Consider the following 922,746-nt stretch of genomic DNA (forward strand, 5'->3'; position numbering starts at 1 on the left):
ATAGATTTCAAGACCGTTGTCTTCCTTCGTATGCGAATCGGTGACGAACACGAACGACACAGGCGTATTCTGGCCGGACGGAGCCGTACTGTAGCCGTACCAATCGCTCCAATGTCCTTCATAGCCGACGCGATAGTAATACTTCGTATTCGGCTGCAGACCGGAGACGAGCGCTTGGTGGAAACGAATCTCTCCTTTAGGCCCATTTTCCGTTTGGCTGAGCAATTGGAGCACGGAATTCGCTGCGGCCGCAGTAGCATGGCCCTCAGCCAATTCCGGATTGCCTTGCGGAAGCTCGCTTTCCTTCACGTACTGAATATAATTTTGCGGAACGGAAGGAGCCGTCTGCCAGGCAACGCTAAGCTTCGTCGCCATGTCCTCGCTCACATAGGTCTGGACGTATAGCGGTCGTTCCGGCCCGAATTGAGGGACGACGGCAAATGTTAGGCGCTCGCTTAATCCGTTGTCTTTGACCGCCTGAAGGAACCATACGCCCTTAGCCAGCGTCGCCAGTTTCGTACGAACTTGGCCTAGCGCGTCTGTCAACCCGATTCCTTGTGCAAGATCTTCTTGCTGAACGTCGCCAGACGGAATCCAGCCCATTCCGCTGCCGTCGGGCAGGAACGCTTGGACGAACCCGGATGTTGCGCCTACAGTAGCGAGCAGTTGACGGCCTTGTCCCAGCTCCAGCTTAACCGCCGAAGACGAGTCTGCGTTTGTGTACACCTTCGATTGAGGAGCGGTTACGGCGACGTAGGTTTGCGGACCGTTCGGGTCCGTGAACTCAATCCGCGCACCTTGAACTGGCGCGCCGTTGCCGTCCTTCACCGTAAAGACGCTTTCCGTCCCGAGCGACGTTCCGTTTGCTTCCAATTGGTAAGCGAAGCCGAGGCCGTAGCGGATCGGAGCGGCGAAGGAAGGAATAGAAACGTCGCCCGCATAGCCTAAGCCGCCTTCGATCATTCGCACGCTCTTATACGTTTCTCCGCGTTCCATCTTGGCGTTCCGGTTCACTTCGAATTCGATGTTGGCCAGCGGTGCGGCGGAAACTCCGTTCAGCCCTGCGGCGCTGAATTTTACGCTGCCTCCCACATTATCGATGTCGGTGTGCACGCCGATCAGATCTGCGAGTTCTGCGACATTGCGCGCTTGCAACGTCGCGGGATCGAACTGGATCGTCGCATAAACGCTTTCCGCTACGCTGATGTCCTGAGCCTGCAACAGGACATGAAACGGCACTCCGCTCTTCGCTTCCGCGGGAGCCGTCATGGCCAGGCGCTCGCCGTGCTCGACTCGGAACGTATATTCGATTCGCGCAGGGTTGCCCGCCAAGTCGCGCGCCTCGGCAACGGCTTCATGGTAACCCCCGCTCATCGCCGCGCCTGGCGAGAACACGGCAACGCCGTTCTCGAAAGCGGACGGCGCAAAAGGTCGGCCGTCAATCGTCAGACGCAAAGACGCCGGATCGATACCGGTTCCGAAGTCGGACGCGGCCAGCGAAATTTCCGATATCGGCGCGTTCACCGTCTGATCGGGAGTTGGATAAACGGCGGCAAGAGTCGGCACCGTCGTATCCTCGTCCACAGGATCGTAGATCAGCCGAATATCGTCGACCCAGATCGAGCCTTTATTTTTCTTGTTAATGTCTCTCTGCTTCATCTGTAGAAACAGCTCCAGCACGATCGGGGCCGGCTTTCCCTGCTCGATGTCGACTTCGAGATAACGCCACCCCGTCCAGTCGATGCCAACGCTCTCGTCGGCGTAATGTTCCATTTCGAATGAACTGCTGTTTCCGTCGCGGAACTTGGTCGTAAGCAGATGGCCGTCCTTGTTGGCGTATACCCACATGCCGATTTTTTGCGGATAGCCTTGAATCGGCATCGTGTAAGGGACGGCGCCAATCGAGATTTGCGACGGGTTGTCCTCGATCCCGATCATGTCATAATCAATTCGCGCGGAATAAGCGCCGTTGCGCACGTATTTCGGGTTCGATTCGAGCGACAGACTGCCGTCGAACACCCGTTTTTTCTCCAACCGGACATTACCCAAACCGTTCTCGAAATCCTCCAGCATAACGACACCCGACGGGGCCGCATAAGCCGTATCCGCTCCGATAACGGCTTGCGGCACATACGGCGCAAGCACCGTCAGCGACAGCATAACGGCGAATAATTTGTTTATTAGGCGACGACCTTGAGACTTCACGTACCTTCACGCTCCTCTGATTATCCAAAGCTGATGATTACAGTGGACAAACCACCATTTACCATAGTAGCGCCGCTTTGTCACCGCCGAATCACCCCCATGTAAAGCGCACGTTTATTTCGTTACCGCCCATAGGGCGTGTATGCATACACCGAGGATAGTAGATTTGGCCGAATTTTCGTTCCATGCAAGGAACTTTTGTGAAGGCGTAACGGGGTGGACGTCAAGCAAAAGTGACGAAGCAGGGGGTGAAAGGCCCTAGCTTTCAGAGCACAAAAAAACCTCCAGCGGCTGGAGGCAGTACGACAAAATCCGATCTCAACAAAAAAATATAAGAGCCTCGCGGCTCTCTTCAATTAGAGGTTATTCAATCTCTACTAATTTCCACTTTTTAGTTTTAACGTCCGAATCATTTTTTAGCTTGTTCATTTCATTGAACAGTCGTTCAAAGTTCGTATTGATTGCCTCGAATTTCGCATCCATCGCCTGAAATCCTGATCTCATTTCCTGCCGCAATTCCTTAACTTCTACCCTTACTTCCTCGATTGCAGAAATTGCTTTACCGTTCTTTTGAAGAAGTTGCGTTGTCATTTCTCCTGCTTGCTCTGTTGTCCGCTTCAATTCATCAATTTGCGCTTGAATCGAACCCATTTTCTCCCCCCTTTAATTGTCCATTAAATTATTAGGCTGATTTCAGTATTCAGCAAAATCATCCTAATTGCAAGGTCTCTTTTACTCCAATCCGATTGACTTCGCCGTTCACGAACCATCTTCGCGATCCGTCGGAATCCGTCTTGGAATCGATGTGCAGATACACCGCGCTGCCGTCAAATTTCTCCCAAAACAAAATTACACGATCTTCGTTCGGACTGATCAAAGCGCCGGGATAGAGATCGCCTTTCTGCAACTCGGACTTCCTTTGATCGCTGAAAAGCGCTTCGTTAAAGGTCGACACTTCTTGATCCGGCAATCCGTTCGTCAGCTCCAGGTCAAGATCTCCGCTGCTGACCAACTTCCAATCCTTTACGGATATAATACTGTTCAGCTTATCGGCAACCCCGTTCCAACTGGTGAGCAGCTTCTCAGCCACCTCAGGCTGCATCTTCTGCTCATCCGCAAAGGAAGGATGAACATTGTAATAGAGCTTGCCTTCTTTCACCCGTTCCGGATAAGAATCGCGATCCGTTCCTGCGTAACCGATTTGGGTCAACACGATCAAGATAATTAGACTCCCCTATGCGAGCACGAACCATTTCACCCATTGGTCTTTAGAAAATATCATTTTGTAAAAAACCTCCGGAAATCAATCTGATATTATTCAGACGATTTACAGAGGAGAAATGTTCTCTATTTTGGAAGAATTTCCACAGAAGACCGTCCGCTTATAAGCGATCAGCTGCTAAACTTATGGAGTGTAATATAATTATCATGGCTATTGATAATTTGCTTAATGACCGGAAACTCTTCTTTCATCTTCCTTGTATCTGATTTTACATCTTCAACATCGCTTTTAACGTTCGCTACTTTGGCAATTAATTGCGTACCGATTTCATTGCCTTGCCTGGTCAAGCCTTCGAGACGATCAAAACGATCATCCATTTTTCCGAACTCTTTGTGGAATCCGTCAAGACGTTCGCTCATCTTTCCAAATTTCCCCGGCAGCCCCTCGAGATGATCAAGACGCTTGTCCATCTTTTCAACTTTCTCGTCCAGCCCATCAAGACGCTTGTCCATCTTTTCAACTTTCCCGTCCAACCCGTCAAGACGCTTGTCCATCTTTTTAAATTTCCCGTCCAGCCCATCAAGGCGTTTATTCACCTTATCAAATTCTGTAGGCAGTCCCTCAAGGCGATCAAGGCGTTCGTTCATCTTTCCAAACTCCGCGCTCAGCTCTCCAAATTTCCCGTCCAACACCTCAAGCCGCTCACTCACCTTGCTAAACTCTGCATGCATCCCTTGAAGCAACGCTTTTAACTCTTCCATTATTCTTCCCCTCCAATCCGTTTTTTTTCAATTCCTTTGATGTATGTCCGAATCTCTTGATATAACCTCATCATATCGTATAGCAGTAGCCCGGAGCAACAATTCGGCCTTGTTTTTAATATTAAAAAACTCCCTCCCATTTGCTGAACTACGCAAACAGAAGAGAGTTATTTTTTTAACGCCTATAGCTGCACATCCAGCTTATTCCCACTCAATCGTAGCCGGAGGCTTGGACGTAATGTCGTACACGACGCGGTTGACGTTCTGTACTTCGTTGACGATGCGCACGGAGATTTTCTCCAGTACGTCCCACGGAATGCGCGCCCAGTCGGCGGTCATGCCGTCGATGGACGTCACCGCGCGAATGCCCACAGTATAGGAATACGTGCGTCCGTCGCCCATTACGCCAACGCTCTTCATGCCCGGCAACGCCGTAAAATACTGCCAAATCTCGCGGTCAAGCCCCGCTTTGGCAATCTCGTCGCGCAGAATCGCGTCGGATTCGCGCACGATTTCCAGCTTGTCCTCGGTCACTTCGCCCAGCACGCGGATCGCCAGTCCCGGTCCCGGGAACGGCTGACGCATCACGATCGCTTCCGGCAAACCGCATTCCGCGCCGACCTTGCGCACCTCGTCCTTGAACAGCGTCTTAAGCGGCTCGATCAGCTTGAACTTCATGTCCTCCGGCAAGCCGCCTACATTATGGTGGGACTTGATCGTCTGGGCCGTCGCCGTGCCGCTCTCGACGATGTCGGTGTACAGCGTGCCTTGAGCGAGGAAGGTAAAGTCGTCAAACTTCGCCGACTCCTCCTCGAACACGCGGATGAAGTCGTTGCCGATCAGCTTGCGTTTTTTCTCCGGATCGTCTACGCCCTTCAAGTTGCCGAGGAACCGCTCGCTTGCATCGATCTTCACGACATTCATGCCGAATTTGCCAACGAACGTCTCCATGACGCTCTCGGCTTCGCCTTTGCGCAGCAGGCCGTGATCGATGAACATACAGGTCAGTTGATCTCCGATCGCCTTGTGAATCAGAATGGCGACGACGGAAGAATCCACACCGCCGGACAAGGCGCACAGCACCTTCTTGTCTCCGACTTCCTGACGAATCTCCGCAATCATATCGTCGATAAACGAGCCCATCGTCCAGTCGCCTTTACAGCCGCACACTTTGAACAGGAAGTTGCCGATCATTTCATTGCCGTGCACGGAGTGTCGTACTTCCGGGTGGAACTGTACCGCGAAAATTCGGCGGTCCGGGTTGCTCATTGCCGCAACCGGAGCATGTTCCGTGCTCGCATCGACGCGGAAGCCGGTCGGCAGCTCCGTAACATGATCGCCGTGGCTCATCCATACCGTCTGACGGCTATCCAGTCCTTGCGCAAGCGCCGAGCCTTCCGCGAAATCGATGTCCGATTTTCCGTACTCGCGTTTGTGCGCCGGTTCGACTTTGCCGCCCTGCTGATGCGTGATCAATTGCATGCCGTAGCAAATGCCGAAGATCGGCACGCCAAGCTCGTAAATCGCCGGATCGACCGTAGGCGCTCCTTCCGCATAGACGCTAGCCGGTCCGCCCGAGAAAACAATCCCCTTAGGAGCCATCTCGCGAAGCTTGTCCGCCGACGTATTAAATGGAAGCAACTCGCTATATACGCCCAAATCGCGAATGCGTCTGGCGATCAGCTGGTTGTACTGTCCGCCGAAATCGAGTACGACGATCATTTCATACTGGTTGTTAGTCACTGTTTAAACCGAGCCCCTCTCAATCAATTGAAGCTATTATAGCTTTGCGGCTTAGACAGCGTCAAGGAGAAGGGCGTACGCATCCGCAGCCGCCGATTGATCGGATGACCGTTCATTAATCAAGCTCTTGATATTGCTCATGCCCCGTCCATGTCAGAATCGCCCGGTCGTTATGCCAATGCACGGAAATGCCGGTTTCGAAAAACTCGGTCAAAGTCGATTCCGTCAGCACTTCCTTCGTTTTGCCCGTTTGGAATACTTCCCCTCTGCGCATGAGCAGACAGTGGCCGAAAATCGGCACAATCTCCTCCGTATGATGCGTAACGTAAATAAGAGTAGGCGCGTCGGGCCGCTGCGCTAGCCGCTCGATACTGGAAAGCAGCTGCTCCCGGGATATGAAATCGAGCCCGTTGCAGGGTTCGTCGAGAATAAGCAGTTTCGGAGACGCCATAAGCGCTCTGGCAATGAGCAGCTTCTGCTTCTCCCCTTGCGAGCAGGTCTGGTACCTCCGATCGATCAGATGAGAGCAGCGCAGCTGTCCCATAAGCTCGATCGCGTATTCCTCGTCTTCCTTCGTCGGCTCGTCGTACAAGCCGATTGAAGCGAACTTGCCGCTCATCACGACAGACTGCGCCTTGTCTCCGGCAGACAGCCTTTCCTGTAAAGAGGAGCTGACCCAGCCGATCGATTTGCGCAGCTCGCGCAGGTCGATCGTACCGAATTGCTCTTCGAAGACGCTGACCGTTCCCGTCGTTGGCCATAGATAACCGTTGATCATGTTGAGCAGCGTCGTTTTACCGGAGCCGTTCAGCCCCAAAATCGCCCAATGCTCCCCCTTGTTCACCGTCCAGTTGACATTGTGCAGAAGCGTCTTCTGCTCCCTGCGCCAAGATAGGTTATCGACTTCGATGATAGCCTTCTTCAATGTTCGTTCACCCCTTCTATAGCTCCGCTCTCGGCAACGGCTGGCACAAGCCTGATGCTTTATGCTTTGGCAATTACCGGCGACGACCCGGCTCCGGCAGACAGCGCATGCAGCTTGCGATCCGTCGGCAGGAAGGCGGCCAGTAAACCGAGCAGCGGCAAATAAGCGCACACTTGAATGACCAGATCGATGCCGGACACGTCCGCCACTTTCCCGAGTACGGCCGAGCCGACTCCGCCAAGTCCGAACGACACTCCGAACACAAGTCCGGAGACCGTGCCGACTTTATTCGGCAGCAGCTCCTGCGCATAGACGACGATAACCGAGAAGCCCGACATTAAAATAAATCCGATAAAGATACACAATACGACCGCCCAGAACACGCTATGAACAAAGGGAAGCAACAGAGAAAACGGAGCCGTGCCCAATATCGAGAACCAGATCATGTTGCGCCGTCCTAACCGATCCGCCAGCGGTCCGCCAAAAAACGTTCCCGCCATGCCGGCAAACAGCAGAGCGAACAATATCAACTGCGCCTGGTCGACCGAAATGCCGAAACGATCGATCGCGTAGAACGAGTAGAAGCCCGTCATGCTGGAGAGATATACGAATTTGGAGAACAGCAGCATCAGCAGAATAACCAACGAGACGCCGACGATCGCCCCCCTTGCTCCGACAGGACCGGAAACCGCCTCCTTCTTGGCTGGCTTCGGACTAGCAATGAGATTGGCTTTATACCAATGAGCGACCTTCGTCTGAATGATCAAAGCGACGATGGCGGCGATCGCGAACCAAGCGACTCCTTTTTGCCCCAGCGGAACGAAAATCAATGCGGTCATGACCGGCGCAAGCGCCTGGCCCATATTGCCGCCGACCTGAAAAATCGACTGCGCCAGCCCGCGCCGAGGGCCCGCAGCCAAGTAAGCAACCCGCGACGACTCCGGATGGAGCACCGACGAGCCGATCCCGATCAGAATAACGGCAAGCATAATATAGAGGAAGGACGGCGCGAACGCAAGCCCGACCACCCCCGCGAGTGTGAACAAAATGCCGATAGGCAGCAAATACGGCTTCGGTTTCGTATCGGTATACAGGCCGATCAGCGGCTGCAAAATCGAAGCGGTCACGTTCAGCGCAAAACCGATCAAGCCGATCTGCGAGAACGACAGGTTAAGCGACTCGTGTAAAATCGGAAACATGGCAGGGACGACGGACTGAATCGCATCATTCAATAAGTGCACGGAGCTGATCATGAACAAAACGGAAAAGACGGTCATATGCCGGGCCTGCTGCCCGATACTTGCTGTTGTGGAGCTCATGTATGCATCATCCTTACGTGGTAAAATAGATTAAACATCTTATCATCTGATGTTTAATGGCAAACCTCGAGACGGGTTAATTCGTCTCGCCAAACAATTCATGCAGCGTTCCCTTCAAGTAGCGGGACGCGCTTGCTACGGCCGCCTCCGCATTGCCGTCGCGAATGCTTTCATACAGCTGGATGTGCGCCTCCGTCTGCGGATTGTGCCCTTCGGGGTTGGCGAAGATGGTGGCCAGCGTCTCGCGTATGAATACAGAAAACGTTTTGTACAGATCGATGACTACCGCATTTTTGCTGGCGATGGCTACCGCGATATGAAACTGGATATCAGCCTCGATGTACGTCTTGATGTCGTCGTTGGCCAAAGCCAGATTTCGCGTGTCCAGGTACTCCTTGATCGCGGCGAGATCGTCCTCGTCCCGGCGCTCCGCGGCAAGCCTGGCAATCTCCAGCTCCATCATCTTCCGAACCTCGTACACTTCCATGATCTCCGCTCTGCGCAGCCTGCTATCCAGCGGCTCTTGAATAACGGCGGTACGCTTCAGATAAGTGCCGAAGCCTTGCTTCTTCTCCAGCAGCCCAGCGTGCACGAGCACGCGCACTGCTTCGCGAATCGTGGATCGGCCCACTCCGAATTGCTCCATCAGCTCCGGCTCGGTCGGGATTTTATCCCCTTCCTTCAGCTCTCCCCCGGAAATTTTCTTCTGAAGCTGCGCGACGACGTCATCCACGAGCTTCGTGCGGTTTAAGGTTCGGAAAGAAACCTTCGGCCTCGAATTCATCTGATCATCTCCTGTTTAAAGGATTCTATCACATTCCAACTTCTGCGGCTACCGTTAATTTTCGAAAGCTTCATTCTCCCGCAAGAGCCTGCTTCACATTGTCTACATGTCCTTTGACCCGGATATTGCGCCATTCCTGCGCCAGTCTCCCCTGTTCATCGATCAGAAACGTAGACCTCACGATACCCATGTAAGTTCGGCCATATAGCTGTTTATCCTGCCATACGCCGTACAGCTCGCAGACGCGATGCTCCGGGTCCGACAGCAGCAGGAAGGGCAGCTCGTACTTCTCCGTAAACTTGTAGTGCCTTTTGAGCTCATCCGTGCTGATGCCGAGAACGACGGCGCCCAGACCTTCATATTCGGAGCTGGCGTCCCGGAAATCGCAGGCTTGCTGCGTACAGGCCTGAGTCATATCCTTCGGATAAAAATAGAGCACCACTTTGCGGCCGCGATAATCGCTCAGCTTAACCGTTCCGCCGTTCGTGGCGGGAAGCTCGAAGTCCGGGGCGGGTTGCCCCAGATGCAGCTGCGCGTATTTCGGTTCTTGCTGAGGCTGCTGCCGTTCTTGCTGCTGCAGTGACTGCTGCTTTTGTTTCGCCATGCTTCAGGCTCCCTTATCGACAATGTTATCCTTCCTATTATAGTATAGCCCGCCTGCTCATCCAACGCCGAAGAGCCCGAAGCGATTGCGCCAAGTCCCAACGGGGACCGGGCTTGCTTCGGGCCATGGCAGCGGCTCCGCAGCTTACTCCGCGAATAACGGAGCGACGGCGGGATACATCCGCTTGTATTTCTCGTATTGGCGGTCGTAATGCGCCCGCAATTTCTCGTCGGGCTCGTAGACCGTCGCGTTCTTCAGTTCCTTGAACGCCCGGCCTGCCGACGAATAGTCCTCGCTCCAGCCCGCATGGCGGAATCCGAGCGCGGCTGCGCCGAGGGACGGCAAGTATTGCGAATCCTTCGGAACGACAAGCTCGCAGCCTAGTACGTCCGCCATAATCTGGCACCAGATCTTGCTTTTCGCTCCGCCGCCGATTAGGGTAACCCGCAGGCTTCCGTCCTCCTGCCGCTTGGCGACCAGTTCAAGCACTTGGCGCATCGAATAGGCTACGCCTTCCAGCACGGCCGTCCCCATCCGCTCCCGGGTCGTAGTCGGCTTAAGGCCGATAAAGCAGCCGCTCGCTTCCGCGTCCTGAACCGGACAGCGTTCACCGTTCAGATAGGGCAGGAACAGCACTTCGTCAACGCCCCGTTCGGTCTGTTCCACTGCCCGGTCGAACAGCTTGTACGACATCGTGTCGCCTACTTTGCTGCCGGACCCGAATGCGCCGACCGCCCACTGATGGGCGCTTCCCGCATTGGACAGCGGAGCGATGGAGATCTGCCGTCCGTCTTCCACGTAGGAAAGGTTAAAAGCGCCGCTCTGTACGTCGAGGAAGCCCGAAGAAGCGCCCGCGACCCAGCCCGTCGTCCCGATATAGGAGTAAACCTCGCCTTCCTCGTATACGCCCGCTCCGAGCGTCGCCGCCCCGGCGTCGCCTATTCCGCACAGCACTGGGGTTCCTGCGGCGAAGCCCGTTGCGACGGCCGCTTCCGCAGTCACCTTCCCGACGATGCTGTCCGCAGCGGCGATTTTCGGCATTTTGGCCGCATCCACGCCGTAGCGCTCCAGCCAGGAACCGATCCATTCGCGGGTACGGACGTCCATGCAGCCGGTCGTGGCCGCGGAAGTCGGATCGGTCACGCATTCCCCCGTTAACCGGGCGATCACGTAATCCTTGGAGCTGACAAGGAAGCTGCGCGTTTGGCGATACGTTTGTTCCTCCCGCTCCTTCAGCCACATGATTTTCGGAAAAGTAAGCGATCCGTCGAACGGATTCATCGTCCGATCCTGAATGCCGCTCTCGCCAAGCTCCTCCAGCATTCGCCGCGCCTGCTCGGACGCGCGTCCGTCGGAATACAGAATGGCCGGACGCAAAGGTTGGAGGTCTTCGCCTACCGGAATGCAATCCTGCATCTGTCCGCTGAACGTCAGCAAACCAATGTCCGCCGCCTTGATGCCGACCTTGAACCACGAAGCCGCAATCTTCTTCACCGCGTCGTACCATTCGATCGGCTCTTGCTCCACCGCGTCTTCATGACGGATAACGCGAAGCTCCACGTTGTTTTCCAGGAAAATGCCCGCATCGCTCGTGACTAATATTCCCTTGACATTCGTGGTGCCGATGTCAAACGAAGCCATATATCTCATCTGCTCATCCCCTTGTCGAGGAGCCCAACGTCTCCAGTTTCATCTCCGCCACCAGCCGGTACAAATAATCCTTCTCCCGGTTCTCGCAGCGGCTTACGAGCACGGAGCCTACGACGGCGCCGTCGAAGCCTCCGCGGATCGCTTGACCGACCAGCGCCGGAGAACGCAGACCGAAGCCGGCGACGACCAGACCGTCCGGCAGATGCGGACGAATTCGCTCGCATAGCGCCGACAGACCGTTCACGCTGGCCATCGGATCGCCCGTCGTGCCGGAATACGATTGGGCATAGATCACCGTCGCCCCGTCGCACACTTGCCGGATCGTCTCTTCATCCATGCCGCTGTTAATAAAGCGGATCACATCGACGCCCGCCGGGCCGACTTCCTCCTGAATCCGAATTTGCTCTTCGAGAGAGCAATCGGGAAGCACCAGTGCGTCGATCAGCTTCTCCTGCGTCAGCGTCCGGTACAGCCCCGCTTCCACAAGCTCGTTCCGGTAGCCCATCGCCCAGATCGGACGGGGCACTTCACGCCGGACTTTGCGCCACAGCGCCATCAAGCCCTCCGATATTCCGGCACCGGCGTCCAGCGCGCGCTTGTGCGCGCGTTTGATAACGTCGCCGTCAATGAACGGGTCCGGACCGGGCACGCCCAGTTCAATAATATCAATGCCCGCCAATGCGCTGGCTTGGATCATTTCGAAGGACTCGTCGATTGCCGGATCGCCCGCTACCAAGTAGCCGAGGAGCAGCGCCTCCTCTCTCTCCTTGGCTGCGCGATAAGCTTCTATGTTGTATTGGCTGTGCATTTTCAGAGTCCGCATCATGAATTGCCACGTCCCAGCTTCTGCATCAGAACGGCCGCGATGACGATACATCCGGTAATGACGTCCTGCATAAACGTAGGAACGTTAAGAATCGTCAGACCGTTGGCCAGAATGCCGATAATGGCCGCGCCGACAAAGGTCCCCCATATATTCGGCACGCCTTCCTTAAACGAGGTCATCCCCAGAAAAGCTGCGGCATAAGCCGACAGGAACAGTCCGTCTCCTCCGGTCGGATGGGCCGACCCGAGACGAGACGCCATCAGAATTCCGGTCAGGGCGGCCAGCATGCCGCACAGCGCGAACGCCATGTTTTTGTTTAGCGCGACTTTGACGCCCGCGACGCGGGAAGCCGATTCGTTGCCGCCGATCGCGTACAGCTTCCGTCCGAAGGACATGTGCGTCATCACATACCAGAACAGCACCGTCATCAGCAGCATAATGAAGGATAAGACCGGAATACCCGCCCACTCCGTCTGGCCGAGATAACGGAAGCTTTCCGGAATGTTCTCGAATACGGTCGCTCCGCCGGTCAGCTTGAAGTTCAAGCCGCCAAGAATCGTCCCCATTGCCAGCGTCGTAATAAAGGAGAGCACGCGGAATCTCGTTACGATCCAGCCGTTGATAAAACCGATGATGAACGCTGCGGCGAGCGGCGCCAGGAAGGCAACCCAGATGGGATAGCCGGCAACGGCCATCTTGGCCGCGAATACGCCGCCGAAGCTGGCCAGCGCCCCCACCGACAAGTCGAACTCGCTGACGGCCATAACCAGAGTCGCTCCAAGAGCGATAATGACGAGGAAAGAAATTTGCCGGCTTATATTAATGGCGTTATCGATCGTCATGAACGAATTCGGACTTAACGCGGAGAATGCAAGAATGATCAAAATTCCGGCGGCAACCGTTCCATAACTGCGCAGCAGCCGGACGTAAGAAATGCCCGAACGCGTCTCAACCATGTTGTTCACTTCCTTTTCCGTGACTATAGCAATATCCGAGCACTTGCTCCGGCGTAACGCCGTCGTTGTCCAGCTCGGCGACGATGCGGCTGTCGTGGAGAACGTACAGCCGATCCGCGATGTCCAGCACCTCCTGCAGATCCGAGGAGACGAACAGGACGCCGCAGCCTTTGTCGGCCTGCGCTTTAAGCAGCCGGTGAATTTCTTCGCGCGTCATGACGTCTACCGCCTGAGTCGGCTCGTCGCAGAGGAACAGGACGGGATCCGACAGCAGCGCTTTGGCGAATACAACCTTCTGCTGGTTGCCTCCGCTGAGCTGGCCAATCGCTTGCTCGGAGCCGGCCGCCTTGACGTTCATTTCCTTCATCCACGCATTTACCTCGTCGCGTTCGAGGCGAGCGCGAAGCTTGAGCATGCCGGAAAATCGTTTCAGTACGGGCAGCGTCATATTTTCCCTGATCGTCATACCGAGCACCAGCGCGTCGCGCTTGCGCTCTTCCGGAATCAGGACGACGCCGTTCTCGATCGAGCTTCTCGGCGCTGGCGCCTTCACGGCACGACCCGACACGGCAATGCTTCCGCCCGACGGGCTTCGAAGTCCGTAGATCGTCTCCAGCAGCTCCGTCCGTCCGGCTCCGGCAAGTCCGAAAATGCCGACGATTTCGCCTTTGCGCACGTTCAGACTCGCATCCCGGACTTTGCCGTCCTTCGTGGACAGCCTGTCGATTTCGAGCACCTTGTCCGCCGCAGATTTAACCGTCGCCCGCTTCTGGCTTTTCTTCACTTCCGCATTGCTCATCAGCCGGATCAGCTGCTCCTTGTCCGTCTCCGCGGTGTTGACCGTATCGACTCGCTGTCCGTTGCGGAATACGGTAATCCGGTCGGACAACCGGAAAATCTCGTCCATCCGGTGAGAGACATACAGAATCGCCGTTCCCTGCGCCGTTAATCGACCGATCAACGCGAACAGCTTCTCCGCCTCCTGATCGGTCAGCGAAGCGGTCGGCTCGTCGAGAATCAACAGCTGGCATTCGAGCATCATGGCGCGCAAAATCTCCAGCATCGTCTTCTCGGGCGGCGACATCCGGTCGGCCGTCTTGTTCAAATCGATCTCGACGCCGAAGTCGCTGCTAAGCTGCTCCGCCCGCCGCTTCATCGCTTTCCAGTTAACGCCGACTCCGCGGGTCGGGTAGTCCAATCCGACGAACAGGTTCTCATAGCCGGTAAAAGACGGAACGAGGTGACGATCCTGATGCACCACGTTGATGCCGATTTTGCGGGACGCTCCCGGATTCGGGATATCCACCTTTTGTCCCTTCCATTCGATCGTCCCTGCATCAAGGGAATAGACTCCGGTCATAATTTTAATGAATGTCGACTTGCCCGCTCCGTTCTCGCCGACGAGCGCATGCACTTCGCCCGCCGCGATCTCGAAGCTCACGTCGGATAGCGCATAATGCTGCCCGAACACTTTGTTCAGTCCTGCGACCTTCAGTAGGGTCAATGGAAACCCTCCTTGCTTCCGAATTGGGCAAAGCGACCTTGGGCCGCTTTGCCGCTATGCGTTCGTAGTTGCTCTAGCGGGATTACCCGTTGTCTTTTGTAATCAGGCTGGCCGGAGCGTACAGCTCCGTGCCTTCCGCAGGCTGGCCCGCGAATACGAGCTCGATTTGTTTAACGACGATTTCCGTCATGCCTGTGAAGTTCTGCTTCACTGTGGCAACCAGCGGAGAACCTTTCTTGATCATTTCCACCGCCTGGCTGTTGCCGTCGATGCCGGTTACGACGATGTCCTTGCGTCCCGCCGCTTCGATCGCCTGAGCGGCGCCAATCGCCGCCTCGTCCCAGCCGGCCCATACTGCCGTAATGGAGCCTGCCTCCTTGTTGGACAGCAGCAAGCTTTCCATCTGCTTGCGCGCGTTCTCGATCGGTCCCGGGACTTCGACTTGCTGCTCGGTTACGACGGAGATATTCGGTTTATTTTTCAACAGTTCATCCAGCTGCACCGTACGAGCCAGTACGCCTGGATGCGGACGGTGAGTCAGGATCACGATTTTGCCTTGATCGCCAACCGCCTGGAACAGATGCTCGGAAATCATCTTGGACATTTCCTTGTTGTCGCTCGTTGCGTTCATGACCATGCCTTCGATGTAACCGGAGTCGGCGCCGAATACCGGAATGCTTTTATCCTTGGCGCGTTGGATCTGGCTTTTCAGCTGATTAGGATCGGTGCTGACGAGCACGATCGCATCGGTCTTGGAGGAAATAACGTCCTCCATCCGGCTAGCCAGCTGCCCCATATCGCCTTTCGTATCGACGACGTTCGCCTTCCAGCCTTTGTCCGCCGCTTGATTCTTCAGAGATTCGACCATTTCGTTGGTCGTGACGGAAGACAGATAAGGCGTCAAAATCGAGATCGTCTTGGAACCGTCCTTGCCGCCGGAATTTCCTCCGCAAGCCGTCAAACCAATTGTCAATAGAAGCGCTGCCATAACTAGAATTGCTTTTTTCATCTGTTATTGCCCCCTTGATAGTAGGTGAAAAGAACGTTTAGTCGCGCAGACCCCGCCCGATTAACGGGCAGGATGGTTGCGCTGCCACTCCAGAAGTCCTTTGGCCGTCTCCATGTCCGTAACGAGCACGTCCATGAACTTGCCTCTAAGCGCTGCGACGATCGCCTCTACTTTATCATTCCCCGTCGCAACGGCAATGACATTCGGGATGGCTCGAATTTCGTCGATGGACAAGCCGATCATTCGCGATTCTCCATCATAGTGAACCCGCGCTCCCTCGGCGCTCAGGAAAGAGGTCGAGATGTTGCAGACCGCTCCTTGATTGCGTACGCCGTTCATCTCTTCCTCGCTGAAGTATCCGGACTTGACGATTGTCGCTTCCTCCGAAACTTGGCCGATTCCGATCAGAGCCAGCGAAACCTTCTTGGCGGCTTCCAGCACTTTGGAGATTTCCGCCTCGTTCTGGAACATCTCCCGCGCTTGCGCAGAAGCGACGACTGCCGGGGCGTTCAACAGAAAATGCCGGCCCCTGAAATTCTCGGCGAACACTCTGGCATTCGTATTCGCATGCCACGCGCCGCCGTCTGCACCGAACCCGCCGATCATGGGCACGAATTTGACTTCCTTGCGACCGACGTGCTGAATTTCCCGACCGACGGAAGCGATCGTCCGTCCGGCCATTATCCCGACAACGTCGCGGTCCTTGATCGCGCTTTCCAACAGAGCCGACGCCGCGCGAGCGACGTGCAGCTCCATCGTCTGGCGATCCGCTTCCGGGACGTGAACGACAATCACATCGTGGATTCCGAAGGTTTCCGCAACCGCCCGCTCATACATCTGCTCTTCCGAGTACGGATTGCGTATGCTGATCTGAACAATGCCTTCGGATTTGGCGGCGGCAAGCATTCTGCTGACCTGCGGACGCGAGATGCCGAGCCGCTCGGAGATTTCCTGCTGGTTCAGTCCGTCCATATAGTACAACGTGCTTACTTTGACTAGCAGCCTTCTCTTTTCTTGACTTACCTCATTCACAATACTCCGTGCCCCCTCCCTCTATGAACAAATGTTCATTTCAGAATTTTTGTTCTGAAGCTATCATACTCCGATTTGAAAGGGTTTGCAAGAACAAATTTTCGGTAGTGATCATATGTTCGACAAAAAGGGCATGTATCTCCCTCCGCCTTCGCGGTTCGCCTTTCGGGAGATACATGCCCTATATAGATTAGCCCTGACTATCGTTACTAGTTGATCAAATACGACTTCTGCAGCAGTCTCTGCATCATCGTCGCCGCTTCGGCCCGCGTGATGTACGCTTTCGGCGCAAGCAGGTTATCCGCTCTGCCCGAGACCAAACCCGCGCTTACGCTGTCAGCGGCGCCGCTGACGGCCCATTCGGAAATCCGGTCGGCGTCCTTGAACGCTTGCAGCAATTGCTCTGTGCCATGAACGGAAGTCCCCGTTGGCAGACCGGTCAGTTCGATTGCCTTAGACAGCATCCGCATCGCTTGCTCCCGCGTGATCGCTTCGTTCGGACGGAATGTGCCGTCCTCGTACCCGTTCAGCAAGCCGTATGCATAAGCCGTACCGATCGCGCCGCTGTACCAGTCCGAAGCCCTCACGTCGCTGAACTTTCCTGCGGCGCTGCTCGGCTTCAAACCCAGCCCTCGAATCAGAATCGTCGCGAACTCCGCACGGGTAATGTTGCGGTCCGGACTGAACACATCGTCGCCGGTCCCGTTCACGACCATTCGCGAGCCCATATCATTGATCGCATCCTTGGCCCAATGCTTGGCTGCATCCTTGAACTCCAGCGGATGCCAGACGATGGAGTAAGCACTGTTCGTTAAGCTGTTGATGACCGCATAATAAGCGCCGTCGATTTGGGTCACCTTCGTCGGAACGTGTCTTACCGTACCGTCCGGATCGATCACCACTCCGGTCGTAATCCGGTTCGGGTCAACGCCATCCGGAATCGCAATGGTTCGCTGAACGTAGGCGTTAAACGTCGCGACCTCCTCCTTCTTGCCGCCGTAAACCGCTTTGACGCTGAAATCCAGCGGTGGTGCGACAATCGTCAGCCCTTGCGCGAAAGCCGCGTTGTCGATCACCTTGGCCATCGCCGCCGAAGGAGCGGCTATCTCAATACGAATTTTGATCTCTTGAAGTGCCGGATTCGCGCCAAAACGCTTCGCCAATTCGTCCATATTGATCTGCAAAGCCGGAAGCGTATAGGAGGCTTGCTCCGTGCGAATCTCGATGATAGCTTGCCGAGCTTCCATATTTTTGACCATGCGCCCGTTTAACTCGCCCACGACCGTCTCGCTGCCTGATTGGATCGGGACGGTGATAACGGCTTTGTCGCCCGCTGCCTCCAGATGCTGCTTCAGCTTATCTTCATCGACGGAGACCGTCGTCACACGGCGCCCTCCGCGCTCTTCGGTGACGGCTGTTCCTGCATTTTCCGGCTTGCCGTTCACGAGCACCTCTACGCCTTCAGCCTTTGCGGGCGAGGTTGGCGAAGGAGTGCTTGGCTGAGACGGCGAGCCGCTTCCGTTGTCGCTGCCGCCGTTATTGCCGCTCGGCGGTGCGGTCGGCGTCACCGCGTTGGATACGGCCGAAGATTCGCTCTTATCCACTGCATTGATCGCCTTCACCGTAAATGTGTAGCTTGTTCCGTTCGTCAAACCCGTCACCGTAATCGGGCTGCTTAAGCCGGTCGCCTTCACGTTGCCCGGCATCGCCGTCACTTCGTAGCCGGTAATCGGGCTGCCGCCGTTATCCGTCGGCGCTGTAAAAGTCACCGTTGCGCTGCCGTTGCCAGCCGTTGCCGTAACTCCTGTCGGCGCGCCGGACGCGGCTGCAGGCGTTACTTGAATCTCTCCGGATTCCTCCAGAAGGCCGCTTGCGTCTCTCGCTTTAACTTTGAAGTAGTAAGGGATACCGTTGGTCAGCCCGCTAACCGTATAGGTGCTCGACGTTACGGTCGCCTCGGGATGCGCCTCATATTGTCCGGAGACGGATGCCATATACACGTCGTATTCGGTTGCACCCGGTACGCTTGGCCAATTAAGCTCTACCTTTCCGTTGCCGGGAGCGGCCTGCGGCTTCCAGATGCCCAGCTGTGCGGTCACCGTCAAAGTCGCCACGTTAGATGTCACCGAACCGCCGTCGCCTGTCACAACTACCTGATATCGCTGACCGTTCTGCTGCTCCGTAAGGTTGATAAGCGTCAGAGAAGAGCTTGTGGACATCGGCAAATTGAAGAACGAGCCGTTGCCAAGCGCATCGAACTGCCACTGATAGGACAAATTAACCCCTGTCGCCTGGACCGAGAAGGTTGCGCTTCCTCCCGCTGCAGCCGTTGCGTCGGAAGGATGACTCGTAATCGCCAGCGTCAGCGAGTTCAGCTGACCTGTCATCTGCGACGGCAGCAGCGACACAGTCGCAGCTATGCGTACGCGCAAGTCCGCGCCCATCGAGCTGGCGTCGAGCGTATCCGTACCTGCGGCAAGCCCGCTCGTCACAGTCGTCCAGTTCGCTCCGCCGTCCAGACTATACTCCATCGCCGTCGTTGCTCCCGACAGCTTCACCGCCGTCAGACCTCCGCTCAGATCCGCGCTAACGCTTGGAGCAGAAGCAGGGGCGGGAATGCTGCCGACCTTGCGTACGTTGGACGGATTCGTCCCCTCCCTCACGTACACATCCTGATTTGGTCCGAAGGCGACAGACGTGCTGTCCGCCGATGCCGATTGCCATGTCCCGTCCGTCCCGTCCGTGGAGTCCAGACTGTATTCCATCTGCGCACTCGTTCCCGTCAACAAGCCGGACGCCGCATCGATGCCGACCGTGCTTAGATCGACTGGCAAAGCAGCGCGCGAAGATTGAATAATCGCTCCGTACCTGCCCACGGCTACAAACCCGCTGTCGCCATGGACAACTCTTAACAGCTCCTTGTCGATGCCTGCAGAGCGAATCGTCCAGTGGACGCCGTCGGGAGAGGTTGCAACCTGCCCCCTGTACCCGACGACCTGATTTCCTACAACATCATACTCCGATCCAACGGCAAGGAACGTGTTGTCCGCATAGACGACGCCGCCCCTGAAATAGACCGAACCGGACTGAGGATGCAATTCCCAGGATAAACCGTCCGTCGAAGTGGCGATCTTCCCTTGACCGCCGACAGCGACAAAGACGCCGTTCGCATAAGCGACATCGTAATAATCCTTCATCGAATCGAGCTTCGTCCAGGTGCTTCCTCCATCTTTGGAAACGCCCATGGCAAGAGTGCCGACGACAATAAACGTATCGTTCCCGAAGGCCGCGCCGCGATTGTAGTTTGCCGTTCCCAACGAATGCTGCGTCCAATTCGCCCCTTTGTCATCGGAGACCAGGATCATGTCGGTGCCGTTGAGTACGCCTCCAGCTGCGACAAAAGTTCCGTCTCCGTAGGTTACATCCAGGACGCTCGCGTTGTTGATATTGGCAATACCCGGCAACTGCATCGTTTGGACATCGAAGTTCTCCCCGTCCGAGGATATGACCTGAGTCCCCCTGTAGCCGACCGCCATAAAAATGCCGTCTCCGAAAACAACCCCGTTAAGGGTCTGCCCTAAATCCGAAGAGCGAAAGGTCCACTCCTTCCCATCCGAGGAAATGAGAATAACGCCGTTCTCCCCTACAGTCACGTAGGTTCCGTCGTGATAAGCCACATCATTAAGACCATAGCCCGTTCCCTTGTTTCTTTGTATCCAGTTCACAGCGTCCGCAGAGGTCATGATCGTGCCCCAGTCCCCCACCGATACGTAAATGCCGTTGCCGAATGCGGCGGCTTGCAGGCTGATTTGACTTTTATACGGAATGTCCAGAATCTGACCGATCCAGTCTTCTCCGTCGTCCGACGCAACAAGAGAGACATTCCCTCCCGTTATCAAACGCTTGCCGTTGACGTCGTTCACGCTGTAAAAATGACGAACAAGAGAAGGCGTCTTGCTTGTCCAGCTTGCCCCGTCATCAGAGGCCAGTATCGTGCCGCTTAAACCGACCGCTGTAAAGCCGGAATCTCCATAGACGACATCCGTAATGCTGAGACTGGAAGCCACTCCGGAATTCTGAATCGTCCAATCGATTCCGTTGCTCGAGGCGATTACCGTTCCCTGATATCCGACCGCGACAAATCCGCCGTTCGGATGATAAGTCACTCCCATAAGATGGCTTGTTGTAGGCAAGCTCTGAACCTTCGTCCAGACTTTTCCGTCCGGGGATGTGACAATGACGCCGCTCTCGCCAACTGCAACAAATAGGCTGCCCCCATACGCAACATCGCGCAAATGGCTGGCTACGCCAGAGACCCGGCTTGTCCAAACGCTGCTGTCTTCCGAGGTAAGAATCGCGCCCCCCTCTCCTACGGCCACCAGAATATTGTCCGAATTTGCGATAGCTGCAAGAAATTTCGAGATGCCCGAGCTTCGGGTTTGCCACTCGATCCCGTCACTCGATGCGAGGATTGTACCGCCAGTTCCTACCGCTATGAAATTTCCATTCGTAAAAACGACATCCATCAAACTGCTGGAGCCAGGCAATGGACTCCTGACGCTCCACGTATACGGCGAGTCTGATGAATCCGCCGATACGGATATTGGCGCAATCAGTCCCACAAATAGCAATAACAAGGCCAGTATTCCGGATGACAAACGTTTAATCGAGCGCATCATGCGACATTCTCCTTCCGAAATCAAAAAAATATGGAATCCATTCGACAAACTTCACCTTAATTATACAAATCCGCAATAAACAAATAATAAACAAATCAAACAAAGGACACGGAGCAGGCTCAATCGACACAGAAAATAGAGGCAATCTCATGGTCATCTACAAGACGACTTAAGAGACAGCCTCTTCGAATTTTATGCTTAACTTTAGCTCCCCGCCCCGCGATACCGCTTCACGCCGTAGTTCCAGAACGAAATGCCAATCGTCAGGAAGACGAGGCCGACGATCGGCGTCAGCCACGGCATCCACCATTCCTCCAATCGCCCGAGGAAAAATGAAGCCGGGTACACGCCCACGAATGCGAACGGGAGCAGCCACGTCAGCAGAAACTTGATCGCTTTATTGTAGATTTCAACCGGATAACGCCCGTAGTTCTGGATGTTGTAGATGAGCGGCCCAATGCCGGTCGGCGCGTCCGAGTAGAACGAGATCGCCGCCATCGCCGTATAGATGCCCATATAGATGAAGCAAGAGCCGAGCACCATGACGATCAGCACGAGCGGATCGTACCAATGCAGCGGCAAGCCTAGCGTCGTCCACGACGAAATCAGAATCGCGAGGCCGACGAGCCCGCCGAACAGTGCGGGCGGGTCCATATTTTCCAGCATGACCTGCACCAGAGAATGCGCCGGACGGGTGAGCACCCGATCCATCTCCCCTTTGACGATGTACCGCTCGCTAAAATTCCAAGCGCTGAAGAACGTCGAGAAGAGGCCCGAAGCGAGCATGAAGTAGCCGTAGACGAACACGACCTCCGCCTCGCTCCAGCCGCCAAGGGACGGCGTATGCATGAACACGATGAAGATGAAGACGAGATTCAACCCGTTAAACAGCAGGTCCGACAGCACCTCGATCCAGAAATCGGCGCGATAGCTCAGCTTCGTCTTCAAATAATTGGCCAGATAATCCCGATACAAGCCCAATGTAAACGCGAATCGGTTCATTTTCTCAACCCCCTTGCACGAACAGACGACGCCGCGCCGCGCGCCATACGAGCATAATCGGTACGATCAGCACGACCGTCCAAGCGACCTGCACAAGCAGCGCATTCCACACGTCCGCCCCCTGAATACGCCCGGTAAACACCGAGCCCGGCAAATACGTAATCGCCTGAAACGGCAACCAGTTCATAATCGAAATCGCCCAGCCCGGGAAAAAAGCGATCGGAACGACGACGCCGGACAGCAGATCGACCATAATTCTTTTCATCGACATAATCCCTTGATTGTTCTCGAAGAAGAACGCGCCCAGCCCCGTCAGCAGGTTCAACTGCGTATTGATCAGAAAGCTGAACCAGATCATGACGAAGAAAACGATCCACTGCACCGGATCGGTCGGCAGCTCCAGCGGAAAAATAAACGAAACGACGATCATCCCCGGGATCATGAACAGCAGCAAGCGGAACAGCCCTTCGCCGAAGCCCTGCATCATTTTCACGAGCAAATAAGAATATGGCCGAATAATCTGGATCGCCACGCTGCCGTCGACGATCTCATTCGAAATTTCCCGGTCCAGGTTGTTAAAATAAAACGCCCGCGCCATCCACGACACAGCCACATAAGTGGACATCTGGATAACCGTGAACCCCTGCAGCGTCTCCGCCTCGCCAAAAATCGCCTTCCACAAAAAATAATACGCCCCGATGTTGATCGCGTAGATCACGATGCCGCTGTAATAGTTGACCCGGTAAGCGAGCATCATCAGAAACCGGATGCGGACGAAGTCCAAGTACATACTCATCATCGCGCCGCTCCCGCCTCCGTCTTCTCGTTCTCGCGGTCCCCGGCTCCCGTCTCCCCTTCGCTCAGGGCGGACAAATCGCGCGGCGCTTCGGCGCTGCCCGACTGATAAATCTCGCGCACAATCTCATCCGTATTCGTCTCGAAAATTTTGATGTCGCTAATATCGAGCCGACCCACGACGCGCGACAGCACCTCGGACACGTTCATCTCGCGCGGAATCCACACCTTGGCCGTCAGGTCGTTGTCCAGCGACCAGCGCACGTCCAGCTCTCCCGTCAAGGCCGACACTCTCGCCAGCGTTACCGGATCGGTGAACTGGAACTGCACCTCGCGCCCTTTGCCCCAGCGCGTTTTCAGCTCCTCCAGCCCGCCGTCGTAGATGATGCGCCCGTCGTCCAGCATAATGACGCGCGAGCACAGCGCCTCGATGTCCTGCAGATCATGCGTCGTCAGCAGAATCGTCGTCCCCTGCTCGCGGTTCAGCCGCTTCAGAAACTCGCGAATTTCCGTCTTCACCACAATATCCAAGCCGATCGTCGGCTCGTCCAAAAACAAAATCGAAGGATTGTGCAGCAGCGCCGCCACCAGCTCGCAGCGCATCCGCTGCCCCAGGCTCAGCTTGCGCACCGGGCGGTTTAGCAGCTCCTGCAATTGCAGGGTTTCCACCAGCTCGTCCAGCCTTTTGCGAAAATCCGTCTCGTCCACCCGGTATACTTTTCTCAGGAGCCGAAAAGATTCGATGACTCCGATGTCCCACCACAGCTGGCTGCGCTGCCCGAACACGACGCCGATGCCCTGCACGAACTTCTCGCGCTCCTTATGAGGAACGAATCCGTTGACGAGCAGCTTGCCGGAGGTCGGCACGAGAATGCCGGTCAGCATTTTGATCGTGGTCGACTTGCCTGCGCCGTTCTCCCCTATGTAGCCGCATATTTCGCCTTGAGGAATTTGAAAGCTGATATCCTTGACCGCGGCTACCTCAGTATGCTCCCGTTTGAACAAATCCTGGAGCGCTCCCTTGAGACCTTCGCGGTTTTTCTGAACCTTGAACTGCTTGCGCAGCTGATGCACGTCTATGGCTAACATGATGAACCTCCTAGGGTCAAGTCGAGTTCATTAAAGGTTTTTTACATGAACTTGCGTATTCTGGGGCCGAAACTTTATAATTTTAACATACTGTCAACTGAGAGGACTATCGGAATGAAGAAAAAGTGGAAGATCACCTTGTTCTCGATATTGGGATTGGCTTTTATTTTTTTGTGTGCGGTAGGCTGGTGGGCATGGGCAAGCGTTAAAGAAATCGATAAGGCACAGAAGCCGAAAGAGGAATCGCGGTTTCGCCAGTTTGAGGAGAAGCCGGAGTACAAGCCGCCGGAGTGGGAAGGCTCGGAACGGGTCAACGTGCTGCTCATGGGCGGCGACGACAGAGGGCTGAGAGAAGGGGAAGTGCCCCGGTCGGACACGATGCTGGTCGCCTCCTTCGATCCCGTATCGAAGAAAATACACCTATTCTCGGTGCTGCGCGACACCCGCGTGGAAATTCCCGGTTATAAAGACAACCGCGCCAACACGGCCCTTTCCCTCGGTGGCCCGGAGCTGGCGATGAAGACAATCGGCAACCTGATGGGACTGGATGTTCAGTATTATGTTTATGCCGATTTTCAAGGATTCATCAAGCTGGTGGATGCGCTTGGCGGCGTCGACTTCTATGTGGAAAAGGATATGAAATGGACCGACAATGCGGACGGCAACCGGTACGACATCAACCTGAAGAAGGGGCAGCAGCATCTCGACGGCGATAAGGCGCTGCAATATGTGCGTTTCCGGCACGACAAGTTATCCGACTTCAGCCGCACCGAGCGCCAGCGTCAGTTCCTGAAAGCCGTAGCGCTCAAGCTGATGGACGGCTGGAACTTGATCAAGCTCCCGGATATTTTGAGCGAGGTCGTTCCGTACATCGAGACGAACATGACCTCGAACGATATGCTGAAGCTGGGCACGCTGGGCTACAATTCGCATCAGGCCGGCTCCGCGCAAATTCCTCCGATGGACCTTGTCTTCGACGAAAACGTGAACGGTTCGGCGATGCTGGGCGTACGGAATCGCGACAAACTGAAGGAATACGTACAGGAAGTGCTGAGCACGGACGATACGGCAGTCGAGGAAACTCCGGGAGCCAGCCCTTCCGCGAGTTCGGCAGCCGCACAAAATTAAGTACTATACCGCCGTCCCTCGGGATGGCGGTATGATGTTTATCTTCGTCTTGCAGGCCAGAAAGCAACAACACGGATAAGCGGAGGTTAGGAGAAAATGAATCAGAGAGTACGTTCGGAGCAGCTGTACGAGGAAGCTCAGCGCCACATTGTCGGAGGAGTGAACAGCCCCTCCCGTTCCTTCAAGGCGGTCGGCGGCGGTGCGCCGGTGTTTATGGAACGCGCGGAGGGCGCTTATTTCTGGGATGTCGACGGTAACCGGTACATCGACTATTTGGCTGCATTCGGGCCGATCATTACGGGACATGCGCATCCGAGGGTTACCGAGGCGATCGTCCGGGCGGCGCAGAACGGCACGCTGTACGGCACGGCGACGGAGCATGAAATTCGGCTCGCGGCGGCGCTGAAGGAAGCGATCCCTTCGATGGACAAGGTGCGCTTCGTCAACTCCGGCACGGAGGCGGTCATGACGACGATTCGCGTCGCCCGGGCGTTCACCGGCCGCAACAAAATCATCAAGTTCGCCGGCTGCTACCATGGCCATGCCGACCTGGTGCTCGTCGCCGCGGGCTCCGGCCCGTCGACGCTCGGCATTCCCGACAGCGCGGGCATCCCGCCCAGCATCGCCAGCGAGGTCATTACCGTGCCGTTTAACGAGCTGGACGGACTGCGCACGGCGCTGGAGCATTGGGGCGACCAGGTTGCTGCGGTCATGGTCGAGCCGATCGTCGGCAATTTCGGCATGGTGATGCCGAAGCCCGGCTTCCTGGAAGGGCTGTGCAAGCTGGCGCGGGACGCGGGCGCCCTCGTCATCTACGACGAGGTGATCAGCGCGTTCCGCTTCCACTACGGCTCGGCCCAGACATTCTCGGCGTTCGCGGATCAGGAAGCGATCCGGCCGGATCTAACCGCCCTCGGCAAAATCATCGGCGGCGGCCTTCCTATCGGAGCTTACGGCGGCCGAGCCGACTTGATGGCGATGATCGCGCCGCTCGGCCCCGCTTATCAGGCGGGCACAATGGCCGGCAACCCGGCGTCGGTGCTCGCCGGACTGGCTTGCCTGGAGGTGCTGCGCGAGCCGGGCGTTTACGCTCGCATGGAAGCGCAGGCCGCACGGTTGTGCGACGGGCTGCAAGCCTCTGCGGACCGGCATGGCGTGCCGCTGACGATCAACCGGATCGCCGGCGCGTTCTCCACTCACTTCTGCGCCGGACCGGTCGCCAACTACGAAGACGCGCAGCTCTCCGACGGCGAGCTGTTCGGCCGCTTCTTCCGCCTCATGCTGGAGCGCGGCGTCTACCTCGCCCCGTCCAAATACGAGGCCTGGTTCCTTACGACGGCCCACACCGATGCCGACATTGACGCGACCTTGTCTGCGGCGGAGGAGTCTTTCGCTGAGATGGGGCGCGATTCGATCTGAGTCCAAGCTTACAGAAGCCTTCCTTCAAATCGGGAACGGCTTCTTTTTTCTGTACGGTCACAAAATCCCCCCCTCCGTCAATACCGCAACATTTACCGCTCGCGTGCGTCACTTATACATACCTTCCCATTTCGATGGAATAGGCTATCGGAATATTCCTATACGGCGGGCAGGCGATATTCTAGAATCGGACAAGCTAAGGAGAACTTATTACAATGAAAATGCAAATCAAAAAGCAATTGACGAAGATCACTCTCGGTTCCATGCTGCTGTCGATCCCTTTTTCCGCCGCATCCGTGTATGGGCAAGATGTCGTTGCGGAACGGAACACCGTCCTGTTGAAGTCCGGTAGCGCAAGCATCCAATTCAACGGTCAGCTCGCGACGGCCGTTCGGCCGGTTACCTACAAACAAGGCTCGAACTTTATCCCACTGAGAACCTTTGCCAAACTGTATGACTACACGATCTCTTACGACGCAGCAACCCGGCAGACGGTCATCTCGAAGGCGGGCAAGGAGATCCGTTTTACAGTGGGCACCGACCGTTATACCTGGAATGGAGAAGAGCGGTTTGCGGCCGGCAAGCTGTTCGAGCTGAAAGGCAACATCATGGTGCCGATTCGTACCTGGTCGGAAATTACCGGAAGCCGTTTTGAAGCGAATGGAGACTCGTACTCTCTTTCCTGGGAAGGAGAAGTAAAAGATGTGCCTCCGGTCGCGAAATTTTCCACGAACAAAACCGTCTACAAAATGGGAGAGCCGATCGAATATTCCGATGAAAGCTACGATGAGCACGGCAAAATCGTCAAGACGGAATGGGAGGGAATGAACCGCGCCTTTTTCCGTCCCGGCGTTGTGGAGGTGACTTTGAAGGTAACCAACAGTTACGGCTTGAGCAACTCCTTTACGCAGGAGATCCGGATTACGGAGGAATCCATGTATACCGAGGAGGAATTCAATCGTCTGTTCACATCCCCGGGCGACAAAATTTCAATTGCCGGCCCTTCCGTTCTCCATATGGCGAAAGTGCCGTATACGATCGAATCCAAGCCGATGCAGTTAATTCGCAGCAATAGCCCGGAATATTTCCTTGAGGAAGGAATCGCTTACCAGGACAGCATCTCGGGCAAGTTCCGAATCAATATCCATAACGGCAACCGCTCGGGCAAAACGTTGACGATCTACCTGATCGCCACCAATCGCCAGAGCTATCCGGTTACCTATAACATCGAAGCATTCGGCAAGGCCGGGCCGGCCGACTACGTCTCCACAAGCGGCAAAAACGCCGTCGCCCGCTTCCTTGAAGATACGGCTCACGGCAAACCGCGCGCTAAAGTCGTATTGCAGCCCGGCGAATCCGTCATCGTATTGCCCGATGTCAGCGATACGCCGCTAAAGCCGAACCTGATTATGACCTCCTACACGGAAATCCAGACCAGCGACGAGCTTCAATTCACCGTTGCCGCGGTGGATGCGGAGGCGCATCCGGGGCAAAACATCTTCGAGATTCTCCCTGAGCTGAAGCAGCTTGACCGCGACGGTCGCCATGTCCGGGGAACGTTTCAGGACGCCGATCGTTCGCTGATTATTAACGAGGCGCTCGGCTACAAGGAGCAGCGGATTTCGATCGGCGACCTCGACGACAGCTTCCTTCAGGGTGAGGATAAGGTGCTGGGCATCCCCGAAACGAATAAAGGCAATACCGGCGTGCGCTACAATGTACGGGTAAAGGTGGCGCCTCATACGCTGATCGGGCTCAATGCGCGGGGCGGTCACTATGCGGGGGCGCTGCTCGTCAATGACCGGGTGGTGCAAGCGGTTGAGAAGAGCATTTTGAAGAACCCGGACGAACTGGGCATCCTGTATCGTACCGGCGATAAGGAAGAGACGGTCGAGCTGACGCTGGTCGTGGCATCCGGCAGCAATCTTCCGATTAACCTGGTGTTTATTCCAATGCCTAAAACCGCTCAATAAGTTGTTGCGTTGCTCAAGGGCCTCCGACGATTCGGGGGCCCTTAAGCGTCTTTCCCTTCCCCCCCCTCCCTCTGTTCCCGACTTCAAGGATTTCCTCAATTAAGATTTATTTAAGAACCTGTAAGATTCCTTTAATAACCTGTCCACCATTTTTTAAGCAGTCGTACGCCAATCCATTAAGATGTCATCTATATAATCCTCCTCATATAGTAAGGAGGAGATTCGTAATATGTTTTTACGCAAAAGATCTTGGGCATCCGTAGTTTCATTGGTAATACTGGTTTCTATCATCCTCGTTGCCTGCAACAAGGAAGTACCCACACAGGCAGTAGGAACGTCGGCTAAGCCAAAAACTGAAGCGGTAACGGAAAAAAAGACGGAGACGGTAGCGGAAAAAGGGAAGGTTTACTATAAGGATCGGGTCGCCGTATTGATGTATCACGATCTCACCGAAGGCAAGACGACGAAAAAGGCGTTATCGGCGGACGTTTTTAAGAAACAGATGGAGCTATTGAAGACGAACGGCTTCCGGGTCATCGGCATGAAGGAGTATTCGGACTTCATTCTTAATGGGGGAAAAGTGCCTGACAATGCGGTACTGATTACCTTTGACGACGGATATGAAAGCTTCTACAAGCTGGCGTATCCGGTACTGAAGGAATACGGTTATCCGGCGACCGCCTTCCCTATCATCAGGTTTATCGACGAGAGGATCGGAGCGCCCAAGATGACCTGGGATCAAATGCGCGAGATGCAGAAGAACGGCATGACCTTCTACTCTCATACTTATGATTCGCATGTGTATATCGACATAGACGAAAGAGGCAAATCGAAGCCCGCACTAACGGCACGAAAGTATCTGATCGATAAAAAACGTCAGGAGACGAAGGAGGAGGCCAGGCGACGGATTATCGACGATCTGAAAAAAGCGGAGGAACGCTTGAAGGAAGAACTCGGCAACACCGACAGCATCCTCTGTTTCCCTTATGGCGCTCATAACGACTTGGTAATGGATGCATTGAAGTCGCTTGACATCCAAATTTCCTTCACGGTCAAGAAGGGAGTCAATTCCCGCTCCGATGCCAAAGGCTTCAGAATCAATGCTGCCAAAGTAGGAATGGATCCGGAGACGACGATCGGACAACTGAAGAAGATTAAAGCTTATACGGGATGAGTTACCCCAGGGAGAGAAGCCTACATAACGGAAGAGGATGCCCCTGGATAAGGACATCCTCTTCCGTTTGGCATTCCCTTACGCCTGGAACTGCTCCTCCATCTGTTCCGCCGACCCATTCGGAAAACCGTCCCGGAAAGTCGACCAATTCATCGCCAGCTCCTCATCCGTCAGCAGGCATTCGTCCAACTCGGCCGTAAGCTGTACCCGGTTCATCTCAATGCCGATAAACACGAGCTTATTGATCCGATCCCCGTACAACGGATGCCAGTGCTCGGTCACCTTAGGCTCGTCTCGTAGAATCGCGTCCCGCTCAGCGTCCGGTAATGCCGCCACCCAGTAGCCCGCTGGACCGAATTGAATCGAAGGCCCGGCTTGGCTGAAGCTTTGCGCCATTTGACTGCGCGTAGCCAACCAGACGATTCCCTTGGCGCGGACGACCTCGGACGGCCAATCGCTCATCCAGGCCATGAGACGCTCCGGATGGAAGGGACGCGCTCTCTCGTACACGAATGAAGCGATGCCGTACTCCTCCGTTTCCGGGACATGGTGATCCTTCTCCATTTCCTGAATCCATCCCGCCGACCGGCTGGCCGTCTCAAAATCGAACAGCCCTGTATTCAAAATAGCCGACGGCTCAATCCGCCCATACTCGGACCGAATCAGCTTGGCTCGCGGCTGCAAAGCTTTGAGCACCTTTTCCAGCTCGTCAAGCTCCTGCGCCTCCACTCTGTCGCATTTGTTCAAGATCAGCACGTCGCAGAACTCGATCTGGTCGATGAGCAGGTCGACAACCTCGCGCGTATCGTTTTCCCCGACCTCCTGCTTGCGATCCATCAACGAATCCCCTGAGCCAAAATCCTTCCAGAACCGATAAGCGTCCACCACCGTTACCATGCAATCGAGCCGGCAAAACTTCGTCAAGTCGATGCCAAGCTCCTCGTCGATATACGAGAAGGTCTGAGCGACAGGGACCGGCTCGCCGATTCCCGTCGATTCGATCAGAATGTAGTCGAAACGATCTTCTTTCGCCAGCCGCTCCACCTCTTGCAGCAAATCCTCGCGCAGCGTACAGCAGATGCAGCCGTTGGACATTTCCACCAGCTTCTCCTCCGTACTCGACAATCCGCCTCCATCCTTGATCAGGTCGGCGTCGATGTTCACTTCCCCCAGATCGTTCACGATGACGGCAACCCTTAAGCCATCCCGATTGTTCAGCACATGATTCAGAATCGTCGTTTTCCCCGCACCTAAATACCCACTCAGCACTGTTACCGGCAATTTGTCTTTGCTCATTGTCGCATCTCCTTGTCCGTTCAATTGGATTCCGTACAATATTTTAATTCTTCAACGACTTGGCCAGCGCAGTAAGGTTGTTGGACATAATCCCGAGATAGTCCAGTCCGGCTGCAATATCCTCCTCGGTCAAGCCTTCGAGCGGATTCAGCACATCCGTCGCTGCGCCGATCTCGTCCGCAATCGCTTGAGCGACCTTCGGATCGACTAACGTCTCGAAGAAAATCGTCTTCACCCCATGCTCTTTCGCCAGCTCCACCACCTTCGCCATCTGCTCGGGAGAAGGCTCCTGCTCCGGCGACAGTCCCGAGATCGGAATCTGCGTCAGCCCGTACGCCTTCGCCAAATACCCGAATGCCGCGTGCTGCGTTACAAACTCCTTCCTTGTCGCGCCGCTCAGCTCATCCTTGAATTTCCGGTCGAGCTCTTGAAGCTTGGCTATGTAAGCCTCCGCGTTCTCCCGGTATTTGTCCTTATGCTCAGGGTCGGCCTGCTCCAGCGCCGCCTGGATGTTGCGCACCTGCTGCTGGGCAAGAGTCGGATCCAGCCATACGTGAGGGTCCAATTCATGGCTGTGCTCATGTTCCTCGTGCTCGGCAGTTTCCGACTCGCCTTCGTGTGCGTGCTCATCTTCGTGCTCGTGTTCCTCGGCCTGGACAGCCTCGCCTTCGTGTGTGTGTTCATCCTCATGAGCATGCTCGTCCTCGTGAGCGACTTCATCCCCGTGCTCATGGTCGTGTTCATCCTCTTCGTGACCATGCTCGTGCCCATGATCGTGCGATCCTTCGATCAAATCGATTCCTTCGATCGCCTTCACGTCGATTCGCTTGTCGTTCTTGACGCTCTCGAGCGTCTTCTCCGCCCAGCCCTCCACGATACCGTTGTAGACGAAGACGTCCGCCTCTTGAATCGACGCCGCATCCTTAGGAGTCGGCTCCCAATCGTGCGGCTCGGTTCCGGACGGGATCAAGCTAACGACATCCGCATACTCCCCGGCCACTTGTCTGGCAAACTCGGCCATCGGATAGAAAGAAGCGACGATTTGCAATTTATTTGGGTTCGACGAACCGCTGTTTGCCGTCGCTTCACTGGCCGTCGTTCCGCCCGCTTGGCTCCCGCTCGCCGAGTTATTTTCCTTCGATTGTCCACATCCCGCGACCAACAGTGCAGCGATCGCGATTCCAGCCATACCTTTATACCAACTTTTCATTCCGTGAAATCCTCCTTGATTTTCCTCGTAAAACTGATATTTTAATCGCAGCCTTCTTTAGCGCAATTCCGGCGCCCAGAATAACAAGCAGCGTCAACGCTATCGTTCCTCCCGGGGGCGTGCTCAGCTCGTAAGAAGCGGATAACCCCGTGAATACTCCGCCTACGCCGACCAGCATCGCCAGCCCAACTGCCGCGTTAAAGCTCGGCGCAACTCGAATCGCCAGAGCGGCGGGAAGCACAATCAGCGACGATACGAGCAGCACGCCAACGATCGGCATCGCCGCGGCGACGATCATTCCGGTCATCGTACTGAACAGGAGCGATACGAGACGGACCGGAATGCCTCTCACCTGCGCCGTCTCTTCATCGAAGGCCATTAAGTAGAGCGCCTTCCGGCAAAGGTAGAAAAATGCGCTCGTGGCCGTCCGACAGACGGAGATCGGCTTAATTGCGGCGGTTGCGGTCGTGGGCGGGTACGGTTCGAAGTTCCTTCCGGATAGTGCCATAAATATAACCTACGCGGTCATGGCTTTGGTCGCTGCAGTGATGATGTTTTTGCCGAAGAAAGGTGTCGAGAACGGAGATTACGCTAGGCTTTCGTTCAATCGAGGGCTGGCCTCCGTCTCTGCCGCGGCGGTCGGTATCTTGTCCGGGATCGTGGGTGCGGCAGGCGCCTTCATCACCGTCCCGATTATGCTTGTTTTGCTCCAAATCCCGACTCGGGTTGCGATTGCGTCTTCATTGGCGATTACGTTTATCTCCTCCATCGGGACGACGGCCGGCAAAGTCATGGGAGGGCATATGCTTTGGCTCCCTGCGGCCGTCATGGTCATCGCCAGCATTATCGCTTCTCCGATTGGCGCGAAAGCCGGAAAGAAGATGAACGTAAAGGTGCTCCAATGGATCCTCGCCGCCCTGATAACGGCAACCGTGATAAAAATTTGGTTCGATATTTTAACCTAACTAAGGGAGTGTATGCGAAATGGCGGGAAAATACACGAAAAACATGCTGCCGCAGGAAGTGAAAGATCGGTTTGCAAAGGGAGAAAAGCTAAACATAATCGATGTGCGCGAGCCGGAAGAATGGGAATCGGGTCACATCCCGAACGCGAAGCATCTCCCACTCGGTTCGATCGGGGAGCGACAGGGCGAGCTGGATCGTTCGCAGCCTTACGTCGTTGTATGTCGCAGCGGAAATCGCAGCGGATTGGCTTGCGAACTGCTGGAAGAACTGGGTTACGATGTTACGAATATGCCCGGGGGCATGTCCCAATGGGGGGGCGAAGTCGCCTATGGGGTCTAAAACGCAGGAGAGGGGGGACGAGAGATGACGTCGATGATTCAGACGAATCGAACGTTAGACTGCGAAGGCTTGGCTTGTCCGATGCCGGTTGTGAGGACGAAGAAGGCCATCGATGAAATGAATGCCGGCGAAGTGCTAGAAGTACGAGCGACGGATAAAGGGTCGGTGGCCGATTTGCAAAGCTGGGCGAACCGGATAGGTCACCAATATATCGGGTTGAAGGAAGAGGGCGGCATCTTCCACCACTTCCTGCGGAAGTCCGCGGAAAATGAGATAAAACTCGAAACGAGACATCCGAACATCATCAGCAACGAAGAACTGAACCGGAAACTGGCGGTCGGCGGGAATTTTAAAGTACTGGACGTCCGGGAACCGGCAGAGTATAGCTTTAACCGTATTCCAGGAGCAATGTCGATTCCTATGGGCGAACTGGAGGGAAAGCTCGATTTGCTTTCGAAAGATGAGGAGTATTTGGTGGTTTGCAGAACGGGCACCCGGAGCGATGTTGCCTGCCAACTGCTTTCCGCACGGGGGTACTCTAAAGTAACGAATGTAGTACCGGGCATGTCCGTGTGGGAGGGACCCGTGGAGCGCGACGAACAACCAACAGGAAGATGACGGTCGAACATGACCTATAAGGGAGGATAAATAAGATGGCAGATATCGTGATCGACGCAAAAGGGTTGGCGTGCCCGATGCCGATCGTCAAAGCAAAGAAGGGGATCGATTCGATCCTAAGTGGGCAAACGATGGAGCTTTATACGACGGATAAAGGGGCCATGAACGACTTCAAAGTCTGGGTGAACCAGTCGAACCATGAATTATTGGAAGCCAATGAAGAAAACGGAGTTTTCAAGTTCGTCGTGAAGAAGAGGTAAGGAGGATATGGGAGTGGCTGAGAAGGAAAAATCGACAATCGTTTTATTCAGCGGAGAATTGGACAAAGCCATAGCGGCATTCATCATCGCGAATGGTGCGGCGGCTTACGACCACGAGGTGACGATCTTCTTTACGTTCTGGGGATTGAACACGCTCCGGAAGGACCAGCAGGTACCCGTGAAGAAAGGCTTCCTTGAGAAGATGTTCGGTAGGATAATGCCCCGAGGCGCAGATAAGCTGGGGCTGTCTAAGATGAATTTTGCCGGGATGGGTCCGAAGATGATCAAGCAAGTAATGAAAAAACATAACGCGTTAACTCTACCGCAGTTGATCGAGCTCGCGCAGGAGCAAGGCGTTAAGTTGGTAGCATGCACGATGACGATGGACTTGTTAGGACTTCAGAAGGAAGAGTTGCTCGACGAGATTGAGTATGCCGGCGTTGCGGCTTATTTAGGGGATGCGGCAGAAGCGAAAGTGAACTTATTCATTTGATAACTGTCTCCCCGATGTGGTAATAATATACCTATACAGGTACCGGGGGGATGTAACGTGAAGTACGATGACGATATGAAGCGACGCTTACGTCGTGCAGAGGGACAAGTTCGAGGCGTTCTGAAGATGATGGAGGAGCAGAAGAACTGCAAAGACGTCGTAAGCCAGCTTTCCGCAATACGCAGTGCCGTTGACAAAACGATTGCGCTTGTGGTCGCAGTGAATTTGGAACAATGTATACTTGACGAGCAGGAGCAGGGCGGAGACACCAACAAGGTTGTCCAGGAAGCCGTACAATTGTTAATGAAAAGCAGGTAGGTGAAAGAACGTGGATTCCGCACTATATATTCTACTATCGTTAATTGTTCTATGGCTGTTTTACAGAAAGTTCACTCCGGTAAAAGGGTTGCGTACCTTAACTCCGGAGCAGTTTCAAAGCGAGTCCAAGGGGAACAGAGTGATTGATGTTCGGGAGATCCATGAATATAAGCGCGGCCACATCAAGGGAGCTGAGAATGTCCCTTTGAGCCAGTTGCAGCAGCGCTTGGGGGACATCCCTAAGGAGAGTACGGTATTTCTATACTGTCAAAGCGGGATGCGGAGCAAGCAAGCCGCAAAGCTGCTGGGACGTAACGGTTATACCGGTACGGTACATCTTCGAGGCGGTATGATGTCTTGGAGCGGTCCGACCGAAAAATAAGCAGGGGCATCTATTATGAGCGGCATACTACCCGTGAGTCAAATTACGGGGAGGGCCGCTCATGTTTCATTTTATGGTTCAGATGCTGGAGCACGGCCATAACGTAGCAGCCAGCGGAGCGCATGCCGCCGCGCTCGCGTTAAATGCGGGCCCGGCGCGGTCTCGCAAGGGCTTCCCGGTGCGTTCGATATAGAAGCAAAAATAGGCTTGTCAAAAGCGAAGACATCCACTATGATATGGATAAACCGATTTAGTAAATCGGTTTATGAAACTGGTTTTACAGAATTAAAGCGTTTCTTCATAAGCGAAAAACAAGGGGGACAGACTAGGAATTGATTGTAAACGCTTGCTGCTTTATCTACTTAAGGGAGGCATAATCAACATGAAATCATGGAAATTGCTAATTGTGGCTTTGGTCGTTGCCGTGGTTACGGCTTGCGGGAACGGCAATAACAAGGAAAGCGGTCAACCGGCCAGCAATGGCAACAATACAGAAAACGCCGGCAAAGCCGTCGAAATCGTTATGCTCAATTCCAAAGGCCAGATTCACGAAGCTCTTGAGAATGCCGCACAGGCCTTCATGAATGAAAACTCTAATATCAAGGTGAATATTCTGACCGTGCCAAGCGGACAGTCTCCGTTCGAGAGAGCTTCCGTCCTGTATTCGTCCGGAACGCCAGCTACTCTGAATATGCTGGATGCCGGAGACATCGCAAAATTCAAGGACAAGGCGTTGGATCTATCGGGCGAAAAATGGGTGAAGGATTTGGCCGCGCCTAACGAGCTTGACGGCGCTACCCTTGCATTCCCGTTCGCGGTGGAAGGATACGGTCTCGTTTACAATAAAGCCGTCGTAGAGAAAGCGTTCGGAGGAGCTTTCGATCCGGCATCGGTCAAAACCTTAGCCGATCTGGAGTCGCTGTTCCAAACGATCGAAAAGTCGGGAATCTCGCCTATTCTGGTCGGCGGCATGCCATGGTCGTTAGGGAACCACTTCCTTCCGTTATCCTATGCCGCGCAAGAGGGCGGAGACGTAGCCGCATTCCTCGCCTCTCTGAAGGCAGGGGAAGCGAATCTCGCAGACAACGCAAGCTTCAACGGTTTGATGGATACCTTCGATCTGATGAAGGCTTATAACTCCGGCAAAAAGGATCCGCTCTCGGTCACGGCTGAAAATATCGCTGCCGCTGTAGCGAACGGCACCTCGGCGTTCACATTCAACGGAAACTGGATGATCAGCCAGCTTCTCGAAGTCAATCCCGATGGGGAATATGCGTTCCTGCCTGTTCCCATCGATAATGCAATCAATGCTAAATCCGCAGGAGCTATCGCCGTAGGCGCAACCAAGCAAATCTTCATCGACAAGAGCGAGAGCACGCCGGAGCAGCAAGCGGCTGCCAAGCAATTCCTGGAGTGGTTTGTCTACAATGAGACCGGACAGGATTTCCTGGTGAACAAGATGGGGATTATCCCTGCCACTTCGAATAACCCGCTTGAGCCGTCCGACTCGCTTGGGAAGTCGATCAAGTCTTATATGGACAGCGGCTTGACAGTATCGTTCGGAGCCAACTATGTGCCGGGCGATCACTCGAAGGTTATTGGGGCTTCGATGCAAAAGTATCTGGCGAACAGCACGGATCGCGCAGGCCTGGCTAAAGAAATCGAGGCGTTCTGGAAGGGCAAGGAGTAACGCCGGACCAAAGAATGTGGCGGAGGCGGAGTCACCTCCGCCACATTCTTTATTAACTATCAGAAAGTATAAGATGCAGACCTCCTTTATACTCATCTGATAGCGCGATACAAAACGTCTGTCGCCTTACTAAAGGCCGGCGAAGCCGTTTTTACTTGATGAGGAAGAACTGGAGTGATCGTGTTGAATGCGAAGAAGAATTTGATCAGAAATACGGGGAGGCAACTCTTTTATACCGGCCCGGCGATTAGTATATTTGCGGCTGTCATGATTGTTCCTTTTGTATACGGGATTTATCTCACGTTCTTCAAGTGGGACGGCATTGCGTCGGAGATGCCCTTCGTCGGTATGGCTAATTACCTGGATGTATTTCGCGACGAGGCCTTCTGGAAGTCCATGGCGCTAACCCTTAGATATGTAGTGGTATCGGTTCTCCTTATTAATGGAATCGGATTTATGCTCTCCTATTTGTTGGTCACATGGATGAAGCGGCAAAATTTCCTTCGGGCCTCCTTTTTTGCTCCGAGCTTGATCGGCGGGCTGGTGCTCGGTTTCTTATGGCAGTTTATTTTTCACAATTTCTTCGTGAAGATTGGGGATCAATTCGGCTGGGAGCTGTTCAGCAAATCCTGGCTAGGCAATGAAAAAATGGCTTTCTGGGCTCTTGTTGTGGTTACGGTATGGCACTATGCGGGTTACATGATGGTCATCTTCATTGCCGGATTAATGAATGTGCCTAAAGATATTATGGAAGCGGCGACCATCGATGGGGCTGGAAAGTGGAAGCAATTGCTGCGCATGATTCTGCCGCTGATGGTACCTTCCTTTATCGTGACGATCTTCTTGTCGCTGCAGCGCAGCTTTATGGTCTACGATCTCAACTTTGCGTTAACCGAAGGCGGACCTTACGGAAGCACGGTCATGACCTCGATGCATGTGTTTGACAAGGCGTTCCGCAGCTATAACTACGGGCTGGGCCAGGCAGAGGCGTTCGTCCTGTTCCTGATCGTCGCGATCATTACGATTACGCAGGTGTATTTCAGCAAGAAAATGGAGGTCGAACACTAGTGCCTATCACGTTATGGATTCGGAAGCTCCCGGTATATGTGATCGTACTGCTGGCCTTTCTTCTGTTTGTGTTTCCTTTTGCGCTGCTGCTGTTGAATGCGTTCAAGTCCAATGCGGAGATTATCGAATCGCCCATGAGCTTCCCGACGACATTCCATTTCGAAAATTTCAAACTGGCCATTGATCAGATGAATTACTTCGGCAGTTTATTAAATACAGTGTTCATTACGTTGACCAGCGTGCTCATCATTTTACTGTTCTCGTCTATGACGGCCCATTATTTTGTGCGCAACCGCACCAGGTTCAACAACGGCATGTTTTTGTTGATGGTGTCGTCCATGATCATTCCCTTTCAGGCGATCATGATCCCGCTCGTCAGCGTGTACGGGAAGATGCTGGGCTGGATTAGCGGAGCGCCGCATCCAACGCTGATCTTTATGTATATCGGGTTCGGCACGCCGCTGGCCGTGTTTATTTATCATGGCTTTATCAAAAGCGTTCCGCTGGAGCTGGAGCAAGCTTCGCTTATCGATGGCTGCAACGGCAGGCAGACCTTCTTCAAAATCGTCCTTCCGATCGTGCTGCCAACGTCGGTGACCATTGGCATTCTGCATGTCCTATGGATCTGGAACGACTTCCTGCTGCCGTTGATCGTGCTGCAGAATGCGGGCAAGGCCTATCTGACCCTGCCGCTTGCCATTCAGGTGTTCAAAGATATCTACTCCACGGATTATTCCAAGTTCCTGCCCGGCATCCTGCTGACCATAATGCCGGTGCTTATCATTTATCTATTCGTACAGCGGTTCATTATCCAGGGAGTAACGCAAGGAGCGGTTAAATAGCAACGGTGACTATACCTACAGAAAAGAGAGATTGCCTTGAAGAAGGATTTGGATGTCATTACGATAGGTGACGGAATGGTAACCATGAATCCCCGCAGCAAGGGACCGTTGCGTCATGTCAACGAATTCGAGCGCAAGGTGGGAGGGGCGGAGCTGAATCTGGCGATCGGCTGCGCCAGATTGGGGCTCAGAACCGGCTGGATCAGCCGTCTTGGCAATGATGAGTTTGGCAAATACGTCTACCATTATGCCCGGGGAGAAGGCATTGATGTCACCCAGGTTGAATTGCTGGAGTCCTACGCCACATCCGTCAATTTCAAGGAAATTCGTGAAGACGGAAGCGGTCGGACCTTCTATTATAGAGCCGATTCGCCGACGTTAACGATGTCGGAGTCGGACATTCACGCCGAATATATTAAACGCTCTCGGGTATTGCATATTACGGGGGTGTTCTCCGCGATTCGCAAGGACGATATGTCCGTCATCAGGAGAGCTATTCACTTAGCCAAAGAGCATGATGTTCTGGTGTCCTTCGATCCGAACATTCGCTTGAGGCTATGGTCGAAGGAGGAGGCCAGGGCGGCGCTCACTGCTCTGCTGCCCGATGTCGACATCCTGCTGACCGGAGAAGAAGAAGCGGCCCTGCTGCTGGGAACCGGCGATCTCGACGAAATGCTGGTTGAATTCAGGAAGTACGGCATTTCCCGCATCGCGATCAAGCAGGGAGAAAGAGGATGCACGGTAGCTTCACGGCAGGAGGTCATCCGCATGCCGGCTGTGCAAGTTCCTCAAGTTGTGGATACGGTCGGGGCCGGGGATGGCTTTAATGCCGGATTTCTGCTGGGCCACTTGAGGGATTGGCCGTTAGAGCGAATAGCCGCATTCGCCAATAAAGTCGGGTCCATGGTTGTGAGCGTGTCCGGAGACAACGAAGGCCTTCCTTATTATGAGGAAGTGGAAGCAAGCGAAATATTGGAACGATAGGCGGTGATGCTCCGTGAAGCTGCAGGTGGCGTTGGATCGATTGACGGAGGAAGAATGTCTGCTGGTATTGAACGAGATTGGCGATCTGGCAGAGTGGATTGAAGTTGGAACGGGCGTCATCAAGCAATACGGCATGGCTATTGTAACGAGGATAAAGAAGGATTGGCCCGATGCGGTTCTTGTGGCCGATATGAAAACCTGCGACGCCGGGAAAAGCGAATCCAGCCAGGCTTTTTTGGCAGGAGCGGATGTGACGACGGTCATGGCCTTCGCGGACGACAGGACCATCACAGAGGCGTTGCGCATAGCCGGGCAGCAAGGCAAGCAAGTTATGATTGATTTATTGGGAGTGGTCGACGTCCAACGAATCGACCGTCTCTATGAGCTTGGGGCAAGGCTGTTCTCGGTGCACCGCGGCAAGGACATGCAGGAGCAATCCGGGCAGGCTGCTGCGGATGTTCCTTTTATGGAGCATCTTCGTGCGCTGCCCGATGCCCGCTTCTCCTATGCGGGAGGCGTCAACGAGCACACGATAGCGCGGCTTCTTCCCTATCGGCCCGATGTGCTGATTGTGGGCGGCGCCATCACGGGCGCAACGGATCGAAGAGCGGCCGCGCAACGGATACGGGGGGAAATGACAGGATGAAAGCATTGTTTACGGGCATTCTGGAGGAAATTACGGGCGTATTGCGTAACGTCGACGAAGAGAAGTGTCTGGCCTTCGCGGAGAGAATTCGCCATGCCAAGCGGATCTTCATAGCGGGAGAAGGCCGATCGGGCTTAATGGGCAAGGCGTTCGCCATGCGGCTAATGCATGCCGATTATCCGGCTTTTGTCGTTGGCGAGACGATTACCCCCAATGTCGAACAGGGAGATATGCTGCTTGCGATCTCGGGCTCGGGCACGACGGGCAGCATACAGCTGTATGTCGGCCAGGCCAAGCGGGCAGGGGCTGACGTTGTGCTGATCACCACGAATGAGGCCTCGCAGCTGGCCGAAAGCAGCGACTTTGTGCTGCGCCTGCCCGCGGCGACGAAACGGCGTCTGGCAGACGAACCGGAGACCATTCAGCCGCTCGGCAATCAGTTCGACCAAAGCCTGCATCTGCTGCTTGATGCGGTAATGATTCATATCGTGCGGGCGTCGGCCTTGGACCCGCAGGAGCTGATGGCCAGACGGCATACGAACTTGCAATAGAAGGAGCGTGACGCAGAATGAAGCTATACAATCATGTGGAGCTGCCTCCGCAATGGCCGCCGCGCATCGCCGAGACGACACTGGATCAGCCCCCTTCCAAGGAGCACCGAAAGCAATGGCCGGATGTCGTGAATATCGCCCTGGGCAGGCAGCTGTTCGTAGACGATTTTCTTATTGAGACGACTGATTTGAACCGGGTCTTCCATCAGCCGACGCTTGCGGAGCAGCCGGTCTTCGTTCCGCAAACCCCGTTGGAAATGGATGGCGGGAATATTCCCTGCGCCTGTCCGTTCAATGACGGCATCTTCTATGATGACGAGGACGGCAAGTTCAAGATGTGGTATCAGGCAGGCTGGTTTGACGGCGTGGCGTATGCGGAAAGCGATGACGGGATTCATTGGACAAGACTGACGGAGATCGATGCGACTCGCGCGAACGATCGGGTCATTCCGAAGGAGCCAGGCGCGCTGCGCGACGGAGCGGCGGTGTGGATTGATTATCACGCTGCCGAGCCGGACGAGAGGTACAAAATGATGGTCTTCTTCCGCAAGTTCGGCGAGGACCCAGTAACGTATCTGACCATGCCCAAGCACTTCCATGATGTCCCCGGCTCCATCCCCCCGAAGGAGATGATCAAGCTGTACAAGTCGGCTAATGGCATCGATTGGGCGGAGGCCGGCGAGACGGGAATGGCCGGGGATAATTCGACCTTCTTCTACAATCCGTTTACGCGGAAGTGGGTGTTCAGCTTAAGAACGTTCTCGGCCTTGGACAGCCGCGTTCGAACCCGAGGATATTACGAGACGGACGATTTCTTCCACGGGACGCAGTGGAAGGCCGAGGATATTCGTTACTGGGCCCGGACGGATATCTACGACAGACCCGATCCCGAGCTTGGCTATTATACGCAGCTGTACAATTTGGACGCTACGCCGTATGAGAGCCTTATGCTTGGCGTGTACACCGTCTTCCTCGGCCCGCCGAACACGGTCTGCGAACGAACCGGAAGCCCGAAGATCACGGATCTCAAGCTTGCTTTCAGCCGCGACGGGTTTCACTGGGAGCGTCCGACCTATGAGCCTTTTATCGCCTCCTCCAAGGCGGCGGGACGCTGGGACAATGGCTATGCGCATTCCCCCAACGGGGTATGTCTGGTCGTGGGGGACGAGCTGTATATGTATGTTTCCATGTTCTCCGGAGTTTCCCCCAAGCTGGGCGTCCATGAATATGCGGGAGGCTCTCTGGGCCTTGCGAAGCTGCGGAGAGACGGCTTCTCCTCCTTGACGGATGACGGTCAAGGCGGAAGCGTGACGACGAAGAAGCTGATTTTCTCGGGCGATCGTCTGTTCGTCAATGCGGATGCCGCGCAAGGAACGCTTTACGCCGAGGTGCTGGACGAAGCGGGAGAGGTTATTCCCGGCTTCTCCAAGGATCAATGCGAGCCGATCGGAGTGGACAGCACCTGCGTACAGATCCGCTGGATTGAAGGAAATCTGGAAGCGGTGGCGAATCGTACAATAAAGCTGCGTTTCTATCTGGAGCGGGCATCCTTATATGCGTTCTGGATAACGGCTGACGAGGAAGGGCGCAGCGGCGGCTATATGGCGGCGGGCGGCCCGGGCTTTCATAAAGGCCAGGATGTCCGAAGGAACGGTTAGTTCGACATTTTTGATGCAAGCATGAAATATCGGTTTAGGTGGGGAAGTCATGGCAAAAGGGAAAAGAGCGACTTTGTCTGATGTGGCCAAGTCTTCGAACGTCTCCAAAAGCACCGTGTCGCAGTACTTGAATCATCGCTACGAGTATATGTCTGCCGAGACCAAGGCCAGAATTGAAGCTGCGATTGACGAGCTGGGCTATCAGCCCAATATTCTGGCCAGAAGTCTCAAGCAAAAAACAACGGCAACGATCGGCGTGATCGTGGCCAATCTTCTCCATCGTTTCTCGACGGAAGTGACCCGCGCTATCGAGGATTACTGCCACAACCATGACTATCACGTAATTATTTGCAATACGGACGAGGATCCGTCCAAGGAAAAGAAGTACGTGGAGATGCTCATCGCCAAGCAGGTCGACGGCCTGATCATCGTTCCGACATGCAATAACATGGAGCTGTATCAGCGGTTCGTAGACGATCATTATCCGGTTGTTTTTCTCGATCGCAAAATGAAAGGACTTCCTCTCCCTACCGTCGTCATGGATAACATCGGTTCCTCCTATATCTGTACGTCGCATCTGATTGCCCACGGTCATGAAAGGATTGCCATCATGACGCCGCCTCGCCATATCAGCTCGCGCGCAGAGCGTATCGAGGGCTACGAGGCCGCGCTGCGCGATCACGGCATTCCGATTCGCCCGGAGTACATCAAGAGCACGCGTATCGACGAAGCGATACCGGAGCTGGCGCGGATGCTGACCCTGGAGAATCGTCCGACTGCATTGCTCGCGGGCAACGACTTGATTCTGATGGAAGTCCTGAGCTATATGATGGAGAATGGGATTCGGTTTCCCGAGGATATTGCGCTGGTGCTGATCGATGATGTCAATTTCACCGATTTTCTTCCTTCGCCGTTAACCACGTTCGAGCATCCTGTCGGGCGCATGGGCCGGAAAGCGGCGGAAATGCTGCTTGACCAAATCAAATCGGGGCAGACGACGGCTTCGCCCGATTCTCAGCTTGTTGTTTTCAAGGGAAGTCTGCATGTGCGGAAGTCGTGCGGCGGGCCGTTGCCGGAGCCTCTGGCATTGGACATGCGGGGGGGGAGAAGAGAATGGAACGGACCCGAATGAACGGCAGGCGGACGAGATCCAATTGTAAGGCAAGGTGAAAATTTCACGCTTCGAGTGGAAGGGTATTAAAAAAGAGCTACAGCTTCCAACTATCGGGAGACGATAGTATAAAGACACCAGGCTACCGACAACTGATCGGTAGCTTGTAGTTTTTAAACTAACAACCAATCCCTCTTCGAGAAATGATTCGGATAGTAACCATTTTGAAGGGGGGAAACAGATGAGGAATTTCGTTCGGGGTAAGTGGTCGATGGTGGCGGTTCTAACCGGGCAATCTTCCAGGGCGCACGCCGAAACCTATTCGGGTCAAACTTGGAAAATGGTCGAGATTCCGCTGACCAGCTCCAAAAGCTATACGAACTCCTATACGAACTTTGATGTAAACGCTACCTTTAGCGGTCTTGAAGGCGTTACAATGACGATGCCCGGCTTTTGGGACGGCGGTAGCACTTGGCTAAGCCTGATAGTAAGATCTCGTTTTATTTTCATGTGTCGGAAAAGCTTACTCAAAATGAGGCCGCTGTCGCCCGTGCTGCTCATGCGCTTGATCATTTGGACGAGTTGGTGAACAAAGCTTGGGTACATCTATAAGATATTATTCAAGGAGGAGTGGAGCCAATGACCGATTTTACAGCCATCCGCAGCCTATTTCATATCACGGAACCTTGCGGTCTCGAAGAGAAGGAACTGCAACCGTGGATCAACCGATATGGAAGTATACCTGAAGTGCTGAAGGATTATTATCTGGAATTGGGCGCTCATCCGCAACTGAATGGTTCCCAGGATTTTTTGATTCAGCCCAAGGATTTTCATAAATATGTGCATAACGATTATTTGATTTTTTATACCGAGAATCAGGGTGCTTGCCTTTGGGGCATACGCCGGGAGGATGCGGCCTCGCCCAATCCCCCTGTGTACGAGAACTATGGAGAAGAAGAGTGGTACCCGACGAGCAAGTCCTTGATGGAATTTTTGCTTGCGATGGCCCATTTGCAAGCCGTGTTTTCGATGGAGCTCAGCAATGAGGAATACTGGCCAATCGATGAACAGGTTGTTGAAGAAATTAAGAGGATGTATCCATCCAAGCAAGCGGATTCGGACTTGTATACGGGCGTTCAGTTTTTTGGCCAAGCGGGCGAAGTGATTGTGGTCATGAACAATAGTGAAGGATATCTACTGATGTTCTCGGCGGAAGATGAACAGCGATTTGATGCGTTGCATGAGACCTTGCTGCGGTTGGCGGATGATCTTTGAATGGTTCAGGACTCAAGCTTGCCTAAAGGCGCACCTCTTAGAATGGACATCGGAACCCCTCCCAGGGCAATCCGATGAATTCTAAAGGGTGCGCCTCTATTGCGTTGACAGACCGATTCTGGAGCGGGAGACAACAAATCTGACGATTATGAACTAAATCCTTGGTACAAAGAAACAGGTATGACGCGTTGTTCGACGGAACTGAAGAAGATGAGGTATTTCTAAATTATGCCTTGCCGGCAGCGACAGTAAACGTTAAAGGGGAGCATTTTCATGCATTGAGCCTTTCCCATAACCGTGATAATGTTGTAGGCACAATTGTAAAAGAAGGAGCCGTGGGCTTATGGAATGGATGTTGGCGCGAATTAATACTTACTCCAAGCTCGTGTTGGCGTTTCTGTTCGTCGTTGTGCCGTTTTTCGTGCTGAGCCTGAAAATCAACGAATTTGGCTCCAACAATGTGAACAGGGAAATTACGCTGTCGATGCAATCCAAAATTCGCTTCTACAACGAGCTAATGGCGGACGACTTCGGTAGAATCATCAACTGGATGAAAGCGTTCTCCAGCCATAACGAGCTAGACTTGCTGAGCAACCAAAGCGAAATTCTCAGCGCGAACGAAAAACGCGAGACGATTCTGAAAGTGCAGAAAGAGCTTGAGATCCTACAAAGCACAAGCCAATTCGTTAAAAATGTAAGCGTGCACATCCCCTCTCTCGAACGTACGATCTCCTCTATTAACTTATTCGGCGACATTCCCGAGGACGAATTTCATGTACTGAACACGCCGACCAACTTGTTCGAAGCGCCTTTCGTCTACTGGAACGGCCGACTGTTCATCAGCCTGTCCTTTCCGATTATGGTCAATAATACATCGCCGGAATTCGTGCTTGGCGTCGAAATTTCGATCGACAAATTGACGAGCATGTTCGACCAATTTGCGATCAACCCTCACGGAGGTACTCTGCTGGTCGATAACAAGCGGCAGTGGACGATCGCCAACAAGCCGAACATCGACGTGCTGGAGCCGATGATCCGGGACATCGTGGAGAAAGAAGGCGAGACGAACGGCATTCGGCAGATGAACTGGAACGGCCAATCGTATATGGTCTCTTTTGCGGTATCTCAAGCTCTCGGCACGACATTGGTCACGTACGAACCGGAAGAAGAAGTGTTCGGCTCCGTTCACCGGTTTCGCGAATGGCTGTGGGTGCTCATCGGCCTGGCGGTTATCGTCATAGCGCTCGTATCGTTTTTTCTTTACCGGGTCATCCACAAGCCGATGAATCAGCTCGTCCGGGCATTTCGCCGCGTGGAGCGCGGCGATATGAATATCTCGGCGGTTTACAACCGTCATGATGAATTTCACTATCTGTTCGCCCAATTCAACAATATGGTCAGACGGCTGCGGGAAATGATCGTCGAAGTGTACGAGCAGAAATACCGGGCACAGCATGCCGAGATCAAACAGCTTCAGTCGCAAATCAACCCGCACTTCTTTTACAACAGCCTGTTCATTCTGTACCGGCTCTCGAAAAAGACGGGCGACGAGGTGCTTATCCGCTTCTCGAAATATTTGGGCGATTATTTCGAATTCGTCACCCGCAACACGCGGACTGAAGTCAGTCTGCGGGAAGAAGTGCAGCATGCGCTCAACTATGTAGAAATCCAGTCTATCCGCTTCGCGCACCAAATCAAAGCCGTTTTTGACGAACTTCCGGTCGACTATCAGGCGATTCAAGTACCGCGGATCGTTCTGCAGCCGATTATCGAGAATGCGTATAAGTACGCGCTCGAAGAAAAAGAAGACGAAGGCCGGCTGGCCGTTCGGTTCGACGAGGAGCCCGACGGGCTGATGATTTCGGTCGAAGACAACGGCGAAGCTATGGACGAGGCGCGAGCGCAGGAACTGAATAGACTGCTAGATTCGCCGGATCCTATGGAGGAAACTACCGGTATGATCAACGTTCATCGCCGGCTGAAGTACCGATACGGGGAAAAGTACGGCTTGTCGCTGTCCGTCGGCGAGCTTGGAGGGTTAAAGGTATCGATTCAAATTCCGAGGGGGGACGACCATGTATCGGATTCTTATCGTGGACAATGAGCCGATCATTGTGAATGGTCTATATCACTTGTTTCTGGAAGTCGGGCATCTGGAGCTAGATGTACACCGCGCATACTCTTCGGCGCAAGCATTGAAATTGCTGGAGAAGCACAAGATCGATATCGCTTTCCTCGATATCCATATGCCCGGGATGAACGGATTGGATTTGCAAAAAAAGATGCAGGAACGCTGGCGCAAATGCAAAGTGGTCTTCCTGACCGGATTCAACGACTTCTCTTATGTGCAATCCGCGCTCAGACATGGCGTCGTCGACTTCGTACTGAAAACGGAAGGCGACGAGAAAATATTGGAATCGCTGGACAAAGCCGTCGAACAGCTCATTCACGAGTCGACCGATCGACGGCATATCGAGCAGGCGAAGCGAATGACGGAACAAGCGAGGCCGATGCTGCAAAAAGAATTTGTGCTCGATTTGCTATATGGGGAAAGGGCATTCAGCGAAACGCTCCAATCGCGCTTTCTGGAGTTGGACTTTCCGCTGTCGATTCGCCATCCCGTCAATTTGACGCTCGGGAGAGTAGACGAATGGCCGGAAGACATGAGCGGCTCCGACAAAACGCTGCTGCTGTATTCGATTCAGAACATCGCGCAGGAGCACCTGCACGAGATGCACTTATTTTATCTGGCATACAGCCACACGCATTTCATTTGGCTGATGCAGCCTAAGGCGGTTCGGGATGGGGCAGAACCGAATGCGGAGGCCTGGCGTTCCGCGATCGCGATGGCAAGCGGCATGCTGGATTCGATTCAAGCGACGTGCAAGCAGTTGTTGAAGCTTCCGATTTCGTTGGCAACGCTTGGCACGACGACCCTATGGAATTCGGTCGCGTATGACTTTGGCGTCTTGCGCCAGGAGATGGGAAGCGGACTCGGTCTCGGACAGGAAGTCATTTTGTCGGAGGCGGCGTTCCATCCGGGAGCGGAAGCGGAGCCGAGTCAGCCGGATACTAGAATTTACGGAAAAAACATGCGTCTGCTGGAGTCTTATTTGGAGTCGGGCAACGCCGCGGAATTTGCCGTTCTAAGCGCGGAGATGCTGGAGAACGCGTCCGGATCGGTTGTCCGTTACCCTCACTACTTGGAGACCTATCTTAGTATCGCCGCGTTGCTGCTGCAGCAATGGAACAAGCGCGGTATTACTGGCGCGCTGCCGGACAAGCGAATGCTGGACAAGCTGGCTCATATTAGCGAGCATGCGACCTGGAGGGCCGCCGCAGAGCACTTTGCCGCGTTGGCGGGGCTGATGTCCCAAAGCATGCGCGAGGATCAAAGGGGCCGTTCGGATGCGGTGGTCGACAAACTGCATCGCTATATATCGGAGCATCTTCATTCGGATCTGTCCCTGAACAAGCTGTCTGAGGTCGTCTATTTGAATCCGGCCTATCTGTCCAGGCTGTATAAGCAGACGCAGGGACTCGGTTTGGCTGATTACATCTCGGATCGTCGAATCGAGAAAGCGCTGGAGCTGCTGCGAGGTACTTCGCTGCTGGTTCAGCAGATCGCCGAACAAGTGGGGCTGGAGCCCGGTTATTTTATCAAGATGTTCAAAAAAACAATGAAAATGACCCCGCAAGAGTTTCGCGAATCGCTCCTAAGATGACGTTTCGTATCTTCGGCGCCAAAATAGTAGATAGAAGACGGTCGAAGTAGAAAGCGTACCATTTATCCTCCTAAAATGCGATTTTATAATGAAATAGCAAGGCAGGCCTGCTGATGAATGAGGGGGAGGACTTCAGAATGGACGGAAAGATTAGGAAAAGGGCGATCATGCTGCTGCTCATCGCGATGACAGTGTTGGCGGCGGCATGCTCCAAAAAAGAGGCGGCGGACCCGTCGCCTTCGGCTTCGGAAAGCGTGGCTCCGTCGGCATCGTCAGTCGCGGAAAGCCCAACGGCGGGAGAAGAGGCCGACCCGTTCGGCAAATACGATCCGCCGATTACGCTGTCTACGGTCAAAATTTTGTGCGATTGCAGCAAGTTCGCTCCCGGCGAAACAGCGGACAAAAACATCTGGATCGACGGGTACTTGAAAGATCTAGGGATCGACATGAAAGTCAAATGGAGCGTCGTGGGCAACCAGCCGGGAGGAGCGGGCGAGCAGAAGCTGAACGTCTCTATCGCGTCCGGCGATCTTCCGGATATTATTCCCGTCGGCGCCAAGCAGTTGAAGCAGCTTGTAGACGCGGGACTGGCTGAAGATTTAAGCGGTCTGCTCGAGAAGTACGGGTCTCCGCAGCTGAAAAAGTTCATGAACGACAACGGCGGACTGGCGCTCAAGACGGCCACGTTCGACGGCAAGCTGCTGGCGCTGCCCGATCCGGCGGCGAGTATCGACGTCGCCGCGTTAATCTGGGTGCGCAAAGATTGGCTGGATAAGCTCGGCTTGCCCGAGCCGAAGACGATGGCCGACGTGCTGTCGATTGCCGACGCATTCACGAACAAGGACCCTGACGGCAACGGAAAAAAGGATACGTTCGGACTCGGCCTTACGAAGGATTTGTACGGAACGGGACTCTACGATTTGACCGGCTTCTTCGAGGGATATCACGCGTACAACACCTGGATTAAAGACGAATCCGGCAAGCTGGTGTACGGCGCCACGCAGCCTAACATGAAGACGGCTCTAGGCAAGCTGCAGGAGATGTTCAAAGCCGGACAGATCGACCCGGAGTTCGGCGTCAAAGACAACACGAAAGTGAATGAGTCGGTCGTCTCCGGCAAAATCGGCATGGAGTTTGGCGCGCATTGGAACGCTTTCTATCCATTCCCGGACGCTTACAAACAAGATCCGACAGCCGATTGGCGGCCTTATCCGATCGTATCGGCGGACGCGAATCCGGCGGTGCCTTCGGTTGGACTCGGCATCAACAAGGAACAAATCGACCAAGCCTACTTCGTGTTTAAGAAAGGTTCTCCGCATCCTGAAGCGCTGATTAAGCTGGCGAATTATTATGTCGACAAGGAATACGGATTCGAGACGGGCGGGTACGACACGCAATTCCATCAGCCCATCGACAAGGACGGCAACAATCCCGACGGCTATTCCAGATGGCCGCTTGCAGCCGTCATTGTGGCCGATCCGAACCAGAACATCAATATTTACCGCGGCGTAAAAGCGATCATGGAGAACAATGACCAGAGCGCGATGAAGAACGACAGCGCGGCGGGGAACTACAAGCTGGTGGCCGACTTTATGGCCACCAAGAATCCGGCCTCTTACGCGAATGCGCTGTGGGCTGCTCCGGATAATTCCGGGCTGAGCATCCTCCAATACTATTTGGACAACAACCTGACGACAAGCAACCAGTTCTACGGGTCGGATACGCCGACGATGGTTCAGAAAAAAGCGACGCTCGAGAAGCTGCAACTGGAACGATTTACAAAAATCATTATGGGCGGCTCGCTCGATATGTTCGACCAGTTCGTCAGCGATTGGAAGAAGCTCGGCGGAGACGCGATTACGCAGGAAGTAAACGACTGGCTTGCGGCGCAACACTGAACTGAAATCGCATAACGGCGAACGGGGAGGCGCGACTTCCCCGTTCGTCCGACAGGAAGAAGGTTAACCCATGTTTCGCAGAATAAATAGGACGCTGCCGCTGCACCTGATGCTGCTTCCCGGCCTCGCGCTTATTCTCGTTTACAGCTACGGTCCGATGACAGGGTTGTGGATTGCTTTCGAAAATTATGTGCCGAGCAAGGGCATTTTTCATTCCCCGTTCGTCGGATTGGACAATTTCAAGTACGTCTGGGATATGCCCGATACCGCGCAGGTATTGATCAATACGGTCGTGATCGCCTTGTTCAAAATCGTGCTCAGCCTCGTGTTTCCGATTTTGCTGGCGCTGCTGCTGAACGAAGTGCGAATTAAGTTCGTTAAGCGCGGCGTACAGACATTGATTTATGTACCTTACTTTTTCTCCTGGGTGCTGCTTAGCGGCATTCTGATCGACATTCTTTCTCCGTCGGAAGGCATCGTCAACAAGCTGATCCAGTCGGTTGGGATGAAACCAGTCTTTTTCCTCGGCGACCCGGCCTGGTTCCGCTTTACGATCGTCGTATCGGATTTGTGGAAAGAGAGCGGTTTTCATACGATCGTGTTTTTGGCCGCGATTACTAGCGTGGACCCGACATTGTACGAGGCGTCCATCATCGACGGGGCAAACCGGTGGAAGCAGACGCGCCACGTCACGCTTCCGGCGATGATGCCGATCATCGTGCTGGTGGCGACGCTTAGCTTGGGCAATGTGCTGAACGCGGGTTTTGACCAAATTTTTAATCTGTACAGCCCTCAGGTCTATTCAACGGGCGACATTATCGATACGATGGTTTACCGAATTGGGATGATCGACACGCAATACGGGGTGGCGACGGCGGTCGGGCTTTTCAAGTCGCTCGTGTCCTGCCTGTTTATCGGCATTTCCTATTTCCTGGCCTACCGGCTTGTCAACTATCGAATTTTCTAGAACAGAGGGGGCAAGAGGATGCCCGGAGATAAATCGCTTGGCCGCTATACGTTTAACGCCTTCAATTATGCATTTCTGCTCGGGTTCGCGTTACTGTGCATTTTTCCCGTCATTAACACATGGGCGATGTCGCTCAGCAACAAGTCGGCGGCGGCTGCCGGGGTGGTAGGCTTCTGGCCGGTCGACTTCACGTTCGACTCCTACCGGTTCGTGTTCATTCGGCGACAGTTTTTCGAAGCGTTCTTCATTTCGGTGGAACGGGTGGCGCTGGGGGCTGCGGTGAACTTGCTGCTGACCGTTCTTATCGCATATCCACTGTCCAAGGGAACGTCCGAGTTTAAAAGCCGTACGCTTTACGCCTGGATTTTCGTAACGACGATTTTGCTGAACGGCGGTCTTATCCCGTGGTACATGACGATCAAGGAGACGGGCTTGCTCGATTCCATTTGGGCGCTCATTCTCCCGGGGGCCGTACCGGTATTTAACTGCATTCTGCTGCTGAACTTTTTTCGCGGCTTGCCCAAAGCTCTGGAAGAGGCGGCTTTTATCGACGGAGCGAACCATTGGACGACGATGTGGCGCATTTTCGTGCCGCTGTCCAAGCCCGCATTGGCCACGATTGCCCTGTTCACGATTGTCGGCCATTGGAACTCGTGGTTCGACGGCCTCATTCTGATGAACTCGCCCAATCATTATCCGCTGCAGAGCTATTTGCAGACCGTCGTCGTAAACCCGACTTCCGCGTTTTCCACGATCGATCCGGCGCAGGTGAAATTTTTGTCGGAAATTTCCGACCGGACGGTCAAAGCGGCGCAAATTTTTATGGCTTCGGTGCCGATGCTGCTGCTATATCCGTTTCTGCAAAAATATTTTATGGCCGGCATTGTGCTCGGCAGCGTCAAGGAATAAGCGGCTGCGATCCGCGGGAATGAGAGGAATGTTGCTTGCCGAGAAGAAATGCCGCGAAGGGTTGAACATTGTGACGATCAACGCATGGAACGAATGGACGGAGGGCAGTTATTTGGAGCCGGATACCCATTACGGCTTCGGTTATTTGGAGGCCATCCGGAACGTATTCGGCAAGTCGTGAATGTCGCCGTGCCTCCCGCATTATTTACGATTACGAGAGTAAATTCAGTGGGGGGCGCGGTTCAAAGACAAGCAAATTTGGAAGCGTTTGCAGAAATTTATTCAACTAACGGAGGTGTATTTTATGTTAAAAATCGGAAAGGAAGACCGGATCGTTTCGTTTGTAATCGGGGTTTGTGTTGTGTTGGGAAGTTTATTTGTTATTCCCGGGGGGCTATTTCATCCTGTTAAAGCGTATGCTGCGGGTCAGGGATGGGAATTTACCGATCATACTCAGGGGTGGGGGAGCGCGGGAAATATATCCGATTTCGGGTGGCAGACAGGCGGGTATATCGGGGGGACGATCTCAGGATCCGACGCTCAGTTTTACTCGGCTGATCATCTCGGCTTGGATGCATCGACAAACAGTCTGATCCGAATCAGAATGAAAAACAGCACGTCCGCAACATCGGCCAGAATATTCTTCACTACAAGCGACAATACCAGTTGGGGATCGAACAACAAGGCATTTACTCTGGTTGCCAATGATACCGGCTACAGAGAATATACCATTGACTTATCGGACGTATCAGGCTGGAAGGGGTGGATCAAGCAGCTCAGGATTGACCCCGTAGACGATGAAACAACAAGCACAGGCTCTTTTAGTATAGATTATATAAGAACGGGCGATGGATGGGATTTCGCCAATGATGCGGAAAGCTGGGGAGACGCAGGTAATATTACCGACTTTGGCTGGCAACCGGGCGGTTACTTAGACGGCACGATCTCGGGACCCGACCCGCAATTTTATTCTCCCGACAATCTGGGCTTAAGCGCAAGTTCGAAGCCTGTCTTAAAAATCAGAATGAAAAACAGCTCAAGCAGCAATATCGCAAGAGTATTCTTCACGACAGTAGCCGATCCCGATTGGGGATCCAATAATCTGTCTTTTACTACGCTTCCGAATGATACCGGCTATACAGAGTATACAATAGATTTTTCAAGCCTTGCCGGATGGACCGGCACAATCAAGCAATTGAGGATTGACCCTGTAGACGACGGTACGACAAGCACAGGTTCGTTCAGCATAGACTATATAAAAATAGCGGCAAAAGACAGGGTATCATGGGGTTCGTTGGCAGGAACCGACGATCTTGGGCGTAAGCTTCCGCAAATAGGCGATGCAGGGATCGTACAACCAAGAGAAAACAGGGTTGTAGGTATGTTTTATACGTTATGGCATGGTGAAGAACAGATTGACGAATACAATAATGTTTTTAATATGCAAAGGATACTGAATAATAATCCGAACATTTTTCAGCCGAATGCTTCGGGAGAATATAATAACCCTTTAATGCCGAGACCAAACGGCGATTTTATTTATTGGAATAAACCTTTGTTCGGATATTATTCATCCAGCGACATATGGGTTTTACGAAAGCATCTACAAATGTTGGCTCTGGCAGGGGTTGATTTTTTAGCCATAGATTTGACGAATAATCAAGTGTTTCAGCCGCAAGTCAATTTACTCATGAGTACTATAGAAGATTTGCAGAGAACAGGTGCCAAAGTACCCAAGATTGCACTAATTACGCATACGAATTCAGTAAGTTTAATGGATGAGATCTACGAATCCTTCTATGCTCCCGATGCCCCGTACTATCATCCGACTACATGGTTTTACTGGAAAGGGAAGCCGCTGATTGTTGGAGACCAACATGCAAGTACTACCGTAAAAGACTTTTTTACGCTTAGGATAGTTCAATGGCCGGGTGAATATTATACCAATGGATTTGAGATCGGAGCGGATTATGCGCTTCCGCAACATATCAGCTACAATGACTTGGGCGAAAAGGAGAATATGTCGGTAAATACGGCACAGAGTTTTGGGAAAAATAATATTTTCTCGTTATCCATACCCTATATTTATAATCAAATGCCATTAAGTAAGAGTAGAGCTTATCATAATGGAGCAGATGATCTTTCAACGGGTTCTCAAGATTACGGATATTTTAATCAAGAACAGTTTGACTATGCAATAGCGCAGGACCCTTTATTAGTCACGGTAATGACTTGGAATGAATGGATAGCGGGAAATTGGCAGAAGACGACGCAAACGGATAAATACATTATTTATGATCAATTTGATGACAGATACAGCAAAGATTTGGAGCCGATGGATGGCGGATTTAACGATAACTATTATATGCAACTGGCTCAGAATATAAGAAGATACAAGGGTGCGGAAGCGCCTGCCGAACCGAGTGAGGCCAAGACCATCGCCATAAACGCGGATTTTAGCCAATGGACGGACGTTAACCCTGCTTTCAAGGATTTCACAGGCGACACGATGGCGAGGGATTACCCAGGCGTGGACAATCAAGTATACAGGGATACTACCGGAAGAAACGACTTCGATATAACCAAGATCGCAAGGGATGCAGACAACGTATATTTCTATGTAAAAACAGTTAATGATATAACGCCGTATACGGATGCTCATTGGATGACCCTGTATCTGAATGTAGACGGAGACGGTACAAACGGTTGGAAGGGCTATGATTATGCGATTAACCGTACCACTCCAGGTTCAAGCACAGAATGTACCCTTGAAAGAAGTACGGACGGCTGGAACTGGACAACCGTTGCAACCGATATCAGCTATAGCATTTCAGGCAATCAAATCATGCTTAAAATACCCAGAAGTTCACTCGGCAATCTTGCGGATCCTCTTAACATAGAGTTTAAATGGGTTGACAACTGGCAGAACGATGACAATTTAATGGATTTCTACAAATACGGCGATGCTGCGCCGGATGCAAGATTTAACTACTTATACAGTACGGAGACATATGCCGGACGTATCGATCAGACGACGCAATTGGCAACATTACCTGCTCCCGCTCCAGTCCCAAGCGGGTTTTATAAAATGGAAGATCATTTGCCGGTATGGGATAAATTTAACACGTTTCCAAATGAAAACTGGTGGACCGAATCTGATGCCGGCTTTTCGGGGGGATCGCAAACGACGACAACCAATTATTTTACCGATCAATCGGAATTCAAATTCGGCACCAGCACGCGTTCGGTAGGCTTCTTCGGCAACGGTGTGAGGTGGATCACAACGAAAACGCCGGATGCCACCCGTGCGGAAATATTCATTGACGGTTTGTCTCAGGGCATCGTAGATTTAAGCAGCGCAGAGGTTCAAAAACAGGCTGTCGTCTTTGAGAAATACGGTCTGTCGGATGGATATCATACGATGCGAATACAATGGAAATTCGAAAGCGGATCTCTGTACAATGATGCAATGGAATATCGGGTTGGAGACGCTGCAATCCCGACTCCCGCACCTGGAGAGAATCTGGCTTTAAAGGCAAGTGCTTATGCGGACAATTTTGATGCTGTCAAATTTTATCCCGTAAATCCAGGACAGGTAAACGATAACGATAACAGCTCCTACTGGCAAGGAACGGGTACGGGAAGCATATGGCTGGACTTTGGCAGGCCGATAACGATAGACAAAATCGAAACGTTACAGAACACCGCCAACTCCAGAATAGGCAGCTACACTCTATCCTATTGGAATGAATCTACACAGTCCTGGAGCAACGCAAAGACGGGGTCATCCATGGCAGATATTCAGGCGGATACTTTTACGGCTGTGAATACCCATCTGATCAAGCTTACCGTAAATTCTATGCAAACAGGCACAAAGCCTGCAATCTATGAAATCAAGGCGTATAACACCGCCAATCCGGGTTTGCCTTCCACCTTAGCGAAGAGTGGCTGGGACTTTACGAACGATGCCGAAGGTTGGGGGAATGCGGTGAATACAACCGGCTTTGGATGGCAGAGCGGAGGTTTTGTAGGCGCGACAGTGAATACCGATGATTCGCAGTTCTACTCTGCCGAGGATCTGAATCTGACGGCATCAAGCTATAAGACGCTCAGAATCAGGATGAAAAACGGTACAGCAGGGACAAAAGCTAAGTTCTTGTTTACTACAACTGCCGACTCTGAGTGGAATGACGCAAAGAGCAAGTCCTTCACTATAATACCAAATGATGAAGCCTATACAGAATACACCGTAGATTTGTCGTCGCTTTCGAGTTGGTCAGGCACAATCGAACAGCTCAGGCTGGACCCTGTTGACGATGCAACGAACAGCGGTACCTTCAGTGTGGATTATATCCGATTACAGACCGTGCCTTTGGTTTTGAAAAAATGGGCTTTTTCGACGGATACGGAGGGTTGGACGGCTTCTTCAGCTACGGGGATTTCCAATTTTGGATGGCGGATAGGGGGAACGATGGGCGGGGACATCGCCATTAATAACGGCAGTTATATTCTATCGCCAAGTCAGTTGAACATCGATATTTCCAGATCGCCGACTTTCAAAGTCAGATTGAAAAATAGCACGTCTTCCAGTCGCGCACTTGTCATATTCAGGCAAGCTGACGATGCGGAATGGTATTACGGTCAATCTATGTATTTTACAATTACACCGAATGATACGGGGTATACGGATTATTACTTTAAAGCACCGGCGTATGCCGGATTACTGTCTCAGTTGATGATATTTCCGGCATGGGATGCAGGAAGCGGTTCGTTCTCCATTGAGGGTATAAGCATGGGCTATTCTCAAAATATCAGTGAAATTGCGACAGCTTCCGCAAGCTCGTCTATAGATGCGAGTCATGGCCCCGAAAAAGCGCTTGACCATCGCAACACAAGCTACTGGAGCGCATCTACGGGCAGTTTTCCGCAGACACTGACCTATGATATGGGAAGCTCTTACCAAGTATCATCGGTTAAAAGCGGCTTCTATTTAAAAGATGCGTGGAAGAGCAAAATTGAAGCTTCGAACGACGGTGCAAACTGGACCGCTTTATTGGATACGAACAACTTAAAACATCATTTTGTCAGCAACGCTGAAGGCTGGACTGGCTCTGGCTCCAATATGAGCGGCTTTGGTTGGCAGAGCGGAGGATATATAGGAGGCACAATAACAGGAGCCGATCCGCAAGTCTACTCGCCGGACAATCTGAATGTGCTGCTCAGCGGTGTGGGGGATAAGCACATTGTCATTCGGATGAAAAATGGCACTTCGGAAACGATGGGGACTTTATATTACACAACAAATGCCGATCCCACTTTTAATGAAACGAAGAGCATACCGATTTATCTGGTTGCAAACGATGCAGGCTATACCGACTATGAACTCGACCTAAACTATGCGCCCTATGCTTCCGGTACGCTCAAACGGATTCGTATAGACCCTGTCAATAGTGCGACAAGCGGTACATTCAGTATCGACAGTGTAAAGCTGGTAAGCTCGGAGCTGTCAGTCGATGTTTCCGGTAGTTACCGCTACTTTAGGGAAACCGTACTTGATTCGGATGTTAATAAAGCCATGATATACAATATGGAGGTGAACGGAACAAGCTGGAGTTCGGAAGGAGAAGCTTCCAGCACAGTCGTAAACGACACCGATTCGGGTATCGTGTATTCCGGCAGTTGGTCCAACAGTACTTATGCCGGGTATTATAATAGTGATTACCATGTGTCCAATACGGCAAATGATTATGCAGAGTTTACTTTCACAGGGACAAGTATAAGCTGGATGGGTCCTAAAGGAATCAACGAAGGGAAAGCGGATGTGTATATGGATGGGGTTCTGGCTGCATCGGCAATTGATTTATATGCCTCGAGCGAACAATTGCAGCAGGTATTGTATTCCAAAACAGGATTATCCCCTGGCTCGCACACCATTAAATTGGTCGTACGGTCGGATAAGAATCCATCATCTATTGGCTATTACGTCCTCGTGGATGCATTTCAGTATCAGTAGATCCAAGTATCCACGAACAGCGTGAACTGGACGACGGTCATTACGAGAACTAAGCGGCAATTAACCAAGGTCGAAGAATGGCGACGCAGGGATAACCTTCCGATGAGGCAGAACGTTTATCCTTTAATGCCGGTTCCATACCCTTCAGCGGGAAATCCATAGGTGTTAGAATAGAAAGGATAACTCCCCAAGATCCATCGGAATCAGGTTTTGCCCGGAAATACTTATACTAAATAATATTCTAAGTCGACCGATTTTCAGGTATCACTCCTGATTTTCGCTCGGCTTTTTCTTTAGAACAGAGGGACAGCGATTCATCCTTGTGGAAAACCTTGAATGCCGGAGAGACGAGGGAGAAGTCCATATACAACTCAGATTGCTTGAATCAGGAAAGGGAAGTCTGATTATAAATATTTTCTCGCTAAATGTACTGCTAAATCTGTGATATTGTGAAACTATGCTTTATATAGGCTATGCGCTGTGGCGAATTTTGAGCACGACATACCCAACACCCTGCAGTCCTTACCGCTTGTTCTGGCATGAACATCCGTATCCATATACCTGATCTCAAGGAGGGCCAAAATGAAAGAATATGAGCATAAGGATTGGAAGCGGCTGTCAAGGAGTATGATTCCGTCACGGATAGGCCATCCTGTGGATTTCTACCCGCAGAATCCGACTTTAGTTTCAACTCTATTATCCAGAACCTTTTCGATCAAGGCGACAGCGAAAGTGCGGCCAAAGTATTGAGACTTGGAATAAGGCTTGATCCCAATTCGGAGTCACTAAGAGCGATGCTAGAGAAAATGGCGTAATACAAAGAAAAAGCGCACAGAAGATACTATTCGGGGCCGCCTGCGGGCGGCTCTATTTGCGTTGCCAGATCAAAAAAATGAATTGACAAGTACATCGATGTCCATTAAATTTTAATTAGTTGCTTTCCGAAAGAAACTAAGATAAACAGGATGGAGCCGTATCGATTATGAATGTTGGGCGTGAGCTTGCCATTGGCGTAGATATTGGCGGAACGAACTTGAAGCTTGGAGCGGTCCGGCCTAACGGAGAGGTTCTTGCGCACGAATCCGTTCCTCTGCAGAAGAACCCGGACGGGCGAGCCGACATCCGCGCTTTGTCCGTTCACGTTGATCGCTTTATCCAACGGTTGCCGCATGGCGGCCGCATCGCCGGAATTGGCGTGTCGTGCCCAGGCCTATTGGATACTGGCAATCGCAAGATTTTGCAAGCGGTGAATTTGAAATGGGAGAATGTCGCGCTCGACAGCTTCGTGAAACCGCCCGAAGGTATTCCCGTTTACCTGGAATACGATGCGCTCGCGGGAGCGCTTGGCGAGAAGCACTACGGTGCGGCCCAAGGTTTGTCGAATTTTCTATATGTGTGCATAGGAACGGGGATTGGAGCCAGCTTGTTCGTGAATGGCGAGCCGTATCGCGCCGGCATTGTATCCTCCTTGAATTTGGGCCATATGAGCATCGCATTCGACGGCCTCTCCTGCACGTGCGGTAACAAAGGCTGTCTGGAAAAGTACGTTTCGGCTCCCGCCATGCGCATGCGACTGAACGGAGATACCCAAAGCCCAAGCGATGGTCCGGACTCGGACCTCCTTCAATTGGCCGCACAGGCAGCCGCATCGGGAGACCTCCAAGCCGCCGAATTATTTCGCGACGCAGGGCAGAAGCTGGCAATCGGTCTCGTAAACTGCTTGCAACTGTTCGGTGGGACGACGGTCGTAATTGGAGGTGGCGTCAGCCAGGCGGGAAGCCTGCTGCTCGATCCCGCTCGCGACGAGCTCGCGGCGCGTTATCGATATGCGGCCAGCCCCGTCGAGCTTGTCCAGGCGAAGTTCCCGACGCTGGCCGGCGTCATGGGCGCGGCTGCGACCGTCTTCGCGGAAGAGAAACTCATTTAAATCTATTGCGGGAGGATACCCATGACTTTAATGGAACGTTATTTTGACCGAATGGTCGAGCTTATTGCAAGCATTCGAACGACACAGCGCGATCGGATTGAAGAGGCTGCCGAACGCGTTGCCGATTCGATCGCTGGCGGCGGCGTGCTTCATGTCTTCGGCAGCGGCCATTCCCACATGATTGCTGAAGACGCGTTCAATCGCGCAGGCGGTCTGGCTTGCGTCAACGCCATGCTCGAAGATTCGTTGATGGAGCTGAACGTCGGCCGAGCGACATTGCTCGAGCGGCTGCCGGGGTACGCGGAAGTTCTGCTGACCGGCTACGATCTGAAGCCGGGCGAAACGATCGTTGTCGTGTCTAATTCCGGTATCAACGCGGTGCCGGTCGAGGTCGCCGAGGCCTGCAAGAAGAAAGGTCTCCATGTCGTCGCCATCACTTCGATGCGCCATTCGACGACGACCGCTTCACGCTCGCCGAGCGCGAAGAAGCTTTACGAAATCGCCGATATCGTACTTGATAACGGCGGAGAGCCGGGAGACGCGTTGCTCGAATACGACGGCTCCGGGCGAAAAACCGGTCCTTCGTCAACAATCGGTGGCATATTGCTCATTCAGGCTCTTATCGTATCGGTGATCGACAAGCTCGTAGCTCGGGGCATTGAGCCGCCGGTGCTTGTCAGCGCGAATCGGGATGGCGGCGACCGGCATAACGAAGCGTTGCTCGCTCGCTACCGATCGCGCATTCGCTACTCCTGAATACTGGCCGACAGCGTCGTCAAAAGTTAACTTCATTAAAGATGAGGGAGCAGATTACGATGGAACTGCGGAAGTTGGCGGACGAAGTGATTCCGGATTTGCACACGCGTCTACCGCGCTTCGCGCGACGCATCGCGACTTGTGGATGGGCACGTGCAAGCCGTTCGGCTGGGAAGTGCTCGACATCCGTTACGGCGGCGCGCTGGCGAGATTGGATACGGCGATCGAACGGCTGGCCGGCTATTTGAGCGGGAGGGTCGAACGCCTGGAAGAGCTGGAGGAATGCCGGCTTTATTTCGACGGTCCGAGGACGAACGAGTGGCATTCGATCGGCAGCATTAACGCCTACAGCCGGTCGCGACGGCAGGAAACCTGTAATCCTGCAGTTGAGGAAAAAGATGATCTGCGGCGTTCCATCGCGCTCAATTACGCTCCGTTTGGCTTGAACAGCCGGGACAGCATCAGGGAAGCCGAGCCTATGGCAATACTTTGGTCTCCGAACCGTGCCGGCTGGATACTTGGAATATCGTCGGCATAATTCGGCTGCATGGACTGGTACGCGGAACATACAAGGTCCAGAAACTCGCTGCTGGAAGCCAGGACGTTTCCACCGATTACGATCGCTTGGGGATCGTATACTCGAACCAGATCGCAAAGAGTCCTTCCGATATAATTCGCGGCTTCCTTGATCATTGCGGTGATATCGGGATGCCCTTGGCGAAACGTCTCATAAATGAAGCGAATATTCAGCTCTTCCATCGTCATCTTAATGTTGCCGGCCGATGACAGCGAATGCTGTTGGACGTAGCGGCGAACGTTGTTATGGATGGCTTTTTCGCTTGCGACGGCTTCCAGGCAACCTTGTCTGCCGCAGCTGCAAAGGGGACCGTCAGGGTCGACAACCACATGGCCAACATCTCCCGCAAGCTGATGGGCCCCCCGATACAGCTCCCCGTTAAGAACAAGTCCGAGACCGATGCCGCTTCGAAAGCCAAGGCACAGCATATGATCGTATTCGTTGCCAAACCACATTTCTCCGAACGCCATGGCACGCATATCATGCTCGACATATACCGGCAATTGAAAAGCTTGCTCCAACTGCTCGCCGATCGGCACATTAAACCAATCCCGAAAATTAATCGCTATGACGGACGTACCTGTAACGCTGTCTACTTTTCCCGGAACGGACACTCCGATACCTATAATTCTATCGGCGGACACGACAAGTTGGGCAAGGAGCGCTTGGATCGATTGTTTAACCGTATCCATGACAGGATTTGGTCCAGACTCCGAGGGACAGTCTGTCCGAACCTCGGCAACAATAACGCCGCTCAGGTCGAGAAGCACGGCAATGACTTCGTCGGCATTCAGATCGACGCCGATGGCGTATGCGCCGTCCTTGTTCAGTTCCAATAAAGTTGCCTTTCGGCCTCCTTTGGAAGTTGTCTGGCCCTGACCGACAGATACGATCAGTCGTTCTTCCAATAACTCGGTCATGATCCGCATAATCGTCGAGGGTTGGAGCGCCAATATTTTTGCAATATCCGCTTGCGAGATTGGCCCCGTCCTCCGCATGACATCGAGCACGCTGGTACGGTTAATATCGCGAATCAGCGACGGGTTGGCGGAGCTGGCTTTCTTCATCCGGAACGTTCGCCTCCCAATAAATTGTGTATGTATGTGACATGCGCAGAGAACAGCTCTGCGTTCAAATGAGTACGTTTGTATCGGAAAGCAACTAACCGATAGAAGAATTATAGGTTCTGCTCGAATCGTTGTCAAGGAAGCCGCGACAGGAAGCCGCAACAGGCTTGTCGTTGTGCGACAGCTGTTGCGGCATGGTGCGATACGATGGCAGCCGTGCAGCCTCGATCCGGGACATAGCCGGGGATCGAGGCTGCTTGGTTTTATGGCGCGATGGTTGAGCTGGCCGCTTGAATATCGCCGAACGCCCAATGCGTCCGAGGCACATCCGACCATCGCGGCGTCTGATCGCTCTGCGCGGAACGTTCGAGCAGACGATTGATCAGAACGACCGCCTCTGCCCGGCTCAGCTCCCGATCGGGAGCAAAGCTGCCGTCCTTATAGCCGCTCACTAGCTTTGCCTGAGCGGAAGCGGCAATGGATGCGGAACCCCAGTGTCCGCGCGTATCCGTAAAGCCGGCTGCTTCGCCGGAGAGGTCCAGCTTGGCCAATCTGGCGATCATCGTAGCAGCTTCGGCGCGCGTGACGGCATGGTTGGCTCGGAACGTGCCGTCGTTATAGCCTTGCATCAAGCCAAGCGCCGATACCCGGCGGATGTCGGCGACCGCCCAAGACGGAAATTGCGCTTCGTCTTTGTACAAAGCAGTTGGATTAGACGAACTTGCGGTCGTGCTGCCGTATATTCTGGACAGAATGGCGGCGAATTGACCGCGCGTCACCTGTTGTTCGGGACGGAAGCTGCCGTCTTTATATCCGAAGATGTACGATTGCGGAAGCTCCGTGGATTCGACAGAGCCCGTGTCCAAGACCACGAACGTACTGAACTTCGTTACCTTGAAACGAATGGCGCTGCCGCCCGAGAGCCCCTCGGCCAACTCCCCCTTAAGCCATTCGGTCGTTCCGTCGCCGTGTTCGATGTAAATCCGCAGGCGGTCGATCTGACCGGTAGGGAAGTTGTTTATCGGCAGCGCAAGCTCAACCGGATGCGATTGCAGGTTGGTCTCGATCGACATCGGACGCCCCACGATGACCGCATTCGGCGAGGCTGCCGAGGAACCGTTCAATTTGGCGCGTTCCGCTGCTTTCTGCTGCTCGGCCGTATCTTTGACCGGAACGACGCGGAAATAGAGGTCGCCCTTGGACGCTTTCAGCGATGCAGCCGGGATTTGGATAGATACCCCACGCGTCTCTATTCTTAAACCGATTCCGGAGGCGGTCAAATGATTCAGCGCCTCCCGCGGAAGAGATATCTGAAGCTCGGCTACCTCGTCTTTGGCATCGGGAATCACGATGACCGCCTGCGACGCGCCTGCGGACTTCAGCGCTTCCACCGCTTTAGCGGCCAGATCGGACGTGAAACCGACTTTGTCGCTTTTGCGGCCTTGATTATCCGTCGTACGTACGATTTCGACCTGAGATACGACGGTTCCTTCACGCGAGCCCCCGAACACGTCGGCCTTCCAAATCTCTTGACCTTGGCCTCCCGAGCTGGACGACGAGGAAGAGCCCGAGGGCCGATTATTCGGAAGCGTGACGATTTGCGTGACGGAAGCGTCGGGATAGCCGGCCGCTTGGATCACAATCTCCGCATTGCCGACTGGGAGCGTACCGGCCGGGAAAGCCAGCTTGCCTTCGGACAGCGCGTACGTCCCCGGATCGGCCGTGCTGCCGTTAATGGCAACGCCGGTTACGGCGCTGCGCCATGCCGCATTGTCCGCAAACGTAACGGTAATCTCGTTGGCCGTATCGTTGTTCGTCGTGTCCGCAACGAGTACCGGAGCGGTAATCCGTACCTGCTGCTGTACGATTGCTTTCTTGTATCCGTCGGCCTCAATCTCGATCAGATACGTCCCCGCGGACAAGGCTTGCGGGAACCTCAGCACGCCGGGGGCAAATTCATAAGTTGCAGAAATCGTCGCGTTGTCCTTCTTGATCGTGACGTTCGTGATCTTCGAGCGCCAATCGGAGTTATCAGCAAACGTTAATTCAAGCGGATGAACGTCGTCGTTATCCGTTAAATCCGGGGACAGGACCGGAGGCGTCTGCCCCGTTGAGAAATTCGGATGGGTCGTGCGAATCGTCTTCCCGTCGGCATCCAAAATATAGTAATAGCCGTTGCCATAAGCAATGCCGTAACGCGCCTGTGCCAAGCCGTCCAACGTCGCCTCTGCGGTGAAGCCTTGATTGTCAACGCGGTAGACATACGCGTTCGGCGTCTCGCCGTTCATCACTTGCCCCGTAGCGGCGTGCATACCGCTATCGGAATCGGTATAAAGCTGCATGAACGCGCTGGGACTATCGGCGATTTCCACCCATTGCGAGGTGCTTTCGTTATATTTGTACAGCTTGGCCGAGTGGTTTAGCGGCTGCAGCGGACTATATTTACGAATATTGGCGTACAGCTCGTTCGAAGCATTCACGGCCACACCTGTATAGGCAAAGCTGAACCCGCCCGCATCGGGAAGCACCGGAATCGGGGACCAGGCGCGGTTCTCGTCCAGCTTATAAATCGACTTCCCGTCGTTCAGGTACACGGCCCCTGTGGAGCTGACGACTATCGGATTAAGTGCGCCGGATACCGTATAGCCCGAGGGCAAGGAATACGTGTCCCATGTCGCGCCCTGATCGGAGCTAATGCGCACATTGATCGTCATCGGAGACATCATGCCGGTTGATGTGGCATCCGCCGCGTACCACTTGCCGCTTCTGGCGATGAAGGAGAACATCGTTCCGAAATTCCCGGAGGACAGGGCGGCGGATTGCCATTCCGTATCGGCAGGGTTCCGGAAGTACACGGCGGGCGTTCCGATCTGCGCTGCATACACGGCCTGATCCACCGACAACATCGGCGCGATCAGGGCGAGATTTCCCGTAATATCGTACCAAACGGAAGGCGGCAGGGCGACATCCATAATGGCCGAACGCCACTCCTCATCGTCTTCGAAGGTCAATTCTATCGTGTGGTCCGTATCGTTATCGCTCGAATCGACGGTAAGCGTCGTCGACGTTTCCTCGGGCAGGCCGAAGGCCGGATTCGTCGTTCTAATCTTATCGACGCCTGCTATGTAATAATCGTCTTCCAGGGCGATACTCGTTGCGCCGCTTGGGGCATTGTCGGTGATGTCCCGCCATTGCGTCCCCGCAGCTTCGGCTTGAACCTGACCCGCGATAAGCACGGGGAGCGCGATTATTAAGGCTAGCAGCAAGTGCATCGCTTTCCTTGTGACTGAATGTGTTTTCATGAGGGCGATTTTCCTCCTGTCGATTCTTGTCGGAAAGTTTCTCTTCCATTATAGCAAGCGGCTCTAAACGTATTCTCAACAAAATGGAGAGAAAGTTGTTCTAGTAGACAACGGCCAACGATTGGACTTATGAGCAATTTCACGAGAGCCGTGCACAATCGCAACAAGTCCACAACATCGTGCTGTTACGATGGAGCATAAGCTGCTGATCGTGGTTCTAGCCGTTATTAAAACTTTAGGATGTGAAATATCAAGTTGTACAGAGGAATGTCGAGTTATCAACAAGGTTATGCACATCTTAACGGTATCAAGATGAGGTTATACCGACCTCCAATAGCAATCGTCCACATATCCACAGCTTTTGTTATCCACACGTTAACAAATAAGCGATAAAGCAGGTCCAGGGATAGTTATCCTCAGGCCTGCTTTATTATTTTAACTTATCGTTTTCTCGCCCCCATCATCGATTTCCCCAAACCTCACCAGAACGTGCCACATGAATTTCAATTCCTGAAGCACCTCTTCGTAACTTCCTCTGTCGCGCCAACGTTCCGGATTGCGTCTCAAATCATTGACCGCGATTCCGATCGCACTCGCGTCAATCCAATTATTGATGGCTATTCGTCTGGCGAGAGTGGGCATGGATGGCCCCCGAAAATCAGAGGGTACATTATCGGCCCTGATCGAATATCCCTTATGCCAATGCAATTCTATTGCATAGGTTGTACACAGCTTTTCCAGAGTTCTCCCTATGTCTTTTCCTTGAAAAGAAGGGTCGGCCACCAAAATATCCACATCGTCTTGAAGAGAAAGATCACCGTGGACCTGAGCCTCAATAAAGTGGTTAAGATTTCGACTTGGACTCTGTTTCAAACGTTCAGTCATAGGCAGATCTAAGCGAAACAACAGCCGATCGATGACTTGTCGGGGCGACAGATCCTTTTCTCCAAGGGCATACTCTCGGAAGAAGGCATCGCTAAGAATGGCGGCTAAAATATCATCGAATTCCTCGTAGGTGCCTTTTTCCGCAGGATCATCCTGAGAACCGCCGTAAGTATAGGTACTGCGATAGGAGGACTGCGGAGCGAGCAGGAAATAGCACGAGCCGAACCTTGGAGACGGACCGTCGGAATGCAGCATCAAATCCAACGCCCCGTATTTGGGCCTGTCGCTATTGGAGCTTCCCTCCGATTGATAGGCGCCTCCAAACAGCTTCATCTCCCACAGATCCCGAGCACCGCCGGGGTACGCGGATACGCTGCCATTAGAGATTTGCGTCTCAAACTGGCTCTTATAAGTCCCTTGCTCCAGCAAGGCTTGAGCCACGCTTCTCTTGTCCGCTAGCGGGCGATCGGGATGAAAATGCAACGCTACTCGGGCATGCGTTCGGAGCTTTGAGACCGCCTCTTCCCAACGGCTACAAGGGATATTCGACATCTGAAGAATTTCTCGGATGGTAGCCTGCGCAGCTTCCCTTCTCGAAGCGGCGATCTGTCTGATATGCTGAATGGCTGCGCTCTGAGAGCTTGTAAGGCGAAAGTTATGGGACATCGACCTGACACCTGCCTTAAACTCATTTCTTAATAGACTCCCGATACTCGGAAGGACTCATCCCGGTCATATTCTTAAATACGCGGGAAAAGTATTGCTGCTCGGAATAGCCGATAATTTCGGCAATGTCTTTGAAGTCCAGCTCGGCCTGTCTCTCGATCAATCGCTTAGCCTCGTTGATTCTTAACGAGGTTAGGTATTTCATCGGCGGCTCTCCGCAGCATTTCTTAAATACCCGGATGATATAAGAAGGGTTGAAATTGAATTTCTCGGCCAGCGAGGAAACCGTGATTTGCTCGGACATATTCATCCGAATGTATTCCTCCAGCTTATTGTACAGCTCTTCCGACGTATCGCTGCCCTTCTTGCGCGAATGACTATACGGGCCCATATAGCTGTTCAAGATTTGCAAAGCATCGTTAAACAGACTTTTGCTGTCGGTGGAGATCGCAACGAGGTCGTACAGCTCTTTTTCGATGAATCCCATCATATCGTCGTCTTCATGCCCGATCAGCGTCATAAGCTCATCAGCAAGTTGGGTGAGCAGCTTTTCCAACTGCCGCTGGGTCATGTCGCTTTTCTCCCATTGAGAGAATAGATGCAGCAGCTCGTTTTGCAACGAATCGAACTGCTGCTGCTTAACGAATAATTTTATCGAATTCATGTGATTCGAATCCTGATGAGACGGTCTATCCGGCACTTTGCGATCCTTCGTCGTAATAAGCGAGGACCGACAGCACAGCAAATTTCGTTCAAGATAAGTTCTCATCCTGCGCGCGGTATCTCGAATCTGCTCTAAGCTTACCGACTCTTCTTCAGTACAGACTGTAACAGGAACGGAGTGGAGAAGCGAGGACGAGATCGCATTCATCAGTTTTTCCGCATGACAAGCTTGCTCGCTGCCGTTCAGGATAAGGAATTTTTGATTAAAAAACTTATCGTCAATTAAATGCCATGACACGGCTTCATTCGTGCAGTTAGCTGTTATTTTGGACCAATCGATCATCGACCAAAGACGGTCAAAATAATCGGTATCCAGCACATCGGCGCTGTAAGTATACTGATTTCCCAGACAGATTAAATACATATGGCGTTGTGTTGCTTTGATCGATTCGGTTAATGCGGGCGGGGACTTGACCCCGTGCACCATTTTATCAATCAGATCGCTTTCGAGCTTGCGGGTCTGGAGATCAAGTCGAGCTTTAATTACCGCAATCGTCTGCCTAAGCAAATCTTTCTTAACGGGCTTAAGAATGTAATCGGTCACGCCTAAGCGGATCGCTTGCTGCGCGTAAGAGAAGTCATTATAGCCGCTAATAATCACGATTTCCAGGTCGGGTCTTATCGCTTTGGCGCGCTTGATCAGCTCCAGACCGTCCATAGCGGGCATATGAATGTCCGTAAATAAGACATCGGGCTTCATCTGCTCGACCAGCAATAGAGCATCCTCTCCGTCTGCCGCCGAAGCGATCACCTTGAAATTCAGATCGGCTTGATCGATTTTTTGAATGATGTTGTCCAAAATAATTTGCTCGTCCTCGGCCACGATAACGGTGTAGCTTTGTCTGGATGTCATTTCATCATTCCTTCGTCTAATCGTTTTCCGCCAATGATAATCATCGCGCCGTTGCCTGGAGCGTTGGAAACTTCAAATACGACATGATGATCGTAGAGCAGCTTAAGCCTGTAATAAATGTTGCTTAATCCGATATTGTTCAATAGCTCCGAATCATCGCCGTATTTGACGGATTGGCCGTTCACGTTACTCATGATCCGGTTAATCGTATGCGGATCGAACCCGACGCCGTTATCGCGAATGGTTACTTTCCAAGACTGCTCGGAATATTCGCCCTTTACGGAGATGGACCAAGGCGGTTTCTGGGTGAAGCCGTGCTTAAAGCAATTTTCGACGATCGGCTGAATAAGCAGCCGAGGGACCGGAATCTCGTTCATTTCCGCAGGGATATCAATGTCGTAATCAAAATGGTTCATATAGCGTATTTTCATCAATTCCAAATATTTTAACGTATAATCGATTTCTCGTTCTATCGTTACGGGTTTAGAGCCTTCTACGGCAATGTAACGCAGCATTTCGGATAGATTGTGGCACATCTCGACGATATCGTCCTGATTTTGGTTCTCCGCTTTAATGCTGATAATGGCCAATGTGTTATACAAAAAGTGCGGATTCATCTGCGCTTGCAGCGCGAACAGCCTGGCCTGGATTTCGTGCGATTTGGCGGATACGACTTCTTCGAGTGAAATTTTTAAGCGGTTACACATGTCCAGGAAGGATTGATTAAGCTCTTCCAATTCATTTAAAGAGACATTCTGGCTTAGCTTAGGTTCCAACGTTTCCAGGCTGAGCGCTTTAATCGATTTTCGGATCCGTTTAATCGGCAGGGTGAGGCCCTTGGAGACGAAGAACGTAACGATCATCGTAATCAATAAAATCATGACTCCAAGAAAAAGCATTTTACTGCGGAAATTAACAACGGGCTGAAGCAGGCTGGCTTCAGATTGCACCAACGTAACGGTCCATCCCGAAAATTCGGATTTCGTGAAGGACACGCTATCGGTTTCGTGATTATAGCGGTTTTTGACGGAAAAGGTTTGCTCAGCATCGGATCGCAATTGAATGCTATCCCAGTAAAAAGCGGATAACTCTACCAATTTCTCATCCTCAGGTTGATAAGGATATACGAGAAAGCCATCGGAATTGTATATATATACGTTCGTGTTCAGCGATGACTGGGAACGGTCTTGATTCACGGCTCGTTCGATAAGATTCGCAAATTCCTTATATTCTTGCTGGATTTCCACGATACTGTCAACCTTGGCACCAAATACCTCGGAGAATGCTCGGGAAAGCGATATAATGAGCGTGCCGGAGGCATCCCAATCGTTAGGGCGAGGGATAGAGATACTCCGTCTGCCGTCCAGCTGCAATACGGGATCGATCCATGTTTTACTTTGTATGATAGCAGGGTCGAGATCCTGAACGTCGTATTCTTTTCCGAACTTAACGAAGTGGCCGTCCTGGGCAAACAGATTCATTTGAAAGAATTGTAAAGGGATGCCCGTTATTGAAAATAGCATGCTCGTAATATCCCATTTATTGTGAAGAACGGTAATATCCCGGTCGGCGCTTTTGGAGAAAAACAATTGTTTGACCGGCTCTGCGCTAATCACTCTTTCCGCAATCGAGTCCATATACTTGAATTGAGAGTCAAGCGTATCGGACAGATTTAACGAAAGCTGCTGATGGGATTCAGCAGCTTGTTTTTTTAATGTATTTGCCGTGAAAACGTAGAAGGAGATCCCGAGTCCGATCAAAATAATCACGATCAGACTGGAATAACTGATAAATAATTTGGCTTGTATGCTCTTGAATTTAAACACTTTAACCTCCGGCAGCCCGTAATCACGTTGATTATAACACAATCTTTTTATTTGTCTTTTTGAAAGTGAAAATGCAAGAGGTCAATAATGTCCACGGTTTTAGGTCAGTAATCGATATTCAACCTCAAATTGAAAGGGGTTACAATTTAGATGCAGCAACGAGATCAGCTATTAAAGGGAGGATCAGAAGTGAAAGGAATGGGATCGAAAGGATGGATGTCCAGTCTGCTTATGCTCTGCGCCATGGTTATTCTGACGGCATGCGGATCGACGGCAGGCAATTCGGCTTCATCGGGTCATACAGAAACGTCCGCGACGAGTAGCGGCGAAGAGAAGAAAGATGTCACGCTGACCTTTGTCGCCTCGCAAAACTGGGTGAATAAAGGCTCTAAAGTAGACGCGGAATTAATAGAAGCCTTTACCGAGGAAACCGGCATTCAAATAGATTTGCAAGTCGTACCGGACGACCAGTACGCCAACGTTCTGAAAACAAAATTGTCTTCAGGCGAAGTGCCGGACATCTTCATGGTCGGTGCGGGCTCGGGAGCGTACAAGTTTTTGCCGGAAAAATACTTTGCGGATTTGTCCAATGAAGAATGGGTGTCGCGCTATGCGCCTTACGCCAAAGCAGGCACGACCATAAACGATAAAATCAGCGGCTTTATGACGTGGAACGTAGACGGCTGGGGCATTTTGTACAACAAAGAGCTGTTCGCGCAGCATAACCTTCAAGTTCCGAAAACGATGGAAGGGCTGATGGAGGTTATCGATACGCTGAAAGCGGTCGGTTTGGATACGCCGCTCTACATGGTCGGCAAGGAAGCCTGGTATTGGGCCATCTGGTTCTCGCAATTCGGTTCCAAGGCGGCGCAAGCGAATCCGGGCTTGTATGACAAGCTGAACAATCAAGAAATGAAATTTGCCGACGTTAAGGAATTCGAGACGTTCCTGGCAGAGTTCAAAACCTTGTACGACAAAGGCTACTTCGGTAAAAACTCGTTGTCCAACGCTTGGGATTCCAGCTATGAGGCGATGGGGACAGGGAAATCGGCGATGATTATGATGTATCAATCCTACCAAGGCGAGGTTGCCGAGAAGTATGCGGATTCGAAAGCAAGCGAATGGGAGATGTTCCCGATTCCGCTCGCCGGCAATGATATGTTCTCGCACTCGGCAGGCGGCATTATGCGGGTGGCGTACAAGGATTCCAAAAACCTGGAAAGCGTGAAACAGTTTTTCGAATTCCTGGCCAAGCCGGAAAACTTGAATGCCTTCTACGACGGTCGTTCCGATCTGCAAGCGAATCCGTCGTTCGCGGATGTGGCGGGCAAGCCGTCGCAGGCCGGCAAAACGATCCTGGCCAACGCGCCGGGCGGCCAAGGGCTGGATATGGAATACGGCCTGCTTCACTGGGATAACACCATCATCGGCAAGTACATTCAAGAGCTGATGCTCGGCAGCAAAACGCCGATCCAAGTACTTGAGGCGATCGACAAGGACCGCCAAAAGCTGTTTGACGCACAAATCCGGTAAGTATTCTAAATTGTGGAGGCTCGACATGTCTATGAAAAGAAGTTTGGCTGTAATAACAATGCTTTGCCTTGTATTTACCCTTGTGCTGAGTCCGCTTGCGACTGAGAAGGCTCTGGCGGCGGAAGCGGGTTCTACTAATCTGGTTTTGAATCCGAGCTTTGAGGATGGTGAGGCTCACTGGAGCTTCGTACCCGATAAAACGGGCATTGCCGAGAATAAACCGCGTACCGGAAGCAAGCATACTTGGTTCGATCCGGGGACAGATCATACGATTTCGCAAAAGGTGGCGATCCCCGAGTCCGGCTTGTATAGGCTGTCGGCCTATGCGGCGAACTGGGCTGCGGGCGGTTCAATGACCATCAAGGACAAATCGTTTGCCTTTAAAGCATACAGCAATACGTATAATTTAGCTGAGCTGACCGACGTGGCTTTGGTCAAAGGGGAAGAGGCCGAGATTGTGATTCAGAGCGGGCCAGACGGTTGGCTGAATGTCGACGATGTCGAACTGGCGAGCACATCGTTGAATCAGTTGTCCGAAGTGCAGCTGGACGGCCAGGCTGCGGCTGCCTACAATCCGTTCCAAACTTCCAATCAGATCATTCTGGCTAGCGGAACCGCGACAGCGCCGGCAGTATCGGCTACTTTGGCGGATTGGGCTGTGGATAAGGGAGCCGCAATTACTTACGAACAGGCTGCAACGCTTCCGGGAGAAGCGAAAATTCATGTTACGCTTGACGGCGTGACGACAACTCATAAGATTTCTTTTATCGCGAAGAGCGACAATCCGCTAGCTTCTATCGCCTTGTCGGCAACGGAGCAAGTGCTGCCTCTCGACGGCGAGACTCAGCTTGTCGTCACAGGCACGCTGGAAGACGGCGGTACGATCGATTTGTTGTCCGATGCTTTGTCTACCGTGAAATTCGAAGCGCCAAGCAAGCTTTTCGTTATCGGAGAGAACGGTCGGGCGAGAGCCGGAACCTACGATATCGGGGACGTCGAGGTTAAAGTTACTGTATCGCGTGACGGCGAAACCTTCACGGACAAGATGAATTTTACGATTAAGCCCGAGCCGGCAAGGCCGTATATGAGAGACTATACGCAAACCTTAACGATGAAGCTGTTTTTGGGCAAAAACGGACAGGTTGATCTCAATTTGGAAGAGGCGCTAGAGGCCATTAAAAAGATGGACGGCATGACGCGCAACATTCCGAAAATCGTCTATTTGGTCGGATGGCAGCATGACGGACACGATTCCAAATATCCGGATTGGAATGTCGTTAACCCGAAGCTCAAACGGGCAAAGGACACAACGGCGCTGGACAGTCTGAAATGGTTAATGGACGAAGCTCTGAAGTACAACACAACGGTGAGCCTCCACATTAATATGACGGATGCCTATGAGAACAGCCCGCAATGGAACGAGTTCGTCGAGAAGGATCTTATTCGCAGGGAAGCGAACGGCGATCTGATCAAAGGCGGGCTATGGGTAAGCGGTCAAAGCTACCGCATTAATCTTACGCGCGCATGGGAAGCGGGCGTCTTGCAAAGAAACATTGACAATTTGCTGGAGAAGCTGCCGCAGCTCCAACGCGGGGGCACGATTCATATCGACGCATTCGTAACTAATTATGTGCCTAGCGAACCGAATCCGGAAGACTATTCTTCTCCGTATCATCAAACAACCTTCCGTCAAGACACGGAAACGCAGAAAAAGATCATTCGATATTGGCGCGATCAAGGAGTAGATTTCACTAGCGAATACTTCCAGCTGTATCGTGAGGATCCGCTGTACGGCATACAGCCGATGGCCTGGTGGGCCGACTGGCGTTCGCTGCAAAGCCAGATTGAACTGCCTGCGCAGGTTGCGGTCGGAGGCAGGGGCGGCAATGATCTGTTAGGGATTAGTATGCATGGCGAAGATATCGTGATGAAAGACAAAGTCCATTTGCCCGGCTTCCTGCAGGAATTCAGCCTTACGACGTTGCCATGGCAATATTTGAATCAATTGGACCGCCTTTCTTATGACAACACAACGAACACCGTTACGTTTTCAGGCGGTGTGACCAGTTCTAAAACGGGCAGTAAAGCTGTCATTAAACAGGGCGAAGCGTTCCTGGTCGATGGCACGGACGTATTCGTTCCGGCCATGTGGAAGAAGGATACTCGCGAAATTATCGCATTTAGTCAAGCGGGCTATACGGCGAGAAGCTGGAAGCTGCCGACGGAATGGGCGGACGTCGAGAAGGTGCATATCTTTGAGATCGGCATGGGTCTGCCCCGACTGCTTCAGCAGGATGCAGCTATTGTTAACGGCGAGATTAGCCTATCGTTGCTGCCAGGTCAGGCGATCTATTTGACGCCGGCCGATGCGCCGGTAGCTCTCGATCCGCTGCAAGAGCTTGCGGCCAGTATCACTTCTGTCCCAACGATTGAGAGAGATATGCAGAAGCTGAAATGGCCGAAGGTTCCGGAAGGGTATAAAGCTGAGGTGGCCAAGTCCGATTTGCCGAAAGTCATTGATTTGAATGGAAGAATTAATCCTCCAGCGGCGGATACAGCGGTCACGATTGTGCTTCAGATAAAACGCCTCTCGGACGGAACAGTAGCTTACACGGCGCCAATTACCGTGATCGTACCCGAAGGAAGCATAAAAAATATCGAGCAGGTGTATAGTCCGCAAGATGCCGTTCTGTCCGGGCAAGCCAATCTTAAAGCCGATAACTACTATATGACCGGATATGCTCTCGGATATGTAGGCGGCAATCCAGGAAATAACAACACTGCCGCTTTCACGAACGTTACGCTGCCGGGCGACAGCTTGTATGAGCTTACGTTGGAATACGCGACTGCCGTACCAAGAACCGTATTCGTTCGAGCCAATGAGGAAGAAGGCATAGCGGTTCCGTTAACGGGCGCCAGCTGGCAGGATGTCCAGAAGAAGACGATTAGAGTGCCGCTCAAGGAGGGCGTGAATCGAGTCGAGCTCTATAATCCGGATGGCTACGCTCCGGATATGGGAGCGATTATCGTGAAATCCATCACCCCTTATACGATTGCGGACGAAGTGGAGACGATTCAGGCGCCTGCCAAAGACGACAAAGCGCTGACGCTTCCCGACATGCCGTTTGGGTTTACAGTTGGCGTGAAATCCTCCGATCATGAAGAGATTATTCGGCAGGATGGATCGATTGTAACTCCTAAATGGGATACGCTTGTGAAAGTCGTGCTGGAGGTCACTCGTGTCTATGATAACAGCAAAGCGGAAACCGTTGAATTCGAAGTGCTGGTGCCGGGCGTGGCCCAGATTGAAAATATCGCGGCCGTAAACGTCGAAACGACGAAAGGAACCGCACCGGTTCTGCCGTCCAGCGTCGTTGTCACTTATTCGGATGAAAGTACGGCGAATGCGGCCGTCGTATGGGAAGCGATCTTGCCTAGCGCCTATGCCAAAGAAGGGATTTTCACCGTAAACGGAACCGTTGAAGGAACGGCCATTAAAGCTGTAGCCAAGGTCACCGTAAAATCGAATGGCGGAGGCGGCAATAAGGGATCCGGTCCGTCAACGCCGTCGGTGAACCCGGAACCTAAACCGGAACCGAAGCCCGAGCCGAAGCCCGAGCCTAAGCCGGACACGAAAGCGGGAACTGTGGAGCTTACCTTCAAGCCGACGGCTGAACAGCTTAAAGTCCCAGGTTTCGTATCGGTTGTAAAAGTGGGCAAGGATGGAACGAGAACGCCTGTTGTGTTCAGCCAATACGATCCTAAGACGGGAACGGTAACAGTACAAGGTTCTGCCGAAGATAAATATGAAGTCGTATATTCGACGAAGAAATTTAAGGATCTATCGAAACATGGATGGGCGGAGGAAGCGATAGAGGCTCTTGCTGCCCGAGGCGTGCTGAACGGAGTAGGGGCTGAACAATTCGCGCCTGAGAAGGGTCTGAAGCGTGCCGATCTTGTCCTTATGCTCGTGCGGATGTTCCAATTGACGGCAGAGACGGATTCCAACTTCTCCGATGTCAGCAGCTCGGCTTACTACTATAATGAAGTTGCGATCGCCAAACAATTGGGGCTTGTCCAAGGAGCATCGGCAACAGAGTTCAAGCCAGATGCGCAAGTGACGCGCGAAGAGTTGTTCGTGATCTTGGATCGCGTGCTGCGCCATACGAAGTTGATTGAGGAGACTGCGAACCAGACTTCGTTAGATCCATTCAAGGATGGAGAGCGGGTTGCCGGTTATGCGAAATCGAGTATAGCGGCGTTGGTTAAATTGAACCTCGTTACAGGCAGCGACAAGCAATTGTTGCCGAAGCAAACGGCATCGCGCGCCGAGACGGCCGTTATCCTCTATCGCGTCATTGCCTTGGCATTCACCAAATAAGCGAAATAAAAATAGGGCTGTCCCATGGGCAGCCCTTGATTTATTTACTCGATTAAGTTATTAGCGGGGATGTATCCCCTTCCGGTCTAATCATGACCCACAACGTTTCCAATTTATTGGATATTAAATTTTTACCACGGATCTATTTGCACACATGAGCTTACGCAGGGAAGTTAGTCGAAAATTCGTACAACGCAGCTCGAACGAGGCTTAAATGGCGGACATTTGTAGGAAAAACCGCACAAAGTAACTCGGCTCAGACTCAAACGACGAACGTTTGTAGGAAAAATCGTATAAAAAACCAAGATAAGGGGTTATATGTCGCTAAAGCGTCATCGATAATTATACGAATAATTCCTGGCAATTATCTGGAAGTGTTGTGGGTCATGATTAGCCTTCCGGTTGCTGCTCCACCCCGCAAAGTGAAGAGACGCTATCGACGCCGATTCCAAAGGCAAACGCTCCGCTCCTCCAGGAGATACATCCCCTCTTTTTCCATCGAGTTTTACCAATGGACTTACAAGAAGACATCCCTCAAAACCACCTACAGAAGTATCAACATCACCAAGAAATCCTTAGCTAAACCGCCACTTTTCAACTATAGATCATTTTTTCTGTTTTATGAAAGAAGAAATGCAAGAGGTCAATAATATCCACGGTTTTAGGTCAGTAATCGATATTCATCCCCCATTTGAAAGGGATTACAATTTAAGAGAAAGAGCTCAGATCAGCGATTAATGGGAGGATCAGAAATGAAGAAAACGGGATCGAAAAGATGGGCGACCAGCCTGCTTATGCTCTGCTCCCTGCTTGTTACGGCAGCGTGCGGATCAACGACAGATAACAAGCCAAGCCCATCCGGCAATGCGGAATCTCCAGCGGCGACGAGTAGCGGCGAAGTGAAAAAAGAAGAGAAGAAAGATGTCGCGTTGACCTTTGTTGCCTCGCAAAACTGGGTAAACAAAGGCTCCAAAGTGGACTCGGATTTGATTGAGGCATTTACCAAAGAAACCGGCATTAAAGTCGATTTGCAAGTCGTACCGGACGATCAGTATGCCAACGTGCTGAAGACGAAAATGACCTCGGGCGAAGTGCCGGACATCTTCATGGTCGGCGCGGGTTCGGGAGCGTACAAATATTTGCCGGAAAAATATTTTGCCGATCTATCGAATGAAGAGTGGGTGTCGCGCTATGCGCCATACGCTAAAACAGGCACGACCATTAACGATAAGATCAGCGGCTTCATGACGTGGAACGTAGACGGCTGGGGCATCTTGTACAACAAAGAGCTGTTCGCGCAGCATAATGTCCAGGTTCCGAAAACGATGGAAGAGCTGATGCAGGTTGCCGACACGTTGAAAACAGCAGGTATCGAAACGCCGCTCTATATGGTCGGGAAAGAAGCTTGGTATTGGGCGATCTGGTTCTCGCAGTTCGGTCCGAAAGCGGCGCAAGCGAATCCGGGCTTGTACGACAAGCTGAACAATCAAGAAATGAAATTTGCCGATGTCAAAGAGTTCGAGACTTTCCTGGCAGAATTCAAAACGCTGTACGACAAAGGCTACTTCGGTAAAAATTCGTTGTCCAACGCTTGGGATTCCAGCTACGAGGCAATGGGCACAGGCAAATCGGCGATGATTCTGATGTACCAGTCGTACCAAGGCGAGGTTGCCGAGAAGTATGCGGATTCGAAAGCAAGCGAATGGGAGATGTTCCCGATCCCGCTGGCCGGCAACGATATGTATTCGCACTCCGCGGGCGGCAATATGCGGGTCGCGTACAAGGATTCCAAAAACCTGGATAGCGTAAAGCAGTTCTTCGACTTCATGGCCAAGCCGGAAAACTTGAATACCTTCTATGAAGGCCGTCCCGACCTGCAATCGAATCCGTCGTTCACGGATGTGGCAGGCAAGCCGTCGCAAGCAGGCAAGACGATCCTCGAGAACGCGCCGGGCGGTCAAGGCTTGGATATGGAATACGGCTTGCTCTACTGGGATAACACCATTGTCGGCAAGTACATTCAAGAGCTGATGCTCGGCAGCAAGACGCCGATCCAAGTGCTTGAGGCGATCGACAAGGACCGCGAAAAGCTGTTTGCTGCTCAGAATCAGTAGCGGCATGAAGGACCGGCGAGACGATTAATTCAGGGTTATTCGTCTGCCGGTCTTTTCTCCAATTGCCGCAAGATCCGTACGAGAAATCCACAAATGAGGTAACGGCTATGTACGTAAATAAAATCTACTCAAAGAAATTTATTTTGCCCGCGCTTATTCTATTTTTCTTGTTGTTTTTGCTTCCGAGCTTTATGGGCTTCTATTATTCCTTAACCAACTGGAATTCCATGAGCGAAAAGATCAAGTTTATCGGTTTGGACAACTTTAAAGAGATTTTTAACGATAGCGGCAGCTTTATGTTTATTAAGAACACGCTTATGTACGCCTTTTTTACAACGGTACTGAAGGTTGCTATCGGTTTGGGATTAGCTTTGATGCTCAACGAGGGGATTAAAACCAAAGGGCTTCTGCGCACGATTTATTTTCTGCCGATTATTATCTCGAATTTGATTGTGGGTCTAATGTTTCAGCAAGTGCTCCATCCCTCTAACGGGATTTTGAATCATGCTCTTGAATTCATCGGATTAAGCTTCTTGACGCAGGCTTGGTTGGAGGATCCGCAATGGGTCATGTGGTCGACGATCGGCGTTGAAGTATGGAAGGCGGCCGGTTTTGTGATGATTATTTTCTTGGCCGGGCTGCAAACGGTGTCGAAGGAAACAATCGAAGCGAGCGATATGGACGGGGCCAATTATTGGAACAAGCTTACCAAAATCATTATTCCTTCCATCGCTCCTTCTATTTTAATTAATACATTGTTAAGCGTCATTTCGGGGTTGAAGGTGTTTGACGTTATTTTCGCATTGACCAACGGGGGGCCGGGAAGATCCTCCGAAGTCATTAATATTACGATATTTAATCAATTTTCGATGGGGAATTACGGCTACAGCACGGCGCTAGGGGTTCTTATGTTTATTTTCCTGGCCGTCATTTCAATCGGGATTATCATGATCTTCACAAGAAAGGAAACGAACGGATAATGGTTAAGCACAGACGATTGGTCAACCTCTCTAAGGAAGTATTCGCATGGCTGCTGAGCCTGGTCATCCTCGTTCCTTTTTTAATGGTGCTGCTTAATTCGGTTAAGTCCGTTACGGAAGCGGCAACGATGAGCCTGTCGCTTCCGTCCGAATTTTTGTTCAGCAATTACCTGGAAGTGTTAAAGGACAAACGGATTTACTCGTCCTTCTTTAACAGCTTGTTTTTATCGACGGCCGCTTCCCTGATTACGCTGGTCGTCTCGGCCATGGCTGCGTTCGTCATTTCCCGGAACCGAACGCGTCTTAACATGGTGGTGTATTCGATCTTCCTGCTCGGACTTGTCGCTCCGATGAACTACGTGACGACCATGAAGGTCATGCAAATGCTGAATATTATTAACACGTATACGGGCGCTTACTTGCTCTATTCCGCCATCTTTATCCCGTTTACCGTATTTTTGTACTTCGGTTTTATCGGCAGTATCCCGAAGGAACTGGACGAGTCCGCGGTGATTGATGGCTGCGGAGGCGGAAGACTGTTTTTTCAAGTCATTTTTCCGCTGCTTAAACCCGTAACGGTCACGGCGATTATTATTAACTTCTTAAACTGCTGGAACGATTTCATCATCCCACTTTATTTCCTGAATTCCTCGGACAAATGGGGAATGATTATGGTGATGTACAACTATTTCAGCACCTATATCAGCTCCTGGAATTTGGTGTCCGCGGCTATGATTCTAAATCTGCTCCCGATCATTGTCGTGTATGCGATTGGGCAGAAGTATATTATTTCGGGCATGACGGCGGGGGCTGTTAAGGGCTAGCGCGATGAGCAACGGATAATCAGATGTGAATTCGCTTGGCTTCTTTTTTCCTTACTGAGTAAGGATTGATTTCCACTTTGATTTATGCTACTATTTCCTTACTGAGTAAGGAGATATCGAGAGAACTTCAATAATCCCCCCTGTAGATGAGTAGAATACCTGTAGATTACTTGTAGATTACCTGTAGATTACCTGTAGATTACCTGTAGGAAGTTAACTTTAAGCCCGCGGCTGATAATAATGAGTGAGTAATTGGAACATAATGATTTCTATAACGGGTACGATTAGAAAAGGTGAATAATTAATTATGATGAATAAGCTAACGGGGGTTATCGAATTCCGGGATATCAAGATTACCAGTAAACGACAGCTCACAATTCCGAAAAGCTATTTTGATGCCTTAAACATGGAAGACGAGGTCCAAGCATACTTGATGGATGATGGGATTTTCCTGAAGCCGGTGCGAATCAAGCAGACTTTGCAAGAGAACGATATTCAGCTAATTGTTCGCAAGACTCTCGCAGAGGGTCTGTCTGAGGAAGAACTGGCAAGGGAATTGTCGCATCGCATAACTGCATATCACCGCTTACTGGCCGAACGAGTTCATGAGTTTATGGAGGATATGGCTGATTCGGGATCGGACGACGAAAAAGGGGATCTCGATTTTAATGGTCTGGACGTATTCTTCAACGAAGAAGATGGAGAAACTTCTGCAAGCAATCGCTAAGAAAGCTCCCGCTCTTCATGCCGAGTTACTGAATCATCAAGCAATTATTGTGGAAAATCCACAAAAAGGGTATCAATTAAGCGGAGATTTACGAGAGTATATGTCGTACGATTTTACGTTTAAAGGGGTTTCGGTACGTATTTGTTATGCGATTCACGAAGCGGATAATCACATTGTGTTTATTTATTGCGGAACCCGTGAAAATTTCTACAAGGAACTCAAAATTTATTTGTTTGGATGAGCGACAAGCGCGATCCCGCTGGCCATGTTTGCGGCCAGATGGGATCGCGCTTTTTTACTGTTGCTGGGCAGCATCAGGCTTTGCGAGTCGGTACCGTTCGAAGTATGGAAATTTTCTCGACACCTGCGGCGCCGTATCGTTAGAATAGGGAGGAAGTTAACCAGGGGATAAGCAGCGATCGACGGCTGCTGCGGCGGGAGAAGTATAATGACGAAATACTACTGGCTTAAGCTTCTAGGGAGCATTGTTTTGCTCACTCTGCTGCCTTTGTGCTGGATTGGGGCCGAGCTCCGCAGTGAAGGAGACCGATCGGTGCCGGCTGAGAACGGGATTGTTAATCTTCATGATCGGGATATGACGACAAGCGGCGCGGTGCGATTGAATGGAGAATGGCTGCTGTATCCGGGGCTGCCGCTGACGGAAGCCGATTTCTCGAAAGCCGACAATTCTCCACCGAGGCAAGGAGTTTATGCTTCCGGGGGAATCGTTTATCCGATCTGGTTCGGGACGCAGGAGGCGATCGTGAGCAGTCGCGAGCTGGGGCTATTTGAATATTGGCTGACGGTCGGCGGGTTCCGTCCGAACGCGACTCTTACGCGGGAACAGGCCATGAAGATGCTTGCCGGCGCGATGGAGCTTACGGGCCTGCAAAGCAAGCTTTCGGGTACTGCGGCAGAGCAACGGCTATCGGTCTTCGAAGATGCGGATCGGCTGTCGCCATGGGCGAGAAACAGCGCAGCGTTTGCTCTGGAGGCGGGGATCGTCAACGGACGCGGCAACCGGCTTGCCGCGAAGGAGAATATGACCCGCGCCGAAGTGATGGTCATGATCAGACGGCTGCTGAAAGCGTCGGACCTGATCTGATACAGCAAGGATAAGCAATAAAATAGGAATGCAAACAAAACTGGCTGCAGCGGATGCAGCCAGTTTTGCTTGCAGATTACTGGAGAGCTGCCGGAAGCTTCACGCCTAGCAGTCGGCCTTCCGCCTGAATGATGATCATATTGCCTGTTTTTAGCGTTGTGCCGTGCAGATCCGCTCCGGTTTCTACTTTAAATAATACATTGGTCGTCAGCATATTGATGCCAAGAAACGTGCCATTGCGCTGCGACCGATACATGCCTTTGCCATAGACGTCAATCTGCGAGACAGGCGCATCTCCTCTCCATCCGACATCCTGTCCGTTTGCCAGCTTGATGCCCGCCAGCTCCCCGGTCGTCGTATCCCGATAGAACAGCCGGTCCTGAGTGATTTGGAGCATCGTCCAGTCGTCTCCGTAAGGCCGCTGAAAGGTTCGTAAAGGCGCCGCCCCAGCCTTGTAGGCGTCGAAATCGTATTCCGCTATTTTGTCGGCTTGTTCAACGTACAGCTTGTCGTCGCTCATAAGCGCGCCATAGCTGCCCGATTCGTAGGGCGGCTCGCCAGTCAGCGTCCAGCTGTATTCGCGGCTGCCCTTTTTCTCGCCGGTTCTGAGATTATAAGCATTTATCGTCAATTTGCGTGCAGGTTCGGACTGATAGTCGCCAAGCCGCGGAGAATAGTAGTCAATGGAATACACGAGTCCGTCTTTAACGCGAACCGCCTCCCCTTGACCGAATACTCCCCACAGCTTTTTGCCCGTCTTTTTGTCGTAGGCATTCAACTGAATGGACGAAAGCGCCCCCTGGACGGAAAAGGTTCGGAGAATAACGCCGCTTGCTTCTTCAAAATAATCGCTGCCTTGTCCTTCAGCCGCCGGCTCGTCTGCCTTCCAGCGCAGCTTGCCTGTTGCTTTGTCTAAGGCAAAGGTAATGCTTCCCTTGATCACATAAAGCGTATCGGCCGTCGGCACAAGTACCTCTGTCCTCAACCGGGTATCGATCCATGTGGACGTGTTCGACTGCCATTTTACTTTTCCTGTTTTCGCGTCCACAGCGAAGGGTTTTTGGTCGCCCATCCCCGTCATTCCGTAAATGATCCCATCACGATAAACAACATAAGGCGTCAAGTCCTTGCCATAAGTCCACAGCTTCTTACCCGTCTTCGCATCGAGCGCGACCAGCTTTGAATCGGCGAAGGTGAACACCTTCCCATCTTCTGCGACCGCCTGAGTCCAGACATAAGGATCATTCATTTCAAGATAGTTATCTACCTGCGCGGTCCAAGCCGGCTTCAGCTCAGGCACTTGGATACTGGAGCCGGGGTACCAATTGGGCACAGATATATCGGCCTTTTCGGCATACGAGGGCTGCGGCAGGGCGACGACAGCACCCTGAATCACCAGCAATGCAGAAGCTATGCTTGCAACGAGCCGGCGGCGGAACAAGCGGCCTTTGTGTGATTTGTTCAACGATTTATCCTCTATCAATTCCATAGAGAGACCTCCATAAGCAAATATTTCCTTACAGAACTTAGACGCGCTGAGAAGGGCATTTGTTTCGAGGTACGCAAATCTTCTCGACACCTGCGGAGCCGCATGAATCCGGGAAAGCTTGATCGAGCTTGGAAGCGTTGGGGCGGCTGCTGTGCGGTCTGGCGCCGTGGCTGGAGAGCGGAAGCGACGAGGGGGAAGAGGGGCGATATCGCAGGGAGTACGCAGAGCTTGCTCGCCATGCGATCGATGCCGGCACCGATCCGAGTTCTCCGCTTCGGGGCGTTCCAGCATCTTGCGCAGATGGCGCTGCAGCGCCGATTGGAAGCGGCCATAGAGCCCGCCCAAGTGCGCTGACCGTTCTGGCAGGGAGAAGCCGCATGGACGCAGGTGAAGGCTTGGAGCGGACGCGACTTCCCGATGGATAAAGTGTTGGAGCTGCCATTTTCTAGGTAGAGTCGTAAAGGTTAACAACCCTTGATCTTGGTCGACTTGTATGGTTTTTCCTACAAACCTCCGTCGTTTGAGCCTGAATCGAGTTGCTTTGTACGATTTTTCGAACAGCGTACGTCGTTTCCTTCTTATTTGAGTTGCTTTATATGATTTTTCGACTAACTTTCCAATCAATTGGAGTATGAGACAGTCCCTTCAGTACGAATATACTTGCTAATCGTATCGATGAGCTTGTCCCGTTCGGACGGCTTGGTCAGAAACTCGGAGACGCCCAAGGCGTAGCCGCGCTGTCTGTCGCTGAGCATCGTCCAGACGATGACCGGAATGTCGGCGGTGTCCGGGTCGTCCTTCAGAGCGGCGAGCACTTCCCAGCCGTCGGTATCGGGCATCAGAATGTCGAGGCAGATGACGTCCGGACGTCGTTTCTTCGCCAATCGGATACCCTGCGGCCCGGTGCCAGCGTAGGCCATGCTCCAGCCGGTTTTGGCGATATACCGCTGCATCAGTTCGCGGTTGGAGGCTTCGTCGTCAATAAGCAGAATATTGATGGACGACGACGCTTCTTCCGCATTGCCCGGATCGGCTTCCACACTTGACTGCTGAGCCTCCCTTGGCTTTTCCTCCATAATCGGGAGCCAGCAGATGAAGCTGGTGCCGACGTCCGGCTCGCTTTCCACGCGGATATCGCCGCCTAGCATCTGGCTGATTCGCTGGCTGATTGCCAGCCCGAGACCGGTGCCGCCGTATTTGCGCGTCGTCGATGCGTCGGCCTGCGTAAACGGAAAGAACAGCTTTTCCATCTGCTCCGGCGTCATGCCGATTCCCGTATCCTGTACGTGAAAGCTGTATCCGTCCGAGCCATCGCGCGCTTCTCGGAAGATGCGCAAGGTGATCGTTCCCGCATCGGTGAATTTATTCGCATTGCTCAGCAGGTTGATCAGAATTTGCCGCACCTTGAGCACATCGGTCGTAATGATGTCCTGCGCTATACATTCATAGTTAAGACGGTTTCCTTTTTCCTCCGCCAAAGGCCGGATCGTAGTGGTCACGTCCTGAATCAGATCGGGCAAGCTGCACGTTTCCAGATGAAGCTCCATTTTGCCTGCCTCGATTTTGGAAATATCGAGAATATCGTTGATCAGAGCGAGCAGATGGTTGCCCGCCTTGCTGATTTTTCCCAAGTCTTCGACGAATACCGTCTCTCCGAGCTCTTCGGCCTCTTCCCGCAGCATTTCGCTATAGCCGATAATCGCATTAAGCGGCGTGCGCAGCTCATGGCTCATATTGGCGAGAAACTGGCTTTTGATCATATTGGCCTTGACCGCTTCGTCCCGCGTTCTGGCTAACTGCTCGGTGCGCTCGGCCAACGCTTCCTCGGCCTTCACCCGATCGGTAATATCGGACCGGATCGAGATAAACTGACGAGGCTGGCGATTGTCGTCGAGGAAGGGAACGATCGTCGTATTCATCCAGTATTCCGTGCCGTCCTTCGCCCGGTTTTTGACCTCGCCCCTCCACACTTGTCCGCTCTTGATCGTGCCCCACATCTCTTTGAAAAAAGTTTTCGGATGATAGTTGGAGTTGATGACCCGGTGCGTTTTGCCCAATAGCTCGTGCTTCTCGTATTTGGAAATCTCGCAAAACTTCTCGTTAACGTAGGTAATAACCCCTGCACGATCGGTAATGGCGACGATCGACGATTCGTCCAGTGCTTTCTCGATGTCGCGCAAATTTTCCATCGTCTGCATAAGCTTAAGCTTATTTTCTTTGCGCTCCGAGATGTCCGTGCCGATCGAGACCGATTGCTGCACCTCTCCGTGCTCATTGACAAGGGGAATGATGGTCTGCGCAAGCCAGGCGCCGCCGCCGTCCTTGGACGCAATTCGGATTTCGCCCTTCCATACCTTCCCTTGCTCTATCGTCCGCTTCATTTCTCCCAAAGTTTTATCGGAATTAAAGTCGGCGGCAGTCAGCGATTCGTAGGTCCGTCCGATCAACTCTTCGGGAGCGTACTTCGATATGCCGCAAAATTGCGGATTGACATATGAAAAAGCACTATTGCGATCCAAGATTGCTACGATAGAGGATTCCTCAAGAGCAGATACCGGGAACATGACATCCTTGATTTCCGAAAACATGGTTGTCCACTTCGCTTTCAGGCGTTATGTCAATAATAGATTCCATTCTTTGGAGAGACTTAACGCTTCCATTGTAGCATACGACAAATTTCTGCAAAAGACGGCAGAAAGGCTTGGCCACGCGTATTGCACCTGTACAAAACGAGGCAGCTTCATGCAGGACGGCCGGACAGGGTTACCTCAGCAGCTTGAGTTCCTTGGCCTGCTCTATTGCCTTAATGCGTCGATTGACCTTAAGCTTGGCGAAAATATTTTTGACGTGCACCTTTACCGTGCCGACGGCGATGATCAGACGATCGGCGATCTCCTTGTTGGAGAGTCCGGCCGCAAGCAAGGCGAGTACCTCCAGCTCCCGTTCGGTAAGCGGCTCGTCCATTAGACCGGGGGCGGGGACGTCATCCTCCGCTTCCGACTCCGCATAGACCGGACTCGGCGAGCTTTGCAGCACGCACAGCATCAAGCCCTGCGAAGCCATAGCGAGCAGGACGGCGAGACGATCCGCGGCGAATAAGCCGCCGGCCAATCTGTTTTCCAAATACAGCACGCCCAGCATAATGCCGTGTACGACAACAGGGGCGCATAGCACCGATTGAGGCCGGCGATTGTCGATATACGGATTATGAATCAACCAGCTCTCTTCGTCGGCAGAGTATCGGACGCTCTCTCGCGTCCGCGCGACATAGCGTATGAGACCCTCCGGCACCAGGGAACTGTCCAGCACCTCTAGCGGCAGAGAAGAAACTCTGCCCGTGTCCTCGGCGTCGGACTCGGAATCCGAGTATGCCTGAATATACAGAGCCTCCTGACCGCCCGTGATCAGAGCGCCTTTGCTGGCGCCTGCATGCTTCAAAATCGTACTCAATATTTCGGCGAGCACAGCATCCATGTCCATGCGATTGGCCATCGTTTGGCTGGCTTTCACAATTGCGGTAAGATCGGCGCCGTCGAGCGTATAAGATTCGCCTGGCTCGCTTGTCGCCGCGACGATGTTGGCGACATCGACAGGAAGACCTGTCGGATCCGCCTCGTATTCCGCCGCGGGAGCCGCCGCTTGCTCTTGCCGCCGCAACGCTTGCAGCCGCTCCTCCGCAAGCCGCAGCTTCAAGGGAAGCTCCCACTGTTCGTACCCGTCGACGGCCACTTGCCAATAATAGAGAGCCGTCGTTCTTTTGCCGCAGCTGTCGTAATGAACGGCGGCCAGCTCACCCGCCAGTCCGATGATTCGGAAGTCGTCTTGCTCTCTGGCCTCCCGGATTGCTTTATCGTAGATTTCCTCGGCCAGCGAGAATTTCCCTTCAGCCCGCGCATACTCGGCATCCAGAAGCAGCTGTTTAGAACGAAAGTTGTCGGAGCTCCACCCCGTCCATCTTCTGAACCGCCGAAGAGCCCGAACGAGCCGTTTTCTCGTTAACGAGCTTCGTCGGGATCGGGCATGGATTTCCGCCAAGGCAAGCGCCTCGTAGAACTGACATTCCGGCAGATGGGGCAGGTGAGTGGCATAATCCTCGTAGGCTTCCGCATGGCGGGCCCAGCGGGCGGCCTCCTCGCTATTGCCCAGCAAATAGTAGAGCTGCGTCTTATACGTACCATATTGGAATAAGGTAGTGGCCGATGTCTCCTCCTGGCGAATCCGCTCCAGGAACGCCTCCTCGTCAAAGTCGGGACTGCTGAACGAATCCGGCGCAGCCGTTTTTCCTTGAAGGGCGAGAATGACCTGCTGATACAGATAAAAATTTTGCCTGACGAATTCGTCCTTTGTCGTATCCAGCACGGCCATGTAGTCGGCGATCGTTCTCGCCAGTTCGTTTAAGGACGCTCGCGTGTACAAGGAATTGACGTGAGCGCCCATGGCATAGCTTGCGAAGACGTAATCGCCCGAATCCAAGCTGTAGCGCAGCGCCTTGACCAAATAAGCGTCGCCTTCGCGGGCGTTCCCGGCAAACTGGCATAGCACTCCGCCGAATACAGTGTAGGTTTTGCTCGTCACCGAGGGGACGTTGTATCGTTCGGACAGCTCGACGCCGACTTTGCCGATGGTGTAGCCTTTGCCGAATTTGCCCATTCCGCTCCCGAGAAGCATGCCGTAGGCGGAATAGACGGCGGCGGATACGGGCGTGTTGCCGTAGCGAAGCGACAGTTGAATGGCGCGGCACATAAGCAGAAAAAAGATATCCTTATTCGTAAAAAACGTGGATGGAATGATGGCGAAGATCAGATTCATCGCGGCGATCCGGACTTTATCCGACATTTCCTCCATCTGGGCAAGCCGGTCGAAACGGCCGCGAAGAAGCGCCTCGATCCGAATTCCTTCCATTAGAAGCGTTAATTTTCCCGGATTGTAAGAGACTTTAATTTGCAGCTCGTTTAGACTTTGCAGGCCAAGAGCGGTTCCTTCCACATATTTGCCTTGATTAATCAGCTGCATAATTCTAATCATCTGCGCCCGGCTTCGTTCGACCGGGTTGCGCGCCCGATCCAGCACGAGCTGAATATCCCGTTCATATTGCCGATGATTGCCGCACAGAAACTCGCACTCCGCTTTCCGAGCGTGCAGCTCGAAGCAGAGCTCGAACTCCTCGTTCCAATCTTCCGCGGATAGCAGCTCGACGCCCTTGCTGAAATACTCCAATGCGACGTCATAGGCGGAAGTCTCCAGCGCACGGTTGCCCGCATCGCAATTTTTTACGGCAAGCAGTCTTAACTCCCTCTTGTCGGTCATTTGCGCCGAGCCCAGATTCAGATGGTTAATCCCGTCAAATAGGCTTCCTTCGGCTCCGGAACCCTCGGAATTCGCCGCGATCAGACTGCGGCCGATTAACAGATGGATATTCTGTTTAGTTCGCTCGTCGAGCTTCCGGTAGATCAGCTTCTGAATGCTGTCGTGCGCAAAGCGGAGCTTGCCGTTCTCTCCTTGAACAAGCATGCCCTCGGCCTCCATCGCCGACCATTCCGATATAGCCTCTTCCGACGTCAAGTTCGCAACGGGCGCGACTAAACAGGGATCGAAGACGCTTCCCGCGCAAGCGGCGGCCTGGAGCAGCTTCAGTGCGGCGGTAGACAAGCGGCTCAGCCTATGCTCTATCAAATCGTGAATGGCGTACCCGGGCAGGCGCTCGATAATTTCTCCCAGACTCCATTGCCAGCTATGCTTTTCGCGGTTGTAGAGCAAACAGCGGTCGTCCTGCAGGCGAAGCAGAATCTGCTTGAAATGAAACGGATTTCCGCCGGATTGCGAATACAGCAATTCCGTCAGAGGCATCGCCACGTCTGCAGGGCTGCCCAGCGTCTCCATCACTATCCGATTGATTTGCTCCGGGCCAAGAGGAGATAGAGGGATGTGGCGGATGGCCGCCTGAACGGCAATACTCCCGTCCGACTCGTAACCGGGAAGCTTGCTGCGATCCGTCTCCGAAGGACGGTAAGCGCAGACGAACAGGAAATACTGGCTTTCCGGATCGGAGAGCAGAGCGCGAATCAATTCGAGAGATGAAGCATCGGCCCATTGCAAGTCGTCGATAAACAGGACGATGGGATGATCCTTGGATGCCAGCGCCTGCGCGAATTTACGAAAAGCATAAACGAATCTTGTCCCCGATTCATGATTGGATAGCTCCGACTCGCTCTCGGAGGAGGTAACGTCCAGAAGCAGATCGGCTTCCGGAATCATCGCCGTAATGAGGCCGGCGTTAGCCCCCAGCGCGGTTCGCAGCTTGTGCTTCCAGACCTCGGACCGCTGCTTCCTTTCGCCCAGCAGATGGCGGACAAGTCCGCGAAAGGCTTGTATGATCGGAGGATAAGGGCTTTGCTTGGGGATTTGCTCGAACTTTCCGGTAATGTAGTAGAAGTCCCGGGTCTGCGGCTGCTTTCGAAACATTTCGTCCAGTAAGCTCGATTTTCCGATTCCGGCTTCTCCCGACACGTAGACGACCTCTGCCGATCCGAGACAGGCGGAATAGAAGGCTTCGGTCATGACCGCCATTTCGGCCTCTCTGCCGTAAAAGCCGGGCATGGTGAAGAAGGTATCGTCGGAGCGTCCGATCTTGTCCAGGTCGGCAATGAGAAGTCCGGCGTTCTGGTAGCGGCGATCCGGGTTTTTGTCCAAAAGCTTCATCACGATCGCTTCCAGGCCGTCCGGAAGCTGCAAATCAGCGCTGGTTATCGGGGCGGGGCTTTGCGCAAGATGCATATAAATCCATTCCAGCGGATGATCGGTATCCGCCAGAAAGGGCAAACGTCCGGTCAGCATTTCATAGAAAATAACGCCCAAGGAGTACAAATCGCTGCGTTCATCTATTTTTCTTTGCATTCTGCCGGTGTTCTCCGGGGAGCAATAGGGCAAGCTTGCATGAAAGCTGCCATTATAGGCCGGGCGCGCATAACCATCGGGCGAGCCGCTCGCCTCGTAACCTGTGTCGATGAGCGCCGCCTCTGTACCGTTCTGCAGGATTTCGATCCTCTCGGGCCGCAAATCCAGATGAAGCTTATGCATGCGATGAAGATTTTCAACTCCGGCCGCAACTCCCCTAGCCAGAGGGAGAAACCGTTCCGCGGTCATCGCGCCTTGCTCTTGTATCGCGTCTCTTAATGTCAGCCTTTTTCCCTGCATTTCCGCACACCTCTAAACTCGATTAATGCCACTAAATGTATTGTACTAGAAACAGCGGCGCGCGATATAGAGAAATCGTCTGCGGCCTCCGATTACAGTAAAAATATCACTTCGGAGGTATAGAGAAATCCGAGCGGCTGATTTATGCTGATTTTGCGAAATGTAAGCTCATTAAATAATCATTTTCGGGAAGCGCAGGTGGGGTTAGTGTTTAATGCTTTTATTGCTTTTATTTCCGTTATGCTGCTGGGGGCAGTCATCTACGGTACAGTTTGGTGGCAAGGCTCGAATATGAGCTGGAAATTCACGAAGTGGTTTTTCATTGTTTTTTTCATCGCGGCGTTGATTACGGGGGTGCTTGCTTTAGCGGGGGTTATCCAATTTTAGCGTCATATTCGCAGGCCGCCAGCGGGTTGTCAAGCGATTTGAATTCGTCTCCCATCGAGTTTAAAATAGAGTAGAAACCATTTGGGGAGGCTTAATCATGTATCGTAAAGCGGAGGATTTTCTGGCGGATTGGGCGGCATCGTCGGCGGGAACGCTGGCTGTGATGAAGGCGATCACCGACGACAAGATGAATGTGGCGATCGTTGAGGGACATAGCTCGCTGGGTTGGTTGGCGTGGCATCTGGTCGGCTCGGGCGGAGGGTTCGGCCACTTCGCAGGCCTGAATATTCCTATGATCCCACGCGACTTAGAAGTGCCGTCGACGATGGCGGAGATCGTCGCTAAGTATGAAGAGGTTATCGCCGCTTATAACAACGAAGCAAAGAATCTGTCGGACGAGCAGTTGGCCGAGGAAATCAAAGGCTTCATGGGTCCGACGAAACGCGGCCAGTTTCTGCGCCATTTCATCGATCATCAGACGCATCACCGCGGCCAAATGACGGTGCTGCTCCGTCAAGCGGGGCTGCCCGTTCCTCCTGTAGCGGGACCGACGAAGGAAATGAAATAAAGGCAAGGCAGAACAGGCGAGCTTTCCCATAACGGGGGCTCGCCTGTTTGGTGTTTTCTGGCGGCATAGCCTTACGAAGCCCCATGCCCCCCTTAATATTCGTCGTTTTGTACGGTTTTTCGTACAAATGTCTGTGGTTGAGCCTGATTTGAGTTCCTTTGTACGGTTTTTCGTACAAACACCCGCCGTTTGGACCTAATCCGTGTAGCTTTGTATGGTTTTTCGACTAATTTCCCTCACGAAGGTTCTTGTTTTGCAGATCTAAAAGCGACCATTGGCCCTATGAAAACATATGAAAGCCCGAGGCGGATTTATCATCCTGGCCATTCAGGAATCGACGAGAGCCGAAGCGGCTGTGTTGATCTACAATCGGATCATCGGATAAAAAAACAAGGCGATCGGGCATGTTACCGGTGAACGAAAAGAGGTAGGGTGGAGGAAACGGTTACGATGGAGGTCGGTGACATGTCAGATCAAGCCAAATTTCAAGCGGCTCAGAAGACGATTGTACGCAACGAACAGTTCATTCGGATGGCCGATGAGCTCAAGCCTGAATTATTTAACGAGGAGGTCGAGCCGACGCAGCTCGTGAGGGTCGAAGCCGACGAAACGGCCATGCACGGGTGGAGGGCGGTACGCGATGCGGAGATCGACGCGCTCGAAAACCGGGAGCTCGGGAAGGGACAGTCGGCGATCGCGGATTTCGGCGATCATCGCGTCGGATACGTATCGTTCGAGGTCCGGCCGGTTGGCAGTCCCCCCGATGCGCCGCTGAAGCTAAGGCTGACCTTCGGAGAAATGCCGGTGGAAATGGCGGTGCCGTTCGCAAGCTACAAAGGATGGATCAGCAGCTCATGGCTGCAGGAGGAGACGCTTTACGTGGACGTGCTTCCGGGAAAGGTGATCCTGCCGCGGCGCTACAGCTTCCGGTATATGAAAATCGAAGTGCTGGACACATCCCCCAAGTATCGCGTAAGCTTCTTCAATCTGAAGTGCGCGACTGTCACCTCGGCCTACAGAGCGAACGTTATCCCGCTCGATCATGCCGATCCGCTGCTGTCAGACATCGACAGGGTCAGCGTCAAAACGCTGGAGGACTGCATGCAGGACGTATTCGAAGACGGACCAAAGCGGGACCGCCGGCTGTGGCTGGGCGACTTGCGCCTGCAGGCGCTCGCGAATTACGCGACGTTCCGCAACGACGTGCTCGTCAAGCGCTGCCTGTACCTGTTCGCCGGAGTGCCCGACGAACGCGGGCGAGTGTCCGCCAATCTGTTCATTGCGCCGGAGCTGATCGCGGACGATACGTACCTGTTCGATTACTCGTTATTCTTTACCGTAACCTTGTACGATTATTATGAAGCGACCGGGGACGCGGTCACGTTAAAAGACTTATGGCCGATCGCACGCCGTCAAGTCGAGCTGGCATTGGAGCGGCTGGACGATCGAGGCGTCGTGCGGGATGAAGAAACATGGTGGTCTTTCATCGACTGGCATGAATCGTTAAACAAGCAGGCCCCTTCGCATGCCGTTCTTATTTACGCGTTAAGGCGCGCCAGTCGTTTGGCCGAAGCGGTCGGATGCGCAAGCGAGGGCGAATTCGAACGCAGGCTCACTGATGCCGAGCGAGCGGCGATGGAAGCCCTCTGGGATGCGGATCAAGGATTTTTCGTCAGCGGAGAGGAACGTCAGGTGTCGTGGGCCGCGCAAATCTGGATGGCGCTGGCGGAGGTGCTGCCTCGCGAGGAGAACAAGGCACTGATGAAGCGTCTACTTACCCAGAGACCGGAGATCTCTCCTACGACGCCGTACATGTACCATCATCTTGCGGAGGCGCTCCTTGCCGTCGGACTGAAGGATGAGGCGGTGGAGTTCATCAAATCATACTGGGGAGGCATGCTGAAGAACGGCGCCGATACGTTCTGGGAGCTGTACGATCCGGGCAACCCGGACTTTTCCCCGTACGGCAGCCCCCTGATAAACAGCTACTGTCATGCTTGGAGCTGTACGCCGACTTATTTGATCCGCCATTACAGATTATAAAGGAGGCGATAGCGGAGCGCTGCGGAAGTCATGGGGCGTGCGGCCGAAACGAGCCTTGAACTTCCGGTAGAAAAATCCGAGGCTTTCGTACCCGCACTGCCTGGCGACCTCTTCGACGTTTGCGTCGGTTTCCATGAGCAGCCGCGCCGCCCGGTTCAGCCGATGCCGCTGCACCCATTCGGTGTAGGTAAGGCCCGTTCGGCTCTTCAGTAAGCTTCCCAAGTATTTAGGACTGAAGTGGAAGAGTTCGGCCAATTCGGCCAGCGTGCAGTTTCCCGGGTTCTCTTCCATATAGAGCAGAACGTCGCCGATTATTCCTGGCGGCAACGGCGGTTCCGGCTCGTAGTTGAGATCAAGGTCGTAAACGCGCATCAGCTCGATCAGCAAAATAGGCACATAATGACGAAGCTGGTCCGATGAATGGTCGTCTGGATCGAAAAATTCGCACATCATGTCCCGCATCAGCTCGTGCAGCTTCGCATGTTCCCCGGGCCGAAATACGATGTATCTCCCGTGTCGAAGCCGCTCGGACAAGGCATGGGAGATAAAGCTCGCAACCGCTCCGCCTTTGGGCGCACGATCCGGAAAAGCGGACGCGAGCGCCTCCTTGCGCAGCAGCAGATTCACGAGAATATCGTTCTCTTCGAGCGGCGCGATGCCGTGAGGCACGTTGCGATCCATTAAACAGGCGTCGCCTTGACGCAGAACCACCCGCTGGCCGTCGATCCATTGCTCGCAAGAGCCGGAATACATATAGTTCAATTCGATAAAATCGTGCTTATGGACGGGCATGGCGGCGAACCTGTGATGCTTCCGTACGGATACCGAGTCGTTGCCAAAAAAATATTTGCCCTGCATGCGGGGAATCCCGTCCGGTTCGTCCGTAAGCTCTCCTCCGTCGAAGTCGTTGACGTTTTCTCTCGTGCGGATCTGTATGCGTTCGACGGCATCCAGGCCTCGAAGCAGCTCGTCCAATTGAAGGCGGTTCATTCGCACCCCTACTTTTTCCTGATTCTGATCAAAATATAACATACAAGAGAAGGGATTGCTTCCCGTCTTTTATCTAAAGATTGTGCACTTTAAGTACTAAAGTAAATACACCGACAGAGAAGGTAACATGAACGTAGCTCGAAAAACAGATTATGATCAGGGGGACTGATAACCGTGTTTCAAGGAAAGAAAAAGATGAAGACGATTCTGGCCGGCGTAACCGCGCTGACGGCAACCGTAGCTCTGCTTAGCGGCTGCGGCAGCTCCGACAAAGGCGACGAGAGCAGCGGGGGAAGCAAGACCGTTACGCTGACGATGATCGTATCCGGCAACAAAGCGGCGGACGGCCAGGACTTCGAGCTAGACGTATTGCCAAAAATGGTGAACGAGAAGTATCCCAACATCAAGCTCGAAGTTCAGAAGCTTCCGGACGACCAGTACAACACTTCGATCAAGACGAAGCTGGCAGCCGGCGAAGCGCCGGACATCTTCCGCGTATGGCCGAGAATGGGCTCCGCAGCGAGCATCATCGACCTGTCGAAAGCCGGCTATCTGGCCGACTTGACGGACCTGCCGTTTATGGGCAACATCAGCGAAGGCGCCCGCAGCGACATGTCGAACGACGGCAAAGTATACGGCATTACGAAAGGCATCGACATGCTCGGCACTTACTATAACAAGGATTTGTTCGCGCAAGTCGGCATTACGGAAGTGCCGCAGGATTGGCAAGCGTTCTTGGAAGCGTGCCAGAAGCTGCTGGATTCCGGCGTTACGCCGATCGTCATGGGCGACAAAGACCCGTGGTGGATTCAATTCGGCGCGTACCAACTCGCGGCGAACACGGTGTACTCGGCCGACAAGGATTTCGACCTTAAATTGCAATCCGGCGAGAAGAAATTCACCGACGCAACTTGGGTGAAGGCTCTCTCGATGTATAAGGAGCTGTACGAAAAAGGCTACATCGCCAAAAACACACTCGGACTGGGCGGTCCGCAAGCGACGCAAATGTTCATCGACGGTAAAGCGGCGATGGTGTTCGACGGCACATGGGACTTCCCGACGCTCACGGCGCAAGGCGCGGCCACGTTCGAACGCGGATTTTTCCCGCTGCCGGGCAACGAGCCGGGACAGCCGGTATGGCAAGCCGTCTCGACGGCGGCCGGATGGGCGGTCAACGCGAAATCCAAGCATCTGGAAGAAGTCAAGCAGGTGCTTAACTACTGGTTCGACAGCAGCTCCGATCTGTTCGCGGAATGGGTGAAGCTGAATCCTTCGATCAGCGCGTTTAACGGCGTTCCGCTGAATAACGACCTTTACAAGTACTCTTACGACCTGTATCAATCGGGCGGCAATTCGATCTACTTCGCCAACCAAATGTGGCCGAACGGCGTAGCCGACACGCTGCAAGTGAAATTCGGCGAAATCATCGGCGGCCGCAACACGACGCCGGAAGACGTGGCCAGCGCCATGCAAGCGAAGTTCGACGAGCTCTGGAAGAAATAATCCGGTCCGTCGCCAAGAATCGAATGAAGGGGACCTCTTGGGTCCCCTTCCCATTCCATTCGGAAAGGAACTCCCAGCATGAATTCAGCAGTATTGAAAAAAACGATGTACTGGTTCGTCGTGCCCGCATTGACGATGTATCTTGTATTCTGGATCTATCCGATCCTGCGGCTGTTCCAATACAGCTTTTCCGACTATAACGGCTTCATTCAAAACTTCAATTACATCGGCTTCGATAACTTCTCGCAGATTTTCAAGGACGGCGTAGCCGGCACTTCCTTGTCCAACACGCTGATCTATACTCTCGTATTCGTCGTGTTCAGCAACTTGATCGCATTGGGTTTGGCTTTTCTTCTGAATATGAAAATAAGAGCCACGGGCCTTTATCGTACAGCCGCCTACGTGCCGACCTTGTTCAGCGCGATCGTCGTCGGATTCATTTGGAGCTACGTCTATATGCCCGACAGCGGCCTTATCGCTACCGTATTAAGCTGGTTCGGCTTCGACGGCGCGAGCCTCAACCTTCTCGGAAACTACAGCTCCGCGTTGTACGCGATCACCGCGGTCGACGTCTGGAAGCATATCGGGACGAGCACGGTTATTTTCCTGGCGGGTTTGCAGACGGTTCCGGTCGATCTGGAGGAAGCGGGCCGCATAGACGGAGCCAGCTCCTGGCAAGTGACGCGGTTTATTCGTCTGCCGCTGCTGGCTACCTCCATGACAATTAACGTGACGCTCAGCTTGATCAACGGCCTGAAGGCGTTCGACTACTCCTTCATCATGACCAACGGCGGACCGGGAAGGGCAACGAGCACCTTGCTGTTCGAAATTTTTCGCATGGCGTTCCGCGAGATGCAGTACGGTAAAGCTTCCGCGCTCGCCGTCGTATCGTTCATCGTCATTATCGCCATTACGATTTTCTTCGTGCTTAGGCTGAACAAAAGGGAGGTGTCGGCATGAACGGCGGCATCGCCAAAAAGACGCTTACGCATATCGGGATTTCCTTTGTCCTGCTATTGAACATTCTGCCTCTGCTGATCGCGCTATCGAGTTCGTTCCGTTCGGTATCGAACATGACCAATCCGCTGCAGCTGTTCAGCGAATTCTCGCTGGAGAGCTACCGGGTCGCCTTCGACAAAATGCATTTCATGCAGGCGCTCGGCAACAGCTTGCTGCTGACGGTCATCTCTGTCGTCGTCGTCGTGCTGTTCACGTCGATGGCCGCTTATCCGATCGCGCGGATCAATAACCGGCTGAGCAAGGCGCTTTATCTGTTTTTCCTGTGCGGCCTCGTCGTGCCGAGCCAGATGGTCATTATCCCGATCGTTCAGACGATCCAGGGGCTTCATATTCCGAGCTCGCAATTTACGCCGATCTTGATGTTCATTACGTGCAGCATCCCGTTCTCCTCTTTCCTTTATACCGGGTTTATCAAGAGCAGCATTCCGATTGAGGTAGAGGAGTCGGCGCTGATCGACGGAGCGGGCCTGATGCGTCGCTTTTGGCAGATCGTGTTCCCGCTGCTGCTGCCGGTCACGGTATCGGTCGTCATTACGCAGGGCGTCTGGATCTGGAACGACTACTTCTTTAACATGATCTTTATTTCCCGCGCCGCCGAGTCTCCGCTGCCGCTGGCCATGCTCGGCTTCATGGGCGACCAGACGAACCCGACCGCGTGGAACGTTCTGTTCGCGGCGTGTTTCCTCTGCGCGCTGCCGCTGCTTGTCATGTTCGCGTTCCTGCAGAAGTATTTCATCGGCGGTCTGACCGTCGGTTCGGTTAAAGGATAATCGAACCTGATCTTATTCCGACAAGGGACCCTTCCAAGTCAGCTTGCTGACATGGAAGGGTCCCTTGTTCGTGAGCAGTGAGCAGCCGCCAAGCCCAAAAAGCGCCTTGGGGCACGGAGCCGAACAGAAATTCAGTCGGCTGAAGGAGCGCCGGCCCGGTATTCCTCCGGCGTTAGCCCGGTCAGCTTCTTAAATACGCGGAAAAAATATTTCGTATTGTCGTAACCGAGCGACTTCGCGATTTTGTACACCTTGTCATTGGTGCTCTCGAGCAAATCCTTGGCTTTGCCGATGCGAACCTGGTTGACATAATCGATAAAGTTAATGCCGGTTTTCTCCTTGAACAGGAAGCTGCAGTAGCTGGGGTTCAGGAAAAACATCGACGAGATTTTGTCTAGCGTAAGCACTTTGTTAAAGTTGTTGTGGATATAGGTTTTAATATTGTCGACGATCTGCTCGGACGAGTACAGATTCTGTCCGCTCATCATGTCCGCGACGCTCGGAAGCACGTTCAGCAAATAGTCGCGGATGGCCTCCGCATCGAAGAAGCCGGTTAAAGCTGCCTCGAAGCTGGACGATGGCGAATGGCCTCCGTCGATCTGAAAATTGCGGTGCAGCACGTCGCGAACCTCCTGCACGAGTAGCCGGCATTCGCTCTTGACCTCGCCCAGCGTCAATTCCGGCATCGAAGAATAATGCTCGAACAGCTTGGCGATCCATTCGGTCGTCTTGGCCTTGTTGCCCGACTCGATGAAAAACAGCAGCTCGTCCGACCGTTCCCAAGGCTCCGGGCCGGGAGCCGGCTTCCCGGAACTCCCGCGAAAGACCGATACGACCGCCCCCACAGTACCGATGAGAATACCGTTCAGCGTATCGATCGCCTCCTCGTACGCGTCGAACAGTTCGCTAATCGAGCCCTTCTCCCCGCTGATTCCGAACCTCGGACTCCCGGAGGCCTGCTCGCCGATGCTCCGGGCGACTGCCTCCGCGGCACTAGCAAGATTCCTCTTATCATCCTCCGACGTCTTATAGAACAAGTAAAAAGCCATATGGTCCTGTTGAACATGGGGGACATAGATGTAAGGCGCCTCGGACTCCCTCGCAAAAACCTCAAGCTCTCCCGAGGAATAGGCCGCCAACAGGACGTAACGTTTCGCCGAGGCGACCTCCTGCAGCCGAGCGGAACGGAACGCCGGAGCTTTCTCCTTTCGGTGCAATCCCACAATGAGATGGCCGAGTGACTGCAGGTCCGCGTCGTAGCTGATCTCTTGCTTCTCGTTCTCCTGATGCTCCAGTTGCTTCAACGCCGAGCGCTCCTCCTCCAGCAAGGAGATCGCTTTGGTCAACGTTTCCTTAATCTCTTCCCTGCTGAAAGGCTTGAGCAAGTAGCCGACTACTTTGGCGGAGATGGCCTCCTTCATGTACTCGTAATCCGAGTAGCCGCTGACGACAATGATTTTCTTGTTCGGATATTTTTGCTGAAGCGTCTGAAGCAGCAGCTTGCCGTCCATCTCCGGCATCCTCATGTCGGTGATAATAATGTCAGGGTCGGCGCTTTCGAGCAAAGCCAGCGCGTCTTCGCCGTTATTCGCCTCGCCGACGAACTGAAGCAGATCGCCGAAATCGGCGGCGCGAATCTTCTTCAGCATTCCGCGCCGGATCAGGACTTCGTCATCCACAACGATATATCTATACATAGCGCGACACCTCTAATCCAGAATAGGAACATTGAGAACGACCCTCGTTCCTTTGTCCTGCTCGCTCTCCAGCGATAAGCCGTACTCGGTACCGTAGTAGAGGGAGATTCTCGAATGCACGTTTTTTAACCCGATGCTTCGTTTATCGCGGTGGCCGAGCTCGCTAAAAGCGGGAGGCTCGCTCAACAGAGCCCTCAGCTCCTGAAGCTGTTGGGCAGACATGCCGACGCCGTCGTCGGCGATTTCGAAGACGACGAGCTCCTCCCGGCGGAATACCTTCACGACGACAGTCCCTTTTTTTCGGGTACTCTCCAAGCCGTGGTACAGCGCGTTTTCGATGATTGGCTGTACGATGAGCTTCAGCACTTTACAGGACGACAAGCCCTCCTCAATCTCGAGTCGGAAGTCGATTTTGTCCTCGTAACGGATTTTCTGTATCGTCATGTAATTGCTAACGTGCGCGAGCTCGTCCTCGATCGGGACCAGCTCGCTTTCCGTCTTGATGCTGTAGCGGAACATGTCTCCGAGCGCCTTCGTCATGACGGCGATGCTCTCGACTTCCTCGATCTCGGCGATGCTGTTGATCGACTCCAGCGTGTTGTACAGAAAATGCGAATTGATCTGCGCCTCTAGTGCCTTCATCTGCGAATCGAGCGTAATGAGCCGGTTCTGATAGCTTTCCTTGATAAATCTGTCGATGTCCTGAATCATTTTGTTGTATTCCGTGTACAGCACGCCGATTTCGTCCGTCCGCTCCAGATTCTTTTTCACCGTAACGAGGCTGAGCAATTTATTTTTTCGCATCGTTTTGCTGAGATCGATGATCGGCTTCGTAATCAGGCTAGAGAGCAGAATGGAAAGGAGCACGAAGATCACCGCGCACGTTGCCGCGATATAGATCAGAAGCCGCTCGGATACGCCGTACTGCTTGTACAGTTCCGACAGCCGAATCGAGGCGACGATCTTCCAATCGTTGTCGGGGAACGGCTTCACAACGGCCAGCGTCCCGTCCGTTTCTTCCGCGGCTTCTCCGGGTTGAACGGTCACCCAGCCGTTTAGCGGTTCGGGCAGGCGCTCGCCGATTCGCGGCGCTGCGGAGTTCTCGTACAGAATCTTGCCGTTGCCGTTAACGAGAAACATGCTCGTAATATCGGGGACGATATCTTTGTCGATGCCTTTGAAAATATCGAGTCCGCAGTCGAGCATCAGCACGCCGAGCAACTGCCGGGTATCGGGATCGTACAGCGCGCGGGAGAACGTAACGGATGGCTTGGCGTTAATGATGAAGTTCTTCGTATTCGCGTCGCTGATATACAGGCCGCCATTTTTCACCAGCGTTCGCTCGTACCAGTCGTCGCCGAGCGGGCTGTAATCGACTTGGAGGTCGGTGCTGATACCGTAGCTGATCGACCGTCCATCCGGGAGGAAGATGTAGATGCCGTTTAAATACGGGTTGCCGAGCATGAGATTGTTGAAAAAAAACAGCATATTGGTACGCGCCAAGAAAAAGTCGTACTGATCGGCGTTCGGATTGCTGATCAGCTTGTTCAATTCCTGCGAGACCGTCACGGCCCCGGGGCGGGTGGAGAATTGCTGGAACGACAGCGTAATGTGGTCGATGTTCTGAAAAATATGGTCGATCCGCTCGACGGCGTTGTCGATCGTGCCGGTCGAAACGAGCGATACCTGCTTGGCGACAAGACTTGTGTAAGCGTTATAGGAGATGAGCGTCACGATAAAAATGGGAACGATCGAAATGCCCAAAAACACGAAAAATAGCTTGTTGCGAATGTTGCGATTGATCATGACGAGTCCTCCGAAGGGTGGGCATATCTAAAAATAGCATACCATGTTTACAGGAGGCCATACAAAAGGCAGGCTGGATTCTCCTAAAAATAGTGCACCCCATTCGCTAAAGTTAATGTACCTCCAGGAGAGGTATGATAGCATCGAACAATCGTCCGCGACGGGGCGATCGATGTCTATGCGATGGAGGAATACGTTATGGCGATGCCCAAGGCGCTCGTGCTGAAGTCGCTGCCTGAAGAAGCGAAGCGAATGATACGGGAACGCTGCGAGCTGATCGAGCCGCACGGCCTTCCCTTAAGCCGAGAGCGGCTGTTGGAAGAAATTGCGGATGTAGAAGGTTTGCTTACGAACGACGTGCTAATCGACTCCGAGCTGCTGAACGCGGCGAAAAATCTGAGAGTCGTGAGCAACCAGTCGGTTGGCTATGAAAATTACGATCTTAAGGCGATGACGGCACGCGGAGTGATCGGTACGCATACGCCTTACGTTCTTGACGATACGGTCGCCGATCTCGTATTCGCTCTGATGCTGGCGGCAGCGAGGCGCGTTCCAGAGTTGGACGCCCAAGTCAAGCAAGGCAGATGGGGGGAGCCCGGCTGCGGAGGAGAAGCCCATTACGGGATCGACGTGCACCATGCCACGCTAGGAATCGTCGGCATGGGCAGAATCGGAGAAGCGGTGGCGCGCAGGGCGTCCCTCGGCTTCGGCATGAACGTGCTGTACAGCGGCCGCTCGCGCAAGCCGGCCGTCGAGCGAGCTTACGGAGCGCAGTACCGTACGCTGAACGAACTGCTGGAGCAGGCCGATTTCGTCGTCGTGCTCGCGCCGTTCACGCCGGAGACGGCCCGGATGATCCGCGCCGAGCATTTCGCGCGGATGAAGCCGACGGCGGTGTTCGTCAACGCGTCCAGAGGACAACTGGTGGACGAGGCGGCGTTGGCCGAGGCTTTGCGCAGCCGGCGCATTTTCGCGGCGGGGCTGGACGTCTACGAGACGGAGCCGGTGAAGGCGGGCCATCCGCTGCTGGCGCTTCCGAACGTCGTCACGCTGCCCCATATCGGTTCGGCAACGGCGAAAACTCGCTACGACATGGCGATGACGGCGGCGAACAATCTAGTCGGCGGTCTGCTCAACGATCGCCCGATTCACATCGTGTCCGAATTGCAGCATCTGAGAAAAGGGTGATTTATATGACTATTCCCGCAACGATGAAGGCGGCCGTCATGACGGAGCCGCGCCGGATCGTGACTGAAGAGAGGCCGATTCCCGAGCTTGCACGGGACGAAGCGCTCGTCAAGGTGATGGCGGTCGGCGTATGCGGCTCCGACGTCCATTATTTCGAGCATGGCCGAATCGGCGGAGCGATCGTACGCTATCCGATGGTTCTCGGCCATGAATGCGCCGGCGAGGTCGTTGCCGTAGGCGAAGGGGTTACCCGGCTTAAATCGGGAGACCGGGTCGCCATCGAGCCGCAGACGACGTGCGGACGATGTCCGGCCTGCAAATCGGGCAGATATAACCTGTGTCCGGAGGTGGAGTTTTATGCCACACCGCCGATCGACGGCTCGTTCGCCCAATACGTGAAGATGCGGGAGGACTTCCTGTTCCCGATTCCGGACAGTCTGAGCTACGAGGAAGCGGCGCTGATCGAGCCGTTCTCGGTCGGCATTCATGCGGCGAACCGGACGGGGCTTAAGCCGGGAGATTCCGTGGCGATTATGGGGATGGGGCCCGTCGGTCTGCTCGCCGTCGTCGCGGCAAAGGCTTACGGAGCCAGCCGGATTTACGTCACCGATCTGGAGCCGGTCCGGCTGGAGGCGGCCAAGAAGCTGGGCGCCACGCACGCGATTAACGTTCGCGAGCAGGAGGCCGTCGAGACGATCAAGGCGCTAAGCGGCGGCTCGGGCGTCGACGTCGCTTGGGAGACGGCCGGCAATCCGAAGGCGCTGCAATCGGCGCTGCTGTCGCTGAAGCGGGGAGGCAAGCTGGCGATCGTCGGACTTCCGGTGCAGGCGGATGTCCCGTTGGATATTCATTTTATCAGCGACCATGAGGTCGATCTTTACGGCGTGTTCCGCTATGCCGGTACGTATGCCGCGGGAATTGAAATTCTGGCGTCCGGCATCGCGGACGTTTCCGTGCTCATAACCGACCGTTATCCGCTCGACCGGACGCAGGAAGCGATGGAACGAGCCATGAACAATAAGAGCGAGAGCCTGAAGGTGATCGTCTATCCGAACGAATAAGGGAAGGGAGAGGAGAAAGCATGACGGAATTCAGCGTTCGCTCGTTGACTTGCGAATATCGGGAAGCTTTGCTCGGAACCGACGTGCGGGTGCCGCGCTTCGGCTGGAAGCTCGAATCGGACCGAAGGGGGACGATCCAGACCGCTTATCGGGTTCAGGTCGCGGAGTCCGAGGACAGTTTTGACGCGCCGACGTGGGACTCCGGACGGATCGACGGAGATCAATCCGTATTTCTGGAATACGGCGGCCCGGCCGTTCGTTCGCGGACCCGGTACTATTATCGGGTGAAGGCTTGGGACAATCACGGCCGGGAGACGGAGTGGAGCCGTCCCTGCTGGTGGGAGACCGGGCTGCTGTCGCCCGAAGAGTGGAAGGCGGAGTGGATTACTCCCGATCCGGAGGCGATCGATCCGCACGCGATTGAAGCGTTTCTGCTGCGGACGGAGTTTTGCGCAAAGCCGGGGATTCGGAGCGCCAGAATCTACGCGACGGCGGCCGGCGTGTACGAGCTGTACGCGAACGGCGCGCGCGTGGGCGAAGACGTGCTGGCTCCGGGCTGGACAAGCTATCGCGAGCGCCATCAGTATCAGACGTACGACGTCACAGACCTGCTGCGCGGAGGAGAGAACGTCATCGGAATCACGCTTGGCGACGGCTGGTATAAGGGCGAGCTAACGTGGCTGAGCAAGCGGAATATCTACGGAGACAGAAGAGCGGCCCTGCTCCAGCTCTGCATCGGCTATGAGGACGGGAGCGAAGAGTGGGTCGTCACCGACCGCGCTTGGGAAGCGGCAACCGGAGCGATTCGGATGTCCGAGCTGTACGCCGGGGAGCTGTACGATGCCCGCATGGCTCGCAAGGACTGGAGCGAGGCGGGAGAGCCGGACGGAGAGTGGCACGGCACGGTCGAGGTTCCGCTCGGCTACGGGCAGCTCGTAGCGCAGGAGAACGATCCGACTCGCGTCACGGAGAAGTTGGCCCCGCAGGCCGTGCTTCGCACGCCTCAAGGAGATAGAGTGCTGGACATGGGGCAGAACCTGGTCGGACGGATGCGCTTCTCGCTCGATTTGTCGGAGGGCGCGCACGTTCGGCTGCGTCACGCGGAGGTGCTCGACAAGGACGGCAACTTCTATACCGGTAACCTTCGCAAGGCGAAGCAAACCGTCGAATATATCGCCGGAGAAACCGGAAGGGTCTCATACGCGCCTCATTTTACGTTTCAAGGCTTCCGGTACGTGCTCGTGGAAGGGCTGGAGCTTCTGTCCGACGAAAGCTTAAAGGACGGATTTGTCGCCGAGGTGCTGCACACGGACATGGAGCCGACGGGCCTCTTCGAAAGCTCCAATGCGAGAGTCAACCGGCTGCAGCAGAACATCGTCTGGGGGCAAAGGGGCAACTTCCTCGAAGTGCCGACCGACTGCCCGCAGCGCGACGAACGGCTCGGCTGGACCGGGGACGCGCAGGTGTTCATTCGGACGGCGGCGTTTAATTACCATGTCGGCCCGTTCTTCACGAAATGGCTGCGCGATCTGAAGGCGGATCAGCGCGATACCGGCAGCGTGCCTTACGTTGTGCCTAACGCCTTGGAGGACTACACATCCACGATGTGGGGGGATAAGACGTACACTTCGTCGGCATGGGGTGACGCCGCCACCGTCTGCCCTTGGACGGTGTATCAAGTCTACGGCGATCGTCGCCTGCTGGAGGAGCAATACGGCAGCATGAAGGCGTGGGTAGAATTCATTCGCGCGCAGGGAGACGAAGAAAGCCTGTGGAACACGGGCTTCCACTTCGGCGATTGGCTGGCGCTGGATGCCCACGAGGGTAGTTATTTCGGCGCGACGCCGGTGGAATTGGTTGCTACGGCGTACTATGCGCTGTCGACGCGCATTTTGCGCGATGCGGCGGCCGTGCTCGGCAAGGACGAGGAGGCCGGGGAGTACGGCAGGCTGCTGGAAGACATCGTCGCCAAATTCCGCGAGACGTTCCATACGTCCGAGGGCAGGATGGCCGCATTGACGCAGACGGCCAACATTTTGCCGCTCGTATTCGGTCTGGTGGACGGCGAGGATCGTAAGCGAATTGCCGCCGATCTGAACGAGCTTGTGCGGAAGAACGGCTATCATCTGGATACCGGCTTCGTCGGCACGCCGTATCTGTGTCTGGCGCTGTCTGAGAACGGCTACCACGACACGGCCGTTAAGCTGCTGCTTCAGGACACCTATCCGTCGTGGCTGTACTCGATTACGAAAGGTGCGACGACGATCTGGGAGCACTGGGACGGCATCAAGCCGGACGGCACGTTCTGGAGCGACGACATGAACTCCTACAACCACTACGCGTACGGCGCAATCGGCGACTGGATGTACCGGTACGTGGCCGGGCTTGATCTGGACGACAGCGCTCCGGCCTATAAGCTGGCGAGGATTCGCCCCGGCTGTTCGAACGAAGAGCTGACGTTCGCCCGCGCAAGCTTCGAATCCGCCTACGGACGAGTCGCGTCCGGATGGCGCGTGGAAGGCGGCGAGGTCTTCGTCGACGTCGACGTTCCGGCCAACGCCGGCGCGGACATATTGCTGCCGGGCGCGCAGCTGGCGAGCGCGACAGAGAGCGGATCCCCGCTGCAGAACGCCGAAGGCGTCCGATCGCTCGCTCAAACGGAAGAGGGAGTACGGCTCACGGTGGGCTCAGGCTCGTATCGCTTCCGCTTCCCGACGGTAGACGCGAATTAAACGAAGAAGTAGCTACCTCCTCGCCATTGCAAAGGAAAAGAACGGTGCGCCAACACCGTTCTCCTGTACAATGCTTGAGTGGGAATCCTCCAAGAAAAGATTAGAGCATTTATTAAAAATAACCTGATCCCCTGGCGCTAACCTTGGGGCAGGTTATTTTTGTTTTAGGTCATCGCAACTGCGTGTAAAGAAGACTTGCCGCCAGTCGCATCGCTAGCCGACGAGAGAATCATGCGAGCAGTATGCTTCTCCTTAACACGCAGAAACAACAAAGACGGGGCTGTCCCATAAAGAGGGGGATGTACCTTCGGCCATTTTGTACGGTTTTCCCGACAAACGTCAGTCGTTTGAGCCTGATTTGAGTTCCTTTGTACGGTTTTTCGTACAAACACCCGCCGTTTGGACCTAATCCGTGTAGCTTTGTATGGTTTTTCGACTAACTTCCCTTACGGAAGTCTTGGGACAGCCTCTGCCCGATTGTAGATTATTGAAACTTTTTGTAGCTGAGCAGCCTGCCCAGAGTGTCGCGCAGAAGGCTACAATATTGATTATTGAGTTTCATTGTCGAATGATGCAGAATAATGTAAGCGCAAACATAATAGATCGACTACAAGTATGGGGCTGTTGATATGAAGCGTATAAGGGATGCCTTTTTGGAGCTGAGTTTGGGCAAGAAGCTCGTCGTCTATCTGCTCGTATTTATTATGATCCCTCTAGGTATCGTGGCTTTTATTATTCAGCTGAAAGCTTCCAACGTCGTCTATGACAAGACCCGGGACAACCTGCTTCAGGTGCTCAAGCAAACCCGGTTCGGCATCGAGAATATCGTTCGAGAGGCGGATTATCTGTCGCTTACGATTTTGTCGGACGATTATCTGCAAGAGCTTATTCATTTCCATACGGAGAAAAACTATCTGGACGCAGAGCGAAACAAGGCTAAGCTGTTCGTGTCTTTCGATTCCCTGCTTCACAGCAAGCCTTATATAAATTCGATTGCCGTTAGCCGGGGGCGAGAAATCATCTTCCAGTACGGCGATTCCGTTCAGGTGGAGGATACCCGTTTTCACGGGACTGCGGAGCAGCTAGGCGGCAAGGTGTTCTGGACCCCGCCGTATCTATTGAACCAACGGTACAAGCAGACTTCTCCCAAACCGGTTATTTCGCTTGTGCGAGCCGTCAACGACTTGAATGCGCCGCGGCAGATCGCTGTGGAGCGAGTAAGCGTGGATGAGAGTTATTTATCGAATATGTATGCCGGCATCCACTCGTGGAACGGCGGGGGCATCTCTATCGTCGACCGGGCCGGCAAAGTCGTTTCTTCCCCGAATAAGGATCTGCTGGATGCCGATCTGAGCGATCAAGAGTATGTTCGATACCTTCTTCAATTCGAAGAGGGTTATTTCGACGCGCGAATTAACGGCGCCGACAGCGCGGTCTTTCATTACCGGATCGAGGATACGGGCTGGCATGTCGTCGAGATCGTTCCGAAGAGGGAACTGCTGTCGCAGCTTGAGGTCGTCAAGTTGTTCATCCTGATCGGCATGTCCTTGTGCGCGTTGTTCGGTATTCTGTTCTTCATCGTCCAGAGCAAGAGCGTAGTCAAGCCGCTTAAGCGGCTGACCAAGGAGATGGCCAAAGTGAAGAGCGGCAATCTTAATGTACATTTAGAAATTCGATCTAAGGATGAGATCGGAAGAGTGTCTTATATTTTCATCGATATGGTAGGGCAGATTCAGAACTTGATCGAGAAAGTATATAAAGGGCAAATTCGCGAGAAAGAAGCGGAGCTGAAGGCGCTGCAAGCGCAGATAAACCCTCATTTCCTGTACAATACGCTGGACTCGATTCGCTGGATGGCCGTTAAACGCAAGGCTTACGATATCGGAGAGCAGATCGAGGCGCTGTCGGATCTTTTTCGCCATACGCTGAATCAAGGCAGGGAAACGACGACGATCGGCCGTGAGATCGACCATCTCAAAAACTACCTGCTCATTCAACAGAATCGCTTCGCCGACAAGCTGAGCTGGGATATTGAGGTCGATCCGACGCTCATGGAGGAACCCGTGCCGACTCTGCTTCTACAGCCGCTCGTCGAGAATGCCATTATTCATGGAATTGAGCCCAAAATCGGCAGCGGGACGCTTCGCGTATCGGTATTCGAGCGCTTTGCGGGCGAAATCGTTCTGAGGGTTGAGGATGACGGCGTCGGGATAGGCGCAGGGCTGATCGACGAGATTCTCAAGGTGGAACCGGAGGGGCACAAAGGGTTTGCGCTGCGTAATATCGCGGATCGGCTGCGGCTGCGATACGGATCGTCCTCCAAGCTTGAGGTGAGGAGCGAACCTGGACAAGGAGCCTGCGTAGAGCTAACGATACCGAGACATCGGGAAACGGGGGAATCGGAATGAAACTGTTGATTGCCGACGATGAGGTGCAAATCCGTACCGGCCTGGCGGAAGGGATCGACTGGTCGATGTTCGATATCGATCAGGTGTATTCCGCGGCCAACGGAACGGAAGCCTGGGAGCTGTATAACCGGCATCTGCCGGATATTGTCATCACGGACATCCGGATGCCGGGGATGGACGGCCTGGAGCTGAGCAGGGCGATCAAGCGGAAGACGCCTTCAGCGGCGGTCATTCTCCTGAGCGGTTACGCGGATTTTCAATACGCCAAGGAAGCGATCCAGATCGGGGTTGCCGATTACGAGTTAAAGCCGGTCAAGCTGCGCAGTCTGATCGAGATGGTCAAAGCCGCGCAGCATAAGCTGTTGGCGCATCGGCAGGAGGAGCGGGAGCGCAGGACGCTCCAGGCGGCCCGCTGTCTGGAGAAGCTTGCCCTCGGGGAGCAGAGCAATTTGTCCATGGGCGCATGCGAGATTGTCCGTTATTTGACGAACACGGACGGAAATTTTGTCTGCATGGCGCTGGAATGGGACGGCTACGCTGTCCGACTGTCCGCTTTAAGTCCGGAACGGAGGGAGCAGATGTATGCCGAGGTCGGAAAGCAGCTGCTCTCTCGGTTTGCGAGCGAAGAGTATGTCGCGACAGATATGAGGGAGCGAAGATTCTATGTCTTGTGCAGATTGGCGCAAGTCTATTCGGCGGATAGTTGGGAGGCGTCGGTCCGTCAGTGGCACTGGGATCTCAACGGCACCCTGACGGACAAGTTCGGCATTACCGTAAGCTTGGGTTTGAGCGCTCCGGGGCCTGTAGAGGCGCTGCTTCGATTAATGGGCGAAGCATGTGGCGCGCTTAACGGCAAATTGGTGCATGGGGGCGGAGTTGTATTCAGAGCTGTGCCTGGCTTCGTTCCCGTGCGCCATTATCCGCTGCCGTTAATCGTGGAACAGAAGCTTGCGGAGGCTGTGCTCCATCTGGACGTCGCTGCCGTTAATGCGCTGATCGACCGACAATTTGAAGAAGCCGGGCAGATTGCCGGTTTGTCCAGGGAAGGGGTGGAGGAGCTATGCGTGGAGCTGCTGCGAATACTGTACGGCGTTTGGCCCGAAGAGCGGAAGGAAGAGCGCCGATCGGATCGGCCGGAATGGAGCAGGGCGACCTTCCTTCATTATGAGATCATGCAAACGCATAAAGAGGAGGTGCTGCGCCGTTACATGATGACGCTGGAAAGGCAGCGGAACGGGAGCGGCGGCAAGCATACGTACCTGATCGCGCAAGCGACCGACTATATACGGAGCCATTATAAATCCGAATTGACAGTGGAAACTTTGGCGGAGGTGACGGGGATTACGCCGAATTATTTCAGCCATCTGTTTAACAAAGAGGTCGGCGTCCCATTCCGCGAATATTTGAATCGACATCGCATCGATGAAGCCAAACAATTGCTGAGAAGCACGAATCTGCTGGCCTATGAAGTTATGGATCGCGTCGGTTTTCAGAATTACAAGTATTTCTGCCAGGTGTTCAAGAAGAGCGAAGGATGCTCCCCGTCCGATTATCGTAAACATGCCGTCCCGGGCAAATTGTAGATTTGCGGGAACAGTTTGTAGATTCGTTGCCTGTGGGAGCGGGATGTTGCTCTCTATAATGAAAGCGTAGCCAAAATAAGCGAACGAGCGAAGGCTGCAAAACAACCCGGGAGGATGGAAAGAACAATGAGGAGCGTTAAGAAAACAGGGGTGCTCGGCAGTATGTTGTTGGCTGCAATTTTGCTTGTAACCGCTTGCGGCGGAAAGGGCGGCAATGCAGGAAGCGCCATTCCGAGCGCGGAGTCGTCCGCTGAGGCGTCTTCCTCGACGCCGGCCGCGAATACTCCGGCTGCGAAGAAGAATATCAAGTTCTACGGAAAAATCGTGGAATATACGTCCGGCGAGAAAATGGTAAGCGAACTTCAGGAGCAGTTGAAGGACAAGTACAATATCGAGGGCATTCAGGTCGATTGGGCGAACCTGGAGAAAATCATCAAGACGGGCATCGCCTCTAATACGCCTGCGGACATCTATCAATTCTGGCCGCAAAACATGAAGACGTTCGCGGACGCCAATCAGGCGCTCGATTTGACGCCATATCTGGAGGCGGACAACGGCGCATGGAAACAATCCTTCAACCCGACGTTGCTGGAGTTGGGCAAATTCGACGGGAAATATATTGCGGTTCCGCTGGGCTCCAATTTCTCCGTCATCTACGTAAACAATGCCATTTTCGAGAAAGCCGGCATTCCCGTACCGACGAAATGGACCTGGGAGGAATTTATCGCCGCGAGCAAGACGATCAAGGAGAAGACGGACGCGTACCCGTTCGCGATCGGCAAGGAGAAGGACATTCAGCCTTGGCTCGCGCGCAACGGCATATTGAGCCTTGGGAAGAGCGAGGGGAAACTCGAAGACCTGGCGGCCGGCAAAGTGCCCGGTACGGATCCGATTTTCTCGAAGGTGTTAAGCAATATTAAAGCGCTGTATGACAACCAATACTGGTATCCGGGCAAGGGAGCTTTAACCGTGAGCCGCGACGAAGCGAAATCCGCATTCTATCAAGGCAAGGTAGCAATGCTTGCCGAGGTATCGGCCAATGCGGGAGGAATTATCGCGGATGCCAAGGATTTTGAGGTGTCTGTCGCAAGCTGGCCTTCCATGGGGGCAGAGAATGCCGTCCTTGGCGGTGCGGACGGATTATTCATTCCTGCGAATGTCGCGGATAAAGATGCGGCGGTCGAGGTGCTGAAGACGTATTTGAACGAATCGATCCAGAAGATCCATGCAGACGAAGGCTACGCGGCCGCGAACGTGAACGTAAAGGTCAGCGATCCGGTCATCCAGCGCATAATGGAGCTTAGCGCGGACGTGCAGGCCAAGGAATTTTACAATTTCGGGCCGAAGATCGCCGCATTCTTCGAGCAGGAGTTTATCCCCAACCATGTATTGGTAGGGCAGAGCGAAGCAAGCGTATTGGACAAGCTGGAGAAGGTTCGTCTGGATACGCTAAATAAATAAAGCGCAGCGAACCGGAACGAACGGATGGTTTGTTCCGGTTCGATTGTCGAAGAGGCAATGTTTTTCAGGGGAAGGAGAGAGACATACAGACATGGCGGCTCTGAGCAGTCAACGCAAAAAAATGACAGGAACGGGCATTTTGTTTATGCTTCCGGCCCTTGCTTTTATCGCTTTTGCCATCTTCATTCCGACGATCTGGAACGTGGTGCTTTCCTTTCAGGAATGGGACGGATTTCTGCATCGAGAATGGGTGGGTTTTCACAATTACAAGGAAGCTCTTCTTGAAGAGAATGTGCGCAAGAGCTTGTTTAATTCCATCTATCTGGCAGTCGCAATGACGTTTGCCGCTCTTGTGATCGGAACCGGGCTGGCAGGATTTATTTACCGGCTTGGCCGACGCGAAGGCGCCATATACCGCTTGATTCTGTTTATGCCGGTGATGCTGCCAGTGGCCATTATCGGGCTGCTGTTCACCTTCATGTACAATCCGGAGATGGGCTTGATCAACCAGCTGCTCCGTACGATCGGACTCGGGTCCTGGGCGCAAGCTTGGCTGGAAAATCCGGATACGGTGCTTCTAAGCATTATTATTGTAGGCATCTGGCGCTTAACGGGACTAACGATGATGCTGGTCTTCGCCGCGATGCAGAATATCCCGGTATCCTTGTTCGAATCCAGCAAGCTGGAGGGGGCGAGCTACGCCCGTCAATTTTTCTCCATCGTGCTTCCGTTGATTAAACCGATCGTGCAGTTGTCGGCCATCTTTACGTTGGTGCTGGCGTTCAAGTCCTACGACCTCGTATTCGTCATGACCGAAGGCGGACCCGGCATTCTGTCCCGTACGATTCCGCTGCAGATGATCGATACGGCGTTCACCTACAGCGAGTTCGGATATTCCGCCGCAATGGGTTTCCTGCTGACGATTGCCGTTATGCTCATTATTCTGATTACGAGTCGGATTTTACGGGGGACGTCTTATGAATATTAGACCCGGTCTGACCGCTAATCTCGCCGCGCATCCGATCAGCAGAACGGTCGTGGTTCTGTTTATCGTGCTTACTATCTATCCGGTGCTGTTCGTATTGAATACTTCCTTCAAGTCGACGGCGGAGTTTTTCGTTAACGTATGGGGCCTGCCGAAAAATGTACACGCCATTAATTATCCGAAAGCCTGGCTGGATGCTCATATCGGGGAGTATTTCTTGAATTCCAGCATCGTCGTAGGGATTTCCGTGTTGTTCATCGTCATCTTCGGAGCGATGGCCGGCTATGCGCTTGCGCGGCTGCACGTGCCCTTCGCAAGCGGAATCATGTTCCTGATTCTATCCACGACAATGCTGCCTTCGGAGTCGGCGATTATGCCGCTGTATATCATGATGAGCAGGCTTCATATGATCGGCGAGCTTCACTCGCTTATCATTCCCTATATCGGTTGGGGCTTGCCGATGACCGTCTTCATCTTCCGCAGCTTCTTCCGCACGCTGCCCGAAGAGTTGCTGGAAGCGGCCCGAGTGGACGGGTGCAACGAAACGAAGACATTTTACCGCATTACCGTACCTCTGATGCTGCCGGCGATTGCCACTTGCGCCATTTTCAACTTTGTCAGCTTCTGGGGCGAATTGCTCTGGGGTTCGATTGCGCTCTCTACCTCGCCTCTAAAGACGATTCCGATGGGCGTTATCGCGTTCAAGTCGCAATTCGCGACGGACTGGGGGCCTTTGTCGGCGGCGATCTGTCTGGTGCTGATTCCGCTGGTAGCGATGTTTCTGTTCGTGCAGAAGTATTTCGTGCAGGGCCTTACCGGCGGAGCGGTCAAGGGTTGACGGAGCGCGGCGCGGCAAAGCGTCAGAGCGGCAAGAAGCAGTCGCAGGACATGCATACTGACACTTGGGGAGGTTGTTCGCATGATTAGCCGATTAAAAAGAATGGTGCTCGCATTTGCGATTCTGGCGCTTATCGCGCCGCCTGTCATGACCGGGGGACCGTCGATCGCGCAGGCGGCGGAAGGGCAAGTCGAGGGGGGGAATCTGGATTTCTTCTCGAACGCGAAAATGGGTCTCTTCGTTCACTACACGTATTCGTATCCCGGCTATGAGTATGGTCACACTTACGACAGCCCGGGGGGAAATCCCGTCGCCGACGTGAACGCGCTGGCGGATGGCTTCGACGAGGAGCGGTTCGCGGACGTGGCGCAGAGCATGGGCGCCGAATACGTTACGTTTACTGTATTTCATGCGGGGATGAGCGCGTTGTACCCTAGTGAAACAATGAATGCCATCATGCCCGGCAAAGCTTCGAACAGAGATGTGATCGGGGATTTGCTCGCCGCGCTGACGGCTCGGAATATCAAGCTGGTTCTGTACTTCCACCCCGTTGACGGCCACGATCTGACGACGGAGCAGCAGGCGTTGACCGGCTGGGGAAACTATGAGTTATGGAATAAGTTCATTAACGATTTAATCGTTGAAATTGGGGAGCGCTACGACGGGCAAATCGCGGGCTTCTGGTTCGACGGCGCCCCCGGCTCCGACCGCATTGACGGCGCGAGGCTTAAAGCTTCCGTCCGTCAATATAACCCGGAAGCAGCCGTATGGGTGAATTACGGCATCCGCTATAACGACAGCCTCGTATTTCCGCATCTTTCCGATTTTGTCGCTTCCGAAACGATGGGCGGCATCGACGCGAATACGGACAATTGGCTTACCTCGTCCGGCCAAGAGAATAATAGAGTGACCCAGGAATGGTGGGCCCGGTACAACACTCCTATTCTTTACAACGCGGAATCCATGCTGAGATATACGGTTCGCTTGGCCGCGACGCTTGGTCAACGCAACGGCGGCATACAGTGGGCGACGGGACCGTACGCCAACAATGAGTGGGAGCCCGGCGTCGAAGCCGAGTTTGCAAGATTGGGCGAGAAGATCGCCGAGATCGGTCCGTCCTTGTACGGTACGCGGCCCAGCACCTCCTATATCACTTATCCGCACACGACGCAGAACGATACGTGGGGAGTGGCGACGGATTCCGCGGACGGGCAGTACGTATACCTTCATGTACTGAACTCTCCCGTTGGACAGACGCTGCAGATCGATCGCGCTTTCGACGGCAGAGAGTTTCATGAAGCCCGTTTGCTGACGGGCGATGTCCCTCTGTCTCTGGTTCCGAATGCCGGGGGTTATGCCCTCACCCTTCCGGAGGGAGAAACCTGGAACGAGACGGATACCGTCATTCGCCTCGGCGTAAGCAAATCTTCCGATTCCGAGCAATGGAAGCAGATTGAGCATGTTCGTTCCATCGGTATTGCCGAGATGGCGCCGACGTCTGCGCCTAAGCAGTTCAAACCCGTTTATCGCGGATATATGGCGGACGGACAGAGCATCGTGCTGGACAATCGGTTCGTTAAATTATCCGTAGAACCTTCCAGCGCCATTACGGTCGCGCCGGACGGAACGTTAACCGGGGTGAAGCCGGGGGTGACGAGCATGACGTTATCTCTGGATCAGGCAGTCGTATCCGCGCTCGTTCCGGGCATCTCGGTTCCGCAGCTTGCCGAGGAATATCATCTGATTTTTAACGGAAGAGCGTTCGAATGGATCCCCGTCGATTTCAGGGATTCGGGCGCTTTCTTTACCAAGGCGGACGTAACGACAGGTCCCAACAATGAATTGTTTAACCACGTAACGGTTCCGCAGGGGTTGGGCTTCGCCTTCAGAACCGGGGCAAGCCCGATCACGGTCAGCCAATTGGGGAGGTATTACACGGCGGGGAGCAATCGCATTCATACGTTGTTTATTTACGATCATGCAATGAACAAAGTGGCCGAGACGGATATCGACATGGCGAAAGGCCGGCCGGACGAAGCGGGCTTCAAGTATAGTCCTCTTTCCGAAGCCGTTGTATTGCAGCCCAACCAGGACTACTATATGACTTCATCGGAAGAGGCGGGCGGCGATTATTTCCATAACAGCGGCGTAGCGCTGACGTACGATTCCTCGCAAGGCACGGTTCTCGGACCGTATCATGCCGGGGACCGGATGTTGACGGGCTCCGGAGCGCGAAGCTACGGTCCGGTTAACTTCAAGATGGCGGAGATCAACCTAGGGGACAGAGTTGCACTAAGCGTTGAAAATATGCAGCTGTCGTCCGCCGAAGTCGGATATGTCGAGGTGCACGGTTTAAGGGCGGACGAGCAGCGGGAAATCGTAAGCAATCGGATGCTGACGTTCATCGTGGAGGATCCGTCTGTTGCTGTCGTTAGGAATAACGGGACGGTTCGGCCCTTGAAACCAGGCACGACTATGGTAACAGTGCATGTTGCCGAGAGGCCGGAGCTGACGGCACAATTCCGGATTACGGTGACCGATGGGGAAGCGGGCGTGGAGCTTGGCGCGCTTGACGGCAATCTGGCTCTGTCCGCCTCCGTTACGACTTCCAGCACGGTTGAGGCCGAGGTATGGGGCAAGTCGTTCGCCGTGGACGGCCTTCGGGGATTGGACGGACAGCCTCCGTACGGCTGGACAAGTGCCGACCAGCTTGGCGTAGACCACACGGAGTGGATCAAGCTGGATCTGGGACGCATCGTGCCGATGAACCGAATCGATCTATATCCGCGCAACGATGCGGATCGTGAAGGCTACGGTTTTCCGATCGACTTTACGGTTCAAGTGTCCAATGACGATGCGCATTGGGAGACCGTAGTCAGCGAAACGGATTATGCGCTGCCTGCGCCAGGGGAGGTGCAGTCGTTTGCGCTTGACGGTATCGCAGCGGCGAGATTCGTCAAGATTGTCGGCACGAAGCTGCGTTCGGCTCCGTTCGATGCCGATCAATACCGCATGCAGTTGGCCGAAGTCGAGATATTCGCGCCTTCCGCGACGGAGGTTGCCGCCGGTATTCGGAGCTTGACAACGCCAACGGCGCAAGATACGCTGCTTAAACTGCCGGGCGTGCCGAAGGGGTATGGAATTGAGATCGCGAGCTCAAGCCGGGAGGAAGTCATCGCGTTCGACGGTCGAATTGCGATTCCCGAAGCCGATGCCGCGGTCGAACTGGTGCTGAAGGTGACCCGGAATTCCGATCAGCAGACCGGGCTGACCCTTCCGATTATCGTTACAGTAGCAGGTAGCGCAACGAACGGACCGCCTGCCGCACCTGCGATCGTAACGGCGGCCGCGGCAGGAACATCCGCTATCAACCTGAATTGGGCGGAGTCAGTTGGGGCAACCGGGTATCGGATCTATCGGGCGGTCGCGGCGGACTGGGAATATGGCTTCGTCGGCACCAGCGCGACGGACAAATATGCCGATATGGGACTTGCATCCGGCAAATCTTACTTTTATAAGGTCAGCGCCGTTAACGATCATGGGGAATCCGGGTTGTCGCATGCGGTATCTGCAACCACTTCCAGTTCAGGCGGAACGGGAGGGACCGGGAATACAGGGGGCTCTTATGGCGGCCCAGTTGCGTCGCCTGGGCAGACTTCGACAGAAGTTAAGGGCAGCACAATAAAGCCGGATTCCGTTCTCGCTGCGTCATCCGGCAACTCCATCTCGACGGTCGATCAAGAAAGTATCGAGCAAGCATGGGCGAATGCGATGGCCAGCGGTGCGGGGGCGATTTCCATCGAGGTTCCTCATAAGGCGGGGGCGGCAAGCTATGTCGTTTCGCTTCCGAAGACTGCCCTTGATCGGAAGGAGGGGGCGCAGCGGATTCATGTTCTCAGCTCTGCCGGCGATTTGAATGTTCCCGTCACCCTGCTGGGTACGATGAATACCTCAGGCAAGCAAACGGTAAGCCTACAGATCGGATCAGCGGATAAATCCGCATGGAGCGAGGCGGTTAGAAAAGCTGTCGGAGATAGGCCGGCCATCGATTTAAGCGTGCGGTTGGATGATTCAGCGGTCGCTTGGCGGAACTCTAACACTCCAATCCGCGTATCGATGCCCTATGTTCCCACAGCGGAAGAACGGCTGAATCCCGAGCATATTATCGTATGGTTTGTCGACGAGGCGGGCAATGTCTCGCCGGTACCAAGCGGTAAATACGATGCGGCAACGGGCCGAGTGACGTTTAATGCCGTGCAAGCGGGCAAGTATGTCGTTACTTATGTAGAGAAGTCTTTCGCGGATTTAGACCGATATCCATGGGCCAGGAAGCAGATTGAAGCGATGAGCGCCAGAGGGATTATTAACGGAAGAACGGAGGCAACCTTCGATCCAGGCGCTTCCATTAGCAGAGCGGAGTTTATGAAGCTGCTCGTTACGGCGCTGGAACTTCACGCGGTGGCAAACCAGTCGTTCGACGATGTCTCCCCCGCCAAATATTATTACAATGAGGTTGGCATTGCGAGAACATTGGGCATTGCCGGCGGGATTGGAGGCAACCGCTTTGAACCTGACGCCGACATTACCCGGCAGGATATGATAGTACTGGCCGAGAAGGCAATGCGAATCGTCAACAAGCAATTGGCCGTGGGACGGGCGTCGGATTTGCGGCAGTACGCGGACAGCGCGCAAATCGCCGCTTACGCGGCGGACAGTATCGCAGCGTTGACGGCTGCTGGAATCGTAACGGGAAGCGACGGTTCCGTTAAACCGCAAGCTTCTTCGACGAGAGCCGAAGCGGCCGTGTTGATCTACAAAATGATGAACAGCTTGTACGGCTCGAAAGCGATGTGATGAATGGGAAATAGATCGATTCCTTTGCCTTTGGCGAGGGCGGTCTATTTTCTTTTTATATCGGATGAAAAAACAAGATGATTGGGTTTGGTTAGGTGTGGCAGTTATGTTGCAAAAATGCGACCGGTGATTTACACTTATAACATAAAGAGAAGAACGGTGCGCCAACACCGTTCTCCCGTACAACGCTTGAGTGGGAAGCCTCCAAGTAAAAAATAGAGTATTATAGAAAATAGCCTGTCCCCCTGGCGCTAACCTTAGGGCAGGTTATTTTCGTTTTAGATAAGTTAGAAGGGCTAAGAGGAACATTCCTAGTCCGATAACTTCTAAAAGCGAAAACGACATATACATCACCTCCTACTGGAGGTGTGTATTCCCCACCCAAGGCGGGTGTACATGGAAAATTATATCATAAAAACATCCTCGCAAAGAAATGTCTATCTACTTCTTCATGCTCCATGCCAAACAAAGTTACTCCTCAAACTTAATTTATCTACCTGCGTAGAATGGGTGCGAATCTCTGGTGCGAATGTGAGGCTCACATGATTTTCCCGGGGGATTCGCACCAAAACAACAGTTAATTTATTGGAATTTAATTGAATTTTCTGAGTGATTATCTGTGAATTAAGTTGATTTACGTGATTTGAAGCAAGAAAATAGGCTGTTTTCGCCTTTTTGTGCTCAAAATCGCTGTCGCATCCCACGCGGATGCGTGGATTGAAATCTCGTCCTCCGCCCAGGCGGCCCGTATGAGTTCGGTCGCATCCCTCGCGGATGCGTGGAAAAGGAAGGCGATACGGATGGCAATGGATGATCGGCTTTTTAAACAGCGTTCTGAAATAATTAATGGCGAAATCATTATGATGTCACCTCGTCAAGTCGTTAACCATAATAAGATCATCGTAAACTTGTCTATATTATTTGGCGTTTATTTGAAAGGGAAAAGGTGCATCAATCTTTCTGACGGTGTGGATGTTCATTTGGATGAACAAAATAGGGTCGTACCTGATAGCATGATTATCTGTAACCGAGATATCATCAAACGAGATGGCGTATATGGCGCACCTGATTTAATCGTTGAAGTACTTTCACCGTCTACAGCACGCAGGGATAGAGGGGACAAAAAGACGCTGTATGAACAGCATGGCGTACAAGAATACTGGATTATCAGTCCGGATGAAAAGTCTATTGAAGTTTATCTATTGAAAGACGGCAAATATGAATTAGATGATGTTTATACCGTTATTCCCGATGGAGATTGGGAGGCGATGACTGAAGAAGAACAATCAGAAGTTGCCCTCAATCTCAAAGTGTCGCTTTATGATGATTTCATTATCAACGTTAAAGACGTATTCGAGAACGTTATTACTTACTAAAACAAGCCTCATAATGACGGCAAAATGGCTTAGTCGGAGAGGAGGAAAATGGGGTGGAGAATATACGCGAGAATGCGTTAACTTGTGAGTGGTTTCACTCGACAAGAAAAGGGGGGCATTAAGCTGCGTAAGTTCGGCTACATCGACACATCTGGCACGTTGCAAATTCCTCTCAATTTCCATGAAGCATATTCTTTCAATAACGGAGAAGCTTCTTGCAGAGATGATGATGGAGTATGCCTTATCAATAAAACAGGAAAAACTATCCAAAGATATCCTTTTACATTCCTGAGTCCGTTTTATGAAGGAGTAGCCTATTTTTCAAATAGCACGGACATCTGCTCCAGAAAGTTTGGTTACGTTAAAAGGGACGGAACTGTTATTCTTGAACCTATATATGATGAAGTTTTTGATTTCCATGAAGGGGTTGGCCGTGTAAAAAGAGAAAATCGTATGATTTACGTCGACATAGCAGGCAATCCTCTAATGAATCAAGTATTTGAAGACGCTGGTCCGTTTAATGAGGGATTGGCATATGTTAGTCAGAATGATAAATATGGAGCGATCAATCGTTCAGGCGACTTCATTGTTCCATGTGATTATGATGCTCCGCTTTTCTTTCAAAACGGGAGAGCGGTAATCCAAATGAATAAAAAGTACGGGATGATTAATGAACTGGGGGAGTTTGTCATTAAGCCCCAACTAAATTACCTTGGACCACTATGCGCAAACCGCATATTATTTAAGAAAAGCGGGAAGTTTGGCTTCATGGATGAAGCCGGAAACGTGGCCATCGAACCTATATTTACAGATGCAGATGATTTCTGTGACAACATTGCTTGCGTAAAGGTTGGGAGTAAGTGGGGAGTGATTAATACGGATGGAGAGTTCATTTACGAGCCTGTATTTAATTACGCAGGGCCTTACCATGAGGGCATATTGCATGTAACCTTTAACAACCGGCACGGGATCCAAAGTATAGGCGGTGAATTTATATCCCTTCAGGAGTATGATTTTGTAACGACTTTTATTGAAGGTCTAGCGGTTGTCAGCAAGAATGTATAAGAGTAAATAGTAGAATCATGATGAAACCCTGGCGTTCTTGGTCGCCAGGGTTCTTGTTTTGCGCGCGAGACCCATGCAATTTCGCGAGCTTATTTGTTTGCTCACACTAGAACAACTTCTTAATAGAGCCGAGCATGTCGCCGGCCTTATCGGCGGTCAGTTTCGCTTTAACGCCGTCGATGAGCGCATTGATCTGGGCGTCCGGAAGGTCGATTCCGATCACGGATTCAACGGCTTTTACGGGATCGCTCATGAACTTGGAAGAGAAATCCTTGTCGGCTTTGATGCGCTCTACGATCTCTTCGATTTTCCCCTTGATATCCATCGGGTATCCTCCTAATATCTTATTCTCTAACGCCTCTATTATAAGCCTATAGAATGCAAGCCGGAATGGAGCAACATTCCAAATACGAGATGAAAATACTCCTTACGAGGTATAGAGAAAATCAAGAAGTTGCTTTATGTTGTTTATGCAGCAACTCAGCAACTAATCGCGGTACGTCGCGTAGTGTATTTATTCGAGAGAGGCTTAGGTGGGCATCATGTTCAATGCTTTTATCGTGTTTCTCAGTGTCATGATTCTTGGGGCGATTATTTTCGGAACGGCCTTCACAGCTACGTCGGGGTTCAGTACGAGGTTTATCAAATGGTTTTTCGGTATCTTTTTTATATTGGGCATCGTCGCTGCGATTCTTACTTTAGTCGGAGTTATTCAACTCTAAGGTATCGATCGGCAGATAAAACTTCCAAAATAAACTCTAGAAAGAGCCGATCCGCAGCCATTGCAACGGATCGGCTCATCTTCTTATCGTATTAAGCCAGCACGACTTCCGTCCTTTACAGATCAGCCAGCTTAACCGCCATTCCGTCGTTCAGTCGCGAATGCTCGGAGGCGAAAGCCATCAGGTGGCTTTGCAGGGAGGCGGTCGCCGATGTCAGGCCCTGCGTCGGATTGCTGTCGAAGCCGCGCACGCCGCGCAGGAACGAGGCGACCATGCGTTCGTCGCCGCCACCGTGTCCGTCGCCTTCCACATTGCACCGAATCTCGACCTGCTCGCCGGTCACATATCGGTACAACGTAAAAGCACCCTTGTCCATGTCGCCGATAATCTCGCCCTGCGTGCCCATAATCTGAACCCGGCGCGTACCGCTCTGCGTCAAGCCGGACATAATGAACGAGGCGTTCGCTCCGTTCTCAAAGGCCAGGTTAACGACCTGATGGTCGACGACGTTGTTATCGCAGCGATACACGCACCGGCCGAACGGTCCTTCCCGCAGCGCGGCCAGGATGCCTTCCTGCGACAGATCGTTCGTCATATAGCGCGCCCACGGATGATGCGGCGGCTGGATGTACATTTTCAACGCGGAGAAGGCGCACTCTCGCTCCACCTCGCAGCCGTCGATGCAGCGCGCGGTCGAGCCTGCCGGAGCATTCTCCTCGCGGAAATGCAGCAGCGAGCCGAACGAGCTGACGCTGGTGCAGGGCTGATCCATTAGCCAGGAGATGATGTCCAGATCGTGGCAGGACTTGGCCAGAATCATCGGGCTCGTCTCCTCGGAGTTGCGCCAATTGCCGCGCACGTAGCTATGCGTCATGTGCGGATAGCCGACGTTCTCGGTCAACTGAATGGTGCCGATCGTGCCCAGCTCTCCGTCCGTAATGCATTTCTTGATGCCTGACCAGAACGGAGAATAACGCAGCACATGCGTCACGGCGAGCAGCCGCCTATACTTATGAGATGCGCGCTCCAGCCGAATGCATTCCTCCAGCGAAGGCGACATCGGCTTCTCCAGCAGAACGTGATAGCCCAGTTCCATCGCCGTCATCGCGGGCACATAGTGCATTCTGTCCAAGGTGCAAATGATCATTATCTCGGCCATGCGGCCTTGCTCGAACGCCTTCTCCCAAGAGTCGTACACCCGGTCCGGGGCGATGCCGTGAATACCTGCAAACTTCGTTCTGCGTTCCTCGTCCGGCTCGGCTACGGCCACGAATTTTAACTCGTTCGGAAATTTTTCCGCATACGGTCCGTAAATATACCTTCCTCTACTCCCTGCGCCGAGCAGTACCGCCGTCAATTGTCTCATACCCATCCTCCTCGTACGCTTTACGTACTCCAATTGTAAGGGGGACGCACGGGAGGCAAAAGAGATCGTTGCTTACATTCCATATACATTTATTGACCTTGCTCGGTCGGTTGGGAACGCATGGAACGAAAATCCTGCGGCGTCATATCGTTCTGCTTCTTGAAGAAGCGGATAAATGCCAGCGCCGAATTGTAGCCGAGCGCCGCAGCCACCTCGTTTACCTTCATCGCCGTGTTCAGCAGCATTTCCTTCGCCTTCAGATTCCGGTAATCGTTCACGTATTTCGACAGCCCGATTCCCGTAATTTGCTTATAAAGTCTGGACAGATAGGAGGGATTCAGGCTTACGTAATCCGCCAGCGCCGTTAAGGAAATGTCGGTGGCGATATTCTCTTCGATAAAGCTGTGTACCTTGTTCACGACTTCGGCCGGCAGCTCCGTGCAGCGTTGGGCGTTCCATTCGAAGAAGCAATCGGCCATCTGCCGATAGTACTGAACGAGCTCCGACCAGGAGATCGACTCGTCGTATCGGAACAGCTTGTCGAGATCAAGCAGCGTATTGACGTATTCGCCGACATCCCGATTCTGGTGAATGAAGAACAGGAAAACCGCCGAGAGGGAGTGGTACAGTTCGATTTTCCGCTCTTGCGGCGCCGTCTGATCGTTCCACACTTCCGTAAGCTCGATGAAGAGCTGATCGAATGGCTCGCGATGGTTGTTCTCCAGACAGCTCATCAGCAGTTGAACCCGGGCGTGGTAGAAGCTGTCGCGCGGCACTCCGGCGGACTCGGCGGACGGGCTCCGCGGCACATCCTTATCGGTAAGAATAACTTCGTTAAACAAGCCGTGACCGAGACTCAAAGCGTATTTATTCGTGTGAAAATGATCCGACAGTGACGACCAGTCCGTCGTCTCGCTCGCCAGCAGGAAGGAGACCGACAGTCCGAGCAGCTTCCGGCAGTTGGCCTGCACCGATTCCAGAATGCCGCTCACATAACGGTGGGCTTTAAGCCATTCCGCGCTGCCCGGATCGCAAGAGAGCTCAACGGGCCTGCTTGAGGCTTTCGGCTGGATCAGCCAGACGACCTTGGACAGCTCGAAGACGACGGAGAAGCATCTGACCTGCGCCGACAGCATCTCATCTCCGATGTTCTGCATGGCGTAGCAGAGCAGCGCTTTGTCCGGGGCCGTAAACGTTTCTTTCCACGCATCCAGCCTTCCGATAAGAAGGTAGGCGGGCAAGGAAGCGTCAAGCGGGATGTCCAGCTCCCGAAACATTCGATCGAGCTGGCTTTCCGTGGCATGCTTGCCCAGAAACAATCCCCACATGTACTCCTTCTGAAGAGAAGGCAGCGCCTGCCTCATCTTGGACTGCGCCCGGACGATCATGTTTGCCTGATCCTGTTCCTCTTCGATTTTGGCGACAGCCCGCTGTACCGCCTGCACGATTTTGTCGTCGCTCTCGACCTTCAGAATATAATCGAAGCCGCCGTACGTCAGCGCGCTCTTGGCATATTCGAAGTCGTTATAGCCGGTTAGAAAAATCACTTTGCAGGCCGGCCACTGGGACTTGATCTCCCGCAGCAGCTCAATGCCTTCTATGCCCGGCATCTTGATATCGGACAGCACGATATCGATGCGCTGGCTGGAGAGCACCTCCAGCGCTTCTTCTCCCGAGTAAGCGGTCACCGTCTCGAGCGCCAGATGCTCGTTCTGCTCGAACAGCTCCACAAGGCCGTCTACGATAAGCGGTAGATCGTCAACGATCAGCAGTCTGTACATGCTCGTTCCCCCTCTGGCTCGCGCATAGTTGAATTCCGACCCGCAGCCCGCCAAGCTCCGAGCGCGCTACGGACAGGCCGTACTTTTCTCCGTATCTCAATTGAATCCGGCGATGGACGTTCAGCAGGCCGGTCGTCTCCTCGATCCGGCTCGTGGAATGCCGCAGCTTCTTGCGCAGCCGCTCGATTTCTTCGTCCGTGATATTTTGTCCGTTGTCCTCTACATAGATCGTAAATTCGTCGCCTCTAAGCTCGGTATGCACCCACAGCTCTCCCGGATGGAGCATATTGCCGAGCGCATGCTTGTAAGCATTCTCGATAATCGGCTGCAAAATCAGTCTCGGGACGGAAATAGGAGGGACGTCGCCGTCAAAACCGACCTCGATGCGGTCGCCGTAGCAGATCGTCTGCATTTTGACGTAAGTCCGGGAATGCTCCATCTCCTGCTCCAGCGGGATCTCGTCTTCGTCGTTGCGCGTGATGAATTGGAAGTATTGTCCGATATACAGGCAAAACTGATACGCCTTCTCCTTATGCTTGTCGGACTTGATCAGCCGGCACAGCACGAAGAAGCAGTTGTACAGAAAATGAGGATTGATCTGCGACTGCAGCCGCTTCAGCTCGGAGCGCTGGTTGCGGATTTGCTGCTCGTAGTTTTCCTCGATTAGCTTTTTCAGCGAACTGATCGTGTCGTTGAAGGCTTGGTACAAATAGCCGAATTCGTCGGCTCCGCGATTGATCTGGATCGGCTCCAGTCGATTCTGCTGCACGCGACGGAACGAGTGGACCAGCTTCATCAACGGCCGATAAATCAGTCGCAGCAGGAAATAGGTAAAGAACAGCACGATGGCGGCCGCAAGCGCGCAGGCCCACCAGAACAATGTCCGGTACATCTGCAAGGAACCGAGAATCATCTCCTCCGGAATGCAGGTGACCGAATAGGCGTTCCATAGGGCGGAATATTTGTAGACGGCGAGCAGCCGCTCGCCCTGATGGACGATCGTGTCATAGCCTTCTTTGGAAAGCGTTTCCTGCTGAGCCGACACGAAGGCTGCGACCTGATCCAGCAGCTCGTCGTCCATGCCGGTGTCGATATGCCATCCGCGATTCAGGTTCAGCAGGACGCTATGTCCTCCGCGGTTGCCGCCGATTTGCGCCAGCGTGTCTCTGATTTTGGTAGCGGACAGCTCGACTCCGACGACATACAGCGGGCTTCGCGACGTGTTGACGGGATACTGCATCGTGATAAAAAAGCGATTGTTCCAGTAGATAAACGCTTCGTCATAAGATTTGGCGCTAGTCTGCATCGAGGCGTACTCCTGTTCATCCAGATGGGTTTCGAAGTTATTGCTTAGCACGGTGCGGTTAATGAGCGGGATGTAGGCCTTGGCCTCCCGAATGTACGGGCTGGAGTTCTTCATCAGCTCAAGCCTGCTCTGGATGTCCAGAATTTTGCTTGAACGCTCGTAAGAGCTCATCTCTTTCCCTGTCGTCGCAACCTCCATCAAATCCTGATCCATTACGTAGTTGGGCAGATAGCGGCTGATCCGATCGGCTTCCTGGTCCAGGGAATCCATATAGAAGCGGGTCGTATTCAGCACCGACCCGGAAATTTCGCTGCGGATGTTGGCCGATCCCCGTTCGTTGATCATCCAGGTAATCGCCAGCATAGGCAATAAGGCTGCCAGGAAGGCAGCCATAATTTTCTTGAATATGGAGGATTCATGCATAGAGAATAAGGTTTTCATCGCTCGAGCTCCCGGTTTTGCTGTCGCCAAGTTGTGAGTCACTCCGATCTTATTCTTTTACGCTTCCCATGACAATGCCTTTAATGAAAAAGCGCTGAAGGAAAGGATAAACGATCAGAATGGGGAACGCCGCCACGAAGATTTGCGCCGCTCGGCTTGTACGGTCGGACAGCTTGACCATCAACTCGGCTTGCTCCGCCTTGATAAAGCGAAAATCCATCTTGATGATGACCGTCTGAAGGAACGTCTGCAGCGGGTAATTCTCGGTATGGTTCATGTATAGCATACCGTCAAACCAACTGTTCCAATGTCCGACGACCGTGAACAATCCCGTTGTGGCCAGAGCCGGCAAGGAGAGGGGGACGTAAATTTTCCACAGCGTCTTAAAATGTCCCGCGCCGTCGATTCGCGACGATTCCTCCAGCTCCTTGGGCAGATTGCGATAGAAGTTCAGCAGCAGGATGACGTTAAACACCGGGATCGCCGTCGGCAGCACGAGCGCCCAGAGCGTGTCGATCATTCCGAGGTTTTTGACGGTCAAATAGGTCGGAATCAGTCCGCCGCTGAACAAAATGGTAAACACGAACACCCATGCGTAAAACGTTCTGAGCCGGAACTGGCGGGGGTCCTTGGACAGCGGATAAGCGGTGACGATCATAAGCGCCATGCTTAGGGCAGTTCCGAGCAGCACGCGCTGGATCGATACCCAGAAGGCGCGGAGGTATTCGGGCTTGCCGAACACGTTGTCGTAAGCGGCGGTCGTGAAGTCGACCGGCCACAGGGACACTTTGCCGGCCGCCGCCGCGGCTCCGGAGCTGAACGAAATGGCCAGAATATGCATAATAGGCATCAGGCAGAGGAAGGAGATCAGCAGCAGGAACGTGAAGTTTCCCGCAATAAAAACTCTTCTGCCGAGCGAACGGTCAGTAATCATGGTAAGTCTCCCTTCTGAACGGCGGGCGGATCATTAGAAAATACGGTAATTCGCCAGTCGGTAGGCTAGGACGTAGGACAGCGACACGAACAGAAACGAGACGATCGATTTCAGCAGGCCTACGGCTGTAGCAAAGCCGAACTGCGCTTGCTGCACGCCCATACGGTAGACGAAGGTGTCGATGATGTCCGCGCTTTCGTAGACGGGAGGGCTGTACAGGTTAAAAATTTGTTCAAAGCCGGCGTTAAGCACGTTGCCGATGTTGAGCGTCAGCATCAGTACGATAATCGGCATCATGCCGGGGAGCGTGACATAGAATGTCTGCTTGATCCGCCCGGCGCCGTCCATGGCCGCCGCTTCGTATAGAGAAGGGTTAATGCTGGTTAACGCGGCTAAGTAAACGATCGTGCCGAAGCCGAATTCCTTCCATACATCCGATGCAACCATGACGTACGGGAACCAGTCGTTGCTTCCCAGGAAGAAGATCGGTTTGACTCCGAACCATCCGAGCACTTGATTGAAAATGCCGGAGGAGGGGGACAGGATGTCGACGAGTATTCCGCTCAGCAAAACCCAAGACATAAAATGAGGCAAGTAGACGAGCGTCTGGAACGTCCGTTTGATCCATTCCCGGCGCAGTTCGTTGAGTAGAATCGCTATCGTAATCGGCACGAACAGTCCGGCCGCTATTTTCATGACTGCAATAAACATCGTATTGAAGAAAATGCGCCCGATATCCGGGTAATCGATCAGCAGTTGGAAGTTTTTCATGCCGATGAAAGGGGAACCGAACAAGCCTTTGTTAGGCACGTATTTCTGAAAAGCCATGATGATGCCCGCCATCGGGACGTAGCTGAACAGCAGCACCAGGAAAAGGCCCGGAATCAGCATAAAATGCAGCGGCCATTCCCTCTTCCATATCCTTGTTAGTCCATTCATGCCATTCACCTCGATGTTAAGCTGGAGCCGGGCAGTCAACGGGAAGGTCTGTTCCGAAAGCGGTTGAAAGATCTCGATATCTGAATAGTAAACACGCATGTATCCCCATCTGAGTCTATACGCTCCTGAAATCCGGAATGGTAAACCCGTTGCAAGGTTATTTCAGGACCGTATGAGGCCTTCTCCAGGAGACACATGCGCACTTTTTCCTAACGATAATCTAGATCGGCTTTACTTTCGGGACGCTCTTCCGCGCGCGTCCGGGGTTATTTATTAGCGGCGTACCATTCATTAACTTCTTTCGTAATCTCGTCTCCGCCAAGCTTTTTCCACTCTTCCACGAACTTGTCGAATTCGTCGACGGACACTTGGTTCATCATAATCTTGAAGTACACTTCGTCGCGCTTCTTGGTCAGAATTTCCTGTCTGTCGACCATCGTAGGCGTCGGAGCGCCGTAGAATTTGTTCTGCATGTATTGCTTGTTGTTCTGAATTTCCGGGTTGAGGGACAGGGCGCCCTTCGGACCGGAAATCAAGTATTCCCACCACATGCTCGTATCGCCGTCGACAAATTTCATTGCGCGCTCGTAACGAGTTTTTTGGTCTTGCGTTTGCAGGATGCTCTCGTCTTTGGTTTCGATGGCTTTAGGCAGAATCTCTCCGTTGTTGTCGAGCTGCTTGCCGACGCGAAGCGGATTGAGCAGCCAGTAGTTGCTGCCTTTCTCGACCAAGTCCTTGCCTAACGTATACACTTTTTGCTCCGGAGTCGGATGGTTGTCGATAACGATCCATTGATTCATCAGCTTGATAACGCCTTCCGGATGCTTCGCTTTTTTGGAAATGACGAAGTATTCGTCTACGCCGATGCCGATTTGCGGACGAGCCGGGCTGCCATCCACCGACGGAATCGGGAAGACGCCCCACTCTTGCACGACTTTGTTGTCTTTGACCGCGCCCTTAACGAGCTGCGCAGGAGTCCAGGATGCGCCGAACACCATGCCGATGCCATCGTCGTAGAGTAGCTCAGCCGCTTTTTCCGTGTCCTTGACGGCGAATTCCGGATCGATCAAGCCTTTCTTGAACATATCCTGAAGCCCCGCGAGCGCTTGCTTCACTTCCGGTTGAATATCGCTGTTGACCAATCCACCGTTGCCGTCGTCGATCCAGATATTCTCATACGCATGATAGCCGTTGAGGAAGGCGCGCAATCCGGTTACGCCGGTTTCGATGTTGAACGGATTTTTGCTGACTGCAAGTCCGTAGGTCGTGCTTTTGCCGCCCGGGTTTTTCGCTTTGAACGCTTCGGAGATGGTCACCAAGTCGGCCATCGTTTTCGGCTCGGGAAGGTTTAGTTCCTTTAGCCAGTCCGTGCGGACGTAAAGGTATTGGTACTGGTACGGGTTATAGGAGCTTGGAATGCCCATAAGTTTGCCGTCGAACGTGGCCGTCTTCAGCTGCAGGCCGCCGTCCATCGTCAGAAACTTTTTCGTTTCTTCCGTCGCGTATTGATCGTACACATCCGTCAAATCCATAATCATGTCGGCTTCAGTCAGCTCTTTGAGCTGAGTCGCGTTAACGAGCAGGAAATCCGGCAGATCGTCCGAGGCAATCGTAATTTTTACTTTTTCTTTGAATTGAGTGACGTCGGCAATCCATTTGTTCGTGATTTTGACGCCGATATCTTTCTCATAAGCATCGTATACGGAGTTCTTTTCCCAGCTCTCGCCCTCGTCGAACTTAAGGTAAGGATCGCTTTGGGAAACCGTCGATACTTCAATCACTTCGCCGCCTTCAGCGCCGCTTGAGCTTGTCGCGCTCGCTGAAGCCGATGGAGATGCGCTTGGAGACGCCTTCTCGGATTCCTTCGCCGTGTTGCCGTTGCCGCACGCGGTCATCGCCACGCTGACAATCAAGGTTGTGATCAAGAGGAACTTTCTTCCCAGCTTCATACTACCCCTCCGCCATGTCTAGTTATGGTCAGCCCTGCTGCTCGGGGCAGCTTCGCTTCCTAAGTTCAAGTATAGGAGGGGGGAGGGGCTGACACCATATACTAGTCTTTACCTTTCGTATACACCTTTTGACCCGTCGGAAAGAGTTAGCTTCCCCAAACGATTGAAGAATACAGCGAAAAATGATAAATAAATAGGTAGAGAAAAATCGAGAGGGACTGGAGCGGCGATCGTGGAAATCAAAGAGGACGATTTGTCTGGAGCGGAGGTTCGGGAGCTTATCCGGCAGCATCTATCGGCGATGGCCGAGGATTCTCCTCCGGAGAGCGTACATGCTCTGGATATTAACGGGCTGAGAAGTCCGGACGTGACGTTCTGGAGCGTATGGGAACAGGGAGAGCTGCTGGGATGCGGCGCGTTGAAAGAGCTGGACGAGCGGCACGGAGAGATCAAATCGATGCGTACGGCGACGAAGCATTTGAGGAAAGGAGTGGCCAGGCGGATGCTGCAGTGCATAGTGGACGAGGCTGTAAGTCGGGGCTATCGGCGGCTAAGCCTGGAGACGGGATCGCCGGAGTCGTTCGCCCCGGCCAGAGCGCTGTACGAGAGCTTCGGCTTCCGCTACTGCGAGCCCTTCGCGGATTATTCGGAGGATCCGTACAGTGCTTATATGACCAAAGAGCTGGAAGTAAAGAGATGAGGTCGCATGGCGTCTAAGGCCAAAACGAATGCGGATCGGAGCTGCTTGTCGGACTGCACCCCCGATGCCGGAACGACACTTGCGGCGGCGATTCTGAAGCATACTCGGCCGCCACGCCGTTAGTCCGTAATATTTCGCGTGTAGTATTCAATAATGTCCTTGCGCCTGACGATCCCCAGAAACACGCGATCGTCGTCGACGACCGGAACGAAGTTCTGATCGGCGGCCAGAGTCAGCATGTCTTCCATATGGGCGTTAATAGCGACGCATTCGTTGTAAATTCTTTTCTTGATGCCGGAGACGGGGATTTCGCCCATATTGTCAAAATTCAAACCGGAAGTGCATTTCAGCTTCCAGAGCAGATCGCCTTCGGATAAAGTACCGATATATTTTCCATCCGTATCGATGACGGGCACGGCGGAATACTGAGAGGCCTCCAGCAGCTCCAGCGCCTCTGTCATGGATTGCGCGGTCGTCAAGTAAGCGACTTTGTCCTTCGGCAGCAAGAATGATCTGATTTCCATCTTGTTATTCCTCCTTGTCGGGTCGGTTGGATTTGCATGAGTTGAACTGCACACTTCTTAATTAAAACATATTTAGGCGCGCAGGTCTCCCCTGCGTGAAAATCTGGCAGCCTAATCGGCCCGATAAGGCGATACAAAGCATTGACAGTCACAAATGACAATGATAATCTTTATCAATAGAAGAATCAGGTTGTTACATAGGCTCGTGCAATCATGCAAATCTATTAGACTGGAGACCTCATCGTGGCACTTAGAAGGAAAGAATCCAATGAGTCTAGTTTGCCTTCCGGCGCTTCTACGGCACCGGAGGCTGTCGGCGAAGCCGGGGCGGCCGATGTATTCAAGCGAATTCATTCCCGTCCCCATGTAGCTCTGCTGATCATTCTAGGCGGAATCATAGCGTTGGTCTTGGGAATAGGCGTGTCGGTAACGTTCGGCGCGAGAGATATTCGTTTCGAGGATGTGTGGTTGGCGGTATTCCAGTACAATTCGAATTTGACCGATCATCAGGTCATTCAGGAGCTGCGCTTGCCGAGGGTGCTCGGATGCGTGCTCGTCGGAAGCAGCTTCGCAGTAGCGGGAGCGATCCTGCAAGGAATGATGCGCAACCCGTTGGCCGATTCGGGGCTGCTGGGACTGAACTCGGGAGCGGGCTTCGCTCTCGCGATTTGCTTTGCCTTTTTCCCGGGGATGTCTTATTCGTCCCTCGTTCTGGTCTGCTTTATCGGCGCGGCGCTAAGCGCCCTGTTCGTATTTGCGCTGGGCTCGATCGCGAAGGGCGGACTGACGCCGGTTCGTCTCGTGCTCGCGGGCGCGGCGTTATCCGCTTTGCTGACCGCGTTAAGCGAAGGCGTAGCTCTTTATTTCCGCATCGGTCAGGATTTGGCTTTCTGGTACGCCGGAGGCGTGGCCGGGACGAGATGGATTCACTTGAAGGTCATGTCGCCGTGGATTATTGTGGCGATCGCCGGCGCAATCGTCATCTCCAGATCGATTACGCTGCTCAGCCTCGGAGATGACGTGGCCAAAGGGCTGGGTCTCCGCTCGGGCTTTACCAAGTTTATGGGGACGGTAATCGTTATCGTACTTGCGGGTTCGGCCGTATCGGCCGTTGGAGCGGTCTCGTTCGTCGGTCTGCTCGTGCCTCACTTTGCGCGCAAACTGGTCGGCGTCGATTACCGTTGGATCATTCCGACATCCGCAGTGCTCGGCGCGGTGCTAGTCGTGCTTGCGGACTTGGCCGCGAGAACGGTTCGTCCGGGCTTCGAGACGCCGATCGGCGCGCTGATCGCGCTCATCGGGGTGCCCTTCTTCCTCTATCTGGCTAACAAGGAAAGGAGGGAACTGTAGAGATGGGCGAATACGTCAGATTAAAATCTCCCGAAGAGCTTGCCAAGCGCAAGCGTAATATCATCGTACTTATCGTTCTGTTCGTGGCCATCATTCTAGCGTTCATGGCCAGCATGAATACCGGATTTATCCGTTTGTCGCCCTCCGATCTGGTGAATACGCTGTTCGGAAACGGGACGGCGCAGCAAAACTTGATTCTGTACGAGTTCCGGCTGCCTCGGATCGTGATCTCGGTTTTGATCGGAGCGGGGCTGGCGTTGTCCGGTTGTGTTCTGCAGTCGGTCTCTCGCAACGCTCTGGCGGATGCGGGCATTATCGGCATCAACTCGGGAGCCGGCTTCATGATTCTTATGTATGTCGCCTTTTTCCCGACGATTACCGCAGTCTCCGCATTCGTGCTGCCGTTGCTGGCGTGGGTTGGGGGCGGAATAGCGGCGCTGCTCGTCTTTGTCATGTCGTATCGCAAGCATAGAGGGCTGTCGTCGAACCGGCTTATCTTGAACGGGATCGCGCTCAATTCGGGCATTTCCGCCGCTACGATCGTAATCACACTGAGAATCAGCCCGGAGCAGTATCAATTCGTGGCGACCTGGATGGCGGGAAGCATCTGGGGCAAGGACTGGAAGTTCGTTATGGCGCTGCTGCCTTTCATTTGCGTTCTGCTGCCCTATGTGTATTTCAAGTCCCAGACCGTGAACGTACTGGCTCTGGGTAATCAACTAGCGACCAATCTCGGCGCCGCGGTGAGCCGGGAGCAGCTTATGCTGTTGGGCGCAGCCGTCGGCTTGGCCGGCTCGTGCGTGGCGGTCAGCGGAAGCATTGGCTTCGTCGGGCTAATCGCGCCTCATCTCGCGAAGCGGCTAGTCGGGCAGAGGTATCAGATTTTGCTGCCGACGACCGTGCTGGCCGGCTCGCTGCTCGTTCTTGTGGCGGATACGCTCGGCAGGTGGGTATTTCAGCCGTCGGAAATTCCGACCGGCATCGTCGTCGCCGTCATCGGCGCTCCGTATTTCCTTTACTTGCTCGTTCGTTCCAAAGGGTAAGAGAGCTTCAATCGTAGAAAAAAACGGCCTATTACGGCCGTTTTTTCGCGAAAAAGCCCTTTTGTGTGAAAAAGTTAATCTTTTGCGCTCCCGGTATTGTGATATATTTTTCAGTAGCAAGAAAACGCTATCGATACATTTTGTACCTTCGGGAGGTTCTCATGCTCCATAGAAGTAAGCAAATTCGCGCGATTTTGCTTCTGTCGCTCGCCGTCCTGCTCTTGCTCGGCGTCGGGCTGACTTCGGCTGCGGCCGAGAGCGAGGAAAACATTACTCTTAAAGTGAGCGGGAAAACAGTAAAGCTGGCAGAGCCGGCACAAATTCTCGGAGGCAGACTGTTCCTGCCGATCGCCAGCCTAACCGGCCATCTGAACGCTAAAGCCGATTGGGACTCCGAGAACGAAGCGGTAACGATCCATACTGCGCATAAAGATACAATCATCCTGACGAACGGAGTGCCCGTCGTCTACTTTAACGACTCGCGCTATGTGATGGAGAGCGCGCCCTTCTTCGCGGACGGCAGAATCTACATTCCGGTTCGCTACGTTGCCGAGCTGCTTCATGCGAAGATCAAGTGGAGCCCGGAGGAGCGGCTCGTCGAGATCGAGCCGGTCGCCCAGGCGGTCGTGGCGGAGGAGTACGGCTTGAAGGAGATTGCCGAGGAGAACGACGTCAGCAGAGGCGCGCTGTTGAAGCGCAACGGACTAAAGGCCGATGACGTTGGGATCGGTACAAAGTTGCGGGTTGTCATTCCCTCGGTTTTCGAGAACGAAGCTAAACCGTACTCCGAGGAGGATTATCGACTGTTGGCTAAGCTCGTGCAGGTCGAAGTCGGGTACGAGTCGTACGAGGCGCATCTCGCCGTGGCGAACGTCGTGCTCAATCGCGTGGCAGACTCGCGGTTTCCGGACACGATTCGCGACGTCATCTATTCGGGCAAGCAATTTCCGCCGGCTCACAACGGACTGCTCGACAAGAGCAAGCCGAACGCCACCGTCCTGCGCGCCACCAAGGACGCGCTGAACGGGAAGAACAACGTGAAGGACGCGGTTTACTTCTATGACCCGCGAGTCACCAAAGGCTCTTTCTGGTCCGATCTCTCCACGATCGCCACGATCGGCAGCCACCGGTACGCGAAATAGCTATTCGATACCGAGCTCGCGGGCTCGCGCATTCACTTCCTCGATCATTCGATCGAGGCCTTTTTCTTTATAGCCGTCGATAATTTCCTGCCAGGCGGCTTCGACCGGCAAATCGCTGATCATGACGCGAATCATATCGTCGTTGTCGAAGATGGTGAAGCCGTCCTTGGTCGGGGTGGACAATTGCGTCAGCCGCGGCTCGTAATCTTGCTTGCGGGTCTCGCGCATCGAATAGTCGACCAGCTCTCGCTGCGCCGTCCGCGCTTTCGGCGAAATTCCCACGTAGTCCATGTTCAGCTTAAACATGCCGTCCCAATCGAGCAGGTTGGCGAACGTAGAGAACGCTTTGTATTTGGTCATGACGCTGACGTCCGGATCAAGCGGTTTAACGCGTCCGTCCTCAATAACGAAGTCCGTGTTTTCCAGGCCGAAACGTCGCATCTCCTTGAACTCGTCCGTATTCATATAATCGAACAGCTCCAAAATGCGAGCCAGCTTCCGGTCGTCTACCTTGGCGGAAATATAGCTTTCGGACCAGAACGTTTTGAATACGGAATGATATCTATTGCCGTCCATAGCCGGCAGCGGCTTAAGCAGCTTGACTCGATCGTAGAAGCTGTCGTCCCCGGGATGAAGCTTCAGCCATCTCTCCTTATAGATGTGAACGTCCAAGTTTTGCACTCCGCCCGCGATGATCAGCGCCGCTATTTTGCCTTCGGCGAACTTGTCTCTGGCCATATCCCCCCGGGTGACGGGGAGATCGGAATCGATCAGGCCGGCTGTGTAGAAGTCTCGGAGCAGCGTCAACGATTCGATGGACTGCTTCGAGAATACGGCGGGAATGTAGCGTCCGTCCTCCTTGATCCACTTGAAATCGCTGCCGCTGCCGTCGCTGGTGGCAGCGGGAGAGCTGTACAGCCAGAACAACCCGCCAAGCAGCAGATTGCCGACAGTGGTCAGTCCCCGCACGCTCTTCTTCTCCGGATCATGATCGACGATCGTCTTCAGCATATCGCGGAACTCCTCCCAGGTCTGGGGTTCCCGAGTAATGCCGGCTTGCTGGGCAAGGTCCCACCTATAGGCGACGATCCGGTCCAGAACGTTGTAGTCGGTGCTGTCGTACGTCTGGCGCGGGATGAAATACAGCTTGCCGTCGTCCTTCAGGTCGTCGGTCCCAGGCAAGCTCAAATAGGCCTGCAAATTCGGATAGGCAGATAGATCGCCGGGAATCGGCTTGATAACGCCGCGGTCCCGCCAGCTCCTGTAAGATTGGGTATTCATCGCGTCGACGGAGAAGATATCCGGCAACTGGCCTGCCGACGCCCACATTTGAATTTGCTGCATGTAATTTTCAAGCTTGATCGGAATCGGCTTAATCGTAATATTCAGTCTTTGCTCCAGCAGCCGGAGTGCCGGATCGTCCTGCGTCATGTTCTCCGCCAGATCCCAGAAGGCAACGGAAATCTCCATCGGTTCCGAAGGCGCGGGGAGAGCTTTGCCTTTCGAGGACGGGCCGGAGCATCCGGAAAGCAATGCGACCAGCAAAAGGGAGACGAGCGGCCAGACGGCCAAGCGACGGCTCATGCGTTCCCCTCCCGCGGCGACCCGGCTTGCAGACGATACTGCCGAGGCGTTATTTTCTCGTATTTCTTGAACAGCCGAATGAAATAGAAGTAGTCTCGGAACCCGACGCCATCCGCGATTTCGCCGATCGTGAGACCGGTCGTCTCAAGCAGCAGGCGGGCCTGCCGCAGGCGCACCTGAGTCAAATATTCGGTAAACGTAATATTCAACTCGCGCTTGAACAACTGGCTCAAATAATTGGGATTCATATAGAAGCTTCTCGCGATACTCTGAATGGAAATGTCGCTGCGATAGTTTTCGTTAATATGCTTAACGATTTCCTTCAGGTTGGCATGCGCCGTCTTGCGCTCCCCCGAAGTTGATCCCGGCTCACGGAGCTCCTCTCGCAGGTTGTCGATCATCGCGTCGAAGCTGCGATACAAGTGATAAAGCTGGTCTCGGCTGAAAATGTACTCCTCCTCGGGCGGAGCGGACGGATCGGAGGAAGAGTGGAAGTAGACGATATTGTAGACGATAAGCGCGAGTACGATGGTCATGCCTCGTTTGTTGGCAGGCAGCGCCATCTCCTTGAGCAGCTGTCGCATGGCGGCGATATCCTTCTTGGCGGCGCTGCGTTCGAGCTGTCGCACCAGGAGGCCGGCCTCCGTATCGCCGGCAGCCTCTTCGCGAAAATGAACCGCATCCCGTCCATGGACGAAGAAATCCCAAGCGTGCTCGGTCGCCGCATCCAGCGCTTTAATGGCTCCCGACAGCTCCCGTCCCGCGCGTGCGGCTCCAATGCCGAGAATGTCCGCCGGGATCGACTCGCGGATTAAACCGCGCAGCTGCTCCGCTTCCGCGGATTGCACGAAATAGCCGATTCGTGAGGCGCCCAGATGGACAGCGACCGAGTGCACGCCTTCTCTGAAGCTCAATCGGCCCTTGCCAAGCGAGACGAGCGCGTACAGACAGTCCGCATCGAGGCCGTTCGCCCGCAGGCTGCGATCGAACGCCGCATCGGCGCGTTCCGAGGACGGCTCCTCGATCAGCTCCAGCAGCTCGTTCTCGCGCTTCTGTCGGATGTCCTCGATTGCCTTGGCCGCCGTCTTGAGCAGGCCGTCGATCTCATGGTCGTCGAACGGCTTCAGGCAGTAGCCCAGCACGCCATAGCTTAGCGACTTTTGCACGTAAGCGAACTCGGCGTAGCCGCTGATCACGACGATCTGGACGTCGGAGTCCATTTCCTTAATTTGCTTAATCAACTCAAGCCCCGACAGCCCCGGCATCCGAATGTCCGTAAATACGATATGGGGCTTCAGCTCCCGAACCATCTGAAGCGCTTTGGTTCCGTTATTGGCTTTGCCCGCAACGGCAAACCCCGACTTGCGCCAGTCGATTCCGGCCTCGAGACTTTTGAGCACCAGATTTTCGTCGTCGACGAGAACCGCTTTATACATCCGTATCCCCTCCCGGCTGCATAGTATTCAAAGGAATGTGCAGGACGATTCGTGTTCCTTGCCCGGCTTCGCTGTCGAAGGTTAAGCCGCCTTGCTCTCCGTAGGCCAACCTGAGACGGTTATGCACGTTCAGGACGCCGAGGCCTTCCGCCGCAGCGGCCGGCTCCCGACCGTTGCGGCCGAGCGATGACGGCGACGCTAAGCGCCGCCGAATCTCCGCCAGCTCCTGCTCTTCCACGCCGACGCCGTCGTCGACAACGGAGAGAAGCAGTACTCCGTCATCCACTCGGCCAGTGATTAGCAGCCGGCCCGGCGTCGTCTTCGGTTCGAGTCCGTGGAAGACGGCGTTTTCGACAAGCGGCTGCAAAATCATTTTCATCACCGGAGCTCTTAGAGCTTCCTCGGTAAAATCGTAGCCGACTTCAAAACGGTCCTCAAAGCGAATCAGTTGCAGGAAGACGTACGATTGTACGGCGTTCAGCTCGCGGTCGAGCGTCACCCAGCCCGGTCCCTTGATGCTGTAGTGGAACAGCTTGCCGAGCGCCTTGGTCATCTCCACGACGCGGTCCGCACCGAGCTCCAGCGCCACGCCCTTGATCGATTCCAACGTATTGTACAGGAAATGGGGATTGATCTGGCTGCGCAAATAAGCGGAAGCGGCTTTCTCCTTCTCAATCTCGGCTTCCAATAGATGCGTCGTCGTCTCGACGAGCTTGTGTGTCAGGCTGTTCAGCTCGTTCAGCATACCGTTCAGCTTCTCGGCTACGACCTTCATTTCCAGATTGCCTTCCAGCTTCAGATCGTTCCTCGCTTCGCGAATCGCGCCTCCGGATTTAATGCTGTTAATGAACTTCACCAGCACTTGAATCGGATGGACGATGTTGTTGATGATCATCGCGAAGGGCAGAGCCATCAGAAGAAGCGCGAACAGGACGATAAAGACGCTTTGCGTACGCACCTTGTTGAGCTCGGCCAGCAGCGCTTCCTCCGGAATGAAGCTAAGCAGGGAGGCTTGAACGTCCGGGAGCGAGTGAAGCTGCACCGAGCCTTTGATTCCCCCGATGGAATCCTTGCTCGCAGGCTGGTCTTCAGATGCGCCGGCAAGCGCCTTGACGTTGCGGGCGATGTCGGGGACGTTCGTCTCCGGGAACGCGCGGCCGTACCGATCGATCAAATAAAAGCCGGCCCCGGGCTCCGACTGCGGCGTATCGGTATCGAAAAACATCGTCTCCACGTTGGCGATGACCGCAATATAGCCGATTCTTTTATCCGCTGAGCCGTTTGAGCCGTCGGCATAGATGCTTTGGGCGAACACGAGAGCATTCTGCAGCGTGCCGCTGTAGCTGAATTTCTGCAAGCCGCTGACATAGACGCCGTCGGCGGCCAAGATTTCCGGCTCCAGTCCCCGCACGTATTCAATGCCTCCGTTAAGACTGTACTTTGTTCCGCGCGCGCCGATGAGCACGATATCCTCGATGCCCTGCCGTCCCGCCTTCAGGGAGATAATTTTCCGATCCAGCTCTTTGCTCATCTCGTACAGCAGACTAGGGTTAACCTGCGTCAAATATTGCTGAAGGAACGGGTCGAAGCCGAGATTCAGCATCATCTGTCCGACCTCTTCCACCTTCTGGGACATGCCGAGTTTAAACTTGCGGACGAGATCCTCGGTGATCTGGCTGTTGTTGCGGATTACGATTCGCGAGGTTTGCTCGTACAGCGAGTAGATGATCAGCAGCATAACTCCCAGTACGCATGCAACCGCTATCATAAATTGCGTTTTGATTTTCATTTTCTTCAATACGCCCACGAGGTCACCGCTTTCCGCTGCAGGTACACCGATTATATCACTTTCCCTTAGTTTTTAGAGTCGCTGTAAAGGGCACATCTAATTGGAGTCCATGTTTATCTAACGAGAAGACATACTTTGGGTGCGAGAGGAGGCTAATCGTCGTCCATTTTTATCTAAGGCGGCGCTATACTTCGGGATTTGCTGCCGATCTATAATCTTTATTGTAAGCGTTAACAACAAATTTATAGGGGGAATCGAATTTGAATAACAGAAGAAAGCTCGGCACGCTCGCATTGCTTTCGCTTATTTTGACGGTCGTATTGCTGGCAGGCTGCAGTAAATCGGCTGCGCCATCGGCATCGCCAAGCGAGTCTCCGTCCGCTACTGCGACTCCGTCGGCCTCGGAATCGGCGACGGCGTCTGCTTCGGAGAGTCCGTCCGCCTCGGGGCTGGAGGGCAAAGTCGTATTCTGGTCGATGTGGAGCAATACCGAGCCGCAAGCGAAGGTCATTGAGGCAGCGATTGCGGAATTCAAGGCGAACAATCCCGCCGTCGAGGTCGAGCTGAAGTTTAACGGCCGGGACATTAACAAGCTGATCAAGCCGGCGCTGGAGAGCGGACAGCAGATCGACATCTTCGAACAGGACCCGGGCGCGGCGCTGGCCAATCTGAAGGATCACGTGCTGAAGCTGGACGATCTGCTGCAGCAGCCTTCGGTCGGCAGCGACGGCAAGTCGGTGAAGGATTCGCTCATTCCGTCGCTGATCGAGTGGGTCAAGACGCTGTCGACGGAAGCGGGCCTGGAAGAGGGCTACTATGCCATTCCGCAGCAGCCGTACGCGGTGTTGTTCTTTTATAACAAAGCACTGTTCGAGAAGGCCGGAATTACAGCGGTTCCAACGAGCTGGGAGGAGTTCCTGGCGGCGTGCGAAGCGCTCAAGCAGATCGGCGCAGATCCGATTACGTTCGACGACGCTTACCGCGATCTGTTCATCGGCGGCTACTTCGGCAGCGCGATGGGCAGCGATTGGACGGACAGCCTGGTGAAGGACAAAACCGGCGAGATGTGGAAGGACCCGATCGTCAAGCAATTCGCTTCCGATATGCAGCAGCTTCAGGAGAAGGGCTATCTCTCCAAGAAGATCGCAGGCAACAAATATCCTGCCGGACAGCAGGATCTGGCTCTTGGCAAAGCAGGCATGTACTTGAATGGAACATGGCTGCCGAACGAGGTCGCTGCCACGGCCGGACCGGATTTCCGTTGGGGTTCGTTCCAATTCCCGACTGTGTCGAACGGCAACGGCGAGGGCGGACTGCAAGGGCTTACCTTCGGCGCTCAAGGCTTGTTGATGAACAAAAACAGCAAAAACGTCCCTGCCGCGTTCGAGCTCGTCAAATATTTGGTCGGCAAGAAGGCGCAGCAGGAAATGGCCGATCAAGCGCTGGCTATTCCGGCCACGCTCGATACCGAGTGGCCGGCTCCGCTGGCGGAAGCCGCGACCGCATTCGGCAACGCCAAGGTGAATATGCCGTGGGGCAACGGCATCGATAACGGCGGCGACTTCTCTACAGGCACGGTTATCCCCGTGTTCATGGAGCTGGCGACGGGCAAGCTGAGCCCGGATGCTTACGTCGACAAGATGAGCGCGGCGGCGAAGAAGTTCTACGGCGGCTAACTCTCGGTAGAGGGATGGGGCCGGGCGCGGCGGGCGGGTTAGCCGCTTCGCCCGGCTTTGCTGGCATTATAGACTTTATAGATTTGAAGAATTTGTAGGATAAATCGTATAAACACCGCGATTTTGTTGGTAGATGCATGCATTCTGTGTGATTTATCGTACAAAATACAGCGTTAGAAAGATCGGTTTTATAGAATTGTACGACAAATCGTACAATTTGATCTCCGCTATAATGGATGAGTTTGAGGGCTTGCATCCGATTCTCCAACAGCCAATCGCTGCGTGATCTGTAAGCCGACTTGCAAGAGTTTCAAACGGGAGGTGTCTCATGAAGCTGAAGAAATCGGTCATCGCCTTGTTTTTGGGGCCGGCCGTCGCGATCTACCTCGTCATTTTCCTGTATCCGACGCTGCGGACGTTCGCGATGAGCTTTTACGATATTCCTTCGCTGTCCAGCAAGGTGGCGGAGTGGACATTCATTGGCGGGGACAATTATGCGACGCTGTGGCGCAGCCCTTATTTTCTCGATTCGGTGAAAAACGTGTTGGGCATATGGGCGATCGGGGGCGCGCTAATCTTCGCGTTCGCTTTTCTATTCGCGGTGATTCTGACCTCGGATGTGCGCGGGAAGGGCTTCTGGCGTTCGCTGATCTTCCTGCCGAACACGGTTTCGGCCGTCGTTCTGTCCGTCGTCTGGCTGCATTACGTCTTCAATTCCAGCTACGGGTTTCTGACGACGCTGTTCGAGAAGTTGGGGCTGACGAAGCTGGCGGAAATCCAATGGACCGATAACGAGCATATCTACTACTCGATGATCATTGCGTTCAGCTTCGGATCGATCGGCTATTTCATGCTGATATTGAACGCGGGCATCGGAAGAATTCCGACCGATTATTATGAGGCGGCGACTTTGGACGGAGCAAGCGTCTGGACGAAGTTTATCCGAATTACGATGCCGCTGCTGCGCGACGTGTTCCGGACGACGCTTGTCCTGTGGACGATTACGGCGTTCAACTTCTTCGTCTGGTCGGCGACGTTCGGGCTGGACGATCCGCATACGGTGACCCCGGGCTATTACATGTACCAGAAGGTGTTCGGCAAGGGCGGCAGCGTGTATTTGGAGGAGTCGTTCAACGTCGGAGCGGGCGCGGGCGTCGGCATTCTCATTACGGTTGCGACGATCCTCGCCGCTGTACTGATCGGCCGCCTGTTCCCTAAGGAGCGGCTGGAATATTAAGCGAGGAGGCGAATCCATTGCGCAAAAAAGGGCTGCAGCTGCTTCCTGCCTATGTACCGTTGGCGGCTTGGCTGGCGTTTTCCGTCGTGTTGTTCGGCTGGGTGATTCTGGCGTCGCTCAGCACGACGAGGGATATTTTCACCAATACGCTGCTAGGCAGCGGCATTCAATTTTCCAACTACACCGATCTGTTCGAGCAGCAGGAGATGGGTCGCTATTTCTTGAATAGTATCATCTATACCGTCGCCTCATGCGCCGGCATCGTGCTGGTCGCCGCGCCCGCCGCTTATATTTTGGGACGGGTCAAGTTCAAGGGCTCCGGGATGATCCATCTGATGTTCGTGTCCGCAATGTCGATTCCGGGCATTCTGATCTCGATTCCGCTGTTTTCCCTGTTTGTCGGGATGAAGCTGACCGGCTCGATTGCGACGCTGGTATTGATCTATATTTGCACGAACGTGCCTTTCGGCGTGTTTTTCCTCACCGGATTTTTCTCGTCGATTCCGAAGGAGTTCGAGGAGTCGGCGGCGATCGACGGGTGCGGCCCGATCAAGGCGTTCGTGAAGGTCATTTTGCCGGTCGCGCAGCCGGGCATCATTACGTTGACGATCTTCAACTTCCTGGGCGTCTGGAACGAATACTTCTACGCGCTGATCTTCGCCAACGACGAAGGCACGCGGACGCTCGCTCTAGCGCTTCAGTCGATCGTCTACGGCTATTCCAACACGGGGAATTACGGCGGCATTTTCGCGGCGTGTATGGTCGTGTTCCTGCCCAGCTTTATCGTCTACTTGTTCGTGTCCAAAAGAATTATCGCCGGCATTACGATCGGTTCTGTTAAGGGGTAGAACTACAGTCAAAATCGGGTTTGTGAATTACCTATAAGGAGGAGAGATCGCCAGAATGAAGGTTTACACATCCATTGTCGAGCTGGAAGGAGCGCCGCTCGAGGGGGAGAACCCGCTGCCGATGTTCGCGAGTCGCAATCCGCATCGGGAGGTTATCGAGGACGGCAGCTTTACGCCCGAGCTGAAGACCGGCTTCGGCGACGACACCGGCGAGCGCTACTTGCCTTACCGGATGCAGGACCGTTATACGCGTCGGAGAAGACCCATGGCGCTAAAGACGATCGTGCTGGAAAACGAGCTGCTTCGGGCCGTATTTCTGCCGGAATACGGGGGACGGCTGTATGCGCTAAAGGATCGGCGGACAGGCCGGGACGTGCTGTACCGAAACCCGGCGTTCCAGCCGGCCAATCTGGCGATTCTCAACGCCTGGTTTTCGGGCGGCATCGAATGGAATATCGGCCAGGTCGGTCATACGTTCGGGACGTGCTCGCCCATCCATACGGCCAGAATGCGCGATCGCGACGGCCATGAATTCGTGCGGATGTACGACTACGAGCGCTGCCGCAACGTGTTCTGGCAGATCGATTTTCATCTGCCTCCAGGAGCGAAGGAGCTGCAGATCTATGTTCGCATTATCAATGACAACGAGCGTTCCGTGCCGATGTATTGGTGGACGAACATCGCCGTGGAGGAGACGGAGCGTTGCCGGGTGTTCGCGGCGACGGGCAAGGCGATCTACATTTCTCCGGAGCTGAGCGGCCACGGCGTCGGCGAGCTGCCGAGCCTGCCTTCGCTGCCCGGCGGGGACGCATCCTATCCGCTGGAATTTCCGTTTTCCAGCGAATATTTCTTCCTGACGCCGGAGGAATGCCGCTCTCCGTGGGAGGCGGTCGCTTATGAGGACGGGCGGCTGTTCTACGAGCGCTCTACAGCCCGGCTGCGCTATCGCAAAATGTTCTGCTGGGGCCACCATGCGGGAGGCCAGCGTTGGCGCGACTTTTTGGCGAAGCCGGGAGAGGGCGGCTACGTGGAAGTTCAGGGAGGCTTCGCTCCGACGCAGCTGCACGGTCTGAAAATGCCGGGGAACTCGGTGTGGGATTTCACGCAGTTAATCGGCATGGATCAGGTGGATCCGGAGAAAGCGCAGGCAGCGGATTGGCACGAGGCGCAGGCGACTGTGGAGAGAACGGTGGACGCGCTTCTGAACGAAGAGCAAGTCTATGCGATTCACGAGCGGTTGCGGGGGCATGCGGATCAGGAGGCGGGCGAGCCGCTGCATGCCGGATCGGGCTGGGGCGCGCTGGAGCGGCTTCGCCGTTCCGAGAGAGAAGGTCGCTCCGTACCCGAAGGACTCTCGTTCCCGGACGGCGCGCTTGGCGAGCCGCAGCATGCATGGCTGGCTCTGCTGAGGGAAGGCCGAATGCCGGAGACGGCTGCATGGGACGTTCCTGCGTCCTGGATGGTGCAGGACGAATGGCGCGAGCTGCTGGAGACGAGTCTGCGCACGGAGGACAGCCGGGGACGGAATTGGACGGCCTATCTTCATTATGGCGTGATGCTGCTGGAGGTCGGCAAGGAGGAGGAGGCGAAGGCGGCTTGGGAGACATCTCTTCGTCTTCGTCCTTCCGCATGGGCTTACCGGAACTTGGCCCGGCTTGCCGTGCGTCAGGAGGACGAGGAGCGGGCGGCAGCCTGCTATGAACAAGCCTATCTCGTATCCAACGGCTTTCCGGATCGCGCTTTCGCCGAGGAGTATTTGCAGCTGCTCGTACGGCGCGGGGAGTACGAACGGGCGTGGCGGCTCTACGAATCGCTGCCGGACGAGTTGGCCGGGGGCGATCGGATTCGGATCGTCGTCGGAGCGGCGGCGTTGGAACTGGGCCAGGACGAGTATATGCAGAGGCTGTTCGAAACCGAATTCGCGATCATTCGCGAAGGCGAGGTGTTGATCATCGATCTGTGGTACAAGTATCATGCGACGAAGCTGGCGCAGGAGCGGGGAACGGAGCTGTCGGACGCGCTTCTGACCGAAGCGAAGGTGAAGTTTCCGCCACCGGGTCCGATCGACTTCCGCATGATCGGGGGATAAGAAGCAGGCCGCGAACGAACAGAGGGAACACCTCTGCCGCTCGCGGCCTTTTTTTGTATCGCCACACCATTGGCTAGCGCGATCAGGTTTTTACTAGAGCCTGTTCAACGATTGCATCGGCTGATCAAATCTGAACGTACGGATTCGTCGAGACAATCGCCGCCGTCCGCTCTGCCAGCTCCGAGATCTTCACGAGTCCGAAGCCGTCCACTCCGGATACGATCTTATCGTTTAACGGAGCGATCCATTTTTCCGGTAGCGCCTGCGCTCCGAGAATCATGCCGACGATCGAGCCGACGGTGGCTCCGTTGCAATCCGTATCGAATGCGGCCGTTACCGCGAGTCCGATCGACTTTTGCAAATCCGTATCTCCGTACAGCAGCCCCATAGCGACGATCATTGCATTCGGATTCGTATGGCACCAATGGTGCGACTTATGCTCGTCATATTGAAGATGGATCCGCTCTATTGTTTCTTCCCAGCCAATGCCTTCCCGCCTCCAACTGAGCACTGTGCGGATATCTTCCGCCAATCGGGACTGCTTCGGAATTTCCGCAAGCCCCGCTTGAACGATCCGCTCGATGTCGTCCGTCACGGCTGCAGCCGCCAGCATGGCCGCTACCCACATTTCACCGTAAATCCCATTTTTCACGTGCGAGATTGAGGCGTCCCGCCAAGCCATCTCCGCCGCTTTCTCCGGATGGCCCGGGTTTGCATACCCGAAGAAGTCCGCCCGGATCTGCGCGCCGATCCATTCCCGGTAGACGTTGCGGCAGGAAGCGGACCGAGGAGGCTCGATGCCGTTCACCAAGTTTTTGTACGCGACTCGTTCCGCCGTGCAAGTACGTAAAATCGGCAAGTTCATCAGCCACGAATCCGCCACGTCGTCCGGCGTAAAATCGAATCCGTACTTTTCCAAAATGGACAGTCCGATAATCGTATAGTTCATATCGTCGTCCTCGACCATGTGCCGGACGTTGTTAATCCAATTAATAGAGCTGCTGCCGTACACTTGCCCTTCATTTATAATCTCGTATTTGCCGATCAGCGCTTCTGGAACATCCGAAGACATATAGGATTGCAGCGGATAGTTGCCCGTTTCTTTAAGGAACCCGTGCAGCCGTTCGCGCTTCCAGCCTTCCACCGGCTGGCCGAGCAAACAACCTGCCGAGCGTCCGAGCCAAGCCCCGTAAAGTTTGTCATATAGCTGCCGTCCGGTCGGAGCTTTCATTACGGGAAAGCGGAGATCGGGTCTTTCCAGTTGGATGCCCTCGAGATCGGAAGGCTCGCGATAGGCATATCCGCTTCTTCTTGGCAGCTGAGCCGTACGATCCAGCAATCGGCCTGCTCGTTCCTCGCGCTCCGGTTCCGAAGCTTCAAGTGCCTGAATGGCTGCAATTTCCGCTTCCAACCCTTGGGTATCATATCCTTCCTCGTAAGCTTGCAACTGCTCGACATGCAAATCGTCCGCATACTTCAACCATGGATATCGGCGCAATGTCATTTTTTCTCCCCCAAAGCTCATTTCCTTCATCTTATCTCGACCGGCCCTGTTTTTCTTCTTATTTTCATCTCATTAGTTTCTTAAAAACGGCTATTTCAATCGAAAAAATGTGGATGGCGCTGACGGTAGTGTATTGAGGTGAGGCTGATGAACGGATTCGACAAGCGTTGACAGTATTCTGATAGCAATGGCATAATTGGAAATATAGGAAACGGGGAAGCACCTCGCCAAAGTCGGACACGGGAATGTGTGGCTTTGTCGGGGTGTTTTTTAATTTGAGCGGGGAGATGAAGTAGATGGCGAGGAAAAAAACAAATAAGGATCGGATCATGGAGCATCCGGTGACCTACGAGGCTTATGCGGAAATGCCGGATGACGGACTGCGTTACGAGGTGCTTGACGGGGAACTGGAGCTGATGTCTCCGGGGCCGTCCACCGTTCATCAGGTCATCGGCTCGGCTCTGCATCTTCTTGTGCAGGGCTGCAACTCCGAGTACTTTATTTTGCAGGCTCCATTGGACGTCATTTTGAGCCGAACGAACGTCGTTCAGCCGGACTTAATTATGATTCATCGCAGCCGCGCCGACATCGTGACGATACGCGGAGTGGAGGGGGTGCCCGATCTCGTCGTCGAGGTGCTCTCTCCAGGTTCTCGTAAGAGGGATCGCCAGCGCAAATTCCAGATTTATGCCAGGCACGGCGTACCAGAATACTGGATCATTGATCCTGTGGCGCAGACGTTGGAACGGTTTGAACTGAACAGTGAGCTGCAATATGAGCTGCGCGACTTGTTCGAGAACGACGACCGCGTGTCGTCGGACAAGCTGCCTTGCGTCTCGTTCCCGGTTAGCGACCTATTCAAGGATGAGCTGGTTCGGAGGCTGTTGGCTTTGAACTGAAAGGCATCGGAGGATTGTAAGTCAAAGGAGGCCGAGGGGATGACGGATAAACGGAACGATGGAAGCCAAGCCAGAGATCCTGAAAATTACCTGATTGACGAAAGGTATGAAATGATTGAAGGGGTGCGGTATGATTTCCTTTCGTCTCCGGTATATGCGCATCAGCAGGCGCTAGGGGAGCTGTACGCCGCTTTTCGCACCAACTGCTTGAGGGAGGGGAAAGTGCTGTTCGCACCGCTAGATGTTCATTTTGACAAGGACAACATTTTTCAGCCGGATTTGATCTATATTGCCAACGCGAATCGCGGCATTATCCGGGATGGGTACATCTATGGCGCGCCCGATTTGGTTGTAGAGATTTTATCTGCAAGTACGGGAAGCCGGGATAAAACGATTAAGAAGAACGGCTATGAGAAATTCGGCGTGCGCGAGTATTGGATAGTAGATCTCGTGTATCGGCTCGTGGAACAGTTCGTGCTTGTGGAGGGAAAATACGCGGCGGTGGCGACACTGACGGAGGAGCAGACACTGACCTCGCCGACCGTACCCTGTCTCAACTTGAAGTTGGGCGACATTTTACGGGAGGACGAGGGGAACGACGAGAGCGAAGCCAAGGACAAACAGGGGAAAGTGAAGGAGACTCCGGAAAACTACCTGATCGACGAGAGATACGAGATTATCGAAGGAGTGCGGTATGATTTCCTGACGTCTCCAATATATGCGCATCAACGGATACTAGCGAAACTCTATCTTGCTTTTCATAAAGACTGTGCGGCAGACGGAGAGGTACTGTTCGCTCCTCTCGATGTTCATTTCGACGAGAACAATATTTTTCAGCCGGACTTGATTTATATTGCCAATTGGAATCGCGGAATTATCCGGGACGGATACATCTACGGCGCGCCTGATCTGGTTGTAGAAATTCTATCCTCGAGCACGGGACATCGGGACAAAACGCTTAAGAAGAACGGGTACGAGAAATTCGGCGTGCGCGAATATTGGCTGGTCGATCCCGTTCACCGGTTCGTAGAGCAGTTTGCTCGTCTGGATGGGAAATATGCGGCGGTAGCGACGCTGACGGAGGAGCAAACACTGACCTCGCCAACCGTGGCCTGCCTCAGTTTAACGCTGAACGAAATCTTCCCGCCGGAGAATTAGTAGAGCGATCCCGAAATAACGTAATGTGGCTGCAAGTGTGTTGGCCAAGCTTAGAGCGTCCAAACCGCGATTGTAAAAATGGTGGTTCTCAATCGCCTACAAATTATACGGCCGCTTCGCTACGTTATTTCTAGAGCACGCTGCTAGGTTACCAAATAGAGTTCCATCGCCCCGCCGTTGTCCACTCCAGCCAACACACCGAGTCCCGGATCAGGCCGATACGCCGAATCCCGGATCAGCCAACACGCCGAGCACAGGATCAGCCGTTCGCGAAAGAAATCTTAATTTGCACGATCTCCGAGCGGCTGCCCAAGCGTATCGGCGGTCCCCAGAAGCCGTAGCCGGACGTGACGATGGAATGGAATTCGCCTTTCTGCACATGGCCCCAATCGTTCTCGTATATCGCTCTAGTAATCAGGTGCGCAGGGGCGATCTGACCGCGATGCGTATGTCCGGAGACCATCAGGTCGACTCCGTTCTCGGCGGCAATATCGAGCCCGTAGGGCTGATGATCCAACAGCAAGATCGGATTGTCGCGCGGAAGGTCAGTCATCAGCGAATCAAGCGAGGCCCGGTCGCTTTCCGTCTTGTCCTTGCGACCGACTAACGTCAGCTTGCCGTCCAACGAGATCGATTCGTCGTAAAGCACGTCCATCCCGCTCTGCTCAAGAGCGGAGATCAGCTCCTCCATCCGGCCTTTATATTTGTCGTGATTGCCGAGCGATGCGTAAACACCGTAAGTCGCCTGCACGCCGGAGATAATTTCGCCGATGCCCTTGTCGAGATACACGTCGAGATTGTCGTCGATAATATCTCCCGGATACAGCACGAGATCGGGCTTCAGCGCGTTGATCTCCTCGACCATGCGCTTGGCGTGGGCTTGTCCGGAGAGCAGACCGAAATGCATGTCCGCCGCCATGACGACCTTCAGCTCCCGAAGATCGCCGGCCTGCTTATCGATGCGTATTTCATAAGTGCGGACGACGGGGCTGTATGCGTTAAACTTTCCGTAAGAGAGCAGCGATACGAGAATGAGCAGGGTAAGAGAGCCGGCCCATTTCTGTACGCGATGTCTCGGCAGGCTCGTTAGACGAAACAGCCAAATTCCGAGATGGACGATCGGCAGCAGCATAAGCAGCAGACAGAAAGCGGCCAGCCAGTAAGAGCCGATGATGCCCAGCGCGGGAAAATTGCCGACGAAGCGGCCGAGGATAAACGACGAGGCCAGAAAGACGAGCGCGACGACGTACAGCCATTTAAATCTGGCGGAGACCATCGGCTTCATCCACGTCCAGCCGCTCCAACCGATATAGAAGACGAGAACGCCGTATAATGCTAGAAATAACAGTCCAATTAGGATAAACATAAGCTGCTCCTTCTTGTTGGATTAACCAGAATTTTAACACATTAACGCGCCGATTAAGCAATCGGTTAAAATTTTCCTCCTATTTCCGACTGAATCTATGGTATGATACATCCTAAGAATTGACATTGGGAGCGTATACATGGAGCATCTAATCGGACAAAAAGTGCTAGCGGATGTGATCAACAAATACGGAGTTACGATTATTCCGGCGAAGACTGTGCTGAATGAAGACTCCGTCAAGCTCTTGTATAATCATAGAATCGATGAATCTACGCTCGCGCTAGAGCCGCTCCCCGCACAGCGGGAAGCTAGCTCGCATAACCGTAAGCTGTTGAAGCAAACCGTGACGAGGTCGAAGGAATTGTTCGAGTCTATCTCCGATTCCGGACGCATTCCGCTGACGAACATTCGTCAGGAGATTTTGCCTGCGGTCCGCGATCTGTCCGGCAATCCGGATCTGTTCGAGCTGTTCGAGATCGTTAAGGCCAAGGACGATTATACGTTCGAGCATAACATCGGCGTCGGCATTATCGCGACGCTGATCGGCAGCTGGATGAATTTGAGCGAGGAGGAGTTGTCCACGCTTTCCCTTGCGGCCACGCTGCACGACATCGGCAAGGTGAAAGTGCCCTCGGCGATTCTGAACAAGCCCGGCAAGCTTACCGACGAAGAGTTCGAGATCGTGAAGAAGCATACTGTGTACGGATACGAGCTGCTGAAGGATGCTGCGGGAATCAACCCCCGCGTGGCGCTAGTCGCTCTACAGCACCATGAGCGGGAAGACGGACGGGGATACCCGTACGGTCTGGAGAAGAGCCGGATCGATCTGTTCAGCGCTATCGTGGCGATCGCCGACATTTTCCACGCGATGTCCTCCAAACGGCCCTACCGAGAGGCGACGCCGTTTCACGAAATCGTCGCACAGATGAGGCAGGGCAAGTTCGGCGACCTGAATCCGCAAATCGTATCTCTGTTTCTGGACAATTTGATGAAGAAGCTGCTTGGCAGGCAGGTCGTGCTAACGGACGGCAGAGCCGCCGAAGTCGTCTATCTGAATCCCCACAACATGGAGGCCCCGCTCGTGAAGGCGGGTGAGCAGTTCATCGATTTGTCCAAAATCAGAAACGTGCAAATTCGCGAAATCGCCTTGGTCTAGAAGAAAGTAAAATCAAATCGCATAAGAGATCAAAATACCGTCAAAAGCCGACGGTATTTTTTATTGGAGCGGGCTGCTGCTGACTCCTTCGCGAATCCTCGACGAATTGAATTGTCGACCCGACACTCGCGTTTGTTCCATAAAGATGATTACGGTTTGAAACTCGATCGGTTTCAATCGGATGATCCACAAGCTGGCATGCAGTCAACCTTGTGAAGCCGACAAACGATTTTCATCGGAAAGCAAGAAAACGAAGAAAGAGCCAATTATGCCGAAGATTTGACTAAAACGCAGAAATGGAAGCGATTACAATCAAGGGGGGAATCTAATCCGAAAGGGGAATTCATAATGAGGACACAACTGACGGTACGAGGTAGAGCTTTATGGGGGCTGCTGTTGGCGATGGTCGTCGCATTGAGCGCTACGATGCCGGGAGCAGCCGTTCAGGCGGCCGCGGTCGCGATCGTGAATGCAAATCAGTGGAAGGATATGTCGGGCAACGTCATTCAAGCCCATGCCGGAGGCGCGATCAAGGTTGGCAGCGTGTACTACTGGTATGGAGTCGAACGAAACGAAGACGCAGGGTGGACGTTTAAGCAGATTAATCTTTACAGCTCGACGGATTTGAAAAGCTGGACGTTCGTCCATGCCGTTCTCACGCAGGGCTCTCACCCGGAACTAAACTGGAGCAAGATCGAACGGCCGAAAATCGTCTACAACGCGGCAACGGGCAAATTCGTCATGTGGATGCACTACGAGAACGGAGCCAACTATTCGCTGGCCCACGCCGCCGTTGCGATTAGCGACACAGTGGACGGTGATTACGAATTTCTCGGCCATTTTCGGCCCGAGGCGGGCGGGGTGGAGCACCAATCCCGCGATGCAACGCTGTTCGTCGACGACGATGGGACGGCGTACTTTATCTCCTCGGCCAGAGGCAACGCCGACCTGAACGTCTATCGGCTGAACGCCGACTACACGCAGATTGACGCATTGACCGCGACGCTGTTTCCCGGCAACTACCGTGAAGCTCCCGCGATGGTCAAGCGCAACGGCTACTATTATTTGCTTACCTCCGGCGCAACCGGCTGGTCGTATAACCAGGCGAAGTACGCTTACTCTACGAATATCGCTTCAGTCTGGTCGAGCCTCTACGACATCGGCAGTCCTTCCACGTTCGAAGGCCAAGGCAACTTCATCCTTCCCGTTTCCGGAACGGAAGGCACCGACTACATTTACATGACAGATCGTCATGCGGGAGCGTTCGGGGAGCACTTTAACTACGGAAAATATGTATGGCATAAACTGAATTTCGTCAGCGATACGAATTTGAAGCTCGATTGGTTTCCAAAGCTGTCTATCGACACGGCGGCGGGCAAGGTCGAGAAGGCCGCGCAGAACAACGGAACGGGATTGGGGCTCAAAAAGGACTTCGCGCCGATCGACACTTTCCTGAGCGTGGGCTACGAGGATGAATACTTCTATATGAGCGACAAATTAAGTGCGGAATCCGCCTGGGAGAAAATCGACGTCGACGGCGTGTATTTTATTCTCAAGCATAAGCGGACGGGAAAATATTTGCACAGCGATCCGGCCTTGGGCAATAAGCTGAATTTGGTCGATCCGGTTTGGACGGGGCACAACGTGCAGTGGAGTCAGACCGATGCGGGCGGCGGCTACGTCCGGCTGATTCACAGAAGCTCCGGCAAGGTGCTGACCTCGTACCCATACGGGGCGAATCTGAGTCTGCAGCCGACGACGAACACCTCAAACCAGACGAAATGGCGGTTGGTCGAGTAGCTCTCGCGGCAGCGGGAGGCGATCCGCCGGATTTCGCCCGGGCAAACGGTCTCCCAGACCGTAAAAGGCAGCTAGCCGCTCGATTATGCTTGCGCAACAGTCTCCCAGACCGTTAGAAGCAGCTAGCCGCTCGGTTATGCTTGCGCAACGGTCTCCCAGACCGTTAGAGGCAGTGAGCCGCTCGGTTTTGCTCGTTTAACGGCCTCCCAGACCGTTAGAGGCAGTGAGCCGCTCGGTTTTGCTCGTTTAACGGTCTCTCAGACCGTTAGAGGCAGCTAGCCGCTCGATTTTGCTTGTGCAACGGTCTCTCAGACCGTTAAGAGACAGGTCAGTCGTAGGAAAATAGAGCGTAAGTATCTCTTTCTAGCCAGCGGCTGGAGATACTTACGCTTCGATATTTGTCTCAAGGTTGTCGTCTAAGCGTGCCAGATACGAGGCATCGGCATCGGCTCCTTGCCGAGCTCGGCCCAGATGTATTTGAGGAGCAGCTCCATTTTCAGCGCCAGGTGCGCGGGATCGTCCCACAGGTTGCGAAGCTCGTCGGGGTCCTCCAACAGATCGAACAATTCGCCGTAGGTTTGATTGTAGTAGACCGTAATTTTGTAGCGTTGTTCTACGTACGTTTTCTGATGGATCGTTGTCGCCTCGTGGCGGAACTCGCAGATCGCATGATCTCTACCCGATCCGGAGACGCCCTTCCATACGCCGCTCTGATCGACGCCGGTCATGGCGTGCGGAATGGGCAGCCCGCATAGCGACAGCAGAGTAGGGGCGAGGTCGACCAGCGACTGAATGGCATCGGACGTCGCGCCCGCGGGAACCTGCCCCGGATAGCGAACGATAAACGGCAGCCGGATCAAATCCTCGTAGTGGAAGCCGCCTTTGGCTTGCAGGCCATGCTGACCGAAAAAATGCCCATGGTCGGTCGTGAACACGACAATCGTATTTTCTGCCAGCCCGAGCGCGTCCAGCTTGTCCAAGATTTTACCGATATCGCGATCCATCATGCTGATCATGCCGTAATAGGTGGATACGATTTTTTTACGATCATCGTCCGTCAGCTTGAACTTGTCCCCGTACTCGTAGTACAGATGGGAGCGGTAGCCGTGAATGCCGTACCCGCTTTCGAGCAGGTCGGAGAAGTCCGGATTATCCTCCTGCGTCTTGCCGAAATGCGGCGGGTTGGCGTCATGCTCCCCTGGCGTAAGTCCGGGAATCGTCAACGACTCGGGATCGTACATCGTATCCCAAGGCTCGGGAACGAGATATTCGGGATGCGGATCGAAAAAGCTGGCCCACAGGAAAAACGGGGAGTCTTCGTTCCGATACTGCTCCAGGAGGTTGTTCGTGCGCTCCGCGATCCACGTATTATAATGATACTGTTCGGGTATCGGCCATTTGTAGGTGACGGAGCGGTCCATCGTTCCTGTTGGGGGAAGGAAATAATCGCGCCAGTTGGCGCAGCCCTTCTCCTCCATCCATAGCGCGTAATGCTGTCCGACATGGGCTTCGTTCGTATGGTTGCGCGCAAGCTCGACATGGTCGAAGCCGTAGAAGGGACCCTCGAAGCCTTCCCAGAATTCCAAGTCCTGCAGCACCGGATAGGCTTCAAGCGACGGATATTCCTCGGTCGAGCGCAGCGGCTGGAGGTGGGCTTTGCCGATCAGCGCCGTCCGGTAGCCGGCTTCGCTGAAATCTTCTCCGACGCAGCGGCGGTCCTCCAGCAGCTTCGTGCCCAGCGTCCATGCGCCGTGCTGGCTCGGATATTGTCCCGTTATAATAGATGCGCGGCTTGGCGTGCATGTCGGATTCGGACAATACGCTCGATTGAAAACGGTTCCTTCCCGAACGAGGCGATCCAGATTCGGAGTGCGGATCTCATCGTTAAAGGCGCCGATCGTATTCCAATGCTGCTGGTCGCTCGTGATCAACAAAATGTTTGGCTTTTTACTCATTGCGGCAACGCCTCCTCATCCCTATATTGTATGGAATAGCGGGCATTCGGAGAATGGCGGTATGTCCGATTCGTTTATCATTTTGTAAGGGGGAGCCTCCATGAAGGATTACGGCAACGAAATCGCGGAATTTCTCTACTACGCTCCCGGCAGCGCAGACAAGCGCTGCGCCCTGTGGCCCGTTCGCGCGGGAACAACGGCCACCAAGCCAGGCTATAGCGCCGGTCCGAAAAAAATCGAAAGCTACAGCCTGCATTTCGTCAGCAGAGGACAGGTTCATCTGGAGTACGAGGGAGGAAGCGTCGTGCTGAATGCCGGGAACGCGTTCTGCCTTTATCCGATGCGAACCTATACGTACCGCTCTGTCCCAAGCCCGGAAAATCTGGAAATGTCCTGGCTTGTGCTGGACGGCCCGGGCGCAGAGGGAATGCTGGATATGATCGGCTTTAAGCCGGAGACGCCGTTCGTTACGGGCGGCGCAGGGGCGAGGGCGCAAGGGACGCTGAAGCGAATATTGAGCCTGCTGCGCAATCCGTCCCCAGGGGATCTGTCCGCGGTTCTCCGCTTGCAGAGCCTGTTGTATCGGCTATTCGCGAAGCTGGCGGAAGGACGGTCGGAGCCAGCCGACTCTGAACAAGCCCAGCAAGGCTGGCTCAAGCGCAGTCTGGAATACATCGAGCTTCATGCGGCCGAAGGAATTTCCGTCACTCAGGCGGCGGAAGCGGCCGGAGTGAGCCGGACGCATTTCTCATCGGCGTTCTCGGAGCAGACCGGCATGTCGCCCGCGCTGTACATCGCTCAGGTGCGCTTGGGCAAAGCGAAGCGCATGCTAGCGGACACGGCGGATTCGGTGACTGAAATCGCATATTCGCTCGGATATTCGTCCGTGTATGCTTTTACGCGTGCATTTAAGCACCGTTACGCCTTGACGCCTACCGACTACCGCGCGGCTGCACGGGGACTCGTCGTCGAGCCGTCGCCGCGAACCGAGCCTTAAGGGGAAATGCGCAGATGTGGAAACGATTGTTCAACAAGAAAAGCAGCGTACAGCGCAAAATACTGACTTCCTTTTTATTGCTGATCGTACTTCCTCTTGGACTGTTCAGCTACGTCTCCCTAACGATCTCTAAGAATACGTTAAAGGAGAAGGAGATTACCTCCAACCTGGAGATGCTGAACCAGATTGCCGACAAGCTGAACATTATGGCTTCCGACTTGACCGCAATCTCCAACCTTTATTTCGCCAACAGCGGGCTTTACGAGCTGCTGAAGCCGCCTCAAGGCTTGGGGATATACGAGGAAATCGCCAAACGCGATTTTCTGGCCAAGACGATGATCAATTACAAATATGCTTATACATGGATGGATTACAATACGACGCTGTTCGGAGAGAACGGCTTTGAGCTGCACACCTTGTACGAGGGTCGGAAAATCGGCATCGGCTCGATCAAAAGGGAGCCGTGGTACGAGGATGTGCTGCGGGCGGACGGAAGCATTGTCTGGATCTCCGCTCCGTCGGAGAAGCTGATTCCGACCGTCGACGATAACCATTTTGTCTCGGCGGTTCGCCTGCTGAAAGATTTCGAGACCGGGGCAAGGCTCGGGGTTTTCCTGATCAGCGTCAGCGAAGGCTTCCTCTATCAGCAGTACCGCAGCGCCTTGAGGATTACGAGAATGCGCTGCTGATCGACGACCGGGGCATCGTCATCTCCGCCTTCGACAAGCAATTGATCGGCAGCTCGCTCGGAAGCTTCGGCGAAGGGATGGACGAGCTGGAGGGGGAGAGCGGTCATTTCGTCGCGAAGCTGAACGGCCGCAACCTGCTGATCACCTACGATACGGTGGCGAAGACGGGCTGGCGGATCGTCGCGTATACGCCGCTTACGGAGCTGTACGCCGACATCGGCAAGCTGGAGCGTCTGACCGTGCTGTTGTTTTTGGCCGTGCTGGCCGTCTCTTTCCTGGTCTCCTACTACATCGCACGCCGCCTGTCCATACCGATCCAGCGTTTGTTCATCAGTATGAAGAAGGTCGAGATGGGCAACCTGCAGGAGCGCTCGGCGGTATCCGGCAGCGACGAGATCGGCGAGCTGGCCCGTAAATTCAACAGTATGGTAGGGAGAATCGAGGATTTGCACGACCGCGTGCTGGCCGAGCAGGAGATGAAACGGCGTACGGAAATCCGCGCGCTTCAGTCGCAGATCAATACGCATTTTCTCTACAACACGCTTGCCTCGATCCGCTCGATGCTGCCGACCGAACCTCCGGAAAAGGTGGATTCAATCATTGTGGCGCTCGTTCGGCTGCTTAAGCGAACGCTAACGGAGGAAGGCGAGTTTATCCCGATCTCCGAAGAGCTGGAGAACCTGCGCAATTACGTGCGAATCCAAGAGGCGAGGCAGGGCGAGCATCTGCGGGTGGAATTCGCAGCGGACGAGGGAATGATGCACCTCAAGACGTTAAAGCTGCTGCTGCAGCCGATCGTGGAGAATGCGATCTTCCACGGCATCGAGCCGAAGGCTTCGCCGGGAACGGTGCTTGTGCAGGGCGGTCTAAGCGACGGCAAGGTTTGGTTTCGAATCCGCGACGACGGAGTCGGTTATTCCGAGCTTCCTCGGCCCGAAGTCGATACGGACATTACGGCGCTGGCGATTGAGCAAGGCTCGGGAATGGGCTTACGGAACATCCGCGACCGCCTGAGACTGCACTACGGCGCAAGCGCGGATCTGATCGTCATTGCCCGAGCGGAGGGCGGAACGGACGTGCTGCTATCTTTGCCCGCGATACGGGGACCGGAGGAATTAACGGCATGAATATTTTAATCGTGGATGACGAGGCGCAAATTCGGCGCTGGTTCGAGACGCTGCTGCAGCGGACCGGCCTGGACATCAACGTGGCGGGCGCTTGCGGCAACGGCAAGGAGGCGTTGGAGTTCTGTCGGGAGCATCCCGTGGACTTGGTCATTACCGACATTAAAATGCCGGTGATGGACGGTCTGCAGCTGATTCGTCAACTGGTCGAACGCCAGCCGGGAGTCCGTTCGCTCATTCTTAGCTCTTACGACGAATTCAAATACGCTTCCGAAGCGTTGAAGCTGGGAGCGTCCGAATACATTCTGAAGGCTGAGGTGACGGTGGACGGTCTGCGCGAGGACGAGGTTCATTCGCTGAAGAGCAGGCTGAACGAGAATCGCTATGCGCTGCGGGCGATCTATTTCAAGGAGTTGCTGAAGGGTCAGCCCGCTGCGGTACGCGAGTTTCGCGACAAGATGATTTGGCTGGACGTTCCCTTGTCCGACAAGCATCCGATGCTGATGACCCTTAGTTTGGACGATTACCCGAGCTGCCTGAGCGAGGCAAAAATTCGCACGCCCGAGCTGCTTGAGTCGGCGATACTGAATATTCTGGACGAGACGGTCCGCGGGGAGACGGGGGGGCGGCTGCAGCTTCCTGTACGAGGAAAATCTGTTTGTCGTCGCGTGCAACGCGGACGGCTTCGGCGGCAAATCGATCCGCGACAAGTCGCTGCGCTGCGCGCACCGGCTGTCCAACAATCTGCGGGAATTTCTGCGCGTACCGGCGTCGGTCGGCATTAGCGAGCCGTATCCCGATTTGTCCGCGCTGGGTCGGCAGCTTGGCGAGGGCATGGAAGCGCTGCGACGCCAGCGCTTCTACGGCAAACGGAACATCGTCTGGTTTCCCGATACGAAGCTGACCGGCTTCGGCGAGCCTTCCCAGACGGCCTATGCGATCGTCAGCGACATCGCCTATTATGTCGAGACGGGAAGCTATGACGAGGCGCTTCGAGCGCTCCATGCATGCATGGACAACGATCTGCGCGCAGGGGAGCTATCGGAGAGCGGCTTCAAAGCCTTCGGGTTGGAGCTGCTCTATACGGTGCTGCAGAAGGTGCGGAAGCTCGATCCGCAATCCGAGACGCTCGCGCGTTACCAGTCCTTCTCTCCGGCGGAGGAATTGAACCGGCTTCGCACTTTCGAGGAGGTCAAAGCTTGGCTGACCGGTCAAGTCGCTGAGCTGCTCCGGGAGGCGAAGCGGCTGCGCCCGCCTTACAGCGAGCCGATTCGGCAGGCGTTCCGCTATCTGGCCTCCTGCTATGCCGAGGACATCTCCCTGCAGCAGGTGGCGGATCACGTTCATTTGAACAAGACGTATTTAAGCGAGCTGTTCAAGAAAGAGACCGGCATCAGCTTTAACGATTATTTGACCGACGTTCGCATCGGTAAAGCGAAGGAACTGATCCGCGCTGGGGAAGCGAGGATGGGGGCTCTCGCGGAGCTGGTCGGCTATCCTAATGCGAGCTATTTTACGAAGGTGTTCAAGAAGGCAACCGGGATGACTCCGCTGGAGTATAAAATGAGCGCGAACAGATAGGAGGCGCCGACGGTTTCGCGAGTTTGCGAGCCGGTGGGGCCTTTTCCCATTGACGAAAATAGGACCAAATCACCCGAACATATGGCAAAACGCCAAAAGCGGATGCTTATATACTCATATCAAGGCAGTCGCAGCTGTCAATGATCATTATCACTGAAAAGGGTGGTCGCTGTATGAAACCGTGGAAAAAGCTCGCGCAAGGGATGTTGACGGTCGGACTGGTGTCGATGCTGGCTGCGTGCGGATCGAACGAGAAGCCGGAAGCCGGCTCAAGCTCGTCTTCCTCCGCTTCGGAAGCGCCGAAAGGCGAAGTGACGGAAATTACGTTCGCGAACTGGATTTCGGTCGAGGATGGAACGAAGGAAGCTTATAAACAATTGATTGCCGATTTTGAGTCCAAGCATCCGAACATCAAGGTCAAATCGCTTGGCATTCCGTTCCAGCAGTTCAAGGACCAGGTGCTGGTCAACTCGGCGGGAGGCAATGCCCCCGACGTGTCGATGGCCAATCAGAATTTCACCGCCGCTTTCGTCGGAGCGAAGGTGGCGTCGCCGATCGAGGAGCTGGTGGGCGCGGACCTCGTGAACGACATCGTGGAAGGCAGCCGCTCCGGGGTGACATACGACGGACAGGTGATGGCGATGCCCTGGGCGCCGCATCCGAGCGCTCTGTTCTGGAACAAAACCCTGTTCGCCAAAGCGGGCCTCAACCCCGAGAAGCCGCCGGCGACTTGGGACGAAATGATCGCAGCCGCCAAAGCCGTCGCTGCTCTTGGCAAGGACGAGAACGGCAATCCGATCTACGGCATCGGGGAGACGGCTGCCACGGACTCCTATACGGGCAACATGCTATTGCGGACATCGTTGTCGTATCGCGGCAAGTTCATCGACGAGCAGGGCAAGATCGTCTGGGACGAAGGGACTGCATTGACGGATACGCTCGGCTATATGAAGGAAATTATTGGCGGCGGAATTTCGCCCAAAGGCTCGGATATGAAGTCGCTGCGCGGCATGTTCGCCAACGGCACAATGGGCCTGCTGATCGACGGGGATTTCGGTCGGACGAACTTCCGCAATATGAGCGGCAAAGGCGAGGCCTTCGACAAGGAATGGGGAGTCGTCATCGTTCCTCCGGGCAAGACGGGCAGAAGCGAGACGGTATTCACCGAGCATCAGCTCATTATTCCGGCAGGCGGCAAGCATAAGGAAGCGGCCGCGGAATTCGTAAAGTATCTTGTATCCAAGGACGCGATGCTGATCTACCATCAACTGAACGGCATCATGTCCTCGCTGACGTCGGTCGCTTCGCTGCCGGAGATGAACGAGGACGACTATGCCAGCGTGTTCAACGAGCAGATGAAGACGGCTTCGCCGCTTCCGGCCTCCAATCCGAAGTTCGATAACGCGATGAAGCAGTCGTCCGACATGATCGTGCTTGTGACCGATTCGAACAAGAGTACGGAAGAAGCGATCACGCTCGTCATGCCGAAGATCAAAGCCTTGTACGACCAATAGGCGGAAGTGTCTCATAAGCAGGTCAAGTTGCTTGGAAAGATAATCGATAATATCAGGTGTATATACCTCCCTCCGCTGCTATACGCTCCTGAAATCTGAATAGATAAACCCGTGACAAGGTGATTTCAGGAGCGTATGAGGCAGTCTCCGGGAGGTATATACACCCTCTTTTTTATCGATCATCTGAAGCAGCTTTGCTTATGAGACAGCCTCTCCATTCGACGACAACATGAAAAATGAGGTGAAGCCGATGTTCTTCCGACTAAGCCGGACGCAGAGAAATATCGCGTTCGCAACCGTGCTGCTGCTGCCCGTATTCGTCATTATGATGCTGACGATTATCGCACCGCTGGTGAGCGCCATTGCGTTAAGCTTTTCCGACTATTCCCTGATGGACCCGGATCGTTCCTGGAACCAATTTCGCAACTATACCGAATTGCTCGGCTCGTCCGAGTTCTACCATTCGTTCGGAATTACGCTGACTTACGTCGCGGCCGCGGTCACGATCGATCTGCTGCTCGGTCTGCTTACGGCGGTGCTGCTCAACCGCAACATCCGGATGCGGAGCTTCCTGCGCAGCCTGTTCATGATCCCTTGGGCCATTCCTACGATCGTAACCGCGCTGATCTTCCTGTGGATCTACCAGCCGGATTACGGCGTGTTGAACTATATGATGACTCGCTCCGGGCTGATGAGCGAGAACGTAAGCTGGCTTCAGAGCATGGACTGGGCGCTGGCGGCCATCACGGTCGTGGCCGTGTTCCGGCAGACGCCGCAGGTCAGCGTTATGCTGCTCGCCGGACTGCAGAACATCCCGGCCAGCCTGTACGAGGCGGCCAGAATCGACGGGGCCAGCGGCTGGAAAATGTTCCTGCACGTTACGCTACCGCTGCTAAAGCCCGTCATTACAAGCGTTACGCTGATTATGATCGTCAACAATTTTCAGATGTTCACCTTGTTCTTTACCTTAACGAACGGAGGACCGGCCGGATCGACGACCTCGCTCGCCATTCTCACCTACGAGACGGCATTCTCCAGATATGAGCTCGGCAAAGGCTCGGCCATCGGCGTGATCTGGCTCATTCTGCTGTTCGTCTTCTCGGTGTTGTTCACCCGTTACATGAATCGAAATTCGGAGCATTAGGAGAAGAGCCTATGGATAGAGTCAAATATTTGCTGTTCCGCAAGGAAGGCCTGACGTATGCCGCGCTGCTCGTCATTATGGTCGGATTTCTGTTCCCCGTCTATTGGATGTTCGTCACGTCGCTGCAAAGCAACAGCGAGCTGATGAAGTTGCCGCCGAAGTGGATTCCGTTTAATATCGATTTAAGCAGCTATGTCGATATATTGAAATCTTCCGTATTTCTGACCTTCTATAAAAATACGTTCCTGGTAGCGGCGGGAGCGACGGTTATTGCATTGTAGTATCGATCTTCGCCGGGTACGCGCTGTCCAGATTCCGCTTTAAGGGGAGCAATCTCATTGCGCTGCTATTGCTGTCGGCGCAGATGTTTCCGACCGTTACGCTCGTTATCGGCCTGTATTCCCAGTATCAGAAAATGAACCTGCTGAACACGCTGTTCGTGCTCGTGCTGGCGGCGGCTTCGACGGCGCTGCCGTTCAGCGTCATGCTGATGCGGACGTTCTTCAACAGCATCTCGCGCGAGCTGGAGGAGGCGGCGGAGATCGACGGAGCCTCCCGGTTCCGCGTGCTGTTCACCGTCATCGTGCCGCTCTCCAAGCCGGGCATTATGGCGATCGCCATCTATACTTTTCTGATCGCGTGGGACGACTTCCTGTTCGGCTTGACGCTGGTGAGCGATCTCGACAAGAGAACGCTAAGCCCGGGTCTGTCGCTTACGTTTCTTGGGGAGTACTCGTACAATTGGTCCGGCGCGACGGCCGCGGCCGTGACGGCGACGCTGCCGCTGCTGATCGCGTTTCTGTTTTTGCAGCGCTACATGGTCGAAGGGCTTACCGCCGGCGGAGTCAAAGAGTAGAGAGGATGATAGAGGATGTCCAAGCAACCGAATGTCATTGTGTTTTTCACGGATCAGCAGCGGTGGGATACGTCGGGACTGCACGGCAATCCGATGGGGCTGATGCCGAATTTCGATCGGGAGGCGCTGCTCGGCACGCATCTGACGCATTCCTTCACGTGCCAGCCCGTATGCGGTCCGGCCAGGTCCTGCCTTCAGACCGGGCTCTATGCGACGGAGACCGGGTGTTACGCCAACGGTATTCATCTTCCCGAGGACATGCCGACGCTCGCGCATTCGTTCGGAGCGGCCGGGTACGACACGGGTTATATCGGCAAATGGCATCTAGCGCCGGAGGAGCCGGTAAGCGAGAAGTATCGGGGAGGCTACGACTACTGGCTCGCCTCCAACGTGCTGGAGTTTTCCTCCGACGCCTACAATACGGTCATGTACAATAACGACAACGAGCCGATGAAGCTTCCGGGCTATCGGGTGGACGCGATTACCGACGCGGCGATTCGCTATATCGACGATCATAAGGACAATCCGTTTTATCTGTTTCTCTCTTATTTGGAGCCTCATCATCAGAACCATCTTGACGACTATCCGGCTCCGGACGGGTATCGGGAGCGGTATACGGGAGGCTGGCTGCCGCCCGACCTGGCGGCGCTCGGCGGCACCGCGCACCAGCATCTGCCGGGCTATTACGGCATGGTCAAACGGCTGGACGAGGCGTTCGGTCGCCTGATGGACGCGCTAAAATCGCTGGACCTGCGCGACAATACGATCGTGCTGTTCACTTCGGATCACGGCTGCCACTTCAAGACGCGCAACGGCGAATACAAGCGTTCCCTGCACGACGCCTCGATTCGGGTTCCGACGCTGATTACCGGTCCGGGCTTTACCGGAGGACGTCAAGTTCGCGAACTGGTCAGCCTGGTCGACTTGCCTCCGACGCTGCTCGACGGGGCGGGCATCCCCGTTCCGGAGCGTTTGCAGGGCCGGTCGATCAAGCCGCTTGTTGCGGGCGATGCCGCGTCATGGCCGGAGGAAGTGTTCGTCCAGATCAGCGAAACCGAGGTCGGCCGGGCCGTGCGGACGCGGCGCTGGAAATACGGCGTTACGGCGCCGGACAAGGACGGCTTCGCCGACGGAGGGTCGGATCGCTACGAAGAAACGTCGCTGTACGATCTTCAGGCCGATCCGTACGAGCTGACCAATCTGATCGGCCTGGGCTCCCACGCCGAGGTGGCCGAAGTAATGCGGGGCCGGTTGCTCCGCAGAATGACCGAAGCGGGGGAGAACGCTCCCGTTATCGTCCCGGCGGAGGCTCGCCCAGGAGGCCAGCGCAGGGCGACTCGCGCAGAGACGCTGCAATAGGTTATCTTCCGCCGATACTAATACCCGACCGCCTTGGCGACGTCGTGCGAACGCATCGGTCTCGTTTTCAGAACACAAGGGAAACGACCTACAACGTGCTGTTCTCGGACACGCTCGAGCCGGAACCAAACTTGCCTAAGGTCAACCAGAAGCTGTAGGAGAACAGCCTTGATAAGGCCATCGCCGAAGTCCAGAAGCAGATCGACGATTGGACAGCTATGCAGCGATAAAAACGATAAGGGTCATTTTCCTGCGGTAAAAAGAACACTAAGTTTCAAATAAATTGAATAATATCCGTTAAATGAAAGATGAATATCGTTTCGATATTTCAAAGGATTTTCAAATGGACTTATGTGGTTAATCTAAAAGGTTCTCAGTATGAACCGAGAATGTACTATAAAAAGAAGAAGTGGAGACTTTTGAGTTTCTTTGGGTGGGAACATTAAGTCCTAAGGAGTTTTTTCAGTTTTGTTCAGGGAACCAGTAATGAACTACTTGTTTGAAAATTACCTTGGGGAGTTATGGCGATTATACATGTGGTTTTGCAACATTAAATTCACTATGGTAAAATATGATTGAATTTTCCTAATATCACCTAATGAGGGCGGTGTGGGTAATGGTGAGTGAGAAAAATGTAAAATTAGTAAGTTTTGTCCTTGTTGTTTTAGTTGCTTTGACTATTTCTTCTTGTAGCGAAAAGAGGGTTATTGATGACCACATTAATACAGTAAATTCAAAAAAATATGAACTACAAGCTCCTGAATTAAATTCTGATTTGATTTATGCGGAAGGCATTGATGGAACTCTTGGTTATGTTCGTTCAGAAGATCTTAACCCTGATTATCAAAGTCCAAAAGAGGCAGTTGAACAGGAACTAAGGAAAAAGCCAAGCAATTATAAAAAAATCCCGCTTTACGATAGTGATGGAGTTACAGTGATAGGTGAATTTTTAATTGAATAAATATTAACAAATGATAAATTATTTATTTTTGGATATGGTTACAGGGTTGATTTTGACTTTGGGGAGAGGTTGGCTACTCAAAGATCAATACAGCCGGATAAACATTTTTCACAAATTCCGAGGCATTTATTGAACTAATTCCACACATAAATAGAAACGCTCAGAATTTCCTTCGGGAAATTCTGAGCGTTTTCTCACCTTAGTTTTATAATTTTAGCTCATTTGATTGCGGCGGAATAAGTAACTTCACCTGGTTCCAACTCAAAGCTTCCGATAACTAATTTTCCATTATAGTCGTACAATGGGATGTTTTTTGAAATGGATGACGATTGGTGTCTTAGTGCTTCCTGAGGCGTTGTTGGTTTCCAATTAAGATCTGATGAACGTACATAGCCTAGAGTTCCGTCCTCACCATAAGCAAGAATTAAATCGGGATCAGTGCCTAATACAGCAGATATACCTGCAGCACCGTAAGTTTCCCCATTTTCATTAGTGGCATAACTAGTGATTTCCGGGAATATGATAAAGGGGGTTTTTCCTGCTGCAGAATTGACAAACTGTGAAAGATCTGAATACCACATTTGAATGGCCGCTTGACTGTAGTATCCACCAGTGGGGTTATTATAGTTGGATGTACTTACATGAACAGAACCATTCGTTGCAGTGGGGTTAAAACTAAAACTGCTTGATTTGATTAATGCATTATTACTTTGCTTGAAAATTCTAGCTTGTACTCCCATGTAACCTGCTGGAATGGTGACATCGTAGTACTTACTAGAAATAACACCAGTAGCAGAAAAGTAGCTTTTATTATCTCCTAGTACTTCCCCTCCTATGTGACTTTGAGAAGCATACTGATAATTTCCAACTGTCCAATAATCTACTCCTGATGACTTGTTAAATGGAGTTGCCGAAGCAATAGTCAAGTTAAACGAAGATAAGATTAATGCAATAATTGTTACAGTTAAATACTTTGAGTAGATAGACTTCTTTTTTTCATAATTTATCTCCTTTTATATATAATTTTACGAAATACATCTTTAGTGTATTTCGTGTATAAATATACCATTTAAGGGGGTATTGGGGAATGATACCTTGCTACTAAAATTACAAGTTTATTCGAGCGATTTCGACATTATATTCTAGAAGTTTTATAATATAGCCAAGAACATAATCCTAAAACCTACAAAACTCTATATACTTCTCTCATCGGATGGCCTATCTAAGAAGATGCACGAATACTATCAGGCCGAATTTATGTGGAAACGTGGAGACGTCGCTGTACGATCTTCAGGCCGATCCGTACGAGCTAACCAATCTGATCGGCCTCGATTCCCACGCCGAGGTGGCCGAGGCGATGCGGGGCCGATTGCTCCGCAGAATGACCGAAGCGGGAGAGAACGCCCCCGTTATTGTACCGGCCGAGGCTCGCCCCGGAGGCCAGCGCAGGGCGACTCGCGAAGAGACGCTGCAATAAAGAGCAAGAGGGCCGTCCCGGAGTTTAGAGGGACGGTCCTCTGTCTGTTCCCGGAAGGCTCAACCGCCGGTACGGCTTCCTGAACGTCGGAAAGTTCCGCAATGAGGACCGGAGTTCCGGTATCAATACTTGTAACTTTAATGGGGACAATCTATACTTTTTCGGAGATAACCGAGCTTGGCATCCGATATCCGAGGAGTGGCAGCAATGAAGCGGTTAATTCCGAAGCAGAAATACGTGCGGATTTTCCTGGTGCTTTGCATTCTCTTTTCCGTTGTTTCTATTCCTTTTGTTTATTTGATTTCCCGGCAATTTTCCGCGTATGCGATGAAGCAAATCGATAAAGCCAGTCAGACCGAGGTCGTTCACTCGCAAGAGAACGCCAAGTTTCTGTTCAAGAAAATGATCGCATACGGCCTGAATATGTACCAGAATAAAAGCATTAATCTGTGGCTGACGGACATGACCGAGAATTCCGCGCACCAGGTCGATGCGATCGAATCGGCAACGAACTATATGTCCACGGAACCGTTCATCGCCAATGTTTATTTATTTAATATGCGCACCGAAAATGCGATCAATTTAAAATACGGGATATCCTCGTTCGAGCGGTTCTCCGATCAAGAGATGTTGGCGATCATTCAGCAGCCGAGAAAATCCTATCTGAATTTTATTGTGCACGAAACGATGGGCCGGAAGATGCTAGCGCTGATCATTCCGACCGTGCCGTCCGGACAGCGATCGTTCGGGTACTTGGTTATGCTGATGGATAACAAGCTGCTGGAGCAATATTTGCTCAAGGACGACCAGCAGTTGGGAACGAAATCGTTCGTTCTGGACGGCGACGGGCAAACCGTACTCGGAGCGAACGGTTCCGAGGATTTGTACGCCGAGTTGGCCCAAAAATCCCAACAATTCGCGGCCGGCAGCTTTAAGCACACCTACAAGGGCGAGCTGCTGTCCGTTCAATACGCCCATATCGAGCCGCAAGGCTGGACGCTGTACAATACGGCGAAGTATAAGCAAATCCTTGCCGATTTCAATTCATTTCGGAACAGGATGCTTCTGATCGCGGCTTTATTCGCCGTCCTCTTGCTGGGGATTCTGTTCTGGAACTCGAGACGTACTTATCGTCCATACGCCCAACTAGCCGATCAACTGGAGATGAAATTCGGCTTAAAGCTCAAGAGCGAGACCAATGACGGTCTGCGGGAAGAATACAAGGTCATTCGATATGGCATCGAGCTGCTGACGAATCAAGTGGACCAGTTGGACATCTCTATGCGGGAGCACAAGAGCTTGATCAAGACGGAGTATCTTAGACAATGGATCGTCCAAGGCAAGCTGATCGCGCCGGTCGAGCGCTATCTTCACGAAGAGACGGCGTTGTTCAGAGGAGAGAAGCTGCATCTCAGCGTTCTGCGAATTAATGAATACAGCATATTTCAGGAGCGCTACAATTTCGCCTCCCGCAAGCTGATGAAATACGCAATCGGCAACATTGCCGAGGAAATCCTTAATCGGCACTGGCAGGCGGAATCGGTAGATATGGGCGGCGATCATCTTGCGCTGCTGATATCCGGGTCCGACATTTCGATGAAGGAGCTTGTCGAGGTCATGCAGGAGGTCGGGAAACAGATCGACAAGTGGACAAGGGTTCGCGTAACGGTTGCTTTAAGCGGGGCCAATTCGTTCGGCGACGATCTGCGCGGCATCTACGACTATGTTCACGAGCTGACGATGCTTAAATTCATATCCGGAGAAGATAAGGTCTATCTCGAGCAGGATTTTGAAGCTTATATGCAGCGCGTTCAGCCGCTGCCGGACGATAACATGTTGGAGGAGCTGATCAAGCGAATCCGGATGGGCAAAGCGGACGAGGTGACCAAAAGCCTGGATCAAATCTTCGGACATCTGCAAACGATGCATTATGCCGAAAGCAAGTTTCAGTTGTCATTGATTTTGTATACGCTGTTCAAAACGTTTAATAAGCTGCCATCGGTCGAATCGGTAGAAGGGATCGAGAATATTCTGGAGAGATTCGATACGTTAAGCGGAATCAGGGGCTGGCTTGGACAGGGCTTAAAGGAAATGATGGACGACTTGAGCAATAAGAAGGGTTCAAGCCGCCGCGATGAGATTGTGACGGAAATTGTAGACTATGTGAAGACGCATCTGCATGAGCCGATGCTGACGATCGAAGAGATATCGGAGCACGTATCGCTGTCGACGCGCTATATTAGGCAGCTGTTCAAGGAAGTATTCGAGACCACCCTGTCGGATTATATTATGGAACAACGGATTAGCCGAGTGAAAGGATTGCTGGAGACGACCGATTGGACGGTAACCGATATCGGCGAGCGATCGGGTTTCCAGACGAAGAGCAACTTCTTTACCGCCTTTAAGAAAGCAACCGGGATGACCCCAAGTCAGTATCGCGAAAGACAGTAGTCCAAATCAACGCACCACCCTCAAAAGCGTGTCCGGCCTAGAGCCAGAGCGCTTTTTTGGTTTGCCGTTCAAGGCCGATTTCCGTTCTGACAACCTCGCTTCCGAAATCAGAACCCGTATTTTCGCCGATTTCAGCACCGAATTCCAGGATGAGGACTGTACGCTGCTTTGCATGACGGCCTATGATTAAGCCTGACGAGGGACACACACAACATACTGAAGCAGGTGTGACACGATGAGCTTTTTTAGAGAGATTAGACAAAATAAGTATTTGTATGCATTGGCGCTGCCGGGCTTGATCTTCCTGATCGTATTCGCGTATTTGCCTCTGACGGGGCACTTAATCGCTTTTAAGAAATACAGGCTGGCGGACGGGTTGTGGGGAAGTCAATTTGTCGGGTTGGACAACTTCAAGTTTTTCTTTATGAGCAGCGATTGGTACAAAGTAACGTTAAACACGATCTTCTTGAACGGATTGTTCCTCGTATTCGGTCTGGGGATTGCGCTTGTGCTGGCTTTGTTTCTGAACGAAATTCGCCATCTCCTCTATAAGAAGCTTGCCCAATCGTTTATCTTCATTCCTTATTTTATTTCCTGGCTCGTCGTCAGCATGATGACGTTCGCCTTCCTGAACACGACCGATGGCGTGGTTAACAGAACCCTGGAGACGTACGGCTTAAGCCCTGTGAACTGGTACCTGAAGCCTGTAGTATGGCCGGGAATCTTGACGCTAATCTACGTGTGGAAGTTCGCAGGCTACTATTCGATTATTTTTCTGGCCGCGATAACGGGCATTTCCGGGGAATATTACGAAAGCGCCCGAATAGACGGCGCGACGCGGCTTCAGCAAATTTATCACATTACGCTCCCGTTAATCCGCAATGTTGTCGTTGTGCTCGGGTTGCTTGGCGTGGGCCGCATTTTCTACGGAGATTTCGGGATGATCTACGGCATCATCGGCGACAATAGCGCCTTGTACTCAACGACCGATGTCATTGATACGTACACCTATCGGGCGCTGCGCGTATTGAGCGATTTCAGCAAATCCTCCGCCGTCGTGCTGTATCAGTCGGTGATGGGCCTGATTACAATCGTTATTTTTAATCAAATCGCCAAGAAGATCGACAAGGATTCGAGCTTGTTCTAAGGGGGAGCACCATGAATTTGAATCGCGTGAAAGAAGATCGATCGCTGTGGGAAAGAAGCTTTGTGTACGGCATTTACGTATTCGTGGGCGTATTCGCTCTTCTTTGCTTCATTCCCTTCTGGCTGGTCGTAGTGAACTCGTTTGCAACGGAAAGCAGCATTAAACTGCACGGGATGCAGCTCATCCCCAAAGACTTCTCGTTGTATGCATACCAATACACGATGGCCGGCAAACAGATCGCGAGCAGCTATGCGGTTACAGTCTCGGTGACGTTAATAGGAACTTGCTTGGCCATCCTGATCACATCGATGTACGCCTACGTACTGGCCCACCAGAAAGTGAAATACCGCAATTACTTATCCTTCATGACTTATTTTACGATGGTATTCGGCGCCGGGCTCGTCGGCTTCTATATTCTGGTCGCGAATACGCTCGGATTGAAGGACTCGCTATGGGCGCTCATTCTTCCTTATCTATTGAACCCGTTTTTCGCCTTTATCATGGTGTCGTTCTTCCGCACCCTGCCCTACGAGATCAACGAAGCGGCGACAATCGACGGGGCCAACGACCTGACCATTTTTTTTAGAATCATTATTCCGATATCCAAGCCCGTTATCGCGACAGTGAGCTTATTTTATGCGCTGCAATATTGGAACGATTTCTATCTGGCGTTATTGTTTATCGACAACCATAATCTCCATCCGCTGCAGATTATGATTCGGCAAATCATCTCGAATGTAAATATCAATTCGTACGTCGGAGGAAGTCAGACGACTTACTCCCAGGCCATACCGACATACGGCGTGCAGTTGGCGACCGTGTGCTTGACGATTGGGCCGATTATTTTCCTGTACCCGTTTATTCAACGTTTTTTTGTGAAAGGCATTACGATTGGCGCGCTAAAAGGGTAGGCTTGTACCGAGATCGTTCGGTTGAGCATAGATACAAACTATTATGGGAGGTTGAATACGCAAGATGAAGAAGTCCATTGCGGCAGTACTCATGATGTTGCTGCTTGTCCAGATCGCGCTCGGCTGCAGCTCCAGCTCGAACAACGAAAGCGATGCCGAACAGACGGGAAGCCCGGCTGCCGTCGAAGGCGCGAAGCTCGATCCGGTCACGCTGAAGATCATCATTCCGGGGGATCGCCCGGCGGATATGGATTTGGTCATTGCCGAAGCCGAGAAAAGAATGGCGGACACGATCAACGTGAAGCTGGATATTGTATTCATACCTTGGTCCGATCTTGCTTCGAAAACGCAGGTCATGCTGGCATCCGGCGAGAATGTGGATTTGATCTTCGATGCGCCGTGGCTGCACATGGAACAAATGATTGCCGCGGGCTATTACGAGCCGCTGGAGGAGCTGCTTGAGAAGTACGGACAAGACGCCGTAGCCGTCAGATCGCAGCAAATGTTCGATGCGAACAAATTCCAGGGCAAAGTCTACGCGCTTCCGCTCGGCAACTCGCATCTGAACGGAAGAACCTATCTGGTTCGCAAAGACTTGAGAGAAAAATACGGCGTACCGGAAATTAAAACCTATGAAGAGCTGATCGATTTTGCGTACAAGATCAAACAGAACGAAAAGAATATCATCCCGATTTTGGCCAAAGGTCTTCCCGGACAGAAGGATCAGGCCTGGGGCGCGTACAGATCGTTCATGACCTTCAGTCCCGAGATTTTGCGATCGGACGCTCTGGGACAGAGTATTATTCTGCATTACAAAAACAATGACGGCAAGGTGTACAACCTGTTCGACGAGATGGACCCTATGGTGTGGTCATGGATTGAAGAGGCCCGCAAGCTGTATACGGAAGGGCTGATTCATCCGGACGTGCTGGCGATTAAGGATGCCGATACGATCTTCGAGGCAGGCAATATCGCGATCTATGCCACGAACGACTTCGGCGTGCCTACCAAAATATCGACGGCAATCTCGCAGAATACGCCTGGCGCCGAAGTGGAGGCTGTAACGTTCATGCCGCTGGAAAAGGGCAAAGTAACGACAAACTTTAAGCAGGCGAACTTCCAGGCGATTCCTAAGGTGAGCAAGAACAAGGAACGCGCCATGATGTTCTTGAACTGGACGGCCAAGAAGGAAAATTACGATCTGCTTGCTTATGGGATCGAGGGAAGGAACTACGAAGCGATTGGCGACGACCAATACAAGTCTCTCCCGGATAGCAAATACGGCTTCTTCCCTTATGCATGGGTATGGAACCCGACGTTGGATCGCTTGAATGCGGGCTTCGACCCCGTATCGATTGAGCATTACAAGTTCAACGCCAATGCAGACAACTTGATCGCAAGCGTATTGACCGGCTTTTCCTTCGATCCGGAGCCTGTCGCGAACGAGGTTTCTCTGTACAACGCAATCGAGGACAAGTATTATTCGGCTTTATTTAACGGAGTGATGGACCCGACGGAAACCTGGAACGAGCTGAAATCCGAAGGGGAAGGCTACTTGAAGAAGATCCAGACCGAGCTTCAGAAGCAAATCGACGAGTTTCTGAAGAAATAGAGACGGATCGAGATGGCAGGTTGAGTATTCGGCTTGATCAAGCGAATACTCAACTTCCTATCGGAGGTGTAGAGCAGCCAGCCTTAAGCAATTTGTAAAGCGCTTTCTTATCATTCGTTTTACCCTAATTCTCTTAAACAATGGAGGTAACTCGAGGATGGTTATGAAAAGCAGGAAAATCGTAAGCGCGCTTCTGGCGTTTGTGCTTGCATTCGCCAATATGCCTGCGCTGCAAGCCGCGAAGGGCGAGTCCGAAATATGGGTGAATTTGCTCACTCAAGATATGGATACGCAATTTGCCGGCGGCACGAGTCCTTTTACCTTGGAAAACAGCGCAAACGGCGGTTCTCAGAAAATCGTGCAGATCGATGGCAAAAATGCCGTTGAATTTCGCGATTCGTCGGTGAACAACGAAAACCAGGGCGGCTATTTTTATTACCAATTGGCTAGCGGGGCGCTTGTCTCCCGGATCAACCAAGTTTATGCGCTGCCGGTCGGGTCCGCGCCGGTTGAGTTTGTATTGGAATATAAGCTCAAGCGCACCGCTGCCAGCGATAAACCGATCAACAACGATATTTACGCGCGGGTGCAATTCGGCAATTACGACAATGTGCTGATTCCCCGTTTCCCTGTACCGGACAAGTCGACCATAACAAATACGGCGGCCTACAAGAACGCGGCGCCGAATGAAATGCTGACCGTGAATGATAGCGATATCGCCAGCTACCGGATGACAATCGTGCCGAACGGCGGTCAGAGGTTGATCTCGACCTTCAAGCTGGAATTTTCCGTCCGCGTCAATTCGGGCGGCACGGATGAAGCGATTGCGGTCACCGACCTGGCTGTATATGAAGTCATGCAGGATGCGGCGGAGGTCGATACCGAGCCGCCAACGGCGCCCGCCAACTTGACGGAGTCCGGCAAGACGGATACGAGCGTTAATCTGACCTGGACGGAAGCGACGGACAACGTCGGCGTTACCCGGTACGATATATACCAGAACGGCCAATTGATCGGCTTTGTGGGCGGATTGCTGACCAGCTACACCGCAAGCGGGTTAACTCCGAATACGACCTATCAATATACGGTTAAGGCAAGAGACGCGGTCGCCAACATCTCGGGTGCCAGCAATGAAATCTCGGTGACGACGAATCCTTCCGCTGGCGGATTGCCGGAGCCGTTCGGTAATTTGGACATCGGCAGCGTCAGATTGGCGGGAAGCGCGACTTACGATGAGTCTACAGCAACGTTCACGCTTAAAGCTTCCGGAGCCGACATATGGGGCACTGACGATTCCTTCCATTATATGTACCGACCATGGGTAGGCGACGGACAAATCGTTGCGCGCGTCGCCAATATGGAGAACACGGTTGCATGGACCAAGGCCGGCGTCATGATTCGCGAAAGCATATCGCCTCAATCCCGTCATGCTATGATGGCGGTCTCGCCTTCCAACGGCGTTGTATTCGAGGATCGCTTAACGCCAGGAGGGGCTTCGACTTTAACGACGGGCGCCGCGGCGCCGGCTCCTTATTGGGTGAAGCTGGTTCGTATAGGCAATGTGATCAGCGCGTACGATTCCGCGGACGGAGAGAACTGGACATTGGTTAAGAAAGAAGTCGTCAGTTTGCCTGAAACCGTTTACTTCGGATTGGCTTTGACGAGTCACGACGTTAATCGGCTGAGCGTGACGGAATTCAGCGATGTCAGCATCGAAGACGTACCGCCGCAGGAGAGCAATTATTCCCCTTTTCCGGGAACGATCGAAACCCGCAAGCAATGGCTATGGAACAAAACCAAGGCGATGTCGGAAGTCGGCGGACCCATGAACATTGTTCAGTACGTGGCGCAAATTCTCGATGGCCAGAATGTAGCCGGAAACTTGAAGAAGCTGGACGACATGTACAAAACCCACGATTGGGAGGAGTACAAGACGGTTTCCAAAATGTATGCCTATCTGCTGGTCGGAGACCAGTTCGACAGCACGATGATGCAGCATGTCAAAGATTATTTCGCAGGATATAAGTACGCCAAGCTGAACCAGACTGAGAATCTCAGGATGAGCAACTATGTATCGGGCTATCTCGTAGGCCAGTACCTGCCGGACGTTGTGGATCTCGTAGGCGCCTACCCTCGGACCGTTCCTTATAACGAAGGGGGAGGCAACTCGGGGGCAACGCTGAAAGCGATGAACAGAGCCAATATAGAAGAGATGATAGACGCGGGCGTACATGATGGCTGGGCGGAATACGAGAGTCCGGAATACACGTTTATGACCTATCTTTGCCTGAACGCAATCTACCAATATACGGATGAGCCGGATTTTAAGCAAAAGGTAAAAATGGCCATGGACGTGATGTGGTTTGAGTGGGCGAACGACTGGATCGACGGCCAGTTTATTTCCACGTCAAATCGGGCCAAAGGCGACAGCGTATCCGTAAGCGATCCGTCATGGAGAGGCGTTGACCATACGGCTCTGTCCTGGATGTACTTCGGCGCACACCGCGCGCAGGAAACGATCGGAGAGTCGGATGCGATGGTGCCCTCCGCTTACCGGCCGTATCTCGAGTATCTGGGCATGGTTTATGCGCCAAGCATGACCTATACGCCGCCGGATATGGCGATTCGAATCGGACAGCTGACGGACAAAGATTACACTTACCGCAAGACGAACCTGCAAAACTCGAGCGGTCGCAATCTGAAAACTTACCGCCAAGCGTATGTTAAGCCGACCTGGGGCTTGGCGACGGAAGTGACGTACAACCGGGTGGATAACTGGATCGAAGATATTCCGGTCGCCTTGCGCTGGCATTCCTCATCGCCGGATTCCTTATTCAGAGTTAACGCCGATCAGGGCACCAGCCCGATCGGGAACTACGACCAGCCGGAGAACCACCGAATCATGCAGGATGAAAAAGCGGCTGTGGGCGTGTTCAAATCGTTAAGCGCACCGGGCGCGACGGACAATTTCCTTAACGCCATGTATCCGGATACGGGGTCGATCAAGAAGAAGGAAGAGCAATCCGAATGGGTGTTTAGCGATACGGGGTCGATGTACTTTGCCTTTAAGATGATCAAGCCGTATTCCTGGTATTATCAGACGCCTACCGATCCGTCGAACAAAGTCAAGACGACGGCTCAATTGCATCCGACCGCGCAGCTGTCTTACAGTTACAACATTCTTCGCAGTCAGGCGGACAAGAACGGCTGGGTGCTGGAGACGGCCGATGCCTCGGAATATTCGGACTTGGACAGCTTCAAGAATGCGATTCTTACGAGGACGACGTTGGACAGCTCGCACATCGACGATGCCAACCCGCGGCTCATGTATACGAACTTAAGCGGACATGTCATGGACATTACGTTCGACTTAGCCTCGGGATCTTACAACAATACGCACAAGATCGACGGAACGGCGATCGACTATGCTTCGTTTAAGCTCTTTGACACGCCGTGGCTGCAGCAGGATATCGATTCGGAGATATTTACCGCAAGTCAGGGCGGCGAAGCCTTAACTTATGATTTTGCGAGCTGGACGATCTCCAATAAAGATCCGAATGTCATTGTCGATGCTACCGGCGTTACGCTGAGCCCCTCGACACTTACGTTAGCCGCAGGGAAATCGGCGAGCCTAAAAGCCATTTTCGAGCCGATGGATGCCACGAATAGAAACGTAACCTGGAATTCGAGCAATACGTCTATTGCAACAGTTAGCGCAAGCGGCAAGGTGACGGGGATCGCGCCGGGAATGGCGGTCATTACGGTAACGACGGAAGACGGCTCCTTCACTGCGGATTGTACGGTCACTGTAGTCCTTGAACCGTTTCTGGACGACAGCTTTCAAGAGGGAATCGCCAATTGGGAGTCGTACAGCAGCACAGTATGGCAGATCAAGGGCAGCGGCGCAGCATCTCAGCTAGCGGGTTCGACAACGCTCACGGGGCCTCAGCGCATCATGGTGAAAGCCTCCCTGCTGCCCTACACGACGCAGGATTACAGCATGGCGTTCACTGCAACCGCGGATCGCTTCCGGACGATGTTCCGATATACTTCCGGAACGAACTATTATTTCTTGGAATTCAAGAGAAACGTGAACGTCGATGTTGTAGAAATGTGGAAGTACGCGGATTCCTCCAGCCCGTCTCAGGTGGGGACGACTGTAGATATCCAAGCGCTGATCCCGGATTTTAATCTGACGGAGAGTCATCGATACGAGTTCGAAGTGTACGGGAACGAGTTCAAGCTATTTACTGACGATACTTTGATCGCGACTTTTAACGATGCATCGCTGCAAGCCGGAGGGGTTGGATACGCTCTGAAAAGCGTCGGCCCGGAAGTTAACCTGCTCGTAGACGAGGTTCGCATTATGCCGATTGTCGCAGCTCCGGTGACGGTTGAGGTGACCGGTGTATCGCTGAATCAAAATACATTAGCGCTTAATGTGGGCGATACGGCGACGCTGCTTGCCACAGTCAATCCGGCCGATGCAACGAACAAAGCGGTTACTTGGAAGACAAGCGACCCGTTGATTGCAACCGTGGACAGCAACGGCAAAGTAACTGCCGTTAGTGCGGGTACTGCCGAGATTACGGTAACGACGGTCGACGGCGAATTCGGCGAAACCTGCGTTGTCGCCGTAACGGCTAAAAACGATAGCTCGCCAGGCGGAAACGAAGGCCCGGATGACGGTTCGGGGCAAACTCCTGGAACGGGAGGCGGTCAGACGTCAACGCCTCAGGGGCCTGCGACTGGAACGACTACCGTTCCGTCGGCACCTCCGGCTGCATCCGAAGGAATCGTAACCGTTCCGGCGGATTCGCTCAAGAACGGCTCCAATGGCAGAAGCGTCGTTGAACTGCCGGCGAATACGACGGAGGTTAAGCTTCCCTCGAATGCGGCAGCGCTTCTGGGAGAGAACAAGCTTGAAGTGAAGACGGATGAGCTGGTTCTTGAAATTCCCTCAGGATTGTTCAAGCAGTTGGCAGGGCAAATTTCTGCTGCAGAGCTGCAAGGCAGCGTCATCTCGCTGAAGCTTGAGTCATTGAAGCCTTCCGATGCGCAACAGCTTCTTGCCAAGGGGCAGCCATTCTCTAACGCAGCCATCCAACAAGGCAGCGCTATATACGAGCTGAGCTTGACCCTTACAACGGAAGGCGGCACAACCAAGAAGCTGACGACATTCGATCAGCCGATCGTGATTCGCTTGAAGGTCGAAGCTTCAATGAATCCGAAGCTGACAGGCATTTATTACATCGCCGACGATGGACAGCTTGAATGGATCGGCGGACAATACGCCGATGGCGAGATGACCGCGCTCATTCACCACTTCAGTAAATACGCCGTTCTTGAAGTGAAGAAGAACTTCGCGGATCTGGCGCCCGCGCATTGGGCGTACAAGGTAATTCAGGAACTGGCGGCAAAGCAGCTTATCCTGGGGACGAGCGCGACGAAATTCGAGCCTAATCGGACCGTTACGAGAGCGGAATTCGCGGCGATGCTGGTGAAAGCGCTGAAGCTGACGAAGACAGGCGTTATGCCGTTCGGAGATGTGCCCGCAGATAAGTGGTATGCGCAAGCGGTGTCTATCGCCTATGAAGCGGGAATCGTCAACGGCACGGGCGCAGCGACATTCGATCCCAACGGTAATATTACGCGGGAGCAGATGGTTGTAATGACGATGAAGGCGTATCGAATGATCGACGGCCCAGCGGCGGAAGTCGCGGGCGCGGCATTCACAGATGCGGCGCAAATCTCGCGATGGGCGGTTAAGGACGTGAAGGAGGCGGCAGTGCTGGATCTGGTTCGAGGCCGGGCGTCAGGCCGGTTCATGCCGAAGGGCAACTCGACGCGCGCGGAAGCCGCACAAGTGATTTATGGGCTGATCAGCCTGCAATAGGATTAAGACGGATGCCATCCTCGCTAGGGGAGGCATCCGCTCTACAACCATTCAAACGATGCCGGATGAAGCCATGCTGCAATCGGGCTAACTTTCTTATTGTCTAAAACAGGCTGGAGGAACCGCAAGTATGCCAATTTTAAACCATTTAAGACCTGATGCTTATCAACTGACCGGAGGCGGGGGCAATTTTCAGGCAACGGTTAACGTAGAGTCGCCCGAGGATGGCGTCGTTCTTGTTCGTATCCGGGTAACGGCGAGCGAGCCGGAGACGCCGCCCGTTTTCCAATTGATTTGGAAGCATCCGATTGCGGATATTCACGGCGTGTGGCATCCGAACGGTTATCGCAACCGTGGGTTGGCCCCGGATTGGACGGGCGGTTATAAAAGCAATTCAACAAATTCGGCGCCTGTCGTCAGTTTGTTCAGCGGCAATGGACTCAGTCGAATGACCTTTGCTTTCTCGGACACGCTTAACCCGATTGTCTGCAAAGCCGGCATCCATGAGGAATCGGCCGAGTTTCACTGCGCGATCCGTCTGTTCGAAGAGCCGATGCCGCCAATTGATGGCTATGAAGCGACATTGCGAGTCGATTACCGGGATCTGCCCTACTACGATTGCTTGAACGAGGTTCAGCAATGGTGGAGCGGGCTTCCGGGATTGCGGCCGTCGCCCGTACCGCAGATTGCCTATGAACCGATGTATTCAACCTGGTACAGCTTCCATCAAGACGTGGAGCCGGAGTCCATCGAAGAGCAGTGCCGGCTGGCAAAAGATTTGGGCTGCGAAACGGTCATCGTAGACGACGGCTGGCAAACCGCCAACAATGCGCGCGGATATGCCTATTGCGGAGATTGGGAAGTTAACGCGGACAAAATACCCGATATGAAAGCCCATGTCGATCGGGTTCATCGTCTCGGCATGAAATACATGCTGTGGTATTCCGTGCCCTATGTGGGCATGCACAGCAAAGCCTGGGAACGATTCCGCGACAAAATGCTGTACACGGTCGAATCGCGCGGCTGGGGAGTCGTCGATCCGCGTTTCCCGGAGATCAGGTGCTATTTGATAGGAATCTATGAGCAGGCGATGCGGGAATGGGGGCTGGACGGCTTTAAGCTGGACTTTGTCGATAGCTTTAACCTGCCAGAGGGCAAGCAGTGCGAAGTCGGAGGCGGACGGGATTTTGTTTCCGTGCCGGAGGCGGTCGATCGGCTGATGTCCGACGTGATGGAGCGGCTTCGCGCCATTAACCCGGAGGTCATGATCGAGTTTCGTCAGAGCTATATCGGGCCCTATATGCGCAAATACGGCAATATGTTCAGGGCGGCGGACTGTCCGAACGACTCCTTGGAAAATAGAGTGCGCACCCTGGACATCCGTCTGTTGAGCGGAAATACCGCGGTTCACGCCGATATGCTGATGTGGCATCCGGAAGACCCTGTGGAAAGCGCAGCGCTTCAGCTGATCAACGTGTTGTTTGCGGTGCCGCAAATTTCCGTCAAGCTGGATCGCCTGCCGGCGGACCATGTCAAGATGGTCGCCTATTGGATGGGCTTCTGGCGCGAGCATCGATCCGTTCTGCTGAATGGTCGTCTGGAGCCCTATCACCCCGAGCTGCTGTATCCGCTCGTCGTCGCAAGCGACGCGGACAAGTGGATTGCGGCTATCTATCATCGTACGGTTCTTACGATTGACATTGAAGAGTCGCAGACGATGATCATCGTTAACGGAACGAGGAGTAGGGGGGTGTATATCGAGCTTATGGCGGGAATCGAGAGTCGACCGATGGAAATCAAAGATTGTATGGGGAACGTCGTTGAGCGTTCCGAATTGCGGTTGTCCGCAGGCATTCATGCCCTTGAGATTCCTCCCGCAGGGGTCATGATTCTAGCGGCCGGCCGATCCGATAAATAGGATTTTTCACGGGTATTATCGTTCTCCATTCCGGTTTTCCGGCCCTATCTTTTCAGATAAGCTAGCACTGTAAACACTTTCATGACGTCGGAGACGGCTTAAGAGAGAGGATAGGAGGAAAGCAAGATGGAGCGAGTTGCCGCCGGGATATCCAAGAAACAAACGCCGCTGCCGAGGCGGAGGCTCAAGCAGATTTGGAAGTACAAGCTGCTGTATCTATTGCTGCTTCCCGCATTTGCATGGGTGTTCATTTTCGATTACCTCCCGCTTAACGGGATCAGAATCGCGTTTATGGACTACAACATCGTGCAGGGATTTCCGGCGAGCCGTTGGGTCGGATTCCAGCATTTCAATGCGCTCTTCGAGTCCGAAATGTTTCGCAACGCTTTTAAGAATACGTTGATTATCAGCCTGTACAAAATGATCAGCGGGTTTGTGGCCCCGATCGTATTGGCGCTCTCGCTAAACGAAATTCGCAAGCGCTGGTTTAAGAAAACGCTGCAAACGGCCGTTTACTTGCCGAGATTCGTGTCCTGGGTCGTATACGGAGGGATTGTTACCATTCTGCTCTCCCCGGAAACAGGCTTGATTAACAAGGCGGTTGAGTTTTTCGGCGGTACGCCGGCCTACTTGCTCGTTGAGCCTAATTACTTTCGAACGATTCTGGTCGTTACGGATGCGCTTAAGGAGATGGGCTGGGCGGCGATTATCTATATCGCAGCGATCGCGGGACTTAACCCGGAGGTGTACGAGGCGGCGACAGTGGACGGAGCAACGAGGTTTAAGAAGATGCTTCACGTTACTTTGCCGGGAATTACCGGGACGATCATTGTCATCTTCATATTAAGGGTCGGATACGTGATGAGCGCCGGATTGGATCAGATCATCAATTTGTACAATCCGATGGTGTTCGAGGTGGGGGATATTCTCGATACTTACATCTACCGGGTAGGGATCGAGCAGTTCAACCTTAGCCTTGCCGCCGCGGCCGACGTTATCAAAGGCGTCATCGGATTCGTACTGGTGCTCGTCGCCAATCAGATTGCCAAAAAAGTCAATGATTCCGGTATTTTCTGACAAGGAGGGGGAACCCGTGAAGCTAACAAGAGGGGAATCCGCATTCGTCGCCTCCAACTACGTTGTGCTTACACTGTTGACTTTAATTATTGTGATTCCTTTCTGGTATGTCCTAACTGTGTCGATTACGCCGTACTCCCAATTCAGCGAGAAGAACGGCATGATCCTTTTTCCCTCAAGCTTCAGCTTGGAGTATTACAAGTACTTGTTGAAGGAAGGCTCGATGATCTATCAGTCCTACGGGAATACGATCCGGAACACGGTCGGGGGAGTTGCGCTGGCGCTGTTTCTTACCGTGACTTCGGCTTATGCGCTGGCAGAGAAGAAGCTGCCGGGACGAAGGATCATCATGGTGTATTTTGTGCTCACGATGCTCTTCCGGGGCGGAATGATTCCTACCTACATCACGATCAAGCAATTGGGATTGTTGAATACGAATATCGTGCTCATCCTGGTCATGGCCTACAGCGCGTTCAACATGATTATTATGAAAACCTTCTTCGAAGGCATTCCCGAAAGCTTGCGAGAATCGGCTGCCATTGACGGCGCTTCCGAGTTCACCATTTTAAGGCGGATCGTGCTCCCCTTGTCCATGCCGGCTATTGCAACCGTCGGACTTCTCTACCTGGTCGTGTACTGGAACGATTTCTTCAATGCTCTGCTCTACGTATCGGATTGGCACAAAGCGCCCGTTCAGCTTGTCCTGCGAACCATCATCGCCAGCTCCAGCCTTCCGCCGGAACTGCTAGAGGCGGCCGGATCGGCTCCCCCGCCCACAATCGGCATTCAGATGGCCGCAATCGTAATCGTGGCGCTGCCGATGATGGTGATTTATCCGTTCGTCCAGCGTTTTTTCGAACAAGGGATGCTGATCGGGTCTGTAAAAGGTTAATTGTTCGTCCGTACTGCCGTACTTCCGGTTTATCCCCACAAGGGTAAATATAAATCAAGCGGATTTTATATGAGGAGGTCAATTGTTCATGTCTCAGCAAAAGAAAAAATGGTCTTATGGCGTCGTTGCTGCCGCACTGACCGGCGTACTGATGGTGACGGGATGCAGCAACAATAACAGCGGCAACGCTTCGCCGTCCGCGACTCCGTCGCCGTCGGCATCGTCGGTGTCTTCCCCGTCTGCCTCGGCGTCGGAAACGCCCCAAGCGGAGGAGCCTTATGAGCTGAAGTGGCTGAAGGCGCAAGATATTTCCAAGCCTTACGATCCTGCGCAAGATGTCGTTAAGCAAGCGATTGAGGAAAAGCTCAACATTAAAATTATTCCCGAGATGGTAGATGTCCAGCAATATAAAACGAAGCTTAATCTGAAGATGGCAGGCGGCGATATTCCGGATGTCGTCAGAATCGATTTCGCCGACGATTTCCAGAAATATGCGCAGCAGGGCGCTTTCGTCGATCTGACGGATCTGATCAATGAGACGGATACGCCTAACATTATGCGTGAAGTATCGGCGGAAGCGTTCGAGCAGGCGAAGGTAAACGGCAAAATTTACGGTATCCCTTACCAAGGCGGGCCGGGAGCGGGTTACCGTTGGGACCTGGTCATGCGAATGGATTATTTGAAGGAAATCGGCGCCGAGACTCCGAAAACGCTGGATGAATATTACAACGTTCTAAAGCAAATCAAAGCGAAGTATCCGGACGTCATTCCGCTTGGCGGATATACGGCACAGATCGGCGACGTGAAATACGCCAACAACTCTTTTGACAACATCTTCGGCGCGTTCAGCGTCACTCCGGGCTTCTTCACGGAGAAGGACGGCAAGTTCAGCAACTATGACATTGAGCCGCAAATGAGAGAAGCGCTTCTATTCCTGCAGCAAATGTATAAGGAAGGGCTGATCGACAAGGAGTTTGCGACGATCAAGGAGGAGCAGCTGCGGACCAAGCTGTACAGCGGCAAGCTGTTCTCCTGGATGGGCTGGTGGTCTACGCCGGGCGGATACGATACGCAGATTGAGACGAATATGCTGATCAAGAGCGGCGATCTCAAGGCGGACGGCACGCTCCCGGATCAATCCAACGAACCGTACAAATATTTAACGCTGACGGATTCGCTTGTCGGTCCGGACGGGAATGCGGTAGCGCCGGCCGGAGCGCCGTTCTCCCAGATGAACGCGATCAGCGTAAAGACGAAAGATCCCAAGAAAGTGCTGGCGATTATCGAGGAGTCGCTATCCCCTGAAAACCAAATGCTGACCGTATGGGGCATCGAAGGGGAAGATTACAAGGTCGAGAACGGCACGATGAAGGCGGTAACCGATCTGGTCGATCCGACCACGATGAAGGATCCGGACGGACACTTCCGCGGCATCCAGAGCTATCTGTTCGCTCCCGGCCTGAACGGCTGGCCGCGTTATCTGGAGTCGTTGCCGCTGCGATTTGCAGAATCGCTGGGCACGGCGATCAATAACAAGTATCAGATCAGAGACGCCTCCAACTACTTGGAATCTCCGACGAAAATCGCCAAGCTGGTCGAGTTGAACACGATGCGCGATTCCGTATTTACGCAAATCATTATGGGCGGCGATATCAAGAAGTTCGACGACTTCGTGGAAAAGTGGAAATCGCAAGGCGGTTCGCAAATTTTGAGCGAGCTCGAAGCCTCCTTCAAAGTGAAGTCGGGAAAATAACAGCTTGAACGAAGGGGCTGTTCCATAAGCCAACCAAGTTGCTCAGAAAGATAATCGATGAACAAGGTGACAGGGGTATGTACCTCCCTCCGATGCTATACGCTCCTGAAATTTGAATTGGGAAACCCGTGGCAAGGTGATTTCAGGAGCGTATGAGGCAGTCTCCGGGAGGTACATATCCCTTCTTTATCCATCGATCATCTCAAGCAACTCTGCTTATGGGACAGTCCCATTCAAACTATTATTCAAGGGGGTTAACGGATGAGAAGGCTTATACGGAGCCTGTCTATATTGGTCATCGTTGCTATGATTCTGCCGATGCTCCCGGCTGCGACGAAAGCGGCGGATCCGGCCTCGCTGTACGAGGACGATTTTTCCGGAGGGCTGGGCAATTGGGATTTGTTCGGCAGCGCGGCATGGCAGGTTCAAGGAACCGGAACGGAAGCCCAGTTGCAAGGATCGACGTCATTGACGGGACCTCAGCGTGCCGTAGTGAAGCAGACGCAGCTGCCTTACACGATCGCGGATTACAACCTCGAATTTACGGCGCAAGGCGATCGCTTCAGGACGATGTTCCGCTATTCGTCCAGCACAAGCTATTATTTTCTGGAATTCAAAAATGCCAGCTATGTTGAGTTGTGGAAATATCCGAACTCCTCGGCAACAGAAATGGTCGGAGCTCCTGTGAACATTGGCGCTGTCCTGCACGGCTTTAATCTGACGGATTGGCACCAGTACAGAATTGAAGTGAAGGGAGCTGAATTTAAGCTCTATATCGACAATTCTCTTGTAACCGTTTTCTCCGATGCTTCTCTTCTTTCCGGGGGAATCGGCTTTTCATTAAAAAGTCTGACAGCGAGCACAGCTGTCTATCTCAATGTGGAGCAGGTATCGGTTAAGCCGGTTGCCGCAGCGACAGACCCATACTCAATCTCGCACACGCCGTTGATAGAGGTTCCCTACAATGCCGACATGCCTGTAGCTTTTACCGTCGCGAATGCTACAGCCTCTGCGACAGCGTTAATCCACTATGGCTACGGTGACGATTCGCTCGATCTTGTTTTACAGCCTCCTAAGATTGGGGAAGGCGTCTATTCCGGAGTGATCCCGGGTTCGAACCGAACCGATAAAATCCGGTATTTTATTGCCGTTCAGGATGAGGAGGGCAATGCCGCACGCTATCCGGAGTCTGGAGAAGCGGTGGTCGCTGTCGGACAGATTGAGCCGTACTTGAACAATTTCGACGCTGTGCCGCCGAATACGGTTCCTGCGGATTGGACCGTGGGGGGCAATACTAGAGTCGTCGAGATGCCGGATGGCAATAAGGTGCTTAATCTGAACGGATCGGGCAGCGCCAAGCTGAACCTTCCCGTGTACCAGAACGTGGACAATTTTATCGCCAAATTCAAAGTGAAGTATGCCAGAACAAGCGATGCGGTGCAAAATACTTGGCGGTTCCGTTACCGGGCAACGGATGACGCGAACAACAATGCGATGGAATGGGCGACGCATAATTCCAAGTATTTTATCATGCGCAAGACGACGCTGGGCGGCAATTACTACGTGGCGAACTACGTCAAGTCGCTGCTGGACGAGTGGCACGAATACGAGCTTCGAGTAAGCGGAATTACGCACAAGCTGTTCATTGACGGCGTCGAAATCGCCAGCGGTGAGGATTCCGATGCGCTCGCGCCTATCAAGGGCTATTTTCAGTGGAACGTAGTCGGCGGGATTAACCTGATGATCGACGACTTCTCGATCGAGCCGATGCAGTCGCCTTTCGTGGTGGACCTTCAGCCGTCGGGCAATTATGCGGGAATTTACACGCAGGACGAAGTGCCCGGTCTAGCGCTCGCTTTGGATTCCGGATCGCAAGCGCACGATGTGCAGCTGGATTATACGGTGCGCCGTGCGGATGGAGCGCGGGAGATTGTCGCATCCGGTACGAAAGACTATCAGTTGGCTGCATATGCATCCAGCTTTGACGTATTGCCGTTTGACCCGCAGCTGCAAGCCATTGGAACCTATGAGGTCTCGACCGATTTCATGGTGGATGGCGCGATTCGCCCGGACTTGTCAAAACGGATGCGACTTGCAGTTATCAAGAACGCGGCTCCGGTCGGAGAGCTGGATCTGGACAATGAAAGCAAGTTCGGATTAAACACTCATTATGCGCTGAACTGGAAGGACGATATTATCGATGGAGCCCGCAAGATGGGAGCCCGGCACCATCGCTCCGGCATTTCGTGGGAGGATGTGGACAGAAACGTAAAGGATTTATCGGGAGCGCCCATCTACGATTACAGCCGAGTGGAGCCGCAGCTGGACAAGCTGTTCTCCTACGGATTCAATCAGATCACCGTGCTGTCGATCGACAAGAACGCCAACTATCAGTCCGGCACGATCAATAGGACGGACTCCTTGAAAGCGATGGGAGATTTCGTGACGAATGTCGTTGCCAAATACAAGGACAGGATCAGGCAATGGGAAATGCCGAACGAGCCGGAGATTTTCTCCAAGCCGTACATTCCCGCGGAATTCGTCCAACTGCAGAAGATTGCCTATCTCAACATGAAGAAAGCCGATCCGAATGCGATGCTGCTCGCCGGCGATCATACTTCCAGCGTACTGAGCGTCCTGCCCAAAGAGCTTGAACTGGGTTCATACGATTATGCGGATGCTTATTCTTATCATCCCTATGTATACAACTCCATGCCAGACGGCAACTTGCAAAATCTCGTTAACGGCGTGAAAAGCCTGGTAGACGCTTACGGCGGCTGGAAGGATTACTATTTGACCGAGGGCGGCTGGCCGACTGCGAAGAGCGGTTATCCATCCGTATCGGAAGAGGTTCAACGAGACTATATCGTTCGCGCCTTTCTGAATTATATGATCACGGACCAGGTGAAGGCATACGAGTATTACGATTACAAAAACGACGGAACCGACGACCGTTATTACGATATTTTCTGGGGAATTACCGACAATAACGGGCGGCCGAAGCTCGCTTATGCCGCAGTTAACCAATTGATGACCCAATTGGATAAAGCGCGTTACATCGGAAACTGGGATACCGGTAATCCGGATGCTGCCGTTCATCTATTTCTGAATGACGGACAGCCCGTCCTTACAGCCTGGAAGAAGGTGGACCATAAGGACAACCCGGCGGTTAAGCCGCCAACCGCGACACTAACGCTTCCCTTCGGCGCGGCGGGCGTGCAGGTGACGGATATTAACGGCGTTGACGTTCCCGTGTCGGAGGCTGCCGGCCGCGTACAACTGAATGTATCGGGTTCGCCGATCTATGTGACGGGAGCGCCGGCCGAGTTTGTATTCCAGGCTGCGGCTAAGCTGCTGCAAGACAAGAAACAAGAAGCCGTAACCAAGCTGAACCGGGTACAGACTGTGGAAAACGCTGCGCTTATTGCCGACGATGTGGCCGAAATCGAGCGCATTGCTGCTCAAATCGAGGCGGTAGCCGGCAATGGAGATCAGGCTGCGGAATTGGAGCAGGGCATCCGGTCCGTGTATTCGCTTATGTCGCAAATCGCCGGACAGATCGAGAATGGCTCCATCGAAGGCGCTCCCGGTTATGTTGCGCTGGAGGCCCTATATAATTGGGCGGAGAGCGCTTCGGTCGCGTTAGTGTACGCGCTCTCCGGCATAGGCGCGAATAGCTTGGATTACAGTCATGCAGCGGAAGCTGCGGCTGCTGTATTCCATGCCAAGAAAGGCGAATACAACGTCATGCCCGTTTCCGAATCGGCGGTTCTTCGTCTGAACCGATATGGCAGACTGGCGGAAGCGGCTTTCGCGCGAGGCAGCTATGCGGAAAGCTATGCCTATAATTTGCTGGCGCGGGAATTTGCGGGAACGGTTGAGACGATGGTCGCATCCGAACCGGCTAAATTTATTGGAGTGCTGGCCAACGTTACGCCGACCCAGGTGAACGGGGAAGCCGGTTACACGATGGCGTTTAATCTCTCCTTCGTGAACAGTACGAACGCTCCGCAGCCGGTAACGGTTCATATAAAGCTGCCGGATGGATGGGAAACTGCGCAAACCGAGCTTGATAGCCTGGATCTGACGATTCCTGCGCAAAGCGAGCTTGAACGGGTACTGCAAGTGCTTGTGCCGGAAGGAACCGTTAAAGGGCGCTATGAGCTTGAGTTTACGATCGTGCATAACGGATCGGCGTTCGACACGAAGAAAGTGGAGCTAACCGTTGAGGAAGGACTGGCCGCGAAGCTTCTTCCGGTTAAACAGACGATTGAAAATCTGGATGTCGTATCCGTAGTGTTGACCGGCACATCCTCTGCGGAGAAGGCGGGGGAAGTTACCCTGAAAGGGCCGGACGGCACTTTATTAGAACCGGTCGCCTCCTCTACGTTCAGCGGTCTGAAGAAGGGCGATCGCATACAATTGGATTTCCGTTGGACGTATCGTCAGCCTGCGGCTTTTAATGCCTATTTCGTCGATCTGCAGGTGAACGAGTCGGCGAGCGGCAAAGTCATTTTCCACGACGAGGCCATGCCTCTGGACTTTAATTTGATTCAGTCGTCGGGCGATATCACGGTGGATGGAAACTTGCAGGACTGGAGCGATGCCTATCCTGTACACCTGCGCAGGAATGATCAGAATGCGGCAGGGTTCCACGATCCGAACGGCCTTGAGGCGACGGCGTATGCGAAGTGGACAGATGCCGGGATGTATTTCGCTATAGCTGTGCGGGACAATGTACACAAGCAATCCGAGAATGCGGCGAACCTGTGGAAGAACGATTCCATCCAGATCAGTCTGGATCCGTTGAATAGACGGGAATCCCCTTACGGCGCCGCCGATACCGAATGGGGGTTTGCGCTCGGTGATGACGGCAGACATCTGGTGAATATTTTCTATTCGGCCCCGCCCAATCCGAATGGCGACGTAAGCGGACAAGTCCCTTTTGAAGCGATTCGAGACGAAGCGGCTGGCATGACCTATTATGAATTAATGATTCCGAGCGCCTACGTGAAGGATTTGAAACCGTCGCTCGGCCAGACGATCGGATTTAATGTGGCGGTCAACGATGCGGACTACCAGAACGGACGGGACAACTTTATCCAGTGGACGCAGGGAACGGCCGACTCGAAAAGCCCTGCGCTCTACGATCGATTCGAATTCATCGATCACCATCCGTCGACTCCAGGCGGCGGAGAGGGCGAAGGGAATGGCGGCAATGGGGGCGGCAATCCATCCACAACGCCTCCAACATCGGGGGGAAATCAGCCTCCGGCGTCTTCCGGGTCTGCAACGACAACTGAACCGGGGACACCGCTTAAGCCTGACGGTAACGGCACGAATACCACTGAAACGCCAGCTAATCCCGCGAAGGAGTTTGCCGATCTGAAGCCAAGTCACTGGGCTTATGCCATCATACGGGAATTGGCGGAAAAGCAGATCGTTCAAGGAACAAGCGCCGGGAAGTTTGAGCCTAACCGGACGATTACGCGGGCGGAATTCGCGGCGATGATGGTGAAAGCGCTGAAGCTGACGAAGACAGGCGTCATGCCGTTCGGGGATGTGCCCGCGGATAAGTGGTATGCGGAGGCGGTATCCATCGCATACGAAGCGGGAATCGTCAACGGCACGGGCGCAGCTACATTCAATCCCAACGGTAATATTACGCGGGAGCAGATGGTCGTGATGACGATGAAGGCTTATCGAATGATCGGCGGTCGAGCGACGGAGGATACGGGTGCGGCATTTACGGATGTGGCGCAAATCTCGGGCTGGGCGGTTGAAGATGTACAGGAAGCGGCGGCGTTGGGGCTGGTTCGAGGCCGTGCGTCAGGTAGATTCATACCGAAGGGCAATTCAACTCGCGCGGAGGCTGCGCAAGTAATCTACAATTTAATTAACGGATAATGAAGTAGGGAGCCCCTCATCCGGCCGGAGTCGGCTGTGGGGGCTCCTACAATCGCATCTGGCGAAGGAGGCTGGTCAGGATGATCGCACGTCATGCAAAGCTGCTATCGCGGCTCAGTCTTCCTATATTTGCGTTGATCGTTATCATTATCGCTTTTTTCGCTACGGCAGCCAGTTACATTCTTATTCGGGTACAGAATGACCATACGTTAAATATGGCGAATCAGTCGATGAAATTCGTCTACAGAAACATCTGGTATCAGTTCGAAACGATGAATAATGTGGCAGGCTTTATTCTGAGCAATCCTTCTATTGAAGGGTTGCTAGATCGCAGATACGAGGAAGCTTACGATGCGGTCGGGGATTATTTCGCGTTGCGGACGAATCTGGAAAATTTGTCCTTGCTATCTCTTCTGAATGATACCGGTTCGCGCAGTACGGCCCAGAAGTCTTATGCCATCTCGATTGCCTTGGAGCCGGGAAGCGGGTTATACGGCATCGCAACCGATCATTTCGATCCGATACCCGGGATCTATAAATATGAAGATTTGCAAGACCAAATCTGGTATCACAGCTTGAAGAGCGGGACACGGCAGACGGAATGGTGGGGGCAGCGGACGGGACAATCCAATTCTGCGATGATCTATTCCGCGAGAATAAAGACGAGCATTAAAGACGGCCGCAGCGTCGGAGTCGTCATCGTAGGCGCGGATACGGGCAGTATTCGCAGCGTATTCGAGAATGCGCAATTGGAGAAGGGCTATCATCTCCTGCTGGACGAAAACAATCGGGTCATCTACAGCGAGCGGTACGGCTTCCTGGAATCGGTGGGAGAATTGCCGTTTATTCGCGAATTGGAAGGCGCTAAAGGATCGCAGGTGGCGAAGGTGGACGGCGAGCAGCATCGCGTCATGTTCGATACGTTCACGAATGGCTGGAAGCTGCTGACGGTTGTGCCGGAAAGTCATTTTACTCAATACACGTTCGCCATATCGGCGATTGGCGCGGCTACGGCGATTGCCGCTCTGCTCGTCGCAGGCGTTATTCTTCGCAGAATCGTCGTCAAAGTCACCGTTCCGATTACGCGGCTTGTCTCGGCGATGCATCGTCCGGAGGTGCTGGAATTTAAGGAGCCGCTGCCGGAACAAAATTCGGGGATCTACGAAGTGGACGAGCTGGGTCAGAAATTTTCGTCTATGCTCGTTACGCTGCACGCGCTGATCGAGAAGTCCTTCGTCGAGGAAATGGAACGCCGCCAGCTTCAACTGGAGCTGCTGCACGCTCAGATCAACCCTCATTTTCTATACAATACGCTGGATCTGATCAATTGCCGCGCGATTATGGCCGGGGATCGGGAGTCGAGCCAAATTGTGCGTTCGCTGGCCAATGTTTTCCGCCATAGTCTGAACCGGGGAGAGGCTTGGATCTCCTTGAGGGACGAGGTGAACCAGGTAGAGGCTTATCTTCATATTCAGCAGATGATGATGGATAACCTGCAAGTGGATATTCAGGTGCCGGACGAGCTAATGGCGGCCAGTGTCGTTCATTTATCCCTTCAGCCGCTCGTGGAGAACGCGATCAAGCACGGGTTTGCGGGCCAAGTCTCGAATTGCCGCATCGGAATAACGGCCGGCAGGACAAATAAGGGGCTTGTGCTGCGCGTTGAAGATAACGGACAAGGCTGCGACCCCGTCAGGATGAATCGGCTGCTGCGCGATCACCCGGGAATTGCTTCCGGCGGGAAAGCAGGCGGAGTCCGATCCGGCTACGGCACGCTGAATGTGCATCGGAGAATCCAATTGCATTGCGGAGAGGCTTACGGCTTGCGATACATCGCTACAGATACGGGAACCTGCGTCGAGATTGAGATGCCCTTCCGTATAGCAGAGAGAATACCGGGTCAGGAGGAGTTGGCGAATGTATAAGCTGTTTATTGCCGAGGATGTAAAAACCGTACGCGAAACGCTGGTACACGCTATAGACTGGCATAGCTTGGGGATTGTCATGAGCGGTGCGTTCAGCAACGGAGAGGAGGTGCTTGCCCGTCTGGATGCGGAGGAGCCGGACCTAATCTTAACCGATATCGGAATGCCGAAGATGGACGGTCTGGAGCTGATTCAGGCGCTGCAAGCCCGCAAGCCCGATATTCGCTGTATCATCCTATCCGGGCTGAACGAATTCGAGCATGCAAGAACGGCCTTGAAGCTTCAAGTGCTCGACTACGTCTTGAAACCGATCGACCCGGCCGAGATCGAGCAAGTTCTGGCGCGCGCGGTGCGAGCGCTGAAGAAAGAACGGGAGGAACGCCGAGAGTTGGATTTGGCGGAGCGGGTATCCAGGAATAAGCTGCCGAATCTGTCCGAGCTTCTTCATGGCGGGGAATTGTCCGGAAATTTGAAGAAGAAAAAGCTGGTCGAGCAAGCTGTACAGTATGTGAAGGCGCAGTATATGCGCAAGGAGTTGGCCTTATCCGATGTTGCTGCTGCCGTCGGACTAAGCGAGAAATATATGAACCTGCTCGTTAAAGAAGTGACGGGTATGACGATCAACCATCTGATCATTCGACTTCGGATGGAGGAAGCTGCCCGGTTATTAAAAGATCCTGCGAATCGGATTAATGAGATTTGCGGCCGGATCGGCTATACAGATTTGGATCATTTTCGAGAAAGCTTCAAAAAGCATTACGGATTGACGCCCACGGAGTATCGCAACCAACTATTGTAACGGGGATGGGGAGAGAGGAGCTTGGCATGAATAGAGAAACCTTGGAGAAGAAGGCGCGTCAAGTCTATCAATATATGATGTACAGCGAACGGACGCAGTGGGGCAATCATGAATGGATCGACTGGGCGATGAATATCGATCGGTGGGATTGGAATGCCGGGGTCGGCCTTATTGCGGCAGCCGAATACAGGAGAGCGGCGGGAGAGGAGCGTGTCATTGGCGAGGTCGAGGCTTGGGTAACGCGAAATCGAGATCAGTCCGAAGCTGTCAGGGTGATCAATGCAATGGCGCCTTTCGCCGTCTTTCCGCAATTGTACGATAGGCAGAACAATCCGTACTATAGGGAGAAAACAAAAGAGATCGCGGAGTGGATGGCGGCGCAGTCCCCTCGTACGAGAAACGGCGCCTTCGAGCATACCGTGACGGAGAAGGCCTCGTTCCGCGAACAGATATGGGCCGATACTATCTTCATGGCTGTTCTGTTTCTTGCCCGCGCCGCGCGGCTTCTGTCGGATCACCGGATGGCAGACGAGGCGTTGAGACAAGTGCTGCTGCATCTTCGCGCCTTGCAGGATGAGGAGACGGGCTTGCTCTTCCACGGATGGAACTGCGAGGCGGGCGACTGGATGTCGGCTGCGCGCTGGAACAGAGCGAATGCCTGGAACGCTTGCGGGATTCCGATGATTCTGGAGGAGCTGGCAAGCTGCGGCTTCGACGTCGGCGAGAACGAGATGCTGACCGAGATTAAGATAAGGTACCGCCGACTCATCGACGCGCTTGCACTGCGCCAAAATGCAAGCGGATTGTGGCCTACCGTACTGGATCGCCCCGACTTTTATGAGGAAACGTCGGGCTCGGCGGGGATTGCCTGCGGCATTTACAAGGCTGCTCGAATGGGACTTGCCCCGGCCTCCTTGAAAGAGAGCGCAGACCGGACGGTCTTGGCGATGGTTGCGTACATAAGCGACAATGGCGCCGTTCGCGGAGCTTCCGGGGGAACGCCGGTGCTGGAAAGTGTAGCGGCGTACAACAAGGTTCCGATATTTCCTACTGTATACGGTCAAGGATTGACGCTGCTGCTGTTTGCGGAAGCTCTGCGCCGGACGGAAGGGTAGAGTAAACGACACTCGAACGGCGATTCGTTCTCGGCAGACCGAGAGAGCTGTAACATAAGGCGAGCACTGAAAAAGCCATTTTTTTGTTGGCATAAACAACAAAACAATGGCTTTTTTTGGGTGCGCCCGGCATGGGCGATAACTAGGCGGTGAAAGTCCGCTACAGGCTTGGCAGTAGGAACTGTTAGCCGAAGGCAAGGGTGTCCATCGCGAGGTGGAATCTGAAGGAAGCCGGAGGCAAACCGTCGGTCTGACGAACAGGAATCACATAGAAGGCATGGTGAGACGGACGAGCTTGCCTAACAAAGCAAAGTCCAATACTGCCCGAATCTCACCATGTAGATGTGGCAGATAGATGAGGGGAAAGTTATCGCTCTTACCCGGGGAGGTCTCACAGACGTGAAATAGGAAAAAAAAAATCCGAAACACGGAGTAAAGCTTGCTGTGAGAAGTCAGCAGAGGCCATAGTACGCAAGCCGTGTCAGCGGCGAGCGGAAGGGCTGAACAATCGTAAGTCTTGAGTATAAACCGAAAGGAGAATCGATGTGATGAAAGCAGAATACCGAAAGGGCTACCGGCAAAGAGATAGCGTGGAACGCGAAGGGTATGCAGGAGCGCGGAGCATCGAAGCTCGGAAGGTAGGGAAAGAGACGGTGCAGAGGGCCTGATGGAACGTATTCTGAACAGAGACAATCTGAATCGGGCGTACAAACAGGTCAAACGCAACCATGGCGCGCCGGGAATAGACGGAATGACCGTCGAGGCGGCATTACCCTGGTTGCGGGAAAACAGAGACGAACTCTTGCAAAGTATACGAGAAGGAAGCTACAAGCCAAGCCCGGTGCGGCGCAAGGAGATCCCCAAACCAGATGGAAGCGGTATGAGAAAGCTGGGTATCCCAACCGTCATCGATCGGGTGATCCAGCAAGCGATCGCGCAGCAACTGCAACCGCTATTCGAGCCGCTCTTCGCGGACGGGAGCTACGGCTACCGCCCGGGACGAAGTGCACAACAAGCGATTCGAAAAGTGAAAGCATATGCGGAGCAGGGCTACAGACATGCGGTCGAAATCGACCTGTCGAAATACTTCGACACGCTGAACCACGAGCTTCTTTTAAACATGCTTCGCAAGCAAATTCAGGACAAACGCATCATTGATCTGATCAAGAAGTACCTGAGAAGCGGAGTCATGGAGGATGGGGTACGTCGGGCAACGGAGGAAGGATCGCCTCAAGGCGGACCGTTGTCCCCGCTTTTAGCGAACATCTATCTGAACGAATACGATCAGGAGATGGAGAAGCGAGGCGTGACGGTCATTCGCTACGCGGATGACATCGTGGTGCTAGCGAAGAGCAAGCGAGCAGCCATGCGACTGCTAGCATCTAGCCGGAGGTATCTGGAGAAGAAGCTAAAGCTCCAATTGAACACGCAAAAGAGCAAGGTGGTCAGCGTTGTGGCGCAGAAACACTTCAAATTCCTGGGATTCGCGTTGGGGAAGAACGGAAAGGGCGTCTATGTACGCGTACACCGTCAATCCCTGACGAAGGCGAAGAAGAAGTTGAAGGAGCTAACGAGTCGAAGTCAAGGCAGAAATGCCCGGCAAGTCATGGAGAACGTCAAGGTCTACATTCGGGGATGGATCGACTATTTCTATGTAGCGGACATGAAGCGAATCCTGCAAGGCTGGAACGAATGGCTGCGAAGACGAATGCGGATGTACATCTGGAAACAATGGAAGAGGCCTCGAACGAAGGTTCAGAACCTGCGAAAGCTGGGGATACCGGAATGGCAGGCTTACCAATGGGGAAACACGAGGCTAGGCTACTGGCGAATCGCCGGAAGCGCCGTGCTGAATCGCTCTGTAACAAACGAAAGGCTCGCACAGGCAGGGTATTATGACTTCCCTGCGCAATACGAGCGCTTACGTCAAGTGCACTCAAACGGTTGAACCGCCGTATACCGAACGGTACGTACGGTGGTGTGAGAGGTCGTCTACTCAACTAATGAGTAGCCTCCTACTCGATTGATTCAGAGTATATACCTCAATGCCCTTGTAATTGATCAAGGTCTCTTTTCGTACGGACGGGGGGTTACTCGAGCGGAAAGTTAAAGCGGAAAACCCGTCTTAAATCTTCGGAATGAGCAAAAACGGCCGATTTAAGAAGGAAAACCCAGCTTATTTTTTCCGAATAAGCGATTTTGCGGAATTTAAGCGGAAAATCCGCCATATTCGCCCCAAAACTAGTGCGTAAGCACTTTTAACACGGCTTTTCCGCCTTAGACTAACAAGTCGTCCACGCCCTGAGCGGATCGAGCCGAGCAACCCCACCTACAGATTTGAGCAAAGTACTCTTTGCTTCAGCGCCCGCGGTACGCCGAAGGCGTTTTTGCTTGCATGGAGTCAGAGTTCTCTTCCGCTGCCGAGGCTTATTTACCGTCTCGAGCAACCAGCTTCTTCAGCGAAGCCGCCGTAATCTCCAGCTTCTCGCCCGGTGCGAGCACGCGTCCGCGCTGCCCCTGCGATTCCAGACGCCGTACGAAATCATCGGAGTCTTGGCGGATAGCAGGGAACGAGTTGTAGTGTACCGGGATGACAAGCTTCGCGCCGAACCATTCGGCTGCTTGGAGCGCATCGTCCGGGCCCATCGTATAGTGATCGCCGATCGGCAGGAAAGCGATATCGATTGGATGCCTGTCGCCGATCATTTTCATATCCGAAAACAGAGCCGTGTCGCCGGCATGCAGCAGAGTCAAACCTTCTACCTGCACGATAAAGCCGGCCGGCATTCCGCCATAGATGATCTGGCCCTCCTCCAGGAAAATGCCGGAGCTGTGGAACGCCTGAATCATTTTCGCCTTGGCGAATCCTAAATCGACCGTGCCGCCGATATTCATGTCGATCGTTTTCAGCTGCTTACGGGACATGTACATAGCGAGCTCAAAGGTAGCGACGATGGTGGCGTCGTTCGCCTTGGCAATCGGCTCCGCGTCGAGAATATGATCGGTGTGCGCATGGGTGAGCAGAATGTAATCGGTCTTGATGTCTTCCGGTTGTGTTACCGCCAGGGGATTGCCTTTCAGGAACGGGTCGAACAGCAGCGACTTGCCTTCTGTGACGATCTGAATGCAAGAGTGTCCGTGGTAGATGATTTCCAAAGCTCATTCCTCCCGGATTAGTAAGTAACGGCTAGAGCCCGGACGAATAGCGGCTCAGAGCCACAAGATTCAACTTAAGATCCTCCATATACGTCTTGACGCTCGTCTGTAGCTGATTGAGGATGAGGCGCTGCAGATCTTCGATGCGGTCCTCCGTGCAGAAGGCAGAGCAGCACAGCATACCGTTCGCGTATTGTTTCGTTTCGACAACCGTCGTATTGAGCTTTTCTTTGTAAATCCTTTTTACTGCGCCGTTCTCGGGTCTGATCTCGTAGTAGCGTTGAGTTTCCAGAAGCAGTTTCCATGGATCGATCGTGAATTCGCATTTATCCTTGCGCAGTTCTCCCGTAACCTTGAAGAATCGTAACGTATTGTTGATACGGCTCATAATGCAATCCTTTCAATTCGTCATAATCCGTTCCGGCAGATAGTCCATCCAGAAAGTGCCAACCAATATTCTAGCATAATTCGACATTTGTTCAACCGCATCCGTCGGACATTCCGCCCTCGAATGGCGAACGCTACCGAATTGTCACAACTTGTCAGACTCCACGCTTGTATTTTTTCGTTTTACTCGCCACGAATAGTCCCATCAACCCGAATCCACCCAGCGCGCCCCCAAGATGAGCCCAAATGTTGATTTTCGGGAGGATGATCGAATAGATCACGCCGAATGCGATCGAAATAAAGATCGTTTTGCGGGTGGCTTCGTCCAAAGCGAATTTGCGAAAAATCGCAAGAAACAGATAAGCGCCGAACAGGCCGTAGATCGCGCCCGACGCTCCGAGAGAGCCGTATACGGAACCGGCGTTGACGATAGCCGTTAGCGCATTGCCCGCGATTCCGGCCAAGAGATAATAGACGATGTAACGGAAATGGCCCAGCAATCGTTCCAACGGAGGAGCAAAGATCAGAATGGAGAAGCTGTTGAACAGCAGATGCTCCCAATTGGCATGGAGCGCGATGGAGGTGACGTATCTCCAGGGCTCGCCCAGGCCATAGCGACCGTATTGATCGACATCAGGATCTTGATAGAAGATGCCCCACTCCGACAGCATTCTGTCGAGCATCCAATGGTCCAGCAGAAAAACGACCAAATTCATGGCCAAAATGAAGGAAGTTACCGGATAAGCCTTCAAGTAGCCCCTAAACGTTTCGTTTCGTTGAAATATCATGGCGATCCCGTTCCTTTTGAGCTTGATATGTATAATATACCATTTGGAGTCCCGTTTCTCCAAAAAAGCGGCATTGTGAACAGGCGAAGTGCGGACGATTGATGGGATAGGCGGATAACATGTTAAGTATAGTTTCTGTGCATAAACCGAGTGTTAACTGTGTGTAAACTGTGGAAATGTCTGTGGATATGTGGGCTATTTTGTTGATAACTATGTGGACAAACGAAAATTCTAGATATTCCCCCAGTGTAACTGTTAATATCGATTAAGACCGCATTTGCGGCAGGTTGGGACGCGGAGGTTATCCACATGAATGTGCTTTCATGGTTATTAACTGCAATTTTGGTATTGAATATGACTCTTGCGACGGTGATCATCTTTCGCGAGAGAAGAGATATCGGCTCGACGTGGGCTTGGCTGCTCGTGCTTTATTTTATCCCGCTGCTGGGGTTTGTGCTATATTTGTTTTTTGCGCAAAATTATCGAAAAACCCGGCTGTTCGAGTGGAAGGAGATCGACCGAACCGGCCTGAGGGAGGCGGCCATAGAGCAGCTTAACAGCGTCGGCGCGGGGGAATATGAAATACGCAATTCCGCGGCTAACGATTACCGGGACTTAATCGTGATGCATCTTAAAGCAAGGCAAGCGCTATATACCGAAAATAACGAAGTGGAGCTGCTGCTGGACGGTAGGGAGAAATTCGACCGACTGTTTCAGGATATTGCGGAGGCGAGGGACCATATCCACATTCAATATTACATCATTCAGAAGGATGATTTGGGAGGCCGGCTGATCCGAGCGCTAGCGGAGAAGGCGCGGGCCGGGGTAACCGTTCGGCTGCTGTATGACGAGCTAGGCTCAAGAAGGCTAAACCGTCGCAGTCTGCAGGAGTTTCGCGATGCGGGAGGAATTGCTGTGGCGTTTTTCCCGTCCAAGTTCAGGTTGATTAATTTCCGGCTTAATTATCGAAATCATCGCAAGCTGGTGGTGATCGACGGAAAAATCGGATACGTAGGCGGCTTTAATGTAGGAGACGAATATTTGGGCCTGGATCCGAAATTCGGCTATTGGCGGGATACGCATTTGAGAATGCGGGGCGAAGCTGTGCATGCGATGCAGGCGAGGTTCATTCTGGACTGGAATCAAGCCTCGCACGATAAGGTCCATTACCGCACGGAGCTGTTCCCGGAGTCGGAGGCGGAGAGCGGGACGGCGGGAGTGCAGATTGTGGCCAGCGGCCCGGAGTCGAAGCTGGAGTACATCAAGAACGGATATGTGAAAATGATCTCCTCCGCCAAGCATTCCATTCTCATTCAGACGCCCTACTTCGTGCCGGATGCAGGCTTTTTGGACGCGCTTCGCATTGCCGCATTGTCAGGCGTACAGGTCAGTATCATGATTCCGGACAAGCCGGACCATCCGTTTATTTACTGGGCCACTATGTCTTATATCGGGGTGATGCTCAAGGCGGGCGTCTCCGTTTACTTGTACCGCAACGGTTTTATTCATGCTAAGACGATCGTCGTGGACGAGGAGATCGCTTCCGTCGGTACGGCGAACATGGACGTAAGAAGCTTTAAGCTGAATTTCGAAGTGAACGCCTTCCTCTACGACAAGGAGGTTTCCGGCAAGCTGGCGGATGCGTTCAGAGAGGACATCAACGTGTCCGAAGCGCTGACGCTGGAACAGTACGGACAGCGCTCCAGAAGGATTCGGATCAAAGAGTCGGTGTCGCGTCTGCTTTCTCCGATTTTGTAATTGAGCTATCGCTACTGCAGCACATCGCCGAAAAGCCGGCTGACCTCGAAGGAGACGCAAGGAAGCCTATTTGAGACGACCTGCTCGTCATTTTCGTACAGTTGGGTTAGCTCATACTTCCCGCGTTCGTCCAAGTGAAACTGCTCCAACGTCCGGGCTTCGGGATCGATGATCCAATATTCCGGGACGCCGTGTTTCTCGTATACGGCCCTCTTCTTCAGTCTATCCCGCTTTTGCGAGCTTGGAGAGAGAACCTCTACGGCCAGATCCGGCGGACCCTCTATCCCTCGGGAAGTGACAATGTGTTTTCGGCTGCGGTGGATCATGATCGCGTCGGGCTGCACGACGTTCGTGTTGCTCAAGATAACATCTAGCGGCGCAACGTAGATCAGGTAATCCGATTTGCAGCTTTGTTTTAACTCAAAGCAAAGATCCGACGCAATAGACTGATGGGAGGCCGTCGGACTGGGAGACATCAGCTCCAGCACTCCGTCGATGACCTCGTAACGGTTCCCGTCGTCGGGCAATGCCGCATAAGTCTCGTAAGTTGCCGGCTGCTCCTTCACTTTGTCTGTCGCTTTTTTGTTTTTTTCCATTTGAATCCTTCCTTTCTTACTTGGGAAACTCGGAGTCGGCGTTGCCAGTCGGCTATGTCAACTGATCCGGCGGAACGGGCAGATTGCGACGAGGCCGGGAGCGCCTTTAATGCCTCTTTTGCTAATAATGTGCGTACGGCTCAGATGGACCATGACGAGATCGGGCTGCCGAACCTCGGTGTCCGAGAGAATCACATCGAGCGGGGCGGCCAGAATGATAAACTCGTTTTGGCAGCTACCGTCAAGCATGACTTGCATCTTATGGCAGATGAATTGATGAATAAATAGAGGAGAAGGACTCATCAGCTCCAGCACGCCGTCCGAAATCTCGTAACGATTGCCGTCGTCCTCCATATTCGCGTACATCTCGTAGGTAACGGGCGACTCCTTCACCAATTCCTCGTACGTTTTCTTCTTCATTTTCCCGCCTCCGTCTCCTAATCAAAAAGCACCCCGCAAAGAAACACGTGAACGTGTCCGGCTTTGGGAGGTGCTTCCTCGACTTTATTTCCTTTATTATGCCGAATTCATCAAGGGCTGTCAATCTTTGAAGAAGTCCTTCCGGATCGAGGAAGGCTGAAAATCGGTGTATTCTATAGGGTAATCGGTTGAAATGCTAGGTTGATAGGCAGATCGAAGGGTGTTACATTTCTTCAGAAGCAGGGGAAGAGATTCATCGGTTCGGAAAACACGGGCCGCTCAAGGAGGAGAAGCGACGAATGTATACGGAAATCAAAAGACTCGGCGGCGTTCCGACGTTGTTTGTGAACGGAGAGCCGTTGTACGCCAATGCTTACGTTTCTTACCTGGACGATCGGGCACGTTATGAGGATTTTGCTTCGGCGGGTATCCGCATCTATTCCGTTCCAGTGTATCTCGCAGGCAGAGGAATCAATACGGATTCCGGTATCGGCCCGTTTCGCACGGGGCTATGGGACTGCGAGGAGGAATTGAATTTCTGGCCATTGGAGGACGATCTTAGGCAGGTACTGGCAGCGAATCCGGAGGCGCTTATCTTTCCGCGAATCGATCTGGACATGCCCGAATGGTGGGACGAAAAGTACCCCGATGAACTAAACCGGTTAGCGAACGGCGTTAAGCGAAGGCAATCGTTCGTTTCCGAACGGTGGAGGGAGGACACAGGCGCCGCCTTGACGAAAATCATCCGTTATCTCGAGCAGAGCGAGTATCATCGGCACATTATCGGGTACCAGATCGCGGCGGGAGGAACCGAGGAATGGGCGTATCACGGCTGGCCGAACGCGGATTTCAGTTCACATGCGCTTGAGGCTTTCCGAGCGTGGAGACGCGAGCGGCATGGGGAAAGGACTGTGCATACCGATGAAGAACTTATCGCGGCATTGACCCTTCCGGACGCTGACGAACAAAGCGCCCTGCTAAGTCCGGCTGAGGAGGTTCTGCTCATCGATCACCGGCTGTTTCTCGGCGAAGTGGTCGCGGACGCGATCGCTTATTTCGCCCGGCTGGTCAAGCGTCAACTGAACGATCGGCTGATCGTAGGCGTCTTCTACGGCTATTCGCTGGAGATCACCGATCCGCGCGCGGGCCATCACGATCTGCGGAGCTTGCTGCGCGAGCCGTCCATCGATTTCTTCAGCAGCCCGAACAGCTATCTCGGAGTCAGGCGGCCCGGTATCGATTGGCCGTTTATGTCCGTCGCCGAATCTATCGCTTTGCATGGTAAAATGTTATGGGTGGAATGCGATACGCGCACGTTCCTCACGCGTCCGCTGCGCGAGGCCCGGCCCTCGATCTGCCCGCCGGGGAAATACGAGGGAGGCGTATGGGAAGGGCCTGCGACGCTCCAAGCCTCTCTCGATCTGCTGCTTAAGAATTTCGGAAAATGCTTAACGGCCGGAGTAGGACAGTGGTGGTTCGACATGTGGGGCGGTTGGTTCGCCGATCCGGCGATCATGGCGATGATGGCGCGGTTTCAGCGCATCGGGGAAAGCTCTTTGATCCTTCCGGATCGAAAGTTTCGCGCGGAAATCGCCGTAATTTTGGACGAGAAAGCCTATGCCTATCTTCGGCCGGGTACGGGCCTGGCGAACGCTTGGACTTACCTGCAGCGCCAGGGTCTTGGGTTGATGGGGGCACCCTATCATATTTACGATATTTCGGACTTAGCCGCGGCTAGTGAACAGAACTATAAAATCTATCTATTTCTGAATACGATGCTCGTTTCCCCGGAATTCGAGCAAGCGGCTGAGAGCATTGCCCAACAAGGAAAGTGTATCATTTGGACGTATGCAACCGCATTCGTTGCGAAAGACATCCAAGCTTGCGAGGAAGACAAGATAAACCGTTGGACCGGATTTCGACTGAAGCGGCTTGCCTCCACGAACCATCCGCATGCCGTCGTTGAGAGCCATCCCGAGGCAGATCGCTTTTTCCCAAATCTGCCGTCGGAATTCAACGATTACGGGCTGCGTACGCCGATTGATCCGATCTGGGCCGTCGACGATCCGGAAGCGGTAGCTCTAGGCCGAATTCGGGGAACGGACGACTGCGGCCTTGCCGCCAAAACGACCGGCGGAGCCACCCGTTATTTCTCGTCCGCCCCGGATCTGCCCTCATCGTTGTTGCGTGCGATCGCCTTTCGAGAGGGCGTTCACCTTTATTCGCATACGGACGACGTCATATATGCAAGCGCTTCCTATCTCTGTATCCACGCCTCGACGCCGGGCTTCAAAACCTTGTACCTGACCGAGCCGCACGAAGTGCGCGACGCGATGAACGGAGAGCTAATTAGAAGCGATACAGCGGAATTTACTATCCGCATGAAGCTGCACGAAACCCGGCTATTTGAAATCATCCCGAAATAGAATCGATTGGAGCGACAAATATGGCACCCTATAAGCTTCTTTTGGTCGACGATTTTTTCGTGGAACGGGAGAATGTGAAGGAAATGGTGGGGGAATCCGATCTCGACCTCGTCATCGTCGGCGAAGCCGGCGACGGGCTGGAGGCGCTTGAAGCTATTGAGGCCCAGCGCCCGGACTTCGTACTTACGGATATCGAGATGCCGCTTATGGACGGGCTGGAGCTGGCAGAGCGCATCCGGCTGCAGTATCCCGATATTCACGTCATCTTTTTCACCTTTTACGAGAAATTCGAATATGCAAGACGCGCCGTGCAGCTCGGCGCCGCTTCTTTTATCCTGAAGCCCGTCTTTAAGGAAGAACTGCTCGCGGAGCTTAATTCGATCATCGCTAAGAAACGGAAAGAAAGCGAAGCCGCCGAACAGGAAATGCGGCTTAAGGAGCGGCTGCGCGAAAGCCTGCCGCTGCTGACGGACAAGTTCAAGAGGGAGCTGTTCTCGGGAGCTTGCCGGGATTGGGACGAAGCGCGGATTCGGGACAGCTTAAGCTTCTACTCCTTGCCGTTTCCGGAAGGATCTTATTTGATTATGGCGGTTGAAATCGATCGCCCGCATTCGGAAACGGCCGAAGCGCCGGACGCCCGCGAATTGCGAACGCTGCGCCTTGGGGAGCTCGTTGCCTCAAGCGTTGCGGATTGCCCAAGCTTATGGTCGGGTTATGGAGACGATCGCTGGATCGTTCTGCTGGCATTCTCTCGCGAGACGACTCCGGAAATGGCCTTGGAAGAGGGATACGGCCGGGCCGAGAAGTTGATCGCCCGTATGGAAGCCGAGAATGCTCCCGTGTCCGTCGCCATCGGCGAACCGTTCGAACGGCTGGCGCAGACTGGAGATGCGGCAGGCCAGGCGATCCGGGCTCTGTCGCACAAATTTTATCGCGGATACGGGCAAATGATTCGAGTATGCGATATCGAAGAGAGGTCGGTCGGACCGGAAGCCGGCTGGCCGGTCAATTTGCGGGAGCAAATGCTTCGCGTCTTGAACGAAGGCGATGCGGAGGAGGTCGAGCGGTTTGTCGGCCGGCTCTTCGCGCAAGCGGATCGCCATTCGCCAGCGGAAATCCGCGGCGTTTGTTTTGCTGCGATCGCGTATTGCGGTCAATGGCTCGGGGAGCGCAGGGTCGACCCGTTCGCGGGAAGGGACGACGCATCGCTTTCCTGGGAAAGCCTTGTTCGCGCGGGAACGCTTCAGGAGACAAGGGAATGGCTGACGGAATTTCTGACTTCCGTGCTTCGTTCGATCGGCAGCGACAGCGGTGGGCCGAGCGGGATCGCGGAAGGTGCCAAAGCGTATATCGAACAGCATTATCAAGAAGCGATCACAATCAAAAAAATTTCCGATCACCTCCACTATAGCCCCAATTACTTGAACCAAGTGTTTAAGCAGGAGACGGGAGAGACGCTTCTGGAATATATGACGAAGGTTCGGGTCGAGAAGGCGAAAGCGCTGCTGACGGACACGGACAGGAAGGTGCTCGACATTACGACGGCGGTCGGATACAACCATGAGACGTATTTCCGCAACGTTTTCAAGCATTATACGGGATTGACTCCCAAGGAATATCGCGAGAAGTCCAAGCGTTAGCATCTAGAACGAACAGGAGTGGCTGATATGAGCGATAGATTGCTGCGGCAGTTTCGAAATTGGGGGTTAAAGCACAAGTTAATCCTCGCCTTCGCTTTGCTCATCGGATTCGTCGTGGTCGCATCCGGTCTGATCATCTACACGATTTCCAAGAACCGATTGGAGCAAACCAATAGGCAGCTTCTGCTGCAAAACTTGAAGCAAACGGGAGCGCTGATCGACTCCAAGCTCGACTCCTACTTCCTCAAATCGGAAATCATCTTTTCCAACACCCATCTGCAAAATTTCCTGAGAACCCAATACGGCGATCTGTACAGCGTGTACGACGCCTATCAGAACCAGCTGTCCAAGGTGCTCGAGCCGGTGCTAATGGATATGACCTACGCTTCTACGAAAGGCAGCGAGCTGATCAACGTCACGATCTATACCCCGAACGAGACGCTGCCGAAGGACAGCGGAATTCTTAAAGATATTAAGGAAATCGAAGGAAAAACGTGGGTACAGGAACTCAGGCAGTCCAAGGAAAAGCACCAGTGGCAATGGGTTCACGAAGAGAGCGGCCGCAAATACATTTCCATCCATCGTCTGCTGACCTCCTTCATCGATCTTAAAGAGCTGGGCGTACTATCGATTCATATTCCGGAAGAAGTGTTCGTCAAGCTGCTTCAGCAAAATAACGAGGGTTCCCGCTCGGTGCTGTTTCTGCTGGGCGACTCGGGCGACGAGATTCGCAGCCGATCCGGCGCTATGCTGCCGGAGAAGGATGTCGCGCTGCTTCGCGCCAGCGAAAGTCGCGAGCAAGTCGAGAAAAGAACGATCGAAGGGCAGGAGTTCTTGTTCGCGTCGATCGAATCGACGGCAACCGGCTGGCATCTGGCGGCGCTGATGCCTTATTCGGACGTGACCCAGCCGCTGAAGCCGATCGGTTACGCCGTCGCCTTTATTCTTGTCGTCAGTCTCTTGCTGGGGCTCGTGCTGATCGTATTTATCGCCCACCTGACGACAAGGAGGCTGCAGCTGGTCATCCGCAAGATGAACCGTGTGAAATCGAACTGGAACGAACCGCTGCAGCTCATTGCCGGGCGCGATGAGATCGGGCAGTTGGACGCTACGTTTAACGAATTGATTCAGGCTTTGAAAATCACGACGGAAGAACGGGTGCGCTTGCAGGTGCAGAAGTCGTCGCTGCAAGTAGAGCTGCTGCAAGCACAGATCAATCCGCATTTGCTCTACAACACCTTGGCGACGATCCAGTGGAAAGCCAAGAAAGCGGACGCCTTGGAAATCAGCGACGTAAGCGAGGCGCTCGTTCGCTTTTTCAGGCATTTTCTGAATCATGGAGACAGTCGTTCAACATTCGGGCAGGAGCTGCGTTTGATTGGCGAATATACGAAGATTCTCCGGTTTACGTACAATATGGCATTCGAAGAGACAATCGAGTTCGAGGAGGACATCATGGCGATGGGAATTCCTCATCTGCTGCTGCAGCCCATCGTGGAGAATGCGGTTGTTCACGGCCTACGGCCGAAAAAGGCACAGGGAAGTCTCTTGATCCGCGGAACGAAGGAAGGCGGGAGAATCATCGTCGAGATTATAGACGACGGCGTCGGCATGGCTCCGGAGCAGACGGACCGTATCAATCGTTCGGAACAGGCCAGGCCAAGCTATCGGGGCTACGGTTTCCTGAACGTGCGCAAGCGGATTCTCCTCGGCCTCGGCGAAGAGTACGGAATTCAGGTGGAGAGCCGTCCGGGAGCGGGAACGAGGGTAACGCTGCGGCTGCCTGCCGAGTACGAGTCGTCACTTGAATAATGCGCTTTCATAGCGTTGAAATGTGACTGCCGATCGGTGAATCGTGATCTGTTTCCGCCCTCCCTCCGCCTCTATACTTACGGTATGACAACAAGTCGTACTGGAGGAGGAGAAGCTTGGAGCTTTGGAGGATGTTGTGGAAGCAGCGGGTTCTATATTTGTTTCTGCTTCCCGGAGCGGTTGCCGTTCTGTTGTTCTCCTATGCGCCGATGGTCGGATTGATCATCGCGTTTCAGGATTACAAGGTGACGGGAGGTTTTCTGGGCGGAGAGTTCGTGGGGTTGGAGCACTTTCGGAATTTTCTGTCCGACCCCGAGTTTTACAACGCGCTTCGCAACACTCTTGCGATTGGAGGCCTGATGATCTTATTCGGGTTCCCCGCGCCGATTATTCTTGCTTTGATGATCGATGCGGTGCGAAGCACGAGGGTTAAGAAGCTGGTGCAGTCGATTACGTATTTGCCGCACTTCATAACATGGGTTTTTATTTCCAGCTTGGTTTATCGCTTGCTGGAGTCGGAAAGCGGCATCGTCAATTTGCTGCTCGTTAAGCTGGGGCTGGCGCCGATCAACTTTATGCAGGACCCAGATTACTTTTGGGGGATTTTGATCGTCACTTCGATCTGGCAGAGCGTCGGATGGAATACAATCATTTACCTGGCGGCGATTACGGGCATCGATCCCGAAATTCACAGCGCGGCCATGGTCGACGGAGCCGGAAGGTTCCAAAGGATGATCTCGATAACGCTACCCTGCATCCTGCCGACGATAGCGATTTTGTTCGTCCTTTCGCTCGGCTCGTTGTTCACCGTGAACTTCGAGGCGGTATTTAACCTCATGAACGGCTTCGTACAGTCGAAGGCGGACGTGATCGATACGTATATTTATCGGACAGGCGTGCAGATGGCTCATTTCTCGTACGCTACGGCAATCGGTTTTGCCCGTTCGCTGATCGCGGCGGCTTTGGTCGTCATCGGATATCTCTTTTCCAACAAAATGAATGAGACCAAACTGCTGTAGAACGAGGTGAAACAGATGGAAACGTATTCTCGCGGAGATAGATGGTTCGCTATCTTCAACTATGCGGCGCTTGCCGTCTTATGCCTGTTGATGCTGTATCCGTTCCTTTACGTGTTCTTGTATTCGATCAGCGACAGCGTGGCCGCTTCGGCCCGAACGCTGACTTTCTACCCGGTCAAGCCGACGTTGTACAATTATCAGGTCGTGTTGACGAACAGCGGCATCCTGAACGCCTTCGGCATCTCCGTGGCCCGGACAGTCATCGGTACGCTGGCTCATATCATCGTTACCACGATGGTCGCCTACGCACTGTCGAAGCGGTATTTGAAAGGAAGGAAGGGCTGGCTCGTCTACTTCATGATTCCGATGTTCTTTAGCGGCGGTTTGCTGCCTTACTATGTGGTTATCGTGAAGTTGGGCTTGTCCAATTCGTTCTGGGTGTATATTTTGCCGGCGCTGTTCAGCACGTTTAATATGCTTCTGGCCAAGGTGTTCTTCGACCAGATTCCGAAGTCGCTGGAGGAGTCGGCCGCCATGGATGGCGCAGGAGAAGCGAGGATCTTCTTCAGGATCGTACTTCCGTCCAGCTTGCCGATTCTGGCCACGCTGGCGATCTTCGCCGGAGTGGCGCAGTGGAACTCGTGGTTCGACGCGCTGCTGTTCGTGACGAAGCAGAACCTGCTGCCCGTTCAGACGCTGTTGTACAAAATCATCCTCGAGTCGCAGGCGACGACGGTCGAGCAAATTATGAGAATGTCGCAAAACAAAACGACGATTTCGTCGGAGGCGATCAAGATGACGACGCTGATGGTCTCCACGCTTCCGATTCTGTTTATATATCCGTTCATGCAGCGTTATTTCATTAAAGGGATGATGCTGGGCGCAGTGAAGGGATAAAGGACTTTACGGGTTTTAACTTCCGCCGGCGGAAGAGGAATAGATAGACATACACAGGAGGTCATCTACAATGTCAAACACGAAGCATCGTTTTACCAGATTTGCTCTAGCATCCGCTTTGTCTCTTTCTCTTCTATCGGCATGTTCGAACGGAGGAAGCAACGGAGCCGCGTCTTTGGAAGCAAGTCCAAGTCCGATCGCTTCTACCGACTCGTCGCCTTCCGCAGCTGCGGAGACGCCGGTGAAGGAAGAGCTTCTCGAATACACCTTCCTGGACACGGTCCATCCGACGGCGCCGTTCGGATACAACAATCCGAACGACGTGGTCACTCCTTACGTGGAAGATAAGTTCAACATCAAGGTCAAAGATATTATTTTTTCCGCGGGAACGAGTCCAGTCGAACGAATCAACATGCTGATCGCGGCAGGGAATCTGCCTGACGTCGTCCTGGCCGACAATCCGAACCTTTCGGTGCTGTACGCAACGGGAGCATTCGAGGATCTGACGCCGTACAAGGACTTGCTGGTCAATACGGACAAGTTTGTGTCCGATACCGGCTGGAATATGCTGATGCAGGACGGCAAGCTGATCGCGCTGCCGACAAACGCGACGCCGGATCAGTCCAACCCGGATGTGAAAGCCCTTACCGATGCCGACATCCACTATCGCCCTCATTACGCGCAGAACTTGTTCGTACGCGAGGATATTTTGGAGAAGCTGGGCTATAAGTTCAAGAAGGTGAAGGAGCTGCAGGCCGAGCTGGATGCGAACCCTCGGCGATTGACGGAGGCGGATTTGGCCGTAGAGCCGGCGATCGATACGCCCGAGAAGTTCGAAAAGCTGCTCTACGACATTAAAGCGCTCGATCTGAAAGAAAACGGGAAGTCGGTTATTCCGCTAGAGCTGCCCGATTGGGGGGCTTACCATCTGAGCCAGATTTATGCGCCGTCGGGCGGTTATTATGCGAATCCGACGACCCAAGAGGTGACAGGGTGGATCAACAATCCGTTCATGAAGGAGTATTATTCGCATCTGTACAAATGGTTCAGCGACGGAATTCTGGATAAGGACTATCTGATCCAGAAGCCGGAGCAATTACAGGAGAAAACGGCGTCCGGCAGGGTGGCCGTCACGTTCTTCGCTCCTGACTTCAATGCCGTCCGCCAAAACCTGGCGCAGCTGAATCCGGATTACGACATGCGTCCGATCGCTTGGCCGAAGTCGCAATACGAGCTGGAGACAGGCAACCCTTCCTATATCGACGCGGATTATCCGGCAGGCTTCACCAACATTTTAGTTAAAAAAGGCTTTAAGGATATCCCTCGGCTGTTGAAATATTTCGACTGGTTCCAGTCGGAGGAAGCGATGGAGATTACGGCGTGGGGACCCGAGAGCGCAGGCTTGTATGAAAAAGTCGACGGTCGTCGGGTGTTCAAGGACAAGGAGTTGATGGCTTCCCTGGACGGTACGGAGACGGGGGTCGGCGGCAAGACGGCGGAGTATTACGGCATCAACAATACGAGCAAAGCCTTCCTGACCGCTCCGGCCACCTTCTATAACAATAAGACCTATCATACGGAGCCTACGAAATTCGACGCTTGGGGAGATTTGCGCGTCGTAGCGGGCGCCTCGAAGCTAAGTCTAGACGGAACGGTGCTTCCGGCTAGCGGGCTGAAATCGAACGAAACCTCGCAATACTACTGGAATACTTTCCGTACGACGAAGACGGCTCAACTGATAATGTCGAAGAACGAGGATGAATTTAACCAGGCTTGGGATAAGCTTGTGGCCGAGTTTAACGACAAAGGCGGATACGAGGCGGGCATCGAGGAGATGAAGCCGAAGTTCCAGGTGTCGCTGGGCGTCAAGTAACCGAGGAGCGGCAATACAGCGGCGCGATTAGAGAACGGAGCTGTCCCCTGTAATGGGGACAGCCCTGAACGCATTGGAGGAGCATCATGAATCGAACTCAAGACATTCGCAAAATCAAGCTCGGCATCGTCGGCGTCGGAAGCCGGGGAACGGGACTACTACAGGAACTGCTGGCCATGGAGGATGTGGAAATCGCGGCCGTCTCCGATCTGTACGAGGACCGGATGCGCGAGGCGGCGGCCTTAATCGAAGAAACGGGGAGATCGGCTCCCGGCCTTAACTTGCGCTATCAAGACCTGTTGAATGAGAGCGACGCGGAAGGCGTCATTATCGCCTCCTCTTGGACCAGTCATGCGGAGATTGCCGTGGCAGCGATGAAGGCGGGCAAATATGCCGGCATGGAAGCTGGGGGAGCATCCTCTCTCGAAGAATGCTGGCAGTTGGTCCGAACCTTCGAGGAGACCGGAACGCCTTGTATGCTGCTGGAAAATTGCTGCTACGGCCGCGAGGAAATGGCGCTTCTAAATATGGCCAAGCAAGGCCTTTTCGGAGAGCTAATTCACTGCCAAGGCGGCTACGAGCACGATCTGAGGGACGAGGTTGCCAGCGGCGAAGAGAAACGGCATTATCGTCTCCGCAATTATTTGCGGCGGAACGGGGAGATCTACCCGACGCACGGAATCGGCCCGATCGCGAAATATTTGGATATCCACCGGGGCAATCGCTTTATGACTCTATCATCGATGTCCTCCAAGGCTCGCGGAATTAATTTGTGGGCGCGGGAAAATCTCGGACCGGATCATCCGGCGGCAAAGGCCGACTTCGCTCAAGGAGACGTTGTGACGACGATGATTCGCTGCGCTCGCGGGGAGACGATTCTGCTCACCCATGACACGACACTACCCCGTCCATATTCCAGAGCGGGCAGAGTGCAGGGCACTCGCGGAATCTGGATGGAGGATAACGGATCGATCCATATCGAAGGGCGCAGCCGACCTCACGAATGGGAAGCCTTTGGGAAGTACATGGAGGAATACGATCATCCACTGTGGCAGTGGTATCGGCAGGAAGGCGTGCGCGGCGGTCACGGGGGAATGGACTATCTCTGCCTGCGCGCCTTTATTGAAAGCGTAGCTAGCCGCGGACCGACGCCGATCGACGTTTACGATACGGCGGCATGGATGGCCGTGACCTGTTTGTCGGAGCAATCGGTGGCGCTTGGAGGGAATGCGGTCAGCTTCCCCGATTTTACGAACGGCGGCTGGATCGGCGGTTCTTCCGGTACATCTTCAGACTACGACGGCAAGTATTCTTTAGAGATTCATTCGAACGCTTAACTTCATAACGGGTGGGGGATGGGCATGCATGGGAATTAAGCTTAGGGGATTTAGACGACTTGCGGTTATATCGCTCGTGGCAGTGATTGCAGCAGGAATGTTGGGGGACGTTCGGGCATCGGCCGCGGACGTTCCTCCTCAACTCGGGATCTGGTATAGCACGTGGTATGCCAAGGAAGGCGCATACGTATGGGCGGAAAATTTGGGGACGGCATCTACAAACCAACTGCTCGGCGACGCGAATGGAGACGGCAAAGCGGATGCCGTCCTGTATGACAGCTCGAACGGGAAGTGGACGGTGGCGCTCTCGAACGGCAACGGGTTTTCCGCCGCGAGTATGTGGGTAACGGGGCACGGCTATGGCTCGGCGGATCAATTTCTTGCAGATGTCAATGGGGACGGCAAGGCGGATGCAGTCGTCTATTTCGAGCAGGACGGAAGCTGGTGGGTATCGTTGTCTACCGGCTCCGGCTTTGGGAGCTACTCCAAATGGAAGCAAAGCTTCGGAATCGGGGCTAACAAACGTATGCTGTCCGATGTGAACGGAGACGGGAAAGCGGATGCCATCGCGTATTACGGGAATGCGGGAGACTGGTGGGTCGCTCCGTCGACGGGCAACGCTTTCGGCGCAGAAAGCCGCTGGATCTCCGGGCATGGCGTCGGCTCCGGCAATCAAATGCTGGCGGACGTTAATGGAGACGGCAAGGCCGATTCCATCGTCTTTTTCGATCAGGACGGAAGCTGGTGGACGGCGTTATCGAACGGCGCGAATGCCTTTCAGGGCTATACCCGCTGGAAGAACGGATTTGGAAGCGGTTCATCCGCCCAGTTCGTCGGGGACACGGATGGCGACGGGAAAGCGGATGCCGTTGTCTATAAATCCGACAGCAACCCGAATGGCAACTGGTACCGGGCATTATCAAGCGGAGCCTCGTTTGGCAGCGCTCAGGATTGGAAGATACGGCATGGCAACGGATCAGGCAAGCAATGGCTAGCCGACGTGTTCGGCGACGGAATGGAAGCTCCGGTTGCCTTCTTTCCGGCATCGGGACAATGGAAAGCGCTTCCCGCCGATCTCTATTATTTCAAACCGAACCTATGGAATACATGGGAAGGGGGGCTTCTGCCGAACAGCCGACCGATCAAGTACGTTCCCAGAACGAATGGGGTTTTCTCGACTTACGATAGCGGGGACCCTGCGGTGATCGATGAGCACCTGGCTATGCTCGCTGACGCCAAAATCGACTTCGTGATCCTGGATGAGACGAACGGAATCAACGTAGATAACGGCTATATTAAGCAACGGGCCGCTGCGCTGGCAGGCAGAATCGCTATCTGGAACGCGAATCCGTCCCACCGGCCGATCAAATACGCGATTGCAGTAGGAGCGATGCAGAGCACGCATCTTCCGCAAACAATGGAGGACGAGAGCGAGATCGTATGGGACGAGTTCGCCAATCACCCCATATATGGCGGTTCCGACAACTACTATTATTTAAACGGAAAGCCGTTGATCGTATCCTATGCGGAATATGCCGACCGACTCCAGTGGGAGGGGTGGAGCGGAGACAAAACGGAATCCAATCGCTTTACCGTACGCTGGATACAGGGCAAGGTACCATGGGAGCCCGGGTCGGTTTTCGGAGGAACTCCGCCGGTCTCTGATTACGGCTTGTACTTCGGATGGAGCTATCCGCTGGGAGCACAGGCCAATGCCGATACGATGGTGGTCATGCCCGGTCATAACAATAACGTGGGCGATTGGATATCGCGAACCTACAATGGAGTTCGAGGCGGCTTTTATACCGAATTGGGCTGGAATCGGGTACTCATCCAAGATCCTAAAATAGTCGTCATCAACTCGTTTAATGAATTTGCCGAGGAAACCGCCGTTCAACCAGCCGACACGAGCATGCTCGAAGCTCCGAGCGAGAAATGGCTGAACGGCGCAGGGCAGCAGGATCCGGATATGTATTGGAATATGACAAAGCAGGCGATCGAGGATTTGCTGGCCCAGTAGAAAGGAATAAACCGATGCGAAGGGGACGAATAGGATGAGAAGAAAATTTGGAGGCGTATTACTGTTGCTAAGCATCCTTGTATCTATTGGCGCAGGTGCGGCCAATGCGAAGCCGATTAAGGAAACGGATAAGTTTCCGAAGAAGTTGACGAATGCCGGTTTTCATCCGCAGATTGGAATCTGGTATACCGTTTGGTGGGACGACGAGAAGCCTTATTCGGATCATTGGCAGGATTGGACGCGTTATCGTCCGGTTCTGGGCGATTATGCGTCCGACGATCCGGACATTATCCGCACGCATATGCAGTGGATCAAGCAAGCCGGCATCGACTATGTCATTCTGGACGATACGAACAGCCACTTTGCCGACGGAGGGAACATCGCGAACAACATCGAGGCTATTTTTGACGTGGTCGAGAGCATGCCGGAGGGGACTGCGCCTAAGCTTGCTTTTGCGATTGGAGCAGGGCAATACGCCGGCAATAGCGTCGAAGCTCACATGAAGGAAGTCGATTTGATTTACGAGCAGTACGCGAACCGGCCTTCCTATTATTACTGGAAAGGCAAGCCGCTGCTTGTCGATTACACGACCCCGGACTGGTTCTATAAATGGGATGACGAACGATTTACCGTCCGCTGGGCGACCGGATCGACGGGGGATGCGGCCAGCGTCGCTCCGGATACGGGATTATGGGGTTGGGTGTTCAACGAATACGTTCCGAACAAGGAAGTGTTCGGGGTCATGCCGGGCTGGGGAACGGCGCATCAAGGAAGGCCGACGACTCCGATCGACCGCCAAGACGGCAAGCTTTATACCGATCTATGGACGGAGGCAATTAAGCGCAATCCGGAAATGATCGTGATCGCGTCCTTTAACGACCATGCGGAAGAGATCGGCATCGAAGCGATTACTCCCCGCAGTACGGACGTGAAGCCATGGGTAGACGCTTACGGGACGCCAACGCCCGATTGGTACGAGCAAATAACGAAAGGCTACGCCAGCTTGAGACAGGGCTTCCTGGAAGATTACTATTACAAGCCGGAGAACGGCAAGCAAATCTATAAGCACGAGAATGGGAGGATGATCGAGCAATCCGCGGCTCCTCGCGGCAAACCCGTAATCGTTGTCCCCAAAGCTTATTTCACAGGGAAGTTTTTGAAGGACGAGGCGAAGAAGCCCGATAAAAACGTCGCAGTAGATGTCTTTCAAACTTGGGTAGACGACTTCAAAGGAATCCGGAAAAGCTGGAGCTACGAGACGTTATTGGAGAACGGAAACACGGTGCAAGGCCTATCCAACGGGGCGGAATTTTTCGACATTAAGAAATCGGGACTTGATCCGATGTTCGCCCAGATCGCCGATCCGAAGGAGCGCATTGCGCGTAAAGGGTTCAAGGCTCACCCGGCATGGCTGGATTCGAAAGGCTGGAGCTTGGGGAAGGTTGCAGTGAAGCTTCCGAAAGCGAAGAAGCTGATCTTGACCTATTATCCCGGCAAAGTGAATACCCTTAGCGACGGAATGACTTCGTCGGTGCTGGTGAACGGCACGTTGGTGGCTACCTGTTGGGTAACCGGAGATGCCGGGTGGAAGGACAGAGTCGCCGTCGATTTGTCCCAATACGCCGGGCAGTCGGTCGAGTTAACTTTTAAGGTAGGTTGGGGGCAAGAGGAACTGGGCGACGAGGCTACGACGGCCTACGACGCTTTCTTGATCGGCGACCCTCTAATCGTAACGAAGCTGTAAACTGAAGCAAGCCGGTTCGGGTCTGTTCACGACGAACCGGCTTGGTTTTGTTGTACGGGCGCAGGCTTCTCGAGTTCATTGCAGCAAATCCTCGAAAAGCCGGCTGACCGCGAAGGAGACGCAAGGGAGCTTGCTTGAGACGACCTGCTCGTCATTTTCGTACAGCTGGGTTAGCTCATACTTCCCGCGTTCGTCCAAGTGAAGCTGTTCCAGCGTCCATGCTTCGGGATCGACGATCCAGTATTCCGGAACGCCATGTTTCTCGTAGACCGCCCTCTTTTTCATCCTGTCCCGTTTTCGCGAGCTTGAGGAGAGAACCTCTACGGCCAGATCCGGCGGGCCTTCTATTCCTCGGGAAGTGACAATATGCTTTCGGCTGCGGTGGATTATGATCGCGTCGGGCTGTACGATGTTCGTATCGCTCAGGATGACGTCCAGGGGAGCGAAGTAGATCAAGTAATCCGATTTGCAGCTTTGTCGCAACGCATCGACCAATTCCAATAAGATGGACTGATGCGATGCTGTAGGACTCGAAGACATTAGCTCCAGCACCCCGTCGATGACCTCATAGCGGCTCCCATCGTCGGGCATTTCCGCATAAATCTCGTAGGTTACCGGCTGCTCCTTTACTTTGTCTGCAGCTTTTTTGTTTTTGTCCATCCGGAACATTCCCTTCTAGTAGAAATCGGAGTCAACGCAGCCAGCAGTTATCTCAACTGATCTAGCGGAACGGGAAGGCTGCTTACAAGCTCGTCCATACTGAAAGAAACGCAAGGGGCCGTTCGTGATCGAATCGTTTCCTCTCCGGAATAGACATCGACCAGTTCATAATAGTCATCGAGTAATTCATACTGCTCCAAAGTAAAGTTGGATGGATCAACGATCCAGTATTCGCGAACTCCGTACTTGGCATAGACGTTGCGCTTCGTCAGCTTGTCCCGCTTAAGAGAGTGCTTGGACGTAATCTCGACGACGAGATCGGGAGCGCCGTTAATGCCTCGGTTACTTATAATATGCGTCCGGCTGAGGTGGGTCATCATGAGATCGGGCTGCCGGACCTCAGTATCCGAGAGGATCACATCGAGCGGTGCGGTCACAATGATAAACTCGTTCCGGCAGCTCGCATTCAGCTTGAGCATGATCTGGCCACTCAACAGCTGATGAAGCGGCGTGGGAGAAGGACTCATCAACTCCAGCACCCCGTCCGAAATCTCGTAACGGTTGCCGTCATCCTCCATGTTCGCGTACATCTCGTAGGTCACGGGCGACTCCTTCACCAATTCCTCGTAAGTTTTCTTCTTCATTTTCCCCGCCTCCGTCTCCTAATCAAAAAGCACCCCGCAAAGAAACACGTGAACGTGTCCGGCTTTGGGAGGTGCTTCCTCGACTTATTTCCTTTATTATGCCGAATTCGTCAAGGGCTGTCAAACTTTGATTTCTAGCCCGCCTAGTCTTCCGATTTGCGACAGAGAGACCGAGAAGGTAGGATAAAGATAAAGCAAGAGGAAGGATGGAGCGCCATGAAGCTTTCATTTCGGCAAGTAGAAACAAGAGAGAATATTGAGACTGCAGCGGAGCTAGCCTCCGAAATTTGGCACGAGTACTTCATTAGCATCATTACAGTTGAGCAGATCGAATATATGCTGGACAAGTTTCAATCCGTTCATGCTATGACAGACCAAATCGAGCGCCAAGGCTATGAGTATTACTTCGTGCAGGCAGACGGACGCAACGTCGGGTATATAGGGATCAAGCCGGAGGGGACGAAGCTGCTGCTGAGCAAGTTTTACCTTCTCAAGGCGCACAGGGGCCAAGGGTATGCGAGCCAAGCGATGAGCTTCATGGAGGAGCTGTGTAAGCAGCGCAAGCTGGGTGCGATCTGGCTTACCGTTAATCGGCACAACGCCTCCACCATTGCCGTCTACGAGAAAAAAGGCTTTCGAACCGTTCGCGAGCAAGTGGCGGATATTGGCGGAGGCTACGTTATGGACGATTATATTATGGAGAAAGAAATTGCGCTTGATGAACCGGGACGGTAGATAGTGCTCCTGCAGCTATCTATTATGGAAGGCGCAACGCTGAGAGCGGTCAAAGGTTAAAACGCGATTGCAAGGTTGGAGCGGGAAGCCGATAGACATAGTTGTAACAACGATAAAGCCTGACCCGTTAGCGGTAGACCGCGAACGGATCATTGCTTCGGCATTCAGTCCGAAGACGCCGGCCCGACAAGCGGAGAAGACGATGCGGAATCAGGAAGGGCTACACTTCGGGCTTTAATTGTTCGCGCATACTCCGACGGGGACATGCCGACCGTGCTTTTGAACTGGCGCGAGAAATAATGGACGCTGCTGTAGCCGAGCAGGTTGGAGATTTCCGTCAGGTTATAAACGTCCTCGCGAATGTACGTTTTGGCGCGGTCGATCTTCGTCTTGTTCAGGTAGCCGATGATGCCGACGCCGACGGTTCGCTTGAACAGGATGTTCATCTGCGTCCGGCTTATGCTGAATTGCGCGCACAGATCGTCCAACGTGATCTTGTCGGATAGGTTGCGTTCGAGATAGTCGACGATGAGCCGGCTAAGGCGTTCGCCTTGGTTTTCCTTCGTTGTCGAGAGGAGCGAAGCTCGCGAAGGAGCCGAGCCTTCGTTGCGGACGATCCGGATCAGCAATTCCTCCAGATAGAGCTTGAACAGCTGCTCCGCTCCGAACGGCGCGTCCGGCCGGGGCGATATCGGATATTCGTTCAGGCCGAAGGCGTTGCCGCTCTCCTTCATCAATCTGGCCAATACCGCGTGCTCGGCTTGTCCGATGCGGAACAGCTTGTTACGGTCGAAAAAGGCCATCGATTCGTTGCTGCAGCTGAACGTAACGATAAACAGGTTGGGAGCTTTGCTGCCGGTGCTTTCCAATCGGTGATATTCGTTCGGGCTGTGCACGAGAATATTGCCTTGATTCAGGCGATAGTAGCCCGACCCGGTGTTCGCGTTGACCTCGCCTTTGTCCACGTAGACAATCTCCCAGAAATCGTGGCTTTCCCCGTTATACCTCTCACGATTGGACAACTCGAAATAATAGCAGGTATAAATCTCCGTAACGACAATTCGCTCGTCCAGCCTGTAAGGCACGAACTCCATCTCGCCGCCCCCCTTTGAATTAAAGTATAAAATAACCGTTCGATTCTGCAAATAGACGTGCAAATAAAACGACGGATTTTCTAAATCAATTCGGTTGTCGAAAAGTTATGATGGGGCTGTCGAAGCGGAATTTCGATTAGGAGGGGATAGGGCGATGATCAAGGTCGGCTTGGTAGGCTTAGGTTCGATGGGGCGCGTACATCTGGACATCTACAGGAAGCTGGAGGAAGAGGGCTTCCCGATCCGTTTGGTTGCTGTATTGGACGCAGACGGGCGAAAATTCGAGACGACGGAACGAGAGAGCAATCTCGTCGATGTGGGCGGAGCTAGCGATCTGTCCAACGTCAACGCGTATACGGATGCGGAGCTCTTTTTCCAGGAACAACTGGACATGGTGGATATTACGCTGCCCACGTATTTGCATGAAGAGTACACGGTCCGGTCGTTGAACAAGGGGCTGCCGGTTTTGTGCGAGAAACCGATCGCGTTGGATTCGGGTAGCGGGGCGGTTATGCTCGAAGCGGCGGAGAAAACAGGGAAAAACTTGATGATCGGACACTGCCTTCGTTTCTGGCCGGAATACGAGCAATTAAAGAGCATCGTGGACGGCGGAAAATACGGCAAAGTCAAGACGGCTACCTTCTACAGGGGCGGCGGCGCACCGGAGTGGTCCTACGAGAATTGGATGCTCCAAGTGGAGAAGAGCGGCGGCGCGCTTGTCGACCTGCACATTCACGACGTAGACATGATCAACTGGCTGTTCGGGAAGCCCGAGGCGGTGTCGGCGCTGTGCAGCGAGCACTATGACATCGTCTCCGCGCATTTCCGGTATTCGGACGGTAAAATTATCCACGCGCAAGCGGATCTGTCGCTGCCGGGAGAGGTCGGGTTCGAGATGACTTTCAAGGTTCATCTGGAGCAAGCGACCCTCGTGTATCGGGATTTTCAGTTAACCGTCTATCCGGCGGACGGGCCTTCCTGGGTCTACGAGCACGACGGGAACCTCGGTCATTACCAGGAAATCAAATACTTCGCCGAGCGACTGCTCTCCGGCGGAGCCGTGGAAACGTCGCCCCCGGAGCAATCGCTGTTGGCGCTCCGCATCGTCGAAGCCGAGCGAGTCTCGTCGGGCCAAGGCGGGCAATTCGTGAAGATAGGCGAATAAGAGAGGAGAATCAGAATGGATATCGGCGTCATTCATATGCTCGACAACAGTTCGAAGGAAAATATGTTTCAGGCAGTAAGCGACTACGGTTTTCCCGTCTGCCAGCTTAGCTGCTGGAATATGGAGCTTTGTACGCCCGAAGTCGCCCGACGGGTCGTTCGGGAAGCGAGCGAGGCGAACGTTCGCGTCTGCGCGGTGTGGGCCGGCGTACCGGGACCGGCGGTGTGGAACTTCACGGAAGGGCCGGTCACTCTCGGCCTTGTCCCCGAAGCGTACCGCGCGGAGCGGGTCGAGGCGCTGAAGAGGTGGGCGGATTTCGGGGAATGGATCGGAGCGCCCGCAATCATTACCCACTGCGGATTCATTCCCGAGAATTTGACGGACCCGGAATATCCGGCCGTCGTCGCCGCGATCCGCGAGGTCGCGGAGTATTGCGAAAGCAGGGGATTAGGGTTCTGGTTTGAGACCGGGCAGGAGACGCCGATCGTTCTGCTTCGCACGATCCAACGAATCGGCACGTCGAATTTGGGCATTAACCTCGATCCCGCGAACCTGATCCTGTACGGGAAAGGCAACCCGATCGACGCGCTCGATACGATCGGCTCCTATGTGCGCAATATTCACGTCAAAGACGGATTGTATCCGACAGACGGCGAACGGCTGGGAGAAGAGGTGAAGGCGGGCACGGGCAAAGTCGATTTCCCGGCGTTCGTGCGCAAGCTGGGCGATATCGGATTTAAGGGCGAATATATTATCGAACGGGAAATCTCGGGCGAAGAGCAGCGGCAGGACATTCTAAGCACTACCGCCGATCTGAAGCTGTGGCTGCAAGGAGTTTAATAGTCGAGTCGCAATGTCTCCAATTTTATGGAAATTGAACTTTGACTGCGGATCTATCTATAAAAGTCTACGGAGGGAAGTTAGTCGGAAAATCGTACAAAGTAGTTCGAATTGGGGTTGAAATGGGAACATTTGTTCGAAAAATCGTACAAAGCAACTCGAATTGGGCTCAAACGATGGAAGTTTGTATGAAAAACCGTACAAGTCGACCAAAATCAAGGGTTGTATGTTGCATAAGCGTCGTCGATGATTATACGGATAACTACTGGTAATGCGACTCCGCATAGGAGAAAGCCCCCCTTCAGCTTTGCGCAGTTTAAAATTGTTGACGAATATTTACCAGATGGTATAGTTCAAATAAACAAAGCGTAGCGGGGGTTATGGGCATGCCAATAGCAGAAGAGCTTACTGCAAGTTTTGAAAAATTAAAAGGAACTATGCCAAAGGTAAAATCGATAGCTGATTATCATCCCGACGGTGAATTCAGTGGAATTGAAGCCATTACGTACGAAGGCGTTCCTTATAACGACGGCAGGCGTACAAAAGTCTTTGCTTATTTAAGCGTTCCAGAGGTTAAAACCGGAGAAAAGCTTCCGGCGGTTGTGTTAATACACGGTGGCGGCGGCCATGCTTTTGCCTGTTGGGTTAAAATGTGGAATGATCGCGGCTATGCTGCGATTGCAATGGATACAACCGGATATATGCCCGGCAAGAAGAATGCCGGCAGCCGCGAGGTATCGGAAGAAAACGAATGGGTACACGAACTAACGGGCGTCTTCGAAGAAGAAGGATATGTGCCCTCGCCTTTGAACGACGGAATGAGCACCTCGGATCAGCCTATGGAAAACCAGTGGATGTATCATGCTATATCGAGCGCGATTCTGGCAGGCAATATTTTGCGTAACCATCCATGCATAGACAGCGATAAGATCGGGGTCACGGGAATATCCTGGGGAGGCGTCATCTGTTCGCTGCTGCTCGGGTACGATCAGAGATTTGCATTTGCGGTGCCCGTGTACAGCAGCGGCTTTCTCGGAGAGGGATTAAGCGATCTGAATCAGATCTTCACAAGACCCGAAGTTAAGATGAACTGGTTGGCGGAGAGAAATTTCGACAACGTGAAGCTTCCCGTTCTGTGGCTTGCGTGGAATGATGACAGCGCTTTTTCCATACAGCCCAATTCCCTTTCCTATTCAGTAACCGCGCTAAACCATGCCAATACGCGTCTAAGTATTAAAAACTTGATGTACCACAGCCATGAGCATGGCTGGAAGCCGGAGGAAATCTATGCGTTTGCAGACGCCCAGATTAACGGCGGCGATCAGTTTCCCCAAATAACGGTTCAGCCTAACGGGAGAAAATTCAGCTTTCCGGTTGAATGCGGCAAAGACGTGCGGATTACGGGAGCTACCGGTTATTACATCTGTGAACCAATGGCGTATTCGAACTTTGACAAATTCGGTTATGGCGAATATTCCTTTATGAAGCAAAGCTGGCAGACCATTGACTGCGACGTACAGGATAATCGCCTGATTTCCGGCGTTTTTCCGGACACCTGCGTTTCATATTATATCGAGATTGCCTTTACGCTCAATAAGCAAGAGCTTGTCATCTCAACGGTATTTGTTGATCTGCAGTAGGCTCAAATGCGAGAGAACTTCGGAAACTATCTGGCCAACATCCAAACGTCCATATTTACGGTTTCCTACCGGCATGTCGGTACGAACTGGTCTTACTCGAATGTAAATTACGAATATAATCTTCTCTACTATATCACGGACGGCAGCTGCACAATTCGCAACAATGAGGAAGAGCTTCGCCCTTCGGCAGGCCAGCTTGTGCTGCTGCCTGAAGGAACGCAGATTACGACTTCCTCGAACGACGAACGTTTCGCCAAGTATTATTGCCATTTTACGGCTTCGCTTGGAGAAACTCGGCTTTTCGACTTAATCAAGCTGTCCGCCATGATCGATGCCAAAGATCGCTCGGCGATTGAGAAGCAGTTTCGCGAGCTTCTTCATTACGCGTCAGGACATCATATGACGTCGGCCTTGCGCTGCAAAACGATTTTGCTCCAGCTTCTGTGCACCTACATTGAGAGCAGTCCGCTTTGCAAATTTACCGATACCGGACATTCTCCGCTGGAAGCGATTAACGTGGTGCTGCAGCATATCGAAAGCCATTTGTCGGAGAAGCTGTCGGTGGAGAGGCTGGCCGGGCTCGTTCATTTTCATCCGCACTATTTCATTCAGGTGTTCAAAACAATGGTCGGTTGCCCGCCAATTCAGTACATCACGAAGTTAAGGTTTGAGCATACGTGCATTTTCCTATCTTCGACAGGGATGAGCGTGAACGAGATTGCCGAGCGAGTCGGCATCGAGCCCGATTATTTCGCGAAATTTTTCAAGCATCACTCCGGCATGACGCCTACGGAATATCGGAATCGTTCCAGGGCGCGGCCGCAATGACCTGATTATTTTCAGGATACGCCTTACTTATTTCAATACCTCTCCGAGCCCGTTCAAGACTATAGTAAAAATGTAGTTTTGAACAAGTTGGCGTATACGCCTAAGGAGAGAATGCAGCAATGGGAGCAAATGGACCGGTACGATTGGCCGTCGTGGGCGGAGTTCGCGGCGGCTGTTACAGCAAATCCGTATCAATGATGCCTGATAAAGTCCAACTGGAAGCCGTATGCGATCTGAATGAAGCCGTTTTGAACAATTGGCGGACGAATCATCCCGGAATCAAGACGTATACGAGCTTCGAGGCGCTGCTGGACGATTCTTCGATCGATGCCGTGCTGTTGGCAACGCCAATGATGCTGCATGCCAAGCAGGCCGTGCAAGCGATGAAAGCTGGAAAGCATGTGCTAAGCGAAGTCGCCGCCGCCAATACGATTGAAGATTGCTGGCAACTCGTCGAGACGGCCGAGCAGACAGCCATGATTTACATGATGGCCGAGAACTTCAATTACTTCCGCTTGAACATGATGGTCAAGAACATGGCGGATCAAGGCGCGTTCGGAGAGCTCACCCACGCCGAGTGCGGTTATATACACGACTTGCGGGCAATTTCCCATAATGAGGCGGGCGGCTTGACGTGGCGGGGCGAGATGCTGAGAGACTATAACGGCAACAACTACCCGACCCATTCGCTCGGTCCGGTATCCCAGTGGCTGGGCATCCACCGCGGAGACGAGTTCGACTATATGACGACGATCGTCTCGAAGCCTTCTTCCCAAAGCTGTTATTTTGCTGAAATGTTCGGGACCGATCATCCCGGAGCGTCTCCGGAATATTGGAAGCAAGGCGATTCATCCTTAACCCTGATTCGAACGAAACAGGGAGCCGTCATTTATTTGCGGAACGATTTCTCCTCCGCTCGTCCGTTCAATTACGCGCACTTCGGATTGCAAGGGACGAAAGGCGCTTTCCTGTCGGCCCGGCGCGATGGGGAAGATCCGCTCGTATGGCTGGATAGCCAATCGCCCGACAGGTCGTATCAGGGGACCGTGCAGTGGCAGTCGATCTGGGATCTCGCCTCCGAATATGAGCATCCGTCCTGGAAGAAGGATCGGGCCAAGGCGGAAGAGGCCGGGTTCGGCGGAGACTATTTTGTGATGGGGGAATTCGCCTCGGCCGTTCAAGAAGGACGCCGTCCGGCGGTTGACGTCTACGATTCCGTCGCCATCAGCTGCGTATTCCCGCTGTCGGTCCAGTCTGTGGCGACGAACGGCAAGCCGGTTGCATTCCCAGATTTTACGAAGAACCGATCCCGCTATAAGTATTTATAGTAAAATGCTCTTACTCTAGCATATCCGGATGTACAGGCAGGCTTTGCACAATCTCGTTCATGCTGAACGAGGCGCACGGAACCGTCTTCGAACTGATCGTGTCGTCTTCGGCGTAAACCTCGATCAGTTCGTAGCGATCTCCGTCCAGAGTGTATTGCTCCAGCGTAAAGTTGGAAAGATCAACGATCCAATATTCAGGGACGCCGTATTTCGCATACACGGTGCGCTTCTTTACCTTGTCCCGCTTGCGCGAATGCACAGATGTAATTTCCACGACAAGATCGGGAGCGCCGTTAACGCCTCTGTTGCTGATGATCGATATTCTGCTGCGATGGATCATGACGATATCCGGCTGCCGAACTTCCGTGTTGGACAGGATGACATCGATCGGCGACGGAACAATGATGAACTCGTTTTCGCAACTGGTTTCTAAACGGAATAGCATCTTGTAACATATCATCTGATGCGTAGTCGTCGGGGAAGGGCTCATTAGTTCCAGTACACCATCGGAAATCTCGTAGCGGTTGCCGTCGTCGATCATGTTGGCGTACAACTCGTAAGTAACGGGCGACTCCTTGATGACCTCTTCGTACGTTTTCTTTTTCTCTCTCATGACAGTTCTCCTCCTTATCGGAAAAAAGAAGCACCTCAGCAAAGAAACACATCGTGTGTTTATCTTTGCGAGGTGCTTCCCCGACAATTATTTACTCCATTATGCATGAGTCTCCATGAACTGTCAATTTGAGGGGCAGAACCGTGCGTAAATAACTCCGATTGCGTCCGGTTATGCTTCGTCCCACATGCGCTTCGCATTCTCCAGACCCGTTTGGGCCCCGAATCGGCAATCTTCCAATCCCTCGAACTCGATGGAGATATATCCGTCGTAACCGGAAGCTTTAATGAGGCGCAGCACCTCCCGGATGTCGATATCGCCCTGCCCGACGATCGCGCCCCGAAGGTAATCGCCGCCGGCAGTCTGAAACCACCCGTTGCCGGGATTGAGATGCTTGGAACGCAGGTAGAAATCCTTCAGATGAATCATCGAGGCCAGACCGACATTATTTCTTACGCCTCTGACCGGACTTTCGTCGACGCACATGAAGTTGCCGATGTCCAGCGTCGTCTTGAAATTCGGCCGTCCGACCGCGGCGATCAGGCTTTCTACCCGTTCGCTGGCCTGCATGTAAAACCCGTGATTTTCTACGCTTGTCGTAATTCCGAAGTCGGCCGCATATTCGGCAATTTGTCTGCACGCCTCGGCAAGCTTTGGCAAATCGTTCTGGAAATAAACGATCGACGATTGTTCCGTCGGTCTCGATGCGACGTCGTGACGGAACAGCTTCACGCCCAGGGCAACCGAGATATCGACTTCCCGTTTGACTCGTTCGATCTCTTCCCGATAGGCAGATTCATCCTCGCATACGAAGTTGGCCGCGACCGTGTAATTCGAGATGTCGATGCCGACTTGCTCGGCTTTGCGGCGTATTGCCGGAACAAGCTCCGGCTGCTGCGTCAGATCGTAGCCGATCGGTACGATTTCAACATGCTCGCCGCCGATTTCCTTCGTCCATTCGATCACGTCCGGCACAGTCATTTCCTGCGCTATAATCGCTCTGCTTAAGCTGTAAGTGCTCATTCCCCATTTCATTTTCTGCACCGCCTGTCATTGTTTACAAGACTCCCCTCACTATAGCCATTGCACGCCGGGAGAGAAATTGAATTTAGTCAGCTTTACCCGGAAATAATTCAGAACCCTAAGGAAAACGTGTCGTTTTGTTGTTATATTAGGGTTGTAACTTCCGACATCATGGAGGGGGACCGGATATGTATCGGGTATTGATTGCCGAGGACGAGATGCTCGTGAGAATGGGGCTTAAGCATTCGATCGACTGGAGCGAATATCATATGACCGTGATCGCGGATGTCGCGAACGGTCAGGAAGCGCTGGAAATCTATCGACGGGAAATGCCGGAACTGCTCATTACGGACATTAAGATGCCGATCATGGACGGCATGGAGCTGATTGCCCAAGTACGCGAAATGAATTCGGATGCGCAGATTGTCATTCTGACTTGCGTGGAAGATTTCGAGACGGTACGCAAGGCGTTGGCCCACAATGTGCAGGACTATATGTTGAAGCTGGAAATGACCACAGAAGATATGGGAACGGTATTGGCCAAAATCAGGGACAGGCTCGATCGGCTGCACAAATCGGCGCATACCCGCAGCGATGTGGATATCCATATTCTGAAAGACAATCTCATGAAGGAATACTTGCTGGGAACGCGATATAGCGAAGCTGAGTTTACGGCCAAAGCGGCAAACCTGAACATGCGGCTGCACCCGCATCGAATAGTCGTGACGCTTATGGAAATCGACAGGTTCGACCTGTTATGTAAGCGGTTTAAAGACCAGAAAGGACAACTCGTCCGCATGTCGCTATTAAACGTGCTAAGCGAAGTGTTGACGAACTACGGCTGCGGAGAAGCGTTCGCCGATGCGGACAGCCGCTATTTGCTCGTATTCGGCTTCGACGAATGCAGCGGCGAACAATCGATAACCGATAGGGTGAACACGATCGTCGAGCACATTCGCAGTGTCCTAAACATGTATTTCAACATTTCCGTTTCATTCGTCATCAATCGTCCGCAGATCGGCTACCCATCGATGAAAGAGCAGTATAGCGAGTGCCTGGCCAAGCTGGAAGATCGATTTTTTCTCGGCGTCGGCTCAAACACTTATGTAGGCGGACAGCAGCCTATGCGTATCCCGGAACAGATCGGCAGCGATCTTCTTCGGCTTGTGCAGGATTGGCAAACGAACGATGCCGCGAAAAAAACGCTCGAACGCACGATGCGTACGTTTCTGACCCAGGACGATGCTGTGAATGCGGCGGATATCAAGCGTACATTCAAGGTCTGGGTGCTCATGGCTGCGCTCACCGTCCGGCTGTCCCAAGCGAATATGCCGGAGCTCGTTGCGGATTATAGCGATCGTATGGCTGGGGCGCGGACTCTGCAGGAGCTGGCGGATATTTTTCGTACCTATCTGCATACGATCGGGGATTTCTTGTCCAATAAAACAACGTTAAGCAAAGAGGTATCCGATGTCATTCGTTATATCGATGAAAACTATAAAAGGGAGCTTACGCTGGCGGAGTTGGCGGAGGTCGTTCATGTCAGTCCGAATTACTTAAGCAGCTTGTTCAAGAAAGAAGCAGGCATTAATTACGCCGATTATTTGCTGCAATATCGGATTGACAGGGCGAAAGAGCTGCTGCTCGGCACCTTCAGTAAAACTTACGTGATTGCGGAACAGACCGGATTCGCCAATCAGAGCTATTTTAGCCGGGCGTTCAAGAAGTTGACAGGAATGGGGCCGAAGGAATATCGCAGAGAATGGACGATGCACCGGGATGCGGAAGGGGAGCCGAACGATGAAGGGCATTAGCCGGACCGTCATCCGCAGATTGTGGCAGAGTATTCGCGCCCAGCTTGTGCTTACGTTCATGATCATGAGCATCATCGTCCTTGTATTAAGCTCGATACTGATCTACTACGGCGTACTGGACATTCTGAAAACGCGCAGCGAGGACTCGACGTTAAGACTATTCCAGCAGACGGAACAACGTATTCAAGGGTTTCGCGCCGAGATGGACAAAGTATCGAAGCTGCTGCTGCTTAATCCGGAAATCGAAAGCTATATGAACAAGGAAAAGGACGGGAAGAATTACGACGCGGAGGATGTCATCCAGATCAACGGGCTCCTCAACCAATTATCGCTGATTCTCAAAAATTACGATTTTATTTCGTCGATTTATTTTTTCTCGTCCGACGGCTCGATTATCGGGTTGCGCGATGACGAACCGATCGCGGTGAGCGACGAGGATCAGAAGCATTGGCAGGAAATCGCCGCGACATACGGAGACGCCGGCCGAACGTTGGGCGACATCCTATGGGTGAGACCCGAGGTGTCGCAGCGGCTGCTTCGCGACTTGAGCTACAGACCGCTGAACGAACCGATGATTTCAGTTGTCCGCGGGTTCAGCACGATCTACAGCAAAAGATGGAATGCGTTCGTGATTAGCGTTAATGAAAGCCGCTTGGAAGATTTGTACGGCAACTTGTCCAAATTCAGCGAGGACGAGACCTTTCTTTATGATGGAAGCGGCAATATTGTGTCCAGCTCCAATAAATCGGCGATCGGCTCGATGGCTTCCCTGCAATTGTTGGAGCGGGGCGCTAGCGAGTACGGCAGCTTTATCGAGCAAAATAAACAAATTATCTACTACCGTATGGCGGACACGGATTGGACATTAGTCCGATATGTGCAAATCAGCGATTTGGTCAGGGACATCTGGTCGCTGCGGAGCAAGATGATGTGGATTGTCCTTGGCAATGTCGTTATCGCCTTGATTTTATCCTTTTATTTCATTCGCAAAATCACGATGCCGCTCAAGCGTCTGACGAAGGGGATGGGGGAGGTGGAAAAAGGCCGGTTAGGCGTCACCTTGGAGAATGTCGATAATGAAATCGGGATGCTGACCCGGGGATTTAACCGGATGTCGCAAAGCATCTACGAGCTGGTAGAACGGAACAAAGGAGCGGAGCAGGAGAAGCGGCAGATTGAAATCAGTTTGCTGCAATCGCAATTGCAGCCGCATTTCTTATACAACACGTTAAATACGATCAAGTGGATGGCGATTGCGGCTCAAGCGAAAAACGTCGCCGACAGCATCACATTTCTATCGAATCTGCTTAAGCCGATCTATAACAATCCAGCGCTCGTGTGGACTTTACGGGAGGAAATCCAATATTTGAACAGCTATATTAAAGTCATGAATATTCGCTACGGCGAGCATATCGTCATGGAATATCGCTTGCCGGAAAGGCTGCTCAACGCTAACGTACTACGTTTTACGCTTCAACCGATCGTCGAGAACGCGATCGTACATGGCATGGAAGCCAATCAAGTCATCGGCACTATTGCATTGGAGGGCAGAGAAGAGGAGGACAAGCTCGTTCTCGAGATCGAGGATCGGGGCAGAGGCATTTCGAGCAGCGAGCTTGCCGATCTTCAGGCTTATCTTGCAAGCGGCGATCAGTTAACAGGGGAAGTTCCGCAATTTGGCATCGGCTTATTAAACGTCCAGAAGCGAATACGGCTTCATTTTGGAGAAAACTACGGTCTCTCGATCCATAGCGTTGTCGGGGAGGAAACCCGGGTGACGTTGGCCCTTCCGCATAAAATCGTAATCTAGTGCATAATTGCGCTCGCTTTCTGTCCAAACAAGTAGGCGGACAGGAAGCGAGTGCCTATAATCGTAATTCCGTTTATTTAACCTTCGGCTGCAGCTCTCTATAATTCATCTTAACGGATCTTTCGCCAAGACGACTAGAGAGGAGCAGCCTATGCAAGCCCCGATTACAATCTCCCCCATCCCGAAGCCGAAACCGAAAATTACATGGCGGCGATTGTCGTTGTTTCTGATGATATTGCCGCTTCTGGTGCTCGTCATCGCATTCAGCTATGTGCCGTTATTCGGATGGGCGTATGCGTTCTTCAAGTATAAGCCCGGCATTCCGCTGTCGGAGACGCCATTTGCCGGATTGGAATACTTCCGCTTGTTATTTGGCGCAAATAGCGAAATCGGGAAAGTGTTGATCAATACGCTCGTTATGAGTTTTTTGAATATTCTGACCTCTCCATTGCCGCTTGTTTTTGCCATTCTGCTATCCGAGCTTCGCGGCCGCAGGTTAAAGAAGTTTGTTCAAACGGTAACGACAGTGCCTTATTTCATTAGCTGGATCATCGTGTTCTCTCTCGTTTTTTCCATCTTTTCGTTCGAGGGTATTTTCAATACGCTGCTGACGCAATTCGGCTGGATTAAAAATCCGGTTAACGTGCTGGGCAATCCGGATACCGCTTGGTACGTGCAGACGGCGATCGTCATCTGGAAAAACACGGGCTGGTCCGCGATCATCTATTTTGCGGCGATTGCCGGTCTGGATTCGCAACTGTTCGACGCCGCCAAAATAGACGGGGCGGGGCGGTTCAGGTGCATATGGCACGTCACGCTGCCCGGATTGATGCCGACGTTTATCGTCCTTCTGCTGTTAAATGTAAGCAATATGCTGAGCAACGGCTTCGACCAATTTTTCGTCTTTTATAATCCGCTCGTTGCAGACAAGTTAGAGGTGCTCGATTACTACATCTATCGCGTAGCCTTCCATGGCAACGATTATCCGTTCGCCACCGCAGTGGGCATGTGGAAAACGTTAATCAGTATCGTGCTCTTGTTTGCCGTAAATCAGTTGGCCAAGAAAATCCGCGGCCAATCGATCATCTAATTGCGCTGTAAGGAGGTGCCCGCTTGAATACGAAACGTACAAACTTCATGGAAACTTTATTTCATAGCTGCAATCTCGCATTTTTCCTGATCGTTGCATTTGCCTGCACCTATCCTTTCTATTATATATTGATCTATACGATCAGCGATCCCGTGAAAGCGGCAGGCGGACTGCTGCTGCTGCCCAAAGGGCTCAATTTCGTCAATTACGAGAAATTGCTGCAAACGCCGGCGTTATATTCGACGGCAGTCATCTCGATTTTTCGTACGGTCATCGGAACGATCATAACGGTAGCGTGCTGTACTTTTTTCTCCTATATCGTAACCAAGCAGGAATTGTACTTCCGCAAATTCATTTATCGGTTTGTTGTCATTACGCTTTATTTCAACGCCGGTCTCATTCCGTGGTACTTGACGATGAGATTCATGCATCTCGACAACAACTTCCTGCTGTATGTGCTGCCATCGGCGATCAGCGGTTTCTATATTGTCCTGATCAAGACGTATATCGAACAATTGCCGGCGGCTTTGGAAGAGTCGGCGATGATGGACGGCGCAGGCTATTGGACGGTTTTTAACAAAATTATCGTGCCGCTCTCGCTGCCGATTATCGCCACGATCGTCGTCTTTGCCGCTGTAGGGCAGTGGAACGCCTGGCAAGACAATTACTTTCTCGTCTCGAAGCCAAGTCTGCAGACGTTGCAAGTCATGCTGTATAACTACTTGAACTCCGCGGCCGCGATGGCGAATATGAATCCGTCGGACCTCCTGGATAAGAGCGCCGCGCACAAACTTACGCCGGAGTCGATCAAGATGACGATGACGATGATTGTCACGTTGCCGATTCTGTTCGTTTACCCGTTCATGCAGCGTTATTTTGTCAAAGGAATTATGTTAGGGGCCGTAAAAGGCTAATGCAACGATTGAACGGTCTTGGCTGCTCACCGCAGACAGGCTTTCAATATAGATGATTACGTCACTATGGGAGGATTAGGAATGATCAGAAAAAAAGCAACATGGCTATTCGTTTCCTTGATCATGGTACTCGTAGTTGCAGGATGCAGCGGCAGTAACGGCAACAAGGGGGGCAACAATGCATCGCCAAGCGCCTCCGCCGGGAGCAGCGCATCACAAGGGACGCCGGAAGCAAGCCAGAACACAGAACCTGTGAAGCTTACTTTTTATTACGGGAATGTTCCTTTGAAGAACGAGGGGCGTCAGACAGACGAAGTCATGCAAGAGTTGGAGAAGCGGTTGGGCGTCGAAATCGAGTTTATTAATCAGAATGCGGACAGATTCAAGCTGATGATGGCGAGCCGCGAACTGCCGGACATTATTTTCTCCTTCGAAGAAGATTACAAGCAATTGATTGAAGGCGATCTCATTCTTCCGCTTGACGATCTGGTTCAGAGCAAGGGACCGGATATCGCAAAAAATACGGAAGCGCTGGATTATTATCGTAAGTACGTAAGCGCTGACACCGGAAAGCTGTACCTGCTTCCGATGCAGGTAGGCGCAACGAAGGAAATGGTTGCCAAGGTGCCTTTCACCGATTACGGCGCCGGTTATCTGACGAGGTGGGATTATTACAAAGAGCTAGGCTTCCCACCGATTACAAGCCCTGACGATTTTCTCGATGTATTGAAAGCGATGCAGGAGAAGCATCCAACGACGGCAGACGGTAAAAAAGTATACGGCTTGTCTTCATTCGTAGAAAAAGCGGGTTGGGGCTTATATCCGTTCTACGTTCAAATGGCTCTCTCTCAAGGTTACATGGATGGTCCGGGCAACTACATGATTGATGCCGATAGCAACTTCTATAACTTCCTGGCTCAAGAGGACGGCGCTTTCTGGGATAGCATGAAGTTTTTCTTCAAGGCGAATCAGATGGGGCTGCTGGATCCGGAATCGTTTATTCAGAATTTGGACCAATACCAGAACAAGCAGACGAATCTGCAAGTACTATCGGGGATTGGAGCTTGGTGGCAAGCAGGCGCGAACGAAGCGCTCGCGACTATACCTGATGCCGGATTTGTCACGATTCCGATGGAGAATCACTCTATTTACAAAACAAACGTATCGGTCATCGGGAAGGCCGGCAGAGCGTTCGCGATTGCCAAAAACTCCAAAAACCCGGAGAAAGCAATGGAGGTATTGAATTATCTTTACAGCAATGAGGGGATGAACTTACTAACCAGAGGCATCCAAGGGAAGCAGTGGGATAAGGTAGACAATAAACCGGTATTTCTGGAAAGCTTCATCAAAGCTCGCGAAAATATCGAAGAGGCGGAAAAAATCGGCGTTACAAAGTATGCGTATATTTACGGTTTAAGCGATTATACCGTCAATTCCGACGAGGGAGTGGCATTTGATTTAAACTCTGAATCTCTCATTAAGAGTATTGAGTGGAAAGAATATCAGTTGGATTATGCCAAGCATTACGGCGGCGATTATCCGGGAGATGCCATCGAGAAAATGGCAGCGCAAGGCAAAGTCGACTTGATGGTGTTCGATACGTCGGGCAGTGTGGCTTTAGGTACGCCGCCGGATGATATTAAGCGGATCGACGATTCGATTAAAGATTATATGTGGAAAGCGATGCCGAAAGTCATTCTGGCCAAATCCGAAGCGGATTACGAGACGCAGAAGAAGAACGTCATCGACGAGCTTTACAAGATGGGACTCGACAAGTCCAAAGCCTATTGGGATGAGATGTGGCCGCAATCGATCGCTCGCGTTAAGAAATAGAGAAGTATCAGGGGAAGCTCGGAGTAGGGGATAAGGAGATTTAGCGTCTTATCCCTTCTTTCGAATGCGCAGTAAACCGGTTGCATGATTCAGTGATCCTGAAGAGGAGGCATGGATGATGACAATAAAATCATTCGGTCGGGCATGTACGATAGTTCTCTTGATCGCAAGTTTAATCGGATTGGGCTATGGCAATGCGTTCGGAGCTGCTGCCGGCGAGGGGAACGCTACTCCGGGCAATGATGCTGTATCTCCTTCGTTACAGGCTGCAATTTCGGATATAAGCGGTCATTGGGCGGAAAAACAGCTGCTCGAATGGCAAAGCATGGAACTTATTAAAGGTTACTCCGACGGGAGTCTGAAGCCGAATCAGCCGATTACAAGAGGCGAGTTGATCGCGCTGACGAACCGGGCTTTAGGTTTCACGGAGGAGGCGCCGATCCGCTTCACGGATTTGCGTTCGTCCGATTGGGCTTATAAGGAGGTTGCCATAGCGGTTAAAGCCGGATACGTCCAAGGCAATGCCGATGGCACGATCGGAGCGAACCGACAGATCAGCCGGCAAGAAGCCGCGGTCATGCTGAGCCGTTTGCTGAAGCTGGCCGATGACAGCGATACCGCGAATACCTTCAGCGATGCCGAGCGAATCGCGAAATGGGCCAAAGCTGCCGTCGGAGCCGTTGCTGCCGGGCAGATTATGATCGGGGACGGCAAACGAAGCTTCCGGCCGGAAGCTTCCATGACGCGCGCCGAAGCGGTCGTTGTGCTGGATCGCAGCATCGTGTCGCTTGGCGGACAGCGGATGACTTACGACCAAGCCGGCGTCTATGGCCCCGACGACAATGTGCAAACGGTCAAAAAAGACGTTATCGTCAACGTTCCCGGAGTCACGCTGCGCAATATGAAAATCGAGGGGGATTTGCTGCTCGCCGCAGGGATCGGCGAGGGCGATGTAACCTTGAACAATGTTACGGTGATCGGCAAGACGACAGTGAACGGCGGCGGCTCGAATAGCATCCATTTCCTGAACTCGACGCTTGCGACCGTTATCGTCGACAAAAGGAGCGGCAACGTTCGCGTTCTGCTGGAAGGGTCGACGACTGTCGCCTCGCTGACGATATTGACGCCGGCAATCCTAAGCTTGGCTGATGAAGCTGTAATCGAATCGCTAGTTTTGGAGGCCGTTACACAAGCGCTCGGTCAAGGAACAATAAAACTTGCAGTCCTTCATGAAGGCGCCAAATCATCGACATTCGCAAGACAGCCATTGAAGAAGGAAGGCGCAGGAGCCAGTGTCGGATCGACGACGGGGATGACGGGTTCATCCGGTGCGCCTGGTACGCCCGGGCCGGCAACCTCACCGGAGCCGACACAGGAATACGGCACAGTAAGCGGGCATGTGTTCGGTCCCGACCCTATCGGTATCGAAGGCGCCGAAGTCACGCTGGTCGGCCCTGTAACGAAGACCGCCGAATCGGATCCAAGCGGGGCTTTCGCCTTTAGCAATGTGCCCATAGGCACCTACAAAATCATCGTATCGAAGGATCATTATTCCGACGGCATTTCGAGCGCATTTAACGTGACTATCGGCGCAACTTCCGTCATTGACGTCACGATCGAACCCGGAGCGGATTTGAGCGTTGTGGCGAACGGGCAGGCGCAGGCGGTAATCGTCGTTGACGATGCAAGCTTAAGCTCTTTCGCCAATACGTTAGCCGAATATGTTCAGAAATCTACGGGCGCGGTTTTGCCGATTATGACTACGGCACAGCTGACCGCTTCGGGAAATACGTACGACGATGACGTCCGCATTTATATCGGCAAGAGCGTACCTGGGGCAGAAGCCGCCGTCGCCGTCAAAATGGAAAACCTGAACGATGACGGATTTGTCATTATGCCTTACGGGAAAGACCTTTCGATTAGCGGACCGACAGGATCGGGAACGGAGTTCGGCGTTTATGAGTTCCTTGAACGTTATGTCGGCGTACGCTGGCTAATGCCGGGACCCGATGGAGAAGACGTGCCGCAGCAGGACGATGTGGTTGTTGCGTTTACGTTGGTCATCGATGAACCCGCTGCGATATCCCGCCATTTCTTCGGCACGGAAGCCTGGTACACCTTACAGACGACCGCGGATTGGGCCGAGCGTAATCGCATGCACGACGCAATCAAGTTCCATCATTATTTGAATGTGCTGTTCGACCCGCAAGTGTTTGCAACCCATCCCGAGTACTATCCGGGAGGCGTCGTGCCTTCGCATCCGTACGCATGGCAGCCATGCCTTAACGATGACACTGCCGCTGCGGCCATTTGGCGGATCAAGGACTACTTCCATAACTTCCCGAACGAAAAGTCTTTCTCGCTAGGGATCAATGACAGCGATAACTATTGTGCGGCCGACGTGGCGCTTGCGAATGGCAAGATTAACTCTATTGGCGTCGTAGACATGTCCGATGTGTACTATGCCTGGGTTAACCAAGTCGTGGAAGGCGTGCTGGAAGATTATCCTGATAAAAAATTCGGATTGCTGGCCTATTGGAACGTATACGATCCGCCTTCGACAGTTAAGCTCAATTCCCACGTCATTCCTTATATTACGGATGATCGCTTGACCTGGATCGACCCGGATATGGCGGCAATCGGCAACGATATTACCGAGCAATGGCAATTGAAAGCGGACAATTTAGGATTTTATGAATATTTGTTCGGAACGCCGTACAATCTGCCGCGCGTGTATATGAATCAAATGGCAGACAACTACGAGTATGCCAAGGAACACAATGTAGTCGCGCATGTGGCGGAGCTCTATCCGAATTTCGGCGAAGGACCGAAGCCGTGGCTGTCGGCCAAGCTTCAATGGGATCCCGATCAAGATGTCGACCTTCTGCTTTACGAATGGTATGAGCGAACGGTCGGCGAGGATGCGGCATCCTATTTGGAGCAGTACTTTGATCTCTGGGAGAACTTCTGGACCGTACGCGTATTGAATACCGACTGGTATCTTGATTGGAAGAACAAGGCCGACAGGGCAAACTTCCTTCCTTTGCAGGACCACAGCTATTTATCCGCGGTAACGAAGGCTGACTTGACGGAGAGTCGCAGCCTGCTGGAGCTGACGGTTGCCAACGCAGCGACAAGCAAGCAAAAAATTCGCGCCGAGAAGCTCCTGCGCGCCTTCGAGCTGTTCGAAGCATCGGCACTCAGTTATCCGCGCGGGGCTGTCGATGCGCCAACGAACAAACAGGATGCTTTGGCGATGCTGGCAGATGTGAAACAAAGCTTCGATATGGCGATGAAACGTCAGGTGCTTACGGAGCAGTTCAAAGGAGATCCGATTCTTAATCTGACGACATATGCCCAATATAGCGGCAAGTGGGATGGGATACAGACAGAATGGATTGCCGCGCTTCAAAGCTATGCGAACACGATTACGGACCCTGACAGTGAATTCCTTGCGGAGTTCCAGCGAGTGCAAGCGTATATCGACAGCATTCATGAGTATTCGGCGACCGCGGTCAAGACGACGGCAAGCAAGGCGACGATTCTGTCCTCGCTTGATTTCAGCCAGGGGCCTTGGACGGATGCCGTGCCGGTTACCGAGTTTCTAAATATGACATCCACGGAAGCCCCGCCGGCAGAGACGAGGATGTATCTGTTGTGGGATACCGACAATTTGTATGTCGGCTATGAGAACTTTGATCCGAATATGTCCGGTATCATCATGAACGACGATGCGCCCGGCGGATGGTGGCGAGTAGCGGACGACTCGGTTGAAACGTATGTGACAGGCGACGTGGCCGGAGGGTATACCGGATACTTCACCAATCCCAAGGCCGTCAAATTCATTTACAACTCAAGTTCGGCCGGCCCGGTGCCAGGCGTAGATAACAATTGGCAAGCAAGCGCGCAGATCGGAACCGATCGTTGGAATGTCATTCAGGTGATTCCGTTCAGCAGCATCGGGGTCAGTCCAAGCACAACAAAGACGCTGATGGGATTTTTCTTCCGAAATTACCACGGTCAATCCGTATATCTGGGCTGGAGAGGCGGGGCGCCTTGGACGGCAAAAGATTTCAGACCCGTACATCTCGTCGAGGGGAATAATTCGGTCACGAATCCGTCCATCGAAGAAGGCCTGGTCTCCGAGCCATGGCTTGCATCCGAATGGTATTCGTACTACACGGACCAGAATTCGACGGTATTGCGGACCAGCGCATTCAAGCGCACGGGCGGTTTCAGCCTGGAGACGAGCGTGACGAATGCTAATAGCAGTCCTTTCAAAGTGATATCGATTACGCCTGGCAAATACAAAGCCGTATTGAATTACTTCGTGCCGATGAACGTCAGCGTTTCAGGCAACATTCAATTGATGGCGACGATCGGCAATGGAAACGGCAGCCTCGACAGTATCGCATCGGTCGAAAGGCCCGTAGCATGGCTGCCGGGTAGATGGGTGCAGTTCGAGTATACGTTCGACGTTGAACCGGATTATAACGGTGAAGTGCCTGACAGCTTGATCCTGAAAATCAACCATTCCGGGTTTTGGTTAGGCGAGAAGCTGTACATTGACGATGTCTCTTTGTATAAGCTGTCAGACTGATCGGTAGAGACGATGAGTCGACAACGGGGCTATCCCCTAAGCCAACCAAGTTGCTCTGAGTGCTGATCGATGAACAAGGTAAAAGGGGGATGTACCTCCCTCCGATGCTATACGCTCCTGAAATGGGAATAGGTAAACCCGTTACAAGGTCATTTCAGGGGCGTATGAGGCAGTCTCCGGGCTAATCATGACCCACAACAATTCCAGATAATTTCCAGGAGTTGTTCGTATAATTATCGAAGACGCTTTAGTGGCATACAATCCCTGATCTTGGTTGATTTATACGGTTTTTCCTACAAAGGTTCGTCGTTTGAGTCTGAGCAGAGGGGCTTTGTACGATTTTTCGAACAAACGTCCGCCGTTTAAGCCTGATTCGAGCTACGTTGTACGATTTTCCGACTAACTTCCCTGAGTAAATTCAAGTGTTGCAATTAAATCCGTCGTAAAAGTTGAATATCCAGTAAATTGGAAACGTTGTGGATCAATCATAGGTCTCCGGGAGGTACACCCCCTTCTTTATACATCGATCCTCTCAAGCAACTCTGCTTGTGAGACATAGATTTAATTGATATTAAAGTTGCTAGGCAACAGGTGTTCAACATGGACTGGAGGCACGATCATGAGATTGATAAAACGGGCTGTTCATCTGGATTTTCATACTTTGCCCGATATCCCCGATTTTGGCGCTAATTTTGACGCGAAGGAATTCGCAAGGACGTTGAAAGACGCCAAGGTAGATTTTATTAATGTGTTTGCGAAGTGCAACATCGGTTTTGCCTACTACCCGACGAAGATCGGTTTGCCGCACCCGCATATGAAATTCGATATGCTCGGACAGATGGTCGAAGAATGCCACAAGCTGGGCATCGGCGTTGTTGCTTATTTTAATGTCGGCCTGGATCACGAGATGGCCCGAAAGCATCGTGAATGGTGTCTGGTCAATAAGGAAGGTCAAATCATTGAAGGAGATCGGACGGCGAACTTTTTCCGGCTCATGTGCTTAAACTCGGGGTATCGCGACTATTTGCTGAGTTTGATCAAGGAAGTCGTTGATCTGTATCCCGTGGACGGCATTTTTCTGGATTGCATCTTGATCAACCCTTGCTATGGGAACGAGTGCAACGAGAGCATGCTGGAGCGGGGCATGGATCCGTTGAATGACCAGGACGCTGCTGCCTTCATGAAACAGACGGCCATCGATTTTTTCTGGGACGTGAAGAAAGCGATCGGGGATGACATCTTCTTCTTTCCGAACGGACTTGGTCACATCAACTGCGACGGACTGGGCACTCACATCGAAATCGAATGCTTGCCGGGCGCGTGGAGCTACGATTACTTTGCCGCCCAGGCGGCCTATGCGCGCAACCTCGGCAAGCAAGTCGTGTATATGACCGGTCGGTTCCATGCCAGCTGGGGAGATTTCGGCGGATTAAAAAGCAAAGCCTCGCTTGAGTACGACTGCTGGGATGCAATCAGCAACGGCATTACGACATCGGTTGGCGACCATATGCATCCCCGCGACGGTTTGGAGCCGGATGTATACCGGATGGTCGGGGAGGTATACGCCGATATCGAGCGCTATGAACCTTGGACGGACAATGCCCGCGCAGTGACGGACATCGCCATCATTATGCCGGAAGGCTGCGATATGGGCGCGAACAATGTGGCGTTTCCGCAAGGTCAGGCGATCTTGAACGCGGCGGCGAGAATGCTCGGAGAGCTGAAATATTCTTTCGACATTATGGACGAGCGAGCGGATATCTCCAAGTATAAAGTGATTATTCTGCCTGACGTCATACCGGTCACGAATCTGCTTCGGGAGAAGCTGGAAGCGCACCTGGCCAAAGGCGGCGGCATTATTAGCACCGGCAGCTCCGGTCTCAATCCGGAGAAAACGACGTTTGCCATGAACGACTGGAACATGAGCTACGACGGTCCCGATCCGTGGAATGCCTCGTACTTCAAAATGCTGGAGGGCGACCGGCAGCTCCTTCCGCACCGCTTGTGCGCGATATATAACCAGGGCATTCAGATGAGCGGAAAACCGGGCTCGCATACGGTTGCCGATTACTATCAGCCGTATTTTAACCGCAAATGGGACGGCTTTCACGGCACCTTCTATACACCGCCGGAAAAATACGCGGGATGGCCGGCTGTACTGCGTTCGGGGAATGTGTTCCAGATTTGCTTCCAGCTCTTCGCCGGATACGGCGAATATGCGATGCCGGAGCACAAATATATGCTGAAACATTGTCTTGAGCAGCTGCTGCCGGATCCGGTCCTCAAGGTTGAGCATATTCCATCGACAGCGCGCGTAACGGTGACGGCCAAGGATCAGATGCAAATGATTCACGTCAAGGTCACTTATCCGGAAATGCGCAACAAATATAACGTCATCGAGGAGCATGCCACTCTGCATGGCGGAGTCGTGAGCATTCGAGGCGAGAGCCCAAAGGCTGTGTACGTCGCGCCAACGAAACAACCTCTCCCTTACGAAGTGGTCGACGGTTATATTCGCATCCCGCTGCCTGAAGTCGTCGGATACACGATGGTTGTCGTGGAGCATTAAGCGTTAAGAGGAGCGGCGCTGGGGAAAAACGTCTATCGGCGATAAATTGTCTATTGCACGTTAACGCGGTTTTCTCCACCTTTCGTCTATGTTGCGCCATATCGTCTATATACCGAATCGGGAAATGTTTGTAGCTTGAAGGTGAAGCTGCGTTAGAGGAGCAAGCGTCAAAGGAGCGGGAGAGATGGAGCGCAATTACGATTTTCGCAAACGGCTCGAAGTCGTTCACAAGCCGAATCGCCGCAATCCGGTTGTCCGTGCCGTTGCGGGCGAACCGGAGATTTCGGAGGACTGGCGCATCGTCATGGATGAGGCGGCCGGGCCGCTGCTAATGAACGCGGCCAAAGATTTGCAGGACTACCTGTTTACGAGCATGAACGTCTCCGTTCGCTTGACCCGGACGGGGAATATCGCGGAAGCAGCGGCTGGCGGAGATCGTGTCCTTGTACTGGCGACGAAGGAACAACTGCCCGCGCTGGGCGGAGCGCTTGAGAAATCGAGAAGCTATCGGATTGTTGTAGATGCGGACCGTATCGTTGTATGCGGGTTCGACGACAGAGGAGCAGCGCAGGGGAGCTATTTTCTCGAAGACAAAATGAATTTACGCGAAGCCCCGGTATTAGAAGTCATGGACGTTACCCGAGAGCCGCTGTTCTCGCCGCGCATGGCGCATTCCGGCTGGGGGTTGGACCGCTATCCGGATGCTCATCTGAACGCGATGGCCCATGCGGGCATCGACGCGATCATGGTGTTCGTGAAGGATGTCGACGAAACTCCGGAAGGCTATCAGGATTTCAACTACCTGGTTGACCGCGCCGAGCTGTATGGGTTGGATGTTTATGTGTACAGCTATTTAACGAGCAGACTTCATCCGGACGACCCGGATGCCCAGGCTTATTACGAGAGTACTTACGGTAAGGTGTTTCGGGCTTGCCCTCGTTTCAAGGGCGTTATTCTGGTAGGAGAATCTTGCGAATTCCCGAGCAAGGATTTGAAGACGACGGGGAAGCTGCGGCTCGAGTGGCCGGCCGACCAGCCGCAAACGAAGCCCAGCCCGGGCTGGTGGCCGTGTCACGACTTCCCGCAGTGGCTTCGTCTGCTGTCGGGTACGATTCGCGCCCATAACCCGGATGCGGACATCGTGTTCTGGACGTACAACTGGGGGTATGCGCCGAAGGAAGACCGCCTCAAGCTCATTCGCGCGCTTCCGGAAAATATTACGCTGCAAGTGACATTCGAAATGTTCGAGCAAATCCTTAACGAGCATGTAACGCATGTGTGCGTCGATTACACGCTGTCGAACGTCGGGCCGGGCGAGTATTTCCGCAGCGAAGCGGAAGTCGCCCGCGAACGCGGCATTAAGCTGCACGCCATGAGCAATACCGGCGGACTCACTTGGGATTTCGGCGTCATTCCTTACGAGCCGTTCCCAGGCCAATGGAATCGCAGGCATTCGGCGCTGTTGAAAGCCCGCGAGGACTGGGGACTGAGCGGCCTGATGGAATCGCATCATTACGGCTGGTGGCCTTCGTTCGTGAGCGAGTTGACCAAATGGGCGTATTGGCGTCCGAGCCCGACTTATGAGGAAGCGTTGGCGATGATCGCCAAACGTGACTTCGGCGAGGAAGCGGCGCCTCTGGCGCAGGAAGCGTGGAGCGCGTGGAGCGAAGCGATTCGGCATTATGTTCCGACGAACGAAGACCAGTACGGTCCGTTCCGCGTCGGGCCGTCTTATCCGCTTGTGTTTCGCAAGCCCATGTTTGGCAAGGCGGTACAAATGCCGGCAGCAAAGCATGCGATGTTCGGGAATGAAATCGTATTAACGGACTATGAACCGTTGGAAGATCCGCGGCAATCGCTTGGCGTATCCCGGATCGACGTGGAGCTGCGCAGTCTGGGCCGTATGCTGGACCGGATGGAGGAAGGCAACGGATTTCTGGAGAGGGCGCTGGCGTTGACGCCGGAGAACAAAAGGGTCGATGGCACGTTTATGCTCGGCGTTGGGCAGTTTATTGCGCGGTCCATTCGTACGACGATCCATGTCAAAGAGTGGTGGAAGCTGAAAAGGCAACTTCTGAGCGAAGGGGATACCGACAAAGCGACGGCTTTGCTGGAGCAAATGGAGGAGTTGGCCTTCAGGGAAATCGCCAACGCAGAAGCGACAATTCCGCTCGTGGAAGCCGATTCCCGGCTTGGCTGGGAGCCGAGCATGGAATATATGACGGACGCCGATCATTTGCGGTGGAAGATCGCTCAAGTGCGAAGCGTGTTGGACAGCGAGTTCGCGCAATATCGCAAATCGCTTGCGCTAACGGATGTCGTAAATTGAGCAAACGTTGTACCGGAAGCCGGAAAGGAGGGGAAAGATGCAGCGAGAGCCAAGAGCAAACGTTGTCCCTGCAATGGAGGACCAGGAACGGGGAGCCGTTCAATTGAAGGATCTCGCCAAGCTATTAAACGTGTCGGTGTCCACGGTGTCCCGAACGGTGAACGGAACCGGGCGTGTCGGGGCCAAGACGCGGGAGAGAGTTTTGGCGGCTATCGAGCGGACGGGATATCGTCCGAACGAGATCGCTCGCAGCCTGAAGCGCCGCAGCGCCCGCACGCTTGGCGTCGTGCTGGCGGACATCTCCAACGGCTTCTGCTCCAAGGTGATCAAGGGCGTGGAGAAGGTAGCCAGCGAGAACGAATACAGCGTGTTCGTGTGCAATACGGACGAGGATGTCGGTAGAGAAGAGGACTACGTTCGGCTGCTGCTGCAAAACCAGGTCGGCGGGCTGGTCATCGCTACCGTCGGCGCGGATGCAAGGCTGTTTCAGCCATATCTCGATGCCGGCATTCCGGTCGTCTTCATCGACAACCTGCCAAGCATGGCGGACAACTATAATCTGGTGGCCATCGACAATGTCAAAGCGAGCCGGGCTATCGCCCAGCATCTGGCGGACCAAGGTCATCGCCAAATCGCGATGCTAACGGGACCGCTGCATCAATCGACGGCTGCCGAGCGAACGCGGGGCTTTCGGGAGGGACTGGCGGATTCCGGCATCGCATTGGAGGACGAATGGATCGGCGTCGGTGAATTTAAGCGCGAGAGCGGCTACCGGATCATGCGGGAGTGGTTGGAGCGGGAAGTATGTCCGACGGCGGTGTTCGCCGCAAGCGACTTTCTGCTCTATGGCGCGATCCAGGCGATCTACGAGAAAGGGCTGACCATTCCCGGCGACATCGCGGTTGCTTGCTTCGACGCGAGCGACGAGACGGGCCTGTTGAGGCCGGGAATCACTTCGGTCGTTCAGCCCGCGTTCGAGATCGGAGCGATAGCCGCGGATCTCATCATGAGAAGAGAGCGGAACAAGGAAGTAAAACGATTCGAGAAAATCGTGCTGGAGCCGACTGTGGTTTTGCGGGAATCGAGTCTTAGACAACTTTGAAGGGAGAGGACGAAATGGGAAAGGGTCAGGGCAAAGCGCAGGGCAACATGCAGTGGATTTTTCCCGATTGTGAACTGCCGCCGGCGGGGGATTCCCTGCTGAAGGGGCATGAATCAGTCATTGTGCTGAACTTGGGGAACGACGAGGCAAACGTGAGGTTTACGTTGTATTTTACAGATCGCGAACCGGTCCGGGAGATCGAGGTGAAGGTCGAGGGGGAGAGAGTACGCTGTCTGCGGCTCGACAACCCGGATGATATGAACGGATACGTCGTTCCGCGAGAGGAACAGTACGCGCTGAAGGTCGAGAGCGACACTCCGGTCGTCGTGCAGTACGGACGGCTCGATACGCGGCAAGACAACATGGCTTTTTATACGACGATGGGATTTAGCGAATAGAAATGGAGCTGGGACAACGATGAAAGATAACGTGCACGTAATTTTTGGTTTCGACATGGAGACGGACGTCGGCAGCTTCACGCCGTATTACGACGGCGTCAAGAACGCGACCGGCCCGCTCGTCGAGCTTTTCGACAAGAAAGGCATTAAAGGAACCTTCTATTATACGGGGGATGCGGCTCGCCGAAATTTGGAGAGCGTCGAGCTCGTCAAGCTGAGCGGCAACGAGGTCGGCTGCCACTCGCTGTTCCACGAGACGGTCGGCGACGAGTTGTTCCCGATCCCGGGCGTCGTGCCGCTGCTGCCGGAGGAAGTGCCGCTGCGCATCGAGAAAGCGACGGAATGGGTGCAGCAGGTGCTCGGGCATCAGCCGGTTTCGTTCCGCGCGCCTCGCCTATGGGGTTCGACAGCGCTTCTGAACTCGCTGGAACGGCTGAACTACGTGTCGGACGCGTCCTACCCGATGTATTTTTACCGGGAGCGTTTCGTGCCGTATCATCCGAGCAGAAGCGATTGGACGAAGGAAGGCGACATGAACATCGTCGAGATTCCGAACTTCGCCGACATGGTGATGAAGAGCAACGATCTGGGGTTGGAAAGGGACCGCGACCAGTGGCCGTTGTTTCGGACGAAGAGCGCGGACGAGCTGATGAAGCGCATCGACGGGTTCGTGAAGTTTTTGCAAGCGCGCAACCTACCCGTCGTCCTCTGCTTCTACTTCCATCCGTGGGAGTTCATTCCGATCCAGGAGAGCTACCACTACGGCGAAGCGACGGTGACGCCGGACCGGTTCCTGACACTCGGGTGCGGAGAGAAGGCAATGAGCGAGTTCTCGATCTTGATTGATAGATTAAAAGATATGGGCTCGACGTTCCATCGGGCGGACGATTTTGCGGGACTCTGGAGCAAACAAAGTGCGGGAAAATAAGCGGGGCACTAGAGGCACCGTAATCTACGAATAGGGGATAGAGACTCATGACAAACCACGTAAAAATACCGGACCATGAATACAAAGAAAGAATTCAGCGAGCGGCCAAGCTCGTAGCAGATAAAGGACTGGACGTCCTCGTCGTCAACTCGAACGAAGCGGACTACGCGAACGTGCGTTACTTCAGCGGGTTCTGGCCGCTGTTCGAACGCGCCGGCGTCGCGATCACGGCGGCGGGAGACGCGGCGCTCATGGTCGGACCGGAAAGCTCGGTGTACGCGAGCGACTTCGGCAAGATCGACAAGCAATTTACGCTGATGGAATATCGCGAATCCGCGAATCCGAGCTATCCCGAGCTTCGGCCGGATACGTACAGAGATGTGTTCAAGGCGCTCGGCCTGACCGGATCGAAGCTGCGCATCGGCGTCGCCAGCCTGCTCGATACGACCGTCGTTATGATGGAAGGGCTGAAGAACAACTTTCCGGAAGCGGACATCGTCGGCGCGGACGAAATCATGGTCGCGCTGCGCAGCATCAAGTCGGAGAACGAGATCGCGTGCATGCGCGAAGGGTTCCGGATCACGGAGCTCGCGACGGAAGAAGTGATTCGCACGATCCGCCCCGGCGTGACGGAAACGCAGATGGTCGGCGTCGCTCAGCGCGTTATTTACGAGAACGGCGCGGAGTACGAAGGGCTGCCGATGTACATTTTCAGCGAGAAGTCGACTCGCCACGCGATCTCCCGCTCGTCGCACCGCGTCATCGGGAAAGGCGACATCGTGCAGCTTAACCTGTCGGCCAAAGTGGACGGCTACTCGCCGGCGATCGGCTTGCCGATCAGCCTCGGCAAGCTGACGCCGGAGCGCCGGGCGGTCATCGAGTTCGGGCTGAAGGCGCACGAGTGGACGCAGGCGAACTTAAAGGCGGGCGTTCTCGCGAGCGACGTGGCAAAGGGATTCTATCAGTTCTTCAAGGATCACGGCTACGAGAAAAACTATCTGTACGGCCCGTGCCACGGCACGGGCATGATCGAGGTCGAAGCGCCGTGGATGGAGACGTCGTCCAACTACCTGTTGCAACCGAACATGACGTTCCAGATCGACACGTTCGTCATGACCGACACGTTCGGCATCCGCTGGGAGAAGGGCGCGGTCATCCGCGAGGACGGCTGCGAGCTGCTGTGCAGTCCGATCGGCACGATTCATGAATTGGAGTTTTAATTCAATCGCAACGTTCAAGAAGTCAGGTCCGCATTCGGTTTATTGCCGAGCGGGCCGATTTTTTAATTCCCTTAATTGATTAAGTATTGCTCGACAATAATGTTCGTTTGTTTTAGTATTATGTTATAAACAAACATACAACGAACAAGGGAGCTAACAAAATGGCGTACAAACCAAGACTTAACCGGATGTTCAGCGAGCAAGGCAAGTGCTTCGACGTTGCGATTGACCACGGCTTTTTTAATGAATATTCCTTCCTTGCCGGCATTGAAAATATGAAGAGCGCCATCGAGACGGTCGTTCAGGCCGGACCGGACTGCATTCAGCTCAGCACCGGGCAGGCGAGATTGCTGCAGCAGATCCCGGGCAAGAAGAAGCCTGGCCTTGTACTGCGTACGGACGCCGCCAACATCTACGGCAGCGTGCTGCCGCGCCATCTGTTCAGCGAACTGGTCGACCGCGCGATCGAGCAGGCGGTGCAATTGGATGCGGTCGCGGTATGCGTCAACCTGCTGCTGCTGCCGAACCAGCCGGAGCTGCATCACCAATGCGTGCGCAACGTTTCTCTGCTTAAGACGGAAAGCGATAAATACGGCATGCCTCTAATGGTCGAGCCGCTGGTCATGCTGCCGAACGAAGAGAAGGGCGGCTATATGGTCGACGGCGACATTCGTAAAATTATGCCTCTCGTTCGTCAAGCGGTCGAACTGGGAGCGGACATTATCAAGGCCGATCCTAGCGACGACGTGACCGAGTATCACCGCGTCATTGAAGTGGCGTCCGGCATTCCGGTGCTCGTTCGCGGCGGAGGACGCGCAAGCGACGAGGAGATCGTGAACCGGACGGTCGAGCTCATGAACCAGGGAGCGGCTGGCATCGTATACGGACGGAACGTCGTGCAGCATCCGACGCCGGGCGCGATGACTTCGGCGCTGATGAGCATCGTTCACGAGGGCGCGGGGGCCGAACAGGCACTAGCGATTCTGAAGGGAGCGCAGCAATAATGGCGAAAACAATCGTATCCTTCGGAGTGATCGGCTGCGGACTGATGGGCAAGGAGTTCGCCAGCGCGGCCGCGCGCTGGTGCCATCTGACCGGCGTCGATTTCGAGCCGCGCATCGTCGCGGTGTGCGACGCCAATCCGGCGGCGACGCAATGGTTCGAGGAAAATGTGCCAAGCGTGGAGCGCGCGTATACAGACTACAAGGAGTTGCTCGCAGATCCTGGCGTCGAGGCCATCTACTGCGCGGTACCGCATAATCTCCATGAACAGATCTATATCGATATTATCCGGGCGGGCAAGCATTTGCTTGGAGAGAAGCCGTTCGGCATCGACCAACAGGCAAATGAAGCGATTATGGCGGCCATCCGGGAAAACCCTCAGGTCGTTGTGCGCAGCTCGTCGGAATTTCCGTTTTTCCCGGGGGCGCAGCAGATCGTTCAGTGGGTCAAGGAAGGCAAGTTCGGACGGATCATCGAGGTCGAAGCCGGGTTCTGGCATTCCAGCGACCTGGATCCGACGAAGGCGATCAACTGGAAGCGCCGGATCGCTACGAACGGAGAATACGGCTGCATGGGCGACCTTGGCCTGCACGTGCTTCATCTACCGATGCGCTTCGGCTGGAAGCCGAACAGCGTGCGCGCGCTGCTCTCCAAAATCGTTGAAGAGCGCCCGGACGGCAAGGGCGGCATGGCTCCTTGCGAAACGTGGGACAATGCGATTCTTGCTTGCGACGTGAAGACGGCCGATCAACAGTTTCCGATGGTGCTGTCGACAAAACGGATTGCGCCGGGACATGCGAATACGTGGTTTATTCGCATCCAGGGCACGGAAATGTCCGCCGAATTTACGACCAAAAATCCGAAGCAAGTGGCGTCCCTTCCTTACACGCCGGGCGGACAGCAGGCTTGGCACGTCGTGGACGCGCCTTACAAGTCGGCCTACGGCACGATTACCGGCGGAATCTTCGAATTCGGCTTCTCCGATTCGATTCTGCAAATGTGGGCGGCGTTCTGCGACGAGATTGTTCACGGCAAGGAAGGTATGCAGCAGCCGTTCACGTGCGCTCTTCCGGAAGAGGCGGCAGGCAGCCACCGCTTGTTCACCGCTGCTCTTGATTCGCACAAGACGGGCGGTACGGCGGTCGTCGATTGGGGGAACGGGGCGTGAGCGAACGCCTGCACTCCGCAGAGGTAAGCGAGGTTGTCGTCGCCGGCCATATTTGTTTGGATATTATTCCGACGATGCGCGGTGCCTCGACGCCCGGTCAGGGCGTAGGGGAACTGCTCGTTCCCGGCAAGCTGATCGACGTCGGCGCGGCTGCCCTATCTACGGGCGGAGCCGTGCCGAATACGGGTATTGCCCTGCACCGTCTCGGTGTGCCGGTCACCTTAATGGGGAAAGTCGGAGACGATCTGATCGGCGAAGCGATTCGGTCTATCGTTCGCAGTCACGACGAACGGCTCGCGAAAGGGATGATAGTCGCTTCCGGAGAGACCAGCTCGTATTCCGTCGTGATTAGCCCTCCAGGGATCGATCGGATTTTTCTCCACTGCACCGGCGCGAACGATACGTTCTCGGCGGACGATGTGACGGCAGAGAAGCTGGAAGGGGCCAGACTATTCCATTTCGGTTACCCGCCGCTGATGAAGCGGATGTACGAGGACGGCGGAGCTGAACTGGTACGACTGCTCTCCTTGGTGAAGTCCAGGGGGCTGACGGTTTCTCTCGATCTGGCGCGGCCTGATCCGGAGTCGCCCGCGGGTCGGTCGGATTGGAAGTCGATTTTGCGAAGCGCGCTGCCTCACGTCGACGTATTTCTGCCGAGCTTTGAAGAGATTTTGTACATGTTGAAGCCGCAGCGGTATCGCGAGCTGTCGGAGCGCCAGGGCTCGGACGAGCTGCTTGGCTACGCGGACGCTTCGCTGCTGTCCGAGCTATCGGAAGAGCTGCTGGATATGGGCGCAGCGATCGTCGCGATCAAGCTGGGCGAGCACGGCTTATACCTGCGCACGACAGGGAGCGCCGAGCGTCTGGCAGGCATAGGAGCGTGCGCGCCGGACGGAAGCTGGAACAATCGCGAGCTGTGCGTGCCTTGCTTCCGGGTGGACGTCGTGGGAACGACGGGAGCCGGAGACTGTACGATCGCCGGTTTTCTGGCCGGTCTGCTCAAAGGGCTGACGGCGGAGAAGACGTTATTGGCGGCTGTGGGTACGGGGGCTTATAATGTAGAACGGACCGATGCGGTGAGCGGTATCCCGGCATGGAACGACCTGCAGATCAGAATTGCCGGCGGTTGGCCGCAACGGGAAACGGGGCTGTCATTGCCGGGCTGGTCGCGTGAGCCAGCCGACGGAATCTGGGCCCCGGATGTCGGTAAATAAGAAGGAGGCTGAACAAATGTCCATACTGCGAAGCGAAGTGAAGAGAGCCCAGAAAAGGGCTGCGGAGCTGCTGGCGGACGCAGGCATTGTGCTGACCGATGCAGAGCGCGAGAATATCGAGGTAGCCGGATTTGGGCTTGGCGATCTGGAGAGTCAGGGCCTTGAATTGATCACTTACGTGAATACGGATCGCTATTGCGCCAAGGATCTGGTTCTATTTCCAAGACAGACTTGTCCAGAGCATATTCATCCTCCGATCAACGGCGAACCGGGCAAAATGGAAACCTTTCGCTGCCGTTGGGGGTATGTGTACTTATACGTAGAGGGGGAAGCGACGACCGCTCTTCAAGCTGTCGTTCCCGCAGGAAGCGAGCCTTATTACACTGTATTTCATGAAATCGTGCTTAAGCCGGGAGAGCAATATACGATTCCGCCGAATACGAAGCATTGGTTCCAGGGCGGTTCGGAAGGGGCGATCGTATCGGAATTTTCCAGTACGAGCCGGGACGAATTCGATATTTTCACCGATCCGCGAATCGAAAGAATGCCTATCGTCATAGAGGACTGACGAAGGGGGAGCGGTTATGCGCTTGTACGGCAAGCAGTGGACGAGAAGGGAAATCGAGGCTCGGGTCGGCAGCGTCGCGCAGATCGGCGGCGTCCGGAGATTGACGCTGACAGAAGGCAAGGAAGCCGGCACGGAAGTAATCGAGGTGCGGACCGGAGCCGGGCTGTCGTTCGAGATTATCCCTTCCAAGGGAATGGACATCTCGCTGGCACAGCTCTGGGGAACGCCGATTTCCTGGCAAGCTTCGAACGGCAATGCGCATCCGGCGTTCTATGAGCCGGAAGGAACAGGCTGGCTGCGTACGGCATCGGGCGGTTTGTTAATGACTTGCGGCTTGGCGCATGCCGGCTCCCCGTCACAGGACGAAACCGGTAGCTACGGCCTGCACGGCAGAGTGCACCATACACCGGCACGCAAGGTGTGCATCCGTGAAGAGTGGATCGGCGACGATCTGGAATGGAGCGTCTCCGGCATCGTGGAGGAGACGGCGATCTTCGGCAGCAAGCTGCGATTGACGCGGGAGCTGTCCGGCAGGCTGGGCGACAATCGCATCGCTATCCGGGACAGAGTGGAGAACTTCGGTTTCCGACCAGCAGAGCATATGATGCTGTACCACTTTAATTTCGGGTTTCCTCTGCTGGGGGAGCGGACCGAAATCCGGCTTCCCGAAGCCGATCGCGAAGTTCGTGCCGACGGGGGCGGAGCCGCGCTGGAAAGCAGCGTTTCCTGGGAAGCGCCGAACCCTGATGCTGAAGAGACCGTATTCTATCACTCGCTTAGGCGCGAGGCGGTTGACGAGAAGGGCATGGCGAAGGCAACCATCGTTCAGCCGGAATTTCCGACGGCCGGGGGAACGAGGGCAACGGAGGTCTCCCTGAGTTGGTCGGCCGATACGCTCCCGCTGCTTGTCCAATGGCGAATGCCTGGGGCGGGAGAGCATGTGCTCGGTCTGGAGCCGTCTAACTGTCGCGTTGAAGGGCGCGAGTCGGAGCGTCTTCGCGGAGGATTGTTCGTCCTCGAACCCGGCCAGTCGGTCAACTATCGATTGGAGTTGAACGTCGATTGACGGCAAGCGATAATAGAGGGATAGCGAATGGACGATCGGGAGGCCGCACGGCAATGAAAGGGACCTATTACAGCTTAAATGCTAGGCAGCAGCAGATGCTTGAACAGATTTCCCGCGAAGGCGAGGTTCGAGTGTCGACCTTAAAGGATACGTACGGCGTAACGGAAATGACGGTTCGCCGCGATCTGGAAAAGCTGGAGGAGACGGGGGAGGTCAAGCGCACGTTCGGCGGCGTCATTTTCGTCGGTCGGGACGTTGCGCTGCAGGAACGCGTCGCACTGCTGACGGACGAGAAGGCGAGAATAGGCCGATGGGCTGCGGCGCTGATCAAGCCGGGGGAGTCGATCTTTATCGACGGCGGGACGACAACCTCGCAGATCGCCCGCTACCTGCCGCACGGAATGAACATTACGGTCGTGACCAATGCGCTTAACGTCGTGACTGAGCTATCCGGCAAACAGATTCCCGTTATGATGACGGGAGGCACGTATAGCGAGTCGACGCATTCCCTCTCCGGGCCGCTTGCGGTGCAAAGCTTGTCCGGAATGGCGTTTCATCGCGCTTTTCTCGGTACGACTGGCATTACTGTAGAGCATGGCTTCAGCAATTCCAACATCTACGAAGCGGAAATCAAGCAGATTGCGATCCGGCAGTCGACCGAAACGACGATTGTCGCCGATCATTCGAAATTCGGAACGAAGATGCTAATCTCGTTTGCGACTCTATCCGGCGTGCAGCGGATCGTAACAAATCGTCAGCCCGACGAGGAGATTGCGCTGGCCTGCCGCGAGTCGGGCGTTTTGCTTGAAACTGCCGATGCGGGCGGGATGGCGGGCGATTCTAGACACCTTTAAAAAGTATCCGGAACAGGAACGCCAGAATAAATAAGCGTCGCATAAGCGCATGCCAGCAATGGCATGTGTTTTTGTTTGGGAAACCCCCAGTATTCCAGAACGCGGAATCTACAGTCCGAAACGAACAATATCGTATACCTATGTCGCATTATTGGATACACATTGGCGATGCGATCTGCTACCCTGATCTTGTCTAATCCGAATCCTGATAGGTGGAGGCTAACGATGAGCAGATTGCGTATCGGCATGATCGGCACGGGTGGAATCGCGGAATGGCACGGAAGGCAGCTATTGGAGCTGCCGGAGGTCGAGATTGTAGCACTCGCGGACACAAGCGAGCGGAGCAGAGACAGGTTTGTCGAGAAATATGATTTGCGCGAGGCGGCGCAGTTCGAGGATTATCGCACGATGTTGGAGGAAGTCGAGCTGGATGCCGTCGTCATCTGCTCCCCGCATACGCTGCATTATGAGCAGGCGACGGATACGCTGAACAAGGGGCTGCACACGTTGATCGAGAAGCCGATGACCTGCAGTTCAGCGGAAGCGGAGCGGCTGATCGAGACGGCGAAGCGGTCGGGGAAAATTTTGCAGGTATCGTACCAGCGCCATTTTCAACCGGAGTTTCTATACATTAAAGAGGCGATAGCACGCGGCGAGATCGGCAAGCTGACTTCGGTCACGGCGACTCTGTACCAGGAGTGGAGACAAGGGACGCCAGGCACCTGGCGGCAGGACCCGGCGTTGTCGGGAGGAGGCTTCCTGATGGATTCGGGCAGCCACATTATCGATGTGCTGTTGTGGACGACGGGGCTAACGCCGGTCGAGGTCAAGACGCAGCTGCACAAGCAGGGCTCACCGGTCGAGATCGACACGTTTACCGCGATCCGCTTTGCGGAAGGCGCGGTAGGCGGGCTAAACCTGATCGGCTATGCGCCGTGCTGGCATGAAACCTACGCCTTCTGCGGCGAAGAGGGCGGCATCTTCTACGACAACGGCCGCATTACGCTGCGCCGCCTGCGCGAGGAGCCCATCGTTCCCGAGCTTCCGCAGCAGACGACGAACCAGGACAAGAGCTTCGTCGATGCGATCCTCGGAAGGCAGGACGTGTCGGTAAGCGGCGAATTCGCCTACCGGGTCGTGAAGTTTTCGGAGATGGTGTACGAAGCGGCGGGTTATTCTCCGATCGAGGATGCGCGCGCGGCGGGAGGTGTTAAGCCATGAGTGTCCGCATCGGAATGAGAATCCCTCCCCGGATCGGGGAGGAAGGAATCGGAGCGGTCGCCGCTTGGGCGGCGCAGGCCGGGCTCGACGCGCTTGACTTACCCGAGCTTACGACGGACGTCAAGACGGCATGCGACCAGGCCGGCATCGGGATCGGCTCAGTGGACGCACAAAGTGTCTCGCAATTGCTGAGCAGGGAGGAAGCCAGGCGCGCGGACGCCGTTGCATCGGTGAAGAAGCAGATGGATGGGATGGCAGCTCTCGGGGGTAAGGTGATGTTTATGTGCCTCGTGCCCGAGGACTTGACGCTTCCTCGCGCTGACGGGTTCGCCATCTGGCGAGAGACTTTCCCGGAGGTGGTCGATCACGCGGAGAAAACGGGAGTCTACATCGCAATTGAGGGCTGGCCCGGACCTGCTCCGTATTATCCGACGCTCGGCTGCACTCCGGAAATGTGGCGGGCGATGTTCGAAGCGATTCCGTCGAAGCATTTCGGCTTGAACTACGATCCGTCCCATCTCGTTCGTCTCGGCATCGATTACTTACGGGCGCTGTCCGAGTTCGGGGAACGGATCAATCACTGCCACGGCAAGGATACGGAAATGTTGCACGACGAGCTGTACGAGTGCGGAACGCTCCCTGCGACTTTCGGAGCGAAGTACGACTTCTCGGAAGGGGCGTGGCGCTACACGATTCCCGGACACGGGGAGGTCGATTGGGGCAAGGTTGCCGTCCGTCTCGATCGGCTGGGCTACGAGGGAGCGATCTGCATCGAGCTGGAGGACCATCGCTATTGGGGAACGGTCGAAGCCGAGCGGAGGGGAATCGAGAAGGCGGCGGCTCATCTGGCGCAATATTTCAGATAGTAGGCCTTACGGCGAAGGGGCTGTCCCACAAGCATAAAAAGAGTCGTACAAAAGGATAATCGATAGAAAGTGTTGTCGTGCATATATCTCCTTACGATGCTATACGATCTCGAAATCTGACTGGGTAAGCCCGTTTAGAGGTGATTTCGGGATCGTATGAGGCAGTCTCCAGAAGATACATGCACTTTTTCTTTACCGATTATCTTGTACGACTCTACTTATGAGACAGTTCCTTCCTTTAATCAATCGCCGAGAAGGCGACCCGGAAGCCCGCGTTGCCGGTCGAGCTGTCCGGCGTATTGGAGCTTCTGGCGGCGACGCGGTACCGGTTGCAGTAGGAGCGGTGGCACAAATACGAGCCGCCTCGCATAGACCGTATGCCGGTAGGCTGCTCAAAGCGCGGATTCGCGTTCGGAGTCGCCCGATGGTAGGCCGGGGTGAACCAGTCCACGCACCATTCCCACACATTGCCCGCCATGTTGTACAGACCGTATCCGTTAGGCTTGTACGCATCGACGGGAGCCGTCCCCTCGTAACCGTCGCTTGCATTGTTTTTGACCGGGAATTTTCCTTGCCAAATGTTGCAGCGATGCTCTCCGTCGGGCTTGAGCAGATCTCCCCATGGATACGTTTTGCGCTCCAGGCCGCCTCTGGCGGCGTATTCCCATTCCGCTTCAGTTGGCAGACGCTGGCCCGACCATCTGCAATAGGCTTCCGCATCGTTCCAGGAGACATGTACGACAGGATGGTTCATTCGATCTCCGATGTCCGAGTCCAACCCTTCCGGCTTCGCCCAGTAGGCTCCGTTAACCGCATACCACCAAGGCGTCGCTTGCGGCACGCTGACGACCTGACGCTTCGTTTCCTCCGATACGAACAGGTGAAAAACGTACGTCCAACCGAATTGCTCGGCCTCCGTAACATAACCCGTCTCTTCCACAAATTGCTGAAACTGTGCATTAGTTACGGCATACGGCGCAATATAAAACGGATCGACGCGCACGACGCGCTCCGGGCCTTCCCCGTCCGCCGGGAATCCTTCCCGGGAATCGGTTCCCATGACGAATTCTCCTCCGGATAGCCGCACTAATCCGTCTTTTGGATCGCGGGAGGATTTTGTATTGTTCTGTTGTGCGACTGGCGCGGGTGGCGATGTCGGCTCCCGGCTCAAGCCGGCAGGGCCGTCGTTGCGTCCTGCAGCGCAGCAAGCTTTCTTCAGTTGTTGTTCCAAGTGAGTTGCCCCTTTCGTGAGATCGGGCGGGAATACGGCGGCTTAACCGTATACCGCAATGCCGACGAGCCCGGAGAGCAGCACGACGGAAAAAGGATGCTTATGCAGATAAATCAGAGCAAACAAGGAACCGGCGAAGATCGCAAGCTGGCTCCAGGTCTTCCAATCGAACTCCATCGTTATGCCGGCGTTTTGTGCGAACAGGATGGCGGCGTAGACGATCATTCCGGCCACGGTGGGACGGAGTCCGAAAAAGGACGACTTCACGAGCTGATTGTCGCGGTAACGCATAATGAGCTTGCCTGCGGCTAGAATCAGGACCAGAGACGGCAGGATCATCGCTAGCGAAGCGACGATGGCGCCGATCGTACCGGCCTGATGATAGCCGACGGCCACGGCGATATTAGTCGCGATCGGTCCCGGCGACATGCCGGCGACGGCAACCATATCCGAGAGCTGAGCCGCGTCCATCCATTGGTGGCGAGTCAGCACTTCTTCCTGAATGAGCGGAATCATAGCGTAGCCGCCCCCGAAGGAGACAAGGCCGACCATAAAAAACGTCAAAAACAAATCGATAAGCATAGCCATTCCCCATTATCGTCGAGTTTAGATCATGTAGTCGTATACGGGTTCTTTTTCCTCGAGCTTCGTCTTTTTGCCCAGCAGTACTCTGACTTTGACGACGGCGATTCCTGCGAGCGCACCGAAGACGATGACCCATGCGGGGTGCAGGAAGTTTCGTCCGAACAGCAGCAGGCAGATGGCGATGGCAGCAAGGGCTCCCGAGGCGAAGTCCACGACGGCGGTTTTCCCGATTTTGAAGGCGGCATAGACGATCATAGCTACGACGGTAGCGCGAATAGAGAGGAAGGCGGCTTCGATCTTAGGATTGTCCTTCATCTGAACATACACCAGAGACAGACCGATCATCAAGGCGAATGTAGGAAGGAAAATGCCGAGCAGCGCCGACAGCGCTCCGCCGATGCCGGCGATCCTGTAGCCGATCAGAGTGGCCGAGTTGACGGCAACCGCTCCGGGGACGGAGCCGGACACGGCAACGATATCGGCGACGTCCTCGCTTTGCAGCCATTTGCGCTTCTCCACGATTTCTCTTTCGATTACCGGAATAAGCGCGTAGCCGCCTCCGAATGTGAAAGGGCCCATTTTCAGAAAAGTCGTAAATAACGAGCCTATCATTTTCCATTTAGCGTTCATAGGTATTCCTCCCCTTTCTGTAGGTTGATATAAGTTGAACTCTGTCGGGAGGGCGCCTTCGTTGCAGGTGCTTCAATGTATAGTATACCATCTTTATTTCATTTTGGAATTAAGTTAGCCTATTTTTATTTATTATATCTATTGATGGGTTCTATTGGTTTGACTTAATTTCATTTTGTTATTATGTTGAGGCGACGATAGTTATTTGTAGTCTGGAAAAGTCAAATCGGCTATAATGGGTTTAATATATTTCCAATGCGTTTACTTGGATAAGTGGGGAATAAACGTGAGTCTACAACGAAGCAGTGATATGCCGTCTCCGAAACGGCTGATCTACTCACATATTGCAGAGCGCGGCACCGTCTCCAAGGCGGAGCTGCTGGAACGTTATTCGATGACGAGCAGCACCCTCACCCGTCTGCTGGAAGAGATGGTGTCAGAGAAGCTGATCGAGGCATCGGGATTCGGACCGTCCAGCGGCGGAAGGCGACCGATTCTATATGAGACGAATCCTCATTACGGCTACTTCTTCGGATTGGAGATTTCGCGGTTCTCCTCTACGCTTGGCTTCTTCGACGTGCAGATGAATCCGATGTCGCTCACCCGTTGGCGCATGGACGAGGCGATGACGCCCGAACGCGTCGTCGATCATGCGTCGGCTATGATGAAAGCGATTCTGAACGATCACAGGATCGATCCTAGCCAAGTCGTCGGAGTGGGCATAGGAGCCGTCGGACCGCTTGACAGGGAGCGGGGGATCATTGTGAAGCCGCGTTATTTCTCGTCGCCGGGCTGGGTCAATGTGCCGATCTGCCGGATGATTGAAGAGAAAACCGGCTTCTCCGCAGAGCTGGAAAACGGCGCCAACGCGGCGTTAATGGGCGAGCAATGGGCGATGAGAAGCGCTAAACCTCTTCATATGCTGTATGTGCACGCCGGGGTCGGTTTGCGCTCGGCGATGATGTCCTATGGGCAGATTATTCACGGCTCGCTCGATATGGAGGGCGCGATCGGCCAAATGATCATCCAGACGGACGGCCCGAGGCTGAACGAGGACGGCAACTTCGGCGCGCTTGAAGCGTTCGCCTCCGTTCAGGCGCTAGAAAGATTGGCGCAATCCCGGGTGAAAATAAGCGGAGGAGACTGGGCGGAGCGGCTGCAGGTGCCTCCGGATCGCCTCCGTTACGAGCTGCTTTTGCAGGAGCTGAGGCAGAACAATTCGCACGTGGAGGAGATGTTCAGGCAGGCGGCCTCCTACCTGGGTATCGGGCTGGCCAATATGATCAACATGTTTCATCCAGAGACGGTCGTGCTCGGTGGAGCGCTGATCAATTCGTACGACCGGTTCTACGATACGGCAATCGGCGTGGCTCGTAAGAACGTCTATTATTACCCGGAGTACGAGCCCGTTTTCACCAAAGGGGAGCTGCGCGAGGACGCTGTTGCGACCGGCGCGGCGCTGATGATGTGGAAGAAGATGCCGGTTTGACGGGGCTTCGGGCTTGCTCGAAACCGACGGTTTTACACGTAGGATCCATGTCGCAATTTTTATGTTGAACTAAGACATCGTTGTGGTAACATGTGGAGGAACGGAAGCGCTTTATCATCTTCATTTTCCTCTGAAAGGGATGTTACATTCATGCCGTTAGTCGACATGCCGCTTGAACAACTGAAGGAGTATCAAGGAATCAATCCGCGTCCGGCCGATTTTGACGCGTACTGGGAGAGAGCGCTTGCGGAGATGCGAGCCGTAGACCCTCAAGTTGAGCTGGTGCCGAGCTCCTTCCAGACGCCGCTCGCCGAATGCTTCGATCTGTATTTTACAGGCGTTCGCGGCGCGCGCATCCACGCCAAATATGTGCGTCCGCGCAATGCCGCCGAGCCCCATCCCGCTGTCGTGCAGTTCCACGGATATACGGGCAATGCGGGAGACTGGAACGATAAGCTGGCTTACGCGTCGCTGGGCTTCTCCGTGCTGGCGATGGACTGCCGCGGACAGGGCGGTTCCTCCGAGGATGCCGGCGGAGTTAAGGGAAACACGCACCACGGGCATATTATTCGCGGACTGGACGATCACGAGGACAACCTGCTGTTTCGGCACATTTTTCTCGATACGGCCCAACTTGCGGGGATTGCGATCGGTTTGCCTGAAGTCGATCCAGAGCGCGTGTATGCGGCCGGCGGCTCTCAAGGCGGCGCGCTGACGATCGCTTGTGCGGCGCTTGAACCGAGAGTGAAGAAGCTGGCTCCGGTATTCCCGTTTCTGTGCGATTATAAGCGGACCTGGGAGATGGATTTGGCGAAGGACGCTTACCAGGAGCTGCGGACTTTCTTCCGTCACTTCGATCCGCTGCACGAACGCGAGGACGAGATTTTCACACGGCTCGGCTACATCGATCTGCAATATTTGGCCGGTCGGATTCGCGGCGAGGTGCTTATGTTCGTCGGTCTGATGGACACCATCTGCCCGCCGTCCACGCAATTTGCGGCGTACAACAAGATGACCGCTCCGAAGCAGCTCGTCATCTACCCGGATTTCGGTCATGAGCATCTTCCAGGCTCGGGGGACAAGACGATTCAATTTTTCTTGGCTGAGCGTTAAGGATGAGCTGGAGCGACATCGGCAACGAAAATAAGGGGCTGTCCCAGTCCCATAAGCCGCTCAGGTTGCTTTGGATGATCTAAAGGAAGGGGGATGTACCTTCCTCTGACTCTATACGCTCCTGAAATCTGAAGGGGTAAACCCGTTGCATGGTTTCAGGAGCGTATGAGGCAGTCTCCGTGCCATGATTGATCCACAACGTTTCCGATTAATTGGGAATTGAGCTTTAAAGGCGGATCTATTTGCACACATGAGCTTACGCAGGGAAGTTAGTTGGAATTTCGTACAAAACAACTCGACCGAGGCTCAAACGACGAACGTTTGTAGGAAAAACCGCACAAATCAACTCGGCTCAGGCTCAAACGACGGGCGTTTGTAGGAAAAACCGCACAAATCAACTCGACCCAGGCTTTAACGGCGGCGGACGTTTGTTGGGAAAACAACACAAATCAACTCGGCTCAGGCTCAAACGACGGGCGTTTGTAGGAAAAACCGCACAAATCAACTCGACCCAGGCTTTAACGGCGGCGGACGTTTGTAGGGAAAACCACACAAAGCATCTCGACCCAGGCTTTAACGGCGGCGGACGTTTGTAGGGAAAACCACACAAAGCATCTCGACCCAGGCTCAAACGGCGGACGTTTGTAGGAAAAACCGCACAAATCAGCTCGAACCAGGCTTAAACGGCGGACGTTTGTAGGAAAAACCGCACAAATCATTAAGTCTCCAGGAGGTACATCCTCTTTTCCCCTTTTCTCCTTTTCTCCTTTTCCCCTTGTTCATCGATTATCTTTCGGAGCAACTTGTTTGGCTTATGGGCCAGCCTTCGTCTTATTGAGCAGGAGCCTCGACTGTCAGGCGAACGGATTCGCCTTCGGCTGAGCTAGGCCCGATCCAGACGGTGAAATCGCCCGGCTCGACCGTTACGTTCATATCGGCGTCAAGGATGGCGAGCGCATCCGCGCCTAATGTAAAGGCGACCACTATCGACTCGCCCGCCCCTAGCTTGACCTTCCGGAAGCCGACGAGCTTCTTCAACGGTTGAGTGACGCTGGCCGCTTCGTCCCGGATATAGATTTGGACGACTTCCTCTCCCTCGCGACTCCCGGTATTGGACACCTCCACCGACAGATCGAACGACTCCCCGAGCGCTGCCTGCAGATTCACGCAGCGGATTTCTCCATAGTGAAATGAAGTGTAGCTTAGTCCGAAGCCGAACGGGTACAGCGGGTCGGTGGACGAATCGAGATAATACGACGTATATACGCCTCCGGGAGGTCGTCCCGTTTTCTTCCGATAGTAGTAGATCGGCACTTGTCCGACGTTCAGCGGGAACGTGACGGTAAGCCGTCCGCTCGGATTGTAGTCGCCGAACAGCACGTCGGCGATGCCGTGGCCGCTCTGGACGCCGAGATGCCAAGCTTGGACGATGGCGTCGGCGTAATCCTGAAGCCATGGGATAGCGAGCGGACGTCCGGTCAGAAGCACGGCCACGATTGGTTTACCGAGCTGGGCTACGGCTTCGACGAGCCGTCTCTGGCCTCCCGGCAGATCAAGATTAGTCCGGCTGCGCGCTTCGCCGCTCATCTCGAACGTTTCGCCGAGCGCCAACACGATAACGTCCGCTTTGCCCGCGACCTCCAGCGCCTCGGCAAGCTCGCTTTCCTCCCAACCGGAACCGGAAACGCCGTCGACCTCGCAGCCCTTCGCATACGATACGACTGCGGTCGGAGACGCTGCCTGCCGCACGCCTTCCAGCACGGACACAACATCGTCCGGTCTGCCGTCGAACGCCCAACATCCGAGCGGGTCCTTGAGGCTGTCAGCCAGCGGTCCGATAACGGCGATCGAAGACGTTGCTTTACTCAGCGGCAGAACTTCGCCCTCATTGCGCAGCAGGACGATGGATTCGCGAGCCGCTTGTCTGGCGAGGGCGATATGCTCGGCTGGCAGGCTCGTATCCGTCGCATATTCACTCGGGGAGACATACGGCCGCTCAAACAGGCCAAGCTTCAGCTTCAAGGCCAAAATTCGCAGCACCGCTTCATCCACGAGGCTTTCCGGTACTTTGCCTTCGCGTACGAGTCTCGGAAGGTGGCGAATGTAAATTCCCGACGCCATATCGACGTCGGTCCCCGCACGCAAGGACAACAGGCACGCCTCTTCCTCGTCTGCGGCGACGCCATGCGTGATCAGCTCCTGCAGGGCGTTGTAGTCGCTGGCGACAACTCCTTCGAAGCCCCATTCCTCGCGAAGAATCGTCGTCAGCAAGTAGCGGTTCGCGCAGGCGGGAATCCCATTAACCTCGTTAAACGACGCCATAATTGTCAAGGCTCCGGCTTCGACTGCCTTGCGGAACGGAGGGAGGATCACTTCCCGCAGCACGCGGTCCGACAAGTCGACCGTGTTGTAATCCCGCCCGGCTTCGGCCAATCCGTAACCGGCATAATGCTTCGGACAACTGGCGACTTCCGGGGCCGATCCGTTTCCATCACCGTTATCGCTGCCGATTTGCGAGCCGTTCACCCAAGCTTCCGCATACGCGGACGCAAGCAGCGGATCCTCGCCGATGCTCTCGGCGATTCTTCCCCAGCGCGGATCGCGGCTGACGTCGATCATCGGCGCGAATACCCATGCGACGCCGTCGGCCAGCGCCTCCCGCGAAGCCGCCTCAGCGGTCGCCCCGGCCAGCGCCGGATTCCAAGCGGAAGCTTGAGCGAGCGGAATCGGAAACACTGTCCGATAACCGTGAATAACGTCACGGCCGATCAGCAGCGGCACGCCATGGCCATCGCCGCCGTTGTCGACGGCAAGTTGCTGGAGTCGGTTTGCTTCCTCGGCTCCGGCCAGATTAAACACCGAGCCGACAAGACCTTGAGCGATCTGCTCGGAAATCATATCCCGTTGGGACAGTCCGGTATCGGGATTGATCGGGCTAAAGCCCCAATCGTATTGCGTCATCTGTCCGGCCTTCTGCTCCAGCGATAATCCGCTCAAAATTCGCTGCGCCTTCCTGCGAATTTCAGGCGTAATCCAGGATTTCTTCATGCGGCTATCGTCTCCTTCATTATGGATTGGCGAAAAGCAGCGTCTGAATAGCGTGAGCCGGGATCGACGTCTCGGCCAGTTCATCGTTGCTGCGCAGTGTGAACGGAACGGTCTCGTCGGTCCGGTTCAGCACGACAACGGCGATCGTGCCGTCGGTATTGCGGAAGGCGGTCGTCTCCAGCTTATCGGTATATTTGGTGCAGCCGATGCGCACCGCGCCCGGGCGAATAAATTTGCTGAAATGCCCGATGTAGTAGTAAGAGCTCTGATACGTGAGCGAGTCCGACTTCGTGTCGGCAATGATCGGGGCGTCGCAATAGTTGCCCACATGGTTCGGGCCGCCCTGCTCGTCGAGCACGATGTTCCAATCCGTCCAAGCGGACATCCAGTTGTTCAGATTGCCGATGATGTCATGCGCGTAGCGTTCGCCGCTTTTCCAGGCTCCGAGCTGGACGCCGCCTTCATGGCAGCCTTCGGTAAAGACAAGCTGCTTGTCGGGAAAGCGATCATGCACGGCGGACAGCGACTCGAAATGATCGCCCGAGTACCAATGGAAGCCGGCGCCCCAAATGTATTTCGCAGCCTCCGGGTCCTCGAAGGCGATTTTGGCCCGATCGTAGAGCCGCTCCTTGTTATGATCCCAGATCATCAGCTTGATGCGGGACAGGTCGGCCGCTTCCAGCGCCGGACCCAAATGATTTTTGACGAAGTCCCGTTCCTCTTCGCCTGTATAAATGCACGAGTCCCAGCGCTGCACTGCTTTAGGCTCGTTCTGCACCGTCAATCCCCATACCGGCAAGCCTTCCGCTTCATAGGCTTCGATGAATTTCACATAGTAGCGCGCCCATGCGTCGCGATATTCCGGCTTCAGCTTGCCGCCGTTGTTCATTTCTCCGGTCGTCTTCATCCACTTCGGCGGGCTCCAGGGGGAGGCGTACAGCAGGAAGCGGTCTCCCGCGGTGTCCGCAGCCTGCTTGATGTAAGGGATCAGCGTTTCCTTGTCGCGGCTGATGTCGAAGTTGGCGAGCGTCGGATCTTCCTCTTCTACATAAGCGTAATTGCCAAGGGAGAAATCGCAGCTGTTAATATGCGTGCGGCAGATCGTGTAGCCGATTCCGTCCTGCTCGTCATAATAGGATTTGATGATTTCATTGCGGTTGCTCTCGCCAAGCTTAGCCGCCGTTACGGCGGAAGCTTCGGTAATCGCGCCTCCGAAGCCGATGATTTCTTGATAGGTCAGGTCGTCGTAAATATTGATCAGCGGCATCTCAGTGCCATGCTCGTCCGGTCGGAAGCTCAAGGGGGCCTTTTCCGTCAATCTGTCTTCGGAGCTCTGCCGGGTTTGAATGACTCTAACCTTTCTTTGGATCATGATCCATAACCTCCATTGATATGCATTATAGGATTAATTATAGGAGGAATGGCGGCGCGATTTGTAGAAACAATATGATTGTATACCTATACGATCTGATTGTTCTGATTTGAGGAAGCGAGGCGTCGGAAAATGGGGATCGGCGGGATCAGCGTTCAATTATGCGGCCATTCCAGGCATCAAGAGCCGTTCAGGCACGAGTATCGCAACGGACTGGATACCTATATTATCCGATTGCAGCTTGAAGGAACATGTCAGGCGCTCGTCGACGGGAAAATGACCGATCTGATGCCGGGGGATTTACTGCTGTTCCGGCCGGGAGATATTTACGAGCTGCGGATCGGCGCCCACGGCGAAGCGAAAATGAAGCCCAGCGGCGACTATTTTATTTTGTGTACGGGAGAAGGCATGGACGAGTGGTGGGCGGAAAAAAAGCGACCGACGCTGCGCAAAATTGCCGAGAACGAGCGGATCAAAGCGACCTGGCATCAGCTTTTTCTCGAAAAGAGAAGGCTGGACGGCGGGCATCCCGAGCTCGTTACGCTGATTGTCCGCACGCTGCTGCGGCTTCTGGACCGCGCATTGGAGGAAGCTCCGTCGGCGCAATCCGTCGCGGCTTTTCACGCGATTCGGATGCGTAACTATATCGAGGAGAATGCGTTGCGGCCGCTAAGGCTGGAGGAGATTGCCGATCAGGCCGGGCTGAGCGTATCCCGGGCGGTGCATCTGTTTAAGGAGCATTTCGGCATATCCGCGATGCAGTACGTGCAGCAGCTTAGGCTGGCGCATGCGGTCGGCCTGCTGGAGCACAGCGTTCTGTCGCTTGAGCAGATCGCTTACGAAGCGGGGCTGAGCAGCTACACTTATTTTCATCGGGTGTTCCGTTCCGCATACGGGATCTCGCCGGGGGCCTATCGTAAACGGCAGGCGAGGGACAATTGAGTCGATGAGCGCGGCGGATTGACAGATTCCGGCCGATTTAACATAATAGAAGAAAGAAGCTGAGGAAGCACCTCGCAAAGTCCAACACAATACGTGTGGCTTTGTCGGGTGCTTTTTACGTATACGGGAGGGATGCGGGAATGAAAAAGAAAAGAGAAGATGAGCCGATCATACGCGAGCAGCCGGTTACCTACGACGATTATGCGGCGATGCCGGACGACGGCAACCGATATGAGATTATCGACGGTATGCTGGAGCTGATGTCTCCGGGGCCGATGGCGATTCATCAGACGGTGAGCCGGGAGCTGTTATTTATTTTAATGCAAAGCTGTCGCTCGGACTATATCATTTTTGACGCTCCGTTTGATGTCATTCTAAGCAAGGTTAATGTGGTTCAGCCGGACATTCTCATGATTCACCGCAGCCGTATCGAAATCGTTAAGCCGCATGGCGTTGAAGGTGCGCCCGACCTGGTTGTAGAGATTCTATCCCCAAGCTCGCACAAGCGAGATAAGGTGGTAAAGGCAGCGGTTTACGCCAAGCACCAAGTGCCCGAGTATTGGCTTGTCGATCCCGAGACGCGGACACTGGAGCAATATCGGCTTGATGGCGAGCGTTACGAACTGGCAGAGGTATACGAAGCGGAAGATCGGGTAACCTCGGACAGGCTGCCTTGCGTTTCTTTTGTATTGGGAGAAGCTTTTGACGAGGTAAATCGTTTGAATTTGCATAATTGAAGGGCGCGCGGTACGAATTGGTGCAGTCGTATGAAGCGGATAACCTAGGGCGTGTCTGCAAACCCGCTCAGGGGCATCTTTCACCGCCTGCTGCGTCACTTTTGCTTGACGTACCCCCGGTACGCCTTCACAAAAGTTCCTTGCATGGAACTAAAATTCGGCATAATCTGCTATCCTCGGAGTTTGCATACACGCCCTAGTAAAATGGCCTGCATATTCCTTTAAACTAAGCGATATTTTTGATTCCATTCGCATGATCGGCACATAGCGGAAAAAGAGGTTTAGCATACGGTGAATAGCACAGTGAAAATTAAAATCGGCATTGCAAGCATTGCGGCGCTAGGGCTGGCAGCTGTAATTGCGGCGATTGCGTTCTTGGTCGGCGCGGTCGGAGGGACCCGCGATAGCGACGAGGAGAATATGCCGCGGGCGTACGAGTATGGAACGGCGACAGCGACTAACGGCATGGAGCTGCATTTTTTACGGACGAGGCCGTCCAACATAGAACCGCTCGTCATTCGCAATAACGTTTCGGCGGTGCCTCATTACGGAGTTAACGGCGGTTTTTTCTACGAGGATGCTCTGCTGAGCGTGGCCGTTCTTAACGACGAGCCGGTGCACGGGGAAACGGGCCGGTACGGTTCCGGAGGAGCGAACGTGAAGTATGCCAGGGGGACGTTAGTCTGGGACGGCGCTCTGGATCGGCTGAGCGTGCAGGTTGTCCGCCAGGCGAAAGAGATCGAAGTATCGGATCGCGCGCGCTTCTGGGCGCAAGGCGGCATTAGCATGAGTCTGGTACGCGGCGAAGACTGGGAGCGGCAAACGGCAGAGGAGGCGGCGCCTTTACCGGATCAGACCAGCCTTCGGTCGGGAGCCGTCTATGATAAGGAAGGCAATTTGTACCTTGTCGTCAGCTCGACGAAGGGAACTCTGGCCGCTTTTCGCGAAGCGATCCTCGAGCGAATCGGAGGAGGGAAGCTCGTAGATGGCATTTTTCTCGACGGAGACGGTTCGTCCCAGCTTCGCAGCAGGGAGAAGAAGCTGGCCGGAGACGGCAGGCTGGTCGTGCAAATGCTGCGGCTTATCGAGTAACGGGACGGTTGGATAAACGGTCATTGCCCGACACCGAAACGGCGCGGATTCTCCTATCGTTAAGGAGGCTGCGCCTCTTTCTATTAGGGTGTTTTTGCTTAGCGGCATGCAAAAAAAGGGAGTGGCAAACGAACCGGATATTAGGTAGGATAGTAGCATTCTCTTAAAGGTGGCCGACAATGACTAACAAATGGATCAAAAACTTCGCGGAGTTCGGCCGCGCCTACCACCCTATTGTTCATTCCCTGCTGCTGGGCACGATTTTGGCTCGGCTGGCTTCGTCGATGAGTTTGCCTTTTCTCGCGATTTATTTGGCCAAGCATACGGATGTCGGCGCGGTTATGATCGGGGCGATCATCGGTGCGGGATCGTTGGCCGGAATGGCGGGCGGCTTCATTGGAGGGACGTTGTCCGATTTATTCGGCAGAAGAAAAATATTGCTCGGAGCGTTGATCGGATGGGGAGTTGTGTTTTTGGGGTTTGCGATGTCCGACAGCGTGCTTTTGTTTTTCCTGTTCAGCCTGCTGAACGGTCTGTGCCGCTCGTTCTACGAACCGGTCTCCCAGGCGCTGATGGCCGATCTGACCGACAAGGAGAAGCGGTTCCAGGTATTCTCGCTGCGCTATCTCGCCATCAACGTCGGGGTTGCGGTAGGGCCTTTGCTGGGGGCGCTATTCGCGGCTCTCGACAGCACGCTTCCTTTTTATATTACCAGCGGCATCTATTTGGCCTATGCCTTGTCCTTATATCTGCTGCTGAACAAATTCGGGATTCGCAGGATTGAAGGGGAAAATAAAGCGGTCAACACGTTCGCGTCGGTATGGAACGTTGTGAGGCGGGACGTCGTGCTGCGGTATTATTTGCTCGGAGGCGTCGTTACCGCGATCGGATATTCCCAGATGACGGTCACACTGTCTCAGTATGTTGGGGACAGATTCGCCGACGGGGTCGCCCTGTTCGCGGTCATGATGAGCGTTAACGCGGTGACGGTTGTCGCGCTGCAGGTTCCTTTTACGAAATGGGCGGACGGGCTGAAGCCGTTGACCGTACTAGCGATCGGCGTTGTCTTCTATGCGCTCGGCAACGTCGGTTTCGGATTGTCGGGCAGCTGGATGACGTTTATCCTTTCGATGATCGTGTTCACCTTCGGCGAAATGTTGACCTTCCCCGCAGGAAACATTCTTACGGACCGGATTGCTCCGGACCACATGAGAGGCGCTTATTACGGCGCACAGTCGTTTTCGAATCTGGGTCATTTTCTCGGTCCGTGGATCGGCGGTATGCTGCTGAGCGGCTATAACGGCAAGGTGCTGTTTTTGACTATGGCGGTCGTAGCGGTGAGCGCGATCGTGTTCTATGCGCGGGGAGAGCGGAAGCTTGCTTCCATCCAGACTGCGCAATAGTGGACGAGGTGCAACCTTTTCGCCCTATTTTCCGTTTAGTTGGAAAATAGTCTTCGAGTAGGGAGGTTGCTCAAAGAATGAGAAAGATAGCCCTCATGCTGGTTGCGATTCTGTTAAGCGGCTGCGGAGCCGGAGCCTCGGATCAACCTGCGGCTGCGCCGTCCGATTCGCCGTCTTCCGCTAAGGCATCGTCTTCGACTCCGTCCGATGCCCCGTCGCCATCCGCGGCAGTGCCGTCGGCGATGTCGTCCAACGTTCCGACCCCTTCTCCGAACGGATTGGAGGCGATTCAGAACTTGCTGACCGAGCAGTGGGAGACGCTGCAGGAGAAGCATGCCTTTCAATTGCAGCTCGTCTATTCGACCGAGAAGGCCGTCATAATGACGATCCGTCCTTACGGAGATATCGAACGAGAGCCGACGGAGGAAGAGGTCGAAGCCTTTAAGTCCGATCTGTTCGAATTGGCAGGCAAACCGTTTCCGTTAGAGCTGTCCGTCTGGGAGTGCTGCAAGAACGAACCGCCCGTAACCGGTAAAATCAAATCCGTCGAGAATGGACGGGTGCTGATCGTTAACGACAACAAGAAAAACGGCAACTCGGACGATCCAGAAGCGTTCTGGGTCGGCTTGTCCGCAGACGGGAAAATGATCGATAGAGACGGAGAGGCGATTCTCAGTATCGACGAAACGCTTGTTGGCCGAGAAGCGAAAGCCTGGACGACGGGAATGGTTAACCAATCCTATCCGGGCCAGACGAGCGCCCTTAAAATTGTCATTGAATAGGAAAACGTGCAGTGGGACGATTCGGATGACGCCGAACGATATGGAGCAAGGAAGGCGGTCGTTCAAGGCGACGTTTTGTCGGCATGAAGCATCGTGCTCCCGATATAGAAATCTCCGCGAATCCGGATATGCTCGTAAGGCAGATTAGGGTTCGCTAGTCTCCATAAGAGGCGGTCGGCAGCGCGGTAGCCGCTCTCCTTAATCGGCAGCGGGGGCCGCGTCAGCGCCGGCAGCCGGTCGGTCTGCTCGTTCGCGATGCCGACGAAGGAGCAATCCTGCGGGATCCGTACTCCGGCGTCTCTCAGAGCATAGTAAGCCGGCTCGACTTGTTCGTCGATGGCGCACAGGACGGCGCTGGGACGGAAGCTTCTGAACCGTTCGATGAATCCGCGCACCCATGAAGCGGTATCCCCGTTCATCCGTTCCGTGCAATGCCTCTCTGGATTAACGGTAAGCCCCTCTTCGCCCATCGCCTCCTGAAAAGCCGACCAGCGTAAGCGAAACCCTCGCTGGGAAGCCGCGTCTCCCACGTATAAAATGTCGCGGTGTCCGGCGCGCAATAGATGCCGCACGGATTGATGGACCGCCTCGTGCACGTCCCAGATAACGGAATCCACTTTGGACTCGGGCGGTGGAAAGTTCAACAGAACGCGAGGCATCGCCAGCGCCAGCAGCCGTTCCTCCAGCTCTGCGCCAGCCATCCGGGGGGCGATGAAGACGCCCTCGGCATACGGCAAACCGACTTTGTCCGCCCAGCCGTCGAAAGCCTTGGGCTTCAGTTCCGGAGGAAGCAGCAAAGGCTCGACGGTATGGCCGAACTCCGTGAAACGATCGTGCAGACCGGCCAGCAGCAACCGATTAAAGTTGACGGATTGCTCGTTGTGCAGAAGAACGAAGCGCCGTCGCACGACCGGATAAGGGGAAATTCTCTCGTAGGTCAGCGCGTTTCGCTGATCCTTGGTCCAATACCCGAGCTCCCTCGCGAGCCGACAGACTTCGCTTCTCGTTTCCTCCGACATGCCCGGTTTGCCCGTCAGTGCCTTGGACACGGTCTGCACGGACAAACCGAGCTGTTTCGAGAGATCCGCCAACGTCACCTTTTTGCGTCGCATTAACGATTTCCTCTTTTCTGTAGAGCTGCGTATTCCTATCTTAAACAAAAGTTAAACTAACTTTAAGGCTTTTTCTCCTTCATAATCAAGATGAAATTTTATGGTTCGTTCCGAAGGAGATGACGGCTTGAAAACGATAGAAGCAGACGTAGTGGTGTGCGGCGGAGGTCCGGCGGGCGTAAATGCGGCGATCGCGGCAGGCAGGGGCGGCGCAAGGACGGTTCTGATCGAAAGATACGGATTTATTGGGGGGATGTCGACCGCGGCGCTCGTATATCCCTGGATGACCTTCCATACGCTGCAAGGTAAGCAAGTTATCAAGGGGATCGCGCAGGAGATCGTCGACCGGTTGACGGCGATGAACGGTTCGCCGGGCCATCTCCGGGATACGGTGGGGTTCACGAATACGATTACGCCGTATCATCCGGAGATGTACAAGGTGCTCGCCGTCGATATGCTTAAGGAAGCGGACGTTAAGCTGCTGCTGCACAGCATGATGCACGAGGCTTATACGGAAGGCGGCAGGATTGAATCCGTCCGGCTCGCGACCAAGTCGGGAAAAATCGACGTCAAGGGCAAGGTATTCGTGGACGCGACAGGAGACGCCGATCTGGCCAATCTGGCCGGTGCGCCGTGTCTTCAGGGGCGAGAGGGGGATGGTCTGACCCAGCCGATGACGATGAAGTTTCGGATGCGGGGAGTGGATCTGGCTCGCGTAAAACGGTATATGCTGGAGCATCCCGACGAATTCTACGGGAAAACCCCCTTCGACGAGTTGGAGAGGCTTCCGCTTTCGGGCGTGTTGGGTTTCTTTAAGCATTGGAAGCAGGCGGATTTGCCGATCAACCGCGACCAAGTGCTGTTTTTTACCGGGCCGGAGTCCGATGAGGTACTCGTCAATACGACCCGGGTGCAGGGACTAAACGGCTTGGATGTTGAGGATTTGACGGAAGCCGAGGAGCTGGGGCGGAAACAGGTGTTGATGGTGGCGAACTTCATGACGGCCAACCTGCCTGGTTTCGAAAAAGCGTCGATCTCGAACGTGGGCGCGCAGATCGGAATTCGGGAGACGCGAAGAATCGATGGCCAGTACGCGCTGCAAGCGGAGGATGTCGTTCAAGGACGTAGATTTGCGGACGCGATCGCCCGCAGCGGTTATCCGATCGACATTCACGACCCCTCCGGCAAAGGGGTGAAGGCCGCTTGGGTGCAAGGCGACGGCGCTTACGATATTCCCTATCGCTGCTTGCTGCCCCAAGGCATAGATAATCTGCTGGCCGGCGGCCGGTGCATCTCGACCTCCCACGAAGCGCTTGCAACGACGCGCCTGACGCCGAGCTGCATGGCAACGGGGCAAGCGGCCGGAACGGCTGCGGGTCTGGCCGCAAGGTGGGGCATAAAGCCCGGCGAGCTGGACGTCGACCTTCTTCGGCAGGAGCTTGCAGCCGGCGGTGCCGTCGTAGAATAGAAGGCAAGAAGCCCTCGCGTCGGAATTGTTCGACACGGGGCTCCTTCTTTTTATACGAACGGCGCTACGATTCGCTTGGTCCGTTCCAGACCATCCCACATATCTCCCGGACCGTCGTAGATCAGGACGAATGCTCCATCGTAGCTCGTTCCCCGAACGGCTTCGAGACAACGGATGAGCTCGGCTTCATCCGGTATGCCGTTCTCGTCGTATACGGGCTTGGCGTGCACGGACGAACTACGCGGCGCGGTCATCGCGATCTCGTCGTACTTGGCTTCGCCTTTGTAGTTGCCGAAATCCGTAATCATGCCGACGGTGTCGCCTGCCAGATTCAGCAGCTTGGCGCAACTCTCGCCGGTCGAGGTCAGCGCCTTGAAGTTTTCCGTCACGACGCGCACTCCCCGATCGGACGCATATTCGGCCAGCTCTCGCAGCGTTTGCGCCGATTTGCGGATCGCTTGCGCGTCGGTCGGCTGCGCTTCTCCTGCGACGATCCGAATCCGCTTCGCTCCGCATTGCGAGGCGATGTCGATCCATTCGCGGAACAGCCGGCCGTCGGCGGCCTGCCGAGCTTCGTCCGTCGTCGACGGATCTCCGTAGTCGAGCAGCAGCGTGTCGAAGGAGACGGCCGCGTCGGCGAAAGCTTGTCGCAAACTTTTCAGGTAGGCGCTTCCCTTCGAAGGGAAATGAAAGTGGCAGATCTCGACGGCGGCATATCCCCTGCGCGCGGCTTCGCGGGGCAGCTCCAGAAGCGAAAGGGCTTCCGGCTGAGGCTCTTCGTTCGTGCGGTGCTCCCCGGCCTCGGCGTCCCAGGACGTCCATCGAAGAGGGCCGAGCAGACGGTGCAAGCTCCAGGTACTGACGGACAAATAAGACATAGGGCATTCCTCCATTGCGATTCGGGTGGCTGCTGTTTTTATCGTAGTTCTTTTTTTCGGAACATTCCAATAGGGATTGTGACAATGTTGCCTCGTATTTTGGCATTGGGGAGGATTCGTTTTACAATAAGGAGACAACGATACGTAAAAGGTGAGGATAGGAATTGGCGGACTGCCTTTATGCGATAGCTTCTACCGAGGAGGAACGAGGCTTATGCTTGCTTGAGATGCGCTCTCTGTTGGGATCGGACTGTCGTTTTAACCTGACGAGAAGCTGCGAGGAAGTCGAGCCGGGCCGCAGTCCGTTCATTAAGAGCCGGATTCGTGTCCTGTTCGAGAGCGACGGGCTGGAGGAACTGGCTGAACTGGCGGGGGAGCGCGTGGAACTGGATGGAGCGACGTTCAAGGTGACGGCGGTTGACAACGACGACCCCGAGGAACGAGGGCGCTTCGAATACGCGCGCAAGCGCGAGCTGGAACGAGCGGTCGGCTTCCGTCTGAGGGGGAGGGCGGACATGCGGAACCCGGAGCGGGAATTCGGATTCGCCCGGTTTGGCGGTCGGTGGCTGTTCGGGGAGCTGCATCGCGGGAATGCGGATTGGATGAAGCACCGCGATCAGCCTCGTCAATATTCAACGGCGTTAAGCAATCGAGTTGCTCGCGCGGTCGTCAATATTGCGGTGCCGCGTAAGGCCGGCGTGCGAGCGATCGATCCGTGCTGCGGTATCGGTACGGTGCTTCTGGAAGCGATGTCGCTGGGGATCGACATCGTCGGAAGAGACATTAATCCGCTGGCTGCCATGGGGGCGCGAGAAAATCTGGCTTACTTCGGTTACGGCTCCCCTTCGTCTGTGACGCTTGGCGATATGCGAGAGATCGAAGGGCGATACGATGTTGCGATTATCGATATGCCTTATAACCTGTGTTCCGTCCTTTCCGACGATGTGAAGGCGGCTATGCTGCTCAGCGCCAGACGATTCGCCGCCAGGGCGATCGTCGTCACGATTGAAGAGATGGACCGCTTCATACGGGCCGCCGGCTTCGAGATTTTGGACCGCTGCAGGGTGAACAAGGGCGGCCGATTTTCGCGTCAGGTGCTTGTATGCGAATAACCGCGAACAGCTTATTGAAATTATGGCCGCTTTCGTCCACAATGGATGAAGAATGTTAGACCAGTCCATCTGAGCGTTTAAGGAGAGAGAACCAAAGATGAAGTATATAAGCACGAGAGGGAAAGTCGCGCCGATCGGCTTTATCGATATGTTCCTGATGGGGCTAGGCGAGGATGGGGGACTGATCGTTCCCGAGGCGATTCCGACTGTTTCTGCAGAGCAATTGAAAGCCTGGTCGGGTCTGAGTTTCCAAGAGGTGATGTTTAACGTATTCTCCCTATATACGAACGGGGAAATTCCGGATGACGATCTGCGCAAGCTGATCGCGGACAGCTATGCCGGTTTTACGAGCCCTGACGTACTGCCGTTGACGAAGCTTAGCGACGAGCTGAGCGTGATGGAGCTGTTCCACGGACCGACCTTTGCTTTTAAAGACGTTGCTTTGCAGTTTATGGGCAATTTGTATGCATACGTGGCGCAGAAGCGCGGGGAAGTCATCAACATTCTCGGCGCGACCTCCGGCGATACGGGGGCTTCCGCGATCAGCAGCGTTCGCGGCAAGGAAGGCATCCAAATTTGTATTTTGCACCCGGACGGCAAAGTCAGCCGCGTGCAGGAGCTGCAGATGACGACGGTGCAGGACGACAACGTGCTGAACCTGTCGGTGAACGGCAACTTCGACGACTGCCAGCGCATTATTAAGGATTTATTCGCCGACGTGAAGTTTAAGGCCAAGTATCATCTACGGGCGATTAACTCGATTAACTTCGTGCGTATTTTGGCGCAGGCCGTGTATTATTTCTACGCTTACTTGAAGCTTCCGGAGGCCGTGCGTGCGGGCGGCATCAACGTCAGCGTTCCGACGGGCAACTTCGGTAACATTTTCTCCGGCTATCTGGCCAAGAAAATGGGCGTGCCGATCAATCAACTGGTGCTGGCTACGAACGAAAACAACATTTTGGAGCGCTTCATTCGCGAAGGGATGTACAAGCCGGAAGGATTCAAGAGCACGCACAGCCCGTCGATGGACATTCAGATCGCGAGCAATTTCGAGCGCTATCTGTACTACTTCCTCGGAGAAGATTCGGCGGAAGTGACCGCTCGCATGAATCGCTTCAAAGCGGAAGGTCAGCTTGCGTTCACGGCCGAAGAAGTCGAGCGTATTCAGCGCGACTTGTCGGCTTACAGCGTCTCCAACGAGGAATGTCTGGAAACAATCCGCGGATACGAGGAGAAATACGGGTACTTGCTCGACCCTCATTCGGCTTGCGGCGTGGCGGCGTATGAGCGTGCAGGCGGCAAAGGAGAGGGCGTATTCGTTTCTCTGGCGACGGCTCATCCGGCGAAGTTCGACGAGGCGATCAAGCTGCTTGACATTGAGCAGAAGTTTCCGGAGCGTATCTCCGAGCTGTTCGACAAGCCGCAGCGACAGGTGAGCGTCGACAATTCGGAGGGAGCGGTCGCGGCTCTGTTGGTGGATTTTTACCGGGTAGACAACTAGATCAACATAACTGACTGAAACGGGGGAAAACGGAGTGCTTATCGGTGCGGTAGAAGCTGGCGGAACGAAATTTGTGTGCGGGATCGGCAATGAACAAGGGGAAGTGCTCGACAGGATCAGCTTTCCGACGGAGCAGCCGGAGAAGACGCTTGCGCAGGTGAAGGCGTATTTTCAGGACAAGCAGGTGGAGGCGATCGGCATCGGATCGTTCGGTCCGATTAACATCGATCGTACAAGCCCTCAATACGGCTACGTGACGACGACTCCGAAGCCGGGTTGGTCCAACTACCCGGTGCTGCCGGAGCTCAAGAAAGTGTTCGAGGTCCCGATCGGCTGGGATACGGACGTAAACGCTGCGGCTCTTGGGGAAGCGACTTGGGGCGCGGCCAAAGGCTTGGATAGCTGCCTTTATTACACGATTGGCACCGGCGTCGGCGTCGGCGTCTACGCGGAAGGCAAAATGGTGCACGGACTTGTGCACCCGGAAGGCGGTCACGTGTTGACGCGTCGTCATCCCGACGATACGTACGAAGGCAAATGCCCTTACCATGGCGATTGCTTGGAGGGCATGGCTGCGGGGCCGGCTCTTGAAGCCAGGTGGAAAGTGAAAGGCCATGAGCTTCCGGTCGATCATCCGGCGTGGGAGATGGAGGCGTTCTATATCGGGCAAGCGCTTGTGAGCGCGATTTTGCTGCTGTCTCCTAAGAAAATCATTCTTGGCGGCGGCGTTATGCATCAGAAACAGCTGTTCCCGCTTATTCACGAACAGGTGCGAAGCGGGCTGAAGGGGTATGTCGCTTCGTCCGCGTTGGATGCCGACGGCATCGTGGACTACATTGTGGCTCCGGGCCTTGGCGACAATGCGGGCCTGTGCGGTTCGATCGCCCTCGGGCTTCGCGCTTTTGAAGAATCGAAATAAAGTTAACAGCCCTGAGGGAGAGCTCGGGGCTTTTTTTTATGTAAATGGCTATATAGACTTATTTGATCGAATGCTTTACGACCTCTTTCGCTCCCTCGTTTTGTTTCATCTCGTTTGACCAACTCTCGTACGAGCTTGCGCCTCTATATTTGTGAGAAATCCTGACATCGATAAGCTGTTTTAATCCCTCAGTCTGTTTGTTTAAATAATAATGATATGTTTATGTTATGTAATATTACATTAATGAAATGAAATAGAGAGCTATAAGGCGAGAGTAGGCGTTAAAAGGAGCTATGAAAGGATGAATTCGTTTTATTGGTCGGGTGATGTATTTGTCACATAATATAACATTGATTTAAGATTCGATTAGCTCGGTTTAAAACTTACATGTGGAGGTAATGTTTATGTCTTATTCTCGTGCTTCTCGCAAAATGATGATTCCGATTCTGGCCTTGCTGCTTCTGCTAAACGGCATGAGTGGCGCGTTTGCAGCGGTGAGCTCTTCCGCCTCGATTCCCTCCGTCAAAATTCCGCCGGTTCCCTTCGCATTTAAGTCCTCTCCGCTTCCTAACGTCATGGTCATCGCTACGGGCGGCACAATGGCCGGAAAGGCGGCGGACCAGACGAGCTTTCAAAATTACAAAGCCGGAACCTATCTGATGGAAGATCTGGTGAAGCAACTGCCGGACAAAAATAAAATCGCCGATGTTTCGGTCTACCAATTCGGCAACAAAGGCTCCGGCGGATATACCATCGCCGATTTGTACGATCTGTCGCAGGTCGTCGATGAGGCTCTGAAGCTTTACGACGGAGTGGTCGTGACGACGGGCACCGACACGATGGAGGAGATCGGCTATTTCCTCGATCTGACGGTACAGAGCGAGAAGCCCGTCGTCATTACCGGAGCGATGCGGCCTTGGGACGTTATCGGCACGGATGCTCCGGCCAACCTGTACAATGCGATTAAACTGGCGGGCAGCGGGAAGACGACTTGGTTCGGAACCGTCCTGATGCTCAATGACATGATTCATGCGGTGCGCGATGTAACGAAATCGAATGCTCACCGCATGGACACGTTCGAAACGCCGATTATGGGCGCCCTGGGATACATCGACGAGAGCGAGATCCGCATTTACCGCGCTCCTGCACGGGCATTAAAAGCAGGCACAGAGAATTGGAAGACGCCGTTTGATCTGAAGAAGATCGCCAAGAAGAGCCTGCCGATCGTAGGCATCGCCTATAACGGTCAGGAAATGAGCGGCGGCGCCATTCGGGGCTTCGTGGCCGACGGAGCCAAAGGCATCGTTACCGCCGGAACGGGCGCAGGCGGCATCTCGTCCCAAATGAGTGAAGCGCGCAAAGAGGCGATCGGCAAAGGCGTTATCTTCGTAACGACAACTCGCACAGGCTCGGGCACGATGTATGGCGGCGGCGAAGGAATTATCGCCGGCGACAGCCTGAACGCTCAGCATGCCCGCATCCTGCTCATTCTCGCGCTGGCTTTCTCCAACGATTTTAATACCATTAAAGGATGGTTCGAGGGAGTCGGCACGCAGGAAATCGACGGCTCCAAGCTGGCGTCCTAAGATTCGCGAATATCTATAGGAAGAACCTCGAATTCCGCTGCGAAGCGGAGCTAGAGGTTCTTTCTTGCCAGTGCCGCTCCTGGAGTTTCCTCCAATAAGACCTCCTCACGTGCTTAACCTCGCTGTCATCCCCGTATTCCCGCCAATAAGACCGCCCGGCGAACCTAATCCCGTTACTGTACCCGTATTCCCGCCAGTAAGACCGCCCCACGAACCTAATCCCGTTACTGTTCCCGAATTCCCGTCAATAAGACCGCCCCACGAACCTAATCCCGTTACTGTTCCCGAATTCCCATCAATAAGACCGCCCCACGAACCTAAATTTGTATTATTGTATCTTCAAGCGTCGGAGCTGTCGTACTTTTTGCGAAATAGGCCATGCTAGGGCGTGTATGCAAGCCCGCTCAGGGGCATCTTTCACCGTCTTTTCGCTCCCTGCTGCGTCACTTTTGCTTGACGTACCCCCGGTACGCCTTCACAAAAGTTCCTTGCATGGAACGAAAATTCGGCCAAATCTGCTATCCTCGGAGTATGCATACACGCCCTAGGCGGAGAATGTTATTGACAATTTACATCAAATGCAACAATATAATATATGAGCAAGTATTCATATGTTATGGAACGAGGGATACAAAATGTCCAAACACGTGCAGGACCAGCATAAAGGTAGAAATCACAACCACATTCACGACCATGCTCACAATCACGACCACAATCATGACCACAATCACAATCATGACGATGCTCACAACCACGACCACAGCCACAATCATGATCATGGCCACCATCATCACGGTATCGGGGGGCATCATCACCATTTTGACGGCAATCGAGACGGGAACAAAAAGGGCTTAACGATCGCGCTGATCATCACGGCGGGGATCATGGTGCTGGAGTTTGTCGGGGGTCTCGTTACGAACAGTCTTGCGCTTCTATCGGATTCCGGGCATATGCTGAGCGACGCCAGCGCGTTGGCGCTAAGCTTGGTCGCCTTCTGGTTCGCGGCCAGACCGGCATCGCCGAACAAAACGTACGGCTATTATCGGTTTGAGATTTTGGCTGCTTTGTTCAACGGCGTTACCTTGTTCGTCATTGCCGGATTTATTATGTGGGAGGCTTACCAGCGCTTCTCGGCTCCGCCCGAAGTGTCCAGCCTGTCGATGCTGCTGATCGCCTCTGTCGGGCTTATCGCCAACCTGCTTAGCGCGTTTGCCCTTATGCGCAAAGGAGACGTCAAAAACAACCTGAACTTAAGAAGCGCCTACCTGCACGTGCTCGGAGACGCTCTAGGCTCCGTCGGAGCCATCGTTGCCGGCATCGTTATGCTTGCTTTCGGCTGGTACATCGCGGACCCGATCATCAGCGTGCTCGTCTCGCTGCTTATCCTGCGCAGCGCCTGGAGCGTCATTAAACATACCGTCCACATCTTGATGGAAGGAACTCCGGCAACGATTGATCAAGGCGCGGTCAAGTCGGCGTTGAACGGCATACCCGGCGTTCTCGACGTCCACGATTTGCACATTTGGACGATTACGTCCGGGATGGATTCGCTCAGCTGTCACCTTCTTGTCGAGGACCAAGCAAATCAGCAAACGATTTTGCAGCAGGCGATTCGGACAATCGAAGAGAAATTCAAAATTCAGCACGCGACAATCCAGATCGAAACGTCGGAAACTCGCCATGAGGAACTGACGGTCTAGCGGTCCATCGCTGTATTTTCGGCCGCAGATCGCTGATTCCAAACGTCCTGATTCAGATGGAATGAATTGGGGTATAACCCGCAAATGTTAAAAGCGAATCAACATTAATTTTTTCTAACCGTTTTTTAAGAAAAGCTCAGAATAGCCGCAACGGCGGCGATTGCGTTCTCCTTGGAAAAATCTCGGTAAAAACGGATGTGCTATAGTTAATCCCGGCAACGATGCTGTATGCAATCCCAAGATGCCGGGAGGATTTACTTAGCTTATGAAAAACAAACTTACGATAAAATTGGTGTTGGCGTGCAGCCTGGCGACTACGGGACTGTTCGGAACAATGTTCATAGCTTCGCCTCAAGCCAGCGCGGCGACGGAGGAAGCTTTAAGCCTGATCGACATCGGCAAGGACTATATCGGAACGCCGTACCGCTTCGGAGCGACGGCGGGCAAAACCTCCGCATTCGATTGCTCCTCTTACGTACAGTACGTGTTTGATCAAGCGGGAATTTCTCTGCCTCGAACTTCCTCTAGCCAGGCTTCCAAAGGAGAGAAGGTTGATAAAGCGTTCTTGAGCGTCGGCGATCTTCTGTTCTTCAAAACCGGCGGCAAAGGCATCAGCCACGTCGGCATCTACGCCGGAGACGGCAAAATGCTTCATGCCAGCAGCAGCCAAGGCGTCATGATCTCCGACATCAATTCGAAGTACTGGACGAAAGCTTACGTAACGGCTCGCCGAGTTCTCTAAACTAACTAACAACATACCTAGTTCATATAGCTTTCCCACCAAGAAACCCTGCGTTATTACAACGTTAGGGTTTCTTTCTTTTGCGTACACTTAGAGAATGCCCCATCCTCCCGCCCAATTCCGTTGCCGCTCGCAAAACCCAAATAAATGTGTACCTATCAAAAAAGATCGCGCGTTGTTGCCGGCGGCTGGCGGCTCTATACTTTGAAATGTAGAACGTTCTACTTACTTAAGACTTCTAGGGGGATTCAAATGAAAAGAGCGTTTCGGTCCACTCTGTTATCTACCCTCTTGGTGAGCAGCATGATTGCGCTAAGCGCATGCGGAGGCAACGCGCAGAACAATAGCGCATCCTCGCCGGATTCCGGCTCCGCTTCGCCAAGCGCCGGCGCATCGGCTAGCGCTTCGGAGGGAGGCGCGTCCGACGGCAAACCCGTTGTGATCCGCCATACGATGTACGATACGGAATTCACGAGCGAGATGGTTGCGGAATTCGAGAAAACCCATCCGAACATCAAGGTTGAGCTCGTATCCGCAGATTACAATAAGCTGATGGCGATGATGGCGGCCGGCAACGGACCGGACATTATCCGCACGAACACCAACGAGCTGCCCGGTTATGTATTGAAGGGAATGGCGCTCGATCTGACGGAAAACTTTAATTCGAGCTCTGTATTCCACACGGACGATTTCTATCCGGTCGTTAACAACTTCCGCTATGACGTTACGACAGGGGCTCAAGGCACGGGGCCGCTTTACGGATTCCCGAAGGACTGGTCGCCGGATTTTACGATTTACTACAACAAGAAAATGTTCGAAGCCGCAGGCATTCCGGTACCGAGCGCAACGGACGCGATGACCTGGAAAGAAATCGTCGAGCTGGGCAAGAAGCTGACCGTAGCGAACGGCAAAAAAGTCAGCCAATACGGACTCGTTTACTTTAACGGCAGCACGGCGGCGAACCAGGATCTGATGAATCTTCAACTGCTTCAGCAGGGCGGCAGTATGTTCAGCAGCGATTTCAGCTCGGCGGACCTGACGACGCCGCAGGTTAAGGATTTGCTGAATTTCTGGGTGGATGCGGCCAAGTCCGGCGTAGGTCCGAGCCCGCTGCACCAGGAAACCGATTGGGGCGGCCAACTGTTCGTCGACAATAAAGCGGCGATGATTATCGCGGGGTATTGGTTCTCCGGATTCCTGAAGACGAACGAGTTGACCAAGGACAGGCTGGCCGATTTCGGCGTCGCTCCGGCGCCGATGGCGGAGGGCGGCAAGAGAATCTCCCCGACGGCCTTCGGAACGGGGGCGGTCATCTACAAAAATTCGAAGCATCCGAAGGAAGCTTGGGAAGTGTTCGAATGGTTCTTCGGCGGCAAACCCGCAGAGGATCGGGCGAAGGAAGGCTACGGTCTGCCGGGAACGAAGACGCTTGCGGCGATGCTGCCGCAGACGACCGAGTTCGACAAGTTGAATTACGATTTTATTCAGAACGAGCTGCAATACACGGAAGGAACTTTGCCTTACAGTCCTTTCCTGAACTATCAGGCGGTGAATTCGGTGTTCGAAAAATATTTCACGCCGGTCTACTTCGATAAGGATACGGTAGACGGAGCCGCGCAGAAGATGACGGAAGAGCTGAACACGCTGATCGCGGAAGGCAAGGATCTGATCAGCCCGGAGTAACGATTCATTCAAGGGGGTTACCGGAGACAGTACGCTCCGGTGCCCCTTTTCAAATCCGGCACATCACAAAGGAGGCGAGCCTCGATGATTCGACCTGCCGCATCCGGCACGGCGCCCGCGCTTGGCGCCAAGCCGAAGCGCTTCCGCGGGAAAAGCTTTAAGGAAGCGATGGAATTTTACGTATTTATCTCCCCCTGGTTCGTCGTCTTTGTTTTACTCGGACTGATTCCGCTGCTTTACGGTCTCTATCTGAGCTTTACGAACTATGCGGGGTTTAATATGGACCGCCTGAAATTCGTCGGCTTCGCCAATTACCATAAGGTGTTCACCGACAATGACGCGATGTATTCGCTTGGCCGGACATTGCTGATTACCGGCATTATGGTTCCATTAAGCACCATTCTGGGGTTTTTGCTGGCGGTGCTGCTAAATCAAAACATTAAAAATATCGGCCTTTACCGTACGCTGTTCTTTATTCCTTCGATTATTCCCGTCGTCGCGGTAGGCACGATGTGGAGATCGCTATTCGTGGACGACGGCGTCGTGAACAACGCGCTGGAAAGTTTGGGACTGCAGCCGGTCGATTGGCTCGGCTACGATTATGCGATGGTACCGCTTCTGATCATGCTGTTGTGGGGAGTCGGAGGCGGAATTCTCATCTACTTGGCCGGTTTAAAAGGAGTCTCCAAAGATTTGTACGAGGCTGCGGCGATCGACGGAGCCACTGCGCTGCAGCGCTTCGTCAAAATTACGATTCCGCTCGTGACGCCGGTGCTCTTCTTCCAATTTATTATGAACATTATCGGCTCGCTGCAAATCTTCGTGCAGCCGATTCTGCTTGCGGCCAACTCCAACAGCTTGCTGTCTCTGCCGATTCGACCGAACTACGTGTACTCGGTTCACGCCTTTCAGCAGATATTCGCTTACGGCCGTTTCGGCTACGGACTTGCTCTATTATGGGTTCTGTTTATTATGATCCTGGTGCTGACAGTGATCGTCTTCTCGACAAGCAAACTATGGGTATTTTACGAAGTCGATCAGGAGGGGAGATAAGATGGTGAATGCAGGCGCTCGGAACAAGCCGTTCCGAATTGTCATCTATACGCTGCTTGTTGCGCTGTCCATTCTGTTCGTCGTGCCCCTCTACTGGCTGCTGACCAACTCGGTGCAGACGGTCGGATCGGCTTCGACCTTCTGGCCGACCAGCTTTCGCTTGGAAAATTACAAGTACGCGGTAACGCTGATCGACTACTGGAACTTTGCGAGAAATTCCATCATCATCACGGCGATCTCCGTCCTCATTCCGACGCTGACAAGCGCCTTTGTAGGCTTCGGCTTCGCCCGTTTGAGGGCTCCGGGGAAAAACGTGCTGTTCCTGCTGATGCTCTCGACCATGATGTTGCCGGCAATTGTGACGCAGATTCCGACGTACGTCATCTTCTTTAAGATCGGCTTTATCAACACGTTCTGGCCGTGGTTTTTCTGGGCTCTTGGCGGCAGCGCGTTCAGCATTTTTCTGTACCGGCAGTTTTTCGCGACCTTTCCGAAGGATCTGGAGGAAGCGGCGACGATCGACGGCTGCTCGACGTACCGGATTTTCTGGAACATCTTCCTGCCGATTTCACTGCCCGTCATCGCTACCGTCGCGATTCTCTCCTTCAACGGCTCGTGGGGCAACGACTACATTACGCCGTTTATGTTTCTGCAGAACGACAAGTATCCGCTTGCGACGGCGCTGTTCTCGATCGGTTACGTATTCCCCGGCCAGAAAGACATTACGCTGACGCAGGTGCAAAGCGCCGGGCTCATTTTGTTCGTGCTGCCGATTATCGTCGTCTTCTTCCTCGGACAGCGCTATCTGGTGGAAGGGGTCGTATCTTCCGCGATTAAGGGGTGAACGAGAATGATCAGGAAAACGCTACTGTATGCCGTGCTGCTTCTAGCCTGCGCGCAGATGCTTTACGGCTGTTCGGCTAGCACCGCAACGCCGGAAGTCGAAGAGAAGCCCGTTATTGCGTATCCCGCGCCGGAGGATTTGCCCGTCAATTACCGATCGGAGAATTTCACGGTGAAGGCTGGAGAAACCGCGATCGATCTCTACAACGCCGGCAGCAATAGCTGGAATCAGCCGGTTTCCTACGGATACTTCGATATGCCGGGAGCCAGCACGATTACGATCACGCCGAATTTCGATTATCAGACCTTCGAGCTCGTTCCGCGATCGTTAAGGATACGCGGCGAGCGCAGCGGCAATGCCATTACGTTTAAGCTGAACGGCCCGGCTAACGTTACGCTCGTCTTGGACGGCAACTATCAGGGCAAAGCGCTGCATCTGTTCGCGCAAGCGCCGGAGACGGACATTCCGGATGCGAACGACCCGAACGTGCTTTTCTTCGAGCCGGGTTTCCACGACTTGGGCGAGTACGGCTCGGTTCCGACGAAGATTACTTCCAATCAGACGCTCTATATTAGCGGAGGAGCGGTCGTCCGCGGTCGTTTTCGGGCGGACGACGCAACCAACGTAACCGTAAGGGGCAGAGGCATTCTGCTGAACGATTACAGAAGCAACGACGAATACGACGATATCGCGCTCGCGTTAAGCCGCGTAACGCATTCCACGATTCGGGACATCATCGTCAACCGGGATACGAACAGCTGGACCTCGTCCATGTACGGCAGCAGCGACGTGAACGTTCTGAATTACAAAGCGGTAAGCCCGCGCTTCGCCAGCTCGGACGGCTTCAATATCGTGAGCAGCCATGACATCGTGTTCGACGGGGTCTTTATTCGTTCCGCGGACGACGCTGTCGCGATCAAGGGGATGTCTCAGGAAGAGGACCCGGCGAAGGCGCCTCCCGTCTATAACATCGCATACCGGAACTCCCAGCTATGGGCGGACGCCAACAATGCGATCGGAATCGGGGCGGAGACGGTCGCCGCCTATTTCAAAAATATTAAGTTCGATAACATCGACGTTCTTTACAATTACGACGACCGCGATCATCCGGATGTGCTGCCGGACCGTTCCGCGATCAATATTTTCGCCCTCCACGGCACCGAGTTCAAGGACATCTCATTCGAGAATATCCGGGTAGAGAAAGCGAAACGGCTCATCAATTTGCAGATGGATACCTCGTTCTACTTCGGCGCGATTCAGGGCAACTGGGCATGGCCGGGAGCAATGAGCGGAATCCGCTACAAAAACATTACCTCCTATTCAGACGGTACGAACGAGATCAAGGTTGCAGGCTGGAGCGACGATCGTATTATTTCGGACGTGGTCTTCGACAACATTGTCATCAACGGGGAGAAAGTGAAGTCGACGCAGGACCCGCATTTTACGATCAACGAATACGCCAAGGATTTAATAGTCAAATAATATAAGTTGAACCAAAGATACCTCAAAGAGATAACCCAATGGAATGGAGAAAGGGAATGGTTTTGCCGCGAGTAAGATGCGCAAAAGCGCGACGAGGAGAGGAACGATGATGCAAGATACCAATGTTTACGAAATCGGCTCCGCCCGGATCCGAATTTATCCCGCCCCGGAAGGAATCGGGTACGCGGTCGACGAGCAAAGATTAAGGCGTCAGGGAGAAGATGCGTTCGCCGCCGATCCGGAAGGTCTCGTGCTGTCCCGAGATTGGCGGATTACTGTCGGCGGGCGAGAAATCCCGGTATACGCGGCCCCGGTGACGAGCGGAGGTCCGGCATCGTTTGCCTCCTTCGAGTATATGTCCGGTCCCGGGGAGGTTACGTTGGCAGCGCACTGTTCCGAGGGGGTAAGCAGCGCATCGGTTCATCCGTTATCGCGGGGGATCGTTCCCGAAGTCGCGGAGGATCGGAGCGTGCGGATTCCCATTAACGGACCTTGCAAGTTGATCGTGCAAACGAACGGGAATCTCGAACGACCGTTGTTCCTTACAGTTCATGCGCCGGAGCGGGACATCCCTAAGCCAGGCGATCCGGGCGTGCTCTATTACGGTCCGGGTCTGCACAAGGTCGACAAGCTTAAGCTGACAAAAGGCCAAACTCTCTATATTGCGGGCGGCGCGGTGCTGAGGGCATATGTTCCGGAAGACGAGCCTCCGATCGACCCGAGCGACTGGGCAAAGCAAAAAGTATATGAGGATTTTATCGTTGCGGACGGGGCGGAGGACGTCCGGATTCTCGGACGGGGAATCCTCGATCTGTCCATGCTCGACTGGCACGCCCGCAAAGCGATGCTGATTGCGAATAGCCGCAACGTGCAGGTCGAAGGACTGACGATGGTCGGCACCTCGCATTGGACGGTGCATCTGGCGAAGTCGAGCGACTGCACGATCAAGGATCTGACGCTGTTCGGCTACCGAGAAAATAGCGACGGAATCGATATCGTCAACAGCCGGTGGGTAACGGTGGAGGATTGCTTGATCCGCACCGGTGACGACGCCGTTGTCGTCAAAGCGATGGCCGCCCCTCCGGCGATCGGAGGGCAGGACATTACGGTACGCCGCTGCGTCGTATGGAACGATAAGGTACGCTGCTTCGGCATTACCGGGGAGACGCGCACGGACATCCGGAACATCGTCTTCGAGGATTGCGACATCGTTCGTAGTCTGCCGACCTGGACGGAGGAGCTTGGCTCTCTGTGCATTATTGTCGGAGATTCCGGAACGATCAGCGGCGTACGCTTTGAGAACATGCGCATCGAGGACGAGCGTCAATATGCGATGGCATGTCTGATCTTTAAGGACCGCTGGTCGGTCGATCAAGAGCCGGGGCGAATTCGCGACATCGTCTTTCGCGATATTCGTATTCCCGAAGGCGTGCCTTCTCTGTTCCACGGCTCAGACGCGGAGCATCTTATCGAGAATGTCCGGATCGAAGGACTGTATGCGGGAGGACGGCAGCTCGAAACGATGGAGGAGGCGAACTTCCGGACGAACGATTTCGTTCGCGAGCTGAGCTTGATCGTTCGTCCGTAAGTTCCCTATAATAAAGCCAACATCTAGCGGAGACTGAGGGGATCGCGAATGGCCAACGAGAAATTGAAACTGATGATCGTCGACGACGAATATGAGATCAGGCAGGGGCTGAGGAGCTTCGATTATTCCGCGTTCGGAATCGAAGTGTCCGACGATTGCGAGAACGGGCTGTTCGCTCTGAAGGCGCTCGAGCTCGCTCCGGCGGATATTCTCGTGACGGACATTCGCATGCCCCTCATGGACGGACTCGAATTGGCGGAGAAGGTCGCAGCGCGATACCCGCATATTAAAATCATCGTGTTATCGGGCTACGACGATTTCGAATACGCCAAGAAGTGCATGAAACACGGGGCGCTTGATTATTTGCTCAAGCCGCTCGATTTCGAAGAGTACGAGAAGGCTCTGGCTGAAGCGGCGCGTCTGATCGATCGGGAGAAAGACGTGCAGGAGCGAGCCGCCGTGCTCGAACGCAAAGCGAAGCTGTCTGCGCATCACCTGCGTCGAAAATTTCTTCGCGACCTGCTTCAACGGGCGATGACCGACGAGGCAATCGAGCTGGAGAGCGCCTTTTCCGAAGTGATGCTGGAGGAGAACGGAGAATACGCGGTGTGCCTGCTTCGTCTCGACTCCTATCCCGACCGGCCCAGGGGAGTAGGGGATAAGGAATGGAACCTGATTCTCTTCACGCTCGACAACCTGATGCAGGATCTATGGGACGAACAGGGCATGGGCTATCACGAGGTCGATGACAAGGGGCAAATTTCTTTGATTTTAACGAATCCGGACGAGGTAGCGGAGCTTAAGCGGAGCCCGGAGCATTTGCGAGCGCGAATGGAGCGAATCGTGCTGGGACTGAAGCGGTTCCGGGGGCTGTTGAAATCGCATATGTCTTACGTGATGGGACCAACCGTGGCCGGTCCGGGGCGTATCCGACTTTCTTATCGGGAAGCGGGAGCGTTGTTTCACGCGCCGTCCGCTCGCGAAGAGGAGGAGCAGGCTGCGTCGGAAGCCCGTGAGGAAACGATTGGGGGGGAGCTTGAACGGGAGAACGGGCATCGTCTCATCGAAGAAGCGAAGCGCTTTGTCGAGGAAAATTATGATCGGACCATTACTTTGGACGACGTAGCCCGGCACGTTCATCTGAACGCGAGCTACTTGAGCTTCCTGTTCAAGGAAATGACCGGGCAGAAATATATCGATTATTTGATTTTGTATCGAATTGAGAAAGCCAAGTCGCTGTTAAAGCAGACGAATTACAAAATACACGAAATCGGCGAAAGGGTCGGCTACGAGAACCCCCGCTATTTCACGCTGGTGTTCAAAAAATATGCCAAGCAATCTCCGGTCGAATACCGCAACGCCTTCTATCAGGCGGAGTCCGGGGGGCGGTAGGCCATGAGGTTCCGTTATTATCGCAATCGCCTTGTGCTGATTGCGTTTTTGCTTGCCATGCTGTCCGAAGCGATTCTGATCGGGATCAGCTATTGGAATACGAGAGATGTCGGCACGGAAATCCAGAGCGCCTCCGAGCAGAACCTGTCCCGGCACGTCGAGAGCCGAATCGTCGCCAAGCTGAGCGAGATGAACTCCTTGGCGCTGCAGATCGAATCTTCGGATTTTACGAAATACGCGCGTTCGTTCCTGAATCTGCGTTCGTCTGAGGAAGAAGCGACGGCTCGGAGGGAGCTGGACTCCAGATTGGAACAGCTTCATCTGCCGCAGGGGCTGGTGGATCGGATTTATTTTATCGGGGATAACTTGAACCAGAAGAATTTCGGCAAGTCGTTCGCGACGAACCGTTTGCTCCCCGACGAGCATATCCCATGGATCGACGAGATGCGGAGCGCGGGCTTGCTGGATTCGTTCACCCGGTATTACAGTATGCCGACCTTCATTCCCAAGGGCATGTTCACGGACGTTCTGAAGGATAAGAAAGGGAGTATCCCCGAAGATTCGTGGCAGCGACTTAATCGATTTTTCGCGGGCGTCGAGGGGCATCTGATCATTAACAACGGAGTTAACTACTTAAACGTATTATCCGTGATCGTGCTTGACGAGCGGATATTTGCCGCCGAGCTGCCCTCCTCGGGCATATGGAGCGGATACGTGGGCGTGTTCGATCAGAATCGACAGACGCTCTGGTCCAATCTGCCGAGCGAGGAAGCGCTGGCCGCCGCCGCGCAGCGGATCGAGAACGGCTCGCGGCAATGGGAGCAGCAGATCGACGGGCTGTACCAGGTAAGAACGCAGGCTGTCTCTCCATATGATTTTCACATCGCTTTTTTCGAGCGGGAGAGAAGCAGCACGTTGTGGGGACCAAGCTTCTCCAAAATCTATGTCGGCTTTTTCTTGGGCACGCTGCTCGTTTGTTTCCTGATTTCCCTCAAGTTCTCCAACCTGATCATGTATCCTTTCCGGATGCTTGCCAGGGTCGTCTGGAAGAAGGAAAACGAGCTCGACCTGGAGCGCATTCCCGAGGAGCGTTTTTCCGGAACCCGGTTTTCCAGGCTGTCCATTCGGAGCAAGGTGCTCTTTATGCTGCTGACGTCGGTACTGATCCCGGTGTTGACGGCTGTCGGCATGCATCTCTATCTTATGTACAACTATGTGTTCGATAAAGCCGTGGATTTGTCGGTGGATTCCTCCAACCATCTCGTCGTGGAGCTCAGGGACCGGATGGACGGCTACGAGGGCCTGACGAACCGATTGTCTACGGACAGCCGGTTGACCAATCTGCTTTCACCTTACACGTTTATGGAAAATATCGACGACTTCACCGTGGCCAGCTATCCGGGGCTTGGCGATCTGTCCTATTTCGTTCTGTACGACGCGGGAGGCTCGGCACGCTATTCCTCGGCTTTCTTTAACAATTTAACGCTCTTTAAGCTGAGCTCCATCGATCCCGATCTGTTGTCCGAGCTTCAGCCGGAGCAGACGGTGTGGATTACCGGATTGAAAGACGTATACGGACACCCTTCGCTGATGCTGATCAAGAAGTTGTCGCTGCCTTCGCCTTCCACGGGGAAAACAATCGAAGCCTATCTGCAGGTTGTGCTCAAGGAAGAGGCGTTCTCGTCGGTCGCTTCCGATCGAAAGATGAGCTTCGTTATGCTTGACGGCTCCGGGGATTTCGTCTATTCGAATGCGTCGGCACAAGGGTTCAAGGAAGAAGCTTTCGCTCAATGGCGCGGCGATCAGGGGAAAGCCGGGAGCGCGCTGATCGAGAAGGTCGAAGGAAGCAATCAGGTTATCGTCTCCCGCCCGATCGGGGACGAGGGGTGGACCGCCTATATTTTCAGAACGATTGACGATATGTATTTAATGATCGACGACATGCTGCACCGCTTTATTCTGCTTATCGTTCTGCTCATTCTGATTATTCTCGCGGCCGTGTGGAACGTATCGCTGCTGCTCGTCAAGCCGATCGAAAGATTAACGACGGCGGTGGAGAAAGAGGAAAGCATGCCGGATGCGCAGGAGGATGAGGCTCCCGGGTCGCGAGACGAAATTGGACGGCTCGTGGAGAGCTTTAACCGGATGATCCGGCAGATTCGGCGGCTGATGGAGGATAACGTCAACAAGCAGCTAAGGGAGAAGGATCTGGTTACGTCGAAAATGAAGGCCGAGCTTGGCATGCTGCAGCAGCAGATCAACCCGCATTTTCTGTACAACACGCTGGAGGCGATCAATATGAGAGCGCGGCAGTACGGAGCGGCGGAGGTGGGTACGATGGTCAATTCGCTGGCCAAAATTTTCAGATTCACGATTAATAAAGGCAGCGAAGTCGTTCCCTTGTCCGATGAGATCGAGCACGCCCGAAATTATTTGACGATCCAGGAGCTGCGATTCCAGAACAAATTCACTGTTCTCTGGCAGTTGGACGAATCCGCGATGAAGGAGCCGATTCTGAAGTTCGTGCTGCAGCCGATTATCGAGAACGCGCTCCAGCACGGCATCGAAGAGCTGTACGGAGGCGGAGAGATCGCGATCCGCGCGCAGATGGAAGAGGGGCGAGTCGTGCTGTCGGTGGCCGATAACGGAATCGGAATGAGCAAGGAGGACCTGGCCAAGGTTCGGCAGGCTCTGTCTGGAGAAGTCGCATCGTCTGAGGCTCCGCCATATCCGCCCGAATCCGGCTCATCGGGGCGGTCCAGCGGCGTCGGCTTGGCTAACGTCTATCAGCGCTTGCGGATTTACTACGGCGAGCGGCTTGAGTTCACCATCGACAGCGAGGAGTTTGTCGGGACGACGGTAACGATCTCGATCGCAACGCCAGCCGGGGCGGAAATGTGATGAGAATTTTAAACCAAATGAGTCGTATTTTGAATGGGAATTAGATGTTTGATCGGACATAATACTGTAAACAAGATAGACGCCGCCGCTCTGTTCTCGTGATCGAGCAGAAGCGGCGTCTTTTTTCGTTAACGGGAGGAAAGGAAAAAGGCAAAGATTTTCTCTTCTCCAGCACACCTGCGTGACTTAAAATAAGAGCACTAGCTTTGGGGCAAAGGAGAGCGTGAGGTGAACCGAATAAAGGGGCGGAAGAAAAGACGCTGGAACATTTCAAGCATACTGACAGGATCGTTTATCTTGCTGATCACACTGCCGATTTTTTTGGTGACGACTTATTCCGTCCGTTCTTTCAACTCAATATTGATAGAGAATGCGACGTCGCGAGCGATGCAGACGGTAGAGCAGGTTTCCTACACCGTTGAGGGGCAGCTGAATCTGATGAAAAATACAGTAGCGACGATTGCCAATGACAGCCAAGTGATCGAGTATGCGTCGTTAACCCGACATTCCGACGGAAGTCAGCAGCTGCTCGAAACGCGCCGCCAGCTGGAGTCCAAGCTGTACAGTTATTTTCATTATACGCCGGACTTGGTTTCGGTTATGTTTTTCTATAACGATTCGGGAATGGCAACCTATAAGCAGGAGCTGAACGTCGAAGATTCGGAGCTTCGCAAGATGACTTGGTACCAAGAGGTGCTCTCCGATAAAAATAAAGTATACATTATGGGCGCGGAAGCCAGCGGCGCTGTGTTCCCGGATGGGGGCAACTTCATAACCGCGGCGATCGCGCCAAGCTTCAGTTCGGCCTTCTACAATGTCGAGATGATTTATTTCGTCTTTCATGCCCGCAAAATCGCCGATCTGCTGCATACCAACGCGACCGACGCAGGTCCCAGCTTTGTCGTGGACCCCTACGGGTCGGTCGTCGTATCCAGCGAAACGGAGGTTATGTCCAAGGGCATCGCAGGGATGGGCTATCTGCAGAGGGCGTGGAAGGAAGGGGAAAGCCATTACGTTCAGGAGATTAACGGTCAGGAATCTTTTATCATTCATACGCTTTCCGATTGGGGCCGACATTACATTCAGGTTTACTCCTACGACAGAATGCTCAAGCAGGTCAACGATGTGTATCGCAAGCTGATTTTGGCTTCCGCGCTGGGGCTTGTCGTGTTTCTGCTGGTGTCCTATCTGATTGTTCGCAGCATCGTGAAACCGATCGGCTCGCTGATCAATCAGATGGCCTCCGTTAAAGCGGGCAATCTCAAGGCGAAGATCGAAGCTTCGGGCCCTGTCGAAATTTACGTGCTCGGCACGACGTTTAATGAAATGATCGGACAACTGAAGGATTTGATCAGACAAATCGAGCAGAAGGAAAATCAGAAGAGGCTTGCGGAGATTTCCGCGCTGCAGTCGCAGATCAATCCTCATTTTTTGCTGAATACGTTGAATACGATCAAGCTGATGGCCAGCATATCGAAAGCAAGCAACATCCAGAAGATGACGGAAGCGCTGACGCGGCTGCTCTCCGCCGCATTTAATCGCGGGGGCATGTACAGCACCGTAGCGGAGGAAATGAAGCTGCTGGATTATTATATTCAGATTATGAAAATACGGTATGGAGACCAGTTCGACGTCGAATTCGATATCGATCCGCGAATGGAGAAGCTGCCTATTTTGAAGCTGCTGCTTCAGCCAATTGTAGAGAATGCGATTGTACATGGCGTACACGAGCGTGAAACGAGGGGGCTGATTCAGATTGCCGGACGAATCGAGAACGACAAAAGCTGCCGCTTCACGGTCCGCGACAACGGGCGGGGGATTCAACCGGAGGTGCTGAGCAAGATGCTAGAAGATGGCGCGCAGCAGGGACGCGAGGGCTTCAGCGGCATCGGCTTGCGGAATGTGAACGACAGATTGCGTTTGAATTACGGCCTGTCGTATGGCCTTCATATCGAGAGCAAGCTGGAGGACGGTACAACGATTGCCGTTCTAATGCCGATTTTGCATGAGGAGAGTTGAATATGCTGCGTGTTCTCATTGTAGACGACGAGCCGATCTACAGATTGGCTTTGCGGGAGATGGTGCCGTGGGAGCAATACGGCTGCGAGATCGCGGCGGAATCTTCCAATGGGAAGGATGCTTTGCGCGTGGTTAAGCAGTATCGGATCGATCTGGTGCTGATCGATATTCATATGCCGATCATGTCCGGACTGGAATTTGTGAGACAACTGCGGAGTACAGAGGAAGGGAGCCTCGTCGGGGTTGTCGTGCTGAGCGCGTATTCCAATTACGAATATGTGCGCGAAGCTTTCCTATACGGAGTGTACGACTACATTATCAAAGAAGATATGGAGCCCGAGCATGTAGGCGGCGTTATAAGCAAGGCGGTCGATCGTTTGAACGAGCAGATCGGTCAGCGGGAGCAAAGGGAGAAGGAAAGTCTCGTCAGACTGGATCGCGTAAAGGAAGGGGCGTATCGTTCCGTCCTGTTGAATGCCGATTTGGCCGAAGGGACGGAGCAGGAAGAGGGGCAATGGCTGGAATCGCTGACGGGCCAGCGGCACATCCTGTGCAGTCTGCTGCTCGATCGTTCGTACGCGTCCTCGGCCGACAAGATCGATTCGGAGCAGATGAAGTTTCTCGTGCACGCCTTTAAGCAGGTGCTTGAAGGGTACAAGACGCAAGCGGTGCTGACGGTGCTCCCTCATTGGGAGGTCGCGGCCGTTCTGATCTTCCCCCATTCCATGAGCGAATACCAGATTCGCGCCCTGCTGGCGGAAGTGCTGCAGAAGGCCGTCAGCCATCTGCGCGAATATGTGAATCTGTCCGTTACGATCGGCGTTGCGCCTTCCTGCGAGCATTATGCCGCGTGGACCGGTAGGCATTCGATTGCCCAGAAGCATGCGAGGATGAGGTTTCACGACGGGCTCGGCCGAGTCTTCTTCGAAGAGGACGTAGCGACGGGGAAAACGGAGTGGAAGGATCAACCGTGGAAGCTGCAGGAAATCTTAAAGCTGCTCGAATCCGGCAACAATGGCTGGGCGCCGCTTGTCGAGGACGGGCTGAACCGGATTGCCGATTCCAGACGTCTCCCTCCCGAAGTTTTTCAGCCCTACAAAGCGTTTCTGTGGGAATTGGGTTCCCTGCTGTATGCCAAAGGTCTTTCATGGGACGACATCGGCGAAGGGCTAAGCGTACCGTCCGAAAAGACGGAGATGTTCGAGCAAATCTCGCATCTAAACGTATGGTTCAGATCACTCGTGCAATCGGTGTTCGAGGGTATCGATCCGAAGAGAAGAATCGCGCAGCAATCGCCTCCTCTGGTAGACATCGTGAAGCGGTGGATCGAGCGCCATCTGCAGGAGCCGATTTCGTTGGCCATGGCCAGCGAGGTCGTGGACGTTAGCGAGAGCTATCTGAGCAAAGTTTTCGCAAGGGAAACGGGAGAGACGTTCGTAGAATACATCATGCGCAAAAGGATCGAAAGCGCGATTCAGATGATGGGAAGCGGCATGAAGCTGTACGAGATTGCCGAGAAGGTGGGCTATCCGAATCAAGGTCATTTCAGCAAGGTGTTTAAGAAAGTGACCGGGAAAACGCCTCACGAATATCGAGAGGAACTGCAGGCGAAACGGAGCCATGAGCCGCCTTCGGCGAGAAAAGAATAAAAAGAGAGAAGAAAAGAACAAGTTCGTTCATGTGACAGCGTTCCTAAAATCGATAAGATAAGGATGCAAGCGATTACAGCAAACGATTACAGCGAATGATTACAATTAGGGGGTCACAACGTGAAAAGAAAGACGTATTCCAAACTGATGCTGGTCATTCTTCTCTGTGCATTTACGATTTTGGCGGCATGCGGCAAAAACAACGGAGCGGGAGCGGGGGAAAGCCAGACGAGCGGCGCGAGCCCGAGCCAGACGACCGAGGCTTCGTCGGCTGCTCCGGAAGCCAGTAAAGAGAAAGTAACGCTAAAAATGGCGATGTGGGATTCCAACAACGAGTTCATTTCGTTCCTGCAAGAGAAGGTCAAAGAGTACAGCCAAGTTGCTCCACATGTCACTGTAGAGCTTGAGCCGTTCAAAGGGGACGGCGACTACTTGCAGGCGATGAAGGTCCGATCTGCGGGCAACGAGCTTCCGGACATCTTGGAGCTCAAGCCGAACTGGCTGAACGATTTCAAGGAGCAGCTGATTCCGCTGGACGGCGCGGGATTCCTGGAGAAAAACCAATATGCAAGCAAATACGCCGTAGACGGCAAGATCATTGCGGTTCCGACGGTTTCCTTTCCCGAATTGGTCTACTATCATCCGAGCGTATTCGAAGAACTGGGCTTGAAGGTGCCGACAACCTGGCCGCAATTCATCGAAGTGTTGACCAAAATCAAGGACAACGGAAAGTATATTCCTTACGCGATGGGCGGCAAGGACGCTTGGCCGGACTACCCGTTTAACGAGTTTATTCCCCACATCGTATCCGGGGACGAGAACTACCTGAGCAACATGGCGAAGCAGGACAACCCGTTCGGCGAAGGAACGGCGTTCTATCAAGGGTTTAAGCAGATCGAAGAGCTGTATCAGGCGCAAGTGTTCGGAACGGACCCGCTCGGAATTAGCTGGGATCAGGCGACCGTGCTGTTCTCCTCCAAGAAAGCGGCGGTTGTGGCGGCGGGACTGTGGTTTCTGCCGACCTACGAGCAAAAAACGGGCAGCACGGAAGATATTGCGGCGTTCCCGATGCCTTATCGCGCCAGCGAGTCCGAGCCGCTGAAGCTGATGACGTTCACGGATCATTTCTATGGCATTGCAAGCAGCAGCAAGCACCAGGAGGAAGCAAAGGCATTCATGGAATGGTTCTACTCTCCTGAAGTGTATCAAACCTATATCGATAAAGCGCAGCTTAATTCCACGTTCGAAGGCATTCAGTCCAACGTACAGTTCTTGAAGGATTTCTATGCGCAAAACCAGGCGGAGGCGTTCACGTACATTCCTGGCGATGCAGAATACACGCGCATTTCGAATGCCATTCAGTTGGACGTTAAAGCGTTGGGTCAGGATATGATGTCCGGTAAAAAAGTGGATGATTTCGTTGGCGAGCTTAATAAAAAATGGGCGGCTTCGAAAGCTTCCAAGTAATCGAGAGTAAACAAAATTGGGAGAAAACCTTTAGCGGATTTCTCCCAATTGATTGAGGGGAATGTCGTATGAGCTATACCATCCAGAAGAAAATCGTCGTTTTTTCATTCCTTGCGATTCCGGTTGGGCTTCTTCTGCTGTTTCTGCTGTACCCGACGGTTAAGCTGTTCCAATTCAGCCTCACCGATTGGAACGGAATCGGCAACACTTATAACTATGTCGGTTTCGATCATTACAAGGATGCCTTCCAAAGGCCGGAAGTTTGGAATGCTTTCTCGAACAATTTGCTCTACTTCGGGATTCATGCCGTCTTCATTCCGCTAGAGATTATGGTTGCCGTATTTCTGAATAACAAAATCCGGGCGAGCTCCTTTTTCCGGTCGATCGTGTTTCTTCCTTATATTCTCAACGGAGTAGCGGTCGCTTACCTGTTCAGCTATCTGTACAACCCGATCAACGGTCCCCTCAACGCTTTGCTGGAGGCGGTCGGTCTGGAGAGTTGGATTCAGAGCTGGCTCAGCGACAAAGGGATTGTTAACTATTCGCTCGTGGCCGTGTCGATCTGGCGATTCAGCGGTCTTCATGTCGTGTTATTCCTTGCCGGTCTGCAGTCTATTCCAAGCGATCTGTACGAAGCCGCGAGAATCGACGGGGCCAGCGCGTTCGGCCAATTCCGGCACATTACCGTCCCGGGCATCGCGCGTGTCGTGGAGATTGTGTTGTTCTTGAATGTCCGCGGAGCGCTGCAAGTGTTCGATATCCCGTTCCTGATGACTCAGGGAGGGCCCGGCAATGCCAGCTCCACCTTTACGGTGTACACGATTCAAACGGCGTTCAAATACAACAATTACGGCCTCGCCTCGGCGCTTGCGGTTATTTTGATGATCATCATTATCGTATTCAGCTATATGCAGGGCAGGTTTTTCAAAGGGAAGGGGGATTAACGGCATGCCGGTCATCTTCAGACGCTACGGTCCCCGGTGGTTGATTTATGCGTTGTTTATTGCGATTAGCTCGGTTGTCCTGTTTCCGATAGCGATTAACTTTTTTACGGCTTTCAAAACCTCTGCCGACTTGCTCGATTCCTCGCCGCTTTCCTTGCCGAAGCAGTGGAATTTCGATAATTTGCAAAATGCTTTTCATAACGGCAATATGCTGACCGGATTCAAGAATACGGCGATCCTTGTAGCTGTCAGCGTCGTGTTCAACACCGTGCTGGGCGCAATGACCGCTTATGTGCTTAATCGCTTCGATTTTCGGCTCAAAGCGTTGATTATGGGCATGTTCGTCGTAGCTATGGTTGTCCCGTTCTATACGACGGAGGTTTCCCGGTTTCAGATCATTAAGGAGCTGGGGTTGTACGACTCGCTTGGAGCTCCGCTGCTGATCTATGCAGGCACCGATCTTCTGCAGATTTTTATCTACTTGCAATTCATCGAGAAAATTTCGAGCCAGTTGGACGAAAGCGCCATGATCGACGGAGCCTCCTACATTAAAATTTTTACGAGAATCGTCTTTCCGCTGCTGCTTCCTGCATCCGTGACGCTTGGCATCATTAAAGCGGTCGACATTATGAATGATATGTATATTCCGTATCTGTACATGCCGTCCAGGGACTTACAGACGTTGTCGACGTCACTGATGACGTTTGTCGGGCAACGGGCTTCCGATTACGAGCTGCTTTCAGCAGCCATTCTGATCGTTTTGCTGCCGACAACGTTAATGTACCTGTTTATGCAGCGCTATGTATTTACGGGAATTACGGCAGGCGCGGTCAAGGAATAGGACAATACGCTCGATTAAGGAGGCGCAGGGATGGGGAAAGTTCAGCGGGTCGAGGACGCGCCTGCCATTCGGACAGAATTGCTGGATACAACCGGCAGGAGCGCCTCCGGCTTCGACGAATGGAAAGAGCAGGCGCTCGTCCGCTGCTTAAAGGTGGGGACGCCGGACGAGCTGCGAATCGCGGTAGGCGATATATTCGACAGCTTCGCGGAACCAGCGGCAGCCCGCAAGGAAATGCAAATTTCCTTGCTTATGGTTTTGGCGGCCGTGCTGAAAACGGCCAAAGAAGCTCATGTCAATCTTGACGATTGGTTTGGCGAACTTTCAATTGTTGAAATATTCAGGTTATATGATCTGCCAGCCGTCAAGGGCTGGCTATACGAAGTTTGTCTAGTCGTCCAGCGGCAGATGATAGGCCATCGTCAGCATACATTTAAGGAAATTATCAAGAAGGCAATTTCGTATACGAAGGAACATTACGGCGATCCGAATATTTCGATTCAGCGCGTATGCTCGCAGCTTCACGTCAGCAGCGGGTATTTCAGCAGTCTCTTCAAAAAAGAGGTGAAGATGACCTTTGTTCGCTATGTCATGAAACTTCGAATGGAGAAGGCGATGGAGCTGCTGCGTTCGACTGAACTAAAGGCGTTTGAAATTGCGGAGCGGGTCGGCTTCGCCGATCCGCATTATTTTAGTTTTTGCTTCAAGAAGCGGGTCGGGGTTTCGCCGAGAGAGTACCGTTCCGGGGCCGTCTTTGAAGGCTCATATGTGTGAAGGGGAAGCGCGCAATTAACTGTTTCCGCCCATCCCGGCCTCGCGCGCGAGCATGATCGCATGGGTTCGATCGGCCGCGTGCAGCTTGCTCAGAATGTTGGACACGTGGTTGCGAATGGTCTTGAGCGACAGTCCCATAAGACGGGAGATGTCGGCATTGCTCATATCACGGGCGATCCATTCTAGCACCTCGCGTTCTCGCGTCGCCAACTGAGGGAACAGCACGTTGCCGCTCGTCCTTTTCAACACGGCGTCGAAATAAAACATCATCTTGCGAGCGATAACCGCGCTGAAGATCGCCTCTCCGCTCCCGACTACGTTAATGGCCCGGACGATCTCCTTTTTTTGCGCACCCTTAAGCAGATAACCTCGCGCGCCGGCCCTCATCGCCGAGAAGACGGACGAATCATCCTCGAACATGGTCAGGATCAACACTCCGATATGGGGGGAGGTCAGGATAATGTCCCGGGTCGCTTCGATGCCGTTTTTGCCGGGCATATTCACATCCATCAAGATCACATCCGGCTGCAGCTCCTCCGCCATTCGAACGACCTCGATTCCGTTGGAAGCCTGTCCGATGACCTCGAATGTCTCCTCGGACTGAAGAATCGACACCAGCCCTTCGCAAAACATGGGGTGATCGTCAGCCAGCAAAATCCGTAAACGATCCTTCTCCGTAATTGTCATCTTTTTTTCTCCTCTCCTCTACGGGCAGGCGAACGCGTATGTCCGTGCCCTGACCTGGCGTCGAATGCAGAGCCATCGTGCCTCCAAGCTCCTCGGCGCGTTCCCGGATCGAACGGACGCCTACGCCGGGCGTCAAGTCGGCGGGCATTCCGCGGCCATTGTCGGCAATTTGAATGTTCAGATGCCCCTCTTCCTTCCAAAGCCGGATCAGGCAGCGGCTTGCCTGAGCATGCCGGGCAACGTTCGTAAGCGACTCTTGTACGATCCGATAAACCGCGACCTCGGCCGCCGCCGATAAATCCATTTCCCTCTCCGCCCCTTCCAGCACAATTTGAAGAGACGAAGTCTCGTACTGCAGGATCAGCTCCTTCAAAGCAAACGCAAATCCGAACTCATCCAGAGCGGGAGGGCGGAGCGAGTAGACAAGCCGCCGAATATCGGCGATCGATTCCCGCATTTGCAATTGAATGGTCTCCAGCGCCTTGCGCGAACGCTCCGGAAGCTCTTCCTGGCTCTGAACCGTATCCTCCAGCCGAAGCGCCATGGTGGCGAGCGAGGAGCCGAGGCCGTCGTGCAGGTCCCGCCGCAGTCGTCGGCGTTCTTCTTCCCGCGCGGTGATCAGACGCTCCCTCGAACGCTGAAGATCGCCGGTCAAGCGAACCGTCTGTACCGCAATGCTTACTTGCCGGACCAGATCGTCGGCCAAAAAGCGCTTGTCGGGCGGAATCGCATTCTGAAGCCGCTCCACGCCAAGCACAAGCCGGCCGACCGGCACTCCCCTTACCTCCAGTTCGAGGGTGCTGGTATGCGGTCCAGGTTCGCCATAGGCGGCAAGCCGCTCAATGCTTTCCGAACCGTATACGTCGATGGCGACGAAAGGGAGTCGCAGGGCGGAAGCGATTTTGGCGACGACGGCTGGCAGCAGGGAACGATGCGTAAGCGAAGTCTCCAATTGCTCCGTCAGCTTGGACAGCACCGCATACGGATCTTCCCGTTCCCCGTAGACGAGGCGGTTCGCCTCCCTCTGCACCAGCTCCCGGAGCGGATGGAACATGACGGCGATCAGCCCGGTTGCGAGCAGCGCGACGAACGTTTGAGTCTCGCCTTGTACGAGAACCCCCAACGTCCCGACGATGAGGACATAGGCCATGACTCCAAAAACGCTCAGCACGAGGTACACCATCGTCCGGTTGAAGGCGGCGGACATATGGCGTATCCGGGCTTCCAGCACGATAACGCCTACGGAGAAGGGAAGAATCAGCAGGCTTGCGTACATGATGTTTTGGACGATTAATCGCCATATGCCGTGCTCGTTAAACAGCGGGAGAGGAATCAGCAGGCTCACAACGCTATATAAGCTTAATCCCGTCATTAACCAGCGGAGCTGGCGGCGCTTCTCCGGAGAGGCTTCCTTGGCGTAGCGCTTCGCTTGCGCGTAAAGAACGAGAATGTTCAGGGACAAAAAACAGACGTGATGCAGCCAGTACGGCCAATCCAAATACGGATGGATCGGCGGAAAGAGGCGGACGACGCTTTCGACTAGATAGAGGGCAGCGGGAATGACCGTCCAGCGAGGAACGAAGCGAGCGTCGGGAATCAGAAACAGGAAAACGACGTAGATGCTGCCAATTACATTTAGCACAGTATAAAGCATGTTCATCACGAAGAAATCGCCGGTAGCTGTGTCTGCATTGAAGTAGATGCCGACCGCGATGAGCAGTAAAGAAGCCGTCACGCAGAAGGGATCCTTCCAGCCATACCGGTAAAGAAGCAAGCCGATAGCCCAGGAGGACAAGTTATGCAGCGCCAGCAAAGCGACGGTAACGCCGCTGTACAGAACGGGAGTGATTCCGATGCTTGCAAGCTGGGAAAGCTGGGGCTCGTTCATATAGAAGAAGTAGTTGCAGATGCTGCCGCCGCATGCGGCATCGTAAAACCCCCAACCTCGCATATAGCTGTCGAGCGATACGATGAACGAAGCGGCAACGACCGTCCACCAAAGCGCGTGCAGCCCCGCCTTGAGGCTGAATTGCGCTTTTGCCGTATGCAGAAAGCGCATGTCAGTGCTTCCTTTCCGGGTGATTTTCAAGAAAAGTATAGCATAGGAAATTCCCGGCGGCACGGGGAAAAACGTTCCCGCGAAGTTCCCGGCCGAACCGGGAACGCGGGCCTTGTGCGCAGGATAAAAGGGATTTTAAGATGACGATTGGAAGGAACCCAATTCCATCATCTAAAGAGGAGTGTTGAACGGAAATGTCATACGTGCCTTACGGTTTTTACCGGTTCAGCGGCTGGATGCTGCTGCTCTCCGGTCTGCTGACGATCGGAATTCAGTACGTTCACCTGGAGGATATTCCGGCGAATTTGCAGCAAATGGATTACTTCGTCGATGTGGCGGTTTGGACGCATATCGGGCTTCTCGTATCATTCACGATGTTTCTGATGGGGTTTGTCGGTCTGTATTTGCGGCAAGCGGCTAAGCTCAAGTGGTGGGGGTGGGTCAGCTTCGGTATGATATTTGCCTTCGTCGTCCTCGATCTTCTGCATGCGCCGATTCAGATTTTCAATTATCCTGTCCTGTTCGACGGTGTTGCGAACGAGGAGCAGCTGAAGCAGGCGTCGGATTTAGTTATGCGAATCGGTTCGGAAGGGCCGGGATTTTTCTTTATGATTCTTCTGATGCCGCTGATCCTGTTCGGTTCCATTCTGATGGGCGTCTCCATGCTGCGCGCCAAAGTGCTGCCGAAGGGGCCAGCTATCGCAACGCTGGTATCCGTCATTCTGATCTTTCTGCCCTACGATCCGGTTACGAAATATTTGTTCCCGCTGCAATACGCGATTTTCGTCTGGTATGGTTTTATTCTGGCTTTCGAGAAAAGGGAGGCAGTTAGCGAAGGGGAGTGAATAAAATAATAGTATGCTTGTTACTCCAAGAGGCTGTCCCATAAGCCACCAAAGTTGCTCTGAAAGATAATCGATGAACAAGGTGAAGGTGTATATACCTCCCTCCGATGCTATACGCTCCTGAAATGGGAATGGGTAAACCCGTTGCAAGGTGATTTCAAGAGCGTATGAGGCAATCTACAGGGGGTATATACACCTTCTTTGATTATCGATCTTCATGCAACTCTGCTTATGAGACAGCCTCTTCGTTTTGTACTATAAATCATACAAATATCGCTAATTTGTGGAGCCGTGAGTCCATTTTGTATTAAAAATCATACAAAATACGGAATTGGAGAGGTCGGGGCGCCGGATTTGTATGATAAATCGTACAAGTTGGGTGCGGCCTCAAATAGAGGGAGCGGGATCTCGTTTACTTCTGAGCCAAAGCGCCCTTAAATGCTTTCTCCAGATCGTCCGCACTTTCCGAGATGATGAACAACACATAGTTGCCTTGCGTCACGACCCGGTAGTTTTTGGAGTTTTCGTACTGGTCGGGCAAATAGCTTTCGAAAGACTTCTGAATATCTCCCGCGCGCTTCTCTATGCCTTTCTTGACGGCGGCTGCGTCTTTGGCTTTCTTTACCTTAAATAAGGCGAGCTCATTCGACTTTATATTGACGAACGGCGCCCGAACCGCAAAATTCTCAAGAATGTCCGGATCGATGCCGTAGGCTTCTTCCATCTGCTCGGCGTTCATGTCGAGCGACGCGGGCTGCTCCACCTGCTCCAGCATGAAGTCTACAATGTCGCCGGAAGACAGCGACTTCGGCTTCTCGCTTGGCTCGGGCTTCTTATCCGGCTTAGCGGATTCGCTCGGACTCGGGCTAGGCTGAGGCTTCTTATCCGGCTTAGCGGATTCGCTCGGACTTGGACTAGGCTCAGGCGTCTTTCCCGGCTGCGCAGATTCGCTCGGGCTAGCTTCGGGCTGCTCGCTCGGGCTGGCTTCCGGACTCGCGCTCGGACTGGATTCAGGGCTCGGGCTTACGCTTTCGCTGGCTGTCGGCGAGCTGGTGGCGGTCGGCGTGCTATTGTTTTTATCGGCGTTGCCGGAGCAAGCGGTCAGCAGGCTTCCTAGCAATGCGGTAATTAACAGAAATGACATAGCGCTTTTCTTCATGGTCAGTACTCTCCTTGGTGTTGGTTTCTAGTAGGTCAGCTTTACTGACGCGCCTGTCCGCTTGAATGTTGCAGCAAGTTGCGGAAGGCTGCACCGCTTAGCGGGCAAGCTTCAAAATCGCGCCGTTGTCGGCGAAGGTAGCCGTATTGAACAGCAGAAGCGTGTTGTCGATTCCGTTCTCCTCCATATAGCCGGCGATGCTGCCGTTATAGAAGCGGATATCGATCACATGAATCTCTGCGACATGTTTGGTCAAGAATGGAATTAGGCTATGAGCGTAGGAGTCTTTGACAATGAGCAGCTTATCGAGGTCCGCCTGATCCGCATCGAGCTTGCTCGTAATGGTGGACAAGGCGTGGACGCCTCCGAGAAAATACGGGTACTGATCCTTCTTCGCCAGAAACTGTTCCGCGTACAAGCTGTCGTAATCCGTATTGTCGTCGACAACGTGCATTTTGGAATCGACCGGTTGCAAGGACGTAAACTTCTGGATGACATCCGGCTTCAAACCGCCGAACTGTCCGCGCGTATGGAAGCTGCCCAGAAAAGTGTCGCTGACGTTCTCGATTTGAAATTCATCCAGCCCGGCAGCCGTCCAACCCATTTGCTCGGCATAGGCGACATAGGCGTAATAAGCGCCAAGGGTTGTCCAGTGGTGATCCGTCCGATAATAGATCGATTCCGCGGCATGCGGCCGCAGAAAATCGAAGCCGTTCAAATAGTCCGCGCTGTCGCCGAGAAGCGAGCCAACGTATTCGTTCACTTTCTCTTGCGGATAGTTGGGCGCTTTCCAAGGCAGACGCTCCGGGTACATCCCGATGGAGGTCGGAGCCAGCAGGAAGGAAATATTGGCATCCGGATGCTTCTCGGCCAGTCGTTTCACCGCTTCGACGTAGCTCTTGACCTTCTCGTAATTAGGCTCGGGAAACTTCTCGAACAGGTATCCGTCCTTGCCTTTGTAAATGCTGTTGTTTTCCTGCTGCAGCCTTAAGCGCTCTGCCGCCGACTTGACGCCGATCCAATCCGCCCTGAGCGGAAAATGATCCGTGACGAAGCTCTCGGCCTCGTCCGCAAATTTTTTGGATAGCAGATTGTCCCAGGTCAGACGGGGCATTTTCTGCAAATAGCGGTTTTCCAACTCGGAAAAGGATTCGACGGATCGAGCGAGGAAAGCGCCGGACAGGAGGAACAGCGTGGCGGCGAACGATCCGATCAGCAGACGGTCGGTGATCCGCTTCATGATTAACAGCCTCCTTCATTTAGAACAAACTTGTTTTAGAAGCGGAAATACAGGAAAGGATTAAAGGTCGCGTCGACCAAATAGGCTGCCGACAGCAGGAACAGCGCCCCGCACCAGGCCAGATTCAGCACAGAGCCGACTCCGCCCAAACCGCCGGCGAGCTGCTGCCGCAGCCTGCCGTAAGGCAGCGAAGCAATCGCCAGCACGACCAGCAGGAGAGAGTTCGTATAAGCAAAATACATCGTCTCGTCGCTCCACAGAGGCTGTCCGGTCAAGCCGAACATGGCGAGCAAATACTGTCCCGCCTTCGGCAGCTCTTCGAATGCGAATAATACCCAGCCGACGAGAATAAGCACGGAGGCATACAGATGGCGAACCCAGCGGGGGGATCGTCCAAGCAGCGACAGGCCGAACCATTTTTCGAAGATCAGAATAACGCCGAAGTACAGCCCCCAGAGCAGGAAGTTCCAACTGGCGCCGTGCCAGATGCCGGTCAGCGTCCAGACGATGAGAATGTTGCGGAGCTGCTTGCGCAAGCCGAACCGGTTGCCGCCAAGCGGAATGTAGACGTAGTCTCTGAACCAGGTGCTCAACGACATGTGCCATCTGCGCCAGAAATCGGTGATGCTCTGCGCGGCATAAGGTTTGTTGAAGTTTTCGTTGAAACGAAAGCCGAACATAAGGCCGAGACCGATCGCCATGTCCGAATATCCGCTGAAGTCGAAATAAATCTGAAACGCAAAGGCGATGATGCCCAGCCAGGCCATCGCCACGGGCAACGTACCGGCGTCTGCGGCCGAAATCGTATGCCAGAGCAGTCCGATATTGTTCGCGAGCAGCACCTTCTTGGCCAACCCGGTCACGAAGCGGCGCACGCCTTCGGCGAACAGAGCGACGTCGACCTTGCGGCTGCGAAGCTGCTCGGCCACCGACTTGTAGTGGACGATCGGCCCCGCGACCAATTGCGGAAACAGCGCCACGAAGGTGGCGAAGTCGATCCAGTTCCGCTGCGCCTTGGCCGTTCCGCGGTAAATATCTACGATATAGGACATCGACTGGAACGTATAGAATGAGATGCCGATCGGCAGCGCCAGCTCGGTGAGCGGGATATCCGTGCCCAGCCATTCGTTCAGGTTGCCGATTAGAAAGTCGGCGTATTTGAAATAAGACAGCAGTGCCAGATTAACGGCAATCGATGCGGCCACGACCGCTTTACGCTGCGTCGGTCCGAGGCTAGAGCGTTCCAACAGACGACCGAAGCCGTAGTCCGTCAACGTGGAGATCAGCATAATGACGATGTAGACCGGCTCTCCCCAGGCGTAGAACACAAGGCTTGTCAGGAGCAGCACCAGATTGCGGATTTTTCCGGGGGAGCAGTAATAAAGAAGCAGAACGGCGGGCAAGAATAGAAACAGAAATAGCAAGCTGCTGAACACCATGATGTAAGGAGTCTCCTTGCGGCAGTTATAGTGAACGATAAAAATTCCGGTTATAGGCGAATTCAACAAAGCCTCAGACGCAGGCCGCGAACAAAAGGTTACAGATGCGACTATTCTCCCAGATTTTACGCTAATTTAAGGTTCCGATTATCGAAACTCGCAATATTTTCGTTTATAATTGACTAGGTTGAAACCTTTTTGTCGGTTCATCGTAAAAGTAGGTAGTTGAGGGATGAGAGATTCATAGAATCCCGCCCGCCACTGTATTAGCCGAAAAGAGATGGAAGGGAGATTCTGCTGGGCATGACGATTTCGCTTGTAAAAGGACAGAAAGTGGATCTCACGAAAGGGAACGCCGGGCTAAGTAAAATCACCGTTGGTCTCGGGTGGGATCCGATCGAGAAGAAAGGCTTCTTCGGCACCAAGAAAGTGGACGTCGACTGCGACGCTTCCGCACTGCTGCTCGACGAGAACGGCAAGCTTCGGGACAAGCATCTTGTATGCTTCTACAACTTGAAAAGTCTTGACGGCTCGGTCGTTCATTCCGGCGACAATCTGACGGGAGAAGGCGACGGCGACGACGAACAGATTTCCGTCGATCTTGCGCGCGTTCCCGCTCACGTTCACAAAGTTCTGTTTGTCGTGAATATCTACGATGCCGTCAACCGCAAGCAGGATTTCGGTATGATTTCCTCCGCTTACATTCGCGTGCTTAATCAGGCGAGCAATCAGGAGCTCATCCGGTTCAACCTGACCGACAACTACGCAGGCAAGACGGCTCTGATCGTCGGGGAGATCTACCGCCACAGTGGAGAATGGAAGTTCAACGCCATCGGCGAGGGCTCTTTCGCCGCGCATGTCGATTTGCTGGCAAGAGAGTATCAATAATAAATCCAAAATTCAAAATCCAAGAAAAGAGGGAATTGCACATGTCTATCAGCTTATCCAAAGGTCAAAAAATCGATTTGACGAAAACGAACCCGGGTCTTACGAAAGTTCTAATCGGTCTCGGTTGGGATACGAACAAATACGACGGCGGCAAGGATTTTGACCTCGACGCTTCCGCGTTTCTGCTGAACGGTGCGGGCAAAGCAGCCTCCGATAAGGATTTCATCTTCTATAACAATTTGAAGAGCACGAACGGAGCCGTTGAGCACACGGGCGACAACCTGACGGGCGAAGGCGACGGCGACGACGAGCAAGTGAAAGTCAATCTGGCTACCGTTCCGCCGGAAGTGGAGAAAATCTCCTTCTGCATCACGATCCACGAAGCGGCCGAGCGCGGCCAGAACTTCGGACAAGTCACGAACGCGTTCGTTCGCATCGTGAACGAAGATACGGGAGCGGAGCTGATCCGTTACGATCTGGGCGAAGACTTCTCGGTCGAGACGGCGGTTGTCGTAGGCGAGCTGTATCGTCACAGCGGCGAATGGAAATTCAACGCGGTCGGCAGCGGCTATCAGGACGGACTGGCCGGCCTGGTTAAAGATTTCGGCTTGATGTAACACTGTAGTACCCGGTTAACGGGGACCGCTGTTCAATCGGATCGCGGTCCCTTTCCAATTAAAGAGGAGGAATAACGGCAATGGCGGTTAATTTGTCCAAAGGCCAGAAAGTCGACTTGACGAAAACGAACCCGGGCTTGACCAAGGTCAAAATCGGATTGGGCTGGGATACGAACAAGTATGACGGAGGCAGCGCGTTCGATCTCGACGCTACGGCTTTTTGTCTGAACGACTCCGGCAAAGTGAATTCGGATAACGATTTTATTTTCTACAACAATAAGAACAATTCGAACGGCTCCATCCAATTGTCGGGCGACAATCAAACCGGCGAAGGCGACGGGGACGACGAATCGGTCGTGATCGATCTCGGGCAGGTACCGGCTGAAGTCCAGAAGGTCGCCTTCTGCATTACGATCCATGACGCGGCGGCGCGCAATCAGAACTTCGGTCAGGTAGCCAATTCGTATGCTCGCGTAGCTAACGAAGCAACCGGCGAGGAACTGATCCGTTATGACCTAGGCGAGGATTTCTCGATCGAGACGGCGGTTGTCGTAGCCGAATTGTATCGTCATGGGGCAGAGTGGAAATTCAGCGCGGTAGGAAGCGGGTATCGCGACGGGCTGGCCGGCTTGTGCCGGGATTTCGGAGTACAAGTATAGGAGGGATTCCAAGATGACCATCAGCTTATCCAAAGGACAAAGAATCGATCTGACGAAGACAAACCCGGGTCTCAAGAATGCGATTATCGGGCTGGGCTGGGATACGAACAAATATACTGGCGGAGACGATTTCGACCTGGACGCTTCGGCGTTCTTGCTTCATGCCAATGGCAAGGCGAACGGCATCGAGGATTTCGTTTTCTACAATAACCTGTCCGCATACGGCGGAGCCGTCCTTCACACCGGGGACAACCGCGACGGCCAGGGCGAAGGCGACGACGAGCAGATCAAGCTGGACTTTACCAAAATACCGGAACATGTTCATCGTATCGGCATTACCGTAACGATCCACGAAGCCGAGCGTCGTCATCAAAATTTCGGCCAGGTTTCGAATGCATTCGTACGGCTGGTGGACGAGCAGACGGGAAGCGAAATTCTGCGTTACGATCTGGGGGAGGATTTCTCGGTCGAAACGGCGGTTGTCGTATGCGAGCTGTATCGTCATGGCGCGGATTGGAAATTCCAGGCGGTCGGATCGGGCTTCTCCGGAGGCTTGGCCGCTCTCGCCAACAACTACGGCTTGGACGCCAAGTAATTACCTAACGGAGGATTCGCAGCGCATGTCTCTTAAGATCATTAAAGGCCAGAAAGCGGACATTACTAAGAACACGTCGATTTCGCGGGTCGTCGTCGGAATGGGCTGGGGTGCCAGCGCCGGCGTAGATTTGGACTTCTCGGTTTTTGTATTGCAGGCAAACGGCAAGGTGCGTTCGGACAACGATTTGATCTTTTACTCGAATCCGACGGGAGCAGGCGGCGCAATCCGCATTGTCGGACAGGAGAAGAAGAGCTACGGATCCCAGACGGACCAGGAGCAGGTAAGTATCGATCTGCGCAGCGTTCCGCAGGAATTGGAACGGATTCCGTTCACCCTGACGATCTATGAAGGAGACGCCCGCAGGCAAAATTTCTCCCTCGTCAAGGACGCTTATTTGCGGATCATCGATGAAACGACGGGCAACGAGCTGCTCCGATATGAGCTTGGCAATCAATTTCCCGTCGAAACGGCAATCGTCGTGGGAGAATTATATAGATATAACGGCGAATGGAAATTTAATGCCGTCGGCTCCGGATATTCGGGCGGATTGGCCTCACTATGCGGCAGCTTCGGCATCGTCGTTCGCGAAGAACCGCCTGCGGCCTCTCCGCCACCGGTTCCGCCCGCGCCGCCGAAAGTCGAACCGGCCAAGCCGCCGGTTGGACAAGCTTCTCCCCCTTCGTCTCCTCCGCCGGTCTCGCCGGTCAGACTGGACAAGATCGAGCTGAAGAAGAAGGGCGATGTCATCAACCTGGAGAAGAAAGCGGGTTCGCTGGGCGAAATTCTGGTTAATCTCAACTGGAACCGCAAGAAAACCGGCGGAGGCTTCTTCAAAGCGGCATCCGGAATCGACCTCGATTTGGGCTGTCTCTTCGAATTAAAGGACGGCACGAAGGGCGGCGTCCAAGCGTTAGGCAACGCCTTCGGAGATTTCCAGCGGCCGCCTTACGTGGCGCTTGACGGAGACGATCGGACTGGCGCGCTTGAAGGCGGGGAAAATCTGCGAATCAACGGAGCCAAAGTCGCAGACATTAAACGAATCGTCATTTTCGCCTTTATTTATTCGGGCGTGGCGAACTGGTCGCAGGCGGACGGCGTCGTGACCGTCAAGTATCCAGGCGGTCCGGATATCGTCGTACGTATGGACGAGTACGGCAGCAACAAGGGCTTGTGCGCGATCGCGATGATTCGCAACGTTAACGACCAGACGTTCAGCGTCGAGAGGCTCGTGCAGTTTTTCGACGATCAGCAGAAGCTGGACGTCGCGTACGATTGGGGATTGCGCTGGACAAGAGGAAGCAAGTAATCGATCGATTTGCGAGACTGCGACGTAATGAAGTGCGACATCATTTCGTCGCAGCTCATCAGTAACGGAGTTAGACACCGGCAGGAGGGCCATCATGGATTTTTTGCAAAGCTTTATTGACAACTTCGCGAGCTTTTTCGATTGGCAGCATATCGGCGAGGTATTGTCGATGCCATCGACATGGGGAATTATCGGCACGCTGATCGTTCTCGAGGGCTTGTTGTCCGCGGACAATGCGCTCGTGCTCGCAGTTATGGTTCGCCATCTTCCTAAGGAGCAGCAGAAGAAGGCGCTGTTCTACGGAATTATCGGCGCATACGTCTTCCGCTTCCTGGCGATCGGAATCGGGACCTATCTCGTCAAGATTACCTGGATCAAGGTCGCTGGAGGTCTATACTTGCTCTGGATTGCGCTAAGCAATTTGTTCGATCTGGAGTTCAAGATGGCTCGCGTAGGCGGAGTTCCGCTGATTCCGTACATCGGCAAAAAAGCCGACGAGGAAGAGAACGAAGTAGAGAACAAAGGAATGGGCTTCTGGCGTACGGTGCTGGCCGTCGAAATGATGGATATCGCCTTCAGTATCGACAGCGTTCTGGCCGCTTTCGGAGTCAGCGAAGAAGTATGGGTACTGTTCCTGGGCGGTATTCTCGGCGTACTGATGATGCGCGGAGTTGCTCAAGTGTTCTTGAGACTGATCGAGAAGTTCCCGGAGCTGGAAAAAGCGGCATTTATCCTGATTGTCGTCATCGGAGCGAAGATGATCGCCGGAGCGTTCGGCTTCCATGTATCGCATGCTGTGTTCTTCTCCATATTGATCGCAATTTTCGTCGGTACGATGATTTTCAGTTCCATGAGGAAAAAAGCCGAAGCATCCAAATCTTCCGCCAAGTCCTAATTGAACCGATTGCAGTCGCAGTTTCTTGGAAATATCCCTCATGTGAGCGTGGGGGATATTTTTTAAGGATGGATTTGGAAGTATTTTGAAGGGATAGAGATTTAGAGGTTTGGAGGAGGTGAGTCCCTTGCGTTATTTCGACTATCTGTCCCCGGAGCAGGAGAAAGATGTATTTCTTTATTCTCCGGGGGAATTCAGCAATCGTAACGACAGGGAAACTTTAGCTTATGCGGTAGGGGCCGCGTTGTATATGCCGGCGACTCGTTCCCGGATCGCGGAAGACATCGTAAATAAGAAAATTGCGGGACTTGTGTCTCTGGTCATCGATTTGGAGGATGCGGTGGCGGACAGCCAAGTCGACTCGGCCGAGAAAAATCTGTATGAGACGTTGGACAGGCTGTATTGGTATATGATCGAAGGCGAGCTTAAGCCGTCCGCGCTTCCGCTGATCTTCGTTCGGGTTCGCTCCGCGGAGCAGCTGCAGCGTCTGCTGAGCCGGCTTGAGGGACGACTGCATTTGTTGACGGGTTTTGCCTTTCCGAAGTTCGCAGCCGACACGGGAGAAGCCTATTTCCGCATACTGGAGGAGCATAATCGGAGCGCGGGGCCGAATGCGCCGACGCTGTACGGCATGCCGATTATGGAGACGGCGGAAGTGATTTACCGGGAAAGCCGGGTGCCCGTACTGCTCGACATCCAGGCATTGCTGAAGCGATATCAGCCCTACGTGCTAAATGTGAGAATCGGAGCGACCGACTTCTCCAGCATTTTCGGATTGCGGCGCAATCCCGACATGACGATCTACGATATCGGCGTCATTCGCGATTGCGTGACGGATATTATCAATATGTTCGGACGGCAGGAGGACGGCTTCGTGATTTCCGGACCGGTATGGGAGTATTTCCGAAGCGATCGCGTGCTTAAGCCTCAACTGCGAATGACTCCGTTCCAAGAGGCGATGGGCAAGGACGGACTGAAGCTGCGCATGTCTTATCTGGACAGATCTGTGGACGGACTTATTCGCGAGGTGGCGTACGACAAGGAGAACGGCATTATTGGCAAAACGATTATTCATCCGACGCACCTTCAGCCGGTACAAGCGATGTACGTCGTTACTCATGAGGAATATTGCGATGCGGCGAGCATTATCGCGAACAGTCAAGGCGATTACGGCGTGATGAAGAGCCAATACGCCAACAAGATGAACGAGATCAAGCCGCATTTGAACTGGTCCAACCGGATTATGAACCGATCAAAGATTTTTGGGGTGTTGCATGAAAAACATAACTTCACCAGCCTGCTCGTCGATCACGAGCCGGCAGGAGCGCTTGTATAGCATTATTGATGGGTTGGAAGTCGAAGTCACAGTCTCGGCCAATCCGTACGGGCTTGAGCTTGACCAATTGTTCGGAATGGCCGCGCGCATTAACAAGAAGCGCGGTTTTCTATTCGTAAGCAAGGTGCTGGGCAAGCATATTCCGGTCATTCCCGCACTGTCGTTGGGAGCCGGCGCGATGCTTGGCTGCCTCTACGAGGAGGAAGTGCTAAAGCGTCCTTCCGCACTGGCAGCGGAACGGCTGCGCGGCATGTTCGCGGGTAGAAGAGAGGCGGAAGAAGGTTATCGCAAGCTGATGGCGGACAAAATCCGCATCGACGAGCCGACGCTGTTCATCGGCTTCGCAGAGACGGCGACCGCGCTCGGACACAGCATGTTCGACGCCTTCACGGGCAGCGTTTCGTTCGTACATACGACGCGCGAGGAGATCGAAGGGCTTGTCCCGCCGATCCGGTTCGAGGAGGAGCATTCGCACGCGGTCGCTCATCGTTGCTATGTGCGCGATTCGTCCGTCTTCCGCAATGCGGCCCGCGTCGTGCTTGTCGACGACGAGATGACGACCGGCAAGACGTCGCTGAACATCATCCGCGAGCTGCACGAGGCTTACGGCCATCGCGACTTCGCCGTTGCCAGCCTGCTAGATTGGCGTTCCGATGCGGATCGCGATCGCTACGCGGAGCTGGAGCGCGAGCTGGACATCCGCATCCGCTGTTTGGCGCTGATCGAAGGATCGATCAAGGTGAACGGCAATCCGCTTGAAGAGGCGGCGCGAGGCCAAGGGGCGCCCGAGCCGCAGGAGGATTTCCGCTTGCTTCGGCACGACTTCTCAGAGATGTTCGAGCATGCGGGACAGTCGTCGGAGGAAGCGAGGCGATCGCCTCAGCTTCATTCTTACTTGCTGCATACCGGTAGATTCGGCATTAGCGCAGCCGACGGGGAAGCGCTCGACCGAGCCGTCGTCGAGGCTGCGGGACTGTTGGCCGCGCACAGAACGGGAAGCCGCGCGCTTTGTCTCGGAACTGGAGAATTTATGTACGTTCCGATGAGAATCGCCGAAAGAATGGGAGACGGGGTGTACGCCCAATCGACGACAAGAAGCCCGATTCATCCGCTGCGCAGAGACGGTTATGCGGTGACATCCGCTTATCGTTACGATTCGCCGGACGGAGAGGAAGTCGCTAATTTTATTTACAACGTCGAACCGGGCCAATACGACGAAGCGTTCGTCTTTGTCGAACGACAGTACGATCCGGCGCGAGGCGCACCGTTCGAAAGGGCTTTGTCCCTGCTTGGCGTGCCCGTCGTTCACTTGGTTACGTTCGGCGCATCAGACGATCGGAGGGACGGGGAATGAACCAGCTTCTGTCCATATACGAAGGCAATCTCGCCCAGCCGTCCTCTATTGGCAGCTACAAGCCGGAGGACGTCGTATTTTTATTGAAGGATTTAAGCAATGTCGAGCTGGAGCGCGGCACGGAGGACCGGGAGGAAGCGATCCAATCCGGGACGCATTATTCCGAGATGCTGCCAATCGAGTATCGGCCGTCGGACGACTATATACAGCTATACCGAGAGACGCTGCTTGCGACCGCGAACAAGGTGGCGGAGGCGGTCGCCGTCGTGTCGGAGCAGATCGTCGCGAGACGAGGCAAGTCCGTCGTGCTGGCTTCGCTGGCGCGGGCCGGAACGCCGATCGGGGTGCTGATCAAGCGCTACTTGCAGACGTTTCACGGACTGGACGTTCCCCATTACAGCATTTCTATTATTAGGGGCAAAGGAATCGACGAGAACGCGCTGAAATATATGCTGCGCCGCCATCCGGACGGCAACATCCAGTTCGTCGACGGCTGGACGGGCAAGGGCGCCATTCGCAAAGTGCTGATCGAAGCCTGCGGAAGCTTCAACGACCGCTACGGCGTTCGATTGAACGACGATCTCGCCGTGTTGGCCGATCCGGGCTGCTGCTCCGCGACGTACGGCACGCGGGAGGACTTCCTGATTCCGAGCGCCTGCCTGAACTCGACGGTGTCGGGGCTCGTCAGCCGAACCGTGCTGCGCGACGATCTGATCGGGCCGGACGATTATCACGGGGCGAAGTATTACCGCGAGCTGGCGGAGGATGACTTGTCCAACGAATACGTAGATACGATTGAAGCGCAATTCGAGGCCGTTCGCGAAGCGGCCAAGGCGAAGGCTGAACAGCTTCTCTCCGACGCCGAGGACCCTGTTACTTGGCAAGGGGAGCGGGACATTCGCGCCATTCAGCGGGACTACGGCATCGCCGACGTCAATCTGGTGAAGCCAGGAGTGGGGGAAACGACCCGCGTATTGCTGCGCAGAGTGCCGTGGAAAATTCTTGTGGACGATACGAGCAACCCTAATCTCGCTCCGATTTTGCTGCTGGCGGCGGATCGCGGCGTCCCTGTCGAGGAATATCCCGAGCTGACTTATTCCTGCTGCGGAATCATTAAGCCGCTCAAGGGGGAATCCGAATGATTTTCGCCTGCGATTTGGATCAGACGTTGATCTACTCTCGCCGTTCGATGGGACCTGTCGAGGAGAGCGAGCTTGTTCCCGTCGAGAAATACGAGGGCGAGGATCTAAGCTATATGACCCGCACCGCCTATATGCGGCTTCGGGAGCTGAGCCGGGAGATCGATTTCGTGCCGACGACGACGAGAATCTATGAGCAATATGCGAGAATACACGGACTGGCCGACGGCATCTCCATCCGTTACGCGATCGTAAGCAACGGGGGCCGGGTGTTGATCGACGGCCGGACGGACGAGCAATGGGACGGTCTGATCCGGGAAGCCGTACGTGCCGGAGCAGCTTCGGGCGACGAGGCTATGGCGCTGTTCCGCCGTCTCGCGGATGCGAGCTGGGTGCTCAAGGAACGATATTGCGATGAGCTGTTCCACGCCGTTGTCGTAGAGAGGGATCGCATTCCGCACGGCTGGATGGACGAGCTGGCGAGCGAACTGTCCGGCATGGGGTGGAATTGCTCGCTGCAGGGGCGCAAGGTGTATCTGGTGCCCGATCCGGTAAGCAAGGGCGCGGCTGTACGTTACGTGAAGGAACTGACAGGCGCATCGTTCGTATTCGCGGCCGGCGACAGCCTGTTGGACGAGAGCATGCTGCGGGTTGCGGACGAGGCGATGGCTCCAGGGCATGGTGAACTGTTCCGCAGTTATGGCAGCGGAAATGACGGAGCGATTCGCTTCTCGCGCCGCTCGGGAATTATGGCGGCGGAAGAAATATTGAACGCCGCGGCGGCTTGCAACAAGACGGAGGTGGCGGGATGACGAACATTTATTTTAATCGCTGGTTCTCCTCGGCGTATCACTACATTAACATGATCCGCGACAATCCGGACGGCCAGCGCTTTACCTTCTACGGCACGCATCCGGACCCGGGACATCTTGCTCTGCAAGCGTGCGACTACTCGGAGCAGGAGCCGGTGCTGCATGGCGAGGAGTACGTCGAGTACGCGCTGGACTTCTGTCGCCGCAATGAAATCGGCGTTTTTATCCCGCGGCTGAAAATGCTGGAAATCGCGAAGGAGGCTCGCCGCTTCGACGAGATCGGAACAAAGGTGATGGTCTGCCGCGACATCCCGCTGCTGGAATGCCTGATGGAGAAGGATCGTTTCTACGAGAGCCTGGCCGGCTCCGGCGTCGTGCCGCTTCCGGAATACGAGATCGCCGAGACGGCGGAGCAGTTCAAGGCTGCGTACGAGAAGCTTGCGGCGCGCGGCCATCGCGTATGCTTCAAGCCGACGAATGCAGAAGGCGGCATGGGCTTCCGAATCATCGACAACGAGCGAAGCGAGCAGGACAAGCTGAATGACCTGTATGGCTGGGTAAGCGCGGCGATTTCGTTCGAGGAGGCGTACGGGACGCTGTCGTCCGTGGAACGGTTTCCGCGGCTGATGGTGATGGAGCTGCTGCCGGACGAGGAGGTCAGCATCGACTGTCTTGCGGATGCGGACGGCAATCTGCTTGCCGCTATTCCGCGCCGCAAATCGTCGGGGCGAATCTACCTGCTGGAAGACAAGCCGGAGCTGCTCGAGATCGCTTCGCGGGTCGCGGCGCGCTGCCGCATCCCGTTCGTCTACAATATTCAGGTCAAGTACAACAATGGCGTCCCGAAGCTGTTGGAGATCAATCCGCGCATGTCGGGCGGTCTGTACATTACTTGCTTGAGCGGAGTGAACATGCCGTATTTGGCGGTGAAGGCAATTCTCGGACAACCTTTCGAGCCGCCCGTTCCGCAGTTCGGCATCCGAGCCAGCTACCTTGAGCTTCCCGTTCTCATGAAATCTGAGCATTAAAAATTGACGAGCGCTGCCGAAAACCATAAACTAAAGTCAAGGTTAACCGTTTGCGCCAGTCGGATTCGGTTGGATAGACAGGAGGTAACGCCTTGCTTCGTTCGAAATGGGGATTAGCGTTCATTATTCTCGGTTATGCGGGAGGATACATCTCGACTTTTTTCGTTCATGACGCGATCGCTCTTTTGTTTCCGATTGCGGGAACGATGCTGGCTTCGGTCATTCGGAACTCCGAACTCAAAATAGCCAGGCTGGCTGCGGAGCGGGATGCGGCGAATGCGGCAGCCGCGAGCGCGCAGCAGAGTCAGCAGATTCCGCCGCCTCGGGCGTTCGATATCGGCGGCATCCCCGCCAAGCAGCCGGAGCCGGAACCGCAAGCATCGGGGCTTGGGCCGGAGTGGGATTCGATTCTCGAGTATATCGGCACGATCGAGGACATGGTGCTGCTCGAAGGGAAGAAGGACAATCTCGACAACGAGATCGTGCAGCGCACATTGTCCCTTCTTGTCCGGTTGAACCGCGTCATTCCGCAATTAGTCGCCTTCAACAATGGGGACATCAACCACAAAATTCAGCGGCTCGTGCTTAAGGACCTGAACGGGGCGATCACGCCCTTCCTGCATTTGAGCGGTGAAGCGAAGCGACAGAATCGCAGACTGCTGCTCAACAGCCTTCGGGACATCGACAACCAGATTACGACCTACACAAGCTTCATCGAGCAGAAGGATTTGATGGAGCTGAAGAACAAGGCCGAGCTTATTCATCAGCGCTACGGCGCCGGTAACTAGTAGAGCGAGTTCAAATCGTCCGGTTTTAGCTTCGCGCTTATAATCGGAAACTTTGAACGACCTCAATATTCGATGGGAGGACTTATGCATGAGTACGCAAGCCATTTTGCTTAAAGATTCGGACGCCGTCAGAGTTCAGCAGGAAGCGCAATCGACGATCCAGCGCATTTCGGCGGCGGATGCCGGCCAGCTCGATTCCTTGATGGACGAAGTCGGCCGCATGGGCCAGAAGACGATGGAGAAAGCCGGAGCCAACCTGACGCTGCTGGAGCGCCCTCTTAACGATCTGCTCAGCGGCAAGCGCTCGGAGATTGCCGGGAACATTATGAAGCTTCGCAATGAGGTAGACGATCTGAACCGGTCGAAGGATCTGTCCGTTTTCCAGCGCATCCTTCGCAAGACGCCGATGAAAAACTACATCATGAAGTATCAATCGGTGCGGACGAACGTTCAGGCGATTATTTCGGCTCTGCGCAACGGCAAGGATACCCTAGAGGAGAACGTCGTGCACATGCGCAACCTGAAGCAGATGTGTCTTCAGGAAATGTACAATGTGCAGCAGCGCATTGAGTTGGGCAATCAGCTTAAGGTGTTGTTCGAACAGGAAATGGCCAAGCCCGAGAACGAGAGCAGAAAACCGCAGCTCGAAAAAGGCTTGCGCAAGGTCGTTACGAGAATTCAAGCGCTCACCGAGATGATTATGCTGTACCAGCAGGCGATTGCCGGCGCGGATATCATTAACGACAACAACGACAAGCTGATCGATTCCGTCGACGCAACGATCGACAAGACGCAGCATCTGATTACCGTGTCCGCGATGATCGCGACGGCGCTGGAAGACCAGATGAAGGTCATCGATGCGGTCAACGCGACGAACGACATGCTCGGCAAGCAATTTGCGGAGAATGCCCGCATGCTCAATGAGACGACGCAGAAGACGACGCAGGCGATGACAAAATCGGCGATGTCGATGGAACAGATTAATCAGGCGATGAACGATCTGACTTCCGCGATCAACCGGTGCGAGGAGTCCAACCGGACGATCATCGCTTCCGCTACGGAGCAGACGAGTCGTCTGCAGGAAATCAACAAGCAGATGGGTCAACGACTTGGCCTGCAGTCGGGCTCAAGCTCGGCGGCGCCGCAAGCGATGCTTCAAGAGCAGCCTGTCGGCAGCTTGATGGATTAAACTCAAGACTTAATATGCGATATCCCACCCGAGCACCGATGTGCGAAGTCATGTTGCCTTTTGAGCCTGATTTTTCCATCGACTCGGGTGTATTATTTAACGGCCGGTTAAGGCATATTTTTGTTCCCCACCCCAAACGCACCGCAAGTTACCTGAACCCCCACTTTCCACAGCATTCGGTTGTTCTACCCTCACGATTACTTTCCTGTTGTCTTAATACAATTGTAATACTTAGCTTAGAGAATCGTAAGTTATCCTCCTTATTCTAATCCATGTAAGAAAAAATAATGGAGGATGATAAACATGGTGAAAAGAAAACAAGGCACGACATTAATGATTATGGCGATATTGATGCTGTCGTTGGTATTCTCGGGAATCGCGAATGCCGCAGGCATTGCAACGATTAAAAAGGACGGAATGGAGCTTTATAACTTAAGACAGGCGGCGGAAATATACGGCTACAGCATACAATGGAACGCCAAAGAAAGATCGGTAACGTTGGCCTATAAAGGCAAAATGGACGATATGATGATGAAGGACGACGACACCATGATGAAAAACGACACCATGATGGAAGACGGCATGATGAAAGAAGAAACGATGATGGAAAGCGGCATGAAGCCGGCGGGAGAAATGATTAAGTTATGGATCGGTTCGAAAAAAATCGTAGTGGATGGGATGGAAGTTAGTCTGAGCACTGCCCCTATGATTTCCCGAAGCAGTACTTATGTCTCGGAAGCGTTCATTTCTCAATATCTAATGCCTGTCAAAGCTATGAAATAAATTTGAATAAGCAGGCTATCGCCATATGTTATGATTGTGTCAAATGTATTTTCGGAATATGGGGTGGGTCCGTGTGAATGATCGAGTGCTGGTTGCCGATGACGATACAAACATTACAGATGTTTGCCGCAGATATCTGGAAAGGGATGGTTATCTCGTCTCGACCGCGAAAGACGGCTTAGAGGCATTGGCGCTATGGCGCAGTCAAAAGCCGAACTTGATCGTCCTCGACCTGATGATGCCTCATAAAAATGGCTGGGAAGTGTGCAACGAGATTCGTCAAACCGAGGATATTCCGATTGTGATGTTAACTGCGCGCGGCGAGGAGCAGGATCGTCTGATGGGGCTGACTATGGGCGCGGATGATTACTTGACCAAACCTTTCAGTCCAAGAGAGCTCGTTTTGCGGGTGCAGGCTATCCTGCGCAGGATGCGTTATGTACAGGTCAAGCCCGTTGCAGCATCGGGGCACCTCATCAAATACGAAGGACTTACAATCGACACGGCCAAGCGAATTGTGGAAATCGGCGGGCAAGCCATTGAGCTTACGGTTACAGAATTTGAAATGTTGAGCTTGCTGGCCAGCCATCCCGATCAAGTATTTTCCCGAAATCAGATTCTGAGTAAAGTGTGGGATTTCAGCTATGAGGGAGATACAACTACCGTTACCGTGCATATTCGGAGATTAAGGGAGAAGATTGAACAGATTCCTTCCAATCCGAAATATATTAAGACGGTATGGGGTATCGGCTATAAGTTTGCGGGTGACGGCCACTTATGAAACTTCGTACTTACTTATTATTGTCCAGTCTGGCGGGGATTGGCGTACTCTTAATTTGTTTGTTTGTCAGTTATTCCAGAATGCTGCTCTCCATTGAGCAATTTTATTGGTTGTCCGGCATCACAACAGGAGTAGGCTTGCTTTCGTTTCTGCTTCAATATTTACTGACCAAGCCGCTTGAGAAATCCATCGCGCGAATTTCACAACAAACCATTCGAATTGCCGCAGGGGACTTCCATACCGAAGTCCCCTTGATCGGACCGCAAGAGTTTAAGCTTCTGGCGCAGCAATTTAATGGGATGAGCCACAAACTGAAGGAAAGCTTCGACAGCTTGCATCACTCCGAATCCGCTCGGAGAGAACTGATCGCGAACGTCTCCCACGATTTGCGGACGCCGTTGGCATCCATTCAAGCTTTTGTCGAAGCGTTGGAGGACGATGTCATTAAGGACAAAGACACCTTTCAACGCTACCTGAACACCATTCGGCTGGAAACCAAACGATTGGGCGGACTTATTCACGATTTATTTGAATTATCGAGTCTGGAAGCGAAGGGCGAAACTTTCGAACCGCAGCCCTATCATGTCGATGAACTGTTAATCGGTACATTGGAGAGCTTTTCATTTCATCTCGCCGAGAAAAAGCTGGACGTAGAGATCGATCTGCCCGATAAACTGCCGGCAGCGATGATTATGCCTGCGCAGATTAAGCGAGTTCTGTCCAACCTGCTGCAAAATGCCATTCAGTATTCCCCTGAGAACGGAAAAATCGGATTATCCGCCGCCGAGACGGGGCGATACTTGCGAATTTCGATTAGGGATGAGGGGCAAGGCATTGAAGCGTCGGAGACTTCGCGTATATTTGAACGGTTTTATCGAATTGATAAATCGCGCAGCAAAAACAATGGAGGCGCCGGGCTTGGCCTTGCAATCGCTCAGTCTATTGTTCAACTCCATGGCGGTGAAATTGGGGTATACAGCACTAAGGGAACCGGCAGTTGCTTCTGGTTTACGCTTCCGATCTATACGAGCTCCTAATCCTGGTGTTGAATAAGCCTTGTATCTGCAGGGGGTGATTGATGTTGTCCGGTGATTTTATCTTCCTTTTCGGCGTATTCGGCGCGGGTGTATTATCGTTTTTATCGCCATGTATTTTGCCGTTGCTGCCGGTATATATGTCCTATTTGTCGGGAAACCTCGTCGATGCTGCGGATCGGGAGCAGTCTGGCGTCGGCTCGGTTCGGTTTCGGTCCGCTTTTCTATTGCGCACGTTATTGTTTGTGCTTGGGCTATCCGCGGTGTTTATTCTACTCGGCTTTGGTTCCGGCGTTCTTGGCAAATGGATTTCAAGTCCGCGGTTTCTGGCGATTTGCGGAGCAATCGTTGTGCTGTTTGGGATCTATCAGACGGGATGGATTAAGCTGTCATGGCTGGAGCGGGAAAAGAGACTATCAAACAAGGGAATCGAACCGGGCGGATATATCGGAGCTTTTCTGCTTGGTTTGACCTTCAGCTTCGGATGGACGCCCTGCATCGGTCCCGTATTGGCTGCTGTACTTGGTATCGCGGCAGGTGAAGGTTCTCCTGTCTACGGAGGATTTCTCATGCTGCTCTATAGTCTCGGCTTGGCTCTTCCTTTCTTGGCGATCTCCGTATTTTCGGGGTATCTCCTCAAGCGAATCCGCCGTCTGTACAAGTATATGAGAGCTATTAAAGTGGCGTCAGGCTGCATTCTTATGCTGATGGGATTGCTGTTAATGACCGATCGGCTTAATACGATAGTGGGCTGGTTTCAATAATCAATCCATGGGGGAGTTCGGGATGAAAAACGCTTTGAAATGGGCGGGAGCTATGCTCGCGATTGTCGGCTTATTGTTGGCCTTGACCGCATGCGGTACGAAGCAAACCTCGCAAACATCCGAAATGAGCTCGTCAACCGGCATGAATAAGGGCGAGCCTGCGCCGCAGTTTTCATTAAGCAATCTGGATGGCGAGTCCTTCCGGCTAGCGGATTTCCAAGGACAGAAAGTATATGTGAAATACTGGGCCTCCTGGTGTTCCATTTGTCTCGCCGGTCTGGAAGACTTGAATACCTTAGCCGGTCAAGACCATGATTTTAAGATCGTCACCATCGTCGCACCGGGCTACAAAGGAGAAAAACCGTCGAAGGAGTTTACGAAATGGTTTAGCAAGCAGCCCTATGAAAACCTGAACGTTCTGTTGGATGAAAACGGGGTGTGGGCCAAGGAATTCCAAGTGAGAGCTTACCCAAGCTCCTTTTATATTGGCTCGGACGGAATTTTGGTGAAATCCGCTCCAGGTCATGCATCGAACGAACAGATTATGGATGTTTTGAAGGAAATGATGTGAGGAGGAATCACGTGATGAAAAGCGCCGGACTACGCTTATGTCTCCTTATTCTAGCCATAGCCCTATCTGCATGCGGAAGCAGGGAGGCAAGCCGTACTTCTTCCACGTCCTCCCCGGCAATCGAAGCGATGAGCCTGTCGGAAAATCATCTTGGAGACCTGTATTTGGCGGGAGGCTGTTTCTGGGGCGTGGAGGCGTTTATGTCCCGCATTAATGGAGTTCGGGATGTAACCTCGGGCTACGCAAACGGAGAAGGAGAAAACCCGACCTATAAAGATGTTATTCGCGGGGACCGGGGCTTTGCCGAGACCGTTCATGTGAAATATGATCCGGAGCAAGTTACGGTGGAGAAGCTGCTGGATTATTTTTTCAGAGTGATCGACCCCACCAGCGTGAATAAGCAGGGAAACGACCGAGGCATTCAGTATCGAACGGGAGTCTATTATACGTCGCCTGAAGATGCAGAGATCATTCGTCGGGTTGTAGCTCAAGAGCAAGAGAAGTATGACCAACCCATCGTAACGGAAGTGCTGCCTCTGCAGAACTATTATCTGGCAGAAGAATATCATCAGGACTATTTGGAGAAAAATCCAAACGGATATTGCCACATCGATTTAAGTATTTTGGATGGGCAGGAGATTTTTATCGATCCCGCGCATTACCCGCGTCCGACAGATGAACAATTAAAGGAAAGATTAACGAGCGAACAGTATGCGGTAGCGGTTAACAACGATACGGAGCATGCTTTCAGCAACGAGTATTGGGATAATTACGAACCGGGGATCTATGTCGATATTACAACAGGAGAACCGTTATTTAGCAGTCAAGACAAGTATGACTCCGGCTGCGGGTGGCCGAGCTTCACGAAGCCGATTGTCCCCGAGGTTGTAACCTATAAGGAGGACAAGAGCTTTGGGCTGGATCGCACGGAGGTAAGAAGTCGATCAGGCGAAATTCATCTCGGGCATGTGTTTGATGATGGTCCTGCAGATCGTGGCGGAAAACGGTATTGTATTAATAGCGCATCCATCCGATTTATTCCGCTCGACAAGATGGAGGAAGAAAACTACGGTTATTTATTGTCGTTTATGGAATAGAAACTTGGCAAACAAAAATAGATTTTTCCTATGACAACTTGTCTGCCATCATATTCCTGCTCTGCAGCGGATAGACTGTGAGTAACGAGAGCCTTCGACTCACAGAGAGGATGAGCGGCATGCTGATGAACGTGCTGGTCGGATTTGTGATCGTGTTTCTGATCGTGGCGGCCAGCAGCGAGAAGACGGAAGCCGTCGCCGAGACGATGGAGGAATAACGGAACCGAACGGTGTGCGCATGCAGGCAGAATATACAGGCAAGGCCGGTTGGCCGCCCTATTTGGGTCGGTCTGCCGGCCTTGCTGCTTAATGGACAAGTCTGTTACTGCCAGACTGCCTTGTCACTTGTCAAGAAAGCGTCAACTGAGATTGCAGATCCAATTGCCACGTGGACGAGTCAGTTGGGCGAACAGGTGCTAAAGCGGAAAATCCGCCTTAAATGCGGTCAACAGACCATTTTGAGGGAAATAGAGCGGATTGTCCGTTTTAAAATCGGGAAAAGTGAATTTTTTGAAAAATAAAGCGGGAAACCCGCCCTAATCTCGTCGAATCGATCCGGTATTCGAAAATAATGCGAAAAATCCGCTTTGTTCGGCAGCTATGAAATTAGGGAATCTCCGCGCACTCCGAATCTCTATCCTACGACTCTTAAGAGGTAAGACTAGTATTGCCTGACTATTCCGTTTATTATTAATTGAGAGAGATCAGATAGGAGAAGGAGGAGTCGCGCTCTTGGATTTTACCTTTGAAATTTTGGATTCCTCCACGATTAACCTTCGCTTCAATTACGGAGGAGCTTGGTTCGAGTTTAACTTATTTTATAGGGACGAGCAGTGGATTTTGCATCCTTACGACGCCACCTTGCTAGGGAACCCGGAGATGTGCCGCCTGGTCGTCGCCGATTTGCTCGGCAACAAAGTTTTTCAGGTAATGCTGGCGAAGCAGCGCATTTTGCTCTCGCAGTTGCGGACCTCTGTCGACGTTTCGAACGATCGCTTCGAGCGGATTCCCTCGGAACGAGTCGAACGGGATCGAGGAGCGGAGCAAGGTGTGGGGGACGAGATCGATCGTTGGGTGCAGCAGCATTCGTTGACGGAAATTATCGACCAGGAACAGCGGCGGGTTGAGGAGCGTCTACAGATCTATCAGACCGTGCTGCAAAAAATGTTTTATCAAAATCTGGGGCCCGGCGACGAAGAGTTCGATAAAGTACAGGAGATTACGCGGATCTACAAAGAAGCGTTCGGCAGGCTGGGCGAGCTGACGAGTAAAAGAGACAGCGACGGCTTTGGCGACGACTTCTCGCGCGGACGTCGATTTTAACTTATATTTAGGAGGATTTTCGTGAAATACGATCTGTTGTATCAGGGCGCTTTTGCTATGTTGAAGGTTGAACTGCAGGCCGGAGAAAGTGTTAAGGCCGAATCTGGGGCGATGGTCTCGATGTCTCCCAATATCGACGTTACAGGTACGGCCGACGGGGGCGTGATGGCGGGACTGGGCCGGATGCTCAGCGGGGAGAAGTTTTTCTTCCAGGAGCTGTCGGCGAACCGCGGCGGCGGAGAGGTGCTGCTCGCTCCATCGTCCATCGGGGACATTCAAGCCGTCGAATTGGACGGGTCTTACCGGCTGATGGTACAGAAGGACGGATTCCTTGCGGGAACGAGCGGCATTCAGGTTAATACGAAAATGCAAAATCTGAGCCGCGGCCTGTTGTCCGGAGAAGGCTTCTTCATTATCGAGATCAGCGGAAAGGGAACCGTGTTTCTATCTTCGTACGGATCGATTCATGCGGTAAATATCGAGCCGGGGGAAGAGCGGATCATCGACAACGGTCATCTCGTCGCTTGGCCGGATTACATGCACTATTCGATCGAGAAAGCTTCCAAAGGCTGGTTCTCCAGCATCACAAGCGGCGAAGGCCTCGTATGCAGATTCCGCGGCGAAGGGGTCGTGCTTATTCAGACCCGCAACCCTTCGGGCTTCGGCAGCTGGATTAGAAAGTTTATTCCGAGCAGATAAGTTGTACACAAAATACGTCTAAGAAATGTCGGTGAAGCCCTCCTTTTCGGATTAAAAAAAGGTTTTGCGAATTTTCTGTGAATATCGAACAGGAAGGCTCTATGATGGTATAATGGAGAATACTGAGATTTACGGAGAAGAGGTGCAAAGCCTATGGATATGCAGCCTGCAGTCGGCAGAGGTTTACCGGTCGTTTCTTACGAGCAATTATTCGAGCATTACAAAGATAAAATATTCAGCTTCGCATGGAAAATCCTGCGCAGCACAACAGATACGGAGGAGGCTGTGCAGGAGACGTTCCTTAAGCTCTACGTGAATTTCGAACGTCTCGATCCTGCAGGCTCAATCTCCTCTCTCATTTTCACGACGACAAAGAACATCTGCATCGACATGCTGCGCAAGCGGAAGACCAAGCTGACGCTCAACCATCCGATGATGTACCACGAAGGCTGGGAGAATCAGATTGCCGAAGCGAGCCGCCCGGAGGACGCGCTGATCCTGAAGGAAACCTCCGAGCATCTGCTCGCGGCGATCGATAAGCTGCCGAAGGCTTATCGGCTAATGGTGTATCAGCGGTACGTGCTGGATATGTCGATGGAGGAAATTGTGGAGATGAACCAGGTGAAAATGAATACGGTCAAGTCCCGCTTGAAGCGAGGACGAGACCTGCTCAAGAAGCATCTGGAGAAAAGTTGATCGGCAAGCCGAGAAGTCCGGAGCAAGCGGCGGACCTCTCGGCTTTCTTCTTGCCCGGACGTAATCGGATGGGCGCATATCGCAAAGGGAGAGACAGAAGATTGACGACAAGTATACGAGATCGCAACAACCTTAAAATTACGGGCGAAGGGGAGCGGACGATTGTGTTCGCGCACGGTTTCGGCTGCGATCAGACGATGTGGCGCTATGTCGCCCCACAATTCGAGCGGGACTACCGGGTCGTTATGTTCGATTACGTCGGCTCCGGCCGTTCCGACCATAGCGCTTATCGCGAGGACAGATACGGCAGCATAAGCGGCTACGCGCAGGATGTGCTGGAGATCGCGGAGGTTCTGAAGCTGCGGGATGCGATATTCGTCGGTCATTCGGTTAGCGGAATGATCGGCGCGTTCGCTTCGATCGAAAGGCCGGAGCTGTTCAGCCGTCTGATTATGATCGGATCGTCTCCGCGTTATTTGAACGATTTGCCGGATTATTACGGCGGGTTCGACGAGAGCGACATTCGCGGCCTGCTGGGAATGATGGAGATGAATTTTATGGGCTGGGCCAACTATCTCGCTCCGATAGTGTTGAACAATCCGAAGCGCGGCGATCTGTCGAATGAATTGGAGCATAGCTTCAGCTCCAGCGAGCCGAAGATTGCCCGACAGTTCGCCGAAACGACGTTCTTCTTGGACTTCCGCGAGCAATTGGGACGAGTGACGGTGCCTTCGCTTATTCTCCAGTGCGCGGAAGACAGCATTGCGCCGAAGGAAGTCGGAGACTATCTTCATGCCCATCTGAACAACAGCACGTTAAGCCCGATGCAAGCGAAAGGGCATTATCCTCACTTGAGCCACCCGGAGGAGACAACGAGGCTGATCCAAGCTTACTTGGCCTCTTAACATCGCGAGAATACGGAAGGGTTGCGAAGACATGGACGAGCTATTGAACGAAGCGCCGTGCGGGTATCTCTGTCTGAACGGCGCGGGCGAGATTCGGGAGATGAATCGGACGCTGCTGCGCGCATTAGGGTTTGAGCGGGAGGAACTGATCGGGCGGCATATGGAGACCATATTGACGGCAGCCAACCGCATCTTCTATCATACTTATTTTTATCCGATGCTCCAGCTCAATGGACAGGCAAACGAAATCTATCTCGGCCTGAAAACGAAGGACGGACAGGAGACGCCGGTATTGATGAGCGCGGCTCGCGCCGAGCGGGATGGGGAGACTGTCATCGACGGGTTTCTGCTGCCGATGAAGCAGCGAATCGATCACGAGCGGGATATGCTGGTCGCGGCCAAAAAGCTGGAGGAGCTTAACCGCGCGAAGGACGAGGCGCACGAGGCGCTCGTTCGGCTTCATGCGGAGCTGGAGGAGAAGCAGGAGAAGCTGGTGGCCGTCAATCAGGCGCTGGAGGCGCAGGCTTATACGGACGGGTTAACCGGAGCATGGAACCGCAGGCATTTCGAGACGAGCCTGGCCGCGAGCTTCGCTACGTACGAGCGTGCCGACGTTCCGTTTTCGCTGCTGCTGCTCGATATCGATTTCTTCAAAAAGGTGAACGACACGTACGGTCACCCCATTGGAGACGAGGTGCTCAGACGGCTCGCCAAGCTGCTGCGAGAGCAATCGCGCGACAATGATATCGTGGCGCGGTACGGCGGCGAGGAGTTCGCCGTCATTCTGGCGAATGCAGACCGGGACGCCGCCGTTCAGGCGGCCGAGCGCTATCGTCTGGCGGCCGAGCGGACGGATATGGGCGATCTCCGCATCACGATCAGCGTCGGAGCGGCAACGGCCGGCTGGGGAGATACGGCGCCAACGCTCATCGCCAGAGCGGATCAGGCGCTCTATCGGTCGAAGACGGATGGAAGGAACCGGGTCACTTTTGCTCAGGATAATGTAGGTTAAGTGAAAGATAGAATATTTGCATTCGAAGGGATGGCTTTGTGGCTTGGGAGAGTCGACAAATCCGTTCCCTTTTTCTATTTCAGGCTACTTTTTGTCGTGTGTTTGGTTTAATCTGTATAGAGTGGGGATTTTATTGAAAAAGGTGTGAGCCTGCTCATGCATACGATAGGGATTTACGACGAACGGGACGACGAATTTATTGCGGAACGGGACGATCAGTTGGCGCTGTTTCACCTTTTTTTGTCCGAGGAGCCAAGCGACGACAAACGAATCTGGAGCATCTACGGCACAGCCGGAACAGGCAAAAGCTTTTTGCTCGATGCGTACCGCAGGTTGGCGGAGCGGTCGGGGGCGCGGATGCTGCTGCTCGACAGCCGCGACTTCAACCATACGGCCGAGCAATTCTGCCAGCGACTGCTGCGCCAGATGAAGGGGGGGCAAGCAGAGGCGGAGAGAGGGCCGGATAGGCAGGGGGATGCGCTCGATACATGCTTGCACGAATTGCGCCGCATCTCCGAGACGGCCAAGGTCGTTATTGCGCTGGATACGTATGAAGAAATGGGCGAACTGGACGGATGGCTGCGCGAGCAATTTTGCAAGCGGTTGCCTCCCCGCGTTCTATTTCTCATTGCTGGACGATATAAGCTGAAGGACCAATGGATCGTTACGCCGGCGCTGCGCGAACGAATTCGCTACATGCCCCTCGACAATCTGAGCAGGACGGCATGCGGCGTTTATTTGCAGCGATTGGGAATGACGGATGACGAGCACATCTCGCGCATTTGGCACAAGACGCGCGGGCACCCGCTTGCGCTGTCGCTCGCCGCATTCGTTGACGCTCAGGCGGACTGGACGAACGGCTCGGCGGACGAGGCGGAATGGTTTGAGCAGTTGGCGAAAGCCTGGCTTCGCGAGGTGCCGGACGCTCAGCTGCGCCAACTGGTCGAGGCCGCCGCCATGCTGCTGCATGTCAATCGCGAAGTATTGCAGTTTATTATGGATAAGGAAATCGACGATGAGTCGTTCGAACGGCTGATTGCCCTGTCTTTTGTACGACGCACGAATCGCGGTTGGATGCTCCACGATCTCGTTAGAGGAACGATGCGCAAGCAGCTTGAGGAACGCACGCCGGTTTATTGCGAGAGGCTGAGGGGGAGGGCGGCCCAATATTTTGCGGCCCGGATTCGCCACTCGTCGACCTATCGCAATACGGAATGGGAAGTCGGGGAACTGCTCTACTATGTAGGAGGAGGACTCGTGCGTACCTCTATTCAGGCGCAGGCGCGCGGCCGTTATGCATGGGGGCCGTTGACCATGGCCAATATCGACGAGGGCGAACGCTATCTCAGCAGAAGGAATCAGGCGGCGACGCCGCTGGATTTGGTGCTGGTCGATCCGGAGACCGATGAACATTACGAGAACAGCGAAGCTCGTGAGGATATGGCTCTGGCGGTTAAAGATTTGGATTTGCGGGCATGGCTTGCGCTCGACCGCCGTTCGGCCATGCTGCTTCGGTCCGCGAGCGGGGAAGCCGTCGGACTGGCCGTCATTATTCCGATTCATGCGGCAACCTTGCCGGCTCTAAGCGCCGATCCGTTCGCCGGGCCATACCTGGCCTCGTTGACGCCCGCCGAATACGACAGGCTGAAGACTGCGCCGCTGGATCAGGCGGGATGGTTTATTCGCTCGATCGACTTCGTCGATTGGGGCAATCCGGATTTGGTTATTGAAGGTATGTTCCTGATGTTTTCTTATATGTATGCAGGGGGACTGTTCGTGACGTCTCCGCCTCCGGTGCCTTTTTTCGATACCGTTCATCGAGAGCTGGGGTTCCAGGACGTACCGGGTTTGCTGCACTGCAATTACGACGGGCGGACCCCGACGCCTACCTTTGTGCTCGATACGCGCGGAGAGAAGCTCGAACAATTTCTCGGTTTGCTGCTGAGGCGCAGCGGAGTTCCGCTCGAAGCCGAAACAACCGGCGGCAAGTTCGACGATCGGCTGACGGAACGGGAGCGGGAAGTGGTCTCGCTCGTGTTGGACGGGATGACGAACGCGGAGATTGCCGCCGAGCTGTATGTAAGCGAAATTACCGTTAAGAAGCATGTCAGTTCCATCTACAACAAACTGGCCGTCAAAGGCCGAGGCCAATTGATCAAGCTGCTTGTCGGGAAATCGAGCAGCGCCTGATCGGCTCTGGCCGTGTCCCCTCTTCCCCCAGCCTGTCTCGATTTCGAGGCAGGCTGGAGTCTCGTCATATCCTTTGTCCGGAAAACGCCGTAAGGCGTTTTTTTGCGTTGCGGCGAACCGATCGGATGCAAAAGTATACTTGCGTATAATATCGGGATTCGATCAACGGTGATAGAGTAAATTTCACATGGATGAGAGGAGAATGAACATGTCCAGAAAGATGATTGCAGGTTCCGCCATCTATTTTGTACTTGGCGCGCTGATGGGGATGGGGATGTCGATCAGCGAGGACTACACGCTTAGTCCGGTTCATGCGCATATTAACTTGCTTGGCTGGGTGTCTATGGCGTTGGGAGGAATTGTGTATCATCTGTTCCCGAATGCAGCGGCGTCCAAGCTTGGCAAATGGCACTTCTGGCTGCACATGATCGGCATTCCGATTATGATGGCTGGGCTTGCGGCCATGCTGCTGACGGGCGATAAGGCAATGATACCGATCGTGTCTGTAGGCAGCGTGATGGTCGTCGCAGGCGTCATCCTGTTCATGATCAATGCCTTTAAACATGTGCGGTAACACCGGCAACACTGCGCGGAAAGGAGAGAGGAAAGCGATGATGAGAGATTGGGGACGTAAAGCGTTAAAAGTGATGCTGGCTGTCGCCATCGGGCTCGGCGGATTAATGGCGCAAACCGCAGAAACGAGTCTGGTTGCAGCGGAGCGGCTGGCTGTCGACGAAGCTTCGGAAAGCATGATGCGCAGTCTGCAGGCGGTGCTTGAGCCGGAGTCGGTTGCAGAGCTGCAAGGCGAACCGGCTGAGGCGGACGGTGAAGAAGTCTCATCGTCTCCGCCCGGAAGTGTGAGACGCTGATGGAGCAGTTGGCTTCGGCCACGCGACAAGGGCGAAAGCCGCCTCTCTGCTGTTGAGAGTGCTCATAACGATAGGAGCTATTGAACAAGAATAGGAGTTGACAACAGTGTTGAAAAGTAAAACAAGCCGTTTGTTATGCACTTCGCTTTTATCCAGTACCCTTCTGATTGGAATGCTGCCCCCCGCGCCGTCGTATGCGGCTGTGCCGAGCGTGTCCGTGCAGAAATATATGATGGTCGATCAGTTCGGCTATTTGCCGAATGGCGACAAGGTCGCCGTGCTCGTCGATCCGCAAGTCGGGTTTAACAGCGCGGATTCGTACTCGCCCGGCAGCGTATTCGAGGTAAGACGCGTCAGCGACGATGCGGTCGTATTCACGGGAGCGCCGACAGTATGGAACAAGGGCGCAACCGAGCCGTTCTCGGGCGACCGGGGCTGGTGGTTCGACTTCTCGTCCGTAACGGAGGACGGCGACTACTACATCTACGATGTGCAGGGCAATTCCAAGTCCCATAATTTCCGAATCGCGGCGGACGTCTATCAAGACGTGCTGAAAGCGGCGATCAAGACGTTCTACTATCAGCGGATCGGCACGCCGCATCTGGCCGAGCACGCAGGCGCCGCCTTTGCGGACGGTCCCGCCTTCGTAGGCCCGCATCAGGATACGCAGGCGAGAAACGTATTCGATCGCAACAATCCGGCGACGGAGAAGGATCTGTCCGGGGGCTGGATGGATGCGGGCGACTATAACAAATATGTTACGTTTACGGCTCAGCCGGTGAACGAGCTGCTGTCCGCTTACGAGCGGGAGCCCGGCGCATTTTCCGACGATTACAACATCCCCGAATCCGGCAACGGTATCCCGGACATTCTCGATGAGGTGAAGTGGGAGCTGGATTGGCTGAAAAAGATGCAGGAAAGCGACGGCGGCGTTCTGCTGAAGGTCGGCGTGCCAAGCAGCGGCGGCATCGGCGAGTTCGCCAATCCGCCAAGCGCGATTACGCGGTATCGCTACTATTTGCCGAAAGCGTCCGCATCTACGGTCGTGACTTCGCTCAATTTTGCCCATGCGGCGCTCGTATATGAGAAATTCCCGACGCTGCGCAGCTATGCCGACGATCTTCGGGAGCGGGCGATTCAGGCTTGGGACTGGTATCGCGCGAATCCGAAGACGGCTAACGCCGACAACGGCGAGATCGAAGCGGGCGATGCGGATATGTCGCTCGAAAGCCAGGAACAGATCGCCACGGTTGCCGCCGCGTATTTGTTCGCGCTGACCGGCGATGCAAAGTACAATACGTACTTTGTCAACAATTACAAGCAGACGTGGGCGATGAGCGACGGCTATTGGGGCATGTACTACGGCGAGCAAGCGGATGCCGTCATGTTCTACACAACGCTGCCGAACGCCGATCCGACTGTCAAAGCGCATATTTTGGAAAGACGCGATGTGCAGGATTTCGATGAAAGATTTAATGATAACGACGATTTGTACCGCTCGTATGTACCGGGCTGGGCGTACCACTGGGGAAGCTTGCAAGTTCGGGCGCGATTGGGCGCAACCGCCTACGATTTCGTTCAATATGACGTCAATCCGAGCAAGCGGGACAATTTCGACAAGCGGGCGCAAAACACGCTGCATTACTTCCACGGCGTGAACCCGTTCGGCTTTGTCTACTTGACCAATATGGAAGAGTACGGTGCAGAAAACTCGATCTCGCAAATTTATCACAGCTGGTTTGCAGACGGATCGCAATGGGATCTGGCGCCTGCGGGATTCGTGCCCGGCGGGCCGAGCATGCAGTACAGCGGCACGGCTTCGCCGCCGCTGGGACAGCCGAGACAGAAGATGTACAAGGACTGGAACGGCATTGCCTGGGATTGGCCGCGGACGGTGGACGCTTCCTGGGAGATTACCGAGAATGGCATCTATTATCAAGCCGCTTACGTGAAGCTGCTGGCGAAGTTCGTATCCGCGCCTCCGCTGCCGACGGAGCCGCCTGCCGTACCTGTAGGGGAATCCGCGAACGCAACCGGCACGACGTCGATCGTGTTCAAGTGGAACAAGACGCAAGGCGCAGCCGCTTATGACATCGAAATTGACGGCGTCGTGCAGGACAATGGCCCTAGCTTATCTTATACGCACGAAGGACTTGGTCATGGCACAACGCATACGTATCGCGTCAAAGCGAGAAATACGCTCGGAGAGAGCGAGTGGAGCGCTCCGGCAACGGCGACGACCGAGGTGCCGCCTCCGCCACCGGAGACGCCAAGCGATGTGCTTGCGACGGCAACCGGCAGCTTTACGACGCTGCTGAGCTGGGATGCGATGGAGGGAGCGACAAGCTACGAAGCGGAAGCGGACGGCGTTGTGAAGAGCGTCGGCAATCAAACATCGGTGCTGTATAAGGGATTGGCTTCGTCTTCCACGCACAGCTATCGGGTCAGAGCGATCAACAGCGGAGGAGCCAGCGAATGGAGCGATCTGACGACGGTAACGACGCCTGAGGCTCCGCCGACGAGCGAGATCGATCTGTCGCATAACGGAACGGACGGCTATACATTTGGTCAAACCTGGGATCAGGTGAAGCGGTACCAGACGTTCGTAGCGGACTCTTACCCGACGTTGACGGGCGTAGAGGTGAAGCTCAGAAGAGGCGGCATGCCGGGCAACGTTACGGTTGAGCTGTACGAGACGAGCGATAACAAGCCTGTGGGCAATCCGCTGGCTTCCGCAACGATCGCGGCGAATTCCGTATCCGACGACGGCACGATCGTCCGTGCGCCGCTGAAGTATAGCGGATTGAAATACGATACGAAATACGCGATCGTGCTGGGCCAAGCGGCTGGCGGCGCAGGCGGCATCTACGAATGGCTGACCGAAATTGATGTGAACGGCAATCTGAATTTCGGCAAATATACGGGCAGCGAATGGGCTGACGAATCCCATATCGGCTACGGCTGGCTGAAGCTTTCCGTTGCGCAAGGCGGCCAGACCGAGCCGAACGAACCGAATGAGCCGGACCCGCAGGACCCGCAGGAGCATCAGATTCCGGCTGCGCCGATTGGGGTTCAGGCAACGGCCGTCGGCGCTTCCACGGTTCATGTCAGCTGGGAAGCGGTGCAGCATGCGGTCGCTTACGAGATCGAGGTGGACGGCTCCATCGACTATGAGCTGACGAATATCCCGGTTTACGTTCACGCCGGATTGACGGCGGGGTCGGCTCATACTTACCGCATTCGGGCGCTTAGCGGCGCGGGAGCGGGAGAGTGGAGCGCTCCTGTATCGGCTGTGACTGGAGAAGAGGCGCCGCAAGAGGCGTCGCCAATCATCGACGTTTCCCATCAGGGCACATACGGCTTTATGTTTGGCGAAACGCGGGATCAAGAGAACAGATACCAGACATTTACCGCGAATGCGAACCAACAGATGACCCATATCGAGGTCAATGTCAGAAAGTTCAACAATCCGAGCAGCTTGACGGCCAGCTTGTACGCGACCAAGAACAATAAGCCGATCGGAGAGGCGCTTGCGACGGTGGCTGTTAAAGCAAGCGAAGTTAGCGAAGACTATGCCATCGTCAGCATTCCGCTCGCATACGCCGGGCTGGAAAGCGGCGCAACGTATGCGATCGTGCTGGGTCAGTCGCAAACGTCCGATTTCGCCGGTTACGAATGGCTGACCTCGGAAGTGAGCGGCGCCCTGAAGTTCGGGAAATACAGCGGCGGCTCTTGGATCGACGAATCCGCCATTGGCGACGGCTGGCTGAAGGTTCACGTAGAGTAAGCGGCAGTGTTGAGCGTCTAGAGAGCTAGGGGCTGATCCATAAGTAGGGGCGTGCAAGATTATCGATGAAAAAAGAAGGGCATCTATCTCCTGGAGACTGCCTCATACGGTCCTGAAATGACCTTGTGACGGGTTTATTGGAATCATCGATCATCGTTCAGATCAGCTTTGATTACTTATGGGACATCCCTTAGAGCAGTGAGGGGAGAGCGAGGAGAATGAGCAAATCTTCATTGATTGCGCTCGTAACGGGCGCGAATAAGGGAATCGGCTTCGAGATCGCACGACAACTCGGAAAGCAGGGCATTACGGTGTTGATCGGGGCTAGAGACGAGAGGCGAGGGATGGAAGCGGAGCTTAGGCTTGCAGGCGAAGGCGTGGACGCCCGGTTTGTCCATCTGGATGTAACGGATCAGCAATCGGTCGAAGACGCCGCCGTCGCTATTCGCGGTCAATTCGGCAGGCTGGATATTCTCGTAAACAACGCGGGCATTCTCGTAGATGAGAAGCCCCCGAGCGACTACGACATTCGTTCCATGGTCGCCGTCTACGAGACCAACGTATTTGGTGTATTCCGCACAACGAAAGCGATGGTGCCGCTGCTGCTGGCGTCGGAGCAGGGACGGATCGTCAATATGTCCAGCTCGCTCGGTTCGCTGACGCTGAACAGCGACCCCAACTTTGAGCTTGCTTCCTTCCTGATGATCGGCTATAACTCGTCGAAGGCGGCAGTGAACGCTTTGACCGTTTTTTATGCGAACGATCTAAGAGAATCCGCGATCAAAGTCAATGCGGCCGACCCCGGCTATTGCGCGACTGCGCTTAACGGGTTCACCGGCATGCGAACGCCGGAGGAAGGGGCGCGGACAGCCGTCCGGCTGGCGACATTGCCAGCGGACGGCCCAACGGGCGGCTTCTTCAGCGACGCGGGCAGCTTGCCCTGGTGAGGGACTAATAAAAAGATGAGGCGATTTCTCCTGCCTCATCTTTTTTTTCGGTGGAACCGCCTCTTATATATAGGAGTTTGGAATAAATGTTATGGTATATATGAATTTCCCCAATAAAATAACGGCGTGTAAAATGGAAGCAAAACGATGCATTCAGGAGGAGTGTCAGGATGAAACAGATTGCCGTTCTGGGCGCCGGCACGATGGGAATTGGAATTGTCCGGCTCTTTGCGGAGCATGGCTACGAGGTTTGCTTGTATGAGCCGCATATGGCGCGTACCGTCCTTGATGAGAAGCTGCGTTCGTTCGAGGATAATCGCATGAACGACTCCGGCCGTCCAGATGACAGCCGCTTTTCCGTTCGTATTTACGAAGATATCTCGAAAGCGATTGCAAACGCAGATTTAATCGTAGAGGCGGTGCCGGAGCAGCTTGAGATCAAGCGCGAGGTATACCGCCAACTGGCCCAAAATATCCGTGATAATGCCATTGTAGCTTCCAATACTTCTACTTTTGCACTCGAAACCTTAGCCGAAAACCAGCCGTTCAGCGACAGAATGATCATTATGCATTTTTTTAACCCCGCACATCTCATTCCGCTGGTCGAAATTGTCGGATTGCCGGACACGCCTTCTGCGATTATCGATGAGACGGTCAACCTTATGCGCAGCTGCGGTAAGACGCCTGTCGTGCTCAAGCGGGACATTCCCGGTTTTATCGCCAACCGTCTGCAGGCCGCGCTACTCCGTGAAGCATTTTATCTGTTGGAAAATGGAATTGCCGACGCCGAGCAGATCGATACGGTCGTCAAGGAAGCGCTCGGACTTCGCTACGCTTTCAAAGGGCCGTTCGAAATCGCCGATTTGGGCGGGCTCGATATATGGTCGAAGGTGACCGGACATCTCTTCCCCGAGCTTGGCGTAAGCCGGAGCGCGCCGGAATCCTTGCTTGCCAAAGCGGCGGAGGGGCAGCTCGGAGCGAAGAGCGGCGCAGGGTTCTATCGTTATGATGATGCCGGCGAAGCCGTGAATGGGCTTGAGCGGCAGTTGCAAGCGTTGGTTCGGTTGAAGCGCGAATCGGCAGGTCGTTGATTCGGAGGAATCAAGGTTATCCGTCTGTAAGTTTCAATCATGCGATAGGGTGACCATTCCGGTTGCATGAAAAAGCTACATTCTCTTCTTAGTTGGAGGAGGCTGTAGCTTTTATTCAATCGCACCCTATTGTACCGATCCAGGGCTGACTTGGCCGTAAACGAATACGATACATAAAAATAAAGCCATCGACGCATAAAGAAGGATTGATTTGTTTCTTCGCTGAATGCCGTGGTAAAAAAGGTTATTAATGGAATGGAAACGTTCAACTTGTCCCACGAAGTATAGCGCAGAGCACGAATTACATCCACTGCCTCGGTTAATTTGTTTCTACTGAAACCTACTAAACCTGATGTCGGAGGATATTCTATACTTTGCTATGAACATTTAATTCGGATCTCGTTCGATGAAAGTTTTAAAAATCTTTAAGTGGAAAATTAAATGGATAAACCTGAAATTTTGCAACCTAACCCGAAAAAATGGTATTTAATTTACACACTAGATACTATATTATTGGAAAAAAATGAGTGTATTTGAAAAAGGACGGAGGAACAACTTATGTTTGGGGCATCGGTTATCATTCCCACATTCAACAAAGAATATTACTTAGGACTGACTTTATCTGGATTTTTATTGCAAACGAGAAAAGATTTTGAAATTATTATTATTAACGATGGAGGGAATAAAGCTGAAACTGAAAGTGTAATCGATAAGTATAGTAAAAGTCTTAATATTAAGTATATATACCAGGAAAATCAAGGTCGTTCATATTCAAGGAATAGAGGCATGGAAATTGCTACTGGAGATTACATTATATTTAGTGATGACGACAGAATACCAAACCCAGAATTTGTAAGTCGGCATCTAGAATTATTATCAAATTCACCGAAAAAAGTTAGCATTGGATATAAACAAGTTGTTTTTTCATACTATAAAAAACAGTTGAGTGTTAACTTTCAGATTTACCATGAGATGATTCGAAAAAATCCGGAGATTATTGAAAAAGTTCTTAAAAATAGTGAGGGAAGTTTATTTACATCTGATGAATTAATTGGAGATTTTTATTCAACTATGAATAAGTGGCACTTCTGGACGCCTCGTGATAACTACGAGGATATTACAACAGTCTTCACCGATGAACTCCAAGGGTTTCACCTTGGATGGATTCTTGCAACCACAGGAAATATGGCATTTGATCGCACCTCAAGTTCATCTTTAAAATTTGATGAAAACTACACCGGTTGGGGGGTAGAGGATACTGATTTTTCATTCCAACTTAAAATGGATGGAAATGATTTTGTTGTAAATCGAGAAGCGGTTAACTATCATCAAATTCATTCGAGAGGGGCTACGGAGGGGAAAGAAGTCGAAAGGAATTTGTTATATTTTATGAAGAAATTTAATAATCCCGAAATAGCGTTGTTCATCCGATACTTTAAAGGTGAAATTAACTTAATTGATGCAAATAAAATCGTAGATTCTATAGATCGACATTCAAATGACCATCTTACAAAAGATTATATTTTGTTATTAGGAAAACATATGAATCATGTCGGTGAAATTCCATGGAGATAATTCGATTAGAAGAAATTACGAAAATATATAAACAACCACTAAAAGATGTTGGCCTTCTTGGATCATTAAAACATCTAATAAAACCAGTTTATATCAATAAAGTCGCAGTTGATAAAATCAACTTATCAATTTTCAATGGAGAATCAGTTGCTTTTTTGGGGGCTAATGGTGCTGGGAAATCAACAACTATTAAGATGTTAACGGGAGTATTAGTACCTACAAGTGGCTTTATTTCAGTTCATGGATACGTGCCTCATGCAGAGCGAAAAAAATATACAAAAAGTATTGGTGTTGTATTCGGTCAGAGAACACAACTGTGGTGGGATATACCTGTAATAGAAACATTTGAGATGCTAAAGCATATTTATGAAATTTCGAATAACACTTATAAGGATAACATAAAAAAGTTTAATGACTTACTCGGAATTAATGAGTTTAGTCATTTATCTGCAAGGAAACTCTCGCTGGGACAAAGAATGAGGGCAGATATTGCAGCAGCATTATTGCATAATCCGAAAATAGTTTTTTTAGATGAGCCAACAATAGGTCTGGATATTGAGGTGAAAAAGAAAATAAGAGGGTTTATAAAGCAAATGAACTGCGAACATGATACGACAATAATACTAACAACTCATGATTTAGATGATATTGAAGACATATGTAAAAGATTAATCGTAATTGATAACGGAATTATTATTTACGATGGAGATCTATTACAGGCAAAAGATAGGTATGCAAAACATAGAATGATAACTATAAAATTCGATAAGCAAGTGGATCGTATTGAATCAGTTTTAGATTATTTTCCCTCATGCGAATTGCAAAAAATCAATGATAAGCAATACATTATTAAATTCGATAAATTTGAATGCACTGCCAGTGAAATAATCAGTGCATTAATGAAAATATCTCCGGTAATTGATTTCGTAATACAAGAACCTGGTATTAACCAAGTTATCGAAAATATAAACATAAGATCCGTTAAGGTAACCTAAATGAAAGTTAAAAAATATATATCAATTATGAAGTCAGCAATGTTGGATTCAATTGCTTACCGCTCAGCCTATTTTAATAACTTAATATTCAGATTTGTTCAAATAATGTGCATGTTCTACATTTGGAAAACGGCATTTTCCATTAACCACGAAATAAATGGATTTTCATGGGCTGAAATAAAACAGTATCTATTAATAACTTACATATGTACAAACCTAATGTCACTAAAGACAGATTTTGAAATATCAAAGAAAATAATGCTTGGCAGTGTTGTAATTGATTTATTAAGACCTATTAGTTTTCAAATAGCTAATTTTGCTCAAATTATTGGTGCAAGTTTACTGGAAGCTTCAGTGAGTACAATTATTAGTGGATTTGTTTTAGCAATTATTTTTCAGGTACAGATTCCCACTGATACTATCACATTGATCTTATTAGTCATAAGTATATTTATGTCTTTGATGGTGAGGTTCACTTTGATTTTTTTATTCAGCCTATTTTGTTTCTGGACCACAAGTATAAATGGAATAGTAGCGTTAAGAACAGCACTTACTAACCTTTTTTCAGGTGCATTAATCCCGCTAAGTTTCTTTCCAAAATGGGCTGAAAACATAGCGTTGTACTCCCCGTTTCAATCATTGATTCATACGCCTGCATCAATTTTCATGACGAATGTCGATTTCAAAACTGCTGTTTTGTTAATTACTATACAAGTTTTTTGGTTTATTGTTATTTGGATTCTTGGAAAAATGTTTTGGAAAATAGCCGTAAGAAAGCTAACTGTATTCGGAGGATAAAATTCAGGAGTGGTTATATTACAAAATGCTTATATATCTTCGATTATTTTTAATAAGTTTCAAAATCAGTTTAGAGTATAAAGCAGATTTATTCATAATGCTAATCTCGTCTATTTTTACAAGTGCATTGGGACTGATTTTTCTCAATCTGTTGTTTAATAAAATACCACACATTAATGGTTGGACTCATGAGCAAATCATTTTTGTTTATGGCATGGTCGTTTTTACCGAGGGAATAGCTTCATTCTTTTTCGAGGGAGTATGGCTATTGCCTTATCAAATAAACTCAGGTTCTTTTGATAAATATCTACTAAAACCGATTTCACCTGTTATTCAAGTGTTGAGCTCAAAGATGGGTACGAACGGCATAGGAAACATCCTTTTAGGTATGTCAATGATACTGTATTCAATAACAAACACAAATGTTGAATGGGGATTCTTAAAAATTATAGGAAGTATAATTATTATATTCTCTGCATGTTTTATACCTGTAGCTATCAATTTAGCTGCTAATTCACTTACTTTTTGGTTTACAAATGCTGGTATAGCACTGCCGGTTTCAATCAATAGTATTCATGAGTTCGGTAAGTACCCTATAACTATTTACCACAATATTTTGCAATTTGGTTTGCTTATATTAATACCTTATGCATTCGTTGGATTTATACCGGCATCATTTATTTTTGATATTGATCAATGGAGCTCATTATGGATTTTATGTCCTGTTATTTCTATATATTGTGTAATAGCATCATTATTTATATTTAAAAGAGGGATTAAAAAATACGAAAGCACTGGCAATTGAGGTTAACGTAAAGGGTTTATCAATTAGTTCGATGCTGACATAGTTAGATTAGGGAAGGAGGTGATGAAAATGAGCTTTGTGCTCCGTGGTTTGCCAGAGGGTATTGTTGGACATTCGAACGTTCAAGCAAACTCGTTCGAAGAGCTTCTTAACAAGTATCCGCAATTAGCGAACGTAAAGGAAAAGATCTCGGTTGCTGGCAATGTAGTATCTGGTTTTGCATCTTGCGATGGGTAGGTTATTTGAAACATGCAGGGCGGTATTACCGCTCTGCTTGTTTTATCATTCTAAAGAGAAGGTGAATTTATATGTTTAACTTTGAAGATACTCGTTATAATCGACAAGAACAAATGCCTGAATGGGGAAAAGAAAGACAAGAAAAGCTAAAAGAAGCAAAAGTAGCTGTTATAGGTGCCGGTGGTGTAAAATCTACATTCTTGATGGCACTCGTAGCAGGTGGCATTGGGAACATTCGTATTATTGAATTTGATACTATAGAACTTTCAAATTTAAATAGACAAGTTCTTTATAGGACAGATGATATCGGTAGAACAAAAGGGCAAGCAGCATTAACAACTCTTACACGTCTAAATCCAGATATTAATATAGAACTAATTGAAGAGAAAATCTCTGAAAATAATATAGATAATTTATTAAAAGATTGGGACTTTATTGTCGAAGGTGGGGAATCTCCGGCAGGAAGAAATCTTGTAAACGAGTACTGCCTACAACATAAAAAACCATTTACACATGCATCAGCTCAATTTTCATATGGCTATGCTTTTTCTGTAGTTCCCAAAGAAAAGTCAGCTTGTTTTGCATGTTTTTTTCCTGAAGACCATACAAGGCCTGAACATACTGGTGCAGTACCCGTAAATGTACTGTCAACTTCGTTAGCTGGAAGCATAGGGGCAGCTGAAGTTTTTAAATGGTTCCTAGGATATCAAGATAGAATGTTAACAAACAAACGGCTTTGCTTTAGTTCGCTACTATTGAGTGGCGAGTTTACTGTTGAGCAGCAATCGAGGCGTGAGGATTGTCCCGTTTGTTCCATTCACTATAACAATTGATGTAGGTGGATAGTATGCCCGATCAGAGGCTAACAAAACTGGCTGAAATAATTCTATCATACTCATTGAAAATTAAACCGAAAGAAAAAGTATTTATAGAGATGTTAGGACCAACAACAGAATTAGGAATGATCTTGATAAATAAAGCTTACGAATTAGGAGCGGAGCCATACTTCTCTGTAAAAAGTTCAGAATTAATGGGGTGTCTTCTTCATCAAGCTAACATTAATCAAATAACAAAAATTGCGGATTCCGAGATTTACCGTTTAAAAGGGATGGATGCATACATATCAATTAGAGCATCGAATAATCTATATGAATGGTCCTCATTATCTAATGAAAAATTGTTGTTATATCAAAATAACTATATGAGTCCAGTTCATTATAAATTCAGAATTCCACATATCAGATGGGTTAGTTTAAGATACCCTACTCCTGCAATGGCACAGCATGCTGGAATGAACACTCAAGAATTAATTGATATGTACTACGATTTAACGTGTATGGACTATGAAAAGTTATCAGTGGCAATGGAACCATTAAAAATGCGGTTAGAGAATGCAAAACATGTCACTATAAAAAGTTCAAACGTTGATCTTCATTTTCAATTGACGAATATCCCGGTAATACTTTGTGCTGGTAAAAATAATATACCAGATGGAGAAGTTTACACAGCTCCAATCAAAGAATCTATAGAAGGAACGATACTTTTTAATACGTCTTCAACTTATCAAGGCCATAATTTTCAACAAATCTCTTTAAGATTTAAAGAAGGCCGCATAGTTGAGTCAAATTCAAATAAACCAGAACTATTGGAGAAAATATTAGATATTGATGTTGGTGCTAGATATGTGGGTGAATTTGGACTTGGTTGTAATCCTAATATAAAAAAACCAATAAACGATACCATGTTTGACGAAAAAATTTTAGGTAGTTTTCATTTAGCATTAGGGAATTCTTATTCAAATGCATTTAATGGAAACCGATCAGCGATTCACTGGGACTTGGTTTATATGCTTGATCCGTCACATAATGGGGGGGAAATATGGTTTGACGATGAACTTATCATTAAAGATGGAAAATTTGTTCCAGGGTATTTAACTACTCTAAACAACTAAGGAGTAAAGATGATGCTAATTAGTCTGTGCATGATTGTAAAAAATGAGCAATTTTTTCTGCCATCGATGCTTCAAACATTAAGACCTTTTGTTGAAGAAATTGTTATTGTTGATACGGGCTCTACAGATAATACAATTGAAGTATCAAGGAAATTTACTGATCGATTGATCACTCTAGACGAGTTCCCTGGATTTTCGGAAGCAAGGAACCTTGCAATAAATAATGCAAGAGGAGATTGGATTCTATCACTTGATGCAGACGAGATTATATTACCTGAGGATATGCTAAAGCTTAGAAGGATTGCTCGAACTGCACCTTTTGATGATGGTTTTTTTATATCTAGAACACATTATACAGGAAATGGACGTTGGTCCTTGACATGGGGAATTAAGTTCTTTAAAAGGATTGAATCTATTCGTTATTGTAAGAATATTCATGAGAGCGTTGGGGAAGCTATCACTGATTGGCAGGAACCATTTGGAAGACGTTTACCTTGGATAACTGATGTTCAAATTCATCACTTTGAAATATGGAAGACGAAGGAGCAATTAATAAGTAAACATTATCACTATATAGATCTATTAGAAAAGGAAATACAGGAACGTCCATTTGATGCACATATATATGCATTCCTTGCACTCGAACATTTTGCTGTCTTTGGTGTAAATACTGCAATTGAAACATCAGATCGTGCAATTAATGCTTTAATAAAGGACGGTGGTAATCCGAGTGGGTTACCATTGTTATTCCGTGCACTATTCAATTTAAAAAAACATAATGTTATTGATGCTCAGGCTGATCTTGAAAAAATAATGTCAGATGGACGATCATATACTTTTAAGGCAGCCGCTGCACTAGCAAATATCCAATATAAAAATAGTAATTTTGAAGCAGCCATAGAATTGTTAAATTATGCATTAAATCAGATTGGAAGAGATCCAGCAATACTTTGTAATCTTGCAATATGCAATGAATCCCTTGGCCGATACGAAGAAGCATTGTTATTATATCGAGAAGTTTTACTTATCAGTCCATATTTAAGTGATTCAAGAATCTATTCCTCTCCAAGTAACGAGAGCGTATATTCAATGCAGGAGGATTTATTTACCAATTACAAAGGTGTTTGGTACCATATTGTTGATTGTTTACAATTTCTGGGGCATGTTGATCTAGAGAAAAAAGCAAGAAAAAGAATTGAACTGATATTGAATAGTTCAAATCATTCAATAGATTTCATACATGGTGAGCCGAATACATCATATAGTGAATTTTCAATTTTTACTAAATAGTATGTTCTAAGCTACATATAAGTAATAAATTCGAATTAACTGTCTCTACGTAATAAAAATATTAAAATACTATCTATTAATATCAATCGATATAGACCGCAATTAAGATTATAACCTGACAAGCAAACGATAGATTGTTTCTAGCGGAAGCGTATTGACTAGTTTCATGAATTAGCTCACGTGAAGTTTTATCTTATAGAACTTCTCGGAAAAGACGTTATTAACAGCGTCCGCTTTAAGCCATAACCATAATCCTTTCACAGCATTTAGATTCAAACTATACGGCGGTAGAAAAATCAACTGTAGACGCAGATCTTCTTCCAGAAGAGGCCGTAAGCCAAATCGCATGATGAATGCGGCTGTTATCCAGAATCATGGATTCATCTTCAGATAGGAGATGTTGAATCTCTTAGGATTTCACCTGTGCCTTCAGTCTGGCAAACGTATGCTTACGGAACACGGCCTGCGCATCCGGACCTGCTTTCGCAATGTATAAGTTGCTTTAGTGAAGCTGAAAATCATGCGTTTGAGCATCGCGCTAGTACCTCTACACTCATCACAACATTATACTCATGTTTAATCCACTCCAACACAAGCGGAAGCGTCCAGGTATAATCCGCTTACATCAATTGGTTGTTTCTGACCCAGCAAAGCCACCAACTGATAACGTTGCTGATCGTTGAGTTTGGGCGGTTGACCGGGAGAATGAGTCCAGTAGGGACGTGTTTATAAATGCTGATCGTTTGATGAACCCAGTCAAGAGTTGTCCGATTCCCGAAAATGAGAGTCCTTCCAGATCAAGCAGAACGGCTAGATATCTTTCGTAGAGGCGCTTATCCGGTGTTTCTCTCACGGCTTTGTTTAATCGTTCAATCTTTGCTTACTTGCGCTTTGTGCTGTTCATGTTCAGCGCCACCTTAGGTTGAAGAATACTATTTATTACCCCGTTTGGCCGCGAGTTTGACACTGGTAGCTCATTAGTTGCAGTTCATATATACTCTTTTTACATAAAATGATGATATAATTCATATATTTTCTGGGGGTGATTTGATGAAGGTAGAAGATATATTTGGTGAGTTACCCATATTGCAAACAGAAAGAACAATTCTAAGGAAGATAAGAATTGATGATGTAGATGACATTTTTGAGTATAGCTCAAATTCAGAGGTTTCAAAATACACCACATGGTACATGCATCAATCAAAAAGCGATACTCAGAAGTTTGTTGAATCGGTTATTGATAAATATAGGGAAAGAAAAATTGCTCCATGGGGCATTGAAGATGCCCAAACTAAAAGAGTAGTAGGTACTGCAGGATTTGTGTACTGGGATACTATCCATTTAAAAGCGGAACTGGGATATGCTTTGTCTGCAGATTTATGGAATAAGGGCTATATGACAGAGATTGTTAAAAAAATGGTTGAGTTCGGATTTGAACAAATGAAATTAGTTAGAATTGAAGCAAGATGTCAAATTGATAATATCGGTTCATCACGGGTAATGGAGAAAGTCGGTATGAAATATGAAGGAATACTGAGGAAATCAATTGTTGCCCAAAGTCGACACAAAGATGTGAAATTATACTCAATCCTGGACGAAGAATATCTTCAGGAAAATAAGTTTTGAATGTTATGCGAAGGTTTATCCGTCAGAGCGACAGAGGGCAGGCTAGGGGCTAAGAGCGGCGAAGGGTTCTATCGTTATGAAGAGACGGGCAAGACCGTGAATGCGGGCAGCAGTTGCAGGAGTTAATTAAGTTGAAACAAGAGTTGGCAGAGCGTTGATGCGGGGGAAATAATAGCCCAAAAGATGAGGCGCAATTGCGTTCTCATCTTTTGGGTTATCCCGGATACTGTTTGCCCGTCAAATCGTCAGCAGCTCCCGAATATCCTCCTCCGTAATCGAGGACAAAGCCTCTTGCCCCGGTTGGATGACTTCGTCGATAAGATGTTTTTTGCGCTGCTGGAGTGCGTACATCTTTTCTTCTACCGTGTCTTGGGCGATGAGGCGCAGCACCTGAACGACGTTTTTCTGGCCCATCCGATGCGCCCGGTCTGCAGCTTGCTGCTCGACGGCCGGGTTCCACCAGAGGTCGTAGAGGATGACGGTGTCGGCGCCGGTCAAGTTCAGTCCGGTTCCTCCCGCCTTCAGCGAGATCAGGAACACCTCGCGTTCGCCGTCGTTAAATCTGCTGCACAAGTCAACGCGTTCTGCTGCAGGGGTCTGCCCGTCGAGATAGAAGAACGGAACCCCTTGATAGCCGAGCTCCCGCGCCACCATGCCCAGCATTTCCGTAAATTGCGAGAATACGAGCATTCTTTTGCCCGCGTCCCGGCACTCTTCAATCAGCTCCATTAACTGTTCGAATTTGGCCGAGCCGCCTTCGTAACCCTCCACGAACAGAGCCGGGTGGCAGCACAGCTGGCGAAGTCGGGTAAGCCCGGCTAGAATCTTGATTCGGCTGCGTCCGAAGCCTTCTTCGTCGAGGTGCTTTAGCGTTTCCTTGCGCAATTTCGCCAGATAGCTTAAGTACAGCTTCTTCTGCTCCGGCAGCAGCACAGACGGTTGCACCGATTCGATTTTCTCGGGCAGCTCCGCGAGCACGTCCGTCTTCAGACGCCGTAGGAGGAACGGGCGAATCCTCTTGGCGACAGCTTCGCGGCTAAGCTCCGAGAACGTCTCGCGATCCTGGAACAGCTCCGGGAATACGATGTCGCAGATCGACCACAGCTCCTCGAGCGAATTTTCAATCGGCGTTCCGGTGAGCGCGAACCTGTAGCGGGCCTGCAAAGCTTTAACCGATTGGGCCGTCTGGGTGGCGTAGTTTTTGACCGCCTGTGCCTCGTCGAGAATCAATGTGTGAAAATAGCGCTCCGCATATGCGTCCACATCCCTGCGTAGAAGAGGGTACGAGGTGATCAGCACGTCGACTTGGGAGAGCTGCTCCAAAATACGGCTTCGTTCGATCTTGTCGCCGTCGCCGACGACCGCCCGGACCTCGGGAGCAAACTTGCGCAGCTCGTTGAGCCAATTGTAGCTGAGCGAAGCGGGACAGACGATAACGGCCGGCTGTCGCCGGTCCCTGATCTCGGGCAGCACGGATACGAGATAGGCGATGCTTTGCAGCGTTTTGCCCAGGCCCATATCGTCCGCCAAAATACCTCCAAACCGGTAATGAGCCAGCGTTCTAAGCCACTGATAGCCGAATTTCTGATAGTCTCGCATAATGGAATTCAGAGAGTCCGGAACAGGGAAATCGAGGCTGTCCGGGTTGCGCATATTTTCCAGCAGGCTGCGCAGCGACTTGCCGAGCTTCAAGACGGGATCTCTGTTATCCCCATCGATCAGGTGCAGCCCGCGCACGGCGGGAAGCTGGAACTCTGAGCCGGTCAGACTGCCCTTGTCTACCTTCATCACGGCGATAAATCGATTGATCGCCTCGTAATCGGGTGTCTCCAGAGGCATCAGCGCTCCGTTAGGAAGCTTGTAGTATCGTCTCTTGTCGCTTAGCGATTGGATCAGGTTGCGGATCTCCGTCACCGGCACGCCGTCCAGCTCGAACTTGCATTCCAGCCAGTTGGTCCGTTCGTCTACGTCGACGCGGATTCTCGGCGGAGCATGCCCGACGTGAAGCCTGATTTTTATCGCGGTGGTCGCGTATACCTTCAACAGCTGCTCAAGCTGCGGAATGATATGATACAGAAAATCGTACTGACCCTCCTCGTCCTCCATGAAATAGCCGCTTTCCGTTTTCATGAAATTCGCCTGATCCATCAGGTCGAGAATACGGGCTTCCTTGTCGCTTTCACGCATGAGAATTCGGTTGATTCCGCGTCCGGCCCGGGCGTTATCAAGCGGATTGATGACGATTTCGCCATAATGGAATTCGAGTCCGGCCAGCAGCCGGTCTCTTACGCGATCCAAATATAGCTTTGCTTTAAGAGGCGCCTGCACGACTTGCTCGGAGACCGCTTGGGATAGCCTGACGCTGCCGAGTCCCATCAAGCCGGGAACGACTTTCTCCATAAAAGGGGCCATTTGTTCGGACGAGACCCGAATGGTGCGGGCATCGCGCGCGTTGGCCAGCATTTTCTGAAGCTCGGAGAGCCGTCTGCATGGCTCGGGCTTCAGCTTGAGCAGTGCGCCGTCGGTAAGGACTAGGCCGTACGATTCCAGTACGATAAGCCGGTCGAGCCCTTGAACGTTCAGGCGATATCCCGAAGGCTCAGCTCCGGCGAAGCCGCCGTCCTGTTCAAGCTCGAACAGCAGGGGCATAGGCATGTCGGAGAAGCGGAGGCCTTCATAGGAAAAGCCGTCGTATTCGAGTCTTACGGACGAAGCCTGGGTCAACAGGGGAGCAAGCTCCTCCCACACGGACGGAGGAATCAGGAGCGTGCGATCTCCGCCGGCAGGGGTCGTATGAGCGGCAAAACCTCCAGAAGTGTCGCGGTACATTTTCTCGTTGCGGTGGAGCTCGATCAGTTGGCGAATGATGGCGTCGTTCGTTTCGTGAAAACAGTGCAGCTCAGGGTCGTAAGTAAAATACCGGGAGCATTCGTACTGTTCGCGCAGAGCGATACGATCTAGGAATTCACGCAGCTTCGGGACGACATAAGTTCGCTTGGAGCCGACTCTCAGCTCTATGGAAAACAAATTTTTACGAAATCCGTAATGGAACAGACTGACGATAAATTCCACGCTAAGCGGCTCGCGCGCATCGAAGATCGTCGACGCCCGGCTGGGACGGACGGGCTTGGTATCGAACATATCGAGCATAACGGTAGTTAACGCAGCATCCGTAGGGGCGCCAGAAGCTCTCGTGCTGTCTGGGAAACTCGGCTGTCCCGGTTGGTTTAGGCGATTAGGACGAGCGACGGGTTGCGTTGCGCTTATTGACGATTTGTCGGCCCCGGCTAATTGTCCCGATTGCTGAAGCTCGTACAGACTGAGCAGCGTGGCGGCGATATGGCGGCAGCTCTGGCTGGCGGAGAGATTAAGGTTAAGACATTCGCAGTCGGTGCGAATGTCCCCGTTGTCGTCGGCGCGAATATCGACGCGAAACCGCGAGTGCGTGCCTTTAACTGTAGCCGTACAGATGCGGAGGGCAGGATCGTAGTCGGCGATCGTCACTTTGCCCGCGCGGCAATCGACCTCTCCCCGTTCATAGGAGTAGGCGCCGCACATGGTTTTAATCTTTTTTTTCGTCAATTGAAAGCTCATAAGCGGACTCCTGATCTGATCTGGTCTTGTTGTCCCCATGATACCAGATTCGAAGACCTTAGACGACAATGATGGCAAGGTGGCGGTTTGTTTGACGGCAGCAAAAAGGGACCGACTCATAAGCAGGTTCATCCTTTCGGAAGACTCTTTACTTATGAGACAGCCCCTTTCTGGGTAGAATTACGCTAAATCTTCATGCAGCTCCCATTATTTCGCGGTCAGATTAATGTGATCCAGATCGGTATCGTTGTTGAAAATAAAGGATAATACGTAATCGCCGCGTTTATAGACGACTTTTTTCTGGACAAGCTTGCCGTTCTTAATCGTTTTCGTAGCGTCGGGACGGCCCCAATTGTGCACGAGCATTTTCAGGGTGATTCCTCCGATATTCGTCTGCCGCTCTACGTTCGTGCCGAAATAGCGGAGCTCGCGTATTTTGTTCAGCTTATAGCTTACGGCGTAGCCCGGATGCCCCATTTCTGCATGGTAAACATCGAAAGCGTCGGAGTCTTTGCCCGGAAGCTCGGGTTCGCCGATTTGCTTCTGAACATCCTGGCGAGTACTGACGCCGACGGTCAGACCGGCCATTGCTCCGGGGAATTGACCCTTAAGAGCCGGTTTATAGAAGCTGTTCAAGGTTTGCAGGGCTTGAGCTTTAGCCTGGGCCTGATCGTCCTTGACAGCTGCTGCGGATACGGATGGGGACGCGAGCGGATGACCTGAAGCTCCGATTAAGCCAAATGCTACCGCTGCGGATAAGAACACGACGCCCGTCGATTTCTTGAAATGCTTCATGCGAATGTCCTCCCTTGATGTCTGGATAAAAGCACGTGTACATAAAATAGACGGGTTTTCGGAAGATGAAGTTGCAAGGTTATTAGTGGCAGCTTACAAAATCGAGCATATCTTTGGAGGGCGAATCGGGTTATTTACGACGCATGCGCACCTCGGGAGCTTTTGACGCGGGGACGCAAAAAGTCCGCTGCTCTTAAGAGAGCAAACGGATCAAAGCGGGGAATCCGCACTCTCTTTCCTTTATTTTGAACCAAGGAAAGGGGGATTATGAAGCGGAATCCATTATTGAAGTTAAGGCATTTTTGAAAGATGGTCATTCCCGTTCCGCCAGATTGGCGAGCGAGCGCAGCCGCTCTTTGCGTCCGGGCAATTGGGACAGAAAGATGCGCAAGTCGGGGAAATCGCTCAGATTTAATGTGTAGTAAACCCATTGGCCGCGTTTTTCCTCGCTGATGAGTCCGGCTGTTCGAAGCTTGCGAAGATGCTGGCTCGCGTTGGGCTGGCTTGTACCCAGCAACTCTACGATGTCCGAGACGCATAAGTCTTTTTCCTGCAGCAGCCCCAAAATAGCTAACCTGGTACGATCCCCCAACAGCTTCAACAGCTCCGCCATTTGGCCCAATCGATCGCTCATTTCCCCAACTCCCTCTGTCCGCTTAGACTCTGGTTGAAATAACAGATTCGTGCATAATGATATATTAATTTATAACATAAAAGATAAACCAGATAAAGATTTGCGAGGCCTATATGCGCGGTATGCGGGCAGTTTGGCGCTATCGGGACAAGTAAGAGTAGTATGCAGTGTGGATGGCGAGGGAGGAGGGGATCGGATCTGAGGAGGGGCGTGAGGTGGGCTGACGGTCGGTAAAAGCAAAGCACAATCTAATCGTCCGGGCATACGAGCGACAAGATAATGGTCGGCCGCCTCCGCAGCTTGGCTCCAATCCTCCATCGCAGCCGGGCGGTGGAGGATGATTTTTGTCTAAGCCGATTTAATGCGGGAAAAGAAGCCGGAGATGGCCATTTCGGCGGCTCCCATCATGGCGGAGCGTTCGCCTAGCTCGGCGAAGAGAAACTGCGCCTTGCGCAAGTGGAAGCCGAGTGCGCGCTGCACGACAGTTTGGCGCAAGGAATTCTCTAGCCATGGGCGGGCTTGGCTTAGCCGGTTGCCGATAATGACGGCATCGGGGTTGAAGATGTTGACGATGTTTGCGATCCCGATGCCCAAATATTCGCCGATGCCGGCGAAGAGCTCTTGGACGTCCTGCCTTCCCGAGCTGGCCGCGGCCAGCAGCTGTTCCAAGTCGTCGAAGCCGAGCGAAGAAGCCTGCTTTAGCAGCGCACGCTCCGAGGCGTACAGCTCCCAGCAGCCTCGATTGCCGCAGGCGCAGCTTTGACCGTGAGCTTCGATAGACAGATGCCCCATCTCTCCCGAGAAGCCTGTCGTGCCTTTATAGAGCGATTTGTTCAAAATAAGCCCGGTACCGATTCCGATCCCGACGCTGACATAGACCAGATTGGCGATGTTGCGTCCGGCACCGTATTTTTGCTCGCCAAGCGCGCCCGCGTTGGCCTCGTTATCGATGATGACGGGCAGGCCGAAGCGCTCTGTCAGCATGCGCTGCAGCGGAATGTCCCGCCATTGCAGGTTGGGGGCGAACAGGATCGTTCCGTGCTCGTCGACGATGCCGGGAACGCCCGCTCCGATACCGACGATTCCGTAAGGGCTGGGCGGCGCTTCGGCGATCAGCGCTTCGACGCAGCCGCACAATTGCTCGAATACCGCTTCCGGCTCCGAACCGCGAAGAGGGGAAGTCTGCTCAGCAAGGATAACGCCCCGCATATCGACGAGCGCGCCGCGGACATAGTTGACGCCCAGATCGATGCCTATAGCATATCCGGAAGCGGCGACGAATTCGAGCATGACCGGCTTGCGCCCGCCGCTCGACTGGCCCGTTCCGATCTCCCGCACGAGCGAGCCGTCGATCAGATCCTGCACCAGGCTGGACACGGTTGCTTTATTAAGCCCGGTTTGCTCCGAGATTTGCGCGCGGGACAGGGGGGCTCCCCGCAAAATACTTTCCAGCACGATGGCTGTATTGATTCGTTTAATGAGCGCTTGATCGCCCGTAGGTGTCGTCATAGCGGCGCAGAAGCTCCTTCGGCTCGGATAGAGTGGCTTGGACGTGACTCATGACTTCATGATGGCTTGGTCCACATTTTGAAGTCCATTATAACATAAATTAATAACCTCAAAACTTAGTTTATTGGATAGACAAACTAAGTTGTCGGTGTTATGCTGAGATCAGATTACCAAAATGACATCGGTTTCAAGGAGGCCTATATTCGTTATGAGCAAATTCCCCAACGTTCCTCAAATCCAGTACGAAGGACGCGATTCGCAAAATCCGTTCGCGTTCCGCCACTACAACCCGCAAGAGGTCGTGCTCGGCAAAACGATGGAGGAGCATCTGCGCTTCGCCGTCGCTTACTGGCATACGTTCAACGCTAACGGAAGCGATCCATTCGGAGTCGGCACGGCGGTTCGGAGCTGGGATTCGCTCGCTCCGCTTGATAAGGCGAAGGCTCGGGTCGAGGCCAACTTCGAGCTGCTGGAGAAGCTGAACGTTCCGTTCTACGCTTTTCACGATGTGGACATTGCTCCGGAAGGGGCGACGCTGGCGGAGACGAACAAAAACCTTGACGTCATCGTCGCCATGCTGAAGGACTATCAGAAATCGACGGGCAAGAAGCTGCTCTGGAACACGGTTAACCTGTTCACGAACCCGCGCTACGTTCACGGCGCAAGCACGACGAACAACGCCGAGGTATTCGCCTATGCGGCAGCAACGTTGAAAAAAGGACTCGAGGTCGGCAAAGAGCTCGGCGCGGAAAACTACGTGTTCTGGGGCGGCCGCGAAGGCTACGAATCGCTGCTGAACACCGATATGAAGCTGGAGCTCGACAATCTGGCGCGCTTCCTGCACATGGCGGTAGAATACGCGAAGGAAATCGGCTTCGACGCCCAGTTCCTGATCGAGCCCAAGCCGAAGGAGCCTTCCAAGCACCAGTACGATTTTGACGCGGCTACGGCGATCGCGTTCCTGCAAAACTACGGCCTGAAGGACAGCTTCAAGCTAAACATCGAAGCGAACCATGCGACGTTGGCCGGTCATACGTTCGAGCATGAGCTTCGCGTAGCCAGCATCAACGGCATGCTCGGCTCGATTGACGCCAACCAGGGCGACCTGCTGCTTGGCTGGGATACCGACGAATTTCCGACCGATCTTGTCTCCACGACGCTGGCCATGTATGAAATTCTCAAGAACGACGGCCTCGGCCGCGGCGGCGTCAACTTCGACGCGAAGGTTCGCCGTTCGTCCTTCGAGGATGAGGACTTGTTCTTCGCGCATATTGCCGGTATGGACACCTATGCCCGCGGCTTGAAGGCGGCGGCAAAGCTGATCGAGGATCGCGTGCTCGACGATCTCGTGGCCAAGCGCTACAGCAGCTTCGGCGAGGGCATCGGCGCCGACATCGTGTCTGGCAAAGCGACACTGAAGTCGCTTGAAGCGTATGCGCTGCAGGCGAAGCCGATCCGTAATGAATCCGCTCGTCTGGAGCAGCTTAAAGCCGCCTTGAACGATATCATTTTCAGCGTATAAGCGAATATATAGAGGAGACGGACTCCATGAAATATGTCATCGGTGTAGACTTGGGGACGAGCGCGGTCAAAACGCTGCTCGTCGGCCAAGACGGCGTCGTGCGCGCCGAGGCGACCCGGGAATATCCTTTGTACCACGACAAAGCCGGATGGAGCGAGCAGGACCCCGAGGATTGGGTAGCGGGTACGATCGCCGCGCTGCGCGATCTGCTGGCAAGCTCCGGCGCCAACCCGGAAGACGTCGAAGGGGTCAGCTTTTCCGGACAGATGCACGGACTCGTTCTGCTCGATGCGCAAAGCAAACCCGTGCGCAGAGCGATTCTGTGGAACGATACTCGGACGACAGAGCAATGTCGCGAGATCGAGCGGACGCTTGGCGACAAGCTGCTGTCCGTCACCCGCAATCCTGCGCTGGAAGGATTCACGCTTCCGAAGATTCTGTGGGTGAAGCAGCATGAGCCGGACAGCTTTGCGAGGGCCGAAAGCTTCGTGCTGCCGAAGGACTATGTCCGGCTTCGCCTTACCGGAGAGAAGCATATGGACTTGTCGGACGCAGCGGGAACGCTAATGCTCGACGTCGCGGGCCGCGAGTGGAGCGCGGATGTGCTGGATGCGTTCGCGCTCCCTTCCGGCTTCTGCCCGCCGCTCGTCGAGGCGGGAGCTTATGTCGGCGAGTTGACTGCGGAAGCGGCGTTGGCGACCGGACTCCGGCAGCAGACAAAAGTATTCGCGGGGGGCGCCGACAATGCCTGCGGAGCGATCGGAGCGGGCATTCTGTCGCCCGGCCTGACACTGTGCAGCATCGGAACGTCGGGAGTCGTCTTGACGTACGAGGAGAACGCCTCCGCCGACTATCGGGGCAAGGTTCACTTCTTTAATCACGGCAAGGCGGGAGCCTTCTACGCGATGGGCGTTACGCTCGCAGCGGGCTACTCGCTTAGCTGGTTCCGCAATGCGTTCGCCAAGGGCGAGACCTATGATGCGATGCTGCAAGGAGCGGAACTTATTCCGGCCGGCGCGAACGGCCTGCTGTTCACGCCGTATATCGTCGGAGAGCGCACTCCGCATGCGGATGCGCAAATTCGCGGCAGCTTCGTCGGCGTGGATGGAAGCCATACGAGAACGCATTTCGCCCGGGCGGTCATGGAAGGAATTACGTTCTCCTTGAACGAGTCGATCGAGCTGTTCCGCGCCGCGGGCAAACAAGTCGACCAAGTCGTATCGATCGGCGGCGGGGCCAAAAATCCGCTCTGGCTGCAGATGCAGGCCGACATTTTCAAAGCCGATGTCGTTGCGCTGGAGAACGAGCAAGGACCCGGTCTCGGTGCGGCGATGCTGGCCGCGGTCGGCTGCGGCTGGTTCCCGTCGCTTGACGCTTGCGGAGCGACATTCGTGAAGCACGCGCGGGTGTATCGTCCGAATGAAGAAGCCAGCGCGCGTTACGGGCAGCTGTTTGAAATTTACCGCCAAGTGTACGCTCAGACGGCGGACCTCAATCGCGCGCTCTACGCTTTTCGAAACTAGCGCAATCGGGTAGAATAAAAATTAGGACAAGGGGTGCCTCCCTTTCCTTCAAGAGCCTTCGCATTTCCCGGCCGGTAAACGGGAGAAGGCTCTTTTGCCGTAGGCGGGGAAACCTAAGAGCCTGCAAATCCGTATTTTATAACATATGAACATTTAACGACTGAATCGAAGCGGAGGAAAACCGGTGGCAACGGACGAGACGGACGACAAAGAGCGGGACAAGATCAGCCTTCCTTTGCTGCGGGCGGAAGTGGAAGAAGCGGGCTACGAGTCGGGGCATCCGATCGTGCGCAATATCGTGCTTGAAGTCGGCTCCGGCGAAAGAGTCGGTCTGATCGGTCCTAACGGAGCGGGGAAGAGCACATTGATGAAGGGACTGCTCGGCCAACTGCCTCACTGGCGAGCGAAGGTGTATTGGCGGGGCGAGGAGAAGACGATGGCTCGGGAAGAAGCCGTTTCTTCGCAAATTGCCTACATTCCCGAGCAGCCGATCGTATACGAAAGGCTGACGCTGTGGGAACATCTCGTGTTGGCCGCAGCTTCGGTCGGCTTATCCGAGGAAGAGCTGAACGAGCGGGCGGACAAGCTGCTGCGCCGTTTTCGTTTGAACGGGTTCCGGCATCATTATCCGGTGAAGTTCTCCAAAGGCATGCAGCAAAAAACGATGCTGATCATCGGCTTCCTGATGAAGCCCGATCTGTACCTGGTGGACGAGCCGTTCATCGGACTTGATCCCGGCGCGGTTCTGGAGCTGATCGACGCCTTGGAGGAGGAAAGAAGCCGCGGAGCGGCCATCCTGATGACGACGCATGTACTGGACTCGGCGGAAAGAATGTGCGATCGGTTCGTGCTCGTCAATAACGGAGGAGCGGCTGCCACAGGTACGCTTGAGGAGATTGCGAGGCAGGCAGGCCTCGGCTCGGACGCTCGGCTGTTCGATTGCTTTCATCGACTCACCGCCCGTGACGAGGATGACGAGGTGGAGGCATGAGCCGTCAGGAAGCGGAGCCGAATTCTACGCCTTCCCGTTCCCGTTCTCTCGGAAGCTTCACTTCGCGGACGCTGTTCGCCGAAAGGACGCTCGCGTTCTGGCACACCGTCTGGAAATGCTGGAGAATCGTATTAGACTGGACGGTATGTCTCTACATTGTGCTTCCAGGGGCGTTTATCTCCGTCGGAATGTACAGGGATTTCATGCGCGATCCGCCGCCGGGACTGGCGGAGTTTCCGCTGTATCCGATTCTGCTTGTGCTCGCGCTGCTTCAACTTACGGGGAAATACCGGACATTCGCCGAGGCGGGCGACGGTCTGTTCCTGCACCGGCATCCCGGATGGAGGCGGGGCTTTGCTTGGATGGGCTTCGCTTACGGAGGAGCGTCAAGACTATTTGTTACCGGCGTTGTGGCAGCAGCGCTGTCACCGGTTCTTGTGCCTGTGTTCGGCCTATCCGCGGCTTCGCTGGCCGCCCTCGTTCTCTATTACGCCGCCGCAGGGCTGAGCTGGTCGCTGCTAAACGATCGGATCGCGCTGAACTGGAAAGGCTGGCGTAGATGGGCGGCGATACTGCCTACAGGCGCTGTCTTTGTGTTCGGCGTGACCGCGTTGGCCGATCGGGCAGCCTTCGACCCGCTTCTAACGCTTCTGTTCGGGGCGGCGTTCCTCGCCGGCGCATTCGCGCTTCTGCTTCTGCGGCTTCGCAAGCTGGGAACGCTGTTGCACGAAATTGCCGTGGAAACGGCAAGCTACACGTCGCTCGTCAGCTGGGTTCTCATGGATACGATGGAGAAGAAGCCGATTCCGCGGCAAAGCAAGCCGATCCTGTTTGCCCGCTCCCAGCCGTTACTGCGTCACCGAAGCGTCGATGTCGACCGACTGGCGGACAGCTGGATGAAATCGGTCGTTCGCCGTCCGGATCTGCTGAAGCAGCTTGTTTATATTCTCGGGGTCGGCACAATGGCGCTGGCCTTGCCTCCGATTCCGCTGGCGGTCGCAGTGTGGCTGGTTCTGCCTTTTCTGGTCGTCGCTACGCTGCGCCGACAGTGGCGGCAATGGTTATCCGAGCCGTATCTCTCGCTATTCGAATGGTCCCGTCAGGTCGAGACGGAGGCTTCCCGCAAAGCGACAGCTTGGCTGGCGCTGCCCCACATGCTGTTGTGGGCGCTTCTGCTCTCCATTCGAATCGGGCTGGCGTTCGGGGGCTTCGCCTGGCTTGCGGCTGTCGCGTTGCTTCCGGTAGGTTATTTCTGGGCGAGGACAGTGAGCAGTTTGTTATCCTCATTCGCAGCCTCGCGCGAAATCAAGAATAAACGCTCCTCATTCCGGGATAACTAACCGGAAGGGATATAAGTTGACTGAAGCTGGGCGGAACCGTCCCCTCGGAAATATTATGCAAGGGGCTTCCCCTTCACAGGGTCAACTTATATAGAATTACGAGGAGAGGGTGAAAGCGATGAAGCATGCCGCGCTGCTGTTTCAATTCCCTGGAGATTCTCAAGCCATGCTGGCGGCGGAGACGTTGGAGGAACTGGGCTACGAGCCGCAGCTTCATGAAGGCGGAAGGCTGCACATTCACGTGCAGAACGAGGATTTGACTTCTGCGCTGGAAATTGTGCAATGCTGTTCGGGGCATCTGCTCGAACACGCGCCGGCGGAAGCTGTCACCGTTACGGATTTCGCTTATGGGATGGACGATATTCCGATCCCCGCGCATACGGTAAACGAGGATTGGGTCGACTCCTATCAGGAAGGCCAAGCGGTTTCCTATCCGCCCAACGCGCTGGACGAAGCCGATTCCTTTCGGCAGAGCTCAGAGGAAGACGGGGAAAATGGCGACGGTACGGCCTATCCGACCGACGACGGATCGTACGACCGGTTCGAGACGACCTGACCGACAAGGCATACGGGGCAAGCGAAGCCGGAAGATCCCGGAGTCGCCTGCCCCTTTGCGAATTTTAGTGGAGCTTGCAAGCCGAATGGCTCGTGCTAGAGCGCTCATCGCCCATCTATGTTTGATCCATAACGCTTCCAATTTATTGGATATTAAACTTTTACGAACGGATCTTCTTGCACACATGAGTCTACGCAGGGAAGTTAGTCGAAAATTCGTACAACGCAGCTCGAACCAGGCTTAAACGGCGGACAATTGTACGAAAAACCGCACAAAACAACTCGGCTCAGACTCAAACGACGAACGTTTGTAGGGAAATTCGTATAAATCAACCAAGATCAGGGATTGTATGCTACTCAAGCGTCTTCGATAATTATATGAATAACTTCTGGGAATTATCTGGAAGTTTTTCGAGTCAAGCATAGATCGCCCACCGCTACCGGCTTAGAGCGCCGCATGCGTCCCCGCCGTGTATCCCGTCGAGAAAGCCGCCGTAATGTTGTAGCCGCCCGTGTAGCCGTGAATATCCAGAATTTCGCCGCAGAAGTAGAGCCCTTCCATCAGCTTAGATTCCATCGTTTTCGGATCGATCTCCTTTAAGCTCACGCCTCCGCCGGTAACGAAAGCGTCCTCGATCGACAGCGTGCCGTATACCCGAATCGGGAACCGCTTGATCAGTCCGCAAAGACGGCTCCACGACTGACGCGGCAAATTGTCGAAGGTGGTCGTCTCCGCCAACTCGGCTCCACGCAGCAGCGGCGGGATCATTTTCTCGGGGAGGCAGGCTTTAAGCACGTTCTTGACCGCTTTCTTCGGCTCCTGTTCGGCCAGCTTCAGAGTCTCGGCGTACACTTCGTCCGGGCTCTTGTCCGGCATCAGATCGATCGCCGTTTCGACGTTGCCCGCCCGGGATGCCTTCAGCTCTTTGACGACAAACTGGCTGCACCGCAGCGCGATCGGCCCGGAAACCCCGAAATGGGTGAAAATCATGTCTCCGCGATGCTCGACGATTCGCTTGCCTTTGGCGCTCCAGACCGACAAGGCGACATCCCTAAGGCTGAGCCCCTGAAGCTCTTTGCTTGTAATAAAAGGCTCGTTGGAGGTTAGCGGCACTTCCGTCGGAAACAGCTCGGTGATCGTGTGGCCCGCTTTCTCCGCCCAGGCGTAACCGTCTCCGGTCGAGCCTGTCTGCGGTACGGACTTGCCTCCCGAAGCGACGATGACCGCTCTGCAGCTTAGCGTTTCTCCCGAACGCAGCCGAACGCCCGCAACGCGACCGCCTTCGTACATCACAGTGTCCACTGGAGCGTTCACGCGAATGTCGACGCCCTGTTTGCGCACTTGTCCGACAAGCGTGTCGACAACGGTTTTGGCGCGGTCGGTCACAGGGAACATTCGACCGTTGTCTTCTTCCTTCAAACGGATGCCCAAATTTTCAAAAAAAGCGATAATATCCTTATTGTTGAAATTCGCCAAGGAGCTGTACAGAAACCGTCCATTGCCGGGAATGTGGCGGATCAGCTCGTCGGTGTCCTTATTGTTCGTCACATTGCATCTGCCTCCGCCGGATATGCCGAGCTTGCGCCCCAGCTTGTCTCCTTTGTCGAGAAGCAGAACCGCGGCGCGCCGTTTGCTGGCGGCGATTGCGGCCATCAGTCCCGCCGAGCCTCCGCCGATGACGATCACATCGTAGTCCATGTTCGTTCTCCTGACTAATTGATATATTTAGAGTGTATCACCGGATGCCGAGAACGCAAAATTCGATCGTTCATGTAAAAAAGCTCATAAAGAATATCGGAAAAAGTGAAGATTACTAACTGCCTTATATTGTAACTCATGGGGAGATGTGCTTTAATCAAAGTGATTCGGCACAAATTCGCTAGATCCCGATCCGTAGTTGCGGGAGGTTCGCTAGATGTGGAAAGATGCGCTACTGCAGATCCTGATTGTATTTCTTCCCGTGTTTATGTTCATGGTCTGGTACGATAAACCGGATAGAACCGGCTATTCGCACATTTTCATCGGATTATGCTGCGGATTGGCCATGCTATTAAATATGAGTTTTACGACAGTGAATCCATATGGAGTTTCTTTGGACCTGCGTCATGTTCCGTTATTGATAGGCTCGATATACGGCGGTATCCCGATCGGTCTGGGGCTGCTCGTTGTGTATGCGGCTAAGCGGCTTGGAGAGATTGCCTTTCAGTGGGAATATTTTGTTTTGATCGGCTTCCTGGCGGTTTACGGTACAATGCTTTTTACGAAAAAATTCGACTACGGCTCCCGTTCGCGCAAGGGGAAGCTGCGGTTTGCGCTCTATTCCTGCTTATTTCTTGCGCTGCTTCAGGCAGGGTCGTATTTCGCAAGCGCACAGGGAAGTATGTCCGACAAGCTCTCCGCAGTAACGGGCGCCCCGCTTATTTTCGTATCCGCTTTCATTGTCGCGACGCTGCTGTGCGTGCACTATATTGAGCTGACTATTGAGAGATTTCAACTGAAGCTGCAGCTTCGGGATATGTCTCTAAGATACGACAGGGAGATTCACGGGCTCAAGGACGAGGTCGACAGAATGGAGAGGCTGAGTCTGGTCGGGCAGATGGCCGCGAGCATTACGCACGAGATTCGCAACCCGCTTGCAGTTATTCGCGGATTTATACAGCTGCTTAACGAGCGCAGCCCTGCGGAGCAGAAAACGTATTTTCACATCGTGCTGGAAGAGCTGGACCGGACGAATTTGATCATTAACGATTTTCTGTCGTTGGCCCAGAATCGTACCGCCGAGAAAGAGCTGTTCAACCTGAACGACCTGCTGAGCGATTTGCTGCCTCTGATCTGGGCGGACGCCAATATGAGGGGGCAGATTATCGATCTGCATACGGACGCAAGTCTGGAACCGATTTTAATGAACAGCAAGGAGATCAAGCAGCTCGTGCTGAATTTGTCGCGCAACGGCATGGAAGCGATGAACGATAAAGGCGCGCTCAAAATTGAGACGACGAATTTGCCGGATTCGGTGCAGCTGCGCGTCAGCGACACCGGCGTCGGCATTCCGGCGGAGAAGCTGAAGCTGCTATTCGAGCCCTTCTATACGACGAAGACGAACGGCACCGGTTTAGGTTTGGTTTTATGTATGAGCATCGTGGAGCGTCACGACGGCAAAATCCAGGTAGAATCGACAGTCGGTCAGGGAACGACCTTTATCGTCTCGTTCAGCAAGCAGAGCGCGTCAAGAGACAGCCGACAGGCTGCGGAACAGGCGGGCTAATCGCGGATAAGCGTTCCAGTTTCGGTTACACTACGGGGGCAACGACTAGACAAGGAGGCTGTTATCATGCCCAGAAACGAAGGTCCTTCGAAGTCCGGACGGTCGGCCGAACAACGCGGCAAGAGCAAAACTTCGCCGTTATCCCCCGCATTCGACAAAAAACTGGACGGGCCTAACCGTCCCTCGACCTGACGATGGGCGGCAACGGGAGAAAGAGCAGGCCCTACGCCGACGCGATTCCCGTTCATGGGCCGGACGATCCGGAATTGGATCCGTTCGAGATCGAGTTTCGGCCGGAATTCCGCGAAGGCCGGGGACCGCGCGAGCCATTCGTGAATGAATACGGCGTTGTTATCGGAGATCACGACTACGAATCCGCGAACTCTCCGCTGGAACGATGGAGCGAGGAGACCGACCCTTCCGTCATGGCGGGGGAGACGTGGGTGCATCCTTATAAAGATATCGGCTTTCTGACGAGCGAGAATCGCGACTTGTTCGAACGGGGAGTGGCCTCTTCCCGTCCGTTCGCGCATCCGATGCATTCAACCGCACCGGCCATCGACGGGGACGAGGATACAAGCCATCCCTCCGTTCCGGAGGTGCTGGACGAGCCTTAAACCGGGTACGATAGCCTCAATAGCTTTGACGGAGCTTGCGGCAGCACGGTATAATGAAATTTAGCGGAATATGCATGCCGCCAATTTCTCGTTCGGAAAGAGAGGCGCATTAGAATGTCGATGTCATTCGAAAGATATATGCTGGATATGATTCAACCGATGCGCGACGATTTGACGCGGGTCGGCATTCAAGAGCTGAGAACCCCGGAGGAAGTGGAAGAGAACCTTCCCGGAGCTGCCGGAACGGCGCTCGTCGTCGTAAACTCCGTATGCGGCTGCGCGGCGGGACAATGCCGTCCAGGCGTTGCCGAAGCGCTGAAGCACGATGTGGTGCCCGATCATCTGTTTACGGTGTTCGCAGGACAGGATAAGGAAGCGACGGCTAAAGCGCGCGAATACTTCCTGCCTTATCCGCCGTCGTCCCCTTCCATCGCATTGATGAAAGACGGAGAGCTCGTTCATTTCATTGAGCGGCATCAGATCGAGAATCGCAGCGCGGAAGAGATCGCGGCCGATTTGACCGACGCTTTCGACCGTTACTGCAAGCAGTAAACAACGTTCCCGGAGGCAGAGGCCGCTCGCGCCCGAGCCGCCGGGTTATTTTTTGCGGTTAAGGAGGAGAAATCAGGATGACGCTTCAGCAAGAAATTATCGAGACGCTTGGCGTGAAACCGACGATCGACGTCGACGAAGAGATCGGACGGAGAGTCAAGTTTTTGAAGGACTATGTCGTGCAAGCGGGCGCGACGGGACTGCTGATCGCGATCAGCGGCGGGTTGGACAGCGCGGTGGCCGCGGGACTGTGCAAGCTCGCCACGGACGAGCTGTCGCAGAAGACGGGCAAGGAGTACATCACGCTCGGCGTATTCCAGCCTTACGGAGAGCAAGAGGACATTCACCATAGCTACGAGGTGGCCGAAGCGTTTAAGCTGACGCACAAAGTAGAGACGAACATTGAGGATGCGGTTGACGAGATCGCTCTGGAAACCGAGCAGGCATTCAAGTCTCTGCAAATTCACCGCCATATTAGCCGAGGCGGCAAAGGCAACGTCAAAGCCCGCACGAGAATGGTCGTGCAGTACGCGCTCGCCTTCGATCTGAATCTGCTGGTCGTAGGAACGGACCATGCCTCCGAGGCGCTGACGGGCTTTTACACCAAATGGGGAGACGGCGCTGTCGATATTACCCCGCTCAGTACGCTTAACAAGCGTCAAATTAAGGAGTTGGCCCGCCGTCTCGGCGTGCCGGCCAGTATCATCGACAAAGCTCCGACCGCTGGCCTCTGGCCGGGACAGACCGACGAAGATGAGCTGGGCGTAACTTACGAGGACAACAGCTCCTATCTGGAAGGCAAGGACATCGCTCCGCAAGCAAGAGAGAATCTCGAGAAGCGCTATAAGAGCACGCAGCATAAGCGCCAGCCGATTCCGGGAATCTGACCGCACAGAATGATCGTCGGAATCGGGTTGGATATCGTTGAGACGGAGCGGATGGCGAAAATTCTCGCAGGGCGAAGCGGGGCCAGGTTTATTGACAGGGTGCTGACGCCGGCGGAACGAGAGGTATGGGGAAAGCTGCCGCCTCGGAGGGCGTTGGAATACGCCAGCGGCCGGTTTGCCGCCAAGGAGGCGGTTGTGAAGGCGCTGGGCTGCGGAATAGGAGCCACGGCGGGCTTCCAAGATATCGAGATTATCGCCGACGAACTGGGAAAGCCCGTGTGCAAGCTGTCGTCCGCCGCTGTAGTTCGTCTCGGCTGGGATCGCCCGAATTACCGGCTGCATATCGCGATTACGCACGAGCGCTCCGTCGCGGCCGCTACCGCCCTAATCGAAAAGCTATAAGCGACAACAGTCCGGCAGCTTTTTTCTGTCGGACTGTTATTTATTGGGTTGATGATTACGATATGGTAATTTACGCTTCGCTTTTCGTGACGTATAATGGAAGAATGTTAATGGGATGAAATATCATTTTATCCGGACAATGGGGCATCGAAGATGAGAACGAATTATGTCACGATTATGATGAAGCATTTCGAGCAGATGCATCTTGAGGTAGCTGCGGCTGCGGAGACGGTGCTGGACGCTTCTACGGTGAAGGACAAGGATACGGTATACGATTGTCACCGATTTTTGTTCGTGAAGTCGGGAGAAGGTAAACTGTTCGCTCAAAACAAGGAGATTCCTTTTGCTAAAGGGACGCTCTTTATTTTACTTGCGGGGATGCCGCATCGCATTGTGCTGGAGAAGGACGAGACGGCAACGGTGCAATGGTGCCATTTTCGGGGGAGCTACGAGGATCGGGATTTGTACAAGATGCTGCAGATTCCGTTTCATATTCAGGCGGAGAACGAGGACGCGGTGTCGGCAATCTTCGTTCGCTTGTTCGAAGAGCTGGCGCGCAACGGTTTAACTACCAAGCTCAGAACGAAGGCCGCGATGCTGGAGTTAATCAGCTATTATTTGGATAGTCTGTCGCTGATCGACAATGCGACGCCGACGGACGATCTGCAGAAGATCGACCAGGTGTTGAAGTACATCGACGAGCATCTCGCGGATAATATTACGGTCGAAAATATGGCCAAGCAAGTGTTCTTGCATCCGAACTACTTTATTGTGTTTTTCAAAGGGATTCTAGGCTATTCTCCGATTCAGTACGTCAATCTTCGGAGAATGGAGATCGCCAAGAGTCTGCTCCTGAAGCCCGACAGCAACGTTTCTTTCGTTGCCGGGCAAGTCGGCATGCAAATCTATTACTTCTCGAGAATGTTTAAGGCGCATACCGGGTTGACCCCCAGCCGCTTTCGCAAGCAGGCGGCATTCATCGCTGCATCGTCCGGGAAGGAGCGCGAGGAGGAAGAAAAGCTTTGACGAGCGAGAGCAACAAATCGTATTTCGGCGAAAATCTGCTGCGGTGGTATCGCAAGGAACGGCGCGATCTGCCCTGGCGGAGAAGTCGGGATCCTTATCATATCTGGGTATCCGAAATTATGCTTCAGCAGACGCGCGTAGATACGGTTATTCCGTATTTCAACCGATTTATGGGCCGCTTTCCGACGCTTCGGCATTTGGCGGAGGCGCCGGAGGAGGATGTGCTGAAGCATTGGGAAGGACTGGGCTATTACTCCCGGGCGCGCAATCTGCAGTCGGCTGCGCGAGAGGTGGTCGAGCGGTACGAGGGCGCGGTGCCGCGCGTTAAAGCGGAAGTGTCGACGCTTAAGGGAGTGGGGCCCTATACGACCGGGGCGATTCTCAGCATCGCGTACGATCAGCCTGAGCCGGCCGTAGACGGCAACGTGATGCGAGTGCTGTCCCGGTATTTCTGCCTTGAGGACGATATCGCCCGTCCGGCGACTCGGGTTTCCATGGAGGGTTTAGCCCAATCGCTCATTCCGGAAGGGCAGGCAGCCGATTTCAATCAGGCGCTTATGGAGCTTGGCGCGATGGTGTGTACGCCCAAATCTCCATCATGTCCGGTTTGTCCGGTAGGGGAGAGATGTGAAGGCAGGCTGCAGGGCAAGGAGCGGGAGCTTCCGGTGAAGACGAAGGCCAAGAAGGCCAGACCGGTATACCGTGTGGCCGCTCTGATCGAAGGAACCGGAGCGTTCGCCGGGAAAGTGCTCGTCCGGCAACGGCCGGAGACGGGGCTGCTGGCGCAAATGTGGGAGCTTCCCCATATTGAGGTGCAGGACGAGGACGCGTGGGCCCGCCTTGAGGAAGGAGCGGGATCGCTGGAGGCAGCGCTCGCGGAGGACGGCGTCCGCGTGAAAGCCGCGACCGAGGTCGTCGGCGAGGCGCAGCACATCTTCACGCACCTTGTATGGCGAATCAAGGTGCTGCGCGCCTCCGCGCTCGAGGAGCGCTTCGTGGAGGGCAGCAGCGGCTATCGGTGGATCGGACCGGAACAGTTCGAGGACTATGCTTGGCCGAACGTGTTTCGCAAATTGTTAACGGAATATTTTCTTCAAGTTCAGCGGTAATAGCTTGGCCGGATAACAGAGGCCTGGCGCAGTTTGAAGGCTGTCTCTCATGCGGGGAGCCGATCCGACATTCGGATCGACCCGATCGTGGAGGCAGTCTTCTTTTTTGCGTCCGTAGAGTACTTGCAAAGCCAAACATTTTCTTAACAACTGATCCATTCAGTTAGCGAAAAACATACCTGTCTCATATTCGTTAAGCACAAGATCTAATAATTCCCGCTTACAGTAGAGGAAGATGTCAGACGTATGCAAACGGCTGACAGCAGGAACGCCGACAACAAGGAATGAGGGGGCGCGTAGTGAAGCTAATTGAGTTCTACAGGCAGCTTTTCCTGGAGACGAGCGCAATCTTCGAGCCGGTATGGGAGGGAGAGGACATACCGTTCGGTTATCGTTGGCATAAGCGGAACTATCCTTTGCCGGAGCAATTTCAAATTAGAGACATGAATACCGATCATCCGGCGCTCATGTATTCGCTGATCTTGCCCGAGACTTATCTGGGGACGACGATCTACGAGGAAATTAAAAGATATCCCTCGGAGTACGAGCTGTCCATTGTCATTCTGAATCGCCAAATTTGGCTGAATGCGACGCTTCAAACGGACAAGCTTCAGGATTCTCTGATGGGTTTTCTCCACCATTCACGCGGAGAGCTGATGAATGTGCTGGATTGTATAATTCGACTGCCCGAAGAGGCGAAGGGCTGACGCAACGCGCGGCCGTCCGCGGCAGACACCTACAAAGGAGACGTGGCTTGCAACATGAACATTCGAGCAAAAATGTTAACCGGTTTCGGAATTGTGCTAATTCTTCTTGTAACAGTGGGAATCGTATCGATCGTCCAGATGTCGTCGCTAAAAGGTTCGATTTCGAATCTCAGGGATGTGGGGATGCCGAGCACTTACAAGCTGTCCCAATTGCGAGGAGATTTTAACGGAATCAGCGGACAGCTGCTGATGGTGAGGTTCGATAAGGACGAGCAGACGAGAAAGTCGATGACCGATGCGGTGAGAGCGTCGATAGCGAGCTTTCGAACGGGAATGGAGGAGTACAAATCTCTGATTACCGATTCCGTGGATCAAGCGAAGTATGATACGATTCGGGAGAAGTCGGATAGCTTCTTCGCTGCCGTGGAGCAAATTATTAGCGACGCGGAACGGGAAGGCTCGAATGCCGAGATGACTCCGATCCGCGAATTGCTTCCGCTTGTGCAGTCGACCCGGGCCGATATGGATTCGTGGATCAATTACAACGTGCAAAATGCGGACGAGGAGATCGCCGCGACCTTCGAATCGAACCGTATCGGCACAATTATCGTTGTTGTCTTAGCTTCGATTGCGCTGGCGCTGGGCATCGCGTTGTCGCTGTTCCTATCGTCCAGCCTGGTACGTTCGGTCAAATCGGTCGTTAACGTCGCCACCAGGGCGGCTCAGGGCGACTTGACGGAACGGGCGGAATCGCTGACGAAGGACGAGGTCGGCGTTCTGGCCGGAGCCTTCAACGAGATGATCGGCAATTTGCGAACGTTGATCGGACAGACGCTCGGCTCGGCGCAGAGTGTGTCCGCCGCCGCCCAGGAAATTTCGGCGACGACGGAGGAGATTGCCAAAGGCAGCTCGGATCAGGCGGAATCGGCACAGACGATCAATGCGCTTGTGCAGGAGATGTCCAGAGCGGTCGCCGCCGTAGCGTCCAACGCAAGCGCAGTAGCGGAGCTGTCGGAGCACACGCGGCGCAGAGCGGAGGAAGGCGGGGAAGCGATTCAGGCTTCGTTAAGCAGCATGGACAGGCTGTCGGGGCAGATGCGTCTGCTGGAGCAGGATTCGCAGCAGATTGGCCAGATCATCGAGGTCATCGACGAAATTGCCGAGCAGACGAACCTGTTGGCTTTGAACGCCGCCATCGAGGCGGCCAGAGCCGGAGATCAAGGAAGAGGCTTTGCCGTCGTCGCCGACGAAGTCCGCAAGCTCGCTGAGCGGAGCGGAGAAGCGACGAAGCAGATCGCGAATATTATCAAAGGCATGCAGAAAAATACCGATCAAAGCGTCAAGGCGGTGGAAGAGGCGGCCGGATTGTCGGCGACGTCGGGACAGACGTTCGAACGCATCGTCGGCATGGTCGCGGAGACGGCAGGTCAGATCTCGGAGATTGCGGCGTCCAGCGAGCAGCAAGCCGCGCAGTCCGACGAGGTTCTGCGCGCGGTGGAGCTGATTGCCGCGGCCAGTCAGCAATCCGCTGCTGCAGCGGAAGAGGCGGCGACTTCATCGAACTCGCTGGCGCAACTGTCCGAGAAGCTCAACGAGAATGTGGCGATTTTCAGAGTGTAGGAGAGAGGAAGCGCGATGGAAAACTATATCGTCTTGGGTCTGAATGAGGGAAAATATGCGCTGTCGATCTCTGAGATTCAGGAGATTATCAAGCTGCAGCCGATTACGGAGGTGCCGTGCGGCAAGATGTTCGTCAAGGGAGTCATCAACCTGCGGGGCAGAATCGTTCCCGTCATCTCGTTAAGCGCCCGGTTCGGCGTCAGGGAAGCCGAACCGGGCGCTTCCGCGCGCATTGTGATCGTCAGCTCGGACACGGAAGATATCGGGATATGCGTGGACAGCGTCGATAGAGTGGCGATCTTCGACGAGCTTCTGCCTCCGGCTGTCGACAGTACCGGGGATGCGACCCGCGACTGCCTGTCGGGAATCGGCAGGCTAGGCGACACGCTGATCAACATTTTGGATTTGCAAGCCGTGCTTGGCTTAAGAGGAGGGGTGTAATCGGAATGGACCATTTCGCTTCGACTTACTTAGGCGTGTTCCTGGACGAGCTGGAGGAACAGTTGCTGACGCTCGACCACGCTATTCTCGAGCTGGAGAGCGGCGGCAATCAACTTGATACTATTCAAAAAATATTTCGCGCGGCACATACGCTGAAGGGCTCTTCGGCGGCAATGGGTTTTCACCAGATGAAGGAAGTTACGCATAGGGTGGAAAGCGTGTTCGATCTGCTGCGCCAGGACAGGCTGATGCTGAGCTCCTCGCTCATCAACACGCTGTTCGATTGCATCGACTATTTGAAAGTGCAGCGCGAAGCGCTCAGGCAGGGAGGGACGGAAGCGGAGCCGCACGCCTCTCTGTTCGACGCATTGGAGGATTGTCTATCGGGTCGGCCGACCGGTTCGGGAGGGAAGGAAGGGGCCCGCGGAACCGATCGAACTGCTGGTAAGATCGGCAAAAATAAAGCTGCGGAAAAAAGCGCATTTGAGAACAAGGCTACGGGGTGGACTCCGGCAGAGCTGGAGGAAATGACTCGGAAGCGCGAAGAAGGCGTGCCGCTTTACCTCGTATCGGTGACGTTGTCGTCGGGAGCGGATATGCCGACGGTGCGGGCTATGCTCGTGCAGCGCACGCTTAGCGAGACAGGGGAAGTGATTGCGCTAAAGCCTTCGTTAGCCGAATGGGAGAATGAAGAGCTTCTGATGTCCGGCCCGATCTCGTATGTGATCGCTTCCGCGCATCCGAAGGAAACGATCGGCGGCAATGTGCTGCAGTTATCGCAAATTAACGACGTTAACGTCCAATTGATCGAATGGTTTTCCCAGCCGGACGAAGACGAGGGATTAAAACGGGGCGAAACCGTCGCGAACGAACCGGAGGCTCCGGTTGCTGCTTCGGATACGGCTCCTGCGCCGACTTCGGCCGGACTGGCAGGCAAGCTCGAGACGGCGGAGGCCAAAACAACGATCCAACAGACGGTCAGGGTGGACGTCAAGCGACTGGAACACTTGCTGAACTTGGTCGGAGAGCTTATCATCGATAATACCCGGCTGCAAGAGGTTCGCAAACGGCTGAGAGAGCGCGATAAGCAGGACCAGGACGTTGCGATGCTGGGCGAGGTTACCGATCATCTGAACGGCGTCATTGCCGAGCTTCAAGAGGGAATGATGAAAACCCGGATGCTGCCCATCGAGCAGCTGTTCAATCGTTTCCCGAGACTGGTCAGGGATTTGTCGCAGCAGGCGGGCAAGGAAATCCAGTTTACAATCGAAGGCAAGGAGACGGAGCTGGATCGGACGCTTATCGAGGAGATCGGAGACCCGTTGATTCACATATTGCGAAATGCGGCAGATCACGGACTCGAGGCTCCCGAAGAGCGCGAGCGGCTCGGCAAGTCTCGCAAAGGGCAGCTGCTGCTGCAAGCGAGCCATCAGGAGAATGCGATTGTCATTCGCGTGAAGGACGACGGGCGAGGGATCGATCCGGAGAAGGTCATGCGCAAGGCCATTCACAAAGGCTTCGTGACCGAGCAGGAAGCCGCAAGAATGTCGGACAAGGAGCTCATCGCGCTGATCTTCCACTCGGGCATGTCTACGGCGGAGCAGGTGACCGAGCTGTCCGGCCGGGGAGTCGGCATGGACATCGTGCGGACGCAGATCGAGAAGCTGAACGGACTGATCGACATCGATACGGCGCTGGGGCTAGGGACGGAAATTACGATCAAGCTGCCGCTGACGCTGGCGATAACGCGCTCGCTGTTAGTCGAGCTGGGCAAGCATACGCTGGCGATACCGCTCGTACACGTCTTGGAAACGTTCCAATTGTCTTCGGCCAACATTCAGAGCGTTCACGGCAAAGAAATTTGCATAGTCAGGGGAGACATTTTCCCGTTGGTCAGGCTGCATGGAAGGCTGCGTACGGAGCCTTCGAGCTCCAGCAGGGGCTATGCCGTCATGATCGGTGCGGCGGATCGACGCGTATGCCTGTATGTGGATCGTCTCGTCGCCAACCAGGAAATCGTCATGAAGCCGTTGTCCGCTTATTTGGGACAAGTGCCGTATGTCTCGGGCGCATCGATTCTAGGCAATGGCAGCATCGCTTATATCTTGGACGTGAACGCCGTTGTGCGCGATGCGGGAACGGTCACCGATCCCGGACGGGCCGGCAGACATGCGGTCAAATCCGTTCATGCGGAGAAGAGAGTTACGTTTATGCTGGGCGATCAGCAGTATGCGCTCGATATCGGACAGGTTAAAGAGATCATCAGAGTGCCCGCGCTGTCCCAAATCGCATCGAGGTCGCCTGAAATGCTCGGCATGTTCAATTTGAGAGGAGCTTTGCTGCCGGTTGTCGATCTGGCGCAATGTCTCGGTCTTCCTCCGCTGCCGATCGGGGAAGAATCGCGCGTCATTGTGATGAAAGAAGGCGGAAGCGATATCGGGGTATTGGTGGATTCGGTAACGGAAGTGTTTAATATGCCGGACACGGAGGTCGAGACGACTCCTGCGGCGATTGCCAGCGTGGTGTCGGAATTTATAAGAGGAATTCATAAGCGCGGAGACGAGCTGACGATTCTGCTGAGAACGGACAAGGTGCTGGAAGCAAGCGGCTTCTGCATCGCGTAGTTATAGGGGGGGATTGGTTTGATTCAAGTAAGCGATGCTAGATTGAGGCAGTTGAATTACATTGGCATCTCGGAGGAGGATTTGGCCATGCTGAAGGCGAAGCATGCCGCGTTTGCCGAGATTACGAACTTAGTGGTGGACGAGCTGTACGACAGAATTGTCGGACAGCCGGAGCTGTTTAACCTGATTAACAGCCATAGTACGATCGAGAGGCTGAAGGAAACGCAGCGCTGGTATTTCATGTCGATGACTTCAGGTTTGATCGACGAGGATTTTTTCAGCAGGAGGCTGTATATCGGCAAAGTCCATTCCCGAATCGGGCTGACGACGAACTGGTATTTGGGCACTTACATTCTGTATCTGGATCTGGCGACGAAGCATCTGAAGCGGGTCGATCCCGAGCATTGGACCAGATCGGTGCACGCGCTGAGCAAAATGTTCAACCTCGATTCACAGATCGTGCTCGAAGCTTACGAGGAAGACGAGAAAGCGAAAGTCGAAAAGCTCGTCGAGACACGCCAGTATATGCTGACCAAAGTGAGCTCGGTCGTGCAGGAGCTGTCCTCCATGATGGTGCAATTGAACTCCAGCAGCAATCTCGTGGCGTCCAACGCTTCCCATACGGCCTCCGTCCAGGAGAACTCCCACGCGAAGGTGCGAGAGCTGGCCGGCAGCATTGACGAGATCAATCAGTTGGGAACAACGATGCGGGAAATTTCCGATCAGACGCATCTGATCGGCCTGAACGCGGCGCTGGAAGCGGCGCGAGCCGGCGATGCCGGGCTCGGCTTCGAGGTTGTCGCCAATGAGATTCGCAAGCTGGCGACGAGCTCCAAGCAGTCGCTGATGACGATCCAGCGCAAGCTGAAGGAAATTCGCGAGGCGCTGGACGAAGTCAAGCACGGCAGCGAGGAGACGGTGCGCTTCTCGCGCGAGCAGGCGGCAAGCTCCGAGGAGCTAAGCTCGTTCGTGCAGATGATCGATACGGTTGCCGCTGACTTGAACGGTTTATTGGAGCAAGATTCGGTTCACTAATCGAGCGAAATCAAGAGGATGATTGCCTGTAGCGGTCTGGCAGACCGTAACGGGAGGGAAATCGAGCGGATGACTAGCCTCTAACGGTCTGGTGGATCGCTCCGCGAAAAGCTCCCGAGCAAACCCACGGCTCAACTGAAGAGAATTTTTGTAACGCCTCCGAAACTAAAACCGCCGATATACCTACATTTTTTCAAAGACAAAAAGCCCGAGGAGCGGACTACGCCTAGAACGGGCTTTTTGTCTGAGCTTATCTTTGTAATACAATTGTTAGCTATCTTCACCTGTTGGTGCAAAGGGAACAATTGTGTTGATGAACCCTATGATCTGAGTACCAGGTACCATGGGATTCCACATTCTAACGTTCGGTTCGTACTTTTTATACTGGGTCGATAGACGGTTTCCAATGGGAATGAGCAATATTGAAGACATTATGTATGTCAACCGGGCAGTAATAGAACAAAAGCGCATGTCTCTCCGAGTTGGAGATTCATGCGCTTTTGTTTCGATTACTTCGCGGAATCGTAGATCGCGCCGACTGCGTTCCAGTCCACGACGTTCCAGAAAGCAGCGATGTAATCAGGACGTTTGTTTTGATATTTCAGGTAATAAGCGTGCTCCCATACGTCCAGTCCGAGCAAAGGCGTGTCGCCTTCCATGATCGGGCTGTCTTGGTTAGGCAGGCTGTATACTTTCAGGTTGCCGTCTTTGCCCAGTGCGAGCCAAGCCCAGCCGGAGCCGAAACGAGTCGTAGCCGCAGCTGCGAAAGTTTCTTTGAACTTGTCTAAGCCGCCAAGCTCTGCGTCGATTGCAGCTGCCAGAGCGCCGGACGGTTGGCCGCCGCCGTTAGGGCTGATCGTTTTCCAGAACAGGCTGTGGTTAGCGTGACCGCCGCCGTTGTTGCGAACCGCTGTGCGGATGCTTTCCGGAACTGCGTTCAGGTCGGAGATCAGTTCTTCAACGCTCTTGCTTTCCAGCTCGGGAGCGGATTTCAAAGCGTTGTTCAGGTTCGTAACGTAAGTGTTGTGGTGACGTCCGTGATGGATTTCCATCGTCGTTGCGTCGATGTGCGGCTCAAGCGCATTCGTCGCGTAAGGAAGTGCCGGTAATTCGTGTGCCATGGTCAATAACCTCCTAAATGGGATTGCGATATGTAGCCTAATCGCTCACAGTCTTTATTATCCAATATCCTTTCGATTAAATCAACATAAATGTATAAAAAGTCTTCGGAAGACGAAACGGAAGTTTGCAACCGGAAGACGAATGGCAGACCGAACTGCAGCAGCCTAATTCATTATGTCCAGTCGTTTTTCTAATATTCGACATGGTGAAGCGTTTACATCGGGAGATTCAGCGATTTTGCAAAAAAATTTTATCTTATTTTAAGAAAAGAGCTAGAAATTTCGCCGAATTGTCGTAAAATGAAAAGATCGTTAGCTGGATGTAAAACTGAATGCTCGGAGGATAAGTCAGCATGCAGATTCGTTCTTTCCAATTGTCAGATTACAAGCTGGTTGCAGAGCTTCTGGAGGAAGTGCTGTCGGAAGATTGCTGCGAAGAGACGATGAAAGCTTTCGCCCGCCAATTGTCCTGGGACAGCGACTTGGTGCTCGTGGCGGAATCGGCCGGAAACATCGTCGGCGTATTGATCGGAACGATTGATCATCACAAAGGCTACGTCTATCGCATTGCGGTAAGGGACAAGTTCAGAAATCAGGGCGTAGGAAGACAACTGGTTTCTCATATGAGCAACCGGTTCAGACAGCGCAAAGTGTTGAAGGTGCTCGTCGCGGAGGACAAGCACAACGAGGTTTTGCGTCCATTCTATGACTCGCTCGGAATAAGCTCCGTCAACGTCGTTAAGTTGACGCAGCCGCTTGCGATCGTGGCCGGCTAATTCAAGCGGACGGATTCTAAGGAAAGCATATCTTTAACGCCATTGATTTTGGCGGGGAGATATGCTTTTCTTATATTACATGTATTTCGCAGGCAGAATTAAAAGCTGCTCGATCAACCAGAACCTGCAGGGAGGGACGAGCCATGACGGAAAGCGCCGACGGACGGTATATGAGGTGTGTGATCAAGAGCTTTAAGCATGACGGTTCCTTGCATCGGGTATGGCTCGAGAATTGGCAAGTTCCCGCGAATCGGCTGCTGCCGGGGCTTGATTCCCGCACGGTGTGGGTGTTAATCAACGAACATACGACGGTTCAGGAATCGAACGGCCGGGAATGGTCTAGCCGGGTTCCCGCCGTCACTTACTTTTTCCCGGAACGATGGTACAACGTTGTTGCTCTGCTGGAGGAAGAGGGAGTTCGCTATTATTGCAATTTGGCCTCTCCGCCCTATCGGTACGGAGACGTGCTGACTTATATCGATTACGACTTGGACGTAGTGGTGCTGGCCGACGGAACGGCGATGGAGCTGGACCGCGACGAATACGATGCGCACAAAGCGGCGTATCGCTACGGCGAGGCGGTGGAGGAACGCGTTGAAGCGGAGCTGCTGGCGCTTCGTAAGGACATCGAGGCCGGGGAATTTCCTTTCGACGATTCCACGGCGCGCTTATTTTACCAGCAGTGGAAAGAGCAGATGAAAGCAGAAGGAGGAACGCAGGCGACATGACGGAAGAGATGGGTGCGGGAATTCCCGAAGGAAGAAGCCGCTCGGCGTCCAAAACTCAGAAAGCGCCCCAAGCGCAGAAATCCCGGAATCAGGGGCCGAGGCTGACCGGCTGGCGCAAAGAGCTGTGGGACTGGGCGAAAGCGCTGATCATTGCCGCGGCGATCGTGCTGCTGCTTAAGGCATTTGTGTTCCAACTGTCGACGGTGAAGAAAATATCGATGGAGCCTACGCTTCATGAAGACGAATGGTTGTTCGTGAACAAGATCGCCTTGCGGCTCGGAAGTTTGGATCGCGGAGATGTTGTCATCTTCAAAGATCCCAGCGTGGGAGAAGACCCGGAGTATTTGGTTAAAAGGGTGATCGGCATCCCCGGAGATCAGCTGGAAATTCGCGGCGGAGAGCTCTATGTCAACGGGACGCTGAAGGTTGAGTCGTATACGGATGTGAAAATCGAGGACGGGGATTTCGGACCGACGACGGTTAGTCCGGGGCATTATTTCGTGATGGGAGATAACCGTCACCAGCATGCGAGCAAGGACAGCCGAGCCTTCAAGGAAGTGCCCGAAGAGCTAATTCAAGGGCGGGCCGACATGATCGTCTGGCCGATCAGCCGCATCAAGAAGCTGTGAGCGACGGTGTCGTGAAACGGGATTACCGATATTGGAAGCAATTCAAGGAAGAATTGCTAAAGGCTGCGCCGGGGCTAGGCATCGATAAGCTGGGCGTGACGACGGCAGAGCCTTTCCATGAATTGAAGGAACGGCTGCTTCGGCACCGCGAGCGGGGGCACGAATCCGGCTTCGAGGAGCCGGATCTCGACTTGCGGACAGACCCGTCGCTGCATATGGCGGAAGCGAAGTCGATTATCGCGATCGCGGTCGCTTATCCGTCGAAGCTGAAGAACGCGCCTGTATCCGAACCGGGTCGCAGGCGCGGCATATTGTCGCGCTCCGCTTGGGGCGAAGATTATCATCAAGCGCTCAGACGACGGATGGCGAACCTGTCCGAGTGGCTTCTGGCACGGGAGCCGGAGGCCAAGCTATTGTCGATGGTCGATACCGGCGCCTTGTCGGATCGCGCCGTGGCCGAGCGGGCCGGCATCGGCTGGAGCGGCAAAAACTGCTCCGTCATCAACCCGGAGCTAGGCTCGTGGATTTACTTGGGCGAGATCATTACAAGTCTTCCGCTGCCTCCTGACAGTTCCCTCCCGGACGACTGCGGCGACTGCACGTTATGCATCGACGCATGCCCGACCGGGGCGCTCGTCGGACCGGGACAGCTGAACGCCCAGCGATGCATCTCCTTCATTACTCAGACGAAGGGCTTCGTGAGCGACGAGATGAAGCTGAAAATCGGCAATCGTCTGTACGGCTGCGATACTTGCCAGATCGTCTGCCCCGTCAATCGTAAAATCGACATCCGCCATCATCCCGAGCTTTTGCCCGACCCGGAAGTGGTCAAGCCGCTGCTGCGTCCGCTGCTGACGATGGGCAACCGGGAATTCCGCGAGAAGTTAGGCTCGAGCTCGGCGGCTTGGCGAGGACGCAAGCCGATCCAGCGCAACGCGCTGATCGGGCTGGGCAACTTCCGCGATGCGGAATCGGTTCCGGACATTGTTGCCGTACTGCGAGACGATCCGCGTCCGGAGCTTAGGGAAGCGGCCGCTTGGGCTCTTGGGCGCATCGGAACTTCGGAGGCGCTGGATGGGCTGCGCGGAGCGCGAAGCAAGGAAGGGAGCGTCGAAGTGTTGGACGCTATCGACAGAGCGCTCGAACGAAAGAGCGATCAATAGTTTATTTCCGAGGAAATGAGAGGCATTTCATCGTTCGCGCCTTCATTTCCTCTTCTTTTTTGCCGAAATAGTGTGTAAGCATGAACAACGAGATCGAGGCAGGAGAGAGAATATGAAATTAGTCGACATAGAGACGGTTGAACCGGGACAATATTTGGGCAAGACGATTTTTTCCTCGAATGGAGCCGTATTGCTCTCTACCGGCGTGCAGCTTACCGTATACATGATCAGCACGCTTAAGCGGCTGGGTGTTACGACGATCTATATCGACGATCCGATGTTCCGAGATATTTCACATGAAGAGCTGCTGTCGGAAGAGACGAAACGCGCGGTCATTCACCAAATGTCGGAAACGTTCGAGCAGCTGCGCTCGGGCAAAAACTTCAGCTCGAAGGCGATCGGCCAGACGGTCGACGATCTGCTGGAGGATGTGATGCAAAACCAGAATCTGATGATTCAGCTGTCGGATATTCGCACCGCCGACAACGCGATGTTCCTTCATGCGATGAACGTCTGTACGATGGCGTCGTTGGTCGGCTTAAACATGGGCCTGAATATGCTCCAGCTGAAGGAGCTGGCTATGGGGGCGCTCCTTCACGATATCGGCAAGCTGGGCGCTCCGGAAGTTCAGGAAGGCCGTATGCATCACGCTTGGCGAGGATTCGAGCTGCTTAAGAACAAGAGGGAATACAGTCTGCTCGTCGCGCATGTCGCATTCCAGCACCATGAGGCGATTGACGGAAGCGGCGCTCCGCGCGGACTGACCGGAGACGACATTCACACCTATGCGAAAATTACTGCCGTCGTCAATATGTACGATAATATGATCTATTCGTCCGGGAACGAGAAACCGCTATTGCCTCACGAAGCGTGCGAACGCATGAACGCTTTTTCCGGAACTTTGCTGGATCATGAGGTGCTCGTCCACTTTATGCGAATTGTGTCGATTTACCCTAACGGCATATCGGTCAAGCTGTCCACCCGTCAGACGGGCGTTGTCGTCGGACAGCACCGGGGGCTGCCGGGACGGCCCGTCGTTCGCGTCATCGACAAGGAAGGGGATGAAGCGGTCGGTTATAGCGAGATCGATTTGGCGCAGCATACGACCGTGTTCATCGAAACCGTGCTGGCTTGAGGAACGGCGTATAAGCAAACCTGCGACTTTTTGAACCGCTTCAATAAGCTATCGTTTGCGCACCTTGTTCGGCCATGCTATCATAATACAGCAGCCCTGCTTGACGCATTGCGGCGTTCGCGGGGGTTTATTTTGTGAAATTCGGAGGGTGTTTCGGAAATGTGGTCCTATATTATTCCGATTGTGACGTTAATCGTCGGCATAGTCGTTGGTTTCATCATCGGGGTGTTCTACTTGCGCCGCCAGATGACCAAGATGCAGAGCAATCCCGAGATGCTGCAAAAGATGGCCAAGCAGATGGGATATAACATGAACAACCAGCAGATTGCGAAAGCGCAGCAAATGATGAAAAATCAAAATAGCGGCGGCAAGGCGAACCCAGGGGGAGCCCAGAACCAGAACCGCAACAATCCGAAGTTCCGCAGATAGGAAGGGAGGCGTTGTCATGGCGGGAGCGAAAGATTACTCTAACAGTCATGTCGGGCAGAACCGCGAGCAGCTCGAATTTCACGTGCGGGAAATTTTAAAGCTGATCGGGGAAAATGTCGAGCGCGAAGGCTTGCTGGAAACCCCGGCTCGCGTTACGCGGATGTACGAGGAAATTTTTGCAGGCTACGCGGTAGACCCCAGAGATGTCCTCGGGGTCACCTTCGACGAGCAGCACGAGGAATTGGTAATCGTTAAGGATATCGTCTACTACAGCCAGTGCGAGCACCATATGGCGCCTTTCTTCGGCAAAGCGCATATCGGCTATATTCCGAGCGGCAAGATCGCCGGACTGAGCAAGCTGGCCAGACTCGTCGAAGCGATCTCCAGAAAGCTGCAGGTGCAAGAGAGAATTACTTCGCAAATCGCGGACATTCTGGAGGAGGTGCTTCAGCCGCACGGCGTCATGGTTGTCGTCGAAGGCGAGCACTTGTGCATGTGCGCGCGCGGCGTGAAGAAACCGGGCAGCAAGACGGTCACTTCTGCGGTACGCGGCGAATTCCGTAAAAGCCCTGCGCTTCGTTCGGAGTTTCTGGAATTGCTTAATCGATAACAATACGACAGTATTAACGCCTGCGAGCGATCGCAGGCGTTTTTTCCATGGTGCCAATGAGCGTACATCAGCCTGCTCGCATAGCCGCCAAGCAGGCGAAAGTCCCGCTCACGTAACAGTCCGGTCGGCGAGCAAAGATGGGACTTTCGAATGATATTGCATCATTCCTTCAAGTTCACCTATGCGAATTGCTCAGCCGTAAGCAACGGCAACATCAAACGGCGAGAAAGAAACGATAATTGGAGATGAAGGAGAAAATAAGGGGGTTAAGGGATGTTTATTGTTAGACCTTAGCGTATATGGCAAATATAGATTTGAGGGTGGGCTTAGGATTGGGTATGCTGAAATAGAGGAGGATCAGTTTATGAATACCACGATGTTGACAGCGCAGGCTGCAAGCACAATGGAAGGTAACGGCGCTTACGCCAATGGAACAAATATCGGTGACGACCAGATCGTTGAAATGTTTCTTGCCGTATGCAGTTACTCTCCCCATACGGTTCGGAATTACAGCAGGGCTATCCAAATGTTCAGAACCTTCGTCTCGCATATGTCGCTTCGGGATGTCACGTGGAGAGAAATAGAAGCCTACAAATTAGGCCTGATTTGCGGAGCCGCCAGTTTTCGAAATAAGCCTCTGGCTCCCGCAAGCGTCGCCGCGCTGATCGCTCCGCTAAAATCATTGTATAAGTGGGGGAGCGATATTAACGTTGGCCTCCTCCCTTATAATCCGACAAGCTCCATCCGTCTTCCGCAAGTGCGCGTCACAAGCCGCAAGCATTATTTGACCAAGGGAGAGGTCGGCAGCTTATTGAATCAGCTCCAATGTCAGAGCTTCCGCAACTATTTGATCGGATTGTCGCTCGTTACATTGGGACTTCGAGTCTCCGAGCTCGTCGCCGTACAATGGGAAGACTTCCATACCGATCCGCTTGAGAAATCAGTATGGCTGCATGTAAAAAACGGAAAGGGAGGCAAGAGCAGAGATGTCAAAATTCCCTCAAGCCTCTGGTCTATTTTTCAGAATTATCGCTGCATGGTCGGTGGTAACGATTCCACGCGGGACCCGGCGGCAACCGTATTCCCGATTACGGCAAGGCAGATCGAACGAATCATCCGAGACGCAGGAAAACAAAGCATTCGTTCGAAAAAGCCGACCCCGCATTGGTTAAGGCATACGAACGCGACGCTGGCATTGCTTAAAGGCGCGACTTTGCAGCAGGTCCAAGAGACGCTAGGCCATTCCCACATCAATACAACGCAGCGCTATTTGCATACCGTCGAACTGCTCAATAAAGCGGCCCCCGATTTTGTCGAAGAAACTTTGTCGGAATTTATGGCAGATTAGCCGATTATGGATTTAAAAGGAAAAAAAGGGAAGATGAAGCGTTGTGGATTTGAGTGAATTAGCCTAATATTTAGGTGTCGCCACATGAGTTATGGGATTTTTCAGGTTCTTAAGACCTGATTCCATAGTGGGTAACGTCCAATATATCGGCTAGACCTGGCGAACATTGAATCGGGGCAGGTGCAAAAAGGTGGTAGGAGCCTTGAGAGCAGTAGGAGATTTCCCCCATCATTTCGATCATACCTCCGATATTTCGGAGATGATGAAGCTGTTGCGGCACAAGCACGAGGACACATACCATCACTGCGTTCGAGTCGCCCTGCTGAGCGAGAAGGTAGCTTCGGCGATGGGAATGGATTCGGCAAGCGCACAGAAGCTGCTCAGAGGCTGCTTCATCCACGATCTCGGCAAATTGCTCGTTCCGACCGCGATTCTGGATTCCGTCAATCCGTTGACGGAGGAACAGTGGGCTCTGATAAGACGCCATCCGGAGTACGGAACGGACATACTGAAGGATAGGGGAGAGCGGGACGCCGATCTGGTTCGCTTGGTGCTGCACCACCACGAGAGATGGGACGGCAAAGGCTATCCTTGCGGATTGGCGGGAGAGCAAATTCCGCTATTCGCAAGAATCTGTTCGGTCGTCGACGCCTTCGATACGATGATGTCGCCGCGGCCTTATCGCCGCCGCAAGAGGTTGGAGGAAGCGATGGAGGAACTGCGAAGGAACGCCGGAACCCAATTCGACGCCGCGGTGGTCAACGCCTTTATTCCTTTGGGGGCTGAAGTGGCTCCGCTCTATTTTTCGAATTACGATAACGAGGATTAGCGCTTGCTCGCACAGGGGGAAGTTAAGCCATATTCAAAATCCAAGAAAAGAGATAACGGGAAGCGACCTGGCGAGATAAAGCCTGGTCGCTTTTTGGCTTCGGACAAAAGACCATAAGAAGAAAGCCAAAATGGTGCTGTCTGCGAGTGCGGCATTTCGTATAAGATGAAAATAAGCTTTGACTACGTTAATTCAATTGGAGGAATACAACAACATGGCAGGTTCATCGAAAATTCGCATCGGCCTAATCGGTGCAGGCAATATCGGCAACGTTCACTTGCAGGAGTTTGGCAAGCTTGGCGCGGAGTGCGAGTTCGTCGCAATAACGGACGCCTATTTGCCTCTTGCGGAACAACGGGCTCGGGAGTACAACATTCCCGTCGTTTCTCCTTCGCCGGAGGAGCTCATTCGCAGAGAGGACGTCGATGTGGTGATCGTCGCCGTTCCGAACCAAGCTCACGCGCCGCTGACGATTCTGGCATTGGAAAGCGGTAAGCATGTGCTCGTAGAGAAGCCGATGGGTCTGGACTCCGCTGCGGCGAAGGACATCGTTCGGGCGCAGCAGCGCACCGGCAAGACGGTTATGGTGGCGCATCAGATGCGTTGGGAGCCTCTTTCTCTGAAGGTGAAGGAGCAGGTGGAACGGGGAGAGCTTGGCCGCGTCTATACGGCGAAGACAGGCTGGTACCGCCGCAAGGGCATTCCGGGCTGGGGAACGTGGTTTACGCAGCACAATCAGTCCGGGGGCGGCCCGCTGATCGATATCGGCGTGCATATGCTGGATCTGGCGTTTTTCTTGATGGGCGAGCCGAAGCCGGTATCGGTATACGGCTCCACCTACGCGGAATTCGGTCCAAAGAAAAAGGGCATCGGAACCTGGGGCAAGCCGAATTGGAACGGTACGTACGACGTCGAGGATTTGGCGACGGCGATTATCAAAATGGAGGACGGCACTTCGTTGACGCTGGAAGTCAGCTGGGCGGTTCATATGGATACCGACAGCGCTCCGTTTCTACATCTGATGGGCTCCGAGGGAGGCGTCGCGCTTCGCGGGAACGAGGGCAAGTTTCTGACCGAACGGTTCGACCAGGCGATCGAGGCGCCGCTCGCCGCGCCTGCGGACGATGAAGGAGCACGCGTCCGTCTCAGCCGTCATTTCCTGGATTGCGTAAGAACGGGCAAGCAGCCTTGGACTTCCGCAGAGACGGGTCTGCGCAGCAACTTGATCATTGACGCGATCTATGAATCTTCCCGCACAGGCGGAGAAGTGAAGCTCGACTGGAGTTTGTAAGAAAGCTTATAAGCCAAGAAAGCCCTCGGACCGGGTACGGTTCGGGGGCTTTTTTTAGGATCGTTTCGGGCGAAGGTTTAAAAAAGGGAAGGATGCCAAAGAATAACACTTACATTTTCAACAAGTCTCATCTTTAAAATTGGCGGTGAAAGGCATTATGTTTCTGTTCGGTAGAAAAAAAAGAAGGCGGTCATCCGGCGGCGGGGAACAGCCCTGGCATTCCGCAGATCGGCTGAACGACTCTGTCGTCGACGGAAATCTGGAGCGCATCGTCGGGCAGATTTGCGGGGTGCTCGGGGAGAACGACGATTTTACGATCCGCAGGTTCCAAGTATTCGGCCGGTTTCCTGCTGCAATGCTGTTTTACCCAAATATGATCGACATGACCAGCGTGAATTCGGAAATTTTGAAGCCGCTGATGTACGGGCCGCCGCATGCGGAACAGCTTCCTAAGGAAGGGAAGGAGCTGTGGGACTTTCTGCTGGAGACGACGCTTTATCATAGCGATGTCCGCTCGGAGACGCTCGTCGCCAAAGTCGTCTCCGACATTCTGCGCGGACAGACCGCCGTCGTTATTGAGGGTGTGGATAAGGCGCTGTTATTCGGAACCCGTACCATCGATAAGCGTTCCATCGACCAGCCCGCCACGGAGCAGGTTATTCGCGGACCGCGCGAAGGCTTCATCGAATTGCTGTCGACGAACATCTCGCTGATCCGATATCGCCTTCAAACGCCGGATTTGCGCGTGAAGACGATGGAGATCGGCAGGAGGACGCAATCTAAAGTTGCGATCTGCTATATGGACGGCATTACGAATCCGGAGCTTGTAAAGGAAGTCACGAGACGACTGGACCTGATCGACGTCGACGCCATTCTGGATTCAGGCTATTTGGAGCAATACATAGAAGATAATCAGCTATCCCCGTTCCCTCAGGTGCAGTATACCGAGAGACCGGACAAGGTCGTGGCGAATCTGCTGGAGGGCCGGGTGGCGCTTATGGTGGACGGCTCTCCGCTGGCGCTGGTCGTGCCGACCGTATTCAGCCAGTTCTATCAGGCGGTTGAGGACTACACGGAACGGTTTTTGTTGATGAGCGCCATTCGCTGGGCCAGGCTGATCGCGCTTGTCTTCTCGCTCGTCTTTCCGTCGCTTTACGTGGCGATCATCTCGTTTAATCCCGAACTGATTCCGACGGAGTTCGCGGTGGCCGTGGCGGGAGGCCGTGCAGGGGTCCCGTTTCCGGCGATCGTGGAAGTGCTGGTCATCGAGATCTCGATGGAGGTGCTCAGGGAAGCCACGATCCGGCTGCCGCAGCAGGTCGGCGGAGCATTATCCATCGTCGGCGTGCTTGTCGTCGGTCAGGCGGCGGTCGCGGCCGGCTTCGCCAGTCCGATTACGGTCGTCATTATTGCGCTTACGACGATCGGCTCCTTTGCCACCCCGGCCTACAACGCGGCATTGGCGCTGCGCCTGCTGCGTTTTCCGCTGATCGTGCTGGCAGGCATATTCGGTCTGTACGGCGTGATGATCGGCCTGATTCTGATCGCGAACCATCTGTTGTCGCTCAAGTCTTTCGGCGTTCCGTACATGAGCCCTCTTGTTCCCGGCAGCCCTACTGGGATGAAGGATCTGTTCCTGCGCGGTCCGCTCTGGTGGATGAACAAGCGGCCCAAATTTCTGTACCCTGGAGATAAAATCCGAATAAGCGACAAAACGGTCGAAGACTTGAAGAAGCCTCCCAACAACGCGCTAGAGCCGGCGAAAATGGAGAACCCCGGAAAGAGGTGAAGGCATGAAGCAAGCGAGAAGCATTACGACGGTGCAGGTTGCGGCGATTATGACGAGCACGATTATCGGTGTCGGGGTGCTGCCGATTCCTCTTTTCGCCGTAAGAGGAGCGGATTCCGGCGCCCCTCTCGTCACGCTGCTGGGAGCCTTGGTCGCTATCGTCGGCCTATATCTGATTACCCGGCTCGGCATGCGGTTTCCGGGCCAGTCGATCGTTCAGTATGGCGAGGTGGTCATCGGCAAGTGGTTGTCGTGGATCGGAAGCATCGGCGTGATCGGCTTCTTCGCGATCTTGACGTCGCTTACAGCACGCGAATTCGGAGAGGTGGTCATTACGTCGGTATTGACCGAGACCCCCCTGGAAGTAACGGTAATCGTCATGCTCATGTTGGCCGCGATTTCCACTCGCAACGATATTACGACATTCGCTTACATCCACCTGTTTTATTTTCCGCTGCTGCTTGGGCCGGCATTGCTGATCGTCGCTTTATCGCTGAAGAATGCCGACATGGTCAATTTGCAGCCGATTTGGGGCAATTCCCATAAAGACATGCTGGCCAGCGTATTGACGATCGCTTCGCTGTTCCAGGGAGGGTTCATTATTACGTCGGTCATTCCGGCTATGCGCGAGCCGCGAAAGGCGATGATGGCAAGCATGATCGGGCTCGTCATCGCGGGCGGCTTGTACGTGACGATCGTCGGGGCGACCGTGGGCGTATTCGGCTCGGAGGAGACGAAAAATCTGCTCTGGCCGACTTTGGAGCTGGCAAAGGCGACATCGCTGCCCGCTAACGTGCTGGAGAGGCTCGATGCCGCTTTTCTGGCGGTATGGGTAACCGCAGTGTTTACGACGCTGTTTTCCAGCTATTATTTGGCGGTCAAAGAGCTGAGCAAGCTATTTCGTCTGCAGGACCACAAGATGTTCTCCTTTTTTCTGCTGCCTGCGGTGTTCTCCATGGCGATGGTACCCTACAATATCTTACATATGTATGAAATTATCCAGAACGTGGGACGAATCGGCTTGTTCGTGACGATCGCTTATCCAGGCTTGTTGCTTGTCGTCGCCATTCTCCGGAAAAAGAGAGGGGAGCCTAGTGAAGAGCGGTCTGCGGGTTAGGCGATTGCTGTTGTCCGCCTTCGCGGCCTCCATCGTCATGCTTCTGACGGGCTGCTGGGACCGTCTGGAGATCGAGGACCGGGCCATCGTATTGGGCGTATCCGTGGATAACGCGCCGCCCGGTTCGGCCAATAAAGAGAGCGAGATCTCCCATACGGCGGAGGGGTTTCCGGTTCCTGACGTCAACATGATTCGCGTTACCGTACAGATCGCCCTGCCTGGCAAAATCCCGCTTGGTCCGGGGGAAAGCGGCGGAGGGGGCAAAGGCTCGGAGCAAACCGTGTGGGTCATCGGTACGGAAGGGCACACCGTCGACGATGCGATTATGAATTTGCAGCAGCAAATCTCCGGTAGGCTCTTTTTCGGTCACCTGCGCGTCATCGTCGTATCCGAGGATGTCGCAAGCCTGGGGATGCAAAACATTAACGACTATTTGCACCGCAATCCCGAAGTTCGAAGAATGGCCTGGATGATGATCTGCAAAGGAAGCGCGGAGAAGGTGATGCGCGCGGCGCCCGAGCTGGAACGGGTTCCGGCGCTGTACTTGATGTCGACGATGGACAATGCCGTAAAGCTCGGTAAATTTCCCGAAAATTACGTCGGCATGTACTGGAGCAATACGGCCAAGCAGGGCCAGGAAGGCTATCTTCCTTATGTGGAGCTGAAGAAGGAGCAAAACATCGAAGTAAAGGGTTTGGCTTACTTTAAGGACGAAAAGCTTAAAGGCATGACCAAGCCGTTTCAGGTCGCCGCCTATATGTCGATCAAAGGAATGAATCCGGCCGGATACAGAGGGGTCGTCAAAATCGGCGGGGACTCCGAAATGGTCATGATCTATGCAACGTCGCGAAGATCCAGCATCAAGGTCAGGATACAGGACGGCGAGCCGATCGTTAATGTCTCGATTTTCACGGAGATCAATCTGGAAGAGAAGATCAACGATCAGTTTACGATCAACGATTCCGCCTCTCTGACCCAGATCGAGAAACAGGACGAAAAGTCTCTGAAGCTCGAGGTGGAAAACTTGATTCGCGAAATGCAGGAGAAGGGGGCCGACATCTTCGGGTTCGGCGAATACGTGCGCGCCAAAAAGCCGGGCTATTGGAACGCCCGAATTGGCTCGAAGGATCGCTGGCAGAGCGCGTTTAAGGAATTGCGCGTCGAAGTCGAGGTCAATTCGAAAATACGAAGGATCGGCATGAAGGCGAAGTAAGTAAACGAAGAGGTCGGAAAGGGGAGAGGCGAATGCTGAGAAGCGGAGGTTACGGAGGCTCGCTTGGATACATTGTCCCTCTTTGTATCCTTACGGGACTGTTTATTCTCCGTTGGGAAATCGTTATGTACCAGAAATTGAAATTGAAGCGCGAAAAAAAATTCGCCAAGGCGCTCGGTTGGATTAACGTCGTCGCGGGAGTCGGCTTGTACATCGGGAACTGGTTTTTCACCAGACTGCTCTGATTAACGCAGGCCATAGCGTAAAGCAGGAATGTCGGGCGCTATGGCCTGTGATTACAGCTGCGAGGATCAAACGGGTTCCAGATTGCGATCTCCTCCGTGAGCATGAAGGGATTGATCGAATCATACCTTCTTGTGAACGCTTTCGAGGAATGCGACGGTTCGGGAGACGTATTCCTCCGTATGTGTGCGGTAGATCATTTCGTGTATCGCTCCCGGAACGACCCACAGCTGCGACAAGCCGTTCGTCTGCGCCTGGGCGACGTTCTCTGCAATATAGACCGGGGCTTTGTCGTCGGCTGTGCCATGAATCATAAGAATCGGAAAAGGATAGGCCGTCGTTTGCGCCTTTGCTGAGGGAACTTCGTCCAGATTCACCCCGCCCATCAGCGGAAGAAACAGTCGCAGCAAAGGAATCGTCGGATATTGCGGAAGCTGGACATACTGATTAATGTTGGCGTAAAGGGTATGCTCGTCGGGAAGAAAGGTGCTGTCCAGAATCATGGCATCGACCTGTTCGTCTTGCAGAGCGGCTTGGAGCGCCGTTCCGGCTCCCATAGAGAAGCCCCAGACGATCAGTTCGTCGCTGCCTTGGGATCGGGCGTACTGCAGAGCCCCGGCCAGCTGCCGGGACTCGGAGAGTCCACCGGTCGCAGGCAACGGATGCAGCGAGCTGGCGTAGCCGTAGTCGAACATTAGAACGTTATAGTGCATGCCGTTGAGAAAGCTGGCGAGATCGTACATCGGAACCCAAGGCTCCTCCCGGTTCGTTCCGTAGCCATGGCTCAGCACGACCGTTCTGCGGCTGTCGGACGCGGGAATCCACCAGCCTTCGACCTGCGTAACGCCGTCCGCGCTTGGAAACATGACATCGGAATAGGCGAGATTTTTGGCAAGCATCGGATTTGAGCCGATCGACACGATCGGCGGATAGGAGAACAAATAAGCGGCATAGGCATGGAATGCGATAAACAGCCCCGCTAACAAGCAGGAGAAGGCGATAAAGACATTAAGCGCGATACGGCTCAGTCTGAATGAGGCGGCGCGACGATAAGACGGTACGGAAGCAGGAATAACAACCGTATCCGATCCCGCGTATGGAAATGGCGTAGACAATGAGGTCATGGGGATCGCCTCGCTTTTCGCGTTTCTGAGATTCTTCTTATTTTTATCGTAGAAAAAGCTGCGGCAAGCGTCAATGAGCGGAGGCGAGTTGTAAATACTACGTAATCAAATTGTAATAAAGCGCTTCCAATATTTACGGAATTGCAAGTTTGCGTTATAGTGGTTGTAACAGGGTTTCATAGAGTGAAACGGTTGCAAAGGGGATACTGACCATGGAAGAGGAGAAAAAGACGGTTCGCGCCGTGGAGAGAGCGCTGGACGTGCTGCTTTGTTTCGCTTCGGGCCATGAATGGGGGCTGACGGAAATTGCGAACAAGGTGGGCCTCCATAAGAGCACGATCCACCGTTTGCTGGCGACGCTTGAGGATAAAGGATTCGTGACGCGAGATCCTTCGACGGAGAAATACCGTCTGGGGCTCAGCATACTCGAATTGTCCGCGCATCTGTCGCGCTCGGACGATCCCTCGGTCATGCTGCTTCCGGAGATGGAGCGGCTGCGGGATCAGCTGAACGAGACGATCAGTCTATACGTCCGGGACCGGACGGAGAGAGTGAGAATACAGGCGGTGCAGAGCACGCAGGCGATACGCAGAGTCGCGACGGTAGGAGCGAGACTTCCGCTGTCCGTAGGCGCGTCTAGCAAAGTGCTGCTCGCCTTCGCCGATCCCGGCGTGAGGGACGCGGTGCTGTCCGATCCGGCATGGCCCGCGCAGTTGGAGCGCGAATCGATCGCGAAGCAGCTGGACGATATTGCCGCCGCCGGGTACGCGACCAGCTTCGAGGAACGCGAGCCGGGAGCGGCCGCCGCGGCTGCGCCGATCTTCAGTCGGTCGGGGAAACTCGTTGCGGCATTATCCGTCTCCGGACCGTCTAACCGGCTGACGCCGGATCGGATGCGCGAGTTCGCTCCCGCGATCATCGAAGCGGCACACCGTATGGGGACGATACTTGGATAGCAGACTTGCGTATGGCATGCCAAAAAGGACCTCGAACCCCACTTAGCGGTTGGCAGTGGAAGTCGAGGTCCTTTTCTTTTCTTAGGCGTTATTTGGCGTTGATTCGTTCCTGCACGCGCTTAGGCGCGACGGAGGAAGCTTTGGCGCCGAGCTGCTTCCAGTAAATCTTGTAGTGGGACTTGGCCGCAGATTTCTGTCCCAGCGCCCATTCGACGTCGGCCAGGTTAAGATAGGCGACAGTGCGGGAAGGGACAAGCTTGACGACGTTGGCCAACACCAGCTTCGCTTTTTTGTTGTTCCCGGTCAGGGACAGGAAGTAGCCGTAATCGTTCAGAATGCCGACATAGGCGCCAAGCGTCAACCGCGACTTAACGTAATCCGAGTCGGCGGAGCCAACGATGGTTTCTTTGGCAAGTTTGCCATCCCCGTAATCCAAAATGCCAAAGGCGTCGCCGTATTGCGTCAGCCCATATTCAAGATATCGGATTGCGTTGACGGTGTTTTTCGCTTTGTGCTGCTGCATCGCTTTCTGGTGGGCCAGCTTCAGCGTTGGCGCAGCTAGCGTGTAGGCGGCTTCATACGCCCAAGGATATTGCGGAAAGTCGAACTCGGTCTGCGCGATCAAGCCTTCTATATCCTTTGCCTTGAGCAGAGCGGCTTTCTCGTCGTAATAGCTTTCCGTCGGATCAGCGTACTCGTGATTGACGACGTAGAAGCTGTCTCCCGCCCATTCGAGCTCGATCCAAGACTCGAACGCCGAATAAGGCGCTTGACTCCACACATAAACCATATTGCCCTCAGTGGAATAATCCAGCTTGGCCGTGTTCAGGAACATATCGCCGCTTTCGCTGGTTGCCGCCCGATCCAGCAGTTTAAGGCTTGATGCATCCTCGTTAGAGGCCACAAGCACAAGCTCGATCCATTCATAGTTATGAATAAAGGAAATGAATTGCCGCGTAAAGCCTTTAGGATAATTGCCCAAATCTACTTCATAGATGCTGCTAGCCGTAATCGCCACCGCATCCTCCGCCAACAATTGGATTTGCTCCGTGATGAACGGCGCTATTTTCTCGTATAGCTTCGTCCCGTCCTCCAGCTCTGCGAGACTGATCGATTCGAAGGCAGCGCTCTCGCTCTCGCCGGCGGCTGCCGCGGAAGGGAGGTGCGACAACCCTAGCCCGGAGAATGCGAACAGCGCCAGCGTACAGCCCAGAAGCCATTTTCGCCAAATTTTCATAAATTACCGCCTTTCAATGATAAGCTGATCTTTATTTATCGGCTTTCGGCTCCAGTTTTTTTAGAAAATCGACCGCTTCCTGCAGCGTGGATATTTTAACGAGCTTGGGTTTTAGCTTCAGCTTGTCAACCGTCTTCTGGGCCAACGTCCAGTTCGAGTCGTTCTTCGCATTGAAAGGGACGAGGAAATAGTCGGCCTCCTCCTTGTTCGCCGCCATCAGCTTGTAATTAATTCCTCCGATCAGGCCGACCGTGCCGTCCGCGCTGATCGTTCCCGTCCCGGCGATGCGATATCCTCGAGTCAAATCCTCGCCGGTCAGTTGGGCGACGATCTCCAGCGTCATCATGAGTCCCGCGGAAGGACCGCCGGTATCCGCGAAGTCGAATTGGACCTGATCCGGCGGGGTCACCTTCAGGACCGTTTCGTTCACGAATCCTATTCCCGTGCGATTATCGGGAGACATGGAAACCAGTGGGACGGTTGCCTCGAACGTATCTTTGCCTCTTGAGCCGCCGACCTTGACTTTTTCCCCGGCTTTCTTAGCCGTTAAGTATTCGGAAAGCTCCTTGGCCGTCGCGATCGGTTTATCGTCGACTTGCGTAATGATATCGCCTTCCTGCAAGCCGTTGTCCCGAGCTTCCGATTGCGGCAGCAGCGACATGACAATAACGCCCTGCGGCTTGACGTCGAGCTCCCTGTTCATCGCCGTATAGGCGGCCAGCAAAGCGTTCGCTTCGGAGCTGTCGCGCATATAAGACATCAAGTTGCGGTAAGCGGTCAGGTTGGTGGCGCCCCCGGTAGCGACCTCCAATTTTTCAATATCCATCTCGGGATTTAACCAAGCGTAAATCAGGTCGTAAACACGCGGCTTCGAATAAGTGGCGACAGTGGTGAACAGAAAGGCGCCTTTCTCTTCGAGCTTGTGACCCGTGTCTACGCGCGGCTGCAGCGGATCGGCCGATCCGGGACCGTAAAGCATGTAGGGCCACGTCTTTATGTAGGAGAAGACAACTAAAAAAAAGACGGCCAAAAGAATGAGGGCTGTCCGGTATTTCCGTATCCATGATTGTCGCTTGTAGGTGTCCAAAACCGGGGTCGCCTCCATCATCATTATCGTTGTTGTTAATCTGTACGTTGTTAATATTATAACTTATGACGGGCGAGGGAAACAAAAAACGAAAAGGGCAAATTTGAATGTTTTCCGAGCAAATCCAAAAAAAAGGCGCGGGGATTGTCTCCCCGCGCCTCTTGTTCATGCTATCGAGCTTATTGAGCCATCATCTGGCGCAATACTGTTTGCAGAATGCCGCTATTACGGTAGTAGTCAACGTCGACCATCGAATCCAGACGAACGATTACGTCGAATGAGAACGTCGTTCCGTCTTCGCGCGTCGCGGTAACGGAGACCGTCTGGCCAGGAGTAACGTCGTTGCTCAAGCCGGCGATGTCGAACGTCTCGCGTCCGGTAATGCCGAGCGTCTTCCAGCTTTGACCGGCAGGGAACTGCAGCGGGAGAACGCCCATGCCGACGAGGTTGGAGCGGTGAATCCGCTCGAAGCTTTCGGCGATGACGGCTTTGACGCCGAGCAGGAACGTTCCTTTAGCTGCCCAGTCGCGGGAGCTTCCGGTTCCGTATTCTTTGCCGGCGATGACGACCAGGTTCGTGCCGCTGTCCTGGTACTTCATCGAAGCGTCGTAGATGGACATCACTTCGTCCGTAGGCAGGTACGTTGTAACGCCGCCTTCCGTGCCCGGAGCCACTTGATTCCGAATACGGATGTTAGCGAACGTGCCTCTCATCATCACTTCATGGTGACCGCGACGGGAGCCGTACGAGTTGAAGTCTTTTCTCTCGACGCCATGCTCGAGCAAATATTTGCCCGCAGGGCTGTCGGCTTTGATGTTGCCGGCAGGCGAGATGTGGTCCGTCGTAACGGAATCGCCCATCAGCGCCATAACGCGAGCGGCTTTGATGTTCTGAATATCGCCCGCTTGCGGAGCGAGATCCTTGAAGAACGGCGGGTTCGCGATATAAGTGGACTTCTCGTCCCACTCGTACAGCTCGCCTTGCGGAACCGGAATTTGGTTCCACTGCTCGTTCTGCGTGAACACGTTTTTGTATTTGGCGCGGAACATATCCGGGTTAAGCGAAGCGGAGACCGCTTGCTGAATTTCTTCGTTCGTCGGCCAGATGTCCTTCAGGTACACCGGCTTGTTGGCGTCGTCGTAGCCGATCGGCTCCGACGTCAGATCAACGTTGACGTTGCCGGCGAGCGCGTAAGCGACGACAAGCGGCGGAGAAGCCAGATAGTTTGCTTTGACCTGTGCGTGTACGCGGCCTTCGAAGTTACGGTTACCGGACAGAACCGCCGCGACCGTAAGATCGTTATCGGCGATTGCGGCGCTCACTTCGTCAGGAAGCGGACCGGAGTTGCCGATACAGGTTGCGCAGCCGTAGCCCGCAACGTAGAAACCGAGCTTCTCAAGGTAAGGCAGCAGGCCGGCGTTCTTCAGATAGTCGGTAACGACAAGGGAACCCGGAGTCAAGGATGTCTTGACGTAACCCGGCTTCGTCAGGCCGCGCTCGACCGCTTTCTTGGCTACGAGACCGGCGCCGATCATAACGCTTGGGTTGGACGTGTTCGTACAGCTGGTGATCGCAGCGATAACGACTGCGCCCGTGCTGAGCTTGCTCGTCTCGCCGCTTGGGTGCTTCACTTCGGCCGATTGCTCGATTTGAGCGTCGCTCAAGCCGAAGCCGCCTTTGTCGATCGGCGTGCGAATGCTTTCGTTGAACGATTGCTTCATCGCCGTCAGCTCTACGCGGTCTTGCGGACGCTTAGGTCCAGCCAAGCTAGGCACGATCGTGGACAGGTCAAGCTCGATTACGTCGGTGAATACAGGGTCCGGAGTTTCGTCCGTGCGGAACATGTCTTGCGCTTTGTAGTAGCTTTCCACGAGCGCGATTTGATCTTCTTCGCGTCCTGTCAGTCTCATGTAGTTCAACGTCTCGCTGTCGACCGGGAAGAAACCGACCGTTGCGCCGTATTCCGGAGCCATGTTCGCTACCGTCGCACGGTCCGCAAGGCTGATGTTGGACAGGCCCGAGCCGAAGAACTCGACGAACTTGCCGACAACGCCTTTTTTACGAAGAATTTGCGTAACGGTCAGGGCAAGGTCGGTCGCCGTAGCGCCTTCCGCCAGCTTGCCGGTCAGTTTAAAGCCGATAACTTCAGGCATAACGAAATAAAGCGGCTGGCCGAGCATGCCTGCTTCGGCTTCGATACCGCCCACGCCCCAGCCCACGACGCCAAGACCGTTGATCATCGTCGTATGGGAGTCGGTTCCAACGAGGGAATCCGGGTAAACGTCGGTTACGCCGTCTTTTGTTTTTGTAGCGGCAACGGAGGCCAGATACTCCAGGTTAACTTGGTGAACGATACCCGTCGCCGGAGGAACGGCGCGGAAGTTGTCGAACGCCGTTTGGGCCCAGCGCAGGAAGCGATAACGCTCTTCGTTGCGCTCGAACTCGACGTCCATGTTGTATTGCAGAGCGTCCGGGCTGCCGAATGCGTCAACCATGACGGAGTGGTCGATAACGAGATCGACGGGAACGAGCGGGTTGATCTGCTTCGGATCGCCGCCAGCTAGTTTAACGGTTTCGCGCATAGCCGCCAAGTCGACGACGACGGGAACGCCGGTGAAGTCTTGCAGAACGATACGCGCCGGGATAAAAGGAATTTCCTTGTCCTCGCGACCTTCGCTCCAAGTAGCCAATTGCTTGACGTGCTCTTCCGTGATGCCGCGACCGTCGAATTGACGAACCGCCGCTTCGAGCAGCACCTTAATGGAGAATGGGAGCTTGGAGACCGGGCCTGCGCCTTGCTGTTCCAGAGCCGGAAGGCTGAAGTAACGGTAGGATTTTCCGGAAGACTCCAGCTGGCCTTGCACTTGATAAGGGATTTTAGACATGTGTATAACCTCCTTGATTCGAAATCTGTAGTTCAGTCCGTATTTTTGCGCAATCGTCGTCCAATTGAGAATGAGTTTCATTCTATGAAACGCGATTTCAAAAATACTCTATGCATTCAGTATACCTTGTCAAAGCGGCTCCGTAAAGTCATTTCAGTCCATCTTGAAGCGTCTTATAGAGGAAAGAAAACCTGAATAAGGGCATTCATGATCTCTGCTCGCGTGCTTGCGGGGGGAAAACCGGGTAAACCGTATTCGCTCTTGCCAGGTCTGGCATCTTGCCGAACGTTTCACTTCGAACTTCTATAGAATGCCGCAATCGGGCGCGGGTAATGCTGACGCATGGAATGGCGTTTTCCGGCATAGGATGAAGTGGCGCAATCTGACGACGGCTTGTCAAGAAACGGAATCGGAGGTGGTCTCCATGCCCGGCGAGGATATAGATTGGAAGCAGGCGTTGTTTGAGTACGTCAACGCGATCAATGCGGCATCCCTAGGCACGGATCTCCGCAAGCTGGGGGAGATTCCGGACAGGGAGCATCGGGAGCGGCTGAATGAGAGGGCGCAGCTTGCGGCTCGCAGGGATGCGAGGTGGGCGATACGGACAGCCCGCAGCGAAATGAGGGTGAAAATCGAGCGCTATCAGTCGGCGCGCGGCGAGGTTGCGGCCGATCTGTCGATCCATCTCGTGCGCTTGATGGAGCAGCGGAATCAGGTGTGGTCGGAGGAGCGAGTGGAGAGGGAAAGGCTTCGTTTTGTCAGGGAGGGCAAAATCTGGCGACTGACGACGGTGAGGCCGCTTCCAGGCGAACGGCCGGGAGAGCTGGCGGCGGAGGAACTGGATGAAGTTCACGATCCATGGGACGGGGAGAAGAAAGCCGCTGCGCCTTCTGTTCCGTACTTGAATCCGAATGCGGTTTATGGATCTAAGTCCTCTAAGGTATACGCGGGGGCGTATGCAACAGGCGACGACGGTTGGGGTTACGGGGGGATTGGCAGAGGCACTCCTTATTTAAGAGAAGAAGCGGTCGCCTACGCCGAGAGATGGTGGAATGAACCGAATCCCGCTTACGAGAACTTCGAGGTCAACTGCACGAATTATGTCTCCCAGTGTCTCTTTGCAGGGGGCGCGCCGATGAATTATACTGGGAGAAGGTCTTCGGGCTGGTGGTATAAAGGTTATTCCGGCAAGGAAGAAGTGTGGAGCTTCAGTTGGGCGGTCGCTGCCGGCCTGCAGCAATATTTGGCGGTTCCGCGCGCGTTGGGCCTCAGGGCGGAAGCCGTATACGATCCGCGGCAGCTCAAGCTCGGCGACGTAATCTGCTACGACTGGGATGGAAGCGGCCGGGTCGGTCACAATACGATCGTTACCGCGTTTACGCCGGACGGAATGCCGCTTGTGAACGCGAACACGGTAAGCAGCCGCCACCGCTACTGGGACTATAAGGATTCGTATGCATGGTCGGAGAGAACCCGCTATTATTTTTATCATATTGCGGATGAGTTTTGATGTGTCAGCATTGTTCGGAGTTGACGAACAGCGAAGTTGTGGAGTTGACGTGAGCGTAGTGCGGAGTTGAAGAGAAGCTAGTGCGGATGAGTTGACGAGCGGCAAAGTTGTGGGTGGGTTGATGACGAGCAGCAAAGTTGTGGATAGGTTGACGAACAGAAAAGCAGGGTTTGCGCGGGAGAGCGGTCGTCCTCGCTTCTTTCAGAGAAAGAGGGTCGGCACGGGCGCGGGCGACAAACGCCGATAAGCCGGAGGTATTTGAAGCTATGGGAAACAAAATACGCGTCGGACTCGTGTACGGAGGGCGTTCGGGCGAGCACCAGGTATCGCTGCAGACCGCCCTTGCCGTATTGAAGGCGTTCGACTACGACAAGTACGAACTAATTCCTTTCTATATTACGCCTAAAGGCCAGTGGAGATCGGGGCCTCTGCTCAGCGCTCCTCCGAACGCCGTTGCGGAATTGCAATTCTCGACGGAAACGGAGCCGGGGAACGAGGAGACGGGCGGAAAGCTCGCGTTGCTGCCTGTTCTGCAGGGCATGTCTGAGAAGGTGTTGACAGAGGGCGCTCCGGCCCGCGACGGCAAGGCGATCGACGTCATGCTGCCGCTGCTGCACGGAACTTTCGGCGAGGACGGCACTATCCAGGGAATGTTTGAGATGGCGGGCTTGCCTTATGTGGGAGCGGGAGTTCTGGCTTCCTCTGTCGGGATGGACAAGGTGGCGATGAAAACGATGTTTGCGCAGGCGGGTTTGCCGCAGGTAGGCTATCGGCATTTTATTCGACATCAATGGAAGAAAGACCGCGAGACGGTGCTGGCCAACATTGAAGAGTTGGGCTATCCTTCCTTTGTAAAGCCGGCCAACCTAGGGTCCAGCGTCGGAGTGTCTAAAGCTCGCAATCGCGAAGAATTGGTCGCGGCGATCGAGGAAGCGCTGCGGTTCGACCGCAAGGTAATTGTCGAGGAGTTCGTCGATGCGCGTGAGATCGAGGTGAGCGTGCTGGGCAACGATGACCCGCGTGCTTCCGTTCCGGGCGAGATCGTCAGCTCGAACGAATTCTACGATTATAAAGCGAAATATATCGACGGCAAATCGATGATGGTTATTCCGGCGGAAATTCCGCAGGAGACGGCGGATGCAGTGCGCAGCATGGCGGTGCGGGCGTTTCGCTCCATCGATGGCTCCGGCCTGTGCCGCGCCGACTTTTTCTTGCGGCGCAGCGACGGCGAGCTGTTCATCAACGAGGTGAACACGATGCCGGGCTTTACTCCATACAGCATGTACCCGCTAATGTGGAAGGAGTCGGGCGTCTCTTACCGCGAGCTGCTCGACAGCTTGATTCAGCTTGCGCTGGAGCGCTTCGAAGAACGCCAGTCCATCGACTACGGCGGCGGAGAGTAAATTCGTGAGGCAGCGAACGGATTTTGTTCGCTGCCTTTGTTGTTGGCGTGTGGGGAATAAGCACGGAGGTGCGGCTGCGGCGACTGGCGGAGGCGAATAAGACCGCCTCGAGTACTTATGTGCCGGCTAGGCGACTGACGAGGGCGAATAAGACCGCCAGGCGGACTTATGTGCCGGCTAGGCGCCTGGCGGGGGCGAATAAGACCGCCTCGAGTACTTATGTGCCGGCTAGGCGACTGACGAGGGCGAATAAGACCGCCAGGCGGACTTATGTGCCGGCTAGGCGCCTGGCGGGGGCGAATAAGACCGCCCCGCGGACTTAAAGTGCCGGCTCGGCTACTGGAGCTGCGAATAAGACCGCCCCGCGGACTTAAAGTGCTGATTCGGCCTCAGGTGCAGCGAATAAGACCGCCCCGCGGACTTAAAGTGCCGGCTCGGCTACTGGAGCTGCGAATAAGACCGCCCCGCGGACTTAAAGTGCCGGCTCGGCTACTGGAGCTGCGAATAAGACCGCCCCGCGGACTTAAAGTGCCGGCTAGGCCCCTGGAGCTGCGAATAAGACCGCCCCGCGGCCTTAAAGTGCCAGCTTTGCCCCTGGGGCGGCGAATAAGACCGCCCCGCGGCCTTATAGTGCTGGCTCGGCCTCTGGAGCTGCGAATAAGACCGCCCTGCGGCCTTAAAGTGCTGGCTCGGCCCCTGGAGCTGCGAATAAGACCGCCCCGCGGACTTAAAGTGCCGACTCGGCCTGGCGAGGCGAGGCGTGGCGAAAAAAACTATGGGAAAACAACTAAAGTGTACTCAACGCACAAACCCTCGACTAACTAACTTATAACTTCTGACCCGCTGTGCACCGCTGGCAGGCTCTAGCCAATTTATTTTTACAAGTTCATCAATTTGTTTGTATACAAATTTGCGATTTTTCCCTAGGCATTTACAAACCATGGTAACTGTGATCGGGGAGACGGTGCGGATGGCTAGACGGACGATTTCTCGTTGATAGAGGGGGAGAGCGAGCAAATCCGGTTGTTCCTCCTCATACCATTGTTCCAGCATTCGTCGGATATGCTGTTGGCAGGATAGCGGATCTTCTTTGAGTTTGTCGATGGAGAAGCGTAAAATGTGACAGTTTGCAAATTCAATTTCGTTTTGTCTATCCAGTCCCCGTGCAAAGGTATCGCGATCAGCGTCCCGTGCATGAGAGCTGAAGCTATCCGCTTCGAGGCATGTAGGCTGGGGCGGGCGAATGTAGACAAAATCCGGATAATAATATTGTCCATCGGGTGTGATAAGCTCGTATTCGGGATAGAGAAACTCCAAGCTTTCGACGACAGGCCACCATGCTTGCTGGAGTAGAAGCTTTTCACCGAAGCCATGCCTTTACTTAAGCCTGCGCAGTCTTTCTCCACGGCTTTCGCTAATATGCTTGGCCAGCCATGCGTTGTATTCTGCTTCGAATCGTTGATCCACGTTCATCCGCTCCCCGTCAAAAAAATAACCGCCCCAATCCAAAAAGGATTAGAGCGGTGTGCTTCACGCGCGTATAAATACATTTTAGCCAAGATGGGATGGATTGTCACTTTCAATTTGAAAGGCGGCAGAAATTATTATCAGATGTCATGTCAGGCAAAGGGCGCAGGTGAGGGGACGGAGTAAGTGGAAATCTTTCGAAAATTCATTATACACATGTGGAAAACTTGGTTAAACATATGAAATTCACCGAGATATATACAGCGAATGTGGAGAATTCGGACTTTCCTGTGGAAAACAGACTGAATATTGTGAATAAACAAACATTTTCTGTGGAGAAGCCTGTGAATAGCGTTTGAGGTTATGCACAAGTGAATAATTTGGAAGGCTGGACGCAGCTTATCCACAAGAAGGCTGCCAATTAATCCGTTACGGGACGGATGCGGCAAACGAAAATTGGGTCCGACGTTGAACCCGCAGCTGTAACTGAAACCGCCACCGCAACCGCTACCACAACCGAAGCGAAACTGAACCGAAACCGCCACCGAAGCTGAGCCCCCAAAACTCCAGCATCAGCACAAGTAGCAACCGCCGATTAGTTCTTTTCGCCATGTTCGCTTTCCCGCATTCCTTCTGAAGGGTATAATAATGGTCAGGAAAGGCGCGTAACCGTAAGGGGTATTGGCGCGCTATCGAGACAGGAGGAATGCCATCATGGGTTTTCAATCGGAATTCAATTCGGTATGCAAATTTAAATCCGAGCAGGAGTTATACGAACTGTTGGAGTATGGCCGCGGCAAAATGGTCAAAAAGCAGTTTCGCGTCTATCCGACAGGTCAGAAGGTGATCGCTTATACACCCGATAATCAGGCGGTAGCCATCGTGCGCATTTTAGTGTCGATTGCGGAGATCAACTTCCAGGGCGAGGAGATTACTCAGGTGGAGATGGAGCTGGTTCGCCGCTTGACCGAGGAAGAAGCCAGAGTTCAGACGGCGCTCGCACATGAAATGTTCTTCGGAGAGCAATCCTAGAACCCTCAAGCAAATCCGGGGGTGAACGAGCATGCTGGTCCGTTTCGGTTATGTGGCAATGTCTGTACAACTGGAAAATGCTTCGCCCTCTCGAACGATGACGATGGCGAACTTCTCCAAGCTTGCGGATCGGGAGGCGGGACTGCGCAGACTCGAGAAGCTGGCGGAGGGAAATTTGCGCAATACGCTGCGTCTGCTGAAGCATAATCGTTATATGGGCGTCCATGTTTATCGGATGACCTCTAAGCTGATCCCGCTGGCTACCCATGAGGAGCTGCGAGACTGGAATCCGTACCCCGTCCTTGCGGCGTCGTTCGCAGAGGTCGGGGATTTTGTGCGCAAGCAAAGGATGCGGGTGTCCTTTCACCCGGATCATTTTACGGTGATTAATACGCCGCGCAAGGATGTGTTCGAGAAGTCGGTGAACGATCTCGACCATCACGTCCGGATGCTTGAAGCGATGAGGCTGGACGGGCGTGCGCTGAACAACATTCACGTTGGGGGCAGCTACGGAGACAAGATGGTGGCGGGAAAAAGATTCGTCGATCAATTCAGCCTTCTTGAGCCGAGAATTGCGAAGCGCATTACCCTGGAAAACGACGATAAAACGTTCACGGCTCCCGAAACGCTGGCTATTGCCGAAGAGGTCGGCGTCCCGATGGTGCTCGACATTCATCATGATGCGGTGAATCGGGGAAGCGAGACGGCGGAGAAGCTGTGGCCGAGAATTATGCAGACGTGGGACAGGCTCGAGTGGAATGTCGTTCATGCTGCCGACTCCGAGCTGAAGCTGCCGCCCAAAATTCACGTCTCAAGTCCCAAAAGCGATTCGGACCCTCGCGGCCATGCCGATTACGTCGAACCGGGGCCGTTGCTGGATTTTTTGTACCGGATTGCGGCAGCGACGCCTGCTCTGGACGTGATGATCGAGGCGAAGAAAAAGGATGATGCGCTGTTCCGGCTGATGGAACATTTTCGTATGCTGGAAGGGGAAGGACATCCGATTCGGGTAGTCGACGGGGGAACGGTGGAGGTCGGAGGCTGAGCGGGCGCGAAGGCTTTCCGATCTCTGTATTTTCGCTGTTGCAATCATTGGGGAAATAAGGTACGTTGAAAACGAAGGATGCTTGTCCGGCCATGTGGGGACGAGGGGCGTCCTTACTTGCGAAGAGGGGGATTTCCGCGGATGAACGGATTGTTAGAGGGGAAAAATATCGTGGTTATGGGCGTCGCCAACGAGCGGAGCATTGCCTGGGCCATAGCGCAAGCGCTTGCATCTCAAGGTGCCAGACTGATTTTTACATACGAGAACGAGCGGGTAGAGGAACGGGTCAAAAAGCTGTCGAACACGATTGAAGGCTCGCTGACGCTCCAATGCAACGTGTCCTCCGACGAGGAGATCGAAGGCTTGGCCGCACGCTTGAAGGAAGAGGTTGGCGTCGTCCACGGCTTGGCGCACTGTATCGCTTTCGCGAAGGCGGAGGAGCTGGACGGTTTGTACGTTAACACATCACGCGGGGGCTTTGCCCTTGCTCACGATGTCAGCGTGTACTCGCTGACCGCTGTCGCGCAAAGACTATATCCGCTTATGACCGAAGGCGGCAGCATCGTTACGCTGACCTATCTTGGCGCGGAGCGCACGCTGCAAAACTACAATGTCATGGGTGTCGCCAAAGCCGCTCTGGAAGCGTCGGTACGCTATCTCGCCAGCGATCTCGGACCAAGCAACATTCGCGTGAACGCGATTTCCGCCGGCCCGATCCGTACGCTTGCGGCCAAAGGAATCGCAGGCTTCAACACGATTCTGAAGCATGTCGAAGAGAAGGCGCCGCTGCGTCGCAACACGGAAGCCGCCGAAGTCGGCGACACTGCGATGTTCCTGATGAGCCAATTGGCGCGGGGAGTTACAGGCGAAGTGATTCATGTCGACAACGGCTATAATATTGTAGGCTGATAGAGGTCGAGATGGGAGGGGAGCTTTTCTCGCGAATGTGCGGGAAGGCTCTTTTTTCAGATAAAATAGGGTCAAACCGGAAACGATAAGCGGAAACGCCAAAAGTCGGGCGAAAAATAAGGCGGTTCGTAAGCAAACGTCGCAACCGCTCAACGTCGTTTTCGTATATGATTAGAAGAAGGACAACCTGGTCCTTGCAACCGATTTCGAAGATTAGAGGGATGAAATCATGAGCGCCAATCAACCGGAAAGCGTCATCGGCGGCAAGAGCTTCACCGCGGTAGCCGTCAATTGCGCGGCCAAAGCCGGGGAGTGGATTAAAAGCAAGAGCGGCAATATCACCCAACTGGATACGAAATATTCCGCGCAGGACCTGGTCACGGAAGTGGACAAGGGCGCGGAGAGAATGATTCGCAACCTGATCGGCACCCATTTTCCGAACCATGCGTTTTTGGGAGAAGAGGGCGTGGAGCCGGGGCCGTTAGCCTCTGCCAAGGCGCTGGAAGCGGTCAGGGACGCCGAGTATTTGTGGATCGTCGATCCGGTGGACGGGACGACAAACTATGTGCACGGTTTTCCGTTCTTCTCAGTTTCGATTGCGCTGGCCCATCGCGGTCAGGTGATCGTCGGAGTCGTATACGACCCTTCGCGAGACGAGCTATTCGTTGCGGAAAGAGGGAAGGGCGCATACGTGCATGGGAAAAAAATGGACGTGTCGCAGGAAGCGACGCTTAGCCAAAGCTTGGTCGCGACCGGTTTTCCGGCGGACCCTCAGGAGGCGCTGCCGGCCAATCTGAGAGATATTCAGGCGATCGCGCCGAAGGTGCGCAATCTTCGCGTGGCGGGCTCGGCTGCTCTGCATCTCGCCTACGTGGCTGCGGGCCGCCTGTCCGGATTCTGGGAGCATAACCTGAGCGCATGGGATATCGCAGCGGGCTCGCTGCTCGTCGAGGAAGCGGGCGGTCGTATGTCCGATTTTGGCGGCGAACCGTATCAGCTTGCCGTTCGCAACGTACTGGCGACCAACGGTCGGATTCATGACGAGCTGAGCCGAGAGCTGAAAGCGGCGGATGTGTAACTTATAAGTGACACATGAGAAAAGTTGTTTTCGACCATCCTAGGGACGAAGGGGGGCGAACGAAAATGGAGCGAGACGAAGCCGAGGAACTGCTGGCCCGTCAATTGAGCGAGGAGCCTGCCGCCGAGACGGACGAGGAAGAAGCGGGCGCCAGAGCAGCCAAGCGACTGCCTCCCAAGTGGGAAATTCGTATCCAGGCGAACGTCGATCCGATCGTCGAAGAGACGATCGCCTACCGCAGCATCGCTCGCGAGGTCGACGGCAGGTATGACAAAGTCGACGTTAGCGCCGACGACAAGACCAAAAAGGACGGGCAAGCCTGAGCGAAAGCTGTTTCGCTTTAACGGGCTTGGCTTCGATAAACCGCAAAAGGTCCAACAAGTCATTGGACCTTTTTGCGGTTTTTTTGTGCGTGCCTCTATAAGCTTACGCTTGGAAAGAAGTCTTCGAATAATGGAAATAAGATGGCGCTTTTTCGGGAAAACTTGATAACTTCAGGCAGGGCGGGTTTATGAAGTTTAGAAAAAATATTTCATGAATTATATTTTATTGTTGAAATTATATTTCGTAAACATTATACTGTTCTCGCAGGGACCTATCAGGATAGACAGACGGAAACGCAATTAACAAAGGGGGGGACAGTATGGGGAACGGCGTTAAGGTCGGCGCCGATCAGGTTGGGCAACTAAGCGGAAGTTTGAAGGGGTGCAACTTTGCGCTTCTGACAAATCCGACGGGGATCGATTCCGAGTTTCGTTCGACGATTGAGGTGTGCGCTAGTATTAAGGGTGCTAAGTTAAGCGCTTTCTTCGCTTGCGAGCACGGGTTGCGCAACGAGCTGCAGGCGGGCGTGAAGTTCGAGGATCATATAGACGAGGAATATGGCCTTCCTGTGTACAGCCTGTATGGAGAAAACCGCGTTCCGACCGCTCAAAGTTTGCAGGGACTAGATGCCGTCGTCTTCGATATTCAAGATTTGGGAGTTCGTTTCTACACTTACCTGAGTACGCTTGTATACGTTATGTCGGCATGTGCGGAGCACGGCGTCCGGCTCATCGTGCTGGATAGGCCGAATCCGCTCGGCGGACACCGGGTTGAAGGAGGACTGCTGCACGATGACTTCCATTCGATGGTCGGAGCATGGAGGATGCCGGTGCTTAGCGGTATGACGATCGGCGAGTTTGCCCGCCTAGTCAACGCCCAAGCCGAGAAAAAGTGCGAGCTGGAAGTGATTCCTCTGCAAGGCTGGCGGCGTTCGATGGAGTACACCGCTACGGGGCTGCCGTGGATTATGCCATCCCCGAATATGCCGACCATCGACACGGTGCGGATTTACGGAGGCAATTGCTTGTTCGAGGGAACGAATCTCTCGGAAGGAAGAGGCACGACACGGCCGTTCGAGCTGATCGGGGCGCCCTGGCTGGATCATCGCCGGCTCTGCGACACGCTGAATGCGCTGGAAGTGCCGGGGGTGCGCTATCATCCGGTTACTTTTACACCTACTTTCCAGAAGCATGCGGGCGAGCTTTGCCAGGGCGTGTACACTTACGTAACGGATAAGGAAGGTTTTCATTCCGTCGAGAGCGGGCTGACGATGCTTCATCATATCGTCGCGATGCATCCGAACGAATTCGAATGGCGCGGGAGCGAGGACGGCAAAACCTTTATCGATATTCTCAGCGGCAGCGACGAGGTTCGCCTTCGGATTGCCGAGCCGGAAGCGCTGAAGGACATTGCGGCCTCATGGAGAAAGCAGTCCCGCGATTGGGAAGAGGCTCGCGAGATTTACTTGCTATATGAGGACTAGGCTTGAGCAGAGGCTTGCGACGGAGAGGAGCTGCCGGACATGAACGAGTACTGGTCTGTGGAAGCAGGCTCCGGCTGGACGCTATCCGAGGAAGCGGGCGCTGGAATCAGGAGACCGATTGTCGAGGCGATTAGAGAGAGACTTATCCCCGGCGCATCCGTCGCCATCTATTATCGGGGCAATCTGATCCGCTATGCGGCCGGAGCTGCGGCAACCGGGCTGCAGGAGCGCCCCACCGGCCCGAACACGCTCTATGATTGCGCTTCTCTGACGAAAGTTGCGGCAACGCTGCCGCTTATCCTGCAGTTGGGAGGCCAAGGGCGGCTCCGTCTGGACGACGAAGCGTCCATGTACGTGCCGGAGCTTCGCAGCGACAGAGCTGCGCGAATCACGATTCGCCAACTGCTTGCTCACACTTCCGGCTTGCCGGCTACGTACGATTTTCACAGTTTACCTTGGAGTTTGGAACGCATATTGACCTTTATCGGGAGTGAGCTTTCGATAGAGAAGCCTTCAGAAACGGCGGTATACAGCGATTTGGGCTTTATCATACTTGGCGCGATCGCCTCTCGCTTGTATGGTATGCCCCTGGACGAATCAGCCAAGCGTTACCTGTTCGCACCTCTGGGAATGTCGAACACCGGATTCTGTCCCGACCCGGCCAAGCTGGATGAGATTGCGGCCACGGAATGGTCGGAGGAGCTCGGAGGCTACTGGCGAGGAATCGTTCATGACGAGAATGCCCGTGCTTTGGGAGGCGTGAGCGGTCATGCCGGTCTGTTCTCCACGGCTGGAGATTTGCTCAAATACGCCCAGCTATGGCTGAACATCGGGAGCGGCGAAGCTTCCCTGCTGCCGGATTCGCTGGCGAAGGAAGCGATCAGGCTTCAAACCGGCGGGGCGGACTCGTCCCGAAGAGGGCTCGGCTGGGTGCTTAAGGGAGATACTGCGGATGTATCGGGAGCTTGGATGACTTCGGGAGCCTTCGGCCATACCGGATTTACCGGAACAAGTCTTTATGTGGACCCCGGTCGCCAGTTAGCCGTCGTGCTTCTGACGAATCGCGTTCATTACGGAAGACAGCAAAACATTACCGGACTCAGGCAGTCGTTGCATGATGCAGTCGTTCGCTCGCTGGTCGAGCAGGCTGAGAAGTACCCTAATCCAATCCAATCGAATTGACAGGAGGATTTTCGAATGAAAATGAAAGTTCAATCCACGGCGATGCTGATTTTGATTCTGTCTATGGTTTTGGCCGCTTGCGGCGGCGGCAAGGAAAATAACGGCGGCAATAGCGGCGGCAGCGCCTCTCCCGCCCCTTCAGGCTCGGCGAGCGCTCCTGCCGGCGGAGACAAGGTAACCGTAACGGTAACGTCATGGCGCGCAGAATCCAGCGAGCAGCAATTTTACAAGAAGCTTCAGGAGGAACTGAACAAGACGTCTCCGGAAATTGTGATCGACTATCAGCCGGTCAAGGCGACCGAATATAATACGACGCTTAACCTGAACTTGAACACGGGAACGGCTGCCGACATCATTCACCTTCGCCCTTACGCGGGCGGCAAAGCAGTAGCCGATGCAGGCTATCTGGACCCGATCGACGGACTGACGGGGCTAGACAAGTTCACGCCGGCTCAGCTTGCTGCTGCGCAGGGGTCGGACGGCAAGCAATATGGCGTACCTTACATGCTGAGCTCTACGCAAATTTTGTACAACAAGGAAATTTTCGAGAAGAACGGTCTGCAAGTGCCGCAAACCTGGGATGAATTCATTCAAACCGCCGAGAAGCTGAAAGCGGCAAGCGTTACGCCTCTTGCCTTCGGCTCCAAGGAAGGCTGGGTGTTGTCGCTCATGCACGGCGCAGTCGGTCCGCAGTTCTACGGCGGCACGGAGTTCGTCGATAAGTTCCTGGCCGGCGAAGCGAAGCTGGACAGCCCGGAATATATTCGTTCGATTCAAGCGATGAAAGACTTGCAGCCATACTTCCCGGCCAACTTCGAAGGACTTGGCATGGAGGATATCCGCACCTTGTTCGCTACCGGACAAACCGGCATGGTCATTAACGGTCACTTCGAGATCGCGTCCATTCTCGGACTGAATCCGGATCTGCAAATCGGCGTATTCCCGGTTCCTCCGGTCGAAGCCGGCGGCAAAGGTTCGGTATCGACTTGGGTTGACGGCTCGTTCGCTCTGAACAAATCGGCCAAAAACAAAGAGGCTGCCCGCAAAGTGTTGGAGTTCATGACGACCGAAGCGTACGGCAACCTGATTCTCGATCACACGAAGTCTCCGTCTCCGATTCCGGGAACGTCTACGGACAACGCGCTGGTCAATGAAATCGCACAGCTTTCCGGCACAAATGCGACTCCGTACTTGGCCGTCACAGCGCTGAACAACGGGAATCCTACAACAAAATCGACATTGGAAAATTCCTTGCAAGCGATGTATCTGGGCAAGCTGACTCCGGAGCAGGTTGCGGCTGAAGTACAGAAGAGCGTGGATACCTGGTTTAACAAGTAAACGAAATTATCAATTCCGCAACATTGACGGCCGCGGTTTGGACGGGATCATTCGGGAAAGAGATCGCGAACCGCGGCCGTTCGTTATCGGATTTATGCAAATGCGAGGTGGATAAAGCCTATGGGAAAGGCGAATAACGATAGCCTGGACATTCGCGGCGGTATGCGCAAAAAATGGCTTGTTCATTTGTTTCCGCTTCCTGCCGTCGCGATTTATACGATTTTTATCGTATATCCGATTCTGGCAGCCTTCACTTACAGTCTGTTCGAATGGAAGGGACTGGTGATGGGAGGGTTTAACCAGTTCGAGAACTACAAGCGGCTGTTTATGGAAGAGCCGTACAACACGATGTTCTGGAATGCCTTGTCGCACAACGTGTATTACTTCATGATCGAGATGCTCGTGCAGAATACGATTGCGTTCGCCTTGGCGTACGTGATATACAAAAAGATAAAAGGCGTCTCTTTCTTCAAGGTTGCCTACTTCCTGCCGCGTCTATTATCGATTATCGTCGTCGGCTTCCTCTGGAAGTTGATTCTGAACCCGAACATCGGCGTTCTGAATGCCACACTGCGCGCGGTCGGGCTGGACTCTTGGGCGACTGCCTGGCTGGGCAATCCGGATACGGCGTTGACGGCCATTGCGCTGATCAACTCCTGGTTTGCCATCGGTTTCTACATGTTGATTCTTCTGGCGGGATTGCAATCGATCTCCGTCGAGGTGCTTGAAGCGGCGAAGCTGGACGGAGCAACGGGTCTTAAACTAATCCGTTCCGTCGTGCTGCCGATGATGTTCCAGCCGCTTGTGATCGTCATTGTCATGACCTTTATTCAGTCATTCGAGGCGTTCGAGCTCGTGTTCGCCATGCAGGGTTCTATGGGCGAGCCGTATTATTCGACAGATTTGCTGGCCGTCTTCTTCTACCGTACGGCATTCGGAACCAGTGGCGGAGACGCAGGCTCCCTGGGAATCGGCTCCGCGCTTGCGGTGGTCATGTTTGTCATTATCGCGACGATATCCGCTCTGTTTATGCGCTATGTCAATAAGCGGGAACAGACTTAACGAAAGGAGCCAAGGAATCCATGAGCATGAAAATGATGAGGCGAAGCCTGTTATACACGGCCGCAATCGGATATGCGCTCCTTTCGCTCTTTCCGCTGGCGCTGATGCTGATTTCGTCGCTCAAGCCCAATATTGAAATTTTGACGAAGCCGCTGGAACTGCCGAGCAAGCTGACGTTTGTCTCCTACGAGAAGCTGTTCCTGGAGCTGGATTACGCCAAATACGTGTTCAACAGCGCGTACATCAGCATTATGAGCTTGCTGCTGGTCATTGTGTTCAGCGTAATGGTGTCTTACTATATTGCAAGATTTCAATTTAAATGGAACGGTTTGCTGTTCTTCTATTTTCTCATCGGGATGATGCTGCCGATCAAGCTCGGTCTGGTTCCGCTGTTTCTGCTGATTCAGGATCTGAACCTGGTCGATTCGCCCTGGTCCGTCATTCTGATTCATGTCGGCTCGGGATTGCCGATGGCCGTACTGATTTTGGCGGGCTTCTTCCGCACCTTGCCTAAGGAGCTGGAGGAGGCGGCCAAGATCGACGGATGCACCAATGCGGGACTGCTGATGAAAATTCTCGTTCCGCTGATGAAGCCGGCCATAGGCACCGTGACGATTATTAACTTTATCGGAGTGTGGAACGAATTTTTCTTCCCGATGATTTTTATTCAGACAGAAGGGAAGAAGACCATTCCGCTTGCGATGCAGCAATTGTTCGGGGAGTTTACGACCGACTGGAGCGTCCTGTTCGCGGGACTGACGCTATCGTCCTTGCCGATGATTCTGATATTCGCCTTTGCTTCCCGCCAATTTATGGACGGTCTTACGGCAGGAGCGGTGAAATAACGGTTAGTCCAGACTGACAATTTAAGGTGGGGTTTCTATGATGCACGGGGCACTTATCTCGATTAAAGCGGCGCTGACGCAGCTTAAGCCGCAGGAAAGAATCGTTGCGGAATACATTCTGGACAATCCGGAGCTAACCGTAAAGATGTCCGTTCAGAAGCTGGCGCAAACGACGGGCGTCAGCGAAGCGACGATCGTCAGGCTTTCGCGCTCTCTCCACTTTAAAGGCTACCAGGAGCTGAAAATGCGAATCGTCGCCGATCTGGCCCAGACGTCCCGCACGGCGATGGAAACGGACGCCTATCAGGAAATCCAACTGAACGGAATGGTGTCGACCTTGATCGACTCCATCTCCCATAACAATATGCAGTCGATTCAGGACACGTTGTCGGTGCTGTCTGTCGAAGAGGTCGAGAAGGCGATCGAGAAGCTGGGAAAGGCGCGAAAAATCTGCATTTTCGGAGTAGGAGCGTCGGCTGTGATCGCGGAGGACTTCATGCAGAAGCTGACGCGGATTGCCCGCTGGTGCACGGCAGCCTTCGATTTTAATACGCAAGCGACCTACGCGGCCCTACTGCAGGAAGGGGATGTGGCATTCGGCATCTCCTACTCCGGCCAGACGGAGGACGTGATTCGTTCGCTCGGCATCGCCAAGGAAAACGGAGCCTGCGTAATCTCTCTAACCAAGTTCGGAAGCAACCCGATTTCCGATCTTGCGGACATCCGGCTGTTTACAAGCTCGATGGAAAAAAGCATTCGAAGCGGGGCGATGGCCTCGCGGATCACGCAATTAAACGTCATCGACATTTTGTATGTCGGCGTCGCTCAGGTGGATTACGAAGAGAATGTCAACATGCTGGAGAAAACGAGAAAAGCCGTAGCGATATCGAAGCGCAATACGAGAACGGACTGATTTATAGGAGGACATACTGTTATGGAAAGACTAGAGCGTCTCGTTACAGAACAGAGAAACGCGCGAACGCGCGATCTGAGCGAGTTAAGCATAAAAGAAATTATAGAAATTATGAACGAAGAGGATCAGACCGTCGCACTGGCGGTGAAAAAGGAGCTTCCGGCTATTGAGCGGGCGATTGCGGCTATCGTGTCTTCTATGGAGAAGCAGGGAAGGCTCGTCTATGTCGGAGCGGGCACGAGCGGGCGCATCGGCGTGCTGGACGCCTCCGAATGTCCGCCGACCTTCGGCGTGGACTTCAATACCGTGATCGGACTAATCGCCGGTGGAGAAGGCGCGTTCATCAAAGCTGTAGAAGGAGCGGAGGACGACGAGGAGCTCGCCGTGAGCGATCTGAAGCGAATCGTTCTGACCGCGAACGATGTCGTGGTCGGTTTGACGGCCAGCGGCCGCACGCCATACGCCAAGGGCGCGCTTCAATATGCGCGACAAGCGGGCGCAACGACCGTTTCGGTAGCCTGCAATAAGGATTCGCTCGTCAGTTCATACGCCGATCATGCAATCGAGGTTGAAGTCGGACCTGAGATTCTGACCGGATCGACCCGTCTGAAAGCCGCAACCGCGCAAAAGCTGATCCTGAACATGATATCGACGACCGCGATGATTCGGCTTGGCAAGGTCTATCAGAACTTGATGATGGATCTGCACGCGAGCAATCAAAAGCTGAGAGAAAGATCGCTTCGAATTGTCATGGAAGCGACGGGAGCCGGTTACGAGGAGGCGAGCCTTGCCATGAAGGCAACCGACAATCACGTCAAAACGGCAATCGTGATGCTGGAGACGGGGCGCGACTGCGAGGCTGCCAGAGCGGCTCTTGGAGAAGCTTCCGGATTCGTCAAGCGCGCGATCGAAGTCGTGCGAACGGCTTCCCGGGAATAATGCCGATGGAGTATGTCATTGGAATCGACGGCGGGGGAACGAAGAGTCTGCTTCATATGATGGACTGTGACGGCAATTTCATCGTGGAGCTGGACGGCGGACCTCTTAATCTCAATGCGACCGGTAAAGAAGCTGTGCAAGCGGAGCTAAAAGAGCTGCTCTTCCGGGCGGCGGACCGTTCCGGGATGCCGCTGGCGAATTGCCGAGCGCTCTGCATTGGCGCGGCGGGAGCCGCCAGGAGCGATGAGCGGGCAATCATTGAAGGCATGCTCAGAGAGCTTGGTCTTCGCGGTATCGTCGAGGTGACCAACGATGCCGAGAATGCGCTGGCCGCCGGATGCGAAGGGCGGGAAGGCGTCGTTGTCATTGCCGGAACGGGATCGCTGGCGTTCGGGCGGGATCGGGACGGCCGCGTCTGTCGCGCCGGAGGCTGGGGCCATCTCATCGGCGACGAGGGAAGCGGCTACGCGATTGCCTCCCGCGCCGTCGCCGCCGCCATGCGAAGCTTCGACGGCCGCGAGCCGCCGACAGAGCTGCTGCCTCGGCTGATGGAGGCGATCGGCATTGAGAGCCCGGAGCAGTTTATTTCCTTCGTCTATCGTCAGGCAGGAAAGCAGCATATCGCAGCGCTGGCTCGGATCGTGAACGAGGCCTATCTGGCGGGTGACCAGAAGGCGGCGCACATTCTGACCGAAGCGGCGGACGAGCTTGCCTTAATGGCGCAGACGGTGCTCGGCAAGCTTCGGTTCGATGTTCGGCCGATTCCCCTTGTGTGCAGCGGCGGCGTCTTCTCCCGGATCGATGTCGTATACGAACGTTTTGTCCAACAGGTCTCCGCAGGCGGCTTTCCGATTGAGGCCATCAAGCCCACTCGCAATGCCGCTTACGGCGCGGCTAAGATCGCTTTGTTGTCCTCTCGCGGGGCTGTCTCGTAAGCATGTCATGTTGCTGTGATAGATAATCGATAATAAAGGTGCAAGGTGTATATATCTCCCTCCGGAAGGTATATACACTTTTTTATTTATCGATCATCTGAAGCAGCTCTGCTTATGGGACATCCTCTTTTTTGTATTTGTCGTACGATTGCCACCTATAGTTGAAACAACCAATCAAGGAACCCGAGGGGCAACAGCAGGCTGGCGATTCGCTTAGCGGATCATGTTGACCGGGCAACGAGGAAAGGAGGGTTAGATGTCCAGATTAGGGGAATTGGCAGCGTATAAAACGATCGTTGCTCAGAGGCTGATCGGCAATTCGAACATTTGCAAAGGTTTGTTTTATTCGGACAGCGATTATTTGGATCAGCCGGAAATGGCGAATCCTGAGCAACTGCTGCACGATCGTATTTATCTGTATCCGTACAAGCCGGTTGAATCTGGTAACGAGAACGAGGCCAGAGCGTGGATTACGATTTCGTTGAATGATTTTAACGGAGTTGGAAGCTCGGTTATACGAGCCGGTTTTCTCACGATCGAGGTTCTGGCGCATAAGGGATTGCAGCGGACCGCCTATGAGCTGTTGCGAACCGATCATATCGCTGCGGAAATCGATGAAATGCTGAGTCTGGAAAGAAGCATCGGAATCGGTCGTCTGCAATTTGCCGGGATGAACGAGATTAGCTTGAATGAAAATCACTACGGAGTTTCCCTGAAGTATCGACCTGTCGACTTCGGCTAATGGATTGCGGTGAATGAGAATGGATCATGACATTGAGTTAAAGCTGCTCGCAGGGCTGTCCGTAGACTTGGGCAACCAACTGTCGTTCAGCGTTCCCACGCTTCGAACGATCGCGAACATTGGGAGTAGGAAGTACGATGCATTGATTTCAGTGTTGCTCGTTAATAAAGCTTCGTTGGAGGAGCTGGCGGCCAGCCGAGTGACCAACTTCGAGCTTTTTGCGCTTAATTGCATGTTGAATGAAGCGTTCTGGAGCAAGGCGAAGCAGGGATTGGAATTGTTTTTCGGAATGGAGCCAACGCTGCGGGAAAGCCCCGACGGGGCTCTTATTTATTTTCTGGACGATCCGGATATGCGGCTGGATGACGGCAGCTTTGACTATTTTCAAAGTCTGATTATGTATTCCCATAACATCCAGTTCCAGCGCGAGCAGTTCAGCCCAGGGAACGCCAAAGCTAAAGCGCTGATCGAGAAGCTGCAGAAGGGCAAACAGGAGATTTTAAGCCGCAAAGAGCAAATCTTCGACCTGGCCAGCAAAATTTCGGGTGTCGCTTGGAAGTCGAGCGGCGTAAGCATTTTTAATGTTTTCGACTTGACGATTTTCCAATTTTACGATGCGCTGAACAGACTCGAACAGGTGGATTATTACTTATTTACTTTGCAAGGCATTTACTCCGGCCATGTGGATGGCCAGAAAATCAACTTATCCAATATCCATTGGAGCAAAAAATACAAACCTTGAGGAGATTGATGAACTATGGCAACACCTAACCGTTGGGCAATTCGCGATGCAGGCATCGCAACTTTTTATAACCTTGTTACTGGCAAACCAGTGACGACGCTTCGCACGTTGAAAACATCCGGACTGGAAACGACCGGAGAAACCGTATACTCGCGCGGCGGCTTCGGCAATCCGAAGCTGGTCGGCTTCTCGGGCAACCGGGAGTCCAAAATCAAGCTTCAGGATGCGATTTTCGACAATAAAGCTTTGGCCATGCTGACCGGTAACGTGCTGTCCGAGGGCGCTGCTCCGATTCACGTCATCGAGAATGTTAAAGTCGCATCCAATGCGGCGGTTCTGGATAAAACCCCGGTCGGCACGCCGATCGGCGTGTTTGAGTTGAACGCGGACGGCACTTTGGGCGACGAGGTTGCTCTGGCGAGCGGTACTCCGGCAACGGGTGAATATTCGATCGCTGGGAAAAACTTGACCTTCTACGCCGGTGATTTCACGGACGGAAAAGTACTGTCGGTCTATTACAGCGCAACCTCCGACGCTTCCGCCAAGAAAATGAAGGTTACGTCTGATGCCTTCGGAGGCACCTTCAAAGTCGTTCTCGACTGCCTCGTGCGCGACGAGTTTACGAAGAAGGATTTCGCTGCGCAAATTACAATTCCGAACGCCAAGTTCGAGGATGCATTTAACCTGAATCTTGCCGTTGAGGGCGACCCTGCGGTACTTGACCTTAATCTTGAGGCCCTTAAGGACCCCGTGTCCAACGATCTGTGGAGCATGATGATCTACGATCAGGATGAAGTGATTTAATAAGTAGCTGATATAAAGGGCTGTCCCATAAGTAGAGTTACTAGAGATGATCGATAGAGGAAGAAGGTGTATGTACCTCCCGGAGACTGCCTCATACGCTCCTGAAATGACCTTGTAACGGGTTTGCCTAATCAGATTTCAGGAGCGTATAGCATCGGAGGGAGGTACATATACCGTGCACTTTTATCTTCGATTATCTCTCACAACAACTTGCTTGGCTTACGGGACAGCCCCTTTATATTATCTTAAAGCTCATGATTCGATATTGTGGGCTTTAAGATAATATCCAATAACGAACGGGAGAGGTTACGAATATGGCAGCAAAACAAACGAAACTGACTGTGGCCGGCATTAATCGCAAGCATAGCAAGGAGTTTGGCTCGCTTAAGCGGGTAGAACTGAGCACGGGGGACTATACGGAAATCTATCAACGGTTCAGGAAGACGTCGATCCAGAAGCTGGTGCTGGACTATATGGATATACTGAACGCGATGAAGGAAGGCGGCAAGAAGCTCGGCAGCGGAGCGATGGTATTCGTGTACTACATGCTGCTGCTTAAGCACTTCACCACGCTTGGCAGCATCATTCCTGAAGATTTGGGACAGATGATCGGTGTCGGCGAGAAGCTGCTTGACCTGGGCGTTATGGAACAAATCTTGAACGAGTTCCCCCAGCAGGAGTTGGAAAAGCTGAATGCGGCCATTCAGGAGGTAAATCGAAATATGCAGGCTCAGCTTGAAACCTGGCCTACCGAAAAGGGCAAGGAGAGCGGACAATGAAGATTAAATACGGAGAAATCGAGTTTTATTCGAAATGGCTGCTGGAGCATCTGACGCTGGCCGGCAAAAGGTCGCGCATGAGAGTTCGCTTGATTGAGATTTTGGGAGAGCATCAGGCGAAATTCGAGAGATTCAGAATGGATCTGATCAAGGAGCATGCGCAATTGGATGAGAACGGCGACATCGTTGTGATCGAGCGAGACGAGAATGGCAGCGGACAGGCGGACATCATCGATCCCGAGGCCTTTCGCAGCGATCTGCAGGAACTGTTGCTGGAGGAGTTCGTTGTGGAAGAGAGCGAAACGAATCGGGAAATGCTGCTCGTAATGAAGGAATGCGTCGACGAATGTCCGGTGGCTTGGTCGGGCCAAGCTGCGCTGGAATATGAAGCGGTATGTCGGCTGTTCGAGGGAATTTATCAGAATGAATGAAGGTAACCGGGCCTTACTGGGGGAGGAGAGTTTAAGTTGGCAAATGGGAATGATTTGAGGGCGACGTTGTCTGTGGCGATTGATCAGGACACGGTTGTACGGGATATAAATAAGGCAATGAAGAAGCTGGAAAAGCATTCAGCATTTAAGTCATTGACGTTAAAAATAGATTTAGATAAAAAAATCGTTAGTATTTTGGCGAGCCTTGACAAGGCGAAAGATGCGATGGCAGATATCTCTGTACAAGCGGGATTGGCTGCAACTGGCCTGCAGCAGCTAGGGGAGGCTGCAAGAATGGCGGCTTCGGCAGCCTACGTAGAATGGAACATCTTGGGAGAGCAACTGGTACGGATTCAGTCGCTTGCGGCTGAAGCCAGCGCGCGATCGGCGGAGGCGGTCTCTAGTGAAGCTGCTTCGGGCGGGCTTTTGGGAGCTCTAAATGATGGGATTGATTTTATGGGGGCCCTGGTAACGATGTCTGATTTTAACAAGGAAATTCTTAAGCCCCTAAGAGATGAGTTGGCCTTTATTGGAACTGAGTTTACACGTTTAGCTGCGACTCAGGGGGTACTCAGAGCAAGTACGCAAGTTCTTTCATACTCATTTATCATGTTAGGGAAGGCCATTCTTCCTCTGGCGATTATAAGCGGAGTGATCTGGGGGATTGGGGAGCTATTCAAGGCCTTCTCAGGAACTAATGAGAAAACCAAAGAAGCGGAACGAATCAACCTTGATCATGTTAACTCGTTGAAGCAGCAAAGAGACGAACTGCGGCAATTGGCAGGAGAATATGAAACCTTGCGTGCTGCGCGAGAAGCCGGATATGCAACGATCGAACAAAAACAGAAACTACTGGAACTCCAGACGCAACTCGTCAAATCCTATGGTGTATCGGCAAGCGCAATTAATGCGGAAGGTGATGCTTTAGCGACCTCCAGTGCAATTAAGATAAGGATTGCTGCTCTTAACGAGGAAATTGCTGCTCAGCACAAACTAGATAAGTTGAAGTTGAAGGTTAAGGATAACGAGCGAACGGATACGATTCAGAATACTGAAGATTCGATTAGTAAAGATGAGGCAAAGATCAGAGACTTTCAAAGTAGAGCTGAGAGATATCGTGAAACATTTGAATCTGAAAAAGGATTGGACTCTCCGTATAAAACTTTTTCGGAAGATGAGTTGAATGATCAACTGAATACAATAGATAGTAATATCAGTAATCTGATATTAGGAATTGAGACAAAGAGAAATAATCTGAAAATAGCCTTATCAGAAACGACGGACATCTTAAGGACGGAATTGGACCTCTATCTTTCTACATTACAGACCAGGGGAGCTAATGTGTCGGATGTGCAGAGAGCATTTATGGAGGGGTTGCTTGATTCGATTGCTCGTAATGGTAAGGATCTCGATTCACAGATCAATAATATTTTTGAAGCTCATGCGATTTTGCGTGAATCGGGATTTGAACAAATTTTGGTCAATTTCAATGATGCACAGAAGTCAGGCGACATTCAGGGGATAGAGAATGCCAGGAATCAGGTCACAAGCCTCCTAAATGATTTTCATGATGGTATTACAGTTACAGATTCTTTTCGAAATTCGATCCTGGCATTGTTTGAAAGCGGCAACCCTATTGCGATGTCTTCTGAGGAAACAGCCAAGTTTGTCAAGAGCTCAATTAAGTCGTTATCTTCGCTTGAGAATGCGTACCAAAAACTAAATGAAGGTGAACAACTATCTGCAGATACAGTTACTGATTTGATTACTCTGCACCCGGAGTTGGCCAAGTATTTGGCTCAGACCAACGATTTTACGTTTCAAAAAGGTCAATTGTTAAAGCAGGTTATGGATCAAGAACGTGCTAATAAAATTGAAGAATTAAAAAATTCTATCCAGACGACAACCAATCTTCGTAACGAGTTGGAGAACAAGCGGCGCCTTCGAGAAGCATATTATATACAAGTTCGGGGTTATAATGAGGCTTTATTAAGAGACGGTACAATAAACGTTATGACTCCGGAAGAGATAGAACTGGATAACCAGTATAGGAAAGAGATAGAAGAAAAAGAGGCATTGGTGAATCTGCTGAATCAGCAAAACACTAATACTTCTAAAACCTCTAGCATACAAGCGCCGCCAATATCAAAGGAGAAATACGAACCCAGTCTTAACTTCTCCAAATCAAAGCAGGAAGTTGATGATTACAATCGTTTGCTTGAACAGAATAACGATGAAATTCAACTGGCGATTGCTCAAAGAGGCTTGTACGATAAGCGTTTGGCCAAGCGAATTTCCTTATATTCCGATCTTGCGAAGTCTCTGAATAACCTTAGTAAAGAACAGGAAAAGGAGCGGGACAGCTTAAGGACAAAGCTGACGAAAACCGGGCTTGTAGACAGCGCTGGAGAAGTCGTCGCCGATGTCGAGAAGAGGCTGCTCACTCTCTCTAAAGGAAAAGCTGCGTCCAGATTAGGCCATACCGCAGAAGAACTGGAACAATTCGTAGAACGTTATTTGGAGCTTGCGGGTGAGATCGCAGATACAGCTTCGCAATTGAGAGCGGCAACTAACGATTTAGCCGACACGCTCCAGATCGGGCTGGACAAGATAACAGCGGCGTCGACTCGAAAGCAGGACAAAGCGCAGCATAAAATTGCAATGCTAGGCGAGATCAATACAGAAGACGAGAAAAAGTTGCTCGCCCAGTATTCTGCTGAAATCATAAAGGCGTTATCGCAAGAGCAAGGCCAAATTGACGCCGAAATTGCAAAGGCCAATGCTGTCATTCTAAACAAGAACAGCAGCAAGCAGGAGAAGGAGGCCAATCGAGTTCACCTCGAAAACCTAAAGCAGGAAAAAAAACAGGTGGATGAGAATTTAATCCAGGAATCCGAGCAGTACGGAAAATCCCAAGCAGAAGCTCTGTCCTTCGGGTTTAATAAGACGCTGGAGGAGCTCAAATACGCGAAGTCTCTCTTGGGCAACATCGATACAGATGAAGAAAGGAAAAAAGCGGCTGAACTTGACCAACAGATTCATGATACGTTGACGAAGGGGATCGACAGATACAATCAAGATATTGTTGAACTGGAACGCAAGCTCTCGACCGAGTTGAAAGACGAAGAGAGACATCGGGCGCAGGCTAAGCTTGAAGTGCTTCGGGAGTATGTCAAGAACTATACTGTGGAACAAGCTCAGGCGGTTTCCGCTTGGGAGAATTCAGTTAAATCTTCGGCGAAAGACGCTATGTCAGCTCTGGAAGACTTCTATGCAAAGCAGGGAAAAGCAGCACAAAAGCTTCTCGACGACCAACTGGAGGATTACAGGAGCTTCATTGAGGAACGTAAAAAGCTGTTCAAACGTGAAAACGAAGAAGAGGATTTTAATGCCAATCGTTCCAAGCTACAAAAGGAAGAAGCTGAACTGAAAAAGCAACTCGCTGTTCTTTCCTTGGACAATTCCATTGAGGGGCAGTACAAGAGAGAGCAGTTGGAGCAAGAACTGGCCGACAAGGCGGAAGAGATTCGTAAACTTGAGTTGGATCGGACCAGAAGCTTGCGGGAGCAAAATTATGACGATCTGCTTAAAAAGAAAGAGGATGAGATCAAAGTTGCTAAAGATGCGGCAGAGCAGAAGTGGCAGAACGACTTGGCTGCAGACATGCAGTATTCTACCTTAAAGCAGGCGCTGCTTGAAAACAACACTGTTAAAATGCAAGAAGTCTTGCTTAATTTCTCGAATAGTGTTCAGGTCTATATGGACGCAATCGGCGCAAGCATAGATCGGAATCTCGTTGAAAAGCTGGCAGATGCACAGAGAATTCAGAATATTGCAAATGAAATTGCGGGGATATCTAATCTAAACTTGTCTCCCTATCGACTACCGGTCACGCCTAATGCTAAAACTGCAACAATAACGACGAGGCTTACAGAATCTGTGAAGACGCCTGTTCAATTCAATAACTTAAAAAAATTCCATGAGGGCGGAGAAGTTGGAGTTCAGAATACAACAACCGATAAATGGTGGACGGGCATGTTGAAGTCCAACGAGGTTCTTTCCGTCCTAAAAAAAGGTGAGGCAGTCATTAAAGATCCGATACCATTTGTCCAGCGGATGATTGCGAATGTGGCCGAAGGCTTAAATATGGCTCCAAAATTTCTTCTGTCGGGAGCAGGCACCTCCGGAAATACCAATCATTATGAATATGATATTCGAATCGAGCGTCTGGAAGGCGGAGAAGCCGGAGCCAAGGCGCTGTTTAAGCATATCAAGACACAATCTCAGAGAGGCAATCGGATTTAGGGAGGTGAATTGACATTGACTATGCGATCAAGCATTTATTTTACCTTTAATGGGCAAAGGTCGGACGATTTCGGTATCGTTAACGTCAATATGGAATCCGGCATGTTGAGTGAACCTTTTGCCGCAAGTAGAACGATTCGTAAGCAGCGGATCAGGGGAAGGGATCGGGGATATTTTCAGGAAATTGAGCTTGAAGAACTCAAATTTACGGTGACATTCGCCTGGAAAACCGGATGGGAGAACGAGGACAAGCTCAGGGAAGTGGCGAGATGGCTGCTGTCTCCGAAATATTATGCGCCGCTGGTGTTTGCGGAAGAGCCGGACAAAATCTACTACTGTCTGTGTGTAGATAGCCCCGAGCTGATTCACAATTCTTTGAAGCAGGGCTATGTTCGGCTGAATTTTGAGTGCTGCGATGCTTACGCCTATACGCCTGTCTATGAGCAGGTATTTGATCTTTCTAATAATCCTGTTGGCGGAACAATTATAGAGCTTGAAAATATCGGAGATGCGGAATGCAAGCCAATCGTCTCTATCTACAAAGTAGGCAGTGGCGATGTCACGATTCGGAATCAGTCTAACGGCAATGCGGAAATGACTTTGGTGCAATTGGTCGACAAGGAGACGGTGGATATTGATTGCGAGAATCGTCTCATCAAGACAGATCTTCCGCTTACTTATCGCTACGACAAGTTAAGAGGAGATTATTTGATTCTTTCTATTTTCGATAACAAGCTGCTCATTCAAGGAAGCTGCAGATTAAAGTTCGTATATCAGTTTAAGAGACTTCAGTAAAGGAGGCGACAGACGATGATCCTGAATGCGAACGAATACACAGAGCCGGAGCGTCCGCGATTATATGTGGCGACTCCGAACAGAACGATAGTCGGCGAGCTTCCCGAAGCCTACAACATTAAACTGAACACGAAGCTTGGCAACGTTCCGACGTTGAACTTTTCGCTGCCGTATCGAATTGCTCGTATGAACAAACAGTTGGACAATCCGAATATCAAGAAAACGAAGAATCGCTATCTGATCAAATACGTTTACGGAACCGAAGCGGAATGGTTTATGATCAAAGCTCCTTCCGACATCATGGAGGACATGGATCGAAAGGACATTCAATGCTACGGGCTTGCGTACGAGCTTGCCGACAAAAATGTGCGAAAATACGAAGCCACCAGCAAGAATGTGACGCAAATCTTGTCTGTGATATTGGAGTCGAGCCTGTGGAAGCTTGGAGTAGTCGATGCGGACTTCGATACCATGTACCGCTCCCTGTCGGTGTCGGACTCAAACGCACTGGACGTTGTGTTCGATGTCGCGTCTACATTCGGCTCACTTGTGACTTTCAATTCCGAACAGCGAACGATTAATCTGGTTCAATTTGACGAATACGGGATGAACAAAGGGCTGGAGGTAGCGTACGGCAGCCTGCTCAAGAGCGCGACCAAGAGCGAAAGCACGGATGAGTTTTTTACATTGTTCAAAGGGTTCGGCGCCAATGGAATCGGTATTCAAAGCGTAAACGTGACGGGGAGTAACTATTTGCTGGATGTCTCTTACTTCATGTACCCTTTTTCCAGGAATGATCAGAGAAATGTGCTGGCGCACAGCGACTATATGAGCGATAGTTTATGCCATGCTCTGCTGGATTATCGGGGGCTGCTGGAGTCTAAGCGAGGCATCTATAAAGGGTATCTTAGTTCGCTGCAAGCCTTGCAAGATACTTTAACAGATCGTACCAATGAATTGTATGATTTGAAAAATGAGCTGGCGAGTATCGAGAATCAGATTGCTGATGCTAACTACAACAAGCAAAGTACAAGCGCTCTGGTTACACAGAAGAACGCCAAGAATTTGCAGATTGCGGTCAAAAACAGCGAAATTGCCAGCGCCGAGACCGGAATGGACAATGTAGAGGTCCAGATTGCTACGCTTCAGCAAGCGCTGTCCTTAAGTGCTAATTTTACAGTCGGACAGCTTGAGGAATTGAACCCGTATATCATCGAGGGGACTTATGAGAACACCAACATTACCAAGCCAGAGCAGCTGTATGAGGTGCTGGTGAAAGAGTTTGATAAGGTCAAGCAGCCTAAGCTTGTTGTGGAAATCAACATGGTTAACCTGTTGGAGGTTGTTGAGGAACAGGACAAATGGGACAAGTTCCGACTTGGAGATGTGTTGACAATCCGAAATGCCGGCATCGGGCTGAATGTACAGGCCAAAATTATTGAGCTCAACTACGATTTTGAATCCGGCGATATCGGCGTTGTGATTAGCAATGTTAGGGAGCTATTGAGCGACGAGGAACGTTTTCTCAGAGAACTCTATAATTCGCGAACGGCTTCACAGAACGTGATCAGTAACAGCGGCTTGTGGAATCAAGCATCCGAGGAAGCGTCCGAAGCTCAGCAGATTCTAAAAGGCGTATGGGATGCAACGGCCAGAAGCATTCAAGCTTCCGTGGATAATACGGTAACGATCGATCGCAAAGGCGTTATCGTCAGCGATCCGAACACGCCAGACGACATTCTGATTTTGCAGAAGGGGCTGCTGGCAATCAGTCGCAACGGAGGCAACACCTGGTCAACGGCGATTAACGCGAACGGCGTCTTTGCCGAGCGACTGGTCGGGCAAATTCTAGTCGGTACGGATTTGAGCATCAGCAACAGCAGCGGCTCGGTTAACATCAATGCCAACGGCATGACGGTGACGGATATGAGCCTGAGCGTGGTCAACTCTACGTTCAAATCCAAAGTACTGATCAATCCGAACGACGGGCTTAAGGTGCAAAAAAACACCGGAACGTCGGGCGCTCCGGTGTGGTTGGATCAGATCTCTCTGGATAGCAGCGGCAACGCCTTGTTTGGCGGTGTTCTTAGCATCGGTAGCGGCGGTGCCGTAGTCAAAGCCGACGGCAATACTGGTCTGTGGGTCGGGGCGTCGGCTTTCGCTAATGCTCCTTTTCGGGTGGATCTGAATGGAAAAATAACCGCTACCAACGTTGAACTGAAAGGAGGCTTTCTTGGCTGGGGCAACTTCAACGTTAATAGTGATGGGGTTATTACAGCTACTGGTGCTAATATTACTGGCAATATTACGATGACGAACGGAAGCATTCAATGGGCAAATATAAATAGTGACCCCATTGCAACAAATGCAGCATCGACAGCGTATAGCGCACTCGCAATATCCTCAGCCATTGCAAATGGCACATATACTGGCGGAACATTTATCAGTGGGAGTCAAATATATTCACCCAGTATTTTTGGTGGCACAATTGCTATTGGTAGTGGAAATAACATATTTAAAGCTGATGAAAATGGCATTTATTTGGGGAATTCTACTTTTGCAAATGCTCCCTTTAGAGTTGGGATGAATGGTTCACTTGTTGCAAGGTCAGGTACTTTTAGCGGTACAGTTACTGGATCAACGATTACGGCAAGCTCAATTCAGACGGCTAGTAGTGGAACACGAGTTACTATGAGTTCTGGATACTCAGATATGTATTTTTATCATGATTCCTATGAATTGTTTCGAATATATGACGACATCACGGCCATTAGATTGGGAACTCCCCAAAAACAGATTAATTGTGATGGAGATTGGTATTTTTGGGGGAATGTTCATGGTGTAATTTCTAAATGGGGGTAGGTAGGATGATTGAACTTAGTCTGATAATCTATAGAAACAATTCATTAATAAATGTCTTATATAACATGCAAATTGAATCAGACGGAATTGTTTATGTGAATTTAGAAACTTTATCGGAAGTTTTAATGATATCGAAACGGGAAATTTCTTACGATTTTCAAACAGAATATTTAACCTTGTTAACAAGAGATAACAAGATTCAAATAGGTGAGAGTACGGTGTTATTCAACAATGTTGTGGCGCTTCGGAATGGATATATTTCTTATCAGGGTTTTAAGTACGTACCATTAAGAGTAATCGTTGAATGCTTTAATGGTACGTACTTAAAAAAAGGGCATGAAATAAGAGTAGAGCTTTAACAGAAGTTATTTATCCGTTTTCTCGTAAAACTCACTGATCGATTTCAATAAACTGTCACGTATATACACGTAGTTTTTATCACCTCTGTAGGCATCGCAATTAGGTGTATAGTGGTCTTGTACCATTACGGTAAATTCAGTGTTTGTAAAAGTAAGGGTATTTGTTTCGGAGTTATAGTTTATATCTCTGATGGAGATTCCGTTTTTTTCAGCTCCCTCTCGTAGAATAGAGTAGCCATTCTGCTGTGATGTAATTTTTTCATCAGGATTGCTGCTAGGTGGGAGGGCTATTTGATTAGAAGGGGTATTAGTGACAATATTAATATCCTTGCCGCTCAACTCAATCTTCCCACCGACAGCCTCGGCAGCTTTTCTTAATGGAAGGTAGGTTGTGTTGTTGTAAGATATTGCAGATGCATCTAGCTGCTTTCCATTGACCGAAACTTTAATATCGGGGCGAAGCTTCGCACTAATAGTTTTGATCGCTTCAGCTCCATAAGCAGAACCAGCAGTTGCACAAATTGCGCCTGCTAAGAATACAATTGCATATTTTGACGTTTGTTTCATTCTAATCATCTCCTCAATAAAGGCTGATGATTTTTATTATAGATGAGAACGTAAAATATGGAAACCAGCCTAAAGAACTCTATTCTAGCAATGTTTGGGGTGAGGTTCATGGTCGCTTAAGAATCCGAAGCCAGCGGATTCTAAACGGTGTATGGAATGCAACGGCCAGAAGCATTCAAGCCTCTGTGGACAATATGGTAACGATCGATCGCAAAGGCGTTATTGTCAGCGATCCGAACACGCCAGACGACATTCTGATTTTGTAGAAGGGGCTGCTGGCAATCAGTCGCAACGGAGGCAACACCTGGTCGACGGCGATTAATGCGAACGGGGTATTTGCTGAACGGCTTGTTGGACAGATTCTGGTCGGGACGAATCTGAGTATCAGCAACAGCAGCGGATCGGTTCAGATCAATGCCAATGGGATGACGGTAACGGATATGAGTCTTAACCTGATCAATTCCACGGTCAAATCCAAAGTGCTAATCAATCCGAATGACGGGTTCAAGGTGCAGAAAAACACCGGAACAACGGGCGCTCCGGTGTGGTCGGATCAGATCTCTCTGGATAGCAGCGGCAACGCTCTGTTCGGCGGCGTTCTTAGCATCGGTAGCGGCGGTGCCGTAGTCAAAGCCGACAGCAATACAGGATTGTGGGTTGGGGCGTCGGCTTTCGCTAGTGCTCCTTTTCGGGTGGATTTGAATGGGACGGTTACCGCAAGTAGATTTAATCTAACTGGTGGCACCATGAATATCAATAATAAATTTATTGTGGATAGCTCCGGCAATCTCACGGCTTCCGGGAATATTGCGGCTAACGCTCTTGTCTCTGGATCATATATTCAGGCTCCTACGATCATGAGTGGAACTATCAGCATTGGGAGCGGTCGATTTTCCGTTGATATCAATGGGAACGTATATGCTAACAATGGCACGTTTGTTTCCGGCTCATTTTCTGGAAACATTACCTCAACTGCCACCATCGAAGGGGGAAATCTAAAAGGTGCGACAATCGATGGTGGCAAGATTAATATTACAACGGACATTTCAGTAGGAAATAATGTGTATGTTGGAACGAATGATACCCAAACTGGTAAAAGCATTTGGTTTCGTACAGGAACAAGCATGGCGGTTATTGGTTATAACAGCAGTTATGCTCAGATCTATCTCAGTGCGATGCATGGCGTTAATATTAATGGTGGTGATTTGTATGTAAATGATGACCCAGTTGCAACTCAAGCATGGGTTCGACAAAATATTGTTGCTAAATGGGGCTAATTACATTTTTCTTTACTTGGAATTTGTTTAAGTGACATAAGTCGTCTTTATCCAAAAATTGGAGCAGAAAATCTTCGGTGTAGTAGGTACGATCAATTTTGCTATCGTAGTAATAATCAATATTATCCTTGGTGATAAAATTAGTTCCTTTGTAGACAATAACAATATTACCGTCAATTACTGGTCGTGTAGCAAAGGTTTCTTTTGCCTCACGAATATACGTAGCGGTTTCTCTCCACTCATACAACACTTTGCTTTCAAGTGTTGGGGTTTCGGTAGAATTGTTATTTGTGTTTGAACTAGAGTTTCCATTATTGCTACTGGGGCTTGCAGGTTTTGGTTCAGTAACTATATTAATATCCTTGCCGTTTAACTCAATCTTCCCACCGACAGCCTCGGCAGCTTTTCTTAATGGAAGGTAGGTTGTGTTGTTGTAAGAGATTGCAGAAGCGTCTAACTGCTTGCCATTGACTGAAACTTTAATATCGGGGCGGAGCTTAGCGCTAATAGTCTTGATCGCTTCGGTACCATAAGCGGAACCGGCAGTTGCGAAAATAGCGCCTGCCAAGAATACAATTGCATATTTTGACGTTTGTTTCATTCCAATCATCTCCTCAATAAAGGCTGATGATTTTTATTATAGATGAGAACGTAAAATATGGAAAACAGCATAAAGGACTCAATTCAATTTAAAAGGAGGAGAGTTTAGTGGCCATTTTTAACTGTACGCCTGCCAACGATAAAGAGGTCACATGGTCAATCTCGGGTTTAAGCAATCCGTGGCGTTCGCAATATTATCAGGCCGCCTACTTGTCAACATTGCCTGCGCCTAATACTACGACTGCACCTCCGGTAATATTGAGTACGCAAACTACTACCGGTTCTGGAAGCAGTAGTTTTACTCCATCCGTAACAACAAGCGGTGGTAATGCTTTCTCGGGAGGAAAAACGTATACATTGTATGGAATTGTCCAGAATGCCAGCGGGAGTTATACCAATGTTGGTTCTAGCACGGTGACAATGCCATTGCCGACTGATACTACACCGCCTGGTTCTAATGGTCTGTTCACGATTACGGCGATAACAGAAACAAGTATTACAATATTTGCTGAGGGCGCTACGGATACGGGATCGGGAGTTGCGGGATATAGAGTCTACTATCAATTAGGGGAAACATCGACCCCATCCACTTACCATACGACGATTTACGGGGCAAGCGGCCAAGCAACGATATCCGGTCTGTCCGCAGGCACATTGTATACAGTTGGAACTCAAGCTTTTGATCATGCCGGAAACCGTCGAAGTGATTTCACTGCTGGCCAGGCTACGACATTGACTGCGATACCAACTGCTCCGATAGTTACGGAACGAATTGACGGAGGTTTTGTAATCCAATGGGGTTCAATATCCGGTGCGAATCAGTATCAACTTGAGTTCAAACCAACAGTGAATCAGGTATGGCAATCGAGGACTACCACTGCAACTTCGACGACTCTTATTCTTGGTCAATGGGGGCTGCAATACGACTTTCGTGTCAGAGCCAGTAAAAATAACGGTTCGGCATGGGGGGGATACTCTGGTACTAACATCGCGACGACAAATCCTAAAACCCCAAAGTTATTGGGTAATTATGCGAATGGAACAGCAACTTTTACGTTCGCTGAGGTAAGCGGGAGCTTTTCTGTTTTAATAGTTGACCGATATTTAAGAGCGAATAACGCACTGGTAGATTCGAAGACAACAACCATGAGTGGCGGAAGTGTATCGTGGACCATAAACAGTGGGATACAGCAATACTATTTTAGAGCACGGGCAAGACTTGATGTGAGCAGCACCTCTTTATACGGGATTAGTTTGTCGAATACCGTACAGTTTGACAGACCTGAACCCTTTGAATGGACTTATGCAGGTTGCAGTTTAAGTCCTCCATTTGACCGGATATCCGGCAAAGTGAAAAATCCGAATCTTGGCTTTTACGCTACCGCAGAGGAATGGAACAAGTTAATTGCGAAAGTTCTGGAGCTTCGCACTTATAAAGGATTAGGCCCATTTAGTTATAATTCAGCAGAGAAGGGACAGCAGCCTAAAGCAGCGCAATTCACTCAAGTTCGAAATGCAATTGCATCTATGAACAGTTCGGGATTACCTGGTCCGAAAGAAGCTGGGGATACAATCACAGCCAAGGATTTCAACGATCTGGTCGCTTGTTTGAACGCAATTCAATAAAACTTTGATGAGGACTCCAGCAGAGTTCTTTTTTTATTATCCTAAGGAGGGTTTACAATGCCATCATTTGATTATGATTTGAGCACGATTACCAAGTACAGAGCCGGTACGTCTGAGGATCCTTACATTCCAATTACCGAGGCCGGAAAAGTAAACAATAACCACATTGTCCTTGCTGAAATTCCAGTTCGTCTTAACGGAGTAACGATTACCGGATATTTCGAATGTAAGGAAATGCCGGAGACCGGCTTGCCGTCAACAGGCTTTATTGTGGATTATAACGAGGGTATCGTTACTTTTGCGCCTGAACAAGAGGGGAAAACGGTAACGATTGGGTATGTTGGTCGCGGGAATCATTTTGTGAGCAGCAAACGGATTTGGACAAAAAGAAATGGCGACGACGTCGTTGAAACTCTAGAGGACGTTATTGAGAAGGGTGAAGCGGCGATTGGTCATTTGGAGGAAATCGATCAAGCTCTGAACGATGCCCACACTGCCATCCAAGCTGCTAATGAAGCTATTCAAGATGCCAACGAAACAAATAGCTTCATCCAGCAAGCCGAGATTATCAGACAGGCAAATGAATTGGCCCGCGAAGCTCATAAAAATTCATGGTCGTTCAAGGGAGAATATAATCCTGCTGCATCCTATGAAGCTAACAATCAAGTTCATTTTAATGGCTCATCCTATATTGCCCTGCAAAATTCCGTAAACAAGAAGCCTGATCTGGAGCCCGTCTACTGGGGCGTGGTTGCGCAGCAAGGCGTCCAAGGTATTCAGGGGGAAAGGGGCGATAAAGGAGACACGGGGGAACAAGGTATTCAAGGCGAGAAAGGAGATAAAGGGGAACAAGGACCCAAGGGAGACCAAGGCGAAAAGGGAGACAAAGGCGACCAAGGAGAGCAAGGAATCCAAGGTCTAACCGGAGAAAAAGGCGATCAGGGAGATAAGGGCGATAGAGGAGATACTGGCCTCCAAGGAGAGCAGGGAATCCAAGGTCTAACCGGTGAAAAGGGAGATAAGGGCGATAAAGGTGACAAAGGGGATACCGGACTTCAAGGGGAACAGGGAATCCAAGGTATTCAAGGCGAGAAAGGCGATAAGGGGGATCAAGGCGACCGAGGAGAGCAAGGCATCCAAGGGGAAAAGGGCGACAAGGGTGACAAAGGTGATAAGGGAGAAAAGGGTGACGATGTAAAATGGCGCGGAGCGTATCAAGCGACTACGGCTTATATACCAAGGGACATCGTGGAGTTTAACGGCTCCTCCTATATCAACATTTTGGAATCCACAGGCCATGCACCGACAAATACGATGTACTGGGACTTGTTTGCTCGTCGTGGCGTAGATGGCGCAGGTAGTTTATCGGAAATCCTATCTACAAACAACGATCTTGTCGTTATCAATCCAACCACGAATGCCGATCTTTCGATTTCTCCTGTGTTAAAAGCCGAATGGAGCGGCAAGCAAGACGCTTTGGGCTTTACGCCTGAGAATATCGAAAACAAAAATCAACCCGGAGGCTACGCTGGTCTTGGAAGTGACGGGAAGGTCTTTCCTGAACAGTTGCCTGTCATCGAAGATGTCTCTTGGGAGAATCTGAGCGGTAAGCCTACGACTTTAGCAGGTTATGGTATTACCGATGCTGTGCCTTCAAACCATATTGGTTCTGGTGGAGATGCACACGCCCTTGCATCGCAATCTGCCGCTGGATTTATTTCTGCCGAAGATCAAACCAAATTGGATGGAATTGAAGCAGGGGCGAATAATTATGTTCATCCTGAAAACCATCCTGCATCCATTATTATTCAAGATACTGATAATAGGTTTGTAAGCGATGCGGAGAAAGCAGTATGGAATACTATTGGAACACGAACAGAAGTAAACGTACTAGATTATGGTGCTGATCCAACTGGAAATACTTCTAGTTCACAAGCGATTAATGATGCAATCACATATGCTTATAATAATTCAATTTTCAACGTTTTCATCCCGGCTGGTGATTTTCTTTTAAATGTTCCGATTGTCACCAAACAACATATCAATTTATACGGAATCGGTTGGAGAACAAAGCTAAAAATTGCGGACAATACTGATATTGATGCGATCCAAACAGAAGGACTTGCTTATGAGAGTAATATTCGTCACCTTCTAATTGATTGTAACAAACAGAATAATACGTTTAGTAGTAGCGGTTCAGGCATTAACGGACATTTCGATACATCAGTTATTGAGTATGTACGCATCAAGAACTGTTCTAAAATTGCAATGCGGATCAATGATGACGCAAGCATATATGATGGTTTAGGTTATCTGAATAAAATTAAAAATAATCAAATTGAGGATGCTTATATCGGCATCAAATGGAGTTGGCGTAGCACAGATTCTTGGTGCGAAGGTAATAATGTCGGTTCAGACTATTGCAATATGCTTATCCAAGGTGGCCCACTTAGGATAATAAACAATCACTTCAATGGTAGGCCTGAGTACAACGTGTATTTAGAAGGTGGAAATACAATCGTATTCGCTGAAAATATCTTAGAGAATGCTGGAAAACATGCGTTGTACTCACCTGAACTAAACTTCGAAGATGCATTTAAGAACATTAGCTTCGTAGGTAATATTATTAGAACTTCGTCTCGTGAAACAAATAATACCTATGACCTTATTCATATGGAAGGGAAAGTATCCTTAAATGGTGAAGGGCTACTCATCTCAGGAAATCACCTTGTAAGTTTTGATGGTAGAGTTCCACGATATGCTGTCAACATTAAAAATGTTAAGCATGTAACCATCCAAGATAACAACATGATCGGAGGATTTACAGGCGAAATTCCTTTTAACTTCGATAATGTAATCAATCTGTTGGTGAGTGGGAACGTCCCTGATAAAGGTAACATGGATGTAACGGATGCTGAGAAGGCTGCATGGAATGAGGCAGAAACCAACGCCAAAACCTATACGGACAACAAATTAACCAACCCTACCTTCATTGGGTCGGTAAGGGAAGGGGACTCTACAGAGGCTACGGGCAATAACTCCCATGCTGAAGGGTCTTTTACCGCCGCTGAAGGAGATAGTTCCCATGCAGAGGGCCGAAATAGCCGTGCGCGTAAATATGCCCATGCTGAGGGTGTCAACACTAAGGCATTTGGTGACGCATCCCATGCTGAGGGTTCTAGCTCCGTTGCCCAAGGGGCATACTCCCATGCAGAGGGCATGGACACATATGCCACTGGTATGGCTTCCCATGCAAGCGGTGTAGGAACTGAGGCTTCCGGAACAGGTTCATATGCGGGTGGTAGGGATACTATAGCTGGTGGAGAGTACCAGACCGTCATAGGTAGATACAACTATAACGATCCAAGTAACCTATTTGAGATAGGCGGCGGTGATCCAGCAAACCGTATAAATGCTATGGAAGTAGATCAGTTCGGTAATACAAAAATAACTGGGGACTTCACAGACTGGAAAGGTAGATCCTTGGGCAGCATACAGTCATCTATAGAGCAAGGTCTATCCTCGAAGGCTGGGTTCCCTCTGGAGAAGTGGGAACTAAAAAACAGTCCTGTTGCCAACGTGTGGTCATCTGTTGCATATGGTTTAGGAAGATTCGTGGCTGTAGCTAAGTCCGGCCCTGGGCACAGGATTATGATGTCCAATGACAAGGGTAAGACTTGGGTCACCAAAACTACAACATCTAACAATCGTTGGTCATCTATATGCTTTGGATATACCTCCCCAGTATATGGTGGTGAACCAGTGTTTGTAGCCGTGTCATCAGAGGGAATTGATGATAGGGTTATGAGGTCAGTGGATGGAGGCAACACTTGGACAACTCATGCCGTTGATACATGGGAATGGTCTTCCGTGGTTTCCGGTGCTTACACCCTGCCTAACTTTGGGCAGCGTAACCACTGGTTCGTGGCTGTATCCGCTGATGGGGGCGCTATGACTTCCCCAGACGCTAAGACTTGGACGTTACGAGAGATGCCTAACCTAAACGAGTGGTCATCAGTAACCTATAACCCAGATACAGAAACGTTCCTAGCCGTGGCTAAGACTAGCACGTATGGCGATCAGGTGGCTTACTCTAAAGATGGAGGTGCTACCTGGCAGTCTGCTATGGCCTATGTTGACAGTGCTTGGGAAGCTGTTACCTATGGTGGTGGGCTATACGTGGCCGTATCTAGCAGCGGTTTCCAACGTATCATGGTGTCCTCGGATGGTATCTCATGGGTGTCTGCTAACACAGTCAACTCTTACATCCAGTATGCAGCATGGTCATCCATAACCTACGATAATGGAAGATTCGTAGCCGTTGCCCGTGAAAGCGATTTTGGTATGCCCGTCATGGTGTCACGTGATGGCTACAACTGGGAGGTTTTGCAATACCTTACCGATGACATGGGGAATATTAGCTCAAATAGCTGGACTTCCATTACCCACGGAGACGGTGTATTTTTGGCGGTGGACTCCTCTGCCAGCAATAATAGGGTTGCTATTACGCAAAGTGTAGGTGCTGTTGTGTCCTCTAGTACTGGTGTAGTTAAAGTCATAGAGGATGATGCCGGGAACGGGTATGTCAGATTCTATTTAGACCTAAGCACAGGCAGCGACACCAATAACGGCCTAACACCTAGGACTGCGGTGAAGACGTTTGGGGCACTCAAAAGAGTCCTAGGTATTGATAAGGGCTCTGTCATTGTTAAGCCTAAACTGATCATAGACATTGGTGGGCCTGGTAATATTCCTGTGCTGGAGCTGTCAAACCTGATCCTACAGAATGGTATGGATGTATACTTGTCCAACAACACGTTTGGCAACAACGATACGGTTAACATAGACAGAATAGTATTGAGGAATATTGTAGGTTCATACAACTTGGCGCCTGTCACTGGGCTTGTCAAGGTCACTACTCATGTGGACGTGGACAACTGCCACGGAAAAGGCTACATTAAGGTCAATGATTGGGAGACAACGGGTGGTGTAGTGAGGGTCACTAACAGTAGTAATTTGTCAGTGGAGTCTCAGGTATACGTCAATTACTCAAGAATTATCCTTGAAGGCTGTCAAAACGTGAAGGTTAACAAGATAAGTTCCCTGAAACAGGGGATCATTGACTACTCAGAGTTAGTACACCTAGAGATGTTAACACTAGGCTTGTCTGGGTCTATAATGAATCCTGTCTTACAGGTTAGGAACAAGTCCAATGTTTACATGGATGCTACAGCATCTGCGGGTAACATTACTGTGTTGGTATCCACTGGGTCTCAGCTTACTGTGAGTCAAGGTATTGTGTCTGCAACGAACGTCACCTATGACGTGAGAGACTCTTCCGTACTGCGCAGACTGGAAGCACCCAGTGGTATACTTAGGACGCTGACTGCTGAACATTTTGTCAACTATAGTGAAGCAATTATGCCTTATAAAAATGCTCTTACAGCATCTATAGAAGGCACTGGTAATGTCGGGCGTGCTGCTAATGCCCACGCTGAGGGTTTAAACACTAGGGCTACATCGATTAACTCACACACAGAGGGAGAGCAGACTATAGCCCATGATGGTGTGTTAGGTCACAAAATTCTGTCTTTTGGTGCGGACGGAAATATGATGGCACAGATCACCATTGAATCCAACAGCCCGTACCAATCATATGAGCCTGTATTCCTAGTGACCGCGGATGGCACCAACTATAAACACATGACCGTCTATACTAAGATCGGAGGCGACAAGCTAGTCCTTGCTGAGTATGATGGCACAGTCCGACAAGACGGCTGGGTAGACTTCGGCAATGGATATGTGGTCAAGCTAGGCTCTAATGCTGGTCGAGCCCACGCAGAGGGTTACAGGACATTAGCTGCTGGTAATGCTGCCCATGCAGAAGGATATCTGACTAGAGCCATTGGTAGATACACCCATGCAGAAGGAGAAAGTACCGCTGCTATAGCAGCATCCGGGTGTGCTCACGCTGAAGGGCAATTAACTAAGGCTCTGGGTACGGCTTCCCACTCCGAGGGTAACAATACGTCAGCTCTGGGTGATTACTCTCATGCGGAGGGGGAGCGCACATATGCTAGGGGCGTATCCTCCCACGCAGAGGGAGTGCAAACGACAGCTCTGGGTGATTACTCTCATGCTGAGGGTAACAGCGTATTAGCATCAGGAAAAGCCTCTCATGCCGAAGGTAGCAGTACACAGGCATCAGGAGAATCCTCTCATGCTGAGGGCTCGGTTACAACAGCATCAGGAAAAGCCTCTCATGCCGAGGGTATCAGTACACAGGCAACTGCGGATAGTGCCCATGCAGAAGGTAACGGTACTGTAGCTTCAGTCTTTGCATCACACGCTATGGGCCAGTTTAACAAAACTATGAGTGGGACGCAAACGTCCTATAGCCCGACCGCTGATGCCTTTGTTATTGGTAACGGTTCGAATTCAGCTACCAAAGGTAACGCCTTCCGCGTTACATTTAATGGGGCAGTCTTTGGTCTAAGTGCATTCAATTCTACAGGGGCTGATTACGCAGAGTATTTTGAATGGCTGGATGGCAACCCTGATGCTGAAGATCGTGTTGGTCGCTTTGTAGCGCTCGACGGCGACCTAATACGTACAGCCACAACTAGCGACGACTTCATATTAGGAGTAGTATCTGCCACACCATCTATAGTTGGAGACAGCTATGCTGACGACTGGAAAGAGAAGTATGTGACAGATGAGTGGGGTCGCATCCAGTACCATGAGGTTATAGTTCCCCCTGTATATGGGGAAGATGGTGAACAAGTCTCAGCAGAGCGCATTGAGATTCAACCAGTGTACAACCCCGACTGGAATCCTGAGGAAGAGTACGTTTCCCGTGAAAAGCGTAAGGAATGGGCTCCAATCGGTATGGTGGGTAAACTACTCGTTCGTGACGATGGGACATGCCAAGTAAACGGCTACTGCAAGTCCGGTGATGACGGAGTAGCTACAGCTTCGACTAGTGGCTACCGTGTCATGAAACGTGTGGCTGAAAACATGGTACAAGTTCTAGTGAAGTAAATAGTCGGGGTGCACATCACTATGCACCCCGACTAAATTTCTAAAAGAGAGCGAGATTTTCCACTCGCTCTCTTTCTATTTTAAAAAAGGTTGGTGCATAGGATGTACGATTTTTCATTTAAGTTTTTGGCAAACAGGGATTGGACATGGCTCTATACGCTGTCAGGCCTTTTCGGAGCTATTATTACCTATGCCTTTGGTGGATGGAGTGGTAATTTGGAACTTTTGTTTGTCTTTTTTGCAGTTGACTACATTACGGGCTGCGCTGCGAGTCTTAAAGAAAGAAAAGGATTGAAGAGCACAATCGGCTTTTGGGGTTTGTTTAAGAAAGGGTTAATTCTATTGATGGTGTTTATGGCACATCGGATCGATATTGCTCTTGGAACAAACTATGTGATGAGTGGCGTTATCTATTTTTGGCTTGCTAACGAACTAGTATCAAGTTTGGAGAACTACGGACGTATTGGGATCAAGGTTCCTGGAATTCTACGGAAAGTCATTACGGTTCTGCAAGTAAAAAGTGAAGAATCTAATATCAAAGAAGAAAATAAAGAGACGGTATAACAATCCTCGCGAGAATGTTGGATGCCGTCCTTTTTTATTCTATTAGAAAGGAGACAAAAGATGAAGTCAAAAGGGAACTTTTTACTATTTAGTTCTAAGATTGAATTTCGTGAGTGGTTGTTTAAACAGAATGTGTCACGGAAGATATCGTTAATACAAAATCACCATACTGCATCTCCCAGCTATGCTCATTTCAATGGATCAAATCATTTTGAGAAACTTGAGGGCATGCGAAACTTTCATATCAATGACAGAAATTTCTCAGCGACTGCGCAGCAATTCACGACCTTTCCAGATGGAACCATAGGTGTTTCTCTTGATCGTACTCTGAATATCGTTCCAGCAGGGATAACAGGTGCAAACAGCAATGGAATCTGCATGGAGCATCTAGGTTATTTTGATATCGGTGGAGATAAAATGACTGAAGCTCAACGAGATATTATCTTGTTTTTAAACGCGATTCTCTGTGAGCGATTTAAGCTGCCAATAGATACAGAGCATGTTGTATATCACCACTGGTGGAGTGCAAGTGGGAGTAAGATTTATAACCTAAGAACAGGTGATAGGCTTCAAGGTTCTGCTGCAAAAACTTGTCCAGGGACTGCTTTCTTTGGAGGAAATACTGTACTTGATGCGCAGAAGTTTTTTATTCCAGAGATCATTAAATATAAAGATAATAATTTGGAGAGAGAAGATTCAGCTATGACTTATGTCTACAATAAGATATACAAAGAGCGTATATATGCTTCAAACGGGAAACTAATTCGTTGCGATGGAGATTATAAAACTAAAGCGACTGATGTAAGGATTATAAAGTTTGAAATAGGAAAAGTGGAGTATCGCTTTATTCATGAGAAAGGTAAAAAGGTTAGTGAGCTTGTCAAGAAGCATGGAGCAGATTATGGGTTTAATGGACCTTATTTTTATAATAATCTTCCTCTTGGAGACAGTAAGGATCATGATAATGCTATTTCAAGTGCAACAGGAAAAACACTTAAATGGCATGAATTCGCAGTTGTAAACGGTAAGCCAACTATCGGTAAACTAAATAAGAACGACAAACAAGAACTTCTTGTTCAAGGAGCACCGTTGTTAGTTGAGAACGGTGTTTTAGTTTATGAAAAATATCGTGTAGCTCAAGAAGTTCAAGATGATATTGGTAAATCTCGATGTCAAAGAACTTTTATCGGAATCGACGTAAAAGGCGATTTGTGGTTGTTTATTGGTGATGGGAGGACGACTAGCGATCAGGGCTTAACTCTAGAGGAGATGGCTTTATTTGCTCAATCAAAAGGTTGTCTGAACGCTTTGAACTTTGATGGCGGAGGTTCCACAATCTTAGCAGATCAAACAGGTGGACTTAACCAGAAACTCAACACTGGGGCAAGTGAGCGCGTTGTGCATCATGCTATTCTTGTTTATTTGAACAAGCAATCGGAAGAGCCTAATAAGGATGACGGTGCAAAAATGGAGTCGAGATACTCGCCAATTGAGATTGATTTGATTGATACAAAGACGAATACGAGTGAGACGGTTCAAGGCTTTGTCAAAGACGGAAAATCATTCGTTGAGGTGCGTAAGGCTGGAGATTTTTTTGGTGCAAAAGTGGGATATAACTCAACAACCCAAAAAGCAAGCCTGACTAAATAAGGAGGGTTGACAAAAAAATCTCTCCCTGTTAACCTCTAATAGTAATTATTACGATTAAAAGAGGACAAAGCCGGACCACAAGTCCGGTTTCCCTTTCGACCAAAATCGTAATTATTACGATTAAATAACAAGAGGTGTAGGAAAAGATGCTTCACTACGACTTCATGCAGAGGGCGTTTCTGGCCGGAGGGGCGATCGCGATGATTGCGTCGGTGCTGGGCGTTTATCTGATGCTGAGAGGGCAGGCGCTAATGGCGGATATGCTGTCGCATGTGTCGTTGGCGGGGGTGACTGCGGGAGCGTTGGCGCGGGGCAGTCCGGCGCTGGCCGGCTTTGTAGTTGCGGTGATCGGGGCGATTGTGGCGGAAAATGTTCGTCGTTCGTACCGATCGTACTCCGATGTGTCCGTCGCGATTATTATGATCGGCGGACTGTCTACGGCGGTTGTGTTAATGTCGCTGAATCCCGGTGTGGGGAGAAGCTTCAGCTCGTACTTGTTCGGATCGGTGGAAGTTTCCTTGGCGGGCTCTCTCGGCGGGAGACGGCGGCGCATACCGCTGCGGATCGATGCCGTTTTCGATGATGGCGGTTTTGGCGGTCGATTGCGGATATTTCAGGCGGTACGCCTCCGCGACGTGCTGGGCCACGCAGACGACTCTGTTCACTCCGAGCAGGCTCGTTCGCTCCAGCATTTTGCTCTTCCAGTCGGGCCAATCGTCCGTACCGTTGTGTACCGTCGTAATCGTCGAAACCTTGCGTCCCCAAAGATTGGCGATTCCGGCATACATGTTCGGAACCGGGCCATGGGCGTTCACGACGTCGGGAGAGATATCGCGAAGCACCCGCTTCAGCCGGAGCATCGACCGGAAAGTCCCTTCTCCGGGCCGCTTGTTCAATTCGACCAGCCGGATGCCTTCGCGCTCAAGCGCCTCGGCAAGCTGGTCGCGCTTAACGCGGTCTCTCGATTCGTAGAGCGCGATCAGCCAGCATTCGATGGACAAGCCGCGAAATCGGCCGATCAGGTCGAGAACGATTTTCTCAGCCCCCCCGTACTGCAGGGAAGTAATCATAAACGCGATTTTCATAGCGTCGGTATCCCTTCGATTGAATGAATTGAACTCTTTCCAGATCGGCTTCGACCATCATCGCGATCAAGCCCTCGAAATCGACCTTGGGCCTCCAGCCCAGCTTCGCTCTCGCTTTGGCGCAGTCGCCCAGCAAAAGATCCACCTCGGCCGGCCGGCAAAGCGACTTATCCTGTACGACGAAATCGCGGTAATCGAGCCCGACGTACTTGAAGGCGATCTCCAGAAGCTCGCGGACGGAATGCGTCTCGCCCGTGGCGATGACGTAATCCTCCGGCGTCTCCTGCTGCAGCATCATCCACATCGCCTCTACGTAATCTCCCGCGTAGCCCCAATCTCTCACCGCATCCAGATTGCCCATCTTTAGCTCGGACTGCAGTCCGCCGGCGATCCGGGCTACCGCGTCGGTTACCTTGCGGGTAACGAACTCGATGCCGCGGCGCGGCGATTCGTGATTAAACAAAATGCCCGAGCAAGCGAACATATCGTAGCTTTCGCGGTAATTCACCGTCATCCAATGCGCGTACAACTTCGATACGCCGTACGGGCTTCTCGGATAGAAGGGAGTCGTCTCCCGCTGCGGGCACTCCACGACCTTGCCGAACATTTCGCTGCTCGACGCTTGATAATAACGGACCTCCGGCTTCGTTAGCCGGACCGCTTCGAGCAGATTGGTCGCTCCGAGCGCCGTCAAGTCGCTCGTTAACAGCGGCTGCGGCCACGAGGTGCCGACATAGGACTGCGCGGCCAGGTTGTAGACCTCGTCCGGATCGGAGACGCGGACGGCGCGGATGAGCGAGCTCAAATCCGTCAAATCCCCTTCGAGCAGTTCGATATCGTCCAGCAGATGCTCGATATTCGCATGATTGGGCGTGCTCGTTCTTCTTCTCAGCCCGTAGACACGGTAGCCCTTCTCCAGCAGCAGCTCCGCCAAATAAGATCCGTCTTGACCGGTAATGCCCGTTATAAGCGCTCTCTTCACAATAGAATCCTTCTTTCTTCCGACTTGGCGGCGATATTTTTCAGGAACCACCGATAGGTGCTTGCAATGCCGGCCTGCAGCGGTATTTTCGCCTGCCAGCCCAGCCGCTCCATCTTCGAGCAATCCAGCAGCTTGCGCGGCGTCCCATCGGGCAGATCGGGGTTAAATCGCAGCGCGCCCGCATAACCGACCGCAGCCCGTACGAGCTCCGCCAGCTCCAGGATCGTCAAATCCTCGCCCGTGCCGATGTTGACGATGTCGCCCTCCTCGTACACTTCCATCAGGTGCGCGCAAGCGTCCGCCAGATCGTCGGCATGCAGAAATTCGCGCCTGGGCCGGCCGGAGCCCCAAACCTCAACGAACGGGGAGCCATTCTCCTTGGCTTCGTGCATTTTACGAATCAGGGCGGGCAGCACATGCGAGGTCTGCGGGTCGAAATTGTCGCGCGGACCGTACAAATTAGTCGGCATCGCCGAGATGAAGGTCGTGCCGAATTGGCGGTTGTAGGCCTGGCACATTTTGATTCCGGCAATTTTGGCAACGGCGTACGCCTCGTTCGTCGGCTCCAGTTCGCCCGTCAGCAAATATTCCTCTTTCAGCGGCTGCGGGGCCAGCTTCGGATAGATACAGCTGCTTCCGAGAAACAGCAGCTTTTTCACAGATGTCCGATAAGCCGCGTCGATGACGCTCATCTGAATGAACAGATTGTCGCGAATAAACTCTCCCGGCATGTCCCGATTCGCCACAATGCCGCCCACCTTGGCCGCCGCCAGAAACACGTAATCGAACTGCTCCTGCCGGAAAAACTCCAATACCGCCAGACCGTCTCTCAGATCAAGCTGGCTTCGCGTTCGCGTCACGATCTGACGAAAGCCTCTGGCCAGCAAATTCCGTTCGATGGCGGACCCGACCAGGCCCCGGTGCCCAGCTACGAATATTTTGGCGTCTCGATCCATTGCGCAACCTCCTAGGGCGTGTCTGCATCCTTCGAGGGCAGCAGATTTTGCCGAATTTTCGTTCTATGCAAGGAACTTTCGTGAAGGCGTACCGGGGGTACGTCAAGCAAAAGTGACGAAGCAGGGGAGACGCTCCCGAGCGGGTTTGCAGACACGCCCTAGTAAGCGTCCTTCGCCTTGAACATAACGACTACTGTTCTGGCGATCAGCTTGATGTCCAGCCAGACCGAACGGCGTTCGATGTAATCCAAATCCATCTCCACCATCTCCGTAAAATGGAGACGATTCCTTCCGCTCACCTGCCATAGCCCGGTACACCCCGGCTTGACCTGCAGACGAAGAAGTTCGTAGCCGCTGTACCGCTCCACTTCCTCCGGCAACGGGGGGCGCGGCCCGACAAGGCTCATTTCTCCCCGGACGACGTTAAACAGCTGCGGCAGCTCATCCAGGCTCGTTTTGCGCAGGAAGCGGCCAACCCTTGTAATTCGCGGATCGTTCTTGATTTTGAACACGGCGCCTTCCATTTCGTTCAAATGCTTGATCCGCTCCAATTGCTTCTCTGCGTCGCCGACCATGGATCTGAATTTGTAGATCCGAAACGGCTTGCCGTCCTTGCCGAGCCGGGTCTGCGTGTACAGCGCCGGACTGGACGGCTCCTCCAGCTTGACCGCGAGCGCGATCAGCAGCAGAAAGGGAGCCAGAGGAGGCAGCGCGGCCGAGGTCAGGACGAGATCGAGCATCCGTTTGGCCCGGTCGTATGCGGAGCGGCCGGCGCGAGCCGGACTGGGTGTATTCGGATTGAGCGTATTCTGTAGGAGCGAGTTTTGACTGAGCGTGTAGGGCGAGTAAGGAGCATAAGAGGTCGAAGCGATTTTCATATTGGCTTCTTTGGAATTTGGCATCGTCATTTCATCCTCGGGGGCCCGTATTATAATCGATAGGATTGAGCGGCTTGCAGCAGCTTCTCCATTTCCTTCAAAACCGGGTACTTCAGTTCTTCATTGCGTAAGGCGAAGTCGAGCGTCGTTAAAATAAAGCCGAGCTTCTCGCCCACATCGTACCGCCGGCCTTGGAATTGATAGGCGTACACCTGATCCAGCTTCGACAGCCGCTGAATGGCGTCGGTTAATTGAATCTCTCCCCCGGTGCCGACGATGTGCTCGTCGAGCAGCGTAAAGATGTCCGGCGTTAAAATATAGCGGCCGAGCACGGCCAGATTGGAAGCGACGGTTCCCCGCGGCGGCTTCTCGTAAATCTCGGACACGAGGGATAATCCATCCTCGTCCTGCTCCGGTACGACGATGCCGTATCTGTGCGTCTCCTCGTACGGGACGGGCTGAACGCCGACGATCGATTTCTGCGTCAGTTGAAATTGCTCCATCATTTGCTGCAGACAGGGCGTATTCGCCTGAACGATATCGTCGCCCAACAGCACCGCGAACGGCTCGTTCCCGATGAATTTGCGGGCGCACCAGACCGCATGTCCGAGACCCAGAGGCATTCTTTGGCGAATATAATGAATGTCTACCAGATTGGAGGACCTCTGAACCTCCTCCAGAAGCTGAAGCTTGTTTTTCTCGTAGAGCGTATGCTCAAGCTCGAAATGGCTGTCGAAATGATCCTCGATGGCACGCTTTCCTTTGCCGGTCACGATAAGGATTTCTTCGATTCCCGACTGCACAGCCTCCTCGACGATATATTGAATCGTCGGCTTGTCTATGATCGGAAGCATTTCCTTCGGCATCGCCTTAGTCGCCGGCAAAAAGCGCGTGCCAAGACCTGCCGCCGGAATAATCGCCTTCTTCACTCTTTTCCACTTTCTCAACGTCAACCCCGCCTTTTCACATGTTAATCGGATAAAAAGATCAAGAGCGGCTTCTTGATGGAGCCGCCCAGGGAGCCTTTCACAAAAGGGGCGCAACTGCGCGCCGATTATCGGAACGTTCAAAAAGCCGCTCCTGATCCTTCTATTTGAACTGCTTCAATTGTGTAATTTAGTGGGGCATCCAACCCCTCCTCACGTCAAACCCTCGACGATTCACGTCTAAGGCGGGAAGCCGCCCACAGCTTGACCGAGTGCCTGAGAGGATAACGGCTGATCAGACTTGGCCGCCCCGAGCGGGTCGGGGAGTGTTCCCGCGTCCGCAGCGGGACGACGGTTAAAGTTGCTGCTTGAAGCGTATGGCGAGCGGGTCTCCGGAAAGAGCGGCGGCTTTCGACGCCGATCCGTCCGTCTTGCCAAGCTCCGATCTCTTGATTCTGGAAATCTCGGCAAGCGTCGACTTATCCAAGTAAACTCTGACATCCTTCTCGTCCTTGAGCGTATCGTCCATATACTCCTTCAGGAATACGACCGACACGGACGCAATCAACGATAAAATAAAGGCCAGGGCAAGCTTAAAGGTCAATCCCATCGAAATCGATTCTAGCTCGGAGGGGCTCTTCGACTCGCTCAAAATCGTAACGTTGTCTACGTTCATAATCTGAGGAATCTCGTCCCGGAAAACCAGCCCGATTTCGTTCGCCAGCGCAACCGCACGTGTCGGCGATTCGTCGCGGTATGCGACGCTCATGACCTGCGAGTTCGAAGAGGATTGCACCCGCGTCTTGCGAATCAACTCGTCGGCCGTCAGATTGAACTCGGGATGCTTGGCCGCGACCTTCTGCATAATGACCGGGGTTGCGATGATTTCCTTGTACGTGTCGATCATCATAATATTTGAGGTAATCAGATTGGAATCGGGACGCATCAGGCCGTCGACTTGATTGGCGGTGTTCACGATCAGCTTGATGCTCGCTTCGTAGACCGGGCTTGCAAAAAGACGATCGTAAACCGCAGTAGCTCCGCAGCATAAGAGGACGATCCCGCCAATCAGCCACCCTCTTTTCAACAGAAGTTTCACATATTCTTTCATATCCGGCTCCATAATCAGCCTCCGATCGCCTTTTGATGAAACAAATTGTATCGTTACACCTTTTAATTTATGCTACATTTTGTATCATGTCAAGCTTAATTTTAGGTGAGCAATTTGAAGGACTTCTACAGTTCGTAACGGTACGCCGCCTTCTTTTTCTTCGTTCGATTCAGCACGGTGCCGATCACGTTGGAGTGCATGTATTCCAGTTGGGCGATCGCCTTTCTCGCTGATTCTCGTTTCGTGGAACGGCATTGAAGGACAAACAGCACCCCGTCGACCTTCGCACCGAGCACTTGCGCATCCGTAACGGCCAGCACCGGCGTCGTATCGAGCAGCACGAACTCATATTGCTGCTTGAGCTCGGCGAGAAGCTCGTCCATTCGCTGCCCGGCCAGCAATTCCGCGGGATTGTGGGGAATCGTGCCGGAAGGCAGCAAGCTTAAGCCTTCGATGTGGGTTTCCTGAATCGTCTGGCTCAGCGTGAACTGCCCCTTCAGCAGGTTCGAGAGCCCCGTCCGGTTCGTTTTGTTAAAATAACAATGCTGTGCCGGCCTGCGCATATCGGCGTCGACGATTACCGTTTTTTTGCCCATTAACGCAAAAGCGGCGGCCAGATTCACCGCCGTCGTCGATTTGCCGGCCCCCTGTTCGGCGGAAGTCACCAGCAGCGTCTGCAACGGATTTTCGACGGATGACCATTGGACGTTCGTCCGCAGCGTCCGGTAGGCTTCCGCATGAACGGAAGCAGGATTATCGATCGTAATAATGGCACGGCGTTTCATCATTGTTGCGCTTGTCATGACCAATCCTCCTCTAACTTATGATACAATTCGTAACCTTCGTTTCTTAAAAATACGATACTAATTGTATCATGTCAATATAAATTTCCTAATTTTTACGGTTTGTCTTTCCTCCCCCGCTCATCATAAAAAAGACGCCTTCGACGGCAGCGCGCCAATGAAAGCGCGGCCGTCGAAGGCGTCCTATGCGATGCACTAGGGTAAACGAATATTCCACCAGCGTACGCCGGCTCTGCGAGTAACGAACTCCTCTCTATGCAGTTCCTCGTCCTGAATGAGCCGCTCCGCATTCCGCTGCCAAAGCTCCGGCAGCCGATCCCCCAATTCGCCGGCCGCCAGCGCATAGGCGGCCCCCAGCCTGTTCGGCCGGTACACGAGGTCATGTGCGTCCGAGGCCAGCAAATGAATCCAGCCGTTTCTCGCCATCGTCCAGGCGACCTGCTGTACGGCTTTCCCGTGATGACCCGTCAAGGAGGAAGCCGTAAGCTGCGCATATGCGCCTTCGCGCAACAAGGCATACAGCTTATGCGGTTCGCGGATAAAAGGAAGATGCCTCTCCGGATGGGCAATGACGACCCGCAGTCCCCTTGCCCGGAAGGTGGCCAGATCCTCCTTGATTGAGGCTGGCGTTCTTCGGTGAGGAAACTCCAGCAGCGCATATCCGGTCGAGCCCAACGTCTGCAGCCCTTCCACCGCGCGCTGCCACGGCGCATTGCCCTCCCAATGGAATTCCTGCCCTTCCACAACGGTAACGGCTAGCTTCTCCTGCTCGACCATTCGGTTGAAACGCCTGACAAGCTCGCGGATCTTCTCGGGCGGATTATTATAGGGCGCTCTTCGATGGTGAGGCGTTGCGATTATCGTGCGAATGCCTTGGGCCGCGGCATGCTCGGCCATCTCCATGCACGTCTGCCACTCGGCCGGCCCGTCGTCGCACATGGGCAGCACATGGCAATGCGTATCGATCATAAGCGCTCTCTCCCCGCATTATTGTACGAGTTCCATCCGCAGCAGCTCCATGCCGGCGTCAGCGAACAACCGGAACCGATTCATCCCTTCCGCAAGCTCGACGGACCGGATCGTTTCCGCCGTTTTGCTCGCTGTGGCAGGCAGCCGGATCGGATCGGCAATCGTCCCGTTCACGCTCAAAGAAGCGGTGACGTCTCCCGCCGACCGATAAACGAGCCGAAGCATTCGAACGGTTGAGGCCGTCGAAGAAACGTTCAGCTCCAGCGGCATTTTCCCGTCTGAGGGGAGCTCATATCGGACGGAGGTAGGCGCCCATACGATGCGCTCGATCGAGGCAGGGAAGTTCTCCCCGCCGATCAACTCCAAGCGATGGAATCCCTTCGTCATCTCTACCGAAAACACCGACCGTGCGACAGGCTCAAGCGGTCCCGTCGCGGGCAGCAAAATTTCGGATTCGGAGCCGTTCTCCCAGGAAGCCCGCAACTTTCCTCCGACCGCCCCCGGATTCTTGTAGTACACTGTCACCGCATAAGTGCCGTCGTGCTCAAACCACATCCGGTCAAAGGTACGCTTCGTTTCCTCAGGCGTCTTTTTCTCCACTCCCGTTCTCGAAGGCGATACTTGAATCCGGTCGACTGCCGGAGCCGTGTCGTCCAATGCGATGAATTCGATAGAATTGGAGCTTTGATTCAGCTCGAAGAACAGCTCGCGCAAGCCCGGTTTATCCAGCCCTATGCCCGAGGGAGGAAGCTCCAAAGTTTGTGTTGCGCCTTGGTTGACGCGTACTCCCAAACGGCTCGGCCGGTCCGACACATAGTGAAAATCAACTCTATGCATGCCCTTCGCCGGTGCGAAAATCTGGGTAAAACGCACAGAGCCGCCGGCAGCCGCCTCGACTTTGCGGTAACCCGAGCATCCCGTGCAGACCGCTTCCGTCACCTTCCCCAGCTTAACGCTGCTTGAGCTTTCCGCTTCATACGCCTCCCCCTCCTCGCCTACGAGCTCCAGCGGCGTTTGCGACAAATGAATCGCCAGCCCGCCGTTTTCCCGGAGGGGAATCCGCAATGTATCTTCGCGGGTCACCGTCCGACTGCGTACGTCGATTTTCCAATCCTCGGCCCCGTCCTGGAATATCGTCGCCGTATAGCGCCCCGGCCCCAGGAAGGACAAAGGAATATTCGCTTCGCGTGCTTCGGTCGAGACGGAGCCGACAAACCAGGTCTCACCTTTGCGACGCGCGAGCGTTACGTATTCTCCGGGATAGCCCTCCACAAATTTCAGCTCGTCCCAGACCTCGGGAACGGCCCGCAAAAAATGGCGGCCGATCCAATGCGCATACACGTTCACATTGTCGGCGAAATGCTGAAGCTGCGATTCGTACAGAACCGATAGAGCCAGTTGGTTGGCGAACGTCGTCATCCCTTCCGCCTGCGACAAGGTGACCGGCGTGTAATCCATCGGTCCGACTACGTTCCGGGTAAACGGAACGGTCGCCTCATGAGCGGCTACGAGGGGTTTGCCTTCGATCTGCCATTCCGTCCCTCTCACCGCTTCCATCGTGAGAATATTCGGCCAAGTCCGATTTTCTCCCGCCGGTTTCGTGCTGCCGTGAAAATCGAGAACCAATCCCTGCTCGAACGCTGTACGGGCAATTCGCTCGTAGCTCTTCATCGTCTCGGCATTGTCGTTTTCGAAAAAATCGACCTTTAGCCCCGCAACGCCCCAGCTCTTCCACTCGGGCAGAAGACGATTCAGCTTGTCCTGCGTGTCCAAATCCTTGGAATGCACCCAGATGATCACTCCTACGTTTTTCCCTGCCGCATACGGAATTAGCGCTTGAATCTCCTGTCGATTCCAGTTGGAATCGACGGTCACGTATTCCCAGCCCATCCGCGAGGCAAAATCGACATACCTCATCTGATCTTCAATCTTCTCATCCACATCCTCGGACCAGTAAGACCACACCGCCCTCCCCGGCTTGATCCAGGAGAGGTCTTTGCCGCTCTCCGGCGGCGAATTCAAGCTGTAGACGAGCCGGGATTCCACGATCGCTCCGGGATTGTCGCCAACGATCACCGTGCGCCATGGCGTTTGGAGCGGACCGGAGACAACGGCGCGGCCCTTCTGTTCAGCGGGAAACGCCAGCTCCAACAGGCTGTCCTGGCGCTCGCTCCCGACTAACTGCGAAGCGGGGAAGGCGCCTCCGGAATTAAAAACGCCGGCCTCCGTAACGAGAGCCCAGAAGCGGTTGTCCTCTGTCGAGAACAGCGCTGGCATCATGTAAGAGCCTTTTTTGATTTCCTGCGCTGTAATCGGTTCGTAGACGGCTTCGTAATGCGGCACGTAATCCGCAAGCCAGCCTATCGCATCCTGCGGCAAGCGGAACCCGCTCGTTTCGCGGAGCACGACCTGCCGTCCCGTCCCGGAAAGCGCGTAACGGAAGGCGATTCCGTCGTCGTATGCGCGGATTTGCAGCTGCATTTGAGATTGGGATTTATCTTTGGCAAATTCGACCGTCCATTCGTTCGCCTTAACCGAGTACGGCTCGGCTTGAACGCCGGCGGGCCGCTGCGTCTCTTGAATGCGGCGGCGGCTTTCTCCAGCCAGCTTCAGACCCGCGCTGAAATCGACCGCCTCCGTTACAAGTCCAAGCGGGGAGTTGGTCAGAACCCGGACATTGCCGTAATAGACATCGTAGCTCCATTTTCCGTCTGGCCGGTCGTTCAGTCGAAAGACGACTTTCCCATCTGGGGAACGCAATTCGGACTGGGCGGATTGAGTGGATTGAGTGGACAAGGCGGACAGGGCGGATTGAGTGGACTGAGCGGTATGAGCGGACTGGGCAGTAGACTGAACGGTGGACTGAATGGATTGAGCGATGAACCGGGCGGACTGAGCGGACAGGGCGGACTGCTCCTCGAATGCGGTCGTTACAGCGCTCAACAAGGCTATTAATCCGTAAAATAATGCCAGCATGTTTTCTGCTCCCTTTTTGGAGGTTGGATTAGATCGTTTAATTTTGGATCATGAAACTGATCGGAAGCTTTATCCACACATTTGATACAAATTGTATCATTCATTCTCACAAATTGGCAACTGTATAAGTTGAACTATATTAAGGAGTGCGCTCCAGATAAAATGAGATTTCTCGCAAACTGATGTGCGAGAGCCAAGCCGCCGCTCCGCCGCTCTAACGTTGCCCAGTCGCATTGCAGCTTCGCCGGATGATCATTCTGCGCTCTAACGTTGCCCAGTCGCATTGCAGCTTCTACGGGCGATCATTCTGCTCCCCAGGAACAGCACAAAAAAAATGAAGCTGCTCCAAATTGGAACAGCTTCATTGTATTAACCGCTCAAAAAGCACGCCGAATGCTTAGGCTGCGACGTCCCGCTTCCGGAACACCGTCCAGGAAACGACGTTGAACAGGACGAAATAGACGGCCAGAACCGCCAGCGAAAAGCCGAGCGTCGTCGGATGGTTCGGAATCGGTCCGTTCCCGCCGTCGATGTAGTTCGTCAAGTCCAAGTGCATGAACAGAACGTACTTCACCCAAGCCTTATTCGCGATAGCGAACAAGCCGGTGATGAGATTGCCCGCGAAGAGGAACGAGATCGACAAGCCGATCGCCAAGCCTCCGCTGCGGAACGCCGAAGACATCGTGAACCCGAAAGTCACGATCATCACAAGGGTAATGAACTGAAACAGATAAAACGTGAGCATGTACTCCCAATTGGACAACCCGGAACCGGATAGGGGCTCATCGCCCAGCCCGAAGATCAGCATATTGGACAGCAGCGTCACGATAAATGCGGTCACAGTGAAAAATAACGCAAACAGCAGCGTCGATACGTATTTGGACAGCAAAATCGTCGAGCGGCTCCATGGTCGGATCAGCAGCAGCTTGATCGTCCCCCACGTAAACTCCCCGGCGACGCTATCGGCCGCTACCACTACGGCGAAGATTGTAATGAGGGAGTAGAGGATATACGACTCCGTCATCATGATGCCCCAGCCGGAGATGCCTTCCCCGCCGGCCAGATAGATCGCAAGCGATACAAGCGGCGGAATCAGCACGATAAAACCGAGCATGATCCACGTTCGGATTCGGCGATAGATTTTCATATTTTCGTTCAGGATCAGGTTCATAAAGTTAGCCAATGGTTTCACTTCCCGTCACTTCGAGGAATTGGTCTTCCAGCGACTTCGTCTTCACGCGAATTCCGTAGACGTTGATTCCCGCCTCCACCAATCTCCGATTCATGGCTGCGATTCCCTGACGATCAGACGTCAGCGTTAAGAAGCCACCCTCAATTCTGCCCGCGCCTTGGCCCTCAAGAATACCGAGCGCCGCGTCGGGATGATCGACGTCGAATTGAACTTCCTCTTGGGCAATGCTCTCCCCTTCGGCGGCTTGTCCTCTGATCGAGCGAATGTCGATGATCCGCCCATTCTGAAGGATCGCAACCCGATCGCACATCAGCTCCATCTCAGAGAGAAGATGCGAGGATACGAGCACGGCCGTCCCTTCGTCTTGAGCCAGCTTGCGCAAGTAATCCCTGAGCTCGCGAATACCGGCAGGATCCAGCCCGTTCGTCGGCTCGTCCAGCACGAGCAGCTTCGGTCGATGCATGACCGCTTGCGCAACGCCCAGCCGCTGGCGCATACCTAGGGAGTACTTCTTCACCTTGTCGTGAATGCGTCCTTGCAGCCCGACCAGATGGATGACCTCTTCAATTCTCTTCTCCGTAACGGAAGGGTTCATTCGAGCATAATGAAGCAAATTCTGATAACCCGTTAGAAACTTGTACATCTCGGGATTTTCCACAATTGCGCCGACATGTACGATCGCTTTGGGATACTCCGTTTTGATGCTGTGATCCGCAATGTGAATGTCTCCTGCGGTTAATCCCATCAAGCCGACGATCATCCGGATCGTCGTCGTTTTGCCCGATCCGTTCGGGCCCAGGAAGCCGAACACTTCTCCCGGCCGAACCTCGAAGGACACTCGGTCGATGATCGTCCGTTTGCCGATGACTTTCGTCACGTTCTGCAGCCGGACGACAGGGGTCTGTGACATGCGCTTACCTCCGACATGTTCAATTTGTTCCAGTTTCATTATACCAATGTTGCCGGTCCAATCCGAATCTTTACCAAAATTTTAAGAGGTCATTCAAAAAAAGGCTAAGGCAAGCTTATCGCCGTTATCCCGAAGTGCGTGCCAACAGCTTGCAATTGACGCAGCAGCCGAGCGGATACTGCGCGCGGTAATATCCTGTGCGGAACAACATGCCGGCCTGTTCAATCGGCTTCAAATGCTCGCATTTCACGCAATAAAACAATACCGCTTGCTCTTTCATTCGTATCCCTCCGTAATCCGTTTCAATTCGAATTCAAGCCCTTCAACATCTCCGATTGTATTCTTCGGCGTTCCTCCGCCGTAATCGTGTAATAATAAATCCCGTTGATCATCTTTCCCTGTCCCTGCAAATACATAATTTGGACGTTGCCGCTCGTCGACCGATACTTCGTAATCAGGTCGATCATCTGGCCGGAGGTCAAGTTCGTTCGCACATATTCGGACAGATGAGACAGCAGCTTTGGAAGCTTAGTCACCGTTCCCGCTCCGGCCACCCGATCGACCGCGTCGGACAAAATCTGCCTTTGCCTCTGTGTTCTTCCGAAATCGCCTTGAGGATCTTCCTTGCGCATTCGGCTGTAAGCCAGCGCCTCTTCGCCGTTCAGATGCTGCTCGCCCTTCGGAAAAGAGTGTCCCTCGTAATTGAACGCCCGCTCGTTATTAACGTCGACCCCTCCGAGCGTATCGACGATATCGATGAGCCCGCCCATGTTCGTTTTCATATAAAAAGCGATCGGCACCCCGAAGGCCCTCTCTACCGCTTCGACGGACAACGCCGAGCCTCCGAATGCGTAAGCGTGATTGATCTTGTCGTACTTCCCTGAATTCGGCATCAGTACTCTCGTGTCCCGGGGAATCGACAAGGCGATCGCTTGGCCGGTACGAGGCTGGACCGTAAGCAAAATCATCGTATCGCTTCGCCCGCGGTCTCCTGGACGCTCGTCCACTCCCAACAGCAGCATCGTAAACGGCTCCTTGTTTGCCGTGCTCGGACTCCTCAATCTGGCAACGTCTTCCTCGCTTATTTTCAGCGGTTCCGCAGGATTGCGATCAATCGCCGTGATCGGAACGACCGGCGGCTCGCCTTCCTCTTCCATCGCGGGCTCCTCTATATCCTCTTCCGGTCCTGCCGTCTCATTCGTAGGCAGAATTTCCGGCTCATCTTCCGTCTCGAACACAGGGTCTACCCATTTCGTGGACGGGAGCGGCTCGTACATGGCGTTCATCGTCCGCTGCGCGGATACCCAGACGTACCCGCCGGCTCCAATTGCAATTACCAGCACAGCGGCCATGGCATAGCCGAGCCATCTAACGAATCTTCTCCGTTTCGGCTTCATGATCCCTTCACCGTTCCTTTATGAAGTTACGTCCAGATGCTTGAATTGGCCGTCGTCGTGACGGCTTGCCACCTTTTTGTACAGCGTATGGATGTGCGGACTGGCAATCAGCATCTGCCGAACGTATTCGTCAAAACGAAAGCGAAACGCTTGATGCTCCCAGCCCATCATCCTCCATTCTCCGCCATAGAAGAATAACCCGTCCTCTTCGCCGGAGTGCAGCAGAACGATGCGCGGCCGCGCCGTATATTGACCGAGCTGCAATTCGATCATCCACTCCACGTCATCCCGCACCGGCAGCCGCAAATTCGTGGCGAAGCTGCAGCCGCCGTGCCCGACATCGCGAAGCAGCACACGCTGCGCCCGGCTCTTCAGCTCCCTCTCCTGCACTTGCCATAAGCTTAGCTCCACGTAAACCGGCGTTTGCGGCCTAAAGCGGATATAGGCGCGTCTGTTGACCGTGATCTCTTCGTCCATGGCTTATCAAGCTCCCGATTGATACAATTTGTAACAAAGACATGCGATTAATTTACGATACATTTTGTATCTAGTCAAGGGGATTTTTTCGATTTTAAGCCGGAATGCTACAATTATTTGCAATTTTGCTCGATTAATAATAAAATAGAGACAACTTGATGTGACATTTTGTCGCATTTGACGCAGACCAATGAATTCCCTGGGAGGGATCCGATGAATATCGGCAATCGTCTCGCCTTTCTAAGAGACCAACGCGGCTTAACTCAAGAAGAACTTGCTGCTTCCCTGGGCATCTCGCGCGCGGCGCTGTCTCACTACGAGAAAAGCCGCAGAGAGCCCGATACCGAGACGCTGGGCAAAATCGCGGATCTGTTCCAGGTTTCCATCGATTATCTGGTAGGAAGGACGTCGCAGCCTCAGACGACTCTGGACCCCGAGATTCGTCAATTCGCCGATGAGCTCGAGCTGTCGGACGAGCAGATATTGGAGCATTTCTCCTTAACGATCGACGGACGCAAGCTGACCGCCGATGAAGCGCGTCGCTTCATCGCTTTCGTGCGCGCCGAACGCAATATGAGCAGTTGAGAATATCGGACGCCGTGCGGCGCCGAAAGAATAGAAAAGAGAGCGGCATCTTCGCCGCTCTCTTTTTCTGTTCTCCTATTCGATCAAACGGCTCAAGACCGTTGGCTCGAGCTTATGAATTGTTCCAACAACGTTTCCTTATGTATGCCCATTTGCTCCAGAATCTTGCGGATGTCAACTTCCAATGGTTGCTTACACGATCTCTGTTCCATCGGTAATTCCTTCTCCATCTCCGCTACCCAATCCTCTCTCCGATCCCGGTTTGCAAAGCTAATCCCAGTATAGTGTACAAGGCTTGCAGAGGGTGTCGACCACTGTAAGCGTTCCATTTTTTTTATTTAGAGGTTTTGTCGAATTCCGTGCTTCCTCCGCGCAATTCCGGTTTCTCTATCAAAATAAACCAAGAAGCTGTCCCATAAGTGCCTCAAGTTGCTCTCAAGGATGATACTAAAGGTTCAAGGGTATGTACCCTCTTGCTTTGCTTATCGATCCTCTTAGGCGACTCTGCTTATGGGATAGCCTCTTGGCGTGCGTTAACAAGTATTACCGTCTATTGGCCGATAGCTGTCTCTCCGCCATTAGCGCTGCGGGTATAACCATGTTCTAACGATGCTTCTTGAATGTGGCCGAACGCCCAGTGACTCTCAGGCACGTCCTTCCATTTTGCCTCCGTATTCGCGAGAGGCCCCCGATCAAGCACGCGATTCAAAATCACGACTGCTTCAGCGCGAGTCAGCGAGTCGTTCGGGCGGAACAAACCGTTGCCGGATCCCGTCATAACGCCGGCGGCGCTGACTCGGTCAATAGCTTCGCTCGCCCAATGCCCTGCCGCATCCTTGAATTTGGCGGAATTCGGGTCGACCGTCTTCTGTCCTCTCTGCAGCAGACGATCGACGATCGCCGCCATCTCCGCGCGGGTAATGAACTTCTCCGGCATGAATTTCCCATTAGCCGCCCCCTGCATATAGCCTTGAGCCGTCGCCTGGGAGATCGCCTGCTTCGCCCAAGCAGCGGTTGGCAAGTCGGTATACGCTGCATCGGAAGACGTCCGGGCAGTGCCCGGCAGCGCTCTGGTCAGCAGAGCTGCCATCTCCGCGCGGCGAACCGGCTGATCCGGACGGAACGTTCCGTCGCTGTAGCCTTCAATATAAGCAGTATGGGAAAGAGTGTTTGCCTTAACGATAGAGAAAGTACTGAATTTGGTGATCGTAAACTGGATCCCTTGTGTACTCGATCCGTTGTAAGCGACAAGTTCTCCCTTCACGACCTCCTTCGTCCCATCGCTATGCTCAATAAAGACGCTAAGGTTGCGAAGCTCCTCCTGGGACAGCTCACCTTTGACCGGGAGCACAAGCGTAACCTCGCGGCTGCTCAAGTTCGTCTCGATCGTCATCGGCCGGCCAATCAATTGCAGACCGTCCGCGCTCGCCAATTGAAGCAGCAAAGGCTCGCCCTGGAGCCGTTGCTCCACCCGCTTGCGCTCGTCCGCTGCCTTGATCGGCACAATATGGAAGTAGACTTCCTCCTTCAAATCCTTTAACGAACCGCTTGGGATGATCAGACCCGCATTGTCGGTCCAGATTTGCATCGCGACGCCCTGCTCGGCAAACGGCTTCGTTGCATCGACCGGCAGTCTGACATTCAACTCGGACACTTCGTCCTTAACGTCGGGAATAATGATTTTCGCCGCAGAGGAACCGGCTTCCTTAAGCTGTTTGACCGCTTGGGCCGCCTGAGTCCCCGTCAGCGTCACCTCGTCCTTCTTGCCGCCGTCGGAGCGTGTCGTTCTTTCTATAGTCGCGCTGGCCACTACGCCGCCTTTGCCGCTTCCGTCATTTACGTCAAGCGTAATCTTCTCACCTTGCGAAGCCGAACCGCCGCCACCGCCACTGCCGGTAGATGGAGCCTTTGGTACGGCCGCTTCCGAAGGTGCTGACGGATCGGACGTTCCGGCAGCATTTTGTGCGACTACCGTAAACGTATAGGACGTTCCGTTTGTTAGCCCAGAAACAACGGCTGACAGCAGCTCGCCGCCTACAGTAACCGACTGCTCCCCGGGAGAAGCCGTGACGATATACGAGGCGACCGGCGCTTGCGCCGCATTGGCAGGCGCGATGAACTTCACCTCGACTTGCTTGTTGCCGGGAATTACTGACACAATTGCCGGAGCCAGCGGCTTCGCCACTGGACGAACCGTGCCGATCAACGGCTCCGAATCTCCTACAAGGCTCACTGCATAGATTCGAATCGTATACGTTTCGCCATTATTCAGACCATCGAAGCTCGCGCTGTAGACGTTCTCTGAATTAGTCGGTACTTCCTTCGATGCGACGACAACGTTATTCAGCACCGCTTCGACACGGTACTTCGCAACGGGCGCGCCGTTCGAGCCAGTCGGCTTGGCGAAGGAAATAACCGCAGTCCCGTCGCCTGGCGTTGCACTGAAATTCTCTGGAGCACCCGGAACCGGTTGAGGCGCGACGGCTTCCGAGGCCGGGCTCAAATCGGATTCGCCGGCAAGGTTGACTGCTTTGACGGCGAATACATAGTGGGTACCGTTAGTAAGTCCTTCCGCAGTATAGCGGTTAGTTTCAACATTGCCGGCGATCTCGACCCAATCGGCCGGATCGTTTGGCGCAGCACTGCCTTCGTAACGGAACACCTTGTAGGTTTCCGCAAGCGGAACGGCCGGCCATTCCAGCCGTATTTTGCCGTCGCCCGGATTCGCCGTAACCGCGGTTGGCGCCTCAGGCGCAACCACGATAGCAATCTTGCCAGCCGTTATGGTTTTGTTCATTTCTACGACGTCCACATCTGTGAATGTCAGTTGTCGAACGTCGCTCGGCTGCTCGACGGTCAACGGATACTCTCCGCTATCGGCGTTCTGCGAAACTGCAAACTTGATCGTAAACAAAGTTTGCGCCTCGGTCGAGGCCGGAATCGACGCATCTCCGCCGGTCAAATCCACCCAAGCGACAATTAACCATCCGTCGGTATTGTTAAAATTTGATACGATATCCTGTCCGATTATTTCCTCTACGCTCATCGCGGATGGATCGAACTTGATCCGCATGCCGTAAGAAGCGACTGCCTTATCCAGCGACAACGCTCGAACCGGCACCGATACGGATGCGGCTTCGCCGGCCCTGACGTAGCCGCTGCCGATTTCGATCTCCGCTTGGCCGGCCGCAGCCACAGTGATTTTGCCATTGACCATAGCTGCATCGATCGGATCGGTATCTTCGTAGAGTTGCGCAGTTACGAGCGACAGAATCGAGTCTCCTGACGCTGCTCCATCCTTGACCTTAAAACGCAGTGTAATCAGTTCGCCGGATTCGTCAATAAAGTCCGATAAAAGCAGATCTAACTTCAGACTGCCTGACGTGGATGCATCTACAGTTAATTCCGCGTCCGCATCGATATTGGTGACAAAGCTGCTAATGCGAGCCTCGTCTCCTGTTGCAGGCTCCAACACCTCTGGATCATAGGCCACGGTAATATCGGAGCGATAGACATAAAGCCCCGACCCGTTATCATCGAAGAAGATAGGTACATCGACATAGGCACCCGGCGCGCCTGATGCCGTTCCGATTCGAATGGAAGCCGGTGCAGGATCCGATGCGGCAGACGCTCTTGGAAGCGACGGCAAAAGCAGAGCAAGCACGAGCAACAGAGCAAGCGCGGCATTCAATTTGCGACGCATGCCGGTTAAAAGAGAATTACGGTAAGCATAGTTCATTTCCTTCACCTCATGTTTTCTAGATGGCCTTGCCCGAATATATGTTCATAATGATTGTCGCATCTGCTGCGTCCACTACGCCGTCGCCGTTCATATCCAGCATTTCCAACTGATCGGCGGTCAGCGTAATCGTGCCCTTCACATACTTGGTGATCAGCAGCGCGTCCGCCGGAGTCACGGCTCCGTCTCCGTTGGCGTCTCCCATGATTCTCACGATAATCTCCACTTTGCCAGCCGTTTCGGAGTAATCCTCGCTATCCTTTGCCAACCATTCGAACGAGGTCGTTCCTCCCCATCCGGCATGCGGAGTATACGTCAGTCCGCCCAGATTACCTTCCGGTATTACCTGCCCCTCTGTTACAGGGTTACCGTTCAGGCTAAGCGTCCCATGGGACGGCAGAGAAGCAATGCGAATCGCTTGCATGGCATGATTGTTCGGATCGGAATAACGGCTCAAGAATTCCGCTTTGTCAAAAGCAATTGTCTGATTCTGCTTGTTGCGTTTCGTGAACGATCCTGCCGTCGGCGGGTCGTTGATCTCGCCAGTTAAGCTTAGTTCCCGGTTAAAAGTTGCATCCGAATCCAAGCCGATGACGATAATGCGATCGTTCGCCGCATCCGTCACGTACAACGCTCCGTCCGGGCCAACGGCGATAGAATGCGGAGCGATAATTCCATACTTATCCGCAAGATTCAGCCAGGGCTGCAGCGTCGGACGGTTACTGTAGGACGCTCCTACGTAAGAGGTTCGATCAATTCTTGTTTCGTTCACTACCACGTAGAACATTTTTCCAATCGGATCGACAGCAATTTCCCCGAACCTGTCTCCATTCGCGGCAAACATATTAAAGACATCTTCGAGGTCCACGTAGTCCCCGCCGGACTCCCACATCTTGCCGTCATTGTGGTAGGCGTATCCCATCTCTCCTTGCTGTCCCGATCCTCCGCCGCTCATGCCGCTTAAACTCAAATCTAGGCCGCACCTGGAGGTTGCCGGTCCGTAACTCGGCGGATTATAACCGATCTGTTGATAAGTCTCGCAATGAAAGTAGGCCATCGTTTGGATTTTATGGCTAAAATTGTTGAACCTATGTACAACAATAAGGCTTTTGACGTTCATATTATCAGGAACTCCAGCAGACGGTGTGAAAAATGGCGAGATCATCAGATTGATCGGATACTGTATCGCCGCGTTGTTATAATCCTTCAGCTCAAGCGCATTTCCATCCCGGTCGAACGCGTACAAGCCGGCCGAGCTGCCCGATGTGGCAACGTAAAGATGGCCCTTCTCGTCGATGGCAATAGCTGTCGGGTTAGGAACGGGGATGGTCAGATTAACAAGTCCATCGACGTTCGCGCGCAGAACCCGGTTATTGCCAGTGTCGGCGATATACATCTGGGTCACGCCGTTATAGGTATTAAACTCGATCTCCTGCGGCGATTTTAGACGTATCTGACCGGTTGCGGCTTCTGCCGCCGGCGGCGGCACCGCCCATGCCGCGAGCAATGCGACGATAAGCGCCGCCACTGTCCATCGCATCATCTTGTTCGGCTTGCTTTTTCCTGTTGTCGGCATCTGTGAACTGTTCCTCCTTGAGTTGGATAGGGTTGGGAACAGTGTAACAGGACGCACTTAACAATCTCTTAAAAAGTAAAGCGATGAGTACGTTAAACGGCCTTGCCCGAATAAATGTTCATAATGATGGTCGCATCCGCCGCGTCTACTGCGCCGTCGCCGTTCATATCCAGCATCTCCAACTGATCGGCGGTCAGCGTAATCGTGCCCTTCACATACTTGGTGATCAGCAGCGCGTCCGCCGGAGTCACAGCTCCATCTCCGTTCGCGTCTCCCATTATTCTCACGACAATCTCCACTTTTCCAGCTATTTGGGAATAGCCTCCGCTGTCTTTCGCTTTCCACTCGAATGAGGCCGTTCCTCCCCACCCCGCCTGCGGCGTATACGTCAATCCTCCCAAATTGCCTGCCTGAATGACTTGTCCCTGCGTTACAGGAATGCCGTCGTGCTTAAGCGTTCCATGGGACGGCAGGGAAGCAATGCGAATCGCTTGCATGGCATGACCTTCCGGATCGGAATAATGACTCAAGAAGTCATTAGAGACGAAGGTCATGTCCTGATTCTGCTTGCCGCGCTTCACGAACGATCCCGCCAGCGGCGGTTCGTTGATCTCATACGTCAAGCTTAACTCCCGGTTAAAGGTCGCATCCGCGTCTAGACCGATGACGATAATGCGATCCTTCGCCGCATCTGTTACATACAGCGCCCGGTCGGGACCGACGGCGATGGAGTGCGGCTCGCTGATTCCGTATTTGTCCGTAAGATTTAGCCAGGGCTGTAACGTCGGACGATTATAGTAGGACGCTCCGTTATAGGAAGTGCGCTCTATTCTTGTTTTGTTCACGACGACATAGAACATTTTATCGACTGTATCGACGGCGATCTCTCCATACGACGTCTGCATAATATCAACAGGAGACATATTAAAGACGTTTTCCAGACTGACAAAGTATCCTCCAGACTCCCATACCTTGCCGTCGGGATGACGTGTAAAGCCGATTTCTCCCTGACCCGAACCGCCGCTGCTTCTGCCGGCTAAATCCAAATTCTGGCTGCCCTTGAAAGTTACCAGTCCATAAGTGATCGGCGGATAAAAGTTGGTTTGCGCATAAGACTCGCCATGAAAATATGCGGTTACAACCAGCTCGTTGACCATGTTGTATCTTTTGGTAATAATCAAGCTTTTGATGTCCAAATTGTCGGGATATCCTGTTACAGGCCTGAAAATCGGCGCTTCCATCAGATTGATCGGGTATTGCACCCGCTCGTTGTTATAGCTCCATAACTCAAGCGGCTCCCCATTGCGGTCAAACGCGTAAAGTCCGGCTGTCGAACCCGATTCTGCAACGTAAATATAACCGTTCTCGTCAATGTCGATGGCTGTCGGATTGTTGACGTCGATGATCAAGTTGACACGTCCATCGGGATCGGCGCGAAGAACCCGGTTGTTGCCGGTGTCGGCGATATACATCTGTGTGACGCCGTTGTAAGTTGAAAACTCGATTTCCTTCGGCGATTTGAGCAGCAAAGGACCCATAGCCGCTTCCGCCGTCGGGGACGGCACGGCCCATGCCGTGAACATTGCGACAATGAGTGCCGCCACTGTCCATCTCATCACTTGTTTCAGCTTGCTTTGTCCTGTTGTCATTTGGGAACAGTTCTCCTCCTTGAGTTTAAATAGGATTGCAAACAGCGTAACAGAACACACTTAACAATCTCTTAAAAACCCTAATAGCAACAACCGAGCAGTCAATGTCGCGTCAAAAAAAGAAGCAAGGCACATCCGAAGATGACCATGCTTCTCTATTCCATGTTTATTAGTTGCCCCCGACGCGAGACAAGTCGCGCATGTTGGCTTCGAAGGCGGCGAGCATCGCCTCTTCCCCACTCAAGCCTTGGGCTTTCACTTTGGCGATCTGCTCCATCATCCGCTTGTAGTCCTTCGGAATGATCTTGACGAACCTGCCGACGAATCCCGGCCATTCCTCCAGAACCCGACGGCCGAGCTCGCTGTTCGTATACTGAACGTGCTTGGCGATCATCGAACGGACCTCCGCAATCTCGTCCTTGTCCTCAAGCGACTCCAGGCCGACCATTTCGAAGTTGCAGCGCTTCGTGAATTGATCGTCCCAATCGATCACATAGGCGATTCCGCCCGACATGCCCGCCGCGAAGTTGCGCCCCGTCCTGCCGAGGACGACGACGCGTCCGCCGGTCATATATTCGCAGCCGTGGTCGCCGACGCCTTCCACGACGACATTTGCTCCGCTGTTCCGCACGGCGAACCGTTCGCCGGCCGTACCGCGAATATAAGCTTCCCCGCTCGTCGCTCCGTATAACGCGGTGTTGCCGATGATGACATTATCCTCCGCCTTAAACGTCGCATTGGGGGACGGATACACGATAATTTTTCCGCCGGACAGCCCTTTGCCGACATAGTCGTTGGAGTCCCCTTCAAGCGCCAGCGTTATGCCTTGCGGAATAAACGCTCCGAAGCTTTGTCCCGCTGTTCCGACAAAGCGGAATTGAATCGTGTCTTCGGGCAAACCGTTTTTGCCGTACCGGTTCGTCACTTCCGATCCGACGATCGTGCCGACGACGCGGTTCGTATTTTGGATCGGGAACGTTCCTGCCACTCGTTCACCGTTTTCGAGTGCCGGCCCGGCCGCAGCAAGCAGCGTCCGAATGTCGAGCGACTCCTCCAACAGATGATTCTGAGCCTTCACCTTGTACCGGAAGGAGCCTTCCGGCAGCTCAGGCATGTGCAGAAGCGCGGTCAGATCGATGCTCTTCGTCTTGAAATGCTTATCCGCAAGCTTCGTGTCCAGACGGTCGACCCGGCCGACCATCTCCTCTACGGTGCGGAAGCCAAGCTCAGCCATAATCTCGCGAAGCTCCTGAGCCAGAAACTTCATGAAGTTGACGACGTAATCCGCGTCGCCCATAAACTTCTTGCGCAGCTCCGGATTTTGCGTCGCGACGCCGACCGGGCAAGTATCGAGCTGGCAGACGCGCATCATAACGCAGCCGAGCACGACGAGCGGAGCGGTCGAGAAACCATACTCCTCGGCCCCGAGCAGCGCGGCGATCGCGATATCGCGCCCGGTCATCATTTTGCCGTCGGTTTCGACGACGACGCGATCGCGCAGATTGTTCAGAATGAGCGTCTGATGCGTCTCCGCAAGTCCAAGCTCCCACGGCAGCCCCGCATGGCGGATCGAACCGACCGGAGAAGCCCCCGTACCGCCGTCGTAGCCCGAGACGAGAATGACGTCGGCGCGCCCCTTGGCTACGCCGGCTGCGATCGTGCCGACACCGACCTCGGAGACGAGCTTGACATTGATCCGCGCCCGGGGATTCGCATTCTTCAGGTCGTGAATCAGTTCGGCCAAGTCCTCGATCGAGTAGATATCATGGTGAGGCGGCGGCGAGATCAAGCCTACGCCGGGAGTCGTGCCGCGCACCTCCGCGACCCATGGATACACCTTGCGACCCATTAGCTGCCCGCCTTCGCCCGGCTTGGCGCCTTGCGCCATCTTGATCTGAATCTCATCCGCGCTGGACAAGTAGTAGCTCGTTACGCCAAAGCGGCCGGAAGCGACCTGTTTGATCGCGCTGCGGCGGGAATCGCCGTTTGCGTCCGGCACGTAGCGCGCCGGATCCTCGCCGCCCTCGCCGGAGTTCGATTTGCCGCCAATCCGGTTCATCGCAATGGCCAGCGCCTCGTGCGCCTCCTTGCTGATCGAACCGAACGACATCGCCCCGGACTTAAAACGCTTGAATATCGCTTCTACAGGCTCGACCTCTTCGATCGAAACCGGAGGGCGGTCGAACTTGAATTGCAGCAGAGAGCGCAGCGTTCTCGCCTGCTCGTATTCTCCCTGAACTAGGGCCGAATATTTCTTATACGTCTCATAGTTGCCTGTACGGGTCGCCAATTGCAGCGTATGAATCGTCTGCGGATTAAACAGATGATCCTCGCCGCTTTTGCGCCATTGATAATCGCCGCCGGAATCGAGCTCGCGCTCGGCTCCTTCCCTAGCGGCGAACGCGCGATGATGCGCCGCCAAAGCTTCCTTCGTTAGGATATCCAGACCAATGCCTTCGATGCGCGAAGCCGTGCCCGTAAAATACTGTTCGACCACTTCCGAATTCAAGCCGACCGCTTCGAAGATTTGCGCGCCCCGGTAAGACTGGATGGTGGAGATGCCCATTTTGGACAGTACTTTCACGACGCCCTTGGTCGCCGCTTTAATAAAGTTTTTGACCGCTTTCTCGTGCGAGATATTGCGAATCATCCCTTGGCGAATCAAATCGTCCAGCGTCTCGAACGCCAAGTACGGGTTGACCGCGCTGACGCCGTAGCCGACCAGCAGGGCAAAATGATGAACCTCGCGCGGCTCGCCGGATTCCAGCAGGATGCTCACCTTCGTACGCGTGCCTTGGCGAATCAGATGATGGTGCAGCGCAGCTACGGCCAGCAGCGACGGAATCGCCGCATTGTCGGCGTCGATGCCCTTATCGGACAGAATCAGAATGTTATGACCCTTGGCGATGACGCGATCGGCCGCTTCGCACAGCAGATTCAGCGCATCGCGCAGTCCTTGTTCTCCGTCCTGGGCCAGGAAGAAGATTGGCAGCGTAATCGACTTGAAGCCCGGGCGATGCACGTGGCGCAGCTTTGCGAACTCCTCGTTCGAAAGTATCGGCGTATACAGCCGGATATGTCGACAGCTTTCCGGCTCCGGGCTCAGCAGATTCCGCTCCGGTCCTACCGTCGTATAGGTGGAGGTTACGATTTCCTCGCGGATCGCATCAATCGGCGGGTTCGTCACCTGAGCGAACAGCTGCTTAAAGTAGTTGAACAGTCTTTGCGGTCTCTCCGACAACACGGCCAACGGAGAATCGTAGCCCATCGAAGCAAGCGGCTCAACGCCGGTCAATGCCATCGGCTCCATGACCTTGCGCACATCCTCGAACGAATAACCGAACGCCTGCTGCCGCAGTTGGACCGTCTCATGGTTTGGCTCGGGCAGCTCCGGCGCCTCCGGCAAATCCTCAAGATCGACCAGATGGCGATCCAGCCATTCCCGATAAGGATGCTGAGTTACGATTGAACGCTTCACTTCCTCATCGGAAATGATGCGCCCCTCCTTCGTATCGACGAGCAAAATCCGTCCCGGACGCAGCCGGTCCTTCAGCACGATATCTTCCTGAGGAAGCTTAATAACGCCGGCCTCCGAAGCCAGGATGATCAGATCGTCCTTTGTCACATAGTAACGCGCCGGACGCAGTCCGTTGCGGTCGAGAACGGCGCCGATCTGCACGCCGTCCGTAAAGCCGACGGCGGCGGGACCGTCCCAAGGCTCCATCAAGCAGGCATGATATTCGTAGAAGGCCCGCTTCTCTTCGTCCATATACTCGTCGTTCTGCCACGGCTCGGGCACCATCATCATTGCCGCATGAGCCATCGAGCGCCCCGCCAAATACAGGAACTCGAACGTATTGTCGAACATCGCCGTATCCGAGCCGTCTGGCGCAATAATCGGCTTGATTTTCTCCAGATCGTCTCCGAACAGCTCCGATTGAAACAGCGTCTGGCGGGCGTGCATCCAGTTGATGTTGCCGCGCAGCGTGTTAATCTCGCCGTTGTGAATCAAATAATGGAAAGGATGCGCGCGCTCCCAGCTCGGGAACGTGTTTGTGCTGAACCGCGAGTGAACGAGCGCCATCGCCGTCTGCAGCCGCGAATCGTGCAGCTCTGGATAGAACAGCCCGACCTGCTCCGTCGTAAGCATCCCTTTATATACGATTTTTTTGCTCGAGAAGCTGGGGAAGTAAAACATATCCGCCCCTTCGATATCCGCATAGCGGATCGCCAGCTCCGCGCGCTTGCGGATCACGTACAGCTTGCGCTCGAACGCCAGATCGGCCGTCAGTTCGGCCGAACGCGACAGGAACGCTTGACGCACGAAAGGCTTAACCTTCTTAGAGGATTGCCCGAGCGGCTCGTCGTTCGTCGGCACCGTCCGCCATCCGAGCAGCGTCAGTCCCTCTTCCTCCACGATCCCTTGAAAAATATCCTCATGCTTGCGGCGAACGTCCTCCTCTTGCGGAAGGAACGTCATCGCTACCGCATACTCGCCTTCCTCCGGCAAGTCAAAACCGAGCTCTGCTGTCTCCGCCCGAAAAAATTCGTGCGGGATTTGCAGCAGAATGCCCGCCCCGTCTCCGGTGCTCGGCTCGCTGCCCTGACCGCCGCGATGCTCCATGTTAAACAGCAGCGTTAGCGCCTGTTCTACGATCTCATGCGACTTCTTGCCTTTGATATGGGCGACAAACCCCATTCCGCAAGCGTCCTTCTCGTACTGCGGATCGTACATTCCCTGTTTGACGGGAAGACCTCTACGCATCTCTGCCATATCTATCAACCTTTCTGTGGACAGTATGGGAAAGTTGGCAAAACACCTTCAATTCCCGTCCCGTTTCACCTAATATAGTTAAGGAAAGAACTACAAAGGAGGAACAACCGAACATGTCGTTATCATTACGCCGCACATTCGTGGCCATCGCCTCGGCGATCGCTTTGCTGACGGCCGCCCTTGCGCCTGCGGCCGCAGCCTCGCCGACAAGCTATCGAATCGTCGCGCTGGGCGATTCCGTCAGCGCCGGGTACGAGCCGATCGAAGCTATCAAGAACGGTACGGCTGCACCTTACGGCTATACGGATCGCTTGCTGGAGCAAAGCTTGTTTCGCTCAAGCGCTTCGTTGACCAACTACGCCATTTTAGGACTGACCGTGCCAGCTCTTACGAATCTGCTTCAGGGTGCTGCGGACGGCAAAGCGCTGCAAGCATCGGACCTGCAGGATTTCTCGTCCTTCGACCCGAGAGTTGTCGCGCTCGCCAACGATGTCGCCAAGAAGACGAACCAGTTGGCGACCGATCTTGCCGAAGCCGATCTGGTCGTGCTGACGATCGGCGGCAACGATTTCAGCTCGCTCATTAAAGCCGCAGTCAGCGGTCCCCCAGGCCAATCCGAGGAATCTGTACGTCAAATTATACAGGACGGGTTCCAGATTAGAATGAATCATTATACAGAAGATTTGGATAAAATGGTGACTCGCCTGCACGCTCTGGCGCCGCAAGCGCGCATTGTCCTGGCCGACCAATATTCCCCATTGTTCAAGAGCCACCCGCTATACGAGCTGCTCCTGAGCAAGGCTCAAGACCTCTCCCAGGCTTTGGACTTATTCGCTAAAGAGATGAACGAGCGCGGCATTCCGCTGAGCATTGCCCACGTTTATGAGAAGTTCAAAGGCAACGAAAGCTCTTATACGTATTTCAATTTATTCGACGACTACGACATCCATCCCAAGCAAGTCGGATACGAAGCAATTGCCCAAGCATTCGCGGCTGCGATCTGGAAGGACGGTTACCGCAAGTCCGCTCTGCGTGCGGAGGGCGTTGATCTGTCCGTCGTCATCAATGGCAAGGAACCGCCGAGCAAGCCTGTACTCGTCAAAGGAACAACGTTCCTCGCGCTAAGAGATGTCGCGAACGCGGTCGGAGCCGAGCTGAAGTGGGAACAGGCGAAGAAAACCGCCACCTTCACGAAGAACGGCAAAGAAGTCGTCGTCACGATTGGCTCCAATACCGTATATGTAGACGGAGTCGCCCGCCCATTGCAGACGCCGGCTTACTTCCAGAAGGAAGGCAAAGAGGTCAAAACCTATGTCCCGCTCGCGATCGTCAGCGACAGCCTGGACTACCAGGTCGTTTTCCGCAAGCCGATCATGACCGTGTTTATTAATTCCTGACTTCTAGCTGTAGCGTGTCCATAAAACAAAAAAAGGTTGAGCGAACCGGAAAATAAGTTCGTTCAACCTTTTTCATGTTTATTTCACTGTAACTTTAATCGATACTGTCTTGCCCCCGAAGGAGCCTTTGATCGAGGCGGTGCCTTTGCCCTTGACCGAGATTTTGCCGTCCGAGACGGTCGCTACGGAAGCTTTGGAGCTCGTCCAAGTTGCCTTCGACGTTACGTTCTCGGTTTTTCCAGTCTCATACAGTGCCGTAAGCTGTACGTTAAGTTGGCTGCCTACAGTCGCTGCTTTGAAAGATGTATCCGAAGCGCTCAGCTTCGTCAGCTTGGCCGTCACCTCGTAAGGGACCTCCAGCGTCTTGCCCTGAACCGTAGCGGTCAGCTTGCCGCTGCCCTCGGTCAAGCCTTTCATCGACGAGCCTTTGATCGAGACGTGCTCCTTGTTCGATGGGCTCCAGGAAACTCTTGAGCTCAGCGTCACCTTCTTGCCGCTCTTCGTCGTGCCGACGACCTTGATCGACTTCGACTTGTTCAGCGTAACGCTCACCTTGTTTGGCGTAATCTCGAACGAGGTAAATTCTTCTTCAACTGTCACTTTGATTTTGACCGTTTTGTTCAAATACGTCCCGGTCAGCGTCGCATTGGCGGCGAGCAAGCCTTTCATCGATTCCTTCTTGACGAGCAGGTTCGGCGTGGATGATTTCCAGACGATCTGGTCGGCGATTTCTTCGCTCGATAATTCATCGCCGTTCTCGTAAATCAGACTGATCTTCGGCAGGTCGACTTCCTTGCCGATGACGACGCTGATCGTATCCTGATCCGGCAGCAAAGCCAATATTTTGTTATGAACGGTCACAGATACGGTTTTCTCTAACGTCCGGCCCGCGACGCCGTTAACTTTGGCGGTCAGTACGGCCTTACCCTGGCCAACCGCTTTCCACTTGCCGTCTTCAATCGTGATCACTTTGCCTTCGGTATCGCTGGATACCCACTCTACGTAGTTGCTCACGTCCTTCGTATCGCCGGCCAGCATCGTGCCCGTTACCGCCGGGAGCGAGCCCGTATCGTCTACGAACACGTCCAAGGCGTCCTTAGAGATGTCAATCGACTCGATCGTTGGAGAGACGTTGACGGAAATGGTCTTCGTCAATCCTTTGTAGGAGACGCTGATTTGTGTCGTTCCCGCGCCTTTTGGCACGACGAAAGCCCGGCCGCTCACCTTAGTTAGATCGATCACAGCGACCGCCTGGCCCTCGTCGGAAATTTTCCATTCCGCTTGATTCGTGACGTTCACCGCTTCTACCGTTCCGCTCGCCGCAGTCGCGGTCAGCTCAATTCCGGAAACCTGCTGCAGCGTCAAATAGATCGCTTTTTCCGGAGTCACCTTCAGCGCCTCATACGCGGTGCGGACGATGATCGTAATCGAGTCGGAATGACCAAAACGCTTGGCCGTAATGACGGCCGTCCCTTTGCCGACTGCGGTTACTTTCCCCTTATCGTCGACTTTAGCGACGGCAGCGTTGCTGCTCGTCCACTCTACAACATTCGTAATCGATTCGGGCGTCGTGCCCGATTGCAGCTCGGCCGACGCAACCAGTTCCACATTGTCTCTCGTATCGAGAATCAACTCGATCGGGCTCGTCTCGCCTGCCGAGCTTTTAACGTGAATTTCCTTGTAGGGAGACTTCACGTCCAGCTCGACAGACTGCGATTTGCCTTTGTACTTGACGGTAATTTTCGCTTTGCCTTCGGACAGCAGCTTTACAACGCCTTTGTCGACCGTGGCAACCGAAGTATTCGAGCTCGACCAGGCCGCCTTGGCGGTTTCGTCTATCCCGGTGGAAGAACCTTTGATCCCCTCAACCTTAAAGCTCAAATCGGCCCCGAGCGTGGCTTCCCTCTCAGCAGGGACGTTAGCTCCGTCCAGTGTGATTTTCAACTCGTCGTAAACATACTCCGCCTTCACCAGGTACGAATCCGTCTTGTCTTTGTATCTCACCGTGATCGTAGCGGATGCGACCGGGGCTGTTGCCGTAACGACGCCTTTATCGACCTTAACCGATGTGGATGTCGACGACCAGGCGGCGTCGGCAGTAACCAGCTTCTCGGACGTATTTCCGACTATCGTGGCATAGGCGTTCAGAATGATCGGATCTCCTTCGACATAGATCGTTCCAGAGTCCGAGGAGCCCGTCGAGGCGGTAATGTAGACATCGGTGACGACTTCATCGGCAGCGGACGCTACCGCTCCCATGGAGCTCCCGACAAGCGCCAAGGTCAGGAAGAGGGCGAGAATACGATTATAAATGGCGTTAGGACGTGACGTCTGCGACGGATGTTGTTTCGCTGATTCTCTCCACATTTTCATTTGCAAGCGGATCCTCCATAAGCTTCATTCATTTTTTTAAACACTCTTTTTTTATTAACGGCTTTTCAGGCCGGTTCCTGAAGATGGAAACGAAAATTCCCTGCTTTTTTCCCGTAAAAAATGGTCGTATTCACGCCATTCCACCTACAAAACGACTTTCCGGAGCAGCAAATTATAGTTGTTAACCTTCTATTCGACAAGTTTCTTCGTATTGTACCACTTGTTCCTCGTCCCGCTTCAGCGTAATATGGTAAATAGGAAAAGTGGAGGATTATAGCTGATGCGTAAAAAGAGAGTTCTGCTGCTTTCCGAAGGTTTCGGTACCGGACATACGCAAGCCGCGTACGCGCTGGCCATGGGGCTGCGCCAGCTCTCGCCCAAGATCCAGACCAGGGTTATCGAGCTTGGCACCTTTCTCAATCCCGTCATTGGTCCGCTCATCCTGTCCGCCTACCGCAAAACCGTAAGCAAACAGCCCAAGCTCGTCGGGAAAATGTACCGAAGCGGCTATCATAAATCGTTGAACCGGGTCACGCAATTCGCGCTGCACCGTATTTTCTACAACCAAGTATCGGACGTCGTTCGGCAGCTTAAGCCGGATTCGATCGTCTGCACTCATCCGATCCCCAATGCTGTAGTCAGTCGGCTAAAAAGGCTGGGGCTGGATGTTCCTTTGTATACGCTGATTACGGACTACGACGCCCACGCGACATGGACGAACCCCGAGGTTAACACGTATTTGGTCAGCACGCTCGCCGTTCGGGACAAGCTACTCGCCCGCGGCATTCCGGCCAAGTCGATCGAGGTAACGGGCATTCCCGTCCATCCGAATTTCTGGCATCCGCATGACAGAGCCGAGATTTTGTCGCAGTTCCATCTACGGGACATGCCTACCGTGCTGGTCATGGGCGGCGGCTGGGGGCTGTTGTACGGAGAAGAGCTTGTGGAATATATGACGACCTATGCCGACCGGATACAGCTCATTCTGTGCATGGGCAACAACGAGAAGTCCCGCGAGAAGCTGCTCTCCGATTCCAGGTTCCAGCATCCGAACGTACATGTGCTCGGCTTTACGAAAGAGGTCAGCAAGCTGATGGACATCTCCGACCTGCTCGTGACCAAGCCGGGCGGCATGACCTGCACCGAGGGAATGGCGAAGGGCATTCCGATGCTGTTCTACGAGCCGATCCCCGGACAGGAGGAGGAGAACGCCGAATATTTCGTCACCCACGGCTTCGGCGAGCTGATGACGAACAACGATACGATCGAACGGTGGTTCCGTCTCATTCAGGAGCCGTACGCGGCGGACCAGCATCGCGACACTCTGCTGGCTCTACGCAATGCCGAATACAACCCCGCCAAATGCTCGGAGGCCGTCCTCGCTTTGATGGAGTGACGACCTCGGCGAAGGAAACCCTAAAAATAAACCGTCTTCAGGCGAAATGGATGACTTTTCTTCCATTCGTTCGAAGGCGGTTTGTTCTTTTAAATTATAGGGAAAATAATCCAATTTGTCATATGACAAAAGTGATGACACCGCTCACTATTTAACAGCCATCGTCTTATAGTACTTTAACTATCGAACCCTGTGATTGCGTTTGAAAAAAATAAGGCGAGGTTGTCGATGATGAAGGTTTTGCGAGTTGCTGCGTTGTTCGTTTTATTGGCTGGAATGCTGCCTGTTGCGGTAAATTCGGAGAGTACGGAAGTCAAGCAATATATTCAAGTCCGAGCAGCATCTTCGATGCTGAGTATTCTCAGGACGTCCGCAGAGCTCTATATGGAGAAGCACCCCGAGATCGTCATCTCCGTGACCGGATCGCAGAGCGGGTCATTCCGCAGCGTAAAATCCATTATTGAAGGTACCTCCGATATAGGCGGCTCGTCTTCCGTGCCCGATGAGGTTCATCACAAAATGATGGAAAAGAATGGGGTTAAAGTCGTTGGAGACGTGATCCAGAATGATGCCGTCGTCCCCATCGTTCATCCGAACAATCCCGTTGCAGGACTGACGCTCAAACAGCTTAAACAAATCTATGTTGGGGAAATCAAAAATTGGAGCGAGGTCGGGGGAAAGGATCTGCCCATTCTAGTCGTCTCGCAGCTTGGCAACACAGGCGCTTACGAGACATGGAGCCGCGTTGTGCTGGAAGGAACGGCAATGGTTACTCCAGAGGCCGCTTTCCTGGATACGGCGAGCACGATCAAATCGGCGGAAACGAATGAAGCGACGATCGCCTATTCCGGCTTCACAAACATTGAAGGCCATGCAAATTTGAAAAAGGTGGTCGTCGACGGGGTCGAGGCCAACGTGGAGACGATCCGAAACGCCGATTTTCAAATCAAACGCTCCCTGACCCTCTACAGTCTAGAAAACTCCTCCGGAGAGGTTAAAAACTTCATTAAGTTCGTTCAGGAGCAAGTTCATCAAAAATAGAGGAAAACTACTAGGCACAAAGGATGATTGGATCACATGGCAAGAATTAGAGGAAGACAAGCTTTGCTTGCAGCCTTGCTCGCAAGTGTTTCTCTGTTCGCGGTAGGGTGCGGAATGCTGCAGTCCAAGAAAGAGGATAATAGTTTATTGATCGCCGGGACCAAACAATTCTCGTACTACTCCAATAAGTTCGAGGAAATCTTCACAGAGCAGCATAAGAATACAATGATTATGATCCAACCCGGGGACGCTACGCCCAGCATCCTCGCGCTTCGCAACGGAGCGATCGACCTTGCGATCACCTCTCGCGATCTGAATGAGAACGAAGACGACAAGGAAACGAAAAGCTACTTGATCGCCAAGGATGCGCTCCATATCGTTGTCCATCCGTCCAACCCGGTCAACGATCTGACGACCAGCCAGTTGAAGAGTATTTTCACAGGGGCCGCTAATAACTGGAAAGAGCTCGGAGGCAGCGACTTGCCCATCACCTTGATCTCTAGAGACATCGCTTCGGACGTCTATGGGGGATTAGTCGACTTGGCCATGGATGGGGAGGATATCGTCTCCGGCGCCGTGACGAAGAACTCGGGCAAGGAAGTGATTGCTGCTGTGGCGGTCGACAAGCAAGCGATCGGTTTCGTCGCGACAAGAGATGTGGACAAGCAAGTAAAAACGCTGAAAATCAACGGCGTAGAGGCGGAACGCCGGACGATCTATTCCGGGCGGTATCCGCTTGCGCGCTCCATCTATTTTGTCGTGAAAGCGGAACCCTCGGCATTGACCCGGAAATTCGTGGACTACTTTCTGAGCAAGGAAGGACAAGCGTTGCTGGAACGAGAAGGGGCAAAGCCTCTCCATTAAAAATAAATCGACAGATAATGAGGTTGAAGCATGGAATCCGAGATCATCACCAATCAGGGGCAACCGATGGTTTGGTTGCGAAGAAGCGTTATGATTATTCTTGCCGTCGCCGTGCTGGCGCTTATCGGTTATTTTGTATACGGACTCATTCCCAAGCAGTATACTTTGAAAATTACGGGCGGAGACATTCTGGGCAATCGGCACTTAATTGCCAAGGTTCTTAAAGAAGAAGCATCGGCCAAAGACATCAATTTGATTATTGAGCCTACGGATGGGTCCGTCGAAGCCGTTAAGGAAGTCAGCAAAGGCCTGATCGACGTTGCGCTTGTGCAGAGCGGGTTGGAGGATAAAATGCCGAACGTAGAGCATGTGGCCACGCTCCCCGCGGAGGTGGTTCATTTTCTCGTTAAGCCCGACATTGAGGAAGTCAAGGATTTGAAAGGGAAATTGATTAATACCGGTTCGAAGTCCGACGGTACCCGGCTCACGGCGATGCAGATTCTGGATTTCTCCAATCTGACTGACGGAGTCGACTACATCGAGACCAACTACAGCTTTGAGCAGCTAGTGAAGCTGAAAGACGACAAGCTGCCTGACGCTATCGTCAACATTTCTTATTCCCCCTCCTTTGTCGCCGATTATTTCGTTAAGGAAAGGGACTACAAAGTACTTGAGCTGCCGTTCCCCCCATCTCTTGCCCTACGGTATGGGTGGGTAGGCGATGGCGCCAAAATTTTGGCTTATACCTATAATACGATCCCGCCGGTGCCTGCCAAGGATATCGATGCGGTAGGCGTAAATCTTCAGATCGTCGCCCACTCGCAAGCGGACCCGCAAGCCGTCTCCAAGCTGCTGGAAGTCATGTACAGCCCTACAGTCATCAATCGCATTAATCAGAAGGTGGAGGAAAAAAACATTACAACGGCGGCAACCTATCCGATCTCCAAAGGGACCATCGCTTTTCTGAAACGCAACGAATCTTTCTTGTCGAAGGATATGGTGGATTTGTTGGCGAATGGATTAGGCTTGCTCGTCACCGTCGGTTCATTTCTCATTTTCGCACTCCGATGGCTAAAGGGCTCCAAGCTGGATGATCTCGAAGTACAGGGATATATCGCCAGGGTTTCTGCTATTGAAAAGGAAATCGGGGAAATGGAGCAAACAGGCAGCTTGAATCTAACCGATTTGTCGCAATTAGCCTTCAAGTTGACAACGCTTAAAAGTGAAGTGCTCGGAAAGAATAATCGGATTACGCTCAAGGACCCTGCACTAATGGATACCTTCCTATCCTGTGTGGCGGATACGCGAAATTACGTAATGATTCTAATGGAGCGTACGCGACCCGACCTGAAGTAAACTCCGCTCACGTTGAGAAAGGCCCGCGTCTTCCGTCAGGAAGCGCGGGCCTAAGTATCGAACACTTTTCCGATGCTTGCATCGATCAGGTTGGCAAGATCAGCTATTATTGCACAGGTGCTGCTTCAGGCAGAACCGAAGTCTCGAACACTTCTCCGGTGCTCTCGTCAATCAGATTAAACGTGATTTTCATATCCGCTTCCGGTACTCCCGAATAGACCTGGTACATCATGCTTTGCATGGCTAATCCGAAGATCACCAATCCATCCGCGCTGTCCTCGGACTCGTAGGCGGCCCTGTCAACCGTGATGTTGTATTCATTGAATGTGGCTTCGTCATATTCCAGATTTTTGATCGAAGACGAGCCGTCGCCGGATTGTGCGCCTTCGATGACCGCCGACAATTCCGCATGATACTTTTGCAGCAGTTTATCCAAATTTTCTTGGGAAATCGTTGCCGTTACGCTGCCATCGCCATTCTCAGTAATGTTGGTAGCGCCAGCTTCTTTTACTTCCGCGGTCATGCCTTCTACGTCCCCGGATTCGTTCAAGGAAGCCGGGAAAACGATGCTCACTTCGCCGGCGCTGGGAGCGCTGCTTGCTTCCGCGCTAGAACTTGCCTCCGCGCTTGGGCTTGGACTTGGTTGTGCGCTCGGGCTTGCTGACGCGCTGCTAGTTGCGGCGCTTGGGCTTGCCGCGTTCTTTTCCTCTTTGTTGCCGGAACATCCTGCTAACAGCAAAGCGACTGTCAGGATTAAAATGGAAGCTTTCTTCATACTTTTTTCCCCCTGTTTCTTTAGTTGATAGGCCGTTCGTCTGAAATTATAGAGGATTGCTCCCTCCGTAAGTAGTGACTGTTGTCACTAAATTTGTCATATGACAAATTGAATTAATTTGGGTTTTATTCCATTTGCACAGCCTAAACAAGCGCCTGAACATAGAGAAAAGGAAGGCTTCGTCAGCTATCCAACGCCGACAATGCCTTCCCTTTTACGGATTAAAGCCTATCTGATATTCGTGCGACTTACAGCGCGCTGCCCCCATACAGAAAGCGATACTCCCAATGCTTCCCGGCGATGCTGTCCGTGCGAACGCCGCCGGACTCCTTCGAATACGTATGCAGCACTTTGCCGTCTCCTAGATAGATCGCCGCATGGCTGATTTTACTCGAAAACGGCTTCTTCCCTGTATAGAGAGACGCGCTTGTCCCTTTGTAATCCGTGAAGAACATCAGATCTCCGCGCTTAAGCTGGCGCCAATCCGTCGTTACCGAACTCTTGTCCCGCACATAGTCTCCTTGTCCGCGAGAATCCGCCGGCAGAGTGATGCCGAGAGCGTCCTTGAACATCTGGCGAAGAAGGTCCGAACAGTCGAACGTTCTCGTGTCGTCCCGGCTGGAGCCATACTCGTACGGCGTACCTAAGTACTTCATCCCGGCGGCGATGACGGATTCGATCGAACCGGTCCCAGGCTTCCCCGGCTGTTCCGGCTGCCCGATCTGTCCCGTCACTTGTATGTATTTGGCATCCGTGCTTACATAACCGGCTTGTCCCTTTGAATCCGTTACCGCATACCAGTAAGCATTATGTTTTCCCGTCACCGTCACTTGCTCGCCCTTGGACAAATAGCGGATTCGAGCAGCATCGGTCGAAGGACCCGTACGGAAGGAGACGCTCACTGCGATGCTGGCGTTCGAGCCTGCAACCGCTTCGCTTCCTCCGGAAGGGCCCTGCACGGGTTGATTGATCTGCAAATACTTGCTGTCCGAAGAGATGTAGCCGACCGAGCCGAATACGTCTTGAACCTTAAACCACGCGCTGTTATGTCGACCGAGCACGACCACTTCCTCGCCCTTGCCGATCATGCGAATGATCGACGACGAAGCGCCCGGAGACGTTCGGAAGTTTACCCCGTACTGAATCGTTCCCGTCGTTACCGCCGCTGCCGCGCCCGCCTCGGAATGCGGATAGGCCCCCCATACTGTCATCGCCGCCAAGAGACTCATCATTGTTCGTCTAAACCTCAACTTGCAGTCCTCCTCTAAATTCGGCGTCAAGGGCGGTTAAGCCCTTACTTGCTTCATTATAGAGAGATGTCCAATGCCTTCCATCGGCCTATACGCCCAACAACCGGGACAGAGTATGGGCAAACCGATTCAGCGACGCATGGGACTGAGGGACGCATCATCGCTTGCGGCATGGGCTATGACCGTTCCATTTTCCCGAACTTACCAATTTTTTAGATCAGGCACGACAAAAAAAGCCGTCACAATGCGGCTTTCTTAACAAATACGCATCTTTAGGAGGAATAAAAACCCACGCCCTCATTCTATAGTCCCAGGAACATTCAGGAAATCGTCCCGGATCTCGCCATTCCAACTCATTCCGCATTCCCGTACGGTTCGATATGTACGTGCACATTCACGACGCCGTTCTTGCGCCTCAGCCGCTGCTCCACCGTATCGCTGATCCGATGGCCGTCGACGACCGACAACGTCGGGTCGACCGTTACGATGACGTCGACGAGAACGGTGCTGCCGTGAATGCGGGCGCGAATGTCCTTAATGCCGCGCACTCCCTCTGTTCTCTCCACGACTCCGCGAAGCGTCCTGAGCTGGTTGACGTCGAAGCCGTCGGTTAAATCGTGCGTTGCCGACCAGAAAATTTCCCAAGCGGTTTTCACGATCAGCATCGCTACGCCAATCGCGGCAACGGCATCCAGCCAGACGACTCCGAGCGCCGCGCCGAAAATGCCGACAGCCGCGCCGATGCTGACGAAGGCGTCGGAGCGATTATCCTTGGCGGCCGCCATCAATGCCTGGCTGCGGATGCGCCGGGCCAGACGGACATTGTACCCGTACACCGCCAGCATTGCGGCCGCTGCGGCCAAAGCGATCCACCCGGCGTTCAAATCCGGCGCTTCGAATTGGCCCCGCCACAGGTTAATAATCGCCGCCTGCCCGACCTGTAATCCAACCGTCGCCATAATGAACGAAGCGATCAAGGCTGCGATCGTCTCCGCCCTCAAATGACCGTAAGGATGGTTGGCGTCCGGAGGTCTTCTGGAAATGCGCAGTCCGATCAGCACCGCGACCGAAGCGACGATATCGGTGACATTGTTGAAACCGTCGGCGGTTAGCGCTTCGGAATGAAACAGCCATCCCGCCGCCAGCTTCAAAGACGAGAGCACGAGATAGGCCGCTATGCTGACCCAAGCTCCCTTTTCCCCTTTGCGGATATCCCCGTACACGTCCATCCCGATCCCTCCGATCCCCTTGCTCCGCTGGGCGTTCATCGCCCTAGTGTTGCCTTTATTTTCGGCATTGAAACGCCAGACGCATGGAGTGCGGGTCCGCTTCGGGAGTTGATGTCGATAATCGAAACGGATTCGGTCCTCGCCTAGCCGATTATTCGAAAAACGCCTGCCGGTTGCCCGGCAAGCGTCTGCGAATTATTTTCTGTCTTCTTCCGGAATCAGCTTGGCGCGCAGCTCCTGTACTTCCGGATGCTCCAAGTACTCGTCGAACGTCATCAACCGATCGATGATCCCGTTAGGCGTAATCTCGATAATCCGGTTGGCGATCGTCTGCATGAACTGATGGTCATGAGAGGTGAAAATGATCGGTCCGTCGAAGTCGATCAGCCCGTTGTTGAGCGCCGTAATCGATTCGAGATCCAAGTGGTTTGTCGGTTCGTCGAGCAGCAGCACGTTGCCGTTCGTCAGCATCATACGGGACAGCATGCAGCGCACCTTTTCTCCTCCGGACAGAACCGAAGCCTTCTTCAGCGCTTCGTCCCCCGAGAACAGCATCCGGCCGAGGAAGCCGCGGATGAACGATTCGTCCGGGTCCTTCGTGTACTGACGCAGCCAATCGACGAGATTCATGTCCACCCCGTCAAAATAGTCGGAGTTCTCTTTCGGGAAATAAGCCTTCGTAGCCGTTACGCCCCAAGTCACCGTACCTTCTTCCGGCTCCTTCTCGCCGACGAGAATTTGGAACAGCAGCGTTTTGGCGTGGCCGTACGGGCCGACCAGCGCGATTTTGTCGCCTTTGTTGACGACCAGGTTGAGATTGTTCAGCACCTTCTCGCCGTCGAGAGACGCGGTCACGTTTTCCACCGTCACGACCTGCTTGCCGACCTCGCGCTCCGGCTTGAAGTTAATGAACGGATATTTGCGGTTGGACGGACGAATATCGTCTAGCGAGATTTTATCAAGCAGCTTGCGGCGGCTCGTCGCCTGCTTCGCCTTGGACTTGTTCGCCGAGAAGCGCTGAATAAACTCCTGCAGCTCCTTGATTTTGTCTTCCTTCTTCTTGTTCTGGTCGCGAACGAGTCTCAACGCCAATTGGCTGGATTCGTACCAGAAGTCGTAGTTGCCGACGTACATCTGGATTTTGCCGAAGTCGATATCGGCGATATGCGTACATACTTGGTTCAAGAAGTGACGGTCGTGAGATACGACGATAACGGTACCTTCGTATCGCGACAGGAACTCTTCCAGCCAGTTGATCGATTCCAGGTCCAAGTGGTTGGTAGGTTCGTCAAGCAGCAGAATGTTCGGACTTCCGAACAACGCCTGCGCAAGCAAGACGCGCACCTTCTCGTTGCCGCTCAGCTCTCCCATCTTCTTGTCGTGCAGTTCGGTCGTGATACCGAGGCCGTTCAGCATGCCGGCCGCTTCGCTCTCCGCTTCCCAGCCGTTCATCTCCGCGAACTCAGCCTCAAGCTCGCCTGCGCGCATACCGTCCTCGTCCGAGAAATCTTCCTTCATATAGATGGCGTCTTTCTCTTTCATGATCTTGTACAGGCGCTCATGGCCCATGATGACCGTCTCGAGCACGTTGAATTCGTCGTATTCGAAATGGTTTTGCTTCAGCACCGCCATGCGCTCGCCCGGGGTGATGTGAACCTCGCCGGACGAAGACTCTACTTCGCCGGCCAGAATTTTCAGGAACGTCGATTTGCCCGCTCCGTTCGCTCCGATCAACCCGTAGCAGTTGCCGGGCGTAAACTTGATGTTGACATCTTCAAACAGGGGGCGCTTGCCAAAACGAAGGCTAACGCCGGATACGGTAATCATGAGTCTGATCCATCCTTTACTTGATCTGAATTTACACTTGTAAAACGCAGCGTCTCGCCGTGATGCAGCAGGAGCAGCTTTTCCTTCGGAATGCCCAGCTCGGATCTACCCGTCTCCAGCCTTTGCAAGGCGTCCTCGGGCGTATCGTCCGACAGCTTAAACGATCCGTAATGCATCGGTACGAAGTATTTGGCCTTCAAATCGATAAAGGCCTGCAGCGCTTCTTCCGGGCTCACGTGCTGCGAGGACATGAACCATTCGGGGTCGTACGCCCCGATCGGAAGCAGGGCCACGTCGATATCGAACCTGCGGCCAATCTCGGTGAAACCGCGGAAGTATCCGCTGTCCCCGGCGAAGTAAATCGTCGGTCCGCGATCGATCTCGATTACCCACCCGCCCCAGTGAGACGTGTTCATATCCCACGGATTGCGGCGGGTCCAATGCTGGGCGGGAACGAACGTGAATTTCACTCCGTGAAAAGCCGTATCCTCCCACCAGTGCAGCTCCTGGGCCTGCAAAAATCCTTTCAACAGAAGCTTCCTGCGCAGGCCGGCGGGCACGATCATTTTTTTCGGCCCTCTCAGTCTTCTGAGCGAGGAAACGTGAAGGTGATCGTAATGGGCATGAGAGATCAGCACAACGTCCACGGACGGCATGTCCGATAATTCGACTCCGGGCGGAGCCAGTCTTTTCTGAAATGCCATTCTGCGCGCCCATACGGGATCGGTGACGATGTTCAGTCCCGCCATCTGAATAAGGAAAGTCGAGTGGCCGATCCAGGTTACGGACGGCTCGTTTCGATTATGCTGTAGAAACCTCAGATCCGGCTGTACGCCGGGTACGCAATTCTCGTAGCCCCGCTTGTCGCGCAGCTTGCGAATCCGGTTCTCACGCCAACGGTCGAATTGAGCCAGCGATGCTTTGCCCGCACCGACGGAGTCCAAATTGCCGAAGCGTCTTCTAAGCATGAAATCCCTCCGATGATGTGCTCATGTATACTATAGCAGGAAACTCCGAATTGTACCAAGGCCGCGGCAAAAATGATTTCGGAAATCTCCTGCTTTATCCGGATGGCGTAGGCGGGGGATTAGTAACTTGCATCAGAGCCGTAGCCCCATGTCCATAGGGGCCTGTCTAGCTGCGACTGCATTTCTGCCAGCCGAAGCAGCGCTTCCGCAGCCTGAGCTTTCGTTACTCGGCCGCCAGGATTAAAGGAGCCGTTCACGGGCTTCATCAGTTTGAACTTCAGCACGATCGCCGCCGCTCCTTTGTCTTTTATTTTTCCCGCGTCTCGCAATCCCTTTACCGCCGGGTCGTCTTTGAGCGTGCGCGACATTTTCTCGTAGCCTGTAATCTTCGTCAACCATACGGCCATCTGTTCGCGCGTGAGGAGAGATTCGGTTTTTAGCGCAGTCTTTGTATCTGAGGTCAACCATTTCCGATCTACGAAATATCCGATGTCGTCATAATACGGATGCCCCATGCTTACGTCGGAAAATAATCTGCTTTTTCCGCCCAAATACGGATAGCCATTTAAGACAATGCTTCGGTGAACTATCCGAATAAACTCTCCCCGGGAGATTTCGGCGTTGGGTTTCAAGTCGCCTTTGGCGTCCGCGCTCAGCGCGCCGTGATCGAACAGCGTCTGCAGGGCGACCTTCGACGGATGAGCTTGGACGTCGGCGGGAAGCGGTCCTCCTGCCGTCCATTGATCCTCCATTGCGGTCATGACCTGGCCTGCAACGGCATCCACCGAATCCGGCGCATAGCCCTCCTCGGCATTCGCCGGAACCTGCAAAAACATCAGATCGAGCCGCTTCTCTCCGACCGCAACCTCACGCGTCGTAAACGGATAACCTTGATTAGGCAGGTAGAAAGCAATCAGCTTTGTGTGCTGCACGATCAGCTTTTTCGCCTGGCGCTCGTCAATGGTTGGTTTTAGCGCCTTTAACATCTCGATAGATGGGGGGGTAGAAGGCAAGCTTAATCTCTTCATCTTGCCTTTGCCGTCCAGCGTAAGCCCGATCGCCTGATCGGCAACCGGAATGCCGTCCTGGAACATCCGGTACAGCAGCTCCAACTCAGAGAGGTTCCCTTTGTGAACCACGGACGGAGCAACCGACTTGTACCTTACAGCAAAATCGGGAATATGCTCCGCCAGCCACTTCTCGGCCGCGCTTCGGGCTTCCGCGACTTTAATCGTCGGTAACTGCGTCTGACGCTGCTCCTCTTCCAACCGTTCGAAGCTCCGGTAATCGGCGTATCCGAGCACCTGCCCGGTTTGGGCATCAACCGTAAGCGTATAAAAGCCGCCCTCCCGATCGTCAGGATCGATTCCTTTTAGATCCCAGATCGTCCGCTCGCCTTTTTCGTCATAATTGTCGTGCTCGGACGTCCATTCCACGCCAGCGGGAAAATTTGCGAACGTCGCTGCCGTTTGGATCGCTTCATCTTGATTAACTTTATGCGGAGTGAATACGGAAGACGACGGTTCGACGCTCTCAACCTCCGTTTCAAATAGATGAGAATATCGTCCTCCGCTTATCCAATCAGGCGTCCCCTCGACGGCGTCCATGCCCCAGAACGTCCGATCCATTTCATAAGTGAGACCCCAACGGACTTTCGAACCATACGATTCATTCAAATCGCGGTAGAGCGGCTTCATTTTAAAACCGTTCGCCCAAACGCGCTTGGCCTCAGCGGCAGTCAGCGATGCGGCGCCGGAGACCGGCTGTCCCGGATTTCCCGCAAATTGAAAAGCTTTAACGTTGCCGGCCGCATCCATAACGACCGTGAGCGAAGAGCCTACTACCTTGTACCCGTTAATCTTAAGCCCGAAATAAAAAGAGTAACGCGCCGGGCCGAACAAGGGAAATACAGCATCATCCGTATGAGAAAAAGGCTTCTCTTGCAAAGTAAACCCCTTAATGGACGGAACGGCTTTGCGAATGAAAGCTTCGGCCTGCTTCTTGGCCCGGTCTCTCGAGATACCGGCAGGAAGCGCGGAGTTCGGCTCATTCAACGGATTGCCTATAAAATGGGATGTATAAGCGATCAGATCGCCTGTCATCGCATCAAGCGTTACCCCCGCAATCGTCCCCTTATCCATAAAGTCCCACGCGGCTCTCCAGACCGGAAGCTTCTGACCATAGTCCTCTAGCCGGGCATTGACCAATCCAATATCGTCGGGATTCTTCTTTCCGACGGCGGGCAGTATTTCCTGGGACAATCGAATAGCGGCCTCTTTAGAAATGCGAACAGATGCGGGATCGGGGGGATTATCATAATCGATTCCCACCATATAATCTATTCCCGCTGTATGTTCGAATTCAGGCTCGGGAGCCCCTAGTCCGGTTTCCGGCCGGGACAGCAGCAAGGTCGAAGCAATGAACGCAATCGCGAACAAACGAACAGCTCCGCGAACTTTGGATACGGGCGTCATACGATCTCTCCTTTTAGAATGGAACATGATGGAAAATAAGTTTTCTGGAAAATTCGACATCCCATGGAAATATCCCTCTTATTCCGTCGGAAAATAGCCGGTTCGGATGGGGGGATGTCTGTTTTCGATTGGATTAGTTTGCGAGTGAGTGGATGTCTGGATTGGATTAGTTTGCGAGGGAGTGGATGTCTGGGTTGGATAGATGGCTTTTAGTTAAGCTGTCCCTTTCCCCGTTCTTGGCATTTTGGGAGCATTTGAGGTATTGTGGAGAAGATACGAAAGGAAAGCGAGGGCGAGTGCCATGAAACTGTTATCCATCGAGCCGACCCCGAGTCCGAATACAATGAAGCTTAATGTGGATGTTCGGCTCGATCCCGGCGTTCAACTGAATTATAACAAGGATTCGAAAACGACTCCGCCGCCTCTGATCGCCCAGCTGCTGGCGATTTCCGGAGTGAAGAGCATCTTCCAAACGGCGGATTTTCTTGCGATTGATCGCAAAGGGGCCGGAGCAGACTGGGCTGCGATTCTGGACGGCGTGAAGAACGCTTTCGGCATGGCGTCCGACGGCGTATTGGCCGGCGCTTCCGATGCCGCCGGCTTCGGCGAAGCTCACGTTCGCGTACAGATGTATCGGGGCATCCCGATCCAAATTCGCGTGCGCAGCGGAGGCCAGGAGTTCCGGGCGGCAATGTCGGAACGATTTACGGCCGCAGTAACGGAAGCGGCCGGAGCGACGATGATCCGCGAACGAATGCTGGAGGATCTCGGCGTACGTTACGGCGAACCGCAGGAGGTGCTGGACGAGATCAGCCGGGAGCTTGATGCCGCGTATTCCGATGCGAGGCTGCGCGACTTGATCGAGCAGGCCAAAGCCGCGGGGCCTGAAGCTCCGCCTCCGCAACCGCCAGCTCCGCTAAGCGGCAGCGAAGTGATGAAGGCGCTCGAATCGCAGGATTGGCGGGAGCGTTACGCAGCGCTGGAGCGGCTTAAACCGGAGCCGAAGGATCTGCCGGTTGTTGCCCGGGCATTGCGCGACAGCCAAATGTCCGTGCGACGGCTGGCGGTTGTCTATCTCGGCGATCTGCGTACGCCCGAGTCTTTCCCGCTGCTGTTCGAGGCGCTCAAGGATTCGTCCGGCGCAGTCCGCCGCACGGCCGGCGATACGCTGTCCGACATCGGCGACCCGATTGCTATCGCGCCGATGATCGAATCTCTAGAAGACTCCAACAAGCTCGTCCGCTGGCGTGCGGCAAGGTTCCTGTACGAAGCCGGCGACGAGACGGCCCTTGAGGCGCTGCGGCGCACGACGGGGAGTGAGACGGAGTTCGAGGTGCGGTTGCAAGCGGAGATGGCCGTCGCCCGCATCGAGCGCGGCGAAGAAGCCGCCGGCTCCGTCTGGCAGCAGATGACCCGCATGCGCGAGCAGGAACGCGAGTAAGTTGGTAAAATAAGCACGCAGGGCGCATTTCACTGTGGCCTCGCGTGCTTATTTTTTTGCCTTGTGACGACTCTCCCGGATTCCGCCCAAAAGACCCTCTCAGGTACCTATTCACCGACAACTCTCCGGGATCCCGCCCATAAGACCTCCCCAGGTACTTATTCATCACCGACTGCTTCGGATCCCGCCCATAAGACCCCCTCAGGTACTTATTCACTGCCGACTGCCTCGGATCCCGCCCATAAGACCTTCCCAGGTACTTATTCATCACCGACTGCTCCGGATCCCGCCTATAAGCCCCCCTCAGGTACTTATTCAACGCCCGACTCTCCCGGATCCCGCCCATAGGACCTCCTCAGGTACTTATTCACCGACAACCGCTCACATCATCCTGACAGAGTTCTGTCCTGCTCAGTTCACGATGTTTTCCGGCTCGCCGGCCAAATATCGTTCAACGTTGCGCGTGATTCCTTGCATCAGCGACAGGCGCGCTTCTTGAGTCGACCAGGCGATGTGCGGTGTGATGAGGCAGTTTGGCGCTCCGACGAGGGGGTGATCGGCAGGGGGCGGCTCCTTCGACAGGACATCCAGGCCGGCCCCGGCGATTACGCCCCGACGCAGCGCATCCGCCAGCTCCTCTTCCACGACCAACCCGCCTCTGCCCGTATTGATCAGGAAGGCCGTGCGTTTCATCGCAGCTAGGCTTTCCCGACGGATCATCCCCTTCGTCTCCTCGGTCAGCGGACAATGCAGGCTGATAACGTCCGACTCCTCGAACAGTTCATCCAGCTCGACATATGTGACTTCAGCAAGTTCTCCCGTCAGCTGCCGCTTCGTTCGCGATACCGTCACAACCTTCATGCCGAACGCCAAAGCCAGCTTGGCCACTCGCCGACCGATATCTCCGAGGCCGACGATGCCTATCGTGCGTCCTTCCAGCTCGATCAGCGGCGTCTTCCGAAAACTGAAATCCGGCGACTTAGCCCATTCGCCGTCCCGTACCGCGTCGCTATGCAAACCCACCCGATGGCATAGCTCCAGCAGCAGTGCCAATACAAGCTGAGCAACCGACGCCGAGCTGTAAGCCGGAACATTAGTTACCGTAATTCCCCGCTCCCGCGCAGCCAGAACATCCACGTTATCGTATCCGGTCGCGATCAAGCCAATGTATCGCAGCTCCGGCAGTTTTCCGATCGTTTCCGCCCGCAGCGGCGTCTTGTTCGTCAGCACGATCTGAGCGCCCTCAGCCCTTTCCACGATCAGCTCGACAGGCGTACGGTCATAGACCACCAACTCGCCCAGCCGTTCCAGCTCCGTCCAGCTCAAATCCCCCGGGTTAAGCAAGTACCCGTCCAATACAACAATACGCATTTTTTCTTCCTCCCCTTCGCTTCTATTTCCATGTCCCTCTATGCGATGCGGTTGTGTGCCGACTTGCGGCACAGAAGCAGGGCAGCGACACTTCCGAAACCCCGACAGTCTCGCTACGGCTCCCGCGATCCGCGCTTACAGCAGCTTCTGTAATCTCAAAATCGCCTGAGGCCGGTCGACAACCTCCAGCTTGCCGTACATAACGCTAATATAGTTCCTGACCGTGCCTTCGGCAATATGCAGAGTCTCGGCAATCTCGCGATTATTCAACCCTCGAATGATCAGCCGCGCCAAATCCTTTTCCCGTTCGGTTAGCTCAACCGAGCTCGCGGGCGAACGCTGCCATTGCTCGTAGTCCGCCGTAATCTGACTCATGCGAGCGGCAAGCTTGGCCGCTACAACAGCCGGGAGCACGAACTGTCCATTCACCGTGTCGCGGATGGAGGAAATCATTTTGTCTCCGACCATATCCTTCAACAAATACCCGTTAGCCCCGTTCGCCAAACCTTCAACGATATAATCCGTATCGATGAAGGTGGTCAGAATCAATACTCGCGTGTCCGGACAGCTCTGTTGAATTCGCTTCAATGCGGATATGCCGTCCATCACCGGCATTTGAATGTCAAGCAGCACGAGCGTCGGCCGCTGCTCTTCCGCCAGTCGACAAGCTTCCTCGCCGTTTTTGGCCAGGCCCACGACTTCCATATCCTCTTCCAAATTCAGTATCGTTCGCAGACCTTCCCGCGTCAGCACCTGATCGTCGGCGATCACCAGCGTAATCTTCGTCATGCCATCTCCTCCTTCCGCCGTCTCGGGAACGGCAAATCGATGCTTAACAGACAACCTGCAGCAGCACGAGCTTCGATCGTCAGGCTGCCGCCCAACTGCTCTGCGCGATCCTTCATCGCTTTGAGCCCGAACCCCATTCGGATCGACGAGGAGCCTTTGCCGTAATCCTGCAATCGAAATCGTACAAAACCCGGCACATCCGACAGTTGAAAATGAAACTCCGCACTTTCGCCATGCCGAATACCGTTCGTCAGTCCTTCCTGCAAGGCATAATAAATCATTTTGCGATGGCTGGTCGGAAGGTCGGGAATTTCGGAGATATCCGCCTCGATTGCCACGCCCGTATTTCGCTGCGTATCCAGAATCAATTGACGCAACAACGAGCCGAGGTCGGCGTACTTATCTTCCCTCAGCATATGGACGGAGCCGCGAATTTCGTTCAGGCTGTGCCGTACAAGCTCCTGCGCTTCCAGCAGCCGCTGAGCAGCCTCTTCCGCATCCTTGGACATCAACCGTCTGCCCGCTTCGATCTGGATGACCGTCGAAGTAAGCGTATGCCCAACAATATCGTGAATTTCCTGGGCGATCCTGTTCCGTTCCTCATAGACCGATACCTCGGCCAGTGCGGCGGAAGTCTCCAGCATCGAGCGCTCCAAGCTCCTTGTTCTCTCCTCGACCTGATGCTCCAGATTGCTGCTCAACTCTTGGACGTCCGCGAACAGCTTCGCGTTGGCGAGCGAAATCGCGCATTGGGACCCGAACAGTTTCAGCACGTCAAGCCTCTCCGGAGTAAACACATTGGGCGTCAGTTTATTTTCCATATAGAGAAGCCCGATCCGTTTGTTCTGATAGAGCAGAGGAAGACAGAGCACCGACTTCAGCCCTTTGTCCCGGACATAAGGATCGCGCGTGAACACCCCCGCCTCCGCAGCATTGCCGAGAACAACGACTTCCCGGGTCCTCGCCGAATACACGACGATCGAGGCCGGAACCCAATTGACCGCCTCCTCCAACGGGAGGGACTCGATCCTAAGTTCCTCGGAGGTTCCGCGGATCTCCACGTCCCATCTTCCCTCGCTCTCGAATAGCAGCGCTCCGTATTCCGCCCCCGAATTTTGCAGCATAATCCGCATCAAAGCGTCGAGCAACCGATTCATATCCATCTCTCCGGACAATGCCTGCGCGGAACGGGCAACGGACAGATAATCGATGCGCTCCAGCCCGTTTTCCAGCTTGGCGTTGAGGAGATAACCGTATTCCCGCTCCATGACTGCCGCCTTCGCCATTGCTCCCCACTGCAAATAGGCTTCGTACGCTTCCATCAAATATACTTTTGCCATTTGCAATTTTCCTTGGCGGAGCCCGTGCTGCCCGCAGCTTTCCGCGGCCATCGCCAGATCGTGAATATGTCCGTGCTTCCTGGCGAAGTCGATCGATTGCGCGAACAACTCCTCAGCTTTGCGATCCTTCCCTTGCAGCTTGGCGATCTCGGCTTTGACGAACAGAAACTTATGCTGATACCCTTCCGGACATCGCCTGGCTATTTTTTCGAGAACGTTGCGACGCTTGCGCAGTTTCGGCCAGGTCGCGCTTTTCTCCTCGGCGGGCATCTCCTCATAGAGCTGCGCCCACACGAGAACTTCATAAACGCATAACAGATAGTTTTCGGAATTGTCTTTTCGAGCTCCGGGAAGTGCGGATATTCTCCTCAAAGCTTCGTTCGCTTCGCGGTAACGGCCGAAAATATAACCCAGAACAAAAGTAGAAATATACACGAGCCGTTCAATGAGCCTCAGCTCGTCGCCGCGTACCGAACGAAAAAACGACTCCGAGCGTATCTCTTCGGGCGCAAACGGATCATTCGCGTCACGATGCCCGGACAGCTCCGTCAGCATGGAAACAAGCAGCGTCCCCTGCTTCCACAACAGCACGTTGCGATGACGTCGAAACTCTCCGGAATGAGCGATCATGCGCTCGTAGATCTTCCGAAGCGGCGCGCCAAAGTGGAACTGGGCGCTGCAGCTGATGATAACGCTTTGGTTGCCCTGCCATAGATCGCCGGATTCCAGGCCGACCCTCCCGGCATGCTCGCAGAATCTGTCCAGCATCTCCGGCTTGTATTTACGCCAGCTATCGTAGCAAAGCGAGAACGCCGTAATCGTCTTCACATGAAGCAGCGGATACGGTTTGGACCATTCATAAGCCAGCATCCCCCAGCGGAAACATTCTTCCAGCCGGTTAAAAGAGTAATGGTACATGGAGTAGCCGACAAAACCGATAGAGGCTTCGGGAGTCTGCCCGCGCTCAAGCGTCAGCTCGATGATCTCGAACGTGGCCGCCAGCCAGCATTTCTTATCCGTGAAAAACAGCCCATTGGTGATGTTCGTCAAAACCGAAATCGCGATGCGCCCGGCTTCGTCCTTCATCTCGGGAAGCTCTGTCAACGTCTCGATCGGATGCTTGCGAAGCTTTCGGCTCAGTCGTAACGACTGACGAACGAGCCGCAGCGTACTCGGCGTCTCCGGCAGACGGACGCCAAGCAGCGCCAACGCAGAGCGTCCGTACGAGATCACCTCTGCGTAATTATCCTGACTGGCAGCCAACTGCATCATCAGATTGTAGACGCGAGCCTTGTCCAAATGAGTCTCTGCCTTTGCGATTAACAATTGGAACAGCCGCTCCGCCTCTTGATAATGAAGACATAGAAATTCCAGCTCCGCCCATTCCCGATACAGGAGAAAAGCATGCCCATACTCCTTATTCCAATCCACGTCTTCGTGCAGGTCAACTGCGCGGCGGATGTAGCCAAGCGCAGTCTCGTAAGCGGTCGAAGCTTTGGCTTTCATTGCAGCCGCCATATTCAGCTCGGCCTGCTCCCGCTTCTCCCCCAGGCTCGCCGAACGATTCCCGGCCCGGTTAAGATGGTAGACCGCCTCGAACAGATCCGCTTCTTCGCCGGAACGAACGCGATGAGCCAATTCCTTGCCGATTCTCAAATGCAGTTCGTTCCGCTGTTCTTCGGTCGCCATATCGTATGCGGCCTGCTGGACCCGGTCGTGCTCGAACGCATACTGTCCAAGCTCCCGGTTAACCGATTGCAGCAGCCCTTCGCGAACGGCGTTCTCCAGCACGTCAAGCAGCCGGTTCTTCGTCAGTCCGGTAAGCGGAAGCAGCCTTCCGAGCGTGAATGAGCTCCCGAGAAAAGCGGCGCGGCACAGCGCCTGCGCGATCGACTCCGGCAAATGGTTCAGCTTCTCCGAGATGTAGGTTGCCGCGTTGTCGGCCACGCTTGTCTCGGCGATGCTCTGCACACTCCAGGTCCAGCTTCCTTCCATTTCGTCAAACGCGATGCCGCCGCCATCGAATAAATCCTGCAGAAATTGCTTAAGAAACAGCGGATTCCCGTCCGTCTTCTGCAACAGCAAGGAGACGAGCTCTCCCCGATCGCCCTCGCGTTCGAACATCGCATCGCCGAGCAGACGATCCACGTCAGCAGCGGTAAGCTCGTGCAGCCGAATATATGTGAACATCGGTTCAAGTCCCTCGAACCGCTTCTCCATCCGTCCGATTGCTTGAAGCGTCTCCGGTTCATCGTCCCGATACGCTGCTACGACAAGCGTATGTCTCGTCTCTCGATCTTCCAGCAAGTATTCCATATACTGAAGCGAAGCTTCATCTGCCCATTGCAGGTCGTCCAGAAACAAAATCAAGGGTCGTTCGGGAAGGGCAAACAATTGAAAGAAACGGTTCAAAATCAAGTAGAACCGGCGCTGCGATTCAAGCGGCGGAAGCGCAGCCACTGAAGGCTGCAAGCCGATCAGCAGCTCCAGCTTGGGTACCCGTTCAATCAGCAGTTGACCGTAACCGTCCAACGCCTGTAAAATTCGCAGCCTCCAAACCTCGACCTCCAGCTTGCTCTCCGTCAGCAGGCGAACGATCAGATCGTCGATCGCCTGCATCCAGACATCGTATGGAGGCATCGCCCGGTTCGGATCGAACTTCCCCGTCGCAAATGCCGCTTCAATATCTACAGATCCGCGCAGCGTCTCCTGGACGAAGGAGGTTTTGCCGATCCCCCCTCCCCCGCTAATGCCGACCCACTCCGCCGAGCCGGATGCGCAGCGGCGCAGCGCTGCGCGAAGCCGCTTCTTCTCTTCTTCTCTCCCGTATACTTGCGTTGGAACTTTAGGCCTCTGCGGGACATCTTGAGCGCTCAGCAAAAAGGGTTCCACCACTCCCGAGCTCTGAAGCGACGCCAAGCATTTCTCTAAATCCGCTTTGAGCCCATAAGCGCTCTCATATCTCGAATGCGGAATTTTGTCCATGCACTTGCCGATAATATCGGACACCATCCTCGGGATAACCGGCTTGACGCGATAGAGAGCCGGCGGCGCTACGGCGAGATGTTGGTAGACGATGTCCACGGCGTCCCGATGATTGAAGGGCAAGCTGCCCGACAGCCACTCGTAGAGCGTCACGCCAAGCGAATAGAAGTCGGCCCGATAGTCGGAGGCTGCCCCGGTTCTGCCGGTTCCCTCCGGAGAGAGATAAGGCAGAAGCTCGTCCGGGCGATCCGTCAATGCCGACAGCGGGCTGCATGCCGACGAGTCCGACCACATTCGCACATCGATGAATTTCACTTCGTGGGTATCGGAGTTCGCGATCAGATGAAAAGGGGAAATTTCGTTTAACGCAACCTTCTCTCGATGGATTAGCATCAGACTTTTGGCAGCCGATACTGCGACCCCGAGAAGCCGGTGCAGATCGGCAGCTTCTCCGCGGCTGCGGATGACTTGATCGAGCGTGTCGCCCCCGATGTCTTGAAGCAGCAGAACCGGGCGTTCTCCGGCGAACTCCATGCCGTAAACCTCCAGCGCCCCTCTGCCCTCCAGCCTTCGAAGCAGCTCGTATTCGTGGCGAAAAGCGGCTGTCTGCTTCTCGTCCGGGTACGCATCGCGCGTCGTCTTCGCAATCGCGAGCAAACCGTCCTCATGCCTCTGAAGCCGATAGAGGCAAATGTCCGCATGGCGGCCCAGCTTCTCCAGCGTCCGATAACCGTCCAACTCCAGCTTGATGTCGAACTCCCCGGATACGTCGAATGTCCGATTCCTCATAGTTTGTTCCTTTCGCCTAATCTGTCTCCCGCTGGACGATGATCGATCCCCGAAGGGAAGGAAACAGCCCTTGCAGCCTGGCTACGGCATGAGCCCGATCCACCACATCCAGCTTGCCGTACAGCCCGCTGATATAATTGCGAACCGTTCCTTCGGCAATGCTAAGAGCCTCCGAAATCTCGCGATTGTTCAGACCCTTCAGCATCAACCTGCCGATCTCTTCCTCTCTCTCGGTCAGCTTGATCGGCTTCTCTCCGGCCCTCTTCTGCCGTCCGAAATCGTCGGCCAACTGATTCATCCGAGCGGCCAGCTTGTTCGCGACGGAGGCGGGAAGCACGAATTGACCGTCCACCGTATCCCGGATGGAGGCGATCATTTTGTCCGCGTCCATATCTTTGAGCATATAACCGCTGGCGCCTCCCGCAATCCCTTCTACGATGTAGTCCGCTTCGACGAACGTCGTTAAAATGAGAATGCGCGTATGAGGACAGCTCGCCTTAATTTTCTTCAGCGCGGTCAGCCCGTCCATCACCGGCATTTGGATATCGAGCAGCACAAGCGTCGGCTGCAGCCGTTCCGCCAGCTCGCAGGCTTCCTCTCCGTTGATGGCGACGCCGACGACCTCCATGTTTTCCTCCAGATCGAGAATGGTTTGCAGGCCTTCCCTCGTCAACATCTGATCGTCGGCAATAACGATGCTGATTTTACTCATGTTCTCTCCTCCGTTCAATAAGGCATTCGAATTCGCACCACACAGCCTTGGCCCGGCGCGGATTCGATCGCAAGCGAGCCCTTCAGCTGGCGCACGCGCTCGTCCATCGTCTTCAGTCCGAAGCCTCTCTCCAACTGCTCGACGCCCGTCCCGTCATCCTCCAGCTCAAATTCCAGCCAAGACCCGCGATCTTGAAGCAGGAAGCGGAATTGCCCGCATTTGCCGTGACGGATACCGTTCGTCAAGCCTTCCTGCAGCGCGTGGTAAATCGTTTTTTTGTGAAGCGCGGTCGCGCTTGGCACGGGATCGATCGATGCGCGTATCGACACTCCGGCGTTGCGTTCCGTTTCCCGGATCAACCGCAGCAATGCTTCCTCCAAATCGTAGTACTTGTCTTCCTTCAGCATGTGAACGGAATTGCGAATTTCGTTCAGGCTGTGCCTGACAAGTCCCTGCGCTTCGTTAAAACGCTCTAGCGAACGATCCAGATCGCGGCTCATCAAACGTTTGCCCGCCTCGATCTGCAGGACGGTGGAGGTCAGCGTATGGCCTACGATATCGTGGATTTCTTGAGCGATCCGGTTTCTTTCCGCATATACCTTCATTTCCGCCTGCGCTTCGGCGACGGCTAGCATCGATAGCTCCAGCTTGCGCGTTCGCTCCTCGACCTGCTCCTCCAGATGGTTTTTCAAATGCTGAATTCCGGAATACAAGCTCGCATTCGTCAGCGCGACCGCGCCTTGCGAGGCCAGCAGCCGCAGCACCTCAAGGCGCTTCTCGGTAAAAACGCCGGTCGATAAATTGTTTTCCAGATACAGCAGCCCGATCAGCCTGTTCTGATACAGAACGGGCAAGCATAGCGCGGAGCGGATTCCCGTTCGCCCCGCTTGGCCGCTTCGCTCGAACAGCTCGCTGTCCGCCGCATCCTGCACGACAACCTCTTCCATAGAGCTGGCCGAGTAGGCGACTAGAGCAGCCGGAATCAACTGCCCGGCCTCCTCCAGCGGAATCGGTTCGAAGCGCAGGGCATCGATCGTGCCATGAGCCTCGACGATCCAGCGGCCTTCCCGATTAATGAGCAGCGCGCCGTATTCCGCTCCCGCGTTCTGCAGCATAATGTGCACGAGCACCTGCAGCAGCCGCTCCATCTCCATCTCGCTCGACAACGATCGCGCCGACAGAATGACCGACACATGGTCGATTTGTCCCAATCCTGCCGCCATTTTGCCGCTCAGCCATTCTCCGTACTTCGCCTCCATGTCGTTCGTCTTAGCTGTCGCTCCCCAGCTTCGGAACCGGTCCCGGGCTTCGTTCAAATACACCTTCGCCAAAGCGCTTCTGCCGGTTCGAAGCCCGTAGCGGGCATAGCATTCCGCGCCAATTCCCGCCTCATGGCCGTACCCCGCTTGGCGCGCCAGCTCTATCGCTTGCTCGTACCAGAGCTCCGCCCGCCGCTGACTGTCCGGCTTAAGGCTGGCGATTTCCGCCCTGGCCAGCAAATATTTGTGCTGCTCCGTTTCCGGCCGCAATTCGGCCCGCTTAGCCAGCCTCCGTAAGCTTGCGCGCATCCTGCGCGCCGTTTCCGCCCGCTCTCGCCCTTTCCCCTGGCCGCATGTTTCCTTCCACAGCAATATGGAATAGAAATCGATATCGAAAGGAAGAAGATAACCTTGCTCGCGCGACGATTGCAGCAACTGCTCCGACGCGGCAAGCTGGTACGAGGATTTTCCCAGCAAGCAATCCGTTACTAAGGAATACGAAGCGGCAAGCCGTTCTACAACCTGATCCGTTCCGGCCGCGCGGAGGCCCTCGTCGGCATTCGGCTCTACGTTCGCGCCGACATAAGGTTCCTCCGAAGCGCGATAACCGGTCAGCTCCGAGATAAATCCAGCCATCTCGGCGGCCTGCCGCCAATGTCTCTCCGAGCCTTCTTGGCGAAAATAGCCTGCATGAAGAAGTAAACGCGTGTAGATGTCCCGCAACGGATGCCCGGCCTGCAGGAGCAGCCGGCAATGAATGAGCAGACAGCGGTTGGCGAGTTCCGTCCTTCCCGCAAGCAACGCCGTGCGCACAGCTTTGCCGGTCAACGCAATCCGTTCCCGAAGTCCGAAGCGTCGCCAGCCTCCTTCAGACGCCGCCAGCGATGCGGCGGCTTGCGCAAACAGTCCCGGCTCCTCGTCGGCCAAGAGCTGCATTTGCTTGCTCCATTCCTCCGCGAATGTCTCTTGATGCGGATGATCTTCATAGCGCGACACATAGTTCGTTAAGCCAACGACGGACTCCGGCGTCCACCCATGCTCCAGCGTCAATTCCGCCAGCGTTAAGATCGAGAAGTCGCGGCTCTGCGATTCCGCATTCGAATCAACTTCGATCGCCTTGGCGAGCGCAGCCAAGTCAGCCCGAAGCTGAGGGTCCGCGGCGACTGGAAGCTTCCTTATCGCTTCTGCGCCAAGCCGCTTTAACTTACTTCTTACTTTTCGCTCCAGCAGTCTCAATCCGATTCGCCGTGGCACAAAGGAGTAAGAAGCACCCCAAGAATTTACGGCATTCTCCCGCTCCTTCGCTTCATGCCGCGCCGTCGTGTCCGCTTCGGACAAACGCTCTTCCGACGCCCGTCGCTGCGGACGATCGAGCTCGCCCAGCGGGAACGGCTGCACTTTGCCCGCAACGCGGAGCTGTAATAGACACTCCTCCAAATCCGCGCGGATTCCGGCCGCATCGGCATACCGCGCTTCGGGCATTTTCTCCATGCACTTCTGAACGATGTCGGATACCACGCTCGGAACCGAAGCGTTTCGGCGCCATGCCGGCTCCGGGTTCACGGCCAGATGATGGTAGACAAGATCAATGGTATCGTCCGCAGGATACGGATACGTCCCCGCAAACCATTCGTACAAAATAACGCCGAGCGAATACAAATCGGAGCGAACGTCGGGAGTGCGTCCCGTTCTCCCCGTCTGCTCCGGGGCCAGATAAGGCAGTACCCAGTCCGAACGCCGTCCCTCCCAGGAGCTCCCTGCGGCACCGTCGATCGGCGATGCATACCGTATGTCGAGCAGCCTGACCTCCGAATCGCCAAGCAGGATCGAAGAAGGGGTGAGCACATGCAGCATCAACCCGGCCCGATGCAGTTGACTAAGACTGTCCGCCATCGATACGGCGCGCTCCAGTAGCTGCTCTAGCTTCATTGAGTCGCGGTGCGCTCGCATCGCCTGAGCCAGCGTCGTTTCTCCATTGTCCGGCAGCAGCAGGGCGGATCGCGTTCCTTGAAGCTCGACGCCTTCCGGCTCGACGCCCCCTCTCCCCTTCAAGCCGAGCAGTCGTTCATACTCTTTGTACAGGGTCGCGGCAGCATCCGCATCCGCCGCGGAGTCGTTCAGGGCCTTAGCCAGCAAACGTCGGCCGTCCGATAATCGTTCTACGCGGCACAGCACCAGCTCGCCGTCGTTTTCTATCGTTTCTAGCACCTTGTATCCGGCCAACTCGAACATATTCTCACCCGCTTGCTCTCCATAGATTCCCGAAAATGCTTGTTGAACCCGATTATACGCTATAATCGAACACAATCCGACAGCAATGAGGTAAAATAAAAACAAATACGCAGCTGCTCAAAGAAAGATTACGGTGATCCAATGAGTTTGAAGGAAGCCCTTATTTTGCTGGGAACGCACGGTATTCCGATCGTATTCTTCGTCTATATGGCAGCCGACGTATGGCTTCGCAACCGGAGAAGGACCGAGCACATCCTGCTTAGTCTGATTTCCGTCTGCTATTTGCTGATGTTCGCGGAAGAATACGTCCGCAATCAGGTCCCCGTCGAGCATAGCCCCCTGCTGTCGTCCATGTGGCTGAGCAGCGCCGGCATCCTTATTCCCGGTATCGGACTGCATTTTCTGGTTAAGCTGACCCGTTTGGAGACGCGGATGCCTCGCTGGCTGTATCCGTACATCTTCTATTTGCCTGTACCGTTCGTCATTGCAAACATTGCAACCGAAGGGCATTGGATTTCCGCTCAGCAATTCACAGCGTCGGGAATGTGGAATTTGCCGGTTTATAGTTCCGGCTACTATATCGCCATGACCGTGAGCATCGCCAACAACGTTCTGTATTTGCTTGTGCTTGCCGTCGCGAAATCGAAATCGAACCACCCCGAGCAACAAAAAATCTACAATCAGTTGTTCGCGGGCATCGTCATCGCGATCGTCTGGCACGTCCTGTTCGGCTATATCAATTACGGCGATCGCTTGCCGCCTTATCCGTATTTGTACAGCGGCATCGTCTGGTGCTACTTCCTGCGCCAAACGATGCGAAAGCACGACTTTCTCAACCTGTACGACAAACGCTTCGAGAAGCTGTTCAACATGCATCCGGACGTCATTCTATTGATGAGCCGCGATCGCGGCATCAAACACGCCAACCCGGGAGCCCTGCAGCTGTTCGATTCCCTTCAGCTCGATTTCGCCGCGTTCTACGGCTTGCTGGACAAGGCGCTCACCCAGCAAATTCAGGCCGGGCGAACGATCGAACGCTACGAGACGGAAATCCGGCATCGCGACAAACGGATCGTCCTGCTCGCCAGCGTCGATTACGTCCTTGCGGATAACGAATTGCATGCGCTGCTCGTCTTTCGCGACATCACGGCGCAGAAGGAATCCGAGGAGGAAATCCGTTTTCTCGCCTATCACGATCCGTTGACGCGGCTGCCGAACCGCCGGTATTTTCATGAAAAGCTGGACGAAGCGCTGCAGGAAGCGGCGGCGTGCGAAGAGTCCCTGGCTCTGCTGCTGGTCGATCTGGATAAGCTTAAGCTGCTAAACGACACTTACGGACATCTTGCCGGCGATGAGGCGCTGCGAGCAGCCGCGCATATTTTGCAGGAAACTGTCGGAGACGCGGGCTTCGCCGCGCGAATGGGCGGCGACGAATTCGTCCTGTTCGTTCGCCAGGCGGACGACAAGCCGAGCCTTGAGGAACTTATGAGGGAACTCCAAACGCGATTCGCCGAGTATATTTCGAAGTACGGCGCGCTTCCGGTAGGCTTGAGCGTCGGGGCCGCCCGTTTTCCCGAAGACGGCAAAGACGGGCAGGCGCTGATCAACTTGGCCGATCAGGCGATGTTCGAGATGAAACGCAGTCACGCGTCGCGCGCCGCATCGGTATAGCCGTGTCTCATTCCCGAAATAAAAATTCTATGAAAAACGGCAGCTGATGAACGCTGTCGAAAATTGTTAGGCGATTTTAATATTTTCATAGTTGATATATTCGGAGTCTGTTGTTATTATTGTATGGTATTGCGTGATTGGAAAGCTGATATTCAAAATATGCGGAGTCTTTCCAAGCAGATAATTTTTGACCACTTCCGACAAGAAGTTGAGGCCAACGGACAGCCGGGTCAAATGCCGACTGGCAACTTAAGTTGCCTTATTGATTGAGTTAAAAGCTCAAATTTTATGAGTTGGTTACTTTACAACCAGTGCATTCGCACACAACTTGTGAAACGGTCAATAAGAGTGGCATAGTGATTATTTGCTATTTAGACTCTGATTCGTTAACGATATATTTTGAATATTAAAGAGCTTCCTAACAAAAGCTATGTCCCGATTGCTGGGGACGTTTAATATTCGTATTTATATCTAAACAAGTGTGATACGCGATGATGCGTTTGGGCCACTTGTTTTTTTGTGCGTAGAAACGATCATCCGGAGCTTCAAACAAAACTCTATGTAAGGGGATTGAGACATGGGAAAAGCGTTAGTTATCGGTTGCGGCGGAGTGGCTTCGGTAGCCATCCACAAATGTGTGCAAAACAGCGAGGTTTTTGAAGAAATTTGTATCGCGAGCCGCACGAAATCCAAGTGCGACGATCTGAAAGCAAAGCTGGACGGCGGCAAAACGAAAATTACGACGGCGCAAGTAGATGCTAACAATGTGGACGAGCTGATCGCGTTGATCGAAGAGGTCAAACCGGATATCGTCATGAACCTGGCGCTGCCGTATCAAGACTTGACGATTATGGACGCTTGCCTGGCCACCAAAACCCATTACATGGATACGGCCAACTACGAGCCCGAAGACACGGCGAAGTTCGAGTACAAATGGCAGTGGGAATACCGCGAGCGCTTCGAGAAAGCCGGCATTACCGCGCTTCTGGGCAGCGGCTTCGACCCGGGCGTAACCGGCGTATTTTCCGCTTATGCGCTTAAGCACTACTTCGACGAAATCGAATATATCGACATTCTGGATTGCAACGGCGGCGATCACGGCTATCCGTTCGCCACGAACTTCAACCCGGAGATCAACATCCGCGAAGTATCCGCCAACGGCAGATACTGGGAGAACGGTGAATGGATCGAGACGAATCCGATGGAAATCAAGCGCGTCTACAACTTCGCCGAGGTTGGCGAGAAGGACATGTACTTGCTGTACCATGAAGAGCTCGAATCCCTTGCCGTCAACATGCCGGGACTGAAGCGCATCCGCTTCTTCATGACTTTCGGCCAAAGCTATCTGACTCACCTCAGAGCGCTGGAGAACGTCGGCATGACTTCGATCGAGCCGATCGAATTCGAAGGCAAGCAAATCATTCCGCTGCAATTCTTGAAGGCTGTATTGCCGGATCCGGCTTCCCTTGGACCGCGCACGGTCGGCAAGACGAACATCGGCTGTATTTTCCAGGGTAAAAAAGACGGCGTAGCTAAAACGTACTATGTGTACAATGTTTGCGACCACCAAGAATGCTACAAGGAAGTCGGCTCCCAGGCGATCTCCTACACGACCGGCGTTCCTGCCATGATCGGAGCGGCAATGGTGCTGACCGGCAAGTGGAACAAGCCAGGCGTATACAACGTCGAGGAGTTCGATCCGGATCCGTTCATGGAAGAACTGAACAAATGGGGACTTCCGTGGGTAGAAGACTTTAACCCGGTACTGGTCGACGATGGACAAGAGTCGTCTCAAGCAGCTAAACAACCGGCGCTGGTTCGCTAAAATGCGGTTTGAACAGCTGCCTACGCCTTGTTTTGTCGTTGATGAAGCTCTGATCGAGAAGAACCTGAAAATTTTGGCCGGCGTGATGCAGCGGACAGGCGCCAAGATTATTTTGGCCCAAAAAGCGTTTTCTATGACGACGCTGTACCCGCTTATCGGCGAATATTTGCTCGGTACGACCGCAAGCGGCTTGTACGAGGCCCGGCTGGGCTACGAAGAGATGGGCAAAGAAACGCATGTCTTTGCCCCTGCTTATCGGGAAGACGAGATCGATGAAATCCTCTCCATCTGCGATCACATTATTTTTAATTCCTTCTCGCAGTTGGAGAAGTTTAAAGCCAAGGCGCTGCAAGCCGGCCGCAAAGTCGGCTTGCGCGTCAATCCGGAATGCTCGACGCAGGTGGGCCATGAGATTTACGATCCCTGCTCACCTGGCTCCAGGTTCGGGGCCAGGCGTGAGGATTTCCGCCCGGAGCTGCTCGACGGCGTCTCCGGCCTGCACTTCCACACGCTCTGCCAGCAAAACTCCGACGACTTGGAGACGACGCTGCGGGCGGTCGAGGAGAAGTTCGGCGAATGGCTGCCGCAGATGGAATGGATTAATTTTGGCGGCGGGCACCATATTACAAGAGACGATTACGATCTCGATACGCTGGATGCTTGTATCAAGCGCATGCAGGAGAAGCACGGTTTGGAGGTCTATCTGGAGCCGGGCGAAGCGGTTGCGCTTAACGCAGGCTACATGGTCGCATCCGTGCTGGACTTCCATAAGAACGGCATCGACATCGCCATTCTTGATACCTCTGCAACGTGCCATATGCCGGATGTGCTGGAAATGCCGTATCGCCCTCCTCTTCTGGGTTCCGGCGAGTCTGGAGAGAAACCTTTTACGTATCGCTTGGCAGGACAGACCTGCTTAACCGGAGACGTTATCGGCGACTATTCGTTCGATCAGCCTTTACAGGTCGGCGACCGGCTCGTATTCGGGGATATGGCGATCTACTCCATGGTCAAGACCAATACGTTTAACGGTATGCCGCTGCCAACCCTTGCCGTGCAGGACAAAGACGGCGACTGCCGCATCGTGCGCCAGTTCGGCTATGAGGATTTCAGGACTCGGTTAGCTTAATTTGCTATCCAATGCTCCAACTGGAATTCTTGTCCCGTGGAATTAGGCGGTTTTCATCACCGCCCGTTTACACTTCTTTACACTTTGTAATGATAACGTAATATTTCTTTCATCTCCCCTTCATGTTCGGCGGTTAAGATAAATACATGACCCCCCTTTGAAATATAAAACTTGAGGCTTGCGGCCCGTTGCCGCAAGCCTCCTTTTTTTATAGCCGATGCATAGGCCGACGAACATTCCCGTAAACCCCCTTTCCGTAAATAGCCCGCCCTCAGAATAATGGCGCTTACAAATGGAAATGAAAAGATAAGCATTACTTGGAATTTGGATTTTGAAAAAAAAAGAGGCCAGAGATAAAAAGAGGAAATGATTTCTCAACCAGCGAGACAGCTTACTGGACGATCGAAGAGGTATTACGGAGCTTTCGGAGTGTTGGAATCGATGTTGCTGCGGAGGAGTTTGAGGCGCGCGGAGGCACTTTCTTGGCCTTCGCTACACGGTTGGGATGGCGCGGAGGCACTTTCTTGGCCTTCGCTACACGGTCGGGAGGGCGTGGAGGCACTTTCTTGGCCTTCGCTACACGGTCGGGATGGCGCGAAGGCACTTTCTTAGCCTTCGCTCCACAGTCGGGAGGGCGCGAAGGCACTTTCTTGGCCTTCGCTACACGGCCGGAAGGGCGTGGAGGCACTTTCTTGGCCTCCACTCCACGGCTGGGATGGTGCGGAGGCACTTTCTTGGCCTTCGCTCCACAGTCGGGATGGTGCGGAGGCACTTTCTTGGCCTTCACTCCACGGTCGGGATGGTGCGGAGGCACTTTCTTGGCCTCCGCTCCACCTTCCTATCCATCGTTTGCCAGTCCAGCTCTCCACCTCAATCTCGCATCACCGCTTGAGTAGCGGCAGTTCCATACGACATTTTCATTTTTACGGAAAGGACTTATCCCTTCAGCGCGCCGTCGGCGATCCCTTGCAGAATCCACTTCTGGAACGCGATAAAGAAGGCGAACACGGGAACGGCGGTCATGACGAGCGAGGAAAGAATGCTGCCCCAATCCTTCGTATACTGTCCGAAGAAGCTGTTCGTCGTCAAAATAAGCGTGTACTTGTTCACGTCCGTCAGCATGAGCAGCGGAAGCAGGAAGTCGTTCCAGATGTAGAGCACGTTAAGAATCGCCAAGGTGACGGTAATCGGCTTGAGCAGCGGCAGAATAATTCGGAAGAACGTATACAGCTCGCCAGCCCCGTCCATCTTGGCCGCCTCTTCCATTTCTTTCGGAATGCCTTTCACGAACCCGTGATACAGAAAAATGACCATGTTCAAGCTGAGTCCGACGTACATGATCCCGAGTCCTGTCGTCGAGCCCTGCAGGTGCAGCGACTTGGCTACTTGAGACAATGTGATCATAATGACGTGGAACGGAATCATCATCGAAGAGAGGAACAGGAAGAAGATGAACCCGCTCAGCTTGCCCGGCGTCCGGGACAGCTTATATCCGGCCATCGCCCCGAGCAGCAGCATGCCGACGACCCCGATTATCGTCACCGTCAGCGAGTTGCCCAGACTTTTCAACAGGTCGATGCTGTGAAAAACGTTAATGTAGTTGTCGAAGCCAAAGCTGCTCGGCCATGCGAGCACGGACGAGAAAATCTCCTTTTGCGTCTTGAACGAATTGACGACCGCCATATAGATCGGAAGAGCGAAGAAGACGGCCATGACGGCAAGGATGACGACGGATACGGCGCGAAACGCAATGTTTCCCTTGCTGCTCATGCTTCGATCTCCCTCCTCTTCATGACCCGTACCTGAACGATCGTGATCACCAGAATGATCAGGAACAGGATCATCGCTTTGGCGTTGGCGTATCCGAACCGGTAATTGTAATTAAACGCTTCTTGGAAAATGTTCAGCGAGACGACTTCCGTCTTCCTCGCCGGCCCGCCGCCGGTCAAACCGAAGATGACGTCGAACGAATTAAACGCCGAGTTGAGCGTCAGGAACAGACAGATCGTCACCGTATGCATGATCATCGGAAGCGTCACCGAGCGAAGCATCTGCCAGCCGTTGGCGCCGTCGATGCGCGCGGCTTCTTTAATATCCTGCGGTACGCCTTGCAAACCGGCGATGTAGATGATCATCATATACCCGACGCCTTGCCATAAGGAAACAATCAGAATCGAATAGAAGGACACTTTCGGATCGCTCGTCCAGGCTTGATCCAGGAAAGAGAAAGCCGCCTGCTCGGCAAGCTCCGGCAGCAGCTTCGTGAAGATGAACGTCCACATGAAAGCGCCGATGATCATGCTAATCAGGTTCGGCATGAAGAAGATCGTGCGGAACAGTCCCTTCGCCCGCTTCCGGGATTCGATGAGCAGCGCTAGCAGCAGCGCGATTCCGTTCTGCAGCACGACCATCAAAAATACGTACTTAAATGAAAACATCAGCGAGCGGATAAATTCCTTATCCTTGAACGCCTCGATGTAATTGACGAATCCGACGAACTTGTACGACCTGGCCAGACCGTTCCAATTCGTAAAGCTATAGCTCATGCCGCCCAGCATCGGAATGACGATGAAGATGAGGAACACCAGCAGCGCCGGGGCGACGAAAGCGAAGAACCAGGCGTATTGGCGAATCGTTCGCGTCAATTCGATACCCTCCTTTATTTCAGAGGCTGTCCTATAAGCAAAGGAGTCATACATAAAGATGACCGACAGAGAAGGTAGCCATGCATGTATCTCCCTCCGCTGCTCACTCCAGGAGACACATGCACTCGTTTCTTTTATCGATCATCTTTGTATGGACTACTTATGGGACAGCCTCTTCTTTCTATTGTTTGTTCAACTCGTTGGCGTCCTTCCAGGCCTTGTCCATCGCTTGCACGACCTGCTCGGCGGTCATATCCTTGGCGTAATAGCCTTGGAACAGCGTCTCGGAGACGTTCTTCACGCCGGAAGGAATGCGCGGATCGTCGTACGCCTTGCCGGCGGACGCGTAGCCCGTAACATCCTCGATCCAAGGGTAAGGCGAGAACGTATGGCTTTCCGCGACCGGATTAAACATCATGCTTTGGTAAAACGCGCTGGAGTCCTTCTGGTCCAAAATGTAGTTGACGAGATCAAGCGCAACTTCTTTATTTTTGCTGTCCGGTGCAACTCCGATTGAGGTAGACGTGGACAGGTTCAGCAGCGTCGACTTCGGATCGTCGTTGATAGGCATCGGCGCGACGCCGAGCTCGAAATCCGGATCGTTCTTGAGAATCGCTTCCGCAAACCATGGACCTTGAGCCGGCCACATCGCGATGTTGCCTTGGGCGAATTCCGCCGTCGCTTGGTCCCCGTCAAGCTCGAATACCTTCTTGCCGCCGTAATCGCGAAGCATGTCCATCGTGTCCGTGAGCCCTTTCAGCTCCGTGTACGAAGCTGTGCCCTCGTTCATCCGGTCGACGAACCCCGGGTTCGCAGAACTGTTCAAGGCGCCGACGGCCAGCGTCGGGAAGCTCTCGGCCATCCAGGATTCCTTAAGCGCGATCATGAACGGCTGAATATCCTTCGCCTTCAGCTCGTCGGCGAGCTGCTTCATCTCGGTTACCGTCTCCGGCAGCTTCAAGTTGTTCTCGCGGAAGATTTTCTTATTGTACAGCATCCCCCAACCGACGCTCTCCAGAGGAACCGCCAGGATCTTATCGTCGAAGGTGACGCCCGACTTCACGCCCTCAAGCAGTTGGCCGACGAACGGCTGATCGCTCAAGTCCTCCAAATATCCGGCGCGGTAAAATCCGGGAATGTCGTTCACCGCGTGCAACGTGAAGACGTCGGGGCTGTCGCCGCCGGACATCCGCGATTTCAGAATCTGATCGGCGGTATCGGCGCTCGGCATTTCCAGGCTGATCTTGACGTTAATGTTTTTCTCGGCGAGCTCTTTTTTCTTGAATTGCTCGAAATACTGCTCGAATTGGTTTTTGAACCGGGGCAGGCTGACGAATACCTTCAGGTCAACGTCCTTCGCCTTGCCTGTATCGCCGTTACCGGACGCTGCCGGGGAACTGTCGTTCGTATTGCCGTTCGAGCCGCAGGCGGACAGGGCGCCGGCCATCAGCGTCGCCGCCAGAACAAGAGATAACTTTCTCATTTTGGTGAAACCTCCTTAGTCAAGGGGATAATCTGATCTGAATTCAGTATAGCAAGGGCAGCAGGGCCTGAAATCAGAGGATATTGGCCTTGGAGCTAGGATAATATTAATGCGCGACAGACATCCTGTCCCTCATTCCGCCGGGCGTCTCCCCGTAATGGCTCTTGAACAGCCGGTTAAAATACGTAACGTCCTCGTAGCCGACCGCCTGAGCGATCGACTTGATCTTCAGATCGCTGGAGCAGACCAATTCCTTAGCCTTCCCCATTCGCAGACCGATCACGTAATCGGTCAGATTGCCGCCGAATTTCGCTTTGAACGCCTTGCTGAGATACTCCTTGCTCACGTAGAACGCGTCCGCGACCGTCTCCAGACTGATCGGCTCATCGTAATGACGGTCGATGTATTTCCGCACTTCCTCCAGGTCCAGCTTGTCCTTCGGCTTGCGTCTGTCCGATTCTCGCTCGATGGCGGCCAGATAGAGATCGCCAAGCCTGCGCAGAGACTCGTCCGGTTCGGCATCGGCATCCGTACGCAGCGTCCGCTCGGCGAGCTCCTGAATGGAGATTCCGGACGGGGTCAAATATTCCTCGAGCAGCAGGTAAAGCTCGACGTAAACTTTGCGCACGCCGGCCTCTCCCGCTCCGAGGCCGGACAGCTCCTCGCGCAGTTTGCGGAACGCCTGATCGGCGGCATGAGCGTCGACCGCTTGGAGGTAGCGGCCAAGCTCGCGCTTAGCTCGGGAAGTCAGCTCCGTCAGCTCCTTGTTCTCGTAATGAACGGTGAGCAGCTCGTCGTTGCGGAGCGCATCGCGCTTGCGCACTTCACGAGCGCAGTTAGCCAGCGCATCGTTCAATTCGTCCTCGTCGATCGGCTTCAGAATATAGGTCGAGGCCTTGTAGTCGATGGCGTGCTTCGTATATTGAAAGTCGGCGTGCCCGCTGATCACGATGACCTTGGCGTCGATGCCGCGTTCGTTCAACAGCCGGATCAGCTCGGTTCCTTCCATGCCGGGCATTCGCATATCGAGCAGCACGATATCCGGACGCTCTGCCGCAATCAGCTCCCAACCGGCAATCCCGTCCTCCGCCTCGCCAACGATCGTGATCCCCAGCTCTTCCCATCGGCCGAGACTCCGGATCATTTTGCGGCTCCAGACCTCGTCGTCGATAATGACGGCTTTCATGGCTGTCCCTCCTCATTGTCCGATCTGGCGTTCATCCGTTCTCCGCGCGGCTCGCTCTCCCGTTCGTCCTTTACACCGTCGCCCGGCAGCAGGATGCTTACGCGAGTGCCCGCGCCTTGTTCGCTCTCAATACGCAGTCCGAAGGCTTTGCCGAAATGCAGCTTGATCCGGGCATCCACATTGCGAAGACCGAGACTGTCGGCTTCCCGGAACAGCGTTCCGTTGTCCTCCAAGGAACGGCGAATCTCCGCGAGCCGCGTCGCGTCCATGCCCGCGCCGTTATCCTCGATGCGGACGACGACCGTCTCGCCTTCCCGTTCGACGCCAAGATGAATGCGCCATTCCCCGAGCTGCTGCCCGAATCCGTGCTCGAACGCGTTTTCGACAAGCGGCTGCAGCGTCAGCAGCGGAATCGGCACCCCTGCGAACGTTTCCGGAAGCTCGACCTCGGAGACCACCTTGCTCGGGAACCTCGTCTCCTGGATATATAAGTAGTTGCGCATATGCCGCCATTCCTCCCGCAGCGTCGTGACGTCGGGCCGATTGCGGATACTGTAGCGGAACATGCCCCCGATCGCCTTCACGACCCGATGAATTTCCGGAGCGTCTTTGTCCAGCGCCATGCCGCTGATGAGCTGGAGCGTATTTTGCAGAAAATGCGGATTGATCTGCGCTTGCAACGCCTTGACTTCGGCCGTGCGCTTGGCGATCGTCGCCTCGTACTCGAATTCGATCAGTCCTTTAATGTTGGCGACCATCGTCTGAAAGCTGTTCTCCAGAAGACCGATTTCGTCCTTGCGCTTCCTGTCGGCCACGTAGTCGGACTTGATCCAATCGAGCTTGCGCATATAGCGGACCAGGTTCGTGATCGGATTCGTGACCTTGTAGGCGAATAAGATGGATAGCAGCAAGGAGGCCGCGACGAATACGGCGGCAATGCCGACGCTGGCGCGGATAATCTCCCGTCCGCTTCGCACAACCTTCTCGTTAGGCATCACTTTTACGACGGTAAAAAACGTATAGGGGACGGGACGGCGAAAGACGTAGAAATCCCCGATTTTCTCGTAGGAAGACGGGCCGGCCAAGCGGCTCGCAAGAGCGGTTGCCAAGCCCGCCGCCCCCTCGGCCGACGAAGGGGCATACAGTACTTCTCCGTCATCATTGAGCAGATAGACCTCCGATCCGTCGTCGAACAGCACGCTTAGCATGCGGTCCATCATGCTCCACTTTACGTCGAGGGCGGCGTTGCCGAGCCGCTTGCGATCCTCGAACCGGTTGATCGGCCGCATGATCGTAAAGCCCGCTTTGGCGGCGTCGTTCCGATATTCCAGATGGCTATGCTCCAGTTCGAACGACGTCCATGAATATTCCTCGAGCGAACGGTCGCTGCGAATCCCTTCCTGGTACGCGCTGGCGCTATAGGTTTTATCGATGTTGACCACGTACAGAAGAACGCCGTTTAACACGCTCTGATTGGCATAGTAGACGGAGGATAGCTTGTTCGTAATATAATCGTTGGCCCGATAAAACTGCGTAATGTCGTCGTTGTCCAGCCGCCCCATCCGATCCGCGATTTTGTCGTCGACGACGATGGACGAGAGCATCTCGTTGAGTTGGCTGATTTTCTCGGACATGTATTCGCTCACGGTGGCAAGCTGTTCCTGGTTGAGATCGACGATCTCCCGCTCCATTGCGCCGGCCGACCGGGAGATCGCCATATAGGAAACCGCTGTGATTGGAAGCAAAGACAGCAGCAGCATGTACAGCAGCAGCCGGTTCCTAATCTTGCTCTGAAAGGGAGCGAGCAGCAGACGTCTCCAGCGTGCCCTCGCCCGATCGTTGTTCGGTGTCATGTCGTTCTCCTTGCCGGCCGGAAACGGCCAAGGCACCCCCCGGACGCAACCGGGGAATGCCTGAATGGTTAACTTATAAGTTCGTTTGCTTTATTCGTCGGGGTATGCGGCCTTGTCGACGATAATCGTTACGTCGCCATGGGTCCGCAAAAAGCTGGAAGGCACATTCTCGTCGATCGCCCCGTGCAGCGTCGCCCTCAAGATCTCGCGCTTGCCCGCTCCGGAAGCGAGCAGCAAAATTTTCCTTGAACCGAGCAGCACGTCCATGCCCGCGGTAATGCTCTCGCGCGGCACGCGGTCCAGCCCGCCCCAATAGGCGGCATTGCTGTGCAGGCTCTTCTCCGTCAGCGTAACGGCGCGCGTCGGGGAATCGGCTCGGGACGGCGGCTCGTTAAAACCGAGATGTCCGTTCGGTCCGAGCCCGAGAATTGTCGCGTCAATGCCTCCGGCACGCTCGACCTCAAGCTCGTATTCCCGCGCCGTGCGGGCCGGATCGTCCGTATTCTCGTCCAGCAGAACAAGCTGGTCTTCTCTCAGCTTCCAAGGCTCCACGACCGAACGGCGCAGCCAGCCTTCGAGCGAACGCGGGTCGTCGCTCGGAATGCCCAGATAGCCGTCCAGTTGGAAAGCGCGGATAGCGGAGAAATCGACCTTCTCCTCGCTGCGGAGGTCCGCCAGCCGCTCGTACATCCCCATCGGCGTGTTGCCCATCGCCAGCACGACGGATGCGTCCGGTTTCTCGCCGACGATGTTCGCCAGCCACTCGGCCGCCGCGCGGCTCATCGCTTCGTAATCTTCGACAACGATCAGTTTCAACTTCGTCATGTCGGCTCCCCCTTATTTCAGCAAGCGCTCTGGCAAGTAGGCTTTGTGAGCTTGCGCCATCTCGTCGTACAGCTTCTCCGCGCGATCGATCGAGTACACGAGCGGGTGGCTGGCCAGCGCGCGAATTCCGTCGATGCGAGTGCCGCTCCATCCGGCTTCCGCAGTCAGCGCTTGATATTCGCCGAGCATCTTCACGAGACCCGCGGTTTGTTGCGGCATATGGCCTTGCGCGATCGGCGCGATGCCGTTGCGGTCCACGAAGCAAGGCACTTCGACGACGCGGTCGGCGGGGAAGTCCGCGATCGCCCCGTTGTTCGGCACGTTGCACGTCCACACTTCCTTGCGGTCGTTAAACACGGCGTCCATCACGTCGAAAGCCAGCTCAAGCTCGTGGATGCCGCCGCGGGAGCGGTTCGGATCCAGCTCCGGAGTCGCGCTCTCCGCTTGTTCCGTATAGTGTTTCCAATAATCCGGAACTTTCGCCAGAATGTCCTGCGAACGCGTCGTCGGCTTCGCTTGCAGCTGCTCAAGCACTTCTTCCTTGTAATAAAAGTATTGGAAGTAGTCGGCGGGAATCGAGCCCATCGTCACGGCCAGCTTCAGCATGCGCAATTGATGGCGGCTGACCGTCGGGTCGTCCTTCAATCGCTCGTAGGCTTCCGCGAGCAGCGGCATGATGTCCTGCCCTTTGTACAGATGCCGGTTGGACCAGCAGTTATGGTTAAGGCCGATCATGGAGACGTCGAGATGAGCCGGGTCGAGGCCCGCGGTTTCCGCGATCCACTGCGGGAATATAATCGGACCTTCGCAGAGCGATACCGTCTTGATCGGACTGTGATGGGTAATCGCCTCGGATACGATGTTAACCGGGTTCGTGTAGTTAAACAGCCATGCGTTCGGGCTGATCGCTTCAATGTCCTCGACGATCCCCTTCAGGACGTGCAGCGAGCGCATCGCCATGAAGAATCCTCCTGCGCCTTGCGTCTCCTGGCCGATAAAGCCGTGCTTAAGCGGAATGCTCTCGTCCAGGTAACGGGCTTCGAAGCCGCCGGGACGGAAGCTGGTCAAGACGGCGTCACTGTCCCGGAGCGCGGCTTTGCGGTCGAGCGTTGCCGTAATCTTGATGTTCGTGCCTTGAATGTCGGCCATCTTTTGCGCCATCTTGCGCACGATTTCCAGACGCTCTTCGTTCAAGTCGACGAGCACGATTTCGGAATCCTTGAAATTGTCTCCCTGGTGAATGAAGCTGGCCACGGTGCCCGCCGCGCGGGTGCTGCCTCCGCCGATGTATACCATTTTGATTGCTGCCATTGTCGAATCTCTCCCTTGTTGTGCGTGTTTATGGTAAACGAATCAGACCTAGTTCCCTAACAGAGTCGGCCAGAGGTCGGCTATCCAGCGGATACTGTTCGCCGTTCAGGCGATCCAAAGCCAGCAAGGCCGCTCCGACGACCGGCTCGTAGACCGAATGGATAATCCGAACGCTTGGAAAATGTCCCTTCAATTCTTCCTCCACCGTCGTCCTTAGCAACGGAGAACGAGCCTTGAAGAGACTTCCCGACAAGACGATCTCCGCCTCTTGTGCCGGAACGCCATAATGCCGAAGTCCGGCCGTCACGTATTTCGCATTGCGTGTGCCGAAATCGACGATGAGACGGACGGCAACCTCGTCTCCGGCTTCCGCCGCCTCGAAGATAAGCGGCACGAGATGCTTGCGCGAGCCCAGCTTGCCCTGAATCCAACCTTCCATCAGTTCGTCCGTATTGTCCAAGCCGTAGCGACCGAGAATCAGCCGTTTCAAGTCGGTCGCCCGCTCCAGCCCGACCTCCGAATCGAGCGCGGCTCTCAGCGCCAAATTGCCCAGCGCCTCCCCGCCCGAATCTTCATCCCGAATATGATAGCCGTAGACGAAAGGCGGCGCGCCCTGCCGTACAACCGCCGCATTCGTGCCGGTTCCAATACAGAGCACGGCTCCGGTCGCGGACGAAGTACCGGCGCGATAAGCGATGATACAATCGTTCTCGACTCGCACGTCCGGAATTCCCGTCGCGGCGATCAAGGCCTCGCGCAGCAGCTCGTATTCGTACGGAAAGTCGGCGCCCGTCATCCCCGAGTGAAGACAGAGAACGTCTGCCGGCGCCGCGTTCGCGCGCTTCAGCGCTTCGCCGATCGCCTCGGTTGCCCGCTCCATACTATGGGCCATGCCGTTCGAGCTATGAAGACTTCCATCCGCGTATCCCGCGGAGAGCAAGCGTCCTTGGAGATCGGACACGACGGCGACTGTCTTCGTACCGCCTTGATCCAATCCGATGATGTATTTCATGTTCAACACCCGCTAACTCGTTATGGCTTTTGTTGCGTAACTTAAGAATACCCTCCCGAGAGGAAGGGTTCTTCGCCAATACGACTAGGGACTAATGCAATCTTACTGCTTTTGCCGACCTTCCCGGACTTGACTCGGCGTACGGCCGACATGGGTCGAGAACACCCGATTGAAATTGGACAGGTTATGGAAGCCGCACTCCGCGGCGATGTCGATGATTTTGCGTTCCGTGGATTCCAGCAGCTGAATCGCTTGTCCGATTCGAATCTGCAGGCAGTAATTGAGAGGAGAGGTGCCGACCGTCTGCTTGAAAATCGCGCTGAATCGCGACGGGCTCAGATGGGCGATATCGGCCAATTCTTGGAGCGTCCAGGCGCGGACCGGATCCTCGTGGATCGCTTGCAGCACGGATCGCGCGAGCGATTGCTTCACGCGAAGCCGCGACGCGGAACCGACCGGCGCCTTGGAGAAATTGCGGTTCACGTAGGCCAGAAACCGCGCGAGCTGCGCGCGCATGACGGCCCGATAGGAATCGGCTCGCGTTCGGTATTCTCGCTGCATATCCAGCAAGAGCTCGCGAAGCTCGCCGATAGCCGGATTATCGCGGTCGAGCAAATTGTCGAAGCGGATATTCATCTCCGTGAACGGGGCAAGAATATCCGGCTCGTAGCGCTGATCGGCGGCGAAGAGCGCCGAGTCGAATACGGTAACCTGCAGCACGAGGTCCCGCGTCTCGAACGCCCGGTGCAGATCGTTCGGCCCGAGCAAAATAATGTCTCCTTCGCGCATCGCGTAGGTTCGGCCATTGATCAAATAAACGCCTTCGCCTTGCTTGACGTAATTGATTTCCAGACTGTCGTGCCAATGCAGCCGGTTGAAGTCGGGCACGACGCCGATATTGTCGCTCACCTGCAGCGGGAACGACTTGGACAGATCGAGCCAATCCCTTTTAATCGTGCCCATCTTTCCCCCCAGCCTTTCATTACAGGATCGAGTAATTCCAACAATACTATAGCTGATCTTATGAAATCAATGTCCGCCGCTTGGCGGATTCCCTATCCTCGATCGTCAACCCCACTCATGCGCCTGTTTTTCACACCATATTTTACTATTGATTATAAACATATCTCCTTTATAGCCTAGGGATGCTCCTCCCTCAAAATCTCGTCCAGTTCTTGCAGAGCCCCACGATATTAGGAAAGCTCGACCGTATACTCCGCTAAGGCCCGGACAGACAAGAGGTCTGGCATCCGATCCTCGGATGGCCTGTCAGGCATGTAAACGTCCGTCGACGCCCACAGAGGAGAGACTTTCAGTATGATCGGCTCCCGCCTTAACTCCTGGCGGAATCTCTTCAGCCCGATCGTCCAAGGAGTTCCGTTATAGAACTGATCCGCGACGCATAGTCCGCCAATATAGATTTGCGCGACGTCCCCTACGTAAGCGATGACCAGACGGATATCGGTCGCTTCTTCGAAAGCCGCGACGTCGACGCGAATCTCCCATTCCGGAGATTTCCCCTCCTGGCCCTCCTTCTCGAATAAATACGGGAAGAAGGCGGCGTTTAAGATAGCATCGCTGACCGGCACCACGACCACAGAAATTTCCCGGGGCCGAACGATCGAACGGAAGCCTTGAAAAACCCCGTCCTGCCGCCACTCCACAGCACCCCCTTCGTGCGCGACGCTTCGATCGACGGGCGGATAGATCGCGAAAGCGAATTGATTTACCTCCGTTCCGCCGATCCGCACCCCGTCCTTTTCGAAGCTGACGTCTCCTTCGCACAGAATCAGCCGTTCCCGGCCGAATGCCTTGCCCTTCCAGAGATGAAGCGATTGCTCTCCGGTCAGCGTGAGTACCTTGAACGTCCGGCCCGAGACGGACCGAACGGCGAATTCGCATGCCGTTCCAGGCTCCAGATCGCGCACGGCGACCGTGACGCCGCTCCGTTCGACGCGTCCGCTGCCTTCGATCACTTCGATATGCGCAACCGTAGACGAATCCCATACATACTCCGGCCGCACGCCCGGAACTCCGAAGAAGACGTAAGTCGAATCCCCGTCTTCCCGCAGCGCGCATAACGGCTGCGCCGTCGCGTAGTTCAACCGCACGTCTTCCATATCCAGATGATACGGCCAGATGAAATAAGCGCCGGCTTTCAGCGTAAATCCGGCAGCTTCGGGGACGGTCAGCTGCCCTCCCGGCAAACGCAGCTCGACTTGAACATCCTTCTTGTCCTCCATCTTCGTTAATCGCTGATAATTGTTGAAGAACAAGAAGCCGCTATCCCCGCTTGCTCTTGCGGCAACGCGCACCGTCCCGGTATCTTCGAGAGATAAGGGACGAATTTCCGGATACGCCGCAGACATAGGCGCCAGCCGTTCTCCGAATGCTTGCAGAAACAGATGCAGTCGTTTCAGCAGCCTGTAGCTCTCCCTAAGTTGACCGAATTCCCCAATCGGCGCCTGGAAATCGTAGCTTCGCACCGGTAACTGGTTGCCCTGAGGGTTCGATTCCTGCATCGTCGACAATTCCCCTACCGAATGCGTCCCGCCATGATACATGTAATAGCCCAAAAGATTGCAGCCGTTGGCAAGTTTGACCGTCGCCATCGCTGCGACATCGTCCGCTTCAATGACAGGTCGCCGATGATACGTCATCTGCACGCCGCCGCCCAGCTCGCAGCACCCGTCCGGGTAGCGCTCGATCTCCGCCAAATCCTCGATTTCCTCGGCTTTCTCTCCGAACAAGTCGCTGCCGATGCTTGGATCGTTTCGAACAGAATGAAAGAAGTAGTGCGGCCCCGGAGGAAGCGGATTGGTGTGCTTCTCCCAAGGATGGTCCGGGTATCCTCCGAATAACGGAAGAACCTCGTCCTGCGGAATTCGCGCGCCGCCAGGCCCGCCCCAACCGGTCACGGTATACAGAGGCGCCTTCATCCCCAGAGCCAGCGCCATCTCCTTTAACGTACGCAGATGCTCGGCGTTATCCGTCAATTCGTTATCGAACTGGAGACCGACGATCGGTCCTCCGTCCTGGAACGCGAGCCCCTCAATCTGCTTGGCGATTTCCGAGTAGAATCGTCTGGCATATCGCAAGTAATCCTCATCGTTCGTACGCAGCGCGCATTTTCCATAGATCCAATCCGGGAACCCGCCGTTTCGGCATTCTCCATGCGCCCAGGGCCCGAGCCGAACGACGGCCTCCAGCCCGCTCTTCGCGCATAATTCTATGAATCTCCGCAGATCTTTGTCTCCGGACCAATTGTAGCGCCCCTCGATCTCTTCGTGATAGATCCAGAACAAGTAGGTGGCGACGACCTGAATCCCACCCGCTTTCATCTTCAGCAGCTCTTCCTCCCATTGCTCGTTCGGGAACCTGGAGAAATGAAATTCTCCCATGACAGGCAGCCAAGGTTTTCCGTCTCGTTCGAGATAGCGACTGTTCGCCCTGATCGAATCGCCTTTCGGATTGCTTCCTCCCATGTTGAGATGGTCGCGTATGATCGGTTTTTCGCCCTGTGTGACGACGTCGATGACCTGCTTCATCTTCTCTCCTCGCTTTATCTCCAACTAATCACTCGGCATAGTTGATCTTCCTGCTCTAATGACATCTATGCTTTTTCAGAATAGTTTGGATTTCAAGCGTTTAACAACAAGCAATTCTTAAGCTCATTCTGCATTTTTTCACACGCAGTTGTTCAATAATTAGGATGCTGTTCAGAAATTCGTTGCATTCCTAGCACATGTACGAATCTCCCCCGTCTTTCGTCTTGTCCGGTAAACCGTCCGGGTCATATTTATAGTTCAGTACAACGTATTCAACTCATTTGAGACTGGAGTGCTCCGTGAATATGCCGATTCAAAGAACATCAACGGCAAGAAAGTGCAGGAGCAGACCTCATCCTAAACCCGCTAAGAGATGTATCATTCCAAGCAGAACCAATCAATTACTCCAGGCTCAAATTCAAGCACAGGCTGAGACCCAGCGGCAACTCGAAGCACAGTTACAAGCACAGGCCCAGGCACAGCTGCAATACCAGACGCAAGTGCAGTCGCAGTTGCAGCAGCAAACGCAAACCCAACAACAAGCTCAAAACCAATTAGCAAATCAGCTGCAAACCCAGGAACAAATCCAGCAACAGCATCAATCGCAATTTTTTGCGCAAATTCAAGCACAGATTCAGGCCCAACATCAAACGCAACTGCAACTGCAATCCCAGATGCAATCTCAGTCAGAAAAAGCTATCGTTAATATCTGTCGTTGTCACGAACCGCCTCCGCCCCCTCCTCCAACCTGAATGAATAGAGGGTTTCGCAATCTTAGCTGCAATCGTGGAATACTGCTTAATCCAGCGTAATTTTCAGGCAAACGGGATACTTCGTTTCGATGCTGCCGTTCACGCACAATTCCAAGCCTTCAGCGCTTCGCCGAAACGAAACGGGATAATCGAATCCTAGCAGCTCTACGTTGGCCAGGTGGCCCTCGAACAGGGGGCCTCCGGCCTTCAACGCTTTAATGAGCACCTCGTTGTTTGCCGGCCAGCTAAGCACGTTGGCATAAAGGTAGGGAGCTTTATAGGTGAAACGGATATCCTCGCTTGTAAATGCAGCCCGGTCCGCGTCTGTGAACGCTCCCTCCGGCACTTTAGTAGATCCCTCGCCGTAGACTTTCCAATAGGTCGTATCGTAAATCGACTCGCCGTTAACCGCCAGCCATTGTCCGATGCTGCGCAGCGCCTCCGCTTCCTCGGCGCAGATCGTTCCGTCCGATTTTGGACCGACGTTCAAAAGCAGGCAGCCGTTTTTACTGACGATATCGACCAGATCGCAGACGATGTCGACCGGATTTTTGAAGTCGTTGTTGTTCGTGTAGCCCCAAGAGTTTTTGGCGATAGCCGTATCGGTCTGCCATAGCCGGGGACGGATGTCGCTTAGCTGCCCTCTCTCCACGTCGAATATCGCCGTTCCGAAGGCGAAAGCATCATACTTGTAATTTATCGCCACTTCAACGCCCCATTCTTGCGAACGGTTATAATAGTAGGCGGCGAACTTCTTGAGATACGGCTTAAACGCCAAGTTATGGATCCACCAGTCGAACCAGACGATCTTCGGCCGGTATTTGTCGACCAGCTCGCATGTGCGGACAAGCCAATCCTCCAGGTGCTCCCGAGTCGGAGACGCGGAATAGATGTCATGCGTAGCCGAGATATCGCCGGTCGAATACAGCGGAGCCGCATAGCCGTATGGCTCCCGGAACGTCGTCTTTTGAATTCCGGAATCGAACTCCCTACCGCCGCCGAAGAACCAGTAATTTTCCGCCCGATGGCTCGAAGCCGTAAAGACGATGCCCTCCTTCTCCGCCGCTTCTCTCAATTCCCCTACAATGTCGCGCTTTGGCCCCATTTTGGCCGCATTCCATTTCGATACTTCGCTGTCGTACATCTGAAATCCGTCATGATGCTCGGCTACGGGCATGACGTATTTCGCTCCGGCCGCTTTGAACAGGGTAATCCACTCGTCCGCATCAAATTTTTCCGCTCTAAAGCTCGGAATGAAATCCGCATAGCCGAAGTCTTTCGGCTCCCCGTACGTTGTCAGATGATGTTCATATTCCGGGGTTCCCTGCAAATACATATTGCGAGGATACCATTCGTTGCCGAAAGCGGGTACGCTGTAGACGCCCCAGTGAATAAAAATGCCGAACTTCGCGTTCCGATACCACAGCGGCTCCGGATATTCGCTCAAGGATGTCCAATTGTCCTTATAAGCGCCTTGCCGAATGACTTCGTCTATCGTCCCCAAGTAGTTCTCGTGAAAGTTTTTCACCCGCCGCACCTCCGCAATTTAGCCGTTTCAAGGCCATTATAGCAATGCGGTTGGCAAATCCAAGGGCGTAAATGAAGCAGGATGTGGACGATATTAAGCCGATATGGTATGTTCCGAGAAGAGCCATCATCCCGTCGGAGGATTAAAACATGAATAGCTTCGAGCATGCCACCCTACACAACCTCGTATGCCGATATAATGTCTGCGCTCCCGATTGGGGAGAAAAGAACTGCGTATATTCGTTCAACAAGTTTTATTATTTCATTGAAGGCGAAGCTACGCTCATTATCGAAGGCGATGTCTTCACGCCTCTGCCCGAGGAGCTGTTTCTCATCCCCGCGCATACGAAGCACACCTATTTTCACAATCCGCGGAAACCGGTGCTCAAATACTGGTCGCACTTTAACCTTAATCTGGATCATGAACGGAAGCTGATCTATCACCCGGACACCGTCAGATGCACGATCCCTAAGCCGCGAATCGTTCCGATCTTCGAAACGTTGGCGCAGACCGATCTTTCTGCGAATCCGCTCGATGCCCTGACCGAGAAAACGGCCTTGCTGCAGCTCTTAAAGCTCTTCTTGGAACGGGTGGACCTGGTCAAAATATTGCCCGCCAGCGAGAACGACTTCTCAAGCAAAATCAACGCCTATATCCGCAGCCATCTTCAAACGGAAATTACATTGGTCGAGCTGGCCAACCTTGTCCATCTTCATCCGAACTATTTTATTAAAGCTTTCAAGAAGCACTTTAACTTAACGCCGATCGAGTACGTCAATACGCTTCGGCTGCAGCAGGCCGCCAAGCTCTTAACGCAACACCCCCATCTGGGCGTGCAGCTTATCGCCGATAGGGTCGGATATAACGATTATCGCTATTTCTCCCGTCTGTTCAAGAAGAAATACGGCGTATCGCCTTCGCGGTATATGAGGGGTTAAGCACTATGTTAGAGCTTTTTCTTACGAACGGCGTACACAACCAGCAACAGCAGCGGGAGCAAGAGCCCGAAGGTCGCTCCATACGGCATCCAAGCATGGGTGTACTCAATATCGTGCTGCATGTTGGGATGAACGACTAGCGACATGGCGACCATTAGCAATCCGAGCGGAAGCACAATAGATTTGCTATTCTTTAGTCCGAACACTTGCGCCAGGCTCTCGACGGCCCCATAGAAATAAAAAGTCAGCCTATAAAAAATCGAAATAAACCACATAATGGCCATCACGATTTCGATCCGCTGCAGGAAATGACCGACATTGATTTTTTTGGCGAGCGCGTAGCTGGGAAAGGTTTGAATGGACGTGATCTCGACGCCAAGCACCAATATGCACAAAGCGATAATCGTGACGATAACGACGCCGCCGATTATCGTCCCTTTATAAAAAGCTTTGCTCGCCTCCTTCGGCCTATTGACGCAGGAAGGAAAAATCATCAGCAGCACAAACGAAGGGAACGATAAGACGCTAATAAAATATAAGGTAGCCCATGTTAAGCTATTCATTTTCGTTTCCAGGACGGGTTGAATGCGATCGAACTCGATTTGAGGCGACACAAACACGACCAAAATAATAAACAACACGATAAACAATACAAACATCAGCTCTGCGGTACGCGCCAACGTTTCGATCCCGAGCCGGATTCCCATGACGATAATAAGAGCAAATAAAATATTCAGCGACAAAAGCGGCGTATTCGGCATCGACTGCGTACTCATGAAGTTTCCGATGTAATACAGCAACTCCGAAGAGTTCACGAAGCAAAAAAAAGCGAAGGAGAGAATCACCGCTTTGCCAATCCACTTGCTAAGCAGCCACTCCAACTTTTCGACTAATGTTTTGTCCGGAGCAAGCCGGCCGACGGCAACATACAGACCAATGAAAGGGAGGGAGATTACGGTTCCGATCAGGGGGACGATCCAAGCGTCCTGCTTGGCAATAGCGGCGAGTTCTGCGGGAATAACAAGTATTGGCGTCCCTATGGCAAATATAGCGACGATCAAGCAGAATTGCCGAACGCTTATTTTTTCCTTCCTGATCATGTCCAAGCCTCTCCCTTGTTGCCAGGCGTCACCTGCTAATACCAAGCGCATTCTCGATGAATCGGCCAACCGGACTATATATGTAATTGATCCAATCGATTGGATTCGGAATCACGATGTGCAAGCTCAGCGCAATGCTTATTCCAGTTCCCATGATTAGCAATAGCGAAAAAACCCATAGCTCCCTGATTTGCCTCTTTTTTAGCAAGGGAGGGACCTCAAGAAAAACAAGAAATGCGACCACCGCAACGATTCCCGTTAGCGCAAGCATCGGCTTCCTTACTCCTTTAAATCGTTAAGGAACGATTCCCCGACTGTCCCGATCTGTCTAATCTTCACGTTCACCTTGTACCGGACCGGCAGCTCCGCAAAAATATTGTCCCAGTCTTCCTTTGCCTTCTTCCAATAAGCCGGATTCGCCCGATGCATTGCCACTCCGAAGCCGAAGATGTCGCTCCTCAGTTTTTTCGCTTTTTGCAGGGCCTGTTCGGAGTGTCTGATCACCACTTGCGCGGTTCTTTTCTCCAGCTCGGCAATCGTCTTCGTCTTGGTCAATTCCAGCTTGCATTCCACATCCGCTACGTTGGCATCCATATACATCGTCACTTCCGCCTCCGGCTCGCCGTTTCTCACTTTGCCTTTAATGCTCGCCTTGGCTCGAATAATTTCGATCCCCAGTCTCCCGCCTTCCGGACAAGAAGTCTCAATGACCGTGCTGTTCAGCCTGTCGGTAAGATTGCTAAAGCCTTTGCTCTCCGGTTCGTTCAGCCATCCGACCAGCTTATCTTCCCGGAATACGGCAATGCCCTTATACTGCAGTTGCGCTTTCGTATCCGGCGATTCTAGATTCGTTTTCTTCTTGCCTTCCGCCTCGTCCCCCTGAATGACAATGCCCGTTAAAGCCGCTTGGATTCCGGGATTCACGATATTCGTGATGAGCTCATCCAGTTGTACGGATACTGTAGGAGCCCAAGCTTTCTCCGAAACTTCCAGGGACGTAAACATTTTCGTCGCCGGAATTTTCTCAATGGGAGTTAGAACGTTAACGATGTTATGAGCGGTTGTCCCCTTCGCCACCACGATATAGAAGTCGGTTCGCCCCTCCTGGTCGCGCGACATGAGATCAAGCGTCTTGGCGATCCCCTGTCTCGCTAATTGCTCGCCGATCACCATAATCCGCAGATGGGCAAAATAAAGCTTTCGCGGCGTTACCGTCGTCATTTTGCGGATCGCCCCGAAAACGGTATCCCCCTTCGCATGAAAGGTCGTAACCGGCGATCGGCCGCTGCTTGTTCCTTTCCCTGTCGCGACTTCGCTGGTATCGACGACTTGAACGGTTACGAGAAATTGGTCATCCACCCTATCGATCCCGAGCGCCGCTACGATCGCAAGATCGTTAAGCTCGCGGCGATTCCAACAGCCCGTAATAATAGAGGTCAGGAACATTAGAAGCAACAACAGAGCCGTTGTCTTGGTCACTGCCAAGTCTCCGCCTTTCATGGCTTCGGGGGCTCCGGCTTGGCCTCTTTCGGAGCTTGCTGGCGATTCACGTTGTTCTTGTTAATGAGCCGCGGACGGGAGACCAGGGCCCAGTGGGGGAGCCTGAATATCGCATCCCTCTGGTCGGCCATAATCATCGGGGCAAACGGGCTCATATAGGGAACACCGAACGAACGCAGGCTGCATACATGCAGCGTAAGAGCGAAGATACCAACGATGATGCCGTACAGACCGAAGCTGGCCGCGAGGCCCATCAGAGGAAACCGCAGCATTCGGATCGTATTGGCCATGCTGTACGATGGAAACACGAAGCTGGCGATCGCGGTCGTCGACACGACGATAACCATCACCGCGGATACGATGCTCGCCTCGACTGCCGCTTGCCCGATCACGAGCGTGCCGACAATCGATACCGCCGGCCCGATCGTGCGCGGCATCCGCAATCCCGCTTCCCTCAATACTTCAAATGCGACCTCCATCATGATGGCTTCGATGAAGGCGGGAAACGGGATGCCTTCCCGCTGCGCGGCCAAGCTGATCAGAAGCTGCGTCGGAAGCATCTCTTGGTGGAAGGTCGTGATGGCGACATACAAGGACGGGCCGAACAAAGCGATAAATACGCCGAGATAACGCAAAAGGCGGATCAGCGTGCTGACATCGGAGCGATGATAATAATCTTCCGCGGAATGCAGGAAGGAAACAAACAACGCCGGAACGATGAGCACGAACGGTGTGCCGTCTACTAGAATGGCCACTTTCCCTTCCAGCAGCTCTGCGGCGATCACATCCGGCCGCTCGGAATTGTAGACTGTCGGGAACGGCGTATACGTGTCGTCTTGGATCAGCTCCTCGATATAGCCGCTTTCCAAGATCCCGTCGATATCAATGCGATCGAGACGATTGCGTACTTCCTCCACCACCTTATCGGCGGCGATTCCCATTATGTACATAATTGCGACATCGGTCTGGGTAACGCGTCCGACCTGTCTCGTCTCCAGCCGCAAATTCGGATCCTTGATCTTGCGCCGGACCATCGCCGTATTCGTCCGCAGGGTTTCCGTAAAAGCTTCTTTCGGTCCCCGCACGACCGATTCGGACGTCGTCTCGGCGATGCCGCGATCTCTCCAGCCTCTTGTTGCGGCCGCTATTGCGGTCGTATATCCTTCGATCAGAATTACGCTCTCCCCGGATAATAAAGCCTTGTACAGTTCTCCGAAGGAATCGATTTCGTTCAGTTCGCTGGTCGCCAGAATATATTTCTTTAGAGCCGCCAGCGCATCCGAAACTTCGGGTCTGCCTTCCGAAACAGGCAAGCGGTCGTCGAGCATGGTCGCTTCCAATATAAAATCGGAGATGGCAAGCTTATCGGCGAGACCGTCCGTATAGAGGACCGCGATAGGGACACCGCTTGCGAGCATAACTTCGCGTATGACGATATCGCTGCTTCCGCCAAGATCGTTAACGACCGTTCTAATATTATCTTGAAGGCTGGGCAGCAGCATCCGCTTATCCGCAGGCCGTTCCTTTGTTCTCTTGCCCGCGGACTTGGACCGTTTCCACATCTTATTGTTGTTCATATCGGTCACCCACAAGAATGGCATTCTTGTAGCCCAGTATGGTCCTTTACCGACAGTTTTAATCTGGATTTTCCCTTGAACGACAAAAAAAGCCGCAGATCGCGCGCGATGTTTCCTTCGCGGATTTACGGCTGGTTCCTCGTTTCTTTCCTACTAGTTAGGCCATGTTCGATTTAGCCAATATGCCTTCAATCTGTGCGAGAACGTCATCCGGTAGAGCGATGCCCGAAGCGGCCGCGTTTTGTTCCACCTGTTCCGGTCCGGTAGCACCGATAATACAGCTGGAGATGTTCGGAAGCCTCAGGTTCCATGCCAATGCCAGCTGAACGAGCGTGAGGCCCAACTGTTCCGCTACTCCAATCAAACGTTCGATCTGCTCCAGCCGTTGCTCCGAGAGCAAGCCCTGGCTGCGGATCCAATGGTTATGCTCCGGATTCGTCGCTCGCGAGCCCTCGGGCAGCTCACGGCCTTTGCGGTATTTTCCGCTAAGAACACCGTGAGCCAAGGGTGAAAACACGACCTGACCGATGCCTTGCTTCTCGCACATCGGCACGATGTCCGCTTCGATGCGTCGGGTAAACATATTGTACTCGGGCTGGTTCACCACGATCGGATCCAGATGCAGACGCTCCGCCAAACCCGCCGCCTCGGCAATCTGCCATTCCCGCCATTCGCTGATACCGACATATAAGACTTTGCCCTGGGTGACCAAATCGTCCATCGCTCTCAGCGTCTCGTCCAGAGGCGTGTTCTCGTCATAGCGATGGCAGTAGTACAGATCGATATAGTCGGCGCCCATTCTCTTCAAGCTCGCTTCGCATTGCTCCATAATGTGCTTGCGCGACAAGCCTCCGCGGTTAGGACCTTCGCCCATATCGAAATAAACCTTCGTTCCGATCACGTACGAATCTCTCTCGTAGCCCGCCAGCGCCCGGCCCATAATTCGTTCCGCTTCGCCGTCGGCGTACATATTGGCCGTGTCGAAATAGTTGATCCCCAGTTCGTACGCCTTATGAATGACGGCCTCGGCGGCAGCCGCCTGAGCCGGATCGTCGTGCGTTAACCAACTGCCGAGCGCAATCTCGCTCACTTGCAAGCCGCTTCTACCCAATCTTCTATATTTCATGTCAGATAAACGCTCCTCTCTCCCGGATCCACTGCCCGTTCGTAAAATCGGGAACCGCCACCGGGTGGCCACCCATTGCGATGGAATCCTCCGTCAAGGAGGATATGCTCATCCAGGAAGCCATGTCGTACACGTCGATCGGCGTCTGCGTCCCGTTCCGCACGCTATCGAAAAACCCTTTGAACACGAGCCAATCCATTCCGTCGTGGCCTCCGCGAACCCCTTCCTTCAGGTAGCTCTGCCATAGCGGATGATCGAACTTCTCCCGATAGCGATCCACGTTGTCCCACTGCGTCTTCCACTTCGTTTCATACAGGGTATGCTCACCGTCGAGGAACAACGAGCGGTTGTCCTCCATGTACATTCCTTTGGTGCCTCTCACCGTAAAACCTCTGGAATAGTAGCGGGGCAGCGTCGTGTCCAACGTTAGCGTAATCGTTTCTCCGCGGGCGCATTGGATGACCGTCGTGACGATGTCTCCTTGCTTAAACCGGGTATGGGCGAGCTCGCTGTCCCCCCGGTTGCTCTTCACGTATTCCTGCATGCCTACAGCTTTGGATGCGAGAGACACGAGGGATACCATGCGGTTGCCTCGGTTAATGTCGAGCAGCTTGGCGATCGGTCCCAGCTCGTGCGTAGGATAATTGTCGCAGTTGCGATGAATGTACTCTTGCAGCCGATAATGGCGGTTCTCCTTGCCGTAAGCGATCTCGTACCGTAGATCGTGATGATACCCGCCCGAGCAATGCACGACTTCTCCGAGCACACCGAGCTTAACCATGTTCAGCAACATCAGCTCATCCCGGCCGTAGCAGCAATTTTCCAGCATCATGCACGGAACTCCGGTTCGCTCGTAAGCCTCGACCAGCTTCCAGCACTCCTGCATGGAATACGCTCCGCCGACCTCGCAAGCGACGTATTTGCCCTTCTCCATCGCATCGATTGCGAGAGGAATATGAGCGGACCAGGACGTGCACAAGACGACGGCGTCAACCGATTCCATATTCAAAATATCTCTATATCGAGCAACTGCCGTTGGACGAGGTCTCCCCGCCATCTCGATAACGTCCGCCGCCCTTTGGCGACGATCCTCGTATACATCGCATACGGCCACGATGTCCACGTCTTCCATTTTCAGCAGAATGATTTCCAGCAACCCCATTCCCCTGCCGCCAAGTCCGATCAACCCGATTTTCACCTTATCCTTCATGCCCCTCATCCTTTCCGTGCTCGATCGTATTTCCGAAAATTTCAACGCCGCTGCATGCGCATAGCTGAATGATTTCGCTCCAATCGACGGGCCCCTCGCTTTTTTCGCCATTCAGATCAACATGATTATCCGCAACGATCAGATCCGTCGCGCTCTTCGCCTCCAATAACGGGGCTTCCCCCAGCTCGAAGCGGTTGCCGCTTATAACGATGTTGCGATGAACGGGATGATCCGGGGAGACACATACGTTCTCGGGGTGAATCCGAATCGTCGCGTGATCGGCGCCACCGCATGCTGCGAACCGGTTACCGCGGATGCGAACGTGCCGGACCATCCCCGACTCGAACCAGCTTCCGGCATCGTCGGCGATCAGTATGGCGCTCATATGCAGCTTCTCGAACAGATTGTCCTCGATCGTTACTTTGCGACGCGTAGTGGCGAGAATGCCGCGGGTCGGAATACTCCTAAACACATTCCCGCGAATCTCAACCTCAGGCGTCCAGGTGACATTCTCGACGACATCCCCCTCGGCGATGGACTCCGGCGCGGGAGCATTCAGCGTCAATTCGGCTTCGCGCAGGGACAGCCTTTGCACTCCGACAACCGTGCGCGTTGCGTAAGGAAGCAAGGTGTCGGCGGAAATAAAATCGATCTCGTCGCCAGGATGAAACGCGACGAAACCGTAGCTTTGAGGATGCATGAATCTTACGCGGATACGTTCGCCGTCCTCCGTCCCCCTAATACGAAGATGAGTGCCGTGAACGTTGATCGCATCGTCGTGCGCCCCCTCGAATACGCTGTCGACAATCGATAGTTTGCCTTTCATACCGGAGAAATGAGCGAAATCGGCGAATGCGGCCGCCGTCCTTCCGCCGGAAGGGTCCGGCGCCAACCGCAAGCCTTCGAACGACAGGTTCTCGCTGAACTGGCCGACGATTCCCAGTCCATGCATATACTGCATCCGGACATTTCGCCAGACGATGTCGCGGCATCCGACGATCAGCGCACCCACCTGGTCCCTGATCCCGTCCCGCATCTGGAACACATGACCGACCGCCGTACGCGGTTGCTCCTCAGGCGCGAACCGCAGCCGAAGCTTGCCCGGCGCTAACTGTTCTACCCGGCTGGCCGACGCCATCGGGTCGGGAACCCGCCATGTCCGATTGCTGGACGGGTCGTATTCCTGCGCGGGACCGCTTCGATAAGACCAGCCTTCGCCGACCCAACTCAGCTTCCCGTCCTCCAGCGTATACGCGGAGTCCGAATGAACCTCCGTATCCCAATAACCTTCGCCGATCGAGACGATGCGCATCTCGGAAATCGTAGGCCGGGCAAAATCGATCGTCAGATTACGTATTTCCGCTTCGCAGCAGCCGTCCAGCACAATCGTCGTCATTTTCCCGTGATAAAGCAGCTTCGAGCCGTTCCCTTCCAAGGAAATGCGGTTGGCCCCCTTGAGCCATAGTCCGATTGTCTTGGTCGGGTCGGGATGCTCAGCCTCGCTCGCCGTGTTGGAGACGTAATACGGTGCTTTGACGGCATGATCCGGGTACAGATCATAGCAACCATGGGGGAATTCGACGACCCCAGGCCCTTTTGCAGCGCATGCGGCGGCGAGCGCGGCCTGGATCGCGCCCGTCGCATCCTCGCCGGAATCCGGCCTCGCTCCATAATCGGTTACCCGGAACAGCCGGCTGGGCAACTCGCTGCCTATGACGTTCGTATGATCTCGCATTCCGCATCCCTCAAAATAATAGATTTGTCGATGCACCCCGAACGGACTTCGTACTGTCTACGCCAGTATCCGGCTTGGCCCCGAAATCGGACGCTCGTACGCATGGAAATATGGAAACGGCGACGCCCGGCGGCAGCGAAAGCTCCAATTGTCCGCCCGCCGTCGGGTGGACGAGCTTCTCTTCCACTAACCCTTCCGCCGTTATCCGGTAAATATCGACCGCGGCGATCTCGCCCCACTCCGGAGGAAGCGCCCACCTCCTCTTCTCGTACCCCGCCTTGCTAAAGCCGATCAGCTCGGGACGATCCGACCATAACGCCGGAAAGACCAGGTCGTCGCCTTCCCTCAGCGCCATTCCCTCCCGACGTACCGAGCGATCCGCTAGACGAACGGCATGGTCCATGGAATAATGAACGACGCGCTCGTCTCCCTCTCCCTTCATGCGAAAGCGATCCAATGCGTTCAAATATTGATATTGCAGCATCCTCGTGCAGAAGCGCTCAAGGAACGGCGCGTGCCAGTCCTCCCGCGCAGCGCCCCGGTCGAAATCCCAAAACACGTCCTCCCCGTGCACGCCCGCTCCGAAGAGAAACTCCAAATCCGGCCGATCCGGAATGCCCAGCTGCGAGTAGTCGCGAATCGCCGCCCCGCTAAGCAGCTTGGCCGGTCTCTTAAGAAAATTCTCTTCCTCGCACTGATCGAACCACCAGCACCAAGGCTGCAAACCGATGAACGGATCGTTGCGGTTGTGCGCGAAATTTTCGCTCGTCACGTCGATTCCCCGCTGACGGAAATAGCGGATCGTCCGACGCATGTAGGAGGACTCTTCTTCCTGGGAAACGCCCCGAAATATGTTCGCTCTCGGAAAATAAGCGTCCAGATGCACCGTACCCGCCTTATCCAGTTCAAGCAGTTTAATCAGCCTGTCGATCCGTTCGACGATTACTCCGCTTTCCCATTCATTCTTGTAAAAGATCTGGTAGGCCGGCAAATCGTTGTAAGCGCCAATCTGCAGCAAGGAGCCGTCCTCGTTCCGCGAGATCAAATCCTTCTCCGAATAGATGTCCCAATGGGGGCTATTCTCGTAAGCGTCCGTCATATTCACGTGGACGCTGATCGTCGTATTGTACTTCCTCGCCTCTTCCGCCAGCCATAGATAGCTATCTCTTGCCGTCGAGTGCTGCGGCCTCTTTAAATGAACGTTCACTTCGTCCCACGCCGGATAGCGGTCGTCGTGACCGTTGTACTGCCAGCCGACCAAATATACGATTTTCGGTATTCCTCTCGTCAACGCATCAACCTCGCGCACATAGTCCAATGCACGGGCGAACGTGCATAACACGCGTGAACCGCCCTCCCCGTCCGGAACCGCCATCCCCAGCTTCATCGTCAACGTTTGACTGTAATCGTGCACGTACGGACTTTCTGGAAGCAGCGTTTTTTGCCAGTCATAGTAGTCTCCCGGGATCAAGCCCCAAGCTTCTTCTTTACCCCATGTAGTCGTCATTTGATCTCATCCTTCCTGCAATGAAGAAACCTGACAGCGCGCAGATGTCGGCGCTGTCAGGCCTCTAGCTTCTTACTTGGACACCTGAGCGTTCATCATATCGACGATCGACTGATAATCGCCGATGTTGGACAGCTCCTTCGTGAACGCGTCCCATTCGCCGAAATCTCTTTCGCCGAGCAGGAATTTGTAAATATTTTCGTCCATGTACGTTTTTACCGCAGTCATAATTTGCGCTTTCTTCGCCTCGTCCTCTTTGCTCAGACGAATGACCGGCGCCTGTTCATATGGAGGGATGGCGGTTTCCGGGTTCGTGTATTTCCCCATTCCCTCTTGCGGACGCATCTCCTCGATCTGGCCATTGGCAAAAAATTGCACGTTTTTGTATTTGATATAGTCCGACGCATAGTTTTGCGGAGCGTAGACGAAGCCTTGACGCGTCCATGGCGTATAGCTTCCAAAATCGGAAAGCTCTTTCCAGTCTCCGTTTTTATTGATAAATTCCTTTTTGCCGTTAACCATTTGGAACGTTTTCCCTTCTACGCCCCAATGCATCAAATCGATCATCTCGGGAGAATATTGATAGTCCAGCATCTTGATAATCAATTCCGGATATTTCGTCTTCTTGGACACCATGATACCGTAGTTCGGGAAGATCGTTTTGCCGAGAAGCGCCGGACCTAACACCCATTGATCGCCGTACTTTTCGTTTTTCGGATTGACCGCAGCTCCCCAGGATACGCCTTGGTCCGGAACGGAATATTTCTCCCACCAGCCGCCCCATGCGAGCGGAATCATGAAGGATTTGCCGGTCGTCACTTTGGCCTGCAATTGATCCTGCGACTGGCTCAGGAATTCGGGATCGAGCAGCTTCTCGTCATACAATTTGCGAATAAACATCAAGCCTTCTTTGTACGACTCTTCCATCGGACCGTACACATATTTCTCTCCGTTCCAGTAGATGTCGCTATTCGTATGGTTAGAGAGAGAGGTCGCATCCCAGAATTTAGGCCACTCCTGGGCATTGACCGGATAGGAGTCCGGGTACAGCTCTTTCAGCTTAACTGCTGCGTCGTAGAATTCGTCCCAGTTTTCCGGAATCTTGATGTTGTGCTTTTGGAAAATATCGAATCGATACAAGGCCGGATAAGCCGAACCCGAAAAGCCGGTATCGTTCTGGAATCCGTCGCCGAAGAAGAACATTTTGCCTTCCGGCGTATACATGCTCCTGTCCGAGAACTTGGTCGACTCCAAATAGGATTTATAGTTCGGGGCGTATTCGTCCAAATAAGGCGCAATATCCAGCAGCGAGCCTTGGTTGCCGAATTGGAACATGACTTCGGCATCCTTCACGCCCGACATAATGTCCGGGGTATCGCCGCTGGCCAAGGTCAGCTTGATCTTCTCCGGATAGTCGTCGCTGTTCACGTAAATCCATTCAATATCGAGCTTCTTGCCGATGTAGGCTTCCATCTTTTCCTTCCACAGCTTGTACAGCTCCGTGTTCTTCGGATCGTCTCCGAAGCTGGACATGTAGGCTTTAATCTTGATCGTCTCTTCCGCCGGCTCAGATGCTTTGGATGCCGACGCTTCCCCGGAATTGCTGCTGCTGGCTTGCTCGGACGGCTTGTTGCTGTCGCCCTTGCTGCATGCGGCCAACACAAGCGTTGCGACGAGCAGAAGGCTGAGCGCGAATATCATTTTTTTCTTCAAGCTAACCCCTCCATCATTGTATTTGTTAATCTATGGTCAAATTATAGATCAACCGCTGTTAACCTTTCACCGAGCCGATCATCATCCCGGATACGAAATGCTTCTGCAATAGCGGGTAGACGAACAAAATCGGCAAAATCGTGACGATAATCGAGGCCATCCTGATATTTTTCGGATTTAAGTTGTACGTATCGATAAATCGCTGCAGTCCGCCTACGTCCGTATAGTCCTTCAGCTCGATCGTCATTCTGCGCAGAAGCAATTGAATCGGATGGCTGCTCTCGTTGTTGAGGTAGATCATCGGCTCGAACCACATATTCCAGAACATGACCGCCCCGAACAGCGCGAACGTCGCCAGAAGCGCTTTGGACAAAGGAATATAGATGCGAAGCAATATGCCGAAGTCGTTCGCACCGTCCAGATAAGCGGATTCCCGCAGCTCCTTGGGGATATCCTGGAAGAACGTGCGAAAGATGATGATGTTGAAGGCGGACATGGCGACCGGCAAAACGACGGCCCACATCGTATTGAACATCTGCAAATCTCTAATCAGCAGAAACTGCGGGATAAGCCCTCCGCTGAATACCATCGTGATAATGACATAGATGGCCATAGGTTTACGAAATACGAACTCGCTAATCGACAGCGGATAAGCGAACAGAGACGTTAGCAGCAACTGCAAAAAGGTGCCTATGATCAAAAAGACCAGCGTGTTCTTATAGGCGTTAAGAATGTTATTGTCCTGAAAAATGTACTGATAGCTGTGATAGTCGAAGCCTTGCGGATACCAGGTAATCTTGCCCTGCCCAACCAAGCTCGGATCGCTGATCGACACGGCAAACGTATTTAGCAGAGGGTAGAGCATGATGATGCATAGAAGGATCATAAACGCGTAATTCAACATATCGAAAGCTTTGGAACCGAACCCTTCGTTATACGACTTCAAGATGAATCGACTCCTTTACCACAAGCTGTTTTCCGACACTTTCTTGGAAAAATAGTTCGCGAATATAATTAAGAAGAAACTGATGACGGAAAGCATCAACCCGACCGCTGCGCCATATTCGAATTGTCCTCCCTGCACGCCTACCCTGTAGACGTAGGTTTCGATAACGTCCGCCGTTTCGTAAATTTTCGGATTGTACATGAGAAGCACTTTCTGATAATCCGTGCTGAGAATCGTCCCCAGCTTCAGGATGAGCATAACGGAGGTGGCGGGAATAATCGCCGGCCATGTGACATATCTCAATCTCTGCCATCGATTCGCGCCGTCAATGACCGCTGCTTCGTGCTGCGCCGGATCGACTCCGGTCAACGCCGCCAAATAAATAATCGCTCCGTAGCCCAACTCCTGCCAGATATTCATCGTGACGTAGATCGGCCGGAAAGCTCCCGAATTATAAAGCAGCGTCCGAGGCTCCGAGCCGAACCAGGAAAGGATGGTATTGACGATCCCCTCAACCGATGTAAACTCCTGAACGAAACCGACGACGATGACCGCGGATAGAAAATGAGGAAAATACGTAATTGTCTGCACTGTCCGCTTAAAAAATTTGTGACGAAGTTCGTTCAGCAGCAAAGCGAAAAGAATCGGAGCCGGAAACCCGAACAGCAGCGAATAGAAGGCCAGCAAGAGCGAGTTCTTGGTTATCCTCCAACTCATCGGACTGTCAAAAAACGCCTTGAAATGATCGAAGCCGATCCAGGGACTTCTGAGAAACCCCAATGAGGAGTCATAGCTTTTGAAAGCGATTGTAATTCCATACATAGGCAAATACTTGAATACGAGAATGAGCAGAAATCCCGGCAGCGTCATCAAGATCAAATATCGCTGTTTGAGACATTTTCGCCAAAAGCCCGTTTTTTTTCTGAGTTGCACGTTCGCCCCAAGCGATTGATTCTGCAACTTCACCCCTCCTGTACGCTTATTAAAAGATACGGACGCCTGTAAGCCTTTTCTTTTTGTTCCGCATCTTTTCGCCAAGCCGTTGCAACCTTGGCCTCCACAGCATAATCGCGACAATCGCCGATCAGCAATCGTCAACTCTTCATATACTTTGGAAAAATTCATCTTGTCGCAGATTTCGATGGGATATGAACGAACGACAATCGTTGCTGTGCCTTTTAAGGAGGAATTTCAATTCTTAATGTGCTGCTCAATATTTCAACTCCGCGAGACAGGAAGGAAATATCCCACTATAATGAGTTATGGTCGACGCCGTACAGCAGAGTTTTTGCAAGCGGTTACAATTCGATGGTCGCTAAACGCTTTGTCGTGCCGCAAAAAAATAAAGGGGGGGCTCCGACTTGCGAACCATTTTCCGTTCCGTTACCGCTCGCTATCACAGGAGCAGCGTTCTATCCAAGCTGCTGGTCTTCAATATGATCTTTATCATTTTGCTGACCGGCCTGCTCGTGTTTAACTACTCCTATTTGAAAACGAACGTAAAAGAGCAAGTCGTACGGACGAACGAAGGCTTCCTGAAGCAAATGAGCGGCGATCTGACCGAGCAGTGGCTGGATGTTCGTAATATGATCTACAACTTCAGCGTCAGCCTGGACACGAAGTTTCTGTCCAACAATCCGAACAAATCCCGGACCTATTATTCCGCGTTGCTGGCTTATAAAAATAAAATAACAGAGTCCAACATGCGGCTGCCGTTCCGGGCGCAGCTGTCTACGTATTTTCCGAACCAGGATTTGGTCATCAGCAGCGACGGGACCCGTAACTTGGACGTGTTCTACAAAAATTTGGATCTGAAAAACGGAGAGGAGGTCTGCCGCTGCCTGCTGCAGGAGGAGTTGGAGCGCGTGTATAACTTTGGCAGCATGATCGTGTTCTCGTACCGCTTGTTCCCGGAAGGCTACATCTTCGTGCAGATCGCCAAATCCGAGCTGCTGGCGTATTTGAACAATCAAACCTCGCTGCTCGACAACGTCGTCGTGATCAGCGACGGAAACAATTCGCTCGTCGTCAGCTCTGCCTCTCTCGATCAGGCCGTCTTCGGACAAGGAAGCGAGGCGTTATCGAGACGGGTCGTCATCGACGGAAACAGCTATACGCCAATTTCCCAGACGGATGCCTTGTTTACGTATACCGTCTTGTTCTCGGAGAGCCAGATGCAGGAAAAACTGAAGCAGGCCAATGCTTACACGATCCTGCTGTTTGCTCTGTTCCTTGCCGTCAATCTTGGATTTCTGTTCGTCAACTGGTCCATGTTCCGACCGCTGCGGCTAATGGCCAACACGTTCAATTCCTGGACGACTGCGCCCGCCACGAACAACGAATTCGCCATTCTGTCGGATACGTTTAAGGAACTGAATTCCGTCACCGTCTCCATGAAGCAGGAGATTACGGAGCAAGCCGACATTCTGGAGCATAACGCGCTCCTGAGGTTGTCCACCGACGAAACCTATGCCATGAAGCCCGACATGAGCCGAATGCTGTCGGCGAAGTATCCTTCCTATGCCGTCATTACCGTAATCGAGGAAGACGAGCGCGGGCGATCCGTGCGGAAGTACGCTCCCTTGCTGGCGGAAGCTTTGCGTCAGGCCGGGGCGTTTATTCGTCTGCATGCCCATAGCGATAATCTGATTTATTTCATCAATTGCTCCGATGCGACGGCATTGGCCGAGCTTGTTTCCGGCGTGTTCGAAGACGGCCCCTCCGATACGGTAAGCGACGGGCTGACCCTCTGCGGCATCAGCTCGGTTCATACGCGGCTGGAAGATATCGGCCAGGCGCTTCAAGAATCTTCGGACGCCATCGACAAGCACGTTCCCGATCTGGGCGAGTTGAAGCGAATCGTTCTGTATCAAGCCCGCGACAGCGGTCAGGCTGCCGTCATCCACCTGTCCATCGACAAGGAGCAGGAGCTGGTCAACTATACGCTAAAAGGAAATGCGGATGCGCTCGGACAATTTTTCGATAAAACGATCCGGAAAACGTTCAAGAGTCTGACCTTCGAGCAGCTCCGGAATATGCTGCGTTATTTCCACGACCTGTTGCTCGTTATCTTGAACAGCAAGAAGATCGGCATCGAGGAGGTATGGGAGGCTCCCCCGGATCTCTCGCGGACTTACCATCTTCCCTATCTGTTCCGACAAATCCAGGAAGGATACCTATTCGTAGCCAAGCGATCCGCCTTGCCGAATACGCCTTTGCAGGAGCAAATCAAACAATATCTCGACAAGCATTATGCCAATCCGGACTTGTCGCTGACGGTGATCGCAGATCACTTCTCGATTACTCACGTGTATTTGTCGACCTATTTTAAGAAGCATACCGGATACAACTTAAACTACTACATGCATCTGATTCGCATCCAGGCCGCTATTCAATTGATCCAAACTCATCCGAACCTGGCGATGAAGGATGTCGCCGAACGCGTCGGCTATTCCAATGCGGGGACGTTCATCCGCCACTTCAAGAAAATATCGGGGACGACGCCCACTCAGCATGTCAGACTTTTGCAAGAATAGCCGCGCTTCGGGCGGACATGCGAAAGGGAGGCCGATCATCGAACGGCCTCCCTCGCTGGAACTGATTATACCGAAGCGTTTACGCTCCGAATCGGACGATTCGGTCCTGCCCCGCTCCAAACCGAGTCATGCGCAGCTCGCCTGTCGGGTAATGAATGCTGACTAGATCAAACGCCGTTTCGGCATCCGTTCCGACCGTTCTTTCGGGACATTCGTTGTAATTACGGCAGCTGACCGCGTTGAGCGTCGAGATCATCGGAATGCCGTCCTGGTACAGCACCTGGTCGATATGGACGTGGCCGAACAGACAGGCCGCGACATGCTTGCGATTCTGCTTAATGACCTTCCACAGCTTTTCTCCGTTTCCCGCCTCTCCATCGACATACCCTTTAACCCCGCGCTGAACAATCGGCAAATGCGAAAAAATGACCGCCCTCCAATCGTTCCCGTCCGGCAAGCCGCGAAAATTCAATGCCTTGCTTTCGACCCATTCCACCTGTCTGTCCGAAAAGCCGTATTCCCATTGCCCGTTTTGCAGGAGCATACCGTCCGACTTGATTTTGTAGACAATATCTAGGCTATTCAGCATGACGATCCTCGTCCTTTTGCCGGGAATATCATAATAGGAGTACATTCCGGTTTCATTGCCCTTATCGAAAGCAACCGTCCCATCCAAATCGCGGTACAGCCCCTCATAAGTTTCGACCGGAAACAGCACGTTCGGCGCTCCCGCCAGCTTGCGATGATAATCGTAGATCGAGTTATCGTCATGATTGCCCTGGATCGGAAAGACGGGACAGGAAGCTTGGCGCATCGCTTGCATGAATTCCGAACGGGCATTCAGAGCTTGGGCCTTCTCGCCGTTCTCGAAAAGATCGCCTCCAATGACGATACAGTCGACCGACAGTTCCCCAGCGGCTTGAACGGCCGCGGCCGCGGCGCGAAGCTGGTTCCCTCCCGTCTGATGATGCGGATCGGTCAGGAACAAGAGATCAACCGTCCCCTGCTCCTGCACGCTTCTCGCTCTATCGACGGCCTTGCTCATAGACTCGCGATAATAATCCTGTATCGTACAGCTCGTTGTCCCTTGTCCGACCTCATTTTTCTCTTGACGCATTTCCCTCTGCCTCTCCTTTCATTCCTTAACCGTGGGTGCCGATCAAGAGAATCCCCATTAGAATCGCTGCGGCGGCGATTAGTCTTCCGACTCCGCCCTTCTCCTTCAGAATCCATATTCCCAGTATGGCGGCAAATACGGTCCCTACCTCGCGAATCGGCGCCAGATGGGAGACGGGGGCCAGTTCCATCGCCGCCAGAAACAGAAAATACGAGCCGGGCATTAATACGGAACCCAGCAGAATTGTCCTGCGGTTGCCTGTCCATTCCCTCTTCAGCTCTTCCTTGCGAAGCAGCATTCTCGTATTTCCCAGCAAAAAACCGAAATTGGATGCCCCGATCAGAGTCATAGGCTCAACGTAACGTAACGCGAATTTGTCCACGAGCACATACGAGGTGATGCAAAGTCCGACCCCAATCGCCGTCAGTACCGGCTTAAGCTTTACACGTTGCCCGGGCCTGCGCCGATCCGCCCATTTGCTTAAGGTCAGAATGCCGAGCAGTATCATCGACACGCCGCCCCAGCCCCATGCCGACAGTTTCTCTCCCATGAACGCTACGCCGATCAGGGGGATAAGCAGCACGCCGGTTCCTCGCTGAATTGGATACACTTGGGACAAGTCGCCGTAGGCGTACACCTTGGACAGCATAAAGGCATACGCAGCTTGCGCCGCCGCGGACATCGCCAGCAGAGGATAGGCTTGCGGCGGAAGGCTTCCGGTCGACAGCCTGAACAGCAGCACCGGTAGCAGCGCGATATTCGCCGCAAGCACGATTAGCGCCAGGTAGGCTTGCTTGTTGCGGCTTCGCTTGGCGTTCAAATTCCACACCGAGTTCATAAAGCCCGATAAAACAACTAGCAGCACAGTCGTTAGCAGCATGTGATAACCCTCTTCGATACGGATAGGGAGTCGTCGGCGACGCCGATCGCGGCGGGGCTAAAGTCGAATCGTTCTACTGTCGCCCGCGCCGAATCGCGTCGCAACCAGCTCTCCCTTCGCATAGTTCAAGCTGCAAACATCGAAAGCCGTTTCCATAATCGAATCCTTCCCTCTTCCGTAGGTCACCCCATTAAGCGTAGAGAGCATCGGAATTCCGTCTCGGACAATTACCTGGTCACAATGGACATGTCCGAAGAAGCATGCGGCGACATGCGAGCGATTCTCGCGGATGATGTCCCACATCGCTTCGCCGCCCGTCACCGGATGATCCGCACCTTCCACGCCGTCTTGAAGAATGGCGACATGAGAGAAGATTAGCGCCTTCCATCTGTCGCAGTCCGGCTTGCCGCTAAAGTCGAGGGCTTCTTGTCTCATCCAGATCAGTTGCCGATCGGAGAAGGCGTATTGCCATTGGCCGTTCTGCCGCAGCATCCCGTTGTCTCCCGTTTCGTAAGGAATATCGATGGCGTTCAAAACAACAATTCTCGTCCGTTTGCCCGGAATGTCATAATAGTAATACAAGCCGCTTTCGTTGCCTCGATCGAACGAAACAATGCCTTCCAACGGCTTCAGCAAATTCTCGTAGGTTTCGTGCGGGAAGATGACATGCTCGGTTCCTCCCGAATGGAGCTGATAGTCGTGTATCGAATTATCGTCGTGATTGCCTTTCACCGGGAGCAGCGGGCAGGTTGGCACCCGCAGCGCGTTCACAATCTCATTCTGGGAGCGGACAACCTCGTCCTTCGGTCCGTTCTCGCTGAAATCGCCGCCGCAGACGATGGCGTCGAGCGGAAGCTCGCGGGCCAGCAAGCGGATTGCCGCCGCGGCACGCAGCTGATTGCCGTCCGGCCAATGATGGGGGTCCGTGTAGAAAATAAACCTGACGGAATGTTCCGATTGCTCCGTCTCCCGCCTCGCGGCTTCTGCGATGCGGATCAAATCGGCGCGGTAACATTCGGGCACGGTTCCGGCATACTCGTGGTCCTTCATCGCACTGTCTCTTCGAATAAGCCGGACGGAACTTTGGCCGTCCAGGCGGCCGGCGCTTCTACCCCGAGCGAGAATGCGACGACGGCCGCCGTATCCTCGATGCGGACGGGCTCCGAGGCAGCTCCGGACAACACTCCCGGTCCTGCGCAGCCCCAGAAGATCGTTACGTCCTGCGGATGATCGCTGCCGTGGTTTCTCGGACTCGCACCGCCTCCTCCATGATCGGCGAGCAGGATGAACAAGGTGTCTTCCATCAGTCCCCTGCTATCCAATTGCTGGAGCATATCGCCAATCAGGGCGTCCGTCGCGGCAATCACTTCCAAGTACAGCGGATCACCGTACCCGAAAGCATGGCCTGCGGCGTCGATCTCATCGAATTGCACGAACAGAAGCTTGAAATCGTTATCCCCTTTAATCAGTTCCGTCAAGCTTTGCACGTGCTCCCGATCGGCCCTCGCGTTGGCTGCACAATCGACGACCCCTTCTTCGATTATGCCGTCATTGATCGGCTTCCAAGAGCTGAAGGAGGCGACCGTCCGATCCGGATAAGCTTCTTTGACAACCTTCATGAAGGAAGGATACGGGGAATCCGTCGGGTATTTCTTCTGCTCGGCAATCGAATTGTTCAGCCCATGAAGTTCTGGCTTCACGCCATGGAACATCGAGCCCCAACACTCCCCGCTGATCGTAGGAACAGCCGTCCGGGCCGAATATGTTAGAAATCCGCCGCCGAGAAGCCGGTCGATGTTCGGAGTGTTCGCCTCGCCGATCCTATTGCCTGCGCCATCCAGGCCGAGGACGATGACTCTTTGTGCGATAGGTTGCATAGTCGTTCTCTCCTTATAATAAAATTTGATTTTCGAAGTCGAAGACGATCGAGACGTCGGCTTCGTCGAATCGGATATCTGCTTTCAAAATACCGTCCTCCATCGCTTGGACGCCCGTTATCGTCCCGCCTGCAGCCGATCCGCCTTCATAACGGAACCCGTCCGGTACGGCCAGCCAATACGATTCCGTCGTTCCTCGGACACCGGCAACTTCGAGCCGCCATTTTTCGGCCTCCCAGCACTCCTCACGAACGCTGATTGCGTCCATGCTCACATGTCTGGATGAACCGACCAATTGAGGGCGACCGGTATCCCGGCGCAGACCGATAATCTGACAATGGCCGAGCGGCAGCTCTTCCATAGAGATTGCTCTAGCGACCTTGCCCATGTAGCGCTGCTTCCAGAAATCGAATGCATGGTAAGCGACGTCCGGAGCCAGCGCCAGCGCTTCCAGAGCGAGCTCCGTCTCCTGCAGAGGCACTACGGCGAATCTTCCCGCGACGCACCAACGTCCGGCGGGCGTATCGAAGTGAAAGCTCCAGAGCGACGCCGTCGGATGCGGCTCCCGGGAGTCGGCCGTCAGGCCGAGCAAGGCATAAGCCCGATTTGCTTGCTCGTCTCCCGCCGCGGCCCCAATCCCGGTTTCGGCGGAAGGAAGAGTCAGATCGAGTGGATACGAAACGTCCAGAGGCCCCGTCTCTCCCGTCGCGGTCGACAAGGAAGGGAGACACCTCTGGATCGTGTACACCCTCCCCTCATCGTACAATTCGGGATTGTCGCTGAGCATTAGCAGACCGCCCGACAGCGAGACAAGCGACAACAAGGAACGACCCCAAGCTTCCTCCGTCCGCGCGCAGACGTAATCCGGGTCGTTCAGGTACAGAATGCGCTGCGTATGGAACCAACGGGCCGACTCGACGATCTGCTTGCACACCGCCGTCCAGCTCGGGTTCGAATCCCCTGCGATGCGGCAGGCGTCGACAAGGCCGACCGCCTCCGTCAGCACGCCCCAGCACGCGAGGAAATAAGCTTGTTCGCCGATCGCCTCCCTAGCCTTCCTCATATATTCCCGTAATCTGGCGGCAGCCTCCTCGTTCGACATCACGCCTTCGTTCACCAGTTGATGCAGTCCGTCGAACAAGTAGTGCCTGATCTGATCCGTCTTGAAGTAACGGTATCCCGACTCGCCTAAGCCTCGATAGAACGGAACGACATGCTTCGCAAGCGCCTCTTCTTCTCCTTTCAGCACGTAGTAAATCCACTGTCCGTATAAAAGCTCCCCGTCCGGCCCGATCTCGAACGCTTCGCGATGCCGTTCGGCAAAGGCCTTGCTCGTCACCATCGCGCTCGTCCAAATACCGGCTTCGAACCCGCGCTCCCGAATGCTTCCGACGATACCCTCTTGGCCTTCCGGGAACCGCTCGTTCGTTCGCAGCCAAGCGTCGGCAAGCCTCCCTTTCTCTTCCGGCGGAATGACCTCGGTCTGGTAACCGTCGTCGATTTGCACATATTCGAGACCATAGGGCTTGAAATGAACGTCCAGAAAAGCGGTCGTTCGTTCCACATCCTCAGCCGTTACGCCCTGGCCGAACGCTTCCCAGGAGCTCCATCCGGAGATCGGCTGAAGCTTCGGCCGCCACTCCCACGGACGATGCTCTCGAAAGTTCAAGTGGGTTCGATAATATTGCATCCTCAGGTTCACGATCCAAGGCGTTAATCCGCCCTGCACCTCCAGCTCCGCTTGAAGTCCGCCCTCGTTATCCGTTTTTAGCGAAGAGCCCGTCCAGTTCCATTTCGCTCCGTGCCAGTCGATCAGCAAATCCTGGAGTACGTCGTACAGCCCGTTTACGCTATCGAGCAGCGGTCGCCCAACTTGCCCCAATATCGCTTGATCTTTCCCCGCTCGATGCGGGCGCATATTCAACGCCTCCTTGCTCATCCGGAACACGGCTTTGATCGTCGCCGGTTTATCCAAAGACAGATACACTTGCTGCGTGAACGGATTGCTTTGCAGGTTTCCGTTGGAAAATTGCCGATAATACGGCACGATGCCTGCAGGAATGATCAGGCTTAGCAGCGGTCGGCCGGCGTAATCGTAATGCAGCGTTCGGGTTTCCTCTACCCATCTGTGCGCAGCGTGCGCGATAGGCGGCTCTATCGGGACAATCCGGTTCATTTTGCATCCCCCAGGCTTCTATGGAATCTGCGGCGAATCGATGTTGTTCCGCCGTTATCACAGTCATCGTACTCCGCGTCCATCCGCCCAACAACGCTCAGCTTTTAAGGTTGCTTGCGAAAATCGACTCCTTCGCTGTTTATATTTTCATATGGCTGTCATTTCTTCAGGTTATCCCTGTAGCTAAGCGACATTTTCGCAACGATCTTAAGAATAGAAAGTAGTGCGCTCCTCTCGCAGATGATACGGTGAAGCTGAGTGACGACACTACATTCCGAAAGGTGAGGCATATGCATACTTATGACGAGAGTCAGACCCTCGTTCTCGAAGGCAGCGGCTTGCGAGTCGCGTTGAATCGATCGGATCTAACCGTACGCGTGGAATCGGAGGACGCTGTCTGGGAGACGGTTGGCGGAGCGGCCGGCTTTCGGCCGGCTTCCGGAAAAGCCGCAGCGGGCGCAATCCCGTTATCCGCCGCCTCGGACAAGCTCTTCTCTCCGATCGTCTCGGGGACGTTCTCGGGCGTGCTGATCGAAGCCGGTCCGTTCGTCTACGAAGATTGCGTATACGAGGAAACTCTTGCGCTCTCGATTCTGTTGAACACGCATAACGGAGAGCTCGTATTCGAGGTCCGCGAACCGTCCCACGAAGTCGAAGGGATAGACGAGATCGTCTGGCCGGGGGCCTTCCGCTTCTCCGGAGGCGCTTCCGACTATACGGCGGTCCCCGCGATGCAGGGCTATCTGATCCCTGGCGACTGGAGCGAGCCGGTGCTTAGATACCATCAAGGCATCGTATTCGGCCGCGACGCCTATATGCCTTGGTGGGGACAGCGCAAGGAAGGTCACGGATATGTCGCGATTATCGACACGCCGAACGACTCCCGTATTTCCGTTGAGCATTTGCCCGGCGTACATACGCTTGCCGAGGCGGTGTGGCTCCATTCGCTCGGCCGTTTCGAAGGCGTTCGCAGGCTTCGCTTCCGCTTCGCCCAAGGAATGGACTACGTCGCCATGGCCAAAGCATACAGAAACTATGTTCGTTCCCTCGGCAAGCTGCGAACCTTGGCGCACAAGCAAGCCGTCAATCCGAAGCTGGATCGGCTAAAAGGAACGGCGATCGTGCACACCGGAATTCATACCTGCATCGCTCCCACGTCGCACTACTACGATCATGGAGACTCGGGGAAAAACGATTTCGCCGTTCCTTTCGAAGAGAGAGCTTCCGAACTGGCGGAGCTGAATCGACTGTACGGCGGCAAGCTATACGTGCACGTAGACGGCTGGGGCCTGCGAGGCTACGACAATCTGCATCCCGACGTACTGCCGCCCAGTCCGAAAGGCGGGGGCTGGGAAGGGATGCGCATGCTCCAGAATACTTGCCGGGAGCAGAACATCCTGTTCGCCATTCATGACAACTATCGCGACTTTTACCACGACGCCGCTTCGTATAGTCCGGAGCTGACGCTGCTCGATCGCGGCGGGCATCGCGAGTTTTCCGACTATTGGGCCGGCGGGGCGCACGGTCTGCTGTGTGCTAGTCTATCTAAGGGCTACGTCGAGCGGAATTACGATAGGCTCAAGGATAACGGCATCGAGCCCGACGGAACGTATATCGACGTGTTCGCGGTTGTCCCCGGAGACGAATGCTACGATCCGCGCCACCCGATGACGAGAACGGAATGCTTGGCTTACAGAGCTTCGTGCTTCGAGGAAGTCCGATCGCGCGGCATGATCGTCAGTTCGGAGGAGCCGGCCGATTGGGCGGTTCCCCATCTGGATCTCGTCCATCACGCTCCGCACGCGTTGACTCCCGGACCTGGAGGAGGACGGGCGATCGGAGTGACGGCTCCGCTCTTCTCCCTCGTCTATCATGACGCGATCGTCGTTCCATGGTCGCTCGGCAGGGGGGCCTGGGGAATCCCGGAGCAGGATTTGGGCTGGCTGCACGGGCTCTTGAACGCCGGAACTCCCTACTTGTCAATTCGGCCGGAGGAGCTCGAGCTTGGGATCGTCCGGACGATGGCGCGGCTTCACGAACTGGTAGGGTTCATGGAGATGATACGACACGAATATGTGGATGGCGACTGGCGGCGTCAGCGAACCGTATTCGCGGACGGCACCGTTGTAGAGGTCGACTTCGACGAGGATCTCTTCCGAATCGAGCTGCCAAACGGAGAGTGCATAACGGAAATCGGATGAAGGTGAGCCGAACGACACAAATAGGAATAGGATAAAAATGCGCATTTCCTGCCCGATACGCTCGACGGGAACCGGGAGGAAATGCGCATTCTTTTTACGGCAAAGGAGGTTTTCGGGATTAGGCGGTCACTTGGAAATGAACCTTCGTCACCGCGCTCTTGTTGCCGTTCGCATCCAACGCGTACAGTTCAATCTCGTATGTCTTTACCTGCGCCTCCCACGGAATCGCGTAGGACCACGAGAACGAACGGTCGCCTTCCTTTTTCATCACATCGTAAATACCGTATGCGGGAATCCGCAGCACCGAACGATCCAAAGCAGCCCCTGCATCCCCGTAGTCAACCGTCATCGTCACTCGTTCGCCTCGCTTGCCGGCCTCCGGTTTGAAACTGACTCTAGCTTCCTCATGTTGATTCATATTCCATTCTCCTCTCAATTTTTGTACTGACCAGTCAGTTTAATCATAGTTCGGATAACTCTGTACTGTCAATAACGAAATTTTCATTTTATTGGTCGATTTCCATAGGGTTGACATGGCGGCAAGCTTCGAACTATATTTGTTGTACTGACCAGTCATTCCAAAAAATATCGGAGGGGTCCCAATGAAACCAATTACCGTCGAAGGCTCTCGCTTCGTCGACGCTCAAGGACGTCACGTCATTCTTCACGGCGTCAGCATGGTTTGCAAGGATAAGAGCAAGGGATATATCGAAGACTGGAACGAACGGGATTTCGAGAAATTGCGGCAATGGGGATTTAACGTCATCCGGCTGGGCGTCATCTGGGACGGCGTAGAACCTTTGCCCGGCGAGTACGACGAAGAGTATGTCGAAAAAATCCGTAATTGGGTGAGGCTCGCTTATCGGTTCGGCCTTTACGTTTTCCTCGACATGCATCAGGATTTGTACAGCGCGGCTTTCTCGGACGGCGCTCCGGAATGGGCCACGCTGACGGACGATCATATCTACGCGCCAACCGCATTATGGAGCGACGCCTACTTGTTCGACAGGGCCGTGCAGACCGCCTTCGACCACTTCTGGCGCAACTCTCCCGCGTCCGATGGCATCGGGCTGCAGGACCATTACGCGGAAGCGTGGCGTTTCCTCGCCTCGCGTCTCTGCTCCGAGCCGAACTTGATCGGCTACGACTTGATGAACGAGCCGTTCATCGGCTCCGAAGTGGCGCATATGGTCGGCGGCATGTTCTCCGCCTACGGACAGCTTGTCTCGGATCGCACTGGGGAGCCGGCGCCGGACGAAGCCGGGATTCTGGAAATTTGGTCCGATTCGGAAAAGAAGCTTCAGGCGCTTGGCCTGCTGGATTCGCCGGAAGCCTACGGCGAGATTATGGAAGCGACCGCGCCGGCGCAGGATGCGTTCGAACGAGAGGTGCTGACTCCCTTCTTCCGCAAAGTGGGGCTCGCGATCCGCGAGGCCGATCCGGACGGCATCCTCTTCCTGGAGACGAATTATTTCTCCAATCTCGGCGTAACCAGCTCGATTCTGCCGTTGACGGACCAAGATGGCCGCCGCGATCCGCAGCAAGCTTTCGCCCCGCACGGCTACGACCTCGTCACCGATTCGGAATACGTCCATGCTGCGGACGGACGGCGGGTCGACTATATTTTCGCCAACCACGAGCGGACGAGAAAGCGGCTGGACATGCCGATGCTAGTCGGCGAATGGGGCGCATACGGCGAGTCCGAGCATGCGGAAGAAGCCGCGCTTCGCGTGCAGCGGAATTTCGAGCGCCTGCTGTGCGGCGACGCGTACTGGTGTTATCTGTACCCTGACATGGATCGGTACTCCTCGTTCCGCGCTGTATGCCGGAGCTATCCGATGGCCGCGGCCGGAACGATTGTAAGCTATGAGCACAATCGCGTCCGCGATGCGTTCGAGCTGGAGTGGGATGAAGACGCCGGTGCGCAAGCCCCGACCGAGGTTTATTTTCCGGACGCCGAAGCGGCGCGCTCCGCAAGCCTGACGCTGACTCCCGCATCAAGCCGATATGAATGGAATTTGTTGAGGGGAACGAAGGCGGGCATTCTATCCATCGCTCCGGCCAGTGGCGGAAGAAGAAAACTGACTGTCGGCTAGGGCGTGTCTGCATACTCCGAGGACAGCAGATTTTGCCGAAAAGGCTGTGAAGCTGCCCCTGAGCGGGTTTCCAGACACGCCCTGATTCGCGGATATGCTATACTGGGGAAAATAACCGCTGCGCAGGAAGGGACCGATCACCGGTGAGCAGAAACAAAATCGTCGATGCCGCGATTAAGCTTTTCTCCGAGCTGGGCTATCATCGCACGAGCATGGACGACATCGCCAAAGAGGCCAATGTCGCCAAAGGCACGCTTTACTATCATTTCTCGGGCAAAGGCGAGCTGTTCGAGACAATCGTTAACGACGGCTTCGCCATGCTGATGGAGAAAATCCGCCAGGAGCTGGCGGAAGACGCGCCGGCCGACCGGCAAATCGAAAGCATCGTTCGCAGGCACGTCGAGCTGTTCCTGCAATATAGCGAGCTCGTTCATATTATTTCCAACGAGATTACGAACGGGATCGAGCCGGACATTCTGGAACGAATCGTCCGACGCAAGCGCGATTACATTGCCTTCGTAGCCGACGTCCTTCGGCGCGGCCACGAGGACGGGGAACTAAACGAGCTGCCCTACGAGCTGGCAGCAACGGCCATGCTCGGTCTCATCGAGAGCGCGGTTTTGCACGCCGTCAGACATCCGGAGACGGGAACGGACAAGCTTCACGCGACGATCAACGCTTTCGTGCTTCCCGCTCTGCTGCGAAAGAAATAGCCGTCTGACCGAGGATTATGCGATATCCCGCACGATTTGTAATCCAACCGTAACATGACTCTCATCTGATCTTCATGTTCAAGGGTTACAATACAGACATGACCCCCCTTTTCAATAATATATACTTTGAGGCTAGCGGCCCGATGCCGCTGGCCTCCTTTTTTTGTCTTGGGGAACTTCCGTAATAACGTTACAATAGATTTCGAAAATCATTAGGAGATGGCGGAGAGAACTAAGATGCGTAAATTATGGGGAGTCGCGTGGATTGCGCTGATGCTCGCTTTCGTCGGGTGTTCTTCCGGCGCGCAGCAGGAACGCAGCGTGCAAAGCGACAGCTTATTCAAGCTGTCGACGGCAATTATGGCGAATGACTGGGAGGAAACAGTCGGGTACGACCGGATGCTTGTGTTGGTTCGCGGAATTCTGAAGGATTGGAGAGATCAGGGACAAGAGGTGTATTCCGTATCCGCCGACAAGAACGAGGAAGCCGAGCTTTGGACCCAACTGGTGCTGATGTACTTCTCCTCGAAGGAGGGACGCGATTCCACGTTGCTTGAAGCGATGGAGTTTTTCCGCGCCAATCAAGAGAAATTGAAGGAGCCGGCGACAGCGAGCACGGAGAAAGACGTTGAACCCGCTACCGAAGGCAACCCCGTAAGCGGCAATAAGCAGACGGCGAAGACTGACGGAGAACAGGCGCTGGGAGATGCAATATTTGAAGGGGATATAGAGGAGGTCGGACGGCTGCTGCAGCAAGGAGCCGATCCGAACGCGAACGACGCTTACGACATACCGATTCTGCTAGCTGCGATCTACCGTGCCGATATGCCTTCGGACATGCCTGACCCTGAGCTGCTCCAGGCAGGCCGTCAGAAATCTCTGAAAATCGTTGAACTGCTGCTGGCTCACGGCGCCGATCCGAATGCCCGGAACCCCGAAGGAGATCACGCGCTCGTTGCCGCCAGCAGCCTATTGCCGGATGCCTGCGTCCCGCTCCTGGAAGCCGGGGCCGATCCGAACGCGACAGATCGGTTCGGAAATTCGGCACTCTATTATGCAGTAGACGACCCCAGCTTGTTCAAACAATTACTTAAGCATGGCGTCAACCCCGATACGGTCAATAACGAGGGCGCTACCGTCTACGACAGAGTCCGGGAACGCAACGCCGTCGACACTGCCGGACTGATCGGCATGGAGCTGGAGGAACAGGAACTAACGCCTCCCAGCGAAGATGCAAGCATCGTGTTCCATCATGTAAAAAACGGTCTGACTCCCGCCAAAGCGCTAACCGCCTTCGGCAAAAAGCCTTACAAATTCACAGACGAGTTGGACGGATCCGAAGTTTGGGCCTACGCTTACGCGCAGTCAGGCCTTAAGCAACCGGTCAACGCAGCTGAGGTCGGTCAGGAAGACCTGGCCGCCGGCGAAGCAAGCCTGATGCTGTATCTCTACTGGACGAAAGATCGGAATATGGCGTATTGTATGATTTCCGTTCCCGGTCCGGACCATAACGTCTACGGTTACACGGTACTGCCCGGCGATCGGAAAGCAATCGGGTCAATCGTTTTTGTAATCGAACCGTAATATGACTTTCATCTGATCTTCATGTTCAGGGGGTACAATACAAACATGACCCCCCTTTTCAATAATATATAACTTGAGGCTAGCGGCCCGTTGCCGCTAGCCTACTTTTTTTATTCAAGCGAATGCAGCGATTCGCTGAAAAAGGCCGTCACTGTCGGCCAAAATGCGGGATCGCGATCCGAAGCGCTATGTCCCTCCGCATTTACGAACAAGTGGGGATGATTCGGCGTGCGGGATAAAATGAGCTGGAGCTCTTCCGGAGGTATAAAACCGTCCTTGCGCGAGTGAACGAGCAGCACCGGCGTTCGGCGCGTACTCGCGTTGTCGTTCAGAATACGCACGGGATCGGCCCGTTTCAACATCGAACGCGGAATCCGACTGCGCCACAGCATCACGTTCGGAACGAGCTGCGCCAGCGGGAACTGCGGCAGCTTGCGCCGACGAAGCTCGGCGCCGATCATCGTGGACAGTCTGACCGGCATCGAGTCGGTAACAAGCGCGGCGATCGGAGCTCCCGCATCCAGCGCAAGCACCGCCCCGAAAGCGCCAAGGGAGTGACCGATGACGCCGATTCGCGCCGGGTCGACTTCCTGCCGCCGCAGCAGCCACTCGATGGCCGAGAGCAGATCGTCGCGGAACTGAAGGCCCGTCGGGGTTTTATAGTAATCGCTGTCCCCGTGGCTGCGAGCGTCATACATCAGAATCGAATAGCCCTGCTCGCGTAGCGGAAGCGCATACCTCATTACCCGCGAACGATTGGAGCTCCAGCCGTGCGCAACGACGATAGCCGGTCCCGGTGCGGACGAGGACTGCTGCGGCATAAACCAGCCCTTCAGCGTTGCTCCTCCGCTTTTCCAATCCGCTTCCTCGTAAGGTGCCGGAGGGCAAGCCTCATTCGGAACCAGCCGAGGCCGTTGCGCCTTCACCGTAATCCCGTACAGCGCTGCCGCGGCGCTTCCCGTAAACGCTCCCGCGCTCCCGATCATCCATGCGAGAATCGACATACTGCTCCCCTCCGTTACGAAAACATGGAATGCTTCTATTTTAACCCGGATCCCTCCGTTTTACAGGCTATTTGAATAAGAAAAAACGGGCAAGGAAAAGATGTCGGAAGCTCGATCCCGACACCTCTTCAAGCAGCTTGAACATCCTTTACTTGCTAGCGGGAATGGACCCGTCGAGCAGTTTCTGTCCTTCCTGCTGCAACGCCTCAAGCGCCTCTTCCGCTGTGATTTGGTTTGAAATTGTAGCCTCCATCTGCTCGGCGACGAGCTTGTTGAACGGTTGGTAAAATTCCGTCGGTATGACGCTGGTTACAAAGTTCGGCGGCTTCGGCCATCCTTTTTGCTGGTAAAAGGGCTCGTAGTCGAGATCGTTTTTCCATTTGGGGTAATCCTTCAAGGACGACAGGTCGGTGCCCGCCGAAGCGTAAACTTTGCCGACAGGCTCCGAATGGAGCTCGCGAATCGCATTCCAGGCCGATTCCGGGCGGCTCGCGACGGTTGGAACAACGAAGATGTAGTCCGAATTGAACCACCAGGTTCGTTCGGGATCTCGTTCGCTGACCGGTCCCGGAAGCACGCCCCATTCGAAGGACGGCGGCTTCGCCTTAAGCTTCTGCATCAGATCGACTTGCCCATAGGTCATGGCCACCTTGCCTTTGTAGAACAAATCAGAGGCTTCCTGCTCCTCCTTGCCGACATAAGTTACGCCGTCGACGACCTTCTGCTTTCGGCCGTTTAACCCGAGCGAGCCGCGGCGATAGGAATCGGCGACCATGCGCCACATCCGTTTCCATTCCTCGCTCTGCATCGTTATTCCGCCATTGCGGGTGTCGACAAAACTCAGCCCCTCCGTCTGAGCCACGACCTGGACCAGATCGAAAGGAGACCTGATGTACGGCTCGTAGAAGCCGTAGCTCCCCTCCTCCAAGGACGCATCCTGCGTAAATCGATCGGACAGGCTCAATACCCCGCTCCACGTCATCCGCTCCTGAGGCTCCTCAATTCCGTAGGATCGAAACATCGTTTTATTGTAATACAGGACGGAGGTTCGAAAGCTTGGCGATAGCCCGAACAGCTTGCCCTCTTCGTTGTCCTTCATCTGTTCGATCATACCGGGAGAAAATACATTCAAGTCCATAGCGTCACGCGACACCCACTGGCCTAAATCCCTAAATGCCCCAGCGTCTGCCAAAGGCTGATACATCAAACTGTTCATAATGAACAGATCGGGTTGATTAAGCTCCAGGTATTCGTTAAATACTTTAATGGCTTCCCCCCCTCTCATCTCATACAGCTTGCGGTCGCCCATCGGCGCAAGCGTAATTTTCCAGTCGGGAAAACGTCCTTCGAATATAGCCCGAAATTGATAATTGTAGGTTTCTTCATCGATTACGCCCAACACGAGCTCTTTGGGCGCTTCCGGCTTGTTCTCGGACTGACAGCCGGACAGCAGAACGGCCGGCGCGGCAACCGTAACCGCCCATAGCAGCGTTTGCCGCGCCCGATTCCGTATTTCGTTCATTGCTTATTCTCCTTTCGCTCTTCCTTCGTCGCCTTCGCGGAGGCAACGAGCTCTTCCGTTCGCTTCTGCAAATTGTCCACTGCTTGCTCCAGCGATTGGCTTCCCTTGATCGCCCCGCGCGCTTCTTCTTCTCCTGCAGCTAGTACGGATTGGATAAAAGACGGATTGGGCGATCTGTACATCGACTCCTCGTCTCGCAGAACGGCAGAGCTGTCGACGCCCAGCCTGTAGAAGGCGCTCTCTCCGGTCGTCGGATTACTTTCCGAAGCCGGAGGTCTCGAAGACAAGGCCCGGTAATGCTTGCTCCGATTGCTCTGCGCATGCTCAGGCCCTGTCATATAGCGGAGCATCGCCCATGCGGCGTCCTTGTTCGGTGACTTCGCGTTGATCGCGTATACCATCGAAATCGAAAATTCGGAGGCGATATCGGAGCGATCCGACGAGACCGGCTGAGTCACAATTCCCCATTCGTCCCGGAATCCGATCTGATCGACAGCGGAAAACACGTCCTCCCGGTAATAGCTCGGCCTGAATGTCATTGCAGCATGCCCATTCAGGAACGGGTCGGCTTTGTATAGATCAGTCATTGAGATATGACCGTCCGATGCAGAGGACGGCCACACCCCTTCGAAAATCCACTCCTCCCTAAAGCCGCTAGCTACCTTGTCCCAAACATTCCGCCACGAGGGAGAATCGATCGTCGGATTCAGATCGGAGTCGGTTAGGCGAAGTCCGTCCGCTTGCCCGACGCTCCGGATCAGCTCGAAGGGCGACATTCCTCTATCCGTCGCCAGCCCGTAGATCGGCTGTCCGGACTGCTTCTGCCCGTTGAACCGGGCGGCAAGCTCAAGCACCTCGTTCCACGTCATTCGGTCTTCCGGAGGCGTAATGCCGAAGCGGTCGAACAAGCTTTTGTTATAGTACAGGGCATAGGTTTCGAAATAGGGCGTCAATCCGTACAGAGCGCCGTCTCCGGCCTCCCGTATCGTACCGATAACAGGTGCGTGGAAGTCGTCCAGCTCGAAGCCGTCCCTCTTGGCCCAGGCGTCAAGCGGCTGAATAAGCCCCTCCTTCGAAAGCGAATCGACCAGAAACAGCGGAACTTGCAGCAAATCCGGCTCGTACTGTTGAAGCCATTCTTTATAATCCTCCGGGTCCGTCGATTCCGGAGAAGGCGGGACTTCAATCTGCGCATTCGGATGCCGTACGACGAACGGGAGGCCGAATTCGTTCATGAAGCTGGCTTGGTCGTAGTATTGGATTTTGAGAACGACATCCTCCTGATCCCAAGCGTCGGTCCGGGCTGGTTCCCCGCCCTCCTTGCCGGCGAACCAGCCCGATAGCGAATCTCTCATCCACCAGCCGGATACGAGAAGCAGAACGACCATAGCCCCGGCAAAGGCCGGCTGGAATCTAGATTTACGAGTGGCGGGCACGGTAACACGCTCCTTAATCTTTCGCATTGTGCGTTCGTTGAAGCCTCCGATTCCGAGCGGAGCTTCGGACAGCTCTTTTTCCCAGTCGCTCCGGTTCCGGTTCATAAGCGCTCGCTCCTCTCTTCGGCGTTCTCCGACAAGCTCGAGCCGATCGATTGCCTTGCCCGATGAAGCCGGGATTTGACCGTGCCTTCGGAAATATCCAGCAGTTCGGCAATTTCTTTCATAGACAAGCGGTAATGGGCAAAGAGGATCAGCACTTCTCGCTGCTTGCGCGGCAGCTCCAAGACGAGACTCCAAATGCGATTTTTCTCTTCGCTGCCGAACCACTCGCTCTCTGCGGAACGCTGGAAATCCTGCCGGAACCAGGAGGGAAACAGCTGCACCCTGCGCATCCAGGCGGTTTTGAGATAATCGAGAGCGGTATTGCGCGTAATGGATAAGAGCCAGGATTTTATGCTTGAGCCGCCGCGGAAGGAGTCCAGATGCTCGTAAGCTTTCACAAATACGTCCTGAGAGATATCTTCCGCAAGCTCCTTGCGCTTGGTTATGAAATAGGCGTAGTTCCATACGTCTCTGCCGTAAGTCATCATGAGCTCGTCAAACAGGGCGTGCTTGTCCACTCCGCAAGTCATATGCTTTAAGTAATCAAAAGCCACTTCCGATCCCTCCCAAGAAATAGGACGAGCCAGGCCGGAGAAAGTTCCCTTTGCAGGAAATTAAATCGCCGAAACGGCAGATCAGGGGATTGATTTCACAGTAAAAAACCTTGCCTTCATTTATCGGCAAGGTTTTTCACTGTACTATTGGGGGCTTATTATTTGTAAATATCAACCGTTTTCTTCTTGGCATTCCACACTACATTAGCGCCAAGATTTTCTGAAATATACCGAATTGGCACAAATGTGCGGCCAGTTGGAGATAAAGTGGCAGAACCCATACCGTCAGGCAACTGCTCGTCTATAACAAGTCTCAAGGTTACGCCGCCTTTAGCAATCACAACGGTTCTTGTACCCGCTATCCAGCTCACAGACGCATCCAACGCTGCAGCTACCGCACGGAGCGACATCATTGTCCTGCCCCCGGCGATATAAGGCGCATCGTCATTATCCATTTGCTCTCCATTTTTCGAAAATACTTGGTCGCCAATTTTGAAGTTGATTTTGTACAAATTGTCCGAAACAATCACTCCATGCACGCCTGTTTCATAGGTGTAAAATTCAAAGGTTTTGCCGTCTGGCGAGAACTCGCCGCCTAGCTGACGGTAGCTCTGCGTTTGTTCATCAAAAATGATACCGGTGAAGTTAGCTTTCTGCTCGTCGGTCAGATTGAAGTCGGAAACGTTAATTGTAACCTTTGTCGGCGTCTTGGTTTTACCAACAGTCTGACCGTCTGTCTTGATGTTGATCTCATAGACCTCTTTCAGCAGCGTCTCATTCACCTTATCCGTCTTCACCAGTTTATTAACGGTATTATCCTTAATGATGACATCGCTTGGCGCAAAAATGAGGGTAACCTTGGAGTCCTCTTTAAGGCCCCATTCCTTCAGCTGCCCGGCGGCAAAGCTTGCTTGATAACGTCCGTTGGTAATTACAAGCTCACTTTTACTGCCGATCACTTTATTCAATTGGTTCGCTTCAACAACTGCGCCGACTTGGCCATTCGCAATCGTAATGCCTGACGAAATATCATTCGGCGCTATCAAATCGCTTGTTGGTGTCGACGGTACCGATGGTGTTGATGGTGTCGAAGTTGAAGGTTGTGACGACGGCCCAGTGTTACCGGCGGAGTTCGTAAGTACCGCTGTCGCCGTAACGTTATTCTCTGGCATTGTGAACGTCGCCGTTCCGCTGGTTCGGCTGCCATCTGTAAATGTAACGTCCGGGTTAATGTCCCATCTGACAAATCTCTTTCCGCCAGGGATTGTTGCTGTGATCTGAACCGATTCGCCTGTGTTATAATTGCCGCTTCCTGTTCCGTTGACAACCGTCACAGTATAGGAAATGCTGCTTTGTTGCCCTGCCAGCTTGAGATTGCCCCAATTGATGCTGGAGTTATAACCATTCGCATCGGGATCGCTCCAAGTGACTTGCGGTCTGCTGGCGGCAGGAGGCGGATCATTGATTTGAATATCAAAACCGACAACCCCATCCTCTTCCGGAGCGGTTTCTGCGCGCCATGGGAGTTTCATTTCCACAAGATAGCCGTAGCTCGTGCGCTCAGCAAAGGAGTAGCCCTCTCCCGAATCTATGCCCCAGCCTTTTGCATCTGTTTTTTGCGAGGTTCCGCCGTCGGCATCCACACGATACTGGTTGCCCTGCGTTCCACTGTAGCCTCCCCTGAAGTTGGTTTCGCTTAAAAACACCTCAACGGAGTCCCTCTCCCACGCATTTGCCGAGCTAACATCAACTTCATTGTCAGTGACCTCTACACGGACATACATGTTTTGCTTATCCCACAGAACTTTAACTTTTCCTGTTGCATTAGCGTTACCCACTGCTTGTTTGTTCGCGTTGATCACCGGAGCCGTTGCCCAAGCCGGATCGTTCTCACCCAATACAGGCGTGCCATACACAGCGTTTGCTGTCGGGGGGACGTACACTTCGGGAAGCTCCGTGTTTTCTAAAAATTTCACCGGGTCCAATATGGCCTGGAAAGCCGGTTTGGACTGAAGTTTGTTATCAAAGTGCAATGGCGAAGCATCGCCGTTGTTGCCGCCGCGCCAACTGCTCGCATCTTCTCTGCCCCACAGGGTCACACGCTCAATGATATCCGCATTCTTCTTGTAGAGTTCAAATAGCTGCGCGTATAGAATGGCTTGAATTCTCTTCTCCGCATCGGTGGCTGTCTTTGTTGTGCCGGCATTTCCTGCCGGAATGTCCAGCTCAGACACGCTAATCTTAACGCCGAGCGTTCTGTATAGATCAATCGCTGCGGTTACGTTATCGATAAGAGAGCTGCTCTCGCCGGTCCAGTAGTGCGCCTGCATGCCGATCCCTTCGATAAGCAGACGGTCCTGATCCGTATTCCGTACATCCTCTTTCCAACGGTCGTTGTATTTTTTGACCATATTGTAGATTTGCTGACGATTCAGAGACAAGTGTTCATTAAAATCGTTGTAATACAAAGTAGCGCCCGGATCTGCCAGACGGGTGAATACATACGCGTCGTATAAGTAATCGTCGCCTTCTTCGCCTTTAGCTGTATCCGCTCCATTTGCATAGGCTTGCTTCCATGGGGAATTCGATCCGCCTGAAACGGCTTCGTTAACAACATCCCAGGAAATGACTTTGCCTTTGTAATGCCCTGCGACGGTATTAATATACTCTTCCAGGTTCGCTTTCGCTTCCGCACGGGTGAGCGGTTGGCCGGAATCAGCTCTCGTCAGCCAGGACGGTGACTGGGCATGCCATACCAGTGTATGTCCGTGAACCTTAATATCGTTAGTGAGTGCCCAATCTACCAATCTGTCAGCATTTTCGAAGTTATACTCCCTGTTATTATTCACCAAGCTCTCCGGCTTCATCGCATTCTCTGCCGATACCGCATTGTAATGATGCTTATACATTTCGAGAGTTCCGGTATTATCCAAGGTTCCAGGCTCCATAATATTACCGAACAGGAAGTCGTCTTCGTAGGCTTCATAGAGCGAAGGCAATCCGCTCTCCCACTCCAGCGGTACGACTGGAACAGGCTCTCTTAAAACCTCCAACTTAACATCGTCAATATAATACTTGAGCTCTGTTTGTCTGGCGACATTGATAAATGCGATTCTTTTGACAAGCTCGTGGTTTTCCGGAACCTCGAAGTCAAACGAAATACGGGTCCATTGTCCGCGTGTCAGATTAAATCTTTGGCTAAATATGCCCCCCCATGAATCGGAACCGTTCGTAGTCGAATCCACGCGTATTCCTATTGTCGGAGTTCCCGTTTCCGGGCCTGCGGCATAAACCTGCGCAGTAAAGCGATATTTACCTGTAGGCTGCATACCCGGCGCATTAAGCTTATCGTTGTTGAGGACAACACCGGCGTAGTCTTGCGAAGACGACGGCGAGTCAACCAACAGGCTGCGTGTGCCGTTAGACGCAACGTCGGCAGACACCGCCACATCCGCAACGTCGCCGTCTTTTACGAAGGTGTCCTTATAATCCTCGAAATTTTCGTAGAACAGTACGACGTTATCCCCATTGCCGGTTTCTTCAATAGTGATGATAATGTCATCAATATAGAAGTCTTTATCGGCTTCCTGCAATTGAATCTGTAACCTGGCAAAGTCCTTGCCGTTTTCATTGATGATCTCGTTGATGCTTTTAGTCATCGTGAGTTCAAAGCTGTCGCCTGCGGCAACCGCCTTATTAACCAACCACGCATAGTATTGACCTTCGTCTGTCTTGTCTCCCGTAGCTTGCAGGATGGCGTTGCTTGTGGAAACGCCGGCGGGAAGGTGGCCTTTGACCGTAATCGTATATTTCTCATCAAGATCGGTAAAGAGCGAGCCCTTGATATCCACTCCGAAGTAGTTCTGCGTTCTTTCAGTCACCAAGAGCGATTTCTTGCCGCTATCGCCATCTTTAATGGTAACGGTGGGGGAACCGTTGAGCTGTAAACCGTCAAATGCGGTAACAGCGGTATCTTCAGCTTTACCTTTGATAGCGTTATCCTTCTGCATATCGTATACAACAGTGATTTTCGGCTCGCCAGGGCCCTTGGACTGAGCGTACATCCATTCGAATACGTCAGAATAATCATCATTCCAATTCCCTAACTTCGCAGATTGGGCGGTTGGCTTAATGTTCCAGGAATTGGAGGGCTCATCGATTTTGTTATACAAAACCGCAGCTTCCACTTCATGCCCGACATAGTCCTGAAGAGGCTCCGCCGATTTGGGCCATTGATCGTAGGGCCATACAAACGCGTCATTCGTATTTTTGAAAAGCGTGACCCTTGCGTTGTCATAAGACGGCATGGCGGTGCTTACGAAACTATTGAGATTATTAACATAGTTGTTATTGGTGCCAGTATTATACTCATTGACAAACATCCAATAAGCCAGTTGAGCGTTAGCTTCCGCATTAGTCACTGTGGGAAATCCCGAAACCGGAGCCATTGGCATGGCAGCCGCGAACAATCCGGGTATTTCGTTGATTAATCTATTCGTGTACTGACCGCCCCAAGAGAAGCCCGCCGCATAAATACGGTTCGGATCTACCCATCCTTGTTCAACCAATTCGTCAATATATTTCTTGACGGTGGCCGGTGCCGGAACGGATGTGCCCGTATACCGGAGCGCCAGGATATGGCTGGCGTACTTTTCGGGGTTTTTCTCTATCCGTTGCATCAGAGCAATAGCGCCATTTGCCGATCTTAACGGTGAAAAAAGGTCAAGATCAGGGTTTTCGCCTCCACGCGACATGCCATGGGTGTATACGTAAAGTGGAAGTCCCTTTTGCGGATTACCATTTGCGTCCTTGTGAAGGTAGCGTGTGTAACCTAAACTGGCACCGTCTATAACCGGCCCGGCTTCAAACGGGTCTATGAGCGGGTTGACAACCTCTTTCTGGACAAATACCGCTTTATCAATGGCGCCTCCGCTAACCAAATTGAAACTTTGTGTAGCGGATACGCTGTAGTGTTGCTTTGTGGAGTTGGAGTTAGCCAATGTCCCAATTCCGCCGCCTTGTGTCCATTCAAACTCGATGACAATGTAACGGCCTTTATCGAGTCCCGCTTGATAATCAGGTGAGTTTCTAACCTCGCCTAGATAACCGAGCACTTTAGGCTCTGAGTTTGCGTATACCCTTTTAATTTTGCGGGTTTCATTAAACGCAACATCGCTGCCTCTCATGTTCTTGCCTGTAACGGAGAACATGGACTTATTGAGCTCGGAACTTTGGATTTCCTCGCCTTCTCCTAAGTCAATAATAACAGCTGTGGTAAATTCACCGGTGGCAAAGTTATCGTTCCAAACGGTGAAGTCAAAAACCCATGCGCCTGGATCCGGTTTAAATGTTACGTGTATTTCTTGTTCGGAAGTTGCTACGTTGGTAAAAGTATAGCTGTTGCCGGTAACCGATTCCGTCTGCCCGTTCACCGTCAGTTCATCAACGATATAATTGGGCGCCGGGATGAAGACAAATTCCTGACTGCTCCCTGCTCCAACCCTAACCAAACCGGAAGGCGCAATCGTACCGTTGTCGCCTGCCGAGGCTTTAATCAAATGCCTGACGACTCCCTCGCCGCCAATTAACTTCAGACTGTCCGTAAAGCCTGAGTGGCTGCTATAACCTCTGTCAGGTTCGCCGTACCAAGATACGACCTCGTACCGGTCATTCCCTGCCGCTGTGGAATTGTTCATCCCGATTTCAAATGTAATCAGGGCATCGCTCGCGAACGTAAGTTCCCGCTTGGGAATCTTCATTTCAACGATATATCCTGTTTCGGTTATTTCTGTCCATGAATCCCTGCCGCCGGCGGTTTGTCCGGATAGAGAACCCACGGCGTTTATACGCCACTGATTAGCTCCGCTTGCTCCCGGTCCGACGAAGAATTCGACACTGTCGTACATATAATGATTGCTAGCGACTGAGCTTTCATACACATCCTCATCTGTTACTACAACGCGCACGTACAGAAAATCTTCGTCCCATAGCACTCTGCCCTCGCCGGTGGCGTGCGAGCGCGGGTCGCCCGGAATGGTGCTTTGGTCTACGGAAAGGGTCATCGTCGTATTCCATAAATCGTCATTGGCGCCCAACACAGGCGTACCGAAGCTGGCGGTCGCTTGCGTTGCTGACAGCGTGCTCATAGAACCATCGTTTATCCCGAATGCTTCGTCGACGACTTCGTTGGCGGCAGCGCTGGCAGGCACCAGCGTAAGCAGCATGGCCAAGCAACAGAGAAACGCGAGCATTCTGTTAATTGGCTTTGACGCTGGCTTTGGCTTTGACATGGGTTAAGTTTCCCTCCATTTCTTAGATCGCACTACTCTTTAACGCTTCCTAGCTGCAACCCCGAAACGAAATGCCGCTGCAGAAACGGATACACAACCAGAATCGGCACAGACGCAACCATCGTAATGGCGGCACGGATCGACAACGGCGTAATCATCGTTGCGGTGTCCTTGGCGGCTGTAGACGACAAGCTCGGATTGGCATTGGAATTCACCGACGAAGACAACAGCCTCATCAGTTCGAATTGAAGCGTGCTGAGCTCCTGGCGGGACGAGGCGAAAATGAACGTATCAAACCACGTATTCCATTGACCTACGGCCGTAAACAGCGAGATCGTCGCGATAACCGGCGTACACATCGGCAAAATGATGCTGAAGAATACTCGGAAGTCGCTTGCGCCGTCTATTTTTGCCGATTCGTTCAAGCTTTCCGGGAGCGTGTGAATATAGGTGCGGACGACAAGCATGTTAAATGCGCTGATCAGCCCCGCTCCCGCTCCCGGAAACAGAATATAAACAAGAAAGGTATTCAGCAAGTTCAAATCCTTGATCAAAAAATACGAAGGAATAAGGCCGGCGCTAAAATACATCGTAAGGACAAAAATCAGCGTAACGGATTTGCGGAACATATATTCCTTACGGCTAATCGTGTACGCCAGCATAGCAGTCAGGAAAACGCTGACCACCGTGCCGATCACGGTCCGGGCGACCGACACCCAGAATGCGTGATACACTTTCCCGGTTGCAAATACCGCCTCATAGTTTTTGAACGTCCATTCCCGCGGCCACAAGTAGATGCCGCCGCGCGTCGTATCGAGTCCTGAGTTGAATGAGATCGCCAGCGTGTTGAGGAACGGATATAACGTCACAATCGCCACGAATATCATGAATAAAAAGTTGAGCGTATGGAACAGGAACGGCTCCGTCTTGAATTTTCTGATGGTCGTTTGCATGCGGAGCCCCCCTTATATAAGTCGCTCTTCGCCGAGACGCTTGGCGAGTAAATTCGCGCAGTAGAGTAGAATGATACTGACTACGGTTTTGAATATGCCGGCTGCGACGCCGAGCGAATAGTTTCCGAGTTTGAGCCCGTACTTCAGAACAAAGATGTCGATCGTCTCCGACCAGTCGAGCACTTGTCCGTTGCCGAGGAAATACTGAATGTCAAAACCCCCGCCGTTCAGAATCCAGCCTACGTTCATAATCAGCAGAATAACGATAATCGGCCTGATGCCAGGCAGTGTGATATTCCATATTTTGCGGTAGCGCCCTGCTCCGTCTACCTCCGCCGCTTCGTACAAGGACGGATCGACGGACGCAATGGCCGCCAAGTAGATGATCGTGTTCCAGCCAACTTCCTTCCAGACGTTGGTCATCCCCACGATTCCCCAGAAGTACTTGCCTTCTCCCAGCCACAGAATCGGTTCATTGATAATGTGCAGTTTCATGAGCACGATGTTCACAATGCCGCCTTCGGTGGATAACGCCATGGAGACGAGACCCGTAACGATAACCCACGACAGAAAATGCGGAAGATACGAGATGGTCTGGATCAACCGCTTAAAGCCCGTTTTCTTGATTTCGTTAAGCAGCAGCGCCAAGCCGATGGCCGTGACGAACCCGAGAATGAGCGAGATGAAGCTCATCGCGATCGTATTGCGCAGTACCCGGATAAAACCATCATCCATGAACAGAAATTTGAATTGATCCAGTCCGACCCATTTCTGTTCAAAGATCGAAGCTCCCGCCATCGGCTTAAAATTCTGAAACGCCATCAGCCAGCCCCAGAGGGGCCCGTAGGCAAAGAGCAGAACATAGGCCACCATTGGCAAAGACATGATGATCAGCTGTCGCTGACGGACCATCTTCCTCCAGAACGTAGCGGTCCGCGGAGCGGACCTTGGTGCGACTTCAACCTTGTGAATGTTATGCTGCGGCATCGCTTCCGCCTCCTGTCTCGAACGAGCGGAAGGCCGGAACATTCGCTCCAACCTTCCGCCTCCTTCGTCTTATTTACTCGTCCAAGTGTCAGCGCGCCATTTGAGTTGCTCGTTAACTCGATCCAAATAAGCTTGCGTATCCACTTTGCCCATTTGAGCGACATACTCGCCCCATACTTCTTCGAATTTGTCCGGCTGGCTCAGGATCGCCTTCGGCAAGTACTTGAAATCCAGATCCTTCATCTTCTGGTTGGCGACTTTCGCCGGGGAGCCTTCGATAAGATCAATGTTCCATGCCGGGTACGACACGCGGTTTTCCGGCGGAGTCGAGAAGAAGTCCGTCCACGTTTTGAAGCCGTAGGCCGTCAACAACTCTTTGTCGATGTCCTTCAGGTTTGCGAAGAATTCGTCCGGCTGGTTGCCAGGACCGTCGGCGTTGCCGTCCGCATAGTTGCCCTCCAATTTAGGCAGGTAGCCCCAGAGCGATTCCGCCTTATACTTCTGCTTCCACGTAACGTCTTCTTGTTGTGTGCGCATTTCCGGCGTCCGATAGTAGAGTCCGTTGTCGCCGACGAGATAGTCGACGCCCTCTTCGCCCCAGTTAAGACGCTTCTGCCACTTCTCCGACAGAATCGTATCGATGAACTTGATAATTTTCTCAGGCTCCTCGGCATTAACCGTGATACCGAAGCCGTTGCCCAGATTGATCGGCGGACGGTCCAAATAGTAGTCTTTCGTGTTCACGTCGTAGACAAGCGGGAATCCGACATAAGTACGTTCGAACTTGCCTTGAGAGACAAGCGAATCGTGAGCTTGCCCGAAGTTCCAGCGCTGGTCGAACATCCCCAGCACGCGGCCGCTCGACAGCTTCGCCAAATACTGATCGTAGTTTTGCGCGAACGCTTCTTTATCCATCAGCCCTTTGGCATTGATTTCGTTCAGTTTGTTATAGTACGGCTTCGCTACATCCGTAGCGGAAAATAGCGTTGCAACGTTCGTATTCGGATCGACGAGAACGCCTCCGTCGTTCGGATGGCCTGCCAAATGCTGCGGCGCATTGCGCAGCCCCCAATCGCGCCAGTCAAAGGCGAGCGAGGAGAACCCGATCGCCGGTTGACCGTCGATCTCAGGATACTTGGCCGCATAATCTTCAATCAGCTTGAAGTATTCTTCCAACGTTTGGATTTTCGGATAGCCGTTTTCTTTGAGAATTGCCTTCTGAATATAGAAGGCCGGTCCCATATAATCCGTCGGCTTGAAGTCGCCCTGATAAACCCCGTAGTTCGGCAGCCAGTAGATGTGGCCGTCTTCCGGATCCTTCAATTGTTCCCATACTGCTCCAAAGTGCTTCTTCAAGTTCGGCGCATTCTGCTCGATCAGGTCTTCCAGCGGAATGACCGCTTTGGCCGCTGTCAGCTTCGGATTTGCCGTAATCATGTCCGGGTAATCGCCGCCGGCGATCATAACGCCAAGCTTCTGCTCGATATCGCCGACCAGATATTCTTCCTTCAGCGTCACGCCGAGCTGTTCTTTAATTTCCTTGTATATTTTGTTGTCGTCTGTCGGGATAGGTCCCGTAGCGGCCGTAAACAAAGAGATCGTGAACGGCTCCACTTTCGTTTCAGGCGAGTTGGCTTCGCCCGAGGAAGCGCTTGGACTCTGCGATGCCGATGCCGACGACGAGTCGCCCTCATTATTGCCATTCTTGGAGCAACCTGCCGCAACCATACTGAAAGTCAAAATCAGCGTCAACAATCCTGTAGCTGCTTTTCTAGTGCTAACCCCCATGTTAGATCCTCCTTCACGGAATATGGCGCAAGACGGCGCGCTATCGTCTTGCTATATCTATGTTAGCGCTTTCCTGTATGCGGTTACAATTCACAGATTAAATGTGTACCCCCCTCAAAAATCGGTTTCAAGCAGCGGTTCGCTTCTCCAAGCATCGCCTATAAAGGCTCGGTATTCCGCCGGTTTCCTGTCCGTACGCCGTTCGAAATGCTGCAAAAAGTGATGGTAGTGCGAATACCCGACCTGCTCCGAAATCGCGTTGATCGGTTCGGAGGTGCCGCGCAGCTTCTCGCATGCCTCGGCAATCCGCAAATCATGCATCCGTTCGAGTATGCCGCAGCCGAATTTGTCCTGATAAGCTTTTCCTAAATAGACGGGGTTCAAATAAAATCGTGCCGCTATGTCCCTGATGGACAGCGGATCGCGATAATGTTCGCAAATGTACTCGTCTATCTCTGCCATCGTGTTGCCGGGTCTGCGCTCGCGAAGCGATTGCAGCGCTCCGATCACTTGCTCCATATACGAGAGAATACGCGTTTGCACGGACGCCAGCTCGGTATCCGGCCGGGAGCTTAGCAGCAGACCCGGATCGCCGCCGGATTCGCGAATCAGCTTGCTGCAGCGGATGGTCAAAGAGCCTGCGAACAGCTCCACCCATTCGGCCGATCGGCTGCCCAGCTCCTGGAACAAGCTGTAGATGACGTTCGCTGCCCGCCCTCTGTCCGCATCTTCGATCGCTTGTAGCACATCCTTCATCCGCTGTAAGGCCAGAGTCGGCAGCGACGTCTCTTCAGCGCCGTTGTTCGCCGCATGGCGGTACGCCTTGCTGACGTCCAAACGCATGCGAATCTGTGTCAGCACCTCAGCCGCTTCCTCCTCGATAATCGGCTTCAGCAAATAATGATGAACGCCGAGCTGCATGGCGCGTTTGGCGAATGCAAACTCACTATAGGCGCTAAGCACGATGAATTCGGCAGGTGCCGCACTCTCCTCCCGCAATTGTCCGATCAGCCCCAAGCCGTCTAGCTCCGGCATTCGGATATCCGTCACGATGACATCCGGCACCAGCTTGCGCGCCGCTGCCAGCGCCTCAGCGCCGTTCTCGCACACTCCGCAGATGCGAAAGCCGAGTCCTTCCCAATCCACGAACATCTGCAAGCCTTCGATCGCCCAAGGCTCGTCATCTACCAGCAGCACTGTATACACATCATATTCCTCCTTCATTCGAGGACAAGGCAGGAATCCGAAAGCTGACTCTAGTCCCCTCGCCCGGTCGGCTGTCGATGTAGAAATCGACGCGCTCCCCATAATGAAGCCGAAGTCGCTTATACACGTTGCGAATGCCCACGTTCTCGTCCGCATCAAGACTTCCGTTCATCAGACTTCGGATTTCAGTTAACCGCTGCTCGTCCATGCCTTTGCCGTTATCTTCGATCTGCACTTGCAAATAAGCGTCCGAGCGCCGCGCTTCAATACGAATAACGCGCTGCCCCTTCACCGCCTGCAGCCCGTGCTTGCACGCATTCTCAACAATCGGTTGAATACACATTTTCGGCAGCAGACAGCCTGCGGCTTCCTCTTCGATGTTAAAAACATAATCAAAACGGTCCGAGAACCGAAACTTTTCGATTTTCAAATACATTTCTGTAAAATGAAGCTCATCCTGCAGCGTGACGGGTGAGTCGGTCCAACTGAGCATCCGCCGAAGCATTTGGGACAAGTTGCGGATAATATCGGTGACTTCCGTATAGCCGTTCTTGGCGCTGACGACGAGCAGAGCATTCAGCGTATTAAACAGGAAATGCGGATTTACCTGGCTTTGCAGCAGCTTCATCTCCGCGCGAATCCGCTCCAGCTCCATATCCTTCTGTTGAATCTCGAGCTTGTAGACATCGTTAATCAGCGACTCGATCTGAGCCGCCATCCGGTTGTAGCTGCGAATCAGTCCGCCGATCTCATCCGTCCCCTCGCGCAGCACGATCAGGTCAAACTTCTCGTTCTTTGCTTTCTCCATGTGGCGGGAAAGCCGGCGAATCCGGTAATTGTAGGAACGCAGCATGATGAAAATAAGCGAGGTGGGCAGCAGCGTGCTAATGGCGGCCAGCATCCAGATAAAATGCCTGGAGCTCTGGACAGCCGTCTGAAAGCGATCCTTTTCCGCTATACCGACAAGCTTCCAATCGCGGATATAGGAGGGGGTTCCGAGGGGGCTTCGGAACATCAAGCCGTCGTCCCCATGGTTGTCCTGCAATACGGCCTTCTGCAAATACTGAGAGGAGGGGATGAGCACCTGATTTTGCGGACCCAGCATGTTGATCGTCATGTACGGCTCCTCTTGCTCCAGAATCTCGTCGAAGCTGCTGAGCTTGAGATCAATGCGCAAATACTTGGCATAACGCCCGAACATCGGGTACTCGTTCAGCCTGCGCACAATACTGAAGTATCCTTTACTCGCTTTCGCGTTAATCGGATCGACATCGGTATACATCAGAACGTTGACGGCCGACGGAGACGCCGAAGCCGCTTCATACCACGAGGTGCGCTTCGCCGCTTCGTCCAAAATAAAGAAATTGCTCCCGGCCACGAGCGTTCGATTTTCCGTAAACACTGAAATATTCTCGACATACGTATAGGCGGACATGAACGGCCTCATCTTGCTGCTCAGCATATTATTGAAGCTTTCATAGAAATCGACAATATCGGCGTATTCCGTGTCCAGCACCTCGTACAGGTTGCGGTCCGTCGCGATGGAATGGCTGAGCGTCACTCCGCCCTCGATCATGTCTGTCGTCTTCTTGGCCGCTCGCTCGATCGTGATTTGCAGGCTGTTGTGTTCCCGGGTCTGTATATTCTCCGACATCTGCTGGAAGAAGAGGACATTGATCGTTAAGATCGGCAGCAGGACGCAAAGGAGGTAGATCAGTGTGAACTTCCATTTGAGCGGGATGTTGTTGACAAAGCTGAGCCAGACGATCGGCTTGCGCATTCGGATGCCTCCTTCGAATCAGCCATTTTTGTATTGAGAGGGGGGCATGTCCATCCATTGCTTGAATTTTGCGGCGAATTGTTCGGGATCGGCGTATCCGACCGTCCGGGCTACGTCGGCAATTTTCAGATCGGTTCGCCGCAGAAGCCTGCGGCTCGCCTCGATGCGCGTGCGGTGAACGTAATCGAGGAAAGACATTCCCGTCTGCTTCTTGAACAACTGCCCCAAATAAGCGGGCTGAAAATGAAGCATTTTCGCAACGGCCTGCAATTGAAGCGGCTCGCAGTAGCGCTCCCGGATAATTCGGGCCGCCTCTCCTACGGGACCGGTCATCGCCTTCTGCCGCGTCAATTGCTTCATCGTCTCGCGGGCAAACGACGCTAAAATATCGGGCCAGCGCTCCGGCCTGTTCGGCAGAACCGGAAGCGAGAGTGTGTGTTCGTCATCCGGAGCCGGGTTTGTCATTTCTCCCTCCATCACCTTCCAGATCAATTCCAACAACACATTCGATAAGAATGCTTTGCTCGCCTCCCTATCCCCTTTGAAAGAAAGCCCCACTTGGCTGCACAGTCTTCCGGCCGCTTCGTCAATCACCGATAAATCGCCCGCTTGAATTGCCAGTAACAGGGAGTCCTCCGCAGCGAACAACGGATCATCGGCATCCGGGACAGTCCAGGCCGTTGACAGCGTATGCGTCGAGACTGCCTCCTCTTCGTTCGGATGCGACCACTCCTTGCCCAGCTTACCGAGTGTTGCGTTAATTTCCTCCACGTCGATTGGCTTTAGCCAGTAATCAAGCACTCCGCACGTCAGCGCCTTCTGGGCGAAGGCGAAGTCATCGTGCCCGCTCAGAACGATGAATCGGCTCGGCACATTCAGCGCCTTCGTGCAGTGCTCGATCAACTGCAATCCATCCATGACCGGCATGCTAATATCCAACACGACCAGATCGGGGTTCAGCTCCTGAATTCGATTCAGCGCTTCTTCCCCATCGCAAGCTTCGCCGCAAATACGGAAACCGTGGCTTTCCCAATCGATCATGAACGTTAAACCTTCCAATACAAGCGGTTCGTCGTCAACGAGCAGCACGGTGAAGATCGGGATCCTCTCCCTCCGAAAATAACCCTCTTTATGAAAATAATCCTCATTATACCATGGAAATAAATGCTTTTGGCCGATCCGCTTGCCGCTGCAGCAAGGGATCGGCAAGCAAGCTTATCCTTTGTAAGGGTCGATGGTTTGAATCGTTCCGTCTTCGTTGTAATGCAACTCGGCATATTTCACGCAGCGTTTGTGATTAATGCCGCCTGACAAGGAGCTGTCATGGTAGAACAAATACCATCTGCCTTCGAACTGGACAATCGAATGATGGGTTGTCCAGCCAATTACCGGGGTCAGAATCGTTCCTTTGAAGGTATACGGTCCCATCGGATGCCGACTGACGGCATATACCAACTTGTGTGTGGTGCCGGTGGAATAGGACAAATAATACCAGCCATTATACTTATGCACCCAAGGGCCTTCGAAATATCTTCGCTCCTCATCCCCAGCCAGAATCGGGCTGCCATCCTCATGAACGATGGAAATTTCCCGGGGCTCTTCTCGGAAAGAAAGCATATCCTCGCTAAGCGGTGCAACCCTCGGGCCCAGCGCAGGAGCATCTGCGTTCGGGCCCGAGGCATTCTGCTCGAACGTTCCAGACTGCCATTTCTCCAACTGGCCGCCCCACAATCCGCCGAAATAGATGTAGGCTTGGTTGTCCTCATCTACGAACACGGCCGGATCAATGCTGAAGCTGCCCTCCATGTAATTCGGCTGCGGCGTGTACCGACCGGCCGGCGATTTTGCCGTTGCGACGCCAATCCGAAAAATCCCCAGTGAATCCCTCGCCGGAAAAAATAAATAATAGACGCCGTTCTTATATGCAGCATCCGGAGCCCATAGCTGCTTCGAAGCCCAGGGAATATCGTTCAGATGAAGGACCTGGCCTTCATCAACGACAGGCGAATCAAAGCTGGCAAGCGACAGCACATGATAGTCTTCCATGGCATATTGGTCGCCGTTATCATTGTCGGGTCCGTCATGATCGATATCGTGCGAAGGATAAATGTAAATTTTGCCCTCGAACACGTGGGCGGACGGGTCAGCCGTGTAGATATGCGTGACTAGCGGCTTATGGGGCCGGGGTGCTTCGTTCATTTCAAATCGCTCCTCGCTTGATTTATTTTTTTAATAAAATGATACGCTCCGTTGTACCACACGTTGAAATCATGAACGCCGTCCTTGATTGCGATTTGGTAATGCTCTTCGAGATAATCCCCCGCAATGTCCGCAAGCCCGTCGATCGATTGCTCGTAGCAATCAAGCGATATGTCATCGGCATCTCCGCAGGTCATATACAGCAGCTTGAGCCTGTTGCCGCGCGAAGCGATGCTTGAGCCGAGAACTGTGCCGCTGCTCGAAGTAGGGGCGTTAGAGAATGCGCCTATATAAGCGAACAGATCGGTCATCCCTTGCGCGGGAACCGTCGCGATTAGCCCGTTCTTCCATACGCTCTCCGTTCCAGCAAGTGCTGCGGAATCGCACCGATAACCGCCAAGGATCAGATTCAATGTTTGCATGCCGCCCATGGACAAACCTGCGATTGCCCTGTGCATACGGCTGTATGCAACCGTCTCGGGAGCATTCTCCCGAACATTCGCATAGGTGTTGAACGTAGATTCTATGAACGGAATCAGATCGTATCTCAGCTCGTAGTCGAAATAATAGAAGCCGAGCATGTTTGTTCCTTCTGGATTGAACGTACGATCCGTCCAGTCATGCGAGCTTCTTCCGTTCGGCATCACGACGATGATTGGTTCGATATCGCCGCCGGCGATGAGATTGTCCAACAGATTGCACAACAGATATTTGCCATCCTCAATCCCTGGGCCGCACAGCCACTCGTATTCGTCCCCGCCTACACCGTGAAGCAAGTACAATACATTGTAACGGGTATACGGATCTGATTGTTCGTAACCGGCCGGGAGATAGACGCTGCAGGATTTGTGAATTGCCGCTCCGCCAACCGTTGCTCTTCCCGCTTCTCCTGCATCGATTTCCCGCTCCGTCACAAGCTGGCGCGACGAGTTGATGTAGTGTTTTACCGGATACACGACTTCCCGTACTTTGCCTTGCTTGCCGCCCGCAGCCGCACTCAGATAGGCGTCGGGAATTCCCATCCTGTTCAAGCGCTTCATTGTTTACTTCGCCTCCTATTCCGATCCTCATGCGTATTTTCTCGCTATGGTATATTAAAGACATGATATAGGGAGGGATACGGATGACCCATATTCACTATGTTGAATGCAATACAACGCACTCTGGCCATTTTGTAATCGACGTTCCCGTTGGCTTTCACTGGCTATTGGTCATTACCAAAACCCCCGCGCAATTCTGGGTCAATGGCGCCCTCAAGGAATACCCTGCTCACAGCGCCGTTCTGTATCGTCCGTTACAGAAAGTTTACTACCAGACCTGCGGCGATTCCTTCATCAATGACTGGATCCGATTCGAATCGGATGAAGCTTATATTACGGAATCGCCTCTTCCGTTCGGCGTTCCTTTTTCCTTGAACGATCCGGAATACTGCTCCAAACTATTTGAACTGTTGGTCACTGAACATAACTTTAATCGGGATTACAAAAAATCCTCCATCGACTATTTGTTGAGAACCTTGTTCAATAAACTATTGGAATCCATCTCCCAAGAGGACATTACGCCTCAATACTACAATCTGTTGCGACTTCGCACGTCCATTCAAAACAATCCCGGCGATTACTGGACAATTGCGAAAATGGCGGATTATCTGCAAATCAGCCCTGGCTACCTCCAGAGCATCTACAAGAAAACCTTCGGAGTTTCCTGCATGGACGATGTGATTAACAGCCGAATACGAATAGCTAAAGAATATTTGATTCATAACACCCAGAGCATTGCCGAGATCGCTTCTCGATGCGGCTATCAAAATGTGGAGCACTTCTGCAGGCAATTCAAAAAGATAACGGGATATCCGCCGAGAAAATTCCACAAACACGTCGCTAATCAACCCGATTGAATTAACTTTCGATTTTTAAAATACTGCCGTACCCTCGTAATCCGGGCTCAAGCCCCCTTCCGTGCTTGGGTCTTCGACGCAAACCTCGAATACGTTCTCCCGCCGATTTTGAAAACGTTTTCCCTATTGTGCAAAAAAAAGTGCTTGGCGACAGGCAATGCGAAGCATTGCTACAGCTCTCCAAGCCGTGCGTCCCTAGTCATTTCCCGCTTTCATCAAAAATTTTAAGTGGCCAACCCGATTAAAACAATGATATATACAAATATATAATTGATCTATACTGAGATTTATTGAATCGAGCCTCGGCAGTTAACCGCCCGTTTTCTTCCGTTCAAACGAAGAAAAAAACCTCAGCCTCCAGTGGAACCGGAGGGGACTGAGGTTTTCCCGTAATGCCCTTATTGCGGAGTCAGGCGAACGTCGTCGATCAGCAGCGTCGTCCCGCCGGGCGAGTCGACGTAGAAGCCGACGTCGACGACGCCGGTCGTCACGTAAATGTTGTCGATGCGGATCGACTTCCAGACGCCGTCGTTGGAGATGTTGTAGTACTGCGCGCTGCCGCCGTGATTGGATATTTCGGCGCGCGCCGTCGTCGGAGCGGTATTGCTCAGCCGCACCCGCGCTTCGAACTTGTAGTTGGCGTTGTTGACGGGAACATCCACCTGTTGATGGATGCTTTGCTTATATGCCCCGGGCGCATAGAAATACGCGCGCTGCCAGCCGGTCGAAGGCGCTTCCGGCGGGTTCATCCCTTTGCCGCTGTCGATGCCGTAAGCGAGCGCCTGTCCGCCGGGATGCCATTCCGCCCAGTTGCTGTTAAAGGCCGTGTTCCGCTCAAATCCGGGATTGTCCAGCAGATTCGTCTCTGAAGCTGCCGGAACAACAGCCGTCGGCGAGACCAATATGCGATCCAGATTAACGCCGCCCGTATCCCCCGTATCGTATTTGACCGTTACGGTATTCGTACCCGCGTTCAGACTGACCGTCTCTTTCTTGTCCTGCCAGATGTTCCAGTTCACGGACGGACTGGACAAGCTGAGCTGACTGTCCTTTACGCCGTTGGCGAATAAGCTGACCGTCTTCGCCGAGCCTGAGCCATTGGCATATCTAAGTGCTACCTCATAGCTGCCGGCGCTTGGCACTTCCACTTGGAATTCGGCCGAAGCGCCCGACGAACCGAAGCCGTCTACGAAGGCCGAGCCCGAATAAAACCAATGGTCCTCGTTCGTGGAGGCGCCGCCGGACAGCTTGGCGTTCTCGGCCTCGTACTTGGCCTGAATCGGATCGAAGGACACCGCCATATAGTCCAGATTCACATTACCGGTATCCCCGTTGCCAGCATCGTATTTGTACGTAATCGCATTGCGTCCCGCCATGAGAGGCAGCGTCTCCGTCTGCGTTCCCCACGTATCCCAGTTTGCCAATTGACCGAGCGACGTCGTCTTCACACGCGCACCGTTGACGAAAATACTGAGCGTCTTGGCCGATCCGGTCGCATTGGCATAGCGGAGAGCCACCTCGTAATCGCCGCCTGTGCGGACGTCCGCATAGAACGTCGCCGCCGCGCCGGCATCGTCCAAGCCGTCCACGAACCCGCTGCCGGCATAACCGGAATGATTCGTATTGACGCCGGCCATCGTCCCCGTCGAGTCCCCGGACAACGACGCTTCCTCCGCCTCGTATTGATAAGCGGTAGACGCCACGCTGCCGCTGCCGGTGACGACAACATTTTTGGCCGAGCCCGCACCCGAGGCCACTTTGACGTAGGTGACCAAACCATACACGTCTCTGCCCGTGCTCCAACCTTCCCCTCCGGCCGCTTTCAAAGCGTTCAGATCGGCGTAGGAGGCAAGCGCGCTGCCGTTCAACGTTGCGCCTGTGCCGGCTTTGCCGTGAAGCTTAACCAAATAGTAATCGACGTCCGGCACATACGTTCCGGATTTCGCTCCGACGGAAAACGCGTACCCGCTTCCGCCGTTGTCCTGAGCGGTCAACGTCTGCTCGAAGGTCGTTCCGCCTTCGTAATCGTACGTCTTGCCGTCATCCTCGTAATAAGCGAACGAGGTTGCCGTCGCTGAAGGGAATACGTCGACGTTCACCGTATCGACGACTCGTTGGCCGACATAATCCTGTACTTGCTGCGACGGAATGATCGCACCCTGCTTGATAAACAACGGGATGTCCGTCCAGCTCTCGGAGTTCAGCGGGTAATGGATCGTCTGTCCGCCCGCATAGGTGACTCCGCGGAAATAGTCGGTCCACGTCCCCGCCGGCAAATAGATCGCCTTGCTCTTCTGCTGCTTGTCGACGACCGGAGCGGCCATAAGCCAGTCCCCGAACATCCAAGCGTCTGTCCGATTCGCGACATTGGCGTCCGCCGGGTAATCGAACGCGAGCGGCCGCACCAGTCCCGCTCCGTTCTCGTATGCCTTCCGCTCATAGGCGTACAAATAAGGCAGGAGCGAGTAGCGGAACTGAATCGCGCTTTTGCTGACTTCCTCCGCGGTCGAACCGTAATACCAAGGCTGACGCTGCTGGTTGTAGTTGCCGTGCACCCGGAACACCGGCGTCATCGCCGCGAATTGCAGCCATCTGGCGTACAGCTCGGGCGTCGGATTGCCGATCGTGCCGTTCTCCTGGTTAAAGCCGCCGGCATCCATTCCCCATTTGGCCTGCCCCAGATTGACCGAGGACAGCATGACGGCGCGCTGCTCCTTCATGCCCGCAGCCCACGAGACGTGCTCGCCCTTCTGAAACTGGATGCCGATGTCTCCCGACCACAGCGTCGTCGCATACCGCTGAGCGCCGGGGTAATACGTGCGCGCCGTCTGCCATACGCGGAGCGCGTCGTCGGTGTACGCCCGCTGGCCTTCGTAGAAAGCCTGCGACCAATGGCCGGTCATGAAATTTCCGAACCAATATTGCGCCATACCCGAAGAAACTTTGTCCGTCTCGTCGTTCCACCATCCGACGATGCCCTTGTCGAGCGCTTCCTCGGAGTTCTGCCACAACCACGTCCGGGCGCTCGCATTGTAAGGATCGACGCTGCGGACCGTAACGGGAATGAAATAGTCCGTATACTCGGAATGCCCCGGATACCAGTAACCGCCCGCTTGCGCATCGTCGTACTGATCCGTCCGGTTGTTGCCGAAATCCAGTGTAACGACGCGAGGCTTCGTAATGCCGATCAGCTTAATCCCCTTGGCGTCCATATCGCTCTTGAGCGCATTCGTGGCCGCATCGGGGAAATTCCCCGTATTCCACTTAAACTCCCCGTAATGATCCTCGCCGTACTTTTTCCAATCGTAATCCAGCGCGTAGCCGTCAATCGGGATATTTTTCGCCCGGTAAAGCTCGACCATCTCCTCCAGCTCGTCCTGGTCGATGCCCCACTCGAAATTGCTGAATCCGAGCGACCACTTCGGCATGAGCGGAGCCGCCCCGCTAATCTTCGAATACGCGCCCATGATCTGATAGGGATCGCCCAGCATGATATAGTACTCCACATTCGATTTGGAGTAACGTCGTCCTTCCGTCGGCGTTCCTCCATAGTAGAATTCCAGTTGTCCCGTGGTCGAGTTCGTATACGGATACCCGCCGTCGCTGTCGACCAGCACGCCATAGCCGGACGTCGACCAGATGAACGGGCCTCCCGCGTCGCCCTGCTCCCCGGCATGCGCCGCATGATCGCTATCGTTCCGCAAAATGTCGCCCTCGCCGTCGAAGGCGTTATAGCTGCGAATGCCGTACATGTTGTGCCCGGTCGAGTGCTGGAACCTGACCCCGTCATAGAACACGCCTCCGCCGGCAGGCTCCCAGAGCAGCGTCGTTCCGTCGGCTTTCTTGACCGTCATCCTTGCCGGGTTTTTGGCGATCTCGATTCTCATCACGGAGGTTGTGATCAGAATCGGATCTCCCGTCGTATCGATCGTTGCCCCTACCGCGCTCCACGTCCGGTTCGGATCGATCATCGGCGTACTAGCGCTTGAAGCGACGCCGTTCGGACGGTAATTCACCTTCAGAATGTTAAGGTCCGCCGCCAGAATTTCCAGAATGTCGTCGTTCGGCTCAGCGCCGTTGTCGATCGTCAGCGTAAGCGCATCTCCCGTTACGGAAACGCCGATAACATTGCCCAGTGCGCTCACGTAAGCGTTCGTCTTCGCCGCCGGATAGACGGTCATCACCGACAACACCAAGCTGAACGTCAGCGCAACGAGGAACCCTTTCCTCAACTTCTTGCCAATCATCTTTCGGATCATAAGAACATACCCACCTCTCCCATTGGATGAACTCTCGCAATTCGGATCGTGACGCGGGCTTCCTTATTTCTGTTCCCTGTTCCTGCTCCCTATTCCTTGATCGTAATGTTGTCCAGATTGATGCCTTGAGAATTGCCGTGATCGTACTGCAGCCAGATCGTATTGTGCCCGGCATTCAGCGTGAGAGTCGCCGTCGCCGTGCCCCACGTATCCCAGTTCGCCGTCGCCGACATCGAGAGCGTCTGAATGTTCGAGCCGTTCACATAGATTTGCCGGGAAGCGGTGCCGGCCGCGGAGCTATACTTGAAGTCGACATCATAGGAGCCCGCCGCATCCACATACACGTCGAACAGTACCGCATCGCCCGTGCTGGCGAATCCGTCCACGAAGCCGGTTCCGGTATAGCCCGTATGGTTCGTATTCGTCGATACGTTCACCTGCGTCGCGTATTCGGCCTCGTACTCCGACTTGTGGACGCCGTTCAGAACGACGGTGCGAGTGGAGCCGCCGGAAGCGACCTTCACGTAGACGAACTTCTCCGCAGCGCTGTAATACCAGCCTTGCGAGCTGGAATTCAGCGCGCTCAGGCTGCCGTACTCGGTAAGCCCGGAGCCCCCGACCGTAACGGAAGACGGCTTCGTCGTGTACACCTGCAGCGTGCTTGCGGTGCTGATCGCCGGAAGCGTTACGGTAACCCGATTCAAGTCGTACTCCTCGTCGGAGGAGATCGTCTTGACGGAGCCGCCGATGTCGTCGTTCCAATCGTAGGATGTGCTGCCGTCCGGATAAACCCGGAAAGTCAGATTCGTATAGCTCGTCATGCTGTTGCCGATTGTGCCTCCCAGCGCATAATTCGAATTGAGGTTCATCGGAATGATCGAGCCCGACTTCACGAATACCGGGATGCTGTCGACGTCCGCATAGTAGGAGATTTCCCGATCCCCCGGTCTTGCGGCGCCGTAGAAGAAGTCGATCCATTCTCCCTCCGGCAGATAAATATCCTTGTTCGTGACGCCTTGATCGACAATCGGCGCTACGAGCAGATTATCCCCGAACAAATACTGATACTGATAGTCCGGATCGTAAGAGTTTGCATCGTCCGGATATTCGAGGAACATCGCTCTCATGAGCGGCGCGCCGGTGGCGCTCGTCTTCGTCGCTTCGCTGTAGATATAAGGAAGCAGGTTCATCCGGATATTCATATACTTGGCAAAATGATTGATGACGGTGCCGTCGCCGCTGCGCGTCTGCACGTTCCACGGCGTTCTCTCCTCGTTGACCGGCGGGTTGGATTTCTCCGAGTGAATCTGGACGACCGGCGCGAATATGGCCATCTCCACCGAGCGCTTATACAGCTCCGAGGAAGGGAAAGTTCCCGTAAAGCCGGCAAGATCCCAGCTCCAATAAGGGACGCCGGACATATTCGCATTCAAGCCTGCCAGAATCGACTGCTTCATCGTGCCGAAGGTCGACTCCTGATCGCCCGCCCAGAATGCCGGGTACGCGCCGACGCCCGTCGTGCCGGCCCGGCTGAACGAGATCGTCTCCCCGCGCTTGAGCTTGGCGTAGTCGTAATAAGCGCCGATGTACAGATTCGGATACAGATTCCGCATCTCGTCGCCTTTCTTGCCGTTGGAGAACGTCGTATTTTTGCCCCATACCAGCTCTCCGCCGTCCGTCTTGAAGCCGTCAATGCCGATGTCGTCGAACAAGTAGGAGCGCTTCGACATCCACCAATTGACCGCCGCGGAGTTTGTGAAGTCCAGAATCGGGCTGCTGCCGAACCAGCCGTCAGGCGTTTTGTAGGCTCCGCCGTTGCCGTCACCTACCGCGTAGCCCTGCGAGATCATATAGGACTCGTCGTTATCTTTCTGCGCATACGGAGAGCCTGTGTGCTTAATCGCCGGCGTCTGCCAGAGCAGCACCTTCAGCCCTGCGGTATGAATGTCGTCGACCATCCCTTCCGGGTCGGGCCATTTCGTGCCATAGGTGAAATCGCTCGAAGAGAACGCATCGCTGCCGGCCTTGGGCGTATAGGTGGCATCGTTCCAAATATAGAACGTCTCCTCGTCGCTCCACTGCTCCAGCACAAGCGTCGTCGCCGGAATGTTGTACGTGTTCAGATTGCTGAGCACGGTGTTCACTTCCGACTGACGGTCCCACTCGTTGGCGGACAGCCACAATCCGAAGCCCCATTTCGGCATCAGTGTCGGCTTGGCCGTCGTATCCGTATAATTGTCGATGACGTCCTTCAGGTTGTCTCCCGAATAAAAATAGTAATCCAGCATCGAGTTCGCGCTGCCGCCCGTATTTACGGTAAATCCGTACATATCGGAGCGAACCGTCGCCATTTTGAACTTGGAGTAGTAGGTGCTGTTAGCGAGAATGCCGTAGCCTTTGGAGCTTATAAAGTAAGGGATCGCGAGGTAGGTTTTTTCGTTCTGGTTGAGATATTGGTTGTAGATATAGGTCTCGATGTCTTCTCCCCGCTTGTCGAAGTTGTCGTACCGTTCGCCGAAGCCGAAAAACTTCTCGTCGGACGGGGAATAGAAATTGTCCTCGACCTTGTCGATAATCGAGCTGCCGTCGGTCAGCCAAGCCATATTGCGATTGACCGTGCTGTCGTACTGCTTGGCGATCAGCGTCGTTCCGTCCTCCTCGTACACGCTGAGCTTAAAAGGGGACTTGTCCACTCTCAGCACAAGCTCGGACGTCGCGACCGTATAATACGAGCCGTGATCCGTCAGCGTATAATTGGATAATCCGGTATCGAAGCTCCCCGTCCCCGTCGGGGACAGCTGCACCCGGAAAACGTCGTCCGCCGCGAACGAGATGTTCAGCTTGGGCGACAACGTGCCCGTATTCGGAACCGCGTTGAACACGACGTGGTTGGAGCTGTCCGTATAGCCGCTAACGCTGGCTACCGATTCCCAGTCCGTAACCGTAAATTCGAACGGACCGATCGTCTTCTGGTTCGTGCCGTATTGGTCGGCGCGAACGGTATAATTAATGACATCGCCCTTGGCGAAGCTGCCCAGCGCGACTTCCCAATACGTATCTCCGCCGCTGTTGTACTTCCATGAGCCGTTAATGACGGATTGGGGCACGCCGTTCTTAGTCCAAGTGACCCAGACGGCTTGTCCGGGTTCGATCGGCCAAGTCTTGAGCTTGATATAGACGTTCTCTCCCGCAATCGGGTCCTGCGGATAGCGCTCCGTCACTTCCGCGACGTACCGATCCTCCAGCCCGTACGGGCTATGAAATACTCCATCAATTGCGAACGCACTCGGAACGGAAGACAGGAACAACAGCAACGCCATTACCGGATAAGCAAGCCGCCTTCTGATCGTCTTCAGTCTGATCATCATTCTCGCTCCTCGCTATTAGTGGATTACAAGCTGCGGGTCTAGCGATTACAGCTCCCCCTAAGATGCCAAGCCCAAGCATCACCTCCTTTCTTGAACCGGTTTTCTCCGGCTTACTCTACGCCCAACTCTATCGTGAAAATAGAAACGCCTTGCCCCGCGCAGACGAGCGTCTCGCCCGTTCTGGCATGCCAGCTCCCTGCGGACAGATCGCCGACCGAGCCTGCGCGCCGCCAGCTATTCCCTTCCTGCGTCACTTGAACGACATCCCGCTCCAGTCCTCGGAATAACAGCGTTACCGGAGCCTCCCCGCCTTCCGCTTCGACGCAAATCTTTAGCGCTGCGTCGCTCTTGGAGACGGTCAGACCGATGGAGCAGCCCGCTTCGTCCTCAAGGCGATAGATCAGGCTATCCGTCGCATAGATCATCAAGGTGAGATTCGCATAACGATCCACTGCGTTGCCCACATCGTCAGCCAGCTTGCGGACAGCGCCGAGATTCAGCGGCAAGACGACATTTTCCTTCATATAGACGGGAATGTCCGACCAGCCTGCCTCGACCTCCACCATCCGAGGACCGACGATAATATCCTCATTAAACAGCGACAGCCAACGGCCTTCCGGAAAATAAACCTCGGTCTCCAAGGCGCCTTCCTGCGCTACAGGAGCGACTAGCAGGCTGTCTCCGAACAGATACTGCGTCGTCACGTCCGCGCATTTTTCATCTTCCGGGTAAGCGAGCAGCAGCGCCCGCATCAACGGATATCCCGTGGCCGCGCTCTTCCGAGCCTGCTCCCACACGTACGGCAGCAGGTTCATGCGGATATCGGCGAACCGCTTGTACAGGGACAGAACCTCCGGACGCCTCGTACGTTCCGCAATGTTCCACGGCGTACGGTCCATGTTATACTGTCCCTTGCTCTCGGCATGGTACTGCATAACCGGGCAGAACGCGGCCATCGCCGCCGAGCGAACGTATAGCTCCGCCGTCGGAATGTCTCCCGAGAAGCCGCCCAGATCCCAGCCCCAGAACGGAATGCCCGATAGGCCGCAGCTTAGTCCGGCGACGATCGTCGCGCGAAACGCCTCGAACGTCGACTTCTCGTCGCCCGCCCAATGCAGCGGCATCGCCTGCGCCCCGGTATACCCTGCGCGGCTGAACGTAATCGCCCCTCCCGACACGTAGCGATCCGCGAATTGCTGGAACGCAGCGATATAGCTGTTCGGATATTCGTTGCGCATCTCCGCGCCGCTGCGCCCGTCATGGAATTGCAGCTCCGAGCCGTAGATGCACTCCCCGCCGTCCGTCTTAAAGCCGTCGATGCCGATGTCCTCCAGCAGATATTGGCGCTTGCCGAGCCACCAGTCTACAGCAGCCGGATTGGTGAAGTCGGGCACCAGGCTCCCTCTGAACCATTCGTAATCCGGGATGCGGTAAGGGCTGCCGTCCGCATGACGCACCTCGTAATCCTGCTCCACCATGTATCGCTCGTCCTCGTCCCGCTGGACGTGAGCGATGCCGTCCATAAACTTCATTACGGGAGCCTGCCACAGCAGGACGCGGATACCATGCCCGTGAATTCTCTCGACCAGCTTGCGCGGGTCCGGCCATCTCCCCCAAGCCGGAAAACTGAAATCATCGTATGCAAATCGTTCCGAGCCCGACTTCGTCTCGTACCCCGCATCGTTGAAAATGTAAAAGGAAGACTCGTCGCTCCACTGCTCCAGCACCATGACCGTAGACGGGATGGCGTGCTCCGCCGTACGCGCCAGCTGTTCGTCCACTTCTCGCTCGCTGTCCCAGTTGTTGCTCGACATCCAGGGGCCGAACGCCCATTTCGGCGGCAGCTTCGGCTTGCCCGTCAGCTCGGCGAACGTACCGACGAGTTCGAGAGGCTTGCCGGCGAACAGCCAATAATCGACGGTCTGCCGCTCCGGCCCGACGTTCGCCTCGATCTGTATAAGATCCTCGCGTACGGTGCCAAACCGGAATACCGAATAGAGCGAGCTCTGCAGATAGAGTCCGTATCCGCCGGAGCTATAGACGACAGGCACCGGAATATACGTCCGGAAGCCTTGATCCTTATATTGGTTAAAGACGTAATTGTCCAGCTCGCAGCCGCGGAATTCCATCCGGGCGAATCTCTCTCCCATGCCGTACAGTCGCTCCCCGTCCTTCAGAGCGAAGTTTAATCTCAGCTTATAGACCGTTCCCGTTCGATCGATCAACGCCTGGAAAGGCGCCGCTTCCTCCTGCTCATAGCTGGCCGACACGCGCTTGCCCTCTGCATCGAACAGGCTTGCGGCGAACCGACCGCCTTCCACGCTCACCTCCGCGCCTCCAACGCGGCAGCGCCCTTCCGTCTTCCATGTCTTCCGCGCCTCCGAGCCGGGGTTATCCCCGTCGATCAGTTCCAGCCGAAACGATACCGCACCGCTCGGATGGCTTCGTGCGTTCAGACAAGGCACTGGGCCCCCCTCTATCACCGGCTCGAAACGAACCGTTACGTCGCCGGTTTCCGCCTGCGCTATCCCCGTCGCCCGGGTCAGATTCGTCCAGCGAAGCACTTCGAACGAATACCACTCCGACGCCTCTCCCGCACCTTCCGGATCGCGGACGAACCGATAGCGCACCTGCTCCGTTTCCGCGAATGGCGCAAGCTCCGCTTCCCAATACTGTTCGCCCGCTTCGTTCTCCACGGCTTGCATGCTTAGGAAGGTTGGCGCGCTTGCTCCCGCAACAACTTCCAGCGCAATCTCGTCGCTGGATCGAAATGGCGCGGAGAATGTCCGAAACGCGACCCGTTCTCCAACCGCGACCAACCTCGGGTAGCGTTCGTTGTTGCCCGCCTGATACGGACTTTCCCCTCCAACCGGCGCATGGATGAAGCGTACGCCCGCATCTCCCCCATCCGGCGACTCTCCCGGGATAAAACCCGGCGACTTGATCGCAAGCTGGTCCCCGGCCCAAGCGAGGAAAGCGTTCGCTTCGCCTCCAGACAGAGCCGCCGCTTGGTCGCAAAGCGTGCGAGCGCGGCCGATCGCCCCGACTTCGCTATAATAGGCGGAGAGAAGCCCCGCCGATTCGGCAGACTCGGTCCGTGCTTCGTCAAGGCGGACAAGCGCTTCCAGCATCGCGAGATCGCCGGCGCTGAGCAGACCGAACGGCACGGCGGCGGCCACGATGTCCGGCCATACCTCGTTCGCATCCTTGCGGCTGACGAAATGCTTGCCGTGCATGAACGAAGCGAAGGTCGCCTCGCGAATGTCCTTGCACAGCTTCTGCGCCTCGTCCGAGCGATAGACGTTGCCTATCGATCTTAGAGCGGCGTAATAGAGCGCAAGGTTGCTCAAATAGACGTCCGGCCCTTCGTCCCATAGCCAGTGCGAATCTGCCGCGTTCCAAGCGTCGGCGATGCTTGCGATTCCCGCTTCGATCAGCCCGGAGTAGCGCTCCAGCAGCTCCCTCTCCCCGCCGCGATTCACGTATTCACCGACAATCCACAACCAATAAGCCTGCTCGCGAGAGACGGGATCGGGACCGGCCAGTCGCTCCGCAACCTTTTCCAGCCATGGTCCGACTTCCCTTACGATCCCCATCTTCATTCCGCCGAACCGGAGCAGCGCCCCGTCTCTGAGCGCATCGCGCAGCATCTGTCTCGTCTTGTTCATCGATTACTTGATTCCTCCCATCTGAAGTCCGGCCTTGAAGAAGCCTTGCGCGAACATATAGAGCACGATGATCGGCAGCATGGAGATGAGACTGCCCGCCATCAACGTGTTGTACTCGCTGCCGTATTGTCCGTTAAGCGAGCTCAGCGCCAGCGGCAAGGTCATCAATTCTCTGTCCGACAGCACGATCAACGGCCAGAAGTAATCGTTCCACGCCCCCATGAACGTCACGATGCCAAGCGTTGCGATAATCGGCATCGACAGCGGCACAATAATGCGCAGGAAGATATTCGGCTGGGAAGCCCCGTCGATAAACGCCGCGTCCAGGAAGTCGTTGTGGATCGTCTTGATGAACTGTCTAAGCATGAAAATCGCGAACGGATTAAACACGCTGGGCAGAAGAAGCCCCGTAAACGAATTGAGCAGTTGGAATTCCTTCAGCACGAGGAACACAGGAATCATCGTCACTTGGCCGGGCACCATCATCGTCGCCAGGAACAGAGCGAATACGGCCTCGCGGCCCTTAAATTCGATCTTGGCGAAAACGTAAGCGGCCATCAGCGCGGATACGAGCACGATGCCCGTACTGGCCACCGAAATGAACAAGCTGTTGAAGATTGCCTTGGCGAACGGGAACACGGTGAAAATTTTGCTATAGCCTTCGAACGAGATTTTCTCCGGAATCCATTCGATCGGAATGCTGATCAGGGCGCCCTTGCTCTTCAGCGACGTACTGACCATCCAGAAAAAAGGGATGAGCGCGAACACCGCCAGAATCGATGCGAACACATAGAACAGCAGAGGCTGAACGAATCGGCTACGAGTCATAATGCACCCACTTCCTCTGCAGCTTCATCTGCACGATGGTGAATACGAAAATGATGACGAACAGAATCCAAGAGAACGACGAGGCGTAACCCATCTTGTAATATTTGAACGCGTATTTGTAGATTCGCTCGACCATCACCTGCGTGGAGCCGTACGGCCCGGCGTCCTGCGTCATGATCATCACCTGCGGGAACAGTTGGAACGAATTAATAATGCAGATGACGAGGACGAAAAAGAGCATCGGCGACAGCAGCGGCAGCGTTATTCTCGTGAAGCGGCTCCAGAAGCTCGCTCCGTCGATATTGGCCGCCTCGTAATACGTCGGGTTAATCCCCTGCAGACCGCCTAGCATAATGAGCGCGAAGAAGCCCATGTCCTTCCAGATGCTGGCGAACACGATGCCCGGCATCGCCCATGTCCGATCCTGAAGCCAAGCGGGGCCGTCGATGCCGACGAAGCCGAGGATCGCGTTGACCGGGCCGTAATCGTCGCTGAGCAGCCATTTCCAGATGAGCGCCGCGGCTACCCAGGAGGTGAGCACCGGGATGAAGAAGACGACCCGGTAGAGGCCGATCGCCTTGTACGTATTGTTGAGCAGCACGGCCGCCAGCACGGAAGCGACAAGAATGAGCGGGATGTACAGCACGATGTAGTACATCGTGTTTTTGAGTACGCGCCAGAACTCCTCCCCCGCCAGAATCTCCTTAAAGTTGCCGAAGCCGAGGAAGTCGGGCGTCCCCGCCGCAAGGTTCCACGGATTCAACCCGTTCCAGTCCGTGAAGCTGATCACGAGCGAGTAGACAATCGGGATCACGCTGAATACGAGCAGCCCGATCGAGGAGGGCAGCAGGAACAGGATGATCGTCAGCCATTTTCTCCGGTTTCGTTGAGTGAGCATGAATTCGAAACACCTCGCGTTAAGAAGTAGCGGCTGCCTGACCGCGAACGTTAGCCTGGATCAGACCTTACGAACCGGAGGCAGCCGCGTCGTTTCTTGATATCGAACGCGTGTTACAGCTTGATTTTCTCGGTCAGTTCCTTCTGCGCGTCGTCAAGCGCTTGCTGCGCGGTTTTCGCCCCTTCGGAGGCGGCTGTCAGATGAATGCCCAGAATGTCCGACATCTCTCCGAATTGCTCGATAACCGGCGGCGTAACGAGGTAATCCAGCGAATCGAATACGGCTTGGCGGTTCGCCGGCGGCGTCATCGACAGATATGCTTCCAGTACGTCCGGATAGGTGACGGCCGGCAGCTCCCAGCCCGCGTCGACGCGGATTTTCGCCGCTTCCTTGCTCGAGGACAGAAACTTAATCCATTGGAATGCCGCTTCAGCCGCTTTGCTGTCCTTGTTGATGACCAGTCCATTGGAGAAAAAGTGCGTCGCTTTCTTCTTGTTGCCCGGCTCGACGGCGACGTCCCAATCGAATGTGACGTTCTGCATGAAATCGGAGAAGGCCCATACGCCGGTAACGATCATGCCAAGGCGACCGGCTTTGAACAAATCCCAATCCCCTACGCCGCTAAGCTGCGCTTGCGTCGGCATGACATTTGTCGTAAGCACCCGATCGACGAGTCTTTGCAGCGTTTCCACGTTTTCCGGCGTGTTGACGGTGAACGCGGTTTTGTCGGCGTTAAGCAAGCTGCCGTTGTTCTGCTGAACAAGCTTATAAAATTCATGGAACTGAATCGGCTGGAATACGCCGAACGTGTTCTTGTCGAGGGCGCGGATCTTCGCCGCAGCGTCGTCGAACTCTTTCCAGGTCCAATCCTTGGTCGGAAGCTCGGCGTTCGCTTTCTGGAACAATTCTTTGTTGTAGATCAGCAAAACGTTGGAGAAGCTGCCCGGCATGCCATACTGCACCCCGTCGGAGGAAAAGGCGTTCAAAGCCTGCTCGTTTAAGGTCGATCTATCGAACTGCGTCGCGTCGAAGAGAGGGTTAAGATCGAGCAGCACGCCCTTCTTCGCATAGGACACGAAATTTTCATAGTTTAGCTCGTAGGCGTCAGGCGCTTGCCCTGCCGCTACCCGGGTCTGCATCTGCGTAAAATAGTCGCCGTATGCGATTGTCTCGATTTCGACTTTGATGTTCGGATTGGCTTGCTCGAACTCCGCTTTCATCTGGTCCAGGTATTTCGCCGTGTCCCCGGCGCCGGAGAAGTTGCCGAATTTGACCGTGACGATCTCGTCCGAGGAAGTAGGTGCGGACGAAGATGCGCTTGGCGAAGCTTGGCTCGGACTTGCGCTGCCGTTGCCGTTGCCGTTGCCGTTGTCGGATTTGCCGCCGCTGCATGCGGCCAGAGATGCGATCATGATCGCTGCGAGAATGAAAGAAAGCGCCTTCAACAATCCAGTCTTAACCATCGAATAAATCCCCCTATTTCGTAATTTGAAGATCATTCTTGCATGGACAGGCGAGATTAAGCGTTTAACTTTCGACACCGATCGACCGTTTTTGCGGTCTTACGGTTGATCCGCTTGCTTGCGAAGCCCGGCTTTAGATTTAATGCAGCTTGCGCACCGTCTCCCGATCCGCAATTTCCAGCGGGATGTTCGTTCTTTTTTTGCCGTGCGCCTTCGCTCCGCGTTTTTTGCGAATCTGGTCGATCAGCAGCTTCGCTGCGGTTTCGCCTTTGAGAAAAATTTGTTGTCTAACCGTCGTCAGCGGCGGCAAAAACATATGCGCCATCGAGATGTCGTCAAAACCGACGACTGAAATATGCTCGGGCACTTCCTTGCCGGCTTCCTTGATGCCGCGAATCAGTCCGAATGCCACCATGTCCGCCGTGGCGAACACTCCGGTAATCTCCGGATATTTCTCCGCGATCAAAGTTCCCGAGCTGCGGCCGTGCGTATAGCTGACCGAATTTTCGAACACGTAGTCCGGATTGTAGAACAAACCGGCCTCCTGCAAAGCGCGCTTGTAACCGAGAAATCTTTTCTCCACAACGCCGTCCTTGCGGATCATGCCGGTGACGAGTCCGATATTGCGATGACCGTTATCGATCAGATGCTTCGTGGCCATATAACCGCCCAGTTCGTCGTCGATGCCGACGTTCGTGAAGTCGCTGTCGTTCACATAGCTGTCGATAAGCACGATCGGGATGTTCGCTTGCTTGCATTCTTCGTACAGCTGCTCGGAGTAGATGCCCATAATGATGGCTCCGTCCAAGTTGCGCGAGGTGGAAATATCGAGATACGTTTTACCCTTGTCGACGCCCGCAAGGATGATGTGGTAACCGTCTTCCCGAACAACCGCTTCTATTGCGCTGATCATCTCGCTGTAGAACGGGTTTTCGAAGACAAGCTGCTTATGGTCCTCTGTCTGGGGAATGATGACGCCAATCAGCTCCGAGGTGTTCTTGACCAATCCCCTTGCCGTAATGCTCGGAATGTAGTTCAGTTCCTTGATCGATTCGTGGATTCTCGCGATCGTGTCCTGCGACACTTTGCTCTCCTTGCCGTTGAGGACATACGATACGGCTGCGATGGATACTCCGGCGTTGCGGGCTACGTCTTTTATCGTAATTTTCCTCATGATCTCCTCCCACTCAGACCCCCTTCGGTTAAACGTTTAATTAAACTATAAGCGGGGACTATTCAAATTGTCAATAAGAAAAAGAAAGCGTTATACCGCTTTCTTTTTCTCCCACTATTGTCCAATCTTATAATCGTACGGCCATACGATTGTTCCGCTGCGGTCGATAAATCCTCTCACGTAGCCCGGCGATTCGGAACTGGGCAAATAGACTTCCGCCAGATCTCCCTTGAAGGAGTTGCCCCATTCGAACTGATCCTTGATCACGAACGTGCCGGACTTATTGATATAGCCGTAGGTGTACCTGCGACTGGCCGGGGCCAAACCGCCGGAGAACAGCCCTCCGGCTGTAATATTTTGAATGACCTTCTCGCCCTTCTTGTTGATATAGAACCTTCCCCCGTTGCGCTCCACGAATGCCAGCCCTTCGGAGAAAGGCTGCGCCATGGTGAACTGAGGCTTCTGAATGTATTTGCCCGTCTTGTCGATATATCCGTATTTGCCGTTTACGCTAACGACAGCCGCTCCGTCGGAGAACGGCGTAGCGTAGTCGAATCGGGGAGGGATGACGAGCTTGCCGGAAGTGTCGATATATCCGTATTTGCCGCCTACCGTTAAGCTGACAGCCGCCATTCCTTCGGAGAAGTCTGACGTTTGACTAAATCGATAGGGAATGACCAGCTTGCCTTTCGTATCGATATACCCGGAGGCTTTCCCTTGATTCACTCGAGCCAGACCTTCGGAAAAATGGAAAGCTTTATGGTAAATCGGTTGAACGACTATTTTCCCCTGCATGTCGATATAACCGTACCGGGTGGCGGCGGTCCCGTCGGCTGTCTTAACCTTCTCCATATATAGCGCCAATCCGTCGTACGGAATTCCGCAAGCCCTGAACGCGCATTCGAACAGCTTCTTACCCGTCAAGTCGAAATAGGTTTGCTTCCTCGCGGCGCCGTCTTCGACATAATACACGGAGCCCCCGGTCTGCGTATTGTATACAAGACTGTCGTTCACCGGCTCGAGCACAATCTCGCCTCTGCCGTTAATGAATCCATATTTCCCCTGCTCCTCTATGAGATACACTTGATCTGTCGCCGACTTCCAGGCAACGTCCGCCTCTGCGGCAATCGCTTGACCCTGTCCGTGCCCCGTTCCCGCAACTCCGAACAAAATGACCGCCAAGCCTGCGATTCCGGCCATTCTTCTCAACAACTTCCCCACTCCCCTAGCTAGTTAACTTCGTTATTTATCTATTAGACGCCGGTTCAACCGTTTTTGTTGTTCCATGATCCGATATTTGCATCCAACCGAGGAAACGGGGCCTTCGTCAAGCGTTCGCCTCGACCGGTCTTGTCGAATTCTTGCCTCACGCCTCTATTCGCAATATCGTGGTCATCTCGATCATCGGAGGAATCGAAGTCCGGCTTCGGTACAACGGCCTGGGCATCAAGCAGTCGCTGCCCGACTCTCCTGCCGAAACTGGCGCGATTCCCGTTCGCTCATAAGAAATAACGAAAAGGCTGACCCATAAGCCAACCAAGTTGCCTGGAAGATAATCGCTGATAAAGGCGCAAAGGGGTATGTACCTCCTTCAGATGCTATACGCTCCTGAAAACCTGAATAGGTAAACCCGCTACAGGGTAATTTCAGAAGCGTATGAGGCAATCTCCAGGGAGGCACATCCCCCTTGCTTTATCTATCGATCTTCTCAAAGCAACTCTGCTTATGGGACAGCCCCTTCGAGGGCAGCCTGAAGCTTATCCTCTATGTTTTCAGGTTAAGCGCACGGTGCGTCCCCGGTCGTTGGACATTATGGCACTTTTTTGGCCTCCGCTCCCCCATTCCGCCATCGTCAGGGCACTTTTTTGGCCTTCGCTCCCCCGTCCCGCACTCCACAGCTCGGATGGCACTAAAGTCTCGGCCCCAAGCCTCGGTTTTACCAAAAATACAATCTGAGTCGCCTGAGTCGTCTTAGTCGCCTGAGTCGCGGAGAGGCCCAAGTTGTAGCGCTAACCTGTTGACGACACACGGCTCATCGCCCTCAAAATCAACGATGCGACGTACTCTCACGGATGATCAGCTCAGGTTCGATAACCGTCTGCTTCTTGACCTTCTCCTTGCCGATCAGCTTATGGAGCACCTGGACCGACATCCGGCCGAGCGTCTCCATCTTCTGAGAAACCGTCGTCAGCTCCGGATTGATCGCGGTGGCGAGCGGGATGTCGTCGAATCCGATAATCGATAGATCCTCCGGAATACGATAGCCCGCCCTGGCCGCCGATTTCACCGCCCCGACCGCCGTAAAATCGTTCACGCAAAACACCGCGGTCGGTCTGCGCGGCCCTTCCAGCAGACGCTTCATAAGGTGCTTCCCCGATTCGATCGAGAAATCCTCGTTCAGCACCCACTCCCGGGGAATATCCAGGCCGTTCTGCTGCATGACCTTCTTGAACGCTCGAACCTTCTGCGCCGTCGTCGACATATTGTCGTGTCCGCCGATAAACGCGATCTCCCGATGTCCAAGTCCGATCAGATAACGGGTCGCCATCTCGGCGCCTTTGGTCTCGTCGATATACACGCGATGCAGCGGGCTTCCGGGCAGGTTGCCGTTAATGAGAACGAGCGGCGTGCGACTCGCAGCCTCCCGCACCTCCTCGGCCATCTCGGGACTGCAGCGGGACAGATTGATCCGCCCCCCCATAAACAAAATGCCGTCTACCTGCTTCTCCCGCAAAATGTTCAAATACTGAGACTCACGCTCGTAGCTGCCGGTCGTATCGCACAGCAGGAACGTATATCCTTTGTCCCTGGCTTCCTGCTCAATTCCCGAGAACACCTCCGGAAAAAACGGATTCGTAATGTCCGGCACAATGACGCCGATCGTTCCCGTTTCTTTTTTCGACAGGCTTCTGGCAAGGGCATTCGGTTGGAACTGGTATTTGTGAATCAGCTCCATAATTTTGTCCCGAGTCGCACTCTTGACTGGCGCGGTGTTGTTAAGCACTCGCGACACCGTTGCGACCGAGACTCTTGCTTCATGGGCGATATCGTAGATCGTTACCTGCTTCAAAACCATCCATCCTTAGCACAGCCGACTTTTTCGTTCATCATAGCATTTTCTTCCTAGTAATGGAAAGTAAAATCCGGGAACGAAACGGCCGTTCGATTTATTCGATTTGCTTCTTGAATTCGTCCAGCTGACGTTGAATTTCTTCAATCGCTTTGTCGTACCCTGCGGCTTTCAGCTTGGCGCGGAATTCTTCCACCGCCTTGGCCGGATCTCCGGCTTTGCCCCAGAGGATCGCCGGCCCCAACTCTCCCGTCACCTGGGAGATGGCCGTCAGCTCGGCGTCGATCTTGGATTTGTCGAAAATAAATCGGCCGTAGGGGTAAGGCTCCTTGTAGCTGTCGTATTCCTGGTATAGCGTGGAGATGCCGTCCCACACCGTGTCCGAAGGAATTTCGAAACGATCGACGCGTCCGCCCCAGAAATCGGAGTAATAGGCGTCGCGGGCCTCGTCGTAGCCGGCCGGCAGCACTCTTTTGTCGTCCTTGAGCTCGTATTGGACTCCTTCCAGTCCGAAGTTGATCAGCTGATAGATTTCCTTATCGTTGCGCATCAAGTCATACGCCATAAGCGCCCTTTCCGGATTTTTGCTGTGCGCGCCAACGGAAGTGCCTCCATGGGTAATGGACAGCTCCGGAAGATTGCCGCGCGTACGGGAGAACGGGAACATGAGCAGCTCCGAGCCCGGCTGATCCTTATCCATGTTTACCCGCAGCGAAGCGTAGGTCTGGGTATGATGCTGGTCCGTGCCGGTCAATCCGGCTCTCAGCAGCGATCTTGTATCCCCCTTGTAGTTCAGGACGTCTTCGCGCCAATAGCCTTTATCGGCCCAGTCCTTCATCATCGTCGCCATATTCAGGAACACGTCGTCGAAGATCGGACTAGTGGCGGTATATTTCTCGTCGTAAGATTTGGCGTGAAATACCGGCATATAGCCGGTGCCGATCGGCAGCTCCAGCATATCCGTGTACGATTGCGTGAAGCCGATGTAGGGCCCGATGCCGCCCGACTGCGTATCCCAAGGCACAACGCCTTCTTTGCTGTCCTTCACGTACTGAAGGTACTTGCCAAGCATCTCGAAATCTTTGATCGGCTCGTTGATCCCGGCCTCCTTTGCCCAATCGCCGCGATAATAGATGCCGTGGTTTACCCACTGGGTAAAGTCGTTTTCTGGTATTAGCACGATCTTGCCGTTGAACTTGCTCTCCTCCCAATCCTCCGAAGGGATCGATTCCCACGTTCGGGGTGCGTATGTCGGCAGCAGATCGTCGATATTCATAAACGCGCCGCGCTGGGTGTTGTTCCACGTATCAAGCCAGTCGGTCGCTATCGTGATCAGGTCGATCGGTTCCCCCGATGCGAGCGTCAGGTTGTATTTCGTCTGCCAGTCCGCCCATTCGATCCATTTCCATTCCAGTTCGGCATTTATTTTCTCCCGCATAAGCTGGTTGACCTTCTCGAACACTTTTTCGAATTGGCCGTTGGTCGGTTTGTCCCCTAGCACCAGGTAGCTGATTTTCACGAACTTCGACGTATCTACGCCTCCGTCCCCCGTCGATGCTGCAGCGGACGGCGATTGGCTGCCGGACGACTCGGCGCTTCCCTTGCTTCCGTTGTTTCCCTTCCCGCCGCTGCATGCGGCCAAAGCGACGACAAGAACGAGCGACAATACCGCGAACAGAACCTTTTTGCCTCTGAACATCCTTCTTCCTCCCCTAGAACTTCGAATTTTCCACGCCATTTCTGCAACCGGTTTCACCAATATGTGAAGGAGCTTCGCCTGACGGCGTCTCCGGCACACCTTGCTTCGGCCTTGCCGCCGTCGGGGCGGTTTTCAACCTTTGACCGCGCCGACGGTGAGTCCTTTAATGAAATACCTCTGCACGAACGGGTAAAACAGAATGACGGGACCCGTAGCTACGATCGCCGTAGCCATCTTCATCGATTCGAGCGGCATATCGCGTAGCGGAACGTTGGAAGCGGCCGAGGAGTTGCGGATAAAATCCGCTCTCGTGATCACGTTGTACAGAAACAGCTGGAGAGGCCGGTATTCCACGTCCGAGGTCAGGAACAGCATCGCGTTGTACCATTCATTCCAGTAGCCGAGCGCGATAAACAGCCCAATCGTGGCCAGAGCCGGAGTCGTCATCGGCAGAATCAGCTTGCGGAAAATCATGAAATCCCCCGCCCCGTCAATCTTCGCGGATTCGGTGATCGCATGCGGAATCGACTGTACGAACGCCTTCATCATGATGATAAGAAACGGAGTCAGCAGGCCGGGCAGCAGCACTGAGAGGTAATTGTTCTTCAGACCGAGATACTGCGTCATCAACAGATAAAACGGGACGAGGCCTCCGGAAAACAAAGTCGTGAAGTAAATCAGGAAGGAAATTCGGTTCCGGTATGGAAAGTCCGGCCGCTGCAGCGCATACCCGGTCATAGCAACGAGGAAAAGTCCGATTACGGTTCCGGCGGCGGTGAGCAGAATCGTTACGATGTAGGCGCCGATGACGAGGTTCGGGTTTTCGAAGACGATCCGATACGCGAACAGTGTGAAGTCCTTCGGCCAGAAATTGAAGCCGCTCGACTGGATCGAACGTTCCGTAGTCAGCGACGTACCTAGGACGAGCACGAACGGCAACACGCACGCGAGGGCGAATGCGCCGATAAAGACATAGCCGACGAGACGGACGAGGCGCTCCGAGGCGCCCGAGCGAATGCTTCGGGAGATTTGTTCCATCACTTTCGCCCTCCTAGAACAAAGAATGGTCCGGGGATGTTTTACGGACGACCCAGTTGCAGGTTACGACGATTACGAAACCGAAGACGGACTGGTACAGGCTGACGGCGCTTCCCGTGGAGAAGTTGAAATTGTTCATCAACGAGCGGAAAACGTAGGTTTCGATAATGTCGGTGGTTGGGTACAGCATCGTGTTGTTGGCTCCGACGAGGTTGTAGAAAAGACCGAAGTTGCCCTTCAGGATGCCGCCGAGAGAGAAGAGAAGCAGGATGATGAAGGTCGGCTTGAGCCAGGGAAGGACGATGTAAACGATGCGCTGCAGCGCGTTCGCTCCGTCGATCTCCGAGGCCTCCACGATCTCGTGGTCGAGGCCCATGATCGCCGCGAAGTAAATGATCGAGCCGTAGCCCGTCGTCTGCCATAGGTATACGATGACGATGATGAAAGGCCAGATGTGCGGATTGGAATACGTTTTGACGGGATCAAGCCCTAGGGAAACGAGAATGCTGTTCAACACCCCGTAGTCATAGCTGAGAAAATTGTACGCGATCAGCCCGATGAGCACGGCGGAGATGAAGTAGGGCAGAAAGAGAAACGTCTGGGCGATTTTCTTGAACCATTTTCTCCGCAGCTCGTTGAGCAGTACCGCTACGAATACTTGCAGAGCGTTGCCCAGCAGGATGAATGCCAGATTGTATAAAATCGTGTTGATTGTCAGACGCGCCAAGTCTCCGTTAATGACGAGAAAACGGAAGTTTTCCCATCCGACGAAGGGACTGCGGAAAATCCCGTCGGTGTAGTTGTACTTAATGAAAGCCAAGTACAGGCCCGGCATCGGCAAGTAGGCAAAAACGAGGAAGAATACGATGGCGGGACAACACATGAGCAGCAGCGTGCGATGAGTCCATAGCCGTTGTAGCAGCATCGGCGGCACCTCCTCCGGAATGGTCAGGCCGGTATAAAATCGAGCCGTTCAAGCAAGCCGGCCGCATGCGCATCGACCGCCTCGAGCAGAAGCGACAGCCTTTCCCCCGAACCGCCGTCGCCTAGCCAAGGACCGGGAATCCAGAACGAGTTCGCTTCTCCCCCTCGCATGCTCGGACGTTCCGCTCCCCCTTCGAGCCACAGACGCGAGACGAGGCGTTCGCCAACCAGGACGCTTAGCTTCAGGCCGGTTCCGTGAACGCGAACGCGCCAGCCTTCGATGCTCGGAGAGGCGGGAGCCGGAGCGAACAGCCAGCGTATCTCTCCAGGCTCTAGCTTACAGGGCCAGCGCACGGCTTCTCCCGAAGCTTCGGAGGATCGGACGCGCGCTTCTGCCGCTAGCTCCGGCTCGGCTGCCCCGGCCAACCGCCACTTCCCGGCGACGTTTCCTTCATAGACGAGCACGTCTCCCGCCCCGGCTTCCGTCGTGCGTTCCAGGAAAACCGCCAACAGCGCGTCCTCGCCCGGAACGACATACGGCGTAATATCCAAATAAGGGTCGTACGGATCGGCCTTTCCCGCGTCGGCTCCGTTCACGAAGAGGCGAACAAGTCCCTGCAGTCCCTGGAAGTGAATCGTCCAAGAATCCGCGCCCGGCGCAGCCGGATACGAACGTCTGAAGCATTCGAACGCCGGTCTCTCCGCAGACAGCCAGCCCCCGAAGCCGGAGATCGGCCATGAGCGGTCGTCCAGCTCAGCGCTTGCCCATTCGGCGAGCCGTTCCCGTTGCGCCCCTCTGACGTATTGCGTGCGCCAATTGCCTCCCAGACGATGAACCCTGGCGACGGACACGATGTCCTTTAACCCTTTCGAAGATGAGATGTCGAGCCCGGGCTGGCGAATGTCGTGGAAATTAGAATGCCCCCATATCTCCGCCCTGACGATCAGCTTGCGGGCCGCCGCTTCCGGCGATTCCACGTAGCGGTCGGAGCCGCCTGGAACGTAGGTTCCGCGATACGCGCCGTCGACGTAGAGCGACAGAACGTCGCTCGCCCTGCGAAGCAACCAGCCCTTTCTTTCGCCCGAGGCTGCTTCTCCGAGCTCGGCTTCATACCAGGCATAGCCTCGGTAGATGCCATGCTTTTCAAGGAAGTTCAGATGCGGGACGGAACGGAATTGTGCCCCGCCGGGAGGCGTCGACGGATCGGCCCGGACCGCCGTCCACCGAAGGGGCGTGTCGACAGGTTGGTCGGAATATTCCTCGGGCTTCCTCGTTTCGATCTCTCCGTTCGCCTTGATCCGCTCGGCCTCAAGAGCGGTTGCCCTGTCGACGATCGCCAGCGTCAAGCGGGCTCCGTCCGGAGCCTGAGCGCGGATCCATGCCGGTCTCCGCTCCCCGAACGCAAAACGAATCCGGCCCTCCTCCTCAACAAGCTCGGCTTCCTCCGTCTCCCAGACGAGGGGTTCTGCGCAATCGCCGAAAGCCAATTCGCCCGATCCCTCCGCATGGAAAGCGATCAGAAGCCCCATCTCGTCTTCCTGGCGCAGAAACAGCTCTGCGGTCGAATGCAGCAGCGTCCCCCATCCGGAGATTGGCACGTTCGCCGGGAGCGCGACCGACTCGCCGGCTGCCAGGCGGATCGCCGCTTCCCTTCCGTCGGGGAGAAGCAACGGAACTTGCGAATACCGCTCCTCTTCCTCCTCCCCGGTACTCTCGCCTGCATGATGAACGAATACGAGCTGCCCTCCGCGGCTCAGCCGGAGCGCCCGGGGATTCAGCACGGCTTCCGGCGCTCCCGTCCCCAAACCGAACGGCGAGGCTCCGGTCAGCGGAACCGCCTCTGCGAGCGATTCGCCGTACGCATTGATCAGCCTTCCGAGCAGCCGGCCTTCGTAAGCCTCCGGACGAATGCGGCCCTCGGGCGAGATCATTCCTCCAAAGTCGTAGTCGGAGGTCAGGAAAGCGAGCGGATCGCCCCAATTATTGGTCGCGTTCGAGAAGCCGAAATCCGTTCCCGACACCTGCAGGTACGGGCCGAGCATCTTGGCGCCGCAGCCCAGCAGCCTGCGAAGCAGGAAATGGGATCGATTCGTCTCGGTCACAAGCAGCGGATAGTTCCGCTCCGCGAGCCGCTCTCGGTAGCCGAGCGCCTTCTCCTCGAACTCCGGGTCCCGGTCGTTCGGATAAAAGTTGCATGTCGGGACGACGCCTTCCATATCGCCCGTCGCCTCGAACAATCCGCCTTGACCGGCGCAAGCGATGAGCGGCACGTCGATGCCGTGCCCCAGCGCCATATCCCGCAGCTCCTTTATGTATCCGGCAGGGTCTTGGCAGCCGTAAAAGTCCAGCTCGTTCTCCAGCTGCACGCAAATGATCGGGCCCCCTTCGGACAGCTGGTGTCCGCGTATAACCGGCAAGATAAAATCGTACCAGCGAGAGACGTGCCGAAGATAGACGGGATCGTTATCCCTTAAGCGAATGCCTTCCTCGGCCAGCAGATAAGCAGGAAGACCGCCGCCGTCCCATTCGGAGCAAATGTACGGTCCCGGTCTAGCGACAGCGAGCAGACCCGCTTCACGTACGGCGTCCAGAAAGGCGCCTGCATCACGGTTTCCGTCGAAGCGCCATACCCCTTCCGACTCCTCGTGATAGTTCCAGGGAAAGTAAACGTCGACGCATTCGTACCCGTGCGCCCGAAGCGCGGACAACCGTTCCGCCCACCGCTCCCGGGGGATTCGGAAGTAAAAGACGGAAGCGCAGAGGACGATTTTCGCCTGTCCGCGAATCCGGAGAGCCTCTTGAGACAATTGAACGGAAGCAACGCTTGGCAACATTCGTTTTCCTCCTTTTTCCCGAACCCAGGAAACCCGTAAGTACTTGCCTTATTAAAACCTTTCGTTTATGAAACCCGTTTCATGAATCCGGTTACATTATGTCGAAATAACAAGGATGCTGTCTAAAGAAGCATCCTTAGTCATCCCTAGTGAAACGGGTTACATTTCAGATAAGCGCTTTCATCTAGAATATAATCTGCCATTTCTCTTCTGTCAACAATTTTTCTGGATTCGTTTTACATTTTTTTTGGGCTTGCCCCAGAATTAACGAACGGTTTGCAGTAGAACGAAACATGGCATCTGCACCCGCGATCAGGTAGGCGCATATCCTGCATTAACGTCATACGCCCAGAGCGAGGAGGAACGACAATGGCGAAATTACGATCGACGGACGTCAAGCCGCTGCTGCGCAAAGCGCCCGCTGATCCGAAGGCCAAGCTGTCAGCGCCGAACTTTTCCAAGAGCACAGTGAACAAAACGAATAAAAAAGAGACCAACAAAGAGGAAATTGTGCATCTGCATCAGAACGAGGATACGGAGCCTCGTACGACCCGGCCGATTCCATGGTGGGTATTCCCGCAAGAGCAGGAACGAAACTTGCTTGGCGGGCCGGGTCACGGTCCTGGAGGCGGACCGGGTCACTTTCCTGGAGGCGGGCCGGGTCACGGCCCTGGGGGCGGACCGGGTCACTTTCCTGGAGGCGGGCCGGGTCACGGCCCTGGGGGTGGACCGGGTCACGGCCCTGGGGGCGGACCGGGTCACGGCCCTGGGGGCGGACCGGGTCACGGCCCTGGGGGCGGACCGGGTCACGGACCATTCCCGCCGCCACCGCCACCCTTTCCCGGGCCCGGACCTTTCCCGCCCCCTCCGCCGCCGTTTCCGGGACCCTTTCCACCGTTTCCCGGACCTTTTCCACCGTTTCCGGGGCCTGGACCGATCCCGATTCCCATTCCAATCCCGATTCCGATTCCGGGTCCTCAGCCTCAACCCGTGCCTCCTGCGTTCGTGACGGTTCGGATTACGGGGGGAACCGCCTTCCCTAGGGTCGACTACACGAACTATGCGCCGTTCTACCCGGGGATCACGATTCGTCAAGCGCTCGCCTCGACCGGACTTGTCGAATTCGGGCCTAACGGATTTATTCGCAATGTCGCGGGCATCCCGATCTCCGGTCCGGTTGAAGTCCGGCTTCGGTACAACGGCCGGGTCATACCGCAGACGCTGCTCGATTCTCCCGCCGAACCGGGAAGCATCGTCGGCTTGGAGCTCTATTATTCTTCGACAGGCGCGATCCCGGTTCCGCTCTGAGCAGTTGCGCGCTGAAGTAAAATGCGTTTCCGTTCGAAGCCGATACAGTCGGCTTGCAGCCGCGTCATGCCGCATTTATTCGCTGTAAGACGACTGAGTCGGCCTGCAGTTCGAGCACGCCGCATTCTTCCGCCGTAGTTCGGAATATGCAGCCTTGCTGTATCCCCGTTTCGGGGCTGGCCCCTAAGCCGACTAAGTCGCTCAGAAAGGTATTCGATAAACAAGGCGAAAGTGTATATACTTCCCTCCATGCGATACGCTCCTGAATGTTGAATGGGTGAACCCGTGACAAGGTTTCAGGAGCGTATGAGGCAGTCTCCAGGCGAATCATGTCCCACAAAGCTTCCAGTTTTCTGGAAATTTAACCTTTACTACGAGTCTAACTATTTGCCCAAAAAAAGTTTACGTAGGGAAGTTTGTTTTGTTCGGAAAATCGTACAACTCAGCTCGAATCAGGCGAGAAACGCGGACTTTTGTCCGAAAAACCATGCAAAGCTGCTCTACTCAGGCTCAAACGACGAACTTTTGTGGGGAAAAACGTATAAATCAATATCAGGGACTGTATGTCACTAAAGCGTCATCAACGATTATACCGGTACCATCTAGCAATTATCTGGAAGTGTTATAGATCATGATCAAGTCCTGAGGTATATACACCTCTTTAATTAACGACCATTATGAAACTCCGCTTATAGGACAGCAGCCTCACAGTTCCTCTCTCCCCCTCCATCCTCCTATCAATCGGAAGATTTTTTTGGATCGGGGGTAAATTTTTGGATTAAATCGGGACAAGTATTAGACAAATATCCGGCCCAAAGCCCCGTTCCAACCGTTTTGCTTACAAAATTAGCTTCTCTAGCCCCTTTATTTCGACTACACTTAGGGAAAAGGGTTGACCGATGTTTAACATCATGACGTTGGAATAGGGTGAAGCTCGTATGCAACGAAATTTGCTCCTTCTGCTCGGACCGGGTTTTCATACGCTGAACGCGGCGCTACAAGAAGAAATCTATCGTGAGTTTTACCATTTCCTATATAAGCCAATCATGTATATGATCAACGACCATCCCTCTGCCGAGGACATTATTCAAGAGGCGTTCATGAAGACGCTCGCCAAATCACCGCCCGCTGAAAGCGAGGAGCACATCAAGGCCTGGATTAAGGTTGTTGCCAAAAACTTGACGATAAATTACATACGCAAGCAAAAAAAATGGAAAAACGATATCAGTCTCGAACTCACGTGGGACGGAGGACCGTACATGCACGCGGCGGCCGCATCGGTCGAGCAGGAGGTCGAAGCGAAATCGCTGGAAGAACAAATTTCCCGGCATTTGATGGGAATGAAACCTGAGCAGCGCACGCTGATCGAACTGAAATGGAAGAAGGGTCTTTCTTACAAGGAAATTGCACTAGAGGTTCAAGATACGGAGATCGCAGTCAAAACTAAGCTGCACCGGGCTCGAAGCTACCTCAAGCGCAAACTGTTCAAGGAATGGGGGAACCGCGATGAATAATGCGCAAATGGATCGGCTGTTCGACGCCGCGTTTGAAGCCGCTCACGAGTCCGGCGAAGACAATCTGACCGTCGATCACCAAGCTTCCTGGCAGCAGGTGCAGCGCCGCTTAAACGCCAGACGCCGCAGAAGGAGCATGCGCTCCATCCTGTCCAAGCTGGCAATCGTCGCGGGTTCTCTGTCGCTTGGAGCGCTCCTATTCGGCAATGACCGCGCAGTCAAAGCGATCGAACCGATTTACGCGTCGATCAAAGAATATCCGTCGGGACTGATGAACTTGATTTTCGGCCGGTCCGACGAGAAGGAGCCCTCCAAAGCGAAAACTTTGCCCCCTCCTGCGCATTTGGAAGGACTGTCTTTCGAAAGGCTTAACGATTCGACTATCGTAGCAACCGTTACGGAAGCTCAAGCAAGCAGCCTGTTGTCTTTTCGCGCTCCGGCATTCGGTTATCTTCCGGCGGGATTTTCATTTGATCATGCATCCCTGTACTTCTCCGAAGATAAGGAAAAGTCCGATTATGCCATTTTCAGATTTCGGTCAAATCTAGACTCCAGCTTATCCGTCATTATGCAGAGGGTCGGTTCCGGTGCGGGCTTAGGAGCCAAAAATATTCAGGACAACGTAGCCGTTCAAAGCTTGCAGCTAGATGATGAACCAGCCATTCTCATAACGGGAGAAGGTGGAACAAGTACGTTGGAGACAATTACCAATGGTATCCACTTCGCTATAAGCGGTACATTCACAGGTGAAGAACTTGCCCTAATTTACGAAGGGATGCGCAGCAAGTAGCAAAAAAAAGAACGGCGCCGTCTATCGCAGACACTGGCGCCGTTGTTCATTTTGTAGTGAACCTCAGATGATAAGGAATCTCCATTTTTTTATGGTTAATATTAGAGATTCTCCCTGTCAATATGACCTCAATCACATTCCCCGCCCCTAGCCGTTCCGACTCTTCTTTCAGATAGATGAACAACGTCCGCTTGTCCGATTCATAGCGATATAAAAATCGACTGGATATCAAACGGCCGCCGTTGTTTCCATCCAGAATCAGAACATTTCTCATATTGAGCGTATTACGATTGATCTCTTGATGGAAGGAAATCGCGATCAATGTATCTTCGGGAACTCCTTCTGCGTTAGGTTGAGGATTCGTTGCCTTAATCCAATCTTCGATAAAACCCATTATATTCCTAGGACAGAACTGGTAATCACTTCACCTTGTTCGTACTTGCCGTTATGAATGACCCAGTGAATTGTCCGAGCTCGATAGTAGTAGCCAGCGTCAACGGTCTTGCTTAGCGTATTGTGGTAGTAGGCTTGCGAATTTCCTCCCATTGTGGATCCGGATCCCACTGTTCCCCATGAGCTTCCGTTCCACTTTTCAACGTAAAAAATAATGCCGATCGAGTCGACCGTTGTTAATGCAGTAGTCGTAGCAGATACGGTTACTTTTCCAGTAGTTGGGGTTATCACACTAACTCCATTGTCCAAATACAAATGAGTAGAATCAAACACACTAAATGGTTCAATAGGAGGCGCAGACGTCAACGCAATCACTCCGGATGCTGCCGGGGATTGAGCCTCGGCGGCCCGGACGGCTTCTCCAGACGGCCCGAATGCGATGCCGGCAACCAGAATCGTCGCCAGTAAACCTTGTGCTGCTTTCTTAATTTTGCTTTGTCTCATCGTCATCAACCCTTCCCTTTTCGTTGTTGTTCACTATATACACAATCGAAAAAGGAAAAGGTTGCATCAGATTTCGACATTTTTTTATTTTTTTCTTAAAATTTGCAATCGCCCGATATTCGACGCGGTCCGATCTATGAATTTCTCTAGTGTCGGTACATCCGCGAGGACGGCAAGGCTCAGTATCCGCTCTATTAAAAGCCAACAGGCCGCGACTCTCGCATGCATCGAGATTCGCGGCCTGTTTCTTTAATAGAGGAGCGCCGTAATGCGCCTAGTGAATTCGAATCAATTTCGTGACACGACCAAACTCAGTCCACTCGGCAACAAGTACGTTGCCTTCTGAATCCACGCATACGCCGTGCGGCGAGCTGAACCTGTTGTCGCGGAAGTAGTCTAGACGAACATTAGGCCAGCCTTGCTGGCTCTTTGCCTGCAAGTCTTCTCCCAAATGCGTGATCAAATTGTCATGGCTATCGAGAATCGTGATCCGGCTATGAAGATCCGGGAAATAGACTTCATCATTCCAGTAATAGAAGCTGCAGGGCATATCCATGTTCTCGTCGATAAAGCGCTTATGCTCCCCTTCCAGCGTAAACACTTGAATCCGATGATTAGATCGGTCTGCGACGTATATTTCCGGTTCTTCGTGACGCAAATCGATTGATATGCCGTGAGGGCAGTCCAGCTTACCGATTTCCGTTCCTTTGCCGCCCCAAGAACGAATGCGCTCACCTGATGCGTTGTATTGGTGAATCCAGCTTTGGCCATAACCGTCCGCCACATAGATATCGCCATTTGGCGCAACGGCAACATCCGTCGGGACAAACTTGCGTTCCTCGTCGTATACTTCCGGCATATCCGGTGTGCGGATCGTTAACAGAGTTTCTCCGTCGAGCGTCATTTTCGCCACCAAGTTTTGATTAACGTCTGTCACATATAAGTATTCCGTCCCGCCTTCCGCATGCAGCAGAAAACCGTGGGCGCCCCCTTCGAACTGCTCCCCCCAAGATGAGAGGTAGTTACCGTTCTTGTCGAACTTCACGATCGAAGGAGCATTCGTATGAAACACGTAGACGTTTTCCTTGGAATCCGTAACGATGCCGTGCGTGTAACCTAAACGAATGTTGTCCGGCAGCTTGGCCCAACCAACTGCGACTTCATAGATATGTGTACCGCTTCCCATTCTGACTGCCATGATTTCAGTCCCCCTGCCGGATTTTAGAATAAGATCGATTGCTTTCGATTCGTCTTCGTATGCAAAGCGTAATCAATTTCATCGGTTCCTAGTATAAATTGAATATTTCCTAATTACAAATGCAACGTACCCGTTTCAGGGCCGCATGAGGCAGTCTCTAGGCTAATCACGACCCATAACGCTTTCAGTTAATTACCAGCAGATATACGCACAATCATCAAAGACGCTCAAGTGACATACAACCCTTCATTTTGTTCGATTTGTACGATTTTCCCTACAAACCTCCGCCGTTTGCGCCTGATTCGAGTTACTTTGTACGATTTTCCCTACAAACCTCCGTCGTCTGCGCCTGATTTGAGTTACTTTGTACGATTTTCCGACTAACTTTCAATCCATTGGAAATGTTGTGGTTCATGATTAGGTCTCTAGGTGAGATATGCACTTCTTACACTTCATATGGAGCTGTACGAAACTCTCGCGGCGATCTGCCGCTTAGCTGGCGAAAAAGCTTAGAAAAATAATGCACAGACGAGAAACCGTGCTTTTCTGCGATTTCTGTGACGCTCAGATTCGTAAAGCTCAGATCGTCCTTCGCGCGATTAATCCGATATTGGTTGATATACTGCACGGGAGACAATCCGGTAGCTTGCTTGAACAGCTCGAAAAAATAGCCTCGACTTACATGCAGTTCATTGTAGTAGGCTGCCAAAGGCTGCAGATCACCCCGAACCAAATCCTGTTCCAAGCGTTCTAGCAGTTTGTACATGCGGGGATCGGGGATATGCTCCTCTTTCAAGGCAAAAGCGAGAAAATACTCGATAAACTGCTGAAAGCGGCTCTGGACCTTTAGGCTGCGCACGAACGTCCGCTCGTTGGTATATTCGTTATCCGTGTAAAATTTCTCGAACAGATCGATCCAAGTCCGCAGCTTTTCCACTCTCATGTGTTCGGGGATAAAATGAGGAAATGCAGGTCCGATTAGGGATGGCTGCAGCTGAGCTTGGTCGTAGCAGATTACGCTGGGGTGGGTAGAGACGATCCGGCGATCCATGTAAGCCCAATCGAAATAACAGCAGATGTGGACCATCGGCTCTTGGTTGTCGGCAATCCAATCGTGCGGTTGTCCCGCCTGCATGTAAACGAGGGAGCCGGGAAGCACTTCATAAGTGCGCCCGGCTGTATGCAGATTACCTTGGCCTTCGCTAATCAAATAGAGCGAGGATGCATAGCAAAACCGATTGCGGCTCGCCTGTCCTCTGGAAAAAGGATACCGGGTTGCATAATACACATACGGGTGAAAGCCGGCGAAATCCATCCTCTCAACCGCTCCTCCCCTAGCCAAATTTTCGAACAATTGATAGGACGATTGTATAAATTACTGACGCTTCTGTAAATACACAACAATCGCCGCTTGCTACAATATTGTTGAATATGAGCCGCATTTAAGGGGAGGTCAACCATGTTGGATAGCAAGTATTTGTTGACGGATGAACAAATGTTGCAATTCATTGCCAAAGGTTATCTCGTGCTTCAGAACGAGCTGCCGCTTCAGCTTCATCAGAGCGTTATGAACGAAATTTATCATGTTTTTCACGAGGAGGGGAACCCCGGCAACAACATTTTGCCGCGTGTTCCGGACATTCAGCAATTTTTCGACACGCCGGTCGTCCGAGGCGCCCTGACCAGCGTGCTGGGGCCCGACTATTATATGCATCCGCATCGGCACTGTCATTATAACCAACCGAAAAACCAGCAGCCTGGCGGCGGACAATGGCACAAGGACGGTTACTGGTCCTCCATGCGCAGCCACCGGCCATGGTGGGCGATGATTTTCTATTACACCCACGACATTACGGAAGAGCTGGGTCCGACCGCCATCATGCCGGGTACGCAATACTATGAGAAATTTATCGGCGATCGGGGCGAAACGCTGTTGCCGACAGGCAAGGCGGGAACGATGGTTCTGGTCCATTTCGACTTATGGCATAAAGCAACGCTTAATGTGACTGACCTGGATCGCTACATGCTGAAGTTCCAGTTTGTCCGACTTCACGAGCCGGAATATCCGAGCTGGAACTATCAGAGCAAGGAGATGATTGTCCCGGAAGGAACGCCCGCAGTCCATCTGAACCTCTGGCAGGACATATGGGATTGGCTCCGGGGAGAACGTACGGCAAGACAAAGAGTCGAGCAGTCAGACGCGACCCGCTTGTCGCATGCTCGGCAAGAGCTTGCAGCCGAGGATGCAGACGCTCGCGGGCGGGCCGCAGACGAACTGGGACTGCTGGGAGAAGCTGCGGCATCTTGCGCTGCCGGGTTAGGACTTCTTCTGAACGATCCGGCGGAAACGACCGCCTTGAACGCCGCCTACGCGCTTGGACATTTGGGACCCGCAGGGGTCGAAGAACTGATCGGTCATATCGCTGGCGGAACGACTTTGGTCGCCGAACGGGCTGCTTACGGGCTGCAGGGAGCCGGTGCGGGGGCCGTGCCGGCATTGCTCCAAGTTTTGGAGCATCAGAGTGCCAAGCGTAGGGCGCTAGCGGCGTTCGTGCTTGGCATGATCGGAGCTTCCGCCGGAGAGGCGGTCCCCTCGTTAATCGCCAGGTTGCGGGATGGGAGCGAATGGGTTCGCCGAAATGCGATCGAAGCATTGGGCATGATCGGCAATGCTTCAGGGCATGTCGTTCCCGCCTTGACGAAAGTATTGGAAGATTCTCTCCTTAGCGAAAACGATGCTGCGAATCCGGACGACAAGGATATAAGCAATCAAAGCTATATTATGAACAAGATCGGCTATACGGCGGCACTGTCCTTGCTCCGTACCGGCAGAGACGGCGATGCCGGGCAGGTCGTCCGTTCGTTGGAACGCGCTCTTCATAGCAAAGATCGTTACGTCCGGGCCTATGCAGCAGAGGCGCTTACCTACCTTCGGACGGATGAAGCGGTCGATGTTCTGATCCGATATTATCGGACTTCCCGTTGGTGTTCGAATACGAGTAAAGCGAGTACCTTCTAAAGATCATTGAGAGCTTTAAGAAAATGAAAATGGCTTGAGAGCTTCTGCGAAGAAATGACTTGAAAATCGAGGAAGTGGCCCGGTCGGTCGGGTATACGGATTCGCTGCAATTTTCCAAAGTCTTTCGAAAACACTACGGAAAGCCGCCGACGATATGGAGGAAAAGCCCGTTGGAGCCAGCTGAAGCCGATGCCTGATCATCGCTCTCTTCGGCAGGAGCGGTCAAGCATCCTAGAACCAGTCGCTATTGTTGCTGCTACACTTTCCCTCTGTTTAGCGCAAACGACGGAACGCCCCCGGCGGTCTGCCCGTCTTCTTCTTGAACGCTTTGGAGAAATGATGAATATTCGCAAATCCGCAGTAAGAGGCGATCTCTTCCTGCGAGAGCTCCGTCGTTTCAATAAGTTCCTTCGCATGGTTTACGCGCAATTCCAGCAAGTATTGATAAGGCGCCATGCCAAACCGTTGCCTGAACAAGGCGCTGAACCGGGAAGGCGATAAGTTGGCGCGTTTGGCCATTTCGCGGATGGACAAAGGTTCGCCGAGATGAAGCGATAAATACGGCATGATCCAATTAATCGATTGCGGTGAGGGGCGCACCGGCTGGTTGACTGCTTGATGCTCTTCGATTATGGCCAGAACCAGCTCTGTCGCCGCATGCTGAGCCTTGAGCTGCATTAGCGGCTCCCTATGCTGCCAACATTCTACTAAATGCAGGAACGTGTCGCGGAATTTGGCCGGATGTCGCGGCTGGAGCCTAACGGGCACTTCGATGCCGTACACATCATTCAGCCTTGGCTGCAGCAAATGCGAGTAAGGGGACAAATCGATTTGCCCAGCCCTGGTAGGAAAGCTTTGTTCCCGTTCGGGCTGATAGAAAATGTCCATATGGGCAAACGGCGTGACCGTATCCGTAAGCCCTTCAAGCAGGTTCAAGCTGCCCGGCTGGATCAAGCAAAAATCGCCATCTCTAAAGCTGTATTCGACGCCGTCCACTTTGAAGCGGCATCGGCCATCTTGAACGTATACAAGCAAATAATCAAGAAGCCGGCGCTCGGGCATAACCCAACTCTTGCGTACGGCATAGTCGCATTCGCGAATATAAGGGACGATCGGTTTCTCCGCTATCAATTCTCCTAAATCGTACATGAAATTCATCCCTCCGCCGGCTGAACACAGTTGTTTTTGACAAACATTCAATCAACTTAGGCAAAGCTATTTCGAGGAATCCTTTTATAATCATAATTAAATAACCAACTATAATCAAAGGAGAATTCCCACATGGACGATCAGAAGAAAGCGCAGTTGACGGAGCAGTCCGCATCTCTACCCTGCCTTGACGATCAGTATCATCTGACAAACGAGCAAATCAATGCTTTCCAGCAAGACGGGCACATACATCTCCGCGCAGTGGCGAAGCCCGAAGAAATCGACGTATACGAACCTTTAATCAGCCATTGGGTGAAGAAGCTGAATTACCACGATAAGCCGGTGCATGAACGCGATACCTATGGCAAAGCTTTTATTCAAATTGCGAATCTGTGGCAGCAAAGCGAGGAGGTTCGCCGTTTCGTGCTGGCAAAGAGGTTTGCCAAGATTGCGGCGGACTTGATGGGGGTCGACGGCGTTCGAATCTATCACGATCAGGCGCTCTTCAAAGAACCTGGAGGAGGCCATACCCCCTGGCATCAAGACCAAATTTACTGGCCCCTCGACACGGACAAGACGGTTACGATGTGGATGCCGCTAGTTCCGATTTCCGAAGCGGTAGGCTCCATGACGTTCGCTTCCGGCTCCCATCGTCAAGGCTATATCAGCAAGCTGGAAATTTCCGACGAGTCGCATCGAACCTTGCAGCAGTACGTTGACGGCAAAGGCTTGCCGAAGATCAACTACGGCGCCATGGCCGCCGGAGACGCCACCTTCCACTACGGCTGGACGCTGCACAGCGCCCCGGGCAATCCGACGGAAACGATGCGCGAAGTGATGACAATCATCTACTACGCAGACGGAACCCAAGTCGCCGAACCGGACAGCAACGCTCGCCGCAACGATCTGAAAAACTGGCTTCCGGGCTGCCAGCCGGGCGAATTAGCCGCTAGCCCTCTGAACCCGCTTGTTTATTCGGGGCTTAAGGTTCTCTAGCTTTGCAATTCCATTCAGCAAAAAGGGAGCCAGCAACGAGTGCCGGTCCCTTTTTGCTTTCCTAATGTTATTTTGTGCGGTACGCAACCGTCCCCGTGTTCAAGCTACGGCAAATTTGAACGGCTCTTTTCACACTGTCAATCGAGCTGCCCCATTGCAGCATATAACGGAACTCGTAAAATCCCCCGAGGGTGGCTTTGAAGTTCGTCTCCCAATAATTCGTGAGCACCCATGCATATAAAGATTGCCGGTCGTTCTCTTGCTGCTGTCCATGAACAAGCCGTTGTCCGTATTCGAGCGGCCCGGTCTGCATTAACGGCGTATCCGGAGTCGCGATCAGCAGTCCGTTGTCAGGCGCAATCAAGGCCAGTCCTTCCTGAATGCAGTAAAAATCCGTACACGTCCCCGGAATTTGATCCTTGCCCGGCCTTACGTTAGCTCCCGCTTTTTCAAACCATAGCTCCCCGTTGTCCGCTTTGTTGAAGGGCAGAGACACATAGACGTTCTCAGGATCCCAGACGCTGTCCTTATGAATGCGAACCGACACGTCCACGCGGGGTTGCTCTCTGTAAACTTTAAGAAACAGGGAATAATGACTCATTCCTTGGACGCGATACTTCAATTCCACGATACCGTAAATCGGTCCGTTCGTGATTTGTTTAACGCCGGACAACACCCCGATCGAACGCTCGGTATCGATCCCTTTGCGATTTCTTCCCATCGTTCTCCGAACGTTCATTTGATCCCCGGCCGCACCGCGGGTGACTTCGTAGACAGGAGTGAACGCTCCGCAAGCTTGAGTGCGGTCGATCCAATCCTTGCCCGATTGCTTGTCGACCCAGGAAACGATCCCCTCGCCCGTCTTCCACGCGATACGCACGAACGGAGATTCAATGTAGTTTTCTGCTATTGTCAGCTGGAGAGGCTCCTTTAGACCCAAGGGGATCAAGTCGGCCATATCGTACATTCCGTCGGAGCCGCATAATCGGGTGCTGCTTGTCGTACGCGTCTTCGCGCTCGAGGCATTGCGAATCGAGAATCCTTTCTCTTCCTTTCCTTCAAGCTGGACTTGAACGGCAATTTGGTACCCTCTGCTAACTTCCTCCTGCTGATGCGGGATGACCGTGCCTGTCTGTTCATCGACAACTTCAAAGCCCTCTCTGAAGCAATCGGCCTCCCATTGTCCCTCCAGATAGAAAAATGCCAAATCCTCGACAGGGAAATCGTGGGGATTGACGACTTTATAGACGAAGCCCCGATCCGGTCTTAGCAACGCGTCTCCCCGCTGCTTCAGAACATCGTCCAAAGCGGTATGGACCAGTCTGCTCGCATTGCCCGCGTAGGCCTCCTTCCGTACCCCAAGCTCTTGCACCATCGGATGCCACGGCTCGGAGATAGAGGAATGGTATCCCCAGGTGTGCTCGGCATACATCATCAATTGATATTCCGCTTGTGCGATCGTATCCGGCTTGACGACTTTTCGATCCGGGTCCAGACTTTTGACAACGTTTAATGTCCGCTGCGCGTTTCTGAAGATTTGCGTATGCATCGCGGTCGAGGCGACGCCGTCGGACCACCAGTCCGGCCAATCTCCGCGATAAACGGGAATCGTCTCCGGCCGCTGCTTCAATAAATCGAAATAACGGTTAAGCGTCGTCATCTCAATCTCGACTTGATCTCCGTGCTTCCGGTTCCATTCCTTGATAAAGCTCATCACCTTGCCGCTTGGCGGCGCGTTATCCGTGAGCAACCCCATCACGTTCACTAGAGTAAAATCATACGGATACTCTTCTTGCTCAAGCTGCCCCAGGTAACGGGAAATTCGAGCTTCTGCAAGCGTCCAATGGTCTTTCGCTATGCCCCATACGGACCATTCGTCCTTTATCGTATAGGACAACGTGGCATCGGGGTTGAGGCCAAGCTCGTTCCCCACCATATAATGCTCGCCGTTCCATACGAGAATCCGATTTCCTTTGGGCGTCTCCCAATAGAACGGATACTGCTTGCGGCCGAGGGCGAACATCCCGTGATGCGTATGAATGCACGATAGCAAATGTTCAATGCCGGCATCCGCCAGCGCTTGCGAGTACCCCCAGCTATAGCCGTTGATATCCGCTGTCATGGCCGATCTCACTTGCAGCCCGAGAGGCTCTGCGAATTTCCCGGCTTTCGCAAGCATGACGCCCAACAGCTCGTAATCAATCAATTCCGTCATGTTGAGATAACTGCCGGATAGTTCAATATCGCCTCTGCGCAAGGCGGAGACGAACTGCTCTTTTTCTTCCTCGGTTGCCTGCTCCAGAAACTTCTCAACCGCCCAGAACGTTTCGCAGGTCCATTTGAATCCTTCCCACTCCGGACGATCGCCTGAATGGGATGCGTTGCAGACGGCCACTGCTTGTCTGATAAAATCTACTTGATATTGCTCGATCTTCTCTTGTCTTTGCGTATAACCGATATCCGTGTGAGAATGTTGGATGACATAGATCTTCCACTTGCGCTTCAGGGAATTCACGACATAACCTCTCCTTTTCTTGTTTCGTATAAATCTATTTTAGCGATCAAATCTGGCCGAGTATTTGTAAAGAGGAGTCAAGTTTTTGTGCGATGCGGACATTAAAAATATCAAATGCCAAAAAAGCCGCCGTCTTGTTGCTGAGCGCAACAAGACAACGGCTTCCTTCACAACTGCCCGCCTTTAGCGAGATGCCTCATCTTTAAGAGCTTTCAAACGCTTCATCACGTCGTTAGAGCCGCGTCCGAAATAATCGTGCAGCTCGCTGTACTCGCGGTACAGCCTTTCATACACCGCCACATTTTCCGGAATCGGCTTAAACGATTCCTCGCGCACCCGAGCCATCGCCTTCGCGGCGTCGACGACGCTGTCGTATCCGCCTCTTGCGCTGCCGGCGGCGACCGCGCCGAACATCGCCGCTCCGACCGCAGGCGTCTGCTTGGAGTCGGCAACTTTGATCTCGCGGTTGGTCACGTCCGCATAGATCTGCATGAGCAGCGCATTGCGCTGCGGCAGTCCGCCGCAAGCGTACACTTCCTCCACCGGAACTCCGTTGCTGTGGAAGGCGTCGATAATTTTGCGCGTGCCGTACGCCGTTGCCTCCAGCAAAGTGCGGTAAACCTCCTCCGGCTTAGTAAGCAGACTGTAGCCGACGATCACTCCGGTCAGATTCGTATCCACCAGCACGGAACGATTGCCGTTCCACCAATCTAGAGCCAGCAGCCCCGTCTCCCCCGGTTTGTAAGCGGACGCGCGTTCCGTCAGCCATTGGTGGACGCCGACGCCCTCTTCGTCCGCCGCTTCCTTCACATAAGCCGGAACGGCTTCCTCCACAAACCATTCGAAAATATCGCCCACTGCCGATTGGCCGGCCTCATAACCCATGTATCCTGGAATAATTCCGTCTTCGACAACGCCGCACATGCCCTCGACCGCTACTTCTTCCGTACCGAGCAGCATATGGCAGATCGACGTCCCCATCGCCATGACCAGCTTGCCCGGCGTAACGACGCCAACAGCCGGCACCGCAGCATGCGCGTCGACGTTGCCGACGGCGATGGCCGTGCCCGCATTCAAGCCGATCAGCTTAGCCATCTCCTCCGTCAGCTCGCCGGCTTTCGAGCCAAGCGGCAAAATCTCGCCGCGAAGCTTCGTTTCCGTCAGTCTATCCAGACGGGAATCGAGCGCCTTGAAAAAGTCGTTGCTCGGATAGCCGTCCTGTTTGTGCCAGATCGCCTTGTAGCCGGCCGTGCAGCTGTTGCGCGCGAATTGCCCGGTCAACCGGGATACGACCCAGTCCGTCGCTTCCGTGAACAAATCCGCCGCTTCATACACTTCAGGCGCTTCGTTCACGATTTGCCAGATTTTCGCGATCATCCATTCGGACGATATTTTCCCTCCGTAACGCGGCAGAAACTTCTCTCCGCGCTCGGCGGCGATTGCGTTGAGGCGGTCCGCCTCGTCCTGCGCGGCATGGTGCTTCCACAGCTTTACCCACCCGTGGGGATTGTCCTTCCACTCCGGCTTAAGGCAGAGCGGCACTCCTTGCGCATCGACGGGCAGCATCGTGCACGCCGTAAAATCGATGCCAAGCCCGATGATATCGGCGGGCGAAACTCCGGATTGCCGAAGCACCTCCGGGACGGAACGGCGCAGCACCTCCAGATAGTCGTCCGGATGCTGCAGCGCCCAATCATGCTCCAGCTCGAGGCCGGAAGTCGGGAGCCTCTCGTCGATAACGCAGTGAGGATAAGGAGTAACGTGGTCCGCGATTTCATGACCGTTAGACAGATCGACGAGCACCGCTCGTCCGGACTGCGTGCCGTAATCGACGCCAATCGCATATTTCTTGCTCATGAGTAACCTCCTGACAAAAGAATAGGATGATGACTAACTGCGCGAATCTCCGGTCTGGCCGTAATAGGCATTCGCGCCATGCTTGCGTAAGTAATGCTTGTCGAGCAGCGCCTGGCCCATCGGGGCGACTCCCGCATTAAGCTGCCGAGTGTGGTAGGCCATCTTCGCCACTTCCTCCAATACGACGGCATTATGAAGGGCGTTCATCGCATCCTTGCCCCACGCGAACGGCGCGTGGCTGTTCACAAGCACTCCGGGAATGCGATCGGGATCGAGGCCGCGGAAAGCTTCGACAATCACATTTCCCGTCTCCGCCTCGTATTCGCCGCCAATCTCCTCGTCCGTCATCTGCCGCGTACAAGGAATCGCCCCGTAGAAATAGTCGGCCTGCGTCGTTCCGAGCGCCGGAATTCCTTGCCCTGCCTGCGACCAGATCGTCGCCCAGGGGGAATGCGTATGCACGATGCCTCCCACATTGGGAAAAGCCCGATACAGCACCAGATGCGTCGGTGTATCCGAGGAAGGGCGCAAGTCGCCTTCAACGACGCGGCCGTCCGAATCGACGACGACCATCTGCTCCGGCTTCAGCTCTTCGTACGGAACCCCGCTAGGCTTAATGACCATAAGGCCCGACGCCCGATCGAAGCCGCTTACATTTCCCCAAGTGAACGTAACGAGGCCGTATTTCGGCAGCTCCGCATTGGCCCGACACACCTGTTCCTTAAGTTGATCTAACAAGTGATAACACTTCCTCCCTAAGAAGGACGAGGCTTATTAAAATCCCCACCCTGAACTCCCTAGAAAGATTATACACTTGTACGTACAGGTGTGTCGAGATCCTCCGTCAATGTCTTTCCGAGACGGATTGGCGAACGACTAGCTTTGGCGCATACAGCACGTCCTTGTCGGGTAGAGGCTTGCCGTCCTCCAGCAAGGAGATCAGCAGATTTGCCGCCCGCTCCCCCAGTGCGGATTTCGGATGCTCAATCGTCGTCAGCTTAATTTCCGTCGCCGTCGCCAGGAACGAATCGTCGTAGCCGACCATGGACAGATCCTCGGGAACTCTGAGGCCAAGCTCTCTGACCGTATCGAGCAGCGATACGGCCATTTGATCGTTGTAGCACACGATCGCCGTCGGTCTCTGCTCGGCCAGCAGCATTTCCCTGAGCATGCGCTGCGGCCGTTCGCCTTTATCTTCGGTCGAATATCTGACGATCTGGCTCGCATCGGCTGGAAGCTTGCGGTCCCGGCAAGCGCGAATAAATCCCTTCATTCTCCGAACGCCCTGCATGTCGTCCGTCTTGAAAAAACCGGCGATCCGCCGATGCCCCAATCCAAGCAAGTGATCCGCAGCCATATAGCCGCCTGCGTCGTCGTCCAACCTGACGCTGGGGTTGTCCAAATCCGAATACCGCTCGTTGATCATCAGCATCGGAATGCCGTGATCCTCGATCGCCATGTAATTATCGAAATTCGGATTTCCCTCCGCGCTCTTGGTCGGCTCCACGATCAACGCGCACACCGAATGGCCCAGCATCATTTCCAGACATTCGCGCTCCCTGTCTTTGCGATGATCGGTGCTGGAAAGCAGCAAACGATAGCCTCTATCCTTAAGCGCGGATTCCACTCCCCGGACGATGGACGGAAAGATATAATCCGAGATCGACGTCGTAATGATCCCGACCGTTCGATTGCCCGACGATACGCGCCGCTCCGGAGATTGCCTGCCGACGAAAGTTCCTTTGCCCTGTTCGCGGGCCAGCCATCCTTCCTGTACAAGCTCTCCGAGCGATTGCCTTACCGTCTGACGGCTTAAGGAGAACTGCTCCGCAAGCTCGTTTTCCGACGGTAGCTTGTCCCCCGGGCGGTATCGTCCGGATGCGATCCAGGACAGCAATTGTTCTTTAAGCTGTATATACTTCGGCGATTGCACGATTGTCGGTTCCTCCTCGTTGAGCGGCCAATCCGTTATTACATAGAGTCATTATAGCATAAGCCCCTACTTGTACGTACCAATTTCAGACCTGTCTATTCGGGCAAAATGTGCTATAGTTTAGTATTATGAATTCGGAGGTCGGTTCCGTGGCAAGCCGTATGGTCTATTCGACGGAAGAAATCGATATTAGCGCCGACAGCGACAAACGACTTGTCCGCATCGAGCTGTCGAGCAGCGGGTATCGTCAACGATACGTCTCTCTCGTGATTAAGGAACGCGAGGAACTGGAACGTATCATTGCCGCTCTGCAAGAAGCGAAAGCTTCGTTGCCCTGAGTCTGACCGCAGCCGCAATTTTTTTTCGGGAGGAATACCGTTTTGGTCGATATTACGTATAAATACAGCGAGCATATGACAAAAGCGATCCGCGACTATCATCATCATTCGCTCCGATTTTGGGTTTCGAACGGAATCGGACTGGCTATCGTGCTGCTGGAGATTGTCCTTTACTTCACCAAGTCCAACTTGAACATGCTATGGATCGCCCTGCTCGTGCTCGTATTGCTGGCCTTGCTCTACTTTATCACATGCTATGTCCAGCCGAACAAATTCGCTAGCGACGCGCGCTACGCCAAGCCGTTCACCTTGTCTGCGGACGAGCGCTCGCTCCGTCTGAAATCCGACGATCTCGACAACACCGTTCCTTGGAACGACATTAGAAAAGTATGCGAAACGGACCGATACTACTTCCTCTTCCTGGATCAGACGCAATTCTGGATCGCTCCGAAGGAAGCCTTCTCCGGACGCGAACAAGAGGATCTGTTCAGAGAACTCGCAGGCCGCTACTTAACGATTAATCGCGGCTTGATTCGCTAAAGCGGATAGACTATAGTGAATTTATCCAGAGTTAAAAATGAAGTTGACGAGTGAAGCACACTCCGATAGCGCGGCAACGCGCTCGGGGTGTGCTTTCTTTGCGTTGACGAACAATCGCGGAACAGAAGGGATGTGGTTTATAATGAAGGCAAAGAATCCAGATAAGAAGCAGCAGCATGAGAAGGAACGGCTGAAGCTCGATCAGATGATGAGCGTGCTGTTCCGACTCTCCAAGCAGTTGCAGTTGCAGCTGCTTAACGGATTGTTCGACGAGAATTTTACCAGAGCCGACGTAAAATCCATTCATTACGGCAACGCCAAATTCGATTCGGATTATTCTGAACTACTTATACCGTCATTACAGAGAATATAAGCAAACGGAGAAGGAGGTAAGCGAGATGATTAAGACGTTTATTCCCGAGGCGCTGAAGCGAGGAAGACGAGAAGGAAAAAAAGAGGGCCTGCAAGAAGGTAAAAAACTCGGAGTCCAGCAAGCCAAAGCCGAAGTCGCCGGCAACTTGCTGCAGCTTGGCGTTGATATCGACACGATCGCCGGAGCGACCGGACTATCCCCTGACGAAATAGCCATAAGAAAAACCGTCAGGGAAGTTCACCCTGACGGTCCTTGTCGTTCATACACCGATATTGCACTTATGAGTTACATACATCTTCAATTCGGTACTCGTGCCCGTGGATCCCTTTGTAGTATTCCGGATACATGTTTCCTCCACATTCTTCACACGTGAATTGTGGTGGGTCCAGCGGATCTCCTCCATCCATGGCATCAAAGTTTCTCACCACTTCATAGGGGATCTGTTCTTCGTTTTTACACGTCAAACAGATGTATTTTACCGCTAGCTTGTCCTGTAAGTACTTACTAAGCGGCGCGCTCCCTGCTTTCTTTTTCTTTCCCTGCTTCTTGCGTGACTTCGACACCGGCGACATCCCGAATCATCCTTTCCAACACGGCTTTACTATTCGCACTCAACGCAACCTTCACCACAAGTTGCCCATCCTTAAGACAGGCTTCTCCCTTGTACTCATAATAACATCCACACTTCGGGCAGGTCATCGGATCACTCCCTGTCTTCTGGACGATCCGCTCTCGCCACGTCTTACGTCGTATTAACCGCTTCGCTCTTACAATCCATTTCCGGGCCGTCTTCTGCCACTGGCTCACCATTTTCTTGCATAACCCTTTTAACCGCCTGGAATAGACTCCATAGTATCGGATTGTCTTAAAGTGCTCATCCGGGATATGTCGAATCAAGCGGGATATGAATTCTTCCACCGTGATCCGCTCCGTTTTCTCTTTCCCATCCGTCTTATCCACGTATCGGAATTCCACCGTTTCTCCATCATAATCCACGATCCGACTTAGGGCTATCGCCGGTCTACGAATGTATCTCCCTATGTACCCTAGTTGCACTTTCACATTCCCCTTCTGTTTCGGTGCATACACATAGAAGCCTTCCCCGTTCTTCGAGTAGGCCTGCTGTAGTCTAGCTTGTACAAGCTTCTTTTCCTCTGCACTTAAGTTTTTCCGGATGAGCTTGAGCACCACCGTCTGCCACTGCTTCCGCAACATCTCAAACGGTATGAAGTCGTAACTCTTCCACTCCCCGTCTTGCTTCATACCGCCCATCGTCACAAGCATATGTATGTGCGGATTAAAATTCATTCGTGAACCAAACGTATGGAGTCCGGCGATGATGCCCGGTGTACTCTTATGCTTCTTCTCGAAATATTCCTTTATGATTCGCACCGCTTCGTCCATAAATCCTTTGAGCAAATCACGGTGCTTCAGAAATACGTCTCTTAACCCTTCATCCATCGTCATGATCACATGACGATGATTGACCTGAAATACGTCATGCTCAAGTAGCCGACTCCATTCCTCGGTTTCCCCGCAAGAACATGTCGTACAGAATCGTCCTTTACACCGATAAGGGACTCGCTTTATATCGTGGCATCCTTCGCAAACCAGCAACTTAAAACCATTCTTCGGGTCACCACATCCGCGAAATTTCGAGACTTCCTTCAGCACGTTTGGACGGATCTTCTTTCCGTGCTTCTCAACAAAGCGATCCCAGTGCTGATTTTCATCGAAGAAGATTCGTTTCAGTACATTCGGCTCCATATTCCAACCTTACTCGATAATGTCAGAGAAGTGAACTCCCCTTTACCCCTTGAAACGATATAAATTCTTATATGTAAAAATATTTCGTACGGCGCTCGATATCATTAAGAAAGAGTATGGCAACCCCGACCTGGGAGTAAATTATGTGGCCGGAAGAGTGCATCTCAATGAAAACTATGTACCTCGCACGCAAACCAAATGTATCTTTTATTCAATAAATGTATATCCTATTGATATACATTGTTGAAGGGATGCGATATAATTGAGTCATCAATTGGGTAGAGGTGTGATTACTATGGCAACGGTAACGTTGAGCAAATGGGGAAATAGCAGCGCTGTCCGGATTCCGAATCAATTTATAAAGCATCTGAATTTGACAGAGGGAGCTGAGCTTGAAGCGATTCTGACTTCCGATAATCAGATTCTGCTCAGGCCATTGAAACGGCAAGAATCGAATGAAGATCTCCGTGTACATCTTCAGTCGCTGCTTTCGCAAATCAAACCGGATTCGCCGAGACATAGAGAAATTGACTTTGGTATCGAAGGGGACGAACTCATTTGACCATTCCAGCGCGCGGCGACCTTGTCTGGATGGACTTCGATCCGCAAGCTGGCCGCGAACAAGCCGGCCGACGCCCTGCAATCGTATTGTCCGAATTGGCATTTAATCAGCTAACAGGATTTGCTGTAGTGTGTCCGATCACGACACAAGCGAAGGGTTATGCCTTCGAAGTTCCGATTCCGGGCGGGTTGACATTTTCCGGCGTAGTCCTTACTGATCAATTCAAGAGCTTGGACGTACGCAAACGCAAGGTGGAGGTTGTTGGCAATGTGTCTGTCGAATCCGATTTTCTCAGAGTTGTCTTATTAAATGTTCGTTCTGTTTTAGCCTGACTGCGAGGTGCCGGGAGTCTGATCTTTAGCTTTGGTCTGGGATCCTTGCAAAGGTGTCCCATAGAAGGAGCCCGCATGGGCGGATTCCTCTATGGGACACCTTTTCTTTACAGCACCTGAGACAAAATGTCTTCCTTAAACTGTTGGATGGCCACGTCCGTATCGACCGTGAAGCCGCACTCCAAGCCGACGAAGCCGGAGAAGCCGGTATTTTTGATGGCGCGCAAAATGTTGACGTAGTTCATTTCGCCCGTGCCCGGCTGCTTGCGTCCCGGGTTATCGGCGATATGGTAGTGGTTGATGCGGTCGATGTAGCCGGTTGCGTTACGGATGACGTTGCCTTCCGTAATCTGCTGGTGGTAGACATCGAACACAAGCTTGACGTTCGGGCTGCCAACTTGATCGATGACGTCGACCGATTCGTCGGAGCGCTGCAGGAAGTGCCCGGCGTGGTCGACGAGTCCGTTAAGCGGCTCGACCTCCAGCACCATGCCGGCTTCCTCAAGCAATGGCGCGCAGCGCTTCAGCGTCTCCACCATCGCTTGCCGCTGCTGATCCCGCGGTACGCCGTCAAGCACGTTGCCCGTCTGGGAAATGATGGAGCGGACGCCGAGAATACGGCACGCCTCGATCGTCTGGCGAACGCCTTCCACATAATCGTCGCGCAGCGACTCGTCCACCAAACTGATGAACTTCGTGCAAGTGGCGCTAAGTCCGACGCCGATGCGCTCCTGTTCAGCCGCAAGCTTATTCAGATCGCCTAGCTCCCACCACGCATAGTATTCCAGCCCTTGGAATCCGTGCTCCTTTACTTTTTCCAGATGGTAGACGACGTCTTTCCCTGGATAAGCTCCGATACATAACGAAAATTTCATGACTCTCAAGCTCCTCTCTATTAAAGCTTCACCGCTTGGCCGGACAGAGCCGATTCGTTCGCGGCGATTGTGATTTCGTGCGTTTTCAGCGAATCCTTGTAATCGGACAAAATGCGGGATGTATCCCCGGTGCGCAATGCGTGCAGGAATGCCTCGTCCTCGATGTAATAAGGATTGGCGACGTTCGGATGCACGTTCGTTCCTTCGGCCGTCAGCTCGTTAAGCGCGTCGCTTCGCAGCTCCAATACTCCGTTGCCGGTGTAGATGTCCAATCCAACATGGTGTCCGATCGGAAGCAGACAAGTGTTCGAGATCGTTGCGACCATGCCGTTAACCAGCTTCAGTGTCACTGTGCCAACGTCGGGAACGTCGGTGCCTTCGACTTTCTCACCCATTACCTGAAGCGCGTAGGCGGCGTACACTTCGCTAACTTCACCGCATACGTAACGGAGCAAATCAACGATATGCGTCGTCTGCTCGACGAATTGTCCGCCGGACCCGGATTGCACTCTCCACCATGGAACCATCGGCATTCCGCCCATCCAGTAGCCGAGCGCCATGCCGGGCTTGCTGTCCGCCAGCAGCTTTTTGGCAAGCGCCGCAGATTCATTATACCGCCAATGGTAGCCGACGGAGGTAATTAATTTGCTATTTTTCACCTTGTCGCCGATGGAGCGCGGAAGCTCACGGTCGATGCCTAGAGGCTTCTCCACCAGAAAAGGGATGCCGCGCTCCACGAGACTTTCTTCCGCTTCCCCGTGAGCCATCGGAGGAACGCATACATAAACGCCATCCAACTGCGATCCATCCAGCATATCGTCCAATTTTGAGTACGCTTTCGCACCGGAGTGCTCGTCTGCAGCTTTTTGCGCCCGCTGGATATCCAAGTCGTAGAATGCTGCCAGCTCGACGCCCTCCATCTGCACCAAATTGCGAATGTGATGATTGGCAATGCCTCCGGTTCCGATAAAACCAAGCTTTAACGTCATGCGCTGATCCGCTCCCTTACAAGGTAGGATGTCGTATAATTCAACTTACGGTTTCATTGTAGTCCATGTTATATTCAAATTAAATATAAGATACTTCCTATATGGTATCGAAAAATGAAACAAGATGGGGGCGGGGGAATGTACTATGGAAGGCATTTTGTGACGACGGAGTGGGGGCGGCGATTGCCGCTTCATCTGACTAGCATTGGCTATACCGATCAGTCGCCGATTCATCGGGAGCACGGGTTTCAGAGCTTTCATTGGCTGCATACGGTCGAGGGAAGCGGGGAGTTTACGGTTAACGGTACGACGGTTCGTCTTCAGCCGAATCAGGGGATTTTTGTGAAGCCCAATGTGCCGCATAGCTACGTTCCGGATCCGGATGCTGTATGGTCCACATGGTTCATGACGTTCGACGGGGCGCTAGCCAGTCCGATCGCGGCCGCTATGGACATTCCGATGATGACGCCAATCAGTTGGGACGAGGATTGCCCGCTGGCCTTCGTTCACGATCATTATCGAGAGAGAATCGGCCACAGTTACGACTTCGCGGGTATTAGCGGATCTCTCGAAGTTTACGCTTTTCTTTCGTGGCTTAAGCAGTATGGCCGATCGAGCGGCCAGCCGTCGTTGTCCAAGGGGCACGAGAGACTCACCCCGATCTACCTGCTCATCGAGGAGCAGTATGGCGATCCGGATCTTGGTCTTGGCCGCATGGCAGATACGCTGAGCGTCAGCCCGCAATATCTCAACACGCTGTTCCGTAAAAGCTGGGGGATCAGCCCTTATCAATATTTGGTCCAGTTTCGGATTCAGAAATCTAAGGAGCTGTTAATAGCTGATCGAACTCGCACGGTCAAGGACATCGCCGCCTCGGTCGGATTCCAGGACGACAGCCATTTCGTGTACACGTTTCATAAGCTGTCGAGTATGACGCCGGTTCAGTTTCGGATGCAGTATGGGGATTAGGGGGGAGAAGGAAGGGAACAAGCTAAGTCGAGTAGGTAGGAGGATAATATGGCAAAGGTCTGAGCAAGGCGGTGCAGGCGTTAAACGATAGGGGAGCGGCCCATATGACGCATAGGGTTACGCTGTATGAGGAACGAATCATAGCCGCCAGCAGAAAGGTGAAGGATTTCAAAGAATTTTGGCGAATTCTATTTAGGCTATATTTCCAAATAACATTCCCCCCTGTCCATTGTTTTCCCCCATGAGTATCGTGCGTGACTTTTACCGCAGGATCATCATCTTTGTTCATTTTGGAATCGATCCTGGAGGGGTTTCGAGTGATTGTGAAGACCAAGCTATATATTCCACATAAACGCCAAGATTCGGTGCCGCGGCCAAGATTGATGCGCAAGCTGGACGAGGGGCTCGAAGCGAAGCTGACCTTGATCTCCGCGTCGGCCGGCTACGGGAAGACGACAGTGTTAAGCGAATGGGCCAGGCAGAGCGGAATTGCTGTCGCCTGGGTGTCGCTGGACAAGCAGGATGACGAGTGGATATCATTCTGGACCTATGTGACTTCTTCCATTCGGGGGCAAGCTCCCGGCTTCGCGCAGACGTTTATGCCGCTGCTGGCGAAGGGACCGTCGTCGTCATTCGCATCCTCGGAGCCTGCGGTTGCGGCTATGCTGAACGAGTTGAATCGGCTGCCCGGCGAACTCGCGATCGTATTGGACGACTATCATTGCATTGAGCTTCCCGAAATCCAGAGGTCGTTAAGTTATTTCGTAGACCATTTACCTCCTCATATTCATTTGTATATCGCCAGCCGTATCGAATTGCCTATCCCTACTGCCAGGCTCTTGGCCAAGGGAGAAATGCGGCGGATTATGATCCAGGATTTACGTTTTCTTCCGGATGAAGGGGACGTTTTCTTCCGGGAAATCGCGGGTTTATCGTTGTCCAGAGAGCAGCTTGCGGAGCTTTACCATCAGACGGAAGGCTGGATCAGCGGCTTGCAGCTCGCGGCAATCTCTCTGAAGCGAAGCGATAATATTACGGAATCCATCCGGCAATTCAGCGGCCACCAAACTCATATCTCTGATTATTTGATGGAAGAGGTATACCTTCTGTTACCGGAGTCTACCCGCGCTTTTATGCTCCAAACCTCCATATTATCCCGCATGAATCATTCCTTGTGCGATGCTGTCACAGGCCAATCGAACGCTCAAGAGCAGCTTGAGCGATTGGAGAAGTGGAATTTATTCATTACCCCTCTGGACGATCAAAGGAACTGGTACCGTTATCATCACTTAATGTCCGATTTTTTGCGGCGAATGTTTATTCGAACCGATCCCGGACTATGGGCGCAAACGCATGTCCATGCCGCTCGTTGGCTGGAAAGCCACGGCTTCGAAGAGGAAGCGGCCGAGCATTATTTGGAAGGTAGACAGCACGAGGATGTCGTTCGGGTCATTGAGAACAATCTTCAAGCCTTCCTGCAGAAGAAGTTTGCCGTGCTAAGCAGATGGATCCTGCAACTGCCGGAGAGTGTCATCTCGAGGAGACCGATGGTAGAAATGTTCTATCTGCTCCTTCTGATTGGAATCCGGCAGTGGGACAAAGCCTCGGAGAAGATAGAGCGGGCCAAGCTTCGCTATGAAGCGCTGCAAGGGACGATGGATGACGCGGAATGGAAGAACGTCATGGGCAACCTCTATTACCTGTGTGCAACCTCCAGTTATTTCAAGAAAGATTTGACCAAGGTATCCGACTATTTCGAGCTGGTTGACCAGTATGCGCCGGAAGGCAGCTTCTTGCAAACAATCGGGAACAATCGATATAACGGCTACGATGAATTTGAGGATCATTTGACGTTTATTAACGATTATCACGGCGCCTCTGCGCTCTTGTTGAAATGGATCGCCCGGTGGGGAGACAAGATAACGCACCCGTTTGCCGGGCGAATCCAAGCCTCCTACAGCAAGCTGCTCTATGAATGGAATCGGCTGGAGGAAGCCGAGCGCTGTATCGGTCAGGTCCTTCGTCCCCAGGATGCGCCGCCCAACACGAGGAGCATGCTGCAAATTTACGTTAGCGCCTCGCGAATTCAGCAGGCGCTGGACCATCCGGCTCGGGCGGCAGAGCTGCTGGAGCGGTTGAAGGTACAGATCGAATCTCCGGATTATGCCGTCTTTCTGCGGAAGATTGAAGCGGAGCAGGCTTGCCTGGCCGTAAGGCAGGGCTCCCTGTCTGCGGCAGAGGAATGGCTGGAACGATGCGGCATGACCCCGACGGATGAGATCCCGCTGAACGAAGCAGCCGAATATACGGCTCTGGCCAGAGTGCTGGCCGCATGCGGGCGGACGGACGAAGCGCTGTCGTTGTCGGAAAGGCTGCAGCAGTTGTTCTGGAAAGAGGATCGTCTTCGGGAGCGAATCAGAATGCTCATTTTGCAAAGCGTGACGCATTACCGCAGCGGGCAGCCGAATAAGGCGATCGATCTGCTGGAGACGGCTTTAGGCTTGGCATGGCCGCAACGTTTCGTTCGCAGCTTTGTGGATGAAGGCCAAGTGATGGCGGAACTGCTGACCGCTTATCAGAGAGCTCAGCAAGGCCGCCAACCCAGGAATGCTTCTTACGTTCTCTTGAATTATGCCAATCATTTGCTTCAGGCTTTGAACCGGTTGCCGACTGGATCTAAAGCGCCGATTAAGGCGGAGGTACGCGTCCTGGAGGCCGTCCTGGTCGAAGGGCTGACGAATCGCGAGATGGAGATTGTACGTCTAATGGCCGAAGGGATGTCCAATAAGCAGATCGCTTCGCACTTGGGGATTACGGAAGGAACCGTCAAGAGTCACACGAACAATGTTTATGGCAAGTTGGGTGTCCGTACGAGAGTGCAGGCGATCAAAAAGGCAAGAGAGCTTCTGCTGCTAAGCTAGTCGATACTCATTCCAGGATAGCGGGCTATAGACGATCCCCATCGGGACCTCGGCTATAGTCTGTTTTTGTTGGCCCGATTTCGACGCTGTTTGACAAAAAGAGAGTTTTTTATGTTGTCTATAACTTTCTCTAGATGTGCTTTGGTCGTCTTTCATATAGCTTTAACCTTGGCATAGTTTCTTGAGGGAGGAACAAGAATGCGTAACCACAAGGTCAAACCGATAATTGCTGCTGTTATGGCGCTTCTGTTAATGGGGCTCTCCTTGTTGGAAGGCTTCGGGGGCAAAGCCTATGCTGCTGGCCGGGAGATCATGGCCACGGTGGCGGGCTCAGGTTCGATGGCGTTCTCGGGAGTTTTCGGCCATTCTGACACGACTCATGGTTTTGTTTTCGAGGTGTCTGCCGGCAACGCCTTGTTCACGGATACGGACGGAAGCTGGGCGCGTCAATGGATCGAGCTGCTGGCCGGCGTTGAAGTGGTGAAGGGCGGCAGCGACGGCAGGTTTAATCCGAGCGCCTACGGGACGCGTGAACAGGCGGTTGCTATGATTCTTCGTATGCTGACTGTCTGCCGCAACGTCGACCTTCAATGGGCAGATTAAGGAGGACCCTATGAAACGATTACGCTCGTACGTGAGAACGAAGATCATCTCTAAGCTCGTATCTATCATTCTATCGATAGCGCTGCTAGGCACGATGCTGCCGATGATTGCGTTGGCCGAAGAAATCGTTGCTGCATCCGATATTGTGATCGGAACAGAAGCGCCAGTGAACGGGGCAACCCTTGAAGATGGAACAGTAGTGTTCGGCGGTGGTTCGGTTACGGATGTCAAGTGGTCCACGGACGGAACCGTCTATGTCGCTGCGAGCGGTGTTTTCGCGCAAAGCACGGTCTATCGAACCCAATACGTCTTAACCGCCAACTCAAGCTATGTATTCGATCCGATACCCGGCGTATACGAGAAAAACGGAGCAAAAGACATAACGGGCAATATCTCTAACTTAGGCACGGGAACGTTCACTGCGGTTGTTAGCACGGGGTTTACGCTAAACGATACGCTGACGATCGTGATTACGTGGCCGAATGCGACGATCGAGCCCTCCGATATCTCCATCGGAACGATTGCCCCGGTAACGGGAGCGGCAATTGCGGACGGCTCGAACACGTTTAATAAATCCGCGGCTGTTATTACTTGGTCCGACAATGGCACTGTTTTCTCTGCGGCAGGCGGGCCATTCGCGGCTAATACGTACTATTACACGAAATACGTTATTACGGCCAACGAGGGATATGCCTTCGATACCACGAGCCGCATCTATCTGGACGGAGCAAAGTCCTTAGCGGGACGCATTGCTCATCTCGGCACGGGCTATTTGGCGGGAGCAAGCGTATCGACGAATACACAGCCTAATGACACCTTGACCCTCATCGTTGGTTGGGAGTCGACCGATGCAGGCACGGGGCTGATTGTCATCGGGGCCTCGGATATATCAATCGGCACGCTTGCCCCGGTACCGTCCGGAGTCGCCGCGAATGGAACGAACGTATTTAACCATGCGACGGTAACTTATGTGGAATGGAGTCAAGAGACTCCCTTTGCCTACTTGGATGAAGGAGATCCTCTCGTCTCCGGAATGACTTATGCAACGGAGTATGCTCTCCAGGCGGCGAACGGCTATACCTTTGATTCGAGGTCGGCTTATTTAAAGGGCGGGGCCAGAGATCTGTCGAGCCGCATTGCGAATCTTGGATCGGGTACGTTCCATGTGTACGAAAATGAACCAGGCGAGATATCGATTAAGGTCATCTGGCCTCGGACAGGGCTCCTCCTGCCGAACGATATCTCTATCGGCACGCTGGCGCCGGTCGCGGAGGCAGCGGTGGCGGACGGAGTCAATACGTTCAACCATGCAACGGCCGAGGTGAATTGGTCTGCAGACAACGGAGCGACCTACAATCCGGCGAGCGGCACCTATACCTTCGTAACGACTTATAAAACGAAATATGTCATCTCTGCGGAAGCGGGCTATTTCTTTGATTCCGCTGCAGGCGTATACGAAGCCGGCGGAGCGAAGGCGTTGGCCAGCCGCATCGCCAATCTCGGATCGGGCACGTATACCGCAGTCGTGTCGGGCGCTTCGAACGACACTTTGACCATCGTCGTTACGTGGCCGCAGACCGCTGCAGCGCCGTTTACGATCCTTGACGCGTCGGGAATGTCGATCGGCACGATTGCTCCGGTAACGGGGGCGAATGTGGCGGACGGCACGAACGCTTTTGCGCATACGACGGCAAGCGTGACGTGGTCCGCCGACAATGGCGCGACCTACGCTTCCGCAAGCGGGACGTTCGCGCCCGGCAAGGCGTACAAGACGAAGGTTGTGCTGACCGCAGATGCGGGCTATGCCTTCAATCCGACGGCGGGAGTCTACGAATCGATCTCGATCCCGAACCTGGGCTCAGGCACGGCCACAACCCAGGTAACGACGACTAGCACCTCCAACGACACGTTAACGATTACGGTGACCTGGCCGTCGACGGCGTTGGCAACGATCGCCGCGAACGAGCTCGTAATCAAGACGATCGCACCGATAACCGGCGCAAGTATGGCGGACGGCGCCAATACGTTCCCGCATGCGACCGCCAGCATTGCCTGGTCAAGCGACGGGGGCCTCTCTTATGCGGCGGCAAGCGGAGCCTATGCGCCTAATACGGTTTACAGGACGAAATACGTTCTGACGACGGACGGCGGCTATACGTTCGATACAGCGATGAATGCTTACAATGCCGTTGCCGTCGAGAATCCGGGCGGGGTCGTGCTCAGCGCAGACGTGTCCACGTCGGCCACGGCAAACGATACGTTGACGATTGAGGTCACTTGGCCGGCAACGGGCGCAGCCACAATCGTGCCTGCGGATATCTCGATCGGAACGATTGCGCCGTCGACGGGCGCAACTCAGGCGAACGGGACGAATACGTTCACTCATGCAGCGGGCGCTGTGACCTGGTCAGGCGACGGGGGCGCCTTCTACGCAGAAGCGGACGGCACGTACGCCGCTGCCAAAGTCTATAAAACGAAATATGTGCTGACGGCTATGGAGGGCTACGCGTTCGACTCGACGGAGAGCGTCTACGAGAAGGACGGGGCGAGAGACCTCTCGGGCCGAATCGTCAATCTTGGCGCAGGCACATTTGCCGCGACGGTATCGACGGCAAGCTTGCCGGACGATACGTTAACGGTCGTGGTAACCTGGCCGACTACGGGATCGGCCATGATCGTCCCCGCGGACATCTCGATCGGCACGGCGGCTCCGGTGACGGGAGCTGTTCAGACGAACGGGAATAATCTTTTCAACCATGCCTCTTCCAGCATGGCTTGGTCAGCCGATAACGGCGTAACGTATCAGCCGGCCGGCGGGACGTTCGCGATCGGGAAGAGCTATAGGAGCAAGTATGTGCTCATTGCTGCGGCAGGCTATCAATTCAACGCGACAGCGGGAGCGTACAATGCAATCGACATCGTCAATCTTGGCGCAGGCACGTTCACGGCCCAGGTCACGACGACAAGCGTGTCCAACGATACGCTCACGATCATTGTCACCTGGCCAGCGACGGCGATTACCGATTCGATCAAGATCGACATCGGCAATACGACCGACTTTCGCGTGTATTCGGGCAGTACGCTTATTCCCGAGCAGGGACTCATCGTCTCCGCGGAGAGCGATTACAGCATTACGCTCGTTAACAAATCCATCGATACGATGAGTCCGTCTGCGCCGCTCACCGCCGCGATGGTCAAGAGTATTTCCGTCAGGGACGGTCTGGGCAACGATGTGCCGATGAGCGTGCAGACTGTATTAACCGGCGTCGCGCAGAATCATCCGTGGAGCTTGAAAATCACGATCGATCGTAACGCGACGGCGGCGGCCAGGCTAATTACGATAACGGTGAATACCGATACGGCCAGGAGAATCGATATTCGCAACCTGATCGGATTTACGAATCCGACGATCGAATATTCGAATCCGAGCCTGGGAAGCGCCAACCCATACGAATACGGCAATTATTATTACTTTCTTGCCGGAGATCCGTTAAAGCTGCAGACGACGTCGAGCGGGCTGATTCCGGCCGGCGTGCAAATCGTGGGCAAAAACACGTCCAAGACATCGCCCGTGACGAATACGCTGTTCGACACGACCAGCTATCGATTCGGCTACGCATTCTCTATGCCGAGCGAGCCGATTTTTCTGTCCGTGACCTCGACGGATGGGAAAGCCGCGCATAATATCGCGGTGCAAGCGACGATTCCCGGCGTTGTATCGCCAACGTTGTCCGGAGGCCCGCAATTCGTGCAGGCGACCGTACGAGCCTCGGCCACCGATTATTCCGGCGCGGTCATCACCGTCGATCCGGGAAGCTACAATGCTCGAATGTATAAGGTTACCGGGGTCGAAGTACGCTCCGACCTGCTGAACGTTGCTTTGCCGGTGACGTCTAACGGCGACGGTACCTACTCGTTCGTCATGCCGTTTACCGACGCGAACGTTACCGTCCGGGTGCAGAAAGTCGTGTCGAATCTCATAGAGACGGAGATTACGACGAATGCGAACGCGGAATTGACAGTCGAACAGGCAGAATATTATCCGGGTGATACGATTAAGGTGCAGATCGTGAACAAGGATTCGGCGAAATACGTGTCCAAAGTACAAGTGTACCAGATGTCTGGGGCTGCAGGCTCCTTGGTCAAGCAGATACAGCCGACCAATCCCTACGACTCCAGAATCGACGTCGGCATAGCGCCTTACCCGTCAACCGCCCAACTGACGGCCGGATCGACAATTAAAGTCGTCGCCCAGTTCGCGGACGTCTCGATTCCCGTTACAACGGCAAGCGCCGCGCAATTCTCAAGCTATCCGGTCAGGGCGAGCCTGAACGAACCGATTACGTTCAGCTTCACGCCGCCGAGCGATTCGAGCAAAATCTACAAGCCGGTCGTTCGGTTTCGCGATCGACTGAACAACAAGACCGTATATGCCTGTACGTACGTAAGGTCCGACCCGCAGGATCAGACCAGGAGCATATACACTTGTCCGGCCGTTACGAAGAACAGCATCGATCTGGTCGAATTGCTGTACGATGCGATCGATACGAATTCTCCGGCGGCAGGCGGGGCGCCAGGCGCAACGAAGCTCAGGAACATCGCCTCCGTCTCGCCGAACTCCAGATTGGCAGGCCTGTTCAAGACGATCAACGTATACGGAACGAATATGAACGGTCAAGGACAAGTGTTCATCGGCACGTCGCCGAATCCGACGCTGGTGGCTGCCATAACGGATGCAACGGAGACCTCTCTGGTCGTACGGGTGCCCGACGATATGTTGCTGTCCCGCACGACAGACGTTACGTATTACGTGTCCAGCAACGGCGTGCAGCGGTCTGTAACAATACCGGCAGCCGCGAGCTTGAGCCACACCAAGTTCGGTTATATGGCCGTAGTCGCGGACAGCCGGTTCAACCATTCCGTTATTGTCTCGGAGAGCGAAAAGGATTTGACGCAGCAGTTGGGCGATCGCACGCCGGTCATGACGATCAAAGGCAGCTTCACGGCCAGCGCAAGCACGAGAGGCGAATACGTGTTCAACGGTACGACGACTCTTAACGGCGGTCTGGCGGTCTACTTGTCGAAGGAGTGGAGCAAGCTCATTGTGCGCGACGATCTCGACGGCTCGGTCAGCCTGACAATGGAAGACGTCAATATGACCGCAGGCTCGTTCAGCATCATCTCGAACGCTGGCGGCTCGATCAGACTGGATAAGGGCATCGAATATATATCCGAGTATGCAAAGGACGAGGAAGGGGAACTGGAGGATCCGACCAAGCGGAACATCGAAGTGCTGATCCGCAACCAGAACAAGCTGATCGTGGTGGGGAGCGGCATGCAGGCCGGCATTACAGGGGCCACGCTGCTCGACGACGCCGTCATCTTCGACGGGAAAATTTATTTCGGCATGGCGCTGCCGGGCAGCGATTCGGTGGGGATCAATCTGAACATCGATCGGCTCCAGTACGGCATGGACAATAAAGGGAATCTTAGCTTCCAGGGGGTTGCGGCGGAAGGCTCCTTCACGCCGGGCACGGAGATCTCGAAGAAGCTGCTCGGCGGGTTCGGAATTAACGGCAGCGCGGAAGGCTCGATCGATACGTTCAACGGCAATTACGCCGTCGCATTCGATGTAGACGCCAAGCTGGCGAATTTGGCGTCGAGCTTGAGCCTGAAGAGGAACGGCGAGACCGGTCTGCTTATTCCCGACTCGATCAAGATCATCGTCGGATTAGAGAACGGAATTCCGGTAACGCCCATGACGCCGATTGCGTATTTGACAAGAGTCGGCGGCGGCGTCTCGGGCCTGGCGGACACGATCAGCGGCAACTATAAAGGCATCGCGCCGATCTTGATTCTGCTCACCGGAGATTTCGAAGTCGGAAGCCTTATTCCGGGTGCCGGCCTGCTCGAATTCAGCAACGTGGAGCTCGCGATCGGGCCTTCCCAGATTGAGCTGTCCGGGAATCCGACCCTGCTGAAGATGTCGATCTTCGACAAATTCCAGGCCGGCATCTACGTGACCCAATCCTCTGTATCGTATCAAATGCAGATTGCAGCCAACATTTTGAAGAACTTCTCGGTCATTCTGGCTGGAGGCAATGCCAACCTGACTTATTACAGAAACAACGGCTTTAATTTGAACGGGCAGCTGCGCGGGAGACTCCAGGTGCCGGAGATCGATGTCGGGCTGTTCTCCATCGGTCCGTATACGTTGCTCAACAGCGACGTCGGGCTAAGTAATACGAATGCCTTCGCGTCGTTCAGTCTGCTTGGTTTCGGATTTAAGGTGAACTACGGTTTCGGCAGCGGTTCCGTTAGCGTGGGACGCCGCAGCTTCTCCTCGGCGCAATCGGGACCGGCAGGACAGACCGTGTACGACGAGAATGGCGCGGCGCTCGGACAGATTAACGCTTTCTCCAACGTGCGGCTTGTCGCGTCGAGCGGGGGCTCGCCAAGTCTGCTAAGGACGTTTGCGGTTGAGCCGGCGATATCGACGAATGCCGAGGGAACGGAGCATACGGTGTCGCTCCCGGCGGGCTTGACGGAGGATTACGCGGTGCTCGTATCCGCCGATCCGGACGATCTTCGCATCCTGGACCCGAGCGGCAACCCGTACGGCTTGACGTATCCGGGAACGTTGGATGACGGAACGCCTTATTACGACGATCCGAACGCGAACGCGGCGGTCGTGTCCGAGAACACGGTTATGATTCGTCTGGGCGCGGAAGCGGGAGATTGGACGATTGCGTCCGGCCAGCCGTTCAACAGCTCGATTATTGCCATTGCGCCGGTTCCGGAAATTGCGGAAGTCTCCTATGACGCCGGAGCGGATAAGGTAAGCTGGGATTTGTCGGGACTGGATACCTTAACGGAAGACTATCAAGTCGAAGTCCGTCTGTCGACGGACAACGGCGACGATCCGAACGCCAGAAGTGCAGGTGTGCTGGTCCACACGTTCAGTGTCGACGCCGCGGATGTAACGGACAGCGCGGCATCCGGCAGCTATACGTTCACGGAGCAGGATTTGAACTATTTGCAAAGCGGTCAGTATTACGCAAGAGTGACGCTGGTCGGAAAGCCGATTTCCGATTCCTCAAGAGTGATTCCGTATTCGAGCAGGAATGCGAAGCAGGCGATGAATGTCGTCAATCCGCTCGAGCCGGGCTTAATTAGCGGCGTAGCCGTATCTGCGGGCGGCAACGGTACGATTCATGCTTCGTGGAGCGCAGTCTCGGACGCGGACGGGTATCTTGTTCGGTTGTACGATGCCGACGGCAATGCCGTCATATCGCCTTTGACGTACACTGACGAGATTGGCAGTGACGGCAAGCCGACCGGCAACCGAGTCGCGCATGCCGGCAGACCCATCGAGTACCGAGTGGCAGCTAGCGACGAGGCGAACGGACAAATCAGCCTCCGCTTCGGCGGGATAGATTCGGGCGCCGGCTACAGACTTGCCGTCACGCCGTTCGCCTACGCGGACGACGCGGAGATGAACTCGTCGTATATTTACGGCCCGACAACGGTGACGGACGTCGTCGACGTTCCGCTAGTCAAGCTCCCTGTCATTCACGTTAAACCTAGCGCGGGCGTCATCGCGAACGATTCGCTGTTAGGCAAGGTGCTTACGGTAAACGGCAATTTTACACTGGATGCCGCGACCACCTATGTGAGCGCGGAGGACGGACAGACGCGAGATTTGAATGTCAAGTTCACCCTATGGCAAAGCGACGGAACGCTAGACGAAAACACCAATCTGCCTCATTTCGTACAAGTCTATGCCAGCGGCGATTATGAGAATCGGGCTTCCGTACCGATTACCGTAGGCGAAGACGCAGGATCGACCTTGCTGCGAATCGCCGCAGAGAACGATCAAGGCGACGTATCCGAGTACGGATTGGCCGTTCACTACAACAGTCTCCCGCCTGCTTTGTTCGTCGAGACGGGAACGGACGGGAAGATCGCCGCCGATTCGTCCGGGTCTTACCGAATTGCAGGCAGCACGGTTCCTTACGCGAGCGTGATGGACGACCGAGGGAATCGTACCACGGCGGACAGTGAGGGTCAATTTAGCTTAAGCGGCACGCTCAGTACCGGTACGCAAGCTTACAGCACCATCACGGCTACCGATTCCGTGGGGAACGTTGCACAGGACGATGTCTCAATCGTTAAAAGCAGCCAACCGGCTAACCCGGGAACAGACACGGGCACGAATGGCGGCACGAATACAGGATCCGGTGGCGCTCCTGTGAAGGAAGACGGCCAAACCGAAGGTCCGACGGACAACGGAACGCCGGCTAAGAGGACATTTAAGGACGTGCATACAGAAGCGGCTTGGGCCGAAGAGGCGATCGAAAGAGCCTACGGGCTGGGCATCGTATCCGGTCGAACGGCGGATCTGTTCGCTCCGAACAGCCCTACGAGAAGAGACGAAGCGATCGCGATGCTGGTCAGAGCCCGGAAGCTGGCGATCGGCAAGCAAGCCGATCTGGATGCTGCTGCGGCGCACTTCGCCGATTGGCACGAGCTGGCTCAGTGGAGCCGACCTTACCTTGCGGCTGCGTATGCGAACGGATTGGTGACGGGCAAGGCGCGCCAAGGCAAGTTTTACGTCAACGGAGCTTCGCTCGTCACGCGGGCGGAAATGACGGTACTGTTCCAGAACGCTTACCGGCTGACGGCTGACGGCGGCAACCGCAAGACGTTCGGGGACGCGATTCCGTCCTGGGCCGCGAATAGCGTGGATATCCTGTCTTCCAACGGCGTGATCAACGGATATCCGAATTCGAAGTTCCTGCCTGCGTCTAACGCAACGCGCGCGGAGATCGTGGTCATGTTAATGCGCCTGATCGATCGGCAGGAGCAAGACGCGCCGGCCAAAGACGAGTAAAAGAGCGGCAAAGTCAATCCAAGTTAATCCAAGTCAATCAAAGGCCCGTATCTTCCTTCCGGAAGTATGGGCCTTTGAGGCAGGTAGGAATCATCGGGCCAGCGCCGGATATGCCATGATAATGACATAAGGCTACTTGTGAACGAAGTTGCCGGTTGATAATCGTAGGATTTGAGTTTGACCAGCCGCCCGACGAATTTTCGTTCCATGCAAGGAACTTTTGTGAAGGTGTACCGGGGGTACGTCAAGCAAAAGTGACGAAGCAGGGGGCGAAAAGGCGGTGAAGGTACCTCTGAGCGGGTTTGCATACAAGCCCCTAGGACGATATCCGAACAAAGAAGGGAGCTCGAAGGGATGAAGGCGCTGATCGTAGACGACGAATATTACATCTGGGAAGGCTTAAAAAGGTCGAACCTTTGGAATGAGCTGGTCATCGAAGTGGCAGGCGAGGCGGAGGACGGCGCTTCTGCATGGAGCGCTTACCTGGAATGCCATCCGGATATTATGCTGCTGGATATTAATATTCCTGAATATAACGGGATAGAGCTTGCCAAACGGATTCGCGGTCACAGTGCGGACACACAGATTATTTTCCAGACGGGCTACGATGGACGTCCAGCGGCAGGCTCTACTTCTGGCCTAGGGAGTTCACGTTAGACAACTATGTCTACATGTTTAACAAAGGCGGTCTAGGCAAAGGAGCTCTGATTTCCGTATTACGGGTGGTCGTGGGGACGGTTACGACCTTGTTCTGTTCGGGTTTATTAGCGTCTCTACAAGGTTCAACTGGTTCATGAGCAGGTAAGTCGGAACGAGCCCCCGCTGAAATACATTGTAATCAGAAACACGAAGCGGGGAAAAATCTTCGGCCGGAATACCACCTTACAGTCGTAATATAGTCTGCCGCTGTAGCCGTATTCAGCACCGTCGGACATTGGAACTCCTGGTTCGACGTCATGCTGTACAACTCCTCAGGCAAATGGGATACGCTGCAGGTCTATTTGCGCAAAATTCTGCTCGACATCGAGCAGATCAGCAAGCTGATGAACGATCAGCAGCATATGGAGGAGATGAGGAAGCTGACTCCGGTTTCCATCCGGGCTTCGACAACGATACTCGTCACGCTGCCGATCGTCGCTGCCTACCCGTTTATGCAGAAGTATTTCATTGGCGGCATTACAATCGGGGCCGTCAAGGAATGATTGTGTTCTCATCATCAGCTTAGGACCTGCTCAACTAGGATAGGTTAAGCCGACATCGTTCGCTCCGCAATCGGGGGGAAGGATGTCGTTTTTTTATTTTATTGTTGCTACTCAGGTCTCTCTCTTCTGAAGTGTGAACAACCAGGCCGAACGAGACATTCGCATGGTCAATGAGGCTTCAAGACCGGCTTGACGCCAAGCTTGGCAGGCGGCGACAGGCAGGGCGATGGCAATCGTTGCGCCGGAGCTTGAGCATTCTTACGCGATGACACAGTCAATCGGGATTGGACTGGCATAAATCTAATAGTATGCCTTAACTCAGTATTCAAATTATGGGGGGATAGAACAATGTCAATTGAAAATCGAATCATAAACGGAGGGTTCGAGACAGGCGCCTTGGGGCCATGGGGCGGACAGAACGCAACGGTTATTTCGACGAGAAGCCACTATAATTTTTATTGCGCTCAGTTAACTGGGGGAGCGGTGTCATCGTTTATCTATCAGTTCGTTCCGGTTGTCCCGGGGGAGAGCTTCGAATTTCATGCAGCTTTCGGGAAAACGCCTGGGACCCTCGGAACGATCGCGAACATCGTGATCAACTATTACGACGCGTCCTTATCCTTTCTCGGGACCGGGCTATTTAGTTACGTTCCCTTTAGTATATCGGCCCTGACGGGGAACGATTGGGTTGAAGTCTATCAGACGACAACTGCGGCCCCGGCAGGGACAACGCAAGCGCATATCGTCATTCAGACTTATCCGATCGCGGGGACAGCGAATCTGCTAGTGGACGATGTCGCGTTGCTTGCGACGAGCGGTTCGGGTCCAACAGGCCCAACAGGCCCGACAGGACCAATGGGTGAGACAGGCCCGACAGGACCGACGGGCGTTACGGGCCCAATCGGACCGACAGGCCCAACAGGACCAGGCGTTTTTCAATGGGGAGAGTCCACTATCATCTGGGCAGACTCCAGTGCTCCGGGACTAGGGGATGGCACGCCGGAGAACCCATTTTCATCACTTCAGGCAGCCGTTACTGCAGCAACCGGCAGCACATTTGCTGTCACTTACGGGATGAGAGCCCGCTTAGTTATTTTGATCGCGGCAAACTCGGTTTTTAATGAAGATATTATTATACCGCCAGCAAGGCACGTTCAGTTGTTAGGCTTGGGACCGTGGGTGCTCGGCAATGCCAATCTTGCCAACTTTCAGTCCTCTGTGGCCAGGAGTATCACCATTCAAACCAGCCAAGCTGCAGAAAATGTTTACTTGGTCCAAGGTCCGGCGTTCGACGCGCGTCCCGTGACCGTCATTGGTACATTCGACAACGGTACTTCCGTAGGAACGCACACGAACTATACGGACGGAGCGATTATCAGCGGAAACGTGAGCTTTCAAAATATGGATATGGTGGACCCGTTCACAACCATCGAATTTCAGTTGCTCAACGGTAATATTCAAGGAGGCGTAATTCAAGATGGACATATGGGGATTTTGAATGCGTACTTCTATAATAGCCGTATCAACACTATGGTTCATAATGGCTTGAGAATTCAGCGTATGATGGATTGTCGAACCGATGGGACTATTAACGTAGCCGGGTACAACGAAATCTCGAATACTTTAATTGGAGGGAACGTTACCATGGCTGTGTTGGCGGATACTCCCCCTATCGGAATTTTCAGCAGCCAGTTCAACACGATAACCTGGATGGGTAATATCACGTTGGATACGTCTTCCAATTATTATTTTGTAAATAGCGGATCGACTTTGACAGGGACAAAAACGGTATTATTCAGTATAGCGTGATATTCTGTTACTACACGGGTCTCCCTCAATTGCGGAACAGAACGCGATCGCAGATCTGAAATTGACTCCACTGGAGCGATCAACGATAGTAAAAGAAGTAGCTCAGTACGGATATTGGGAGGATGACATGGGCACAGGGAGTCTTTTTGACGCTGATTTGCTGATTAATCATTATATTCCCAAGGTATACGCCTACTACTTTAAGCAGTGGGAAGATTTTCGCATGGCGTACCATAGACATGATTCAACCGAGATTATGTATGTGATTCAGGGTCAATGCGTTGTGAAGTGGAATGAAGGAAGCGGGGGCGAAGCCTCGGTCCGGTTGGAAAAAGGGCAATTGATCCTACTGGACGCCAATGTGCCTCATCGACTTGTGGTCGAGCAGACGTGCCGAATGCTTAATGTCGAGTTCGGCTTCACCCCCCATTCGGACGTTTTCCCTTCGGTTAAGCAATTCGCAGAAGAGGAAGAGTCGCTGTGCGAAATGTTGTCGGCCCGGACCTCCTATCTGGTGCTGCAGGCGCCGGAAGAAGTCTATCACGCGCTGAAAAGCCTGGTGCTAGAGCTAGACGATCAAGGTCGAGATGGAGGGGTTCTCGATCGGATGCTGCTGATGCAATTGCTCATCCGTCTTGGGAGATTGCGAAGCGAGCAAGGAAGAAGCCGGGTTCCGTCCGCTGGGGCGTACGTGAAATCGAGCATCGCCTATATGCTGCAAAACTATGATCGACCGCTGACGGTGAGAAAGATCGCTTCAAGCGTCAGTCTGCATCCCGGCTATCTGCAACGGATATTCAAGCTTCAGACTGGACGAACCTTAATGGAATACTTGACGGAGGTGCGAATGGACAAGGCCAAAATGCTGCTGTCGCATACGGATATCCCCGTCGCCGACATTTCGGATTATGTGGGAGCGGGAAGCCGGCAATATTTTCATGCCCTGTTCAAGAAGCATGTCCGTATGACCCCGGTCGAGTATCGCAATGCTCAGGCCAAAGAACGCTATGAAGAAATTAAAAGGTGAGGATTTCTGACAGTTCTCCGGGGAAATGGTGATGATCTCGATAACGCTTCCCCATGCGATCCTGCTACGATGAAGACGAGCAAATCAGAGGTCTCATTCTAGTGGAGGAGGAATAGGACTATGGCATTCAAAATAGCGTTTATTGGCGCGGGCAGCATCGGATTTACGCGGGGGCTGCTTCGCGATATGCTGAGCGTTCCAGAGTTCGAGGGCATCGAGGTTGTATTTACTGACATTAACGAGCACAACTTGAATATGGTGAAGGAGCTTTGCCAAAGAGACATCGCAGAGAATGGACTGGATATTCGCATTCAGGCGTCTACCGATCGGCGGGAAGCGCTGGCGGGTGCGAAATATGTGTTCTGTACGATTCGGGTGGGCGGACTGGAGGCTTTCGCTACCGATGTAGACATTCCGCTCAAGTACGGCGTCGATCAATGCGTCGGAGATACGTTGTCTGCGGGCGGAATCATGTACGGACAGCGGGGCATCGCCGAGATGCTTAGCATCTGCAAGGACATTCGCGAGGTGGCCGCCAAGGACGTGCTGCTGCTGAATTACGCCAATCCGATGGCGATGCTGACTTGGGCATGCAATCAGTACGGGGGAGTAAGAACGATCGGGCTCTGCCACGGCGTGCAAGGTGGGCATTGGCAGATCGCGGAGGCATTCGGTCTGGATAAGAAAGAAGTCGATATCATCTGCGCGGGGATCAATCACCAGACCTGGTATGTTCAAATCCGGCACAAGGGAGAGGACCTCACCGGCAAGCTGCTGGAGGCGTTCGAGAAGCATCCCGACTTCAGCCGTACGGAGAAGGTTCGCATCGATATGCTGCGCCGGTTCGGTTACTATAGCACCGAGTCGAACGGACATCTGAGCGAATATGTGCCTTGGTACCGCAAGCGCCCCGACGAGATCGAACAGTGGATCGACCTTGGCAATTGGATTAACGGCGAGACGGGCGGTTATTTGCGGGTGTGCACCGAGGGGCGCAACTGGTTCGAGACCGACTTCCCGAACTGGATGAAGGAGCCGCCAATGAAGTATGCTCCGGAACAACGCGGAGAGGAGCACGGCTCTTACATTATTGAAGGCTTGGAAACGGGACGCGTCTATCGCGGTCACTTCAACGTTCGGAATAACGGCGTGATCGAAAACCTGCCGGCGGACGCCATTATCGAGGCTCCGGGTTATGCCGATCGCAACGGCATTTCGATGCCGCTCGTCGGCAAGCTTCCGCTCGGACCGGCGGCCGTATGCAATGTCAGCATATCGGTGCAGCGTCTGGCGGTCGAGGCGGCTGTCCATGGCGACGATCGGCTGCTGCGGCAAGCGTTCATGATGGACTCGCTCGTCGGCGCCGTATGCGATCCGAACGAGATTTGGCAGATGGTCGACGAAATGCTTGTGGCGCAGGAGCAATGGCTGCCCCAGTACGGAGCGGCCATCGCGGAGGCGAAGAAGCGTCAGGCGCAGGGCAATCTGATTCCGACGAAGGAGGGCTACCGCGGAGCGGCCCGGCTGCGCGTCAAGACCGTCGAGGAGATGCAACAGGATCGGGACGCCGCCAACAAGAACGCCGGAGAATCGGACAAAGGCAAGGATCGGGCGAAGGCCGGGCAGTAGAAGAGTAGCTTAGGCGGTTCCTCTAAAGCGTATCGTTTCCCTTTCTGACTATAAACCAAGGCTTATCGCCGCGAACAGCAGCTTCTTAGGAGGCTGCTTGTTCGCGGTATTTTTATGCCGACCTGCACGAATGATGGCGAATTCTTTTATTATTCTTTTATCGCGTGGTTCTACAATGAAAGGAGAGACGACAGCAGTTTGTAACGTGAAGGAGATCGATCATGAGAAAATCGGTTTTATGCCTAGGGATGGCTTTGTTGGTGTTATGGACTTCATTGGTGCAGGTACAACCCGTGCACGCTGCGGAAGAAGGAGGATTTTCTTATACCGTTGCAGGGATGGGATCAGCCCTTACAGGTTATACGGGCGGACAACTGGGAGTGAATATCCCGGCGACATTGGGGGGATTGCCGGTAACCGTCATCGGGAGAGAAGCTTTCGATACGAACACGACGGGAAAAGCGAAAATTACGAGTGTTGCTATTCCGGACAGTGTAGCAACTATTCAAACCTATGCTTTTCGCGACAATAGTCTCTCTTCCGTGAATCTTCCGGAAAGCTTGACGACGATCGGCGCCAGCGCGTTCGAGGGCAATTCGCTGACGAGCGTCGTGTTCCCGGACAGCATGATCTCGATCTCTAGCTATGCTTTCTATAGAAATAATATAACTTCGATCAAGTTGAATGAGAGCTTGCAGACGATATCAGGCGGTGCGTTCGACACGAATCAGACCGCGAAACTGGTCATTCCGGCTGGAGTAAGGAGCGTCGCCGACTACGCTTTCTTTCGAAACAATCTAACTAGCGTTACGGTACTGGGAGCTGCGACGACCTTCGGAGCAACTGCCTTTCATGAAAATCCCGCCAATATGAAAATTTTCGGAATCGCGAATTCTCCGGCGGCGACTCTTGCGGCGAGCAGAGGATATGCGTTCGTCGATGGAACGGCGTTGTTCCAAGGGATCGAGACAGCCAAATCTTTATTGAAAGATCACTTGCCGGGTACCGGCGTAGGACACGTGTCCGCAAGCGCCTATACGGACTTGACCGATGCTTACGCCGCAGCCAGGCTCTTCATCGACGGGATCGGGAACGCGACCGTAGCTGCAGACCTGACCTCCGCTGCCGCTCCGCTCAGCACGGCGATTTCGACTTTCAATGCCGCGATCGTCCAAGCTGGCAATGCCACTACGCTAGGGGCAAAGATTACAGAAGCGAATCAGGCCCTTGCGGACCATTCCGCAGGCACGAACGTAGGACAGACTACCGCCGAAGCTCGCACCGTCTTGCAGAACGCTATTGCTACCGCGCAACAGATCTACGGACAGGCCGCGAATTACACGCAAGCTCCGCTCAATGCCGCGGTTGCGGACTTGAACGCTGCGATTGTTGCGTTCGAGGCTACGCTGATTCAGGCGGGGAGTGCAACCGCGCTGGGGGAGAAAATCGTAGAAGCAAATCTGGCGCTGACGGATCATCCCGCGGGTACGGGCGTGGGACAGACGTTAAACGGCGACTATAACGCTTTGCAGGCTGCCGTCGCCACAGCGCAGATCGTGTTCAATCAGGCTGCAAATTATACGCAGACTCAGCTCGATGGCGCGGTCGCGGTCCTGGACGCCGCGATCGGCACATTCGAGGCAAAGATCATTCCGGCGGGAAATGCTGCGGCGCTGAATGCGAAGTTGGCCGATGCGCGGCAATCGTTGACGGACCATCCCGAAGGTACGAACGTGGGAGAAGCGTCGGGAACGGACCGCACAGCGCTGCAGAGCGCGATTAACACGGCGCAGGCAATCTTCGACGATGCGGCTAATCGGACGCAGACGCAGCTCGATTCGGCGGTCGCGGATATGAACGGCGCGATTACTGCGTTCGGAGCCATGATCATTCCGGCGGGGAATCCCGCAGCGTTGCAAACGAAGTTGGGTGATGCACGGCAAGCGCTGATAGACCATCCCGAAGGTACGAACGTGGGAGAAGCGTCGGGAACGGACCGCGCAGCGCTGCAGAGCGCGATAAACGCGGCGCAGGCAATCTTCGACGATGCGGCTAATCGGACGCAGACGCAGCTCGATTCGGCGGTCGCGGTTCTGGACGCCACAATCATGGCATTCGAAACTGCACTGATTCCGGCTGGCGATGCAGCCGCGTTAGGTCAGAAAATCGGGGAGGCGAATCAAGCGCTCGCCGACCACCCCGCGGGAACGGGCGTTGGACAGACGTTAATCGGCGATTATAACGCATTGCAGGCTGGCATCGCGACTGCACAACAGATTTTCAATCAAGCCGCGAATTACACGGATACACAGTTGGCCGAGGCCATTGCCGATTTGAATACGGTGCTGGCATCGTTCGAGGCCGCGATTATCCTGGCGGGAAATCCTGCGGCGTTAGCAGCCTTGTTATCTGATGCACGGCAAGCGCTGGCGGACCATCCCGAAGGCGAGGGCGTCGGGGAGACATCCGGTTTAGCTCGCTCCGCGCTGCAAAGCGCAATCGACGATGCCCAGACGATCGTCGACGCCGCGGCCAACCAAACCGACGATCAGTTAAGCGTCGCCGCGGTCGCGTTGACCGAAGCCTTGGCGAGGTTCGAAGCCGCTTGGGTCGGACTAGTCCTAACGGCGCCGGCAAACGGTCTCTACGGCGGGGGCGATACGCTGCGGTTTACGGTATTTTACGGGTACGAAGTTACGGTGACCGGAACGCCGGTCCTTCCGCTCCGGGTAGGCGCCAATTCGGTTACCCAAACGGTGTATGCACCCTACACGGGAGTCCTCGGCACGCCGATTACAGAACTTTCTTTCGAATATAGAGTACCTGCGGGACTTGCAGACTTAGACGGCCTGGAGGTTGCGAATGCGTTGGAGCTCCCGGCCGACGCGGGGATTGATCGCGTATCCGGCGGGGCAGCGTCGTTAACGTATGTCGCTCCGGCAACGGGCGGAATCCGTATCGTGGCGATCCCACCCGAAATTACATTGACAACCTCGCCGAACGGATCGACGCGTCAGGTCGTCAGCGTGTCGGCCAACGTGTACGGAGAAGCCTTGGGTAATGCGTTAACGGCGCTACGATCGTTGCCGGGAAATGTTAACGTTGCAGAATTTGCCGGCGGAACAAGCGGAACTGATCTCATGACCGCGTCGCAATTTACCGTTACCGCTAATGGCGAGTATACCGTCTACGCCCAGGATGGCGCAGGTAACGAAACGGCGAAGACTATCGTCATCGCCGGCATCAGCTCTGGCAACTCGGGGCCGTCGGCTCCGATCGTTCCCGATCGTCCCGCGAATTCTCGAACGACCGCAACGGTGCAACCGGCAGGGGGGATAATCGTTCGCGTCGATTCGTCTGACATCGAACGGACATCGCGTCCCGACGGGACGGCAATCGAACGGATACAGTTATCAGAACGGATAAGAGAGCAAGTGCTGGAGGCCCTGAAGAATACGAAGAATACGACGATTGAGATCATCGTCGACGATCGGGAAGCTGCCGTGCAAATGCAGTTCCCGGCTGTCTGGATTGGGGAAATTGCCAAAGTCTATCCGAATGCGGCAGTCAAGACGAAGCTGAATGGCTCCAGTTACCGACTTCCGGTTAGCTTGCTTGATCTGGCCGCTCTGGCCAAGCGCCTGGGTACAGATGTGTCGGCTATGACCGTGAGCATCGTCCAAGAGCAGGCCGGCCAGGATATCCGCCGCGAGATTGAACGGATCGGCGCCTCCCAAGGATTTGCCGTTCAATCCGACGTCATCGATTTCAAAGTAACGCTCGAAGCGAACGGGCAGACGTTGGAAGTACGGGAGTTCGGAGGAATGTACGTCGCTCGGTCCATCCAGCTGGCGGGAGGAACGGCTAAACGCAATCTGGTCGCCGTGTACTACGACCGGGTAAACAGCCAAGTCTCTTTCGTTCCGACTAGACTGCTAGCCGGGCCGAACGGTACGACGGAGGCGGTGCTGAACGTGCCTCACAACAGCCTTTTCGCCATAGTGGACGTGAAAGCTCGACAGTTCGCTGACCTTCATGGACATTGGGCGAAGACGGACGTGGAGTTGCTGGCTTCCAAGCTGCTTGTGAACGGCGTAACAGCCGATCGTTATGCGCCTGCGAATATGTTGACTCGCGCCGAATTTTCCGCGATGCTCGTTCGTGGGCTGGGATTGACGGCAAAAGAGGGCGAGGACGGTGTTCGGTTTGCGGACGTCTCTGCATCCGCATGGTACGCACCTATGATAAAGGTCGCGGTGGAGCGAGGCCTGGTAAGTGGAGTCTCTTCGGATAGGTTCGCTCCGAACGATCCGATCACCCGCGAACAGATGGCCGTCATGATCGGCGGCGCTCTGACTCTTGCCGGTTATACGGGGCAAGCGACCGAACCGACATCAGCCTACGCGGATCGCGAGGCAATCGCGTCCTGGGCGCAAGTGTCGGTAGCCCGAGCGTCAGAAGCCGGAATCCTGCAAGGGACAGCCGACGGTCGATTCGCGCCGAAGGCTTACGCTACGCGCGCGGAGGCGGCAGTTATGCTGAAGAGGTTTTTGTTCGCCAATTATTTTATTGAAGTAATTCCATTTGATCGGTAAAATTTGCTTATAACCAAACTCTCCATTGATTCCATATAAAGGAATATGTCACACTACAGTTGTGAATTGGACTTCAATTTTTTCCTGCGAAAGGAGTTGTTTATTAAATGACTGCTTATAGGGTATTGGTGGCATTAACTTAACCGAATATCGGGCGTAGTGTTGAAAACGGGAGTATCAGCCCGTGTTCTTTGCTATGCCGTAATCAGTAACCTTTCGTGAATACTGCTGTTAGCGGGATACGATGAAGGTCGTATCCTTTTTGATTATAAGCCGACTTTTTGGCTTGTCGCCGCGAACAAGCAGCTTCTTAGGAGGCTGCTTGTTCGCGGTATTTTTATGTCCAAAAAAAGTTTGCAAATTGGAGGGCTTCATAATGAGCGAAATAAAAACCGAAACTCTAACACAGGTTTTAAGCAAAATGCTCGGTACAACAATAGTCAGCGTCGATTTCCAAACCAAACAGCTACAAGGCGGTACGTTGGGGGATGTACAGCTTGTAACGGGAAGTGTAACATCGGCTGACGGCAGGAAATTACCCTACAAAATCGTTTCAAAAACGCAGAAAAAATGGGAACGCTACGGCGATCCCGATTCATGGCGCAGGGAATATGATCTCTATAAATCCAATTTCGGCGCTCTATTTTCCGAAGCATTCCGTTGGCCTGAATGTTATCACGTTGAAATGAACGAAGAAGCAAACGAAATGCGCCTATGGATGGAATATATCGAAGGCGTATCGGGCTTGGACTTGACCGGCGACATGTATGAACGCGCAGCCGGGGAGTTGGGACGTTTCCAGGGCAAGCTATATGCCGAACAACCAGCTTTTTTGCAGAACTTAACCAACCTGAGCAAAGTAGAGGATATGAAAAACTTCTATCTTCGTTACCGGTCATGGAAAAGAGTGTACGATTATATACGCTCTGAGGATTGCAAAATTCCGCAACACCTCTGTAAAATGCTCATCGACATCGATGAAAACGCAGATGAAATATTCAACCGTATCGAAAAGCTGCCCATCGTGCTTTGTCATAGGGATTTTTGGGTGGCGAACCTATTGGACTTAGATGGTAAATCCATAGTCATCGATTGGGATACTGCCGGGTGGGGCTATTTAGGTGAAGACATAGCAAGCCTTATCGCGGACGAAGCGGATCTTGAACACATGGTGGAATACTACCGCAAATGTCTCCCGGCGTATTATAAGGGTTTTTCGGAATATGCGGATGTTTCGCACATTTCGGATAATTGTGTTTATGAGTTGATCCTACTTATGTTCGGCTACAGGCTCGTCGAGTGGTATAGGAACGCAGAGGAGGAAAACAAACTCGAAGAAACGGATGACAAAAGCGCGTCGCAACACGTCCATACCTTACAAAAAATCTATGAGATGGGGAACCTGTAAATGAACATAACCATTGAGCCACTGGATACCAACAACTGGCTGAAAGTCTGCGAACTATCCGTTTCAGAAGAACATAAGCAAGTATTTGCGATTCCAAATGTGTACTGGATCGGGATCAGCCGATATGAAGAACATACCGATCTATTTGCTATAAAATGTGGCGAGGAATATGTGGGCTTGATTGGCGGCGGCTTGGATGAGGATGGCATTAGCGGGTACATCAATCCTCTGATGATAGACGAGCGTTTTCAACGTCAAGGCATTGCCGCAACTGCTATGCGTTTGATGATGAATGAGCTCATCGGCAAGTATCATGTCCCCTGCATCCATATCAATCACCGCAAAGAGAATCACGCGGCGGCGCAATTGTATGGAAAGGTTGGTTTTTTCATCTATTCTGAAACCGAAAGAGAATATTGCAGGAGCTATATAGTGGATTACAAGGTGCAGATTCTTTCTCTGCGCGAACACCCTGAATGGGAGGGCGAATGCCGGAAACTCCTTTTGGAGCATTTCAACGAATTGACATCCAAACATCCGGCGGAAGTATTGGCAAGCGTCGAACTTCCACAGGGATATTTATTGCTAAAAGACAATAGAGTTATCGGTTGGACGGGGCTTCATGAAAAAGAAGTCGTTACTGGAAGAGTGTACGGGTGGGAAGGGCCGATTGCCGAGGAAGAAGTTCTGAGCGAGGATCTCTCCCCATGGATTACACCTTTGGTAGTGCATCCCGATGAAAGGGGCAACCGTTACGGCAAATTGCTGTTAGAACACGCTCGAAAGGAAGCGGAGAGGCTTGGCTTCAAGAATGTGTACCTCACCACGGGTGAGATCGGTTATTACGAAAAGTATGGCTTCCGAGAGGTCGGTCTGACCACTTTCACATGGGGTCGGCCTACTAAGGTCTATGTTATTTGAAGAGTAGGAGATAAGGCAAGTTGAGCACGCCTCCCCGACCCCGGTCCAGTCCAAATTCAGCCGAGGGGCTGTCGGAGACTGCGCTGACGTTCTCTATAATGGAGGAGGAGAGAGTGGAAAACGGAGGCTAGAGAGATGAGAAAGAAGAAAAACAGCGCTAAGCTGTTCGCGATTCTCGTGATGGCGACAGCGTTGACTGCGTGCGGAGATTTGGCAAGTTCGGTAACGGGCGAGGTTCAGCAATCGGTTATGGGCGAGAACTCGGGCTCGGGCAAGCTTGTTTCTGTGGAGAAGCGCTCCTATGCGCAGGATGAGTTTGAAGAACTGGAAGTAAGCGCGCAAGCGATGGAAATTCGGATCGAGCGTTCGACAGGAGAGCGGGCGGAAGTGGAACTGCTTGTGGACGACACTTTGCGCGATCGGTTCGAGTTCGAGGCGAAGGTGGATTCCGGCTTGTTGAAAGTGAAAGTTGAGGAGAAATCGAAAAATTCTTTTAAGGATCAGACGGGAGCCCGGAAGCTGCGGATTTCACTGCCGGACAAAATGTATCAGAAGCTCAAGGTGAACAACGCATTCGGTTCCGTGGAAGCTTCCAATGTGCAGACGAAGGCTGCAGACATTCGGATTGATGCGGGCAACATTCGGTTAAAGGCTGTTACTGGAAAATTGGAGCTGGAAGCGAACGCAGGAGAAATCGTAGTGGAAGGCATTGCTCTTACCGACGATTTGAAAGCTAGAACGGACGTAGGCAGAATCGCCATTCACTTGAGCGAGTCTCCGCAGGATGCCGGCTTTAAGCTGGAAAGCGAGGTCGGGGAGGTTAAGGTCGATCTCGATCAAGTCGAATACAGCAAGCAAGCCACGAACAAAAAAGTCGGAACGATTGGGACGCCAAACGTTCAAATCGATGCGTATGCTGCGGTGGGTGAGATAGTTGTAGATACACTGCGCTGATAAAGGAACGGGGAAACGAAAACCGGGGAAATGAAGGGGCTGTCGCATAAGCAGGATTGCTTGAGATAACTGATAGAAAGAGGGTGTTAATACCCCGTAGACTGCCTCATACGCTCCTGAAATCACACTATAACGGATTTACCTAATCCTATTTCAGGAGCGTATAGCATCGGAGGGAGGTATAAACACCTTGCATCTTTGTTATCGATTATCTTTTAGAGCAACTGGAAGTGTTTATGGGATAGCCCCTTTCTTATTATTAGGTCGATGCTTCTACTTTAGCTGGTTTATCTTACAAAATACGGCGTTAGAGAGGTCGAATTAATAGATTTGTACTATAAATCGTACAAATTGATCTCGAATAAACGAAGAGGAATGAGTTTTGTACGAAATTCCATCTAAAGCTGGCGTGTGACGAACGAACGGCCTAATCAATCGCAGGAGCGATCAGACCGCCTTTCGAAGGCGTTTTTTGCAATCACGCATCTCGGCTGCGGTATACGGCCAAGGAGATCGCGAACGCCGCCAAAGTCCAAGCGACCAAGACGAAGGCTCCTTGAGCCGGGGCCAGCGCGCTCACATCTTCGGGCTGCGGGAACCACATGGCGAACCCTGCTGTGTCCGGGAAGTACCTCGCTTGAGCCGTCTGCTCTCGCAAGATCGGACCGGCGATAAAATAGTAGCCGAGCACGACAATTGCCGCAGGAAGCGTTCGACGCAGCAGAACTCCGCAGGATGCGCTGATGAGGGTCGTCAAACCAAGATACCCGGTCGCCCCTGCAAGCATACGGACAGTGCTGCCTAACTCCATAGAAGCTGAAGCGTCGCCGAGAGCGATTGCAGCGAACAGGACGCCGGACGCGGCAGTGATGATCGCGGCGGGGACGACCACGATCGTCAGGGCAAGATGAGCGGCAACGAGTTGAAGGCTGCGCCGGGGGATCGCAGTAAGAGTGGTGCGAATTTGCCCGCCGGTATACTCGGAGCAGGAAGCGACAATCCCGAGAATGATGAACCCGGCTTGTATATAGCTAATCGAGGCTAACCCGATATCGAGTACGTTTGGCGTGCCGGTTAAGCCCTGCAATCCGGCGCTAACGAAGGCAGCGGCCAGGATGAGGTTGACGATCAGCGAACCGCCCAAGGTAAGCCATACGGCTGGCAGCGACCACAGCTTGGACAGTTCTGCGGCGAGTGCTTGGACGAATTCCCGGCTGCGAGACCGGGCGACTTCAGCGCTCATGCGTCCCTCCGGCAAAATACGATAGCGGCAATAATGAGAAGCGCCGCGACCCAGACTGTCATGACCAGACCGCCGACGAGCGGGGCAATCTCTACGGTCGAGTCTTCAAGGTTGCGAATAAACATACGAATTCCCGCCATATCGGGCAGATAGTATGCGAGCGATGTAAGGCGAGTGAGCAGATAAGTGACGGTGACGACGGAAGTATTCACGATCAGGATAGCGAGCGGAATGACGCCATGTCGGGTAAGGACAGTAATCCCGAATGCAAGAAGCGCAGTAAGCACCCAGTAGCAGACGATGCCTGCCAGCCGCGGAATAGCCTCGCTTCCCAGCTCCGGCGCATGCTCCCCAAGGACGATCCGGATCGCAGCCATCGTAGCGACTGCCGCGGCTGAGGCCAGCACTGCGCTGACCAGTGCAACAGCGGTTGCTTTCGTCAGCAGGAAGCGGAGGCGGGACGGCACCGCGATCAGGCTGGTCGTAATCTGGCGTCCGCCTCCGGACTCGGCGCTTTCGGTGAAGTACTCGTTGCTAACCGCAATAACGCCAATGATGATTGCGCCGATGACGCCGAACGCCAATTCTTGATAGCCCATATCGATTCCGAGAGCTGTTTCAACGCCAAGGTCAATCTCCTTTCGGGACGACACGGAGTTGAGCGCGGCAATGGCCGTCGGGACAATCAGTCCTGTGGCTAGCGCGACCCAGAACGACAGTAGGGAGATTAGCTTGGACAATTCCGCAGTAAGCGCCCTCATGGTGCAACCTCGCCGTTCTGAGTCGTAAGTGCGAAAAAGGCGTCCTCAAGGGTGTCGTGAGCACCGACCACCTCGGCAAGCGTACCGTCTGCGACGATTCGCCCCTGGTTAATGACAATCACATCGTCAACCGTTTCGGCCAACTCCCCCATCAGATGGCTGGATAGCAGCACCGTACGTCCTGTTGCGGCTCGTTCGCGTACCAACGTTCTGATCCAGCGGATGCCTTCCGGATCGAGACCGTTCACGGGTTCGTCCAGAATCAGGATTTCGGGATCGCCGAGCAGCGCGGCGGCCAGCCCGAGTCGGCGCCCCATGCCGAGAGAGTAGCTGCCGACGCGCTTGCACGCAGCGTCGGTCAGACCGACGATTCCCAGCACTTCGTCGACCCGGGAGCGAGGCAGGCCTGCCGAACGGGCGATCCAGTTCAGATGCGCACGTCCGGTTCTGGCCCGGTGAGCGCCGGAGCCGTCGAGCAAAGCGCCAACGGTGGCGAGCGGGTTGCGAAGACGCGCATACGGTACTCCGTTAATAAGCGCTTCGCCTGAAGCGGCGCTATCGAGCCCTAGCAAAATGCGGAGAGTCGAGCTTTTGCCTGCGCCGTTTGGCCCGAGGAAGCCGGTCACCCGGCCGGGCCGCGCCTGAAAGCTGACGCCGCTGAGAATTGCGCGGGAACCGCGGTGTTTGACGAGTCGATGGATGGTAAGCATGTACAGCCTCCCCTTCTTAACATGCTTTTCATTGTAACCGGTTCAGGTTAAATGCCGGGGAGGGCTCCGTTTAAATCCAGTTTAATTTTTCGCCTGGCAGATCGTCACGCTAGTGCCGGTCTCATCCGATACAAAATCCGCCTGCAGCTTCATTTCCTTCAACATATGCGTAGTGATCGCCAGTCCAATGCCGGCGCCGCGGTCGTCGGAGGGCTCGTCCAATCCGGGGCCGCGATCCGCGATCGTCAGTCCCTGCAATTCCGCATTCACCGCTATACCGACATATTGGCCGGTTCCTGCGTGCCGAAGGATGTTCTGAAACAGATTGTCAAGCACGCGCGTCATCCACTGCGGATCGACTTCCCATGAGAACGTCGTCTGCATCGGCAGATTGGCTTCAATATGGAAGCCCGCCTGCTCGAATGCCGGATACCAGGAAGCGATCGAGGCTCTTGCTAACCGAACAATATCCGTTGGAACGGGATGATACGGGTATTTGCCCGAGGTGAGCAGCGTGTACGCCAGAAGGTCGTCCATTAGTTCGCCGACGCGTGTAATCGTATTGTCGATCGCTCCCAGCGAGTCGCGGCCTTCCAGGCTAAGCGGTTCTTTGCTCAACCTTGAGGCGTGCCCACGAATAACGGTAAGCGGCGTTCGCAAGTCGTGCGACAAATTCGCAATCAATCTTCGCCTGAGCGATTCCTCTTCCTGTTCCCGGCGGCGACTGTCTTCCAGTTGGAGGACCATTCGGTTAAATGACGCTTCCAACTGGCCGATTTCGTCCTCGCGCGCGGAGCGAACGGACACGGAGCGGGGAAGTCTGTCGCTATCTTCAGGGACGGCCATCGCTTCCTGCAGACGGATCAGTCGTCGGCGGAGGCGATAGAAAAATATCCACGAAATGCAGATAAGTACGGTGAAGATGAGGCCGATCAGGACCACGATGCTGCGATATTCATACAGCGTACCCGACGGCTCTTCGGAGGGGGATACGCCGGCAATCATGAAAATCGCCAGAAGCGGAAGGGAAATGAGAACTAGAAAATGAAATAGCAAATACCGGCGAAAAAACGATCCAAAACGTCTCATAGCCTGACCCTGTATCCGATGCCTCGAACCGTTTCAACGATTTCCGGCGCGTCCGGGTTTTGTTCCAGCTTCTTGCGGAGGTGGCGAATATGGACCATTAGCGTTTTGTCGCCCTCCATGTACGGTTCGCCCCAGATTGCTTCGAAAATTTGTTCTTTAGGCAAAATCTGATTGGGACGGCTCAGAAAATACATCAAAATTTGATGCTGCTTGCCCGTCAGGATAATTTCTTCTCCCGTACTTTCATTCCGCACCGTATTCTCGGTCATATTCACGACGATATGCTGTCCCAGCTGCAGACGCTTCGGAAGTCCCGATCCGCTCCTGCGCAGCAGAACTTCCACTCTCGCTGCCAGCTCGTCGATATGAAAGGGCTTGGTCACATAATCGTCGGCGAACTGAAGCCCGGCCAGCTTATCCTCAACAGCCGAACGTGCGGACAGAAGCAGGATCGGTACCGTCGGCGCCGCTTTTTTTAAACGTTGACCGATCGTAAAACCGTCCAGCCCCGGAAGCATAATATCGAGGATGACCAGATCTTTCTCAAGCACTTCCCGTTCCGCGCCGTCTCCGGATATTAGCCACTGTACCTCATAACCGCGCTGCTCCAGCTCCTCCTTGACCCACAGTCCGATCTCCTGATTGTCCTCAATATAAAGTATGCTTCTTGTTCCTTCGGCTCGAATCTGCTTCGGCTTTCCGGCAGGAATCCATCTCGCATCACTCATTTGCTTCGTCTCCTCATCGCAAACGGGCACTAACCTCTCAACCCGATCGTACGAATTGATTTCACAACGATTATACATTTTGCTTATCAAGCGATCAAAACGATTTGTAGCGCTTGGCGGGAGAGCGGCGCCCTCGAGCTGTAACGCACACATGAAAAAAAGGCTACCCCCTAAGTAGAGTTGCTTGAGATGATCGATTAAACAAAGGAGGTACATACACCTTGATCCTTGTTCTTCGATTTCTTCAAGAGCAACTTTCTTGGCTTAGGGGACAGCCTCTTCCACATTGCACTACTAAGCGCGTTCTAAGGCTTCAAAATCATAAAAACAAACAGAACCAGGCCCATGCTGGACGCGACATAAAGCATCGAATTCGCTTTCGCGAGGATTCTGCGCTGTTCCCACGGCAGCTCGGACTTGTTCAAGTTCGCTTCATCGAATACCCATTGGGCGAGACGTTTTTGCGATGGAGCGACGAAGCCGATCACGACGATTTGAATCAAAACATAGAGCACGAGCGACCCGACTAACCAGAGCTGCGTAAAAGTACCGTAGTCGTTGAGCACAATGAGTAAAATTCCCGTTATAACCGCAAGAGAGCCTCCGACCTTGGGGAAAAAATCCAACCTCCCCGCCAGCTTCAAAGAATGACGCAGCTGTTCAGGCGTTTGGTTGAATCTAACCAGCACGTGTCCAAAAAACGTAGGTCCGATCCCCATAATCGCCGACAAAACATGAATCAATACTAACCATTGCATAATCTTCTGTTCTCCTCCCGGAATCTTCCTTAAGAATACATTTACGGTACCATCCCTCCTCTCCGGCAGTCTATTATCCGAACGTATAATATACGGTCGATCGCGGTATTGCTTTTTCCTCAAAGCCGCCGCACCTATGACTAAAATGACAATAAACATGACTGGTCATGACAAAAGCGAAGCCACAATGATGACCGGTCATGATGGAAGTCGGGATGCCGGGCACTGTTAGATACAAACCATTTCATGAGATGATCAATAGATCAAACCGGACCGCGGATGATTCAGTCGGAGGTAGATGGATGCCATGAGCGATGGCGATGTGAAGGTAACGGAATCCGAGGAATGCATAGCTGCCAAGATCGAACAAATGGAACGGCACTACATGGTGGGGCGGGAGAACGAAATTGGGTTTTTCCTGCAGCAGCTGGCAATGAGCGGACAATCCAAACGTGTTTTGAACATTTATGGTACGGGCGGCGTGGGTAAAAGTTACTTGCTAGACGAGTTCCGAGGTTTAGCTGCGAATGCGAAGGCGGTGTTTCTGTTGATGGACAGCCGCGGGTTCTCCCATACGCCTAACGACTTCTGTACGGAACTGCTGCGTATGCTCGGCTACCCGGCAGAGAAGCTGGGGCGGATCGCCGAACCGCAGACGCTGCTGGAGCTTTGTCACGGCGTCCTGAGGGAGAAGGCGGACAATACGAAGCTGGTTCTTGCACTGGACACCTTCGAAGAGATGAACGATATGGAGAATTGGCTGAGAGAAGTTTTCCTTCCGCGCTTGCATTCGGATATTCTCATTGTCGTTGCGGGAAGATTTCCCTTGCAGGGTCTCTGGCTCAGCTCCCCGGCATGGCGTCATTGGATACACCGGATGCCGATTGGCGATCTCGACTTTTTCTCCGTAAAACAATATTTGGACCGCTCGGGCATTTCCGAGGAGCCGATGATCAGACAAATCTGGATGAAGACCAGAGGGCATCCGCTCACCTTGTCCTTGATCGTGTCGACGACGATGGTCCAGAATGTTCAGGACTTGGCCATAGCGGACGGAATCGAAGTATTCGAACATGTCGTAAGGACTTGGCTGACGGAGGTTCCGAACGACGAGCTCAGGGAGCTTGTGGAGACTGCGGCGGTGCTTCGCCATTTTAATCAGGAATTGCTCTCCTGCGTATTGGATCAGGCGGTGACGACGGATTTATTTCAGTGGCTTGCCGGGCTTTCCTTTGTCCGCAGAGTTGATCGAGGATGGATCCTGCACGACTTGATGAGGGATGCCATCGGCCACGAGCTGCGGATCCGACAGCCCGAGCATTACAACCGGCTGCAGCAGCGCTGCATTATGTATTACTACAACAAGATGACTCGTTCGACTCAGCGTAAGGAGATCGCTTGGGAGGGCGTCGAATGGCACTATTATATCGGAGATCATGTAGTCCGCAATTTCTGCTATCAGAAATTATCGCCGTATCGTATGGAGCCGTTGAATTCGTCCAACTGGACGGAGGCAGAGCGGTACTTGGAAAACCGTCGGACCAACTCGCAAGAGGTGTGCATTCCGCTGCTGAACCCGGATACGGGCGAACTGTTCGAGTACGCGATCTCCCCGGAAGAAAGCTCGCAGATGGTGAAGCATATTCATCTTCAGGAGCTGCATGAGCTCGAACCCGGCATTGTTAAGCTGATGAGGGATCAGCAGGGGAGCATATGCGGTCTGACGGCAATCATTCCGATCCATGCGGGAACACTGGACTACTTGTGCGCTCGGCCGTTGTCTTCCGCTTATTTTCAGAGTTTGCCGGAAAACGAGTTGCGGGAGCTTCGGGAGGCGGAAGGGCATATTGCCGGTTATTTTGTCAAAACGATCGATGTCGCCGATTTCGGGGATGTTACGATCCGTACGACCGCGGGGCTGACGTTCATTTCGCTGCTGATTTCCTCCGATTATGTCGTAGCGTCCCCTCCGGATCTCCCCTTCTTAAACGATTTCCACCTCAGCCTGGGATGCGAGCAGACGGGAGACATCGTACATTACGATTATGACGCCAATACGCCTGCACCGTATTACGTGCTGGACACAAGAGGCGCTAAGCTGCAGCGTTATTTGAACAAAATGGTAGAGTCCTTCGGCTTGTCGGAGCATTCCGAGGGACGGACCAACGATTTGCCGATGTTGTCGGCCCGGGAGAACGAGGTAGCGAGGCTGCTTGTACAAGGCTATATGAACCAAGAGATCGCGGCAAGCCTGTATGTCTCGGAAATTACGGTCAAGAAGCATCTATCGGCGATCTACCGGAAGCTGGGCATCAAGAACCGGACTCAGTTGGTTAACCGTTTGTTGAACAAAGCCCAATAGTTCTGAGCAAGAAGACAGGTTCTCTAGAGGAGCTTGTCTTTTTTTACATTAAAGTGTAACCGTTTGGTTTTGAGCAATTTATCCTGAATTTCGAAAGTAATGCTTCCTTGTCTGAGGAGGGGGGAAAGACTATCTGCTAATCTCAAAAGTCCCTCGTAGGCATGGGGAATTCCCTCATTTTTACACTCTGCATCACTCGTTCACCACAGTGCTACCTTGATCTTTTGGGATTTCGGAATTCAGGATAAATTCATAGCGATCCCCTAGCACTCTTTGAAGTAGGTTTGCTATGTTCCTAGGCACAATTTTCTCAGGTTTGGTCGGCCAGTCCGATAACGCATAAAAATTGTAGGCTGTGGATAAAACAATACGGTGCGAACTTAAGAGATTTCGACGCATCCCGAGACGATGCCGTTAATGATGAGCATCTGACAGCATCGGTTAGCTTTAATGAGCTTTAAGCGCTTTAATCGCGCCTGTGCAACTAATTCCGGCTGTGTCGTTTCTCAGCTCAATGCGCTATAATAAAGTAAGTGGATTTCATCCAACTAGACATACATTCGCAGGAGGAAAGAAAACATAATGGTTACAATACAAGAAGCAGTCGCTCAAGCCCGACCAACCTCGTACGAGATTGATCCGATTAACGTCAATCGCTGGTCCCCGCGTTCCTTCCAGGAGAAGGAAGTGCCGGAAGAAACTTTGTTCGCCGTTTTGGAAGCTGCCGGTTTTGCTCCCTCTGCTTTTAATTTCCAGCCTTGGAGATTTATCGTCGCTCGAACGCCCGAGGAGCGCGCAAAGTTTCTGTCGTTCCTGGCCGAGTTCAATCAGGCTTGGTGCGCGAAAGTACCGGTGCTCATTCTGATTGTTTCCCAGACTTCTTCGGAAAACGGCCCATTCCCGTCCGCTGCGTTCGATGCTGGTGCAGCTTGGGGCGCGTTGGCGCATGAAGCTGTTCGCAAAGGTCTCGTCACTCATGCGATGACCGGCTTTGACTTTGAGAAAGCTCGCCAAGTCATGAACGTTCCGGAGAATTTCGCGATTCAGGCGGCTGTTGCTCTTGGCTATCAAGGGGACAAGGACGCACTTCCTGAGATGATGGCTTCGCGCGAGGCTCCGTCTCCGCGTCGTCCGCTAGAGGAAACGGTGTTTAAAGGCGCGTTCGGACAGCCGATCAAATAATAGCTTAAATAGCTGCAAAATAAATAGAGGCGCAAGGGGAGAGTATCCCCTGCGCCTCTATTTATTATTCGTCCAGCCCAAGCAGCTTCATTATTTCTCTACGGTATGCGACGAATTCCTCGCTGCTTCGATCTCTCGGTCTCGGCGCCTCGTAATGCGTCGTATGAATGATCTGTCCCGGCCTAGGGCTCATTACGTACACCTTATCGGCCAAGTAGAGCGCTTCGTCGATATCGTGGGTGATGAGCAGCATCGTCTTGCCGGTGCCTTGCCAGATCCGGATCAGTTCGTTTTGCATCGTCAGACGCGTCATCGCGTCGAGCGCACCGTACGGCTCGTCCAGCAGCAAAATGTCCGGATCCATGACTAGAGCGCGCGCAATAGCGACCCGTTGACGCATTCCTCCCGAGAGCTGGGAGGGGAAGTAGTGATTAAAGCCTTTGAGGTTGACCTTCTCCAGAACGGCGTTGATTCGCTCCTTGGCTTCCGGTTTAGGCACTTTGGCGAGCTCAAGGCCAAATGCGACGTTCTTCTCCACGGTCAGCCAAGGATACAGTCCATGCTCCTGGAAGATCATCATCCGCTCTGGAGAAGGCCCGGTAATCTTCGCGCCGTTGGCGAGAACATCGCCTTCCGTAGCGGTTTCGAGGCCTGCGAGCATGCGAAGGGCGGTGCTTTTGCCGCAGCCGCTCGGGCCGACGATCGCTGCAAACTCCCCCTGAGGGATTTTCAGATCGATCCCATCGAGCACCTGCAGCGAATCAAAGCGTTTGCTGACGTTGCGCAGCTCCAATGTGTGCACCTAATTTCCCTCCCCGCCGGCGATGTATCTCCAACGAAGCAGTCTCCGCTTGACTTGCTCCATTAAAATCTGATCGAGCAGCGTCGCGATGACACCGATAACGATAATGTACAAAATAACGCCGCTCATATCCGCGATCTCGCCCGCGAACCGGATCGAGAAGCCGAGGCCGACCATGGCGCTGCCGAACATTTCCCCGGCAATGAGCGATCTCCAGGCGTTGCCAAACGCAAGCTGGCCGCCGGTCATAAAGGCGGGGAGCGTCTCCGGCAAATAAACTCTCCGCACGATCTGGCTCTTCTTGGCGCCAAGCACTCTCGCCACTTCCAGATGAGTGCGGACGACGCCCTCGGTTCCGTCCATGACTGCGATCGCCATCGGGAAGAAGCTGGCGATAATGACGATGGCGATAATCGGAACGTCGCCGAAGCCGTAAATAATCATTAGAAACGGCAGCCAAGTAATCGGAGGAATGGATTGCAGTATGGCGATAAGCCTGCGCAAATAAGAGGCAAAACCCCGGTACAGGCCGGCCAGCAGGCCGAAGATTCCACCGAGGAAGCAGGCGATCGGATATCCGATTAACAATCTGTACATGCTGGCCCCGACCGCTTTCCAGAACTTCGGCTCCGCAACGCCTTCGTACAGGCGCACAAACACGGACGGAACGGACGGAAAAATAAGGGGATTAACCCAATTGCCGACCTGCAGCAGCAATAGAAGCGTTGCTACCGCAGCGGCAAAGGGCCATAGCTTTTGAATTTTGCGAATCATAGGAATGAACCCTTCAATCGTCGGTTATTGTTGCTCCTGCCAGCTGAGGTCAAGAGCGGTTTTGACATCCGGCTTCGCCTTCAAAATTTCCTGATCGACCATCATTTGTCCGACTTCGTCCATACGGGCGATGTCTTCGTCGGTAATTTTCCAGTTGAATACCTGGGATTCAATAGAGGCTTGAATCACGGATTCGGCAGGAACGGTCGTGCCGTCGGCTTTTTTCAGCGTGTCCTCCGTAATAAAGTCGCTCGTAATAAACGATGCGGCTTTGGCGGCGTCGTTGCTCAGCATGTCGATCGCTTCCTTCTGCGCGTCAAGCATGCGATTCACCGCTTCTTTGTTGTTCTTGACGATATCGCCGGATGCGATTACGACCATGCACGGGAACGGCCACGACTGACCCACCTCGTAGATTTCCTTAACCGGATACGATTGCTTGGCGATGGAAGCGTAAGGCTCGAAGACGAAAGCTCCGTCGACTTTTCCTGCGGCCAGCGATTGAATGGCGACTGCCGGAGAAACGTGCTGCATAACGACGTCGCCGCGTTCCATGCCGGCTTGCTTCCAGACGACGCCGTTCAACACGATGTCGGCGGTGCTGCCTTGCTGCTGGGAGGCTACACTCTTGCCCTTCAGCTGCTCAATTGCGGTCACATCGCTGTTTTCTCCGACCAGCATGCTGTGATATCCCATTTGCGCTCCGCCAACAATTTTCAAGTCCGCGCCTTTGTCGAGCCAGGACAGCGCGTTCGTGAAACCGAGCACTCCGGCGTCCAGTTGGCCGCCTACGATTGCCTTGATCAGGTCGGTTCCGCTGGAAAACATGTGCATCTCGACGTCCAAGCCGTGCGATTTATAGATCCCCGCGCGGTCGGCCAAAATCGTCTGAGCATCGTCCATAACGTTCAAGTATCCGAGGCGAAGCTTGTGAGTAACCTGCTCCGACGCGCCTCCCGCGCTTGCGCTGGAGCTTGCCGCAGGCTCGCTCGTTTTGTCATTTTGTCCGCAAGCGCCCGCAACGAGCAGCGTGGACAACGCGAGGATGCTCAACCCTTTTTTCCACAAATTTAATTTCAATTTTATCTCTCCCCCGTGACAATTCATTTGATTCGGACTATAATCATTCCATACCCAAGTTGTTCAGTTGGAATAATAACTATTTTAGATTTTAGGTTTAAATGACAAGCGCGTCAATAGTTTTAATGGGAAAAGTGGAATTTAAGGGGACGTTGGTATGCTGCTGCAAGCGCTGAATAGATCAGGATTAGTCTTATATTCCGGGCTTTACTTCGTGCTGTGGGCTGCTTATATGGCGCTGAAAAGTCCTTGGCCCGCTGCGATCGGAGCGGTCTCCGCGCTGCTATTCCTATTAGTAGCGTTCTTCGGGACAGGGATGAGGGAGAAGCGCAAGTCCGTTCGTTATTATCGAATATTTGCGGTTGCCTATCTGGCTGTCGCCGCGCTAGCCTTGTGGGGTCTTGCCCCCTTGTTTATGCTTGTGCTCTGCAGCGCGATCGGATTGCTCGGGTTAGCCGTTTGGCATTGGCAGGAGAAGGGCGCCGGCGGAAGGTTCGTCCCGGTCGCGCTAACTGTAGCCGCGCTCTTGGCCGCTCCAGTTCCGGGGCAATATACAATTGATCCTGCGTCGCCGAGCGAGTACGCGGTACCGGGCAAGGCAGGCGTGCTGAAGGCTCCGAATACGATGAAGCGTCCCACGCAGGCGGGAGAATGGGCATTGAGCGCGGCGAGCGTCGCCGATGCTGCGCCGGCCAAGCGGCTTGCTCTGATAGAAGGGGAGGCAGGACAGGATTTCGGAGACCTGTTCCAACTGCCGTACGATATTCCGGAAACGTATTATCAATGGGAGGGGGCGGATTCCGACCCTCATGCGCTTATTAGAACTTTGGCCAAATGGAACGCGGAATCCGAGCTCGACGTGACGCAAGGACAGAAAGTGATGGGGGTAGGCACCGTTCTCCCGGATGGGCGAATCGGGATGGTCGACCGAATTGAGGCTTATACACGGTCCGCTATCGAGGAGGGGCCGGACGTTTTCTTCGTCCCTGTGGAGGCGTACCAGCAGGTTAAAGATATCTCCAAGAAGCAGTTGATCGTTCCGGTTTCGAATTTTGCCGAAGTGCTGTATTTCCTGGAGCAGCCGATCGAATTTTGGCCGCTGCGCAATTTCGGATTGTTTTGCCATTAAATGGGGCTTTTCGATAGGCCAGCCGGAACGATAATCGTTGATAAATGGGGTCCCAAAAACTCGCTCCTGAAACCTGAAAGGGTGAACCCGTTGCAAGATGGTTTCAGGAGCGTATGAGGCAGTCTTCGGGCTTTGATTGACCCACAGCGTTTCCAATTGGCTGGAAATCAAACTTTTACGGCGAATCTACTTGTACGAAAAGTCTACGCAGATAAGTTAGTCGGTAAATCGTACAAAGCGACCAAAATCAAAGGATCGTATGTCACTTTTGTATCGATCATCTCAAGCAACTCCGTGTATAGGACAGTCTCTTCTTAAAGCAGCCAACCGTACTACAGCAAATTAATATAAAGCCCGCCGAGAACGGTCCGGTTCTGGAATCCAGTGTAGCGCGAATATTTCACCTGATGAGGCGTCGAGCTGTAATACCAGTCGGTGATCGGCACCCGCTCGACCGTTTCGCTGATAAAATCCCAGATGGACTTGTACAGCCGCTCGCTATATTCGCCGTTATCCGCAAACACCGTCGTCCATGCCAGCCAATCGAGCTTGGTATAATCCGAGCGCGAATCCAGCGGCAGGCCGTAACGGTTCATTTTTTGGCTGTACAGCCTAACCTCGCTTTCGTACACTTCCTGCTCAAACAGCCCCACCCCAAGCAACTTGTCCCACACGATGTTGTACTTGATGCTCCAGGAGTCCGGCTGATCGAAGGCCAGCAGAGAGCCCTCTTCCTTCCGGGCTTCCGCACTCCATCTGTCGGCCATTGCCTGTGCGGCCCGGACATACTTCTCCTCTTGCACAAGCTTGCCGTACGCGCCCAACGCTACGATCGCCTTCATGCTCAAGTTGCAGTTGTGGGCAAGATGTCCGGCAAAATCGTCCGTGCACAGCTGGTTGCCCGGATCGTACCCGAACTCCGTCAAATAGTCCGCCCACTTGTCGAGCAGCTCCTTCTCCTTCAGGGCAAATTCGTTCGAGCCTTCGTAGCGGGACAGCGCCGCCACCGACAGCAGCATATTGCCGCATTCCTCGACCGGCATTTGATCTTCCAGCTTATTATCGCCGTACACTTGACCGTTGCACAGCGGATATTGCCCACAGTCGTGCGGAGCAAAATCGAACTTCCAAGCGTCGGAGCGTGCATATTTCAGAATCGGGCGCAGCATTCCTTTGACCAGCTCCGGATTGTACTTCAAGAATAGCGGGATCGAAGGATAAGTGACGTCTAATGTAGCGATACAGCCGTTGCTGAAGCATTCCTTGGACAGGAACAGGGCCTCGTCTTCGTGCAGCACAAGCTTATGAGCGGCGATTGTTTGCCGATAGGCCAGAGCCGCGATGTCCGCATAGTAGCGGTTCACTTTCGCCGTTTCGCCGTTAAGCTTCTCCTCGAACTCCGTCGCGAGGGAACGAACCTGCTCGAAGTCGGATACGGCATGCTTCAGCATGTTGTCGAACGTTCCGTACTCCTTTTTGTAATAAGCGTCGATTTGCTCCCCGAAATATTCGATCGACTTGATATCGTCATAAGCGAGGCAGATCGTGTCGGAGAGCTTGTCGCTGATCAGCGCGATGCAGCGGTACTCGCTGGCGGGCAGCGCCGTTTCGCCTTCGGTATCCACACGGACGACTTCCTTGTTGGCCAGAAAATGATACCGCCCGTCATAGTCGGATACGAACGCCCCGGGATGCGCGACATGAAGATAGCCCCAATCGATGCGAATGTGGTCTCCGCTGGCGTTAAGCGGCTTCTGCTCCGCATTGCCGCAATAGACGGAATCGGTGCCGCGGCGGAAGACGATTTTCTGATCCATCGTGTTGATGCAGCATTCGCCGGAAATATCGAAATACACTTCAATGCTATGCTCCTGCCCGTCTTTGATCGCAATGTCGTACGTAATGTAAGAGGCGGGGCGTGACAGAATGTGAAGCTGATCCGGGAGTAGAGGCGTCATGAATTTCAAGGTCAATTCGACCTGTTCGTTGGCAAAGGTATAGATCGTGGTTAGCGGCTGTATTTCTACTTTGATTTGCGGGATGACTTGCGGTTCTGCGTAATAGCGCTCGCCGAAGGCTTCTACTTTTCCCATGAACCGATACGTTACGCCATCGATCTTGATCAAGCCGAGCATGCCGTTGCGCTGTCCCGTCCAGTGGCGCGTATGGTCATCGTAAAGACGGTCTGCGAACGACCAGATGCTGAAATAGGGATCTACGGTTATCAGAGGAACTGCCGAGGGTCTGAAGCTCATTCGATCATCTCCTGTTTTAATTGATTCACATATAGTATACTGACGTCGATGACGGCAAGGGATAGATAAAACCGATGATCAAATGAGGAAAATGCGCATGAGGGAAGAAATATACCCATTTCGAGAAGCAGCGTCCGGATCGTTCGGATTACACTTCGAGCTGGCCGGAAAATCGTTTTGCGACGGGACTTATCGAATCGTAAGACCCCGTTCTACGGTAAGCAGCATCGAGTACATTATTCGGGGGCGGGGAACGGTCATCATCGATTCCCGGGAGTTTTATCCGAAGGCCGGCGATACGTATTTTCTGCATCAAGGTCATGATCATTTGTACTTCTCGGACAAGGACGATCCGTGGATCAAAATTTGGGTTAACGTCAGAGGAGATTTGTTGACGGATTTGATTCGTAGATACGGGTTGGAAGGCTGTTATCACATCCCCGACTTTTACTCTATGAACTACTTGCAGCAAATCGTCCATAACGCGCAAACGAACGACGGCAATTCCGTGCTGAATTGCACCTTGACCGTTCACGAACTGTTGTTCAAGCTGAGCGAGCATCTGCGCCCGCCGGTCGTACAATCGGATGCGATGAAGCTGAAAGCCTACCTGGACCATCGCGTGGCGGAAAATGTGTCTTTGGCGGAGCTGGCCGCGTTGATCGGCAAGTCAGAGTCGCAGACGATACGCTTGTTCAAGCGTCAGTACGGCGTCACGCCCTATCACTATCATCTTCAATTGAAGATGGAATTTGCCCAGAAGCTGCTCAGAAGCACGGGGATGCCTGTCCGGGAGGTGGCATCGCATCTTTCCTTTGCGGACGAGTTTTATTTCTCCAATTTATTTAAGAAGAAGCTGGGGATGTCGCCGAATCATTTTCGCAAGGCCAAATGAGAAGTAGTTTACAGTTTGAGCCGCTTTTTATGTGGTAATATAGACCATATAAGCCTACGAGGAGATGAGACTGTGACAATCAAAGAGGAATTGAGAGGCAAAAATATTATCATCCCTGACAATCCGGTATCGAATTTTCTGTTTAACAACACGAGATCGGGACTGCTGTGGCTCGTTGTTCGTCTGTACTTGGGTTATGCGTGGCTGAATGCCGGCTGGCACAAAGTAACGAACGACGCTTGGGTCGGCAGCAACGCGGGCAAAGGGCTGGAAGGTTTTATAAAGGGGGCGCTCGGCAAAGCGGCGGACGGCAAAGACGTAACCGGCTGGTACGCTTCGTTCCTTGAAAATGCCGTTCTACCCAACGCCAAAGTGTTTTCGTATATGGTTGCATTCGGAGAAGTGTTGGTCGGCCTCGGGTTGATCCTCGGTTTGCTGACGGGCGTGGCGGCATTCTTCGGCGCCTTCATGAACGCGAGCTTCCTGTTCGCGGGAACGCTTAGCACGAACCCGCTGCTGTTTATTCTCGCCACATGGATCGTGCTTGGCTGGAAAGTAGCCGGCTGGTACGGCTTGGACAGATGGGCGCTGCCGCTGCTCGGTACGCCGTGGACCCGCAAAAAGTCGGGCTGACCGAACGTCGGCCGAAGACCATAATCAAGTTGCCGCTCCTGCGCGGCTCAGCTTTACGAGAAACCTCGGTCATGGAAGTGACCGGGTTTTTTTTGACATATAAGAATTTATATCGTTTCAAGGGGTAAAGGGGAGTTCACTTCTCTGACATTATCGAGTAAGGTTGGAATATGGAGCCGAATGTACTGAAACGAATCTTCTTCGATGAAAATCAGCACTGGGATCGCTTTGTTGAGAAGCACGGAAAGAAGATCCGTCCAAACGTGCTGAAGGAAGTCTCGAAATTTCGCGGATGTGGTGACCCGAAGAATGGTTTTAAGTTGCTGGTTTGCGAAGGATGCCACGATATAAAGCGAGTCCCTTATCGGTGTAAAGGACGATTCTGTACGACATGTTCTTGCGGGGAAACCGAGGAATGGAGTCGGCTACTTGAGCATGACGTATTTCAGGTCAATCATCGTCATGTGATCATGACGATGGATGAAGGGTTAAGAGACGTATTTCTGAAGCACCGTGATTTGCTCAAAGGATTTATGGACGAAGCGGTGCGAATCATAAAGGAATATTTCGAGAAGAAGCATAAGAGTACACCGGGCATCATCGCCGGACTCCATACGTTTGGTTCACGAATGAATTTTAATCCGCACATACATATGCTTGTGACGATGGGCGGTATGAAGCAAGACGGGGAGTGGAAGAGTTACGACTTCATACCGTTTGAGATGTTGCGGAAGCAGTGGCAGACGGTGGTGCTCAAGCTCATCCGGAAAAACTTAAGTGCAGAGGAAAAGAAGCTTGTACAAGCTAGACTACAGCAGGCCTACTCGAAGAACGGGGAAGGCTTCTATGTGTATGCACCGAAACAGAAGGGGAATGTGAAAGTGCAACTAGGGTACATAGGGAGATACATTCGTAGACCGGCGATAGCCCTAAGTCGGATCGTGGATTATGATGGAGAAACGGTGGAATTCCGATACGTGGATAAGACGGATGGGAAAGAGAAAACGGAGCGGATCACGGTGGAAGAATTCATATCCCGCTTGATTCGACATATCCCGGATGAGCACTTTAAGACAATCCGATACTATGGAGTCTATTCCAGGCGGTTAAAAGGGTTATGCAAGAAAATGGTGAGCCAGTGGCAGAAGACGGCCCGGAAATGGATTGTAAGAGCGAAGCGGTTAATACGACGTAAGACGTGGCGAGAGCGGATCGTCCAGAAGACAGGGAGTGATCCGATGACCTGCCCGAAGTGTGGATGTTATTATGAGTACAAGGGAGAAGCCTGTCTTAAGGATGGGCAACTTGTGGTGAAGGTTGCGTTGAGTGCGAATAGTAAAGCCGTGTTGGAAAGGATGATTCGGGATGTCGCCGGTGTCGAAGTCACGCAAGAAGCAGGGAAAGAAAAAGAAAGCAGGGAGCGCGCCGCTTAGTAAGTACTTACAGGACAAGCTAGCGGTAAAATACATCTGTTTGACGTGTAAAAACGAAGAACAGATCCCCTATGAAGTGGTGAGAAACTTTGATGCCATGGATGGAGGAGATCCGCTGGACCCACCACAATTCACGTGTGAAGAATGTGGAGGAAACATGTATCCGGAATACTACAAAGGGATCCACGGGCACGAGTACCGAATTGAAGATGTATGTAACTCATAAGTGCAATATCGGTGTATGAACGACAAGGACCGTCAGGGTGAACTTCCCTGACGGTTTTTCTTACGTTCTGCACCGTAGGTTAAAAGCTTGACTCTCACGTATACTGGAGACTATATAATTATTTTCGGGGGAGGCATATGCTTGATATACAGTATCGGACAGTTGGCGAAGAAGACGAATATATCCATTCGGACGCTGAGATATTATGATGAAATCGGGCTGCTGAAGCCCGCCAAAGTAGCCGATTCCGGCTATCGCTACTATTCGAACGAGGAGATCAGAGTGCTTCGGCATATTACGGCTCTGAAAGAGCTGGGGTTTACCTTAGCGTCCATCAAGGACTTGCTGTCTACCGGGAAGGATGCTCAGGAGGATCGCTGGAGAGCTTATCTTGAGTTTGAACTGGCGGCCATCGCAGAAGAGAAGCAACGCCTGGCAGAGATGGAGATGCTTCTGCAGACGGCAAGACATGCGTTCGAAATGAACGGGCAGGTCGAATCGGAGGACATCTTTCTGTTCATTCGGGCATTGCGGTCCCCGGCGGAGATCAGAGACAAGTTCCTCGCTCAGAATTTTGCGGATCACGAAATCGAGATCATTAAGAGCTTGCCGGACTTGAGCGCGAACGACCCCCGAAGCATGGAGTGGGCCAAGCTGGTCCGGAAGGTCAAGGAGCACATGCACGAGCCTCCTTCCTCGGATATTTCCCGGCAGCTGGCCGCGCAAATAGTAGAGCTTTCATTGGAATGGTTTCACCAGGACGAAGCGCTTCTCGACAAGTACTGGTCCATGATTCGTCCCGAGGAAGGCAAGGAAACGAAGGTGTTCGGAATGGATGCCGAGGTCATGGATCGCATCGATCTGTTAGTCGACGGGTATTTGCAGCACGTACAGGAGGAGGCCGAGAATGGCGGAAAAAGCAGTTAAACTCATCAGCGAGACGAGAGCGTGGACTTATGTCATTTTGGGCGGATTACTGGAAATTGTATGGGCAAGCGGCTTCAAGTACGAGACTATTCCGAGCATTGTCGTTCTTGTCTCTCTGCTCGCCAGCTTCGATCTGATCATTCGGGCGACCAAGGTGCTGCCGGTAGGTACGGTATACGCCGTATTTGCGGGGATGGGGACTTTGGGCACGACGATTGTGGAGATTGCGATATCCGGCGGTAATGTTAGCGCGTTGAGAATTGTGTTTATCGTTACGCTTCTGGCGTGTATTATAGGGCTGAAATTATCGAGTAAAGGCAGTGAAGCGTAATGGACTGGATCTGGCTCATTGCTGCGGGATTGTTGGAGGTTGTCGGAGTAATCGGAATTAAACGCGTGGCGCAAAATAACAATTGGACGAATAACCTCATTCTTATAGGCGGATTCATCATCAGCTTTCAGCTGCTTATAAGAGCGATGGAAACGATACCGCTGGCGACGGCGTATGCCGTGTGGACGGGGATTGGCACGGTCGGCGCGGCCGTTGTCGGCATGCTGTTCTTCAAGGAGTCGAAAAGCTGGCTGCGGATCGGCTGTATCCTTGGCATTATTTTCTCCGTCGTCGGACTGAAGATGGTTAGCTAGGTGGGGCGGCGATTGGATGCAGCAATTGGAGAGGCGATGGGGCGGAGTTTGGATGCTCGCAGCAAAATCGATGTTCGCTTCGATTGGCGGGTATTTGATCAGGCGGTTGCGGAACGCGACCATTCCGTTTAAACTTGCCGAAAATGGTGAGGCAGCTGAGTTAAAGCGGCTTTCTCGCTTTATTTTCGGTGAGGGCGTTGATTTTAAAGCGGCTTCTCCGCTCTATTTTCGTTGAAACAGGAAAAACAGTGATTTTAAAGTGGATTCCCCCCTTTAATTTTACAATAAAGGAAAAATACATGATTTAAAGCGGGAAACCCGCCTTAAATTCAACAAAAGTGCCGGATTTTCAGATTTAAGACGGACAATCCGCTTTAAAATAAAAGAGCATAGACTAGTCTTGGTACCCGTTAAGCGCAAGGCTGTGCGGCCAGCCGGGTTAAAGCAGAAATCGTTCGTCAATGCTGATCTAAGAAAGGAGGCGGTGTGCGTGGAGCTTTGGTTTATGGGAACAAGCGCGGGCATGCCGATCGCGGAGAGAAATGTGTCCTCTATCGTGCTGAGCCTGACGAGGACGAAAGGTTCGCTGTGGATGTTCGACTGCGGAGAGGGTACGCAGCATCAGCTGCTGCGTACGCCGTTGAAACTGAGTAGACTGACCAAGTTATTCATCACACATTTGCACGGCGATCATCTGTTCGGCCTTCCCGGACTACTGAGCAGCCGCTCCTCGCTTGGGGGGACCGCATCGTTAGACGTGTACGGGCCGCCGGGCTTGCGTGAATTTCTCGATGCGGCGCTGAGGCTGTCCGATACTCACCTGAACTACCCCTTCCAGGTACATGAGCTTGAAGCGGAAGGAGCCGTGCTCGATGAGGACGGCTATACGGTGGAGTGCGCTCTGCTGGATCATCGAATCGCTTGCTTTGGCTATCGAATCGCAGAGAAGCCGCGTTCCGGCTCGCTTCGCGTCGACGTGCTTACGGCAGCGGGAGTTCCGCCGGGACCGGCCTATGGTAAGCTGAAGGCCGGTGAGGATCTCAGGCTGGAGGACGGGAGCGTCATCCGCGCCGCCGACGTGCTATGCGATCCGATTCCCGGGCGCGTTGTCGCGGTGATGGGCGATACCCGGCCGTGCGAAGGGGCGCTTCGGCTGGCCCAAGGTGCCGATGTACTTGTGTACGAGGCGACTTTCGGCGCCGATTTGGCGGAAAAGGCCGAGCAGTACGGCCATTCCACGACGCTGCAGGCAGCCGAAACCGCGAAAGCCGCTAATGTCTCCCGGTTGCTGATCACTCATTTCAGCTCGCGGTACGGACCGGATCAGCTTGCCGAGCTGGAGACGCAGGCACGAGGCGTTTTCCCGCAGACGGATGCGGCGATGGAGCTACAGGCTTATCCGATTCCTTCGCCTTCGTTCCGCACAAACTTAGCCTAATCATGCTCCGCTCCGCCGTACTTGCGCCTGAAGTGGCCCGGCGGGAGCTTCTTCTCTCGCAGGAAGACGCGAGTGAAGTAGTGGACCGAAGAGAAACCGGTCGCTTCGGCGATTTCCTTAATCGCCAGATCGCTTTCCGCCAGCAGCTCCGCAGCCCGGCGAACGCGCTCGCCGCGAACGTAATTCGTGAAATTTTCCCTAATGCCTCCGGAAAACAAACGGGAAAGATGGCGCTCGGAGACGTTCAGATAGGCGGCGATTTCCCGCAGGCTCAGATCTCGGGACAGATTGTCTCGAATGTACAGCTTGGCTTGACGGAGCAGAACGTCCGCGCTCCCAGTGAAGCGGGCCGGGGCGGGAGCTTCGCTGCTGAAGAGGCTCGGGAAGCTCAGCAGCAGAGCTCCTGCAGCGGCTTGCAAAGCGTTCGGAGACAAGCGGTTGCGGCCGTCCTCCCGCAGCAGCAGACTCTTCCATAGCAGCGAGGAGGGCAAGCTTCCGTCGTCGTAGACGCACGTTTCTCCGCTGGAGGCGAGAGAATGAAACGTCTCGACGGCTTCGCGCCGCGAGCTGCGTTCATCCGGCTCGAACGCTACATAGATCAGATACATTCCGTCCTGCGAGCGGATCTGATGATCGATGCCCGGTCTGGAGCAGAAGTGGGTTCCCGGCCGCAACGGATAGTCGATCCCGTTCTCCGAATATTCCCCTTCTCCTTCCAGCACGTAGCAGATTTCAAAAAAGGAATGTCTGTGCACCGAATTATTATAATGCCGGGGAACGACGTCCCAATAATGAATTTTGAATTCCGCCCCGTTTCCCGTGATCACTTTCGCCGCCTGCTCGTTTAGCAGCGCCTGCGTCTCATTGGCGATATCCATTCTTCCGCCCCCTACTCCGCACTTATGTCCTTATTATGCAAAAAAAAGTCGCCTGCGGTCAAAGACCGGCCCTGCCCGATAGCTATACAATAAAGCCGAAATGCAAAACAATTCAAGCTCAGATTGGCCAAGGGAGGAATCGGCATGATTCGTACAGAGGATGCGGAATTTTATAAAGAAAACGGGTATTTGCTGGTCAAAGGCGTCTTCAATTCCGAGGAAGTCGTGCAAATGCGCAAAGCGGTGGACGCGATCATTCAACGGGCGGCGATGGTAAACCGGGACGAGAATGCGGCCTGGCAGGGCGACTTCCTGCCTCCGGAGCAGTTGAAGAAGCTTGTGCTGAAAGGCTTTCACGACGTTCACTACCACGATGCGGCGTTCATGCGCGCGGCGATTCATCCGAACATGGTTGCGGTGCTGCAGCAATTGATCGGACCTAACGTGCAGTTGCACCATTCCAAGATGCTCGTCAAGCCGCCGGAGAACGGCGCGGCCTTCCCGATGCACCAGGATCAGCCTTACTTCCCGCACGAGAAGCATACGATGCTGGCCGCCAGCATCCATCTGGACAATGCGGACGAGGAGAACGGCTGCCTTCGGGTCGTTCCCGGATCGCACAAGCAGGGGCCGATGCAGCATGTGGGCAGACATTACCTCGACCACAAAACCTATCCGATCTCGGACGGAACGCTGTGCGAGGCGGAAGCCGGCGACGTGCTGTTCTTCAACTATTTGACGATTCACGGCTCGTCGGCCAACCGGAGCGAGCGGACGAGAAGGAACGTGCTGTTCCAGTATCGCGATCCGGAGGATTTCCCGTCGCAGAACGTCCATTTCGATTGGGGCATGGGGCTGATGATCAGCGGCGAAAATCCCAACTTCGATAAAGTCAAACCGAACTACCAGATCGTCGAATAACAAGAGCTAAGAAAAACGCAAGTGAAACTTGGTTTATCGGAAATACTTCGGGACCCGAAACTCTTATGATGAAGCCATGGATCTAAACATCCGAATAAGAGTTGGGGAGTGGTGTCCGATGTTGAACGATAGCCAATTGGCCGAATTCGAGCGCAACGGTTTTCTCAAGGGCGGAGTCGTGTTGAACGACGACGAGGTGGAGGCGCTTCGCGAAGAGCTGGAGCTGGTAATGGCGGGGAAATCGGTACAAAAACCCGTGCTGGCCCACAATATGCTGACCGACGGAGCAGAGGGAGCGACTCCCTACGACGGAATGAAAATGATCGTGAACGAGAAAGTCATTCAGATCGTCAATATTTGGATGGCCAGCGATGTGTTCTTCCAGCATGCCGCGAACAAGACGATCGTCGAGGAGATCGCCCAGCTGTGCAACACCGATACGGTGCGCATCTGGCACGACCAGATCCAGTACAAGCCGCCGGTGACGGGAGGACCGACCGCATGGCATCAGGACCATCCGCTCTGGCCGATCATCCAGCCGGCCGATCTCGTCAGCGCCTGGGTCGCGCTTGACGACGCCGTCGTCGAGAACGGCTGCATGTGGATGGTGCCGGGCAGCCATAAATGGGGAGATCATCAGAAGTATTTGGCCAGCGATAAGGAATTCATGCCTTATCATCGCCGCCCGGAGCTGCTTCCGGAAGGGGCCGAGGTTAAAGCCGTGCCGTTCGAGATCAAGAAAGGTCAGGTCGGCTACCATCACAGCCTTACCTGGCACGGCAGCCCTAACAATCGCTCGGAACATAAACGCCGGGCGATCGCCGTACACTACATGCCGGGCCATACGCGATATGTGCCGTCCAGCGACCATGTCATGCTATCTTACGTCGGCGTAAACAAAGGCGATATTTTGCAAGGACAGCATTTCCCGGTCGTATATTCTTCCGTCGGCGCTAGCTGATCGAAGGCAAGAGCCCTCCTCCCGCTTGGGACGGAGGGCTCTTGACGTTGCGAAAACGGCTTGCATTCCTTACGATAGAGGAAAATAGAGAGAAAGAAGGGGCGCGAACGGGATGACGGACAGAAATGGAGACGGAGAGGAATTTCGGGAGTGCCAAGCGAGCATGCTGCGCGCTTGGCCGTTCGTCCACAGCGTAGGGGATGTGTGGGCCGCGGCGGGAGCGACTCTCGGAGAAAGACGGCTAACCGACTACGAACTCGTCTACTTCCCGGACGGCTCGTCGACGATCTACGAAACGGACGAGGAAACGTATAAGCTGGACAAGCCTTGCTTTATTTTTACCAGGCCGGGCGAGGGACATCGCTATCGCTTCGATCCGAATAAGAACGTTCGGCATCTGTTCGTCCACTTCGATTACGAGGAACTTCGGCGGGGCGACGCTCGTTTCGATTCGCTTCTCTTCGGATCTCCTTATCTTCCGGTCAGCGGCAATAGCTTGCTGCCGGCGTTGCTTGGGCAGATGGTAAGAATCGCCGATTTCCAGCTCGCTTATTGGAAGCGGAGGCTGTCCGCCTTGCTGTCGTCGGCATTGGAGGAGCTGTGCGCTTCCGCGGACAATGCGCTGGAGGAGCTGGCCCGGCCGCTTCCGCTTCCGATTTCGCAGGCGTTAACGTATATGGAAGATCATCTCGAAGAGTCTATTACGATCGAGGAGATCGCCCGGCAGTCGGGCTGGTCCCACGAGCATTTCACCCGCATGTTCGTCGCTTCCGTCGGCATGTCGCCGAAACGAGCTCTGCTCGAGCGGAGATTGCGGCGGGCGGAGCTGCTGATGCAGAGCGGACGGTGGACGGTCAAGCAGATCGCTTACCGGGTCGGTTTTCGAGACGAGCATCATTTCTCCAAAATGTACAAGCGGCTTCGAGGAATGACCGCTTCCGCCTACATTGCACGCTGCGAGAGCTCCCTTGCCCAGCATGCGCTGCCGGCTCCCGACACGGTTGCTTCGCTATCCTCCAACCGGCATGTGCTCGTGAACGAACAGATCAAATAAATACCCCGTAATCGAGGTTCCGTCCATTGAGGAGACCGTTAGCCTTATTGCACAATAAAGGCAACGACGATCATGGAGGTTTGGGAAAATGGGGATTCCTTATACGCCGAAGTCACGCGAGCACGATAATCGATATTTGGTCAGCGTGGACGATTACGTTCATTATCAACGCAACGGCTATTTGATCGTGAGAGATTTATTGTCAAAAGAAGACATCGCGGAGCTGTACGATTTGGCAGAACGCACGCGGCTTGGTCCGGCGAAGACGGACGGGAGCGCCGCGCGGGACGACGATCCGCTGAAGCGGGAGTTCTCCGAGCAGACTCGGGTTCATATGGTTTCGAGACGGGACGCCGCCGCCGAGCGAGGATTGCTGCACCCGCGCATTCTCGACGTGACCGAAGCGTTGATCGGGCCGGATGTCTATGCTCTGCAATCGATGATGTTCCTGAATCCTTCTGGACGGGGAGGGCAAGGCTGGCATCAGGATTCGTACTACATCAAGACGCATCCGGACACGATGCTGGGCGCCTGGATCGCCTTGGAGGACGCCGACGAGGAGAACGGCTGCCTGTGGGTCGTTCCCGGCTCGAATCACGAGCCGATCTATCCCCCTGAAGGGTACAATTCGGGCAGCGTTCACGCCGTCGATGCGTTCAAGGATCTGCACGCCGTGGAGAATGTCAGCCATCTCGACGACGAGGCGAATACGCTGTCGCGGGTGGTGGCGAAGTACCCGCCGCCGATTCCGGTGCCGCTGCGGCCAGGCGACGTGCTGTTTTTTCATTCGCATCTGCTGCACCGCTCGCATCCGAATCGCACGGCGGATCGGTTTCGCCGTTCCTATGTATGCCACTATTGCAACGCCCGTTCCTGGGTTCCTTGGGATCATGACGGCTACGAGGGAGAATCGGGCAACTACAGGCAGATTCTGGCGCGCGGCCGCACTCATCTGCCGTACGCGGAGCCTGTCTTCGGTACCGAGGTGTTCCTGTCCGAGGCTAGCGGGGAAGGCGACAGCGTCCGCATGATGGGCATGGAGGACGGCATGATGATGCCGGTCGTGCAGAAGAAGGAATAGGACGGTTCTTTAGACGGAATGAGGAGCGCCGAATGGCGGTTGGCCGCTAAGCGTCCTTGCCCTGCATCCGAAATTCCGTCGGGGTCAGCCCGGTAAACTTCTTGAACTGGTGGCTGAAATAGTGAATGCTCGTAAAGCCGAGCCGTTCGGCCAGCGAATCGATTTTCTCGCCGTGCAGGAGCGCTCGCTTCGCCTGCTTGATCCGCTCGCCGATGATGTACTGCTTAGGGAGCAGGCCGAATTCCTCCTTAAACAGCTTGGAGAAATGGATCGGGTGATAGCCGCACATCGTCGCAAGCTCGGCCACTGTCCAATTGCGGCCCGGTTCCAGCTGCATCGCCGCAATGGCGGGCTCGATCTTGTTTAAGGAAGTGGAGGATGCGGAGCGAAGGTCCAGCAGCTGGCGGAAAATATACGTTACCGCCTGGGTCATGAGACCTCTAAGCGCGGTTCCGTATCCAGGCTGCTCCAGCTCGTATTCCTTCACGATCTTGGTCAGGACCGGCTCCAGTCCCGAGACCGTAAAATGGGAAGGGAACGCTACGGAGCCGTAAGGCGGAATGCTCGGCGAGGGAACGGCCGGTTGTCCGCAAGGCTCGTCCTGGCCGGCATAACGGATCGACAGCCCCGGATGGACCGGAGCCGTCGATTCGTGCCTCCAGTGAAAGTGGATGCTGTAGTAATCGGTGCGTTCCGTCGCATACAGCTCGTGAGGGCATTCCGGCCCGAAGTGCACGCACTCTCCGCTCCGAATCCCGTATGTTTTTTCTCCGACGGACAGCTCGGCATAACCGGACACGACGTAGAAAAGCTGGTTGTCGGGAATAATTCTTCTTCCCCACTTGGAAGCGGCGGTAGCCGTCGCCCTGCTGGCGAAATTAACCGTGGGCATAAGCTCGTCAAGCGAACGGATCGTCATAGTTCCTCTTCTTTCGTTCGTTGTCGTTCACCCTCATCATAAGGAGGAAGCCACAGTTCCGCAAGTCCCGCTTGCAGGAAGAAGGCTAGTCCAGTCGTCCTTCCCGCTTGAAAAGTTCGAGCTGCTTCTTTTTCCAATGGGGCAGACGCTCAATTTCCTTTTCCAGCCGCTTTCTAACAAACCTGTACAGCCGCAAATCATGTTCGACCAAGCTCTCGATCAGCGCGATAACCTCGGGATCGATTTGCTCGATTGTTGGTCGGTTCGGCGTCGCATTCACCCTGAATACTTCCGCGGACTTCCAGCCATATCTATTTTTCAGCAAGTAAACCGACTCGTGATACAGCTCGGTAACTCCGACGATCGGATAATGCTCGGTCACGATCTTAAGCGTATTCTTCCATGAGACGGGAGGGCGGCCAGCATGTAATTGGACTGATAATTCCGGAAAAAGGCATCCATAATGTTGTCCGGAAGCTGAAAAAAATCCTTCATCGGCATCTGGAGCACGAAAGGATTGAGCCAGTGGGGAGGATGATGTGCGATGTAAAAGTAGTAGGATAAAACCGCTTCGACGGGATACCGCATCAACGTCGCATATTCGTAGGGGCGGGCGGAGCGGGCGTGAGGTCCGAACCAGTAATGGCAGAAAATGCAATCGAATCCGTGGTCCGGACGGGCCAGCGTCATTTCCCATTCCCGTCCAGAACGGCGTGCGGAATGCCGTTCTGCTGCAGCCGCCTCTCCACGATTCTGCCGATTGTCGATTTGCCCGAGCCGGACAGCCCGACAAACCAGACGACCGCTCCGTTTTTTTGCGACATGGCGCTCACCTCGCCATAGTGTATGCGGGTAAGCGCCGGAGCGCATGGACAAACCGACCTTCTTTAAGCGGCGAGCAGCATAGTCGGGCGAGATTCGTTGCTGTGCAGTACGCTCGCTTGGCGCGAGACGGCCGCACGGAGCCGTCGCGAATGCAGCATGCCGATCGCCGCGGCCGGCTCGGAGTCGATTGCGCGGAACAAGGTCAACATCGTTTCCGCGTCGCCGGAATCGTACGCGGCCGCAAGCGCCCGAACGTAGGCGTCCAAGCCGGACGGATCGTCGGCCTGCGCCTCCGCGCCGTTCTCTAGATTGTCCCGGACGCGCGGCAGGCCCAGTCTGGCCCGATGCAGGGCGGCTTTGGCCGCTCCTTCCGTCACGCCAAGCATAGCGCCCGTCTCCGCGCTTGAATAGCCGAGTACATCCCGCAGCAGGAACGTCGCTCTTTGCAAGGGGGGCAACTGTGCGATCAGTGCGCGGAAAGCCGCCTCGATTTCCAGAGAGTCGCCATAAGCTTCCTTCTCTTCTGGCGAACGCTCGGCTCGCAGAATGCGCGACAGCTTGGCGCTGCGGCGGGCGCGATCGACCCAAGCGTTCTTCGCGATTCGCAGCAAGTAGGCTTCGGGATTCGGATGTTCCTCGAAGCGGGCGCCGCCAAGCGCCTTAAGCCAGGCGTCTTGAGCCAGGTCCTCCGCCTCCCAAGCGGATTCGGCCAGGGACAAGCAATATTTGCGCAGCGCGGCGTGAAGCCGGGCTACGTCTAGCGTCGGATGCGCCTCCGTCTGGGGCGCATTTGCGGTTCGGTTCGCATGCATGGCGTTCCCTCCTCGTTCTAGGGCAAATTTCGTCCTGCTATCGTAAACGAATGAAGCGTGCGAAAAGATACGCACATCGGCTTCGAAATTGGACTTTTAGAACTTCCTCTCTACAGTGTATTCGATTTTTTCGGCGCAGCAAAGGCGGACCGGCGGGCCGCCCGTATCTTTCCGGGGCGTTCGTTCGTCTACGGGGGTGAACGGCGATTATCGAATACAAGAAAAACGGAGGAATGAACAAATGACGAATTATGTGCCGTACGTCGTGGAGCAGACGAACCGCGGGGAGAGAAGCTACGACATCTACTCTCGCCTGCTGAAGGATCGCATCATCTTCTTAGGCTCGGCGATCGACGATCAGGTCGCCAACAGCGTCGTCGCCCAGTTGCTGTTTCTCGCAGCGGAAGATCCGGACAAAGAAATCAGCATGTATATCAACTCGCCGGGCGGTTCCGTCTCGTCCGCATTCGCCATGTATGACACGATGCGCTACATTAAGCCGGAGGTTCATACAATCTGCATGGGGATGGCCGCCTCCGCGGGAGCGTTCCTGCTGCTGGCCGGCACCAAGGGCAAGAGGTTCGCGCTTCCCAGCAGCGAGATTATGATTCACCAGCCAAGCGGCGGAGCGCAGGGGCAGGCGAGCGACATTGCGATCACAGCCCAAAAAATATTGCGGACTAGAGATAAGCTGAACCGGATTTTTGCGGATCGCACCGGCCAGCCGCTCGAGCGAATCGAGAAGGATATGGAGCGAGATTACTATATGACCGCCGAAGAAGCGCTGGAATACGGCGTTATCGACCAGATCATCACGTCCTCGGACATTCGTCTCTAACGATTGTTCCCAGCCATTTGCCATCCTTGCCGAACGATGCCGTCTTGCGAATTCCGCTTGACGGCTTCATTTTGCCATGCCATAATGTACGCGTGTACATTATGGCATTCAGACAGGAAGATGACTGTGACGAACCGTAAAGAAGTCGCCAAGCTGGCCGGGGTGTCGGAAGCGACCGTATCCCGGGTGCTTAACGGAATCGGGCCGATGAAGGAGTCGACCAGACAGCGGGTGCTGCAGGCGGCCAAGCAGTTGAATTACGAATTGAACGCGGTAGCTTCGAGCTTCGCAAGAGGGCGAAGCGGCAACCTTGGCGTTGTGCTGCCCCACGTGCCGAAGGTTCATCTGTTCTCGACGTATTATTTTTCCGAGCTGCTTGGAGGTATCGGGGAAGCGGTTCACTCCGGCGGTTACGGGCTGCTGCTGCTGTTCCGGGATCCAACCGTTGTATACGATTACGTCTCTTTGTATCGGACGCAGCGGGTCGACGCCTGCATCATCCTCGGCTCCAGCGCTTTAGAAACGGAGAAGACGGCCGTTCACCGGCTCGCGGACGAGCGGCTGCCGTATTGCGTCATGGATCAAAGATTCGATCATCCGCAGTTAAGCATCGTGGCCGCGGATCACGAGCAGGGAAGCTATGACGCGGTTAAGCATCTGATCGAGCGCGGATACAGAAAAATCGGCTTCCTGAACGGGGCGCCTCAGTATTCGAATAGCGAGGACAGAATGGCGGGATACCGGAAGGCGCTGAAGGAGGCCGGCATTGCCGAAGACGATACGCGGGTCTACCAGGGCAATTACAGCCGCACGAGCGGGAAGAAGGCGGCCAGCCAAGTATATCGCGATCTAGCTCGGCTAGACGCCGTCTTTGTCAGCAACGACCGGATGGCGATCGGTCTGATGCAGGGGCTGAGGGAGCTGGGCTGCCGCCTGCCGGACGATCTGAAGATCGTCGCCTATGACAATTCCGACGCGGCGAGCTTCACCGAGCCAGCGCTGACGACGGTTAAAGTTCCGTTTTACGAGATGGGCAGACTGGCGGCGGATCGCTTGCTGAAGCAGCTTGCGGAGCGAGACAGAAACGACGCTTCGGCAGAGCCGATTCGCGAGAAGCTGAGAACCGAGCTCATTATCCGCCAATCGAGCGGCAATTAACAAATGGGGAGGAAGACGGATGAAAAAAGCATTGATCGTTTGGGGAGGCTGGGACGGTCACCAGCCGAAGGAGGTTGCGGAAATTTTTCGCGGTCAGTTGGTGGAAGAAGGGTTCGAGGTTGAGGTATCGGATACGCTGGAAGCTTTCGCCGACGGAGAGAAGCTGAAGGGGCTTGATCTGATTATTCCGGTGTGGACGATGGGGCGCATCGAGCAGGAGTGGGTGAACAACGTCTCCGCCGCCGTGCAGAGCGGCGTGGGTCTTGCCGGTTGCCATGGCGGCATGTGCGACGCGTTCCGCGACAATACCGACTGGCAGTTCATGACCGGAGGGCAGTGGATCGCGCATCCGGGCAACGACGGCACAGAGTATACGGTGGAAATCAAGGCGGGGTCTAGTCCGCTGATCGCAGGGATCGAGGATTTCACAGTGTCGACGGAGCAGTACTATCTGCATGTCGATCCGGCTAACGAGGTGCTGGCTACGACGCGTTTCCCGGTAGCTCCGGGTCCGCATTCGCCTAACAAAGCGGTCGATATGCCGGTCATCTGGACGAAGCGCTGGGGACATGGACGTATCTATTACAATTCGCTCGGACATCAAGCGGACATTATGGAAATTCCAGTCGTCAAGGAACTGATGCGCAGAGGCTTTATATGGTGCGCGGAAGGCAAGGCCGCAGCCCCTGCGAGTACCGAGTCGGCTCAAGCCTATACAGGCATGCAGGATAATCAACTTTAATAGCGGGAATGAGGAGTCAGCGTGGATAAAATAAAAGTCGGCATCATCGGTACGGGCAACATTAGCGGCATCTATTTTCAAAACGGTAAAAGGTTTGAAGCGATGGAGGTTGTCGCATGCGCCGACCTGGATGTGGAGAGAGCGAAGGCTCGCGCGGCGGAGTACGGAGTTCGCGGCTGCTCGGTCGAGGAGCTTCTGGCCGATCCCGATATCCAGATGGTCATCAACCTGACGATTCCGGCTGCGCATGCCTCTGTATGCTTGCAAGCGCTGGAGGCCGGCAAGCACGTCTATGTGGAGAAGCCTCTGGCGGTGAGCCGCGAAGAGGGAAGCAAGGTGCTGGAGCTGGCCGCAAGCAAAGGGCTGCTCGTCGGCAGCGCTCCGGATACGTTTCTCGGAGGGGGCATTCAGACGGCGATCAAGCTGATTCGGGACGGACGAATCGGCACGCCGATCGGCGCGACGGCGTTTATGACGTGCGGCGGACACGAGAGCTGGCATCCCGCGCCGGAGTTTTATTATCAGAAGGGCGGCGGGCCGATGTTCGACATGGGCCCGTACTATTTGACCGCCCTGATCGCGATGCTGGGACCGATCTCGCGAGTGACCGGCTCGGCTCGCATCTCGTATCCGGAGCGGACGATTACGAGCCAACCGAAGTACGGACAGAAGGTGAAGGTGGAGGTGCCGACGCATATCGCCGGCATTATGGACTTCGCGGCGGGGCCGATCGGCACGCTGTTAACGAGCTTCGATACGATGGGCGGTTCGACCTTGCCTCGCATTGAGGTGTACGGAAGCGAAGGCACGCTGCTCGTACCGGACCCGAACGGCTTCGGAGGCGAAGTCCGCATCTGGCAGGCGGGAGCCAGGGAATGGGCCGACATTCCGCTGACGCACGGCAAAGCCGACAATGCTCGCGGCGTCGGCGCCGCGGACATGGCCAAGGCGATTCTGTCCGGCCGCAAGCATCGCGCGAGCGGGGAGTTGGCCTTCCATGTGCTGGAGGCGATGCATGGCTTTCACGACGCATCCGAACAAGGCGCGCACTACCAAATGAAGAGCACTTGCGAGACTCCGGCTCCGCTGCCGGTGGGATTGGCCGATTTCGAATTGGATTGATCCGTTGCGCCCCCGAATATGATACAATCGATGCGGAACGAGGAAGGCGGAGACTAGCCGCAGAGCTAGAACGCCTTTCTTGCGCATCATGACGCGTTGGCGGGAGAACGGAGACGACTTGTACCGGATGAATAAAAATTTGAAGTATTATGCAGGGCTTATTGCGGTGGCTGCGATATGGGGAGCGAATTTCGGGGTTTCCCGGAACGCGCTCGAAACCTTCGAGCCGGTCCTGTTCACCTTTTTGCGGTTCGGCTTGGCTGTGCCGTTCTTTTTTCTGCTGCTGAAATGGAAGGAAGGCAGCGTCGGCCTGCCGTGGAAGGTCGTGCTTCAGCTCGCCGCGATCGGCTTGATTGGGGTGACGGGCCTGGAAATCGCCGTCATGTATTCGATCAAATATACGACGCTGGCGAACGCTTCGCTGCTGAACGTAGCTCCTTGGCCGATTTTCGCCGCATTATTCGCGCCGTTGTTCGTGAAGGAGAGCTTCACCCGGCGTTTGGCGGTCGGGGGAGCCGCGGCGATTGTCGGCGTCACCTTCATCATTCTGGGCGGCAAGGAAGGCTTTAACCTGTCCTCCGACCATATGATCGGCAACTTGCTTGCGTTTGGAGTCAGCGTGGTCGGCGCGTTGTTTAACCTAAGCTGCATGCCGCTGATGAAACGCTACTCTCCTTTGCGCGTAAGCGCATGGTTTATCCTGTTCGGCAGCCTGTTTATGCTTCCGTTTACGCTGGGAAGCTGGGGCAAGGTCGATTGGAGCGGGCTTGGAGCGGAGCATTATGCGACGCTGGTCTACAATGTGGTCGTTTGCACGATTGTTGCATTTGTCGTCTGGAATGCCAGCATGTTCAAGATCGGCGCGGCGCGCTCGAACTTCTTCCGCTACGTCGTGCCCGCGACGGCTGTCGTGGCCGGGCTGTTGTTCTTCGACGAATCGATTTCAGGCTGGCAAATCGTCGGAGCGGTCTTCATGGCAGCCGGACTCGTGTGGATCAGCATGGAGAAGAAAAGCGAATCTGTCCGTGCGCCGATTCGAATGGAAACGAAAGAGGGCGCCGTTCCGTAAGCAGTGTTGCTTGAGCTGATCATAGACAAAATTAGGCTTAAAAATCGTCTATCCCGTCTGTTGCGGCATTGACGTTCACAAAACCTTTGTGGTCACGTGTATCGCTTCGACGAACAGCAAAGAAGTCAGCACTTACAAACGCCATCGCTTTTCAACCTCTACCCAAGGGCTGAAGGAGCTATCACAGTGGCTTTATGGGCATGACTGCAAAGATGTCTGCATGGATTCTATCGGATCGGCAACGTCGTTTCAGATACATTCGGTAAAAGTGCCATGAAGATTATGGGCAAGTTGCTCGACGATCCGCTCGATACTTCCTTTGATATGGAGCCGCTCGTTCACGGTTCCCTCAAAGCCAAGCTTCCGCAATTGTTTTTTCACAAAACCGATCTATGATCGGTTTTTTTGGTATGCTCGTTTTCCCTAATCCGGCGGGGAACCTGGATTTCAGACTTATCGGACCCTGGAAGAGGAAAGGACAGAGAGGTGACTTTCGGACGCGGAATGGCAGTATGCGTGCAAAGCGGGAACAAAGGGATACCGGTATAAAGAAATGGATAAGATTGCATGGTATCAAGAAAGCTCCGATAGCTCGACTCAAGGAAAAGCATGCCCGATTTCAAGACGGATGATCTTGGCTTTCGAATAGCGCTTGCAAATTAATGAAACATCAACAAAAACGAAGTGAAATATTTCCGGATCGTTCTGAAGAAAAAAACAGAACGCCCTTTTTTTATTGAGGTATAATCATGGGATCGCAAGAATGAGTGTGCACGAGGGAGGTTTGTTAGATGATTAGGATGAAGCGCAGAATGAACTTGATCACGCTCATTCTCCTTCTCATGAGCATTATCATTATTCCGGTCCTTATCCAAGGTTATATGTTGGGCAAGGGAGCGGTTAAACAAGTGGAGACGTTGTACGATAAATCGGTATCCAGCAACATGGAATCGCTCTCCATCAGCTTGGATTTTTACGTGAATCATATCGAGGATTATCTTCGCACTCTGTCGCAGGACCACGAATTGCAGAGATTGCTGAATCGGGACACCAACGCCTCTATCAGCAGCCAAGCCGTTATGGACCGCCTCAAGTCCTTTACCGCGGCCTATCGGTTGAGAGTGCCTTTATACGTACAGATCTTGACCGATCAAGGGGAAGTGTTCAGCAACAGCGCCCTGCACGATACGGAAGTCGAGAGGTTCAAACAAGTGTTGCGCGGGTTTAATTGGCCCGAAGAAAGGGTTCCTTATGACAATAACATCTTATATCGTAACGTCGGCGCCAATCTCCACGATCTTTCCAGCGATCATAACGCCTTATATTTTACGAAAAATATCGTGCAGGGAAATCAGGCTCTTGGCCTCTTGAACGTAGTGGTGAACGATAGCTTATTTCAACGGCTACTGCGCAAAATCCAACTAAACGGTTCTACGCTTGCTTTCATTAGCCAGGAAGACGGAGAATTGCTTATTTCGAGCGAAGACAACGGCTCTCCTCTACAGAAATTATCGAAAAACGCGATTTCCAAAGCTAAAAATAACGGGGGAGAATACGAAAGCTTTCATATCAAGTGGAACGGGCAAAATTACTTCTGTTCCATCCAGAATATCCCTTTTCTTAGATGGTATCTAATTGCTTTAACGCCCGAGGAATCTCTGGCCAGTCCGACTAAACAATTGTGGAATCATACGCTGACCGTAACGGTAGCCTCCATTGTATTAATTTCGCTCATCCTGTATATTTTCACGAGAAAAGCGATGGTTCCGATCTTGAATTTATCCAAGACGGTACGCAAAATCCGCTTTAACGAACCCGTGCAAGGGCATAGTATACCTTGGCAATTCCAGTACAAGGGATTGGAAGAGATCGAAATTTTGTTTTCGGGCATTCAACAGATGGTAAGCCGGATCAATGAACAGATCGAGCGAATCCAAACGGATGAACGGGAAAAGTCGAACCTGGAATTGAACCTGTTGCTCTCGCAAATTAAACCCCACTTCTTGCATAATTCGATCAACTCGATCCGCTGGATGGCGGAAATGAAGGGTGAGAAGACGATTGCCCAGACCCTTGTCAATCTAAGCAGCATGCTCAACTATACGTTAAGCAAATCGCTCACGATTTGGAGCACCGTCGGAGAAGAAATGGATTATGTAAGGAGCTATATCGCTTTTCAGGAAAAACGCATTTTCATGAAAATCGAAACGATATGGAATGTGCCGCAGGAAGTCCGGAACGCGAGAATTCTGAAGCTTACGCTGCAGCCGATCGTCGAAAACGCCATATTGCACGGATTTGCCGATCTTGACGGGATAACGCCGCGATTAACGCTGTCGTGCTTCGCGGAAGAGGGGCGGCTTCGGTTGGAAGTCATAGATAACGGAGCCGGTATCGAGGAAGCCGCGATTGCCGGAATGCTGCTTGATGACCCGGTTGGGACAAGGGACGAGGAAAGAATATCGGGTATCGGCTTGAAAAATGTGCACCGGCGCTTGCAATTGGAGTACGGCGCGCATTACGGCATCGAAATTCGAAGCGAGCTAGGCAAGGGAACGACCGTCGCGCTGACTTTTCCTTATATCGATCATATTGGAGGAGAATCCGAATGAAAGTAATGATTATAGAAGACGATATGCTCGTTAGAATGGGAATCAAATCGTTGATCCCTTGGTCGGAATTGGGACTTGAGGTGGTCTGCGAAGCAAGGGACGGAGCCGAGGCCGTAGAGTTGTACGAGAAGTTTTTACCTGAAATCGCGCTCGTGGATATTTTGCTTCCGAAGATGAACGGGCTGGATTTTATAGAGAAGGTCAAACCGCTTAATCCTCGCGGAGAGTTTATTATTCTTACCTGCAATCAAGATTTCGAAACGGTTCGCCAATCGTTGCGTCTTGGCGTTCATGATTTCATCGTGAAATCGACGATGGAAATCGAAGAGCTTCAGCGGATACTGAAGCAATTAACGGACAAGATGAAAACCAAAATGTCTTACCCTCAAGAGGAAGCGGCATCGGAGACGGGTTCGAGATCCATTCGCAAAGCGGGTCTGTTAAGAGATTGGTTGCACGGATTGTATAACGGCGCTGAGACGGAAGACTTCGCGGAGAGACTAGGGGAGTTTAAATATTTTCTCGAAGAGGGACAATATCAGGCATGGGCTGTGGCCTTGGACGTTTCCCGGAGCGATTCGATGCTTACTTCCCAGGAAGTCGTGAAAATCGGCCATTCGATCGATCATATGGCCGCGGAGCTTTACCGAGGGAAGCTAATCGGGTTCGTGGAGAACATCAAAGACAACCGCTGGCATGTTCTGTTGCGCAGCGGTAACGGCATTGAGATCGACCCGGAGCTGTTGATCGACTCCGTGTCGCAGTATCTCGGCCACTCCCTATCCATCGCGGTTAGCGATCGATTTACGGATTGGAGGGACTGGATAGAGTACGACCGTATGGCTGGGGAACTGCTAAGCCTTAAATATTATCGCGAAGACGATCATTTGTTCCAAGGGGAACCGCCCGAATCCACGCTTTCCGATGCTATGTTCGTTTGGAAAAAGTCGATAATGAACAAGCTTTCGGGTTATCTATTCGAGCAGGCGGAAGACCAACTGGCCGACTTGAAACGGGTCATTGGTCCGCCGTATCCCAAACCGACGTTAACGTACAATGTTCTTGAAGACGTTTTATTCCAACTGAAACAGATATCCGAAATGACGGGAAGAAGTCTTCCGGAAGGGCAATTCCAAAGAACCGAGCTGCTGAACTGCGTTTCGTTATCTCAAGCCGTTCATTTGCTGAGCAGTGCGATCCAGGTGTTGCAGGATCCGATAGCCAGGGAGAAGAGCGGCCATGAGAGAAAGAAGTTCGTCGATGCTACGGAGTTATTCATTCAGGAGCATCGCTTCGAGGATATCAGTTTAAATGGGATAGCCGCGCATCTGAAAATAAGCCCGGTTTATCTCAGCCGAATTTATAAGGAAGAGAAGGGAATCTCGTTCAGCAACGCCGTATTGACGGCCAAAGTGGAGCAAGCCGAAACGATGATCCGAAGCGGAATGACTTTAACCGAAATTTCCGATAAGCTGGGCTATTTGAATCTCAGCTCGTTTACCCGGATGTTCAAGAAAATCAAGGGAATCGCTCCGTCGTATTACGCGGAAACGGAATCGGAAACGGAATCGCGTTAAAAAATGTCAAGTCCGCACTATAAAATGATAAGTCCGAACTGCCATAGTTATAAAGTGGTAAATCAAATAGTTGGCTTAGGAGATTCAATTGCTTAAGGAAAGCTTCTAAACTAGGCTTCAAGACATCCATTAACGAAAGAGGGAAGCTTTCCATGCAATTGAGAAAAGGGTCGGTTGTAACTGCAACATTAATCATGGTAACGGCACTTTTCCTTAACGCATGCAGCAGCGGCACAAATGAAAGCGCTTCTTCCAAAGGTGACAAGAAAGTCGATCTTGTTTTCTGGAATTCGGGGTTTGCCACCATCGACGAAAATAACAAAGCCAAGAAAAAGGAAGACTTCTATATTTCCCAGGCGGTGGAACGTTATCAAAAGCTGCACCCGAACGTCAGAGTCGACGTGCAGGACGTTCCATCGGGAGACGAGCTGTTTGCCAAGTTCCAAACGGCCAGCATCGCCAAGAACGGCCCCGACCTGACCGTACTCTGGTCCGGTTCGTACATGCTCCGCTTTAAACAATTTTTGGAGCCGATGGATCCGTACTTCACGGCCGAAGAAAGAGCTCGAATCGTCGGTTGGAGTGCTACCACGGAAGACTTCACGAACGACGGCAAAGCCTACGGCGTTCCGTTCGGGACGGACGGCACCTTCCTCCTGGCGTACAACAAAAAGATCTTTGCCGAGGCGGGAGTCGATCCGGTCGCGCAGCGTCCGAAAAACTTCCAGCAATTCGTGGCCATGCTCGAGAAGATCAAAGCGCAAAACGTGACGCCGCTTGGCTTGTTCAAAGACAGCTTCCTCCATGTACCCGATTACTGGATCGCACAGACGGTAGATATCCCGGGTCTGGACAGCTTGGTCAAAGGCACGTCTAACTTCTCCGATCCGAAGCTGGTGAACGTGATGAAGGGCTGGCATGAGCTCTTCGACAAAGATTTGGTCATTGCGGACGATTCCATTCGCCAATTGTTCATCCAAGGCCAGCTGGGCATGAGCGTGGGGGCCAACTCGGACATCACGAACTTCAGCGATGAGATGGGCGATAACGTCGGCTTTATGAAAATCCCGGATTTCAGCGAGGACGTCAAAATCCACGATGGCGGTCCCGGCGGCGTCGGCGCGGCGTTCGTCGTGACGAATTACTCCGAGCACGCCAAAGAAGCGGCCGAATTCGTCAAGTTCCTGATGAGCAAAGAAGAACAAATCAACAAGATCAAGTCGGGCGAAGCGCGGATTACCGTAGTTAACGACGTCGACGTGAACGAATACGTATCCGATCCGTTAGTCAAGACGATGCAGGATATGGCTAACGAACCGAGCACGATTTTCTGGCCGGACAACGTCTACCCAGCCGAGCTGACTAGCGAGATGATGTCGCTGCAGTCCTTGGTGTCCGGCGGGAAAATGACGGCGGAAGAATTCATGAAGAAGATCGATCAGAAACGCGACGAGCTTCTCAAGAGCAAAAGCAACTAAGCGAAAATGACCTCCCGCGATGGGAGGTCATTTTTATAGAAGCAAGGAGGAACAGGTAGTTTTAGGGGGGGATGACACCGAATGAATAAGCTTCGAAGCTCTTTTTTTGCTAAATTGATCGTGATCCTGCTGTTGGTAAATATACCGGTAGTCATCGGTATGCTGCTCTTTTTTTATCAAAGCATGTCTTCATTAAAAATCAATGCAATGGAATCCATCCGGCAAAATCAGAGCGAGTTGGTGAAAGCGGCGGAGAGCGATATCGATTACGTCAAGCAACAATTGTTCAAGATATCCAACATGAGCGACTGGAATGAACTTAACGCTAGCCATCCCGGCGGGATCGATTACAGCGGAATCTCCGCGATCAATCGCTTCCGGGAAAGATTCCAGAATACGGTCGATACCAGCCTGCTCTTTTCCGATATTTGGGCGAATATCCCATCCGTTAACCGGCGCTTTTCGGCTAAGAACGGCTTGGAAGACTTCAATGCGGAAGAGGATAATAAGATCAGGTCTTTCTATCATGACTACAAGCGCGTCGTGGAGTGGGACGGGAGAATGTTTATTGCATCAAAAAGCGGCTATTCGGAAGATGCGGCAGTGAATTTAGCGGCGGAAATCGATAAGCAGAAATTATGGAGGCTTGTGGAAACACGGAAGAGCTTTGCGAAGGAAGAAATCCTCTTTGCTTTCCATGGCAACGAGGAAACGTACTTGTACGATACGGCGAGCGAGGTTGCTAGGGAATTGATACAATCCGGCTTTGCTAATCAGAATACGGACGTTCCCCAAAACTTATTGATTCAAACCTCCTCTTCACTGGGCGATTTTACCGTTTATAGCATCGTGCCTACCTCTAGCCTGTTTTCCTTTTTAGAACGTTTTTATACCCTTATGTTTATCGTGCTTTTTTGTACGGTGGCGTCGATTGCTTCTTACTTTCTCGTGGTCGGGAAGCTTATTAAAAGGCCGATTCGGATCTTGATAGACGGATTTAAGCAAATAGAGAAAGGAGATTTTTCTACGCGGCTGGAACGCAAGAGCAAGGATGAAATTTCCTATCTGTACGGGAACTTCAACACCATGTCCGCGAGGCTAAGCGACTTGATTACCGAAAACTACATCAAAGAGATCTATGCGCAACGCGCGATTTACCGGCAATTGCAATCGCAAATCAACCCGCACTTTTTATACAACAGCTTTTATGTTTTGCATCGCATGATCAAAGAGGGCGACAACGAGAACGCGGAGGAATTCTCGATCGGGTTGAGTCGGTACTATAAATTTCTGACCAAAAATTCGCGCGGCGACGTGCTGTTGGAGGAAGAAATGCTGCACACGGAAGCGTACATGAACATTATGAAAAAACGTTACGGCTCCAGAGTATCCATTGCAGTGCATGTCGAAAATCTTTCCATTTTGCGCGTAGAGGTGCCGCGGTTGATTTTGCAACCCTTCGTAGAAAACATTTTTATGTACGGTATCGGGTACAAACGCGAAAGCCTGCAGGTTGCATTAACGATTAGGCGGGAAGGCCAAGAACTTATCATCCGCATCTCGGACAACGGCAAAGGGATAGAGGAAGACCTTCTGCGGAAATTCCAGAAAGAACTTTTACTTCCGGACGCCCCATCCGACTCTGCCATCTTTAACATCAATAAGCGGTTAAAAATCAAATTCGGAACCGATTGCGGCGTGTTTGTAACCAATGGCCTCAGCGGAGGATGCCAAGTAGAGATTAGGATCCCCTATCGCTTGCAGGGCGCTGAAACGAGAGGTGTAGAAGCATGTACCGAATAATCGTAGTCGACGATGAAGCGGCCATAACCGATTGGCTTGAACAAGCCATTTCCGAACATTTTGGCGGGAAGGTCGAGGTATACAAAGCTTATTCCGCGGATGAATGCCTTGACTTAATGGCCAGGGGGAGCTTCCATATTTTGTTGACGGACATCAGTATGCCGTTTATATCCGGTCTGGATTTATTGAAAGCGATTTCGGTGTATTATCCGAAAACGAAAAAAATAGTGTTATCCGCTCATGACAACTTCGAGTATGCCAAAAGAGCGATCGACTTCGAGGTGACGGCTTACGTGCTGAAAAGCGAGAGTGACGAGATTTTATTTGAGGCTATGGAAAAAGCGATTGCAGAGGCGGTAAGCGACCAAGAGCTGTTCAGCCTGACGGAAAAACTAAAACTGCAGTCCCAAAAGTGGGAAGGCGCTATAAAAAACAGCCATCTACAGCATCTGTTATTTGGTGAAATCGGTTTGGACGAACTTGCTGCAAGAGTAGACGGCTCATTGGATTATTCGCGTCCGGTGGAAATGGCGTTGCTGGCTATCGATGTGCGAGATGTCTCGGGACGAGCCTTCGCGATGATGGCGCTTGAGGCTTCGCTTGCGGAATTTCTGAAACCTCATTTCTCTTATGAAATGGTGGAGACAGGGGTGTCGGAGGTTACCTTGCTGGCACAGTTCAATAATTTTAGCGGAGTCTACGGGGAAGCCGCCCTAATCCTAAAATCTCTCTTTGTGATGTACGAAAATACGCAGGAGAGTTTTTACCGTTTGACAGGAAAGTACGTCAACATCGTCTATTCCGTGCAGGCCGTGAGCGCGGCGAATTTACACGCAAAATATATTCAATTCGAAGAAACTTTGCAAAAGTGTCGCGATTTGGATTGCTCTATTCTTTTGCCCGAAACGACCGAGTATAAAGCACCCAAACCTTCTCATGCGACTAATGGAATCAGCAGAGAAATCGGAATCTTACTTAAATATATCCATCAAAACATGGACAAGGATTTATCGCTCATCAGGCTTGCGGACGTCGCGTACTTAAATTCCTCTTACCTATCCCATTTATTCAAACAGCAGGTTGGCATGAATCTCTCCGATTACGTAAAGGCCGAACGTATCCGGATCTGCAAAGAAATGCTGACAAATCCCAAATACAAGATACACGAGATCGCGCGCAGCGTGGGCTATGACAATGCTTCGTATTTTAGCCGTTTCTTCAAGAAGATGACCGGAATTACGCCTCAAGACTACCGAAATCGCCTTTCGATCGAGTAGCGATCCGCCGGAACATAGTCCACCGAAATTTCCAATGAAAAGGACAGGAATACAAAGGAATCGTAACTACTGCCTGATTCGAAAACGCCTTACCATTAAGGTAATCCAAAGCGATTGACCTGTACGAGTATACAAGGAGGATAACCATGAAACGTTCGTTTGTAAGCGTGATCATAGCCGCGTCGCTATTCTCTCTAACGGCTTGCGCGGTTTCGCCGGGCAACGACCAAAGCAAGGGGGGCGTACCCGGCTGGAACGAGGCCACGGGCAAATACGAGCCCGATATTATCTTTACGGTGGGAACCGCGGAGGCCGACCCTTCCAGCGAGAAAATCGACGGCCAAACTGAAGAAGACAATGTTTGGATCGATGCCTATCGGGACGAGTTGGGGATCAAGTTCGAAGATATGTTCGTCGTAAGCAGCTCGCAGCTGGAAGAAAAACTGAATTTGCAGATCGCATCGGGTCAAATCCCCGATCTGATGTCCGTAAACCGCAAACAGTTCGAAATGCTGGTTAAATCGGGTTTGGCCGCGGATTTGACCGAGGCGTTCGAAAAATACGCGAGTCCAAAAACCAAAGAGTATGTTGTCGCCGACGGCGGCATTTGCATGGATATGTCCCGAATCAATGGAAGTCTGTACGCGCTGCCCGCTACGCAGGGGTACCTGGAAAGCGCGGGAGTTATCACTTGGCTGCGCAAAGATTGGTTGGACAATTTGAAGTTGGAAGTTCCCAAAACTTTCGACGATCTGGAAAAGATCATGAGAGCTTTTACAAAGGACGACCCCGATCGCAACGGGCTGAACGACACTTATGCCTTTACGACAAGCAACACATTGGATGAGTTGATCGGATTGTTCGACAGCTTCGGGTCGCATCCCAAGTCTTGGGTGAAAAATGCCGGAGGGGAAATCGTGTACGGCGGCACGCAGCCGGAAACGAAAGCCGCGCTTTCCTTTATGAATAAAGCCTTTCAAGAAGGCTTGATCAATCGCGAGTTTGGCGCCAATGATTGGAACCAGTTCACCAAAGCAATCGACGGCAACAAAGCAGGCATGGCCTGGCTGCCTTGGTACGCGGTCGATTGGCCGCTAGGGGCTTCTCACCGCGAGACGGGCGCCGAATGGGTACCCGTCAAGATCTTCGGTGCCGGCGGAGGCGACGCCAAGGTAATGGGAGTTGCGGGTCCGGACACATATTATGTCGTTCGCAAAGGGTATGAGCATCCCGAAGCGCTTGTTCGAATGTTCAATCTCTGGTTCGAGAAAGCCTATGGCAGCAAGGAAGATATCCTCAAATATCACAAGAACGAAAAAGGCGAAATGCCCGCCAAGTTCAGTCAAGTCAAACCGTGGCTTGCCCACGAGGACATCGGGTATCACCTGAAAATACTAGAGAAGCTGGCGGGCAAGGACGTGGGCGAAATGTTTCCCTCCAACGAAATGTATTACGAAGGCGTGTTGCGTTACATGGCGAATCCCACCGAAGACGACTATATAACCTACAAAATGTACGGACCCGATAGCGCAAGCGGTATTCTGAACGATTATATGAAAAACGGTCTGGTCCTGCAGGAGCAATATTATAGTACCGGCACGGAGACGATGAAGAAGAAATGGGGTGTGCTTGAAACGAAGCAGCTCGAAGCCTATGTAAAGATCATTATGGGCGAAGCGCCGATCGATGCTTTCGATGATTTCGTAAAAGACTGGGAGTCCAGCGGCGGCCGACAGATTGTAAAAGAAGTGCGAGAATCCGTACAGGGGAATAAGTAGAGAGGTGCAACCGTGAAGCAGAGACAAGCGCAGCTCCCGCGCAAAAGCTTAAACCGGTATGTGTTGAAAACGCAGCTTACCTATCATGGCCTTATGTTTCCGGCTTGCGTTTTCCTCATCCTGTTTTCTTACATGCCTATGTTCGGCATTATCATGGCTTTTCAAGATTTTACTCCGACCGACGGAATTTTCGGCTCGAGTTTCGTGGGGTTTGACAATTTCGTACGTCTCTTCACGCTGGACAACATTCAGCAGGTCATGTTCAACACGCTTTATATTTCCATCATGAAGATTATTCTCGGTTTGCTGGTGCCGATCCTGTTCGCGCTGCTGCTGAACGAGGTGCGTAATCGATTATTCGTCCGTTCGGTACAGACCATCGTCTATCTTCCTTATTTTCTGAGCTGGGTCATATTGGCGGGCGTTTTTATCGAGATCCTGTCTCCTTCTAACGGGTTGGTCAATCATGCGTTGAAAATATTCGGTATCGACCCGATTTTCTTTTTGGGGGATAAAAGTTGGTTTCCCAACGTGATCATCATCACCGATACTTGGAAAAGTTTCGGGTTCGGGACCATCGTATATTTGGCGGCCCTTACGAGCATAGACCCTTCCTTATACGAGGCGGCCAAAGTGGATGGAGCCAACTATTATCGGCAGATGCGTCATATCACGCTGCCAGGCATCACCAATATCGTGGTGCTCATGACGGTGCTCTCCATCGGCAGCATCCTAGATGCCGGTTTCGATCAAATTTATAATTTGTACAATCCGGTCGTGTATGAAACGGGAGATATCCTGGACACGTTCGTCTTCCGATTGGGGATCAAGGATATGTTGTTCTCGATATCGACGGCCGTGAGCCTGATCAAGTCGATTGTCTCCTTCGTATTGATCGTTATCTCCTATAGGCTGGCCTATCGCTTAACCGAATATAAAATTTTTTAGGAGCCGTCATGAAAACAACAAAGGCGAAGAACGGAATACAAACCAGTTGGCAGAGAAAAGCGTTCATGGCGTGCAATCTCATCTTTTTGAGCTTGATCTCGTTAATATGCATCCTTCCTCTAGTACATATACTCGCCCTTTCATTTAGCTCCTCTTTCGCTGCTTCCAGCGGGAAAGTCGGGATCTGGCCGGTAGATGCAACCTTGGAGTCTTATAAGTACGTGCTACAAAACACGTCGTTCTGGCACGCATTCGTCGTTACGCTCAAACGTCTGGCTCTCGCCGTGCCGCTTACGTTGTTTATTGTGTTTATCACGGCGTATCCGATGGCGAAAAGCAGCCAAAAGTTCAAGGGGAGGGAGTTTTACACTTACTTCATGCTTATCCCGATGCTTTTTGGAGGCGGACTTATCCCCGAGTACATGACGTTTATGAAATACGGTCTTGTCAACAATCTATGGGTTTTGGTGTTGCCCGGTTTGGTCCCCGTCTTTTCCGTTATTTTGTTGATGAATTTTATTCGCGATTTACCCGCGGAGATGGAAGAGGCGGCAAGCATCGACGGCGCAGGACCCTTAACCAGCTTGTTCAGAGTCGTCCTGCCGTTAGCGACGCCCGCTATCGCGACCATTGCGCTATTTTGCATCGTGGGACATTGGAACTCGTGGTTCGACGGCATATTGTACATGAACCATCCCAAGAACTATCCTTTGCAAAGCTTCTTGCAAAAAGCGATTACCGCGTACGATGCCAAAACGATTACCTCTAAAGATTTAATGACAATGCGGCTGATCTCGGACCAGACTACCCGCGCCGCCCAGATTTTCGTCGCGACCTTACCCGTGTTGATAGTGTATCCGTTTTTGCAGAAGCATTTTACCAAAGGCTTGGTCATGGGAAGCGTTAAGGGGTAAAAAGCGAGGATGGAGATGAAAACGGTTTAAAAGATGTCAATGCCGTCTTATAAAAATGATAAACCGGCTGCTCAACGGATATAAAGTGATAAACCAAGTGGTTGGCTCAGGACATTCATCTGCTCGAGATAAGCTTCTATACTAGGTTTCAAGACATCAACTTACGAAAGAGGGAAGCTTCCATGAAACTAAGAAGAGGGTCGGTTGTAACCGCAACATTGATCATGGTATTGGCACTCGTGCTTAACGCGTGCGGCAGTGGCGCAAATGAAAGCGCTTCTTCCAGCGGTAACGGGGAGAAGCAAATCAAACTCGTATTCTGGAATTCGGGGTTTGCCACCATCGACGAAAATAACAAAGCCAAGAAAAAGGAAGACTTCTATATTTCCCAAGCGGTGGAACGTTATCAGAAGCTGCATCCGAACATCAAAATCGACGTGCAGGACGTTCCATCGGGAGACGAGCTGTTCGCCAAGTTCCAAACGGCCAGCATCGCCAAGAACGGCCCCGACCTGACCGTACTCTGGTCCGGTTCGTACATGCTCCGCTTTAAGCAGTTTTTGGAGCCGATGGACCCGTACTTCACGGCCGAAGAAAGAGCTCGAATCGTCGGTTGGAGTGCTACCACGGAAGACTTCACGAACGAAGGCAAAGCCTACGGCGTTCCGTTCGGGACGGACGGCACCTTCCTCCTGGCGTACAACAAAAAGATCTTTGCCGACGCGGGAGTCGATCCGGTCGCGCAACGTCCGATAAACTTCCAGCAATTCGTGGCCATGCTCGAGAAGATCAAAGCGCAAAACGTGACGCCGCTTGGCTTGTTCAAAGACAGCTTCCTCCATGTGCCCGATTACTGGATCGCCCAGACGGTAGATATCCCGGGTCTGGACAGCTTGGTCAAAGGCACGTCTAACTTCTCCGATCCGAAGCTGGTGAACGTGATGAAGGGCTGGCATGAGCTCTTCGACAAAGATCTGGTCATTGCGGACGATTCCATTCGCCAATTGTTCATCCAAGGCCAACTGGGCATGAGCGTGGGGGCCAACTCGGACATCACGAACTTCAGCGAAGAGATGGGCGATAACGTCGGCTTTATGAAAATCCCGGATTTCAGCGAGGACGTCAAAATCCACGATGGCGGTCCCGGCGGCGTCGGCGCGGCGTTCGTCGTGACGAATTACTCCGAGCACGCCAAAGAAGCGGCCGAATTCGTCAAGTTCCTGATGAGCAAAGAAGAACAAATCAACAAGATCAAGTCGGGCGAAGCGCGGATTACCGTAGTTAACGACGTCGACGTGAACGAATACGTATCCGATCCGTTAGTCAAGACGATGCAGGATATGGCTAACGAACCGAGCACGATTTTCTGGCCGGACAACGTCTACCCAGCCGAGCTGACTAGCGAGATGATGTCGCTGCAGTCCTTGGTGTCCAGCGGGAAAATGACGGCGGAAGAATTCATGAAGAAGATCGATCAGAAACGCGACGAGCTTCTGAAAAACAAGAGCAAGTAAGACAAGATGACCTCCCGCTAAGGGAGGTCGCTTTACAAAAGGCAAGGAGGAAGATGGGAATGAGTCTTAAGCAAGAGCGCTGGGTAGGTTGGTTCTCCTTGCTGCCGGCTTTTCTGCTATTGGCGATATTCGTGGGCTATCCGATGTTTAATACGTTCTTTCATAGCTTTACGGAATGGGACGGGGTCAATTCCGCGTTCATAGGGCTGGATAATTTCAAAAACATCGTAAGCAACGGGGATTTGCCGCTCATGTTGCGCAATAATTTGATCTTTTTATTATCCGTTCCGGGCATCTTGTTGATCTCGCTCACGGTATCGGTCCTGTTACACGAGGAGGTTCGGGGCTGGCGCTTTTTCCGTTCCGTGTATTATTTGCCGGCCATTCTCTCGTCGGTGGTTATCGGCTTCTTGGCGAAATCCATGTTTACCGGCAGGGGCGTCGTGAATACCCTTCTTGAAAATATCGGACTTGGCCGTTTTACCGTGGATTGGTTGAATACGGTCCCGACCGAATTTATGATCTTGATCCTTTGTTTCTACTGGCAAACGCTTGGTCAAGGCACGCTTATCTTTCTATCGGGGCTTTCCTCCATCTCCAATGAATTGTTCGATGCGGCGAAAATCGACGGCACGACTTGGCGGCAGCGCCTGGTTTACATCGTCATCCCGTCTCTGTACCCGGCCATCTTTTATTTTACGATCGTTAACGTCATTTACGTGTTCGTGGGACTGTTCGGGCTCGTTTATTCGATTACGGGCGGGGGCCCGGGTTACGAAACGACGCCGATCGATTACATGATTTACATTCAAGCCTTCAGAAGCGGCAATATGGGCTACGCGAGCGCGCTTTCGGTTTTTCTGTTCTTCATCGTCATGTTGATTACCTGGATTCAGTTGAAAATATCCAAGCGCTTGGAGCAGTAGGAGGACAAGATGAAAACGGCCTCGACAAAAGTGATTAGATTGCTGATTTTTATCGTTCTCGCCCTCATCGCCATTATGTCCATGTATCCTCTCTTTTACATGGCGTTCAGCAGCATGAAGCCGACGATCGAGTATATCAAACACCCGATCGCGCTTCCCGAAACGTGGTACTTCGATAATTTCAAAGCTTTGTTTTATCGGTTTTCCTTGGTTCGCTTATTCGGCAACACGGTCTTATACGTGGGGTTGAGCATGGTGGCTTGCCTCGTCGTCTCCGTTCCGGCCGCATACGCTTTCGCCAAATTGAAATTCAGGTTCAGAAACGGGTTTTACGTCGCGATGATCGCCACGATGACGATCCCGGGCGTCACCTTTATCATTCCGAACTACTTGTTGATGTCCAGAATCGGCTGGACCGACCATATCGTGTCCGTCGTCGTCATTTGGGCCGTCTCCGCCATTCCGAGCACGGTATTCCTGCTCACTTCCTTAATGAGGGGGATGCCCGACGAAGTGCTTGAAGCGATCAAAATGGACGGCGCGAAATATCATCAGGCCATGATTAAAATCATTCTTCCCATGAGCCTGCCGGGCGTGGTCACCGTATCGATCTTTAACGCGACCAATTGGTGGAACGATCTGCTGACCCCGCTGATCTATTTGCAGTCCGATCATCTGAAGACGGTAACCGTGGCCGTAGCGACCGTGCTCAACAGGTTCAGCTCGGATTATCCGCTGCTGCTGTCCGGATTGCTGCTCGCTTCGTTGCCGCCGATCGCCATTTATATTATTTTCCAAGGTTTCATCCGCAAGGGCTTGGTCATCGGAGCCGTCAAATAACCTAAACCGAATGAGGGAAAGAAAGGAAGTCATGCTCATGAGTACGAATCCCACGAAGCAAGGTCGCCTTGATTCCAAAGTAGCCATCGTAACGGGGGCGGCAGCGGGAATCGGCAAAGGAACCGCGCTGCTATTCGCCGAAGAGGGCGCGAAGCTTGTGCTGGTCGACTTACAGGAAGAAAAGCTGAACGAAGTCGCCGCGGAAATCCGCGAAGCGGGAGGAAGCTGCGAAATCGTATGCGGGAACGTCGGCTTGATGGCAACCGCGGAACGCGCGGTTGCCCGCGCAGTCGACGCCTACGGTCAGCTCGATATCTTGTTCAACAATGCAGGCATTATGCCGGTCGGCGATATTCAGGATTATCCCGAAGAAACGTGGGACGAAGTGTTGCAGGTCAACTTGAAATCGATGTTCCTGATGTGCAAAAAAGCGATTCCCGAGATGCTCAAAGGAAACGGCGGCTCCATTATCAATACGTCGTCCGTGATGGCTTCGCTGACGGAGCCGGGTTATACCGCCTACTCCGCTTCTAAAGCGGGCATTATCGGCTTAACGAAGGAAATCGCCGTCTCGTATGCCGAGAAAGGCATTCGTTGCAACGCCATTTCTCCGGGGTGGGTGGAAACGGATATGAACGTCCGGCTTGCCGATAGCCTGGGAGGCATGGATAAATTGTATCCGATTATCAAACAGCAGCAGCCGCTCGGAAGAATGGCTACGACGCGCGAAGTGGCCTACGCCGTACTGTTCCTGGCCTCGGATGAATCCGTCGTCGTCAACGGCTCTAATCTGAGCATCGATGGGGCGGCATCGGCCGCAATCTGATGTCGAGGATCGTTAATAAAAATGACTTTATAAATCGGAGGACTTCCCATGCCTAAAATCAGTATTATCGGAGCCGGCTCGGCCATGTTTTCCCTAAGCCTTATTAAAGATATTTGCCTTACGCCTTCCCTTGAAGGCAGCGTAATCAGCTTCATGGACATCGACGAGCAGCGTCTGAACAGCGCCTATTCGCTCTGCGAGCGGTATGCCAAAGAGGCTAATATCTCGCTGGTGCTGGAAAAAACGACGGATCGGAGAGAATCGCTTCGCGGAGCCGACTTCGTCATGCTCGCGGCGCTGATCGGAGGACATCAACGTCTGAAAGACGGATGGGACATCGCGCGGAAGCACGGATATCGTTTTGGCGGAAGCCTCCACGTAATGCATGATGAAGGATTCTGGATCAATTTCGACCAGTTGCAATTGATGGAGTCGGTGATGCAAGACATTCTGGAAATTTGTCCGAATGCTTGGTATATGCTCGTATCCAATCCGGTCATGGCCGGCGTCACCTATTTGCAGCGCAAGTATCCGCAAGCCAAGCTGGCAGGCTTCTGTCACGGTTCGAACGGAATACGGGCCGTCGCCGAGGTCATCGGGCTCGACCCGAAACATATCACGTACGAGATTCCGGGCGTCAACCATTTCATCTGGTTGACGGAGTTCCGCTACAAAGGCGAAGACGCGTTTCCCATTCTGGATCGCTGGATAGAAGAAAAATCGGCGGCCTATATCGAGCAATGCGGGACTTGCGATTGGTTGGGTCCCAAAGCGCTCGATCTTTACAAGAAGTTCGGCGTATTCCCGATCGGCGATACGGGAAATCCGGGAGGCGGCGCTTGGCCGGCCTGGCATCACGCGGATGAAGAGACGGAGCGCTTCTATAAGGAAGATCCCGAGGCCTGGTGGCGCGACCTTTACTTCGCGGGCGGAGCTGCGGGCGTCGAGAAAATACGGAGAGTTTCCGAGAATACGGCCGAGAAAGTGATGGATAGCTTCCCGCCGGTACATTCGACGGAACCGATGATCCCGTTTATTGAAGCGATCGCGTGCGATGTTCCTAGGGTGATGATCCTCAATATTTTGAACGACAGCAATTACGTGCCTGGCATTCCGCTGGATTTTCAGGTGGAGATTCCTTGTTACGTCAGCGGAATAGGCGTTCAAGGCATTAAAACCAAAGGCTTGCCTAAGCCCGTCATTCAATATGCGCTGCGCGATCGCGTCGCCCCCGTCGAGATGGAGCTGCAAGCTTACGAAAGCGGAAGCTATGAACATCTTGTTCAATTAATTCTAATGGATCCGTGGACCCGTTCCGAACAACAGGCGCGGGCGCTGTTGGACGAGATCCTTCAAATGCCGAGCCTTGCCGCGATGAGACGGCATTTCAATTGAAGGGGCTGGCGATATGGTAATCGAACGGTTTGACCTTTACGGCGAAACCGCGATAAGAGCGCGGAACGAGGAGCTGGAAATCGTTTTAGTCCCGTCATGGGGGAGCAACTTATTGTCTTTGCGCTCCCTAAGCAAAAACCTTGATTTGCTGCGTTTCCCGCAGTGTCGGGAAGAGTACGAAGCGGATCCGTTCATGTACGGGCTGCCGATTCTATTCCCTCCGAATCGGATAGCCGACGGCAGGTTCGAGTATGACGGCAGGAAGTATCGATTTAACATTAACGACCCTTCGGAACACAATCATACCCATGGTTTGCTGTTCGATGCGCCGTGGAAGCTCCTGCGAGCCGAAGCCGAGGGAGAACGAATCGTGTTGGAGACGATTATTCATTCGGAGGAACACGAAGGGATTCTAGCGCAATTTCCTCATCTGTTTACCGTTCGCATGCAGTACGTTTTAGAGCGGACGTCGCTAACCGTCGAAGCGACGGTTAGCAGCCGGGATAGCGCTCCCTTTCCTTGGGGGCTCGGTTATCATACGACCTTTAATTTCCCGTTTAACGGTTCCGGGGATTTGGCGTCGTGCCGTTTCGCGCTTAATGCGGATAAGCAATGGGAGCTGAACGAACGGTTTCTGCCGACCGGGAAGCTCGTAGATATCCCGTATTCGGAACAATTGCGCGAGGGAAAAAGCCTTGTCGGGCACGCGCTGGACGATGCTTTCCAAACGGCCTATGCCGGAGCGAACGAAGCGGTGCTGACGGATTTGGGCTCCGGAATTCGCGTCGTATATAGCGCCGACGAGCAGTTTAAACAATGGGTGGTTTACAATCACGATTCCAAACAAGGTTATCTTTGTCCGGAGCCGTATACTTGGATCACGAATGCGCCTAATCTGCAGCAGCTGCCGGAGGACTTGACCGGTTTCCGCGTTCTTCGGCCCGGCGAACAAGTTCAGACGACAACGCGAATTCGGATTGAAGAGGGGATCTAGACATGTCTTTGCGCAGCGATCGATGGTTCAAACATCCGTCCAAAGAAACGCGATTCCAGCATTTGTCCGCCATGAGGGCGAACGGGCATGTCCCGGAATCCTTCGTAGGCAAACCCATTATCGGGATTTTCAACTCGTGGAGCGATTTGAACAGCTGCAATGCGCCTCACAAGGAATTAGTCGAGTTCGTCAAACGCGGGGTGCTGCTCGCCGGAGGTTATCCGCTGGAGATGCACACGATTACCGCGCCCGCGGATTTTATGAAGCCCTCCGATCTGCCTTATCGGAACTTGATGGCGATGGACGTGGAGGAATCCATACGGGCATTGCCGATCGACGGCGCGGTCATGCTCTGCGAATGCGACAAGACGACTCCCGCCCAGCTTATGGGCGCGGCCAGCAGCAATATCCCGTCGCTTCAACTGGCCGCCGGGCATCGGGCTTCCGGAACTTTTCGCGGGAAGAAAGTCAATTACGGTACCGATCTGTGGCGCTTAATGGACGATTACAATGCCGGACTGTTAACCGAAGAGGAATGGACGGAGCTGGAAAAATGCATTTCGTGCACGCAGGGAGGGTGTCCCGTTATGGGGACCTCCTCCAGCATGAAATGCTTGTCCGAGATGCTCGGCATGATGCTCCCGGGCACCTCCACGATTCCGGCTACCCATGCCGGTCGCAAATGGGCGGCGGAAGAGACGGGGAAACGAATCGTAGCGATGGTTAAGGAGGGACTGACTCCGTCCCGCCTGATGACGGAAGCCTCATTCGATAACGCGATCAAGCTGCTCGCGGCGATCGGGGGCTCCACCAATGCGGTTATCCATTTGACCGCGATCGCGGGACGCCTTGGCATTCGCATTCCCCTGAAGCGTTATGAAGAACTGTCCACGGGCATTCCGCTGCTGGTTAATCTTCAGCCGAGCGGAGAGCACAGCATGGACGATTTTTTCGAAGCGGGCGGACTTGGCGCCGTGATCGGCAGGCTGCTGCCTCAATTGGACGCGACCCGTCTTACCGCGTTGGGAACTACGCTTGAGGACGTCTATCGCGATGCTCCCTCTTACCGCGAAGATATCATTTCCACATTAGGCGAGCCCTTCAAAACGGATGTCGGCCTTGCCGTGCTCACGGGCAATTTGGCGCCATCCGGCGCGATCCTGAAACGCTCCGCGAGTTCGTTTATCAACGGGAAGCATAGGGGGCAAGCGATCGTATTCGATAGTTATGAAGACATGCATGATCGAATAGATAGCGAAGAACTGGAAGTAGACGAGACGTCGGTGCTCGTTCTGCGAAATTGCGGTCCGGTCGGTGCCGGGATGCCCGAATGGGGAGCGCTGCCGATTCCGAAAAAGCTGTTAAAGCTGGGCGTGCGGGATATGGTCAGAATTAGCGATGCGAGAATGAGCGGAACAAGCTTCGGAACCAACATCCTTCACGTTTCTCCGGAAGCTCAGCTCGGAGGACCGCTGGCGGCGATTCGAAGCGGGGATTGGATCGAGGTCGATTTGGAGCGGGGAACCCTTCACGTCGAGCTTACCGACGAAGAAATCCGCGAGCGAATGAAAGCCTGGTCGCCTGTTCGCTTACACAAGCGCGGATATATGCGGATGCACGCGGACCATGTCTTGCAAGCCGACGAAGGCTGCGATCTCGACAACCTGCGTCCCGCCTCCGAAGAGGAAGTTCCATTTGTCGAACCGACCGTGGGAAGAGGATAGTTAGTAGAGAATAGTTAAAATCAGTCAGTCATTTTTTATCGGATGATGACTTTGGAGGAATAGCGATGGGTAGAGCACAAGCATTCGCGGCCAGTCTTGGCCTGCCGGGCAAAGATCAGTACCAGCTCCCGACAAGCGAAAAGAGATTCGAAGACGGCGCGCATTATCGGGTGGAAATTCCATCCGTGGAAGAGCCCGCTATCTTGGAAAGCGTCATCGCGGAGTCCAAGAAATTCGGGATAACGGTAAACCGGGTCTCTCAGGGCAGCGGCATCATGCTGTTAAGCGATTCGGATATTCGCGACATGGCGCAAATGGGGAATTCGGAAGGGATGGAAGTGTGCCTCTTCGTCGGGCCTCGAATGAGCTTCGATATCGGCGGAATGGCTCTTAGCGCCAGCGGTAAAGTGCTTGGCGGAAGACATGCGGGGATGGATCAACTGCTCTACGCGTTGGAAGACGTATTTCGCGCGACGGATCTAGGCATTCGCAGCGTACTTGTCGCTGACGAAGGCTTAGTATCGCTGATCGATCAAGCCAAGAACAAAGAACAATTGCCGGCCGACCTGGTCGTCAAGATCTCCGCGATGATGAGTCCGACGAACCCGGTAAGCGCGAAAATCATAACGGAGCTTGGCGGCAATACGTTGAATTTGGCCGGAGATATTACGCTTCCGCAATTGTCGTCGATTCGGTCGGTCGTTGACGCGCCCGTTGATCTCTATATCGAGTCTCCGGACGATATGGGCGGATTTATTCGGAATTACGAGATTCCGGAAATCGTAAGAATCGCCTCGCCGGTTTACTTGAAATTCGGTCTGCGCAACGCGACAAGCGTATACCCTGCAGGGGCGCATAACCAAGAGGTGGCCAGAATCCAATGCATGGAAAAAGTGAACAGAGCACATCTGGGTCTGCAAATGCTGGAGCGGTATAACTCCGGTGCCATTCAATCCGGCAAATTTGCTAAAGGCTTGGGAATTCCTGCCGCTGCCGCGAACTAACGCTTCGACCAAGCTTTATGAAGGGAACGGTAAACATGACGACAGAGCAAATCTATCTGAACTATATCGACGGGAAATGGATTCCGTCCGTAACGGGAAAGGTAACGGCGAGCCTTGATCCGGCGGATACGAACGACATCGTCGGTTACGTGCAAGATTCCGGCGAAGAGGATCTCGAGCTTGCGGTGAGCGCGGCCAATCGTGCCAAGGGGGCATGGCGTAAGCTCTCTGGTGCGGCGCGCGGCGATTATCTGTTCAAGGCGGCCAATCTGTTGGAAGCGAGGTTAGCCGATATTGCGGAAACGATGATGCGCGAGATGGGCAAAACCCTAGCCGAATGCAAAGGAGAAACGGCTCGAGGCGTGGCGATTCTCCGTTATTATGCCGGGGAAGGCATGCGGAAGATCGGCGACGTGATTCCTTCGACCGACAATGAAGCCATGATGTTCACCACTCGGGTGCCTCTGGGGGTCGTAGGCGTCATAACGCCGTGGAATTTCCCGGTCGCGATCCCGATGTGGAAAATGGCGCCGGCGCTTATCTACGGGAATACGGTCGTCATTAAGCCGGCGATCGAAACGTCCATAACGGCTGCCAAGCTTCTGGCTTGTTTTGAAGAAGCGGGTCTTCCGCCAGGCGTTATCAATTTGGTCACCGGAGACGGAGCAACGATCGGCGGAGGCATTGCGCGGCATCCCGATATTCAAGGCATCACCTTTACGGGCTCCAACAAGGTAGGGAAACAGATCGGGCAAACCGCTCTATTCCGCGGCGCGAAATATCAATTGGAGATGGGCGGGAAAAACCCGCTTATCGTCGCGGCAGACGCGAACCTCGATCTGGCGGTGGAAGCGGCGATCAGCGGCGGATTGAAATCGACCGGACAGAAGTGTACCGCGACGAGCAGAATTCTCGTACAGGCTTCGGTCTATGAAACTTTCCGTGCGAAGCTGGTGGATCAAGTGAAGCGGCTGAAGCTGGGGAACGGAAACGATTCCGCGTCGTGGATGGGGCCTTGCGCGAACGAAAGACAGCGCGATACCGTACTCTCTTACATCGACAAGGGGATCGCGGAAGGCGCGAGCTTGCTTTGCGGGGGAGGCGTCCCTGCCGACGAGGAATTAAAGATCGGGTATTACGTGCAGCCGACCGTATTCGACGGGGTGACTTCGAAGATGACGATCGCTCGAGAGGAAATCTTCGGGCCGGTGCTGGCGCTTATCCCTTTCAATGATTTGGAGGAAGCGATCTCGCTTGCAAACGACGTGGAATATGGACTAAGCGCCTCCATTTTCACGCAAAATATCGGGAACATTCTCGCTTTTATCGCCGATATGGATGCAGGTTTAGTTCGCATTAACGCGGAGACGGCAGGCGTCGAGCTGCAAGCTCCTTTCGGCGGAATGAAGCAATCCAGTTCTCATTCGAGAGAGCAAGGGCAGGCGGCCATCGAGTTTTTCACTTCTATTAAAACCGTGTTCTTGAAAGCTTAGTAGGAATTTAATAAGCTATGACGAGAAGACAACCTCGTGCGGTTGTGGAGGGCAGAGATTACCTCTGCCCTTCTTTTGGTGCACCCGGCATTTGTGCTATCTATAGGGTGGAAGTTCCGATTATTGGATGAGATGACTTTACCTGAAAAATTTCAACCTTAGATGAAAAAACTTTGCATTAAATTCGGAGAGTTCCTAGAGATGAAATCGACGAGTTCCGTAAGTTTCTAATTTACGCTGAGATAGCGTGAGCTTTTTCTTGTTAGTTAAGATGTAACAATTGGTGATTTTATTGCTATGATGGCGTTCGCCTGGTTAACGGAAACGAAGCACGGATGGCGGCATTCATTGCCTTCTCGAATTTCTTCGTTATTTCGTTTTGATAACGGTCACGGACAGGGGATCGACGTATTCTCCTTGCTTAAGAGTGGAGAAATGCAGATGAGGACCGGTTGATTGTCCGGTACTGCCCAAATGCCCGATCAGGTCTCCGCTTTTCACTTCGTCCCCGGCTTCTACGGCAAGCTTGTCCATGTGCCGGTATTCCGTGCTCCACGCTTTATTGTGTTGAATGGTGACCGTTAAACCTTTGGCAGTATCATATTCGGCTACAACCACTTTGCCGGAGCCGGCCGCGAAAATATCGGAGCCCGCTTTGCCGGCGATGTCGATGCCGTCGTGCAGCGTTTTTTCGGATGTTACCGGGTGGATGCGGTTGCCGTAGCGCGAGCTGATTTTAGCGTCTTTGGGGAGCTTGAGCAGCAGTTTGATATCCGCTGCGCCATCGTCGTTCTGGACGACAGCCTCAACGACCGGCTGCTTCGTCGCCGGCCCTTTTTTGTCCGCCGCGAGGGCGGAAGGCAGCATTAAAGCACCGGCCAGAATGAATACGGCCGCCCCGACGATAGTAGCTCTCCTTCGCGCGGGTTTATAGTCTCGGATCATCTCGATTCTCCTCAGGATCATTTTTTTACTTCCGAAGAAACCGACTCCCGATAATGCGACTTTTCTGGAAGCGCCAAGCTCTAGCAGCTTGATCATGCAGGACGCATAGACTTGCTTGGGCGCGATGCCGCTAAGCACCGTTGCGTCGCAGGAATTCTCCTGATCGCCGCGCATACTCTTTAAACCGTACCACGCTAGCGGATTAAACCAATGCACGGAAACGAGCGAATACGCCAGCAGATTGACCCAAATATCCTTCCTCTTGTGATGAGCCAGCTCATGCCTGAAGATGCACTCCCATTCGGCTTCGCTCAGACGGCCGACCAAATCGTGCGGAATTAGCACAATAGGGGAAAATAGGCCGAAAAGAGCCGGACCGGACACCTGACGGGTAAGCCGAAGTTCGACGCGGGCACGGATGCCCAGCTTCGCGCGAATGCGCATGAAGCTTTTTTCCAGCTCGCCAGGGGCAGTCCAGTCGCTTTCCCGTCTGAGCGCCCGAAGCATTGCGAGATGTCCGGCCAACGGGAACAGAAGAGCGACCGCGATCCCAGCCAACCATACGGCCGCCGCGATTTGAAGGCTAGAGCTGTTCGTCGCCCAACTGCCGTCCCTCGCGGGTTTTATCATATTGGACAACGCTCCGTTGTCTACGCGTCCCGGCTCAGAGGTCGCTCCCCTTCCGACCTGCAAGCTCTCGCCGACATACGGCGCGACTGTCTCGAAAGCCGGCATTCTAGCTTCGACCGCATCAGGGACGGGGAGCCAGCGCAGCTGACTCCCTACATCTCCGGGCAGCAGCGGGATCAGCAGCTTCGCGAGCAGCAGGAACCACAGGGCGTAGCTACAGAGCGGCGGTAGCGTCTTGCGGCCAAGCCGCAGCGTCAACGCGATCAGAAGCGCGAGCGCCGCGGCTTCGGCCGAGCCGACCAGCGTTTGCCCGAACAGTCGGACTGCAGCCTCCATCGTCATTTCTCCTTTTCGCGGAGCAAATCTTTCAATTCTTTAATGTCTTCGGGCGTGAGCTTCTCGGATTCCAGGAAATGCACCATCATCGGTTTAAGCGCGCCTCCGTAAATTCGGTCGAGGAAGGAGCGGCTTGCTTCGCGAACGCATTCTTCCTCGTTCACTAGCGGGAAGTAAGTATATTCCCGCCCTTCCTTATGAAAATCGAGAGCGCCTTTCTGAACAAGCCGACCAATAAGCGTCTTGATCGTCTTCGGCTTCCAGGCTTTCGTTCCGTTTAAGCGGGCGATGATGTCGGCGGCCGTCAATGGCGACGATTGCCATACGATTCGCATAATATCCCATTCCGCGTCCGAAATAGGAGGTGATTCGGCCATGTCGGTTCCTCCGTTCATTTTATTGCCGGCAAAGAAAACGCAATGGATTACACTTGTAGTCTACACACAAAGATTACATTTGTAATCCGTCTGTGTCAAGTCACTCGCCGCCATCCGCCGAAACCTTGCGAAGCTGTTTGCGATATTCCGTAGGGGAGAAGCCGCTCCAGGCATGGAACTTCTTGGAGAAATAAAGCGCGTCCCCGTAACCGACGGACGAAGCGACCTGCTCGATCGTCATCGACGAAGCGAGCAGCAGCTCGGCTCGCTGCATGCGAATTTGCAGCAGGTACTGCATCGGCGACATGCCGGTCGCTTGCTTGAACAGCTTGCATAGATGGGTGCGATGGTAGCCGAACATGCTCGCCATATGCGAGACGGAAATCGGCTGGGCGAACTGCAGCGTCAAGTATTGCAGCGCCTGCTTGACGGCGTGATCCGAGTCCGCCGGCGCGGGAGCCGCAAGGCGCTTTTTGGCGCGGGCGGCGCCAAGCTGATGCAGCAGGAGGCGAAGCCAGCCTTCGGCTTCCAGGTTGGATAGCTCCGGGCTAAGCGAAGTATCGAAGCAGCGGCGAAGCTGCGCGTAAGCGTTGCGAACGTGCGGATTTAAGCTGCCGGGGACGACCGGGGATTCCGGGGAGACGCCGATCGCCTCCAAGGCGGCTGCTGCTCCGGGACCGTTGAAGGCGAACCAGGCGTAACGCCATGGCGACGCTTCATCCGCCTGATACCAGAACAGCTCGTCGGGAAAGATGACGAAGGAATCGCCCGCACCGCAGCGGTAGGAGGTTCCTCTGATCATAAAGTCGCCGTATCCGGACAGCACAGTATGAATCAAGTAATAATCGTGGATAGTCGGTCCCATTTTATGCAGCGATATCGGTTGAGCTTCGCCGCTGAACAGCACGGTCAGCTCGGCTGCGGAAGGGGAAGGATTAAAGGCGACGGAATAATCGTCATGATCGGGATTCAACGGGAATCACCTGCCAGGGCTTTTTCTTAACTATAGCAAACAAACGACAAATGTCCATATAGATGCGCGATGACTCCATACTCTTATGGGGGCGCTTGCATTACATTGGGAGTAGCCAATCATCTTATTCAACCGGAGGTTACGAACTTGTCTAAAATTACTTTTATCGGCGCAGGAAGTACGGTTTTCGCCAAAAACGTGCTCGGAGACGTCATGCATACGCCAGCTCTTCAAGGCTTCGAGATTGCTCTTTACGACATCGATCCCGTTCGTCTGAAGGACTCGGAGAACATTCTCAATAACATCAAAAAGACATCCGGAAGCACCTGCGTCATTAAGTCCTACAGCGATCGCAAAGAGGCGCTCCGCGGATCGAAATACGTCGTTAACGCGATTCAAGTCGGCGGCTACGATCCTTGTACGATTACCGACTTCGAGGTGCCGAAGAAATACGGTCTGCGCCAGACGATCGCGGACACGGTCGGCATCGGCGGCATTTTCCGCAACCTGCGCACGATTCCGGTTATGCTCGATTTTGCCAAGGACATTCGCGAGGTTTGCCCGGACGCTCTGTTCTTGAACTATACGAACCCGATGGCTGTGCTGACGAACGTCATGAACACCTACGGCGGCGTAAACACGGTCGGTCTGTGCCACAGCGTGCAAGTGTGCGTTAAAGATTTGTTCCAAAATCTCGGCATGGACACGACGGGCGTCAAATCGAAGATTGCCGGCATCAACCATATGGCTTGGCTGCTTGAGGTGTCCAAGGACGGCGTCGACCTGTATCCGGAGATCAAACGTCGCGCGATCGAGAAGCAGAAGGAGAAGCACCACGACATGGTTCGCCTCGAGCTGATGCTGAAATTCGGCTACTATATCACGGAATCGTCCGAGCACAATGCCGAATATCACCCGTACTTCATCAAGCGCAATTACCCGGAGCTGATCGAACGCTTCAACATTCCGCTTGACGAGTATCCGCGCCGCTGCGTCGAGCAGATCGCCAACTGGGAGAAAATGCGCGGCGAGCTTCTGGGCGATGCGAGCCTCACGCACGAACGCTCGCACGAATATGCTTCCTACATTCTGGAAGCGATCGAGACGAACGTGCCGTTCAAGATCGGCGGCAACGTTATGAACACTGGCGGACTGATCTCCAACCTGCCGCGCGAAGCTTGCGTAGAAGTGCCTTGTCTCGTTGATCGCTCCGGCGTTAATCCGACTTACATCGGCAACCTGCCGCCGCAACTCGCTGCGCTTAACCGCACGAACATCAACACCCAGCTGTTGACGATCGAAGCCGCGATCACCGGCAAGAGAGAGCATGTGTACCACGCGGCCATGCTGGATCCGCATACGTCCGCCGAGCTGTCGCTGGACGACATCGTTTCCTTGTGCGACGATCTGATCGAAGCGCATGGCGACTGGCTTCCGAAGTTCGCGTGAATGGCCTGATCGTCCGTAAGGACAAGGATGAGGCAGCGGGCAGGTAAATTCGAGGATTTACAGATCTGAAACGTGAGCCTATAGAAGCATAGATTTCGGGGAAGCCCCTCATCGAAGCCGGACACTTTAAGTGCTGCGCTTGGATGAGGGGCTTTTTGTTGAGTTGAGGTTTAGGACTTAGGATACTTTCCCCAGGAATGAAATGTAAGTAAAATAGGGCGGAATTCAAGTGGAAATCGCCAAGTGAATGTAAATGAAATCTTTTAGTTCTAATATGCCGAGAAAAAGGAGCTATGCCGTATGGGAGTTTCTGTGTATTACACGTGTGAGAGAGACCGCAGCCTCACCAACAGTGAGGAGCAAGAGGTAACGGCCGTCATTGATAACTACAACGCAGGTTTTGAAATGAAGGATATTGGAGAAGAATTTTGTGTTTACGACTATGACCCGGATGAACCGACTGTGATCTTTGCAGGTTCGACGAAGCTGCCCTTGTCGGATAATTTTGAAGATACATTGCATGCGCTGTTTTATTGGTTGGGCTGTTTGACGGATATTAGAAGATGTATTTCTGACGGGGATTGGCATGTGCATCTGGATGATACGGATGCCGTCTGGGATGAGGAAACGGGCTGGCACATGCCGGAAGATTAGAATCGGCTGGACGGCCCCTTCGTTTTGTGATCCGTTATCCCCAATTCGTGCAAAAGAGCAGCCGAATGCGCGTAGGAACCGTTCCCCGGCCGGTGCTAGAATGTTAGCCATACAAGCGACAGGGGAGTTGCGGTTATGGACAAAAGGAAAGCATTGGCGACGGGCTGCGCGGCGTTGGCCGTTGCGGCCGTAGTGACGGCGGGAGCCGTAAAGTGGGTGGAAACGGAGGGAGCGGGCGGCAAGGAGGCCGGAACGGGAAACGTATCGTACGAGGCGCGGGCGTTAGGCTCGAAGACGTTCGAAGAGGAGGCGTTCCGCGATCCGGACGTGAAATACCGTCCGCTGCGCATTCTGCATGAAAGCGTACATTCGGGCGTGATAAAGAAGCTGAAGGATCTCGGGTACGGGGGCTTGGTTACGAATGTGGAGTACAAGCCGTTCTCGATGTACTTGCAGGCGCCGGACTACTGGAGAATGCTCAAGCAGAACGTATCGTACGCCATCGATACGCTGGGGCTGCGTGTGTGGCTGTACGACGAATTGGGGTGGCCGAGCGGCGCCGCAGGCGGACTCGTGCTTAAGGAGCGGCCCGACCTTGAAGCCCAGGGATTGGCCGTCGTCACAGAAGAGACGAAGGGCGGAGGGGAGATTGAGATCGTTCATCCGCAGGGTCACGGCTGCGTCGTCTCTGCCGTCGCTTACCGGGGGACGGAGAGTACGTTTGAGCCGGACAGCCTCGTCGATCTGACCGCTTCTCTGGACGAGGGAGGAAGCTTAAAGTGGAAGCCGGCCGACGATGAGAGCTGGGTCGTATTTTATTTTGTTCAGAAGCCTTTTTACGAGGGCACCCATGCTGCATTCAACTGGTTTGAGCAGCGACGCTATCCGAATCTGCTGGAGGAAGAGACCGCCGCCAAGTTTGTCGAGGTCACGCACGAACAATACCGCAGGGAGGTCGGCGAATATTTCGGCAGCGGCATCGAGGCCTTTTTCACCGATGAGCCTTCTCTGCTCGGTACCTACTTCACTGACGAGCCGCCCGTCAAACCGGTGACGAAAGACGAACCCGATCCGGACTTTCCGCTGCTGCTGACGCTGAATTGGGGGAATCGGCTGGCCGAACAATTCCGGGAGCGCCGCGGCTACGATTTGCTTCCCAATCTACCGCTGCTCGTTACCGGTGACGGTGAGAAGGCGCTTAGAACGCGTTGGGATTATTATCGCACTCTGTCTGAGACGCTGGGGGACAGCTACTTCGGGACGCTGGAGAAGTTCGGGGACGACTACGGCGTCGCTTCGTCCGGGCATCTGCTGCTGGAGGAGAACTTGTACCATCAAGCCGTATTCGAAGGCGACCTGATCCAGCTATACCGCCGAATGCACATCCCCGGCATCGATATGCTGACCTCGTACCCGGAGCAGGCCAAGGACTGGGGCGTCACCGTCGCCAAGCTGGCCAGCTCCGCGGCTTCGCTGTACGGACGGGAGCGCGTCATGAGCGAAATTTCGAGCGCATTCGACGCCGAGGACGGAGGGCTGCGGGGACGACTGGGCGCCGCGGCGGTGCAGTATGCTTACGGTGTCGATACGTTTAATTCATATTATCGGCACGAGACGATGAGCGACGAGGATAATCGCGCCTTCACCGACTTCCTTGGACGAATCGGATATATGCTGGACGGGGGAGCGTCGGACGCGAAGCTGGCCGTCTATTACCCGATCGAAAGCGTATGGGCGCGGACGCTGCCGCCGATGACGCTGCATGCGAAGGACTTCGCGCGCGAAGCGGTGGCGCTGAGCGATAATTTCAAGCAGGTGTCCCTGAAGCTGGTAGAGCGGCAAGCGGACTTCGACTACATCGATTCCACCGCCCTGCTCGAGAGCAAGACGGACAAGAGCGGTTGGATCGTTCCCGGGGGGAAACGTTACGAGGCGCTGCTTATCCCGAGCATCGACGTTCTGGATACGGAGGCGATGGATCGGCTGGAGGAGATCGCGGATGCCGGCACGACGCTGATCGTACAGGGAGACGGCCCTTCCGTGGCGGAGACCGGCGCCGACAGCGGCAAGCTTGTCGAACGCTTCCGCAGGCTGCTCCAGCGGGACAACGTGCGCCGCGCGAACGGAGCGGACGAGGCGGCGGAGGCGGCCGGCCGCGCCTTCGCGCCCGCAATAGAGCTGAGCTCCGCCGAACCGTCGATCGTGGCGCGAACGCAGCGCTTCGCCGATTCGTCCGCTTTTCTGTTTGTGAACACATCGCGCGAAAGCCGCCCCTTCCAAGCGCTTATGGCTGCAACGGGCCAGCGCGTTCGTCTGTGGAATCCGGAAACGGGCGAGATTCGCGAGCTGTCGCACGAGACCGAAGGAAGTCGGATAAGCGCAGAGCTGACGATGGAGGGATGGCAGGCGGTCGTCGTTACCGTGGAGCCTTAAACGGACAAGACCTAAATAGGCAAGGAGACCGGAATTCGGCCTCCTTGCCTATTCGGGCTGCGCCCGTAACGTCCGAACGAGCCGCTCTCCCGTAAGGCGATATTCGCTCGGAGTCCTTCCGGTGAGCCTGCGGAACATGCTGGAAAATTGCGAGCTGGTGGAGAAGCCGCATTCCTGGGAGATCGTGCTCAGCGTCATGTCCGTGGAGACGATCAGCCGTTTGGCGTAGTCGATTCGTTTGTCGATAATGTAGTTCATCGGCGACAGCCCGGTCCGTTCCTTAAACATGTGCCGGAAATGGTCGTAGCTGTATCCGGACACCTTGGCGAGCGCGGGCAGATTGATGTTCTGGTTGAAGTTCTCGAGAATGAAGTTTTCGATATAGCGGAAAGAGTCGGAAGCCGAGCTGAGCGAGCGGGTGCGCTCGAACTCGATCAGAAATTCGCTGAGCAGCAGGTCCAGCTTCAGGTTGTAGTGGAGCCGCTTGCTTAGCAGCTCTTGCTTCATGCGCTTGACGATCTGCAAGAGCTGGCAGGAGCGGTCCGGATACACGCCGTTTTGTACGTCAATCACTTCGGTATCATTTAACGTAAAGCCGATGCAGAAAAGCTCCGTTCCGGTGTCGTGCGTTTCGCTGTGGTACGTGTCGGGCCGGATCAGACTGAACATGTTGTCGGCATATTCGTATTCCTTGCCTTCGATGTTCGTCGTGCCGCTGCCGCTGATGTAATAGACCAACTCGTAGCATTTGTGATGATGGCTCAGAATCTGGGTGTCGGGCTTATGCACATAGAAAAAAATGAATTCCAACTGGTGGGCGAACATAGGGAAGCACCTCGCTGTATCGCATCTTAATCACCATATCGAACAAATCGATCGTAGCAGAGCATTTTCGTATTGTCAAAATGTGCAAGGGTTTTGCGGGGCGGAGAAAAAGATAAGCGCCAATTTCGAATAAGCATTAACCATATCGTGATAGCCTGAGAGATTGGAGATATGCTAACTTGAGGTTGTCGACACGATCAGATGCGGATGGTGAGGCCGTAAGGGCTTCGTCCGGCGCAAAGGAGGAATTGAGAGAGAGAGAGAACGTGTGCTTGTAGAGCAGCTAACGGGAAAGGGACAAGGTCAGGCTCGATTAGAAGCCGATGAAAAATCGTCAGGCAAGACAACATTGCGGAAAACGAATAGCATTCGGAGGTAGTACAATGGCAAACCCAGCGGATTCCCGCTTAAGAGTCATCATCGACACGGATATCGGAGACGACATCGACGACGCGTTCGCGCTTTATCTGGCCGTCCGATCGCCGGAACTGGACGTAGCGGGAGTTACGACCGTATTCAAAAATACGAGAGCGAGAGCGCAGATCGCCGGGCGACTGCTGCGCCTTGCGGGCAGGGACGACATTCCGGTCGTGCCGGGGGCGAGCCGGCCAATCGTTAACGACAAGGTGTACGGCCGACCGATTCCCTACGAGGAGAAGCCTCCCCAGTACTTGGCGGAAATGGAGGGCGAGCCGATCGACGATACGATGACCGCGGCTCAATTTATCGTTCGAACGGTCAAGATGTCGGAATCCAAAATTACGCTCATTACGCTAGGGGCTCTAACGAACATCGCGACGGCGCTTATGTACGAGCCGGCCATCGCCGATAACATCGAGAAGATTGTCGTCATGGGGGGCGCTTACGATGTGAACCTGTCGGAGTACAATTACTCCTGCGACCCCGAGGCCGCTCAGGTCGTCCTGAATGCCGGAATTCGCACGATTGCGGTCGGACTGGACGTCACGTTCCGCTGCGAGCTGTCCGAGACGCAGGTGCAGGCGCTCCGCGCCAGCGACGATCCCGTCGCTCAATTGATTATGCGGATGCGGGAGCATTGGAATTCCAATCATATTTACCTGCACGATCCGTTGGCCGTGGCAGTGTCCTACCGTCCGGAGTTCGTCTCGCTGCAGCAGCGGCGCATCGGCGTGGAGATTCGGGGCGAGTACACGAGAGGTCTCGTCGTAAACCTGTCCGATTTCAATTGGCAGCGGCAGGCCGCCGATTCGAGCGTCTGGGTATGCACGCAAGTCGACAGTCAGAGCTTTACCGATTTTTATATCAATCGAGTGCTGCAAATTCACACTTAGGGGGATTCAGAAAATGGTCATTCGCAAGCCGAATAAAGTAAGCGTTGCCATCTTGGGTGCTGCGTGTCTGGCATGGACGTTGACCGGCTGCTCGGGAACGAACGGAAACGCCGGGCCAAGCTCTCCGTCCGCGCCTTCGTCCTCACAGGCGAGCGTCGAACCTTCCGCTTCGCCTGAGGCGAGTGCAAGCGCAGGACCGAAGCAGATCGCCGAAGGACGTCCCGTCACCTTGTCCGTCGATCTGCACGGCTGGATGCCGACGCTGAATAAGGAGGCGACTCCGGAAAACCCGAACGTATTTCAGTCGACGCAGGTGATCGCCGACGAATTCATGAAGCTCCATCCGAACGTTACGATCGAATGGGCGCGTACGAAGCCGGTGGGCGGGCTGCAGAACGAGGTTGCGGAGTGGCTGACGACACAAGTGGCGGCTGGCACCGCTCCGGCGATTACATTTACGTGGGGCAACGCTTATCAAGAGCGGGGCTGGTACGAACCGCTGTCCGCCGATCTCGATACGCCGAACGAATACATGCCCGGCAACGAGAAATGGCGCGAGTTGTTCCCGGATTACCTGATGACTCACCGCGAGCTTGTGGACGCTCACCAGAACCTAGTGGCCATCCCGTTCGCGCTCTATTCCGGTCCTCCGACAGGCTACTATATCAACAAGGATCTGTTCGCCAAGTACGGCCTGCAGCCGCCCAAAACATGGGCCGAGCAGTTCGAGGTCGCGAAGACGTTTAAAGAGAATGGAATCATTCCGTTCGCGCCGTGGGGCTTCTTCAAAAAGATCGAGCTATCTCATTGGAACATCCAGTTCAGCGTCGGTCCGGCTTACGCGGGAGCGATTATGGACAAGACCGACTACAACAAGGACGGCCAGATCGAGCTGGCGGAAAATATTCGCGCCGTGAAGCAAGGGCTGTATAGCCCGCTGGAGCACGAATACGCCAAGGAAGTGTACACCGAGCTCAAAAAGTTCTATAAAGACTTCCTGTCTCCGGGCTGGCAGGATACCGATTACACGAAGCTGTGGAACGAGGGCAAGGTCGCGATGAAGGAGGAGGGCGTGTGGGCTCTCCCGGCGGAGAACGGCAATATGGAGCGCCAGTTCGAGTTCGGGCTAATTCCTCCGCCACTCGTCACGGAATTCGCAGCCAAGGACATTGAGCCGCTGAAAATCGAGTTCACCGAGAAGGGGCCGTTCCAGCCGGGACCGGACCTGTCGCTGAATGTTCTCAAGCCGGTCGTCGAGAACAATCCCGATCTGCGCGAGGCGGCCATCGCTTTCCTGAAGTTTCTGACGCTGCCGGAGAACGTGTCGATGGCCGTCGTCGAGCAGGGAGCGGCGCTCGGCGCGGTGCGCGGCTCGGAAATTCCTCCGCTGCTAAACGATTGGATGAACAATCAATTCCCGATCGTGCCGAAGGCCAACTGGCCCGGCGCATTCACCGACGAGCAAAGCGTGCTCATGCACAAGGAGTTCGAGCTGTGGGTGCTGGACAAGTCGAGCGACGAGACGTTCTTCAAGAAGATTAACGACATTCAGCAAAAAAGCGCCGACGCCGCGATCACGAACATGAAGATCGACACGGCAGGCTGGTAACCGGAAGACGGGGGACCGGGGAGCGGAAGCTGCCCTGTCCCCTCCTCCACGAGAACGGAAGCGGGGAAACGCATGAAAAAACTATGGATCTGGATCGCGGTCGTTCTGACCGTCGCCCTTCTTGTCGGTTTCGATTACTACCGTTCGACCGAATTCAAGCTGGAGATCGTCGAGCTGTCGCCGCAGCCGGCCCCGGCGGACGGTCAGTCTCCGGTAAAGCTCAAGGTTCGGCTGCTGGATGGCAAAGGCCTTCCCGTGGAGGGGCATATCCTGTTTGGACTGCCTCGCAACGGCGGGCTGTTCAGCTCGAACCGGATGCGCACGAACGCAGACGGGGAAGCGGAATATACCTATTATCCTTATAAGGCCAGCAAGCTTCAGCCGGTAAGGAAAATCAAAATCGACATTATCGACGAGTCCAATTCGGTATTTATCGAGATCAATACAAAACTTACGGTAGAGCTCGATCTCGTTCAGCCCGAGCAGGAGACGAAAAGCGAGCACAGCCTGGACAACATCTTCGGCGAGTAGGACCGCGGACGTCTCCGCACGGAAAGGAAGGCTATGCCTATGAGAACGCTGTATGCGGAAATCTGGAAGAGCCGCAAAGCTTATTTGTTTCTGTCCCCGCTGTTTGTGGGGCTGCTTGTATTCTGCTATTTTCCTCCGCTTAGCGGGATCTATCATTCGTTCTTCGACTGGGACAGCGTGGGGAAAGCGGAGTTCATCGGATGGGACAATTATCGGGAGCTGTTTCGCGACCAGGTGTTCCTGAACTCGATCCCAACCGCTTTTCTTATCCTGATTCCCCGCCTGCTGATCGGCATCGTCGTGCCGCTGATTATGGCGGAGATGATTTTTTCGGTGACGAAGAAAAAGATGCAATCGATCTACCGCATTCTGATTTTACTGCCGATCGTCGCTCCCGGCGTCGTCAGCCTGCTGATCTGGAAGTTCATCTACGACCCGACCTCGGGTCTGGCGATCGGCCTGATGAAGGCGTTCGGCCTGGCCGAGCCCGATGCGGTCATCCACTGGCTCGGCGATCCCGGACTGGTCATCCTGAGCATTGTGTTCATGGGTTTTCCCTGGATCGGCGGCACAAGCGTACTGATCTATATGGCCGGCCTGATGAACATCTCAACAGAGGTGATCGAATCGGCGCAATTGGACGGGGCGAGCGTCTGGAGGCGGATTTGGTCGATCGACATCCCGCATGTGATGGGACAAATTCGGTTTTTTCTTATTTTCGGCATCATCTCCGGACTTCAGGACTTCGGCATTCAGATCGTGCTGACCAGCGGCGGTCCCGGCTACTCTACCTATGTGCCGGGCTACTACATGTATATTGAAGCTTTTACCGCCGGAAGGATGGGCTACGCGTCGACGATCGGCACGGTTATGTTCGCCGCAATTTTCTTGCTCAGCCTGCTGGCGTTCCGGATGATGAAGTCGGATTCGAATACGTAAGGGGAGCGAACGCATGCCGATAGCCAGACATTTATCGCAGGCGGTGCTGCATACGATCATCATCATTCTGATCGCGATTATGCTGTACCCTCTGCTGCTCACCTTGTGGGGGGCGTTCAAGACGGATTTGACGTTCATGACGAGTAAATGGTATCCGACGCTTCCGCTGCGCGTATCCAACTTTCGGACCGCGTTTCTCGGAACGTGGAGGTATTTGTTGAATACGGTTCTGGTGGCGGGCGTCGGCACGACGCTGATGCTGGCGATCGCCTCGCTCGCCGCCTTCACATTCGCGCGCATGCGCTTTTTCGGGCGGAACGTGCTGTACTTCTCGGTCATTGCCCTGATGATGATTCCGGGCGTGCTTACGCTGGTGCCGGGCTATATGCTCTACAAGACGTTCGGATTGCTCGATACGTACGCGGTGCTTATTCTGCCCATTGCGACGGGCGGCCCGATCTTCGGAGTGTTTCTGCTTCGCTCGTTTTTCGAGGGAATTCCGAAGGATTTCTTCGAGGCGGCCCAGATGGACGGCGCGCACGATTTCAAGCTGTACTATAAAATCGCGCTTCCGCTGTGCGTGCCGATCATGGGGACGCTGGCCATCATGCAGATCGTCGGCGTCTGGAACGATTTTCTGTGGCCGATGATCACGATCAACGACTACAATCTGCTGACGATCGCGGCGGGACTGATCATTACGTTCACCGGACAGTATTCTACGAATCTGCCGGTCACGTTCGGCGGCTACGTGGTCGCTTCCCTGCCGCTCCTGCTGCTGTTCAGCTTTACGAATCGCTACTATATCCAAGGCTTGCTTTCCACTTCCATTAAGCTTTAGCGGCTTTCCCATTCTATATAGGAAAGAAGGGCTGGCAATGAGAGGATTAAAGCTTATGCTTGCGGTGTTGACGATCGCATCGTTTCTGCCGGTATTTCCGGCGGCCGCCGGTGCGAACGGATTATGCGACTGGACCGAGCTGGTCGGCCATGACACGAACGAACAGCCGAAGACGGGCGATCTGACATGCGATCAGGACGGCGTATCGTTCTCGGGAGAAACGAAGTATTACGTAGACGGGCAGGGAGGCGGAGCGTTTGGCGGCATCTACAACCGTCCCGTCGAGTCAAGCGACATCCGCGTGGAGCTGACGATCGAGGAGCTTGCCGACGGAGCGGTCGAGGACGCCTGGGTCAGCGTGAGCTTCCTGGATGCGAAGAAGTTTTTCAACATTCTTAATACGCTTGATCCCGGAGGCGTCGTGACGCTGCTTCGCAACGACGGAGGGATCGTAAGCGTCCAAGTGGACGGATACGCTCCGTTCGGCGCGACGAATCATCGGACGCTGTTGAATAAAACGACAGGCGTTGCCGTCGGCCAGAAGCTTGAACTGCGGTTGAAGCGGGATTTCGCGGGGCGCTGGCAGTACAGCGTCAACGGCGTTCGCTTCGACGGCAGCGGCGAGCTCGTCGATCTGCCGGCCAGTCTGTTTGCCGGCAAGGACGTTTATGTTGTCGTCGGCGTCCACAACGTGAATGGGCATGAGACGTCGTTCCGGGTAAGTCGGATTTCCAGCGGCGCTCAGTACGAACCGGAGGCGGACGGACAGAAGGTATTTAACGAGAGAATCTTCGCCAATCCGCCGCTGCAATATCGGCCGCTGCGCATTATCCACGATAACCTGACGACTTCGATGATCGACGATCTGAAGAATTTGGGCTACGGAGGCATCGTGACGAATGTGCCGTATTCCGACTACCTGGAGTCGGAGACGAACTGGAGTACGCTTGTCGATAACGTCGAATACGCCATCGACGAGGCTGGGCTCCGAATGTGGATTTATGACGAGGAGGGTTATCCGAGCGGGGGAGCGGGCGGCATCGTGCTGCGGGAGCGCCCGGATCTGGAAGCGCAAGGACTGGCGACGATCGTCCGGGAGACGTCGGGCAGCGAAACGATCACCATCCCTCATCCGACCGGACACGGCGAGGTAGTGCTGGCGGCTGCTTATGAGGGAACAAGGGATAATTTCTCCGCCGCGACGATGACCGATCTACGTCCGTTTCTCGACGCGGGAGGCAGCTTGAACTGGAGCGCTCCCACCGGCGATCGCGTCGTTTTTTACATGGTTCAAAAGCCGTTCTATGAAGGCTCGCATGCCGCCAACAACTGGTTCGAGCAGCGCAGATACGTCAACCTGTTGGAAAAGGAGGCGGCGGAAACGTTTGTCGACTGGACGCACGAGCAGTATTTTGAGCGTCTGGGCTCCTATTTCGGCAACGGAATCGAAGCCTTTTTCACCGACGAGCCTTCCCTGCTCGGCACCTATCTGGACCCGCCGCCGGTTACGCCGCTTGTCCGCGACGTGCCCGATCCGAACGTGCCGCTGCTGCCTTCCCTGAACTGGGGCAACGCGCTGCTGGACGATTTCGAGCTGAAGCGCGGTTATGATTTGTATCCGTTTTTGCCGTATTTGGCAGGCGGGGACGACGCTCAGGCGAAGCAGGTTCGCTGGGACTTTTATCGGACGCTGTCTGAGCTGCTGGAGGACAATTACTTCGGCACGCTGCAAGGCTTCTGCACGGACAAGGGCGTCGCCTGCACCGGCCACCTTCTGCTGGAGGAGGATTTGTTCCACCACGCCGTATTCGAAGGCAACCTGATGTCGATTTATAGGCGAATGGACTATCCGGGTATCGATCTGCTGACCGCTTACCCCTGGATCGCCAAGGTGTGGGGCGTTACGACGGCGAAGCTGGCCAGCTCCGTCGCCAAGCACGAGGGTAAGCCGCATGTGCACAGCGAAATCTCGAACGCTTTCGACGGCTCGGAGGCGGGCATAACCGGCCGGCTCGGCTCGATTGCCGTTCAGTTCGCGTACGGCGTCGACACGTTTACCTCGTATTATGTGCACACCCAGATGTCGAATGCGGATAACCGGCTGTTCACCGATTATGTCGGCCGGCTCGGCTACTTGCTGGACGGAGGCGCGTCGGTCGCCCAGACCGCGCTGTATTATCCGATCGAGAGCGTGTGGGCCCATACGCTCCCGCCGCAGTCGATTCATGCGGAGGATTTCGCACCGGGAGCGGTGGACGTTAGCGAGAGCCTGAAGCAGACGGCGCTCCAGCTTGTCGGAAGTCAGCTCGACTTCGATTATGTAGATGAAGAGAGCGTGCTGGAGGCGGACACGGCGGAAGGCAGGCTGGTTACCGCTGACGGTTCGGCTTACCGGACGCTGGTCGTTCCCCGCGTGTCTGTCATGAGCGAATCGGCACTGGACAAGCTGGAGACGCTGGCGGATGCGGGCGTAGCCATCGTTATGCTGGACAGCGGAAACGTCATTGGCGAGCGGGGAACGACAGCCGGAGACATCCAGGATGCGTACGACGGACTTCTCGCGCATCCGAACGTGACTTCGGTTGTAGGAGAGTCCGCGATTCCGGCTGCGGTGAAGGCGGCGATCGAGCCCGACTTCGCGCTCGATCAGCCCGATTCGGCCATCATCTACCGCAAACAGAAGATCGGGGACTCCTACGCTTATTTAATTGTTAACACGTCGGAAAATCCGGCCCGGTTCGAGGCCAGCTTTAACGTTTCCCTGGAACGGGCGCGGATCTGGGACCCGCTCACGGGCAGCGTCGTGCCGCTGCCGCTCAAGACGAAGAACGGTCGTCTGACTGCCGATCTCACGTTCGCGGGACGCCAGGGCATGGTCGTCACGTTCGAGCCGGAAGCCGCTGATTGGACGATTCTAGGCGGGCAGGATGCCGGCGGAGCGGTTCGTGACGGAGCGGTGGCTAACTCGGGCGGCGGGCTGACGTTTGTCGGAGACGCCAAGTATTATGTAGACGGGCAGGGCGGCGGAGCGTTCGGCGGGATCTTCAACCGCCCTGTCTATGCGGACGACATCGAGGTGGAGATGGAGATTGGCGAGTTAGCCGATGAAGCGCTGCAGGATGCCTGGGTAAGCTTGAGTTTTCTGGACGGCAAGAAATTTTTCAATATTTTCAATACGCTTGATCCCGGAGGCGTCGTGACGCTGCTTCGCAACGACGGCGGAGTCTTGAAGGCTCAGGTGGACGGATATGCCGATTTCGGCGGAGGATCGACGCAGCGGACGCTCATGGTCAAGACGTTGGACGCCGATGTCGGCGAGGCTTTCGCTATCCGCTTAAAACGGGACGCGGTCAGCGGCAAGTGGGGCTATTACGTTAACGGAACGAGGCTGGATACCGGCGGCGAGCTCGACGATCTGCCGGGCGGATTGTTCGACGGCAAGAACGTTTACGTCGTCGTAGGCCTGCATAACGCAAACGGCGGGCTGACGTCGTTCACGGTGAAACGGATTTCGTCCGGCGAGTAAATTGTTGTATAGAAACCGATAAGGCATGCGTCTCCTTTTCTCGAAGGAGGACGCATGCCTTGTTTATTCGTTAAATGTTGAACCCAAAGATACACTGAAGGACAACCGAATGAAATGGAGAAAGGGAATGTCCCTCGCCTTCAAGGGCTAAGCCTACATACCTCTTTATATTCGGCAAATCTCTTCAGGGCAAGTCGGGCACGTATTGCAGCGGCAGATATTTTGCAGCGCGCCGAGACTGCGGATGATGATTTTACCGTAGCGGAAATCGAGAATATCCTTTTCTTTGAATTCGTTCAGCATCCGATTGACGCTCTCGCGCGTCGCCCCGATAAAATCGGCCAGTTCCGCGTGGGTCAGCTTCATATCGATACGGATTCCGTACGGTTCCATAACGCCGAACGAATTGCTGAGGCGAATCAAGGTCGAAGCCAGTGCCCCCGGCTTGCCGAAGAGCAGCAGATCGCGAAATTTCGATTGCGTAACCCGGTGGTTGTAGGCCATCCATGCCATAAATCCGAACGCTAGCTCGCCGTCCTGACGCATGGCGGCCTCGAGATCCTGCCGATGGATGACGCCGATCTCGGCGTTGTCCGTCACTTCGGCGGTAAAAGCGTATTGGAGGCTCATATGTCCCGCCGCGAATTCGCAGATCATATCTCCGGCCTTAAGGATCGACAGAATGTACTCCTTGCCGTCTTCCGTCGATTTGTGCAGTTTGACTCTTCCGCTGCGAACGTAGTAAGCGTGATCCGCTTCGTCGCCTTCCCAGAACAGGAATCCGCCAGCGGGGACCCGGATGGGAACCATGATGCTTTCCAGAAGCGCGAACTGCTTAGGCTCGCAGAAGTTTGCGATCCCCATATGACCGGGGCATGCCCTCGTCCCTGTCCCCGTCCGTTCATTTGTCATCGCAATTGCCAGCCCATTGCTGCCCATCGCTGCCATCTCCCCTCGTTCTGTTACCTCTATCGTACCTCGTGCAGGAAATGAATGTTATCCGGGAATACGCTGAAATGCATAAGGGGAATTCCCCTATTTTTCTGTGAGGAAAATCACATTTGGCGTAAAAAAACGCGCAAAATATGCGCCGAAGCTTCGTTAAATCATGAAGTCAGGTATCGCAGACGGGGCGGAAAGGCGGGAAATCGGGCGGCTGAGGCAAAGATGGGGGATTCTCCCGCGGTCTTTCAGGGGATTCCCTGACTTACAAGCAGGGGCAGGCTAGTTACAATAGAAGATGAGTGAGGATCCGAACGGAGGAATGCCGCATGGGAACGAGGGATATACAGATTCAGGGAGTGCTCGAAGGGGTAAGGGGAGCGTTGGACAGCGATCTGGCGGCACTCGCCGTTATTGATCGGAGGGAACGAAGCGCCCGTTGGAGATGGGCGTCCGGCAACTTAAACAATCGCTATTCTTACATTAGCATAGGGTACGGACAAGGGATTGAAGGCGAGGTTATCAAAGTGGGACGCGGGCTCGTCTGGGACAGCGGCAACGCCAAGAAGCGCGCCGACTCGATTCTGTTGACGGAGGGGCTGCAATCCGCGTACGCCGCCCCCATTATGGCGGGATCGGACATCGTCGGCATATTGCTGGCGGGAAATCGGACGAAGAGAGCGTACGGCCAGCCTGAACGCGAAACCGTGACGAAAGTCGCCGCCGAGATAGCCGAATGGTTTCAGGATTTGTTATGATAGCGGTATAAAAGTTTGTATATAAAGTCCGATTTTGATCAGGAGGCGGGGGAATGATCCGAATTTTGCTGGTCGACGATCATGCCGTCGTTCGATCCGGCCTGGCGATGCTGCTTAGCGCTAAGGAGGATATGGAAGTGGTAGGGGAAGCGGCCGAAGGCGAAGAAGCGATTGCCAAAGCGCTGGAGTGCCGCCCCGACGTCGTGCTGATGGATCTGAGCATGCCGCACGGCAAGGACGGGCTGAGCACGACCGCCGAGCTGAAGAAGGTGCTTCCGAGCGCGGCCGTATTGATTTTGACGATGCATGACGACGAAGAATATTTGTTCCGGGCGATCCATCTGGGAGCTTCCGGTTACTTGCTCAAGAGCGCGCCGCATGAAGAGATGGTCAGCGCGATTCGCCATGTGGCGGAGGGCAATGCGTATTTGCACCCGACCGCGACCAAAAGGCTGATGAGCGAATATTTGGATAAGCTGAAGAACGGCGGAGGCGACGGGGGAGCGTACGAATCGTTGTCCGAGAGAGAACGGGAAATTCTCGCCAAAGTCGCGCAGGGCTACACAAACAAAGATATTGCCGAGCAGTTGATCATCAGCGTCAAAACGGTCGAGTCGCACAAGAGCAACTTGATGGATAAGCTTAATCTTAAAACGAGGCCCGATCTGGTCAAGTTCGCGATGAAGAAAGGACTGCTGAATTTTGACGCATGATTACGGAAAATACGGATGGACGGAAAACGGCTCGCACGAGATTATGCTTAAGCAGCTGTCCGATCTGAAGTACGCGCTGGACGAGGCGTCGATCGTCGCGATAACCGACCGTACGGGCAAAATCCAGTATGTCAACGACCGGTTCTGCGCCATCTCCGGCTATTCGCGCGAAGAATTGATGGGGCAGGATCATCGGATTATCAATTCGGGTCACCATGGCAAGGAGTTTATGAAAGAGCTGTGGCGTACGATCGGCTCGGGCAGCGTCTGGAAGGGCGAGATTAAAAACCGCGGCAAAAACGGAAACTACTATTGGGTCGACACGACGATCGTTCCTTTCCTGAACGCAGCGGGAAAACCGTATCAATATTTGTCTATCCGTCATGAGGTGACGGCGCGCAGGCAAGCCGAGGAAGAGCTGCAGCTGCTGCTCTCGCAGATGATGCGTATTCAAGAAGAGGAAAGGCGGCGCTTCTCGCGCGATTTGCACGATGGAATCGGGCAAAGCCTGTTCTCTCTGCTTATTTCCGTCGATGCGGTTCTGTCTAGCGGCGCTTACGATCATTTGAACAAAGTGCGGGAGCAGATCGCGAACCTGATGGCGGACGTACGCGGGCTCGCCTGGGAGCTGAGGCCTTCCGTACTGGACGATCTAGGCGTCATCCCTGCGCTGCGCACGTATTTGGACACCTACTCCAAGCATTACGGCATTCAGGTCGCATTTTCCTCCAACTTGAAAAAGAGGCTGAACATTCAAGAGGAGACGACCATCTATCGCGTCATTCAGGAAGCTCTGACGAACGTCGGCCGTTATGCCGACGTATCGGAAGCGTCCGTCGACGTTCGGGATAACGACTCCCATGTTCAAGTGTCGATCGAGGACCAAGGCAAAGGCTTTGTTCGGGACGGCAGCAAGGAAGGCGTCGGTCTGTTCAGCATGGAAGAGCGGGCACGGGCGATTGGGAGCGAGCTTCACATTCTTTCCGTTCCGGGCCAAGGCACGCGCGTCTCCCTTATCATTCCGCAGCAGCAAAGCGGACAGTCTATCCCGTAAGCCAAACAAGTTGCTGTAAGAGGTAATCGGCGAACAAGGCGCAGGGGGGAATTCTCCATCGACTCGGGGGCGTCTAAATAAGCCCGTCCCGCGTACTTATTCGTCCGGAAACACCCCGGGCAGAGCGAATAGGACCGTGCCGCGTACCTATTTGTCCGGAAACACCCCTGCCGGATCAAATAAGCCCTTCGCACGTACCTATCCGCCCGGCATCAGCTCAGACAGATCGAAATGCATCTACTCCCGGCCCGTCAATGCGACAATTCGCTGCGCGATCAGCTTGCCGTGATGCCGTCCGCTCTCGATGAAGATTTCGTTCGCTTCCCGTCCGGCGGCGATGACGCCGGCGATGAAGAGCCCCGGCACATCCGTTTCCATCGTCTCCGGGTCGAAGGAGGGCACCGTCGTCTCCGGATTAACCGTCGCTCCCGCATCGGTCAGCAGAGTTCGCTCCGGTCGGAAGCCCGTCAGCGCCAGCACGAAGTCGTTGTCGATCCGGTAAGGAGCAGCGCCGTCCGCTAGCGGCTGAATCGTCACACTGTCCGGATCGATGCGCACGACCTGCGAGGAGAACAGCATCCGGATGCTGCCTTTGTTCACATTGCCTTCGAACAGCGGCCGAACCCAAGGCTTGATGCTGGGCGAATAGTTTTCTCCCCGATATACGACGGTAATTTCCGCTCCTACCCTTAGCAGCTCCATCGCCGCATCCACCGCGGAGTTGTTGCCGCCGATAATCGTCACCTTCATGCCGGTATACGGGTGGGCCTCACCGAAGAAATGGGTCACCTTTGGCAGCTCCTCGCCGGGGATGCCCAGCATGTTCGGATGGTCGAAATAGCCTGTTGCAACGACGACATGGCCAGTCGCATACACGCGCTTGCCGCCGAATCGGTCGACGGTTTCGACAAGGAACGAGCCGTCGGGCTGCGGCCGGATCGCAGCCGCTTCCTCGTAAGCGCGAATGCGCAGCTTCCGCCGCAGCGCCACGTCCCGGTAGTACTGCAGCGCCTCGCGGCGAGACGGCTTGTCGCTGGGGGTTGTGAACGGAATGCCTCCGATTTCCAGCAACTCGGCGGTACTGAAGAAGTTCATATAGGTCGGATACTGATAGATGGAATGGACAACAGCGTGCTTCTCGATTAATAGCGGCTCGATGCCGACGGCTTGCAGCTCGAGGGCGGCGGACAAGCCGCAAGGGCCGGCTCCGATAATCAGGACTTGCTCATTCTGTACGTTCTCGTGTGCGCTCATAACCAATCTCCAATTCGGTGCTTTTGTCTCTCATTGTACCACGTCTAGCGGCTCCCTTCGAAACACCGCATCGAATCCGCTTCGCATTTTCACCATTTGTTCATTTCTCCACCCATACTTTGTGATTTAATTCACATATTTAGGCGGGAAATAAAGCGATAATGGAGGCGTAGGGAGAAGAGAAAACGATGGGAGATGGCGTTAATGGTGTTCAAATTTCTGAGAGAAAACGTCTGGGCAGCGGCGGCCTTTACTCTGCTTCGGATTTACTTGGGCTGGCAATGGCTTGAAGCGGGCTGGCATAAGCTGACCGGCGAAGGGTTCGACGCGTCGGGCTTTCTGAAAAAGGCGATTGAAAGTCCGGTCATGGACAAAGCGACGAACGAAGCGATCTATCCGACTTATACGGGGTTTCTGGAGCATTTTGCCTTGCCAAGCGTCAAGCTGATCAACTTCCTGATTCCGGTCGGAGAATTCCTCGTCGGCCTGGGCCTTATCGTCGGAGGATTGACGGCAGCGGCGGCATTTTTCGGCTTGATGATGAACTTCCTGTTCCTGTTTGCCGGAACGGTATCGACTAACCCTTGGCTGACGCTGCTCGGCATTCTGGTCTTGGTCGGCGGGGCGAACGCCGGCAAATTCGGACTCGATTACTTCCTTCTCCCGTGGATTCGTATCGGCTGGAAGAAGCTGACCGGAGGTAAAGGAGGAACCCCTACGGATGCTCGTACGGTATAAAGGCTTGGAAATGAATCGAAGGCTGCCCGTCCCATCAGGGAGGAGACAGCCTTTGTTTTAATGTCCACCTTGATTGCTCCGCCCGATCTGCTGTCGAACCTGCTTATTCTAGCGCCGTTTTTACTGTTGTTCGAGATTAGCATCCTGATGTCCGCCGCTGCGCATAAACGTTTGAACGAGAGGCGCGCCGCCTGGGAAGCGGACGCAATGAAATCCGTATAGGGTTGTGCAAAAGTCAAAAAGCTCCATCCGCGCTCATAACCGAGCAGCGGATGGAGCTTCTTGGCGTTTAATCGACGGTATTTCCGGAGCCGTGCGGAATGATCGACAGCACCCACTCGCACCACTCGATGTTCGTCCGGCACGTCAATTTGCCTTTGTTCAGCAGAATGTAAGCGCCGAAGTAAGGGGAATCATACGGCGGAATTCCGTCTTCTCCAGCATTGGCCATATGTCGCACGGACTGAATTTTATCGTTGAGCCGCTGCGACTTGGCTTTGTAATGCTCCAACCGGGCCGCGAACAGATCGCGCGATACCGTCGGCTCTACTTGGGAAATGCAGAAAGCCTTTAGCATCAGTTCGTCGCGCATGACCGGATCGGATGCGGGGAGAGCCAGCCACTTTCGCAAGGCGTCGAGGCCCTTTTCCTGAATGGAGTATACCTTCTTGTCCGGCTTGTCGCTCTGCTGAATCAATTCGCAGGAAACCATGTCGTATTTCTCGAGCCGCGCGAGCAGCGGATAGATTTGACTATGCTTGGCCGGCCAGAATGGCTGGATTCTCTGCGTCAGATCGTATCCTGACAAGGGAGAATGGGAGAGCAGGCTTAGCAAGCCATAGGCCAATGTATTCATGGCGAATCCTCCAGATCACATACTTTGACAGATGGAGATTTTGGCGTTATTATTATTTCCTTGCCAGCAATTATGTAAAAAAATACATAAGGATAATCGGAGGCGCGGAGAAATCACAATGGAACAACGCAATAATCAAGAAATACGTTTCATGCCGATAATGGTTGCAATATTTATAGGATCGTTTCTATGTATTTTAGCATCCAGCACGATCAATATCGCCTTGGAGATATTGAAGGATCATTTTCAGACGAGTTTGGACACGATCACATGGACGCTGACCGGCTTTATGCTCGCAATGGGCACGACGGCGCCGATCGTAGGGTATTTGGGAGAGAAGTTCAGCTACAAACGGTTATACTTGTTTTCCTTGATCGGCTTTACGCTATCCTCGGCTCTGTGCGCGGCCGCATGGGACGAAACCTCGCTGATCGCGTTCCGCGTGCTGCAGGGAGCCTTCAGCGGTCTTATTATTCCAGCGACGATGGCTCTTATCTATCAGATCATTCCGAGAGAAAAGCAAGCGATGGCGATGGCGCTATGGGGGCTGGCTTCGATGATGGCGCCGGCATTCGGCCCGACGCTCAGCGGCTGGCTGCTGCAAAACTACGATTGGCAATGGCTGTTCCTCATGAACGTGCCGATCGGTCTGATCGCAATCTGGTGCGTCGCGGTGTATATTCCTTATTATCGGCTAAACGTGCCCAAGAGTTTCGATGCGTTGGGATTCGTAACGGTTATCGTCAGCAGCACATCCTTGCTGCTCGCGCTAGGGCAGGGGCACAAATGGGGATGGAGCTCCTGGGAAACGCTGACGCTGCTTATCGGAGGCTTGCTCGTGCTTGCGTTGTTCGCCTGGAGGGAGCTGACGGCCAAGTCCCCGCTGCTGGATTTGCGGGTATTCCGCAACGGCAGATATACGATCAATGTCATTATCACGAACATTTTGACAATCAGCCTGTACTCCGGCACTTTCTTGACCCCTGTATTCCTGCAGCGTATCCAGCACGTATCGGCCATGGATACCGGACTTATCCTGCTGCCGGCTTCGCTGGCTATGGCGCTTGTGATGCCGATTATCGGGAAGCTATACAATTCGGTCGGTCCTCGCTGGCTCATGTTTGTCGGCATTATTTTGCTGACGGTCGGAACGCTGACGCTAAGCTGGCTGAGCATCGATGTGTCTCACGGCTATATACTGTTCTGGATGGTCGTCCGCAATCTGGGCATCGCCCTCGTCATGATGCCGGCCAGCAACGCAGGCATGGAGCTGGTGCCGCGCGAGCTGTCGGGACATGCGTCCGCGATTATGAACTGGACCCGCAACGTGTTCGGATCGTTCGCCATCGCCATCTTCACGACGATGCTGGCGACAAGATCCGCGCACCATGGCGCTGCCTTCGCCCAGGCGGGGGAGAACGACGTGGCTTACATCTCGGCGATGTCGTTTACGATGAGCGTGAACGACGTCTACTTGGTCGCGACGTTCATCGCCGTAGCCGCGCTTCCGCTGAGCCTGTTCGTCGGCAAGGTCAAGCTGCCGAGAGACGAGCGTCCGGAGCGTAAAGCCGCTTAACGGGATCGGATAGAAGCCGGAAGTCGATGGGAAAACAATCCATCCGACTTCCGGCTTTTTCATGCTATAATAAGTCGTTTGACGCATGCCCCGGCGAATGAGGGCCGCGGTTCGAAAACTCCCGCGTTATCAAAACTAGGAGGCTGGTTTTCTATGTTCAATTTCGGTTGGGGCGTTCTATTCGTCCTGGTCAACTTCGCGCTGTTCTTGCTCTGCTATCGGATGTTCGGCAAGAACGGTCTGTACGCCTGGGTGGCGGCCGCCGTCATACTGGCCAACATACAGGTGGTGAAGACGATCGGCATGTTCGGATTCGTCATGACGCTGGGCAACACGATGTACGGCACGATTTATTTGACGACAGACTTGATCAATGAGAAGTTCGGAGAGAAGGAAGCGAGGAAAGCGGTCTGGTTCGGATTTTTCTTCCTGCTCATGTCGACGGCGATTATGCAGATGGTGCTCGTCTTTCAGCCGCAGGAGACGGACTTCGGCGATCCCGCACTGCAGACGATTTTCGGCTTGGCTCCGCGCATTGCGCTGGGCAGTCTCGCAGCCTACTTCGTCAGCCAATTTCTCGATGTGAAAATATTCAGCAAGCTCAGAGCCAAATTTCCGTCGCGCAACCAGCTATGGATTCGCCTTAACGGAAGCATCGGCGTCAGCCAGATGGTCGATACGCTGGTATTTTGCACGATCGCGTTTGCCGGAGAGTACACTTGGGACATCTGGTGGGAAATCGCGATTACGACTTATCTGCTCAAATTCGTCATTTCGGTTGCTTCGACTCCGGTCATATACTGGGCTCGCAGCTTTAAGTTTAAGGAAGCGTAAGCAAGAGGCTGTCCCATAAGTACTTCAAGTTACTGTGAAAGATAATCGATGATAAAGGCTCAAGGGGTATGTACCTCCTTCCGATGCTATACGCTCCTGAAATGGGAATGGTAAACCCGTTGCAAGGTAATTTCAGAAGCGTATGAGGCAGTCTCCAGGCTAATCATGACCCACAACACTTCCAGATAATTCCCAGAAGTTATTCGTAAAATTATCGGAGACGCTTTAGTGACATAGAATTCCTGACCTTGGTTGATTTATACGATTTTTCCTACAAACGTTCGTCGTTTGAGTCTGATCCGAGTTGCTTTGTGCGGTTTTTCCTACAAAAGTCCGCCATTTAAGCCTGGTTCGAGCTGCGTTGTACGAATTTCCGACTAACTTCCCTGCGTAAGCTCATGTGTGCAAATAGATCCGTCGTAAAAGTTTAATATCCAATAAATTGTAAACGTTGTGGGTCATGATTAGGTCTCCAGGAGGTACATACCCCTTACTTTGTCTATCGATCATCTTTAGCAATTGTGCTTCTGGGTCTTCCATTTCCTCTATCTAAGTAAAATCCGCATCTGTTACAATTATAGGAAGAGATTGTCGGAAGAGATTATCGGAGCGGGATCGGACGATCCGAGCTCAAGGGCGGATAAAGCGACGAGGTGAGCGGATCGCGATGGAGAAGGACATTCGAGTGCCAAGTCTTGCCGGAGAGATTGACCGCCTGGAGCGGCAATATTTCGTGGGCAGGGAACGGGAGCTTGACGTTTACGCGCGGCGGCTGGAGAGCGGTTCCTCCGAAGGATGCATTCTTAATGTGTATGGCACGGGGGGGGCCGGGAAGAGTTACCTGCTGGATGAGTTTCGCCGACTATCCGAAGCGGCCCGTATTCCGTATCTTCTCTTAGATTGCCGCGCGCTTGGCCCGGAGTCAGTCGGCTTCTGCCGGCAACTGCTGCGTTCCCTGGGCTATTCGCCGGAACGACTGAACGCTCTGGCTCAGGATGTTCATTCGCTGACGGAGCTTGTATTGGATGAACTGCGCGATCCCGCAGGCGGCGGAAAACGGGTTCTGGCTCTCGATACGTTCGAAGAGATCGGAGAATTGGAGGGGTGGCTGCGGGAGGAATTTCTACCGCGGCTGAGCCCGGACGTTCGGATCGTCATATCCGGCAGAACTCCATTGCAGGGGCCGTGGCTCGCTTCTCCGGCTTGGCGCCAACTGATCGTGCGGATGCCGCTGGAAGAGCTGGATTACCGGGCCGTGAAGCAATATTTGAGCCGCTCGGGGATTGAGCGGGAAGAGCTCGTTCGCCAGGCATGGAGTCGCACAAGGGGACATCCGTTGACATTATCCCTGTTCGTCTCGACTACGCTTGCCCAATCCGTGCTGCCTGCTCATGCCGCAGTGATCGAAAACGCTTTCGCACAGACGGTCAGCGTCTGGTTGAAGGAAGTGCCGAATGCCGCCGTCCGGGAAGCGGTAGAGGCGGCGGCCGTCTTGCGGCGCTTCAATCAAGAGCTGCTGAGCTTCGTGCTGGAGAAGCCGATGCCGACGGAGCAATTCCTCCAACTGACCGGATTCTCGTTCGTCCGCAAGACCGACAACGGCTGGGTGCTGCACGATATGCTGCGCGACGCCATCGGCTACGAGCTGCGCCAGCGGGCGCCGAATTACTACGATCGCTTGTGGAAGCGATGCGTGACCTTCTACTATCTCGCCTTGAAAAAAAAGCCGCCCGCCATCCCCTCCGCGTGGGAAAGATCGGACTGGGTGTACTATATCGGCGATCGTCTGGTGCGCACTTTATTTTATCAGCAGTTCGTCAGCGGATTCGCGGAGGCGCTAAGTCCGGCGAACTGGACGGAAGCCGAGCAATATATCGCGGCCAGGCTTGCTTCGGCTCGCGATGTTCGCATCAACGGGCACAATCCGGAATCCGGAGAGCCATTCGAATACTTTATGGAAGCTTCCGATTGCATTAACATCTATCGGCATTTGAACCTGCATGAGCTGTATCGTCTAGACCCGAGTATCGTCAAGCTGCTCAGGGACGCTCGCGGCTGCATTTGCGGAATGGCGGGAGTGCTGCCGATTCATGAGCGTACGCTGGACTACTTGCTGACTCACCCGCTGTTCTCCGCCTATTTCTCCAGTCTGTCCAAGCCCGAGCTGGAGCGGCTGAGAACTCCGCGCGAACAAGCGGCCGGGTATTTCGTTATGTTTATCGAAGTGAGCGATTATTCCGATCCTACGCTATGTCATATGGCCGGACTAACGTTCATTCAATACATGCTTTCCGCCGGACTGATGGTGACGACTTCCCCGGCGATTCCTTTCTTTCATGCCATTTTCCGCGGGCTGGGGTTCGAGAGAGTCAAGGAGATCGTTCACTTCGAATACGGCGACGGCAAGCCGACGCCTTATTTCGCGCTGGATACAAGAGGATCCAGGCTACAGGATTACTTGAACCGAATGATTGCCGCGGTCGGAATCTCGCAGGCTCGCCACGACGGGGAAGATCGCTTTGAGCTGTTATCCAAACGCGAGAGGGAGGTCGTCGATCTTATGGTCCAGGACTGCTCCAATCTGGAGATTGCTCAGAAGCTGTTTCTGAGCGAAGCGACGGTCAAGAGGCATGTTACCAACATCTATGGCAAGCTTCAAATCAAGAAACGTACGCAGCTGCTCAACTTGCATGCGGGGCGCCGGTCTCCGCCGAACGGAGCCGGTTCGGGGCGTTGACATCCCCCTCCATTTTGCTACTTTTTTACGACTTTCAGATAATACCCGCCGCCATCGCACGGTGCTAAGCTGGAACTGCTTGGTATGAAAACGCGTATGCGGAAGGGTGTGTTTTATAATGATGAGGTTTTGGAGGAAGAAATCGACGTTAGTCGCTTTATTTATTGTCGCGCTATTGTCCAGCTCTATCGGGTCCGCGTATGCGGCCGTCAACCTGGAGCCGATCAAGGCTTTTTTTAACCGGAGCGCGACCTTCGTGCTTAACGGCGAAGCGTGGCAGCCCAAAGACGCTAACGGCAAACCTATGTCGGCGATATACTATAACGGGGTCAACTATTTACCAGTTCGCGCTGTAGCCGAAGCATTAAAAGTGCCGGTCAAATTCGACGCCGCCACGCAAAAAATTTATATCGGAGACCAACCGGGAGCGCAGACGCCGATCTTCGCGATGCCGATGGAGATCGACAACATCTATGTCGTCGCGACGCGCGATCCGGGAGAAACGCGAGTCAACGAGAAGCAATACAAACAAGTTCTGAAAATCGACCAGTACGGCGATATTATTTTTACTTTGGACCGCAAGTATAAGCGTCTTGTTCTGGATGCCGCCATCGTCAGCCCGGGAGAGCACGATGTGGAATTTACGCTGTACAATGCGGGGGGTGAAGCCGGCAACACGGCGCTTACCGCTCTCGAAACGCATACGGCAAGCCTGGAGGATTCGGCCACCCGTATGGAGTTTAACGTAGCGGGCCTCGACAAAATCAAAATCCACGTGCAAAGTCATAACTTGAATCCTTACATTTATGCGAGAATTATGGATACGTCCTATTTCGACAGCGAGCCGGCTGCAAGCTGAGCGATATTGCTGAATCAGGCGGATTCCGCAGGCCAATTGGCGTTCAGGGACAAGGAGCAGATTTATGAGGCGATTCCGGCATGGGCTAAGCCGTCCGTTAACAAGGCTGCGGAGACCGGAATTATTATCGTCGGCGACTTGCCCGACTAGTTTGCGCCGCAGACGCTGTCCACGCGGGCGGATGCGGCGTCGGCCATTGTCCGGATGCTGAAGGTCGCAAGCCCGGATGCCTGTAAGCCCGTAATGACGAATAGATGGATGCGCTGCGAGCGCCGCTGGTCCGTAAGGGCCGATTAGCGGCGCTTGCAGCCGTGCATGTCCCATTTTTCGAGGAAGGAATGCGAGTGAATCAACTAGCGTAAAGGTACTTTCTGCACGGAAGTGCGACCGCTTAATACCTCATCGCAATAAAAATCCTCAGTCATTGCCAGTCCTCCACGTTGTTTTTCCTTATTCTAACATTCTTTAATGCGCGAGAGGGGCACTTTTCGTTTTATTTGGCGTGTTTGCAACCTGATCGGTTCGGGACGCATCTTATTCTTGTAGGGAGGGAAGCCGGTCTGGATGTCGTGAGAAGATTAATCGCCAAGGACGAATCCGCGTTGCGCGAGCTGATGATGGCGTACGGCGACGAACTGTTGCGCACCGCCTACTTGCTCGTGAAGGATCGGCAGGCTGCCGAGGAGGCGGTCATGGATGCGTTCGTGCAGGCGTACGCCAAGATCGATCAGCTTAAGCAGCCCGACAAGCTGCGAAGCTGGCTGCTGCGGATCGTCGCCAACCGCTGTCGGATGAGGATGCGGACCTGGAACTGGAGAAGTCTGTTTCCGTTCGATCGCGTAGAGAGCTTGGCAGAGGAAGCCGAGCCTGGGCCGGAGGAGCTGCTGCTGGCGCAATGGCGCGCCGAACGATTAAGCGAGGCGATCCATGAGCTGGATTACAAGTACCGGGAAGTTATCGCACTCTATTATTTTAACGAGCTAAGCGTGTTGGAAATCGCAGAGCAGCTCGGCAGCAACGAGAATACGGTAAAAGCCAGACTGTCCCGAGGACGCACGAGATTGCGAACGCTGCTGGAGAAGGGGGATGAAGATGGAGCGGGAATCTATGAATAAAAGGCTGCGCGAGGAGTTGGAGGAGCTGCGGTTCGGCGGACAGGAGGACGTCGTGCGGAGAACGCACCCCCGGTCTTGGAGCGACCGGCTGCTGGCGCTGTGGAACATGGAGCTTGAGCTTCCGATCGTGCCGCTCGGGCTAAGCTTTGTCATCCTGTTGGCCGTTGCCGCCGCCTCCCAGTTGCGCAGCTTCTCGGACGACGGCAGCGAGGCAGCGGACAATCGTAGAGAATTGGTCGAAGTCGGCGGCAATACGTACTGGAAGGACGATTACGAGAGGGCGGTGGCAGCTATTGAAAATAAGGATCAAGGTTAAGCATCTCGTCATCGCAACTCTGCTCATAGGCGCAGCGGTGTCTCTGCTTCAACTGGTCGTTATCCCGAAGCTTCAGGTTCGGGCGGCTATTCAGGATTATGCAGCCGGCGCGCCCGGAGGCAAGGAAGCGATGCTGGCAGCTATCGATCGGGCGACCTCGTCCCAAAGGCTGGAGCTGATTAGCGAATATATGATTTCCTACGTTGGAGCTTCTCCGGCACGGGGGTTCGACGTGTACGTCGGTCCGTCCTCGGTATGGAGCGGTTCTCCGCAAAACGAGAATACCCGGCACTGGAGCTGGGAGGAGATGCTGCCGTATTTGCTGGAGTACGTAGCGGACGGACCGGCGGATAGCTATCGGTTCAGGGCGGCGACTCAATTGGTGCAATATTATATGGGCGAGGGGCGTTCCGACCAGGCGCTGGGCCTGCTGGAGCAGGCGGAAGAGCGGGGCGGAACCTGGCGAGGGAAGCTGATGCTGGAACGGGCGAAGGTATATGCGCAGATAGGGAAGTCTGGAGAAGCGATGAGGCTCATTGAACGGTTGGAGGCAGAGCCGGCGTCCACGGATCTCGATTTCTCCGGTTCGGTTGTCCAGTTCAAGGCGCAGCTTCTGGTTGGACAAGGAAAGGGCGAGGACGCTATTCAAGCGGTGGATCGCGAACTGAAAGCTTTGGAGGAGCGGATCGGGCAGCTCAAGTCCGAGCTTCCGGACAACGAGGAGTTCGTTCCGGCCAAGCTGGAGGAGCTGAAGCTGCTGCGGATGCAGCTGGAGAAGGCGATGAACGGGAGCGGGGCGACCGTGTCCGGGACGGTGCGGCGGAGCGACGGCAAGCTGTTGGGCCGCGTGGGTGTGTTCCTGAGAAGCGAGCGGGACGTTAACCACAGTATCGTGGACGGAGAGCCGTACCAGATCTTTACAGACGCTCAAGGGCGCTACGAATTCAACAACGTTATTCCGGGCAACTATCAACTGTATCTCGGCCTGCCGTTCGATCAAATCGACGGCTGGACATGGCCTGCAATGAACGACGATTGGATCGTCGTCGAGGACGGCGATACGTTGACGGAAACCGTTACCCTTCGTCCCTTAATCTCGATCAAGGAACCGGTGAACGAGGCGAAGCTGACCGGAGCGACGGTGAAGTTTTCTTGGGAGCCGATCGAGGGGGCTTCCTATTACGCGCTGTACGGTACGATTCCGATCGAGAATGGGTCGACGAGCAGCATTATTGAGGATCGAATTGCGCAATCCGAGATCGCATTGCCCGTCCAGAGCTTGTATGAAGCTCCGAGCGGGTTCGTTTCCCGCGATGAGGATGGCAGGTCAGTACCCGACTCCGCTACGCTTCTCGGCTTCTCGAATCCGGAGCTCCGCTACTCGTGGTATGTGGAAGCGTACGATAACGACGGCAGGCTGATCGCGAGAAGCAACGGCTATCGGCTGAACGAGGCTACGATGGGGGCGCTGCCGTTCTTTTATTTGAAGGAACGGACGTTGACCGCTGCCGACCGCCTCATGCTGGACGGCCGTTTGGACGAGGGGCTGGCGGAGTACAGGCGGGCTTACGAGGCCGATACGCAAGATCGTCACAGCCTTTATATGATTACTCGCATCTATGGAGCGCAGTCCGCTTTTAACGAATCGGCAGAGCTGCGGGCGGAGTCGATTGCTTATTTGAAGGCGCTGCTCAAGCTGGTTCCCGGCAAGAAAGGCGTGCTCTTCGGATTGTTCGACTACTACGACTCGCGCAAGGAATGGAGCGAGGCCGAGAAGTATTACGAAGAATATTTGAAGGCGAGCGGTGGGATAACGGACGGCTATACGCAATCTCGTTACGCGACCTCCCTTATGAAGCAAAGGCGGACGGAAGAAGCGCTCGTGCAGTTCCGCGAAGCGTTGAAGCGCGATCGTACACATCGTTTCGTCGGCCATTATTTGGCCGCCGAACTGTATGCCGGCGAATTGTTAGAGAAGGTTGCCGGGCTGGCGGCCGATTACCCGGAAATCGCGCCTTACGATAGCCATTCTCCCGAATGGAGCCGACTAGTCGAGGCAATGGCGATTGAGGAAAGCGAAATGAAGGCGTCGTACGGCCAACTTCTTAAGGGCGCTTTGGAAGCTTATTTCGACGAAGATTCGCAGACGTTGGATGCTGTCGGAGCACCGATGCTGCAAGCTTTCGTAACCGCCTTGCGCAACGTCAACTAAGAAGGAGTCTTCGCCGACGTCTGCAAAAAGTCATATTCTGTCCCCTGAGAGGAAACGCCCGCCTTGAGCGGGCTTTTCTGCCGTCAAGCTCGCGATTGCTTGGCTTGACTTCCCCGTACCGCAAATCTACACTGGTATAATTCATAAGCGCATACGGAGGGAAAGTTGTGGCTTCAATCGCAGGAGTTAAAGGCACGGCAGCGAGTCCGGGGACGAAGACAGTGATGCCCGTTCTACTCGCTATTAGCCTTGCCCATATGCTGAACGATTCCATGCAGGCGGTTGTACCGGCCCTGTATCCGATTTTGCAGGAATCGCTCAATCTCTCGATGCTCCAGCTTGGCTGGATCGGTTTTATGCTCAATATGACTTCATCGGTCATGCAGCCCGTCGTCGGCTTGTATTCGGATAAGCGGTCGCTCCCGAATCTGCTGCCGGTTGCGATGGGGCTTAGTCTGGTCGGCATGGTCGGGCTGGCGTTCGCTTCGCATCTTTGGATGCTGTTGCTGGCGGTTGTCTTTATCGGAATCGGATCGGCGGTTTTCCATCCGGAAAGCTCGCGGGTCGTCTACTTTGCAGCCGGAGGGCGAAGGGGCTTCGCCCAGTCCGTCTATCAGGTCGGCGGCAATACGGGAAGCACGCTCGGTCCGTTGATGACGGCGCTCATCTTCGTGCATATGGGCCAGATCGGCGCGATTTGGGGCACGGTGTTCGCCGGCTTCGCGATTGCGGTGCTGCTAGGCCTCCTTCCCTGGTATAAGCGCAAGCTCGCCGAGTGGGAGCGGGAACGCACGGCAACGGCTGCCGCAAGGGCATCCGGAGCGACGGTTGTCGAGAAAGCGAGTCATCCGAGAGTCAAATTCGCGATGGGAATGCTCGTATTTCTCGTATTCGCGCGTTCCTGGTACCATTCCGGGATCGGCAGCTTTTATCAGTTTTACTTGAAGTTCGATTACGGGTTAACAACGCAGCAGGCGCAAATTCCCGTATTTCTGTTTCTGGCTGCGGGCGTGCTTGGGACATTTTTCGGAGGCGTGCTTGCAGATAAATTCGGTCTGAAAAACATGATCGTATTTTCGATCGCCGGCGCTTCCCCGCTTGCGCTGCTGCTGCCTCATCTGCCGCTGTTCTGGGTGTATCCGGTCATTATGCTGCTCGGATTTATCATTTTGTCCGGCTTCTCCGTGAGCGTTGTTTACGCGCAGTACCTGATGCCCGCGAATGTAGGCATGGCCTCCGGACTTACGACCGGTCTCGCCTTCGGGATGGGGGCGATCGGCGGCATTGCTCTTGGGCAGTCTATCGACATGTTCGGCATCAACGACGTTATGTTTGTGCTTAGCTTTTTCCCGCTTGTCGGTCTGTTCGCGATACTGCTGCCGCCGGATCGTCCGAAGAAAAAACCGGGCGCCTGGCTTGGCAAAATTTAATGAGGATAAGAGAGCCGTCTCGTTGCCGAGGCGGCTTTTTAGTGCGACGGGCAGTCGCGACGAAGCGGAGAAGTTGCGGAAATGAAGGGCTGATTTGTCCGTTCCTTTCTGTTCTGTCGGGTAAAGGGAAAGGGCAGAATGGTATAGAGCGGGAAGTCCGCGTTAATTTTGTCGAAAGTGGAAATTGCGCAAATTTAAAGCGGAAAATCCGTTCTAATTTTAACAAAATAGGATAATTGGGGAATTAGTGTGGAAAACCCGCTTTAAATTGCTCGAAAGGGGTGTGGCGGCGAATTTAAAGAGGAGTTTCCGCTTTAACTCAACAAGGCGTGCACTCCTCCCTCGAACGAACGGGGCAGCAACCGCGGTTTGTGCTCGACGCTAGAGACCGGACATAGAAGCAACATATCGCCATTCATTTTCGTTTACAAACAAAGAAACAGCGTCTTAACGGTAGAACGTCCATTCTAAAAAAGAAACGCGGGGGATAAACGGTGAAACTACGGCTAGCTCTACTTGCGGTCGCATTAGGAACGCTGCTGCTCATTGTCAGCTGCGCTGCCAAGAAGGTGGATCAACTCGATCCGTCGCAGGGAACGCAGTCCTCGTTGGCAGACACGGCGCCTGCGGCAGCGGAAGACGTGCAAGTCTATAAACAAACGGAAGCGGAGTCTCTGCCTCTCATCCGTAAGCAGCAGCCGGTTTACGTCCAGGGTTTATTGCAAACGAAGCTGCAGACCAAGATGGACAAGGACAGCGTTAAGCTCCTTTTCTCCTTGGATAACCTATCCGACCGGGAGCTGAAGCTGACGTTCGGCTCAGGAATGCGCTACGATTTTGCCGTGTACGATAGTGGGGATGAGGAGATTTACAGGTGGTCAAACGATAAGAGCTTTACGCAGGCATTGATTGAGATGAAGCTAAAGCCGTCCGATTCGATCGAGTTCGAGGAGGAGTGGGACTGGACGGACAATCAAGGCGATGCGGTGCCGAATGGCATTTACACTTTGCGCTTGAGTATCGCTGCGGCGGTGGAACTGCCGGACGGCCAGGCGCTGGATCCCGCGCAATTAACGGCTGAGACCGACTTGATTTTGAGGAGATAGCGGCGGAGCTAAGAATGTAAGGCGTTCCCTTTTCAACCAACTTTCAGCCAGCGCTAAGGTTCCCCTAAGGTGGGCTTCAGCCCTCGCTCAGCATTGACGGCGATACTGGACGAGGTAAGACCCATTTCCCTATCAAGGAGGACCAAAGATGAGAAAAACGGTAAAGACGCTTGGCATTACGGCCGCTCTGGCGGTCATGATTCCGTTCTCCGCTTATGCGGCGACGACGTCCGGCAGTGTGTCTCCATCCGAATCGGCGACGGCAGCTCCTGTAGACAAAGGTCATAGAGGCTTCGGGCCGGAACTGTCCGGCAGAGGAGCAGTCGGCGAGGAAGTGCTGGAGCTGTTGAAGCTGGACAAGGATGCCTATCGCGAAAAGGCCAAATCCGGCCTGACGCTGGGCGAAATCGCGGACCAGCAGGGAGTAAGCAGGGATAGTCTGAAGTCGGCTCTGACCGCAGCGTATAATCGGCAATTGGAGGAGCGGAAGCAGCAGTTCGCCGAAGGATTAGACGCGATGATTGACGCCAAACCTCATACAGGAGGAGAGCTTGGCCATAAAGGCGGGAAAATCGGCGCAGGCGATCTGACTGCAATTGCTGAAGCGTTGGGTTTAACAGCGGACGAATTGAAGGCGCAGCTTAAGGAAGGCAATTCGCTCGCAGACGTGGCCGGAGATAAGGGGATAGACGTTCAGAAGCTCGTAGACGCGCAGAAGACGGCGATCGAGAAGCGCGTCGGCGAGGCGCTTCAGGCCGGGGAGATCACGCAGGAGCAAGCGGACAAGAGGCTTGCGGAAGCGGGCGAGCAGGCTGAACGGATCGTGAACGGAGGCTTCCGCTTCGGAGGCGGCGAGCGCGGTCATGGCGGATTCGGCAAGCATGTCAAGCCGGGCGCGGCTTCCGACAGCGCGGCAGAATAAAACAAGAGGACGGATTACCGGGAAACGCCCGGACAATCCGTCCCTTTCTATGTTCGGACAATCCGTCCGCCTCATTACCTCAGCCGCCGGTCGCCGTCAAGCGAATCTCGATGCCGGAGGGGTCATGCGTCTGCACATAATCGGCTATCCGCTTCGCTTCAAAACCGGCGCGCTCCAGGTCGGCGACGATTCGTTCAAGCTCCGCCGCATCGGGAACCGCGATCGTGAAGTAGGCAATCCCGGTTGCGTTAGCGGGAGCCAGAGAGGCGCCGACGCCGGCCCATACGTTAAAGCCGATATGATGATGGTAGCCGCCGGCGGAGATAAAGCAGGCACGCATCGTCCGGCCGAGATCCGCGACGAGATCGAAGCCGATGACATCGCAATAGAACGCGCGGGACGCGGCAAGATCGCTCACGTGCAGATGGATGTGGCCCAGTATCGTGGCGGAAGGCAGCCCGTTCCAAGGCTTGTCTCCCGCCAAATTCAGCAGTCCCCGGATGTCCACCGGATCGGTCGCCATAATGTAATTGCCGTCGGCGTCTTTGCGCCACTGCGAGCGCGGTCGGTCGCAATAAATCTCGATTCCGTTGTTATCCGGATCGGAGAGGTACAGAGCTTCGCTGACCAGGTGATCGCCTTGGCCGATCGGAATGCCGGCCTCGACAAGCCGGCGGAGCGACAAACCGAGCTGCTCCCGGGTAGGCACGAGAATGGCGAAGTGGTACAAGCCTGCCGCCGATCTTTCCGGAGTGACGACAGCGTTCGGAATTTCCTCCAGCAGGAGAAATTCGGTTTGACCGTCAACTGTAAGCGACGCTGTATTGTCGGCGCGATCGAGCAAGCGAAAGCCGATGACGTCCAGGTAAAAGCGGATGGAGCGTTCAAGATCGCCGACTCTGAGCCGTAGCCGACCAAGCGAGGTTTCCGGGTGGATGGAGCGGTTCACGATCGTCATACCTCCGTTAAAAAACTGCCCGTCAGGCATGCAGCCTGCGGGCAGTTATGATTTTATCGCGATTTATTGTCTTTGCGTAGCTTGGGCGAATCGTTCCTGAATGAGGGAGTTGCTGATTTTCCAAGCGGACAAATCTTCTTGCACGAGCTGCGTCGCCGACTTCTTGGCTGGAGCGAACAAGAGCGCGTCCTTCGGCTGCTCGCCGACGGCCAGACTGACTTTGCCGTTCTTCGATACGTAGACGTTCATGTCGGCAAACCTCCCAAAATCATTTTGACCATTAAGACGACATACGGATTTTTATTCATTATAGCATCATTAACGCTTTCTTGATAGGTAATGTATTTGCGGTTGTCCCAATCCGGATCGGCGGGATAGTGCAGCGTAAGCACATGCTCGCCATGCTTGAAGCAAGCGTAAAACATCGTTTTGCTCTGCGTATAGTGGACAATATCCTTATTCATCTGGTAGGTGAGCGCAACGTAGGAGCTTTTGTCGTCCAGCCGGAACGAGCGGTTCCAAGCGACGTCGGCGCATTTGGCGACGAAGCGCATTTTGTCGCCTTCCCGGACGTAAAGAGTCGCTCCGATGCAATCGCCATACGTCCCGACTTTCTCCGATACGTAGGGCCCGTAACGCTGTTCAATTCTCCCGCCCGTCATTCGGCCCGCAACCGCGTTCAGGATCGATTCGTAATCCGTGCCTCCCGTTTTCGGCTGTAGAGAGATGAGCTCGGATAGCAAGCGGAACGCTTCGTCCGATTGCGCCAGCCTGCGGCCGGTCTCCGCGATGGAGCGGCTGAGCGGAAGCAGCATGGAGCCGCGCCGCAACAGATCGCTGAAATAATTCCGCCAATCGATCGTAACGCCAAGGGAGAGATCGTCCATAAAGACGTTGCGGACGGACAGATCGTGAAGCAAGAACCAGACGTACGGATCGATATGCGCCGGCAAGCCGGGATGATGCCGAAGGGCGGCCAGTACTTCGTCGGCTGACGGGGAGCGGCCGGCCTCGGAGATGTACTGCTCGCGAAAGTCGTCAATCCACTGTCGCGCCGTGCCGAAGAACACCGCTTTGACCGTCGTATCCACGAACACAAGCAGAGTTTTGCTTTTGTCGTAGGCCTGAATAAATTCCATGTGGGTCACTGTCCGCTGCGCTTCCTTGTAGTAGGTGCCGCCCCGACTGCCGACGAAGAGCAGGAAGATGTCGGCTTCTCCGACCGCGTCGAGACACTTGGAGACGGTGTCCGTATGAGCCGGCCAAGGTCCGAGATTTTCCTCCCACATGATCGGTTCGTGCCCCAGCTTCCTTAGTTCGTCAAACGCCTCCTTGCGCAGCCGCTTCAGTCCGTCCTCGTTGACCGAGCTGATAAAGATTTTTGTTTTAGCCAAGTTATTATCTCGCCCCCTCCATACGTTTTCTTCCATTGTAACCCATAGAAGGAGCGGAGGCATCCTGAACTTAGCTAGGCTATCACGGTCGCGGCAAACATATATATAGCAACAACAAACGCTAGGGAGTGACTGTCGGGATGGCGATTAAACCACTGGCTCTACAGCGAGGTGACACGGTCGGGATCGTTACGCTGGGAAGTCCGCTCGCGCCGGCGACGATTGACGCTCGGATCGCCTACTTGCAGTCGCTTGGTCTGAACGTCGTTGTCGGGCGGCATATCTATGACGAGAACGGTTTCCTGGCGGGAACTGCCCGCGAGAGAGCGGAGGATTTGATGAGCATGTTCGCCGACCCTAACGTGCGGCTTATTTTGCCGTCTCGCGGAGGAGTGGGCGTGGAAGGGATTTTGCCCTATCTGGATTTCGGGTTCATCCGCAGGCATCCGAAAATCGTCAGCGGCTACAGCGATATTACCGTTCTGCTGAACGCGCTGACGCAGCTGTCCGGAATCGTAACGCTGCACAGCCTGATGCTGATCGATTTCAGGCCGGATACGCCTCCGTACAATTTCGCGCAGTTTTTTACCGCTACGTCCCTGGCGGCAGTGCCGCGCGCGCTGGACAATCCTGCCGGTATACCGCTAGTTTCCAAAGTGTCCGGCAACGTCAGCGGTCCGATCGTCGGAGGCAACCTGACTTCTCTGACGGGCACGCTCGGAACGCCTTACGAGATCGATACGCGAGGCAAAGTCCTGCTGCTGGAAGAGGTCCATGAGCCGGCGAATACGGTGTTCCGTTATCTGGAGCAGCTGCGTCTTGCCGGAAAGTTCCGGGATTGCCGGGGCATCGTCATGGGCGAATGCACGGGGTGCCAAGACGCTTACGGCAAATCGTACGAGGACGTCATCGACGAGTTTATCGTTCCGCTGGGCAAGCCGCTCGTAACGGGGCTGGCATCCGGTCACGGCATGTACAAGGCGGCCGTTCCGATCGGCGCCTTCGTGAATCTGAACGCTGACGAAGGGACGCTGACTTGGTTGGAGCCGGCAGTTGCCTATATATAACCTTTTGCATTTTGAAGCAAATAGAAATAAAATTAAGAGATGATATTTGCCTTGTCATCTTTTTAACGCATCAGGAAAGGGGAACACGCATGTCATTTGTCAGCGATATCCTGGAGTTCAACGACCAATTTGTAGATCAACGTCAGTACGAGCAATATTTAACGGATAAATTTCCGGAGAAGAAGGTAGCCATTCTAACCTGTATGGATACGCGGCTGGTTGAGCTGCTGCCCAAAGCGCTGAATCTGCGCAACGGCGATGCCAAGTTCATTAAGAACGCGGGCGCGGTGCTGACGCAGCCGTTCGGAAGCGCCATGCGGAGCATTCTGATCGCCATTCACGAGATGGGAGCCAAGGAAGTGCTCGTTATCGGCCACCACGGCTGCGGCATGACTCAGCTCGATTCCGGAGCGCTGGTGGAGAAGTTTAAGAAGAATGGCATCTCGGACGTTGTGCTGGACACGCTCGAGAATTCGGGCATTCGGATGGAAAAGTTTCTGAAGGGCTTCGATAAGCCGGAGGACGGCGTTCGTCATAGCGTAGGCATGATCCGCCGCCATCCGTTGGTACCTTCGTTCGTACCGGTGCACGGTTTCCTCATTCATCCGGAGACGGGCAAGCTGGAGTGGCTGATCAACGGTTACGAGCAAGCTCAAGCGAAATAAAAGCTCTTCGGAAGCGGGCTTCGTCATTTGTTCAGAATTTGTTTATAGCCTTCTAGTATGATAGAGACAAAGTTCTCTATGTTCGGGAGGTTGAACAAAATGGCGAAAATTATGGTCGTCGACGATGCCGCGTTTTTGCGGGCGATGCTGAAGGATATTTTGGTAAAAGCGGGCCACGAGGTTGTGTCCGAGGCGGCGAACGGCATGGAAGCGGTGGACAAGTACAGAGCGCTGCGTCCCGATTTGGTGACGATGGACATTACGATGCCCGTCATGGAGGGCGTGGAGGCGCTGAAGGAAATTCGCAAGATCGATCCTTCCGCCAACGTTGTCATGTGCTCCGCCATGGGGCAGAAAAATCTGATCATCGAAGCGATTCAAAGCGGGGCCAAAGATTTTATCGTGAAGCCGTTTCAGTCGAACCGGGTTCTCGAAGCGGTCTCGAAGGCCATCGGATAAGCCGGTCGCTCTGCCGCCGCACATAATTAGCCGCTCCTCATCGGGGAGCGGCTTTTCGATATTCGTTCGGCGTCATGCCCGCAATTCGCTTGAAGACGGAGAGGAACGAGGCGTTGTCCTTATAGCCGACCATTTCGGCGATGGAGCCGATCTTGTGTCCGGTGCTTCGCAGCAGCTCGCAGCTTTTCTGAATCCGCAAAGCCTGAAGATAGCTATTGAACGATTGCTCGGTATGCTGTCTGAACAAGCGCTGCAAATGCCGCTCGCTCCAGCGGCTAAGCGTCGCCAATCGCTGCAGCGACAGCGGCTCGGCGAGATGCTGCTCCATGTAGGACAGAAGGTGATCGAACTGCGTCAGCTTGCGCGTCGAGGAGGAGGGGGCATGCTGCCGCAGCCTATGCACAACGATGAGAAGCTGGATCAGCATCGTGTCCAGATAGTCGGAAGACGCCGCCCTCGGCATGGAAAATTCGCGGTGCATCGCCAGCACCAGCCGCTCGATCGAATCGTCGGCATCGGACAAGTAAAAATAGGAAACGGAGCCGTCCCGAAGGTCGGAGATGAATTGTACCAGCTGCGTTTCCGAGACGAAGCCGGCAAGTCTTCCGAGCAGCGCAGGAGAGAAGACGCAGTTGTAGACGGTCAGCGGATGCTTGGCCACATCCACATAAGCGGGACGAAACACGTGCGGCACGCCGATCGGAATATGGAAGAGCTGACCCTTGCGAATCGGGTGAACCTGTCCGTCGATATGGTGGAAGCCGGTTCCTTCGGCAACGAAGGCGAATTCGATAAAGTCGTGGTCGTGCACCGGCGCCTCGAAGTCCTCGGACGCCCGATTGACATAGACGAGCCGGTCGTGGAGGAAGAAGTAGTCGCCCTTCAAAGTATGAATCGGATTCACACAATCACCGCCTGCAAAATGTCCGAAAATCCTAATCGAAATGTCCGTTATACCCCGATACTTTTCTTGGGAACCATTATATCATAGAGGCAATTCGGCAGTAAGAGAGGGGTCGTGGTTTATCCATGTTGCAAGTTATCGAATTGCGTTGCGAGTACAAGCGGAATCCGCTCGGGATTGAGGTAAAGCGGCCGCGCATCAGTTGGAAGCTGAAGTCCGAGGCTAGGTCGATCGTTCAGAGCGCCTACGAGATCGAGGTTGCGGAGAGCGCGGACTTCGATTCGGCCGTATGGGGCTCGGGGAAAATACAATCCGAACAGTCGCTGCACGTCGAGCTGGGCGATTTGGAGGTAGCGTCGCGCAAGCGTTATCATTACCGCGTCAGAGCATGGAGCGCAAGCGGCGAAGCCTCGGAATGGTCGGAGGCGGCCTGGTTCGAAATGGGCATTCTGGATAAGAGCGAATGGGTCGCAAAATGGATCGGCGTCTCCAAGCCGGCGGAGCAGCTGGCCGAGAAACCGGCTTCCTACGAGGAGCGGAGTCCGATGCTTCGCCGAAGCTTTGCGGTCGGTAAGGGCGTCAGACGCGCACGGGCATATGCCAGCGCTCTCGGCCTTTATGAGCTGGAGCTGAACGGCACGCGGGTCGGGGACGAGTATTTTACTCCCGGATGGACGAATTACGAGCACCGGATTCAGGTACAGGCCTACGACGTCACGGCGATGCTGAATGAGGGCGAGAACGCGATCGGCGCGATGCTGGGCAACGGATGGTACAAGGGCCCGTTGGCCTGGAAAGATCATTACTGTCTGTACGGAAACCGGCAGGCGCTATTCCTGCAGCTGCACATCGAGTACGACGACGGCACGGAAGAGACGGTCGTTTCGGATGAAAGCTGGCGTACGGCGCCTAGCCAGATTCTGATGTCCGAAATTTATCACGGAGAGACTTACGACGCTCGCCTGGAGATTCCCGGCTGGAGCGCGTCCGGCTTTGACGACGGCAAGTGGGAGGCGGTCGCCGTCGTGGAGCAGTCGAAGGACGTGCTGATCATGCAGGAGAACGATCCGGTACGCAAATTCGAGGAAATCAAGCCGATCGAGCTGATTAAGACTCCTCTTGGCGAAACCGTGCTCGATCTGGGGCAAAATATGGTCGGCTGGATGAAATTCACGGTAAAAGGCGAGGCCGGCACGGAAGTCGTGCTGCATCATGCGGAGGTTTTGGACAAGGAGGGCAACTTCTATATGACCAACCTGCGTGCGGCCAAACAGGAAATTCGCTACATCCTGAAGGGAGGAGAAGCGGAAACGTACGAACCGAGATTTTCCTTCCAAGGGTTCAGATACGTACGGCTGACCGGTTTCCCGGAGACGATTCGCTTGGAGGATTTCACCGGCATTGTGCTGCACAGCGACATGGCTCCGACCGGAAGCTTCGAATGCTCGGACCCGCTAGTTAATCAACTGCAGCACAACATCGAGTGGGGGCTGAAAGGCAATTTCCTCGATGTGCCGACGGATTGCCCTCAGCGCGACGAACGGCTCGGCTGGACGGGGGACGCCCAGATGTTCATCCGCACGGCCGCATACTTGCGGAATGTCGCCCCGTTCTTTACGAAGTGGAGCCGCGATTTGGCCACCGACCAACGCGAAGACGGCGGCGTTCCTTTCGTCATTCCGAACGTGCTGGACGAGAATTCCCACTCCTCCTCCGCTTGGGGAGACGCGGCGGTCATCTGCCCTTGGACGATCTATCTCTGCTACGGGGACAAAAGAATTTTGGAGGAGCAGTATGAGAGCATGAAAGCCTGGGTAGAGTATATCCGCAAGCAGGGCGACAACGAGCTGCTGTGGAATACGGGCTTCCATTTCGGAGACTGGCTCGGTCTCGATTCCAAGCCGGACACCTATATTGGCGCGACCGACCGCGATTATATCGCTACGGCGTTTTACGCCTATTCCACATCGCTGCTGAGGAAGACGGCCGAGGCGCTTGGGAAGGAAGAGGACGCCGCCAAGTACGGCAAGCTGTACGAAGGAATCGTAGCGGCGTATTACGATGAGTTCGTAAGTCCGAACGGAAGACTGACTGTACCGACCCAGACCGCTCAAGTGCTCGGCCTCGTGTTCGGCATTCTGGACGGGAAAGCTAAAGAACGCGCGGTCGCCAAGCTGATGGAGCTGATGGAGGAAAGCAAATTCCATTTGACGACGGGCTTTGTCGGCACGCCTTACTTGAACTTTGCGCTGACCGACAACGGTCACAACGACGCGGCTTACAAGCTGCTGTTCCAACAGGATTATCCTTCCTGGCTGTACCAGGTCACCAAAGGCGCGACGACGATTTGGGAGCACTGGGACGGCATCAAGGAGGACGGCTCGTTCTGGAGCGCGGATATGAATTCGTTCAACCATTACGCTTACGGAGCGATCGGCGATTGGCTGTATCGTCGCGTTGCCGGCATCGATATGGACGAACGGGTCGCGGGCTACAAGAAGATTCTCATCCGTCCGCAGCCGGGCGAAGGACTGGACTGGGCGGAAGCGCGCCTGGAAACGATGTACGGCGAAATTCGCAGCTGCTGGAAGCGTACGGACGACGGAATGACGCTCGAGGTAACGGTTCCGGCGAATACGACGGCGGAGATTTTGCTGCCCAACGCGACTCTCGAGACGGCGAGAGAGAACGGCTCGAAGCTGGAAGCGGCCGATGGCGTTGCCGCCGTTCGGGAAGCGGAGAGCGGAGTGGAGCTGACGGTCGGCTCCGGGCAGTACAGCTTCAATTGGGCAGTCGCTCAGCCGCAAGCCGCCGAGTAGTTCGGGTTATATCTTTTCGGTGCGTATTGGGCTGTAATCTGCATTGTTAGCATCATTATTTTCTTTGCCTTCATGAAACCTTCATCTAATGTTCATCATACCTTCATGCAGCTTCGGCTCCGTGATGGTATGATTTTTTTATTCTGGGATAACTTTAAGCGAACAACCTTGCCAAATGAAAATGAAAATGAACAACCTCTACTAAAGGATGTGTAAAGGATGCATAAAACAATCATTATCGGCACCGGCCCTGCGGGACTTACCGCGGCGATCTATCTGGCGCGCGCCAACCTGAACCCTCTGGTGATCGAGGGACCGGAGCCGGGCGGCCAATTGACGACAACGACGGAGGTCGAGAACTTCCCCGGTTTTCCGGAAGGCATTATGGGTCCTGAGCTGATGGATAACATGCGTAAGCAAGCGGAGCGCTTCGGCGCCGAATTCCGTTCGGGCTGGGTCAATAGCGTGGATATGTCGCAGCGTCCGTTTAAGCTGTCCGTGGAAGGCATGGGCGAGCTGACGGCGGAGACGCTCATTATTTCCACCGGCGCTTCGGCCAAATATTTGGGCATTCCGGGAGAGAAGGACAATGTCGGACGCGGCGTCAGCACATGCGCGACTTGTGACGGCTTCTTCTTCCGCGGCAAAAAAATCATTGTTGTCGGCGGCGGCGATTCCGCGATGGAAGAAGCCAACTTCCTGACCCGGTTCGCTTCGGAAGTCGTACTCGTCCATCGCCGGGAAGAGCTGCGCGCATCGAAAATTATGCAGGACCGCGCGCGCAACAATCCGAAAATCAGCTGGAGCCTGAACCGCACGCCGCTGGAAGTCGAAAGCGGTCCAATGGGCGTAACCGGCATGAAGGTCAGAAATAACGAAACGGGCGAGGTAGAGACGATCGCGACCGACGGACTGTTTGTGGCGATCGGCCATACGCCGAACACGAAGTTTCTCGGCGGCCAGCTGGAAACGGATGAAACCGGCTATCTGATCGTGAAGCCGGGCTCGACCGAGACGAACGTACCGGGCGTTTTCGCTTGCGGCGACGTGCAGGACAACAAGTATCGCCAAGCGATCAGCGCCGCGGGAACGGGCTGTATGGCCGCGCTGGATTGCGAACGCTTCTTGGAGAATGCCGAGTCTCACTAATCCATATTGAGGATCGGAGGGGGAGCGTTTGGCGTCTAAAAAAGCTTTGATCCTGGGAGCGAGCGGACTTGTCGGAGGGCAGCTGCTGCGGTTGCTGCTGGATGCGCCGGAATACGAACGCGTGACGGCTCTGGTGCGGCGTCCACTTGGGATTGAGCATGCCAAGCTGAACGAAGTTATCGTCAACTTCGACGCGCTGGACAACTACAGCGATCAGTTTCACGTTGAGGATGTCTTCAGCTGCCTTGGCACAACGATCAAGAAAGCCAAAACCCGCGAAGCGATGAATCGGATCGATTATACGTATCCGCTGGAGGCCGCCCGTCTAGCTAAACGAACGGGTGTCCGGCGTTTCCTTGCGGTCAGCTCGATGAGCGCCAATCCCGACTCCTCCATCTGGTACTCCCGCATGAAAGGCAACCTCGAGCGCGATCTCCGCCGCTTGGAGTTGCCTTCTCTTCGTTTGTTCCGGCCCTCTTTGCTGCTTGGTCAGCGTGAGGAATTTCGGTTTGGCGAGCATGCCGCGGCGTGGCTGATGCCCAAACTGGCCTTTCTGCTAGTGGGAAATCTGCGGAAATATCGGGCGATCGAGGGAGCCGTCGTGGCCAAGGCGATGTTTAGGGACGCCCATTTGTCGGAATCGGGCGTCCGTATTTATATGTCCGACGAAATCGCAAGGTTGGGCGATTGACCGCCTCTAACGGTCTGGCAGGCCGTTGCAAGAGCGAATTCGGGCGGTTGACCGCCTCTAACGGTCTGGCAGGCCGTTGCAAGAGCGAATTCGGGCGGTTGACCGCCTCTAACGGTCTGACAGGCCGTTGCGTGAGCAAATTCGGGAGTTAGACCGCCTCTAACGGTCTGGCAGGCCGTTGCGGGAGCAAATTCGGGAGTTAGACCGCCTCTAACGGTCTGGCAGACCGTTGTGCGGGCGAATTCGGGCGGTTGACCACCTCTAACGGTCTGGCAGGCCGTTGCGCGAGCGAATTCGGGCAGTTGACCGATAATTAGTCAATCGTATAAAACTTCGCTTTGCGCACTGTCACAAAATCGTCGACCTCCTCGTTATATGAGCAACACATAACGAGGAGTGATCGCGATGGAGACCATGACTTGCGTTGTCGTAGGCGGAGGTTATGCGGGGATTAATACGGTTAAGGCACTGCTGAAAGCTTCCCCCGCAGAGGCGGTCGGACGTCCGCTGCGTATCGTACTGATGGACAAAAATGCTTACCATCTGCGCAAGGTGCTGTTGTTCCGGGCTGCCGCCGGCGAGGAGGACATTACGATTCCGCTTTCGGAAATGTTTCCGAAAGGAGTAGAGCTGCTGCAGGCGGAAGCGACCGGAATCGAAAGCGCAGAGAAGCGGCTTAGATATAAGGATGCCCGAGGCGCCGAAGGGGAGATCGAATACGATTGGCTCGTGCTAGCGACCGGCAGCGTTGTCCGTCGGCCTGAGCCCGAGCAGGGAGGCATCGCCCTAAGCGGATTAAACGACGCGAAGCGCATTCGCGAGGCCTGGCAGAGCAATCTGCTTCAGGCGGCGGCTTCGAACGATAGGGCCGAGCAGGAGAAACGGATGACGATTGCAGTGGCCGGAGCGGGAATCAGCGGCATCGAGACGGCGGCCGAGCTGGCATATTACGTTCGCGCGGACGCCGAGCGGCTGGGGCTGGATGCCGGCAAAGTGCGGATCGTACTGTATAACAGCGAGAAACGTCTGTTTCCGACGGCTTCGGCCAAGGTCGGTCGCAAGTTGGAAAATGCGCTAACCGCCAAAGGAATAACGGTGCGGCACAGTGTCAAGGTACTGAGCGAAGAGTCCGGCAGATTGACGCTGGCCGACGGCCGCAGCGAACAGGCGGGCTTGTGCATCTGGACGCTGGGGCTGCTGCCCAATCCGCGTTTGCGCGAGTTGGGAGTGCCTGTAACCTCGGACGGACACATCGGGGTAGACGGCAGCTACCGGGTATCGGGGCTTCCCGGCGTATATGCGATCGGCGACAACGCGCGGATCGTCGATCCCGCAACCGGCCGCGTAGACGGCAAAACGTGCAAGGAAGCGATCGGCCAAGCGCCGCGGCTGATCAAAGTCATGGCGGCGGATGCGGCGGGACGACCCGCGCCTGTTCACAAGTCGTACCTCGATCTGTTTTGCTTCGGCCTCGGACCCGAGCAAGGGCTGGTGTGGACGCGACAATGGGGACTCGATATTGTGCTGACCGGCAAGCTGGGCTGGAAGATCCGCAAGATGACATGGGATATGGCAAGCTTGATCAAATAACCCGGAGTGGGACTTGCGGCAGGCCAGGCGGAAACGGGGGGACGCATGCAGGAACTCTATGAGCAATACGGAAGACTGTTGTTTACGTTAGCTTACCAGCTGACGGGTACCGTGGCCGACGCCGAAGACGCGGTGCAGGACGTGTTCGTGAAAATATACGAGATTGACTCTGCGCGGCTGACACAACCGAAAGCATACTTGTGCAAAATGGTGACGAACCGATGCCGGGATTTGCTTAAATCGGCACGCCGACGCCGGGAGCAGTATTTTGGCGAATGGCTGCCGGAACCGGTTCCGACGGAGAACGACAGTTCGCTGGAGGCGATTGTGAGGGGCGAACTTCTGTCGTATGCCATGCTGGTTCTGCTGGAGAAGCTGTCGCCTGCGGAGCGGGTCGTTTTCGTCCTTCGCGAGGCGATGGGGTTCGACTATGCCGCCATCGCCGAGATTGTCGATAAGAGCGAACCCGCTTGCCGCAAGCTGCTCAGCCGGGCTCGCGGCAAGATGGGCGTGTTGCCCGAGGAGCAGGTTCGGCCGGAGTCGGCAAGCGAACAATGGGTAAAGCGGTTTGTGTCGGCGCTGGAATCCGGTAACGCCGACACGGTCGTCGCTATGCTGGCGAGCGATGTGACGCTCGTATCCGACGGCGGCGGCAAGGCGATCGCCGCCGTTCATCCGATCCGTTCGCCTGTATCCGTCGCCCGTTTTCTGCTTGGTATCGCCAACCAGATCGCTCATCCGGATAGCGGGATAACGTTCCGGCTGGCCGGGATCAACGGACAGGCGGGGCTCCTTTTCAGCTCGCCGACCGGACCGGACACGATCGTTCTTCTGCATCAGGAGAATGACAAGCTGCAAAATCTATATTTGATCCGCAACCCGGATAAGCTAGCGTCCTTCAATGATAAAAGTTGATGCCGCATCGTTAGCCGGATCGCCGATATACAGAAGGACCGCTTTCCGCCGACGAGGTCGGGGAAGCGGTCCTTATGTTAATGCGAGCTCAACCTATTACGCATCGGCCAGACGATAGCCGGCGCCTCTTACGGTGGCGATATAGGTCGGCTGCTTCGGATCGTCGTCCAGCTTGCTGCGCAGGCTGCGAATATGAACGTCGATCGCGTTGCTGCCGCCGAAATACGTCTCGCCCCATACTTCGTTCATCAGCTCTTGGCGGGTCATCACCTTGCCTCCGGCGGCAAGAATCGAACGCAGCAGATCGTATTCGGTCTTGGTCAGCTCGATGCGCGAGCCTTGACGCGTCACGGTCATGCGATCGGGATCGAGCGAAATATCTTTGAACGACAGCAGCCGGGAAGGCTCTGCCGCTTTCGCATGTTGCACCGACAACAGTTGGATTTTGGAGATGACTTCGTCGATCGGGCCCGGCCAGACGACCGTCTCTTCCCCAGGGTACGCATCCGTCGTGCCGCTTACGAGAGCCAGTACGGGAGAGGAGCCGTCGGACGGCCAAGCGGCCGAAACCGAAGCCGGAGCTTCCACGGTGCGGTCGACTACGACGATGTTTCCTTGAATCATCGCAAGCAGCGGATCGTCGGCATGATGCAGAAGCAGGACGTCGTAGCATCTTCTGGCAAGCTCTGCGACAAGCGTTCTCAGCGCTGCCGGGCGTGGACTGACGATCAGAATTCGATCTGTAATCTCGCAGTAATCGCCTTCGGCGGGCAGACTGTCGTCGGTCGTCAAACCGTCGGCCAGCACGGCTTCTTCAATCAGTGGGCGGATTTGTTCGCGCTGCTGCATGATTGGCACACTCCCTTAAACACATACTGCTCGTTCGTAATAGTGTAACCCGTCTGATCCGATATTTTCTCCAGCCACTCCGAAGGAGTCGGGACGAACACTTCGTCGACTTTGCCGCATTCGGTGCAGACGATGTGCTGGTGATCTTCGACGCGTGCGTCGTAGCGGCAGGCATCGCCCTCAAGCTTCAATTCCTGAATGAGGCCTTCGTCGGTCAAATATTTCAATGTATTGTACACGGTCGCATATGCGAAATGGTGTCCGCCGGCCTTTAATCTCCCGATAATGTCCGCTGCCGTAGGATGATCGTCGGACGCGGTCAGCAGATCGTAAATGGTTTTCCGCTGAACAGTCATCGCCCCCGCTTTCCTCATCTTCTTCATCCCCTTTATTTAGATTTAGTTTAAGTTTATCCAATAAGAGGATGGGTGTCAACAAGGCGTAAAGGGAGGGCAGGGATTCGCAAACCTTAGCGCAAGATGAACCGAATCGGGAAAAAGACGGATTTTTAAACAGAAAGGTCGGATTATCGTTCATCGATTATCCGATCTTTATTTTAAACTATGGAGGTAAGCGGCGCGCGAATTGGCCGCCAAGCAGGAGGTGCCGTTAATCGATCTTGCCGAGATGAGCAAGCGATTGTTCGAGGAGATCGGGGAGGAAGGGAGGAGCTAATCGTATCAGGCTTCCGCTCATCCAGGCTTTGGCCGCTTGCGATGTATTTGAGATAACTGGGAATGCGAGGAAATGAGTCGATCTTGCTTTACAGCGCTTGCCCAGGATGTCATACTGTCTTGTACTTATTTCGATTGACGGAGAGGACGGCATCCGCCATGCAAAAAGGGTTTATCTCCTTTCGACATATGAAGATCAAAAACAAGCTGTCGCTCCTGTTTGCGCTCATTATTCTAGTTACGTTTTCATTTACGTTTCTGGTACAGCAATATGCCTTTTCCATCTATGATCGGCAGCTATACGACAAATCGTCGCAAGTGCTCAACCTGTCCTCCGCAGCGATCGAAACGAAGCTTGGCCGCATCGAGCAGATGTCCTACGACATCATCGCGGACATTCAGCTGCAAAGTCAGCTCTTGGCCATTAAGAACGCGGACTCCGAATACGATAAGCATATTTTGAGGCAGAAGGTGATCGACCGGCTTCTGACGTACGCCGGCTCGGAGCCGTCGATCTACTCCATTCAGCTAATGGATTCTCACGGCAAAGAGAACAGCGTCGGCAACGTGACGGAGATAGAAGGAGAGAAGAGCGGACGGATTAAGGCGCTGACGAGCGAGGCGGAAGGAGACAACCTGTGGATCTATCCCGACGAGCGAGATCCCGCGCTTATCTCCGCGAGGGAAATTCGCTCGTTCAATAATACGAACTTCGATCTGCAATATCTCGGAACGTTAGTGATTCGGATTAACATCGGGAAGATCGCCCAGCAATATTCTTCCGCGAAAGGAGATTTGATTCTCTTCTCCGGCGAAGAGGTGATTTATCCGAAGGTGCCATTGTTCGGCCTTGCGGAAGTGAATAGCTCCATCCGATCTCCCAAAGGCTATTTTACTCAGAAAATAGACGGCCATACGTATTTTATCTCCTATACGAGATCAGCCAACACGGGATGGACATACTTGAATATTACCCCTTTCAACCAAATTTTCGAACGGGTTATTTTCATTAAAGAGCTTGTCGTTATCGTGTTCGTGGGAATTTTTGCGCTTGTGATCCTGCTCGGAATCCGATTCTCCAGAAGCTTGACTCGTCCGATCGACGGCTTGATTGCCCGGATGAAGATGGCCGAGAAAGGGAACTTCGCCGGGGCGCACCTGCAAACGGCGGACGACTCCCCGATGTCCATGGATGAAATGGGGCTGCTGCACCGGACGTTCCGGCTGATGGTCGAACGAATCAATACGCTAATTACAGAAAATTACGCTAACCAGCTGCTGATCAAGGAAACGGAGTTTAAGGCGCTTCAAGCGCAGATCAATCCCCATTTTCTCTACAACACGCTGGAATCGATCAACTGGATCGCGAAGGTGAACAAGCAAACGCAAATTTCGAACATGGTAGAATCGCTTGGCTTCTTGCTTCGCAATTCGATAAACATGAAGGAAGAGATTTTGACGCTCGAAGAAGAGCTTGAAGTCGTTAGAAGCTATGTGACGATTCAGAAGTACCGGTTCGACGAGAGGCTGGATTTCAGACTGGAAGTTCCCGAACGTTGGTTGTCCCGCAAGCTGCCGAAGCTGACGCTTCAGCCGCTCTTGGAGAATGCGATCCAGTACGCTCTGGAACCGACGATCGGAACAAGCCGCATCGTCGTGCGCGCAGAGTTATCCGATGAAGGACTTATCCTTACGGTTGAAGATGACGGCCCCGGCATGCCGCAGGATACGCTGGCACAGCTGCGAAGCGGGGAAATGAAGGCCAAGGGCAAAGGAATCGGTTTGTTGAATATCGACGAGAGAATCAAAATTGCCTTCGGAGAGCCATACGGAATTCGCATAGTCAGCGCTCCCGGAGCCGGAACACGGGTGAACGTAGTCCTGCCGCCGGAAGAGGAGGAGTAATCGGTGTACAAAGTCATGTTAGTAGACGACGAAAAAATCATTCTCGACGGCATCTCCCAGATGATAGACTGGGCATCGCTCGAAACGCAGCTGATCGGCACAGCTTCGAACGGAGTGGACGCCTTCGAGAAAGTGAAAGAGCTGCAGCCGGATATCGTGGTCAGCGACATTCGCATGCCGGGAATGGACGGTCTTGAGCTCGTGGCGGCCGTTCACCGGTCTTATCCAAGCATTCGGTTCGTGCTTCTCTCCGGCTTCGGAGAATTCGATTATGCCAGCCGCGCCATGCAATACGGCGTTAAGCACTATTTGTTGAAGCCGACCAACGAGAATAAAATCGCCGAAGCGCTGAAAGAGATCGTGACGGAGCTGGAATCGGACCAGCAACGGGAGCGATTCGTCAGCACGATCAAGCAAGGGCTGCAAAAGGCGATCCCGCATGTGAAGCAGCAGGTGCTGAAGGAATTCGTTACGAACAAAACTTACGGGAGCAGAGATTGGGATTATTACCGCGAGCTGTTTCAATTCGAGTTCGAGAGTCCCGTACGCTTGCTGCTGTTTCAACTTGAAGGAGCCGTGGAATTCGAGCACCTGTTTGCGATTAAGAACATTGCCGAGGATTTGTTGGACACGACGCTGCTCAGCACGACGATCGGAGATCATGTGCTCGTTCTCGTTGAAGATACGCTCGAGCTATCGGAGCTCTACCGGAGAATCCATGACATTCGGGATACGTTCCTGCGCTACTACAAGCTGGATGCGACAATCGCCTTGAGCGAGCCCGATGGTATTACCCAAGCGCGCAGTCTGTATCAGGAAACGCTGCAGAGCTTGAACTACCGTTTCTATCTTGGCGAAGGCGGATTGATTACGCGCAAGGATACCGGAGCGAGGGGACCGGAGACGACAGGGCATTTCGATTTCGAGGAAGAGAAGCTGACGATGCCGGTGCAGTCCGGCCATCGGGAAGAGGCGGAGCAGGCTTTATCCCAGCTTATGGATGAGCTCATGCGAGCCAAGCTCGACATCCACGTCACCAAAACTTATGTCATACAGCAATTCGTATCGCTGCTGCGGCTCGGAGATCCGCAACAGATCAACCGCTACTATGGGCGTTTGTCCGAACTCGTGGAAATGAACACGCTGCAGGCAATCCAGGAGCTGCTTGAAAATACGGTCAGGGAGATCGTCCAATATCACTATGAACGCAACGTCGTCAAACATACGTCAATCGTCCGCAAGGTCATCGATATCGTGAACGAGCAGCTCGGCAACTCCGAATTGTCGCTGAATCAGGTGGCGGGAGAGATGCTGTACATGAACGCCGACTATCTCGGCAAGCTGTTCAAGAAGGAGACCGGAGAGAAGTTTTCGAACTATGTGGTCAAAGCGAGGGTGAAGAAAGCGACGGAGCTGTGGGCCGCCAATCCGGAGATTAAAATTTTCGAGATGGCCGAGATGCTTGGCTTCGGAGATAATCCCCAGTACTTCAGCCAGGTGTTCAAGAAGCAGATGGGCTGCACGCCTTCCGAGTATGCCAAGCAGACGGACAACTCTGCTTTTTGAACAAACAGCACGGTTTTTTGGATTACGATTTCGATCCTACCCGATGATAATAAGAAATGTAAGCACTAACAATTTAATCAATCTCATAGGGGAGGATTTAGAAATGAAAAAAGCACTAACCGGCATCGTCCTGCTTGCTCTCATCATCAGCCTGATCGGCTGCGGCTCCGGCTCCGGCAACGACAAAGAAACGGCAAGCTCGGCTCCCGCATCGTCGCCTGCCGAGTCGAAGGACGCTTCCCCGTCCGCATCGGCCAGCGAAAGCAAAGATCCGGTGAAGCTGCGCGTCGCCTGGTGGGGCGGCCAAGCTCGTCACGACTACACGCTCAAGGTCATCGAGCTGTACGAATCTCTGAATCCTCATGTCACGATCGAACCGGAATACGCCGCCTTCGACGACCACTGGAAGAAGCTCGCTCCTAACGCGGCTGCCGGCAATCTCCCGGACGTTATCCAGATGGACATTTCCTACCTGTCGCAATATGGCGGACGCGGTCAACTGGAAGATTTGACTCCGTACACGCAGAACGGCACGATCGACGTCAGCTCGATCGGCGAAGCGTCGCTGTCCGGCGGCAAGCTCGGCGATCAGCTGTTCGCGATGAACCTCGGCTCCAACGCGCTGCTTGCCGTCGTAGACAAGGCGATGCTGGAAGCGGCGGGCGGCACGATGCCGGGCGAAGACTGGACCTGGGACGATTTCGCGAAGCTCGGCCCGGTCATGAAGTCGCAGGGCAAGCTGCTAATGGCGGACCTCCGTCATGACGTATTCTTCCCGTTCTATCTGAGAAGCAAAGGCCAGCATATGTACGCGGCCGACGGCAAAGGCTTGGGCTACGCCGACGATCAACTGTTCATCGAGTTCTACACGAGATATCAGGACTGGTACAACAACGGCTATCTACTATCCCTCGACAAGCTGGCGCAGAAGAAGGGCACGCCGGAGGACGGCGAGCTTGAGCTGGGCAACGCGGTCAGCACTTGGGGCTGGTCGAACCAATATATTTTGTCCTCCACGGTGGCGAAGCGTCCGTTCGAGATTTTGCCGGTGCCGGGCTGGAACGAGAACAAGGCTTTGTTCCTGAAGCCGAGCATGTACTTCTCGATTGCCAAAAACTCCAAGGTGAAGGACGAAGCAGCGAAGTTCATCGATTTCTGGGTCAACAACATCGAAGCGAACAAAATTATCATGGGCGAGCGCGGCGTTCCGGTCTCCTCCAAGGTGAAGGAAGCGCTGAAGCCGGATCTGACGCCGGAGCAGGCGAAGGTGTTCGATTACGTCGCATGGGCCGAGCAGAACAGCGGCCAGATGGATCCTCCGAATCCGGTAGGCGCGGTCGAGGTCGACAAGCTGCTTAAAGATACGGTCGAGCAAGTGCTGTACAAGAAACTGACCGTCGAAGAAGGCGCGGCCAAGTTCCGCGAGGAAGCGACAAAAATTCTCTCCAAAAACTAAATCGATTGCGTTCGATCGGGCTCGCGGCTTCCGCGGGCCCGGTTTGCTTTAAAATTTTCGTCATTCGGGAACCTTTTGCAAGCTGCGTTGTCTAACTTATCGAGGTGAGCGGAGTGGCGCACGATTATTTGAAATACGTATCCAGCATGCAGTCCGCTTCCCTGCAGGATCTGATGCGGGAATACGGGACGGAAGTATGGAATTACGCGTTTCTGTTGACGAAAAGCCGGCATGTGTCCGACGATATCGCGCAGGACGTGTTTTTACAGGCGTATCTTCACATTTCTTCCTTCCGAGGACAATCTTCGGTGCGGACGTGGCTTTTTACCATTACGCGCAACAGGGTCATTAACTATAAACGGTCGGCGTTTTTCCGCAAAGTGACGCTGCTCGATTTTCTCTATCAAGCGCCAAGCGCTCCTTCCGCGGAGGAGCAGTTTATGAAGCGTACGTATACGGACTCGATCTGGGAATCGATCATGAAGCTTCCTCCGAAATACCGCGAAGTGCTCCTTATGGATGCTCAGTACGAAATGCCGCTGGCGGAGATTGCGCAATTGCTCCGCGTCTCGATCGGGACCGTAAAATCCAGATTGCACCGAGCCCGGGCCAAAATGAGGACGCTAATGGAGGAGGCTGAGAGCGTTGAAGGAAGCTAAACCGGAATGGTATGCGAGGTTAAAACGAGGTCCGTTCGAGGGAGATGTCTTCGATTCGGAGCTGCAGCGGGAAGTGGAGGCGCGTGCTCAGTCGGGGCAGAGGGGAAGAACGGGGAAGACGAGAAGGACGGGAAGAACGCGTCTGAATATAAGGGCGGTTTCTCTGGGCGCTGCGGCGGTCTTGCTCATCGTGTTGGCCGCTCTCGCGACGTCGGGAAGACCGTTCGATTCGGGCCGCCAGGCGAGCATCGGAGGCGGAGGCGGGGAGGAGCCGACGATATCGTTCGGATATGCCATGGACCAGTTGCGGCTCGGGATGACGCAGGAGGAGGTTCTGCAAGCGCTCGGCGACGATTCTGTAGGCCTGTCTGTCAGTAGAGATTTCTCGCAGGAGCATAGGGAGGATCCAAACGATATGTCGACGTGGAGCGCAGTCGATCTATGGCGTTACGACTTCGGCGTCCGGGACGGGTATGAGGTGCGACAGGGTAATGGAGTCGACAATCTTGAGGATGCCTTCGATCTCGACGGAATACGTAGCGGAGAGATCGAGGCGCAGCTGATCATTAATTGGAGGGACCGGAAGGTGGAGCGCGTCATCGCCAAAATGCGCTCCGGCGATGGGACAATCGGCACAACGCGTCTCGGGCCTGTCATCGAACACGATGCGCCTCTGGCGGTGGAGGAGCCGCCGGAAGCAGAGCCGAAGGCTTCCGATAGCTCGCCGGACCCGGAGCTGCCCGCGCCTAACGAGGGGATTCGGGCTGTCGGGAGCTCAGGTGCAGGACAATTCCAGCTGCGGCCGGTGAAATCCGGCGACGAGAGCGTTCAGACGCTTGGAGCGCCGAGCTGTCTCGGGCAGGAAACGGATGCCCACTTCTTCGGAGATTACGAGCTGTTTTTCCATCGACCCTCTGGCGAAGAGACGGTTGTGCAAAGTTTCGAACAACTGGAGATGATCTGGAAAGGGAATGAAACTCTCGAGTTTAGGCAGCTGGAGTTTGCGGATATGGAGCTATTTTTGTTCCTTCCTCGTTACACCGATTGCCACGCTCTGGAATTTTATGCTTACGGTGTCGACAAAGCTACCGGAGAAGCATCCAATTATACATTCAGAGACGGAGAGAACGATCTGCCCTATTGGAACACGTCCCCGCAGGAATTGCCGAAGATTGAGGACGGCATGTTGGTTGTAGAAGGGGGCAGATGGGCCGGGCAAGACGGCGCGGTGCGCTATACCTTCGAGCCTGTTCCCGACAAACATCAGCTCCGATTGGCAGATGAAGAACGAATTCCTTGAAAGTTGAGGAGTTCGTTTTTTTTCTCGAAGTCGGCAAATTGAACAAAAACAACGGTTTTTTGCCTTCAGATGTGCGTTTGCGGGCTTCATAATAAGTATATAAGCAAACATTTACTTAGGGCGTGTATGCAAAATCTGCTGTCCTCGGAGTATGCATACACGCCCCGGCGTGGCTGCCGGTTGACCCGAGCGAGTCCGAACCCGATACTGCCCAAGGAGCTGAAGCCATGAAGCTGCGAGAGAACGACCACGTGGTGGGCTACGCGTTCGCCGCCCCGTTTATCCTGGGGTTCCTGCTGTTTATCGTTTATCCGGTTTTTTCATCCCTTTATTATTCGTTCACGAATTACAACCTGCTGGAGGCGCCGAGCTGGGTCGGCTTCGATAACTACGCCAAAATGTTCACCGACGACGAGAAGTACGCCAAGTCGATCTCCGTCACGCTGAATTACGTGCTTGCGAGCGTGCCGCTCAGACTGGCTTTCGCGCTTGGCGTGGCGATGCTGTTGAACAAGGCGATTGCGGGCATCGGGCTGTACCGTTCCGCATACTACCTTCCGTCACTCATCGGCGGCAGCGTGGCCGTCTCCATTCTGTGGTCGCAGGTGTTCGGCGACCAAGGGCTGGTCAATTCCGCGCTTGGCCTGATCGGTATCGAATCCAACACGTCATGGATCGGCAATCCCGGCACCGCGTTATGGACGCTGATCGCTCTATCCGTCTGGCAGTTCGGCTCCTCGATGCTCATTTTCCTGGCGGGACTCAAAAACATCCCGAAGGACTATTACGAGGCGGCCAGCGTAGACGGCGCGAACAAGGTTCGGCAGTTTTTCAAAATTACGCTGCCGCTGCTCAGCCCGATCATTCTGTTTAACCTGATCATGCAGACGATTTCCGCCTTTATGACATTTACGCCGGCCTACATCATCTCGCGTGGAGAAGGCGGTCCGCTTGACGAGACGCTGCTTTACTCCCTGTATCTGTACAAGCGGGCATTTACGTTTTACGAGATGGGCTATGCGTCGGCGATGGCTTGGGTGGCGCTGATCGCGATCGGCCTCGTGACGCTGCTGATCTTCCAGTCCTCGCGCTACTGGGTCCATTACGAATCGAAGGGGGACAGGTGACATGGCAATCTCGCGCAGACAATGGAAAACGATCTCCTATCATCTACTGGTCGGTTTTCTGGCGCTTGGCATGATCTACCCGATTCTGTGGCTGGTCGCCAGCTCGTTTAAGCCGAACGACGAAATTTTCACGACGGCGTACAGCTTAATCCCCAGCTCTCTGGAATGGGGCAACTACGCCTCCGGCTGGGCGGGCTTCGCCGGCAACTCCTTCGGTACGTTCTTCAAAAACTCGTTCATCATTGTCATCCTGTCGACGATCGGGGCGGTGTGCAGCTCGGCTCTGGTCGCCTACGCGTTTGCGCGGATTCCGTTTTTCGGTCGCGGCCTCTGGTTCGGGTGCATGATGCTGACGCTGATGCTGCCTCGCGACGTGACGATTATCCCGCAGTACATTATGTTTTCGGAGCTTGGCTGGCTGCAGTCGTTTAAGCCGCTGATCGTGCCGCAGTTTCTCGGCATCCCGTTTTTCATTTTCCTGATCATGCAGTTTATCCGGACGGTGCCCGCCGATCTTGACGAAGCGGCCAAAATCGACGGCTGCAGCAAATACGGCATTTTCTTTAAGGTCATTCTGCCGCTGATCGTTCCGGCGATGATGACGTCGGCGATCTTCTCCTTCTATTGGACGTGGGAGGACTTCATCCATCCGCTGCTGTACTTGAACCAGCCGGAGCTATACCCGGTGTCGCTGGCGCTCAAGCTGTTTCTGGACGGGGAGTCACTGAACAACTGGGGCGGGATGTTCGCGATGTCGACGCTGTCGCTCGTACCGGTATTCGTTATTTTTTTCACCTTTCAGAAGTACATCGTCGAAGGCATCAGCACAAGCGGTTTGAAGGGGTAAACTACATTGGGAGGAGCAGAGGATATGCCGACATTGCAGTTTAACGACGACGAAATCAGAGAGGTAGTCGATCGGGTGGTCGAGCGGACGTTCCGCATGGATTTCAGTTGGGATTGGCCCGGAGGCGTGGCGTTCTACGGAGTATGCGAGGCTTACGCGGCTACGGGGAAAATGGAGTATCTGGAACGGGTCAAAGCCTGGGTCGATGAAAATAGGGAGGATGGCCTGCCGAAGCTGTCGGTCAACGGGGTGTCCGTCGGCCATTCCCTGCTCACGCTGTACGAGGCGACGAAGGAGGAACGATACATCGAGACGGCGCAGGAGATGGCGGAGTTTCTGACGCACGACGCTCCGCGGTTCGGGGACGGCATCTTCCAGCACACCGTCAACTCGGAGACGTACAACTTCCCCGAGCAGGCGTGGGTAGATACGATGTTCATGGCGGGCTACTTTCTGCTGCGGATCGGCAAGCTGCTGGGTCGCGACGATTACTTCAACGACGGCTTGCGCCAGTACCACGGGCACGAGAACGTGCTGCAGGATTCGCGCACGAATCTGTATTACCACGGCTGGGACAACATCGCGGGCAATCATATGTCCGGCGTGCATTGGGCGCGCGGCAACTCCTGGGCGGCACTGACGATGACGCGGGCGCTGGACATCGTGCCGGTCGACCTGCCGAACTTCATGGTCATCGAAGGCTCGCTGCGCGATCAACTGAGCGCGCTCGCTCGGCTGCAGGACGAGTCGTCCGGCCTCTGGCACACGATCCTCGACGATCCGACCTCGCCGCTGGAGACGTCCGGCTCGGCCGGCATCGCCGCCGCGCTGCTGTCGAAGGGGCGACTGTACAACAAGATCACGCAGCGCTCCATCGACGGCATTCTGGCCCGCATCGCCGAGGACGGCACGGTAACCGGCGTATCCGCCGGAACGGCGGTCATGCAGAACGCCGACGGCTACAAGGGCGTGCCGGACAAGCGTATCCAGGGCTGGGGCCAGGGCTTGACGCTGGCTTTTCTCGCCGATGTTCTGAATGTGCGGAACAATCCGTATTGAGCGCGGAAGAGGCTGTCCCTAAACAGAGTTTGAAGCCACTTTAGTGACATGCAATTGTTACCGGGGTTTATTTGTACGGTTTTTCCGACAAACGTCCGTCGTTTAAGCCTGGATCGAGTTGTTTTGTACGGTTTTTCCGACAAACGCCATCTCGTTTAAGCCTGGATCGAGTTGTTTTGTACGGTTTTTCCGACAAACGTCATCTCGTTTAAGCATGGATCGAGTTGCTCTGTACGATTTTTCGTACAAACGTCTGTCGCTTAAGCCTGATTCGAGCTACATTGTACGAATTTCCGACTAACTTCTCTGCCTAAGCTGATATGAGCAAAGAGATCCGCCGTAAAAGTTCAATTTCTAATCAAGGAGCACGCCTTATTGCGAGCGCGGAGAGATCATAAGACCGGACCCTGCTTCATCCGACGATTCGACCGGCTTTTCCCCTTTGCCGTCAAGAATAAGCTGCCCTTTGTTCTGAATGAGATCCAGCGCTTCGGCGGCCGTTTGTTTGCCTTTTTCCGTTGCGGATAGCTCTGTCGAGATCAAGTTGATAAGCTGCGTGAACATTTCGTTGGGGATTTTCTCGTAATCCCTGTAGACGGCATCTTCCTTGGGCGAGAGGGCGTAGAAGGCTTGCAGATTGCGTCCCTCTTCGTCGGAGACGAATTTCGTCCTGGCCATGAAGCTGCCAGGTCCTGCCTTTGATTTGACGCGGGCGAATTCGTCCCCGTTGACGTAAGTAATGAATTTCCACGCCGCCTCGATGTTCGGGGATTGGGCGTTGATGGCCAAAATCTGATCCACCGACGTCAAACTGCTGGAATTCGGATTTTTCGGATCGACGGGTACAGTAACGAGGCCCCAATTTTTTACGGCTTTGTCCTTGAGCGCGGTTTGCGCTTCTTTAATCTGGGAGATCAGGTAGCTGCCGTCGATGGCCATGGCCGTTTTCCCGCTAATGAAAGGGTCTTGCAGTAGATAGTCCTCATAGGTTGTGAAGTTCTGCTCGTTCGGATTGCTAACGTACAGATAGCCGGCCTTCATTGCTTTGTCGGCCATTTCCACCGTCTGTTTCCACGAATCCGAATTCGCCGTCATCTTTTTGCCGGAGCCGTTGAAGTAGCTCAGATCGAGCGAGCCTCCGATCTGCCTGGTCAGGCTCGTCAAATCGGTCATATAGTCGGGCTTCAGGCCGTATATGCGTTCGCTCGGTTCTCCGTCGGTCGGAAACCGGGCCGCCAGCTGCAGCAGGCTCTCCCAACTCATGCGGTCCTCCGGCAGCGGAACTCCGTATTTCTGGAACAGGTCTTTATTGTAAAAGACGGCACGAGAATAAAATTCCGGAGCCAGCCCTTGCAGCTTGCCGTCGCTTAGCCCCTTTATGTAGTCCAAAATGCCTGGCGCGATGCCTTCGAGATCGAATTTATCCTTCGCGGCTCTCGCTTCGAGGTCGAACAGATAGCCTTCGCCCGCCAATTGTTTGTATTGAGGGCCGTTCAGCATTAACACGTCCGGTTTCTTCTCCTTGATGAATTTCACCATGGCGTCATTGTATGTCTCTCCGTTCTTGGGTTCGATGCCGTTCGTCGACACAACCTCGATTTCGATCTCCGGATGTATGGCCGAAAACAGCATTCCGTACTGATAATAAAATCCATCCTCCGAGTAGAACATCACCTTTACCGCCGTCGTCTCCTGCGTCTCCGCCTTCGGCGCCGCGCTGCAGCCCGCCAGCAACGACACTGCGAGGCCTAGCGACACCGCCATCTTTTTACTCATTGAATAACTCCCTCATTCCTATGTCGTTTCGTTCTACCTGAGTGTAGATGGGAAAGTTAAACAATTTCTCTATAATTCCTTAAGTTCTTCTTAATGTTTTTTATCGCAAGCTTAAATTTTTTCGGCATTTCACGAATTCTCCCAAGGCTCGAGTAACGAGGACGAGTTGCCAATCGCTGCCTCCTCCATGCATAATGGACGATAAGAGGTGAGGCGAGTGCTGCGGATTTTGGCCGTTATGGACGATGGACGACTCAGGGAGGACATTCCGCTTGAAGAGCTGACGAATGGGGATGTCAGTTGGTTCTGGGTCGATTTCGATTGTCCGAAGCCGGAGGAGATCGAGCTGCTGGACAGCTATTTTCATTTTCACCCTCTAGCGATCGAGGACTGCCAGCATTTGCTGCAGCGGCCAAAGGTGGACCATTACGAGGAGACGAATTTCTTCGTGCTGCATTCGCTGCATCCGGAGACGCTGATGGCGGAAGAGGTCGACTTTTTCCTCGGTCCGAGAGGGATCGTCACGTTCCATCTTGCGCCTTCGCAGGAAGTCGAGGAAGCGTGGAAGCGTATGCTGGATCCCAATTTTCGCCGGGGAAGGGATCACAACTACGTGGCTTATCTGCTGATGGACAAGCTCGTGGACAATTTTTTTCCGACGCTGTACAAGATAGAGGATCAATTAAACGAGATAGAGGATCAGGGAGAAAACAGGGTCGACTTGCAGCGGATGACGGAGCAAATCTACGATATCCGGGCGGATCTGCTGCGCATTCGCCGAACGGTGATTCCGATGCGCGATCTGTTGTATCGGCTGCTCAATTCCGATAAAATTCCCGGAGTCAAAGAGCATCACGCTTATTTTACCGATATTTACGACCACCTGCTTAAACTTACCGAGATGATTGAATCCAATCGCGAGATGACGGCCGACCTCCGGGACAGCTACGATTCCTTGCGCTCCAATCGAATGAATTCGATCATGAAGACGCTCACGGTGATGACGACAATTTTCATGCCGCTTACATTTATTGCCGGAGTGTATGGGATGAACTTCGTTAACATGCCCGAGCTGGAGTGGAAGGCGGGCTATTACATCGTGATCGGAGTCATGTTGGCGCTTGGTCTCGGCATGTACGTTTGGTTCAAACGCAAAGGCTGGTTCGACTGAAAGGGGGAAAGTCCGTGAATCGGGAGCTGCAGCAATTCAAGGCGGAGTTCTTTAAGGCGCTTGCGCATCCGCTGCGCATTCGGATTCTGGAGGTGTTGTGCGAAGGGGAGAAAAACGTCAACGAAATCCAGGCGGTGCTCGGGCTCGAGGGATCGGCGGTGTCGCAGCAGTTGGCGGTGCTTCGCGCGAAAAACGTCGTTAGCGGCGTGAAGGACGGGACGAACGTCATCTACTCGCTGCGGGACCCGCTGATCCGGGAGCTGCTGGAAGTCGCCAAACATATCTTCGATAATCATCTTGTCGACGCGATTTCGCTGCTGGAGACGATCAGAAGCGAGTAAACGCGCGCTAAACGAGGCTAATCGCCGAACGGCGAACATGGCCTCGTTTTTTATATGCCGCAGCGGGTTAAACTCGCTAAAAACGGGGCAAATCCATTTTGACTTTCCTCGGCCAGACTCTTATATTCAATATATTCAAATAATCAAATATTCAAAGATAAGAAGGGTTATAATGAAACTGCAAAGGTTGGGGAGATTTGCGGGTTACAATGTCGGTTCCTTGCGCCGCGATCTGCTTTCCGGGCTGATCGTCGGCATCGTCGCCATTCCGCTCGGTATGGCGTTCGCGATTGCGTCGGGCGTGAGCCCGCAATATGGGCTGTATACGACGATTGCGGCAGGCGTGCTGATCTCGCTGCTTGGAGGCTCGAGGTTTCAGATCGGCGGCCCGACGGGAGCGTTCGTGCCGGTGCTGCTAATGATCGTGCTGCATTATGGGTACGAAAATTTGCTGTTAGCCGGGATGATGGCGGGCGTCATGCTGCTGCTGATGGGGCTGTTCAAGCTGGGGGCGCTCATCCGCTATATCCCCAGGCCGGTGACGCTGGGGTTTACGGCAGGCATTGCAGTCATTATTTTCTCGGGTCAAATTCCCGGCTTTCTAGGGATGGAAGGGCTGGAAAAGCACGAGCGGTTCCTGCCGAATATGAAAGAGATCGCGACGAATCTGTCGCTGATCGACGGCTACAGCATTGCGACGGCGCTCGTCAGCCTGACGGTTATTTTACTTGTGTCGCGGTATGCGCCAAAGCTGCCTGCGTTGCTCGTCGGGCTGCTCTCGGCCACGCTGATCGCCAGTCTGCTGTTCGACGGAAGCGTGGCGACGATCGGGTCCGCCTACGGCGCGATTCCGAGCGAGCTGCCGGCCTTCCACATGCCGGAAATTACGCTTGAGCGCATCGAACAGCTGCTGTATCCGGCTTTTGTTATCGCGATGCTCGGCAGCATCGAGTCGCTCCTGTCCGCCGTCGTTGCGGACGAGATGACCGGAACCCGGCACGACAGCAATCGCGAGCTGATCGGCCAGGGCATCGCCAACGTCGTTACGCCGTTGTTCGGCGGCATCCCGGCGACGGGCGCGATCGCCAGAACGGCGACGAACATCAAGTCGGGAGCGGTTAGTCCCGTATCGGGCATCGTTCATGGCGTTGTCGTGCTCGCCGTACTGCTGCTGTTCGCGCCGCTTGCCTCCCGCATCCCGCTTGCCGGCATGGCTCCGGTGCTAATGGTCGTCGCATGGAAGATGAGCGAATATCGCAGCTTCGCGAAGCTGCTGCGCACGAAGACGGGAGATTCGCTTGTGTTGGCCGCGACATTTCTGCTGACGGTGTTTATGGACCTGACGGCTGCCGTTACGGCCGGCCTTGTGTTGGCGGTCGTACTGTTTGTGAAGCGAATGGGCGGGATGATCAAGGTCGACAAGGTGCTGCCCGATCGAGTCGCCCGCCATGGCAAGGTGGCGCCCGAAGCGGTGACGGAGCAGCGGGATTGTCCGCAGATCCGCATTGCTACGGTGGAGGGCGCGCTGTTCTTCGGAGCGGCGGAGTCGTTCGGACGTGCGCTGCATGAAACGGTCAGACAGTCGCATCGCGTGCTGCTTATCCGAATGGGGAAGGTTCCGATGATCGATCTGACGGGGGAAGCCAATCTGGCCGCGCTTGTCGCGGAGTTTCGCAAGGTTGGCGGAGTCGTGCTCGTGTCCGGCATTCAGGAGCAACCGCGCGAGGTGCTGGAGAGGACGGGGCTCGCGGATATGATCGGGCGCGAGCGGTTTTTCTCGCATACGGGCGAGGCGATTGGCTATGCGCTGACCTGCCTGGACAAGGGAAGATGCGTCGGCTGCCGGCAGTTTGCTTTTCGCGAATGCGCGGAGCTGTCGGAAGAGCAGGCTGTACGCTCGGCAGGGAGCGTCGGCGCTCAGAACGCGGTGAGAATGATTTAAGTGCTGGAGTCGGAGTTTCTGAACGAATATATTTAAGCAGGGATGCCTCGGATCATGTTACCTTCTTCTTCCTCTGGATGCACTGGAACTTCCGGAGGAAGAGGCCTCGTCCTTCTTCTTGGATTTGCCCGCCGCGCCAAGCAGCTTGGCCAGATAGCCGTTTTTTCGGGCTCGATTAGCGTTTGCGGCCGTCTCCTTTTCGGCATTTTCCGAATTGCCGCGATTGGAGTAGCCGATCATCTCCAGAGCTGCCGCAAGCATCGCAAAGTCCGGCCAATCTTCTCCATCCTCGTCAAGAGAGTCTTTGTCGGTAATGTCCAAGGCCGTCTCGTCTTTGCCGATGAACTCGGCGCTCATCCTCTCGGCAGGCATCCGTTTCCTCTTCTGTTCTTCCTCAATTTCCGTTTCGTTCTTCTCATTTTCGCTGCCGGGAAGGCGGCCGATGTATTGTCCGTTCGAATTGCGCGGCTCCTGGGCTCCCGACTGCTGCGGAATGTAGCCTCCCGATTCGTTTCCGGGGGCTGCTGCACCCGTTGAAGGGAATTGCTCGTAGGCTCCCCTGCTGCTCGGGCCGGACGACGGGTCCAGCTCTTCTGTCATCTGCTGCATGGCAGCCCCTTCGCTATACATGGCGCGGAGCATCTCTTGATTGCCGACGGAAGGCAGTATGGGCTGCTGCCGTTGTAGATGCAAGCCTACCGTAGGCGCATTTCTCTGCTGCCTGTGAGACCCGATCTTCGGCGATCCTCGGCTTCCGGTCACGGGCAGGCGGTCTGACACGGCATTGCTTCGATTACGCGTCATGGAAACCGTCTCCATTTTTCAGATATGCTTTCATCGTACTTTTTTTCGCGATTGTCCGCAATCTTTTTCAGGTGGAAGCAGTTCGGTATACCGTATGAATTGAAGGTACAGGAGCTAATTGCGTGGCAGGGTATGCAGCCTGCGGTTCCACATTTTAAATACGGCGGATCTCCCGCTTTATTTTCGGCTGCTGGTCATATTCGGGGCGATTAAAGCGGCTTTCCCGGCTTATTTTTCGGAAAATCAGCTTTTCCCGTAATTAAAAAGGAGAATCCGCTTTATTTTCTGTGAAATAGAAGATTTATCCTATATAAGGCGGAGTTTCCGCTTTGTACATTTATCATGCCTCTGGATCATCTTGGCGAAGGTTTCTCTAAAATAAGTTTTGCTGCCTCTCAAATGTTGTCAGTCCGGCTGCTTCAGCATCGTATTGACATAGTAGAGGTTCTTTTCAGGCACAGAAGCTGTGGAAAGCCCGGGTCGAACGCCTACTTGTCCACACCCCCGTCGCCGCTTCGGCATAAGTAATAGGAGTTGCTGTCGGAACGTCGTCCGCATGGACGGGAGAGGGGGAGGCTAACCCTTGAAAGTCGTCATACTCGCCGGGGGCTACGGCACGAGAATCAGCGAAGAAACGGCGGTGCGGCCCAAGCCGCTCATCGAGATCGGGGACAAACCGATTTTGTGGCACATTATGAAAATTTATTCTCATTACGGGTTTTGCGACTTCGTGATCCCGCTTGGCTACAAGGGGGTTCTGATCAAAGAATATTTCGCCCACTACGATCTTCATGAATCGGACGTGACGTTCGACTTCTCGGCGGGGGGGAAAAGGCAGATACATCAGCGCTTGACCGATCCGTGGAAGGTGACGCTGGTCGATACCGGCAAAGACACGTCGACGGGCGGTCGAATCTCCCGACTCGGCGCCTACTTGGCGGACGGTCCGTTTATGTTGACTTACGGGGATGGGGTCAGCGACGTCGATCTGGCCGAGTTGGTGAAGTTTCATCGTTCGCACGGCAAACTGGCGACCGTGACCGCCGTGCAGCCGGGAGGAAGATTCGGAGCGCTGCGACTGGGCAAGGAGGGGGTCGTGCAAGGCTTTCGGGAGAAGCCGAAGGGCGATGGCGGTTGGATGAACGGAGGTTTCTTCGTGTTCGAGCCGGAGGCGCTGGCTTACATGGGAGGAGACGATACGATGCTGGAACAGGAGCCGCTGGAAAGCTTGGCTCGAATAGACCAGCTTGTGGCTTACCGTCACGAAGGGTTCTGGCATCCCATGGACACGCTGCGGGATAAAATGTCGCTGGAGACGCTGTGGAAAACCGGCGGCGCGCCGTGGAAGGTATGGCGGTCATGAAGGCGGCCAAGTACATCGTGGATTACTTGGTGCGGCAGGGCGTTACGCACGTGTTCGAGATGGCGGGCGGGGCGATCGCTCATCTGCTCGACGCACTGGCCGAACGCGAGGACATCGCGGCGGTGTCGATGCATCACGAGCAGGCGGCTGCGTTCGCCGCGGAGGGATATGCGCGAGCGAGCGGCAAAGTCGGCGTGGCGATGGCGACGAGCGGCCCGGGAGCGTTAAATCTGCTGACGGGAATCGGCAGCTGTTATTTCGACTCCGTTCCTTGCGTATTCCTGACCGGGCAGGTGAACACCTACGAATTCAAGTTCGACGATCCGGTGCGTCAGAACGGTTTTCAGGAGACCGATATTGTGAGCGTTGCGCGCCCGTTGACGAAGTATGCGACATTGGTTACGGATGCGAGCAGGTTGCGCTTCGAGCTGGAGAAGGCGTGGGCGATCGCGCGATCGGGCCGGCCGGGGCCGGTGCTGCTCGACATCCCCATGAACGTGCAGCGCGAGGATGTCGATCCGGAGCTTATGGAAGGGTATTCGGATTTGGCTGAAGAAGAGGAAATCGGGTGTACGCTTTCGGTAGAGGAAGTAAGACAGGCTGCGGCAATGCTGCGCGGCGCATCGCGGCCAATGGTGCTTGTCGGCGGCGGCGTCCGTTCGGCAGGAGCAGTGCGAGAGCTGAGGGCATGGCTTGCCGAGACTGGAATTCCGGCTGTCTGTTCGCTAATGGGACTGGATGCGATCGAGACGGACTACGAGTGGAACTTGGGACTCATCGGTTCATACGGCCATCGATACGCCAATCTGGCCGTGGCCAACTGCGATTGCTTGCTTGTGCTCGGCTCCCGACTGGATACGCGGCAGACGGGTACGCGACCGGAAACTTTTGCCCGCGGGGCCAAAATCATTCAAGTGGAAATCGATCGGGCGGAGTTGGGCAGGAAGGTAAAGCTTGATTTGGCGATTCGCGGCCATCTGAAGCCTTTTATGAGCACGTTGGCAGCGGTATGGGGGGAGGAGGCGCAGAAGGGGGATTGGTTACCCTGGAAAGACAGGCTAACGCGCTATCGAAAGAGATATCCGACTGGGACGTTTGGAGGATCGGGGAGCAAGATTGACTCGAGTCGGCTGATGAAAGCCTCGGATCGTGACATTGATCCGAATCGGCTGATGGAGCGTCTTGGGGAGGCGCTTGGCACGGATGCGGTCATTTGCCTGGACGTCGGGCAGCATCAGATGTGGGCGAGCCAGTCTCTACCGGTTGAAGGCGAAGCAAGGCTGCTGAACGCAGGCGGTATGGGGGCGATGGGTTTCGGTCTACCCGCCGCGATCGGTGCGGCGTTCGCCTTGCCCGGCAGAAGGATAGCGCTCGTGGCCGGGGACGGGGGGATGCAGGTCAACATTCAGGAGCTGCAGACGGTTGTTCATTGGCGGCTTCCGATTTCTTTCTTTGTGTTGAACAACCGTTCCCTAGGTATGGTGCGACAATTTCAGGATTTATATTTTGCGGGGCGGCAGGCCTCTACAGTATCCGGATACAGTTGCCCCGACTTTGTGAAGGTGGCGGAAGCCTACGGCGTTGCGGGGGCAAGGGCGGCCTCCTGGCCAGAGCTGAACCGGCTGCTGGAATCGTTGACTGCCGCGTGCATCGGCGATCCTTTTGTGGCGGAGATCGCCGTTTCTCCGAACGCAGCCGTACATCCGAAGCTCGGCGTAAGCCGCCCGATCGAGGATATGGAGCCGCTATTGAGCAGACGCGAGCTGCATCGTCAGATGATCGTGCCGCCCTTGGAGGAGCCGTAAGCCGGACTTCGGCTTACGGTTTTATTAAGAAAAACCGTCAGGGAAGTTCACCCTGACGGTCCTTGTCGTTCATACACCGATATTGCACTTATGAGTTACATACATCTTCAATTCGGTACTCGTGCCCGTGGATCCCTTTGTAGTATTCCGGATACATGTTTCCTCCACATTCTTCACACGTGAATTGTGGTGGGTCCAGCGGATCTCCTCCATCCATGGCATCAAAGTTTCTCACCACTTCATAGGGGATCTGTTCTTCGTTTTTACACGTCAAACAGATGTATTTTACCGCTAGCTTGTCCTGTAAGTACTTACTAAGCGGCGCGCTCCCTGCTTTCTTTTTCTTTCCCTGCTTCTTGCGTGACTTCGACACCGGCGACATCCCGAATCATCCTTTCCAACACGGCTTTACTATTCGCACTCAACGCAACCTTCACCACAAGTTGCCCATCCTTAAGACAGGCTTCTCCCTTGTACTCATAATAACATCCACACTTCGGGCAGGTCATCGGATCACTCCCTGTCTTCTGGACGATCCGCTCTCGCCACGTCTTACGTCGTATTAACCGCTTCGCTCTTACAATCCATTTCCGGGCCGTCTTCTGCCACTGGCTCACCATTTTCTTGCATAACCCTTTTAACCGCCTGGAATAGACTCCATAGTATCGGATTGTCTTAAAGTGCTCATCCGGGATATGTCGAATCAAGCGGGATATGAATTCTTCCACCGTGATCCGCTCCGTTTTCTCTTTCCCATCCGTCTTATCCACGTATCGGAATTCCACCGTTTCTCCATCATAATCCACGATCCGACTTAGGGCTATCGCCGGTCTACGAATGTATCTCCCTATGTACCCTAGTTGCACTTTCACATTCCCCTTCTGTTTCGGTGCATACACATAGAAGCCTTCCCCGTTCTTCGAGTAGGCCTGCTGTAGTCTAGCTTGTACAAGCTTCTTTTCCTCTGCACTTAAGTTTTTCCGGATGAGCTTGAGCACCACCGTCTGCCACTGCTTCCGCAACATCTCAAACGGTATGAAGTCGTAACTCTTCCACTCCCCGTCTTGCTTCATACCGCCCATCGTCACAAGCATATGTATGTGCGGATTAAAATTCATTCGTGAACCAAACGTATGGAGTCCGGCGATGATGCCCGGTGTACTCTTATGCTTCTTCTCGAAATATTCCTTTATGATTCGCACCGCTTCGTCCATAAATCCTTTGAGCAAATCACGGTGCTTCAGAAATACGTCTCTTAACCCTTCATCCATCGTCATGATCACATGACGATGATTGACCTGAAATACGTCATGCTCAAGTAGCCGACTCCATTCCTCGGTTTCCCCGCAAGAACATGTCGTACAGAATCGTCCTTTACACCGATAAGGGACTCGCTTTATATCGTGGCATCCTTCGCAAACCAGCAACTTAAAACCATTCTTCGGGTCACCACATCCGCGAAATTTCGAGACTTCCTTCAGCACGTTTGGACGGATCTTCTTTCCGTGCTTCTCAACAAAGCGATCCCAGTGCTGATTTTCATCGAAGAAGATTCGTTTCAGTACATTCGGCTCCATATTCCAACCTTACTCGATAATGTCAGAGAAGTGAACTCCCCTTTACCCCTTGAAACGATATAAATTCTTATATGTAGAAAAAGCCGACGGACTTTCCGCCAGCTTTCATCTTCACAGTTTTCAGAATGATGTGGGAATTCAATGCGGATAAGCCATCTCGAATTCGATGCCGCAAGGGCCGCCGTCCGGATTTGGCTCGAGGTCGACTTCCGCCCCGTCGGCACGGAAGAGAGGCCGGTAATGCGTGCCGATGTGCGTCGCGGAAGCATTCGCATAGTGGCAAATAAATGCGCGACGGAACCGATCCTTCGTCTTGTTCCGATAGGAGCCGTGGATCAGATTGCCGTTAAAGAACAGCACGTCGCCTCGGTCCATCACTGCCGGAATCGCCTTCTGGTCTTTAGGCGGCTTCACGTAATGAGTCGTAAACGATTCGTTCGAGTCGGCCAGCTCCGGGCACGAAATCTCAAGCTCGCTCGTTTTCGGCACGACCAGCAGTCCTCCGTTTTCTTCATCCGCCGCGTCGATCGCCGTCCAAGCAGCGATACAATTGCCCGGCTCCACTTTAAGATAGAAGTTGTCTTGATGAAGCGCCTGACCGCGCGACCCCGGCGGCTTGTAATAGAACATGCTCTGAGCAGCAAGCGCCTCCTCGCCGTACAGATCGGCCAGCACCTCCATGACCGGCTTGTGCAGCATGTACTGCTTGGCCGTCTCATTGAAGCGGTGAGGGTGCATTACCCGCGGATACCTCTTTAGCGGATCTCCGTCTCCCCCGTCCAGCACCGGCTCGAAATGTCCGGGCACGGGGTAGCGGCTAATTTCCTCAAACGTATCGTCAATCGTTCGCAAATCCTCTTCGGAAAATAACCCTTTTACGATTAAATAGCCTTCCCTCTCAAAAAAAGCTATCTGTTCCTCTGTCAAAGCCTGCAGCTTATGCGTCATCTTCATCGCTCCTCTGTTCATATGCAGGTTCTCCATTTCACCGGGTCTTCGCTTTATCTGTCAACCTGCATAGCAATATCCTTGTTCTTGACTTTAGCTTACCGAGTTTCGTATGTTGGATGAAGTAAGATTGCTGCTGAAAAGTGTTGGAATCCTGCTGTGATTCTGATGAAGGAGGAGACACATGATACGCTTTGACCGATTCTCGGAAAATGACGATGCTCCGGGCGGGACGATTATTACCGGTCATTTTCGCGAAAATGACCGGTACGCGATCCAACGCCCCGCAGGGAGGCCGGATTGTCTAATCGCGCTGACCATTAGCGGAGAAGGCTATTTTCGCACGCCGTCAGGGGAACGACGCTGTCAGGCGGACCAGATTGCCATTATGCGCCGCGGCGTTCCGCACGAGTACGGAACTGTGCCGGGACAGCATTGGGAATTCATCTGGGCGCACTTCAGTCAACTATCGGAAATCGGCTGCCTCCCCGACGAAGACGTGCTTGTGGTCGAGCTGCCGGAAGGAGATTCGCGCCAGAGAGCCAGCCGTGCATTTCACAGTCTGCTTCGCGATTCCCGGGAGCGTTCCGCTTATTGGCACGCGTTATGCGAGAATGCGATTCAGGAAGTGCTGCTGCTCGTAGCTCAACGTCTGGAAAAGCGGATCGATCCGCGAGTAGAACGCGTGCTTCAGCTTCTGACGAAGAGCATGCAGGAAGAAATGCGCGTCGATCGTCTGGCTGGCGCCGTCAATCTGTCCGCATCTCGGCTATCCCATCTGTTCAAGCAGGAGATGGGCATTTCCATTCTTGATTACTTAAACGACATGAGGCTCCGACAAGCCGCCCTGCTCATGCGTCACATGGGCAGATCGGCTACCGAAGCCTCACTCGATGTAGGATTCAACAACTACAATCATTTCGCGGCGTTATTCCGCAGAAAGCATGGAACCAGTCCCCGCAGCTTCGCCAAACAGCCAAGCGAACTCGGCAATCATGAAGAATAATTACAAATCGCTCTCCCGATGAATCCATCTCAGCTCCAGCTTTCCAAGCTGCGATTTCCATTCCTCGGGAGGCGCCTCGTCCGATACGATCGTATGAAGCTCTCGCAGCTCGGCAATTCGGGCAACGGTGCGTTTAGCGATTTTCGAATAATCCGCCACGACGATCGCCATCTCCGAGCCGCCGATCAGCTTGCGGGTAAATACCGCCTTCTCGTAATCGTAGCTCGTAATGCCGTGCTTCAACGATACGCCGTCGACGGAGATAAACGCTTTATTGACATAGAAATCTTCAATGATTTTCTCGGCAATCGGTCCGGTAGCCCGCAAATGCTGCGTATTCACGACTCCGCCGATCAGAATGATCTTAACGTCGAACGTTCCGCGTTTCTGATATTCCAGCAGGCGCATCAGCGCCGGAATCGAGTTGGTCAGAATCGTCAGATTCCGCTTATGCTCCAGGAAAGGAATCATCTGCAGTACGGTGCTGCCCTCATCCAGCACGATCACATCGTTATCCTCGACTAGCTTCGCCGCCAACGCGCCAACCTTGAGCTTCGCCTCGACGTTGGTAGACTCCCTCTCCAACAGCGGCGGCTCCACCTTCGGACTAATCCTTAACGCGCCTCCGTATACCTTCTTGAGCTTGTTTTCTTTTTCCAGATCGTCAAGATCCCTTCGAATCGTCTCCGTGGAAACCTCGAATCTCTGGGCGAGCTCGCCCGCAATGACCTTTCCTTTTTCGTTGAGCAAGGTCATAATCTCGCGTTTTCTTTCCTCGCCGGCCAACGACACCCGTACCTTCCTCCCTGTCCAAGTTCACTTCTATTAAGTATACACCTCTATTCGCTCGTGCGCCCAGTTCATTTCCTCTATCCGTCCTATGGCCTCTCACCTGCAAGCAATCGTCGATTTATCCGTTCAACGGCATCGGGCAGCTGCGAAAATGTCTCCACAACGTCATGCGCGCCTTGCTCGATATACTGCCGCTTAGCCTTCTCCAGCAGTGCTTCCAAGTCGGAAGCCGGCATTGATGCCGTTTCCTCCTCCGACAGCCCCATCGTGGAGCTGCCTTTAAGAATACCGATCGCCCATACGCCGGCATTTCTCGCTTCCTGCATGTCCGAGGCCGTGTCTCCAACCTTGACCACCTGTGCTGGCAGCCCCATATCCAAACGAATCATATTGGTATAGATCATGTAAGGGTAAGGGCGTCCCTTGCCGCCTACCGAGTCCGGCGTAATCCAACAGTCCGGCTCATATCCGTCTTTGCGGGCCGTCTCGGCGACAATGCGCATCATCGTATCGGTATAGCCGGTCGTTGCACCGATTTTCATGCCGTCCGCGCGCAGTCTCTCGACAATCTCGACGACGGAGGCCATCGGATGCGAGAATCGTTCCAGGCTGCCCAGCAGCTTCGGCTCGAACAGCTCATGCATACGATCCACATCCTCGTCTTTAAAAGAACGTCCCATTCGCTCCTCGAACTGTCGACTGATTCGAGGCATTTCCAGCATCGTTTTAATATGATCCCACTTCAACAGCCCCATCGGAGCGCGCACTTCCTCCATCGTCGGCTCGAGCCCTAGCGACCGGAAAACCTCCATGAACGCCTGTACCGGCGCCATACAGCCGTAATCGACCGTCGTTCCTGCCCAATCCAAAACCATTCCCCGTAGTCTCATATTGCGATTCCTCCTTGTTGTGCGGAAGTGACATATGAGGACACGGCTTCGCACAAACGCTCAATGTCGCCCTTATGTACATCGCCGATCGTGCCGATCCGAAACACCTCGACATCGCTCAATTTGCCTGGATAGATGACAAAACCGCGCTCTTTAAGAAAAAAATAAAAACCGACAAACGCAAACGGAATGTGCTGTGGATACTTAAATGTCGTGATTATTGGAGATTGCGTCTCCACCGGCAAGTAGGCCTCGAAGCCAGCCTCCTCCATAAGTCGTACCAATGTCCTCTGATTGTCGGCATATCGAGTGCAGCGCCGCTGAGCGCCTCCCTCCTGCTCAAGCTCGATCAGAGCTTGATGAAACGCCCGTACGACATGCGTCGGAGAGGTAAAACGCCATTTTCCCGAATCCCGCTCCATCGTCTCCCACTGATCGTACAAGTCCAGCGCCAAAGAACGGGCGTTGCCTTTGCATTCGGACAATACGCTTCTCTTGGCCACAACGAAGCTGAAGCCCGGCACCCCCTGGATACACTTGTTGGCGCTGCTGATCAAGTAGTCGATACCCAGCTCGCCAACTGCAATGGGGATGCCGCCGAAGCTGCTCATCGCATCCACGATCACTTTTCTACCTTGATCCTTCACGACTCTTACGATCTCTTCGAGCGGATTCAGAATCCCCGTCGTCGTCTCGCAGTGAACGAAAGCGACATGTGTAATGTAGGCATCTCCCTCCAAAACGGCCTTTACCCGCTCTCCGTCGAGCACTCGATCCGGCGTCCCGTTTAATGTACAGTGCTGAATGCCAAGCACTCCGGCGATCTGTTCCATCCTCTGTCCGTAAGCGCCGTTCTCCAGCACAAGCAGCTTGCCTTCCTTCGGCACCGCCGTGCCAAGCGCCGCCTCGACCCCGAACGTTCCGCTGCCTTGAACGAGAACAGCGGTATACGCATCCACGTCGGCTTGAGCCAGCGACAGCAGCCGTCCGCGAATATCCTGAACGATTCCCTTGTAATCGTCATCCCAAGTGCACCAGTCTCGCATCATCGCTTCTTTGACCGTCGAGGTCGTCGATAGCGGCCCCGGTGTCAGCAGCAAATAATTTCTGTCCATATAGCCCTCCTAATCGTTCACGGATTCAGGAAGCCGATGCTTTATTATCGTCTTCTCGCCCATGAAAATTTTGTTTTAATGTGGTTTTATGTTGTTTGTATTTGTTTTACACATCATACTGCCGACCTCACCGCCTTTCAACGAAATCCGCAACATTTAACGAAACGATGACATAATTGATCATCCGATAACAAAACAGACTGTCCCTCAGCCGCTTCGCGACCTTGGAACAGCCTGTTTATTTCCTACTTTTCGGACAATCGCGGACTGCCGCTTCGAGGACAGGAATACCCGCGGTACAAGCCGCTCCTCTATCGATCTTGCGACAGACGATACACTTGAATATCCCCCGGCCCGGCAGCGACTCTGATCTCCGTCGTATCACCGTTGATCTCAACACGTGCATCTCCGTCCTCGAACCAAGAAACAGCCGTCGTATAATGGCCCGGAAGCTTAATGATCGCTTCCATTCGTTCCTCTCCCCAGCCATGCACGAACAGATGAACAACCGCAGCGTCGCTCCCCTCCGCCAGATCGTCCGTCAGTACGTCCGCACGTACGCCGTCTACATCCACTCTAACGCGTGCTTCTATTCCCAGCTTCTCCGCCAGCAGTCTACGGAAAAACGATCTCGTCTCCGTACCGCCTTCCCGCCAGTAAGAGGAGGCGAGCAGCGTGCCGATCCACACCGCGCTCCCTTGCCCGTAATTCGCCATAGTAATCGCCGGAGCTTCATCTTGGGCAAAATAGGCGAGCGTCTCCGTACCGTCCCGGACAGCGATGTCCGACTTGTAATAAGCGCCGCCAAGCTCTTCTCCGCCGCAGCCCTGCATGGGAATACGGCCTCCCTCGCGAACCGTCTCCTCCCGATAGCTGTGCTCCAGATGCTGGACCGAATGAATCCAAGACTCGCGCACGCCGAACACTTCGTCGAAGCCGTAGCCGGGCACTCGGTAGCTATGCGAGCCGTTTTCCGCTTGCAGCGCCCCGAAGGAGCATTCCGACACCAATTGTCCTCCCGACTCCACCCACGCGCGAATAAGAGAGCACGTCCGCTCGTCGAGGTACAGCGGATAAGGCACCCACAAGCAGCGGTAACGGGCTAACGATTCCTCCGTCAACTCGCCGCCGTACAGAAACTCGACCTTGTAATTCAAATCGTGCAGCAGCTTGTGCGCGCCCTGAACGGATTCGAAATACGTATCCAGATGACCGTAGGCGGCAAAATTGGCAATCTGATTTTCCGGGCTGTATAGGATCGCAATCCGATCCGACGGCCGGCTTCCTCGCAGCAGCTCCTCCTGCGAACGCTGAATTTGCTTGTTAAGCTTCTCCATGTCCTTCAGCCAAGGCGTATCGCTTCCGTCCAAATACGTGCTGCCCCAAGCCGGCGCCTCGTGCCCGAGCACCTCGGGGCGATACTGCCAGAACAAGTACCCCGTTATGCCGCGCGCCAGCGGAATCAGAATGTGACGTTTGAGCTCCGACCACTCCAGCGGCTTGGGCTTCATCGCCGTATCTCCGGGAAGCGCGTGAATTTCCGAATTGATAACCTTCTTCCCCCCAGCCGCAGACAGAAGCAAATCCGCCGACCACGCCGAAGATCCGAGACTGTTGCCGAACAGATCGCATTGCTCCGCCAGCCGGAAGTCGTCCGAACCGGACGTAATCAGGTTGAAAATCGGGCCGGGAACCGTATGCACCATAACCGGATGCCGCGTATCGCTCGCCTTGACGACGGCGACTCGCCGCTTGAGATCGTCGGTCAGCGCGTCCGACATGAACAGCCGCCAATCGATCATGTCGTTGAAAACCGCTTTACCGCGCGGAGCCTCGATCTCTTCCCAAGCGCCGTACGTCCGCTGCCACTTCTCGTTCAGCGCGGACAGCGTGCCGTACTTGCGCCGGAGCCATTCCCCGAACTCGGCCGTAGAACGGTCGCAGTAGCATACCTGGTTCTCGAAAGCCAGCTCTCTCCGAATGCTCGTCGTCAGCTCCGGCTCGTTCCATAGATCCCACACCCAGAGAGCGGGATGATCCTTGAAGGCATCGACCGCCGCTGCGAGAAACCGATCCTTCTCCCGCTGTCCTGCGGGATGATGATAGCAGGGGCCGGGAGCTCCGCCGATTTGCCGGCAGTTGATCGCCCGCGGCTCCAGTCGATAACCGTCCGCGGCAATCATGACGGAATCGGGATACTGTCTGTAGAACCAAGCGGGAGCCACGTCGAAAATCACATTAAGCACAACCTTCAGCCCGTTCCGCTCGGCCAAATCCATCAGTTCGCGAACATCGCCGAATTCGAATCGGTTTTCCTCCGGCTGGCTGGCCCGCCACTGAATCCAATACTTGACGCAATTAAAGCCTTTGTCCGCAATGCGGCGCAGGTCCGTCTCCCACTGATCCCGATAAGGGGTCGGCGAGCGGTAATATTGAAAGCCAAAAGGAATAAAAAAATCGTTGTCCGCCATCTCTGTCCGTCTCCTCATCTGAATTGAATCAAACCTCGCTCAAGCCCCATCCGATAAAACAAACCATTGTCGCCTCAAACCACGCCTGTCCGGTAAAATCGGGAGCCTCCGCCGCAATCGCCAGCTCCGGCCGCTGAAGCTCGTCCGTTCCGGGATGAGGCACGTTAGCGGCAGGCACGTCGATCCACTCTCCCGCAGAGAGATCGTGACAGTAATTTAGCTCGTATAGATAGGAGGAACCGGCCAGCGAGCCCGGCACCTCCCAAGCGTTCGCAACGTACGAGCACGTCGGAGAATCGTCCAGCATCGGCAGCACGCCTTGCATCAGCATCAGCACCTGCTCCTCCGCTTCGGGCACATCCGAATCCGAACTTGAATTCGCCCCCGCTTCCTCCTCGCTCCGCCCGGCAGGTCGAATCGACAGCCTGTAGCTCGTTCCTGGGGGACCGTATACCGTCAGCGTCGCCGTAAGTCCGGCTACCGCTACCTTCGGCCCTTCGAAGAACACCGGCTGCCGCTGCGGTACAAAGCATTCCGTGCCTGTCCATTCGTCCATTCCCTCGCCCGTTCTCCGATAGTGGATTGTCTCGTCCGACACCGCCTCCTCTCCCGAGGCGATCGCGGCCAAGCAACGCACAGCCGTTTCATAGAGGTCGGTGCAGTTGTTGTGCCCGTGCCGATAGCCGATCTCGTGTCGAACCGGAATGCCGTAAGCCCGCGCCCGGCGCAGCCATTCGAGAGCGGGGCCGAACGACGTAAACGGATCGTGCGTAGACGAGTTCAGCCACACCCGCGTCCCTCTTTCCTTCAGTGCGCCAAGCATGCGCTCCGATTGGGGGTGCAGCTCCTGCGCGATCCGCCGCTCGTCCGCCGTGCCGAACGTATTGTGCCAGTAACGCTCGACTGCGCTCCGGCCGGCTTCGTCCCGCCAGCCGGGCTGCCAGGCGTGCTTCAGCCCCATATCGGAGCAGATCGCCTCCCAACGCGCAGGATACGAGACATTCAGCAGATCGCAAGCCGGGCCGTAAAGTGAGAAGGGAACGCCGTAACATAGCGCATATCTCACCGAGTATCCCTCTGCCAGCGGATTGCAGGCCGCCATCAATGCCGTCAGCCCGCCCCGCGAGCCTCCTACCGTAACGACGGCATGGGGGTTAACGGCATAACGGGCCGCCGCGAGCCGGAACAGCTCATTCAACTGGCGTAAGGCGGACGGATGCTGCGTTCGCGTGCCGATCGAACCCCCGCCGTTCCAGACGATGCCGACGCTCCCTTGTCCCGTCTGATCCATCGCCTGACCAATCGCCTTGATCAGCGGCAGACCGCAGTGACGGTATACGTTTTCATTTTGGTCGTAATACCCGGAGAACAGGCACGAATAGCCGCCGGAACGGTCGGCGGACCATCCCGGCGGCAGGATATAGCTGGCCAGACTGCCGGCTCCCTCCGCGTCTCGAATGATATGATTGTTGAACAATTGAAACGCGGGAAGACCGTTGATCGGCCCCTCGCCTTCGCCTTCGCGCCCCGCATTGCGGAACACCACGGGGTACCCCGTCAGCTTCAACGCCTCCGCCGACAGCAGCAGCGCGACCTCCTCCGGCACACCATACAGACTGTACACATCTCCGATATAGCGGTCGAAGCCAAGGGCACGCCGCCCCTGTTCTTCTTGCCTTGCGGAAAACAAAGCCAAACGTTCCGTATCGAACGCATACGGGCTGTCCGGCCGCTCGTCCCTGATGTCCAGCGAGGAAGCGACAATTTCCGTCCCCAGCTCCACCTGCAGCTTACCGATGCCGTCAACCGCCCCTTCGCGCGGGCCTCCCCGGCCGTCGTGCAGAGCGGCGTCCCAATGCGTCGTAATCGGAAACGCATTGCGAAGCAGATCGGAGACGACGACCGCAAGGCCGCCGTCCCCGACTGTTACCGCAACTGTGCCCGACGCAACGTCGAGCGCCACTGCCTCCTCTATACTTACCGTTCCGCCATACGAACGGGCGATTGACAGCTTGCCTCCGCTGCGCAGAACATAGTTCACAATTGCCGGATGCACGGCAATGTCTACCGTCCCCTTGTCGCCGTCCAGGACGGTGAACGCACTAAGCGGAACGCGATTGTCCGGGTTGAATGCAAGAGCGCGCATGTTCACAGCCTCCCTTATCATGTCTTCCCGCCCATCGTATCACCTCTGCAGCCGCGCGTTCAGTCGGCAACTCTGCGAAATGGTTTGCGAAGCTATTAATCCGGCATCAGCACGAGACTGCGGAAGAGCGCCGGGTCCTTCGCGCCGCCGATGCCCGAGCCCCACTCGATATACCCTTTGCGTCCGGCTCCGTCGTTGTCGTTGACGGCCAGCGAGAAGCTGAGCACGCCGCCGCTCTGCGCGACAATCGGAGACAGCTCGCTCCACGGCAGCGTCAGGCTGTACGAGGTCGTCTTGTTGATCTCGTCCCGCGATACGGAGAGCGAAGCGGCCGTCACGCTGCCGGTTGCCGCTCCCTGCATAGCCAGCCAGCGATAAACCTCCGGCCCGCCCGGCGTCTGCGAAATGCCGTATTCATACCAGCCCTGCGCCTCTCCCGGCAGCCCCGGAGCGATGCTGAACTGCAAGCCGTCGTTCTGGAAAATCATAAAACCGTCCGAACCGGCGGAATGCACATTGTCGACGATGTTCGCCTCCAGATACAGATTGCTCGCGTCCCAACGCAGCTCGACCTCTCCGCTGAGATCGCTCGGCCCCGTATAACCCGTCACCAGATTAACGCCGTCGGCCAGATCGATTACCGCCGCCGAGCTTGTCGTATCGGTTTGATGCAGCACGCGGTTGAAATCGATTGTCCGGTTGACCTGCATAGGCTCATAGCCCGCAATGTCCGCCGTAATCTCCACCGAATAGAGCACACCTTCGGCAAGCCCGGTCAAAGCCGCCGTATACGTCCATTGCGAATGCGGCGCGATGGTCGGAATCGACGTCTCCGTGCCGCTCAGCGTCCCCACGCTCCAGGAAATGTCCGAGATCGTCATGGCCGCATCGGTCGGATTGGCGAAAACAATTTTCAGCGACTTGTCGCCGGACCCGTCGTTCGCAATGGCGGGAATCAACGAATAGTGAAAATAAGTCGGCGTAAATCCGTCGTCCGGAGGAGACGGAACGGTATTCGGGTCGATGCCTGCTCCGTTGTAAGCGCCGATGTTAGGCGCAACCGTGGCAGAAACCGCATTTCCCCAATAATCCGCCCCGCCGTTATCCGCAATGACCGCTCCCGCTCCGAGCGCAGGCGATCCGTCTCTCAGCATATAGCCTGCAACCGTGTTCCGGCCCGTCGCTCCTGTTCCCTGGGCGACCAGCAGCGGATTCGCCGTGATTTTGTTGGCATCGTACGGCTCATTGGTCGGATGGTTGCCGTAGAACAGATTGCTGTCGAATACCCCGTTAACGCCCGGTAGCTTGTAATCTCCCAGTCCGAGATTGTAAACGATATTGTTCTTGAACGAGTAATTCCCGTTTAAGTCTCCGGCCTCGTCCCATTCGTGATCGATGATTTTGGTCTGCAGATTTTTACCGATATAGAACGTATTGTTATAAATCTCCGTCCCTTCGGTGACGCCTCCGGCAAAAGTGATCAGATGCTTGCGGTCGTTCTGGCTGATATTGTAGCGAACGATGCTGTTCTCCGACCCGTTCTCGACGCCGTTTACGTTAGGAGCGTCGACGAGCAGGACAAATCCGCCTTCATTGTCATGGCTGTAGTTGTACTGAACGATGCTGTCCTTGGAATCCATATCGAGATTAAAGCCTTGCCCGTCGCCTTCCGTGCGGCGAGTATTAAACGCCTCGTTAAACTGCACGACATTGTTCTTGCCGCGCGTCGGCCAGATTGCCGCAGAGCCGTTGAACTGGTTCGGCTCCGAATACCAGCCGATGCCCTCGGCGACGTTGTGCTCGATCAGCGCGCCGTCCACGCCGAAGGTCAGTATGCCGTCGCTGTCCGAGCGCTTGACGGAGTTTTCGCGAATGACTGTATTGGTCGTCGCATATCCCGTGCCGTTCCACACCTGATCCCAGACGACGATGCCGGTCCGTCCGACGTCTTCCACCAAGTTGCCTTGAATCAGCACGCCGTCAAACCTGTCCGTACCGGCGCTTCCCCCGGTATAGACGGAGATGCCGCCGAACGCGTGCGGCCCTCCGTTAAATCCGGCGACAATCGGATATCTGAAGCTTCCGGACACATCGTGCACATAGTTGTCCGCAATCTCGATACCGCTCAGCGTACCGCCGCCGGCATTCTCGACGAAGATGCCCTGGCGGTAAATGTCGCCCCGCTCCGCAGCATAGTTGGTCACCTCAAGCTCGCGGATGATCCAATGCGAAGCGTTGCGCAGGTAGACCGCCGCCCCGGCCATTCCCCCTCCGTTCACAATCGGACGGTCGCCCGTTCCGTACGAAGCGATCTCGATCGGATTGCCGGAGGCCCCGCTTCCTTTCGGATACAGTCGCTCGTTCCAGATGCCGCCCTTCTTCAACAAAATGCGGTCGCCCGGCGCGAAAATCGTGTTGTTGACGTGCGCGAACGTTTTCCAGGCGGTTGCCGGAGACAGGCCGTCGTTGGCGTCGCTGCCGCTTGCGGAATCGACGTAATAGTCGCCCAATCCGCCCGCGCTGCCTACTCCGCCCCACACGTTGGACACGGTAACGGAACCGAGCTGCATCAGCCAGTTGGCCAGATCGCCGCTTAGCTCAATTTTCAAATAATGAATCCCGCTCGGAAGCTTGCCGACAAGACTGTAATTGGACGACGACCAGGAGGGATCTCCGGTCGACACCGGCGTATCTTGAACGGTCAGCAGCTCCGTCCACGAGGTATCGTCGGTAGAACCGTACATCTTCAACACCCCCGTCGAGCCGGCGTACCTGTGCAGCTTGACCGAAGCGGCTTGAATGTTGTGCAGATGATACGTAATCGATTGAGCGGTCAGCCCGGTGCGAACTTTGCGGTTCGTGTCGCCGCCGAAGAAAGCTGCATTCGTGGAATCGATCGTCCAGCCGGAGGTGAACGCATGCAGCTTGGAATTGTTCGCAAGATCATCCGTCACCGTGACGGGAGCGGAGGACACATTCGAGACTTTGATCGAACCGAGCTGAAGATGCCAATTGGCGCTGCCTCCGCTAAGCTCGATTTTCAGATACTGTACCCCCGTCGGCAGTGCAGCCGCAGGCGAATAGGTGGACGACTTCCAGGCCGGGTCGCCGGTAGCAACCGGAGTGCTTTGCACGGTTGGCACTTCCGTCCAAACCAGCCGATTAGCAGACCTGTACACCTTCACCGTTCCGGCAGAGGTAGCATAAGCATGCGCGACAATGCTGAATTCCTGCATCTGCTGAAGCTGGTATACAATCGAAGCCGTTGCGGTGTTCGTTCTGACGAGTCTGGACGCATCGCCTCCGAAATAGGACGGGTTCGTCGTGTCGAAGAGCCAGTTGGCGGTGTGCGAAAACACAAGCGAGCCATCCTCCAGCGGATCGTTGATTGTCACCTCCGCATGCGCGAAAGCTCTGTGCGTTCCGGGCGCAACCGTAAACATCAGCAGCGCGGCCAAGATCAAGCTTAACCCTTTTCTGAACATCATCTTGTCTCCTCCTCTTCTAGTAAAGCGCTTTCTTTCGATCGCGCTGTTTGAACTTTATCAGAGAAAAATCATCCTCCGACAGTAGGCAATCCTGTGAAAAGGACGGTCACCCTGCGCAAAATCGCCTAATCCGGCTAATCAGCCTCAAGCGCCAAGCCTATCCGCGCCGCTGCCGCTTCATCATCCCACTGAACATCCGCCCTTCCTGCCTCCGTCTCGACAAGCTGCTCATACTTCCGTTCCGCCAGCCGCTCGGCAAGACTGCCGCGGACTTCCTCATACTCCGGAGTCACAGCCGCCATTTTCGCTTCTACACCGATCAGATGGTATGCTCCGTTCTCCTCCATCAGCTCGCTGACTTCCCCTGCCTCCAAGTCGTCGATCGCGCCGATCGCCGCCGGATAGTCCATGGCATACGAACGGCGGGCCGTTTCATTCAGCATCGCGCTTATTACCGGAATGCCTAGCAACCCGGCCTCCTCCTTTAACGAGCTTCCGGAGGTCAGAGCAGACTGAAGCTCTCGCATCATTTCGTAAGCCTGTTTTTTGGTTGGACTCCCAACGGCGGCATCCCCGTACGTCATCGATGCCCATTGCACGCTCATTGATTCCTCAGCCCCGGCGGCTGCCGTCTTAAACGCCTCATATTGCTCCTTCAGCTCCGTCTCCGACACTGACAGAATTCCGTCGGCCAGCATCGCTTCGATCGTAGCTTTTCGAATCAGCGATAATTCATGGAAGTAGTAGCTCTGCGCATCCAGCCGAGTCGGTCCGTAAACCGCTTCATTGCGCTTGACCGCTGCGACGCGGCGTTCGCCTTCGACCTTCAGCCGCTCCAAAAAATGCCCATAACCGATGTTCTCCTCGACACTCGCGCGCTTGGCGAACAGCAGCTCTACCTTCGTGCGAATAAACTGCTCCTTCACTCTCTCATTTAGCTTGAAGAGCGGAATCTCCCCGGAATACGAGGCCGACCAGAAACCCTCTGAATACTCGGCTCCGTAAGCTTGCCGGAAATAATCGGCCACCAGTGCGCGATTTCGGCTGACGTACAGCGTCAGCTCCTCTGCCGTTACGGGCTCGCCATTTATCGCAAGCTCCGACTGTTTAGACGCGGGGCTGAAGCTCGTCCGACTATACGACACGGCTAACGCGCCTGCCGCAAGCAGCAGAACAGCGAGCGTCATCGTTATTGCAAACGGCGCCGAACTCCCCTTTTTCCACTTTCCTACGTCATTCATGTCTTTCCCCTCCGGTCGCTGCGTTTTCCCGCCCATCGTATCATGGCTTTTTCCCCTCGCTGTAGCCCGAGATACTGCGAAATGGTTTGCCATCCTGCTCAGCTTGGCGTTACGGAAGGTTTTTCTTCCCGGATTGTCGAAATGGTCATACAGCAGCATCCGATCAGTCTGACATGGGGTGAGCAGCATGTTGAAAGCGCTTGTCGTCGACGACGAATATTTGGTGCGCATGGGCATTCGGGAGACAATCGACTGGGCCTCGCACGGCATTGAAATTATTGGAGAAGCGGATAACGGCGCGGACGGTCTGTCGCTGGCGATGCAGCACAAGCCGGACGTTATCGTCACGGACATTCGCATGCCCTATATGAACGGAATTGAATTCATTGAGAAAATTAAAGAGAATCGGTTAAACGCGGGGATCATCGTACTGAGCGGCTACGACGAATTTCAATACGCCCAGGCGGCGATCCGCCACGGAGCCTCATCCTACCTGCTTAAGCCGGTCGATACCGACGAACTGGCAGCTTCCGTCCGCGCGATTGGTCTTGAGGCGCAGGCAAGAATGCGCGATCGCGATTACTACGGCCAACTGAAAAGCGAGCTTCCCGCCATATCCCGGCAGTTCTGGCTCGATCTTCTGCACGGCAGAATCCGGCAGGAGGAGGAAATCGCGGGCAAACGGCAACTGTTGGGGCTTGATATGCGACCGGGGTATATAACTGCCGTCGTGCTTGAGCCTAAGGATAAGACCGCCTCCCCTTCCGCTTCCGGAAGTGCGCTCATCGAGGAATCGACCGTGGGCGCCGACCTGAAGGCGCATTCTCTGCATACGGAAGCCGTCGTGCCGTCCGGTCCGGGGCAATGGACCGTTGTGTTGAAGGTAACCGATGAATGGAACGAGACGCTGGGTCGTATCCGGGCTTTCGGCTATGGACTCGCTTCCCGAGCCAAACAAGCTGGGGAACCGGAGCTTGCTTTAGGTATCGGCAGGCCCGCCACCAAGCTCGCAGAGCTGAACGCTTCCTACGGAAGCGCGGTTGAAGCCGTCCAGAAAGCCGCGACCAGCATCGGAGGCGTCTGGTATGCCGAGGACGCGGACGAGATGGCGACTCGGCGGGAAATCCGCGGTGCGCTAGCCTACATTCGCCGCCATTACGCCGAAAGCATTACCGTCGAGAAGGTTGCAGCCGAGGTGTTCGTCAGTCCAACCCATCTCATGCATCTGTTCCGCAAGGAATTGAACAAGACGTTCTACGAATGTCTGACGGAATGCCGTATCGAAGAAGCGAAGCTGATGCTGCGCGACCCTCGCTATCGGGTGTATGAAGTGAGCGACCGGGTCGGCTTTGGGGACGCGAAGTACTTCAGCCAGATTTTCAAAAAAATGACCGGAATGACACCGAGCGAATATGCAAGAACAGAGGGATAACGCGGCGGGAGGGCTGCGGAGACTGAACATCCGGTCGCGGATTGTCTTCGTACTGCTGGCCGGATTAACGCTGCATCTGACGCTTATGCTCGTCGTGTTTAACGTTTTCTCCCAGAAATATTTGAAAAACAGCCTTTACCGGCACGTCGAGCAAACTCACATTCAGATCGGCCTCAGCATCGAATTGCTCGTCGACGACATCCAGATGCTGTTTCTGCGTTTTCTGGTCAACTCCGACATCTATCGACTGGTGGAGGACGACAGTCTGGCGCAGGACGACAAGCAGAAGCGTTTCCGAACGCTGGCGTCGCAGATTATCGACCGCAACGAATTGATCGGCGACGTATTCGTTATTACGGGAACCTCCGACTCCTATCGGCTGCTCGACGAAAGTCATATCGTGGAACGACCGGACGACCTGTTCCTGCATCGAATACGCACCTCCAGCATTCCGGTTGTGGGGACGGTCAAGCACGATCTTGACGGGACGGCCTACATCCCTTTCGGACAGCGGCTGCGCAACTTTAATACCGGCCAGAGTATCGGAGACATTATTTTCTACATTAAAGAAGCGGAGTTTTACGAGGTATACGAAAACAGTATGGAAGGGCTCGGCTACTCCTTCATTGCCGGGAACGGCAACCGTCTCGTCTCCCATCCGGACAAAGCGAGATTAGGAGACGATCTGCCTGAGACCGACCTGCTCCATCCTGGCAGCAGCGCGGGATATCGATCGGTAACGCTGAACGGCCAATCGCATCTGGTCATTACGTATCCGCTTAACAAAAGGCTGCAAGCGCTTGGCATCGATTGGAAGTTTGTGAGTGTCGTCTCCAGCCCCGAACTGCTGACAGCCGTGTCTGAAGGCAATCGGGCCGCAATCGCGTTCGCTGCCGTGACCTTCCTGTTCCTGCTGGCGTTATCCCTGATTCTGGCGGCAAAAATTACCGATCCGGTGCTCCGGCTGCGAAGACAGATCGGCACAATCGGCAAAACCGGGCTAAAGGCGCTGGAAACGCGGCATCTCCGAGGCGACGAGATCAATGAGCTGGAAAATAGCTACTATCAGATGGTGGAGCGCATCAACCAACTGTTGAACGAGAACGACGAGGAGAAGGAGAAGCAGCGCAAGATGGAGCTGGTCGCGCTGCAGTCGCAGATTAACCCGCATTTTTTGTACAACACGCTGGACGCGATCGCCTGGATTGCAAGACTCAAGAAGCAGCCCGACATCGAGAAAATGATCGCTTCGCTGGCGACCTTCTTCCGCATCAGCCTGCACAAGGGGGACAAATTCATTCCGGTGGAGGAGGAGGTCCGTCTCGTGCAAAGCTTCGTCACCGTCGAGTTAATGCGGTTCCCGGACAAATTCGAGATTCGCTACGACATTCCCGACGAGGTGCGACAGCTGCGCATTCTGAAGCTGATTTTGCAGCCGCTGGTGGAGAACGCGATCAAGCACGGCATCAGCGAAAAACGCGGCAAAGGCCTGATTACGGTAACCGCCGAGACAAGCGGGGATATGATCGTATTCGAGGTGGCGGACGACGGAGTCGGTTTTCGCGAAGATCGGCCGTTCGGGACAGCCGACGATCAGACGCTGTTTCGCAGCGGGTATGGACTTCGCAACGTGCAGGAGCGAATCAAGCTGGAATACGGCGGCGACTGCGGTCTGACGGTACGCAGCGAGCGCGGGCAAGGTACGACCGTCACGGTACGCATACGCAAGGAGCCCTCCCTGAAGTAATTACCTCGGGGAAGGCTCCTTCATCGTTTCGCGCATTTTGCGGAAGAGAGCGGTAAGCGGGACGGTAATGCTCAAAGATAGTCGGCGGGCAAGCAGAACGAAGAGCAGCGCCATCGCCACGTTGACGGCAATGAGAATCGCTCCGAGCTTGCCGAGTTCTCCCCTCATCTGATCGTTCGGAATCACGATAGCAATCCGGTCTGCAGAATGCTCCAAGGCGTACATCAGCAGAATGCCGCCCTCAATCTCCGCCTCCAAACGCTCGCCTGAAAAGCGTACAGACGCGGCGTCCGTCTCCTCCGAAACCTCGGCATTAAGGCCGTTCACATCCAGCCATTGCCCGTCGGCGGCGGCGACATATACCCGATTGCCGCCGTACAGCGTGCCCGGCTCCGAGCGGAAGAAGCCGGCAAGCTTGGGGAGGCTGGTCTCGAATTGAAGTACTCCGAGCAGTACTCCGTTCGAGTCGGTAATTCTCGTGAAATGAAATAAACTTTTGCGAGCCTTGCCGCCGTAAGGGTAATAAAGTCGTGAGGCGTCCAGCGACATCCACTCCGATGTCGTTCCGGAACGAAGGAAGCGGCCGATCTCCGGCTCATCCGTAAGCTGTTCCAGATTGCGGATGCTCGTAATGTTGCCCGACGAGTACACGGCGCCTTGCCGTCCGTATAACACCAAGCTCGACAAGTCCACATTGGAAGCGCGCAAGCCGTCGAGCAGCGGCAGCAGCGATTCGTCGTAGCGTTTGCCCGACAGTGCTTCCCCGATGCCCTCTCTGTTCGCGACGATCTGTACCGTCTCCTCCAGCCAGCGCTTGAACAGCTCGGCGTTCTGGTGCTGCTGGCCGGTGTATTGCACGGACATCCGCTGCAAAGACTCCATTCCGCGGGACTCCATCGTCCTGTAGACGACCCAGCTGGACAACGCGATGTACAGCAGCACGGCCGTCAGCAGCGCAACTTGGATTCTAAGATGAAGCCGCTGGAACATCCCGCCCGCTCTCCCTTCCTTCGATTCTTTCTCTCATTCTATCATAAGCTCGGAATGGGACTGTCTTATAGGAAAGCAGAGTCATACAAAATGATTATTGATGGATGAGTGCTGCATGTGCATCTATCTCCTTCCGATGCTATACGCTCCCGAAATCTGAATTGGGAAACCCGTGATAGGGTGATTTCAGGAGCGTATGAGGCAGTCTACAGGAGATAGATGCACTTTTCACTTCATCAATAATCTTGTACAACTCTGCTTATAAGACAGCCCCAACTCTCGCTTATTGCACTTTGTCCAGATAATCGCGTTGGAATTCCGCTGCTGCCTGGTCAAGCAGCTTCTGCGGGTCGGCCTTCTCGTTTGTCAGCACCGCCTGGATCACGACGTCAAGCGCCTTGTACAGCTCCTGCGCGTTAACCGGCGGCTCCGGACGAAGACCGTTGGAACCGTTCTTCATATAGTCCTCGAACAACGCCATGTTTACATTCTCATACTTTTTGACAATCTCCCGCTCCGCCGCAACGCGCTCCGGATCGGTCCAAATTTGCAGCCCTTGCGGGCCTACCGGGTAACCTTGCTCAACCTGAATTTTCAGATTCGCCTCCAGCGCTTCGAGCGCTTCCGGCGTTGCCTTCGGATTCAGGCCGCGCAGATCAAGCCACTTGAACGCCGCGTCCAGCTGCTCCGGAGTAGATCCAGGGGCGAACATGTGCAATCCTCCTCCGAGCAGTGCTGCCTGTCCAGCCGGTCCGGCAGGAAGTGCCGACAGTGCAAGGCTGTCCTTGGACATCTTGGCATTCAGGACAAGCGGGGCGAGAAACTCGTACATGCCGAACGCCATGCCTGCCTGATCGGTGCCGAACGACATCAGCAGATCGTTCATATCGACCAGATTGTTGTCCGGCAGAACGTTATATTTCCATTTCAAATCTTTAACATACTGCAGAGCCTGCACCGCTTCCGGCGAGTTGAAAATCGCTTTCCATTTGCCGTCCACCTGCTCCTCGAAGTCGGCTCCGTGCGCCCAAGCGATATTCATGAACATCCAGCCGCCCTGATTCGTCTTCGTCGGGAAGAAGAAGCCCGGCTTGCCTGTTTTTTCTTTGATTGCGACTGCAGTCTGTGCCAGCTCTTCGTACGTTTTCGGAAACTTCGGCACTCCGTTCGCATCCAACAATCCGGCTTCTTTGAAAACGTTAAGGTTGTACATGACGCCGATCACATACCCGTCCTTCGGCAAGCCGTAATATTTGCCGTCCCGCTCCACCAGCTTGAGCAGCTCGGGATTGATGCCGGTATCAAAGCCATACTTCTTCATCATGTCGGTAATATCGGCGGAGTAATTGGCTTTAATAATTTTGTCCGCTTCCGTGTAGAAGGAATCGTAGAGAGTCGGAAGCTGGCCGCTGACCGCCTTAGGCAGGAACGATACGACGTCGTAGCCCCATTCGTCGCGCTCGATCGTCACGTACGGATACTTCTCGTTCATTTTCTTTTCCAGATCGGCGAACAGTTGAGTCGACGCTTCGTCGTTAGGCTTCGGCCAGTTGCCGATCTTGATCGTAACCGGTTGCGGCTCTTCGCTTGACGGCTCGGAACTGGCCGTCTGGGACTCCTGGGCGGTCGGCGACGAGGTTGCGGACGGCTTCTCCTCCTTGCTCCCCCCTCCCGAACACGCGGATAACAGTAATGCAGCGATCATTAGCCAGACCGTCGAAAGCCCGATTTTTTTCCGTTGTGCAGTTGTCATTCTCTGAACCCTCTCTTCATATCGAAATGTTGTAAAGCGCTTTCTCTGAGTGCGTTCTCAGGTTACCATACCGTCGGAATCCGCCAGTAGGCTGCAAAAGTGCGAAACGGTTTGCGATTCTGTCCGTTTCCCGGGTCAGCCTTTGATTCCGCTGAACGTGTAGCCCTTCATAATCGATTTTTGGAATAGGATAAAGAAGACGACAGGCGGCACAATGGCGAACGTCAGCGTAATAAACTGCAGATCGATCGGCATTTGACTGCGCATATTGTAGATGGCAACGATGACCGTCCACTTCGCTTGATCCTTGAGCACCATGAACGGCCAGAAGAAGTCCATCCATACCGCATTGACGGTCAGAATTGTAATCGTGACGAGCACCGGCACGCTGAGCGGGATGACGACTTTGGCGAAGATTCCGATTTTCGTCGCACCGTCTATCTTCGCCGCTTCGAGCAGCGATTGCGGAATGTTGTCGAAGAAGCTTTTGAAGATCAGAATGACGACCGGGTTGACCGCGGCCATTAGCCACATGGGCCAAAACGTATTCGTCAGATTCAGATGCAGCAGCGGAAAATCGACGATGTTCGAAAATAACGGAACCATGCCCACCGTATTCGGAAGCAGCAGCGTCCAGACGATTAGCGTGAACAGGAACGCGCTGCCGCGCGGCTTCAGCTTGGAGAAGAAGTAACCCGCCAGTCCGTTAAACAGCAGACAGAACAGCACGGAGCCTGCCGTCATATACACCGTGTTGACATAATAACGCATGAACCTTAGCTCATTCCAGGCTTCGCCCAGCTTGCCGATGTCGAACGTCTCGGGAAGCAGCGTCGGCGGCATCCGATAAAATTCCTTGATATCCTTCAGGCTGGACACCATGACCCAGATCGACGGGAACAGGCAGACGATCGCAAGCACGATCATCAACAACAACAGCAGCCCGTATAGCAGCCTGACGCCCGGAGTTTTGTATTCCAAATGTCCAATAATGCCCGTTACTTCCGTTTTGCGCACAGGTTACGCCTCCTTGTCGAACTTTTTGTCCAGCCAGAAATAGACGACGGTCAGCACCATCAGGATCAGGAACGTAATGACTCCGAGCGCCATCGAGTGACCCGCCTGAAAGTATCTGAAAGCATAGAAGTAGCTTTGCAGCATAAGCGACATCGAGGCATTGTTCGGTCCGCCCTCCGTCATGACGAGCGGCTCTCCGAACACCTGGAACACGCCGCTGATTTGCAGGATCAGCATCAACCCGACGATGTTCGAGATTTGCGGCAGCGTAATGCGGAACAGCTTGCGCCAGACGCCGGCTCCGTCGATCGAGGCGGCCTCGTACAGCTCCTGGTTGATGCCCTGCAGACTGGCCAAATACAGCAGAACGGTGCCGCCGAAACCGCGCAGCGTCATCGTGATAACAATCAGCGGGATCGTCATGCTCGGGTCCTGCAGCCAGCCTTGCGCGGGGACGCCGAGATAGGAGATCAGCATGTTAAGCACGCCGTTCTGGCCGGGCTGGAATAGCAGCAGCCACACCATAGATGCGGCGATAGCCGGCACCATATTGGGAAAATACACCGCAAAACGGAAAAACGACTTCCCATGCCGAAGCTCGTTAATGATGATGGCTACGGCAATCGGGAAGGCGAATCCGATGACGAGCGACCAGAAGACGTACAGGAAAGAGTTGATCAACGTCTGGCGGAAAACTGAGTTCTGGATGACGTCGACGTAATTTTGCAGACCGATGAATTCGACGGCCTTGTAGCCCTCCGTCTTGTAGAAGGAGAGCACGATACCCGATACGAGCGGCTGCCAGGCGAATACGAAAAAGACGAGGATCGTCGGAACGACGAGCAGCCACGAGGACCACTCGCGAGACAGATAGCGAACGATTCTACTGGCAGCCGTGCGCCTCTGAGCGGTATGGACGGGCATATTGGTGCGGGCGATCATGGCGTTATCCTTTCTGCGAATGCGGAAATAGGGAGATACGTCCATGATAGCGCTTCACCAAGGCAGCCGACAGATGTCGAACCTGCTAAAAGGTTTGGATATCGACTAGAATGAGCGGTCGACCGCAAGGCTCAAAAGCCGGTTGTTAATTCTCTTGTAGCGGCGCCAATCCTCATGCAGCCGAGTGCTGTTTGTCACGATCGCTCCAGCGATCGCGTATTCGGGATCAATCCACAGCATGCAGCCGCTAAAGCCGGTATGGCCGACGACGGAGGAGGTATGCAGGTCGCCGAAGCAGCCGTAGCGATCCTCGGCACCCTTCACCCAAAAGGCCGGCGTCTTATTAAACCTACCTGCGCTCGCTTCGGCCAGCAGCCAGCGAACGGTGCGCTCGTGCAGCACGGCTCGGCCATCGACTGCTCCTCCGTTCAGCAGCAGCCGTCCCAGCTTCAACAGGTCTTCGGCGCACGTGTACAAACCGCTGTCTCCCGTCGTCGCCCAATCGGCCAGCTCCAGCATCGCTCTGCCGTCCGTCGCGATCGGGAAGACGACGCTGCCTTTGCGGGCGGCAACGACGTCGAAGGTGCTGCGCGTCATGCCCAGCGGGTCAAGCAGCGTCTCGCGGGCGAAGCTGTTCAGATCCGTACCGGCGATGCGTTCGATCAGATCGGTAAGGATTGCGTAGCCTTCGGTAAAATACAGGGCGGATTGCCCCGGCTCGCTCTTCCTGTCCGCGATGCGATAGATTGCATCGAAATACGCCCGTCGTCCCGCTTCGCCGTCCTGCACGAGCGGGCGCTCCGGCTTGGCCGATTCGTTGTCGTAACCGGCCGAATGGGAGAGCAGATGAAAGATGTCGGTATCCTCGAACGGATACTCCGGGATGATCGACCGTACCTTGTCGGTCAGCGTCAGCTCGCCCGCTTCCACAAGCTTGGCCAGCAGCATGGCGGTCACCGGCTTCGTAACGGAGCCGACATTAAAGATCGTATCGGCTCCGATCCTGACCCGCTCGTTGTTTAAGGTGGCCGCCGTCTCGCCCTCGTAGACCGCCAGGCGGGTCGCTTGCGCGTCGGTGACGGCAACGGCGAAGCCTTCGGCCCAGCCCTCCTCCATTCTGCGTCGCAAAAACAGCCCCAACTCCGCTTGCTTGTTTGTCATTGTTCATCGTTCCTTTCGTAATCGGTCGTGGGTTCCTCCAAAAATGAACGAAAGCGAATTTGCGGCAAAGCGTCGGAAGCTTGGGCAGCGGCGACTTCCTCCGCCAGAAATCCCCCGCCCGTCTTGGGAATGCAGCGCACGGAGACGACCCTTGTCTCACCGGGAAGCAGCGTAAAATATTGATCGTCGCTCTCCATCCAGTAAAGGTCCGTCAGCTCCTCCGCATGGACGTGCATAGCCGCTGCCGTTCCTTCGTTGGCGATGACAAACTCCGCCGTCGCCAAGCCCTCTGCATAGCGCCATTCCCCATGCCGACGTACAGCCGTCTTGGCATTGCGGGCGAATGTGAGCGCCCCGGCGTACAGCGACCCATCCGAGATCGAGAAGAAATAGACGGACGGGGGCTGCTGCGGGAGATCGCATCGCTCCGTCTCGCAGCGCACTCGAACCAGCACGAGTCCGTCATTCGTATCCGGCATGCGAAAATCGAGCTCTCCGATGCGCAGCGCCCGCTCATTCGCCGTCGTTCCTTCGTATCGCGCGACATGGTGCACCGTGCCTTGGACGTCCAGCACCTCGACCGTCACCGCAACGGGAATGCCGGCCTCGCAGGCGTGAACGTACAGCGAATGACGGAACGGTTCGCCTTTGCCGTAGTCCAGCTTCCGGTAATCCAGCGAGGCGTGAAGCGGAGCGAATGCCTGCTTCATCCAGTAGTAGGCCATCTTCGGCTCTCCGTAATAGTCGACGAGATTCGTACAGGACACATTAGGCCACGGCTCGTTAAGCTGCCAAATAATACTCCCGCTGTTGTTGAACTTGCGTCTGCGGTTCGCTTCCAGAATAAAACGCAGCCCCTCGGCCTGCATCCACTGGCTGCAGTCGGAGAACGCGGCCAACTCCGTCATCGGTCCGAATACCTCTTCATCCCGCTCCAACGTGTCCCACCATTCGCCGTGATGCCTCCATACCATGCTCGCCTTCATCGACGCAGGTTTACGATGGGGCTCACTTAGAAACTTGCGCAGGCTTTTGCTCCGGCTCAGTCCGTCTACCCCGAATTCGCTGTGGAATAAGTTGTCATTGTCCCCGTACAGCTCATAATGGCGAGGGTTGCCCTGGTACTTCCAATGTCCGTGCACGTCGTGGCCCAGTCCTTTTTCCTCCGTGATATATTCGACCGGGCCGGAGGCGGAGGTCGGCAGGAACAGCCGGTTCGGATCGTACTTCCTTACGAGATCGCGGAGAAGCGCCAGATTCCCGTCGGTCAGATCCGACGGTTTATTCGGCTCGCTCATTAGCTCGTTGCCTCCGCTCCATACGACAAGCGATACGTGATTCCGTCTGGAAGCTAGGGCAGCTCGCGCCGAACGCTCCAGCAGCTCGATAAACTCCGGCCGCTGCGACGGATTATTATCCACGCCCGAGCTGGATTGTATAAACTCCTGCCAGACCAGAATGCCGTTCTCGTCGCACAACTCGTACAGCCGCATTTTCTCAATGAGCCCGCCGCCCCATACGCGCACCAGATTAACATTGCCTTCCTTCATCAGCCGCACCGCCCAGGCGTACTGTCCGTCCGTCACATTGCCGTACAGATGGTCGATCGGCGTCATGTTGACGCCCCGGATATAAATGCGTTTGCCGTTGATTTTCACCGTGTAAGGAAGAGCGTCCTCCGGCGCGCCCTCGTTCGCCATATATTCCAGCTTACGAATACCGGTACGATACACGCGTTCGTCCACAGTGACGCCATCGGCCTGAAGCAGCAAACGTACCTCGTAGAGCGGCTGTGCGCCATACCCGTTTGGATACCAAAGCTGCGCCTGCGGAATCTCCAGCTCAAGAACGACCTCCCCTCCGATGCGAGCCTCGGTCTCTCGTTCGGCTGCAAGCTTTCCCTGCGGATCGTAGCAGCGCGCGATCAGCCGCAAATTGGCCTGAGCTTCTGTTCCGACGGCCGATGCAATTTGTTCGATTCCGACGCTCAGCCGGATGTGCCCCTCAATATCTTCCGCAGCCGCCCCTTCCGTTCCGCCTTCGCGCTCAGCCGTATCCGCATCTGTGTGCAGATACACCTCTCCGATCGAATGGCATTCATGAACTCTAAGCACGACATCGTCCCAAATCCCCAGGTTAACAAGCCGCGTCGAGAAATCCCATTTGTAGTTGAACCTGCTCTTCTGCGTAAAGGTTTCCGACGTTTTGCCGATCTGCGCCATTTCGTCGGGAGCATGCCTCAGCAGCACCGCGATTTCGAGCGTTGCCCGCTCCTCGAACAGAGCTGTAACATCGAACGCCGCTTCGTGATACATCCCTTTGTGCTCGCCAAGCGGCTTCCCGCCCGCATAGACGACCGCCTCGTAATCCAGCCCTTTGAAGACTAGCTCGATCCTCTCGCCAGTCTGCTCCGGCCGAGAAACCTCAGTGCGGTACAGCCACCAACGGTTTTCCACCCATTCGCATTGCAGGCTGTTTAAGTCCTTGTAAGGATGGGCAATCAGTCCCGCACGATATAGATCGTAATGAACGCCTCCGGGTATGGTAGCCGGAAGCCAATCCGTCACGCCGAGCAGCTCTTGGCCCAATTCCATGCTTGTTCCTTTGATCGGAACCCAGGGCCAGAAGCCTTTCATTTCCCATGCCGAGCCGCCGATATCGATTTCCCTCATGACGAATAACCTCTTTTCTACGTTAGACTAATCTGATCTTACGTCCAAAAAGAGGTTGTTTCAATATTATTTTAAACTTGTTAAATAAAATTATTAATAATATTTGCAACAGAATTCCGCTTTATGAGCTCCGTTGCAAGATACAATGTCTCCGGTCGCGCATCCGGCCGCTCCATTCGTCGCAGCAGCAATTCGACGGCTCGCCTGCCGATCGTCTCCTTGTCCGCATCCAGGCTCGTCAAGGATGGAGCGGTCCATTCGCAGCGTTCGACATTGTCAAAGCCGACAACGGATATATCCTGCGGGCAGTTCAGCCCTAGCGCCGCTATCTGCTCCAAGGCGGAGAAGGCGATCGAGTCGTTAGCGCACACGATCGCGGTAACGCCGCCTTTTAGCGCTGCAGAGAACTCAACTTCCGGCAGCACCAGCTTATCTCCTTCAAGCAGAATCGAGTCGACGAAAGTGAGGGTGGGGGCCTTCCCTTCCGTCGACTCGAATTGCGCCACAGCTCGTTCGGCTCCGCGCTTGCGTTCCTCGAAGCTGAACGAGAAATCCGAGTCGCCTGCGAACAGAAGCTTCCGATGCCCCTGCTCCAACAGGAAGGAAGCGGCCTCGCAGCCACCTCTGAAGTTGTCCGCAAGCACGTGATCCAGCTTTAGACTATCCGCCATAACGTCCGCCAACACGACCGGAATCCCCGTCGCCATCACTTCGGCAATGTAGCCGACGGGAACGCGGCCCATGATCACCGCTCCGTCGACTCTGCGATCCGTTATACAGCTCGGCAGACCGTCCTTCACCGGCTCGTCCGTCGCAATGCCTCCCAGCACGAGACTGAAAGCCGAGCGATGAAGCTCCTCCTCCGCTCCGCCGATGACCTTGCCCCAAAACTCGGCGTCCTTGAGATGCGAACGCGGCATTAACACCGCCACATTGCCCGTGCGCGAGGAGGGCACGATCGCCGCCGAGGAGTTGATCGGATAGCCCAATTCAATCGCCGTCAGCCTTACCTGCTCTTTCGTTCTGTCGCTGATCTGCGCGTCGTTCGACAACGCTCTGGATACAAGCGACTTCGATATGCCCAATTTATCCGCGATGTGCTGCATCGTCGGCTTTTTCCTTGATCCTTCCACTGCCGCACCTCTCACCGGGGATGTCAAAGCCGTTGTACCCGACCTTGTTTCTGTTGCACGACATGCCAGGCCTCGTGAGGCAGATGCTGCTCCTGGCCTGAGGCGACATGTATGTCGGTTCCTTGCGCATAGGCATGAGCGTTAAGCTGCGCAGGCTTATCGGAATGACGATGGATTTTCACATCGTCCATCGAGTAGCCGGATAAATTCTCAATCCCGCTCTTCAGGTTGTCCTGAGGTTCGGAAGGAGTCGCTTCCATCATGTCCATCGTCGCCTGATTGCCGATCGACGCCTGCAGGGCAAACATCTGATCCGCTTGCATGCCGTGCGATCCACGAGAACTCCCTCTCGACTTGTCGCTTGAGCGTTGGCGGTCTGCTTCCCGTCTAATTCCTTGAAAACGCCTCGTCCCCATCGCTCATCCCCCCCCCCATCCGTCCAATTAAACTCGAAACAACCCGTTCCCGTTTAACGGAACGACCGGCTCCCTGTCGATCGCCAGTCCGTCCATACTGCCATGCAGCGCCACGTCAACGAGCCATTGCGTGAAAGCCGCGACGTTCATCGTTTCCATCTCTTTCATACTGTAAAACCCGGCGGCGTCGACCTCGACCCCGTCCGGAATCGGCTCTCCGCCGACGTAATCCATCTCGAACGCAATGTAGACGTTATGAATGCTTCTGGGCTGATCCCGCAGCGCGATAATTCCCTTCACACAGGCCTCGACGCCGCTCTCTTCCCGCACTTCCCGGACAATCGTCTCTTCAATTGGCTCAAGCTGCTCGATATATCCGCCGGGATTGGTCCAATAACCCTTGCCCGGCTCTTGCGCCCTGCGCACGAGCAGCACTTTGTCGTCTTTCACGACAAGCGCGCCCACGCCGATGCTATAATTGCCCCAATGGACGAAGCTGCACTGCGTGCAGGCCCTTCTCGGCGTGCCGTCCACTTCTCTTGTTTCCATTTTGCCGCCGCATGCGGAACAATAGTTTACTTCCACCTGATGTCACCTGCTCGATATGTTGTTAGATTTCGGTTGCATGATCTTCATTCAGTAAACTTTTTTGCGAAGCTCGGCAATTTTCTGTTCCGGCCATCCCGTCACTTTACTGATAAAGCCGGGATCCATCCCTTCACGCAGCATGTTGATAGCTACGGTCTCCACGCCATGCTCCATTCCCTGCTCAATTCCTTGCTCAATTCCTTGCTCAATTCCTTGCTCAATTCCTTCCTTAATCCCCTTTTCGTATCCTTCCCGGCTCCATGCCGGCATCAATTTGTCCACGATATCTCCCTCCTCCGGATATTTTTCGCCAAGCTCCTGAAGCAGCGACACATCCTCGCTGCTATCGCACTTATTGTACAGATCGGCGACCGACATGATCAGCGCCAGCTTTGCGTCATCCAGCTTCCTCCGCAGGCGCAGCAGCATTCGCAAATAAGCGAACCGCACCTCTCTGATCTCGCTCTCATTATACCTCATCTTTGCAAGCAGCGCAGCGGCGACCGGGTTGTCCGAGTCGATAAACCGGCGTCTCCACCGACTCGTCCGAATATAAAAAAGCACACCCACAGACGCCCAAAAGGCGCTGCCGGGTGTGCTTCACGACCGGTCGAATCAATATGTTATTGCCATTATTATTGTCGGGGAGCCAGATCCTTGTCAAGCTGCAATCAGATGACTTCCCGCTCGTCATTGCCCGGAAGCGCCGGGAATGAGGCATGCGGCTCCGACTGATACCAGAACACCGTTGAGGCGATGTCGCTTTGCTGAGGCAGATAACGTCCGCCGGAGCGCCAGCCTAGATCTTGAATCGTTATCTTCAGCTCCGACTCGAAACGGATCGGGTCCATGACATGCCAGCGGTACATGCCGAAGCGCTGCTGGCTGCGATACAGTCCATCGGGCTTAATGACCTGGTGCATGCCGAGATACGGAGTGGAATAGGTGCCGTACTCGCCCTGGGGCTGCTCCCAGTTCCACGCCCCGCCGAAATAGTCCTCCGTTCCTGTGCCGCAGATCGTCGGAAAATCGCGGTCTCCGTCCATATAAAACTTGATTTCTCCTTCTCCCCACCAGCCCGTGTTGTTCACTTGCCAGGCCAGATACACGCCCACATAATGGCCCTTCCCTTTAACGCCATCAAGAATCGTATGAACGTCCTTGTAAGGCACAGGACTGCTTCTGCGCCACTGAGCGTGAAAATAAGCCGCATCCTCCGGTACGTCGGTCAGCGTATAATCGATCTGGTAATAGAGCACCGCCTTCTCCCCCGACTTATTTTCCACGGTCAGACGCGCCGCTTTCCGGAACGGCATTTGCCAGTAGCTATTCATCCCTCCGGCCGGATTAACGGCGACGGGAAGCGAGTTGACGTTGCACCTTTCCTGCCAGCCGTTGCAGAACAGATCCCCTACCGGCGCCTCGACGGACGGCTGCTCTTCATCGTCCCAGTACATACGAACGATCAGACTCCGCCAGGTCGTAGGAAAACAGGTTAACCAAATATGCTGAATGGCGCCCATCCCTTGAATATTCGCCATCTCGAAGGTCGCTCCCGGCTCGATCTCGACGGAAGGCGAGACCTTCCAGCCGATCCCCAGATCGCGGGCGCAGCCGGCGCCCGTTCCTTCCGTCGCCATACCTCCCTTGCCCTTCTCGCCTGTGAAGTTCTCGGCACTGATCGATCTCGTTACCGCATTCGACAATCGGGATAGATTGCCAAGCCCCATGTCCAAGCCGTTAAATGAATACATGACGATGCTCCTTTGATTGATTATTGTCATGGCTCTTGATGATGAATACAATTAAAACAACGCTTACAACGTTAATATTATTAGATCATCGTCTCTTTTTCTTTAGCAGGGATCGACCTTTATTTAACGAATATTGCTCATCTCAACTGAGATACTCCATCTTAAGGAGCTGATCCCTTATAGACTTGAATCGCTTATCGCCCTATATTCGCGTTGCCTGGGATTCGACGATCTACCCTCCGGTTCATATTCCGGAAAGGGTTCTTTTCGACTATGAGTTGCTGTACATCAAAGAAGGAGAATGCGAGGTTATTGTGGATGGGATCGCCTATAAGGGCATACCCGGAGACCTGTTTCTGTTCAAGCCGAACCAGCCTCATTCTATACGTACAATGAACGATCGGCCGCTGCGTCAGCCGCATCTTCATTTCGATCTGTATTATCAGGACGACAGCCCCGAGGTTCCGATATCGTTTAAGCCTTATTCCCGGTTAAACGAGCGGGAGCGGCAATGGATTCGTCCGAACGACCTGCGAGACATGACTCCGCCGCTCCCCAGCCATATTCGCCTCAACAAACCGGAAGCCATCGAACAGTTGATGATGGACATTATTTTCGAGTTCGACAGCAAATTCCCTTACTACGAGACGACGGCCAAAGGCTTGTTCATTCAGCTCTGGATGCACCTTCTTCGAGAAATCCATTGGCAGCGCAGCCCGCATCTTCACTCCAACCGCGAGCAACTGGATCGGGTCAAAAACTATCTGTCCCATCATCTCCACGAAGAAGCGACGCTTGAAGAGCTCGCCGGGCTGGCCAATATGAGCAAATATTACTTATGCCGGCTGTTCAAGAAAGCTTACGGAATAACGCCGATTCAATACCATCTGTCCGTTCGGCTGGAGAAGGCGAAAGAAATGATCCGTTTCACCGACCTATCGTTGACGCGCATCGCCGAAGAGCTGGGCTTTCAGAGCATACATGCGTTCAGCAGAGCGTTTCGCACGCGCGAGGGGGTGTCCCCCTCCGCTTACCGCAAAACAAGCTAACCGATCGTTCCATGCCGTTACGCGAGCGAATTCACGCGTTCGACCGCCTCTTACGGTCTGGCGGACCGTTATGCGAGCGAATCTGCGCGTTTGATCGCCTCTTACGGTCTGGCAGACCGCTACGCGAGCAAATCCGCGCGTTTGAATGCCTCTTACGGTCTGGCGGACCGTTATGAGAGCAAATCTGCGCGTTCGACCACCTCTTACGGTCTGGCGGACCGTTATGAGAGCGAATCCGCGCGTTTGAATGCCTCTTACGGTCTGGCAGACCGCTACGCGAGCGAATCCGCGCGTTCGACCGCCTCTTACGGTCTGGCGGACCGTTATGCGAGCTAATGTAAGTCAATTCATCGGACATACGCAAAAAGCCGGGAGATTTTCTCTCCCGACTTGTCCCGTTTAACACTGAAAAACGAATTTAGTTTGACGCCTTAAACGATTGAAAAACGTTGACGAATCTGCGCGTAATCAACTGCGGGCGGGTTATCGCTGTCCCGACGACAACGGAGTGAGCCCCCGCTTGCAAGCAAGCCTCACACTCCTCCGGCGTCCAGATTCTCCCCTCAGCCAGAACCGGCGTCTCGCGCAGCTCGGCCAGTCTCCGAACCAACTCGATATCGGGCCCTGCCTGTTGCGGGCTATGCGGAGTATAGCCCGACAGCGTGCTCGATACGAGATCGACGCCCAGCTTCATCGCGGCGACTCCTTCTTCAAAAGTCGATACGTCGGCGACAATGCCAACCTGCGGACATGCTTCGCGAATGCCTGCAATGAAATCCTCTAAAGATTGACCGCCAGGCCTCGGCAGCGAGGTCGCATCGACGGCGACGAACTCCGCTCCGGCTTCGGCGATCTCCTTTACTTCGGACAGGGTCGGCGTAATGTAGACGTCGGAATCGGCATAATGCTTCTTATACAATCCGATCAGCGGCAACCCGCACTTCCTCTTGATCGCGCGCACATCCTGAGGCGTGTTGGCCCGGATCGCCACCGCTCCGCCTTCCGCTGCCGCTGCCGCCATCACGGCCATATGCTCCGGGCCGTACAACGGTTCGTTATCCAAGGCCTGGCAGGAAACGACAAGCCCCCCGGCCATTTGATCAATAAGTTTTTGAATCATTTCATCACCTGCTATTCTAAGTTTGCATAGCCAAATGCGGACTCGCAATACTTTGCGATGGCCTCATTATAACAGTCAGTTCTCCCCAATTAAAGATATTTCTTTTATTTTAATAAATAAAAGAGGATATAATCTCCAAAATGAGAGCTTAGAATGCCCATTAATTACGCTCATTCGTTTAGAGATTACCACCGTACAGCCACACTTGAGCTGCCGCTCCGATCACTCCGGCGTCGTTGCCGACATAGGCGGGCAGCAACCGGTAAGCCGATCTGACGCTTGGCGATGTGCGGCCGCGCACCTCTCGGTCTAGCTCATCCAGAAAGACGGAGCCCGTCTCCGAAACTCCCCCGCCGACGATGACCGCCTGCGGATTGCACATGTGAATGTAGCCGGCGATTGCCGCCGCAAGCGCGCGGATCGCAATTCCCATAACCTGCGCAGCTTGCGGGTCACCCTGGAGCCATGCCTGCGCGATCTCGCGGGAGTCCGCTCGCCAAGCGGGAAGCTCCTTGGCTGCGTCGATCAACTCGCTCCCGAGTCGAGCAATGCCCGAACCGGAGGCGTACAGCTCCACACACCCGTTGTTGCCGCAATTGCCGCAGCGCGGTCCGTTAAAATCGACGGAAACATGGCCCAGCTCACCGGCACAGCCCTGTGCCCCCCGAACGATCCGCCCCGCTTCGACGATCGCACCGCCGATTCCCGTTCCAAGCGCAACGCACAGAAAGCTGTCCAGTCCCAGTCCCGCTCCATACAGCCGTTCCGCGACTGCGACGACATTCGCGTCGTTGTCCACATAGGTCGGCAAGCCGAATCTCTCTTCCACGCGCGCCTTGATCGGCGTCCCTGTCCAGCCCGGCAGCTGATCTCCGGCAAAAGCAACCGTGCCCGAAGCAAAATCGATTTGCCCGGCGCTGCCTACGCCGATGCCCGTAATTCGGGCGTTCGCGGGCATCCGACTCAGAATTAGCCCGATTCCCGACAGCAGCTTACCCATCACTTGATCCGGCCCAAGCTGCGCTTCGGTCGGCAGCAGATGACGGTCGACTACGCGTCCCTCCCGATCAACGGCGGCAATTTGAATTTTCGTCCCCCCGATGTCCGCTCCAATCGCATACTCCATCTTTCTCTCCCCTTCTATTTAAATGGAACCAATGAAGAGGGAAGAAGCCATTCTCTTCTTTCACTTCAAACGGGTCAGCTCTCCGAAGCTTCATTGGTTCATTTCAGGAAATTCGAAATAATCCTTTTATTATCTCATTTAAGGAGAATTTAATCTCCAATCAAAATCAAGCGGATACCCTAATTAGAGGGCCGCTTCATTCCCCAGACTTAAACTATCCTATTCAATACAGCTTGTCCACGACCGACATCGCCGTCTTGTCCAGCGCCTGATTCGCTCCCTGCGCCTTCATCGTGAGCAGCGTGGTCAAAATATTAAGCAGATGAACCTGAGTGAACTTCGTCGACAATGCGCCGCCCTCGGTCGGCAGCTCTCGGGACGGGACAAGCAGCACCGTATCCGCGTAGGCCGCGATCGGCGAGCGCAGATGGCTCGTCAGGCAGATCACGACGGCTCCGTTCTTCTTGGCCTGCTTCACCGGGTCAACCAAGTCGCGCGTGCTGCCCGACGTAGAAATGCCAAAGACGAGATCGCCGGGCTTAACTAGCGAAGCCGACATCGCAATGATGTGGGAGTCCCGATGGGCTTCGACGTTAAATCCGGTGCGCATCAGACGATAATGGAGATCCAGTGCCGTAATGCCGGAAGAGCCGACGCCGTAAACATAGATTTTGTTCGCGGCCAGCATCTGGTCGACCGCCATTCGAAGGCTGTCCGCGCTAAGCAGGTCCAGCGTGTTCTTCAGCATCATCTCATGATTCATCGTCACCTTGCGGGCGACGGTCATCAAGTCGTCGTCTTCGCCGATCACCGCGTTGGCGAGCGATGAAGGCCGGTCCACCAGATCCTGCGCGACCGACAGTTTAAATTCATGATAGCCGCGAAACCCCAGCTTGCGGCAAAACCGGATAACCGACGTCTCCCCGACGCCGGCTTGCTCTGCCAAGTCCGTCACGGTTGCCAGCACCGCTTCTTCCGGATTGGCGTTTACGGCGTCCGCCACCTTCTTCTCGGCTTTCGTCAGCGCCGAATAGATGCTCGAAATCATGAGCAGCGTATTCGATTGACTCAGCTTGCTCCCCACTCTAGCCAATCGTTCTTCACCCGTTTCTTTTCGTTTAATAGTTCAAGCATACCGGATATAAAAACGACTGACAAGCAACGAATCGGATATTATTTTCATTTTCCACATTTATATCGGAATTTCTTTTCAGACTATACTCGGATTCTCTCTAATGACCATTTCCGGAGCCTTGGAAGCCAAACAAGTAAACGAATGGCAGTGAAAGTAAAGAGACGGAAATAGAATCCTCTCCGGCGCCGCTCTATAATCGAGAACAGCAAAACTAAAACGTTTACAAAAGAGAGAGCAAGGTGACCCTATGCGTCGTAGATTTACCGATTCCCTGACGGGATATTTGTTCATTGCGCCCTATCTTGTCGGAGCCGTTGTTCTTTTCGTCATTCCGGCGGCGATGTCGCTCTACTATTCGTTTACGAGATTCAAGGTGATCTCGCCGCCCGAATTCAACGGCCTCGATAACGTGCGGATGCTGCTGAACGATTCGTCCTTTATGACGGCTTTCAAGAACACGTGGCAGTTTGCCCTGATTTACGTGCCCATTCAGGTCGCGCTTCCGCTGCTGTTTGCGGTGATGCTCACCTATTCCGGACGATTTTTCAAGGGCAAAGGAATGGCCGTCCTGCGCGCCGTGTACTATTTTCCCGCCGTCCCTTCCTGGTTTGTCGTCGGAATGGTGTGGATCTGGCTGCTCGCACCCGAAATCGGCATCGTCAACGGCATTCTCAGAGCGTTCGGGATGTCCGACATCGCTTTCCTCGGGATCGGCTCCGGCACGCTGATTCCCGCCCTGGCGCTGGTCGCCGTATGGAAAGGCCTGGGCTATGCGATGTTCATCTACTATATCGGCTTGAACAATATTCCCGAATCGCTCTACGAATCCGCCGAGATCGACGGAGTGACGAGGTGGCAGCGCCTGCGCAGCATTACTGTGCCCCTGCTCTCCCCGACAACGTTTCTGGTCGTGATCATGTCGATCTCCAGCGCTTTCCAAGCGTTCGACCAGCAGTTCACGATGGTGTTCAACCGGTACAACAAATATTCGGATACCCACCTGATGGTCTATCTCTATGAAAAGGCGTTTCGCTATTTGGACATGGGCTACGCGTCCGTGATCGCCTGGGTATCGTTCCTCTGCATGATCGCGGTAACGCTTCTTGTGCTGCTGCTGCAAAAGCGCTGGGTTCACTACGAAGAATAGGAGGCGAATCTATTGAACAGTCACGCATATCCCGGCAGGTCCGGAAGAAACCGCAGCTTCTTCTCGATCTTGAATGCCGTCATCCTGCTGGCCGGCGCGGCCACAATGCTGCTGCCCTTCGTCTGGATGATTCTGGCTTCGCTGAAAACGAACGGGGAGTTCCTGAATACGTTCAAGTGGTTCCCCGAGACGCCCCGTTGGGACAACTACGAAAAGCTGCTGTTTCCCGACAAGGGGCATCCGTTCCTGCTGTATTTTTACAACACGGTCAAAGTAACCGGACTGGCGATGATCGGCACGGTTCTGTCCTGCAGCCTTGTCGCCTTCGCCTTTGCGAGAATTCCGTTTCCGGGCAAAAGCTTCATTTTCGGCTTTGCCGTAATCTCGATGTTTCTGCCGTCCCAAGTGACGATGATCCCCCAATTTATGATCTTCAGAAATCTGGGCTGGATCGGCAGCCATTACCCGCTGATCGTTCCGCCCTTTCTGGCCACCGCCTTCGGCATCATTTTGCTCCGTCAGTTTTTCCGCTCCATTCCGAAGGAGATGGACGAGGCGGCCAAAATCGACGGCGCGGGATGGTTTAAGATTTACAGCCGCATCCATCTGCCGCTGATGATCTCTCCGATGCTGACTTTGGGAATTCTCACCTTGCAGGAAAAATGGGGCGAAATCCTGTATCCGATGATCTTCATCGGCAAAGACAGCAGTTTATGGACGATGGTGCTGCGCATCCGCGACATTTCGACCGGGCAGTACAACCAGAGCCCCGAGCTGGAAATGGCCGGCAACGTGCTGCTCGTGCTGCCGATCATCGTGCTTTTTATCGTCGCGCAGCCCTACTTCGTCAAGAGCATTTCCACTTCCGGTGTCAAAGGATAATATCCCTGACATAAAAACGAACGCAACCTTAGGAGGGGTACAAGTGAGCAAGTCAAGAAAGTCGGTTTTATCGCTGTTTGCGCTCGTCATGCTGACCTCGGCGGCGCTGACCGCCTGCAGCTCGAACAACAATAACGGAGGGTCCGCCAGTCCGTCGTCGTCATCGTCCCAGGCAAGCCCGGATTCAACGGCGGAGGCCAGCGGCAATACCGCGGATAACGGTGAGCCCGTCACCATTCAGGTCGCCTATTACGCCGACGAGAAAGCGCGCGAAACGTTCGGGCAAATCATTGACAAGTTCATGGAAGCCAACAAGAACGTCACGGTCGAAAACGTAGGCACCGACTGGGGAACGCACTATACCAATTTAAAGGTAGACTTGGCGGCGGGCCAAGGTCCGACCGTCTACTTGCTGGACGGCCCGTACATCGCGCAATATGCGAGCGAAGGCGCGATCGAAAACCTGACCGACCGTCTGAAGGATGTTAAGCTCGACGATTACTTCGGCTTCGAGGCGATCAAGAACGCGAACAACGAATATTTCGCCGTTCCGCAAGCGATTCAAGTCAATGCGCTGTACTACAACAAGGAGATGTTCGATGCCGCCAACGTCGCTTACCCGACGGCGGACTGGACGACCGACGACGTGTACGAGGCGGCACAAAAGCTGACGAACGCGGACGCCAAGCAATACGGAATCGGTCTTGCGAACCATTTCCGTTACGGATGGTATACGACGATTCGCCAATTCGGCGGAGACATTCTGGACGAGTCCCGGACGAAGAGCACGTTCGCCAGCGATCCCAAGGTCAAAGAAGCCATGGTGTATATGAAAAAGTTCTGGGATGAAGGCCTTACTCCAAGCCTCGTGGCGCAGGAAGGCGAAATCACCCCTAACCACGGCACTTGGTTCCCGAGGGGCATCGTCGCCATGTTCTACGACAACTTCGCCAGAAGGCTGTCCAACGATCAAGAAGGGATCAACTACGACGTGTCACTTATGCCGAAAGGAGTTGGAGGCGTCAATTACAGCGCGCTCGTCGCCAATTCCTGGGTACTGAACGCGCATGCCAAGGATGCGGAGAAGGAAGCCGGCTGGAAATTCATTGAATATTTCCTGAGCGATGAAGCGCAGCAGCTGAACGCCACCCTGTCGGAAGGCATCACCGCAAAGAAATCTACGGCAGAAGCAGCATTGTCCCAACATCAAGGGAATCCGGAGCACATCAAGGTGTTCCTGGACAGCATGCAGTATGCGTCGAACGTCGGGGATAATCCGCTGTGGGAGGAATGGATCGGGGCGATTGATCCGATCTTCACGGAATACCTTTCCGGCAAAATCACGATCGATCAGCTCCTGGAGCAAGGAGACAAAGCCGCGCAAGCGGTGCTCGACAAGCTGAAATAAAACTATCCGTGCTACAATGGGAACTAGTTGCTCACACGATTGACGCATCGATGCCTGGGGCGTGTATGCAAACCCGCTCAGAGGCATCTATCACCGCCTTTTCGCCCCCTGCTTCGACCCTTTTGCTTGACGTACCCCCGGTACGCCTTCACAAAAGTTCCTTGCATGGAACGAAAATTCGGCAACATCTGCGATCCTCGGAGTATGCATACACGCCCTAGGGTGAGCGTGAGCGACACTTAAAGGAGCATGCGGTCATGATCAATCGTAAACGAACGATCTCGTTAATCGCGCTGGCGGTATGCGGAATCGCCGCCTTCCTCCTGTTCGGTCAGATGGCCGAACGCGAGGAACGGCCTTCCGCGGCCGTCGGCCCGTTCGAGAAGTACGAGCCGACTATCACGCTTTCGGCCGTGCGCAATCTGAACGACAGCACCGTTTTCCGGGAGGGCGAATCGCTGACCGACAACGTCTGGAGCCGAGATTACTTGGCGACTCTCGGCATTCAAATCAAATATTTGTGGACGACGAACAAAGGCACCGAGGATTACAATCAACGATTAAAAGCTTCCATTCTTACCGGGGAGCTTCCGGATATTTTCGAAGTCGACAGCCTGCAGCTCAAGCAGTTGACCGATGCCGGCCTGATCGAGGATTTGACGGAAGCTTACGAACGTCATGCGTCGCCGAAAGCCAAAGAAATGATCGAAGAAATTGCCCACTCGCTGGATACGGCCACATTTGACGGCAAGCTGATGGCGATTCCGCAAGGAGCTTCGATGACCGATCAGTCTCAGGTGCTGTGGGTGCGGCACGATTGGCTGGACAGGCTCAATCTGCCGGAGCCGCGCACGATACAGGACATTCTGCGCATCTCCAAAGCTTTCGCCGAAGGAGATCCGGACGGCAACGGGCAACGCGACACTTACGGCCTCGGCCTGAACATGGGGCTGCACACCCGGATTAACTGGACATCGCTGAAGGGCTTTTTCAACGGGTTTCATGCCTATCCCAGCAGTTGGATCAAAGGCGACGACGGGCGAATCGTGTTCGGCGGCATCCAACCGGAGGTCAAGACGGCGTTGACCGCGCTGCGCGACATGTACCTTGACGGGCAGATCGATCCGGAGTTTTCCGTAAAGGATCAGAACTATATGGCCGAGGAGCTGGTATCCGGCAAAATCGGCATGCAGTACGGCGCCTGGTGGAATCCGACACATCCGCTGCAAGCCAGCAAAGACCGGGACCCCGGGGCGGATTGGCGGGCATACGGCATTCCCTCCGTCGACGACGTGCCGGCAAAGTTCGAATACAACTTCCCGATCTACAGCTATTTTGTCGCGAAAAAAGGCATCCGGCATCCGGAGGCGCTCATGCGCTTGCTGAATTTGATGGTTTACCGCGGCTATGAGAATCCGGAATGGAGCCATTTTTTTATCGGCAAGGACGGGTTCCAGTACAACAACTACCCGCTCGTATACACTTGGCCGGAGAACGGCAGCATGAAGAACTATATCCGACTGCAGAGCGCGTTGAAGAACGGGAGTCCCGCCGGCCTCAGCGAAGAGGAACAAAGCTATTACGACAATATCGTCGCTTATCGCCAAGGGGATAACCGCTACTGGTTCGAAGAAGGCATGTACGGCCAAAGCAGCGCCTGGGCGAAAATTATGGAACATAATGACAGCGGTTACATTCAAATGAACGAATTTTATGGCCCGGCGACCAAAACGATGAGCCAGGTGACCGCTATCCTGGACAAGCTTACGCTGGACACCTACACGATGATCATTATGGGAGAGCTGCCCGTGGACGCCTTCGACGACTATGCGAAAGACTGGGGCGATCTGGGCGGAGACCGAATTACCGAAGAGGTCAATCAATGGGTAGACCAAAGGAGGCAGAGCTAGTTGAAACTGAGAAGAAGCCCTGCGCACTATGCCATTCTGCTGTCCCTCGTTGTCCTGCTTATTTCCGGAACGGCTATGCCGTCAGAAGCGAAAGCATACTCGCCTTCCAATGTATTAGCGTATGAGACTTCGTTCGAAAACGGCGGAGAATCGGAATGGATCACGGCGGCCACCGGCTTTACTTCCGGCGAACGCCATTCTTATTCCAAGTCGTTAGCATACGCTCGAACTTCGGCCAGCACCTATATTTATCCTTCCAAAATATTGCCGGGGCAAGGCGGAGAGAGGTTCTACGCGACGGTCTGGATCAAAACCTCCGGCCTTAGCGGGCCGGGCGGCGCGACGCTCGCGCTCGAAGCGTTGGATCCGTCGGGCAACTGGGTCGGCGGACAATACCTTCCGGGAGTCGCGTCGGCCGGTTGGACACAGATCCAACTTCCGATCTACACGCTGCCCGCGAATACGGCGAAAATCAGCATTTCTCTTTATCTGGAGCAGGGCACAACCGGGCAAGCCTGGTTTGACGACCTGCAAGTATTCGAGGTTCAAACGGCGCCGTTATTCTATGCGTATCTGGATTACCCTTCGTACCGCGGCAAGCTCATCGCCGGCGACCACACGGACATTCGGGTCAAAACGATTCCGCATTCCTGGTCGGCCGATTTCAGCGGCTACACGACCAAGGTCAGTCTGTACGATTCTTCCAACGCCTTGATGAATTCCGCAAGCTATTCCGGCCAGCAGGCTACGGCCACCTTGTTCGCCGGCTCCGGACTTGCGGCCGGAAGCTATAAGCTGGTTCTTCAGTTAATTAAAACTTCGACTGGACAGGTCAAAGGCTATATCGAAAAGCCGATTGAGAATACCGCCTCCGCTCCGGATCAATACGTCGACAAGCACGGTCGGCTGTGGCGCAGCGGCAGCTTGTTTTTCCCCATCGGCATCTATACCGCCGATATTACCGCAGCGGATTTGGCGGATTTGAGCGGCAGCGCCTTTAATACGATTTTGGCGTACGGCCATCCCGATCTGACCAAATTGAACTTGGCCGATTCTTATGGCATGAAGGTCATTTACTCCTTCAAGGATTTTTATTACGGCTCTCCTTACGCCCCGTCGTTCATTACGAGCGAGGCGGACGAGGCGCCGCAAATCGCCCAGCACGTGAACTGGTTCAAATCTCATCCGGCGCTGTTGGCCTGGTACTTAAACGACGAGGCTCCGAACGATCCCCGACTGCCCGCCCATTATGAAGCGGTCGTCGCGAACGATCCGGACCATCCCGCCTATATCGTGGATTACAATGCGCCAAACCCGGACCAGGTGCTGCGTTCCACGGACATCTTCGGTATGGACCGATATGTCGTGAAGGGATTGTCCGGCGATCCGATCGCCGAACCCGGCGCTTATCAGAAGGCCGCCAAAGAAAACCTGTGGTTCCGGGGCCAATGGCCGGTCGTGCAGGCGCATAATCTGGCCAACTACGGTCAGGGCGGCACCCGTCCGCCGACTTTACAGGAAGTCCGCAATATGGCGTGGCAGTATTTGACCGAGGGCGCGACGGGGTTGATGTTCTACTCCCTGTTCGATCTGAAATCGGATGCGAGCGGCGTGCCTTACGCAACGCTTCTGAATCGCGTGAAGCAGGTAGCGTCCGAGGTGGAGAGCTTCGTTCCGATCCTCCTGTCCGTCGATGCCACGCCCGCCGCGACGACTACGGGCGGAAGCTGGCTCAACTGGATGGTTAAGCAGTACGGCAGCGATACGTATATTTTTGCCGTCAATAACGGCAAGTCGAACCGAACCGCCTCGTTCACCGTGCCCGGCGCGACTTCCGTGCAGGCGGTAAACGAAAGCCGTTCCCTGGCTTTGACGGGCGGCAAGTTCACGGATTCGTTCAGCTCCTTGGGCATTCACATTTATAAGGTAGAAAGATAGGTGATTCGGTTGAAAAAAATAGCGATTGCTTTTCTTGCCCTGATCCTGGTTTTGCAGTTGGCCCCGATTTCCTTCCTTGGCGGCGATTCGCTTCGGATCGCGGCTGCGGCGGAGGCCGATGTGCTTGTGATGGAGGAATCGTTCGAGAATCCCGCGGACGAACGCTGGATAACGGAATCCAGCGGTTATGACGACGGCGAAGCCTATACGGGCAATCATTCCTTGAAATACGAGCGTTCGGATGCCGCGTACTATAAATATCCCCAGGTTTCTTTGGCAATGGAGCCGGGAGCGACCTATTACGCAACCGTCATGCTGAAGACGGAAAACGTTGGCGCCGGCAAGGCGAGAATCGCCTTGGAAGCGTACGACGGAGACGACTGGAAAGGCGGACAATATACGGACGGCCTTGCGCCGGCCGATTGGACTCTGCTCAAGCTGCCTACGTATACGGTTCCCGAGGATGCCGGCAGACTTCAAGTGTCGCTATATTTAAGCCAAGGCGACACTGGAATCGTCTGGTTCGACGACGTTAAAGTCTATAAGAAAGCGCCGGCCGGAAGCCAGTCGGGTTACTCCACCTCGTTCGAGGACCCCGACGACGCGACCTGGCTCAGCGGCTCGACCAGCTATGACGCTGCCGAGTCCCGTACGGGCGAATACTCCTTGAAGTATACGAACGGCCCGGCCAATTCTTCGCCCAGCTTTGATTTTAATCTCACGCCCGGCGTCGGTTACTATGTATCGGTGTGGGTGAAGACGAACGGCGTCGCGGACGGAGACGGAGCGAAGCTTGCTCTGGACGCGGTAGATGCCGGCGGCAATTGGATCGGCGGCTCCTATGCGAACCCGATCAATCCCGGCGATTGGACCTATTTTCGGATTCCGCTGTATACGGCCCCGGCCAACGGAGCCAAAGCCAATCTGACGCTGTACACGCAAGGAACGACGGGTACGGTCTGGTTCGACGATCTGACCCTCCACGAAGTCAAGCCCAAGCTCATTCAAACTCGGCTGGCGTCTCCGGGATATCGCGGCATTCTATCGCCAGGGACAGACGCGGATATTCGAGTCCGGACCGAAGCGGCAACGGGCGCCGATCTGAGCGCCTATACGATACGCGCCAGCCTTTTGAGAGATGACCAATCGGTTGTCGAGGCGACGTATGTGGACGGCTCGGGCGGAGACGCGGTCTTCCCCTCGGCCAAGCTGGTCCCGGGCACGTATCATGTCCGCGTCGAGGCTGTATTGTCCGGAACCGATACGGCGGCGGACTCGGAGGAATGGACGATTCGCAAATTGGGAAGCGCCGCGGAGATGCCTGAATCCTACGTGGATAGCGAAGGCCGATTCTGGCGGAACGGAAAGCTGTTCCTGCCGATCGGAATCTATGCGGACAAAATCGTTCGTTCGGAGCTGGAGGAGCTGAAAAACAGCCCGATCAACACGCTTCTGCCCTACGACTTCCCTTCCGGGGAACAGCTCGATTTGGCCGCGGAATACGGCAAACAGGTCATTTTCTCGTTGAAGGATTTCTTCTACGGCTCCGCATGGGCGCCCGAGGGCATCAACAGCGATGAAGACGCGGTGAGCAAGATCGGCGAATTCGTCAATCGGTTCAAAGACTATCCGGCGCTGCTGGCCTGGTACCTGAACGACGAAGCGCCGAACGACGATCGGCTGCCTTCCCATTATGAAGCGGTCAAGGCCAACGACCCGGATCATCCTGCCTATACGGTCGATTTCCACCTGCCGTCCGCCAGCGTGCTGGCGAAATCAACCGATATTTTCGGCTTGGACGTCTATCCCGTCAAAGGGCTGGAGGAAGATCCGATCGGCGAGCCGGGCGAGCTGCAAAAAGCGACTACCGAGGCCATCGGTAAGAAGGGACAATGGGCCGTCGTGCAGGCGCAAAACGTCGGCAACTACGACCAAGGAGGCTTGCGCCCGCCAACCGAGCAGGAAATGCGCAATATGGCGTGGCAGTATATTACCGAAGGCGCCCGAGGCATTCTGTTTTACTCGTTGTTCGATATGAAGAACGATGCAAGCGGGCTCCCCTATGAAGAGCTGCTCGGCCGCGTGAATCGCATCGCGCAGGAAATCGCGGATTTGCAGGCGTTTATTCTGTCCGACCGGCCGGCCGACAATGTTCGAGTCGCAGAGGGAGACGGCGATTGGCTGCATTGGATGAGCCGCAAGGTCGGCGACAAAACCTATATCGCTATGGTCAACAACAGCAAGGAAGCGCAGCGGGCCGCCATCGAAGTGCCCGAAGGAATGCGGCTGAAGGTATGGAACGAGAATACGTTTCTCCCGATATCGAATAACCGCTTTACGGGCAGCTACTCTCCTCTGGACGTGCGGATCTATGAGCTTAGCGCCAAGTCGGGGTCGGGCGGCGGCACTCCAAACCCGGACTCCGGCTCTGGTTCCGGCTCCGGCATAGGCCCATCTACCGGGACGGAGGCCCCCAACAACCCGCTGGCCGATCTTGAACAGGAGTTGAAGGGCCTCCGCGAGCGGCTGGGCGAAGCGGCCGCTTCCGAACAAGCGGCAATTAACGCCCAGGTGATAGAGAAAATCCAGGCGGCCGCAGACCGTATCGGCCAATTGGATATGGCGCCTTACCTGCTCCGCTCTGGCGGCGATGAGACCCAAATCGACACCCCGGCACTGCTCGATCGGATCGATTCGATCGGAGAGGCGTTCGATCGGCTGCGCGAGCTGCTTCGAGGCTTCTCCTCCAAGACTACTTTGTCGGCGCGGCTGGCGATGACGTTCGAAGGATCGTCGGATGAACTGCAGGTGCAGCTGGAGCAAGCTATTCTGGAACGGATGCTGGAGAAATCAATCGCCCAAGTCACCCTTGACTGGCAGGGCGTAGAGTTACTCTTCGCGCCGTCCCAGCTTCAAGGCGACGTAGAAATCCGTATCATCAGGACGAACAACGATCAAGAATTAGCGGCGCCTGTCTATGAGATCGAGCTGAAAGTAAACGGGGCCGTTCCGACCGAATTTAATCCGCCGATTACGTTGGGGCTGCCGCTTCCAACCGGAGCGGATCTGGACAAGGAATTGCTGGCGATGATCGAATTCGCGGGCGATCGGACGGAAATCGTCGGCGGAAAGCTTGCCCGCGAGAAGATGTACGCCGCGTTGAGCCGGCTTCGTTCCAAGTATGCGGTCGTTGAAAATCGAGTGGAGTTTACCGATCTGGATCGCGTAGCAGGCTGGGCGGGCCGTGCGATTCAAGTCGCCGCCGCCAAGGGCTTCATGTCCGGCACCGACAACGGCCGGTTTGCTCCGGAGGACCCGATTACGCGCGCCGAATGGGTTGCGCTTCTGGCGAAGGGGCTGGAACTCGGCGACACAGACGTCGAACGGGATATGCCCGTTTCCGATTCTCCGGTTACCCGCGCGGAATTGGCCGCCTTGGCCGGACGTGCCGTCTCCCTGCTGACCGGCCGGCCGGTTCCGAGCGGTGAAAATCCGCAGGCGCTGCTCCGCTTCCGGGATGCCTCGCAAATTCCGGAAGAGATGATCGGAGAAGCTGCCCTGGCCGTGAGCCTGGGAATCGTCAACGGCGTCGACGCCAAACGGCTGCTGCCCGAAGGCACGGCAACGCGCGCGCAAGCGGCGGTTGTCCTTTACCGATTAATGGGAATCCGCTAAACCGATAGAACGACCAGCAGCTTGAGCGATTCCGCTTAAGCTGCTGGTCCCTATTTATAAACGGCTTGTCTATTCGCAGAGCGCTTAAACTAGAGGGGAATGCCATGAATCCTTTCCGCATGAAATCTTCCAGTATATTCTTTAAGCTGGCCATCGCTTTTTTGGTGATCATTTTGCCGTTGTCCATTTTGAGCCTGTTGATCAACTCCTCAAGCTCCCAGACGGTAAAATCCCAAATCGAACAATCGCTCGAATACAGAATTCACACGTTCGTGACGGGGATCGACGCCGACTTCAGACGAATTATGCGCTTGCGCAACGAGCTGTTGTCGGACAGCGACCTTCAGGTCCTCAGCTTCTCGAGGAACCAATTGACGAACTTCGAATATTCCAGAGCCGTGCTTCGCATCCAAGAAAAGCTTAGGCTGCTTCAGGCTTCAAGTCTGTACCTGGAAGATATCAGCGTCTATCTGCCGAGAATTCAGCGCAATATCTCCTCGCGGGGCTTCGTTCCGCCGCCGACCGAGGGGGAGGTCCAGTCTCTCAAGCGCTCGACGCTGGCCTCCCCGATCGTCTATTGGAACGATCAATACCTGATCGGCGGCTTTTATCCCGAATCGTACGGCATCGAAAACAACGACCTGGATCATTTTCTCCTGTTGAAAATGACCTTATCGCAAGAGCTGCTGCGCCAATCGCTGGAAGAGCTTTACGAAACGGACCTTGGCGGCAGCATGCTGCTGCAAGCGGACAAAGAATGGCGAATCGCCAGCGGACAGCCTGCCGCAATCGAGCAAATCGCGCATTCGGACTCTTCGAAGGCTGTGCAGGCATCGATGGACGACAGTGATTACGGCAACGTGAACGTGAAAATCGGAGGAACGTCCTATAAGGTGATCTTCGAAAAATCGGCCGTTCTCAATACGAATATTATCGCCTTTTTGCCGGAACGCGAAATTCTGAATCCCCTTCAGAAATACCGATATTTATTTTGGACGATTATGCTGACCTCGATTTTTATCGTTATTCTTTTTTCTTATTGGATCTATCGAATTATCCACCAGCCCATTCGCCGAATCGTCCGAGCGTTCTTCAAGCTGGAGCAAGGCAATCTGAAGGTCACGCTGAAGCATAACCATAATGACGAATTCGGCTATTTATACGAACAATTCAATGCGATGTCCCGCAAGCTGCAGGAGCTCGTGCACGAGGTCTACGAGGAGAAAATCCGCTCGCAGCGCTCGGAGCTTAAGCAATTGCAGTCGCAAATCAACCCGCATTTCCTCTATAACAGCTACTTCGTGCTGCACCGGGTCGCCCAAATGCACGACGTGGATACAGTGATCCGATTGACGCGCCATTTGGGAGAATATTTTCGCTATATTACGAGGAACGGTTTGGACGATATTAGCTTGGCGCAGGAATACCGGCACACGAAATCCTATATCGAGATTCAGACGATGCGTTATTCGCGGCGGATCAAGACGGTCTGCGCGGAATTGCCGGAGGAATGCCGGGATATTCCGGTGCCGAAGCTGATTTTACAGCCGATATTGGAAAATGCGTACGAGCACGGCCTTAAAGACAAAGCGTCCGACGGCATCGTCAACATCTCCATCGCGCTTAAAGATCAAGTCGTCTATCTATCCGTGGAGGATAACGGCGAAGACTTGAAGGACGAGCATCTCTTGCAGTTGAACTCGGAATTGCAGCAAGGCATGAATCTGGAAACGACCGGGATGCTGAACGTCCACCGCAGATTGCAATTAAAGTACGGCAAACCGTACGGACTAGCCGTCGACCGATCTCCGCTCGGAGGCCTGCGAGTCGTCTACGCGATTCCCATCATAAAGGAGACGCATCATGTACAAGCTTCTGATCATTGACGACGAGGACTTGATCGTACAAGGGTTGGTGTACTTATTCGAGAACTGCCGCGGTCTGGACTTGGAAATCTATTACGCCTACTCCGCACAGGAAGCGCTCGAGTGGCTGAGGCGCACGAGAATCGACATCGTCCTCAGCGATATTCGCATGCCCGGAATGTCGGGGATTGCGCTGCAGCAGGAAATCGTCCGTTTATGGCCGCATACGATCGTCATCTTCTTAACGGGATACGACGATTTTAACTATATCCAGACAGCCAACCGCAATCAAAGCTTCGATTATATTCTGAAGACCGAAGAAGACGAGGTGATCGTTAGCGCCGTACGCAGAGCCGTCGATCGGCTGGACGGCAGGTTCGAGCGCGAGCGGCTCCTTGAGCGGGCCCGCGAACAGATCAAGCTGACGCTGCCTTCGCTCCGGAAGGAATGGCTCATGGAACGGATAGCGGGAGAAGCGGCGGAGAACGGTTCGGAGTTGGTGCTTCGACTGAAGGAGCTGGACATTCCGCTGAACGCGGCCGCCCCGATTTTAATGATGCTCGGAAGACAGGACGATAGAGAGCCCGATGGCAGGACAGCGGATCAGACGCTGAAGAATTTCGGCCTTCAGACGATCGTGAATGAGGTGCTTAGTCCCTCGTTAAACCTGTTTTCCTGCATGTACGAGTCCGGCAGATGGATCTGGCTGATTCAGCCGAATGCCGAAGGTCTGTTGCCGGAGAATGAAGATTTCGGATGCTCTTGGAAGCATGCCGCGCTTCTCGTTCGCGAATCCTTGGCGAAAATTCAAGAGGAATGCCGGAAGCAAATCGAGCTGAGCGTGTCTCTGATCGCGGGAGCTTCGCCGGTGGCTTGGGCGGATTGCGAGCATGCGTATAGCTTGCTGAAGCGAATTCTCTATATCGATTACGGCCAGCGCAAGGAGGTGCTGCTCTCCGAGTCGCATTTGTCGCCGAACGAAAGGCTAGAGCACGACAAGGATATTTCCCACTGGCTGAAAATGAATAAAATCCAAACCCTGCAAACCTATCTCGAAACCTCGCAGAGAGAACGCTTTTTTTCGTTGTTTTACGAGCTGGCGCGCCATATCGAGGAGAGCGGCCTCGACTTGATGAAGCTGCAATGGTTTTATTCCGTTGCGCCTATTTTTTTCAGATTCATGAACCCGTCATTCGAAGAAAACAACGCGCTACGGATCGATGTCGACATGCTGACACAGCTGAATCGCCACAGCTCCTGGGAAGACGCGGTCGATTATATCGCCCGGCTGGCCGAAGCGGTGTTCGATGCGCAGAAAACGGACATCGGCGAACGCGAATTGGAGATCGTCGCCCGGATCAATACCTACATCGAGGACAACCTCGCGGGCGACCTATCGCTGACCCGAATCGGAGAAGAGGTCGGCTTCAATCCCTCCTACTTGTCCAGATTATACAAGCAATTGACCGGGGAAGGCCTGCACGATTCGATTACCCGAATGAGACTGAATAAAGCGGTTGAACTGCTGACTCAGCCCTCGACCAAGATCCATGAAATCTCCTCGGCGCTTGGCTTCGAGTCTCCGGCGTACTTCACCAAATTTTTCAAGCGGGTCACGAATCTGACGCCTTCCGAATACCGGGAGAAGGAGCTGAGCATTAAGGATTAACGAAGAGGTTTTGGGTACGGAAACGATGAGACAGAGGGGGATGTATCTCCTGTAGGAGCGGAGCGTTTGCCTTTGCCAACGTGAAATTCCCATCCTGTGATCGGCCGTTCGTCACTCGCCAACTTTAGATGATATATTTCGTACAAGACTGGCGGCGTAGCCGCTGCTCGAACCAGTATCAGTCAAAAGGACATGACCAATTCGAGGAATCGAACAAGGAACACCGCGATATTGCGGCTTGCGATTCTATCCTGAGACCCAGACAAATGTACTGAGCGAAGCACAGTGATACGGCAATAAGCGCTGAAAAACAGGCAAACACTGAAGCATAAACAGAGAACGCCGCTCGCCTCCATAGATGGGAGCAAGCAGCGTTCTCTTTACGGACTACAAATTGCTGTTAATCACCAAAATACCGCATGATATTCATCAGCATAACGGCTATCTCGGCGCGAGTGGCGTTGTTCTTGGGCGAAAGCTTGTTGTTTGCCCCTTGTATGATGCCATACTGCACCATCGTTTGCATCGCTTGATTGGCATAAGCAGAAATTTGATTCAGGTCGGCGAATTGTTGCAATGATCCGCTCGAATGGTCCGCAACGGCACCGTTAAATCGCAACGCCCGCTCAAACATAACCGCTGCCTGCTCGCGTGTAATCAATTTCCGAGGATTGAATGTGCCGTCCGCCAGTCCCCTAATCAAACCGGCCTGAACAGCAGATTTAACAGCCCCGGCATACCATGAATCATCCGCTACATCCGAGAAGCTATTACCGGAAGACTGCTGCAATCCCATAGCTCTTGTCAATAATACCGTAAATTCGGCTCTCGTAATTTTTCCATTTGGGTTGAAAAGCTGATCGGTTACCCCTTTCACAAGCAGCTTGGATGCCAGATTTTCAACACTAACCTGTGACCAGTGACCCTGAACATCCGAGAAGGACTTTTTGACAGATACGACGGCAAATTGTCCGATCCCCGTGTACTTCAATACAATTTCCTTATGATCATCAGTGATCCGCACCGTTGCAGGCACGTAAGTGAGTTCTCCTGTAACCGGATCAACGATAACCCCTGTCAGTTCATCCGCATTCGTATCATTATTCAATTCGAAAGCGACGCGTACATAAGTCTGGTTGAAGTCATTCAGCAGTGTCGTTGCTCCATCCGAGACGATCGCAACCGAGATCCGGGTTGGAGAGACAAGCCATTCTACTGAACGATCTGCCTGATTCGGAATACTTGAAGACGGTTGGATCGCCAGATGATAGTTGGCGTTCTTAACACCGGATTCAGGCATGTTTTTGCTTAGCCCCCGTATTGCCATCTTGAAGCTGCCACCGGCATATTTCACTTCGATCTCCTGGTCTTGATTAGCCTTCAGTGCATCTGCAACGTATTGATACGGCAGAACAATTTCAAAATCGCCCTTCAATTGCTCGGCTTGAATCGTAATCTGCTCCTGGTTTTTTCCTGCTCCTTCTACAGCTCGCTGCCATACTGCCGCAGGGATCGTTACGATTGAAGCCTCAGAATTGTGAACGCCCTGTCCGACAGCAACTGTGTACTCTGTCGGTATGATTTTACCCGAAGGCGATACGATAGGATTCGTAGGTGCCGACACTGGTCCTGTTGTTGATCCGGTTCCCGTGGATGGATTGCCCGAACCTGGATTAGTTTCTGTAGGAATAACTTTCGCGATCATGATCGAGTATGGCTCTACCTCGTAATGAGAGACCGTATTCCCATCCAGCGCATCCGGCAGCGTAATGCTTGTCGGAACATCCGTCCAAGAAGGATTCGGGTTGATCAGGAAATCCGGCAATGCGTCCGCTCCACCGTAGCTCCACAGCGGCTGCAGTTCATATCCTTCGAGCTCGATATCTACAGTACGGTTGGTCCGATTAGAAATGATCAGCTTCTGAATGCCATCATCGTCCCCCATCCCCCATGCGGAGACCTCCGGAACTTCCACTGGAAGATTCGTTCTATCCTGTGTCTTGTGGAGCTTAGTTACATTGGAGAGATCGATTTCATAGTATTTCTCGTAGTCATCCAGCAGATTGCCGATCTCTTTCAACGCATAAAATGCAGGAAGCCTCACGTATTCATCCGTGCCGACTGTCTGCAGCAGCCCAAAGCCTTGCGGATCGTTGGCTACATAATAACTTGTCATCGAAATTTCATCAATGTCCAGCATGTTGAAGATCATGTCCACATAAAGTGCAGCCATGCCTTCCGTCTTGGCGAATTGATAGCGTGCACGATCCATACTATCCGATTCCCCGAACATAAACATCGGTAATAATCCCCATTCGGTAATCCACGCTTCTTTACCCGGGAATAATTGCAATGTCGCCTCGGCCGTAATCTTCCGCAGCTCATTTTCTTTGAATAGATATTCATACAGCTTCGTGTTGCTAATGCCTGCCAACTCTTCAACGTGATTGTAGTAGTGAATAATGACAGCATCGAAGAAGCTTTGATCCTTGAGCAGCTCGCTGTTCCATATCGACACTCTACCGCCTTGCGTAGCCAGATAATCTTCAAGCGATTGACCAGGCTTCTGACGGTTGCCGCTGTCAGCTAGAATGAAATCTACGAAGCCCTGATCGATACTGACAATTCCGATCTTCACATCGGGATGCTCATCGCGCAGCGCCTCTGCAACTGCCTTGCTCTTCGCAATATAATCCGTGACAGTCGGGAATGGATAGCGATAGGAATTGTCATACAGTTCATTGCCCAATTCCACGAACAGCTCTTGTCCAGGATTCAACTCTTCCTTGATCGCCGTAACCTGGTCAACAATTTCCTCAGGTGTATACGCAATGATATTCAAGTCGAAAATATACGGCTTGTCCATGTCATTAGCTAGCTTCAGCACTTTGTCCAATGTCAGCTTGTCCGCTTCCGCTAGATTTGTCGGCATCCAGGATAGGGAGTTCATCAAATCTTGTCCATATACCTGCAGCATTTTGGCTTGATCTGCACTGTTTGTAGGAAGGACGCCTTCATCATACAAGTAAAGATTTCCATCCATCCCGCCAGGACCGCGAACGTGCTGAAACTTGATTTCACTGAGCATTTGCACATGCTTATTCGTATTGTACAGCTCGTTCGGCCGAATGTTAAATGCCAGACCATCATTAACGCCAAAGAAGTTCTCCGGCACATTCTTCACTCTGTTGCCAAGCTTTAACATGATCGAATCAGGTACGCCTGAAGGCAAATTGATAACATTTATGGTCGCACTGGCAATATGCCCGCCATCGAGCGCTCGAACTGTGATGGTTGATTGACCAACCGCTTCCCCATGAATTGCTCTCTTCTTATCGCTGGATCCATGCAAAGATATGGCGGCAGGATTGCTGCTTTCCCATACTGTCGCGGTATTGTCAACATTACTCGGGTTGAAGGAGGCGATAAACTCCTGAGATTCTCCCACGTATATGGTGCTGCTGGATAAATTCAGTGAAATGGCGCTCGGGCTGGCCGTCACGAAGACGTCGGCCGAATCGCTGTAAGAGTTATCGCTCGTTCTGGCCGTAATTGTGGCCGAGCCTCTGCTAATTCCGATCACTGCACCGTTAAAAACTGTTGCGACAAGAGGATTGCTCGACTCCCATATCACATTGGATGTTCCGGTTTCATTCCACAATTGCAATTGCTTGCTTCCGCCTATACTCACACGGTTGATTTTGCTTATGAACGCAAATTCGGGTTCGTCAAGCGTGGATATTGTCACATCGTCGAATGCCGCTTGAATGTTATACGAGGTAAATTGAATCGTCCCCGATCTTTCCGGAACCCCCGTCAAGCTTGCAGCTAGAGAAAACTCCGTCACTTCAGGTGGTTTCAAGTAGACATCCAGCTTGTTGCCTTGCACAACCAACTGTATCGCATATTCTTTGCCCAGATCAAACGGGAACGAATAGAACGGTTGTTCCCCCGATCCGGAATGCATGATACTCAAGCCGCCATCGCGAATAAGCAGCCATGAGAAGTCCGATCCTGTTACTCTGAATCTGACTCCCATATGGTTCTCGCCAGGCGTTGCAACTCGCTTGAATTTAAAGGAGATCACCTGGTCCCCCCAATTTGCCTGCATACCCTTGAGCTTCGCCGATGAATTCTTGTAGGTTATCGATTGCAGCTTGCCATCGATCTCCTTCCAAGAACCTTCATCTCCCGAAGTATCCCACAGCATATGTCCATTGCTGAAATCCTCTTCAAATTGCTGAAGCGCATCAGACTGGTAGCCAGGCAGCGTGGAGCCCAAATCATACATCCCGGCTTTAAGAACCGTAAATTTCGTATCGGCTGTATTAGCCGTCAACCGATAGCCGAATCCGGTTGCTCCGCTTGGCGCAATAAATTCCTTCTGAATCATCACTTGTCCATTCGATGGGCGTAACTGATCAAAGAATGGATCGTCAACGAACTGGGACGAATTATCTATTGCATATCCCGAGAAGTTCAACTCACCCTGATCTACTTGTACATGCGCTGTAAGTACATACTTGTTCCCCGGGATAATGTTGATCCACTCTTGCGCAATTCCCTCTCCTGCATTTGCCGACACCTTCAACCCCGCAGATGTTACCTCGTAGCTTGAGCTGCCGGATTTACTCCAGGAGATTAATTGATTGGCTCCGTCCAATGTATTCAAGAGCGGATTTTGCAGAATATTCAAATTCTCATTCTGCTGTACACCCAGATCATACATGCCCGCTTTCATTATAGTAAAGGAAGAATTAGGCTCGCCCGCGTACAGACGGAAGCTGTAGCGCACGGTCGTATCGGAAGCCACAAATTCCTTCTTCACCGTAACTAATCCGTCTGCCGGCCTCTTCTGGTCGAAGAAAGGGGCTTCACTGAAGGACCACCCGGAGTTAATTCCATAGCCCAGTATACTCAAGGCGCCTTGGTGCACTTGAACCTGTGCTGTGATGAGATACTTGTGTCCAGGAATGACATCAATCCATTCCTGTTGGAGACCGTCGCCGTTATTTGCCGACACCGTCACCCCCGTCTCTTCGACTTGATATGCAGCACTACCGGTCGTGGCCCATGCTTCCAATTCCTCTTCATTGTCCAATTGGTCAAAGAACCCGTTCTGGAGCAAGTTAGCTCCCATGTTAGCCGCCGGTCCCAGATCATACATTCCGGTATCCACAATCCGGTATTCGGTGTCATTCTCGCCAGCCAATAAACGGACACTGATACGCGTCGAATCCGACTTGGCGATGAACTCCTTCTCTATCGTCACGAGTCCGTCTGCAGGTCTTTTCTGATCAAAGAACTGATCGTCGCTGAACTGCCATTGGTCATTGACCATGTAAGCAGAAAAGTTCATTGCGCCTTGCAGGACTTGAATTTGAGCGAAGAGCTTGTATTTATGACCAGGAGTGATCGATATCCATTCCTGGCTGAGGCCCTCGCCAGAATTGCCTTCTACGGTTATTCCCGGTTGATCCAATACATAGGATGGTGATCCGCTCATTGTCCAATGCAATGGACTTCCGTTGGCCTCGCCCTGGCTAAAGTCGCTGTTCTTAACCAGGCTTCCGCCATCTCCAGCTTGCGCCGCATATGCTGGACCACTCAAATTGAAAGCGGATACAAACAATGAAAAGCATAGAAGAATAGAAATCCATTTCTTGGGTTTCCTACTCATTAACATTCATCCTACTTTCCGTTTAAATTGAATATCGTAATCATCCAGTGCACAATGTTATCGATTCTGCACTGGATGATTCGATTTCTATAGTTCCGCTGGTTTACCTAGGCGCGTATTTACTTATTGATTACTGGCCCACTCATCCAGTTGCCGCTGTTTCTCTGCGACAATTTTATCGACACCTGCCGCTTTAAGCGCCTCGTTGAACTTGGCAATTTCCTGAGCAGGGTCAACCAATCCGGCGTCAATTACATCCTGATATTGCTTTAATACGTTGGCAACCGCTGCAACCTCGTTCTTAACTGGCTCTACATCGAATGCGAAGCCCAACGCGATTGATTTCTGCGCCTGCGCATTGAAATTCTTGAAGTTCTCCCATTTGTTCGGATCTTCGTTAGCGAACAAGTACGTAATCATCTGGTTGCCCCACATCCAAGGCTCATTGCGGTAGCCGATGCTTTCTGCAGATACACCTTCCGCATAGTCGATTACAGAATCAGACTTCTTCACGAAGTGAACGCCCTCAACGCCAAAGTCGAACAGGTTAAGTAAATATTTGTCGCCGTACAGCAGATCCAGGAACATCATGGCGCGTTCCGGATCTTCGGTTGTTCTGGAGATCGAACCCATAATGCCGGTAATATTGCCCGTTGTCGTATAGGGCTCCTTAACTTGAACTTGAACAACATCCAGTCCCCAGGCTTGCGACATCTCCGCATCTTTACCCGGCTTCAGTTCCATTTGCATCGCGAAAGCTTTGCCGACTTGCATTTGACCGAAATCGGTAACGGTTACTGCATCTTTGTTGATATAGCCAGCTTTATACCACTTGTGCGCCAGCGTGGCCATCTCGTTGTAGTAAGGCATTTCGAATTGGTTGATAACTTTCAGTTCGTTGCTGTTGCGATCCAATGCACCGACGCTTCCGCCCAATTGATCGATGTCGCCGATCGAAGCAAAGTTGCCGAGAGAGCGCTGCATGCCGACAAAGAAAGGAATAATGTCAGGCTCGTTCGCTTTGATCAATTCCAGATAGGGTTCCAGATCCGCCGCTTGCTTAATTGTGGAGACGTCAATGTTGTACTTCTCAACTAACGATTTATTCAACAGATAACCGTAAGAGCTCGCAAACTCCTTGTTAACCGGAATACCGTACATTTCGCCATTTACTTTCGTGCCTTCGAGAAAGCCGGCATCCACAGACGCTTTAATATTAGCTCCGTACTTCTCTACCAGATCATTGAGAGGAGCGTAGGCGCCCTTGGCCACATTCACAGAATAGCCCAGCGTATTGGACGAAACGACGATGTCAAACTTCTCGCCCGATGAGATCATCAGGTTGGTTTTGTCCATCCAGGAGCCCCAATCGATCGGCTCCAGCTTGACCGTAGCGTTGATTTTTTCCGTCAAGTATTTGTTCATTTCGTCTTGTACGATCGCCAGATCCTTAGGTACAGCGCCTGCAGGATACACGACCCGAATCTCATACGGCTTCAATTCCGACTCAGAAGACTTGGGCGCTTCAGCGGAGCTTGCGCCTGCGGATCCAGACGGTGTGGATGGCGAAGAGTCGGAGTTATTATTGCTGCCGCAAGCCCCCAGAATCATGCTCATCGACAGTAAAGCAACTGACAAGAATCCCATGCTTTTCTTCATGTTAACCCTCCGAAGTTTATTTTATATGCTAACCGGCGATAGCCGGAACTAGCCTTTGACTGCACCAATCGTCAATCCTTGGATCAGATAGCGCTGGAAAAACGGATAAGCAAGCACGATCGGGCCGGCGCCGATGATCGCCATCGCCATGCGAACTGTCTCCTTCGGCATATTCGCCAGCAGCTCCATCATATTGCTGTTCTGCGTATTCATGGCCAGAAACTGGATGTTCAACAGCAGCTTGGTCATCAGGTATTGCAGACTAAAGAGATCTGGCTTGTTGATAAAGATCAGGGAATTAAACCAGTCATTCCAATAGCCCAATGTAGCGAAGAGACCAATTGTCGCCAGTACCGGCAAGGAAAGCGGAAGCACAATCTGGAAGAAGATACGCCACTCTCCCGCGCCGTCAATTTCTGCCGACTCCAGTATGGATACTGGAATTGTGTTGACGAAGAACGTACGCATAATCATCACATGAAATCCGGTCAGTAGCAGATTGGGAACAATTAAGGCGAAGAACGTATCGCCGATCCCCACATACTTGGCGTAGAAAATATACCAAGGCACCAATCCGCCATTGAACAGCATTGTAAAAAACACGTAGAACGCTACAACGTTTCTCGCTTTGAAATCACGCCGGGAAAGCGGGTAAGCAAGCAGTGCGGTTAACAGCAGCCCCGTCAGCGCGCCGATGATCGTTGTCGTGATGGTGACGCCGTAGGATTTCAACATACTGTCCGGCTCACGCAATATAAATTTGTACGCTTCCAGGCTGAACTTATCCGGAAAGTAGGAGTATCCATTCAGCACGACCGACCGTTCATCTGAGAAGGAGACGATCACAATCAGAATGATTGGCGCCAGAAACACAAGACATATCAGGATAAATGCCAAGTTAACGGCGAGTTCATACAGTCTCTCTTTAGCCCTTGCGGATCCTCGATGAGGTTGTGAAATTGCCTGAGATTTATCCAAGGGTTACCTCCTAGAACAACGCATTCTCTTTATCGATTTTGCGTACCGTGTAATTAGCCAAAAGCACAAGCGTGAATCCTAATACCGATTGGAACAATCCCGCCGCAGCCGACATCCCGACATCTCCCGTTTGAATGAGCGCGCGGTATACGTAAGTGTCGATGACATTCGTTGTCGGCAGGAGTCTGCCTGTATTCATTGGCACTTGATAGAACAATCCGAAATCGGCGTAGAAAATCCTTCCGATTGCCAGCAGTGTCATGATGATGATTACGGGCTTAATCAGCGGAATTGTAATCTTCATAATTTGCGTCCATTTATTAGCGCCGTCCATGCGAGCCGCTTCATAGTATTCGCTGTTAATTCCTACGATTGCGGCCAGATAAATCACGCTCAAGTATCCTGCCGTCTTCCAACTCTGCACAACAACGAGAATGTAAGGCCAATAATCGGGGTTCATATACCACTCAATCGGCTCCATACCCAGCGGCTGCAAAATATTCGTATTGATGAATCCATGCTCTGCGCTTAAAAAGGCAAAGACCAGATAACCTACAACGCCGAATGAAAGCAAAAACGGGAGCAGCAAGATGCTCTGATACGCTTTCTTCATCAGCTTGTTCTTCAATTCATTCAGCATCACAGCGATAAACAACGCGAAGATCAGATTCAGGATGATGAATGCCGCGTTATACAGCAACGTGTTCCTTACAATAATGTAGGCATCGGGACTTGCAAATAAAAATTGGAAGTTATCCCAACCCGCCCATTCATTCAACCATAACGGCTTGGAGTAATGAACTTTCTTAAATGCAATAAATACACCGATCATGGGGATGTAATTATTGACCAACAGATAGAGAATACCTGGCAATACCATTAACCAAAGAGGCAGCATCCGTTTAGTTGGACTTTTGATCTGCATCTTGCCTTTCCACTTCCTCTCTTACAACCTCTAGCTTTTATCTGTGGTTCATTGTAATCTCCAGGCTCTGAGAATCCTATCACTTCGAGAACCTTTTTGTATGCTTTAAGCACTTGTTTGCCTTAACCGTTACTCTGAGTCTTCTCCGCAGAAGCGTTCACGTCACTGAATCCGAACACACCAAAGAGCCTGTCGCCCCGTAACTCGACAGGCTCTCCAACGCTTCATCTATGTCCTATTTGCCCAAGGGGTAGGTCAAGGTTACACGCGCCCCGTTAGGCTCGACATTCGCAAATGCGAGCGTCGCATCAGATCCATAATTCAGTCGCAGCCGTTCCCTGACATTCCGAATGCCAATGCTGTTGGACTTGGATAGGACCGCATCTTTCGACTGCAATTGCGCCAGAACTTGCGGCGAGAATCCAAGTCCATTATCTTCGATGACAATCTGCAGCCATTCCTTCCCGCCAAGTGTGACACGATGAATGGCAAGGATTATTCGAAAACAATCCTGTTCCATCGTTAATCCGTGAATAATTGTATTTTCCACAAATGGCTGAAAGATCATCGGCAAAATCTCAATCTCGGACGTTCCCGGCCCCATCTCTATTCGATACTCAAGATGCCCCGCAAATCGCATCGATTGGATTTCCAGATAATACCCTATGTGTGCCGCTTCATCGCTGATTTTAATTTTCTCCGCATGACTGTACAGTAGCCGTCGAAAATAATCCATGAGATGTCTTGTCATTTTCTGAATCAGCATATACTCCCGCTTCTGTGCCAGGTTATACACCATATTCAATGAATTGAGCAAAAAATGGGGATGAATCTGCAGCTGCAAACGCTGTATTTCAGTGAATTGGCCTCTTAGCTTCTCTTCGTATATATCGATTTTCAGGGCGTTAACTTGATTAACCATTTCATTGAATGTGGCGTTGATCAGAATGAATTCCCGATTCGTGCCTGCTCTCAGACGATAATCCCATCTCCCCTCCCTGATTTTCCGCATCCCTTGCAGCAGGGTATGAATCGGCTTCAATACAACTTGACGAATCATGACAAGCAGGATAATCAATGCTGCTATGATCCCTAGCGGGATCGCCTGAATCATTCGTTGGATGTGTGACATCTGAAGAAGCAATTGCCGCTCTGGCAGCTTCTTCACAATGCTGATCCCTGCAGGCTCCGAACGTTCAGTGAATAGCAGATACTTTTCGGATTGCATTTCCGTCTCTGTATAATTTATTCGGTTCTCAACGGTTTCTTTCAGCTTCTGTGTCCATTCCGGCGACAGCTCGTTACCGGTCAGAATATCGCCTGTATTGGAAAGCGCCAAAATCTCGCCGGATGTCACCAACTGGCGAAGCCTGTCTGTCTCCTTCATCGCATCCACATTGATTACGACCGAAACGTACACATTGTCCAGACTTCGAATAACGCGTATTAAGCGTTGCCTGCCGGCAATCCTTTCAGAATACCATCCCGAATCGGATGTATCGGCGGCCAGTTGTTTAATCGAATGCTCCAAATCATTAAATACCGGCACCCGTTCTTCGTAATTGCCAATCCTCAAAGAACTTGTAACAAATTCCCTGGAATCTGCAAGATATACAAAATAACCATCCACCCACGAATCAGATGCAAACCCTTCCATCAGCATATATTTCAAACTGGATTTAGCATAATGGTATAAGCTGCTATCCTCTCCTTTGATACCCAACGTTCTTACACTGCTATTCACAAAAGCCAGATTGATCAGAAATTTACTTTTCTCATTTAGCGCATCCTCAATTTGACTGAGGCTGATCTGGAGCATGCTCTGGTTCGCCTCTGTTGCCTGTGTCTTGAGCAGTCGAACGGCGTAATCGTTTGCAAAAAACAAAATAAGCGAAAGCGGTATCACAACTAATGAAAATAACAGGATCAACTTCGCTTTCAAGCTCATATACCCTCTTGTGCTCACGAAGTCACGCTCCATTCGTCGTACCGGCTGACTGCAGCGCTTTACGATATTCCTGGGGGCTCATCTTGAAAGTCTTTTTGAACATTTTGGAAAAATGGGACTGGTAGCTGTACCCGACCGCCAATGCGATCTCTGTCACCGTTGCTCTTGTCTTTAACAGCTCGGTTGCTTGCTTCATGCGCTCATGCGTGATATAGTCCGTCAACGAGTAGCCTGTCTCCTTCTTGAACAAGCGGGACAGATAGCCAGGGTTCAAGTGAACCGCTGCAGCCAGGCTCTCTCGATTCAAATCCTCGCTCAATGCGTTCTTAATCAGTTTCTTTACTGTGTGTACAACCGTGTCACCCCATTCCATCCGCTGTACAAATTCCATTGCACGCTGCGCCACGGTCTCGATCCAGATCTTGAGCTCCGATGCGACAATCGATTGCTTAACGAAGCCCGTAAGCTCTTGCTCGAAGAACGACGCTTCCGACGCTTCGGAATAACCCTTTTTCTTCAACGAGTACAGCAGCCCTTTTGCCATCTCTTGCTTTACACGTTGTACATCCGCAGCCGTAATTTCCGCATGTTTGAGCTGATCCACCGACTCTTGAATGGCCGCGTTCAGCTTTCTTTCATTCCCGTCGACAATCCAATCTGCCCATTCAAAGAAATTCGGCAGCGTAACGTTTCTTGAGCTTGCCATATTCTGATTGCCCTGCAGCCGGATTACTTGCCGCGAAGCTGTAATTTGATTCTGCTCCTCGAATCGCAGCGCATTATAAGGAGTCATAATGTCCACAATCGGAACCTGCCAGCCAATGTAGCATGACACGTCGCAATAAAATAACTTCGCACACTCCCGAATATAGGTCTCGCATGCTCGAGGAAGGACGCGCTCTTGCCATTGATCGTCGTCCCCTGTATAGATATAAATCAGAATTATGTTGATTCCGGAATGGTCCTGGAATACAATTCCTCTGCGGTTGTCCAGTACGAAGTCGATAGCAGCATTGCGCAGCGCGTACTCCAATATCTCTTCATCCGCTTGCTCGAACGCCTGATGCCATCTCTCGATACTTACAAGGACGGGCAGCACTTCGAATGCCCAATACGCGGCTGGGGCATAGGCCAGCAGTTCGTGTTCAATCCCCTTCCGCTTGCGTACAATTCGATCATCCAGCAAGTCCTGCCAGAACTTCTCAACTAAATCGGCCTTTTTGTTCTGCCACAAATGATAATACTTCTCCAGTTCTTGCAATTCGCCCGATTGTATCTGATTCTGTCGAATTTCATCCACAGCTCTGCTTAAAATCGAGTTAAACTCCTCAAATTCAATCGGTTTCAAAATGTAATCATAACAGCCCAATTGCAAAGCCTTCTGGGCGAAACTGAATTTATCATGACAGGTCAGGAAGATGATCAATGTAGATGGGGAATGACTTCTTACGTATTCCGCCAGCTCCAGTCCGCTGCCCTGCGGCATCTCAATATCGCACACGAGCAAGTCGATCTCCGTGTACTGAAATTGTTCCACGGATTGCTTCAAATTGTATGCGTGCAAGACCTCATGAAATCCGTAACTGGCCCAATCAATTTCGGTTTTGAGCACATCCACTGAAGCCCATTCATCGTCAACAACCATCACTCTCATCATCGTATGTCTGCCCGCCCTTCCCAGTCATCTCGCTGTCATCACGTTCACTTCGCCAACATGTGCCCGAATAGTAAAAATCTCCGTCCAGTTGACGAAAACAATTGGGAACATAATACTGTACTCCTGCCGCTGTTGCAAGGCTTATATCATTCAGGACCTCCTGAAGCCTCCGCAAACAAAAACAGGAAAAGACGAGTTCTGCGTCGCCGCGCCCCCCGCCCAAGTGCATTTCAAAAGTAACATTTTTACATACCCGTTAGTCAAATCATTCAAAAAAAAAAGATGACCCCAGTCATATTAATGACTTGTGGGACATCCCTTGTTTCTTACAGAACAATCTCGCGGCCGCGCTCGGCGGACTCGTAAATCGCGGACAAAATTTTGATCATATCGACGCCGTGCTCCGGCGTAATGATCGGCTGCTCGCGGCCGAGCACGCATTCGACGAAGTGGCGGATATTGGCCGTGTGCTGCGGGACCTCCGCCGCCGTAAAGTGCGGCTGCTGGTTGATCAGCGCGCCTTCGCGCTCCGTGAACAGGTTCAGCTTGTCGTTGATCAGACTGAAGCCGCCTTCTGTGCCTCTCCATTCGAGGAACTTCTTCTCCTCCTCGATGTTGGACGCCCAGCTGAACTCGATCTGCAGGGAGGCGCCGTTATCGAAGCGGATGAAGCCTGCGGCCAAGTCCTCGACATCGAACGTGCCCGCCGGAATGTTGCCCGAAGCGTCGGGACGATCCGCGAACTTGCGGTACGTCGAGCCGGATACGGTAACCGGCTTCGGGTTGCCCGCCAGCCACATCGCCATATCGATCATGTGTACGCCGAGGTCGATCAGCGGACCGCCGCCGGACAGCTCCTTCGTCGTAAACCATCCGCCGCGTCCCGGAATGCCCCGGCGGCGAATCCAGCCGCAGCGTCCCATGTAGAGATCGCCAAGCTCGCCGTTGCCAATAATCCGCTTGGCGAACTTCGCTTCTTCGCTGAAACGGTTGTTGCGCATCGCCATCAGCAGCTTGCCGGAATCCCGTGCCGCATCGGCCATTTTCTGAGCCTCGTCGGGGTTGATCGCGTCCGGCTTCTCGCAAAATACGTGCTTGCCCTGGCGCAGAGCGGCGATGGCAATCTCCGAGTGGTACAGGTTCGGCGTGCTGATGCCAATAATGTCGATCGATGGATCCGCGATCAGTTCGCGGTAGTCTTCATACACTTTAGTTCCGGGAAAATCTTTGGCCGTTGCTTCGGCAGACGCCTTAAACGCGTCACAGAAAGCGACGATCTCTACTTCGTTGTGCGACAGCCAACCTGGCAGATGCGCGTGCTTGAATATGCCGCCGGTGCCGACGACTCCTACCTTCAACGTCATTTTCTTATATCCCCTTGATCGTTTCTAATGGTTGCGCGTTGCCGTACTTCGGATATTCGCGATCTACCGGCGCGGCCCACTTCACCGCGTTAGAGATAACTTTGCGCACTTGCGGGTTATAATAAGTCGGATACGTCTCGTGGCCCGGGCGGAAATAGAAAATTTTGCCCATGCCGCGCGTATAGCAGCAGCCGCTGCGGAATACTTCTCCGCCTTCGAACCAGCTCACCATAACCAACTCGTCCGGCTGCGGAATGTCGAAGTGCTCGCCGTACATTTCTTCCGCCGGAAGCTCAATGTACTCGCCGATGCCGTCGACGATCGGATGCCCCGGATTCACGACCCAGATGCGTTCCTTCTCGTCCGCTTCGCGCCATTTCAGATCGCAGGACGTACCCATCAATTTTTTGAAAATTTTCGAAAAATGGCCGGAATGAAGCACGATCAGCCCCATGCCGTGAAGTACGCGCTGATGCACACGGTTTACGATCTCGTCCGACACTTCGTCGTGCGCCATATGGCCCCACCAGATCAAGACGTCGGTGTTGTTTAGCACTTCCTCCGTTAAGCCATGCTCCGGATCGTCCAGCGTGGCCATCGTTACTTTCCCCGAAATGTCCAAGCCTTCGGCAATCGCCGTATGCATGCCTTGCGGATAGACGGATGCAACCTTCTCGTTTGTTTTCTCATGGCGGTGCTCGTTCCAGACGGTAACGTTAATTGTTTGGCTCATAATCCGGACTCTCCTTTAACGTGGTTTTCCTTCTTCATTGTATGCGAAGCTCAACTGCCAATCGATTGCCTATTCGGGCGAATTATTACGGTATTCTGTCATGATCTGCATGGATTCATACGGATATGTTAAAATATAATTACGCGATCCTGTCGCAATCCTACATCCAAGGAGCATGAGCATGTATCCGGAAATGCGCCACGAGCAGGTCGTTTACCAAAATCCTTTTCTCGCTATGCGAATCTGGCAAATCGACACGGAAACGACGACAACTGAGGATTTGCTGCTAAAAGCGGAACAGAATTGGAGACAAAAAAACTACTACGGCTGGCATTATCACGAGGAAGTCGAGTTTCTACTAGTTCTGGAGGGGGAGATTACCGCCTATTGCCGAGAGGAGCAAATCGTGCTCGGTGAGGGAGATATCGCCTTGTTCGGCTCTTCGGAGCCCCATACGACGATGCAGACGAAGCCCGGAAGCACGCGGCAGATCGTCTTCCAGATCGATTTACGCAAATACTGGGATGTGAGTACGCTAAACAGCATGCAGCATTTTTCGGAAGTGATTCGTCCCCTTAGCTCGCTCAATTATATTTATAAGGAAAATAAAGAAGTTCGCGAGCGGACCGCCGAGCTGATCCGAGAAATATATCAGGAAATGAACGACGGCAGCCTCGGTTACGAGCTCGCCGTTTCTTCAAGGATCAAACATATTCTGCTGCTTCTGCTCCGCAACGATACGCGGCAGCAGCTCAATTATAACGATAATCGCCTGATCGGCCGCTTGCAGCCTGCGGTCGACTACGTGGAAAGCCATCTGGACGGCAAGCTGTCCGTCGCGGAAATCAGCGGACGTCTCAACATGAGCTACACCCATTTTATCAAGACGTTCAAAAAAGCCGTCGGCATGTCCTTCACCGACTTCGTCGTGCTGAAGCGGATCAAGAAAGCCGAGCAGCTGCTGCTGACCAGCGACGTCAGCATCGCGGAAGTGGCCGAATCGGTCGGCATCTCCAACCTCGGCCACTTCTACGAGATGTTCCGGCGCATGAACGACTGTTCGCCCAAGCAGTTCCGGGATCGGCTGCGCGAGCCGACGGGTTGATTGGCGCGTTGGGATAGAGTTGACCGTCAGCCGTTCTCCCGATCGACGAAATAAAACTTATCCACGTAAATCGATTCGATATTCGCCTTGTTATTGGCTGGCGACAGGAATACATAGGAAGCTTGCGACGCGAGCTTGTCGGCCGTTGCCGTGAACTCTCCTATTTTGACGTTTGTCCAGAACATATTTTCCATGCTGCTCGCGGCAATCGTCGACGGCCAGACGATTGTGCCGCCGGCGCTGAAATTCATGCCTACTGTAAAGGCGTTTCCTTCCGGTTTCGGGAAGGACGGTCCGTTGACGAGGTCGGCCAGCATAGCCGTTTTATAATTGACCTTAACTCTCGCATACACGTCGTAAACATGGCCGGCAGTAAGTCCTGCATCGCTGGCATAGGCGTAGAAATCCATCGGTCCGTTGCTGTCCCCGACGACTTTTGCAGCCGTCTTCCCGTCCGAAGCAGATAAATCCGCAACACCTCTCGAGCTCGCCGCGCCCCATGTTCCGAACTGTTGATCCTGAACCTCCTTAATCGTCTGACCGCATTTCTTCACGAGCTTGAATATTTTCCCGTCCCCCGCCACGAAATTCACGTCGGTCAGAACGTAACTGTTCCCGGTCGTCGAATAAGAGACTTCGGATAAGCTGCCGTCCGTTCTGTCGATTTCAAAGATGGATTGGATGTCCATTCCAAGCTTCGAACGGTCGATTGCAATCGTGACGTTCTCGCTCGCTTCCGCATTGTGATTCACGACGACAATATACTTATCCGACGAGCTTACGCTTTCATGAGTCGTTACGTCGGCGCTCGGATATCCGGGATCGTAAGGCTGCGTCGTCGCTCCTCCTCCGCCCCCAGTTGTTGTTGCGACGTTCGCGATTCTTCTCATATCCATGATCGTCGGCTTCAAAGCGTCAATCTCGCTCATCAATTGCTGGATCGTCCCGTAAATATGCGGTCTGCGCGTATAGTCGTAGTCGACCATGCCTCTCCAGACGACCGTAGATTGATACAGGAAGTACGTAAACCCTCTTGCTCCCCTGCCGATGGACTCGTAGGTCATCGCTCGGATTTCGGCCGGAGTCGGTTCCCTCGGCAGGCCCTCCTCTTCTCCGTGCGCCTGCAAAATCATCCATACCGGCGCGTCGTTCGTCAGGCTTCTGCGAATCGGCAACGTTGAGGCGTCCAAGCTCTCTTCGAACGCAGCGTTCGGATACGTGCCGATATGCTTGAAATTGCCGGGCGTCGGATAATGGTTCACGACGGGATACAAATCCAAGCTCATCGCTTGAGTAAGGTTGGAGGGGTAGAAGTACGACGCGTCCTCCGGCATCGTATAATCGATTACCGTAAACCGGTTCGGGTCGATGCTTTCCAGCATTCTCCTCATGACGGACAGATTGTCCCGGAACCGCTCTTTATCGACGACGTACAGGCTCCTCGGCTCGTCGAATAACAGATATCCGCTCAATTGCTCCGCATGCTCGGAAAGCAGCGCTTTATTCGTCAGTTCGACAAGCGCCTCGTACATGGCTACTTCATCATTGCTATATCGTGCTTCCGAATCGAAATAGTTGCCTCCCCAGAACTTGAACAGCTCATGTCCGTCGGGCAGCCCGATCAGTTTAAGTCCGTATTCGGCCGCCTTCGCCAAAGTCACCTCGTAGATTCCCGGCTTTTTGTGCCAGTTGGCCAGAAATACCGTATCGGCGCCCGCATCGCGAATATCGTCGAAGGTACGATCCAAATACGCTGCCGCATTCGCTTCGATATACGGAATGTTGCCGGCTTCGAACCAGACGCCCTTCGGAAAATCGTCAAGCGCGGGATTAACGGTCGCCTCCGTCAACTGAACGCCGTTGATCACCTGAACGTTTTTTCTCAAGAAAATCTGATTGTCAGAGCGCTTGACTTCGATTGTATACAGTCCGTTCGCAACCGTCCGGCCCTGATTGTCGGTTCCGTCCCACTTCTCTTTCACGTACGTCCAGTCTTCCCTTGCGTTGACGATCTTCTTGACCGTATTCCCCTGTGCGTCGTACACCGTGACGTCGATCGTCTTGCCCGGCTCGTAGAGCCCGTGAATGCTGTAAGAAATCGTCGCGTAATCATTGATGCCGTCTTGATTGCCGGGCGATATTTTATAAGGATACACGTTGCTATACTTATTCGGGTCATAATAGGGTTCCGGAAGTACCCTCGTCAGAACCGCGCTATCTATCCGAAAGGAAGGAAAATTTTCCTCGTTCGCGGTCGAATAGACGTTCAGTCGATACTCGTGGGTCGGATCGATCTGAATCGGCAGAGAGATCGCCCCGAAATATTCAAGCTTAATGTTAAACGGAGGGTTCGCCGTATTATAGACTTTGCGAGGGACCAGATCCTGACTAGCTGTAACGTCCCGCAAGGATAAGCCCATCACGTCTCCGACGGCGTTGTCCCAATTCGTCCCGGGCACGCGATCGGGATTGACGAGCAGCATTAATGTGTAGTCGCCGGCGGCCAAGTCGTTCCCGGGGATCGGAATTTCGATTGCGGGCTCGTCTTCGTTCGCTCCGTTCGAAACCGTGGTCGCCACGTTGTCCGGCGTTAATCCGTCCGGAATATTTACGGCAGAGTCGCCGAGCGTAAATGCGTCGTTCTGAATCGTCAGAGGTACGACTTCTTTCAAGACGATATAATCCAGATGAATGCCGGAAACGTCGTCGTTCTCCATTCCTTCCGCATAGAACTGCAGCCGATTGACACCGTAATTCGGATAAAAAGTGCCTACTCTAAACTCCTGCCAATGTTGGTCCGTCGTTTCGGACGCGTCGATGATCCGAGGAGAGAACACCTCCGCTTGGCGGGTTGCATCGTATACGCCTATTCTGGCGACCTCGCCTTGGGTATTCGACTCGCGATCGATTTTCATCTTGTAATAGACGTCGTAAGCGGCCGCATGCTTCAGCATGCTAAAATCCCAAGCTTCGTATTGTATCTCCCCGCCTCCACTCTCTCCCGCTAGGGCTGCCGAGAATCCGTCCATGGCCGTCCCGTCAGCCTTGCGAACAGCGCCGTTACGGTACGTGAAATTGCTATCCTCGATCATGTAATCGCCAGCGATATCGATGAACGACGCTGTCGTCACTTCAGCTTTCGTATTAACCGCTTTCGGGATTCTCTTCGCCGTTTGCCCGTCCGACGCCGTGACATCGGCCACGCCGACCGTCGTATCCGGCGTATCGCTGATATGGAATACCGAATCTTGCCCGACGTATTCGAATAGACCTTCGTCCGCAGAAACCGTTGCGGGTCCCGCGAACCCACCAAAGTGGGTCACGACGAGAGCCAATATCGCAAGTCTGATCACATACTTCCTGAACAATGCAAACACCTCCGTAGAATGGAAATCTGGCCTGGCACCTTGTTTACAGTACGGATGTTTCATACTACAATAGGCTTTAATTATCGCCTCGATCACAAAGGAGAGCTTGCATGCAACTGAGAACCTTTAAGTATGTCGAGCACAATTCCTCGCTGGAATACAAAACCGGCGGCATTCATCCTTCGTTCGAAATCCTGTATTTGGCTACGGGCCGATATCAGATGAACTGGTTAGGCGAAAAGTACGATATCAAACCCAACTCCTTGTTCTTCATTACGCCGAACACTCCTCACGACGTTACGATTTTGTCCAACAAGGCCACCTATTGGTACATCGAGCTTAACGAGCCTCCCGCTAACGCCGATTCCGTTTTCCCGACGCTGGAAACGATACTTGTCTGGAACCGGCTGCAGTGCGAATCCGATTTGGCAAGCCAAATGCCCGAAGTGATGAATCATACGGTTGAGGGCATTCATCGCCTTCTTCAAAATCGGTTGCATGAGATGGTATGCGGCGAGGAATTATTGCTGCTCGAAATCAGGAAGCTGTTTTTGATCGTTCACGAGATTTTGCATGGTTATAAAAAAGATCCGGGCTTGCAGAAAAAGCTGAAGCTGCCGCTGGGCTATACGCCTACGCAAGACATTATTAAAACTTTGATCATTATCTTGGAGACCAGCTACAAAGAGAACATTACGTTGCGTCAATTATCCGATTTCTCGCATTTTCAAAGCACTTATCTGATCCAAAAGTTTAAAGAATATCACGGGTTTACGCCGATCGAGTACTTGCACAAGCTGCGAATGAAAGCCGCGATCAACTATCTGTCGACAACGGATATGAAAATCAAACAAATTGCCGAAGAATCGGGGTATGCGAATATCCATCACTTCAGCAACGCTTTCAAAAAAAACACCGGGATGAGCCCGTCCGAATGGCGAAAGAACCATCGAAGCCCGCTATAGCCCCTGCCGTTATCCGAAGTATACGCTTGTCGCCCTGATTGTCTGTTCGTTAACCTCCTGCGGCACTCCCTGTACGACAATTCGCTTTGACTGCAGGGGCAGCAAATCGAAATACTCGTCGGATACCTTCCATCCGTCGGCCAATCCGAAATGCACCGCATGCGCGTAGCGATCGGCTTGGACGTCGAAGGCGATCTCCGATTGTCCGATCCGTTCAAAGTTCGATACGGACAACTGTGCGTGACCGATCTCCCGCTTCGAGAATTCGTTTAGTCTGAGAATTGCCGTATTCACTTCGTTTTCCGACGGTTTGACGAACCAGCAGCCTTGAACCGGATCTAGACTCGCATCGAGATCGAAGCGGAGTACCGGACTCCTCGAATGCTTCTTAATGACGATTGGTTTGTTGGCCGTCAGACGAACCTTACCGTCATAGGATGCATAACCGAACTCCGCCTCTAAGCTCAAATCCTCTTCCGTTTCATTGATCCCGTATACGACCGCGGCATTCTCCTCTATTCGGATGACCAGCCTTCGCGAATCGAAGGCTCTTCTGACGAAAGGGAATGAGATTTTCCTTTCCAGATAGTAGTCGATAATCGTCCAACCGACTTCTCCCCAGCAGTCGTTATACATCCAGAAGATGGCCCCGTCGCAATGCGGCTTGCTCCGCATCGTGTCCAGCGCGTATTCCAGCATCAAGCCTTGCCACAGTCCCCCGAACAACAAATAATCCTCGGCCGAAATGCCTTCCATTTTCCGATAATGCTTCTCTATCGCTTCGCCGATCAGACCGTAGCCAGGCTCGTTGTAGGTGACGGCATTCGAATGCATCTGGAAAGCCTCGCTATTTAACTCGATCGTGTCCGTTGCCAGGTATCTCTTTACGGACGACGGCTTGCAGGGTCCGACGTGCCCGAACTCCGATACGAATTTCGCATTGAGAGCGTCATAGACTTCCGGCGTAATCTTGTCTTCGAACCGTTCGGCGAACGCGCTGATAAACCATTCGTGCGAATCGCCGGCCTGCGTTCCGTTCGGGTGTTCTCCGCCGTAGGGCGAGCCGTTCCAATAAGGGATATCCGGACAGTTTCGGTGAACGATCTCCGGAGCGATAGCATTGAAGATTCGGCCTCCCGCAAACTCCCAATGCTTGTGATCCTCGAAAAATAAATCATAGACCATTTGATTTTCGTTATTGCCGCACCATAGCACCAACGAAGGGTGATTTCTCAGCCTTCGGGTCTGATAGTCCAGTTCAGCGGACACTTCGAGCTTGAACCGTTCGTCCCGATCGGGATATAAGGCGCAAGCAAACATCAGATCCTGCCATACCATGATTCCTTTCTCGTCGCAAAGCTCGTAAAATGGTTCCCTTTCGTACAGTCCTCCTCCCCACACCCTTAGCATGTTCAGGTTCGCCTCGACAGCCTCTTCGATCAATTGCCGATAACTGCTGTTCGGAGCCCGAAGATACATAGAATCGGGAGGGACCCAATTTCCGCCTTTGCAGAAAATTTTCCGTCCGTTTACCACGAGCCCGAACGCTCTTTCCCGATCGTTGATCTTGGACACGTCGAGCTCTACCTTCCGAATCCCGAACCTTGCCTCGTATTCACAGAGCACGGTCGAAGCATGAAGGCCTTTTACCTTGATCGCGTACCTATGCGGCTGCCCATATCCGTGCGGCCACCAAAGCTTCGCATCGGCTATAATTGACTGAGTATTCAAATAATTTAGACCGGAGCAGAGCAGCAGGTTTTTCTTCTCGCTATACACGACTTCCCGTCCGTCCAAAATTTCAATTTCCACGTCAAGGTCCGCGGTCTGTAGCGGATTCGGATGGTCCAGGACGATCTCCAGCGCAAGCCGCGCTTCATTATTATTCGCAGCAATCGCTTCCGTGCGGACGCATACTTCTTTAATCGTCGCCGCGCTGTACGTCTTGATGGCAATCGATCCTATTCCGCATGTAGGAATTCTCGGGCACCAATCCCACCCGAATCCATAATGCGGTTTGCGTACGGCAATCCTTCTAGCATCTCCGCGACGATAACCGAGCAGCATCCCGATATTTTTGGATACGCCCTCGTATTCGGCCTCCGTAACTCGCTCCAACCCGGCGGTTACCCGGATGATCAATTCATTGTCTTTCTCTTTGATCTCGTTTTTGACGTCTTTTTCGAACGGATAATAGGCATTCGCGTGATGTCCCAAATGAACCCCATTCAGAAAGATATCCCCATGACAATCGATATTCTCGATGACTAACGAGACATACTCACCCATCGTGTCCGGATCCAGATCGAACACTTTCTTGAACCACCACGCCTTCTTCTCCGTCCATTCGCTGTCGAAGAAATTCAGTCCGACGGTGGGCTCCTCAATCACCTTATTTTCAATTAACGGCACGTGGATGTCGCAAGGAAGCGAACAATCCAGCCAGCCCTCTTCCTTCCTGGCCATTCTCCATGCCATTGAAGCGTCGTAGCCAAGACCGCTCCAGCTCAGCTTCCAGTTCTCATTCAATTCAATCATGAGCGATAGCTCCTCCAAATCTCCATTGCGGAAGGAATAAGACGGAAACGCGCCGCCTCCATCTTATTCCTCCGGTTGTTAGGCTACTGCATGCTTGTTACGGTCGCTTTCGCGTCGTCCCATGCTTTTTTCCACCAGTCGAAAGACGTTGCAGCTCCGGCCTTCTCCAGTTGTCCCAGGATGTCGTTTTTGATTTTCTCGTACTCTTGGTCGGACTTGGACAGGATGACTTTAGGCATCCCTTTCATCATGATGTCATCCAGCTTGGCATCGATTCTCTTAATATCGTCCGGAGTTTGCGGCAAGACGTTCGGAATCTCGGTCATCTGATTGGACTGATCGAACGCTTTGCCCTCTTTCATCAATTTCTCATGAACTTGGTAAGGCATCTCCACTCCGTAGTAGCTGCTGAAATCGCGTTGCGTCGGCGTCAGAGACAATTGGAGCACGTCGATGCTTTTGCGGAGATCCAGGAGTCCTCCATCCGTTGGATGAATGTCAGCGCCCGTAATTCCAACGATATTGTTGAGTACGCCGAGTCCCCGTTTCTTATCTTCGTCTTTCGGATTTTTGAGCCGTTCGATGGCGGTGGGCAGCATTTGCGCTTTGCCGTCCACGATATCCCAATCCTCTCCCTGAATGCCGCTGAGCGCCGTACGCACCCCGTCGTAAGAGAACAGGTAATCGATTAGTTCGACTGCTTTCTCCGGAGATTTTGCTTTCTTCGTTACGCTGAGCAGGAAACCGGGCCATCCGGTCGAGCTTGAGGAATTGGCCCAGGCCGTCATCCCTTCTACCGGCAAAGAAACGTATCCTTTTAATGCGTTCGGGTCCTTCTGCACGCTGGCGATGGAATAGGCGTCGATCCACCAGGTCGCCATACCCGACAAATATTGTCCGGCCGTCGCCTTCGCCGCGTAGTCCGCGCTCTTCATCGTAAAGCTGTCCGGATCGAGCAGCCCCAATCGGTTTGCTTTATTCAGATACTTCAAGTTGGCCCACATCGGACTCGAGACGTCCGTATAGTTGGCAATGATCTCGTTGGTGTGAACGTTCGTTACAAAGGCATGAGGTCCCCAGCTTGCATAACCCATGTTGGCTCCATGGCCGACCCAATAAGCCCACGGTCCCCAATCGTTGAACAAGCCCATACCATACACTTTTTTGCCGTCTTCCGTAGCCGGATGTTTCTTCTGCATCTCCGCCAATACGGCAAGATGATCGTCTTCGTTCTTGATCGAAGGGTAGCCCATTTCTTTATAGAGATCCCATCTCACCAAGAAGCCGTTCCACCACCAGTTGGACAAGCCGGTCGGTCCCGCGTTCGTATTAAGAAAGTAAAGTTTTCCGGTATCGTTGCTCAAAAACTTCTTCGAGAACGTCACTCTTTTCGGATAATTTGCAGCGATATTTTTCCCGTAATCCGCAAGGTAATCGTCCAACGCGATGACGTTATTCCCTTCGACTAACTGTTGAATATAGCCATTGTTCGTCACGAGAATATCGGGGAGCTCTCCGCTGGCCAGAGCGAGCTTCAGCTTCTCGTCGTCGTATTCGATCACTTCGATCTCCACGCCGAGCTTCTTCTTGATCTCTTCCGTAACGACATTCGGCCAGAACTGTTCTTCAATCTGAAAGAGCGAAGTGATGCTTCCGATTGTCAACTTGACCGGCTCGGCCGGCTTTTGGCTCCCCGATGACGGACTTGCGGCTTGCGAGGCGCTTTCCCCCGTGTTCCCGCTCTCCTTCCCATTCCCGTTGCCGGAAGAGCAGCCGGCTAAGACCAGCACGATAGCCAAGCATAACAGCACGACATTCCGAAGCTTGTGAATCCCCCATAATCCGTTCATCTGCACATCCTCCTGTTTGATCTTTATTTATACGGCCTCCAGGTGCAAGGCCAAGTATAAAACGAGTTGTCGCCTGTTCCCGCTCTAGCCTTTAACGGCCCCCATCATAATGCCTTTGACGAAGTATTTCTGCATCATCGGATACACGACCAGAATCGGGATGATGGCTATCATCGTGATCGTCATCCGGACGCCTTCCGGCGTCAACACCATTTGGTTGGCGGCGTCCATCATCTGCTGGGTATTCATGTTACGGATGCTGTCCGCGATTCTCTGGGATTCGGTGAGATATTGATACAGCAAGTATTGCAGCGTTTGCAGCTTGGGATTCGAAACGTACAAATAGTTGTCGAACCAGGAATTCCATTGATTCACCGCTGAGAATACCGCTATCGTGGCCAGAATCGGTTGACTTAACGGTAGGATGATTTTCATGAAAACCGTAAAGTAGCCAGCTCCGTCGATCAGTGCCGCTTCCTCGAGCGAAAGGGGCAACTGTTCGATGAAAGTTTTGAGTAGAATGATAAAATAAGCGGAAACGGCGAAAGGCAAAATATAAATCCAAAAGGAATTGATCAGCCCGTAAGACTTCATGGTGAGATAGACGGGAATGAGACCCGGATTGAAAAACATCGTCAAAATAACGAAGCGGTACAGGAATTTGCGAAAATAGGTTTGTTCCTTGGTCACCGTATAGGCAAATATGGAACAGCAGAACAGCGTAAACAACGTGCCGCCAACCGTTCGGATCGCAGAGTTCATGAAAGCTCCGATAATGCCCTCCAGCTTGAAGATGGACACATAATTATAGAAGGTAAACCCTCTCGGAGCCCAGGTCACCCCGGCAACCACCTTCGCCGGATCGCTGATTGAGTAGATAAACACGTAATAGAAAGGGTACATGCAGGCGATCGTAAACAGAACGAGCAGTGCATAGTTAATCCCCGAGAAGCCGCGATCCGATAGTTTGCTCTTGTGAATGAATTCCATCTCTTTCCCCCCTCTACACGATAGATTGGCCTCTTACTTTTTTGGCGAACGAATTGACGGAGAACAGAAGTACGATTCCTACGAAGGTTTTGGCTATGCCAATCGCCGTTGCATAGGAATAATCGTTCGTGGCGATGCCGATTCGGTACACATAGAGATCGAGAACCTCGATATTATCCGCGACCAACGGATTTTTGAAAGCGTAATATTGATCAAACCCGATCGTCAGGATGTTGCTGACCGATAGCAGAAGCAGCACGATAAACGTTGGCATGAGGCCCGGAACGGTGACATGCCAGATGAGCTTAAGCCGCCCGGCCCCGTCCATCTTGCCGGCTTCGTAGATTTCCGAATCGATGCCGGCGATCGCCGCCAAATAAATGACCGATGTCCATCCTAAGCTCTTCCAAATGAGCAGCGCGGTCTGAAAATACCAGACGGCGCCCAAATTCCCTAACAGATTCGTAGGCTCGTCTATCACTCCAAGCGAGAGCATCACCCGATTAAAGAGTCCCTCGTTCGAGAAGATGGAGAACGAGAGCGAGAACACGATGACCCAGCTGATGAAATTCGGAAAGGTCGCCGCGGTTTGGACGAATTTTCTAAAAAACTTCGGTTTCACTTCATTGAGCATAATTGCGAACAGGACCGGGAGAGGCGCACACAGGATGCCTAGCAGCCCCATCGCCAACGTATTTTTCAGCACCCGGGCCATATCCCCTCCGTCATTGACAATGAGCTCGAAAAACTTCAGACCGACGAATTTGCTGTCGGCGAGAGGGATGCCCGGCTTATAATCGAAAAATGCGTAAACCCATCCGAACAGAGGAACATAATTAAACATGAATACAAGGATAACGAATGGGAGGGCCATGCCCAAGAGAACTATACTTTTTCTATTGCTCTTAACTCCAATCTTTTTCTGCGAATGTCTTACTGCTGCCTTCACGCAATCACCTCAAGCTGTTGGTTAAATAGAGCGTTTTCATAACTCCTAGAGTGCATCAGCAAAGCCTGAATTCATTTTTTAATTATAATCAAACAAGCCCTTTTGGTATTTGCAAAACATTACTCTGTTTAATAAAAATAAAAATGATTTGTCCATGGTTTCAGGGAAAAATTTATAAATTGTTTCACTCCCCCTCGTTGCTCGATTCTCTGCATAATAAAGAGACTGTCCCATAAGTTAAATTGCTTGAAATGATCGATATATAAAGAAAGGGGTATGTATCTCCTGGAGAATGCCTCATACGCTCCTGAAATTACCTCGTCACGGGTTTCCCCATTCAGATTTCATGAGCGTATAGCATCGGAAGGAGATACATACCCCTTGAACCTTTATCAGCGATTATCTTTAGAGCAACTTGCTTGACTTATAGGCCAGCCCTTTGAGCTGTTGCTACCCGTTAATCTTATCGTTTCACGAAATAAAACTTATCCACGTAGACCTCCTTGACATTGCCTGGATTGTCCCATGGCATAATATAGACGACTTGGCTATTCGTCTGGGAAGGCACGAAACTTCCGATCTTGACGGTATGCCAGAACATATTCTCCATGCCAGAGGCGGACATTCGTTTTTCCGGGACCGGATAGGTATTCGCGGTCACGTCGTAGACTCCGTAGGAAAAGGCGTCCCCCGTCGGCTCGAAGTTCCTATCGACTCCGTTTCCGTCCTTGTACATGTCGGTCGCATATTGAATTTTAATGTTCGCGTATAAATCGTACGTCGCGCCGGGAGTTAATTCGGCGGGATCCCAGAACCATTGGAAGTTCCAGGTTCTCGACGACGTCACCGCGTGCTTCGCCGTCTTGCCGTCGCCTGCCGATACGTCGATCTGCTCCTTCGTCGCGCCGTTGTTGACGTGGAACGCAGCATCCTCTCCGACGTAGACGTCTTGCGCGGCGTCCCTCGTCAGCTTCAGGACTTTGCCGTCGCCGGGCGCGAAGCCGAGATTGCTGATGACGTAGTGGGTCGGAGTCGCCGTGAACGCGACCCCTGCTTGATCCAGCATGTTGGTAACCGCCGTAATGTCCATTCCGAGCGCCGCCCGGTCGATCGATAGGCTAATGTTCGCCGGGCTCAGGCAATCGTGATTCACGACGACCAGATATTTGTCGCCCGTCTCCGTATCCAGATGGGTTGTGACGTCGGCGGTAGCGTAAGCTGCGTTCCCGCCTCCCGAAGCCGTCGCGACGTTCGCGATTCTTTTCATCTTCCGGATCGTCGGCTTCAGCGTTTCGATCTCGCTAAACAGCGTTTGAACGGTAACGTAGTCCTCCGCCGGCTGGTAATGTTCGTCGACGATGCCGGTCCAATCGAGCTCCGTCTGGTACACGAAGTAGCTGAAGCCCTTAGACCCGTGTCCGATGGCCCCGTACGTCATCGCGCGGATTTCCTCCGCGGTCGGATTCCGCAGCCAGCCGGTCGATTCGTTCGTCTGCAGAATCGACCACATCGGCGCATCGTCCTCCAAGTCTTTGCGGACTTGATAGGAAGCGAAGTCCATATAAGTCTCGAAAGTAAACCCGGGATAATGATAAATGCTGGTAAAATCGCCGATCGCGTTGCCTTCTCTAACGCCGTACGGATCGATGTTCATGACGTGCGGCTTCTGCGCGTCATAATGCAAAGGTAAACGATCGAGCCCGATATACGTACTTAGAGCGGGCCGGCTCGGGTCGATCGTCTCCATCATCCGCTTGATGTCCTTCAGATTGTCCGCCAATTTCAAATCGTTGCCCGGTTCGTCCGCCAAATAATAGGCGTATAAGGCGGTATCGCTCATATAAGGCGAGACGAGTTCGCCGATCTGCGCGTACATCGCCTGCTCGTCGTTATACAAGGTTTCATTAAATAACGTGTACGCATCCGGCAGCCCGATGACCTTGATTTGATTTTGCGCGGCTTTGCTCAACGTTTCGGCATACACCGCCGCCGGCTTGGCGTGCCAATTGGCGAGATAAACCGTGTCCGCCCCAAGCTGATGAATGTCCGCGAACGTATCGTTCAAGTAATTCGCCGCGTCCGTTACGTCATACGGAATCGCCCCGGCTTCGTAAAATATCCCTTTCGGCACGTCGTTCTTGATCGGATTCGGGGAATCCGACAACGCGACGCCGTCGATTACCTGCACGTTCGTACGGAGCGCGTCTGTCGTGCCGTTGCCGACGCGAACGACGTACAAGCCGTTGTCGACGTATTGGCCGTTATCGTTCTTCCCGTCCCAAACCGCCGATTGGCTTCCGGATTGAAGGGCCGGAGTCGTCAGCGTTCTGACCGTCGCCTGATCCGACAAGCGCTGTACGGTTATTCCCACCGTCTGGGGCGACGGCAACGTATACGAGATCTGAGTCGTATCGTTCAGCCCGTCCCCGTTGGCCGGAGATAGTTTATACGGATAAGCATGGATAGACTTCCCATAGCTTTCGTCTTCCGGCTGCTGGGTCAACGTCACGCTGTCCACCCTGATCGCTGGGAAATTCGCCGCATTATCGACCGGGAAGAAGCAAACGCGAACGTCGTGAGAAGGATCGACCGTAATCGAACCGATCTGCACTTGATGGAAGTAATACACCTTCGGAAAAGTCGCAGAATCGACGATCGTTGGATTCACCAGGAAGCTGCTCGTCGTCAGATTGTACACCAAATAGCCGAAAAGGTCGCCGGAGGACGTCTTCCAGTCGGAACGCTCCGGCTTCACGCCGGCCGTGATCTTATAGGTTTTACCCGCTTCGATGCGGGTCCCGTCGACTTTGGCCTGCAGGTTCCATCCCGTTCCCGGTCCGTTGGCCATTCTGGCGGCGCTATGATCGGAAGTCATTTCGTCGGAAACAAGCGATGCGCCGTTAAACTTATAGAAGAGATTGTCTTCGATTGAATAATTCCGATGCTCCTTAAAGGTGAAAGCGTCTACATAAATATCGGAGACTTGCCCCGCATTAGCCGTGCCCCCGACATAAAAGCTCAGCGAATTCACGCCGGAGTTCGGAGCGAACGTTCCGATCTTAATCTCCTGCCACGTCCCGTTCACCGTTTCGGCCGCCGCAATCGTTCGCTCAGGCAGAACGCTGCTCTCGTTCGTCAGATCGTAAACGCCCGCTTTGAATGCATTGCCGGTCGGATTGGGTACCGTGTGCGCGACTTTGACCTTGACGTATACGTCGTATAAAACACCCGGTCGCAGCGTTCCGAAGTCCCAATTCCGGTATTGAATCTTCCAGTCCGCCGAATCGTTGAGCATATGTGCCGAGTAGCCATCCGGCACGGAAGCATCCGACGTCCTCGCCGCTCCGCCCGAGAAAGTAAACCGATCGTCTGAGATCGTCTCCTCCTGGGCATACGCGCTGCCCGCTCCAAACGTTAACGCCGCCAACAATGCCAATACCGCGACATATCCGATTCCGCCGACTCTCATCGCAATCCTCTCCCTTAGCTGGATTAAGTGAGGGAGACTTGCGTCTCCCCGATAAACCGTTAGCCGCCTTGTTTTATTTTTGGAGCCCTGCATACGTTTCCGATGCCTTCGTCATGTTGGTCATCCAGTAATCGATCGCCCGTTGAGCGTCCATCTTCTTCAGCTCGTCCATCATCGTCGCCTGAATCGAATCGTATTCCTCTCCGTTCGCGGCATAGATCAGCTTAGGCGCCATGCGGACCAAGTAATCCGTCACCTTGGTTTCGATTCGCTTAATGTCGTCCGGCATGCTGGCATCCGTTCCGAGCTCGTTGTCCATATCGTAGTAGATCGTTTTGATTTCGCCGGCCTGAACGCGCTTCTCTACGAGCTCGCCAGGATAAGAGACGCCGTAATGCTCGGAGTAGTCTTTATCCAGATCGGTCATTTGCGTTTTCCAGATGTCCGCCGTATTCGTAAAGTTAATCGGTATGCCGTATTCCGGATCCGGATAGTTGTCGACAAAGCCGGCGAGATTCCAGTACAATCCGATGCCGGTCGTTTGCGCGAAATTCGGGTCGCTCTTCCGCGCGTCGAGCGTCTGTTGTTTCCATTGCGGCTTGCCGTCCGCGATATCCCAGTCCTTGCCCTGAATGCCGTTCTGAATGAGCCTGGAACCTTCCAAGGACTGCAGATAATCGATCAACTCCATCGCCCGTTCCGGATGCTTGCTGTTTTTCGAGATCATGATCAGGCGATTGGAAAATCCGTTCGTGCCGAATTCGCCCAAGTATACCGTCTGTCCCGACGGCACCGGCAATGGCTCCCAGCCCTTCAAAGGATCTTCTTGGGCCAGAGCGGCATTCGCTTCGTCCACGCCGGCCCAGCTCCAAGGAGACAGCAGGACCCGGCCGGCCTTGACCTTCTCCGTGAAATTCTCGTATTTCTGCGTGAACGAGTCGGGATCGAGCAAGCCCATCTCGTTGGCCTTGCGGTAAAACTTCGTTCCGTCCCAATACGCGACGTTCGGATCCAGGATGCCCCCTGCCGGCTTGAACGTTCCCGGCTCCAGATAGACGAACATGTTGTTCTTATTAATCCGGCCGAACAAGCGGTCGAACATCTCGTACGGAACGAGTCCCCAATCGAACAGCGGCGCCATGCCGTACACCGGCTGCCCTTGCTCGTTCTTCGGATGCTTTTGCTGCATCTCCGCGAGCAGATTCAAGAAATCGTCGAGATTGTTCACGGCCGGGAAACCCAGCTCCTTGTAATAATCCCAGCGAATGTTGTAGGTATGGTTCGCGTACTTATATTGAGGTCCTTTCTGGCTGGCGATGCCGGGAATGGCGTACAGCTTGCCGGTGCCGTTGCTGAAAAACTTCTTGCTGATCTCGATTTTCGAAGGCGATTCCTTCAGAATCGATTGCCCGTGCTCCGCGATCAGATCGTCGAGCGGAATGACTTGATTGCCCTCGATGATCTGCTTTAAGTATTTCGGCGAATTTTGCAGTACGATGATATCCGGAAGATCTCCGCCGGCGAGCATCAAGTTGAACTTCTTGTCGTCCGTCTGCGTGTCCAGCTCCAGCGTAACGCCCGTCTTCTTGCGAATTTCCTCCATGACCGGGTCGCTCTGCGCGCCTGGAGCCAACGTCGACATGAACAAGGCGTTGTCGCTCGTCAGTTTTAGAGTGACCGGCTCTTTCTCCGCCTGCTGGTTCGGTTGCGAAGCGGACGCGCTTGCCCCGGCAGCAGCCGGAGACGAAGACGGCTGTGCGTTCTCTCCCGCGTTCGTGCAACCCGCCATCACCGCCAGCGCCAATGTCGCGATTAACGCCGAATGCCTTTTTCTTTTGATACCGCCCATCGATTATGACCCTCCAATGAATGTAATTATATACGAAAGTCCTTGAACTTCGGGACTCTGCATATCTCGCTTAGCCTTTCACGGCGCCCAGCATGATGCCCTTGACGAAGTATCTCTGCATGAACGGATAGATCAGAAGAATCGGCGCCGTGACGATCATCGTGATCGCCATTTTGACATTCTGCGGCGATATGACCTGCTGTGTCGTTTGGTTGCCAAGCATTCTCCTTGTCGTCTCCTGGGCAAGCGCTTCCGATTGCTTCAGAAAGTTAAGCAGCGTAAGCTGCAGGGTCTGCAAGCTTGGATCATTAACCAGAAACAGGTTATCCATCCAGGAGTTCCACTGGTTGACCGCGTTAAACACCGTAATCGTCGCGACGATCGGGAGGGATACCGGGAAGATGATCTTCGCAAACACCGTCCAATAGCCGGCGCCTTCGACGACTGCGGCTTCCTCCAGCGCCGCCGGGATTTGTTCGATGAACGTTTTCATCAGGATGACGAAAAAACCGACGATCAAGGAAGGCAAAACATAAAGCAAAAAATTGTTTTTCAAGCCCAGCGTCTTCATCGTGAGGTACCACGGAATCAATCCCGCGTTCAAATACAGCGTTACGACGACGAAGCGGTAGATCGTTTTCCGAAGGGGCATCTCCTTCTTCGTGATGAGATAAGAGAACAGCGCGCAGCTGAATACGGTCAAAATCGTTCCGAGCACGGCCCGCGATGAGGAAATCCAGAAGGAAACCGAGATCGTCTTCTGGCTCAGCATTTCGCGGTAGACCGTAAGGCTGAAGCCTTTGGGCCAGAGATAGATGCCTTTGGCCATCTGGATCGGATCGCTCACGGAATTGATCAGGATATAGTAGAACGGATAAATGCAGCATAATGCGAATAACGCGAAAAATGCGGTGTTTAACGTATGGAACGAGAAGTCGAGAAATCGCTCGCGTCTCATGATCGGATCATGCTCCCTTCTACGGTTAGATGATGCTTTCCCCGCGAATTTTTTTGGCGATCCAGTTAACAGAGAACAGGACGGTCACGCTGACAATCGTCTTGAACATGCCCAGCACGGTAGAGTAGGAAAAATCGTTCGTCTCCAGCCCCACCCGGTAGACGTAATAGTCGATGACCTCCAATTTGTCCGCGACCAAGGCGTTATAGAACACGTAGTACTGCTCGAAGCCGTTATTTAGCATGTTGCTTACGTTAAGCAGCAGCAGGACGACGAACGTCGGCATGATGCCGGGAACGGTAATGTGCCAGATCGTGCGAAACCGGCCGGAGCCGTCGACCTTGGCTGCGTCGTAAAGCTCCTGGTCGATGCCCGCGATCGCGGCCAGGTAGATGATCGCTCCCCATCCGAGCCCCTTCCACAACCCGACCATCGTCTGGAAGGCCCAGGCGATATCGCTATTGCCCAAGAAGTTGAACGGCTGCTTCAGCCACTCCAGCTTGAGCAGCACCTGGTTGACCACGCCGTCCGATACGGCGAAGAACACGTAAAACACGGAATAAACGAGTACCCAGCTAATAAAATTCGGCAGCGTCGTCGTCACTTGAACCCATTTACGGAACCATTTTCCCCTCATCTCGTTCAGCAGAATGGCGAACGCAACGTAAGCCGGGGAAACCAGAATGCCCAAGAAGCTTAAGACGAGCGAGTTTTTCAACACGCGCGCCAGATCCGCCCCTTGCTCCGTAAACGCGATTCGTAAATACTTCAGTCCCACGAACTCCGATCCGCTAAGAGGAATTCCCGGCTTGTAATCGTAAAAGCCGTATACCCACCCGAATAGCGGGACGTAATAAAACACGAACACCGCCACAAGAAAGGGAAGCGCCATTAACAGCAGCTTCATGCTGTATTTTCTTTTTTTGGTTCTCTCTCCAGGCAGCCGCGACGCCGTCTTGACCTCCAAACTCTCTCCTCCTCTATCTGCTCTGCCTTTTCTATGCCTTAGAATAAGAGCAAAAAGGCCGCAGCGAAATGACCCCGAATCCGAAAAACATGCTCGTTTTTCGGATTCGGGGTCGAGTCGGCTGGTCGGCCTTCAAGAAGTGTTCCGTTATTCGGATTTATTTGCCGGAATTCAGGTTTCGGCGACCGGAATGGAGATTTCGATGCATGTCCCGCCGCTTGCGGAGCGGATAATCGAGAGGCCCGGAGACTCGGGAAAGTTCAAGCGGATCCGGCGGTGGACGTTCTTGAGGCCGATTCCGTATTCGGAAGATTCGGGGGATTCGGAGGAGACGGGATTCCGCTCGGCCTCGTCCTCCGAGATCCATCGCCGAATGCCGGACAACTGCTCTTCCGTCATGCCTTGGCCGTCGTCAACGACGCGAACGGTCAAGTCGGAGCGCAATCGTTCCGCCTCAATTCGAATGGTCCCCGTGTACCCCGTTCTCTCGAAGCCGTGCAGAACGGCGTTCTCTATCAACGGCTGCAGGAAGAAGCGCGGAACCATGCAGGGCAAAGCCTCCTCGGAAACCTCGAATTTGATTTCGATGCCTTCGCCGTAACGGTAGTTCAGAATCGTGACGTAATACTCCGCGTATTCCAACTCTTCCTGCAATGTGCATAAAGGAGCCGTGCTTTTGAAAATAGGCCTTAGCAAATTGCTCAAAGCCGTGATGCTCTTCGTGATGTTGTCCGACTTGCTGACGACGGACATCCACCTGATCGTGTTTAGCGTATTGAAGAGGAAGTGCGGGTTGATCTGGGCCTGAAGCATTTGGATTTCGGCTTTCGTTTTCTCCTTCTCCGCTTCCCGGTTTCGTTCGATCAGCTGCTTGATTCCGCGCGACATCCGGTTAAATCCGCCGCTTAAGCGGCCGAACTCGTTCAAATCTCGATCGTCCAGGACGATTTCCAGTTGTCCTTTCTCGACCCGCCCCATCGCATCCATCAGATTGTTCAGAGGTTTCGTGATTTTGCGAATCCATAGCGCGGCAGCGACGAACGCGGCGACAAAGCACGCGCCCACGATCCAGAACAGTTGAAATCTCAAGTTCAGAATATCCCCGATCAGCTCATGGATCGGCACCTCTTTGACCATCGTCCATTCCGTGGCCGGAATGCGGTAGAATACGATCTGTTCGTCTTTTCCCTTCACGCTGCCGCTCTCCGTGCCCTCGGGAATCCGAACGCACGCCTCGCTGCTCGCGCCCAGCCGGGATTTGTCCGCGTGCGAGATCATCCGCCCGTCGGCATCGCACAGATAGATTTGTCCGTTCAGCCCGGATCTCAAGTTGTTGTATAGCGAAAACAGCTTCTCTTCCTTGACGTTCAGAAGCATGATCGCAGTCGGAAGGGATTGGTATAACGATTTGACGGAACGAGCGGCGGTTACGAGATTCCGGTCCCCCGCTTTCTCCTCCCCCGGCAGCGCCTGCTCGCCGAAATCCTCCCGGCGGTTCGCTCCCGCCCAGACGAGCTTGGGATACGTCTTCCGCAAACCCGAACGCAACGATTCCCGATGAAGATCGGATGAATAGAAGCTCCCCTGCTTGGCGGCGTCGCGAAGCAAAGCCGTCTTCTGACCCGCGACTCCGATCGCCCTTCCGTCCTCGGCATAGAGATAGATCGAATCCAAATAGTCGTAAGTCCGTAAGTAAGCGTCCATTTCTTCCATGAGATCGCGGTGCAGTTGAATTTGGCTTGGGGTATCCTTCAAATCGTTATCGAGAAATTGTTGGATCTTCGAGTCGATCAGCAGCTGCTTCGTCATTTTATCGATTTCCTCGCGGAACTCGTTCACGGAATCCCCCGCCTGCAGAAAATACTGCATCGTGGATTCGTTCGTCTTCTTCTCAAGAATGCTCAGAACGCCGAAATAGGTTAGCAGCGCGCTTAGCACTAATGCGATCGAGGTAATCAAGATGAAGGAGAGCCGAAGTTGAAACCTTAGGCTTCGCCTCCTTCCGGTTCGCCTGGGCCGCTTAAAGATCGTGTTCAGGCCGGTCATCCTCCTCCGCCCCTCCGTCCCATTGCTTGCGGTATTCGCGTGGGCTCATGCCGCACACCTTTTTGAAAGCGCGGCTGAAATGGCTTGTGTTGACGAAGCCTACCCGTTCTCCGATTTCGTAGGCCTTCAGACTTGTATTGAGAAACAGCTCTCTGGCTCTCTCCACGCGATATTGCAGCAAATAGTCGACGAAATTCTGCTTCATTTCCTTCTTGAACAGTGTGCTGAAATAATTCGCGTTCATCGACACCGAATCGGCGACCTGCTGCAAGGAAAGATCCTCCGTATACCGGGACTCGATGTATCGGAGCGCCCGGGTAATCGGCCCACTCTTACGCTGTCGGGCCGCGAGCAAATCGAGCGTATCGGCAGCGTAGGTTTCGAGAAGCGAGACCATATCGTCGAGCGTCTTCGCCCCGCTTAGACGCTGGGCGTACGTTGAACATAGCGCCGTCATCTCCTCGCCCGCCAGGCGCAACGCCAGTACGGGCGCATGCAGCCATTGCATAAATGCTTTTAGCGCCTCCGGTCTCGACCGGTACTGATCTCGGTTCAAGAAATCTGCGATGTTCCCGGCGAATTCCGTGCTGTATTTCTCGTTAGCCGTCGCCCACGCATCGGCCAGTCTATGCAGTCTATCCCGCGATCCCGCGGGGAGCACCGACAATAAGCCCCTCCCCCAAACGTAATCGCGACCGATCCCTTCGGCAAAGGAACGTTCCAAGGCTTCCAAGCTTTCGTAGTATTGCCGCTTTAGCCCCTGAAAGACGTTCTGCTTGCCGCTAATTCCGAAAGTGACGGGCACGTTGAAGTAGGTGTTCATCACCCTGCGCAGATGAGCCGTCATTCGGAACAGCGTTTCCTCAGCCTCCTTCTCCCCGGTCGCCTCGGGATGACTGTACAAAATCGCATAACGGTTCTCCAAGTCGTGAAAAGCTTCGCAGCGCCCGTAAATATGGATAACCTCGTTCAGCACGTTCATGAGCGAAAGGCGGATCAATTGGCCGTTGTCGTCCTTGAACTTCTCTCTTAAGCGCTCGAAGGAGCCGATCTCCATCGCGCAGACGGTCAAATTCCGCGGGCTCAGATTCAGCTCCAGCTCCTTGGCCCTTCGAGCGAACTCCTCGTCGGAATACTTGCTAAGGAATAAATAATCCTTGATTAGATTTTCCTTTAGGACCTCCATATCCGTTCGAGTGGCGAACGCCTTCGGGGACGAATCCGGGAAAGCGGCGTCAAGCTCGCCGCGCAGTCTGGCAAGGATCTCTTCCATCTCCTCGGCGGTCATGCTTTGCTTGACGACATATCCGCTGACTCCGAGCGACATCGCTTGTTTGGCAAGCTCGAACTCCTCCAAGCAAGTCAGAATAAGCAGCCTCGTATGCGGACTAACGCCCCTGATCTTGGTTAGCAGCTCGATTCCGCCCATGATCGGCATTCTTAAGTCCGTAATGACCACTTCGGGCCGGAATTTCTCATACGCGCTCCAAGCTTCCTCGCCATTAGGGACGTCCGCGACCACCTGCATGCCGTATTTCTGCCAATCGATCGAATTTTTCAGTCCGAGTCTTACCAGAAGTTCGTCTTCCGCGAGCAGAACGCGATACATGGAATCCCTCTCCCTCGAATGCAACCGTTTACAGTAACCTAGATTAACATCCGAACCGGAGGTTATCAATAGCACCTTGGTTATGTGTATCCGTTTGATCGGTTACCGAAGAGCAAAGGACCGAACCCGCAATTGAGCGCGGACTTGGTCCCTTTTTCCCAGTCTAAATGATCTGAACCATATTCTCTGTTACTTTCTTGTAGGTATGAAATATGCCCGGATCGTGAAAGGGCAGCGGAATAACCCCCATCCCATGAGCCTTCTTAAGAAAGGCCTCGTTTTTCTCCGTATTGGAAAATATGCCGATCGGTCTCCGGGCTGTCAGATTTTCGGCCACATAGCATTCGTCTCCGGTAATCGCATAATTCGCGCCGTCATGCTGAAAATAAACGACGGATGAACCGACAGTGTGCCCCCCAACGACCTCGAACTGGAAAGTATCCAGAAACAGCTCAGCTTCCTTCACGGTCAATACGTTGCTTTGAAGCAGCCTCTCTCTTACGGATAGACTCGCATTCTGCAAAGCATACTCGTATTCATCACACCCAATAATGATTTGCGCGTCGGGAAACCGATCGATATTGTCAATATGATCGAAGTGGCTATGCGTAATAAAAATGATATCGATGGAGTTCAGGTCGACAGCGCTCGCGACTTCCGCTTCGACATCGATCAGTTCGATTCCCCACTTTTCCGCAGTCTGAGGGTCTCGAAATCCGACATCGAATAAAATGCTCTTCCCCCGATAGCGGGCGACGTAATAGGACCATGGAATGCGCATAGGCTCGTTGACGCTTGCATCGCGAAAGACGTACTTGGATTTGAATGGCGACTCGCCGAACTTTACTGCGTAAAGCTGCATCTTTTCCCTCTCCTTTAGTTCTCCTCCGGCGCCGACTCCGTTGGAATTATTCCAGCGCGAACGAAGCCAGGCTCGCGCCGCCTTCGCCCGTATAAGTGAAGTACAAGGCCTGCACCCCGTCCGGAATGACGAGATCTGCCGAGTATTCCTTCCATACGTTCGTAAAAACGACCGGAATCCTTCCAAGAACCGGTCCGTTCCAGGAGATTCTGATTTCGAAAGCCCCGCGGCAATAGCCGCGCGTCTTGATCTTTACCTTGCGAATCCCGGAGCAACGGAAGTATTTGAAGCCGGCCGTCGCCGAATCCCGCATATTGGCAATATAGCCGAGCTCCTCGTCCCCGTCCCGGCCGTCCTGAGTGATTTTCGGAAAACGGCTGTCCATCCATTCTCCCGGCGAGCCGGTGTAGAGCGCTTCGTCCTTGCAAAACAGATTGCAGGCGATATAGGCCGGATACTCGCCCCGCCCTTCGAGCGGGCCTCCGTTCGGGCCGCACGAGGTCATCTCCGCTTGGGGAATCGTACCGTCCTCAAGAAACCGGATCGGCTCGATGCAGCCTTGCCTGCTGAAGTTGGCGCCATTGGTGTGCCGGTGGTAGAAAATGCGCCACACGTCGCCGACTTCCACGATGCTGCCGTGATTGTTGCCTCCGTAATACATCGGCTTGTCCGACGGCTTGTAAGTATCGATATGAAGATCGTTGTTGCTGACGATCACCCCCCGATAGACGAAATCCCGCGTCGGAGAGCGGCTCGTGGCATAGCACAGTTCATGCATGACGACCGAGGAATAGATCAAGTAATAGAGATCCCCTCTTTTGCGTATGGACGGCGCTTCGAAAAACTCGTGCCCCTCGAATCCGCTGCCTTGACTGTACGGCTCGCTCGGGATCGCGACGACGGGCTCCTCGACTACGGTCAGCATGTCCGGCCCCAGCACCGTGACCCACGCGCCGCTTCGGCTCCGGTCGCCGATGGCGCAGAAGCCGGTGTACAAATACGTAACGTCCCCTTCCGTCACTACGCCCGGATCGAACTGCGGCTCGTCGCCGTCCCTCTCCCCGAGCCGGGTTCCGTCCGCATATTTGACGTACCCGTAGAAGGCATATTCGCCAGCCGGAGTGTCGCAAACGGCGACGGATACGATCGGGACCTTATCGAGAACATAGTAGAGATAATAACGCCCGTCGGGTCCGACCGTCACATCCGGCGCGTATAGACACATGCTGCCGTCCGGATTGATCGGATCGGCCGTTTTCCGGTAAATGACCCCTTCGTAGCGCCAATCCGACAAGTCTCCTTCGGACGCCGACCAGCAGACGTAATCGTTCAGGCAGTAGGCATGACCGTTAAAGCGGTCGTGAGAGCCGTACACGTATACTCGTCCGTCGAAGACGTAAGGCTCTCCGTCGGGAATGTATTCCCAGGACGGCAGATAGGGATTATAGCCCTGCTTTACGATGTTCATTCCGCTCGCTCCTTGTCCATCGATTTCTCAGCTTGGATATCTCATGCTAACAGCGCGCTTGGAGCAAGACAGCCGCCCCGGCCTCCGCGTCGAGCTCCAGTTGGTTCCCGTCAAGCCACCGGGGTTCTCCGGCAAGGCCCCCCGCCTGCAGGCACACGGGATGGTCGCAGCGAATGCGATAGGTTCCTGTGCGATCCGGCCGCAGGACGGCTTGTTGAATTCGACCGTCCTCCCAAACTAAATCTACCGTAACGCCTCCTCGCGCCCTAAGCCCCCGGATCTCCCCGCTCGCCCAAGCCTTCGGAAGAGCGGGCAGCAAATGAATCGTCCCCCGGTGGCTTTGAAGCAGCATTTCGGCGATGCCCGCCGTGCCGCCGAAGTTGCCGTCGATCTGAAACGGCGGATGGTTGTCGAGCATATTCGGCAGCGTAGAGTGGGCCAGCAGGGCAGTCAGGTTGGCATTTGCTTCCTCGGCGTCCCGCAATCTGGCCCAGAAATTGATAATCCATGCCCTGCTCCAGCCGGTATGTCCTCCCCCGTGCGAAAGACGGCGCTCCAGCGTGCGGCGCGCAGCCGCGCTGAGCTCGGGCGTCTCCTCCGGCGAAATCTGGGTTCCCGGATGCAGAGCGAACAGATGCGAGATGTGACGATGCCCAAGCTCGACCTCCTCGTAGTCTTCGTACCATTCCTGCAGTTGACCGTGCCGCCCGATGCGGGGTCGCGGAAGCTTGTCGCTCGCCCGGCGCAGCTCGTCCAAAACGTCGTCATCGGCTTGCAGACGCTCTCCTGCGGAGAGGCAAGCCTCGAACAGTTCCCTGGCGATCTGGCTGTCCATGGACGGACCATAGCACAGCACGCCCGTCTCCCCGCTTGATAGCCTGTATTCGTTCTCCGGGGAGACCGAAGGGCAGGTGACGAGCTCGCCTCCTGGAAGCTCGACCATATAATCCAGCAGGAAGACGGCCGCCTCCTTCATGATCGGATAGGCGCGCCGCAGAAACGCCTCGTCCCGGCCGAAGAGATAGTGCTCCCACAGATGGAGGGACAGCCAGGCCAGTCCGAGCGGCCAATAAGTCGAGGACATCCAGAGATCCTGCGGCGCGGTGTCCGCCCAGATGTCCGTATTGTGGTGCGCGGCGCTTCCCCGGCAGCCGTACATCGCTTCGGCGGTCCGGCGCCCGTTCGGCACCATCCGCTCGATCAGATCGAAGAGCGGCAGATGACATTCGGCCAGATGGCAGCTTTCGGCCGGCCAGTAATTCATCTGCGTGTTGATATTGATCGTAAACTTGCTGTCCCAGGCCGGGAGTATGTCCTTGTTCCAGATCCCCTGCAGGTTCGCGGGCAGCGACCCGGGCCGGCTCGAGGCGATCAGCAAATACCGGCCGAAGTGGAAGTACAGCGCCGCAAGACCGGGGTCATCGCGTCCCGCTTTGACATTCTCTAGTCGCTTGGAGGTTTCCTCCTCGCTCTGGGCGAACGCAGCGCCGATACGCAGCCTCGTCCGGTCGAACAGGGAGCGATAATCCGCCATGTGCGAAGCAAGCAGCTCCGAATAGGATGCGGCGGCAACGCGCCGGGCGTTGTCGAGCGCCGCCGCCTCCGGGTCCAGTTCGCGAAAATTCGTCGCCGCGGTCACGACCAGCACGACGGCGTCCGCCTCCGAGACGACCAGATGCTCCCCGATCGTGCGCACGGTTCCTCCCTCCGTCCTGCAGACGAGCGCGCCGCAGTACCGGACGCCTCCGCCGCTGTCGCCGGTCATCGCCAGAGCATTCCCGTCTTCCGCGCGAATACGGTCGACGTAGCGGAACCTCTCCCTGCCCATTCTGGCGGTGAACGAAATTCGGCCGGAGGCGTCGGCCGTCAGCCGGATGACGATCGCCCCGTCCGGGAAGCTCGCGAAGATTTCGCGGCCGTACCTCGCCCCTCCCGCCGTGTAAGAGATTCGAACGACGGCTTCGGACAGATCGAGCTGCCGCTCGTAATCCGCAATGTCCGCGTCATGCTCGAAGTTCAGAAACAAATCCCCCAGCGGGACGTAATGGCGCTGGGTTTCCGGAATGGCGGTCAGGGCCATTGCAGCAAGCCGCTCGGCCTCCCGCAGCCTGCCTTCGAGGACGAGTCTGCGAATTTCCGGCAAGTTCGCCAAGGCATCCGGATTATGCCGATCTCTGGCTCCTCCGTGCCACAAGGAATCCTCGTTTAATTGCACCCGCTCCGCGCGGGGCTCGCCGAATATCATGGCTCCCAGGCGGCCGTTGCCGATCGGCAGCGCTTCCTCCCACTGCCTGGCAGGGGAACGGTAGATCAGCCTGTCTTCGTATCCGGGGCTTTGCTCTGACATCATCGCTACTCGCCGCCAAATTCGATCGTTCACGGTTCATTTTCCTCCCTCTGTTCCCCCTCCCGGTATGCGCCCGGGGTAGTGCCCGCGTATTTTTTGAACACCTTCGTAAAGTAGTGCTTGGTGTCGTAGCCGACCTGCTGTCCGATGGCGCATACCGTCAGATGAGGCTGGGTTTTCAGCAGCTTCTGCGCCTCGCGGATCCGCAGCGCGTTCAAGTAATTGACGAAGGTGTCCCCCGTCTCTTTCTTGAACAGGCTGCTGATATAATTCGGATGCAGGTTCATCCGGTCCGCGAGGTGGTCCAGGGACAGATCGTTCATGTAATTCGCCTGCATATAGGCCAGAATCCGTTCGGCATGGCGGCTGTATTCCGAATCGGACGCTGCCGGCAGCTCCTGCTTGACTCGTCCGAGCAAAGCCGCAATCTCCGCTTTGTCCAAGGGCTTCAGCAAATAATCCACCACGCCCGAGCGGAGCGCCTGACGGACGTATTCGAACTCGTCGTAGCCGGTCAGGATGATAAAACGATCGCACAGCCCCTCCAGCCTGGCTTCTTCGATCAATTCGAAGCCGTTCTTCTCCGGCATGTTGATATCCGTAATCGTCACGTCCGGCATATAGCCCTTCATCGTCTCCAGCGCCTCGGGAGCGTTCAATGCATCGCGTATTTCCGTACCGGTCGGCGCGACTTCCCGGACGATTTTAACCAAGCCGTTCAGAATCAAGGGTTCATCATCCACGATCAGGATCTTCATCGTCCGTCCCCTTTCTTTTCGCGATGGTGATTCGCAAGCAGGTCCCTTTGCCCGGCTCGCTGAAGACTTCCAGCCGGGATTCTCCTCCGAAGAAAGCTTTGATTCTTTCGTTGACGTTCGTCAAGCCTATGCCGATCGGCTCCTCCGCTTTCCTGGGCTCGTCTTGCCTGGACAGCCTCTCCTGCAGCTCGAGAAGCTTCTCCGGCGGAATCCCGTTGCCTGTTGTCGGTAATATCGATCGCGACCTCCCGCTCCGTCTCCGTCGCCTGCAAGCGAATATGAACAGGGCGCAGAACGGCGGAAGCGCCATGAACGACACCGTTTTCAATAAGCGGCTACAGCAGGAAACGCGGGCAGGCCAGGCGCCGGGCGTCGACGGCAACATCGATCTCGTAGGGCAATCGGCTCTGCAGGCGCATTTTATGGATATTCAGATAAAAGGTGACCATCTCGATCTCCTTCGCGAGATCCGTCTCGTCCTGTTCGGAAGACAGACTGTAACGCATCAGCTTCCCGAACCAGAAGGAAATGTCGGCGACCTCCTTATCGTCGTTGGCTTCGGCGACCATTCGGATCGTTTCGAGCGTGTTATACAGAAAATGAGGCTTGATCTGCGCCTGCAGCACTTGATAAGCCGCTTCCTTGTTGCGCAACTCGGCGCGATGGACGTTGTTGATCAATTCGTCCATTCGCCGGACCATGGCATTGTAGGTAGAGGTCAGGAATCCGATTTCATCCTTTTCGAACTTGCCGTTTTGATCGTCAGTTGCCTAAGGTTCCTTGTCCGCGGCCGTATACTTGTTCTGAATTTCTTTCAATAAAGACCTCTGACTTTGGCCAGTGCCTTTATCAAAAATTCACTTCTAACCTTCGCTTTCGAGGATCTACTATTCAATCCACGATCTCTAAAGTGATCTTGTATGCATAGATGCCCTTATCGATTTTATATTCATCGTGAATATTTTTGGTCCATCCAGTATCTCCACCAAGACCTGCATGTTTGTAATCGATATGAAGGAAAACAGAATCGGATGTGCCAAGCTCGTCCTCGTAGGCGGCATTGTCATACTGTCCGATGCTGTACTGATGGATGTCAAAATGGAAGTGACCCGCCGAGGTAACTTTTACCTTGCGGTCATCCGCCGACACATACAAATAACGGACATCTTCCTTTCCCCCGCACTCAACCGGCACGATGTAGGGAACATGCTGTTCTTCAACAGAGCTTTCATATATACCGACGAAGGCAGCCGTTTTACGGTCCGCATAGTTCTCCCATGGCCCGCGGCCATACCATTTGATACTCTTCCAGGCAGCAGGGAAGGTAAAGCCCAGACCGATTCTCGGTAAGGTATCGACATTAGCATTATTCACGACAGTGTTAGTAATTTCAATGCCTTTACCGCCAATCGAATACTCCGTAAGTGTTTCAATGCATCCATGATAAAGAACATGAACCTGAATGATGACTAATGCAGGCGCTGCATATACCCGGATACGCTTGATCTCTTTCTGATCGGAGTCCAGCCCGAGGCTTCTCCAATCATCTGCATAGTTTAGCGTCTCACCAGGCACACCTGCGTCTATCCCCGTTGGCGGCCGATAGAAATTGTTCGCTCCGCCCGTAAAGTAGTCTTGATTATTGTATCTGACAGAAATGAACTCTGCCGTTTCTTTCGAGAAGACCACGTTCGTATTTTCATTATAAATATGAATTTGATTCGCAGCTTCTTCATATACCAGGCTCCCACTTTGAATATCCCCGGTATGTATTTCATATACGGAATCTTTCAACTCGACCTGGCACGCATAGATACAGGTTCCCTTATTTACATAATAGGTGTCCTCGTTCAGATAAGCATAAAAATTCAGGAACGCTTCCCCAGAGACCTTGGTTGGATCGTATGGTACCTGAAGACTTTCGATAGCTCCGGCCGGCGTGTGTAATCGGGGTAATGTACCATTTTCCACAACCTTCCCGTCGCAAACAAGTTCCCAACCGATGTCCAGGTGGCTTAAGTCCCGATGCGTATAATGATTATAAATTCGATAACGTTTATTACCGGGAACATCATAAGGCCGTTTAAAATAATCGATCTGGACGGGAGCTTGTACATTTTTAATTTCATAGGCAGCCGGTTTCAGCGTTAAATCCGGAAATACAATGCCGTTCAGGCACATATCGGGCGCGGAATCAATAATCTCTTCCTGGAAGGCGCCGCCATAAACATATTTTTTGTTCCCAGATTCATCATGCCGGACAAGCGCTTTATCCTGGAAATCCCAAATGAAGCCGCCCTGAAACCGCGGGAATTTATAAATAAGGTCCCAGAATTCCTTGAAATTCCCGTTGCTGTTGCTTTTCGCGTACGCATATTCACACATAATAAACGGCCGCAAGTCATCGCTGCTCGTCATGCAATCCACGATCCAATCCTTCTGAGGATACATGGGCGCCATGATATCGGAAATATTGGCCGGAGGATTCAAGGACTCATACTGAACATATCTTGTTTTATCATATTCCTTCATCCACCCGTACATGGCAGCATGGTTCGCTCCGTAACCGGACTCATTTCCCAAGGACCACAGAATGATCGAGGGATGATTCTTATCTCGCAACACCATCCGTGCTGCACGTTCCATATAAGCATGCGTCCATTCGGGAGATGCGCTGAGCTGGCCGCCGATGCCATGGGTCTCAATATTGGCCTCATCCACAACATATATGCCCAGTTCATCACAAAGGTCGTACCATTCGACGGCATGCGGATAGTGACTCGTTCTTACCGCATTGATATTTAGCGATTTCATGATCTTGATCTGCTCACTCATATACTCCGTCGACACCACGCGCCCCGTTTCGGGACAAAATGCATGAAGGTTGGTTCCGCGAATTATGAGACGTTTGCCGTTAATTTTCAATATCCCGGTGTTATCGATGCTGATTTCTCGGAAGCCGACATTTGCACTCTCGATGTCAACGACATTTCCGTCAGGGTCGATCATTTCCAATACCAATTTATAGAGGTAAGGAATTTCGTCGCTCCACAATTGGGGACTCTTAATGGTTTGTTTGACTTTCGCCACATAGTTGTCTTGCAGGTAGGATCTGAAATCCGCAAACTTCGGCGTCTCAAATTGCGTAACCAATTTTCGATCATGATCATAAAGAGACAGACGCACGTGAGCTTCCCCATAACAGCTTGCTTGATTATTAGGATAAACCGTCACGGCTAATTCGGCATTGTCATAATCACCCTGGAAAAGCGTTTCGATTTTATAATCATGAATTCGCATTCGCGGTTTTGCATAAATCAGAACATCTCTGAAAATACCCGATAGATGCCAGTAGTCCTGATCCTCCAGATAAGAACCGGCTCCGAATCGCATCACCTGAACGGCCAAAAGGTTTTGCCCCGTTTGGATGTAATCGGTAATATCAAAAGAAACGTTAAGCTTGCTGTCCTGCGAATAACCGACGAACTTCCCGTTTAACCACAGATAAAAGCAGGATTCCACACCGGCAAAATCGATAAACAAATCTCTGCCGTTAAAATGTTCAGGAATTTCGAACGATAGGACATAACATCCGGTGAGGTTATCCTCCGGCACATAAGGCGGATTCAAAACAAATTCATCTTGCTTCAGTTGAATTTCGTGATGAGAGTCCGCCCCCTTCGGCGCAAAGGGATACTTAATATTAGTGTATATAGGTTTCCCGTATCCGAACAACTCCCAGTTGGAAGGAACAGGGATATCATCCCATTTGGACACGTCATATGCAGGATGATAAAACTCATCAGTTACTACATCCGGAGATGAAAACGTTTTAAATTTCCAAGTGCCGTTTAAGCATTTTACGTATTTTGACGCTCTCCGGTCGCCGCTTAGCGCCTGTTCCACGGTTTCGTATATTCCATACGGCTCATGCATGGGATGACGGTTCTTGTGAGCGACATGCGGATTCTCCCAGTCTCTGTTCAGCTTCATACGTTTCGAATAACCCCCTCATAAGTTGTCTTAATTGGTTGTGCTATGAAAGTCGATACCCTTATAATATAAGGACAAGTTTTCATATAAAATGTTAGGTTTGGTAATTCATTTATCCATTTTGGTAGGTGCGGTGACGATATGAATTTTGATGCTATAAAAGAAAACGATGTCGTATACCGGTGTATCGGAGACGATTTCGACCAGGGCATTTTGTCATGCGGCTTTATGAGAAAAAGAACGGCAGAGCGCTCCCAGTATGACTTCAGGATCGGATATTACAGCTGTTTGTTGGTCCTGCAAGGCAACGGACGATTTATCTCAAAGGAAGGCACCGTTATTACAATGCAAGCAGGGGATCTGGTACAACGTTTGCCTGATCGTATGCACTCCACCGAAATCGAGCCGAATGGGGAATGGATCGAGTTTTATATCAGCATAGGTTATCCTGTCTATCATTACCTCAAAACGCTAGGCATCATAAATCCCGACCAAGAGGTGCAGCCGACACGACATACAAGCGATATTTTGAATGAATTTGCCGCCCTGATTAACTCTCTTAAAGCCGCTGTAGATGAAAGGCTCCCCTATTTGCTGATGAAAGCTCAAGAACTCATTATCCGTTTGCACGGCAGCGTACATCATACTCAGAGAGAGCACAATGATCATAAAATCTCAAAAGCTTGCCAACTAATCGGCGGCGCCAATGATATCCATTACGATATTAAGGAAGCCGCAGCAGCCGTAAATATGGGCTATGAGAATTTCAGGAAGCTATTTAAAGCCACAACCGGAATTTCCCCTCAGCGGTACCACATTGAACATTTAATGAAACAGGCCAAAATGATGCTCCTCTCCGGACTCCCCATTAAACACGTAGCCGTTAGTCTTGGTTATGGGGATATTTATTCCTTTACCAAGCAATTTACGAAATCGGAAGGAATGCCTCCAGGACGTTATATCCGTAACCGCCACAGATAAGCAAGAAACTAAGCAGTCGTTCCCGTATATTTTTTGAACACCTTCGTGAAGTAGTGCTTGGTGTCATAGCCGACCCGCTCGCCGATCGCGCTTACCGTCAGATGGGGCTGCGCGCGCAACAGCTTCTGCGCCTCCCGGATTCGCAAGGCGTTCAAGTAATTGACGAACGTGTCCCCCGTCTCTTTCTTGAACAGGCTGCTGATATAGTTGGGATGAAGCTTCATCCGGTCCGCGAGATGGTCAAGCGATAGATCTTCCATATAGTTCGTCTGCATATAGGTCAGAAGCCGTTCGGCATGCAGGCAGTATTCGGAATCGCACGCGGCCGGCAGTTCCTCATTGACGCGTCCCAGCAGGGCGGCGATTTCCTCTTTGTCCAAGGGCTTCAGCAAGTAGTCGACCACGCCCGCCCGAAGCGCCTGACGGACATAGGCGAACTCGTCGTAGCCCGTAAGAACGATGAACCGGTCGCACAAGCCCTCCAGTCGGGCTTCCTCGATCAGCTCGAAGCCGTTCTTCTCGGGCATATAAATATCCGTCATCGTCACGTCGGGCATAAAGCGCTTTGACCAACCCGTTCAGAATCAAAGGCTCGTCGTCCACGATCAATACTTTCATCGTCCGTCCACCGTCCTTTTTGCAATGGTGATGCGCAAGCATGTCCCTTTGCCCGGCTCGCTGATAACTTCAAGTCGGGACTCCCCTCCGAAGAACGTTTTGATACGATCGTTGACGTTTCGGAGTCCCACGCCGCTCGTCTCGTCCGATCTCCCGAGATCATCGTGTTTGGCAAGCCGTTTATGCAGCTCGAGCAGCTTATCCGGCGGAATTCCGTTGGCGTTGTCGGTCACGTCGATCGTGACCTCCTGCTCCGTCTCCACCGCGCGCAGCCGAATATGAACCGGGCGCAGGACGGCCGAGGCGCCATGCACGATCGCGTTCTCGATTAGCGGCTGCAGCAGAAAGCGCGGACAAGCCAGACGCTCGGCGTCGATAGACACATCGATCTCGTAGGTCAATCTGCTCTGTAGCCGCATCTTGTGGATGTTCATGTAGAAGGCAACCATCTCGATTTCCTTCGCAAGCACCGTCTCTTCCCGCTCGGACGACAAGCTGTAGCGCATCAGCTTCCCGAACCAGAAGGAAATTTCGGCGACTTCCTTGTCGTTGTTGGCTTCGGCGACCATACGAATCGTTTCGAGCGTGTTGTATAGAAAATGAGGTTTGATCTGCGCCTGCAGCACTTGATAAGCCGCTTCCTTATTGCGAAGCTCGACCCGATGGACATTGTTGATCAACTCGTCCATCCGCCGGACCATGGTATTGTAGGTGGCAGTCAGGAACCCGATTTCATCTCTTTCGAATCTGCCGCCTCTCTTGATGCTGTGCTGCCTTAGGTTATCGTCGTTCAGCGTTCGCATGTGCCGGGCCAATCTGAGAATTCGCTTTGTAATCGTGGCGGCCAGCACGTAATAGGCGATGGACAGGGCAATCAGCAGCAGCACGATCATCGTGATGAGGACGACTTCCTTCTGCTTGACGGAGCGGAATACGTCGTCTACCTGTCCGGTTACGATGACTCGAACGTCCAACGGCTCGAGCTTCAACTGATTAACGATTGTTTTACGATTGATGAAGAATGCTCGATCATCCGATTGCAGGAGATGAAGCGTCGTGTCGTCCAACTTCGGCTTCTCGTCCGTAAGAAGCTTGCCCTGATCGGACAGCAGGAACGCCTTCCAGTTCGCTTCGACGCCGGCGGCCGCATAGAAATTATGGATCAAGCTATTGCGAACCCGGATCTCCAGCAGGCCGATCCGCTCCGTAATTTGCGTATTGTAAATGTACTGGTAGTAGACTAGATCCGGATCCGACACGTTCGTGTCGGAACGCAGCCACCTGCCTTGTCCCGCCTTAAGAGACGAGACGGTTTCCTCGATTCGCGGATCAAGCATGGATCGATCGCGGAACAAGTTGGTAATCGGCAAAACCCGGTCCTTCGTCTTGTAGACGACGAGAGATTCGATCTCCGGATTGGCGTATAGAGACTGCGTGTACAGAGGGGAAATATACCGAATCAGCGCGTAGACGCTGTCCGCGTCGGACTCGTATACGCCATCCAAATAGTCGGTCAAGTATGGATTGTTCTGCATCACCCGATGAACCGATTGGATGCGGGCGAAGTCAGTTCTCATGTTCGCATAGGCCTGCTCCAGGATCTTCTGCCTGCTTTCCACGAATTGCTGGGTCATGTTGCCGTAAATTTGCGTGTAATAGTGATAACCGAAAGCAAGAACGGGAATGAAGATCACAATCACGTAGCCCAGTACGATCTTGCGCATGATGCTCATGGCGGCACTTCCCTCCGACGCGGAATCCTATATCGTAACCGTACCACGCACATCGGAATTTCGATAGAGGCGCGTTGCTTCCAGAGCGGGAATCGTAGGCTACCGTGTCGCGCCTTCATAGGCGGCGCTTCCGTCCGCGGCGAAGGAGAAGCGGCGATAAGATGCCGAATCTCCGGACCAATCCCTGTACACGGAGTAAGATTGCTCCTCGACTCGGAACAACGGAATGAATCGGGCCTAGCCGCCTCTTCGTCTTCGAAGTAGAATTCCACCCGGCCGTCTATCCTCCTGCTTGCGAGCTTCTCGAGAAGATTCCGCTGCGATAGCCCCTTCAACGGTCTGTCGTCCCCGACTCCGGCGAGCAGCACGTTGCCGTACATGAGAGCCGATAGGGCGTCGGAACCCGGAAGCGAGACCAGGTGCAGGGGCGCCTCGATTTCGACGTCGATTCGATCCCCGTCCCGAAACAGACGTTCAATCGAGACGAATCCGCCTTCTCTCCGGAGCTCGATGGCTTCGGAATTAACTTTCACCGACCGGACGGCCGCTTCCCTGAACAGAATCCGAAGCACCGCTGGCTCTTCGGCCTCGATGAACAGCGCGGACGCAAGACTGTCCGGGAAGTCCGTCCGCTGCACGATGCGAATTCCCCTGTCCTTCCACGCGGCCGTCGAGGAAATGAAGGCGTTGAGGAGCACGGCATCACCATTCCTGAACCATACATTTTTCTGCAACTCGCTCATGGCATCGATTCCCGACGCGGTACAGCACCAGAAGGAGTCGTACGGCTCGCTGAACTTTTTGAGCGCTTGCCTCCCCATCGGCTGGTGGTACTGGGACAGGCCCGTCTTGGCGCTGGCGCTGTTCAAGACGGCATTGTATTTCAGGGATTCCAGATGCTCCAAATATTCGACTTCCCCCGACCATTCCAACAGCCGCTCGACGATTCTTTCCGTGTTGTGCGCGCAGCAGCTTTCGCTTTCGCCGCCGGTCAGCGCATCCTCCAACCGGCCGTAACCGCCCCAATTCTCCGCTTTCTCCGACACTCCGCCCCGAATGCAAGCCGTAGCCCGGGAACTGTTGTTGCCGTTGGCGAACGTTCTCCCTTTGACGAAATCGTAGAAATGGAGAGCCGCCTTCTTGTAACGCTCTTCTCCCCCGATGCCGTCGTACAACGAATAGAGAGAGTCGCCGATCCCGCCAAACTCGTTCACGGGATTGACCTTCGTACAGCGGAGAATTCCGTCGATCTTCCAGTTGGAGAGCCTCTCGAATCTTCCCTGAACATAAATAGCCAAGTTGACGGCAAGGTCTAGCGCCTTGGCATTGCGCAAATAGATATTGCAATCGATCAAGCCCTGCAGGATTTTGTGCAACGTATAATAAGGCGCCCATACGTTCCGGTCTTCCTCGAGTTCCAGCACATCGAGCTTCTCTTCCTCGAAGGCGCTCAAATACCCGTTCGGCCGCGCGCATCGCGCCAAGACGTCGACGATTTCGCCGGCCTTAGCCTTCAAGGTTTCATCCCCGTCGCCATAAGCGAACTTGGCGCACGCGGACAGGAAATGCCCGACGAAATGCCCTCTCAGGCCGCAATCGGGAGCCTCCCAGCCGCCCAAAGGCGCGGCGTCCGACGGGATTCCCGCGTTAAGCTTGAACGTATGCAACAGGCGCTCTAGGTCGAAGTCGCGAATATACGCTTTGACAAGCTCCCTGCGAGAGGCAAAGGCGTCGTCTGTCAGCCTGACTTCATCAAGTCGGAACGATGTGAACACGGCTTGCATCTCCTTACGGATCATAATGAAACGTTTCGCCGGCCGGCGCGTCGCATCTTGCGGCGCTCTCCTTGTACCGCAGCGTACAGGGTTTGCCGTAAAGGGAACGCACTTCCGCGCCGACCAGCTTCCCGCCCGCCCACCGAATGCCTACTTCGAAGCCTCCGCGAGCGCGCAATCCCGAGACCGAGCCTTCCGTCCACGACGTCGGCAGGGCCGGGAGCAGGTCGATGATATATTCGGCTTTGCCGTTCTCGTAACGAGAGCGGCATTGCAGCAACATCTCCGCAATGCCCGCGGTTCCGCCGAAATTGGCGTCGATCTGCATAGGGAAAGGATCGTGCTGGTTGAGAAGATTCGGGTTGGTTGAACACGCCAGCAGATCGACGAGCCTCTCGTAAGCGGTCTCCCCGTCTCTCAGCCGCGCATGCAGCGCAATGCGCCATGCCGCGGGCCATGCCACGCTTCGTTCCTGGCTCCGGTGACGAAGCGCGAGGCTTCTGCGTGCCGCTTCGAACACTTCCGGCGTATCTTCCGTAATCTGATTGCCGGGATACAGGCCGTACATATGCGATACGTGTCCATTGGTGTCTTCCGGCCGGTCCCAGTCCTCCAGCCATTCCTGCAATTGGCCGTAACGGCCGATTTGCAAAGGGGGTATCCGGCGCAGCGCTTCACGGATTTCGTGTTCGAACGCTCGGTCCTCCCGGTCCCCCCGCAGCAGTTCGATTGCGATCAGACAGCGTTCGAACAAGTCGCGTATCAGTTGCAGATCCATCGTGGATGCGTAAGTCAGATGCCTTCTGCGATCGCGATCGTCCCTGTAGGCGTTCTCCGGCGAATAGGACGGATTGGTGACCAGCAAACCGGCGAACTTGACGCCTTCAGGCGCCTCTACCATATAATCCAGAACGAATCGGGCAGCCTCTCTCATCGCGGGATAGGCGCGCTCCCTCAAGAAGACCAGGTCGGGTTCGTACTCGAAGTGATCCCACAAGTGCTGCACCAGCCAGACGCCGCCCATCGGCCATATGCCCGCATGAATGTCGACCGGCGCAGCGGCTCGCCATAAGTCGGTATTATGATGGACGACGAACCCTCGCGCGCCGTAGTAGGCTTCGGCCGTACGCGCGCCCGTGACGCGCAGATCGTCGATCAGATCGAACAACGGCTCATGGCATTCCGGCAAATTGCCGACCTCCGCCGGCCAGTAATTCATCTGAACGTTAATGTTGGTCGTCCATTTGCTGCCCCATTCCGGCCATTCCTCTTCGTTCCACATGCCTTGGAGGTTGGAGGCTTGGTCGCCCGGCCTGGAGGAAGCGATAAGCAGGTACCGGCCGAACTGAAAATATAGCGCCGCCAGCGCCGGATCCTCCGTCTCCCGGATCGCCCGAACGCGCTGATTCGTCGGAAGCCTGTTCTTCCCGGAGCCTACATCCGGATCGGCGCCTCCCAGCCGAATCGATACCCGCTCGTACAATGCCCGATAGTCTTCGACGTGTTCATCCAGCAGCTCGCGATACGGACGTTCGGCGACTCGCGCCATATATCGCTCGTTGATCGCCGACGGATCGCCTTCGATGTCCTGGTAATTCACGAAGCCGGTCGCCCCGGAGAAAATTAGGGTTATAGCGCTCGCGCCGGCGATGCTCAGGACGCCGCCGTCCGCCTTGCACGATCCTCCGTCGCAGAATGCTGCCAGCTTTCCTTCGAATCGGAGCCCCGGACCTTCCCAGCCGGCGCTCCAGTTCCGGGGACCTTGGCGCGTTCCCGTCCGTCCGGTCAGAAGGATCGCGCCGCTGCCGTCGGAACGAGCGGCCGAATCCGGATGCACGCTGGACAATGAGGCGTTCACGCTAATGCTGCCCTGCGGGCCGCAGGTCAGCCGAATGACGATGCACCCGCTCGGGCGGGAGCAGAACAGCTCGCGGGTATACGCGCACCCATTCGCTTCGTAGGTTACGGTCGTCACCGCCCGCCGCAAATCCAGCTCTCGCCGATAACGGCTAGCCTCTCCGTGCCCCGGAAATTCCAGATGCAGGTCGCAGAAAGGCTGATAGGCTTGCAAATGAACCGGATTGCCCATCATGCGGTCCAGAAACAGCTGCTCCGCTTCCTCGACGCGATCGGCGAAAATCAGGCTTTGCACGTCCCGCAAATAGCGGCCCGCATCGGGGCGGTTATAATCGTGCGGCGCTCCCGACCACAACGTTTCCTCGTTGATCTGGATTCGTTCCTTCTCCGTCGCTCCGAACACCATGGCGCCCAGCCGCCCGTTGCCGATCGGAAGAGCCTCTCTCCATGTCGCGCCGGGCGAGTCGTATTCCAGCTTCATTCCCTCTCCGCCTTTCCGTTCATCTGCGAGCGATTCGCCGCGACATAGCGTGCAAAGTCCGGCAGGGACGCAAGGAGCGCCTGCCGGACTTTCTTATTGTTATTTCTTGAACAAATCCTTCTTCTTCTGATACGTCTGATTCGCCCAATCCGTCAGACGATTCAGACCGATCTTCTCGGCGTTCTTCACCATGCTCTCGTAGTTGGCCACGGCTTCTTGCTCGGACTTCGCCAGATAAATCTTAACCTTCTCGTTCTTGATCATCTCGTCGATCTTGGTCTTGATCGTCTTCTCTTCCGAATCCGGCTGCAGCTGGATCAGGCCGAGCTCCGGCTTGTAGACCGTGAACGCCTTTCTCTCCAACAAGGCCTGCGTCTTCTGCGCGCCCGGCACGTATCCCAGCATGCCTTCCATAACGCCGTCGTTGTACAGATACCACCACTTGATGCCGTTGCCGTTGACGAAGTCGGCGTCGGACGAATCGTACTTCAGGTCCGGATAGCCTTCCTCGTTCCAGGTCCAGTGCTCGCCTTCGACGCCGAACATCGTTAATTTCTTGCCTTCGTCGCTTGCCAGGTATTCAAGGAACTTGATCGACGCCTCGGGATCTTTGTTTTTCTTGGTGATGAACGTTCCGGCAAAGCCAAGACCCGAGCTGACGGCCTTCGTGTTCTCCGACAAGGCGCTGGGCAGCATTTTGAACGTGAACGACTCGCCCGCGTTTTTGACTTTAATGTTATTCGAGTCCGCTATGCTGACCGTATGGCTGTGCGCGAACGCCTTGCCGCTGGTCGCGTATTGGTCGTCGATCTGATCGTTCGTGTAGGCGAAGTTCTCCGCCAGAATGTAGCCGTCGCGGTAGAGCCGGTTCATAAACTTGAAAAATTCCAGCATTTCCGGCTGTCTGATCGCGTAGTCCACCTTGCCGTCCCGCTCGTACCAGCCGTCCAGAAGCCCCTCGACGCCGAACTGCTGCAGGAAGTATTGCTCGATCCAGTCCTTGTCCATAATCAGCGGGATCATGTCCGGATACTTTTCCTTGACCATGCCCAGAACCTTCACGAAATTATCCACGGAATCGACCGGCGGATTCCCCAGTTCCTGAAGAATATCCTCGCGCACCGCGATGCCGGGATTGCCGTCGCCGCCGATCGCGTATTTGTTCTGCTCCATTTCCTCCTGCGTCGCGAACGCATTGCGCACCGTGTAGAAATTGCCGTCGTCCATCGTGTGAATCGCGATTCTCGTATCGTCGATCTTGAAGTCCGGCGCGTACTTCGAGATCAGCTCGTTCCACGGATAGGACAGCTTTGAATCGGACAACCGGTCGATGTTTGCATTCGTGAACACCAGATCCGGAAGGTCGCCGGAGGCAATCATCAGCGGAAGCTGCTTGTCGTCGGTCGCGACCGTCACGTTCAACTTGACGCCCGTCTTCTCCGTGATCTTCTCCGCAACCGGGCCCTTCCACTCCTTCACCGGATACCAGGACATATCGATGAACAAAGAAAGCTCCTTCACCTTTCCACCGTTCGCAGGCGATTCGGAGGCTGTCCCGGACGGGGGTGCGGTATTCGCATTCGCGCTTTCCTTATTGCCGTCGTTGTTGCCGCCGCACGCCGACAGCAGCGTTGCCGCCATGATGACGATCAGCGACAGGAGCAGCGTCTTCTTCCCTTTATTTCTGTTCAAAGTAACCCCTCCAACAAATGATATTTATATTAAAGCAAGCGCTTTAATATCATGGCAACCTATTAACGTTTTCCATCAACCCTTTACGGAACCCAACATAATGCCCTGGATGAAAAATCTCTGGAGAAACGGATAGACGCATACGATAGGCGCGATGGATACGACCATGGCCGCTACCTGGAGCGAATAGCTGGTGACGCCCGCAGAGGCGCTGTTCGCGACGGCGATGGCGTCCATCGGCGCGTTGCTCTTGTTGATAACCTCCATCATCCGGAAGGCGAGCGTTCGCAACCCCTCCGATTGAACAAAGTAAGCGGAGTCGAGCCAGGAGTTCCATTGACCGACCCCCATGAACAGCGACATGGTGGCGATCAGCGGCATCGAGACGGGAAGGATGATCCGATAGAAAATGACCAGTTCGCCGGCCCCGTCGATATGAGCCGACTCCTTCAGCTCGACCGGAATTTCGCGAAAGAACGAAATGGCGATGAGCAGGAAGAACGTGCTCATCATGGAAGGAATCACGTAGACGCCGAACGTGTTCAGGAGTCCGAGGGAACGAAGCACGACGTAATACGGAATCAGCCCGCCGGAGAAGTACATCGCGAAAATAATGATCGTGAAGTAGCTTTTGCGAAACAGCAGATCGCGATGCGACAATCCGTACGCCACCAGACAGGTGAACAGGACGCCGAGCGCGGTTCCCGCAAGCGTTCTCACGACGGTCACCAGGAAAGCCCGATACCAGTGGGGATCGTCGAGAAATCTGGCGTAATTCTCGAAGGTAAACGTTCGCGGCCACAGATAGACTCCTCCGAGAAGCGAATCGGTTCCTTTGTTGAAGGAAAGAATCAGGACGTAATAGAACGGATAAAGCATCGACAGCATCATGATGAACAGAATGGCGTAGACGAACGTATCCATGATGCGATCCTTGTGCTTTTGACTGAGCGGCATGCCCGACCCTCCTTATTTAGAATAGACTTGAGCCCGACGTTCTCTTGGCGATATAGTTGCTGGAGAAGATCAGAACGACGGAGATGACGGATTGGACCAAATCGATCGCGGCTGCGTAGGAAAATCTTCCGTCCCGCAAGCCGACTTTGAAGGCGTAGGTCTGCACGATCTCCGAGGTCGGGTTGTTGATGCTGTTCCCGAACAGGAATGCCTGCTCGAAGTTCGAGCCGACCAGCCCCCCGCCCAGTATGCTTCCGATCGTCAGAATGAGAACGACGACGATCGTGCCTTTCATGCCGGGAAACGTGATGTGCCTTATTCGCGCCAGGCGTCCGGCCCCGTCGATCTGCGCCGCCTCGTACAACGACGGGTTGATGCCCGCTATCGCGGCCAGAAAGATGATTGTCCACCAGCCCATTTCCTTCCACACGGCGCTTCCGACCGCAAGTCCCCAGAAGTAGTCCGGGTTGGTGAGAATATCCAGCGGCTTGTCAATTAAGCCGAGTCCAAGAAGAGCCTTGTTGACCATCCCGACGTCGGTCGACAGGAAGGCGAAGGCAATACCGACGACGACGACCCATGAGATGAAATGCGGCAAGTAGCTGATCGTCTGCACGAAACGCTTGTATCGCAAGCTCTTGACTTCATTTAATAGAATAGCCAGCAGAATCGGAGCCGGAAACGCGAAAATGACTTTAAGGAAGCTCAACACCAGCGTGTTGCGAACGATCGTTCCGAACTGGTAGTCGTTCACGAACTCGTCGAAGTGCTTTAACCCGACCCAATCGCTCGTAAAGATTCCCTTGATCCCCATGGAAATGGAATAATTTTTGAATGCCATAAGAATGCCGAACATCGGCGTATAGGCAAAAATCAATAAGAAAATCATGCCTAGCCCGACGAACAAATGCAGCGTTTTTTGCTTTTTGAACCGCTTCCAATACTGCGCTTGCCCCACGCTCGTTCCGGCGGCTCTCGTTACCTGCGTATCCAGTTCCATATCTGCTCCCCCTTCGCCTTAAGTGTACCTTTCGGGATGGAAGCTCCGAAAGCCAACATTCTTAAGAAAGCGTTGTCATTTTTAAAGATTATCGGTTATCGCCCATTTGGCGAGCACAAAGAAAGCCATCGGTCCGGTCTAACCGGCCCGATGGCTTCGTGCGTATATTCCACTCGACGGTTTCGTTCAAGTCATACGTGCCTCCGTGCAAGTTGACACGATATCGTACAATGACAGCGTTTTCATTTTGATCCGAAAGAGAAGCTCATTCCTGATGCAGGTTCTCCGGAATGAGCTCGTCTTCAATCAACCTTTTACCGAGCCGCTGGTCATACCCGAAATAATGAAACGCTGCCCGAGCAAGTATACGACCACGACCGGCAGGATCGTCAGCAGGATATCCGCGCTGACCAAGTTCCAGGACTGCTGGAACTGTCCGAAGAAGTTGTATACCGCCAACGTCATGGGCCACTTATTCGCGCTGTTCAAGTAGTAGAGCGGCAGCAGAAATTCGTTCCACGTATTGAGGAAGGAAAGGATGAATACCGTTACCGCCGCAGGCTGGAGCATCGGAAAGATCACGGAGAAATACAGCCTTTTAGGACCGCACCCGTCGATGACGCCCGCTTCGTCCAGCTCCTTTGGAATGCCGCCGATAAAGCCGTACAGAATGAACACGCTGAACGGAATCTGGGTCACCATGTACAGGACGACGATGCCCGCTCGCGTATTGATCAGCTCCGTCCACTTCATCACGTCGATCAGCGTGAAATAATTGATCGGCAGCGCAATGCCGAGCAGAATAAACAGAAAGAGAAAACGATTCAGGCGCGTTTTGTTGCGGGACAGCGCGTAGGCGGCCATGGACGAGAAAAGGATGCACATCGCCGAGGCCAAGCCTGAATAGAGCAGGCTGTTAAGGAAGGATTGGCCCAGCTTACCCTTCTCCACGACGACGGAAAAGTTGTCGAAGGCCAGCGTTTTTGGCAAATGAAAGCTCATGGACGAGGCTTCGGGAGCCGACTTGAAGCCGTTAATCACGATGAGCAAAATCGGTATAAGGCAAACGAGGCTGATCAGCCCGACCGCAATATTCATCAGGATCGATTTAAGCCGCTTAGTCATGTTCATCCGGTCTGTTCCTCTCTGGACATCAGCCTGACGGCAAAATACCCCAGCGCCGCCATCGCGATAAACAACACGGTAATCAGGGCCGTCCCCACGCCGTAGCTCCCGAGGGTGAACTGACTAAATACCTGGGTGTACACCACTTCCGTCGCATAGCCCGGGCCTCCGTTCGTCAGCACGTACACCGTATCGAATATTTTGAGCCCGTACAGCAGATTGAGCACCGTCGTTACCGTTAAGGACGGCATGAGCAGCGGCAGCGTAATCTGCTTAAACTTCATCCAGGCGCCTGCCCCGTCAATATCGGCCGCCTCGTAATACGTATGCGAGATCGCCTGCAAGCCGGCCAGCAAAATCACCATAATATAGCCTGCGCCCTTCCATACGTCGACCGCGATAATCGATTTGAACGCCCATCGAATGTCGGTCAGCCAATGCTGGGTCCATTGCTCCAGGCCGACCGCCCGCAAAGCCTCGTTGATCAAGCCGAATTGCGGCTCGAACACCGATTTGAATATAATCCCGACGACAAGCATCGGAATGATCGAAGGCATGAAGAGGATGACGCGATGCAGATTTTTGAATTTGATCCCCTTGTTTACAAGAATGGCCAGGAGCAAGCCGAAGACCGTCTTCAGGACGATCGTGGAGACCGTGAACACCAGCGTATTTTGAATGCCGTGCATGTAATTTTCATCCTTGGAGAAGATCGTCTTGAAATTGTCCAGGCCGACGAAGTTAATCTCTCTCGTGAAGCTGCTCCAGTCGGTTAAGGAGTAGTACAGCCCCATCAGACTGGGGACGACTGCAAAAACAACATAGAGGCCCAATGCGGCGGCAATGAAATAAAACGGATACATTCGCTTGCTCATGGATTCAATTCCCCGCTCTTCTTCAAACTAAGCATGAAGGGACGGGAGGCCCGGAATCGAGCCTCTCCGTCGTTCGACGCTCTCGGTGCTTATTGCCAATTCGGGTCCTTCGCGGCTTTGGCTTGCTGAGCGCGCCTCTTGTCGATGCTCTTGAGGACGTCCTTCGCGGTCATCTGATTGCTGATCATGGCCGTCATATCCTTGCCGATGTCCATCCATTGCGGATTCAAATAGTTGATGGCCGTCTGGTAGACGGTTCCCGTCTTCATCCCGTATGCATCGAAGAACGCTTTTTGTTCGGCGTTGTATTTCGCTTGCACTCCGGAGAAATTCAGCGCCGTGAATTTCGGCTCGTTGTCCAGCAGGTACTGGAGATTTTCCTGCTCCGTCAGGAACGAGAAGAACATCTTCGCTTCTTCGACGTGCTTGGAGCTGCTGGAGATGAACTTGCTCGGCGCCGCGGGATTGACGTTCAGAGACTGATTGTCGTTCAGCGGGATCGGGAAAAATCCGTAATCCTCCGCGCTGCTGCCCGGAACCGCATTCTCGATCTGGGCAGGCAAGCCGATGTTGTAGACCGTCATCGCGTATTTGCCGTCGGCCATATTTCTCTCCGTGTCGGCGTAGGTGTTGGAAAGCGCGTTGTCGCCGAAATATCCCTTCTGCACCAGCTCGTTGAATTGATTCAACGCCTGTTCGAGCACCGCGGAGCTCTCGAAGGTCTGCTCGTTGGAGATCAGCCTGTCGGCCAGACCGGGGTCCTGCTCCTCGTAGCGGACGCCGAGCTCGGGAAACCACAGTACGTGATGCCAGCCGTCGGAGACCGGCTCATAGATTGGCGTAACTCCGGACTTCCGAATGGCTTCGCACGCCTGAAGGAACTCGTCGTACGTCCGGGGAACGCTCAAGGCGAGGTCGTTGAAGATTTTCTTGTTGTATACGACGATCCAGCTCGAGCTCGGATCCCAGATCGTCAGCCCGTACACCTTAGAGTTCCACGTCGCCTGCTCGATGAACAGCGGATCCTCTCGTTGCACCCATTCCTCGCCCGACAGGTCGACCGCGTTATTCTCTACGTCGTAGAGCAGGCCCAGATCGAACTTGCCGCTCTGCCCTCCGAAAATATCCGGCGCCTCTCCCGCTGCAAGCTTGGCTTTCAGAACGTTGAAGTACTGATCCGAAGGCACGATCTGGTAATCGATACGGATGCCCGTCTGCTCTTCGAATTTCTCGGCGAGCTTCATTTCCGGATCCTTGATCCAATCCTGGCTGGCCAGATAGGACAGCGTCACGTCCCTCTTCTGCGGCGCGGCGCTTCCCGTCGCGCTCGCACTTGCGCTCGGAGCAACGGAGCTCTGAGGCGAGGCTTCTTGATTGCGATCGGCGCCGGAGCCGCCGCAGGCGGTGAGCAGCCCGCCCGTCAGGCCAAGCGTCAGGAACAAGCTCATGGCTTTCTTCATGCTAACTCCCCTTCGTCTACATTTTGTAACCGCATTCACTTGGTACAGATTTCATTATAGTTAAGCGTTGCCATTCACTCCATGCAGATGTTTGTGCGTTTTGTTGTACTATTTTTCCCGGAGTTGACAACGCCTTCCCGATGGGTGCACAATGAGTAACAATTCTTATGGAAAACGGGTGAGCGATCGTTGTTCCGGAAACCGAGTTCCATCCGCTCCATTTTGTTTCTTACGTATTCTTCGATTATCGTGGCCGGCATCGCGATCATTTTCGCGCTGTTTTATTTGTGGTCGTCAAACCAACTGAAAATGCAAGCCTTCAACGCCATCTCCGAGCTGTCGGCGTCGCTGCAAAAGCAATTGGATCTGGAAGTGCAGAAGCTGGACTCTGTATCGGTCAGCATCCTGTACTCGAATTTGATCTCGGATCGCATTGTGGAATACGAAACCTTGGCTTCGGAGGGAGCCTCTCCCTCCCCGGACGAACCGAATATGAACCCCCTCCGCAAGCCGCAGACGGACCTGTACGATATTCTCGTCGCCCTCGTCGGGCCGTCTTATCCGGTACAGCAGGTGTACCTCCACCTGTTTTCCGGCCTTTCGATCGGCGTCGGGCTCGACAACAGCCAGAAGGAGCTGGAAGTCGGCGAGCAGCTCTGGTACGACGAGGTCATGCGCGATAAGAAGAAGAAGGTGCTGATGCTGACGCAATCGGGGAGCGGCGCGGCTAACGCGACCAATAACGCGTCGTTGTCCCTGTTTCGTTATTTCTCCGATAAATACGATGCGCCGCGAGGCATCGCGGAGGTCAAGCAGAGCTACAACAAGGTGTTCGGCGGCTTCACCCAGTTGGCCCGGAACAACCCCTCTCTCGAACAGGTGCTGGTCTATACGAATTCGGGAGAGATCCTGTACCCCTACTCGCATTCCGAGCAGGATCTGCTCACCGTACAAGGCCTGCTGAGCGCGGGCTCCGGCGTCTCCTTCGACAAACGGTTCTATCTCGACGACCCGGAGACGAACGACAAGCTGCTGCTGACGCTTAAGCATTCCGAGCTGACGGATTGGAACCTGGCGGTCATGATTTCCAACAAGGCGCTGCTCGCGCCGCTGAACCACTTCACCCGTCTGGCGCTGCTCGTCACGCTGGTCATTCTTGCTTTTCTGATCGTGCTGTCGTATTTCGCTTCCAAGAAAATCACAAGCCCTCTGAACGCGCTGAACAGAACGATCAAGTCGATGAATCTGGAGTCGGTCGTCTCCGGCCCCGCCGCCGAGCTGAACAGCGGCCTCAACGAGTGGGATCGGCTTCACGCGTCGTTCGTCAAAATGAATGCCAGGTTGAAGGATTCGTTTGACCAGTTGCTGCTGGCCCGGACGCAGGAAATGCAAGCGAAGATGACGGCGCTCCAGTCCCAGATGAATCCTCATTTCCTGTATAACTCCCTGGCGACGATCAGCGCCATGGCTTACGAAAGAATGCACGATGAGATCATCGCCATGTGCGACAATCTGTCGGACATGATGCGCTACATTGCCGACGACGAAGACGGGCCGGTCGACATCCGCACGGAAATCAGCTATACCGAGACGTATCTCGGCTGCATGAAGCTTCGCTACGGCGACATGCTCGTCAGCGCCATGGAGCTGGATTCCTCCCTTCGGCAAATTCAAATTCCGAAAATCATCATTCAGCCCCTTGTTGAAAACGCATTAAAATACGGAACGAAAACGAGCCCTCCCTGGCAAATCTCAGTCCGGGGAAAGATCGCGGACAACCGCTGGATCGTCGAAGTGGAGGATAACGGACCGGGCTTCGACGAACACGAGCTTGCGAGCTTCTACGAGCAGGTCCGGGATATCGAACGGACCCAGGTGCTGCCGGCGCTGAGACTTCACGGAATGGGACTGCTTAACGTCTATATTCGGTTAAGGCTGCACTACGGCAGCCAGATGCATTTTCAGATCCGCAATCTGCCCGGACGAGGCGCGGTCGTCTCCATCGGAGGCCCGCTGCTCGCCAAAGGTTAAAGGGGGATTCCCGCTTGAACGAAATCAACATCGTCATCGCCGAAGACGAGCCGCTGCTGCTGAGAACGCTCGTTCGTCAGGTCCAGTATGCGGATTCGCTGTTTAAGGTCGTCTATGCCGCGCCCGATGGAGAAAGCGCCCTTCAGTTTCTGCAAAATCATCAGGTTCCCGACATTCTCATTACTGATATTCATATGCCGGTTCTGGACGGCATCGGTTTGATTAAGGCTGTAGAACGGGCGTATCCGGCGATCAAAAAAATCATCATCAGCGGCTACAGCGAATTCGAATATGCCCAGCAGGCGTTGAAGATGAACGTAATCGACTACATGCTGAAGCCGGTAAAAAAGCAGGATTTGGAGGACCTGCTATCGCGGCTGAAAATCAAGATCGTCGGCGAAAGATCCGCCATGAAGTCCATGATCCCGCTGTCGAACAGGCAATATAACGCCGAGGAGATCGTCAAATCGGTCGAGGAGTTCATTAAAACGAATTATGCCGGAGAAATCAGTCTGGAGGAGATTTCCAAGCGATTTAACGTGAATGCGCCGCACTTAAGTAAAATCTTTCTGAAATACGCCGGCGAGTCGCCGTCCAGATACATCATGACTCTCCGCATGAACGAAGCGAAGCATCTGCTGTCCCTGAAGAACGAGCTTACCGTGAAGGAAATCGGGGAGGCTGTAGGCTACCCCGATCCGTTCTACTTCAGCCGGATGTTCAAGCAATTTACCGGCATCACTCCGACCGAATACAAAAGCCGGCTCACCTGACCCGGCTCCGCGACCTCGAGATCGCAACTCATGCGAAAGTCGTTTCGATGCGCTCGCCGGTATAACGAATTCTGCGGATCTCGTATGCGGGTGCGTTTGCGGAGCCGCCGGAGCCCGGAGCCGCTAACAGATGCAATTCCATATCCCGCATCGGATTCATGCCGGGATATTCGCCTTGCCGTTCGCCGATCGTGAATCGTCTGCCCTCATCGTCCCACTCCATGGACGTCAGGGCGAAATCCCCTTTCTCGTAGCCGTAGCCGTCCCCCTCGTCCTCGTAATAGGCGAACGAGCCGTTCCGGCCGGCGTATATCCGGATATGCAGCGGTGCCGCAACGTCGTCTCCCGAATGCTGAGCGTCTCCGCCCATCGGCAAGATCGAGCCGGAACGGACGTACAACGGAATGCGATCCAGCGGAGCTTCGGCTTCCAAAGTCCGCCCCCCTTCGAAGGCCCGATGGGTCCAAAAGTCGAACCACGGGCCTCCCTCCGGCAAATAGACGCTTCTCGTTCTGTCGACTCCCTCCAGAGGGACGGAGCCGCTCTCGTAATACATCGGTCTCGTCACGGGGCTCACAAGCAAAGCGGGCCCAAACATAAACTGGTCGCCGATGTCGTAAGTGCGGGGATCGTGCCTGAAATCGAACGCCAGCGCTCTCGTCATCGTATAGTCGTCCCGATGCACCCGGAAGGCCAGCGAATAGATGTACGGAAGCAGCCGGTAACGCAGACGCAGGAACGCGTCCAGCGCGTCGTAGAACGGCTCTCCCGGCTCTCCGAAGCGCCACAATTCGCGCGGCGTATCGGTACCGTGCGAACGGAACATCGGCAGGAAGGCTCCGAATTGGAACCACCGCACATACAGCTCCCGATACCCCAGGTCCTCGACGCCTTCGTCGTAATCTCCGCTCCAGAACCACAGCTCCGGCTTGTTGCGAACGAAGAAGCCGCCGATGTCCGTCGTCCAATAGGGAGAGCCGCTGGAGAAGAAGTTCAGTCCGTCCGGAATCTGCTTGCGCAGGGTGTCCCACGTGGCGCATACATCGCCCGACCAAGTAATTGTGCCGTAGCGATGTTGTCCGGCGTAGGCGGAACGGGTCAGGTTGACGACACGCTTGCGGTCCGTCGCTTCGCGTTGTCCCTCGTAGAGTCCCCGGGAATGCAGCAGCGAATAGGCGTTGATCCGCTCGGGGTCCAAATAAAGCTTGGACTCCTCGGTATTGATGAGCAGCCGCTCCTCCGGATCGGGCTTGACGGCGCCCTTCCAGTCCGCCTCGAAGGGCTCCGTGCAGTCGCACCACCAGGCATCGACGCCCTTGGAGAACAGCCCTTCGTTTGCCTGCTTCCAATACAGTCCGCGGGCTTTTTCCTGGAAAGCGTCATAGGTCGCGCGGTTGCCCAGCAGACAGCCGTGCTCGGCCATCTCCTTGTGGTTGTCGCTGTCGGGATTCATGATGGGCCAGACGGAAACCATCAGCCTGGCATTCAGCCGATGCAGCTCCTCCGTCATTCCTTCGGGATCGGGAAACCTGTCCGGGTCCAGCGTCTTCTGTCCCCACAGCTCCCCGGTCCAGGATTTCCAATCCAGGACGATACAGTCAAGGGGAAGCCCGCGCCGACGATACTCCGTTACGACTTCGATCAGCTCCTGCTGCGATTCGTACCTTTCCTTGGACTGCACATACCCGAACGCCCATTTCGGCAGCATCGGCGCCTTCCCCGTCAACGAACGGATGCCGCGCACCACCTCGTCCAGCTCGGGACCGTATACGAAATAATAATCCAGCTCGTCGTCCACCTCCGTGGACCAATAGGAGCCGAAATCGTCGTCGCGGAACTTCATGAGCGAATAGCTGTCCACGAGAATGCCGTAGCCGCGAGTCGACACGAGGACGGGGACAACCGCTTTCATATTTTGCTGATACAGGTATTGATGCTTGCCTCGCAAATTGAACATGCCTTCCTCATGGGAACCTAGGCCGTACAATGCCTCGCCTTCGGTCCATTCGAACGCCAGCCGGGTCTGGTAAGCCTTCCTGTCCGCGATTTTGTCGACCTTGCCCGCCCTGACTCTCAGTCCGTCCGCTCCCTGCCCGGTTTCGAGACCGGTATTAGCGTCGAACACGGCTTTCATGACTTCGATCGGGTCCAGCGATTTCCCGCCGCGGGAAGGCTCCTTCGCCAGCAATTGCCCTTGCGCGTCATAATACGCGAAAGCGGAGGTACGCTTGTCGATCCGCACCGTCAACCGGGACGTCCGCAAGCTCACGTCCCCCTCCCGGTCGTCTACGGCAAACTCGACGCCGGCTTCCGGCCCGCGAATGATCATCAGGCTCTCCGCCGAGCCGAAATCCGGCTCCAGCGTGTACTGTATACGAACGATGCCGTCCGTATAGGGCGTCAGCTTCATCTTTCCGTTCGAGGTTTCCAGCAAGAGTCCGTCCGGCATGCGGACGGCGTTCAAGACCATCATGTTTGCTCCTCCTTTATCCGACGGGCGTGAAGGCCTCCCGTCCTTATAAGAAACATGATATTGTGATTATGAGGTATAATCTAACTTAATATTGCTTTTATTTAGCGCAATATTGATCGCAAGGAGGTCAGAGCATTGCTGGAATACCGCTTCCGAGAGAAAGCCGTTCACGGCTCCTCCAAATTTGCGTTTGCCGTCTACCACGTCGACTACGAGCGCGACCATTCGCAAATTCTTCCGCTCCATTGGCATGAAGAGATCGAGGTGATCTATATCCGCAGAGGGAGCGGCATCTTCACCGTTAGCCACGCCGAATACGCCGTCGGGGCGGGCGACTGCATCATCGTCAATTCGGGCGAGCTTCATTCGGGCAGCTCGCATGCGCCTGAAGGCTGCTCCTACAGCGCGATCGTGTTCAAGCTTTCCTCGCTGTCAAGCCTTCAGCCGGACCGGTGCCAGGACTATTTGAACCCTCTGCTGACGGGAGCTCTCCTCTTCCCCCCTCTGATTCCGGGACATCAGGCCGCATTGCGCGGCCTGATCGAAGGGCTGATCGAGGATGAACATGCACGGGAGCCGGGCTTCGAGCTCCTGCTTAAAGGCCAATTGCTGCAGTTTATCGCCCGGATTTACCCGCATCTGATCCCCAGAAACCGGTACGATCGGGAGCTGGCGGGAAAACGCCAGAAGTGGGACAACATCATCCCCGTTCTGGGCTATATGGATGCCCGCTACAAGCTGGCGATCACCTTGGAGGAGTTGGCCGGCATCGCCTCGGTGTCCCCCTCCCACTTCTGCCGCCTCTTCAAGGAGCTAACGGGGCTGAGGCCGCTCGAGTATCTGAATCTGCTCCGCGTGAACAGCGCGGCGGTGCTGCTTCAATCGGGCTCATGCAGCGTGCTCGACGCCGCTCTGGAAAGCGGGTTCCAGCATTTGAGCTACTTCTCCAAGCAATTCAGAAAGCATATGCAGATGACTCCGTCCGAGTACAAGTCGCGCTGTTCAAGAACCTCTTCCGGGACGGAAAATTAAAACCGGGACGGGGTAGCCCCCGGCCCGGCAGTCGATCGTTACAGCTTAATAATCTCGTCCCATTTTTTCTTCAGCTCGTCGTATGCTTTTTCCGGCGTCATTTTATCGAATGCGACCGCTTGAGAGATTTTCGTCCATTCGTCCGTCCAGGCCCCGAAGCCCTTCGGCCGGCTCGAGAACGGATTGGCATCGGGAGCGATCCGGTCGATAATTTCGATTTGCGCTTTAGCCGTTTCGTCCAGGGAAGACTGCAAGTCTTCGAGTACCGGTTGCGCTACCGGAACTCCGCGAGCAAGCATCAACGCTCTGCCGGCTTCTTGATCATTGACGAACCATTCGATGAACGACTTGGCTTCTTCCGCGCTTTTCGTATTTTTGCTGACGGTGAAAAACTGGGATGGAAGCATAAAGCCTCCTGTTTGCGAAGCGGACGGCACCCGCGTCATGGCGTACTGTCCGGCGTGAACGCTTTCAAAAGTCGGATAGGCGGCGGAGTATTCGCGTTGGACCAAAATGGAACCGTTCATGAACAAATCCAGCTGCGGGTCGTATTGCTTATGTCCGGCAGTCAGGTTCGCGGGAGGAACGACTCCTTCTTGGCGAAGATCCGCGAACAGTTGGTTGAATTGAACATACGTCTCTTTGTCGATATTGAATTTGCCGTCCGGCGTATGAATAAAGCCTTTGCCCTGCGCCAGTTGGTAGATTTCGTACTTGTCCGACTCCGTCGTTCCCGTCGCCATGGACAAGTCCCCCATGAAGTACTTGCCCTTCTCCAGCTTCGGCTGCGTCTTCCTTGCGATCTCGACCCATTCGTCCCACGAGAACCCTTGCTCCGGAACCTGAATGTCCAGCTTGTCCAACGCGGATTTGTTATACATGAACGTAATGGCGTTCGCGCCGAGCGGGATGCCGTACAACGTTCCGTTCACTTTCCCCGCGGACAGCAGCTTATCGTTAATATTCGAAGTGTCGATGCCCTCGGACAGATCGGCCAACTGATCGCGAAGCGCGTAATCCATCAGATTGCCTGTATCGATCTGCATAATGTCGGGAAGATTGCGCGCTGCCGACAACGTCGCGAGCTTGGTGAAATACGTGTCAAACCCCATATAGGTCGGCTCGAACGTCACCTTGTCGTTCTTCTGGGAGTAGAGGTCCAAAGCTGCCAGCGTGGCATCGTGTCTGACCTGCGAGCCCGCCCAGGTAATCCCCAGCTTGACCGCGGAGCCGCCCTTCTCTCCCTGTTGCGAAGGCGCGCTTTCCTGCGGCTTGCTGGAGCCCGCTCCGCCGCAGGCGCTCGTTGCCAGAGCCAACCCCAGCAAGGCCGTGCCCATCACGTACTTTCTAGTTCTTTTCATTTGTTATCCCCTCTCTGCGCTATTTCCCTTCTGATTATAGACATCCGCCCATCGCCTACAAATAAGACAAACCAACAAAAACTTCTATAAAACATGAATCGAAGGCAAGGATTACGATTTGTTTTTCTGAAGATCGGCCGGATTCACGCCGATATACTTCTTGAATTGGCTGCTGAAATACGGAATATTGCTGTACCCGACCTTCATCGCAATTTCGTAAATATAAAGCTTTCCCTCCACGATCATCTGCCGGGCCTTCTCCATGCGGATCCGGGTCAAGTACTGATTAAAGGTTTCGCCCATCGCGTTGCGGAAAATTTGACCCAAGTAATTCTTGGAAATGGCGATCTCGTCCGCCAACAGGCCCAGCGTAATGCTTTCGCAATAGTGCTCGTGGATATACCGCACGGCAAAGTCGACCATCTGGCGATGCTTGATGTTGTCATTCCAATACTTGCTTCGCGTGACGGTCTCCACCATGCGCTCCAGCCACAGCCGAAGCGACTCCGGGGAGCGGTCCGCGCCCAGCTCGCCCAACAGGTCGAACATGGGTGCGATCATGTCCAGCTCGATGCCGATGTCGTTCAGGGAATAGGCCAGCGTCGCCCATAGCTCCGCCCCCCAGATCCGCAGCCCTTGCTCGTCGAATCTGCGGCTCGAATCCATCTTCGCGATAAACTCCGCGATGATCCTCCGCGCTTCGTTCTCGTCCGCCAACCGAACCGCATAGGCCAGCTCCTGATAGAACTTGAAGGAGCGTTCCGGCGAAGAGAAATCGCTTCGGGCGTCCTCCTGATCCCGAAACATTCTCTTGAATCCCTCGGACAGCTTTCTCCAATCCCTCGCGACCGGGCCCAATTCGACGTTCGCGGGGATTTTAAGCCGAATCGTCAAGTAAGATTCGATTCTCGCTCTCAGCTCCTCCGCCTCTCGCTCCCTGGTACGAACGGGTCGCCCGGACTCGCCGTGAAGCACGACGGCATAACGGCGTCCGTGCAATTCGACATAATCGCAGTTCTCGAAAACCTCGCCAACCATCTCGCATACGACGTTGCGAACGGCAAATCTGAGCAGGCTCCGTTCCCTTTCCCAAGCCTCCCACCCGCTTTCGTAAGGAAGATCCAGCCCCAGAATCCGGTGGTCCCGCTCTCCCCAATCCGCCGCAAGCTCCCTGATCTCCAACCATTCTTCGCTATATTCCGATCTCCGCCCCGTCACGACCGATTTCATCCACTCCTGAACGACGAAGGGCTTGTACCGCTTGATTCGGTCATGCAATTGCCGTTGCTCGTGTTCCGTTTTCCGGTCCCGGTCTATTCTCTCCGTCACTCTGGCAATGACGGCTTTCAGACTGTCCATCGTAATCGGCTTGCTCAGATAGTCGTCCACGCGAAGCCGTACGGCCTGACGGGCATATTCGAAATCGGAGTATCCGCTCAGAATGACGAACACGCCGTTAAAGCCTTCCTCTCTCAACTGCCCGATCATCTCCAGACCGTTCATCACGGGCATATTAATATCCGTCAGCACGATATCCGGCTCGACCTCATGAATAAGGCTGAGCCCTTCCTGTCCGTCGATCGCCTCTCCCGCCCAGTATACCTGGAGCTCGTCCCAAGCGACGGCTTCTCTCATGCCTTCCAGCACGTTCGGATCGTCGTCGATGATCACGATGCTTTTCAAGCCATTCCCTCCCCGTCCGGCTCTTCCTCTCTTCGCTCCGGAATAAACAACGAGACCCGCGTCCCGCCGCCGGGCCTTTCGAGAAGCTTCATACTCGCTTCGCGGCCATAGAATACCGACAATCTCTCCTTGACGTTGCGCAGCCCGTAGCCTCCCCTGGTCCGGGAAGACAGGCGAGCTGCCTTATCGGGCAACCCCTTGCCGTCGTCGTCCACCGTCAAACTCAGCCCCCGAGCCTCCCGCCGACAGCGGATAACCACGGTACCAACATTGCGGCCGTGGAAGCCGTGACGAATGCTGTTTTCGATAAATGGCTGAAGCGTCATTTTCGGAACCGGGAAAGACAAGGTCTCCTCCGGAACGTCCATCTCGTAACGAACCCGATCGCCGAGGCGAATCTGCTGGATTCTCATATAGCATTCGCTCAGCTCCAGCTCGTCGGACAACGGAATCAACGACTGCCCGTTCGACAATCCCAGCCTCAGCATACGCCCCGTCAATTCAAGCACCTGACTCATCTGCCCGTTGCCGTCTTTAATGGCCATCCAGTTGAGCTGATCCAAGGTGTTGTATAGAAAATGGGGGTTGATCATCGCCTGCAGCGCCCCGATTTCGGCTTCCTTCTGTCTCCTGTATTGCACGCGAAGAGAATCGTACAATTCCTCGATTCGGTTAAGCAGCTTGCGGTAGCCGCCGAATAGCTGGCCGAACTCGTTCCGGTAATCCTCCGGAAGCATGGCTCTGCCCTTCTCGGCCGGGAACTGGTTCATCGCCCTTAGCAGCTTGTAAATAGGGGAAGTAAATTTTCGGTTCAATAACAGGAAATACAGAACGAGCGCCATGATCGCCGCCATGCCGATGCCCAGCAGCATTCTGGCCAGACGGGCGCTGCCTGCGGTCAATTCCTCCCATGGCGTCGTCTCCGCGAGCAGCCATCCCGAGCCCTGGATGCGCATCCAGACGACCAGCGCCTGACCGGGAACGAGCCGGTACCCGTTGTTTTCGTGCGGCAATGCGAGGGTCGCCTCGTTCTCTCCCGAATTCTTTCCGGTAAGCTGGAACTCTCGTCCGACCCGGGTAATGAGCCTCCCGCCCGAATCCAAAAGCTGCCTGTCGGATTCGATGTTTTCCTCCAACAGGAGCTGTTGCATCTCGCTTGCTCTTATATTAATCATCACAATGCCTTTGTAATCGCCGCCCAAGGAATAGAATTTCCTCGCGAAGCTGACGACGGAGGCCTCGCCGGTATAAGCCGCCGTCCGATGCTCGCCGATCCATGCGAAATCCGATTGCTCGATCTGCCCGTACCAGCTCTCGCCCTCGATCGTTCCGAGATCCATGAAGCGCACCAAGTCGCTGCGGCCGCTTCCGGGGACGTTCGGGACATAAATATCGATATTCAAAATCGAGGGCGTGGAGAACGTCAACGTCTGCAGCGACGCCACTACGTTTTGCACCGCTACGAGATTCTCGTACGGCTCCATGGGCGTGCTGAACACATTCATCAACTCGCTGTTTCGGACCGCGGAGAGCGAGACCGATTCGATCAGGGAAAGGCGGGACCGCAGCTTCTCGTTCAACTGCGCCAGCATTCTCTCCTGATGGGACGAGGTCGTTCGGATCATATTCTGAACGGAGAAATAGTACACGGTCCAGATCACAACGGCAAAGAGAAGCACGACGAAAATCGTCATGCTCCAGAAATAAAGATGCCGGATATGCAATTTCTTAAAGAGACCGTCGATCATATTCGTTCATCCCTTGAGGCCGGTGGTGGCGATTCCCTCGACCAGATATCTTTGCGTGAAAAAGAACAGAACGGCGCCGGGCACGATCGAGAGAAGCGACATGGCAAACAGTTGTCCCCACGGCGCCGCCGATTGGGAGTCGACAAACATTTTCAACGCCTGCCCGACCGTGAACTTTCCAATCGACTGGATATAGATCATGTGCCCGAAGAAATCGTCCCAATTCCACAGGAAGCAGAAGATGGACACGGTCACGATTGCCGGAACAAGCAGCGGCATGATGATCCTCGAATAGATCTTGAACGACCCGCACCCGTCTATCTTCGCCGCCTCGTCCAATTCCTTGGGGATGCCCCGGATAAATTGGACGAAGAGGAAGATAAAGAAAGAGCCGCCGATTCCTCCGGCAAGCGCATGAGGAACCACAAACGGTAAATACGTGTCGATCCACCCCAGAGAATCGAATAGCACGTACTGCGGAACGATCGTCACTTGATTGGGCAGCATCAAGGTCAGGAGAACGATCGAGAACCAGAAGCCCTGCAGCGGGAAACGCATTCTCGCAAACCCGAAGGCCACCAGGCTGCAGGACACGACGGACACCGCCACGACCGAGACGGACAGCCCGAGCGTGTTCCCCATAAAGACGCCGAAAGAGTAATTCGTAATCGCGTACCAGCCTTCGGTAAAGTTCTCCAACGTTGGACGATGGGGGAACAGACTTGCCGAAGACATCTCGTCGATCGGCTTGAATACCGCGCCGAACCACCAAAGTACAGGATAAATCATAACCGCGCAGAGGATAATGAGCAACAGATGAGAGGAAAGCGCACCTCTTCTTGCCAGCTTCATGCGATCACCTTCCTTCCGTTTCGTAGTGTACCCAGGCTTTGGAGGTTGCAAATATGACCGCGGTCACCACGGCGATGAGGAAGAGCAGGAACCAGGCCAACGCCGAGGCGTAGCCCATCTGGAAATGAGCGAAAGCTTTATCGAACAGCAGAAGCGCATACATATAGGTGCTCTCGACCGGGCCCCCTCTTGTGATGATGAACGCCTGGGTAAACATCTGAAACGAACCGATCGTCTGGAGCACCAAATTAAACAAAATAATCGGAGACAGCAACGGCAGCGTAATCATGAAGAAGGTTCTAAGCTTGCTGGCGCCGTCCACGGAAGCGGCCTCGTAAAATTCGCCGGGAATCTGCTTAAGGCCCGCCAGAAAAATAACCATCGAGGAGCCGAATTGCCAGACCGCCAGTACGATCAGGGTGCCCAGCGCCGTCTCCGGGGTTCCGATCCAATTCTTCCCCTCGATCTCAAAGAAGGACAGGAACTGGTTGACCAGACCGTTAATCCCGAACACGTTGTTCCACAGAATCGCCACCGCCACGCTGGCGCCGATAAGAGAAGGAAAGTAAATGACGGTCCGATACAAATGCATGCCTTTAAGCTTGCGGTTCAGCACGACGGCGATAAGCAGCGCCGTCCCCAGCTTAAGCGGCACGGACAAAAACACGAACAGAAGCGTCGCTCTCAGCGAATTTACGAAAGAAGAATCGTCCATGAACATGCGACGATAGTTGTCGAAACCGATCCATTGGGCCGGTTCCAGCAAGGAATAGTTCGTAAAAGAAAAATAGACGGACTGCAGCATCGGCCAAACGGTTAATAGCAGAAAACCCGCGAGCCAAGGCGCGATATACAAGTACCCCGTCATGGAAAGGGCGGAATGATTCCTTTGTCTCACGGCCGTTCCTCCTTGAATTAAGTCATCGTTCTAGGTTGAATAATCGGCGCCGTCCGCTTCGAAGACCAGGGCGTTTCGTAAGAAGGCTTGTTGACGTAACGCTCCATCTTCAACTCCAGTCTGGCGCCGGCCGCGGGCTCCAATCGGATCCGCAACCATTTGTCGGAAAGCTCCGCGCAATGGATAACCTTTCCTTGTTCGTCCCGGACCTCCGCTTTCGTAAAGCGGTGCTCTCCGAAGCCGCCGGCTTGTATCACGAGCTCCTTCTGCTCGGCCTTGTCCAGGTTCACCAAGGTCAGCGTAACGGCTTCGTCCGTCAGCGCCTCTACCAGCGCGCTCACCTGCGGGGGCAGTCCCGGTCTGCGGGCGGCGGCGTCGAAATACCGGACTCGCGCATGCTGCAGTCCGCCGTGCGAAATATGCATCGGCGCGCCCAGCGTCAGCTGCAGCAAGCCTTCCGGGTACACGGGACACATCTCCTGCCACTTGTGAATGCTCGACAAGTCCTCAAGATTGTAGCCGTCCGACAGCCATCTTTCGGGATCGCCTTCCGCCGATCTCATCTTATCCAGCTGTCTCTGCACGAGCGTCATGTTGGCCGTCAGAATCTTCTCGGGGTAGGACGGATCGTTGCCCCGAATATACTCGAACCAAGGAACGGTATTCGCGATATAGTGCTTCGTCTCCTTGCCGGTATGGGGGTTGCGGCCCGACACGATCGGAATCTCGATTTCCCTGTAAAAATCGACTGCGTCAAGCCTCTCGTAACGTTCGACATCCTCTAGGTCCATCGAGACGGTCCAAAGGTAGATCGGATACGCGGGATTCGGCGGCTTGAAGTCCGTCCAGCCGCTGTCCAGATGCTTGTGCGGCACGACCGGCTTGCCGTTCGACGTTTGCCGCAGCTCCCAGTTCAGATCCAACTGCTTCCTCGCAACGTCGAGCCAATTCCGGTTCCCGGTCAACAGCACGGCATTCATGGACGCATTGGTGAGCGGCTCGATGATCGTAAACAAACCGTGCGACCAACGCCAGCCGTAATAGCCGCCCCACCACTTGCCCTCATTGTATTCTCCGATTTTACCCGATAAGCCGACGTTGTCCGGCATGATTCCGCCATTGGCTTCGGCCCGCTCCTTCCATGCGCCCACGTACTCCTCGACCCAACGAAGCCACTTCTCGTTTCCGTCGTGCATATACGCATGAGCAATCAGGCCGGTCGCGTTCAGATTTAACGGAACGTCTCCTTTTGCCATCCGCTCGTTCATTTTTTCGATAATTTCCCGATAGACCCGATCGTCGGACCACGGGCACTTGCCGCTTGCGATATCGACGCCGGTCAAATCCTCGAAGGGAGCCAGGTAGTCGTCCAGAATGCCCCGATGCGTGATCCAGTCTTCCTGCGTCATGACGAAGCGCGGCCCGCGGCTTCCGTTGATCGGGGAACGGATCAGCTTGTTTTCCCGGTCGTAATTTTGCGCCTCCGGATCATCGCCCGTATACATCTTGGCGAAGCGGAGCGCCCTCTGCCGGTCCTTCAGGCTGTCCGAATCCGCCAAGCCGAGGAAATAGAAGAAAAGGCTGCCTTCCCCGTGATGCATCCAGTCGTAATACCCGTCGAATTCGCGATGGATTTGCCCGTATTCCGTCCATTGCCAGGTAATTCCGTCAAACACTTTGCGGGCATGCTCGTACAGTCTTCGATTTCCTCCGAGGACGTACAGGAGCGCCAAATTCATAAACCCTTCGTACGGATCGTCCGAGCCGTCCATTCCCGGCCAGAAGCTCCGCCACAGCAGCGTTCCGTCCGGCTGGACATACCGCTCGACGAACTCCTCCGCCGCCAGATTTAATTGGGCGAGCAGTTGCTGCTGCAATACTGCCCATTCGGGCGGATGAAACGGCCGATCGACATGAAGCGTATCCATTCGTGCGGCTTGGGTTTCCTCAGGCGTCATGCTATCTCGCCTCCCGTTCGTTCGCGCAGTTCAGCAGGATTTTCATGACGCCCGCTCCGGATTCCATGTGCCGGATGCCTTGTTCCGCCTGCTCGAGCGGATACACTTCGCTGATTAATCGATCCAGCCGAAGCGTCCCGGCCGCCCCCAGCGCGATAGCCTGCTCGAAATCCTCCCGTTCGTACACCCGAGCCCCGAGCAGCGTCAGCTCCCGCCAGAAAAAGCGGTGAAGATCGACCGGCTGCGGTTCGCCGAATATACCGACCACCACGATTCTTCCCCTGGCCCGAGGAAGCCGAGTCATCAGCTTCGCTCCCGCCGAGGAGGAGGTCACTTCGAATACGACGTCGCACCCGGCCCCGCTCGTCCGTTTGCCCACGGCTTCTTCGACATCCTCCTCCAGCGGATTCACCGTTTCGATTCCGAGCTCCTCGAGCAATCGAAGCCGATAAGGGTTGATTTCGGATACGAGCACGTTGGCTCCCCGTTCTTTGGCGACCAGCGCAATCAGAGTTCCGATCGGCCCGCCTCCCAGAACGACTGCCTGTTCGCCGCTCCGCACCCCTCCGAGCCGCACGTCGTGACAGGCGACCGCCAGCGGCTCGAGGAGCGCGCCCAGCTTCAGGGAAAGCGAATCGGGAATCTTCAATACCGTGTTCGCCGGAACGGTCCAATACGTTTGAAAAGCCCCCGGCGTCTCGATCCCGATAAATTTCAAACGCTGGCAAATATGACGGTGACCGGCCAGACAGGTCGGGCATTCGCCGCACGGTATCAACGGCATGACCGTGACTCTGTCTCCCTCGGCGACATGAGTCACGCCGGAGCCGATCGCGCGGACGACCCCCGACATTTCATGGCCCATGATGTGCGGAAGCGTTATCCGGTGATCCATTCGGCCGTGATAGAGATGCAGATCCGTTCCGCAGATTCCCGCGTACGCGACGGAGATTTGGACCTCGTCCGAAGAAGGGGCGACGGGAATGCATTCCGCGACCCGTACGGCTTGATTGCCTTCATATAAAGCTGCTATCACCACGAATTCACACTCCTTGAGATTGTATACGTCAAGTGTAGAGAAGCTTCGCTTAAATACGTAGTAGAGAGATCAATAAATCGTTTCAGTTTTTATGAAAGTTTGGATGTCCTTCGCAGACCGCCAGCGGGAGGCCAATTGGATAGGAGGCTACCCATTCGTTGAGTAGCCGGCCTTCTCCGCCGCCGTACTTATCGTTCGGTATGCGACGATTTGTTGGTAAGCACCCAGCTTATCTAGACGCACCGAAGCCGACCTTGAAATCTTTACAAAGATTTCGAGGCCGGCTTCTTTCATACTTGATAATCCAATCCTTTAGCGAAGCTCCCTTTCAACCGTCGAAAGAAACCGATTAGAAGGGAGCTTCGCTCTAAAAACGATGAGGAATAACCGGAAGCACAAGGTGTGTCGGATGCTCTGCATCATGATAAATCTTTTGCGTAGCCGCCTTCACGTCCGTATAGCCGCCCTTCCGATCTGTCCGGAAGCTGTTCAGGCTTCTTTCGTACAACGGAAAATTACTGCTTGATATTTCAATGCGAATGCGATGGTTCTTCTTAAAAACCTGGCTTGTCGAACCCACATGAAATTCGTATTTGTATATTCTGCCGGGTTCAATCGGAGAGGGCTGCTCATTCGAGTCTCTGTAGCTTGCCCGCTGAATGCCCTGCACAATATTGATCGCCTTGCCGCCCGGATGCACATCCACCAGCTTCACTGTAAAATCCGTATCGTCCGCCGAGCTGGACGCATAGAGAACGGCGCGAATCGGCCCAGTCACTTCTACATCCTCCGTCAGTTCCTGCGAGGTGTATACCAATACGTCATTGCGGATTTCGACGGGACGCTGGTCCCGCGCCCCCATCGGAGCGATGGAAGGCACACAGCAGCTGTTCCCTCCGAGGCTTGGAACAGGGTCTAGAGGGTTGTACGTATAGATGTCGCACGATTCGCGATCCGGCGCATTCGTATCGAGCGTCCCCGAGCCGCTTAACGAATTGGCGTTACCCTCGCTGTGCAAGTAAAACCTGGTATATTGCGTACGCGCCAGCGGCCACTCCCGTTCTTGCCGCCAAGCATTGTCCCCCATGACGAATATATGAACAGAGGGCTCGTCCATGATGCCGTTGTCCCTGCCCTTGAGCCAATAATCGAACCAGCGTATCTGCAGATGATCGACAACGTTCCGCGCATCCTCCCCATAATCGACATCCCTTGACAAGGCCGTCCAAGGATAATGCACCCACGGACCGATAACCAGCTTCTGATTGGGGTGACGCGAGGACATACCCCTGTAGTTGCGAATCGTCCCCTCAATGAAGATATCGTACCAGCCCCCGATGTGCATAGCGGGAAGCTTGATGTTGTCATACGCTGCCCGCAAATCCCACTGCTTCCAGTAATCGTCGAAGGTCGGATGCTCCAGCCACTCATAATAGAAGGGTGAGAAGGGCTTGCTGATGCCCGGGTGCACATGCAGCGGCAAATGGTCGTATCGTTCCCCGATCCGGTTCATCTTCCGCAACAGGTCTCCTGCTGCTTCCGCATCACCCTGACGTATCGCAATATCCGGCGCAAGCGAGGTTGCCCAGGACTGAACGAACGCCAGATGCAGCGCTCCGTTGCGGTATGTCCAATCCTCGTAATACCCATCATTCGTAAATGCGGGCGCGATCGCGGTCAGCTCCTCCGAGCAATCAGCCGCAGGGTGAAGCTGAGTCGCTCCGACATAGGAGAAGCCATACATGCCGACTTTGCCGCTCGATTGAGGCAGCTGTTTGGCCCAGCGGATCGTATCGACGCCGTCCTGTCGTTCATTGAAGAACGGCCTGAATTCGCCATCCGAAGCGTATCTCCCTCTTACATCCTGCGTCACTACGATATAGCCTTGTCTCGCATACCATTCCGGATGCATGTACCCGATCGCTTCAGATACCGATTTGTCATAGGGCAGCCGCATCAGCAGAACAGGAAACTTCCTTTCACTGATCGGGCTGTATACATCCGCCCGCAGGCAAACCCCGTCCCGGAGTCTGATTTCAACGTTGCGTTCGACGTTAACCTCGTACATCCTCTGACTGTTCATACGTGGACACCTTCCTCTGGGCGATCTCCGCTAGTTTATCGTCAATGCCCGACAAGGGGACAGAAACAACGGCGCGTAATAAGCGGGGGTCGTCGAAAGCGGCAGCATGTCATCCGCGATCTTCAGACCGATTTGCTCGCGCATGAACTGCTGCCGGGCGCGGATGCGAGCCCAAGCTTGAGGATACTTGTCCCGCAATTCATTCCGCAAGTTCTCGTCCGCGAAAACAACGGAATCCTCACAATTCAGAACGACTCCCTCCGGCATCGCGTCCGGGATGATATCGCATTGTATCGCCATGCCTGAAGCGATCTTCGTTTGGTTGCCCGGCGTAAAGAAGGAATGCACCCATTCATCCGCACCGATTAAATGGCCGGGATTCAGAGCAGGCTTCATCCCCCCGGGGCGCAGCTCATCGCATACTCGGTCGTAAACCTCGCCGCCCGTTGCGCCGATTGCCGCCGTTTGATACCAGCCGGCAATTCCCCGATAATAAGGCATAGCCCATTTCGAGACAAACGATTCGTTATCGGCATCGGCAAGCCCTCCGCGCGCGCTGAGTCCTCCCCAATAGCCTACCGCAGAGAATACGCCGTCGCCCTGCTCGACCTTGCGAGCTGTCGGGCTGCGCAAGCCCACAATTTGGTCCTTGCCGCTCGCATACATAATGTGCACCGACAGCGGTTCGCCGGCATATTGCATGCGAGACACCGCTTCTAGCTCGCTAAGGCCAGTACGGGTACCTTGCACAATGCGCAAAAGAGCTGCTGAGGCGCGCGCCGCCGCCCATTCATTCACGACGATTTGCTCCGCTTCGTTGTACACTCGGAGTCCCTTCTCCGGATGCATGAAAACCCAGGTCGCGTCCGTGATTCCGGCTGCGTCTCCAATCACTTTCTCTACGTAATGGACCAGCGTAGCCGGCACGTGCAAGCCTTCATACCCCATCGTTTCGTCCGAGTCCAAGTACTTCCAACCACAAACGGCTACCCGTTGTCCCGGGGCCATACCGACTTCTCGCATAATTTCATCCGGCCTCGGAGACCGCGTCCGATCCTGCCCCATAAGACTGAAGGACTGGCAAAGAACGGTCTCAAGCTTGATCTTGGCCAGACTCGTATAATCGATCCCTTCATTTCCTACCAGCAAATACTTCCGGTCTCCTGGACCAATGAGCAACAGAGCCTCCTCGAATCTGGGATCGAAAGCGGTCAGATAGTTCAAATTCGCAAAGTGCTCCCGATCGCCATAGACGACGAGCCAATCGCAGTTAGCCGCTGCATAGGCTTTACGGCATCTTTCTTCATAGATTTCAGAAGGAATGTCCGGCCTTTCTTCAGGTACGCCAAAATCCGGCAGCTTAATCTCTCTCCATGTCAGCTTCATTTCTTGTCCCTCTCCCTGCTCCCATTATGCCTTAATAGCTATTTTCTCTTGCGTACAGAGACGTCGAACCAGACTGCGGCCAGCAGAATGAGCCCTTTAACGACCATCTGTAGAAATGAAGATACGTTCATGAGACTCATGCAGTTGTCAATAGCCGATAACAGCAGAGCGCCGATCAACGCGCCTGGAATAACGCCCACACCGCCGGAAAGACTCGTGCCCCCTATTACGGCTGCGGCAATCGCATCCAGCTCCAATAAGTTTCCTGCAGTTGGAGCCGAGCTGCCCAACCTTGCCGTAATCAGCACGCCGGCAATTCCGTAAACCGCGCCCATCAGAACAAACGACTGGAATAAATGCTTCGTCGTCTTGATCCCGGCCAATCTTGCCGCATCCGGGTTTCCGCCAATGACATACAAATTGCGGCCAAACTTGGTGCGTGACATGACGAAATATAGAACCGTGACGGTGGCTGCCATAATCAATACGGCCATAGGAATGCCGCGATAGCCAAGGAAAATCCAGCCTACCAGTACGGCCACAACGGCTATGATCGCAGCCTTGTACCACATTTTCGCGCCTGACTTCACCCATTTCTTCAACCGAGCCGCATCCCTCATAACCAGACCGATTGCAAGTGCGGCCCCGGCAATAATAAGGATGGCTGACCCTGCAGTCGAGACGTAGCCCTCGCTCAGGAACACCAGATCGGAGGATACAGGACCAAGCGTTGCTGCGTTGGTCCAGACATAACCGACCCCTTTGAAAATGAGCATGCCCGCCAGGGTAACAATGAAAGCGGGAATATTAAATTTGGCAACAAGCAGCCCTTGCCAGGCTCCCATCAGTAAACCCGCCAGCAGTGCGCACAAAATCGAAGGCACTAGCCCCCACTGATAGGTAACTGACAATTGCGCCATGACCGCACTGACCAAGTACACCGCCGAGCCCGCGCTCAAGTCGATTTGCCGGGCCACGATCAGCAGCACCATTCCGGCGGAAACAACGCCCAAAATGGCCGACTGCTTCAGCAGCAGAGATATATTTCGCTGCGATAAAAATACGCCATTGGTCAAATCGTTGAAAATGATCATTAAAATTAAGATGCCGGCAAAAATAAGCAGACTCTTCCAGCTGATTTTTCCAAACCAGTTGATTTTGCCGGATTCCTCGCCTTTTTTGTCAAGCAGCGGGTTAGACATTTTTCTTTTCCCCTTCCACTGTGCTGTACCCTAAAGTGGCATACTCCAGCACTTGATGACGGTTCGTTTCCTTGGGCAACAAGGAAGCAACGATTCTCCCCTGCCGCATGACCAGCACCCGGTCCGAAACCCCCAGCACCTCGGGCAGATCGGACGAGATGAGCAGAATCGCTTTTCCGGCCTTCGCCAACTGGTCCAGCAAAGCATAGACCTCCGTCTTCGCCCCAATATCGACGCCTTGGGTCGGCTCGTCCAGCAGCATAACCTTTGTATCCGCGGCGATCAGACGGGCAAGCACGCATTTTTGCTGATTTCCGCCGCTCAAGGATTTGATCGCCGTCTCCAGACTTGCCGTACGAATGGAAAGGTCGGCGACAAATTGCGTGTTCTTTTCCAGCTCCGCGCTCTGATCGATCACGCCCATACGGCAAAGTCGATCAATACTGGATACGGAGATGTTCGAGCTCACGGACATGAGCTCGATAATCCCCTGCCGCTTCCGGTCCTCGGGCAAATAGCCGAGCCCAGCTTCGATCGCCTCTGAAGGGTTAGCAATCCGCACCGCCTTCCCGTCGATTTTAACCTCGCCTTCCGTTTGTGCGGGCCATCCTCCGAGAAGACCCAGGGCCAATTCCGTGCGGCCGGCTCCAACCAGCCCATATACCCCGAGTATTTCTCCGGCGCGGAGCTCTAGTGATGCTCCGTCCACCAGCTTGCGGTCTGGCAGCTTCGTATCGTACACGCTATAGTTATTTACCGTGAGTACGACATCGCCCGGGCGTCGCGTCGTCTCCGGAAAGAAGTTTTCCAGGTCCCGTCCGATCATGTAAGAAACAATTTTCTGCTCGTCCATTTCCTCTACGGGCTTTGTCGTAATGATCTTGCCGTCTCGCATTACCGTTATCGAGTCTGACAAATCGAGCACTTCTTCAAGACGATGAGAAATATAGAGACACGTAATTCCGTTCTTCTTCAGTTGCCTGATCTTCTCGAACAAAATCTCGCTTTCCATATCGGACAAAGTAGAGGTCGGCTCGTCAAGGATCAACACTTTAACCTGATTGCCCAACGCTTTCCCGATGACGACCATCTGCTTCTGAGCAACGCCCAGTTCCTTGACTTTGACGGTTGGCGACACCTCAAGCCCGATATCGTCCAGCATAGCTTGAGCCACTTGATACAATTGCTGAAAATTGACGATACCCGCCTTGCCGGGCATCTGGTTCAGCAGCAGGTTCTCCGCAACCGTCATCTCGTCGATCAAATTAAGCTCCTGTGGCACCATCGTAATCCCGCTCTTCTCCGCATCCGCTACGCCAGTGAGCTTTACGGTCTGACCGTTCAACCTGATTTCTCCGCTATAGCTCCCTGCTCGGTGAACGCCGGACAATATTTTCATCAGCGTCGATTTTCCGGCGCCGTTCTCGCCGACAATCGCCCTGACTTCTCCCTTCTTGATGCGAAGGCTGGCACTGTCAACAGCCAAAACACCGGGAAATTGTATGCTGATATTGTCCATCTCTAAGGCTGTCGCATCCAATTGTTCCCTCTCCCTTCGTTGGAAGGAGTACGCCGCCGCAGAGGCGACGTACTGGCTTCACGGTTTATTTGCATGCATTAGGAACGTTGACGAATACCTCCTCTTCGGTCATCCATCCGGTCGGAGCCATCTCGTTGATAAACGTGCACAGGTTGTCCTTGTTGACTTCCACCACGTCGACGGCCAATGTCGGTACGTCTTTCTTCCCGTTATTCGTGACCTCATCGGCTTGCGGCATTTCTCCCTTGGCAAGCTCTACAGCCGCTTCAATCGTCCGTTTGGCTCCTTCATCCAATTTGGTCCACACAGACATCGTTTGAATGCCCTCCGCGATCAGGCGTGCGCTGCCTACTTCTACGTCCAAACCGGAGATGAACACTTTACCGTCAAGATCGCGTCCTTTTACCGCCTGCGTTATTCCCATAGCCATGCCATCATTGGAGCTGACAAACGCTTGAATGTTGTCATTTTGTGCGGACAGGGCATCCTCTGCTGTTTTCAGAGCTTTTTCCGTCGACCAGTTTTGATGCCATTGCTCCGCTACGATGCTGATATTCGCGTTGGTTTTCAGAATTTTTTCATAGGCTTGGGCAATTCCCTGCGCGACTGTCGTAGCCGGATCGCCCTTGAGCAGAACGAAGTTTCCCTTGCCTCCGGTATACTTCAAGGCGGCTTCAGCCTGCAATTCGCCAACCTTGTAGTTGTTCCGCGTCACATAAAGATCGATGTCCGAATTCTGAATCATTGCGTCGTACGCGATTACAGGAACACCCGCGCTTTTCGCCTTGTCTACAACCGGACCGGTCTTGTCGCTGACCGGCACAATGACGAGCGCATCAATGCCCTGGGAAAGCAAATTTTCAACCTGATTCGCTTGCTTGGACACGTCGTCGTTCGCCCATTGCACAATCAGCTCCGCGCCCAATTCCTGCGCCTTCTCCTGCATATACTGCAAGTCAAACTTCCATCTTGGCTGAACCTCCGTCTTCATTGCGATGCCGATTCGGATTTTTTTGTTTGTCTCTTTCTCCGGATCAGCTCCTCCAGTCTCGCCGGGCTTTCCTTTATTCTCTCCGCAGGCAGCGACCAATACTGCCATAATCAACATTAGAACAACGAATACTCCCTTTTTTGTTTGTGCCATCTGTTTGTGAGCCTCCTAGTGTCGAATTGAACACGCTTTCAAAATCGGAAATGCAATACTGCTATTTTTTCCAATCACCCCCTTACATTAGTCAACTTTACACGCTTTCCAGATTGGCTATCATTTAATTAATTACTCTACTGGATTTATTAATTAGACAAAAAGGAATCACTTGCTGATGGGTGATTCCAGAAACTCCCTCAAAACCAGACAGCTTGCCCCCACAATACCGGCATGGGACCCGATCTGCGGATAGCGAATTTCAAGCATCCTGTCAAAATTATTCCATAGGTACCGTTTGCATTTTTGCTCCACCTTTTTGGCCCACTGAGGATGCTGATCGATCATGGTCCCCACCAGAACGACGGCTTCCGGGTTGTAAGTGCAGACGACGTTCGATATCGTCATAGACAAATATTCGGCGGCTCTGTCGAGCAGATTAACCGCCCACGTCTCCTGGCGCTGATCCGCTGCGAATATTTCCTGAATGGGCTTTCCGCTTTCCTTTTCCAGAGCTGAAGCGCATATAAACGTCTGCAAACAGCCGAATCTGCCGCAATCGCACAAGGAGCCGCCGGGATCGATCGTCGTATGGCCAATCTCTCCCGCAATGTTCTTGCTCCCCCGAATCACTTCACCCTTGTCCATAAACGCTCCGCCCACACCGCTACCAACAAAAATGCATGCCGCGTTGTTCACACCAACGACGCTGCCATACAGACTTTCGCCCAGCAAAATTGCTTTTACCTGATTGTCGACGAGTATCGTCATCCCGATTTTCTCTTCAAGATATTTCCTGATCTCGACATTGGCCCAGTGAAACTGCGGAATCATAACCACTCTGCCCTGCGGCCATTCCACAATACCGGGAATGCTGACGCCGCCGCCGATAATCCGATTCGCCAAATCCCCGATCTGCTGCTTGATCGTATTAACCAGCTCCACGACATGGCCCAGCACTTCCGTTGGAGGAAGCGACAAATCGATCTCTCTGTCCCGCTTCATCATGATCTTGCCGTTAAGATCAACAATTCCCGCTTCAATGGACTCCAGATCAATGTTAATTCCAATCATGAGCGCTCCGCTTGGATTCACCTTCAGCAGCGTGGCTCTGCGTCCGACGCTTCCTTCGGTTTGCCCGATTTCCTCCACGAAGTTCTGATCGATCAATTCCTTGACGATCCTGCTTGCGCTTGTCGCGCTCATTTGTGTCTTTTTAGCTAGTTCGGCCCGGGATATCGGACCATTTCTTTTGATTATTTTAAACAGCAGCAGCAAATGATGCTCTCTGATCATGCGTTGATCGTGTTTAATTTCTTTCACGTTATAATAAACTCCCTTTTTAATAAGCATATCATCAATTCATTAATTAATTCAGTGGGTTTATTAATTATTCATAAATATAGCGTGAGTTTTGCCGCTTGTCAATAAAAATCAAAAAGAAGGTAACCCTTAAGCTGTTTAGGTTCCCTCACAGTTGCAGATTCCATCCATTTATGGACATATTGGATCGATTAGCAGCGATCTGCCTTCCTAGGGGTCAGGGACACTTCCTTCGAAGCCACCTTGTCGAAATGGTTCTCCATATCCGGTTCGTTAGCCACGATGCCGACGCTTCTGGATTCGCTTCGGATAGAACGCGTCGATTGAACCTTATGCCGATTCTTCGAGGCCGGACGGCTTCGCCCTTTCGTCAAGCTTTCCCCCTTGCCCCCTCCCGATATTCCTGTGGAGTCGTTCCCATCGACTTCTTGAAGAAACGGGTAAAGGAATGGGGCGATTCGTAACCTACTTTGACCCCGATTTCGTTGATCCTTAGTCCGTCTTGAGCAAGCATCTCCTTGGCTTTCCTTAGCCTGGCCTTCTCGATGAACTCCGACAGATTCATGCCGTTCTCCTGCTTGAAGATGCGGGACAGGTACGAAGGATTGAAGTGAAATCGCCGGGATAACCGAACAAGCGACAGATCCTCCTCCAGATGCCCTTCGATGTATTGTCCGATTTCCTCCATCGCACCTGCAGCTCTGCTTCCCTCTCCTTTTTTCCTGCACTCGAACAATGCTTTGGCTACACTTTCAAGATAATCTGCTCCCTCCTCCCAAGTGGCATGGGAGTCGAACTGCATCAGCCCGTTCGCCGGTACCCACTCCTGCAGCTCCCGCCGGTTGATATAGGACAGCATAACCAGCGCTGCAGAGTAATACAGCTCCATCGCTTGTTGCTTGTCTGCCTCCGGATTCCCCCGCACAGGACGAAGGATTTCTCTGAGGAGGGCAAGGAAATCTTCGCTTCGGCCGCTCTCCAGATGGCCGGCAAGTCTCTCGAACCTCTCGCTGCGAATCGGCTCCCGCGTCGGTTCCGCGCCCTCGCGACAACATACCTGAACGGTCATGACCATACTTGAGCCGTCTCCGATTCGCCCATGCTGCATTTGCCGAATGCGGTCATATACCGCAGGAAGACGTTCCCACGAGCAAGCCTGGCCAGTCAAGACAAAAGCGATTTCCGTACCCAGCGCCTTCGAGCACGCTTCCTGCGCCAGCTCCAGCATCCCCTCCACAAATCGCACCAGCTCCGTGCCGGAAGCCGCCGGTTCTGTCCCCTCGTCCTTCGGCTGAACGAGCCACAGCAAGTCACCATAGCGATCTACAATTCCCGCGCATTGCGTCAGATCCGACAGGTACCGATCCACCAGAAATTTGACGTCCAGCGCCTTTTCCTGGCGCATCGTGAATGAAGCGGCGGAGGCGGACCGCAAGAAACTTCCTTGCACCAGAAAAACCGGCGCGTCGCCGGAAAGCGGAATCGACAGACTGTGGAAATTGGTCTTCCGTTCCTCCAAGCTTGAGCTTTCCGCTCCGGCCAGCAATTGCCGGAAGTACTCGCCTTGGGCCAACGTCTCCAGACGGCTCCGCTGCTTCGCCGCCTGCTGCAGAAGATGATCGGTCCGCAGTTCCTCCTCCAGCTCACGAATCGCAGCTTGAACTTCGGCGATCAACTTGGCGTATCCTTCGGTCTTAAGCAGGAAGCGGACGCCTTGAATTTGAATCGCCTTATAGACAGATTGGAAATCGTCGTAGCCGGTTAGAAAAATGATCCGGCAGCGCGGCCATTTTCGATGAATGATATCCATCAGCTCCAGCCCGCTCAGCTCGGGCATGCGGATGTCCGACAGCACAATATCGACGCGCGTGCTGTTCAGCCAGTCCAGCGCCTCCATTCCCGAATAGGCCGTGCAAATATCCAGTCCAGGGACGTTCAGCGACCCGAGGATTTCGGTCACGCCGTCCGCAATGATTGCTTCGTCGTCAACCACTAGCAGCCTGTACATTCGGCTTCGCCTCCTCCAACGGAATGCGGATCGTCGCCTCCAGCCCGCCGAGCGCGCCCCGGGCGATGCTCAGCCCGCTGCCCTCGCCGTAAGCGAAAGCAATGCGCCGGTGCACATTGACGATCCCTGTCGTTTCGGATTCCGAATTGTCGTGCTCCAGCTTTCGGACAATCCGTTCGAGCTCTTCATCGCTCAAGCCGCCGTTATCCTCAATGACGATGCAAGCCCAACGGTCGCGCTGCTCGAATCGCACATCGATCCGCCCGTCCCTTGCTTTTTTCTCCAGACTGTGCTCGAAAGCGTTTTCGATCAACGGCTGTACGATGAGGCGCGGCACGCGCAGCCGTTCGAATTCCGGCGGCAGCTCGTCAAAGCGCGCCTTTACCCGCTTGTAGAAGCGCATTTCCTGAATCTCGGTGTACATGCGGGCATGGCGAATCTCCTGCATGAGATCGATCTCGTCGGAAGCGTTCCGGGTGACGAAACGGAAATATTCGCCCAGCTGCGTGGTAAACAGCTCGATTCGCTCCGTATCTCCGGTCTTGGCCATCGTATTCAAAATGAAAAAGCTGTTATACAGAAAGTGAGGTTTAATTTGAGATTGAAGCTGCTTCAGCTCCGCCTTCTGGGTCAGAATCTTCTGTTTGTACGCCTGGTCGATCAACGATCGCAAATTAACGACCATCTGGTTGAAGCGGTTATAAATATATCTGAACTCGTCGTTCGTCTCGTGCGCGATGGTCAAATCCATATCGCCGCTTTCGAGCCGCCGGAACCCTCGGACCAGCTTGAGAAGCGGTTTGTGGATGAATTTGTAGGTGGATAACGCGTAAATAAAAATAATGCCGATTGCGCCAACGGCAATCAACCAGCCCAGCAGATAAAATTTGTCCAGAGGCTTGCGGACAATGCGATCGTTGATCAACCGGTAGATGGACATTTCCAGCCGCTCGGAATGGGCGACCGAGACGAAGTAGCTCTGTCCGCCCAGAGTAAACGTTTCCGACCCGTCGGTCGGAAACTGCTCCAGAAGGCGGATAATCTCGGCCGCGCCTTCCCGAATCGAATTCGCTCCGCTGCTTACTCCGTAGCCGTTGCTCCCGAAAGCCAACAAGGTGCCGCTGTCCGGATAAGTGTTGAATTGTCCCAGCGCCTCCTGCAGACGCTGGCGATCCAGTTCGATTTCAACGATGAAGAGGGGCTCTCTCCCCCTGCTCCCTCTGGCATTGACCGCGCTGAGGTAAAGCTCGCCGTTCCAATCGATCAGGCGGGTTCCGACCTTCCGACGGACCGACTCCGTGCCGAAGGCCATGAATTTGCCCTCGTCGAGCTCGCCGGGACCGACCAGCGCGGACAGCGTTTTGCCGATCGTTCCGATATGGACGTTGACGTCCCGAATATAGCGGCTGCTGTTCTGGATCGAAATGATTCGGTTAGTGACCGAATTAATCTTGTCCATCCGGTCGATGGTTCCCATCGTCTCCCACGTAATGGCCAGCTTGTTCAGATCCGTATCCTCCAGCAGGCCGTATTGCAGCAGCTTCATGCGTTCGATTTCGTTATCGAGGTCGTTCAGATAAAATGCGATTTGCGATTCGGCCGTCCTGGAAATGTCCTCGCTTGTCGTCCGAATCGCCCACTGATAAATATAAATTCCGAGAAGCGCAACCGGAACCATGATGAGCATAAAGGTCGCGACAAGTCGAATAAAGATCGTATTGCGAAAAGAGAATTCTCGGCGCATGGCTTTCTCCCCCGCTTCAATGTCGCGCGGCCGCTCCCGTCCGTCGACTGAACTGAGATGCGGACGGCGCTAGCCTTTAACGCTTCCCAGCACGATGCCTTTAACGAAAAATCTTTGAAGAAACGGATAAACGGCGATGATCGGCAGAGAGCCCAGGAAGATTTGGGAAGCCTTGAGCGTCCGATCGGAAATTCGGGCCAGGTTCTTTAACTCCTCCATCGACATCGATCCGAGATTCATCTGAACGACGATGGTTTGAATGTAGCTTTGCAGTGGATAGTGGGACGGATCCCCCATCAGGATCAACCCGTCAAACCAGCTGTTCCAGTGCTCGACCATGGAAAACAGAGCCAACGTGGCGATAGCGGGCTTGGAGATCGGCACATAAATGCGCCACAGCGTTGTCCACTGGCTCGCGCCGTCGATGACGGCGGACTCCTCCATCTCCTTGGGCACGGCCCGGAAGAAATTCAGCAGCAGCACGATGCTGAAGGCCGGCACCGCCCCGGGCAGCACCAGCGCCCAGATGGAATCCAGGAGGCCGAGCTGTTTAATCGTAATATACCACGGAATTAGTCCCCCGTTAAACAGCATCGTCAAAAAGAAGATCCAGGCGTACACCAGTCGAAACCGGAACTGTTCCGTCGCCTTCGACAAGGGGTAGGCGACGAGAATCGTCAGCAGCAGGTTAAGAGGCGTGCCCATGGCAATTCTTTGAATCGAGGTCAGCATGGATACCCAGAACGCGCTGCGCGAAGCGGTAAACTCATAGGAGGCCAGCGTGAAATCTACCGGCCACAGCTTGACGTATCCGGACGCCGCGGCTGCGCTCGAGCTGAACGACAAAGCGATAATATGAATCAACGGCAGGATGCAGAGCAAAGCGACCGCGATCAAAAACGCCGAGTTGGCGAACGCAAACCAATCAAACCGTTTGCCTGCGCGTCGGAACGAGGGCGGAGCGTGATCCGCCGGTTGGAAAGAACGGCTGGTCATCGGAACCCTCCTAGAAAATCCTGTATTTGGCGAAACGGTAAGCGAAATAGTACGCGCTTGAGATCAACACAAGCGACACGATCGATTTGAAGAAGCCTACCGCGGTGGCGACGCCGTATTGAGCCTCCAGCAGACCGATCCGGTACACGAACGTGTCCAGAATGTCCCCGCTCTGGTACACTTGCGGGCTGTACAGATTAAATACCTGATCAAAGCCGGCGTTGAGCAGTTGACCCAGACTGAGTACGGCCAGCAGCACGATGACCATTCTCATGCCCGGCAGCGTAATGTGCCAGGCTTTGCGCCAACGATTCGCGCCGTCGATCGTCGCCGCTTCGTACAGACCCGGATCGATGCCCGTAATGGCGGCCATATAGACGATGGTTCCATACCCGAAGTTCTTCCAGATATCCGAAGCGATCAGCGTAGCCGGAAACCATTTATTGTCACCCAGAAAAAAAATCGGCTCCATACCAAAGGACTTGAGCATCATGTTCACAAGTCCTCCCGAAGGGGATAGCAAGTCGATCAGAATGCCCCCAAGCACGACCCAGGACAGAAAGTAAGGCAAATAAATGCTCGTCTGGACGCTGCGTTTGATGGCCTCGTTTTTCAACTCGTTGAGCAAAATCGCAAAGATCACCGGAATGGCCAGTCCAAGCACCAGCTTAAAACTGGAAATGTACAGCGTATTCCAGATCACCTGAATAAAATTGGGCAAGTCCATCACGTACCTGAAGTTGTCCAGTCCGATCCATTTCTGGTCGCCGAACAGCCCTCTGGCCGGAACGAATTTCTGAAAGGCGATTATAATTCCCGCCATCGGGATATAGGAAAAGGTCAAAATAAACAGCATTCCCGGCAAAATCATCAAGTGAAAGGGCGCTTCCTTCCGAATCTGTCTATTTCTCATCAGGTCTCTCCTCCCGCGCCAGTAAGAATAAGCAGGGGGAACGCCTCGACTCAATCAAACCGCTCCCCTGCCAGGTCTTACTTCAGCGTTGCATACCACTCGTTGACTTCCTGCGTAATCTGGTCTCCGCCCAGCTTCTTCCAATCGGCGACGAACTTGTCGAACTCCTCGATCGGCTGGCCCAAAATGATCTTGATAAACGTTTCGTTTTGCATTTTCTCCAGCGTCGTTTTGCGCTCCACCATTGTCGGCGTCGGCGTGCCCACGAATTTATCCATCAGGAACTGGTTGTTCTGATCGTACTGGTTCGCGATGCCCATCGAGCCTTCCGGACCGTAGATTCGTTCCCAGCCCCACACCGCGAAGCCTTCCTCAGAGCCCGAAGCGAACATATCCAGCTTCTCCTGGATCGTCTTCGCCTCCCCCTTGAGAACCGACAGGTCGCCGGCTTTGCGGGCGGCATCGATCTCACGGAAGGCATCCAGGTTTTTCTTGAGCGGGTAAGGCGTTACTGGAGACAGCTGCCATACGCTCTCCGCGTTAGGTGGAGCGTAATACTTGTCGAACTCGCCCGTTTCTCCCCAGTTTTTCTCCAGATGCATGTTGAAGAGTTTAACGACAGCCTCCGGATGCGAGATGCCTTTCTTGACCGCGACAAACTTTGTCGTGCTGAATTTGAGCGGAACTTTAGGCGTTTCGCCCGTTTCTGACACTATCGGGAATGCTTGCCACTGGGCTTCTTTATCGTTGTTCTTGTTAAGCTGGAGCGGCCAGATGGAGTTCCATTGCTCGCCGTATTCCATGCCGATCTTGCCTGCGGCGATTTGCTCGGAAACCTTGCCTCCGTCCTTGATTCCGAACTCCTTGTCGATCTCGCCGTTTTTATTCATTTCCTGAAGCGCTTGCAGCGCCTTGCGCGTCTCCGGCTGGATGCTGCCGAATATCAGCTTGCCGGATCCGTCCTCGAGCCAAATGTTCGGGTAGGCATTGAACCCGGCCATAAAGCCCTCCAGTCCCATTGCCCCTCCGAAAACATCCTTGGTCAGACCCAGTCCGTACGTATCCCTCTGTCCGTTGTTGTCCGGATCGTTCTCCGCGAACGCTTTGGATATCGCTTGCACATCCGCCATCGTCTTCGGCGGCTGCAGCTTCAGCTTGTTCAGCCAATCCGTGCGAATCCAGATGTACATCGAGCGTTCAATGGACGACTCAACCTGTGGAATCGCCATCAGCTTGCCGTCGAACGTAGCGGCGTCAAGCGGACCCGAGCCTTCCTGAGTGAATACTTCTTTCATAAACGGCGAAGCGTACTGCTCATACAGCGCCGTCATATCCTCAATTTGATCCGACTCGGCCAACTGCTTAAGCTGCACCGCGTTAACGGTAATAAAGTCGGGCAGTTCTCCGGATGCCAGTGTCACGTTTAGCTTCTGGACGTACTGATCCGAGGTGTCTCCGCCTTTGATGACCCAGTCGTATTTTAGCTTGATGCCCAATTGTTCTTCATAGATGCGCGTCCAACGGTTGTCCTCGAACGACTCGTCCTTCAGCACTGACAGCACGTTGTTCTCCACGACGTCGTTCAAATTCCGCACGGTGGTCAATTGAATTGGCGGATCGTATTTGCCGAACGGATCGGCTGCGGCTGACGATTCCCCCTGTTCGGCAGGAGACGCGCTGGCCGAAGACGGCGAAGACGACTGACTCGCTGTAGACTCCTCCTTCTTATTGTCGCTGCAAGCGGTTACAACAAGCGTCGCCCCCAGAAGAATCGCTAATCCTTTTACGGAGAGTCTTGCGCCTTTTTTGTCCTTCAACTCATTTCCCCCTATTCATAGGTTCAGACAGCCGGCGTCTGTTGGTTACGCTTTCATTATAGGGAGAACGATGCATTTGAAACAATGTGCATATTTTTACTTCCTTACCCGTCTTTGACGTCTTGTCGTAATCTCGATCGAATGCTCGGCAAGTGCCGATGTCCGTTTTGAATCATCGCTTCACGAAATAAAACTTATCTACGTAGACCTCTTTGACATTGCCCGGATTGTCCCATGCCATGATATAGACGACTTGGCTATTCGTCTGGGAAGGAACGAAGGTGCCGATCTTGACGGTGTGCCAGAACATATTTTCCATGGCCGAGGCGGACATCCGTTTCTCCGGGACCGGATAGGCATTTGCGGTCACGTCGTAGACGCCGTAAGAGAAGGCGTCCCCCGTCGGTCGGAAGATCCGGTCGACTCCGTTTCCGTCCTTGTACACGTCGGTCGCGTATTGAATTTTGACGTCCGCGTACAAATTCTACGTCGCCCCGGGAGTCAATTCGGCGGAATCCCAGAACCATTGGAAGTTCCAGGTTTTCGACGAAGTTACCGTATGCTTGGCTGTCATGCCGTCGCCGGGCGCGAAGCCGAGATTGCTGATGACGTTGTGGGTCGGAGTCGCCGTAAACGCGATCCCCGCTTGATCCAGCATGTTGGTGACTGCCGACAGCGGAGAGATTCGCACTTGAATAGATATCCGGCAGCCTGAAGCAGGCTATTGTCGGATATCTTAATGTGAAGGGGCTGCCCCATAAGTAGAGTTGCATGAGATGATCGATTAAAACCGTTACTGCGGATCTATTTGCACACATGAGTTTACGCAGGGAAGTCAGCCGAAAAATCGTACAACGCAGCTCGAAAGGTTCAAACGACGGACATATGTTCGAAAAATCGTACAAAGCTGCCCTGCTCAGGCTCAAACGACGAACGTTTGTAGGAAAAACCGTCTAAATCAACCAAGATCAAGGAGTGTATGTCACTAAAGCGTCTTCGATGATTACAGGGATAACTTCCGATGATTATCTGGAAGTATTACGGTTGTCGGTCATGTTTAGCCCGGAGACTACCTCAGACGCTCCTGAAACCTTGCAACGGGTTTACCCATTCAGGTTTCAGGAGCGAGCTTTTGGGACCTCCTCAAAGTAATCGGAATAAGCTTCGGAGCTTAACTGGGGGTGTCTTGCATCGGAGGGAGGTACTACACCTTACACCTTACACCTTGTTCATCGCTTATCTTTTATAGCTAAATCTCGATCTCGTCAAGCCCCTCATAAGATGCGGAGAATCCGCCCGGCAAGCGAACCTCGACCGGCACTCCCTGAAGGCCCGAGGCGCGCAGACTGAATCGGCCCGTCTCCGGTTCGATCCGCCACGCAACATGGACCGCGCCGCGAGGCGTAATCGCGCTGCCTTCGGCCCATTGCAGCGGGCCCGGCTTCGGTTCAATGAGAATGCGGGCGAACCCCGGCGCCGCCGGATTCACGCCGAGCACCTCGCACGGAAACTCGTATAGCGGCACTGCCCCCCAAGCGTGGCAATCGCTCCGCTCCGATACCGGATCCTCCAGCCATGTCGTCATATTCAGTTTAAGCTGGTCTCGCCACATGTCCCATAACGGATACGAACGATCGTATTCCCCCGCGACGGACAAGGCTCTGAAGTAGAAGAACGCCATCGCATAGGACACCGGAAGCAGCGAGCGGTCCTCTGCAAGCGCGACGGCCAATCGCCGCGCTTCTTCGCCCTGCACGGCGCCGGACAGAACCGCCCATACCTGTGCGTGCTGGCTGTATTCTTCGATGCCCGGGCCGTCCTGGAACAGCTTCCGTTCCTCAGAATAAGCATGCCGTTTAACGGCAGAGATCGTGCGGTTAGCCCGTTCCCGATATTCCTTCGCCGTGTCCCGTCTGCCAGTGCGCTCGTTGATATCGGCCGCTTTATTCAACGCGTCGGCATACATCAGATTGTACACGGTAAGCGGCACGCGCCGGCCCGGCACGGGAGCGCCGCGAGCGGATTGCCACTCGTGCACCCAATCGACGAAGGACCAGTAGCCTTGCGGCATCGGACCGATGAGCCCGTCCTCGCCTGTGCGGCGTTCGAACCAGTCGAGCACGGCGTCGATGGTCGGGCGGTATCGTTTGAGCAGCTCGGCATCGTTCCAATACACATAATGATCGTGAACGATCATGATCCAGAACAAGGCAAAGCCCGGGATGACTTGCGGCAGCATAGCCGGAGAACGACTTAGCAGCATGCCGCTCGGCAAGAGAGAGCTGTGCAGATCGAAGATCGCTTTGCGAGCCAGCCTGTCGTCCCCGCTGATCAAATACGTGAACCAGATTTGCAATCGTGTATCCATGCTATACTGCAATTGCTCATAATACGGACAGTCCATATACGTCTCGTACATGCAGCGCTGAAGCGTGCGAACGCTGATGTCCCACAGCGGCGTAAACGTAGGATCGGAGCTGGCGAACGAGGCTTTGACCTCCAGCGGGTAGCCCGTCTCCCTATAGTCCGCCGAGCAAAAAATCAAAGGTTCGTCGCCTACGGTAATTTCCAGCCGCACGAAGCGGAACGTCCGATAATGAAAGGTTTCGTAAATTTCCTGCTGTGGCTCCGCCGCGCCGGCTACCCGATACGATTCCCGATAGCCTTGAATGACTTTTCCTTCCGGGTCGTCCCGAACTCCCTTTTTCCCTTCCGGCGTCGCATAGGACTCGGCGCAAATGAAAACAATCTCGCTGCCGCGGCCGCCCTGCGCAATCAATCGCAGAAATCCAGTCGTCAGCTCGCCTGCGTCCAGTTCGACGTTCAGCTTCGCTCCCGCCGGCAGCCGCAGCGGTTCGTTGCCCGCTACCCATGCCTGAAGCTGCTGCTCGCCAAGATTAAGCCGCCCACCAGCATCCATGTCGCCGTCGAAACGCATAAGCCGGACGAACGACCGTTCTTGCTCGTACGGCATCGGGATCGTGCGCGCGGCGAGCTGCCAAGGCGTAAGCGCCCCGTACAAAGGATCTGCCACTCGGCTAACCTTTACCGCTGCAGGCCATTCCGAATCGTCGAATGTCTCGTTTGTCCAGCCGTGTTCCAGTTGAAAACCGTCGACCGCTTCCCCTCCGCCTACGCACGTATGGGTTTCCGGCAATAGCGATAACGCCAGATCGGGTCGGCATCGCCATTGTCCGCCGCCCGAGGTCGACAAATCCTCCACTTCGTTTCCGTTTTCCGACATCAGCTTTCCCTGCAGAAGAAACGCTCCGTTAGGACTGCTAATTACGGAATCCGGGTGCGGCGAGCCCTTGCCGAAATGCAGCACTTTAGCGGCCAGAACGTTGCGGCCCGGCTTCAGCCTGGCCGTCAGCTCGACGCTTTCGTAATAATGCGTCCCTGCCGCCCCTCTGCAAGGACCAACGCTGACGGGCTCTCCATTCAAATACAACCGGTATCTGCTATCGGCCGATACGTCGACGGACAATCGAACGGCCGCGTCTTCCGGCACGTCGAACGATCTCCGAAAATAGACGAGACGATAAGGCTTGCCGTCTTTAGGCGCCTGTTCCTCATCCAGCCATATCCACTCCGCGCTCCATACTTTTTCTTCCTCCATCTTTAGCACGCCTCCTCAACAACCTTTATGTAAACGCTTTAATTAAATGCCATCGGAGAAATAACGCTTATGCGTTCGGTTTCCCGTCAACGCATGCGGCTATTCCCCGGATTGGGCAAGCTGGCTTTCCATTCGGTACTCCTTCGGAGTCATTCCGGTTAGCCGCTTAAACACTTTAATGAAATAAGCCGCATCCCGAAAACCGACAACCGCGCCGATCTCCGCGACGGTATCCCCATATCGGACCAGCAGAGCTTTCGCCTTCTCAATCCTTAGAGCGTGAACGAAGCGGACAACCGATTCGCCTGTCGCCTGCCGGAAGGACCGAGTCAATTGACGTTCGCTGCAGCAAGCCAGCTTGGCGAGATGGGAGATCTCGATGTCCGTTTGATAACGGCGTTCGACATAACCGACGACCCTGCGGATATACTCGTTCGCGCTGGAGTGAACGTCCCGGTTCCGCCCCGTACCCACGCTTTCCGAGTAGAAGCGGCTTAGGCGCACGATCAACTCGTTAAACGAAAGCCGGATCAACGCCTGATAGCCAAGCCGTCTCGCGCCGAATTCGTTCTCGATTTTTCCGATGATCTGCTCGATCTCCCCTGCCCCGCGGAAGCCTAACTTCAGATTGGACGCGAATCTGGCCGGTTCCTTCAAGTAAGGCTGGACATAGAAAAAATCGAGAAGCTGCGACTGTCCCGGAGCGTGCAGATAGGAATCGTCGACGAACTCCGGCGCGAACAGCAGATTTACAATCTCCAGCCGTTCTTCGTGAGCGAGCTCGTACGTATGCTCCTCTCCTTGATTCACGATCAGAATATCGCCGGCAGAGATTTCGTATCGTTGCTCGCCGAACACCGTCGAACGAATGCGATGCTTGGCCGTTCCGCCGACGACGTACACCAGCTCGACGAATTCGTGCGCATGGAGCTGCAGCTGCGTGTAACGGTCGTGCACGTTGCGCTCGATATGAAACGGAAACGACGGATCGATGCCGTAAACGGCCGATCGGAATAAAGGCAAGATTTCGTTCATCCGGCTTCCTCCCCGTCCTTTCGTTAGATCCAGTATAGCAAACGGCGAAGCCAAAAAAATAAAACAATCCGGACATTCGATAGAGGTATCGGGACATTTCACAAAATACCCATACGTCGAATGGGGCGTAGACCGGGAAGAACTCGATTTCCGATCAGTAGACCAACTCCCGAAAATTCCGCACCCGGTGTAGCGTGATCAGATTTCCGTTATGCGCACACGCGGCTTGACCGTCTCCCGAGCGGCTCAGCACGAGCAAGTCGTCGCCGAGGATCGCCATACTGCCGTAGTGCCTCGCCTCTCTATCGGATTCCGTCTTCGCCACCAAGCCCGCAAAGCACCAATCGAAGCCGTTTTTCGAAAAGTGGAGCTGCAGCCGATTTCTTTCATTATTCGGAAGATTGAACCTGCCGGGAGGAAGCCGCTCCGCCTTCGTCATACTGTCCGTCGCTTGGGTGCTGAGCAGCCAATACAAACGGGTTGCTTCATCATAAAGAATGTGAAATTTCATCTGCCCGCCGGGACACGGAACGAAGGCCTCTTTCGCCCCGATGGCGCCCGCTCCAGCATCGTCGCGATGCTTCCGTCCGGCTGCTCGACCGCTTTGGCAATCGCCGCGAAGCCTGTGCCTCCTGTGTGCGCCCTCATCCACAGATGAAAGGTGGAGCCCGTCGGATCGCAGAAATAATGGTTTTCATTGACGAATTGTACGACGTTCGTCTCCAGCCACCCCATTCGAAAGCATACCCGGCCAGGGGCGAGCTCGTTCGACGAGCCCCGTTCGACCGGGTAGAACGGAATGCCGAAATAATTCAGCTCCTCCTCGGGAATGGCATGCTCGAACGCAAGCTCCGAAGCGAACGTCCAGCTCTCCCTGCGGGTTAGGTCATTAGCCTCCCTGCCGCGGAGCAGCACCGGAGCCATGACGCTGACCGGCCAGCCTTCCCGCTCAGGGCTTGTAATCCGCTCCATGACCAGGTATACGTTCCCCTTCGAATAATGCACGTTGGACGGCGCTTGGTGCCAGGTCTGCCCTTCGGTCAACGCCTGCGGCTCGCTCCAGGTTTCGCCCCCGTCGTCGGATCTCATAATCATCAGATCGCGGCAGTGGCCGAGGATGTATACGGAAGCTCCCGCGACGAACGCCGTGCATGCATAAACGGAAAATCGACGCGATGCGTCCACGTCCCTCCGCCGTCGTCCGAGGTCAGCGCTTTGCCGAACCACAGCCAGCCGCCTTCGATAACCCGCTTCGGTCCCTCCACGTTCGGCATTCCGGGACCTCCAAGGTCCAATGTGGCAAGCAAGCGTCCTCCGGGAAGGACGGCGATGCCCGGGCTATACGCATACACGCCCCTCGGATCGGGCGATTCGTACACCGTCGCATAGTCGGCGGCAAGCTCTTTAATTCGCTGCTTATTCAATGAATCTCTCTCCTTCGCTTCAAAAAAAACTACGACTGACCAATCGGTATACATTGAATCTTCTCGGGTAACGGTTCGCTGGGCGGCAAGAGAAGAACCCATATTGTCAGCGGACTTTGCGAGTCCCCGTCTGTTGAACGTGGAGGCACTTTCTTGGCCTTCGCTCCGCGCCTGGGGCGGCGTGGAGGCACTTTCTTGGCCTCGCAAGCAGCGACTAACAGACGTAACGAATCTACTCACGTATTGGCATACCGGGCAGCAGGAGAGGTCTATTCGAGTGGTGTTTCATTCTTCCTTCGAGTTCATGTATGCGAATTGGTCAGCTGTAGAAAAAAAAGGGCGTGCCGCTCCCGAAAACCGCTCGTTTACGGGATAGCACGCCCTCTGCCTATCTCTACGCTTACTCCGCATACACCTCGATCTCGTTTACCCGGAGGTATTCCGGCTGGTTCGCCGGCCCGCTCGTGCCGAGAACTCGCAGCTTCGAGCCGGTTACCGCCGCAAACGTATGCGTCCGGTGATCGAACGTATTGCCCGTGATTGCCGGCAAACAATCGACCCATGCCGAGCCGTTCCAGTATTGAATCTGATAATCCTTAATGGCATAGCCCGATGTCGTGTACAGCTCGACCCGGCTGAAGGTTTTCGCCGCACCGAAGTCCAGTTGCACCCATTGCGGCAGCGCGGTTCCGTCCGTCGCCCAGCCGCTCCAATCCGTCGTGGCGGCTCCGTCGTTAACCTTCTCAGCGGCATAGCCGTTAGCCGTATCGGTGTTCGACGCCGACGCCGCGGCGCCCTTGGCGAAGTTGACCATGGAAGCCGTATTCAGCTTAACTTGGCTTAGCTGCGGACTGTAGGAAAGCGTTCCTCCCGTCGGAAACTCCACCTTCACGAACTGAGTTCCCGTCGTAAGCTTGCCCAGCGTATAGACGCGCTTCGTCCAGGCGCCCTCGTTGATCGGCGAATCCGCGTAGTGCCAGCCCGTCTGCTCCTCCCATGTTGCCCCGTCCGGCGCAGCGTAGAATTTAAAGTTGCGGATGCCCGGCTCGTTATCTGTCGCGTACAACGCTGTCAATTGAAGGTCCGTCGCTTCGCTGCGATAGATCGCATACTCCGGAGTCGAACCCGTCGAGGTTCTCATCGCCCGGCTGGAATCGCCCAGCGCAGCTCCGTGCGCCGTATCGAAAACCAAACCGGAGCTGTGCGCGCTCGCCTTCGTCCAATCGTTCATTTCGTCAATGATCGGCGCCGAATTCCACGGGACGTCGGAGATTTGCGCCTGCCCGATCTGCGGGCTGTACGCCACCGCTCCCCCGGTCGGGAACTCGACCTTTACATAGTTCGTATTGTCCGCAAGCTTCGTAAGCGTATAGACCCGCTTCGTCCAGTACCCTTCGTTAATCGGAGAATCCGCATAGCCCCATCCGTTATGCTCCGTCCAATTGGACCCGTCCGACGATGCGTAGAACTTGAAATTGCGAATCACCGACTCCTCGTCGGTCGCGAACAATCCGGTCAGCTTAAACCGAGTCGCGCCGTCCAAGCGATAAATAATAGACTGCGGTGTAGTTCCGTTATTCGTCCGTATCGCCCGGCTGCGATCTCCGAGAGCGGAGGCGTTCGCCTTGTCGAGTACAAGCCCGGAAGTGTGCGACTCAGCCTTGCTCCAGTCGTCCAACTCGTCGACGATCGTCGTCCCCGCGCTGCGGGCGTTCGTAATCTCGTAGAACACAACGCCATGATGGTCGAGTTCAGGCGTAAGCGTTAGTTGATTGCCGACGAGCGGTACGGTCGTCGTGACCGGCGTCAGCGTTGCCAGCGCTTTGTAGTCCGCTTCCCGCGAATACCAGTAATCCCGGTCTGCGGTGTTTTTCAAGCTTTTCGGCACTTCCATCGTGTACTTGGACCAGGAATACGCCGAATCCGGAATTCCCCGGTTCGCTTTGTCGTTCCACCAGGTAGGCCAGAAGTTGCCTTGCGTATCGTCTACGATCCACTTCTTCACTGTAACCGTATTGCCCGCTACGGGAGCGATATTGCGAAGCGTAACTGCGGGAGTCTCCGCAGTCGTACGGCTCATATCGTTATTGTGATTATAGATCATGAGATGAACCGTATCGGTCGAGGCGTTGTAGCCCGCCACGCCGTTCACTTCATTGCTCGGATCGGCCGTCGCTCC

General features: G+C 53.8%; 703 protein-coding genes and 3 pseudogenes (2 of these 706 cut by a window edge). 409 read left to right on the forward strand and 297 right to left on the reverse strand.

Going from position 1 to position 922,746, the window contains the following annotated elements; genetic code table 11:
• From J4772_RS25780 to J4772_RS25870, 19 genes are all read right to left on the reverse strand, one after another.
• Positions 1–2,205: the 5' portion of an S-layer homology domain-containing protein gene (locus J4772_RS25780; protein WP_209071979.1), read on the reverse strand. It extends 1,962 nt beyond the left edge of the window; 2,205 of the gene's 4,167 nt are visible here — the first part of the coding sequence; it begins with the start codon at positions 2,203–2,205; the stop codon falls past the left edge of the window.
• A 363-nt stretch (positions 2,206–2,568) separates the two neighbouring features.
• Entirely contained in the window at positions 2,569–2,856 is a 288-nt protein-coding gene (locus J4772_RS25785) for a hypothetical protein (protein ID WP_209071980.1), read from the reverse strand.
• 58 nt (positions 2,857–2,914) lie between these two features.
• A complete protein-coding gene (locus J4772_RS25790; RefSeq protein ID WP_209071981.1) occupies positions 2,915–3,424 on the reverse strand; it encodes a hypothetical protein in 510 nt (169 codons plus the stop codon).
• A gap of 173 nt (positions 3,425–3,597) precedes the next feature.
• Positions 3,598–4,188 carry a hypothetical protein gene (locus J4772_RS25795; protein ID WP_209071982.1) on the reverse strand — a complete coding sequence of 197 codons (591 nt, stop codon included), beginning with the start codon at positions 4,186–4,188 and terminating at the stop codon, positions 3,598–3,600.
• Between the two features lie 201 nt (positions 4,189–4,389).
• Complete coding sequence (gene guaA / locus J4772_RS25800) at positions 4,390–5,910, reverse strand: glutamine-hydrolyzing GMP synthase (RefSeq protein ID WP_116065192.1); 1,521 nt, start codon at positions 5,908–5,910, stop codon at positions 4,390–4,392.
• Positions 5,911–6,046: 136 nt separating this feature from the next.
• Positions 6,047–6,856, reverse strand: a complete 810-nt coding sequence (locus J4772_RS25805) for an ABC transporter ATP-binding protein (RefSeq protein ID WP_116065191.1) — start codon at positions 6,854–6,856, stop codon at positions 6,047–6,049.
• A 59-nt stretch (positions 6,857–6,915) separates the two neighbouring features.
• A complete protein-coding gene (locus tag J4772_RS25810) occupies positions 6,916–8,175 on the reverse strand; it encodes an MFS transporter (protein WP_116065190.1) in 1,260 nt (419 codons plus the stop codon).
• A 76-nt stretch (positions 8,176–8,251) separates the two neighbouring features.
• The gene (locus J4772_RS25815; RefSeq protein ID WP_116065189.1) at positions 8,252–8,959 is read right to left on the reverse strand and encodes a FadR/GntR family transcriptional regulator; all 708 of its coding nucleotides are present in this window, start codon (positions 8,957–8,959) and stop codon (positions 8,252–8,254) included.
• A 70-nt stretch (positions 8,960–9,029) separates the two neighbouring features.
• Entirely contained in the window at positions 9,030–9,563 is a 534-nt protein-coding gene (bcp, locus tag J4772_RS25820) for a thioredoxin-dependent thiol peroxidase (RefSeq protein ID WP_209071983.1), read from the reverse strand.
• Positions 9,564–9,707: 144 nt separating this feature from the next.
• Complete coding sequence (locus J4772_RS25825; RefSeq protein WP_209071984.1) at positions 9,708–11,213, reverse strand: xylulokinase; 1,506 nt, start codon at positions 11,211–11,213, stop codon at positions 9,708–9,710.
• Positions 11,214–11,217: 4 nt separating this feature from the next.
• Entirely contained in the window at positions 11,218–12,039 is an 822-nt protein-coding gene (gene trpA, locus J4772_RS25830) for a tryptophan synthase subunit alpha (RefSeq protein WP_181918129.1), read from the reverse strand.
• Positions 12,036–12,995 (reverse strand): ABC transporter permease, encoded by a 960-nt coding sequence (locus J4772_RS25835; protein WP_209071985.1) that lies wholly within the window; start codon positions 12,993–12,995, stop codon positions 12,036–12,038. The genes trpA and J4772_RS25835 overlap by 4 nt, the downstream gene beginning before the upstream one ends.
• The gene (locus J4772_RS25840) at positions 12,988–14,499 is read right to left on the reverse strand and encodes a sugar ABC transporter ATP-binding protein (RefSeq protein ID WP_209071986.1); all 1,512 of its coding nucleotides are present in this window, start codon (positions 14,497–14,499) and stop codon (positions 12,988–12,990) included. The genes J4772_RS25835 and J4772_RS25840 overlap by 8 nt, the downstream gene beginning before the upstream one ends.
• Positions 14,500–14,581: 82 nt before the next feature.
• Entirely contained in the window at positions 14,582–15,508 is a 927-nt protein-coding gene (locus tag J4772_RS25845) for a sugar ABC transporter substrate-binding protein (RefSeq protein WP_209071987.1), read from the reverse strand.
• A 60-nt stretch (positions 15,509–15,568) separates the two neighbouring features.
• A complete protein-coding gene (locus J4772_RS25850) occupies positions 15,569–16,540 on the reverse strand; it encodes a sugar-binding transcriptional regulator (protein WP_209071988.1) in 972 nt (323 codons plus the stop codon).
• A 209-nt stretch (positions 16,541–16,749) separates the two neighbouring features.
• On the reverse strand, positions 16,750–21,219 hold the full coding sequence (locus J4772_RS25855; RefSeq protein WP_209071989.1) for an S-layer homology domain-containing protein: 4,470 nt from the start codon (positions 21,217–21,219) through the stop codon (positions 16,750–16,752).
• 204 nt (positions 21,220–21,423) lie between these two features.
• The gene (locus tag J4772_RS25860) at positions 21,424–22,221 is read right to left on the reverse strand and encodes an ABC transporter permease (RefSeq protein WP_209071990.1); all 798 of its coding nucleotides are present in this window, start codon (positions 22,219–22,221) and stop codon (positions 21,424–21,426) included.
• A 4-nt stretch (positions 22,222–22,225) separates the two neighbouring features.
• Positions 22,226–23,020: an ABC transporter permease gene (locus J4772_RS25865; RefSeq protein ID WP_116065167.1), complete on the reverse strand. Its 795-nt coding sequence runs from the start codon at positions 23,018–23,020 to the stop codon at positions 22,226–22,228.
• Positions 23,017–24,105, reverse strand: coding sequence for an ABC transporter ATP-binding protein (locus J4772_RS25870; RefSeq protein WP_209071991.1), 1,089 nt, complete (start codon positions 24,103–24,105; stop codon positions 23,017–23,019). Before J4772_RS25870 ends, J4772_RS25865 begins: the two co-directional genes overlap by 4 nt.
• A 114-nt stretch (positions 24,106–24,219) precedes the next feature.
• On the opposite strand from J4772_RS25870, the gene J4772_RS25875 reads away from it, so the two are divergent.
• From J4772_RS25875 to J4772_RS25890, 4 genes are all read left to right on the forward strand, one after another.
• A complete protein-coding gene (locus tag J4772_RS25875; RefSeq protein ID WP_116065165.1) occupies positions 24,220–25,233 on the forward strand; it encodes an LCP family protein in 1,014 nt (337 codons plus the stop codon).
• Positions 25,234–25,329: 96 nt separating this feature from the next.
• On the forward strand, positions 25,330–26,652 hold the full coding sequence (locus J4772_RS25880) for a glutamate-1-semialdehyde 2,1-aminomutase (protein WP_209071992.1): 1,323 nt from the start codon (positions 25,330–25,332) through the stop codon (positions 26,650–26,652).
• A 215-nt stretch (positions 26,653–26,867) separates the two neighbouring features.
• A complete protein-coding gene (locus J4772_RS25885) occupies positions 26,868–28,625 on the forward strand; it encodes a stalk domain-containing protein (protein WP_209071993.1) in 1,758 nt (585 codons plus the stop codon).
• A gap of 229 nt (positions 28,626–28,854) precedes the next feature.
• On the forward strand, positions 28,855–29,799 hold the full coding sequence (locus tag J4772_RS25890; protein WP_209071994.1) for a polysaccharide deacetylase family protein: 945 nt from the start codon (positions 28,855–28,857) through the stop codon (positions 29,797–29,799).
• A 78-nt stretch (positions 29,800–29,877) separates the two neighbouring features.
• Here J4772_RS25890 and J4772_RS25895 read toward each other — a convergent pair whose 3' ends face one another.
• The 3 genes from J4772_RS25895 to J4772_RS25905 are packed head-to-tail and all read right to left on the reverse strand — an operon-like array spanning position 29,878 to position 32,684.
• Positions 29,878–31,095 (reverse strand): GTP-binding protein, encoded by a 1,218-nt coding sequence (locus tag J4772_RS25895; RefSeq protein WP_209071995.1) that lies wholly within the window; start codon positions 31,093–31,095, stop codon positions 29,878–29,880.
• Between the two features lie 43 nt (positions 31,096–31,138).
• A complete protein-coding gene (locus tag J4772_RS25900; RefSeq protein WP_209071996.1) occupies positions 31,139–32,305 on the reverse strand; it encodes a metal ABC transporter substrate-binding protein in 1,167 nt (388 codons plus the stop codon).
• A complete protein-coding gene (locus J4772_RS25905) occupies positions 32,289–32,684 on the reverse strand; it encodes a metal ABC transporter permease (RefSeq protein WP_371822751.1) in 396 nt (131 codons plus the stop codon). The genes J4772_RS25900 and J4772_RS25905 overlap by 17 nt, the downstream gene beginning before the upstream one ends.
• A 64-nt stretch (positions 32,685–32,748) precedes the next feature.
• Here J4772_RS25905 and J4772_RS25910 point away from each other — a divergent pair.
• The 28 genes and pseudogenes from J4772_RS25910 to J4772_RS26040 all read left to right on the forward strand — a co-directional run.
• Positions 32,749–33,270 (forward strand): annotated as a pseudogene (locus tag J4772_RS25910) (sulfite exporter TauE/SafE family protein); the annotation flags it as partial.
• A gap of 19 nt (positions 33,271–33,289) precedes the next feature.
• The gene (locus J4772_RS25915; RefSeq protein WP_209071998.1) at positions 33,290–33,610 is read left to right on the forward strand and encodes a rhodanese-like domain-containing protein; all 321 of its coding nucleotides are present in this window, start codon (positions 33,290–33,292) and stop codon (positions 33,608–33,610) included.
• A 33-nt stretch (positions 33,611–33,643) separates the two neighbouring features.
• Positions 33,644–34,228: a sulfurtransferase TusA family protein gene (locus tag J4772_RS25920; protein WP_209077436.1), complete on the forward strand. Its 585-nt coding sequence runs from the start codon at positions 33,644–33,646 to the stop codon at positions 34,226–34,228.
• A gap of 35 nt (positions 34,229–34,263) precedes the next feature.
• Positions 34,264–34,488, forward strand: a complete 225-nt coding sequence (locus J4772_RS25925) for a sulfurtransferase TusA family protein (RefSeq protein WP_209071999.1) — start codon at positions 34,264–34,266, stop codon at positions 34,486–34,488.
• Between the two features lie 7 nt (positions 34,489–34,495).
• Complete coding sequence (locus tag J4772_RS25930; RefSeq protein WP_209072000.1) at positions 34,496–34,981, forward strand: DsrE/DsrF/DrsH-like family protein; 486 nt, start codon at positions 34,496–34,498, stop codon at positions 34,979–34,981.
• A 75-nt stretch (positions 34,982–35,056) separates the two neighbouring features.
• Positions 35,057–35,299 carry a metal-sensitive transcriptional regulator gene (locus J4772_RS25935; protein WP_209077438.1) on the forward strand — a complete coding sequence of 81 codons (243 nt, stop codon included), beginning with the start codon at positions 35,057–35,059 and terminating at the stop codon, positions 35,297–35,299.
• 10 nt (positions 35,300–35,309) lie between these two features.
• Positions 35,310–35,681: a rhodanese-like domain-containing protein gene (locus tag J4772_RS25940; RefSeq protein WP_209072001.1), complete on the forward strand. Its 372-nt coding sequence runs from the start codon at positions 35,310–35,312 to the stop codon at positions 35,679–35,681.
• A gap of 61 nt (positions 35,682–35,742) precedes the next feature.
• Positions 35,743–35,874, forward strand: coding sequence for a hypothetical protein (locus tag J4772_RS37365; RefSeq protein ID WP_256442649.1), 132 nt, complete (start codon positions 35,743–35,745; stop codon positions 35,872–35,874).
• Between the two features lie 189 nt (positions 35,875–36,063).
• Complete coding sequence (locus tag J4772_RS25945) at positions 36,064–37,371, forward strand: ABC transporter substrate-binding protein (protein WP_209072002.1); 1,308 nt, start codon at positions 36,064–36,066, stop codon at positions 37,369–37,371.
• Positions 37,372–37,545: 174 nt separating this feature from the next.
• A complete protein-coding gene (locus J4772_RS25950; protein ID WP_371822752.1) occupies positions 37,546–38,439 on the forward strand; it encodes a carbohydrate ABC transporter permease in 894 nt (297 codons plus the stop codon).
• A complete protein-coding gene (locus tag J4772_RS25955) occupies positions 38,439–39,281 on the forward strand; it encodes a carbohydrate ABC transporter permease (protein ID WP_204606256.1) in 843 nt (280 codons plus the stop codon). The genes J4772_RS25950 and J4772_RS25955 overlap by 1 nt, the downstream gene beginning before the upstream one ends.
• 36 nt (positions 39,282–39,317) lie before the next feature.
• The gene (locus J4772_RS25960) at positions 39,318–40,265 is read left to right on the forward strand and encodes a sugar kinase (RefSeq protein ID WP_256442650.1); all 948 of its coding nucleotides are present in this window, start codon (positions 39,318–39,320) and stop codon (positions 40,263–40,265) included.
• Between the two features lie 13 nt (positions 40,266–40,278).
• The gene (gene hxlA, locus J4772_RS25965) at positions 40,279–40,911 is read left to right on the forward strand and encodes a 3-hexulose-6-phosphate synthase (RefSeq protein ID WP_209072003.1); all 633 of its coding nucleotides are present in this window, start codon (positions 40,279–40,281) and stop codon (positions 40,909–40,911) included.
• Positions 40,908–41,462, forward strand: coding sequence for a 6-phospho-3-hexuloisomerase (gene hxlB, locus J4772_RS25970; protein WP_204606258.1), 555 nt, complete (start codon positions 40,908–40,910; stop codon positions 41,460–41,462). The genes hxlA and hxlB overlap by 4 nt, the downstream gene beginning before the upstream one ends.
• 17 nt (positions 41,463–41,479) lie before the next feature.
• Positions 41,480–43,120: a hypothetical protein gene (locus tag J4772_RS25975; protein ID WP_209072004.1), complete on the forward strand. Its 1,641-nt coding sequence runs from the start codon at positions 41,480–41,482 to the stop codon at positions 43,118–43,120.
• A 49-nt stretch (positions 43,121–43,169) separates the two neighbouring features.
• The gene (locus J4772_RS25980) at positions 43,170–44,252 is read left to right on the forward strand and encodes a LacI family DNA-binding transcriptional regulator (RefSeq protein ID WP_209072005.1); all 1,083 of its coding nucleotides are present in this window, start codon (positions 43,170–43,172) and stop codon (positions 44,250–44,252) included.
• A 220-nt stretch (positions 44,253–44,472) separates the two neighbouring features.
• Positions 44,473–44,820: a DUF5060 domain-containing protein gene (locus tag J4772_RS25985; RefSeq protein WP_209072006.1), complete on the forward strand. Its 348-nt coding sequence runs from the start codon at positions 44,473–44,475 to the stop codon at positions 44,818–44,820.
• A 50-nt stretch (positions 44,821–44,870) separates the two neighbouring features.
• On the forward strand, positions 44,871–45,506 hold the full coding sequence (locus tag J4772_RS25990; RefSeq protein ID WP_209072007.1) for a hypothetical protein: 636 nt from the start codon (positions 44,871–44,873) through the stop codon (positions 45,504–45,506).
• A gap of 343 nt (positions 45,507–45,849) precedes the next feature.
• Positions 45,850–47,610: a sensor histidine kinase gene (locus tag J4772_RS25995; protein ID WP_209072008.1), complete on the forward strand. Its 1,761-nt coding sequence runs from the start codon at positions 45,850–45,852 to the stop codon at positions 47,608–47,610.
• Positions 47,582–49,231 (forward strand): response regulator transcription factor, encoded by a 1,650-nt coding sequence (locus J4772_RS26000; RefSeq protein WP_209072009.1) that lies wholly within the window; start codon positions 47,582–47,584, stop codon positions 49,229–49,231. Before J4772_RS25995 ends, J4772_RS26000 begins: the two co-directional genes overlap by 29 nt.
• A 137-nt stretch (positions 49,232–49,368) precedes the next feature.
• Complete coding sequence (locus tag J4772_RS26005) at positions 49,369–51,129, forward strand: extracellular solute-binding protein (protein ID WP_209072010.1); 1,761 nt, start codon at positions 49,369–49,371, stop codon at positions 51,127–51,129.
• Positions 51,130–51,199: 70 nt separating this feature from the next.
• Entirely contained in the window at positions 51,200–52,096 is an 897-nt protein-coding gene (locus J4772_RS26010; RefSeq protein ID WP_209072011.1) for an ABC transporter permease, read from the forward strand.
• An 18-nt stretch (positions 52,097–52,114) separates the two neighbouring features.
• Positions 52,115–53,005: a carbohydrate ABC transporter permease gene (locus J4772_RS26015; protein WP_209072012.1), complete on the forward strand. Its 891-nt coding sequence runs from the start codon at positions 52,115–52,117 to the stop codon at positions 53,003–53,005.
• A 31-nt stretch (positions 53,006–53,036) separates the two neighbouring features.
• On the forward strand, positions 53,037–53,186 hold the full coding sequence (locus tag J4772_RS26020) for a glycoside hydrolase family 99-like domain-containing protein (RefSeq protein WP_256442741.1): 150 nt from the start codon (positions 53,037–53,039) through the stop codon (positions 53,184–53,186).
• A 123-nt stretch (positions 53,187–53,309) separates the two neighbouring features.
• Positions 53,310–59,018, forward strand: a complete 5,709-nt coding sequence (locus J4772_RS26025) for a discoidin domain-containing protein (RefSeq protein ID WP_209072014.1) — start codon at positions 53,310–53,312, stop codon at positions 59,016–59,018.
• A 982-nt stretch (positions 59,019–60,000) separates the two neighbouring features.
• On the forward strand, positions 60,001–60,945 hold the full coding sequence (locus J4772_RS26030) for an ROK family protein (protein ID WP_209072015.1): 945 nt from the start codon (positions 60,001–60,003) through the stop codon (positions 60,943–60,945).
• Between the two features lie 21 nt (positions 60,946–60,966).
• Positions 60,967–61,701 (forward strand): sugar isomerase domain-containing protein, encoded by a 735-nt coding sequence (locus tag J4772_RS26035; RefSeq protein WP_209072016.1) that lies wholly within the window; start codon positions 60,967–60,969, stop codon positions 61,699–61,701.
• A 145-nt stretch (positions 61,702–61,846) separates the two neighbouring features.
• Positions 61,847–62,239, forward strand: a complete 393-nt coding sequence (locus J4772_RS26040; protein ID WP_247740854.1) for a hypothetical protein — start codon at positions 61,847–61,849, stop codon at positions 62,237–62,239.
• On the opposite strand, the gene J4772_RS26045 is transcribed toward J4772_RS26040, so the two are convergent.
• From J4772_RS26045 to J4772_RS26065, 5 genes are all read right to left on the reverse strand, one after another.
• Positions 62,128–63,345 (reverse strand): ROK family transcriptional regulator, encoded by a 1,218-nt coding sequence (locus tag J4772_RS26045; protein ID WP_209072018.1) that lies wholly within the window; start codon positions 63,343–63,345, stop codon positions 62,128–62,130. The two genes, J4772_RS26040 and J4772_RS26045, sit on opposite strands and share 112 nt — an antisense overlap.
• A 263-nt stretch (positions 63,346–63,608) precedes the next feature.
• Positions 63,609–66,647 carry a hemoblobin-interacting domain-containing protein gene (locus J4772_RS26050; protein WP_209072019.1) on the reverse strand — a complete coding sequence of 1,013 codons (3,039 nt, stop codon included), beginning with the start codon at positions 66,645–66,647 and terminating at the stop codon, positions 63,609–63,611.
• A gap of 435 nt (positions 66,648–67,082) precedes the next feature.
• Positions 67,083–68,198: a DUF3626 domain-containing protein gene (locus J4772_RS26055; RefSeq protein ID WP_209072020.1), complete on the reverse strand. Its 1,116-nt coding sequence runs from the start codon at positions 68,196–68,198 to the stop codon at positions 67,083–67,085.
• 22 nt (positions 68,199–68,220) lie between these two features.
• Positions 68,221–69,774, reverse strand: a complete 1,554-nt coding sequence (locus tag J4772_RS26060) for a response regulator transcription factor (RefSeq protein ID WP_209072021.1) — start codon at positions 69,772–69,774, stop codon at positions 68,221–68,223.
• Positions 69,771–71,600 carry a sensor histidine kinase gene (locus J4772_RS26065; protein WP_209072022.1) on the reverse strand — a complete coding sequence of 610 codons (1,830 nt, stop codon included), beginning with the start codon at positions 71,598–71,600 and terminating at the stop codon, positions 69,771–69,773. The genes J4772_RS26060 and J4772_RS26065 overlap by 4 nt, the downstream gene beginning before the upstream one ends.
• Positions 71,601–71,798: 198 nt before the next feature.
• Between J4772_RS26065 and J4772_RS26070 the strand changes: the two genes are divergently transcribed.
• From J4772_RS26070 to J4772_RS26105, 8 genes are all read left to right on the forward strand, one after another.
• Positions 71,799–73,133, forward strand: a complete 1,335-nt coding sequence (locus J4772_RS26070) for an ABC transporter substrate-binding protein (RefSeq protein WP_209077444.1) — start codon at positions 71,799–71,801, stop codon at positions 73,131–73,133.
• 31 nt (positions 73,134–73,164) lie between these two features.
• Positions 73,165–77,514: an S-layer homology domain-containing protein gene (locus J4772_RS26075; RefSeq protein WP_209072023.1), complete on the forward strand. Its 4,350-nt coding sequence runs from the start codon at positions 73,165–73,167 to the stop codon at positions 77,512–77,514.
• 752 nt (positions 77,515–78,266) lie between these two features.
• Positions 78,267–79,628, forward strand: coding sequence for an ABC transporter substrate-binding protein (locus J4772_RS26080; RefSeq protein WP_247740855.1), 1,362 nt, complete (start codon positions 78,267–78,269; stop codon positions 79,626–79,628).
• Between the two features lie 107 nt (positions 79,629–79,735).
• Positions 79,736–80,608 (forward strand): carbohydrate ABC transporter permease, encoded by an 873-nt coding sequence (locus tag J4772_RS26085; protein WP_209072024.1) that lies wholly within the window; start codon positions 79,736–79,738, stop codon positions 80,606–80,608.
• Complete coding sequence (locus J4772_RS26090) at positions 80,608–81,432, forward strand: carbohydrate ABC transporter permease (RefSeq protein ID WP_209072025.1); 825 nt, start codon at positions 80,608–80,610, stop codon at positions 81,430–81,432. Before J4772_RS26085 ends, J4772_RS26090 begins: the two co-directional genes overlap by 1 nt.
• 307 nt (positions 81,433–81,739) lie before the next feature.
• Positions 81,740–82,159: an AbrB/MazE/SpoVT family DNA-binding domain-containing protein gene (locus J4772_RS26095; protein ID WP_209072026.1), complete on the forward strand. Its 420-nt coding sequence runs from the start codon at positions 81,740–81,742 to the stop codon at positions 82,157–82,159.
• Entirely contained in the window at positions 82,131–82,400 is a 270-nt protein-coding gene (locus tag J4772_RS26100; RefSeq protein WP_247740856.1) for a type II toxin-antitoxin system RelE/ParE family toxin, read from the forward strand. Before J4772_RS26095 ends, J4772_RS26100 begins: the two co-directional genes overlap by 29 nt.
• A gap of 207 nt (positions 82,401–82,607) precedes the next feature.
• On the forward strand, positions 82,608–83,264 hold the full coding sequence (locus tag J4772_RS26105) for an S-layer homology domain-containing protein (RefSeq protein WP_209072028.1): 657 nt from the start codon (positions 82,608–82,610) through the stop codon (positions 83,262–83,264).
• Positions 83,265–83,340: 76 nt separating this feature from the next.
• Here J4772_RS26105 and J4772_RS26110 read toward each other — a convergent pair whose 3' ends face one another.
• Entirely contained in the window at positions 83,341–84,753 is a 1,413-nt protein-coding gene (locus J4772_RS26110; protein ID WP_209072029.1) for an outer membrane protein assembly factor BamB family protein, read from the reverse strand.
• A gap of 128 nt (positions 84,754–84,881) precedes the next feature.
• Here J4772_RS26110 and J4772_RS26115 point away from each other — a divergent pair, with 128 nt between their 5' ends.
• Positions 84,882–85,178 (forward strand): DUF2264 domain-containing protein, encoded by a 297-nt coding sequence (locus J4772_RS26115; RefSeq protein ID WP_209072030.1) that lies wholly within the window; start codon positions 84,882–84,884, stop codon positions 85,176–85,178.
• A 195-nt stretch (positions 85,179–85,373) separates the two neighbouring features.
• Here J4772_RS26115 and J4772_RS26120 read toward each other — a convergent pair whose 3' ends face one another.
• A complete protein-coding gene (locus tag J4772_RS26120) occupies positions 85,374–87,341 on the reverse strand; it encodes a PAS domain-containing hybrid sensor histidine kinase/response regulator (protein WP_209072031.1) in 1,968 nt (655 codons plus the stop codon).
• 175 nt (positions 87,342–87,516) lie between these two features.
• Positions 87,517–91,947 (reverse strand): AAA family ATPase, encoded by a 4,431-nt coding sequence (locus J4772_RS26125; protein ID WP_209072032.1) that lies wholly within the window; start codon positions 91,945–91,947, stop codon positions 87,517–87,519.
• Positions 91,948–92,091: 144 nt separating this feature from the next.
• On the opposite strand from J4772_RS26125, the gene J4772_RS26130 reads away from it, so the two are divergent.
• From J4772_RS26130 to J4772_RS26140, 3 genes are all read left to right on the forward strand, one after another.
• Positions 92,092–92,334: a hypothetical protein gene (locus J4772_RS26130; protein WP_247740857.1), complete on the forward strand. Its 243-nt coding sequence runs from the start codon at positions 92,092–92,094 to the stop codon at positions 92,332–92,334.
• A gap of 97 nt (positions 92,335–92,431) precedes the next feature.
• The gene (locus tag J4772_RS26135) at positions 92,432–92,902 is read left to right on the forward strand and encodes a DinB family protein (protein WP_209072033.1); all 471 of its coding nucleotides are present in this window, start codon (positions 92,432–92,434) and stop codon (positions 92,900–92,902) included.
• Positions 92,903–93,367: 465 nt separating this feature from the next.
• Positions 93,368–94,945 (forward strand): alpha-L-rhamnosidase-related protein, encoded by a 1,578-nt coding sequence (locus J4772_RS26140; RefSeq protein WP_209072034.1) that lies wholly within the window; start codon positions 93,368–93,370, stop codon positions 94,943–94,945.
• On the opposite strand, the gene J4772_RS26145 is transcribed toward J4772_RS26140, so the two are convergent.
• Positions 94,940–95,935, reverse strand: a complete 996-nt coding sequence (locus J4772_RS26145; RefSeq protein ID WP_247741230.1) for an AraC family transcriptional regulator — start codon at positions 95,933–95,935, stop codon at positions 94,940–94,942. The two genes, J4772_RS26140 and J4772_RS26145, sit on opposite strands and share 6 nt — an antisense overlap.
• 174 nt (positions 95,936–96,109) lie before the next feature.
• Between J4772_RS26145 and J4772_RS26150 the strand changes: the two genes are divergently transcribed.
• The 3 genes from J4772_RS26150 to J4772_RS26160 all read left to right on the forward strand — a co-directional run bounded on the left by J4772_RS26150 (position 96,110) and on the right by J4772_RS26160 (position 99,228).
• Entirely contained in the window at positions 96,110–97,438 is a 1,329-nt protein-coding gene (locus J4772_RS26150) for an ABC transporter substrate-binding protein (RefSeq protein WP_247740858.1), read from the forward strand.
• A 78-nt stretch (positions 97,439–97,516) separates the two neighbouring features.
• Positions 97,517–98,398, forward strand: coding sequence for a carbohydrate ABC transporter permease (locus J4772_RS26155; RefSeq protein ID WP_209072036.1), 882 nt, complete (start codon positions 97,517–97,519; stop codon positions 98,396–98,398).
• Positions 98,395–99,228, forward strand: a complete 834-nt coding sequence (locus J4772_RS26160) for a carbohydrate ABC transporter permease (protein WP_209072037.1) — start codon at positions 98,395–98,397, stop codon at positions 99,226–99,228. Before J4772_RS26155 ends, J4772_RS26160 begins: the two co-directional genes overlap by 4 nt.
• Before the next feature lie 131 nt (positions 99,229–99,359).
• Here the strand turns inward: J4772_RS26160 and J4772_RS26165 are convergent, their stop codons facing one another.
• Together J4772_RS26165 and J4772_RS26170 are read right to left on the reverse strand one after the other, a co-directional pair.
• Positions 99,360–100,925: a response regulator transcription factor gene (locus J4772_RS26165; protein ID WP_209072038.1), complete on the reverse strand. Its 1,566-nt coding sequence runs from the start codon at positions 100,923–100,925 to the stop codon at positions 99,360–99,362.
• Positions 100,926–100,937: 12 nt separating this feature from the next.
• The gene (locus tag J4772_RS26170; RefSeq protein ID WP_209072039.1) at positions 100,938–102,731 is read right to left on the reverse strand and encodes a sensor histidine kinase; all 1,794 of its coding nucleotides are present in this window, start codon (positions 102,729–102,731) and stop codon (positions 100,938–100,940) included.
• Between the two features lie 198 nt (positions 102,732–102,929).
• Here J4772_RS26170 and J4772_RS26175 point away from each other — a divergent pair, with 198 nt between their 5' ends.
• The 11 genes from J4772_RS26175 to J4772_RS26225 all read left to right on the forward strand — a co-directional run bounded on the left by J4772_RS26175 (position 102,930) and on the right by J4772_RS26225 (position 122,282).
• Complete coding sequence (locus J4772_RS26175; RefSeq protein ID WP_209072040.1) at positions 102,930–103,919, forward strand: 2-hydroxyacid dehydrogenase; 990 nt, start codon at positions 102,930–102,932, stop codon at positions 103,917–103,919.
• Positions 103,919–104,980: an NAD(P)-dependent alcohol dehydrogenase gene (locus J4772_RS26180; protein WP_209077452.1), complete on the forward strand. Its 1,062-nt coding sequence runs from the start codon at positions 103,919–103,921 to the stop codon at positions 104,978–104,980. The genes J4772_RS26175 and J4772_RS26180 overlap by 1 nt, the downstream gene beginning before the upstream one ends.
• A 20-nt stretch (positions 104,981–105,000) precedes the next feature.
• Entirely contained in the window at positions 105,001–107,712 is a 2,712-nt protein-coding gene (locus tag J4772_RS26185) for an alpha-L-rhamnosidase (protein ID WP_209072041.1), read from the forward strand.
• 629 nt (positions 107,713–108,341) lie between these two features.
• Positions 108,342–110,120 carry a sensor histidine kinase gene (locus J4772_RS26190; RefSeq protein WP_209072042.1) on the forward strand — a complete coding sequence of 593 codons (1,779 nt, stop codon included), beginning with the start codon at positions 108,342–108,344 and terminating at the stop codon, positions 110,118–110,120.
• On the forward strand, positions 110,117–111,703 hold the full coding sequence (locus J4772_RS26195; protein WP_209072043.1) for a response regulator transcription factor: 1,587 nt from the start codon (positions 110,117–110,119) through the stop codon (positions 111,701–111,703). Before J4772_RS26190 ends, J4772_RS26195 begins: the two co-directional genes overlap by 4 nt.
• Positions 111,704–111,829: 126 nt before the next feature.
• Complete coding sequence (locus tag J4772_RS26200) at positions 111,830–113,164, forward strand: ABC transporter substrate-binding protein (RefSeq protein WP_209072044.1); 1,335 nt, start codon at positions 111,830–111,832, stop codon at positions 113,162–113,164.
• Positions 113,165–113,255: 91 nt separating this feature from the next.
• Complete coding sequence (locus J4772_RS26205) at positions 113,256–114,152, forward strand: carbohydrate ABC transporter permease (RefSeq protein WP_209072045.1); 897 nt, start codon at positions 113,256–113,258, stop codon at positions 114,150–114,152.
• Entirely contained in the window at positions 114,142–114,987 is an 846-nt protein-coding gene (locus J4772_RS26210; protein ID WP_116062068.1) for a carbohydrate ABC transporter permease, read from the forward strand. Before J4772_RS26205 ends, J4772_RS26210 begins: the two co-directional genes overlap by 11 nt.
• A gap of 81 nt (positions 114,988–115,068) precedes the next feature.
• Positions 115,069–119,841, forward strand: coding sequence for an S-layer homology domain-containing protein (locus tag J4772_RS26215; RefSeq protein WP_209072046.1), 4,773 nt, complete (start codon positions 115,069–115,071; stop codon positions 119,839–119,841).
• A gap of 800 nt (positions 119,842–120,641) precedes the next feature.
• On the forward strand, positions 120,642–121,217 hold the full coding sequence (locus J4772_RS26220; protein ID WP_209072047.1) for a Uma2 family endonuclease: 576 nt from the start codon (positions 120,642–120,644) through the stop codon (positions 121,215–121,217).
• An 84-nt stretch (positions 121,218–121,301) separates the two neighbouring features.
• Positions 121,302–122,282, forward strand: a complete 981-nt coding sequence (locus tag J4772_RS26225) for a WG repeat-containing protein (RefSeq protein ID WP_209072048.1) — start codon at positions 121,302–121,304, stop codon at positions 122,280–122,282.
• 106 nt (positions 122,283–122,388) lie between these two features.
• Here J4772_RS26225 and J4772_RS26230 read toward each other — a convergent pair whose 3' ends face one another.
• Positions 122,389–122,607: a hypothetical protein gene (locus J4772_RS26230; RefSeq protein WP_209072049.1), complete on the reverse strand. Its 219-nt coding sequence runs from the start codon at positions 122,605–122,607 to the stop codon at positions 122,389–122,391.
• A gap of 217 nt (positions 122,608–122,824) precedes the next feature.
• On the opposite strand from J4772_RS26230, the gene J4772_RS26235 reads away from it, so the two are divergent.
• Positions 122,825–123,004 carry a hypothetical protein gene (locus J4772_RS26235; protein WP_209072050.1) on the forward strand — a complete coding sequence of 60 codons (180 nt, stop codon included), beginning with the start codon at positions 122,825–122,827 and terminating at the stop codon, positions 123,002–123,004.
• Positions 123,005–123,119: 115 nt separating this feature from the next.
• Here the strand turns inward: J4772_RS26235 and J4772_RS26240 are convergent, their stop codons facing one another.
• From J4772_RS26240 to J4772_RS26265, 6 genes are all read right to left on the reverse strand, one after another.
• Positions 123,120–124,370, reverse strand: coding sequence for a Gfo/Idh/MocA family protein (locus tag J4772_RS26240; RefSeq protein ID WP_209072051.1), 1,251 nt, complete (start codon positions 124,368–124,370; stop codon positions 123,120–123,122).
• Positions 124,371–124,459: 89 nt separating this feature from the next.
• Positions 124,460–126,151, reverse strand: a complete 1,692-nt coding sequence (locus tag J4772_RS26245) for a response regulator (RefSeq protein ID WP_209072052.1) — start codon at positions 126,149–126,151, stop codon at positions 124,460–124,462.
• Positions 126,129–127,898 carry a sensor histidine kinase gene (locus J4772_RS26250; RefSeq protein WP_209072053.1) on the reverse strand — a complete coding sequence of 590 codons (1,770 nt, stop codon included), beginning with the start codon at positions 127,896–127,898 and terminating at the stop codon, positions 126,129–126,131. Before J4772_RS26250 ends, J4772_RS26245 begins: the two co-directional genes overlap by 23 nt.
• Before the next feature lie 49 nt (positions 127,899–127,947).
• On the reverse strand, positions 127,948–128,832 hold the full coding sequence (locus tag J4772_RS26255; RefSeq protein ID WP_209072054.1) for a carbohydrate ABC transporter permease: 885 nt from the start codon (positions 128,830–128,832) through the stop codon (positions 127,948–127,950).
• Positions 128,833–128,865: 33 nt separating this feature from the next.
• Entirely contained in the window at positions 128,866–129,771 is a 906-nt protein-coding gene (locus J4772_RS26260) for an ABC transporter permease (RefSeq protein ID WP_094044549.1), read from the reverse strand.
• A gap of 266 nt (positions 129,772–130,037) precedes the next feature.
• Entirely contained in the window at positions 130,038–131,720 is a 1,683-nt protein-coding gene (locus J4772_RS26265; protein ID WP_209072055.1) for an extracellular solute-binding protein, read from the reverse strand.
• A gap of 232 nt (positions 131,721–131,952) precedes the next feature.
• Here J4772_RS26265 and J4772_RS26270 point away from each other — a divergent pair, with 232 nt between their 5' ends.
• Positions 131,953–132,420 (forward strand): GNAT family N-acetyltransferase, encoded by a 468-nt coding sequence (locus J4772_RS26270; protein ID WP_209072056.1) that lies wholly within the window; start codon positions 131,953–131,955, stop codon positions 132,418–132,420.
• Between the two features lie 119 nt (positions 132,421–132,539).
• On the opposite strand, the gene J4772_RS26275 is transcribed toward J4772_RS26270, so the two are convergent.
• Positions 132,540–132,944, reverse strand: a complete 405-nt coding sequence (locus tag J4772_RS26275; protein WP_209072057.1) for a CBS domain-containing protein — start codon at positions 132,942–132,944, stop codon at positions 132,540–132,542.
• Between the two features lie 348 nt (positions 132,945–133,292).
• On the opposite strand from J4772_RS26275, the gene J4772_RS26280 reads away from it, so the two are divergent.
• The 3 genes from J4772_RS26280 to J4772_RS26290 all read left to right on the forward strand — a co-directional run bounded on the left by J4772_RS26280 (position 133,293) and on the right by J4772_RS26290 (position 136,479).
• Positions 133,293–134,294, forward strand: coding sequence for a FecCD family ABC transporter permease (locus J4772_RS26280; protein WP_246016591.1), 1,002 nt, complete (start codon positions 133,293–133,295; stop codon positions 134,292–134,294).
• Positions 134,295–134,296: 2 nt separating this feature from the next.
• Positions 134,297–135,337 (forward strand): FecCD family ABC transporter permease, encoded by a 1,041-nt coding sequence (locus J4772_RS26285; RefSeq protein ID WP_209072058.1) that lies wholly within the window; start codon positions 134,297–134,299, stop codon positions 135,335–135,337.
• Positions 135,338–135,498: 161 nt separating this feature from the next.
• Positions 135,499–136,479 carry a cell wall hydrolase gene (locus J4772_RS26290; RefSeq protein ID WP_209072059.1) on the forward strand — a complete coding sequence of 327 codons (981 nt, stop codon included), beginning with the start codon at positions 135,499–135,501 and terminating at the stop codon, positions 136,477–136,479.
• Here J4772_RS26290 and J4772_RS26295 read toward each other — a convergent pair whose 3' ends face one another.
• Genes J4772_RS26295 through J4772_RS26305 form a run of 3 tightly spaced genes read right to left on the reverse strand, consistent with a single transcriptional unit; the run spans position 136,480 to position 141,288 of the window.
• Complete coding sequence (locus J4772_RS26295; RefSeq protein WP_209072060.1) at positions 136,480–138,063, reverse strand: extracellular solute-binding protein; 1,584 nt, start codon at positions 138,061–138,063, stop codon at positions 136,480–136,482.
• On the reverse strand, positions 138,060–139,499 hold the full coding sequence (locus J4772_RS26300; RefSeq protein WP_209072061.1) for a response regulator transcription factor: 1,440 nt from the start codon (positions 139,497–139,499) through the stop codon (positions 138,060–138,062). Before J4772_RS26300 ends, J4772_RS26295 begins: the two co-directional genes overlap by 4 nt.
• Positions 139,492–141,288 carry a sensor histidine kinase gene (locus J4772_RS26305; protein WP_209072062.1) on the reverse strand — a complete coding sequence of 599 codons (1,797 nt, stop codon included), beginning with the start codon at positions 141,286–141,288 and terminating at the stop codon, positions 139,492–139,494. Before J4772_RS26305 ends, J4772_RS26300 begins: the two co-directional genes overlap by 8 nt.
• Before the next feature lie 260 nt (positions 141,289–141,548).
• Between J4772_RS26305 and J4772_RS26310 the strand changes: the two genes are divergently transcribed.
• From J4772_RS26310 to J4772_RS26325, 4 genes are all read left to right on the forward strand, one after another.
• Complete coding sequence (locus J4772_RS26310; protein WP_209072063.1) at positions 141,549–142,964, forward strand: ABC transporter substrate-binding protein; 1,416 nt, start codon at positions 141,549–141,551, stop codon at positions 142,962–142,964.
• 328 nt (positions 142,965–143,292) lie between these two features.
• Positions 143,293–144,201, forward strand: a complete 909-nt coding sequence (locus J4772_RS26315; protein ID WP_209072064.1) for a carbohydrate ABC transporter permease — start codon at positions 143,293–143,295, stop codon at positions 144,199–144,201.
• A gap of 17 nt (positions 144,202–144,218) precedes the next feature.
• Entirely contained in the window at positions 144,219–145,049 is an 831-nt protein-coding gene (locus J4772_RS26320) for a carbohydrate ABC transporter permease (protein ID WP_209072065.1), read from the forward strand.
• A gap of 55 nt (positions 145,050–145,104) precedes the next feature.
• The gene (locus J4772_RS26325; RefSeq protein ID WP_209072066.1) at positions 145,105–147,138 is read left to right on the forward strand and encodes a DUF5107 domain-containing protein; all 2,034 of its coding nucleotides are present in this window, start codon (positions 145,105–145,107) and stop codon (positions 147,136–147,138) included.
• A 124-nt stretch (positions 147,139–147,262) separates the two neighbouring features.
• On the opposite strand, the gene J4772_RS26330 is transcribed toward J4772_RS26325, so the two are convergent.
• A complete protein-coding gene (locus tag J4772_RS26330; protein WP_209072067.1) occupies positions 147,263–148,642 on the reverse strand; it encodes an ADP-ribosylglycohydrolase family protein in 1,380 nt (459 codons plus the stop codon).
• A 296-nt stretch (positions 148,643–148,938) separates the two neighbouring features.
• Here J4772_RS26330 and J4772_RS26335 point away from each other — a divergent pair, with 296 nt between their 5' ends.
• Together J4772_RS26335 and J4772_RS26340 are read left to right on the forward strand one after the other, a co-directional pair.
• The gene (locus tag J4772_RS26335) at positions 148,939–149,541 is read left to right on the forward strand and encodes a Uma2 family endonuclease (RefSeq protein ID WP_209072068.1); all 603 of its coding nucleotides are present in this window, start codon (positions 148,939–148,941) and stop codon (positions 149,539–149,541) included.
• Positions 149,542–149,580: 39 nt separating this feature from the next.
• Positions 149,581–150,699 carry a Uma2 family endonuclease gene (locus J4772_RS26340; RefSeq protein WP_209072069.1) on the forward strand — a complete coding sequence of 373 codons (1,119 nt, stop codon included), beginning with the start codon at positions 149,581–149,583 and terminating at the stop codon, positions 150,697–150,699.
• A 259-nt stretch (positions 150,700–150,958) separates the two neighbouring features.
• Here the strand turns inward: J4772_RS26340 and J4772_RS26345 are convergent, their stop codons facing one another.
• Positions 150,959–152,065 carry a metallophosphoesterase gene (locus J4772_RS26345; RefSeq protein ID WP_209072070.1) on the reverse strand — a complete coding sequence of 369 codons (1,107 nt, stop codon included), beginning with the start codon at positions 152,063–152,065 and terminating at the stop codon, positions 150,959–150,961.
• A gap of 139 nt (positions 152,066–152,204) precedes the next feature.
• On the opposite strand from J4772_RS26345, the gene J4772_RS26350 reads away from it, so the two are divergent.
• Entirely contained in the window at positions 152,205–153,221 is a 1,017-nt protein-coding gene (locus tag J4772_RS26350; RefSeq protein WP_209072071.1) for an HD-GYP domain-containing protein, read from the forward strand.
• Positions 153,222–153,569: 348 nt separating this feature from the next.
• Entirely contained in the window at positions 153,570–155,021 is a 1,452-nt protein-coding gene (locus tag J4772_RS26355) for a family 43 glycosylhydrolase (RefSeq protein WP_209072072.1), read from the forward strand.
• A 416-nt stretch (positions 155,022–155,437) separates the two neighbouring features.
• Here J4772_RS26355 and J4772_RS26360 read toward each other — a convergent pair whose 3' ends face one another.
• Positions 155,438–156,976, reverse strand: a complete 1,539-nt coding sequence (locus J4772_RS26360; RefSeq protein WP_209072073.1) for a sulfatase family protein — start codon at positions 156,974–156,976, stop codon at positions 155,438–155,440.
• Between the two features lie 100 nt (positions 156,977–157,076).
• Here J4772_RS26360 and J4772_RS26365 point away from each other — a divergent pair, with 100 nt between their 5' ends.
• The 11 genes from J4772_RS26365 (at position 157,077) to J4772_RS26415 (ending at position 167,201) form a co-directional block, all read left to right on the forward strand.
• Entirely contained in the window at positions 157,077–157,973 is an 897-nt protein-coding gene (locus J4772_RS26365; RefSeq protein WP_209072074.1) for an AraC family transcriptional regulator, read from the forward strand.
• A 14-nt stretch (positions 157,974–157,987) separates the two neighbouring features.
• Positions 157,988–158,662, forward strand: a complete 675-nt coding sequence (locus tag J4772_RS26370) for a hypothetical protein (RefSeq protein WP_209072075.1) — start codon at positions 157,988–157,990, stop codon at positions 158,660–158,662.
• Positions 158,663–158,739: 77 nt separating this feature from the next.
• Positions 158,740–159,789 carry a sensor histidine kinase gene (locus J4772_RS26375; protein WP_209072076.1) on the forward strand — a complete coding sequence of 350 codons (1,050 nt, stop codon included), beginning with the start codon at positions 158,740–158,742 and terminating at the stop codon, positions 159,787–159,789.
• On the forward strand, positions 159,786–160,571 hold the full coding sequence (locus J4772_RS26380; protein ID WP_209072077.1) for a response regulator: 786 nt from the start codon (positions 159,786–159,788) through the stop codon (positions 160,569–160,571). Before J4772_RS26375 ends, J4772_RS26380 begins: the two co-directional genes overlap by 4 nt.
• A 16-nt stretch (positions 160,572–160,587) precedes the next feature.
• Positions 160,588–161,367: a helix-turn-helix transcriptional regulator gene (locus J4772_RS26385; protein ID WP_209072078.1), complete on the forward strand. Its 780-nt coding sequence runs from the start codon at positions 160,588–160,590 to the stop codon at positions 161,365–161,367.
• A 173-nt stretch (positions 161,368–161,540) separates the two neighbouring features.
• Positions 161,541–162,881, forward strand: coding sequence for an ABC transporter substrate-binding protein (locus J4772_RS26390; RefSeq protein WP_209072079.1), 1,341 nt, complete (start codon positions 161,541–161,543; stop codon positions 162,879–162,881).
• A 250-nt stretch (positions 162,882–163,131) separates the two neighbouring features.
• Positions 163,132–164,025 carry a carbohydrate ABC transporter permease gene (locus J4772_RS26395; protein WP_209072080.1) on the forward strand — a complete coding sequence of 298 codons (894 nt, stop codon included), beginning with the start codon at positions 163,132–163,134 and terminating at the stop codon, positions 164,023–164,025.
• An 11-nt stretch (positions 164,026–164,036) separates the two neighbouring features.
• Entirely contained in the window at positions 164,037–164,306 is a 270-nt protein-coding gene (locus J4772_RS26400) for an ABC transporter permease family protein (RefSeq protein ID WP_209072081.1), read from the forward strand.
• 56 nt (positions 164,307–164,362) lie between these two features.
• Positions 164,363–164,881, forward strand: a complete 519-nt coding sequence (locus J4772_RS26405) for a carbohydrate ABC transporter permease (protein WP_247741231.1) — start codon at positions 164,363–164,365, stop codon at positions 164,879–164,881.
• 15 nt (positions 164,882–164,896) lie between these two features.
• Entirely contained in the window at positions 164,897–166,240 is a 1,344-nt protein-coding gene (locus J4772_RS26410) for a sulfatase family protein (RefSeq protein WP_209072082.1), read from the forward strand.
• Between the two features lie 616 nt (positions 166,241–166,856).
• The gene (locus J4772_RS26415) at positions 166,857–167,201 is read left to right on the forward strand and encodes a hypothetical protein (RefSeq protein ID WP_209072083.1); all 345 of its coding nucleotides are present in this window, start codon (positions 166,857–166,859) and stop codon (positions 167,199–167,201) included.
• Positions 167,202–167,419: 218 nt separating this feature from the next.
• On the opposite strand, the gene J4772_RS26420 is transcribed toward J4772_RS26415, so the two are convergent.
• On the reverse strand, positions 167,420–168,127 hold the full coding sequence (locus J4772_RS26420; RefSeq protein WP_209072084.1) for a hypothetical protein: 708 nt from the start codon (positions 168,125–168,127) through the stop codon (positions 167,420–167,422).
• Positions 168,128–168,468: 341 nt separating this feature from the next.
• Between J4772_RS26420 and J4772_RS26425 the strand changes: the two genes are divergently transcribed.
• The 15 genes from J4772_RS26425 (at position 168,469) to ltrA (ending at position 198,029) form a co-directional block, all read left to right on the forward strand.
• Complete coding sequence (locus J4772_RS26425) at positions 168,469–168,678, forward strand: hypothetical protein (RefSeq protein ID WP_209072085.1); 210 nt, start codon at positions 168,469–168,471, stop codon at positions 168,676–168,678.
• A 207-nt stretch (positions 168,679–168,885) separates the two neighbouring features.
• Positions 168,886–171,129 (forward strand): AraC family transcriptional regulator, encoded by a 2,244-nt coding sequence (locus tag J4772_RS26430; RefSeq protein WP_209072086.1) that lies wholly within the window; start codon positions 168,886–168,888, stop codon positions 171,127–171,129.
• A 235-nt stretch (positions 171,130–171,364) separates the two neighbouring features.
• Positions 171,365–172,276: an ABC transporter permease gene (locus J4772_RS26435; protein WP_209072087.1), complete on the forward strand. Its 912-nt coding sequence runs from the start codon at positions 171,365–171,367 to the stop codon at positions 172,274–172,276.
• An 11-nt stretch (positions 172,277–172,287) separates the two neighbouring features.
• Entirely contained in the window at positions 172,288–173,187 is a 900-nt protein-coding gene (locus tag J4772_RS26440) for a carbohydrate ABC transporter permease (RefSeq protein ID WP_246016904.1), read from the forward strand.
• Positions 173,188–173,251: 64 nt separating this feature from the next.
• Positions 173,252–174,799: an extracellular solute-binding protein gene (locus J4772_RS26445; protein WP_209072088.1), complete on the forward strand. Its 1,548-nt coding sequence runs from the start codon at positions 173,252–173,254 to the stop codon at positions 174,797–174,799.
• A 157-nt stretch (positions 174,800–174,956) separates the two neighbouring features.
• Complete coding sequence (locus J4772_RS26450; RefSeq protein ID WP_209072089.1) at positions 174,957–180,695, forward strand: Ig-like domain-containing protein; 5,739 nt, start codon at positions 174,957–174,959, stop codon at positions 180,693–180,695.
• A 130-nt stretch (positions 180,696–180,825) separates the two neighbouring features.
• Positions 180,826–182,613, forward strand: coding sequence for a glycoside hydrolase family 36 protein (locus J4772_RS26455; RefSeq protein WP_209072090.1), 1,788 nt, complete (start codon positions 180,826–180,828; stop codon positions 182,611–182,613).
• Between the two features lie 126 nt (positions 182,614–182,739).
• Positions 182,740–183,690 carry an ABC transporter permease gene (locus J4772_RS26460; protein ID WP_116064541.1) on the forward strand — a complete coding sequence of 317 codons (951 nt, stop codon included), beginning with the start codon at positions 182,740–182,742 and terminating at the stop codon, positions 183,688–183,690.
• 16 nt (positions 183,691–183,706) lie between these two features.
• Positions 183,707–184,582, forward strand: a complete 876-nt coding sequence (locus J4772_RS26465; RefSeq protein ID WP_209072091.1) for a carbohydrate ABC transporter permease — start codon at positions 183,707–183,709, stop codon at positions 184,580–184,582.
• An 88-nt stretch (positions 184,583–184,670) separates the two neighbouring features.
• On the forward strand, positions 184,671–186,335 hold the full coding sequence (locus J4772_RS26470) for an extracellular solute-binding protein (protein ID WP_209072092.1): 1,665 nt from the start codon (positions 184,671–184,673) through the stop codon (positions 186,333–186,335).
• A gap of 261 nt (positions 186,336–186,596) precedes the next feature.
• Entirely contained in the window at positions 186,597–192,242 is a 5,646-nt protein-coding gene (locus tag J4772_RS26475) for an S-layer homology domain-containing protein (protein WP_209072093.1), read from the forward strand.
• A gap of 80 nt (positions 192,243–192,322) precedes the next feature.
• Positions 192,323–194,167 (forward strand): cache domain-containing sensor histidine kinase, encoded by a 1,845-nt coding sequence (locus J4772_RS26480; protein WP_209072094.1) that lies wholly within the window; start codon positions 192,323–192,325, stop codon positions 194,165–194,167.
• Positions 194,160–194,966, forward strand: coding sequence for a response regulator transcription factor (locus tag J4772_RS26485; protein ID WP_209072095.1), 807 nt, complete (start codon positions 194,160–194,162; stop codon positions 194,964–194,966). Before J4772_RS26480 ends, J4772_RS26485 begins: the two co-directional genes overlap by 8 nt.
• A 26-nt stretch (positions 194,967–194,992) precedes the next feature.
• Positions 194,993–196,081, forward strand: coding sequence for a glycoside hydrolase family 88/105 protein (locus J4772_RS26490; RefSeq protein ID WP_209072096.1), 1,089 nt, complete (start codon positions 194,993–194,995; stop codon positions 196,079–196,081).
• 667 nt (positions 196,082–196,748) lie between these two features.
• Positions 196,749–198,029: a group II intron reverse transcriptase/maturase gene (ltrA, locus tag J4772_RS26495; protein ID WP_209072097.1), complete on the forward strand. Its 1,281-nt coding sequence runs from the start codon at positions 196,749–196,751 to the stop codon at positions 198,027–198,029.
• Between the two features lie 479 nt (positions 198,030–198,508).
• Here ltrA and J4772_RS26500 read toward each other — a convergent pair whose 3' ends face one another.
• The 3 genes from J4772_RS26500 to J4772_RS26510 form a co-directional block, all read right to left on the reverse strand.
• Entirely contained in the window at positions 198,509–199,237 is a 729-nt protein-coding gene (locus tag J4772_RS26500) for a metal-dependent hydrolase (protein ID WP_116064553.1), read from the reverse strand.
• Between the two features lie 31 nt (positions 199,238–199,268).
• Positions 199,269–199,625, reverse strand: a complete 357-nt coding sequence (locus J4772_RS26505) for a hypothetical protein (protein ID WP_209072098.1) — start codon at positions 199,623–199,625, stop codon at positions 199,269–199,271.
• A 154-nt stretch (positions 199,626–199,779) separates the two neighbouring features.
• Positions 199,780–200,412 (reverse strand): rhomboid family intramembrane serine protease, encoded by a 633-nt coding sequence (locus J4772_RS26510; protein WP_209072100.1) that lies wholly within the window; start codon positions 200,410–200,412, stop codon positions 199,780–199,782.
• Positions 200,413–200,721: 309 nt separating this feature from the next.
• Here J4772_RS26510 and cls point away from each other — a divergent pair, with 309 nt between their 5' ends.
• Positions 200,722–202,170 carry a cardiolipin synthase gene (gene cls / locus J4772_RS26515; protein WP_209072101.1) on the forward strand — a complete coding sequence of 483 codons (1,449 nt, stop codon included), beginning with the start codon at positions 200,722–200,724 and terminating at the stop codon, positions 202,168–202,170.
• Positions 202,171–202,181: 11 nt separating this feature from the next.
• On the opposite strand, the gene J4772_RS26520 is transcribed toward cls, so the two are convergent.
• Both J4772_RS26520 and J4772_RS26525 read right to left on the reverse strand, forming a co-directional pair.
• Positions 202,182–202,766 carry a Uma2 family endonuclease gene (locus tag J4772_RS26520; protein WP_209072103.1) on the reverse strand — a complete coding sequence of 195 codons (585 nt, stop codon included), beginning with the start codon at positions 202,764–202,766 and terminating at the stop codon, positions 202,182–202,184.
• Positions 202,767–202,823: 57 nt separating this feature from the next.
• Positions 202,824–203,186 carry a Uma2 family endonuclease gene (locus J4772_RS26525; RefSeq protein ID WP_209072105.1) on the reverse strand — a complete coding sequence of 121 codons (363 nt, stop codon included), beginning with the start codon at positions 203,184–203,186 and terminating at the stop codon, positions 202,824–202,826.
• A 299-nt stretch (positions 203,187–203,485) separates the two neighbouring features.
• Here J4772_RS26525 and J4772_RS26530 point away from each other — a divergent pair, with 299 nt between their 5' ends.
• The 9 genes from J4772_RS26530 (at position 203,486) to J4772_RS26570 (ending at position 217,954) form a co-directional block, all read left to right on the forward strand.
• On the forward strand, positions 203,486–205,612 hold the full coding sequence (locus tag J4772_RS26530) for an alpha-amylase family protein (protein WP_209072107.1): 2,127 nt from the start codon (positions 203,486–203,488) through the stop codon (positions 205,610–205,612).
• Positions 205,613–205,632: 20 nt separating this feature from the next.
• Positions 205,633–207,252, forward strand: a complete 1,620-nt coding sequence (locus J4772_RS26535) for a response regulator (RefSeq protein ID WP_209072108.1) — start codon at positions 205,633–205,635, stop codon at positions 207,250–207,252.
• 27 nt (positions 207,253–207,279) lie between these two features.
• Positions 207,280–209,064 (forward strand): cache domain-containing sensor histidine kinase, encoded by a 1,785-nt coding sequence (locus J4772_RS26540; protein ID WP_209072110.1) that lies wholly within the window; start codon positions 207,280–207,282, stop codon positions 209,062–209,064.
• 116 nt (positions 209,065–209,180) lie between these two features.
• Positions 209,181–210,083 (forward strand): ABC transporter permease, encoded by a 903-nt coding sequence (locus tag J4772_RS26545; protein WP_209072112.1) that lies wholly within the window; start codon positions 209,181–209,183, stop codon positions 210,081–210,083.
• A gap of 15 nt (positions 210,084–210,098) precedes the next feature.
• A complete protein-coding gene (locus J4772_RS26550; protein WP_209072114.1) occupies positions 210,099–210,980 on the forward strand; it encodes a carbohydrate ABC transporter permease in 882 nt (293 codons plus the stop codon).
• Positions 210,981–211,050: 70 nt separating this feature from the next.
• Positions 211,051–212,853, forward strand: coding sequence for a type 2 periplasmic-binding domain-containing protein (locus J4772_RS26555; protein ID WP_209072116.1), 1,803 nt, complete (start codon positions 211,051–211,053; stop codon positions 212,851–212,853).
• An 86-nt stretch (positions 212,854–212,939) separates the two neighbouring features.
• Complete coding sequence (locus J4772_RS26560; protein WP_209072117.1) at positions 212,940–214,190, forward strand: Gfo/Idh/MocA family protein; 1,251 nt, start codon at positions 212,940–212,942, stop codon at positions 214,188–214,190.
• A 28-nt stretch (positions 214,191–214,218) separates the two neighbouring features.
• A complete protein-coding gene (locus J4772_RS26565) occupies positions 214,219–216,210 on the forward strand; it encodes an FG-GAP-like repeat-containing protein (protein WP_209072119.1) in 1,992 nt (663 codons plus the stop codon).
• Positions 216,211–216,244: 34 nt separating this feature from the next.
• Positions 216,245–217,954 carry a glycoside hydrolase family 71/99 protein gene (locus J4772_RS26570; protein ID WP_209072121.1) on the forward strand — a complete coding sequence of 570 codons (1,710 nt, stop codon included), beginning with the start codon at positions 216,245–216,247 and terminating at the stop codon, positions 217,952–217,954.
• Between the two features lie 75 nt (positions 217,955–218,029).
• On the opposite strand, the gene J4772_RS26575 is transcribed toward J4772_RS26570, so the two are convergent.
• Together J4772_RS26575 and J4772_RS26580 are read right to left on the reverse strand one after the other, a co-directional pair.
• Positions 218,030–218,614, reverse strand: coding sequence for a Uma2 family endonuclease (locus tag J4772_RS26575; protein ID WP_209072122.1), 585 nt, complete (start codon positions 218,612–218,614; stop codon positions 218,030–218,032).
• A 47-nt stretch (positions 218,615–218,661) separates the two neighbouring features.
• Complete coding sequence (locus tag J4772_RS26580; RefSeq protein WP_209072124.1) at positions 218,662–219,258, reverse strand: Uma2 family endonuclease; 597 nt, start codon at positions 219,256–219,258, stop codon at positions 218,662–218,664.
• A gap of 216 nt (positions 219,259–219,474) precedes the next feature.
• On the opposite strand from J4772_RS26580, the gene J4772_RS26585 reads away from it, so the two are divergent.
• Positions 219,475–219,993, forward strand: coding sequence for a GNAT family N-acetyltransferase (locus J4772_RS26585; protein ID WP_209072126.1), 519 nt, complete (start codon positions 219,475–219,477; stop codon positions 219,991–219,993).
• A 164-nt stretch (positions 219,994–220,157) separates the two neighbouring features.
• Here the strand turns inward: J4772_RS26585 and J4772_RS26590 are convergent, their stop codons facing one another.
• Positions 220,158–221,087, reverse strand: a complete 930-nt coding sequence (locus J4772_RS26590; RefSeq protein WP_209072127.1) for an AraC family transcriptional regulator — start codon at positions 221,085–221,087, stop codon at positions 220,158–220,160.
• 154 nt (positions 221,088–221,241) lie between these two features.
• Between J4772_RS26590 and J4772_RS26595 the strand changes: the two genes are divergently transcribed.
• The 5 genes from J4772_RS26595 (at position 221,242) to J4772_RS26615 (ending at position 226,888) form a co-directional block, all read left to right on the forward strand.
• The gene (locus J4772_RS26595; protein ID WP_209072129.1) at positions 221,242–222,252 is read left to right on the forward strand and encodes a Gfo/Idh/MocA family protein; all 1,011 of its coding nucleotides are present in this window, start codon (positions 221,242–221,244) and stop codon (positions 222,250–222,252) included.
• Between the two features lie 15 nt (positions 222,253–222,267).
• On the forward strand, positions 222,268–223,092 hold the full coding sequence (locus J4772_RS26600; RefSeq protein ID WP_209072131.1) for a sugar phosphate isomerase/epimerase family protein: 825 nt from the start codon (positions 222,268–222,270) through the stop codon (positions 223,090–223,092).
• Between the two features lie 386 nt (positions 223,093–223,478).
• Positions 223,479–224,732, forward strand: coding sequence for an alpha/beta hydrolase family protein (locus J4772_RS26605; RefSeq protein WP_209072133.1), 1,254 nt, complete (start codon positions 223,479–223,481; stop codon positions 224,730–224,732).
• Positions 224,733–224,738: 6 nt separating this feature from the next.
• Positions 224,739–225,560 carry an AraC family transcriptional regulator gene (locus tag J4772_RS26610; protein WP_209072134.1) on the forward strand — a complete coding sequence of 274 codons (822 nt, stop codon included), beginning with the start codon at positions 224,739–224,741 and terminating at the stop codon, positions 225,558–225,560.
• A 119-nt stretch (positions 225,561–225,679) separates the two neighbouring features.
• On the forward strand, positions 225,680–226,888 hold the full coding sequence (locus J4772_RS26615) for a Gfo/Idh/MocA family protein (protein ID WP_209072135.1): 1,209 nt from the start codon (positions 225,680–225,682) through the stop codon (positions 226,886–226,888).
• A gap of 10 nt (positions 226,889–226,898) precedes the next feature.
• Here the strand turns inward: J4772_RS26615 and J4772_RS26620 are convergent, their stop codons facing one another.
• Together J4772_RS26620 and J4772_RS26625 are read right to left on the reverse strand one after the other, a co-directional pair.
• Positions 226,899–227,501 carry a Uma2 family endonuclease gene (locus J4772_RS26620; protein ID WP_209072137.1) on the reverse strand — a complete coding sequence of 201 codons (603 nt, stop codon included), beginning with the start codon at positions 227,499–227,501 and terminating at the stop codon, positions 226,899–226,901.
• A 171-nt stretch (positions 227,502–227,672) separates the two neighbouring features.
• Positions 227,673–228,536: a sugar phosphate isomerase/epimerase family protein gene (locus tag J4772_RS26625; RefSeq protein ID WP_209072139.1), complete on the reverse strand. Its 864-nt coding sequence runs from the start codon at positions 228,534–228,536 to the stop codon at positions 227,673–227,675.
• Between the two features lie 176 nt (positions 228,537–228,712).
• Here J4772_RS26625 and J4772_RS26630 point away from each other — a divergent pair, with 176 nt between their 5' ends.
• From J4772_RS26630 to J4772_RS26725, 20 genes are all read left to right on the forward strand, one after another.
• Positions 228,713–230,338 (forward strand): response regulator transcription factor, encoded by a 1,626-nt coding sequence (locus tag J4772_RS26630; RefSeq protein ID WP_209072141.1) that lies wholly within the window; start codon positions 228,713–228,715, stop codon positions 230,336–230,338.
• Positions 230,325–232,148, forward strand: a complete 1,824-nt coding sequence (locus J4772_RS26635; RefSeq protein ID WP_209072142.1) for a cache domain-containing sensor histidine kinase — start codon at positions 230,325–230,327, stop codon at positions 232,146–232,148. Before J4772_RS26630 ends, J4772_RS26635 begins: the two co-directional genes overlap by 14 nt.
• Before the next feature lie 151 nt (positions 232,149–232,299).
• Entirely contained in the window at positions 232,300–233,238 is a 939-nt protein-coding gene (locus tag J4772_RS26640; RefSeq protein WP_247740859.1) for an ABC transporter permease, read from the forward strand.
• Positions 233,239–233,261: 23 nt separating this feature from the next.
• Complete coding sequence (locus J4772_RS26645; protein ID WP_209072144.1) at positions 233,262–234,152, forward strand: carbohydrate ABC transporter permease; 891 nt, start codon at positions 233,262–233,264, stop codon at positions 234,150–234,152.
• Positions 234,153–234,233: 81 nt separating this feature from the next.
• Positions 234,234–235,985: an extracellular solute-binding protein gene (locus J4772_RS26650; RefSeq protein WP_209072147.1), complete on the forward strand. Its 1,752-nt coding sequence runs from the start codon at positions 234,234–234,236 to the stop codon at positions 235,983–235,985.
• A gap of 115 nt (positions 235,986–236,100) precedes the next feature.
• Positions 236,101–240,585, forward strand: coding sequence for a DUF4838 domain-containing protein (locus tag J4772_RS26655; protein ID WP_209072149.1), 4,485 nt, complete (start codon positions 236,101–236,103; stop codon positions 240,583–240,585).
• A 619-nt stretch (positions 240,586–241,204) separates the two neighbouring features.
• Positions 241,205–243,154: an alpha-amylase family protein gene (locus tag J4772_RS26660; protein ID WP_209072150.1), complete on the forward strand. Its 1,950-nt coding sequence runs from the start codon at positions 241,205–241,207 to the stop codon at positions 243,152–243,154.
• A gap of 184 nt (positions 243,155–243,338) precedes the next feature.
• Positions 243,339–245,483 carry a hypothetical protein gene (locus tag J4772_RS26665; protein WP_209072151.1) on the forward strand — a complete coding sequence of 715 codons (2,145 nt, stop codon included), beginning with the start codon at positions 243,339–243,341 and terminating at the stop codon, positions 245,481–245,483.
• A 37-nt stretch (positions 245,484–245,520) separates the two neighbouring features.
• Positions 245,521–246,585, forward strand: coding sequence for a LacI family DNA-binding transcriptional regulator (locus tag J4772_RS26670; protein ID WP_209072152.1), 1,065 nt, complete (start codon positions 245,521–245,523; stop codon positions 246,583–246,585).
• 14 nt (positions 246,586–246,599) lie between these two features.
• Entirely contained in the window at positions 246,600–246,983 is a 384-nt protein-coding gene (locus tag J4772_RS26675) for a sensory rhodopsin transducer (RefSeq protein WP_209072154.1), read from the forward strand.
• Positions 246,984–247,002: 19 nt separating this feature from the next.
• A complete protein-coding gene (locus J4772_RS26680; protein ID WP_209072157.1) occupies positions 247,003–247,911 on the forward strand; it encodes a polysaccharide deacetylase family protein in 909 nt (302 codons plus the stop codon).
• Positions 247,912–247,958: 47 nt separating this feature from the next.
• Positions 247,959–249,131 (forward strand): M24 family metallopeptidase, encoded by a 1,173-nt coding sequence (locus J4772_RS26685; protein ID WP_209072159.1) that lies wholly within the window; start codon positions 247,959–247,961, stop codon positions 249,129–249,131.
• A gap of 161 nt (positions 249,132–249,292) precedes the next feature.
• The gene (locus J4772_RS26690) at positions 249,293–250,135 is read left to right on the forward strand and encodes a class I fructose-bisphosphate aldolase (protein ID WP_116065864.1); all 843 of its coding nucleotides are present in this window, start codon (positions 249,293–249,295) and stop codon (positions 250,133–250,135) included.
• On the forward strand, positions 250,135–251,301 hold the full coding sequence (locus J4772_RS26695) for a Gfo/Idh/MocA family protein (RefSeq protein WP_209072160.1): 1,167 nt from the start codon (positions 250,135–250,137) through the stop codon (positions 251,299–251,301). The genes J4772_RS26690 and J4772_RS26695 overlap by 1 nt, the downstream gene beginning before the upstream one ends.
• Entirely contained in the window at positions 251,298–252,515 is a 1,218-nt protein-coding gene (locus tag J4772_RS26700; RefSeq protein WP_247740860.1) for a carbohydrate kinase family protein, read from the forward strand. Before J4772_RS26695 ends, J4772_RS26700 begins: the two co-directional genes overlap by 4 nt.
• A 16-nt stretch (positions 252,516–252,531) precedes the next feature.
• Positions 252,532–253,083, forward strand: a complete 552-nt coding sequence (locus J4772_RS26705; protein WP_209072163.1) for a D-lyxose/D-mannose family sugar isomerase — start codon at positions 252,532–252,534, stop codon at positions 253,081–253,083.
• Positions 253,084–253,099: 16 nt separating this feature from the next.
• The gene (locus J4772_RS26710) at positions 253,100–254,149 is read left to right on the forward strand and encodes an aldose 1-epimerase family protein (protein WP_209072164.1); all 1,050 of its coding nucleotides are present in this window, start codon (positions 253,100–253,102) and stop codon (positions 254,147–254,149) included.
• 53 nt (positions 254,150–254,202) lie between these two features.
• The gene (locus tag J4772_RS26715; RefSeq protein WP_209072166.1) at positions 254,203–255,003 is read left to right on the forward strand and encodes a DeoR/GlpR family DNA-binding transcription regulator; all 801 of its coding nucleotides are present in this window, start codon (positions 254,203–254,205) and stop codon (positions 255,001–255,003) included.
• Positions 255,004–255,228: 225 nt separating this feature from the next.
• The gene (locus tag J4772_RS26720) at positions 255,229–256,224 is read left to right on the forward strand and encodes a Gfo/Idh/MocA family protein (RefSeq protein WP_209072168.1); all 996 of its coding nucleotides are present in this window, start codon (positions 255,229–255,231) and stop codon (positions 256,222–256,224) included.
• Positions 256,221–257,090 (forward strand): sugar phosphate isomerase/epimerase family protein, encoded by an 870-nt coding sequence (locus tag J4772_RS26725; protein ID WP_209072170.1) that lies wholly within the window; start codon positions 256,221–256,223, stop codon positions 257,088–257,090. Before J4772_RS26720 ends, J4772_RS26725 begins: the two co-directional genes overlap by 4 nt.
• Positions 257,091–257,328: 238 nt before the next feature.
• Here J4772_RS26725 and J4772_RS26730 read toward each other — a convergent pair whose 3' ends face one another.
• The 3 genes from J4772_RS26730 to J4772_RS26740 are packed head-to-tail and all read right to left on the reverse strand — an operon-like array spanning position 257,329 to position 259,536.
• The gene (locus J4772_RS26730) at positions 257,329–258,321 is read right to left on the reverse strand and encodes a formylglycine-generating enzyme family protein (RefSeq protein WP_371822755.1); all 993 of its coding nucleotides are present in this window, start codon (positions 258,319–258,321) and stop codon (positions 257,329–257,331) included.
• 42 nt (positions 258,322–258,363) lie between these two features.
• Positions 258,364–258,903, reverse strand: a complete 540-nt coding sequence (locus tag J4772_RS26735) for a chromate transporter (RefSeq protein WP_116065848.1) — start codon at positions 258,901–258,903, stop codon at positions 258,364–258,366.
• Between the two features lie 24 nt (positions 258,904–258,927).
• A complete protein-coding gene (locus J4772_RS26740) occupies positions 258,928–259,536 on the reverse strand; it encodes a chromate transporter (protein ID WP_209072172.1) in 609 nt (202 codons plus the stop codon).
• Between the two features lie 286 nt (positions 259,537–259,822).
• On the opposite strand from J4772_RS26740, the gene J4772_RS26745 reads away from it, so the two are divergent.
• Complete coding sequence (locus J4772_RS26745) at positions 259,823–261,025, forward strand: ROK family transcriptional regulator (protein WP_371822756.1); 1,203 nt, start codon at positions 259,823–259,825, stop codon at positions 261,023–261,025.
• 150 nt (positions 261,026–261,175) lie between these two features.
• Positions 261,176–262,138, forward strand: coding sequence for an alpha/beta fold hydrolase (locus tag J4772_RS26750; RefSeq protein ID WP_209072174.1), 963 nt, complete (start codon positions 261,176–261,178; stop codon positions 262,136–262,138).
• A gap of 831 nt (positions 262,139–262,969) precedes the next feature.
• Here the strand turns inward: J4772_RS26750 and bglX are convergent.
• On the reverse strand, positions 262,970–265,186 hold the full coding sequence (bglX, locus tag J4772_RS26755) for a beta-glucosidase BglX (RefSeq protein ID WP_209072176.1): 2,217 nt from the start codon (positions 265,184–265,186) through the stop codon (positions 262,970–262,972).
• Between the two features lie 19 nt (positions 265,187–265,205).
• The gene (locus tag J4772_RS26760; RefSeq protein WP_209072177.1) at positions 265,206–266,558 is read right to left on the reverse strand and encodes a glycoside hydrolase family 30 protein; all 1,353 of its coding nucleotides are present in this window, start codon (positions 266,556–266,558) and stop codon (positions 265,206–265,208) included.
• Between the two features lie 132 nt (positions 266,559–266,690).
• On the opposite strand from J4772_RS26760, the gene J4772_RS26765 reads away from it, so the two are divergent.
• The 5 genes from J4772_RS26765 to J4772_RS26785 all read left to right on the forward strand — a co-directional run bounded on the left by J4772_RS26765 (position 266,691) and on the right by J4772_RS26785 (position 271,514).
• The gene (locus J4772_RS26765; RefSeq protein ID WP_209072178.1) at positions 266,691–267,500 is read left to right on the forward strand and encodes a helix-turn-helix domain-containing protein; all 810 of its coding nucleotides are present in this window, start codon (positions 266,691–266,693) and stop codon (positions 267,498–267,500) included.
• Positions 267,501–267,640: 140 nt separating this feature from the next.
• Complete coding sequence (locus J4772_RS26770; RefSeq protein ID WP_209072180.1) at positions 267,641–268,237, forward strand: Uma2 family endonuclease; 597 nt, start codon at positions 267,641–267,643, stop codon at positions 268,235–268,237.
• Positions 268,238–268,528: 291 nt separating this feature from the next.
• Positions 268,529–269,329 carry a hypothetical protein gene (locus J4772_RS26775; RefSeq protein ID WP_209072181.1) on the forward strand — a complete coding sequence of 267 codons (801 nt, stop codon included), beginning with the start codon at positions 268,529–268,531 and terminating at the stop codon, positions 269,327–269,329.
• 179 nt (positions 269,330–269,508) lie between these two features.
• A complete protein-coding gene (locus J4772_RS26780) occupies positions 269,509–270,732 on the forward strand; it encodes an MDR family MFS transporter (protein WP_209072182.1) in 1,224 nt (407 codons plus the stop codon).
• Positions 270,733–270,809: 77 nt separating this feature from the next.
• Positions 270,810–271,514 carry a hypothetical protein gene (locus J4772_RS26785; RefSeq protein WP_209072184.1) on the forward strand — a complete coding sequence of 235 codons (705 nt, stop codon included), beginning with the start codon at positions 270,810–270,812 and terminating at the stop codon, positions 271,512–271,514.
• Between the two features lie 62 nt (positions 271,515–271,576).
• Here J4772_RS26785 and J4772_RS26790 read toward each other — a convergent pair whose 3' ends face one another.
• Positions 271,577–272,626, reverse strand: coding sequence for a LacI family DNA-binding transcriptional regulator (locus J4772_RS26790; protein ID WP_209072186.1), 1,050 nt, complete (start codon positions 272,624–272,626; stop codon positions 271,577–271,579).
• A gap of 100 nt (positions 272,627–272,726) precedes the next feature.
• Here J4772_RS26790 and J4772_RS26795 point away from each other — a divergent pair, with 100 nt between their 5' ends.
• A complete protein-coding gene (locus J4772_RS26795; RefSeq protein ID WP_209072187.1) occupies positions 272,727–274,094 on the forward strand; it encodes an FAD-dependent oxidoreductase in 1,368 nt (455 codons plus the stop codon).
• 50 nt (positions 274,095–274,144) lie between these two features.
• Here J4772_RS26795 and J4772_RS26800 read toward each other — a convergent pair whose 3' ends face one another.
• Positions 274,145–274,972 carry a sugar phosphate isomerase/epimerase family protein gene (locus J4772_RS26800; RefSeq protein ID WP_209072192.1) on the reverse strand — a complete coding sequence of 276 codons (828 nt, stop codon included), beginning with the start codon at positions 274,970–274,972 and terminating at the stop codon, positions 274,145–274,147.
• Between the two features lie 164 nt (positions 274,973–275,136).
• On the opposite strand from J4772_RS26800, the gene J4772_RS26805 reads away from it, so the two are divergent.
• The 19 genes from J4772_RS26805 (at position 275,137) to J4772_RS26895 (ending at position 301,169) form a co-directional block, all read left to right on the forward strand.
• Positions 275,137–276,084 carry a TRM11 family SAM-dependent methyltransferase gene (locus J4772_RS26805; protein WP_371822757.1) on the forward strand — a complete coding sequence of 316 codons (948 nt, stop codon included), beginning with the start codon at positions 275,137–275,139 and terminating at the stop codon, positions 276,082–276,084.
• Positions 276,085–276,181: 97 nt separating this feature from the next.
• Positions 276,182–277,585, forward strand: a complete 1,404-nt coding sequence (thrC, locus tag J4772_RS26810) for a threonine synthase (RefSeq protein WP_209072194.1) — start codon at positions 276,182–276,184, stop codon at positions 277,583–277,585.
• Positions 277,586–277,619: 34 nt separating this feature from the next.
• Complete coding sequence (locus J4772_RS26815; protein WP_116063799.1) at positions 277,620–278,504, forward strand: ROK family protein; 885 nt, start codon at positions 277,620–277,622, stop codon at positions 278,502–278,504.
• 404 nt (positions 278,505–278,908) lie between these two features.
• Positions 278,909–280,090 carry an asparaginase gene (locus tag J4772_RS26820; RefSeq protein ID WP_371822758.1) on the forward strand — a complete coding sequence of 394 codons (1,182 nt, stop codon included), beginning with the start codon at positions 278,909–278,911 and terminating at the stop codon, positions 280,088–280,090.
• A gap of 635 nt (positions 280,091–280,725) precedes the next feature.
• Positions 280,726–281,790 (forward strand): cation diffusion facilitator family transporter, encoded by a 1,065-nt coding sequence (locus J4772_RS26825; RefSeq protein ID WP_209072198.1) that lies wholly within the window; start codon positions 280,726–280,728, stop codon positions 281,788–281,790.
• Positions 281,791–282,055: 265 nt separating this feature from the next.
• A complete protein-coding gene (locus J4772_RS26830; RefSeq protein ID WP_116063796.1) occupies positions 282,056–282,532 on the forward strand; it encodes a C40 family peptidase in 477 nt (158 codons plus the stop codon).
• Between the two features lie 252 nt (positions 282,533–282,784).
• Positions 282,785–284,215, forward strand: a complete 1,431-nt coding sequence (locus J4772_RS26835) for an ABC transporter substrate-binding protein (protein ID WP_181917971.1) — start codon at positions 282,785–282,787, stop codon at positions 284,213–284,215.
• Positions 284,216–284,299: 84 nt separating this feature from the next.
• Positions 284,300–285,268: a carbohydrate ABC transporter permease gene (locus J4772_RS26840; protein ID WP_116063794.1), complete on the forward strand. Its 969-nt coding sequence runs from the start codon at positions 284,300–284,302 to the stop codon at positions 285,266–285,268.
• 1 nt (position 285,269) lies between these two features.
• Complete coding sequence (locus J4772_RS26845; RefSeq protein ID WP_116063793.1) at positions 285,270–286,112, forward strand: carbohydrate ABC transporter permease; 843 nt, start codon at positions 285,270–285,272, stop codon at positions 286,110–286,112.
• 6 nt (positions 286,113–286,118) lie between these two features.
• The gene (locus tag J4772_RS26850) at positions 286,119–287,594 is read left to right on the forward strand and encodes a glycoside hydrolase family protein (protein WP_209072199.1); all 1,476 of its coding nucleotides are present in this window, start codon (positions 286,119–286,121) and stop codon (positions 287,592–287,594) included.
• 106 nt (positions 287,595–287,700) lie between these two features.
• The gene (locus J4772_RS26855; protein ID WP_209072201.1) at positions 287,701–289,182 is read left to right on the forward strand and encodes a glycosyl hydrolase family 28 protein; all 1,482 of its coding nucleotides are present in this window, start codon (positions 287,701–287,703) and stop codon (positions 289,180–289,182) included.
• Between the two features lie 48 nt (positions 289,183–289,230).
• Positions 289,231–290,574, forward strand: coding sequence for a response regulator transcription factor (locus tag J4772_RS26860; protein WP_209072203.1), 1,344 nt, complete (start codon positions 289,231–289,233; stop codon positions 290,572–290,574).
• Positions 290,575–290,577: 3 nt separating this feature from the next.
• Positions 290,578–293,475 carry a sensor histidine kinase gene (locus J4772_RS26865; RefSeq protein WP_209072205.1) on the forward strand — a complete coding sequence of 966 codons (2,898 nt, stop codon included), beginning with the start codon at positions 290,578–290,580 and terminating at the stop codon, positions 293,473–293,475.
• A gap of 228 nt (positions 293,476–293,703) precedes the next feature.
• The gene (locus J4772_RS26870; protein WP_209072206.1) at positions 293,704–295,494 is read left to right on the forward strand and encodes a sensor histidine kinase; all 1,791 of its coding nucleotides are present in this window, start codon (positions 293,704–293,706) and stop codon (positions 295,492–295,494) included.
• 2 nt (positions 295,495–295,496) lie between these two features.
• A complete protein-coding gene (locus J4772_RS26875; RefSeq protein ID WP_209072207.1) occupies positions 295,497–297,143 on the forward strand; it encodes a response regulator transcription factor in 1,647 nt (548 codons plus the stop codon).
• Positions 297,144–297,263: 120 nt separating this feature from the next.
• A complete protein-coding gene (locus J4772_RS26880) occupies positions 297,264–298,610 on the forward strand; it encodes an ABC transporter substrate-binding protein (RefSeq protein WP_209072208.1) in 1,347 nt (448 codons plus the stop codon).
• A gap of 68 nt (positions 298,611–298,678) precedes the next feature.
• Complete coding sequence (locus J4772_RS26885; protein WP_116063785.1) at positions 298,679–299,554, forward strand: carbohydrate ABC transporter permease; 876 nt, start codon at positions 298,679–298,681, stop codon at positions 299,552–299,554.
• Positions 299,555–299,558: 4 nt separating this feature from the next.
• A complete protein-coding gene (locus J4772_RS26890) occupies positions 299,559–300,395 on the forward strand; it encodes a carbohydrate ABC transporter permease (RefSeq protein ID WP_116063784.1) in 837 nt (278 codons plus the stop codon).
• A 30-nt stretch (positions 300,396–300,425) separates the two neighbouring features.
• Positions 300,426–301,169 carry a helix-turn-helix transcriptional regulator gene (locus tag J4772_RS26895; protein ID WP_209072209.1) on the forward strand — a complete coding sequence of 248 codons (744 nt, stop codon included), beginning with the start codon at positions 300,426–300,428 and terminating at the stop codon, positions 301,167–301,169.
• A gap of 15 nt (positions 301,170–301,184) precedes the next feature.
• Here J4772_RS26895 and J4772_RS26900 read toward each other — a convergent pair whose 3' ends face one another.
• Complete coding sequence (locus tag J4772_RS26900; RefSeq protein WP_209072210.1) at positions 301,185–301,856, reverse strand: response regulator transcription factor; 672 nt, start codon at positions 301,854–301,856, stop codon at positions 301,185–301,187.
• Positions 301,813–303,915 carry a sensor histidine kinase gene (locus tag J4772_RS26905; protein ID WP_209072211.1) on the reverse strand — a complete coding sequence of 701 codons (2,103 nt, stop codon included), beginning with the start codon at positions 303,913–303,915 and terminating at the stop codon, positions 301,813–301,815. Before J4772_RS26905 ends, J4772_RS26900 begins: the two co-directional genes overlap by 44 nt.
• A 194-nt stretch (positions 303,916–304,109) precedes the next feature.
• On the opposite strand from J4772_RS26905, the gene J4772_RS26910 reads away from it, so the two are divergent.
• Positions 304,110–304,760, forward strand: coding sequence for a hypothetical protein (locus J4772_RS26910; protein WP_209072212.1), 651 nt, complete (start codon positions 304,110–304,112; stop codon positions 304,758–304,760).
• A 412-nt stretch (positions 304,761–305,172) separates the two neighbouring features.
• On the opposite strand, the gene J4772_RS26915 is transcribed toward J4772_RS26910, so the two are convergent.
• The 3 genes from J4772_RS26915 to J4772_RS26925 form a co-directional block, all read right to left on the reverse strand.
• Positions 305,173–305,919 (reverse strand): DUF4358 domain-containing protein, encoded by a 747-nt coding sequence (locus tag J4772_RS26915; protein ID WP_209072213.1) that lies wholly within the window; start codon positions 305,917–305,919, stop codon positions 305,173–305,175.
• A 97-nt stretch (positions 305,920–306,016) separates the two neighbouring features.
• Positions 306,017–307,159 (reverse strand): DHHW family protein, encoded by a 1,143-nt coding sequence (locus J4772_RS26920; RefSeq protein ID WP_209072214.1) that lies wholly within the window; start codon positions 307,157–307,159, stop codon positions 306,017–306,019.
• Between the two features lie 35 nt (positions 307,160–307,194).
• The gene (locus J4772_RS26925; RefSeq protein WP_209072215.1) at positions 307,195–308,598 is read right to left on the reverse strand and encodes an MBOAT family O-acyltransferase; all 1,404 of its coding nucleotides are present in this window, start codon (positions 308,596–308,598) and stop codon (positions 307,195–307,197) included.
• A 303-nt stretch (positions 308,599–308,901) separates the two neighbouring features.
• On the opposite strand from J4772_RS26925, the gene J4772_RS26930 reads away from it, so the two are divergent.
• The 38 genes from J4772_RS26930 to J4772_RS27115 all read left to right on the forward strand — a co-directional run bounded on the left by J4772_RS26930 (position 308,902) and on the right by J4772_RS27115 (position 347,407).
• Complete coding sequence (locus J4772_RS26930) at positions 308,902–309,486, forward strand: TerD family protein (RefSeq protein WP_116063776.1); 585 nt, start codon at positions 308,902–308,904, stop codon at positions 309,484–309,486.
• Positions 309,487–309,527: 41 nt separating this feature from the next.
• Positions 309,528–310,103, forward strand: a complete 576-nt coding sequence (locus tag J4772_RS26935; RefSeq protein ID WP_116063775.1) for a TerD family protein — start codon at positions 309,528–309,530, stop codon at positions 310,101–310,103.
• Positions 310,104–310,183: 80 nt separating this feature from the next.
• Positions 310,184–310,762, forward strand: coding sequence for a TerD family protein (locus tag J4772_RS26940; protein WP_116063774.1), 579 nt, complete (start codon positions 310,184–310,186; stop codon positions 310,760–310,762).
• A 13-nt stretch (positions 310,763–310,775) separates the two neighbouring features.
• A complete protein-coding gene (locus J4772_RS26945; RefSeq protein ID WP_116063773.1) occupies positions 310,776–311,357 on the forward strand; it encodes a TerD family protein in 582 nt (193 codons plus the stop codon).
• 25 nt (positions 311,358–311,382) lie between these two features.
• Complete coding sequence (locus J4772_RS26950) at positions 311,383–312,666, forward strand: TerD family protein (protein ID WP_116063772.1); 1,284 nt, start codon at positions 311,383–311,385, stop codon at positions 312,664–312,666.
• Between the two features lie 94 nt (positions 312,667–312,760).
• On the forward strand, positions 312,761–313,561 hold the full coding sequence (locus J4772_RS26955; protein ID WP_209072216.1) for a TerC family protein: 801 nt from the start codon (positions 312,761–312,763) through the stop codon (positions 313,559–313,561).
• 127 nt (positions 313,562–313,688) lie between these two features.
• Complete coding sequence (locus J4772_RS26960; RefSeq protein ID WP_209072217.1) at positions 313,689–314,897, forward strand: HpcH/HpaI aldolase/citrate lyase family protein; 1,209 nt, start codon at positions 313,689–313,691, stop codon at positions 314,895–314,897.
• A complete protein-coding gene (locus J4772_RS26965; protein ID WP_209072218.1) occupies positions 314,836–316,251 on the forward strand; it encodes a phosphoribosyltransferase family protein in 1,416 nt (471 codons plus the stop codon). The genes J4772_RS26960 and J4772_RS26965 overlap by 62 nt, the downstream gene beginning before the upstream one ends.
• Entirely contained in the window at positions 316,248–317,393 is a 1,146-nt protein-coding gene (locus tag J4772_RS26970; RefSeq protein ID WP_209072219.1) for a cysteine protease StiP family protein, read from the forward strand. Before J4772_RS26965 ends, J4772_RS26970 begins: the two co-directional genes overlap by 4 nt.
• Positions 317,390–318,202: an HAD family hydrolase gene (locus J4772_RS26975; RefSeq protein WP_209072220.1), complete on the forward strand. Its 813-nt coding sequence runs from the start codon at positions 317,390–317,392 to the stop codon at positions 318,200–318,202. The genes J4772_RS26970 and J4772_RS26975 overlap by 4 nt, the downstream gene beginning before the upstream one ends.
• Positions 318,199–319,230 (forward strand): ATP-grasp domain-containing protein, encoded by a 1,032-nt coding sequence (locus tag J4772_RS26980; protein ID WP_209072221.1) that lies wholly within the window; start codon positions 318,199–318,201, stop codon positions 319,228–319,230. Before J4772_RS26975 ends, J4772_RS26980 begins: the two co-directional genes overlap by 4 nt.
• Positions 319,231–319,322: 92 nt before the next feature.
• Positions 319,323–320,018 carry a hypothetical protein gene (locus J4772_RS26985; protein WP_209072222.1) on the forward strand — a complete coding sequence of 232 codons (696 nt, stop codon included), beginning with the start codon at positions 319,323–319,325 and terminating at the stop codon, positions 320,016–320,018.
• An 88-nt stretch (positions 320,019–320,106) separates the two neighbouring features.
• Complete coding sequence (locus J4772_RS26990; protein WP_116063765.1) at positions 320,107–321,207, forward strand: toxic anion resistance protein; 1,101 nt, start codon at positions 320,107–320,109, stop codon at positions 321,205–321,207.
• A 303-nt stretch (positions 321,208–321,510) separates the two neighbouring features.
• Positions 321,511–321,990, forward strand: coding sequence for a stalk domain-containing protein (locus J4772_RS26995; protein WP_209072223.1), 480 nt, complete (start codon positions 321,511–321,513; stop codon positions 321,988–321,990).
• 73 nt (positions 321,991–322,063) lie between these two features.
• Positions 322,064–322,771, forward strand: a complete 708-nt coding sequence (locus J4772_RS27000; RefSeq protein WP_209072224.1) for a response regulator transcription factor — start codon at positions 322,064–322,066, stop codon at positions 322,769–322,771.
• Positions 322,768–323,808: a sensor histidine kinase gene (locus J4772_RS27005; RefSeq protein WP_209072225.1), complete on the forward strand. Its 1,041-nt coding sequence runs from the start codon at positions 322,768–322,770 to the stop codon at positions 323,806–323,808. Before J4772_RS27000 ends, J4772_RS27005 begins: the two co-directional genes overlap by 4 nt.
• Before the next feature lie 41 nt (positions 323,809–323,849).
• Positions 323,850–324,569, forward strand: coding sequence for a cytochrome c biogenesis CcdA family protein (locus J4772_RS27010; protein ID WP_247740862.1), 720 nt, complete (start codon positions 323,850–323,852; stop codon positions 324,567–324,569).
• Positions 324,570–324,591: 22 nt separating this feature from the next.
• Positions 324,592–325,140, forward strand: coding sequence for a redoxin family protein (locus J4772_RS27015; RefSeq protein WP_209072226.1), 549 nt, complete (start codon positions 324,592–324,594; stop codon positions 325,138–325,140).
• Positions 325,141–325,154: 14 nt separating this feature from the next.
• Positions 325,155–326,237 (forward strand): peptide-methionine (R)-S-oxide reductase MsrB, encoded by a 1,083-nt coding sequence (msrB, locus tag J4772_RS27020; RefSeq protein WP_209072227.1) that lies wholly within the window; start codon positions 325,155–325,157, stop codon positions 326,235–326,237.
• A 732-nt stretch (positions 326,238–326,969) separates the two neighbouring features.
• Positions 326,970–327,560, forward strand: coding sequence for a hypothetical protein (locus J4772_RS27025; protein ID WP_116063764.1), 591 nt, complete (start codon positions 326,970–326,972; stop codon positions 327,558–327,560).
• Between the two features lie 21 nt (positions 327,561–327,581).
• A complete protein-coding gene (locus J4772_RS27030) occupies positions 327,582–328,259 on the forward strand; it encodes a TIGR00266 family protein (RefSeq protein ID WP_209072228.1) in 678 nt (225 codons plus the stop codon).
• Between the two features lie 153 nt (positions 328,260–328,412).
• Complete coding sequence (locus J4772_RS27035) at positions 328,413–328,955, forward strand: RNA polymerase sigma factor (protein WP_116063762.1); 543 nt, start codon at positions 328,413–328,415, stop codon at positions 328,953–328,955.
• A 101-nt stretch (positions 328,956–329,056) separates the two neighbouring features.
• Entirely contained in the window at positions 329,057–329,860 is an 804-nt protein-coding gene (locus tag J4772_RS27040; protein WP_209077467.1) for an alpha/beta fold hydrolase, read from the forward strand.
• A 31-nt stretch (positions 329,861–329,891) separates the two neighbouring features.
• Positions 329,892–330,872 carry a sensor domain-containing diguanylate cyclase gene (locus J4772_RS27045; protein WP_116063760.1) on the forward strand — a complete coding sequence of 327 codons (981 nt, stop codon included), beginning with the start codon at positions 329,892–329,894 and terminating at the stop codon, positions 330,870–330,872.
• 156 nt (positions 330,873–331,028) lie between these two features.
• Complete coding sequence (locus J4772_RS37420; RefSeq protein ID WP_209072229.1) at positions 331,029–333,062, forward strand: LuxR family transcriptional regulator; 2,034 nt, start codon at positions 331,029–331,031, stop codon at positions 333,060–333,062.
• Positions 333,063–333,264: 202 nt separating this feature from the next.
• Positions 333,265–333,636 (forward strand): cytochrome-c oxidase, encoded by a 372-nt coding sequence (locus J4772_RS27055; protein WP_116063758.1) that lies wholly within the window; start codon positions 333,265–333,267, stop codon positions 333,634–333,636.
• A gap of 37 nt (positions 333,637–333,673) precedes the next feature.
• A complete protein-coding gene (locus J4772_RS27060; RefSeq protein ID WP_209072230.1) occupies positions 333,674–333,931 on the forward strand; it encodes a hypothetical protein in 258 nt (85 codons plus the stop codon).
• Positions 333,932–334,037: 106 nt separating this feature from the next.
• Complete coding sequence (locus J4772_RS27065) at positions 334,038–337,718, forward strand: glycoside hydrolase family 9 protein (protein WP_209072231.1); 3,681 nt, start codon at positions 334,038–334,040, stop codon at positions 337,716–337,718.
• Between the two features lie 218 nt (positions 337,719–337,936).
• Entirely contained in the window at positions 337,937–338,665 is a 729-nt protein-coding gene (locus J4772_RS27070) for an SDR family oxidoreductase (protein WP_209072232.1), read from the forward strand.
• A gap of 170 nt (positions 338,666–338,835) precedes the next feature.
• Positions 338,836–339,756, forward strand: a complete 921-nt coding sequence (locus J4772_RS27075) for a 3-hydroxyacyl-CoA dehydrogenase family protein (RefSeq protein WP_209072233.1) — start codon at positions 338,836–338,838, stop codon at positions 339,754–339,756.
• 558 nt (positions 339,757–340,314) lie between these two features.
• Complete coding sequence (locus J4772_RS27080; protein ID WP_209072234.1) at positions 340,315–341,331, forward strand: glycosyltransferase family 2 protein; 1,017 nt, start codon at positions 340,315–340,317, stop codon at positions 341,329–341,331.
• Positions 341,322–342,326 (forward strand): ABC transporter ATP-binding protein, encoded by a 1,005-nt coding sequence (locus tag J4772_RS27085; RefSeq protein ID WP_209072235.1) that lies wholly within the window; start codon positions 341,322–341,324, stop codon positions 342,324–342,326. The genes J4772_RS27080 and J4772_RS27085 overlap by 10 nt, the downstream gene beginning before the upstream one ends.
• Positions 342,327–343,124 (forward strand): ABC transporter permease, encoded by a 798-nt coding sequence (locus J4772_RS27090; protein ID WP_209072236.1) that lies wholly within the window; start codon positions 342,327–342,329, stop codon positions 343,122–343,124.
• A 97-nt stretch (positions 343,125–343,221) separates the two neighbouring features.
• Positions 343,222–343,929, forward strand: a complete 708-nt coding sequence (locus J4772_RS27095) for an ABC transporter permease (protein ID WP_209072237.1) — start codon at positions 343,222–343,224, stop codon at positions 343,927–343,929.
• A gap of 69 nt (positions 343,930–343,998) precedes the next feature.
• Positions 343,999–344,166, forward strand: a complete 168-nt coding sequence (locus J4772_RS27100) for a hypothetical protein (protein ID WP_209072238.1) — start codon at positions 343,999–344,001, stop codon at positions 344,164–344,166.
• Between the two features lie 71 nt (positions 344,167–344,237).
• Positions 344,238–344,999 carry a HesA/MoeB/ThiF family protein gene (locus J4772_RS27105; RefSeq protein WP_209072239.1) on the forward strand — a complete coding sequence of 254 codons (762 nt, stop codon included), beginning with the start codon at positions 344,238–344,240 and terminating at the stop codon, positions 344,997–344,999.
• Positions 345,000–345,013: 14 nt separating this feature from the next.
• Positions 345,014–346,117, forward strand: coding sequence for an aminopeptidase (locus tag J4772_RS27110; protein WP_209072240.1), 1,104 nt, complete (start codon positions 345,014–345,016; stop codon positions 346,115–346,117).
• A 9-nt stretch (positions 346,118–346,126) separates the two neighbouring features.
• On the forward strand, positions 346,127–347,407 hold the full coding sequence (locus J4772_RS27115) for a tetratricopeptide repeat-containing glycosyltransferase family 2 protein (RefSeq protein WP_209072241.1): 1,281 nt from the start codon (positions 346,127–346,129) through the stop codon (positions 347,405–347,407).
• Between the two features lie 171 nt (positions 347,408–347,578).
• Here the strand turns inward: J4772_RS27115 and J4772_RS37670 are convergent, their stop codons facing one another.
• Positions 347,579–347,755, reverse strand: a complete 177-nt coding sequence (locus J4772_RS37670; protein WP_209072242.1) for a transposase — start codon at positions 347,753–347,755, stop codon at positions 347,579–347,581.
• A gap of 702 nt (positions 347,756–348,457) precedes the next feature.
• On the opposite strand from J4772_RS37670, the gene J4772_RS27125 reads away from it, so the two are divergent.
• Positions 348,458–349,033 carry a GNAT family N-acetyltransferase gene (locus J4772_RS27125; protein WP_209072243.1) on the forward strand — a complete coding sequence of 192 codons (576 nt, stop codon included), beginning with the start codon at positions 348,458–348,460 and terminating at the stop codon, positions 349,031–349,033.
• Between the two features lie 237 nt (positions 349,034–349,270).
• Here J4772_RS27125 and J4772_RS27130 read toward each other — a convergent pair whose 3' ends face one another.
• The 4 genes from J4772_RS27130 to J4772_RS27145 all read right to left on the reverse strand — a co-directional run bounded on the left by J4772_RS27130 (position 349,271) and on the right by J4772_RS27145 (position 355,565).
• On the reverse strand, positions 349,271–352,627 hold the full coding sequence (locus J4772_RS27130) for a DEAD/DEAH box helicase (protein ID WP_209072244.1): 3,357 nt from the start codon (positions 352,625–352,627) through the stop codon (positions 349,271–349,273).
• Between the two features lie 207 nt (positions 352,628–352,834).
• Positions 352,835–353,422: a YjgB family protein gene (locus J4772_RS27135; protein WP_209072245.1), complete on the reverse strand. Its 588-nt coding sequence runs from the start codon at positions 353,420–353,422 to the stop codon at positions 352,835–352,837.
• A gap of 313 nt (positions 353,423–353,735) precedes the next feature.
• The gene (locus J4772_RS27140) at positions 353,736–354,056 is read right to left on the reverse strand and encodes an ArsR/SmtB family transcription factor (RefSeq protein ID WP_116063751.1); all 321 of its coding nucleotides are present in this window, start codon (positions 354,054–354,056) and stop codon (positions 353,736–353,738) included.
• 348 nt (positions 354,057–354,404) lie between these two features.
• Positions 354,405–355,565, reverse strand: a complete 1,161-nt coding sequence (locus tag J4772_RS27145; protein WP_209072246.1) for an ROK family transcriptional regulator — start codon at positions 355,563–355,565, stop codon at positions 354,405–354,407.
• 208 nt (positions 355,566–355,773) lie between these two features.
• On the opposite strand from J4772_RS27145, the gene xylA reads away from it, so the two are divergent.
• The 5 genes from xylA (at position 355,774) to J4772_RS27170 (ending at position 361,497) form a co-directional block, all read left to right on the forward strand.
• On the forward strand, positions 355,774–357,087 hold the full coding sequence (gene xylA / locus J4772_RS27150; protein ID WP_209072247.1) for a xylose isomerase: 1,314 nt from the start codon (positions 355,774–355,776) through the stop codon (positions 357,085–357,087).
• A 26-nt stretch (positions 357,088–357,113) separates the two neighbouring features.
• The gene (gene xylB / locus J4772_RS27155) at positions 357,114–358,610 is read left to right on the forward strand and encodes a xylulokinase (protein ID WP_209072248.1); all 1,497 of its coding nucleotides are present in this window, start codon (positions 357,114–357,116) and stop codon (positions 358,608–358,610) included.
• A 184-nt stretch (positions 358,611–358,794) separates the two neighbouring features.
• A complete protein-coding gene (locus J4772_RS27160) occupies positions 358,795–359,601 on the forward strand; it encodes an ABC transporter ATP-binding protein (protein WP_247740863.1) in 807 nt (268 codons plus the stop codon).
• A complete protein-coding gene (locus J4772_RS27165; RefSeq protein ID WP_209072249.1) occupies positions 359,598–360,941 on the forward strand; it encodes an ABC transporter permease in 1,344 nt (447 codons plus the stop codon). The genes J4772_RS27160 and J4772_RS27165 overlap by 4 nt, the downstream gene beginning before the upstream one ends.
• A 118-nt stretch (positions 360,942–361,059) precedes the next feature.
• A complete protein-coding gene (locus J4772_RS27170; RefSeq protein ID WP_209072250.1) occupies positions 361,060–361,497 on the forward strand; it encodes a hypothetical protein in 438 nt (145 codons plus the stop codon).
• Positions 361,498–361,941: 444 nt separating this feature from the next.
• On the opposite strand, the gene J4772_RS27175 is transcribed toward J4772_RS27170, so the two are convergent.
• Positions 361,942–363,195 (reverse strand): BaiN/RdsA family NAD(P)/FAD-dependent oxidoreductase, encoded by a 1,254-nt coding sequence (locus tag J4772_RS27175; RefSeq protein WP_209072251.1) that lies wholly within the window; start codon positions 363,193–363,195, stop codon positions 361,942–361,944.
• A 217-nt stretch (positions 363,196–363,412) separates the two neighbouring features.
• Between J4772_RS27175 and J4772_RS27180 the strand changes: the two genes are divergently transcribed.
• From J4772_RS27180 to J4772_RS27235, 13 genes are all read left to right on the forward strand, one after another.
• Complete coding sequence (locus J4772_RS27180) at positions 363,413–364,762, forward strand: sensor histidine kinase (protein WP_247740864.1); 1,350 nt, start codon at positions 363,413–363,415, stop codon at positions 364,760–364,762.
• A 66-nt stretch (positions 364,763–364,828) separates the two neighbouring features.
• On the forward strand, positions 364,829–364,954 hold the full coding sequence (locus J4772_RS37370; protein WP_256442652.1) for a hypothetical protein: 126 nt from the start codon (positions 364,829–364,831) through the stop codon (positions 364,952–364,954).
• Positions 364,955–364,956: 2 nt separating this feature from the next.
• A complete protein-coding gene (locus J4772_RS27185) occupies positions 364,957–365,379 on the forward strand; it encodes a DUF3905 domain-containing protein (protein WP_209072252.1) in 423 nt (140 codons plus the stop codon).
• 114 nt (positions 365,380–365,493) lie between these two features.
• The gene (locus J4772_RS27190) at positions 365,494–365,931 is read left to right on the forward strand and encodes a BrxA/BrxB family bacilliredoxin (RefSeq protein WP_116063737.1); all 438 of its coding nucleotides are present in this window, start codon (positions 365,494–365,496) and stop codon (positions 365,929–365,931) included.
• Between the two features lie 77 nt (positions 365,932–366,008).
• A complete protein-coding gene (nadE, locus tag J4772_RS27195; protein WP_209072253.1) occupies positions 366,009–366,818 on the forward strand; it encodes an NAD(+) synthase in 810 nt (269 codons plus the stop codon).
• A 9-nt stretch (positions 366,819–366,827) separates the two neighbouring features.
• A complete protein-coding gene (gene acpS / locus J4772_RS27200; RefSeq protein ID WP_209072254.1) occupies positions 366,828–367,220 on the forward strand; it encodes a holo-ACP synthase in 393 nt (130 codons plus the stop codon).
• A gap of 153 nt (positions 367,221–367,373) precedes the next feature.
• Positions 367,374–368,246 (forward strand): AraC family transcriptional regulator, encoded by an 873-nt coding sequence (locus J4772_RS27205; RefSeq protein ID WP_209072255.1) that lies wholly within the window; start codon positions 367,374–367,376, stop codon positions 368,244–368,246.
• Positions 368,243–369,355 carry an A/G-specific adenine glycosylase gene (gene mutY, locus J4772_RS27210; protein WP_209072256.1) on the forward strand — a complete coding sequence of 371 codons (1,113 nt, stop codon included), beginning with the start codon at positions 368,243–368,245 and terminating at the stop codon, positions 369,353–369,355. Before J4772_RS27205 ends, mutY begins: the two co-directional genes overlap by 4 nt.
• Before the next feature lie 299 nt (positions 369,356–369,654).
• A complete protein-coding gene (locus J4772_RS27215; protein ID WP_209072257.1) occupies positions 369,655–370,062 on the forward strand; it encodes a hypothetical protein in 408 nt (135 codons plus the stop codon).
• Positions 370,063–370,116: 54 nt separating this feature from the next.
• The gene (locus J4772_RS27220; RefSeq protein ID WP_209072258.1) at positions 370,117–371,682 is read left to right on the forward strand and encodes a methyl-accepting chemotaxis protein; all 1,566 of its coding nucleotides are present in this window, start codon (positions 370,117–370,119) and stop codon (positions 371,680–371,682) included.
• Positions 371,683–371,697: 15 nt separating this feature from the next.
• Positions 371,698–372,123 (forward strand): chemotaxis protein CheW, encoded by a 426-nt coding sequence (locus J4772_RS27225; protein ID WP_209072259.1) that lies wholly within the window; start codon positions 371,698–371,700, stop codon positions 372,121–372,123.
• 5 nt (positions 372,124–372,128) lie between these two features.
• On the forward strand, positions 372,129–374,747 hold the full coding sequence (locus tag J4772_RS27230) for a chemotaxis protein CheA (protein ID WP_209072260.1): 2,619 nt from the start codon (positions 372,129–372,131) through the stop codon (positions 374,745–374,747).
• 18 nt (positions 374,748–374,765) lie between these two features.
• Positions 374,766–375,782, forward strand: coding sequence for a globin-coupled sensor protein (locus J4772_RS27235; protein WP_209072261.1), 1,017 nt, complete (start codon positions 374,766–374,768; stop codon positions 375,780–375,782).
• Between the two features lie 509 nt (positions 375,783–376,291).
• Here the strand turns inward: J4772_RS27235 and J4772_RS27240 are convergent.
• On the reverse strand, positions 376,292–376,903 hold the full coding sequence (locus J4772_RS27240) for a superoxide dismutase (RefSeq protein ID WP_209072262.1): 612 nt from the start codon (positions 376,901–376,903) through the stop codon (positions 376,292–376,294).
• Between the two features lie 353 nt (positions 376,904–377,256).
• Between J4772_RS27240 and J4772_RS27245 the strand changes: the two genes are divergently transcribed.
• The 14 genes from J4772_RS27245 to J4772_RS27310 all read left to right on the forward strand — a co-directional run bounded on the left by J4772_RS27245 (position 377,257) and on the right by J4772_RS27310 (position 390,205).
• On the forward strand, positions 377,257–377,679 hold the full coding sequence (locus J4772_RS27245; RefSeq protein ID WP_116063727.1) for a GNAT family N-acetyltransferase: 423 nt from the start codon (positions 377,257–377,259) through the stop codon (positions 377,677–377,679).
• A gap of 143 nt (positions 377,680–377,822) precedes the next feature.
• A complete protein-coding gene (locus J4772_RS27250) occupies positions 377,823–378,407 on the forward strand; it encodes a DUF402 domain-containing protein (protein ID WP_209072263.1) in 585 nt (194 codons plus the stop codon).
• Positions 378,404–379,036, forward strand: a complete 633-nt coding sequence (gene lepB / locus J4772_RS27255; protein ID WP_247740865.1) for a signal peptidase I — start codon at positions 378,404–378,406, stop codon at positions 379,034–379,036. The genes J4772_RS27250 and lepB overlap by 4 nt, the downstream gene beginning before the upstream one ends.
• Positions 379,037–379,047: 11 nt before the next feature.
• Complete coding sequence (gene queG / locus J4772_RS27260) at positions 379,048–380,199, forward strand: tRNA epoxyqueuosine(34) reductase QueG (RefSeq protein ID WP_181917975.1); 1,152 nt, start codon at positions 379,048–379,050, stop codon at positions 380,197–380,199.
• 112 nt (positions 380,200–380,311) lie between these two features.
• Positions 380,312–381,334 (forward strand): HD-GYP domain-containing protein, encoded by a 1,023-nt coding sequence (locus J4772_RS27265; RefSeq protein ID WP_209072264.1) that lies wholly within the window; start codon positions 380,312–380,314, stop codon positions 381,332–381,334.
• Positions 381,335–381,493: 159 nt separating this feature from the next.
• Positions 381,494–381,763, forward strand: a complete 270-nt coding sequence (locus J4772_RS27270) for a YneF family protein (RefSeq protein ID WP_116063724.1) — start codon at positions 381,494–381,496, stop codon at positions 381,761–381,763.
• 16 nt (positions 381,764–381,779) lie between these two features.
• Positions 381,780–382,373 (forward strand): GTP cyclohydrolase I FolE, encoded by a 594-nt coding sequence (folE, locus tag J4772_RS27275; RefSeq protein ID WP_209072265.1) that lies wholly within the window; start codon positions 381,780–381,782, stop codon positions 382,371–382,373.
• A 364-nt stretch (positions 382,374–382,737) separates the two neighbouring features.
• Positions 382,738–383,721, forward strand: coding sequence for a tyrosine-type recombinase/integrase (locus J4772_RS27280; protein WP_209072266.1), 984 nt, complete (start codon positions 382,738–382,740; stop codon positions 383,719–383,721).
• Between the two features lie 202 nt (positions 383,722–383,923).
• Positions 383,924–384,550: an HD-GYP domain-containing protein gene (locus tag J4772_RS27285; RefSeq protein ID WP_116063721.1), complete on the forward strand. Its 627-nt coding sequence runs from the start codon at positions 383,924–383,926 to the stop codon at positions 384,548–384,550.
• A 214-nt stretch (positions 384,551–384,764) separates the two neighbouring features.
• On the forward strand, positions 384,765–385,841 hold the full coding sequence (locus J4772_RS27290) for a Gfo/Idh/MocA family protein (protein ID WP_209072267.1): 1,077 nt from the start codon (positions 384,765–384,767) through the stop codon (positions 385,839–385,841).
• A gap of 157 nt (positions 385,842–385,998) precedes the next feature.
• A complete protein-coding gene (locus tag J4772_RS27295) occupies positions 385,999–387,630 on the forward strand; it encodes a spore germination protein (protein ID WP_209072268.1) in 1,632 nt (543 codons plus the stop codon).
• Between the two features lie 4 nt (positions 387,631–387,634).
• Positions 387,635–388,747, forward strand: coding sequence for a GerAB/ArcD/ProY family transporter (locus tag J4772_RS27300; RefSeq protein ID WP_209072269.1), 1,113 nt, complete (start codon positions 387,635–387,637; stop codon positions 388,745–388,747).
• Complete coding sequence (locus tag J4772_RS27305) at positions 388,725–389,960, forward strand: Ger(x)C family spore germination protein (protein ID WP_247740866.1); 1,236 nt, start codon at positions 388,725–388,727, stop codon at positions 389,958–389,960. Before J4772_RS27300 ends, J4772_RS27305 begins: the two co-directional genes overlap by 23 nt.
• A gap of 32 nt (positions 389,961–389,992) precedes the next feature.
• Complete coding sequence (locus tag J4772_RS27310) at positions 389,993–390,205, forward strand: CLC_0170 family protein (protein WP_116063717.1); 213 nt, start codon at positions 389,993–389,995, stop codon at positions 390,203–390,205.
• Between the two features lie 120 nt (positions 390,206–390,325).
• Here the strand turns inward: J4772_RS27310 and J4772_RS27315 are convergent, their stop codons facing one another.
• Positions 390,326–391,327, reverse strand: coding sequence for an alpha/beta hydrolase (locus J4772_RS27315; protein ID WP_209072270.1), 1,002 nt, complete (start codon positions 391,325–391,327; stop codon positions 390,326–390,328).
• 212 nt (positions 391,328–391,539) lie between these two features.
• On the opposite strand from J4772_RS27315, the gene J4772_RS27320 reads away from it, so the two are divergent.
• Positions 391,540–392,283 (forward strand): IclR family transcriptional regulator, encoded by a 744-nt coding sequence (locus J4772_RS27320; RefSeq protein ID WP_209072271.1) that lies wholly within the window; start codon positions 391,540–391,542, stop codon positions 392,281–392,283.
• A gap of 88 nt (positions 392,284–392,371) precedes the next feature.
• Here J4772_RS27320 and J4772_RS27325 read toward each other — a convergent pair whose 3' ends face one another.
• From J4772_RS27325 to acnA, 3 genes are all read right to left on the reverse strand, one after another.
• A complete protein-coding gene (locus J4772_RS27325; RefSeq protein ID WP_209072272.1) occupies positions 392,372–393,520 on the reverse strand; it encodes a tetratricopeptide repeat protein in 1,149 nt (382 codons plus the stop codon).
• A gap of 31 nt (positions 393,521–393,551) precedes the next feature.
• Positions 393,552–394,499: a YlbL family protein gene (locus tag J4772_RS27330; RefSeq protein ID WP_209072273.1), complete on the reverse strand. Its 948-nt coding sequence runs from the start codon at positions 394,497–394,499 to the stop codon at positions 393,552–393,554.
• A 287-nt stretch (positions 394,500–394,786) separates the two neighbouring features.
• Positions 394,787–397,492 carry an aconitate hydratase AcnA gene (gene acnA / locus J4772_RS27335; protein WP_209072274.1) on the reverse strand — a complete coding sequence of 902 codons (2,706 nt, stop codon included), beginning with the start codon at positions 397,490–397,492 and terminating at the stop codon, positions 394,787–394,789.
• Positions 397,493–397,916: 424 nt separating this feature from the next.
• On the opposite strand from acnA, the gene J4772_RS27340 reads away from it, so the two are divergent.
• Complete coding sequence (locus J4772_RS27340; RefSeq protein WP_209072275.1) at positions 397,917–399,002, forward strand: amidase domain-containing protein; 1,086 nt, start codon at positions 397,917–397,919, stop codon at positions 399,000–399,002.
• A 266-nt stretch (positions 399,003–399,268) separates the two neighbouring features.
• Complete coding sequence (locus J4772_RS27345; protein WP_209072276.1) at positions 399,269–400,405, forward strand: D-alanine--D-alanine ligase; 1,137 nt, start codon at positions 399,269–399,271, stop codon at positions 400,403–400,405.
• A 798-nt stretch (positions 400,406–401,203) separates the two neighbouring features.
• Here the strand turns inward: J4772_RS27345 and J4772_RS27350 are convergent.
• A complete protein-coding gene (locus tag J4772_RS27350) occupies positions 401,204–401,722 on the reverse strand; it encodes a hypothetical protein (RefSeq protein WP_209072277.1) in 519 nt (172 codons plus the stop codon).
• A gap of 864 nt (positions 401,723–402,586) precedes the next feature.
• Between J4772_RS27350 and J4772_RS27355 the strand changes: the two genes are divergently transcribed.
• From J4772_RS27355 to J4772_RS27460, 22 genes are all read left to right on the forward strand, one after another.
• Entirely contained in the window at positions 402,587–402,904 is a 318-nt protein-coding gene (locus tag J4772_RS27355) for a hypothetical protein (RefSeq protein WP_116063708.1), read from the forward strand.
• A 31-nt stretch (positions 402,905–402,935) separates the two neighbouring features.
• A complete protein-coding gene (gene uvsE / locus J4772_RS27360; protein ID WP_209072278.1) occupies positions 402,936–403,949 on the forward strand; it encodes a UV DNA damage repair endonuclease UvsE in 1,014 nt (337 codons plus the stop codon).
• 141 nt (positions 403,950–404,090) lie between these two features.
• On the forward strand, positions 404,091–404,858 hold the full coding sequence (gene fabI, locus J4772_RS27365; protein WP_209072279.1) for an enoyl-ACP reductase FabI: 768 nt from the start codon (positions 404,091–404,093) through the stop codon (positions 404,856–404,858).
• Between the two features lie 229 nt (positions 404,859–405,087).
• Positions 405,088–405,936, forward strand: coding sequence for an inositol monophosphatase family protein (locus J4772_RS27370; protein ID WP_209072280.1), 849 nt, complete (start codon positions 405,088–405,090; stop codon positions 405,934–405,936).
• 65 nt (positions 405,937–406,001) lie between these two features.
• Entirely contained in the window at positions 406,002–406,259 is a 258-nt protein-coding gene (locus tag J4772_RS27375) for a hypothetical protein (RefSeq protein WP_209072281.1), read from the forward strand.
• A 320-nt stretch (positions 406,260–406,579) separates the two neighbouring features.
• Positions 406,580–407,743 (forward strand): exo-beta-N-acetylmuramidase NamZ family protein, encoded by a 1,164-nt coding sequence (locus J4772_RS27380; RefSeq protein WP_209072282.1) that lies wholly within the window; start codon positions 406,580–406,582, stop codon positions 407,741–407,743.
• A 39-nt stretch (positions 407,744–407,782) separates the two neighbouring features.
• Positions 407,783–408,925 carry a serine hydrolase domain-containing protein gene (locus tag J4772_RS27385; protein WP_209072283.1) on the forward strand — a complete coding sequence of 381 codons (1,143 nt, stop codon included), beginning with the start codon at positions 407,783–407,785 and terminating at the stop codon, positions 408,923–408,925.
• 15 nt (positions 408,926–408,940) lie between these two features.
• Positions 408,941–410,263, forward strand: a complete 1,323-nt coding sequence (locus J4772_RS27390) for an ABC transporter substrate-binding protein (protein ID WP_209072284.1) — start codon at positions 408,941–408,943, stop codon at positions 410,261–410,263.
• Positions 410,264–410,383: 120 nt separating this feature from the next.
• A complete protein-coding gene (locus J4772_RS27395) occupies positions 410,384–411,325 on the forward strand; it encodes a carbohydrate ABC transporter permease (RefSeq protein ID WP_116063700.1) in 942 nt (313 codons plus the stop codon).
• Positions 411,326–411,345: 20 nt separating this feature from the next.
• On the forward strand, positions 411,346–412,170 hold the full coding sequence (locus tag J4772_RS27400) for a carbohydrate ABC transporter permease (RefSeq protein ID WP_116063699.1): 825 nt from the start codon (positions 411,346–411,348) through the stop codon (positions 412,168–412,170).
• Positions 412,171–412,207: 37 nt separating this feature from the next.
• Complete coding sequence (locus J4772_RS27405) at positions 412,208–413,083, forward strand: MurR/RpiR family transcriptional regulator (RefSeq protein ID WP_209072285.1); 876 nt, start codon at positions 412,208–412,210, stop codon at positions 413,081–413,083.
• A gap of 21 nt (positions 413,084–413,104) precedes the next feature.
• Complete coding sequence (gene murQ, locus J4772_RS27410) at positions 413,105–414,022, forward strand: N-acetylmuramic acid 6-phosphate etherase (RefSeq protein ID WP_209072286.1); 918 nt, start codon at positions 413,105–413,107, stop codon at positions 414,020–414,022.
• Positions 414,023–414,027: 5 nt separating this feature from the next.
• Positions 414,028–414,957, forward strand: a complete 930-nt coding sequence (locus J4772_RS27415) for a BadF/BadG/BcrA/BcrD ATPase family protein (RefSeq protein ID WP_209072287.1) — start codon at positions 414,028–414,030, stop codon at positions 414,955–414,957.
• Positions 414,958–415,213: 256 nt separating this feature from the next.
• Positions 415,214–415,699, forward strand: coding sequence for a hypothetical protein (locus tag J4772_RS27420; protein ID WP_209072288.1), 486 nt, complete (start codon positions 415,214–415,216; stop codon positions 415,697–415,699).
• Between the two features lie 13 nt (positions 415,700–415,712).
• Entirely contained in the window at positions 415,713–416,441 is a 729-nt protein-coding gene (locus J4772_RS27425; protein ID WP_209072289.1) for a hypothetical protein, read from the forward strand.
• Positions 416,442–416,456: 15 nt separating this feature from the next.
• The gene (locus J4772_RS27430; protein ID WP_209072290.1) at positions 416,457–417,245 is read left to right on the forward strand and encodes a hypothetical protein; all 789 of its coding nucleotides are present in this window, start codon (positions 416,457–416,459) and stop codon (positions 417,243–417,245) included.
• A gap of 314 nt (positions 417,246–417,559) precedes the next feature.
• A complete protein-coding gene (locus J4772_RS27435; protein WP_209072291.1) occupies positions 417,560–418,024 on the forward strand; it encodes a hypothetical protein in 465 nt (154 codons plus the stop codon).
• Positions 418,021–418,455, forward strand: coding sequence for a hypothetical protein (locus tag J4772_RS27440; protein ID WP_209072292.1), 435 nt, complete (start codon positions 418,021–418,023; stop codon positions 418,453–418,455). The genes J4772_RS27435 and J4772_RS27440 overlap by 4 nt, the downstream gene beginning before the upstream one ends.
• Before the next feature lie 36 nt (positions 418,456–418,491).
• Positions 418,492–422,760 carry a hypothetical protein gene (locus J4772_RS27445; RefSeq protein ID WP_209072293.1) on the forward strand — a complete coding sequence of 1,423 codons (4,269 nt, stop codon included), beginning with the start codon at positions 418,492–418,494 and terminating at the stop codon, positions 422,758–422,760.
• Positions 422,761–422,781: 21 nt separating this feature from the next.
• Positions 422,782–423,555: a distal tail protein Dit gene (locus J4772_RS27450; RefSeq protein WP_247741235.1), complete on the forward strand. Its 774-nt coding sequence runs from the start codon at positions 422,782–422,784 to the stop codon at positions 423,553–423,555.
• A 15-nt stretch (positions 423,556–423,570) separates the two neighbouring features.
• Positions 423,571–426,417 carry a phage tail protein gene (locus J4772_RS27455; RefSeq protein WP_209072295.1) on the forward strand — a complete coding sequence of 949 codons (2,847 nt, stop codon included), beginning with the start codon at positions 423,571–423,573 and terminating at the stop codon, positions 426,415–426,417.
• 5 nt (positions 426,418–426,422) lie between these two features.
• Complete coding sequence (locus tag J4772_RS27460; RefSeq protein ID WP_209072296.1) at positions 426,423–426,776, forward strand: hypothetical protein; 354 nt, start codon at positions 426,423–426,425, stop codon at positions 426,774–426,776.
• Positions 426,777–426,782: 6 nt separating this feature from the next.
• Here the strand turns inward: J4772_RS27460 and J4772_RS27465 are convergent, their stop codons facing one another.
• The gene (locus tag J4772_RS27465; RefSeq protein WP_209072297.1) at positions 426,783–427,343 is read right to left on the reverse strand and encodes a stalk domain-containing protein; all 561 of its coding nucleotides are present in this window, start codon (positions 427,341–427,343) and stop codon (positions 426,783–426,785) included.
• Between the two features lie 440 nt (positions 427,344–427,783).
• Between J4772_RS27465 and J4772_RS27470 the strand changes: the two genes are divergently transcribed.
• Entirely contained in the window at positions 427,784–428,620 is an 837-nt protein-coding gene (locus J4772_RS27470) for a hypothetical protein (RefSeq protein ID WP_209072298.1), read from the forward strand.
• Here the strand turns inward: J4772_RS27470 and J4772_RS27475 are convergent.
• Positions 428,607–429,221: a stalk domain-containing protein gene (locus J4772_RS27475; RefSeq protein WP_209072299.1), complete on the reverse strand. Its 615-nt coding sequence runs from the start codon at positions 429,219–429,221 to the stop codon at positions 428,607–428,609. The genes J4772_RS27470 and J4772_RS27475 overlap by 14 nt on opposite strands.
• 107 nt (positions 429,222–429,328) lie before the next feature.
• Between J4772_RS27475 and J4772_RS27480 the strand changes: the two genes are divergently transcribed.
• The 5 genes and pseudogenes from J4772_RS27480 to J4772_RS37675 all read left to right on the forward strand — a co-directional run.
• The gene (locus tag J4772_RS27480; RefSeq protein WP_209072300.1) at positions 429,329–430,846 is read left to right on the forward strand and encodes a fibronectin type III domain-containing protein; all 1,518 of its coding nucleotides are present in this window, start codon (positions 429,329–429,331) and stop codon (positions 430,844–430,846) included.
• A gap of 57 nt (positions 430,847–430,903) precedes the next feature.
• On the forward strand, positions 430,904–437,887 hold the full coding sequence (locus J4772_RS27485; protein WP_209072301.1) for a peptidase G2 autoproteolytic cleavage domain-containing protein: 6,984 nt from the start codon (positions 430,904–430,906) through the stop codon (positions 437,885–437,887).
• 102 nt (positions 437,888–437,989) lie between these two features.
• On the forward strand, positions 437,990–438,451 hold the full coding sequence (locus J4772_RS27490; protein ID WP_209072302.1) for a phage holin family protein: 462 nt from the start codon (positions 437,990–437,992) through the stop codon (positions 438,449–438,451).
• 60 nt (positions 438,452–438,511) lie between these two features.
• Positions 438,512–440,101 carry a phosphodiester glycosidase family protein gene (locus J4772_RS27495; RefSeq protein ID WP_209072303.1) on the forward strand — a complete coding sequence of 530 codons (1,590 nt, stop codon included), beginning with the start codon at positions 438,512–438,514 and terminating at the stop codon, positions 440,099–440,101.
• Between the two features lie 146 nt (positions 440,102–440,247).
• A pseudogene (locus J4772_RS37675) lies at positions 440,248–440,610 on the forward strand (metal ABC transporter permease); the annotation flags it as partial.
• Here the strand turns inward: J4772_RS37675 and J4772_RS37680 are convergent.
• The 14 genes from J4772_RS37680 to J4772_RS27570 form a co-directional block, all read right to left on the reverse strand.
• Complete coding sequence (locus tag J4772_RS37680; protein ID WP_209077475.1) at positions 440,551–441,186, reverse strand: glycosyltransferase; 636 nt, start codon at positions 441,184–441,186, stop codon at positions 440,551–440,553. The pseudogene J4772_RS37675 and the gene J4772_RS37680 overlap by 60 nt on opposite strands.
• Positions 441,140–442,168, reverse strand: coding sequence for a GDP-mannose 4,6-dehydratase (gmd, locus tag J4772_RS27510; protein WP_209072304.1), 1,029 nt, complete (start codon positions 442,166–442,168; stop codon positions 441,140–441,142). The genes J4772_RS37680 and gmd overlap by 47 nt, the downstream gene beginning before the upstream one ends.
• On the reverse strand, positions 442,165–443,124 hold the full coding sequence (locus J4772_RS27515; RefSeq protein WP_209072305.1) for a GDP-L-fucose synthase family protein: 960 nt from the start codon (positions 443,122–443,124) through the stop codon (positions 442,165–442,167). The genes gmd and J4772_RS27515 overlap by 4 nt, the downstream gene beginning before the upstream one ends.
• 158 nt (positions 443,125–443,282) lie before the next feature.
• The gene (locus J4772_RS27520) at positions 443,283–444,026 is read right to left on the reverse strand and encodes a sugar transferase (RefSeq protein WP_246016452.1); all 744 of its coding nucleotides are present in this window, start codon (positions 444,024–444,026) and stop codon (positions 443,283–443,285) included.
• Positions 444,027–444,052: 26 nt separating this feature from the next.
• Positions 444,053–444,949 (reverse strand): UTP--glucose-1-phosphate uridylyltransferase GalU, encoded by an 897-nt coding sequence (gene galU / locus J4772_RS27525; protein ID WP_116060055.1) that lies wholly within the window; start codon positions 444,947–444,949, stop codon positions 444,053–444,055.
• Positions 444,950–445,283: 334 nt separating this feature from the next.
• Entirely contained in the window at positions 445,284–446,051 is a 768-nt protein-coding gene (locus tag J4772_RS27530; RefSeq protein WP_116060054.1) for a YveK family protein, read from the reverse strand.
• Positions 446,052–446,164: 113 nt separating this feature from the next.
• Positions 446,165–446,842, reverse strand: coding sequence for a CpsD/CapB family tyrosine-protein kinase (locus J4772_RS27535; RefSeq protein WP_246016451.1), 678 nt, complete (start codon positions 446,840–446,842; stop codon positions 446,165–446,167).
• Positions 446,843–447,037: 195 nt separating this feature from the next.
• Positions 447,038–447,811, reverse strand: coding sequence for a tyrosine-protein phosphatase (locus J4772_RS27540; RefSeq protein WP_209072306.1), 774 nt, complete (start codon positions 447,809–447,811; stop codon positions 447,038–447,040).
• 18 nt (positions 447,812–447,829) lie between these two features.
• Positions 447,830–450,787 carry a glycoside hydrolase family 97 N-terminal domain-containing protein gene (locus tag J4772_RS27545; protein WP_209072307.1) on the reverse strand — a complete coding sequence of 986 codons (2,958 nt, stop codon included), beginning with the start codon at positions 450,785–450,787 and terminating at the stop codon, positions 447,830–447,832.
• Between the two features lie 397 nt (positions 450,788–451,184).
• Positions 451,185–451,970 carry an ABC transporter permease gene (locus J4772_RS27550; RefSeq protein WP_116060051.1) on the reverse strand — a complete coding sequence of 262 codons (786 nt, stop codon included), beginning with the start codon at positions 451,968–451,970 and terminating at the stop codon, positions 451,185–451,187.
• Complete coding sequence (locus J4772_RS27555; protein ID WP_209072308.1) at positions 451,963–452,889, reverse strand: ABC transporter ATP-binding protein; 927 nt, start codon at positions 452,887–452,889, stop codon at positions 451,963–451,965. The genes J4772_RS27550 and J4772_RS27555 overlap by 8 nt, the downstream gene beginning before the upstream one ends.
• A gap of 124 nt (positions 452,890–453,013) precedes the next feature.
• Positions 453,014–453,169 carry a hypothetical protein gene (locus J4772_RS27560; RefSeq protein ID WP_181917557.1) on the reverse strand — a complete coding sequence of 52 codons (156 nt, stop codon included), beginning with the start codon at positions 453,167–453,169 and terminating at the stop codon, positions 453,014–453,016.
• Between the two features lie 22 nt (positions 453,170–453,191).
• Positions 453,192–454,286, reverse strand: a complete 1,095-nt coding sequence (locus tag J4772_RS27565) for an LCP family glycopolymer transferase (protein WP_209072309.1) — start codon at positions 454,284–454,286, stop codon at positions 453,192–453,194.
• Between the two features lie 18 nt (positions 454,287–454,304).
• Positions 454,305–454,763 carry a hypothetical protein gene (locus J4772_RS27570; protein WP_209072310.1) on the reverse strand — a complete coding sequence of 153 codons (459 nt, stop codon included), beginning with the start codon at positions 454,761–454,763 and terminating at the stop codon, positions 454,305–454,307.
• A gap of 213 nt (positions 454,764–454,976) precedes the next feature.
• Between J4772_RS27570 and J4772_RS27575 the strand changes: the two genes are divergently transcribed.
• On the forward strand, positions 454,977–455,348 hold the full coding sequence (locus tag J4772_RS27575) for a helix-turn-helix domain-containing protein (RefSeq protein WP_116060047.1): 372 nt from the start codon (positions 454,977–454,979) through the stop codon (positions 455,346–455,348).
• Between the two features lie 550 nt (positions 455,349–455,898).
• On the opposite strand, the gene J4772_RS27580 is transcribed toward J4772_RS27575, so the two are convergent.
• The 4 genes from J4772_RS27580 to gltB all read right to left on the reverse strand — a co-directional run bounded on the left by J4772_RS27580 (position 455,899) and on the right by gltB (position 467,086).
• Complete coding sequence (locus J4772_RS27580) at positions 455,899–459,087, reverse strand: S-layer homology domain-containing protein (protein WP_209072311.1); 3,189 nt, start codon at positions 459,085–459,087, stop codon at positions 455,899–455,901.
• Positions 459,088–459,106: 19 nt separating this feature from the next.
• Positions 459,107–460,663, reverse strand: coding sequence for a dockerin type I domain-containing protein (locus J4772_RS27585; protein ID WP_209072312.1), 1,557 nt, complete (start codon positions 460,661–460,663; stop codon positions 459,107–459,109).
• 92 nt (positions 460,664–460,755) lie between these two features.
• Positions 460,756–462,312 (reverse strand): dockerin type I domain-containing protein, encoded by a 1,557-nt coding sequence (locus tag J4772_RS27590; RefSeq protein ID WP_209072313.1) that lies wholly within the window; start codon positions 462,310–462,312, stop codon positions 460,756–460,758.
• A 169-nt stretch (positions 462,313–462,481) separates the two neighbouring features.
• Entirely contained in the window at positions 462,482–467,086 is a 4,605-nt protein-coding gene (gene gltB, locus J4772_RS27595; protein WP_209072314.1) for a glutamate synthase large subunit, read from the reverse strand.
• Positions 467,087–467,199: 113 nt separating this feature from the next.
• Here gltB and J4772_RS27600 point away from each other — a divergent pair, with 113 nt between their 5' ends.
• Positions 467,200–468,483, forward strand: coding sequence for a stalk domain-containing protein (locus J4772_RS27600; protein ID WP_209072315.1), 1,284 nt, complete (start codon positions 467,200–467,202; stop codon positions 468,481–468,483).
• A gap of 78 nt (positions 468,484–468,561) precedes the next feature.
• Here J4772_RS27600 and J4772_RS27605 read toward each other — a convergent pair whose 3' ends face one another.
• Positions 468,562–470,856 (reverse strand): Ig-like domain-containing protein, encoded by a 2,295-nt coding sequence (locus J4772_RS27605; protein WP_209072316.1) that lies wholly within the window; start codon positions 470,854–470,856, stop codon positions 468,562–468,564.
• A 280-nt stretch (positions 470,857–471,136) separates the two neighbouring features.
• On the opposite strand from J4772_RS27605, the gene J4772_RS27610 reads away from it, so the two are divergent.
• The 4 genes from J4772_RS27610 (at position 471,137) to J4772_RS27625 (ending at position 475,513) form a co-directional block, all read left to right on the forward strand.
• Positions 471,137–472,252 (forward strand): MGDG synthase family glycosyltransferase, encoded by a 1,116-nt coding sequence (locus J4772_RS27610; RefSeq protein WP_116060038.1) that lies wholly within the window; start codon positions 471,137–471,139, stop codon positions 472,250–472,252.
• 228 nt (positions 472,253–472,480) lie between these two features.
• Positions 472,481–473,293: a PstS family phosphate ABC transporter substrate-binding protein gene (locus J4772_RS27615; RefSeq protein ID WP_209072317.1), complete on the forward strand. Its 813-nt coding sequence runs from the start codon at positions 472,481–472,483 to the stop codon at positions 473,291–473,293.
• Between the two features lie 36 nt (positions 473,294–473,329).
• Complete coding sequence (locus J4772_RS27620; protein ID WP_209072318.1) at positions 473,330–474,157, forward strand: phosphate ABC transporter substrate-binding protein; 828 nt, start codon at positions 473,330–473,332, stop codon at positions 474,155–474,157.
• Positions 474,158–474,187: 30 nt separating this feature from the next.
• Positions 474,188–475,513, forward strand: a complete 1,326-nt coding sequence (locus J4772_RS27625) for a TAXI family TRAP transporter solute-binding subunit (protein ID WP_209072319.1) — start codon at positions 474,188–474,190, stop codon at positions 475,511–475,513.
• Between the two features lie 106 nt (positions 475,514–475,619).
• Here the strand turns inward: J4772_RS27625 and J4772_RS27630 are convergent, their stop codons facing one another.
• The 6 genes from J4772_RS27630 to J4772_RS27655 all read right to left on the reverse strand — a co-directional run bounded on the left by J4772_RS27630 (position 475,620) and on the right by J4772_RS27655 (position 484,036).
• Positions 475,620–476,288 (reverse strand): hypothetical protein, encoded by a 669-nt coding sequence (locus tag J4772_RS27630; protein WP_209072320.1) that lies wholly within the window; start codon positions 476,286–476,288, stop codon positions 475,620–475,622.
• Positions 476,289–476,536: 248 nt separating this feature from the next.
• The gene (locus J4772_RS27635; protein ID WP_247740868.1) at positions 476,537–477,538 is read right to left on the reverse strand and encodes a C40 family peptidase; all 1,002 of its coding nucleotides are present in this window, start codon (positions 477,536–477,538) and stop codon (positions 476,537–476,539) included.
• A gap of 353 nt (positions 477,539–477,891) precedes the next feature.
• Complete coding sequence (locus tag J4772_RS27640; RefSeq protein ID WP_209072321.1) at positions 477,892–478,767, reverse strand: cation diffusion facilitator family transporter; 876 nt, start codon at positions 478,765–478,767, stop codon at positions 477,892–477,894.
• Between the two features lie 195 nt (positions 478,768–478,962).
• Positions 478,963–480,594, reverse strand: a complete 1,632-nt coding sequence (locus J4772_RS27645) for an ABC-F family ATP-binding cassette domain-containing protein (protein WP_209072322.1) — start codon at positions 480,592–480,594, stop codon at positions 478,963–478,965.
• Positions 480,591–481,562: an MBL fold metallo-hydrolase gene (locus tag J4772_RS27650; RefSeq protein WP_209072323.1), complete on the reverse strand. Its 972-nt coding sequence runs from the start codon at positions 481,560–481,562 to the stop codon at positions 480,591–480,593. The genes J4772_RS27645 and J4772_RS27650 overlap by 4 nt, the downstream gene beginning before the upstream one ends.
• Positions 481,563–481,681: 119 nt before the next feature.
• On the reverse strand, positions 481,682–484,036 hold the full coding sequence (locus J4772_RS27655) for a PepSY domain-containing protein (protein WP_209072324.1): 2,355 nt from the start codon (positions 484,034–484,036) through the stop codon (positions 481,682–481,684).
• A 301-nt stretch (positions 484,037–484,337) separates the two neighbouring features.
• Between J4772_RS27655 and J4772_RS27660 the strand changes: the two genes are divergently transcribed.
• On the forward strand, positions 484,338–485,477 hold the full coding sequence (locus J4772_RS27660) for a virulence factor (protein ID WP_209072325.1): 1,140 nt from the start codon (positions 484,338–484,340) through the stop codon (positions 485,475–485,477).
• 411 nt (positions 485,478–485,888) lie between these two features.
• Here J4772_RS27660 and J4772_RS27665 read toward each other — a convergent pair whose 3' ends face one another.
• The 5 genes from J4772_RS27665 to J4772_RS27685 form a co-directional block, all read right to left on the reverse strand.
• Entirely contained in the window at positions 485,889–486,848 is a 960-nt protein-coding gene (locus tag J4772_RS27665; protein WP_209072326.1) for a D-2-hydroxyacid dehydrogenase, read from the reverse strand.
• Positions 486,849–486,983: 135 nt separating this feature from the next.
• Complete coding sequence (locus J4772_RS27670; RefSeq protein ID WP_209072327.1) at positions 486,984–487,637, reverse strand: response regulator; 654 nt, start codon at positions 487,635–487,637, stop codon at positions 486,984–486,986.
• Entirely contained in the window at positions 487,634–492,751 is a 5,118-nt protein-coding gene (locus J4772_RS27675) for an AAA family ATPase (protein WP_209072328.1), read from the reverse strand. The genes J4772_RS27670 and J4772_RS27675 overlap by 4 nt, the downstream gene beginning before the upstream one ends.
• A gap of 16 nt (positions 492,752–492,767) precedes the next feature.
• Positions 492,768–493,463: a response regulator gene (locus J4772_RS27680; protein WP_209072329.1), complete on the reverse strand. Its 696-nt coding sequence runs from the start codon at positions 493,461–493,463 to the stop codon at positions 492,768–492,770.
• 14 nt (positions 493,464–493,477) lie between these two features.
• Entirely contained in the window at positions 493,478–496,954 is a 3,477-nt protein-coding gene (locus J4772_RS27685; RefSeq protein ID WP_209072330.1) for a histidine kinase, read from the reverse strand.
• Between the two features lie 165 nt (positions 496,955–497,119).
• Between J4772_RS27685 and J4772_RS27690 the strand changes: the two genes are divergently transcribed.
• From J4772_RS27690 to nspC, 3 genes are all read left to right on the forward strand, one after another.
• Positions 497,120–498,625: a GGDEF domain-containing protein gene (locus J4772_RS27690; RefSeq protein ID WP_209072331.1), complete on the forward strand. Its 1,506-nt coding sequence runs from the start codon at positions 497,120–497,122 to the stop codon at positions 498,623–498,625.
• 577 nt (positions 498,626–499,202) lie between these two features.
• A complete protein-coding gene (locus J4772_RS27695) occupies positions 499,203–500,450 on the forward strand; it encodes a saccharopine dehydrogenase family protein (RefSeq protein ID WP_116060021.1) in 1,248 nt (415 codons plus the stop codon).
• Position 500,451: 1 nt separating this feature from the next.
• Positions 500,452–501,579 (forward strand): carboxynorspermidine decarboxylase, encoded by a 1,128-nt coding sequence (gene nspC / locus J4772_RS27700; protein WP_209077479.1) that lies wholly within the window; start codon positions 500,452–500,454, stop codon positions 501,577–501,579.
• Positions 501,580–502,515: 936 nt separating this feature from the next.
• Here the strand turns inward: nspC and J4772_RS27705 are convergent.
• From J4772_RS27705 to J4772_RS27750, 10 genes are all read right to left on the reverse strand, one after another.
• Entirely contained in the window at positions 502,516–503,349 is an 834-nt protein-coding gene (locus tag J4772_RS27705; protein WP_116063578.1) for a carbohydrate ABC transporter permease, read from the reverse strand.
• Positions 503,346–504,224 (reverse strand): carbohydrate ABC transporter permease, encoded by an 879-nt coding sequence (locus tag J4772_RS27710; RefSeq protein ID WP_371822763.1) that lies wholly within the window; start codon positions 504,222–504,224, stop codon positions 503,346–503,348. The genes J4772_RS27705 and J4772_RS27710 overlap by 4 nt, the downstream gene beginning before the upstream one ends.
• Positions 504,225–504,405: 181 nt before the next feature.
• Entirely contained in the window at positions 504,406–505,707 is a 1,302-nt protein-coding gene (locus J4772_RS27715) for an ABC transporter substrate-binding protein (RefSeq protein WP_209072333.1), read from the reverse strand.
• A gap of 106 nt (positions 505,708–505,813) precedes the next feature.
• A complete protein-coding gene (locus J4772_RS27720) occupies positions 505,814–506,893 on the reverse strand; it encodes a response regulator transcription factor (protein ID WP_209072334.1) in 1,080 nt (359 codons plus the stop codon).
• Positions 506,890–508,746: a sensor histidine kinase gene (locus J4772_RS27725; protein ID WP_209072335.1), complete on the reverse strand. Its 1,857-nt coding sequence runs from the start codon at positions 508,744–508,746 to the stop codon at positions 506,890–506,892. Before J4772_RS27725 ends, J4772_RS27720 begins: the two co-directional genes overlap by 4 nt.
• A gap of 90 nt (positions 508,747–508,836) precedes the next feature.
• A complete protein-coding gene (locus J4772_RS27730; RefSeq protein WP_209072336.1) occupies positions 508,837–509,571 on the reverse strand; it encodes a 6-phosphogluconolactonase in 735 nt (244 codons plus the stop codon).
• Between the two features lie 12 nt (positions 509,572–509,583).
• Entirely contained in the window at positions 509,584–510,882 is a 1,299-nt protein-coding gene (locus J4772_RS27735) for a family 4 glycosyl hydrolase (protein WP_209072337.1), read from the reverse strand.
• 28 nt (positions 510,883–510,910) lie between these two features.
• Positions 510,911–511,894, reverse strand: coding sequence for an N-acetylglucosamine kinase (locus J4772_RS27740; protein ID WP_209072338.1), 984 nt, complete (start codon positions 511,892–511,894; stop codon positions 510,911–510,913).
• Between the two features lie 102 nt (positions 511,895–511,996).
• Positions 511,997–512,857 carry an AraC family transcriptional regulator gene (locus tag J4772_RS27745; protein ID WP_209072339.1) on the reverse strand — a complete coding sequence of 287 codons (861 nt, stop codon included), beginning with the start codon at positions 512,855–512,857 and terminating at the stop codon, positions 511,997–511,999.
• 230 nt (positions 512,858–513,087) lie between these two features.
• On the reverse strand, positions 513,088–515,442 hold the full coding sequence (locus J4772_RS27750) for a beta-galactosidase (RefSeq protein WP_209072340.1): 2,355 nt from the start codon (positions 515,440–515,442) through the stop codon (positions 513,088–513,090).
• Between the two features lie 299 nt (positions 515,443–515,741).
• Here J4772_RS27750 and J4772_RS27755 point away from each other — a divergent pair, with 299 nt between their 5' ends.
• Positions 515,742–516,194, forward strand: a complete 453-nt coding sequence (locus J4772_RS27755) for a hypothetical protein (protein ID WP_209072341.1) — start codon at positions 515,742–515,744, stop codon at positions 516,192–516,194.
• Between the two features lie 46 nt (positions 516,195–516,240).
• Here the strand turns inward: J4772_RS27755 and J4772_RS27760 are convergent, their stop codons facing one another.
• Positions 516,241–517,722 (reverse strand): alpha-L-fucosidase, encoded by a 1,482-nt coding sequence (locus J4772_RS27760; RefSeq protein ID WP_209072342.1) that lies wholly within the window; start codon positions 517,720–517,722, stop codon positions 516,241–516,243.
• 149 nt (positions 517,723–517,871) lie between these two features.
• On the opposite strand from J4772_RS27760, the gene J4772_RS27765 reads away from it, so the two are divergent.
• Complete coding sequence (locus J4772_RS27765) at positions 517,872–518,660, forward strand: helix-turn-helix transcriptional regulator (RefSeq protein WP_209072343.1); 789 nt, start codon at positions 517,872–517,874, stop codon at positions 518,658–518,660.
• Between the two features lie 8 nt (positions 518,661–518,668).
• Here the strand turns inward: J4772_RS27765 and J4772_RS27770 are convergent, their stop codons facing one another.
• The 10 genes from J4772_RS27770 to J4772_RS27815 all read right to left on the reverse strand — a co-directional run bounded on the left by J4772_RS27770 (position 518,669) and on the right by J4772_RS27815 (position 532,034).
• The gene (locus tag J4772_RS27770; protein WP_209072344.1) at positions 518,669–519,760 is read right to left on the reverse strand and encodes a GerAB/ArcD/ProY family transporter; all 1,092 of its coding nucleotides are present in this window, start codon (positions 519,758–519,760) and stop codon (positions 518,669–518,671) included.
• A gap of 279 nt (positions 519,761–520,039) precedes the next feature.
• Complete coding sequence (locus J4772_RS27775; protein ID WP_247740869.1) at positions 520,040–521,239, reverse strand: Ger(x)C family spore germination protein; 1,200 nt, start codon at positions 521,237–521,239, stop codon at positions 520,040–520,042.
• 17 nt (positions 521,240–521,256) lie between these two features.
• Positions 521,257–522,837 carry a spore germination protein gene (locus J4772_RS27780; protein WP_209072346.1) on the reverse strand — a complete coding sequence of 527 codons (1,581 nt, stop codon included), beginning with the start codon at positions 522,835–522,837 and terminating at the stop codon, positions 521,257–521,259.
• A 157-nt stretch (positions 522,838–522,994) separates the two neighbouring features.
• Positions 522,995–523,963: an aldo/keto reductase family protein gene (locus tag J4772_RS27785; protein WP_209072347.1), complete on the reverse strand. Its 969-nt coding sequence runs from the start codon at positions 523,961–523,963 to the stop codon at positions 522,995–522,997.
• A gap of 1 nt (position 523,964) precedes the next feature.
• Complete coding sequence (locus J4772_RS27790; protein ID WP_247740870.1) at positions 523,965–525,173, reverse strand: Gfo/Idh/MocA family protein; 1,209 nt, start codon at positions 525,171–525,173, stop codon at positions 523,965–523,967.
• Positions 525,163–526,908, reverse strand: a complete 1,746-nt coding sequence (locus J4772_RS27795; protein ID WP_209072349.1) for a right-handed parallel beta-helix repeat-containing protein — start codon at positions 526,906–526,908, stop codon at positions 525,163–525,165. Before J4772_RS27795 ends, J4772_RS27790 begins: the two co-directional genes overlap by 11 nt.
• 10 nt (positions 526,909–526,918) lie before the next feature.
• Positions 526,919–528,415 carry an endo-alpha-N-acetylgalactosaminidase family protein gene (locus J4772_RS27800; RefSeq protein ID WP_209072350.1) on the reverse strand — a complete coding sequence of 499 codons (1,497 nt, stop codon included), beginning with the start codon at positions 528,413–528,415 and terminating at the stop codon, positions 526,919–526,921.
• Positions 528,416–528,487: 72 nt separating this feature from the next.
• Complete coding sequence (locus J4772_RS27805) at positions 528,488–530,128, reverse strand: extracellular solute-binding protein (RefSeq protein ID WP_209072351.1); 1,641 nt, start codon at positions 530,126–530,128, stop codon at positions 528,488–528,490.
• 58 nt (positions 530,129–530,186) lie between these two features.
• On the reverse strand, positions 530,187–531,074 hold the full coding sequence (locus J4772_RS27810) for a carbohydrate ABC transporter permease (RefSeq protein ID WP_209072352.1): 888 nt from the start codon (positions 531,072–531,074) through the stop codon (positions 530,187–530,189).
• A gap of 15 nt (positions 531,075–531,089) precedes the next feature.
• Positions 531,090–532,034: an ABC transporter permease gene (locus tag J4772_RS27815; protein ID WP_247740871.1), complete on the reverse strand. Its 945-nt coding sequence runs from the start codon at positions 532,032–532,034 to the stop codon at positions 531,090–531,092.
• A gap of 401 nt (positions 532,035–532,435) precedes the next feature.
• On the opposite strand from J4772_RS27815, the gene J4772_RS27820 reads away from it, so the two are divergent.
• On the forward strand, positions 532,436–534,610 hold the full coding sequence (locus tag J4772_RS27820) for a helix-turn-helix domain-containing protein (protein WP_209072353.1): 2,175 nt from the start codon (positions 532,436–532,438) through the stop codon (positions 534,608–534,610).
• Between the two features lie 79 nt (positions 534,611–534,689).
• On the opposite strand, the gene J4772_RS27825 is transcribed toward J4772_RS27820, so the two are convergent.
• From J4772_RS27825 to J4772_RS27845, 5 genes are read right to left on the reverse strand one after another with little or no spacing between them, the layout of a single operon-like run.
• Positions 534,690–535,727, reverse strand: a complete 1,038-nt coding sequence (locus tag J4772_RS27825) for a metallophosphoesterase family protein (RefSeq protein ID WP_209072354.1) — start codon at positions 535,725–535,727, stop codon at positions 534,690–534,692.
• 25 nt (positions 535,728–535,752) lie between these two features.
• A complete protein-coding gene (locus J4772_RS27830; protein WP_209072355.1) occupies positions 535,753–536,607 on the reverse strand; it encodes a DMT family transporter in 855 nt (284 codons plus the stop codon).
• 57 nt (positions 536,608–536,664) lie between these two features.
• The gene (locus J4772_RS27835; protein ID WP_209072356.1) at positions 536,665–537,657 is read right to left on the reverse strand and encodes a metallophosphoesterase family protein; all 993 of its coding nucleotides are present in this window, start codon (positions 537,655–537,657) and stop codon (positions 536,665–536,667) included.
• Positions 537,654–538,484, reverse strand: a complete 831-nt coding sequence (locus J4772_RS27840) for an alkaline phosphatase family protein (protein WP_209072357.1) — start codon at positions 538,482–538,484, stop codon at positions 537,654–537,656. Before J4772_RS27840 ends, J4772_RS27835 begins: the two co-directional genes overlap by 4 nt.
• A gap of 13 nt (positions 538,485–538,497) precedes the next feature.
• Positions 538,498–540,660, reverse strand: a complete 2,163-nt coding sequence (locus J4772_RS27845) for an alpha-amylase family protein (RefSeq protein ID WP_209072358.1) — start codon at positions 540,658–540,660, stop codon at positions 538,498–538,500.
• A 290-nt stretch (positions 540,661–540,950) separates the two neighbouring features.
• Between J4772_RS27845 and J4772_RS27850 the strand changes: the two genes are divergently transcribed.
• Positions 540,951–542,861 (forward strand): DUF5696 domain-containing protein, encoded by a 1,911-nt coding sequence (locus J4772_RS27850; RefSeq protein ID WP_209072359.1) that lies wholly within the window; start codon positions 540,951–540,953, stop codon positions 542,859–542,861.
• Positions 542,862–542,979: 118 nt separating this feature from the next.
• Here the strand turns inward: J4772_RS27850 and J4772_RS27855 are convergent, their stop codons facing one another.
• On the reverse strand, positions 542,980–543,279 hold the full coding sequence (locus J4772_RS27855; protein ID WP_209072360.1) for a hypothetical protein: 300 nt from the start codon (positions 543,277–543,279) through the stop codon (positions 542,980–542,982).
• Positions 543,280–543,463: 184 nt separating this feature from the next.
• On the opposite strand from J4772_RS27855, the gene J4772_RS27860 reads away from it, so the two are divergent.
• From J4772_RS27860 to J4772_RS27870, 3 genes are all read left to right on the forward strand, one after another.
• The gene (locus tag J4772_RS27860) at positions 543,464–544,957 is read left to right on the forward strand and encodes a cellulase family glycosylhydrolase (protein WP_209072361.1); all 1,494 of its coding nucleotides are present in this window, start codon (positions 543,464–543,466) and stop codon (positions 544,955–544,957) included.
• A 143-nt stretch (positions 544,958–545,100) separates the two neighbouring features.
• Positions 545,101–545,670: a TetR/AcrR family transcriptional regulator gene (locus J4772_RS27865; protein WP_209072362.1), complete on the forward strand. Its 570-nt coding sequence runs from the start codon at positions 545,101–545,103 to the stop codon at positions 545,668–545,670.
• A 237-nt stretch (positions 545,671–545,907) separates the two neighbouring features.
• Complete coding sequence (locus tag J4772_RS27870) at positions 545,908–547,254, forward strand: ankyrin repeat domain-containing protein (RefSeq protein ID WP_209072363.1); 1,347 nt, start codon at positions 545,908–545,910, stop codon at positions 547,252–547,254.
• Between the two features lie 110 nt (positions 547,255–547,364).
• Here J4772_RS27870 and J4772_RS27875 read toward each other — a convergent pair whose 3' ends face one another.
• The 13 genes from J4772_RS27875 to J4772_RS27935 all read right to left on the reverse strand — a co-directional run bounded on the left by J4772_RS27875 (position 547,365) and on the right by J4772_RS27935 (position 568,118).
• A complete protein-coding gene (locus tag J4772_RS27875; RefSeq protein ID WP_209072364.1) occupies positions 547,365–548,258 on the reverse strand; it encodes an alpha/beta hydrolase in 894 nt (297 codons plus the stop codon).
• A 148-nt stretch (positions 548,259–548,406) separates the two neighbouring features.
• A complete protein-coding gene (locus J4772_RS27880; protein WP_209072365.1) occupies positions 548,407–549,780 on the reverse strand; it encodes an ABC transporter substrate-binding protein in 1,374 nt (457 codons plus the stop codon).
• A complete protein-coding gene (locus J4772_RS27885; protein WP_209072366.1) occupies positions 549,777–551,321 on the reverse strand; it encodes an ABC transporter substrate-binding protein in 1,545 nt (514 codons plus the stop codon). The genes J4772_RS27880 and J4772_RS27885 overlap by 4 nt, the downstream gene beginning before the upstream one ends.
• Complete coding sequence (locus J4772_RS27890; protein WP_247740872.1) at positions 551,318–551,875, reverse strand: RNA polymerase sigma factor; 558 nt, start codon at positions 551,873–551,875, stop codon at positions 551,318–551,320. The genes J4772_RS27885 and J4772_RS27890 overlap by 4 nt, the downstream gene beginning before the upstream one ends.
• 158 nt (positions 551,876–552,033) lie before the next feature.
• Positions 552,034–558,165, reverse strand: a complete 6,132-nt coding sequence (locus J4772_RS27895; protein ID WP_209072367.1) for an endo-1,4-beta-xylanase — start codon at positions 558,163–558,165, stop codon at positions 552,034–552,036.
• 32 nt (positions 558,166–558,197) lie between these two features.
• Entirely contained in the window at positions 558,198–559,118 is a 921-nt protein-coding gene (locus J4772_RS27900) for a carbohydrate ABC transporter permease (protein ID WP_209072368.1), read from the reverse strand.
• 12 nt (positions 559,119–559,130) lie between these two features.
• A complete protein-coding gene (locus J4772_RS27905; RefSeq protein ID WP_371822918.1) occupies positions 559,131–560,147 on the reverse strand; it encodes an ABC transporter permease in 1,017 nt (338 codons plus the stop codon).
• A 27-nt stretch (positions 560,148–560,174) separates the two neighbouring features.
• The gene (locus J4772_RS27910; RefSeq protein ID WP_209072369.1) at positions 560,175–561,893 is read right to left on the reverse strand and encodes an ABC transporter substrate-binding protein; all 1,719 of its coding nucleotides are present in this window, start codon (positions 561,891–561,893) and stop codon (positions 560,175–560,177) included.
• A 114-nt stretch (positions 561,894–562,007) separates the two neighbouring features.
• A complete protein-coding gene (locus J4772_RS27915) occupies positions 562,008–563,099 on the reverse strand; it encodes a response regulator transcription factor (RefSeq protein ID WP_209072370.1) in 1,092 nt (363 codons plus the stop codon).
• A gap of 1 nt (position 563,100) precedes the next feature.
• On the reverse strand, positions 563,101–564,879 hold the full coding sequence (locus J4772_RS27920; protein WP_209072371.1) for a cache domain-containing sensor histidine kinase: 1,779 nt from the start codon (positions 564,877–564,879) through the stop codon (positions 563,101–563,103).
• 18 nt (positions 564,880–564,897) lie between these two features.
• A complete protein-coding gene (locus J4772_RS27925; RefSeq protein ID WP_209072372.1) occupies positions 564,898–566,088 on the reverse strand; it encodes a response regulator transcription factor in 1,191 nt (396 codons plus the stop codon).
• Between the two features lie 6 nt (positions 566,089–566,094).
• Complete coding sequence (locus tag J4772_RS27930; RefSeq protein WP_209072373.1) at positions 566,095–567,078, reverse strand: glycoside hydrolase family 43 protein; 984 nt, start codon at positions 567,076–567,078, stop codon at positions 566,095–566,097.
• A complete protein-coding gene (locus J4772_RS27935) occupies positions 567,075–568,118 on the reverse strand; it encodes an alpha/beta hydrolase (protein ID WP_209072374.1) in 1,044 nt (347 codons plus the stop codon). The genes J4772_RS27930 and J4772_RS27935 overlap by 4 nt, the downstream gene beginning before the upstream one ends.
• An 83-nt stretch (positions 568,119–568,201) precedes the next feature.
• Between J4772_RS27935 and J4772_RS27940 the strand changes: the two genes are divergently transcribed.
• Complete coding sequence (locus tag J4772_RS27940) at positions 568,202–568,975, forward strand: helix-turn-helix transcriptional regulator (RefSeq protein WP_209072375.1); 774 nt, start codon at positions 568,202–568,204, stop codon at positions 568,973–568,975.
• Between the two features lie 398 nt (positions 568,976–569,373).
• On the opposite strand, the gene J4772_RS27945 is transcribed toward J4772_RS27940, so the two are convergent.
• The 13 genes from J4772_RS27945 to J4772_RS28005 all read right to left on the reverse strand — a co-directional run bounded on the left by J4772_RS27945 (position 569,374) and on the right by J4772_RS28005 (position 594,199).
• Complete coding sequence (locus J4772_RS27945; RefSeq protein WP_247740873.1) at positions 569,374–573,234, reverse strand: TIM-barrel domain-containing protein; 3,861 nt, start codon at positions 573,232–573,234, stop codon at positions 569,374–569,376.
• A gap of 89 nt (positions 573,235–573,323) precedes the next feature.
• Complete coding sequence (locus J4772_RS27950) at positions 573,324–576,602, reverse strand: TIM-barrel domain-containing protein (RefSeq protein ID WP_247740874.1); 3,279 nt, start codon at positions 576,600–576,602, stop codon at positions 573,324–573,326.
• A gap of 110 nt (positions 576,603–576,712) precedes the next feature.
• Positions 576,713–580,270, reverse strand: a complete 3,558-nt coding sequence (locus tag J4772_RS27955) for a glycoside hydrolase family 31 protein (protein WP_209072376.1) — start codon at positions 580,268–580,270, stop codon at positions 576,713–576,715.
• Between the two features lie 3 nt (positions 580,271–580,273).
• Positions 580,274–581,098 (reverse strand): carbohydrate ABC transporter permease, encoded by an 825-nt coding sequence (locus J4772_RS27960; RefSeq protein WP_094042141.1) that lies wholly within the window; start codon positions 581,096–581,098, stop codon positions 580,274–580,276.
• Positions 581,088–581,996 (reverse strand): carbohydrate ABC transporter permease, encoded by a 909-nt coding sequence (locus J4772_RS27965; protein WP_209072377.1) that lies wholly within the window; start codon positions 581,994–581,996, stop codon positions 581,088–581,090. Before J4772_RS27965 ends, J4772_RS27960 begins: the two co-directional genes overlap by 11 nt.
• 113 nt (positions 581,997–582,109) lie before the next feature.
• Positions 582,110–583,459, reverse strand: a complete 1,350-nt coding sequence (locus tag J4772_RS27970) for an ABC transporter substrate-binding protein (RefSeq protein ID WP_209072378.1) — start codon at positions 583,457–583,459, stop codon at positions 582,110–582,112.
• Between the two features lie 139 nt (positions 583,460–583,598).
• Positions 583,599–584,633, reverse strand: a complete 1,035-nt coding sequence (locus J4772_RS27975) for a LacI family DNA-binding transcriptional regulator (protein ID WP_116063610.1) — start codon at positions 584,631–584,633, stop codon at positions 583,599–583,601.
• Positions 584,634–584,747: 114 nt separating this feature from the next.
• Complete coding sequence (locus J4772_RS27980; protein WP_209072379.1) at positions 584,748–585,845, reverse strand: WG repeat-containing protein; 1,098 nt, start codon at positions 585,843–585,845, stop codon at positions 584,748–584,750.
• 835 nt (positions 585,846–586,680) lie between these two features.
• The gene (locus tag J4772_RS27985; RefSeq protein ID WP_209072380.1) at positions 586,681–587,703 is read right to left on the reverse strand and encodes a LacI family DNA-binding transcriptional regulator; all 1,023 of its coding nucleotides are present in this window, start codon (positions 587,701–587,703) and stop codon (positions 586,681–586,683) included.
• Between the two features lie 97 nt (positions 587,704–587,800).
• On the reverse strand, positions 587,801–589,402 hold the full coding sequence (locus J4772_RS27990; protein WP_209072381.1) for an ABC transporter substrate-binding protein: 1,602 nt from the start codon (positions 589,400–589,402) through the stop codon (positions 587,801–587,803).
• 132 nt (positions 589,403–589,534) lie between these two features.
• Positions 589,535–590,440 carry a carbohydrate ABC transporter permease gene (locus J4772_RS27995; protein WP_116063615.1) on the reverse strand — a complete coding sequence of 302 codons (906 nt, stop codon included), beginning with the start codon at positions 590,438–590,440 and terminating at the stop codon, positions 589,535–589,537.
• Positions 590,441–590,453: 13 nt separating this feature from the next.
• Positions 590,454–591,365 carry an ABC transporter permease gene (locus tag J4772_RS28000; RefSeq protein WP_116063616.1) on the reverse strand — a complete coding sequence of 304 codons (912 nt, stop codon included), beginning with the start codon at positions 591,363–591,365 and terminating at the stop codon, positions 590,454–590,456.
• 23 nt (positions 591,366–591,388) lie between these two features.
• Positions 591,389–594,199: a beta-galactosidase gene (locus tag J4772_RS28005; RefSeq protein WP_209072382.1), complete on the reverse strand. Its 2,811-nt coding sequence runs from the start codon at positions 594,197–594,199 to the stop codon at positions 591,389–591,391.
• A 369-nt stretch (positions 594,200–594,568) separates the two neighbouring features.
• On the opposite strand from J4772_RS28005, the gene J4772_RS28010 reads away from it, so the two are divergent.
• The 3 genes from J4772_RS28010 to J4772_RS28020 all read left to right on the forward strand — a co-directional run bounded on the left by J4772_RS28010 (position 594,569) and on the right by J4772_RS28020 (position 597,811).
• Positions 594,569–595,507 carry a hypothetical protein gene (locus tag J4772_RS28010; protein WP_209072383.1) on the forward strand — a complete coding sequence of 313 codons (939 nt, stop codon included), beginning with the start codon at positions 594,569–594,571 and terminating at the stop codon, positions 595,505–595,507.
• A 938-nt stretch (positions 595,508–596,445) separates the two neighbouring features.
• Positions 596,446–597,021, forward strand: a complete 576-nt coding sequence (locus J4772_RS28015; protein ID WP_116063618.1) for an RNA polymerase sigma factor — start codon at positions 596,446–596,448, stop codon at positions 597,019–597,021.
• On the forward strand, positions 597,014–597,811 hold the full coding sequence (locus J4772_RS28020) for a DUF4367 domain-containing protein (RefSeq protein ID WP_209072384.1): 798 nt from the start codon (positions 597,014–597,016) through the stop codon (positions 597,809–597,811). The genes J4772_RS28015 and J4772_RS28020 overlap by 8 nt, the downstream gene beginning before the upstream one ends.
• Before the next feature lie 46 nt (positions 597,812–597,857).
• On the opposite strand, the gene J4772_RS28025 is transcribed toward J4772_RS28020, so the two are convergent.
• From J4772_RS28025 to J4772_RS28040, 4 genes are all read right to left on the reverse strand, one after another.
• Positions 597,858–598,205, reverse strand: a complete 348-nt coding sequence (locus J4772_RS28025) for an Ig-like domain-containing domain (RefSeq protein WP_116063620.1) — start codon at positions 598,203–598,205, stop codon at positions 597,858–597,860.
• A complete protein-coding gene (locus J4772_RS28030) occupies positions 598,205–598,708 on the reverse strand; it encodes a hypothetical protein (RefSeq protein WP_147310278.1) in 504 nt (167 codons plus the stop codon). Before J4772_RS28030 ends, J4772_RS28025 begins: the two co-directional genes overlap by 1 nt.
• 274 nt (positions 598,709–598,982) lie before the next feature.
• Positions 598,983–599,906, reverse strand: coding sequence for an NHL repeat-containing protein (locus J4772_RS28035; protein WP_209072385.1), 924 nt, complete (start codon positions 599,904–599,906; stop codon positions 598,983–598,985).
• A 445-nt stretch (positions 599,907–600,351) separates the two neighbouring features.
• Positions 600,352–601,221 carry a helix-turn-helix transcriptional regulator gene (locus J4772_RS28040; RefSeq protein WP_209072386.1) on the reverse strand — a complete coding sequence of 290 codons (870 nt, stop codon included), beginning with the start codon at positions 601,219–601,221 and terminating at the stop codon, positions 600,352–600,354.
• 144 nt (positions 601,222–601,365) lie between these two features.
• On the opposite strand from J4772_RS28040, the gene J4772_RS28045 reads away from it, so the two are divergent.
• A complete protein-coding gene (locus tag J4772_RS28045; RefSeq protein ID WP_209072387.1) occupies positions 601,366–602,925 on the forward strand; it encodes a HEAT repeat domain-containing protein in 1,560 nt (519 codons plus the stop codon).
• 44 nt (positions 602,926–602,969) lie between these two features.
• A complete protein-coding gene (locus J4772_RS37685; protein WP_371822919.1) occupies positions 602,970–603,122 on the forward strand; it encodes a helix-turn-helix domain-containing protein in 153 nt (50 codons plus the stop codon).
• Positions 603,123–603,198: 76 nt separating this feature from the next.
• Here J4772_RS37685 and J4772_RS28055 read toward each other — a convergent pair whose 3' ends face one another.
• The gene (locus J4772_RS28055) at positions 603,199–604,074 is read right to left on the reverse strand and encodes a helix-turn-helix domain-containing protein (RefSeq protein ID WP_209072389.1); all 876 of its coding nucleotides are present in this window, start codon (positions 604,072–604,074) and stop codon (positions 603,199–603,201) included.
• 132 nt (positions 604,075–604,206) lie between these two features.
• Here J4772_RS28055 and J4772_RS28060 point away from each other — a divergent pair, with 132 nt between their 5' ends.
• Positions 604,207–605,070, forward strand: a complete 864-nt coding sequence (locus J4772_RS28060; RefSeq protein WP_209072390.1) for a phytanoyl-CoA dioxygenase family protein — start codon at positions 604,207–604,209, stop codon at positions 605,068–605,070.
• A 67-nt stretch (positions 605,071–605,137) separates the two neighbouring features.
• On the opposite strand, the gene J4772_RS28065 is transcribed toward J4772_RS28060, so the two are convergent.
• The 4 genes from J4772_RS28065 to J4772_RS28080 all read right to left on the reverse strand — a co-directional run bounded on the left by J4772_RS28065 (position 605,138) and on the right by J4772_RS28080 (position 611,375).
• Complete coding sequence (locus tag J4772_RS28065) at positions 605,138–607,585, reverse strand: glycoside hydrolase family 38 N-terminal domain-containing protein (protein ID WP_247740875.1); 2,448 nt, start codon at positions 607,583–607,585, stop codon at positions 605,138–605,140.
• 183 nt (positions 607,586–607,768) lie between these two features.
• The gene (locus J4772_RS28070) at positions 607,769–609,442 is read right to left on the reverse strand and encodes a ribulokinase (RefSeq protein WP_209072391.1); all 1,674 of its coding nucleotides are present in this window, start codon (positions 609,440–609,442) and stop codon (positions 607,769–607,771) included.
• A 33-nt stretch (positions 609,443–609,475) separates the two neighbouring features.
• A complete protein-coding gene (araD, locus tag J4772_RS28075) occupies positions 609,476–610,180 on the reverse strand; it encodes an L-ribulose-5-phosphate 4-epimerase (RefSeq protein ID WP_209072392.1) in 705 nt (234 codons plus the stop codon).
• Between the two features lie 106 nt (positions 610,181–610,286).
• On the reverse strand, positions 610,287–611,375 hold the full coding sequence (locus J4772_RS28080) for a GntR family transcriptional regulator (RefSeq protein ID WP_247740876.1): 1,089 nt from the start codon (positions 611,373–611,375) through the stop codon (positions 610,287–610,289).
• A gap of 149 nt (positions 611,376–611,524) precedes the next feature.
• Here J4772_RS28080 and J4772_RS28085 point away from each other — a divergent pair, with 149 nt between their 5' ends.
• The 4 genes from J4772_RS28085 to J4772_RS28100 all read left to right on the forward strand — a co-directional run bounded on the left by J4772_RS28085 (position 611,525) and on the right by J4772_RS28100 (position 612,999).
• Positions 611,525–611,713 (forward strand): hypothetical protein, encoded by a 189-nt coding sequence (locus tag J4772_RS28085; protein WP_209072393.1) that lies wholly within the window; start codon positions 611,525–611,527, stop codon positions 611,711–611,713.
• A gap of 42 nt (positions 611,714–611,755) precedes the next feature.
• Positions 611,756–612,253: a YcxB family protein gene (locus J4772_RS28090; protein ID WP_116063632.1), complete on the forward strand. Its 498-nt coding sequence runs from the start codon at positions 611,756–611,758 to the stop codon at positions 612,251–612,253.
• 142 nt (positions 612,254–612,395) lie between these two features.
• Positions 612,396–612,626 (forward strand): hypothetical protein, encoded by a 231-nt coding sequence (locus tag J4772_RS28095; protein WP_209072394.1) that lies wholly within the window; start codon positions 612,396–612,398, stop codon positions 612,624–612,626.
• Between the two features lie 25 nt (positions 612,627–612,651).
• The gene (locus tag J4772_RS28100) at positions 612,652–612,999 is read left to right on the forward strand and encodes an RpnC/YadD family protein (RefSeq protein WP_209072395.1); all 348 of its coding nucleotides are present in this window, start codon (positions 612,652–612,654) and stop codon (positions 612,997–612,999) included.
• A gap of 131 nt (positions 613,000–613,130) precedes the next feature.
• Here J4772_RS28100 and J4772_RS28105 read toward each other — a convergent pair whose 3' ends face one another.
• Complete coding sequence (locus J4772_RS28105) at positions 613,131–614,393, reverse strand: IS91 family transposase (RefSeq protein ID WP_247740877.1); 1,263 nt, start codon at positions 614,391–614,393, stop codon at positions 613,131–613,133.
• A 295-nt stretch (positions 614,394–614,688) separates the two neighbouring features.
• Between J4772_RS28105 and J4772_RS28110 the strand changes: the two genes are divergently transcribed.
• Positions 614,689–614,955 carry an AbrB/MazE/SpoVT family DNA-binding domain-containing protein gene (locus J4772_RS28110; protein ID WP_247740878.1) on the forward strand — a complete coding sequence of 89 codons (267 nt, stop codon included), beginning with the start codon at positions 614,689–614,691 and terminating at the stop codon, positions 614,953–614,955.
• A complete protein-coding gene (locus J4772_RS28115; protein ID WP_209072397.1) occupies positions 614,952–615,287 on the forward strand; it encodes a type II toxin-antitoxin system PemK/MazF family toxin in 336 nt (111 codons plus the stop codon). The genes J4772_RS28110 and J4772_RS28115 overlap by 4 nt, the downstream gene beginning before the upstream one ends.
• A gap of 107 nt (positions 615,288–615,394) precedes the next feature.
• On the opposite strand, the gene J4772_RS28120 is transcribed toward J4772_RS28115, so the two are convergent.
• Together J4772_RS28120 and J4772_RS28125 are read right to left on the reverse strand one after the other, a co-directional pair.
• Positions 615,395–616,162 (reverse strand): TIM barrel protein, encoded by a 768-nt coding sequence (locus tag J4772_RS28120; RefSeq protein WP_209072398.1) that lies wholly within the window; start codon positions 616,160–616,162, stop codon positions 615,395–615,397.
• A 20-nt stretch (positions 616,163–616,182) separates the two neighbouring features.
• Entirely contained in the window at positions 616,183–617,151 is a 969-nt protein-coding gene (locus J4772_RS28125) for a Gfo/Idh/MocA family protein (RefSeq protein WP_209072399.1), read from the reverse strand.
• A gap of 138 nt (positions 617,152–617,289) precedes the next feature.
• Between J4772_RS28125 and J4772_RS28130 the strand changes: the two genes are divergently transcribed.
• From J4772_RS28130 to J4772_RS28190, 13 genes are all read left to right on the forward strand, one after another.
• Positions 617,290–618,120, forward strand: coding sequence for an AraC family transcriptional regulator (locus tag J4772_RS28130; RefSeq protein WP_209072400.1), 831 nt, complete (start codon positions 617,290–617,292; stop codon positions 618,118–618,120).
• Positions 618,121–618,437: 317 nt separating this feature from the next.
• On the forward strand, positions 618,438–621,041 hold the full coding sequence (locus tag J4772_RS28135) for a winged helix-turn-helix domain-containing protein (protein ID WP_209072401.1): 2,604 nt from the start codon (positions 618,438–618,440) through the stop codon (positions 621,039–621,041).
• 198 nt (positions 621,042–621,239) lie between these two features.
• The gene (locus J4772_RS28140) at positions 621,240–621,644 is read left to right on the forward strand and encodes an S-layer homology domain-containing protein (protein WP_209072402.1); all 405 of its coding nucleotides are present in this window, start codon (positions 621,240–621,242) and stop codon (positions 621,642–621,644) included.
• Between the two features lie 10 nt (positions 621,645–621,654).
• Complete coding sequence (locus J4772_RS28145; RefSeq protein WP_209072403.1) at positions 621,655–630,537, forward strand: S-layer homology domain-containing protein; 8,883 nt, start codon at positions 621,655–621,657, stop codon at positions 630,535–630,537.
• 354 nt (positions 630,538–630,891) lie between these two features.
• A complete protein-coding gene (locus J4772_RS28150) occupies positions 630,892–631,194 on the forward strand; it encodes a response regulator (RefSeq protein WP_209072404.1) in 303 nt (100 codons plus the stop codon).
• 299 nt (positions 631,195–631,493) lie between these two features.
• A complete protein-coding gene (locus J4772_RS28155; RefSeq protein WP_209072405.1) occupies positions 631,494–631,739 on the forward strand; it encodes an ABC transporter permease family protein in 246 nt (81 codons plus the stop codon).
• A 348-nt stretch (positions 631,740–632,087) separates the two neighbouring features.
• Positions 632,088–633,548, forward strand: coding sequence for an NTTRR-F1 domain (locus tag J4772_RS28160; protein WP_209072406.1), 1,461 nt, complete (start codon positions 632,088–632,090; stop codon positions 633,546–633,548).
• Positions 633,549–633,675: 127 nt separating this feature from the next.
• The gene (locus J4772_RS28165; RefSeq protein ID WP_209072407.1) at positions 633,676–634,575 is read left to right on the forward strand and encodes an AraC family transcriptional regulator; all 900 of its coding nucleotides are present in this window, start codon (positions 633,676–633,678) and stop codon (positions 634,573–634,575) included.
• A gap of 120 nt (positions 634,576–634,695) precedes the next feature.
• Positions 634,696–636,204, forward strand: a complete 1,509-nt coding sequence (locus J4772_RS28170) for an alpha-glucosidase/alpha-galactosidase (protein WP_209072408.1) — start codon at positions 634,696–634,698, stop codon at positions 636,202–636,204.
• A 221-nt stretch (positions 636,205–636,425) separates the two neighbouring features.
• Positions 636,426–640,799: an S-layer homology domain-containing protein gene (locus J4772_RS28175; protein ID WP_209072409.1), complete on the forward strand. Its 4,374-nt coding sequence runs from the start codon at positions 636,426–636,428 to the stop codon at positions 640,797–640,799.
• Between the two features lie 376 nt (positions 640,800–641,175).
• Entirely contained in the window at positions 641,176–642,207 is a 1,032-nt protein-coding gene (locus J4772_RS28180) for an aminoglycoside phosphotransferase family protein (RefSeq protein ID WP_209072410.1), read from the forward strand.
• Entirely contained in the window at positions 642,208–643,128 is a 921-nt protein-coding gene (locus J4772_RS28185; protein ID WP_209072411.1) for a GNAT family N-acetyltransferase, read from the forward strand. It begins immediately after the preceding gene.
• A 135-nt stretch (positions 643,129–643,263) separates the two neighbouring features.
• Positions 643,264–644,082 (forward strand): DUF4097 family beta strand repeat-containing protein, encoded by an 819-nt coding sequence (locus J4772_RS28190; protein ID WP_209072412.1) that lies wholly within the window; start codon positions 643,264–643,266, stop codon positions 644,080–644,082.
• A gap of 478 nt (positions 644,083–644,560) precedes the next feature.
• Here J4772_RS28190 and J4772_RS28195 read toward each other — a convergent pair whose 3' ends face one another.
• From J4772_RS28195 to J4772_RS28220, 6 genes are all read right to left on the reverse strand, one after another.
• On the reverse strand, positions 644,561–645,325 hold the full coding sequence (locus J4772_RS28195; RefSeq protein WP_209072413.1) for an ABC transporter permease: 765 nt from the start codon (positions 645,323–645,325) through the stop codon (positions 644,561–644,563).
• The gene (locus J4772_RS28200) at positions 645,322–646,086 is read right to left on the reverse strand and encodes an ABC transporter permease (protein WP_209072414.1); all 765 of its coding nucleotides are present in this window, start codon (positions 646,084–646,086) and stop codon (positions 645,322–645,324) included. The genes J4772_RS28195 and J4772_RS28200 overlap by 4 nt, the downstream gene beginning before the upstream one ends.
• Entirely contained in the window at positions 646,083–646,796 is a 714-nt protein-coding gene (locus J4772_RS28205) for an ABC transporter ATP-binding protein (RefSeq protein ID WP_209072415.1), read from the reverse strand. The genes J4772_RS28200 and J4772_RS28205 overlap by 4 nt, the downstream gene beginning before the upstream one ends.
• Before the next feature lie 81 nt (positions 646,797–646,877).
• Positions 646,878–647,885, reverse strand: a complete 1,008-nt coding sequence (locus tag J4772_RS28210) for a HAMP domain-containing sensor histidine kinase (RefSeq protein ID WP_209072416.1) — start codon at positions 647,883–647,885, stop codon at positions 646,878–646,880.
• On the reverse strand, positions 647,882–648,613 hold the full coding sequence (locus J4772_RS28215) for a response regulator transcription factor (protein WP_209072417.1): 732 nt from the start codon (positions 648,611–648,613) through the stop codon (positions 647,882–647,884). The genes J4772_RS28210 and J4772_RS28215 overlap by 4 nt, the downstream gene beginning before the upstream one ends.
• Before the next feature lie 305 nt (positions 648,614–648,918).
• Positions 648,919–649,371: a DUF2269 family protein gene (locus J4772_RS28220; RefSeq protein WP_247740879.1), complete on the reverse strand. Its 453-nt coding sequence runs from the start codon at positions 649,369–649,371 to the stop codon at positions 648,919–648,921.
• Positions 649,372–649,678: 307 nt separating this feature from the next.
• Here J4772_RS28220 and J4772_RS28225 point away from each other — a divergent pair, with 307 nt between their 5' ends.
• Together J4772_RS28225 and J4772_RS28230 are read left to right on the forward strand one after the other, a co-directional pair.
• Positions 649,679–651,733 carry a LuxR C-terminal-related transcriptional regulator gene (locus J4772_RS28225; protein ID WP_209072418.1) on the forward strand — a complete coding sequence of 685 codons (2,055 nt, stop codon included), beginning with the start codon at positions 649,679–649,681 and terminating at the stop codon, positions 651,731–651,733.
• Between the two features lie 582 nt (positions 651,734–652,315).
• On the forward strand, positions 652,316–652,915 hold the full coding sequence (locus J4772_RS28230; RefSeq protein WP_209072419.1) for a nitroreductase family protein: 600 nt from the start codon (positions 652,316–652,318) through the stop codon (positions 652,913–652,915).
• A gap of 64 nt (positions 652,916–652,979) precedes the next feature.
• Here the strand turns inward: J4772_RS28230 and J4772_RS28235 are convergent, their stop codons facing one another.
• The 3 genes from J4772_RS28235 to J4772_RS28245 are packed head-to-tail and all read right to left on the reverse strand — an operon-like array spanning position 652,980 to position 655,571.
• Entirely contained in the window at positions 652,980–653,717 is a 738-nt protein-coding gene (locus J4772_RS28235) for an ABC transporter ATP-binding protein (RefSeq protein ID WP_209072420.1), read from the reverse strand.
• Complete coding sequence (locus J4772_RS28240; protein ID WP_209072421.1) at positions 653,718–654,491, reverse strand: ABC transporter permease; 774 nt, start codon at positions 654,489–654,491, stop codon at positions 653,718–653,720. It abuts the gene before it with no gap.
• Between the two features lie 24 nt (positions 654,492–654,515).
• Positions 654,516–655,571, reverse strand: coding sequence for an ABC transporter substrate-binding protein (locus tag J4772_RS28245; RefSeq protein WP_209072422.1), 1,056 nt, complete (start codon positions 655,569–655,571; stop codon positions 654,516–654,518).
• A gap of 157 nt (positions 655,572–655,728) precedes the next feature.
• Here J4772_RS28245 and J4772_RS28250 point away from each other — a divergent pair, with 157 nt between their 5' ends.
• Complete coding sequence (locus J4772_RS28250; RefSeq protein ID WP_209072423.1) at positions 655,729–656,700, forward strand: hypothetical protein; 972 nt, start codon at positions 655,729–655,731, stop codon at positions 656,698–656,700.
• Between the two features lie 332 nt (positions 656,701–657,032).
• Here J4772_RS28250 and J4772_RS28255 read toward each other — a convergent pair whose 3' ends face one another.
• Positions 657,033–658,955, reverse strand: a complete 1,923-nt coding sequence (locus J4772_RS28255) for a glutaminase domain-containing protein (RefSeq protein ID WP_209072424.1) — start codon at positions 658,953–658,955, stop codon at positions 657,033–657,035.
• 97 nt (positions 658,956–659,052) lie between these two features.
• Between J4772_RS28255 and J4772_RS28260 the strand changes: the two genes are divergently transcribed.
• From J4772_RS28260 to rnz, 8 genes are all read left to right on the forward strand, one after another.
• On the forward strand, positions 659,053–659,850 hold the full coding sequence (locus J4772_RS28260; protein ID WP_209072425.1) for a helix-turn-helix domain-containing protein: 798 nt from the start codon (positions 659,053–659,055) through the stop codon (positions 659,848–659,850).
• A gap of 72 nt (positions 659,851–659,922) precedes the next feature.
• Positions 659,923–660,483 carry a DoxX family membrane protein gene (locus J4772_RS28265; RefSeq protein ID WP_209072426.1) on the forward strand — a complete coding sequence of 187 codons (561 nt, stop codon included), beginning with the start codon at positions 659,923–659,925 and terminating at the stop codon, positions 660,481–660,483.
• 170 nt (positions 660,484–660,653) lie between these two features.
• A complete protein-coding gene (locus J4772_RS28270) occupies positions 660,654–661,916 on the forward strand; it encodes an IS91 family transposase (RefSeq protein ID WP_247740877.1) in 1,263 nt (420 codons plus the stop codon).
• A 367-nt stretch (positions 661,917–662,283) separates the two neighbouring features.
• Complete coding sequence (locus tag J4772_RS28275) at positions 662,284–663,069, forward strand: MerR family transcriptional regulator (protein WP_247740880.1); 786 nt, start codon at positions 662,284–662,286, stop codon at positions 663,067–663,069.
• Positions 663,050–663,400: a DMT family transporter gene (locus J4772_RS28280; protein ID WP_209072427.1), complete on the forward strand. Its 351-nt coding sequence runs from the start codon at positions 663,050–663,052 to the stop codon at positions 663,398–663,400. Before J4772_RS28275 ends, J4772_RS28280 begins: the two co-directional genes overlap by 20 nt.
• Positions 663,400–663,714: a DMT family transporter gene (locus J4772_RS28285; RefSeq protein ID WP_209072428.1), complete on the forward strand. Its 315-nt coding sequence runs from the start codon at positions 663,400–663,402 to the stop codon at positions 663,712–663,714. The genes J4772_RS28280 and J4772_RS28285 overlap by 1 nt, the downstream gene beginning before the upstream one ends.
• A gap of 16 nt (positions 663,715–663,730) precedes the next feature.
• Positions 663,731–663,949: a hypothetical protein gene (locus tag J4772_RS28290; RefSeq protein ID WP_209072429.1), complete on the forward strand. Its 219-nt coding sequence runs from the start codon at positions 663,731–663,733 to the stop codon at positions 663,947–663,949.
• Positions 663,950–664,204: 255 nt separating this feature from the next.
• A complete protein-coding gene (gene rnz / locus J4772_RS28295) occupies positions 664,205–665,152 on the forward strand; it encodes a ribonuclease Z (protein ID WP_209072430.1) in 948 nt (315 codons plus the stop codon).
• Here rnz and J4772_RS28300 read toward each other — a convergent pair.
• Positions 665,149–666,030, reverse strand: a complete 882-nt coding sequence (locus tag J4772_RS28300; RefSeq protein WP_209072431.1) for a helix-turn-helix domain-containing protein — start codon at positions 666,028–666,030, stop codon at positions 665,149–665,151. The two genes, rnz and J4772_RS28300, sit on opposite strands and share 4 nt — an antisense overlap.
• A gap of 144 nt (positions 666,031–666,174) precedes the next feature.
• Here J4772_RS28300 and J4772_RS28305 point away from each other — a divergent pair, with 144 nt between their 5' ends.
• The 4 genes from J4772_RS28305 (at position 666,175) to J4772_RS28320 (ending at position 670,047) form a co-directional block, all read left to right on the forward strand.
• A complete protein-coding gene (locus tag J4772_RS28305) occupies positions 666,175–666,951 on the forward strand; it encodes a phytanoyl-CoA dioxygenase family protein (protein ID WP_209072432.1) in 777 nt (258 codons plus the stop codon).
• Positions 666,952–667,069: 118 nt separating this feature from the next.
• A complete protein-coding gene (locus J4772_RS28310) occupies positions 667,070–667,912 on the forward strand; it encodes a phytanoyl-CoA dioxygenase family protein (protein WP_209072433.1) in 843 nt (280 codons plus the stop codon).
• Between the two features lie 112 nt (positions 667,913–668,024).
• Positions 668,025–668,966, forward strand: coding sequence for an AraC family transcriptional regulator (locus J4772_RS28315; protein WP_209072434.1), 942 nt, complete (start codon positions 668,025–668,027; stop codon positions 668,964–668,966).
• Positions 668,967–669,054: 88 nt separating this feature from the next.
• Complete coding sequence (locus J4772_RS28320) at positions 669,055–670,047, forward strand: phytanoyl-CoA dioxygenase family protein (protein ID WP_209072435.1); 993 nt, start codon at positions 669,055–669,057, stop codon at positions 670,045–670,047.
• 46 nt (positions 670,048–670,093) lie between these two features.
• Here J4772_RS28320 and J4772_RS28325 read toward each other — a convergent pair whose 3' ends face one another.
• From J4772_RS28325 to J4772_RS28345, 5 genes are all read right to left on the reverse strand, one after another.
• Positions 670,094–670,966: a helix-turn-helix domain-containing protein gene (locus tag J4772_RS28325; protein ID WP_209072436.1), complete on the reverse strand. Its 873-nt coding sequence runs from the start codon at positions 670,964–670,966 to the stop codon at positions 670,094–670,096.
• An 85-nt stretch (positions 670,967–671,051) separates the two neighbouring features.
• Positions 671,052–671,348 (reverse strand): hypothetical protein, encoded by a 297-nt coding sequence (locus tag J4772_RS28330; protein ID WP_209072437.1) that lies wholly within the window; start codon positions 671,346–671,348, stop codon positions 671,052–671,054.
• Positions 671,345–671,656, reverse strand: a complete 312-nt coding sequence (locus tag J4772_RS28335) for a hypothetical protein (RefSeq protein WP_209072438.1) — start codon at positions 671,654–671,656, stop codon at positions 671,345–671,347. The genes J4772_RS28330 and J4772_RS28335 overlap by 4 nt, the downstream gene beginning before the upstream one ends.
• Positions 671,653–671,790 carry an adenylyl-sulfate kinase gene (locus tag J4772_RS28340; RefSeq protein ID WP_209072439.1) on the reverse strand — a complete coding sequence of 46 codons (138 nt, stop codon included), beginning with the start codon at positions 671,788–671,790 and terminating at the stop codon, positions 671,653–671,655. The genes J4772_RS28335 and J4772_RS28340 overlap by 4 nt, the downstream gene beginning before the upstream one ends.
• A gap of 63 nt (positions 671,791–671,853) precedes the next feature.
• Entirely contained in the window at positions 671,854–672,603 is a 750-nt protein-coding gene (locus J4772_RS28345; RefSeq protein ID WP_209072440.1) for an RNA polymerase sigma factor, read from the reverse strand.
• Between the two features lie 214 nt (positions 672,604–672,817).
• On the opposite strand from J4772_RS28345, the gene clpP reads away from it, so the two are divergent.
• The 23 genes and pseudogenes from clpP to gucD all read left to right on the forward strand — a co-directional run bounded on the left by clpP (position 672,818) and on the right by gucD (position 700,635).
• Positions 672,818–673,441 (forward strand): ATP-dependent Clp endopeptidase proteolytic subunit ClpP, encoded by a 624-nt coding sequence (gene clpP, locus J4772_RS28350; protein WP_256442742.1) that lies wholly within the window; start codon positions 672,818–672,820, stop codon positions 673,439–673,441.
• Positions 673,442–673,561: 120 nt separating this feature from the next.
• On the forward strand, positions 673,562–674,599 hold the full coding sequence (locus J4772_RS28355) for a LacI family DNA-binding transcriptional regulator (protein WP_209072442.1): 1,038 nt from the start codon (positions 673,562–673,564) through the stop codon (positions 674,597–674,599).
• A gap of 19 nt (positions 674,600–674,618) precedes the next feature.
• Positions 674,619–675,341: a ThuA domain-containing protein gene (locus J4772_RS28360; protein ID WP_116065824.1), complete on the forward strand. Its 723-nt coding sequence runs from the start codon at positions 674,619–674,621 to the stop codon at positions 675,339–675,341.
• 21 nt (positions 675,342–675,362) lie between these two features.
• Positions 675,363–676,463 carry a Gfo/Idh/MocA family protein gene (locus J4772_RS28365; RefSeq protein ID WP_209072443.1) on the forward strand — a complete coding sequence of 367 codons (1,101 nt, stop codon included), beginning with the start codon at positions 675,363–675,365 and terminating at the stop codon, positions 676,461–676,463.
• 127 nt (positions 676,464–676,590) lie between these two features.
• The gene (locus tag J4772_RS28370; protein WP_116065842.1) at positions 676,591–677,532 is read left to right on the forward strand and encodes a DMT family transporter; all 942 of its coding nucleotides are present in this window, start codon (positions 676,591–676,593) and stop codon (positions 677,530–677,532) included.
• A 493-nt stretch (positions 677,533–678,025) separates the two neighbouring features.
• Positions 678,026–678,121 (forward strand): annotated as a pseudogene (locus tag J4772_RS37195) (formylglycine-generating enzyme family protein); the annotation flags it as partial.
• 202 nt (positions 678,122–678,323) lie between these two features.
• Positions 678,324–680,144, forward strand: coding sequence for a sensor histidine kinase (locus J4772_RS28380; RefSeq protein ID WP_209072444.1), 1,821 nt, complete (start codon positions 678,324–678,326; stop codon positions 680,142–680,144).
• Entirely contained in the window at positions 680,141–681,721 is a 1,581-nt protein-coding gene (locus tag J4772_RS28385) for a response regulator transcription factor (RefSeq protein WP_209072445.1), read from the forward strand. Before J4772_RS28380 ends, J4772_RS28385 begins: the two co-directional genes overlap by 4 nt.
• A gap of 152 nt (positions 681,722–681,873) precedes the next feature.
• Positions 681,874–683,199, forward strand: coding sequence for an ABC transporter substrate-binding protein (locus tag J4772_RS28390; protein WP_209072446.1), 1,326 nt, complete (start codon positions 681,874–681,876; stop codon positions 683,197–683,199).
• Between the two features lie 81 nt (positions 683,200–683,280).
• Positions 683,281–685,002 carry a sensor histidine kinase gene (locus J4772_RS28395; protein WP_209072447.1) on the forward strand — a complete coding sequence of 574 codons (1,722 nt, stop codon included), beginning with the start codon at positions 683,281–683,283 and terminating at the stop codon, positions 685,000–685,002.
• Positions 684,990–686,279, forward strand: a complete 1,290-nt coding sequence (locus J4772_RS28400) for a response regulator transcription factor (RefSeq protein ID WP_209072448.1) — start codon at positions 684,990–684,992, stop codon at positions 686,277–686,279. Before J4772_RS28395 ends, J4772_RS28400 begins: the two co-directional genes overlap by 13 nt.
• Before the next feature lie 146 nt (positions 686,280–686,425).
• Positions 686,426–688,057 (forward strand): extracellular solute-binding protein, encoded by a 1,632-nt coding sequence (locus tag J4772_RS28405; protein WP_209072449.1) that lies wholly within the window; start codon positions 686,426–686,428, stop codon positions 688,055–688,057.
• 93 nt (positions 688,058–688,150) lie between these two features.
• Positions 688,151–689,005 carry an ABC transporter permease gene (locus J4772_RS28410; RefSeq protein WP_209077494.1) on the forward strand — a complete coding sequence of 285 codons (855 nt, stop codon included), beginning with the start codon at positions 688,151–688,153 and terminating at the stop codon, positions 689,003–689,005.
• 221 nt (positions 689,006–689,226) lie between these two features.
• Entirely contained in the window at positions 689,227–689,919 is a 693-nt protein-coding gene (locus J4772_RS28415) for a carbohydrate ABC transporter permease (RefSeq protein ID WP_371822767.1), read from the forward strand.
• A gap of 182 nt (positions 689,920–690,101) precedes the next feature.
• The gene (locus tag J4772_RS28420; RefSeq protein ID WP_209072451.1) at positions 690,102–691,433 is read left to right on the forward strand and encodes an ABC transporter substrate-binding protein; all 1,332 of its coding nucleotides are present in this window, start codon (positions 690,102–690,104) and stop codon (positions 691,431–691,433) included.
• Positions 691,434–691,492: 59 nt separating this feature from the next.
• Positions 691,493–692,359 carry a carbohydrate ABC transporter permease gene (locus J4772_RS28425; RefSeq protein ID WP_209072452.1) on the forward strand — a complete coding sequence of 289 codons (867 nt, stop codon included), beginning with the start codon at positions 691,493–691,495 and terminating at the stop codon, positions 692,357–692,359.
• 9 nt (positions 692,360–692,368) lie between these two features.
• Positions 692,369–693,199, forward strand: coding sequence for a carbohydrate ABC transporter permease (locus J4772_RS28430; protein ID WP_209072453.1), 831 nt, complete (start codon positions 692,369–692,371; stop codon positions 693,197–693,199).
• A 37-nt stretch (positions 693,200–693,236) separates the two neighbouring features.
• Positions 693,237–694,025: an SDR family NAD(P)-dependent oxidoreductase gene (locus tag J4772_RS28435; protein ID WP_209072454.1), complete on the forward strand. Its 789-nt coding sequence runs from the start codon at positions 693,237–693,239 to the stop codon at positions 694,023–694,025.
• Between the two features lie 48 nt (positions 694,026–694,073).
• Positions 694,074–695,420: a family 4 glycosyl hydrolase gene (locus J4772_RS28440; RefSeq protein ID WP_209072455.1), complete on the forward strand. Its 1,347-nt coding sequence runs from the start codon at positions 694,074–694,076 to the stop codon at positions 695,418–695,420.
• Positions 695,421–695,433: 13 nt separating this feature from the next.
• Entirely contained in the window at positions 695,434–696,414 is a 981-nt protein-coding gene (locus J4772_RS28445; RefSeq protein ID WP_209072456.1) for an aldose 1-epimerase, read from the forward strand.
• Positions 696,415–696,416: 2 nt separating this feature from the next.
• Positions 696,417–698,138, forward strand: a complete 1,722-nt coding sequence (locus J4772_RS28450) for a dihydroxy-acid dehydratase (protein WP_209072457.1) — start codon at positions 696,417–696,419, stop codon at positions 698,136–698,138.
• Between the two features lie 65 nt (positions 698,139–698,203).
• Complete coding sequence (locus tag J4772_RS28455) at positions 698,204–699,142, forward strand: hypothetical protein (RefSeq protein ID WP_209072458.1); 939 nt, start codon at positions 698,204–698,206, stop codon at positions 699,140–699,142.
• A gap of 35 nt (positions 699,143–699,177) precedes the next feature.
• Positions 699,178–700,635 (forward strand): alpha-ketoglutaric semialdehyde dehydrogenase GucD, encoded by a 1,458-nt coding sequence (gene gucD / locus J4772_RS28460; RefSeq protein ID WP_209072459.1) that lies wholly within the window; start codon positions 699,178–699,180, stop codon positions 700,633–700,635.
• Positions 700,636–701,004: 369 nt separating this feature from the next.
• Here the strand turns inward: gucD and J4772_RS28465 are convergent, their stop codons facing one another.
• The 3 genes from J4772_RS28465 to J4772_RS28475 form a co-directional block, all read right to left on the reverse strand.
• On the reverse strand, positions 701,005–702,546 hold the full coding sequence (locus J4772_RS28465) for a M23/M56 family metallopeptidase (protein ID WP_209072460.1): 1,542 nt from the start codon (positions 702,544–702,546) through the stop codon (positions 701,005–701,007).
• A gap of 2 nt (positions 702,547–702,548) precedes the next feature.
• The gene (locus tag J4772_RS28470) at positions 702,549–702,923 is read right to left on the reverse strand and encodes a BlaI/MecI/CopY family transcriptional regulator (RefSeq protein ID WP_209072461.1); all 375 of its coding nucleotides are present in this window, start codon (positions 702,921–702,923) and stop codon (positions 702,549–702,551) included.
• A 100-nt stretch (positions 702,924–703,023) separates the two neighbouring features.
• Positions 703,024–703,896, reverse strand: a complete 873-nt coding sequence (locus J4772_RS28475) for an AraC family transcriptional regulator (RefSeq protein WP_116065828.1) — start codon at positions 703,894–703,896, stop codon at positions 703,024–703,026.
• Positions 703,897–704,043: 147 nt separating this feature from the next.
• On the opposite strand from J4772_RS28475, the gene J4772_RS28480 reads away from it, so the two are divergent.
• From J4772_RS28480 to J4772_RS28490, 3 genes are all read left to right on the forward strand, one after another.
• Positions 704,044–705,345, forward strand: a complete 1,302-nt coding sequence (locus tag J4772_RS28480) for an alpha-glucosidase/alpha-galactosidase (protein ID WP_116065829.1) — start codon at positions 704,044–704,046, stop codon at positions 705,343–705,345.
• 300 nt (positions 705,346–705,645) lie between these two features.
• The gene (locus J4772_RS28485; protein ID WP_209072462.1) at positions 705,646–705,999 is read left to right on the forward strand and encodes a hypothetical protein; all 354 of its coding nucleotides are present in this window, start codon (positions 705,646–705,648) and stop codon (positions 705,997–705,999) included.
• Between the two features lie 135 nt (positions 706,000–706,134).
• The gene (locus tag J4772_RS28490) at positions 706,135–708,432 is read left to right on the forward strand and encodes a glycosyl hydrolase (RefSeq protein WP_209072463.1); all 2,298 of its coding nucleotides are present in this window, start codon (positions 706,135–706,137) and stop codon (positions 708,430–708,432) included.
• 48 nt (positions 708,433–708,480) lie between these two features.
• Here J4772_RS28490 and J4772_RS28495 read toward each other — a convergent pair whose 3' ends face one another.
• Entirely contained in the window at positions 708,481–709,257 is a 777-nt protein-coding gene (locus tag J4772_RS28495) for an AraC family transcriptional regulator (protein WP_209072464.1), read from the reverse strand.
• 383 nt (positions 709,258–709,640) lie between these two features.
• On the opposite strand from J4772_RS28495, the gene J4772_RS28500 reads away from it, so the two are divergent.
• The 6 genes from J4772_RS28500 (at position 709,641) to J4772_RS28525 (ending at position 718,016) form a co-directional block, all read left to right on the forward strand.
• Positions 709,641–710,570: a nucleoside hydrolase gene (locus tag J4772_RS28500; RefSeq protein WP_209072465.1), complete on the forward strand. Its 930-nt coding sequence runs from the start codon at positions 709,641–709,643 to the stop codon at positions 710,568–710,570.
• 13 nt (positions 710,571–710,583) lie between these two features.
• Positions 710,584–712,179, forward strand: coding sequence for an ABC transporter substrate-binding protein (locus J4772_RS28505; RefSeq protein ID WP_209072466.1), 1,596 nt, complete (start codon positions 710,584–710,586; stop codon positions 712,177–712,179).
• 72 nt (positions 712,180–712,251) lie between these two features.
• Positions 712,252–712,710 carry an Ig-like domain-containing protein gene (locus J4772_RS28510; RefSeq protein WP_209072467.1) on the forward strand — a complete coding sequence of 153 codons (459 nt, stop codon included), beginning with the start codon at positions 712,252–712,254 and terminating at the stop codon, positions 712,708–712,710.
• Between the two features lie 39 nt (positions 712,711–712,749).
• Positions 712,750–713,649, forward strand: a complete 900-nt coding sequence (locus J4772_RS28515; protein ID WP_209072468.1) for a carbohydrate ABC transporter permease — start codon at positions 712,750–712,752, stop codon at positions 713,647–713,649.
• Between the two features lie 13 nt (positions 713,650–713,662).
• Positions 713,663–714,490 (forward strand): carbohydrate ABC transporter permease, encoded by an 828-nt coding sequence (locus tag J4772_RS28520; protein WP_209072469.1) that lies wholly within the window; start codon positions 713,663–713,665, stop codon positions 714,488–714,490.
• A gap of 37 nt (positions 714,491–714,527) precedes the next feature.
• Complete coding sequence (locus J4772_RS28525; RefSeq protein ID WP_209072470.1) at positions 714,528–718,016, forward strand: glycosyl hydrolase; 3,489 nt, start codon at positions 714,528–714,530, stop codon at positions 718,014–718,016.
• Between the two features lie 165 nt (positions 718,017–718,181).
• Here J4772_RS28525 and J4772_RS28530 read toward each other — a convergent pair whose 3' ends face one another.
• Entirely contained in the window at positions 718,182–718,955 is a 774-nt protein-coding gene (locus J4772_RS28530) for a Crp/Fnr family transcriptional regulator (RefSeq protein WP_209072471.1), read from the reverse strand.
• Positions 718,956–719,287: 332 nt separating this feature from the next.
• On the opposite strand from J4772_RS28530, the gene J4772_RS28535 reads away from it, so the two are divergent.
• Genes J4772_RS28535 through J4772_RS28545 form a run of 3 tightly spaced genes read left to right on the forward strand, consistent with a single transcriptional unit; the run spans position 719,288 to position 721,483 of the window.
• Complete coding sequence (locus J4772_RS28535) at positions 719,288–719,716, forward strand: GAF domain-containing protein (protein WP_116065840.1); 429 nt, start codon at positions 719,288–719,290, stop codon at positions 719,714–719,716.
• A 53-nt stretch (positions 719,717–719,769) separates the two neighbouring features.
• Positions 719,770–720,429, forward strand: coding sequence for a response regulator (locus tag J4772_RS28540; RefSeq protein ID WP_116065841.1), 660 nt, complete (start codon positions 719,770–719,772; stop codon positions 720,427–720,429).
• Between the two features lie 43 nt (positions 720,430–720,472).
• On the forward strand, positions 720,473–721,483 hold the full coding sequence (locus tag J4772_RS28545; RefSeq protein WP_209077496.1) for a sensor histidine kinase: 1,011 nt from the start codon (positions 720,473–720,475) through the stop codon (positions 721,481–721,483).
• 237 nt (positions 721,484–721,720) lie between these two features.
• On the opposite strand, the gene J4772_RS28550 is transcribed toward J4772_RS28545, so the two are convergent.
• The gene (locus J4772_RS28550; protein ID WP_209072472.1) at positions 721,721–722,737 is read right to left on the reverse strand and encodes a YpdA family putative bacillithiol disulfide reductase; all 1,017 of its coding nucleotides are present in this window, start codon (positions 722,735–722,737) and stop codon (positions 721,721–721,723) included.
• A gap of 204 nt (positions 722,738–722,941) precedes the next feature.
• Between J4772_RS28550 and J4772_RS28555 the strand changes: the two genes are divergently transcribed.
• Both J4772_RS28555 and J4772_RS28560 read left to right on the forward strand, forming a co-directional pair.
• Positions 722,942–723,475, forward strand: coding sequence for a DoxX family membrane protein (locus J4772_RS28555; protein WP_209072473.1), 534 nt, complete (start codon positions 722,942–722,944; stop codon positions 723,473–723,475).
• A gap of 60 nt (positions 723,476–723,535) precedes the next feature.
• Positions 723,536–723,697, forward strand: coding sequence for a hypothetical protein (locus J4772_RS28560; protein WP_209072474.1), 162 nt, complete (start codon positions 723,536–723,538; stop codon positions 723,695–723,697).
• A 67-nt stretch (positions 723,698–723,764) separates the two neighbouring features.
• Here J4772_RS28560 and J4772_RS28565 read toward each other — a convergent pair whose 3' ends face one another.
• Positions 723,765–724,331, reverse strand: coding sequence for a PadR family transcriptional regulator (locus tag J4772_RS28565; protein WP_116063670.1), 567 nt, complete (start codon positions 724,329–724,331; stop codon positions 723,765–723,767).
• 118 nt (positions 724,332–724,449) lie between these two features.
• Here J4772_RS28565 and J4772_RS28570 point away from each other — a divergent pair, with 118 nt between their 5' ends.
• The 11 genes from J4772_RS28570 to J4772_RS28620 all read left to right on the forward strand — a co-directional run bounded on the left by J4772_RS28570 (position 724,450) and on the right by J4772_RS28620 (position 737,438).
• Positions 724,450–725,907 (forward strand): DHA2 family efflux MFS transporter permease subunit, encoded by a 1,458-nt coding sequence (locus J4772_RS28570; protein WP_209072475.1) that lies wholly within the window; start codon positions 724,450–724,452, stop codon positions 725,905–725,907.
• A gap of 153 nt (positions 725,908–726,060) precedes the next feature.
• Positions 726,061–726,741 carry a queuosine precursor transporter gene (locus tag J4772_RS28575; protein WP_116063668.1) on the forward strand — a complete coding sequence of 227 codons (681 nt, stop codon included), beginning with the start codon at positions 726,061–726,063 and terminating at the stop codon, positions 726,739–726,741.
• A 667-nt stretch (positions 726,742–727,408) separates the two neighbouring features.
• On the forward strand, positions 727,409–729,478 hold the full coding sequence (locus J4772_RS37425; protein WP_305827772.1) for a LuxR family transcriptional regulator: 2,070 nt from the start codon (positions 727,409–727,411) through the stop codon (positions 729,476–729,478).
• A 118-nt stretch (positions 729,479–729,596) separates the two neighbouring features.
• Complete coding sequence (locus J4772_RS28585; protein WP_209072476.1) at positions 729,597–730,337, forward strand: stalk domain-containing protein; 741 nt, start codon at positions 729,597–729,599, stop codon at positions 730,335–730,337.
• A 6-nt stretch (positions 730,338–730,343) separates the two neighbouring features.
• Entirely contained in the window at positions 730,344–730,487 is a 144-nt protein-coding gene (locus tag J4772_RS28590; protein ID WP_209072477.1) for a hypothetical protein, read from the forward strand.
• Between the two features lie 347 nt (positions 730,488–730,834).
• Positions 730,835–731,452 carry a sigma-70 family RNA polymerase sigma factor gene (locus J4772_RS28595; protein WP_371822768.1) on the forward strand — a complete coding sequence of 206 codons (618 nt, stop codon included), beginning with the start codon at positions 730,835–730,837 and terminating at the stop codon, positions 731,450–731,452.
• A complete protein-coding gene (locus tag J4772_RS28600; RefSeq protein ID WP_209072478.1) occupies positions 731,445–731,768 on the forward strand; it encodes a hypothetical protein in 324 nt (107 codons plus the stop codon). Before J4772_RS28595 ends, J4772_RS28600 begins: the two co-directional genes overlap by 8 nt.
• A complete protein-coding gene (locus J4772_RS28605; RefSeq protein ID WP_209072479.1) occupies positions 731,746–733,980 on the forward strand; it encodes a carboxypeptidase-like regulatory domain-containing protein in 2,235 nt (744 codons plus the stop codon). The genes J4772_RS28600 and J4772_RS28605 overlap by 23 nt, the downstream gene beginning before the upstream one ends.
• 224 nt (positions 733,981–734,204) lie before the next feature.
• Positions 734,205–735,410, forward strand: a complete 1,206-nt coding sequence (locus J4772_RS28610; protein WP_116063694.1) for an MFS transporter — start codon at positions 734,205–734,207, stop codon at positions 735,408–735,410.
• Positions 735,411–735,904: 494 nt separating this feature from the next.
• Positions 735,905–736,516: a BsuPI-related putative proteinase inhibitor gene (locus J4772_RS28615; protein ID WP_209072480.1), complete on the forward strand. Its 612-nt coding sequence runs from the start codon at positions 735,905–735,907 to the stop codon at positions 736,514–736,516.
• Positions 736,517–736,664: 148 nt separating this feature from the next.
• Positions 736,665–737,438, forward strand: a complete 774-nt coding sequence (locus J4772_RS28620) for a hypothetical protein (protein WP_209072481.1) — start codon at positions 736,665–736,667, stop codon at positions 737,436–737,438.
• Positions 737,439–737,517: 79 nt separating this feature from the next.
• On the opposite strand, the gene J4772_RS28625 is transcribed toward J4772_RS28620, so the two are convergent.
• From J4772_RS28625 to J4772_RS28635, 3 genes are all read right to left on the reverse strand, one after another.
• Positions 737,518–738,387 (reverse strand): VOC family protein, encoded by an 870-nt coding sequence (locus J4772_RS28625; RefSeq protein ID WP_209072482.1) that lies wholly within the window; start codon positions 738,385–738,387, stop codon positions 737,518–737,520.
• A 72-nt stretch (positions 738,388–738,459) separates the two neighbouring features.
• Positions 738,460–738,645: a hypothetical protein gene (locus tag J4772_RS28630; protein ID WP_116063660.1), complete on the reverse strand. Its 186-nt coding sequence runs from the start codon at positions 738,643–738,645 to the stop codon at positions 738,460–738,462.
• Entirely contained in the window at positions 738,642–739,790 is a 1,149-nt protein-coding gene (locus tag J4772_RS28635) for a DUF4062 domain-containing protein (protein WP_209072483.1), read from the reverse strand. Before J4772_RS28635 ends, J4772_RS28630 begins: the two co-directional genes overlap by 4 nt.
• Positions 739,791–739,930: 140 nt before the next feature.
• On the opposite strand from J4772_RS28635, the gene J4772_RS28640 reads away from it, so the two are divergent.
• The 3 genes from J4772_RS28640 to J4772_RS28650 all read left to right on the forward strand — a co-directional run bounded on the left by J4772_RS28640 (position 739,931) and on the right by J4772_RS28650 (position 741,981).
• Entirely contained in the window at positions 739,931–740,857 is a 927-nt protein-coding gene (locus J4772_RS28640; protein ID WP_209072484.1) for a S66 peptidase family protein, read from the forward strand.
• 89 nt (positions 740,858–740,946) lie between these two features.
• Positions 740,947–741,522, forward strand: a complete 576-nt coding sequence (locus J4772_RS28645; RefSeq protein ID WP_209072485.1) for a beta-class carbonic anhydrase — start codon at positions 740,947–740,949, stop codon at positions 741,520–741,522.
• Between the two features lie 99 nt (positions 741,523–741,621).
• Positions 741,622–741,981, forward strand: a complete 360-nt coding sequence (locus J4772_RS28650) for a response regulator (protein ID WP_116063656.1) — start codon at positions 741,622–741,624, stop codon at positions 741,979–741,981.
• 37 nt (positions 741,982–742,018) lie between these two features.
• Here J4772_RS28650 and J4772_RS28655 read toward each other — a convergent pair whose 3' ends face one another.
• A complete protein-coding gene (locus J4772_RS28655) occupies positions 742,019–742,885 on the reverse strand; it encodes an AraC family transcriptional regulator (RefSeq protein WP_209072486.1) in 867 nt (288 codons plus the stop codon).
• Between the two features lie 125 nt (positions 742,886–743,010).
• Between J4772_RS28655 and J4772_RS28660 the strand changes: the two genes are divergently transcribed.
• The 5 genes from J4772_RS28660 (at position 743,011) to sigJ (ending at position 750,049) form a co-directional block, all read left to right on the forward strand.
• A complete protein-coding gene (locus J4772_RS28660; RefSeq protein ID WP_209072487.1) occupies positions 743,011–745,704 on the forward strand; it encodes a glycoside hydrolase family 78 protein in 2,694 nt (897 codons plus the stop codon).
• Between the two features lie 219 nt (positions 745,705–745,923).
• Positions 745,924–746,853 (forward strand): thioredoxin-disulfide reductase, encoded by a 930-nt coding sequence (trxB, locus tag J4772_RS28665; protein ID WP_209072488.1) that lies wholly within the window; start codon positions 745,924–745,926, stop codon positions 746,851–746,853.
• A gap of 28 nt (positions 746,854–746,881) precedes the next feature.
• On the forward strand, positions 746,882–747,544 hold the full coding sequence (locus tag J4772_RS28670; RefSeq protein ID WP_209072489.1) for an NAD-dependent epimerase/dehydratase family protein: 663 nt from the start codon (positions 746,882–746,884) through the stop codon (positions 747,542–747,544).
• 405 nt (positions 747,545–747,949) lie between these two features.
• Positions 747,950–749,134, forward strand: a complete 1,185-nt coding sequence (locus J4772_RS28675) for an NAD(P)/FAD-dependent oxidoreductase (RefSeq protein ID WP_209072490.1) — start codon at positions 747,950–747,952, stop codon at positions 749,132–749,134.
• 45 nt (positions 749,135–749,179) lie between these two features.
• A complete protein-coding gene (sigJ, locus tag J4772_RS28680) occupies positions 749,180–750,049 on the forward strand; it encodes an RNA polymerase sigma factor SigJ (RefSeq protein WP_209072491.1) in 870 nt (289 codons plus the stop codon).
• Positions 750,050–750,145: 96 nt separating this feature from the next.
• On the opposite strand, the gene J4772_RS28685 is transcribed toward sigJ, so the two are convergent.
• Entirely contained in the window at positions 750,146–750,898 is a 753-nt protein-coding gene (locus tag J4772_RS28685) for a response regulator transcription factor (RefSeq protein ID WP_116063649.1), read from the reverse strand.
• Positions 750,868–751,272: a Fur family transcriptional regulator gene (locus J4772_RS28690; RefSeq protein WP_116063648.1), complete on the reverse strand. Its 405-nt coding sequence runs from the start codon at positions 751,270–751,272 to the stop codon at positions 750,868–750,870. Before J4772_RS28690 ends, J4772_RS28685 begins: the two co-directional genes overlap by 31 nt.
• A gap of 420 nt (positions 751,273–751,692) precedes the next feature.
• On the opposite strand from J4772_RS28690, the gene J4772_RS28695 reads away from it, so the two are divergent.
• The 8 genes from J4772_RS28695 (at position 751,693) to J4772_RS28730 (ending at position 761,491) form a co-directional block, all read left to right on the forward strand.
• Positions 751,693–753,477 carry a cache domain-containing sensor histidine kinase gene (locus J4772_RS28695; RefSeq protein WP_247740881.1) on the forward strand — a complete coding sequence of 595 codons (1,785 nt, stop codon included), beginning with the start codon at positions 751,693–751,695 and terminating at the stop codon, positions 753,475–753,477.
• Positions 753,478–753,480: 3 nt separating this feature from the next.
• Positions 753,481–755,043 carry a response regulator transcription factor gene (locus tag J4772_RS28700; RefSeq protein WP_209072492.1) on the forward strand — a complete coding sequence of 521 codons (1,563 nt, stop codon included), beginning with the start codon at positions 753,481–753,483 and terminating at the stop codon, positions 755,041–755,043.
• A 103-nt stretch (positions 755,044–755,146) separates the two neighbouring features.
• Positions 755,147–756,499: an ABC transporter substrate-binding protein gene (locus J4772_RS28705; protein WP_209072493.1), complete on the forward strand. Its 1,353-nt coding sequence runs from the start codon at positions 755,147–755,149 to the stop codon at positions 756,497–756,499.
• A 113-nt stretch (positions 756,500–756,612) separates the two neighbouring features.
• Positions 756,613–757,158: an RNA polymerase sigma factor gene (locus tag J4772_RS28710; RefSeq protein WP_209072494.1), complete on the forward strand. Its 546-nt coding sequence runs from the start codon at positions 756,613–756,615 to the stop codon at positions 757,156–757,158.
• Entirely contained in the window at positions 757,145–758,458 is a 1,314-nt protein-coding gene (locus J4772_RS28715) for a hypothetical protein (RefSeq protein WP_209072495.1), read from the forward strand. The genes J4772_RS28710 and J4772_RS28715 overlap by 14 nt, the downstream gene beginning before the upstream one ends.
• Positions 758,459–758,685: 227 nt before the next feature.
• Positions 758,686–759,585 (forward strand): carbohydrate ABC transporter permease, encoded by a 900-nt coding sequence (locus tag J4772_RS28720; protein WP_209072496.1) that lies wholly within the window; start codon positions 758,686–758,688, stop codon positions 759,583–759,585.
• A 1-nt stretch (position 759,586) separates the two neighbouring features.
• Positions 759,587–760,432 (forward strand): carbohydrate ABC transporter permease, encoded by an 846-nt coding sequence (locus J4772_RS28725; RefSeq protein ID WP_209072497.1) that lies wholly within the window; start codon positions 759,587–759,589, stop codon positions 760,430–760,432.
• Between the two features lie 24 nt (positions 760,433–760,456).
• Entirely contained in the window at positions 760,457–761,491 is a 1,035-nt protein-coding gene (locus J4772_RS28730) for a glycoside hydrolase family 88/105 protein (protein ID WP_209072498.1), read from the forward strand.
• Positions 761,492–761,863: 372 nt separating this feature from the next.
• Here J4772_RS28730 and J4772_RS28735 read toward each other — a convergent pair whose 3' ends face one another.
• Positions 761,864–763,267, reverse strand: coding sequence for an ABC transporter substrate-binding protein (locus J4772_RS28735; protein WP_209072499.1), 1,404 nt, complete (start codon positions 763,265–763,267; stop codon positions 761,864–761,866).
• Positions 763,268–763,484: 217 nt separating this feature from the next.
• On the opposite strand from J4772_RS28735, the gene corA reads away from it, so the two are divergent.
• The 3 genes from corA (at position 763,485) to J4772_RS28750 (ending at position 766,721) form a co-directional block, all read left to right on the forward strand.
• Entirely contained in the window at positions 763,485–764,438 is a 954-nt protein-coding gene (gene corA / locus J4772_RS28740; RefSeq protein WP_116063637.1) for a magnesium/cobalt transporter CorA, read from the forward strand.
• A gap of 14 nt (positions 764,439–764,452) precedes the next feature.
• The gene (locus J4772_RS28745; protein WP_116063636.1) at positions 764,453–764,779 is read left to right on the forward strand and encodes an ArsR/SmtB family transcription factor; all 327 of its coding nucleotides are present in this window, start codon (positions 764,453–764,455) and stop codon (positions 764,777–764,779) included.
• A 172-nt stretch (positions 764,780–764,951) separates the two neighbouring features.
• Complete coding sequence (locus tag J4772_RS28750; RefSeq protein ID WP_371822770.1) at positions 764,952–766,721, forward strand: SulP family inorganic anion transporter; 1,770 nt, start codon at positions 764,952–764,954, stop codon at positions 766,719–766,721.
• Positions 766,722–766,778: 57 nt separating this feature from the next.
• Here the strand turns inward: J4772_RS28750 and J4772_RS28755 are convergent, their stop codons facing one another.
• Positions 766,779–767,525: a hypothetical protein gene (locus J4772_RS28755; protein ID WP_209072500.1), complete on the reverse strand. Its 747-nt coding sequence runs from the start codon at positions 767,523–767,525 to the stop codon at positions 766,779–766,781.
• Positions 767,526–768,108: 583 nt separating this feature from the next.
• Between J4772_RS28755 and rfbF the strand changes: the two genes are divergently transcribed.
• Both rfbF and J4772_RS28765 read left to right on the forward strand, forming a co-directional pair.
• A complete protein-coding gene (rfbF, locus tag J4772_RS28760) occupies positions 768,109–768,888 on the forward strand; it encodes a glucose-1-phosphate cytidylyltransferase (protein ID WP_209072501.1) in 780 nt (259 codons plus the stop codon).
• Positions 768,846–770,693 carry a thiamine pyrophosphate-binding protein gene (locus J4772_RS28765; protein ID WP_247740882.1) on the forward strand — a complete coding sequence of 616 codons (1,848 nt, stop codon included), beginning with the start codon at positions 768,846–768,848 and terminating at the stop codon, positions 770,691–770,693. The genes rfbF and J4772_RS28765 overlap by 43 nt, the downstream gene beginning before the upstream one ends.
• Positions 770,694–771,007: 314 nt before the next feature.
• Here J4772_RS28765 and J4772_RS28770 read toward each other — a convergent pair whose 3' ends face one another.
• Both J4772_RS28770 and J4772_RS28775 read right to left on the reverse strand, forming a co-directional pair.
• Positions 771,008–772,270, reverse strand: a complete 1,263-nt coding sequence (locus tag J4772_RS28770; protein WP_247740877.1) for an IS91 family transposase — start codon at positions 772,268–772,270, stop codon at positions 771,008–771,010.
• A gap of 138 nt (positions 772,271–772,408) precedes the next feature.
• Positions 772,409–773,218 (reverse strand): phytanoyl-CoA dioxygenase family protein, encoded by an 810-nt coding sequence (locus J4772_RS28775; protein WP_209077505.1) that lies wholly within the window; start codon positions 773,216–773,218, stop codon positions 772,409–772,411.
• Between the two features lie 184 nt (positions 773,219–773,402).
• On the opposite strand from J4772_RS28775, the gene J4772_RS28780 reads away from it, so the two are divergent.
• On the forward strand, positions 773,403–774,224 hold the full coding sequence (locus tag J4772_RS28780) for a helix-turn-helix domain-containing protein (protein ID WP_209072502.1): 822 nt from the start codon (positions 773,403–773,405) through the stop codon (positions 774,222–774,224).
• Here J4772_RS28780 and J4772_RS28785 read toward each other — a convergent pair whose 3' ends face one another.
• The 7 genes from J4772_RS28785 to J4772_RS28815 all read right to left on the reverse strand — a co-directional run bounded on the left by J4772_RS28785 (position 774,225) and on the right by J4772_RS28815 (position 786,367).
• The gene (locus J4772_RS28785; RefSeq protein ID WP_209072503.1) at positions 774,225–775,016 is read right to left on the reverse strand and encodes a DeoR/GlpR family DNA-binding transcription regulator; all 792 of its coding nucleotides are present in this window, start codon (positions 775,014–775,016) and stop codon (positions 774,225–774,227) included.
• Positions 775,017–775,102: 86 nt separating this feature from the next.
• Positions 775,103–775,906, reverse strand: coding sequence for a phosphonoacetaldehyde hydrolase (gene phnX, locus J4772_RS28790; RefSeq protein ID WP_209072504.1), 804 nt, complete (start codon positions 775,904–775,906; stop codon positions 775,103–775,105).
• Positions 775,903–777,021, reverse strand: coding sequence for a 2-aminoethylphosphonate--pyruvate transaminase (gene phnW / locus J4772_RS28795; protein ID WP_209072505.1), 1,119 nt, complete (start codon positions 777,019–777,021; stop codon positions 775,903–775,905). Before phnW ends, phnX begins: the two co-directional genes overlap by 4 nt.
• A gap of 311 nt (positions 777,022–777,332) precedes the next feature.
• Positions 777,333–779,492 (reverse strand): beta-galactosidase, encoded by a 2,160-nt coding sequence (locus J4772_RS28800; RefSeq protein WP_209072506.1) that lies wholly within the window; start codon positions 779,490–779,492, stop codon positions 777,333–777,335.
• Between the two features lie 28 nt (positions 779,493–779,520).
• Entirely contained in the window at positions 779,521–781,638 is a 2,118-nt protein-coding gene (locus J4772_RS28805; RefSeq protein ID WP_209072507.1) for a hypothetical protein, read from the reverse strand.
• A gap of 95 nt (positions 781,639–781,733) precedes the next feature.
• The gene (locus J4772_RS28810) at positions 781,734–785,126 is read right to left on the reverse strand and encodes a sugar-binding protein (RefSeq protein WP_209072508.1); all 3,393 of its coding nucleotides are present in this window, start codon (positions 785,124–785,126) and stop codon (positions 781,734–781,736) included.
• Between the two features lie 134 nt (positions 785,127–785,260).
• Positions 785,261–786,367 carry a foldase protein PrsA gene (locus tag J4772_RS28815; protein ID WP_209072509.1) on the reverse strand — a complete coding sequence of 369 codons (1,107 nt, stop codon included), beginning with the start codon at positions 786,365–786,367 and terminating at the stop codon, positions 785,261–785,263.
• A gap of 187 nt (positions 786,368–786,554) precedes the next feature.
• On the opposite strand from J4772_RS28815, the gene J4772_RS28820 reads away from it, so the two are divergent.
• Both J4772_RS28820 and J4772_RS28825 read left to right on the forward strand, forming a co-directional pair.
• Positions 786,555–787,799 (forward strand): response regulator, encoded by a 1,245-nt coding sequence (locus tag J4772_RS28820; RefSeq protein ID WP_209072510.1) that lies wholly within the window; start codon positions 786,555–786,557, stop codon positions 787,797–787,799.
• Entirely contained in the window at positions 787,780–789,546 is a 1,767-nt protein-coding gene (locus J4772_RS28825; RefSeq protein ID WP_209072511.1) for a cache domain-containing sensor histidine kinase, read from the forward strand. The genes J4772_RS28820 and J4772_RS28825 overlap by 20 nt, the downstream gene beginning before the upstream one ends.
• Here J4772_RS28825 and J4772_RS28830 read toward each other — a convergent pair whose 3' ends face one another.
• From J4772_RS28830 to J4772_RS28880, 11 genes are all read right to left on the reverse strand, one after another.
• Positions 789,547–790,536 carry a hypothetical protein gene (locus tag J4772_RS28830; protein WP_209072512.1) on the reverse strand — a complete coding sequence of 330 codons (990 nt, stop codon included), beginning with the start codon at positions 790,534–790,536 and terminating at the stop codon, positions 789,547–789,549.
• Positions 790,537–790,819: 283 nt separating this feature from the next.
• Positions 790,820–792,289, reverse strand: a complete 1,470-nt coding sequence (locus J4772_RS28835; RefSeq protein ID WP_209072513.1) for an ABC transporter substrate-binding protein — start codon at positions 792,287–792,289, stop codon at positions 790,820–790,822.
• A gap of 135 nt (positions 792,290–792,424) precedes the next feature.
• Positions 792,425–793,306, reverse strand: a complete 882-nt coding sequence (locus J4772_RS28840) for a carbohydrate ABC transporter permease (protein WP_209072514.1) — start codon at positions 793,304–793,306, stop codon at positions 792,425–792,427.
• 3 nt (positions 793,307–793,309) lie between these two features.
• Positions 793,310–794,293, reverse strand: coding sequence for a carbohydrate ABC transporter permease (locus J4772_RS28845; protein ID WP_209072515.1), 984 nt, complete (start codon positions 794,291–794,293; stop codon positions 793,310–793,312).
• Positions 794,294–794,353: 60 nt separating this feature from the next.
• Positions 794,354–795,409 carry a serine hydrolase domain-containing protein gene (locus J4772_RS28850; protein ID WP_209072516.1) on the reverse strand — a complete coding sequence of 352 codons (1,056 nt, stop codon included), beginning with the start codon at positions 795,407–795,409 and terminating at the stop codon, positions 794,354–794,356.
• Positions 795,406–798,081 carry a glycoside hydrolase family 2 protein gene (locus J4772_RS28855; protein WP_209072517.1) on the reverse strand — a complete coding sequence of 892 codons (2,676 nt, stop codon included), beginning with the start codon at positions 798,079–798,081 and terminating at the stop codon, positions 795,406–795,408. The genes J4772_RS28850 and J4772_RS28855 overlap by 4 nt, the downstream gene beginning before the upstream one ends.
• A gap of 80 nt (positions 798,082–798,161) precedes the next feature.
• Entirely contained in the window at positions 798,162–799,214 is a 1,053-nt protein-coding gene (locus tag J4772_RS28860; RefSeq protein WP_209072518.1) for a LacI family DNA-binding transcriptional regulator, read from the reverse strand.
• A gap of 23 nt (positions 799,215–799,237) precedes the next feature.
• The gene (locus tag J4772_RS28865) at positions 799,238–799,630 is read right to left on the reverse strand and encodes an eCIS core domain-containing protein (protein ID WP_209072519.1); all 393 of its coding nucleotides are present in this window, start codon (positions 799,628–799,630) and stop codon (positions 799,238–799,240) included.
• A 27-nt stretch (positions 799,631–799,657) separates the two neighbouring features.
• Positions 799,658–800,215, reverse strand: a complete 558-nt coding sequence (locus J4772_RS28870) for an NUDIX hydrolase (protein WP_209072520.1) — start codon at positions 800,213–800,215, stop codon at positions 799,658–799,660.
• 51 nt (positions 800,216–800,266) lie between these two features.
• Positions 800,267–800,782, reverse strand: coding sequence for an RpnC/YadD family protein (locus J4772_RS28875; RefSeq protein ID WP_209072521.1), 516 nt, complete (start codon positions 800,780–800,782; stop codon positions 800,267–800,269).
• A gap of 107 nt (positions 800,783–800,889) precedes the next feature.
• The gene (locus tag J4772_RS28880) at positions 800,890–801,972 is read right to left on the reverse strand and encodes a glycoside hydrolase family 172 protein (protein WP_209072522.1); all 1,083 of its coding nucleotides are present in this window, start codon (positions 801,970–801,972) and stop codon (positions 800,890–800,892) included.
• Positions 801,973–802,157: 185 nt separating this feature from the next.
• Between J4772_RS28880 and J4772_RS28885 the strand changes: the two genes are divergently transcribed.
• Both J4772_RS28885 and J4772_RS28890 read left to right on the forward strand, forming a co-directional pair.
• Entirely contained in the window at positions 802,158–803,021 is an 864-nt protein-coding gene (locus J4772_RS28885; protein ID WP_371822771.1) for an AraC family transcriptional regulator, read from the forward strand.
• 90 nt (positions 803,022–803,111) lie between these two features.
• The gene (locus J4772_RS28890; protein WP_209072523.1) at positions 803,112–803,357 is read left to right on the forward strand and encodes a hypothetical protein; all 246 of its coding nucleotides are present in this window, start codon (positions 803,112–803,114) and stop codon (positions 803,355–803,357) included.
• A gap of 82 nt (positions 803,358–803,439) precedes the next feature.
• Here the strand turns inward: J4772_RS28890 and J4772_RS28895 are convergent, their stop codons facing one another.
• The 3 genes from J4772_RS28895 to J4772_RS28905 form a co-directional block, all read right to left on the reverse strand.
• Positions 803,440–804,141, reverse strand: coding sequence for an N-acetylmannosamine-6-phosphate 2-epimerase (locus tag J4772_RS28895; RefSeq protein WP_181917547.1), 702 nt, complete (start codon positions 804,139–804,141; stop codon positions 803,440–803,442).
• 178 nt (positions 804,142–804,319) lie between these two features.
• Positions 804,320–805,267, reverse strand: coding sequence for an ROK family protein (locus J4772_RS28900; RefSeq protein ID WP_209072524.1), 948 nt, complete (start codon positions 805,265–805,267; stop codon positions 804,320–804,322).
• Positions 805,268–805,490: 223 nt separating this feature from the next.
• The gene (locus tag J4772_RS28905) at positions 805,491–806,360 is read right to left on the reverse strand and encodes a MurR/RpiR family transcriptional regulator (protein ID WP_209072525.1); all 870 of its coding nucleotides are present in this window, start codon (positions 806,358–806,360) and stop codon (positions 805,491–805,493) included.
• A 289-nt stretch (positions 806,361–806,649) separates the two neighbouring features.
• Between J4772_RS28905 and J4772_RS28910 the strand changes: the two genes are divergently transcribed.
• The 8 genes from J4772_RS28910 to J4772_RS28945 all read left to right on the forward strand — a co-directional run bounded on the left by J4772_RS28910 (position 806,650) and on the right by J4772_RS28945 (position 820,896).
• Positions 806,650–807,549 carry a carbohydrate ABC transporter permease gene (locus J4772_RS28910; RefSeq protein ID WP_209072526.1) on the forward strand — a complete coding sequence of 300 codons (900 nt, stop codon included), beginning with the start codon at positions 806,650–806,652 and terminating at the stop codon, positions 807,547–807,549.
• Between the two features lie 12 nt (positions 807,550–807,561).
• On the forward strand, positions 807,562–808,431 hold the full coding sequence (locus tag J4772_RS28915; protein WP_209072527.1) for a carbohydrate ABC transporter permease: 870 nt from the start codon (positions 807,562–807,564) through the stop codon (positions 808,429–808,431).
• Positions 808,432–808,474: 43 nt separating this feature from the next.
• Positions 808,475–809,839: an ABC transporter substrate-binding protein gene (locus J4772_RS28920; RefSeq protein WP_209072528.1), complete on the forward strand. Its 1,365-nt coding sequence runs from the start codon at positions 808,475–808,477 to the stop codon at positions 809,837–809,839.
• 257 nt (positions 809,840–810,096) lie between these two features.
• Positions 810,097–811,749: an extracellular solute-binding protein gene (locus J4772_RS28925; RefSeq protein ID WP_209072529.1), complete on the forward strand. Its 1,653-nt coding sequence runs from the start codon at positions 810,097–810,099 to the stop codon at positions 811,747–811,749.
• The gene (locus J4772_RS28930) at positions 811,750–813,687 is read left to right on the forward strand and encodes a hypothetical protein (protein WP_209072530.1); all 1,938 of its coding nucleotides are present in this window, start codon (positions 811,750–811,752) and stop codon (positions 813,685–813,687) included.
• Positions 813,688–817,362, forward strand: coding sequence for an S-layer homology domain-containing protein (locus J4772_RS28935; RefSeq protein ID WP_209072531.1), 3,675 nt, complete (start codon positions 813,688–813,690; stop codon positions 817,360–817,362).
• A 104-nt stretch (positions 817,363–817,466) separates the two neighbouring features.
• Positions 817,467–819,248, forward strand: a complete 1,782-nt coding sequence (locus J4772_RS28940) for a sensor histidine kinase (RefSeq protein ID WP_209072532.1) — start codon at positions 817,467–817,469, stop codon at positions 819,246–819,248.
• Complete coding sequence (locus J4772_RS28945; protein WP_209072533.1) at positions 819,226–820,896, forward strand: response regulator; 1,671 nt, start codon at positions 819,226–819,228, stop codon at positions 820,894–820,896. The genes J4772_RS28940 and J4772_RS28945 overlap by 23 nt, the downstream gene beginning before the upstream one ends.
• A 400-nt stretch (positions 820,897–821,296) precedes the next feature.
• Here J4772_RS28945 and J4772_RS28950 read toward each other — a convergent pair whose 3' ends face one another.
• The 8 genes from J4772_RS28950 to J4772_RS28985 form a co-directional block, all read right to left on the reverse strand.
• Complete coding sequence (locus J4772_RS28950; protein ID WP_209072534.1) at positions 821,297–826,576, reverse strand: S-layer homology domain-containing protein; 5,280 nt, start codon at positions 826,574–826,576, stop codon at positions 821,297–821,299.
• A 123-nt stretch (positions 826,577–826,699) separates the two neighbouring features.
• A complete protein-coding gene (locus tag J4772_RS28955) occupies positions 826,700–828,235 on the reverse strand; it encodes an ABC transporter substrate-binding protein (RefSeq protein WP_209072535.1) in 1,536 nt (511 codons plus the stop codon).
• 48 nt (positions 828,236–828,283) lie between these two features.
• Positions 828,284–829,213 carry a carbohydrate ABC transporter permease gene (locus tag J4772_RS28960; RefSeq protein WP_247740883.1) on the reverse strand — a complete coding sequence of 310 codons (930 nt, stop codon included), beginning with the start codon at positions 829,211–829,213 and terminating at the stop codon, positions 828,284–828,286.
• 10 nt (positions 829,214–829,223) lie between these two features.
• Complete coding sequence (locus J4772_RS28965; RefSeq protein ID WP_247740884.1) at positions 829,224–830,138, reverse strand: ABC transporter permease; 915 nt, start codon at positions 830,136–830,138, stop codon at positions 829,224–829,226.
• Positions 830,139–830,373: 235 nt separating this feature from the next.
• The gene (locus J4772_RS28970; RefSeq protein WP_209072536.1) at positions 830,374–832,080 is read right to left on the reverse strand and encodes a sensor histidine kinase; all 1,707 of its coding nucleotides are present in this window, start codon (positions 832,078–832,080) and stop codon (positions 830,374–830,376) included.
• 28 nt (positions 832,081–832,108) lie between these two features.
• Positions 832,109–833,743, reverse strand: coding sequence for a response regulator transcription factor (locus J4772_RS28975; protein WP_209072537.1), 1,635 nt, complete (start codon positions 833,741–833,743; stop codon positions 832,109–832,111).
• A gap of 326 nt (positions 833,744–834,069) precedes the next feature.
• On the reverse strand, positions 834,070–835,107 hold the full coding sequence (locus J4772_RS28980; RefSeq protein ID WP_209072538.1) for a Gfo/Idh/MocA family protein: 1,038 nt from the start codon (positions 835,105–835,107) through the stop codon (positions 834,070–834,072).
• A gap of 4 nt (positions 835,108–835,111) precedes the next feature.
• Complete coding sequence (locus J4772_RS28985; RefSeq protein ID WP_116059948.1) at positions 835,112–835,840, reverse strand: ThuA domain-containing protein; 729 nt, start codon at positions 835,838–835,840, stop codon at positions 835,112–835,114.
• A 181-nt stretch (positions 835,841–836,021) separates the two neighbouring features.
• On the opposite strand from J4772_RS28985, the gene J4772_RS28990 reads away from it, so the two are divergent.
• Entirely contained in the window at positions 836,022–836,945 is a 924-nt protein-coding gene (locus tag J4772_RS28990; RefSeq protein ID WP_181917545.1) for an AraC family transcriptional regulator, read from the forward strand.
• Between the two features lie 26 nt (positions 836,946–836,971).
• On the opposite strand, the gene J4772_RS28995 is transcribed toward J4772_RS28990, so the two are convergent.
• Positions 836,972–840,313 (reverse strand): FlgD immunoglobulin-like domain containing protein, encoded by a 3,342-nt coding sequence (locus tag J4772_RS28995; protein WP_209072539.1) that lies wholly within the window; start codon positions 840,311–840,313, stop codon positions 836,972–836,974.
• 110 nt (positions 840,314–840,423) lie between these two features.
• On the opposite strand from J4772_RS28995, the gene J4772_RS29000 reads away from it, so the two are divergent.
• A complete protein-coding gene (locus tag J4772_RS29000) occupies positions 840,424–841,278 on the forward strand; it encodes a helix-turn-helix domain-containing protein (protein ID WP_209072540.1) in 855 nt (284 codons plus the stop codon).
• 9 nt (positions 841,279–841,287) lie between these two features.
• Here J4772_RS29000 and J4772_RS29005 read toward each other — a convergent pair whose 3' ends face one another.
• The 17 genes from J4772_RS29005 to J4772_RS29080 all read right to left on the reverse strand — a co-directional run bounded on the left by J4772_RS29005 (position 841,288) and on the right by J4772_RS29080 (position 867,931).
• Complete coding sequence (locus J4772_RS29005; protein ID WP_209072541.1) at positions 841,288–843,816, reverse strand: glycoside hydrolase family 2 protein; 2,529 nt, start codon at positions 843,814–843,816, stop codon at positions 841,288–841,290.
• An 83-nt stretch (positions 843,817–843,899) separates the two neighbouring features.
• Positions 843,900–845,666 (reverse strand): type 2 periplasmic-binding domain-containing protein, encoded by a 1,767-nt coding sequence (locus J4772_RS29010; protein ID WP_209072542.1) that lies wholly within the window; start codon positions 845,664–845,666, stop codon positions 843,900–843,902.
• 84 nt (positions 845,667–845,750) lie between these two features.
• Positions 845,751–846,656, reverse strand: coding sequence for a carbohydrate ABC transporter permease (locus J4772_RS29015; protein ID WP_209072543.1), 906 nt, complete (start codon positions 846,654–846,656; stop codon positions 845,751–845,753).
• A 13-nt stretch (positions 846,657–846,669) separates the two neighbouring features.
• On the reverse strand, positions 846,670–847,500 hold the full coding sequence (locus tag J4772_RS29020; protein WP_246016443.1) for an ABC transporter permease: 831 nt from the start codon (positions 847,498–847,500) through the stop codon (positions 846,670–846,672).
• A gap of 568 nt (positions 847,501–848,068) precedes the next feature.
• Entirely contained in the window at positions 848,069–851,074 is a 3,006-nt protein-coding gene (locus J4772_RS29025) for a FlgD immunoglobulin-like domain containing protein (protein WP_209072544.1), read from the reverse strand.
• A gap of 73 nt (positions 851,075–851,147) precedes the next feature.
• Positions 851,148–852,923, reverse strand: a complete 1,776-nt coding sequence (locus tag J4772_RS29030; protein WP_209072545.1) for an extracellular solute-binding protein — start codon at positions 852,921–852,923, stop codon at positions 851,148–851,150.
• Positions 852,924–852,993: 70 nt separating this feature from the next.
• The gene (locus J4772_RS29035; RefSeq protein WP_116059938.1) at positions 852,994–853,881 is read right to left on the reverse strand and encodes a carbohydrate ABC transporter permease; all 888 of its coding nucleotides are present in this window, start codon (positions 853,879–853,881) and stop codon (positions 852,994–852,996) included.
• A 25-nt stretch (positions 853,882–853,906) separates the two neighbouring features.
• Positions 853,907–854,848 carry an ABC transporter permease gene (locus J4772_RS29040; RefSeq protein ID WP_246016442.1) on the reverse strand — a complete coding sequence of 314 codons (942 nt, stop codon included), beginning with the start codon at positions 854,846–854,848 and terminating at the stop codon, positions 853,907–853,909.
• A 171-nt stretch (positions 854,849–855,019) separates the two neighbouring features.
• Positions 855,020–856,894, reverse strand: a complete 1,875-nt coding sequence (locus tag J4772_RS29045; RefSeq protein ID WP_209072546.1) for a sensor histidine kinase — start codon at positions 856,892–856,894, stop codon at positions 855,020–855,022.
• Entirely contained in the window at positions 856,869–858,503 is a 1,635-nt protein-coding gene (locus tag J4772_RS29050; protein ID WP_209072547.1) for a helix-turn-helix domain-containing protein, read from the reverse strand. The genes J4772_RS29045 and J4772_RS29050 overlap by 26 nt, the downstream gene beginning before the upstream one ends.
• 163 nt (positions 858,504–858,666) lie before the next feature.
• Positions 858,667–859,365: an MBL fold metallo-hydrolase gene (locus tag J4772_RS29055; RefSeq protein ID WP_209072548.1), complete on the reverse strand. Its 699-nt coding sequence runs from the start codon at positions 859,363–859,365 to the stop codon at positions 858,667–858,669.
• A gap of 46 nt (positions 859,366–859,411) precedes the next feature.
• Positions 859,412–860,833 carry a family 43 glycosylhydrolase gene (locus J4772_RS29060; protein ID WP_209072549.1) on the reverse strand — a complete coding sequence of 474 codons (1,422 nt, stop codon included), beginning with the start codon at positions 860,831–860,833 and terminating at the stop codon, positions 859,412–859,414.
• Between the two features lie 46 nt (positions 860,834–860,879).
• On the reverse strand, positions 860,880–863,183 hold the full coding sequence (locus tag J4772_RS29065) for a glycoside hydrolase family 95 protein (protein ID WP_371822920.1): 2,304 nt from the start codon (positions 863,181–863,183) through the stop codon (positions 860,880–860,882).
• A 26-nt stretch (positions 863,184–863,209) separates the two neighbouring features.
• Positions 863,210–863,938, reverse strand: coding sequence for a response regulator transcription factor (locus J4772_RS29070; RefSeq protein ID WP_209072550.1), 729 nt, complete (start codon positions 863,936–863,938; stop codon positions 863,210–863,212).
• A complete protein-coding gene (locus tag J4772_RS37200; protein WP_247741242.1) occupies positions 863,916–864,257 on the reverse strand; it encodes a sensor histidine kinase in 342 nt (113 codons plus the stop codon). Before J4772_RS37200 ends, J4772_RS29070 begins: the two co-directional genes overlap by 23 nt.
• 16 nt (positions 864,258–864,273) lie before the next feature.
• Positions 864,274–864,618, reverse strand: coding sequence for a sensor histidine kinase (locus J4772_RS37205; RefSeq protein ID WP_247740885.1), 345 nt, complete (start codon positions 864,616–864,618; stop codon positions 864,274–864,276).
• A gap of 211 nt (positions 864,619–864,829) precedes the next feature.
• Positions 864,830–867,931, reverse strand: coding sequence for a glycoside hydrolase family 2 TIM barrel-domain containing protein (locus J4772_RS29080; RefSeq protein WP_209072551.1), 3,102 nt, complete (start codon positions 867,929–867,931; stop codon positions 864,830–864,832).
• Positions 867,932–868,072: 141 nt separating this feature from the next.
• On the opposite strand from J4772_RS29080, the gene J4772_RS29085 reads away from it, so the two are divergent.
• Positions 868,073–868,912 (forward strand): helix-turn-helix domain-containing protein, encoded by an 840-nt coding sequence (locus tag J4772_RS29085; RefSeq protein ID WP_209072552.1) that lies wholly within the window; start codon positions 868,073–868,075, stop codon positions 868,910–868,912.
• 8 nt (positions 868,913–868,920) lie between these two features.
• Here J4772_RS29085 and J4772_RS29090 read toward each other — a convergent pair whose 3' ends face one another.
• The 10 genes from J4772_RS29090 to J4772_RS29135 form a co-directional block, all read right to left on the reverse strand.
• Positions 868,921–869,469: a response regulator transcription factor gene (locus J4772_RS29090; protein ID WP_247740886.1), complete on the reverse strand. Its 549-nt coding sequence runs from the start codon at positions 869,467–869,469 to the stop codon at positions 868,921–868,923.
• A 57-nt stretch (positions 869,470–869,526) separates the two neighbouring features.
• A complete protein-coding gene (locus J4772_RS29095) occupies positions 869,527–871,263 on the reverse strand; it encodes a cache domain-containing sensor histidine kinase (RefSeq protein ID WP_209072553.1) in 1,737 nt (578 codons plus the stop codon).
• A complete protein-coding gene (locus tag J4772_RS29100) occupies positions 871,260–873,038 on the reverse strand; it encodes a beta-L-arabinofuranosidase domain-containing protein (RefSeq protein WP_247740887.1) in 1,779 nt (592 codons plus the stop codon). Before J4772_RS29100 ends, J4772_RS29095 begins: the two co-directional genes overlap by 4 nt.
• Before the next feature lie 13 nt (positions 873,039–873,051).
• Entirely contained in the window at positions 873,052–875,376 is a 2,325-nt protein-coding gene (locus J4772_RS29105; RefSeq protein ID WP_209072554.1) for a glycosyl hydrolase family 95 catalytic domain-containing protein, read from the reverse strand.
• Positions 875,377–875,475: 99 nt separating this feature from the next.
• Complete coding sequence (locus J4772_RS29110; RefSeq protein ID WP_209072555.1) at positions 875,476–877,068, reverse strand: extracellular solute-binding protein; 1,593 nt, start codon at positions 877,066–877,068, stop codon at positions 875,476–875,478.
• A 75-nt stretch (positions 877,069–877,143) separates the two neighbouring features.
• Positions 877,144–878,025: a carbohydrate ABC transporter permease gene (locus J4772_RS29115; protein ID WP_209072556.1), complete on the reverse strand. Its 882-nt coding sequence runs from the start codon at positions 878,023–878,025 to the stop codon at positions 877,144–877,146.
• 16 nt (positions 878,026–878,041) lie between these two features.
• Entirely contained in the window at positions 878,042–879,025 is a 984-nt protein-coding gene (locus tag J4772_RS29120; RefSeq protein WP_209072557.1) for an ABC transporter permease, read from the reverse strand.
• A gap of 306 nt (positions 879,026–879,331) precedes the next feature.
• A complete protein-coding gene (locus J4772_RS29125; protein ID WP_209072558.1) occupies positions 879,332–880,156 on the reverse strand; it encodes a carbohydrate ABC transporter permease in 825 nt (274 codons plus the stop codon).
• Positions 880,153–881,025, reverse strand: coding sequence for a carbohydrate ABC transporter permease (locus J4772_RS29130; protein ID WP_209072559.1), 873 nt, complete (start codon positions 881,023–881,025; stop codon positions 880,153–880,155). Before J4772_RS29130 ends, J4772_RS29125 begins: the two co-directional genes overlap by 4 nt.
• An 89-nt stretch (positions 881,026–881,114) precedes the next feature.
• Positions 881,115–882,485 carry an ABC transporter substrate-binding protein gene (locus J4772_RS29135; RefSeq protein ID WP_209072560.1) on the reverse strand — a complete coding sequence of 457 codons (1,371 nt, stop codon included), beginning with the start codon at positions 882,483–882,485 and terminating at the stop codon, positions 881,115–881,117.
• Between the two features lie 189 nt (positions 882,486–882,674).
• Between J4772_RS29135 and J4772_RS29140 the strand changes: the two genes are divergently transcribed.
• Together J4772_RS29140 and J4772_RS29145 are read left to right on the forward strand one after the other, a co-directional pair.
• Entirely contained in the window at positions 882,675–884,516 is a 1,842-nt protein-coding gene (locus tag J4772_RS29140) for a sensor histidine kinase (RefSeq protein ID WP_209072561.1), read from the forward strand.
• Positions 884,517–884,530: 14 nt separating this feature from the next.
• A complete protein-coding gene (locus J4772_RS29145) occupies positions 884,531–885,289 on the forward strand; it encodes a response regulator transcription factor (protein WP_209072562.1) in 759 nt (252 codons plus the stop codon).
• A gap of 28 nt (positions 885,290–885,317) precedes the next feature.
• Here the strand turns inward: J4772_RS29145 and J4772_RS29150 are convergent, their stop codons facing one another.
• Positions 885,318–887,762: a glycoside hydrolase family 31 protein gene (locus J4772_RS29150; protein WP_209072563.1), complete on the reverse strand. Its 2,445-nt coding sequence runs from the start codon at positions 887,760–887,762 to the stop codon at positions 885,318–885,320.
• Positions 887,763–887,897: 135 nt separating this feature from the next.
• Between J4772_RS29150 and J4772_RS29155 the strand changes: the two genes are divergently transcribed.
• Positions 887,898–888,794 carry an AraC family transcriptional regulator gene (locus J4772_RS29155; RefSeq protein WP_209072564.1) on the forward strand — a complete coding sequence of 299 codons (897 nt, stop codon included), beginning with the start codon at positions 887,898–887,900 and terminating at the stop codon, positions 888,792–888,794.
• Between the two features lie 38 nt (positions 888,795–888,832).
• Here J4772_RS29155 and J4772_RS29160 read toward each other — a convergent pair whose 3' ends face one another.
• From J4772_RS29160 to J4772_RS29290, 27 genes are all read right to left on the reverse strand, one after another.
• Positions 888,833–890,155 (reverse strand): ABC transporter substrate-binding protein, encoded by a 1,323-nt coding sequence (locus J4772_RS29160; protein WP_209072565.1) that lies wholly within the window; start codon positions 890,153–890,155, stop codon positions 888,833–888,835.
• Positions 890,156–890,266: 111 nt separating this feature from the next.
• On the reverse strand, positions 890,267–891,838 hold the full coding sequence (locus J4772_RS29165) for a response regulator transcription factor (protein ID WP_209072566.1): 1,572 nt from the start codon (positions 891,836–891,838) through the stop codon (positions 890,267–890,269).
• Positions 891,835–893,586, reverse strand: a complete 1,752-nt coding sequence (locus J4772_RS29170) for a cache domain-containing sensor histidine kinase (RefSeq protein ID WP_209072567.1) — start codon at positions 893,584–893,586, stop codon at positions 891,835–891,837. Before J4772_RS29170 ends, J4772_RS29165 begins: the two co-directional genes overlap by 4 nt.
• Positions 893,587–893,592: 6 nt before the next feature.
• Positions 893,593–894,438 carry a carbohydrate ABC transporter permease gene (locus J4772_RS29175; protein ID WP_209072568.1) on the reverse strand — a complete coding sequence of 282 codons (846 nt, stop codon included), beginning with the start codon at positions 894,436–894,438 and terminating at the stop codon, positions 893,593–893,595.
• Between the two features lie 4 nt (positions 894,439–894,442).
• Positions 894,443–895,306, reverse strand: coding sequence for a carbohydrate ABC transporter permease (locus J4772_RS29180; RefSeq protein WP_209077510.1), 864 nt, complete (start codon positions 895,304–895,306; stop codon positions 894,443–894,445).
• Between the two features lie 47 nt (positions 895,307–895,353).
• On the reverse strand, positions 895,354–897,294 hold the full coding sequence (locus tag J4772_RS29185) for a DUF8034 domain-containing protein (protein WP_209072569.1): 1,941 nt from the start codon (positions 897,292–897,294) through the stop codon (positions 895,354–895,356).
• A 1-nt stretch (position 897,295) separates the two neighbouring features.
• A complete protein-coding gene (locus J4772_RS29190; protein WP_209072570.1) occupies positions 897,296–898,330 on the reverse strand; it encodes a zinc-dependent alcohol dehydrogenase in 1,035 nt (344 codons plus the stop codon).
• Positions 898,331–898,700: 370 nt separating this feature from the next.
• Positions 898,701–900,416 (reverse strand): CocE/NonD family hydrolase, encoded by a 1,716-nt coding sequence (locus J4772_RS29195; RefSeq protein WP_209072571.1) that lies wholly within the window; start codon positions 900,414–900,416, stop codon positions 898,701–898,703.
• A gap of 30 nt (positions 900,417–900,446) precedes the next feature.
• Positions 900,447–901,802 (reverse strand): M24 family metallopeptidase, encoded by a 1,356-nt coding sequence (locus J4772_RS29200; protein ID WP_209072572.1) that lies wholly within the window; start codon positions 901,800–901,802, stop codon positions 900,447–900,449.
• Positions 901,803–901,840: 38 nt separating this feature from the next.
• A complete protein-coding gene (locus tag J4772_RS29205; RefSeq protein WP_209072573.1) occupies positions 901,841–903,004 on the reverse strand; it encodes a sugar ABC transporter permease in 1,164 nt (387 codons plus the stop codon).
• Entirely contained in the window at positions 902,997–904,544 is a 1,548-nt protein-coding gene (locus tag J4772_RS29210; protein WP_209072574.1) for a sugar ABC transporter ATP-binding protein, read from the reverse strand. Before J4772_RS29210 ends, J4772_RS29205 begins: the two co-directional genes overlap by 8 nt.
• 64 nt (positions 904,545–904,608) lie before the next feature.
• A complete protein-coding gene (locus tag J4772_RS29215) occupies positions 904,609–905,688 on the reverse strand; it encodes a sugar ABC transporter substrate-binding protein (protein WP_209072575.1) in 1,080 nt (359 codons plus the stop codon).
• A gap of 168 nt (positions 905,689–905,856) precedes the next feature.
• Positions 905,857–907,011, reverse strand: a complete 1,155-nt coding sequence (locus J4772_RS29220; protein ID WP_209072576.1) for an ROK family transcriptional regulator — start codon at positions 907,009–907,011, stop codon at positions 905,857–905,859.
• Between the two features lie 191 nt (positions 907,012–907,202).
• The gene (locus J4772_RS29225) at positions 907,203–907,385 is read right to left on the reverse strand and encodes a hypothetical protein (RefSeq protein WP_209072577.1); all 183 of its coding nucleotides are present in this window, start codon (positions 907,383–907,385) and stop codon (positions 907,203–907,205) included.
• Complete coding sequence (locus tag J4772_RS29230; RefSeq protein ID WP_209072578.1) at positions 907,382–909,019, reverse strand: response regulator transcription factor; 1,638 nt, start codon at positions 909,017–909,019, stop codon at positions 907,382–907,384. Before J4772_RS29230 ends, J4772_RS29225 begins: the two co-directional genes overlap by 4 nt.
• Positions 908,997–910,763, reverse strand: coding sequence for a sensor histidine kinase (locus J4772_RS29235; protein WP_209072579.1), 1,767 nt, complete (start codon positions 910,761–910,763; stop codon positions 908,997–908,999). The genes J4772_RS29230 and J4772_RS29235 overlap by 23 nt, the downstream gene beginning before the upstream one ends.
• Before the next feature lie 69 nt (positions 910,764–910,832).
• Positions 910,833–911,759: a carbohydrate ABC transporter permease gene (locus J4772_RS29240; RefSeq protein ID WP_209072580.1), complete on the reverse strand. Its 927-nt coding sequence runs from the start codon at positions 911,757–911,759 to the stop codon at positions 910,833–910,835.
• Positions 911,760–911,769: 10 nt separating this feature from the next.
• Positions 911,770–912,672 (reverse strand): ABC transporter permease, encoded by a 903-nt coding sequence (locus J4772_RS29245; RefSeq protein WP_209072581.1) that lies wholly within the window; start codon positions 912,670–912,672, stop codon positions 911,770–911,772.
• A gap of 77 nt (positions 912,673–912,749) precedes the next feature.
• Positions 912,750–914,489 carry an extracellular solute-binding protein gene (locus J4772_RS29250; RefSeq protein ID WP_209072582.1) on the reverse strand — a complete coding sequence of 580 codons (1,740 nt, stop codon included), beginning with the start codon at positions 914,487–914,489 and terminating at the stop codon, positions 912,750–912,752.
• A gap of 172 nt (positions 914,490–914,661) precedes the next feature.
• Positions 914,662–914,970: a hypothetical protein gene (locus J4772_RS29255; protein WP_209072583.1), complete on the reverse strand. Its 309-nt coding sequence runs from the start codon at positions 914,968–914,970 to the stop codon at positions 914,662–914,664.
• A 3-nt stretch (positions 914,971–914,973) separates the two neighbouring features.
• Positions 914,974–915,180 carry a hypothetical protein gene (locus J4772_RS29260; protein ID WP_209072584.1) on the reverse strand — a complete coding sequence of 69 codons (207 nt, stop codon included), beginning with the start codon at positions 915,178–915,180 and terminating at the stop codon, positions 914,974–914,976.
• Positions 915,181–915,738: 558 nt separating this feature from the next.
• Positions 915,739–918,108 carry an alpha-L-rhamnosidase-related protein gene (locus J4772_RS29265; RefSeq protein WP_209072585.1) on the reverse strand — a complete coding sequence of 790 codons (2,370 nt, stop codon included), beginning with the start codon at positions 918,106–918,108 and terminating at the stop codon, positions 915,739–915,741.
• Between the two features lie 99 nt (positions 918,109–918,207).
• On the reverse strand, positions 918,208–919,143 hold the full coding sequence (locus tag J4772_RS29270; RefSeq protein ID WP_209072586.1) for a helix-turn-helix domain-containing protein: 936 nt from the start codon (positions 919,141–919,143) through the stop codon (positions 918,208–918,210).
• 154 nt (positions 919,144–919,297) lie between these two features.
• Entirely contained in the window at positions 919,298–919,654 is a 357-nt protein-coding gene (locus J4772_RS29275; protein ID WP_209072587.1) for a hypothetical protein, read from the reverse strand.
• Positions 919,651–920,328, reverse strand: a complete 678-nt coding sequence (locus J4772_RS29280) for a hypothetical protein (RefSeq protein WP_209072588.1) — start codon at positions 920,326–920,328, stop codon at positions 919,651–919,653. Before J4772_RS29280 ends, J4772_RS29275 begins: the two co-directional genes overlap by 4 nt.
• On the reverse strand, positions 920,238–920,567 hold the full coding sequence (locus J4772_RS29285; RefSeq protein WP_209072589.1) for a hypothetical protein: 330 nt from the start codon (positions 920,565–920,567) through the stop codon (positions 920,238–920,240). Before J4772_RS29285 ends, J4772_RS29280 begins: the two co-directional genes overlap by 91 nt.
• A 400-nt stretch (positions 920,568–920,967) precedes the next feature.
• Positions 920,968–922,746: the 3' portion of a discoidin domain-containing protein gene (locus J4772_RS29290; RefSeq protein ID WP_209072590.1), read on the reverse strand. The gene runs 1,227 nt beyond the window's last position; the window shows 1,779 of its 3,006 coding nt (coding positions 1,228–3,006); its start codon lies beyond the right edge, outside the window; the stop codon is at positions 920,968–920,970.

Origin of the sequence: Cohnella sp. LGH (assembly GCF_017671885.1) — a bacterium.
Lineage (GTDB): Bacteria > Bacillota > Bacilli > Paenibacillales > Paenibacillaceae > Cohnella > Cohnella phaseoli.

Coding starts and splice junctions, on each gene's coding strand:
- J4772_RS26040 (WP_247740854.1), top strand. CDS start 61,847: ATGGGCACGTGCAAGCCGTTCGGCTGGGAAGTGCTCGACATCCGTTAC.
- J4772_RS27730 (WP_209072336.1), bottom strand. CDS start 509,571: ATGACGAAGTTGAAACTGATCGTTGTCGAAGATTACGAAGCGATGAGC.
- J4772_RS27530 (WP_116060054.1), bottom strand. CDS start 446,051: ATGGAGCCGGATATGAAAGAATATGTGAAACTTCTGTTGAAAAGAGGG.
- J4772_RS26605 (WP_209072133.1), top strand. CDS start 223,479: ATGCCAATAGCAGAAGAGCTTACTGCAAGTTTTGAAAAATTAAAAGGA.
- J4772_RS28600 (WP_209072478.1), top strand. CDS start 731,445: ATGAATAAAAGGCTGCGCGAGGAGTTGGAGGAGCTGCGGTTCGGCGGA.
- J4772_RS26685 (WP_209072159.1), top strand. CDS start 247,959: ATGACAAACCACGTAAAAATACCGGACCATGAATACAAAGAAAGAATT.
- J4772_RS29120 (WP_209072557.1), bottom strand. CDS start 879,025: ATGGAACTGGATACGCAGGTAACGAGAGCCGCCGGAACGAGCGTGGGG.
- J4772_RS28270 (WP_247740877.1), top strand. CDS start 660,654: ATGGAGCCGAATGTACTGAAACGAATCTTCTTCGATGAAAATCAGCAC.
- J4772_RS27825 (WP_209072354.1), bottom strand. CDS start 535,727: ATGCGTCAAGAGAAAAATGAGGTCGGACAAGGGACAACGAGCTGTACG.
- J4772_RS27340 (WP_209072275.1), top strand. CDS start 397,917: ATGCCCGGCGAGGATATAGATTGGAAGCAGGCGTTGTTTGAGTACGTC.
- J4772_RS27395 (WP_116063700.1), top strand. CDS start 410,384: ATGGGAAAGGCGAATAACGATAGCCTGGACATTCGCGGCGGTATGCGC.
- J4772_RS27240 (WP_209072262.1), bottom strand. CDS start 376,903: ATGGCACACGAATTACCGGCACTTCCTTACGCGACGAATGCGCTTGAG.
- J4772_RS27535 (WP_246016451.1), bottom strand. CDS start 446,842: ATGACAAGCGCAACAATGATGAAACGCCGTGCCATTATTACGATCGAT.
- J4772_RS26565 (WP_209072119.1), top strand. CDS start 214,219: ATGGGAATTAAGCTTAGGGGATTTAGACGACTTGCGGTTATATCGCTC.
- J4772_RS26285 (WP_209072058.1), top strand. CDS start 134,297: ATGGGCGAATACGTCAGATTAAAATCTCCCGAAGAGCTTGCCAAGCGC.
- J4772_RS26950 (WP_116063772.1), top strand. CDS start 311,383: ATGTCTCTTAAGATCATTAAAGGCCAGAAAGCGGACATTACTAAGAAC.
- J4772_RS26135 (WP_209072033.1), top strand. CDS start 92,432: ATGTATCGTAAAGCGGAGGATTTTCTGGCGGATTGGGCGGCATCGTCG.
- J4772_RS28255 (WP_209072424.1), bottom strand. CDS start 658,955: ATGAGCTTCAGACCCTCGGCAGTTCCTCTGATAACCGTAGATCCCTAT.
- J4772_RS27085 (WP_209072235.1), top strand. CDS start 341,322: ATGGAGATAATTCGATTAGAAGAAATTACGAAAATATATAAACAACCA.
- J4772_RS27610 (WP_116060038.1), top strand. CDS start 471,137: ATGCGTAAAAAGAGAGTTCTGCTGCTTTCCGAAGGTTTCGGTACCGGA.
- J4772_RS27620 (WP_209072318.1), top strand. CDS start 473,330: ATGGCAAGAATTAGAGGAAGACAAGCTTTGCTTGCAGCCTTGCTCGCA.
- J4772_RS28720 (WP_209072496.1), top strand. CDS start 758,686: ATGAAGCTGCGAGAGAACGACCACGTGGTGGGCTACGCGTTCGCCGCC.
- J4772_RS28535 (WP_116065840.1), top strand. CDS start 719,288: ATGGGAACGAGGGATATACAGATTCAGGGAGTGCTCGAAGGGGTAAGG.
- J4772_RS27165 (WP_209072249.1), top strand. CDS start 359,598: ATGAGCCGTCAGGAAGCGGAGCCGAATTCTACGCCTTCCCGTTCCCGT.
- J4772_RS26415 (WP_209072083.1), top strand. CDS start 166,857: ATGGTGAGTGAGAAAAATGTAAAATTAGTAAGTTTTGTCCTTGTTGTT.
- J4772_RS27475 (WP_209072299.1), bottom strand. CDS start 429,221: ATGAAACAAACGTCAAAATATGCAATTGTATTCTTGGCAGGCGCTATT.
- J4772_RS29185 (WP_209072569.1), bottom strand. CDS start 897,294: ATGACGCCTGAGGAAACCCAAGCCGCACGAATGGATACGCTTCATGTC.
- J4772_RS26140 (WP_209072034.1), top strand. CDS start 93,368: ATGTCAGATCAAGCCAAATTTCAAGCGGCTCAGAAGACGATTGTACGC.
- J4772_RS26410 (WP_209072082.1), top strand. CDS start 164,897: ATGTCCAAGCAACCGAATGTCATTGTGTTTTTCACGGATCAGCAGCGG.
- J4772_RS28550 (WP_209072472.1), bottom strand. CDS start 722,737: ATGAGCGCACACGAGAACGTACAGAATGAGCAAGTCCTGATTATCGGA.
- J4772_RS27295 (WP_209072268.1), top strand. CDS start 385,999: ATGTTTCTGTTCGGTAGAAAAAAAAGAAGGCGGTCATCCGGCGGCGGG.
- J4772_RS27930 (WP_209072373.1), bottom strand. CDS start 567,078: ATGAACGAAGCACCCCGGCCCCATAAGCCGCTAGTCACGCATATCTAC.
- J4772_RS27400 (WP_116063699.1), top strand. CDS start 411,346: ATGAGCATGAAAATGATGAGGCGAAGCCTGTTATACACGGCCGCAATC.
- J4772_RS27965 (WP_209072377.1), bottom strand. CDS start 581,996: ATGCTCACTCAACGAAACCGGAGAAAATGGCTGACGATCATCCTGTTC.
- J4772_RS28200 (WP_209072414.1), bottom strand. CDS start 646,086: ATGAGGGCGCTTACTGCGGAATTGTCCAAGCTAATCTCCCTACTGTCG.
- phnW (WP_209072505.1), bottom strand. CDS start 777,021: ATGGACAGAAATTATTTGCTGCTGACACCGGGGCCGCTATCGACGACC.
- J4772_RS28515 (WP_209072468.1), top strand. CDS start 712,750: ATGAGAACGCTGTATGCGGAAATCTGGAAGAGCCGCAAAGCTTATTTG.
- J4772_RS27545 (WP_209072307.1), bottom strand. CDS start 450,787: ATGCTGGCATTATTTTACGGATTAATAGCCTTGTTGAGCGCTGTAACG.
- J4772_RS26785 (WP_209072184.1), top strand. CDS start 270,810: ATGAGAAAGATAGCCCTCATGCTGGTTGCGATTCTGTTAAGCGGCTGC.
- J4772_RS27470 (WP_209072298.1), top strand. CDS start 427,784: ATGAGTCTTAACCTGATCAATTCCACGGTCAAATCCAAAGTGCTAATC.
- J4772_RS29070 (WP_209072550.1), bottom strand. CDS start 863,938: ATGAAGATCCTGATCGTGGATGATGAACCCTTGATTCTGAACGGCTTG.
- J4772_RS28395 (WP_209072447.1), top strand. CDS start 683,281: ATGAATAAGCTTCGAAGCTCTTTTTTTGCTAAATTGATCGTGATCCTG.
- J4772_RS26825 (WP_209072198.1), top strand. CDS start 280,726: ATGTCCAAACACGTGCAGGACCAGCATAAAGGTAGAAATCACAACCAC.
- J4772_RS26015 (WP_209072012.1), top strand. CDS start 52,115: ATGCCCGGAGATAAATCGCTTGGCCGCTATACGTTTAACGCCTTCAAT.
- J4772_RS27170 (WP_209072250.1), top strand. CDS start 361,060: ATGAAGCATGCCGCGCTGCTGTTTCAATTCCCTGGAGATTCTCAAGCC.
- J4772_RS26200 (WP_209072044.1), top strand. CDS start 111,830: ATGAGGAGCGTTAAGAAAACAGGGGTGCTCGGCAGTATGTTGTTGGCT.
- lepB (WP_247740865.1), top strand. CDS start 378,404: ATGACGGAAGAGATGGGTGCGGGAATTCCCGAAGGAAGAAGCCGCTCG.
- J4772_RS27960 (WP_094042141.1), bottom strand. CDS start 581,098: ATGACTCGTAGCCGATTCGTTCAGCCTCTGCTGTTCTATGTGTTCGCA.
- J4772_RS29230 (WP_209072578.1), bottom strand. CDS start 909,019: ATGTACAGGCTGCTAGTGGTTGACGACGAAGCAATCATTGCGGACGGC.
- J4772_RS25860 (WP_209071990.1), bottom strand. CDS start 22,221: ATGAACCGATTCGCGTTTACATTGGGCTTGTATCGGGATTATCTGGCC.
- J4772_RS27380 (WP_209072282.1), top strand. CDS start 406,580: ATGGGGAACGGCGTTAAGGTCGGCGCCGATCAGGTTGGGCAACTAAGC.
- J4772_RS28150 (WP_209072404.1), top strand. CDS start 630,892: ATGAAGGCGCTGATCGTAGACGACGAATATTACATCTGGGAAGGCTTA.
- J4772_RS26460 (WP_116064541.1), top strand. CDS start 182,740: ATGGAGCGAGTTGCCGCCGGGATATCCAAGAAACAAACGCCGCTGCCG.
- J4772_RS26660 (WP_209072150.1), top strand. CDS start 241,205: ATGAGATTGATAAAACGGGCTGTTCATCTGGATTTTCATACTTTGCCC.
- J4772_RS26095 (WP_209072026.1), top strand. CDS start 81,740: ATGATGAATAAGCTAACGGGGGTTATCGAATTCCGGGATATCAAGATT.
- J4772_RS28300 (WP_209072431.1), bottom strand. CDS start 666,030: ATGGATATCGCCAATGAGACGCAGGCGCTGCTAAACGAGCAGGCGGCG.
- J4772_RS29005 (WP_209072541.1), bottom strand. CDS start 843,816: ATGATTGAATTGAATGAGAACTGGAAGCTGAGCTGGAGCGGTCTTGGC.
- J4772_RS28645 (WP_209072485.1), top strand. CDS start 740,947: ATGTCATTTGTCAGCGATATCCTGGAGTTCAACGACCAATTTGTAGAT.
- nadE (WP_209072253.1), top strand. CDS start 366,009: ATGACGCTTCAGCAAGAAATTATCGAGACGCTTGGCGTGAAACCGACG.
- J4772_RS28380 (WP_209072444.1), top strand. CDS start 678,324: ATGATTAGGATGAAGCGCAGAATGAACTTGATCACGCTCATTCTCCTT.
- J4772_RS27080 (WP_209072234.1), top strand. CDS start 340,315: ATGTTTGGGGCATCGGTTATCATTCCCACATTCAACAAAGAATATTAC.
- J4772_RS27615 (WP_209072317.1), top strand. CDS start 472,481: ATGATGAAGGTTTTGCGAGTTGCTGCGTTGTTCGTTTTATTGGCTGGA.
- J4772_RS37425 (WP_305827772.1), top strand. CDS start 727,409: ATGGAGAAGGACATTCGAGTGCCAAGTCTTGCCGGAGAGATTGACCGC.
- J4772_RS28040 (WP_209072386.1), bottom strand. CDS start 601,221: ATGGATTTCGCCGGCTTTCACCCGTATGTGTATTATGCAACCCGGTAT.
- J4772_RS27125 (WP_209072243.1), top strand. CDS start 348,458: ATGAAGGTAGAAGATATATTTGGTGAGTTACCCATATTGCAAACAGAA.
- J4772_RS26550 (WP_209072114.1), top strand. CDS start 210,099: ATGGAAACGTATTCTCGCGGAGATAGATGGTTCGCTATCTTCAACTAT.
- J4772_RS28185 (WP_209072411.1), top strand. CDS start 642,208: ATGAACATAACCATTGAGCCACTGGATACCAACAACTGGCTGAAAGTC.
- J4772_RS27955 (WP_209072376.1), bottom strand. CDS start 580,270: ATGAACAAGACGAGACAGATGCTGCGCGATGCGCTCAGAGACGGGGCG.
- J4772_RS27060 (WP_209072230.1), top strand. CDS start 333,674: ATGATGAGAGATTGGGGACGTAAAGCGTTAAAAGTGATGCTGGCTGTC.
- J4772_RS26595 (WP_209072129.1), top strand. CDS start 221,242: ATGATCAAGGTCGGCTTGGTAGGCTTAGGTTCGATGGGGCGCGTACAT.
- J4772_RS28000 (WP_116063616.1), bottom strand. CDS start 591,365: ATGCTGCTACAACGGCTATGGACTCATCGCACGCTGCTGCTCATGTGT.
- J4772_RS26910 (WP_209072212.1), top strand. CDS start 304,110: ATGTCATACGTGCCTTACGGTTTTTACCGGTTCAGCGGCTGGATGCTG.
- J4772_RS26590 (WP_209072127.1), bottom strand. CDS start 221,087: ATGGAGTTCGTGCCTTACAGGCTGGACGAGCGAATTGTCGTTACGGAG.
- J4772_RS26175 (WP_209072040.1), top strand. CDS start 102,930: ATGGCGATGCCCAAGGCGCTCGTGCTGAAGTCGCTGCCTGAAGAAGCG.
- J4772_RS26330 (WP_209072067.1), bottom strand. CDS start 148,642: ATGACATTGCGCCGATATCCATGGTTGAAGTATGCGGACGATTTGCAT.
- J4772_RS26300 (WP_209072061.1), bottom strand. CDS start 139,499: ATGTATAAAGCGGTTCTCGTCGACGACGAAAATCTGGTGCTCAAAAGT.
- J4772_RS25865 (WP_116065167.1), bottom strand. CDS start 23,020: ATGATGAGTATGTACTTGGACTTCGTCCGCATCCGGTTTCTGATGATG.
- J4772_RS28895 (WP_181917547.1), bottom strand. CDS start 804,141: ATGATTCAAAAACTTATTGATCAAATGGCCGGGGGGCTTGTCGTTTCC.
- J4772_RS27220 (WP_209072258.1), top strand. CDS start 370,117: ATGAACATTCGAGCAAAAATGTTAACCGGTTTCGGAATTGTGCTAATT.
- J4772_RS28165 (WP_209072407.1), top strand. CDS start 633,676: ATGGGCACAGGGAGTCTTTTTGACGCTGATTTGCTGATTAATCATTAT.
- J4772_RS25905 (WP_371822751.1), bottom strand. CDS start 32,684: ATGGCCTTCGATGAAGAGACGGCGCAGGTGAGAGGCATTCCGGTCCGT.
- J4772_RS26240 (WP_209072051.1), bottom strand. CDS start 124,370: ATGAGACAATTGACGGCGGTACTGCTCGGCGCAGGGAGTAGAGGAAGG.
- J4772_RS25945 (WP_209072002.1), top strand. CDS start 36,064: ATGAAATCATGGAAATTGCTAATTGTGGCTTTGGTCGTTGCCGTGGTT.
- J4772_RS27540 (WP_209072306.1), bottom strand. CDS start 447,811: ATGATCGATACGCATTGCCATGTGCTGCCCATGTGCGACGACGGGCCG.
- thrC (WP_209072194.1), top strand. CDS start 276,182: ATGAAGTATATAAGCACGAGAGGGAAAGTCGCGCCGATCGGCTTTATC.
- phnX (WP_209072504.1), bottom strand. CDS start 775,906: ATGAGACTACGGGGAATGGTTTTGGATTGGGCAGGAACGACGGTCGAT.
- J4772_RS26530 (WP_209072107.1), top strand. CDS start 203,486: ATGTATACGGAAATCAAAAGACTCGGCGGCGTTCCGACGTTGTTTGTG.
- J4772_RS27105 (WP_209072239.1), top strand. CDS start 344,238: ATGTTTAACTTTGAAGATACTCGTTATAATCGACAAGAACAAATGCCT.
- J4772_RS26035 (WP_209072016.1), top strand. CDS start 60,967: ATGACTTTAATGGAACGTTATTTTGACCGAATGGTCGAGCTTATTGCA.
- gltB (WP_209072314.1), bottom strand. CDS start 467,086: ATGGCAGAGATGCGTAGAGGTCTTCCCGTCAAACAGGGAATGTACGAT.
- J4772_RS26650 (WP_209072147.1), top strand. CDS start 234,234: ATGATCAGAAAAAAAGCAACATGGCTATTCGTTTCCTTGATCATGGTA.
- J4772_RS26575 (WP_209072122.1), bottom strand. CDS start 218,614: ATGGACAAAAACAAAAAAGCTGCAGACAAAGTAAAGGAGCAGCCGGTA.
- J4772_RS27570 (WP_209072310.1), bottom strand. CDS start 454,763: ATGGACGAAGAGATCACGGTCAACAGACGCGCCTATATCCGCTTTAGG.
- J4772_RS27115 (WP_209072241.1), top strand. CDS start 346,127: ATGATGCTAATTAGTCTGTGCATGATTGTAAAAAATGAGCAATTTTTT.
- J4772_RS27590 (WP_209072313.1), bottom strand. CDS start 462,312: ATGACAACAGGACAAAGCAAGCTGAAACAAGTGATGAGATGGACAGTG.
- J4772_RS28110 (WP_247740878.1), top strand. CDS start 614,689: ATGGCAACGGTAACGTTGAGCAAATGGGGAAATAGCAGCGCTGTCCGG.
- J4772_RS27905 (WP_371822918.1), bottom strand. CDS start 560,147: ATGTTCCGGCCTTCCGCTCGTTCGAGACAGGAGGCGGAAGCGATGCCG.
- J4772_RS25815 (WP_116065189.1), bottom strand. CDS start 8,959: ATGAATTCGAGGCCGAAGGTTTCTTTCCGAACCTTAAACCGCACGAAG.
- J4772_RS26835 (WP_181917971.1), top strand. CDS start 282,785: ATGAAAAGAGCGTTTCGGTCCACTCTGTTATCTACCCTCTTGGTGAGC.
- J4772_RS26070 (WP_209077444.1), top strand. CDS start 71,799: ATGGGATCGAAAGGATGGATGTCCAGTCTGCTTATGCTCTGCGCCATG.
- J4772_RS26000 (WP_209072009.1), top strand. CDS start 47,582: ATGTATCGGATTCTTATCGTGGACAATGAGCCGATCATTGTGAATGGT.
- J4772_RS27585 (WP_209072312.1), bottom strand. CDS start 460,663: ATGCCGACAACAGGAAAAAGCAAGCCGAACAAGATGATGCGATGGACA.
- J4772_RS29010 (WP_209072542.1), bottom strand. CDS start 845,666: ATGAACGGATTATGGGGGATTCACAAGCTTCGGAATGTCGTGCTGTTA.
- J4772_RS25990 (WP_209072007.1), top strand. CDS start 44,871: ATGACCGATTTTACAGCCATCCGCAGCCTATTTCATATCACGGAACCT.
- J4772_RS25995 (WP_209072008.1), top strand. CDS start 45,850: ATGGAATGGATGTTGGCGCGAATTAATACTTACTCCAAGCTCGTGTTG.
- J4772_RS28975 (WP_209072537.1), bottom strand. CDS start 833,743: ATGATGAGAGTGATGGTTGTTGACGATGAATGGGCTTCAGTGGATGTG.
- J4772_RS28685 (WP_116063649.1), bottom strand. CDS start 750,898: ATGCAGCAGCGCGAACAAATCCGCCCACTGATTGAAGAAGCCGTGCTG.
- J4772_RS26195 (WP_209072043.1), top strand. CDS start 110,117: ATGAAACTGTTGATTGCCGACGATGAGGTGCAAATCCGTACCGGCCTG.
- J4772_RS25855 (WP_209071989.1), bottom strand. CDS start 21,219: ATGATGCGCTCGATTAAACGTTTGTCATCCGGAATACTGGCCTTGTTA.
- J4772_RS27320 (WP_209072271.1), top strand. CDS start 391,540: ATGGAAGAGGAGAAAAAGACGGTTCGCGCCGTGGAGAGAGCGCTGGAC.
- J4772_RS27565 (WP_209072309.1), bottom strand. CDS start 454,286: ATGAAGCCGAAACGGAGAAGATTCGTTAGATGGCTCGGCTATGCCATG.
- J4772_RS28650 (WP_116063656.1), top strand. CDS start 741,622: ATGGCGAAAATTATGGTCGTCGACGATGCCGCGTTTTTGCGGGCGATG.
- J4772_RS27790 (WP_247740870.1), bottom strand. CDS start 525,173: ATGAAGGATAAGGTGAAAATCGGGTTGATCGGACTTGGCGGCAGGGGA.
- J4772_RS28560 (WP_209072474.1), top strand. CDS start 723,536: ATGTCCACCTTGATTGCTCCGCCCGATCTGCTGTCGAACCTGCTTATT.
- J4772_RS25895 (WP_209071995.1), bottom strand. CDS start 31,095: ATGAGCAAAGACAAATTGCCGGTAACAGTGCTGAGTGGGTATTTAGGT.
- murQ (WP_209072286.1), top strand. CDS start 413,105: ATGGAAAGACTAGAGCGTCTCGTTACAGAACAGAGAAACGCGCGAACG.
- J4772_RS28095 (WP_209072394.1), top strand. CDS start 612,396: ATGAAGGCAAAGAATCCAGATAAGAAGCAGCAGCATGAGAAGGAACGG.
- J4772_RS26210 (WP_116062068.1), top strand. CDS start 114,142: ATGAATATTAGACCCGGTCTGACCGCTAATCTCGCCGCGCATCCGATC.
- J4772_RS26340 (WP_209072069.1), top strand. CDS start 149,581: ATGACGGATAAACGGAACGATGGAAGCCAAGCCAGAGATCCTGAAAAT.
- guaA (WP_116065192.1), bottom strand. CDS start 5,910: ATGATCGTCGTACTCGATTTCGGCGGACAGTACAACCAGCTGATCGCC.
- J4772_RS27280 (WP_209072266.1), top strand. CDS start 382,738: ATGAATACCACGATGTTGACAGCGCAGGCTGCAAGCACAATGGAAGGT.
- fabI (WP_209072279.1), top strand. CDS start 404,091: ATGAACGGATTGTTAGAGGGGAAAAATATCGTGGTTATGGGCGTCGCC.
- J4772_RS28955 (WP_209072535.1), bottom strand. CDS start 828,235: ATGAAGAAAAGCATGGGATTCTTGTCAGTTGCTTTACTGTCGATGAGC.
- J4772_RS26620 (WP_209072137.1), bottom strand. CDS start 227,501: ATGAGAGAGAAAAAGAAAACGTACGAAGAGGTCATCAAGGAGTCGCCC.
- J4772_RS37370 (WP_256442652.1), top strand. CDS start 364,829: ATGCCCAGAAACGAAGGTCCTTCGAAGTCCGGACGGTCGGCCGAACAA.
- J4772_RS28175 (WP_209072409.1), top strand. CDS start 636,426: ATGAGAAAATCGGTTTTATGCCTAGGGATGGCTTTGTTGGTGTTATGG.
- J4772_RS29245 (WP_209072581.1), bottom strand. CDS start 912,672: ATGAGAAATAGACAGATTCGGAAGGAAGCGCCCTTTCACTTGATGATT.
- J4772_RS26055 (WP_209072020.1), bottom strand. CDS start 68,198: ATGTCCCATAACTTTCGCCTTACAAGCTCTCAGAGCGCAGCCATTCAG.
- J4772_RS27660 (WP_209072325.1), top strand. CDS start 484,338: ATGAAACTGTTATCCATCGAGCCGACCCCGAGTCCGAATACAATGAAG.
- J4772_RS27045 (WP_116063760.1), top strand. CDS start 329,892: ATGGACGAGCTATTGAACGAAGCGCCGTGCGGGTATCTCTGTCTGAAC.
- J4772_RS27270 (WP_116063724.1), top strand. CDS start 381,494: ATGTGGTCCTATATTATTCCGATTGTGACGTTAATCGTCGGCATAGTC.
- J4772_RS27900 (WP_209072368.1), bottom strand. CDS start 559,118: ATGCAAACGACCATCAGAAAATTCAAGACGGAGCCGTTCCTGTTCCAT.
- J4772_RS26005 (WP_209072010.1), top strand. CDS start 49,369: ATGGACGGAAAGATTAGGAAAAGGGCGATCATGCTGCTGCTCATCGCG.
- J4772_RS27460 (WP_209072296.1), top strand. CDS start 426,423: ATGATTGAACTTAGTCTGATAATCTATAGAAACAATTCATTAATAAAT.
- acpS (WP_209072254.1), top strand. CDS start 366,828: ATGATCGTCGGAATCGGGTTGGATATCGTTGAGACGGAGCGGATGGCG.
- J4772_RS25975 (WP_209072004.1), top strand. CDS start 41,480: ATGAAGCTATACAATCATGTGGAGCTGCCTCCGCAATGGCCGCCGCGC.
- J4772_RS37670 (WP_209072242.1), bottom strand. CDS start 347,755: ATGCGATTTGGCTTACGGCCTCTTCTGGAAGAAGATCTGCGTCTACAG.
- J4772_RS26090 (WP_209072025.1), top strand. CDS start 80,608: ATGGTTAAGCACAGACGATTGGTCAACCTCTCTAAGGAAGTATTCGCA.
- J4772_RS29150 (WP_209072563.1), bottom strand. CDS start 887,762: ATGATGGTCTTGAACGCCGTCCGCATGCCGGACGGACTCTTGCTGGAA.
- J4772_RS28240 (WP_209072421.1), bottom strand. CDS start 654,491: ATGATTCGCAAAATTCAAAAGCTATGGCCCTTTGCCGCTGCGGTAGCA.
- J4772_RS27720 (WP_209072334.1), bottom strand. CDS start 506,893: ATGAAAGCCGTCATTATCGACGACGAGGTCTGGAGCCGCAAAATGATC.
- J4772_RS26130 (WP_247740857.1), top strand. CDS start 92,092: ATGCTGATTTTGCGAAATGTAAGCTCATTAAATAATCATTTTCGGGAA.
- J4772_RS26335 (WP_209072068.1), top strand. CDS start 148,939: ATGGCGAGGAAAAAAACAAATAAGGATCGGATCATGGAGCATCCGGTG.
- J4772_RS27895 (WP_209072367.1), bottom strand. CDS start 558,165: ATGTCAAAGCCAAAGCCAGCGTCAAAGCCAATTAACAGAATGCTCGCG.
- J4772_RS28900 (WP_209072524.1), bottom strand. CDS start 805,267: ATGGAGTATGCGATTGGAGCGGACATCGGGGGGACGAAAATTCAAATT.
- J4772_RS26925 (WP_209072215.1), bottom strand. CDS start 308,598: ATGGTGTTCAGCAGCTTGCTATTTCTGTTTCTATTCTTGCCCGCCGTT.
- J4772_RS29080 (WP_209072551.1), bottom strand. CDS start 867,931: ATGAAGCTGAACAGAGACTGGGAGAATCCGCATGTCGCTCACAAGAAC.
- J4772_RS26600 (WP_209072131.1), top strand. CDS start 222,268: ATGGATATCGGCGTCATTCATATGCTCGACAACAGTTCGAAGGAAAAT.
- J4772_RS27945 (WP_247740873.1), bottom strand. CDS start 573,234: ATGATCCGAAAGATGATTGGCAAGAAGTTGAGGAAAGGGTTCCTCGTT.
- J4772_RS28105 (WP_247740877.1), bottom strand. CDS start 614,393: ATGGAGCCGAATGTACTGAAACGAATCTTCTTCGATGAAAATCAGCAC.
- J4772_RS28385 (WP_209072445.1), top strand. CDS start 680,141: ATGAAAGTAATGATTATAGAAGACGATATGCTCGTTAGAATGGGAATC.
- J4772_RS26235 (WP_209072050.1), top strand. CDS start 122,825: ATGTTCAATGCTTTTATCGTGTTTCTCAGTGTCATGATTCTTGGGGCG.
- J4772_RS25900 (WP_209071996.1), bottom strand. CDS start 32,305: ATGAAAAGTTGGTATAAAGGTATGGCTGGAATCGCGATCGCTGCACTG.
- J4772_RS28690 (WP_116063648.1), bottom strand. CDS start 751,272: ATGAGGAAAGCGGGGGCGATGACTGTTCAGCGGAAAACCATTTACGAT.
- J4772_RS27830 (WP_209072355.1), bottom strand. CDS start 536,607: ATGCTGCTAACGACTGTGCTGCTAGTTGTTTTATCGGGCTTTATGAAC.
- J4772_RS28540 (WP_116065841.1), top strand. CDS start 719,770: ATGATCCGAATTTTGCTGGTCGACGATCATGCCGTCGTTCGATCCGGC.
- J4772_RS26455 (WP_209072090.1), top strand. CDS start 180,826: ATGCCAATTTTAAACCATTTAAGACCTGATGCTTATCAACTGACCGGA.
- J4772_RS27795 (WP_209072349.1), bottom strand. CDS start 526,908: ATGCGAGATCATACGAACGTCATAGGCAGCGAGTTGCCCAGCCGGCTG.
- trpA (WP_181918129.1), bottom strand. CDS start 12,039: ATGATGCGGACTCTGAAAATGCACAGCCAATACAACATAGAAGCTTAT.
- J4772_RS27205 (WP_209072255.1), top strand. CDS start 367,374: ATGAGAACGAATTATGTCACGATTATGATGAAGCATTTCGAGCAGATG.
- J4772_RS27425 (WP_209072289.1), top strand. CDS start 415,713: ATGAGAATGGATCATGACATTGAGTTAAAGCTGCTCGCAGGGCTGTCC.
- J4772_RS29275 (WP_209072587.1), bottom strand. CDS start 919,654: ATGAAATTTCACATTCTTTATGATGAAGCAACCCGTTTGTATTGGCTG.
- xylA (WP_209072247.1), top strand. CDS start 355,774: ATGAGCAAATTCCCCAACGTTCCTCAAATCCAGTACGAAGGACGCGAT.
- J4772_RS29095 (WP_209072553.1), bottom strand. CDS start 871,263: ATGAGCATCATGCGCAAGATCGTACTGGGCTACGTGATTGTGATCTTC.
- J4772_RS26220 (WP_209072047.1), top strand. CDS start 120,642: ATGGCAATGGATGATCGGCTTTTTAAACAGCGTTCTGAAATAATTAAT.
- J4772_RS28225 (WP_209072418.1), top strand. CDS start 649,679: ATGAGCGATGGCGATGTGAAGGTAACGGAATCCGAGGAATGCATAGCT.
- J4772_RS37680 (WP_209077475.1), bottom strand. CDS start 441,186: ATGAAAATCGCGTTTATGATTACTTCCCTGCAGTACGGGGGGGCTGAG.
- J4772_RS28805 (WP_209072507.1), bottom strand. CDS start 781,638: ATGCGCGCTCTTGCATTCAACCCGGACAATCGCGTTCCGCTTAGTGCG.
- J4772_RS28400 (WP_209072448.1), top strand. CDS start 684,990: ATGTACCGAATAATCGTAGTCGACGATGAAGCGGCCATAACCGATTGG.
- J4772_RS28170 (WP_209072408.1), top strand. CDS start 634,696: ATGGCATTCAAAATAGCGTTTATTGGCGCGGGCAGCATCGGATTTACG.
- J4772_RS26980 (WP_209072221.1), top strand. CDS start 318,199: ATGACGAACATTTATTTTAATCGCTGGTTCTCCTCGGCGTATCACTAC.
- J4772_RS28815 (WP_209072509.1), bottom strand. CDS start 786,367: ATGAATGACGTAGGAAAGTGGAAAAAGGGGAGTTCGGCGCCGTTTGCA.
- J4772_RS28070 (WP_209072391.1), bottom strand. CDS start 609,442: ATGAGCAAGAAATATGCGATTGGCGTCGATTACGGCACGCAGTCCGGA.
- J4772_RS26720 (WP_209072168.1), top strand. CDS start 255,229: ATGAGCAGATTGCGTATCGGCATGATCGGCACGGGTGGAATCGCGGAA.
- J4772_RS27450 (WP_247741235.1), top strand. CDS start 422,782: ATGCGATCAAGCATTTATTTTACCTTTAATGGGCAAAGGTCGGACGAT.
- J4772_RS28705 (WP_209072493.1), top strand. CDS start 755,147: ATGAAAAAAGCACTAACCGGCATCGTCCTGCTTGCTCTCATCATCAGC.
- J4772_RS26995 (WP_209072223.1), top strand. CDS start 321,511: ATGGTGAAAAGAAAACAAGGCACGACATTAATGATTATGGCGATATTG.
- J4772_RS29270 (WP_209072586.1), bottom strand. CDS start 919,143: ATGAACGAAATCTTGCCTTTATTCCGATCGGCCGTTTACGGCATCGAT.
- J4772_RS29160 (WP_209072565.1), bottom strand. CDS start 890,155: ATGAAAAGAACTAGAAAGTACGTGATGGGCACGGCCTTGCTGGGGTTG.
- J4772_RS28320 (WP_209072435.1), top strand. CDS start 669,055: ATGGGGATTCCTTATACGCCGAAGTCACGCGAGCACGATAATCGATAT.
- J4772_RS26780 (WP_209072182.1), top strand. CDS start 269,509: ATGACTAACAAATGGATCAAAAACTTCGCGGAGTTCGGCCGCGCCTAC.
- J4772_RS28525 (WP_209072470.1), top strand. CDS start 714,528: ATGAGAGGATTAAAGCTTATGCTTGCGGTGTTGACGATCGCATCGTTT.
- J4772_RS28420 (WP_209072451.1), top strand. CDS start 690,102: ATGAAACTAAGAAGAGGGTCGGTTGTAACCGCAACATTGATCATGGTA.
- J4772_RS26435 (WP_209072087.1), top strand. CDS start 171,365: ATGAGCTTTTTTAGAGAGATTAGACAAAATAAGTATTTGTATGCATTG.
- J4772_RS29180 (WP_209077510.1), bottom strand. CDS start 895,306: ATGACGGGGTACTTGTATATCGCGCCTTGGCTCGCGGGTTTTCTGCTA.
- J4772_RS26895 (WP_209072209.1), top strand. CDS start 300,426: ATGGGGAAAGTTCAGCGGGTCGAGGACGCGCCTGCCATTCGGACAGAA.
- folE (WP_209072265.1), top strand. CDS start 381,780: ATGGCGGGAGCGAAAGATTACTCTAACAGTCATGTCGGGCAGAACCGC.
- J4772_RS25985 (WP_209072006.1), top strand. CDS start 44,473: ATGAGGAATTTCGTTCGGGGTAAGTGGTCGATGGTGGCGGTTCTAACC.
- J4772_RS28260 (WP_209072425.1), top strand. CDS start 659,053: ATGAGGGAAGAAATATACCCATTTCGAGAAGCAGCGTCCGGATCGTTC.
- J4772_RS26520 (WP_209072103.1), bottom strand. CDS start 202,766: ATGGAAAAAAACAAAAAAGCGACAGACAAAGTGAAGGAGCAGCCGGCA.
- J4772_RS28830 (WP_209072512.1), bottom strand. CDS start 790,536: ATGTTCCAGCGGCTTCATCTTAGAATCCAAGTTGCGCTGCTGACGGCC.
- J4772_RS29055 (WP_209072548.1), bottom strand. CDS start 859,365: ATGCAGCTTTACGCAGTAAAGTTCGGCGAGTCGCCATTCAAATCCAAG.
- J4772_RS27110 (WP_209072240.1), top strand. CDS start 345,014: ATGCCCGATCAGAGGCTAACAAAACTGGCTGAAATAATTCTATCATAC.
- J4772_RS25980 (WP_209072005.1), top strand. CDS start 43,170: ATGGCAAAAGGGAAAAGAGCGACTTTGTCTGATGTGGCCAAGTCTTCG.
- J4772_RS26145 (WP_247741230.1), bottom strand. CDS start 95,935: ATGAACCGCCTTCAATTGGACGAGCTGCTTCGAGGCCTGGATGCCGTC.
- J4772_RS26535 (WP_209072108.1), top strand. CDS start 205,633: ATGGCACCCTATAAGCTTCTTTTGGTCGACGATTTTTTCGTGGAACGG.
- gucD (WP_209072459.1), top strand. CDS start 699,178: ATGACGACAGAGCAAATCTATCTGAACTATATCGACGGGAAATGGATT.
- J4772_RS27015 (WP_209072226.1), top strand. CDS start 324,592: ATGAAAAACGCTTTGAAATGGGCGGGAGCTATGCTCGCGATTGTCGGC.
- J4772_RS28675 (WP_209072490.1), top strand. CDS start 747,950: ATGGAGACCATGACTTGCGTTGTCGTAGGCGGAGGTTATGCGGGGATT.
- J4772_RS26215 (WP_209072046.1), top strand. CDS start 115,069: ATGATTAGCCGATTAAAAAGAATGGTGCTCGCATTTGCGATTCTGGCG.
- J4772_RS27750 (WP_209072340.1), bottom strand. CDS start 515,442: ATGAAGCAGGTCATCGACGTCGTCACACAGGGCGAAAAACCGATCATA.
- J4772_RS26800 (WP_209072192.1), bottom strand. CDS start 274,972: ATGTCTTATTTGTCCGTCAGTACCTGGAGCTTGCACCGTCTGCTCGGC.
- J4772_RS26990 (WP_116063765.1), top strand. CDS start 320,107: ATGAGTACGCAAGCCATTTTGCTTAAAGATTCGGACGCCGTCAGAGTT.
- trxB (WP_209072488.1), top strand. CDS start 745,924: ATGCATAAAACAATCATTATCGGCACCGGCCCTGCGGGACTTACCGCG.
- J4772_RS26485 (WP_209072095.1), top strand. CDS start 194,160: ATGTATAAGCTGTTTATTGCCGAGGATGTAAAAACCGTACGCGAAACG.
- J4772_RS25870 (WP_209071991.1), bottom strand. CDS start 24,105: ATGTTAGCCATAGACGTGCATCAGCTGCGCAAGCAGTTCAAGGTTCAG.
- J4772_RS28520 (WP_209072469.1), top strand. CDS start 713,663: ATGCCGATAGCCAGACATTTATCGCAGGCGGTGCTGCATACGATCATC.
- J4772_RS28435 (WP_209072454.1), top strand. CDS start 693,237: ATGAGTACGAATCCCACGAAGCAAGGTCGCCTTGATTCCAAAGTAGCC.
- J4772_RS26230 (WP_209072049.1), bottom strand. CDS start 122,607: ATGGATATCAAGGGGAAAATCGAAGAGATCGTAGAGCGCATCAAAGCC.
- J4772_RS27745 (WP_209072339.1), bottom strand. CDS start 512,857: ATGGGCACGATTAAAAGGGATTGGCTCGATCTGTCCAAGTCGTTCCCG.
- J4772_RS28310 (WP_209072433.1), top strand. CDS start 667,070: ATGTTGAACGATAGCCAATTGGCCGAATTCGAGCGCAACGGTTTTCTC.
- J4772_RS27845 (WP_209072358.1), bottom strand. CDS start 540,660: ATGAACCGGATTGTCCCGATAGAGCCGCCTATCGCGCACGCTGCGCAC.
- J4772_RS25925 (WP_209071999.1), top strand. CDS start 34,264: ATGGCAGATATCGTGATCGACGCAAAAGGGTTGGCGTGCCCGATGCCG.
- J4772_RS26355 (WP_209072072.1), top strand. CDS start 153,570: ATGAGGACACAACTGACGGTACGAGGTAGAGCTTTATGGGGGCTGCTG.
- J4772_RS26900 (WP_209072210.1), bottom strand. CDS start 301,856: ATGACAATTACGGAGAAGGATCGTTTACGGATTTTGCTGGCTGACGAT.
- J4772_RS26375 (WP_209072076.1), top strand. CDS start 158,740: ATGGACGAGCTGGAGGGGGAGAGCGGTCATTTCGTCGCGAAGCTGAAC.
- J4772_RS25810 (WP_116065190.1), bottom strand. CDS start 8,175: ATGAGCTCCACAACAGCAAGTATCGGGCAGCAGGCCCGGCATATGACC.
- J4772_RS27555 (WP_209072308.1), bottom strand. CDS start 452,889: ATGTCACAGACCCCTGTCGTCCGGCTGCAGAACGTGACGAAAGTCATC.
- J4772_RS26060 (WP_209072021.1), bottom strand. CDS start 69,774: ATGACATCCAGACAAAGCTACACCGTTATCGTGGCCGAGGACGAGCAA.
- J4772_RS26165 (WP_209072038.1), bottom strand. CDS start 100,925: ATGTATAGATATATCGTTGTGGATGACGAAGTCCTGATCCGGCGCGGA.
- J4772_RS26750 (WP_209072174.1), top strand. CDS start 261,176: ATGCCGTTAGTCGACATGCCGCTTGAACAACTGAAGGAGTATCAAGGA.
- J4772_RS27670 (WP_209072327.1), bottom strand. CDS start 487,637: ATGACGAAGATTACGCTGGTGATCGCCGACGATCAGGTGCTGACGCGG.
- J4772_RS26710 (WP_209072164.1), top strand. CDS start 253,100: ATGCGCTTGTACGGCAAGCAGTGGACGAGAAGGGAAATCGAGGCTCGG.
- J4772_RS27600 (WP_209072315.1), top strand. CDS start 467,200: ATGTCGTTATCATTACGCCGCACATTCGTGGCCATCGCCTCGGCGATC.
- J4772_RS28285 (WP_209072428.1), top strand. CDS start 663,400: ATGGACTGGATCTGGCTCATTGCTGCGGGATTGTTGGAGGTTGTCGGA.
- J4772_RS27485 (WP_209072301.1), top strand. CDS start 430,904: ATGCCATCATTTGATTATGATTTGAGCACGATTACCAAGTACAGAGCC.
- J4772_RS28445 (WP_209072456.1), top strand. CDS start 695,434: ATGGTAATCGAACGGTTTGACCTTTACGGCGAAACCGCGATAAGAGCG.
- J4772_RS27935 (WP_209072374.1), bottom strand. CDS start 568,118: ATGAAGCGCTTGAACAGGATGGGAATTCCCGACGCCTATCTGAGTGCG.
- J4772_RS27330 (WP_209072273.1), bottom strand. CDS start 394,499: ATGCTTTACGGTCCCGGATCGGCCGATCCGCTGCAGCCGCGCGTAGAC.
- J4772_RS26640 (WP_247740859.1), top strand. CDS start 232,300: ATGCAAGCCCCGATTACAATCTCCCCCATCCCGAAGCCGAAACCGAAA.
- J4772_RS26325 (WP_209072066.1), top strand. CDS start 145,105: ATGAAGGTTTACACATCCATTGTCGAGCTGGAAGGAGCGCCGCTCGAG.
- J4772_RS29000 (WP_209072540.1), top strand. CDS start 840,424: ATGCAACTGAGAACCTTTAAGTATGTCGAGCACAATTCCTCGCTGGAA.
- J4772_RS28405 (WP_209072449.1), top strand. CDS start 686,426: ATGAAACGTTCGTTTGTAAGCGTGATCATAGCCGCGTCGCTATTCTCT.
- J4772_RS26795 (WP_209072187.1), top strand. CDS start 272,727: ATGGTTCGTTCCGAAGGAGATGACGGCTTGAAAACGATAGAAGCAGAC.
- J4772_RS27630 (WP_209072320.1), bottom strand. CDS start 476,288: ATGAAGAAAGCTTCCATTTTAATCCTGACAGTCGCTTTGCTGTTAGCA.
- J4772_RS28940 (WP_209072532.1), top strand. CDS start 817,467: ATGAATCCTTTCCGCATGAAATCTTCCAGTATATTCTTTAAGCTGGCC.
- J4772_RS29050 (WP_209072547.1), bottom strand. CDS start 858,503: ATGTATCGCGTTCTGCTCGCGGAAGACGAACTTCTGGTAAGACTCGGA.
- J4772_RS28440 (WP_209072455.1), top strand. CDS start 694,074: ATGCCTAAAATCAGTATTATCGGAGCCGGCTCGGCCATGTTTTCCCTA.
- J4772_RS26860 (WP_209072203.1), top strand. CDS start 289,231: ATGGCCAACGAGAAATTGAAACTGATGATCGTCGACGACGAATATGAG.
- J4772_RS28305 (WP_209072432.1), top strand. CDS start 666,175: ATGATTCGTACAGAGGATGCGGAATTTTATAAAGAAAACGGGTATTTG.
- J4772_RS26105 (WP_209072028.1), top strand. CDS start 82,608: ATGACGAAATACTACTGGCTTAAGCTTCTAGGGAGCATTGTTTTGCTC.
- J4772_RS27910 (WP_209072369.1), bottom strand. CDS start 561,893: ATGGGGGTTAGCACTAGAAAAGCAGCTACAGGATTGTTGACGCTGATT.
- J4772_RS26765 (WP_209072178.1), top strand. CDS start 266,691: ATGGGGATCGGCGGGATCAGCGTTCAATTATGCGGCCATTCCAGGCAT.
- J4772_RS26670 (WP_209072152.1), top strand. CDS start 245,521: ATGCAGCGAGAGCCAAGAGCAAACGTTGTCCCTGCAATGGAGGACCAG.
- J4772_RS28490 (WP_209072463.1), top strand. CDS start 706,135: ATGGACAAAAGGAAAGCATTGGCGACGGGCTGCGCGGCGTTGGCCGTT.
- J4772_RS27575 (WP_116060047.1), top strand. CDS start 454,977: ATGAATATCGGCAATCGTCTCGCCTTTCTAAGAGACCAACGCGGCTTA.
- J4772_RS27090 (WP_209072236.1), top strand. CDS start 342,327: ATGAAAGTTAAAAAATATATATCAATTATGAAGTCAGCAATGTTGGAT.
- J4772_RS29085 (WP_209072552.1), top strand. CDS start 868,073: ATGAATTTTGATGCTATAAAAGAAAACGATGTCGTATACCGGTGTATC.
- J4772_RS29170 (WP_209072567.1), bottom strand. CDS start 893,586: ATGATCGACGGTCTCTTTAAGAAATTGCATATCCGGCATCTTTATTTC.
- J4772_RS28055 (WP_209072389.1), bottom strand. CDS start 604,074: ATGTACGATTTAGGAGAATTGATAGCGGAGAAACCGATCGTCCCTTAT.
- J4772_RS26820 (WP_371822758.1), top strand. CDS start 278,909: ATGTCTTATTCTCGTGCTTCTCGCAAAATGATGATTCCGATTCTGGCC.
- J4772_RS27140 (WP_116063751.1), bottom strand. CDS start 354,056: ATGAGCGATCGATTGGGCCAAATGGCGGAGCTGTTGAAGCTGTTGGGG.
- J4772_RS27420 (WP_209072288.1), top strand. CDS start 415,214: ATGTCCAGATTAGGGGAATTGGCAGCGTATAAAACGATCGTTGCTCAG.
- J4772_RS26770 (WP_209072180.1), top strand. CDS start 267,641: ATGAAAAAGAAAAGAGAAGATGAGCCGATCATACGCGAGCAGCCGGTT.
- J4772_RS28355 (WP_209072442.1), top strand. CDS start 673,562: ATGACTGTGACGAACCGTAAAGAAGTCGCCAAGCTGGCCGGGGTGTCG.
- J4772_RS28725 (WP_209072497.1), top strand. CDS start 759,587: ATGGCAATCTCGCGCAGACAATGGAAAACGATCTCCTATCATCTACTG.
- J4772_RS28390 (WP_209072446.1), top strand. CDS start 681,874: ATGCAATTGAGAAAAGGGTCGGTTGTAACTGCAACATTAATCATGGTA.
- J4772_RS26395 (WP_209072080.1), top strand. CDS start 163,132: ATGTTCTTCCGACTAAGCCGGACGCAGAGAAATATCGCGTTCGCAACC.
- J4772_RS26675 (WP_209072154.1), top strand. CDS start 246,600: ATGGGAAAGGGTCAGGGCAAAGCGCAGGGCAACATGCAGTGGATTTTT.
- J4772_RS28035 (WP_209072385.1), bottom strand. CDS start 599,906: ATGGCAGTCAGAATGGGAAGCGGTACACATATCTATGAAGTCGCAGTT.
- J4772_RS28640 (WP_209072484.1), top strand. CDS start 739,931: ATGGCGATTAAACCACTGGCTCTACAGCGAGGTGACACGGTCGGGATC.
- J4772_RS26190 (WP_209072042.1), top strand. CDS start 108,342: ATGAAGCGTATAAGGGATGCCTTTTTGGAGCTGAGTTTGGGCAAGAAG.
- J4772_RS27840 (WP_209072357.1), bottom strand. CDS start 538,484: ATGCAACCTATCGCACAAAGAGTCATCGTCCTCGGCCTGGATGGCGCA.
- J4772_RS29135 (WP_209072560.1), bottom strand. CDS start 882,485: ATGAAGAAAGCCATGAGCTTGTTCCTGACGCTTGGCCTGACGGGCGGG.
- J4772_RS27435 (WP_209072291.1), top strand. CDS start 417,560: ATGGCAGCAAAACAAACGAAACTGACTGTGGCCGGCATTAATCGCAAG.
- J4772_RS25785 (WP_209071980.1), bottom strand. CDS start 2,856: ATGGGTTCGATTCAAGCGCAAATTGATGAATTGAAGCGGACAACAGAG.
- J4772_RS27095 (WP_209072237.1), top strand. CDS start 343,222: ATGCTAATCTCGTCTATTTTTACAAGTGCATTGGGACTGATTTTTCTC.
- J4772_RS26875 (WP_209072207.1), top strand. CDS start 295,497: ATGCTGCGTGTTCTCATTGTAGACGACGAGCCGATCTACAGATTGGCT.
- J4772_RS26305 (WP_209072062.1), bottom strand. CDS start 141,288: ATGAAAATCAAAACGCAATTTATGATAGCGGTTGCATGCGTACTGGGA.
- J4772_RS28340 (WP_209072439.1), bottom strand. CDS start 671,790: ATGTCGCAAAAAAACGGAGCGGTCGTCTGGTTTGTCGGGCTGTCCGGC.
- J4772_RS26085 (WP_209072024.1), top strand. CDS start 79,736: ATGTACGTAAATAAAATCTACTCAAAGAAATTTATTTTGCCCGCGCTT.
- J4772_RS28450 (WP_209072457.1), top strand. CDS start 696,417: ATGTCTTTGCGCAGCGATCGATGGTTCAAACATCCGTCCAAAGAAACG.
- J4772_RS26865 (WP_209072205.1), top strand. CDS start 290,578: ATGAGGTTCCGTTATTATCGCAATCGCCTTGTGCTGATTGCGTTTTTG.
- J4772_RS26030 (WP_209072015.1), top strand. CDS start 60,001: ATGAATGTTGGGCGTGAGCTTGCCATTGGCGTAGATATTGGCGGAACG.
- J4772_RS28495 (WP_209072464.1), bottom strand. CDS start 709,257: ATGTTCGCCCACCAGTTGGAATTCATTTTTTTCTATGTGCATAAGCCC.
- J4772_RS27950 (WP_247740874.1), bottom strand. CDS start 576,602: ATGATGATCAGACTGAAGACGATCAGAAGGCGGCTTGCTTATCCGGTA.
- J4772_RS26855 (WP_209072201.1), top strand. CDS start 287,701: ATGATGCAAGATACCAATGTTTACGAAATCGGCTCCGCCCGGATCCGA.
- J4772_RS26360 (WP_209072073.1), bottom strand. CDS start 156,976: ATGAGTAAAAAGCCAAACATTTTGTTGATCACGAGCGACCAGCAGCAT.
- J4772_RS28280 (WP_209072427.1), top strand. CDS start 663,050: ATGGCGGAAAAAGCAGTTAAACTCATCAGCGAGACGAGAGCGTGGACT.
- J4772_RS28030 (WP_147310278.1), bottom strand. CDS start 598,708: ATGAGACAAAGCAAAATTAAGAAAGCAGCACAAGGTTTACTGGCGACG.
- J4772_RS28910 (WP_209072526.1), top strand. CDS start 806,650: ATGCGTCGTAGATTTACCGATTCCCTGACGGGATATTTGTTCATTGCG.
- J4772_RS28430 (WP_209072453.1), top strand. CDS start 692,369: ATGAAAACGGCCTCGACAAAAGTGATTAGATTGCTGATTTTTATCGTT.
- J4772_RS29265 (WP_209072585.1), bottom strand. CDS start 918,108: ATGGAGGAAGAAAAAGTATGGAGCGCGGAGTGGATATGGCTGGATGAG.
- J4772_RS26505 (WP_209072098.1), bottom strand. CDS start 199,625: ATGAGCCGTATCAACAATACGTTACGATTCTTCAAGGTTACGGGAGAA.
- J4772_RS28120 (WP_209072398.1), bottom strand. CDS start 616,162: ATGAAATTTTCGTTATGTATCGGAGCTTATCCAGGGAAAGACGTCGTC.
- J4772_RS28845 (WP_209072515.1), bottom strand. CDS start 794,293: ATGGACGTATCTCCCTATTTCCGCATTCGCAGAAAGGATAACGCCATG.
- J4772_RS37420 (WP_209072229.1), top strand. CDS start 331,029: ATGCATACGATAGGGATTTACGACGAACGGGACGACGAATTTATTGCG.
- J4772_RS27625 (WP_209072319.1), top strand. CDS start 474,188: ATGGAATCCGAGATCATCACCAATCAGGGGCAACCGATGGTTTGGTTG.
- J4772_RS29030 (WP_209072545.1), bottom strand. CDS start 852,923: ATGGGCGGTATCAAAAGAAAAAGGCATTCGGCGTTAATCGCGACATTG.
- J4772_RS27250 (WP_209072263.1), top strand. CDS start 377,823: ATGACGGAAAGCGCCGACGGACGGTATATGAGGTGTGTGATCAAGAGC.
- J4772_RS28575 (WP_116063668.1), top strand. CDS start 726,061: ATGTTCAATTTCGGTTGGGGCGTTCTATTCGTCCTGGTCAACTTCGCG.
- J4772_RS27490 (WP_209072302.1), top strand. CDS start 437,990: ATGTACGATTTTTCATTTAAGTTTTTGGCAAACAGGGATTGGACATGG.
- nspC (WP_209077479.1), top strand. CDS start 500,452: ATGCGGTTTGAACAGCTGCCTACGCCTTGTTTTGTCGTTGATGAAGCT.
- J4772_RS27605 (WP_209072316.1), bottom strand. CDS start 470,856: ATGAAAATGTGGAGAGAATCAGCGAAACAACATCCGTCGCAGACGTCA.
- J4772_RS27515 (WP_209072305.1), bottom strand. CDS start 443,124: ATGGATCGAGACGCCAAAATATTCGTAGCTGGGCACCGGGGCCTGGTC.
- J4772_RS25935 (WP_209077438.1), top strand. CDS start 35,057: ATGAAGCGACGCTTACGTCGTGCAGAGGGACAAGTTCGAGGCGTTCTG.
- J4772_RS29195 (WP_209072571.1), bottom strand. CDS start 900,416: ATGAACAGTCAGAGGATGTACGAGGTTAACGTCGAACGCAACGTTGAA.
- J4772_RS27645 (WP_209072322.1), bottom strand. CDS start 480,594: ATGATTACCGTATCCGGCGTTAGCCTTCGTTTTGGCAAGCGCCCCCTG.
- J4772_RS28510 (WP_209072467.1), top strand. CDS start 712,252: ATGAAAAAACTATGGATCTGGATCGCGGTCGTTCTGACCGTCGCCCTT.
- J4772_RS27430 (WP_209072290.1), top strand. CDS start 416,457: ATGGCAACACCTAACCGTTGGGCAATTCGCGATGCAGGCATCGCAACT.
- J4772_RS28545 (WP_209077496.1), top strand. CDS start 720,473: ATGCTTAAGCAGCTGTCCGATCTGAAGTACGCGCTGGACGAGGCGTCG.
- J4772_RS27990 (WP_209072381.1), bottom strand. CDS start 589,402: ATGTTCAGAGGCAAAAAGGTTCTGTTCGCGGTATTGTCGCTCGTTCTT.
- J4772_RS26945 (WP_116063773.1), top strand. CDS start 310,776: ATGACCATCAGCTTATCCAAAGGACAAAGAATCGATCTGACGAAGACA.
- J4772_RS26260 (WP_094044549.1), bottom strand. CDS start 129,771: ATGAATGGACTAACAAGGATATGGAAGAGGGAATGGCCGCTGCATTTT.
- J4772_RS28555 (WP_209072473.1), top strand. CDS start 722,942: ATGGTGTTCAAATTTCTGAGAGAAAACGTCTGGGCAGCGGCGGCCTTT.
- J4772_RS28290 (WP_209072429.1), top strand. CDS start 663,731: ATGCAGCAATTGGAGAGGCGATGGGGCGGAGTTTGGATGCTCGCAGCA.
- J4772_RS26480 (WP_209072094.1), top strand. CDS start 192,323: ATGATCGCACGTCATGCAAAGCTGCTATCGCGGCTCAGTCTTCCTATA.
- J4772_RS26075 (WP_209072023.1), top strand. CDS start 73,165: ATGAAAAGAAGTTTGGCTGTAATAACAATGCTTTGCCTTGTATTTACC.
- J4772_RS29105 (WP_209072554.1), bottom strand. CDS start 875,376: ATGAAGCTGGAATACGACTCGCCCGGCGCGACATGGAGAGAGGCTCTT.
- J4772_RS26705 (WP_209072163.1), top strand. CDS start 252,532: ATGTCCATACTGCGAAGCGAAGTGAAGAGAGCCCAGAAAAGGGCTGCG.
- J4772_RS27385 (WP_209072283.1), top strand. CDS start 407,783: ATGAACGAGTACTGGTCTGTGGAAGCAGGCTCCGGCTGGACGCTATCC.
- J4772_RS26010 (WP_209072011.1), top strand. CDS start 51,200: ATGTTTCGCAGAATAAATAGGACGCTGCCGCTGCACCTGATGCTGCTT.
- J4772_RS27315 (WP_209072270.1), bottom strand. CDS start 391,327: ATGACCTCATTGTCTACGCCATTTCCATACGCGGGATCGGATACGGTT.
- xylB (WP_209072248.1), top strand. CDS start 357,114: ATGAAATATGTCATCGGTGTAGACTTGGGGACGAGCGCGGTCAAAACG.
- J4772_RS28370 (WP_116065842.1), top strand. CDS start 676,591: ATGAATAAAAATTTGAAGTATTATGCAGGGCTTATTGCGGTGGCTGCG.
- J4772_RS26100 (WP_247740856.1), top strand. CDS start 82,131: ATGGAGAAACTTCTGCAAGCAATCGCTAAGAAAGCTCCCGCTCTTCAT.
- J4772_RS29240 (WP_209072580.1), bottom strand. CDS start 911,759: ATGACCAGCCGTTCTTTCCAACCGGCGGATCACGCTCCGCCCTCGTTC.
- J4772_RS28735 (WP_209072499.1), bottom strand. CDS start 763,267: ATGAGTAAAAAGATGGCGGTGTCGCTAGGCCTCGCAGTGTCGTTGCTG.
- J4772_RS26790 (WP_209072186.1), bottom strand. CDS start 272,626: ATGCGACGCAAAAAGGTGACGTTGGCGGATCTCTCGAAACAGCTCGGT.
- J4772_RS27135 (WP_209072245.1), bottom strand. CDS start 353,422: ATGAAGCATTTCAAGAAATCGACGGGCGTCGTGTTCTTATCCGCAGCG.
- J4772_RS26830 (WP_116063796.1), top strand. CDS start 282,056: ATGAAAAACAAACTTACGATAAAATTGGTGTTGGCGTGCAGCCTGGCG.
- J4772_RS26695 (WP_209072160.1), top strand. CDS start 250,135: ATGGCGAAAACAATCGTATCCTTCGGAGTGATCGGCTGCGGACTGATG.
- J4772_RS25880 (WP_209071992.1), top strand. CDS start 25,330: ATGAATCAGAGAGTACGTTCGGAGCAGCTGTACGAGGAAGCTCAGCGC.
- J4772_RS28100 (WP_209072395.1), top strand. CDS start 612,652: ATGATTAAGACGTTTATTCCCGAGGCGCTGAAGCGAGGAAGACGAGAA.
- J4772_RS25930 (WP_209072000.1), top strand. CDS start 34,496: ATGGGAGTGGCTGAGAAGGAAAAATCGACAATCGTTTTATTCAGCGGA.
- J4772_RS29215 (WP_209072575.1), bottom strand. CDS start 905,688: ATGGCACAAACAAAAAAGGGAGTATTCGTTGTTCTAATGTTGATTATG.
- hxlB (WP_204606258.1), top strand. CDS start 40,908: ATGAAAGCATTGTTTACGGGCATTCTGGAGGAAATTACGGGCGTATTG.
- J4772_RS28205 (WP_209072415.1), bottom strand. CDS start 646,796: ATGCTTACCATCCATCGACTCGTCAAACACCGCGGTTCCCGCGCAATT.
- J4772_RS27640 (WP_209072321.1), bottom strand. CDS start 478,767: ATGGACGTGTACGGGGATATCCGCAAAGGGGAAAAGGGAGCTTGGGTC.
- J4772_RS28985 (WP_116059948.1), bottom strand. CDS start 835,840: ATGAGCCAAACAATTAACGTTACCGTCTGGAACGAGCACCGCCATGAG.
- J4772_RS26920 (WP_209072214.1), bottom strand. CDS start 307,159: ATGAAGCGGATCACCGACCGTCTGCTGATCGGATCGTTCGCCGCCACG.
- J4772_RS26735 (WP_116065848.1), bottom strand. CDS start 258,903: ATGCTTATCGATTTGTTTTTGACGTTTTTTATGGTCGGCCTTGTCTCC.
- J4772_RS27245 (WP_116063727.1), top strand. CDS start 377,257: ATGCAGATTCGTTCTTTCCAATTGTCAGATTACAAGCTGGTTGCAGAG.
- J4772_RS28565 (WP_116063670.1), bottom strand. CDS start 724,331: ATGAATACATTGGCCTATGGCTTGCTAAGCCTGCTCTCCCATTCTCCC.
- acnA (WP_209072274.1), bottom strand. CDS start 397,492: ATGTCTAAAATCCCTTATCAAGTGCAAGGCCAGCTGGAGTCTTCCGGA.
- J4772_RS26965 (WP_209072218.1), top strand. CDS start 314,836: ATGAAAAACATAACTTCACCAGCCTGCTCGTCGATCACGAGCCGGCAG.
- J4772_RS28215 (WP_209072417.1), bottom strand. CDS start 648,613: ATGAGTGATGCGAGATGGATTCCTGCCGGAAAGCCGAAGCAGATTCGA.
- J4772_RS28410 (WP_209077494.1), top strand. CDS start 688,151: ATGTTTCCGGCTTGCGTTTTCCTCATCCTGTTTTCTTACATGCCTATG.
- J4772_RS26050 (WP_209072019.1), bottom strand. CDS start 66,647: ATGAAAACACATTCAGTCACAAGGAAAGCGATGCACTTGCTGCTAGCC.
- J4772_RS28210 (WP_209072416.1), bottom strand. CDS start 647,885: ATGAGACGTTTTGGATCGTTTTTTCGCCGGTATTTGCTATTTCATTTT.
- J4772_RS29205 (WP_209072573.1), bottom strand. CDS start 903,004: ATGTCTAACCCGCTGCTTGACAAAAAAGGCGAGGAATCCGGCAAAATC.
- J4772_RS29090 (WP_247740886.1), bottom strand. CDS start 869,469: ATGCCCGACGTGACGATGACGGATATTTATATGCCCGAGAAGAACGGC.
- J4772_RS26380 (WP_209072077.1), top strand. CDS start 159,786: ATGAATATTTTAATCGTGGATGACGAGGCGCAAATTCGGCGCTGGTTC.
- J4772_RS26250 (WP_209072053.1), bottom strand. CDS start 127,898: ATGAAAACCTTATTCTCTATGCATGAATCCTCCATATTCAAGAAAATT.
- J4772_RS27920 (WP_209072371.1), bottom strand. CDS start 564,879: ATGCGCAAGCCGATCGTCTGGCTCAGCTTTGTCAACAACATCCCGCTC.
- J4772_RS25890 (WP_209071994.1), top strand. CDS start 28,855: ATGTTTTTACGCAAAAGATCTTGGGCATCCGTAGTTTCATTGGTAATA.
- J4772_RS26570 (WP_209072121.1), top strand. CDS start 216,245: ATGAGAAGAAAATTTGGAGGCGTATTACTGTTGCTAAGCATCCTTGTA.
- J4772_RS25835 (WP_209071985.1), bottom strand. CDS start 12,995: ATGGTTGAGACGCGTTCGGGCATTTCTTACGTCCGGCTGCTGCGCAGT.
- J4772_RS26840 (WP_116063794.1), top strand. CDS start 284,300: ATGATTCGACCTGCCGCATCCGGCACGGCGCCCGCGCTTGGCGCCAAG.
- J4772_RS27310 (WP_116063717.1), top strand. CDS start 389,993: ATGCTGAGAAGCGGAGGTTACGGAGGCTCGCTTGGATACATTGTCCCT.
- J4772_RS27765 (WP_209072343.1), top strand. CDS start 517,872: ATGAATAGCTTCGAGCATGCCACCCTACACAACCTCGTATGCCGATAT.
- J4772_RS28530 (WP_209072471.1), bottom strand. CDS start 718,955: ATGGGCAGCAATGGGCTGGCAATTGCGATGACAAATGAACGGACGGGG.
- J4772_RS26915 (WP_209072213.1), bottom strand. CDS start 305,919: ATGAAGAAAAGCGCTATGTCATTTCTGTTAATTACCGCATTGCTAGGA.
- J4772_RS28015 (WP_116063618.1), top strand. CDS start 596,446: ATGCAACGAAATTTGCTCCTTCTGCTCGGACCGGGTTTTCATACGCTG.
- msrB (WP_209072227.1), top strand. CDS start 325,155: ATGAAAAGCGCCGGACTACGCTTATGTCTCCTTATTCTAGCCATAGCC.
- J4772_RS28865 (WP_209072519.1), bottom strand. CDS start 799,630: ATGGGGACGAGGCGTTTTCAAGGAATTAGACGGGAAGCAGACCGCCAA.
- J4772_RS25845 (WP_209071987.1), bottom strand. CDS start 15,508: ATGAAAAAAGCAATTCTAGTTATGGCAGCGCTTCTATTGACAATTGGT.
- J4772_RS28610 (WP_116063694.1), top strand. CDS start 734,205: ATGCCCGTTCTACTCGCTATTAGCCTTGCCCATATGCTGAACGATTCC.
- J4772_RS26975 (WP_209072220.1), top strand. CDS start 317,390: ATGATTTTCGCCTGCGATTTGGATCAGACGTTGATCTACTCTCGCCGT.
- J4772_RS27875 (WP_209072364.1), bottom strand. CDS start 548,258: ATGTCGATTCTCGCATGGATGATCGGGAGCGCGGGAGCGTTTACGGGA.
- J4772_RS27695 (WP_116060021.1), top strand. CDS start 499,203: ATGGGAAAAGCGTTAGTTATCGGTTGCGGCGGAGTGGCTTCGGTAGCC.
- J4772_RS29125 (WP_209072558.1), bottom strand. CDS start 880,156: ATGAACATGACTAAGCGGCTTAAATCGATCCTGATGAATATTGCGGTC.
- J4772_RS26345 (WP_209072070.1), bottom strand. CDS start 152,065: ATGTTTATCCTAATTGGACTGTTATTTCTAGCATTATACGGCGTTCTC.
- J4772_RS29045 (WP_209072546.1), bottom strand. CDS start 856,894: ATGACCGGCCTGAACACGATCTTTAAGCGGCCCAGGCGAACCGGAAGG.
- J4772_RS27325 (WP_209072272.1), bottom strand. CDS start 393,520: ATGAAAATTTGGCGAAAATGGCTTCTGGGCTGTACGCTGGCGCTGTTC.
- J4772_RS26615 (WP_209072135.1), top strand. CDS start 225,680: ATGGGAGCAAATGGACCGGTACGATTGGCCGTCGTGGGCGGAGTTCGC.
- J4772_RS28750 (WP_371822770.1), top strand. CDS start 764,952: ATGAAACTGCAAAGGTTGGGGAGATTTGCGGGTTACAATGTCGGTTCC.
- J4772_RS28850 (WP_209072516.1), bottom strand. CDS start 795,409: ATGACAAACAAGCAAGCGGAGTTGGGGCTGTTTTTGCGACGCAGAATG.
- J4772_RS27405 (WP_209072285.1), top strand. CDS start 412,208: ATGATGCACGGGGCACTTATCTCGATTAAAGCGGCGCTGACGCAGCTT.
- J4772_RS26510 (WP_209072100.1), bottom strand. CDS start 200,412: ATGATATTTCAACGAAACGAAACGTTTAGGGGCTACTTGAAGGCTTAT.
- J4772_RS26740 (WP_209072172.1), bottom strand. CDS start 259,536: ATGAACGCTAAATGGAAAATGATAGGCTCGTTATTTACGACTTTTCTG.
- J4772_RS28140 (WP_209072402.1), top strand. CDS start 621,240: ATGCGTAACCACAAGGTCAAACCGATAATTGCTGCTGTTATGGCGCTT.
- J4772_RS26445 (WP_209072088.1), top strand. CDS start 173,252: ATGAAGAAGTCCATTGCGGCAGTACTCATGATGTTGCTGCTTGTCCAG.
- J4772_RS28220 (WP_247740879.1), bottom strand. CDS start 649,371: ATGCAATGGTTAGTATTGATTCATGTTTTGTCGGCGATTATGGGGATC.
- J4772_RS28145 (WP_209072403.1), top strand. CDS start 621,655: ATGAAACGATTACGCTCGTACGTGAGAACGAAGATCATCTCTAAGCTC.
- J4772_RS27290 (WP_209072267.1), top strand. CDS start 384,765: ATGGCAGGTTCATCGAAAATTCGCATCGGCCTAATCGGTGCAGGCAAT.
- cls (WP_209072101.1), top strand. CDS start 200,722: ATGAATGTGCTTTCATGGTTATTAACTGCAATTTTGGTATTGAATATG.
- J4772_RS26295 (WP_209072060.1), bottom strand. CDS start 138,063: ATGAGCCGTCGCTTGGCCGTCTGGCCGCTCGTCTCCCTTTTGCTGGTC.
- J4772_RS26125 (WP_209072032.1), bottom strand. CDS start 91,947: ATGCAGGGAAAAAGGCTGACATTAAGAGACGCGATACAAGAGCAAGGC.
- J4772_RS27970 (WP_209072378.1), bottom strand. CDS start 583,459: ATGGTTAAGACTGGATTGTTGAAGGCGCTTTCTTTCATTCTCGCAGCG.
- J4772_RS28455 (WP_209072458.1), top strand. CDS start 698,204: ATGGGTAGAGCACAAGCATTCGCGGCCAGTCTTGGCCTGCCGGGCAAA.
- J4772_RS28980 (WP_209072538.1), bottom strand. CDS start 835,107: ATGACGTTGAAGGTAGGAGTCGTCGGCACCGGCGGCATATTCAAGCAC.
- J4772_RS27665 (WP_209072326.1), bottom strand. CDS start 486,848: ATGCGTATTGTTGTATTGGACGGGTACTTGCTTAACCCGGGGGATTTG.
- J4772_RS26625 (WP_209072139.1), bottom strand. CDS start 228,536: ATGAAATGGGGAATGAGCACTTACAGCTTAAGCAGAGCGATTATAGCG.
- J4772_RS26185 (WP_209072041.1), top strand. CDS start 105,001: ATGACGGAATTCAGCGTTCGCTCGTTGACTTGCGAATATCGGGAAGCT.
- J4772_RS28570 (WP_209072475.1), top strand. CDS start 724,450: ATGGAACAACGCAATAATCAAGAAATACGTTTCATGCCGATAATGGTT.
- J4772_RS28335 (WP_209072438.1), bottom strand. CDS start 671,656: ATGACGCTGGCCCGTCCGGACCACGGATTCGATTGCATTTTCTGCCAT.
- J4772_RS26585 (WP_209072126.1), top strand. CDS start 219,475: ATGAAGCTTTCATTTCGGCAAGTAGAAACAAGAGAGAATATTGAGACT.
- J4772_RS27130 (WP_209072244.1), bottom strand. CDS start 352,627: ATGAGCTTTCAATTGACGAAAAAAAAGATTAAAACCATGTGCGGCGCC.
- J4772_RS27455 (WP_209072295.1), top strand. CDS start 423,571: ATGATCCTGAATGCGAACGAATACACAGAGCCGGAGCGTCCGCGATTA.
- J4772_RS27740 (WP_209072338.1), bottom strand. CDS start 511,894: ATGAAATACATCATCGGATTGGATCAAGGCGGTACGAAGACAGTCGCC.
- J4772_RS26245 (WP_209072052.1), bottom strand. CDS start 126,151: ATGTACAGACTGCTGATCGTTGACGATCTACCGCTTATCGTAGACGGC.
- J4772_RS28315 (WP_209072434.1), top strand. CDS start 668,025: ATGACGGACAGAAATGGAGACGGAGAGGAATTTCGGGAGTGCCAAGCG.
- J4772_RS26450 (WP_209072089.1), top strand. CDS start 174,957: ATGGTTATGAAAAGCAGGAAAATCGTAAGCGCGCTTCTGGCGTTTGTG.
- J4772_RS26490 (WP_209072096.1), top strand. CDS start 194,993: ATGAATAGAGAAACCTTGGAGAAGAAGGCGCGTCAAGTCTATCAATAT.
- J4772_RS28810 (WP_209072508.1), bottom strand. CDS start 785,126: ATGATGTTCAGAAAAGGGTTAAGCTTGATCTTGGCCGCGCTGCTGATG.
- J4772_RS27975 (WP_116063610.1), bottom strand. CDS start 584,633: ATGAGGAAAATTACGATAAAAGACGTAGCCCGCAACGCCGGAGTATCC.
- J4772_RS27835 (WP_209072356.1), bottom strand. CDS start 537,657: ATGAAGGACCACGAGTATGCCGGAACCGTGCCCGAATGTTACCGCGCC.
- J4772_RS27680 (WP_209072329.1), bottom strand. CDS start 493,463: ATGAGTAAAATCAGCATCGTTATTGCCGACGATCAGATGTTGACGAGG.
- J4772_RS26045 (WP_209072018.1), bottom strand. CDS start 63,345: ATGAAGAAAGCCAGCTCCGCCAACCCGTCGCTGATTCGCGATATTAAC.
- J4772_RS27870 (WP_209072363.1), top strand. CDS start 545,908: ATGCGTAAATTATGGGGAGTCGCGTGGATTGCGCTGATGCTCGCTTTC.
- J4772_RS26370 (WP_209072075.1), top strand. CDS start 157,988: ATGTGGAAACGATTGTTCAACAAGAAAAGCAGCGTACAGCGCAAAATA.
- J4772_RS27010 (WP_247740862.1), top strand. CDS start 323,850: ATGTTGTCCGGTGATTTTATCTTCCTTTTCGGCGTATTCGGCGCGGGT.
- J4772_RS27580 (WP_209072311.1), bottom strand. CDS start 459,087: ATGAACTATGCTTACCGTAATTCTCTTTTAACCGGCATGCGTCGCAAA.
- J4772_RS29020 (WP_246016443.1), bottom strand. CDS start 847,500: ATGTTTAATTATGTTCCTCTGTTCGGATGGGTTTACGCATTTTTCGAT.
- J4772_RS27655 (WP_209072324.1), bottom strand. CDS start 484,036: ATGACGCCCGTATCCAAAGTTCGCGGAGCTGTTCGTTTGTTCGCGATT.
- J4772_RS28965 (WP_247740884.1), bottom strand. CDS start 830,138: ATGCAGATCAAAAGTCCAACTAAACGGATGCTGCCTCTTTGGTTAATG.
- J4772_RS26845 (WP_116063793.1), top strand. CDS start 285,270: ATGGTGAATGCAGGCGCTCGGAACAAGCCGTTCCGAATTGTCATCTAT.
- J4772_RS27715 (WP_209072333.1), bottom strand. CDS start 505,707: ATGAGAAAGTTATCTCTTGTTCTGGCGGCGACGCTGATGGCCGGCGCC.
- J4772_RS27355 (WP_116063708.1), top strand. CDS start 402,587: ATGGGTTTTCAATCGGAATTCAATTCGGTATGCAAATTTAAATCCGAG.
- J4772_RS26725 (WP_209072170.1), top strand. CDS start 256,221: ATGAGTGTCCGCATCGGAATGAGAATCCCTCCCCGGATCGGGGAGGAA.
- J4772_RS26655 (WP_209072149.1), top strand. CDS start 236,101: ATGATGACAATAAAATCATTCGGTCGGGCATGTACGATAGTTCTCTTG.
- J4772_RS27735 (WP_209072337.1), bottom strand. CDS start 510,882: ATGGCAGCAATCAAAATGGTATACATCGGCGGAGGCAGCACCCGCGCG.
- J4772_RS28130 (WP_209072400.1), top strand. CDS start 617,290: ATGTACTATGGAAGGCATTTTGTGACGACGGAGTGGGGGCGGCGATTG.
- J4772_RS28195 (WP_209072413.1), bottom strand. CDS start 645,325: ATGAGCGCTGAAGTCGCCCGGTCTCGCAGCCGGGAATTCGTCCAAGCA.
- J4772_RS27230 (WP_209072260.1), top strand. CDS start 372,129: ATGGACCATTTCGCTTCGACTTACTTAGGCGTGTTCCTGGACGAGCTG.
- J4772_RS27855 (WP_209072360.1), bottom strand. CDS start 543,279: ATGAATCAACATGAGGAAGCTAGAGTCAGTTTCAAACCGGAGGCCGGC.
- J4772_RS26025 (WP_209072014.1), top strand. CDS start 53,310: ATGTTAAAAATCGGAAAGGAAGACCGGATCGTTTCGTTTGTAATCGGG.
- J4772_RS28925 (WP_209072529.1), top strand. CDS start 810,097: ATGATCAATCGTAAACGAACGATCTCGTTAATCGCGCTGGCGGTATGC.
- J4772_RS27375 (WP_209072281.1), top strand. CDS start 406,002: ATGGAGCGAGACGAAGCCGAGGAACTGCTGGCCCGTCAATTGAGCGAG.
- J4772_RS26610 (WP_209072134.1), top strand. CDS start 224,739: ATGCGAGAGAACTTCGGAAACTATCTGGCCAACATCCAAACGTCCATA.
- J4772_RS25915 (WP_209071998.1), top strand. CDS start 33,290: ATGGCGGGAAAATACACGAAAAACATGCTGCCGCAGGAAGTGAAAGAT.
- J4772_RS28190 (WP_209072412.1), top strand. CDS start 643,264: ATGAGAAAGAAGAAAAACAGCGCTAAGCTGTTCGCGATTCTCGTGATG.
- J4772_RS25920 (WP_209077436.1), top strand. CDS start 33,644: ATGATTCAGACGAATCGAACGTTAGACTGCGAAGGCTTGGCTTGTCCG.
- J4772_RS27100 (WP_209072238.1), top strand. CDS start 343,999: ATGAGCTTTGTGCTCCGTGGTTTGCCAGAGGGTATTGTTGGACATTCG.
- J4772_RS26665 (WP_209072151.1), top strand. CDS start 243,339: ATGGAGCGCAATTACGATTTTCGCAAACGGCTCGAAGTCGTTCACAAG.
- J4772_RS26540 (WP_209072110.1), top strand. CDS start 207,280: ATGAGCGATAGATTGCTGCGGCAGTTTCGAAATTGGGGGTTAAAGCAC.
- J4772_RS26630 (WP_209072141.1), top strand. CDS start 228,713: ATGTATCGGGTATTGATTGCCGAGGACGAGATGCTCGTGAGAATGGGG.
- J4772_RS28180 (WP_209072410.1), top strand. CDS start 641,176: ATGAGCGAAATAAAAACCGAAACTCTAACACAGGTTTTAAGCAAAATG.
- J4772_RS27440 (WP_209072292.1), top strand. CDS start 418,021: ATGAAGATTAAATACGGAGAAATCGAGTTTTATTCGAAATGGCTGCTG.
- J4772_RS28770 (WP_247740877.1), bottom strand. CDS start 772,270: ATGGAGCCGAATGTACTGAAACGAATCTTCTTCGATGAAAATCAGCAC.
- J4772_RS27180 (WP_247740864.1), top strand. CDS start 363,413: ATGTGGAAAGATGCGCTACTGCAGATCCTGATTGTATTTCTTCCCGTG.
- J4772_RS26440 (WP_246016904.1), top strand. CDS start 172,288: ATGAATTTGAATCGCGTGAAAGAAGATCGATCGCTGTGGGAAAGAAGC.
- J4772_RS26275 (WP_209072057.1), bottom strand. CDS start 132,944: ATGGAAATCAGATCATTCTTGCTGCCGAAGGACAAAGTCGCTTACTTG.
- J4772_RS28990 (WP_181917545.1), top strand. CDS start 836,022: ATGTATCCGGAAATGCGCCACGAGCAGGTCGTTTACCAAAATCCTTTT.
- J4772_RS26120 (WP_209072031.1), bottom strand. CDS start 87,341: ATGTTTTCGGAAATCAAGGATGTCATGTTCCCGGTATCTGCTCTTGAG.
- J4772_RS29235 (WP_209072579.1), bottom strand. CDS start 910,763: ATGCGCCGAGAATTCTCTTTTCGCAATACGATCTTTATTCGACTTGTC.
- J4772_RS26390 (WP_209072079.1), top strand. CDS start 161,541: ATGAAACCGTGGAAAAAGCTCGCGCAAGGGATGTTGACGGTCGGACTG.
- J4772_RS26635 (WP_209072142.1), top strand. CDS start 230,325: ATGAAGGGCATTAGCCGGACCGTCATCCGCAGATTGTGGCAGAGTATT.
- J4772_RS25825 (WP_209071984.1), bottom strand. CDS start 11,213: ATGAGATATATGGCTTCGTTTGACATCGGCACCACGAATGTCAAGGGA.
- J4772_RS27035 (WP_116063762.1), top strand. CDS start 328,413: ATGGATATGCAGCCTGCAGTCGGCAGAGGTTTACCGGTCGTTTCTTAC.
- J4772_RS29200 (WP_209072572.1), bottom strand. CDS start 901,802: ATGAAGCTGACATGGAGAGAGATTAAGCTGCCGGATTTTGGCGTACCT.
- J4772_RS26080 (WP_247740855.1), top strand. CDS start 78,267: ATGAAGAAAACGGGATCGAAAAGATGGGCGACCAGCCTGCTTATGCTC.
- J4772_RS26885 (WP_116063785.1), top strand. CDS start 298,679: ATGAGCTATACCATCCAGAAGAAAATCGTCGTTTTTTCATTCCTTGCG.
- J4772_RS25795 (WP_209071982.1), bottom strand. CDS start 4,188: ATGGAAGAGTTAAAAGCGTTGCTTCAAGGGATGCATGCAGAGTTTAGC.
- J4772_RS28045 (WP_209072387.1), top strand. CDS start 601,366: ATGTTGGATAGCAAGTATTTGTTGACGGATGAACAAATGTTGCAATTC.
- J4772_RS27675 (WP_209072328.1), bottom strand. CDS start 492,751: ATGAGGAATCGGACATTCGACGTATCCGGGGAGTTCGACATCAAGCTG.
- J4772_RS26905 (WP_209072211.1), bottom strand. CDS start 303,915: ATGCGCTTTCTGCATACGGCAAAAGCGCAATTCAGCCTCAAGGCGGGG.
- J4772_RS27415 (WP_209072287.1), top strand. CDS start 414,028: ATGGAGTATGTCATTGGAATCGACGGCGGGGGAACGAAGAGTCTGCTT.
- J4772_RS27705 (WP_116063578.1), bottom strand. CDS start 503,349: ATGAGCAGCAAGGGAAACATTGCGTTTCGCGCCGTATCCGTCGTCATC.
- J4772_RS28345 (WP_209072440.1), bottom strand. CDS start 672,603: ATGCATGCGAACCGAACCGCAAATGCGCCCCAGACGGAGGCGCATCCG.
- J4772_RS28800 (WP_209072506.1), bottom strand. CDS start 779,492: ATGGCGGACAACGATTTTTTTATTCCTTTTGGCTTTCAATATTACCGC.
- J4772_RS26205 (WP_209072045.1), top strand. CDS start 113,256: ATGGCGGCTCTGAGCAGTCAACGCAAAAAAATGACAGGAACGGGCATT.
- J4772_RS37365 (WP_256442649.1), top strand. CDS start 35,743: ATGTTTCATTTTATGGTTCAGATGCTGGAGCACGGCCATAACGTAGCA.
- J4772_RS27390 (WP_209072284.1), top strand. CDS start 408,941: ATGAAAATGAAAGTTCAATCCACGGCGATGCTGATTTTGATTCTGTCT.
- J4772_RS28250 (WP_209072423.1), top strand. CDS start 655,729: ATGCTGCTGCAAGCGCTGAATAGATCAGGATTAGTCTTATATTCCGGG.
- J4772_RS27520 (WP_246016452.1), bottom strand. CDS start 444,026: ATGCCAAATTCCAAAGAAGCCAATATGAAAATCGCTTCGACCTCTTAT.
- J4772_RS29025 (WP_209072544.1), bottom strand. CDS start 851,074: ATGAGAGTCGGCGGAATCGGATATGTCGCGGTATTGGCATTGTTGGCG.
- J4772_RS27800 (WP_209072350.1), bottom strand. CDS start 528,415: ATGACGACTACATGGGGTAAAGAAGAAGCTTGGGGCTTGATCCCGGGA.
- J4772_RS26155 (WP_209072036.1), top strand. CDS start 97,517: ATGAATTCAGCAGTATTGAAAAAAACGATGTACTGGTTCGTCGTGCCC.
- J4772_RS27650 (WP_209072323.1), bottom strand. CDS start 481,562: ATGCTTAGAAGACGCTTCGGCAATTTGGACTCCGTCGGTGCGGGCAAA.
- J4772_RS26110 (WP_209072029.1), bottom strand. CDS start 84,753: ATGGAATTGATAGAGGATAAATCGTTGAACAAATCACACAAAGGCCGC.
- J4772_RS26760 (WP_209072177.1), bottom strand. CDS start 266,558: ATGATCCAAAGAAAGGTTAGAGTCATTCAAACCCGGCAGAGCTCCGAA.
- J4772_RS27465 (WP_209072297.1), bottom strand. CDS start 427,343: ATGAAACAAACGTCAAAATATGCAATTGTATTCTTAGCAGGCGCAATT.
- J4772_RS28660 (WP_209072487.1), top strand. CDS start 743,011: ATGTTGCAAGTTATCGAATTGCGTTGCGAGTACAAGCGGAATCCGCTC.
- J4772_RS28855 (WP_209072517.1), bottom strand. CDS start 798,081: ATGAGGGAAATCGATATCGGCGGCTCGGCATGGGAAATGAAAGGCTTC.
- J4772_RS27070 (WP_209072232.1), top strand. CDS start 337,937: ATGAGCAAATCTTCATTGATTGCGCTCGTAACGGGCGCGAATAAGGGA.
- J4772_RS27780 (WP_209072346.1), bottom strand. CDS start 522,837: ATGAACAACAATAAGATGTGGAAACGGTCCAAGTCCGCGGGCAAGAGA.
- J4772_RS27145 (WP_209072246.1), bottom strand. CDS start 355,565: ATGACGACACCTACGGGCGATCAAGCGCTCATTAAACGAATCAATACA.
- uvsE (WP_209072278.1), top strand. CDS start 402,936: ATGCTGGTCCGTTTCGGTTATGTGGCAATGTCTGTACAACTGGAAAAT.
- J4772_RS27225 (WP_209072259.1), top strand. CDS start 371,698: ATGGAAAACTATATCGTCTTGGGTCTGAATGAGGGAAAATATGCGCTG.
- J4772_RS26470 (WP_209072092.1), top strand. CDS start 184,671: ATGTCTCAGCAAAAGAAAAAATGGTCTTATGGCGTCGTTGCTGCCGCA.
- bcp (WP_209071983.1), bottom strand. CDS start 9,563: ATGGCGAAACAAAAGCAGCAGTCACTGCAGCAGCAAGAACGGCAGCAG.
- J4772_RS28505 (WP_209072466.1), top strand. CDS start 710,584: ATGGTCATTCGCAAGCCGAATAAAGTAAGCGTTGCCATCTTGGGTGCT.
- J4772_RS25885 (WP_209071993.1), top strand. CDS start 26,868: ATGAAAATGCAAATCAAAAAGCAATTGACGAAGATCACTCTCGGTTCC.
- J4772_RS28470 (WP_209072461.1), bottom strand. CDS start 702,923: ATGGCCGAATCACCTCCTATTTCGGACGCGGAATGGGATATTATGCGA.
- J4772_RS26690 (WP_116065864.1), top strand. CDS start 249,293: ATGGCGTACAAACCAAGACTTAACCGGATGTTCAGCGAGCAAGGCAAG.
- J4772_RS27725 (WP_209072335.1), bottom strand. CDS start 508,746: ATGACACCGAACAACGATCGGGCGAGGGCACGCTGGAGACGTCTGCTG.
- J4772_RS28780 (WP_209072502.1), top strand. CDS start 773,403: ATGATACGCTTTGACCGATTCTCGGAAAATGACGATGCTCCGGGCGGG.
- J4772_RS28125 (WP_209072399.1), bottom strand. CDS start 617,151: ATGACGTTAAAGCTTGGTTTTATCGGAACCGGAGGCATTGCCAATCAT.
- J4772_RS26715 (WP_209072166.1), top strand. CDS start 254,203: ATGAAAGGGACCTATTACAGCTTAAATGCTAGGCAGCAGCAGATGCTT.
- J4772_RS26560 (WP_209072117.1), top strand. CDS start 212,940: ATGAATCGAACTCAAGACATTCGCAAAATCAAGCTCGGCATCGTCGGC.
- J4772_RS27850 (WP_209072359.1), top strand. CDS start 540,951: ATGCATACTTATGACGAGAGTCAGACCCTCGTTCTCGAAGGCAGCGGC.
- J4772_RS28425 (WP_209072452.1), top strand. CDS start 691,493: ATGAGTCTTAAGCAAGAGCGCTGGGTAGGTTGGTTCTCCTTGCTGCCG.
- J4772_RS29175 (WP_209072568.1), bottom strand. CDS start 894,438: ATGAAGCTGGCAAGAAGAGGTGCGCTTTCCTCTCATCTGTTGCTCATT.
- J4772_RS26290 (WP_209072059.1), top strand. CDS start 135,499: ATGCTCCATAGAAGTAAGCAAATTCGCGCGATTTTGCTTCTGTCGCTC.
- J4772_RS27265 (WP_209072264.1), top strand. CDS start 380,312: ATGAAATTAGTCGACATAGAGACGGTTGAACCGGGACAATATTTGGGC.
- J4772_RS28060 (WP_209072390.1), top strand. CDS start 604,207: ATGGACGATCAGAAGAAAGCGCAGTTGACGGAGCAGTCCGCATCTCTA.
- J4772_RS28005 (WP_209072382.1), bottom strand. CDS start 594,199: ATGTTGCCAAGCGTTGCTTCCGTTCAATTGTCTCAAGAGGCTCTCCGG.
- J4772_RS27190 (WP_116063737.1), top strand. CDS start 365,494: ATGTCGATGTCATTCGAAAGATATATGCTGGATATGATTCAACCGATG.
- ltrA (WP_209072097.1), top strand. CDS start 196,749: ATGGAACGTATTCTGAACAGAGACAATCTGAATCGGGCGTACAAACAG.
- J4772_RS28155 (WP_209072405.1), top strand. CDS start 631,494: ATGCTGTACAACTCCTCAGGCAAATGGGATACGCTGCAGGTCTATTTG.
- J4772_RS27880 (WP_209072365.1), bottom strand. CDS start 549,780: ATGAACGAAATACGGAATCGGGCGCGGCAAACGCTGCTATGGGCGGTT.
- J4772_RS26680 (WP_209072157.1), top strand. CDS start 247,003: ATGAAAGATAACGTGCACGTAATTTTTGGTTTCGACATGGAGACGGAC.
- J4772_RS26580 (WP_209072124.1), bottom strand. CDS start 219,258: ATGAAGAAGAAAACTTACGAGGAATTGGTGAAGGAGTCGCCCGTGACC.
- J4772_RS28230 (WP_209072419.1), top strand. CDS start 652,316: ATGGTTACAATACAAGAAGCAGTCGCTCAAGCCCGACCAACCTCGTAC.
- J4772_RS28835 (WP_209072513.1), bottom strand. CDS start 792,289: ATGACAACTGCACAACGGAAAAAAATCGGGCTTTCGACGGTCTGGCTA.
- J4772_RS29015 (WP_209072543.1), bottom strand. CDS start 846,656: ATGGAATTCATTCACAAGAGCAAACTATCGGATCGCGGCTTCTCGGGG.
- J4772_RS26315 (WP_209072064.1), top strand. CDS start 143,293: ATGAAGCTGAAGAAATCGGTCATCGCCTTGTTTTTGGGGCCGGCCGTC.
- J4772_RS27075 (WP_209072233.1), top strand. CDS start 338,836: ATGAAACAGATTGCCGTTCTGGGCGCCGGCACGATGGGAATTGGAATT.
- J4772_RS26850 (WP_209072199.1), top strand. CDS start 286,119: ATGATCAGGAAAACGCTACTGTATGCCGTGCTGCTTCTAGCCTGCGCG.
- J4772_RS28630 (WP_116063660.1), bottom strand. CDS start 738,645: ATGAACGTCTACGTATCGAAGAACGGCAAAGTCAGTCTGGCCGTCGGC.
- J4772_RS27885 (WP_209072366.1), bottom strand. CDS start 551,321: ATGAACCGGAACCGGAGCGACTGGGAAAAAGAGCTGTCCGAAGCTCCG.
- J4772_RS26365 (WP_209072074.1), top strand. CDS start 157,077: ATGAAGGATTACGGCAACGAAATCGCGGAATTTCTCTACTACGCTCCC.
- J4772_RS28620 (WP_209072481.1), top strand. CDS start 736,665: ATGAGAAAAACGGTAAAGACGCTTGGCATTACGGCCGCTCTGGCGGTC.
- J4772_RS26955 (WP_209072216.1), top strand. CDS start 312,761: ATGGATTTTTTGCAAAGCTTTATTGACAACTTCGCGAGCTTTTTCGAT.
- J4772_RS26935 (WP_116063775.1), top strand. CDS start 309,528: ATGTCTATCAGCTTATCCAAAGGTCAAAAAATCGATTTGACGAAAACG.
- J4772_RS29115 (WP_209072556.1), bottom strand. CDS start 878,025: ATGCCGCTCAGTCAAAAGCACAAGGATCGCATCATGGATACGTTCGTC.
- J4772_RS27940 (WP_209072375.1), top strand. CDS start 568,202: ATGACCCATATTCACTATGTTGAATGCAATACAACGCACTCTGGCCAT.
- J4772_RS25875 (WP_116065165.1), top strand. CDS start 24,220: ATGAAGAAAAAGTGGAAGATCACCTTGTTCTCGATATTGGGATTGGCT.
- J4772_RS26930 (WP_116063776.1), top strand. CDS start 308,902: ATGACGATTTCGCTTGTAAAAGGACAGAAAGTGGATCTCACGAAAGGG.
- J4772_RS26430 (WP_209072086.1), top strand. CDS start 168,886: ATGAAGCGGTTAATTCCGAAGCAGAAATACGTGCGGATTTTCCTGGTG.
- J4772_RS27995 (WP_116063615.1), bottom strand. CDS start 590,440: ATGGAACAAATCTCCCGAAGCATTCGCTCGGGCGCCTCGGAGCGCCTC.
- J4772_RS27770 (WP_209072344.1), bottom strand. CDS start 519,760: ATGATCAGGAAGGAAAAAATAAGCGTTCGGCAATTCTGCTTGATCGTC.
- J4772_RS26400 (WP_209072081.1), top strand. CDS start 164,037: ATGGATAGAGTCAAATATTTGCTGTTCCGCAAGGAAGGCCTGACGTAT.
- J4772_RS26940 (WP_116063774.1), top strand. CDS start 310,184: ATGGCGGTTAATTTGTCCAAAGGCCAGAAAGTCGACTTGACGAAAACG.
- J4772_RS27785 (WP_209072347.1), bottom strand. CDS start 523,963: ATGAAATATAGAAGATTGGGTAGAAGCGGCTTGCAAGTGAGCGAGATT.
- J4772_RS27185 (WP_209072252.1), top strand. CDS start 364,957: ATGGGCGGCAACGGGAGAAAGAGCAGGCCCTACGCCGACGCGATTCCC.
- J4772_RS28360 (WP_116065824.1), top strand. CDS start 674,619: ATGAAAAAAGCATTGATCGTTTGGGGAGGCTGGGACGGTCACCAGCCG.
- J4772_RS28950 (WP_209072534.1), bottom strand. CDS start 826,576: ATGAGTAGGAAACCCAAGAAATGGATTTCTATTCTTCTATGCTTTTCA.
- J4772_RS28730 (WP_209072498.1), top strand. CDS start 760,457: ATGCCGACATTGCAGTTTAACGACGACGAAATCAGAGAGGTAGTCGAT.
- J4772_RS27560 (WP_181917557.1), bottom strand. CDS start 453,169: ATGAAAGAGCAAGCGGTATTGTTTTATTGCGTGAAATGCGAGCATTTG.
- bglX (WP_209072176.1), bottom strand. CDS start 265,186: ATGAAGAAATCCTGGATTACGCCTGAAATTCGCAGGAAGGCGCAGCGA.
- J4772_RS29065 (WP_371822920.1), bottom strand. CDS start 863,183: ATGATGTCAGAGCAAAGCCCCGGATACGAAGACAGGCTGATCTACCGT.
- J4772_RS28025 (WP_116063620.1), bottom strand. CDS start 598,205: ATGGGTTTTATCGAAGATTGGATTAAGGCAACGAATCCTCAACCTAAC.
- J4772_RS26475 (WP_209072093.1), top strand. CDS start 186,597: ATGAGAAGGCTTATACGGAGCCTGTCTATATTGGTCATCGTTGCTATG.
- J4772_RS26170 (WP_209072039.1), bottom strand. CDS start 102,731: ATGATCAATCGCAACATTCGCAACAAGCTATTTTTCGTGTTTTTGGGC.
- J4772_RS27370 (WP_209072280.1), top strand. CDS start 405,088: ATGAGCGCCAATCAACCGGAAAGCGTCATCGGCGGCAAGAGCTTCACC.
- J4772_RS28160 (WP_209072406.1), top strand. CDS start 632,088: ATGTCAATTGAAAATCGAATCATAAACGGAGGGTTCGAGACAGGCGCC.
- J4772_RS27300 (WP_209072269.1), top strand. CDS start 387,635: ATGAAGCAAGCGAGAAGCATTACGACGGTGCAGGTTGCGGCGATTATG.
- J4772_RS28465 (WP_209072460.1), bottom strand. CDS start 702,546: ATGGAGGCTGCAGTCCGACTGTTCGGGCAAACGCTGGTCGGCTCGGCC.
- J4772_RS26970 (WP_209072219.1), top strand. CDS start 316,248: ATGAACCAGCTTCTGTCCATATACGAAGGCAATCTCGCCCAGCCGTCC.
- J4772_RS29035 (WP_116059938.1), bottom strand. CDS start 853,881: ATGAGACGCGAGCGATTTCTCGACTTCTCGTTCCATACGTTAAACACC.
- J4772_RS28825 (WP_209072511.1), top strand. CDS start 787,780: ATGCAAGAACAGAGGGATAACGCGGCGGGAGGGCTGCGGAGACTGAAC.
- J4772_RS26350 (WP_209072071.1), top strand. CDS start 152,205: ATGGAGCATCTAATCGGACAAAAAGTGCTAGCGGATGTGATCAACAAA.
- J4772_RS26160 (WP_209072037.1), top strand. CDS start 98,395: ATGAACGGCGGCATCGCCAAAAAGACGCTTACGCATATCGGGATTTCC.
- J4772_RS28010 (WP_209072383.1), top strand. CDS start 594,569: ATGGCGAAATTACGATCGACGGACGTCAAGCCGCTGCTGCGCAAAGCG.
- J4772_RS28020 (WP_209072384.1), top strand. CDS start 597,014: ATGAATAATGCGCAAATGGATCGGCTGTTCGACGCCGCGTTTGAAGCC.
- J4772_RS27005 (WP_209072225.1), top strand. CDS start 322,768: ATGAAACTTCGTACTTACTTATTATTGTCCAGTCTGGCGGGGATTGGC.
- J4772_RS29130 (WP_209072559.1), bottom strand. CDS start 881,025: ATGAGCAAGCGAATGTATCCGTTTTATTTCATTGCCGCCGCATTGGGC.
- J4772_RS29060 (WP_209072549.1), bottom strand. CDS start 860,833: ATGAACATCGTAAAGCAGGGCTATAATCCCTATCTGCCGTCCTGGGAA.
- J4772_RS28485 (WP_209072462.1), top strand. CDS start 705,646: ATGGGAGTTTCTGTGTATTACACGTGTGAGAGAGACCGCAGCCTCACC.
- J4772_RS26265 (WP_209072055.1), bottom strand. CDS start 131,720: ATGAAGCTGGGAAGAAAGTTCCTCTTGATCACAACCTTGATTGTCAGC.
- J4772_RS26525 (WP_209072105.1), bottom strand. CDS start 203,186: ATGAAGAAGAAAACGTACGAGGAATTGGTGAAGGAGTCGCCCGTTACC.
- J4772_RS27685 (WP_209072330.1), bottom strand. CDS start 496,954: ATGTTCGAGTTGGCCGGATACAAGGTGCTAGAAACGATAGAAAACGAC.
- J4772_RS28820 (WP_209072510.1), top strand. CDS start 786,555: ATGTTGAAAGCGCTTGTCGTCGACGACGAATATTTGGTGCGCATGGGC.
- J4772_RS28755 (WP_209072500.1), bottom strand. CDS start 767,525: ATGACGCGTAATCGAAGCAATGCCGTGTCAGACCGCCTGCCCGTGACC.
- J4772_RS26255 (WP_209072054.1), bottom strand. CDS start 128,832: ATGATTACTGACCGTTCGCTCGGCAGAAGAGTTTTTATTGCGGGAAAC.
- J4772_RS26890 (WP_116063784.1), top strand. CDS start 299,559: ATGCCGGTCATCTTCAGACGCTACGGTCCCCGGTGGTTGATTTATGCG.
- sigJ (WP_209072491.1), top strand. CDS start 749,180: ATGCAGGAACTCTATGAGCAATACGGAAGACTGTTGTTTACGTTAGCT.
- J4772_RS28500 (WP_209072465.1), top strand. CDS start 709,641: ATGGCAAACCCAGCGGATTCCCGCTTAAGAGTCATCATCGACACGGAT.
- J4772_RS27860 (WP_209072361.1), top strand. CDS start 543,464: ATGAAACCAATTACCGTCGAAGGCTCTCGCTTCGTCGACGCTCAAGGA.
- J4772_RS27175 (WP_209072251.1), bottom strand. CDS start 363,195: ATGGACTACGATGTGATCGTCATCGGCGGAGGCTCGGCGGGACTGATG.
- J4772_RS28585 (WP_209072476.1), top strand. CDS start 729,597: ATGATGAGGTTTTGGAGGAAGAAATCGACGTTAGTCGCTTTATTTATT.
- J4772_RS27345 (WP_209072276.1), top strand. CDS start 399,269: ATGGGAAACAAAATACGCGTCGGACTCGTGTACGGAGGGCGTTCGGGC.
- J4772_RS28880 (WP_209072522.1), bottom strand. CDS start 801,972: ATGTATTCATTTAACGGCTTGGACATGGGGCTTGGCAATCTATCCCGA.
- J4772_RS27055 (WP_116063758.1), top strand. CDS start 333,265: ATGAACATGTCCAGAAAGATGATTGCAGGTTCCGCCATCTATTTTGTA.
- J4772_RS28325 (WP_209072436.1), bottom strand. CDS start 670,966: ATGACGATCCGTTCGCTTGACGAGCTTATGCCCACGGTTAATTTCGCC.
- J4772_RS27495 (WP_209072303.1), top strand. CDS start 438,512: ATGAAGTCAAAAGGGAACTTTTTACTATTTAGTTCTAAGATTGAATTT.
- J4772_RS26555 (WP_209072116.1), top strand. CDS start 211,051: ATGTCAAACACGAAGCATCGTTTTACCAGATTTGCTCTAGCATCCGCT.
- J4772_RS28775 (WP_209077505.1), bottom strand. CDS start 773,218: ATGACGCATAAGCTGCAGGCTTTGACAGAGGAACAGATAGCTTTTTTT.
- J4772_RS28945 (WP_209072533.1), top strand. CDS start 819,226: ATGTACAAGCTTCTGATCATTGACGACGAGGACTTGATCGTACAAGGG.